Origin of the sequence: Variovorax sp. 160MFSha2.1 (genome assembly GCF_048305075.1) — a bacterium.
In the GTDB taxonomy this organism is placed as follows: Bacteria; Pseudomonadota; Gammaproteobacteria; order Burkholderiales; family Burkholderiaceae_C; genus Variovorax; species Variovorax guangxiensis.
On sequence record NZ_CP157624.1, the window covers coordinates 453,372 to 1,376,117 of the forward strand.

Below are 922,746 nucleotides of genomic sequence, written 5' to 3' on the forward strand. Positions count from 1 at the left end.
CAGCGGGCGCGAGGCTGCGGCCGCGTCGAGCGCCTGCTGCTGCTCGGCCGCGTCGGGCGGCGTCGCCTGCTGCTCCAGCACGCAGCCCACGGTGTAGCGGCCCAGGGCGATCAGCAGCGTCATCGCCTGCGGCGCGGGCAGGCCCAGGCGGACCACGGAAGCGAGTTGCGCCTCGACCATGTCGAGGTCGGCCGGATCGGGCTCCGAGCCCGCATGCAGCCGCGCACCGTCGCGACGCGCCAGCAGCGCGCGGCGGAAGCTGCGCGCGTTCTCGCGCAAAAAAGCGTCCCAGGTCTCGCCGGGCTGCGGCAGCTTGCGCTCGTGAACGCGGCGCAGGATCTCGCCGTTCATCGCGTCGAGCAGCGCGCGCTTGTTCCTGAAGTGCCAGTACAGCGCCGGCTGCTGCACGCCCAGTCGCTCGGCCAGGAGCCGCGTGCTGAGCTTGTCCATTCCAACCTCGTCGAGCAGCGTGAGCGCCGTCTCGAGGATCACTTCGCGGTCCAGTTTCATTCTTCCGATGTGCGTGCGTGCCGATGTCGACCGGGGAGCGTACTTCACAGCCCGGAATTTATCGCTGATAATTCCTTATCAATGATAAATTCAAGCACCCTCCCAACCTCTTTCGCGAGCGGCCGCCATGCGCATGCCGTGATCCTCGCGATCGTCACGCTCGACGCGATCGGCATCAGCCTGGTCATGCCGATCGTGCCCAGCCTGCTGCGCGAGGTCGGCCATACCGGTGACCTCGGCTGGCGCTTCGGCGCATTCCTCTCGCTCTACGCGTTGATGCAGTTCCTCTGCGCGCCGGTGCTCGGCGCGCTCAGCGACCGCTTCGGGCGCCGCCCGGTGCTGCTGGTCTCGGTGGCGGGCGCCGCCGTCGACGCGCTCTTCATGGCCTTCGCGCCGTCGCTGTGGATGCTGTTCGTGGGCCGCGCGATCGCCGGCATGACCGGGGCCAACATGGCGGTGGCCTCGGCCGCCATCGCCGACCTCACGCCCGAGAACCAGCGCGCGCGCTGGTTCGGCCGCATGGGCGCCTGCTTCGGCATCGGCTTCATCGCGGGGCCGGCGCTCGGCGGCGTGCTCGGCGACCACGGCGTGCGGCTGCCCTTCATTGCCGCCGCCGTGCTCAACGGCCTGACCTTCCTCGCGGCCCTGCTGCTGTTGCGCGAGTCGCGCCCGCCGACGCTCACCTCCCAGCCCTTCGACCGCAGCGTGCTGCACCCGCTCGCACCGCTGCGCTGGGCGAAGAGCTTTCCCGCGCTGCTGCCCATCCTCGGCGTGTTCACCGTGCTGATGCTGGTGGGCGAGGTCGCGGGCACGACCTGGGTGCTCTACGGCGAGGACAAGTTCGCGTGGAACGGCACCATGGTCGGCGTCTCGCTCGCGGTCTTCGGGCTGATCCAGGCGCTGATGCAGGGCTTCGTGGCGGGGCCGCTGGTCGAGCGCTGGGGCGAGCGCGCGGCCATCGCCATCGGCACCGCAGCCGACTGCACCGCGTATGCGCTGCTGGCCTTCGCCACGCAGGGCTGGATGGCACTCGCGCTGCTGCCGCTCTTGTGCACGGGCGGCATCGGCGCGCCCGCGCTGCAGTCGATGCTCTCGGCCCGCGTGGGCGAGGCCGAACAAGGGCGGCTGCAGGGCGTGCTCGCGAGCCTGTCGAGCCTGGCCTCGGTGTTCGGACCGCTGCTCATCAGCCAGCTCTACTTCGCCTTCCGCCTGCGCTTTCCGGGCATCGCGTGGCTGGCGGGCGCGGTGGTCTACCTGCTGTGCATGCCCGTGCTGCTGCGCAGAGCTCCCAGGCCATAGCTGTGGCCTGACTTCGGCCTGATGCCAGAAACACCGAGGAACCGGCTTCGCCGGGCCTCCGGTGTTGCCCCCGGTAGGGGGTTGGCGCAGCGACACGAAGTGCGCGCAGCCTGGGGGCGAGCCCTATTTCTCGATGGTCTTGTTCCAGCGCGCGTTCCACGCCGGGCGGTTCGCGTTGATGCTTTCCCAGTCGATGGTCACCGCGGTCTTCATCCACTTGTTGATGTCCGCCACCTGCGCCACGCCGTCACCCACCACCGGCGCCTTCGGGTTGGTGGGAATCTGTGCGCCGTACTGCAGCACGTTGGCCTGCGCCAGCGGGCTCAGCAGGAACTCGGCGAGCTTCTGCGACAGCTCGGGCTCGGTGTTGTTGGCGATCACGCACTGGCCCACCATGAGCACCACCGCGCCTTCCTTGGGCGGTGCGTACTCCACCGGAATGCCCTTGCTCTTCATCGCGGCCACGGCCGTGGGCGTGAGCGGGAAGATCGCGGCCTCGCCGGTCTGCACCATCTCCGAGAGCTTGGCCGAGCTCGGGATGTACTCCAGCACGTTCGGCCCGATGGTGGTGGGCCAGGCCTTGAAGCCCGGCTCCACGTTCTTGTCGTTGCCGCCCTGGATGCGGTTGAACATCAGGAAGCCGTGCAGCCCGAAGGAGGACGACGACACCGACTGGAACACCACCTTGCCCTTGTACTTCGGGTCGGCCAGGTCCATCCACGAAGTGGGCGGCGCCCAGCCCTTCTCCTTGAACATCTTCGCGTTGTAGGCCAGGCCCGTCATGCCCAGGCTCACGCCGCTGGCCATGTCGTCCTTGAAGCGCGCGGCCGGGTAGATCTCGCCGAGCGACTGGCTGGGCTTCTGCTTCTGGCACAGGCCCATGCCGATGGCGCGCACCATCACGCCGTCGTCGAGGAACATCACGTGCATCTGCGGCTTGTCCTTGTTGGCCTGCGCCTTGGCGAGGATGTCGGACGAGGTGCCCGGCACCACCACCACCTTCGCGCCGTAGGCCTTCTCGAAGGCCGGGAAGACGTACTGCGTGTACGCCTTCTCCATCGTGCCGCCGTTCATGCCGATGTAGAGGGTCTTGGTCTGCGCACCGGCGATGCCGGCGGCCGCGAGCAGCGCGGCCAGCAGCGGAAGGGTTCTGATCGAGGACTTCTGGGACATGGCGATGCTCTCCATTCAGGTTCAGGTGGGGGATGCGGTGAGTGATTCGTCGGCGCCGTCGAAGCGCTCGATGGCGAAGGCGTCGATGGGCGTCTCGGTGCGGCCGTCGCGCGCGAGTTCGGCCAGCACCTCGCCGGCGGCAGGGCCGATCTGGAAGCCCGCGCCCGCGAAGCCGAAGCCGTGGAACAGGCCGGGCGTGGTGCGGCTGGGCCCGAGCACCGGTTCGCGGTCGGGCAGGTAGCCCTCGGTGCCGCCCCAGGTGCGGATGATGTGCGCGTGGCGCAGCACCGGCAGCAACTCGATGGCCTGCACCGCCAGCGCGGCGATGCCCTCGCGCTCGGCGCGCGAGCGTTCGGCATCGAGCGTGATGCCCGTGCCGCCGCCGAGCACCACGTTGCCGCGCTCGACCTGCCGGCAGTAGATGCCGCCGCCTTCCACGCCCAGGCTCCATTTCATGAAATGCGGCACCGGCTCGGTCACCGCCATCAGCGGGCTGCGTGCATACATCGGCGGCGTCTCGCCGAACTGGCTGGCGATGGCGCCGGCCCAGGCGCCCGCGCAGTTCAGCAGCACCGGCGCCTGAACTTCGAGCGCATTGCCGCTGCGCACCATGAACATCGCGCCGTCGTGCGCGACCTCGTCGACCTTGTGGCGCTCGAAGACCTGCGCTCCGGCGCGCCGCGCCGCGAGCGCGAAGGCCGGCGACACCAGGCGCGGATTGGCCTGCCCGTCTTCCGCGCAGAGCGAGCCGCCCACCGCACGCGCGCCGAGCCACGGGCATTGCTCGCGCAGTCGCGCGCCGGAGATCAGCTCCAGGCCCAGGTCGAAATCGCTGCTCAGCGCGCGGTAGCGCTCGAGCGAGGCCATGTCGGATTCGCTGCGCGCGATCTTGAAGTGGCCCGAGCGGATGTATTCGCCGTCGGTGCCCAGCAGCCCGGCAAGACCGCCCCAGATGCGGTGTGCACGCTGCGCCAGCGGCAATTGGCTCACCGGCCGGCCCTGGCGGCGTACGCCGCCGTAGTTCACGCCGCTGGAACGTGAGCCGCAGAGGTCGCGCTCTAGCAGCACCACGCCGACGCCCATGCGGCGCAGCGCCAGCGCGGCGGAAGAGCCGACGATGCCGCCGCCGACGATGGCGACGTCGGTGCGAAGCTTCCTGATCGAACTCATGCGCCGCTCCCTTCGGCCGGCACGAGCCGGATCGGGATCGGCTTGATCGGCGCCTGCCCGCGCAGCCGGCCTACCTGCTGCAGCGGCTGCCGCGTCGCGTGCGCGAGGATCTCGGCCGCGGCCGTGCCGCACATGCGCCCCTGGCAGCGGCCCATGCCGACGCGCGACAGGGCCTTCAGGCGATTCATCTCGTCGGCGCCGGTGTTGGCGATGGTCTGGCGCAACGTGCCGGCGGTGACGTTCTCGCAGCGGCAGATGACGAGGTCGTCGGCCGCGTTCTCCGCCCAGTCCTGCGGCACGGGAAAGGCGCGCTCCAGGCCCTGGCGGAAGCCGGCGAGCTTTTCGAGCTTGCGTTCGAGCTCCGACGCACGCGCGGTGTCGATGGCGATGCCGGCATCCTGCAGCAGCGCCAGCGCCGCGCGCTCGCCAGCCCACTCGGCCGCATCCGCGCCCATGATGCCGGCGCCGTCGCCCGCGAGGTACACGCCCGGCACGCTGGAGCGTCCCGCCGCGTCGCGCACCGGCAGGTGCGCGCGGTGCAGCGGCGCGTAGTCGAAGCGGCAGCCGAGCAGGTCGGCGAGTTGCGTCTCCGAGCGCAGCGCGTAGCCGAAGCCGATCGCATCGCATTCGATCGTGCGCTCGTTCCCGCCGTCGAGCCAGGCCACGCCGGTGACGCGGCCCTGCGCCTCGTCGCCGAGCACGCGCAGCGGACGCACGCCGCCATGCAGCGCAACGCCGTGCGCGCGCAGCCAGCCCACGTAATACATGCCCTTCGCGAGCACGGCCGGCTGCGCCAGCATCGCTGGCGCAGCGGCGATCTGGTCGGCCAGGCGCGCCGTGTCGAGCACCGCTGCCACGTCGACGCCGGCCTTCGCATATTGGTAAGCCACCAGGTAGAGCAGCGGCCCGGTGCCCATGAACACCACGCGCCGCCCGATGGCGCAGCCCTGGAACTTGAGCGCCACCTGCGCGCCGCCCAGCGTGTAGACGCCCGGCAGCGTCCAGCCTGGTAGCGGCAGCACGCGGTCGGTGGCGCCGGTCGCGACGATCAGGTGACTGTAGGCCACGCGGCGGTTGCTGCGCGTGGGGTTGTGCATCACGTCGAGCGCCTGGTCCTGCGCGTTCCACGCGAGGCTGTCGGCATGGTGTTCGATGCGGCCCTGCAGCGCCTCGAAGGCGTTGTGCACAGCGTCGGCGCGCTTCGACTCGAAGCCGTAGAGCGTCTGCTTGTCGCGCGCCGTCAGGCCGGGAGGAGGACGGCGGTAGATCTGGCCGCCGGCGCGCGAGGCCTCATCGATCACCACCGGCTTCAGGCCGTGCGCCACGAGCGTTTGCGCGGCGCGCACGCCGGCCGGACCTGCGCCGACGATCACCGGGCGGACTTCGCCTGTCGCTGCCGGTGTTGCTGTCGCGCTCATGCGCCGTCCTTTCCCGTGACCAGCGCCATGCCCGGCGCGATGAAGGTCGAGCAGGCGCGAACGCGCTCGCCTTCGCCGGTGGAGATCCAGCAGTCCTGGCAGGCGCCCATCATGCAGAAGCCCGCGCGCGGCAGGCCGCTGAACTCGTTGCGGCGCAATTGGCCGCACTGGGTGAGCACGGCGGTCAGCACGGTGTCGCCGGCCAATGCGCTCGCGGATTCGCCGTCGAGCGTGAACGGCACCGTCGCGCGGCCGGTCTTCTCGGCCACGCGGTGGAGCAGGGCGTGTGTTTTCATGGTCATCTATCTGCGCCCCACCAGCACGCGGTCGAGCCCGTAGACGCGATCGAGCAGCACCATCGCGAAGGCCGTCACCGCCACCATCAGCGCCGACACGGCGGCCATCAGCGGGTCGATGGATTCGGTCGCGTACATGTACATGCGCACCGGCAGCGTCACCGTGCTCGGCGAGGTGACGAAGATGGACATCGTCACTTCGTCGAAGCTGTTGATGAACGACAGCATCCAGCCGCCGGTCACGCCCGGCAGGATCATCGGCAGCGTGATGCGGCGGAACACGGTGGCCTGGCTCGCACCCAGCGAGAGCGCGGCCTGCTCGGCGCTGCGGTCGAAGCCCACCAGCGCCGCCACCACCAGTCGCAGCGTGTAGGGCGTGACGATGAGCGCATGCGCCAGCACCAGCCAGCCGAAGCTGCCAGCGCCGCCCACCAGCGAGAACAGGCGCAGCAGCGCCACGCCAAGCACCAGGTGCGGCACGATCAGCGGCGAGAGGAACAGGCCGTTGAGGAAGTCGCGCCCCGCAAACTCGTAGCGCGTGATCGCCATGCCGGCCGGCACCGCGAGCAGCGTCGCGATGGTGGCCGAGCTCAGCGCGAGCCACAGGCTGTTCCAGAACGACTGCATGAAGTCGGGGTGCGCGAACACCGCCTCGAACCAGCGCAGCGAGAAATGCGTGGTGGGGATCGTCAGCGTGTTCTCGGGCGTGAACGCCACCACGCACACCACCACCAGCGGTGCCAGCATGAAGACGATGACGAGCGCGTTGAACGCGAGGGCGATGGGGCCGTTTCTGCTCATCGGTTCACCCCAGCGCTTTCTTGTAGCGGCCTTCGACGAGGCGGTTGTAGCTCAGCATCACCGCGAGATTGGCGACGAGAAGCACCAGCGCCACCGCCGCGCCCAGCGGCCAGTTGAGTTCGCTCAGGTACTCGTCGTAGACGATGGTCGCGACCATCTTCAGCCGGCGTCCGCCCAGGAGCCCCGGGATGGCGAAGGAACTCGCCGCCAGCCCGAACACGATCAGGCTGCCCGAGAGAATGCCCGGCATCACCTGCGGCAGCACGATGCGACGCAATGTGGTGAAGGGCGTGGCGTTGAGCGAGAGGGCGGCGTTCTCCACGCCGGGGTCGAGCTTCTGCAGCGAGGTCCACACCGGGATCACCATGAAGGGCAGCATCACGTGCACCAGCGCGATGACCACTGCCGCGCTGGTGTAGAGGATCTTCACCGGCCCGATGCCCAGCAGCTGCAGCAGCGCGTTCACCGCGCCCTCGGGGCCCAGCAGCATGCTCCAGCCGAAGGCCCGCACCACCACCGAGACCAGCAGCGGCGCAAGCACCACCAGCAGCAGCGCCGAGCGCCACGGGTTGCGCATGCGGCTGAGCACATAGGCTTCGGGCGCGCCGATCAGCACGCAGATCAGCGTGACCAGCGCCGAGACCCAGAAGGTGCGCCAGAAGATGCCGAGGTAGTAGGAGTCGGAGAACACCAGCGCGTAGTGCGCGAGCGTGAACTCGCCCGACTTCGGCCCCGTGGCCGGGTCGTAGACGTTGAACGACAGCACTGCGGTGAGCCCGAGCGGCACCACCAGCAGCACCGTGAACAGCAGCAGCGCGGGGCCGGAGAGCCACCATGCGGTGGCCTTGCTTTTCGATGCGCTGCTCATGCCGCGACAACCCTTTCATCGGCCGGCAGAAGCCGCATGCAATGCGCCGGCCAGTCGATGCCCGTACGGCTGCCTTCGGCGAGGGCCTCGCGCCCGTCGTTGGGGCTCAGCACCATGAGCTCGCCCACCGAAGTCGCCACGCGGTAGAGCCACTGGCTGCCGAGGAAGAAGCGCTCCAGCACCTCGCCGTCGATGCGGCCGCCGCCCGGCGGCACCAGCTGCAGCTTCTCGGGCCGCACGCTCAGCAGCGCTGCGGCGTCGACACTGAAGCCGGTGTCGTCCACGTCCAGCGAGAGCGCGCCCACCTCCACGCAGGTGCGCCCGGGGCCGCTGCCCGACACGCGGCAATCCAGCAGGTTGGCCTTGCCCACGAAGGTGGAGATGAAGCGCGTGCCCGGATGCTCGTACACGCGCTGCGGATGGTCGATCTGCGTGGCGCGCCCGCCCTCCATCACCACCACGCGGTCGCTGATCGACATGGCCTCGCTCTGGTCGTGCGTGACCATCACCGTGGTGGTGCCGACCTTGCGCTGGATCTGGCGCAGCTCGAACTGCATCTCCTCGCGCAGCTTGGCGTCGAGGTTCGACAGCGGCTCGTCCAGCAGCAGCACCGGCGGCTCGATCACCAGCGCGCGCGCCAGCGCCACCCGCTGCCGCTGGCCGCCCGAAAGCTCGCGCGGGTAGCGCGCGGCGTGCTGCTCGAGGTGCACCAGCGCCAGCGCCTGCTTCACCCGTTCGGTGCGCTCGGCCTTCGGCATCCTGCGCATCTCCAGGCCGAAGCTCACGTTGTCGGCCACCGTCATGTGCGGGAAGAGGGCGTAGGTCTGGAACACGATGCCCAGCCCGCGCGTGTTGGCCTTGGCGTGCGTGATGTCCTTGCCCGCGAGCTCGATGCGGCCGCTGCTCACCGCCTCGAAGCCCGCGATCATCTGGAGCGTGGTCGTCTTGCCGCAGCCCGAAGGACCGAGCAGCGAGACGAACTCGCCCTTTTCCACCGAGAGATTCATGTCCGTCACCGCACGGGTGGCGCCATAGAACTTGGTCACGTCGGTGAGCCGCAGGAATGACATGGAACGGGCCTTTCTTCGGGGGCGAAAAGATGGCTTCAGGCACCTTGCTTCGACTTGGTGCGGGCCATGGACAGCTTGCTGTCCTTAATTCACTCTATTGCAACGATTGAGCCAGATCGCATCGGGTATTCCATTAATCAGAATCTTTCTTCGATTTATTCCGTTCAATGGAATATCATGGCTTCGATTAATGAATCGAATTCCGCAGGAGGAAGGTATGGATAGCTCTTCGGCGAACACCCCGGCCGGCACAGGGGCGAACGCGGCGGCCAGCGGCGGCGTGCCGCGCGTCTTTTCGGTGATCCGCGCGCTCGGCGCGGTGCAGGCCGAGGGCGGGCGCGTAACGCAGATCGCGCGCTCGGTCGGCCTCACCCAGGCCACCACGCACCGCCTGCTGCAGTCGCTCATCGCCGAAGGCATGGTCGAGCAGGACGAGCGCAGCAAGCTCTACCGCCTGAGCATCGATTTCTTCGCGCTGGCCGCCAGCGCGGGCAACCCCGGCGACCTGCGCTCCATCTGCCGGCCCGTGCTGCTGCGGCTGTGCGCTAGCCTCGGCGACAGCATCTTCCTGCTGGCGCGCAGCGGCTTCGACGCCGTGTGCCTCGACAGGAGCGAAGGGCCCTTTCCCATCCGCTCCTTCACCGGCGACATCGGCGGGCGCATCGCGCTGGGCGTGGGGCAGGGCGCGCTCGCGATCCTGGCCTTCCTGCCCGAGGCCGAGCGCGAGGAAGTCATCCGCTTCAATCTCTCTCGCGTGCGCGAGTACGGCGTGTACGACGAGGTCTACCTGCGCACCGAGATCGAGCGCGTGCGGCAGCAGGGCTACGCGGGGCGCAACACCGGCCTGCTCGAAGGCATGGCCGGCGTGGCCGTGCCCATCCTCGACCGCGAAGGCCGCGCGGTGGCCGCGCTGAGCGTGGGCACCATCGCCGACCGGCTCAACGCCGACCGCATGCCGACGGTGGTGGAGCTGCTGAAACGCGAGGCGGCGGCGATCGGGCCGAGGATCAACCCCTTCGATGCGACGCTGAGGCGGCCGGCGCAGAGCCTGGCGAGTTCGCCGGCGGGGCAGAAGATTCCGTTGCCGGAGGCCTCCGGGCCGGGCTGAGCAGGGAGCCGACCATGAACAACCCCTCGATCCTCTACCCCGTCTTCGCCCTCGCGGCCCTCACCGGCATGGTGCTGCTGCTCATTCCCTTCACGCGCGTGCGCGCCGTTCTGCGCCGCGAAGTCCGGGCGGCCGATTTCAGGCTGGGCGAGTCGGCGGCGGTGCCGGATGCGGTGCGCATTCCCAACCGCAACTACATGAACCTGCTGGAGCTGCCGGTGCTGTTCTACGTGGTGTGCCTGGTCTTCTACGTGGCGGCGCAGCCGACGCCCGCGGCCGTGTGGCTGGCCTGGGCCTACGTGGGGCTGCGGGCGCTGCATAGCGCGGTGCACCTGACCTACAACCACGTGCTGCACCGGTTGTACGTGTTCGCGGCGAGCAATGCGGTGCTGGTGGCGCTGTGGGTCCTGGCGGCGGCCCGGTTGGTGCGCTAGACGCACATCAAAAGGCCGGGATCCTTCCTGAAACGCATCAGGTCCTTCCATATTTTCATTAGGCAATCGCGCGGGATTCGCTGATATTGGCCGGATCAGGCCTCTCGCCGCCTTCCCGTTTTCCCTTCACCTGTCCCCCGGAGCGTGCTCATGTCCGAAGCCCAGACCTCTCTTCCCGTCGCCACCGAAGTCGAACAGCTGCTGCAGCGCCTGGGCGTGCCCCGCGCGGCCCACACCGGCGGCGAGCTGACGGTGCGTTCGCCCGTCAGCGGCGAAGTGGTGGCGCAGGTGCCGCAGACCTCGCCGGCCGAAGCGACGGCGGTGATCGGCCGCGCGCACGAGGCCTTCAAGGCCTGGCGCAACGTGCCGGTGCCGCGCCGCGGCGAGCTGGTGCGGCTGTTGGGCGAGGAACTGCGTGCCGCCAAGGCCGACCTGGGCCGCCTCGTGACGCTGGAGGCCGGCAAGATCCCGTCCGAGGGCGCGGGCGAGGTGCAGGAGATGATCGACATCTGCGACTTCGCGGTCGGCCTCTCGCGCCAGATCTACGGCCTCACGCTGGCCACCGAGCGCGCGGAGCACCGGATGATGGAAACCTGGCATCCGCTGGGCGTGTGCGGCGTGATCTCGGCCTTCAACTTCCCGGTGGCGGTGTGGTCGTGGAACGCGGCGCTGGCGCTGGTGTGCGGCGACCCGGTGGTGTGGAAGCCTTCCGAAAAGACGCCGCTGACCGCGCTGGCCGTGCACGCCATCGCGCAGCGCGCCATCGCACGCTTCGGCGACGCGCCCGAGGGCCTGCTGGGCCTGCTGCTGGGCCAGCGCGACATCGGCGAGCTGCTGGTGGACGACCACCGCGTGCCCGTTCTCTCGGCCACCGGCTCGACCGCCATGGGCCGGCAGGTGGGGCCGAAGCTGGCCGCGCGCTTCGCCCGCGCCATTCTCGAACTCGGCGGCAACAACGCCGCCATCGTCACGCCCTCGGCCGACCTCGGCCTCGCGCTGCGCGGCATCGCCTTCGCGGCCATGGGCACGGCCGGCCAGCGCTGCACCACGCTGCGGCGCCTCTTCGTGCACGAGAGCGTGTACGAACAGCTGGTGCCCAAGCTCGCCAAGGTCTACGGCAGCGTGCAGGTGGGCGATCCGCGCGAGGCCGGCACGCTGGTCGGTCCGCTGATCGACCGCGCGGCCTTCGACGGCATGCAGAAGGCGCTCTCCGAAAGCCGCGAGATCGGCGCCACCGTGCACGGCGGCCAGCGCGTGGAGGGCATCGGCACGAGCGACGCCTACTACGTGCGCCCCGCGCTGGTGGAGTTGACGTCGCACGAGGGCCCGGTGCTGCGCGAGACCTTCGCGCCCATCCTTTATGTAGTGCGCTACAGCTCGCTCGACGAGGCCATCGAGCAGCACAACGCGGTGGGCGCGGGCCTGTCGTCGTCGATCTTCACGCTGAACATGCGCGAGGCCGAGCGCTTCATGTCGAGCTCGGGCTCGGACTGCGGCATCGCCAACGTCAACATCGGCCCGAGCGGCGCCGAGATCGGCGGTGCCTTCGGCGGCGAGAAGGAAACCGGCGGCGGACGCGAAGCCGGCTCCGACAGCTGGAAGGCGTACATGCGCCGCGCCACCAACACCATCAACTACTCCACGGCACTGCCCCTCGCTCAGGGCGTGACCTTCGACATCGGGGACTGAGTCCCTCCCCCCAGGCTTCGCGCACTTCGTGTCGCTACGCCAACCCCCTCACCGGGGGCGACATCGGCGGCCCGGCAAAGCCGGTTCCGCGATGTCCCGCGAAAGGGCCGTGCGAGGTCGGGACGGCCTTCGCCTCCCCGTCAAAAACAACCATCAGGAGACAGAGCACATGAACATCGCCTTCAAGACCATTGCCGCGGCCGCGCTGCTGGCGCTTTCGTTCGGCGCCGCCGCCCAGACCGCCGCCGGCGGCACGCTCGACAAGATCAGGTCCAGCGGCAAGGTGGTGCTCGGCGTGCGCGAGGCTTCGCCGCCCATGGCCTACATGCTGGGCGCGGGCGAGAAGTACGTGGGCTATCACGTCGAGCTGTGCGAGCGCGTGCTGAAGGACATCGCGCCGCAGGCCAGGCTCGAATACATGGCCGTGACCGCGCAGAACACCATCCCGCTGGTGCAGAACGGCACGCTGGACATCGGCTGCGGCCCCACCACCAACAACATGGCGCGCCAGCAGCTGGTGGCTTTCGCGCTCACCACCTACGTGAGCGAGGTGCGCATGGCCACCAGGGTCGACTCGGGCATCACCAGCCTCGACCAGCTCGCGGGCCGCAACGTGTCGGCCTCCAGCGGCACCACCGCGGTGCAGCTTCTTCGCAAGCGCGAGCGCGCGCAGAACGTCTCTTACAACACCTTGCTCGGCAAGGACCACCTGGAGAGCTTCCTGCTGATGGAGGCGGGCCGCGCCGATGCCTTCGTGCTCGACGACAACCTGCTGGCCGGGATCATCGCGAACTCGAAGAACCCCTCGGCCTACCGCATCGTGGGCGAGCCGCTGGGCTCGGAGCCGATCGCGCTGCTGTTCCGCAAGGACGACCCGGCCTTCAAGTCGGCGGTGGACGACTCGCTGCGCCGCATGATGAAGAGCGGCGAGCTCGAGAAGATCTACGGCAAGTGGTTCGTCGCAGCCATTCCGCCGAAGAACACCAGCCTGAACCTGCCGATGAGCGCGACGCTGAAGCAGCTCATCGCCGAGCCCAACGACAAGCCGCTGGAGGCCTACGCCAAGTGACCGCAGACACAGTCGCCCCCGTCGTCTTTTCTCCTGCGCAGCGCGTGCGCGCCATTGGCGTCTCGGAGATCCTGCGCATCACCGACCACGCCAACGCGCTCAAGCGCGCGGGGCGCCCGGTGATCGTTCTGGGTGCGGGCGAGCCCGACTTCGACACGCCGCAGAACGTGCGCGACGCTGCCGTGCGCGCCATCGGCCGGGGCGACACGCGCTATACGGTGCTCGACGGCAGCCCGGCGATGAAGGCGGCGGTGCAGCTGAAATTCAGGCGCGACAACGCGCTCGACTTCGCGCTCGACGAGATCAGCGTGAGCGCGGGCGCCAAGCAGGTGATCTTCAACGCGCTGATGGCCAGCCTGGACCCGGGCGACGAGGTGATCCTGCCCGCGCCGTACTGGACCTCGTACGCCGACATCGTGCAGGTCTGCGGCGGCGTGCCCGTGCCGGTGGCCTGTACCGAAGCGAACGGCTTCAGGCTCGACGCGGCGCAGCTGGAGGCGGCCATCACGCCGCGCACGCGCTGGCTCTTCCTGAATTCGCCCTCGAACCCGAGCGGCGCGGCCTACAGCGCTGCGCAGCTCAAGCCGCTGTGCGAGGTGCTGCTGCGCCATCCGCAGGTCTGGGTGCTGGCGGACGACATCTACGAGCACATCCTCTACGACGGTCTGGCCTTCGCCACGCCGGCGGCGGTGGAGCCGCGCCTGCGCGAGCGCACGCTGACGGTGAACGGCGTGTCCAAGGCCTATGCGATGACCGGCTGGCGCGTGGGCTACGGCGCGGGGCCGCGCGCGCTGATTGCAGCGATGGCGGTGGTGCAGAGCCAGACCACCTCCTGCCCCTCGTCCATCAGCCAGGCGGCCGCCATCGAGGCGCTGACCGGGCCGCAGGACATCGTGGCCGAGCGCTGCGCCGACTTCCAGGCGCGGCGCGACTTCGTGGTCGCCGCGCTGAACCGCGCGCCAGGCCTGCACTGCCGCGTGCCCGAAGGCGCGTTCTACACATTCGCGAGCTGCGCCGGCGTGCTCGGCAGGCGCACGCGCGGCGGCGCGCTGCTGCACAGCGACAGCGACTTCTGCCGCTACCTGCTGCAGGACTTCGAGGTGGCGGTGGTGCCGGGCAGCGTGTTCGGGCTGGCGCCGTATTTCCGCATCTCGTACGCGACCTCGATGGCGCAGCTGCAGGAGGCCTGCGAGCGCATCGCCGCCGCCTGCGCCGCGCTCGAGTGAGCGACCCATCGGCCTTTTTCATTTCATCGGAAACCCCATGACCACACCCCGCACCGGCGGCCAGATCCTGGTCGACCAACTCGTCACCCACGGCGTCGAGCAGCTCTTCTGCGTGCCCGGCGAGAGCTTTCTCGCCGTGCTCGACGCGCTGCACGACGCCTCCATCGACGTGACCGTGTGCCGCCAGGAAGGCGGCGCGACGATGATGGCCGAGGCCCAGGGCAAGCTCACCGGCAGGCCGGGCGTGTGCTTCGTCACGCGCGGGCCGGGCGCCACCAATGCGTCGGCCGGGGTGCACATCGCGCACCAGGATTCGACGCCGCTGCTGCTCTTCGTCGGCCAGGTCGCGCGCGAAGCGCTGGGGCGCGAGGCCTTCCAGGAGCTGGACTACGGCGCGGTGTTCGGCACCATGGCCAAGTGGGTGGTGCAGATCGACGACCCGGCGCGCGTGCCCGAGCTGGTCTCGCGCGCCTTCCATGTCGCCACCTCGGGCCGACCCGGCCCGGTGGTGATCGCGCTGCCGGAAGACATGCTGACCGAGGCCGCGACGGTGGCCGACGCGAAGCCGTACGCCGTTACCGAAACCCACCCCGGCGCGGCGCAGCTCGCCGAGCTGCAGCAGCGGCTGTCGCAGGCGCAGCGGCCGGTGGTCGTCTTGGGCGGCAGCCGCTGGTCGGAGAAGGCGTCGCGCCAGTTCGCGGATTTCGCCGCGGCCTTCTCGCTGCCCGTGTACTGCTCGTTCCGCCGCCAGATGCTGATGTCGGCCGAGCATCCCTGCTACGCGGGCGACCTCGGGCTGGGCGTCAATCCGAAGATGCTGGAGCGCATTCGCAACGCCGATCTCATCCTGCTGGCCGGCGGGCGCCTGTCGGAGGTGCCGTCGCAGGGCTATGAGCTGCTGTCCATCCCGCAGCCGAAGCAGGCGCTGGTGCACGTGCATGCCGACGCCGACGAGCTGGGCAAGCTGTATCGCCCGGCGCTGGGCATCCATGCCACGCCGCAGGCATTCGCCGAAGCCGTTTCCACGCTGCGCCCCGCGCAGGTTCCGGCCTGGGCGGCGGAAACGAAGACCGCTCGCCAAGACTTCCTGCGCTGGAGCGACCCGTCGCCGATCCGCATTCCGGGCGCGCTGCAGATGGGCGAGGTCATGCAGCACCTGCGCGAGGTGCTGCCGGCCGACACCATCTTCTGCAACGGCGCGGGCAACTTCGCCACCTGGGTGCACCGCTTCTGGCCGTTCCGCGCGTACGCGAGCCAGCTCGCTCCCACCAGCGGCTCCATGGGCTACGGCCTGCCGGCCGGCGTCGGCGCCAAGCGCCTGTGGCCGCAGCGCGAGGTGGTGGTGTTCGCGGGCGACGGCGACTTCATGATGCACGGCCAGGAATTCGCCACCGCCGTGCAGTACGGCCTGCCGATCATCGTGGTGCTGCTGGACAACGCCATGTACGGCACCATCCGCATGCACCAGGAAAAGCACTACCCCGGCCGCATCAGCGCCACGCAGCTGAAGAACCCGGACTTCCGTGGTTACGCGGAGGTGTTCGGCGGGCACGGCGAGCGCGTCGAGAGCACCGAAGAGTTCGGCCCCGCGCTGGCCCGTGCGCGCGCCAGCGGCAAGCCGGCGATCCTGCACTGCCTGCTGGACCCGGAGGCCATCACGCCGGGCAGCACGCTGCAGTCGATTCGCAAGGCTGCGCTGGAGGGCTGAGCAAGCCTCAGCGCAGGCCGCCTACGTACCGCGGTGGGGGCGTGGGCGGCTGGCCGTCGGGCTGGCGCGCCGCCAGGCGCGCGGCGCGTGCCAGCGGTTCCATCGCCTGCTCCAGGCGGGTGGCGAGCAGGTAGAGCTCCTCGTCCTTGGTGTCGGCGGCGTGCGCGCGCGTCATGCGCACGATCTCGGCGGCGTACTCGGCATTGGTCGCCATCCATTCGGTGTCGGTCACGCGGCCGTGCTTTCGCCGCAGCGCCACGTGGAGGCGGGCGGCGAGGGCGATGCGTTCGCTTTCTGACATGGATGGGGACATGGCTTGTTTCCTCCGGCGGTGGGTCAACTGCTCCCGAGATGTTCCCTGTGCTGTGCAAGATCGAGGCCCAGCTGCTCGCTGTCGGCATCGACGCGCAGGCCGACGATGACGTGCACCAGGAACAGCACCACGGCCGTGCCCGTCGCACTGAAGATGGCCACGCTGCCGACCGCGATCGCCTGCGTCAGCACGTCGCCGGTGGCGCCCGAGATGCGTGCGTCGGCGAACACGCCCGTCAGCAGCGCACCCACGATGCCGCCGATGCCGTGCACGCCGAACACGTCGAGCGAGTCGTCCGCCCCCAGCAGGTGCTTCAGGCCGGTGGCGCCCCAATAGCAGGCCAGCCCCGCGATGGCGCCGATGGCCAGCGCGGCCGGCGGCGTGACGAAGCCGGCCGCCGGCGTGATGGCCACCAGCCCGGCCACGAGGCCCGAGCACAGGCCCAGCAGCGAGGGGCTGCGCCGCACGATCCATTCGCCGAGCATCCAGCTCATGGCGCCGGCAGCCGCCGCGATGTGCGTGACCAGCATCGCCAGCCCCGCGCGCCCGTCGGCCGCCACCGCCGAGCCGGCATTGAAGCCGAACCAGCCCACCCACAGCAGGCCGGCGCCGGTCATGGTGAAAGCCAGGTTGTAGGGCTCGAAGGCCTCGCGGCCGTAGCCCTTGCGCGAGCCGAGGGCGTAGGCGCACACGAGCCCGGCGATGCCGGCGTTGACGTGCACCACCGAGCCGCCCGCGAAGTCGAGCGCGCCCATCTGCGCGAGCCAGCCGCCCGGCTCCCACACCCAGTGCGCGACGGGTGCGTAGACCAGCACGCTCCACAGCAGCGCGAACCAAAGGATCGCCGAGAAGCGCATGCGCTCGACGAAGGCGCCGAGCACCAGCGCCGTGGTGATGATCGCGAAGGTCAGCTGGAACATCGCGTAGACCGACTCGGGCACGTTGGGCGCCACGTGGCTCACCGCGAGCTGGCCGGCCTCCTTCAGGTAGTCGAAGCCCGAGAACCAGAAGCGCCCGGAGCCGCCGAGCCAGGGCCAGCCCTCGGTGAAAGCCAGCGAATAGCCCACCGCGAACCAGGTCAGCGAGACCGTCGAGGCGATCGCCACCACCGCGGCCATGGTGGCCAGCACGTTCTTGCGGCGCACCATGCCCGCGTAGAAGAGAGCGATGCCGGGCAGCGTCATCAGCAGCACCAGCGCGGTCGAGGTCATCATCCATGCGGTGTCTGCCGCGTTGATGGAGGCTTGCGGTGCCAGGGCCATGGTCGCTTTCTTCTTCATGTGGTGGACTCAGGCGCCCCGTGCACAAGTCGTGCCACGTCGTTAACTATCAGAAACACTTTGGTTTGCAAATCGGGCTTCCCGCGTAAGGCAAAGCGGGTAATTCCCTATGCACTGAGGCGGTGCGTGCCCCTAAAGTCTGCGCACTCGCGAACGGGCCCTGCTCGTGTGCCGAGGGTCCGAGGAGACAAACCCCCAAGCAACAATAAAAATTCTTCAAAGGCTCCGTACGAGATGCCTGTCCAAGCTTGAAAGGCGCCGCTGGTCGGCGCCTTTTTTATTTGTGCGGGGCTTGGGCATCGGCCATTCCAGCTACTTTTTCGATAGCACCGGGGTGAGACAATCCGGGCCCTATGGAAATGCTGGTGGTCACGGGCGCCTCTGCGCTCGCGGGTTTTGTCGATTCGATCGTGGGCGGAGGCGGCCTGATCCTGGTGCCTGCGCTGTTCGCCGTGTTCCCGGGCGCACCGCCCGCGACCCTGCTGGGCACCAACAAGAGCGCGTCCATCTGGGGCACGGCCGCCGCCGCGGCCCAGTTCAGCCAGCGGGTGCAGATGCGCTGGGGCGCGCTGTGGCCGGCCGCGCTGCTCGGCTTTGCCGGCTCGATGCTGGGCGCCTGGGGCGTCACCATGTTTCCGGGCGACTTCCTGCGCAAGGCGCTGCCGCTCATCCTGCTGGGCGTGCTGCTGTACACGCTGGCGCGCAAGGACATGGGCCGCATGCACGCGCCGCGCTTCTCGGGCAGGGCGGAGACGCTGGCGGCCTGCACCATCGGCCTGTCGATCGGGCTGTACGACGGCTTCTTCGGGCCGGGTGCGGGCAGCTTCCTGGTGTTCCTCTTCGTGCGCTGGATGGGCTACGACTTCCTCAACGCCTCGGCTTCGGCCAAGATCATCAACACGCTGACCAACGCCGCCGCGCTGATTTTGCTGGCGGCCAAGGGCCACGTCTGGTGGCACTACGGGCTGGTGATGGCTGTGGCCAACGTGGCCGGCAGCGTGCTGGGCACGCGGGTTGCACTGAAGCACGGCGCGGGCTTCGTGCGGGTGGTGTTCATCGTGGTGGTGAGCGCGCTGATACTGAAGACCGCCTACGACGCATTCCTGAAATAGCGCAACACGAAAGTCGCCCGATGTCCTCTCCCCAAGATCCCGTCGAGCGGCCCGTTCCCGTCAGCTTCTGGCAGGCCTTCGGCTACTGGCTCAAGCTGGGCTTCATCAGCTTCGGCGGGCCGGCCGGGCAGATCGCGCTGATGCACCAGGAGCTGGTGGAGCGCAGGCGCTGGATCTCGGAGAAGCGATTCCTCCACGCCCTCAACTACTGCATGCTGCTGCCCGGCCCCGAGGCCCAGCAGCTCGCCACCTACATCGGCTGGCTCATGCATCGCACCTGGGGCGGCATCGCGGCGGGGGCGCTGTTCGTGCTGCCCTCGCTCTTCATCCTGATCGCGCTGTCGTGGGTCTACATGGCCTACGGGCAGGTGCCGGCGGTGGCGGGGCTGCTGTACGGCGTGAAGCCTGCCGTGACGGCCATCGTGCTGTTCGCGGCCTGGCGCATCGGCTCGCGGGTGCTGAAGAACGCATGGCTGTGGGCGATCGCGGCGGCGGCCTTCGCGGCGATCTTCGCGCTGAGCGTGCCCTTTCCGCTGATCGTGCTGGCGGCCGCAGCCATCGGCTATTTCGGCAGCCGGGTGGCGCCGGAGCGCTTCGCGCCCGGCGGCGGGCATGGCGCGGCGGTGGCTTCCGCCGGCCCGGCGCTCATCGACGACGACACCCCCACGCCCGCGCACGCGCGCTTCGGCTGGGGCCGCTTCTGGCGCGTGCTGGGCGTGTTCCTCGCGCTGTGGCTGGGCGCCATGGGCGCGCTCACGGCGCTGTACGGCTGGCACGGCACGCTCACGCAGATGGGCTGGTTCTTCACCAAGGCCGCGCTGCTGACCTTCGGCGGCGCCTATGCGGTGCTGCCCTACGTGTTCCAGGGCGCCGTCGACCACTACGGCTGGCTCGGCGCCACGCAGATGATCGACGGCCTCGCGCTGGGCGAGACCACGCCGGGGCCGCTGATCATGGTGGTGTCCTTCGTGGGCTTCGTCGGCGGCTGGAACCAGGCGCTGTTCGGCACCGGTTCGCTTTTCACTGCGGGCGCGGTGGCGGCGACGGTGGTGAGCTTCTTCACCTTCCTGCCGTCGTTCCTCTTCATCCTGCTGGGCGGTCCCTTCATCGAGTCGACGCACGGCAACCTGAAGCTCACCGCGCCGCTCACGGCCATCACGGCAGCGGTGGTGGGCGTGATCGTCAACCTGGCGGTGTTCTTCGCCTGGCACGTGCTGTGGCCGAAGGGAGCCGGGGGAGGCTTCGACGCGGCATCGGCGGCGATCGGGCTGATCGCCGCCGTGGCGCTGTTCCGCTTCAAGGCCGGTGTGATCCCGGTGGTGCTCGCCTCGGCCCTGCTGGGGCTCGCGTGGCAGCTGTTGCTGCTGCCTTTGCTCGTGCGCTGAGGCTCAATCCTCTACAAACGCCTCTTCGCGCTTGGCCTTGATGGCCGGGAGAAGCACGATGCCCAGCAGCAGGACAGCAGCGATCAGGAGCCCCGCCGACAGCGGCCGCGTGACGAATACGCTCCACGCCCCGCGCGACAGCAGCAGCGCCCGGCGCAGGTTCTCTTCCATCATCGGCCCCAGGATGAAGCCCAGCAGCAGCGGCGCGGGCTCGGTGCGCAGCTTGATGAAGAGGTAGCCGATGAAGCCGAAGGCCGCCACCATCCACACGTCGAAGGTGTTGTTGTTGGTCGAGTACACGCCGATCGCGCAGAACAGCACGATGGCCGGGAACAGGAACTTGTAGGGCACCGTCAGCAGCTTGATCCACATGCCGATCAGCGGCAGGTTCAGGATGATCAGCATCGCGTTGCCGATCCACATGGAGGCGATCAGGCCCCAGAAGAGCTCCGGGTTGCTGGTCATCACCTGCGGTCCCGGCTGGATGTTGTGGATGGTCATCGCGCCCACCATCAGCGCCATCACCGCGTTGGGCGGAATGCCAAGCGTCAGCAGCGGGATGAAGGAGGTCTGCGCGCCGGCGTTGTTGGCCGACTCCGGCGATGCCACGCCGCGGATGTTGCCCTTGCCGAAGGCCACTTCGCCGGGGCGCATGCGGATCTTTTTCTCCAGCGCGTAGGAGGCGAAGGAGGCCAGCAGCGCGCCACCGCCCGGCAGGATGCCCAGGGCCGAGCCGAGGGCCGTGCCGCGCAGCACCGCGGGCAGCATGCGCTTGAAGTCGTCCTTGGTGGGCCACAGGCCCTTGACCTTGTGCGTGAACACCTCGCGCTCGTCGTCGGGCTGCGAGAGGTTGCCGATGATCTCGCCGTAGCCGAACACGCCCATGGCGATGACCACGAAGCCGATGCCGTCGGTGAGCTCCGGAATGTCGAAGCTGTAGCGCGCCACGCCCGAGTTGACGTCGGTGCCCACGATGCCCAGCAGCAGGCCCAGCACGATCATCGCCACCGCCTTCAGCAGCGAGCCCGAAGCCAGCACCACCGCGCCGATCAGGCCCAGCACCATCAGCGAGAAGTACTCGGCAGGGCCGAACTTGAAGGCCAGTTCGGTCAGAGGCGGCGCGAAGGCGGCCAGGATCAGCGTGCCCACGCAGCCCGCGAAGAACGAGCCCAGGCCGGCGGCGGCGAGTGCCGGGCCCGCGCGGCCCTGCCTTGCCATCTGGTAGCCGTCGATGCAGGTGACCACCGACGAGGACTCTCCCGGCAGGTTCACCAGGATGGCGGTGGTGGAGCCCCCGTACTGGGCGCCGTAGTAGATGCCGGCCAGCATGATCAGCGCCGACACGGGCGGCAGCGCATAGGTGGCCGGCAGCAGCATCGCGATGGTCGCGACGGGGCCGATGCCCGGGAGCACGCCGATCAGCGTGCCCAGGATGCAGCCGATCAGGCAGTACAGCAGGTTGGTGAAAGTGAACGCGACGCCGAAGCCGGTCGCGAGGTTGTTGAAGAGTTCCATGGCGGTGTGCTCCTCAACCTGCGATGAAGGTGGGCCAGACCTGGATCTGCAGCTTCAGCGCCCAGATGAACGCCACGTAGCTGCCGGCCGCCAGGATGGTCGCGAGGATCAGCACGTCGCGCAGCCTGAAGTGCTCGCCCGCCATGCTGGAGATGATGGTGAGCGCGTAGATCGCGATGATCATGCCCATGGCCGGCAGCCCGATGCTGGGCAGGCCGCCCAGCAGCACGCCGAAGGCGAGGTTGGCGCCGAGCACGAAGGCCAGCGGCTTCCAGGCCCACTTGCCGATCGGGTCGCCGTCGGTGGTCTCGACCACCATCGCCTGGAACATGATGATCGCGCCCAGCACCGCCAGCAGGATGCCCAGCATGAGCGGGAAGTAGCCCGGCCCCATGCGCGCGCCGTCGCCGATGGTGTAGGTGGTTGCGCCGATGGCGAAGGCGCCTCCCACGGTGGTGAACATGACTCCCGAAAAGAAGTCCGCCTGGCTCTTTATCCGCATGTCTCGCTCCTCTTGTATTGGGGAAACGAGGGTCGATCTGCGCGCCTGACCGTTGGCTGACCGGTGCGGTACGAACAAATGCGTACCGCATGGCAAGGGTTCTCCCCGGGGCCGGGGTGTCCCGGAAACGAAAAAAGCTCCCGGAGGAGCTTTTTCATTCAGAGGCCCGAGGGCCCTGGAGGGGGTTCGACTCAGTAGCCGCCGCGGCCGCCGCCGCCGTAGCCGCCACCGCCGCCACCGTAGCCGCCGCCACCGCTGCGGTCGCCACCGTAGCCACCGCGGTCGCCGCCGTAGCCACCGCCACCGCTGCGGCCGCCGCCGCCGTAGCCGCCACCACCACCGCCGTAGCCGCCGCCACCGCTACGGGGGGGACGGGCTTCCATCGGACGGGCTTCGTTCACCGTCAGGGCGCGGCCCTGCAGGGGTTGGCCGTTCATGGCTTCGATGGCTGCGAGCGCTTCGGCATCCGTGCCCATTTCGACGAAGCCGAAGCCCTTCGAACGGCCGGTGTCACGTTCCATCATGACCTTGGCACTGACGATCGAGCCGAATTCGCCGAAGGCTTGTTCGAGATCGTTGTCGCGGATCGAGTAGGCGAGGTTGCCCACGTAAAGTTTCTTGCCCATTGAGGGACTCCTGATTCAAACCAACAAAAAAACAAAAAAGCGATGGAGTCCCAGAATCACAACAAACAAGAACTGCGCTGTGGCGCGAAACTGACCGATCACCAAATTACGTGCACGGGAGCCGCAATGCGACTCACTGACACGTAGCGGGCATTATCCAGCCCGATTTCGAAAAAGATGTGGCGAAATCGCGCCTTATCGGGAAACTCCCCGTTCCGGAGGGCGGTTTCGCAACGGTTTCAGCAGCCCGGAAAGCCCGTTGTGGTCTATTTCATGCATCAGGGCGAGCAGCCGGCCGATTTCTCCCGAGGGAAAACCCTCGCGTGCGAACCAACCCAGGTAGTTGCCGGGCAGGTCCGCAATCAGCGTGCCCTTGTGCTTGCCGAAGGGCATTTCGAGCGTTACCAGCCGTTGCAGGTCTTCGGGGTTCATGGAGCGCTCAGCCTCCCGCGCGCTTGACCGTATGGCCCAGCTTCACCAGCGCTGCGATCACCGTTTCGCGGTGGTCGCCCTGTATCTCGATGGTGCCGTCCTTCACCGTGCCGCCCGTGCCGCAGGCCGTCTTGAGCTGCTTGCTCAGCGCCAGCAGGGCCGCCGCGTCGAGCGCCATGCCCTTCACTACCGTCACGCCCTTGCCTTTGTGGCCCTTTGTCTCGTGCGACACGCGCACAATGCCGTCGGTGGCCGGCGTGCCGCGCGCCTTTTCCAGTTCCTTGCAGCGGCAACGGGCCACGGGCTCGCCGCAGCCGGGACACATGCGTCCGCCCCCGTCGGTGGAATACACCAGGGTGCTGCCGCCGGACTGGCCGGTGCGCTGCTGTTTCATCGTCGACATCCGATACGCCTCTTTCTGCTTTCGATCTTTCTCTCTCTTCGCCCGCCGCGCTCATACACATGCCATTCGACTCACTGGGCCTGGCCCCCGCGCTCGTGCAGGCCGCCGCCCGAAGCGGCTTTTCCACGCCGACGCCCATCCAGGCCGCGGCCATTCCCGCCATTCTGCAAGGCCGCGACCTGCGGGGCTCGGCACAGACCGGCTCCGGCAAGACCGCCGCATTCTCCCTGCCCCTGCTGCAGCGCCTGACCGAGCAGCGTGAGGGCCCGCGCCGCGTTCGCGCGCTCGTGCTGGTGCCCACGCGCGAACTCGCGGGCCAGGTCGGCGACACCATGCACGACCTGGCGCAGCACCTGCCCGAGCGCCTGAAGATAGTCACCGCCTTCGGCGGCGTGTCGATCAACCCGCAGATGATGAGCCTGCGCGGCGGCGCCGACATCGTCGTCGCCACCCCCGGGCGGCTGCTGGACCTGGCGGAGCACAACGCGCTCAGGCTGGACGCGGTCGCCATGCTCGTGCTCGACGAGGCCGATCGCCTTTTCGACCTGGGTTTCGCCGAGGAACTCGGACGCATCCTCGAACTGCTGCCGAAGCGGCGCCAGAACCTGTTCTTCTCCGCCACCTTCCCGCCGGCCATCCAGGCGCTGGCCGACGGCATGCTGCGCGACCCCGCCATCGTCGACGTGCAGGGCGAGCCGGGCACCGCGCCCGACATCGTGCAGCGCGTGATCGAGGTCGACGCGAGCCGTCGCACCCAGCTGCTGCGCCACCTGCTCGAGCAGCACGAGAACGAGTGGGACCGCGTGCTGGTCTTCGTCGCCACCCAGCACGCGGCGCAGACCGTGGCCGAGAAGCTCTACCGCAACGGCATCTACGCCGTGCCCTTCCATGGCGACATCGCGCAGGGCACCCGCAGCAACATCCTCTCGCAGTTCAAGCAGAGCCGGTGGGACGTGGTGATCGCCACCGACCTCGCCGCGCGCGGCATCGACATCGCGCAGCTGCCCGTGGTCGTCAACTACGACCTGCCGCGCTCGCCGACCGACTACATCCACCGCATCGGCAGGACCGGGCGCGCGGGAGAGCGCGGCCTGGCGATCAGCTTCGTGAGCGCGGCCACCGAGGCCCATTTCCGACTGATCGAGAAACGCAACGGCCTGCGGCTGCCGCGCGAGCGCGTCGAGGGCTTCGAGCCGACGGAAACCGCGCCGCCGGTGGTGGACGCCTCGGGCACGGGGGGGATCAAGGGGAAGAGGCCGAGCAAAAAGGACAAGCTGCGGGCGGCTGCTGCGCTTGCTGCCGCGCGGGGAGACGCCCCCGAGGCGAACGACTGACCGCGGCCGATCAGCCCACCGCGTAATCCACCTGATGCCGCGCGATCCGCAGATCGCCCAGCTCTTCACGCACGCGCAGGTGCGCCGGATGCGTGGCATAGCCGTCGAGCGAAGCCTGGCTGTCGAACTCGCTGTAGAGCACCACGTCGCAGGCGTAGCCCACGCGGCTCGAATCGACGCCGACCTCGATGTGCAGCAGGCCGGGTATCTGCCCGCGCAGCGATTCGAACTTGCGCTTGAGCAGCTGCGTGGCCCGCGCCTTTTCTTCGGGCGTGTCTGCGCGCAGGTCCCACATCACGATGTGCTTCAGCATGGCGCTCGCGTGCCCGTGGCGGGCTCGCCGAAAGAAAGATGGGGAATGAGGGTCACACGGGCTCCTGCTGCCTGGCTTGGCGCGACCGATGGTAAGCACGGCATCGCGCCCGGCGAGCCGCGCCTGTGAAGAACAGTTTTCCGCTTTCCCCGCTTCTTCCTTCTGTTGCCTCTACAGCCAGCCCAGCTGCTTCGCCGCCAGCTCCTTCATGACTTCCTCGGCCCCGCCGCCGATCATCATCACCTTCACTTCGCGGTAGATGCGCTCGCTCACGGTGCCGCGCATGAAGCCCATGCCGCCGAGGATCTGCACCGCCTGGTCGGCGCAGAACTGCATGGCCTGCGTCGCGTGGTTCTTCAGCATGCATATCTGCGCCACCCATTCGGGGGCGTTGTGGCGGCCTGCGGCTTCCAGCGCATCGCCTTGCGCCGACACCGCTTCGATCCACGCCTCGGTGGAGGCGATGCGCATCTGCATGTCGACGAGCTTGTGGCGCACCGCCTGGTGCCCGATGAGCGGAGCGCCGAAGGCCTTTCGCTCGCGCGCCCAGGCCAGCGCCTCGTCGAGGCAGGCCTGCGAGAAGCCCAGCGCGCCCGCGGCGAGGCCGATGCGCTCGCCGTTGAAGTTGCCCATGATCATGCGGAAACCTTCGCCTTCATTGCCGAGCAGGTAGCGCGCGGGCACGCGCACGTTGTCGAAGTGCAGGGTGGCGGTGTCGGAGCACAGCCAGCCCATTTTCGACAGCCGCGTGCGCGTGAGGCCGACCGCGTCGCCCGGCACCAGCAGCATCGAGATGCCGCCCGCACCGCGGCCTTCGCCGGTGCGCACGGCCACGGTGATCCAGTCGGCGCGCATGCCCGAGGTGATGAAGGTCTTCTCGCCGTTGACCACGTAGTGATCTCCGTCGCGCCTTGCCGTGGTGCGCAGCGCCGCCACGTCGGAGCCGCCGCCGGGCTCGGTGATGGCGAGCGCCGCGATCTTCTCGCCGCGCAGCACCAGCGGCACGACCTCGCGGCGCACCGCGTCGCTGGCATGCAGCACCACGGGCGGCAGGCCGATGTTGTGCGAGAACAGGCTGGCGAGCACGCCGCCGCTCTTGCCATGGCGCGCGAGCGCGACCCATGCCGGCAGCTTGAGCGAATACGAGGCCGGCGTGCCGCCGAGTTCTTCGGGATAGCCCAGGCCCAGCAGGCCCAGTTCGGCGGCGCGTGCATAGAGTGCGCGCGGAAACTCGCCCGCGTCGTCCCAGGCCCGCACGTTCGGCGCGATCTCGCTTTCGGCGAAGCGCCGCACCGTGTCGGCGAGCGCGGCGCGGTCGGCTTGCAGCTCGGCGTCCATGCGACCGGCTTCCTGCTAGCCGCGCGGCGGGCGCTTGGCGATGCCCATGGTCTTGGCGAGGATGCCCAGCATCACCTCGTCGGCGCCGCCGCCGATGGAGCCCAGCCGGCCGTCGCGGTACAGGCGCGAGACGCGGTTCTCCAGCGTGAATCCCATGCCGCCCCAGAACTGCAGGCAGGTGTCGGCCACCTGGCGTGTGAGGCGGCCGGTCTTGAGCTTGGCCATCGAGGCGAGCTCGAGCACGTCCTCGCCCTTCACGTGCAGGTCGCAGGCGCGGTAGGTGAGCGCGCGCAGCGCCTCCACCTCGGTCTTGAGCTCGGCGAGCTTGAACTGCACCCACTGCTGGTCGGCCAGCGTGGAGCCGAACATCTGGCGCTGCTGCGCCCACTCGATGGTCTGGGCGATGCAGTCTTCCATGGGCTCCAGCGAGCTCGCGGCAGCCCACAGGCGCTCTTCCTGGAACTGCTGCATCTGGTAGACGAAGCCCTGGCCCTCCTCGCCGATGCGGTAGCGCTGCGGCACGCGCACGTTGTCGAAGTAGATGAGGCCGGTGTCGCTCGAATTCATGCCGATCTTGCGCAGCTTCTTCGCCTTCTCGATGCCGGGGCTGTCCATCGGCACCATCACGAGCGACTTGTTTCGGTGCACGGGCCCGTCGCCGGTGTTGACCAGCATGCACATCCAGTCGGCCTGAAGGCTGTTGGTGATCCACATCTTCTGGCCGCTGATGAGGTAGTCGCCGCCGTCCTTGCGCGCATGGCTCTTCAGGCCGGCCACGTCGCTGCCCGCGCCGGGCTCGCTCACGCCGATGCAGCCGACCATGTCGCCCGCGATGGCCGGCGCCAGGAACTCGCGGCGCAGCTCGTCGCTGCCGAAGCGCGCGAGCGCGGGCGTGCACATGTCGGTCTGCACGCCGATGGCCATCGGCACGCCGCCGCAGGAGATGTGGCCCAGCGCCTCGGCCATGGCCATCGCGTACGAATAGTCCAGGCCCGCGCCGCCAAAGGCCTCTGGCTTGTTCAGGCCCAGCATGCCGAGGTTGCCGAGCTTCTTGAAGACCTCGTGCGCGGGGAAGATCTCGGCCTCTTCCCACTCGTCCACGTGCGGGTTGATCTCGTCGTCGATGAAGCGGCGCAGGGTCTTCTGGATCTCGAGGTGTTCGTGGCTGTACTGCATGAAATGGTCTCCGGTCGGTCGTTCTCTACTCGTCCTGGAACACGCGCGGCGCCTGGGCCAGGTGGAAGCCGTCGAATGGCTTCACCGCCGCACGCTGCTGCGCCTGCGCATCAGGAATAGCCATCGGCCAGCCCATGCGCACCTGCGGGCGCGCGCCGTCCACGCGCAGCACGCTGCCGCTGACGAAGCTCGCGGCGGGACAAAGCAGGAAGACGATGGCGGCGGAGGTCTCGGCCTCGTTGCCAAAGCGGCCCGCAGGCACGGTCTTGCGCATGGCGCGCAGCATGTCGCCGGCCTCGGGCGGGTAGTGGTCCATGCCGCTGGAGGCGATGTAGCCCGGCGCCACCGCGTTCACGCGCACGCCGCTCGCGGCCCATTCGAGCGCGGCCGTCTCGGTGAAGCTCACCATGCCCGCGCGCGCCGCGCCACTGTGTCCCATGTTGGGCATGGAGCCCCAGATGTCGGCCACGATGTTGACGATGGCGCCGCCGTTGGCCTGCATGCTCTGCAGGTAGCACTCGCGCGCGACCAGGAAGCCGCCCGTGAGGTTGGTGTGGATCACCGCCTCCCAGCCCTTGGCCGAGATCGCATGCAGCGGCGTGATGTACTGGCCGCCCGCGTTGTTGACCAGCCCGTCGATGCGGCCGTGCGCGGCGACGACGGCGGCGATGGCCGAGCGCACCGCGTCCTCGTTGCGGATGTCGAAGGCCTGCGTAGAGGCCTTGCCGCCGGCGGCCTCGATCTCGGCGCGCACCGCGTCGAGCTTCTCGGGCTTGCGGCCGACCAGCACCACCTGCGCGCCCAGCGCGGCGAGCTCGTGCGCGGTGCAGCGGCCGATGCCGGAGCCGCCGCCTGTGACGACGATGACCTGCCCGTCGAACAGGCCGGGGGCGAAGACGGAGCGGTAGTGGGAGGAGGGAGCGTTCATGTGAATGGTTTTCGCAAAGACGTGGGCTGGTTCCCGTCACGCATCGGCGACCTGCGCGACCACATGCCGCGCCGCCACCTGCGCGCCCACCGCGACATGCAGGGCGACCTTGCCCGCGCGCGGCGCGCAGTGCACGTGCTCCATCTTCATCGCCTCCAGCGTGACCAGCGGCTGGCCCGCGGCGACGGCCTCGCCCTCGGCCACCAGCAGCGCGATCACGCGGCCGTTCATGGAGGCGCGCAGCAGGCCGTCGCCGCCATCGGCGCCGGCTCGGGTGGCCGGCACGTGAGTGAGGTCGTCGAGGCGGTGAGCCTTTCCATCGAAGTGGAAGAACACGCGGCCGTCATGCCGCGTGACGAAGGCTTTTGCCGAAAGCCCGCTGCACGAGAAGCGCAGGCTGCCGTCGCCGGGCATGTCGAGCAGCGAGAGCTGCACCGGCGCCTGGCCGTCCAGCGCGATGTCGAAGCGGCCGGCGCCGCGCGGCGTCACCCGGGCGGCGTGCACCGTGCCGTCGAGCTCGAAGCGCAGGGCGTTGGGCAGCGTGTGCGCCAGCGGCGAAGGCCAGCCGCGTTCGTCGAGCTGCAGCAGCAGTGCGGCGAGCAGCGCGGCGCGGGTCTGACTTGCTTCGTCGGCGGCGAGCAGCGCGTCGATGTGGTCGGCCACGAAGGCGGTCGTCGCCTCGCCGCTTGCGAACACCGCATGCGACAGCGTGCGCTCCAGCAGCTGCTGGTTGGTCGGTATGCCGAGTGCGATGGTGTCCTGCAGGCCGGCCAGGAGCCGCTGCCTCGCGTCCTCCCGCGTGCCGCCGTGGGCGACCAGCTTGGCGATCATCGAGTCGTAGAAGGGCGGTACCTCGGCGCCGTCGCGCAGGGCGTGCTCGGTGCGCAGCGCGGCGCTGGGGCGCCATGCGGCCAGCGTGCCGCTCTGCGGCATGAAGCCCTGCTGCGGATCTTCGGCGCACAGGCGCACCTCGATCGCGTGGCCGGAGAAGCGCACGTCCTGCTGCGCGATCGGCAGCGGCTCTCCGGCCGCGACGCGCAACTGCAGCTCGACCAGGTCGAGGCCCGTCACCGCTTCCGTCACCGGGTGCTCGACCTGCAGGCGCGTGTTCATTTCCATGAACCAGTAGCGGCCCTCGGCATCGAGCAGGAATTCGAGCGTGCCCGCGCCTTCGTAGGCGATGGCCTTCGCCGCGGCGACGGCGGTAGCGCCCATGCGTTCGCGCAGCGCTTGCGAGACGGCGGGCGAGGGCGCTTCCTCCACCACCTTCTGGTGCCTGCGCTGCACCGAGCAGTCGCGTTCGCCGAGGTGGATGGCGTTGCCGTGCCGGTCCGCGAACACCTGCACCTCGACATGGCGCGGCGCGACGATTGCGCGCTCCAGGATCACGGTGGCGTCGCCGAATGCATTGAGCGCTTCCGACTGCGCGCTGCGCAGCTGCTCGGCGAAATTCGCGGCCGAGGTGACGAGCCGCATGCCGCGCCCGCCGCCGCCGGCGGTGGCCTTGATCATCACCGGCCAGCCGATGCGCGCGGCTTCGGCGGCCAGCGTCTTCTCGCTCTGGTCCTCGCCCTGGTAGCCCGGAATGCAGGGCACGCCCGCCGCCTGCATCAGCCGCTTGGCGCCGGCCTTGTCGCCCATCGCGCGAATGGCTTCGGGCGAGGGGCCGATGAAGACCAGGCCGGCATCGCGGCAGGCCTGCGCGAAGGCCGCGTTCTCGGCGAGGAAGCCGTAGCCGGGGTGCACCGCGTCGGCGCCGCTGGTGCGCGCGGCCTCGACGATCGCGGCGATGTTCAGGTAGCTCTGCGTGGGCAGCGGCTCGCCGATGTGCACCGCCTCGTCGGCGAAGCGCACGTGCTCCGAACCGGCGTCGGCGCTGGAGTACACGGCCACGGTGCGAAAGCCCATGGCACGGGCGGTGCGCATCACGCGCACGGCGATCTCGCCGCGGTTGGCGACGAGGATCTTGCGGAATCCGGTGGTGGTGTTGCTTTTGCTCATGGCCGTGCCACCCCGAACTGCATGGGCTGGGGCGCGCGGGCATCGGCGTCGCGGCACACCGAGAGAACCTCGGCCAGCACGGCGCGCGTGTCACGCGGGTCGATCACGCCGTCGTCCAGCAGCAGCGCGCTGGTGGTGAACACGCTCATCTGCCGGTCGAAGCGCTCGATGACCTGCTGCTGCATCGCGTCGATCTTCGCCTGGTCGACCGCGCCCTTTCGTGCCATGCCGGCCTCCATCACGATGGCCATGGTCTTCGCCGCCTGCTCGCCGCCCATCACGGCGGTGCGTGCGTTGGGCCAGCTGAAGCAGAAGCGCGGCGCGAAGCCCCGGCCGCACATGCCGTAGTTGCCCGCGCCATACGAGGCGCCGCACAGCAGCGTGACCTGCGGCACGGTGGCGTTCGACACCGCCTGGATCATCTTCGCGCCGTGCTTGATGATGCCGGCCTCCTCGTGCGCGCGGCCCACCATGTAGCCGGTGATGTTCTGCAGGTAGACGATGGGCGTGCGCGACTGGCAGCAGGCCTGGATGAAGTGCGTGGCCTTGGTGGCGCCGTCGGAGTCGATGGGGCCGTTGTTGGTGATGATGCCCACCGCATGCCCTTCGAGCCGGATGTGGCCGCAGACGGTGGCGCTGCCGTAGTGCTCGCTGAACTCCAGGAACTCGGAGCCGTCGGCGATGCGCGCGATGACCTCGCGCATGTCCACCGGGCGTCGGCCGTCGCTGGGCATGATGCCCAGCAGCTCCTCGGCGTCGTAGCGCGGGAGCGCGAAGCTGCGCGGCGCCTCGTCGCGAGCCCAGTCGATGCCGCCGAGGATCGTGCGGGCGATGCGGATGGCGTCGCGGTCGTCCTCCGCGAGGTAGTCGCCCAGGCCCGAGATGTGGGTGTGCATCACGGCGCCGCCCAGTTCCTCTTCCGTGGCGATCTCGCCGGTGGCGGCCTTCAGCAGCGGCGGCCCCGCGAGGAAGGCGCGCGTGCGGTCGCGCACCATCACGATGTAGTCGGAAAGCCCGGTCTGGTAGGCGCCGCCCGCGGTCGAGGAGCCGTGCGTCACTGTCACCACCGGCAGCCCCGCGGCCGACAGCCGCGCGAGATTGCGGAAGATGTTGCCGCCGCGCACGAAGTCCTGCACGCGGTACTGCATGAGGTTGGCGCCCGCGCTTTCCACCAGCTGCACGTAGGGCAGCCTGTTCTCCAGCGCGATCTCCTGCACGCGCAGCTGCTTGTCCAGGCCCATGGGCTGCAGCGCGCCGGCGTCGATGCCGGAGTCGGAGGCGTTGACCATGCAGCGCACGCCCGCAACGTAGCCGATGCCGGAGATCAGGCCGCCGCCGGGCACGCTCTTCGAGAGGTCTGGGTTGTCCTGCCCGAGCCCGGCCAGCGAGGCCAGCGGCAGGAAGGGCGCGCCGGTGTCCAGCAGCAGCGCGATGCGCTCGCGCGGCAGCAGCTGTCCGCGCCTGGCGAAACGCTCGGCCGATGCGCCGGAGGCCGCGACGGCGCGGGCCTCGTGCTCGCGCACCTGGCCGAGCAGCGCCAGCATGCTGGCCCGGTTGGCCTGGAAGGTGTCGCCGGCCGTTTGCAGCCGGGATTCGATGACTGGCATGTGAGAGTCCGTGCAGATCGTTTTTTTCGCTCTGCGCGGACTCTAGGATGCGGGCGCCGCGCCCGCTTGCGCTTACTAGCTGGCGCGCACCCGGCGGCCGGCGACCGGCGCGTCGAGGCTGCTGCCGGTGACCACCCAGTAGATGAAGATCAGCACCGCGCCGGCCGTGCCGAACACCGTGAGGCCCATGTAGCTGCCGCCGATGGCCAGCGCGTCGACCGGCGCGGCGGCGGTGCAGACCATGCTGGCCGCGCTCATGCCCACGTAGTGCATGGTGCAGACCGCCACGCCCATCACTGCGGCGGCCGCGACCTTGTGCGTGAACTTGCGCAGGTTGAAGGCCAGCCACAGGGCCGCCGCGGCGGCGGTGACGGCGATGAGCACCGACAGGCCCACCGTCGTCAGGTCGAAATTCATCGAGGCGCGCATGTTCATCGCGAACATGCCCATGTAGTGCATCACGCACACGCCGATGCCCGCCAGCAGGCTGCCACCGAGCCAGCCCGAGCGGCTGAACTTGCGCCGCCCGCCGGCCATGTACAGCGCGATGCCCGAAATCAGGATGGCCGCCACCAGCGACACCACCGTGAGCGGCATGTTGTACGAAATGGCTATCGGCAGCCGGTACGCCAGCATGCCGATGAAGTGCATCGACCAGATGCCGATGCCGCCCAGCGCCACCGCCGCGCAGGTCACGACGGCGAGATTGGGTTTGCCGTCCGCGCCGACCATCCGCCCGGCGCAGATCAGGGCCACCAGCGAGCCCGCGAAGGAAATGAGGAAGGAGAGCGCCACCATGCCCAGGGAGTACTCGGGCGACAGGATCTGGCCTACGACGAGCGGAGTCATGCGATGTCCCTTTCAGGTCAAAAGAGCGCCTCGCGGACCCCCCGCCGCCGGATGCGGACGGGACGCCACAAGACGTCCCGCGCAGTCTGTAATGTTTGTTTGTAAAAGTAAACTGAAATTTACACTTATTGTTACCCTACCTTACGGGGCGAATCCGATAGATCGCATTGTTGCGGTCGGCCGCCATGTAGATCGAGCCGTCGCGGCCCACCGCGACGCCCGTCACCACGTAGGGCGGAGGCAGCCCGGGCCCGGGCGCGAGGCCGATCGGCAGGTTCTCGGCGACGGTACGGCGGCTGCCGTCGGGCGCGATTTCGACCAGCCGGCGCGCCGCGCTCTCGGCCACGATGAAGCTGCCCCAGGGCGTCTGCGCCAGGCCCTCGGGCAGGGCCAGCCCCTCGGCCACCGCGCGCAGCGGAGCGCTGGCGTCCAGCGGAATGCGCAGCAGCCGGCCGGCCGCCTCGGTCACGTAGAGCGCACCGTCCTGGCCGACGATCATCTGCACCGGGCCGTTCAGGCCGCTGGCGAGCACTGACTTCTGCGCGAACTTCGGCCCGCTCGCGCGTGTGATGCTGCCGGTGGCGATCTCGGCGTAGATCACGCTGCCGTCCGGCATGGGAATGGCGTCGAACGGCGCCTTCAGCCCGTGGATGGTCTCGACCGTCTTCAGCGTCTGCCGGTCGACCAGCTGCACCGTGCCGGTGAACCATGAGCTCAGCGCGAAGAGCTTCGGCGACAGGCCGACGGCGAAGGGGTAGTCCAGCTCCGGGTCGCGCTGCATGCGGAAGATGTCGCGCACCTCGCCGGTGCGCACGTCGACCTGGCGGAAGCCGAAGACGTCGGCCACCCAGAGGTCGTTGCCGTCGATCTTCATGCCGGCCGGCGCCGCCACCTTGCCGCTGGTGAGCGTGCGCAGCTCGCCGGTGGCGGGGTTGAAGGCCTGCACCTCGTTGTTCGCCATGTTCGAGACATAGATCGTCCCGTCGGGAGCGATCGCCAGGTTGTCGAGCGAGGGCCGCAGCTGCTTCGCGACCGTCTTGCGGCCGGTGGCCAGCTCCACCCGCACCAGCTCGCCGCTGCGCGCGTCGACCACCCAGAGGTTGCCCTTGCCGTCGAGGTTGGCGGCGGCCGGAATCTTGAAGCCGTCGGCGATCACGGTCATGCTGCCGTTGGCCGGATCGATCTTCACCACCTGGCCCTTGAACCACAGCGGCCCGTAGAGCATGCCGTCGGGCCCCACTTCGAAGCCGTTGAAGCCGCCCATGTCCTTCCTGATGAGCCGCGGCGGCTTCTGGCCCTCACGGTCGATCTCCCACAGCGCGTCGCCCAGGAACACCTGCGAGGCGTAGAGCCTGCCGTTGCGGCGGTCGAAGTCCAGCGAGTTGAGGCCGGGAAGGTCCTTGGCCAGCACGCGCATCGGCGCGCCGTCGCTCTCGCGGTAGCGCAGCATGCCCATGAGGTAGTTGGTCCAGGCCAGCTCGCCCTTCGGGCCCACGGCGATGTCGTCGGCCTGGCCTTCGGGCGCGTCGATGAACACCCTGGCCGCGCCGGTGCTGCGGTCGACCTCCCACATCGTGTTGCCGAGCACAGAGCCCGCCAGCAGCCGGCCCTTGGCGTCGACGGCCAGACCATGCACCCCGGCGAAGGCCGAGGGCGCGACCAGCGCCTCGGGCGCAGCCCACGAGGCGGGCCGCGTGGTCGGGGCGGACTGCGTGGGCGAGGGTGGGGCGGAGGCCGGTGGGGAGAGGCTGCTGCAGGCGCCCAGCAGGGCGAGGGTGGCGGTCAGCGCGATGGCGCCGAGGCTGCTTCGACGTGGCATGGTTGGCGTCTCCTCTTGTTGATGCGCGCAGCAGTCTAGGAGCGCGGCGGGGCCGCGGAGTCCCCACGGGGACAGGATGCGGACTTTCGTCCGCTGTGGATTACCCGCGGCCTTCAGCTGCGGTTCAGCCGCAACTCAGCCGCGCAGCAGCTGCGTCGCCGTGTGGATCAGCAGCCCGACCAGCCCGCCCACCAGCGTGCCGTTGATGCGGATGAACTGCAGGTCGCGCCCGATGTGGCGCTCGAGCTCCGCCGTCATCTCCTGCGCGTTCCACTCGCCCACGCGCTCCTCGATGTAGCGGCGGATGTCCTCGCGGTAGCGCTCGATGGCCAGCGGCGCGGCGGCCTCGATCTGCTCGTTGATCCAGCGGCGGATGGCCTCGTCGCCCTGCAGCCGCGTGCCCAGCGCGCCGGCCATCGACGCGATGCGCCGGCGGATGCTCGAGTCGTTGCGGCCCAGGTCGTCGTGCAGCCACGCGAGCATCTCGCCCCACAGCCCGTGCAGGTAGTCGCCCAGGGCGGGGTGCGCAACCAGCTCCGCGCGGATCTGTTCGCCGCGTTGCTGGAACTCGGGGTCGAGCTTCAGGCGCACCACGAAGTCGTCGACGAAGTGGTCGAAGCGCCTGCGCATCGGATGCTCGGGCTCGGCCGCGAGCTCGCCGATGGTGCGCGCCACGGCAGCGACGATCTTGCGCGTGGCCAGCTTGGCCGCCACCTGGTCGAGGCCCACGTAGCGCAGCGTCCTGATCTCGCGCGCGATCGCCTCGGTGATGTGCGCCTGCACCTCCTCGCCTTCGAGCAGGCCGGCCACCTGCTGCAGCACGTCGTCGAGCAGTGCCTGGTGGCGCCCGCCGGCCGTGAGCGCGTCGAGCGCCTGGCCCGTGAGGCGCGAGAGGTCGATCTTCTGCAGCCCGGCCGCGGCGGCGCGGCCCATGAAGTCGCGCACGCGCTCGTCGTCGAAGGCCGAGAGCCCGTAGCGCGTGGCGGCCACGCCCCATTCGCCGAGCTTCTCGCCGCTGGCGGGGCGCGCCAGCCAGTCGGCGATGCGCCCGGCCGCGTCGAACTGCCGCAGCTTGCCGAGCACCTGGGCGGTGCTCAGGAAGTTGTCGCAGACGAATCCCGCGAGCTTGGCGCCGATGCGGTCCTTGTTGCTCGGGATGATGGCGGTGTGCGGAATCGGCAGGCCCAGCGGATGGCGGAACAGCGCCACCACCGCGAACCAGTCGGCGATGGCGCCCACCATCGCCGCCTCGGCGAAGGCCGCCACGTAGCCCCAGGCCGGGTGCTGCGCATGCAGCACGCTCGCCACCGCATAGAGCAGTGCGGCGCCGCACAGCAGGCCGAGCGCGACGCGCTTCATGCGCCGCGACGCGTCGATGCTGGCGGCGCTCTCAGCCAATGCTCGGCGTGGATGCCAGGCGCTCCATGAACAGCTCGCAGCGCGCGAGCTGCTCGAGGCTCACGTACTCGTCGGGCTGGTGCGCCTGCTCGATGCTGCCGGGTCCGCACACCACGGTGGGGATGCCGGCGTTCTTGAAAAGACCCGCTTCGGTGCCGAAGGCCACCAGCGTGGTGCGCTCCTCGCTCGCCAGGCGTTGGGCCAGCAGCGTGATGGGGTCGTTGGCGGAGCCCAGGAAGCTCGGGATCTCGCAGATGGTCTCGAAGCTGAAGCCCGCGTCGGGCGCCACCTTCTTCATCGCGGGTTCGAGGCTGCCCGCGTAGGCGACCACCTCGGCCTGCATCTTCCCGGCGTCGGCGGTGGGAAGGTCGCGGAATTCATAGCGGAACTCGGCGTCGCGCGGCACCACGTTGTCGGCGATGCCGCCGTGGAACTGTCCCACGCTCGCGGTGCTGAAGGGCACGTCGAAGCCCTCGTAGCGCGGCTCGCTGCGCTCGAAGCCCTCGGCCATGTCGCGCACCTTGCCGATCACGCGCGCGGCCATCTCGATGGCGTTGACCGACTTCGGCGTGAGGGAGGAGTGCGCCTCCTTGCCGCGCACGCAGCACTTGTAGCGGTACACGCCCTTGTGCGCGATGGCGGGCACCATGCTGGTGGGTTCGCCCACGATGCAGGCCAGGGGCTTGATGCCGGCGTCGCGCATGTCGGCGATGAGCTCCTTCACGCCGAAGCAGCCGATCTCCTCCTCGTAGCTGAAGGCGAAGTGCACCGCGAAGGGAGAGTCGCTCTCCAGGAAGCGCTTCGCGTTCGACAGCGCAATGGCGATGAAGCTCTTCATGTCGGCCGAGCCGCGCCCGTAGAGGCGCTCGTTTTGCACCACGGCCGAGAGCGGATCGACGCTCCAGTCCTGCCCGTCCCAGGGCACCGTGTCGGTGTGGCCCGAGACGATCACCCCGGCCGGCTTGCCCTCGCCCAGCGTGGCGAAGAGGTTCGCCTTGGTGCGTTCGGCGTTGTAGGTGATGCGGCTCTTCACGCCCAGCGCCGCGAGGTGGCTCTGGGCGAAGTCGATCAGTTCGAGGTTGCTGTTGGCGCTGATGGTGTTCATGCGCACCAGCGTCTGGGCCATCAGCAGGCTTTGGGGGGAAAGCGTATGGGGCATGCAACACATTCTCCCGGAAGTCGGCGCCGCGCGTGCATGGATGTCGAAGCTGTCACGCGAAACGGGTACCCTGCGCCTCTTCATTCCGGACGGAGAAACCTCGACCATGCGCACCTCTCTTCAGATCGCCCTGACCGCCACCGCAGCCCTCGCACTGGCCGCCTGCAGCAGCACCGGACCTTCCGGCGGCAGCAGCAAGCTGCTCACGCTGGACGGCAACCCGCCGCTGGTCATCGCCCATCGTGGTGCATCGGGCTATCTGCCGGAGGAAACCCTCGAAGCCTACGCCCGCGCCATCGAGCTCGGCGCCGACGTGATCGAGATGGACCTGATCTCCACCAAGGACGGCGTGCTCATCGCCCGCCACGACCCCAATCTCGCCATCAGCACCGACGTGGCCAGGCACCCCCGCTTCGCCTCGCGCAAGAAGACCATCAAGGTCGACGGCGAAACCCAGACCGGCTGGTTCAGCAACGACTTCACGCTGGCCGAGATCAAGACCCTGGGCGCCATCTCCACCGACGCCGAGCGTCCGCAGGAATTCAACGGCAAGTACAAGGTGCCGACCTTCCAGGAGATCATCGACTTCGCCAAGGCCAAGTCGAAGGAAACCGGCCGCACCATCGCCATCTACCCCGAGACCAAGAACCCGACCTACTTCCGCGACCTGGGCCTGCCGATGGAGGACAAGGTCATCGCCGCCATCAACGCGGCCGGCTGGAACAGCAAGACCGCGCCCATCTACGTGCAGTCCTTCGAGCCGGGCAGCCTCAAGTACATGAAGAGCAAGGGCCTGAATACGAAGCTCATCCAGCTCATCGACGGCGACAGCGTCGACCTGAAGACCGGCGCCGTGACCTTCGCCGTGCCCAGCGACCGCCCCTACGACTGGACCAAGGCCGGCGACAAGCGCAACTTCGATGCCATGGTCACGCCCGCGGGCCTGGCAGAGATCAAGAAGTACGCCGACGGCATCGGCCCCTGGAAGCGCTACATCGTGAGCATCAAGGGCACCATCGGTGCCGATGGCAAGCCGGTGGACGTCAACAAGGACGGCAAGATCAACGACGCCGACGCCACCTCCATGGCGCCCACCTCGCTGATCGCCGACGCGCACAAGGCGGGCCTGTTCGTGCACCCCTTCACCTTCCGCAACGAGTCGCGCCGCCTGGCCTCCGACTACAACAAGGACGGCAAGAACGAATACGGCGTGTACTACAAGCTCGGCGTGGACGGCGTGTTCACCGACTTCACCGACACGGCGCTGGCCGCGCGCGCCGACTACCTCAAGAGCATCGGCCGCTGATCGACCCGGGTTATCGTCCGCGCATGACCACCGACGACACCTCCTCGCCCGACCTGTCCCCGCGCGACCTCGAACTGCTTCGCATGGCCATCCGGCTTTCGGACGAATCGAAGGCGCGCGGGCGCCATCCCTTCGCCGCGCTGGTGGCGAACGAGCGCGGCGAGGTCGTCGTCACTGCGGGCAACAACTCGATGCCGCCCGAGGGCGACCCCACGCAGCACGCCGAGCTGGTGGCCGCCGCGCAGGCCGCGCGGCTGCTCACCCCAGAAGAACTCGCGCGCTGCACGCTCTTCACCAGCGCCGAGCCCTGCTGCATGTGCGCGGGCGCGATCTACTGGACCAACATCGGGCGCGTGGTGTACGCGCTTTCCGAACACGCGCTGCTCGGCCTGACGGGCGACCATCCCGAGAACCCGACCTTTTCGCTTCCCTGCCGCGAAGTCTTCGCGCGCGGGCAGCGGCGCGTCGAGGTGGTGGGGCCGCTGCTCGAGCAGGAAGCCGCGGCGCCGCACGTGGGCTTCTGGACCGGCGCGCACTGAGGAACTGAGAAAAGGCCCCGGCAACCGGCCGGGGCTGCGTGTTTCCCGAGGTGCCCCGAAACGCCAGAGTGGATAGACTGGCGTTTTGAGACGACACCCCATGAAACTCATCGACTCGCTCGTCACGCAGGCGGCAGGCATTGCCGCCATCCGACGTGACCTTCACGCCCATCCTGAACTCTGCTTCGAAGAAGTCCGCACCGCCGACGTGGTGGCAGGCAAGCTCACCGAATGGGGCATTCCCATCCACCGCGGCCTGGGCACCACCGGCGTGGTGGGCATCGTCAAGAACGGCACCAGCAACCGCGCGGTCGGCCTGCGCGCCGACATGGACGCACTGCCCGTCACCGAGCTCAACACCTTCGCCCACGCCAGCAAGCACCACGGCAAGATGCACGCCTGCGGCCACGACGGCCACACGGCCATGCTGCTCGCGGCCGCGCAGCACCTGGCGAAGCACCGCAACTTCGACGGCACCGTCTACCTGATCTTCCAGCCCGCTGAAGAAGGCGGCGGCGGTGCCCGCGAGATGATCAAGGAAGGGCTCTTCGAGAAATTCCCGATGGATGCCGTCTTCGGCATGCACAACTGGCCCGGCATGAAGGCCGGCCAGTTCGCGGTGAGCCCCGGCCCGGTGATGGCCTCGGGCAACAAGTTCTTCATCAACGTAGTGGGCAAGGGCGGCCACGCGGCGCTGCCGCAGACCGGCATCGATCCGGTGCCGATCGCCTGCGAGATCGTGCAGGCCTTCCAGACCATCCTCACGCGCAAGATGAAGCCGACCGATTCGGCCGTGATCTCCGTCACCACCATCCACGCCGGCGAAGCCAACAACGTGATTCCCGACAACTGCGAGCTGTCGGGCACGGTGCGCACCTTCTCCATCGAGGTGCTCGACATGATCGAGAAGCGCATGAAGCAGATCAGCGACCACATCTGCGCGGCGCACGACGCGACTTGCGAATTCCGCTTCGAGCGCTACTACCCGCCCACCATCAACACCGAGGCCGAGGCCGACTTCGCGCGCCGCGTCATGGGCGACGTGGTCGGCCCCGAGAACGTGCTGAAGCAGGAAGCCGCCATGACGTCGGAAGACTTCGCCTTCATGCTGCAGGCCAAGCCCGGCGCCTACGCCTTCATCGGCAACGGCGACGGCTCGCACCGCGACGTGCACCACGGCGAAGGCCCCTGCACGCTGCACAACGCGAGCTACGACTTCAACGACGATCTGATCCCGCTGGGAGCCACCTGCTGGGTGCAGATCGCGGAGCAGTTCCTCAAGCCCGGCGGCAGCGCCGCCTGACCGCCTTGCCGGTCGCCTGATTCACCGAGAGAGGTCCAGCGCCACATGATCGGAATCGCCGAAGCCTTTTCGCCGCGCTACGCACAGGCGCGCCAGAAATTCCTGCAGGGCTGCGTGAGCGCCGGCCTCACGGTCGAGCCGCATGCGCACCCGCTCAAGGGGCGCGAGGGCGAGGAGCTCTCGATGGACGTGGCGCTCGACGGCGCGCCCGATGCGCCGAACCTGCTGATCGTCAGCAGCGCATGCCACGGCGTCGAGGGCCATTGCGGCAGCGGCGTGCAGGTGTTCGCGCTGCACGACGCCGAGTGGCGCGAGAAGGCGAAGGCGCAGGGAGTGGCGGTGCTGTACGTGCATGCGCTCAACCCGCACGGCTTTTCGCACGGCCGGCGAGTGACGCACGAGAACGTCGACCTGAACCGCAACTTCATCGACTTCTCGAAGCCGGTGCCGGTCAACGAGCCCTACGCCAAGCTGCACGAGCTGCTGCTGCCCGACACCTGGCCGCCCACGCCCGAGAACCAGGCCGCCGTCGGCAAGTGGATCGAGAAGCACGGCGCCACCGCCTACCAGGCGGCCGTGACCAGCGGGCAGTACCAGTTCGACGACGGCCTGTTCTACGGCGGCAAGGCGCCGACCTGGAGCAACAAGACCATCCGCGAGGTGCTGCGCCGCCATGCGGGCCAGGCGAAGCGCATCGCGTGGATCGACCTGCACACCGGGCTGGGCCCGAACGGCCTGGGCGAACGCATCTTCGCCTGCCGCGACGACAAGGCCGCCTACGAGCGGGCCAACGCATGGTGGGGCACGCCCGCGGCGCCCGTCACCTCCATCTACGACGGTTCATCCACCTCGGCACTGCTGCGCGGGCTGATGTGGGATTCGGTGTACCAGGAGTGCCCGCAGGCCGAGTACACCGGCATCGCGCTCGAATACGGCACGCTGCCCATCCTCGAAGTGACCGGCGCCCTGCGCGCCGACCACTGGCTGCACAAGCACCCGGAGGCGCCGGCCGAACTGGCGGACGGCATCCGTGCGCGCATGGTGGAGGCGTTCTACACGGACACCGACGCATGGCGCGGGCAGATCGTCAGCCAGGCGCGCCAGGCGATGTTCCAAGCCGTCGACGGCTTGACGAGCTGACGCCGCGGCCGGAGAACCTCAGGTCCTGACGCGGCCGTCGCCCGTCAGCATCGAGAGCTCGACGAACTTCGAGCCGACGTGGTTCTTTGCCGAGAACGACACCTCGAAGCCGCCGAACTGCTGGCGGTCGATGCTTTCCAGGCCCGTGATCAGGCTATCGCGCGTGGGCTTGCCCGGCGCCTTGCGCAGGCCTTCGACCAGCACCTTCGCGGCCAGGTAGCCCTCCAGGCTCGAGAAGTTGACGCTCGCGCCGTTGACCTTGCGCGCCGCCTCGGCGAACTCGCGGGCCAGCGCGTTGGCCTGGTTGTAGGGCGAGGGCACCACCTGCGTGATCATCACGCCGGCGCCGTCCTTGCCCAGCTCGTCCGCCAGCGCCTGCGTGCCCACGAAGGACATGTTGAAGAAGGTGCCGCCATAGCCTGCCTTGCGCGCTTCGCGGATGAAGGCCGCGCAGGCCTTGTACGCGCCCACCTGCACCACGGCGTCGGGCCGCGCCGCGACGATGGCCTTCACCGCCTGCGCCACGTCGGCCGAGTTGCGCTCCACGGTGGCCAGCGCGACCGGCTTGAGCTGCTGCTCGCCGAGCGCCAGCGTCACGCCGTCGAGCCCGGCCTTGCCGTAGGCGTCGTTCTGGTAGAAGACCGCGATCTTCTTCAGGCCCAGGTGGGTGAGCTGCTTCACCATCAGCGCCGTCTCGTCGTTGTACGAGGCGCGCAGGTGGAACACGTTCTTCTGGAAGGGCTCGCGCAGCGACATCGCGCCGGTGAAGGGGGCCACGAAGGGCACCTTGTCCTTCACCGCCAGCGGCAGCGCGGCCAGGCTGGTCGGGGTGCCGATGTAGCCGAAGAGCGCGAAGACGTCTTCCTCGATCAGCTTCTGGGTGTTGGCCGCGCAGCGGTCGGGCTCGTAGCCGTCGTCCAGGTTCTTGATGACCACGTTGCGGCGGCCCGGCTGGGCGTTGTACTGGTCGAGGAACAGCTTGGCGCCCTGGTGGAACTGGATGCCCAGCTGCGCCGCCGGGCCGGTGAATGCCGCCGACTGGCCCAGCACCAGCGGCGTGTCCTGCGCCCGGGCGAGGCCGAAGCCGCCCAGCGTGGCTGCCGCGCCCGCGGCCAGAGAAAAACGACGTCGATTCAACAACATGATGAAAACCCACTCCAGCGCTCTGAATCGCGCACAAATTAGACTTGCCCGATGGCCCACGCACCGGATACCTCGCTCGAAGAAGCGCCCTCCCAGCCCGCAACGACCACCGTGCTGGGCGCATGCCCGCACGACTGCCCGGACACCTGCGCGCTGGTCACCACCGTCAGGGACGGCGTTGCCGTGAAGCTGCAGGGCAACCCCGCCCATTCGCACACGGGTGGGGTGCTGTGCACCAAGGTGTCGCGCTACATCGAGCGCAACGACCATGCGGAACGGCTGGTTCAGCCCCTGAAGCGGGTGGGCCCCAAGGGAAGCGGCCAGTTCGAGCCGGTGAGCTGGGACGCCGCCCTGGACGACATCGCCGCGAATCTTCGAGTATTACAGGGAAAACCCGAAGCTATTGTCCCCTATAGCTATGCGGGCACCATGGGCCTGGTCCAGGGCGAGTCGATGGACCGGCGCTTTTTCCACAAGCTGGGAGCCAGCCTGCTGGATCGCACGATCTGTTCCATGGCCGGCGGCGAGGCCATGCTCTACACGCTGGGCGGCAAGGTCGGCATGCGCATCGAGTTCTTCGCCGAGGCGAAGCTGATCCTGATCTGGGGCAGCAATTCCATCGCCAGCAACCTGCATTTCTGGCGCCACGCCCAGGCCGCCAAGCGCGCCGGCGCGCGGCTGGTGTGCATCGACCCGCGCAAGACCGAGACCGCCGACAAGTGCGACGAGCACATCGCGCTGCTGCCCGGCACCGACGCCGCGCTGGCGCTGGCCCTGATGCACGAGCTGATCGTGCACGACTGGCTCGACCACGACTACATCGCGAAGCACACGCTGGGCTGGGAGCAACTGCGCGAGCGCGCGCTGCAATGGCCGCCGTCGCGCGCGGCGCAGGTCTGCGGCATCCCCGAAGAGCAGATCGCCTCTCTCGCCAAGGCCTACGGCACCACCAAGCCGGCCGCCATCCGCTTGAACTACGGCATGCAGCGCGTGCGCGGCGGCGGCAACGCGGCGCGCGCCGTCGCCTGCCTGCCGGCGCTGGTGGGCGCCTGGCGCGACCGCGCGGGCGGCCTGCTGCTGAGCAGTTCGGGCCACTACCCGGTGGATCGCGCAGCGCTGCAGCGCCCCGACCTGCTGGCCGGGCGCAAGCCGCGCACCATCAACATGAGCACCATCGGCGACGCGCTGCTCGACGCCGCCAACCCGGTGAAGGCCGTCGTGGTCTACAACAGCAACCCGGTGGCGGTGGCGCCCGAGTCGGCCAAGGTGGCAGCGGGCTTCGCGCGCGAAGACCTGTTCACCGTGGTGCTGGAGCAGTTCCGCACCGACACCGCCGACTACGCCGACTACCTGCTGCCCGCCACCACGCAGCTGGAGCACTGGGACATCCACTGCAGCTACGGCCACACCGACGTGCTGCTGAACCGCCCGGCCGTGGCGCCGCGCGGCGAGGCCCGCAGCAACGCCTGGGTGTTCCGCGAGCTGGCGCGGCGCATGGGCTTCGACGAGCCCTGCTTCTCCGACTCCGACGAGACGCTGTGCCGCACCGCCTTCGCCGAGCGCAACATCGATTTCTCCGAGCTGATGGCACAGGGCTTCAGCAGCCTGAGGCTGCCCGAGGCGCCCTTCGCAGAAGGCGGCTTCCCCACGCCCTCGGGCCGCTGCGAATTCTTCAGCGACCGCCTGCAGGCCATGGGCATGGACGGCCTGCCCGAGCACGTGCCCAACTGGGAGCCCGCCGGCAGCTCGACCGAATTCCCGTTGGCCATGATCTCGCCGCCGGCGCGCAACTTCCTCAACTCGACCTTCGTCAACGTGACGAGCCTGCGCGCCATCGAGGTCGAACCGCTGCTCGAGATCCACGAGGCCGACGCCGCGGCGCGCGGCATCGAGGACGGCGCCACGGTGCGCGTGTTCAACAAGCGCGGCGAGCACCGCTGCCGCGCCGAGGTCTCGCGCCGCGCGCGGCAGGGCGTGGTGCACGGCATGGGCATCTGGTGGCGCAAGCTCGGCATGGACGGCACCAACGTCAACGAGCTCACCAGCCAGCGCCTGACCGACATCGGCCGCGGGCCGACCTTCTACGACTGCCTGGTCGAAGTCGAGAAAGTGTGAGGCGCTTTCGCTTTCTTCCGGGCCTTCCGGCCCTCGCGCTGGCCGGCTCGCTGCTTCTGCTCACCGGCTGCGCCGACCTCGGCTACTACTGGCAGTCCGCCAGCGGCCACATCGGCATCATGCGCGCCGCCAAGCCGGTGCCCGAATGGCTGGCCGATCCGTCGGTGTCGTCGGCGCTGAAGGCCAAGCTCGAACTCACGCAGCGCATCCGCCGCTTCGCCTCGGCCGAACTCGGGCTGCCCGACAACGCCAGCTACAAGTCGTACGCCGACCTGCATCGCGCCGCGGCCGTCTGGAACGTGGTGGCGGCGCCGCACTACTCGCTCACGCTCAAGAGCTGGTGCTTTCCCGTGGCGGGCTGCGTGGGCTACCGCGGCTACTACAGCGAGGAAGCGGCCAAGGCCGAGGCCGAGGAGCAGAAGAAGCAGGACCTGGAAGTGGCCGTTTACCCGGTGCCCGCGTACTCCACGCTGGGCTGGATGAACTGGGCCGGCGGCGATCCGCTGCTGTCGACCTTCATCGGCTACCCAGAGGGCGAGCTCGCGCGCATCGTGTTCCACGAGCTCGCGCACCAGGTGCTCTACGTGGCGGGCGACACGGTCTTCAACGAGTCCTATGCCACCGCGGTCGAGCGCATCGGCGGCGCGATGTGGCTGCAGCGCGAGGCCGGCGATGCGGCGCGGCGCGAGTACGCGCAGTTCGACGCGCAGCGCCAGGAGTTCCGCGCGCTGGCGCTCGACACCCGCCGCGCGCTGACGAAGGTGTACGAGTCGCCCGAAGCCAAGGCCAAGGACTGGACGAAGGTGGAAGCCATGAAGCAGGCCGCCATGGCCGACTTCCGCGAGCGCTATGCGAAGCTCAAGGCCGGCTGGACCGGCCCGCGCCAGAACGCCTACGACGCCTGGGTGGCGCGCGCCAACAACGCGGCCTTCGGCGCGCAGGGAGCGTACGACGATCTCGTGCCCAGCTTCGAGAAACTCTTCGAGCACGAAGGCCGCGACTGGCCGCGCTTCTATGCCGAGGTGCGGCGCATCGCGAAGCTGCCGACCTCCGAGGAACGCCGCGTCGCCCTGCAGGCAGCGACGGGTATCCTCCAGACCCAGACCACACCTGAACACGACAAGACCGGAGATCGCGGTGCCTGACATCCACATCGAACGCAACCACACACTGGGCATCGCACGCGCGCGCGTCGTCGCGCGCAAGTGGATCCAGCAGGCCGAGCAGGAGTTCGGCCTCGAATGCGTCTACACGCAGGGCGAGGGCTGCGACACCGCCACCTTCACGCGCGCCGGCATCGACGGCACCGTCGAAGTCACCGACACCACCTTCAAGCTCGACGCGACGCTGGGCTTCCTTTTCAGCAGCTTCAGCGAAATGATCGAGGCCAAGATCACGCGCAACCTCGACGCGATGCTCGATGCGCCGCGAGGCGGCGGCACGCGTCTCGCCTGAGCGCGCCGAAGTTCAGACGATGGTGTAGCCGCCGTCCACCGGCAGCGCCGCGCCGCTCACCATCGAAGCGCCATCGCCCAGCAGGAAGAGGACGGGCGCCACCACTTCCTCCACCTGCGCGAAGCGGCCCAGCGGAATGTTCTTCAATGCGGCAGCGCTCTTGGCCGGATCGGACCAGGCCTGCTCGGCCATCGGCGTGAGCGTGACGGTCGGGTTCACGCTGTTCACCCGGATGCCGTGCGGCCCGAACTCCAGGCACAGCGAGCGGGTGATGGCGTCCATCGCGGCCTTCGAGGCGCAATAGCAAAGATGCGCGTCGAGTGCCACCAGCGCGGCCTGGCTCGACACGTTGACGATGCTGCCGCGCACGCCGGCCGCGATCATGGCCTTGCCGCAGCGCGAGGCCACCAATGCCGCCGCGCGCGCGTTGACGGCCATCACCGCGTCGAAGCTGTCGGCCTGCATCTCGGCGGCCGATTCGAGCAGCGCGATGCCAGCGCAATTCACCACCAGGTCGAAGGCGGGCAGAGGTGCGAGCGCGCGTTCCAGCGCGGGCGCGTCGGCCACGTCGAGCACCAGCGGCGTGCAGCCGGCTTCGGTGTGCAGCGCCGCCAGTGCCGCGGCATTGCGCCCGATGGCCGTGACCTGCGCGCCCGCCCGTGCGAGCCGCGCCGCCACCGCGCGGCCGATGCCGCTGCTCGCGCCGGTCACGAGGGCGCGGCGCCCGGAGAAATCGAAGGAAGTGGTCATTTCAGCCGCTGCATCGCATCGCGCAGCGCGGGGTAAAGCGATTTGTAGATTTCGAAGCGCTCGCGGTACACGGCCTGTGCGCGGGGCTCGGGCCGCGCCCGCTCCACCAGCGTGACCCAGCCGCGCTCGGCGGTGGCCGCATCGACCAGCCCGGCGCCGAGCGCCGCGAGCATGGCCGCGCCCAGCGCCGCTTCCACTTCCTGCTCGATGGTGAACACCGGATAGCCCGTGATGTCCGCCACGATCTGCATCCAGAGGTCGGAGTGCGCCGCGCCGCCGACCACGATCAGCCGGTCGTCCAGCGGCTGGCCGCTCTGGCGCCCGGCCTCGATGTTGTGCTGCAGCGCGAAGCTCACGCCCTCGAGCACCGCGCGGTAAAGATGCGCGCGGCTGTGCGCGAGCGAAAGCCCGATGAAGGCGCCCTTGGCCTGCGCGTCCCAGATCGGGCTGCGTTCGCCCATCAGGTAGGGCAGGAACACCAGGCCCTCGGCGCCGGGCGGCACCTCGACCGCCTTGCGTTCGATCAGCGCGTGCGCGTCCTCGCCGGTGCGCGCGGCTTCCGCGATCTCGGCCTGGCAGAAGGCCTCGCGGAACCAGGTGACGGCGGCGCCCGCCGTGATCGCGCCGCCGAACACGTAGCTGCGGTCCGCGCCGCGGTACACGTGCGGCATGGTGATGAGCCGGTGCCGCGCATCCACGGTGGGGCTCACGAAGCCCCAGCACATGCTGGTGCCGATCATCGCGACGTGGTCGCCGCTGCCGGTGACGCCCGCGCAGAAGGTGGCCACCGCCGCGTCGACGCCGCCCGCCATCAGCGGCATGCCCTCGGCAAGGCCCAGCTTCGCGGCCCATTCGGCGCCCAGCCTGCCGACCGCGTCGCTCGACTCGACCAGGCGCGGCGGCATCATGCGCGACGGAATGCCGAGCATCTCCATCGCCTCTTGCGACCACTGCCGGCGCGCCGCGTCGTACACGCCGCCGATGTTGCCGGCCGAGCTGTGGTCGACGGCGAGTTCGCCGGTGAGTCGCCAGTTGACGTAGCTGTTGGGTGGCAGGAAGTGACGCGCCTTCGCCCACACCTCGGGCAGGTGCTCGCGCACCCACAGGATCTTGGTGAAGCCGTAGTAGCTGTCCACGCCGTTGCCGGTGATGGCCTGCAGCCGCGCCACGTCGACATTCGCGTTCACCGCGTCGACCTCGGCGGTGGCGCGGCGGTCCATCCAGATCAGGCAGGGGTGCAGCGGGCGCATGGCCTCGTCGACCGGAATGCCCGCGCCGCCATAGAGGCTGCTCACGCACATCGCCGCGATGTCGGACGGCGCGACGTCGCTGCCCGCCACGCAGGCGCGCACGCTCTCGCACACCGCGTCGAACCAGACCTCGCAGTCCTGCTGCGCCCACAACGGTTTCGGCGTCTCGGGCTGGTAGGCCACGCTGTGCTGCGAATGCACCTTGCCGTCGATGCCGACCAGCAGGCACTTGGTGCTTTGCGTGCCGATGTCGACGCCGATCACGTATTTCATGTTGTCCTCTGGCTTGGTTGTCTCTCAGGATCGGGGCTGCGGCTTCAGCAGCACCTTGATGGAATCCAGCGAGTTTGCCAGCGCGAAGGCGCGCTCCCATTCGGTCAGCGGAAAGTCGTGCGTGACGATGCCTTGCGAGGTGACCAGCCCGCGCGCCAGCAGGTCGATGGCCACGGGATAGCAGTACGGCCCCAGGTGCGCGCCGCGCACGTCCAGCTCCTTGCGGTCGCCGATGATCGACCAGTCGGCGCTGGTCTCGGAGCCGAACACGCTGAACTCCACGAAGCGGCCGAGCTTGCGGATCATCTCCAGTCCCTGCGTCACGCCGATGGGCGCGCCGGTGGTCTCGATGTACACGTCGCAGCCGTAGCCTTCGGTCAGGCCCTTGACGATGGCGTCGGCGTTCTCCGTCTTCGGGTTGATGACCACGTCGGCGCCATATTGCTTCGCGAGTGCGAGGCGCTCTGGTACGAGGTCGATCACGATCAGCTTCTTCGGCGTCTTCAGCGCCGCCACCTGCACCATCATCAGGCCCAGCGGGCCGGCGCCCGCGATCACCACCACGTCGTCGAGCTGGATGTCGCCGCGGTTCACCGTGTGGATCGCGCACGAGAGCGGCTCGATGATGGCCGCGTCCTCCAGCGAGATGCCATCGGGAATCCTGTGCACGCGCGAGGTCGGTGGCAGCCGCATGTAGTCGGCCATGCCGCCGTCGGCCACGATGCGCTGGAAGCCGAAGATGTTGTGCACCTCGCACATCCAGTACTTGCCCGAGGTGCAGAAGCGGCACTTGCCGCAGGGCACGATCTGCTCGGCGATCACGCGGTCGCCTTTCTCCACGCCGAAGTGCGCCGCCGCGCCTTCGCCCAGCGCCTCGACGTAGCCGAAGAACTCATGGCCCGGAATGACGGGCGCCTTCACCCACGAGGGCTGGCCGTCGCCGCCCCAGAACATCTTCGCGCCCGAGTGGCACTTGCAGTCGGAAGCGCAGATGCCGCAGGCGGCGATGGAGATCAGCAGCTCGTTGGCGCCGATGACCGGCATGGCTACGGTCTCCAGCCGGTAGTCCTTGGGGCCGTGGCACACCACGGCCTGCATGGAGGCGAGCTGGGAGATGGCGCCCGAGGTGCCGGGCTGGAGTTTCTGATAGCTCATGGTTCTTTCTGTTCGAAGGGTTGCAGTTCTTTCGCGGAACACCGCGGAACCGGCTTTGCCGGGCCGCTGGTGTTGCCCCCGGTAGGGGGTTGGCGTAGCGACACGAAGTGCGCGAAGCCTGGGGGCGAGCTCATCGTTTGGCTTCTCGGCTGATGAAGATGGCGAGCAGCACGATGCCGCCCTTGATGATCAGCTGCAGGTACGGCGACACGCCGATCATGTTCAGCCCGTTGTTCAGCACGCCCAGCAGCAGCGCGCCGACCAGCGTGCCCACGATGGCGCCGCGTCCGCCGGCGATGGAGGTGCCGCCCATCACCACCGCCGCGATGGCGTCGAGCTCGAAGCCCACGCCCACGCCGGGCTGTCCGCTGGTCACGCGCGAGGCCTGCACGATGCCGGCCACCGCGGCGGTGAAGCCGCTGAGCGCATACACCAGCAGCTTGTAGCGCGACACCCGCACGCCGGAGAGCCGCGTGGCCTCCTCGTTGCCGCCGATGGCGTACACGTAGCGGCCGAAGGGCGCCATGTTCAGCAGCACGTAGGCCGCGAGATAGGTTGCCAGCATGATGAGGATCGGCACCTTGATGCCGGCCAGCACGCCGCCGCCGAGAAAGGCGAAGGATTCGGGCAGCCCGTCGATGGGATAGCCGCCGGTGTAGATCAGCGCGATGCCGCGCGCGATGCCCATGGTGGCCAGCGTCACGATGATGGGCGGCATGCGCAGGTAGGCCACGCAGTAGCCGTTGAACAGGCCGATCACCACGCCCACGCCAAGGCCGAGAGGCACCGCCAGCATCGGCGGCAGGCCGAACTGCACCATCAGCCCAGAGGCCAGCGTGCCCGACAGCGCCACCACCGCGCCCACCGAGAGATCGATGCCGCCGGTGAGGATCGCGGCCGTCATGCCCACCGCGATGATCGCGTTGATGGACGACTGCAGCGCGATGTTCTGCAGGTTGCTCCACGAGAGGAAGTTGTCGGTCGCGACGATCATGAAGACCGAGATCGCGACCAGCCCCACCAGCGGCAGGAAGGCCGTGGAGCGGCGCAGCTGGGTGAAGAGGCCGCCCGCGGGAACCGGAGGCACGGGGTGATGGCTGGCGGTGGCGTTCATTGCAGGCCCCCTTTGGTTGCGTGGCGCATGATGTCGCCGGAGTTGATGGAGTCGCCCTCGAGCGTGGCGACGATGGAGCCGCCGGAGAACACCGCGACGCGGTCGCACATGCCGACGATCTCGGGCAGCTCGCTGGAAATCATCACGATCGACTTGCCCTGCCTGGTGAGCTCGCGCATGAGCCCGTAGATCTCGGCCTTGGCGCCCACGTCGATGCCGCGCGTGGGCTCGTCGAAGATCAGCACTTCGCAGTCGTGGCCCAGCCAGCGCGCGATTACCACCTTCTGCTGGTTGCCGCCCGAGAGCGTGGCCACGCGCGTCTCGATGCCGGGCGCCTTCACGCCCACGCGGCGCGACAGCTCGTTCGCCGAGCGCTCCTCCGAGGCCCTGCCGACCAGCCCCGCGCGGCGGTGCCTGCCCAGGTTGTTCAGCGAGATGTTGAAGCGGATCGTGAAGTCGGTGATGAGCCCCTCGACCTTGCGGCTCTCGGGCAGCAGGCCGATGCCGTTCTCCAGCGCCTGCGTCGGGTCGTTGAGCCGCACCGGCACGCCGTTGCGCAGCACCGTCTTGCGATAGGCGCGGTCGGCGCCCATCATGCCCAGCGCCAGCTCGGTGCGGCCCGATCCGACGAGCCCGGCGAAGCCCAGGATCTCGCCCTCGTGCAGCTCGAAGGCGTTGACCGGCCCGCCCCTGGCGAGCTGGATGTGCGGCACCTCCAGCACCTTGCGCCCGCGCGGCGCGGGCTGCGGCTTCGGCGGGAAGCTGTGCTCGATGCGGCGGCCCACCATCATCTCGACCAGGGCGTCCACGTTCGTCTCGCCCACTTCGGCATGGCCCGCGTTGGCGCCGTCGCGCAGTACGCTGATGCGGTCGCACACCTCGAAGATCTCGTCGAGGTGGTGCGAGATGAAGATCATCGCCACGCCCCTGGCGCGCAGCTCCCGCATGATCTTGAACAGGTGCCCGGCCTCGTTCGGCGTGAGCGTGGCGGTCGGCTCGTCGAGCACCAGCAGGCGCGCCTTCAGCGACAGCGCCTTGCCGATCTCCACGAACTGCTGCTGCGCCACCGAGAGCCGGCAGATCGGCGCGTCGAGGTCGATCTGCACGCCCAGTTCGTCGAAGAGCTCGCGCGCCGAGCGCTTCATCGCCGCCTTGTCCATCAGCCCGAAGCGGTTCCTGAAGTAGCGGCCCAGGAAGATGTTCTCCACCGCGTTGAGATACGGGATGAGGCTGAACTCCTGGAAGATGATGCCGATGCCCGCCGCGATCGCGTCGTTGTAGCCTGCGAACCTGCACTCGCCGCCGTCGATGAGGATGCGCCCCTCGTCGGCCTGGTGGATGCCGCCGAGGATCTTCATCAGCGTCGACTTGCCCGCGCCGTTCTCGCCGAGCAGCGCGTGCACCTCGCCCTTGCGGATCGAGAGGTCGATGCCCGAGAGCGCCTTCACGCCGGGAAAGCTCTTCGAGACGCCTTCGAGCCGGAGGATTTCGGCGGTGTCGTTCATGGCAGCCGTGCGTGCGTCGTTGTTCGCGCCAGGGCTCACCAGCTGAAGGTCTTCGCGCCTTCGGCGTCGATCAGCTTCACGTCGACCGGCACGGCGGCCGGCACGTTGGCGCCCCACTTCTTCGCGAGCGCGATGCCGATGGCCAGGCGGATCTGGTCGCGCGGGTACTGCGCGGTGGTCGCGATGAACTTCGAGCCCGGCTTCTGCATCGCCTTGATGGCCTCGGGCGCGCCGTCCACGCTGGCGAGCTTCACGTCCTTGCCGCTGGCCTCGATGGCCGCGAGCGCGCCCATGGAGCCGCCGTCGTTCACGCTGAAGATGCCCTTCAGGTCCTTGTTGGCCTGCAGGATGTTCTCGGTCACGGTGAGCGCGGTGGCGCGCTCCTGCTTGCCGTTCTGCGTGCTCACCACCTTGATGCCGGGATACTTGGCAAGCGCCTCGCGGCAGCCTTTCACGCGCTCCAGGATCGGCACCACCGGAATGCCGTCGAGGATGGCCACGTCGCCCTTCTCGCCGATGTTCTTCGCGAGGTAGTCGCAGGCCAGGCGGCCGGCGTCGGTGTTCTTCGAGCCCACGAAGGAATCGACCGGGCCCTGCGCGTTGGCGTCCACCGCCACCACCACCACGTTCGCCTTCTTGGCCGAGCGCACGGCCGACTGCACGCCGGTGGAGTCGGTGGGGTTCAGCAGCAGGATGTCGACCTTCTTCTGGATCATGTCCTCCACGTCGCCGATCTGCTTGGCCACGTCGTGCCGCGCGTCGGTGGTGACCACCGTTGCGCCGATGCTGGCGGCGGCTTCCTCCAGAGCCTGCTTCATGGTCACGAAGTAGGGGTTGTTGAGCTCCTGGAAGGTCATGCCGATGCGCAGCGGCTGCTTCGCAGACTGGGCCTGCGCGGCCGAAGTGCCGCAGACCAGCGCGGCGATGCATGCGGTGAGGGCGGTGGCTTTGAGAAGTTTCGTCATGGTGGCTGTCTCCTTGAGGTTGTCTCGCTGTTTGGAAAAACGCTGGCAAAGGGCCGCCCCGCGCGGCGCCTTCTTGCGCCGCGCCGGAAACGACGCGGGGGAACTCGGTGGGGCAGTACGCCCTGTGGCGCTACGGCGGGCTGGTGGCACGCGAGGCGGCTGCCTGCATGCGGTGGAACTTGCGGAACTTGGTCGGCGGCATGCGCTTGTGCAGCAGGAACTGCCGGTTGAAGTTCGACACGTTGTTGAAGCCCACGTCCATGCAGACGTCGAGCACGGGCTTCTCGCTGTTGGTGAGCAGCTCGCAGGCGCGGCTGATGCGCAGCCGGTTCACGTAGCGCACGAAGGACTGGCCCGTGTGCTTGCGGAAGGAGCGCGAGAACGCGCTGGGGCTCTGGCCCACCAGCTCGGCCAGCATCGGCTCGCGCAGCTCGTCGCCCAGGTTGGCGGCGATGTGCGCCAGCACGTTGTTGATGGCGTGCGACATGAAGGCCTTCGGGTCGGGCTTGAAGGCCGGGCTCGCGAGGCGCTGGCGGTCCTGGCCGTCGGCCAGCAGCTCGAGCAGCGACAGCAGCAGGATCACCCGGCGCAGGCCGCGTGCCTCCAGCAGCGATTCCATGATCGGCTTGGCCGCGGCGGCGGTCTCGGCCGAGAACAGCAGGCCCGAGCCCGACTCGGCCAGCAGCGGCGCGACGCGCTCGAACTCGGGGAAGGCCGCGGCCATGCCCTGCGCCAGCGCGGCCGGGAACTGGATCACGATGCCGCGCCGCTCCACGCTCTGGCCGGCGGGCACGTCGCTGATCCAGTTGTGCGGCAGGTCGGGGCCCATCAGCACCAGGTTGCCCGGCTCGAAGTGGCCGACGTGGTCGCCCACGAAATACACGCCCTCGGTCTCGACGATCAACTGGATCTCGTACTCGGGATGGAAGTGCCAGCGCACGGTGCGGTACGGGTAGCCGTGGGCCCAGCAGGTGAACGATTCGTCACCTCGGACTTCGACGATTTCCAGGTCGGGTTGCATGGGGCGGACTGTACGAATCGCTCCTGATGCCAACAACCAGAGATAGCGCCCTGAATTGATACTTTCTTGACCTTGGGAAGGCCGACGAAGGCCGCCCTGCCGGCCCTCATTGCGCCGCAGCAAGGGCCTTTCTCCCCGGGGAGCGGGCCGGGCGGGGGCAGTCATTGCTGCACTGCGGAACCGGCGGGACTTGCGGTGTCAAGAATTCATAGGTGTTTTCCCGCCCCGGCGGGGTGGCTGCGGCGGCGCGGCACACTCGGGCGCATGACGACGACCGCTTCAACCAACACCGCATCCGCTTCGCAGGCCGGCCCGCTGGCCGGCCTCAAGGTCATCGAGCTCGGGCAGCTCATCGCCGGGCCTTTCGCCGCGCGCACGCTGGCCGACTTCGGCGCCGAGGTCATCAAGATCGAGCCGCCTGGCGCGGGCGATCCGCTGCGCACCTGGCGGCTGCTGAAGGACGGCACTTCCGTCTGGTGGCAGGTGCAGTCGCGCAACAAGCGTTCGCTGGCGCTGGACCTGCGCGAGGCCGAGGCGCAGGCCATCGTGCGGCAGCTCGCGGCCGAGGCCGACGTGCTGATCGAGAACTTCCGCCCCGGCGCGATGGAAGGCTGGGGCCTGGGCCCCGACGAACTGCTGGCCGCGAACCCCGCGCTGGTGATGCTGCGCATCAGCGGCTACGGCCAGACCGGGCCGTACCGCGACCGCCCCGGCTTCGGCGTGGTGGCCGAGGCCATGGGAGGGCTGCGCCACCTTACGGGCGAGCCAGGCCGGGTGCCGGTGCGCGTGGGCGTCTCGATCGGCGACACGCTGGCCTCGCTGCACGGCGTGATAGGCGTGCTGATGGCGATGCAGCACCGGCACGCGACGGTGAGCGCGGAATTCCCGAAAGGGCGCGGGCAGGTGGTCGACGTGGCGCTGTACGAGGCGGTCTTCAATTGCATGGAAAGCCTGCTGCCCGAGTACGGCGCCTTCGGCGCGGTTCGCGAGGCGGCCGGCAGCGCCTTGCCCGGCATCGCGCCGACCAACGCCTACCGCTGCGCGGACGGCGGCTACGCCATCGTCGCGGGCAACGGCGACAGCATCTTCCGCCGCCTCATGGAATGCATCGGCCGGCCCGACCTGGCCGCCGACCCGGCGCTGGCCGGCAACACCGGCCGCGTCGCGCAGGTGGAAATGCTGGACGCCGCCATCGGCGACTGGGCCGCGCAGCGCACCGTGGCCGAGGTGCTGGCCGCGCTCGACGCGGCGCACGTGCCGGGCGGACGCATCTACACCATCGCCGACATCGCTGCCGATCCGCACTACGCCGCGCGCGGCATGCTGCAGCAGGTGCGTATGTCCGACGGCAGCGATCTCCCGGTGCCGGGCTTCGTGCCCAAGCTGTCGCTCACGCCGGCCAGCCACCGGCACAACGCGCCCGCGCTGGGGGCGGACACCGATGCGGTGCTGAAGGAAATCGGGCTGAGCGCCGGGCAGATCGCGGCGCTGCACGAGCGGGGCATCGTGGGCTAGGGGCGATTCACGGGGCGGAACCGCCGTCGTGCGATAAAGCGGCAAAGGAGAGAGTCCATGGCTGCAGCAGCGAACGAGCGACGGGAAGTTCCGAAGCGCAACAACAGCAACGGCACCGGCAACCTTCCGCCCGCGAAGAGCGAGCTTTCGGAGTCGGACGAAAGGAAGCTGGAGCGCCTGCTGCAGGAGCTTCGCCTGCGCCGCATGGCGCTGGAACCCAAGTTCTCCGACGACGTCATCGTCTGGCCGCCCCGCAGTGCGGAGGCCGGCGGCGCGGAGCTGGCGACGCTGAGCGCGATCAACCTCGGCAACGCGGCGGATGTGATCGGCGAGGGCGTGCGCGGGCGCGGCGCGCCGAGGATGAAGCTGCTCAAGCAGGTCGAGGGCGTGTCGGTGATGCGCGCCAATTCGTCGGCCCTGCTGGCCATGCGCCGCAACACGCCGGGGCTGCGGATCGCGCCGGCTGCCTGGGCGTATCTCCAGTACATCCGCCCGTTGGGCGACGAGCTGGAAGCGAGCGCGATCCAGGTCGCCGCGGGCACCAAGGTCAAGCGCTTCGAGGTGCGCTTTGCCGATCCTCAGGGCAAGCCGGTGGCGGGCGTGCGGGTGAAGGCGCTCGTGGATTGGGACGGCGCACACGTGCCGGCGGTGACCGACAGCGACGGCATCGCGAGCCTGGGGATTCCGGTGCTCTATCCGCGCGTGGAAATGATCCTGGTCGAGCCGGAGCACACGCACTGGTCGGTGTTCGTGAAGGGCTTCGAGCGGGTCGATGCGCCGAAGCGGCTGAATGTGCTGGCCGCGCCGCTGGCGCCCGACAGTTTTCAGCTACTGGCGAACTACGCACCCTACGATGCGCAGGCGGGCGAGGGCGTGACGGTGGGCGTGATCGACAGCGGCGTCGGGCCTCATGCGGCCATTGCCGTGGCGGGCGGCGGCTGTTTCGTCACCGGCGAGAACCCGGCGGACTTCCTCGACAACGGCATCGGGCACGGCACCCACGTCGCCGGCATCATCGCGGGCCGGATGGCGGAAGGCACCGGCATCTACGGCCTCGCGCCGGCCTGCCGGCTGATGGCCTACCGCGTCTGCCCGAAGAGCGGCGAGCGCGGGCGCGCCAAGTCGACCGACATCGCCAGCGCGCTGGACCGGGCGATCGCCGACGGCTGCCACATCGTCAACATCAGCATGGGCAGCCTGGAGGCGATGCCGGAGATCCCCGACATCCTCGAGAAGGCGCGCAACGCCGGCGTGGTGGTGTTCGCCGCCACCGGCAACGACGGCCAGCCGCTTCTGCGCTACCCCGCCCGCTACAGCCATACGCTGGCCGTGGGTGCGCTGGGGCGCGACGGAACTTTCCCGGCGGACTGCCCCGAGAGCTTCCAGGAAAGCGAGATCCGCCGCCGCAAGGAATTCGTCGCCGAGTTCTCGAACTACGGGCTTTCCACCGATTTCATCGGCCCCGGCGTGGCGGTGCTGTCGGCTTTTCCGGGCGACCGCTACGCCATGATGTCCGGAACTTCGATGGCCACGCCGTACTCCTCGGGGATGGCAGCCCGTTTGTTGTCAGGGGATAAGAAGCTGCTTAACATGCCCGGAGGCCCTGAAAAGGCCGACGCCATCGTCAGGATGTTGTCCAAGGCAGCGAAAAAGGTGGGGTGGCCGGCCGAGTACGAAGGTTTTGGAGTTCTGAAGTGACCAGCATCGTGTTGACCTACACAGGCAGCCCGCGCAAGAAATTGTCGGCGGAAGCACGGCTGCGCCGCTGCGTGCCCGGCGTGGTGCTCACGGCCAAGACCAGCACGCTGATGGAAGCCCAGGTCGACGAGGAGCAGCTCGCCGCGCTCGAGCAGAACCCGGAATGGGCCGTCTCCCAGCCCACCTTCGCGGAAATCCGCAAGCCTGTCTTCAACCTGAAAAACGCCAGGGCCAAGCTCGCGAAGTAGTCGCGCAGCGCGCAGCAAGCAATTACCGGGGCCGCAGATGGCCCCGGCGCTTTTCTGGAGGGAGCTTTTCCATGTCCGATGCAGACATCCAGGTCGTGAGCAGTTCGTGGGCCGGCATCCAGCGCGTCGCCGCGACGCCGAAGCCGCCGGAGTTCTTCAAGGGCCGACAGGGCTATTCGGCCGGTTTCCTGGGGCAGGACGCGCACGTGGCGCTGCCGTCCATCGGCGAGCCCGTCTCCATGGACGACATCGCGAAGCTCGAGGACGGCTCCTTCGAGCTCAAGTACCAGCACTTCAGCACGGTGCAGTGCATCTCGCGGCGCGTGCCGCTCTATTCGGCCTGCAACATCGACGGCTCGAAGTCGAAGAACGTTCCGCGCCACGACACCTGGAACTACGACGGCCGCATCAGGAAGCAATACCAGATGCTGCGCGAGGCCTACGGCCCCGGACAGGAAGGCAAGTTCTCGCGCGGCCACATGACGCGCAGGCAGGACCCGAACTGGGGCCCGCTGGCGACGGCGCAGAGGGCCAACATCGACACCTTCTTCGCCACCAACGCCTGCCCCCAGTGGCAGCCCTTCAACGACGGGCTGTGGGGCGACCTGGAGGACTACGTCCTCGGCAACGCGCAGGGCGACGACAAGCGCATCAGCGTCTTCACCGGCCCGATCCTGCGGCCGGACGACGCGGAGAGATTCGGCATTCGAATCCCCCGTGACTTCTGGAAGGTGGTCGCCTTCATCAGCGAGGCGACCGGCGAACTCAGCGCCATCGCCTACCTGATGAGCCAGGGCACCTATCTCGATTCGGGCGTGGCGCGCGACCTGGAAGACTTCGGCACCTCGCAGCGCCCGCTGGCCTTCATCGAGGCCGAAACCGGGCTGCGCTTCGGGAGCCTGGAAGGCCGCGACGTGCTCGACGGCGCGGACCTCGCCTTCGTGCAGCCCATCCGGCGCTTCGCCGATACGAAGCTGCCGGGCTGAGCCGGCCGCGCGATCAGCTGCGCAGCGATTCGATCAGGTCGATGTATTTCTGCTTGGCCTCGTCGGCGCTCAGGCCCTTCTGGGCCGTCCACGCATCCCACTTGGCGCGGGCGACGATGTCGCTGAAGCTGGGCTTCTTGGCGGTGTTGTCGCCTTCGGTGGCCTGCTTGAACAGGGCATAGATCTTCAGCAGCGTCGGGTTGTCGGGGCGCTCGGCGAGCAGCTTGGAGTTGGCCTGGGCGGCTTCGAACAGGGCGTTGAGGTCGGACATGTCGGTCTGGGGGATGTGAAGCGGAAAACCCGCATCTTAATCCTGCGGTACACGGTCGTACCGGTCCTGGTCAGTCCCGCAGTCCGGCCCGCGCCAGCTCCACGTCCAGCCGCTCCCGCGCATCGGCCGGTTTCAGCGCGGCCGCCTTCTCGTAGAGCCGCGTCGCCTCGCCCATGCGCGATTCGCCGTGCAGCATCAGCTGCGCGCGGGCGTACTCCATCATTCCGGCGGCCGAATGGGGGTGCAGTTCCAGGCCGCGCTCGAACAGCTCGACGGAGGTTTCTGAGCGCACGCCGTAGGTCATGCGCCCGACCAGCGCGCCGACCTTGTCGATCACCTCGGCGTGGAAGGAGGCCAGTGCGAGGTGTGCGTCCGCGTGCCGGGGCTGCAGCTCGATCACGCGTTCCAGCGCGCCCTTGAGCTTGCTGCCCAGGCCCTGCGCCAGCGCACGCGCCACGCTGATGCCCTGGCTGTAGCGGCCCAGCGCGTACGACTGCCAGTAGAGCGCCTGGCAGTTCTCGGGCTCGGCGTCGACCTGCGCACCGGCGCGCTCAATCACCTGGCGGAACATCGCGAGCCGCACCGATTCGCGCGGCTCCAGGTAGTTGGCGTAGATCGCGGTCGCCTGGTTGGCCAGCGCCATGCCTTCGGCGCCCTGCAGCAGGCCGATGGCGGCGGCGCGCTCGAACTCGCCGCTGTGGTACAGCGCCCAGCCCTCGGCCAGCGCCGAACCCTCGGCCGGCACCGGCAGTTCGTGTCCGGCATGCAGGCGCGCCCAGTGGGGCAGCACGCTGCGCGCGTCGTAGCGGGGAGAGTCGGCCCAGGGCAGGGGAGTCCAGGGTTCGGTGCCGGCATTGGCGTTGGCCGCGCCGGCGGACATCAGCGAAAGCGGTTTGAAATCGTGGTGGGGCATGTTCTAGACCGCCATATCGACAGGGGAAGCCGCGGCGCCGGTCCCGTTGTTGCCAGGGTCTTCGCCGTTGTAGGCATTGCCGAGCGCCAGCAGATGCTGCCGCTGTTCGCGCCCGAGGTAGGGCGCTAGCAGGTGCAGGGAGTGCAGGCCGCCGCGCATCAGCGCGCCTTGCGCATGCGCGGGCTCCAGTGCCTCGCGCGGATTGCGCACGTACTCGTAGCTCAGCCAGTAGGTCAGCACCACCACCATGCTCTGCGCGAGCGTGTCGACCTCGTGCACGTCGATCTCCAGGTGGCCGGCGCGGCTCAGGCCGGCAATGAGCTGGCGGATGGCGCGGACCTTGTTCTTCAGCACCAGCTGGAACTGGGTTTCCAGCCGCCGGTTCTTGCTGAGCAGGTCGTTGAGGTCGCGGTAGAGAAAGCGGTAGCGCCAGATCAGCTCGAACAGGCTGTGCATGAAGAACCAGGCGTCCTCCACGTCGTGCACGCCTTCGCTGGCGTGCAGCAGCTCGTCGAGCTCGGTTTCGTAGGCCTCGTAGAGCTTGTTGATCAGCTCTTCCTTGGCCGGGTAGTGGTAGTAGAGATTGCCCGGGCTGATGTTGAGCTCGCTCGCCACCAGTGTGGTCGAGACGTTCGGCTCCCCGAAGCGGTTGAACAGGTCCAATGCGGCTTCGAGGATGCGTTGCGCGGTGCGGCGTGGCGCCTTCTTTGCCATGTCGTGCCCCCGATGTCTCGTTCGTCTCTCTTGGGGACACTCTAGCGTATGTGCACCGCACCATGAAGGCACGGGCCATGTTTTGCCGCACCGGCTTTCTTGTGCAGTGCCGCAATCGCGGCCGCCCGGCGCGGCGGCCTGCGCGGGGTCAGCCGGCCTTGCTGCGGCGCAAGGTTTTCTTGGCGGCGGGCGCGGCCGCCTTGCGGGCCGCGGTCTTGCGCGCGGCGGTGGCGGTAGCGGTGCCCTGCTGCGCCTTTTTCAGCTGGGCTTCGAGCGCCTCGACGCGCGCCTGCAGCGCGGCCATGTCGGCGGCGCTGGGCGCGCCCAGCTTCTCCATCGCGCGCGCCACGCGCTCCTCGAAGATGTTCTCCAGCTTGCCCCACTGGCCGGCGGCCTTGGTGCCGAACTCGCTGGCGAAGCCCGCCATGCGCTGCTGTGCCTGGGCCAGGGTCTCCTCGGCGGCCTGCTGGGTCTTCTTCTGCATGCCGGCGCCGTCGCGCACCAGCGCCTCGAAGGCCTTGCTGCCTTCCTGCTGCATCTTGGCGAAGGCACCGAGGCCGGCAAGCCAGATCTGCTGGGCGGAATCCTTGATGCGGTCGGCGGCCTTGCCGTTGCTGTCGTCGTCCTGGGTAGCCATGCGATTCGTTCCTTTTCCTTTGCCTGCAAACAATCGCCTGACTCTAGCCGCCCGGCGGCCTCTTCATTAGAGCTTCGCGTCTATGGGGTGAAGCTCCCCGGCAGAGGCTCAGGCCGAGGTGCCGGCCGCGCGGCTCGCGTCCAGGTGGGCCTTGGCGCGCTCGGCCAGCGCCATTTCGCCGGGGGTGCCGGGCACGTAGGGTACGACGGGCAGCGGACGGCCGTGCGAATCGACCGAGACGAACACGATCAGGCATTCGGTGGTCTTCTCCATCGAGCCGCCCTTCATGTCGCCGCTGCGCACCTCGACCGAGATGTTCATGCTGGTATTGCCGGTGTAGGCGAGGCGGGCCTCCACCTCGACGAGGTCGCCGATCATGATCGGCCGGTGGAAGCGGATGCTGCCGATGAAGGCGGTGACGCAGTAGCGCTTGGCCCAGCTCGTCGCGCAGGCGTAGCCTGCCTCGTCGATCCACTTCATGACGGTGCCGCCGTGGACCTTGCCGCCGAAGTTGACGGTGCTGGGTTCGGCGAGAAAACGCAGGGTGATCGAGGACATGGGAGGCCGCCTTTGGTGAATGTGGCTGTGACTATGGAGTGGGGAGCCGCGATTATGCGAGCGGGCGCCCGCTTGCGGACGCCGCCGGTCGTCCCGGCGCGCACGCTCAGCTGCCGCTGAACAGCTGCGCCAGCGTGCGCCTCAGCCAGGCATTGCCCGGGTCGGCATGGAAGCGCTCGTGCCAGTGCTGCTTCACCGCGTAGTCCGACAGCGCGAAGGGCGGCTCCAGCAGCTTCACCGGCTCCTGCGTGGCCAGCACCTTGCCGAGGATGCGCGGCACCACCACCAGCAGCTCGGTCTGCGCCACGATGCGCGCCACGCTCAGGAAGCTCGACAGCCGCACCACCACGTTGCGCTTCAGGCCCAGCCGCGCGAGCGTGGTGTCGACGATGGCGTGCCCCGTGCCCGAGGTCGATACCACCGCATGCGCCTCGGCCTCGAAGCGCCTGCGCGTGAGCTTCGTGCCGATGCGCGGGTGGTTCCTCGCCGCCAGGCAGACGAAGTTCTGCATGAAGAGCGTCTGCTGGTAGAAGCCCGCGTCCAGCTGCGGCATGAAGCCCACGGCGAGGTCGACCTCGCCGTCCTGCAGCCGGCGGCCGCTGATGGTGGAGATGATCTCCGTCTCGATGTGCACCCCCGGCGCCGCTTGCCTCAGGTGGTCAAGCAGGCCGGGCAGCAGCACCACCTCGCTGATGTCGGTCATGCAGATGCGGAAGCGCCGCTGCGCCTGCGCCGGGTCGAAGCTGCTGCGGTTGCCTTGCGCCTGCGCGATCTGCGCCAGCGCCTCGCGCAGGTTCGGGTAGATGCGCTCGGCGTGCGGCGTGGGCTGCATGCCCTGCGCGGTGCGGGTGAAAAGGCGGTCGTCGAAGTGCGCGCGCAGCTTGTTCAGCGCGGTGCTGGCGGCGGCCTGCGCCATGCCCAGGCGCTCGGCCGCCTTCGACACGTTGCCGGTCTTGTAGACCTCGTCGAACACGGCGAGCCATTCGAGATCGAGCTTCGACATGCGGGCCTCCTGCTTACGGCGAAAGGCACCATTATCGAAATTTCGAATTCCGTGTATTGGTTGCCGGTCTTGAGGAAATAGTGGTGCGGGCCAACAATGCCCGCCAACGGAGACAACCGCCCCATGAAACCCGCCCCCTCGAACGCGGCCGAACGCCGCGACTACTACGACCGCATCCGCCCGCTGCATCTCACGCCGCTGTGGGAGTCGCTGCACGCGCTGGTGCCGCGCGAGCCGCAGACGCCGTGCGTGCCCGCCCTGTGGCGCTACGACGAGATCCGCCCGCTGCTGATGGAGTCGGCCGACCTCATCACCGCCGAGGAGGCCGTGCGCCGCGTGCTGGTGCTGGAGAACCCGGCGCTGCCCGGCAACTCGTCGATCACGCAGTCGCTCTACGCCGGGCTGCAGCTCATCATGCCGGGCGAGGTCGCGCCCTCGCACCGCCACGTGCAGTCGGCGCTGCGCTTCATCGTCGACGGCAAGGGCGCCTACACCACGGTGGGCGGCGAGCGCACCACCATGTACCCGGGCGACTTCATCATCACGCCCTCGTGGGCCTGGCACGACCATGGCAACGAGGGCATCGGCGGCAGCGTGGAGCCGGTGGTGTGGCTCGACGGCCTCGACATCCCGATGCTGCGCTTCTTCGACGCCGGCTTCGCCGAGAACGACGACTCCAAGGTGCAGCATGTCTCGCGTCCCGAGGGCAACAGCCTCGCGCGCTTCGGCCACAACATGGTGCCGGTGCGGCACGACCACGCCTCGGCCACCTCGCCGATCTTCAACTACCCCTATGCGCGCAGCCGCGAGGCGCTGGCCCAGCTGCAGAAGCAGGAAGCGCCCGATGCCTGGCTGGGCCACAAGCTGCGCTACATCAACCCGCTGACCGGCGGCTCGCCGATGCCGACCATCGCCACCAACCTGCAGCTGCTGCCCAAGGGCTTCGCCGGCAAGGCGCATCGCGCGACCGACGGCGCCGTCTACAGCGTGGTCGAGGGCCACGGCACGGCCGAGATCGCCGGCCAGCGCTTCGTGTTCGGCCCGCGCGACACCTTCGTGGTGCCCTCGTGGGCGACGCTGAAGCTGTCGTCGCCGGCCGAAGACGCCGTGCTTTTCAGCTTCTCCGACCGCCCCGTGCAGCAGGCCATGGGCATCCTGCGCGAAGCCTTCCTCGAAGACGCCTGAAGCCACAGGCGATCGTCCCGTTTTCCGTCTGACCAAGTGCCGCCCCGAGCGGCAGGAGCTTCCCATGTCCTTCGCCTTCACGCCTCCTTCCATCGTCGGCCTGCCCATCTTGGGTTCCGACCAGCAGTTCCCCGTGCGCCGCGTCTACTGCGTGGGCCGCAACTACGCCGCCCATGCGCGCGAGATGGGCTTCGACCCCGACCGCGAGCCGCCTTTCTTCTTCTGCAAGCCCAACGACGACGCCTCGGTGGTGCCGGTGGCCGACGGCAAGGGCGTCTCCATTCCCTACCCGCCGCTCACCAGCAACTACCACTACGAGGCCGAGCTGGTGGTCGCCATCGGCAAGGGCGGCGCCAACATTCCGGTCGAGGAGGCCGCCAGCCACATCCACAGCTACGCCGTGGGCCTGGACATGACCCGCCGCGACCTGCAGATGAAGATGCGCGAGCAGGGCCGTCCGTGGGAGATCGGCAAGGCCTTCGACTTCTCCGCGCCCATCGCGCCGCTGCGCACGCTGGCCGACGTGGGCGAGATCAACGCCGGCGCCATCGTGCTGGAAGTCGACGGCGAAGTGCGCCAGAAGAGCGACATCACGCACCTGATCTGGTCGGTGAACGAAGTCATCGCCAACCTCTCGACGCTCTTCACGCTGCAGCCCGGCGACCTGATCTTCACCGGCACGCCCGAGGGCGTGGGCGCGGTGAAGCCGGGCCAGACCATCAAGGTGAGCATCGAGCGACTGCCGTCGTTGACGGTGCACATCGAGTAAGTTTTTCCCGACCGCACAGGCCGCGCCATGACCCTTTCGAAGAACCCCCCCACAGTGCTGCTGGTCGGCGGCGGCATCGGCGGCATGGCCGCCGCGCTGGCGCTCGCGCGGCTGGGTGTTTCCATCGACCTGCTCGAGCAGAGCGCCACCATCGGCGAGATCGGCGCCGGCCTGCAACTCGGCCCCAATGCCTTCGCGGCGCTCGACGCGCTGGGCGTGGGCGAGGCGGTGCGCCGGGGCTCGGTGTTCACCGACCGGCTCGTGATGATGGACGCGGTCGACTGCGGCGAAGTGGCCTCGGTGCCGGTAGGCGAGGCCTTCCGCGCGCGCTTCAGAAATCCTTATGCGGTGAGCCACCGCGCCGACCTGCATGGCGCGATCCACGAGGCGGTGAAGCAGCATCCGCTGATCCGCTTCCACACCTCGGCGCAGGTCGAGTCCATCGACCTGGGCGGCCAGGGAGTCACCGCCGTCACCCGCGACGGCCGCAGCTTCAAGGCCGACGCCATCGTCGGCTGCGACGGCGTGAAGTCGGTGGTGCGCGGCAGGCTCATCGGCGACGCGCCGCGCGTCTCGGGCCACGTGGTGTACCGCGCCGTGGTGCCGGCGGCCGACATGCCCGCCGACCTGCGCTGGAACGCGCCCGTGGTCTGGGCCGGCCCCGACTGCCACCTGGTGCACTACCCGCTGCGCCATGGCGAGCAATACAACCTGGTCGTCACCTTCCACAGCCGCGAGAAGGAAGAGTGGGGCGTGACCGACGGCAGCAAGGAAGAAGTGCTCTCGTACTTCGAGGGCGTGCACGCGCGCCCGCGCCAACTGCTCGACCGGCCGACCTCGTGGCGCCGCTGGAGCACCGCCGACCGCGACCCGGTCGAGCGCTGGAGCGAAGGCTCCGCCACGCTGCTGGGCGACGCCGCGCATCCCATGATGCAGTACCTCGCGCAGGGCGCGTGCATGGCGCTGGAAGACGCCGTGACGCTCGGCGAGGCAGTGAAGGCCTGCGGCTTCGACATGCCTGCCGCCTTCAAGCTCTACGAGGCGGCGCGCGTAGCCCGCACCGCGCGCGTGGTGCTGTCGGTGCGCGAGATGGGGCGGCTCTATCACGCCAAGGGCGTGGAGCGCCTGGTGCGCAACAGCCTGTGGCCGGGCCGCACGCCCGAGCGCTTCTACGATGCGGTCGAGTGGCTCTACGCCTGGCGGCCCGAGCGCTGCCTGGACGATGCGCCCGAGGCGCTGCGGCCTTCGCCCGTGATCCGGGCCGAGGGCGCCGCCGTGCTTTCGCCGCTCTGAGGTCCGTTTCTTTCATCATTCATAACCATCGAGGCCGAAGGCCCAGGAGACAAAGACATGAATTTTTCGCGCGCCCTGCTCGCAGGCGTCCTCGCCCTCACGGCCGCTTCAGGCGTGCTGGCCCAGTCCGGCGACTACCCGAGCAAGCCCGTGACCCTGGTCACGCCCTTCGCCGCCGGCAGCGGCCCCGACGCGGTGCTGCGCCTCGTCTCCGACAAGCTCTCGCGCCTGTGGAACCAGCGCGTGGTCATCGACAACCGGCCCGGCGGCGGCGGCTTCATCGCCATCGACCAGGCCCGCCGCGCCGCGCCCGACGGCTACACGCTGCTGCAGCTCGACAGCGAGCACGTCGCCGCGCTGCCGCACCTGTACAAGTCGCGCAACTTCGTGACGCTGCAGCATTTCGATCCGGTGGCATCGCTCTTCCGCACGCCCTTCTTCGTGGCGGTGGGTACCGACTCGAAATGGAAGAACATGAGCGACCTGATCGCCGCCGCCAAGGCCAACCCCGACGGCATCGTCTACGGCTCGTGGGGCGTGGGCAGCCCGGGCCACCTGGGCGCGCAGCAGCTGGAGGCGCTCACCGGCATCCGCATGCGCCACGCGCCGTACCGCGAGGTGTCGCAGCTCTACTCGAACGTGGGCACCGGCGAGGTGCCGTGGGCCTTCGCGAGCATCCCGTCGAGCCAGGGCATCTACAAGGCCGGCAAACTGCGCTACATCGCGGTGGCGGCCAGCAAGCGCATTCCGCAGATGCCCGACGTGCCGACGATGGCCGAGGCGGGCGGCCCGGCCTCGCTGGAGGTCAATTCATTCGTGTCGCTGCTCGCGCCCAAGGGCGTGCCGGCGGCCATCAAGGCGAAGATCAATGCCGACGTGGCCAAGGTCATCGCCGATCCCGAGATCCGCGCCCGCTTCGACACCTTCGCCTTCGAGCCGCTGGCCTGGTCGCCCGAGGAAATCGAGCGCAATGCCGAGGCCAAGTCGAAGGTGTACGGCGAGCTGGTGCGCAGGGGCAACATCAGCCTCGAATAGCGAGGGTGCGCCAGGCCCCGGCCTTGCCCGGTGTCTTGCTCGGCAGTTAAGCTGGCCCTCTTTGGTTTTTTGACGACTTTTTCACACTTTTTCTCCATGCACGCCACCAAGAGAGCCCTTCTGATCGCCTGCGGCCTGGCCGCCGCCGCCATGCTGCCCCTGAGCGCCAACGCAGACAACGCCGCCTGGCCGACCAAGCCGATCCGCCTGCTCGTGGGCTTCCCGGGCGGCTCCACGCCCGACATCGCCGCGCGCACCATCGCCGAGCCGCTGTCGAAGGCGCTGGGCCAGCCGATCGTGGTCGACAACAAGGCCGGCGCCTCGGGCAACATCGCGGCCGACCAGGTGGCCAAGGCCACCGACGACCACACGCTGGGCATCGTCATCAACGGCAACCTCACGTCGTCGAAGATGCTGTACCCCAAGCTGCCCTACGACCCGGTCAAGGACTTCACGTACCTGTCGCTGATCGCGACCGCGCCGCTGGTGCTGGTGGCGCAGAACAACCTGCCCTCGGGCGCGGCCTTCTTCGACGAAGGCCGCAAGGCCGGCGACAAGTGGAACTACGGCTCGGTGGGCATCGGCTCCGTCGGCCACCTGGGCATGGAACTGCTCAAGACCCGCGTGCCCGGCTTCAAGCCGGAGCACGTGCCCTACCAGGGCAACCCGCAGGTCATCACCGCGATGCTGGGCGACCAGGTGCAGATGGGCCTGATCCCGCCGGGCGTGGCCATGCCGCAGATCAAGGCCGGCAAGCTCAAGGCCATCGGCCTGACCGGCGGGCGCAGCGCGCTGGTGCCCGAGATCCCGCCGCTCGCCGACGCCGGCGTGAAGGATTTCAACCTCGAGGTTTGGGTGGCGCTGCTGGGCCCGTCCAACCTGTCGAAGGTGGCGCAGGCGCGCATCAGCCGCGAACTCGAGACCGTGATGAAGAACCCCGACGTGCGCCGCAAGCTCTTCGAGCAGGGCTGGCAGGCCGTGGGCACCTCGCCGGACGGCATGCGCACGCGCGTCAATGAAGAGGCCGCGATCATGACCAAGATCATCTCGGCCCGCGGCATCAAGTTGCAATAACCACCCCCCAAGGCTGCGCGCACTTCGTGTCGCGCGCGCCAACCCCCTTGCAGGGGCAACACCGACGGACCGGCAAAGCCGGATCCGCGGTGTTTCCCGAACAGACATCCATGGACCTATTTGAATGACTTCCACATTGCATGAACCGGCGCGCGCGCTGCCGGTGTTCGGCGAGTACGACGTGGTGGTGGTCGGCGGCGGCCCCGCCGGCATCGCGGCCGCCGTGAGCGCCGCGCGCCACGGTGCGAACACGCTGCTGGTGGAACGCTACGGCTTCCTCGGCGGCATGGGCACGGCCGGCGGCGTCACCAACTTCGCGGGCCTGTACGGCAAGCGCAAGGGCGAGATGACGCAGCTGGTGCGCGGCGTGGTCGACGAGCTCATCGAGCGCATTGCCGCGCTCAACGGCATGAACCAGCCGCAGAACGGCATGGGCGGGCGCATCTGCGTGCGCTCGTACGACACCTCGGCCTACAAGCTCGCCGCCGACCAACTGCTGGGCGACGCGGGCGTGAAGCTGCTGTTCCACGCGCTGGCGGCGGCCGTGGTGCTCGACGGCAAGCGCATCGCGGCGCTGGTGGTCGAGACCAAGTCGGGCCGCCAGGCGATCCGCGCCAACGCCTTCATCGACGCCAGCGGCGACGCGGACGTGGCCGCCTTCGCGGGCGTGCCCTTCGAAGTGGGCGACGGCCACGGCAGCGGGCTCTTTCCGACCACCATGTTCCGCATCGGCCAGGTGGATGCGCCGGCCGCACTGGAGGCGGTGGGCGAGTTCAAGGCCATCAACGACTTCATGGCGCGCGCCGAGCAGCAGAAGCCGGGCGTCTACAGGTTCCCGCGCGAGGGTGCGATCCTGCGGCCCAACAAGGACCCGCGCGAGTGGCGCGCCAACGTCACGCAGATCCGCAACTCGCAGGGCCGCGCGATGAACGGCGTCGACGCGCGCGAGTTGACCGAGGGCGAGCTCGAGGGCCGCCGCCAGATCACCGAGTACTTCAGGTTCCTGAAGGCCGAGGTGCCGGGCTTCGCCCAGTCGGCCATCGTGGAGATCGCGCCGCAGGTCGGCATCCGCGAGACGCGGCGCATCCAGGGGCTCTACGCGCTCGGGCGCGAGGACATCCTGGGCTCGGCGAAGTTCGACGACAACATCGGCCTGAACGCCTGGCCGATGGAGATGCATGCCGACGGCCGCATCGAATGGGCCTTCCCGCGCGACGAGGACAATGCCTACAACCACCTGCCCTGGCGCATGCTGGTGCCGCAGACGCTCGACAACCTGCTGGTGGCAGGCCGCTGCGCGTCGATGACGCACGAGGGCCAGTCGGCCGCGCGCGCCAGCGGCGGCTGCTTCGTCATGGGGCAGGCCGCGGGCACGGCGGCGGCGTCGGTGGGCGCAGGCAGCTTCGCGGCGGTCGACATCCCGGCGCTGCAGAAAAAGCTGGCGGCCGACGGCGTCGACCTCGACCGCTGAAGGCCCGCGGCGTGCGGGATGGCGCTAGAGTCCGGGGCTTGATGAACTCGAACCTCGGACCCAACGTGCATTTCCCTTCGCTGTCGACACCCGCGCGTCGCACCCTCCTGGCGCTGTCCTGCGCCGCCATCGGCCTCTCGCTGGCCGGCTGCGCCAGTACCCCCGAAGGCGAACCCGTCCACGGCAAGGACCGGCTGCTGAGCTTCCTGGCCGCCAAGGATGGCCGCAAGGTCGCCATCGTCGGCGAGAACTACCACTACGTGTTCGACGGCGATCCCTCCGTGGCTGCGCTGCTGCGCTGGGACGGGCGCACCAAGGTCACGCCCGCGCTGCTCGGCGAGTTCAGGGTGGCGCGCAACCAGAGCTTCGAGGGCCAGTACGTGCTGGTGGCCTTCGACGCCGACCTGACACCCGAGGATCGCACCTTCCTCATCCAGACCGGCTTCGCGAAGACCGAGGTGAAGTACGGCGACCGTACGGGCCCCGCGCTGCGCTACTTCGGCACCGTCTACGGCAAGCGCTACGAGGCGGTGCCGCTGAAGTCGGGCGACAAGGTCGATTTCTCCAGGCGCCAGTACCTGAACTACGTCGAGCAGGAAACGCTCAGCGCTCCTTTCAGCAAGGCCGCGCCCTCGCCGCTGGTGTATGCCGACGACGGCTCGATGCTGCTGGGCGGCGTGCCGGTGCGCGTCGTGCAGGGCGGTACGGACTACAGCTGCCGTGCGGGCTTCATGGGCATGTGCTTCTACAAGTAGAAGAAGAGGGAGAAGAGGGGGCCTGCTGACAGGCCCGCGACAGCCGGCGGGCGCGGGCTTTGCTATGGTCGAGGGTCGCTTTCCGACCGCTTTTCCCCTCCGATGACCACCGATCCCGCCACCGCCTCCCGCCTCGTCAACGAACTCGTCGCGCTCATGCAACTCGAGCCCCTGGGCGGCGACCGCTTCCGTGCCCAGAGCGAGGACATCGGCACGCCGGCCGTGTTCGGCGGCCAGGTGCTGGGCCAGTCGCTGATGGCCGCGAGCCTCACGGTGGGGGCCGAGCGCCCGGTGCATTCGATGCACGCCTACTTCCTGCTGCCGGGCGAGCATGCGCCCATCGAGTACAGCGTCGACCGCGTGCGCGACGGCCGCAGCTTCACCACCCGCCACGTGGTAGCGCGCCAGCAGGAGCGCATCATCTTCGAGATGTCGGCCTCCTTCCAGACCGTGGACGAAGGCGTCGAGCACCAGTTCGACATGCCCGAGGTGGATGGCCCCGACGGGCTCATCAGCGAGCTCGACCAGCGCATCGCGCTCGGCGACCGCCTGCCCGAGCCCTGGCGCACCAAGGCGATCCAGCCGCACGGCATCGAATACCGCCGCGTCGACCCCGAGGACCTGATCGCGCCGCAGGTGCGCCCGACCTCGGCGCAGAGCGCCATCTGGATGCGCGCCATCGCGCCGCTGCCCGACGACCCGATGGTGCACCGCGCGCTGCTGGCCTACGCCTCCGACCACGGACTGCTGCGTGCCGCCATGCTGCCGCACGGCCTGAGCTTCATGAGCGGGCAGGTGCGCCCCGCGAGCCTCGACCACGCGATGTGGTTCCACCGCGATTTCCGCATGGACGACTGGCTGCTGTACGTGCTCGACTCGCCCAGCGCGGGCGGCGCGCGCGGCCTGTGCCGTGGCAGCCTCTACGCGCGCGACGGGCGGCTCGTGGCCTCGGCTGCGCAGGAAGGCATGCTGCGCATCAGAAAGCCGGCGGCTCGCGCATAGTGCGTTCTGGCGATTCAGCTGAAACAAGGCCTCCACCATGAAAATCTTCTTCTCCCCCGCTTCCCCCTTCGTGCGCAAGTGCATGGTCGTGGCGCACGAGCTCGGCGTTGCCGACCGCATCGAGAAGCTGCCCAGCGCGGCCGGCCCGGTGAAGCGCGACGCCACCATCATCCCGAAGAACCCGCTGGGCCAGGTGCCCACCTTCATCACCGACGATGGCCAGGTGCTGTTCGACAGCCGCGTGATCTGCGAGTACCTCGATGCCATGCAGTCGGGCAAGCTCTTCCCGTCCGGCGGCAAGGAGCGCTGGGCCCGTCTCACCGAACTGGCGCTGGCCGACGGCATGACCGGAGCCGCGCTGCTCGCGCGCTACGAGAACGTGCTGCGCCCCGAGGAACTGCGCTGGTCCGACTGGACGGACGGCCAGCTCGCCAAGGTGCGCACCGGCCTCGAATGGCTGGAAACAGCCACGCCGTCCTTCGGCGACCGCGTGGACATCGGCACCATCGCCTTCGGTTGCGCGCTGGGCTACATGGACTTCCGCTTTCCCTCGGTGGACTGGCGCGCCGAAGCACCGAACAGCGCGAAGTGGTTCAAGGCTTTCAACCAGCGGGCTTCCATGCAGGCGACCCTGCCCACTGCCTGAGTCTTTTTTCGTTCGGCGTGCGATCACGCCGACGGCGGACATTCGCGCAGGGGGTAGCCGGCGGCCTGTGCACGCACCCCGGACATGGCCGCAAGTCTCCACTTGGCAGGAGATCCGAATCCTTGGCTAAATGCGAGCTCTCGCATGAACCAAGGAATCCCGAATGTCTTCTGAAGACCAGAAAAAAGTAGCCATCGTCACCGCCGGCGGCAGCGGCATGGGTGCCGCCGCGGCACGCAAGCTCGCGGAGGACGGCTTCCGCGTGGCCATCCTCTCGTCGTCGGGCAAGGGGGAGGCGCTCGCGGCGGAGCTCGGCGGCATCGGCGTGACGGGCTCGAACCAGTCGAACGACGACCTGAAACGCCTCGTCGACGAGGTGGTGGCCCAGTGGGGCCGTGTCGACGTGCTGGTCAACAGCGCCGGCCACGGTCCGCGCGCGCCCATCCTCGACATCACCGACGAAGACTGGCACCGCGGCATGGACGTGTACCTGCTGAGCGCGGTGCGTCCGGCGCGGCTGGTCGCGCCGCTGATGGTGCAGCAAGGCGGTGGCGCCATCATCAACATCTCCACCTTCGCGGCCTTCGAGCCCGATCCGGTGTTCCCCACATCGGGCGTGTTCCGTGCCGGGCTCGCGGCCTTCACCAAGCTCTTCGCCGACACCTACGCGGCGAAGAACGTGCGCATGAACAACGTGCTGCCCGGCTTCATCGACAGCCTGCCCGAGAAGGCCGAGTTCCGCTCGCGCATTCCGATGGGCCGCTACGGCAAGAGCAGCGAGATCGCAGCCGTCATCGGCTTCCTCGCGTCGGAAGGCGCGGGTTACATCACCGGACAGAACCTGCGCGTGGATGGTGGCATCACGCGGTCGGTGTGAGGCCTGCATGAAGACCCCGGCGCAGGCGCTGGAGAATTCGCGCCGCACAGTCCAGTCCTACGACGCGCATGCCCGCGAGTACAACGCGATCGTGGCCGGGCATCCGCTGCAGCCCGAAATCGCGGATTCGATGCGGCGGATGATGGAGTACGTGCCCGCGGGCGGCAGCGTGCTCGAGGTCGGTTCCGGTCCGGGGCGCGACGCCGACTTCGTCGAGTCCCTGGGCGGCGTGGTCCGGCGCACCGACGCGGCGCAGGCATTTCTCGATCTGCAGGCGCAGCGAGGCAAGAAGGGCGAGCTGCTCGACGTCGTGACCGATGCGCTGGGCGGGCCCTACGACGCCGTCCTCGCGATGTGCGTGCTGATCCATGTCGATCGCGCGCAGATCGCCGCGGTGCTGCGAAAGATCTTCGACGCGCTCCGGCCCGGCGGCGTCTTCCTGGTGTCAATGCGCGTCGGCGAAGGCGAGAAGAACGGCGACTACCACACGGTGTGCTGGGAGAAGGACCGGTTCGCCGCGGAGCTCGTGGCGGCCGGCCTGCACCCCTGCTGGGAGATGGAGCGCATCGGCCGCAACGACGAGGCGTGGGTCTACTTCCTCGCACGCCGCCCGCAGCAGCCCTGAACCGGCGAGCGCGTCGTCTCGTTCCCGCTCAGCCGAAGGGATTGGCCGTCGCGAACCACAGGCCGATGCCGGTGGCGATGATGAACGCCCCGTCGGTCACGCCCGCCACCAGGAAGAACTTGGTCTGAAGCGTGTCGACCAGCTCGGGCTGGCGCGCCGTGCTCTCCAGGAACTTCTGCCCGACCAGTCCGATGCCGAGGCAGGAGCCGAGGGCGGCGACGCCGATCAGCAGGGCCACTGCGAGGGGAAGGATGTTGAAGCCGGTCATGGTGTTTTCTCCTGGTTGGTTGGTGAATCGAGGCACTGATCGCTTCCTCGATGGACGTACTTTCCCAGAGCGGCTGCGCACGGTCCATGACGTGTGAGGTCATGGAGCAGCTGCCGAGGCACAAACAAAAAAGCCGCCCGTGAGAACGGGCGGCTCCTTCGCAAAACACCGCGGAACCGGCTTCGCCGGGCCGCAGGTGTTGCCCCCTGCAAGGGGGTTGGCGCAGCGACACGAAGTGCGCGAAGCCTGGGGGTCTGCCTAGTTACTGCAGCTGTGTCCAGTTCTGGTTGTTGCCGCCGTTGCAGGTCCAGGTGATCAGCGCCGTGTCCTGCGCGGTCGCATTGTTCGGCACGTCCAGGCACGAACCCGAGGCCCGGTTGCGCAGGGCCGCGCCGACCAGGCTCCACTGCGTCGTGTCGCCAGCCGTGCAGGCCAGTTGAACCACGGGCGCATTGGTCGTCGCGGTGCCGCTCTGCGCGAGGCACAGGCCGCTGTGCTCCGCCTTGAACTGCACGAAGCCGCCGCCGAGCTGCGTCACGGTGAAGCGCTCGTTGCCGGCGTTGCCGCACGGCCACTGCACCACCGTCGTGCCGCTCGTGGTCGCCGCGCCCTTGACGTTCACGCACAGGTTGCTGTGGTTGGAGCGGATGCGCGTGACCACGGGCGTCGGGTCGTTGTCGAGCGAGCGCACGTACTCGCGCAGCGCCACCACGTCGTTGGCCGGCAGGCTGGAGGCGTTGCCGTGGCCGCCGGTGAGAACGTCCTGCAGCGTGGCCGCCTGGCCGTTGTGGAAGAACGCGGTGGTGTTCCACGTGCCCAGCAGGGTCGGCGTGTCGAAGCCCACGCCCGCCAGCGGCTGGTTCATGCCCTTGCCCGAGGAGGCCTGGATCGTGCCCACGTCGTGCCGCACGCCGTCGCGGAAGGTGGCGCCGGTGTGGCAGGTCGCGCACTGGGCCGTGTTGAACACGGTCTGGCCGCGCGCCGCGTCCACGCTGAGGCTGCCGTCCGCCGCACGCGCCGGGCTGCGCATGTACTTGGTCAGCGAGGTCAGGTAGGCCGCCAGGTCGTCGAGCTGCGCGCTCTTGCCGGCCTTGGGCGCGCCCAGCGGGTCGGAAGTGGCCGCGAAGTCCGCGTTGGTCAGGAAGCCGGTGCCGCCGAACTCGTTGCGGATGTCGTTCTCGAAATCCTGCACCTCGTCGAAGTTGGCCGTCCAGTGCAGCTTGCCGTGGCCCAGGCCGCGCCGGCCCTGCAGGCTGATGGTGCGGCGCAGGCCTTCGCCGCGCTGGGTGAAGTCCCACACCATGCCGTCGTCGCCGCCGTCCGCATGGCAGCTCGCGCAGGAGATGTAGTTGTCCTTGCTCATGCGGCGATCCGACGCGTTGTAGAACACCTGCTTGCCGCGCAGCGCGGCCGGCGACATGGGCTCCGCCGCCACCGTCGACACGGTCTGAAGGAAGGTCGGCACGTTGGTCTCCGACGACAGCACCGTCGCCACGTCGTGCACCGTCACCGAGCGCGCCAGGAAGTTGTTGACGAACAGGCGCTTGCGCACCGTGTCGAGGTACAGGCCGTGCGGCGCGCTGCTGGCGTTGATCTCGCCGCGCACCGCGCGGCTGTACGGATCGACGATGGCGACGCGGTTGCCTTCCATCTGCGCGACGAACAGGTAGTCGCCCGAGGGAGAGAAGAGCGCCGCGCGTGCCGGCGCCCGGTCGTCGAAGTCGATCTGCTCGCCGAACTCTTCCGCCGCCGTCTGCAGGTTGACCTGCGACAGGATGGAGCGCACCGTCTGGTCGTGCACCAGGTTGTTGCCGTCGCGGAATTTGCCGCGCACGATGTTGTCCTTCTTCGAGGGCAGCACGGCGCGCGCGCCGTCGGGCGAGATCACCACCTGGCTCAGGTAGTTGGCCACGCCACGCGCGCGGTTCTCGGTGTCGATGGTTGTGGTGTCGACCGGCAGCGCGATGGTGCTCATGGCGCTCATGCTCTGCAGGTTCACCTTGTGCAGCTGGCCGCCCGTCATCTTCGACTTGAAGCGCGTGACGTAGGCCACCTGCGAGCCCGACTCGACCGCGATGCCGCGCAGCGCGCCGTCGAGCGCGACCGCGCCGGTGGTGGTGCCGTTGCTCGGGTTGAAGCTCATCAGCACCGACTTGCTCTCCATCGTCAGCAGGCCCTTCGTGCCGTCGGGCGTGAAGGCCACGCCGTAGGGGCCGCTGCCGTAGGCCAGCGGCACGGTGGCCGAGAGGCTGCCGTCGGCGGCGTTGAGCACCACCAGCTTGTCCTCGCCCTGCACCGCGACCCAGATGCGCCCGTCGGGGCCGACGGCCAGCGTCTTCGGTTCGTCGCCCACGCGCACTTCCCAGCGCTTGACCAGGCTCTGCGAGTCGACGGCGGCGACCGTGCCGCTGTCGGGGTTGACCGAGTACACCGAGTTCGCGTCGCCCGCGATGTTGGTGGTGTGCGTGGGCGCCTTCGCCGTCACCGGCATGATCACCGTGAGGTTGTAGGTGTAGAAGGTCTCGCGGCCGTTGGCGTCCTTCACCGTCAGCGTCACGGTGAAGTGGCCGGGGCGCGTGTAGGTGTAGGTGTAGTTCGGCTGGTTCGAGTAGGCGGTCTGCGTGCCGTCGCCGAAGTTCCAGCGGTACTGCGCGCCGCTGCTGCCCAGCGTGGCCGGGTTGAACACCAGCTGGCCGTTGACCAGCTTGGGCCCGCCGCCGATGCCGGGGTCGCCGATGATGGCCTGGCTGCGCAGCGTGCTCACGTCGGTGTCGCTGAGCACGCGGCCGTAGACGCGCACTTCCGCCAGCGTGCCCTTGAAGAGCGCCGCGTTGCCCTGGATCTGGCCCAGCAGCGCGAACTTGTTCGACAGGCCCTTGTTGCCTGTGGGGCCGGTGGATGTGGTCTTGGCTCCGTCGACGTACACGGCCTGCGCCCCGGAGGCTGCGTCGCGCGTCATCACGACGTGGTGCCAGGTGCCGTCGTTCACCGCCGCCGTGGAGGTGGTGCCGCCGTCGTTGCCCACCGAGAGCTTGATGCGCCCGCCGTTGTCGAGCCAACCCCAGAACACGTCGTCGGTGCCGGAGGCCTGGTCGCGGCCGAAGATGCCGGGCGCCGTCCAGGAGTTGCCGCCGCCGGTCTGCGTGGTCTTCATGTAGAAGCTCACCGAGGCGCTGCCGCCGAGCACGGTGGCCACGGTGTCGCTCTTGAGCGTCACGCCGGCGGTGCGGTTCGCGAAGTTCAGGCCGATGCTCTCGAAGGCGTCGCCGGTGGCGGGCGTGCCGTTGTTGGCGCCGATCTGGTCGGAGAGGTTGCCCGCCAGCGTCCAGTAGTGCATCAGGCCGATCTCGGCGGCGTTGCCGGTGTGGAACACCGACTTGTAGTCCGCGCCGATGGCGTTGCCCGCATAGTCCTTCACGCCGTTGGCCGGCAGGAACACTTCATAGCTGGTGCCCGGCTGCAGCGGCTGCGCGGGGTGGAAGTTGATGATGCCCAGCTGCACGCTGTAGGTGCCCGCCAGCGTGTTGCCGCCCACCGGGCGCACGATGAAGGTGTTGGAGTTCACGCTCTCGGGCAGGATGCTGTCGCTCATGCCCAGGCCGATGCGCGAGGTCAGCGCCTGCTGCTTGGCGTTGTTGGCGGGCGAGACCTGCCGCACCTCCGGCTTGGTGGTGTCGGGGTCGACCTGGTGCACGACGAAGCCGCTGCCCGAGCCGTGGTCGTTGCCCACGAAGATCAGGTTGCCGAAGGCCGCGACCTGCCCGTTGTCGGAGTGCGAGAAATTCGGGTCGTCCTCGCGCAGGATGCTGCCGCGGCCCACCTCGACGTGGTTCAACGGATTGCTCACGTCGACCTTGTGGATGTAGGTCTGCGCGCCCTGGATGACGTAGTTGTCCTGCGTGGCGCAGTAGAGCTGCTCGTCGATGACGAGGCGGTTGTCCTCGGCCACGAAGTTGGAGCGGTCGCTCAGGTCGTAGCTGTACATCTTCGCCCCGCCGCCGCGCGCCGAGGCATGCAGCGTCTTGCCATCGAAGCAGGTGGCGTAGTAGTTGGGGTTGGAGCCCACGGTGTCCAGCACCTTGGGGTTCAGCGGGTCGGATATGTCGAGGCTGGAGAAGCCCGCGGTGTTGTCCATCGAGGTCAGCACCATGTGGTTGCCCATCGTGAAGATCGGGCCGATGCGAAAGCCGCCGAGTTCCCCGGTGGGCACCGGGTTCGGCTTGCCCGCGCCGCGGTTCGCCACCACGGCGTTCGCGGGGTCGGTGGCATCGACGATGAAGATGCCGCGGCCGGCCGAGGCCACGTACAGGTAGGGTGCCTGCCACCAGAGCTGCCAGGCCACGTTCTCGTAGTCGCCGCCGTTGACGCCGGGCAGCGCGAGCTTCTTGACCTGCTTGATGTCGTTGACGTCGGTGAAGTCCCAGAACTCCACGCCGTTGATGCTGGGCAGCACCACGTACGTCTTGCCGCCGATCTTCGCGGTGCCGAAGGAGTGGGTCTCGCGGAACTCCTGCGTGCGGCCTTCGGGCTCGTAGATCTTCTTCACGAGCTTGATCTGCCGCGGGTTCGAGATGTCGTACAGCAGGAAGCCGCCCGGGCCGAGGCCGCTGTCCGGCGCGAAGGAGGTCAGGAAGTAGCCGTTGACCATGATGCCGGCGTTCATGCCGTAGTCCTTGCGGCCCGGGTAGGTGGCGGGCACCTCGCGCGACTCATAGGCGCTGCTGTGCGCGGGGTCGAGCGGGTGCGCGGCGCTGGTGATCATCGAGACCGGCTTGAACAGCTCGGCCGATGTGTAGGTGAGATTGCCCAGGCCCGGCCCCTGCAGCGGCAGCGGGTCGGCCACGGCTTCGGCCACTGCCGTCGCCATGTTGTTCAGGGTCGTCATCGGACTGACCCCGGTGATTGCCGCGTGCGTCAACAGCGTGACGAACGGCAGCAGGAACGCCATCAAGTAATACCGGATTTTCATCGTCGCCTCCAGGTTGTTTGAAGTCCGCAGGGGAACCGTTTTCTTCTCGGCCAACTAACTCCGTGTTGCTCTTGTCGCTTTGTCTCTTCCTTACCCGCCTGCGGGGGCGCGATGAAAAACGCGCGCGCAGGACGCACCCCGGCGGGCGACGCATCCGTCGCCCGCCGTGAGCTCTCTTCCTTCTTTTTTCTTCCTCCTAAAGAGGGCGCGTCTTCGTCATGTCATTTCGCGCCACCCGATTCGTAGATGTCCCATGCCTCCTTGGCGCTGGCGCCCCGGTGGATCATGGCCATCAGCGCATCCACCACCGCCGACGGATTGCCGTGCTGGTAGACGTTGCGCCCGTACACCATGCCGACGGCGCCTTCGTCCATCAGCACGCGCGAGCGCGCGAACACCTGCTGCAGGTCCTCGCGCCCGCCGCCGCGCACGAGCACGGGGCAGCGCGCGGCCTGCACCACGCGGTGGAAGTCCCTGGGGTCGGTGGTGGGGTCTGCCTTGACGATGTCGGCGCCCATGTCGCGCGCCAGGCGTACCAGCGTGACGATCTTCTCTGCGTCGCCGTCCACCGAGTAGCGGCTGCCGGCGGAGGGCGCCTGCATCACCAGCGGCTCGATCATCAGCGGCATGCCGTAGCGGTCGCAGTCGGCGCGCACGCGGGCGATGTTCTGCACGCACTGGCGGAACAGGTCGGGTTCGTCGGGCAGCATGAAGAGGTTGACCACCACGCAGGCGGCGTCCTGCTGCACCGCCGGCAGCACCGGGTCGTGCTCGTTCTGCAGCACCGCCCACATCACGCGGTGGCGCGTGGCGTTGTAGGGGTTGCCCATGTCGATGCGCATCACGAGGGCAGGCTTGTCGCGGCCCGGGCGGTCCTGCAGCAGGTCGGACTGGCCGTAGTTGAGCTGGATCGCGTCGGGGCCGGCGGCCAGCAGACGCTCCATCACCGAGGGCATGTCTTCCAGCCCGTCGAGGAAGCTGGGCTCGTTGCACACGCCATGGTCGAGCGCGATGTCCAGGCAGCGCCCGTTGTTGAGCAGCCGGTTCAGGCGTGCGGTCTTGTCCTTCGACATACGAAAAGAGTCCTTGCTTGTTGGTGTGTGACAGAAAAGAGGGAGGAGGGCTCAGCCGAGCGAGCCCAGGTGCCTGCTCGCTGCGCTGTCGATCAGCTGCAGCGCAGCGTCGTGCAGGCGCACCGAGCCGGCGCCTGCGTTCTCGATGGCCTGCTTGCTGGCGCGCGCGCCGCACAGCGCGACCGACACGCTGCCGCGCGCCAGCGTCCACGCGATCATGAGCTGGCCGAAGGAGCATTCGAGCTGCCTGCGCAGCGGCTCCAGTTCCTCGAAGAAGGCCGCGAGCTTCGCGCGGTTCTGCGCGCTGAAGCGCGGGTTGGTGGCGCGCTGGTCGTCGCCGGTGAACTTGCGCTCCGGGTCGATGGGGCCGGCGAGCAGGCCCAGCGCGAGCGAGGAGTAGCCCAGCACCGCCACGTCGTGCTCGTTGCACAGCGGCACCAGCGTCTGCTCGATCTCGCGGTCGATCAGGCTGTAGCGCTCCTGCGCCGCGTCGACGGGGCCGTAGCGAAGGTATTCGGCCAGCGTCTCGGGGCTCACGTTGCTCACGCCGATGGCGCGGATCTTTCCCTGCTTCTTGAGCTCGAGCAGCGCGTCCATGGTCTCGGCCACGGGCGTCGTGGCGTCCTGCCAGTGCGTGATGTAGAGGTCGATGTAGTCGGTCTGCAGGCGCTTCAGGCTCTCTTCGGCCTCATGGATGATCGACTCGCGCCCGAGGTAGCGGTACACCGGGTGGCCGTCTTCTTCGAAGAAGTGCGTTCCCTTCTGGGTGTGCCACACCAGTCCGCACTTGGTGGCGATCACCGCCTCGTGGCGGCGGCCCTTGAGCGCGGTGCCGACGATGGTCTCGGAGCGGCCCAGGCCGTAGGCCGGCGCGGTGTCGATCAGGTTCACGCCCGCGTCCAGCGAGGCCTGGATGGCGAGCACGGCGGCCGCGTTGTCGCCGCCGCCCCACATCCATCCACCCATGGCCCAGGTGCCCAGGCCGATGGCCGAGCATTCGATGCCCGAGGGGCCGAGAACGGTCTTCTTCATGTCCGATGCGTTGATGGTGCTGCTGTTGCTCATCGCTTGGTCTTTCTCGTGTTCATGAGGTGGTCGATGGTCACGGCCGCGAGCAGGATCAGGCCCTTGATCACGTCCTGCCAGTAGGGCGACACGTCAAGCAGGATCAGCGAGCTGGTCACCACCGACAGCAGCGCCAGGCCCAGCACCGCGCCGAGCACCGTGCCCGAGCCGCCCTTGAGGCTGGCGCCGCCGATCACCGCGGCGGCGATCACGTTGAGCTCCATGCCCACGCCGAAGGTGGGCGTGGCGGCGCCGAAGCGCGCGGTGTAGATCACGCCCGCGAGCCCGGCCGATGCTGCGCACAGCACCGTGACCCAGAACTTGACGCGGCCCACGCGGATGCCGGAGTAGAGCGCCGCCTTCTCGTTGCTGCCGGTGTAGAACACCCGGCGCAGCAGCGAGGAGCGGCGCAGCACGAAGTCGCTCACCACCACGATCGCCAGGAAGATCAGGATCACCGCCGGCACGCCGAACAGCGTGCCCTGGCCGATGAACTTGAACTCGGCCGGCAGCGAGAACAGCGACTGCGGCGTGCCCTGCGTGAGCGCCAGGCACAGGCCGCGCACGATCACCATGAAGGCCAGCGAGGCGATGAAGTGGTTCAGGCCGATGCGCGTGACGCAGCCGCCGATCATCGCGCCGATCATGGCGCTGGCCGCGATGGCGATGAGCCCCGCCGTCCACGGATCGAAGCCCATCAGGAAGAGCTTGCCGGTGACCACCATCGCGAAGCACACCACCGAGCCCACCGAGAGGTCGATGCCGCCCACGATCAGCAGGATGGTCATGCCCACCACCACGATGCCCTCGATGGAGAACGACAGCAGCATCGCGCGCACGTTGTCCCAGGTGAGGAAGTAGGGCGACGCGAAGCTCATGCCCACGCACAGCGCCGCGATGATGATCAACAGGCCCAGCTCGCGCATGCTGGCGAGCTTGCTGGCGGGTTTCACGGGGCCTCCCTTTCCTCCTCCCTCGGTCGTCTGTCGTGGCGCAAGGCCGGCGGCTCCCGCGTCCAGTTGTGCTGGGTAGTTCATGCTGTCGTTTCCTCTTCGCAAAGTCCCGAGGCCAGCCGCAGCAGGGCCTCTTCCGTCATGTCCTTGTCTTGCACCTCGCCGGCGAGCCGGCCGTCGCGGATCACCAGTGCGCGGTCGCACAGCCCGATGATCTCGGGCAGCTCCGAGGAGATCACGATCACGCCCACGCCCTGGCTGGCCAGGTCGCGCAGGATGTGGTGGATCTCCGACTTGGCGCCCACGTCCACGCCGCGCGTGGGCTCGTCCATCAGCAGCACCGAGGGATTGGTGGCCAGCAGCTTGGCGATGGCCACCTTCTGCTGGTTGCCGCCGGAGAGGCTGGCCACGTCGATGTCCACGCCGTCCGACTTGAGCTTGAGCCTCGCGCCAAGGCTCACCGCCAGCTTGTGCTCGGCCGCGCGCTGCAGCAGGCCGAAGCGCGAGCTGACGCGCGCGAGCGCCATCGAGGCGATGTTCTGCGCGATGGGCAGATCGAGGTACACGCCCGCCGCCTTGCGGTCCTCGCTGAGGTAGGCGATGCCTTCGCGCAGCGCGTCGCTGTACTTGCGGATGGCGAGCGGCCTGCCGCGCAGCCGCACGCTGCCGCCGCGCGCCGTGCGCAGGCCGCAGATGGTCTCGGCGAGCTCGCTGCGGCCGGCGCCCATGAGGCCCGCGATGCCGAGGATCTCGCCGCGCTTCAGCCTGAACGACACGCCGTGCACGCGTTCGCCGTCGGCGATGTCGGTCACCTCGAGCACGTGCTCGCCCGATGCGGGTTCTTCCTGCTTGGGCGGGTAGTAGTTGCCCAGGTCGCGCCCGACCATGCGGCGCACCAGGCCGTCGGCGTCGAGCTCGGCCAGCGGGCCCGTGTGTACGTTGCGGCCGTCGCGCAGCACCGTGACGCTGTCGCAGTTCGCGAAGATCTCCGCCATGCGGTGGCTGATGTAGATGATGCCGATGCCCTGCGCCTTGAGGTCGTGCAGCACCCTGAAGAGCGCGGCCGATTCGTTGTCGGTGAGCGCGGCCGTGGGCTCGTCGAGGATCAGCACCTTGCAGTCGAGCGTGAGCGCCTTCGCGATCTCGATGAGCTGCTGCGTGGAGATGCTCAGGTCCTTCACCAGCGCGGCGGGATCGACGTCCTGCCCCAGGCGCTCAAGCACCCTGGCGGCGCGTTCGTTGAGGTTCGCGTAGTTCATCCACGCGCTCCTGCCGGCGTTGATCTCCGGCATGAAGATGTTCTCGGCCACCGTGGCGTCGCCGCACAGGGCGATCTCCTGGTGGACCAGGCCGATGCCCAGGCGCATCGCATGCGCGGGGCCGTCGATGACCACCGCCTGGCCGTCCAGCGAGATGGTGCCTTCGTCCGGCTGGTGGATGCCGTCGATGATGTTCATCAGCGTGGACTTGCCCGCGCCGTTCTCGCCGCAAAGGGCGTGGATCTCGCCGCGGCGCAGCGAGAAGTCCACGCCCGCGAGCGCGCGCGAAGCGCCGAAGCGCTTGCTGATGCCGCGCAGTTCGAGCAATGCGCCCACTGCGTTCACTCGCCGATTCCCTTGGTGCCGCGGCGGGCGAGGTACTTGTCCCAGTAGAAGTCGTCTGCGTTGGCCTTGCTGACCACCGACAGCCCGTTGTCCAGGAAGGGCACGGCCATCGGGTTGGTGCCGTTGCGCTTGGCGTCGTTCATCGGGTCGATGAGGCCGGGGTTCTTGGCCAGGAACAGCATCATCATGCCCATGTAGCCCTGCATGCCCTGGTTGGGGTTGATGGCGCCGAACACGTCGCCCGACTTGATCATGTCGAGGATCTTGGCGTTCACGTCGCAGCACATCACCTTGATGTTCTTCTTGGTCTCCACCTTGGCCTGCGCCGCGCCCAGGGCCGAGTTGGCCTCGGGCATGAAGAGGGCGCCCAGGTTCGGGTTGGCCTGCGCGAGGCTCAGCACCGCCTGGTAGGCCTTGTTCGGGTCCTGGTTGCTGGCTGCGCGTCCCACCAGCTTCATGCCGGGGTGCTTGGCCTTCATGCGGTTGACGAAGGCGGCGATGCGGCGGTCGTGGTTGTCCTGGCCCGGGTTCTCCAGCACCGCGTATTCGCCCTTGCCGCCCAGCGATGCAGCGATGGCGTCGGCCGCCTGGTTGCCCTCGCGGTCGTTGTCGGAGGTGACGAACGAGGTGCGCTTGGAGTTGGGCGAGTCGGCCGCGAAGGTGACGACGGGGATGCCCATCGCCGCGGCGCGGTTGATCGGCTCGATGAACGGGTCGGGGTTCATCGGGTGCAGCAGGATGCCCGCGGGCTTGCGCGCCAGTTCCTGCTCGAAGGACGCCAGCTGCTTGTTCACGTCGTACTCGGGCGTGCCGGTGTAGCGCGTCTTCACGCCCAGCGTGCGGCCGAGCTGCTTCATCATTTCGTAGACCGGAAACCAGTACTCGACCCCCGACACCATCACGTTCATCACGTAGACGTCGCTGGGGTTGCCGCGCAGGCCGCCGCCGGCCGCGGGGGCAGCCGCCTGCTGCTGCGCGAACGCGCTCGCGCCGGCCAGGCCGATGCCGGCTGCGGCGGCGGACTTCAGGAAATTACGCCTCATTCTTTGTCTCCTCACGTTGGGTGCACAGCTTGTGGATGCCGCTTTTCAGGGCAGCTCTCGGAACCTTGTTGTCACATCAGTTGTTATGACAGGCTAGAATGTACGCGCTGGCCATTTGAAGGGATAACTAGGGGAAACGCTACTGGCAGGCCGCTTTTATTCAGCCGAAGCTGTTATGACATGAAGCCAAACATACTGATCGGCATCGACATGGGGTCGAGCAGCCTGAAAGCCCTGGCCCTGGAAGCCGGGAGTGGCCGCAGCGTCGCCCTGTCACGAATGCCATTGCCGCACGACCGGCTGCCCGGAGGGGGATGCGAAGTGGGAGCCTCGGCGATCCGCGCCGCGCTGACCCACGTCCTGCGCGACGTCGCCCATCAACTCGGAGACCGCGTGTCGGAGGTCCGCGCCATCGGCTGCACCGGCCACGGCGCGGGGCTCTACGCGCTCGATGCACGCAACGAGCTCGTGGGCGGACGCGCCATCGCCTCCACCGACCAGCGCGCCGACGCGCGCGCCCGCTCGCTCGCTCTGAGCCACGGCCCGGCGCTCTTCGCCGACGTGGGCTGCCAGCCCTGGCCCGGCCAGCCCACCGTGATCGCGGCCGAGCTGCTGGGCACCGACGCCGTGCAGCGCGGCGCGGTGCGCCGGCTGCTGTTCGCGAAGGACTACCTCGGCTTCCTGCTGACCGGCGAGATCTCCACCGATGCCAGCGATGCGAGCACGGCCGGGCTGGTGTCGATCGCGACGGGCACGTGGTCGCAGGCGGCCTTCGATGCTTCAGGCATCGCCGATCTCGGCCCGCGCGTCTTCGGGCCGCTGGTGCCCAGCGGCGAACTCCTCGGCAGGCTGCGGCCTTCCGAAGCCGCGCTGTGCGGCCTGCCAGCGGGCATTCCGGTGGCGATGGGCGCCATCGACCTGCTTGCATCGATGACCGCGATCTGCGCCGAAGGGCGTTCGCGCGCGGTGTCGGTCTTCGGCACTTGGTGCGTCAACGCCGTCATCGGGCCGGTGATCGAGCCCAAGCCCGCGGTGGCCGCCGTCGTGAATTTCGGCCGCGAGGACAAGCGGCTCTACATGGAGAACAGCCCCTCGTCGATGGCCAACATCGCGTGGCTGGCCGGCGTGCTCGGCCTGCCCGATGCGCGTGCGGTGGTCGACCTCGCGATGTCGGTGCCGCTCGGCGCGGGCGGCCTGCACTTCCTGCCTTTCGTGAATGGCGGCGGTGGGGTCACGGCGGGCTTTGTCGGCCTCAAGAGCCATCACACGCGCGGCGACATGGCGCGCGCGGTGGTCGATGCGGTCGCGGCGCTGCATGCGCGCCACATCGCGCGGCTCGCGGCCTGCGGGCTGCCGGTGTCCGCGTGCACCGTGCTCGGCGGCGGCGCGAGCGACTCGCGCCTCGTGCGTTTGCTCGCAGGCCTGCTCGGCCACCCGGTCGAGCGCTGCGCCGACGACGAAACCGGCGCGCGCGGCGCCGCCATCCATGCCGCCATGTCGCAAGGCATCGACCGTGCGGAGCAGGGCAGCGCCTTGCTCGCGCCCTGCGACACCGTCGAACCCGACGCCGCCCTGGCGCGCGCCCACGCCGACTTCAGCGCCGGCTTCAACGAACTGATCGACACCATGTCTCCTGTGTTTTCCCATCTGGCGGGCGGCGTGACGGCCGCCGCCGACAGCACCGCAGCGCGCAGCGCGGAGGTTTCCCGATGAGCGCGTGGCAACTGCCCTTCGTGCGCCCTGCATCGCTCGCGGACCGTCATTTCTCCACCGTCATCATCGGTGCCGGCATCAACGGCGTGGGCGTGTTCCGCGACCTGTGCCTGCAGCGCGTGGACTGCCTCATCGTCGACAAGGGCGACTTCAGCGCGGGCGCCAGCAGCGCGCCCTCGCGCATGATCCACGGCGGCCTGCGCTACCTGGAGAACGGCAGCTTCTCGCTGGTGGCCGAGGCCACGCGCGAGCGCAACCTGCTGCTGCGCAACGCGCCGCACCTGGTGCAGCCGCTGAAGACGGTGGTGCCGCTGTCGAGCTTCTTCGGCGGCCTCATGAGCAGCGCGCTCAAGTTCTTCGGCCGCACGCCGCCGCAGCGCACGCGCGGCCTGCTGGCGGTGGCCGCGGGCCTGCGCCTGTACGACCTGCTGGGCCGCCGACAGCGCGTGATGCCCAATCACCGCATCAGCCGCGTGCCGCCGGGCGACCGCAGCCTGTTCCGCTCCGCGGTGCGCTGGACGGCCACTTTCTTCGACGCATGGATCAGCCATCCCGAATGGCTCATCCTCGAACTCATCGGCGACGCCTGCCGCGACCAGCCGCGCTCGGCCGCGGCCAACTACTGCCGCGTGATGGGCTGCGCGGGCAACATCATCACGCTGCGCGACGAGATCACCGGCGCGCTGGTGCGCGTGACGGCCGACACCGTGGTGAACGCCAGCGGCGCGTGGCTGGACCGCAGCACGGCAGTGCTCGGCGGCGGCGGCCCGCGCGTGATGGGCACCAAGGGCTCGCACCTCGTGCTCGACCATCCCGCGCTGCGCGATGCGCTGCAAGGCCGCATGGCCTACTTCGAAGCGGTGGACGGGCGCGTGTGCATCGTCTATCCCTTTCTCGACCGCGTGCTCGTGGGCTCCACCGACATCCCGGTGGACGACCCCGACAGGATCGAGACCGAGCCCGAGGAGGTCGACTACCTGCTCGAAGTGCTGGCCGAGGTGTTCCCCAACCTGCGCTTCGGACGTGGCGACGTGGTCTACACCTACGTCGGCGTGCGGCCCCTTGCGCGCTCCGACGCCGACAAGCCGGGGCAGATCTCGCGCGACCATTCGGTGGTGCTCGATCCGCCCAGCGCCACGCGCGACATTCCAGTGGTCGGCCTGGTCGGCGGCAAGTGGACGACCTTCCGCGCGCTCGCGGAAGAGGCGGTCAATGAAGTGCTGAAGCAACTTGGCCGTCCCCGCACAGCCTCGACCGACATGCTGCCCATCGGCGGCGGCGCCGAGCTGCCGGTGGATGCGCAGGCCGTCGAGCGTTTTCTCGATCGCCTGGTCGCCGCCTCGGGCATGAGCCGCACGCGCGCGCAGGTGCTGCTGAAGCGCTACGGATCGAAGGCCCTGCCGCTGGCGCAGCGCCTCGCCGCATCGGGCGACATGCCGCTGCGCCACGCGCCGGGCTATTCGGTGGCCGAGCTTTCGTACCTCTGCCTCGAGACCGGCGTGGTGCATCTCGACGACCTCGTGATCCGCCGCACGCTGCTGGCCATCCGCGGGCTGGTCACCGATGCCGCACTCGCCGAGATCGCAGGCATCGCGGCCGATGCGCTGGGCTGGGACGCCGCGCAGCAGCACGCGGAGCTGCAGGCCTGTGCCACCGCCCTGCGCGAACGCCACGGCGTGCGGCTTTCGCCGGTGGCCGCGGATGCACCCGCATCTTTCGATGCATCATTGATGACTCCTCAGGCCCTGGGCCAAGCTTCGACGTGAACTCTCCGACCGAAATTTCGACCGTGCTCGACCGCGACTCCGAGTCCCCGCTGTGGGCCCAGTTCCGCGACGCGCTTCGCATGCAGATCCTGCAGGGCGTGCTGCCCATCGGCGCTAAGCTGCCGTCCGAGGCCGAGCTGGGCGAGCAGTTCGGCATCTCGCGCATCGTGGTGCGCGAGGCGCTGGCCGACCTGGTGCGCAACAACCTCATCTACAAGATCAAGGGCCGCGGCGCCTTCGTGTCGGCGCGCGAGCGCGACGAAGACTTCGTTTCCACCGTGCTCGGCTTCTCCGACGAGATGGAGCGCAAGGGCCGCTCGGTGCGCACGCAGATCCTCACGCAGGAGCTGCGCGCGCCCACCGAGCAGGAAGCCGCCTCGCTCGGCCTGACCGACGACACGCAGGTGGTGGCGCTCAAGCGCCTGCGCAGCGTCGACGGCGAACTGCGCCTGCTGGTCGAAACCGTGGTGCCCGCCGACCTCGCGCCCGGCCTGCACCGCACGCGCCTGGACGACCGCTCGCTCTACGACGTGCTACGCCGCCAGTACGGGCTGCGCCTGGTGCGCGCCGAACGCTGGATCGACGCCGTGCTGCCCGATGCCGATACCTGCGAGCTGCTCAACCTGCCGCAGCCGGAGCCGCTGCTGCGCATCGAGTCGATCGCCTACGGCGCCAACGGCAGGCCGCTGGAGCACTACCGGGCGTTGCACCGCTGCAAGACCAGCCGCCTGCACGTGCAGACGACGACCTGAAAAAAGAAGGCGCGCTCAGGCCTTCGCCGCGCTGCGCGAGGGCCAGAGCACCGAGGCGATGGCGACCACCATCAGCGCGACCGCCACCCAGTCCTGCCAGTGCACGACCTCGCCCAGCCACACCGCGCCGCTGAACACGCCGAGCACCGGAATGAACATCACGCTCAGCGTCGAAGCGATGGGTGGCAGGCCGCGCGCGAGGTAGAACCATGCGGCGTGCGCGAAGCCGAAGATGAGCACCGCGTTGTAGCCGATGGAAGCCCACGTCACGTCGTTGGGCCAGTAGAGCTGGTCGCGCTCGAAGAGCAGCGACAGCACCGTCATCACCACCGCCGTCATCGCCGTCATCCAGAAGGAAAGCGTGAGCGTAGGCAGGCCGATGCGCGTGTGGCGCAGAAGCTGCGTGCCCAGCGCCCATGTGGCTGCGGCCACCAGTGCCAGGGCCACGTAGCCGGGCCGGCCCGAGAGGTTCGTGAGCTCGTGCCACAGCAGCAGCCCCACGCCGATCGCGCAGGCACCCACGCCCAACCATGCGCGCCGCGTGAGCGCCGCAGAGAAGAGCAGCGCACCGATGACGGCGGAAAACACCGGCATCGTGTAGCCCAGGATCGCCGCGCGCCCGCCCGAGAGCGCTTTCACCGCGAGGATGATGCAGGCGTGCCAGACGAACATGTTGGTGGCGCCCAGCCACACCAGCTCGGGCCATGCGCTGCGAGGCACGCGGAACGGCACCTTGAGCCACACCAGCGCGACGGCCAGCACCGGCAGCCCGAGCCAGATCGAGATCGCGCGGAAGCCCAGCGGCGGATAGTCGGCCACGCCGAGCTTCATCACCGGCCAGTTGAAACCCCAGGCGAGGGTCAGGAGAACGAGGATGACGAACTGGCGCGGGGTGAAGGAGGGCATGGGCCGCGATTGTGGCGCGGCCCGGCCATTCGTGCAGGGAGCGGCCTGGCTACAGCAGCCGCTTCAGATACCGCCCCGTATGGCTCGCCTCGTTCGCCGCGATCTCCTCCGGCGTGCCCTGGCCCACCACCGTGCCGCCGCCGGCGCCGCCTTCGGGGCCCATGTCGATGAGCCAGTCGGCGGTCTTGATGACGTCGAGGTTGTGCTCGATGACGACGATGGTGTTGCCCGCGTCGCGCAGCTGGTGGAGCACCTTCAGCAGCAGCTCGATGTCGGCGAAGTGCAGGCCGGTGGTCGGCTCGTCGAGGATGTAGAGGGTGCGGCCGGTGTCGCGCTTGCTGAGTTCCAGCGCCAGCTTCACGCGCTGAGCCTCGCCGCCCGAGAGCGTGGTGGCCGACTGGCCCAGCTTGATGTAGCTCAGGCCCACGTCGAGCAGGGTGCGCAGCTTGCGCTCGATGGTGGGCACGGCCTTCAGGAAGTCGTGCGCGGCCTCGACCGTCATCTCCAGGATCTGCGCGATGTTCTTGCCCTTGTAGAGCACCTCCAGCGTCTCGCGGTTGTAGCGCTGGCCGTGGCAGACCTCGCAGGGCACGTACACGTCGGGCAGGAAGTGCATCTCGACCTTGACCACGCCGTCGCCCTGGCAGGCTTCGCAGCGCCCGCCCGCCACGTTGAAGCTGAAGCGGCCCGGGCCGTAGCCGCGCTCGCGCGCGGTGTTGGTCTCGGCCATGAGCTCGCGGATGGGCGTGAACAGGCCGGTGTAGGTGGCCGGGTTGCTGCGCGGCGTGCGGCCGATGGGGCTCTGGTCGACGTTGATGACCTTGTCGAAGTACTCGATGCCTTCCACCGACTCGTGCGCCGCCGGTTCTTCGTGCGCGCGGTAGAGCGTGCGCGCCACCGACGTGTAGAGCGTGTCGTTCACCAGCGTGGACTTGCCCGAGCCCGACACGCCCGTCACGCAGGTCAGCAGGCCGACGGGGAAGGCGACGCTCACGTTCTTCAGGTTGTTGCCCGTGGCGCCGACCACGCGGATTTCCTGCAGGTCGGTCTGCGTGGCGAGATGCGCGGCCTCGCGCGCGGCGCGGCGCTCGGCGGCGGGGCTCGGCGGAAAGCGAGGGGGCTTCTTGCCTTCATGAAAGGCGGGCTGCTTCGTCGACGGCAGCCATGCGGTCCGATGCTTCGGCACCTCGATCCTGCGTGCGCCCGAGAGGTACTGGCCGGTGAGCGAGTCGGGGTTGGACGAGACCTCGGCGTACGTGCCCTGCGCCATCACGCGCCCGCCGTGCACGCCGGCGCCGGGGCCCATGTCGATCACGTGGTCGGCGGCGTGGATCATGTCCTCGTCATGCTCGACCACGATCACGCTGTTGCCGATGTCGCGCAGGTGTTTCAGCGTGCCGATCAGGCGGTCGTTGTCGCGCTGGTGCAGGCCGATGCTGGGCTCGTCGAGCACGTACATCACGCCCGTGAGGCCCGAGCCGATCTGCGACGCGAGCCGGATGCGCTGCGCCTCGCCGCCCGACAGCGTCTCGGCGCTGCGGTCGAGGCTCAGGTAGTTCAGGCCCACGTCGTTGAGGAACTTCAGGCGCAGGCCGATCTCGCGCACCACCTTGTCGGCGATCTCTGCTCTGGCGCCGCGCAGCTTGAGCTTCTGGAACCAGTCGAGGGAGTCGCGCAGCGTGAGGCGGCTGAGCTCGAAGATCGCCATGCGCGGGCGCTCGGCGCCGTTTTCCGCGCCGCTCTCGTCGACCAGGAAAACGTTGCGCGCCTCGGGGCGAAGGCGCGAGCCGCCGCAGTCGGGGCAGGGCTGCATGTTGCGGAAGCGGGCGAGGTCCTCGCGCACCATCACCGAGTCGGTCTCGCGGTAGCGCCGCGTCATGTTCGGGATGATCCCTTCGAAGGGATGCTTCTTCGTGAGCTTCTTGCCCGCGAAGTTGCCCGACTCCATGGTGTAGTTGAACTTGATCTCTTCCGCCGCCGAGCCGTGCAGCAGCACCTGCTGCACCGAGGCCGGCAGCGATTCGAAGGGCGCGTCGACGTCGAACTTGTAGTGCCTGGCGACGCTCTCGATCATGCTGAAGTAGTAGCCGTTGCGGCGGTCCCAGCCCTTGATGGCGCCGCTGGCCAGCGACAGCGAGGGAAACGCCACCACGCGCGCCGGATCGAACACCTCGCGGCTGCCCAGGCCGTCGCAGGTCGGGCACGCGCCCACGGGCGAGTTGAACGAGAACAGGCGCGGCTCCAGCTCCGACAGCGAGTAGTGGCAGATCGGGCAGGCGAACTTGGCGTTGAACAGGTGCTCCCTGTCGGGCGCTCCCTCGGCGCCCAACTCCAGCGCGATGGCGCGGCTCTCGGCCAGCCGCAGCGCGGCCTCGAAGCTCTCGGCCAGGCGCTGCTGCATGTCGGGGCGCGCGCGAAGGCGGTCGATGACGACGTCGATGTCGTGCTTCTCGGTCTTCTTGAGCTTGGGCAGGTCGTTGTATTCGTAGATCTGCCCGTCGACGCGGAAGCGCACGTAACCGGAGGCCTGCATCTCGGCGAAGAGCTCGACGAACTCGCCCTTCTTCTCGCGCGCCACGGGCGCCAGGATCATCAGGCGCGGCTCGTCGGGAATCGCCAGCACTGCGTCGACCATCTGCGACACGGTCTGCGCCTGCAAGGGCAGGTGATGGTCGGGGCAGTAGGGCGTGCCGGCGCGCGCGTACAGCAGGCGCAGGTAGTCGTGGATCTCGGTCACCGTGCCCACGGTGGAGCGCGGGTTGTGGCTGGTGGCCTTCTGCTCGATGCTGATCGCGGGCGAGAGGCCCTCGATCACGTCGACGTCTGGCTTGTCCATGAGCTGCAGGAACTGCCGCGCATAGGCCGACAGGCTCTCGACGTAGCGCCGCTGCCCTTCGGCATAGAGCGTGTCGAAGGCCAGGCTCGACTTGCCCGAGCCCGACAGGCCGGTGATGACCACCAGCTTGTTGCGCGGGATGTCGAGATCGACGTTCTTCAGGTTGTGCGTGCGCGCACCCCGGATGCTGATGCGCTGCTGCGCCAGCACCGCGCCGAGGTAGGTGTTTCGTTCGAGTTCAGCGTCGCGAGCGCTTTCCGCGTCGGCTGCGGTGTGGGCTGTGGCTTTTGAATTCAAGGGAGGCGATCGTCCGAGGGCAACCGGACATGATAGACCGCCGACGATTTCATGGCGAGCCGGAGGGAACCGGCGGTTCGGACTTCGGGGTTTCTGCCGGCGGCGGGTGCACCGCTTCGGTGCCGGTGGAGGTGCTGATCGCACGGCTCACCATGTGCTCGGCCAGCGTGTCGTACAGCGGCCGGCTGATCATGCGCGAGACCAGGCTGGCCAGCATCGCGGCGGCCATCAGGCTCAGCACCATCGAGTGGCCGTCGACCATTTCCATCACGATGATGAAGGCGGTCAGCGGCGCCTGTGTCACCGCCGCCAGGAAGCCGGCCATGCCCATGGCGATGAGCGCCGGCCCCTGCTCGCTGGCGGCCAGCCGCGCCACCGCATCGCCGATGCCCGCGCCGATGGACAGCGAGGGCGCGAAGATCCCGCCCGGCACGCCGCACCACGCCGTGAGCCAGGTGGCGACGAACTTGAGCACGGTGTACAGCGGCGTCAGCTCGTCGTGGCCCTGCAGCATCTGCTTGACTGCCTCCGAGCCCGCGCCGAAGGTGACGCCGCCCGTGACCAGCCCGATGACGGCCACAGCCAGCCCGCCGACCGCCGCGAAGCGCACCGGAAAGCGCGCCCGCCAGCGATTGAAGCGCCCGGCCGTGCCGGTGAGCGAGGCGATCAGCAGCCGCGCGAAGAGGCCGCCCGCGGCGCCGCTGAGCAGCGTGACCAGCAGGCCTGGCCCGAGCACGTCCCAGCCCAGCCGCGGCACGCGGATCATGCCGAAATAGCTGACGTTGCCGAAGGCGGACACAGCTACCAGGCCTGCCAGCACGATGGCCGTGATGATCAGCCCGCTGGAGCGCGCCTCCAGCCGGCCCGACAACTCCTCGATGGCGAACACCACGCCCGCCAGCGGCGCATTGAAGGCCGCCGCGATGCCGGCCGCGCCGCCGGCCACCAGCAGCGCGCGCCCGTCGATGGACGTGTTGGGCGACAGCCAGCGCCGCGCATGCTGCATCACGCCCGCCGCCACCTGCACCGAAGGCCCCTCGCGGCCGATCGACAGGCCGGCTGCGAAGCCCGCCACGCCCAGCCCGATCTTGGCGACCGTCAACCGCAGCGAGGCGAACACGAAGCGCCGCTCCCCGGGCAGGGCCGGGTGGAGCGCGGCCTTGATCTGGGGAATGCCGGAGCCTCCAGCTCCGGGGAAGAAACGCAGGGTGAACCAGACGATGCCGGCCGTGAGCATCGGCGTGGTCAGCAGCACCGCCCAGGGCCAGGCGCGGTAGAAGCGGTGGAACTGGCCGAAGACCCAGTCGCTGGCCAGCGTGAAGCCCACCACGAAGAGGCCCGCCGCGATGGCGTAGCCCAGCACGATGGCGCGGTCGAGCCAGACGCGGCCGCTGGACAGCTCGGCGCGCAGATGCTCGAAAAAGTCAGGTTCCCGGTTCATCGCAAGCGCCCATTCTGGCACCGGGGGAGAAAGAGAGCGGTCGCCTTGGGGCACAATCGAGGGTTCTTCTCAACCTTCTCCTCCATCTACTTATCAGGGGCAGTGCATATGGCATCGGTCAATAAAGTCATCGTCGTCGGCAATCTGGGGCGCGACCCCGAGATGCGTACATTCCCGAGCGGCGACCAGGTCGCGAACGTCACAGTGGCCACCACCGATCGCTGGAAGGACAAGCAAAGCGGCGAAATGCGCGAAGCCACCGAGTGGCACCGCATCGTCTTCAACGGCCGCCTGGCCGAAATCGCCGGCCAGTACCTGCGCAAGGGCTCGCAGGTGTATGTCGAAGGCAGCCTGCGCACGCGCAAGTGGACCGACAAGGACGGCATCGAAAAGTACACCACCGAAATCCGCGCCGACCAGATGCAGATGCTCGGCAGCCGCCAGGGCCAGGGCGGCCCGTCGGGTCCCAGCGATGACGACGGCGGCTACGGCGGTGGCGGCGGCTACTCGCAAGGCGGCGGTGGTGGTGGCGGCTACGCCCCGCGCGCACCCGCGGCCGCACCGCGCGCTCCGGCGCCGGCTCCGCGCCAGGCACCGGCCAAGTCGTCGTCGGGCTTCGATGACATGGACGACGACATTCCGTTCTGAATCCGGACAGTTTTTGCAAATAGAGAGCCGCTTTCCCTTTGGGGAAAGCGGCTCTTTCTATTTCGGAGTCCGGCGGGTGCCGTCGTGCATTGGCTCGCGTGAAGTTCGCGCGAGGTGCGCGTGGAAGTGCGCCTACCCCGCCGTTCGTCCTTTTCCGTCTCGGCGCCAGCCAGGCGCTCGCTAAGGTTGCCGCTCCAATGAACAGGAGACCCCTATGAAAAGCATCATCCTCTGGCTGTGCGGCGTACCGATCGGCGTGATCATCCTGCTGAAGGTTTTCGGCGTCTTCTGATTGCAGCCCCGCCCGGCGGCAGGCCGGGTTGCCGGCCATCTTGCTGGTGTCGTCCTTCTCCTGGGGATCACGCTGCCGGTCTGCCCAGCGTCGCCAGCCTCTTCCTCGCCGCCTGCAGCAGCCCGCCACGTTCCACGGGCAGCGCCGCCTTGGTATCCCCCAGCGCGATGATCTCGTGCACCGTGGCCGCGGCGAGCTTCGACGCCAGCGGATCGCGCGGCGGCATGCCGTTGAGCCGCGTGAGCGGAACGACGTGCACCTTCAGATGCCTGCCCATGGATTTCGACAGTTTCTGGCAGGCCGCCGCCATGGCGGCTTCGTCGGGCACCAGCTGGCCGTGCGCGACCAGCAGTTCCAAGGTGCCCTGCTCGTCTTCGCCCAGCACGAAGGCGCGCACGACGGAGTCCTTGAACTTGGACCGCAGCATGGAGCGGATCGGCTCCGCCGCGGCGAAGGAGCGCAGCGCGATGCTGCGCAGCTGGTCGTGGAAGACGAAGGAGCGGTCGATCCGGATGGTCTCGGGCTGCTCGGCCTTCGCTGCCTGGCGCTTCACGATGCCGCTGCTGACCAGGTGCCCGACGGTGGCCGTGGCTTCGGGTTCCGCCAGCCTGGCGCGCCGCGCGAGTTCGGCGGTCGGGAACTGCTCGTCGGCTGGTGCCGCGTACAAGACCGTGAGCAGCTTCTGTACTTCGGGAGAAAAAAGAAAATCCGCGGCGCTCATCCTTGCCTTGTTGCTGCTGACACGAAGCCCGCATTATCCGAGCCGCACTCCACCGCAGCCTGCGCGCCTGCGCATGACGACGACCGCGCCCGCCCGTGTTCGCGCAGGCCGCGCAGGTTCACCTCCATGCCCGTGCTCTGCTGCTGCTCGTGCAGCCATTGCACGACGCGCTCGGCGCGCCTCACGCCGATGCCCCGCACCGGATACCACCAGGTCACGCCTGCATCGTTGATGCGTTGCGCCAGTTGCTCCAGCGTGCCGAAGCCGGCCTGCGCGAGCCTTTCGGACAGCAGCGGGTCGAACCACGCGGCGACGCTGTCGTGCGCCTGGGGCGCGTCTGCGCGAGATTGAAGAAGAAGGGTGTCCATGGTGTCTCCAGGCGCGAAACGGGAAGAGCGGCGGCCCGCGATGATTCCGCGCGTGTTGTGGATCGGATCGGCTGTGCTTTGCATGGGGCATGCCAGTGCGTCTGCGCGTTGATCCACAAGAGATTTCCCGATCCGTCGATCGGATGGTGTCGTCGATTCAGACAAATGGCGTGTCTGATTTTCAAACATGTGTCTGATGACCGATCAGGGTTTGCCAGGCCCGCAAGTCCATCGCCGGAGCCGCTGCGGCGCCGCGAGGCATAGTAGCCAGCATGGACCTGCGCACACTCCGCTATTTCATCGCCGTGCTCGAAGCCGGCAGCCTCTCTCGCGCGGCCGGGGCGCTGTACGTGGCGCAGCCGGCGCTCACGGCGCAGATCAAGAAGCTGGAAAGCGAGCTCGGCGTGCAGCTCTTCGAACGCTCGCATGCCGGCGTCACGCCCACCTCGGCCGGGCTGCGCCTGTATGACGACGCCCGCCGCCTGCTGAGCGATGCCGAGGCCATGCGCGAGCGCATCCAGCGCCTGCCGCAGGGGCCAGAAGGCTCGGTCACGCTGGCCATTCCGTTCCTGCTCGCCTCGCTGCTGATGGGGCCGGTGCTGGCCGCGCTCAAGGAGTCGCACCCGCGCGTGCGCGTCTTCGTGCTCGACGGCCTGAGCCTGACGGTGTGCAAGGCCGTGCTCGAGCGCCGCGCCGACGTGGGCATCCTGGTCGATACGCCGCCTCTCGAAGGCTTGCGCTGCAGGCCGATGGCGCAGGAGGGCATGTACTTCTGCGGACGCGATACCGATGGCCGCGTCGCCCGGCTGCTGCGCGCGGCGCCCGCGGGCCGCCGGCGCTCCGCGACGAAGCCGGATGCCGGTGCGCCCGCCTATCCGCTGATTGACCTCGCCGACGCCGCCGCTCAACCGCTGGTGCTGCAGTCGCGCCGATTCGCGATACGGCAGGCAGTGGAGGGTGCGGCGAGCGCCCGCGGCATGCCGCTGAACATCGTCCACGAGCACGATTCCGCGCGTGTGATCCGCTCGCTCTACCTCAGCGGCGCCGGCTTCACCTTCGTGCCGGCCTGTGCTCTCAACGACAGCCCGGCGCCGCGCGAAGGCTGGCTGGTCGCGCGCGTGGTGAACCCGGAGCTTTCGCGCGCATACACGCTGGTCACCGCCGAGCGGCCGCTCGATGCCGTCACGCAGGTGGTGGTGGATGCGCTGACCTCCGAGGCACGGAGCCTGATCAGGCAGCGCAAGTGGATGGCCGAGTGGATGATGCGCGGCTGAGCTCACGCCGAGGCACAACGGGCCATCAATTCCGTTGATGGCCGCGGATCAGCAAACAGTATTTCTCCTGCGGCGCCGCTTCTGGAACAGTGCCGTGAACCGCAAAGGGCGGCACCCAGGAGACAAGCATCAATCCCCCATCCATTCCCCCAAGGCGCGTGGTCGCCAACGTCGGCGCACTCGTGGCGCGCAGCGCGCGTGCCAACGGCCGGCGCATCGCGGTGACGAGCCCCGCGCGCACGCTCAGCTACGCCGAACTGGAACAGCGCAGCAACCGCCTCGCCAACGCGCTGCTGGGCCTCGGCCTCGCGCGCGGCGACCGCGTGGGCATCTACCTGGCCAACTGCGCCGAGATCGTCGAGATCGAGATCGCCTGCTACAAGGCCGGTCTGGTGAAGGCGCCGTTCAACTCGCGCCTGTCACCGAGCGAGGTGGGCGAGATCGCGGCCAACAGCGAGGCCGCGATCATCGTCACCACCAGCGAGCGCGCCGAGAGCTTCCGGGCGCACATCCGCGGCGAGATGCCCCGCCTGCTGCTGCTGGACGGCGATGCCGCGACGAACTACGAGGCCGCGCTCGCTCGCGCCAGCGATGTCTTCGCGCCGGTGGATGTGCATGCCGACGAGCTCGCGGTGCTGCACTACACCTCGGGCTCATCGGGCGTGCTGAAGGCCGCGATGCAGACCTTCGGCAACCGGCTCGCGCAACTGCGCAAGTTCCTGATCCGCTCCGAGGGCATGCACGAAGGGCACATCCTCGGCCTGGTGGGGCCGGTCACGCACGCCTCGGGCATGCAGATCGTGCCGGCGCTGTGCAGCGGCGTGACGATCCGCCTGTTCTCGGGCTTCGAGCCGGCGCGCTTCATCGCAGACATGCGCGCCGACCGCGTGACGCACACCTTCATGGTGCCGACCATGATCAACATGCTGCTGGGCGAGCTCGAGGGCCAATACCGCCCGCTGCCCGACCTGCAGCGCCTGGGCTACGGCGCCGCGCCGATGGCGCCGGCGCGCATCCTCAAGGCCATGGACGTGTTCGGCCCCGTGCTGTCGCAAGGCTACGGCGCGGGCGAGACCACCTCTGGCGTGTGCGCGCTGACCACGCATGACCACCTTCATGCCCGCGCCGCGCGGCCCGAGCGCCTGGCCTCGTGCGGGCGCCCATTGCTCGAATGCGACGTGCGCATCCTCGACGACGAGGGCCAGCCGGTGGCCACCGGCGAGATCGGCGAGATCGTGGTCGGCGGCGAGGACATCTTCGCCGGCTACTGGCGCGCGCCCGAGCTCACGGCCGAGGTGCTGAAGAACGGCCGCTACCACACGGGCGACCTCGCGCGCATGGACGAGGAGGGCTACGTCTACATCGTCGACCGCAAGAAGGACATGGTCATCAGCGGCGGCTTCAACGTCTATCCCTCCGAGGTAGAGGCGGTGCTGTTCCAGCACGAAGCGGTGCAGGAAGCCTGCGTGTTCGCCATTCCCGACGACAAGTGGGGCGAGTCGGTGGCGGCGCACGTGGTGCTCAAGCCCGGCCGCGCGGCGGAGGGCACGGCCATCGACGCTTTCTGCGGCGAGCGGCTGGCGGGCTTCAAGCGCCCGCGCCGCATCGAGTTCGTGGCCTCGCTGCCGAAGAACCCCAACGGCAAGGTGATGCGCAAGGCGGTGCAGGCGCCGTACTGGGCAGGCCAGGAGAGGATGGTGAACTGAGATGGATGCAATGACGACACCCGCCATCAACAACATGGCACCGATCTTCGCGGGGCCCTTCGAGGGCTCGGAGCGCGCCGCCGAAGTCATCGGCCGCGTGCAGGCCTTCCTGAACGGCGAGCTGGCCGACCTGGCGCGCGAGCACGACATCGACAGCGAGCGCGGCGCGCCCCGTGAGCTGCTGCAGCGCGTGTGGAAGCGCTCGCGCGAGCTGGGCTTCTACGGCATGACGCTGCCCGAAAAAATGGGTGGCATGGGCCTCTCGGTGCTCGACCACGCGCTCATCAAGGAGGCGATCTACGCCACCGGCTCGCCCTTCGCGCCGCATGTGTTCGGCGAGCTGAGCGGCCCGCCGCGTGTGGGCGCGCTGGCACGCTTCGCGACGCCGTGGCAGATGCGGAACTTCATCGTGCCGGTGGCCGAGGCCGACAAGGCCATCTGCTTCGCGCTGACGGAAGAACAGGCCGGCTCCGACGCCGGCGCGGTGCAGACGCACGCGGTGCTCGACGGCGACGAGTACATCGTCAACGGCCGCAAGCGCTTCATCTCGGGCGCGCCCTTCGTCGATTTCGCGGTGCTGGTCGCCTCCACCGCCACCGACCCCGCGCAGCGCGAGGTGTCGGCCTTCTTCGTCGACCTGAAGGCGCCCGGCGTGCGCGTGGAGTCGGGCTACAAGACCATGGCCGGCCAGTCGGGCACCGGCAACATCGTGTTCGAGAACGCGCGCGTGCCGGCCGCCAACCTGATCGGCGAGCAGGGCCGGGGCCTGGCGCTGGCGCTGGGCCGCATCACCGTCAACCGGCTGCTGCATTGCCCGGCGATGGTCGGGCTGGCCCAGGTGGCGCTGCGCGACGCGCGCGACTACGCGCTGCAGCGCAAGCAGTTCGGCCGCGCCATCGGCCAGTTCCAGGCCATCCAGCACATGCTGGCCGACATGGCGACCGAACTCGCGGCGGCGCGCGCGCTGATGATCAACACCGCCCGCCAGATCGACGCAGGCTCGGACGCACGCGCCGAGGCCTCCATGGCCAAGCTGTTCTGCTCCGAGACCGCCTTCCGCGTGGCCGACCGCGCGGTGCAGATCCACGGCGGCGAAGGCATCGTGCAGGGCCGGCGCGTGGAGTTCCTCTTCCGCGTGCTGCGCATGTACCGCGTGCTCACCGGCACCAGCGAGATCCAGCGCAACACCATCGCCAAGGAGCTGCTGGCGTCCGAGGCGGGTTGAGAACGCCTTGCGCGTTCCGAAGAGGAAGCAGACAAAGAGACAAGCGACAGGAGACAAGACAATGACCGATCCGCATCGCCGCAAGCTGCTTGGGCACGCCCTGGCCGCCATGCTGCTGCCCCTGGGCACGGGCCTCGCGCGGGCCGAAGAGGCCTACCCCAGCCGTCCCATCAAGTGGGTGCTGCCCTACCTGGCCGGCACCGGCCCCGACATCACCGCGCGCATCTTCGCCGAGGCGGTGGCGCCGGTCATCGGCCAGCCGGTGGTGATCGAGAACAAGGCCGGCGCGGCCGGCAACATCGGCGCGCGCATCGTCGCCAAGTCTCCGGCGGACGGCTACACCTGGATCTACTCGGCCGCGCCCATGGCCGCCAACATGCGCATGTACCGCAACCCGGGCTACGACGCGCTGAAGGACTTCCGCCACGTGATGCGGCTGGCCAGCTCCGACGTGGTGCTGGTCGTGAACGCCAGCTCCGACGTCCGCAGCCTGGCCGACCTCGTGGCCAGGGCCAAGGCGCAACCCGGGCAGCTGGCCTATGCCTCGGGCGGCGTGGGCACGCCTTCGCACCTGGGCGTGGAGATGCTGCTCTCGGCCGAGAACGTCACCGCGCTGCATGCGCCCTACAAGGGCGCCTCCGAGCTGGTCAACGCGGTGCTCGGCGACCAGGTCGCGTTCGGCATGCCGATCTTCAGCGTTGCCTATCCGCAGATCGTGGCCGGCAAGCTGCGTCCGCTGGCGGTGGCGGGAGCGAAGCGCAACCCCGTGCTGCCGCAGGTGCCCACGCTGGCCGAGCTGGGCGTGAAGGGGGCCGAGCTCACCTCGTGGGGCGGCATCTCGGTGCCGGCTGGCACGCCCGACGCCATCGTGCAGCGCATCCGCACCGCCTTCGAAAAGGCGCTGGCGCAGCCCAGGGTGGTCGCGGCGCTGCAGGAGCAGGGCGGCAGGGTCGACATGCAGGACGGTTCGGCCTACACCACGGGCTTCACCAAGGAGATGGTATTCACCGAGGCCATGATGAAGAAGGTGGGGCTGGAGCCGCTCTGAGCCTGCCGGGCGCGGCCATGACTTTGGGCACTTACGGTGCCCCACGGGTCGCAAATAGCATCCGGGGGATGACAGAGACCGACAGGCCCGCATCCCCGGCCGAGGAGACCCGGCGACAGCGAGACCCCGCGCGGCCGCGCGCCATCCTGGTCGTGGACGATCACGACCTCGTGCGCATGGGCGTGTGCGCGCTGCTGGAGGCCAACGTGTCGGCCACGCCCATCGAGGTGCTCGAGGCCGGCAACCTGGCCGAGGCCATGGCGGTCTTCGAGGACAACCAGGAAGCGATCGAACTGGTGCTGCTCGACCTGGCGCTGCCCGACACGCAGGGCCTGAGCGGGCTCATGGAATTCCGATCGCGCTATCCCGAGGCGCGCATCGTGGTGCTCTCGGGCACCGGCAACACGACGCTCGCGCAAGACACGCTCGCGCAGGGAGCGATGACGCTGGGCGCCTTCGCGTACCTGCCGAAGTCGGCCACGCTGCGCGAAGTCGTGAGCTTCATCCGCGCCTGCGGCCTGCTGGGCGGCGACGCGGTGAACTACCAGCCTCCCGCCATGCCCGCGCCGTCCGATGCCGTGGCGCCTTCGTCCAGCAACGCCCGGCACAAGCTCACGAAGCGGCAGCTCCAGGTGCTCAACTGGTTGCTGGAGGGAAAGAGCAACCACGAGATCGCCTTGCTGGCCGAGATCAGCGAAGGCACGGTCAAGAACTATGTCGCGGGCATCCTGCTGCAGTTCGGCATGCGCTCGCGCGCGCAGTTGATCAGCAGCCTGCGCTGAGCCGGGCCCTGCCGCGGCAGGCAACGGGGCGCGATGAAGGCCTCGAAGGGAGACAAGGGAAATGAAGAAGAACGATCCGGCCCCGGGGCGCTTGCCCGTCGACGCCACGCTCGAGTTGCGCGTGCTGCGCGAGCACGTCGCCTCGCTGTACGCGGGCCACACCACGGCCATCGTCGCGCACATGGGCTTCGCCATCGGCATCGGGTGCTTCGGCTACTTCTTCGTCGATCCGGCCTTCAGGCTGCTGATCGTGGCGCTGATCACCGCGATCGTGCTGGTGGACCTGTACGCCATCGTCACGCCGCGCTGGACGCCGCAGGTGCCGCTGTCGGAAACGCCCGCGTGGGCGAAGAAGTACACCCGCATCGTCACAGCGGTCAGCACCGTGACTGCGCCCAGCAGCCTCTTCCTCGTGAGCATCCAGGACTCGATGCTGACCACTTTCGTCACGGTGGTCATCATGGGCAGCTGGACCCGCGCGGTGCAGGCGCGCTGGCCGCTGCGCACCGCGATGTTCGGCTACGGCATTCCGATGATGAGCGGGCTCATCATCTCGCTGGCCTGGTATGGCGGCGCGCTCAACTGGTTCCTGGCCGGCTTCGCCTTCGTCAACCTCGTGCTGACGCTGAGCGAGGGCGTCAAGCAGAACAAGCGGCTGACGGCCACGCTGATCCTGCAGTTCGAGAACGAGGCGCTCGCCGCGCAGCTGCGCGAGCAGATCGCCGCCACCGAGCGCGCCAGCGCCGAGAAGACCCACTTCCTCGCCGCCGCCAGCCACGACCTGCGCCAGCCCATGCATGCCATCGCGCTGTTCGGCGCCGCTTTGGGCAACACGCTGCGCCACCGGCCCGAGGAGCGAAACGTCGAGCGGCTGATGCGCGCGGTGAACGCGCTCGGCGCATCGCTGGACACCATGCTCGACATCTCCCGGCTCGACGCCGGCGTGGTGCAGCCCGTGCCGATCGCGCTGGGGCTCGACGAGCTGCTGCTGCCGCTGCACAACACCTTTTCCGTGCAGGCCGAGCGCAAGCGGCTGCAGCTGCGCGTGCGCGCCAGCGGCCTGTGGGTGCGCAGCGACCCGCAGCTGCTGTACCGCATGCTCTCCAACCTCGTGGACAACGCGCTGAAGTACACGCGCCAGGGCGGCGTGACCGTGATGGCGCGCAGGCGCGGCGAGCAGGTGTGGATCGAGGTGCGCGACACCGGCATCGGCATCGCCCCCGAGCAGGCGGAGCGCATCTTCGAGGAGTTCTACCAGGTGAACAACCCGGGGCGCGACCGCTCGCGCGGCCTGGGCATCGGGCTGTCGATCGTGCGGCGCCTCGGCCGCCTGCTCGGCCACGGGGTCGAGCTGCGCTCGCGCCCCGGGCGCGGCACGCGCTTCCGTCTCGTGCTGCCGCTGGCCGAACCCTCGGAGGCATCGCAGGACAGCCTGCCGCTGCAGGAATTCGAATCGCCGGTTCGCCACTTCTTCCAGGTGCCGGAACTCGGCGGGCGCGTACTGCTGATCGACGACGAGGAGGACATCCGCGAGGCGATGACCGAGCTCATGCGCGCCTACGGCATCGACGTCGTGGCGGTGGCCGACGAGGCCGAGGCAGTGGAAGTCCTTGCGCAGCCCGACGCGGACCTGAATCCGGTCGCATTGCTGATGTGCGACTACCGCCTGGGCGACGGTGCCGAGGGCCTGCAGGTGGGACTGCGGCTGCGCGAGCGCTTCAGGCTCGATGCGCCGATGCTGCTCATCACCGGCGAGACCGCGCCCGAGCGCCTGCAGCGCGTGCGCGAGTGGGGCGTGCCGGTGCTGTTCAAGCCGGTCAGCGCGGCCACGCTGATGCAGGCCATCATCGAGCTCGTGCATATGGATGCGCGCATGGAGGACGCCTGAACCCGCCACGCGTCCGGCGAACCGGCTGGCACTGACATTCCTGGGCGCGCCGCTTGCGGGAGTGACAGCGAATGTCACGCCACTGCATGCATTTGCGACGCAATGCAAGGCCATTGCATTCACCGCTGCGCGCAATGGCACGCCGCGCGGCGGCGCAGGCGCGCGGGCATGCCGATTGCTGAATCGACTCCTTACAGGTTTCTGCAAGGATGCACGCGTTGGACGACGACAAGAACGGCTTCTCCCTGGATCGCCGCGTTTTCTTTCTGGGCACGGCAAGTGCCCTGACCCTCGGGACCACGGCTTGCGGAGGAGGGGGAGGCAGCTTCTTCTTTCCGGCAGCGGGCACCGGCACGCAGGGCTCCACCGCTGCCACCACCGGGCAGCCGCAGACGACGGTCACGGCCGCCGACGCGGTCGACACGACAACAGCACCAGCAACGACAGACCCGGTCACGCAGACACGAAAGTTCGTACATCCCGGCCTGCTGCACACCGAGGCCGACTTCGAGCGCATGCGCCAGAAGGTCGCGGCGCAGGCACAGCCCTGGCTCGACGGCTGGAAAGCGCTGACCTCCAGCGGCCGCTCGCAGCTCGGCGCCACGCCGCGGCCGCTGGCCACGGTGATTCGCGGCGGAGACGGCCAGAACTTCGCGCAGATGTACATCGACATCGCGCGCGCCTACCAGCTCGCATTGCGCTGGAAGGTCTCGCAGGACAAGCGCTATGCCGACCTCGCGGTCGTCTTCCTGAATGCATGGTCGTCCACGCTGACGCTGGTCACCGGCAACTCCGACCGCTTCCTCGCCGCCGGCATCTACGGCTACCAGTTCGCGAACGCGGGCGAGATCATGCGCAGCTACGAGGGCTGGGCCGCGAGCGATTTCGCGCGCTTCCAGAACATGATGCTCACGCTGTTCTACCCGCTCAACCACAGCTTCCTGATCAACCACAACGGCTCCGAAATCACCAACTACTGGGCCAACTGGGACCTGTGCAACATCGCGTCGATGCTGGCCATCGGCGTGCTGTGCGACCGTACCGACATCTACGACGAGGCGATGGGCTACTTCAAGGCCGGCCAGGGCAATGGCGCGGGCCTGCAGGCGGTCTACCAGGTGCATCCGGGCTACCTCGGCCAGTGGCAGGAAAGCGGCCGCGACCAGGGCCACTGCACGCTGGGCATCGGCCTGGCGGCCGCGTTCCACGAGATGGCGTGGAACCAGGGCGACGACACCTACGGCTACGAGAACAACCGCTTCCTCGCGGGCGCCGAGTACGTCGCCAGGTCGAACCTCGTCGACAGCAGCACCGGCACCTTCTACACCGTGCCCTTCTTCACCAACGTCAACAGGCAGGGCACGCAGTCGGTGCTGGCGACCGGGGGGCAGGGGCACCGGCGCCCCGTCTGGGAGAGCGTCTACAACCACTACGCGAACCGCCTGGGCGTCGCCGCGCCCTACACCTCGCTGCAGGCGATACAGATGCGCCCCGAGTCCGACGGCGGCAACGGCGACCAGCTGGGCTTCGGCACGCTGACCTTCACGCGCGATCCGTTCGCGGCGCCGGGCAAGCCGAGCGGGCTCACGGCGCACGTGCGCGGCACGCAGGTGGTGCTGTCGTGGTGGGGCTGCCCCGATGCGCAGAGCTACACCGTCAGGCGAGCGAGCACCTCGGGCGGGCCCTACAGCGACATCGCATCGGGCATCACCGACACGCTGACCTTCACCGACGCCGGTGTCGCGGCCGACGATGTCTGGTACTACGTGGTCGTCGCGGTCGGCGCATCAGGCGAGAGCGCCGCCTCCAACGAAGAGCGCGCGGCGATCAGGGCCGAGCTGCTGCTGCAGCTGAAGTTCGACGAATCCGCGGGCACGCAGGCTGCCGACGCCACCGGGCGGTTCGCGGCCGGCGAACTGCAGGGCGACGCGACCTGGACCGCCGGACGCAAGGGTAACGCCGTCGCCCTTGGCGGCACCAACGGCTGCGTGGCGCTGCCTGCCGGCGCGGCGAAGAACATCGCCGACTTCAGCATCGCGGCCTGGCTCTACATCGACACGCTCGCGACTTGGTCGCGCGTCTTCGACTTCGGCTCCGGCACTCGCCGCTACATGATGCTGACGGTGCGCAACGGCAGCGGCGTGCCGCGCTTCTCCATCACCACCGAGCACGGCTACAACGAACAGGTGATCGACGGCTCGGCGGCGATGCCCATCGGCCGGTGGGTGCATGTGGCGGTGACCGTGTCGGACACGCTGGGCACCCTGTACGTGGACGGCGTCGAGGCCGGCTCCAACGCGCAGATGAGCCTCGCGCCCGCCGACCTCGGCGCTACCACGCAGAACTGGCTGGGCCGCTCGCAGTATCCGAGCGATGCGTTCCTGAAGGGCCGCATCGACGACTTCCGCATCTACGGCGGTGCGCTGGGCAGCGCGGAGGTGGCGGCGCTGGCGCTGTAGGCCGCGCGCCTTCGGTTGCCTGGCCTCAGCTGCTTTGCCGGGCCATCAGCTCGAAGCCCAGGTCCACCGTTCGCTCGGCCACGGTCTCCCCGCGCATCAGCGCCAGCAGCATCGCGGCCGCGCGTTCGCCGATCTCGCGGCGCGGCGTGCGCACGGTGGTCAGCGGCGGCAGCATCTGGTCGCTGCCGCCCAGATCGTTGAAGCCGGCGATCGCCACGCGCCGCGGCACCTCGACGCCGTTGCGCAGCGCGGCCAGCAGCGCGCCCTGGGCGAGGTCGTCGTTGCAATAGAAGATGGCGTCCACGTCGGGGTGGCGCGCGAGCAGGTCCTCGAACTGGCGGCCGCCCAGCGCCATGGAAGTCGGCCCCGGCACCAGCAGTTCGAGCGCGGGGTCGTGGCAGCCCGCCGCGCGCAGCGCCTCGCGATAGCCTTCCAGGCGCATCATCACGCGCGGATCGAGCTGGCCGGCGGCATAGGCGATGCGCCGGCGGCCGCCTTGCAGCAGGTGCTGCACGATGGCGCGCCCCGCGTCGCGCTGCGAGAAGCCCACGCTGTGCACGCCCGCGTCGGCCGAGGTTTCCATCAGGTACACGCAGGGCGCGTTGCTGCGCTCCAGCATCTGCACGGCCGCGTCGCTCCGGTCGAAGCCCGTCAGCAGCACGCCGGCCGGGCGCTGCGAGAGGTAGCTGCGCAGCAGCGCCTCTTCCTGCCTCGGGTCGTAGTGCGTCACGCCGATGAGCGACTGGAAACCGTGCGGCGACAGCGCGTCCTGCACCGCCTCGAGCAGCTCCACGAAGAGCTGGTTTGTCAGCGAGGGGATCAGCACCGCCACGTGGGAGCTGCGCGCCGAGGCCAGCGCGCGCGCTGCCACATTGGGCACGTAGCCGAGCTGGTCGACCGCCGCCTGCACGCGGGCCTGCAGCTCGGGCGCCACGTTGCGCGCGCCGCGCAGCGCCCGCGACACGGTGATCGGGCTCACCCCGCAGGCGCGCGCCACGTCGTCGAGGGTGACGTGGCTGGAAGAGCGGGAGCGCGGGCGGTCGGGGGTGTCGGCCATGGTCGGGCGTGTCTCAGGGTTAATACCAATCCGGATTTGGATAGCGCTGTCCTAGGATAGCGCTATCCCAGCCCCTGGCCGATTCGGAAAAACCCGAGCGCCCACCAGAGCGGGCTTTTTTTGAATCGTGCAGGATAGCGCTGTCCCGAAGCTGTCCAGCCCACCGGGCCGCCGCCTTGCCTTGTTTTCGCAAAGGCCCGGATCCAGGAGACAACCCATGTTCGGAATGAGCCAAGAGATCTTCCTGCTCGTCGACGCCCTGGTGGCGATCCTCGGGCTGATCCTTCTGATCACGCGCTGGCGCGTGCACCCCTTCATCGCGCTGACGCTGGCCGCGGGCTTCCTGGGCCTGACCTCGGGCATGCCGGTGGACAAGGTGATGAAGTCCTTCCAGGACGGCTTCGGCGGCGTGCTGGGCTTCGTGGGCATCGTGCTCGGCCTGGGCACCATGCTCGGCAAGATGATGGCGGAGTCGGGCGGCGCCGACCGCATCGCGCGCACGCTGATCGACGCCTTCGGCCGCGAGCGCGTGCACTGGGCGATGATGTTCGCGGCGTTCCTGGTGGGCATCCCGCTGTTCTTCGAGATCGGCTTCGTGCTGCTGATCCCGCTGGTGTTCATCGTGGCGCGGCGCACCGGCGTGTCGCTCATCCGCATCGGCATCCCGCTGCTGGCGGGCCTGTCGGTGGTGCACGGCCTGGTGCCGCCGCATCCGGGGCCGCTGCTGGCCATCGGCGTGTTCAACGCCGACATCGGCAAGACCATCTTCTACGGCCTGATCGTCGGGCTGCCCACCGCGATGATCGCGGGCCCGATCTTCGGCAAGTTCATCTCGAAGTACGTGCCGGGCGAGGCCTCGCCCGAGCTCATGGAACAGCTGGCGCGCGAACCCGAGGCGCGCGAGCTGCCCGGCTTCGGCATCACGCTCGTCACCGTGCTGCTGCCGGTGGCGCTGATGCTGCTGAAGACCTTCGCCGACGTGGCGCTCGACGAGAAGAACATCGTGCGCCAGTGGATGGACTTCATCGGCCACCCGATCACCGCGCTGCTGGCAGCTCTGCTGCTGTCGCTCTACACCTTCGGCGTCGCGCGCGGCTTCACCTCGAAGCAGATCATGAAGTTCGTCGACGACAGCCTCGCGCCGACCGCGGCCATCGTGCTGATCATCGGCGCGGGCGGCGGCTTCAAGCAGATGCTGGTGGCCAGCGGCGTGGGCAACGCGATCGGACAGATGGCGCTGCATGCGCAGGTCTCGCCGATCCTGCTGGCCTGGCTGGTGGCGGGGCTGATCCGCATCGCCACAGGTTCGGCCACGGTGGCGACCATCACCGGCGCGGGCATCGTCGCGCCGCTGGCGACCATGGTGCCGGGCGTCAACCGCGAACTGCTGGTGCTGGCCACCGGCGCGGGCTCGCTGATTCTTTCGCACGTCAACGACGCGGGCTTCTGGCTGGTGAAGCAATACTTCAACATGAGCGTGGCCGAGACCTTCAAGACCTGGACCGTGATGGAAACGCTGATCTCGGTCGTGGCCATCGTCTTCATCATGCTGCTGAACATGGTCGTCTGAGGAGAAAAGCATGGGTCGCATCGTCATCGGCGTCGACATCGGAACCACCAGCACGAAGGCCGTGGCCTTCACGCCCGCCGGGCGCGTGCTGGCGCACGACGCGACCGAATACCCGCTGCTGCAGCCCGAGGCTGGCGCCGCCGAGCAGGACCCGCAGCAGATCTTCCAGGCCGTGCTCTCGGCCATCGCCAACTGCGTGAAGCAGGCCAAGGCTTCGCCTGCCGACGTGCTCGCCGTGTCCTTCAGCGCGGCGATGCACAGCCTGATTCTGGTCGACGACGCGGGCGTGCCGCTCACGAACAGCATCACCTGGGCCGACCACCGCGCCTCGGCCTGGGCCACGCGCATCCGCGACGAGTGGGATGGCCTCGCGATCTATCGCCGTACGGGCACGCCGATCCATCCGATGTCGCCGCTGGCCAAGCTGGTGTGGCTGCGCCACGAGCGCGCCGAACTCTTCTCGCGCGCCGCGCGCTTTGTCGGCATCAAGGAGTACGTGTTCTTCCGGCTCTTCGGCCAGTGGCAGGTCGACCATTCGATCGCCTCCGCCACCGGCCTCTTCGACATCGAACGGCTCGAGTGGGACGAGGCAGCGCTCGCGCTCGCCGGTGTGCACGCCGAACAGCTTTCGCGCCCGGTGCCGACCACCTGGCACGTCGAGGGCCTCGCGAGCGACGTGGCGAAGCAGCTGGGGCTGGCGCGCGACACGCCCTTCGTCATCGGCGCGAACGACGGCGTGCTCTCCAACCTGGGCGTGAACGCGGTGGCTCCCGGCGAGGTGGCAGTGACCATCGGCACCAGCGGCGCGATGCGCACCGTGGTCGACCACCCGATGACCGACCCCGAGGGCCGCACCTTCTGCTATGCGCTCGCCGAGCGGCGCTGGGTGGTGGGCGGGCCGGTGAACAACGGCGGCATCATCCTGCGCTGGGTGCGCGACGAGTTCGCCTCGGCCGAGGCCGAGACCGCCAAGCGCCTGGGCATCGACACCTACGAGGTGCTCACGCGCATCGCCGAGCGCGTTTCGGCCGGCTCCGAAGGACTGGTGTTCCACCCCTTCCTCACCGGCGAGCGAGCGCCCTACTGGAACGCCGACCTGCGCGGCTCCTTCTTCGGGCTGGGCATCCACCACCGCAAGGAGCACATGATCCGCGCGGTGCTCGAGGGCGTGATCTTCAACCTGCACAGCATCCTGCCGGCGGTGGAATCCATCGCCGGGCGCAGTGCACGCATCAAGGCCACCGGCGGCTTCGCGCGCTCGGGCATGTGGCGCCAGATGATGGCCGACGTGTTCGACCGCGAGGTGGTCGTGCCCGAGAGCTTCGAGAGCTCCTGCCTCGGCGCCGCGGTGCTCGGGCTCTACGCGCTGGGCCATGTCGATTCGCTCGACGCGGTCGCGGGCATGGTCGGCGCCACCCATCGCCACACGCCCAACGCCAAGAACGCCGCGCTCTACCGGCAGCTGCTGCCGGTGTACCACTCGCTGCCGCGCAAGCTCGGCGAGGAATACCGGCTGCTCGCCGCGTTCCAGCAGCAGACGGCGGTGCCACCGCCGCAGCGGCGAAGCTGACGGCCTGCCGGTCGTCGTTGTCCATCGGAGATTTGCTGAAGGAAAACCGGTCTTGCTGAACACGATGACACCCGCTTCCGTTCCACACGCGCATCCGCATCCGCACGCGAAAGCCGCGCGACCCCTGTCGCCGGCACGGCGGCATGGCGCGCGCGGCATCGAGGCGGCCGCATGGCGCAAGGCGGCGTCCCCCGCGCCGGTTCGCGCTGGCGAAACGGGCGACATCTGCGCCACGGTCCGGTGCGAGCCGGCCTCCGGGCCCGCGGCCCACGCGAGCGCAACGCGCTGCATGCACGACCACGAGCTGCACCTGATCGGCGCCGCGCCGGCACGCCTGCGCATCGGAAGCGGCGGGGACGAAGAGGTCCACAGCTTCGCACCCGGCACCGTCGTGCTGCTCGGGCCCCGGCTGCCGCGCAGCCTCGCGTTCGAGCATCGCGCGCTGCCGGGCAGCGGCTCCACGGATGGATTGGTGCTGCGCTTCGGCGACGAGCCGCTCAAGCGCGGCATGGCGCTCTTCCCGGAACTCGCCGACGCCGGGCCGCTGCTGGCCCGGGCGCGGCTGGGCGTGCGGTTCGTCGGCCTGGAAGCGGGCACCATCGCGCGTCTGCGCCGCGTGGAGGCGTCGAGCGGGCTCGCGCGCTTTGCCGAATTCGCCGCGCTGCTGAACGAACTCGCGCAGTGGCGCGACTACCGCGTGCTCTCCGGCGTCGCCCTGGCCGGCGAAGGCCTGGGCGAGGACGCCCGCACGCTGCGCATGTGCAAGGCGATCGACCACATCCGCGACAACTACGCCGAAGACCTCTCGCTTGCCGATGTTGGCGCGATCGTGGGCATGCGCGAGAACGCCTTCTCGCGCAGCTTCCGCCGCACCACCGGGCAGACCTTCACCGACTTCGTGATCGGCCTGCGCGTGGCCAGGGCCTGCCGGCTGCTGGCAACGACGCGCCAGCACGTGAGCAGCATCTGCTACGAGGTTGGTTTCAACAACGTCTCGAACTTCAACCGGCACTTCCGGCGGATCGAGGGAATGACGCCGGGCGAGTTTCGCGCCCGCCATCCGGGAACCGCCGGCTGAAGCGCGCGGGTGGCAGCACGAAGCGCGACGCCCGGCTTCAGCCGGCGTGGTCCTGGTACTGCGGCAGGTCGTCCGTGATCGTGAACCATGGTGCCTTCGAACCCACGAAGATGTGCGCGTCCGGCCGGATCGCGGGCGCGTCGACCAGCGTGCCCAGCGTGACGTGCACGTACTGCCCGTCGCGCACCACCGAGCACAGCAGCGAGCCGCATTTCGCGCAGTGCAGGTCGCCCGCGTCCGGCTTGCCGTAGACCGTGATGCCGTCTTCGCCCTGCGTGATCGCGAACTTGCTTCGCTCGATGCCCGCGAAGGGCTTGAAGGCCGAGCCGGTCGCGCGGCGGCAGTCGGCGCAGTGGCAGTTGAGCGAATAGGTGAACTCGTCCGCCACCGCGTAGTGGACGGCGCCGCACAGGCACCTGCCGGAAAGCACGCGCGGCATGGGGCTCAGCCCGCCAGCCCCACGTACACGTTCTGCACGTCGTCGTTCGCGTCGATGGCAGCGAGGAAGGTTTCGACTTCCTCCAGCGCCTCGGCGCTCAGGCTCGCCGGATCCACGGGGTTCTTCGGCTTGTAGCCCAGCTTGGCCGACAGCACGGTGAAGCCTTGCGCGGGCAGGGCGCGGCTCACGAGGTCGAGGTCGGTGGGGTCGGTGAGGAAGACGGCGGGGTGGTCCTCGCCGGCCGGTTCGAAGTCCTGCGCGCCGGCTTCGATGGCGGCCACTTCGGGGTCGGCGTCGGGGCGGGCGGGCTCGGCCTCGATCATGCCGACGTGGTCGAAGTCCCAGGACACCGAGCCCGAGGTGCCGAGCTGGCCCTTGCGGAAGAGCACGCGCATCTCGGGCGCTGTGCGGTTCACGTTGTCGGTGAGGCATTCGACCATCACCGCCACGCGGTGCGGCGCGAAGCCTTCGTAGATCACGTGCTCGTAGTTGACCGATTCACCCGTCAGGCCCGCGCCCTTCTTGATGGCGCGGTCGAGCGTTTCCTTGGGCATCGAGGCCTTGCGGGCCTGCTCCACCGCCAGCCGCAGGCGCGAGTTGGAGGCGGGATCGGCTCCGTTGCGCGCGGCCACCACGATTTCCTTGACGAGCTTGCCGAACAGCCGGCCCTTGGCGTTGGCGGCGATGTCCTTGTGCTTGGCTTTCCACTGGGCGCCCATGTCGTTTCCTTGAATGAATATGTATTGCTTGCGGCCTTGTCTGGCTCTTTTGAAGAAAGAAGGGCTCGATGACCGGGAGGGGCGACTACTGTAGCCTTCTTCCCATGACCGCTCCACAGGACACCTCGTACGTCACGCCGTTCGAAGCAGGCAACGGCAACCAGACCGCCACCTGGGCCGAATGCATCGCCTTCTACGAGCGGCTGGCCAGTGATTTCCCCGGCGTGCTGCGCTGGGGCGAGATAGGCACCTCGGACACCGGCGCCCCGATCCATGCGGGCGTGGTCACCGCCGACGGCGTGTTCGACCGCGAAACGCTCAAGCGCCAGGGCCGCCCGGTGTTCTTCAACAACAACGGCATCCACCCCGGCGAGCCCGAGGGCATCGACACCTGCATGGCGCTGGTGCGCGACTTCTGCACGCAGCCCGGCAGGCTGGCGGCACTGGGCGACACGGTGTTCCTCTTCATCCCGGTCTACAACGTGGACGGCTGCATCGACCGGCAGAACACTTCGCGCGTCAACCAGCTCGGGCCCGAGTCGTTCGGCTTCCGCGGCAACGGCCGGCACCTGGACCTGAACCGCGACTTCATCAAGTGCGACAGCCTCGCCGCGCAGGTGTTCAACCGCTTCTTCACCGCCTGGGACCCGGACGTGATGGTCGACACCCACACATCCAACGGCGCGGACTACAGCTACACCATGACGCTGATCCCGACCCAGCCCGACAAGCTCGGCGGCGGGCTCGGCGCCTTCCTGCGCGAGAACATGCTGCCCGCGGTCTACGCCGGCATGGAGCGGCGCGGCTGGCCCACCTGCCCGTACATGAACCTGCTGGCCGAGACGCCCGACGACGGCATCGAGGACTTCCTCGACACGCCGCGCTTTTCCACCGGCTATGCCGCGTTGCACCACACCATCGGCTTCATGCCGGAGACCCACATGCTCAAGCCCTTCGCCGACCGCGTGGCCTCGATGCGGGCGCTGGTGGAGACGGTGCTCGACTTCAGCATCGCGAATGCGGCGCGCATCCAGGAGCTGCGCCGCGAGGCAAAGGCTGAAGCCGCACGGCAGGCGCGCTGGCCCCTGACCTGGCGCAACGACCGCAGCCGGCCCGCGAGCCTGCGCTTCAAGGGCTACAGCGCGGTCCGCGCGCCCAGCCTGCTGGGCAGCTACGAGCGCCTGGCCTACGACCGCAGCCGGCCGTGGGAGAAGGACATCGTGCATTTCGACCGCTGCGTCGAGGAAGCGACGGCCGCCGCGCCGAAGGCCTATCTCGTGCCCCAGGCATGGCGCGAGGCGATCGAGCGGCTGGCGTGGAACGGCGTCGAGTTGCAGCGGCTCGAGGAAGACCGGCTCTTCGACGCGGCGCGCGTCTACCGCATCCGCGACGTGACCTCGCGCCCCGGTGCCTACGAAGGCCACATGTTCCACGACGAGGTGGTGCTGACCGAAGGCACCGAGCCCTTCCAGGCGCGCGCGGGCGACGTCCTCGTTTCGCTGGACCAGCCGCGTGCCCGCTACGCGGTCGAGACGCTGGAGCCGCTCGCGCACGACAGCTTCTTCCGCTGGGGCTTCTTCAACAGCGTTCTGGAGAAGAAGGAGAACTTCTCGGCCTACGTCTTCGAGGACACGGCGCTGCGCATGCTGGAGGAAGAAGCCGGGCTCAGGCAGCGCTTCGAGCAATGGAAAGCGGAGCACCCCGCTCTGCTGTCCGACCCGAAGGCGGTGCTGGGCTTCATCTTCACGCACGGGCGGCGCCATGCGGAGGCGGGGTGGCGGCGCTATCCGGTCGTCGCGCTGATGCGATAGCAGGCCCTAGTCCGCTGGCCGGAACCCCGGCAGCGCATGCATGCGCCGCCGCAGCGCCTCGACGAAGGCCGTGACCCGCGCCGGCCGGTACAGCCCCGGCGGCAGCGCGACGTGCACGCCGATGGGCTCCAGCCACCAGTTGGGCAGCACGCGCTTCAGGCGGCCGGCCTGCATGTCCTCGTGGCACATCCATGGCGCCGCCGCGCCGATGCCGGCGCTGTTGAGGATCGCGCGGTAGCTCGCGAGCAGGCTGTCGGTGCGGATGGGCGTATCGAGCGCCACGATGCGTGAGCGGCCCCTGCGGTCGATGAGCCGCACGTTGCCCGTCACGTACGGGATCAGGCCCACGCACGGCACCTGCGGCAGCCGTGCCAGCGTGACGGGGCCTGTGCGCTCGAGCAGCTCGGGCGTGGCGATCAGCACCCGCTCCATGCGGCCCACGGTGCGGCATACGAGGCCCGGGTCGCGCACCTCGCCCACGCACACCCAGCATTCGGCGCCCGAGGCCGCCAGGTCGACCACGCGGTCGGTCAGCGTGAGCTCCACGCGCAGCTGCGGATGCGCGGCGCGCAGGTCGGTCACCGCGTCGGTGAGGAAGCCCGTGCCGTAGCCGGAGGGGCCGATCACGCGCAGCGTGCCCTCGGGCCGGCTCTGGCCGCCGCGCAGCCGCTGCGACAGGCCCGACCAGCGGTCGGTCAGGTCGTGTGCCTCGGCCAGCAGCGAGCGGCCTTCGTCGGTGAGCGAGAAATTGGCCGTGTTGCGGATCGCCAGCTTGCAGCCCAGCAGCCGCTCCAGCTCCAGCAGGCGGCGGCTCACAGTGGGCTGCGTGGTGTCGAGCAATCGCGCCGCCTTGCTGAGCGATCCGCTCTCGCCGATGCGGATGAAGGTCTGGAGCAGGTCGAGCCGGTCGTGGGCGTTCTTCATGCGCCAGACGTATAGCACTTCATCGGGCCATACGTCTACCCGCAAAGGCCTGTCATGCCTATCGTCCGGGGCTGCGAACGAATGGATTACCCACCGATGAGTGCCTCGACCGAAGACAACACCCCCCGTACCGTGGGCGACACGCCCAAGGGCGGTTCCGTGCTCGGCTTCTATGCCGCCAAGGGTTCCCCCCGGCCGCCGCGCATCGCGCGCGGCGAGGGCGTTTACCTGTGGGACGAGGGCGGGCACCGCTTTCTGGATGCAACGGCCGGCGCGGTGGTCGCCAACATCGGCCACGGCAATCCGCGCGTGCTGGCCGCCATGCAGGAGCAGGCGGCGCGCGTCACCTTCGCCTATCCGCGCTTCTTCGAGAGCGAGCAGAGCATCGAGCTGGCCGACCGCGTCTGCGCGCTGGCGGGCGAGGGCTTCGACCGCGCCTTCTTCGTCTCGGGCGGTTCCGAGGCCAACGAGTCGGCGATCAAGCTGGCGCGGCAGTACGCGGTGGTCACGGGCCAGCCCAAGCGCGCCAAGGTCATCTCGCGCAATCCGAGCTACCACGGCTCCACGCTGGGCGCGCTGGCGGTGACGGGCGATGCGCACACGCAGTCGATCTACGGGCCGATGGTGCGCGAGATGCCGAAGGTGAGCGCGCCGCTGTCCTACCGCGTGCCCGCGGGCCACACCGCCGAGAGCCATGCGCTGGCCTGCGCCGACGAGCTGGAGACCACCATCGTGCGCGAGGGCGCCGACACGGTGCTGGCCTTCATCATGGAGCCCATCGGCGGGCTCTCGACCGGCGCGGCGGTGGCGCCAGCCGCGTACTTCGAGCGCGTGCGTTCCATCTGCGACCGGCACGGCGTGCTGCTGATCTACGACGAGATCATGAGCGGCGCGGGCCGCACCGGCGCCTTTCTCGCGGCGCACCACTGGGCCGGCGCGCGGCCCGACCTCGTCACGCTGGCCAAGGGGCTGGCCGCGGGCTACACGCCGCTGGGCGCGCTGCTGGCGCCCGAGCGCATCGTCGATGCGGTGGCGGGCAGCGGCGGCTTCGTGCACGGCCACACCTACTTCACCAACCCGCTGTCGTGCGCGGTGGCGAACGCGGTGCTCGGCGAGGTGATCGAGCAAGACCTCGTGAGCCGTGCACGCGACATGGGCGAGCTGCTGATGGCGCGACTGCGCGAGGTGGCGGAGCGCTCGCCCATCGTGGGCGACGTTCGCGGCAAGGGGCTCTTCACCGCCATCGAGATCGTGGCCGACAAGGCGACCAAGCGGCAGCTGCCGGCAAGCTTCAACGCGCCGGCGCGGCTCACCGAGCACGGCCTGAAGCACGGCATCGCGCTGTACAACCGGCGCGCCAACCTGGGCGCCTTCGGCGACTTCCAGATGATCACGCCGCCGCTGACCATCACGCCCGCCGAGATCGACGAACTCGCGGAGCTGCTCGAACGCTCGCTGCGCGGACTGGCCGACGAGATCGCGGCCAAGGGCCTGGCCACCGCGGCATGACGATGCAGCAGCAGAAAGCCCTTCCGCCCCACCGCAGCCTGCAGGTGCCCGGCGTGCACGGCTACACCGACCGCAAGAGCGTGGCCGCCGGCGAGGTGGTGCGCTTCCACATCAGCAGCGACGTGCCCTACACGCTCTCGGTATGCCGGCTGGGCCCCGACACCGAGGGCCGCACCGCCGACACGGTGCTGCACAGCTTCGAGCCTTCCGCGCCGCGCGTGCATCCGATCCACCCCGGCTCCTACGTGCGGGTCGAGCGCGGCCTCGACCAGCCGCTGCGCGCGTTCACGCTGGAGTGCTGGGTGCAGGTGTGGAGCGTGGGTTCGCGCCAGAGCGTGGTCGGGCAGTTCGACCTGCCGGGCGCCTGCGGCTACGGGCTCTTCGTCGACGAGGACGGACGCGCGGTGTTCTATCTGGGCGATGGCGCGGCGTTCCGGACCGAGGGTCAGCTCTCGGGCGGCACGCTGCAGCCGAGGCGCTGGCACCACATCGTCGCGACGTGGGACGGCAGCGAGACGGTGCTGTGGCTCGACGGCGAGGCGGTCGCGCGCGGCCGCTTCGACGGCCCGCTGCAGCCGGGTCGTGCGCCGCTGCGCCTGGGAAGCAGCGGCATCGACGGCCTGGCGGACGCGTTCCTCGAAGGCGACATCGCCATGCCCGCGATCTACTCGCAGGCGCTGCGGCCCGAAGAGGTGCGTGCGCGTTTCGCGGACCGGGGCCTGCACACGCCGCGTGGGCGCTCGGTGCTCGCCTGCTGGCCGCTCCGCGAGGAGCGCGGCGACGTGGTGGCCGATGCCAGCGGCCACCAGCGCACCGGCCGCATCGTCAACCTCGGCACCTGGATGATCGTCGGCCCGGCTTTCGAGCCGAGTCGCGTGAACGAGTTTTCCGACGAGGGCTACGACCCGCTCGCCGACCCCACGCGCGGCCACGGCCTGCGGCTGGCGAGCGACGATCTCTACGACTGCCGCTGGCCCGAGAGCCATGCCTTCCGCATGCCGGCGGATGCGAAGTCCGGCGTGTACGTGGGCCGCGTGCGCTTCCTGCTCGACGGCCGGAGCGCCGAGTACGACATCGCCTTCATCGTGCGCCGCGCCGCGAATCGTGCTCCCGCGCCGGTGCTGGTGCTGTGCGCCACCAACAGCTGGCTGGCCTACGCGGCCACACCCTTCGCGAAGAACGCTGCGAGCGACCCGGTGTGGCCGCGCCGCTCGGCGGGCCTGGAGAACAGCCACCCCGAGGCGCCGGCCTTCTGCAGCTACACCTACCACCGCGGCGGCCAGCCCACCTACCAGGTCGGCCTGCGCATGCCCTGGCCCAACGCCAGCCCCAATGCGCTGTACGACCCGGCCGATGCCGGCTTCAGCCAGTGGACCCGGCTGGAGCGCCGGCTGCACGTGTGGCTCGATCGCTGCGGCTACGACTACGACGTGGTGGGCGACCTAGACCTGCACCGCGACCCAGGCCTGCTGAAGGCCTACAAGACGGTCTTCATCAACGGCCACAGCGAATACTGGTCGCTGCCGGCGTGCGACGGGCTCGACGACTACCTGTCGAACGGCGGTACCGGCATCGTGCTGTCGGGCAACACCATGTACCTGCGCGTGAGCTACGACGAGGAATGCACGGTGATGGAGCAGCGCAAGGTGCGCGGCCCCGGCGACGAGGACGGCGCGGAGTCGGTCGAGCTGCGCCCGCCCGCCGGCCCCTACGGCGAGCAGTACCACTCGCAGGACTGGGCGCGCGGCGGCCAGTTCAGGCAGGCCGGGCGTTCGTGCGCCGAGCTCATCGGGCTGGAATCGGCGGGCTGGGCCTTTGCCGACGGCGACGACTTCGGCGTGTACCACGCGACGCGGCCGGAGCACTTCCTGTTCACGCAGCCGCATCCGCTGGGCCTTGCCGAAGGCGCCACCTTCGGCCACGCGCCGGGCGGTGGCTTGCCGCGCGCCATCGGCCATGAATGGGACCTGAGCGTCGCGACGCTGAACCGCATGACGCGCGTGCTGCCCACCGGGGAGAGCCTGCCCGAGCCGCAGCGAGGCATCCAGGTCATCGCCGAGGGGCGGAGGCAGCGCCCCGGGCGCCTCGATGCCTACCTCGACTACTACTCGCAGCCGACCGATTCGCTTGGCGGGCTCTCGGCCGAGATGATCTATTGGGAGCGCCCGCAAGGCGGCCGCGTGTTCAACGCAGGCGCCGTCGGCGCGAGCTGGGTGCTCGGCGCCGACCCCTCGTTCGAAGGGCTGCTGCGCAACGTGCTGCACCACTTCGGCGTCCGGCCCTCGACAGGCGCGGACCTTGCAGTTCAACCATCCCTGGAGCACGCAGCATCATGAGCACTATCGCCCCACGCACCGCCGACCTCTCGGAACCCGCCGCGCCGGCCTCCCGGCAGAGCACGCTGAGGGTCATCACCGCCATCTCCATCGGCAATGCGCTGGAGTGGTTCGAGATCGTGATCTACGGCTTTCTGGCCGTCACCATCTCCAAGCTCTTCTTCCCGGCCGAGAACGACACCGTGTCGCTGCTCATCACGCTGGGCACGTTCGGCGTGACCTTCGTGATGCGGCCTGTCGGCTCGCTGGTGCTGGGCGCGTACGCCGACGCCAGGGGGCGCAAGAACGCGCTGACGCTGTCGATGGCGCTGATGCTGTGCGGCACGCTGCTGATCGCGGTGGCGCCCACCTTCGCGCAGATCGGGCTGTGGGCGCCGGGCCTGGTGATCCTCGCGCGGCTGCTGCAGGGCTTCGCGGCGGGCGGCGAGTTCGGCAGCGCCACCGCGCTGCTGGCGGAGCAGGATCCGCGCCGCCGCGGCTTCTTCTCGAGCTGGCAGTTCGCGAGTCAGGGCGTCACCACCTTCCTGGCTGCCGGCTTCGGCATGGGGCTCAACGCGCTGCTCACGCCCGAGCAGCTGCTGTCGTGGGGCTGGCGCATTCCGTTCTTCTTCGGGCTGCTGATCGGGCCGGCGGGGCTGTACATCCGCCGCCATCTCGACGAGGGCATGGAGTTCAAGCGCGCCGCGCAGGAAGCCGCGCCGGTGCGCGCCACGCTGGTGGACCAGCGCGGCCGCACGCTGGCGGCGATGGGGCTCATCATCCTCGCGACCATCGTGGCCTACACGGGGCTCTTCATGCCCACCTTCGCGGTGCGGCAGCTGGGCCTGCCGCCTTCGATGGCCTTCGCGGGCACATTCTGGTTCGGCGTGCTGCAGTTCGCGCTGGTGCCGCTGTTCGGCAGCATGTCGGACCGCGTCGGGCGCATTCCCGTGATGCGCGCCGCGGCGCTGGTCATGCTGGTGATGATCGTGCCGCTCTTCTACCTGCTGGTGAACCATCCTTCGGTGCCGGCGCTGATGCTGGCGCTCACGGCGATGGGCGTGGTGGCCTCTGCCTACTGGGGGCCGATCTCGGCGGCGATGTCGGAGCTGTTCCCGGCGGCCACGCGCGGCACGGGGCTGTCGGTGAGCTACAGCTTCGGTGTGGCGATCTTCGGCGGCTTCGCGCCCTTCATCAGCGCCTGGCTCATCACCGCCACGGGCAGCAAGATCGCGCCGGCGTTCTACGTGGGCTTCGGCGTGGTGGTGAGCCTGATCGCGCTGCGGGCGGCGCGCGGCTACGGCGTGAAGTGAAATGAAATAGCAGTTTTTTCCAAGCCGGCGCGCCGCGCCGTTCCTAAGCTGCGGTCATTCCTCAACTTGCCGAACGGATGACCATGCGAGCCAGCGACGCGCAGCAAAAGACAGAAACATTCCACCGACTCCACGAGGGCCCCGCGCCGCTGGTGCTGGTCAACGCATGGGACGCCGCGAGCGCCCGCATCGTCGAGCGCGCCGGGGCCGGCGCCATCGGCACTACCAGCGCGGGCATGGCCTGGTCGCTGGGCTATGCCGACGGCGAGCGCATGCCGGTCGATGAACTGCTCGCGGCCTGCGCGCGCATCTGCCGCGTGGCGGGTGTGCCGGTGAGCGTGGACATCGAAAGCGGCTTCGGCGACAGCGCGCAGGCGGTGCGCGAAGTTGTGGCCGAACTGATCGGCATGGGCGCGGCCGGCATCAACATCGAGGACGGCACCCGGCCCGGCACGCGCGAGCTGGCATCGCCCGAGGTGCTGCGCGAGCGCATCGCGGCCATCCGCGGGCTGGATGCGCGCTTCTTCATCAACGCGCGCACCGACGTGTACTTCGTGCCATGGGACGACCCGGTGGCTCGCTTCGAGGAGGCGCTGCGCCGCGCGAAGCTCTACGCGGCGGCGGGCGCGGACGGCATCTTCGTGCCGGGCATGTCCGACCCCGACGAGATCGCGCGGCTGGCCGGCGCGCTGGAACTGCCGCTCAACGTGTACGCGGGCTATGCGGGGGCGCCATCGGCCGATGCCTTCGCGAAGGCCGGCGCGCGGCGCATCAGCCTGGGCTGCGGGCCGCTGCAGTCGGCGCTGGGGCTGGTGAACCGCATCGCTGCCGAGGCCTTCGGGCAGGGCCGCTTCGGCAAGATGGGCGAGGGGATGCTGTCAGTGGGCGAGCTCAACGCGCTCTTTCCGGCCACGGCCTGAGCCTCGCCCGAACCTCGTGCCGGCCAGGCGGGTTCGGGTACAGTGGGCGCCCCTTGCCGCAGCCCAGCCCGTCAGAAACCGTCTCTTCGCACAGCATCCGCCTCGATGCGGTGACGCTGGTGCGCGGCAGCCACCGCGTGTTCGAGGGGCTGACGCTCGACCTGCAGGAGATGCGCATCGGCCTCGTCGGCGACAACGGCGCGGGCAAGAGCAGCCTGTTCCGCCTCATCAGCGGGCTCGACCAGCCCGAGCAGGGGCGCGTGGTGGTGCATGGCTGCGACACGCAGGCCGACCGCGGCCAGCTCGCGAAGCACGTGGGGCTGATGTTCCAGAACCCCGACGACCAGATCATCTTCCCGACCGTGGCCGAGGAACTGGCCTTCAGCCTCACCGCGCGCGGCGAGACGCGGCAGGCGGCGCGCCAGCAGGCGCGCGACTTCCTCGCGCGGCGCGGGCTCGAAGCCTGGGCCGGGCGCGCGGTGAGCGAGCTGAGCCAGGGCCAGCGCCAGCAGGTATGCCTGCTGGCCCTGCAGATCAGCGAGCCGGCCACGCTGCTGCTCGACGAGCCCTTCGCCAGCCTCGACCTGCTGAGCCAGACGCGGCTCGCCGCTCAGCTGCAGGAGAGCGATCACCAGATCCTCGTGTCCACGCACCTGCTGGAGCATGTGTACGACTTCGAGCGCGTGCTGTGGCTCGAGCAGGGCAGGGTGCGCGCCGACGGGCGGGGCCGCGAGATCTGCGAAGCCTATGCCGAAGACGTGCGCGAGCGCGCGACGGCCGAGCGGGGGCGCCATGCGTAGCCTCTATTCGGAACAGCCGACGTGGCTGCATGCGATTGCGGCGTGGGTGAAGCTCGCGATGCTGTCGATGTGCGGCACTCTGCTGGTGCTGGTCGAGCGGCCTGTCTATCTGGCGGTGGCCTGCGCGGTGGTGCTGCTGGGGTTCGCGTCGCTCGGCCGGCCGGCGTGGCGGCGCATACGCATGCTGCTCGGCGTGGCCATCGCGGGCGGGCTGATCGTCGGCTTCCACTGGGCAATGGGCACCACGCTGCTCGGCGTGGCGAGTGCGCTGCGGCTGGCCAGCGCGGCCACGCTCGCGCTCATGCTCACGCTCACCACGCGCTTCGAGGACCTGCTGGCGGTGCTCGAAGCCGTGCTCCATCCGCTGCAGCGCCTGGGCGTGCCCACGGAGCGCATCGCGCTCGGCCTTGGCCTGATGCTGCGCTTCGCCGAAAATTTCTATGTGCAGTGGCAGCGCCTGGACGACGCCTACCGTGCGCGCTCGGGCCATGGCGGCGGGCTGCGGCTGCTGGCGCCGCTGACCATCCGCACGTTGCAGACGGCCGAGCGCGTGGCCGATGCGTTGGCCGCACGGCTCGGGCGCTGAGCCATTTTTTCTTTTTTTTCTTCTCGATTGCCATCGCCATGACCACCACTTCAGGCTCCCTCGCTTCCTCCCGTTCGCTGGCGTACATCGCGCTCTTCGCGGCGCTGATGGCGGTATTCGGCCTGATCCCCAAGATCGACCTGCCTTTCGGCGTGCCGATCACGCTGCAGTCGCTGGGTGTGATGCTCGCCGGTTGCCTGCTCGGGCCTCGCCGGGGCTTCCTGGCCATCGCGCTGTTCCTGCTGGCGGTGGCGCTGGGGCTGCCACTCTTGCCCGGCGGCCGTGGCGGCTTGAGCGTGTTCGTGGCGCCGGCCGGCGGCTTCCTGTTCGGCTGGATGTTCGGCGCCTTCGCCTGCGGCCTGCTGATGCGCCTGGCCGTGCGCCGCATCGGCGGCGCGACGGGCCTTCCGCTGCTGGCGGCTGCCTTCCTCTCGGCGCTGGTCGGCGGGATCGGCGTGGTCTACGCCTTCGGCATCGTCGGGCTCTCGTTGATCGCGCACATGTCGCTGTCGCAGGCTGCGCTGGCCATGCTGGTGTTCATTCCGGGCGACCTCATCAAGTGCGGCATCTGCGCGATGCTCGTGCAGACGGTGATGCGCGGCATGCCGGGCTGGCGGCTGGACCGCGACTGAATGGCCTCGTTCAGCCCAGGCGGCTGAAGACCGTGTCCGAGAGGTAGTCCTTGCGCGGGCCGTGTACCACGTGGCGGATGCCGAAGGAGCCGTCGGGCAGGAAGCGGTAGCTGCTGTCGTAGGTGTCGGGCGTGCACAGGTGCGTGGCCGATCCGGCGAGCAGATCGCCGTCGCGCACGATGGCGATGGCGTGGAACAGGCGCGGCGGCGTTTCGGCGAAGTGCACGACGAAGCCGTTCGGCGCACGCTCGAAGACGTATTCGCGGTGCCCGTCGAACTCCTTGCCGTCGGCCAGGCGGATGCGGCCTTCCTCGCGGTACTTCAGCATGTCGGCCGTTTGGAGCGGCGTGAAGGAGGCGACGCCGCTCATCGTGGCCTGGCCCTCGATGTTGCGCCGCAGGCTCCATTCGCCCGCGAGCCGGTCGAACACGGTCCCGGGGCTGCCCCAGGGGGACGAAATCGGTGAAAGGGCGGGGGCCGGGTCGCTCATGCGGGGACTCTACGACAGGCGGTGATCTGCGTTCCTGGCGATCGATTGTTTCCGTGGCGTGAACACCGCGGTTCCATTGTCTAAGGGTTTTTACTTAGATAACGGCGCACAATTCTTCCCATGGACCAGCCCTTCAGCTGATCCAGACCAAGAACCAGAACCGAACCAATTGAAGGACCCATCCAAATGACCGCCTCGAAGCTCCTCTCCGCCGTTTCTCTCGCCCTGCTGGCCGCCGCCGGCGTTGCCCACGCCGAAACCTATGAAGGCGTGCACCAGCTGACCTCGGCCGCCAGCCGCGCCGATGTCGCCGGCCAGGCCGTGGTTGCCGCGCACAGCGCCAACCCGTACGCCACCGGTGCCAACGCCGGCCCTGCCCAGGCGATCGTCTCGACGGCCAGCCGTTCCGCCGTTCGCGCCGAAGCCGTGGCTGCCGCTCGCAGCGGTGATCCGTACGCCGAAGGCGCTTCGTCCGGCGTGGCCCCGATCGTGGCCAGCTCGGTGGACCGCGCCGCAGTTCGCGCCGCAGCCCGCGCTGCCGCTCACGGCGACGCACTGCCGCTGTAATCCGCTGCAGAGCTGAAGACAGACAGAAGGCCGGGCCATGCGGAATGCATGGCCCGGCCTTTTTTCGTCTGTGTTCAGGATCAGCGCGCGGGCAGCCGCCGCAGTGCGGCGGTAAGGATGGGCGCGCCGGTGTCGTCAGCCGCGTCGCGCAGTTCGACCGACCACTGCGGGGCGTCGAGCCCGGGGTCTGCGCGCAGTTCGCACTCGTAGAGCAGCCGGCCGTCACGCGTTTCCTCGCGCGAGGCGATGGCCTCGCAGCAGCATTCGCCAACAGCATCGAGCGTGCGGTGCAGCATCAGTCGCATGGCGATGCGCTGCGGCGCCACCGTGCGCTCGCCTTCCTGCGCAGCGGGTACCGTTGCGCGCAGGCGCAGCTCCAGCGGCTCGCCGACGCGCAAGCCTTCCCCGCGCTCCAGCGACATGTTCTCCAGCGCCACCCGCACCCGGCGGCGCTCGCGCAGCCTCGCGGCGACGGCCGTCACGGCCAGCACCGAGAAGACGCCGAAGAACGGCAGCCCCACCAGCATCCAGAGCCAATGCCAGCCGCCTGCCAGCGACCAGCGCATCGCCTGCAGGCCGAACACCGCCATGAAGACCAGCACCGCCAGCGCGACCAGCCACGCGAGCCAGTCGGCGGCCGGCTTCGACGCGCGCTCCGTGGCCTGCGCCATGGCGGAGGTCCACGCGGTGGGCGACTGTGCGTCGAACGGCGGGGCTGGAAAGGAGGGCTGGGGCATGAAGAGCCGACGAGCATAGCCAGTCGCCCAGCGCAGGCCATCCGGCCGGGCAGCCTTCGCCTAAAGGCGCATTGCCTTGCCCCGAGGCATCCTTCATGATGGTGCGGTGCGAAAGGGTGGCCCAGGACATCATGCTTTCGCATTACTGCGCCATGGTGGTGCGCCCGGGTGAAAATACCAGCACGCTTCCGCCAGGAAAAAAGAAAGCATGACCCGTTGCCGCCGAGGCGGCAGCACAACACGCATGGCACTTACTCTCGACCCAGAAGACACGCGCGGACGCATCCACGACCTGGTGTGGAGCGGCTTTCATCCCGATGCCGATGTCGAGTGGATGATCACCGACGAGTACCTCGATCCCGACGAGATCACCTACGAGGACCGCGCCTGGGTCAAGGCCGAGGCCGCGAGCGCATGCGCCGCCAAGCGCGCCGCCGAGGCCGGCTGGCCCGAACAGACCGAATACGACCGGCTCGAAGCCGTGTTCGAGCAACTGCGCAGCGAGAAGATCATCGCGCTGCACCGCGCGGGCAACACGCTCGCCGACGGCCACGACGACGTGCGCGAGCAATGGCGTGCCGCGGGCCGCATGGAATCCGGCATCCGCGGCTGCTGCTTCTATCACGCACAGGATCTCGAACGGGCGGTGCGCACCGGCCGCCTCCACCTGGCCTTCAGCGGCGGGATGATTCCCGAGATCGAGCAGCGCGAAGCCAACACCATGGCCGTGGGCCGCCGCATCGTCGAGCTGCTGCGCGCGGCCGGCTTCGGCGTGCAGTGGAGCGGCAGCATCGAGGAGCGCATCGAAGCCGACCTCGGCCAATGGCGCAAGCGAGGCCCCTCCGCGTGAGCGTGCAGGCCTGGCAGCCGCCGCGCCGCATCGACGCGATCGATTTCTGGCTGCGCTCGCGGCTGCTGGCCACGGCCCACGCGCTGCGCGAGACGCTGCGGCCATCGGCCCGCCGGTGGACCGCCGGCACAAGCCACGCACTGGCCGACGCGCCCGTGCTCGCCCAATACCGCACGCCCCTGTGGACCGACGGCCGCGCGGACGAATTCCCCCTCGTGGCCGGCAAGGTGCAGAACCTGCGCGTGGCGCGTGGCGCCTTCGATGCCGTCGAGGTCCCGGCCGGTGAGGTGCTGAGCTTCTGGCGCCAGCTGGGCAGGCCGGGCGCATGGCGCGGCTTCGTGCAGGGCCGCGAGCTGCGCGGCGGCTGCGTGGTGCCGACGCTGGCTGGCGGGCTGTGCCAGCTGTCGAATGCGCTCGCCACCGTGGCGTCGCGCGCGGGCTTCGAGCTGGTGGAGCGGCACGGGCACACGGCGCGCATCGAGCAGGCCGGCGAGCCGGGCTCGGATGCCGTCGACGCGACCGTGTTCTGGAACTACATCGATCTCAAGGTGCGCGCCAGGCATGCATGGCGGCTCGAAGTGGAGCTGACCGGGGCGGAGCTGGTGCTGCGCATCCGCAGCCGTGGTGCATCTTCTGCGCCATTTGTGCCCGTCACCATGCGCCGCTCGAACGAAGAAACCGCAGCCGCATTGCCGGTGGCGCGCGGCTGCCTCAGCTGCGACCAGACCGCCTGCTTCCGCCATCGTCCGCAGGTCGATGTGGGGCCGCAGGGGCTCACCGTCGCGCTGCTCGACGCATGGACGCCGGAGTTCGCGCGCTACCTGCGCGAAGAGCATCCACGCGCGCAGCGCATGCAGCCGGTGCCGATGCGGCTCGCCTTCTGGCGCCGCAGCGCGACGGGCTGGCATCGCGAGCCGGCGGCCGCGGCTTCACAAGCACCGTGGGCCACGAGCCTGCGCCGTGCGCTGTGGCTGCGGCTGTGGGCGCGGCAGGCGGGGCGGCGGCAGGCCAGCCTGATCGACGGCCAGCGCTGGCTCGCGCAGGCCTTCGCGGCTCGGCTGAAGCCGCAGCACACGCAGCTGGTGGTCGAGCAGTCGCTGCTGCCGCACCTGCAGCGCCTTGGTGCGCTCGATGGCCGGAGCGTCGTCGTGTTGGCCAGTGCGCTGCCGATGGCGGAGATCGAGCGGCGGCTGGACGAGGCCTCCCGGCGCTGGCCCGACGACGCCACCTTGCGCGACTTCCGTGTCGATCCTTCGCTGGTGCGTGCGGAGTCGATGGCGCTGGCCCGCGCTTCGGTCATCGTCACGCCGCATGCCGAAGTTGCACGGCAATTGGCGGCGCTGGCTCCGCTGGCGGTGCTGCGGAAGCTGGAATGGGCGCTGCCTCGGGCCAAGGCCGTTGCCCGCACGAATTCAGACCTTCCGCTCGTCGTCTTCGCCGCGAGCGCGCTGGCACGCAAGGGCGCGCGCGAACTCGCCGCGGCGCTGCAAGGCTGGCCGTGCCGCCTGCGTGTGCTGGGCTCGGCCTCGGACGATGCGCGGCTCTGGCAGGGCATCGGCCACGTCGAGCACATGAACTGGCAGGGCGACTGGCTGGCCGGCGCCGATGTGGTGGTGCTGCCCGCGCATGTGGAGCACGCACCGCGCGCGCTGCTGCGGGCCGTGGCGGCGGGCGTGCCGGTCGTCGCATCGACGGCCTGCGGCCTTGGCGCTCCGAGCGGCGTGCGCGAGATCGCGCCCGGCGACGTGGAGGCGCTTCGCACCGCGCTGCGTGCGGCCTGCGCTTCCTGAACGAAGAGGAACACGGGTGGCATCGACAGAACAGGCTCGCGCGGCGCTGGCTCCGCACGGCGCGCTGGCGCCGCAGCTCGCCGCCGACCACTGGCACGGCGAGATCCCGCTGCCCGAAGCCATCGCGGCCTTCTACGAGCAGGTCGGCCCGCTGGGCAACTGGGTCAACGAGCGCGTGGGCCACGCGGGCCTCACCGTATCCACCGCGGGCAACCCGTTCAGCATTCCTCCGTTGGCGCGCCTGTGGTCGCAGCAAGCCGGCTACCGCTGGCATGGCATCACCGGCGAACGCCTCGCTTCATGGCCCGACCACTGGCTGGTGGTGGCCGACCAGGGCGCCGATCCTTTCATCTTCGACCTGCGCAGCGGCGCGATACAGTTCGCCCGGCATGGCGCGGGCGCGTGGGAAGACGACGGGCCGCTCTTCGCAGACATCTTCGAGATGGCCGCGTGCCTCGGCACCATCGGCCAGGTGTGGGACGAGGCGGGCGACGACATCTTCATGGACGACTTCTCGGTCAACCCGGTGCACCGCGCGCGCCTGATCGAGCGGCTCGCGCCGCTGGTCGGCGCAGGCCGGGCCGACGATCTCGCGGACCTCTTCGACTGGTAGAGAGCCGCGAGGACCGCGGCAAAAGAAAAAACGGGAGCAGCATTTCAGACATGACCATCGATCTCCAGACGCTCAAGTGCGGCGAGTGCGGCAGCAGCGTGCTCAAGCGCACGGGCCTCAACGAATACACCTGCGAGCACTGCGGCTCCGTCACGCTGGTGGAAGACAACGTCTCCGACCGGCTGGAGCGCGTGCTCAACCAGGTGAAGAACGAGGCCGGCCGCCGGCTCGCGGCCGAGGAGGCGCGCAGGCAGGCGCTCATGATGCGCAAGGTCGGCATCGGTGTGGGCATTGCGGTGGGCGCGGTGCTGCTCTTCAGCCTGGTGGGCGTGTTCCTCGGCAGCCGCAATGCCGACACGCGCGCTGCATCGGGCTCGCAGCGTGTGGTGGCTGCGGTCGACCGCACCATTCCCGTCGACGGACTCAAGCTCGACGAGCCGCGCCAGGTGCTCGTGGGCAGCGGCAGCTCTGCCAGCCCCAAGCTGCTGGTAGTGGCGCGCAACGAAACCGGCAAGCCGCTGTCGCGCGCCGGCATCCGCGCCGTGTACTTCGACGGCGAGAGCAAGCTCGACGAGCGCAGCGAGATGCTGCCCGTGGCTGTGCTGGAGCCCGGCGAGAGCGCCCCAGCGCTGATCGACATGCCCAGCGGCAAGAACGTGACGCGCCAGGAGCTGCGCGTGCAGAAGCTGGCCGAGCCCTACAGCGCGGTGAAGGGGCCGCGCATGGCGTTCTCGCGCGTGCGGCTGGTGCAGCAGGGCGATCGGGTGCGGCTGGTGGGCCGCATCGTCAACGACCGCAAGGACGCCACCGTGCTCGGCGGCTTCGAGGTGCTGGCCACGCTGTACGACGACGCGGGGCAGGTGATCGGCTTCGGCCACGGCTATGGGCAGGCCAACGAGATCCAGCCCGGCGCGCGCACCTCGGTGGACGTGAGCATCGCGCGCTTCGGCCGCGCGGCGGCCATCGCGGCGTGGGACTACCGCATCGGCTACAGCACCGTCGAGGCCTCGGGCGGGCGCACGCCGGTGCTCAATGCCGACCGCGTGATCCGCACCGCGGGCGGCCCGGAAAGCTTCAACCCCGAACTGCGCCTGGGCACCGACGACCTGCTGGCCGACGACAGCGAGCGCTTCGACGACAAGCTGCTCGAGCTGCTGCCGCTGGTGGACGGGCGCAACAACATCCAGCAGCGGCTCTTCCTGGGCGAACTGGTCAACCGCAGCACCGATGCCGTGGTGCTCGCGCCGGGCGGCGTGATCTCGCGCTTCAGCGGCAGCAAGGCGCACGGCACGACCACGATCTCGGGGCTGGCCTACCTGTATCCCGGGGAGCGCTTTCCCATCTACCTGGAGCCGCAGGACATGGAGCGCATCACCGACACACGCATCGAATGGAAGCCGATGCGCCGCGCGGCGCTGCCCGGCCCGCGCAAGCCGCTGGAGGTGAAGGTGACGGGCACCAAGGCCGAAATCGGCAGCGTGCTGCTCAACTTCAGCCAGCGCTTTTCATACAAGTACGTGGTGGTCAGCGGCAGCGTGAAGAACCCGGGCACGGGCATCGTCGGCAAGGTACGGCTGTGGGTGAGCCTGCGCGACCGCAACGGGCAGCTCACGGGCTTCAAGCTGGTGGACAACCTGCCGGCCATCGCGCCGGGCGAGAGCGTGCCCTTCCAGGCGAGCGTGGAGCAGAACGGCCGCGACTTCGCGAGCGTGACCACGCTATACCAAACCGAATAGCCCCTGGGGCGACGGAATTGGGCGGTTCGCGCCATGATCGCGCCCATGATTCCGTTCTCCATCCTCGACCTTTCCCCGATCACCGAGGGCAGCGACGCCGCGCAGTCGTTCCGCAACTCGCTCTCGCTGGCGCAGCATGGCGAGAAACTGGGCTACACGCGCTACTGGCTGGCCGAGCACCACGGCATGCCGGGCATCGCGAGCGCGGCCACCGCCGTGCTGCTGGCCTACGTGGGGGCGGGCACTTCCTCCATCCGCATCGGCGCCGGCGGCGTGATGCTGCCGAACCACTCGCCGCTGGTGATCGCCGAGCAGTTCGGCACGCTGGAATCGCTCTACCCGGGGCGTGTCGACCTCGGCCTGGGGCGCGCGCCGGGTTCCGACCAGCGCACCGCGAGGGCCCTGCGGCGCAACCTGGAGTCGGACGCCGACCAGTTCCCGCAGGACGTGATCGAGCTGATGGACTTCATGTCGAAGAATCCGCAGCAGCCGGTGCGCGCCGTGCCCGGCGCGGGGCTGGAGGTGCCGGTGTGGATCCTGGGCTCCAGCACCTTCGGCGCGCAGCTCGCGGCGCACCTGGGGCTGCCCTATGCCTTCGCCTCCCACTTCGCGCCGCAGCAGATCATGCAGGCCATCCAGATCTACCGCGAGACCTTCAGGCCATCTGCCCAGCTGCAGAAGCCGTACGTGATGCTGGGCTTCAACGTGTTCGCGGCCGACACCGACGAAGAGGCCGAGTTCCGCGCCACCTCATGGCAGCAGGCCTTCGTGAACCTGCGCAGCGGCCGTCCGGGGCGCCTGCCGCCGCCGGTGGAGGGCTACCGCCAGAAGGTCGGGCCGGCGGAGAACGCGCTGCTCGACTCGGTGCTGTCGTGCTCGGCAGTCGGCTCGGTCGAGACGGTGAAGAAGGGCGTGGAAGCCTTCGTCGCACGCACCGGCGCCGACGAGCTCATGATCACCTCGCAGGTGTTCGACCACGCGGCCCGGCTGCGCTCCTATGAACTGCTCGCCGAGGCTTTCGGCCAGCAGAAGAAGTAGCCCTAGCCTGGCTCACACCGCCCGCTTGCGGGCTTCCTCGTCGACGAGGTCCTTCTTCGAGAGCTTGCCCACGGGCGTCTTGGGCAACTCTGCGCGGATCTCCAGCGCGCCGATCATCTCGTGCTTGCCGAGGCGGTCCTTCAGGAAGGCTTTCAGCGCGTCGAGCGTCAGTTCGGGTGCGCCATCCTTCAGCTTCACGAAGGCCTTGGGCGACTGGCCGCGGTACTCGTCGGGGATGCCGATCACGCAGACCTCGGCCACCGAAGGGTGCTCGTACACCGCCTCTTCCAGCACGCGCGGATAGACGTTGTAGCCGCCGCACAGCAGCATGTCCTTGGTGCGGTCGACGATGTAGAGGTAGCCGTCGGAATCCATCTTCGCGACGTCGCCGCTGCGGAAGTAGCCGTCGGCCGTCATCGAATCGGCCGTCGCCTTGGGGTTGTTCCAGTATCCCTTCATCACGTTGGGGCCCTTGATGCAGAGCTCGCCCGCTTCGCCGAAGGCGGTGACGTCCTTCGCCGGATCGTCCAGGCTCACGAGCTTGATGCGCACCCGCGGCAGCGGCATGCCGCACGAGCCCGCCTTGCGCACGCCGCGCGCGGGCGTGAAGGTGCCTACGGGCGAGGTCTCGGTCATGCCCCAGCCTTCGTTGAGATGGCAGCCGGTGAGCTCGAAGAAGCGCTGCTCCACCTCCACCGGCAGCGGCGCGCCGCCCGAGCCGCAGAACTTGAGCGAGCGCAGGTCCATCTCCTTGGCCTTGGGGTGCGAGAGGATGGCGGTGTACATCGTCGGCACGCCGGGGAACACGCTGATCTTGCTGGCGGCGAGCTCGTTCATCACCGCGTCGACGTCGAAGCGCGTGTGCAGCACCAGCGCCGCGCCGAGGCGCACGCCGAGCAGCATCGCTGCGCTGAGCGCGAAGATGTGGAAGAGCGGCAGCACCACCAGGAAGCGCTCCTTGCCTTCCTCCAGGATCGGCGGTTCGCCCCGGGTCGATTCGTAATACTGGGCCGAGGCCGACGTGAGGTTGGCGTGCGTGAGCATCGCGCCCTTGGGCAGGCCGGTGGTGCCGCCGGTGTATTGCAGCACCACGATCTCTTCGGCGAGGTCGCCTAGCGGATAGGTCTTGTGCGTGCCTTCGCTCTTGAGCAGGTCGGTGAAGCGCACATGGCGGTCGTCGACGGGCACGGGGGCGATCTGCCCGGCGCCCTGCAGCTGGGCCTGCACCTTGTCGCCCATGGCGCCGTAGTCGCCGAGGCTGCCGACCACCAGCTTCTTCAGGCGCGAGTTGTCGAGCAGGCGCGCCATCTGCGGGTAGAGGTTGACGAGGTCGAGCGTGACGAGGATGTCGGTGCGGCTGTCCTCGATCTTGTGGGCCAGCACGCGCTCGGCGTCCAGCGGCGAGTAATTGACCACCGTGCCGCCGGCCTTGAGCACCGCGAAGAAGGCGATCGGGTAGTGCGGCGTATTCGGCAGGTAGAGGCCGACATGCACGCCGGGCTTCACGCCCAGGTCCTGCAGGCCCTTGGCTGCGCGTTCGACGGCGGCGCCAAGCTCGCGATAAGTGATGGCCTGGCCCATGAATTCGACAGCAGACCGCTCGGGCCAGCGCTCCACGGCTTCGTCGAGCATCTGCTGCACCGGCTTCACGGGCAGTTCGGCGTCCCAGCGCATGCCTTCGGGGTAGGCGCGTGTCCAGGGGAGGGTATCGCCGGCATTGGCGGCGGTGGAAGGTGTGGCCATGCGTCTTGTCTCCGCTTGCGGTTGTCTCGTGAATGGCGTGGCGGGTCTTGCTGCCGCCTTCGTCCGGAATCACTTTAGCGCCGGCCCTCCCGTCGATGGCCTTCGGGCTGACAAACCGGCGACACGGGTTTTCCCGATTTCCCACACGCCGGAAGCCCCTTGCGCGGGGCTGGGACAATAGGGGGCTTATGGCAAAGCATCGGATCGTTGTGGGACTGAGCGGCGGAGTGGACTCCGCGGTGACGGCGCACCTGCTCAAGCAGCAGGGGCACGAGGTGGTCGGCATCTTCATGAAGAACTGGGAAGACGACGACGACAGCGAGTACTGCTCGTCGAACATCGACTTCGTGGACGCCGCCAGCGTGGCCGACGTGCTGGGCATCGAGATCGAGCACGTCAACTTCGCGGCCGACTACAAGGACCGCGTGTTCGCCGAGTTCCTGCGCGAGTACAAGGCCGGCCGCACGCCCAACCCCGACGTGCTGTGCAACGCCGAGATCAAGTTCAAGGCCTTCCTCGACCACGCCATGCGCCTGGGCGCCGAGAAGATCGCCACCGGCCACTACGCCCGCGTGCGGCTGAACGAGGCCACCGGCAGGCACGAGCTGCTCAAGGGGCTCGATCCGGCGAAGGACCAGAGCTACTTCCTGCACCGCCTGAACCAGGCGCAGCTGTCGAAGACGCTGTTCCCGGTCGGCGAGCTGCACAAGACCGAGGTGCGCCGCATCGCCGAGGAAATCGGCCTGCCCAACGCGAAGAAGAAGGACTCGACCGGCATCTGCTTCATCGGCGAGCGGCCGTTCCGCGAATTCCTGAACCGCTACATCTCCAAGGAGCCGGGCCCCATCAAGGACGACCGCGGCCGCAAGCTGGGCGAGCACCAGGGGTTGAGCTTCTACACGCTGGGCCAGCGGCAGGGCCTGGGCATCGGCGGCGTGAAGGAAAAGGGCGCGCAGCGCGGCTCGGGCGACCATTCGCCATGGTTCGTGGCGCGCAAGGACGTCGAGAAGAACACGCTGTGGGTGGTGCAGGGGCACGACCATCCCTGGCTGTTGTCGTCGGAGCTGAAGGCGGACGACGCGAGCTGGATTTCCGGCGAGGCGCCGGTGCCGGGCGCTTACGGTTCCAAGGCGCGCTATCGGCAGGCCGATGCGGCTTGCGAGATGGAGGCGGTGGAGGGCGGCGTGAATCCGGCCGCCTTCGGACTGCGCTTCGGCGACGCGCAGTGGGCGGTGACGCCGGGGCAGTCGGCCGTGCTCTATGACGGTGAACGCTGCCTTGGCGGCGGCGTCATCGTCTGACGAAGCTTTTCAACTCAGGGCACTGATCGCACCGATTCGTCGACGTGGATCAGGTCGAGCGGGTATCGCTTGCCGGCCAGATGGTCTTCCACGCACTGCAGCAGCAACGGGCTGCGGTGCCGCGCGACGCTCGCGCGGATCTCGTCGGCCGTCATCCAGACGGTGCGAACGATGCCTTTGTCGAGCGGGCGGCCTTCCTCGAACCTGCCAAGCGTGCCCATGAAAGCAAAGCGCATGTAGGTGATGTCTTCGCCGCCCTCCGCGAGCGGACGGGAACGTGCCATGTAGATGCCGATGAGCGCAGTTGGCATGAAATGATGGGCAGTTTCTTCCAGGGTCTCGCGGGCGCAGCCTTCGGCGGGTGATTCGCCGGGGTCGAGATGGCCTGCCGGCGTGTTGAGGCGCAGGCCGTCGGGAGTCTGCTCCTCGACCAGCAGGAAGCGCCCGTCGCGCTCGATCACCGCGGCGACGGTGACATTGGGCTTCCAGCGTGGAGTTGGCATCGTTTGGCCTTTTATTTCAATACATAGCCGCTGAAACGCCAGACGCGGTCCTGGTCCAGGTGGAAACTGACGAGTTCCCGGACGGTCCTGTCAGGCTTGCCCGTGAAGCGGGTTTCATATTCGATGCTGATGTACTGGCCAGCAATGCCGGCATCAGCGTCGGCGACGACCTGTCGGTTGACCGCGACCCAGGTGCGCATCTGGGGCGCGCCGATGAGCGCCCGGCTTCGGCTGACCTGGCTGGTGAAGTCGGCGCGCGTCACGCGATTGCGGGTCGCTGGCGTGGCGCCGTCCCAGAGTTCGGCGGCGCGGCCCTGGTCGATCATCTGGATCGCCATCAGGCCGCCGCGCACCATGTCGCTTGCTTCGACCTCTTCCGCGGTGGCGGGCCCCAGCCAGCTCCAGAGCAATGCGGCGGCGAGCAGCAGCCGGATCATCGGATTCATTCGTCTCGTTCCTTGGTGCGGCGCGCGCAGGGCGCAGGCCGTTGGAGAGACTACTGTAGCTCGCCCGGAATTCCGGGCTCAGCGCGCGCCGACCACTCCAGGCAGCGCGTCGGCCTCGATGGTTTCGAGCCGGTAGCCCAGCCCGTAGATGGCCAGCAGCAGGAAGCCGTTGGCTGGGCGCAGGTCGAGCTTGGTCCGCAGGCGGGAGATGTGGGTGTCGAGCGAGCGCGACAACGCCTCGATGCCCAGACCCCAGACGGCCTCGTGCAGATGCTCGCGCGAAAGCAGGCGGCCGAGGTTCTGGAACAGGAAGAGTGCGAGCTCGTATTCCCGATTCTTCAGTTCGACCTGTACGCCACGCACCTTGAGCACGCGCGAAGGTGGATAGAAGTGGTAGGGGCCGAAGATCAGCTCGTTTTCGTGCTGGGCCGGGTAGGAGCGGCGCAGCAGCGCATTGACGCGGGCTTCGAGCTCGCCGGCGCGGGCGGGCTTGGCCATGAAGTCGTCGGCGCCGGCATTGAGGCCCTCGACCATGTCGGCCTCGCCGGGCTTGTCGGAGACGAAAAGAATGGGAAGGCGGCTGTTGAGATCCCGGCGGATGGTCGCCACCACCTCCGAGCCCTTCATGTCGGGAAGATTCCAGCCGAGTATCAGCAGGTCGAAGGTCTGGCGGCGCATGGCCTGCAGCAGCGCCCTTCCTTCCGTGTACGGGTGGCACTCGTGTTCGAGTGCAGTCATGGTTCGATTGATCTGCTTGATCTGATCAACACCGTCGTCGAGTACCGCGATTCGCATTCGAGCCCCTTTTTTCCTCCCTTCGTCAGCTTCCGTGAACTGGCGATTGATGAGGGGGAAGTGTATCTATCTGCGACTAAGGTAAAGTTTTTGGAATTGCAACTAATGCACGCAATTCGCCGATTTCTGAGGGCTTGTTAACGAAGTTGAATGCAGTTGGATACAAATGGGGATTTCGGTCGGCGAACCTTTTCCGGTTCCCGTCCATGCCGTCGCCGTAGCAAACCACATGGAATGTAAATCAAAGGTATTCATTCCTTTGCCGCTCATCTCTATCGAATACCCGAATTCGCTATCAATTGAATAGCTGAAGTTATAGTATCCATAAGCTCCTCAACGCTTTGGGATGAAAACGACAGAGCGCTCCGGCGACAGCGATCGGCTGTAATCTTGCTGTAAGCTGCCGGCACATTCCCCCTGTGCCCCTTGCTCTGAGGAGATCTCTATGCTGATAGGCGTGCCCGCCGAGACACTGGCAGGCGAAACCCGCGTGGCTGTTACACCTGAGACGGTGAAGAAACTGGTGGCCTCCGGGCATACCGTAAGGGTGCAGTCGGGAGCGGGCGTGGCCGCCAGCGCCACCGATGCGGCCTACCAGGCCGCAGGCGCGGAGATCGCCGACCAGGCAGGCGCCTTCTCCGCCGACATGGTCCTGAAGGTGCGCACGCCCACCGAGGCCGAGACCGCGCTGCTGAAGCCCGGCGCCGTCGTGATCGGCATGCTCAACCCCTTCGACGCGGCCGGCCTGCAGCGCCTGGCCGCCGCCGGCGTCACCGGCTTCGCGCTCGAGGCCGCCCCCCGCACCACCCGTGCCCAGAGCATGGACGTGCTCTCCTCGCAGGCCAACATCGCCGGCTACAAGGCCGTGATGATCGCGGCCGACAAGTACCAGCGCTTCTTCCCCATGCTCATGACGGCAGCCGGCACGGTGAAGGCCGCGCGCGTCGTCATCCTCGGCGTGGGCGTGGCGGGCCTGCAGGCCATCGCCACCGCCAAGCGCCTGGGCGCCGTCATCGAGGCGTCCGACGTGCGCCCCAGCGTCAAGGAGCAGATCGAGTCGCTGGGCGGCAAGTTCATCGACGTGCCCTACGAGACCCAGGAAGAAAAGGACGCGGCCGAAGGCGTCGGCGGCTACGCGCGGCCAATGCCCGCGAGCTGGCTCAGCCGACAGCAGGCCGAGGTCGCCAAGCGCGTGGCGCTGGCCGACGTGGTCATCAGCACCGCGCTCATTCCGGGGCGCGCCGCGCCGACCCTCATCACCGAGGACATGGTCAAGTCCATGAAGCCGGGCTCCGTCATCGTCGACATCGCCGCCGGTAAAGGCCCGGATGGGGTGGGCGGCAACTGCCCGCTGTCGGAGGCCGACAAGACCGTCGTGAAGCACGGCGTGACCATCGTCGGGGAAACGAACCTCGCCGCGCTGGTGGCGGCCGACGCCTCGGCGCTGTATGCGCGCAACGTGCTCGACTTCCTCAAGCTCATCGTCACCAAGGAGGGCGCGCTGAAGATCGACCTCGAGGACGACATCGTCGCCGCCTGCCGCGTCACGCACGACGGCCAGGTCACGAAGAAGTAACGCAACAAGCAACGCCCGTCGAGGAGAAGAACATGGACATCGTCTCTCACACAGTCATCAACCTGATCATCTTCGTGCTGGCCATCTACGTGGGCTACCACGTCGTGTGGACCGTCACGCCCGCGCTGCACACGCCGCTGATGGCCGTGACCAACGCCATCTCGGCCATCGTGATCGTGGGCGCCATGTTGGCGGCCGCGCTCACCGACACGCCCCTGGGCAAGACCATGGGCGTGCTGGCCGTGGCGCTGGCCGCGGTGAACGTCTTCGGCGGCTTCCTCGTCACGAGGCGCATGCTGGAAATGTTCAAGAAGAAGGACAAGAAGGCCGCACCGAAGGCTGAAGAGGGAGCTGCCAAGTGAGCATGAACCTCGTCACGCTGCTGTACCTCGTCGCCAGCATCTGCTTCATCCAGGCCCTGAAGGGCCTGAGCCATCCCACCACCTCCATCCGCGGCAACATCTTCGGCATGACCGGCATGGCCATCGCCGTGCTGACCACCGGGGCGCTGATCTACAAGCTCGCCAGCGGCAACCTCGCCGGCCTGGGCTACGTGCTGGTCGCGCTGGTCGTCGGCGGCGGCCTGGGCGCCTACATGGCCAACAAGGTCGAGATGACCAAGATGCCCGAGCTGGTCGCTTTCATGCACAGCATGATCGGCCTGGCGGCGGTGTTCATCGCGGTGGCCGCCGTGGCCGAGCCGCACGCCTTCGGCATCGCGCTCAAGGGCGATCCGATCCCGAGCGGCAACCGGCTGGAGCTCTTCCTGGGAGCGGCCATCGGCGCCATCACCTTCAGCGGCTCGGTCATCGCCTTCGGCAAGCTTTCGGGCAAGTACAAGTTCCGCCTGTTCCAGGGCGCGCCCGTGCAGTTCTCGGGCCAGCACATGCTCAATCTCGTGCTGGGCCTGGCGACCATCGGCCTGGGGCTGGTGTTCGTCTTCACCGAAAGCTGGCCGGCCTTCTTCGCGATGCTGGCGCTGGCCTTCGTGATGGGCGTGCTCATCATCATCCCCATCGGCGGCGCCGACATGCCGGTGGTGGTGTCGATGCTCAACAGCTACTCCGGCTGGGCGGCCGCGGGCATCGGCTTCAGCCTGAACAACGCGATGCTGATCGTGGCCGGTTCGCTGGTGGGCTCCTCGGGTGCGATCCTGAGCTACATCATGTGCAAGGCCATGAACCGCTCGTTCTTCAACGTGATCCTGGGCGGCTTCGGCGGCGACGCGGCCGCGGCCACGGGCGGCGCGAAGGAGCAGCGTCCGGTGAAGAGCGGCAGCGCCGACGACGCGGCCTTCGTGCTCGGCAACGCCGAGACGGTGGTGATCGTGCCCGGCTACGGCCTCGCCGTGGCCCGCGCCCAGCACGCGGTGAAGGAGCTCGCGCAGAAGCTGGTGGAGAAGGGCATCACCGTGAAGTACGCCATCCACCCGGTGGCAGGCCGCATGCCCGGCCACATGAACGTGCTGCTGGCCGAGGCCGAGGTGCCCTACGACCAGGTGTTCGAGATGGAGGACATCAACGGCGAGTTCGGCCAGGCCGACGTGGCGATCATCCTGGGCGCCAACGACGTGGTGAACCCGGCCGCGCACACCAAGGGCAGCCCGATCTACGGCATGCCGATCCTGGAGGCCTACAAGGCCAAGACCGTCATCGTGAACAAGCGCTCCATGGCCGCGGGTTATGCCGGCCTGGACAACGAGCTCTTCTACATGGACAAGACGATGATGGTCTTTGGCGATGCTAAAAAAGTAGTGGAAGATATGGGCAAGGCCATCGAATAGGCCGAAGGTCCCCGTCCGCGCAGCGGACGAGTTCTTCGCGGCGCCATCAAGTGCGCCGTTTTCGTTTTCAACAGTCCGACTCCCGGAGGAGACAAATCCAATGACCGATCGTCCCTGGCTCAGCAGCTATCCGCAGGGCGTGCCCGCCGATATCGATGCTTCGCAGTACCCCTCGCTGGTCGCGCTCATGGAGGAGAGCTTCAAGAAGTACGCCGACCGCACGGCCTACAGCTTCATGGGCAAGGACATCAGCTATGGCGAGACCGACAGGCAGAGCAAGTCGTTCGCGGGCTACCTGCAGAGCCTGGGCCTCGCCAAGGGCGACCGCGTGGCGGTGATGATGCCCAACTGCCCGCAGTACCCCATTGCGGTCGCGGGCATCCTGCGCGCCGGCCTCATCCTGGTCAACGTCAATCCGCTGTACACGCCGCGCGAGCTGGAGCACCAGCTCAAGGATTCGGGCGCGAAGGCCATCGTCATCATGGAGAACTTCGGCACCACGCTGCAGCAATGCATCGCGAGCACGCCGGTCAAGCACATCGTGCTGGCTTCCATGGGCGACCGCCTCGGCTTCCTCAAGGGCGCGCTCGTCAACTACGTGGTGCGCAACGTCAAGAAGATGGTGCCCACCTTCAGCCTGCCGGGCGCGGTGCGCTTCAACGACGCGCTCGACAAGGGCGCGAGCGCTTCGCTCAAGCCCGTGGCCATCGGACCCGACGACGTGGCGGTGCTGCAGTACACCGGCGGCACCACCGGCGTGTCGAAGGGCGCGGTGCTCCTGCACCGCAACGTGATCGCCAACGTGCTGCAGTCCGAGGCGTGGAACGAGCCGGTCATGAACAAGGTGCCGGCCAACGAGCAGCCCACGGGCGTGTGCGCGCTGCCGCTGTATCACATCTTCGCGTTCACGGTCGGCATGATGCTGAGCATGCGCACGGGCGGCAAGCTGATCCTGATCCCGAATCCGCGCGACATTCCCGGCGTGCTGAAGGAGCTGTCGAAGCACACGATCCACAGCTTCCCGGCCGTCAACACGCTGTTCAACGGGCTGGCGAACCACCCCGACTTCAACACCGTCAACTGGAAGAACCTGAAGGTGTCGGTGGGCGGCGGCATGGCGGTGCAGGCCGCGGTGGCGAAGCTCTGGCTCGAAAAAACCGGCTGCCCGATCTGCGAGGGCTACGGCCTTTCCGAGACCTCGCCCTCGGCCACCTGCAACCCGACCAACAGCACGGCCTACACCGGCACCATCGGCCTGCCGCTGCCGAGCACCTGGCTCAGGCTGCTCGACGACGACGGCAACGAGGTGCCCGTCGGCGAGCGCGGCGAGATCGCCATCAAGGGCCCGCAGGTGATGGCCGGCTATTGGCAGCGCCCCGACGAGACCGCGAAGGTCATGACGGCCGACGGCTACTTCAAGAGCGGCGACATCGGCGTGGTCGACGAGCGCGGCTACTTCAAGGTGGTCGACCGCAAGAAGGACATGATCCTGGTGTCGGGTTTCAACGTGTACCCGAACGAGGTCGAGGATGTGGTCGCACTCATTCCGGGCGTGCTCGAGTGCGCCGCGGTCGGCGTGCCCGACGACAAGACGGGCGAGGCCGTGAAGCTCGTGATCGTCAAGAAAGACCCTTCGCTCACGGAGGCGCAGGTGCGCGAGTACTGCAGAGCAAACCTTACGGGTTACAAGCAGCCGCGCATCGTAGAGTTTCGTACCGACATGCCGAAGACGCCGGTCGGCAAGATCCTTCGCCGCGAGCTGCGCGACACCAAAAAGTAAGTGCGCGAGCACGCGCTGGAGTAAGGGTTCGGCCCGGGTGGGGCAGAGGCATCGATCTTGCATATTCGCGGGTCGATGCTCAGGTTTGTCTTTACCCGTTTGAGTCTGTTGGTGCCGACCTTCTTCGGCATGACATTGCTCGCCTTCTTCCTCATCCGGCTGGTGCCGGGCGACCCCATTGAAACCATGGCCGGCGAGCGCGGAATCGACCCCGCGCGCCATGCCGAACTGCGCACCGCCTACGGCTTCGACAAGCCGGTGATCGTGCAGTACGGCATCTACATCGCCCGCGTGCTGCACGGCGATCTCGGCAAGTCGCTCATCACGCAGGACACGGTGATGAGCGAGTTCCTCTCGCTCTTCCCGGCCACGGTCGAGCTCGCGGTGTGCGCCATTCTTTTCGCGCTGCTGCTCGGGCTGCCGGCGGGCATCCTCGCGGCGGTGCGGCGCAACTCCATCTTCGACCACGGCGTGATGGCCACCTCGCTCACCGGCTACTCGATGCCGATCTTCTGGTGGGGGCTGCTGCTGATCCTGTTCTTCTCGGTGCAGCTCGGATGGACGCCCGTATCGGGCCGCATCGCGGTGCAGTACTACGTCGAGCCCGACACCGGCTTCCTGCTCGTCGACGCGCTGCGCGCCGGCGAGACCGACGCCTTCTGGTCGGCGCTGCACCACCTCGTGCTGCCGGCCGTGGTGCTCGGCACTGTGCCGCTCGCGGTCATCGCGCGCATGACGCGCTCGGCCATGCTCGAGGTGCTGGGCGAGGACTACATCCGCACCGCGCGCGCCAAGGGGCTTTCGCGCTTTCGCGTGGTGGGGCTGCATGCGCTGCGCAACGCGCTCATTCCGGTGGTGACGGTCATCGGGCTGCAGGTGGGCGTGCTGTTCACGGGCGCGATCCTCACCGAGACCATCTTCTCCTGGCCCGGCGTCGGCAAGTGGCTCATCGAGGCCATCGGCCGGCGCGACTATCCGGTGCTGCAGGGTGGCATGTTGCTGCTCGGCGGCATCGTGATGCTGGTCAACCTTCTCGTAGACGTGGCGTACGGCGTCATCAACCCACGCATCAGGCGCTGAGCTTCCCCATGGCGACAACCACGCAGATCACCGTTTCCGACGGTGCGGGCAAGAGCACCGCACCCCCCGGCCCCTGGCGCGAATTCTGGACGGCCTTCTCGGCCAACCGCGGCGCGGTCATCGGGCTCGCCACCATCGTCGTGCTGCTGCTGGTCGCGCTGTTCGCGCCGTGGATCGCGCCGCACGCACCGAACGAGACCAACAGCGCCGTCTTCCTGCAGCCGCCGGCGTGGCAGAAGGGCGGCTCCATGAGCTACCTGCTGGGCACCGACGCCATCGGCCGCGACATTCTTTCGCGGCTCATGTACGGCGCGCGGCTGTCGCTTTCGATCGGCGTCGCGGTGGTGGCGCTGTCGGTGGTCGCTGGCGTGGTGCTCGGGCTCATCGCGGGCTTCTTCCGCGGCGTGCTCGAGATCGCGATCATGCGGCTGATGGACATCGTGCTCACGCTGCCCAGCCTGCTGCTGGCCATCGTGATCGTCGCGATCCTCGGGCCGGGGCTCGTCAATGCGATGCTCGCGGTGGCCATCGTGGTGCTGCCGCACTACGTGCGCATCACGCGCGCCGCCGTCATCGCCGAGGTCTCGCGCGACTACGTCACCGCCGCGCGCGTGAGCGGCGCCGGCACGCTGCGGCTGATGTTCCGCGAGGTGCTGCCCAACTGCGCCGCGCCGCTGATCGTGCAGGCTTCGCTCGGCATTTCCACCGCCATCCTCGACGCGGCGGCGCTCGGCTTCCTGGGCCTCGGGGCGCAGCCGCCGTCGCCCGAGTGGGGAACCATGCTGGCCGACGCGCGCGAGTTCGTGCTGCGTGCGTGGTGGGTCGTCACCTTCCCGGGAATGGCGATCCTCGCGGCCGTGCTCGCATTCAATCTCCTGGGCGACGGGCTGCGCGATGCGCTCGACCCGAAGCTCAAGCGCTGAAGCAAAGGAAGGAAGAAAAGATGCCTTTGCTTGACATCAAGGACCTGCACGTCGAGTTTCCGACTCAAGGCGGCGTGCTTCATGCAGTAGACGGCGTGAGCCTCAGCCTCGAAGAGGGCGAGGTGCTCGGCATCGTCGGCGAATCGGGCTCGGGCAAGAGCGTCACGATGATGGCGCTGATGGGGCTCGTCGGCTTTCCAGGCCGGGTGCGTGCGGAGCACATGCGCTTCGCCGGCAAGGACCTGTTCGGCATTTCCGACAAGGCGCGCCGTGCGCTGGTCGGCAAGGAAGTCGCGATGATCTTCCAGGAGCCGACCACCAGCCTCAACCCTTGCTTCACCATCGGCTTCCAGCTGATGGAAACGCTGCGGCTGCACCTGAAGCTCGACAAGCGCGAAGCGAAGAGGCGCGCGACCGAACTGCTCGAGCAGGTGGGCATTCCGGCCGCGTCCTCGCGCCTGGGGAGCTTTCCGCACCAACTCTCGGGCGGCATGAACCAGCGCGTGATGATCGCGATGGCCATCGCCTGCAATCCGCGCCTGCTGATCGCCGACGAGCCGACCACCGCGCTCGACGTGACCATCCAGGCGCAGATCCTCGACCTGCTGCGCGACCTGCAGAAGGAGCGCGGCATGGCGCTGGTGCTCATCACGCACAACATGGGCGTGGTCAGCGAGATGGCGCAGCGCATCGCCGTGATGTACGCGGGCCAGGTGATGGAGCACCAGCGCGTCGACCGCCTCTTCGCACAGCCGCAGCACCCCTACACCGAGGCGCTGCTCGCGGCACTGCCCGAACGCGCCGCGCCCGAGGGGCGCCTCGCCACCATCAGCGGAGTGGTGCCCGGCGTGCACGACCGGCCCGCCGGCTGCCTGTTCGCGCCGCGCTGCGGCTACGTCACCGAGCGCGCCTGCCAGGTGCGGCCGGCGCTGCGCGAGTCGCACGGCGCCGAGGTGTGCTGCCACTTTCCGCTCGGCGATCCGGGGCGAGGAGAGGCCATCGCGGGCGATCCGCCGAAGCAGCGGGTCGTGGAGGTCGAGGCATGAGCGAGGCATCGACTGAAGTGGTGGTCGAGGCCAAGAACCTCCAGCGCACCTACGACATCCGCCGCGGGCTGTTCCGCGCGCCTTCGCACTTGCGCGCCGTGGGCGACATCTCCTTCCGGATCGAGCGCGGCCGCACGCTGGCCGTGGTCGGCGAATCGGGCTGCGGCAAGTCGACGCTGGCGCGCATGGTCGCGCTGATCGAGAAGCCGACGGCGGGCCAGCTCACGCTGGTCGGCGCCGACGCGGTGAGCCCGCCGCCCGAGCGCAGGCGCGAACTGCGCCAGGCCGTGCAGCTGGTGTTCCAGAACCCCTACGGCTCGCTCAATCCGCGCAAGAAGATCGCGACGGTGCTCGAAGACCCGCTGGCCATCAACACCACCCTGGGCAAACAGGAGCGCGCCGCGAAAGCGCGCGACATGCTGGCGCGCGTGGGACTGCGGCCCGAGTACGCCAACCGTTATCCGCACATGTTCTCCGGCGGCCAGCGCCAGCGCATTGCGATCGCGCGCGCGTTGATGCTGAGCCCGCGGCTGCTGGTGGCCGACGAGCCGGTGTCGGCGCTCGACGTGTCGATCCAGGCGCAGGTGCTGAACCTTCTGGCCGACCTTCAGGCCGAGCTGGGCCTGGCGTATCTCTTCATCTCGCATGACCTCGGCGTGGTGCGGCACATCGCGCACGAGGTGCTGGTGATGTACCTCGGCCATGCGGTGGAGCAGGGGCCGAAGTCGCGCATCTTCGCGCGGCCGCTGCATCCGTACACGCAGGCGCTGCTGGCATCCACGCCGGGGCTCAGCAGCCAGCGCATCGTGCTCAAGGGCGAGCTGCCGTCGCCGCTGAATCCGCCTTCTGGCTGCGTGTTCAGCACGCGCTGCCCGCATGTGGAGCAGCGCTGCCGCGAAGAGCGCCCGCTGCTGCGCATGCTCGACGAGCGGCAGGTGGCCTGTCACTTCTCCGAGAAGTTCCTGGAAGGCGCGCCGCTCGTGCGCGCCGATGTTCCCTCCGCCGCCTCCATCGCGATGGCGACGAATCCCTAGCGTTCCTTCGGTTCCTGTTTCCGTTCCCGTTCTCGCAGTTCTTTCAACCGTGTATCAAGGAGTCCAAATGAAGACCCAGCCCACCGTTTCGCGCCGCTCACGAAGCCTGGCGCTCCTGGCACCTGCAGCGCTCGCAGCCCTTACCCTGGCCTGCGGCGCGGTGTCCGCCAAGACGCTGGTGTATTGCTCGGAAGGCAGCCCGGAGAATTTCTATCCGGGCATGAACACCACCGGTACCTCTTTCGACGTGACCACGCAGGTCTACAACACGATCGTCGAGTTCGAGCGCGGCGGCACCAAGGTCGTGCCCGGCCTTGCCGAGAAATGGGAGATCTCCCCCGACGGTACCGTCTACACCTTCCACCTGCGCAAGGGCGTGAAGTGGCACACCACGAGCAAGAGCTTCAAGCCCACGCGCGACTTCAACGCCGACGACTTCATCTTCATGATCGAGCGCCAGTGGAAGGAGAGCGACCCCTTCTTCAAGGTCACGAGCCAGAACCACTCCTACTTCAACGACATGGGCATGCCCAAGCTGCTGAAGTCGGTGGACCGCATCGACGACTACACCGTGAAGATCACGCTCAACCAGGCCGAGGCACCGTTCCTCGCGAACCTGGCGATGCAGTACGCGGGCATCCAGTCAAAGGAATACGCCATCGCGATGCTCAAGGCCGGAACGCCCGAGAAGGTCGACCAGGACCCGATCGGCACCGGCCCCTTCTACCTCGTGCAGTACCAGAAGGACGCGATCATCCGCTTCAAGGCCTTCCCGCAGTACTGGGGCGGCAAGGCGAAGATCGACGACCTCGTGTTCGCGATCACGCCTGACGCCTCGGTGCGCTGGGCCAAGCTGCAGAAGGGTGAATGCCATGTGATGCCCTACCCGAACCCGGCCGACCTCGACGCGATCCGCAAGGACCCGAACGTGCAGCTGCTGGAGCAGCCGGGCCTGAACGTGGGATACCTCTCGTACAACACGACGAAGAAGCCTTTCGACGACGTGCGCGTGCGCAAGGCCATCAACATGGCGATCAACAAGAAGGCCATCATCGACGGCGTGTATCTGTCGACCGGCGTGGCCGCGAAGAACCCGATCCCGCCGACCATGTGGTCCTACAACGATGCGGTGAAGGACGATCCGTACGACCCCGAGGCCGCCAAGAAGCTGCTGGCGCAGGCCGGCTTCCCCGACGGCTTCTCCACCGACCTGTGGGCCATGCCGGTGCAGCGCCCGTACAACCCGAACGCCAAGCGCATCGCCGAGCTGATGCAGGCCGACCTCGCCAAGATCAACGTCAAGGCCGAGATCAAGAGCTTCGAGTGGGGCGAGTACCGCAAGCGCCTGCAGGCCGGCGAGCACCAGATGGGCATGCTGGGCTGGACCGGCGACAACGGCGACCCGGACAACTTCCTCTACACGCTGCTGGGCTGCGCCTCGGCGAAGTCGGCCAGCGGCAGCAACATCTCGAAGTTCTGCTACCAGCCGTACGAAGACCTGGTGGTGAAGGCCAAGAGCGCGACCAAGCAGGCCGACCGCGACGCGCTCTACAAGAAGGCGCAGCTGATCTTCAAGGAGCAGGCGCCGTGGTTCACCATCGCGCACGCGGTGCAGCTGAAGCCGGTGCGCAAGGAAGTCGTCGACTTCAAGCTGAGCCCGTTCGGCCGCCACACCTTCTACGGTGTGGACATCAAGTGAACGAGTAAACCCCCAGGCTCCGCGCACTTCGTGTCGCGCGCGCCTTCCCCCTTGCAGGGGGCAACACCTGCGGCCCGGCAAAGCCGGTTCCGCGGTGTTCCTGGAAAGAGAAATACTGTGAGTTCCCTGTCGCGTCCGCCTGTTGCCATCGTCGCTGCGATGCACGAGGAACTGGGCGCGCTGCTCGCGCTGATGCCCGACGAGCAGCGCGTGCGCGTCGCGGGCCGCGACTTCTGGGCGGGCCATCTGCATGGCCGGCCGGTGGTCGCGGTGCTGTCGCGCATCGGCAAGGTCGCGGCGGCGATCACGGCCACGGTGCTGCTGGAGCGCTTTGGCGTGCGGGCCATCGTGTTCACCGGCGTCGCGGGCGGGCTGGCGCCGGGCGTGAACGTCGGCGACGTGGTGGTCGCGACGCAGCTGCTGCAGCACGACCTCGATGCCTCGCCGATCTTTCCGAAGTACGAAGTGCCGCTGATGGGGCTGTCACGCTTCGCGGCCGATGCAGCCATCGGCGATGCGCTGGCTGCGGTTGCGCGGGAGACGCTGCGCGATCCGGTGGCGCTGGTGGGGCAGGAGGCCGTCGACGAGTTCGGCTTGCGTTCGCCGAAGGTGCATCGCGGCCTGCTGGTGAGCGGCGACAGGTTCGTCTCGACCACCGCTGAGAGCGAGGCGCTGCAGCGCGCCTTGCCCGACGCACTCGCGGTCGAGATGGAAGGCGCCCCGGTGGCGCAGGTGTGTCACGACTACGGCGTGCCTTTTGCGGCGATGCGCACGATTTCCGACCGGGCCGACGATACCGCGCACGGCGACTTCTCGCGCTTCGTCGCCGCGGTGGCGAGCCGCTACAGCCTCGCGCTGGTCGACGCGTGGCTGGCTTCGCTGCCGGCCGAGATCGGCTGAATTCAGCCGAGCGAGGGCGTGCGGCGGCGCGGGATGTCGCGCAGCAGCGGCGGGATCGACAGCGCCAGCAGCAGCGCCGCCAGCGGCACCACGCAGACGAAGCCCACGTACTTGAAGCCCAGCGCGCCCGCCGCGCCGCCGAGCACGAACATGCCGACCAGCCCGCCGGCGCGGCGCATGCGGCTGCGGTCGTGGCGTACGGGCAGGGCGTGCGCCGGCGCCGATTTCGAGCGGCGGTTCCAGTAGAGCATCTTGCCGATCTCGATGCCCATGTCGGTGATGTTGCCGGTCATGTGGGTGGTGCGGATGCTGCCGCCCGAGGTCTTGGAGGCCACCGCGTTCTGCAGGCCCATGATGAAGGACAGCAGCAGCACGGTGAGCGGCACCGCGAAGGGCGTGGCCCAGGTCAGCGTGATGGCGCCCATGAGCCCGAAGGGAAACATCAGCGCCGCCTCCAGCATCAGCGGCAGTGCGTACACGCCGTGCATGCGGTGCTGGCGGGCCCAGTTGACGAGCACCGCGCACACGGCTGCGCCGGTCAGGAAGGCCAGGATCGCGCCCAGTGCGTTCAAGAGCAGCTTGACGTTGCCCAGCACCATGCCGTCGGCCAGCTGCGAGGCGAAGCCGGTCATGTGCGAGGTGTACATGTGCAGCACGAGAAAGCCGCCCGCGTTGATGGCGCCGGCATTGAAGGCCAGCAGGAGGCCCAGCGCGGTGTTGGTCGACGGCGCGCGGTGGCGGTTGGTAAGAAAGCGAAGTCTGCGCAAGATGGCTCTCCGGTCGGCGCTTGGGGCCGGAGCCACTCTAGCACCGGGCCGCCCGGGGAGGCTCTGCTACTTGAGCCAGCCGCGCCGGCGGAAGTACCACATCGGCACCAGCGCGCTCGCCGCCATGAGCACGATGGCGTAGGGATAGCCCATGGCCCAGTCGAGCTCGGGCATGAACTTGAAGTTCATGCCGTAGATACTGGCGATCAGCGTCGGCGGCAGCAGCGCCACGCTGGCCACCGAGAAGATCTTGATGGTCTTGTTCTGGTTGATGTTGATGAAACCGACGGTCGCATCCATCAGGAAGTTGATCTTGTCGAAGAGGAAGGCCGTGTGGTTGTCCAGCGACTCGATGTCGCGCAGGATCTGGCGGGCCTCCTCGAACTGCTCGGCGTTGAGCATCTTGCTGCGCATCATGAAGCTGACGGCGCGGCGCGTGTCCATCACGTTGCGGCGGATGCGCCCGTTCAGGTCTTCCTGCCGCGCGATGGCGCCGAGCACCTCGCCGGCCAGCTCGTCGCTGACGTTGCCCGACAGAACCTTCTTGCTCGCGGCCTCGAGCTCGTCGTAGATGTTCTCCAGCGAGTCGGCCGAGTATTCGGCGTCGGCGTCGAAGAGCTTGAGCATCACTTCCTTGGCGTCCTCGATCAGCCCCGGTGCGCGCCTCGCGCGCATGCGCAGCAGGCGGAACACGGGCACGTCCTCGTCGTGGATCGAGAACAGCACGCCGCGGCTGCGCAGGTCGGTGTTGTGCTGGTTGAGGATGAAGGCCACGCGCACGGCGCGGGGGGCTTCGTCGTCGTCGATCAGGAAGTCGGAGCGGATGTGCAGCTCGCCGTTGTCTTCCTCGTAGAAGCGCGCCGATTCCTCGATGTCCTCGTCCATCGCGTCTTCGGGGATGGACAGGCCGTAGTACTGCTTGATCCAGCGCTTCTCTTCGAGCGTGGGCGACTCGAGGTCGACCCAGATCGGCTGGAATCTGGAGAGCTCTTCGAGGGCCTCGATTTCTTCCTGGACTAGGCGGCCGTTGGCGAGCGTGAAGATGTTGAGCATGGGGCTCACTCCCGGGAATGACTGACTGGACGGTGGGCGAGGGGGAGGGGCGCTTTCAATTCCCCGGCCCGACGTGCGCAGGAAGCGCGAAAAAAGCGTCAGCGAAAGGGAGTTGAAAGCTGCCGAGACGGGGCGGTTTCCATTGGAAAAATCTCCGGTTGCAGCGTGGCGCGATTATGTCACCGGCCACATGTCGGCGAGGTGGCTGGACTGGACGGGCATACAGTAAAGTCACGGTCCATGCAGAGCACTGCGCTTCCCGTTTTTTCCGCCGCGCCGAAGACCCAGGCCGAACGCCTGGCGCAGGCGCTGGCCTCGCTCAACGAGGCGCAGCGCGCGGCGGTGGAGCACGGTGTGGCCGCGGCCACCGCCGGCCCGGACGAACGGCCGCTGCTCGTCATCGCCGGGGCTGGTTCGGGCAAGACCAGCACGCTGGCGCACCGCGTCGCGACCCTCATCGCCGGCGGCGTCGATCCGCAGCGCCTGCTGCTGCTGACCTTCTCGCGCCGCGCCGCGCAGGAAATGGAGCGCCGCGCCGGCCGCGTGCTGGCGCAGGTGCTGGGGCTGAAGTCGGAGGCGCCGCCCGCGCTGCCGTGGGCCGGCACCTTCCACGGCATCGGCGCGCGGCTGCTGCGCGAGTACGCGCCGCAGATCGGGCTCGACGAGAATTTCACCATCCACGACCGCGGCGACGCCGAAGACCTGATGGGGCTGGTGCGCCACGAGCTCGGGCTTTCTTCCACCGTCAACCGCTTCCCGCGCAAGGGCACCTGCCTGTCGATCTACTCGCGCTGCGTGAACACCCGCGCGCCGCTGGCCGACGTGCTCAAGGAAGCCTTTCCCTGGTGCGGCGAATGGGAGGCCGAGCTGAAGAAGCTGTTCGGCGCTTATGTCGAGGCCAAGCAGCGGCAGAACGTGCTCGACTACGACGACCTGCTGCTCTACTGGGCCGAGATGGCGGCCGAGCCCGCGCTGGCCGCGCACATCGGCGCGCGCTTCGACCATGTGCTGGTCGACGAGTACCAGGACACCAACCTGCTGCAGGCGTCGATCCTGCTGGCGCTCAAGCCCGACGGGCGCGGCGTGACGGTGGTGGGGGACGACGCGCAGTCGATCTATTCCTTCCGCGGCGCAACGGTACGCAACATCCTCGACTTTCCCTCGCAGTTCACGCAGCCTGCGCGCGTGGTCACGCTGGAGCGCAACTACCGCTCGACGCAGCCGATCCTCGACGTGTCTAACCGCGTCATCGCGCAGGCCGCCGAGCGGCACGCCAAGACGCTGTGGACCGACAAGCCTTCGGCCGGCAAGCCGCTGCTCGTGCTCGTGCCCGACGAGGCGGGGCAGGCGCGCTGGGTGGCCGACAAGGTGCTGGCGCATCGCGAGGGCGGGCTGGCGCTGAAGTCGCAGGCGGTGCTGTTCCGCACCTCGTCGCACAGCGCCGCGCTCGAACTCGAGCTGGCGCGGCGCAACATCCCGTTCGTGAAGTTCGGCGGGCTCAAGTTTCTGGAGGCCTCGCATGTGAAGGACCTGCTCGCGGTGCTGCGCTTCGCGCAGAACCCACGCGGGCGCATGGCGGGCTTTCGCGTGACGCAGCTCATCCCCGGTATCGGGCCCGCCACGAGCGCGCGCCTGCTCGATGCGATGGAGCAGGCGGCCGACCCGGCCCAGGCGGTGCGCGAGTTCGTGCCGCCTTCCGCTGCGCGCGCGCAATGGGCCGACTTCGCGAAGGCCTACGAGGCGCTGCGGGAGCCTGCGCTGAAGTGGCCGGCCGACGTCGAGCTGGCGATGGACTGGTATCTGCCGCATCTGGAGCGCCTGTACGAAGACACCTCCGGCGTGCGGCGCGCCGACGTGGAGCAGCTCGCGCGGCTCGCGGCCGGGTACGCCTCGCGCGAACGCTTCCTCACCGAACTCACGCTCGATCCGCCCGAAGCCACCAGCGACCGACCGGGGCCGCCGCTGCTGGACGAGGACTACCTGATCCTCTCGACCATCCATTCGGCCAAGGGGCAGGAATGGAATTCGGTTCACGTGCTCAATGTGGTCGACGGCTGCCTGCCGGCCGATGTCGCGCAGAGCGCGCAAGAACTGGAGGAGGAGCGGCGCCTGCTCTATGTGGCGATGACACGGGCGCGCGACCACCTGCACCTGCTGGTGCCGCAGCGCTTCCATGTCACGCAGCAGGCGGCGCGCGGCGACCGGCACCTGTATGCCAACCGCACACGCTTCATCGCCGATGCCGACCTGGAAGGCTTCGAGCAGCAGACCTGGCCGCCCCCGCCGGAGCGTCCGCCGGCGGTGCCGCCGCCCAGCTCGGTGATCGATCTGCGCAACAGGATGCGGGCCGCCTGGCGCTGAGCCGGAGACGGCATGGACAGGCCCTTGTGCCGGCATGGTCACCGGCGGGCCGGCATTGAAACACTTGTTTCCAAATCGCGGTATCGCCAGCCCCGCGCGTGCCCGCAGCTATCGATTCGCTAGCGTGTGAAAAGCTGCTCACGAAGCTGCAAAACCCCGGGCAACTCAGGTATTGCAATACCGTGACAGCTTGGGCATAGTGAATCGACCTTCCCCTCTTTCTCACCTCTTCCCACCTCCCTCTTTTCTTTCTCAAGACCCCCAGAGAGAACTCCCGTTTCGTTTCGCCGGCCAAACCGCATCCTGCGGCGCGGTCATTTCCCCCAACCGTCAATTCCAGGAGGTCATTCATGAATTTGACGATCAGCGGTCATCACCTCGACGTCACACCTGCCTTGCGCACCTACGTCACGAGCAAGCTGGACCGGGTCATCCGACATTTCGACCAGGTGGTCGATGTGAAGGTGATCCTCACGGTGGAAAAGCAGAAGGAAAAGGAACGCCGCCAAAGGGCGGAATGCAACATCCACGTCAAGGGCAATGACATGTTCGCGGAGTCGAGCCACGCTGATCTCTACGCTGCGGTCGATGAGCTGGTCGACAAGCTCGACCGCCAGGTGGTGCGCCACAAGGACCGCCTGCAGGACCACCATCACGCGGCGCCCAAGCGCGTGATGTAAGTAGCCCCCGGGGCTCGCATATCAAGGCCGCCTTCGGGCGGCTTTTTGTTTTCCGACTGTCACGGTCGGGCTTTTGGCAGTCGCCCAGAGGAGAGCGAGAGGCCTCTGGGCAACATGTAGACAGAAAGTAAATAGGGGGACTGGGGGTTTTTACCAAGCGGGTGCATAATCGCCCCCGCTCTGCACCCACCATGAATCGACTCGCGTCCATCCTGCCGCCCGCTCAAGTGCTTGTGAGCGTTGACGCTACCAGCAAGAAGCGTGCTTTCGAAGAAGCCGGCCTGCTGTTCGAAAGCCTTCACGGTCTGGGCCGTGCCCTCATCACCGACAGCCTCTTCGCGCGCGAGCGCCTCGGCTCCACCGGGCTGGGCCATGGCGTCGCCATTCCGCATGGCCGCATCAAGGGCCTCAAGTCGCCGATGGCCGCTGTGTTCCAGCTGGCCAATCCGATCGGCTTCGACGCCCCCGACGAGCAACCCGTCGCACTGCTGATCTTCCTGCTGGTTCCCGAAGCGGCCACGCAGAAGCACCTCGAAATCCTCTCCGAAATCGCCGAACTGCTGAGCGACGCCAGCCTGCGCGAACAGATCAAGTCCAGCACGGACGCCACGGCCCTGCACGACCTGATCGCCGGCTGGCAATCGACGCAAGTCGCCTGAGCGCATGCGTTGGCGCGCGCGGCTGCTGATAAGCTGCGCGGCTTCTTCTTCCCTCATTCCAACGCAAAGCCGGCGCCCGCGCGCCGTCTCCTGAACGCATGAAGCCGACCGTCATCAGCGCCGATGCCATGTTCGAGGAGTTCCGTGGCTCGCTCCGCTGGGAATGGCTGGCGGGGCTGGGGGCATCGGAGCGTCAGTTCGATGCGGAGGTCATCAGCCGCGCGCAGTCGGCGGCGGACCTCGTCGGCTACCTCAACTACATCCACCCGTACCGCGTGCAGATCCTCGGCGCCCGCGAGGTCGCCTACCTGACGCGCGGCAGCGAGGAAGACTGCGCCCGGCGCATCGCCCGCATCGTCACGCTGGAGCCGCCGATGCTGGTGCTGGCCGACGGCCAGGCCGCGCCCGACGAGCTGCTGTCGATCTGCGAGCGCGCCCAGCTGCCGCTCTTTGCCACGCGCGAGTCGTCGGCCTTCGTGATCGACCTGCTGCGCGCCTACCTGTCCAAGCACTTCGCCGAGCGCACCTCGATGCATGGCGTGTTCATGGACATCCTGGGCATGGGAGTGATGATCACGGGCGAGTCGGGTCTGGGCAAGAGCGAACTGGGGCTGGAACTGATCTCGCGCGGAAACGGCCTGGTGGCCGACGACGCGGTCGACCTCTACCGCATCAACCAGAACACCATCGAGGGCCGCTGTCCCGACCTGCTGCTGAACCTGCTCGAAGTGCGCGGCATCGGCCTGCTGGACATCCGCGCCATCTTCGGCGAGACGGCGGTGCGCCGGAAGATGCGGCTCAAGCTGATCGTGCACCTGGTGCGGCGCGACAGCTTCGAGCGCGACTACGAGCGCATGCCCTCGGCGCCGCTCACGCAGGACGTGCTGGGCATTCCAGTGCGCAAGGTCATCATCCAGGTGGTGGCTGGGCGCAACATCGCCGTGCTGGTGGAGGCCGCGGTGCGCAATTCGATCCTGCAGCTGCGCGGCATCGACACGTACGCCGATTTCGTGGCGCGGCACCACAAGGCGATGGAGAACTCCCGCGACGGCGATTGATTGATCGCAGAGTGCGGCCGCCGCCGGGCCGCCTCAAGGCGGGCCGCGCCTCCCCCTCGGGGGGGAGTTACACGCAGCGAAGCGATGTGAGAAGCCGGGGGGTCAACGCTTCTTCGCGCAGTCTCCGCACAAGCCGTAGAGCGACATGGCGTGGTCCTGCAGGATCCAGCCCTTGTCCTTGGCAATCATCTGCTGGCGGCGCTCGATCTCGGCGTCGTAGAACTCCTCGACCTTGCCGCAGGAGGTGCAGATCAGGTGGTCGTGGTGGGTGCCTTCGTTCAACTCGTAGACGGCCTTGCCGCTTTCGAAGTGGCTGCGTTCCAGGATGCCGGCCTGCTCGAACTGGGTGAGCACCCGGTAGACCGTGGCCAGACCGATGTCGGAGTGCTCGTTGAGCAGCACGCGGAACACGTCTTCCGCCGTCATGTGCCGCTGGGCGCCGGTCTGGAAGATCTCCAGGATCTTCAGGCGCGGCAGGGTGGCCTTGAGGCCGGTATTCTTGAGTTCGTCGATGTTGGCCATGTTGGTTCCTGCGCCCCTGGCGGGGCCGCGGCGAAAGGCCCCGAAAAGGCCAGCCGCTACAATGGCCGATCATATCGCTACCCCCTTTTCCTCCCATGCCTGCCATCTTCCAACGCCGGCCCTGGCTGCTGGCTGCCGCCGTCGCGGCAACGCTCGCCCTCGGTGCCTGCAGCGGTTTCACCGAGCGCACGCGTGGTGCGCTGGCCGCCGTAACTCCCTACAAAGTCGAGGTGGTCCAGGGCAATTTCGTGTCGAAGGAACAGGTTGCGGCGCTCAAGCCGGGCATGTCCCGCCAGCAGGTGCGTGAAATCCTCGGAACCTCGCTGCTGAACGACGTCTTCCATTCCAACCGCTGGGACTACGTCTTCACCATCCGCCGCCAGGGCGTCGACCCGCAGGAACGCCACCTCACGGTGTTCTTCAACGGCGAGTTGCTCGACCGCTTCGAGGGCGACGAGATGCCCAGCGAGGAAGAATTCGTCGCCACGCTCGACACCCGCAAGAAATCCGGCAAGGTGCCCACGCTCGAGGCCTCGGAAGACGAGCTCAAGAAATACGCGCCCAAGGACGGCGACAAAAAGGCCGATGCCGACAAGGCCTCGCCGTCGGCCTCCCTGCCGCCGCTGCCGGCCGCCTACCCCCCGCTCGAAGCCGCGCGCTGAGCGCTCGCTGGAGCATCGGCGGCAACGGGGAGGCCGCCGAGCCGAGAGGCCAGGCGGCCGTCCTTTTCGTGTCGATCCATGTTCCCGGCCGTTCCTGACCGCCTCGGGCCGTTTCGAAAACCTCGAAGACTGACTGAATCCGCGTGACCGAATCCACCTCCACCTCCACTTCCTCCGCCAATTCCGCCTCCGCGCCGCGCCGCGTTGCCATCGCCGGGGCTTCGGGCCGCATGGGCCACATGCTGATCGAGGCCGTGCGCAATGCGCCCGACCTGCGCCTGGCCGGCGCCCTCGACATCGTCGGCAGCCCGGCCCTGGGCTCCGATGCCGGCGCCTTCCTGGGTTTCGACAGCGGCGTGTCCATCGTGTCCGACCTGCGCGCAGGCCTGAAGGACGCGCAGGTGCTCATCGACTTCACCCGGCCCGAGGGCACGCTGGCGCACCTCGCGGTCTGCCGCGAGCTGGGCGTGCAGGCCGTGATCGGCACCACCGGCTTCAGCGACGCGCAGAAGGCCGAGATCGCCGAGATCGCCAAGGACATCGCGATCATGATGGCGCCCAACATGAGCGTGGGCGTCAACGTCACCTTCAAGCTGCTCGAAATGGCGGCCAAGGCCATGGCGACCGGCTACGACATCGAGATCATCGAGGCGCACCACCGCCACAAGGTCGATGCACCCTCGGGCACCGCGCTCAAGATGGGCGAGGTCATCGCCGACGCGCTGGGCCGCGACCTCAAGGACTGCGCCGTCTACGCCCGCGAAGGCATCACCGGCGAGCGCGACCCGTCCACCATCGGCTTCTCGGCCATCCGCGGCGGCGACATCGTGGGCGACCACACCGTGCTGTTCGCCGGCACTGGCGAGCGCATCGAGATCACCCACAAGTCGTCCAGCCGCGTCACCTACGCCCAGGGCAGCCTGCGCGCGGTGCGCTTCCTGGCCGGGCAGCGCGCGGGCCTGTTCGACATGTACGACGTGCTCGGCCTTCGCTGACCGAGCGACGAAGAAGGACCGCCGATGAGCGTGCTCGAACTGCTGGCCCACGGTGACGGTGTCAGCCGTTCGGTGGCCGCGCTGCTGCTCGCGATGTCGATCGCGAGCTGGGTCATCATCCTCTGGAAGGCATGGCTGCTGCGCGGCGGCACGCGCGACGTGCTGCGCAGCATCGCGGCGTTCTGGCAGTCGTCCACGCTGGCCGATGCCGAGCAGAAGCTCAGGGCCTTCGACCGGGCGACGCTCGTGTCGCCCGCTGTCTCGGCCATCCGCAGCGTGGGCGCGGGCGAGCCGGCCGGCACGCTGGGCGCCACGGTCGACCGCAACCAGCGCCTCACGCGCGTGCTGCGCGACGCCCTGCATGGCGCCCTGCGGCGGCTGCAGGCGGGGCAGATCCTGCTGGCCACCGTTGGCGCCACCGCGCCCTTCGTCGGGCTGCTGGGCACGGTCTGGGGCATCTACGGCGCGCTGACGGGCATCGCCGGCCAGACCGGCGGCTTCACCATCGACAAGGTGGCCGGCCCGGTCGGCGAGGCGCTCATCATGACGGCCTTCGGCCTGGCGGTGGCCATTCCGGCCGTGCTGGCCTACAACGTCTTCGGCCGCGTCATCGGCCGCATCGAAGCCGAGCTCGAAGGCTTCGCGCACGACCTGCTGGGCAGCTTCGGCGCCTCGCCGGCATCCGCCGCGCCGCCGCCCGCGCGGCCGATGCCGGTCTAGCCACATACCGAGAGGCACAACACCGCCATGGCCTTCGGTCGCACATCACTGGGCAGCGCTGCCGGCGGCGGCGGGCGCGCCATGGGTGGCGGGGCGCAGCGGCCGCTGTCCGACATCAACGTCACGCCGCTGGTCGACGTGATGCTGGTGCTGCTGGTGATCTTCATCATCACAGCGCCGCTGATGGCCAGCTCGATCAAGCTCGACCTGCCGCAGACCGACGCCGGCCAGCCCAACGACGCGCCGAAGTTCGTGAGCCTTTCGGTCGACGCCTCGGGCAAGGTCTTCCTCAACGACAAGGCCGTGACCGACGAGGAACTGGCGCAGCAGCTCGAAAAGGCTGCCGCGGACAGCAAGGACACCGAGGTGCAGCTGCGTGCCGACCAGACCGTGCCCTACGGCAAGGTGGTCGCGCTCATGGGCATCGCGAACAAGGCGGGGCTGAGCCGCATCGGCTTCGTGACCGAGGCCGAGCCGGCGAAGAAGCCCGGCAGCTAGCCCCTGTAGCCGGGCCGGGTCAGCCCAGCACCACTGGCTTGGTGTGCCAGATCTCGTGCGCATACTGCGCGATCGTGCGATCCGACGAGAACACCCCCATCCCCGCCACGTTGAGGATCGCCATCCGCGTCCACGCGTCCGAGTCGCGATACAGCGCGTCGACTTCCGCCTGCTTCGCCACGTAGCTCGCGTAGTCGGCCAGCAGCAGGTAGTGGTCGCCCCAGTTCACCAATGCGTCGTAGATGCCCTGGTAGCGCGAGGGCTCGCCCGGCGAGAAGGCGCCGTCGCGGATCGCGTCTAGCACGCGCTTGAGTTCGGCATTGCCTTCGTAGATCTCGCGCGGCTGGTAGCCCCGGGCACGGATGTCGGCCACCTCGGGCGTGGTGTTGCCGAAGATGAAGATGTTCTCGGGCCCCACGCTCTCGCGCATCTCGACGTTCGCGCCGTCCAGCGTGCCGATGGTGAGCGCGCCGTTGAGCGCGAACTTCATGTTGCCGGTGCCCGAGGCTTCCGTGCCCGCCGTGGAGATCTGCTCCGACAGGTCGGCCGCCGGCATGATGATCTCCGCCAGGCTCACGCTGTAGTTCGGCAGGAACACCACCTTCAGCAGCTTGCCCACGCGCGCGTCGGCGTTGATGGTGGCCGCCACGTCGTTGATGAGCCGGATCACCAGCTTGGCCATCGCGTACGCCGACGCCGCCTTGCCCGCGAACACCACCACGCGCGGCATCATGTCCAGCGGCGTGCCAGCGGCCTGTGCGTCGAGGATGCGGTGGTAGCGCGTCACCACGTGCAGCACGTTGAGCAGTTGCCGCTTGTATTCGTGGATGCGCTTGACCTGCACGTCGAACATCGCGTCGGTGTCGATGTCGATCTTCAGGTGCTGCTCCACCCAGTTGGCCAGCCGCAGCTTGTTCTCGCGCTTGGCATGGCGGAAGGCGCGCACGAAGGCCGGCTGCGCGGCCATGGGCCTGAGCGCCTCCAGCTGCGAGAGGTCGCGCCGCCAGCCCTTGCCGATGCGCTGGTCGAGCAGCGCCGCCAGCGGCGGGTTGGCCTGCGCCAGCCAGCGCCGAGGAGTGACGCCGTTGGTCTTGTTGTTGAAGCGCTCGGGAAAGATCTTCGCGAAGTCCGAGAAGATCGACTGCTTCATCAGCTCCGAGTGCAGCCCCGACACGCCGTTGACCGAGTGGCTCGCGAGCACCGCCACGTAGGCCATGCGCACGCGGCGCTCGCCGGTCTCGTCGACCAGCGAGAGGCGGCGCATCAGCTCCACGTCGTTGCCCACCTTCTGCGTCACCGTGGCGAGGAACTTCGCGTTGATGTCGTAGATGATCTGCAGGTGCCGCGGCAGGATGCGCCCGAGCATTTCCACCGGCCAGGTCTCCAGCGCCTCGTGCATCAGCGTGTGGTTGGTGTAGCTGAACACCTTCTGCGTGTGCGCCCAGGCCACGTCCCATGAGAGCCCGTGCTCGTCGAGCAGCAGGCGCATGAGCTCGGGCACCGCCAGCACCGGGTGCGTGTCGTTCAGGTGGATGCTGACCTTCTCGGAGAGCTGGTCGAATGTCTTGTGGTTGCGCAGGTAGCGGCGCAGCAGATCCTGCACGCTCGCACTGCAGAAGAAGTACTCCTGGTGCAACCGCAGCTCGCGGCCGGAGGGCGTGGAGTCGTCGGGGTAGAGCACGCGCGAGACGTTCTCCGAGTGGTTCTTGCTCTCCACCGCCTGCATGTAGTTGCCGCGGTTGAAGGCCGAGAGGTCGATCTCCTCGGTGGCGCGCGCCGACCACAGCCGCAGCGTGTTGGTGGCCTGCGTGCCGTAGCCCGGGATGATGGTGTCGTAGGCCACGGCGAGCACGTCGTGTGTGTCGACCCAGTCGGCCGCGCCGCTGGGCACACCGGCTCCCTCGCGCTTCTGCACATGGCCGCCGAAGCGCACGCGGTAGTTCACCTCGGGCCGCTGGAACTCCCATGGGTTGCCGCGCGTGAGCCAGTAGTCGGGCGTCTCCACCTGCTGGCCGTCGACGATGCGCTGGCGGAACATGCCGTACTCGTAGCGGATGCCGTAGCCCATGCCCGGTACGCCCAGCGTGGCCATCGAGTCGAGAAAGCAGGCCGCCAGCCGGCCCAGGCCGCCGTTGCCCAGCGCCGCGTCGGGCTCGCGCTCGGACAGCGCCGCCATGTCCACGCCGAAGTCGGCCAGCGCCTCGCGCACCGTGTCGTAGAGGTCCACCGCCAGCAGCGCGTTGGTGAAGGTGCGCCCGATCAGGAACTCCATCGACAGGTAATAAACGCGCTTCAGGTCCTGCGCGTAGTTGGCACGCGTGGTCATCATCCAGCGCTCGACCAGCTGGTCGCGCACGGCCTGCGAGGTGGCGTTGAGCCAGTCGTCCTGGCTGGCGGCGACAGGGTCCTTGCCGACCGCGTAGATCAGCTTGTTGGCCACGGCGCGCTTGAAGGCCGCGACGTCGCGGTCGGGGTGGTCGTATGCGAAGTCCTTGATCGTCATGGGGCGCTCCCGGAAGAGGGTTGTCTATTTCAGGCTTTGCCGGTACACGTCGATGTACTGCGCGGCCGCGGTAGCCCAGTCGGCCGGCCGGCGCATGGCGTTGCCGCGCACGCGGCGCCAGTCGGGCGCGCGCTCGTAGAGCGCGAAGGCGCGGCGCAGCGCGCGTTCGTAGTCGGCGGCCTCGAAGCGGTCGAACACGAAGCCGGTGGCCTCGCCGCTGGCCAGGTCTTCCAGCGAGCTGTCGACCACCGTGTCGGCCAGCCCGCCGACGCGGCGCACCAGCGGCAGGCTGCCGTACTTGAGGCCGTACATCTGGGTGAGGCCGCAGGGCTCGAAGAGCGAGGGCACCAGCGTCACGTCGCCGGCGCCGAAGAGCTGGTGGGCCAGCGTCTCGTTGTAGCCGATGGTCACGGCCACCGACTGCGGCGCGGCCGCCGCGCGCTGGCGGAAGGCTTCCTCCAGCCAGGCTTCGCCGCTGCCCAGCAGCGCGAGCTGGCCGCCCTGGGCGAGCAGCGCGTCGAGCCCGCCGAGCACCAGGTGCAGGCCCTTCTGCTCGGTGAGGCGGCTCACGACGATGAAGAGCGGCGCATCCGGCCGTTCGGCCAGCCCCAGCTGGTGCTGCAGCACCGACTTGCAGCGCGCCTTGCCCGCCATGTGGCGGCCTTCGGGCGTGTGATAGCCCTGCACCAGCGCACTGTCGCCGGCCGGGTTCCAGACCTGGTCGTCGACCGCGTTGAGGATGCCGCTCAGCACCGCGCTGCGCTGGCGCAAGAGGCCGTCGAGCCCGCAGCCCTGCTCGGGCGTCTGGATCTCCAGCGCGTAAGTGGGGCTGACGGTGGTGAGCCGGTCGGCGAAGCACAGGCCGCCCTTCATGAACGAGACCTGTCCGTGGTACTCGAGGCCGTTCATCTGGAACGCGGCGCCCGGCAGGCTCAGATCCGTGAAGTGCCAGGGCGCGAAGATGCCCTGGTAGGCCAGGTTGTGCACGGTGAAGACGCTGCCCACGTGCGGGGCGCCGGACTGCCGCGCGAAATGCAGGTAGGCAGGCGCGAGCGCGGCATGCCAGTCGTGCGCGTGCACCACCTCGGGCTGCCATGCCGGGTCCAGCCCCTGCGCCAGCCGCGCCGCGGCCCAGCCAAGCAAGGCGAAGCGGCGGTGGTTGTCGCCGTAGGGCTGGCGCGAGCTGTCTTCGTAGGGGTTGCCGGGCCGGTCGTACAGCGCCGGCGCGTCGATCACGTAGGCCGGGATGCCCGGCGCACCCTCGATGTCGATGTGTCCCAGCCGCAACCCGAAGCGCTCGCCCCATGGTGCGTCGAAGCCGGCCACGGGCGCGAGGTCGCGCACGCCGGCCACGATGGCCGGAAAACCCGGCAGCAGCACGCGCGCGTCCTGCCCGGCCGCCATGAGCGCCAGGGGAAGTGCGCCGGCGATGTCCGCCAGTCCGCCGGTCTTGAGGAGGGGAAAGAGTTCTGCGCTGACCTGGAGGATTCGCATCGTGGGGTGGATCAGGCCGGGGTCAGCCGTTTCAGCATCTCGCGGGTGACGAGCACGACGCCGTTCTCGGTGCGCTCGAAGCGCGCGGCGTCCGCCTCGGCATCTTCGCCGATCACCATGTCCTCGGGGATGACGCAGGCGCGGTCGATCACCACGCGGTTCAGCCGCGCGCCGCGGCCGACTTCCACGTCGGGCAGCAGCACGGCCTCGTTGATCTCGCAGAAGGAATGCACGCGCACGCCCGAGAACAGCACCGAGCTGCTTACCTTGGAGCCCGAGACGATGCAGCCGCCCGAGACGATGGTGTTGACCGTCATGCCGTGGTGGCCGTTGCGGTCGAGCACGAACTTGGCCGGGGGCAGTTGCCGCTGGTAGGTCCAGATGGGCCAGTCCGTGTCATAGATGTCGAGTTCCGGGGTGATGGAGGCCAGGTCGAGGTTGGCTGCCCAGAATGCATCAATCGTGCCCACGTCGCGCCAGTAGGTCTTGGCCTCCGGCCCGCGCGAGGCCCGCGTGACGCACGACATGCCGAACGGGTGGGCCAGCGCCCGGCCCTGGGCCACGGCGCGGGGAATGATGTCCTTGCCGAAGTCGTGACTCGAATCCGGGTTGGCGTTGTCTTCCTCGAGCAGCTGGTAGAGGTACTCGGAGTCGAACACGTAGATGCCCATGCTCGCCAGCGCCGTGTCGGGCTTGCCGGGCATGGCGGGCGGGTCGGCGGGCTTCTCGAGGAAGTCGGTGATCTGGCGGCCGTCGTCCACTGCCATCACGCCGAAGGCCGTGGCCTCCATGCGCGGCACCTCGATGCAGCCGACCGTGCAGCCCAGGCCGTGCTCGGCATGGTCCTTCACCATCAGCGAGTAGTCCATCTTGTAGATGTGGTCGCCGGCCAGCACCACCACGTAGTCGTGCTTGGTCGAACGGGTCTGGATGATGTCCAGGTTCTGGAACACCGCGTCGGCCGTGCCGCGGTACCAGTGCTCGTCGCCCATGCGCTGCTGGGCGGGCAGCACGTCGACCATCTCGTTGAGTTCCGCGCGCAGGAAGCTCCAGCCGCGCTGCAGGTGGCGCATGAGCGAGTGCGACTTGTACTGCGTGACCACCGCCATGCGCCGGATGCCGGAGTTCAGGCAGTTCGACAGCGCGAAATCGATGATGCGGAACTTGCCGCCGAAGTACACGGCCGGCTTGGCGCGCCGGTCGGTCAGCTGCTTGAGGCGGGAGCCGCGTCCGCCGGCCAGCACCAGGGCGATGGTGCGGCGTACCAGTTGATGGGCCTGCAGCTCGTGCTGCGGCAGCTGCGCTTGCGGTGTGGGGTTGTCCATCCTGAGTCTCCGTCTTGTTGGTCGTTCGCCTGGCTGGAATACGCCGTCAGAGTTTCTGCATCGAGACTAGCACCGCGCCGGGCGGCTGGCTTCTACGTTCTTGCAATCCCGATGCTCGAAAACGGCACTTGTGCAGTGCCTTCCAGCGCCCGAGGGCCGTCGCCTGTGTCGGCCTCCGGATCGGTGCTCAGGCAGAGGAGCCACGCGCCCGGCGGCAGCGTGAACGACACGGCCTGCGCTCCCGCGTTCACCATCACCAGCCATGAACTGCTCCCGTCGCCTTCCTTTGCCGTTGTCCCATGCCCAAAGTGGATTGCAAGGGCCGTGCCCGTGTCGTTCCAGTCGGCGGGCGTCATCGGCTCGCCGTCGGGGCGCAGCCAGCGGATGCCGGGGGACGACGAGTCGCCGGGCACTGGTTCGGCCGGCCACCAGCGCGTGCTGCGCAGTGCAGGGGCCTCGCGGCGCAGCGCGGCGAGGCGCGCGATGAAGGCGCCCAGGCGCGCCGCGTCGCTTCCGGGGGCGGAGGTGCCGATCCATGCAAGCCAGGTGGTGTCGTTGTCCTGGCAGTAGGCGTTGTTGTTGCCCTGCTGGCTATGGCCGAGCTCGTCGCCGGCCAGCAGCATCGGCGTGCCCTGGGACAGCATCAGCGTGGCGAGCAGCGCGCGCTGCAGCCGGGTGCGCAGGGCCAGCACGGCAGGGTCGTCGCTCGGCCCTTCCGCGCCGCAGTTGTTGCTGAGGTTGTGGCCGTGGCCATCGCGGTTGTTCTCGCCGTTGGCGAGGTTGTGGCGCTCGTCGTAGCTCACCAGGTCGCGCAGCGTGAAGCCGTCGTGCGCGGTGATGAAGTTGACGCTCGCCGTCGGCGCCCGGCCCCGGTGTGCGAACTCGGTGCTGGAGGCCGCGAAGCGATGGGCGAAATCGCCAAGGCCGGCCTTGTCGTCGTGGCCCTGCCTCAGCCAGAAGCCGCGCTGCGTGTCGCGATAGCGGTCGTTCCATTCGAGCCAGCCGGGCGGGAACTCGCCGAGACGGTAGCCGCCGGGGCCGATGTCCCAGGGCTCGGCGATGAGCAGCGTGCGCGAGAGCACCGGGTCCTGCGCGATCGCGGCGAAGAAGGGCGCGCGTGGGTCGAAGCCGCGCTGCGCGTCGGCGCGCCCGAGCACCGGCGCCAGATCGAAGCGGAACCCGTCGACGCCCATCTCGCAGGCCCAGAAGCGCAGGCTGTCCATCACCAGCTGCAACACGCGCGGCTCGCCGAGGTTCAGGCAGTTGCCGGTGCCGGCCCAGTTCTCGTAGAGCGAGCGGTCGTCGGTGCGCAGGTGGTAGTAGAGCGCGTTGTCGATGCCGCGCATCGACAGCGTCGGGCCGAGCTCGTCGCTCTCGGCGCTGTGGTTGTAGACCACGTCGATCACCAGCTCCATGCCGCGCGCGTGGATCGCGTCGGCCATCGCGCGGAACTCGCTGGCGGGCGTGGTGGCGGGGCGGCCGCTCCAGTAGCGGGCCTCCGGAGCGAACCAGCCGATGGTGTTGTAGCCCCAGTAGTTGCTCAGGCCCATGCGCAGCAGGCGGGGCTCGTCGGCACGGTGCTGCACGGGCATGAGGCTCAGGGTGGTGACGCCCAGGCGCTGGAGGTGGTCGAGCACGGCGGGCTCGGCGAGGCCGGCGTAGGTGCCGCGCAGCGGTGCGGGGACCGCGGGGTTGAGCTTGGTCTGGCCCTTGACGTGGAGTTCGTAGAGGACGCGGTCGCCTGGTGCGATGCGGGCGTGGCCTGCTGTTGCTGCCGGGGCCAGAGGGGTTGCTACCCGGGCCTTGAGTGCGACTGCTGCGTTGTCTCGAGGGTCTCTTTTTTCCGGGTTCGCGGGGTCGTGGCCGAGGAAGAGGTCGCTGCCGTCGTAGGTGCCTGTGATTTCGCGGGCGTAGGGGTCGAGGAGTAGCTTCGATGGGTTGAAGCGGTGGCCTGTTTTCGGATTCCAGGGGCCGTGGACGCGGTAGGCGTAGACGAGGCCTGGCTTGCCGCTGGGGAGGTGGGCGTGCCAGATGCCGTCTGTTTGTTCTTTCAGGCTCAGGCGTTGTTGTTCGTTGTTGCCTGTGGTGTCGAAGATGCACAGGTCTACGGCTTCTGCCGTCGGAGCTGCGAGAGCGAAGTTGACGCCTTGTTGCGACGCGGTTGCGCCTAAGGGGTAGGGCTTGCCTGGGCTCAGCATGCTGTTGGCTCCTCTGGGAGTTTGCTTCCCGAGGCCGGGACTCGCCCCGGCGGGCGACCTACTTTCTTTTGCTTCGCCAAAAGAAAGTAGGCAAAGAAAAGGCGACCCCACTGTCTGCGACCCCTTCGCTTTGCGAAGGGGCAACCTGCGGTGCTCGCGTTTCGCGGGGTCTCGCAGAACTCGCTTCGCTCAGACAGCTGCGAGCCCTGATCCGCGAAACGCTGCGCTCCTCGGCGCAGCCAGAGGGGAGGGGAGATGCCCGGGCCATCGCGTTGCTCGGCCCCCAAGGCACAGCAGGCGCTTCGCGCCTGCTGTGCTTGGAACGGATCGTCAAGTTTGGTGAAGCCGCAGGGGTTCGATGCGTGGCCGAGCGAAGCGAAGGCCAGTCCGTGCTGTTCAAGGGCCGAGCGCAGCGATGGCCTGTTTGGTCCCCAACTCCCTTCTGGCTGCGCCGAGGAGCGCAGACGTAGGAGGGATAAGGGCCGCAGCTGTTTGAGCGTAACGAAGTGGAGCGAGTTCTGCGGACCCCCTCCTACGTCGAGCACCGCAGGTTGCCCGTAGCGAAGCGGAGGGACGCGGACAGTAGGGTCGCCTTTTCTTTGCTTACTTTCTTTTGGCGAAGCAAAAGAAAGTGAGTCGGCCGCCGGGCCGAGACCCGGCCCCGGAAAGCAACCCACCCAAGTCATCAAACCAGCACCCACATCAAGGTACCCAACGGAGGCACATCGATCGAAATCGAATCCGCCTTCCCATGCCAGGCAACAGGAGAGCTGTCAACCACCCCGTTCCCCACACCACTCCCCCCATAAACAACCCCATCGGTATTGATGACCTCCCGATAGGAACCGGCAGAAGGAACCCCCAAGCGATACCCCATCCGAGGCACAGGCGTGAAGTTGCAGACCACGACAACAAAGGCCCCATCGCGAGCCCGCCGCACGAACGCAAACACCGACTGATCCGAGTCGTCATGCACGACCCACTCGAACCCCCGAGCCTCATGATCGAGCTCATGCAGCGCCGGAAAGTGCCGATAAACATTGTTCAGATCCCGCACCAGCCTCCGCACCCCCTGGTGCGACGCATGCTCCAGCAGATGCCAGTCCAGGCTGCGATCCGCATTCCACTCCGCGTACTGCGCAAACTCCCCACCCATGAAGAGCAGCTTCTTCCCCGGATAAGCCCAGAGGTACCCATACAGGTTGCGCAAGCCCGCGAACTTCTGCCATTCGTCGCCGGGCATGCGCCCGATCATCGACCCCTTGCCGTGCACAACTTCGTCGTGCGACAGCGGCAGCACGAAGTTCTCGCTGTGCGCGTACATCAGGCCGAAAGTGATCTGCCGGTGATGGTGCTTGCGATAGACCGGGTCGGTGCCGGCATACGTCAGGGTGTCGTTCATCCAGCCCATGTTCCACTTGTAGTGGAAGCCCAGGCCGCCGTCCTCGGGCGGGCGGGTCACGCCGGGAAAGCTGGTCGACTCCTCGGCGATGGTCACCGTGCCGGGCCGCTCGACGCCGACCACGCGGTTCATGCGGCGCAGGAATTCGATGGCTTCCAGGTTCTCTCGGCCGCCCAGTGCGTTGGGAATCCACTCGCCCGACTTGCGGCTGTAGTCGCGGTAGAGCATGGAAGCCACGGCGTCGACGCGCAGGCCGTCGACGCCGTAGCGCTCCAGCCAGTACAGCGCGTTGCCGACGAGGTAGTTGCGGACTTCCGTGCGCGCGTAGTTGAAGATCAGCGTCTGCCAGTCGTTGTGGAAGCCTTCGCGCGGGTCGGCGTACTCATAAAGTGCGGTGCCGTCGAAGCGGCCCAGGCCGTGCGAATCGGTCGGGAAGTGTGCGGGCACCCAGTCCAGGATCACGCCCAGCCCGGCCGCATGCGCGGCTTCGACGAAATGGCGGAAGTCGCCCGGCGTGCCGAAGCGGGAGGTTGGCGCATAGAGGCCGATGGGCTGGTAGCCCCACGAGCCGTCGAAGGGGTGCTCGCTCACGGGCAGCAGCTCGATGTGCGTGAAGCCCATGTCGCGCGCGTACGGCACCAGCGTGTCGGCCAGCTCGCGGTAGTCCAGCCACTCGTGGCCGTTCTTGCGGCGCCACGAGCCCAGGTGCACTTCATAGATGCTGATGGGCGCGTCGCGGCCATTGGCGGCGGCGCGGCCTTCGGGCATCTTCACCGGCGCGGGCAGGGGCTGCACCACGCAGGCGGTGTCGGGGCGCAGCTGCGCGGAGAAGGCGAATGGGTCGGCCTTGCGCAGCACCTCGCCTTGCGCCGACAGGATCTCGAACTCGTAGCTGTCGCCCACGGACACGTGCGGCGCGAAGATCTCCCACACGCCGCACTCGCGGCGCAGCCGCATCATGTGGCGCCGGCCGTCCCAGTTGTTGAAGCTGCCGACTACCGACACGCGCTTCGCATTCGGCGCCCAGACCGCGAAGGCCACGCCCTTCACGCCGTCCATCTCGCGCAGGTGCGCGCCCAGCCGCTCCCACGGCCGCAGGTGCGTGCCCTCGGCCAGCAGCCACACGTCGGTCTCGCCGAGCACGAACGGAAAGCGGTAGGGGTCTTCGAGCCGCGAGGTGTGCGTATCCCAGTCGACCTGGAAGGAATAGCCCATGCGCGCCTCGGCGGCCGGAACGAGGCCGCTGAACAAATCGGACTCCGGGTGGCGCGTGAGTATCGACAGCGGCCAGCCGGTGCGCGAATGCACCACCGCCACATGCTGGGCGCCGGGCAGCAGCGCGCGCACGACCAGGCCCTCGGGCGTCTCGTGCGGGCCGAGCACGGCGAAGGCATCGCCATGCTCCGCGCGCATCAGCGCGTGGATTTCGGACTCTGGCAGCGGCTTCAAGGGCATGGTGATCGGGCTCGGCTTCATCCTTCCCCGGCGGACGCGCCGAAGAAGACGCCGTACGGCGCCATTTGCAGCATGCGCTTTCCGTCGGAGGTGTGGATGACGGAGGTCGCCGCCAGCGGCTGTCCGACAAGAGGTGTCAGTCCGTCCGGCAGCGGCATCGACACGGGCTCGCCGCCGAAGTTGAAGATCGCCTGCAGCGGCGAAGCGCCGTCGCCGTACCGCTCGAAGTGCAGCAGCCGCGGCTCCTGCGTGTCGAAGAAGCGGATGCCGCCGGTGCGCAGCAGCGGCTGGGTGCGCCGCCAGTGCAGCAGGGTGCGGCTGAAGGCGAGCATCGAATCGGGGTCGGCGGCCTGGCGTTCGATGGCCAGCAGCAGGTGCGGGCCGTATGCCGGCAGCCAGGGGGTGCCGGTGGTGAAGCCGCCGTTGGGCGCCTCGCCGGTCCAGGGCATCGGCGTGCGGCAGCCGTCGCGGCCCTTGAACTCGGGCCAGAAGGCTCGGCCGTACGGGTCCTGCAGCAGCTGGAAAGGCACCTCGGCCTCGGGCAGGCCCAGTTCCTCGCCCTGGTAGATGCTGGCGCTGCCGCGCAGCGAGAGCAGCAGTGCGAGCCAGAGCCGGTCGCGGCGCGTGTCGGGCGCGCCGCCGCCGCTCCAGCGGGTGGCGACGCGCGGCACGTCGTGGTTCGACACTGCCCAGCAGCCCCAGCCGCCGGTGGGCGCGAGCGCGCTGTCGAGCGCCTCGACCTGGTGGCGCAGGTGCGCGGGGCTGTGGTCGGCCGTCAGGAGGCTGAAGCTGTAGGCCAGGTGCAGGCGCTTGCCGAGTTCGGTGTACTGGGCCATGACCGGCGGCGCGTTCTCGTCGCCGACCTCGCCCAGCGCCACTGCGCCGTACTCGTCGAGCAGCCGGCGCAGCCCTTCGAGGAACGCCAGGTTCTCGTGCTGGCTCTTGTCGTACAGGTGCTGCTGCATCGCGTACGGGTTGTCGGCGCGCACCGTGCTGACCTCGCCGATGGAGGCCAGCGAGGCCGGCGGGTTGTCGCGCAGCAGCGCGTCGTGGAACTGGTGGTTGCAGGCGTCGAAGCGGAAGCCGTCCACCCCCCGCTCGCACCAGAAGCGCACCTCGCCCAGCAGCGCCTGCTGCACCTCGGCGCAGTGGAAGTTCAGGTCGGGCTGCTCGGCCAGGAAGCTATGCAGGTAGTACTGGCGCCGGCGCGAGTCCCACTGCCAGGCCGGGCCGCCGAAGACCGACAGCCAGTTGTTCGGCGGCGTGCCGTCGGGCTTCGGGTCGGCCCACACGTACCAGCCGGCCTTGGGGTTGTCGCGGGAGCTGCGGCTTTCGGCGAACCAGGCGTGCTGGTCGGAGGTGTGCGAGAGCACCTGGTCGATGATGAGCTTCAGGCCCAGCGCGTGCATCCGCGCCAGCATGGCGTCGAAGTCGGCCAGCGTGCCGAAGAGCGGATCGACCGCGCGGTAGTCGGACACGTCGTAGCCGAAGTCCTTCATCGGCGAGCGGAAGAAGGGCGAGACCCAGATGGCATCGACGCCGAGGCCGGCCACGTGCTCCAGCCGGGACGTGATGCCCGGCAGGTCGCCGATGCCGTCGCCGTTGCTGTCCATGAAGCTGCGCGGGTAGATCTGGTAGATCACCGCGCCGCGCCACCATTCGCTGTCGCTGCCGTCGGTTTTGCTGCTGGCCATGCCGGTCCCTGTGGTCTGAAAATCATTGTGGCATGCGAAATCCGGGCCAGTGATACGGCCATGCGGGCGTCGGAGCACGGCATGGGGGGCGTGAAGCTTTCTACACTGAGCGCCGTTCCCGGTTTTGAAAATGACGATTCCAGATCCCGCTTCCCCTTCTTCCTCCCTGGCCGCGCTCGAGGCCCGGCTCGCCCAGGACCTTTCCTACCTCGGCTGGCCCGCCCGCAACTGGATGCCGCCGCGGCAGGCCGCCAATGGCGAGGCCATGATCGACGTGGCCATCATCGGCGGCGGGCAGGCCGGGCTGGCCGCCTCGGTGGCGCTGGCGCAGCTGGGCATCCGCGCCGTGGTGTTCGATCGTTCGCCCGCCGGCAGCGAAGGCCCGTGGGCCACCACGGCCCGCATGGAGACGCTGCGCTCGCCCAAGGAACTTACCGGTCCCGCACTGGGCCTGCCCGCGCTCACCTTCCGCGCCTGGTTCGAGGCCCAGTTCGGGCTGGAGGCCTGGGCGGCGATGGACAAGATCCCGCGCCTGCAGTGGATGGACTACCTCGTCTGGTACCGCCGCGTGATGAACGTGGACGTGCGCAACGGCATGACGGTCACGGCGATCCATCCCCTGCCCGATGCAACCGGCGTGCGCCTCGACCTGCGCTCGAGCGAAGGCGAAGTCAGCAGCGTGCTGGCCCGTCGCCTGGTGCTGGCCACCGGGCGCGATGGCCTCGGCGGCCCGGCCGTGCCGGCCTTCGTGAACGCCCTGCCGCGCTCGAAGTGGGCGCATTCCTCCGACGAGATGGACTACGGCAAGCTCAAGGGCCTGCGCGTGGGCGTGATCGGCGCGGGTTCCTCGGCCATGGACAGCGCCGCCACCGCGCTGGAAGCCGGCGCGCACAGCGTCGAGCTGCTGATCCGCCGCCCCGACCTGCCGCGCGTCAACAAGGGCAAGGGCGCCGGCGTGCCGGGGCTCACGCAGGGCCACTACGACCTGCCGGACGAGCTCAAGTGGCGCATTCGCCACTACATCAACGTACTCAACGTCCCGCCGCCGCACGGCAGCACGCTGCGGGTGTCGCGCCATTCCAATGCCTTCTTCAACTTCGGCTGCCCGGTGTTGTCGGTCGAATCGAAGGGCGACGCGATGGTGGTGTCGACGCCCAAGGGCGATTTCGAGTTCGACTTCCTGATCGTCTCGACCGGCTTCAAGGTCGACTGGCCCGCCCGTCCCGAGTTCGCGGCCATCGCGTCCCACGTGCGAACCTGGAAGGACCGTTTCACGCCCGCCCCGGGCGACGAAGACCAGGAACTGGCCGACTCGCCCGACCTAGGCCCGGCCTTCGAGTTCAAGGAGCGCGCGCCCGGCGAATGCCCGGGGCTCGGGCGCATTCACTGCTTCTGCTACCCGGCGGCGCTGTCGCACGGAACGGTGTCGGGCGACATCCCGGCCATCAGCGACGGTGCCAGGCGGCTGGCCGGCGGCATTGCCAGCCTGTTCTACCGCGAGGATTTCGACCAGCACTGGGCCTACCTGCAGGAGTTCGCGGAGCCGGAACTCTTCGGCGACGAATGGACGCCCGCGCTGCCGCCCAAGGAAAGAAACTGAGAAAAGAACGAACCATGACAAGCACTACTGATGTGATCGATGCCGTCGTCCCCCTGGCGCCGGACCAGCCCACCTGGACGCTGCGCCGCCAGCGCGAAAAGGTGCTCGCCGCGACGCAGGGCAGCTACGACGCGATGTTTTCCCCCGCCGTCGAGGGCATCTCGGTGACCGAGCGGCTGCTGGTGGCGCTGCACGCCTGCCGCGTGTCGAAGGCCGACAGCCTGGCCGCGCACTACCGCGACCGGCTCCTGGCCGAAGGCGCCGACGCGGCCGCGGTCGCGGCGGTCGATGCCGGCAAGCCCGTGGCCGACGCGCGCCTGCAGGCCATGCTGGCCTTCACCGGCAAGCTGATCGAGCGTCCCATCGAGGGCGACAAGGCTGCCGTTCAGTCGCTGGCTGCGAGCGGCCTGTCGACGCCGGCCATCGTGGCGATGAGCCAGCTGATCGCCTTCCTGTCGTACCAGATCCGCGTCGCGGCGGGCCTGAAGGCGCTGGCCGCGCTGGAGGTGTCGGCATGAACGCCCCGATCCGCATCAAGGGCTTCACCAACGAAGTGCTCAAGTGGAAGCCGTGGCTGGACACGGTGAACGTGGATACCGCCACGCCCGAGCAGCTCGCGGCGCTGGACGAGATGAGCCCGCAGGCGCGCACCTCGCCCTATTTCCTGGTGCTGGCGCACCAGCCCGAGATCCTGCTGCAGCGCTCCATCGCCTTCAACGCGATCATGTTCGCGCCGGGCGGCATGCCGCGCGCCGAGCGCGAGCTGGGCGCCACGGTGGAATCGCGCGTCAACGGCTGCGTGTACTGCGCCTCGGTGCACGCGCAGCGCTTCGAGCAGCTGGCCAGGCGCAACGACGTGATCTCGCAGGTGTTCGAGGAGCCTGAGGGCGCCGGCACCACGGAACGCGAGAAGGCCATCGTCGAGTTCTCGATCCGCCTGGGCGCCGAGCCCGACAAGGTCACGGCCGACGACATGCGCAAGCTCAAGGACGTGGGGCTGGGCGAGCTGGAGATCCTCGACCTGATCCACTCGGTGGCCATCTTCGCCTGGGCCAACCGGCTGATGCTCAACCTCGGGGAACCGGTGTTTCCCGAGGCCGAGGCCTCCGACGTCTCATAGGCGGGAGAGCAGGCCGGCGACCGTTTCGTCGGCCAGGCCCAGCGGCCCGACGAGGTCGTTCTCGCGGCGGTAGTCGATGCCGTTGACCAGCGAGGCCGCATCCACGATGGTGCGGGTCGCGGGCGTCGGCACTCCGGCGATGGCACCCAGCGCCTCGACGAAGGCCAGGCCGTAGGGCATGTCCTCGCTCAGGTAGCGCGTGTCCGTCTGCGTGGGGCCGGGCGGGCCGCCGCGCTTGGCGTGCAGTTCGGCGGCAATGTCGGCGAGCTTCTCGGCGGTGGTGCCGAAGGAGCGCGCGAAATGCGCCTCGATGGGGCCGAGCTCGATGCCGAAGGCGGCCGCCACGGCGCGGCGCTCGGCATCGAGCGCCTCGATCGCGCGCGACACGCCGGGCGTCATGCAGTGGTACTGCGGCCAGTTCTCGGCGCGCTCGATGCGCGTCCAGTTGAACACCGCGAGCGGCCCGTGCGACTGCGGATTGACGTTGCCCAGGGCACTGGCGAGCGCGCTGCCCTGCGCGGAGAAGCCTTGGCCGAAGAGACTGGTGCACAGCGCGACAGCTTCGTCGACCCGGCCGGCGGGCAGGGCGGAGACGCCGACCGCCTTGCGCCGCGTCATCACGCGGACCTGCGTGCCGGACTCGCGGCGCGCTGTCAGCACCGTGGTGCCGAAGCTGGCGACGGTGAGCCGCTGCAAACCCGCGCGTACCGCGGCCTCGTGCAGGTAGAGCGAGGACAGCGAGGCCATCGAGCTGACGATGACCGTCTGGCCATCGCGCAGGAAGGGCAGCAGCGCGTCCATCACGCGCCTGTGGCCGTTGACCGGCAGGGCGATCAGCAGCACGTCGGAGGCGGCGCAGAGCCCGGCTGCGTCGTCTGCGACCTCGACGTTCACCGAGAAAGACTCGATGCCGCCGGCTTCCAGCGGCTGCGTGCGCAGGGCATCCGCGCCCCGGCCGCCCGGCGACCAGATCGTGACGCCATGGCCTGCCCGCCGCAGCCAAGCTGCGCTGGCCAGCGCGATCGCTCCGGCGCCGGCGATGCCGACGCGATACCGCTTCGCCGCGACCGTCACAGGCGCATCCCCATTCGTGAACACCGTGGAACCGGCTTTGCCGGGCCACCGGTGTTGCCCCCGGCGAGGGGGTTGGCGAAGCGACACGAAGTGCGCGAAGCCTGGGGGAGAGCCAAGCTAGTCAACCTTGATTCCGCCCTGTTTGATCACCTTGGCCCAACGCTGGCTGTCCTCGGTCACGACCTTGCCGAGCGCTGCAGGCCCGCCGCAGGTGTTCACCGCGCCCAGTTGGGCGAAGCGCTGCTTCGTCTCCGGCAGGTTGCACGCCTCGACCAGCGCCGCGGAAAGCTTCTCGACGCTCGCCGCCGGCATGCGCGCGGGCGCCATCACGCCGACCCAGACCGGCACTTCCATGCCCGGCAGGCCTGTCGCCTCGCCGATGGTCGGGGCGGAGCCCATGCTCGGCAGCGCCGCGCGCGAGAAGGTACCCAGCACGCGGGCCTTGCCGCTGGCGACCATGGGCTCGATCGAGGCCACGCTGGTCACGATGGTCGCCACCTGGCCGCCGAGCAGGTCGGTGAGGGCCGGCGCGGCGCCGCGGTAGGGCACGTGCAGCAGGTTCACGCCGCTGGCCTGGGCCAGCAGCGCACCGGTCAGGTGCGAGACGGTGCCGTTGCCGGTGGATGCGTAGGTCACCTGGCCCGGCCTGGCCTTGGCGTCGCGCAGCACGTCTGCCACCGTCTTGTAGGGGCTTTCGGCGCGCACCGAGAGCGTCATGGGCGTGTCGGCCACCAGGGCGACCGGCACCAGCTCGTGGACCGGGTCGTAGGGCAGCCTGGCCTGCAGGTGCGGCGCGATGGTTACCGCGCCGCCCGTGGCCAGCAGCACCGTGGCCCCGTCGGTCGCCTTGGCCACCGCATCGGCGGCCACGATGCCGCCGGCGCCGGCCTTGTTGTCGATGATGACCGGCTGGCCGAGCTTGTCGGTGAGCTTGGCGCCCAGGTAGCGGGCGATGACGTCCTGCGCGCCGCCGGTGGCGAAGGGCACGACGATGCGCAGGGGTTTGTCGTTCTGCTGAGCCCAAGCGGAGGTGGCGGCAAGGCCGGCGGCGGCCGCGAGGGCCAGGGCGAGGTGTTTGAGGCGCAGTTTCATGGTGTGTTTTTCGTCCGCATCAGGTAACGGGCAGGCATGCATTCTTCGCGAAACACCGCGGAACCGGCTTCGCCGGGCCGCAGGTGTTGCCCCCGGAAGGGGGTTGGCGAAGCGACACGAAGTGCGCGCAGCCTGGGGGCGAGTCTAGTCCGGCGCGATAATCCCGCGTTCCCGGCCGCTCCCGAGCCGGGCTCTTGCCGAACCGCCATGAATCCCAGCTACAAACCCAGCGACGTCGAGTCCGCTGCCCAGGCGCAATGGAGCGCCGCCGATGCCTACCGCGTCACCGAGGACGCGAGCCGCAAGAAGTACTACGCCTGCTCGATGCTGCCGTACCCCAGCGGCAAGCTGCACATGGGCCACGTGCGCAACTACACGATCAACGACATGCTCACGCGCTACCTGCGCATGAGCGGCTACAACGTGCTGATGCCGATGGGCTGGGACGCCTTCGGCCTGCCGGCCGAGAACGCGGCGCTGAAGAACGGCGTGCCGCCGGCCAAGTGGACCTACGAGAACATCGCCTACATGAAGGGCCAGCTCCAGGCCATGGGGCTGGCCATCGACTGGAGCCGCGAGATCGCCACCTGCGACCCCAGCTACTACAAGTGGAACCAGTGGCTGTTCCTGAAGATGCTCGAGAAGGGCATCGCCTACCGCAAGACCCAGGTGGTCAACTGGGACCCGGTCGACCAGACCGTGCTGGCCAACGAGCAGGTGATCGACGGCAAGGGCTGGCGCACCGGCGCCACGGTCGAGCGCCGCGAGATCCCGGGCTACTACCTGAAGATCAGCGACTACGCCGAGGAACTGCTCGAGCACACCCAGCACAAGCTGCCGGGCTGGCCCGAGCGCGTCAAGCTGATGCAGGAGAACTGGATCGGCAAGAGCGAGGGCGTGCGCTTCGCCTTCACGCATGACATCAAGGGCGCCGACGGCAAGCTGATCCAGGACGGCCGCATGTACGTGTTCACCACGCGTGCCGACACCATCATGGGCGTGACCTTCTGCGCTGTCGCGCCCGAGCACCCGCTGGCCGCGCACGCCGCCACGCTCGACCCCAAGGTCGCGGCCTTCATCGAGGAGTGCAAGAGCGGCGGCACCACCGAGGCCGAGCTGGCCACGCAGGAGAAGAAGGGCGTGCCCACCGGCCTCACGGTGATGCACCCGATCACCGAGGAGCAGGTGCCGGTGTGGGTCGGCAACTACGTGCTGATGAGCTACGGCGATGGCGCCGTGATGGGTGTGCCCGCGCACGACGAGCGCGACTTCGCGTTCGCCAACAAGTACGGCATCGAGATCATCCAGGTGGTGCTGGTCGACGACGAGCCGCACTTCGACTATCACAAGTGGCAGGACTGGTACGCCGACAAGCAGCGCGGCGTGACCATCAACTCCGACAACTTCAGCGGCATGACCTACAAGGAGGCCGTTGCAGCCGTGGCGCATGCGCTGGGCCAGAAGGGCCTGGGCGAGATGCAGACCACCTGGCGCCTGCGCGACTGGGGCGTGAGCCGCCAGCGCTACTGGGGCACGCCGATCCCGATCATCCATTGCGAAGAGCACGGCGCGGTGCCCGTCCCGGAGAAGGACCTGCCGGTGGTACTGCCCACCGACTGCGTGCCCGACGGCTCGGGCAACCCGCTGCACAAGCACGAGGGCTTCCATGCCGGCGTGGTGTGCCCCGTGTGCGGCAAGCCCGCGCGGCGCGAGACCGACACGATGGACACCTTCGTCGACTCGTCGTGGTACTTCATGCGCTACTGCGACCCGAAGAACGACGCGGCGATGGTGGCCGAGGGCGCCGACTACTGGATGCCGATGGACCAGTACATCGGCGGCATCGAGCACGCCATTCTTCACCTGCTGTATGCGCGCTTCTGGACCAAGGTGATGCGCGACCTCGGCCTGCTGAAGGCCGACGAGCCCTTCAGCAAGCTGCTGACGCAGGGGATGGTGCTCAATCACATCTTCTACTCGCGCAACGCGAAGGGCGGCAAGGACTACTTCCCGCCCTCCGAAGTCACGCCCGTGCTCGACGCCCAGGGCCGCATCGTCGGCGGCACCGCGGCCGACGGCACGAAGGTCGAATACGGTGGCGTCGGCAAGATGGGCAAGAGCGAGCGCAACGGTGTAGACCCGCAGGACCTCATCGAGAAGTACGGCGCCGACACCGCGCGCCTGTACACCATGTTCACCGCGCCGCCCGAGGCCACGCTCGAGTGGAACGACGCGGCCGTCGAGGGCAGCTTCCGCTTCCTGCGCCGCGTGTGGAACTTCGGCGTCTCGCAGGCCGACGTGGCTCCGGTGGCCGTGGCCGGCCAGGCCTTCGGCAAGAACGCCCAGGCGCTGCGCCGTGAGGTGCACACCGTGCTGCGCCAGGTCGACTACGACTACCAGCGCATGCAATACAACACGGTGGTGTCGGGTGCGATGAAGCTGCTCAACGCGCTGGAAGGCTTCAAGTCCGAAGGAACGCCGGGCGACCTGGCCGCGCTGCGCGAGGGCTTCGGCATCCTGCTGCGCTGCCTCTATCCGGCCACGCCGCACATCGCCCAGCAGCTGTGGAGCGAGCTCGGCTACGACAAGGACCTGGGCGGCCTGCTCGACGCGCCCTGGCCCGTGGTCGACGTGGGCGCGCTGGTGCAGGACGAGATCGAGCTCATGCTGCAGGTCAACGGCAAGCTGCGCGGCAAGCTCAGCGTGCCGGCAGGCGCCTCGAAGGACGAGATCGAGAAGCTCGCGCTGGCCTGCGACGACTTCGTGGCCTTCGCCGAGGGGGCGTCCGCCAAGCGCGTGATCGTGGTTCCGGGCCGCCTGGTCAACGTGGTCATCTGAAACGCCGCACGAACGGCTCAACCATCCAAGCAAGCATGAACACTCGCAACGTCTCGCTGCCGCGCCGCGGCCTCCTCCTCGGGCTGGCGGCCGGCGCCTCGCTGGGCCTGGCCGGCTGCGGCTTCGAGCTGCGCAAGGCGCCGGTCTTCGCGTTCAAGTCGCTGTCGGTGTCGGGCAACTCGGCCATGATCAACCAGATCCGGCGCGAGCTGCGGGCTACTGGCACCGTGACAGTGATGTCGGCCGAGGATGCATCCAAGGCCGACGTCGTGCTCGAGATCCTGGGCGAGGACCGCAACCGCATCGTGATCTCGACCAATTCTGCGGGCCTCGTGCGCGAGCTGCAGCTTCAGCTGAAGGTGCGCTTCAAGCTGCGCACCCCGGGCGGCAAGGACCTGCTGCCGCCCACCGACGTCTCGCAGACGCGCGACCTGAGCTTCAACGAGACCAACGCGCTGGCCAAGGAAGGCGAGGCCGACCTGCTGTTCCGCGACATGCAGTCGGACATCGCGCAGCAGCTGATGCGGCGGCTGGCGGCGCTCAAGGAAATCTGAGCCCGGCTTTTCCGATTCCATGCAACTTGCCAGCGCCCAGCTCGGGGCCCATCTGCAGAAGGGCCTGAAGCCGCTCTACACGATCCACGGCGACGAGCCGCTGCTCGCGCAGGAGGCGGCCGACGCCATTCGCTCGGCGGCGCGCGCGCAGGGCTACACCGAGCGCAGCTCCTACACCGTGGCCGGCGCGCACTTCGACTGGAGCGCGGTGCTCGCGGCCGGGGGCTCGCTGTCGCTCTTCGCGGACAAGCAGATCGTCGAGATCCGCATTCCCTCGGGCAAGCCCGGCAAGGACGGCAGCGCAGCCCTGCAGCAACTGGCGGAGGCGGCGCCCGGCAACGACAGCACGCTCACGCTGGTGATGCTGCCGCGGCTGGACAAGGCCACGCGCACCGGCGCCTGGTTCTCGGCGCTGGAGAACAACGGCGCGAGCATCCAGGTCGACCCCATCGAGCGCAATGCGCTGCCGCAGTGGATCGCACAGCGCCTGGGCCAGCAGGGCCAGCGCGTGATGCCCGGCGACGAGGGGCAGCGCACGCTGCAGTTCTTCGCCGATCGCGTGGAAGGCAACCTGCTGGCCGCGCACCAGGAGATCCAGAAGCTCGCGCTGCTGCATCCGGCCGGCGAGCTGAGCTGGGAGCAGGTGGAAGGCGCGGTCAACAACGTGGCGCGCTACGACGTGTTCAAACTCTCCGAGGCCGTGCTGGCGGGCAATCCGCAGCGCGTGGCGCGCATGCTCGACGGCCTGCAGGCCGAGGGCGAGGCCGAAGTGCTGGTGCACTACGCGATCGCCGAGGACATACGCGCCCTCAAGCGCGTGAAGGACGCCATGGCCTCGGGGCGCCCGCTGCCGATGGCGCTGCGCGAGAACCGCATCTGGGGCCCGCGCGAGCGCGCCTTCGAGCGCGTGCTGCCGCGCCTGGACGACCGCATGCTGGCGCGCCTGCTGCGTGCCGCGCACGTGGTGGACGGCATCGTGAAGGGGCTGAAGCAGCCAGACTGGCCCGCCAGCGGCTGGCAGGCGCTGCAGCGGCTGGCGCTGATGCTGTGCCGCGCCTGCGGCAGCGCGGGCGGCACGCCGCGGCGCGCCTGAAGGCTGCCCGGCGAAGCGGGCTGGCGGCTCCAGCCGCCAAAAGGCCTGCGCCAGCCGGGCCACGGGTCGGCGTGGGAAAATAGCCCGATGAACGCGTTCAACGTAAGCGAACACATGCAGGCCCTGGGCCTGCAAGCCAAGACCGCCGCATTCCTCATGGCCCGTGCCGATGCGGCCAGCAAGAACAAGGCCCTGAAGGCGCTGGCCCGCCGCCTGCGCGAAGCCGGCCCGGCGCTCGCGGTCGCCAACCAGAAGGACCTGGAGCGCGCCACCGCCGCCGGCCTGCCTGCCCCGATGGTCGATCGCCTGAAGCTCACGCCCAAGGTCATCGAGACCGTCGCCCAGGGCTGCGAGCAGCTCGCCGGCATGGCCGACGTCATCGGCGAGATCATCGGCATGAAGCAGCAGCCCAGCGGCATCCGCGTGGGACAGATGCGCGTGCCGATCGGCGTGTTCGGCATGATCTACGAGAGCCGGCCCAACGTGACCATCGAGGCCGCGAGCCTGGCGATCAAGAGCGGCAACGCCGCCATCCTGCGCGGCGGCTCGGAGGCCATCGAGTCGAACAAGGCGCTGGCGCTGCTGGTGTCCGAGGCGCTAGCCGAGGCCGGCCTGCCGGTCGAGGCGGTGCAGCTGGTGCAGACCACCGACCGCGAGGCCGTCGGCCAGCTGATCGCCATGCCGGAATTTGTCGACGTGATCATTCCGCGCGGCGGCAAGGGCCTGATCGAGCGCATCAGCCGCGACGCCAAGGTGCCGGTCATCAAGCACCTGGACGGCAACTGCCACGTCTACGTGGATGACACGGCCGAATTCGAGATGGCGCTGCGCATCGTCGACAACGCCAAGACCCAGAAGTACAGCCCCTGCAACGCCGCCGAAGGCCTGCTGGTGTCGGCCGCGGTGGCCGAGGACTTCCTGCCCGAGATCGCCGCCATCTTCGCGGCCAAGGGCGTGGAAATGCGCTGCGACCCGGCGGCCGCCGCCATCCTGCGCGAGAGCGAGGCGCTGGGCGCGGTGAACCCGCCGGCGAAGATCGTCGACGCAGTGGAGTCCGACTGGTACGAGGAGTACCTCGCCGCGGTCATCAGCATCAGGGTGGTGGCCGGCGTGGACGAGGCCATCGCGCACATCAACCGCTACTCGAGCCACCACACCGACGCCATCGTCACGCGCGACCACGTGCATGCACAGCGCTTCCTGCGCGAGGTCGATTCGGCCAGCGTGATGGTCAATGCGAGCACACGCTTCGCGGACGGCTTCGAATTCGGCCTGGGTGCCGAAATCGGCATCAGCACCGACAAGTTCCATGCGCGCGGCCCGGTGGGCATCGAAGGACTGACCTCGCTCAAGTACGTGGTGCTGGGGCAAGGCGAAGTCCGGACCTGATGAGCCGCACGGGAGCGGTCGATCCGATGCGTTCGCGCGCGGTCTTGTCATTGGGGCGACCAGCCCCAAATCCTACAATTCCACTCCACCTTTAAGCACAAAACCAACAAGGCCGCTGCATGGTTCCGCATCTAGTCACCGCCCTGACCGGCCCGATCAACGAACTGGAGCAGCGGGTGCTCGACTCGATGCCTGCCATCGAGCGCTGGTTCCGGCTCGAGTGGATGGAGCACACGCCGCCGTTCTACAGCGCCGTCGACATCCGCAACGCGGGCTTCAAGCTGGCGCCGGTCGACACCAACCTCTTTCCGGGCGGCTGGAACAACCTCACCAAGGAAATGCTGCCGCTGGCGGTGCAGGCCGCGCAGGCGGCCATCGAGAAGATCTGTCCGGAGGCGCGCAACCTGCTCGTCATTCCGGAAAACCACTCCAAGAACACCTTTTATCTCGCCAACGTCGCGCAACTCGTGCGCATCTTCCACATGGCGGGGCTCAACGTGCGCATAGGGTCGATCGATCCGGCGATCAAGTCGCCCAAGAAGATCGAACTGCCCAATGGCGAGACCGTGACGCTGGAGCCGGTGGTGCGCACCAAGCGACGTCTGGGGCTCAAGAACTTCGATCCGTGCACAATTCTCCTTAACAACGAGCTTTCTGCGGGAACTCCAGGCATCCTCGAAGATTTGCACGAGCAGTACCTGTTGCCACCGCTGCATGCGGGCTGGTCGGTGCGCCGCAAGAGCAATCACCTGCACAGCTACGAGGAGCTGTCCAAGCGCTTCGGCAAGCTGCTGGGCATCGACCCGTGGCTCATCAACCCGATCTATGCGCGCGCCGAGGGCGTCGACGTGGCCGAGGGCCGCGGCATCGACGTGCTCACCAGCCATGTGGATGCGGTGCTGACCAAGGTGCGCCGCAAGTACAAGGAATACGGCATCAACGAGAAGCCCTTCGTGGTCGTCAAGGGCGGCCACAGCGGGAGCGGCAGCCCCGGCGTGGTGACGGTTCGCGACGCCAAGGACGTGGAGTCGCTGATCGGCAAGCCGCGCGGCGGTGCCAGCGCCAGCGTTCCGGCGGCATCCGCGAGGAACGCCGCCGGCCGCGACCTGCGCGAGCCGACGGAGCTGATCGTCCAGGAAGGCGTGCTCACCAACGAGCGCGTGCACAACGGCGTGGCCGAACCGGTGGTCTACATGATGGACCGCTACGTGGTCGGCGGCTTCTACCGGGTGCACGCCGAGCGCGCCGCCGACGAGAACCTGAAGCTGCCGGGGGCGAGCTTCGTGCCGCTGGCCTTCTCTGAAAGTGCGCACTTGCCACAGCCGGGCGCCAAGCCTGGCGCCAGCGCGCCCAACCGCTTCTACATGTACGGCGTGGTCGGCCGGCTGGCCATGGTTGCCGCCAGCTACGAGATGGAAGCGACCGATCCGGACGCCGAAATCTACGAGTGATTGGCCGGGGGCTCCCTGCCTCGGCTTGCACCGAGCGCAGGCGGCGGCAAAATAGCGGCCCCACAGCAACGGAAACAAAAGGGCGGGAGGGCGATCCGGGTGAACTAAAGTTCGCCGTTCGCGCCCGGCGTGCCTGACGCGTCGATTCCAGCAGCCTGCCCTTTTCCCATCGACTTCGTGTCAGCCCCCAAAAATCTCTCAGCCGGCCTGATCGTCGGCGCCATCGGCGTCGTCTATGGCGACATCGGCACCAGCGTGCTGTACGCCGTCAAGGAAGTGTTCGGCCACGGCCACGTGCCTTTCACCGTCGAGAACGTCTACGGCATCCTGTCGATGTTCTTCTGGACGCTCACCGTCATCGTCTCCATCAAGTACGTCGTGCTCGTGCTGCGGGCCGACAACGAAGGCGAGGGCGGCCTGGTCGCCATGCTGGCGCTGGCCTCCCGAGCGGTGGCCGACAAGCCCAGGCTGCGCCACCTGCTGCTGGTGGTAGGCATCTTCGGCACCTCGCTCTTCTATGGCGACGGGGTCATCACCCCGGCCATCTCGGTGCTCTCGGCGGTCGAGGGCCTGGAGGTGGTGTCGCCGCACTTCACGCACTACGTCATTCCGCTCACGCTGGTCGTGCTGTTCTGCCTGTTCGTGGTGCAGAAGCGCGGCACCGCCGGCATCGGCAAGTTCTTCGGGCCGGTGACGCTGACCTGGTTCATCGCGATCGCGGTGCTCGGCGTGTCGCAGATCCTGCACCACCCCGAGATCCTGAAGGCGCTGAACCCGTTCTACGCGCTGAAGTTCATGTGGGACAACCCCGGCACCAGCTTCATCCTGCTGGGCGCGACCGTGCTGTGCGTGACCGGCGCCGAGGCGCTGTACGCCGACCTCGGCCACTTCGGCAAGAGCCCGATCCGCATCGCGTGGTTCTCGGTGGTGATGCCCGCCCTCACGCTCAACTACTTCGGCCAGGGCGCGCTGCTGCTGGAGAACCCCGAGGCGGTGAAGAACCCGTTCTTCATGATGGCGCCCGAGTGGGCGCTCATTCCGCTGGTGCTGCTTGCTACCGCAGCCACGGTGATCGCGTCGCAGGCCCTCATCACCGGCGCCTTCAGCGTGACGCGCCAGGTGATCCAGCTGGGCTACCTGCCGCGCCTGAACATCGAACACACCAGCGTGCGCACGGCGGGCCAGATCTACATTCCGCTTGTCAACTGGGGCCTGTTCGTGGCCATCGTGCTGGCGGTGGTCATGTTCCGCTCGTCGAGCAGCCTGGCCGCGGCCTACGGCATCGCCGTGACCACCGATATGCTGATCACCACGGTGCTCACTTTCTTCGTGATCCGCTATGCGTGGAAGCTTCCCCTGGCGCTGTGCATCGCCTCCACCGCGGTCTTCTTCGTGGTCGACTTCCTGTTCTTCGCGTCGAACCTGCTCAAGCTCTTCGAGGGCGGCTGGTTCCCGCTCTTGATCGGCGGCTTCGTCTTCACGCTGATGATCACCTGGAAGGAAGGCCGCCGCCTGATGGGCGAGGCGCAGCACGCCGACGCCATCGACCTGAAGTCCTTCCTCGATTCCGTGTTCGTGAGCCCGCCCGCGCGTGTCGACGGCACGGCGGTGTTCCTCACGGCCGAGCCGGGCGTGGTGCCCAACGCGCTGCTGCACAACCTGAAGCACAACAAGGTGCTGCACGAGCAGAACATGTTCGTCACCGTGCGCAACCACGAGGTGCCGTGGATCCCGATGGACAAGCGCATCGAGATCGAGGCGCTGGGCCACCACTGCTGGCAGATCATCGTCCACTACGGCTTCAAGAACGACATCGACCTGCCGCGCGCCCTCGAGAACGCGCGCATGCGCGGCTGCCAGCTCGAGCAGATGACGACCAGCTACTTCCTGTCGCGCGACGTCGTCATCCCGACGCTGGGCAGCGGCATGGCGCCGTGGCGCGAGAAGCTGTTCGCGCAGATGCACCACAACGCGAGCGGTGCGGCGGCCTTCCTGGGGCTGCCGAACAACGCGGTGGTGGAGCTGGGGTCGAAGATCGAGATCTGAGTCCGAGCGCGGCTCAGTCGAATTCTCCCGGTCGCTCCTTTTCGAGCCCGGCCACGTGCGAGGCGATCGCACCGGGCGTGGCGAACCAGATCTCGCCCCGGTCGCGCGCCTGCGCCAGCCGCTCCAGCGCGCTGCGCAGGTGCCTCAGCCGGTAGGGCTGCCCCACGATGTACGGATGCAGCGCCAGCCCCATCACCAGCGGCTGCGCGCGCGACTGATCGAGCATTTCCTCGAAGTTGTCGATCACCATCGCGCTGAAATCCTTCGCGTCCATCAGGCGGCCGACGATCATCGGGATGTCGTTGAGCTCCTGCGGGTACGGCACCGACCACAGCGATCCGCCGCCGCGCGTGCGCATGCGCAGCGGCTGGTCGTCGTGGCACCAGTTGAGCGTGTAGCCGTAGCCGGTCTCGGCCAGCAGGTCGGGCGTGAGGGCGCTTTCGGAGATCCACGGCGAGAGCCAGCCCGCGGGCGCCTGCCCGCTTTCGCGCAGCATGCGCTCGCGGCAGCGCAGCAGCAGGGTGCGCTCGTGTTCCTCGTCGAGCACGCCCTGGCGTTCGGCGTTGCTGTGGCCGTGGCCGATCAGCTCGTCGCCGCGCGCCACCAAGGCCTGCACCAGCTCCGGGCAGTGGTCATACAGCGCGGTGTTGACGAGTGCGCCGGTCGGCAGCGCGAGCGAATCGAACAGTTCGAGACAACGCCAAGCACCCACGCGGTTGCCATATTCGCGCCAGCCGTGGTTGAGCACGTCGGGCTGCGGCGAGGCCGGGCCGATGCATGCGCCCAGTCCGTCGCCGAAGGCGAAATGCTCGACGTTGAAGCCGATGTACACCGCCAGCCGCGCACCGTTCGGCCACGCGTAATCGGGCCGCCGCGTGATCGGCCGGTAGTCGAAGCGGTCGTGCGTGGGGAGCCGGTCGGGCCAGCGCGTCGTCATGCCGCCGGCCTCACAGCACGGCGAGGCCGGCGCGCACCAGCAGCCATTCGGCGCTGTCGTTCCAGACGTCCATCTGCACGATCAGGCCGTGGCGCACCACGTAGCGGTCGACGTACCGGTTGCCTTCGAAGGCCGTGCCGTCGGGCCACGCACCGTAAAGCGTGCCGAGGCTGTAGACCACCGTTTCCTCGGGCGTGCCGCCGGCCACCGTTTCGGTGCGCTCGATCTTCTTCTTGACCCAGGCGTAGCGGCTGGCGTTGAAGGCCGAGGTGTCGGCTGGCGCATGCATCGGGCGGTTGCCGGTGAAGCGGATGCGGATGTCGGGCGCGGTGAAGCGCGAGGCCGACTGCGGGTCCGGGATCATCACCAGGCGAAGGAATTCGTCGACCACGGCGGCGGGATCGAGCGCAGGGCCGCCCTGCGAAATGGATGTGTCCACGAGGTTCTCCGGGAGTTGTCGGAGGTGGAGACACGCAATTCCCGTGCCGGATGGTTGACTTTATCGGGCTCAGATTGTTGACCATCCTGCGCCCTTGGGCGCCCGGCACAATCGCCCGGATGCGCGTTGCGCGACAAGGCCGGACACGGCGGGCCGAAGAGAAAAAAGCCCCCGCCGGCAAGGACATCGCCGCTTCCGGCAACATCGCGCCCCGATACCCATGCCAATGGCCGCCGCGCCCCGGCAACGCAAGAAAGAACGCCTGATGAAAAACATTCTCTTCGTCGCCGATCCCCTCGATCACTTCAAGATCTACAAGGACACGACCTTCTCGATGATGCGCGAGGCGCAGCGCCGCGGCTACCGCATCGCGGCCTGCCTGCCGCAGGACATCCAGTGGAAGTCGGGCGGCGTGGTCACGGCCACGGTGCAGCAGATCACGCTGACCGGCGACGCGAGGGACTGGTACCGCGTCGACATCTCCGAGGCCAAGGCGCTGAAGGATTTCGACGCCGTGCTCATGCGCAAGGACCCGCCCTTCGACGCCGAGTACATCTACGCCACGCACCTGCTGGAGCAGGCCGAACGCGAGGGCGCCCAGGTAATCAACAAGCCGCGCGCGCTGCGCGACCACCCCGAGAAGCTCGCGATCATGGAGTTTCCGCAGTTCACCACGCCCACGCTGGTGACGCGCAGCGCGCAAGCCGTGCGCGACTTCCACGCCGAGCACGGCGACATCATCCTCAAGCCGCTCGACGGCATGGGCGGCATGGGCATCTTTCGCGTGAAGCAGGACGCGCTGAACCTCGGCTCCATCGTCGAGACGCTCAACAAGGACGGCGCCGAAACCATCATGGTGCAGCGCTTCGTGCCCGAGATCTCGCAGGGCGACAAGCGCATCCTCATCATCGCGGGCGAGCCGGCGCCCTTCGTGCTGGCGCGCATCCCCCAGGGCACCGAGGTGCGCGGCAACCTGGCAGCGGGCGGCAAGGGCGTGGCCCAGCCGCTCACGCCGCGCAACCGCGAGATCGCCGAGACCGTGGGCCGCGCGCTGGCGCCGCGCGGGCTGCTGCTGATCGGGCTCGACGTGATCGGCGACTCGGTCACCGAGATCAACGTGACCAGCCCGACCTGCTTCCAGGAGATCACCGAGCAGACCGGCTTCGACGTGCCGGCGATGTTCATCGATGCGCTCGAAGCAGCCCTGCGCGAGCAGGGCCGCTGACCGCCAGCCTGGTGGCTCGGGTCAGAAATCGATCGTGCCGCTCACAGCGAAGGTGCGTGGCGCACCCAGCACCAGGTAGTTGCTGCCCTGCGTGCCGCCCACCGAGGCCCAGTACGACTTGTTGAAGAGGTTGTCGATGCGCGCGCGCAGCGTGAGCAAGCGGCCGTTGCCGAGGTCGACCAGGTAGCGCGCGCCCACGTCGAAGCGCGTCCACGACGGCACCGACTGCGTGTTGGCGGCGTTGGCGTACTGCTTCGAGGTGTAGAGCACGCGGGCGTTCAGCGACAGGTTGCGCACGCCGGGCACATCCCATTCGGCGCCGAGATTGGCCTGCTGCTTCGCCACGCCGATGGCGGTGAGGCCGTCGGTGGCGCCGCCTTGCGTGTTCTTCTGCTTGGCGTCGAGCAGCGTCAGGCCACCGAGCAGGCGCAGGCCCTTGGCGGGCTGGCCGAACACCGACAGCTCCAGGCCTTGGTTGCGCTGCTTGCCGTAGAGGCCGTAGGTCTGGCCCGCGTAGTAATAGGTGGGCTGGTCGGTGGTGAAGAACGCCGCGCTCGCGCCCAGCGTGCCGCCGTCGTACTTGACGCCGATCTCCTTCTGCCTGGCCTGATAGGGCGCGAAGATCTCGCCCGCATTGGTGACGGGCAGGCCGTTGACCGTACCCGGTGCCACGTTGCCCTTGACGAGGCCTTCGATGTAGTTGGCGTAGGCCGAGACGGTCGGCGTGATCTTGAACACGACGCCGGCTACCGGCGTGGTCTTGCTCTTGTCGTAGGTGCTCGACTGCTTGAGCGTGGTGTAGGCGTAGCTGGTCTGCTCGATGGTCTGGCGGCGCGCGCCGAGCGTGACGAGCAGGCGGTCGTCCATGAACGACATGGTGTCGGCAATGGCCACGCTCGACGTGTCTATCTTGTCGGTCAGGCGCGGGTCTTCCAGTGTGTTGCCGGTGAAGGAATTGGCGACGGGGTAGGGCGACGCGTAGGGCGCGTAGATGTTGTTGCGGATGGTGCCGCGCGAGATCGTGTAGGCGTTGTCGCGGTCGTTGCTGTACTTGGCCGCCGAGACCACCACGGTGTGCTTCACCGGGCCGGTCGCGAAGTTGCCGCGCACGCCGATCTCGGCCGTTCCGATGCGGTCCTCGCGGGTGTTGCTGAAGCGGGTGTTGCTGGTGTTGCCGAAGGCGTCGGCGAGCGTCGGGTTCGACAGCACGTTGTCCTCGTCGCTGCGGCGCACGCCGCCGGCGGCCCAGGCCGTGATGTTGTCGGTGATGTCGACCTCGCCGCGGAAGGTGGCGAACTTGTCCTTTTCCTTCGAATAGGTCCAGGGCTGGGCGAAGTTGGTGCGGGCGTCGGGCGCGCGCGGGATCGGCAGCGTCGACGAAGGCGTCAGGCTCGGGCGGCCGTCCTTCAGGTCGTAATCTTGATAGCCGAAGTCGGCCGACAGGCGCACGTTGCGGTTGTGCCAGTCGAGGCCGACGTTGAAGGCGCTGAGCTGCTGGCTCTCGTTCTTCACGCCGGTGCCGCCTTCGCGGCGCACCGCGTTCACGCGCACGCCCAGGCCGTCGTCGGGGCCGAAGCGGCGCGCCAGGTCGAGGTTGACGTAGCCCTGTCCGCCTGTTTGCACGCCGAAGCCGACGCGGGTGAGCGGCTCGTTGGGCGCGCGCTTGGGCAGCAGGTTGATCGCACCGCCGATGCCGCTGCCGCCGGGGGCTGCGCCGTTCAGGAAGGTGTTGGCGCCGCGGAAGACTTCCACGCGCTCGAAGAACTCGGAGGCGATGTACTGGCGCGGCAGCATGCCGTACAGGCCGTTGTAGGCCACGTCGTCGGAGTACACGGGGAAGCCGCGCACCACGTACAGCTCCTGGAAGTTGCCGAAGCCGCGAGCCTGGCGCACCGACGGATCGTTGAGCAGCACGTCGGCCACGCTCTTGGCCTGCTGGTCCTGGATCAGCTCGTTGGTGTAGTTGGTGCTGGAAAACGGCGTGCTCATCATGTCCTGGTTGCCCAGGATGCCGACCCGGCCGCCGCGCGACACCTGTCCGCCGGCGTAGGGCTTGGTCAGGCCCTCGGCCGAGGCGTCAGCGCTGGCTTCGACGGTCACGGTGGACAGCGTGCCGACGCTCGAAACCACCGGAGCCGCCGGCTGCGTTGCGGTGGTCTGGGCCAGAGCTACCGCGGCATTCAGCGCAAGCAGCGTTGCGACCACGGTCGGCCGGAGATGGAAGAAGGAAGCGGGCATGAACGGTTCAATTTGCAAATGAGAACCGTTATTGTTTACTCGTATGCGCCCACCCGTCGATACTTTCTTGCAATGTTGCGAAAAAGTGTCAGTCGAAAGACTGACTCGCCTCAGTTTCCGACGCGCTGCCCGTCCACGAACACCTGCAGCTCGCCCGGCGCGAACTGTGTCCATGTCTCGTTGGTGGTCAGCGGCGAGGTCACGACCACGGCCACGCGGTCGTTGGGCGTGGTGTGCTGTGCGAAGTCGATCTCCAGGTCTTCGTCCGACAGCTGCGCCGTCACGAAGGGATGGCGGCGCTCCACGTACCAGAGGTTGGTGGACGCATGCGCCCACAGTGCCTGACCGTTGGACAGCATGAAGTTGAAGGTGCCGTGGCTCGCCAGCTGCGGGGCCAGCTCGCGCAGCGTGAGCGTGAGCTCCTCGATGCTCGGCACGCCCGCGTGCGACTTGGCCAGCTCCTGCATGATCCAGCAGAAGGCGTGCTCGCTGTCTGTGTTGCCCACCGGGTGGAAGTTGCCGTGCAGGCGCGGGCGGAACTCCTTCAGGTCGCCGTTGTGAGCGAACACCCAGTAGCGCCCCCACAGCTCGCGCACGAACGGGTGGCAGTTCTGCAGGTTGACCTCGCCCTGCGTCGCCTTGCGGATGTGCGCGATGACGTTGCGGCTCTGGATGGGATAGCGCCGGATCAAATCTGCCACCGGCGATTCGCAGGCCGGCTGGTGGTCGACGAAGTGCCGCAGCCCGCGATCCTCGAAGAATGCGATGCCCCAGCCGTCGGCATGGTGGTCGGTGCGGCCGCCGCGCTGCGCGAACCCCGTGAAGCTGAAGGTCACGTCGGTCGGCGTGTTGCAGTTCATTCCTAGCAATTGGCACATGGCGCTATTAGACGCGAGTGCCGGCCGGCCGTGCGGCGGATCCGCTCGCCGCTCAGCGCACGAAGCGGCCCTCGGGCGTGACGCGCACCATTTCGATGAAGCGCGAGCCGGTGGTGTTGCCGGTCGAGAAATCGATGTCCATGCCGGCCAGGCGGAACTTGAGCGCGCGCAGCGTCGCATGCAGGCGTGCGCGCGTCAGGTCGCGGCCGGTGCGCTTGAGCGCCTCGATCATCACCAGCCCGTTCAGGTAGCCCTCGAAGCTGCCGTAACCCACCGGCACCTGTGCCCGCTCCGCCAGCCGGCGATAGTCGCGCGTCACGGTCTCCACTTCGCCCCAGGGATAGGGCATGACTTGCGAGATCGCGAGGCCGCCTGCCTGCAGGGCCACCACCTTGGCCGTGACTTCGCCCGGCACGATCGACATGCCGTAGAACATCGGCTTGCTGCCGGCGGCGTAGGTGGCCTTGATCACCTCGCCGGCCACGGTGCCGGCCAGGTACATCAGGATGGCCTGCGATTGGCTGTCGGCCAGCGCCTTGCCGGCGGCGACGGCGTCGGAGCCGTCGCCCTTGGCGACCACCTTGGCAGTCGGCACCAGCTTGTGCGGGACCATGGCCGCCTCGATCAGCTTGACCGCCTCGGCGCCGCCGGGGTTGTCGAGGTGGACGATCGCGATCTTGTTCACGCCGATGGTCGCCAGGTGCTCGACCAGGGCCTGCGCTTCACGGGCGTTGCTGGCGCGCACGAAGTAGGCCGAGCCCGCGACGCGTTCGCGCGCGCTGTCGCCCACCCCGTAGCCGCCCACGCTGGGCGCGCCGCTCTGCTGCAGCAGCTTCGCCGCGGCGGCCGTGGTGCCCGAGCCCACGCAGCCGAAGAAGGCGAACACGCGATGGTCGTTCAGCAGCTTGGTGTAGTTCTCCAGCGCCTTCTCGGGCTTCAGCTCGTCGTCCAGCGCCACCATCTTGATCTTGCGCCCGTTCACGCCGCCCTGTTCGTTGACGGCATCGAACGCCAGCGCGGCACCGTTGTGCACGACCTTGATCTGCGATCCGAGCGGACCGCTCAGGACAGCCGAACTGCCGAGCACGACTTCGCTGTCGCTCACCCCCGTTTCGGCGGCTTGCGCGCAGGAGAGCCGAGCGAGCCCGGCGGCGGCCACGGCCGTCGATGCGATAAAACTTCTGCGTTGCATGTAAGACCCATCCCAACTGATTTAACAAATTCTCACAATTAGAGACGATGGGTCCTTTCGTATTACTCGGTGCTTACCCTGACTGTGGCGGACGGCGCAACTGCCACGCCGCGCAAATGGCCAGCGCGCAAAGGCCGGCGAGCATCGCGAACACCTCGTCGAAGGCGGCGAGCCGCGCCGGGCTGGTCATCGGGTTGGCGAGCGAATCGCCGTGCGCCGCGAGCCGCCACTCCAGCACGATGGCGCACAGGCTCACGCCGGCCGCGCCGCCGAGCATGCGCACGAAGTTGATGGCGCTCGCGCCCTGCGGGATCAGCGGCTTGGCCAGCGGACGCATCGAGCCCAGGTTGAGCGAGGGCAGGATGAAGCCCAGCCCGATGCGCCCGATGATCGCGAAGGCCACCAGCAGCCACAGCGCGCTGTCCAGCCGCAGCACCATCATCAGCGCGAACGAGGCTGCCAGCAGCGCGAGGCCGATGGTCACCAGCACCCAGGTCGGATGCTTGTCGGCCAGCCGGCCCACGCCGGCGATGGTGAGCGCCAGCACGATGCCCGCCGGCAGCAGGATGGTGCCCACGTGGGAAGCGGAGAGATGCAGCCCCACCTGCATGTACACCGGCAGCAGGTAGGTCGAGCCGAAGAGCGCCGTGCCGTAGATGAATGCGACCACGCTGCCCATCGCGAACTGCCGGTAGCGGAAGAGCGCCAGGTTCATCAGCGGCGTGCCGCCCGAGGCCCCGAGGCGCCGCTGCCACCACACGAAGACGCCGAACGAGGCCAGCGCGCCCGCCAGCAGCAGCGCCGCCTGCAGCGGTGAATCGCCGCGCAGCGCCACCAGGCCGTTGAGCAGGCACAGCGTGCCGACCGTGCCCAGCGCCAGTCCGCGTGCGTCCAGCCCGTCGCCGCGCGCGGCCGCCACGCCGCCGGGCGCGGTCTTGGGCACGAACTTGTAGGCCAGCCACAGCGACGCGAGGCAGAACGGCACCACCATGAAGAAGATCGAGCGCCAGCCGAACAGGTCGACCAGCACGCCGCCGATGCTCGGCCCGATGGCCGGCGCCAGCACCACGCCCATGCCGAAGATGCCGCTGGCGCGCCCCTGCTCGTGCGGCTCGAAGGCGCGCAGGATGATGATGGCCGGAATGGGCTGAACCACGCCCGCGGCCAGCCCCTCGGCCACGCGCGCGAACAGCACCAGCGAGAAGTCGTTGGCCACACCGCCCACGATGCCGCCGATCAGCAGCAGGAGCATCGTGCCCACGTAGGTGCGGCGGTAGCCGTAGCGCGACAGCAGCCATGGCGTGGTGAGCATCGACACCGTCATCGCCACCATGAAGCCCGAGCTCACCCATTGCGCGCGCTCCTGTCCGAGCGAGAAGTGGTGGCTCATGCCGGGGATGGCCACGTTGACGATGGTCGAGGACATGATCGACGCCATCGTCCCCACCATCACCGACAGCAGCAGGTACCAGCGGTAGCGTTCGCCGTAGCGCTGGCGCATCGTGCCGATGGAGGGCGGGGCCGGCGTGCTCGCGGCTTCTTGGGGCGGTGGGGAGGTCATGGGGCGGCGGAATGTCTCGGGTCCGTCGTCCTACAAGCATATCGGGCTTTGCGTGGCGGCAAATGAAAGGGGCGACCGCAAAATGCACCCGCTGTCCCTTCCGCGTCAGGAAGATCAATCAAGACAACTGCCGCATGAATGCTCCATCCGACGATCAAGCCAACGCCCAGCCGGTTGCCTCCGGCGAAGCGCAAGGGGAAGGCGCGCCCACCCTCGCGGCCGAACTGGCCGCGCCCACCGTCAGCCGCGCCTACCGATGCCAGTGCGAGCGCCCCGTGTTCCTGCGCAACAGCGAATGCCTGGCATGCCACACGCCGCTGGGCTACGTGATCGAGCGGCTCGGCGTGATGCCGCTCGCGCCCGCGGAAGGCGCGGGTGCGCAGCCCGACACCTTCACCGTGTTCGGCGATCCGCACGGCAAGACCTACAGCCGCTGCGTGAACTTCATGACGCCGGCCGGCTGCAACTGGATGGTGCCCGCCGCGCGCGAAGGCGAGCAGCAGCCGCCCGACACGCATGGCCTCGCGCCCGGCTACTGCCTGGCCTGCAGCGTCACGCGCACCATTCCCGATCTCTCGGTGGAAGGCAACGGCGAACTCTGGCGCAAGCTCGAGACCGCCAAGCGCCGGCTGCTCTCGCAACTGCTCGCGCTGGGCCTGCCGGTGGTGAGCCGCCACGCCGATCCCGAGCACGGGCTGGCCTTCGACTTCCTCAGCAACACGCCGGGCGGCCCGCACGTGATGACCGGCCACCAGCACGGCGTGATCACCCTCAACGCCGAGGAGGCCGAGGACGCCGTGCGCGAGCGCATCCGCGCCGAGATGCGCGAGCCCTACCGCACCCTGCTGGGTCACTTCCGCCACGAGATCGGCCACTACTACTGGGACCTGCTGGTACAGCCCACGCAGTGGATCGACGACTTCCGCGCCCTCTTCGGCGACGAGCGCGCCGACTACGCCGCCGCGCTGCAGACGCACTACGAGCAGGGCCCGCCGCCCGACTGGGCCGACCGCTTCGTGAGCAGCTACGCCAGCACCCACCCATGGGAGGACTGGGCCGAGACCTGGGCCCACTACCTGCACATGGCCGACACGGCCGACACCGCGATGAGCTTCGGCGTCGACGCGACCAACGTCGAGCTCGCGAGCGACCTCTTCACGCCTGCCGACCTGTGGCAGCCCGACGACCCCGACGCCGGCAGGTTCCTCGACTTCATCAACGGCTGGGTGCTGCTCACCAACGTGCTCAACGAGTTGTCGCGCAGCATGGGCCAGCCCGACTACTACCCCTTCGTGCTGCCGCGCGTGGCGGTGGGCAAGCTGCAGTTCATCCACCGCGTGGTCACGCAGCAGCGGCCGGGCGACGCGCCCTCGATGGTGGTGGCCGGCGACATCGAGCCGGCCCAGGAGAGCCCCGCTCAGTCCTGAGGAGAGCGCGGAGGTGGGGGCGGCTGGCCGGCCGCGCAGCGCATGCAGATGCACGCGAGCCCGCGCATTTCTTCCGGCAGGTTGGTGAGAGGCGCCTTGCTGAAGTCGACCTGCATGCACCAGCAGGGCGGCTGCGCCTGGCCCGTCTCGCGCTCGATTTCCATCGCGCAGCGGTTCGCCTCGCCGCACAGCGGGCAGCGCGTGGCGTCGATCAGGCCGGCCGGAGCCTCTGCAGTGGTGGACATCATGAAATCTCGAAGGCCGGCAGCTTCTTCGCGACGACGTCGTTGCGCAGCGTCGCGTACACCGGCAGCCCGCCGCTGTAGGCGGGGTAGTCCTCGCCCTCGATCAGCGGCAGCAGGTAGCGGCGGCACTTCTCGGTGATGCCGTAGCCGTCGTCGGAGATGAAGTCGCGCGGCATCGGCTTCTCGACGTTGGCGACCGATTCGAGTGGCGCGCTGCCCAGGCGGTAGGCGTAGGGCGCGTCGGAGATGCGCTCGATGGTCGGCATCACCGCATTGCGGCCCTCCAGCGCGAGCTCGACCGCGCGCTGCCCCAGTTCGTAGGCCTGCCGCACGTCGGTGGCCGATGCGATGTGCCGCGCGGCACGCTGCAGGTAGTCGGCCACGGCCCAGTGGAACTTGTGGCCCAGCGCGTCCTTGACCATCTGCGCCACCACCGGCGCCGCGCCGCCGAGCTGCGCATGGCCGAAGGCGTCGCGCGTGCCCTGTTCGGCAAGGAATGTTCCGTCAGGGTGGTGGCAGCCCTCGGACACCACCACCGAGCAGTAGCCGTGCTGCTTCACCAGCTCGTCCACGCGCGCGAGGAAGCGTGCCTTGTCGAACTCGATCTCGGGGAACAGCACCACCACCGGAATGCCCTGGTCCGCCGCGAGTCCGCCGGCCGCTGCGATCCAGCCCGCGTGCCGGCCCATCACCTCCAGCACGAACACCTTGGTGGAGGTTGCCGCCATCGAGCGCACGTCGAACGAGGCCTCGATGGTCGACACCGCCACGTACTTCGCGACCGAGCCGAAGCCGGGGCAGCAATCGGTCAGCGGCAGGTCGTTGTCGATGGTCTTGGGCACGTGGATGGCCTGCAGCGCATAGCCCATCGACTGCGAGAGCTGGCTCACCTTGAAGCAGGTGTCGGCCGAATCGCCGCCGCCGTTGTAGAAGAAATAGCCGATGTCGTGCGCCTTGAACACCTCGATCAGCCGCTCGTACTCGCGCCGGTTCTTCTCCAGCGACTTGAGCTTGTAGCGGCACGAACCGAAGGCGCCCGATGGCGTGGTTCGCAGCGCCGCGATGGCTTCGGCCGATTCGGCGCCGGTGTCGATCAGCTCCTCGGCCAGCGCGCCGATGATGCCGTTGCGCCCGGCGTACAGCTTGCCGATGCGGTCGGGGTGGCGGCGCGCCGTCTCGATCACGCCGCAGGCCGAGGCGTTGATGACCGAGGTGACGCCGCCCGACTGGGCGTAGAAGGCGTTGGAGATGGACATGCGCGGCATTGTCCTGCAGCCCCCCGGGCGGCGCCAGTGGACGCCGGTGTCCGGATGTCAGCGGCTCTCGAACACCGGCGCGCGCTTCTGCAGGAAGGCGCTCACGCCCTCGCGGAAGCTGGGCTTGTCGATCAGCTCGCGCTGGCGCTCGCTCTCGTAGTGCAACTGTTCCTTCAGCGTGTGGTGCTCGGAGGCTTCGAAGGCTTCTCGCGCTTCCAGCACCGCGTGCGCGGGCAGGCGGGCCAGGCGTTGGGCGATGCCCTTGGCCTCTTCGAGCAGTTGCTCGTCGTCCACGCAGGCCCAGATCAGGCCCCACTGCACCGCACGTCCGGCGCCCACGCGCTCGTCGAGCAGCGCCATGCCCATGGCGCGCGCACGGCCCGCGCGGCGCGGAATGGCCCAGGTGCAGCCCAGGTCCGGAACGATGCCGAGCTTCGGCAGGAAGGGCAGGTAGAAATAGGCGCTGCGCGCCGCGATGGTCACGTCGGCCGCGAGCGCCAGGCCCACGCCCGCGCCGGCGGCCGGGCCGTTCACCGCCGCGACCACCGGCACCGGCAGCGTGCGCAGCGTCTCGATCAGCGGGTTGCTCAGGCTCTGCATCCACTCGGCGGTCTGCGTGCCGAGCGACTTGCCCTCTTCGGGCGGCGCCATCGCGCTCAGGTCGGCGCCCACGCAGAAGGCCTTGCCGGCGCCGGTGAGGATCACGGCGCGCACCGAGCGGTCGTCGCGGATGCGCTCCAGTGCGTCGCGCAGCTCGATCTGCAGGTCGCGCGCGATGGGGTTCAACTTGGCGGGCAGGTTCAGCGTCAGCGTCGCAATGCCGTCGGCCTGCTCCTGGAGGATGAAGGGTTGTGCAGCGGTGTCGGAACTCATGGCATCGATGGTTCGATGCGCACGGGGCCCGGTCAAGCCGGGGACAACCCGTGGGACCGCAGTCGCCACGGCGACCACGCGCGCGGCGAAGGCGTGGGCAGCGGCATCGCGGCCGGCTGCGCGTCGGACACGGTAATGCACGACGACTCCAGCGCCGACACCAGCACGCGCCGGTGGTCGGTGCTCTCGAAGCGTTCGCCGGGCTCCAGCACGATGTCGCGCGTGTCGCTGTCGATCGTGACCCACACCGAGCCGCTGCGGCATTCGATGCCCACTCCCGCGCCGTCGGGCACGGCGAAGACCGAGCGCTTCGGCAGGCTCACGTGGAAGCGGGAAGTGCTGGACGAGAAGGTCACGGCGGGAGAAGAAGAGGAGGTGATCGAAGAGGAAGAAGAGGTGCTCATGGCAAGCTCCATTGCATTCACTATGCGAATGAATATAGTGAACCGGAGCCCTTTTTACACACGGTCATTCGGAACTCGTTGCATGCGTACAGAGAATGCGAAAGCCGCCAATGCCACCGGCGTCGAGCTTCCCCCGCTCGAACTGCTGCGCAGCTTCGAGGCGGCTGCGCGCCGGCTGAGCTTCACGCTGGCGGCCTCGGAGCTGCACCTCACGCAGTCGGCCGTGAGCCGGCAGATCCAGCAGCTGGAAGCCAGCCTGGGCGTGCTGCTGTTCGAGCGGCGCCATCGCGCGCTGTCGCTCACCGAGGCCGGCGGCGTGCTGCAGCGCGCCGTCACCGACAGCCTCGAGCGCCTGCGCGACGCTACGGCGCGGGTGCGCGCGAGTTCCGCGCCCCGGCAGGTGGCGATCACCACCACGCCGGGGTTCGCGTCGATCTGGCTCATTCCGAAGCTGGCGCGCTTCACGGGCAGCCATCCGCAGGTCGACGTGCGCGTGTCGGCCACGCTCGACGTGCTCGACCTGGAAAGCAGCCGCATCGACCTGGCGGTGCGCTTCGTGCCCATCGGCCGTGGCGTGGGGCCTGCGCTGTTCGAGGAGTCGGTGATCCCGCTGTGCTCGCCGCAGTTGGCTGCGTCGCTGCGCGAGCTTTCCGATTTCTCCAAGCTCACGCTGCTCACCGTCGAGTACCCCGACCACAGCGAGGCGCCCACTGCCGATTGGGAACCCTGGCTCAAGGTCATGGGGCTGGAAGACCTGCGCATGAAGAGCACGCTGCGCTTCACGCAGTACGCCGATGCGGTCTCGGCCGCGGTAGCGGGGCAGGGCGTAGTGATCGGCCGGCTGCCCTTGCTGAGCGAGCTGGTGCGCGACGGCCGGCTCGTGGCGCCGCTGGGCGAGGGCGTTGCTTCGCACCGCGGCTACTTCATCGAGATGTCCAGGCGTGCCGCAGGCAACCGCGACGCGCAGGAGTTCGCGCAGTGGCTGCGCGACGAGGCCGAGGCCGCGCAGCGCAGCTGACGCACAACGATGCCGATCAACCTGGCAGCAGCACCTTGTTCACGACATGGATCACGCCGTTGGACTGGTAGACGTTGGCGATCGTCACCGTCGCCGTGCCGCCCTTGGCGTCGGTCACCGTCACGTTGCCGCCGCTCATCGTCGCGGTGAGCGTGCCGCCGCTTGCGGTCTTCAGCGTGGCCTTGCCGCCGCCTGCGTTGATCGCGCTCATGAGCGCCGCGCTATCGAGCTTGCCGGGCACCACGTGATAGGTCAGCACCTTGGTCAGCGTGGGCTTGTTCTCGGGCTTGAGCAGCGTGTCGACGGTGCCGGCGGGCAGTGCCGCGAAGGCGGCGTTGGTCGGCGCGAACACGGTGAACGGGCCGGGGCTCTTCAGCGTGCCGACGAGGTCCGCGGCCTTCACGGCGGCGACAAGCGTGGTGTGGTCCTTCGAGTTCACCGCGTTGTCGACGATGTCCTTCGTCGGGTACATCGGCGCGCCGCCGACCATCGGGTTCGATGCCCCGCTGCCGTTGCCGCTCATGCCCATGCCGCCCGCGCAGGCTGCGAGGAGGACAGAGACGCTGGCTGCGATCACGAGTTTCTTCATTGAAGTCTCCTGGAAAGATGATGGATGGTTCTCGAGGCTCTCTGTGGAAACCGCCAGCAGATCGGAGGCGCAATGCGCTTGAACCTGATACGCCGCCTGCGCGCGATTGGATTCATCGGCCCTCCACGTAGGCTTTGCGCCACACAGGCGATGCGCGACGCTTGCGCATCGAACGCGCGAGCTACAGAATCCGCGCTTCGTTTTTCAGCAACAGTTTTTGCTCCCCGCGCGCCCGGCGACGATCGACCTCCCTGGCGACACACCCATCCAATGAACCGTTACCTGAACACCTGACCCGCACACCGACCGCCCCGGCCGGACGTGCATCCACGCATCCGCCGAGGCCCATCGACAAAGGCCCCGCGCAGCCATTCGCCGGGGCCTTTTTGTTTTTCGGAGTGTGTGCACATGAGTGCTCAACGAAGGGCCCGCGACGACGACAAGCGTCTGGGCCGGTTCTATTTCTCGGTGCCGAACGCGGCACCCCGCAACCCCGTGGTGGCAGCGCTGGCGCGCCGCGAAGCAAGCCAGAAGGCGGGCCGCCACCTGCGCACCCACAGCGCCGAGCGGCGCGCGCAGAAGGTGGCGCTGCAAAAGGCAGCGCGCAACATCGTGCAGGAGGACTGACCATGCGTGAAGACATGGACATGGACAAGGTCATCGTCGAACGGCCGCGCCGCGGTGGCGGCGTGCAGGGCGATGGACGCAAGTGGCGCAACAGCAAGGAGCGCGGCTCGCGACTGGGCATGAAGCAGGGCTACGAATACCCCAAGGGGCTCAACGAGAACCTCGCGCCGCTCAAGCGCTGGCTGCACAAGCAGGTGCACCGGCCTTGGGACAAGGTGTATTCGGAGCTTTGCAGCACCATCGATCGACGCAGCGTCGTGCAGGCGCATATCTTCGAGCACATCGACGACTTCGTCGAACGCGATGCGGTGATGCACGACGGGCAAGTGCTGGTGCGTGCAGGATGGTGGGGCCGCGGTGAGCGCGTGCCGCTGGAGGAGGCTTCGCGGGTAAAGCTTTTCGTGCACCCCGCCACCGGCATCCTTCTGCCCAACCGCCGGTTTTCACAGGCTCGACGGCGTGAGCGCGGCGGCACGAAAGCAGAGCTGTCGTTCGTCGTGATCGACGAACTCACGCAATGGCACCGCGTGAACGGCGACTGGTTCGAGATCACCCTGGCAGCCACGCCGCCCATGAAGGCCCCGGGTGTCTGGGACAAGCGTTTCGACGTGCTGCGGCGCTGCTTCGTCAGGACCACGTGTGCGTGGGGCCGGCCGGAGTTCGGCGTGTCGAGCAACCGGGCCATGTACGGGCGCGACGACGTCTATGCCGCAACCAAGCGCCAGCTCAGCCGCAAGGAGATTCGCGCGCGCCTGGGCGAAGACGTCTGAAGCCGTTCGTCAGGTAGAGGCAAAGTCGCATCGCGCATGATGCAGGCGCCGCGCCATCCGCGATGAAAGAAAGCACGATGAATCTCACCGCCTCCAACTGGTTCCTCTGGGCCGCCCTCTCGGCCGTCTTCGCCGCGCTGACGGCCATCCTCGCCAAGCTGGGCCTGGCAGGTATCGATTCCGACATGGCGACGCTGGTGCGCACCGTTGTCATCTTCGCGGTATTGCTCGTGTTCGTGAACGCCACCGGCAAGTGGACGAACCCGCTGCAGCTCTCGCCGCGCACCTGGCTCTTTCTCGTGCTCTCGGGGCTTGCGACCGGCGCGTCGTGGGTCTGCTACTTCCGCGCGCTCAAGGTGGGCGATGCTTCGCGCGTCGCGCCGGTCGACAAGCTCAGCGTGGTGCTGGTCGTGTTGTTCGCCGTGATGTTCCTCGGCGAGCGACCCTCCGGCCGCGAATGGGCGGGCGTGGCGATGATCGCGGGCGGCGTGCTGATGCTGGCGATCAAGCGCTGAGCTGCGCCGCCGGCCGTGCTGCCGCGCGCGGCAGAAGGAAGAACGCCAGGTTGCCCGCAGCCAGCATGCCGGCCACCGTGAAGAACACCGCGCGGAATGGCTCGACGCCGTTCGCCACGGCCCACGACGCGGCCACGCCGGTGGTCCACTGCATCAGCGAGACGCCGAGGAACATCGCCATGTTCATCAGCGCCATCGCGCGCCCCGTCATGGCTGCCGGGTAGGCGTTCTTGGTGTAGGCGTACTGCAGCACGCTGTAGCCCGAGAGAAGGCCGTAGACGATCGGCAGGCCGATGTCGATCGCGCGCGAATGCGTCAGTGCCATCGCGCCGAACATCAGCGAGCCCGCGAGCGCGCAGCCCATCATCCAGCGCGTGCGCCGCGCGCCGCCCGGGTCCATGCGGCCGAAGAGCGTGGGGCTGATCATGCCGGCGACCGTCATCACCAGCGCGACGTTGCCGCTGGCCACCAGCGAGAGGCCGTGCCGCTCGTGCAGCACCGGGCCGAGCCACAGGCCGCGCAGCGTGATGAAGGCGGCATACGACACGCATGCGAAGCACAGCAGGCCCAGCGTGTGCGGCATCGCGAACAGCGGCAGCAGTTCGCGCACGGCCTTGCGCAGCGACTGTCGCTCCGCCCGTTCCGGCAGCGCGATATCGGCGGCACCTGCAGGCTCGCGCACGCGCCAGAAGATGATCAGCCACGACAACACAGCGAACGCCCCCAGCACCGCATAGCCCACGCGCCACGACGAAGCCTCGATCAGCAGCGCCAGCGGCGTGCCCGTGAACAGGATGCCCATGCCGGCCAGGCTCATCACCAGCCCCGACATCGCGGTGAAGCGCGAGGCATCGAAGTGCCGCGCGATGAACACCGTGCAGGCCAGGAAGGCCGGCGCGCAGCCCACGCCGATCAGCGCCTGCCCCAGCAGCAGCGCATGGAAGTCCGGCGCCATCGCGCACAGCACCGCACCCGCGATCGCCAGCGGAAAGGCTGTCAGCACCGTGCGGCGCACGCCGAAGATGTCGATCGACACGCCCATCGCGAGCTGCATGATCCCGAACATGAAATGGAAGGTGCCCGCCCAGGTGCCCAACTGCTGCGGCGTGAGCCCGAAGTGGTTGCCGAGCGGCGTGGCCATCATGGCGCCGACGGTGCGGAAAGCCTGGCTCAGGGCGAAGGCGGTGGCCAGGGCCACGAGCATGGCGGCCGCGGAGGAAGTCCAGCGCGAAGAGCGTGGAAGGCGTGAGCCGGGGCCGGCGTTGCCGGATTGCTCCGCGGGCTTGGGTGCCGCGTTCGGATTCATTGGAGACGAGAGGCCAGGAAGGTTGGGGCGGTCATGATGCTAGTTGATCATCTTGCGCATGGTCACAGCGGCGACGCTTGCGAGGACTCGCCCCCGCGAAGAAGGCTGCCTCCATAATTTCTGGACAACCCCAGAGTCGCGCATTGCCCAAGACTGACACCCCCTCCCGCTCCAGCTCCCGTGCAGCCAAGCCGGAAGCCAAGAAAGCCATCCGGCCGCTTTTCAGCCGCGTGCGCGAGATCCTCGATGCTGCGCGCGCCCGCGTGGTTCGCACGGTCAACACCACACAGGTGGCGGCCAACTGGCTGATCGGGCGCGAGATCGTCGAGGAGGAGCAGCGAGGTCAGCGTCGGGCGGGCTATGGCGCCAAGCTGCTCGCCGATCTGTCGACGCGCCTGACGGCCGAGTTCGGCCGAGGCTATTCCGCCGACAACCTCGAAGCGTTCAGGCAGTTCTACCTGGACTATCCGCAGTTGATTTCCGAGACGCTGTCTCGGAAATCGACCGCAGCGGCGGCGCTGCCTCTTCAGGCCAATTCCGAGACGGCGTCTCGGGAATCCGGTGACCCTTCGGGCTGGCATCCTGGGACGTTGCATCCGTCTCTCTCGTGGAGCCATTACCGCCAGCTCCTGCGCGCAGCGCGCCCGGAGGCGCGAGCCTTCTACGAGATCGAAGCCATCCGCAGCGCGTGGTCGGTGCGCGAACTGCAACGCCAGATGGCCAGCCTGCTGTACGACCGCCTGGCCAAGAGCAAGGACAAGAAGGGCCTGTTGCGTCTGGCGACGCACGGCCAGGAGGTGATGCAGCCTCTCGATGTCCTGAAGGACCCGGTGGTGATCGAATTCCTGGACTTGCCGGAATCGCCGAAGCTGGTCGAGTCGAGGCTGGAGCAGGCGCTCATCGAGAACCTGCAGAACTTCCTGCTCGAACTGGGCAAGGGCTTTGCATTCGTGTCGCGCCAAGAGCGCATCACCATCGATGGCGACCACTTCTACATCGATCTGGTCTTCTATCACACGGTGCTCAAGTGCTACGTGCTCATCGATCTCAAGGTCGGCAAGCTCACGCATGGCGACCTCGGCCAGATCCAGTTCTATGTGAACTACTACGACCGCGAGCGTCGCACCGAAGGCGACAACCCGACGCTGGGCGTCATCCTTTGTCCGGACAAGAACGACGCCGTGGTGAAGTACACCCTGGGCGAGCAGCAGGAGCGCAACATCTTCACCAGCCGCTATCAGCTGCACCTGCCGACCGAGAAGGAGCTGGAACGCGAACTGCGCCGCGAACTCCGCCAGCTGTCGATGGACGACGTGCCGCTCAAGGCGGCTGCCAGGAAGACCAGGTCGCGCGCATAAAAAAACGGCACCCGGAGGCGCCGTTCTGGTGATGGAGCCTTGCCCCCGGCGGGCCGATCAGGCCTCGCCCTTCACCTTCAACCGCCACGCATGCAGCAGCGGCTCCGTATACCCGCTCGGCTGCTCGATGCCCTTGAACACCAGGTCCTGCGCCGCCTTGTAGGCCGCCGAGGTGGTGAAGTTGCCGGCCATCGGCTTATAGAGCGGGTCGCCTGCGTTCTGCTCGTCGACCACCTTGGCCATGCGCTGGAAGGTCTCGTCGACCTGGGCCTTGGTGACCACGCCGTGCAGCAGCCAGTTGGCGATGTGCTGGCTGGAGATGCGCAGGGTGGCTCGGTCTTCCATCAGGCCGACGTTGTGGATGTCGGGCACCTTCGAGCAGCCCACGCCCTGGTCGATCCAGCGCACCACGTAGCCGAGGATGCCCTGCACGTTGTTGTCGATCTCCTGCTGACGCTCTTCGGCGGTCCACTTGGCTTCGGCGGCGATCGGCACCTGCAGCAGGGCGTTGAGGATGTTGTCGCGCTCGGCGTCGGCGTCGATCTTTTCCAGCTCCTGCTGCACCGCGGTCACGTTGACCTGGTGGTAGTGCAGCGCGTGCAGCGTGGCGGCGGTGGGCGAGGGCACCCAGGCGGTGTTGGCGCCGGCCTTGGGGTGACCGATCTTCTGCTCGAGCATGGCGGCCATCAGGTCGGGCATGGCCCACATGCCCTTGCCGATCTGCGCCTTTCCGCGCAGGCCGCTGGACAGGCCGACGAGCACGTTGTTCTTTTCGTAGGCGCCGATCCACGCGCTGGACTTCATGTCGCCCTTGCGGATCATCGGGCCGCCCTGCATGGCGGTGTGCATCTCGTCGCCGGTGCGGTCGAGGAAGCCGGTGTTGATGAAGGCCACGCGCGCGGCGGCCTCTGCGATGCAGGCCTTGAGGTTCACGCTGGTGCGGCGCTCCTCGTCCATGATGCCCAGCTTCACGGTGTTGGCGGGCAGGCCCAGCAGCTGCTCGACGCGGCCGAACAGCTCGCTGGCGAAGGCCACTTCGGCCGGGCCGTGCATCTTCGGCTTGACGATGTAGATGCTGCCGGTGCGCGAGTTGCCCTTGCGCTTGAGGTCGATGGTGGCGATGGTGGTGGTCACCACGGCATCGAGGATGCCCTCGGGGATTTCCTTGCCATCTGCGTACAGCACGGCCGGGTTGGTCATCAGGTGGCCCACGTTGCGCAGGAACATGAGCGAGCGGCCGTGCAGCTTCACGGGCTTGCCGTCGGCGCCGGTGTATTCGCGGTCGGCGTTCAGGCCGCGCGTGAAGGTCTTGTCGCCCTTGGTGACCTCTTCCGTGAGCGTGCCTTCGACGATGCCCAGCCAGTTCGAGTACGCCACCACCTTGTCGGCGGCGTCGACCACGGCCACCGAGTCTTCCAGGTCGAGGATGGTGGAGAGCGCGGCTTCGAGCACCAGGTCGCTCACGCCGGCGGCGTCGCTCTTGCCGATGGGCGTGGAGCGGTCGATGCGGATGTCCAGGTGGATGCCGTTGTGCTTGAGCAGCACCGACGACGGCGAGGCGGCGTCGCCCTGGAAGCCGACGAATTGCGATGCATCGGCCAGGCCGGTGCTGCTGCTTTGCAGCGCGACGACGAGCTTGCCGTCCTTCACGCTGTAGCCGGTGGCGTTCTTGTGCGAGCCGTTGATCAGCGGCGCGGCCTGGTCGAGCACGTTGCGCGCGAACTCGATGACCTTGGCGCCGCGCACCGGGTTGTAGCCCTTGCCCTTCTCGGCGCCGCCGGTCTCGGGAATCGCGTCGGTGCCGTAGAGCGCATCGTACAGCGAGCCCCAGCGCGCGTTGGCCGCGTTCAGCGCATAGCGCGCATTGAGGATGGGCACCACCAGCTGCGGACCGGCCTGCAGCGCGAGTTCGGAGTCGACGTTCGCGGTGGTGGCCTTCACGCCCTTGGGCTGGGGCAGCAGGTAGCCGATCTTCTCGAGGAAGGCGCGGTACGCCGGCATGTCGGCGATGGGGCCGGGGTTCTTCCTGTGCCAGGCGTCGAGCTCGCTCTGCAGGCGGTCGCGCTCGGCGAGCAGGGCGATGTTCTTCGGCGCGAGGTCGCTGACGATGGCGTCGAAGCCCTTCCAGAAGACGTCGCTGGCCACGCCGCTGGCGGGGAGGACCTTGTCCTCGATGAAGCGATGGAGCTCGGTCGCGACCTGGAGTCCGTGGGCGGTGGTGCGGGCGGTCATGTGGGTTTCTCCTTGAGAAAAATGCAATCCTGGGACGAACTTTATTCGATACTTTGCTGGCGAGTAAGAGCCTGAATCGGGATTTATCCGTGACAAAAATAGAGGTAATGAATGCGCGGCTCCTCAGGAGCGCAAAGGGTACGCACTGATAAGAAGGCCGCAGGCGCCGGATATATTTAACTTCTTAAATAAATTCGTCATCTTCAGCACGTCAGCTTCCATGATCCTCCTGGCCTCCAACGAAAACCCCCTGGGCATGCCCGACTCGGCCCGCCGCGCGGCCGTCGAAGCGCTCGCGGGCGCCGGCAACTATCCCGACAGCAACGGCACGGCGCTGAAGAACGCGCTGGCCGCCCGGCTCGACGTGCCGGCCGACTGGCTCACGCTGGGCAGCGGATCGAGCGAGATCCTCGAACTCGCGGCGCAGGTGAGCCTGAAGCCGGGCGAGGGCGTGGTCTATTCGCAGTACGGCTTCATCGTCTACGCGCAGGCCGCGGCGCATGCTCATGCGCACGCAACTGTCGTGCCCTCGCGCGACTTCGGCCACGACCTCGACGCCATGCGCGCCGCCATCGGCGAAGACACGAAACTGGTGTTCGTCGCCAACCCGAACAACCCGACCGGCACCTTCATCGACGCCACGCCGCTGGCGGCCTTCCTGCAGTCGGTGCCCGCGCACGTGACGGTGCTGCTGGACGAGGCCTACACCGAATACCTTTCGCCCGCGCAGCGCTACGACAGCATCGAATGGGTGCGGCGCCTGCCCAACCTGATCGTGGCGCGTACCTTCTCCAAGGCCTTCGGGCTGGCGGGGCTGCGCATCGGCTACGGCGTGTCGCAGCCGGCGCTCACGTCGCGCATGAACGCGCAGCGCCCGCGCTTCAACGTGACGACCCCGGCGCAGGCGGCTGCGGTGGCCGCGCTGGGCGACGCCGATTTCCTCGCGCGCACCTACGAGCTCAACACGGCAGGGCGCGACCAGCTCGCGGCCGGTTTCAAGGAACTGGGCCTCGAATACGTTCCCTCGTCCGGCAACTTCTTGATGGTGCGGGTCGGCGACGCCCAGGCCGTGCACGCGCGTCTGCTGGCCGCCGGCATCGAGGTTTCGCTGCTCGGCCCCTACGGCCTGCCCGAATGGCTGCGCATCAGCATCGGCCTGCCGGAGCAGAACCGCGCGGTGCTGGCCGCGCTGCGCTGACCGGGGCTGGGCCCTGCTTCTTCGCTCGGTCAGACCTGTCCGCTCAGTTCCCTGGCCGCCGCGCGCACCGGCTCGACGTAGCGCTCGTCATAGCGGTGCGTGGGCATGGTCAGCGTGACCGCGGCCGCGAGGCTGCCGTCGGCGTGGAGCACCGGCGCCGAGATGCCGGCCAGCTCGGCAGTGCGGTCGCCCACCAGCGCGCACCAGCCCTGCGCACGGATGGTGTCGTAGAGCTTGCGTTCCTTCGCGCCGCGCGGCAGTTCGGCTTCGGGGCCGAAGGCGATCAGCACGCGCGCGCCCGCGCCGCGGTCGTTGGGCAGCAGGTCGCCGGCGCGCACGTGGTCGCGCACCACGTGCGGCGAATCGATGCGGAACTGGCACAGCCGCACCCAGCTGTCGCCCTGGGGCTGCCGCACGTGGTACGCCGCGCTCTCGCCGGTGGTTGCGACCAGCGCGCGCAGCACCGGCAGCACGATCCGGTCGAGCGACTGCGAGGCCGCGTAGAGGCCGTGCAGCCGCGCGATCTCCATGCCCAGCGCATAGCGGCCGTCGTCCTGCCGGCGGATCAGCCGCGCGTGTTCCAGCGAGGCCAGCAGCCGCAGCACTGTGCTCTTGTAGAGCTGCGTGCGCTCGGCGAACTGCGCGAGCGACAGCGCCTCGTCGCCCGGCTGGAAGGCCGAGAGCAGGCTCAGCGCGCGGTCGACCGCGGCGGCGCCGCCGGGGGCGGCGTTGAGATCGGAGACGGATTCGGTCTGGGCTTTTCGGGGCATGGCTGGGGAGGGCAGGGAATGGCGCGGCTTGACAGTCGGGGCGGATCGACGGTCTAATTCTGTTTAACGGAATGTAGTTCTGTAAGACAGAACAGTCAAGCGCAAGGAGACAGAATCCGATGACAACCCCCGACGTCCTCATCAGCGAGGTCGGCCCGCGCGACGGCCTGCAGTCGGTCAAGGCCACCATGCCCACCGCCGACAAGCTGCGCTGGATCGACGCGCTCTACGCCGCCGGCGTGCGCGAGATCGAGGTCGCCTCCTTCGTGCCCGCGAAGCTGCTGCCGCAGATGGCCGATGCCGCCGAGGTGGTGCGCCACGCCGTCACGCTGCCGGGCCTCGTGGTGATGGCGCTGGTGCCCAACCGCAAGGGCGCGCAGGCCGCGCTCGAAGCCGGCGCGCACAAGCTCACCATGCCGGTGTCGGCCAGCGTGGCGCATTCGCTGGCCAACGTGCGCAAGACGCCCACCGAGATGGTCGAGGAGGTGCGCGCCATCTCCGACCTGCGCCGCGAGATCGCGCCACAGGCGAAGCTGGAGGCCGGCATCTCCACCGCCTTCGGCTGCACGCTGCAGGGCCTGGTGCCCGAGGACGACGTGATCCGCCTCGCCGCGCAGTGCATCGAAGCCGGCGCCGACGAATCGGGCCTGTCCGACACCGTGGGCTATGCCAACCCCGCGCAGGTGCGCCGCCTCTTCAAGCGCCTGCGCGCGGAGATCGGCAGGCACGCCGGCGCGGCCCACATGCACAACACGCGCGGCCTCGGCCTGGCCAACTGCCTCGCCGCGTGGGACGAGGGCGTGCGCACCTTCGACGCGTCGCTGGGCGGCCTGGGCGGCTGCCCCTATGCGCCGGGCGCCTCGGGCAACGCAGTCACCGAAGACCTGGTCTTCATGTTCGAGGCCATGGGTGTGCGCACCGGCATCGACATCCAGAAACTCATCGCGGCGCGCGCGCCGCTCATGGCCGGCCTGCCCGGCGAACCGGTGTACGGCATGACGCCCGAGGCCGGTCTGCCGAAAGGCTTTGTCCAGGAACCCGTCGCTCATGCCTGAAGCCAATTCCCCGTCGAATCCGTTGCCCTACGCGGGCGTGCGCGTGGTCGAGTTCACCCACATGGTCATGGGCCCGACCTGCGGCCTGCTGCTGGCCGACCTCGGCGCCGAGGTCATCAAGGTCGAGCCCATCGAGGGCGACAGCACGCGGCGCCTGCTGGGCTCGGGCTCGGGCTTCTTCCCGACCTTCAACCGCAACAAGAAGAGCATCGCGCTCGACCTCAAGAAGCCCGAGGGCGTGGAGGCCGCGCTGCGGCTGATCGCCACCGCCGACATCGTGAGCGAGAACTTCAAGCCCGGCACCATGAAGAAGCTGGGGCTCGACTACGACACGTTGGTCAAGCTCAACCCGCGCCTCATCTACGTGAGCCACAAGGGCTTCCTGCCCGGCCCCTACGACCACCGCACCGCGCTCGACGAGGTGGTGCAGATGATGGGCGGCCTCGCCTACATGACCGGCCGCTCGGGCGACCCGCTGCGCGCGGGCACCAGCGTGAACGACATCATGGGCGGCATGTTCGGCGCCATCGGCGCGATGGCCGCGCTGCGCCAGCGCGACATCACCGGCAAGGGCTGCGAGGTGCAGTCGGCGCTGTTCGAGAACAACGTGTTCCTGGTCGCGCAGCACATGATGCAGTTCGCCGCCACCGGCAAGGCGGCCGACCCGATGCCCAGCCGCATCTCGGCCTGGGCGGTGTACGACGTGTTCACCGTGAAGGACGGCGAGCAGATCTTCCTGGCGGCCGTGAGCGACAAGCAGTGGGCCATCTTCTGCAAGGCCTTCGGCCTCGACGAGATGCTGGCCGATCCGCGCCTGAAGACCAACAACGACCGCGTGCTGGCGCGCGAATGGATGATGCCCATCCTTCGTTCGCACCTCGCCAACCACAGCGCGGCCGAGCTCGCCGCGGTGTTCGAGAAGAACGAGCTGCCCTTCGCGCCCATCACCCGGCCGCAGGAGCTGTTCGACGATCCGCACCTCAACGCCACCGGCGGCCTCGCGCCGGTGCGCATGAACGACGGCAGCATGGCGAAGGTGCCGCTCATGCCGTTCACGCTCGACGGCGAACGCCCGGGCATCCGCCTGCAGCCCCCGCGCACGGGCGAGCACGGCCGCGAGCTGCTGAAAGAAGTGGGCTACAGCGACGAGGAAATCGCCGCGCTCGAAACACAACACATCACCCTCGGAGACTGACCTCATGTTTTTCAATGCACGGCGCGCCTTGCTGGCGTGCGCCGCGGCCGCCGCATGGCTGAACGCCGCACCTGCCCTCGCCGATACGGCCTGGCCCGACAAGCCGGTGCGGCTCATCGTTCCCTACACGCCCGGCGGTGCCACCGACATCGTGGCGCGGCTGGTCGCGCAGAAGCTGGCCGACGACACCAAGTGGACCTTCATCGTCGACAACCGCGCGGGCGGCAACGGCAACATCGGCATGGACGTGGTGGCCAAGGCCAGGCCCGACGGCTACACCATCGGCCTGGGCCAGACGGCGAACCTCGCGATAAACCCGACGCTCTTCCCGAAGATGCCTTACGACGCATTGAAGGACCTGGCGCCGGTGTCGGTCGTGGCCTCGCAACCCGTGGTGCTCGTGGTACGCGCCGACGCACCGTTCAAGTCGCTGGCCGACCTGGTCGCCGCCGCCAAGGCCAAGCCGGGCGAGATCCGCCAGGCGCTCGCGGGCACCGGCACGCTGGGCCACATGGCCGGCGAGGTGCTCGCCAAGCGCGCGGGCTTCAAGGTGCTCAACGTGCCGTACAAGGGCGCCGCGCCAGCCATCACCGACCTGCTCGGCGGCCAGACCGACTACATGTTCGCCACGCCGCAGGGTGCGCTGTCGATGGTGAAGGGCGGCCGCCTGCGTGCGCTGGCCGTCACGTCGGCCAAGCGCCTGCCGGTGATGCCCGACGTGCCCACCGTGGCAGAGAGCTACAAGGGCTTCGAGGCGGTGGACTGGAAGGCGCTGGTCGCGCCGGCAGGCACCAGCCCCGAGATCGTGAAGAAGCTCAGTGCCGCCGTCGACAAGGCGCTGGCCAAGCCCGCGACCATCTCGCAGCTGCTGGCCGAAGGCAGCACGCCCGTGGGCGGTACGCCGGAGCAGGCGGCGCAGTACATCAAGGCCGAGCACGCGCGCTGGGGCGCGGCGGTGCGCGACGCGGGCGTGCGGCCCGAATAAGCGGGCCCTGCCCAGAAGAACAAACGAAGGAAGACAAATGATGAAGCTGCACTCCTGGCTCGCCGCCATCGCGCTCGCGGTTCCATTCATCGCCCAGGCGCAGTCACCCGCCGGCAGCTGGCCTTCGAGGCCGGTGCGCCTCGTGGTTCCGTACGCGCCCGGCGGCACCACCGACTACGCGGCGCGCCAGATCGCGCAGAAGCTCACAGAGCAGACGGGTGTGTCCTTCTACGTCGACAACCGCGCCGGCGCGAGCGGCACCATCGGCTCCAATTTCGTGGCCAAGGCGACGCCGGACGGCGGCAGCTTCCTCATCAACGACACCACCTACGCGATGCTGCCGCATCTGTTCAAGAAGCTGCCGTGGGAGCCTGCGGACCTGGTGCCGGTGACGGCCATCGTCGACGCGCCGCTGGTGCTGGTGGTGGGCGCGAACTCGCCGTACAAGACGGTGCAGGCGCTGATCGACGACGCCCGCGCGAACCCGGGCAAGCTGACCTTCGGCTCGGGCGGCGTGGGCAGTTCAACCCACCTGGGCGGCGAGCTGCTCAAGCAGAACGGCAAGCTCGCGCTGACGCACGTGCCCTACAAGGGCGCGGGCGAGGCAATGCTGGGCGTGGTGTCGGGGCAGGTCGACGTGTTGGTCACCGCTGCGCCCACGGCCATTCCGCAGGTCAAGGGCGGCAAGGTGCGCGCGCTGCTGGTGACCTCGCCGCAGCGCCTGGGCGCGCTGCCCGATGTGCCGACCAGCGCCGAAGCCGGCCTGAAGGAGTTCACCGCCACCAACTGGTTCGGCATTGCCGCGCCCAAGGGCACGCCGCAGCCCATCGTCGAGAAGCTGCAGGCCGAGGTGAAGAAGGCACTGGCCTCGCCCGATCTTGCGAAGCGCTTCGCCGAGCAGGGCGCCGGCCCCGGCGGCGCGTCGACGGCGGACTTCGGCAAGTTCGTGCAAGGCCAGACGCAGAGCTGGGGCGCGGTCATCAAGGCTGCCGGCGTGCAGCCCGACTGAGCGACACCATGTGGAACCTGGACTTCCAGCCGCCCGAGGTGATCGAGGCGCGCGTGCTCACCCGCCTGCCCGACGCCTTCCGCAAGCCGCGGCGCACCGACTGGGTCGACGCCAACAAGCCCGGCCACGTGATGGACAGCTTTCTCGAAGGCCCGGTGTTCGACCGGGCTGGCAACCTGTACCTCACCGACATTCCCTACGGCCGCATCTTCAGGATCGCACCTTCGTCGCTCGAATGGGAACTCGTCGAGGCCTACGACGGCTGGCCCAACGGCATGGCGATCCATGCCGACGGCAGCCTCTGGATCGCCGACTACCGGCGCGGCATCCTGCGCCGCGACGCGGGCGGCGGCCCGATCGAGACGGTGCTCGGGCATCGCAACAGCGAATCCTTCAAGGGCGTGAACGACCTGAGCTTCGACCTCGAAGGGCGCCTCTACTTCACCGACCAGGGCCAGACCGGCCTGCACGACCCCGCCGGGCGGGTGTACCGGCTGCATGCCGATGGCCGGCTCGACCTGCTCCTGTCCAACGCGCCGAGCCCCAACGGCGTGGCGGCGAGTGCCGACGGCAAGGTGCTGTTCGTGGCCGTCACGCGCGGCAACCAGGTCTGGCGCGCGCCGCTGCTGCCCGACGGCAGCCTCTCGAAGGTGGGCGCGCTGCAGACCTTCTTCGGCACCAGCGGCCCCGACGGGCTGGCGGTCACGGCCGACGGCGGGCTGGTGGTGGCGCACGCCAGCCTGGGTGGCGCCTTTCTGCTCAACGCGCGCGGCGAGGTCACGCACATGGTCCGCAGCCCGGCAGGGCAGACCGTGACCAACATCGCCTTCCGGCCCGGCACCCGGCAGCTGGTGCTCACCGATTCGGCCACCGGAAGCGTGCTGGAGGCGGAACTGCCCGTGGGCGGCGCGCCGCTCTTCTCGCACGCCACCGACTCCCGGCATCAAGCCTAGAACCGGAAGGGCCGGTGCGGCAGGGAGCGGGGCTATAGTTCCCGCCCCATGGACCGCCTGAAGCAACTCGAATCCTTCGTCTCGGTCGCGACTCGCGGCAGCCTGACTGCCGCGGCCAAGGCCGAGGGCGTGGCGCCCGCGATCATGGGGCGCCGGCTCGACGCGCTGGAGGAGCGCCTGGGCGTCAAGCTGCTGGTGCGCACCACGCGGCGCATCACCCTCACCCACGAAGGCAGCGCCTTCCTCGAAGACTGCCAGCGCCTGCTGGCCGAGTTCGCGAACGCCGAGGCCAGCGTGAGCGCCGGCGGCCTCAAGGCCAGCGGCCATCTGCGCGTGACGGCGCCGGCCGGCTTCGGCCGCCGCCACGTCGCGCCGCTGGTGCCGCGCTTCCATGCGCTGCACCCGGAAGTGACCATTTCGCTGAACCTCAGCGACCGCGTGGTCGACGTCACCGGCGAGAGCTTCGACTGCGCGGTGCGCGTGGGCGACCTGCCCGATTCGTCGCTGGTGAGCGTGCGGCTGGCCGACAACCGCCGCCGCTGCGTCGCCACGCCGGAATTCGTGCGCCGCCACGGCAAGCCCAGGCACCCAAGCGAGCTCTCGCGCTTTGCCTGCCTCACGCTGTCGAGCGACGCCTCGCAGACGCGCGGCTGGGCCTTCCGCGTCGTCAACGAAGAAGGCAACCAGGAGCTGATCCACCTGCGCCCGAGCGGCCCGCTCGACTGCTCCGACGGCCAGGTGTTGCACGACTGGTGCCTCGCCGGCCACGGCATCGCGTGGCGCAGCACCTGGGAGGTCGAGGCCGAGATCGACGCCGGCCTGCTGGTGCCGCTGCTCGAGGAGTTCGCCGCACCGCCCAACGGCATCTACGCGGTGTTCGCGGGCGCCAAGCACATGCCGCTGCGGGTGCGACTGTGGCTTGATTTCCTCAAGGAGCAATACGGCAACCCGGATTTCTGGGGCGGGAGGGCCTGAGGCGCACCGTCGGCGTCACAATCTGTTTGCATTTGCAACCCACGAGTAGAAAGCTCCACCGATGACGCTAGAAGCCATCCTTGCGTACCTTCACCTGCTCGCCATCCTCACGATGGTCGTCTTCATTTCCAGCGAGGCCGCGCTGTGCCGCGTGCAGTGGCTCAACGCGGCGGTGGTCGAGCGGCTGGCCAAGGTCGACATGGTCTACGGCATCGCCGCCATCGCGGTGCTCGCCACCGGCATCGCGCGCACCTGGTGGGGCGTGAAGGGCACGGCCTGGTACTGGACCAACCCGCTGCTGCACGTGAAGCTGGGGCTGTTCATCATCGTGGGGGTGGTGTCGATCTTCCCGACGCTGACCTACTTCCGCTGGCGCAAGACGCTGCGCGCCACCGGCAAGCTGCCGGCCGAGGCCGAGATCCTCAAGACCCGCAAGCTGGTGATGATCCAGGCGCACCTGATCGCGCTGATCCCGCTGGTGGCGGTGTTCCTCGCACGCGGCTTCGGCAAGTAGGCGCGGCATGGGGCGCGCCGGCATCCAGCTCCTGTTTGCCGGAACCATCTTCAGCAGCGCGTTCCTGCTGTTCCTGGTCCAGCCGCTGATCGCGAAGCAGATCCTTCCGTGGTTCGGCGGCTCGGCCGCGGTGTGGTCGATCTGCATGGTGTTCTTCCAGGTCGTGCTGCTCGCGGGCTACGCGTATTCCGACTGGGTCGCGCGCCACCTGCGCATGCGCGCGCAGGCCGTGCTGCATGTCGGGCTGCTGCTCGCGAGCCTGGCCTTCCTGCCGATCGTGGTGAGCGCCCACTGGAAGCCGGTGGGCACCGAGGACCCGGCCTGGCGCATCCTCGGGCTGCTGGCCTGCACCATCGGCCTGCCTTACTTCCTGCTCTCGACCACCGGGCCGCTGGTGCAGTCGTGGGTGGCGCGCACGCCGTGGGACGCGCAGGTGTACCGGTATTTCTCGCTGTCGAACCTGGCCTCGCTGCTGTCGCTGCTGAGCTACCCGGTGCTGATCGAGCCGCGCAGCACGCTGCTGCAGCAGGCGCACGGATGGTCGTGGGGGTACGGCGCGTTCGCGCTGCTGTGCGCGGGCACCACGCTGTACATGGCGCGGCGCTGGCCGCAAGACGTCCGGCAGCAGGCCGCGCCGGAGTCCGCCGCGGCGCCGGCGGAAGAAAGGCCGCCGCGCGCGCTCGACTGCTTCCTGTGGCTCGCGCTGCCGGCGCTGGCGTCGTGGCTGCTGCTGGCGGTGACCAACCACATCACGCAGAACGTCGCGGCCGTGCCCTTCCTGTGGGTGCTGCCGCTGTCGCTGTACCTGCTGACCTTCGTGCTGTGCTTCGAGAGCGACCGCTGGTACCGGCGCGGCGTGTTGCTGCCGCTGGGGGCCGCCATGCTGCTGCTGTGCGCCTTCGGGCTGCAGCACTCCATCGGCGCCAACGTGCGGATCGCGCTGCCGCTGTACGTGTCGGGGCTCTTCGTGCTGTGCATGTTCCTGCACGGCGAGACCGCCCGGCTGCGGCCGGGGCCGCGTTATCTCACGCGTTTCTACCTGATGCTCTCGCTCGGCGGCGCGCTGGGCGGGGTGATGGTGGGGCTGGTCGCGCCGCATGTTCTGGCGGCGTACTACGAGCTGGGGCTCGGCCTGATGCTGACCGCGCTGGCGGCGGCGGCCGTGCTGCGCCGGCGGGCATGGCTGCGGGTGGGCTGCGTGGCGCTGGCCGCCGGCTGCACTTTCTTCCTGCTGCGGCAGATCGCCAGCGACAACCTGGGCGCGCGCAGCCTGCAGCGCAATTTCTACGGGGCGCTGCAGGTGTACGACATGAAGCGCGATCCGCCCTCGGACAGCACGCGCCAGCTGGCGCACGGATCGGTCAAGCACGGCTCGCAGTTCACCGACCCCGCACGCCGGCGCGAGCTCACCACCTACTACGGCCAGACCTCGGGCATCGGCCGCGCCATCGCCGCGGCGCCGGCCGGGCCGCGCCGCGTGGGCCTGATCGGGCTGGGCGCCGGCACGCTCGCGGTCTACGGGCGCAGCGGCGACGTCTACCGCTTCTACGAGATCAATCCGCTGGTGTTCGCGTTGGCGGACAAGGAATTCAGCTTCCTGCGCGACAGCGCCGCGCGCATCGAGCGCGTTTCGGGCGACGCCCGGCTGGCGCTGGAGCGCGAACCGGCGCAGGGCTTCGACGTGCTCGCGGTCGATGCCTTCTCGGGGGATTCGGTGCCGGTGCACCTGCTCACCGTGGAGGCGATGGACGTCTACCTGCGCCATATGCGGCCCGATGGCGTGATCGCCTTCCACGTCACCAACCGCTTCCTGGCGCTGGCGCCCGTGATCGCCAGGGTGGCCGCCGCGCGTGGCCTGCACGCGGTGCTGGTGCACGACCTGGCGGAGCAGTCCGACTGGCTGCATCGCACCGACTGGGTGCTGGTCTCGCGCGACCCCCAGGCGCTGGCGCGCGAGCCCATACGCGCGGGCGCGGCCCCGCTCGCCACGGAGCCGGGGCAGAGGCCCTGGACCGACGATTTCAACAATCTGCTGGGTGCGCTGAAGTAAAAGGAAAAGGCCCGCGGACGCGGGCCTTTTTCACAGTTGTGAGCTCAGCGCGGTGCCGTTTCAGGCCTTGGCTGCGTCAGCGGTGCACTTCTTGATGAAGCTGTTCTTGGCGGCACCGGCGAGGGCCTTGCCGTTCTTGTCCACGGCCTTGGCCGCGCATGCGGGACCTGCGGCCGCCTTGGCTTCCTTCTCGCACTTCTTGATGGAACTGGCCTTGGCGGCACCGGCGAGGGCCTTGCCGTTCTTGTCCACGGCCTTGGCTTCGCAGCTTGCGCCGGCGGCGGGGGCTGCTGCGGGGGCGGCAGCCGCGGGTGCCGCGGCCGGAGCGGGAGCCTTGTCTTGAGCCTGTGCTGCGCCGAAGGAAAGGCAGGCGCCCAGTGCGACCAGGGAAAGGAGCTTCTTCATGGTGATATGTCCTCGCTAGGTTGATTTGTGACAGGTTCCCCGCCTCGGGGCCGACCATCGTAACGGGCCAGGTCAACGATCGGATGACGATCGTCAACTGCGCCCGGGTTTGCCCCCGGTAAAATTTCCGGATGCTATTGGTCAAACAGGAGCTGCTCGCGGCGCTCGCGAACACGCTCGAATCCCTCTCGCCCGGCGCCGGCTCCAAGGCCGCGTTCGAGTCGCCCAAGATGGCCGCGCACGGCGATTTCGCCTGCACGGCAGCGATGCAGCTCGCCAAGCCGCTGGGGCGCAAGCCTCGCGAACTGGGCGAGGAACTGAGCGCCGCGCTGCTCGCCACCCCCGCGTTCGCCCAGTGGGTCGACGCCATCGAGATCGCCGGGCCCGGCTTCCTCAACATCCGCCTGAAGACGGCTGCCAAGCAGCAGATCGTGCGCGAGGTGCTGTCGGCCGGGAATACTTTCGGCCAGCAGCCGGCCACCGGCGAGAAGGTGCTGGTCGAGTTCGTCTCGGCCAATCCCACTGGCCCGCTGCACGTCGGCCACGGCCGCCAGGCGGCGCTCGGCGACGCCATCTGCAACCTGCGCGCCTCGCAGGGCGAGAGCGTGTGGCGCGAGTACTACTACAACGACGCCGGCGTGCAGATCCAGACGCTGGCCAACAGCACCCAGCTGCGCGCGCGTGGCTTCAAGCCCGGCGACGCCGAATGGCCCAGCGGCGAGAAGGCGCCTGCATACAACGGCGACTACATCGCCGACATCGCGGCCGACTTCAAGGCGAAGAAGACCGTCAAGTCGGAAGACCGCGAAGTCACCGCCAGCGGCGACATCGAGGACATCGACGCCATCCGCGAGTTCGCCGTGGCCTACCTGCGCCGCGAGCAGGACCTGGACCTGCAGGCCTTCCGCGTTCGCTTCGACCAGTACTACCTGGAGTCCAGCCTCTACACCAGCGGCCGCGTCGAGGCGGCGGTGCGCAAGCTCGTGGCCGCGGGCAAGACCTACGAGCAGGACGGCGCGCTGTGGCTGAAGTCGACCGACTACGGCGACGACAAGGACCGCGTGATGAAGAAGCAGGACGGCACGTACACCTATTTCGTGCCCGACGTCGCTTACCACATCGCCAAGTGGGAGCGCGGCTTCCACAAGGTCATCAACATCCAGGGCACCGACCACCACGGCACCATCGCGCGCGTGCGCGCCGGCCTGCAGGCCGCGGGCGAAGGCATCCCCGAGGGCTATCCCGACTACGTGCTGCACACCATGGTGCGCGTGATGAAGGGCGGCGAGGAGGTCAAGATCAGCAAGCGCGCCGGCAGCTATGTCACGCTGCGCGACCTGATCGAATGGACCAGCACCGACGCTGTGCGCTTCTTCCTGCTGAGCCGCAAGCCCGACACCGAGTACACCTTCGACGTCGACCTCGCGGTGACGAAGAACAACGACAACCCGGTCTACTACGTGCAGTACGCCCATGCACGCATCTGTTCGGTGCTGGCTGGCTGGGGCGGCGACGCCGCTTCGCTGAAGGACGTCGACCTGTCGCCGCTGGAAAGCCCGGCCGCCCAGGCGCTGATGCTGCTGCTGGCCAAGTACCCGGCCATGCTGACGGCCGCCTCGAAGGATTTCGCCCCGCACGACGTCACCTTCTACCTGCGCGAACTGGCCGCCAGCTACCACAGTTACTACGACGCCGAGCGCATCCTGGTCGACGACGAGAAGGTGAAGCTGGCCCGCCTGGCGCTGGTCGCCGCCACCGCGCAGGTGCTGCACAATGGCCTCGCGATTCTCGGCGTCAGTGCGCCGAGCAAGATGTGAACTCCCTCACCATGAAGAAGACAAGAAGTCAACGCGGCAACATCGTCATCGGCCTGATCATCGGGCTGGTGCTCGGCCTGGGCGTCGCGCTGGGCATCGCGGTCTATGTGACCAAGGTGCCGATCCCGTTCGTGACCAAGACGCAGCGCGGCGGCGCCGAGCAGGACGAGGCCGAGGCCCGCAAGAACCGCGACTGGGACCCGAACGCGCCGCTGGCCGGCAAGGCGGGCGCTCCCAAGCCGGCGACGCCGGCGGCTGCGACCGGCCCGGTCAACCCCATCACCGGCGAGCCCGCCACCGGCAACACCGCCGCCGCTCCGGCCACCGCTTCGCCCAACACCGCGCCGCCGGTGCCCGTGGTGGTGGCGCCCAAGCCGCCGCGCACCGCGCCGGTGCCGGCCGAGGCCAACGCCCTGCCGCAACAATCGAACGACCCGCTGGGCGATCTGGCCCGCGCGCGTTCGGGCCAGGTCTCCGGCTCTGGCAGCACGACCACCGCGTCGGCCGCGCCGAGCAGCAGCAACAGCAATGCTGGCAGCAGTTCGGGCCCCGATCCCTTCATGTATTTCGTGCAGGCCGGCGCCTTCCGCACCACCGAGGACGCCGAGGCGCAGCGCGCCAAGCTGTCGCTGATGGGCGTCGAGGCCAAGGTCACGGAGCGCGAGCAGGCGGGCCGCACCGTCTACCGCGTGCGCGCCGGTCCGTTCAGCAAGAAGGACGACGCCGACCGCCTGAAGGAACGTCTGGACGGCGGCGGCATGGATTCCGCGCTGGTCCGCGTGCAGCGCTGAGCGCTGCACACAACAGCCGGAATAGCCCTCAAGCCCCGCCGGGCGGCGTTTACCGCCACCATTCGTCGCCTTTCATATCGCCTTTCGTAGCTTCGGGCGCGCCGTCGAGCAGGGGAGTGGAACTCCCCGCCGCGCGCCGGCTCAGTCTGCCGTACCAACTGGAGAACCCTTTCAAATGAAACGTCGTGACTTTTCGCTGGCCGCCACTTCGCTCGGGCTGATGTCCCTGGGTGTCAACACGGCCCACGCCCAGGCGCGCGCGCCCAAGGCCGGTTCCGAGTACCTGGTGCTCGACAAGCGCGTGCCTGTCGACGCTCCCGCGGGCAAGGTCGAGGTGGTCGAGTTCTTCTCGTACAACTGCCCGCACTGCAACGATTTCGAGCCGACGCTGGAAGCGTGGCTCAAGACCATCCCGAAGGAAGTTTCCTTCCGCCGCATTCCCGTTCCCTTCGTGGGCAACGACGTCGAAGCCAAGCAGCGCCTGTACTACGCGCTCGAAGCCATGGGCAAGGTCGACGAGTTCCAGCCCAAGGTGTTCAACGCGATCCACGCGCAGCGCCAGAACGTGAACGGCGACGCCAACATCATTGCCTGGGCCACCGCCAACGGCCTGGACGCCACCAAGTTCAAGGAAACCTTCACCTCGTTCGGCGTGGCCAGCAAGGCCAAGCGCGCCTCGCAGCTGACCGACGCCTACAAGGTGGCCGGCGTGCCCGCGATGGCCGTGGCCGGCCGCTGGTACGTGGACGGCGAAACCGCCGGCAACATGACCAAAGTACTTCAGGTCGTGAACTATCTGATCGGTGAAGCGAAGAAGGGCTGAAGCCCGAAAAGCTGAACCGTGCCGCGCCGTTGCGCGGTGTTTCTGGTAGAAAACCAGAAGGAAAGTCAAGCCCGCTTAGGCGGGCTTTTTCACCTGTGCGTGCGGGGCAGAAGCACTCAGCCGCATACAATGCCGAGCAAGTTTCGTGCCTCTATGACATTGCACTCTTACCCCACAACCCCCTTCCTGCGTCGCATCGGCCGCCTGGCCGCCGGCGCGCTGTTGCTGGCAGGCCTCGCCTCGGGAGCGGTGGCCGAAACCGCCGACCGCTCCAAGCCGATGAACATCGAGTCCGACTCGATGCGCTACGACGACCTGAAGCAGACCAGCGTGTTCACCGGCAACGTTTTGGTGACAAAGGGCACGATCATCATCCGTGGCGCACGGCTGGACGTGCGCCAGGACGCCGAGGGCTACCAGTACGGCGTGGTCACGGCGGCGCCGGGCAAGCGGGCCTACTACAAGCAGAAGCGCAACGCGCCCGACGAGTGGATCGAAGGCGAGTCGGAAGTCATCGAGTACGACAGCCGCGCCGACAACGTCAAGTTCATCCGCAACGCCACCATGCGCCGCCTGCTGGGCGCCACGCCGAACGACGAGAGCCAGGGCGCGCTGATCGTCTACGACCAGAGCAACGACACCTACACCGTCAACGGTTCCACCGTGCCGCCGAACACTGCCGTGAACGCCTCGGCCCCGGGCGGACGCGTCAGGACCATCCTCACCCCCAAGGCCGCCACCGCGCCGGCCGCAGGCGCCTCGGCCCCGGCCGGCGGTGCGAAGGCGCCGGCTCCGGCGCCCACCCCTGCACCCGGCAAGGGCCTGCGCCAGAGCACCACGCTCAGTGACCAGGGAGACACGCGCAAGTGATCGAATCCGCAGGAACTCAGGACGCCAACGGCGCACCGGGCAGCCGCCTGGTCGCGCGCGGCCTGAAGAAGAGCTATGGCAGCCGCACGGTCGTGAAGGACGTCTCGCTCGACGTGCAGAAGGGCGAAGTCGTCGGGCTGCTCGGCCCGAACGGCGCCGGCAAGACCACCTCGTTCTACATGATCGTGGGGCTGGTGCGCGCCGATGCCGGAGACATCACCATCGACGGCGAGCCCATCGCCCACATGCCGATTCACCGCCGCGCCCGCATGGGCCTGAGCTACCTGCCGCAGGAAGCCTCCATCTTCCGCAAGCTCACGGTCGAGGAAAACGTGCGTGCCGTGCTCGAGCTGCAGAGCGAGCCCGACGCGAACGGCAAGCTGGTGCCGCTGTCGAAGGAGCACATCGAGGAGCGCCTGACCGACCTGCTGGCCGACCTGCGCGTCGACCACCTGCGCGATTCGCCCGCGCTGGCGCTGTCGGGCGGCGAGCGCCGCCGCGTCGAGATCGCGCGCGCGCTGGCCACGCAGCCGCGCTTCATCCTGCTGGACGAGCCCTTCGCCGGCATCGACCCGATCGCGGTGATCGAAATCCAGCGGATCATCAGCTTCCTGAAGGAGCGCGGCATCGGCGTGCTCATCACCGACCACAACGTGCGCGAGACGCTGGGCATCTGCGACCACGCATTCATCATCAGCGACGGGCACGTGCTGGCACAAGGCACGCCTTCGGAGATCGTCGACAACGCCGAGGTACGCAGGGTGTACCTGGGCGAGCACTTCCGCATGTAAGGCGCGGGGGCGGTTTCCATCATGAAGCAAGGGCTGTCCCTTCGCGTTTCGCAGCATCTGGCGCTCACGCCGCAGCTGCAGCAGTCGATCAGGCTGCTGCAGCTCTCCACGCTCGAACTGAGCCAGGAGGTGGAGCAGATGCTCGACGAGAACCCGTTCCTCGAGCGCACCGCGGAAGAAGCCGTGCGCGAAGAGTTCGGGCTCGAGACTGCGGATGCCCCGGTACCGCGCGACGAGGATGGCAATGGCGGCAGCGGCAGTGAAGGCGGCGAAAGCGACTTCGCGCCCACGTCCGGTTCGACCTCCACCACTTCCTCTTCCGAAACGGCTTCCACGGCCGCCGACTCCGACGGCCCCGCCGCCGAGATCTCCGAGCGCGAGCCCGACTGGGAAGGCGACGGCACCGTCGACATGGCGCCCGACGACAGCGAATGGGGCGGCGATGCGCCCGCGCGCCAGAACAACGCAGGCGACGACGAGCGCGCCGATGCCACCGAGCTCGCGCGCAGCCAAGAGTCGCTGCAGTCCTTTTTGCACCGCCAGGCGCTGAGCCTGCGGCTCAACGAGAGCGACAGCGCCGCGCTGCGCTTTCTCATCGAATCGCTCAACGACGACGGCTACCTCGAAGACTCGCTGCCCGCGCTGGCCTCGGGCCTGGCCGGCGACGACAACGACGAGTTCGACGACCTCGTGCACCACTTCCAGGTGGCGCTCGGCCTGCTGCAGAGCCTGGAGCCCGCCGGCGTCGGCGCGCGCGACCTCGGCGAGTGCCTGAGCATCCAGCTGCGCGCCATGGCCAGCGACGACGAGACCGAGGAAGAAGAGCTGGTCCGCAAGACCGCCATCGCCATCTGCAAGCAGCCCATGGAGCTGCTCGCGCGCCGCGACTTCAAGCGCCTGGCCACGCTCACCCGCAGCAGCGAGGAGCTGGTGCGCTCGGCGCTGCAGGTCATCGCGCGGCTGGAGCCCAAGCCGGGCCGCAGCTTCGTCGACGTGGAACGCAACATCATCGTTCCCGACGTCATCGTCACCAAGACCGGGCGCGGCACCAACGTGAAGTTCCGCGTCATGCTCAATCCCGAGGTCATGCCGCGCCTGCGCGTGCACGACATCTACGCCGGCGCGCTCAAGTCGCACAAGGGCGAGGGCAGCCAGGCGCTGTCGCAGCGGCTGCAGGAGGCGCGCTGGTTCATCAAGAACATCCAGCAGCGCTTCGACACCATCCTGCGCGTGAGCAACGCCATCGTCGAGCGGCAGAAGAGCTACTTCGTGCACGGCGAGCTCGCCATGCGCCCGCTGGTGCTGCGCGAGATCGCCGACGAGCTGGGCCTGCACGAGTCCACCATCTCGCGCGTGACCACCGCCAAGTACATGGCCACGCCCTTCGGCACGGTCGAGCTCAAGTACTTCTTCGGCTCGGCGCTGGGCACCGAGACCGGCGGCAACGCGTCGAGCACCGCGGTGCGCGCGCTCATCAAGCAGTTCGTCGGCTCGGAGAGCGTGAAGAAGCCGCTGTCGGACAGCCAGATCTCCGAGATGCTGAAGGAGCAGGGCATCGAGTGCGCGCGCCGCACCGTCGCCAAGTACCGCGAAGCATTGCGCATCGCCCCCGCCAACCTGCGCAAGGCACTCTAGAAAGAAGCCGATGAGCCGTGGCCTGATGTCGCGCGCCGGGCATTGGGTCTTCGCCATGGTGGCAGTGCTGCTGTTCGCCGGCTGCGCCACCCTGCCCGACGAGGCCCCGCGCCCGCCCACCAGGACCATCGCCGTCTCGGCCGACACCGCCCTGGGCAAGATCGCGCTGGCCTCGCAGCCCGACCCCGACCTCAGCGGCTTCCGCCTGATGCCCGGCGGCGACTTCGCCTTCGACACCCGCATCCAGCTCGCGCGCCGCGCCCAGCGCACGCTCGACGTGCAGTACTACCAGATCGAGAACGACGAGACCGGCCGCTACCTGCTGCGCACCCTGCGCGACGCCGCCCAGCGCGGCGTGCGCGTGCGGCTGCTGATGGACGACCTCTACACCTCCGGCGAGGACGAGCTGCTGCTGGGCCTCGCCGCCACGCCCAACGTGGAGCTGCGCCTGTTCAACCCCTTCCCGGCCGGCCGCGGCAGCCTGCTGAAGCGCTTCACCGCCTCGCTCTTCGACTTCAGCCGCGTCAACCGCCGCATGCACAACAAGCTGTTCATCGCCGACGGCGCGATGGCGGTGGCGGGCGGGCGCAACATCGGCAACCAGTACTTCAGGCGCACCTCGGGCGAGAACTTCATCGACCTCGACACCTTCGTCACCGGCGCGCTGGTTCCCCGGCTGGGCAGCCTGTTCGACCAGTACTGGAACAGCATCTACGTGCGGCCGATCCAGTCCGTGGTGACCAGCGACCTGCCGCGCGAGGAGTTGCAGAAGCGCTTCGAGCTGGCCACCGGCCCCGACACCACGCCCCCGCCGCCGAAGCCCGCGCCCAACGACCTGCTGGGCTACAGCCCGATGGCCGAAGACCTGGATGCCGGCAAGCTCGGCCTGATCTGGACCACCGCCGAGGCTTATGCCGATTCGCCCGAGCGCGTGATCGGCAAGACCGCTTCCTACGGCGGCGTGCCGCTGCTGGACGTGGACAGCGTGCGCTACAACGTGGTCGAGCAGATGCGCCGCGCGCGTTCTGAAGTGACCATCGTCTCGCCCTACCTGATCCCGGGCGCTTCGGGGCTGGAGGTGATGCGCGAGATCCGCGGCCGCAACGTGAAGATCAGCGTGGTCACCAACTCGCTGGCAGCCACCGACGAGCCGCTGGTGCACACCGCCTACCGCCGCTACCGGCCCGACATGCTCAAGCTCGGCGCCGATCTCTACGAGCTGAGCACCAAGCGCACCCGCAGCAGCGTGCGGCTGGGCCTCTTCGGCACCTCGGTGGGCCGGCTGCACGCCAAGTCGGCGGTGATCGACCAGCGCATTCTTTTCGTCGGCTCGATGAATTTCGACCCGCGCTCGGAAACGCACAACACCGAGATCGGCCTTTTCATCCGCAGCCCCGAGATGGCGCAGCAGGCGTTGAAGCTCATCGATGTGCTCAAGCAGCAGGGCGCCTACAGGCTGCGCTTCGCCGAGGGCAGCGACCAGTCGCGCATCGAATGGGTCAGCGACGACGCCGGCAAGATCACCGTGCTGACCGAGGAGCCCGACTCCGGCTTCTGGGACCGGACCATGCTTGAGATCCTGGCGCCGCTGACGCCGGAGAGCCTGCTCTAGGTCAGGTGCCGCGCACGGCCGACCACACGAGCCGCAGCCCCAGCAGCCCCATCACGCCGCCCGCCGCGCGGTCGATCCAGACCTTGTAGCGCAGGTAGGCCGAGCGCGGCGCCGCCGAGGACAGTGCCAGCGCCACGATCGAATACCAGCCCGTCTCGATGCAGAAGATGACCGCCGGCACCGCCAGCGCCAGCACCAGTGGCACCTCGCGCGGCAGGAAGGCCGCGAAGATGCTCGCGTAGACCACGGCCGTCTTCGGGTTGCTCACCTGCGTGGCAAGGCCCAGCAGGAAAGTGCGCTTGCCCCGGCCCTGCGGGCGCTGCGAGGCATCGGCCTCCTGCGCCACGGCCAGCGGCTGCCGCGCGCCGCGCCAGATGCGGAAGCCCAGGTACAGAGGTACGCGCCGCCCAACCCCTTGATCGCCAGGTACAGCGCCGGCACCGCGAGGAACGCTGCCTGCAGCCCCGCCAGCGCCGCGATCGCGAAGACCAGCCCGCCCGCGCCCATGCCCAGCGCGGCCGCCAGGCCGTCGGCGCGCGAAGTCACGGCCGTGCGCGCCACCATCACGAAGCTGGGGCCGGGGCTCATCGCGCCCACGGTCATGGCGCCGGCGATGCCGAGCAGGGCTAGGGTGGTGTCGATCATGGCGTTGCCTTCGGTGTCGTCACTGCACGTTGACCGCTTCGACCTGCACCAGCAGCCGCACCTTGTTCTCGAAGCCGAAGTTCAGGCCCCAGGTGATGCCCCAGTCGCTGCGTTCCACGGTGGTCTCGAAGTCGCCGCCGCACACCTGGCGGTTGATCAGCGGGCTCAGGTAGCAGTTGAAGCGCACGGCCTTCAGCGTCACGGGGCGGGTCTGACCCATCAGCGTGAGCTTGCCGGGCACGTCGACCACCTTGTCGCCGGAGATGTCGATGCGGTCGGCCACGAAGCGGCCGGTCGGAAACTCGGCCACGTTGAAGAAGTCCTTGCTCTGCACGTGGCGGTTGAGCAGGTCGACGCCGGTGTTGATGGAGCTGATGTCCATCGTGATGTCGACCTTGCCGCTGGCGCCGGTGCCGTCGATCTGCACTGAGCCGTCCTTGGTGCTGAAGCGGCCGCGGTTGGTGGTGGTGCCGTAGTGGCCCATCTCGTACATCACGAAGGTGTGGGTCGGGTCGATCACGTAGTTGGCGTTCTTGGCCGGCCCGCCCGCGGGCTTGGCGGCCACGGCCGGCGCGAATTCCGATGGCAGTTGCTGTTGTTGCTGCGCCGAGGCGCTGCCGGTGAATGCGGCGGCCGACAGGGCCGCGGCGAGAAGAAGAAGCTTTTTCATGGCGTTGGCTGCATGGAGCATGAAAGAGAAAACCGGGTAGGAAAGCGGGGGAGGCGGCTCACGGCGCGGCGAGCCCTGCCAGCGTGAACTTGAAGCGCACCTGCACATCGTTGCCGACCACCGAGGTGTCGGTCCATTCTCCTTCGCCCACCTTGTAGTCGAGCCGCTGGATCGTAAAGCTTCCGGAGGCCACCGAGTAGTTGCCGCCGCCGGCTGCCGCCGCGATGCTGACGGGCACCGTCACCTGCTTCGTCGTGCCCTTGATGGTGAGCTTGCCTGCCATCTCGAATTTGCCCTCGCCCAGCGCCTTGATGGCGCCCGACTGGAAGCTGGCCTGCGGAAAGTGCGCGGCGTCGAACCATGGCTGCTTGGGCAGTTCGGCATCGCTCATCGGCACGCCGAAGCCGGCGCTGGCCGTGTCGATCTGCAGCGCGACGCTGCCGCCCTCGGGCTTCTTCGGATCGAAGGCCACCTGCGCGTCGAACTTCTTGAAGCTGCCTTCCACCGGCACGCCCATCTGCTTGGTGACGAACACGATCTGGCTCCTGTCGGCGACGAGCTTCGTGGCGGATGCCGCCGAGGGCCCGGCGACGGCCGGCAGCGCCGCGGCAAGAACCAGCAGCGTTGGGGGAAGACGGAAAAGTAGGGAACTCATGATCCGGCAGATTCCTAGCGTGGCCCGGGCCACATGCGTTTGAGCAGACCGTCGCGGTCGATCCAGTGGTGCTTGAGTGCCGCCGCCACGTGCAGCAGCGTGATGCCCGCCAGCGCGAAGGCGCAGTTGCGGTGCAGCGGCTGCAGCACCGCTTCGGCGAAATCATGGTCGGCGGACACGAAGTCGGGCAGCGCCAGCATGCCGAACCACGAGACCGGCATGCCCATGGCCGAACTGTAGGCCCAGCCGGACAGCGGCACCGCGAAGAACAGCAGGTACATCAGCGTGTGGCTGACGCGCGAGCCCGCCACCTGCAGGCCCGAGGTGCCCTGGGGCAGAGCCGGCGGGCGGTGCCCCAGCCGCCACAGCAGCCGCAGCGCCGACAGCGCGAGGATGGTCACGCCCGCCCATTTGTGCCAGTTGTAGACCTTCAGCCGCAGCGGGGAGAAGGGCAGCCCCGTCATGTAGAGCCCCACGCCGAAGGAGCCGACGATCAGCACCGCGAGCAGCCAGTGCAGCGCGATGGCGAACGGGTCGTAGCGCAGGCCGCGCGAGCCGGCGGCGAGAGGGGTGGAAGGCGTGTCGGTGGACATCGGAGGCAGGGGCGGCGGCCTGTGCGCGGAGCATATCCCGGAAGCGATGGCAGCACGGGCCGTGCCAGCTCGATCGATCCCCGGCGCCGGTGTCAGCCGCGCGCCTGTTGCTGCTGCGCGCCCAGCAGCAGCCGGCGCAGTTCTTCCGGCTGCACCGGCTTGCGCAGCGCATGCCAGCCGCGCTCGGTGGCCAGCCGCTGCGTGGCCTCGTTGATGTCGGCCGAGATCAGTGCGATCGCCAGCGAGGGCTTCTGGCGCTGCAGCCTCTCGGCCAGCGCGATGCCGTCGAGCGCGCCCGGCAGGCGGATGTCGCACAGCGCCGCGTCGAGCGCGTGCAGGTCGGCCAGCGCCAGCGCTTCGGCCGCGCTGGCGTAGACGCGCGGCTCCACCTCCCACTGCCGCAGCAGCGCCGAGAGGCTGTCGGCCACCACCGCGTTGTCTTCCACCACCAGCACGGCGAGGCCCGGGCGCAGCCTGCGCGTCGTGTCGGTTCCGTCGTCCTTCACGGCAACCGGGGTGGCGGCCGGCGAGGCCACTGTCGTCCCCTCGGGCGCGGCGGGCAGCTCGAAGGCGAACACCGATCCCCGCCCCGGCGCCGAGCGCAGCGTCACCTCGATGCCCAGTTGCGCCGCCAGCCGCCGCACGATCGCCAGCCCCAGCCCGTGGCCGCGCTGCAGGTTGCGCTCCACGTTGCCGATCTGCTCGAAGTCGTCGAACACGCGCTGCTGGGCATCGGCCGCGATGCCGATGCCGCTGTCGCGCACTTCCACGCGCCAGGCCCGACGGGCGCTGCGGTGGCGCGAGCGCACCGCCAGCAGCACGCGCCCGCGCGGCGTGAACTTGACGGCGTTGTCGACCAGGTTGGCGAGCACGCGGCGCAGCGAGACGGTGTCGCTCCAGGCAATGGCGTCCGGCGGGCAGCGCACAAGCACCCGGCCGTTGCCTGCCTGCCGCGCCAGTTCGTGCAGCAGGGGCGCCAGCGCCACGCTGGTGGGGCGCAGCGGATCGACCGCGGCCTCGATGCGGCCGATTTCCAGCAGCTGGTTGGTCAGCCCCTCCAGCGCCTGCTGGGCACGCGCCAGCGAGCCTACCGTGTGCTGCACTGCCTCCATGCTCGCGCCGTCGTTCAGCTGCTGGCGCAGCACCTCGGCCTGCAGGCCGATGGCCATCACCGGCTGGCGCAGGTCGTGGTTGGCGGCCGAGAAGAAGCGCAGCCGCTCTGCCTGCGCCTGTTCGGAGGCGCGAAGGCCGGCCAGGGCCTGTTCGCGCAGGCGGTGTTCGTTCAGGCGCAGGCCGATGTTTTCCTCGAGCTGGCGCGACCGCTCGGCCACCAGCTTCCACATCATCGCGGTCAGGCCGATGCCGATGACCGCCACTGCCGCCATCACCGGCGCGCCCAGCCAGAGGCCGGTGACGATGATCGGCGCCAGCAGCAGCGTGATCGCCAGCTGCGTGGCCGGCGTGTAGAACGACACCGAGAAGGCCGACGACAGCGTCATGCCCATGATGATCAGGCCCAGCAGCAGCTGCAGGTCGGCCCTGGCCGGGTCGAACAGCAGCACGCCGGCCAGGCCGTGCGCCAGCTCCCAGACGGCGGTGCGCAGCGTGTGCGTGCGCTGGGCCTCGCGCAGGCTGGCGGGCGTGAAGGGCTCGGGCAGGCGCTGCGGGAAGAAGCCGCGCATCACCGTCACCCCGGTGATGAGCGCGATCCACGCCAGCGCGCGCGCCAGCGACACCTGCCAGGCGAAGAGCGCCGCCACGCCGCAGTTCAGCAGGTACTGGGCCAGCAGCACCGGCCCGATGGGGCGGATCGACAGCCGCAGCACCTCGCACTGGATCGCGAAGCGGTCGCCGTTGCCGGCGGCGGCCGGTGCGGGCGGAGATGCGGGCGTGGGGGTCATCGGCAAAATTGACTATATAGAGGAAGGTCCGCGTCGCGGCGACAATGGAGTCCCCTAGTCGGGCTTCGGGCTTACCGGTAGCCAGTTTTCCGTGAACGATCTCTCCTTTTTCCTGCCTTGCGCCGCCGGCGTCGAGGAATTCCTTGCCCAGGAGGTGCACGCCCTGACCGGCCGCGCCGGGCAAGACCTGCTCTCCCTGCGCGGCGGCGTGCGCGTGCGCGCCGGCTGGCGCGACGGCCTGAAGCTCAACCTGCACAGCCGCTTGGCACAGCGCGTGCTGGTCGAGCTGGCCCACGCCCCCTACCGCAACGAGAACGACCTCTACGCCATCGCCAGCGGCGTGGCCTGGGAGATCTGGTTCACCCCGAAGCAGACCTTCAAGATCGAGACCACCGCCCAGCACAGCCCGCTGCAGAGCCTGAACTTCGCCACCCTGCGCATCAAGGACGCCATTGCCGACCGCTTCCGCGCCAAGGCCAACGGCGTGCGCCCGAGCATCGAGACCCAGTGGCCCGACTGCCGCGTGTTCGCCCACCTGACCACAGACACCTGCACGCTCTACATCGACACCAGCGGCGAGCCGCTGTTCAAGCGCGGCTGGCGCCAGGACAAGGGCGACGCCCCGCTGAAGGAAACCCTGGCCGCCGCCATGCTGGCCGCCAGCGGCTGGTGGAACCCCGAGACCGGCGAGGTGTCGGGCCAGCCGCTGTACGACCCCTGCTGCGGCAGCGGCACCATCGCCATCGAGGCGGCGCAGATCGCGAGCGGCATCGCAGCCGGATCGCTGCGGCGCTTCGGCTTCGAGAAGCTGCTGCCGTTCCAGGCGCACGTGTGGTCGGCGATCAGGCAGGAGGCCAAGGACGCCGAGGCGGCCGTGGCCGGTGACGGCGCCCCGGCGGTTTTCGGCTCCGACGTGTCGCACCGCATGGTCGATTTCGCCCAGCGCAATGCCGAGCGCGCCGGCGTGGCGCAGGCCGTCGAGTTCCGCGGCGGCGACGCGCTGCAGCGCATGCCTCCTGTCGAGGACGGCGGTGTGATCATGCTCAACCCGCCGTATGGCGAGCGCATCGCCGTGGGCGGCGTGGCGGGCGCGGGCGGAGGCGGCGGAGGGGGCCGCCCCGGCGCGCGCGAGGCGGCGCAGTCCACCGAGGGCGACGGCGGCGACTTCTTCCCGCAACTCGCCACCCACTGGAAGAAGAACTACGCCGGCTGGACCGCCTGGGTGCTCACGCCCGACCTGAAGCTGCCGAAGCTGATGCGCCTGAAGGAATCGCGCCGCGTGCCGATGTGGAACGGCCCCATCGAATGCCGCCTGTTCCGCTTCGACATGGTCGCGGGCTCAGCGCGGCGGTGATTCGCCGCCGGCGTCCTCGGACCGGGGCGCCTGCTTCGGCCGCACTGCGCACGCCGCGTTGACCATGCGCGCGGCCATCTCGGTCGGCGCGCCAGGCAGTGTCACCGGGCGAACGTCGCCTTCCTCGAAATGCTTCACCTGGACCGGTTCGCCCACGAAATTAGGCAGCGAGAAGTAGCTCGCGCTCACATAGCGGGCGCTGCGGGCGTCGCAATCGACCGTGGCGACGCCCTGGAACGAGCGGAACCTGACGCCGTCACGGTTGAGGCGGCCTTCCCTCAGGTTCATGCGCAGCGCCACGTTGCGGCGCGAGCCGTCCACCTCGATGCTGCTCGGATCGACCTGCACATAGCTGCTGGCGGCGTCCCCCGGTGTGCCCGTGAGGGTCAGCCACTCGGCCCTGACACCCGTCGAGGCGAGCAGGGCGAGGCAGAGCAGCGGTATTCGTTTCATGAAGGAAGGCGTGGTCGAAGGAAGGCGTATGCGGACGGGTATTTTCGCGTACCGGCGGCATGGAACTGGCGCCGGCCTCGTATGGTGCAACATCGGCCGGATTTCCTGAACATTCCATGACGTTGACAGAACCCGGCCCCGTCGTCATCGACACCAACATCGCCCTCGACCTGCTGGTCTTCGAAGACCCCGCCTGGGCCCCGCTGGCCGCCCGGCTGGCCGCCGGCGAGCTGCGCTGGCTCGCCACCGCCGCCATGCGCGTCGAACTGGAGCGGGTGCTGGGCTACCCGCTGATCGCCCGGCGCATGGCCCAGCGCGAACTGCAGCCGCCCGCGGTGCTCGCCGACTTCGACACACGCGTGCGCATGCTCGACGGCACGCCGCCGCGCGCGCCCTGCGTGTGCAGCGACCCCGACGACCAGATCTTCATCGACCTCGCCGTGGCGCACAGGGCGCTGCTGCTGAGCAAGGACCGGGCGGTGCTGTCGATGAAGAAGAGGCTGGCGCTGCGCGGGGTGGTGGTGCAGGCGGCGTACGCGGGCTAGCGGCGATGTTGGTTCCTGGCGTCAGGAATCAATTGACAACCTTTTCATCACCGAATTTGCTGGAAGCGGCTCTACATTTTCAGCAGGGCGAGGGGTTGCGGTGACGGCATCGCGGGGTTCCGCTTGCCTCGAGCAACTGGAAATCATGCAGCCATCCTTCGCGGCCCTCTGGGCAAACCACCCGATGATCAAGGGCGACGATGCCTTGCTGGACAAGAACATCTACAAGGATCAATGTGCCATCAACGTTGGAGCGGCATTCATCCGCTCCAGCCTGAGCCTCGGCAGCTTTCCGGGCGTCTACTCGTGGCAGAAGGACAGCCCGAAGTACCCGATCAGGGCCCAGGAGCTGGCGAACTGGCTGGACTCGGGCAAGGCCGGTCTGATGTCTCGCACCGAGAAGTACTCGGGCAAGGATGGGTTCGAGAAAATCGCGGGGCGCACGGGTATCGTGTTCGTCCAGAACTATTGGGGCGAGGGGCGGCAGGGTGACCACATTGATCTCTGGAATGGTTCGCGGATGACGAAGCGGTCTTCGTGGTTTCTGATTCAGTGGCACATCTCATGGGAAGGAGTGTTGACCGACATGCGCCAAGCACAAGCCATATGGTTCTGGCCTGTCTTATGAAACTACTTGCTCGAGTGCTCTGCATCGTGGCCGGCGCGCTGGCGCTCAGCTTTCTCGTTGCGGTATGCGTGCTCATCCCTGCGGGTCAATGGTACGAAGTGAATCGGGCTCGGAGTTTCGACGACCTGTCTGATCTCTATGCACTCTCGCTTGCTGTCCAGGCGATTGCCGCCGCCATCGGCGGCTGGCTCGGCGATCGGCTGTTTCGCAAGTGGCGCAAGAGACAGTCCGACCGCGTATAGAGCCTCTGCCAAGCGTCGCCACTGCAACGCATATGAATCCGGGATATCACTCGAAAGCTCTGCTTCGCCTCATTGGCATCGTGCTGGGCGGACTCGGACTCGGCTTTGTTGTGACCAAGGGACTCCTCGTATCCATTGACCACTGGTACGAAATGAACAAGGCTCAAAGCGAGAGCGATCTGACGCAAGCCTTCGCAATTGCCCTTGCAATACAAGTCCTTTGTTTCATCGCTGGGGGCTGGCTTGGCGATTGGTTGGTTCGCAAATGGCTGAAGAAATGAGCCGATCGGCAATAGCCGTCTTGACGCTTCGGTTGCTTTTGGGCCTTGCAAGGAGGCTGCCGCGCCGCTGCCAGTTTCCGCATGTCGAAGGGCGCCCGGCGACACCCCGCCCCGTGTGCAGCTCCCTCCGAATCGCGTCATGAGCCTTGCAATCCGAGTGCTTTCCATCCTTGCCGGAGCGGGCATGCTCGGCCTCTTTTTCTACAAGCTCATCGGCCAGGCGGGCCAGTGGTACGAACTCAACTTCGCGAAGAATGACGACGACTTGAGTCGCGCGTACATGGTTGCGCTTGCCATCCAGCTTGTCGCATTGCCTGCTGGAGGCTGGCTCGGCGACCGGCTGTTCCGCAAGTGGCGGCAGAAGCGCCTCGACCGCCGCTAGTGCTGCACCCCGCTGGCAGGCGTCAGATGCCACCGCCCCAACAGCCGCGCCACTGCCCGCACGCGCTGCGTATCGCGCCCCCAGCGCCGGCTGGCCGGCAGCTTCTGTGCCCACTTCATGCGCCTGGCCGCGTTGGCGATGCGCTCGCGCACCTCTTCGCCCACGCCGGCCAGGGCCGCGTGCCAGTGCTGGCCTGCGGCCTGCGGCGCGGCGGCCTCGAGCATCATGGCGGTGGAGTGCAGGTAGCTGAGCCAGTCGCGGGCCTGGCATTCGGCCAGGGTCATGACCTCGGCGGGGTCGTCCTCGAAGTCGATGTAGCCGATCACGCCGTCGGGGCACTGCACGAGGTTGCGGTCGAAGGCCTGGCTCAGGTGCTGGCCGCGCACGTGCACGGCGGCGATGGCGGCGAGGCCCTCGCGCCATACCGACAGCAGCGCAGCGGGGCCGGCGGCGGCAGCCTGGTCGAGCCGCTCCTGCAGCACGACGGTCGCGCGGCCGCTTTCGCCCAAGTCGGAAATCAGCAGGCCGTCGGGCTGCTGCGCCAGTACCACCGGCACGCGCAGGCCGGCGGCGGCGAGCTGCTTGAGCCGGCGCGCCTCGGTGGCGATGGCGGCCTCGCCGCCGGGGTTGGGCACGGGCTTGATGATGTCCAGCCGCGCCATGCGCGCGACTGCCGCCATCACGCGGTAGCCCCACTTGCCGTGGCGCGGGCCGGCCTTCTTGAGCCACACGCGCTCGCTGCCGAAGCGGTGGCTGGCCACGTTCTTCTGCTGCTGCGGCAGGGTCGCGCGCAGGAACTCGGCGTAGTCGCCGGGCGCGGGCGGGCTGGGAGAAATCGCGTCAAGGGGCGCGGGCGCCGAAGCTGCGCCCTTGCGCGTTTGCGGGCGCCGGCTGGCGCCTCTACTCAGTGGGTTCATGCGGCCATTGCGAAGCCCGCCACCAGCCCCTGCGGGCCCTGCGTGACGGGCTGGAAACTCTCTGCACTGGCCAGCGGCCAGTAGGTACGGAAGACATTGTGCTGCTCGTCGAGCGGGCCGAGCAGGGCGCCCGGCTGCACCTGCATCACCAGGTTGCTCAACAGGCGCACCTCGGTGTCGGAGATGCGGCGCACGATGTGGTGCGCGGTGATCTGCTGCGGATGGTCCAGGCCCGCGGCCTGCACCAGTTCCTGCAGCGCGTGCAGCGTGCTGCGGTGGAAGTTCTGCACCCGCTCGGCCTTGGTCGGCACCACCAGCGCCTTCTGGCGCAGCGGGTCCTGCGTGGTCACGCCGGTGGGGCAGTGGCCGGTGTGGCAGCTCTGGGCCTGGATGCAGCCCAGGGCCATCATGAAACCGCGCGCGGCGTTGCACCAGTCGGCGCCCAGCGCCATCATGCGCGCCACGTCGAAGGCGGTGATCACCTTGGCGGCGCAGCCGATCTTGATGCGGTGGCGCAGGTTCACGCCCACCAGCGTGTTGTGCACCAGCAGCAGCCCTTCCTGCAGCGGCGCGCCCACGTGGTCGCTGAACTCGACCGGCGCCGCGCCGGTGCCGCCCTCGGCGCCGTCGACCACGATGAAGTCGGGCGTGATGCCGGTGGCCTGCATCGCCTTGACGATGCCGAACCACTCCCACGGATGGCCCAGGCAGAACTTGAAGCCGGTGGGCTTGCCGCCCGAGAGTTCGCGCAGCCGGGCGACGAAATGCATCATTTCCGTAGGCGTGGAAAAGGCGCTGTGCGAGGCGGGCGAGATGCAGTCCACGCCCACCGGCACGCCGCGCGCTGCCGCGATCTCGGGCGTGACCTTGGGGGCCGGCAGTACGCCGCCGTGGCCGGGCTTGGCGCCCTGGCTCAGCTTGATCTCGATCATCTTCACCTGCGGGTCGCGCGCATTGGCGGTGAAGCGTTCCTCGCTGAAGCTGCCGTCGTCGTTGCGGCAGCCGAAGTAGCCCGAGCCGATCTCCCAGATCAGGTCGCCGCCGTGCACGCGATGGTGCTGCGAAATCGAGCCTTCCCCGGTGTCGTGCGCGAAGCCACCCATCTTCGCGCCCTTGTTGAGCGCGAGGATGGCGTTGGCCGACAGGGCCCCGAAGCTCATGGCCGAGATGTTGAACACGCTCGCGCTGTACGGCTGGGTACAGACCTGGGCGGGGTTCGCGCCCGCCGGCTGCGGCGTGCCGCCGATCACGATGCGGAAATCGTGGCCGGCCAGCCTGGTCGGCCGCATCGAGTGGTTGATCCACTCGTAGCCCGCGATGGTCACGTTGATCTGCGTGCCGAAGGGGCGGTTGTCGGGGTCGCCCTTGGCGCGCTGATACACCAGCGAGCGCTGGGCGCGCGAGAAGGGCGCGGCCTCGGAGTCGCTCTCGATGAAGTACTGCCGCATTTCGGGGCGGATGAACTCCAGCAGGAAGCGCAGGTGGCCGATCACCGGGTAGTTGCGCAGGATGGCGTGCCGGGCCTGCCGAAGGTCGTGTACGCCGGTACCTGTGAGTACCGCGAAAACCGCCACCCCGATCCAGGCCAGCCACAGGTGCGGCGAAACCAGCACGAAGGCCAGGCAGGCCACCAGACCGACCACGCACAGGGCGAAGGCGCTGTAGCGCGTCGGAAACGGAATAATCGTGGGCATAGAAGAAATAGTCTCGACCGTGGCCTGCTGCATCATAGAGGGCTGCCTCGAACTTGCCATGACGACCATTCCCGACCCCATTTCGCCTCCCGACAGCACCCCCGCCGCCCGCCCCCCCCTCGGTCCCGACGACTTCGACGCCCTCGACCAGGCCCTCGACGCCATGCGCGAGCATGACGAGGAAATCCCCCAGTGGGAGTTCTGCGAGGGCTTCATGGCCGCCCTGATCTGCACCCGCCGGCCCATCATGCCCTCCGAATACTGGCCCGTTTTGCTGGGCGACAGCTTCTCGTCCGCCCAGCACATGGAGTTCGTCTGGAACTGGAAGCGCCGCTGGATCGAGATCGAGGAGGGCCTCGACGCCCCCGTCGAAACCCTCGACGACGAACGCAGCTGGCAGCCCGAGGTGCTCGACACCCGCGGCGCCATCGCCTCCCTGCCCGAGGAAGAGCGCGCAGAAGTGGCCGGCGAGGCCATTCCCTCCTTCGCCCAGGTCTGGGCGCTGGGCTTCATGTACGCCGTGGAGAACTGGCCAGAGGACTGGGCCGAGCCGCGCGACAAGGAAGCCGCGCGCATGCTGAACGACGCGCTGGACAACATCGTCGCCCTCACCGAGGACGACACCGGCAAGCCCACGCTGTCGATGTACAGCGACGAGGCACCGCCCAGCGTGAGCCAGCAGCGGCTCGACGACTTCGGCGCCGCCATCTGGGCGGTGTACGACCTGCGCCAGCTCTGGAAGAGCCTCGGGCCGAAGGCCGAAACGATCCGCAGGGAAGCCGTGCCCGGCCGCAATGACCCATGCCCGTGCGGCAGCGGCAAAAAGTACAAGAAGTGCCACGGTGCCACCTGACAGCGGCACCGCCGGCGATGCTGCGCCCCTGACGCCGCGCGCGGCCTGGGCGATGGTCCTGGCGCTGTGCGCCGGGGTCGCGCTGAGCCAGGCGTTCCGCACGGTGGGCGCCATCATGGCGAGCCCGCTGCAGGCCGATTTCCATCTTTCCGCACAGGCCCTCGGGATCTTCTCGGGGGCTTTTCATTTTGCGTTCGGCGCGATGCAGCTCTTCATGGGCATCGGCATCGACCTGCACGGCGTGCGCCGCACGGTGCTGGTTGCCTTTCCTGTCGCGATCGCGGGGGCGCTGCTGTCGGCGGTGTCGTCCAGCTACCTGGTGCTGGTGGCGGGGCAGGCGCTGATCGGCGTGGGCTGCGCGCCGGCTTTCCTGGTGTGCACGGTGTTCATCGCGCGGCACTTTCCGCCGGCGCGCTTCGCGACCGTGTCGGGCATGGTGCTGGCCATCGGCGGCGTGGGCATGCTGGTCACCGGCACGCCTCTGGCCTGGCTGGTGCAGGCGTATTCATGGCGCGCGGGTTTCCTGGTGCTGGCCGTGGCGGCGGCGCTGGCGTGGCTGGCGATCTGGTTCTGGGTGCACGAGCCCGCCACGGCCTCGGCGGGCAAGCGCGAGTCGGTCCCCGAGGCCATCCGCCAGTTCGGCGCGCTCTTCGCCATGCCGCACACACTGGGCATCATGGTGCTGGGCGCCGTCACCTACGCCGCCTTCATCTCGCTGCGCGGCCTATGGCTGGGCCCGCTGATGATGGAGCGCCACGGCTACTCGCTGGTGCAGAGCGGCAACGTGGCGCTGGCGGTGTCGGTGATCTCGCTCGTCGGCGCGCCGCTGTTCGGCCGGCTCGACCGCAGCGACGCCGTCTCGCGCCGCCGCTGGATCCTGGTCTGCGGCCTGGGCTACGCGGGCCTCTTCGCGCTCATCGCGGTGCTGCACTCGGCCTGGCTCGACATCGCCGGCATGGTGCTGATCGGCGTGCTCTCAGGCTTCATCGTCTGGCAGTACGCCGACGTGCGCGGCGCCTATCCCGCCACGCTCACCGGCCGCGCGATGGCCGTCTTCACGATGGCGATGTTCCTCGGCGTGGCATTGATGCAGTGGGGCACGGGCGTGGCCGCATCGATTGCGGCGGCGCATGGCGCCGATCCGCTCACGGCCGTGCTGGCGACCATCGCCGCGCTGCTGGTCGCGGGCATCGCGGCGTTCGCGTGGCTGCCCGCGCCGAAGAATTCTTCGGCCTGATCAGGGAACACCGCGGAACCGGCTCTGCCGGGCCACAGGCGTTGCCCCCGGTAGGGGGTGGCGTAGCGACACGAAGTGCGCGCAGCCTGGGGGCGAGCCCTGTTCAAATCTTGAAGGCGCGCTGGATGTCGGGGCGCACCAGGTCGACATAGTCGCGGTGCTTGCGGATGTAGCCCGCGATGAACTGGCACACCGGAATCACATGCAGCCCCTTGGCGCGCGCCTCTCCGAGCACGTGCTTCGCGATGCCCGAGCCCACGCCCTTGCCCTCGAACTCGGGCAGTACTTCGGTGTGGGTGAACATGATCGCGTCGGTCAGCAGGTTGTATTCGGCATAGCCGGCCAGCTTGCCGTCGAGCGTGGCCTCGTAGCGGTGCTGGGCTTCGTTGTTGGAGAAGGCGAGGGCGGTGTCGTTGGTGTTGCTCATGGCTGTCGTGCGAGAAAGGTTGCGAGGTTGGCTGCGGCGGTGGCGCGCACCTTCTTGCGCAGCATGGGCGACCAGCCGAGCAGCAGGCCCGGCGTGCCGAGCGCCTGGCGCGACCAGGTCCAGAAGGGGAAGCTGTCGCGGTGCGTGGCGATCAGCCCGTCGGGCGTGAAGGTGAAGCGCGCGTCGATGCTGTTGTCCACGATGCGGCCGGTGGCGGTGAAGCGGTAGTGCGCGTCCCAGTGGGCGCTGCCGGTGCTGTCGTCGGCCTTCACGTCGCGCCAGGTCAGCTTCCACACGTCGGCGCCCTTGGCCCTGGTGCCGCCGGCCAGCATGCGCCACATGCCGCCCACCTCGCGGCGCCCGCGCAGCGAAAAGGCCTCGTCGTCGAACACCGCGTCGGGTGCGTAGCAGGCTTCCATGGCGGGGGCGTCCAGCTTGGCGAAGGCGCTGTAGAAGCGCTCTATGGTCTGGGCATTGGTGGCTGCGGTCATGAGGCCTCTTGGCGTTGGTTGTGGGCGTGGCGCGGCGTCTAGATGGACGCGGGGATGTTGCGCGCCAGGAAATCATAGACGGCGCGGATGCGGCGGTCGGTGCGGATCCCGCGGTGCACCGCTAGCCACACCGGCAGCGACCTGATCTTCAGCTGCGGCAGCACCCGCACCACGGCGCTGTCGGTGCGTGCCAGCGATTCGCTGACGAAGCCGATGCCCATGCCCTGGCGCAGCGCCTCCCAGTAGGCGCCCATGTCGTCGGTGCGGAAGCAGAAATGCTCGCGCTGCAGCGGCGTGCCCAGCTGGGCCGACATCCGGATGATGGTGTCGATGCTGTCGTAGCCCAGCACGTCGTGCCGGTACAGGTCGGAGGTCTGCCGTGGCGTGCCCCGGCGGCGCAGGTAGTCGGAATGGGCGAAGGCGCCCAGCGCGAAGCTGCCGATGCGGCGCGCCACCAGCGTGGCCGTCGTGGGCTGCGACATGCGGATGGCGATATCGGCCTCGCGCTGCAGCAGGTTGCTGTTTTCGCTGGTCGACACCAGGTCGACCTGGATCTCGGGCAGCTCCTGGCGCATGCGCACCAGCAGGCTCGGCAGCATCTGGCGCGCGGTGGCCTGGCTGGCCGAGATGCGCACCGAGCCCGCCGTCTGCGCGCTGGCGCCCGACACGCTGCGCGACAGGGCCTGCGCGCCGCTTTCCATGGCGCGGGCCGAGTCCGCCAGTCGCTCGGCCATGGCTGTCGGCTGCAGGCCGCGGCCGGTGCGCTCGAACAGCATCACGCCCAGCTGCGACTCCAGTTCCGCGATATGGCGCCCCAGCGTCGGCTGGCTGGTACCCGTCGCGCGCGCAGCCTTCAGCAGACTGCCGTGGTCGAGCGCGGCCAGGAATGCGCGCACCAGCCGCCAGTCGAAGCCCAGGTCGTTGTCCGCTCTCATCGGGTATTCAGTTCTGCATAGCAGTTATGGAAGCTTAAGCCATTGTTAACCGGTGGCCCGCTTTCGATAATCCGCGCAATGGATGAGCGTAGAAACTTTGTCCGGCTGCTGGGAGGCGGCGTTGTCGTGGCGGCGGGTGCGGCCGCGCTGGCGACCTGGTGGCTGAACTCGGAAGTGCCGGCCGCCGCGCTGGAGATATGGAACGGCCCCGGCGACGAGCCCGACCTGCGCAAGCGCGCGGTCGCCTACGCCGTCACCGCCCCCACCGCCTACAACCGCCAGCCCTGGCTGGTCGACCTGCGCGAGCCCGACGCCATCGTGGTGTATTGCGACCGGGAGCGTGTGCAGCCCGAGACCGACCCTTTCGGCCGCCAGGTGCTCATCGGCCATGGCGCCTTCATCGAGCTGCTGGTGATGGCGCTCGCCCAGCACGGCCTGCAGGCCAGCGTGCAGCTGTGGCCGCAGGGCGAGCTGAGCGGCGAGCCGCTGCGCTGGCCGCACATTCCGGTGGCGCGGCTGCGGCTGGCGGGCGGCGGCGTGCCCGATCCGCTCTTCGCGCAGGTGCTGCGGCGGCGCACGCCCAAGCAGCGCTTCGACCTCACGCGGCCGGTGTCGGCCGACATCCTGCAGGGCCTGGCCTCGATGGTGCCCACGGGCGGCATGGTGAGCTCGGCCGGCACGGTGGACATGGCGCGGGTGCTGCCGCTGCGCAAGCTCTGCGCCGAGGCCGCGCGGGTGGAGCTCACCACGCCCGGCACGGCGATGGAAAACCTGCGGCTGCTGCGCGTCGGCCCGCAGGAAATCCTCGCGCACCGCGACGGCTTCTCGCTGAACGACCCGGCACTGCGCATCGCCGTCGCGCTGGGCCAGTTCGACCGCCGCACGCCGGCTTCCGAGGAGAGCCTGTCGTTCCGCCAGACCCTGCAGCTCTTCGAGGACCAGGCCAACACCGCGATGGGCTTCATCTGGCTCAGCACGCGCGGCAACAGCCGCACCGAGCAGATCGCGGCAGGCCGCGCCTACGTGCGCCAGCAGCTGCGCGCCACCGACCTGGGCCTGGGCATGCACCCGATGAGCCAGCCGCTGGAGGAATTCGCCGAAATGGCGCCGCACCACGCCGCCGCGCACGACATGCTGCTGGGCACCGCGCCGCCGCGCGACAGGCGCAGCCCCACGGTGCAGATGATGTGCCGCCTCGGCTATCCGATGGCGCCGGTGCCGCCTGCGCCGCGCCGGCCGCTGGCCGACTTCATGACGGCCTGAATTCCAGGCTCAGCGCGCGAGCAGCAGCTCGACCAGCGTCTGCAGCGAGTGGTGCACCGTCGCCGCGCGCACCGTGGCCCGGTCACCATCGAAGCGGCGGCGCTCGGTGCGCACCGCGCCATCGACCGACCAGCCGAACCACACCGTGCCCACCGGCTTGTCGGGCGTGCCGCCCGTGGGGCCGGCCACGCCGGTTACGGCCAGCGCCACGCGCGAGGGCGGGGAATGCGCGATTGCGCCCGTGGCCATGGCCCGCGCCACCGGCTCGCTGACCGCGCCGTTCGCGGCGATCACGCCGGCGTCCACGCCCAGCAACTCGGTCTTGGCCTCGTTGGAATAGGTGATGAAGCCGCGCTCGAACCATGCGCTCGAGCCCGCCAGGTCGGTGCAGGCCGCGCCGATCAGCCCGCCGGTGCAGCTCTCGGCGGTGGCCAGCATCCAGCCCTTTTTCTGCAGCAGCTCGGCCAGCACCACGACCAGTTCGGGCGTGTCGTGGTCCGCGAGGGCTTTCTTCAGTTGCATGGGAGAGGAGAAAGGGAAGAAGAGGAATCGATGATGCTCACCACGCGCGCCACAGCGCGATGACCAGCAGCGTGCAGAAGGCCGCCACCAGGTCGTCCAGGATGATGCCGAAGCCCGCGCGCCACCAACTCACGCGCACGGCGTCGCGCTGCTTGAAGAGCGCATCGGCCCAGGCCACCGGGCCGGGCTTGGCGGCATCGAAATAGCGGAAGAGCAGGAAGGCGACGGTCTGCGCGAGCAGGCCTGCGGGGGTCACCAGCCACAGCACGATCCAGAAGGCGATCACCTCGTCCCACACCACGGGACTGGGGTCGGCCACGTTCATGTCGCGCGCGGTCACGGTGCAGGCCCACCAGCCGATGGGCAGCGAGGCCGCGATGATCCAGCCGATGGCGGCCGTCGTGAACCACAGCTGCATCACCGAGAACGCCACCCAGGCCCACAGCGTGCCCACCGTGCCGGGTGCCAGGCGCGAGAGGCCCGAACCGAAGCCCAGCGCGATGAAGTGCGCGGGGTGGGACAGCAGGAAGCGCAGCGTGGCGCGGCGCATCGGTGGTCGGGGCATGGCGCCGGAAGTCGTGGTGGACGAGGAGGAAGACGGGGACGAAGTATTGGGGGAAGCGGCTTGCATCGGGAAAGGAGTGTCGCGCATCCGGAGGTGGGTCGGTCCGGTGATGTTTTATTTATCAAAGCAATAGCTTGTTTAATTCGTTGGCGGCGCCTAGTATCCGGGCTCGTTCCGCTTCTTCTGGCCTTCCGGCCCGCGCCATGTCTTCCGCGTCTTCTTCTCCTTCTTCCTCCTCTTCTTCCGCCGCCCTGCATCCCCCGTCCTCCACCGCCGCCTGGAGCGAACTCTTCAGCGGCCGCAACGGCTGGCGCGCGCTGGCGCTCACGGGTGGCGTCGCGCTGCACGCAGTCAACGTCCATATCGTGACCACCGTGCTGCCCTCGGTGGTGCGCGAGATCGGCGGGCTCGACTGGTACGCCTGGAGCACCACGCTTTTCGTGGTCGGCTCGATCCTCGGCGCCACGCTGTCGGTGCGGCTGCTCGCGGTGCTCGGCCCGCGCGGCGCCTGCCTGGCGGCGCTGGCGGTGTTCAGCGCCGGCTCGGTGGGCTGCGCGCTGGCGCCGGCCATGCCCTGGATGCTGGCGGGCCGCACGGTGCAGGGGCTGGGCGGCGGGCTGCTCGCGGCGCTGAGCTACGGGCTGATCCAGCTGGTGTTCGAGCAGCGGCTGTGGCCGCGCGCGGTGGCGCTGGTGTCGGGCATGTGGGGCGTGGCGACGCTGTGCGGGCCGGCGGTGGGCGGGCTCTTCGCGCAGGCCGGGCACTGGCGCTGGGCCTTCTGGTTCCTGCTGCCGGTCGCGGCGGCGCAGGCGCTGCTGGTGCTCGTGCAGCTGCGGCCCTCGATGGGCGTGAAGCACGAGCGGCCCGCCGCCGCGCCGCGCGTGCCGGCATTGCAGATCGGCCTGCTCGCGGCCTCGGTGCTGGCGATCGCGGCCAGCGGCCTCGTGCCCGACCTGCGCTGGCAGGCGGCCGGCGTGGCGGCGGGGCTGGCCATCGGCTTCGCCGCCACGCGCATCGACAGCCGCGCCGCCGTGCGGGTGCTGCCGCGCGGCGCCTATGCCCTGAGCGCGCCGCTGGGCGCCATCTATGCCAGCGTGGCACTGCTGCTGATCGGCAGCACCACCGAAATCTTCGTGCCGTACTTCCTGCAGCTGCTGCACGGCCACTCGCCGCTGGCGGCGGGCTACCTCACGGCCGCGATGGCGGGCGGCTGGAGCGCGGGCTCGCTGCTGTCCTCGGGCCGGATCGGTGCGGGCGCCGACCGCATGCTGCGCGCGGGTCCGGTGGCCTGCACGCTGGGGTTGCTGGCGCTAGCGTGGCTGCTGCCTTCGCCGGGCGCGATGGCCGCGGGCTTCGAGACCCTGCTGATCGCCCTCGCGCTGGCGGCCGTGGGGCTTGGCGTGGGCATCGGCTGGCCGCACCTGATCACGCGCGTGATGTCGCTGGCGCCGAAGGGCGAGCAGGGGCTGGCCTCGGCCTCGATCACCACCGTGCAGCTCTACGGCATGGCCGTGGGCGCGGCGGTGGCGGGGCTGGTGGCGAATGCGGCGGGGCTCAGCGTGCCGGGCGGGGCGGAGGGCGCGCGCTCTGCAGCCGTGTGGCTGTTCGCGGGATTCGCGTTCGCGCCGGCCATTGCGGCATGGCTCGCCTACCGCGTCGTCGCGCGGCGCGGCTGGTGAGCCGATGAATCAGCGGGAGGCTCAGGCCACCACGCCTTCCCAGGCCAGCGCCTTGCGGCGCGCGCGGATGCGCTGGCCCTCGCCGCGCAGCATGCCCACCAGGTCATAGACCTCGGCCGGCAGGTGCGCGCCGCGCCAGGCCACGTGCTGGTCGGCGCGGCACAGCACGAGGCGATGGGTGTAGGCCTTGGGCACTTCTTCCGTCTCGATGTCGAGCACGGTGAGCGGCATGTTGTAGGCGGCGGCTGCGCGCTCGAGCGGGCGCACGTCCACGCTGCGGTCGAAGCGCAGCATCGTGTAGCCGGGGCCGAAGGCGTCGTAGAGCGAGCGGCCGTCGGACAGCCAGAAATGCGGCGCGCGGCAGCCGGGCACGGTGGAGGGCGTGAACTCGCCCATCGAGTAGGGCGGCGCCAGGTGCTCGCCGTCCGCGATGATGATCGGCGAGCCGCTGTAGAAGTAGCCGAAGTTCAGGCCGCCGCAGCAGAACTGCTGCACGTTCAGCTCGTAGGCCTCGCGGCCGATGTCGGCGCGCAACGCGTCGCCGGCGGGGCCGGGCTCCTCGATGTTCTGCGGCACGGCGCGGCGCGCGCGGATCATCTTCTGCGCATGGTTCATCGCGAAGTTCGACACCTGCTCGGTGATCGGCAGGCGCTCGGCCTCGTAGGCGTCGAGCATGGCCTCGTCGCCCCAGCCCTGCACCACCGCGCCCAGCAGCCACGAGAGATTCAGCGCGTCGGCGATGCCCGCGTTCATGCCGTAGCCCGCGTAGGGCACCCAAAGGTGCGCCGCGTCGCCCGCGAGGAACACGCGGCCCTCGCGGAAGCGGTTGGCCACGAGGCGGCGGCCGATCCAGTCTTCCTTGCTGATGATCTCGTACTCGAAGTCGGGGCCCACGCCGAGGATCTCGCGCAGCGAGCGGTCGCGATCCACCGAATCGAACTCGGGCTCCTCGGCGTTCAGGTGGTTGTGCACCAGCCAGGTCTCCCGCCCGTCGATGGCGAACATCGTGCCGCAGCGGCGCGGGTTCATCGCGTAGTACGACCACGCCGGCTTGCCCGGAATCAGCGCGCGCAACCCCGGCGCGCGGATGAATGTGGACTGCACGCGCTGGATCACCGCCGTGCCCTCGAGCTTCGCGCCGATCTGCTTGCGCACGGCCGAGGAGCCGCCGTCGCAGCCCACCATGTAGCGGCAGCGAATGCTGCGCGTGACGCCGCTGTCCATGTCGGTGGCGATCGCGGTCACGCCCGTGTCGTCCTGCGTGAAACCCGCGAACTGCGTGCGGTTGAGCAGCTGCACGCCCGGCAGCGCGGCCGTGTGCTTCAACAGGATGGGCTCCAGGTAGATCTGGTTGATGCGGTGCGGCGGCTCGGGCGTGGGCCACCATGCGTCGGGGCCCTCGGTCTCGGTGTAGCGGTCGCGCCGGCACGGAATGGGAATGCGCGTGAGCTCCGTGCCGGTGACGCTGGTGCGGAACACCACGTCGTTCGGGTAGTCGGCAGGCAGGCCCGCATCGCGCAGCTTCTGCGCCACGCCCAGGCGGCGGAACTGCTCCATGGTGCGCGAGGCCACGTGGTTGCACTTCACGTTCGGCGGCTCTGCGAAGCGGCGCGTCTCGCAGATCGCGACCGAGACGCCGCGCGAGGCGAGGTCCATGGCCAGCGTGAGGCCCACCGGGCCGGCGCCGATGATCAGTACGTCGGCTTGCAGTGCGCGGGTGTGGTCGAGGTCGGTCATGTTCTGGCGGCGGTGTCGTCAGTCGAGCCGGATGCGGGCGGTCTGGATCACCTTCGCCCACTTCTTCGTCTCGGATCGGATGTAGGCCTCGAAGGCCTCGGGCGAGGTCGGCGCTGGCTCGGCGCCGAGGTTGCGCATCGTGGCCTTGATCTGCTCGTCGCCCAGCACCGCGTTGATCTCGGCGTTGAGCCGCGCGACGATGGGCGCCGGCGTGCCTGCGGGCGCGACCACGCCGAACCAGCCGGTGGAGTCGTAGCCGGGCAGGCCGGCCTCGGCCACCGTGGGCACCTCGGGCAGCATCGGCACGCGCTGCGCGCTGGTCACCGAGAAGGCGATCAGCTTGCCGGCCCTGATCTGCTGCAGCGAGGCGGGCAGGTCGACCAGCGCGAGCGGAATCTGCCCCGCGATGGCGTCGAGCGCCGCCGGGCCCGAGCCGCGGTAGGGCACCTCGACGAACTTCACCTCGGCCATCTGCGCGAAGAGCGCCGCCGACAGGTGCATGGCCGTGCCGTTGCCGCCGTGGCCGATCGAGAGCGTGCCGGGGCTGGCCTTGGCCAGCGCGATCAGCTCGCGCTGCGTGCGCGCGGCGATCGAAGGATGTCCCACGATCACGAAGGGCGTGGCCGCGACCATGCCGACGGGCTTGAAGTCCTTCACCGGGTCGAAGGGCATCTGCGGATAGAGGCTCACGTTGGCCGTCAGCGCGCCCGCCGCGCCAAGCCCCAGCGTGTAGCCGTCGGCGGGCGTCTTTGCCACCAGAGAGAGGCCGACGTTGCCGCCCGCGCCGGGCTTGTTGTCGATGACCACGGGCTGGCCCAGCTTCTCGTTGAGCCGGGGCACCAAGAGGCGCATCACCGCGTCGGCACTGCCGCCGGGCGGGAAGGTCACGACGAGGCGGATGGGCTTGTTCGGGAAGTCGCCAGCGGGAGGCTGGGATGGCGGTGGCGAGGACGAAAGCGTTTGCGCGAAGCTCCTGCCGCCGGTCAGCGCCGCGCCCGCCGCGGTGAGCAGCAGCTGCCGGCGAAGCGCGCTCTTCCCGGGGGCAAGAGGTGCAGCGGCCATCAGGACTCCTTGAATGTGATGTGTCTTTTCGATGATTGAACGATGGGCGGATTCATTCGTAAATCAAGAAATTTCTAATGAAATATCATCTTTGCTGATGAATGCGAACTTCAGTCCTACGATCCGCCAGCTGCGCGCGTTCCTCGCCGTCTACCAGCTGAAACAGCTCAGCGCGGCGGCCCAGCGGCTGTTCGTCACGCAGTCGGCGGTGAGCATGCTGATCCGCCAGCTCGAGGAGGGGCTGGACACCCGCCTCTTCGACCGCACCACGCGTTCGCTCAAGGCCACGGCGGCGGCCGAGCAGATGGTGTCGACGGTCGAGCGCATCCTGCGCGACGTGGATTCGCTGTCGAACGACTTCCGCGAGCTGGCCGCGCTCGAACGCGGCCGCGTCACGCTCGCCATCACGCCCACGCTCGCGGCCCTGCTGCTGCCCGATGCCATGCGCGCCTTCAACGAGCAGCACCCCGGCGTGCGCGTGCTGGTGAACGACTGCGCGCCCGACCAGTTCATCTCGCGCATCATCGGCGAGCACGTGGACTTCGGCATCGGCACCCCCGAGCGCCCCGGCGCGGAGGTCGAGGTGCAGCGCCTCATGCGCGACCACCTCGCCGTGGTCTGCCGCGAAGACCACCCGCTGGCCAAGCCCCGCGTGGTGCGCTGGAGCGACCTGCGCGGCCACCCCGTCATCACCGTGCGCCCCGGCTACGGCGTGCGACCGCTCATCGACGGCACCGCCGCCGAGGCGGGCGTGGCGCTCGACGTGGTGAACGAGGTGTCGTTCCTCTCCACCGCCATCTGGATGACGGCAGCCGGCATGGGCGCGTCGATCATGCCCTCGGCCTTCGCGCGCGCGGAGGCCGACTCCTCGCTGGTCATCAAGGTACTGAGCTCGCCGCGCGTGGCGCGCGACATCTCCATCGTCACCAAGCGCGGCCACTCGCTCTCGGCTGCCGCGCGCGCATTCATCGACGCGCTGAAGCGCTCCCTATAATTTTTCCGGAACAACTACAGAGGGGGCCCGGCCCATGAGAACTTTCATTCAACGTCTCGGGGCCATGTCGCTCCTCGTCGCCTTCAGCCTCGTGCTGGTGGCCTGCGGCAACAAGGAGGCCGAGCAGCGCAAGGCCTTCATCTCCTTCCTGCAGACCCGAGTGCTCGACAAGCCCGGCCTGCGCGTGCCGGTGCCCACGGCCGAAGAGAAGGCCTCGTTCGGCGACTACGCGCAGCACTACGCGGTGATCACCGACTTCAACGAGGGCATGAACAAGTCGGTGAGCCAGCCCATGACGCAGATCATGGCCAAGGGCGCGCTTCGCTCCATCGCCGACCTGCCCGCGCGCCGCGACGACCTCAAGGCCGCGAAGGACGGCCTCGGCGGCCTGCGCACCGCGCTCGACCAGCAGTCCGCCAGGGCGGACGCCGCGCACGCGCAGCTCAAGCAGCCCGACGACCTGAAGCAGGTCTACGACAAGGCCTACGCCAAGACCGTGACCACGCCCTCGGCCACCTTCAAGGAAGTGTTCCCCGCGCTCGACACCGTGTTCGACAGCGCGCTGGCCATCGGCGACTTCATGGAGAAGAACAAGTCGAAGATCCAGATCAGCGGCAGCAGCGTCGCCGTGACCGACCCGACGGTGCAGGCCGAGCTCAACAAGATGCTGCAGCAGCTCAACGGGCAGTCGGCGGCCATCAACGCGGCTCAGCAGAAGATGCAGGCCGTGGTGCGCGGAGGATAGGCTCTCCCCCAGGCTGCGCGCACTTCGTGTCGCTTCGCCAACCCCCTTCCGGGGGCAACACCTGAGGCCCGGCAAAGCCAGTTCCTCGGTGTTTCCCGAAAGAGAGGGATTGCAGGAAAACTAGACGAAATGATCGAACGAGCCGAAGCGCTGCGACACCGGCGCGCCGGCCGCGTCGACGATGCGCAGGCCGGCGTCGGCCTCGATGCGGCCGATGCGCGTGACGCGCGTTGAACTGTCCATGCCTGCCTGCCCGACCGCGTTGCGCGCCGAGGCGGGCGCGGTGAAGACCAGCTCGTAGTCGTCGCCGCCCGAGAGCGCGCAGGTGCGGCGCAGTTCCTCGCCCAGGTTGCCGGTGTCGACCGAGATCAGCGCGGTGGCCGCGTCCACGTCGAGCGTGGCGCCCACGCCGCTCGACGCGAGGATGTGGCCCAGGTCGCCGATCAGCCCGTCGCTCACGTCCACCGCCGAAGTGGCGATGCCGCGCAGGGCCTGCCCGAGCGCTACGCGCGGCGTGGGCTGCTCCATGCGCCTGCGCGCCGTATCGAAGGCGTCCGCCGGCAGCGCGATCGTGCCCCGGAACACCTCGAGCGCCAGCCGAGCCTCGCCTGGCGTGCCGCTCACCCAGATGTCGTCGCCCGCGCGCGCGCCCGAGCGCAGCAGCGCCGCGCCGGCCGGCACTTCGCCGAACACCGTGATGCAGATGTTGAGCGGGCCGCGCGTGGTGTCGCCGCCTACCAGCTCGCAGCCGTGCGCGTCGGCCAGCGCGAGCAGGCCGCGCGAGAAACCTTCGAGCCACGGCTCGTCCACGCCGGGCAGCGCCAGCGCGAGCGTGAAGGCCAGTGGCTTCGCGCCGCAGGCGGCCAGGTCGCTGAGGTTCACCGCCAGCGCCTTGTGGCCCAGCCAGGCCGGCTCGACGGTAGAAAGAAAGTGCCGTCCCTCGACCAGCATGTCCGAGGAAACGGCGAGCTGCATGCCCGCGGCCGGCGCGAGCAATGCGCAGTCGTCGCCCACGCCCAGCGGGGAGCGCTTGGCGGGGCGCTTGAAGTAGCGTGCGATCAGGTCGAATTCACCCATGGGGGTGAGAGCATAAGCGCTGCGGCGCGGCTCAGCCCTGCCCGCGGAACCGCAGCGCCGCCTGCCGCACCACCTCCGCCAGCAGCCGTTCCTTGCCCTGCTTCTCGCGCAGCCAGCGCGCGTCGTTGCGGTTCGACTCCACGCTGGTGCGCAGTTCGCCCAGCGCCCTGGTGGCGTTGAGCGCCTCGCTGTGCCATTCGAGCTGGGTCATCGTCATCAGGATGTGGTCGCGCAGCGGCATGTGCTGGCCGGTAGCCGGGTCGACGTACACCGCGTCGAGGCCGAAGCGGCAGGCCTGGAAGCGGTTGTAGGTGTAGACGAGGTAGTCGTCTTCCGTCGGCTCGAAGGGCTGCTCCTGCAGGAACCACGCGGCCAGCGACTGCACGTAGCCGGCGAGCGCGGCGGCGCGCTCCACCGTGAGCGGCGTGTCGAACACGCGGATCTCGATGGTGCCGAACTCGGGCTTGGGGCGGATGTCCCAGTAGAAGTCCTTCATGCTGCGCACGACACCGGTGCGGGTCATGCGCTCGAAATACGCCTCGAACTCCTTCCAGCTCAGCGTGAAGGGCGCGCGGCCCGAGAGCGGGAATGCGAACACCGAGTTCAGCCGCGCCGAGTCGAACTGCGTGTCCTGCCCCTGCACGAAGGGCGACGACGCCGACAGCGCGATGAAGTGCGGGATGTAGCGCGACATGCGGTGCAGCATCAGCAGCGCCGCGTCGGCGTCGGGGCAGCCGATGTGCACGTGCTGGCCGAAGATGGTGAACTGCTTGCTCAGGTAGCCGTACAGCTCCGAGAGCTCGCGAAAGCGCGGCTTGTCGTAGATGCGCCGCTCGTGCCACTGCTGGAAGGCATGCGTGCCGCCGCCCACCACCGCGATGTTGAGCTTGTCGGCGTTGCGGATCAGCGCCTCGCGGATCGGCGAGAGCTGCGTGATCACGTCCTGCGCGGAGTGGCAGATGCCGGTCGAGATCTCGATCATGCTCGACGTCATCTCGGGCACCACGCTGCCGGGCAACGGGGTCTGGGCCATCAGGCGCAGCATGTCCTCGGCGTAGGGGGCGAGGTCGTAGTCGTGCGTGTTCACGAGCTGGAGCTCGAGTTCCACGCCGAGCGAGAGCGCCTCCGATTTGTTGAAGGGCTCCAGCTTGACCGCGCGGCTCGCGGGGTCGGCAGGCAGCGGCGCCGAGCGCACGTCGTCGCTGTCCGGGTCGATGGGGGTGGTTGCGGTGGTGCTCATCGCTGCGTGTCCTCGGTGATGCTGAAGGCTCGTGGCGCCCAGGGCACCGAACTTTCTCCCACCGCGTGGATGGCCAGCGTGGCGAGCACCGCGCCCACCACCTCCATCAGCAGGATCGAGGGCAGCGCCACCTGCGTGATCATCGTGCCCAGCAGCGGCGAGGCGGTGGCGAAGTTGGAGGCGATCAGCAGTGCGATGGAGGACAGCGGCGACATCGCGCAGCCGACCCAGAAAGCCTGCTTCCAGCTCGCGCCGCTGCCGGGGTTGGCCACGGCCACGCCGGCGATCTTGGTCAGCAGGCGGATGCCGATGACGGCCAGCACCACGCTGGCTACCGGCAGGGTCCAGTCGGCCTGCGCCGCGACGATGGACACCAGCACGAACATCAGCATGGTCAGCAGCGAGGAGGCCGTGCCCAGCTGCCGCTGCCAGGCCCAGGGCTTGGGGTTGAGCGTCTTGAGCAGCACGCCGCCGATCAGCGCCGCCAGCGGCGCGGAGCCGCCCACGTGCGCGGTGAGCGCCGCGCCGGCCGCGATGATCGCCAGCAGCAGGATGGAGGTGTTCTCGCTCGACGGGCTCATCACCCGCAGCGCCGAGCGCAGCGCCAGCGCCATGATCGCGCCCACCACGAACGACAGGCCCAGCACCACCGCCACCGGGTAGAGCTTCTGCAGCATGGTCTGCGGTGCGCGCTCGATCAGCCCGGCCTGCGCGTAGCCCAGCGCCAGCGCATAGAAGGTGTTGAGCGTGGCCAGCGTCATCGCGCGCTCGGTCACGGGGCCGGCGGCGCGGGTGTCGATGATCACGCGGCTGAGCACCGCCGGCGAGGCGACGATGGCCATCAGCGCGATCGGGTTGGCCACCGGTTCGGGCAGGCCCAGCAGGGTGAGCATCCAGTACACGCCGAAATAGGTGAGCGTGGCTTCGAGCAGGCTCTGCACCAGCACCATCGGGTTGTGGCGGAACCAGCGCAGCGGCAGCCGCCCGCCGGCTTCGAACAGCACCACGGCCGCGCCGAGCTCGAGCAGGAAGAGGCTGATGCCGCGCAGCGGCCAGATCGCGCCCTCGAAGCCGGCGAAGCCCACCACCGCCCCGACCAGCGAGTAGCCGATCACCTTGGGCAGCCCGAGGTAGCGTTGCACGAGATGGCCGGAGGCCGCCGCCGCCGCCAGCAGCAGCGACCACAGCACGGTGGGCAGGCCGGCCGAGGGGCGCACCCACTCGGACCAGAAACCCAGCAGATCGTTGAAGAAGCTCGTCAAATTCATCCAGGAAGGAAAAAGCTCACCGGACGGCTGCGCCAGCGGGCCCAGATCGCGCTGCGGATGCGCGCGCGGTCACCGAGGCTCACGCTGTGCGCGCGCAGCGCCAGGCGGAAAGCGAAGTAGAAACTCACACTCACATTGAGTGCGCCAATGACCGGGATCGCCGCCACCGCCCACCACAGCGCAGGCTGCTGCAACACAGCCAGGCCGGTGGATGCCGCCGCGGCGGCGATCTGTCCGGCCGACAGTGTCACGTGCCGCACGTCCAGCCCGAGCCCGAAGAAACCCGCGAACGCGGGCAGCAGCCCGAGCATGAGTCCCAGCGAGATGTTGGAGGCGAAGCCTGAAATGTTGGTGCGCATGAAATCGGCCCAGCGACGAGCCCGTGCGGCGCCGAGAAAAGCGCCGATGCGGGGGTTGTAACGCATTGCAGAGTCCAGTCGATGCAGGACAAAGGCGTTTTCTGTCCATCCGGCGATGATGCTGGCCGAAAACAGCAGGATGCCGGTGATTGCCGCATAAAGCGCGGTCGGCCCGGCCAGCGAAAGCGATTTCAGCGTGGCCGCCGCATGGGCCGCGTCCAGCAGCGGCCGTTCCAGCGCGAACTGGAACAGCAGCGTGACAGCCGCCATCGCCGGCACCACCACCAGCACGTTGCCCAGCACCGCCGCCACCTGCGAGCGCACCAGGTTGGCGACCTCGTCGACGAAATCGTCCACGCCCGCGTCCGACCTGATGTCGCGAAGCCGCGCCGCCATGGCCGGCGCGGTCATCGCGGGCTGCTTGGTGGCCAGCGTCAGGTGCAGCAGCTGGATGGCGACGAAGCTGGCCGCGTACATCAGCCCCGCGCTCAGCCCGCTCCAGAAGGCCGACAGGCCCAGCGCGTAGATGCCGAACTTCAGCAGCACCGTGAGGGCGGTGAAAGCGCCGCCGCCAGCCGCCTTCTTCACCATCTGCAGGTAGCTGGCACGGTCGCGGGTGATGTAGTGCTCGCCGGTCTCGGCGCTGCGCTCGGTCACCTTGGCGGCCAGCATCGAGGAGTTGGAGGCGATCAGCGCCCGGATGCTGTTGCGCTCGCCGCCGGCCAGCACCAGCCGGCCGACCAGCCGCGCCACGCTGGGCCCGGGGTTGGCCGTCATCAGGCAGTCGAGCAGCTCGCGGATGCGCAGCACCCGCTCGCGCAGCTGGCGCAGTCGGAACACCAGGCCGACGGAGATGCCGTTGTCTTCCAGGTGCGTGTAGACCGAGGCGGCGGCCGCGCGGCAGGCGTCCAGCCGGTCGCGGAAGGCCACGAAGGCGGCCTGCAGCGCTTCCTCGTCGCGCGGCTCGCCGGGGCGGTCGAACATCTGCTCGCGCAGCTCGTCGAGGTCGGCCATCAGCGCGTGGAAGGGGCGTGTTTCGCCGATCGCGTCGGTGCTCATGCGCAGGCGCAGCTCGGGCGAGAAGCCGGCGGCCACGACCTGGCTGCTGCAGTAGGTGACGGCGTCCATCACCGTGTGGCGCCAGCGCGGCGCGCCGTCGGTGTCGGGGGCGGCGCCGGCCAGCAGCGCGCCGATGCGGCCGAGCTGCGTCTCGTCGAGCAGGGCGATCCAGCCCGCGTCGAACACGCCGGGCAGCACCATGCGGAACAGGTCCGATGCGTCGGTGGTCTCGGGCGTGCCGGGCAGGATCTTGCGGCGCAGCCGCTCGCTCAGCTCGCTGGCGAAGGCGGTGCGCGGGGCGAAGCCGTAGTCGGCCAGGAGCGTGGTGAGGTCGACCGTCTGCGTGAAGACGCGCCACCAGGCGCGCAGCCGCTCGCGCAGCTCGGGCCGCGCCTCGACGGCGTCCAGCAGCAGTTGCACGCGGCCGATGGCCGCCTGCGGGGAGGCGCGGTCGCCGCGCACCCAGTCGAAGATGTCGATGAGCCAGATGTGGCGCTGCGCCACATCGGCCGTGGGATCGAGGCCGGCAAGCAGCCCCTGCAAGTCGCGCGATGCGGCAGCCATGGGTGTGAGGGGAATCTATGCGGTGAACACCGCGGAACCGGCTTTGCCGGGCCGCCGGTGTTGCCCCCGGCAAGGGGGAAGGAGAAGCGACACGAAGTGCGCGAAGCCTGGGGGAGTGCCTAGTGCAGGACGCGGGAAACTGGAGCGCCGCCCATGTCGGCTTCGAGAACGAACATCGGAATGGGCACGTCGAAGCGCTCGCCTTCCTCGGTCACCACGAAGTAGCTGCCGTGCATCGTGCCGCTCGAGGCCTGCAGGCGGCATCCGCTGGTGTAGCGGAAGGTCTCGCCGGGCGCCAGCAGCGGCTGCTGGCCGATCACGCCCAGCCCTTTCACCTCCTGCGAATGCCCCGAGGCGTCGTTGATCAGCCAGTGGCGGGCAATCAGCTGGGCGGACACCGGGCCGGTGTTCGTGATGGTGACGGTGTACGAGAAAGTGTAGATGTTGTCCTTGGCCGAGGACTGGTCGGCAAGGTAGCGGGGTTCGACCTGTACGCTGAAGGGGCTGTGTGACATGGGGCGGATGGTAACGGAGGCTAACGCAGGCCTTTTGTCGGGCTTGCGCCGGCTGCGAGAATGGGGGCCATGAGCACCCCGTTCCGCATCGCGCCTTCCATCCTGTCCGCCGACTTCGCGCACCTCGGCCAAGAACTGACCGACGTGATCGCGGCCGGCGCCGACTGGATCCATTTCGACGTGATGGACAACCATTACGTGCCGAACCTGACCTTCGGCCCGATGATCTGCCAGGCGCTCAAGCCCTACGCCAAGACCGCCGACGGCACCCCGGTGCCGATCGACGTGCACCTCATGATCCAGCCGGTCGACGCCCTGGCGGCCTCCTTCGCGCAAGCGGGCGCCGACTACATCAGCTTCCACCCCGACGCCTCGCCCCACACGCACCGCAGCATCCAGGCCATCAAGGCGGCCGGCTGCAAGGCCGGGCTGGTGTTCAACCCGGGGCTGGGCCTGGAGGCGCTGGACTGGGCCATCGACGACATCGACCTCATCCTGATCATGAGCGTGAACCCCGGTTTCGGCGGCCAGAGCTTCATCGACTCGGCCCTGCGCAAGATCGAACAGGCCCGCAAGCGCATCGAGCAGAGCGGGCGCGACATCCGCCTGGAGGTGGACGGTGGCATCAAGGCCGACAACATCGCGCGCGTGGCCTCGGCCGGCGCCGACACCTTCGTGGCCGGCAGCGCCATCTTCAACGCCAAGGACTACGGCGCCGTCATCTCCGAGATGCGCAAGCAGCTCGCGGGCGTCGTCAGCGCTTGAGCTTCTCGTTGTAGACGCGGTCGCTGGGCGGGCCGCGGTCGGTGTCGACCACGCCGCGCTCCACGTCGTCATGGGCCTTGCGGCCCATCTCGGGCTGGCTGCCCTCCCTGGCCTGCTGGCTGTCCGACGACTGGTCGCGCTCGTGCGGCAGGCGCGGCGACGATTCGCCGCCCTGTTCCACCTTGGTGTTGCCGCCGCCGGCATCCTTCAGCGGATCGGTGGGCTGCGCCTTGCCGGGGTTGCTCTTGCTGTTCATGCATGGACTCCTTTCGACAGCCACAGAGCCTGCTCCGGCGCTTCGGCCTGCCCGGTAGGACGGCCGAGGCACTCCCTGTAGGCCTTGCCTCGGCCTTTGCGGGTCGCAGCCTGCTGCTATCGAACGCATAGCGCTTTTGCCTGCGGGCGAGGGGCTCCGCAATAATCCCCGGATGTCTTCCGATCCTTTCGCCGACGCGGCAACAGACAGCCTGCGCATCCATTCGTTCGCCTCGCTGAACGCCGGTCCCCGGCTGCTCGTGATGGGCGGCGTGCATGGCGACGAAATCTCCGGCACCCTGGGCATCGAGCGCGTGCTGGGCGAGTTCGAGTCGGGCTCGTTGCGGCTCCTGCGCGGCGAACTCACCATGGTGCCGGTGGCCAACCCGCTCGCGCGGCGCCGCCTGCAGCGCGAGGGCGAGCGCAACCTCAACCGCATGTTCCGGCCGACCGGATCGCCGGCCGATTACGAAGCCCGCGTGACCAACGTGCTGGCCCCGATCATCGAGCGCCACGAGGTGTTGCTCGACCTGCATTCCTTCCAGAGCGAGGGCGAGGCCTTCGCGATGATCGGCCCGCGTGACAACGCCGGCACGCTGGAGCCTTTCGCCCGCTCCTACGAGGAAGGCCAGCTCGCGCTGCACATCGGCACGCCCATCGTGGTGGAGGGCTGGCTCGACATCTACGCCGCCGGCCTCGCGCAGCGCGCGGGCGGCACACCGGCCAGCGAGGCCGAGCTCGACTTCGGCCGCGGCACCAACGAATACATCCGCAGCCGCGGCGGCTATGGCGTGACGCTCGAATGCGGCCAGCACCTCGACCCGCAGGCGCCCGAGGTGGCGTGGCGCGCCATCCGCCGCACCCTGGCACTGCTGGGCATGGCCGCGCTGCCCGAGGGCCTGTCGGGCGGCCCCGCGCAGCCGCCGAAGCTGCTGCGCCTTGCCAGCGTGACCGACCGGCTGCACGAGGAAGACAGCTTCGTGCGCGACTGGGCCACCTTCGACGAAGTGCAGCGCGGCGAGCCCATCGGCATGCGCCACGACGGTACGCTGCTGAGCGCGCCGGACGACGGCTTCATCGTGTTCCCCAACGCGATGGCGCTGCCGGGGGCGGAGTGGTTCTACTTCGCGCGCCCCAGCGAGCGCCAGCTCGGACCTGTCGCCAGGGCCGCCGGAGCCACCGGCGCGGCCTGACGGCGCCTGGGGCCGCGCTCCTACATCGCGCGCGCCGGGGCGGCGCACATTCGAGGGGGAAGGAGTGTGCAGCACATGCCCGTCTCGAAAAAAGCACCCGCGCCGCGCGTCCTGTGGAAGGGCGCCATCAGCTTCGGCCTCGTCCACATACCGGTGGCGCTGTATTCGGCCACCGTCGACCACGGCATCGACTTCGACTGGCTCGACAAGAGGACCATGGACCCGGTCGGCTACAAGCGCATCAACAAGAAGACCGGCCGCGAGATCGCGCGCGAGCAGATCGTGAAGGGCATCGAGTACGAGAGCGGCGAGTACGTGGTGCTCAGCGACAAGGAGATCGCCGCCGCCTACCCGAAGACCACGCAGACCATCGAGATCGAGAGCTTCGTGCCGGCCAACGGCATTCCCTTCGTGTACCTGGAGCGCCCCTACTACGTGGCGCCCATCAACCGAGGCGCCAAGGTGTATGCGCTGTTGCGCGAGACCCTGCAGCGCAGCGGACGCGTGGGCGTGGCCCGCGTCGTGATCCAGACCAAGCAGCATCTGGCCGCCCTGGTGCCCGTGGGCCCCGGCCTCGTGCTGAACCTGCTGCGCTGGGGCGCCGACATCCGCCCGTGGACCGACCTGCCGCTGCCCTCCGAAGACGCGAAGAAGGCCGGCCTGCGCCCGCGCGAACTCGAGATGGCGAAGGAACTGGTCGAGGACATGAGTGCCGAGTGGGACCCGGAGGAATTCCGCGACGAATTCAAGGACGAGATCCTGCGGCTGGTCGAAAAGAAGGTGAAGGCCGGCCAGACCGAGACCGTGACGCAGCCTGAGCCGGAAGAAGGCGAACAGGCCGAAGGCCGCGGCGCCAAGGTCATCGACCTGACCGAGCTGCTCAAGCGCAGCCTGCGCAAGGGCGGAGGTGCCAGGTCCAGGAGCGAGGATGCCGAAGAAGAAGAGGAGGAGCAGGAGGAGGAGCCGCGACCCAGGCGCCCCGCCGCGAAGAAACCCAAGACCGGCAAGACCGCCGCGAGAAGCACCGGCGGCACCACGCGCAGCAGGGCGCCGGCGCGCCACCGCCGCGCCGCCTGAGCCCGCCGAGGACCGCACGCCATGGCACGCACCCCATCCTCCTCGTCTTCGTCCACCGCTCGCAAGGCGCTCGCGCGCTACCACGGCAAGCGCGATTTCTCCCGCACGCCGGAGCCCAGGTCCGGTGGCCGGCGCGGCAAGGGCGCGCTGGGCTTCGTCATCCAGAAGCACCACGCGAGCCACCTGCACTACGACTTCAGGCTGGAACTCGACGGCACGCTCAAGAGCTGGGCGGTGCCCAAGGGGCCGTGTCTCGATCCCGGCGTGAAGCGCATGGCGGTGCATGTCGAGGACCATCCCATCTCGTATGCCGACTTCGAGGGCACCATTCCGCCCAAGCAGTACGGCGCGGGCTCCGTCATCGTCTGGGACCGCGGCGACTGGCTGCCCGACGGCGACGCGCGCAAGGCGCTGGCGGCCGGCAAGCTCAAGTTCGAGCTGCGCGGCGAGAAGCTGCACGGCCACTGGACGCTGGTGCGCATGCACGGCAAGGGCGACGAATCGCACGAGCCCTGGCTGCTCATCAAGGAGCGCGACGGCGAGGCGCGCGCGCTCGACGACTACGACGTGGTGGAGGCAGAGCCCGCGAGCGTGATCACCGGCCTCGGCGTGGACGAAGTGGGGCAGGCGCCGAGGAAGAAAGCCAAGGCGAAGACAGGAAGCAGCGCGCCGGCGAAGAACGCGGAGCCCAAAAGGAAGAAGGCGGCGCTGCCCGCCACCCTCGAACCCCAGCTCGCCACCCTCGCGTCCTCCCCGCCTTCGTCGCCCGGCGAATGGCTCTACGAGCTCAAGTTCGATGGCTACCGCCTGCTGGCGCGCATCGAGGGCAAGGGAAAAGTGCGCTGCTTCACCCGCAACGGCCACGACTGGAGCGCGAAGCTGCCCGCGCTCGTCGAGGCGCTTTCCAGGCTGCCCACCGGTTCGGCCTGGCTCGACGGCGAGATCACCGTCGACGGTCCCAATGGCGCGCCCGACTTCCAGGCGCTGCAGAACGCCTTCGACCGCGGCGCCACCTCGTCCATCGTCTACTGGCTCTTCGACGCGCCCTTCATCGACGGCGAGGACCTGCGCGACCTGCCGGTCGAGGAGCGCCGCGCGAGGCTGGCCGCGCTGCTCGGCGCAAAGCCGCCCGCGCCGCTGCGCCTGAGCGATGCCTTCGACGCCTCGCCCCGCGACCTGCTCGCGTCGTCCGCGCGCATCGGCTTCGAGGGCATCGTCGCCAAGCGCAAGGGCTCGCCGTACGTGTCGCGGCGCTCGCCGGACTGGATCAAGCTCAAGAACCAGCAGCGCCAGGAATTCGTGATCGGCGGCTACACCGCGCCCAAGGGCACGCGCGCCGGCTTCGGCTCGCTGCTGCTGGGCGTGTACGACGAGGCGGGCGGCCGGCTGCGCTACTGCGGCAACGTGGGCACCGGCTTCGACGCGAACCGCCTCGCCGACATCAAGGCGAAGCTGGACAAACTGGCCACCGACGACTGCCCCTTCGAACCCGTGCCGCGCGGCGTGAAGGCGCAATGGGTCAGGCCTTCGCTGGTGGCCGAGATATCGTTCGGCGAATGGACGCGCGAACACCGCGTGCGCCAGGCCGTGTTCCAGGGCCTGCGCAGCGACAAGCCCGCGCGCGAGATCCGGCGCGAGCGGCCGCAGCGGGTGCGCGTGATCGAGGCCGAAGCTGCCAGGTCGCAGCCCGCGAAGAGCCGCAGTGAAGGAAAGAGCAAGTCCATGTCCCTGAAGATCACCCACGCCGACCGCGTGATCGACAAGCACAGCGGCATCACCAAGGGCGAGCTCGCCGCCTATTACGACAGCGTGGCCAAGCTCATGCTGCCGCACCTGCGCGGCCGGCCGGTGTCGCTGGTGCGCGCGCCCGACGGTGTGGGCGGCGAGCTGTTCTTCCAGAAGCATCTGCAGGCCCGCGAGATTCCCGGCGTGAACCAGCTCGACCCTGCGCTGGACCCGGGCCACGAGCCGCTGCTGCAGATCGACACCAAGGAAGGCCTGCTCGGTGCTTCGCAGATGAACGTCATCGAGCTGCACACCTGGAACGCCACCTCCGACGACATCGGCAGGCCCGATCGCATGACCTTCGACCTCGACCCCGGCGAGGGCGTGGAATGGCCGCAGGTGCAGGAGGCCGCGATGCTGGTGCGCACGCTGCTCGACGAACTGGGCCTGCCGTCCTTCCTGAAGACCAGCGGCGGCAAGGGGCTGCACGTGGTGGTGCCGGTGCGCCGGCAGTACGACTGGGATACCGTCAAGGGCTTCTCGCAGGCCGTGGTGGCGCATCTCGCGCAGACCATTCCGGCGCGCTTCGTCGCCAAGAGCGGGCCGCGCAACCGCGTGGGCAAGGTCTTCGTCGACTACCTGCGCAACGGCTTCGGCGCGACGACAGTGAGCGCATGGTCGGCGCGCTCGCGCCCGGGGCTCGGCATATCGGTGCCGCTCGCGTGGGACGAACTGCCCACGCTCACCGGCCCCGCGCAGTGGACCGTCGCCAACGCCGCCGAGCGCTTCGAAACCGGCAACAAGCCATGGGTCGGCATGGAGCGCAGCCGCAAGAGCCTCGCTGCCGCGATGAAGCTGCTCGGCTACGGCAGCAAGTAAGGTATTTCTCCCTCCCCCCTTCCGGGGAGGGCAACACCTACCGCAGCACTTCCTCCGTAGTCACCTCGAAGCGCTTCAGCGTGTTCGCGCCGAACACCATGGTGATCGGCACGTCCGCCGCGTCGCGTCCGCGCGCGATCACCACGCGACCAATGCGCGGCGTGTTGTGCCGCGCGTCGAAGGTGTACCAGCGGTCGCCCAGGTAGACCTCGAACCATGCGCTGAAGTCCATCGGGTAGGGCGCGGGCGGAACGCCGATGTCGCCGAGGTAGCCCGTCACGTAGCGCGCCGGAATGTTCATCGCGCGGCACAGCGTGATCGCCAGGTGTGCGAAGTCGCGGCACACGCCCGTGCCTTCGCGCAAGCCTTCGAGCGCGGTGCGCGTGGGCCGGGCGTTTCCGTAATCGAAGCGCAGGTGCCGGTGCACGAAGTCGCAGATCGCCTGCACGCGCGGCCAGCCCGGCGCCGTGTGCGCGAAACTGGCCCACGCGAACGCCAGCAGGTCGCTGTCGACCTCGCAGTAGCGGCTGGGAAGCACGAAGGGAAGCGTTTCCACAGGCAGGTCGGCCGCCATGTGCTGGAGCGCGTCGAAGTCCACCGGGTCGGGCTGGCCGGTGTCGTAGATGAGTGCATGGTTGCGCAGCTGCACGCTGGTCACGCCCTGCGGAACGTGCACGCGGGCGCAGCGGTTGCCGAAGCCGTCGAGGTAGTTGTCGGTGGACAACGAGGGGCTGAGCACGAGGTTCTCGCCGCCCTGCAGATCGCCTTCGCGCGAGGGATGCACCTGCAGCATGTGGATCAGCGCCGTGGGGGCCGTCACCTCCAGTTCGATGTCGAAGCCGATTCTGATCAACATGGTCAGGCCATGGTAGGCAGCCGCACGCGCGGCTCCCACGGGCGGGACCCGCGAAGCTTCGTAGGCGGGCGCGATGCGCTGTCGGCGGGCTCCTACCGCGCCCACGCGTTTTCTCCCACAGCGGGGAAAGGGGCGCCACTACGGTGCGCGCACCGCCTGAAACATAACCTTCGGATTCTTGCAAGTGAGTTCGCCAACAGAGGGGCGAAATACGGAGGGGAACCATGGAGTTTTCGACACTTTTCGACTCGTTCACCAGCACCTGGGGCGACGAGATCCTCGTATGGGGCGTGGCCGCGGTCGCAGGCTGCATCTGCCTGATCGCCCTGGTCAACGTGCTCGACATGTTCCTGGACAACGGCGAAGCGGGCTGATGAAACCCGCCTTCCTTTGCATGAACCATCAGCGATGAAAGATCCGAGCAAGTCCACGATGTCACCTCAGAACAAGGCCGCCGCGGGCCGCCGCGCCAGCGCCGTGAAGGCGGGCGCCGCCGATGCCGCGAATCCCAAGCAGCAGCAGCTCGAAGGCTTCACCGCCGAGCACCCCACGACCCTCACCACCAACCAGGGGCTGCAGCTCCCGGACAACCACAACTCGCTGAAGGCGGGCGTGCGCGGTCCCACGCTGCTCGAAGACTTCATCCTGCGCGAGAAGATCACCCACTTCGACCACGAGCGCATTCCCGAACGCGCCGTGCATGCGCGCGGCTCCGCGGCGCACGGCTTCTTCCAGGTCTACAAGTCGATGTCGCAGTTCACCTGCGCCGACTTCCTGCAGGACCCGGACGCGAAGACGCCGGTGTTCGTGCGCTTCTCCACCGTGGCCGGCTCGCGCGGCTCGGCCGACACCGTGCGCGACGTGCGCGGCTTCGCCGTCAAGTTCTACACCCGCGAGGGCAACTACGACCTCGTGGGCAACAACATCCCGGTGTTCTTCATCCAGGACGCGATCAAGTTCCCCGACCTGATCCACGCCGTCAAGCCCGAGCCGCACCACGAGATGCCGCAGGCCGCGAGCGCGCACGACACCTTCTGGGACTTCGTCTCGCTGATGCCCGAGAGCACCCACATGCTGATGTGGGCCATGAGCGACCGTGCCATCCCGCGCAGTCTTCGCATGATGGAAGGCTTCGGCGTGCACACCTTCCGCTTCATTAACAGCCGCGGCGAGAGCCACTTCGTGAAGTTCCACTGGAAGCCCAAGCTCGGCGTGCACGGGCTGGCGTGGGACGAGGCGCAGAAGATCGCCGGCAAGGACCCCGACTTCCATCGCCGCGACCTGTGGGAAGCCATCGAGAACGGCGACTTCCCCGAGTGGGAGCTCGGCGTCCAGCTCATACCGCAGGACAAGGAACACTCGCTGGGCTTCGACCTGCTCGACCCCACCAAGCTGATTCCCGAAGAGATGGTGCCGGTGCAGAAGATCGGCCGGCTGGTGCTCAACCGCAACCCCGACAACTTCTTCGCCGAGACCGAGCAGGTGGCCTTCCATCCCGGCCACCTCGTGCCGGGCATCGACTTCACCAACGACCCGCTGCTGCAGGGGCGCCTGTTCTCGTACACCGACACGCAGATATCGCGCCTGGGCGGCGCCAACTTCCACGAGCTGCCCATCAACAAGGGCGTGTGCCCCTTCCACAACTTCCAGCGCGACGGCATGCACCGCCAGACCATCGCGCGCGGCCAGGTGGCCTACGAGCCGAACACTCTGGGCAGCGGCACCGAGTTCCGGGTGGACGGCGGCAGCCACGGCTTCCAGTCCTTCCCCGAGGAGATCGACCCGCCCAAGGTGCGGCGGCGCAGCGCCTCCTTCGACGACCACTTCACGCAGGCGCGCCTGTTCTTCGAGAGCCAGAGCGCGGCCGAGAAGGAGCACATCATCGCGGCCTTCCGCTTCGAGCTGTCGAAGCTGGATGTGCCCGCCATCCGCCAGCGCATGGTCGACAACCTCGCGCACGTGGACGAGAAACTCGCGCGCCGCGTCGCCGAGCCTCTGGGCATCGGCGAGCCCGATGCCAGGGCGGCCGCGGGGCGGGCGGGCTTCCGCGACCACCGCATGTCGCTGCCCATCGACGAGTCGCCCGCGCTGAGCATGGCCGACACCGGCGACGGCTCCATCCGCACGCGCAAGATCGCGATCCTGGTTGCCGACGGCGTCGACTCGGCCTCGCTCAAGCCGATCCGCGACGCGCTCGAGCAGGCCGGCGCGCAGTGCAAGGTGGTGGGGCCGCGCCTGGGCACCGTCGCCAGCGCATCCAGGCGGCAGATCGAGGTGGACGCGACCTTCGTCAACACGCCCTCGGTGATGTTCGACGCGGTGCTGGTGCCCGCCGGTGCCGAGGGCGCCGCGGCGCTCGCGGGCATGGGCGACGCGGTGCACTTCGTGCTTGAGGCCTACAAGCACTGCAAGGCGATCTGCACGGTGGGCGAGGGCGCACGGCTGCTGGCCACGCTGGGCATCGACGAGCAGACCTCGCCCGATGACGCGCCCGCCGGCGTGGTGGTGGCCGAAACGCCGGTCACCAACCTGGGCGACAGCACGGCCGCCTCGGGCATCGCGCAGCGCTTCGCCGCCGCCATCGCGAAGCACCGGCACTGGGACCGCGCGAACATCGACGCCGTGCCCGCCTGACCGGCGATCTCGGCTAGCCGCCGCCCGCGGCCTGCTGCCGCGGCGGCCATTCGATGCGCTCGGCAGGCATCGCCGGCGGCCGGTTCTTCCAGATCTTCAGGCAGGACTTCGAGCAGCACGGCCACCAGCCGAGCGGTCCGCATTCGACAGCCTGGCCGCACCCCGCCATGCACAGGCTCGACCTGCGGCGAAGCTTGCGTGCATCGGTGGGCGGGGGCGCGGCCTCGTTGCGCCGCTTCATGCGTATGCGCGGGCGCGCGCAAGCGCCCGACCGGCCCGGCTGTGATGTGACATGGAACCTCCCTGATGCGGCCCGCTGCGTTCATGCGCGGGCTCTGAGGCGCGCATTATGTAAGCCGATGTGTCATCGCCGCGATGCCCTCCGCACCCTTTGCGGCGCGCCGTGACCGAATGCGCAGGGCAGGCCCTTCGGCTGCCTGTTAGTTCTTTAGCCCTAGACCGTATTGCGAATAGGCGCGCCTGGGGGCCGCTCCTAGACTTTCTCCCCGAGGCCTGAACGGCGCGCACTCCCGCGACGTCGATGGTCCGCCGCGGCGGGCCCACAGGGCCAGACGCGGGGGTCCAATGGCGTGGTTTTCGAGATGGGGAAGGGAGCGCCCTGCACGTCATCGTGCTGGCATCGCAGGTGCGCTCGGTCTGGCTGGCGTTCTTCTGATGGGCTGGAGCCTTCCGGCACCGGCGCAGCAGGCGACGAGCGCCGAAGCCGCCGCCAGCAAGGCGGAGCAGGCCCGCCTTGCGGACACCGACACCCTGCTGGCGCTGACCAGCGAAGGCGCGGTGCTGTATGGGCAGGACTCGGTCAAGCTCTCGGGCTATCAGTACTGCAGCCAGGCCGTCGCGCTGGCCGAGGCGGGCGAGTTCCGCCAGAGCGTGCGCGCCGCGAGCAAGGCGCTGCACCTGGCCAACGCCACCAACGATCCGAACCTGATGGCCATGGCCAACCGCGACCTGGCCATCGTCTACAGCTACTCGGGCCAGCTCGAGAAGGCCGAGGAGTTCGCACGCGAGGCTCTCAAGCATCAGGCGCGCGATCCCAAGCTGGTGGTCGGTCCGGTGCAGAAGGTGATCGGCGACGTGCGCTCGCGCCGCGGCGACTATTCGGGTGCTGTGCTCAGCTATGACGAGGCGCTGGCCAACAGTTCGCAGCGCTATGCGCCGCTGGTGCAGGCATCGCTGGTCAATGCGCTCATCGAATCGGGCGACCCCGCCCGGGCGCGCGAGGTGCTCGGCACCATGGCGCCGCCCAAGGATGCACCGCTCACCGCGCAGCTCGACCGCACCCGCGCCCGGCTGCTGCTGGCCGAGAACAAGCCGGCCGAGGCGCGCGATGCCTACCGCGCGCTCACCGCGCGGCAGGTGGGTGCCGACACCGAGTATTACCGCCTATGGGCCTGGGACGGCGTGGCGCGCAGCGAACTCGCGCTGGGCCAGAAGCAGGCGGCCGCAGAGGCCGTGGGCCGCGCGCTGGGCGACGTGGACAAGGTCCGCGCGCGCTTTCGCAGCGAGGAATTCAAGATGGGCCTGTTCTCGGACCTGCAGACGGTGTTCGAGCGCGGCGTGTCCATCTACAGCGACGCGGGCGATGCGCGCCAGGCCTTCGAGGTGAGCGAGCACAGCCGCTCGCGCGCGCTGCTCGACGCGGTGCGCGGGCGCGCGAAGATCAACGAGCAGGCCGCCAACACCGTCGACCTCGCCACGCTGCAGCGCACGCTGGCGGCCGACGAGCGCGTGGTGCAGTTCCACTCGCTGCCCGACCGCCTCGTGGTGTGGGTGGTGAGCCCCGACAGCATCGCGGAGAAGACGGTGGCGGTGAAGCGCGACGAGCTCAACGAACTGGTCGAGACCTTCCGCAATTCCATCGTGCGCGGCCGCCGCGCCGCCATCACCAACGCCGACAAGCTGGGCGCCGCGCTGCTCGGTCCGCTGGGCCTCGCGCCGGGGCAGCGGCTGGTGGTGGTGCCGCACGGGCCGCTGCACTACCTGCCGTTCCAGGCGCTGCGGCTGGACGGGCGCTACATCATCGAGACGCATCCGGTGGCCGTGGCGCCGTCGATGAGCATCGCGGTGCAGCTGGCGCAGCGCACGCCGCGCGTGAACGCATCGCTCACCGCCTTCGGCAATCCTCGCATCGAGGACAAGTACGACCTGCCCGGCGCCGAGACCGAGGTGAAGCAGCTCGCGCGGCTCTTCCCGCGCAACACGGTGTACATGGGCGCGGCCGCCACCAAGACCCAGTTCCGCGACGTGGCCGCGCGCTCGCCGCTGATGCACGTGGCGGCGCACGCCGAGGCCGACGCGGTCGATCCGCTGTATTCGCGCATCCTGCTGGCCAACGAAGGCGGCAAGCAGAACTTCCTGGAGGCGCACGAGATCCTCGGGCTGCCGATGGACGGCACCGCGCTGGTCACGCTCTCGGCCTGCGAGTCGGGCCTCGGGCGCATCGCGCAGGGCGACGAGGTGCTGGGCTTCACGCGCTCGTTCCTCTCGGCCGGCAGTTCCAGCCTGATCGCATCGCTGTGGCCGGTGTCGGACGACGCCACCGCCGTGCTCATGAGCACGCTCTACGGCGAACTCTCCAAGGGCCGCGACATCCAGAAGGCCATGCAGGCCGGGCAGCTTGCGGTGCTGAAGGATCCCAAGATGTCCCATCCCTTCTTCTGGGCGCCGTTCAACCTGATCGGCAACTGGCGTTTGACGGTGGGAGGCTGAAATGAAATCCTGCCAACGCCCCACGCCGATCACGCCGATCGCCTTCGCGGTCACGGCCCTGGTCAGCGCGACGCTGCTCGTCGCGGCCCAGCGCACCCATGCCGCCGAAGCCGACGGCAACGGCACACAGCTGCTGCCGACCAAGGACCCTTGCGGAAGCTGTGACCGCCCCATCGCGCAGGCACCCACGGGGGCCGTCGCCCCGCAGAGCCTGCCCGCGCCGCCGCGCAACACGGGCGCCGCCGCCGGCGCGACCTTCAAGCTCAACGACCTGCGCCTCAACGGCGTGAAGGCGCTGAGCAACGAAGAACTGCAGGCCATCACCGGCCCCTACATCGGCCGCGACGTCACGCTCTCCGACCTGGAGGAGCTCGCCAAGGCGATCACCGCGCGCTACAAGGAGCGCGGCTACTTCCTCGCGCAGGCCGTGGTGCCGGTGCAGACCGTGCGCGACGGGATCGTCGAGATCAGCGTGATCGAGGGCCGCCTGGGCAAGGTCGACGTGACCGTCGCTCCCGATGCGCCCATTGCCGAGTCGCGCGTGCGCGGCTTCCTTGCGCCCCTGCAGCCCGGCGCGGCGGTGAGCGCGCCGGACTATGAACGCGCGATGCTGCTGCTGTCGGACCAGCCGGGCATCAAGGTGTCCTCGGGCCTGCAGGAGGGCACGCAGCCCGGCACCACCGACCTCTCGGTCGAGGTGGCCGCCGCGCCGCGCTGGGCCTTCACGGCCGAGGGCGACAACCACGGCACCAGGGAGTCGGGCCGCTACCGCGTGGGCGGCACGGCGCGCTGGCTCAGCCCCTTCGGCATCGGCGACAACCTCGACATGCGGCTGATGGTTTCCAACAGCAACGCGCTGCAGTTCGGCCGCATCGCCTACGAGGCGCCCATCGGCACCAGCGGGCTGCGCGCGGGGGTGGGCCTTTCGCGCGTGAGCTACGAGCTGGGCGGGCAGTTCGCCGACCTCGACGCGCGCGGGCGTGCCAACGTGCTCGACTTCTCGCTGAGCTATCCGCTGATCCGCCAGCGCCAGCAGAACCTGTTCCTGCGCCTGGGCGTGGACGTGAAGGACCTCACCGACGAGTTGCGCGCGGCCGACTTCAACTCCAAGAAGCGCGTCAACGGCCTGAGCCTGGGCTGGACCTGGGAACGCCGCGACGAGCTCCTCGGCGGCGGCTACTGGGCCAGCTCCGGCACCCTGTACCACGGCAACCTCTCCATTCGCGACCCGGAGAGCCGCGACTTCGACCGCGGCATCACCGGCCACCGCACCGAAGGCGGCTTCACCAAGCTGAGCTTCCAGTTCTCGCGCCTGCAGTCGATCGTGCCGCGCCATTCGCTGTACCTGTCGGTCGGAGGCCAGTGGGCCAGCAAGAACCTCGACGCGTCCGAGAAGCTCGCGCTCGGCGGCGCGCGCGCTGTGCGTGCCTACCCTTCCGGCGAACTGCTGGTGGACCAGGGCGTGATCGGCACCGTCGAATGGCGCTGGTCGCTCAACGAGGAGCTCACGCCCTTCCTGTTCTACGACGCCGCGCACGGAAAGATCGTGCGCAACCCGACGCCCTACGACGGCGTCAACAGCCACAGCCTGCGCGGCTACGGGGTGGGCCTGAGCTGGTCGCGCCCGGGCAATTTCTCGATCAATGCCACCCTGGCCTGGCGCGCCGGCACGCCGCCGGCGCAGACCGACGGTGGCGGGCGCAACCCGCGCCTTTTCGTGCAGCTCGTCAAGGCGTTCTGAAATGGCACTCCCCCAGGCCTCGCGCACTTCGTGTCGCTTCGCCAACCCCCTCGCCGGGGGCGACACCGGCGGCCCGGCAGAGCCGGTTGCGCGGTGTCCCGCGAATCGTCCGGGCCGGTTTCAAGCATTGCGGGTCACGCGAAAGCGTGGTGGAACACTGAAATGAAGCAACGCAACCCATCCTCGCGCGCGCAATTCCGGCGCCTGCAACTGCGGCCCATCGCGCTGTCGCTGATCTGCGCTGGCGCCGCGCCGGCCATGGCGCAGGTGCTGCCTACCGGCTTCAACTCCATTGCCGGCGGCGTCACCATGACGCAGAACGGCAGCGTGATGAACATCAACCAGCCGTCGCTGCGCGGCATCGCCAGCTGGCAGACCTTCTCCATCGGCGCGGGCGGCACGGTCAACATCGCGCAGCCGAGCACGCGCGCGGTGCTGCTCAACCGCGTGGTGGGCGACGGCATGAGCATCCAGGCCTCGCGCATCGACGGAACGCTGCGGACCTCGCTGATCGGCAACCCGAACCTGCCGGGCGGCAGCGTATTCCTCATCAACCCGAGCGGCATCGTGTTCGGCAAGGGCGCGTCGGTCAACGTGGGTGGGCTGGTGGCTTCCACGCTGGACATCGCCAACGACAACTTCATGCCCGCCGGTTCGGAGAACAAGGCCTTCGACAAGAGCGAGCAGCTGGTCTTCGCCGGCCCGGCCAACAGCCTGGCGCAGGTGCGGCTGGAGCAGGGCGCGTCGATCACGGCGGGCCCGGGCGGCACCGTGGCGCTGGTGGGCGGTTCGGTGCGCAACGACGGCGAGATCAACGTCGCGCGCGGTTCGGTGGGCCTGGTTTCGGCCAGCAAGCTCACCATGAACCTGGACTTCGACGGCGACGGCCTCACCACCTTCAAGGTGCCGCTGGACGGGCAGACCACCTTCAAGCTGGCCGACCTGCAGGCCACCGACAAGACCACCACCGCGCAACTGATGAACACCGGCAACGTCGCGGCCGACGGCGGCCGCGTGGTGCTGATGGCCGCCGCGGCCGACGTGGATGCGCGCCAGCTGGTGGTGAGCCAGACCGGCGTGATCCGTGCCCGCTCGCTGAGTTCCCGCAACGGCGAGATCGTGCTCGACGGCGGCCAGTCGGGCGCGCGCAGCAACGAGATGCTGCTGGGCGGCACCATCGACGCGAGCGGCACCGAGGCCGGCGTGGCAGGCGGATCGATCACCGCGAGCGCGGACTACGTGCGGCTGTCGGGCCTGGCGGCGGACGCCAGCGGCAGCAACGGCGGCAGCATCCAGGTGACGGGAAACGCCGCGGTGAGCATGTCTGCCGACTCGGTGCTGCGCAGCAACGCCACCGGCGCGAACGGGCAGGGCGGCACGGTGGACCTGAGCGCCGGCTATGTCCACGTTTCCGGCCAGATCCAGGCGCGCGGCGCCGGCAGCGGCGCGGGCGGCACCATCACCACCACCGCGCGGCAGGTGGAGGTGACGGAGCTCGCGCAGATCGATGCGGCCGGCGGCGCGAGCGGCGCCAACGGCAAGTGGGTGGTCGAGTCGAAGGGCACGCTCAATGTCGACAACACCGTGCCGGCCTACGAACCCGCGGACTACGGACTGAACACCGCCGACACGCGCGTGAGTTCCGTCGCCATCGGCAACGCGCTGGGCCGCTCGACCGACGTGACGCTGCGCACCGGCTCCAACGACGGCGAGTCGAACGACGTGGTGTTCCAGGACGGCGCGGGCATCGTCAAGACCGAGGGGCGCGACGCGCGGCTCACGGTCGATTCGCTGCGCGACATCCAGATGTTCAGCGGCTCGTCGATCCGCTCGGAAAGCGGTGCGCTGCACGTCGACTTCAACGCCAACGCGACCGGCGGCTCCGACGGCGGCGTGATCGAACTCAACAACGCGAGCATCGCCACCAACGGCGGCAACATCCGCTTCTACGGCCAGGGCGACGCGGCCAACGGCTACGCGGTCGGCGGCATCGCGCCCACGGACGGCGGACCGAATGTCGGACGCGCGGGCGTCTCGCTGTTCGACAGCTCGCTGAACACCTGCGCGATGGCCTCCGGCAACTGCGGCGGCAGCGGCTCGATCGTGCTGCGCGGGCAGGGCACCAGCAGTTCGGCCGGCGACCCGAACTACTACGTGAGTTCGGACGGCGTGCAGGTCTCGGGCACCAGCCTGACCACCGGCGGCGGCAACATCGCCATCACCGGCGTGGGCGGTATCGGCGCGGGCGGCGTGCTGCTCGACAACACCGAAGGCAACGGCACGGTGCTGCGCACCGGCACCGGCGACGTGAGCATCACCGGCAGCTCGCGCAGCTGGACCGCCACCGATCCGGTCGCCGTGTACGGCGGCACGGTGGACTTCGTCGACAGCTCCTTCCCCGACGTGACGACGAGCAACATCGGCGGCATCTCGATGCGCAGCGCGACCATCGACTCCGGCGGGCGCGTGGCCATCGACGGCACCGGCGGCGACATGCAGGGCCTGACCGCGAACAGCGCCTTCCTGACCTCGGCATCGGCCGCCAACGGCGGTGGCGGCGTGTCCTACGCCGCGGGCAACGGCGTGACCATCTTCGGCGGCAGCATCACGGCCGGCGCGGGGCGCGACATAACGATCTCCGGCACGGCTGGGGGCAAGAGCTTCACGGTGGATGGCGCAGTCGCGACCCTCGGCGCAGACGCATCGGCGGTGGCGCTCGCGATGGAGGCCGGCGGCACCGTGCGCGCCGAGGGCGGGCGCATCGCCATCGACGGTCGCGGCGGCGACGTGCTGGTGGGGCGCGTGAACGTTCGCGACGTGCCGTCGGGCACCGTCTTCGTGCCGGTGCTCGACGTGTCGAGCAGCACCGGCGCGGGCGGCACCGTCAGTCTCGCTGGACGCAACGTGCTCGTGATCGATGCGTTCGACGACGTGACCACCATCGACGCCGGCGGCGCGGGCCAGTCCGGCACCATCGACGTGCGAGCCACCAACAGCATCGCCATCAGCGACCAGGCCAGCCTGCGCGCCGACGCGAAATCGGCCTCCGGCAATGGCGGCACGATCAACGTGATCGCCGGCGACACGCTGCGCGGCTACGGCAGCATCTCGGCGCGCGGCGGCGCGAGCGGAGGCAACGGCGGCAGCATCGAGACCTCGGCACCGCACTTCGACCTGACGGGGCTGCGCGTGGATGCGTCGGCGCCGGTGGGTACGGCGGGTACCGCGGGCAAGTGGACCATCGACCCCTACAACGTCACCATCACCCACGGAACCGCCAGCGGCAGCCTGACCGGCGATCCTTTCGTGCCGCTCGCGAATTCCACGGTGCAGGACGGCGACATCAACGCGGCCCTCGACAAGGGCACCAGCGTGACGATCACCACCGGTACGGGCGGACTGGCTAGCGACGGCAACATCAACTTCGACACGCTGGCGGCGATCCAGCGCACGACGGGTGGATCGCCGGTGACCTTCCAGCTCGATGCGGCGCACAACATCAGCGGGTCTGGCAACAGCAACTCCATCCAGTCGGCGGGCGGGGCGCTCGACGTCGTCTTCAACGCCGGCGCAGGCGGTCAGGGCGGAGCGATCAGCTTCAATGGCAGCATCGCCACCAACGGCGGCAATGTGACGATGAACGCAGATGCCGGCCCGAGCGCCGGATCGGCGATTTCACTCAACGGAACCACCATCGACACGCGCACCACCGCGGCGGGCGACGGCGGACCGAGCGGCTTCGTACAGCTCAGCGGCACGCGCAGCCTGCCGCCAACCATCTTCAACACGGTGCCCACGGTCGACCTCACGGGTGTCAGCATCAGGAGCAGCAGTGGCGATGTGTCCATCACGGGCACGGGCCAGCACGGCGACGGCGTGCGCATACAGAACGGCACGGCCGCCAGCCAGATTCTCACCACCAGCGGCGACATCTCCATCACTGGCATCGGCGCCAGCTACAACTACAGCATGTCACCGCTTGCCGTGCAGAGCGTGGACATCACCGGCGCGACGGTCATCCGGAGTGTCGACGGCAACATCGCGATTCGCGGCCTGGCGACACCGGGGCCGCTGGATGCGCCTTCGAGCGGCGTGTTGGTGGCGGGCACGGCACTCGTCACCACGCTCGGTGCGGGCAACATCGATATTGCAGGTGAATCCCAGACCGATGGTGCCGGCGTGACCATCGGCGCCGGAGCGAGCGTGAACGGCAACAACAACGTCGTGCTTCGCGCCAGCAACGACGGCACCTCCGACGCAGTGGTCCTGACCGGCACGGTCCGCGCCGGCAGCGTGCTGAACCTGCGCCCCGGCGGTGTCGACGCCGCAGGCAACGCGGTCGACCGTACAGCCAACCCCATCACGCTGGGTGGCACCGCGGCCAACGGCTTCGCGGTGTCGGCCGACGAGTTCACGCGGCTGGACGCGCCCGCCATCGTGGCCGGCAGCAACGCGCATGCGGGCAGCATCAACGTGGTGGGCCCGCTCACCGTGCCCGGCGCGCTGACGCTGCAGAACACCGGCGGTGGAGGCGGCATCCAGCTCGGCGGCGCGCTCACGGCCGCGACCGTGGGGTTGATCTCGGGCGGCAACATCACGCAGACCGCGTCGGCACCGATCACCGCCAGCACGCTGCTGGCACGTTCCACCGGCGGCAGCGTGCTGCTGGACCAGGCCGCGAACAACGTCAGCGCCGACACGCTCGGCGGCAGCGCGGCCGGCGCCTTCCGCTACGTGGACGTCGACACCGTCAAGCTCGGCTCGGTGAGCGTCACCGGCTACGACGCGGCGGGCAACCTGCCGCAGATCGTGTCGGCCAGCTCGATGGCGGCCGATACCGTGGCGGTGCGCACGCTCAGCGGCGACCTGCTGCTGGGCACCAACGTGAGCAGCACCGGCGGGGTCGACCTGGTGGCGGGATCGCGCTTCCAGAACACCGGCGGCTACACCATCGCCGGCGCGCCGTGGCGCGTGTGGGCCGACACCTGGGTGGGAGAAACGCGCGGAGGCCTCGCGGGCTCGGGGCTGTACCCCAACCTGTACCACTGCTCCTACTCGGGCCTGTGCGCGGTGAGCATCCCGGCGGGCGCCAACCACTTCATCTACGCGCAGCAGCCGGTGGCCACGGTGCTCATCGGCAATGCGAGCAGGCCCTTCGGCTATCCGAACCCGCTCTTCAGCTACCTCGTCACGGGGTTGATCCTGGGCGACACGGGCGCAGGCTTCTCGGGCTTCATGTTCTCGCCCGCGCTGCAGGCGAGCCCGCCGGGCGTGTATCCGATCAACGGCGCCTTCACCTCGGCCGAGGGCTACAGGGTCAACGTGGTGCCGGGCAACCTGCTCGTCAACCAGATGCCCGACCTGCCGCGCCCCGACGCGCTGCGCGACCTGCCCGCGACCTGGGTGTACGACCGCAACATCGGCCCGCCGCCGATCTGCTTCGCCACCGGCCCGCTCGACGGCGACCGCGCGACGCAGGGCGGCGACGTGCTGGCGCGCGAATGGTCGCGCGTACGCTCGCGGCCCAACCTGTCGAGCTGCGTCGATACCGAGAAGCGCAACGGCTGCGCCGATTTCTGAGGCAGCGCGCCGGCCTCAGGCGACGCCTCGTGCGCGGCGGTTGGACATCACGACGTTGTCCTTCGGGATGACCTGGCCTTCGCGCATCGCCGTGATCCATGCATCGGTGGAAGTCACGGCCGCGAAGTTGCTGTGGAACACCACGCTGAAGACGCGGTGGATCTCCTCGGCCGTCACCTTGCCCGCCGCGTTCTCGTAGGGCAGCGCGCCGCTGGCGTCGGACAGGAACTCCACGGCCAGGCCCCGGTGCATGGCTTCGTACACGGTGGAGGCGTCGCAGTTCTGCGTCATGTAGCCGGCCACGCTCAGCGTGTCGATCTCGTTGCGCGCGAGCCAGTCGGCGAAGTCGGTGCCGGTGAACACGCTCGGAAAGCTCTTGGTGACCAGGTGGTCGTGCGGCCGCTTCGCGATCTCGGGGTGCAGCTGGCCGTTGTGCGCGTCGGCCTGGAACACCGGCGCGCCCTTGGGCGCATGGTGGCGCACCACTACCACCGGCGTGCCGGCGGCGCGCGCGGCGTCCATGGCCTTCGTCACGTTCGGCAGCGTGTCCAGGATGGGCGGGTACTCGATCGGCAGGCCGCCGCCTTCGAAGTATTCGTTCTGCACGTCGATCACGACGAGGGCGCGGCGCGGCCTGGTTGTGTTGCTGCTCATGATGGGCTCCTTCTCTTGTGTGGTTCGGATGACTGGATTCTTCCCGTGGGCCCCATTCCCCGAAAGTGGCCCGAAAGCCATTCATCGATAAGATCGGGCCATGAGCACCGCTGCCACCGAAACCGTCGCGGTCGTCGCCTTCGACGGCATCAGCCCCTTCCACCTGTCCGTGCCCTGCATGGTCTTCGGCGAGGACCGCACCGAGGCCGGCGCGCCGCGCTTCCGCGTGCAGGTGTGCGCGCCCGAGCCCGGCGAGCTGCGCACCAACGCGGGCTTCTCGCTGGTGGTGCCGCACGGGCTGGAGGCGATACGCCGCGCGCGCATCGTGGTGGTGCCCTCATGGCGCGACGACTGCAGCGCGGCGCCGCCCGAGCTCGTTCGCGCGCTGCAGGCCGCGCACCGGCGCGGCGCCACCGTAGTGGGCCTGTGCCTGGGCGCCTTCGTGCTGGCCGAGGCCGGCCTGCTCGACGGCCGCCCGGCCACCACGCACTGGAAGCTGGCGCCCGCCTTCGCCAGGCAGTACCCGAAGGTGAAGCTGCAGCCCGAGGTGCTCTACGTGGAAGACGGCAACGTGCTCACCTCCGCCGGCACCGCGGCCGGCATCGACTGCTGCCTGCACCTGCTGCGCGTGCGCTACGGCGCCGAGACGGCCAACCGCGCCGCGCGGCGCATGGTGGTGGCGCCGCACCGGCAGGGCGGGCAGGCGCAGTACATCGAGCAGCCGGTGCCCGCCACCGCCGAGCGCGACCGGCTCGCGCCGCTGCTCGAATGGCTGGGCCGGCACCTCGACAGGCCGCACGAGCTCGACGACCTCGCGCGGCGCGCGCTCATGAGCCGGCGCAACTTCACGCGGCGCTTCCGCGAATCCACCGGCACCACCGTCGGCCAGTGGATGCAGAACCAGCGCCTGGCGCTCGCGCAGCGCCTGCTCGAAACCACCGACCATCCGGTGGAGCGCGTGGCCACCGGCGCCGGCTTCGGCTCGGCGGTGTCGCTGCGCAAGCATTTCCTCTCGGCCTTCAAGGTGTCGCCGACGGCGTACCGGCAGCAGTTCTCGCGGGCCAGTATCGACTGACCGGCGCCTGCGCTCAGTGCGCCGGCACCTGTCGCCGCGTGGTGAGCAGCGCGCGCAGCTTGGCCGGCGCGACCGGCTTGGTCAGCAGCATCACGCCGCCGTGGCGCAGCCGCTGCAGCACCTCGGGCCCGGTGGCGCCCGAGACCAGCACCGCCAGCGCCTCGGGCTGCAGCCGCCTGGCGGCGTCGATCACGTCCACGCCGTCGCCGTCGCCCGCGAGCTGCAGGTCGCACAGCACCGCGTCGTAGTGGATGTCGCCGGTGCCCAGCCGCGCGATGGCCTCGGCGCCGGTGCTCACGCACTCCACCTGGCAGCCCCATTGCTCCAGCAGCGCGCGGCTGCCGTCGAGGATGGCGGGGTCGTCGTCCACCACAAGGCAGCGCAGGCCCACCAGCGGCGCGGGCGCCATCGGCGCCGGCTGCGGTGGCGCCACGTCGGCCAGCCGCGCGGCCGGCAGCGTGAAGGCGAATGTGCTGCCCGCCTGCAGCGCCGAGCGCACCGTGATGCGCGTGCCCAGCAGCGCGGCGATGCGCGCGCAGATCGCCAGCCCCAGCCCGAAGCCGCGGCGCCGGTCGCGCTCGGTGTTGGCCACCTGGTAGAACTCCTCGAAGATGCGGCCCTGGTGGATGGGCGCGATGCCCACGCCGTTGTCGCGCACCTCGATGCGCACGCCGCCCGCGCTGCGCCGCGCCGCCACCAGCACCGTGCCGCCCTCGGGCGCGTGGCGCAGCGCGTTGGTGACGAGATTGCCGACGATGCGCCGCAGCATCGCCGCGTCGGTGCGCACCGCCAGGCCCCGGTCGCTCCAGCGCAGCCGCACGCGGGCCTCGACGGCGGCCGCGGCGTGTTGCGCGTCGAGCTGGTCGAAGAGTTCCGCGAGCGGCACCTTCGCGATCGCCGGCGTGAGCACCTGCGCGTCGAGCCGCGAGATTTCGAGCAGGTCGTCGAGCAGCACGCCCATGAACTCGGTGCTCTCCTGCAGCCGCAGCACCGCCGGGCGCTGCGCGGGCGAGGCGCCGGGCAGCAGGCCGTCGATGAACAGGCCCATGGCATGCAGCGGCTGGCGCAGGTCGTGGCTCGCGGCCGCGAGGAAGCGCGCGCGCGAAAGAGCTGCCTGCTCCGCCTCGGCCATGCGCTGCAGCGCGACGGCGGTGGCCTCGCGCACGCGCTCTTCGCTGATCTGGCGGTTGCGCTGCAGGCGCTCGGCCAGGCGGTCGATGTCGTGCGCGAGCACCGCGAGCTCGTGCGTGCCGCGCGTGCCGCCTTCCACCACGTCGCAGCGCACCTCGAAATGCCCGGCCTCCAGCGCCGCGACCGTGCGCGACACGCGCCGCAGCGGCCGCGCCACCGTGCGCGCCATGTGGCGTACCGAGGCCCATGCCGCCATCAGCGCCACCAGCGCGATGCCGATGCCGGCGATGAGCGAGCGGCTGCGCTCGCGCGTGTAGGCGGTGGTGTCGCGGAAGGTCTGCACCAGGCCGATGGGCGTGTCGCCCGCCGCGGTGGAGCCGGCCGGCGCGAAGGCGCTGGCGCGCGAGGCCTCGCGCAGCGTGACCGGCGAGGTGAACATGCGCAACTGCGCGAGCGACGCAGTCTTCGGCCCGGCCGTCACGTAGATGCCCGCGCTGTTGCTGATTTCCACACGAGTGACCTGACCGCCGCGCAGCGCGGCATTGGCCACGTTCTGCAGCGCCGGCACGTCGCCCGCGTAGAGGCTAAGGTCGGACATGGCCGCGACCTGCCGCGCCACGGCCTGGCCCTCGGCGTCGAAGGCGGCTTCGAGGGTCTGCAGCCGGTTGTGCGTGAACCAGCCGGTGAGCGCCAGCGCCACCGCCGCGCACGGCACCACGCCAAGGCGGAACAGGTCGCGCTGCAGGTTGCCGCGCACGACCAGCGTGTGGGGCGACTGGAAGGATGCGGGCGGCGGGGATGGCGATGACGGGGACTGCGATGGCGTGCCCGCGCCCTCCGTCCCCGAAGGCCCAGCCGGGTCGTGGGAGGGCGGAACGCTGCTCATCGCGGGGCCGCGAGCCGGTCGGTCAGTTCCCGTTCCTCCGGCAGGCGCAGGCCGAGTCCGCGTGCCACGGTCGCGTTGACGCGCACGGTGGCGGGCGTCGCAGCTTCCACCAGCGGTGCGTTGTTGTTGCCGCTGCCCGTGCCGGCGCTCGCGACCTTCTGGCCGAGCTGCCGCGCCTGCTGGGCGAGCTGCGAGGGCGTGGAGACCGCCGCCGCCAGGCCGCCCGAGCGCACCAGCCCCTCGCTGGCGCCGAACACCGGCAGGCCGGCGGTCGCGGCGGCGCGCAGCACCGAGAGCGTGGCCGCCTGGTTGTCGCCGATCAGGTCGGGCAGCACCATCAGCGCGTCGCTCTCGGGCACCACCAGGCGCAGTGCGGAGGCGATCGACCGCGCGTCGGGCGCGTATTCCACGCGCAGGTCCCAGGCCGGGTTCGCGCCTTGCGCTGCGCGCTGAAGCTCGCGCACCAGCGGCTCCGATTCGGGCGTGGCGACCACGCCAACGCGGTGCTTCTGCGGCAGCACCGCGTTGACCAGCGCGAGCTGGTCGGCCATGGCCGGGTCGCGCAGCAGCACGCCCACGCGGCGGTCGCCGCGCCGCAGCGCCGGGCTGGAGGCCTTCAGGGTTTCGTATTCGAGGCGGCTGAGCATCGCCAGCACCAGCGGCTCCTGGCCCGGGCGCTCGACCGCGGCGCGCGCGGCGGCGGGCCCCACGGCCATGGTGAGCGGCGTGTCGGCGGCGCTGGGGCGCAGGCCGCGCGTGCGCACACCCGCGTTGGCGGCGCGTTCGGTGTCGGGAGCCGCGGCCGCCTCGGGTTGCGCCGCGCCGGGCGCGCCGGGCGAGACGCGCACCAGCTCGAACCTGCCGCCCGGCTCCTGGTCCGCGCGCAGCTGCTGCACGAACTCCGAAGACGCAGCCATGTCGTCGCCCATCAGTACCGTGAGGCTGGCGGCCGCGACGCTGCCGCCAGCCGCGGCCCACGCGAGCGCCGCCACCAGCGCGCTGCGGGCGGCGCGCCACAGCCTTCTCGAGGAGGGCGGGAGAACGGAGATCACGGCAACAAACATGGACTGCTTCCGCAGCGAGGAGCGATGATCCAATGTAAGGACGACCCCCTCTTCGCGCGATAAGGCGGAGGGCTTATGTCAGCGTCGACGGTGGCCTGCCCGCGTGACGAATTCCACGCGGCGATGGCCGCACGGCCTATGCCCGATGGAGTACCCAGGCGCTTACCGCAGGCCCTATGCCCCCACCGCCTGCGCCGCCGCCGCACGCTGCGCCTGTATCGCCTGGCGCAGCACGCGCGGCGACACCGGCTTGTAGAGCACCGTGATGCCGGCGCTCGCCACCTCGCGCAGGCGGTCGGGCTTGGTCTCTCCGGTCACCAGCAGGCGCGCGGTGCCGGCGCCGATGCCGCGCGGGTGGCGCTCCAGCGCGGCGATCACGTCCAGGCCGTTGTCGCCGCCCTGCAGCAGCAGGTCGCTGATGACCACGTCGGGCGGCTGCGCCCAGCCGTCGGCCATGGTCAGCGCCTCGGCGCGGGTCTGCGCGGGCAGCACCTCGGCGCCCCAGTTGGAGAGCACCACCGTCAGGCCCTCGAGGATGGTGCGCTCGTCGTCGATCACCATGATGCGCACGCCGGCCAGGCTTTCCTCCTCCTCGATGGCGGCGACGGCGGGCGACGCCGCGGGCGCCGGCAGCGCGGCCGGCGCCGAGCGCACCAGCACCCGCACGCAGGTGCCCTTGTGCAGCTTCGAGCTCAGCTCCACGCGCGTGTTGAGCAGCTCGGCCAGCCGCTGCACCGTGGCCAGGCCCAGCCCCATGCCGCGCGTGCCGCGCGATGCCTGCCGGCTCGCGGGCTCGACCTGGTAGAACTCCTCGAACACCCGCGCCTGGTGGTGCGCGGCGATGCCCACGCCGGTGTCGACCACGTCGATGCGCACGCCCCGGCCGCGCCGCCTGGCGCCGATGAGCACGCCGCCCTCGATGGTGTGGCGCAGCGAGTTCGACACCAGGTTGTTCAGGATGCGCGAGAGCATCACGTAGTCGCAGCGCACCCACACGTCGGTCTTGCGCACCACCAGCCGCAGGCCCTGCTGCTCGGCCACCGGGCGGAAGTTGCGGCTGATCTCCTCGAACAGCCGGTCGAGCGGAAAGTCGATCCACTGCGGCTGCAGCACGCCCGCGTCGAGCTGCGACAGGTTCAGCAGCTCGGAGAAGAGGCGGTCCAGCGAATCCACGCACTCGCGGATGTGGCCGATGCGCTGCAGCTTCACCGGGTCGCTCTCGCCGTTGGCCAGCCCGTCGGAGAAGAGCGTGAGCGCATGCAGCGGCTGGCGCAGGTCGTGGCTGGCGGCTGCCAGCAGCCGGGTCTTGGCCTGGCTGGCCACCTCGAGCAGCTGGTTCTTGCGCGCCAGCTCGGCCGTGGCCTCGTTGATGCGGCTCTGCAGCAGCCGGTGGCTCTCGGCGAGGGCGCGCGCGGCCTCGTTGAAGCCCTGCTGCAGGTGTCGCACCTCCGCCGTGCCCTCGATGGCCACGCTCGCGTCCTCGCCCGCGCCCAGCCGGTCGACCGCCTTGCCCAGCGCGCGGATGGGCTCGCTGATGCGCCGCGCCGCCCACCAGCCCGCCAGGCCCACCCCGAAGAGGCTGATCGCCAGCACCAGCCCCACGTTGAACCACACCGAGCGCCGCGCGCTCTGCACGGCCGCCAGGCTCATCTCGACCATCACCTTGCCGTTGTGGCGGCCGTCGTCGCTCACGATGGGCACCACCACCTGCAGGCCCTCGGCGCGGGCGCGGTCGATGGTCTCGGAGTTGGCGACGATCTCGCCGTCCTCCGTCCAGATCTGCACCTGCTGCACGTTGGGCTGGTAGGTGCCCGACTGGGCGGTGCGCGCCAGCGCGCGGCGGTCCATGCGCGCCAGCGGCGCCTGCGCCACGGTGGCCACCTGCAGTGCCACGGTCTGCGCATTGGCCCGCATCAGCTCGGTGAGGTTGCCCAGGTGCTGGCGCGTCAGCACGGCGATCGCCGCCAGCGTGGCCAGGGCCGCCGGCACCATCGCCAGCAGGATCAGCTGCTGGGCGAAGGTCAGGCGGGCCAGGCCTCGGATGACGCGGAAATTCCAGTTCATGGGCGCATCGGACGCATGGGGGCCGAGCTTATTGGGGCCGTCCGGAGCGGGAAAGCTAGGTAAAACATCACAAAAAATGCTTGTAATTGATATTTAATGACGTCCGCGCTGCCATGTTAGACCCGCCGATGCGCGCCGGCCCTATGTCTTTCGCTCCAGAAATGCTGGCTTCCATGCGCCGATTCGCCGAGTTTCCAGCCGCCTGGCTCCGCGCGGCCGCCTTGGCGCTGCTGGCGGTGCTGCCCCTGGCGGCGCCGGCGCAGGGCCATCCGCTGGACGGCCCGGTGCGCTTCGGCATCCTGCCGCTGGGGGGCGCCTTCGAGTCGCGCAGCGACTGGGACCCCCTGCTGGCCGAGCTCAGCCGCGCCATCAACCGGCCGGTGAGCGTGCTGTCGGTCAACTCGTACGAGGCGCTGGAGCAGGCCATCCAGCGCGACGAGGTCGACATGGCCTTCCTCTCGGGAAAGATGGCGCTCGACGCCGTCACCCAGCGCCGCATGAAGGTGGTGGCGCAGGTGGTGCGCCACGACGGCCTGCCCGGCTACCGGGCGCTGCTGCTGTCGCGCAAGGCGCCGCCCTTCAATTCGCTCAAGAACCTGCTCGACCAGCCCGATCGCTGGCGGCTCGCGCGCGGCGAGAAGCAGTCGGTGTCGGGCTTCATCGTGCCGCAGCTGCAGCTCTTCCTGCCGAACCACATCGCGATGGAGACGCGCTTTCGCAGCGAGATCGTGGGCACCCACCAGGCCAACGCGCTGGCCGTGGCCAACAACGAGGCCGACGTGGCCACCAACAACACGGCCGACTTCGAGCGCTTCAAGACGCGCTTTCCGGCCGAGACCGAGCGGCTGCAGGTGCTGTGGGAGTCCGAGCTGATCCCGCACGCGCAGATCGTGGTGCGGCGCGAATACACGCCCGAGCTGCGCAAGCGCGTGCAGGCCTTCCTGGTCGCCTACGGCCGTGCCAAGGGCCCGCGCGGGGACGCCGAGCGCGTGGTGCTGAAGTCGCTGCACGACCTGGCCGGCTTCGTGGCCGCCGACAACAGCTCGCTGCAGCCGGCCGCCAGGCTGGCCTACCAGCTCGCGAAGCAGAACGCCATGACCGCGCAATGGGTCAACGACGCCGCGCGCGAAGCCCGCCTGCAGCGCATCGAGAGCAGCTACGCCGACCAGGTCAGCGTGCTGAAGGACGTGTCGCCATGAGCGTGGGAGCCGGGTTCAGGCGAGCTGCCGCCATGCTGCTGGCCTTCTTCATCGCCCTGCCTGCCGTGGCCCAGCAGGCGCCCGCGGCCGCCGTTTCGCCTGCCGAGAAGGGCGCCTCTTCGCCGGCCATCCGGATGATCCGCTTCGGCGTGCTGCCGCTGGGCGGCACCGTCGAGTCGCGTGCGCTGTGGACTCCGCTCATGAACGACATGGGCCGTTCGCTCGGCATGCCGGTCAGCATGTATTCGGTGCCGACCTATGAAGAACTCGACCGCGCCATCGGCCGCGACGAGATCGACATGGCTTTTCTCTCCGGCAAGATGGCGCTCGACGCCGTGATGCAGCGGCGCATGAAGGTGGTGGCGCAGATCGCGCGGCACCCGGGGCTGCCCGAACACCGCGCGGTACTGCTGGTGCGCAAGGCCGGTCCGCTCAATACGCTCGAGGGCCTGCTCGCGCAGCCCGAGAAGTGGCGGCTCGCGCGCGGCGACAGCCGCTCCGTCACCGGTTTCATCGTGCCGCAGAGCCAGCTCTTCCTGCCGAACAACATCGAGATGGAGACGCGCTTTCGCAGCGAGTTCGTCGGTACCCACCAGGCCACCGCGCTGGCCGTGGCGAATGGCGATGCCGACGTGGCCACCAACAACACTACCGACTTCGAGCGCTTCCGCCAGCAGTTCCCCATCGAGGCCGAGCGGCTGCAGGTGGTGTGGGAGTCGCAGCCGCCACCCGGCGCGCAGATGGTGGTGCGGCGCGACTTCCCGCCAGAGTTCCAGGCGCGGCTGCAGAACTTCCTGACCGGCTACGGCAAGGCCAAGGGCGCGCGCGGCGACGCCGAGCGCGAAGTGCTCAAGAGCCTGCGCGCGGCCTACGGCTATGTCGCGGCCGACGACAGCGCGCTGCTGCCGCAGGCGCTGCTGGAGCGCCAGCTCGGCAGGCAGCACGCCATGGCCGCGTCGTGGGTCAACGAGGCCGCGCGCGAGCAGCGGCTGCAGCGCATCGAGAAGACCTACGCCGAGCAGGTCGAGACGCTGCGTTCCGCCGCGCGCTGAGCGGACAGGCCCCGCGCGCCGGGCGAATCTCTACTCCCTTCGCCGTAGCTCCAGAACCCCCGCCTAGGCCATTAGCTAGGCCTTAAGGCGGATTTGCCACCAGCCCCCCGAGCCGGAAACTTCGTGTTTCTTTCAGGCAACCCTTGCCGTTGACGGAGTGCGGATGAGTTGGCGAACAAAAGTGGTCTGGAGCGAGGGGATGCTGTTGCAGCCTCAGCACCTGCAGCAGAGCGAGCGTCATGCCGATCACGCGCGGCACGTGCTGCTGCGTTCCACGACGCCCTACGCATGGGGCTTCGCCGAACTGGAGATCGACCCCGCCGCGCTCACGCTGGGCAAGCTGGCGCTGGTGCGCGCGGTCGGCGTGTTCGGCGACGGCACCGTCTTCGACATGCCGGCGGTCGACCCGCTGCCCGAGCCCATCGACATTCCCGCCGCCATGCGCGACGAGGCCGTGGTGCTCGCGCTGCCGCTGCGCCGCGCGGGGGCGCGCGAGGCCGACGCGGAAGAATATGAAGAGCTGGTGCGCCACCGCGTGCTCGAGTCGGAAGTGCCCGACTCCAACACCGCCGGCGAGCGCACCGCGATGCTGCAGCTGGGCCAGCTCCACACGCGCCTGATGCGTGCGAGCGAGGCCACCGACGCCTGGACCACCATCGGCGTGGCCCGCGTGGTGGAGCGCCGCGTCGACAACCAGGTGCAGCTCGACCGCGCCATGCTGCCGCCGCTGCTCGACGTGGCCGGCCATGCCGTCATCCGCGCCTGGCTCGACGAACTGCTGGGCCTGCTGCGTCAGCGCGGCGAGGCGCTGGCCGGCCGGCTCACGCAGGGCGGCACCGGCGGCGTGGCCGAGATCGCCGACTTCATGCTGCTGCAGGCCGTCAACCGCAACGAGGCCATCTTCGCGCACCTCGCGAAGAGCGCGATGCTGCACCCGCAGCACTTCTTCGAGCATGCGCTGGGGCTGGCGGGCGACCTCGCGAGCTTTCGCGACTCGCGCCGCGTGTCGCGCTTCGGCCCCTACATCCACGACGACCTCGCCATGAGCTTCCGCCCGCTCATGGACGATCTGCGCCGCAGCCTGTCGATGGTGTTCGAGCAGTCGGCCATCCGCATCGACCTGCACGACCGCAAGCACGGCGTGCGCGTGGCGGTGGTCACCGACGTGGAACTGCAGCGCAAGGCCACCTTCGTGCTCGCGGTGAGCGCCAGCATGCCCAGCGAGGCGCTGCGCGCGCGCTTTCCCACGCAGGTCAAGATCGGCCCGGTCGAGCGCATCCGCGATCTCGTGAATCTCGCGCTGCCGGGCGTCACGCTCACGCCGATGCCGGTGGCGCCGAGGCAGATTCCCTTCCACACGGGCGCCAGCTACTTCGAGCTGGAGACGCGCAACAGCGACCTGTGGCGGCAGCTCGAGCAGTCGGGCGGCATCGCGATGCACATCGCGGGGGACTTCCCCGGCCTCGATCTCCAGTTCTGGGCGATACGAGCATGACCCCCAGTGGCACCGTCAGCGTGGAGCCATCATGAGCACACCTCCCGATCCTTTTGCCGCCTTCGAGTCGGAGCGCACGGTCATCAAGCCCAAGCCGCGCACGCCGGCCGGCACACCTGCCGCGCCCGCTGCGGCGTCTTTCTTCGGCGGGGCCGATCCGACGCCGGTCGCCGATGTCGGCGAACTCGGCTTGCTCAACCCGCTGGTGTCGGCCGCCGGCAAGCTGCTGGTGCTGATCGGAAAGCTGCGCAACCTCGCGCAGCCGCCCAACGTGCCGGCGCTGCGCGCATCGACCGCCGATGCGGTGAACCAGTTCGATGCCAGCGCGAGGCGCGCGGGCGTGGGCAATGAATCCGTGCTCGCCGCGCGCTACGTGCTGTGCACCGCGCTCGACGAGGCCGTGGCCAACACGCCCTGGGGCGTGCAGGCCGGATGGAACAAGCAGAGCCTGCTGGTGCAGTTCCACAACGAGACATGGGGCGGCGAAAAGGTCTTCCAGCTTCTCGCCAAGCTCGCGCAGGACGTGCCCACGCACCGCCAGCTGCTGGAGCTGATCTACAGCGTGCTCGCGCTCGGCTTCGAGGGCCGCTACCGCGTGATCGACAACGGCCGCGCGCAGCTCGACTCTGTGCGCCAGCGCCTGGCCGACCTCATCGCGAAAGACCGTCCGCCGGTGGAAGCCGAGCTCTCGCCGCACTGGCGCGGGCAGGGCGCGGGCACGGTGCGGCTGCGCGAGTCGCTGCCGCTGTGGGTGTTCGCGGCCGGCTTCGCGCTGCTGCTGGCGCTCGCGTGGTTCGGGCTGCGGCTCACGCTCAATTACCGCTCCGACACCACGTACGCCGCGGTGTCCAGCCTGCGCGCGCCCAACATCCAGATCGCGCCGCCCGCGCTGCCTGCGAAGACGCCGCGCCTCGCGCGCTTCCTGGAGCCCGAGGTGAAGCAGGGTCTCGTCACCGTGACCGACGAGGCCGACCGCAGCGTGGTGCGCCTGCGCGGCGACTCCTTCTTCGGCTCCGGCAGCGCCGAGCCGATGCCGCAGTCGCTGCCGGTGCTGCGCCGCATCGGCCAGGCGCTGGCCGAGGTGAAGGGCGAGGTGCTGATCACCGGCCATTCCGACAACCAGCCGATCCGCTCGCTGCGCTATCCGTCGAACTGGCACCTGTCGGCCGCGCGCGCCGACGCGGTGAAGGGCGCGCTCTCCACGCTGGTCGACCCCGCGCGCATGCGCGCCGACGGCAAGGCCGACGCCGAGCCGGTGGCGCCCAACGACACGCCGGCCAACCGCGCGCGCAACCGCCGCGTGGAAGTGGTGCTGCTGACCGGGCCCGAAGGCGTCGTCGCCACCGCTCCCGCAGCCGCGCCGGCCGCTGCTCCAGCCACGGGAGCGACGAAATGATCAAGAAAATCTTCGGCTTCCTTTTCAGCCCGCTGCTGCTCACGCTGCTGGCGCTGATCGTCGTCGCGCTGCTGATCTGGTGGATCGGCCCGCTGGTGAAGATCGGCTCGCTCGCGCCGCTCGAAAGCGAGACCACGCGCGCCATCGTCATCGGCGTCATCGTGCTCGTCGTGGTGCTGCGCGCGCTGTACCGCCGCTGGCGCGCCCGCCGTGCGAGCCAGCACCTGACCGACGGCTTGATGAAGGCGCCCGCCGCCAAGGCCGATGCGCCGGTCAACGGCGAACAGAAGATCCTCGACACCCGCTTCAGCGAAGCCGTCGCCACGCTCAAGCAGATGCGCATGCACGCCGCCGGCAAGAAGCCGGGCTGGCGCGACTGGCTTTCCATCTCGGGCGGCAGCTATCTCTACGACCTGCCCTGGTACGTGTTCATCGGCGCGCCGGGCGCGGGCAAGACCACCGCGCTGGTCAACTCGGGCCTGAGCTTCCCGCTGGCCGAGAAGTTCGGCCCCGGCGCCATCCGCGGCGTGGGCGGCACGCGCAACTGCGACTGGTGGTTCACCGACGAGGCGGTGCTCATCGACACCGCCGGGCGCTACACCACGCAGGACAGCCACCAGTCGGAAGACAAGAGCGCGTGGGAAGGCTTCCTGGGGCTGCTGAAGAAGGTGCGCCCGCGCAGGCCGCTCAACGGCGTGTTCCTCACCGTCAGCGTGGCCGACCTGCTGAGCCAGGGGCCTGAGGCGCGCACCCAGCTCGCGGCATCGATCCGCGCGCGCCTGCTGGAGCTCGACGGCAAGCTCACCACGCGGCTGCCGGTGTATGTGCTCGTCACCAAGAGCGACCTGCTCTACGGCTTCACCGACTACTTCGACGACCTCGGCAAGGAACAGCGCGCGCAGGTCTTCGGCTTCACGCTGCCGGCCGACGAGAACCTGCAGGTGGAGGAGAAGGGGCTTTCCGCTGCCTTCAACCGCGAGTTCGCGCTGCTGCACAACCGCGTGAACGACGGTCTCATCGCGCGCATGCAGCGCGAGACCGACGGCAACCGCCGCGCGGCGATCTTCGGCTTTCCGGCGCAGTTCGGCTCCATCGGCCCGCTGCTGTCGGACCTGCTGGAGCAGGTGTTCACCGGCTCGCGCTTCGCTCAGCCGCCGTGGGTGCGCGGCGTGTACTTCACCAGCGGCACGCAGGAAGGCAGCCCCATCGACCGCGTGATGGGCAGCCTGGCGCGCAGCTTCGGCATCGAGCGCGCCATGCTCGCGCCGCAGAAGTCCAGCGGGCGCAGTTACTTCCTCACCTCGCTGCTGCGCGAAGTGGTGTTCCCCGAGCAGCGCCTGGCCGGCGCCGACGTGAAGCTGGAGCGCCGCCGCCACACGCTGCGCGTGATCGGCGTGACGGCCATGACGCTCGTCACCGTCGGCCTGCTTGCGGCCTGGGGCTACAGCACGCTGCAGAACATGAACTACCTGAAGTCGGTAGAGGCCCGCGTGGAGCCCGCCCGGCAGAACCTCGCGGCGCTGCCCGCGCGCGTGCAGAACCTGGTGGAAGTGGCGCCCGTGCTGCAGAGCCTGCGCGACATCTGGAAGACGCCCGACAACCGCCAGGGCGACGAGCCGCTGTCGATGACGCTGGGCCTCTACCAGGGCGACAAGCTCGACGCGGCGGCCATGCTCACGCACCAGCGCGCGCTGAACGACGCGTTCCTGCCGCAGATCGCCAAGCGCATCGAGGACCAGCTGCGCACCGCGCAGAAGGACAACCTCGAATTCACCTACGAGGCGCTCAAGAGCTACCTGATGCTCTACCAGCCCGAGCACTTCGACGCCGAGGCGCTGAAGGCCTGGATCACCCTCGACTGGTCGCGCAACCTCGACCGCGGCATTCCGGAAGACCAGCGCAAGCAGCTCGAAGACCAGCTCGACGTGCTCATCGCCCAGGGCCCGCCACGCTCGCCGCTGAAGATGGACGAGAACCTGGTGCGCAGCGTGCGCGCGGTGCTCGCGAGCTATCCGCTGGAGCAGCGCGTGTTCAGCCGCCTGAAGCGCCAGCGCGCCAGCAAGGACATCCCGGCCTTCAGCGTGGCCACGGCTACGGGCCCCTCGGGCCCGCTGGTGTTCGAGCGCATCAGCGGCAAGCCGCTGTCCGAGGGCGTGCCGGGCATGTTCACTTACGACGGCTACCACAAGCGCTTCCAGAACGAGGTGGTGGTGCTCACCGGCCTGCTCGCCAACGAAGACCCGTGGGTGCTCGGACAGGACCGCAACGCCGCCGACCGCCTGCGCGACGCCGCCGCGCTCGGCGCGCTGACCGACCGCGTGCGCCGCCTCTACCTGGAGGAATACGTCAAGCAGTGGGAAGCGCTGCTCGCCGACGTGCGCCTGATCCGAGTGAACGGCCTCGAGAAGAACATCGAGACCGCGCGCATCCTCTCGGGCGTCGATTCGCCGCTCGCCAACTTCCTGCGCGCCGTCGTCAAGCAGACCACGCTCATCCCCGCCGCCGACGCCAGCAAGGATGTCGTCAGCAAGGCCACCGAGACCGTGCGCAACACCCGCAAGGGCCTGGAAGACCTGTTCGGCGGCGATTCCGGCCGGCAGGTGGCTCCGGGCAAGCGCATCGAGAGCATCGTGGACGACCGCTTCGAGGCGCTGCGCCGCCTCGTCACCGCGGGCGGCCCCAACCAGCCCGCGCCCATCGACGACGCGCTGAAGCTCTTCAACGAGGTGTACGTGTACCTCAACGCCGTCGACACGGCCGTGAAGGGCCGCACCTCGCCGCCGCCCGGCGACGTGGCCGGCAAGCTCAAGTCCGACGCCGGCCGCCTGCCGGAGCCCGTGCGCTCCATGGTCGAGAACCTGAGCCAGGCCGGCGCCGCGCAGGCCCAGGTGGCCGAACGCGGCAACCTGAGCCAGGACCTGCGCCCCGTCACCGAGTTCTGCGCGCGCGCCATCGCCGGCCGCTACCCCTTCGTGCAGAGCAGCAAGCGCGACGTGCTGCCCGAGGACTTCGGCCAGATGTTCGGCCCCGGCGGCCTGATGGACGACTTCTTCCAGAAGCGCCTGGCCGCCATCGTCGACACCAGCACGCGGCCGTGGCGCTACAAGCCCGTGGCCGAGCGCGGCGCCATCACCACGCAGGCGATTGCCCAGTTCGAGCGCGCCGCGCGCATCAAGGAAATCTTCTTCCGCGGCGGCGGCCGGGGCCCCTCGATGCGGCTGGACTTCAAGCCGGTGGAAATGGACGCGGGCATCACCCAGTTCATCCTCGACGTCGACGGCCAGCTCGTGAAATACGCGCACGGCCCCGTCGTGCCCATGGCCGTGCAGTGGCCCGGCCCCAAGGGCAGCAACCAGGTGCGCATCCAGGTCAGCCCGCCATCGACCACCGGCAGTTCCGGCGCAGCCGTGGACGGGCCGTGGGCCCTGTTCCGCGCGCTCGACGACGGGCAGCTCGAAGCGGGGGACGCGCCCGAGAAGTTCTTCATCACCTTCCAGATCGGGGCGCGCAAGACGCGCTTCGAGGTGACGACCAACAGCGTGCAGCACCCCATTCGCTTGCGCGAGCTGCGCGAGTTCTCATGTCCGGAGGGGCTGTGAGCATCGAGCCTTCCCCGCTTCTTGCCGCCACCGCCGTGCTGCCCGGGTGGTTCGGGAAATTGCCGGGCATGGGGGACTTCGCGCATCGGCGGCTGCCTGAGCCGTTCCGTGCGGTGTGGGACCAGTGGCTCCAGCGGGGCATGTCGCGGCTGCGGGACCGGGCGGATTGGACCGAGCGGTATCTGGAGGCGCCTATCTGGTGCTTTGCGCTGGGACGGCAGGTGGCTGGCGACCGAGCCTGGATCGGGGTGCTGATGCCTTCCGTGGATGGGGTGGGGCGGTACTTTCCGTTTGCCATCGCGGTGGAGCTGGAGGCGGATTCGCCCGGGACCCTGCGAGGCGAAGCGCTGGCTGCTGCGTTGCGGTGGTGGGCTCATGCGACGCAGGCTGCGTTGGAGGGGCTGGATGGGGATCTGGATGCGGTGCGGTTCGATGCTGTGCTGCAGCGGTTGTTTGTCGGGGAGTCATCGTCGTCCGATGAGCGGGGGAGCGGTGTCGAATCGCTGGAGCTGCCGCTGGCGGGAGCTTCGTTGTGGCTGAGTGATCCGTCTGCTGAGACAGGGATTCGGATGTTGAGTACCGGGTTGCCTCGGGATGAGCAGTTTGATGCGCTGTTTCTTGGGTTTGCGGAGGAGGGGTGAGATGAATGCCTCTTGCCGTGTTGCTTCCCGAGGCCGGGTCTCGCCCCGGCGGGCGACCTACTTTCTTTTGCTTCGCCAAAAGAAAGTAGGCAAAGAAAAGGCGACCCTGCTGTCTGTGTCCCTTCGCTTCGCTACGGGCAACCTGCGGTGCTCGGCGCAGGAGGGGGTCCGCAGAACTCGCTTCGCTCAAACAGCTGCGGCCCTTATCCCTCCTGCGCCTGCGCTCCTCGGCACAGCCAGAAGGGAGCGATCCGCGCCATCGCTTCGCTCGGCTTCTGAACAGACTCCTCGGGCCTTCGCTTTGCTCGGCGGTGCCTTTCGTTCCCATGGCCTGAGCAACCCCAACGGCCCATTCCAAGCCCAGCAGGCGCAAAGCGCCTGCTGGGCACCCGCAGCCGAGCGCAGCGATGGTCCGCGTGTCCCCAATCCCCTCTGGCTGCGCCGAGGAGCGCAGCGTTTCGCGGATCAGGGCTCGCCCTTGTCTGAGCGAAGCGAGTTTGGGCGAGACCCCGCGAAACGCGAGCACCGCAGGTTGCCCCGTAGCGCAGCGAAGGGGTCGCAGACAGTGGGGTCGCCTTTTCTTTGCTTACTTTCTTTTGGCGAAGCAAAAGAAAGTGAGTCGGCCGCCGGGCCGAGACCCGGCCCCGGGAAACAAACCCCAAGCACAACCCAAAAAGGAGCCAGTCAATGACCGACTCCAACGAAGACGACCGCACCCGCGTAGTCCCCAAGTCAACTCCGCCATCGCAGCCCACGACGACAGGCGACACCTCCGCCACGGTAATCACGGCAGGTGCCCCCACGAGCATGTCCGGCACAAACCCCGTAACAAGCCCCGCCACCGGCGCAACGGAAGCCGGCCTCCTCCCCGTAGGCAGCCGCCTCGCAGAATTCGAGATCACAAGAGTCATAGGCCAGGGCGGCTTCGGAGTCGTCTACGAAGCCTGGGACCACACGCTGGAGCGCGTGGTGGCGATCAAGGAGTACCTGCCGACATCGCTCTCGGCGAGGCAGCAGGACGGCACGGTCATCCCGCTGTCGGAGAAGCACCGCGAAACCTTCGACCTCGGCATGCGCAGCTTCATCAACGAAGCCCGCCTGCTCGCCCAGTTCGACCACCCGTCGTTACTCAAGGTCTACCGCTTCTGGCAGGAAAAGGGCACCACCTACATGGTCATGCCCTTCTACCGTGGCGAGACGCTGCGTGAGGCCCTGGTGTCGATCCCCGCCGGCGTGGACGAGTCCTGGCTGATCCGCATCATGGACGGCGTGACCCAGGCGCTGGCTGTGATGCACAACGCCAACTGCTATCACCGCGACATCGCCCCCGACAACATCATCCTGCTCGAAGGCTCGGGCCGCCCGGTGGTGCTGGACTTCGGCGCCGCGCGCCGCGTGATCACCGACAAGACGCAGGCGATCACGGTCATCCTGAAGCCCGGCTACGCGCCGATCGAGCAGTACGCCGAGATGCCCGACATGTCGCAGGGCGCGTGGACCGACGTGTACGCGCTCGCGGCGGTGATGCACGTGGCGGTGTGCGGCCGCGCGCCGCCGCCTTCGGTGGCGCGGCTGCTGTCCGACAGCTATGTGCCGCTCGCGGGCAACGAGATCCTGCGCAAGCGCTACAGCCCGCGGCTGCTGGAGGCGATCGACGCGGGGCTGGGCGTGCGGCCCGAGCAGCGGCCGCAGTCGATGGCGGAACTGCGCTCGGCGCTCGACCTGGAAGTGGGGCACAGCATCGCGCCGGTGCCGCGCACGCAGCCGCCTTCGTCGTCCGGCGCGCGCACGTCGATGGGCACGAATGCGGACGCCGCCACGGTCATCGCAGGCAAGGCAGGCGGCGGTGCGAAGGCGCCTGCGCCCGCGCCCGCTCCGACGGGCAACAAGGGGGCAGGAAGTGGCGGCAGCAACAAGACCGCCGTCGCCCTCGCTTCCATCGCCGTGCTCGCGGCAGCGGCCGGTGGTGGCTGGTGGTGGTTCCAGGGGCGCGGCGGTGCAGACGAGAAGCAGGTCGTCAGCACCACGCCGGCTCCGCCGCCCGACACCAAGGTCGCCGAGGCCCCACCGCCCCCGCCGCCTCCACCACCACCTCCTCCCCCTCCCGCGCCGCGCACGCCGGCCGAGTCGCTGCAGTCGCTCGCCACCGGCGCGACGCCAGGCTTCGACGTGACGGCCACGCCTAAGAAAGCCGAGGTCGCCATCGGCAAGGACCGGCTCGCCTTCGAGGTCCGCAGCAAGCGGGAGGGGTTCGTCTACGTGTTCCTGCTGTCCAGCGGCGGCGAGATGTTCCTGCTCTTCCCGAACCTGCTGGACAAGTACAACAAGATCACCGCGGGCGGCACGCTCTCGCTGCCGCGCGCCTCGTGGCCGATGGACGCGGGCGGGCCGGCCGGCACCGACCAGTTCGCGGTGCTGGTGAGCGAGCACGAGCGCGACTTCAGCGCCGCCGGCGTGCAGAACGACGGCGTGTTCCCGGTGTTCCCGCTGCCCGTGCTGGCCGCGCTGGAGGCCACGCGCGGCACCGGTCCGTCGCCTCTCCTGGGCAAGCCGGTGTGCGCGCCCAACACCCCGTGCAACGACGTCTACGGCGTCGGCAATTTCAAAATCGTCGAGAAGTAATCGTCTGCAGAGCGTCGGCCTACGGGCCGTGACTCTCAGGACAAGGAGGCTTTCATGATGACCGCATCGCAACCGCAGCAGAAGCAGCAACTCCAGGCACGCAGAAGGCCGGAGACCGGCTGGAGCGCTCTCGCAACCGGCGCCGCCATCGCCGTGCTGGCAGGCTGCACCACGCCGCCGCCGGCTGCCACGGACACCGGAGCAGCCACGGCCGACACCAGCGCGAGCAGCACCGCCGCCTCGCGCCCGGCGCCCACCGGCGCCAGCGTGGCCGGCCAGGCCCGCACTTTCTCGACGCAGCTGGCCACCTACACATCGGTGAGCTTCGACTCGGTGCCGGGCTGGTCGCGCGACGATTTCTCGGAGAGCTGGCCTGCCTTTCTCGGCAGCTGCAAGGTGCTCAATGGCCGCGGCGCCGAATGGAAGTCGGTGTGCGACCGCGCGCTGAAGGTCGACAGCAAGAACAACAACGCGATCCGGGGCTTCTTCGAGGGCGAGTTCTCGGCCTACCAGATCCGCGACGACGACCGCCGCCCCGACGGCGTGGTCACCGGCTACTTCGAACCCGAGATCGCGGGCGCGCGCCAGTACGGCGCACCCTTCATCTATCCGGTGTACGGCCAGCCAGAAGACATGCTCTTTGCCGACGCGCGCAAGCTGCCGCCGGGCAACGGCACGGTGGCGGCCCGCGTGGAAGGCCGCAACGTGGTGGTGCAGACGGGCCTGAGCACGCGCGACATGGGCGCGCCGGGCCTCTATGCGCTGGACCTTTCGGGCATCTCGCGCGACACGCTCGACCGCAAGGTGCGCCTGCGCGTCGAGGGCAAGCAGCTGCTGCCGTACTACACGCGCGAAGAGATCGAGACCAAGGGCGCGCCCAACGCCAAGGTGCTTGCGTTCGTGAGCAGCGCCACCGCGCTGTACGAGATGCAGATCCAGGGCTCGGGCCGCATCCGCATGGCCAACGGCGACATCGTGCGCGTGGCCTACGCCGAGCAGAACGGCCAGCCCTTCCGTCCGACGCTGGCGCAGGCCGCCAACGGCAAGCCGCGCAGTCCGGTGAAGGTGCGCGGCTCGTCCATCGAACTGCAGCTGGACGACGGCGACGACGACGACAGCGACACCGGGGCCGTGACCAACGGCACCATCCGCACGCGTGGCTTCACGCTGGCACGACCGGTGGCCAGCGGCCCGGTGGTGGTGCCGGGTCGGCGGCCGACGGGTGGCGCGGTGACGGGCTCGGGCATCAAGGACCCGAGCTACGTGTTCTTCAAGGAGTCGCCATCGCCGGTGGGCGGACCGGTGGGCGCCTTCGGCGTGCCGCTGTCGGCGGGGCGCTCCATTGCGGTCGATCCGCGCAGCACGCCGCTGGGCTACCCGGTGTTCGTTTCCACGCGCACGCCCGGCAGCGGTGCGCCGATGCAGCGCCTGACCATCGCGCAGGACACCGGCGGCGCCATCCGTGGCGCGGTGCGGGCCGACTACTTCTTCGGCAACGGCCAGCAGGCCGCGACCAACGCGCGCCGCATGAAGGAGCGCGGCCAGCTCTGGATCTTGCTGCCGCGCGGCCTCGCCGTGGCGCAGGCGGCCACGTCCTCGGCCATCCGCACGCGCGGCGGTCCGGTGGGCGCGAACCTGCCGCAATGCCTGGTGCCTTCGGAGGGCACCTGCGTCGACGACTGAAGGATCGAGAGATGCGAGACCCCGGGCCCATGGCCATCCCGCCGGCCCGCGAAGCGGGGCCCGTTCGGGGAACACCGCGGAACCGGCTTTGCCGGGCCGCCGGTGTTGCCCCCTGCAAGGGGGGGGCGAAGCGACACGAAGTGCGCGCAGCCTGGGGGTGAGCCAATGATCGAGACGCTGTCGTCCGCGGAAAGCAGTGAACTCGTTCGCCTTTGGCGACGGCGCCAGACGCTGTCCCCGGGCGAGATGGGCGCCATGTACCGCATCGTCGGCGACGCGCTGGTGGCCTGCAATCCGCCCGAGCTGCAGGTGCTGGGCGAGGGCCGGCAGGAGCTGGTGGCGCAGTTCATCTACGTGAAGGTGCTGCGGCTCGACGCCGACCCCGACGAGGCCGACGAACGCGCGGGCCACAGCGCACCGTCCACTGCCTTCGCGCTGTGCGCGTATTTCCGCCGCTATCTCATCGACTGCACGCGCGCCAGTTCCTTCCGCCGCAAGCTCTCCATCGGCGACCAGATCACCGAGGCGCAGCTGGAAGACGAGATCGGCGCCGACGAGGACCTCGAAGGCTGCCTGGCCGAGCACGGCCTGAGCATGCAGGCGGTGCAGCAGGCCGCGCGCGAGTTCATCGCGGGGCTGCCCGAGCCCGAGCGCCTGCTGCTGTGCGAGGGCTTCGGCAAGGAGGCCGAAGGCGGGCTCTCGGGCATCGCCTCGCGCCACGCCATCGCTTCCTACCACTACCGCGCGGGCCGGCTGGGCTTGGTGCACAAGCGCGAAGGCCTCACGGCGGACTACGCCAGGACGCGGCTCGGCGGCTGGCTCCAGCAGACGCTGGGCATCGCCATCGAGCCCGACAACATGGCGGCGATCCTGCAGGTTTTCAAAATCCTCGGTGCTGAAGCGTCTTACGCCTGAAGACATAGCCATTCAGGAACAGACGCCATGACCCACGACCTCTGGCCCCCGCTCAGCGTGATACGCCACGCGCTGGAAACGACCGGCGCGGCCGCGATGCCGGACACCGGGCCCGAAGGCGAGCCCGGCACGGCCACCGTGGCCATGCCCGGATCACCGCCAGGAACGCCGGCCACGCTCGTCGTTGCCGCGTCCGACCTGTTGATGCCTCTCACCGAATTGGCCCGGCGCCGCGAGGCTGTCGCCCAGCGAGCCTTCCCGGCCCGCTGGGCGCCGGGCCGCCTCGTCAGCGTGGTCTACAGCGGGCGGCTGCTCGGCGTGCTGCTCGACCGCTGCATCCACGACGACCTCTGGCAGGGGTGGATGGCCGTCGGCGAGGCCGACTGGGCCGGTGCATTCGACGTGCTGCTCGAGCCCGAGGACGAGCCCTTCGAGCCGATGTTCGGTGTCGTCCAGACGTGGAACGTGCTCACGCTCGAACCCAGCCCGCAGCTCTGCGCGCGCGTGCTGGGCGAAGTCTCCGCCACGCGGCTCGCGGCCATCCGCGCGGTGCACGACGAGTGGGCCGCGCGCACCGCGTTGGCCATCGCGCCGCAGCCCGGGCGCATCGCGCTGCGCGGCGTGGGCGGCGGCGTCTTCTCGGTGCTGTCGGGCACGCCGCTCGGGCCGGAAGACCCGCGCACCGACTACCAGGATCTGTACCGCGACGTGGGCCTGGAACTCGGCGCCGCGCTGACGCGGCCGCAGAGCGACGAGGCTGCCCCTTCTTCTTCTTCTTCTTCTTCTCTTTCTTCATCTCCATCGCGCGCGCGGCCGCAGCCCGGCCCCGAGGGCGGCTGGTGGGGCAGCATCCGCCGCTGGTTCGGCGCCGAAGGCTGGGCGCGCCCGGCCTTTGCCGTGCTGGCGCTGGTCGTGGTGGTCCAGAACGTCGGGCTCATCGGCGGCCGCGGCGCGCCCGAGGACGACGAAGTGCGCTTCCGCGCCGTGCCCACCGCACCGGCGCCCACGCGCGCAGACTTCGTCGTGCGCTGGAAGCCCGGCGTGCGCATGGACGAGGCCGACAGGCTGCTGCAGTCGATCTCGGCCGACGTGGTGGGCGGGCCGGGCGGGGATGGCGCGTGGCGCTTGCGCGTGCCGGAGCCCGTCGAGGCGCTGGCGATGCTCGCGGCCTCGCCGCTGGTGGAATCGGCCGGGCCGGCCAGCGAGCAGCGGCCATGACCGCGCATGCCGCCCGCCTGTATCCGCACCTGCGGCCCAAGGGCAGGGGCCTCACGCAGCTGCGCTTTCTTCAGGTGCTGCTGGTGCTGTGGCTGCTGGCCTGCTGCAGCCTTGCCCTCGCCACGCAACGCGCGCTGCTTGTCGGCGTATCCGAACTCGTCAACCAGCCGCAGGCGCTGTGGCTGCAGGCGCCGCGCAACGACGTGATGCTGATGCGCGATGCGCTGCTCAGGCAGGGCTTTGCCGCGCCCGACATCGCCGTGCTCGCCGACGGCGTGAGCGGCGCGGCGCTGCCCGAGTCGCAGGCCATCCACGAGGCGCTGGCGAAGCTGCTCGCGCAGTCGAGGAGCGGCGACTTCGTGCTGCTGTATTTCTCGGGCCACGGCACTCGGCTGCGCGACATCGTCAAGCGCTACCAGGAGCCCGACGGGCTCTCGGAGAACTTCCTCGCGCGCGACGTGCGCGGCACGCTGGGCAGCGACAACGCGCTCGCGGGCGACCTGCGCGACGTGGATTTCGATGCGTGGATCCAGTCCTTCCTCGCGAAGAACGTGTTCGTGGCCTCGGTGTTCGACACCTGCTCCGCCAACTCCATGACGCGCGGCACGGCGGACGCACCCGCCACCGCCGAAGGCCCGCCCGACGACGAGGTGCGCTGGCGCGGACTGCGCGCCACGCAGCTCACGGGCGGCGCGCCGCCCGCCCGGCAGCCGGCGCCACCCGCGCCGGCCGAAGCCGTTCCGCGTGCCCGCTACGTCGCCTTCTTCGCATCGGAAAGCCACCAGATCACGCCCGAGCTGCGGCTGCCGCGCAAGGCGCGAAACGCGAGGCCGCAGGGCCTGCTGACATGGGCGATGGTCGAAGCCCTTTCGCGAAAACCCGCCACCTGGCGGGAATTGTTCGATGGCGTGCTCGCGCTGTACCCGCCCGTCATCGACGAACTTGCCCAGCGTTTCCCGACACGCGAGCTGCCGTCCCCGGTGGCCGAAGGCAACCTCGATGCGCCGCTGTTCGCCAACAGCGGCGCTCCCGCATCCACGCGCCCCGTGTGGCGCGCGCAGCGCAGTGGCGACAGCCTGGCCATCAAGGCGGGCCTGCTCGACGGACTCGCGCAGCAGCAGGAGCTGCGCGTGCTCGCCACGCTGGACGACGGCACCGTGCGCGGCGCGCCGGCCGCCGTGTCGCAGATCAAGCTCGGCAACGCATGGCTGGCCGTGCCGGCAGCGCTGAAGGACGTGCCGGGCAGCGCCTTCTGGAGCGTCACGCCGATGGCGGAGCCGGCCGCCACCGCCTTGCGCGTGCGCGCCGACAAGCCGCTGCCAATTGGCCTGAGCCTCGACTACCCGGCCGCGATCAGGGCGGCGGACGATGCGGCCACGGCCGATGTGCGTTGGACCGATCTCGGCGCCTCGGGCCAGCGCCTCGAACTGCTCGCTCCGCTCTTCGGCGCGAACGTCTCCACCGTGGTGCTGCCCGACACCGCCGCGCTGCGCCGCCGCCTGCAGGCATTGGCGCAGCTGAAGTGGCTCTCTCAACTGCAGGGCTACGGCAAGGACGGCCAGCTCGACGGCTTCGACGCTGCGCTGGAGGTGTGGAGCGGCGAGCGCATGCTGCGCAGCGTGCCCGTTTCCCAGGCCGCCAACGGGCTGCCCGCGACGCGCGCCGGCGAGCGGGTGCGCCTGAACGTGCGCAACACCAGCGGCCGTTCGCTCGACCTCGTCATCGCGGGCATCGATGCTCGAGGCAACCTGCAGCCGGTCTATCCCGACGAGTCCGGCGAAACCAACCGCTTCAAGCGGGGCACGCCCGAGCAGCCCTCGGTGAAGCGCTTCGACCTGCCCTGGCTCGATGCGGCGGGCGACGCGCGCCTGCTGGTCATGGCCGTGCCCGCCACGCCCTACAGCGCGCCGCGCCTCTTCGGCGTGGGCTATGCGCAGGCCGACGTGTCGGAAGTGCGCGTGCGCGGCGGACAGCCGCCGGCCGAGAGCGCCGAGCGCCAGGTGTTCACGGCCCTGCTGCGCAGGAGCGGCACGGCGGACGCGGGGGCCAGGCCATGACGGTTCCAGTTTCCCTTTTTCTTTTTTTTTGTTCCTGTTCCATCGATTTCCGGAGGTGAGAAATGGCATTCCTAGACGACGGCTCCTGGAGCCCTGAAGACGCCCGCCAGTTCTACGAACTGATCGGCACCGGCTCGTCCGAGACCGACCTGGTCATGCTGATCGAGAACAAGGGCGCGCCGGTCGAAGGCGAGCTGGAGCGCAGCTTCGACGACGGCAAGGCGCGGCTGAACATCGGCGGCTACTACTGGTCGGTGCAGGTGCCCGAGTCTTCCAGCCAGAACCAGGTGGTGCCCAACAACCTGATCGTCGCGCGCCGCAGCGACGCCGCCACCGCCACCATCGCCAGCCTGCTACGCGCGCAGGAGAAAGACCTGAAGGTGATGATCAGCGCCTTCAAGTCCGGCGGCGACGAGCGCTCGCCCGATGCGCAGTCGACCTTCGAGCTGGTGCTGGAGAACGCGCGCATCTGCCGGCTGGTGCTGAGCTCGGGCGGCCACTGGGGCGTGCCCTCGGAGCTGATCTCCATCAGCTACCGCACGGTGAAGGTGCGCTCGGCGCCGCAGAAGACCACCGGCCTGCGCGGCGCGGTGCGCGAATGCCAGTTCACGCGCGCATGAGCCGCGCACTCAGTCCAGCCACAAGGAGCCGCACACCATGACCACCGCCGCCGAATTCCTCAAGGCCGCCGACCCCGCTGCAGCCCTCAAGGCCCTGAGCGACGACGTGCGCGCCAGGCCTTCCGACAGCAAGCACCGCGTGTTCATGGCGCAGCTGCTGTGCGTGCTGGGGCAGTGGGAGCGCGCGCTCAACCAGCTCACCGTGGCCGCCGAGCTCGACGCGCTGGCCGTGCCCATGAAGCAGGTCTACGGCGAGGCCGTGCGCTGCGAGGGCCTGCGCGCCGAAGTGTTCGCCGGCACGCGCACGCCGATGATCTTCGGCCAGCCCGACGAATGGCTGGCGCTGCTCATCGAGTCGCTGCTGCGCCAGGGCCGCGGCGAGAGCGAGCTGGCGGAAGACCTGCGCCAGCGCGCCTTCGACGGCGCGCCCGCCATCGGCGGCACCGTCGACGGCAAGCCCTTCGAATGGCTCTCCGACGCCGACATGCGGCTGGGCCCTGTGCTCGAGGCCTTCGTCAACGGCAAGTACTACTGGATTCCGTACGCGCGCCTCGCGCACATCAAGATCGAACCGCCCGAGGACCTGCGCGACTGCGTATGGATGCCCGCGCACCTGCAGTTCGAGAACGGCGGCGAGACGCTCGCGCTCATTCCCACGCGCTACGAAGGCACCGAGAAGCAGGAAGACGGCGAGCTGCGCCTGGCGCGCAAGACCGAGTGGCGCGAGCTGCGCCCGGAGGTCTGGGCGGGCTTCGGCCAGCGCGTGCTCAGCAGCAGCGACGGCAATGAGTACGCGCTGATGGACGTGCGCGAGATCCTCTTCACGCAGGCCGAAGCCGAGGCGCAGGCGCCGGCCGAAGGTGCCGTCGATGGCTGAGCTCACCGCGCAGGAGCGGCTGCAGCCCTCGCTGCTCGACCGCCTCGTCGACAACGCGCCCGACGAGAAGCGCGAGAGCGACGACAAGCGCACGCTGACCAAGCAGGCGCTGCGCCAGGCCGTGCTGCGCGACCTGGGCTGGCTCTTCAACGCCACCGGCTACGGCCTCTCGATGGACGACAGGCAGTACCCCAACGCGGCGCGTTCGGTCATCAACTACGGATTGCCTATGCTGTCTGGCCAGTTCACCTCGTCGGTGCAGCGTGTCAGCATGGAACAGGCTTTGAAGAACGCAATCCTGCAGTTCGAGCCACGCATCCTGTCCCGAACACTCGAAGTCGAACTCATCATGGAGGGCCCGGCACTTGACTCGCACAACAGCATCGGCCTGCAGATCCGCGGCATGCTGTGGGCGCAGCCCGTGCCGCTGGAGTTCCTGATGCGAAGCCGCGTAGACCTGGAAGAAGGTCGCATCGAGATAGTGGACATGGCGCAAAACCCGAGATGAGTCCGCCATGGACCCCAGGCTGCTGAGTCTGTACGAACAGGAACTGCGCTACTTCCGCGAAAGCTCTTCAGAGTTCGCACGCGCATTTCCAAAGATTGCGCATCGACTTGGCATCGAAGGCCAGGAGGTCGCCGATCCGTACGTGGAGCGGCTCATCGAGGCCACCGCATTCCTCTCGGCGCGCGTGGGCCTGAAGCTCGACGCCGAATATCCGCGCTTCACCGGGCACCTGCTCGACATCGTCTATCCGCACTTCCTCGCGCCGACGCCGGCGATGGTGGTGGTGTCGTTCGCGCCGGATCCCGACGACGCCAACCTCGCCACCGGCCCGAGCCTGCCGCGCGGCAGCGGCCTGCGCGCGCGGCAGGCGGTGGGGCAGAACACGCACTGCGAGTTCCGCACAGCCAGCGCATTGCGCATCTGGCCCATCGAGGTGCAGCGCGCGCAGTACTTCACCTACGCGCCAGACCTGCCGCTGAACACGCATCCGCAGTCGCGCGCGATCCGCGGCGGCCTGCGCATCGTGCTGCGCGCCACGGCCGGGCTGGACTTCAGCCAGATCGCGCTCGACGATCTCGTGCTGCACTTCGGCGGCGCGGAAGACGTGGCCTGGCAGCTGCACGAATGCGCGCTGGGCCAGCCCATCGGCGTGCTGGTGCGGCCGCTGGGGCCGGGCGGCGGCCTGCAGGGCACGCCGCGCAGCCTGCCGCCGAGCGCCATCGGCGCGGTCGGCTTCGAGGACGACGAGGCGCTGCTGCCCGTCACCGCCACCGGCTTCTCGGGCTTCAGGCTGCTGCAGGAGTACTTCGCCTTTCCCCAGCGCTTCCAGTTCGTGCGCATCGGCGGGCTCAAGGCGCTGCTGGCCCAGATGCCGGTGGGCGAGGTCGAGATCGTGCTGCTGTTCTCGCGCGGCGACGCGGCCCTCGAAAAACTCGTGAGCGCGGACAACGTGCTGCTGCACTGCGTGCCCGCGGTGAACCTCTTCAGCAAGCGGCTCGACCGCGTGCCGCTGAACGAGGGCGTGAGCCAGTTCCACCTGGTGCCCGACCGCACGCGGCCGCAGGACTTCGAGGTGCACACCGTGACCGAGGTCATCGGCCACGGCACGCCGGGCGCCGATGCGGCGGCGGCCGAGCAGCCGTTCCGGCCCTTCTACTCGGCCTTCCACGGCAGCCGGATGAGCCATCCGGCCTACTTCACGACCACGCGCGAGCCGCGCATGCTGTCGGTGCGCCAGCGCACCGAGGGCAACCGCAGCAGCCACATCGGCTCCGAGGTCTACATGCAGATCGTCGATCCGCAGCAGGCGCCGTACGCGGCCACGCTGCGGCAGCTGGCGGTGACCGCGCTGTGCACCAACCGCGACCTGCCCCTCTTGATGCCGCTGGGCCGCGAGAACGACTTCGACTGCGTCGATTCATTCCCCGTGCAGCGCGTGCGCATGGTGCGCGGCCCCTCGCGGCCGGTGTCGCCGGTGGTGAGCCAGGGGCTGGGCTGGCGCGTGGTCGACCACCTTGCGCTCAACTACCTGTCGCTGTCCGACAGCACGCCGGAGCAGGGCGCGGCCGCGCTGCGCGAGACACTGATGCTCTACGCGGTGCATGCCGACGAGATGCGCCAGGGCCAGGTGCGCGGGCTGCTTTCGGTGAAGTGCAAGCCGGTGGCGCGCCGCCTACCGCTGAAGGGGCCCATCGCCTTCGGCCGCGGACTGGAGGTGACGCTCGAAGTCGACAAGGACGCCTTCCACGGGCACAGCAGTTTCCTCTTCGGTGCGGTGCTGGCGCGCTTTCTCTCGCGCCACGTGGAGGTGAACCATTTCGTCGAGACCGTGCTGCGCATCGCGGGCAAGGGCGAGACCATGCGCTGGAGGCCCGTGTGCGGGACGCGGCAGATCCTGTGACCGGCACGGGCACCGTGCAGACCCGCGTCGACGCCGCGCTGCGCGGCTGGTCGGCCGAGCCCTGGGCCTTCGACTACTTCGCGGTGATGCGCCGGCTGGAGTCGGTCGCGAAGACCACGCCGCGCTGGGGCCGCGCGCTGCTGCCCGGCGCCGAGCCGGTGCGCGTGGGGCAGGAGCCGTCGCTCTCGTTCGCGCCCGCGAGCTTCAGCCGCTTCGAGCCCGCCACCGCGCATTCGCCGCCGCGCCTGCGCCAGCAGTTCTTCGGCTACATCGGTCCCAACGGGCCGCTGCCGGTGCACCTGAGCGACTTCATCCGCGAGCGCAGCCTGAACCATGGCGACCCGACATGGCTGGCCTTTCTCGACAGTTTTTCGCACCGCTTCTCGCTGCACTTCTACCGCGCGTGGGCGCAGTCGCGTCCGGCCGTGGCGCTGGACCGGCCGGGCGAGGACCGCTTCCGCCTGCAGATCGGCGCGCTGGTGGGCATCGGCGCACCGGGCCGCGTGGAGCGCGACGAGATCCATGACGACGCACGGCTGCACTTCTCGGGCTGGCTCGCGCGCCGCGTGCACAACGTGGAGAGCGTGGAGTCGGTGCTGTGCTGCTACTTCGGCGTGCCGGTGAGGCTGGAGCGCTGGGTCGGCCACTGGATGAGCCTGCCCGCCGGCGAACTCACGCGGCTGGGGCAGGGAGAGAGTTCGCGATCGATGGGCATGGGCGCCATGCTCGGCACCCGGGCGTGGGACCGCCAGCACCGCGTGCGCCTGCATCTAGGCCCGCTCACGCTCGAGCAGTACCGCATGTTCCTGCCCATCGGCGATGCCCGCCCCGTGCTGCAGCGCTGGATGCAGCAGCTGCTCGGCGACGAGCTCGAGTGGGACGCAGAACTCGTGCTCGAGAAGGCGCAGGTGCCGCTCACGCGACTTGGCGACGCGAAGGGCAGCGCGCCCCGCCTCGGCTGGGTGTCGTGGCTCGGCCAGCGCCCGCGCTCGCGCGACGCGGCCGACGTGCGCATCGGCAGCCAGTCTTTCAACAAGCCCACCTTCATTCGTTCAGAAGAGATACGGAGTCCCTCATGAGTGAAATCAGCCGCACCGCCCTTTTCGGCAAGCTCAACTCGCTGGCCTACAAGGCCATCGAAGGCGCCACCGTGTTCTGCAAGATGCGGGGCAATCCGTACGTGGAGCTGGAGCACTGGTTCGCGCAGCTGCTGCAGGCGCAGGACTCCGACCTGCACCGCGTGATCCAGCACTACGGCCTCGACGTGTCGGTCATCGCCAAGGACATGACCACCGCGCTCGACCGCCTGCCGCGCGGCGCCACCGCCATCAGCGACTTCTCGCCGCACATCGAGAACGCCATCGAGCGTGCGTGGACCTACGCCACGCTGCAGTTCGGCGAGGCGCAGGTGCGCACCGGCTACCTGCTGGTGGGCATGCTGAAGACGCAGAGCCTGCGCAACCCTCTGTTCGGCCTGTCGAAGCAGTTCGAGAAAGTGAAGGTCGAGGACCTGGCCGACAACTTCGCGAAGATCTGCGATGCCTCGCCCGAGGCGCAGATGCGCGCGCAGGATGGCACCGGCATGGGCAGCGGCGCGCCGGGCGAGGACTCCGGCGCGATGGCGCCGGCCGCCATGGGCAAGGGCGACGCGCTGAAGAAGTTCGCGGTCGACCTCACCGAGAAGGCCAAGAAGGGCGAGATGGACCCGGTGACGGGCCGCGACGAGGAGATCCGCCAGATCGTCGACATCCTCATGCGCCGCCGCCAGAACAACCCGCTGCTCACCGGCGAGGCCGGTGTCGGCAAGACGGCCGTGGTCGAAGGCTTCGCGCAGCGCCTGGCGCGCGGCGACGTGCCGCCGCAGCTGAAGGACGTGAAGCTGCTCACGCTGGACATCGGCCTGCTGCAGGCCGGCGCGAGCATGAAGGGCGAGTTCGAGCAGCGCCTGCGCCAGGTGATCGACGAGGTGCAGAGCTCGCCCACGCCCATCATCCTCTTCATCGACGAGATCCACACGCTGGTGGGCGCGGGCGGCGCGGCCGGCACCGGCGATGCGGCCAACCTGCTGAAGCCTGCACTGGCGCGCGGCAACCTGCGCACCATCGGCGCCACCACCTGGGCCGAGTACAAGAAATACATCGAGAAAGACCCGGCGCTCACCCGCCGCTTCCAGGTGGTGCAGGTGCCGGAGCCGGACGAGACCAAGGCCATCCTGATGCTGCGCGGCGTGGCCAGCGTGCTCGAGAAGCACCACCGCGTGCAACTGCTCGACGAGGCCATCGAAGCTGCGGTGAAGCTGAGCCACCGCTACATTCCCGCGCGCCAGCTTCCCGACAAGGCCGTGAGCCTGCTCGACACCGCCTGCGCGCGCGTGGCCGTGTCGCAGCACGCGACGCCGCCCGAGGTGGAGGACTGCATGCGTCGCATCGAGGGGCTGACGGTGGAGCAGGAGATCATCGGGCGCGAAGAGGCCATCGGCATCGACGTGACCAGGCGCGCCGCGCAGGTGGCCGCGCTGCTGGCCGAGTCGAAGGTGCAGCTCGATGCGCTCAACGCGCGCTGGCAGGAAGAGAAGGGGCTGGTCGACCGGCTGCTGGAGCTGCGAAGCAAGCTGCGCGCGGGCAACAAGCCGGTGGATACGCCCGCTGCCGCCAATGCCGATGCGACCGCACCTGCCGCCGCCGCCGAAGCCGCACCCGACCGTGCCGCGCTGCTCGCCGAACTGCACGAGCTGCAGGCGAAGATCCATGCGGTGCAGGGCGAGTCGCCGCTGATCCTTCCTTCGGTCGACGAGCAGGCCGTGGCCTCGGTGGTCGCCGACTGGACTGGCATTCCCGTCGGCCGCATGGTCAAGAACGAGGTGGAGGCGGTGCTCAAGCTCGCCGACACGCTCAACCAGCGCGTGATCGGACAGAAGCACGGCCTGGAGATGATCGCGCGGCGCATCCAGACCTCGCGCGCGCGTCTGGACAACCCGCAGAAGCCCATCGGCGTGTTCATGCTGTGCGGCACCTCCGGCGTGGGCAAGACCGAGACCGCGCTCGCGCTGGCCGAGGCGCTGTACGGCGGCGAGCAGAACATCATCACCATCAACATGAGCGAGTTCCAGGAGGCGCACACCGTCTCCACGCTCAAGGGCGCGCCTCCGGGCTACGTGGGGTACGGCGAGGGCGGCATCCTGACCGAGGCGGTGCGTCGCCGCCCGTACAGCGTGGTGCTGCTCGACGAGGTGGAGAAGGCCCACCCCGACGTGCACGAGATCTTCTTCCAGGTCTTCGACAAGGGCTGGATGGAAGACGGCGAGGGCCGGATGATCGACTTCAAGAACACCATCATCCTGTTGACCACCAATGCAGGCAGCGAGCTGGTGATGAGCATGTGCCGCGACCCCGAGCTGCTGCCCGACCCCAACGCGCTGGCCGATGCGCTGAAGGCGCCGCTGATGAAGGTGTTCCCGCCCGCGCTGCTGGGCCGCATCGTCACCATTCCCTACTACCCGCTGTCGCCCGAGATGATGAAGAAGATCGTGCGGCTGCAGCTGGGCCGCATCAAGAAGCGCGTGGAAACCAACCACGGCGTGCCTTTCGAGTACAGCGACGCGGTGGTCGACCAGGTGGTCGCGCGCTGCCAGGACCCGGAGTCGGGCGGGCGCGTGATCGACGCGATCCTCACCAACACCGTGCTGCCGACGATCTCGGTCGAGTACCTGCAGCGGCTGGCCTCGGGCGGCGAGATCCGCCGGGTCGCGCTGGACGTGAAGGACGCGGACTTCACCTACGCCTTCGACTGACAAGCCTCCACCCCAAGAGAAAAAGATGGCCGACAACGAGTTCCGCATCGAGAGCGATTCACCCGCCAAGGACGACCTGATGTTCTGGCGCATCGTGGGGCACGAGGCGCTGGCGCGCCCGTCGGCCTACGAGCTCACGGTGATCTCGACGAACAAGGCCATCGACGCCAAGGACATCCTCGGGCATGCCTTCGACGTGGTGATCGGATTCAAGGACGCCGATGGCGCAACGCACGAGCGCCACTGCCAGGGCCATGCGGTGCGCTTCGTGCGCGCGGGCCACATGGGGCGGCACTACGAATACCGCATCACGCTGCGCTCGTGGTTCTGGCTGCTCACCAAGCGCGCCAACTCCCGCATCCTGCAGGAGAAGAAGGTGCTCGAAGTGCTCGACGCGGTGTTCGAGGACAGCCCCATCAAGCGCTTCAAGAAGACCAAGGCCGACAACGTGGTCGGCACGCACAACCCTCGCCGCTACTGCGTGCAGCACCAGGAAAGCGACTACAGCTTTCTATCGCGCCTGCTGGAGGACGAGGGCATCTACTACTGGTTCGACGCGCACGACGCGCCCGGCACCATGCATCTTTCGGACGCCAGCGACATGGCGCACGAGAAGCTGCCGGCGGCCGACACCCTGCGCCACATGGCCGTCAACGCCGCCGAACCGCGCTTCAACGAGATCTCGCGCTGGGTGAGCGGACGCCAGTTCGACACCGGCAAGCACGCCTCGCGCGACAGCGACTTCAAGGCCATCAAGAAGAAGCTGGGCGCCGACATCGATGCGTCGGACGACCACGAGCTCGCGAGCCTGGAGCTCTTCGAGTTTCCTGGCGGTTACTTCAGCGGCGACGACGCCGAGACCCGCGCCAAGCTGCGCGGCGACGAGCTCAACGCGCGCCGCGACCGCCACTGGGCCGTGACGCCGTGGCCCGACGTCACGGCCGGGCGCGGCTTCAAGTACGAAGGCGACCCCGACGGCACGCGCAACGGCGACTACGTGATCGCGGCCTGCACCTTCGTCGCCAGCCATCGCGGCTACGAGGGCGTCAGCGGCAACACCCTGGCGCAGCCCGTGCATGCCGCGCTGGCCGACGTGCTGCGCGACGACGCGGTGAACGCCGACACGCTGCCGGTGCTCGAAGAGATCATCGCGGCCACGCCCGCGCTCTCGGCCGCGCAGACCGGCAGCAGCATCTTCCTGCTCACCGTGATGCCGGTCGAGCGCCTGTTCCGCACGCCCCGCCTCACGCCACGCGTGACCATGCCGGGCCCGCAGACCGCCATCGTCGTCGGCCCCAAGGGCGACGAGCTGCACGTGGATGACCACGGCCGCGTGAAGGTGCACTTCCACTGGGATCGCTACGACGAGAGCAACGAGAAGTCGACCTGCTGGATCCGCGTGTCGCAGCCCTGGGGCGGCAAGGGCTGGGGCGGCTACTTCATTCCGCGCATCGGCCAGGAGGTGATCGTCGACTTCCTCAACGGCGACCCCGACCGGCCCATCATCATGGGCCGCGTCTACAACGACGACCAGCCCATTCCCTACAAGTCGCCGACGCAGAGCGGCTTCAAGACCCGCTCCACGCCCGGCGGCGGCTCTTCGAACTACAACGAGATCATGTTCGAGGACAAGAAGGGCGAGGAAAAGATCAACATCCACGCCGAACTCGACATGAGCCGCAGCGTGGAGCGCGACGACTCCACCACCATCGACCGCGACCAGAGCGTGACCGTCAAGCGCGACCAGACCAACCACGTGGACCGCGACCGCAAGAGCACGGTGACGCGCAACGACACCAACATGGTGGTGGTGGACCAGAAGAACACGGTCAAGGGGAAGCAGAACAACCAGGTGGTGGGCGACCGCACCACTTTTGTCGACAGCAACGACAAGACCATGGTGACCGGCACCAGCCTGAGCGACGTGACCGGTGCGCGCACCGACACCTCGCGCGCGGGCGAGACCCGCAACGTGATCGGCAACCAGACCATCACCGTCAGCGGCAACGTCACCTACAAGGCCGCGAAGATGAGCTTCGAGGCCGGGCACATCGATTGGATGGTGACGGGGTCGAGTTCGAAGTACATCACGGTGCCTACCGGGCCGCTGCACCTGATGGCCAACAAGATCAAGCTGATGAGCAACACCGGCATCGAGATGATGGCGGTGGGCAGCATCGACGCGACCTCGGTCGGCTCCAACACGACCATCCTGGGGCCGAACACCAGCGGCTACATCGGCACCAACAGCGAAGCCAACCTGGGCATAGCGCGCTCGACCTTCATGGGCATGAGCATCGACAACGCGCTGGCCATTGCCATCTCCAACTTCGGGGGCGTGGCGATCGATACCGCGCTGGGTGTCAAGCTGTCGTCCGGTGTTGCGCCGGAGATCCAGGCGTTTCCGATCGACGTGGAGCAGGCTGCGCTGCATACCTTCACGCCGGGCGCGGGTGCCGGTGGCGCGGGCGGCGCGGCTATCGCCGGTGCGCTGGGAGCAGTCGCGGGCCTGGCCAGCGCGGACGCGGATATTGCCGCGACGCTGAAGCAGTACGCGGACGCCGCCAATGCGCTGGACAACGCCGCCAATGAAGCCGATGCCGCGCACCTGCCCGGGCTTGCTGGCCGCTTGCGCTCTCTCGGTGCGATCACGCGCAACCGTCGCATGGAAGGTGTGATCGGCAGCATTCCGGTGATCGGTGCTGTCGCCATCGCTGGCGGCGAACTGATCGTCGGCGCCTTGGGCGCCGCCGGTGTCGGCACAGGCGGCGAACGCCTGGCGGCTGACGAATCGGTCAATGCGGACGGTTCCGCCGCACCGCCCCCGCCTCCGCCGGCTCCACCCGCGCCGCCTCCGGCGCCCGGGGTGGGCGCGCCCGCGGAGCCGACACAGGAGTGGAGCCCGACGCCCCCGGCGCCGCCCCTGCGCCGCGGCCGCCGCCACCACCGCCGCCACCACCACCACCGCCGCCGCCGCCGCCGCCGCCGCCGCCGCCGCCGCCGCCGCCGCCGCCGCCGCCGCCTCCTCCGCCGCCGCCACCGCCGCCGTCATCCGATCCGCTGGACGGAGGGGTGCCGCCTAACGACGACTGGGAATAGGGATCGGCGCCAAGCGACCATGCAAGTCCTCAAACCCCAGGCGCTCGGCCTGTCGACGCGCCCCATCGAATTCCGCAAGCGCTTCGGGCTCAGCATCAGCGCCTGCCTGCACCTGCCGTTCGCACAGGGCGAGCGCGGAACGCTTTGGGCGGAGCAGTCGATGTGGTCCTTCCTCGGGAAGGAAATGGCGCAACCCCTTATCGACGAGGGCGTGGCCAAGCTCACGCCGGAGTTCCTGGTGCATGGCAAGGCCTTCCCGCCGCCGGACCGCACTGACGGTTGCGCCGTGCGGGCCCGGTTCGGCACGCAGGAGAAAACCCTGCTGGTGCTCGGGGACCGCTACTGGGATGGCTCTAACCCGAGCAAGGCCCGGCCTTTCCCGGAGATGCCGCTGGACTGGTCCAGGGCCTACGGCGGCGCGGACTTTCCCCTCAACCCAGGCGGGCGGGGCAGGCAGAAGATCGATGGCGTGGCATGGCTGCCGAACATCGAACTGCCCCATGACCGCCTGCTGCGCCCCGACCAGGCCATCGCGCCGGCCGGCATGGGGGCGCTGGACGTGATGCACCCGCAGCGCGTGCAATACCGCGGCACCTACGACGCCGACTACCTGAAGCAGCATGCGCCGGGGTTCGCGCCCGACACCGACTGGCGCTACTTCAACCTGGCGCCGCCCGACCAGTGGATGGGCGCGGCGCTCACCGGCGACGAGCCGTTCTCATTCGAGAACATGCACCCGCACAAGCGCCTGATCGAAGGCCGCCTGCCGGGCATGCGGGCGCGCGTGTTCGTCGGCTACAGGATGGCCGTGGGCGAGCCCAAGGTGCGGGAGGTGCCGCTGCGGCTGACCACCGTGTGGTTCTTCCCGCATGCCGAACGCTGCATCGCGATCTTCCAGGGGCTAGCCGAGGTCGGCACCGACGACGGCTCCGACGTGGTCAGCCTCATGGGCGCTGTCGAGCGCATCGGAGAAATCCGCTCCGACGCGCACTACCTCGACGCCGCAGCGAAGCGGGCCGACCCGAAGCTGGGCCCGATCTATGCCATCGTCGACAGCGACCTGCTCCCGGAAGGCGTGAGCACCGCCGATCCGGACGTGGAGGCCGCGAAGGCGCCCTTCGGAACCGAGGGCCTGCAGGGCGAAGCCCAGCGGCGTCGCGCCGAGATGGATGTGGTGTTCGCGCGCGAGAAGGCCATCGCCATGGGCAAGGACCCGGATGCGCTGGGAATCCGCATGCCGCCGCGGGAGAAGGTTCCGGTCGGCGACGAGCTTCCGCCCTACCTGGAGAAGAAGATGAAGGAGGCCGAGGCCCAGCGGTGGGCGGCGGTCGAGGATGCGGTCACGGTCGTCGAGCGGGCGCTGGCGATGTCGCAGGAGCAGAAGATCGATCTCGCCAAACTGCAGCACCGCGGTCCGCCGAAGTACGACCCCGACAGGCACATGGCGGAAATGCAGGCACAGGCGGCCGTGGGAACGCGGCCTGTCAACCTGGCGCCGATCTACCCGAAGCTGTGCCAGATCGAGGACGCGCATCGCGCCGGCTATCTGCAGTCCGCGCACATGCAGCCGCCAGCCTTCCCGATGCCGGCGCGCGAGGCCGCGAAGCTGCGCGGCGAGATGGCGCGTGCCAGCGCGGCGGGCATCAAGTTCTTCGCGGGCATCGATCTCACCGGCGCCGATCTCTCGGGCCTCGACCTTCGGGAGGTGAACCTGGAAGGCGCGTGGCTGGAAAGCGCGAACCTGGCCAATACCAATCTCTCCGGCGCCAACCTGACGGGCGCGGTGCTGGCGCATGCGAACCTGGAAGGCGCGATCGCCATCGGCGCGAAATTCGCCAGGGCCAATCTCGGCAAGGCGCGGCTGGCTCGCGGTGTCTTCGACGACGCCGACTTCAGCGGGGCGACGCTCATGTACTGCGCGTTCGCCGGCACCCAGATGCGACGCGCGAAATTCGCCAAGGCGAATCTGCTGCAGACCACATGGGGCGATGCCGACTGGGCCGGTGCAGACCTGAGCGGGCAGGTCTTCCACAAGCTGGACCTCAAGGGCATGCGGTGGCCGGAGGCGAACCTGTCCGTCTGCAACTTCATCGAGTCCGACCTCTCGGGCGTCGACATGCATGCGGCGAAGATCGAGAACGCGACCTTCGTGACCAGCAAGCTCGACGGCGCGAAGCTGATGGCGGCGCGCTGCGCCGGCACCGTGGCGGTCAAGGGAAGCAGCCTGGCCGGTGCGGACATGAGCCAGGCCGACCTGCGCAACTTCAATTTCGGTGCCTCCGATGCGCGGGAGGCCAGGCTGATCCGTGCGGTGCTCGATGGCGCCAACCTCTGCGAAGCCCGGCTCGAAGGCGCGGACCTGCGACTCGCCAGTGCCAAGGGCGTCCTGATGCGCAAGGCCGTCTGCTCGAACGCGCTGCTGTCGGGCGTGAACTTCAGCGACGCGATCTTCCAGTCGGCGGATCTGCGGGGGGCCGACCTGCGGCGCAGCAATCTCTTCGGTGCCGACCTCGGACGGGTGCGGCTCGACGGTTCGACGAACTTCGACGGGGCGTTGCTCAGGCGGGCGCGCACCTGGCCCCGGCTCACCCCGGAACAGCAGGCGGCGGCATGAGCCCGAACCTCCTGTCCATTGCAATCAGCGTCGGCGAGGCGCTGGAAGGCCTCGACCTGCACAAGGGACGCTACGCAGGCCTTGCGCTCGGCGGCGGGATCTTCTCGCGAGTCAATTTCGCCGAAGCGGATTTCCGGGGGACCGATCTGCGCGAAGCCGTATTCGACTGCTGCGACCTGCGCGGCGCCATCGCATCCGGCGCCAATCTCCGCAAGGCCGTCTTCAACCGCTGCAAGCTCGATCACGTGGACCTGCGCGAGGCCAACCTGCACGGCGCCGTGTTCACGGAGTGCGACCTGACGCATGCGCAGATGGCGCAGTCGGCGATGACGATGGCCACCGTCACTCGCTGCAGGCTGGACCATGCCGTGCTGCGCGGCGTGCCGCTCGACTCCGCGGTGATCAGCCAGTCGGTACTGCTCGACGTCTGCGCCGACGACACCAGCTGGCAATACACCACTGTCAACGAATGCGATCTCTCGCACCTGACGTGGGCCGGCGCGCGCATGCTGCGCAACGTGTTCTTCAAGACCTCGCTCAAGGGCATGTCGTTCGCCGGGCTGGAGCTGAACGGCTGCCAGTTCTCGTCCGCCGACCTGAGCGGCGCCGACTTCAGCGGCGTCACGCTGCAGCAGTGCAACTTCCAGGGCGCGACGCTCGATGGCGCGAAGTTCGTGAAGGCCGTCGCGCCGTCGGCGATCTTCTGCGCGGCCAGCGGCAAGGCTGCAGACTTCTCTTGCGCAAGGCTGCGTCAGGCGCTTTTCACTGGCGCCATCCTGCCGCAAGCCAACTTTGCCGGCTGCGACCTGTACCAGACCCATTTCGCGGGCGCGAAAGTACAAGGCGCCAACTTCACCGGCGCCGAGCTGACCTACGCCGACTTCCGCCACGCCGACCTCACCACGGCCGACCTGCGCCGCGCCACCATGGTGCGCACCGTGCTGCATGCCGCCGTCACCGAAAACGCCCAGATGACCGACCGCGCGCGTGCGCTCGAGACCGACTCGGAGCTGTCCGAATCGGAGCGCTGGCAGCCGCTGGTCGCCTGACACGACGAACACAGAGGGACCGCCATCATGAACAACGAAACGACGACGCTGACGAAAGCGCGCACCGGCAGGAAGAGGCAGGCCGCGAAGGCCATTCCCGGCGAATGGTGCGTAGGCATTCTCGGCTCCGGGGCAAAGGGCCGGCTGGTGGTCGCCAGCGGCGAGCTGAAGCTGCGCGCACGCCGCGCGGCGAGCTGCCTGCTGGAGCCGGCGGCCGGCGACAGCGTGGCCTGCCTGCGCATCGCGCCCGATGAAGTCTGGATCATGGCCGTGCTGCAGCGCGAGGAAGGCACGGCCAACGTCGTGAGCTGCGAGGGCGGCACCGGCATGCGCATCGCTGCCGAGGGTGGACGCATCGAACTGGCTGCCGAAGAACTCGACGTCGCCACCCAGCGCACGCGCATTGCCACCGACACCGCCGACGTCGTCGGCCGCCAGCTCAGCGTGGTCGGCACCAGCCTCAAGCTCGTGGGCTCGGTGCTCTCCTCGGTGATGGACCGGGTGCAGCATTTCAGCAGGCACTACCTGCGCACCACCGACGGCATCGACCGCGTGGCGGCCACGCACGTCGAGTGCGAGGCAAAGCAGCTGATGCGGATCGAAGGCGAACACACGCTGGTCAACGGCCGCGAGCTGGTGAAGGCGCGCGGCGCGCAGATCCATTTCGGCTGAGGCGACGGGGGAGACGAAAAAATGTTCGCCAACTGCCAGCTGATGGGCACGGACATGGGCTTTCCCGATGTCTGCATCACGCCCGCCGCGCCGTCGCCCATTCCGGTGCCGTACCCGAACATCGCCATGGGCCCCATGGCGATTCCGAACTGCCCCACGATCCTCATCATGGGCGGCCCGGCCCACAACCTCGGCACCACCATTCCGATGACCAACGGCGACAACTCCGGCGTGCTGCTGGGCGTGGCCTCGGGAACGGTGATGGGGCCGAGCCGGCACCTCACGGGGGCCTTCACCGTCCTGATGATGGGCATGCCTGCGTCGCGGCTGACCAGCGTGTCGCTGCAGAACAGCACCAATTGCCCGGGCGTGCGCACCGTGCCGAGCCAGCCGCTGGTGTTGCTGCTGGCGCCGTAGAGCGCATCGCAGATGCCTAGGTGGCGCGGAAAGAGCGCCGCTCGTACAGAACAAGGGGAGTAGCCATTCATGGCAGACCAGGAGTTCCGCATCGAGAGCGACTCGCCCGTCAAGGACGAGCTCATGTTCTGGCGCATCGTGGGGCACGAGGCACTGGCGCGCCCGTCGACATACGAACTCACGGTGCTGTCGGAGAACAAGGCCATCGATGCGAAGGACATCCTGGGGCGCGCCTTCGACGTCGTCATCGGCTTCGAGGACGCAGATGGGGGCAGCCATGAACGCCACTGCCAGGGCCACGCGGTGCGCTTCGTGCGCGCGGGCCATGCGGGGCGCTACTTCGAATACCGCTTCACCCTGCGCTCGTGGTTCTGGCTGCTCACCAAGCGCAGCAATTCGCGCATCCATCAGGAAAAGCCCGTGCTCGACGTGCTCGATGCGGTGTTCGAGGACAGCCCGATCAAGCGCTTCAAGAAGACCCGCACCGACAACGTGGTCGGCACCCACAAGCCGCGCCGCTACTGCGTGCAGCACCAGGAAAGCGACTATCAGTTCCTATCGCGCCTGTTGGAAGACGAAGGTATCTATTACTGGTTCGACGCGCACGATGCGCCGGGCACCATGCACATGTCGGACGCGAGCGACATGGCGCACGACAAGCTGCCGGCCGCGGACACCCTGCGCTACGTGTCGAGCGACGCCGCCGAAGCGCGCTTCAACGAGATCTCGCGCTGGGTGAGCGAGCGGCAGTTCGACACCGGCAAGTACGCATCGACCGACAGCGACTTCAAGGCGATCAAGAAGAAGCTGGAGGCTGCCGGCGGCACGCCCGACAAGCACGAGCTGGCCGAGTTCGAGGCCTTCGAGTTCGCGGGTGGGTACTTCAACGGTGGCGATGCCGACGACAAGGGCAAGCTGCGCGGCGAGGAGATCGGCGCGCGCCGCCAGCGCCACTGGGCGCTCACGCCCTGGCCCGACGTGGCGGCAGGCCGCAGCTTCAAGTTCGAGAACGACCCTGACGGCACGCGCGACAGCGACTACGTGATCGCCGCCTGCACCTTCGTCGCCAGCCACCCGGGCTACGAAGGCGCGGACATCGAGGAGCCACCGGCCCCGCCGACACGGCTTCTGAGAGAAGCTCTCGCCGACGACGCCGTGCTGGCCGACACCTTGCCGGCCTTCGAGGCGGTCGCCGCCCGGATGCCGTCGCTCGATGCGAGCCGCCCGGGCGCAAGCGCTTTCCTGTTGACGGTGTTTCCGGTCGACATGCCTTTCCATCCGCCGCGGCTGACACCGCGCGTGGTCATGCCGGGCCCGCAATCGGCCATCGTAGTAGGCCCCTCGGGCGAGGAGATCCACGCCGACGACTTCGGCCGCGTGAAGGTGCACTTCCACTGGGATCGCTACGACAAGAGCAACGAGAAGTCGACCTGCTGGGTGCGCGTGTCGCAGCCCTGGGCGGGCAAGGGATGGGGCGGCTACTTCTGCCCGCGCATCGGCCAGGAGGTGATCGTCGACTTCCTCAACGGCGACCCCGACCGCCCGCTGATCGTGGGCCGCGTCTACAACGACGACCAGCCCATTCCCTTCGGAACCCACACCCAGAGCGGCTTTCGCACGCGCTCCACGCCCAAGGGCAGCGCGGCCAACTGCAACGAATTCCGCTTCGAGGACAAGAAGGGATCGGAGCAGGTGTACCTGCACGCCGAGAAGAACCAGGACATCGAGGTCGAGAACGACGAGACGCACTGGGTCGGCCACGACCGCGCCAAGACCATCGACCACGACGAGACCACGCACGTGAAGCACGACCGCACCGAGACGGTCGACAACAACGAGACCATCACCGTGCACGGCCAGCGCACCGAGACGGTGGACAAGAACGAGACCATCACCATCCACCAGAACCGCACCGAGACGGTGGACCTGAACGAGACGATCTCCATCGGCCAGAACCGCACCATCACGGTGGGCGCGAGCGAGAGCGCCACAGTGGCGCTGCAGCGCACGCACACGGTGGGCATCAACGAGACCATCACCGTGGGGGCAGCGCAGGAGATCACGGTAGGGGCGATGCAGGCGGTGACGGTGGGGGCGAGCCAGACGATCAGCGTGGGGGCGAATCAGTCGAGCAGCATCGGGGCCAATCGGTCGGTGGATGTTGGGGCGAACCTGTCGACCAACGTGGGCGCAGATGAATCGCGAAGCGTGAGTTCGGGACGGACCACCAGCGTGAGCAAGGACGACTCGCTTTCCGTGGGCAAGAACCTCGTCATCACGGCTGGCGACTCGGTCTCGATCACCACGGGCAGCGCCAGCATCACGATGAAGAAGGACGGGACCATCGTGATCAAGGGCAAGGACATCACGATCGATGCCTCCGGGAAGATCAACGCGAAGGCGAGCAGCGACATCGTGATGAAGGGTTCGAAGATTCTGCAGAACTGATTCACTACGGAGATGACCATGAGCGGCAGAGATCTGATCGAGGCACAACTTGCGGCGGACACGGGCATACAGCCGTGGCACGCCGTCGTCACGGGCGAACTCGCGGCCCTCGCCGACGACGGGGGAACGCCGCTCGTCGTCTTCGAGGGCCAGCCGGGCACAGCGGCCCTGCGCGCGCGCAGCGTCGTGGACCTGCACGGCGCGCACATCGGGCGCGGCGTGGTGCTGATGTTCGAGCGGGCCGATCCGTCGAGGCCGATCGTCATGGGCGTGTTGTGCGGCGGGCCGAAGGGGTGGCCAGAGGCGCTGGTCGCGGCGCCGGCGCAGGTGGAGGTCGACGCTGACGGTGAGCGCCTGCTGGTCAGCGCGCGCAGCCAGATGGTGCTGCGCTGCGGAAAGGCGAGCATCACGCTGACGCGCGCCGGCAAGGTGCTGATCCAGGGCAGCTACGTGTCGAGTCGCTCCGCCGGCGTGAACCGCGTCAAGGGCGGCTCGGTGCAGCTGAATTGAGGCGCGGACGGCACGAAGGCATGGAGATCATCAACGCCACCCGCATGGTCGCGGGCTTCAACATGGCCCAGGCGCCTGATGGCCGGGAGATGCTGGTCGTGGTCGTCAAGGGCACTTTCCGGCTGCCGGCGCCCGACGAACCAGTGGGGAGCTTCTCGTTGCATGACGAGCAGTTGCCGCTCGCGATGGCCGATACCTTCACCGGGGAACCGGGTTACTCGGCGCCTGTTTACGAGGCTGATTTCGCGCCGCGCAAGCCGCGCTGCGACATCCTGCTGCTCGGCAGTGCCCATGCGCCCCGAGGCAGTCCCGCCGCGCGTGTCGAGGTGGGCGTGCGGGTCGGCACCTGGCAGAAGACGATGGCCGTCGTGGGGCCACGGCGCTGGGAGCGCGGTCTTTCCGGTCTTTCCGTCACGCCGCCGGAGGCGTTCGTGTGCCAGCCGATCTCCTACGACGTCGCGTTCGGGGGCACCGACCGACGTCATGAAGATCCTTCGCAGCACTCCACCTTCATGCCGAACCCGGTGGGCCGGGGTTTTCATCGTCACGCCGGGGCCGCGTGGATCGAAGGTGCACAACTGCCGGCCACGGAGGAAATCGACAACCCTGTTCGCGATCCTGGCGATGCCTATCGCCCGATGGCATTCGGGCCCGTCGGCAGGGGATGGGAGCCGCGGCTGCAACTGGCGGGCACCTACGACGAAGCCTGGCTCGCGAACACCTTTCCTTTCTTGCCTTCCGATTTCGACCCGCGGTACTTCCAGGCTGCGCCGACGGACCAGCAACTACCGGTTGCCGCTTTCGAGGCCGGCCCCGTCGAGGTGATGCTCGCCAACCTGACGCCCGAAGGCCTGACTCGCTTCACCATCCCGCACCTGGTCGCGCCGGTCATCGTGTTTCCACGCCGTGGCGAGCGCGAGGACTTCACCGCGACGCTCGATACGGTCGTGATCGAACCCGATGCGGGGCGTTTCAGCCTGGCGTGGCGCATGGTCCGTCCGCTGAAGAAGAACATCTTCGAGATATCGCAGGTGCTGGTTGGCAGGCAGGGGCGAGCATGGTGGCAGCGGCGAGACGCCACCACGTTCCCCATTCCGGTGGTGGCGGCATAGCCATGTCTCCCATTGCGATCGTCGACGCGGGGCTTGTTACGAGCGTCGGTCTGTCCGCCGAGGCGACCTGCGCTGCGATTCGAGCCAGCGTGACAAATCCGACCGAGACGCGCTTCGTCGGCGGCGATGGCAAATGGCTGCTGGCGCAGCAGGTGCCGATGCCTGAGCCCTGGCGTGGCCGAGCGCGCCTCGTCGAGATGGCGTCGATGGCCGCGGCGCAGGTGCTCGCGCCGCGCATGCAGGTGGCCTCGCAAGCCCTTCAAGCACCGCTGCCCCTGCTGCTGTGCGTGGCCGAGCAGGACAGGCCCGGTCGTCTGGAGGGGCTGGACGACGCGCTGTTCGCGGAGCTGGAAGTGGTGCTGGGCGTGCCGCTCCATCCCTCGTTGTCGGGCGTGGTTCCGCAGGGGCGAGTCGGTGTCGCGCTGGCCCTGGCGCAGGCGCACCGGTTGATGGCCGCGCGTGAGGCATCGCAGGTGCTGATCGTGGCGGTGGACAGTCTGCTTGTCGCTGCCACGCTCGACGCCTATGGCGCGAAAGACCGATTGCTGGGTGACGCCAATTCGAACGGTTTCGTGCCGGGCGAGGCTGCGGGAGCGCTGCTGGTCGCCGCGCCAGCGGCCCGGCACGACTGGCCCATACCTCAGATCGCCTGCCTGGGGATCGGCTACGGCAACGAGCCCGCATCGATCGACACGGATCTGCCGCTGCGAGGCGAGGGCCTGATGCAGGCGATGAAGGGTGCTCTGGACATGGCGGGCCTCGCGATGGCGCAGGTCGGCTACCGTATCGCCACCCTGAACGGCGAGCAGTACGGGTTCAAGGAGTTCGATTTGGCGACCAGCCGCCTGTTGCGCGGCCGGCACGAGTTCATGGACCTGTGGCATCCGGCGGATTGCGTGGGCGAAGTCGGCGCGGCACAGCTGGCGGTCTGCATGGCGATGGCGCTCGCGGCCGCGCGCAAGGGCTTCGCGCCGGGTGATCCTGTGTTGATTGCCGCGAGTAACGACGACGGACGCCGCGTGGCGATGGTGGTCAGCGCGCAGGGAGACGCGTGACATGTCGAACCAGGTCTATGCCAACAACCAGGAGGTCGCGTGCAAGGCGGGTGCGGGCAAGTCCATCTGCGCGTTTCCCGACGTGTGCTTCACACCGCCCGAGAACCCCGCGACGCCACCCGGTGTACCGGTGCCTTACCCGAACACGGGCATGGACTCGGACACCACCGACGGCAGCCGCACGGTGCAGGTCAACGGGCAGGAGGTCATGCTCAAGAACAAGAGCTACTTCAAGCAGAGCATGGGCGATGAAGCGGGGTGCGCAGCCAAGAAGGGCGTGGTCACCTCGGTGAACCGTGGCAAGGTCTACTTCATCGCGTGGTCCATGGATGTGAAGTTCGAGGGCGAGAACGTCGTGCGCAATCTGGACATGACGACGCACAACCATGCCTCGCCCACCTCCAACACGCCGCCGCAGATCTTTGCGGCGCGCATGGCCATGGCGAAAGGTCTCAAGTCCTGCAACGACGAGAAGCAGGCGGTGGCCGACAACTGCCCCGATGGCTCGGATCCGAACGAGACCTGCCCGGACCACGAGAAGGCGAAGAACGCGGAGGCCGCGCGCAAGCGGGTCAAGGACGACCGCGGCAAGGACGACCCGCAATGGAAGCGCTTCAACACCATCGCGGACCAGGAATGGAACAACTATGCCGAGGCCGTGAAGAAGAATGACTGCCAGAAGGCACTGCGCTGCTTCCTGTCACCCTATGACCCGAGCAAGTGCTGCAAGGGACAGACGCCCCATCATGTCGTCGACGCGGCGTCGTTCCTGAAAGGGCCGGAGTTTCCGAAGCAGCCGCGCAACGAACAGCCGCGCGAGACGGGCTGGGCAAAGTACGACGTGGATGCTGCGCCTTGCATCTGCGTGGAGGGCCCCAACCAGACCACCGCCACGCACGGCGAGATGCACACGCGACAGGGGGTGGTCGCCGCGACCCATCCGAGCGGCAAGTGGACACTGACGGAGGCCACCTCCGCGGGCGTAGCCGCCGTGCAGAAGACCTTCCCCGAATCCAACTGCTCGCCCGGCTGCCTGGAAGCGCAGCTCAACCGCTATCACGAGAACGCGCAGACGACAGCGGACCGGCGCCAGATCAACGCGAACGTCGAGATGACCTCGGACGTGGCCGAGAGAAACCGCATCGCCGCGGAGATGGGCGTCCCGTCCGTCTCGACGCGCTGACGCACGCATGACCAGCTAGGAGCCTGAAGATGCTGACCGACATTGCGCAACTCGATACCGCCCGCCTGGCGATCAGCACAGGCTGTGTGCGGTATGCGGACCTTGCCTACCTTGTGGTGACCGATCGGAAGCTGGCCAAGGAAAAAGTGCCGCACTCGACCATCCTGTCCATCGACGGCGGCAAGGTCGGCGGCATCGACCTGCACTGGGCGGTAGCCTCCGTTGCGGTATGCCATCAGCCGCAGGAGCGCCTGATCGCGGTGGGACAGTGGGGGCAGGTGCGTGTGCTGGGCGGGGGCGAAAACGCCGAAGAGCCACCGATCCACGACGGCAAGCTCGATCCTTCGCATCGAGGCCCGTTGCGCGAGGTGCGCGCCGTGGCGCGGGGGCGGGCCTATGCGGTGGGTACCGGGCGGCAGTGCTATCTGCGCGAGGGCCCGGGCCACTGGCGCTGCATCGACGCGACGGCGCAGGCCGCCGACGGCAAGCCGCTCACCGACAAGTCGTTCGAATCGATCGACGGATTTTCGGACCAGGAGGTATATGCCGTCGGCTGGGACGGCGAGATCTGGGGCTGGAACGGAACCCGCTGGCAGCAGTTCCAAAGCCCCACCAACGTGGCATTGCACAAGGTGATCTGCGCACCCGACGGCCATGTCTATGCATGCGGAAAGATGGGCGTCGTGGTGAAGGGGCGGGGCACGAACTGGGAGATCGTCGAGCACGCGGTCACCGAGGAAACTTTCTGGGGCATGGCGGCATTCGAGGATCGCATCTATCTGTCGACCACCCACCTCCTGTATGTGATCGATGCACGGGGATTGCAGCCGTTCCAGCCTGCGGAAGACCCGCCCACGAGCTGTTACCACTTGAGCGCGGCCGACGGCGTGATGTGGTCGATCGGCTTCACCGAGGTCTTCGAGGTGGCCGCGCATCGCTGGACGCGACTGCTCTGAACGGCCGACGCGATGCACATGCCGTCCGCGACACCGATTCCCGTCGTTGTGCAGCAGCATGCGGATGAGAGTGCCGTGCTGGCCCAGATCCGGCTGTCGCTGTCGAGCGCGCCGCATGTCAGGCTGCATCATCTGCGCCGTCTCGACGAACGCCTTGCGGCGCATCTCGACGGCCTGGTGGTCGCGGGCGGCCATGGAGTGCGATGTGTGGAGGCTGCACTCGCCGAGCCTGGTGTCGGCGCGGTCTTTGCCACGACCTGGCTCGCCATCGCCCACAGTGCGACAGACGTCCTGGCAAGGTTGTTCGCATTAGCCGAGGCTGAGCCGTCCGTGCAGCCCGGCGTGGCGGGCGCCTTCGGCTGGACGTCGGGCGCGTCGCTTCGGGGTCTGGTTGCGCAGCTGCAGGCGTCGCCGCGCACATTCGCGCGTCGCATCGGCATTGCGGCTTGCGAAGCGCACGGCGTGGACCCCGGCGAGGCACTGGCCGTGGCCATCGCCTGCGGCGAGGATGCCGCGCTGCGTGCCCAGGGGCTGGGTGCCGCCGGCCGTTGTGCACGCACTGATCTGCTCGGCGAATGCCTGGCGGCGCTCGGGGATCCGGACGATCGATGCCGCTTCCAGGCGGCTCGCACGGCCCTGTGGCTGGGCGACCGGCATGCCGCGGTAGAAGCGCTGGGCGGCATCGCGTGCATGCCCGGCCCGGATCTCGATGCCGCAGTGGCGGCGCTCTTCAAATGGATCGAGCCCGGCCAGGCGGCACCGGTCCTGAAGGCGTTGCTCGATAGCCCCGATACCCTGCGCCAGGCCGTGCGCGCGGCGGGCGTTCTGGGTGACCCGCAGGCCGTACCCTGGCTGATTCGCCAGATGGACGACCCTGTGCTGTCGCGCCTAGCGGGCGAATCCTTCAGTCTGATCACGGGAGCCGATCTCGCGGCGCTGGATCTTGAGCGCGCGCCGGTCGCGGGCACATTCGCCGGAGCCGACGATGAAGCGGCGCACGAAGATGTCGAGATGGACGAGGACGAAGGCCTGCCCTGGCCCGACCCTGAGCGGGTGCAACGCTGGTGGTCGCGCAACGCGGAAGGCTTCGTGCCCGGTGCGCGCTACTTCATGGGCGCGCCACCATCGTGGACGCATTGCGTCCAGGTACTACGCAGCGGCTTCCAGCGGCAGCGCATCGCCGCGGCCGAGTACCTGTGCCTTCTGCATCCGGGAACCCGGCTTTTTCCCACGGGCGCGCCGGCCTGGCGCCAGCGCCGGTGGCTCGACCACCTGGCACCTGCCTGAACACGCCTCCGCCATGGCTGCAGCCTTCATCCTGGCCGTGCTGGCCATCGTGTTCTTCGCCGCGGCGGCGGTGCGGTATATGAGAAGGGGCGGCGCGAAGGACCCCGCCACCCGCACCTGGCTCCTCATCGCCGCCATCTTCACAACCGTAGCAGCCTGGCTGCAATGGCATACCTCTTAAGGCGAGATTGCCAACATGTCCCACGGAATGAATACTCCCTGCGAGTTTGTTCGGGTGCATTCAGGCACAGAGCCTTCGGGGGCCGATTCATGATCCATATCGCTGTCATCACCCGGCAAGGCGCTCCGGCGGGGCAGTCCATCTCTGCGGACTTCGGCCCCAATGGCGGCACCATCGGCCGGGCCGATACCAACACGCTGGTGCTCGACGATCCCGACCGCACGGTCTCGCGCGTGCATGCGCAGGTGCTGTGCCGCGACGGGCAGTACTTCGTCATCGACCGGGGCAGCAACCCGATGCAGTGCAACGGCGTGTCGCTGGGCTCGGGCAAGGAGGCGGCGCTGACCGATGGCGCGCGGCTGGTGGTCGGGAGCTTCGAGCTCACGGTGCGCGCGACGGCCGCCGCCGCGCCGCCGCCTTCGCTGGCCATTCCCAACACGGTGATCGGGGCGCCCGCGGGCGCGCCTGCCGCTGCCGCGTCGTCGAGCGACGATCCCTTCGCCGACCTGCTCGCGGGCCTCGCTCCTGCGCCGGCACCGGCTGCGCCTGCAGTGGCGGCTCCCGCGGCCGCGCTGCCCGATTCGCTGCTCTTTCCCGACCCGATGGAAAGCGGCTCGCGCAACGTGCAGGCCGCGCAGGTCGATCCTTTCGCGAATCTGCTCGGGCCCACGCCTTCGTCGACGCCGGCGGCCGGCCTCGGGGCGCTCGATGATTTCTCCGACCTCGGTGCGCCGCCCGCGCATGGCAAGGCGGCGAACATCGACGAGCTTTTCGGCGGCGTGGGCGGTGGCGGCGGCATCGGCGGCGATCCGCTCGCGCTGTCGCCGCTGGCCGATCCGCTGCTGCAGCCGAACACCGCATCGAACGCCGATCCGCTGGCGGCCCTGCAGCAGGCGGCGCCGGCCACGCCCGTGCCGCGGCCGGACCATCTGCCGATCGACCAGTTCGGCTTCACTCCGCCCAAGGCCGTCGAGCCGCCAAAGCCGCCCGCAACGGTGCCCGTGCCTGCACCGTCGCCGGCACAGTTCGACGACATGACCGGCCAGCCGATCCGCATCAGCGGGCCGGAAGGCTCGGGCAGGCCGCTGGAGCCGCTGCGGCCTCCGGCGCCGGCGCCGGTTCCACGCCCCGCCGCACCCGCACCGGAGCGCATGGCCAGCGACGACGAATTGCTCGCCGCCTTCCTGCGCGGCCTCGCGAGCACGCACCAGCCGCCCGAGATGCTCACGCCGGGCCTGATGGAGCGCATCGGCTCGATGCTGCGCAGCGCCACCGAGGGCACGCTGCAGCTGCTGCTCACGCGCCAGGAGTTCAAGCGCGAGGTGCGCGCCGAGGTCACGATGATCGCGGCGCAGGCCAACAACCCGCTGAAGTTCTCGCCCACGGTCGAGGTGGCGCTGGCGCACCTGCTGGGCCCCGGCGTGCGCGGCTTCATGCCGCCCGAGGCCGCGATGCGCGATGCCTTCAATGACCTGCGCGCCCACCAGTTCGGCGTGATGGTGGGCATGCGCGCCGCGCTGGCCCATGTCATCGCGCGCTTCGAGCCGGCGGAGCTGGAGAAGAAGATCAGTGCGAAGACGGCGCTCGACGCGCTCTTCAGCGCCAACCGCAAGGCCAAGCTGTGGGACCAGTTCGTGTCGCTCTACGGCGGCATCGCGAGCGAGGCGGAGGACGACTTCCACAGCCTCTTCGGCAAGGCCTTCCTCGAGGCCTACGAGGAGCAGATGGCGCGCCTGAAGTCCGACGGTCAGTAGGTACAAGAGCCGGAACAGGAAGAACGACGACCCCGGTCGAAGCCACCACAACAACACCAGCCATCGCGAGGCACCCGCTTGGAAATCGAAATCGTCACGCTCTCCCGGCAAGGAGGCCGCACCTACAACGAGGACGTGCACGGTCATTGGCACGATGAGCGCTACGTTGCCTGCCTGGTGGCCGACGGTGCGGGCGGCCATGGCGGCGGCGACGTGGCGGCGGCCACCGCGCGCGCCAGCATGCTCGGCGGCTTCTCGGCCGCGCCGGGGCTGGACGAAGCCACGCTGCGCGGCCTGGTGGAACAGGCCAACCGCGACGTGGTGGCGCGCCAGGCGGAAGGCGGCAAGCTCGCGGGCATGCGCTCGACCATCGTGTTCGCGGCCATCGACCTCGAAAGCCAGGCGCTCGCCTGGGTGCACAGCGGCGACAGCCGCGCCTACCTGTTCCGTGGCGGTGCCATCGTGGCGCGCACCACCGACCACAGCCTGGTGCAGCAGATGGTGGCCGGCGGCATGCTCGACGAGGAGGGCGCGCGGCTGCATCCGCAGCGCAACATGCTGCTGTCGGCGCTGGGCTCGATCGAGGAGGCGCCCGACATAGCGGTGTCGGAGCGCATGCGCCTGCTGCCCGGCGACGTGCTTCTGCTGTGCAGCGACGGCGTATGGGAGCCCTTGGGCGACGAATGCCTGATCGACACGCTGCACGCCTCGCGCACGCCCAGCCAGTGGACCGAGCTGATCGACGCGCAGGTCAAGGCCAATGCCAAGCCGGGCCACGACAACTACACGGCGCTCACGCTGTGGGTGATCGAGGACGACGGCGACGACGTGACGCGGCTGATGCCGGAGAACGTTGCGTCCACGGATTGCTGAGGATTTCCGTCTCGAGGCAAGGAAAGAAGCAAAAGAAGAAGGGCCCGAAGCAATCGCTCCGGGCCCTTGTCGTTCCAGCCGGGTCGGCTGTCCGTTCAGGCGCCGCCCGTGCTCGGCACGGTCTGGGGCGCGACGTAGGTGTACTTGCTCGCCGTCTTCTTCACCTTCTTCAGCGCGTTGCGCAGCTGCGCCGGCATGTCGCTGCGATTGGGCAGGTTGGTGTAGTTGTCGATGCCCTGTTCCTTGCAGCAGTTGGCGCAGCCGTTGTTGAGCAGGTCGAGCGCATAGCGCGTCTTGCTCAGCGTGCTGGAGGCGCCGGGCTCGCGGAACGGATCGAAGATGCCGTCGGGCAGTACCTTCTGTCCCAGCGCGATCGCCTGCGTCTGGAAGTGCGTGATGTGCTTCTGCGTGACCGGCCCGTAGTAGCCGTCCACGACGATCACCTCGGTCTGGCCCGGGGGCGGGTCCAGGTCGTGGTTGAAGCCCAGCAGCTCGTAGTAGAAGATCTTGAACAGCGCCTGCACCAGCATCACGTCTTCACGCGTGTTGGAGCCGATCCGGCCTACCGACCAGTCGATGTTGTAGGCGGTGAGCAGAGCGCCGCTTTTGCCGATGAGTGGGGTGCTGAATGCCATTGCATTGCTCCGGTGAGGACGCGTGGGAACCGCACCGGGCACTGGCGCGCCCGATGCCGTGCCCGGCGGGTCCGTCGTCCGTCAGCGGGTCTCGGTGGTCGCGACGTTCCAGCCGAACTTGACTTCGCCGCCGGCCGCGCCCTTGTCGTCCTGGGCCTTGTAGGCGAACTCGATGTCCTTGAACGAGCACGACACCTGCTCCTGCACGTCGCCGCCCTGGGCGCCGCCGGGGCCGACCATGGAGATGAACACTTCCTTGAGCGTGACCTTCAGGTACTCCTGCTGGCCTTCGCCCGATTTGCGGCAGGTCAGGACCATGTCCTTGAAGTGCTTGCCGCTCACGCAGTTCTTGGCCAGCACCGGGGAGGCCTTGTCGTAGACATGCGTGAAGTGGAACTCGCCGGGCGTGGCCTTGCCCTTGCCCGAGCCGCCGCCGGAGCCTGCGCCCGACGAGTTGCTCACGTTCCAGGTCCACGACGAGATCTCGATCTCGTCCTTGTGGTCCTTGTGGGAAGACTCGCCCTTGACGCCGTCGAGCTTGATGTGAAAGTCAGAAGACATGTTCCTACTCCTTGGAACCCGATTGCGTTCGGGCAGTTGCTGTTGATGATCGAGACGGATGCTTGTGCTGCCGGAGGCTTGTCGGCGGGGCCGGTCCCCGGCAGCTGTGGATAGAACGAAATGGGATCGGGAATTTCAAGAAAAAACCGGCCCGTTCCGAGCTTTCTTTTCTTCTTTCTCTTCTTCCTTCCGGTGCCTCAGGCGCCGCCCTTGGCCGAGGGAAGCTTCGACACCAGGCGCAGCGAGACGGTGAGGCCCTCCAGCTGGTAGTGCGGGCGCAGGAAGAACTTGGAGGTGTAGTAGCCCGGGTTGCCTTCCACTTCCTCCACGACCACCTCGGCGGCGGCCAGCGGCTTCTGGGCCTTGGTGATTTCCGAGGAGTTGGCAGGGTCGCCGTCCACGTAGTTCATGATCCACTTGTTGAGCCAGCGCTGCATGTCCTCGCGCTCCTTGAAGCTGCCGATCTTGTCCCGCACGATGCACTTCAGGTAGTGCGCGAAGCGGTTGCAGGCGAAGAGGTAGGGCAGGCGCGCCGCCAGGTTGGCGTTGGCGGTGGCGTCGGGGTCGTCGTACTCGGCCGGCTTGTTCAGCGACTGGGCGCCGATGAAGGCCGCGAAGTCGGAGTTCTTGCGGTGGATCATCGACAGCAGCCCCGCCTTCGAGAGCTCGGCCTCGCGGCGGTCGCTGATGGCGATCTCGGTGGGGCACTTCTGGTCCACGCCGCCGTCGTCGCTCGGGAAGGTGTGCAGCGGCAGGTTCTCCACCGCGCCGCCCGACTCGATGCCGCGGATGCGCGAGCCCCAGCCGTAGAGCTTGTACGAGCGGTTGATGTTGGTCGCCATCGCGTAGGCCGCATTGGCCCAGGCGTACTTGTTGTGGTCGGCGCCGGCGGTGTCTTCCTCGAAGTCGAACTCCTCCACCGGGTTGGTGTTGGCGCCGTACGGCGTGCGCGCCAGGAAGCGCGGCATGCACAGGCCGATGTACTTGGAGTCGTCCGACTCGCGCAGGCTGCGCCATCCGGCGTACTCGGGGGTGGAGAAGATCTTGGTCAGGTCGCGCGGGTTCGCGAGTTCCTGCCACGACTCCATCTGCATCAGGTTGGGGCTGGCGCCGGTGATGAAGGGCGCGTGCGCCGAGGCGGCGATCTTCGCCATCTCGCCGAGCAGCTCCACGTCGGGCGGGCTCTGGTCGAAGTGGTAGTCGCCCACCAGCGCGCCGAAGGGCTCGCCGCCGAACTGGCCGTATTCCTGCTCGTAGATCTTCTTGAACATCGGGCTCTGGTCCCAGGCCGCGCCCTTGAACTTCTTGAGGTTCTTGGCCAGCTCCTGCTTGGAGATGTCCATCACGCGGATCTTGAGGTTCTCGTCGGTCTCGGTGTTGTTCACCATGTAGTGCAGGCCGCGCCACGCACTCTCGAGCTTCTGGTAGTCGGGGTGGTGGATGATCTTGTTGACCTGGTCGGTCAGCTTGGCGTCGATCGCGGCGATCATGGCCTGGATCGACTTGGTCACGTCCTTGCCGATGATGGTGCTGTTGGCCAGCGCCTGCTGTGCTAGCGTGAGCACGGCGGCTTCGACGGCGCTCTTGGCTTCGTCGCTGCGCGGCTTGAATTCCTTCTGCAGCAGCGACGAAAAGTCGCTGCCAGCGTACGCGACATCTTTCAGCGCGCTCTGTTCGAGTGCTTCGGCCATGGTGATCTACTCCTCGTGTGCTCTGATGGTTGTCGACTCAGGCGGCGGGGGCGCTGCCGTCCTCGGGTTTCTTGCTCGCGGCCAGCGTCTGCAGCAGGGCCGGGTCTTCCAGCACCTTGGCCAGCAGCTCTTCCGCGCCGCCCTTGCCGTCCATGTAGGTGACGAGGTTCGAAAGCTGCGTGCGCGCCTCCAGCAGCTTGTTGAGCGCGCCGACCTTGCGCGCCACCGCGGCGGGCGAAAAGTCTTCCATGTTCTCGAAGGTGAGCTCCACCTTCAGGTCGCCCTCGCCGGTGAGCGAGTTCTCCACCGCGAAGGCCGCGCGCGGCTTCATGGCCTTCATGCGCGAGTCGAAGTTGTCGACGTCGATCTCCAGGAACTTGCGGTCTGCCACCGGCGCGAGCGGGTCGGCCGGCTTGCCGGAGAGGTCCGCCAGCACGCCCATGACGAAGGGCAACTGCACCTTCTTCTCCGCCCCGTAGAGCTCCACGTCGTACTCGATCTGGACCCGGGGCGCCCGGTTGCGGGCGATGAATTTCTGACTGCTCTTGGCCATGGAGATGCTCCTTGCGGGTGTGAATGGGGACGGATGCGGGGTGGTGGTCGGGGCTTACTCGGAAGGACGGCGGCCCGTGACCGTTTCAATGGTGTCCATCGCGTTCGGCGCGAGGTTGGCCATGATCTCGAGGAAGCTCACTCCGATGAGCTTCTTGGCGCGCTCGATCAGAAGCGGCGCGGGGTTGCCCGGCTCGGCCTGCTCCAGGTAGCGGATCACGCGGTCGAGCATCTGCACGGCGTCCTGCCGGTTCTGTATCTCGCCGCGCGCGGCGGCGGGGCGCGCGGCCGCGGCACCGTTGGCTTGTGCATCCGCCGCGGCGCCGCCGGAGTCCTGCGCGGCGGCGGCATCTGCCGGGGAGCCGCTGGCGGAGGCGCAGGCCTTCTGCAGCATACGTGCGATGGAGCGCAGCGGGTCGAGGTCGAATGCATCGGCGCGGCCTGTGCGCTCGGCGATGAGCTTCTTCAACTGCTCCACCAGCGCGGGCACGCCCAGCGCTGCCTGGATGGCATCGGGCCGCTCGGACTGGATGGCCTCCAGCCCGCCCTGCACCTGTGCCATCGAGTAGGTGGCTTCGCCGCCCACGGCGGTGAGCGCGTTGTGCGCGATGGCGATGTCGCGCACGCGGATCGGCCCCACGCCGCGCGCGACGCCGACCTGCGCCTCGTAGAGGTCGCGCAGGCCCATGGTCTCGTCGGTCAGCGGCGCGAGCGCGTTCAGGCGCATCGTCGGGTCGTTGTCGTCGTCGGCATCCAGCTTTGGATGTATGCCGTCCCAGAAGGTGTCGAGCAATCCGTTGAGCAGCCGCAGGCCGGAGGCGAAGCCTTCCACGCCCTGCAGGCGGGTGGAGGCGCGCAGCAGCAGCACGGCGGCGCGCACGTCCTTGCTGCGCCGCAGGATGTTCCCGGCCTTCTCGCCCACCTCGCGCCACTCGGGCTCGACCGCGGGGATCACCGTGTCGCCGAACTGCTGCTCGGGCTTGCCCTGCGCGTCCGCGACCAGCGCCATGAAGTCCGCGTCGTACTCGAGATCGTCGCCGCACGGCGATGCATCGCCGATGGGCGCGAGCAGTGTTGCAGCGAGTTCGTTGTTCAGCATGTTGCCTATCGGAGTTCGCTGGTGATAATCAAAGATGCGTCTTGACCGGTCAATGCAACGAAGGGAATAGCATGCGCACGCTGGGTACACACCATTCGTCCTATGAGGGCTTCCTTGCCGCGGCAACGCGGCGCCACATCGCCGTTCTTGGCCTTGCTGGAGCCGGTCTTCTGCTTGCGGGCTGTGCGGCGAAGCCCGTGGTCACCACGGTGGCCGTCACGCTCACCGCGGGCGCCGACGCCAACCCCGATGCGCGCGGCCGCGCATCTCCGCTCACGGTGCGCGTGTATGCATTGAAGTCGCCCGGCCCGTTCGACGGCGCCGACTTCTTCTCGCTCTTCGAGAAGGACCAGGCCACGCTCGGCGCGGAACTGGTGCAACGCGAGGAAGTGCTGCTGCGGCCCGGCGAGACGAAGAAGCTCGACTTCAACCTGCCGCCCGATGCGAAGTCCATGGGCGTGATGGCGGCCTACCGCGACCTCGACCGCGCACGCTGGCGCGAGGTGCGTCCGGTGGTCACCGGCAAGGCGCAGTCGCTCGATGTGACCTTCGGCGCGCGTGCGATGCGCGTGGACGCCAGGTAGCCCGTGCGCTACCGGTCATGACGGCCTTCCCGGCCGCACCAAAGGCTGGTCGACGGGAAGGAAGTGCTCGAACAGGTCATGCACGAAGGCGCCGCCGGCCGCGTCCGACGCGGATGCCGTGAGATAGAAGCCGCGCCAGCGCGGCGCGCGCGGCCCGCGGCCGTGGCTCTCGAACAGCACCTGCGCGAACTGGCGCAGCCCCGGCTGCAGGGCGCGCACCGCTTCCACGAACTCATGAATGGCGAGCCGGCCGGTGGGGCCGGGCTGCTCGCGCAGCAGCGACATGCGCAGCGCGTGCAGCTGCTGCGCGATGGGCTCGAACACGGTGTCCAGCCGCTCGCCAGCCGGAGTCTCGATGAAGGCTGAAGGATCGGTCAGCCTGTGTCCGAGCGCCTGCGCAAGCACTTCGGGCGGCAGCGCTCCGCGCAGGGTCGCATAGCCCGGCAGCCGTTCGAGGCCGGTCACGACGAGGTAGGTGGGCATCTGCAGCCGCAGGCCGTCGCTGGCTTCACCGAGCAGGCGGCGCGTTCGCGCGGCGAGCGACTTCAGCTCCGTGGCGTCGGCATCCAGAAGGTCGCCGGCGGCCACGGCCACCACGAGGCCGTTGAGCGGCAGGCGGTCGCGCCGCTCGGCCAGCGCAAGCAGTGAGTGAAGCCACAGGCTGCACGACTGCGGCGTGCCCGCCTTGTCGCCGACCGCGCCCGCATCGAGCTCGATAGCCACCAGCCGATGGGTCAGCCACCAGTGCCACCAGGCGGCACCGGATGCGGCGTCCGTGCGTTCGGCGTGCGCGGTCGCGAGCAGCCCCGCGAGGTTGGCCGATGCATCGCCGAAGAAGAGGAACCACGGCACCGGCGCCGAGGGCCTGGCCCATGGCGCGCGGCGCATGGCCTGCTGCGCCCGCGTCATGCTTTCCTTCAGCGTGTCGACGGCCAGTGCGGTTCCGCCGGCATCGGCCGCCGGTTCGGCCAGCGCGGCGAGGCGCTTGCGCAGCCCGCGCCGGCGCGCGCCCCGGCCGGCATCGCGCACCACCGCGTACAGCAGGCCGAAGCCCAGCAGGCACAGCGCCAGCAGCAGCCAGAAGCGGTGGGCGGGCGACAGCAGCAGGCCGGTCATCGCGAGACGGTCTCCAGGAAGACGAAGTCGGCGATCAGCCGGTCGCTGTTCTTGCTGGCCGCGAGCGACTCGCGCAACCTCAGCAGGTAGGCGGAGGCGAGTTCGAAGGGCGGCCGGTCGGCGGTTTCGGTGAGGGGCGTGGGCGACGAAAGGACGGTGATCAGCACGCTGCCGAAGGGCGGACTCACCAGCCAGCTGGAAGGGATGTCGCGGCCTATCTCCAGGACCTCGCCCGCGTGCAGCCGCGTAGGCTGCTGCCCGGCGTTGAGATGCATGACGGAGCCGTCGGCCGTGTAGTAGTCGACCCAGATGTAGCTGTCGTGGCGCGGCGCGGTCACCTGCACGCGCACGTTGTCGCCCTCGCGCAGGCGGCCGTCGCGGGCCGTGGGCGCGCTCACATCGAGGCCGTAGGCCTTCTCGGTGTTGCGCGCCTGGTAGGGCTTGAGGATGGCGAACACCTCGCAATGCGGCCACACGCGCAGTCCGATGTCGAAGCGCGGCGACTTCACGCCGGGCAGGGCGCTCACTTCGTGCTCGACGCGCGGCAGGTCTCCGGGCTGCGAGACGAAGCCGGTGACCCGCGTGCGGCCCTCGTGGTCGACGCTGGCCGTGAGGTCGGCGCAGGCGAAAGCCTGCAGGTGCTGCTCGACACGCTGGGCCAGGCCGGTGGCGGCCGCTGGCGGGCCGCCGGACCACAGCCACGGCATGTACAGCAGCGGCAGCGCCAAGGCCAGGGCGGCGGCGCCGAGCAGCAGGGTGCGGTCGCGCCGGCGCGTGTCGTTGGGGCCGCGCGGGTCGGGCGCCTCGTAGGGTTGCGGCGCGATGTGGTCCTGCAGCAGGCTGCCCATGGACAGCGGGCGCAGCAGCAGCTGGCGGCCGTGCAGGTCCTTCAGCTTGCCGAGTTCGCCATGGTCGCCGTCCTCGAAGTAGTACTGTCCCCTGAAGCCGAGCGCCAGCGCGTGCCAGTACACCTCGCGCACCGCGTCGTCGTCGGGGCCCAGGGCCGAGAGGTGGTGGAAGAACTCGCTGTGGGCGTTGTTGGAGTTGAATAGCTGCACCTGCAGGGGAGCGGCGGTGCCTGTCGCGCCGGCCGCGTCCGGGTGCCGCGCGAGGATCTCGTCGATCCAGGCCACCATGGCGAAGGAGGCCGACTCGACCTGCGCGGCGGGCGTGCCGGCGGCCTCGGCGGCGGCGCGCGCCGCGTCGAGCTGCTGGCGGGCCCGTTGCTGCGCCGCGTCGTGCGGCAGCAGTGGCGCGCCGGACGCGATGGACGCATCCAGCGCGAGGCCGGATGAGATGAAGCTGGAGAAACAGTCGAGAAGGCGGGCCATGGGCGGGCCCGCTCATTCATGCGTTGCGAAGGATGCCTTGCACCGGCGTCTGCAGCGATGGCACATGCCCATGTCCCCGGTTCCTTCGAGTAGGCGGCCATTCTTTCAAAGGGCTTGCAAGGGGCGCCATACCGCTTGGGGTCTATGCCGTTGGTGGGGCCGCCGGCCTTGCTGCGCGGGGCTTTCGCCGGTATCTTCAGCGTCTGCCGTGCTTCGCACGCTGGGATACGGGGAAAAGACATCATGAAAATACTGATCGCCGACGACCACCGGCTCGTCATCGAGGCGGTCAAAGCCAAGCTGTCGGAGCTGGAGCCCGGCATCGAATTCGTCCTGGCGATGAGCGTCGACGAATTGCTTGCCGGAGCCACCGACGACCTCGACCTGGCCCTGATCGACCTCAACATGCCCGGCGCCGACGGCCAGGCCCACATCGACGAGATCCGCCAGCGCCATCCGGCCGTGCCGGTGATCGTGCTGTCGGGCTACGAAGACCCGGCCATCATGCGCAGCGCGCTCGAGCGCGGCGTGCTCGGATTCATACCGAAGGCCTACTCTCCCGACGTGATGCTCTCGGCCGTGCGGCTGGTGCTGGCCGGCGGCGTGTACGTGCCGCCGATGATGCTGACGGCAGTGCCCCCCGGCATCGTGGCCGGCATGGCGCAGCAGGCGGGCACCGAGGCGATCGTGCGCGGCACCGGTGGTGGCGGTGGTGGCGGCACCCAGACGCTGGAGCACCTGCGCAGCGTGCTCACCGAGCGGCAGGTCGAGGTGCTGCAGCTGCTGTCGCAGGGCAAGCCCAACAAGCTGATCGGGCGCAGCCTTGGCATCAGCGAGGGCACGGTGAAGATCCACCTGGCGGCGATCTTCCGCGCGCTCAACGTGCGCAACCGCACCGAGGCGGTGGTGGCCGCCCAGGCACTGACCGAGGCGCAGCAGGCCTGAGCGGAGCCGCGCCTTGCGGCTCCTTTCCCTTTCATTGCACCAGCAGTTCGAACTCGGCCACGGTCATCGTGCCGGTGTTGTCGAACTCGATGCGGTACTTGCTGTAAGACTCGGCGCCCGCCTTCAGCGCGAAGGGGCGGGTCTGCTGGCGCCATGTGAAGCTCTCGTTGCTGCGCTCGTCGAGCGTGACCCAGGCGACGCCGTCCTTCGATGCCTTGAGCTTCCAGCTTCTCGGGTCCTGCCCTGCGTCCTGCGTGCCGGAGGTCAGGGTGTAGATCTTCGGCACGCTGGCGGGCTGGCCCGTGGCGGCGTCGGCCTCGATCCATGCGTTGGCCGACGTGCTCCGCCAGGCGGTGTCGGAGTTGCGGTCGTACACGTTCGCCAGCTGGCCGGTTGCGCTGGACGACACCGTGTAGGCCCCGGTGGGCAGCAGCGACTTCAGCGGCGAGGGCCTCGCGCTGCCCTGCGTGATCGAGCTCGGCACGTCGTTCTCGCCCGTGCCCCACGAGGAGGGCTGCGCACCCATGACGAACTCCAGCGTCGCGCCGTCGGCGATCTCGCTGTGCAGCAGGTAGCTGCGCGTGACCGGCTGGCCGTTCAGGCGCAGGCTCTGCACATAGCGGTTGGTGTCGCTCACGCCGGGGGCGGTGATGACGATGCGCTTGCCGTTCTCCAGGCTAACCACCATCTTCGGGAAGTAGGGCGCACCGATCGCGTACTCGGGCCGGCCCATGCTCACCGGGTAGAAGCCCATGGCGCCGAACACGTACCAGGCCGACTGCTCGCCGTTGTCCTCGTCGCCGATGTAGCCGCTGCCGTCGGACAGGCCGTTGGCGTCGAATCCGGATGTGTAGAGCTTGCTCATCACGTCGCGCAGGTACTTCTGGCCCTGCGAAGGCGCGCCCGCGTAGTTGTACATGTAGATCGAGTGGTGCACCGGCTGGTTGGAATGCTGGTACTGGCCGACGCCCGCCAGCTGGCTGACCACGCGGGCCTCCTTGATCTCGTGGATCACCGTCCAGTAGCTGCCGGGCTGCAGGTAGGTCGGCGCGGAGAAGAAGGTGTCGAGGCTGGCCTTGAGCTGCGCGCGCCCGCCGTGCAGGTTGGCCAGGCCCTGGCCGTCCTGCGGCGCGAGGAACTGGTACGACCAGGCGTTGCCCTCGGTGTAGCCGTAGCCCCAGTCGTCGGGCGTGGTGCCGTCGTCGGTCCATTGGCCGGTGCTGTCCCTCTCGCGGAACCACTTGCCGGCCCAGGCGCCCGCGCCCTTGTCCGAGAAGAGGCGGGTGTAGTTCAGCGCGCGGTCCATGTAGTAGGCATGGTCGTCGGGCTTGTTCAGCGCCTGGGCCATCTGGGCGATGCCGAAGTCGTTGAGGTCGGCCTCCAGCGACCAGGCCACGCTCTCGCGCGACATCGTGTCCGAGGGCACGTAGCCGTAGAAGACGGATTTGTTCATGCCCTTGCGGCCCTTGGCGCCGTCGGTGCTGTTGACCGAGGCGTTGCGCAGCATCGAGGCGTAGGCCGCGTCGGCGTCGAAGTTGCGCACGCCCTTGAGGTAGGCGTCGGAGAAGATCACGTCGGAGCTGGTGGCGACCATGCTGTCGCGGTAGTCGGGGCCCGACCAGCGCGGCACCCAGCCGCCGTCCTTGTAGGCGTTGACGAAGCCGTCCAGCATCTCGCCCGCCTGAGTCGGAACGAGCAGCGTATAGAGCGGCCAGGTGGTGCGGTAGGTGTCCCAGAAGCCGTTGTTGACCCAGATCTTTCCCTGCCTTTTCGGCGTGCCGGGGAGGTAGGGGCTCATGTAGGTCGGCGAGCCCTTGCCGGTCGCCGCATCGCGCACGTTCTCCCAGGCGGAGTTCGGGTACAGGAAGGCCCGGTACATGTTCGAGTAGAGCGTGATCTTCTTCTGCTCGAAGGCCTTGGCATCTTCCGTGCCGCCTTCCACCTGGACCGTGTTGAGCTTGTTGTCCCACGCCGCAGCCGCCAGCTGCCGGACGTCGTCGAAGCTCCTGTCGCCGATCTCCTGCGCGAGGTTGTCCTTCGCCTGGTCGACGCTGATGAAGGAGGTGGCGATCTTCATGCCCACGACCTTCGCGCCGTCCGGCGTCGCGAACTGCACCCAGGTCTTGATGCTGCCGGTGTCGATGTTCTTCGACGCGGTGATGGGCGCGTCGAACTTCGCGTAGAAGTACATGAGCGGCGCGTTCTTGTCGCCGTTGTTGTCCACCATGCCCGATACCGCATTGGCGGCCGTGTCGACCGAGAGGTTGCCGGAGCCCTCGCCGGCGAAGCGGTCGAACAGTACCGTGGAGGTCGGCATGGCGGCAGGCGCGGTGAAGCGGAAGTAGGCCGCATGGTCCGTGGGCGTGATCTCGGTGCGGATGCCGTTGTCGAAGATCACGCTGTAGTAGTGCGCGTGCGCGACTTCCTTGGCCCGCGAGTAGGTCTGTGCGCGGTTGTCCGGATTGAGCCTGTCCAGGTCGCCGATGGGCATGATCGCGAGCGACTGCCTGTTGCCGATCCAGGGGCTGGGCTCGTGCACCGTGGCGAAGGCATGGATCGTCTTGATTGGCGAGCCGTCGGAGGTTTCGCCGGTGCTGGTGTGGAATTGATAGAACCAGTTGTTGTCGTTGCGATTGATCGGTGTCCAGAAGTTGAAGCCGAAGGGCACCGCGATGGCGGGGAAGGTGTTGCCCCGCGTGAAGTCGCCGCTCGAATTGGCGCCGCGCATGATGTTGACGTAGTTCGCCAGCGGCTGCCTGGCGAAGGCGGCGGGCCCGGAAGGATTCGATCCGTCGGAGCCCGTGGTCGACGCCGTCGTCGTTGTTGCCGTGGCTCCTGCGCTACCACCGGACGCGTCGCCGGCGGTGCCCCCCGTCGTCGATGGAGGCGCCGTTCCCGCGCCCGTTCCGGGCAAGGGCAGGAACGAGCCGTTCGACCCGCCACTACCGCCGCCGCAAGCGGCAAGCGATGCAAGTCCCATGGCCAGCGCGAGCTGGCGCAGTCTTCGAGTGCTCATCTGTTTGCTCCCTTTCGAAATCGCAGCACGCTGCGCGATTCAGTCTAGGGACGGGGCGCGCAAGCGGCGCCTGTGCTTTCCCGCAAGCAATGCAGCGTTGCGAACGCAACAAGGAAGCGGCGAGACGCGGCCGTTGCTACCAGCGGTAGCTGAACTTCGCCTGCACCGCGCGCCGCTGGCCGAAGTACTGGCCATTGCCCGCGACGTAGCTCCTGTCGGTGAGGTTGGTGGCGTTCAGCGCGAAGCTGTAGGGGCCCTGCTCGTAGCGCAGCGCCGCGTCCACCAGCGTGTAGGGCGGGTTGTAGCTGCTGTTGTCGGTGCTGGCCGGCACCTTGCCGACGTGGCGTATGCCGCCGCCCACGCTCCAGCCTTTCAGCGCGGGACTGCCGAAGCGGTAGTCCAGCCACAGCGAGGCGGTCTGGCGCGCCGTGTTCAGCGGCTGCTTGCCGATCTCCGCCGGGTTCAGGCTCTGCGTGACCTTGGCGTCGAGCAGCGTGTAGCTGGCAACCAGCTTGAGCTGCTTCGTGAGCGCGGCGCGCGCCTCGAACTCGGGGCCGCGCGTGCGCACCTCGCCGATCTGCGAGACCGGGCCGATGACGAACGGGTCGAAGACGGGCGAGTTGCTCTTGCGCAGGTCGAAGACCGACACGGTGAAGAGCGCGTCGATGCCGGGCGGCCGGTACTTCAGGCCCGCCTCGAACTGGCGGCCCAGCTCGGGCTTGAGCAGGGTGCCGTTGGGGATGGCGCCCGGCAGCGGCGTGAACGAGGTCGCGTAGCTGAAGTAGGGCGCCAGCCCGTTCGGCGCCAGGTACAGCAGGCCCGCGTTGTAGGTGGTCTTGGTGTTGGTGTCGATGCCGAAGGACGAGCTCACCAGCCGGTTGACGCTGCTGCGCGCGCGGTCCTGCCGCACCGTGAGACCCAGCGACCACGGCCCCTTGCGCATCTGGTCCTGCACGTAGAAGCCGCGCTGCGTGATGCTGTTGTCGCCCAGTCCGTTCACCGGTGGGTCTGATACAGGCTGGCCGTACACCGGCGCGAAGGCATCGATGGAGGGCGCCGGGCCGATGCCGCCTTGCTGCGAGCTGGCCTGCCGCTGGTACTCCATGCCCATCAGCAGCGTGTGCGAGACGGCGCCGGTGCTGAAGCGGCCTTCGACCTGGGTGTCGAGCGTGCTGGTGCGGTTTCTCTCGTCGACCCGCATCACCATGCGGTCGAGCGTGCGCAGGTCGCTCTGGAAGCCGGTGCCGTAGACCTGCCGGTAGTCGATGTCGAGCCTGGCGTGGCGCGCGTTCTGCCGCAGCGTCCAGTTGTCGCTGAGCTGGTGTTCGAAGAGGTAGGTGAGCGAGAAGGCGTCGCGGTTGTAGCGGTCGTAGCCGGGCTCGCCGATGTAGCGCTCGCGCGGAATGCTGCCCCAGGGGTTGGGCGTGATGAGCGCGCCCTGCGGCCAGATGCTCTTGGGCGTGGTGCGGTCGCGCGTGGCCTCCGCCATCAGCGTGACCTTGGTGCGCGCGGAGGGCATCCACGTGAGCGAGGGCGCGATGAAGCTGCGGTCGTCGCGGGAGTAGTCGGTCTGGCCGTCGCTGTTGCGCAGCACGCCGTTGAGCCTGAAGAGCAGGCTGCCGTCGGCGTTCATCGCGCCGCCGATGTCGAAGCTGCCCTGCCGGCGGTTGCGGTTGCCCAACGAGACGCTCACCTCGCGCACCGCCTCCGCCGAGGGCCGCTTGGACACCATGTTGATGGCCCCCCCGGGCGCCGACGGGTCGTACACCGCGCCCGGCCCCTTCAGCAACTCGACGCGCTCCAGCGCCTGCGGCTCCACCAGCCAGCGCGTGGCGAAGCTGTTGGTGGGGAGCTTGAAGCCGTCGAGGTACTCGGCCGGCGCGAAGCCGCGCACCGTGAGCGAGGCGAAGCGCGTGTCGTAGCCCGCGACTTCGGTAAGCACGCCGGCCGAGTAGCGCAGCGACTGCTCGACGGTGTGCACGGCCTGGTCGTCCATCTGCGCGCGCGTGACCACGGTGACGGCGCGCGGGGTTTCCAGCAGCGGCGTGTCGGTGCGCGTGGCCGTGGCGCTGCGCTGCGCCACGTAGCCTTCGACCTGGCCGTCGGCGCGCTCGCCCGGCGCGTTGACGGTGAGCGTGGGCAGGATGGCGTTGGGCCCGGAGACCGCTGCGGGCGTGCCCGTGGCCTGGCGCACCGCATAGGCGCCGCTGGTGCCGGGCACGGCTTCGAGCCGGTGCGGCGAGAGCAGCTCGGCCAGGCCCTCTGCCACGGTGCGGCGGCCCTGTATGGCGGCGGCATTCTTTCCGCGCACCAGAGCCGGATCGAAGGAGAGCGTGATGCCGGCCTGCCGCGCGAAGCTGCTGAGCGCGTCTTCCATCGCGCCGGCCGGAATGTCGAAGCTGGCGCGCGCCGGAACATCCGCCGGCTGCGCCTGCGCGCGCGCGGAATTCATGGGCGCAGCCCATCCCGCCGCGATACCCAGCAGCAGCGCGGAAAGCAGGGTGGGCCTTGTCTGCCGGAACCGCCAGAACCCGGGATGGCGGTCCGGAGAAAGGCGTCTCAACGTCGCGCGACAGTCAATGTGCCTCCAGTGCCGCGGTCGAGCCGGACCGGCAGTGTGCGTACCAGCGCCTCCAGCGCGCGGCCGACGGGGTCGGGGCCGCTGAGCTGGAAGACGCCCGACACGCGCAGCGATGCCGCATCCGCGTCGCACAGCAGCGGTGTGGCGTGGTAGCGCGCCAGCTCGGCGATGAAGGCATCGAGCCTCATCTGCCGCGCCACCAGCGCGCCGTCGGTCCAGGCGTCGGGCTCGAAGCTGCGGTCCACGATGCGCTGGGGCGGTTGTGCCGCGCCGCCGCGCACGATGTAGCCGTCTCCCGCCTGGGCGACTACCGGCTGTGCGTCGACGGTGGTGTGGATGGCCACGCGGCCCTCGGTCATCGACAGCCGCGTCTGGTCGTCCTGCTCGCGCACGCCGAAGCGCGTGCCCAGCGCCTCGAAGCGCGCGTGCGGCGTCTCGACCCAGAATGCGCGGTGGCCGAGCAGCGAGCCGCCGTCCGCGCCGGTGCGCACGAAGAGCTCGCCGCGCCGCAGCAAGATGCGGCGGCGGCGCGGCGAGAAGATCACCTGCACCTCGGAGCCGGTGTTGAGGTTCAGCTCGGTGCCGTCGGCCAGCGTCACGCGCTTGCGTTCGCCCACGGCGGTGGCGTAGTCGGTGCGGCTCTCCCATGGCTGCTCGCGCCAGACGAAGAGGCCGGCCATGCCGCCCGTGACGGCCAGCCCCATCACGCCCAGAACCCCGAGCGCGCGGCGGCGGCCCTGCTGGGCCCGCAGGCGGGTGGCCGCCTGCAGCGCGCCGTGCGCCAGCGCACCGCCGGCCTCGCCCATGCGCGGCACCTGGCGGAAGGTGTCTTCCACGGCCTGCACCTGCTGCCAGGCCTGCTCGTGCGAGGGATGCGCGGCGCGCCATGCGCCGCATTCGTCATGGGTCTTCTCGTCGGCGCTGCCGGAGCCCAGCCGCACGGCCCAGGCGATGGCCTGGTCGAGCAGCTCGGCGGCCGTGGCCGTGCCGTCGCCGGTTAGCGGGGTGGAAGGAAATGCGGCTTTCATTCTGGATGGCTCTGCGCACTTCCCGTGATCCCGGTCGCACGATATAGCCTCGGCCAAAGCCAGGAACACCGCGGAACCGGCTTTGCCGGGCCGCCGGTGTTGCCCCCGGCGAGGGGGGAGGAGAAGCGATACGAAGTGCGCGAAGCCTGGGGGAGTTTCATCATTTCAGCGCCAGGCAGTGACGGATGGCGGTGGCCATGTATTTTTCTACGGAGCTCAGGCTCACATCGAGGCGCTGCGCGATCTCGGCATAGCCGAGGCCGTCGAGCCGCGAGAGCAAGAAGGCGCTGCGCGCCTTGGACGGCAGCCCATCGAGCATCGCGTCGATGCGCACCAGCGATTCGACCAGCAGCATCTGCGCCTCGGGCGAGGGCGCCTGCGGCTCGGGCAGCGCGGCGATCGCCTCCAGGCAGGCGCGCTCCAGCGTTCGGCGGCGCACGTGGTCGACCACCAGCCCATGCGCGATGGTGGTGAGCCAGGCGCGGGGCTCGCGGACCTCGTCGATGTCGCGCGGGCGGCCCAGCACGCGCACGAAGGTGTCCTGCGCCAGGTCGGCGGCGTCGCCCGGGTGGCCCAGCTTGCGGCGCAGCCAGCCGAGCAGCCAGCCGTGGTGGTCGCCGTAGAGGCTTTCCACGCTGCGCGAAGGAGGACGGTCGTCCGGCATGGAGGAGGGCGAGGAAAAGTCGTTCGGGAACGCGGCGAGTGCGGCAGGCATGAATCTATCTCACTGCGTTGGCGCTGGCGAACGGCGTTTCGCCCCGGCAGGGCAGCCTGTCGGGAGCCGGTGGCTGCGGGTCTGCATGATGGGCGCGAGCGTGGACAGGGCCGTGGCGCCCGCGCGGCCCTGCTCGCAGCGGCCGAAGCCGACCGAGAGCGCGAGGCCGGCCACCGCCGCGCCGAGGCAGCAGCCGTCGACGAGCCGTCGGGCGGGCATCAGAGCAGCCCTTTCGGCGCACGCGCGGCGCGGACGCCGTACAGCGGAAACCGCAGCGTGAGGCAACCGTCGCCCAGCGGCGAGGGCGCGGTATAGATGCGCGCACCGTGGCGCGCGGCGATGGCCTGGCAGGCATGGGCCAGGGACGACGTGGGTCGGCCGATGCCGGTCTCGAAGGCCTGCGAGAGGCGGGGCGCGGTGCCGGTGGAAATGTCGGCTTCGCGCAGGCTCACCACCGCCTGGTGTCCTTCGGCGCGCGCCAGCACATGCAGCGTGGCGCCCCGCGGCAAGGTCGCGGCCGCGGCGTCGGCGATGTGAGACACGAGCAGCGGCAGGTCGCCGGCGATGGCTACCACCGTGAGCGCGGCGTCCGGCACGGCGAGGTCGAGCCCGATGCCGCGCTGCGCCAGGGTTTCGCCATGCGTGGTGGGCGTTGTGGCGAGCGCGCGCAGCGGCTGGCGCAGGTCGATGCGTTCGCGCGCGGCGGCTGCTTCCTGCCGGGCGGCGAGCTGGGGCATCGGCGTGCCGTTGGCGCGGGTCGAGAGCGTCTTGCCGGCGAGCCAGGCGGCGCCGAGGGCGAAGCAGGCGGCGACCACGAGGCCGAGGCTGCCGGTGCTCATCGGACGCTCTCCCGGGGGCACGCCGAGGGCGGCGGTGCCTGAAAGCGATGACGGGGGTTCTGAAGCATGGGGAGGCGGCTCCTCTTTTCGGTCTCGGGTGAATGCACTCCCTTGCCGGACGAGGCCCGCAAAACCCGTAATGGCGGGCCGAAAAAATCCGGGCGTCAGGCCCGGCATTCGGGCGCGGCCTTGTCCAGCATGAGCACGATGCGACCGACCAGCCGCTCGCTGTAGGCAGGCGCGGGATGCAGCACGTCGGCCATCTCGGCGGGCTTGAAGGACACGGCGCCCCAGTCGGCGAAGAGCGCCCCCGTCTCGCCGGCCACCCTGCGGGCGATGGCGTCGGCCTCGTCCCTGCCCGTCGCGGTGAGCGGCTGCCGGCTGAGCCCGGTGATGACCGGGGTGCGCCCCTCGGCCTGCACGTGCGCGACCATGCGGCGCAGCGCGGGCTCGTAGGGCTGGCCAGACATCGCGTCGTTGATGCCGTGCTGCAGCACCACGAAGTGCGTGGTGAGCGGCGCCGTGGAGAACGCCGGCGCGCGCCGGGTGGCGGTGGCGCCCGGCTCGCTGTTGTCGATCACCGTGTAGGCGGGGCGCAGGCGCTTGAGCATCGCGGCGGGCGGCTCGTCGAAGCGCCTGTTGGCGGCGTAGCCGCCGTGCAGGATCGAGTCGCCCTCGAAGGTGACGGTGCAGTCGCGCTGGGCCTGCGGGTCCGGCTGGGCTGTCGAAGAGACCGCGTGCGCCGGCTGTCGCACGGAGGCCTTGTTGTTGCCGGTGTTGTGGTTGTGGCTGTTGCCCCCGCAGGCGGGGACCAGCGCGCCGATCGCCAGGATGGCGAGCAGCGTGAATGCGATGTCGGACAGGCGGACGCAGGCCGCGCGGCGGTGTGCGGGAAGGAAAACCAAGGCAATCTCCGGATGGCGCCACTGGCAATTCAGTGGCGTTCATCCGGTTGCCGAACGAGATGCGCAAACCCGCAATGCGCATCGCAAGGAAATCCCGGTTCAGTCCTTCGACGCCACGCAGGCCATCTGCAGCTGCTGCAGGTGCGAGCGGAACGCGACCGCGTCCTGCCAGCCGTCCACCACGAATCGGTGGTCGCGCGCGGCCGGCCGGTTGGCGGCCGGGGCCAGGTTCACCCGGTAGCGCTCGTCCACCGAGAAGGCGATGTGCAGCGTCTCCAGCCGCAGCGAGGCGGTGGATTCGTGCGCGCCGGGCGCGGTGGTCGCGAGCCGCAGGATGCACGGCGTCGCCAGCGTCAGCCTCGCGTCCACGCTGCGCGCCTCATGGCGCAGCATGTCGTTGAGCGCGTGGACGTGCTCCGCGGCGCTCATGTCGCCGGCGGCGGGCGCGTCCCTGGTGGGATAGCCGTCGGTGCAGGCGCCTGCCGCTGCCGCGACGGCGAGCCCGGCGGCGATCCAGCGTCGCCGCCGGGCAGCTTGCGGCGCCGTCACACCGCCAGCGACACGATGCCCGCCACGCCCGCGAAGGCGGCCACGCCGGCGAGCAGGCCGGCATCGCGGTGGTTCGAGACGAGGCGTTCGCGCCAAGCCAGGTAAAGCAGCAGGAGGCAGGCGCCGAAGATGATCAGTGAGAGTTCGCTCATGAATGACAGGAATCGATTGGGTGAATGGGGCTGGATGCCCGCGCCGGACACGCTCGCGCGGGACGACGACGAACGCGACGCGCGGGCACAGTGGCCCGCACGTCGCGCATCGCGAGGATTCGTGAAAGTGGAAAAGGAAAGGGATGCGGGCGGACCCGCACCCTCTCTCGCCTAGGCGGCGATGCGCATGCGCGGCGGTTTCAGTGGAACCGGTGGCACGCGGGATGCGGGCGTGTGAGAGTGCTGCGGCGGTGGCGCGTCACGCCACGCGGCGTGGTGCAACGTGGCGTTGCGCAGTCCGCAGATTTCGGAGAGGTCCGGCGCGAGTTCGGTGGCCGGCGAGCGCTCTTCCAGCGTGGTGAACGGCTCGGCCGGTGCCTCGCAATGGGGGCTGGGGCTCGACGGATGGAGCCCGGCGACGACCGGCGCCATCGCCGCCTCGTGCGACTGGGCCAGAGCGGCAAAGCTCTGGCAGCCCAGTGCGAGCACGAGCAGCAGCGACAGCAGCCAGCGGGGCATCGTCAGGAGAGCGTTGTTGCAGTGTTCTTCAGCGCTTGGCGAAGACGCCGTTCCACGCGAACACCGAATTGGGTGCGTTCACGCGCAGCGGCAATGCGGCGGGGCTCAGCGGGGCTTCCTTCCTCTTCGGCTGCGACGGCTCGTGCTCCACGCGCACACCCTTGGCGAGCTGGTCTTCGACCAGGCTCTGCAGCGTGACCGAGCCCAGGAACTCCATCACGTGATGCTTGGCGGAGGCCCACAGCGCCTCGGTGGAATAGCAGCCCTTGCCGCCGGCCTCGCCCTTTTTCGACGAGTCTTCGGCGTCGGACAGCGGCTGGCCGTCGACCGAGGCAAGGATGTCCGCCACCGTGATTTCGGATGCCCTGCGCGTCAAGGTGTAGCCGCCGCCCGGTCCGCGTGTCGCCTTGATCAGCGCATGCTGGCGCAGCTTGCTGAACAGGAGTTCGAGCGACGAGCGGGCAATGTGCTGGCGCTTGCTGATCGACGCCAGTGGCACCGGGCCATCCTGCTCGCGCATCGCGACATCGATCATGGCCGTCAAGGCGAAGCCGCCCTTCGTCGTGAGACGCATGGAGTGTTCCTCGTTGTTGGGTTTTTCAAACAATGCGTCATAGGTGTGCAAAAGGCCCCGAAAAGTTTCCGAGGCATGGCAACTACGGTTTTTGAAACAGTTTGAAAACCCCGGCGAGGCACGATCGCCGCAGGACAGCTGAACTCGGACTCCGCTGAAAACGGATGCCGAGGCTATTTACGGGCTTTTCCAACAAGCGCAACGACCTCCGTGAGATCGGCAATCTGCCCCTGGTGCAGAAGCGCGAGCTTTTCCAGCTTCCTGCGCCCGGCTGCCAGCAGATGAACCTCGACCTGGCGCCGGTCGGTGGTGCTGGGCTTTCGCTTGACAAGGCCGGCTTCCTCGCAGCGCGAGACGAGCGCGACCACGCCGTGAAGCTGAGCCTGCAGGCGCTCGGCGATCTCGCTGACCGTCGCCCATTCCCGGCCCGGGAAGGCCTGGGTGTGGAGCATCAGCTGGTACTGCAGCACGGTGATGCCCTCGGCGCGCGCGGCGTCCTCGCTGAAGCGCAGGAAGCTGCGCAGCCTGAATCTGAAGTCGGAGAGCGCCTCGAGCTGGTGCTTCTCGATGCTGCGCGGTTGGCTGGCCATTGACGTCTTGTTGGTGTCATGTGTCGAAGCGGCCAATGTAGCAGCGGCCCTGGAAGACGCATGGGGTAATTACTCACAACATGATCTATTAAACCTCATAGCATGAGGTACCTGTCTGCAACCTGACCAGGAGGCATCGCGCCTCCGCGCTGCCCGTTGCACGCATCCTCCTTGTCCGGCGCCGTTGTCCTGTGGCGGTGCGCGGGGCGAAATCCATTCATCGGAAAGAGAAATTGCCTATGCGGATCCAGAGCCAGAAGACTTTCTTCTCAGGCCTCATGTTCACCTGCGTCGGAGCGGCCTTCGCGATCGGGGCCAACAACTACAACGTCGGCAGCGCGGCCCGCATGGGCCCCGGCTATTTCCCGCTGATCATCGGCACGCTGCTGACGGTGCTGGGGCTGGTGGTGATCGCCAGCGCATTCACCATGAAGACCGCCGATGGAGATCCCGTAGGAAAGATCGCATGGAAGCCGCTGGGCTTCATCATCGGCGCGAACCTGTTGTTCGGAGTCCTGCTGGCGGGCCTGCACAACATCGGGCTGCCGGCCATGGGTCTGATCGTCGCGATCTACGCGCTCGTCGTCGTCGCCTGCATGGCGGGGGCGAACTTCTCGATGAAGCTTTCGCTGATCCTCGCGACCGTGCTGGCCGTGGGCAGCTACCTCACATTCATCGTCGGGCTGAAGCTGCAGTTTCAGGTCTGGCCGACCTTCATCAGCGGCTGAAGGGAGAAGGCGCCATGACCGACCTGATCAACAACCTCTCGCTCGGCTTCGCAACGGCCGTATCGCTGCAGAACATCCTGTACGCATTCATCGGCTGCCTGCTGGGCACGCTGATCGGCGTGCTGCCCGGCATCGGCCCGACGGCCACCATCGCCATGCTGCTGCCCGCCACCTATGCGCTGCCGCCGGTGGCGGCGCTGATCATGCTGGCCGGCATCTACTACGGCTCGCAGTACGGCGGCTCGACCACCGCGATCCTGGTGAACCTGCCGGGCGAATCGTCTTCCGTGGTCACTGTGATCGACGGCCATCAGATGGCCAAGCAGGGCAGGGGAGGGCCGGCGCTTGCCGCGGCCGGCCTGGGGTCGTTCTTCGCAGGCTGCGTGGGCACTCTGATCCTGGCCGCATTCGCGCCTCCGCTGACGGAGATCGCCTTCAAGTTCGGCCCGGCCGAATACTTCTCGCTGATGATCCTGGGCCTCATCGGCGCCGTGGTGCTGGCCTCGGGCTCGCTGCTCAAGGCGATCTGCATGATCATGGTGGGTCTGCTGCTCGGACTGGTGGGCACCGACGTCAACTCCGGCGTTGCGCGCTACAGCTTCGACATCCCCGAACTCACGGACGGCCTGGGGTTCATCGCCATCGCGATGGGCGTGTTCGGCTACGGCGAGATCATCGCCAACCTGGCCAGGCCGGAGGACGAGCGGGAGGTGTTCACGGCGAAGGTCTCGGGCCTGATGCCGACGAAGGAAGACTTCCGGCGCATGCTCCCCGCGGTGCTGCGCGGCACGGCGCTGGGCTCCTCCCTGGGCATCCTGCCAGGCGGCGGTGCGCTGCTGTCGGCCTTCGCGGCGTATACGCTGGAGAAGAAGATCAAGCTCAAGCCGGGCGAGGTCACCTTCGGCAAAGGCAACATCCGCGGCGTTGCGGGCCCTGAAGCCGCCAACAACGCGGGCGCGCAGACTTCCTTCATTCCGATGCTCACGCTGGGCATTCCGCCCAATCCGGTGATGGCGTTGATGGTCGGTGCGATGACCATCCACAACATCCAGCCCGGCCCGCAGGTCATGACCAGCAATCCGGAGCTCTTCTGGGGCCTGATCGCCTCGATGTGGATCGGCAACCTGATGCTGGTGATCCTGAACCTGCCGCTCATCGGGCTGTGGATCAAGCTGCTGACGATTCCCTACCGGTGGCTGTTCCCGGCCATCGTGCTGTTCTGCGCCATCGGCGTCTACTCGACCAACAACAACGTCTTCGACATCTGGCTGGTCGCGATCTTCGGCGTGGTGGGCTACACCTTCATCAAGCTGGGCTGCGAGCCGGCGCCATTGCTGCTGGGGCTGATCCTCGGGCCGATGATGGAGGAGAACCTGCGCCGCGCACTGCTGCTGTCGCGCGGCGACTGGAGCGTGTTCGTGTCGCGGCCGATCTCGGCGGGCCTGCTGGTCGCCGCGCTCATCCTGCTGCTGATCGTGCTGCTGCCGTCCATACGCTCCAAGCGCGAGGAGGCTTTCGTCGAGGAGGGCGGCTGAGGCGGAGGCCGCCTTCGACCACGCCAGGAGGTGGGCAGTTGTTGCGGGCTTGATTCCGGCGGCACTGAGGTTTGGGTGCTGCTCGGATAGAGTGCCGGGAATCCCTCGCAACTCTGCTCGCGCGTCCTTGAACTCCATCAGCCTCTCCCGCACCCGCTTCGACGCCGCCATCGTCGACCTCGACGGCACCATGGTCGACACGCTGGGCGACTTCGCCGCCTCGCTCAACCGCATGCTCGACGATCTCTCGCTGCCGCACGTGGCGCCTTCCGCCATCGAGAAGATGGTGGGCAAGGGCTCGGAGCACCTGATCCATTCCGCGCTCGTGCACGTGATGGGGCCGGCCGTCGCCGATGCCGCGGAGGCCGACGCGAAGGCGCGTGCGCTGTTCGACCGGGCCTGGGAGCGTTACCAGCATCACTACCTCGCCATCAACGGGCGGCATTCGGCGGTGTACCCCGGCGTGATCGAAGGGCTGAAAGCGCTGCGCGCACAAGGCCTGAGGCTGGCGTGCCTCACCAACAAGCCGACCTCGTTCGCCAAGCCGCTGCTGGCCGACAAGGGGCTCGACGGCTTCTTCGAGCTTGTGTTCGGCGGCGACGCCTTCGAGCGCAAGAAGCCCGATCCGCTGCCGCTGCTGAAGACCTGCGAGGCGATGGGCACGGCACCTGAGCGCACGCTGATGGTCGGCGACTCGAGCAACGACGCGCGCGCCGCGCGTGCGGCCGGTTGTCCCGTGGTGCTGGTGACCTACGGCTACAACCACGGCGAGCCGGTGCGCGGCGTGGATGCCGACGGTTTCGTCGATTCGCTGGCCGAGTTGGCGCCGGCCGCTGCGCGGTAGAAGCGCCAGTTACTGCTTGCCGAGCAGCGCGTCCTTCAGCTTCCAGTCGGCCGGGTTCGGGCCCAGCCAGATGCGCAACAGCGCGTTGAAGAAAGCCTGCTCCTTGATCGGATCGGGCTGGGGCACGCCGCGCACGGTGATCAGAGTGCCGGTGCCGGGCAGCCAGTCGATGGTGAAGGTGTCGCCGGTCTTCAACTGTTTCTGGTCGGCGAACATCTGGCCCATGCGCAGCAGGCCCGGAATGAGGTTGACCATCTCGCTCTTGGGCGAGTTGTCTTCCACGCCCTTGGTGAAGAGCTTGCCGAGCTCGTTCGCGTCGATGTCGCGCAGCATCGTGATGGCCACGCGCTTGGGGCCGGGCGCGGCCAGTGCTTCCTCGGGCGTCGACACCTTCTTGCCCACGTAGAGGCCGGCCGTGTAGACCTTGAAGATGGCCTTGTAGCGGATGCCCGCGCCATTAAGCACGAGGGGCGCGCCACGCAGATCCAGCTGGTCTTCGAGCTTGACGCCACCTACGTCGACCTGTGCGGCCGGCACACCGAGGCTGGCGGCGGCGAGGCAGGCGGCCAGGACGAGGCGAGGGAACACGGTCGTGAGCGGAAGGGCGGTCAACGCTGTCTCCTTGGAAATTTGCGAACGATCGTTCGAATGTATCTTTTTGTTCTACTCCTTCGGCTTCGGGGGAACCCTGAAAGCCACCGCCGATGCGCCCGGTTGCACGCTCGGGCGTTTTCGTGGGCTAAACTCCGCTGCTCATATGTTCGTTCATCACGTCATTCAAACAGGTGAAGGCAGCCGGGGAGCCTGGCCCTGGCGTCGCCATACTTCGCTGACTGTTTGATTGCGCGGCGCACGCCGTGCGCCCGCGGTTCCGGACCGGCACGCTCGCCGGCACCGGGCCAACCCGTGAATGACCTTGCCGCCGGCCGAAGGAGCGCCGCAGGCAACTGGAGAACGAATCCGTGATCACCGAACTTGAATTCAAGAGCCTCAGCGCCCAGGGCTACAACCGCATTCCGCTGATGGCCGAGGCCTTCGCCGACCTCGAGACTCCTCTTTCCCTCTACCTCAAGCTGGCCCATTCGCAAGGTGGCGGCAAGCACAGCTTCCTGCTCGAATCGGTGGTGGGCGGCGAGCGCTTCGGGCGCTACAGCTTCATCGGGCTGCCGGCGCGCACGCTGCTGCGCGCCAGCGGCTTCGGCGCCGAAGCCGTCACCGAGGTGGTGACCGACGGGCAGGTGGTCGAGACCATCCGCGGCAATCCGCTCGATTTCGTCGCCGAGTACCAGAAGCGCTTCAAGGTCGCGCTGCGCCCGGGCCTGCCGCGCTTCTGCGGCGGCCTTGCCGGCTACTTCGGCTACGACACCGTGCGCCACATCGAGCGCAAGCTCGAGAAGACATGCCCGCCCGACGCGCTGGGCTGCCCCGACATCCTGCTGCTGCAGTGCGAGGAACTGGCGGTCATCGACAACCTCTCGGGCAAGCTGTACCTCATCGTCTATGCCGATCCGAAGCAGCCCGAGGCCTATGCGGTGGGCAAGCGCCGCCTGCGCGAGCTGAAGGAAAAGCTCAAGTATTCGGTGAGCGCGCCCATCGTGAAGCCGACGCAGCCGCATCCACCCGAGCGTAGCTTCGCCAAGGCCGACTACCTCGCGGCCGTGGAGCGCGCCAAGGAAATGATCGCCGCCGGCGACTTCATGCAGGTGCAGGTGGGCCAGCGCATCAGCAAGCGCTACACGGAGTCGCCGCTGTCGCTGTACCGTGCGCTGCGTTCGCTGAACCCCTCGCCCTACATGTACTACTACAACCTCGGCGACTTCCACGTGGTGGGCGCTTCGCCCGAGATCCTGGTGCGCCAGGAGAACACCGGCGAGGGCGAGCAGAAGATCACCATCCGCCCGCTGGCCGGCACCCGCCCGCGCGGCGCGTCGCTGGAGCTCGACAAGGCGGCCGAGGTGGAACTCATCAACGACCCGAAGGAACGCGCCGAGCACGTGATGCTGATCGACCTCGCGCGCAACGACATCGGCCGCATCGCCAAGACCGGCAGCGTGAAAGTGACGGAAGCCTTCGCGGTGGAGCGCTACAGCCACGTGATGCACATCGTGAGCAACGTCGAAGGCACGCTGAAGGACGGCATGACCGCCATCGACGTGCTCAAGGCCACCTTCCCGGCCGGTACGCTGACCGGCGCGCCGAAGGTGCATGCGATGGAGCTTATCGACGAACTGGAGCCCACTAAGCGCGGCCTGTACGGCGGCGCCTGCGGCTACATCAGCTACGCGGGCGACATGGACGTGGCCATCGCGATCCGCACCGGCATCGTGAAGGACCAGATGCTGCACGTGCAGGCCGCGGCCGGCGTGGTGGCCGACTCGGTGCCCGAGCTGGAGTGGAAGGAAACCGAGGCCAAGGCTCGGGCGCTGCTGCGGGCGGCGGAACTGGTCGAGGAGGGGTTGGAATGAGTGGCGTGGGATACGGGCAGCCGAACGCAGAGGGCGCGAAGGTTTCGCAGAGGTCGCAGAAGGAACCGCCAGGTTTTGAAAATGACTGTTCGCACGATGTCATCGGCGCGGCGGTCGAGGTTCAACGTGTGCTTGGCACGGGACTTCTGGAAAGCGCCTATGCGGCTGCGATGGCGATCGAACTCCATGAGCGCGAGTTGGCGTTCGAACGCGAAGTCCCGATCGAGGCGGTCTACAAGGGGCGCCCGCTGGGCATCGCATACCGCGCAGACTTCGTGATCGAGGGCAGCGTGCTGCTCGAACTCAGGGCCATGGATGCCGTCAGCGAGGCGCATCGTGCGCAGTTGCTGTCGTATCTGCGCGTCTCCGGCATGAAGCTGGGCCTGCTGATCAACTTCCATACCTTCCCCGTCGTCAAGGGAATCCATCGGGTGGTGAACAAGCTATGAAGACCTTCTTTTTGAATTCCTTCTGCGATTTCTGCGAAACCTTCGCGACTTCTGCGTTCGGAAGTCCGGATTCGGAGGGCCTCGAAAAATGAAGCTCCTGATGATCGACAACTACGACAGCTTCACCTACAACATCGTCCAGTACTTCGGCGAACTGGGTGCGGACGTGCAGGTGCACCGCAACGACGAGATCACGGTCGAGCAGATCGGCGAGCTGATCGCTTCGGGCGTGACGCGGCTGGTGGTGTCGCCGGGGCCTTGCTCGCCGGCGGAGGCGGGTGTGTCGGTGGCGGCCATCGAGGCCTTCGCGGGCAAGCTGCCCATTCTTGGCGTGTGCCTGGGCCATCAGGCGATCGGCGCGGCCTTCGGCGGCAAGATCGTGCGCGCGCAGCAGCTCATGCACGGCAAGACCAGCGAGATCACGACCACGCAGGAAGGCGTGTTCGCGGGGCTGCCGCAGAGGTTCGTCGTCAACCGCTACCACTCGCTTTCCATCGAGCGCGAGAGCTGCCCGAAGGCGCTGGCTGTCACCGCCTGGACCGACGACGGCGAGATCATGGGCGTGCGTCACACCGGCTTCGCGCACGATGTGCGCATCGAGGGCGTGCAGTTCCATCCGGAATCGATCTTGACGGAGCACGGTCACGCCATGCTCAAGAACTTTCTGGATTGACCACCACCATGACCACCGATCGCACTTCCTTCGTCGACCTGCGCAGCGACACCGTCACCCAACCCACGCCCGCGATGCGCGAAGCCATGATGGCTGCGCCCTTGGGCGACGACGTCTTCGGTACCGATCCGAGCGTGAACGCGCTGCAGGAAAAGATCGCGGCCATGCTGGGTTTCGAGGCGGCGCTGTTCGTGCCCACCGGCACGCAGAGCAATCTGTGCGCGATCCTGTCGCACTGCGGCCGCGGCGACGAGTACATCGTCGGCCAGCAGGCGCATTGCTACCGCTGGGAAGGCGGTGGCGCGGCGGTGTTCGGCAGCGTGCAGCCGCAGCCGCTCGACCACGCGCCTGACGGCACGCTGCCGCTCGCGCAGATCGAGGCGGCCATCAAGCCCGACGACGCGCACTTCGCTCGCACGCGGCTGCTGGCGCTGGAGAACACGCTGGGCGGCAAGCTGCTGCCATTCGAATACGTGCAGGCGGCGACCGATCTCGCGAAGAGCAAGGGACTGCAGCGGCACCTGGACGGTGCGCGGCTCTTCAACGCCGCGACTGCGCAGGCCGCGCTGAACAAGGGCGGCGACATCCGCGCGGAAGCCCGCCGCATCGCGCAGTGCTTCGACAGCGTGTCGGTGTGCTTCAGCAAGGGGCTTGGTGCGCCGATCGGCTCGGCGCTGGTCGGTTCGCGCGAGTTCATCGCCCGCGCGCACCGCATCCGCAAGATGGCTGGCGGCGGCATGCGGCAGGCCGGCCTGCTGGCCGCGGCGGCGTCGCATGCGCTCGACCACCATGTCGACCGCCTTGCTGACGACCACGCGCTGGCACAGCGCCTGGCGCAGGGGCTCGAAGGCATCGAGGGGCTGAAGGTGGAGGCACCGCACACGAACATCGTGTTCGTCGATCTCACCGGTGCTGCGCAGGCGCGCTCTTCGGAGCTGCTGGCGAGCCTCAATTCGCAGGGCATTCTTGCGACGGGACTCTACCGGCTGCGCTTCGTGACGCACCTCGATGTCGACGCCGCCGGCGTGGACCGGGCCGTTGCCGCGATCCGCGCCTTCTTCGCCAAATCCTGAAAACGGCGAGAACGCGATGCCCGATCTTCCGCATCTGCTCGCATTCATCGCCGCCGGCTGGCTGCTGAACCTCACGCCGGGGCCCGACGTGCTGTACGTGGTCACGAATTCGCTGCGTTCGGGCGCGCGCGCCGGCATCGTGGCCGGGCTGGGCATCACGACAGGGTGCTTCGTGCACATCTTCGCTGCCGCCATCGGTGTGGGCACGCTGATGGCGACTTCCGCCGGGGCCTTCACCGTGCTCAAGTACATCGGCGCGGCCTACCTGCTGTACCTTGGCGTGCGCATGCTGATGTCGCGCGCCACGCCGCCCGCCGATCTCGACGCTGCCGCCGCGGCGGTGAGCGGGGAGCGCAGCCTCAAGGCGATCTTCGTGGGCGGCTTCTGGACCAACGTGCTCAACCCGAAGGTCGCGCTGTTCTTCCTGGCCTTCGTGCCGCAGTTCATCGCGCCGGGCACCGGCAACACGGCGCTGGCCTTCGTGCTGCTGGGCGTGCTGTTCAATCTCAACGCCGTTCCCGTCAACGTGGGATGGGCGCTGGCGGCGGGCTGGATGGCGCGCCGCAGCGCTGTGCGCAAGGGCATGCACTGGCTCGACCGCGCCGCCGGCGTGCTGTTCATCGGCTTCGGCCTCAAGCTCGCGTTCACCGACGCGCCCGCCGCCGTTCGCGTCGGCCGCTGATTCTTTTCGAGGAGACTTTCCATGATCACCCCCCAGGAAGCGCTGCAGCGCACCATCGAGCACCGCGAGGTCTTCCACGACGAGATGCTGCACATCGTGCGCCTCATCATGAGCGGAGAGTGCTCGCCCGTGATGATGGCGGCGCTGATCACCGGCCTGCGCGTGAAGAAGGAAACCATCGGCGAGATCACCGCCGCCGCGCAGGTGATGCGCGAGGTGTCGACCAAGGTGCCGGTGAAGGACACGACGAACCTCGTGGACATCGTGGGCACGGGCGGCGACGGCTCGCACACCTTCAACATCTCGACCTGCTCGATGTTCGTGGCCGCTGCCGCGGGCGCCAAGGTGAGCAAGCACGGCGGGCGCAGCGTGTCGAGCAAGTCGGGCAGCGCCGACGTGCTGGAGTCGCTGGGGGTGAACATCAACCTCAAGCCCGAGCAGATCGCGCGCTCCATCGAGGAGTGCGGCATCGGCTTCATGTTCGCGCCGAACCATCATCCGGCGATGAAGAACGTCGCGCCGGTTCGCAAGGAGCTGGGCATCAAGACCATCTTCAATATCCTCGGGCCGCTGACCAACCCGGCCGGCGCTCCGAACATCCTGATGGGCGTGTTCCACCCCGACCTCGTGGGCATCCAGGTGCGTGCGCTGCAGCGGCTCGGTGCCGAACATGCGGTGGTGGTCTACGGGCGCGACGGCATGGACGAGATCTCGCTCGGCGCGGCGACCATGGTGGGCGAGCTGAAGGATGGCGAGATCCGCGAATACGAGCTGCATCCCGAGGACTTCGGCTTCCAGATGTCGAGCAACCGCGCGCTGCGCGTGGAGACGCCTGAACAGTCGAAGGCGATGCTGCTGGCCGTGCTCGACAATCAGGCCGGCCCGGCGCTAGACATCGTGCTGCTGAACGCCGGGGCGGCGCTTTACGCGGCGAACGTGGTCGACTCGGTGCAGGCGGGCGTGGAGCGCTCGCGCGCCGCCATCGCCTCGGGCGCGGCGAAGGCCAAGCTGGCGGAGCTGGTCAAGGCCTCCTCGACCGTCTGAGCTTCAAGAGAACAGGAAACCCAGAAGTCATGTCCGACATCCTCGACAAGATCGTTGCCGTCAAGCGCCAGGAAGTGGCCGCGGCACTGAAGCGCACGCCGCTCGAAGCCGTGCGCTTCGACGCCGAGAGCCGCGTGCTGACGCGCGACTTCGAAGGCGCGCTGCGAGCCAAGATCGCGGCAGGCCAGGCCGCGGTGATCGCCGAAGTCAAGAAGGCCAGCCCGAGCAAGGGCGTGTTGCGCGCGGACTTCATTCCGGCCGACATCGCGCAAAGCTACGCCGAGGGCGATGGCGAGATCAGCGCGGCCTGCCTCTCGGTGCTGACCGACAAGCAGTTCTTTCAGGGCGGCGTGGACTATCTCAAGCAGGCGCGCGCCTCGTGCGAGCTGCCGGTGCTGCGCAAGGATTTCATCGTCGATGCGTACCAGGTGTATGAGTCGCGCGCGATAGGTGCCGACGCGATCCTGCTGATTGCCGCCTGCCTCGACGACGCGCAGATGAAGGACTACGAAGCCATCGCGCGCGGGCTGGGCATGGCGGTGTTGGTGGAGGTGCACGACGCGGCCGAGCTGGACCGCGCGCTCGGGCTGAAGACGGCGCTGATCGGGATCAACAACCGCAATCTGCGCAACTTCGAGGTGTCGATACAGGCGACCATCGATCTGCTGCCGAAGCTGCCCGCCGATCGCCTGCCGGTGACTGAGTCGGGCATCGGCACGCGCGAGGACGTGGCCACCTTGCGCGCGGCCGGCGTCAACGCCTTCCTGGTCGGCGAGGCTTTCATGCGCGCCAAGGAACCCGGCGAGGCCCTCGCTGCATTGTTCAAATGAGCCGGCCCGATCAGCTGTCGAGCAGCAATCCGGCCGACTGGCCGGTGGCCCCGGGCTGGCAGCCGCTGGTCGACGAGTTCTTCGGCAGTGCCGTGGGGCAGAAGCTGCAAGACTTCCTGCGCGAGCGGCTTGACGCTGGTGCCGTGATCTTTCCGCCGCAGCCGCTGAGGGCGCTGGAACTCACGCCGCCGGAAGACGTGCGCGTGGTGATCCTGGGGCAGGATCCGTATCACGGGCGCGGCCAGGCCGAGGGGCTTGCGTTTTCCGTGGCGCCCGGCGTGGCGCTGCCGCCGTCGCTGCGCAACATCTTCAAGGAATTGCAGCGCGACCTGGGGACCGCGCCGCCGCCATTTCCGAATCCGGGCGGCAGCCTGGTGAAGTGGGCCACGCATGGCGTGCTGCTGCTGAACACCTGCCTGACGGTCGAGGAGGCCCAGCCAGCCAGCCATTCCGGGCGTGGCTGGGAGGTGCTGACGGATGCCGTCATTCGGCATGTTTCAAACGGCGCCAAACCTGTTGTTTTTATGCTGTGGGGCTCTCATGCTCAGAGTAAGCGGGCGTTGATCGACGTTAGGCGCCATAAGGTGCTGATGTCGAATCATCCGTCGCCTCTTTCGGCTCAGCGGCCGCCCGTGCCGTTCATCGGCTGCGGTCATTTCGGCGAAGCGCGCGCTTGGCGGGAGGCGCAGCGGTCGGAGGGGTGAAAACTTAGGCGATAATCGTGGGCTAACGCCTCGAGCGGTTTTCCTGCATCTTTGTTGATGCATGGGTTTCCGGGTAGTCACAAAACCGTGCTATATTTCGAGGTTCGCCGGAGAGGTGGCCGAGTGGTTAATGGCAGCAGACTGTAAATCTGCCCTCTTACGAGTACGCTGGTTCGAATCCAGCCCTCTCCACCAGCGATGAATTTGGTTTCTAAGAGCGTTTGGATTTCGCGCTTTGGGTGCCTCGAGTGCTCCTGATGCGGGAGTAGTTCAATGGTAGAACCCCAGCCTTCCAAGCTGATGACGCGGGTTCGATTCCCGTCTCCCGCTCCAGAGACCCGGTTCGGCGCCGGAAGCGAATGGTTAGATAAAGCCCTTTTGGCTCAGTGGTAGAGCACTCCCTTGGTAAGGGAGAGGTCGCGGGTCCGATTCCCGCAAAGGGCACCAGTTTTTGGGGGTTGCAAAAGCTGCATTGCAACCCATCTGCATACGTTGGAAACGTTTTTTTCGGAGTCGAAAAATGGCAAAAGGTAAATTCACCCGCACCAAGCCGCACGTGAACGTGGGCACGATCGGTCACGTCGACCACGGCAAGACCACGCTGACGGCTGCGATCGCAACGGTGCTGTCGTCGAAGTTCGGCGGCGAAGCCAAGGCCTACGACCAGATCGACGCTGCGCCTGAAGAAAAGGCACGCGGCATCACGATCAACACCGCGCACGTCGAGTACGAAACGGCCAACCGCCACTACGCACACGTCGACTGCCCCGGTCACGCCGACTACGTGAAGAACATGATCACCGGCGCTGCCCAGATGGACGGCGCGATCCTGGTGTGCTCGGCCGCCGACGGCCCGATGCCCCAGACCCGTGAACACATCCTGCTGGCTCGCCAGGTGGGCGTGGGCTACATCATCGTGTTCCTGAACAAGTGCGACATGGTCGACGACAAGGAACTGCTCGAGCTGGTCGAGATGGAAGTCCGCGAACTCCTCGACAAGTACGAATTCCCCGGCGACGACACCCCCATCATCCACGGCTCGGCCAAGCTGGCCCTGGAAGGCGACAAGGGCGAACTGGGCGAAGGCTCGATCATGAAGCTGGCCGAAGCCCTGGACACGTACATCCCGACGCCCGAGCGCGCCGTGGACGGCACGTTCCTGATGCCCGTGGAAGACGTGTTCTCGATCTCGGGTCGCGGCACGGTGGTGACCGGCGCCGTCGAGCGCGGCGTGATCAAGGTCGGTGAAGAAATCGAAATCGTGGGCATCCGCCCGACGGTCAAGACCACCTGCACCGGCGTGGAAATGTTCCGCAAGCTGCTGGACCAGGGCCAGGCCGGCGACAACGTGGGCGTGTTGCTGCGCGGCACGAAGCGCGAAGAAGTCGAGCGCGGCCAGGTGCTGTGCAAGCCCGGCTCGATCAAGCCGCACACGCACTTCACCGCCGAGGTGTACGTTCTGTCGAAGGACGAAGGCGGCCGTCACACGCCGTTCTTCAACAACTACCGTCCGCAGTTCTACTTCCGCACGACGGACGTGACCGGCGCGATCGAGCTGCCCAAGGACAAGGAAATGGTCATGCCCGGCGACAACGTCAGCATCACCGTGAAGCTGATCGCCCCGATCGCCATGGAAGAAGGTCTGCGCTTCGCCATCCGCGAAGGCGGTCGCACCGTGGGTTCGGGCGTCGTGGCGAAGATCCTCGACCTGTAATACGGCGGGCGCGAAGAGTACCGGAGGGGTATAGCTCAATTGGCAGAGCGTCGGTCTCCAAAACCGAAGGTTGTAGGTTCGATTCCTACTGCCCCTGCCACTTAAGGTGGCACTCCGAAAAGCCCGTCGCGTCCCGACGGGCTTCGGCGTCTCAAGAGACGCATTGAATTGAAGGCCTCAGGGCCACAGGAAATCAGCCGAACATGGCCACTTCTCAAATCGAAACGGTGAGCACCGGCGCCGACAAGGCCAAACTGGCTGCGGCGGTGGTGCTGGCAGTGGGCGCCATCGTGGCGTTCTATCTGCTGGCGCGCCAGGGCTCGCTGGTGCAATGGGCTGCGCTGCTGGTCGGTCTGGCGGCGGCTGTGGTTGTTTTCGGTAGTTCGGAGAATGGCCGCCAGCTTTGGGCGTTCGGCCGCGATTCGTGGCGCGAAGTCAGGAAGGTCGTCTGGCCGACCCGCAAGGAGGCGATGCAGATGACGGCCTACGTGTTCGCCTTCGTGGCGATCATGTCCGTCTTTCTCTGGCTGACCGACAAGACGCTCGAGTGGGTATTTTTCGACCTCATTCTGGGCTGGAGAAAGTAAATGACTGACGACGCAGTTGAAACCACGCCGGGCGCGCCGGAGGAAGAAGGCTCCTCCGTGCTGGCTCCTGCCGCCAACCCTGATCTGCGTTGGTATGTGGTGCATGCCTATTCGGGCATGGAGAAGGCCGTCGAGCGCAACATCACCGAGCGCATCAACCGCGCCGGCATGCAGGATAAGTTCGGCCGCATCCTGGTCCCGACCGAAGAAGTGGTCGAGATCAAGAATGGCCAGAAGCGCACCACCGAGCGTCGATTCTTCCCGGGCTACGTTCTGGTCGAAATGATCATGGACGACGAGAGCTGGCACCTGGTGAAGCACACCAACAAGGTGACGGGTTTCGTGGGCGGCGCCAAGAACCGGCCGGCCCCGATCTCGCAGAAAGAGGTCGAAGACATCGTCAGCCAGATGCAGCAGGGCACGGAGAAGCCGCGTCACAAGATCGAATTCACCGTCGGCGAATTCGTGCGCGTCAAGGAAGGCCCGTTCACCGACTTCAACGGCACCGTCGAGGAAGTCAACTACGAGAAGAGCAAGGTCAGCGTGTCGGTCATGATCTTCGGCCGCGCGACGCCTGTGGAACTCGAATTCGGCCAGGTCGAGAAGACCTGAGCCCGGACCGCGAGGTCCGAACCATTCCCGGCTGCGCGTTGTCCGACTCGGCGCGCGGCCTTGATCGAAGAGTCGTTTAACCCCGGGGAGCCTCGGCCGCAAGCCGAAGCGATATCACCCGCAAGGAGCAAAAAGCATGGCGAAGAAAATCGTCGGCTTCATCAAGCTGCAAGTGCCAGCTGGTAAGGCCAACCCGTCCCCGCCGATCGGTCCCGCACTCGGTCAGCGCGGTCTGAACATCATGGAATTCTGCAAGGCGTTCAACGCCCAGACGCAGAGCTACGAGCCGGGTCTGGCGCTGCCGGTGGTCATCACCGCTTTCGCCGACAAGAGCTTCACCTTCATCATCAAGTCGCCGCCCGCTGGCGTGCTGATCAAGAAGGCGATCAAGCTCGAGAAGGGTTCCGCACGTCCGCACACCGACAAGGTCGGCAAGATCACGCGCGCGCAGCTCGAAGAGATCGCAAAGACCAAGATGAAGGACCTGACCGCCGCCGACATGGACGCCGCGGTTCGCACCATCGCCGGTACGGCCCGTTCGATGGGCGTGAATGTGGAGGGCGTGTAAATGGCCAAGATCACCAAGAAGCAGAAGTCGCTCGAAGGCAAGGTCGACAGCACCAAGCTGTACCCGCTGGCTGACGCGATCACCATCGTCAAGGAAGCCGCCACCGCCAAGTTCGACGAATCGATCGACGTGGCCGTGCAGCTCGGCATCGACGCCAAGAAGTCGGACCAGGTCGTGCGTGGCGCCGTCGTGCTGCCCAACGGCACCGGCAAGACCAAGCGCGTCGCCGTGTTCGCCCAAGGCGCCAAGGCAGAAGAAGCCAAGGCCGCCGGCGCCGACATCGTCGGCATGGACGACCTGGCTGCCATGGTCAAGGCTGGCGACATGCCCTTCGACGTCGTGATCGCCGCACCGGACGCCATGCGCGTCGTCGGTACGCTCGGTCAGGTGCTGGGTCCGCGCGGCCTGATGCCGAACCCGAAGGTCGGCACCGTGACCCCGGACGTCGCCACGGCCGTGAAGAACGCCAAGGCCGGCCAGGTCCAGTTCCGCGTCGACAAGGCCGGTATCGTGCACGGCACGATCGGTCGCCGCTCGTTCGACAACGACAAGCTGCAGGGCAACCTCGCTGCGCTGATCGAAGCTCTGGTCAAGGCCAAGCCCGCGACCAGCAAGGGCGTGTACCTGCGCAAGGTGGCTGTGTCGTCGACCATGGGTCTGGGTGTCCGCGTGGACACGCAAACCATCTCGGCGAGCTAAAGAGATTTGCTCCACCTCGCAAGGGTGGGGCGGATGTGGTGGGTCGTGGCGGCTTCGGTTGCCGCGGGCCATCCAAGACCGCTGGTGTGCAGGGTGCTGCACTTAAACGCCGGACCTTCCCGTCCGGTATCCAGCGCAGATGGCGACCCCACTGCAAGGAATCGAGAAAGTTGATTTTTTGTTCCTGACAGTTGGTCGCTGCATGAAGCGCGATCCAGGCCCCTGCCGAAGATCGCATTTAAAGGAGTAGACCTTGAGTCTGAATCGCAGTGAGAAAGAAGCGGTCATCAACGATGTGACCAGCCTCGCCGCAAAAGCTCAAACGCTCGTGATGGCGGAATACCGTGGCATCACGGTTGCCGATATGACCAAACTGCGCAACGAAGCGCGCAGCAAGGGTGTGAGCCTGAGTGTTCTGAAGAACACGCTGGCCCGCCGTGCTGTCGCCGGTAGCGCGTTCGAGGTCGTCGGCGACCAGATGACCGGTCCGCTGATCTATGGCTTCTCCGAAGACGCTGTGGCCGCCGCCAAGGTGGTGGCCGATTTCGCGAAGACCAACGACAAGCTGGTCATTCGCGGTGGCGCATTCGGTGGCAAGGCCCTGGACGTCGAAGGCGTGAAGCAACTGGCCAACATCCCTTCGAAGGAAGTGCTGCTGGCTCAACTGCTGGGCTTGATGCAATCCCCGATCTCTCGTACCGCCCGCGTTCTCGCGGCGCTGGCCGAGAAGCGTGGTGGTGGCGAAGCTGCACCCGCCGATGCCCCGGCAGAAGCACAGGCTGCCTGAGCAGCTTGCGTTTGAAACATTCAACCCAATTGTTAGGAAACAAAAATGGCATTCGATAAAGACGCATTTCTGACCGCGCTCGACAGCATGACGGTCCTGGAACTCAACGACCTGGTCAAGGCCATCGAAGAGAAGTTCGGCGTGAGCGCCGCTGCAATGGCCGCTCCGGCTGCTGGTGGTGGCGGTGCCGCTGCTGCTGCAGTCGAAGAGAAGACCGAGTTCAACGTCATGCTGATGGATGCTGGCGCGAACAAGGTTTCGGCGATCAAGGCAGTGCGCGAAATCACCGGCCTGGGCCTGAAGGAAGCCAAGGACCTGGTGGAAGCCGCTCCCAAGGCTGTCAAGGAAGGCCTGTCGAAGGCTGACGCTGAAGCCGCCAAGAAGAAGCTGGAAGAAGCCGGCGCCAAGGTGGAACTGAAGTAATTCAGACCCCCTGGAGGGCTGGAGGTGCCTGAAAAGGCCCTCCAGCCTTTGCCGCTTTCAGAGCGCACTCAAAAGCCGGCTCGTTGCCGGTTTTCCCGGAGGCCCAAAGGGCTCCGGAAAAGCCAAAACGAGGCGGGATTTTTGAGTGTCTTCTGACCCCGACTGCAGAAGACCCCTTGGTTCGGGCGATGTGCAACGCATCGCTGTCCGCCAACGGCTGGTAGTGGCCAGCCGCCAAGCAGTGGTGCCCAGGCACTGCTGACAAGTCGCTGAAGATCTCAAGCACCGGAGCTCTCATGGCCCAATCGTCCGCGTACAGTTACACCGAACGCAAGCGCATCCGAAAAAGTTTCGGCAATCGCGACAGCGTCGTCGAAATCCCCTACCTGCTGCAGATGCAGAAAGACGCATACACCGCGTTCCTGCAAGCCGGCATCCCCCCGAAACAACGTACCGTCGAAGGCCTGCAGGCCGCGTTCGACGCTGCCTTCCCGATCGTCTCGCACAACGGTTTCGTCGAGATGAAGTTCCTCGAGTACAACCTGGCGAAGCCGGCGTTCGACGTGCGCGAATGCCAGACCCGCGGCCTGACTTTCGCGTCGGCCGTGCGCGCCAAGGTGCAGCTCATCATCTATGACCGCGAGTCGTCGACCTCGCAGTCGAAGGTGGTCAAGGAAGTGAAGGAACAAGAGGTCTACATGGGCGAAGTGCCGCTCATGACGGACAAGGGTTCGTTCATCATCAACGGTACCGAGCGCGTGATCGTGTCGCAGCTGCACCGTTCGCCGGGCGTGTTCTTCGAGCACGACAAGGGCAAGACGCACAGCTCGGGCAAGCTGCTGTTCTCCGCCCGCGTGATCCCCTACCGCGGTTCGTGGCTCGACTTCGAGTTCGACCCGAAGGACATGCTGTACTTCCGCGTCGACCGTCGCCGCAAGATGCCGGTCACGATCCTGCTGAAGGCCATCGGCCTGAACCCGGAATCGATCCTCGCGAACTTCTTCGTGAACGACAACTTCCGCCTGATGGACAGCGGCGCGCAGATGGAGTTCGTCTCCGAGCGCCTGCGCGGCGAAGTCGCGCGCTTCGACATCACCGACAAGTCGGGCAAGGTCGTGGTCGCCAAGGACAAGCGCGTCACCGCGCGCCATACGCGTGAGCTCGAGCAGGGCGGCACCACGCACATCAGCGTGCCGGAAGACTTCCTGATCGGCCGCGTGATCGCCCGCAACATCGTCGATGCCGATTCCGGCGAGATCCTGGCCAAGGCCAACGACGAGCTGACCGAGTCGCTGCTGAAGAAGCTGCGCACGGCCGGCGTGCAGGACGTGCAGGTCATCTACACGAACGAACTCGACCAGGGCGCGTACATCTCGCAGACCCTGCGCATCGACGAAACCGTGGACGAGTTCGCCGCCCGCGTGGCCATCTACCGCATGATGCGCCCCGGCGAGCCGCCGACGGAAGACGCCGTGCAGGCCCTGTTCCAGCGCCTGTTCTACAACCCGGACACGTACGACCTGTCGCGCGTCGGCCGCATGAAGTTCAACGCCAAGGTCGGCCGCGACGAGTCGACCGGCCCGATGGTGCTGACCAACGAGGACATCCTGGCCGTGGTCAAGATCCTCGTGGACCTGCGCAACGGCAACGGCGAAGTCGACGACATCGACCACCTGGGCAACCGTCGCGTGCGCTGCGTGGGCGAACTGGCCGAGAACCAGTACCGCACCGGCCTGGCCCGCATCGAGAAGGCCGTGAAGGAGCGTCTGGGCCAGGCGGAGCAAGAGCCGCTGATGCCGCACGACCTGATCAACAGCAAGCCGATCTCGGCCGCCCTGAAGGAATTCTTCGGCGCCTCGCAGCTGTCGCAGTTCATGGACCAGACGAACCCGCTGTCCGAGATCACCCACAAGCGCCGCGTGTCGGCCCTTGGCCCGGGTGGTCTGACGCGCGAACGTGCCGGCTTCGAAGTGCGCGACGTGCACGTGACCCACTACGGCCGCGTGTGCCCGATCGAAACGCCTGAAGGCCCGAACATCGGCCTGATCAACTCGCTGGCCCTGTACGCCCGCCTGAACGAATACGGCTTCATCGAGACGCCGTACCGCCGCGTGGTTGACGGCAAGGTCACCAACGAGATCGACTACCTGTCGGCCATCGAGGAAGGCAAGTACGTCATCGCCCAGGCCAACGCGGCCCTGGACAAGGACGGCAAGCTGACCGGCGACCTGGTCTCCGCCCGCGAAGCCGGCGAATCGATCCTGGTCGGCGCGGAGCGCATCCAGTACATGGACGTGTCGCCCGCGCAGATCGTGTCGGTGGCTGCATCGCTAGTGCCGTTCCTCGAGCACGACGACGCGAACCGCGCGCTGATGGGCGCCAACATGCAGCGCCAGGCCGTGCCGGTGCTGCGTCCGGAGAAGCCGATGGTCGGTACCGGTATCGAGCGCGTCTCCGCGGTCGACTCGGGCACCGTGGTCACGGCCACCCGCGGCGGTATCGTCGACTATGTCGACGCGACCCGTGTCGTGGTGCGCGTGAACGACGCCGAAGCGGCTGCCGGTGAAGTCGGTGTGGACATCTACAACCTGATCAAGTATCAGCGTTCGAACCAGAACACCAACATCCACCAGCGCCCCATCGTCAAGCGCGGCGACAAGATCGCCAAGGGCGACGTGGTGGCCGACGGCGCATCGACCGACCTCGGCGAACTGGCCCTCGGCCAGAACATGCTGATCGCGTTCATGCCCTGGAACGGCTACAACTTCGAAGACTCGATCCTGATCTCGGAACGCGTCGTCGCCGAAGACCGCTACACCTCGATCCACATCGAGGAACTGGTGGTGATGGCCCGCGACACGAAGCTGGGCGCCGAAGAAATCACGCGCGACATCCCGAACCTGGCCGAGCAGCAGCTCAACCGCCTCGACGAGTCCGGCATCATCTATGTCGGCGCCGAAGTGCAGCCGGGCGACACGCTGGTGGGCAAGGTCACGCCGAAGGGCGAGACCACGCTGACGCCTGAAGAGAAGCTGCTTCGCGCCATCTTCGGCGAGAAGGCTTCCGACGTGAAGGACACCTCGCTGCGCGTGGACCAGGGCTCGCAGGGCACCGTGATCGACGTGCAGGTGTTCACCCGCGAAGGCATCCAGCGCGACAAGCGCGCCCAGCAGATCATCGACGACGAACTCAAGCGCTTCCGCCTCGACCTGAACGACCAGCTTCGCATCGTCGAAGCCGACGCGTTCGACCGTATCGAGAAGCTGCTGACCGGCAAGGTCGCCAACGGCGGCCCGAACAAGCTGGCCAAGGGCACCAAGCTCGACAAGGCCTACCTGTCGTCGGTCGAGAAGTTCCACTGGTTCGACATCCGTCCGGCGGAAGACGAAGTGGCGACGCAGCTCGAGTCGATCAAGAACTCGCTGGAGCAGACGCGCCACAGCTTCGACCTCGCGTTCGAAGAGAAGCGCAAGAAGCTCACGCAGGGCGACGAGCTGCCCGCCGGCGTGCTGAAGATGGTCAAGGTCTACCTGGCCGTCAAGCGCCGCCTGCAGCCCGGCGACAAGATGGCCGGCCGCCACGGCAACAAGGGTGTGGTGTCGAAGATCGTTCCGGTCGAGGACATGCCCCACATGGCCGACGGCACCCCGTGCGACATCTGCCTGAATCCGCTGGGCGTGCCCTCGCGGATGAACGTGGGCCAGGTTCTCGAGGTGCACCTGGGCTGGGCCGGCAAGGGCGTGGGCCAGCGCATCGGCGACCTGTTGCAGCAGGAGGCCAAGGTGGCCGAGCTGCGCAAGTTCATGGAGCAGCTGTACAACGGCTCGGGCCGCCAGGAGAACATCGCTTCGCTGAGCGACACCGAGCTGCTCGAGATGGCCGGCAACCTCCAGAACGGCGCGACCTTCGCGACGCCGGTGTTCGACGGTGCCTCGGAAGAGGAAATCCGCGGCATGCTGAAGCTGGCCTACCCGGACGACATCGCCAAGGCCAAGGGCCTGACCGAGAGCCGCACGCAGGCCTACCTGTTCGACGGCCGCACCGGCGACCAGTTCGAGCGTCCCGTCACCGTCGGCTACATGCACTTCCTGAAGCTGCATCACCTGGTGGACGACAAGATGCACGCCCGCTCGACCGGCCCGTACTCGCTGGTCACGCAGCAGCCTCTGGGCGGCAAGGCGCAGTTCGGCGGCCAGCGTTTCGGGGAAATGGAAGTGTGGGCGCTCGAAGCCTACGGCGCTTCCTACGTCCTGCAGGAAATGCTGACCGTGAAGTCCGACGACGTGCAAGGCCGTACCAAGGTGTACGAGAGCATCGTCAAGGGCGAGCACTCGATCGAAGCCGGCATGCCGGAGTCGTTCAACGTGCTGGTCAAGGAAATCCGTTCGCTGGGTCTCGACATCGAGCTCGAGCGTTCCTAATTTGAAAAGGGAAAGAGTCTTATGAAATCGCTACTCGACCTGTTCAAGCAATTCACCCCTGATGAGCATTTCGATGCCATCAAGATCGGCATGGCTTCGCCCGAGAAGATCCGTTCGTGGTCCTTCGGCGAGGTGAAGAAGCCCGAGACGATCAACTACCGCACGTTCAAGCCCGAGCGCGACGGCCTCTTCTGCGCGAAGATCTTCGGCCCCATCAAGGACTACGAGTGCCTGTGCGGCAAGTACAAGCGCCTGAAGCACCGCGGCGTGATCTGCGAGAAGTGCGGCGTCGAAGTCACGCAGACCAAGGTGCGCCGCGAGCGCATGGGTCACATCGACCTGGCCGCGCCCTGCGCCCACATCTGGTTCCTCAAGTCGCTGCCGTCGCGCCTGGGCCTCGTGCTCGACATGACGCTGCGCGACATCGAGCGCGTGCTGTACTTCGAAGCCTACGTGATCACCGACCCCGGCATGACCCCGCTGAAGAAGTTCGGCATCATGTCCGAGGACGACTATGACGCGAAGCGCAAGGAATACGGTGACGAGTTCGTCGCCAAGATGGGCGCCGAAGGCATCAAGGACCTGCTCGAAGGCATCGAACTCGACAGCGAGATCGAACGCCTGCGCGGCGACCTGACCGGCTCCGAAGTCAAGGTCAAGAAGAACTCCAAGCGCCTGAAGGTGCTGGAAGCCTTCCGCAAGTCGGGCATCAAGCCCGAGTGGATGGTGCTCGACGTGCTGCCCGTGCTGCCGCCGGACCTGCGTCCGCTGGTGCCGCTGGACGGCGGCCGCTTCGCGACCTCCGACCTGAACGACCTGTACCGCCGCGTCATCAACCGCAACTCGCGCCTGCGCCGCCTGCTGGAGCTGAAGGCTCCGGAAATCATCGCGCGCAACGAGAAGCGGATGCTGCAGGAAGCCGTCGACTCGCTGCTGGACAACGGCCGCCGCGGCAAGGCCATGACGGGCGCGAACAAGCGCGCGCTGAAGTCGCTGGCCGACATGATCAAGGGCAAGAGCGGCCGCTTCCGCCAGAACCTGCTGGGCAAGCGCGTCGACTACTCTGGCCGTTCGGTCATCGTGGTGGGTCCGACGCTCAAGCTGCACCAGTGCGGCCTGCCGAAGCTGATGGCGCTCGAACTCTTCAAGCCCTTCATCTTCTCGCGCCTCGAAGCCATGGGCATCGCGACCACGATCAAGGCTGCCAAGAAGGAAGTCGAATCGGGCACGCCGGTGGTCTGGGACATCCTGGAAGAGGTCATCAAGGAGCACCCGGTCATGCTGAACCGCGCTCCGACGCTGCACCGCCTGGGTATCCAGGCCTTCGAGCCGATCCTGATCGAAGGCAAGGCGATCCAGCTGCACCCGCTCGTCTGCGCGGCTTTCAACGCCGACTTCGACGGCGACCAGATGGCCGTCCACGTGCCGCTGTCGGTGGAAGCGCAGATGGAAGCCCGCACGCTGATGCTGGCCTCCAACAACGTGCTGTTCCCGGCTTCGGGCGAACCGTCGATCGTTCCTTCGCAGGACGTGGTGCTGGGTCTGTACTACACGACCCGCGACCGCATCAACGGCAAGGGCGAAGGCCTGGTCTTCTCCGACATCGGTGAAGTCCAGCGTGCGCTCGACGCCAACGAAGTCGAACTCACCGCCAAGGTGGCAGTGCGCATCATGGAATACACCAAGAACAAGGAAACCGGCGAATTCACGCCGTCGACCTCGCTCGTGGACACCACCGTGGGCCGTGCGCTGCTGTCCGAGATCCTGCCGAAGGGCCTGCCGTTCTCGAACATCAACAAGGCGCTGAAGAAGAAGGAAATCTCCAAGCTCATCAACGTCTCGTTCCGCAAGTGCGGCCTGAAGGAAACCGTCGTCTTCGCAGACAAGCTGCTGCAGAACGGCTTCCGCCTGGCGACCAAGGCCGGCATCTCGATCGCCATCGACGACATGCTGGTGCCTTCGGAGAAGCACGGCATCATCGAGCGCTCGGCCAAGGAAGTGAAGGAGATCGAGCAGCAGTACGTCTCCGGTCTCGTGACCTCCGGCGAGCGCTACAACAAGGTGGTGGACATCTGGGGCAAGGCCGGCGACGAAGTGTCGAAGGTGATGATGGCCAAGCTGTCGAAGCAGAAGGTCATCGACCGCAACGGCAAGGAAGTCGAGCAGGAGTCCTTCAACTCGATCTACATGATGGCCGACTCGGGCGCCCGCGGCTCCGCGGCCCAGATCCGCCAGGTGGCCGGCATGCGCGGCCTGATGGCCAAGCCTGACGGCTCGATCATCGAGACGCCCATTACCGCGAACTTCCGCGAAGGCCTGAACGTGCTGGAGTACTTCATCTCCACCCACGGTGCCCGTAAGGGTCTGGCCGACACGGCGCTGAAGACGGCGAACTCGGGCTACCTGACCCGTCGTCTGGTCGACGTGACGCAGGACCTGGTCGTGACCGAGCAGGACTGCGGCACGCACGGCGGCTACCTGATGCGCGCCATCGTCGAAGGCGGTGAAGTCATCGAATCGCTGCGCGACCGTATCCTCGGCCGTACCGCTGCCGACGACGTGCTGCACCCGGAAAACCGCGCCGTGCTGCTGAAGGCCGGCGAGATGTTCGACGAGGACACCATCGAGTCGCTGGAAGCGCAAGGCGTCGACGAGGTCAAGGTGCGCACCGCGCTGACCTGCGAGACCCGCTTCGGCATCTGCTCGACCTGCTACGGCCGCGACCTGGGCCGCGGCGGCCTGATCAACATCGGCGAAGCCGTCGGTGTGATCGCCGCCCAGTCCATCGGCGAACCCGGCACGCAGCTGACGATGCGTACCTTCCACATCGGTGGTGCCGCTTCGCGCGCCGCCATCGCTTCGAGCGTGGAAGCCAAGTCGAACGGCTCGATCGGCTTCAACGCCACGATGCGCTACGTGACCAACAGCAAGGGCGAGCTGGTCGTGATCTCGCGTTCGGGTGAAATCATCATCCACGACGAGCACGGCCGCGAGCGCGAGCGCCACAAGGTGCCGTACGGCGCGACCCTGACGGTCAAGGCCGACCAGCAGATCAAGGCTGGCCACGTCCTGGCCAACTGGGACCCGCTGACCCGCCCGATCATCACGGAATTCGCCGGCAAGACGCAGTTCGAGAACGTCGAGGAAGGCCTCACGGTCGCCAAGCAGGTGGACGAAGTGACCGGTCTGTCGACCCTGGTCGTGATCGACCCGAAGCGCCGCGGCGCCGCCAAGGTCGTGCGTCCGCAGGTGAAGCTCATCGACGCCTCCGGCGCCGAAGTGAAGATCCCGGGCACCGACCACTCGGTGACGATCGGCTTCCCGATCGGCGCGCTGGTGCAGGTGCGTGACGGCCAGGACGTGGGCCCCGGCGAAGTGCTGGCGCGTATTCCGGTCGAAGGCCAGAAGACCCGCGACATCACCGGCGGTCTGCCGCGCGTTGCCGAGCTGTTCGAAGCCCGTTCGCCGAAGGACAAGGGCATGCTGGCCGAAATGACCGGCACCGTGTCGTTCGGCAAGGAAACGAAGGGCAAGATCCGCCTGCAGATCACCGATCCGGAAGGCACGGTCTGGGAAGACCTCGTGCCGAAGGAAAAGAACATCCTGGTGCACGAAGGCCAGGTGGTGAACAAGGGCGAATCGGTGGTCGACGGTCCGGCTGACCCGCAGGACATCCTGCGCCTGCTGGGTTCGGAAGAACTGGCGCGCTACATCGTGGACGAAGTGCAGGACGTGTACCGCCTGCAGGGCGTGAAGATCAACGACAAGCACATCGAGGTGATCGTTCGCCAGATGCTGCGCCGCGTCGTGGTCGACAACCCGGGCGACACCAGCTACATCGCCGGCGAACAGATCGAACGCAGCGAGATGCTCAACACCAACGACGCCCTGCGCGCCGAAGGCAAGATCCCCGCGACGTTCACCAACCTGCTGCTGGGTATCACGAAGGCATCGCTGTCGACGGACTCGTTCATCTCGGCCGCTTCGTTCCAGGAAACGACGCGCGTGCTGACCGAAGCCGCGATCATGGGCAAGCGCGACGAGCTGCGCGGCCTGAAGGAAAACGTCATCGTCGGCCGCCTGATCCCCGCGGGCACCGGCATGGCGTACCACCAGGCACGCAAGGTCAAGGACGCCATGGACGAGGCCGAGCGCCGCGCCATCGCCGAATCGGAAGCGGCCGAACTGGCCGGTTCCGGTGAAGCCGATGCTGCCGCCAGCACGGCGGACGCCAGCGAAGGCGCTGCGACCGAATAACTGGTTAGCATCACCGGCCATGACCGGTACACCACGCCCCCCGACCGGCCCCGGTCGGGGGGCGTTTTCATTTGTTCCCTGTGATTGATTGCTTGATGAGGCCTTGTCGTCGATGAGCGTATTGCCCGAATCGCTGGCCGGCTGGATCGCGGTCGCGGTCCTGCTCTTCTGGTTTGTCGGCGCCTACAACCGGCTGGTACGCCTTCGCGCGGCCGTGCTGCAGGCCTATGGCCAGCTCGATGCGGCGCTGGGCAAGCAGCTCGACTTCGTGCAGGCCAGCATCGCGGCCGGCCCGCAGACCGAGGCGGCGCCGACCGGCGAATCGCTGTCGTCCATCGCGCCGCTGCAGGCCGCAACGGCGCAGCTCGCGACCCTGCTGGGCGCAACCCGGCTGCGCCCGCTCGACGTCGGCGGCATGGCGGCGCTGGCGACCGCGCTGCAGGTCTGGATCGGCGCCTGGCAGCGGCAGCATCCCGACCAGGTGACCGTGTTCGACGCCGACGGCACGTTGTCGCGGCCCGCGCAGCTGCTGCCCGGCGCGACAAGCATGGTGCCCGGCACGGCGGAGCCCATCGGCTGGCCCGAACCCTCCGCCGCGGCGGAGATCGCGCGCAGCCAGTTCAACCAGGCGGTGGCGCAATACAACGCCGCCATCGCCCAGTTTCCGGCCTTGCTGGTGGCATGGGCCGTGCGTCTGCGTCCGGCGGCACCGCTGCTTTGAGCGGCGCCGGCCTGTGATCCGGGCCGCCACGGCCGCAGTGGTATTTCCTGTCGCTCTCTTTCCATGTACGAAGTCCGGCTTTTGGCCGGCCCGTTACCATCGCCTCCAACTTGTCAGAACTACCCTCCGACCCCTCTCGCAGAGGCCCTGGCGACACGCCGCCCCTGCAACAACCCCCGCTCTGGCGCCAGCTGCAACTGACGGCGGCGGCGCTGGCGTCGATCCGCGCCGGCACGTCGGGCTCCGTGGCCTTCGAGGCCGTCGAGCCCGCGCTGCGGCCCGGCGTGCAATCGCTCGGCTTCCAGGTGCTGCGCTGGCTCGGCCGCGCCGAGGCGCTGCGCCGCCACCTGGCCAAGCGCACGCCGCCGCCCCTGCCCGATGCGCTGCTGTGCACCGCGTTGGCACTCGCCTGGAATGCGGAGCACGCTCCCTACGAACCGTTCACCCTGGTCGACCAGGCCGTCGAGGCCGCCAAGCGCAATCCCGCCACGCGGGCGCAGGCCAGCTTCATCAACGCCTGCCTGCGGCGCTTCCTGCGCGAACGCGACGAGCTCGTGGCCACCACCGACTCGGAACCCGTCGCGCAGTGGAACCACCCGCGCTGGTGGATCGAGCGCCTCAAGCGCGACCATCCGCGCGACTGGCAGCGGGTGCTGGCCGCCGACAACGCGCAGGCGCCGATGACGTTGCGGGTCAATGTCCTCAGGACGACAGCGGCCTCCTACCTGACCGAACTCGAAACCGCCGGCCTGGCCGCGACGCGCGTGGGCCCGAGCGGCCTGCAACTGGCACGCGCCCGTCCCGTGCAGCAGCTGCCCGGTTTTGCCGACGGTGCCTGCTCGGTGCAGGACGCGGCCGCGCAGATGGCCGCACCGCTGCTGCTCGAGGGCCTGCTGCCGGAGAAAGCGCAGCCCCTGCGCGTGCTCGACGCCTGCGCCGCCCCCGGAGGCAAGACCGCGCATCTGCTCGAAATGGCGGGCACCGGCGCCATCGAGGTCACCGCCCTGGAAGTCGATGCCGCCCGCAGCCGCCGCATCGACGACACCCTGGCCCGCCTCGGGCTTCAGGCCAAGGTGCTCGTCGCCGACGCCGCCCGGACCGACCAGTGGTGGGACGGCACGCCTTTCGACGCCATCCTGCTCGACGCGCCGTGCACGGCGTCCGGCATCGTGAGGCGCCATCCCGACGTGCGCTGGCTGCGCCGCGAGAGCGACACGGCCCAGCTCGCCGCCCAGCAGGCCACGCTCCTGGCCGCCCTGTGGCCGCTGGTGCGGCCCGGCGGGCGACTTCTTTACTGCACTTGCTCCGTGTTTCGCGAAGAGGGCTCGCAACAAATTGATGCGTTTCTTGTACACAACACCAACGCACGATTGCTGCCGTCGCCGGGCCATTTGCTGCCCCAAAGCGGGTCGAATGCCCGTGGCGTCCCGGACAATGCCTCTGGTGACCACGACGGCTTTTTCTACGCCCTGCTTGAAAAGCGTCCTCGTTGAGCGACGGCGCTGGCTGTTCCTGTCGCTGCCCGTCCTGCTCTGGATCTGGGCGATCTGCATGTCCCTCCTGCCGGCTGCGGCCTTCGCCCAGGGGCGCAGCGGCGCCACCATCACGCAGATGCGGCTGGAGCAGGCCGACGATGGCGTCTACTTCAGCGCCGCCGTGCAGTTCGAGCTGCCCTCGCTGGTCGAGGAGGTGCTCGACAAGGGCATCGCCATCTATTTCGTGGCCGAGGCCGAGCTCTTCCAGGAGCGCTGGTACTGGACCGACCGCAAGGTCGCGCAGGTCACGCGCCACATGCGGCTGGCCTACCAGCCGCTCACGCGCCGCTGGCGGCTCAACGTGTCGGCGGCGCCCATGACCGGTGCAGCAGGCCTGGGCATCTCGCTGAACCAGAACTTCGACACCCTCGGCGACGCGCTCGACGCCATCAAGCGCGTCGGCCGCCTGCGCATGGGCGACCTGGCCGAGATCGGCGACGACCCGCAGCACCAGGTCACCTTCCGCTTCAGGCTCGACACCTCGCAGCTGCCGCGTCCGTTCCAGATCGGCGTGGTCGGCCAGGCCGACTGGAACATCGCCGTCGAGCGCACGGCCAAGCTCCCGCTGGAGAAGCAGAAGTGAGCACTCCGGCGCGCAGCGGCACGGCGGCCTCGTCCGCCGCGAGCCGCGCGCGGGCCAGGCGCTGGGCCATCGGCGTCGGTGCCGCGCTGGTCACCGCCATCGGCCTCGTGCTGATGTTCCTGCTGGCGCAGGCCACCAACAACCGCGCGCTGTACGAGCGCTACTACGTGCGCCTCTTCGGCATCAACGTCGTGGTGGCGGTGCTGTTGGTGCTGGTGATCGGCTGGGTCGCCTTCCGTCTGCTGCGGCGGCTGCGGCAGGGCAAGTTCGGCAGCCGGCTGCTCATCAAGCTGGCGGCCATCTTCGCGCTGGTGGGGGTGGTGCCGGGGGCGCTGGTCTACGTGGTGTCTTACCAGTTCGTCGCGCGCTCGATCGAGAGCTGGTTCGACGTCAAGGTGGAAGGCGCGCTCGATGCCGGCCTGAACCTCGGACGGGCCACGCTCGATTCGCTGTCCGATGACCTTGCCGTCAAGACGCGCAGCGCCAGCGCGCAACTGGCGCAGGTGCCCGACGCGAGCGCCGGCCTGGTACTCGAGCGCATCCGCGACCAGCTCGAGGCCAGCGACGTGATCCTCTGGACCGGCTCCGGGCAGCTCGTGGCCAGCGCCGGCACCTCGCGGTTCCAGCTCAACCCCGACCGGCCGACACAGCAGCAGTTTCGGCAGGTGCGTCCCGAGCGTGCCGTCGCGCACGTCGAGGGGTTGGACGAAACCACCGCGCCGGGCGCGACCCCGCCGGCCGCGAGCGTGCGTGCGCTCGCGATGGTGCAGCGGCCCGGCTTCGACTTCGATACCGCGCCGCGTTACCTGCAGGTCACGCGGCCGCTGCCGCCGGCCGTGGTCGCCAACGCGCTGGCCGTGCAGGAGGCCAACCGTGAATACCAGGAACGGGCGCTGGCGCGCGAAGGGCTGCGGCGCATGTACATCGGCACGCTCACGCTGAGTCTGTTCCTCGCCGTGTTCGGCGCGGTGCTGCTGGCCGTGCTCTTCGGCAACCAGCTCGCGCGGCCGCTGCTCGTGCTGGCCGAAGGCGTGCGGCAGGTGGCGGCCGGCGACCTGCGGCCCACGGCTGTGCTGCAGGGCAAGGACGAGCTCGGCGGCCTCACGCGCTCCTTCGCCGTCATGACGCAGCAGCTGGCCGACGCCCGCGGCGCGGTCGAGAAGACCATGGGCCAGCTCGACGCGGCGCGCGCCAACCTGCAGACCATCCTCGACAACCTGACCTCGGGTGTGATCGTGCTCGATGCCAAGGGCACCGTGCTGTCCACCAACCCGGGCGCGACCCGCGTGCTGCGCGCGCCGCTCGCGGCCTACGAGGGCCGGCCGCTCATCGAGGTCCCGGGGCTGGGCGAATTCGGCGCCAAGGTGCAGCAGCAGTTCGAGGACTTTCTCGTCGAGCGCATGCAGCACGGCCTCGACCACTGGCAGCACGCTTTCGAGCTGCATGCCTCCGGCGCCGATCTGCCGCAGCAGGACGGCGCCATCAACATCGTCGCGCGCGGCGCGGAGCTGCCAGGCGCCGCGCGGCTGCTGGTGTTCGACGACATCTCCGAGATCGTCTCGGCCCAGCGCGCGCAGGCCTGGGGCGAGGTCGCGCGGCGGCTCGCGCACGAGATCAAGAACCCGCTCACGCCGATCCAGCTCTCGGCCGAACGGCTCGAGATGAAGCTCTCGGGCAAGGTCCAGCCGCCCGAACAGGCCGTGCTCGTGAAGTCGGTGAAGACCATCGTCGACCAGGTCGACGCGATGAAGCGGCTGGTGAACGAATTCCGCGACTACGCGCGCCTGCCCGCAGCCGACCTCAAGCCGGTCGACCTGAACGCCCTGCTGACCGACGTGCTGCAGCTCTACAGCGCTGAGAACCTGCCGATCACGCTGCGCTCCGAGCTCGACGAGCGCTGCCCGCCCATCAGGGGCGACGCGCAGCAGATCCGCCAGGTCATACACAACCTGTTGCAAAACGCGCAGGACGCTGCGGAAGCCGCTGCGAGCGGAACGGGCAAGGCGGGCGAGGTCACCATCCGGACGCGGCTGGGCGACTCGGGGCAGCGCGTGCGCCTGACCGTGCAGGACAGTGGCCCGGGCTTCGCCGAGAACATCCTCAAGCGCGCGTTCGAGCCCTACGTCACCACGAAAACAAAAGGTACAGGTTTGGGACTCGCCGTCGTCAAGAAGATCGCCGACGAGCACGGCGCGCGCATCGAGCTTTCGAACCGCGTCGTCGATGGGGCTGTAGCAGGGGCACAAGTCTCGCTATCATTCGCGCTGGCAAGCGAGCCGCGGGCAGCGGTCGCTCACACCACCGAAGATTCGTCGAAGTCTTCCGCCTGAGCCGCACGAATGTCCGTCGCACAGGCGATGGATGGGCCAGCGGACTCAACATACCATTGCGGACACCAGCGCACACAACAAGCAGCACTCATGGCAAACATTCTCGTGGTCGATGACGAGCTGGGCATCCGGGACCTGCTCTTCGAAATTCTCAATGACGAGGGCCACAACGTGGAACTCGCGGAGAACGCGGCCGAAGCGCGCGCTGCGCGCCAGCGCGCACGACCCGATCTCGTGCTGCTCGACATCTGGATGCCCGATACCGACGGCGTCACGCTGCTCAAGGAGTGGTCCACCGCCGGCCTCCTGAGCATGCCCGTCATCATGATGAGCGGGCACGCCACCATCGACACGGCGGTCGACGCCACGCGCATCGGCGCATTCGCCTTTCTCGAAAAGCCCATCACCATGCAGAAGCTGCTCAAGGCGGTGGAGCAGGGGCTGGCCCGCGAGAGCGCGCGCCGCGCGGCGGCAGGCGTGGTGCCCGCGCCGATCACCGGCAGCCAGGCCACCGCCATCACAACCACCGGCGACAGCCTGCTGATGGCCTCGCTGGCTTCCGTGCCCGTGGCCGACACCGGCCCGCAGTCGACCCAGAGCTTCGACCTCGACCGCCCGCTGCGCGATGCGCGCGACGGCTTCGAGAAGGCGTACTTCGAGTTCCACCTTGCGATGGAGAACGGCTCCATGACCCGCGTCGCCGAGAAAACCGGCCTCGAACGCACCCATCTTTACAGAAAGCTCAAACAACTTGGCGTTGATCTTTCAAGAGGGCGCAGAAGCGCTGTATAATCTGAGGCTGCACACAGCAACGGCCCGGTAGCTCAGTTGGTAGAGCAGCGGATTGAAAATCCGCGTGTCGGTGGTTCGATTCCGCCCCAGGCCACCAATCCAAGCCCCTGATTCTTCACGGAATCAGGGGCTTTTCAGTTTGTGATGCTTCGGCAGCGCGGCCAGATCGCCAGATGTTCGCCCGCGCGGGCTTTTCTTCAACTAACTGTTGGCGAAGATGTCCCCATACCCCTGGAAGACCCAGCGATCTCCGCTTTGCGTACAGATCCCGGTGAACTCGTTGTTGACCCCGCGCGACCAGAAGTGGAGCCCGAGTCGCCCGCGATACAAGATGATCTGTGCCAGATCGGCATCGATCTCACCGAGCCGGGCGACCATCTCGTCGATCTGCGGCAGCACAGCCTCCAGTATTGGCATGACCTCGCGTTCAAGCGTCTCCTGATCGACGGCATACACCTGGATCGTGAGCTCGTCCGATGTACCGCGGTACAGATCGCAATCGAACTGCACGCGGCCTTCATCGTCTCGATGGCCGTCCGCCTGGTGGAAGCCTTGAAGTCGCAGTTCGGCGAGATAGTCCATCGGCGGTTGCAGGGTTCGTTCATGAAACCGCTGACGGAGCGGTGGATGCGGGAGCATATCCAAGGGCTGGAGCTCTCGCCGGAGCCGATCCATATCTAGGTCGAACAACTCTCCCGCAGAACCTCACGCAGAGAGCTGATCGTGCCGTCCGCAACGTCGATGCGCCGATGCAGAGCTTCGTTGATCAGCCGGACCAGCGCGCCGAGTTCGGAGCGCGTCGGGCAGAGCTCTTCGCAGTCGGTCACCTGCAACGGCGCGATGAGCTTTTCGAGGCACGCGTATGCGCTGTGCACGTCACGGATGCTGGTGACGTCGTCGCTTACTTGGAGCGCGAATGATTCGGGACTGTGCTGAAGAGGGGGCGACTTTGACGCTGCGTCGGGCGCCGCAACGGGTTCTTCGGCGGAGTGAGGGGGCGTGCGCGTGAATGCGCGAGCGGATTTAGCCATGACGGCCTCCAAGAGCTTCGGTTTGCTAAAACCGCCGCTCCCGAGACCAATCGAGGGCGGCGACTCGACGGGTTGGTCTACCGGGAAGCTCTTGCGAGAACCGGCCGGGCTTGCGCCCGCCCATCGAGCCGCCAAAACTGGAGGCACGAACGACAAAGCCGCAGACCCTGCGGGGAAACTGCGGCTTTCGTCGCAGAGCTTCAACGGGAGACCAATCCCGGTCACACCTTCTTGCGGCATGACGGGCGCAGTATAGCCAGCAGGCCTTTCGTCCCCGCAGATCACAGCCCAGCGTGACATTTAGGAACGTTCTTCACCGTCCCGATGTGCGCCACACCGCGCAGCCAGGCGTTGGAAGCGCATCAGGGCAGCTTCTTGCCCTTCAGGAGATGAAAGAAATGGCTTTCCCCAAATCCACGCTCAAGCTGGTCACCGCAGGTTTCCTCGCCGCCGGCGCCTTGTTCGCCGCCGCATCCGCCAACGCGGGCACGAGCTGGTCCGTAGGCATCAACGTACCCGGCGTGGTCGTGACCGAGCCCGCACCGGTTTACTACGAGCCGGCACCCGTGTACTCGCGGCCGGCACCGACCTACTACCAGCCGGCCCCGGTGTATTCCGCTCCGGCGCCTGTCTATTACGAGTCCGGACCCAGCTGGGAAGAGCGTCGTGCGCAGCGCTGGGAAGAGCGCCGCGAGTGGCGCCGCCGCCAGTGGGAGCGCGAGCAGCATCGCCGCTACTACGAAGACCGCTATTGAGATCGAGCGAATGCGCAGCCGCTGATGCGGCTGCGCGCCTCAGTCAAGCACCAGCTGCGTTTGCGTGACGACCGCGCACAGCTTGCCGTCCGCATTGGTCACCGAGGTCTGCCACACCTGAGTCGTGCGCCCGCGATGCAGCGCCACGCTGGTGCCGGTGACCGTGGTACCCACGCGCGCTCCCGCGATGAACTTGGTGCTCGAATCGGTGGTCGTCGTGCGCTTGCCCTCGGGCAGGTTGACGATGGTGCCGACCGCGCCCAGGGTGTCCGCGAAGGCCATGTAGGCGCCGCCGTGGAGGATGCCACCAGCGGTGCACAGGTCGGGCCGCACTTCCATCTGCGCGACCACGCGCTCGGGCGCCAGCTCGATGAGCTGCACACCCATGAGGCCGGGGAAGATGGTGTCCAGCAGTTTCTGCATCGCGGCGATGTCGGGCATGAATGTCTCCTTGCTTGTATCGAGGAACGAAGGCTCAGCCGGCGGCAGTCGCGCGCCGCAGCGCCGCGCGCGCCAGCAGGCGTGTCGAGTCCAGCGTGGGCAGTGATGAGTTGCCGTCGTTCAGCACCAGTGGCAACTCGGTGCAGCCCAGCACGACGGCATCGCAGCCGCGTGCCTTCAGCCCGTCGATCATCCGCCGCAGCACGTCGGTGGACTCCGGCTTCATCACGCCGCGCACCAGCTCGTCCATGATGATGCGGCCCATCTCCGAACGCTCCTCGGCGCTTGGCCGCACGGCCTCGAGCCCGGCTGCCGACAGCGCCTGCGGATAGACCTCGCTGTTCACCAGCCAGTGCGTGCCCAGCACGCCCACGCTGCGGAAGCCGCGCGACACGGCCTCGGCCGCAACGACTTCGGCAATGTGCAGCCAAGGCCGTGGCGACTTCGGAAGCACCAGGTGCATCGCCTGGTGGATGGTGTTGTCGGGGCAGATAAGAAAGTCGGCGCCGGCCGCCGCGAGCTTGCCCGCCGACGACAGCATCAGCTGCGCGACGCCGCCCAGGTCGCCGCGGTCCAGGCAGTCCACGTACGCCGCGAGCGAATGCGTGTGCATTGAGACCTCCGGGTGGGCATGCGCGTGGCCCATGTGGCTCGCGCCTTCGACGCACAGCGTGCGATAGCAGAGCGCAGCGCCTTCGGCCGAGCAGCCGACGATGCCGATGTGAAGTGGCATGAAGCGAATCTCCGTCAAGGAAAGGCAGCGGACGATGTTCTCACGCCCTGCGCGACACCGCCACGCCCGCATGGCGGTCGAGCCGCAGCATCATCAGGGTCGCGATGGCCATCAGCAGGCCGACCACGTACCAGGCGTGGCGGAAGTCGACCAGCTCTACGGCCGCCGCGCCGCGCAGCGCCTGCGATGCGCCGAGCACCATCGCGCCCAGCGCCACGCCGAGCGCGAGCGACACCTGCTGCAGCATTGTGCCGAGCGTGCTGGCGCCCGCGCGGGTCTCGTCGGGCACGTCGGCAAAGGCCAGCGTGTTGATGGCGGTGAAGTTCATCGAACGCGCCATGCCGGCCACGAAGAGCAGCACGCACATCCACGGCAGCGGATCGCCGGGCGACAGCAGCGCGCAGCCGAACAGCGTGGCGGCGCAGATTGCGCCGTTCACCGTCAGCACGCGGCGAAAGCCGAAGCGCCGCAGCACCGCGGTGGTGGCGCTCTTCATCACGAGGTTGCCGGCCATGTAGACCAGCAGCATCGAGCCGGCCTGGAAGGCGCTCATGCCAAAGCCGATCTGGAACATCAGCGGCAGCAGGAAGGGCGATGCGTTGATCGCGACGCGCGAGATGAAGCCGGCCGTCGCGGTGGCCAGCGCGTAGGTCGGCACCGCCAGCGCGCGCAGGTCGAGCAGGGGCGTCGCCACGCGGCGTGCATGGTGCACGGCGGCCATGGTGGCCACCACGCCGGCGGCCAGCAGGCCGAGCGTGGCGGCCGAGCCCGGCTGCGGCCCGCCCAGCCGCGTGAGGCCCTCGACCAGCGCGGCCAGCGCGATGGCGGTGAGCACGAAGCCGGCGGCGTCGAAGCGCACCGGTGCCGTGTCGGCCCGGCGCGGAAAGAGCCGCATGACCAGCCACAGGCCGGCGAGGCCCAGCGGCACGTTCAGCAGGAAGATCCAGTGCCACGAGGCATGCGTGGCGATCAGCCCGCCCAGCGGCGGCCCGATCACCGGCGCGATGAGCCCCGGCCAGGTGATGGTGCCGATGGCCTCGATCAGCCGGTGCTTCGGCGTCTCGCGCAGCACCACCAGCCGGCCCACCGGCGACATGAAGGCGGCCGCCGCGCCCTGCAGCACGCGCGCCGCGACGAAGAACTCGAAGCTCGGCGCGAGCCCGCAGGCCAGCGAGGCGAGGGTGAAGGTGCCGACCGCCAGCGCGAACACACGCCGCGCGCCGAAGCGCCCCGCGCACCAGCCGGCGGCAGGCACCAGCGCCGCCATCGCGATCAGGTAGACCGTCACGCCCAGGCTCGCGTCCAGAGCGCCGATGCCGAAGGCCGCCCCGATGGCCGGCAGCGCCGTGACGATGACGGTGGCGTCCAGCGTCTCCATGAAGAAGGCGGCCGCCACGGTGAGCGCGATGCGCCTGGAGGCGCTTTCCGTGGCCGCGGCAGGCTGGGCGTTGTCGTTCATCCGCCGAGTCTGACACCGCCGGGTGTTTAGGGTTTACCCGGAGTTAACGATCCGGAAGGTCGGACGGGGCCGGTCGGCGGCATCCGGATCGTCGGCGGGGCGCCTCGCGCCGCGTGAAGAAAAGCCCCGTGAAATCAAGGACTTAGGGCGCGCCCCAGCCCTTGCCGGCCGTGGCATGTCGATTGCTGAACCACCGGCCGGCCGTGCGCCCCTGATGCGGGGCTCGGTCACGAACCTGGAGACAAACCAATGAGCACCCCCATGGAACACCAGACCGCCCCCAAACCCTTCTACAAATCCCTGTACTTCCAGGTCATCACGGCCATCGTGCTGGGGGTGCTCCTGGGCCACTTCTATCCCGACACTGGCGCCTCCATGAAGCCGCTGGGCGACGGCTTCATCAAGCTGATCAAGATGATCATCGCGCCGATCATCTTCTGCACGGTGGTGGTCGGCATCGCCGGCATGGAGGACATGAAGAAGGTCGGCAAGACCGGCGGCATGGCGCTGCTGTATTTCGAGATCGTCAGCAGCATCGCGCTCATCGTGGGCCTGGTGCTGGTGAACGTGCTCAAGCCCGGCGCGGGCATGAATGTCGACGTGAGCCTGCTCGACACCAAGAGCATCGCGGCCTACACCGGCCCGGGCAAGATGCAGAGCACCACCGACTTCCTGCTCAACATCATTCCCAACACCGTGGTCGACGCCTTCGCCAAGGGCGAGATCCTGCAGGTGCTGCTGATCGCCGTGATGTTCGGCTTCGCGCTGCACCGCTTCGGCGGCCGCGGCACGCTGGTGTTCGACGTGATCGAGAAGGGCTCGCACGTGCTCTTCGTGATCGTCGGCTACATCATGAAGGTCGCGCCCATCGGCGCCTTCGGTGCCATGGCCTTCACCATCGGCAAGTACGGCGTGAGCTCGCTGCTGCAGCTCGGCCAGCTGATGGCCACCTTCTACGCCACCTGCCTGCTCTTCATCTTCGTGGTGCTGGGGCTCATTGCGCGATTCCACGGCTTCAGCATCTGGAAGTTCATCAAGTACATCAAGGAAGAGCTGCTGATCGTGCTGGGCACCTCGTCCAGCGAATCGGTGCTGCCGCGCATGATGGCCAAGATGGAGAACCTGGGCGCGAAGAAGTCGGTGGTCGGTCTCGTGATTCCGACCGGCTACTCGTTCAACCTCGACGGCACCTCCATCTACCTGACGATGGCGGCGGTATTCATCGCGCAGGCCACCAACACCGACATGACGCTGACGCAGCAGCTCACGCTGCTGGCGGTGCTGCTGCTGACCTCGAAGGGCGCGGCGGGCGTCACGGGCAGCGGCTTCATCGTGCTGGCGGCGACGCTGTCGGCGGTGGGGCACGTGCCGGTGGCGGGGCTGGCGCTCATCCTGGGCATCGACCGCTTCATGTCGGAAGCCCGCGCGCTCACCAACCTGATCGGCAATGGCGTGGCCACCCTCGTGGTCGCCAAGTGGACGGGCGACCTCGACACCGTGCGCATGAACCAGCACCTGAACCAGGAAAGCACGGCCGAGGCCGACGAGCCCGAGCGCGTGCTCGACGCCACCGAGACGCACATGCCTGCCAGCGGCGCGCGCCAGGCTTCCTGATCTTTTTTCCGCTCCCTCCGGCCCCGCCCTGGGGCCATCGGGCTGCCACTAATGCGGGAGGCCCGGCCTTGTGCAATAACGGGCCCATGAATCCAAGGGAGCCGGCCCGGCGTCTAGACCCACACTCCGACCAGGCGACGAGAGGATGGCGCGGCCTGCCCCGATGGGGCGGCGCGCTGGCCCTGGTGGCCGTGGCCGCCTTCGCGGGCTATCAGGTCGCGATGCAGACCGGCCTGGCCCGGCTGCGCGAAGCCGCCGACCATCGGCTCGACATGCTCGCCACCGGCCTGGACGCCGACCTCGCCCGCTTCGACTACCTGCCCGCGCTGCTGGAGATGACGCCCCTGGTGCCGGCCCTGCTCGGCACGCCGTCGGACATGCGGCTGCGCGATTCGGTCAACCGCTACCTCGACGGCGTCAACGCCGCGGCCGGAGCGGAAATGCTCTACGTGCTCGACGCCTCCGGCACCTCGCTGGCGGCTTCCGACTGGGACAAGCCCGGCACCACCGTGGGCCAGGACCTGTCGTTCCGGCCCTACGTGATCGACGCGCTGGGGCAGGGCAGGGGCCGCTTCTACGGCGTGGGCATCACCAGCAAGAAGCCGGGCTACTACCTGTCGTATGCGCTGCGACGCGGGCAGGCCTCGCGCGGCGTGGTGGCGGTGAAGATCAACCTCGAGGAAGCCGAGCGCGCCTGGCGCAAGCTGCCGGGCGACGTGGCGCTGATCGACCAGCGCGGCGTGGTCATTCTCTCGACGCGCGAGGACATCAAGTTCAGGCCGCTGCTGCCGCTGGACGCACTGCAGCGCGCCGAGGTGCTGCGCTCGCGGCCCTACGGCGAGGCCGCGCTGCAGCCGCTGCAGTGGACGCAGAAGGAAGCGCTGGACCGCGACGTGCAGGTGATCTCGCTCGACGGCGTCGATCAGCTCGCCTCGGCCCGCACCCTGCGCGGCGCGCCATGGCAGCTGGTGGTGCTCGACAACCTCGCGCCGCTGCATGTGGCGGCGCGCAACGCGGCCATCACCGCCGGCCTCGCGATGACGGTGCTGCTGCTGGTGGCCGTGGCGCTGTGGCAGCGGCGCCGCGCCGTGCGCCAGAAGCTTGCGAACCAGGCCGCGCTGCAGGCGGCGCACGATACGCTCGAATCGACCGTGGCCGCGCGCACCGCGCAGCTTCGCGCGGCGCAGGGCGAGCTGGTGCATGCCGGCAAGATGGCGGCGCTGGGGCAGATGTCGGCCGGCGTGGTGCATGAGCTCAACCAGCCGCTCACCGCGATGCGCACGCTCTCGGAAAGCGCGTCCATCCTGCTCGACAAGAACCGGCTGGAAGACGTGCGAGGCAACCTCGAGCGCATCCGCGGCATGGTCGACCGGCTCGCGCGGCTGACCTCGCAGCTGCGCACCTTCGCCTACAAGAGCGAGTTGCCGCTGGCGCCGGTGCTGTTGTCGCATGCGATCGCCGACGCACAGGTGATCGTGGCCGAGGCTTCGCGCAAGCAGCGCGTCGCCATCGAGGTCGACGTGCAGCCGCCCGCGCTGAGCGTGATGGCGGAGGAGGCCGCGCTCGGCAGCGTGCTCGCCAACCTGATGCGCAACGCCATCGACGCGATGCAGGACGCGCCGGTACGCAAGCTGCGCCTGGAAGCACGGCCGAAGGAGGGCCGCGTGCTGCTGTCGGTGACCGACACCGGCCCGGGCATCCGCCCGGACATCCTGCAGCGGCTGTTCGAACCCTTCGTCACCGGCAAGGCGGCGGGGTCGGGCCTGGGACTGGGGCTCGTGATCTCGGCACAATTGGTGCGGTCCATGGACGGCACGCTGCGCGCGGCCAACCTGGACGGCGGCGGGGCATGCTTCGTCGTCGACCTGCCGGCGGCGATTGCCGTGATCCACGACAGCAGCAGCAACCCGCCGGTTGCCGACGCCCTTTCCATTGCACAACAGGAGTGATCCCCAAGTGAGCGAAGCCCCTGCGATCCGGGTGATGCTGATCGAGGACGACGAAGACGTCCGCGTCAGCACCACCCAGGTGCTGACCCTGGCCGGTTTCGAAGTCGAGTCCTTCCCGAGCGCTGAGCGCGCGCGGGCGCACATCACGTTCGGCGTGCCGGCGGTCGTCATCAGCGACGTGCGCCTGCCGGGCCTGAGCGGCACCGAGTGGCTGCCCGAGCTGCGCGCCGTCGACCCCGAGCTGCCGGTGATCCTGGTCACCGGCCACGGCCACATCGCGATGGCCGTGCAGGCCATGCGCGAGGGCGCCTACGACTTCATCGAGAAACCCTTCAGTTCCGAACGGCTGGTAGCCATCGTTCGCCACGCCATCGAGCGGCGGCAGCTCAGCCTGCAGGTGCGCGCATTGCGCGACGCGCTGGAGAACTGGCAGGGCATCCAGTCGGTGCTGATAGGCCGTTCGGCGCAGATGCAGCAGGTGCGCCAGACCGTGAAGACGCTGGCCGAGACGTCGGCCGACGTGCTGGTCTACGGCGAGACCGGCACCGGCAAGGAGCTGGTCGCGCGCTGCCTGCACGACCACAGCGCGCGCCGGCGCCAGCATTTCGTGCCGCTGAACTGCGGCGGGCTGCCCGAGTCGCTGGCCGAGAGCGAGCTCTTCGGCCACGAGGCCGGCGCCTTCACCGGCGCGAGCCGCATGCGCGTGGGCAAGTTCGAATACGCCAGCGGCGGCACGCTCTTCCTCGACGAGATCGAGAGCATGCCGATGGCGGTGCAGATCAAGCTGCTGCGCGCGCTGCAGGAGCGCAGCATCGAGCGCATCGGCTCCAACAAGACCATTCCCTTCGACTGCCGCGTGGTGGCCGCGAGCAAGGACGACCTGAAGGCCATGAGCGACCAGCAGAAGTTCAGGGCCGACCTGTACTACCGCCTGGGCGTGGCCTTCATCGAGCTGCCGCCCCTGCGCGAGCGTCGGGAAGACATTCCGCTGCTGTTCGAGCATTTCACGCTCCAGGCCGCGACCCGCTACGACCGGCCCGCGCCGCTGCTGAGCAACGCGCAGCTGGCCGACCTGATGGCCTACGCCTGGCCCGGCAATGTGCGCGAACTGCGCAACGTGGCCGACCGCTTCGTGCTGGGGCTCCTGGGGGAGCGCCTGACGCAGACGCATGGCAGCGCGCAAGGTGTGCCGGCTTTGCCGCGGGGTCTGCCGCAGCAGGTGGAATCGTTCGAGCGCGCGGTGATCGTCGAGGAACTGCGGCGCCAGCGCGGCGACCAACCCGCCACGGCCGCCGCCCTGGGCATCGCGCGGCAGACGTTGCACGATAAGGTGCGCAAGCTCGGGCTGACGGTCGACGAGTTCAAGTAGGGCTGCAGCCGCATCCTGCGGGCGGCCCGCTCTTGAGCTCAGGTCTGGAATTGGTAGCCGGTGCCTCTCACGGCATGCAGTGGCAGTGAAATGCCCGCCGCCGTCGCCTTGCGCCGCAGCCGGCTGACCACGGCATCGACGCGCTGCAGGTCGAAGTTCTCGAGATCGCCGCCGCCCAGCGCGGCTGCGAGCTGCGTCCGGTCGACGGGCTTGTTGCGCTGCTTGAACAGGCTGGTGACGATGGCGCGCTCCGACATCGTGAGGCGCAGCGCCCGGCCATCGGGGGCGTACAGGATCCAGTCGCCTTCCTTGAGCACCCAGCGCCCCGTGCCGCGCGGCGTCTCGGGTTGATGCGGCTGCAGCGCCCGGCCGGCGCTCGCCTCGGCTGCCTTGATGCGTCGGTAGATGGCTTCGATCGAGGCCGCGAGCTCCTCGGCATGCACCGGCTTCACGAAATAGGCATCGGCGCCGCCGCGCAGGCCGCGCACCCGGTCGCTGAGGTCGCCGCGCGCGGTTGCGAAGACGATCCCGACATTGCTGGCGGAACGCAGGTGCTGGGCGATCGAAAAACCGTTCTCGTCCGGCAGTTCGATGTCGATCACTACCACGTCGCATCGATTGACCGCGTAGGCCCTGTAGAACTCCGCCGCCGTCGAGAAGCCGGAGGCCTTGAAACCCAGTTGCTCGAGGCTGTAGACCAGTGCTTCCTGAAGGTCTTCTTCGTCCTCGATCAGGTAGACGGTTATCTTTTTATCGGTATTGGAGTTCGGAATATTCATGATGCACCTCTCCTCGGTCTCGGCTGCGACGCGCTGCTGGCGCCGAAGATTCGCCGGACAATATCAACAACATGAAAAGAAATAGATGTCTTGTTTTGATCGCGGGGATGGCGCTGTGGCTGATTTCGCTTTGTTCACATGCTCTTGTGCTTCGCAGCGATCAAGGGCTGAAAGAACCCGTCTCGTTGCTCGGCCAAGAGGAAATATTCATTGATACATCCGGAAATACTTCCATCGAGGACATTATTTCAGCCCGCGGCGGCGTGGAGTTTATAGCCGGAGATACCCGCCTCGGCCGACTTCGGGCAGGCGAGATTTACTGGATCAGGTTTTCCTTGCAGCAGGAGCCCGGCGCGCTTTCGCAATGGGCCATCCAGATATTCCCCAACTGGGTCGACGACGTGGAGGTCTACCGGCGCGATGCCTCCGGCAGGATTGCGGTCGAGCGACTGGGCGACCAGCAGCCCTTCGTCGACCGGGCCATCCGCAGCAGCATGATGGCCTTCCCCGTCGTGGTGGGCTCATCGCCCGAAACCTATTACGTGCGGGTGAAGACGCATGGCCTGGCTCCCCTGTGCCTGCACGTCTGGCAACGGGCCGGGCTGGAGCGGGCGGAGGCGAGCCGGATGGCTTTCCTCTCGGCGTTCGCCGGTGCCATCGGCGTGATGGTGCTGATGAACCTGATCTTCTGGGTCTGGCTGCGCAACGGCATCTACCCGGTCTACGCGCTCTTCCTGTTCTCCATGCTGGTGGCCGTCGCCTCCATGCTCGGCTACGCGAGCTCGCTGATGTTTCCCGATGCGCCGCTGGTGGCCGACCGCTTCGTCGATGCGAGCTCGGGTGCGCTGATGTCGATCGCCGCCGTGTTCGCGTGGCGGTTCTTCGACTACGACAGCTACTCGCCGCGGGCGGCCTGGTTCATGAAGGCCGCGGCGCTGGCCTTCGCGGCCATGGCGGTTCTTTCGGCGGGCGGGGTGGACGCCGCCATCCATGCGGCGGCCTACCTGCAGATCACGGTCGGCTTCTTCAACCTCGGGTTCGTCGTCTGGCTGATGGTCCGCCACCGGGCGTTCCACTACCTGCTGGCGGCCGTCGTCTTCACCTGCGTGAACCTGTCCTGGACCTTCTACCTGCTGGTGCTGTTGGGGTTCGTGACCATGAAGAACCCGTTCATCCTCGAGTTCTGGATTCCCATGCTTCAGCTCGCGAACCTGGCAATGCTCAACTTCGCGGTGGCCAGCCGTTCACGGCGGGCGGAACTTGCGCTGCGCGCGGAGCGCAAGCGCGCCTTCGATTCGATGAAAGTCGCCAAGACGGCGCTGGAGGAACGGGTGCGCCAGCGCGAATTCGTCGCTGTCGTCTCGCACGAGTTCCGCACGCCGCTCGCCGTTGTCGACGCTGTGGCGCATGCCCTGGAGCTGTCGCCGTCCGGCCGGGACGAGGCCGTCAAGCGCGCCGTCGGCAAGATCCGCAAGGCCACCCGCCGCCTCGCCGTGCTCATCGAGAACATCCTTCAGGACGACGCGCTGGAGACCGGTTCCCCCAGGCCTGCCGCACGCAGCTTCGATTTGCGCGAGGTGATCGAAAGCGTCCGGGGCGTCGGGCTGCCTGAAGAAAACGCCCGCCTCGGCGTCGAGGCGCCAGCGCAGCGGACGATGTGCGAGGGCGACCCGGCAAGAATCGAAATGGCGATCCGCAACCTGGTCCACAACGCCCTGAAGTACTCGCCTGCCGATTCGGCGGTCACGGTGCGATGCGAATCCGGGACAGGGCTTTTCAGTGTGACGGTCTGCAATCAGGGAGAACCGATCCCCGACGGCGAGCGAGGCAGCCTCTTCGAGCGCTACTTCAGGGGAGTCACGTCGACCCAGGTGCCCGGCTCGGGGCTGGGGCTCCACATCTCGCGGACCATCGCCCGCCAGCACGGCGGAGACGTGGTGCTGCTCTCCAGCGATGCCGAGGGCACGGTGTTCCGTCTGACGATTCCGCTGCAACCGACTCCCATCGGGCTGCCGCGCTGAAATCGGCGGGCTTCCCCGACGGCGTGGAGGCCTTCGGCACGCCGTGGCGAAGCGTGAATTTTTCGATGCCAGAAAGAAAACGTTTTCAGCGTCTTTGGCAGCATTTGATGACATTCATCGTCATTAATGCGCATTGACTTTAGGCCAGGACAAGAAGTTTTCTGGCTCCTCCCCCAACTTTGTGATTTTCTTCCATTCATTACACAAAAGTTTTCACTTTATGCATGCATGAATTGGTCAATGTAGGTCATTTGAAGTCAATGACCGACATTGTCTGATCCGATTGTAAATAGATACATTCCCCAGCCCGAAAGGGATCATGGGGATGCGGTGAACGCGCTCTCCATGAAATCCAACGTTGAACGGAGAGTTTGGAATGGTTTCGCCGGAGTCTCGCGCCCAGGCCCTGAGCCTGGACAAATCCCAGCTGATTTATCTGCCGCCGCGCCAGCGCGAGCAGTCCCACGCCGACGGCTTCGATCTGCTGGGCGATTTCATTGGCTCGCTTCAGGCAGGGCAGCGCTCGGGGCTGGTCCTGCTGCCGTTGCCCGTGGACGCCACCGTGCAGTGGCTGGACTCGGTCCGCGCCCTGATAGACGCGCCGCTGCTGTTCGCCGTCAACAGCGACAGCGTCGCTGCACAACAGGGCATCGAACGTGAGTTTTCGGGCGAGAGGAATTTCGATTTCGTGCTTCATCCCTTCGATCTGGACGAGGTCAGATCGAAAGCCCAGGGCCTGCTTCACCGCACCACTCTCGCTGCATATGGCGCGGGAAGAAACGAGCTCCTGATCTACCGGGGCTACCGTTTCCAGATCAGCGAACGCCGTGTGTTCCACGAAGAGCGGGAAATGTACCTGCAGCCCCGTGAATTCGACCTCGCCCTCGAATTGTTCAGGAACAGGGATTGCCTTTTGAGCCGGGAGCAGCTCTATGGCCTTTTCTGGCGGGACACCGTCAGCCTGCGCTCTCGCGCATTGGATGTCTGCGTTTTCAAGATTCGCAGGAAGCTCAATATAGAACCGGCCAATGGATTGATGCTGCGCGCCGTATTCGGCCAGGGATACAAGCTGCACACCGTCTCGCCGATGTTCCTCAGATGAATTGAGGGTTGCCTGCATCGCGGGCAATTGTTGGGCCAGCGCTTGTAATTCGGGCGCCGGCCATCCTTTTGTTTTTTACTTTTCGGGATGCATCCGAGCAACATAGCCGGAGCTCCCGGGAATTCACTTTTAGATCGAAAAATCAGGGAGCAGTAAATGATTTCGTTGAAGGTTGTCAGCAAACGCAGTGGAGACGGTACGCCCGTCTCGGTGAACGAGGTGTTCCTGAAGGAAGCGGCGGTCGTCCGGGTAGGGCTGTCCAGGGAACAGGTCAAGGGAATGCGCCGCGTCGGCAACGACCTGGTCATCACCTCCATCTCGGGCGAGGTCGTCACCATCCGCGAGTTCTTCTCGTCCTTCGATGGCCACAAGAGCGACCTCGTGCTCGACGACGAGAAGGGTGGCCTGTGGCTGACCGGCTTCGGCGAAGGGCAGGGCGAACTGGCGCTCAGTTATTCGGGCATCGACGCGATCGAGCCCCTGCTGCTGGAGCAGGACTTCAACTTCGGCGTGCTGCCCTGGCTGCTGGGCGGCGGACTGGCAGCCGCCGGTGCTGCCGGAGGCGGAGGCGGAGGAGGTGGTGGGGCGGGCGCCGGTTCGGCGATGGCGCTCATACCTTCGCCTTCCACGCCGCTCACGTCCCCCTCCGACGCGTCGCCGCCGGGCCGGCCCACCGTCAACCCGACCAATGCCAGGCTGATCACCGGCACGGCTCAGCCCGGCACCACCGTCCGCGTCACCGACAACACGGGCAAGGAAATCGGCAGCGCGACCGTCGAGGCCGATGGCCGCTACGTGGTCCAGCCGTCCTCGCCTCCGCCGCACGGCACGGAGATCCGCGTCGTCGCGGTGGACTCGGCCGGAAACACCAGCTCCGAGGCGCGCACGACCGTCGACAGCGTGGCGCCCCCGGTCCCTACCATCGTTCCCACCAACGGCACGACCATCGCCGGGAGCGCCGAGCCCGGCGCCGTGGTCACCGCCTCCGACGGACGCGGCAACGTGATCGGCCGCACCACGGCGGCCCAGGACGGCAGCTACAGCATCAAGCCGCCGACGCCGCTGGCCGACGGCACCGCCATCAAGGTCGTGGCCACCGACGCAGCCGGCAATGCGAGCGCACCCGCCAGCACCACGGCCGACAGCACCGCGCCGTCGCGACCCACGGTCAACCCGTCCAACGGCAGCCTGATCACGGGCAATGCCGAGGCCGGCTCGGTCGTCACCGTCAAGGACGGCGCGGGCAAGGTCATCGGCAGCGCGACCGCCGCTTCCAACGGTGCGTTCAGCATCACCCCCACGACGCCTCCCGCGGACGGCGCGACCATCAGCGTCGTTGCGACCGACCCGGCCGGCAACGCCAGCCAGCCGGCCACCGCCACCATCGATGCGACGCCGCCCGCCACGCCCAAGGTGAATCCGACCGACGGCAGCCCCATCACCGGCACAGCGGAGGCCGGCGCGGTGGTCACGATCACCGACGACAAGGGCGTCCTCATCGGCAGCACGACCGCCGCGTCCAATGGTGTGTACAGCTTCACGCCGACCAGGCCGCCGGCCAACGGCGTGGTGATCAAAGTCGTCGCCTCCGATGCCGCCGGCAACACCAGCAAGCCCGCCACGGCCGTCGTCGACGGCACGCCGCCGACGCCCACGGTCAACCTGACGAAGGGCAGCCCGATCACGGGCACCTCCGAGCCCGATTCCGTGGTCACCGTCACGGACAGCAAGGGCAACCTCATCGGCAGCACGACCACCGCGGCCGACGGCACCTACTCCCTCGTTCCCGCGAACCCGCCGTCGGACGGCACCGTGATCTACGTCGTCGCGAAGGACCTGGCCGGCAACGTGGGCCGGCCCGCGACCACCACGGTCGACAGCAGGCCGCCGGACGCGCCACTGGTCAACGCGACGAACGGCAGCGTGGTCGCAGGCACGGCCGAGGCCAACTCCGTCGTCACGGTCAAGGACGCAACGGGCAAGCTCATCGGCAGCACCACCGCGGACGCCGCCGGCAAGTTCAGCGTCGCGCCCGCGGCACAACTGGCGGACGGCACGGTTTTGCACGTCACGGCCGCGGACGCCGTCGGCAACGTGAGTGCCGAAGGCCTGGCCACGGTGGACCGCGTGCCGCCGGCCGCCCCTTCGGTCGATCCGACGCACGGCAGTGCGATCACGGGCCGTGCGGAGCCCGGCTCGGTCGTCACCGTCAGGGACGTCTCCGGCAATGTTGTCGGCAGCGCGACGGTCGGGTCCAACGGCTTCTACAGCATCGCGCCCAAGACGCCGCCCGTCGACGGCGCGGTGCTGCGCGTCACCGCCACCGACGCCGCCGGCAACACCAGCCCTGAAACCAGGACCACGGTCGACGGCGTTCCTCCGGCAAGGCCCACGGTCGATCCGACCGCCGGCAGCCTGGTCACCGGCAGTGCCGAGGCCGGCTCCGTCGTCACCGTCAGGGACGGTGCGGGCAACCTGCTCGGCAGCGCGACCGCCGATTCGAACGGCCGCTACAGCATCAAGCCAGTGACCGTTCCGTCGCACGGCACCGTGCTGCGCGTCGTCGCGACCGACCCTGCAGGCAACGACAGCCCCGAAGCCAGGGCCACCGTCGACAGCCTGCCCCCCTCCGCGCCCACCGTCGATCCGAGTTCCGGCCGCACGATCAGCGGCACGGCCGAGACCGGCTCCGTCGTCACCGTCAAGGATGGCGCCGGCAAGCTCGTCGGCAGCGCGACGGCCGATGCGAACGGCAAGTTCAGCCTCGTTCCCGTCACGCCGCTGGCCGATGGCGCCCAGGTCAGCGTCGTCGCCACCGACGCCGCCGGCAATGCGAGCTCGCCCGCCACGATGGTGGTCGACGGCACGGCCCCGCTCGCACCGGTCGTCAATCCCACAGACGGCAGCCGGATCACCGGCACGGCCGAATCCGGCTCGGTCGTCACCGTCAAGGACGGGGCCGGCAAGCTCATTGGCAGCGCTACGACCGATGCGAACGGCAAGTTCGGCATCGCTCCCGCAACGCCCGTGGCGGATGGCACCACCATCACCGCCGTCGCGACCGACCGGGCAGGCAACGCCAGCCAGCCCGCCACCGCCACGGTGGACAGCACGCCGCCTTCCAGGCCCTCCGTCGATGCGACCAACGGCAGCCTGATCACCGGCTCGGCCGAGCAGGGCTCGATCGTCACCGTCCGTGATGGCGCCGGCAATCTCGTCGGCAGCGCCGCCGCCGATTCGAACGGCCGCTACAGCATCAAGCCTGCGACCGTTCCGCCGCACAACACCGTGCTGCGCGCAACCGCCACCGACGCCGCCGGAAACACCAGCCCCGAGACGCGCGCCACGGTCGACAGCGAACTGCCCGGCGCTCCCAAGGTCGACCCGACGAACGGCAACTCGATCACGGGCACGGCCGAGGCCGGCACGGTGGTCGTCGCCAAGGACGGCGCCGGCAAGCTGATCGGCAGCGCGACGGCCGATGGCAACGGCAACTACAGCATCAAGCCGACGACACAGCTGCCGCACGACACGCAGCTGAACGTCACTGCGACCGATGCGGCCGGCAACACGAGCCAGCCTGCGCGCAGCACCGTCGACGGCAAGGCGCCCGACGCGCCCAAGCTCAATCCCAGCAACGGAGGTGCGATCACCGGTACGGCCGAAGCGGGCTCGGTGATCACCGTGAAGGATGGCGGCGGCAAGCTGATCGGCAGCGCGACGGCAGATTCGAACGGCAAGTTCAGCATCGTCCCCACGACGCCTGCTGCGGATGGCACCACCATCACCGCCGTGGCGACCGACCGGGCGGGCAACGCCAGCCAGCCCGCCACCACCACGGTGGACGGTACGCCACCTTCCAAGCCCTCTGTCGATGCGACCAACGGCAGCCTGATCACCGGCTCGGCCGAGCAGGGCTCGATCGTCGCCATCCGCGACGGCGCCGGTAACCTCGTCGGCAGCGCGGCTGTCGATTCGAACGGCCGCTACAGCATCAAGCCTGCGACCGTTCCGCCGCACAACACCGTGCTGCGCGCAACCGCCACCGACGCGGCCGGCAACACCAGCCCCGAGACGCGCGCCACGGTCGACAGCGAACTGCCAGCCGCGCCGAAGGTCGACCCGACGAACGGCGGCTCGATCATGGGCACGGCCGAGGCCGGCACGGTGGTCATCGTCAAGGACGGCGCCGGCAAGCTGATCGGCAGCGCGACGGCCGATGGCAACGGCAACTACAGCATCAAGCTGGCAACGCCGCTGACGCACGACACCGCACTGAACGTGACGGCCACCGACGCCGCAGGCAACACCAGCCAGCCCGCGCGGGCCACGGTCGATGGCCAGGCGCCCGGCGCGCCCACGGTCAAGCCGACGAACGGAAGCCTGATCTCGGGTACGGCCGAGGCCGGATCGGTGGTCACCGTCAAGGACGGTGCCGGCAAGCTCATCGGCAGCGCGACCGCAGACGGCGGCGGTGCCTACGCCATCCGGCCTGCCGTGCCGCCCTCCGACGGCACGGTGCTTCAGGTCAGCGCCACCGACGCAGCCGGCAACACCGGCCCGAGCGCGAACGCCACGGTCGATGCCGTGCCGCCCGGGCAGCCCTCGATCGATCCGACCAACGGCAAGCTGATCTCGGGCTTCGCCGAGGCCCTTTCCGTCGTCACGGTCCGCGACGGCGCCGGCAATGTCATCGGCAGCACGACGGCGGCCGCGAACGGTGCCTACAGCATCAAGCCCGCGTTCGTCCTGGCCGACGGCACCGTGCTGCGCGCCTTCGCCACCGACGCGGCCGGCAACGCGAGTTCCGAAGCACGCGGCACGGTGGACGGCGTCGTGCCCGTCACGCCGACCATCAGCCCGACCAACGGAAACCGCATCTCGGGCAAGGCCGAGGCCGGCTCGATCGTCACGGTGAAGGACGACGCGGGCAACCTCATCGGCAGCGCTGCCGCCGAATCCAACGGCACCTACACCGTGACGCCGGCGACGCCGCCGGCGCACGGCACCGTGCTGCACGTTGCCTCCACAGATGCCGCTGGCAACACCAGCCCGGAGGCACGGGCCACGGTCGACCGCACGGCGCTGCCGGCGGCCACCATCAACCCGACCGATGGCAGCCCCATCACCGGCACGGCGGAACCCGGTTCGGTGGTCACCGTCAGGGACGACGCAGGCAAGCTGATCGGCAGCACGACGGCCGATTCGCTCGGTGCCTACAGCATCACGCCGGCCGTCACTCCGCCGAATGGCACGGTGCTGCACGTCGTGACCACCAATGCAGCAGGCAACGCGAGCCCGGAAGCCACCGCGACGGTCGACAGCGTCCCACCCCCCGCACCGATCATCGAGCCGAGCAACGGCAACATGATCACCGGCACGGCCGAGGCCGGCTCCGTGGTCCGCATCACCGACGACACGGACAAGCTCATCGGCAGCGCGATCGCCGCGTCCAACGGCGCCTACAGCATCAAGCCCGCGACCGTTCCGGCGCACGGCACGGTGCTGCGCGCGGTCGCCACCGACGCTGCCGGGAACGTCAGCCCCGAAGCCAGGACGACTGTCGACCGCGTGCTGCCTGCAGCGCCGAAGGTCGATCCGTCGCAAGGCGGCCTCGTCACGGGTACGGCGGAAGTCGGCTCCGTCGTCAAGATCACCGACGACGCGGGCAACCTCATCGGCAGCGCGACCGCCGGCAACGACGGCACCTACAGCATCAAGCCGTCGGCCACTTTGCCGAATGGCGCGGTGATACGCGTGACCGCGACCGATGCCGCGGGCAACGTCAGTCCCGAAACACGAGCGGCGGTCGACAGCGTCGCTCCTGCCGCACCGACCGTGAAGCCCACCAACGGCAACACCGTCACCGGCACGGCCGAGGCGGGTTCGCTCGTCACCGTGAAGGACGGTGCCGGCAACACCATCGGCAGCGCGACGGCCGACGGCAGCGGCAACTACAGCGTCAAGCCCGCGACCGCCCCCGCGCACGACACCGTGCTGCAGGTCACCGCGACCGATGCGGCCGGCAACGCCAGCGCGCCTGCAACCGCCAAGGTCGACGCGAAGGCGCCCGACGCGCCGACGATCAATCCGACCCACGGCGACCCGATCACCGGCCGCGCCGAGGCCGGCTCTGTGGTCACGGTCAAGGACGGCGCGGGCAAGGTGGTCGGCAGCGCGACCGCCGGCAACGACGGCACCTACACCGTCACGCCCTCCAAGCCGCTGGAGGACGGCGCGAAGATCTCCGCGGTGGCCACCGATGCAGCAGGCAACGCCAGCGCTGCGGCCACCGCCACCGTGGATGCGGTCGCCCCAGGCAGGCCCACGGTCGAGCCGACCAACGGCAGCACCATCACCGGCAAGGCCGAAGCCGGCTCCGTCGTCACGGTGCAGGACCAGGCCGGCAAGCCGATCGGCAGCGCCACGGCCGATGCCAACGGCAACTACGCCATCAAGCCCGCGACCCCTCTGGCGCATGGCACGACCCTCGGCGTCTCGGCCACCGACGCGGCCGGCAACACCGGCCCTGCGGCCACGGCCACGGTCGACAGCGCCGCTCCGAACGCGCCCACCGTCAAGCCCACGAGCGGCGACACCATCGCCGGCACGGCCGAAGCAGGCTCCGTCGTGACCGTCAAGGACGCCGCGGGCAATCTCATCGGCAGCGCGACGGCGGACGGCAACGGCAACTACGCCGTCAAGCCTGCAACGCCGCCGGCGCACGACACAGCGCTGAGCGTGACTGCCACCGACGCGGCCGGCAACAGCAGCGCACCCGCCACGGCCAAGGTCGACAACAAGGCCCCCGATGCACCCACGGTCAAGCCGACCTCGGGCAGCACCATTGCCGGCACGGCCGAAGCAGGCTCGCTGGTCACCGCCAGGGACGGCACCGGCAACCTCGTCGGCAGCGCGACCGCGGGCAGCAACGGCGAATACGCCGTCACGCCGGCCCGCTCGCTGCAGGACGGCGTGAAGATCAGCGTGGTCGCGACCGACGCGGCCGGCAACGCCAGCCAGCCCGCCACGGCCACGGTCGACAACGATCCGCCGGCCAGGCCCACCGTCGATCCGACCAACGGGAGCCTCGTCACCGGCAAGGCCGAGGCCGGCTCAGTGGTCACCATCACGGACGACGCGGGCAAGCTCATCGGCAGCACGACCGCCACGACCGGTGGTGCGTACAGCTTCAAGCCGACGACGCCTCCCGCCCACGGCACGGTCCTGCACGTGGCCGCGACGGACGCCGCCGGCAACAGCAGCCCTGAAGCCAGGACGACCGTCAATGCCGTGTCTCCGTCGGCGCCGGCCGTCAACCCGACGAACGGCACCACGATCACCGGCACGGCCCAGGCCGGCTCGCTCGTCACCGTGAAGGACGGTGCCGGCAACACCATCGGCAGCGCGACGGCCGACGGCAGCGGCAACTACAGCGTCAAGCCCGCGACCGCTCCCGCGCACGACACCGTGCTGCAGGTCACTGCGACCGACGCGGCCGGCAACACCAGCGCGCCTGCAACGGCCAAGGTCGACGCCAAGGCGCCCGACGCGCCGACGATCGACCCCACCCACGGCGACCCGATCACCGGCCGCGCCGAGGCCGGCTCGGTGGTCACCGTCAAGGACGGCGCGGGCAAGGTGGTCGGAAGCGCGACCGCCGCCACCGACGGCACCTACGCCGTCACCCCGGCCAAGCCGCTGGAGGACGGCGCGAAGATCACCGCGGTGGCCACCGATGCAGCAGGCAACGCCAGCGCTGCGGCCACCGCCACCGTGGATGCCGTGCCCCCGGCGAGGCCGACCGTCGCCCCGACCAACGGCGCGTCGATCACCGGCACGGCCGAATCCGGCTCGGTGGTCACCGTCAAGGACAGTGCCGGCAAGCCGATCGGCAGCGCGACAGCGGACGCCAATGGCAACTACACCGTGAAGCCCGCGACCCCCGTGCCGCACGGAACGATGCTCGGCGTCTCGGCCACCGACGCAGCGGGCAACACCGGCCCTGCGGCCACGGCCACGGTCGACAGCGCCGCCCCGAACGCGCCCACCGTGAAGCCCACGAGCGGCAGCACCATCACCGGCACGGCGGAGGCGGGCTCGCTCGTCCTCGTCAAGGACGGCGCCGGTAACAGCGTCGGCAGCGCAACGGCCGACGGCAACGGCAACTACGTCGTCAAGCCCGCGATGCCACTGGTGCACGACACATCGCTGAGCGTGACCGCCACCGATGCGGCCGGCAACACCAGCACGCCCGCCACGGCCAAGGTCGACAGCAAGGCCCCAGACGCGCCGACCGTCAAGCCCACCTCGGGCGGCACGGTCGCCGGCACGGCGGAAGCAGGCTCGGTCGTCACCGTGAGGGACGACACCGGCAACCTCGTCGGCAGCGCAACCGCCGGCAGCAACGGCGAATACAGCATCTCGCCCACGAGCCTGCTGCCGCACGGCACGCAGCTGCGCGTGGTCGCCACCGACGCCACCGGCAACACCAGCCAGGCCGCCACGGCCACGGTGGACAGCGTCGCGCCCGTCATTTCCATCTCGATCGTCGAGGACGCCAATAACGACGGCTTCATCAACGCCAGCGAGAAAAAAGCCGACGTGACGGTGAAGGTCACCCTCGTGTCCGGCGCCGCGGTGGGCGATGAAATCAGCCTCACCGACGGCACCCACATGTTCAGCGTCAAGCTGAGCGCTGCGGATGTCTCCAACGGCTTCGTCAACGTCTCGTTCCCGAACCCGGCCGAAGGTGCGGCGATCCGCGTCAGCGCGATCAGCCAGGACCTTGCCGGCAACACCTCGAGGCCGGCGGCGACGGACAGCGCGATCCTCGACACCACGGCGCCGGCCACCCCGGCCAGCGTGTCGGCCACCGACGACGCAGGCCCGGTGCAGGGCGCGATCGGCAACGGCGGCTCCACCGACGACGCGACGCCCACTTTCGCAGGCAGCGGCGCGACGCCTGGCGACATCGTCAGGGTGTACGACGGCGCCGCGCTGATCGGCAGCGCCACGGTCAAGGCCGATGGCAGCTGGGCATTCACGCCGACGGGGCTGGGGCAGGGCGCGCACAGCATCACGCACACCATCAGCGACGCGGCCGGCAACACCAGCGCAGCCAGCGCGCCGCTGGGCTTCATCGTCGACACCGCGGCGGTGTCGGTGACCGTCACCAAGGCGGGCGAGACCCGGCAGGGGCAGCAGATCAAGACGCGTCCCGCCGGCTTCACCGACGATGTCACGCCCACGATCGTCGGCACCGCCACGGCCGGCGCCGTCGTGACCATCAAGGAAGGCTCCAAGGCCATCGCCTCCACCACGGCGGATGGGTCCGGCAACTGGAACCTCGTGCTGCCCACGCAAACGGAAGGCGCGCACAGCTACAAGGCCACGGCGGTGAACGCCGCAGGCACGAGCAGCGAGACCTCGTTCTCGCTGACCATCGACACCACGCCGCCGGCCGTTCCGGTGATCGCCTCGGTCGTCGACGACACCGGTTCGGTGCAGGGCTCGCTTGCCAGCGGTGCCGCTAGTGACGACACCCGACCCACGCTCAGCGGAAGCGGCGCGACGCCGGGCGACCTCATCACCGTCTTCGACAACGGCAGCGCCATCGGCAGCACCACGGTGCAATCCGACGGACGCTGGAGCTTCACCACGGCCAGCCCGACCTCGCCGCTGGGCGAGGGCGAGCACAAGCTCACCGTCACGGCCACAGATCCGGTGGGCAACCAGAGCCAGCACTCGGCCGCCTTCGTTGTCAACGTCGACACCACGGCGCCGGTGCGTCCGGACGCCGTGGCCGGCTACGTCGACAACGCAGGCGCGGTCCAGAACGCGGCCAGCACCGCGACCTTCACCGACGACACCACGCCGGGGTTCAAGATCGCCTCCATCGCAGCCGGCCTGACGCCGTCGCTGTACGTCGACGGCAACAAGGTCGCAGCCACCTACGACCCGGCCGCCGGCACGCTCACGCCCGTGTCCCCGCTCGCCGAGGGCGCGCACAGCATCGGCTACACGCTGACCGACGCGGCAGGCAACGAGAGCCCGCGCTCCAACGACTTCAGGCTCACCGTCGACCTGACGCCGCCGCCCGCGCTCGACTCGTCCCTCATCCAGGTGCTGGACGACGTGGGCCCGGTGCAGGGCCCCCTGGCCGCCGGGGCGAAGACCGACGACAGCAAGCCCGAGTACACCGGCAAGACCGACCCGGCGCAGGTGTCGGTCATCAACGTCTACGACAACGGCACGCTCATCGGCAGCACGGCGGTGAACGCCGACGGCAGCTGGCGCTTCACGCCCGACCTGCCGCTGGCCCTGGGCGCGCACAGCCTCACGGCGCGCGCCGTGGACGCGGCGGGCAACATCGGCGCCGCCACGCCGGCATCGACCTTCACGCTGGTGGGCGATCCGCCTGCGGCGCCGGCCATCATCGGCGTGATCGACGACAGGGGCAGCGTCACGGGCAACGTCGCCCGCGACGCCAGCACCGACGACACCACGCTCACGCTCAACGGCACCGGCACGGCCGGCACCGTGGTCACCGTGTATGCCGACGGCGTGGCCGTGGGCTCCACCAGCGTGGCTTCCAACGGCACCTGGAGCGTCACCACCAGTCCGCTGAGCGGCGACGGCGTCAAGAACCTGAGCGCACAGGCAGTCGACGGCGCGGGGCAGGCGAGCCCGCGCACGGGCCTCTATCCGGTCGTGCTCGACACCACGGCTCCGGCCACGCCCGACACGGCCGTCGCCTTCGACGACCAGGGCCCGGTGCAGGGCGCTATCGCGGCCGGCGCCACCACCGACGACACCACGCCCACCTTCAGCGGCAGCGGCCTGAAGGCCGGCGACACCGTGCGCCTGTACGACGGCGGCGCGCTCATCGGCAGCTTCACCGCCGCCACCGACGGCGCCTGGAGCATCACGCCCAGCACGCCGCTGGGGCGCGGCACGCACCGCATCACGCACACAGTCACCGACGCCGCGGGCAACACCAGCGCCGCCAGCGCGGTGCTCGACTTCACGGTCGACCCGAGCGACGTCGTCGTCAGCATCGAACAGGTCGCCGACGACCAGGGCGGCATCAAGGGCAACCTCGCGCCCGGCGCGCGTACCGACGACACCACGCCCTCGCTCGTGGGCAAGGCCACGGCCGGCGCGATCGTGACCGTCAAGGAAGGCTCGACCGTCCTCGGCTCCACCACTGCGGACGCGGGCGGCAACTGGCGCTTCACGCTTCCCCTGCAGAAGGAAGGCACGCACAGCTACACCGCCACCGCGGTGAACGCCGCGGGCAAGCAGGGCGACGCCACCATCGCGCTGACCATCGACACCACCGCGCCCGAGGTGCCGTCCATCGCCGGCGCCGCCGACGACGTCGGCCTGGTGCAGGGCCCGATCGCCAACGGCGGTCCCACCGACGACGCCACGCCCACGCTCACGGGCAGCGGCGCCACGCCGGGCGACGTGATCAAGGTCTACGACAACGGCAGCGTCCTCGGCAGCACGACCGTCAAGGCCGACGGCAGCTGGAGCTTCACGCCGACCACGCCGCTGACCGAGGGCACGCACCGCCTCGGCGCCACGACCGTCGACCCCGTGGGCAACGAGAGCCCGCAGTCGGGCTCCTTCACCGTCAACGTGGACACCACTGCGCCCACCACCAAGGCCACGCTCGCTGCCATCGGTGACGACACCGGCTCGAGCGGCGGCGACTTCGTCACCAGCGACCGCACCCTGGTGTTCACCATCAAGGTCGATTCGGCCGTGGAGGCCGGCGCCACGGTGCAGGTCTCGCTGGACAACGGCAAGACCTGGAGCGACGCGACCCCCTCGGGCGGCGGCAGCTACCAGTTCGACAATACGACCGTCCCGCTGGCCGACGGCAGCTACACCGTGCTGACGCGCGTGGTGGATGCGGCCGGCAACACGACCCAGCCGAGCTCGCAGCTCGTGGTGATCGACACAAGCGGCCCAACCACCGGCAACGCCGTCGACATCACGGCCTACACCGACGATGTCGCGCCCAACCTGGGCGACTACGGCAGCGGCACCAGCACGATCGACACCACGCCGGTGCTCAAGGGCACCGTCTCGGGCCTGAAGGCGGGCGACGTCGTGCAGATATTCGAAGGCTCGGCGCTGCTGGGCACGGCCGCCGTGAACGGCACCGCCTGGACCTTCGCATTGCCGACGCTGGCCAACGGCAGCAGGCACACCTACGTCGCCGTGATCGCCGATGCGGCGGGCAACAAGGGCACGGCCTCGGCCGACTTCTCGCTGGCCGTGAACACCGCCGCGCCCTCGCAGTCGGTCGCGATCGTCAGCTGCACCGACGACCAGGCACCCCAGACTGGCACCTTCGCGTCGGGCAGCACCATCAACGACACCTCGCCGCTGCTGAACGGCACGATCGGCGGAACGCTCAATGCCGGCGACACGGTGGTGGTCTACCGCGACGGAGTGCGCCTGGGCGCCGCCACCCTGTCCGGCGGCTCCGCCTGGAGCTTCCAGGACGCCGGCCTCGCCGACGGCAAGAGCTACAGCTACACGGCCCGCATCGAGGATGCCGCGGGCAACCAGAGCGGAGCGTCGGCGGCCTTCGCGCTCACGATCGACCAGCGCGCACCCACCACGGCGCCGGTCGTCGAGAGCTTCGTGGACGACGTGGCGCCGGTCACCGGGGCGATCGCCCAGGGCGGCACCACCAACGACGCGCGCCCCGAACTCAAGGGCTCCGGCGCAGAGCCCGACGGCACCGTCAGGATCTACGACAACGGCGCGCTGATCGGCACCGCGACGGCGGACGCCGCCGGCAAGTGGAGCTTTACGCCCGAGGCCGGCAAGGAGCTCGCCAACGGCGCCCACAGCCTCACCACGAGCAGCGTCGATGCGGCCGGCAACGAAGGCCCGCAGTCCGCGGCGCTGGCGTTCACGGTCGACACCCTCGCGCCTTCGCAATCGACGGCGATCGTCTCCATCAACGACGACCGCGGCGCGCTGCAGGGCGCCGTGGCCGACGGCGGCTTCACCGACGACGCCGCGCCGCAGGTGGCGGGCACCGTTTCGGCACCGCTGCAGGCCGGCGAGAAGGTCGTCGTGCTGCGCGACGGTGCCGTCATCGGCACCGCGAAGATGACCGACGCGACCCACTGGAGCTTCGACGACACCGGCCTGAGCGACGGCCGCACTTACACCTACACCGCGCGCGTGGAGGACGCGGCCGGCAACCGGGGCGCCGTCTCGGGCAGCTACGCCATCACCGTCGACACATCGGTGCCGACGCAGGCGGCCACGATCTCGACCGTGTTCGACAACGCGGACCCGGTGCAGGGCGACGTCGCCAGCGGCGGCACCACCAACGACTCCCAGCCGGAGCTCAGAGGCACCGTGTCGGGCAGCCTGGCCGGCAACGAGTTCGTCGCCGTGTATCGCGACGGCGTCAGGATCGGCACCGCCTCGATCTCGGGCACGAGCTGGTCCTACACCGACACCAGCGGCCTCGCCAACGCCTCGAGCTACAGCTACACCGTGCGCGTCGAGGACGCCGCGGGCGGCGGCGGCACCGCCTCCTCGCCCTACGTCATCACGCTGAAGCTTTCGGGTCCGTCCACCAAGGCCAGCATCACGGCCGTGAACGACGACGTCGATCCGCAGCAGGGCTCGGTGCCGAACGACGGCTACACCAACGACACCGCGCCGCAGGTCACCGGCACCATCTCGGCCGCGCTGCAGGCCGGCGAGAAGGTCGTCGTGCTGCGCGACGGCAAGGAGATCGGCTTCGCGACCATGACGGACGCCACGCACTGGAGCTACGCCGACAGCGGCCTTTCCGACGGGAGCACCTACGTCTACACGGCCCGCGTGCAGGACGCGGCTTCCAACCCCGGCGCCGACTCGAACGCGCATGCGATCCGCATCGACACTGCCGCGCCCGCGGCGACGGTGAAGCTGGTGCGTGCCATCGACAACGTCGACCCGGTCTCGGGCGACATTCCCGCCAACGGCACCACCAACGACGACACGCCGACGCTGGAGGGCACCCTCTCGGCGCCGCTAAGCGGCACCGAGCGGCTGCACGTGTTCCGCAACGGCCTGCTCGCCGGTATCGCGAAGGTCACTGGCACCGCCTGGACCTTCGAGGACTCGGGCCTCGCCAGCGGCACCGCCTACACCTACGAGGCGAGGGTCATGGACGCGGCCGGCAATGCCGGCGCCGCCTCCAACAGCCTGCGCTTCACGGTCAACACCTCGGGCGTCACGCAGACCGTCCAGATCCTCCGGGTGGACGACCAGGCCGCCCCGGTGAAGGCCAACGTGCCCAACGGGGGCACGACCAACGACACCGCGCCGACGCTCGGCGGCTCGATCTCCACCGCGCTGAACGCGGGCGACGTGGTCCAGGTGCTGCGCGACGGCAAGGTGGTCGGCAACGCCACCGTGACGGGCACGACCTGGACCTTCCGCGACAGTGGCCTTGCCGACGGCACGACGTACAGCTACGCCGCGCGCGTCGTCAATTCCGGCGGCAACGAAGGCGCGAAGAGCGCGGCCTATGCGATCACGCTGGACCTCGTCGCGCCGGGCCAGACGGCGGCGATCACCGGCTATACCGACGACCAGGCCCCGCAGCAGGGCAGCTTCGCATCCGGCAGCGTCACCAACGACACCACGCCGCAGCTCGACGGCACCTTGAGCGCTGCGCTCGCGACCGGCGAGGCCGTGGTGATCTACAGGGACGGCAAGCGCATCGGCACCGCCACCATGTCCGGCGCCACGGCCTGGAGCTTCCAGGATTCCGGGCTGGCCGACGGCGCCACCTACGGCTACACCGCCAAGGTAGAGGATGCGGCAGGCAACGAAGGCCAGGCCTCGGCCACCTTCACGCTGACCGTCGACCGGACCGCGCCCGCCGCGGCACCCTCGATCGACAGCGTCATGGACGCGACGGCGCCGGTCGTCGGCCCGATCACCTCCGGCAGCACGACCAACGAAACCCGTCCCCAGATGAATGGGGCCGGGGCCGAGCCCAACGGCAAGGTCAAGGTCTACGACAACGACACGCTCATCGGCACCGCCGTCGCCGACGGCTCGGGCAAGTGGAGCTTCACGCCGGAAGCCGGCAAGCCGCTGGCCAACGGCGCGCACAGCCTGACCGCGAGCAGCGTCGATGCAGCCGGCAACGAGGGGCCGAGGTCGGCGCCGCTGGCCTTCACGGTCGGCACCACCGCGCCGACGCAGGCGGCGACGATCACCGCGATCAGCGACGACACCGGCGCCAGCGCGAGCGACTTCATCACCAGCGACACCACCCTCGTCGTGACGGTGACGCTCGACGCCGCGGCCGGCACCGGCGAGAAGGTGCAGGTCTCGCTCGACAACGGCACGAGCTGGCGCGACGCGGCGCTGGTCTCGGGCAACACCTACCGGCTCGACAACACGGCCGTGCCGCTCGCGGCGGGCGACTACGTCTTCCAGGCGCGCGTCGTCGACGCCGCCGGCAATGCCGGCAAGTCGACCAGCCAGCGCGTGGTGATCGACACCCAGCACTCGGCAGGTATCGCCATCGACATCGCGTCGATCAGCACCGACACCGGCGTCGTGGGCGACTTCATCACCAGCGACACCAGCCTGACCATCAACGGCAGGCTGACCGGCACGCTGGCTTCCGACGAAACCGCGCAGATCAGCCTCGATGGCGGCGCCAGCTGGGTCAACCTGGTTGTCAGCGGCGGCAGCTGGAGCTACGTCGACGGACGGGTGCTCACAGACGGCAGCCACGAGTACAGGGTGCGGGTGGTGGACACCGCCGGCAACCTCGCGGCGTTCGACGCCCGCACCGTGGTCATCGACACCTCGACGCCGACCGCCGGCAATGCGGTGGCCGTCACCGCCTACACCGACGACGTGGACCCGAATGCCGGCGACTACGCCAGCGGCACCACCACCAACGACACCACGCCGGTGCTCAAGGGCACCGTCTCGGGCCTGAAGACGGGCGAGGTCGTGCAGATCCTCGAAGGCGGCGTGCTGCTGGGCACCGCCACCGTGCAAGGCACGGCGTGGGAATTCAAGCTGCCGACGCTGGCCGACGCAAGCACGCACACTTACACCGCGGCCATTGCGAGTGCTGCGGGCACGAGGGGCACGACCTCGGCGAACTTCACGTTGACGGTCGATGCCACCGCGCCGACGGACGCACCGGTCATCGACAGCGTCATCGACAACGTCGACCCGGTCCAGGGCCCGATCGGCCAGGGCGAAACGAGCAACGACGCGCGCCCGGAACTCAAGGGTTCGGGCGCCGAGCCCAACGGCACGGTGAACGTCTACGACAACGGCGTGCTGATCGGCAGCACCAGGGCCGACGCCTCCGGCAAATGGAGCTTCGAGCCCGCTTCCGGCAAGCAGCTGGTCGACGGCGTCCACAGCCTCAGGGTGAGCAGTGTGGACGCGGCGGGCAACGAAGGGCCGAAGTCGGCGCCGACGGTCTTCATCATCGACACGGTGACGCCGTCGCAGACCGTGACGCTCTCGCGCGCCATCGACAACGTCGAACCGATCTCGGGCAACATTCCGGCCAACGGAAGCACCAACGACGATTCGCCCAGGCTGGAGGGCACCCTCTCCGCCGTGCTGGCCAGGTCGGAGCAGCTGCACGTGTTCCGCAACGGCGTGTACGTGGGCAACGCGACCGTGAGCGGTACCGACTGGGTCTTCAACGACATCGGCCTTTCGAACGGCACCACCTACACATACGAGGCCAGGGTCATGGACATGGCCGGCAACGCCGGTGCCGCCTCGAACAGCCTGCGCTTCACCGTCATCACCTCCACCGTCACGCAGACGGTGCAGATCGTGCGTGTGCAGGACAACGTCGAACCGGGCCGCGGCGCCGTGGCCGACGGCGGAACGACGAACGACGCCGACCCGGTGCTCATCGGCTCGACCTCCGCCGTCCTGAACTCCGGTGAGGTGGTCGAGGTACTGCGCAACGGCGCCGTGATCGGTACCGCCACGGTGACCGGCACCAGCTGGCGTTTCGCCGACAAGGGCCTCGCCGACGGCGCGACCTACAAGTACACCGCGCGCGTCGTGAGCGCCGGTGGCAACCAGGGTGCGGAGAGCCTCGCCCATTCCGTCACGCTCGACCTGACGGCGCCCGTCCAGAAGGTGGCCATCACCGACTTCACCGACGACCGCGATCCGCAGAAGGGCAGCTTCGCATCCGGCAGCACGACCAACGATGCGTCGCCGCAGCTCAACGGAACCCTCTCGGCGCCGCTCGCGGCCAACGAGGTGGTGGCGGTCTACCGCAACGGCACGCGCATCGGCGTCGCCATCGTGAGCGGCAATGCCTGGAGCTTCGAGGACAAGGGCCTGGACGACGGCAGCACCTACCGCTACACCGCCCGCGTCGAGGACGCGGCGGGCAACCAGGGCAGCGCTTCTGCGGAGTTCACGCTCACCGTCGACCGGACCGCGCCCGTGACGACGCCTTCCATCGACAGCGCCATGGACGACGTCGCCCCGGTCACCGGGGCCATCGCATCGCGCGGCACGACCAACGATGCACGTCCCGAACTGAAGGGCTCGGGCGCGGAGCCGAACGGCACTGTCCACATCTACGACAACGGCACGCTCATCGGCACCGTGACGGCTGATGCGTCGGGCAACTGGAGCTTCACGCCCGCGGTGGGCAAGGAGCTCGCCGATGGCCTGCACAGGCTCACGGCGAGGAACGTCGATGCGGCGGGCAACGAGGGCTCGCAATCGACGGCGTTGGTCTTCACGGTCGACACGATCGCGCCGACGGGCGCGCCTTCCATCGACCGCGCCGTCGACGACGTCGCACCGGTCACCGGCGCCATCGCGTCCGGGGGCATGACCAACGACGCCCGCCCCGAACTGCGGGGGGCGGGAACCGAGCCCAACGGCATGGTGAACATCTACGACAACGGCAAGCTGATCGGCTCCACCACGGCGGACAGCTCCGGGAAGTGGAGCTTCACGCCCGAAGCCGGCAAGGAACTGGCCGACGGCGCCCACAGCTTCGTCGCGAGCAATGTGGACGCGGCCGGCAACGAAGGACCGAAGTCGGCAGCGCTCGTCTTCACGGTCGACACCTTGCCGCCCCCGGTCGCGACGCTGAGCCTCGCGAACTACTCGGACAGCTTCCCTTCGGCGGGCAATCTGGCTGCCAACCAGTCCTCCGATCGCAACAGCACCGACAACACCTTCGACCTCGTTCTGACCGGGGCCGATGCATCGATCGCTCGCTATGAGGTCTCGACCGACGGCGGGCAGAACTGGAAGTCGACGACCGCGGCGCAGAGCGGCTTGTCTGACGGCAAGTACCTTTTCCGAGCGAGCCTGACCGACGCTGCCGGCAACACCACCGCTGCGGCCAACAGCATCGAAGTGAACGTGGACCGGACCGGCCCCGCGCTCGATCTGCAACGACTGAACAGCGCAGTGATCGCAGGCACCGCGGAGGCGGGTGCGCTCGTCACGATCGACGTCGGCAACAACGGCTCCATCGAAGGCAGCGTCGTCGCGGATGCCGGCGGTAACTGGGCATGGACGCCGTCCGCCTCGCTGTCGGCCAACACGGTTGTTGCCGCAGTCGCCTACGACCTGGCCGGGAACGCGTCGAGCAAGGGAATGCAGGCCGTGGATGCGACGCCGCCCGTCATCACGATCCAGAAGTCGGACGGCAAGCGCTTCTCGGGAACGACCTCCGACGCCGATACGCCGGTGGCTTCCCCCACGGCGTCCAGGCCGATCACCGTGACGCTCAGCATCGACAAGAACGCCGACGGCACGATCGACTACGTGCTCCCGTTCACAGCCACGGTCACGGCGGACGGCGCATGGAGCATCGACGCCTCGGCGGCTCCCGTGAACGTCGGTGCGATCGTGACGGCCGTGGCCCAGGACTACGCGGGCAACCGTTCGACGCCTGCAGCGGTGACAGTGGGCGGCGGCACCAGCAAGATGTACGGCAGCACGAGCAACGACAACTTCGGCTACGACGTACAGGCCATCGGCGACTTCAACGCAGACGGCTACAACGACTTCGCGGTCGTATCGCCACATGGATCTTCCGCCGCTCGCGCTGCGAATGCGTGGAGCGTCAGCATCCTCTATGGCAGCAAGCAAGGGCTGCCGGACTTGAGCAGCGTTGCGAACCTGCCCGGCACGGATGGCCTGAAGATCTATACCTCGGGGAGCATTTCCGACTCGAACATCCTGACCGCGGTGCAAGGCTACGGCGACGTCAATGGCGACGGCTATTCCGACGTGATCGTCTACGACGACAACCTGAACAGCGACTGGGTCATCTTCGGCAGATCCTCCGCGAACGCCGGTTCCTCGCCGGTGAGCGTCGACGTCAAGACCATCATCTCCTCCGGCGGCAACAGCGACGGCGTCGCCATCGTCCAGCGCGCGGGTTCGACCTGGTTCGGAGCCGGCGGCGCACTGGTGGACGTCAATGGCGACGGCTACGCCGACATCGTCATGCAGGACTGGAACCAGGGCACCGGCAGGGCGGGTACGGCCATCATCTACGGGCACGCCGGGGCGGCGGGCTCCGCCGAGTGGGCCAACTACTACGTCGGCTTCGGTTCCACGTACCCGTCGAGCTACGTGTCGGACAGCAGTTCCTCGTCCACGGAAAGCTATCGGCCGCACAGCGTGATCTACAACGACAGCACGAACGGCTACCCCGTCAATGTGATGAACATCGGCGACATCAACGGCGACGGCTATGCGGACTTCGCGTACAGCCTGTACAACGCAAGGAACCCGGTGACCAGCTACAGCAATGCCGGAGCGATCCAGGTGATCTACGGCAAGGCGGGCGGCTTGCCGCAGGACTACAGCCTGCAGACCGACTACACGAACACCGCCAATGGCTTCCGCGTCTATGGGGAGCAGGCCGACCAGTACCTCGGCACCTACATCGATCCGGAACCCTACGGATACCTGTCGAACACCGGCATGCCCACTTCCTCGGGTGACGTCAACGGCGACGGCATCGCGGACCTGATCATCGGCTCGCCGCAATACGGGCCGAATGCGGGTGATCAGAAGGGACCGGGTCGCGTCTACGTGGTCTACGGCAAGGCCGCAGGCGCGAAGTCGGACATCAACCTTGCGAGCCTCTCGCCGTCCGACGGCTTCGTCATCACAGCGTCGGACAGCTCGGCGGACGCGATGTTCGGCAACGGCACCTCGGTGGGCGACTTCAACGGCGACGGCATCGACGACATTGCCATCGGTGCACCGCTGGCCGACGTGAAGGGAATGATCAACAACGGTGCCGTCTACATCGTGTATGGCCAGCAGGGTGGCTACTCCGGCACGGTGAGCGTTGCAGCAGCCTATTGGGGTGACAGATCCGCGAACAGCACGAATGTCACCTATGAGCAGAACGGCAACGCCAACTCCGGCTCGATGCTAGGCGTGAACGTGGCGCTGTCCGACCTGAACGGTGATGGGCAGGCCGATCTGGCGCTCGGATCCCCGTACAAGGGCCAGCCTTGGTCGACTGCCAACGGCTATCTCGACGTGGTCTATGCCAGCGCGTTCAACTTCACGAACTCGCTGACCGTGGGCGACGACGTCATCGCGGCGACGGCGGGCAAGGACAGGCTTTCCGGCGGTGCGGGCAACGACGTCATCACGGGCGTCGGCGCGGGAGACAGCGCCTATGGCGGCGCGGGGAACGACACCATCCATATCACCGAGATCGCGGGAGTGGTGCGCGTGGACGGCGGGCTGGGCGTCGACACCCTGGTGGCCGATGCTTCGAACCTCACGCTCGACCTGTCGCAGCTGGGCCTGAAGGTGCAGGGCTTCGAGAACTTCGACCTGGGCACCGGCGCCGCCAACACGGGCAACACGCTGAAGCTGCGGCTTACCGATGTCCTGAGCCAGCAGAGCAGCGTCGGCAACGGCAACGGCACGGGCCAAGGGCACCTGCGCGTGACCGGCGATTCCGGCGACACCGTGCAGCTGCTCCATGGCACCGACAGCTGGAGCGTGACCGGAAGCACGAGCGCCGGCGGGGTGAACTACAGCATCTACCACAACAGCAACCTGTCGGCGGCGAACACGCTGGGAGACATCTGGATCCAGCAGGGGATCACTGTCATCTGAAGCGACGCCGGCGCGAGCAGCGGGAGGAGCGCTCCAGGGCGCTCCCCTTCGCCGCGTGCGGCTCATGAAACAACCATATGCTGAATCTTCGCAACATCTCTCGCGCCGTCGTCGTCGGCGGCGGAACCTCGGGCTGGTTCGCCGCGCTGGCGCTGCGACGCATGTTCGCGCCCTCGACCGAGGTGCGGGTGATCGAATCGCCCGCCATCGGCATCGCGGGCCTGGGCGAGGGTGGACTGCTCAACCTGCTCGATGCGCTGCGCCGCAACGGCATCGACCTCACCGAATTCGTGCAGGAGACAGGCGCGGCCTTCAAGCTGGGCGTTTCCTACGAAGGCTGGCGCACCGGCGCCGAGGACGACCACTACTACCACCTCTTCGGCCGGCCCGGCCTGCAGGAGACCGACTGGATGGAAGCGGGCTTCCATCCGCTGATCTCGGGCATGGTGCACGAGGGCATCGAGCTTCATCGCTACGTGCCGGGCTTCGCCGCCATCGCCGGGAATGCCTCGCAGCGCGACGCGCTTGCGATGCTTCGCCTCGGCGCAAGTTCGGGCCTGTCGGCCTCCTTCCATTTCGACAGCCACAGGCTGGGCGACTACCTGCGTCGCGTGGCAGTCTCGCGCGGCGTGGTGCACCAGCAGGCTCGCGTGGACGAACTGTTGTGCGACGAGCAGGGCATGGCGCGCGCGGTGCGGCTCGAGGGCGTGGAGGAACCCCTCGCGCTCGGCCTGCTGATCGACGCCTCCGGGTTTGCGCGGCTGGGCATCGGAGGGAAGCTCGGCGTGCGCTGGCGCTCTTTCTCGGAACACCTGCTGCTCGACGGCGTCGTGCCTTTCCGCATGCCGCATCCGCAACCCAACCCGTCGCTGGTAACGCGAGCGATCGCAATGCCGTCTGGCTGGATGTGGCAGATGCCGCTGGTCGAGCGCGTCGGCGGGGGCTATGTCTTCAGCAGCGCCCATGCCGACGAGGCGCAGGCCATCTACGAGATCCATCGCCGCGTGGGCCCTGGCGTCGAGCCGATGCGCGCCCTGAAGTTCGAGCCCGGCCACTTCGAGCAGGTGTGGGTCGGCAACGTCATGGCGCTCGGCCTGGCCTCGGGCTTCGTGGACCCCCTGGAGTCGAGTCTCCTCGGGCAGATGCTGGAGCAGCTGCGCAACTTCGAGCGCATCGTCACAGCCGGGGGCGGCGTGGTGCCCGGGCGAGTGATCGAGGGTTTCAACGAAGCCAACGCACGGTGCTGGTCGGGTATCCGCGACTTCCTGCGCATGCACTACGACGGCCCCCGGCGCGATACCGCCTTCTGGCGCGACTTTGCGGACCTGCCCCCGCCGCCAGGCTATGCCGAGCTCAGGCAGTGCTTCCAGCGCCGCACGCCTCGCCCCATCGACCTGCAGAACTACGCCATCCACGGATGGCAGGGAATCTTCCACGCCCTCAACTGGCTCTTCGTGGCCGCGCCGCTGGGCGTGGTGCCGCGCGAAGCGGCCGCAGCCGAACTGCAGGGCCTGCCGTCCGCCAGCCGTGCGCGCGTGGCTGCCTACATCACCCGGATGCGCGAACTCGGCGCAGCCGGCGACTTTTCTTCGAAGGGGGACCGATCCGCGTGAAACCAGGCACACACCTCTGCGCAGCCGCATGGCTGGCCCTTGCGGGCCTGCCCGCGGCGGCGCAGGAATCCGTCGAACTGAAGGCGTCGCGGCGGCTCGCGCCGAGCGCGCTGGCACGGGAGCTGGGGGTGCGGTCCGGCGCTGCGCTGCCCTCCACGCTGCAGGCCCCGCAGGCTCTGCAGGCCGGGCAGGACTCGAAACCCCTGGAGCTGGCCGATGCCGTGCGCCGCGCGGTGGCGCGCCATCCCTCGATCGCCGATGCCATCGCCACGCTGGCGCAGCAGTCGGGCGGCGTCGAGGTGGCGCGCGCCGGCTACTACCCGCAGGTGAAGCTGGGCATGGGCGCCGGCCTCAACAACAGCGGCAGTTCGGGCGCGGGCCGGGGCCGCGGCAACGGTGTTTTGGCGAGTGCTTCGCTGTCGCAGATGCTCTACGACTTCGGCAAGGTCTCGGGGGCGGTGGACCAGTCCGAGGCGCAGGTGCGGCGCCAGCAGGCCATCGTGCTGCGGCAGATCGACGCCGTCGCGCAGCAGACCGCCGAGGCCGTGGTCAGGGCGCACCGCTATCAGTCGCTCGCCGCGATCGCGCAGGAGCAGGTCAAGGCCGTCGAGAAGGTGCTCGAAACCGCGCGGCTGCGCGCGAAGTCGGGCCTCAGCACCAAGGCCGATCCGCTGCAGGCGGAGTCGCGCGTCGAGAGTGCGCGCGCCAACCTGCTGCAGGTGAAGTCGCTGCTCGCGCAGTCGCGCGAGCGCCTGGCGACGCTGCTGGGTGGTGCGGCCCCGGCGCTGGTCGCGCCGCTTCCGCAACAGCTGGCCAGCGAGCTGCGCATCGACCAGGTGCCGGACGCCGGCCTGCTTCCCGACGTGCTGACCGCCGAGGCCGACCGGCGCGTTGCCGCCGCCCAGCTCGAGATCGCGAAGGCGCAGCGCTATCCGACGCTCAGCCTCGACGTCTCGGCCAACAAGGCCATGGGCGGCGTCAACCCCGCCACGATGGAGCGCAACGGCATGCACCACACGGTGATGTTCAACCTCTCCAGCGCGATCTTCCAGGGCGGCGCCATGGATGCGCAGGTGCGCTCGGCCACCGCCGCCGAGGAGGCCGCGCGCATGCGCATCGATACCGCCCGGCTGAATGCGGGCGACCAGATGCGCAGCTTCCGCGAGCAGGTCGCCGGCGCGCAGGCGCGGCTGGGCGTGCTGGCCGAACGCCGCCGCAGCATCGGCGAGGCGCGCGACCTCTACCGCGAGCAGTACACGCTGGGCACACGCTCCATCCTCGACCTGCTCAACGCCGAGCAGGAGATCCACCAGGCCGCGGCCGACCAGGAGGCCGTGCTGCACGACCTCTGGGAAAGCCGCATCGGCTACATCGGCGCGACCGGGCAGGGTCGCGCCTTCTACGGTCTCGACAACACCACCGTCCAGGGAATGGAACTGCTTCCATGAAACTGCCTCCGCAGTACACCAGCTGGCTCGACGCCATGCTCTATGTCGCACGCCACTACGGCATCGGCGCCTCGCAGGAACGCGTGCGCGTCTCGCTGGCCTGGGAGCGCGGCGCACCGATGGACACGCTGCTCGAGCACATGGCGCGGCACCTGGGCCTCTCGTTGCGGCTCGATGCCTTTTCCAGCGCGCAGCTCGACCCATGGCGGCTGCCGCTGGTGGTGGAGTTCGACAACGGCGAAGTCGGCGTGGTGCGGGCGGCCGATGGCAACGGCAAGCTGGGCGTGCTGCTCGGCGGCGACCACGGGCTCGAAACCGCGCTGTCCGCCGAGGAGCTGCAGCGGCGCGCAAGGCGCTCCGCCATCCTGCGACCCAACACCGCGGTTCCCGACGCGCGCGTGGACGGCTACGTCAAGCCCTACCGTTCCAACTGGTTCTGGGCCATCGCGCTGCGCGACTGGCGCCGCTACGGCGACATCGTGCTGGCCTCGGTTTTCGCCAACGTGCTGGCACTGGCCTCGACGATCTTCTCGATGCAGATCTACGACCGCGTGGTGCCCGCTCAGTCGGAATCATCGCTCTGGGTACTGTTCGGCGGCGTCATGCTCGCCGTGGCCTTCGAGTTCCTGCTGCGCATGTCGCGCACGCACATCTCCGACGTGATCGGCAAGCGGGCCGACCTCAAGGTGTCCGACATCGTCTTCGGCCACGCGCTGCGGGTGCGCACCGATGCGCGTTCCAAGTCGACGGGCTCCTTCATCGCCCAGGTGCGCGAGGTCGAGCAGGTGAGGGAATTGCTCACCTCCACCACCATCGGCGCGGTGGCCGACCTGCCCTTCTTCGTGCTCTTCCTGGTCGTGCTGTGGCTGGTGGCGGGGCCGCTCGCGCTGGTGGCGCTGGTCGCGGTGCCCCTGCTGGTGATCCCGGGGCTGCTGATCCAGAAGCCTCTCGCGCGGCTCGCCGGCGAAGGCATGCGCGAGTCGGCGCTGCGTAATGCGCTGCTGGTGGAGGCGGTCGAGGGCCTGGAAGACATCAAGCTCATGCGTGCCGAGCCGCGCTTCCAGAACCAATGGAACCACGCCAACGACGTCGCGGCCGGCATCAGCATGCGCCAGCGTTTCCTCACGGGGCTGCTCATGACCTGGACGCAGGAGGTGCAGACCATCGTCTACGCCGTGACGCTGCTGGCCGGCTGCTTCCTTGTGATGAAGGGCGACATGACGACCGGTGCGCTGGTGGGCTCGTCGATCCTCGCCTCGCGCATGATCGCGCCGCTCGCGCAGCTGTCGGGCGTGTTCTCTCGCTGGCAGCAGGCCAAGGTGGCGCGGGCGGGGCTCGACCAGCTCATGCAGCGGCCGGTGGACCAGCCCGAGCGTGCGCGCCTCGTGCACGTGCCCGCGCTGCAGGGGCGCTACGGCATCGCGGGCGTCGAATTCCGCTACGGCAAGGACGACAGGAGCCCGGCCTTCGCGGCTGCGCAGCTGCAGATACAGCCCGGCGAGAAGATCGCGCTGCTGGGCCGCATGGGCGCGGGCAAGTCCACGCTGCTGCAGCTGCTGGCCGGCCTGCAGTCGCCCCAGCGCGGCCATGTGACGCTCGATTCGCTCGACATCGCGCTGATCGACCCGTCCGACCTGCGCCGCGACGTGGGCCTGCTCACGCAGAACGCGCGGCTCTTCCACGGCTCGATCCGCGAGAACGTCACCATGGGCATGCCGCTGGCGACCGACGAGCAGTTGCTGGAGGCACTCACGATGGCCGGCGCCTTGCCCTTCGTGCAGTCGCGCGCGGAAGGGCTGGGCGAGCTGATCCACGAGGGCGGCCTCGGCCTCTCGGGCGGCCAGCGGCAGGCGCTGCTGCTCGCGCGCACGCTGATACGCCAGCCGTCCGTCGTGCTGCTGGACGAGCCTACCGCGCATTTCGATGAAGTCACCGAACGCCAGGTCATTGATTCGCTCGGCGACTGGCTGGCGCCGCGCACGCTGGTGGTGGCGACGCACCGCATGCCGGTGCTGCATTGGGTGGACCGGATCATCGTGGTCGATGGCGGGCGCGTGGTGATGGATGGTCCGAGGGACCGCGTGATTGGGGAGCTTTCCAATGGCAACAGCAACGCCTGAAACGGGCCGCCCTCACACGGGCGGCGGCGCGGTGGTGGTGGCCGACGCCGCTCAGGCGGCGGAGGCGGTGCAGGCCGCGCAATCCGCGCAAGCTGTGCAGAAGGCGGTCGCCGAGCTGCCCGCGCGGCCGGCACCGGCCGCACCGTCAGGCGCGGCTGCGCCGAAGAAGCCGCCGGCCCGCTATCCGGTGGCGTCCACGGCCGCGCGCCATTCGCCGCCGGAGCCGCCGCTGCCGCGCTCGTCGCTGATCGTCTGGATCGTCAGCGCGGCGCTGCTCGTGCTGCTGGCATGGGCCTGGTGCTTCGAGCTCGACGAGGTGTCCACCGGCACCGGCAAGGTGGTGCCTTCGTCGAAGGAGCAGATGGTGCAGTCGCTCGAAGGCGGCATCCTGGTCGAGCTGAAGGTGCGCGAGGGCGACATCGTCGAGGAGGGCCAGGTGCTCGCGCAGCTCGACAGGACCAAGACCGAGTCGACCGTGCAGGAGAGCGCGTCCCGCGTGCGCGCGGCGCTGGCCATGTCGGCGCGGCTGACGGCGGAGGTGGGCGGCACGCCGCTGGAGTTCCCGCCCGAGGTGCGGGCCGACCCCGACCTCGTGCGCACCGAGACCGCGCTCTACCGTTCGCGCCGCGAGCAGCTCTCCAGCAGCCTCGCCGGCGTGACGCAGGCGCTGGCCCTGATGCGCAGCGAGCTCGCGCTGACCGAGCCGCTGGTGTCGCGCGGCGCCGCGAGCGACGTAGAGGTGCTGCGGCTGAAGCGCCAGATCAACGAGGCCGAGAGCAAGGCGGTCGACATCCGCAGCCAGTACTACGTGAAGGCGCGCGAGGAGCTCGCCAGGGCCAACGCCGAGATCGAGGCGCAGCGCTCGGTGACGCGCGGGCGCTCCGATTCGCTCACGCGCCTGACCTTCGTCTCGCCGGTGCGCGGCATCGTCAAGGACACCGCGTTGACAACGGTGGGCGGCGTGCTGCCGCCGGGCGGCAAGCTCATGGAGATCGTGCCGCTCGACGAGAAGCTGCTGGTGGAGGCGCGCATCTCGCCGCGCGACGTGGCCTTCATCCATCCGGGGCAGGAGGCGACGGTGAAGGTCACGGCCTACGACTACGCCATCTTCGGCGGCCTGCCGGGCAAGGTGACGACGATCTCGCCCGACACCATCCAGGACGACGTGAAGCGCGACGTGTACTACTACCGCGTGTACATCCGCACCGATGCCGACCACCTGATGAACAGGAGCGGCAGGAGCTTCCCGATCGTGCCCGGGATGATCGCCTCGGTGGACATCCACACCGGCAGCAAGTCGGTGCTCGACTACCTGATCAAGCCGCTCAACAAGGCGCGCGAAGCGCTTCGCGAGCGCTGAAGCCAAGCGACAACAGGAGGGCGACAATGGCCAGGAAGGGCACGACCAGGACGAAGGCACCGGTTCCGGCGCGCAGGCCGGCGATCACGCAGCAGGCGCTCGATGCGCTGGGCACGCGGTTCCGCGCGGCCTTTGCGCAGGGAGACTACGAGAAGGCGCGGGGCTTCGCGGCGCAGGCGTGGGAGGCCACGCACAGCCCGCAGCCGCTGGCCGACGTGGCGCTGTGCCTGCTGCGGCTCGGCCAGCCGCAGCAGGCCTACCACCTCTACCTGCGCATCGTCGGCGAACTCGGGACCGCCAATACCTTCGACGGCCTGGCCGAGGCGGCCGGACAGCTCGGCAAGCGCGACGAGGTGCGCAGGTTCGGCTCCGAGTCGCTGCGCCTGAAGATGCTGGAGGCCGACAAGGAGCAGGCCGCCGCCACGGTGGGCCTGCCTGCGCCGCGCTGCTTCGACGAGCGCAACCGCCATCGCAACCTCATCGCCTTCAGTCTCTTCGGCGGCGACCCGCGCTACTGCGAGATGGCGGTGCTCAACGTGCGGGCCGCGCGCGAGTTCTTCCCGGCGTGGCTGTGCCGCTTCTACGTCGACGACTCGGTGCCGGCCGACGTCTGCGGCCGGCTGATGCGAGAGGGCGCCGCGGTGATCGACGTGCGCTCCATCGGCGGCCAGGACCTGCCGGGGACCATGTGGCGCTTCCTCGCGCTCGACGATCCCGCGGTCGACCGGGTGCAGTTCCGCGATGCCGATTCGCTGCTGTCCACGCGCGACCAGGCGGCGGTGCGCGAGTGGTGCGCGTCCGACCGCTGGTTCCACGTGATGCGCGACTATCACTCGCACACCGAGCTGATGCTCGCCGGCATGTGGGGCGCGTGCGCGGGCGTGCTCTGGGACATGGCGGGCGACATGCGCGCGTACCTGCGCAGCCGGCCTTTTTCGTCGCGTTATGCAGACCAGCATTTCCTGCGCCACCGGGTGTGGAAGGTCGCCCAGCGCAGCCTGCTCATGCACGACGAGTGGTTCGACCTGCCGGGCAGCCAGCCTTTTCCGCCCCACGTGCCGATGACGGTGGACGCGCGCTACGCCCACGTGGGCGCCAATATCGGCGCGCCCTCGATGCATGTGCTGCACGATGCACCCGACGGCACGCAGGTGCGCTGGACCCTGTACGACGCCGCGGGCCAGGCCGTCTGCAGCTACGACGCCGTCGTGCGCGGCAACGGCTACGAGGCCAGCATTCCGGCACCTTACGCCGCCGAGATCTCGGCCGGGCGCTGGAAAGTTGTCACGCGCTGATGCGGCGCGGCGAGGAGGGCGCCGCGGTCAGAAAGGCTCGACCGGCAGCGCGCGCTTGTGCGCGCTCTTGCGATGCGTGGCGAGGATGATGCGCCGCGCCTCGGCCGACACCGGCTTGCCTTCGAGGAAGTCGTCGATCTGCTCGTAGGTCACGCCGAAGGCGTCCTCGTCGGGCTTGCCCGGCACCAGCGATTCGAGGTCGGCCGTGGGCACCTTGTAGACCAGCGCGTCGGGCGCGCCCAGCAGCTGGGCCACGGCGCGCACGCGGCGCTTGTTGAGGCCGGTCAGCGGCGTGATGTCGGCCGCGCCGTCGCCGAACTTGGTGAAGAAGCCCATCAGCGCCTCGGCCGCATGGTCGGTGCCGATGACGATGCCGTCGTGCGCGCCCGCCACCGCGAACTGCGCGATCATGCGCTGGCGCGCCTTGATGTTGCCCAGCACGAAGTCTTCGTGCGCCGCGTCGCGGAACTTCAGGTCGCCTGCCTTCAGCGCCGCGAGCATGGCATCGGCGGCGGGGCGGATGTCTACCGTGACCGTGCGGTCGGGCTTCATCACCACGAGCGAGGCCTGCGCCTCGGCCTCGTCCTTCTGCACGCCGTAGGGCAGCCGCATCGCGATGAAGCTCGCGTCGTAGCCGGTGGCGCGCAGCTTCTCGACCGCGCGCTGCGCGAGGCAGCCGGCGGTCAGCGAATCGACGCCGCCGCTGATGCCCAGCACCAGCGTCTTCAGGCCGGTCTGCTTCAGGTAGTCCGCGAGAAAGTCGACGCGCCGCTCCAGTTCGCGAGCTGCGTCGAAGACGGGCGCGACATGCAGCGCCGCGATGATTTCGCGCTGTGTGTCGTCGACGGGAGACAGATCTGCACTCATGGGGTTTGCTCGTGTGAAAGGGATCAGAAGTCCACAAGGCTGAGGCCGATGCTCAGCACGGTGCGCTTGCGGTTGTAGTCCACCAGCGTGTCGCCGTAGCCCGAGAACAGCTGCGTGTGGAAGCGCAGGTTGCTCTTGGTCGGATCGCCGATGGCCTTGAGCCACTCGAGGCGGATCGAGCCTCGGCCGCTGTCGCGCAGGTTGTTGCGCACGGTCACGGCGAGCTGGTTGTCGCGGTTGAGGTTCCAGCGGCCGGTGATCTCGGCGCGGCCGTAGTAGTCGGCGATGTCGGGGTTGTCGTCCTTCGCGGCGCTCTCGGAGATGCGCTTCCAGATGCGGCCGGTGATGGTGAAGCGGTCGTCCAGCTCGGCGCCGCCCATCAGGTACACGCGGTTCCAGCTGCGCGACAGCGGCAGGCTCTGGCCGTTCGACTGGTGCACGATGCCCAGCCCCGAATAGCGCCAGCGCCAGCCGCCCGGCAGCTTGAAGTCGGTCGGGTAGACGTACATCAGCTCGGGCTCGTGGTCGGTGGTGCGGAAGGGGCGCGAGATGGAGCCGTTGAAGAGTTGCCAGGTCGACTGCTGGCTGTAGGCGAACCACAGCGAGTCTTTTTTCACCGGGTCGTTCTGCGTGAGCATGCCCTGCGCGAGCTTGGTGCGCACCGACAGGCCGATGCGCATCTCGTTGGCCTGATAGGCCACCGGGTCGGCGGTGTGGCCGGCCGAAGGCGAGGTGGGCGTGTCGGGCTTCCTGGTGGCGGCCGATGCCGACACGTTCAGCGGGCGATAGCCGCGGAAGCCGAAGGTGCCGCAGTCGGTGGCGTTCTCCAGTTCCCAGAAGCGCGAGAGCGCCGAGTACTGGCGGTCGCGGCAGCCCTCGGTGGTGGCCACCGAGACCACGCGCGTGGCGGGAACCGTTCCATCGACCGGCGGCTGCGTGCTCGCGAGCACCGGCGGGGCGGCCGGCACCGCCGCGGCGGGCAGCGTCTGCTGCTGCGCCCATCGGTCGAAGCAGGCCAGTCGCGCCTCGTTGTTGGCGCCCAGCGCGGCGCACTGTTGCCAGGTGAGCTGCGAATCCGCCAGCGGGCTCGCGGGCTTGTCCACCGCCTGCGCATGGGCCATGCCCGCCGCGCCGCCGAGGCATGCGGCCACGGCCGCGAGCGTGTTGAACCTGAAGCGAGATCGCGGCGAGATGGTGGTCGTCTTCGTCATTGCTTCTTTCCTTCCTGTGACGCCGGCGGCGCCGTCTTGCTGAGCACGAACGGGTGCGTGCTCTCGTCGGCCGCATTGCGCCACGTGCCCCTGAATTCGCGACCGCACGATCCGGTCTGCAGCTTGCCCGACCACACGCCGCTGATGGCGCGGCCGTCCTGCGACTCGTCGATGGAAAGCGCGCCTTCGTCGTCCACGTCGCCCGCGAGCTGCGCGACCGTGGCCTTCGCCGGGTTGGCGCCGTTGCGCGTGATGGTGCCGCGCACGCCGTCGTAGTCGGGGTGCTTGCCCAGCTGCACGACGGCCACGGCGGGCAGGTTGTCGAAGCGCGCTTCCCATTTGCCGTAGAGCGATTCCAGCGGCAGGTCGCGAGCGTCCGCGGGGCAGTCGGCGCTGCCGCCGCGCATCGAGGCGCAGCCGGCCAGCGCGATGAGCGCGCCGGCCAGCAGCGCGGCGGTTGCGGTGGTCTTCTTCGTCGTCATCGTCTTCATCGTCGTCATGACCCCGCCGCGGCGGCGGCGGCCTTGGCAGCGCTGTCCTGCGCCTTGCGCGCGAACTCGGCGCGCAGTGCCTTGAGCTTCTCGCGCGGGTCTTCCTTGGTGGTGGTCTTGTCCAGGCCCATCTCGGCAATGAAGCGGCTGGGCACGCAGGGCACCATCTCGCGGCCCTGCTTGCGTTTCTTGGTCCAGCTCACGGCCAGGCTGCGCTGCGCGCGGGTGATGCCCACGTACATCAGGCGGCGCTCTTCCTGCAGGCGCTGCAGCGTGTCTTCGCTCACCTGCTGCTGGCGGCCGTTGTCGTCGTCGAGCTTGAAGGGCAGCAGGCCCTCGCTCACGCCGATGAGCATCACGTGCGGCCATTCGAGGCCCTTGGAGGCGTGCAGCGTGGAGAGCGTGACCACGTCCTGGTCCTGCTCGCGCTCGCTGATGGTGGACAGCAGCGAGATGGTCTGCGCCACCTCGAGCAGGCTCTTGCGCTCGCTCTCGATGCCGCCGCTGTCGGCGCCCGAGGCGTCGTCGAGCGTGCCGCCGGCGCGCTGCGACATCCAGTCGACGAACTCCAGCACGTTGGTCCAGCGCGAGGCCGCGGCGGCTTCGCTGTCCTCGCCGTCGTACAGGTGCTTCTCGTAGTCGATCTCCTTGAGCCAGTCGAGCATGAAGGTGCGCGAGTCTTCCGCGCCCATGGTGCGGCGCGCGCGGTATTCGAGGTCGTTGATGTAGCGGCCGAACTCATGGATGCCCTCCAGCGTGCGCTTGGGCATCACGCTGGGCAGCGACGGGCTGAAGAGGGCCTCGAACAGGCTCAGCTTGTACTGGCTCGCGAAGGTGCCGAGGCTGGCGAGCGTGGTGTGGCCGATGCCGCGCTTGGGCGTGGTGATGGCGCGCAGGAACGCGGGGTCGTCGTCGTTGTTGACCCACAGGCGGAACCAGCCGCACAGGTCCTTGATCTCGGCACGGTCGAAGAAGCTCTGGCCGCCGGAGACCTTGTACGGGATCTGCGCCTTGCGCAGCGCCTGCTCGAACACGCGCGCCTGGTGGTTTGCGCGGTAGAGGATGGCGAAGTCGCGGTACTCCTTGTACTGCTTGCCCTGCGTGGTGGCCTCGCCCGCGCGGATGCTCACGATGCGCGCCACCGCGCGCTCGGCCTCGTGCACCTCGCTGTCGGCGTCGACGATGCGCACCGGCTCGCCTTCGCCGAGCTCGGAGAACAGCGTCTTCGGAAAGAGCTTGGGGTTGGGCCCGATCACGTTGTTGGCCGCGCGCAGGATGGCGCTGGTGGAGCGGTAGTTCTGCTCCAGCTTGATGACCTTGAGCGCCGGGTAGTCGACCGGCAGCTTGCGCAGGTTGTCCAGCGTGGCGCCGCGCCAGCCGTAGATGGACTGGTCGTCGTCGCCCACCGCGGTGAAGTGGCCGCGCTCGCCGGCCAGGGCCCTGAGCACGTCGTACTGCGTGGCGTTGGTGTCCTGGTATTCGTCGACCAGGATGTGGCCCATCATCGCCTGCCACTTGGCGCGCACTTCCGGGAATTCGTAGAGCAGCTTCAGCGGCATGCCGATGAGGTCGTCGAAGTCCACGCTCTGGTAGGCCAGCAGGCGCTCCTCGTAGCGGGCCATGATCTTCGCGGTGATGCGCTCGTTGTCGTCGGCGGCCTGCGCCTCGGCCTGCGCCGAGGTCAGGCCCATGTTCTTCCACTTGCTGATGGTCCACTGCCAGATGCGGGCGGTGGCCGCGTCGGTGGTGCCGCCGGCGTCCTTCAGGATCTTCGTCACGTCGTCGGCGTCGAGGATGCTGAACGCGTTCTTCAGGCCCAGCACGCCGCCGTCCTCGCGCATCATGCGCACGCCCAGTGCGTGGAAGGTGCACACCACGACCTTGCGCGCGTCCTTGCCGATGAGGTCTTTCGCGCGCTCGCGCATTTCGGCCGCGGCCTTGTTGGTGAAGGTGATGGCCGCGATGCGCTGCGGCTCGATGCCCGACTGGATCAGCCGGCCGATCTTGTGGGTGATGACCCGCGTCTTGCCCGAGCCCGCGCCCGCGAGCACCAGGCAGGGACCGCTCATGTAGTTGACCGCTTCGAGCTGCGCGGGATTGAGTCCGTGAGACATGGGAGAAAAAGAGAACCGAGGGAACCGGGAGAGCCGAGAAAAACGCCGTGGGGAACGGCTGGCGCAAAGCGGCCAATGATACGGGGCCGGCCCCGCCGGGGTTGTAGGCCGGCGGCGCCGATCCGGCCAACCGGCGGTGGCAACGACAATGGGGCGTGCTGCCTGTATTCCTTGTTACTTTCCCTTTCTTCGCGCTGATCGCGGCCGGCTACGGCGCTGCGCGCGCCCGCATCCTGCCGCTGGACGCCATTCCCGGCCTCAACACCTTCGTGCTGTATTTCGCGCTGCCGTGCATGCTGCTGCGCTTCGGCGCGGGCACGCCCATCGGGCAGCTGCTGGACGGCAGCGTCGCACTGGTTTGGGGCATCTGCGCGCTGGCGGTGGTTGCGGGCGTCGTGGCCTTCACACGCAACGCGCGCGTGGGCTGGAACGACGCCGCGTTCGGCGCGCTGGTGGCGGCGTTTCCGAACACCGGCTTCATGGGCGTGCCGCTGCTGGTGGCCATCCTCGGCGCGCAGGCGGCGGGGCCGATCATCATCACGATCGCGTTCGACCTGGTCGTCACTTCGTCGCTGTGCATCGCGCTGTCGCGGCTCGACGGGGCCGGTGGCGCCGGGCGGCACGGCGCCATGCTGGCCGCGCGCAAGGCGCTGCGCGGAATTCTCGTGAACCCGATGCCGTGGTCGATCCTGCTGGGCGTGCTGCTGTCGGCCGCGCGCTGGCCGCTGCCGGGGCCCGTCGAGCGCACCATCGCCATGCTGGCCGACGCGGCCTCGCCGGTGGCGCTCTTCACCATCGGCGCGGTGCTGGCCCGCTCGGCGCTGCTGGCGCGCGAGCACGACGCCAGCGCGGCGGTGGCCGAGGCCATGGGCGCCACGGGCCGCGTGTCTGCGTCCAAGGCGCCGTGGAGCGACGTGCTGCCGGTGGTGGCGGTGAAGCTGCTCGCGCATCCGCTGCTGGTGTGGGCCCTGGGGCTGGGCGCCATCGCGCTGGGGCTGCCGCTTTCGCATCCGGCGCTCGTCACCATCGTGCTGGTCGCGGCGCTGCCGAGCGCGAGCAACGTGTCGATGCTGGCCGAGCGCTTCGGCGCGGACAACGGGCGCATCGCCCGCATCATCCTGTGGACGACGGTGATTGCCTTCCCGAGCTTCCCGCTCGCCGTGAGCGCGCTACGGGGTTAGCACGCCGAGCTTGAAGGGGTCGGCATCGGCGAGCCGCTCGCACTTCGAGAAATCGCGGCCTTGCGTGCCGTCGCAGTAATAGGTGTTGTAGACGCGGCCGAAGAGCGTGGGGCTCGCGGTGAAGAGCACGCCGTGGTCGGGCTGCCAGTTGTCCCTGGCCGCCGCTGGCGCCGCGCTGGTCTCCATGGCCTTGGCGGAAGCCGACGTGGGCGTGAACTCGGCCAGCGTCTTGTGGGCCTCGTCGCCGCGCCAGCGTATTGCCAGCTCGGCGGGGGTGGGGCGCTGCGCCACGGGCAGCAGGATGCCGTTGACCTGCAGGCCGTAGCCGAAGCGGTGGGTCCTGCCGGCCAGGAAGGCGTAGGCGCAGGCCGCCATGCACTGGCCGCGCACCTCGGTCTGCACGCCGCTCGCGCGGATGGCGTCGGCGAATGCGCCGGCTGCTTCGGCGGTACCGCCGAAAGAGTCCTCGAAGACCACGGTATGGACTGTTCCGCTGCCGAGCTGCTCGGTGAACTCCTTGATCATGGTGCCGTCGAGCATGCCCGACACCACGAGGCGGCTGCCCTGCAGCTCCAGCTCGGCGGCCGGGGCCGATGGCACGGCGAAGGCAAGGACGAGGCCGGCGAGGCCCGATGCCAGCGAGAGGGACCAACCAGGGAGGAACGGCGGTTTCACGGTGACCTACCTTTGCAACCAGTGAGCGAGGCAGTTTGGAGTTCGCAATCCGCGGCGGGTTCGCGTCTTTACAGCTTGAGCAGCGCCGGGGTGCGTCGTCAACTCTTTTTTCACAAATTTGCGGTAGTTCCGGGCATGTCGTAAGACATAGCCATCCGCTACCACTTCAGATGAATGCTTGGGTTTGCAGGTGCGCTGCTACAGTGCTTCCAAGTCAAAGATGTGAATGGGGCGCGCGATGGCAATTCTGGTTCGCATCCTTCTGTGGCTGGCCTGGCTCTCGGCGGTCGGCTGGTTCTGGCATGCCGGCAAGTTCGGCACCGCCACGGCGATCGCGCTCGCCGCGCTGAGCCTTGTGGTGTTCGCATGGCCCGTGAGCGTCGCGCGGCGCAGGCACAACGAACTTCGCTACGTGGACATGGGCAAGGAGCCGACCGGCTACCACTGAAACCGCGGTCTGGGGGCCGACCGCGCCCGCACGCTCAGATGCTGTGCGGATCGACGTCGATCAGCCAGCGGATCACGCCCTTGCCCTGCGGCGTTCGCCTCAGTTCGTGCAGCAGCGGCTGCCACGCCGCAAGCAGCTTCTGCAGCGCGGCGCGCGAGGGGCTTTCGATCAGCATCTGCGCGCGCTCCACGTTCGCCACGCGCTGTATCGCCAGCGGCACCGCCGGATAGCGCGTGACCACGTCCGCGCCCGGCAGCGACTCGGCCTGGTCGGCCGCCGTGTTCAGGAAACCCTGCGCCACCGACTGTTCGCGCGCGTCGGCCCGCAGCAGCGCCTGGAACGCGAAGGGCGGCATTCCGGCGGCGCGGCGCTCGTCGAGCTGCTGCGCGGCGAAGGCGGTGTAGTCGTGCCTGCGCAGCGCCATGAAGAGCGGGTGCTGCGCGTGGTGCGTCTGGATCCACATCTCGGCCGTCGCGCCCTGCGCCGCGAGGTACGCGGCGTCGCGGCCCGCGCGGCCGGCCGACTGCATCAGCAGGCTGAAGAGCCGCTCCGGCGCGCGGAAGTCGCTGGAGAACAGCGCGCCGTCGGGGTTCACCGCGGCCACCAGCGTGATGCGGCGGAAGTCGTGGCCCTTGGCGATCATCTGCGTGCCCACCAGCACGTCGACCTCGCCCGCGTGCACGGCCGCGAGCTGAGATTCGAGCGCGCCCTGCTTCTTGGTGCTGTCGGCGTCGATGCGCGCGATGCGAACCGCGCCGCCGTCGGGCCGCTTCACCGACGAGAACAGCTCCGCCAGATGCTCCTCGAGCCGCTCGGTGCCGCGGCCCACGGGCGCGATGTCGGGGTTGCCGCAGGCCGGGCAGGCGCGCGGCACGCGCTCGGTGAAGCCGCAGTGGTGGCAGCGCAGCGTGCGGTCGATCTTGTGGAACACGCGGTACGCGCTGCAGTGCGGGCATTCGCTCTTCCAGCCGCAGTCGCCGCACGCCAGCACCGGCGCATAGCCGCGCCGGTTGAGGAAGATCATGCTCTGCTCGCCGCGCGCGATGCGCTGGCCGATCGCGTCGAGCAGCGCGCCCGAGATCACCGTCTTCGGCGGCTGCAGGTTCATGTCGACCAGCCGCACGGCCGGCAGCTCGCCCGCGCCGATGCGCGAGGGCATGGCCAGCCGCACGTAGCGCCCGCCGGGGTCTTCGCCCTCGGCGGGGCGGCTCTGGTGCCAGCTTTCGAGCGAGGGCGTGGCCGAGCCCAGGATCACCCGTGCCTTCTCGCGCTGGCCGCGCCACACGGCGAGGTCGCGCGCGGAATAGCGCGCGCCTTCCTGCTGCTTGTAGCTGGGGTCGTGTTCCTCGTCGACCACGATGAGCTTCAACGCCGGTATCGACGCGAACACCGCCATGCGCGTGCCCAACACGATGCGCGCCGCGCCGCTGTGCGCCGCGAGCCAGCTCGCCAGGCGCTGTGGGTTGGTCATGCCGCTGTGCAGCGACACCACCGCCTCCTCGCCGAAGCGCGCCTTGAAGCGGGCTTCGAGCTGCGGCGTGAGGTTGATCTCGGGCACCATCACCAGCGCCTGAGCCCCGGGCTCGCGCGCGAGCAGGTCGGCCACGCAGCGCAGGTACACCTCCGTCTTGCCGCTGCCGGTGCTGCCGGCCAGCAGGAAGGTGCCTGTTCCCTCCTCGATGCGCGCCAGCACGGCGGTCTGCTCGGCGCTCAGTGCCACCGGGTTCGACGACTCGGCCGTCTGCGCGACCGGCCCGGCCGCGCTCTTGCGCTTGAGCCGGCGTGCGAGCTGCGCCGTCGACAGGTCGCGCAGCTGCGGCGGCAGGGCGGCCAGCGCGATCTCGCCGATGGAGCGCTGGTAGTAGCGCGCGGCGAAAGCCACGAGGTCGCGCCAGCCCTCTCCCAGCGGCGCGAGCGCGTCGAGCGCCGCGCCCACCGGCTTGAGCGTCATGTCGGGCTCAGCGCCCACGAGCGATACCGGCTCGTTCCAGACCACGCCCAGCACCTCGCGCTTGCCCAGCGGAACGCGCACCAGCGTGCCGGGCGGCAGGGGCTCGGCGCCGGCGTAGCTCAGCAGGTCGCCGAGCGCGGCGTGCGCGGGCGTCTGCACGGCGATGTCGAGCCGCCACGGCAGCGCCGGCGGGGCGCCGTTCGTCGGCTGGAGGGGCTCGTCGAGAGGCAGTCCGGCGGTGGAGATGGGAAGTCCTTCTTGGGGCGGTTTGTTAAAAAGTCTTCGAGCAAGGGCGCTTAAGTCATTGATTTTTCAGCGCTTTGGGCCTCATCCAGAGTTCCTGTGGATAACTTTGTTGACAAGCGGGCTGGACTCGCTGCCAAGCCTTGAAAATCAAGGCTCCGGCTGGATTGCCCGGAAAAAAAGCAAAGTTCAAACTCTATATAAATCAACGACTTAGCTTTGCTATCTCTTTGGAAGCAAGGAAGATGGGTAACCCGGAAATCTTGCGCACTGCAACACGTGTTTTGTGCATAAGTGCGGATGCATATACCGTTTTTGCGCTTGACAAACGGCCGCGGGCCGACTTCTCAAGGCTGCTGCGCCTGCGCCGACCGGTTCAGGCCGATAACAATTTCAGCCACGCATCGCCCGCGACTTCGCGTGCACCGCGGCCACCAGCGCCGCCACGTGCTCCGGCGGCGTGAACTGGCTGATGCCGTGGCCCAGGTTGAAGATGTGCGTCGGACCCTGGGTCGTGCGGTCGGCATGCGGCTTGCCGAAGGCTTCCAGCACCTTGGCCACTTCGGCCTCGATCTGCGCGGGCGGCGCGAACAGCACGTTCGGGTCGATGTTGCCCTGCAGCGCCTTGGCCGTGCCGTCCGTGCCCTCTGCGACCCTGCGGCGCGCGGCGCCCAGGTTGACGGTCCAGTCCACGCCCAGCACCTCGCAGTCGAGCGCGCGCATGTCGTCCAGCCACAGGCCGCCCCCCTTGGTGAAGACGATGCGCGGCACCGGCTGGCCGTCGGCGCCGGTGCGTTTCAGGCCGGCCAGCACGCGGGCCGTGTAGGCGAGGCTGAATTCCTGGAACGCGCCGTCGGCCAGCACGCCGCCCCAGCTGTCGAACACCATCACGGCCTGCGCGCCGGCGTCGATCTGGGCGTTGAGATACGCGGCCACCGAGTCGGCGTTGACCGCGAGGATGCGGTGCATCAGGTCGGGGCGGCCGTAGAGCATGCTTTTGACCAGCCGGTAGTCGCTGGAGCCCGCGCCTTCCACCATGTAGCAGGCCAGCGTCCACGGGCTGCCCGTGAATCCGATCAGCGGCACCCGGCCGTTCAGAGCCTTGCGGATCGAGGCCACGGCGTCGAACACATAGCGCAGCTTTTCCATGTCGGGCACCTCTAGCGCCCCCACCGCCGCCTCGTCGCGCACCGGGCGCGCGAAGCGCGGGCCCTCGCCGGCCTCGAACGACAGGCCGAGGCCCATCGCGTCGGGCACCGTCAGGATGTCGGAGAAAAGAATGGCAGCGTCCAGCGGATAGCGCTCCAGCGGCTGCAGCGTGACCTCGGTCGCGTAGCCGGTGTTGGTGGCCAGCCCCATGAAGCTGCCCGCCTTGGCGCGGGTGGCCACGTACTCCGGCAGGTAGCGGCCGGCCTGGCGCATCAGCCAGACGGGCGTGTGGTCGGTGGCCTGGCGCCAGCAGGCTCGCAGGAAAGTGTCGTTTTGCAGGGGGGCGAAGGGCATCGGGCGATTGTCGCAGGGGTGTGTCCCTGCCCCTCAGGCGTCCGATTTGCCGCCGAACACATCCGCCATGAGCCCGCCCAGCCACCGCAACCCCGGATCGCCGTCGTGCGTGGCCGCCCACAGCAGCGACACCTCGTAGGCCGGCGACTCGAAGGGCAGCGGGCTCACGGCCAGCCCGAGCTCGTCGCGCCAGGTGGAGGCGGCGAATGTGGGCACGGTGGTGATGGCGGGCATCTGCCGCACGATGAAGGGACTGGTCGCGAAGTTGCGGCTGGAGAAGACGACTTTGCGCGTGTGGCCCTGCTCGCGCAGCAGCTCGTCGACGAGGCCGCTGAGGTCGGCGCTGAACGAGGTCAGCAGATGAGGGTGGCGCAGGTACTCCTGCAGCGTGATGCGCTTGCCGCGCACCTTCACCAGCGCGGGGTTGTAGACGCAGACGAAGTGCCAGCCGAACAGCGCGCGCTGCCGGTGCCATGCGGCGCAGTCGGTGAACACGCCCACCGCCAGTTCGATCTCGGCCGCGTCGAGCATGGCCGGCGCATTGGTGCGCTCGGCTGCGCGCGCCACCAGCCGCACGCCCGGTGCTTCCTCGGCCAGCCGCTGCATCAGCCGCGGCATCAGCGCCACTTCGAGCGCGTCGCTCAGGCCGACGCGGAACACGCGCTCGGCCCTGGCCGGGTCGAACGCCGGCCGCGCATGCAGCGCCTGCTGCAGCGACAGCAGCAGCGGCTCGATGACGCGCGCGAGCTCCAGCGCGCGCGGCGTGGGCGTCATCCCGTGCGAGGTGCGAACGAAGAGCTCGTCACCCAGCGCGGCGCGCAGGCGCTTGAGCGCGCCGCTCAGTGCGGGCTGGCCGATGAACAGGCGCTGCGCCGCGCGCGTGACGCTGCGTTCGTGCAGCAGCGCGTGGAACACCAGCAGCAGGTTCAGGTCGAGCCGCCTGAAATCACTTTCGTTGATGTATTCCATGGATCCAAACGATTTGAATGATAGTGCCGCGCTCCCTAACCTGAGCTTGTCTTTCTTTCATCGGACATTCAAAAAAGGAGTCGTCATGGCTTTGGAACAGCAGCAGACAGTGGTGGTGGTCGGTGGCTCGTCGGGCGTGGGCCTCGAGACCGTGCGGCGCATGGCGGCCTCCGGCGCGCGCGTGATCGCGACCGGCCGCGACAACGGCAAGCTGCAGGAAGCGATAGCCGGCCTGGGCGCGAATGTGAGCGGCCAGGCCTTCGACGCCTGCGACTGCGGCGCGCTCGATGCCTTCTTCGACAAGACCGGCCCCGTCGATCACCTGGTGCTGACGCTCAGCGGCGGCGAGGGCGCGGGCGAATTCGCGAAGCTCGACCTGCAGTCGCTGCGCCGCGGCTTCGAGGCCAAGTTCTGGCCGCAGCTCGAAGCGGCGCAGGCCGGCGCGCGCGTGCTGCGCAAGGGCGGCAGCCTGACCTTCGTGACGGCGATCTCCGCGCGCAACTCGCTGCCCGGCACCTCGGGGCTGGCGGCTATCAACGGCGCCATCGAGGCGATGGTGGGCAGCCTGGCGCGCGAGCTGGCGCCGAGCCGCGTGAATGCGGTGTCGCCGGGCCTGGTCGACACGCCCTGGTGGAACCGCGTGCCCGCCGCGATGAAGGACGACCTGTTCCGCCAGCAGGTCGAGATGCTGCCCGTCGGCCGAGTGGGGCGGCCGCAGGACGTGGCGCATGCGATCCAGTTCCTGATCGAGAACGGCTACACCACGGGGACGGTCGTCGAGTGCGATGGGGGGCTGCGGCTGGTGTGATGCCCGCCGGCCTTTGCCCGGGCCTCGGCATTGGCCTACGGCACGGGTGCGGCCGAGCCGACCCGCGATGCGTGAAGGCGCTCCTAGCCTGCGGCGGATGAATCAACCCGGCACAGGAGATCACGCATGAACACACGCCAGACGGATACCCGCGTGCGGCATCGCCGCATTCAGCTGGGCGAGGTCGACACCTTCTATCGCGAAGCCGGTCCGGCCGATGCGCCCGCCGTGCTGCTGCCGCACGGCTACCCATGCTCGTCCTACGAGTTCCGCGAGCTCATGCCGAGGCTGGCCGACCGCTGGCGGCTGGTCGCGCCCGACTATCCGGGCTTCGGCTACAGCGCCACGCCGGAAGACTTCGACTACAGCTTCGACGGCTACGCGGCCTTTCTCGACCGTTTCGTGAAGGCGCTGGATATCCAGCGCTTCGCGCTCTACCTGCACGACTTCGGCTCGCCGATCGGCGCGCGCCTGGCGATCATGGCGCCCGAGCGCGTGGCGGCCCTCGTCATCCAGAACGGCGACATCCCTTACGAGGACGCGCTGGGGCCCAAGTACGCCGAGATCGAGCAGACATGGACGCTGCCCGCGCGGCAGATGCGCGAGCAGCTGTCCAAGGCGATCACCGAAGAGATCTTCAAGGAGGAGTTTCTGAACGCGGTGCGCCCCGAGCTCGCGCAACGCATTCCGCCCGACCTGTGGAAGCTGCACTGGTCGCTGATGACGCCGGAGCGCAAGGAGGTAGCGGTCGACCTGATCGCGGGGCTGAAGGAGAACCGCGCCTGGTTCCCGCGGCACCGAAAGTACCTCGCCACGCACCGCCCACCCACGCTGATCGTGTGGGGCCCGCAGGATCACTACATGCCGGAGCAATCAGGGCGCGCGTACCTCCGCGACCTGCCCGAGGCCGAGTTCCATCTGCTCGACGGCGGCCATTGGCTGCTGGAAACGCATCTCGACGAGGTGGAGGCGTTGATGCGGGCCTTTCTGGGGCGGGTGCACGCCCCTGCATGACGCGCTCGTGAGCGCGTCGGCTCATCGGCACCCAGGCTCGAAGAACGAAATGTTTTGTTGAAAAGACAGCGGCAGATACACAGCGATACGCAGGGCCGGGAGAACGGCGGTCGGAGGGGCGACATTCGGGGCCGCCAACCCCTCCACCCTCAGTCACTCAGGAAATTCCAATGACATCGTCGTTCCAACTGCCCCGCAGAAGCTTTCTCGCCGCAACGGCCCTCGGTGCCGCGGCCGCGCAGCTCGCAGCGCTCACGCCGGCCTTCGCGCAGGCGGCCACGGGCTCGTCTTCCAGGCGCCTCGAGCCGCTCAAGAGCATCGATGCCGGCACGCTCAGCATCGGCTACTACGAGGCGGGTCCGGCCGACGGCGCGCCGGTGATCCTGCTGCACGGCTGGCCCTACGACATCCACATGTTCGTCGACGTGGCTCCGGCGCTCGCGGCGGCGGGCTTCCGGGTCATCGTGCCGTACCTGCGCGGCTACGGCACCACGCGCTTCCTGTCGGCGAACACGCCGCGCAACGGGCAGCAGTCGGTGGTCGCGGTGGACATCATCGCGCTGATGGACGCACTGAAGATCCAGGTCGCCACCGTCGCCGGCTGCGACTGGGGCGCGCGCACGGCCTGCATCATGGCCGCGCTGTGGCCGCAGCGCGTGAAGGCGCTGGTCTCGGTGAGCGGCTACCTCATCGGCAGCCAGGAGGCCGGCAAGGTGCCGCTGCCGCCGCAGGCCGAGCTGCAGTGGTGGTACCAGTACTACTTCGCGACCGAGCGCGGCCGCGCGGGCTACGAGAAGAACCGCCACGACTTCGCCAAGCTGATCTGGCAGACGGCGTCGCCCAAGTGGAACTTCGACGCGGCCACCTTCGACCGCAGCGCCGTGGCGCTGGACAACCCCGACCACGTGGCGATCACGGTCCACAACTACCGCTGGCGACTCGGCCTCGTCGAAGGCGAGGCGAAGTACCAGGCGCTGGAGGACCGGCTCGCCAAGGCGCCGGTGATCGGCGTGCCCACCATCACGCTCGAAGGCGACGCCAACGGCGCGCCGCATCCGGAGCCCAGCGCCTATGCGAAGAAGTTCTCGGGGCGCTACGAGCATCGGCTGGTCAGCGGCGGCATCGGCCACAACCTGCCGCAGGAAGCGCCCGAGGCCTTCACGAAGGCCGTGATCGACGCCGCGCGAGGCTGATGAAGCCTGGAACTCAGGAGCAATCGCCATGTGGAACATCCATCAGGCCTACATCGACGGCGCCTTCGTGCCCGTGCAGGGCAGCGAGCGGCTGGAGATCGTCAGCCCGGCCACCGGCCAGCCTATCGGCACCGTGACGCTGGCGAACCGCGACGACGCGAAGCGCGCGATCGAGGCCGCGAGCCGGGCGCAGCCAGTGTTGGCGGCCAGTACCAAGGCGCAGCGCATCGACATGCTCAGGCGCCTCGAAGCCGCCGTGCTCGCGCGCACCGAGCAGATCTGCGAAGCCACCATCGAGGAGTACGGCGGTCCGCTGGCCCGCTCGCGATGGGTCAGCAACTACGCCTCGCAATGCTTTGCCGACACGGCGCGCATGCTGGAAGGCTACGAGTTCGAGCGCCGCATGGGCGACGCCATCGTGCGCATGGAGCCGGTCGGCGTCGCCGGCCTCATCGCGCCCTGGAACAGCACCGCCGGGAGCATCTGCAGCAAGCTGGCCTCGGCCATCGCCGCGGGCTGCGCATCGGTGATCAAGCCCAGCGAGTTCAGTCCGCTGCAGGCACAGGTCGTGACCGAGGCGCTGCACGAGGCCGGCCTGCCGGCGGGCGCGGTCAACGTGCTGCTCGGGCGCGGCGGCGACGTGGGCGACGAGATCGCCACCCATCCGGCCATCGCCAAGATTTCGTTCACCGGCTCCACGGCCACCGGCAAGCTCATCGCACGCGCGGGCCTGGACACGCTCAAGCGCGTGAGCCTCGCGCTCTCGGGCAAGTCGGCCACCTTGGTGCTGGACGATGCCGACCTGCCGACGGTGCTGCCCATGGCGCTGGGCGCGGCCTTCATGAACAACGGCCAGGCCTGCGTGGCGGGCACGCGCCTGCTGATTCCCAACCCGCAGATGGCGCAGGCTATCGAGCTCTTGCGCGCGGCGGCTGCGGCCATGCGCGTGGGCGATCCGCGCGACCCCGCCACCGCGGTCGGGCCGCTGGCGAGCAAGGCGCAGTTCGAGCGGGTGCAGCGCTACATCCGCCGCGGGCTCGAGCAGGGCGCGACGCTCGTGGCCGGCGGCGAGGGCCGCCCGGATGGCTTCGACAAGGGCTGGTTCGTGCGGCCCACCGTGTTCGCGAACGTGCGCAACGACATGGACATCGCGCGCGAGGAGATCTTCGGGCCGGTGCTCTCGGTGATCGGCTACGACGGCGAGGACGAGGCGGTGGAGATCGCCAACGACTCGCCGTACGGCCTGCAGGCTTATGTCTTCTCCTCGCAGCAGCAGCGCGCGCTGGATGTGGCTTCGCGGCTGCGCGCCGGCACGGTGCTGGTCAACCGGGTCACGCCCGAGCTGAGCGCGCCCTTCGGAGGCGTGAAGCAGTCGGGCATCGGCAGGGAGTTCGGGCTCTTCGGCATGGAGGCCTTCCTGGAACCGAAGACGGTGGCTGTCGCGCAGCCGGGCTGAAGCCGCGCGGGGGCGGCAAGGAGGGGTGGGGCAGGCGCTATCCTGCCTCATGCTTTCTACAAAATCCGCTTCCGTCGCGTTGAACGCCGGCAGGAGGCAATCGAGGGCCTGGGCGTGGCTCTTCTGCGTCCCGATCTTGCTGTGCATCGCGCTCGGCTCATGCCCGGCGTTCGCGCAGACGAAGACGGCCCTCGTGCCCGTGCCGCCGATGAAGACGCGCGTGGTCGATCTCACGAACACGCTGAGCGCGGGCGATGCCGACGCGCTGCGCAACGACATCTCGGAGCTCGAGAGCAGCACGCAGGCGCAGCTCGCGGTGCTGATCGTGCCGACGACGGGCCAGGAGGCGATCGAGCAATACGCCACGCGCGTGTTCGCGCGCTGGAAGCTGGGCCGCAAGGACGAGGACGACGGCGTGCTGGTGCTCGTCGCGCTGAAGGACCGCCGGATGCGCATCGAGGTCGGCAAGGGCCTCGAAGGCACGATCACCGACATCCAGGCGTCCTCCGTCATCGACCGGCAGATGGTGCCGCGCTTTCGCGAGGGCGACTACGCGGCCGGCCTGAAGGACGCGGTGCGCGCGCTGTCGCGGTTGATCGGCGCGCCGGCGGCATTGCCGGACACGCTCGCATCGGACAGCTCGCCCACGCCGCTGCCGGTGGACGAAGACCCTGTGCCGGCGGCATCCGGCGGGGGGCTCACGCCCGAAGGCAAGGCCTTCCTCGGCGTCATGCTGTGGAGCATCGGCGTGGGGGCGTGGCATGGGCTGGGCGCGGGGCCGCTGGTCGGCACGCGCCGCCGCGCCGCGCGGCCGCCTTCGCGCGGCAAGCGTTCGGGCAAGCGCGGTCGCCGCGTGCAGCGGCCCGAGCCCTGGGCGCAGGCGCTGCGGGAGATCGAACCCGAAGCGCCCGCCAGGCCGCGCGACTGGCGGCTCGTGCTCGGCCTGGTCGGCGCGGGTCCGCTGGGCGGGGCGGCCATGCTGCTGAACCCGTTCATGGCAATGGCCCTGGCGATTCCCGCGCTCTTCCTCTACGGCCTCGGCTACCTCTGCGGCCGCGTGAAGGAGGTGGCCTATGTGCTCGGCGGCATCGCGGCGGTGATCGCGGCGCTGGCGTGCATCGCCTTCATGGTCGGCGGCGAGGCCTTCTGGCCCGGCTTCCTGTGGGCGCTGGGCATCGGCGGCGCGGGCCTGCTGGCCACGGTCATCGTCTTCGGCGTCCGCAACACCTGGCGCGACGGCAGCGCGTGGGGCTTCGTGATCCGCTGGATCGTGGTGGCGGGCGTGGCCGTTGCAGCGGTGGCGATCACCGAGCCCGGACCGTTCCCAGGCGAGACGTGGATCCCGGTGGCCGTCGCGACCTTGCTGGCGCTGCTTTTCATGTTCGTCTTCCCGACCTTCGGCTCGGGCGGCGGCGATGGCGACAGCTCGGACAGCGGCTGGAGCAGCGGCTCGTCGAGCAGTTCTTCGAGCAGCAGTGGCAGCAGTTCGTCGGGCAGTTCCTCGTCCGGCGGAGGCGGCTCCAGCAGCGGAGGCGGCGCCTCGGGCAGCTGGTAGTAGCCGTCGATCAGACCACCGGTACGCGCCCGGCGTCGGCCGGATTCACGTTGCGGCGGTACAGCACCAGCGTGGCGATCAGGCCGCACACTGCGGCGCCCGTCATCCACAGGCCCGGCGCACCCTTGTCGCCGGTCATCTCGATAAGCCCCGTGGCGATGGCCGGCGTGAAGCCGCCGAAGATCGCGGTGGCCAGGCTGTAGGCCAGCGAGAAGCCGGCGGTGCGCACGTTGACCGGCATCACCTCGGTGAGCGCGACCACCATCGCGCCGTTGTAGCTCGCGTACAGGAACGACAGCCACAGCTCCACTTCGAGCATGCGCGCGAAGCTCGGCGCGCCCACCAGCCACTTGAGGGCCGGGTAGGCCGTGAGGATGGTCAGCACCGTGAACACGATCAGCAGCGGCTTGCGGCCCACCCGGTCGGACAGCGCGCCCATGATCGGCAGCCAGATGAAGTTGGAGATGGCCACGCACAGCGTGACGATCAGCGCGTCGGTGGTGCTCAGGTGCAGCACGGCCTTGCCGAAGGTGGGCGTGTAGACGGTGATCAGGTAGAACGACACGGTGGTCATCGACACCAGCATCATCCCGGCGATGACGAGGCCCCAGTTGGCGACCATCGAGCGGAAGATCTCGCGCGCGTCGGGGCGGTGCTTGCGCGCCATGAACTCCTCGGTCTCCTGCAGCGAGCGGCGGATGATGAACAGCACCGGCACGATCAGGCAGCCCACGAAGAAGGGGATGCGCCAGTAGAAGTCGCCGATCTCCTGCGGCGTGAAGGTCACGTTGAGCCAGTAGCCCAGGGCGGCCGCCACGACGATGGCCACCTGCTGGCTGGCCGACTGCCAGCTCACGTAGAAGCCCTTGTGGCCCGGCGTCGCCATCTCCGACAGGTACACCGACACGCCGCCGAGCTCCACGCCGGCCGAGAAGCCCTGCAGCAGCCGGCCGATCAGCACCAGCACCGGCGCGGCGAGGCCGATGGTCGCGTACGAAGGCACGCAGGCGATCAGCAGCGTGCCCAGCGCCATCAGCGCGAGCGTGACGATCAGGCCCTGGCGGCGGCCGACGCGGTCGACATACGCGCCCAGGAAGATCGCGCCCAGCGGCCGCATCAGGAAGCCGGCGCCGAAGGTCATGAAGGTCAGCATCAGCGAGGCGAACTCGTTGCCGGCCGGGAAGAAGGCCTTCGAGATCTGCGTGGCGTAGAAGCCGAACAGGAAGAAGTCGAACATCTCCATGAAGTTGCCGCCCGTCACGCGCAGGACGGTGGCGAACTTGGAGGAGGAAGCGGTGGAGGCGCGGGCAGCGTTGCCCTTTTGCGCGGCGCTGGGCGCAGGATTCATCTTGTTGTCCCCTTGGGCAGTACTGGCGATGTGCTCGCCCAAGGGTAGTAGCGGCTCCCCGACCGCTACCTGACTGCGGCGGTCAGGTAGCTGTCACCCGCCGCGCGGCGGGTGTGGCCAATTGCCCGGCCGTCAGGTCTTGTACTTGATCGAGCAGCCGTAGGGCCGCGTGGCGGCAGCCGAGATCGGCCTGCCGCCGAAGGCCTCGCCCAGGGCCTGGTTCACGTAGTTGGTCGCGGTCTTGATGTCGTCCACCCGCGCCGAGGCGATGCTGTCGATGCCGCCCGCGTACACCAGCGTGCCCTTGGGGTCGATGATGAAGATGTGCGGCGTGGTGCGCGCGCCGTAGACCTGGCCGATGAGGCCGTCCTCGTCCATCAGCACGGCGGTGGGCGCGGCCTTCTGCGACTTCATCCAGGCGTCGAGCGCCTCGGGCTTGAGGTAGTCGGTGGCGGCGCGCTCGGTGGAATTGATGGCCAGCCACACCACGCCCTTGTCGGTGGCGGCCTTCTGCGTGGCGGGCATGTTGCCGCTGCCGTAGTGCTTGCGCACGAAGGGGCAGCCGGGGTTGGTCCATTCGAGCACCACGAACTTGCCCGCGAAATCGGACAGCTTGTGCTTGGCGCCGGTGGTGTCGACGGCCACGAAATCGGGCGCCTGCTGGCCCACGGCGGGCGCTGCGGCGGCATTGCCGCCCATCAGGAAGGTCGCGCCCAGCGCCACGGCGGCGGCGACGACGGCACGGCGGGAGGCCCGGCTCAGGGCGGCGCGGGCGTTGCGCGCGGCGCGGAAGGAACGCGAGTCGGCGGTTGGCGAGAGAGACATGGCCAGCTTGAACTCCAAGACAAAATTCCAAACAACAACTGCAGCTTAGAACGGTTTCTTCAAGTGCTTGTGACAACCCATGTCACGCTGGTGGTCAAAGGGCGGCTATAGCGGCGCGGACCTCGTCCTTGCCCAGTATCTCCGTCAGCACGACGGGCGGCTTGCCCGGCGCCTGCAGCACGTACACCGGCACGCCGCTGCGGCCCAGCGCGGTGAGCGCGGCGGTGATGGCGGGGTCGCGGCGGGTCCAGTCGGCGCGCAGCATCGCGACCTTCTTGGCGTCGAAGTCGGCCAGCACCTGCTCGTCGGACAGGGTGCTCTTCTTGTTGTACTGGCAGGTCACGCACCATGCGGCGGTGAAGTCGATGAAGACCGGCCGGCCCGCATCCGACAACTGCGCCACGCGCTCGGCGGACCAGGGCTGCCAGCGCTGGCCGGCCCCGTCCTTCGTGGCGGCCGATGCCAGCTTCGCGGGCTCCACCACCTGCAGCACGTTGCGGCCGATGGCGGCGGTGAGCACGGCGGTGAAGGCGATCAGCACGCCCGCGATCACCAGCCGCGTGCGCCCGCGCAGCGTGAGCGCCCAGACGATGGCGGCCATGCACACCAGCAGCGCCAGCAGCGTGCCCGCGCCGTCGATGCCGCTTTGCTGGCCGAGCACCCACACCAGCCAGGCCACGGTGGCGAACATCGGGAAGGCCAGCAGGCGGCGCAGCGTGCCCATCCACGGGCCGGGCTTGGGCAGCAGGTAGGCAACGGCAGGCACGAAACCGGCCACCAGGTACGGCAGCGCCAGCCCGAAGCCCAGCGCCACGAACAGCAGCAGCGCCTGCGCCGCCGGCAGGCCGATGGCGAAACCGAGCGAGGCCCCCATGAACGGCGCGGAGCAGGGCGATGCGATGACCACGGCGAGCACGCCGGAAAGGAAGTCGTTGGCCAGCGGATGCCTGGCCTGCGCGCTGCACACCGAGGAGGGCGCGGCGCGGCCGAATTCGAAAACGCCCGCGAGGTTCAGCCCGATCAGCGTGAAAAGTGCGGCAAGAGCAGCCACCACGCCCGGCGACTGCAGCTGGAAGCCCCAGCCCAGCCCGGCGCCGGCCGCGCGCAGCGCCAGCATGCCGCCGCCGAGCGCGAGGAATGACAGCATCACGCCGCCCGTGTAGGCCAGCCCGGCCTTGCGGTGCGCGCTGGCGTTGCCGGCCTGCCGCGCGAAGCCCAGCACCTTGATCGCGAGGATCGGGAACACGCAGGGCATCAGGTTCAGCAGCAGGCCGCCGAACAGGGCGCCCAGCAGCGCGGCCAGGAAGGTGGTGGAAGACGGGGCGGGCAGTTCGGCGACCTTTGCCGCACCGGCATTCGCGGCATTGGCCGCGAGCGCGGCCTGCAGCGCTGGTGAAACCTCGGCTGTCCGCGGCGCGGCGGCCGCGGGCCAGGCGCCCGAAACCGGCGCCTCGGCGCGCCATGCCACCGGCTGGCCGGCCTGCCGGTCGGCCTCGGGCAGCGTCACCACCACCGGCATGACGGTGGGGCTGGCGCTGCGCTGGTCGGCCAGCGGCATCGTGGCGGTCCAGGTGTCGCCTTGCCAGGATTGGGACCAGTCCTTGCCGGAGACGGCCGCGGTGCGGATCACCTCGGGTGTCTCGGGGAAGAACTCCAGCGTCTTGCCCTGCGCGGCGGCGGGCAGGCCCTCGAGCCGCACCTTCAGGCTGTGGCCTTCGACCTCGACGGCGCCCGGCCTGGCCAGCGGCTGCGGGCGGGCGGCGAGGGCGGTGTCGAACTCGGCCTTGTGCAGCGCGGTCGAGCCCTGCAGCGGCAGCGCCAGCGTGAAGGTGCCCTCCTCGGGAATGCATTCCTTGCGGCAGACCAGCCAGGAGGCCTTGAGCTGGATGTCCATCGCCGGGGTGCCGCCCAGCGCCACCGGCGGCTTGTAGAGCGAGGACACCTCCAGCGGCACCGGCAGCAGCACGGTGTTCTCGTAGCCGTAGTTGGCGAGGCTGCCGACCGGGATCTTCTTCGGCGCCGGCCATGCGATCTCGCCGGTGGACACGCCCGCCGGCAGCGTCCACGTCATTTCGGTGGGCAGGCCGGAATCGCCGGCGTTCTTCCAGTAGGTGTGCCACTCGGGCTGGTGCGCGATCTGCAGACCGACCCAGACCGGGGCGCCGGGTGTCACGCCGTCGGGAGCATGGGCGACGAGTTCGGCGCGCACATGGGGGGTGGTGACCACGGCGCCCGGCCTGGACCCCAGTTCGGGTGTCGATTGCGCCAGCGCCGGCATGCTGGCTGCGGCTGTTGCTATCAGAAGCGTAGCGAATTGGATGCGCGGGAAGATCATGCCGTCAGTCGGAGCAATCGGTGGGGGCGAAGTTCCGGGGCTTGGTTCAGGCCGCCGTGGCGGCTTGCGAGCCCCAGCCCAGCACCACGCGTCGGCTGTTGGCGCTCTTCTTCTCTATCTTGGTGACCACCACCGCCCCGATCTCGGCGGTGTTTGCAACATGCGTGCCGCCGCAGGGCTGGAAGTCGATTGCCGTCTGGCCCTCGCCGGTTCCGCCGATGCGGATGGTGCGCACCGTGCCCGTGCCGCGCGGCGGCTGCACGCTCATGCTCTTGACCAGCGCCGGGTTGGCGTCGAGCTCCTCGTCGGTGATGGCGCCGACCGTCAGCGGATGGGCCGCCTCGACCAGCCGGGCCAGGCCGGCCGTCAGCGAGTCCTTGTCGAGCGGATCGGTCATGTGGAAGTCGAGCCGCGCGTACTCGGGCGTGATGGAGCAGCCGTTCACCGGCTGCGGCACCAGGTGGCACAGCAGGTGGGTGGCGGTGTGGAAGCGCATCAGGCGGTGGCGGCGCTCCCAGTCGATGCGGGCGGTGAGCGCGTCGCCGGGCTTCAACGCGGCCAGCAGTTCGTCCTGCCCCGGTGCCGGCACGTGGATGAACTCGTCGGTGGGCTGGCCTTCCGCGTCCTTGGCCTTGCGGGTGTCGGCAACGACGACTTCGCGCCCGTCGGCCAGGGCCAGCACGCCGCTGTCTCCGGCCTGTCCGCCGCCCAGCGGGTAGAACACGGTGCGGTCCAGCACGATGCCGGTGTCGTCGATTCGCACGATGCGGGCGTCGCAGCTGCGCAGGTAGGCGTCGGCGCGGAACAGGTCGTCGGTCATCCGGCGATGGTAGCGGCGATGCGCGAATGAGGTGCGCCCACGCCAGAAAGCGCCCACGGCCGACACTCCCGGGCCCGCCGGGCTGGGGAAGATGGCGATGTGCGGCATGCCGTCGCGCGAAGGATCACGCATGGAAAAACAGCAGCAAGCACCCACCCGCATGCCGTCTTCATGGCCGCAGGCCGGCGCCCTGGCCCTGGCGGCCGCGTTGCTCGTGGCCGGCTGCGGCGAGGCCGCCAAGCTCTCGCCCGAGCTGACGACCGGTCCCCGCCCGCAGCTGGTCGAGCCGAACAAGACCCTGATTCCCACCGTCAATGTCGCCCCCGCAGTCGGCTGGACCGACACCGCGACGCCCGTTCCCGCCGAAGGCCTGAAGGTGACGGCGCTGGCGCGCGGCCTCGACCACCCGCGCTGGGTCTACACGCTGCCCAACGGCGACATCCTCGTGGCCGAGAGCAACAAGCCGCCCAAGCCCGCCGACAGCAACGACGGCGGCAGCGGCCCCATCGCCAAGATCCGCAACTGGGTCATGGGCAAGGTCATGGGCCGCGCCGGCGCGGGCGTGCCCAGCGCCAACCGCATCACCCTGCTGCGCGACGCCGATGGCGACGGCGTCGCCGAGGTGAAGCAGGTGTTCATGGCCAACCTCCGCTCCCCCTACGGCATGGCGCTGGTCGGCAACGAGCTCTTCGTCGCCAACGCCGATTCGCTGGTGAAGGTGCCCTACACCGAGGGCCAGACCTCCATCACCGCCAGCCCGACGCTGGTGACGCAGCTGCCCGCCGGCATCAACCACCACTGGACCAAGAACGTCATCGCCAGCGCCGACGGCAGCAAGCTCTACGTGACCGTCGGCTCCAACAGCAACATCGGCGAGAACGGCCTGCCGGCCGAGGAGGGCCGCGCCGCCATCTGGGAGGTCGACACGAAGTCGGGCGAGAAGCGCCTCTTCGCCAGCGGCCTGCGCAACCCCAACGGCATGGGCTGGGAGCCCGACACCCAGGTGCTGTGGACCGTGGTGAACGAGCGCGACGAGATCGGCAGCGACCTCGTGCCCGACTACCTCACCTCGGTGAAGGACGGCGCCTTCTATGGCTGGCCCTGGAGCTACTACGGCGGCGTGGTCGACGCGCGCGTGCAGCCGCAGAACCCGCAGATGGTCGCCAAAGCCATCGCACCCGACTACGCGCTGGGCTCGCACGTCGCGCCACTGGGCATGGCCTTCTCGCGTCCGGGCGGCATGCCCGAGCAGTTCGCCAGCGGCGCCTTCATCGGCGAGCACGGCTCGTGGAACCGCAAGCCCAAGTCGGGCTACAAGGTGGTGTTCGTGCCCTTCATCGGCGGCAAGCCCAGCGGGCCGCCGATCGATGTGCTGACCGGTTTCCTGAGCGCCGACGAGAAGGCGCACGGCCGGCCGGTGGGGGTGGCGCTCGACAAGGCCGGCGCGCTGATCGTGGCGGACGACGTGGGCAACACCGTGTGGCGGGTGTCGAAGGCCAGATAGCCTGCGAATGCCCCTTCGCGGCGGTCACCCCCGGCGGGCCGACGACAGCCGCGGCACGAGCTGCGCCGCCGGCCCGTCGACCTTGCGCATCGCCGTGTCTCCGCGCAGGTGATCGAAGAGCAGCGCGATGGCCTGCTGCGCCACCTCGTCCAGGTGCAGGTCCACGGCAGTGAGCGGCGGCACGCTGGTGCGGGCGCGCAGGCCGTCGTAGCGGGTGGCGACCATCACGTCCTCGGGAATGCGCCGGCCGGTCTCCAGAACCGCCGCGACCGCGCCCGTGGCGAACGCATCCACCGGCACGCAGAAGGCGTCGATGTCGGGGTGGGCCGCCAGCAGCGCCAGCGCGGCGTCGCGGCCGCCGCTTTCGCCCTTCGCCTCGTCGACCAGCGACAGCAGCGGCGCCTGCCGGTGCGCGGCGGCGAACGCGAGGTAGGCGGCCTGGCCCTCCACGTAGGAGTTGCGCTGCGCCGAGCCCAGGATCATCGCGATTCTGCGCGCGCCCTGCGTGTGCAGATGCTCCAGCAGCAGCCGGGTGGTGTCGCCCGAATGGATGTCGACGTAGGGCGGCAGGGCCGTCCCGCTTTCGGCGCCTCCGGCCGCCTCGGCGGGCTTGCCGATCGCGACCACCGGCAGGCCGCGCCGCAGCAGGTAGTCCATGTTCGGGTCTCCGGCGGAGGGCTCGATGACCAGCGCTCCGTCCACGTCGAGCAGTTCCATCGGCACGCGCCCCGTTTCCATGGGTGGCGCCAGCACCAGGGCCAGGTTCCGGTCGAGCGCGGCCGAGGCGGCCACGGCCGCCACTTCCATGAGGAAGCCGAGCCTCGAAGGGCCGCCCGCCACAGCAAACGGCATCGACGACAACAGCACGATCATGTGCGCCTCGCCCGTGCGCAGCCGCTGCGCGTTGCGGTTGGGCCGGTAGCCGAGCTTCAGGGCGGCCTTCTCGACGCGCGCGCGGGTTTCGGCGTCCACCTGGCCGCGGGCGTTGAGCGCATGCGAGACGGTGGTGGGCGATACGCCCGCTTCGCGCGCCACGTCCTTGATGTTCGCTCGCGGCGATGGCTCGGTACTCATCCCGTTGACCTTTTCAAAAACCGGTGCTTCAATTCCCAAATCGTTTTGGGCGCGTTGTCCCGGAATGTACTTCACCCGCCTCGGCGGATTTTTTTGCGAGCACGCCCAAATCGATTTGGGCGCCAATCCGGTCAAAGGATTCGATCATGTCCCGTGTATCCGACGCCCCTGCCGTCGACGCCGTGCTGCCCGTTTCGCAACTGCTCCTGTTCGGCCTGCAGCATGTGCTGGTGATGGCTGCCGTGCCCATCACCTCCGTTTTCCTGGTGGCCAAGGCGTTGGGCCTGCCCGCCGCCCTCACGGTCAACCTGATCAGCGCCACCTTTCTGCTGTGCGGCGTGGGCACGCTGCTGCAATCCTTCGGGCCGTGGAAGTTCGGGGCGCGGCTGCCCTTCGTCATGGTGCCGGGCGGGGCGCCCATCGTGATGTTCGTGACCATCGCGCAGCAGCGCGACCTGCAGACCGCCTCCGGCGCGGTGATCCTCACCGCGCTGTTCTATTTCCTGGTGCTGCCGGTGTTCGCGCGCTGCCTGCGCTACTTTCCGAAGATCGTCATCGGCACCTTGCTGCTGCTGGTGTCCATCAACCTGGTGAAGGTGTACGGCGGCATCATCGCGGGCAAGGCCGGCTCGCCCACTTTCGCCGATCCCGCGAACATCGGGCTCGCCTTGGCGACCATCGGCTTCACGGTGCTGTTCGCGCGGCTTTTCAAGGGCATGCTCGGCCAACTGGCGGTGCTGCTGGGGCTGCTGGCGGGCACCTTGCTGGCGGCGGCCTGCGGGTTGATGGATTTCGGCTCCGTCGCGGCCGGCCCGCTCTGGAGCGCGCCGACGCTGCTGCCCTTCGGCATGCCGCATTTCGACGTGGTGGCGGCCGTGCCGCTGCTGATCTTCAGCGTGATCTCGATGGTCGAGGCCACGGGCCAGACGGTGGCGGTGGCCGAGGTAGTCGGCCGCAGGATCGATCCGCGCGAAGCCGTGCCGCGCACCATCCGCGGCGATGCGCTGGTGTCGCTGGCGGGCGGGCTGTTCGGCACGTCGATGATCATCACCAGCGGCGAGAACATCGGCATCGTGCGCGCCACCAATGTGCGCTCGCGCTACGTCACCGCCACGGCGGGTGCGATCCTGATCCTCATCGCGCTGTCGGCGCCGCTGGGCCGGCTGGCCAGCGCCATTCCCTCGGCCGTGGTGGGCGGCACCGCGATGGTGGTGTTCGCGATCATCGGCACGATGGGCATCGACATGCTGCGCAAGGTCGACCTGCACGAGCGCGGCAACATGTTCGTGCTGGCCGGCGCGTTGACCATGGGCCTGCTGCCCATCGTCGTGCCGGGGCTCTACAGCCGCTTTCCCGACACGCTGCAGCTGGTGCTGGGCAACGGCCTGGCGATGGGCTCGCTCACGGCGGTGGTGCTCAACATGGTCTTCAACCGCGTCCACGCGGAGCGCACCGAGATGGCGCCTGCTTCGCAGGCATGAGCCGGGCCACGTTTCCTCTCTTTCTTTCTCCTCTCTTCACCATGTCTCCTGAACTCGATGCCGCGATGCTCGCGGCCGACGAGCTGCTGCTCGTTCCCGACCACCTGATGCTGCGCGACGGCCCGGCCACCGGCCATGCCGTGCTGGTGGCCGGCGGACTGTTCCGCGATGTCGGCCCCGCCGGCGTCCTTGCCGCGCGCCACCCTCATCTCACGCCGCTGGCCCTTCCCGGCAAGCTGCTCATGCCCGGCATGATCGACGCGCACCATCACCTGACGCAGTCCTTCGGCAAGTCGCTGGCCTATGGCGAGCCGTCCGAGATCTTCCGCCGCGTGTGGGTGCCGCTCGAATCCAGCCTGGACGACGAGTTCGTCTACCTGGCCTCCAAGCTCGCGGCGCTCGAATCGCTGCGCGGCGGCTTCACCACCGTCTGCGACGCGGGCACGCGTGCGCCGGGCGACATCGGCGCGATCGCGGCCGCCGTGCAGGAAGCGGGGCTGCGCTGCGTGCTCGGCCTGATCTGCAACGACGGCGGCAACGACAGCAGCGCCGGCGAGCGCCGGGAGATCCTGGCGCGGGCCGGACACTTCCTGGGCCGCTGGCCGCGCGAGGGGCTGGTCCATCCGTCGCTCGCCGTCTCGGTGCCCGAGGCCGCCTCTGACGAGATGCTCGCCGGCGTCTCGTCCCTGTGCGCCGAAGCGCGCGCCATCTTCCAGACGCACGTCAACGAGCACCTCGCGTCGGTCGAGCGCTCGGTGGTCCAGCGCGGCTGCCGGCCGCTCGAGCTGCTGGCGCGGCTGGGCGCGCTGGGCCCGCAGGTGCTCATCGCACACGGCACGCTCGTCACGCCGTCCGAACTCGTGCTGCTGCGCGACACCGACACCGCCGTGAGCTACAACCCCGTCGCCAGCCAGTGGAAGGGCAACGCCGTGGCGCCCGCGAACCTGATGGCGGCCATGGGCATCCGCTTCGGCCTCGGCACCGATGCCACGCGCAGCGACGCCTTCCGCCTGATGGACGCGGCCGAGGCCGCGCAGAAGCTGGCCTTCGGCCTGGCCGTCGGCGATGCGTCGAGCGGGGGCGGCTGGACCTGGTTCGACCACGCCACGCACGAAGGCGCGCGCGCCGTGGGCCTGGACCAACTGACCGGCGAGATCGCCGTGGGCAAGCAGGCCGACTTCCTGATCGTCGACGTCGACACGCCCGAAATGTGCACTTCCGTCGATCTCACCTGGGACCTGGTGCGCCTGGGCAACCGCGACCAGATCAGCGCCGTGTTCGTGGCCGGACGCCTGCGCCTGTGGGAGGGATGGCCGCCCGACTGGGACGCCCGGGCGCTGCAGCGCAGGCTCGCGGAGATCGCGCATGCGGCGATGGACCGCGCGCCCATCCTGCGCCTGCATCCGACGGCGGCCGAGCATCGGCGCCTGTGCCGCGCGCGCGCCGAAGGCGGGCTGGGGCTGGGTCCGCAGTGAGCGCGCAGCACCTTCTTCTCGTCTCCGCAGCCGTGCTGTTCGCCGCCTTCGTGCAGGGCGCGACCGGTGTCGGCTTCGCGCTGATCGCCGCGCCGGTGATCGGCATCGTGCGCCCCGACCTGCTGCCGGTGTGCGTGCTGGTGCTGATGCTTCCGCTGAATTTCTACGTGATGTGGCGTGAGCGCGGCGCGATCGACCGTGTCGGCGCCGGCTGGATCAGCGGGGGGCGCCTGCTTGGCACCGCCGGCGGACTCTGGGTGCTGGCGGCGTTGAGCGCGAGCCACCTGTCGCTGTTCGTCGGCGCATCGACCATCGCGGCGGCGCTGGTGACGCTGCTGATGCCGGCCTTCTCGCCGGGGCGCGGCGCCTTCGTGGCGGCCGGCCTCGTCACCGGCATCACCGAAACCGCGACCGGCATCGGCGGTCCGCCGCTAGCGCTGGTCTACCAGCACCAGCCGGCGCCCTCCATGCGCTCGACCATCGCGCTGTGCTTTCTCGTCGGCGAGCTGGTGTCGCTGGTCACACTGATGGCAGCGGGACGCATCGACGGCTCCCAACTGCAGGCGGCCGCGCAACTGCTGCCCGCACTGGTGGTGGGCGCCGTGCTCAGCCGCGTGGTGCACCGGCACATCAACGGGCGCGTGCTGCGCGTCTTCGTGCAGGTGTTCGCGATCGTGTCGGGCGCGGCACTGCTGCTGCATTCATTCTGAATCGCCGCGCGCGGCCCGCCAGGCTGCGCGGCCCAGCCTGTAGAGCCTGTGCCGCCGCAGCGCGTGCCCCTCGGGCACCAGCGGATGGTCGAAGGCGCCGTCCGCGTCCTCCGTCATGCCGACGCGCTGCATCACCGCCGCCGAGCGGGTGTTGTTCCAGGCGGTGAAGGCGACGATCTCCTCCAGGCCGAGCCGCTCGAAGCCTATCTGCAGCGCGGCGCGCGCCGCTTCGCTCGCATAGCCGTGGCCCCACCACTTGCGCGCGAAGCGCCAGCCGATCTCCACGCAGGGCGAGAAGGGCAGCTCGGCCGACGGCGAGTTGAGCCCGGTGAAGCCCATGAACTCGCCCGACTCCCTGTGCTCCACCGCCCAGAAGCCCCAGCCGTTCTCCGCGATGCGCGAGCGCGTGCGCGCGACCGCCGCGTCGCTGTCGGCGCGCGTGGGCAGCGGCAGCAGGAACTCCATCACCAGCGGGTCGCCCGCGAGTTCGAAGAAGGGGGCCAGGTCGCTGTCGCGCCATTGGCGCAGACGCAGGCGGGGCGTGTCGGTTTCGATGATGTCCGTGGTCATGCGGCCGATTGTGTCGCACGGCATTTATATCATGACGTGATATATTCGCGGCCGTTCCGCCAACCGCACCGCCATGGCTCCCACACCCCGCAAGCTCGCCAAGAAGGACTTCGAGGCGCTTTCCCAGTTCCGCTACCAGATGCGCCGTTTCGAGCGCTTCTCCGAACGGGCCGCGCAGGCCGAGGGCCTCACGCCGCAGCAGTACCTGGTGCTGCTGCACATCAAGGGCGTGCCGGGGCGCGACTGGGCCTCGGTGGGCGAAATCGCCGAGCGCCTGCAACTGCAGCCGCACGGCGCGGTCGCGCTGGTCACGCGCTGCGAGGCGCTCGAACTGGTGCAGCGCAGGCCCAGCGAAACCGACCGCCGGCAGGTGGAAGTGCATCTCCTCGCCAAGGGCGAGAAGCTGCTGTCGAGGCTGGCTGAACTCCACCGCGCGGAGTTGCGCTCGCTGAAAGGCGTGTTCGACGTGCCGCAGATCGATCTTCCGGAAAATCCATGAGCTCCAAGGCCACCTCCCATCCGCCGCGCGGCGACTTCGCGCTCAACACGCGCCTGATGCGCATCACCGTCATGGCCGCCGTCATCGGCGCCGTGAGCACGGTGGCCGCGCGCGTGCTGCTCGACCTGATCCGCTTCTTCACCAACCTGTTCTTCTTCCAGACCTTCTCGCTGGCCGACCGCTCGCCGGCCACGCACACGCTGGGCGCCTGGGTCATCGTGGTGCCGGTGATCGGCGGGCTCATCGTCGGGCTGGTGGCGCGCTACGGCTCCGACAAGATCCGCGGCCATGGCATTCCCGAGGCCATCGAGGCGATCCTGTTCGGCAAGAGCCGCATGTCGCCGAAGGTGGCGCTGCTAAAGCCGCTCTCTTCGGGCATCGTCATCGGCAGCGGCGGGCCCTTCGGCGCGGAGGGGCCGATCATCATGACCGGCGGCGCCATCGGCTCGCTGATCGCGCAGCACTTCCACCTCACCGCGGCCGAGCGCAAGGCGCTGCTGGTGGCGGGCGCCACCGCGGGCATGACGGCGGTGTTCGGCACGCCGGTGGCGGCCGTGCTGCTGGCCGTGGAGCTGCTGCTCTTCGAGCTGCGCCCGCGCAGCCTGCTGCCGGTGGCCGTGGCCTGCGCGGTGGCGGGCTTTGCGCGGCCGCTGCTGATGGACCCGGGCCCGCTCTTTCCGCTGCAGACGGCCGCGCCCGGCCCGCTCGCCATGCTGTCGTGCGTGATCGCGGGCGTGCTGTGCGGCGCGCTCGCGGCATCGCTGTCGATCTCGCTCTACAAGGTGGAAGACTGGTTCGGCAAGCTGCCGGTGCACTGGATGTGGTGGCCCGCCATCGGCGGCCTCGCGGTGGGCATCGGCGGCTACTTGCAGCCGCGCGCGCTGGGCGTGGGCTACGACGTGATCGGCGACCTGCTGCACAACCACCTGGCGCTCGGCGTGGTGGTCGCGCTGCTGGCGGTGAAGGCCGTGATCTGGGTCATCTCGCTGGGCTCGGGCACCTCGGGCGGCGTGCTCGCGCCGCTGCTGATGATGGGCGCGGGCCTCGGCGTGGTGCTGTCGCACGTGCTGCCCGGCAACGACCCGATGCTGTGGCCGCTGGTCTGCATGGCGGCCACGCTGGGTGGCGTGATGCGCGCGCCGCTCACCGCCACCATCTTCGCCTTCGGGCTCACGCACGACAGCAACGCGCTGCTGCCCCTGCTGGCCACTTCGGCCGTGGCCTACGGCTTCACCGTGCTGACGATGCGCCGCTCGATCCTCACCGAGAAGATCGCGCGCCGCGGCTATCACATCTACCGCGAGTACGGCATCGATCCGCTGGAGCGGCATTCGGTGGAAGAGGTGATGACGCGCGAGGTGCGCAGCATCGACGCCGCCATGCCGCTGGCGCAGGCGATGTTCGAATACTTCGGCGAGGGGCAGGCGCACCGCGCCTTCCCGGTGCTGCGCAATGGCGCGGTGATCGGCGTGGCCGATCGCGCCATGCTCGCCGCGCGCGGCACGCGCGACCCCATCGCCACGGTCGGCGACGCCTGCGCCGACGTGCCGCTCTATTTCGCGCTGCCCGGCGAGAACTGCCGGGCCGTCGCCACGCGGCTCGCGCGCCACCGGCTGGAGCGCCTGCCGGTGGTGAAGGACGCGCAGTCGTTCGCGCTGGTGGGCATCGTGGCGCGCAGCGACCTCATCAAGCCGTCGCTCGCGCACTTCGACGAAGAGGAAAAGCGCGAGCGCATGCGCGGGCTGCCCTGGCAGTCCTAGTTCATCAGAACCCCGCCAGCACCACCTTGCCCTGCGCCTTGCCGCTCTCGATGAGCGCGTGGGCGCGGCGCAGGTTCGCGGCGTTGATGGTGCCGAAGCTTGCGTTGGCCGTGGTGCGGATGCGGCCCGCGTCCACCAGCGCGGCCACCTCGGCCAGCAGCGCGCCCTGCTCGGCGATGTCGGGCGTCTCGAAGCGCGAGCGCGCGAACATCATCTCCCAGTGCAGCGAGATGCACTTGGTCTTCAGCGGCATCGCGTCGAGCACCTTCATGTCGTCGATCACCGCGAGCTGGCCCTGGGGCTTGAGGCTTTCGATGATCTGCGCGTAGTGCTGGTCGGTCTGCGTGAGGCTGGCGACCATGTCGACCTCGCCGATGCCGGCGGCCTTCAGCTCGGCGGCCAGCGGCTTCGAGTGGTCGATGACCGCGTGCGCGCCCAGCTCCAGGCACCAGGCCCGCGTCTCGGCGCGCGAGGCGGTGGCGATCACGCGCAGCTTCGTCAGCTGGCGCGCGAGCTGGATGAGGATGGAGCCCACGCCGCCCGCACCGCCGGTGACCAGCAGCGTCTGGCCTTCGCCGCCGCCCTTGGGTACACGCAGGCGGTCGAACAGCAGCTCGTACGCGGTGATGGTGGTCAGCGGCAGCGCGGCGGCTTGCGCGTCGTCGAGGCTCTTTGGGGCGAGGGCGGCGATGCGCTCGTCCACCGCGTGCAACTCGGCATTGGTGCCGGGGCGGATGATCGAGCCCGAGTAGTACACGCGGTCGCCGACCTTGAAGTTCTTCACGCCGGCACCGACGGCCTCGACCGTGCCGACCGCATCCCAGCCCAGCACCTTGGCCTGGCCGGCCTCGGGCGCGGCGTTCTTGCGGACCTTGGTGTCCACGGGGTTGACCGACACCGCCTTCACGCGCACCAGCAGGTCGCGCGCGCCGGGCACGGGTGCGGGCAGCTCGATGTCCTGCAGCGATTCGGGGTTCTCGATGGGGAGGGACTGGTAGTAGCCGATGGCTTTCATGGGAGGGCCTTTCTGTGACGATGATTGAACTGTAGGATCGCAAGGCTGGTTTGATAAGTAGGCTGAAATCAGCAACAGTTTCAAATGAAGATTGAAAATATCTCCGATCTGCAGGTGCTGGTGCATACGGCGCGGGCGGGCACGCTCACGGCTGCCGCGCATGCACTGGGGATCACGCCGGCAGCGGCCAGCGCGACGCTCAAGCGGCTGGAGGCGCAGCTCGGGGCGCGGCTGTTCGAGCGGTCGACGCGGGCGATGCGGCTCACGCCTCAAGGGCAGACGCTGCTCGACTACGCGGTTCGGGCCTTCGAGCTGCTCGACGAGGGGGAATCGCTGGTCACGGCCGATCGCGGGGAGCTGGTCGGCACCCTGCGCGTGGCTTCGCCTTCGGACCTGACGCGCAGCACGCTGCTGCCTTGGTTCGACGAATTCCTCGCGCTGCATCCGGGCGTGCAACTGTCGCTGTCGGTGGGCGACCGGCCGCTGGACGTGATGCGCGACGAGGTCGACGTGGCGCTGCGGTACGGGGCGCTGGCGGATTCGCGGCTGGTGGCGCGGCCGTTCGCGCTCACCAATCCGCTGCTCACGGCTTCACCCGACTACCTGCGGAGGCATCCGGCGCCTCGGGTGCCGCAGGATCTGGTGCATCACAACTGCCTGATCTTCAATCGCTCCGGACGTCGGCACAGGGTGTGGCGGTTTGCGCAGAACGGGCAGTGGACGGAGGTGCGGGTGAATGGGAACCGCAGCGTGGACGATGCTTCGCTGGCGCGGGAGTGGACTGTGGCGGGGTATGGGATTTCTCTGAAGTCTGCGCTGGATGTGCGCGATGACATTCGCGAGGGGCGGCTCGTTCGGTTGCTGGCGGATTGGGAGACTGAGCCTTATCCGTTGCATGCGTTGTTGCCTAGTGGGAGGTTTGTGCCGGCTCGGGTTCGGGCTTTTGTCGAATTTCTTGCTGGGAAGTTCGAGGCTTTGTTGGCGTTGCCTTGAGGTTTTTTCCCGGGGCCGGGACTCGCCCCGGCAGGCGACCTACTTTTCTTTGCTTCGCCAAAGAAAAGTAGGCAAAAGAAAGGCGACCCCACTGTCTGCGACCCCTTCGCTTTGCGAAGGGGCAACCTGCGGTGCTCGCGTTTCGCGGGGTCTCGCAGAACTCGCTTCGCTCAGACAGCTGCGAGCCCTGATCCGCGAAACGCTGCGCTCCTCGGCGCAGCCAGAGGGGAGGGGAGCCACACGGGCCTTTGCTTCGCTCGGCCTCGTTTTTCTCCCTCTCCCGCTTGCGGGAGAGGGTTGGGGTGAGGGCCGCGGCGCCTGATGTCGCCGTGCTTTCTCGTTCCCTCAGATCATCGGCGTCACCGCACCATCCATCGCCACGATCGCGCCAGTCACATAACTCGCCTTCGGCGACGCCAGGAACAGCACCGTGTTCGCCACTTCCTCCGGCGTCGCGATGCGGCCCAGCGGCAGCCTTGCCTTGGCTCGCTCCAGGGCCTCGTCGGTGTCGATGCCCTGCAGCTTGGCGTCGGCCTTCATGCCTTCCTGCAGGCGTTCGGTGAGGGTGAGGCCGGGGTTCACGGCGTTCACGCGCACGCCCTTGGCGGCGTAGGCGGCGGCCATGCCGGCGCTCACGAGCATGAGGGCGGCGTTGGCGGCGCCGCCTGCCATGTGCACGGGGCTGGCGACCTTGCCGCCCTGGCCGATGACGTTGACGATGGCGCCGCGGCCGCGCTGGCCCATGCGCTTCACGACGGGGTCGATCATGTGGATGTAGGTGAAGTACTTGGCGTCCATCGCGTCGTGCCATGACGCGGGCGTGAGATCGTCGGGCGGGGTGCGGCGCGCGGCGCCGGCGGAGTTGACGAGCACGTCGACGGGGCCGAAGGCCTGTTCAGCGGCATCGAGCGCGGCGAGCGCGCCGGCCGGGTCCTTGAGGTCGGCTGCGTGGACGGACACGCGGGCGCCGGCCTGCGGGAACGACTCGGCCAGCGTCCTGCGGCCCTGTTCGAGGTTGGCGAGGTCGCGCGAGACGAGGCTCACGCGCGCGCCTTCGCGCAGGAAGCCGAGCGCGCAGGCCAGGCCGATGCCCTTGCTGCCGCCGGTGACGAGTACGTGCTGGTCCTGGAGCTGGAGGTCCATGAAACGGGTCCTTGGTGGGAGATTGCAGGATGGGTGCGGCGATTCAATCACCACCGCGAAACCCCTGCACGCGCTCAGCGCTTCTTCCTTGCTGGACGTGGCTCGGGTTCGAGGGCGGCCGGCGTGGTATCGATGGCTTCGCGCAGGTGGCCGTTGTTGTCGTGGTGCACCAGCAACTGGCGCGTGCGCTGCCAGGTCGACAGGCGCGCGGGGGGCACCTCGATGTAGGTGGCCAGGGCGGAGAGGGAGGATTTCTCCTTCACCGGCGCCGGCTCGCGGCGATGCTGCCGGCGGCGCCATGGCGCGATCACCAGCATCGACAGCAGGATGCCGCAGATCACCAGGCCGTACAGGCTCAGCAGGTGCATCACCTCGGGCTGCGAGCGCGCGCCCAGCACGTAGGGCCACGCGTACCAGATGGCGCAGAACCAGATCGCGATGGTGATGGCGGGACGCAGCAGGCGCAGCCACAGGTACATGGCCAGCGCGCGCTGCGGCGAGCGGCTGCTGCCGAAGGCGCGCAGCGGGATGCGCGCGGCGTCGATGATGGGCTCCTCCACCGCAGGCTGCCCCCACGAGCGGCGGCGGCTCGGCGGCGCCGCGTCGTCGTGCATGTCGGGCGGGTAGCTGGAGGGGAACACGGACTCATGGGACATCGGAGACTCCTCTATCGGGACTGGTCCACACCGCGCGTTTGCCCCGGCGGCGTATCAGGGCTTTGGGAAAGGCGATCACGGTGGTGGCCATCGTGATGGTCCAGAAGGCGATCGGGTACCAGATCGTTCCGGCGAAGTAGCGCATCAGGTCGCGGTCGTAACGGCGGTCGATCCACAGGCTCAGCAGCATCTGCAGGATGCAGGTCATCGCCAGCAGCGTGCCCTGCCAGTGCGGCAGCAGCGCCGAGTGCCAGGAGGAGTCGGACGGCAGGAAGGGCCGCACCAGGCTCACGATCAGCACCAGGGCCATGGCGTAGGCCCAGAAGATGCTCGTCATGTACTCGATGTAGACGGGCCACATGCGCCAGTGGCGCGGCCGCAGGATGTGCGAGCTGCAGCGCAGCATGGTCTGGATGCCGCCCATGGCCCAGCGCAGGCGCTGCTTCCAGAGACCGCGCAAGGTCTCGGGCATCAGGATCCAGCACAGCGCGCGCGGCTCGAAGCGCAGCTGCCAGCCGGCGATCTGCAGCTTCCAGCTCATGTCGATGTCCTCGGTGAGAACGTCGGGGCTCCAGAAGCCCACGTCGATCACCGCGCGGCGCCGGAACATGGCGATCACGCCCGACACCGTGAAGAGCGTTCCCACCAGCTGCTGCGAGCGCTTGATGAGGCCGATGATCGAGGAGAACTCGCCCACCTGCATGCGCCCCAGCAGCGTGGTACGGGTGCGGATGCGCGGGTTGCCGGTGACGGCACCGATGCGCTCGGAGGCCAGCATCGGCAGCAGCATCCACGCAATGGCGTCCTCGTCGATCAGCGCGTCGCCGTCGATGCCCAGGATGTACTCTCCGCGCGCGAGCTGGCAGGCGGTGTTCAGGCCTACGGCCTTGCCCTGGTTGCTGGCGTTGTGGATCACGCGCAGGCGGCCGTATTCCTTGGTCATCTCGTCGAGCAGCTCGCCGGTGCCGTCGGTGCTGCCGTCGTTCACCGCGATGACTTCGCAGTACGGGTAGCGCGTGCGCATCAGCTGCTCGATCACCTCGCGCAGGTGCGGCGCCTCGTTGAAGCAGGGCACCACCACCGTGACCAGCGGGCGCGAGGGCAGCAGCTCGAGCGGATTGACGTCCACGTCGCGCTTGCGCTCGAACACCATCGCATGCGAGAGGCCGCCCGCCATCCAGACGTAGGCCATGAAGAACGGGTAGTAGAAGACGAAGCCGAACAGCAGCGAGGGCAGCGTCTGCGCGAGGAATTGCGTCGTCGGGCTCATGGCGCGCGCCCTCCCTGAACCGCAGGCGGCGGGCTTTCGGGCTGGGCCGGCGTGCGCAGCGCGCGCGGCAGCAGGGTGCGCACCGAGATCGCGCGGCGCACGGTGTCCAGCCCCGGCTGGTCGTTGAGGAAGTCGTCGGGGTAGTAGCCCAGGTGGCGCACGCCGGCGCGCTGCAGCAGCGTCCACTGGCGCGAGAGTTCGGCATCGGGCACGGGCTTGCCAGTGCGCCAGTCGCGCGCCTGCAGTTCGAAGACCGTGCCGTCGAGCCCGCGAGGCGTGTCGGCGGCGCGTTTGGCCAGGCGCGCGAGCCAACCCTGCGCATCGGCCTCTCGCTCCATGCGCGGCATGGCCATGAGCGCGACGTAGTCGTAGGCGGCGAGCGAGGCCTCGTAGTTCTGCGCGAACCACTGCTCGGCCTGGGGCTCGAGCACCGGCCGGGCGTAGAGGTTGCGCGCGGTCTCCAGCATGGGCCGCCAGGCGCCGGTGCGCGCGGCGAGCTCCTGCGTGAAATCGATCAGGTAGCGCGTCCTGGCCGTGGTCCAGCGCGCCATCAGCTCCGGGCTCGCGCGGATCGCGGCCACGTCGGCAGGCAGGCCCCATCCGGCATACGTGGCCAGCGCGGCGGGGCTCGCGTCCTCGTCGTCGGAGAGCATCGCGTCGTCGTGGAACAGCAGCCCCTCGAAGAAGGCGTGGCGGCCCAGGTCCTCGTAGATGTCGCCGACCAGCGCGCGCACCGCGGGGTCGAAGGGCGTGAGGCGGTGGTAGCGGTCGGCGTGCGTTGCGCCGTCCTGCGCCGTCACCGTGTGCGTGGCGAGCGGGTTCGACGCAGGCAGCCTGAAGGCCATGACCGGCATCCAGGCGTAGACCTTCACGCCGGCGCGGCTGCGCAGCTGCCAGGCCGCGCGCCCGAACAGGTCGGCGCGCACCGGCAGGTGGCGGTTGGGAAAGTACAGCGCGTCGGCCACGCCGTCGCCGTCGGGGTCGGCGTACGCCTGCAGGAACACCGCGCGCGGACGCACGGCGGCCACGCGGTCGATCAGCATCGAGAGGTTGCGCTCCTGCTGGGCGGGATCGGGGTCGTACACGTAGTCGAGGTCCACGTGCATCACGCGGTTGACCGGCCGCACCTCGCCGCCCACGGGGCTGCGCAGCATGCGGTCGAAGGCGGGCGCCTCGTTGTCGTAGGCGGCCAGCGCGCGGCGGATGCGCGAAAGCGGCACCTCCGGCGCGTTGGGGCCGTCGTCGAGCGTGAGGGTGATGGGCATGCCCGCGCGCTTCGAGGCCTCGACGGCCGCTGTGTTGTAGGCGCCGTAGGGCCACACCATCGAGCGCACCTTCGCGCCGGTGCGCCGCTCGATGATCTCGCGGCTGCGGCGCAGGTCGGCCTCGACGCGCTGCACGTAGGCATCGTCGTCCTCGTAGCGGCCGGTCTTCGGGTCGTAGCGGTGCGTGGCCGCGGCCGGCAGCAGGTTGCCCTGCGGGTTGGCGAGGATGCCGGTGTGCATCGCGTCGCTGTGGCTCGCGAATTCGACCAGGCCCGAGCGCGCCATCTCGGCGGCTTCGCTCCACAGCAGGAAGTTCTCGCGCGGTGCGGGCCTGTCGCCCCAGTGCACCTGCTGTCCTTCGGGCACTTCGAGCCAGCTCGTGACCAGCGCCATCACCGCCGGATAGTTGTAGCGCCTGAGCAGCGGAAACACCTTGGTGTAGGCGCTGCGGTAGCCGTCGTCGAAGGTCAGCAGCACCGGCTTGGGCGGCAGCGGCTTGCCGCCCGCGCGCGCGTCGACGATCTGCTGCAGGCTCACCGGGTGGTAGCCGTTGTACTGCAGCCAGGCGAGGGTGCCGGCGAAGGTGCGCTCGTCCACCGCGGTCTCGTCTGGCGATGCCTCGAAGCTCTCGCGCACGTTGGCGCGCACGTCGTGGAAGGAGATCACCCGGAAGCTCAGGCCGTCGTCGGGATCGGCGGGCGGCAGCGGCTGCGCGACGGCCGGCAGCGAGCAGGCCGCCAGCAGCGCCAGCAGCCAGGGCAGCGCCGCGCGCAGGAAGGCGAGGGGAGGGGGCTTCGTCGTCGTTCTTCTCATCACGGCAGGGGAGTCGAGAGGTTCAGGAAGACGCCGCGCTGTCGCTCGCGCACGCCGTCGTAGGGATGGCCGCCGACCAGCAGCCCGTAGCGCAGCGTGAGCTTCGGCCCGAGGTTCCAGCGGTGCTCGTAGCGCAGGCTCCAGGTCGGGCCGCTGCCGAAGCCGGCCTGCCGGTAGCTGCCTCCACCGAGCTCGACGACCTGGAAGAACTGCCGGTCGTCGCGCTTCCAGTTGAGCCACTGCGCGCGCACGCTGAACTGCACGCTGGAGTCGCTCGACGGGTTGAAGTAGGGCGCGTCGATGGCACGGCCGCGGCTCGCGTCGGCGCCGAGCCGGGTCTCGAGCTGGAAGGCCGGCGTGCTGATCCAGCGCTCGCGCCAGCCGATGTCGACCCCGTCGCGCCGGTTGCCGTCGCTGAAGTCCAGCCGCTGCCACTTCAGGTCGAAGCGGCGCGATTCGTCGACCACGTAGCCCACGCTCGCGCCGAACTCGTGCGCGCCGATACCGGCCGCGCGTGCCTTCCACGGCAGCTCCCGGCTGTCGCCGTCGTAGGTGGCCGACAGCCGCCACGCGTCGCCCGCTCGGTAGTCGAGCCGGCCGGCCACGCTGTTGCGGTAGGGGCCGGTGTTCGCGTGCTGCACGATGCCCTCGGCCAGCCAGCGGCCCTGCTCCCAGCCGATGCCGATGCCGCCGCGCGCCCAGTTCGCGTTGCCGATGTCGGTGCTGCCGCGTCCCAGCGTCTGCTCGTAGAACATGCGCCAGCGGTCGTCGATGAGGCCCGAGCTGAGGCGGCTGTCGATGCGCCATTCATGGTTGGCGATGGCCGCGCCGCCGGAGGAGGCTTCGGCGTCCACGTCGAGCCTGGGGCCGACCAGCGCGCGGCGCTTGCGTTCCATCTCGCGCACCTGCACCGAGTCGGGCACGTCCACGGCGAGCGATTCGGCGCGGCGGCGGGCCTCGGCGAACTCGGACGCGTCGAGCAACGCCTCGACATGGCCGATGCGCGCATCGGTGTCGTAGGGCGAATCGGCCGCGAGCGCCTCGTAGCGCGCCAGCGAAGCCTCGGGGTGCTCGCGCAGCCGCTCGGTGAGGGCCGCGCCGTGCACATAGCCGGCGTTGAGCGGCGCTTCCCGCGTCAGCACCGAGAAGCTCTGCTGCGCGAGCGCCGGGCGGTCGGAGTAAAGCTGCACCAGGCCGCGCAGCCCGCTGACATCGCTGTACTCGCCGTTCGGGCGGCCGGCCTCGGGCGCGAGCCGCAGATGCGCGGGCGTGGCGGCCTCGATGCGCTGCAGCAGCGCATCGGCGTCCGCGAAGCGACCCACGTCCAGATAGGCGTAGACCAGCCCGAACCAGGTCTCGTCGGGCATCGGCATGTCGGCGCCGCGCCATGCGAGGGCCGCTTCGTAGACCGGCACGGCCTCGATGGAGCGGCGCTCCTGCGCGAGCGCGCGGCCCACGGCTGCCAGCCCATAGGCGGGGATGTTCGTGTCGGTGGCGCGCAGCGTGTCGTAGAGCGCGATGGCCTCGGCCGGGCGGCCGCGTTCGACCAGCGCCAGCAGGCGGTCGGACTGCAGCCTCGCCCGCACGGTGCGCCATGCGTCGGCGTCCACGGGCTCGGCCTGCAGGGCGGCGGCGTCGACGCGGGCGAGCGCGGCTTCCTGGTCGGCCAGCACGCGGTCGAGCGCGGCGACGCGCTCCATGCCAAGGCGCTGGTCGCGTGCGCGTATCGCCCAGCGCAGCCGCTGCGCCAGCGCCTCCTGCTGCAGGGTGGAGAGCGCCAGCGGCGAGAAGCTGCCGGGATCGGCGCGCTGCGCGGCCTCCGCGCTCTCGAGGGCGCTCGACGCGGCGCCGCTGGCCGCGAGCAGGAAGTCGGCCTCGCGGCGCAGGTCCACGCGCCCGGGCCGCAGCGCGCCGGCCTCGGTGTAGGCGCCGAGCGCCTGCAGCGTGTCTTTACGGGCGCGCGCGAGGGCGCCGCGCAGTTCGAGCAGCGCGACGCGGTCCTCGATCCGCGTCGGGGCCGGCTGCGACAGTTCGCTGTACAGGGCCTGTGCGGCGGCAAGGTCGCCGCTTTCGAGGCGCCACCAGGCTTCGTGGACGCGCGGTTCGCGTGCAGCGGGCTGCCGCGCGCGCCAGACGCCGATGACTTCGCCCCGCAGGTCGGAGTCATGGGCGCGCCGCGCGGCCACCGCGAGCGGGCCCAGGGCATAGGTGCCCAGCGTCGAGGGCGCGAACTGTCGGCCCAGCGCCACGGCCTCGGCGTACTGGCCATCGGCGGATGCGATCGCGATGGCGTCGGAGGCCACGCGCCGGCTGGCCTCGCCGTCGTCGATCGGCGAGGCGAGCCATGCCTTCAGCCGGCGCAGCGCCTCGGCGCCGGTGACGCGGCCTTCGCGGCGCGCGACGATCAGCGCATCGTGCTGGCGCGCGTCGTAGGGCGACGCGCTCTGGCCGACTGCGACCGGCAAGGCAGGTGCCGGATGCGGCTGTGCAAGCGCCACCGGTGCAGCGAAGGCCAGCGTGCACGCCAGAGGCAAAGGGGGAAATCTCTGCGCGGTCTGCGCGAATCGACGAAGCAACGAACAGGTCGGCGCGGGGCTGCGCATGACCATGGCCGTGCCTCCAGTTTTTTTCTGGATGAACACCTTGCTCCCTTGGAAATCCGGAAAAGAAACCCCGGCATCCATGACGACGCCGCAAGGACCGGGGTTGCCGATGTGACAGGCCGGCAGCCCCGATCAGGAATTCAGATCTGGAATCACTTTAGACATCATTGTTAACAGGGGCAAACAAAAGACCGAGGAATTGGTTATATGTGTGAACAGATTCGCGTTTTGGGCGTTCGCGGCTATCGCTTTTGTCGGACGGACTCCCAAGCGACCGACGGGCGCCAGGCTCCGCCCCGGCCTAAGATCGCGTGATGAACGCACCTCAGGCCTCCCCGGCGACTCCGCTGCCGCCGCTCCCTCGCTTCTGGTCGCAGCTCACCACGCGCGACTTCGCCGCGCTCGGCGCGGCGGCCACCGTCGCGGTGCTGCCGCTGGGCGCGACCGAGCAGCACGGACCGCACCTGCCGCTGGGCGTGGACACCATGCTGGCCGACGGCATCGTCGCCGCCTCGCTGCCGCTGCTGCCGGCCGCGCTGCCGGTGCTCTTCCTGCCGACTCAGCAGATCGGCCTGAGCCCGGAGCACGCGCGCTTCGCGGGCACGCTCACGCTGTCGGCCGAAACGCTGATCCGCATGTGGAAGGAAATCGGCGCGTGCGTGGCGCGTGCCGGGGTGAAGAAGCTGGTGCTCTTCAACGCGCACGGCGGCCACGTGGGCGCGATGGACATCGTGGCGCGCGAGCTGCGCGCCGAGCATGGGCTCATCGTCTACAGCGTGAGCTGGTTCAACCTGCCGCTGGGCGACGCGGGCGCGCAGTTCAGCGCGCAGGAGCACCGCTTCGGCGTGCACGCGGGCGAGATCGAGACTTCGATGATGCTGGCGCTCTCACCGCAGCTGGTGCGCATGGGCGAGGCGCGGGATTTCGATTCCACCTCGCGCCAGCGCGCCGCCGACTACGCGATCCTTGGCAACGGCAGGAGCGCCAAGCTCGGCTGGGCCATCGAGGACTACAACCCGCACGGCGCCGCCGGCAACGCGGCAGCCGCCACGGCAGCGCACGGGCAGGCGGTGGTCGACGAGGCAGCTCGTCAGCTCGCGCTGCTGCTGGAAGAGGTATCGCGGCTGCCGCTGGAAACGGCCAACACCGGCCCTCTTCCCTGATTGACGATCAGGCGGCCAGTACCCCGGCGAACATGCCGGAGTCGACATTGCCGCCGCTCACGCACACGCCCACCGTCTTGCCGCGCCAGCGTTCCTGCTGCTGGAGCGCGGCGGCCAGCGCGGCCGCGCCGGCACCCTCGGCCACGTTGTGCGTGTCGCTGAAGAGGATGCGCATCGCCTGCGCGATCTCGTCGTCGGTGACCGTCACCACGTCGTCGGCCTCGCGCAGTATCACCTCCACCGATTCGGGCACCGGCGTGCGGCAGGCCATGCCGTCGGCCAGCCGCGTGGTCACGGGCGACTCGACCGGTTTGCCCGCGCGGAAGGAATCGCGGTAGGCCGTCGCATGCGCCGACACCACGCCGATGAGCTTCGTCGACACGCCGCAATGCGCACGCGCCGCCGCAGCGGCCGCGAAGCCCGAGCCCAGGCCGATGGGCACGAACAGCACGTCGGGCGGCTCGGCCGAGAGCGCCTCGAAGAATTCGACATACGCCGTCGAGACGCCGCGCACCAGCTCGCGGTGGAACGAGGGCACGCGGTGCAGGCCGTCGCGCTCGGCCAGCGCGGCCGCATGCTCCGAGGCCGCCTGGAAGTCGTCGCCGTGCTCCACCAGCGTGACGCCCAGCGCGCGCATCGCGGCGTTCTTCTCGGTCGAGTTGCCGTGCGGCACCACGATGGTCGCGCCCAGCCCGTGGCGCCGCGCCGCGAAGCCGACCGACTGGCCGTGGTTGCCGCGCGTGGCGCTGATGGCGTGGCGCACGCCCGGGTGCTCGCGCGCCAGGGTCTCGAAGTAGGTGAGGCCGCCGCGGATCTTGAAGGCGCCGGCCGGCGTGTGGTTCTCGTGCTTGGCCCACACGGTGGCGCCCAGGCGCTGCGACAGCAGCGGCCAGGCGTACTGCGGCGTGGGCGGCATGGCCGCGCGCACGGTGCGCCGCGCGGCTTCGATCTCTTCTCGGGTGAATCTCATCGGGTCTCCTGGCTCTTTCCTTGTTTCTTATTTGCGTTCGGTCAGCGCCACGCGCACGGCCAGCGCGGCGAGCACGCTGCCCATGATGTAGCGCTGCGCGCGCAGCCAGCCGGCGCTCTGCGACAGCACGGCGGTGATGCCCGCGGCGCCGACGATCATCACGGTGTTGACCGCCGCGCTGGCCGTCATCTGCGCGATGCCCAGCTGCATGCTCTGCAGCAGCACCGAGCCGCGCTCGGGGTGGATGAACTGCGGGAAGAACGAGAGATAGAACATCGCCACCTTCGGGTTCAGCAGGTTCGTGAGAAAGCCCATGCGAAACAGCTTGCCCGGCGGATCGGCCGGCAGCGCGCGTGCCTCGAAGGGCGCGGTGCCGCCCGGCTTCACCGCCTGCCATGCGAGCCACAGCAGGTAGGCCGCGCCGGCGATGCGGATCGCGTCGAACGCGAGCGGCACCGCCAGCAGCAGCGCGGTGAGCCCGAGCGCCGCCGCGAACAGGTGCACCAGGAAGGCCAGCAGCACGCCGCCCAGCGAGATGAGCCCCGCGCGCCGGCCCTGCACCAGCGTGCGCGAGACGCAATAGATCATGTTCGGCCCCGGCGTGAGCGCCAGCAGCAGCGAGGCGAAAGCGAAGAGGGCGATCTCGGCGAAGCTCAGCATGTCAGAGTCCTTGTGATTCGAGGGTGACGCTGCCGCGCGGCGTGTCGAGCACGGCAACCAGGTTGGGCGCGCCGGCATCGATGTCGATGCCCGTCATGCCGATGGCCGCGAGCGCCGCGGCCAGCGCGGGGGCGCGCGGATGCGTGGCGCGCAGCGAGCGCAGCACGAGGCCCGACGCCGGCATGGCGTCGGTGGGATGCACGGCGCCCCACTGGATCAGCGTGGGCAGCGCGCCGTAGAACAGCCGCTGGCCGTCGTCGCGCACGGTGATCTGCCATTCGAGCCGGCCGGCGGGCGTATCGCGCGAGGCTTCGAGAAGCTGGCCGCGGTCGATGTGCGCGTGCTCCTCGCGCGCCAGCGCGCGTGTCGCCGCATGCGCGTCGGGCACGCGCGCGACGAAGTGGATCAGCCGCGGGCCATGCCGCGCGATGCTCGCCTGCAGCGTGGCATCGTCCATGTCGAACCAGCGGCGCGTCCTGGGCCGCGAGGGATGCTTGCCGGGCTCGATCGCGATGATCTCCGCATATGCCGCCGGAAAGGCATCGCCCGAGACGTTCAGCAGCCGGTTGTGCGTGCCCATCAGCGGATGCGAGCCGCCGGGCGCCGGCGTGACGCCGAGCGTGGCCTCGCACCACGCCACGCCCTCGGCGAGCGAGGCTGCGGCGATCACCAGGTGGTCGAGTTGCGCGTGCATGGCGGGCGGCCCGTTCAGAGCGAGACGCTGCCGTCCACGCAGGTCACGGCGTCGCCGCCGACCCAGATCCGGCCTTCGGCGTCGCGCTCGATGTGGACGCGGCCCGCGCGCCCCAGGCACTGGCCTTGGGCGGCAAGGTAGCGCTCGGGCATGTGGCCGTCGGCGATCAGCCATTCGGCCAGGCTCGCGTTGAGGCTGCCGGTGACCGGGTCTTCCTGCACGCCGATGGGCTCGGCGAAGGCGCGCACCTCGAGGTCGATCTTCGCGCCGTCCGCGTTGGGAACCGCGGGCCGGTTGCCGAAGGCACGCGCCTCGCGGTTGGAGCGGCCGATGAGCAGCGAGGTGTCGTGCGCCGCGGGCACGCCCGCCACGCCGGCCTTCACGCCCAGTTCCTTCAGCGCGCGGTGGTCGGGCTGCAGCGCCAGCACCGCGTCGGCGTCGTTGACCAGCAGGCCGAACCAGACGGGGCCGTTGTCCAGCACCTGCGCCGCCACCACCTGCTGCGCCTTCAGGCCCAGCGCGCCCGCCACCTTGGCCAGCAGCGCGGGGCTGGGCGCGCTGCGCCTGAGCGGCGGCGCGGCGAAGGCCAGGCGGCTGCCATCGCGGCGCAGCGGCACCAGGCCGGCGCCGCACTGCTGCACCACCATGCCCGCCGCCTTGGGCTTGCCGCCGGCCTCCAGCCACGCATGGCAGCTGCCGATGGTCGGGTGGCCGGCGAAGGGCAGCTCACCGCCGGGAGTGAAGATGCGCACGCGGTAATCGGCCGCCGGGTCGGTGGGCGGCAGCAGGAAGGTGGTTTCGGACAGGTTCGTCCACTGCGCGAAGCGCTGCATGGCGGTGTCGTCGAGGTCCTGGCCGTCGATCACCACCGCGAGCGGGTTGCCGTAGTAGGCGGCGGCGGTGAAGACGTCGACTTGCTTGAAGGGGCGGGATTTCATCGGGTTCATTCGAGGGATAAATCGAGCACGCCGCGCGTGCCCGGGCGGGAAAGCAGTTCGGAGTACCAGCGCTCCACGTTCGGCCAGCTCGGCCGGCGGTATTCGGCGCCGGGCAGGCCGAACCAGCGGTGCGCCTCGCAGCCCACCGGGATGTCGGCCATGGTGAAGCGCTGGCCGGCCATGTAGCGCTGGCCAGCGAGATGCACGTCGAGCATCGCGAAGAGCGCTTCGCTCGCGCTCACCGAGGCCTCGATGAGCGCCGGCTGGCGCTCCGAGGGCGGCGTGCGCACCCACTGGACGAAGGCGTCGCGGCTCGCGCGGTTGAGCGTGGTCTGCTGCCAGTCCATCCAGCGCTCGGCGTCGAAGCGCGCGGGCAGCTCGGCCGGATAGAGGTTGCCGTGCGAGTGCTTCGCGCAGAGGTAGCGCACGATCACGTTCGATTCCCACAGCGTCACGCGCTCGGCGCCCTCGCCGTCGTCGATGGTGGGCACCATCGCGTTCGGATTGAGCGCGAGGTACTCGGGCGTCTGCACCACGCCGAACCTGCCGCCGGCCTCGGTGCGCTGGAAGTCGAGCCCGAGCTCCTGCGCGCACCACACCACCTTGCGGACATTGATCGAGCTGATGCGGCCCCAGATGTTGAGCATGTCTTTTCTTTCCTGGTTGTCGTTTCTTTGCCCGCCGGTCAGCGCGGCGAAGGACGATCGAGAAAAAGCAGCCGCACCGCCAGCCCCAGCATCACGGCCGCCAGCAGGCTGTTCTGGATGCGCGCCGCGCCGGGGCGCTTTTGCAGCCAGCGTCCGATCTGGCCGCTGCACGCGCCCAGCAGCGTGTTGAAGGCCAGCGCGGCCGCCGACAGCAGCACGCCGAGCTGCAGCAGCTGCAGCGTCACGCTGCCGCGCGCCGGGTCGACGAACTGCGGCAGGAACACCATGAAGAACAGCAGCGCCTTCGGATTGACGAGGTTGTTCAGCAGCGCCATGCGCACGATGCGGCCGAAGCCGGCGGGCCTGGCCCGGGCGCCCATGCGAAGCCCGATGCCGCCGTTGCGCAGCGCCTGCACCGCGAGCCACACCAGGTAGAGCGCGCCCGCGTAGCGCAGCAGGTCGAACGAAGGCGGCCATGCCGCCACCAGCGCGGTGACGCCGGTGGCCGCCGAGAGCGTGTGCACCAGGTCGGCCGCCGAGATGCCCAGCGCCGCGGCGAAGCCGCCGCGTGGGCCGTGGGCCACGCCGTGCGAAAGCACGAAGGCCATGTTCGGGCCCGGCGACAGGAACAGCGCCAGCACCGCGAGCATGAAGAGCGAAAGTGTCGCGAGGCCGATCAACGCGGGCTCCTTCGGGCTCGGGTGCTGGCGCGGCCGGCCTCAGGCCGGCGTGGCGGCCAGCTTCCTGTCGCCCAGCAGCACCAGTTCCTCGCGCAGCGTCTGCGCGAGCGCGGCGATGGCGGTGTCGATCTCCTCCACGCTGGCCGTCACGAACGACAGGCGCAGCGTGCGCGGATCGCCTTCGCCGGCGTAGAAGGGCGCGCCGGGCACGAAGGCCACGTTGCGCTCCACCGCCTTGGGCAGCAGCTTCACGGTGTCCACGCCCTCGGGCAGGCGCGCCCACAGGAACATGCCGCCCTTGGGCGCGTTGAACTTCACGTCCAGGCCGGCCATCTCGCGCTTGAGGGCGGCCATCATCGCGTCGCGCTGGCGCTTGTAGAGGGCGCGGATGGTGGGCACGTGGGTGTCGAGGAACCTGTCCTTCATCACCGCCGAGACCATGCGCTGCGTGAAGATGGGTGTGTGCAGGTCGACGGCCTGCTTGGCCTGCAGCAGCTTCGGGTAGATGGACTTGGGCGCCACCAGGAAGCCCAGTCGAAGGCCGGGTGCCAGCACCTTCGAGAACGAGCCCAGGTAGATCACGCCCTCGGGGTTGCGCGCGGCCAGCGGCAGCGGCGGGGCTTCGTCGAACCAGAGTTCGCCGTAGGGGTTGTCCTCCACGATGGGCAGGCCGGCGGCGGCAGCGGCTGCCGACACGGCGGCGCGGCGCTCCTCGGTCATGGTGCGGCCGGTGGGGTTCTGGAAGTTGGGCAGCAGGTAGATGAAGCGCGCGTCCTTGGCCTTGGCCACGAGGTCGTCGACGATCACGCCGTCGTCGTCGCTGGCCACGCCCACGGGGTGCGGCTCCATCGGGCCGAAGGCCTGCAGCGCGCCGAGGTAGGTGGGCGTTTCCACCAGCACCTTGCTGCCCGGATCGATCAGCACCTTGGCCACGAGGTCCAGGCCCTGCTGCGAGCCGGTGGTGATGAGCACCTGCGAGGCATCGACGTCCCACGGCAGCATGTCGGCCACCGCCTGGCGCAGCGGCGCGTAGCCTTCGCTCGCGGCGTACTGCAGCGCGGCCTGGCCGTCGTTGTGCAGCACCTCGGCGCAGGCGTCGGCAAAGGCCTGGATCGGGAAGGTCTTGGGCGAGGGCAGGCCGCCGGCCAGGCTGATGATGCCGGGGCGCTCGGTGACCTTGAGGATTTCACGCAGCACCGAGGGATTCATCTTGGCGGCGCGGGCGGCGAGTTTCCAGTTCATGGCTTTCTTCTTTCAGGCGGTGAGGTGAGATTCGGATGTTCGGGAGGGCGCAACGGCGCGGATCAGTCACGGTACACGACATGGGCCCGCTTGTCGTCCAGGCCGCGTGTGGGCGCCGGGGCAGGCGCCGCCGGCTGCGACAGCCGCTTGCCGATGACCACCGTGGCCACCACGGCGACCGCGAAGGCCAGCGTGACCACGTCCAGCGGCTCGCCCAGGATCGGGATCGACGCGAGGATCGACAGGAAGGGCTGCAGCAGCTGCGTCTGGCTCACGCGCAGCGCGCCGCCAAGGGCCAGGCCGCGGTACCAGGCGAAGAAGCCGATCCACATCGAGAAAGTGCCGACGTAGACGAAGCCCAGCCAGGAGGCGGTGGCGACCGGCTGCGTGGGCCACAGCATCAGCGTGGCCGGCAGGGTGAGGGGCAGCGCCATCACGCACACCCAGCAGATCACGCGCTCGGCGCCCAGCGAGGGCGTGACCTGCGCGCCGTAGATGTAGCCCAGCGAGGCCGCGATGACCGCGCCCACCAGCAGCAGGTCGGCCCATTCGAAGCCGAAGCCGTGTCCGCTCTGGCTGGCGCGAAGCACCGAGAACACCACCACCAGCAGGCTGCCCGCGATGGCGCAGAGCCAGAAGCCCAGCCGAGCGCGTTGATGCAGCACCCAGGCCGCGACGGCGGCCGTGACCAGCGGCAGCAGCGCCGTCACCACCGCCGCATGGCTGGCCGTGACCACGCGCAGCGCATAAGCTAGCAGCAGCGGGAACCCGATGGCGTTGCCCAGCACCGCCATGCCCAGCGGCTTCCACTGGTGCGGGGCCGGGCGCGGCGAGCGCGTCACCAGCAGGAAGACGGCCGACAGCACGCCCGCCAGCGCCGCGCGCCCGAGGGTGACGAACCACGGCGAGAGCTGCGGCGCCTCCTGCGGGCCGGTGGCCAGGCGCGTCATCGGCAGCGTGACGGCGAACATCGCAACGCCCAGCACGCCCAGCCACATGCCGAGCGTCTCGTCCTTGATGCTCCTCATACGCCCACCATCCACCAGGCGGTGAGCACCAGTACCAGGCCCATTGCACGGTTGAACCACAGCAGGCGCGAGCCCTTGGCCAGCCAGTCGCGTAGCATGGCGCCGACCAGCGCATACGCGAAGTTGCTGACGAAGGCATAGGCCAGCATCACCGGCGCCACGATCGCGAAGCGGTGCAGCGCGTCGGGCTGCCCGGCGATCCAGCCGGCCACCAGCGTGAGCGCCAGCAGCCAGGCCTTGATGTTCACGAACTGCAGCATCACGCCCTGGCCGAAGCCCACCGAGAGGCTCTTGCCATCGGCCTTGCCGAGCGTGGCGCTGCCGCTGAGCTTCCAAGCCAGCCACAGCAGGTAGCCGATGCCCAGCGCCTTGATGGCCAGCCGCAGCGAGGGCATTGCCACCACCAGCGCGCCGATGCCGGCGGCGCACAGCGCCAGCAGCAGGGTCCAGCCGACCGGCACTGCGACCACGAAGCGCATGGCGCGCGACAGGCCGCCATTGGCCGCCAGGGCGGTGGAAAGCGTGGTGTTGGGACCGGGCGAGAAGCTCATCGCCGTGGCCAGCACCAGCAGCGCGGTGAATTCTTGCCAGTTCATGACACACACTCTAAACTTGCGACCATTACAGTTCCAGTACAGATGATCGAACAATAAGGCAATCTGTATTGGTCACCCCTTCGACACAGAAGCCAGGGAAACCGGCACAGCCCGGACGACGCATGCTCACACGCACCTCCACACAGTCGCTGACGGGGCAGCTCGCCGACCGCCTGGCCGAGCGCATCCGCACGCGGCTGCTGCCGCCGGGCGCGCGGCTGCCCTCGGTGCGCGAATGCGCGCGGCAGCAGGGCGTGAGCCCCTACACCGTGGTCGCGGCCTACGACCAGCTGCTGGCGCAGGGGCTGGTCGAGGCCCGGCGCCAGCGCGGCTTCTACGTTCGCGACTCCGCCCCGGCGCAGGACGCGCGCTCGGCGAACGGCACCGACCCCAACGGCGCGATGGGCGTGCCCGCCGCAATCGCAGTGCAGATGATGGCCTCGCGCGTGCCGGCGGACGCCAGCTCGCTGATCCGCAGCATGTTCCACCGCCCGAGCGACAAGCTGCAGCCGGGCATGGGCGTGTTTCCGCCCGACTGGATGGCCTCCACCTTCATGCCCACGGCCGTGCGGCGCATGACCAATACAGCCGCGCTGCAGGAGCTGTCGCTCCAGTACGGCGAGCCCGCCGGCGACATGAGCCTGCGGCGCAGCCTCTCGCAGAAGCTGGTGGGCATCAACGTGCCGGCCTCGCCCGACCAGATCGTGACCACCGTCGGCGCCACCCACGCGCTGGACATCGTGAGCCGCACCCTGCTGCGCCCGGGCGATCCGGTGATGGTCGAGGAGCCCGGCTGGGCGCTGGAGTTCGCGCGGCTGGAGGCGCTGGGCATGCGCATCCTGCCGGTGCCGCGCCGCGCCGACGGGCCCGACCTGGAAGTGATGGCGCAGTACTGCAAGCTGCACAGCCCCAAGCTCTTCGTCAGCGTGAGCGTGCTGCACAACCCCACCGGCTACAGCCTCACGCCGGGCAGCGCGCACCGCGTGCTCAAGCTGGCCAACGAGCACGGCTTCCACATCGTCGAGGACGACACCTACAGCCATCTCGCGCCCGAGCACGCCACGCGGCTGAGCGCGCTCGACGGGCTGCAGCGCACCATCTACGTCAGCGGCTTCGCGAAGATCCTGGCGCCCAACTGGCGCATCGGCTTCCTGGCCGCGCCGCCCGAGCTGAAGGAGCGGCTGCTCGAGACCAAGCTGCTGGCCACGCTGACCTCGCCGACGCTCTTCGAGCGGGCCTTGTCGTGGTGCATCGACCAGGGGCAGCTGCGCCGGCACTCCGAGCGCGTGCGCATCCGGCTCGACGGGGCGCGGGGGAGGGCGGTGAAGCTGGCCATGGCGCACGGCTGCACCTTCGCCTCGGAGCCCGCGGGGCTCTTCGGCTGGGTCGACACCGGCGTGGACACCGACGCGCTCACGCAGCGCATGCTCGACCAGGGCTACCTGCTGGCGCCGGGCTCGCTCTTCCACGCGCGCCGGCCGCCCAGCACCATGATGCGGATCAACTTCGCGACCTCGCAGGACGCGGCCTTCTGGAAAGTCTTCAGCAAGGTGAGAAGCGAGCTCTGACGGACGCTAAAAGCCCGGGGGCTTGGAGTAAGCTGGCAACACAAGAAAACCCATACCCGGCACCCCAGGAGACCTCCCGCATGAGCAACGCCAGCAAGCCCTTCGACTTCAGCCAGTTCGTTCCCGGATTCGATTTCCTGAAAAACCTCGCCGGCGGCGCGGCCTCGGGCAGCGGTTCGGTGCCGGGCATCCCGAGCTTGGCGAGCTGGGTGGCGCCCACGCTGAGCGTGGAGGAGGTCGACAAGCGCATCCAGGAGCTCAAGACGGTGCAGTACTGGCTGGAGCAGAACGGCCACGCGCTGAAGGCCACCATCCAGGCGCTGGAAGTGCAGAAGATGACGCTGTCGACCTTGCGCGGCATGAATGTGCGCATGGAAGACATCGCCAGCGCCTTCACCCGGCAGGCGACCGCGGCGGCGGCTGTCGTAACACCCGCTCCCGCCAAGGCCGCGCCGGAGCCCGAACCCGAGGACATCGAGGACATCGAGGACGAGGAGGCGCCCGAGGAGGAAGTCGAAGAAGCGGCTCCCCCGCCCAAGAAGGCCAGCCGCAAGCCGGCCGCCTCCAGGGCGAAAGCCGCGGCCGCCGAGGGCGCTGGCGTGGTCGACCCGATGCAGTGGTGGGGCTCGCTCACCGAACAGTTCCAGCAGATCGCCAGCACGGCGCTGCAGGATGCGGCCCAGCTGAAGGTGCCGGCCATGGCCCAGCCGCTGGCCGATGCGGTCGGCTCGGTCATCGGCAGCAAGCCGGCGGCGGCCCGCAAGCCCGCCCCTGCAGCAAAGAAGGCTGTGGCACCGGCCGCGAAGAAGAAGGCGTCGACCGCCGCGCGCAAGCGAACCTCCGCGCGACGCTGACGTCCTGCACACATCCATCTATTTCAGAACGGGTTGGCACGCATCATGAAATTGTTTCCCTCTGGCCATGCCACCCATCCGCAATGGCGAATGGCGGCGGGCCTCGTGCTCGCCCAGCTGCGGGCGCAGATGGCGCTGCCCGACTACGCCTCCGCGCCCACGCTCGGGCTGCTCTACATCACCGACCACTACGCGAACGACGCGCAGGACATCCTCGACCACCTGAGCGCCGAACTGCCCGAGGTGACCGACTGGTCCGGCACGGTCGGCATCGGCGTGTCGGCCAACAACGCCGAGTACTTCGACGAACCCGGCATGACCCTGATGCTCTGCGCCCTGCCGAGCGACCAGTACCGCGTGTTCTCCGGCGTCGCGCCGCTGGGCAACTCGGAAATGAGCGGCTTCGAGGCGCACACGGCGCTGGTGCACGCCGACCCCGCCACGCCCGACCTCGCCGAGCTGATCGGCGAGATGGCCGGGCGCACCGACACCGGCTACCTGTTCGGCGGACTCTCCTCGGGACGCGGCGGCGCGCTGCAGTTCGCGGTCGGCGGCAACGGCAACATCCGCGGCCATGGCGCCGCGGGCGGCGTGTTCTCGGGCGGGCTCTCGGGCGTGGTCTTCGGCGAAGGCGTGCGGCTGGTGTCGCGCGTCACCCAGGGCTGCCAGCCGCTGCGCTCGGGCGCGGTGCGCGAACGCGAGATCACCGAGGCCGACGGCAACCTGCTTCTGAAGCTCGACGGCGAGCCCGCCCTCGACGTGCTGCTGGCCGACCTGCAGGTGTCGCTCGAACGCCCGCAGGAGGCCATCGACGCGGTGCGCAACACGCTGGTCGGCCTGGCCGACGCCGGAAGCGACGGCATCCGCCGCACTGGCGACCTGGGCGCCGACGTTCTGGTGCGCCACATCATCGGACTCGACCCCACGCGGCGCGGCATCGCCATCGCCGACACCGCGGAGGCCGGCATGCGCCTGACCTTCTGCCGACGCAACGCCCAGGCCGCGCGCGCCGACCTGATGCGCATCTGCGCGGAAATCCGCGAGGAACTGGAACCCGAGGAGCAGACGCTCGCCACCGCACGCGCCGTGGCGGCAGGCGAGGCCGAAGCCGCGCCGCATCCGGCGCGCCGCATCGCCGGGGCCGTCTACGTGAGCTGCTCCGGCCGCGGCGGCCCGCACTTCGGCGCGCCGGGGGCGGAGCTGCAGATCGTGCGCCACGCGCTGGGCGATGTGCCGCTGGTGGGCTTCTTCGCCGCGGGCGAGATCGCGCGGCACCATCTGTATGGGTATACGGGAGTGTTGACGGTGTTCACTGCGCCCGATTGAGGGGAGCGACACGCACAGTCGCCCTCCTTGTCCGCCTCGAATGAGCATTTCTCGATGCGGCCTCCCTGAAATCGGCTTGGGTCTGGTCCGCCACACGGCAACCGGTCCGATTTGGCGCAAATCTGGCGCCTAACGAAGGGATAAATGTTATCTGATGTAATCAAGCTGTCATGATGACCGCTCGCGAAATGCTGCGCGAGCGTTGAATACATAAAAAGAGTGCTTTGGTGTTATTTCAGAGGATCGTTTTGTTGGAGCCCGAAGCCGAATTGTCCCCACGATGAGCCACCTGTCTTTTGACGAAATCATCTTTCTGGATGATTTCTTCCGATCGGAAGAGATCGGGCTTCAATCCCATCCGTCCAACAGGCGTTTTCTTCGAGGACTGTTCGAGTTCGCTGGTCAAGCCTTGGGCGTTTCCATGCGCGAGGAATATCCCGTCTCGAGCGGGGGGCGGATTCCCGTCGGGCTCATGATCGATGCACTGGGCCTGCCCCGAACGGTGGAGGGGTGGGCGAGTGCCGCGATTGCCGACCTGCAGCCTGCGTTCAGGGGATGCGAAATCAGCGGATTCGGCGAGCGTAGCTTGGTCATCGGATGGGGCATGCCCCCATCCCTACTGAAGTACATCGCTTCCCGAGGTGCGTCATTCATCGATGTGGAAGTGCATCCGCTGCGATTTTCCCGGCATCTCCATCTGGGGATGCGAACCAACAACCGGCGAATTGCCCGCATTCTTTCGAAGATCCGAGTTCTGGACGAGGCGTTCCAAAGCGCAGCGATTGGAATGAAGGCGATGTTCTCGCGACGTGGCGACGGCGCATTGCTTTGCCGCGATGCCAGGGTGGGGGTTTTTTTGGGCCAGACGGAAATTGATCTGGCGCTGGTCAGCAATGGCCGGCTGGTCAATCCTGCAGATGTCGTGAACAGGGTGGCGGAACTGGCTGCCACAGTGGACCTCCTGGCAATCAAGCCGCATCCATATCAGGAAAATACGGCAGTGCTCGACGACCTGCTTGATCGCATACCCAATGCAATCAAGACCGAGTCCAATATTTACGCCATGCTGTGCGCAGGCAATATCGAATTCTTCAGTGCAATCTCTTCGGGAGCCTTGATTGAGGCCGAGTATTTCGGTCATCGGAAAGAAGCACTCATTACCCCGGACAGGAACAATGCCGCGCATCTTCCGGATGGATGCTCCGAATGGATTCCCGTCGGGAACGAAGTCGCCTCCCTTCCCGTGATGAAGGATGTCGTCGGTCGGACTCGCGTCCCGTTCTTTCTGATGCCCAGGAGGCGGTATTCCGCCGTCACGTCGTCAACGAATGCTGAGATGATGGACCGGGCATTTGGAGTCCGGTGGGGGCTGCAACTCGATGATGCGGGATTGCGTTCCAGCCCGAAGGTGGCGTTGGGTGACGACGTGGCCTTCGGAAGCGGAAGCCTCCATGTGCCGGGTCTCACAGCCGGCTGGCACGAGCCTGAACCCTGGGGTGCGTGGAGCGCCGAAGGCACCGCCTCCTTTCTGCTCGTACTCGATACCGCGGAGTTGCCCGCTGCCGGCAAGGTGCGAGTCACCGTAACAGGGGCCGCCTATCAACCCAGTGGAAGTGCGCCGGTCGAAGTCGATCTGCGGATCAACGGCAGTGCCTGCCAAATCGTCAAGACGGGCGATTCACTGAGATTTTTCTGTGACCTGGAGATCCGGAAACTGCACGGCAGACCATTGCTGGATGCCGAGATATTCGTGAGCGGCGCCCACAGGCCTTGCGATGTCGCCGAAAGCGCCGATGCTCGCCGCATCGGCTTCGGTCTTCAGTTGCTGAGAGTCGACATGCTGCCGACGGGCGACAGCAGTCGTGACGGAAGCGAAACAGCGAGTGTTCGGCCTCAGGACGCGCTCGTGGAGTGAAGGCGGCTCGTCTTCGAGCCACCTGGGCGGGCTATGCCCGTGAACGCGAAATCCACCTCCGGTTCCAGCCCGCTCACGATCCGCGCGATCGACTTGCCCGAGCCGCAGGCGTGCGTCCACCCGAGGGTGCCATGGCCAGTGTTGAGGAACAGGTTCGGCAGCTTCGTCTTGCCGATCAGCGGGACATTGCTCGGCGTGGCGGGGCGCAGGCCGGTCCAGAACTGGGCCTGGGTGGTGTCGCCGGCGCCGGGGAAGAGTTCTTCGACGCGGCGCACGATGGCCTCGCAGCGCACGCGGTTCAGGTCGCGGTCGTAGCCGTTGAGCTCGGCGGTGCCGGCGATGCGCAAGCGGTCGCCCGAAGCCGAGGTGTAGCGCGAGAAGACGAGCTTGAATTCGTCATCCGTCAGCGAGACCTGATGGGCCTTGGAGGCGTCCTTGACGGGCAGGGTCACCGAGTAGCCCTTCGCAGGATAGATCGGCAACCGGATGCCCAGCGGCGCTGCGTAAAGCGGACTCAGCGAGCCCATCGCCAGCACGAAGGCGTCCCCGCGGATGCGCTGGAAGCGGCCTTCGCTGTCGGTGGCCTCGACGTGGTCGATGATGCCGCCGGCCTCGCGCAGCGCGGTGACGGTGTGGCTCATCAGGAACTTCACGCCCGCGGCGGCGGCCAGCCCCACGAGTTCACGCGCGAAGCGGTTGGCGTCGCCGGATTCGTCTTCGGCCGTGTAGGTGGCGCCGGCCAGCTTGGGGCGGATGTGGGCGAGGGCAGGCTCGATCTTCACGGCCTCGTCGGCCGAGATGACGCGGCGCTCGCAGCCCAGGGTGCGCATCTGCTCGGCGGGCTCGAGAGCACCGTCGAACTCCTTCTGCGTCGTATAGAAGTGCAGGATGCCCTGGGTGCGCTGGTCGTAGTTGAGGCCGGTGTCGCGGCGCAACTGTTGCAACATCGAACGGCTGTATGTACCCAGACGAACGATCTGTTCGATGTTGTGGCGGGTGCGCGCCGGCGTGCATTCGCGCAGGAACTGCAGGCCCCAGAGCCACTGGCGCATGTCGGCGCGCATGCGGAAGAGCAGCGGGGCGTCTTCCTTGCCCAGCCATTGCAGCACCTTCAGCGGCGCGCTGGGGTTGGCCCAGGGTTCGGCATGGCTGACGGAGATCTGCCCGCCGTTGGCGAAGCTGGTTTCGGCGGCCGGGGTGGCCTGCCGGTCGATCACGGTCACTTCGTGGCCGAGTTGCTGGAGGTAGTAAGCCGAAGTCACGCCGAGCAGGCCGGCGCCGAGGACGATCACGCGCATTTCAAGTACCTTTGAGGTTGCAGCGCTTGAATGGCGGGCGTGGATTGCTATTGAATGAATAGCAAAAACAACCGGACGACCGCAGTCCAAGTTGCCGCTCCCCCTGTCCTCGGTACCTGAGAGATTCACCCGCTGCGCCCGCAGAGGGTTTGCTCCTTCGGTGCGCCACATGGCGTGGCGGCTCTCCAGACGGCGTTTCAGTTGTTGCAGTACAGGCCCTTGCGAGGCCGACCTGAGCGTTTATGGGAGTTTGCGCCTTCGGTAGGGCCACCGGGTGGCCCGCTCTCCTGCAGTGGAGGCGATTGTAGGCGGAGCCTGCTCGGGCGCCAACCTCTGGATTCTCTCCCTTGGGCCAATGGGATAATCACCTGTTGATCTGCCGGACGGCGATCGTTCCACATAACTGCAGGGGACTTCATGATCCTGGTTACCGGCGGCGCCGGCTTCATTGGCGCCAACTTCGTACTCGACTGGATCGCGAACAGCGACGAGCCCGTCGTCAATCTCGACAAGCTGACCTACGCCGGCAACCTCGAGACCCTCGCGTCGCTCAAGGGCAACCCCAAGCACATCTTCGTGCAGGGTGACATCGGCGACAGCGCCCTGATCGACCGCCTGCTCGCCGAGCACAAGCCCCGCGCCGTGGTCAACTTCGCCGCCGAGTCGCACGTGGACCGCTCGATCCACGGCCCCGAGGACTTCGTGCAGACCAACGTGCTCGGTACCTTCCGCCTGCTCGAATCGGTGCGCGGCTTCTGGGGCGCGCTGCCGGCCGAGCAGAAGTCGGCCTTCCGCTTCCTGCACGTCTCGACCGACGAGGTCTACGGTTCGCTCTCCAAGACCGACCCGGCCTTCACCGAAGAGAACAAGTACGAGCCCAACAGCCCCTATTCGGCCAGCAAGGCCGCCAGCGACCACCTCGTGCGCGCCTGGCACCACACCTACGGCCTGCCGGTGCTGACCACCAACTGCTCGAACAACTACGGCCCGTTCCACTTCCCCGAGAAGCTGATCCCGCTGATGATCGTCAACGCGCTGGCCGGCAAGAACCTGCCCGTGTACGGCGACGGCATGCAGGTGCGCGACTGGCTCTACGTGAAGGACCACTGCAGCGCCATCCGCCGCGTTCTCGAAGCCGGCAAGCTCGGCGAGACCTACAACGTCGGCGGCTGGAACGAGAAGCCCAACATCGAGATCGTCAACACAGTCTGCGCCCTGCTCGACGAACTGCGCCCCCGCGCCGACGGCAAACCGTACAAGGAACAGATCACCTACGTCACCGACCGCCCGGGCCACGACCGCCGCTACGCCATCGACGCACGCAAGCTCGAGCGCGAACTCGGCTGGAAGCCCGCCGAAACCTTCGACACCGGCATCCGCAAGACCGTCGAGTGGTATCTCGCGAATAGCGAATGGGTGCGCAACGTGCAAAGCGGCGCGTACCGCGAATGGGTCGAGAAGCAGTACGACAACAACGCGAAGGCCGCGGCATGAAGCTGCTGCTGCTGGGCAAGGGCGGACAGGTCGGCTGGGAATTGCAGCGCAGCCTGGCGCCGCTCGGTGAACTGGTCGCGCTCGACTTCGACAGCACCGATTTCCACGCCGACTTCAGCCGGCCCGAGGAACTCGCCGACACGGTGCTCAAGGTGCGCCCCGACGTGATCGTCAATGCAGCTGCGCACACCGCCGTCGACAAGGCCGAGAGCGAACCCGAGTTCGCGCGCAAGCTCAACGCCACGTCGCCCGGCGTGGTGGCCGAGGCGGCCCAGAAGATCGGCGCGCTGATGGTCCACTACTCGACCGACTACGTCTTCGACGGCAGCGGCACCACGCCGTGGAAGGAAGGCGATGCGACCGGCCCGCTCAGCGTCTACGGCAGCACCAAGCTCGAAGGCGAACAACTGGTGGCCCGGCACTGCGCCAGGCACCTGATCTTCCGCACCAGCTGGGTGTACGCCGCGCGCGGCGGCAACTTCGCCAAGACCATGCTGCGGCTGGCCAAGGAGCGCGACAAGCTCACCGTCATCGACGACCAGTTCGGTGCGCCCACCGGCGCGGAGCTGCTGGCCGACGTGACGGCGCACGCCATCCGCGCGACGCTGCAGGACCCTTCCAAGGCCGGCCTCTATCACGCGATCGCCGGCGGCGAGACGACGTGGTACGGCTACGCGCGCTTCGTGCTCGAAATGGCGCAGCAGGCAGGCGTCGAACTCAAGGCCGGGCCCGACGCCGTCGAGCCCGTTCCGACCAGCGCATTCCCGACCCCGGCAAAGCGCCCGCACAACTCGCGCCTCGACACCCGCAAGCTGCAGACCACGTTCGGCCTGCGCCTGCCCCCGTGGCAGGAAGGCGTCGCGCGCATGCTGCGCGAGATCCTTTGAAGAATCCCACGAGAAGAAAGAGCATGACCAAGACGACGCAACGCAAGGGCATCATCCTGGCCGGTGGTTCGGGCACGCGCCTGCATCCCGCGACCCTGGCGATCAGCAAGCAGCTGCTGCCGGTGTACGACAAACCGATGATCTACTACCCGCTCAGCACGCTCATGCTGGGTGGCATGCGCGACATCCTGATCATCAGCACGCCGCAGGACACGCCGCGCTTCCAGCAACTGCTGGGTGATGGCAGCCAGTGGGGTATCAACCTGCAGTATGCGGTGCAGCCGAGTCCGGACGGGCTGGCACAGGCGTTCATCATCGGGGACAAATTCGTAGGAAATTCGTCGAGCGCGCTGGTGCTGGGCGACAACATCTTCTATGGCCATGACTTCGTGCACCTGCTGGCCGATGCGGATGCGAAGGAGTCCGGTGCCACCGTATTCGCCTATCACGTGCAGGACCCGGAGCGCTACGGCGTCGTTGCATTCGATGACAAGGGCAAGGCGAGCAGCATCGAGGAGAAGCCGCTCAAGCCAAAGAGCAGCTATGCGGTGACCGGCCTCTACTTCTACGACAACCAGGTGGTGGACATCGCTAAGGCGGTGAAGCCGAGCGCGCGTGGCGAGTTGGAAATCACCGCGGTGAATCAGGCGTATCTGGATCTCGATCAGCTGAACGTGCAGATCATGCAACGTGGCTATGCGTGGCTGGACACGGGAACGCACGATAGCCTGCTGGAAGCAGGCCAGTTCATCGCGACGCTGGAGCATCGGCAGGGGTTGAAGATTGCGTGTCCGGAGGAGATTGCGTGGCGCAATGGGTTCATCACGGGCGAGCAGCTCGAGAAGCTGGCGGCGCCGTTGGCCAAGAGTGGATATGGCAAATACCTGAAGCATCTGCTGGGTGAGGAGGTGCGCTCGTGAAGGCGACGCCGACTGCGATTCCCGATGTGCTCGTGATCGAGCCCAAGGTCTTTGGCGATGCGCGCGGCTTCTTCTTGGAAAGCTTCAACCAGAAGGCGTTCGACGAGGCTGTTGGCCAGCACGTCGATTTTGTGCAGGACAACCATTCGCGCTCGGCTAAAGGCGTGCTGCGCGGGCTGCACTATCAGATCCAGCAGCCGCAGGGAAAACTCGTGCGAGTGGTCAGCGGCGCCGTGTTCGATGTTGCGGTGGATATCCGGCGCGCGTCACCCACCTTTGGCCGTTGGGTCGGCGTCGAGCTTTCGGCCAGCAATCACAGGCAGTTGTGGGTGCCGGCAGGATTTGCCCACGGATTCCTGGTGCTGAGCGAGACGGCCGACTTTCTCTACAAGACCACCGACTACTATGCGCCGGCGCACGAGCGGTGCATCCGTTGGGATGATGCATCGATCGGCGTCCAGTGGCCTGATGTCGGCGGTGCCCCTGTGTTGTCCGCAAAGGATGCAGCAGGAGCCACCTTCGACGCTGCTGAAGTGTTCCAGCAGTGACCGCAGGGGGCGCGGTCATCGTGGATCGTCATGGACAAGACGAGGCCACCCCAGACTGAACCGATAGGTCGAGGCTTTTATCTTCAATTCATCTGAAGGTGGATTGACACCTTTGTCGGGTGTGAGCAGGAACTCCTTGGCTCTTATCCGTCGATTGAAGAAAACGCGTACCCCCCATGGCGCGGGCAGCAGTCGGAATTCCCTGACGCGAATCAATGGTTTTCCATCTGCGAGCATATGGTGGTCGCCGAGGTAGATTTCGTTGAAGCCCCCGGCCAAGCCGTAGAAATCGATGAAGTCGATGCCGTCCCCGTTGGCCGAGAAGGAGATGCTGTTGCTGGGACCGATTTTTTCGATGGCAATTGGCGACGCCGGTTTTACCTTGTATTGAACGGCTAGCATCGCGCTGACAGCGACAACAACAGCTAGAGACCGGAAAGCGAGTCTCTTGGCGCGCGGAGTTTCGGAACCTTCAAATATCCATCGGACCACGAGCCAGCCAAAGAATGCAAGGTACGGAAACATCCACTTGAAGTAGTGGATGTTGTAGTACCTATAGACCCCGTTTGGCAGCAGGTCGCCATAGGGCGCATACAGGCAGAACTGCAGGCAGATGGCTGCCGCCATCATGCGAAGCAGCGCCGGGCCACGCAACAGAGCCGCAAGCGTTCCCACGATGCCCAATATCAACCATGGAAAATGCGTGACCAGCGATCCATTGGGCTCCAGGAAAAACGTGTACGAATCAAAGACCAGCGAGAAGATCTTCCTCGGCAGCTCCAGAGGGAAATAGCCGGAGCCCACCGCTGTCGACTTGAAATAGCCACCCAATATCTGGCCGTAGACCTTCAGGTTGAACAGGAAAAACAGGCTGATCCCGATGAGCAGCCCGGCACCGAGTGCAACCACCTGAGCGAAGAGGAACGCGTTGCGTGTTGGGGCTGCCGTCCCGCTCAGGCTCAGGCTTTTGTACGAGAAATACAGGTATGCCGGGTAGAAGACGGCAGCGGCTCCTGCATCGACTGGACGAAGGACTACCAGAAGGCTGAACAGACCCGAGAAGCAAAAAGCCTTGATGCTCTCCAGCGCTATTCCACTATTCAGCTTTTCCTGTTTCGACTTTCGGAGAAGCTGGTAGATGGTCGCTGCATATATCACCGCGGTGCCCGTGGTCGTCCACGGGATCGCGAAGTTGAGGATGATGATTTCGTTGAAGTACAGCGAAATCGCAAGCAACAAGAATGCTTCGAGCTGCGATACGTAACGTGTTGCGAACGCGACGAAGACGTATGAGAACGCCAGCAGGCCCAGCAGGTTGAAGAAGAAGAACGGGTGTACCGGCAGGAACGGCAGGAAGATCGAACCGATCGCGGGGTACAGTGGCGGATAGGCATGCTTGCCGGGAGAAAAGTCTCCTGCCCTGATGGCGGCTGCTGCCTTGATGTATTCCCCTTGATCGAACCAGCCCCACCACCCTCTGGGGTACGCGAGGTTGTTGCCTGGCAGAGCCGGGTGGTTCAGATAGAAGTAGCAATAGACCAGTGCGCCCAGACCCAGGACCAGCCAGATCGGAACCCTCGTCTCTTTCAGGAATTTCATCTTCTCAGTGCCCGGCCGTGGTGTCGGCGCGAGTGGCCGGAATACCGAGGAAGGCCAGGCACTTCATCTCGTGCCGGCCCTGGGTGATGTTCTGCAGGATCAACCCGCAGGTCAGGGCAAGCATGGACATGAGCATGAGCGAGGCGGACAGCACCGCCGTGGGAAGCCGGGGGACGTTTCCTGCTTCGAGGTACTGGATCAGAAGCGGGAAGGCGAGCACGAGCGCGGCGATGCAGAACGCAGCGGCCCACGCACCGAAAAATGCAATGGGACGCTCGCTTGCGTGAAGCCGGATGATCGTCTTGAGGATGCGCCAGCCGTCACGGTAGGTGGACAGCTTGCTTGCCGATCCCTCTGGTCTGGACCCATACGGCGTCATCAGTTCCCCGTAGGGCATGCGCAGCTCGAGTGCGTGCACCGTTAACTCGGTTTCGGTCTCGAAACCCCGCGACAGTGCCGGGAAGGACTTGGCGTAGCGCCGCGAGAAGACCCGGTATCCAGAGAGCATGTCGTTGAAATCGCCGCCGAATATGCCTTTGACGCTTCCAGTGAGCATCTTGTTGCCCCACTGATGACCGCGCCGATAGGCGGCGTGAGCCTCTTCGGCGCTCGTTTCCCGGCACCCCACAACCATGTCAAGCCCCTCGTCGAGCAGCTTGTCCACCATCCGGCAGACGGAGGAGGCATCGTAGGTGCCATCGCCATCCACCATCACGTAGACATCCGCCTCGGTGTCCGCGAACATGCGCCGCACGACATTGCCCTTGCCGCGCAAGGTGACCGTCCTCACTTGAGCACCTGCGGCTCTCGCGATATCGGCCGTCTTGTCACTCGACATGTTGTCAAAGACATAGATGTCGATGCATGGCATGGCCGCGCGAAAGCCGTTGATCACACTCGCGATGGTGGGATCTTCGTTGTAGCAGGGCACGATCAGCGCAACGCGCTGCCCTCGGTAAAGAGTCGTCGACATGGACTGGCTCATGATGTTGTTGTGGTTGAGTGAAGCGGAATGCCGGGGATTCTTGGTTCAGGCATGGCCTCTCCGCGCTGGCTGGCAAACGGGTCAGAGCATCCTCGAGAGGGTTTCCGAAAGCGTGGGCGGAGCAATGTTGACACCGCATTCACGCAGCAAGGTGTTCAGCTTGTCGGGATTGCCGCAGAGGCGATGCACTTCGTTCCTGCGGACGAAGGCCGGATTGATTTCGACATCCATTCGATGGTCGGTGACCTTCTCGAAGCATGCGATCACCTCGCGAAGGGTATGGGGCTGGCCCGAGCACACGTTGTAGGCTTCGCCAGGACGGCCATGCTTCATGAGGCAAAGATAGGCGTCGCACACCATCTGCACGTCGTTGAATTCGCGTTCCACGTCCAGATTGCCCAACGATATGGAGTCAGCTCGCTCGGCGAAATGCTTGGCGAGCTTCGGGATGACGAAGTTGACGTCTTGGCCGCGGCCCGTGTAGTTGAACGGGCGCGCGATGACGAGGTTCAAGCGGTCGGCGAAGGTCCTGGCCATGTATTCCATCGCCAGCTTGCTCATCGCGTAGTGGTTGACCGGCGCTGGCGGCTGGGTCTCCGCCAGCGGCGATTGCTCGCTGTTGCCATAGATGTTCGCACTGCTGGCGAGCAGCACACGATGCGGTGCCGAGGGCAAGCGAGTCAACGCTTCGAGCAAATTCGTCGTTCCGACCACATTCACTGCGTAGAAGGCACTGTTGTCCGCATGCCCGACGAAGCTGATCGCCGCCAGATGGACGACGACCTCGGGTTGCACCGAAAGTACCTCCCGCTCCAGCGTTTCCCGATTCGTCAGGTCCGCCTGCATAGGAATCACCTGATGCCCGGCAGCCGTGGCGCGATCGATGAAGTAGCGACCGGTGAAGCCTTCTGCGCCGGTCAGGAATATCTTCAAAACGAGAAGCCTTTCCTGTTTCGCTCGAGGTCGGCCTCGACCATCATCTGGCAGAGTTGCTCGAGGGTTGTAGTGGGCTCCCAGCCGAGCTTCTGCTTGGCCTTGGCTGGATTGCCGATGAGCAGCTCGACCTCGGCCGGACGGTAGAACTTGGGGTTCACGCGCATCACTGTCTTGCCGGTATCCGTATCCACGGCCGATTCGTTTTCTCCGCTCCCTTTGAACTCGACCACAATACCGGCGCCCTTGAATGCCATGCTCACGAAATCGCGAACGGTTTCGGTGCGGTTGGTCGCCAGCACATAGGTGTCCGGCTCGTCGACCTGCAGCATGCGCCACATCCCCTCGACGTATTCCTTGGCGAATCCCCAGTCGCGCTTGGCGTCGAGGTTTCCGAGCTCCAGCACATCGAGCTTGCCGAGCTTGATCTTGGCGACGCTGTCGGTGATCTTGCGAGTCACGAACTCGCGGCCGCGCAGCGGGCTCTCGTGGTTGAACAAGATGCCGCTGCACCCGAAGATGTCGTAGCTCTCACGATAGTTGATCGTGATCCAGTGCGCATACAGCTTGGCGACGCCGTACGGGCTGCGCGGGTAGAAGGGCGTGTCCTCGACCTGCGGAACCGCCTGGACCTTGCCGAACATTTCGGAGGTCGAGGCTTGGTAGAAGCGAATCTTGGTATTCGTCAGGCGGATGGCTTCGAGCAGGTTCAGCGCTCCCACGCCGGTGATCTGGGCCGTGGCAGTGGGCTGGTTGAAGCTCACGCCCACGAAACTCTGGGCTGCGAGGTTGTAGACCTCGTCTGGAGCGGTGTCGCGAATCAGCGTCAGGGAACTACCCAGGTCGGTCAGGTCGTATTCCACCAGATGCAGGTTGGGGTTGTTCTGAATCCCGAGCTCCTCGATCCGCCAGAAGTTCACCGAACTCGTGCGACGGTATGTGCCGTAGACGACGTAGCCCTTGGCCAGCAGAAGCTCTGCCAGATAGGCTCCATCCTGTCCGGTGATGCCGGTTACTACTGCGGTTCGTTTCATGTTTGAAGTCATTTTGAAGATGGATTGATTGATGGGGATGCCGATACCTTGGCCTGGCAATTCGGGTGAGTGTTTGGTGGTGTGTGATTTACAGGATCGAAGTTGATTGCAGTTTCCAGCTGTCGAGCGCTTTGCTCCCAAGTCAACCATGGCATGGACTGGGTCTTCGGATGCCCATCCTGGGCATGCAATGCCAGCCAGCTCTTGATTGCTGCCGCTAGGCCGCCTGGCTCGCGGCCGTGGAAGTAGGCGGCGTGCGCACCGGCAACCTCCTTGAACACCGGCAGGTCGCGCGCGAGGATCGGCAATCCATGCTGCGCGGCCTCGATCAATGGCAGACCGAATCCTTCTCCTTCGCTTGGTGCCAGGAGGCAGGTGCTCTCGGCATAGATCCGTGCCAAGTATTCGTCGCTCGCTGTTTGAAGAACATGCAGGCCCTTGCCGAGACGAGGATGACTGGAAAGTTGCCGAACGAGATCGTCGACCATCCAGCCAGCCTTGCCAACGATGACCAAGCTGATGTCGAGCCCCTCTCCCCACAGTTGCTCGAATGCGGCCAAAGCCTGCGAGTGGCCTTTGCGAGGCTCGATGGTACCAACCATGAGAAACGACGGGTGCTGCCGCAACTGCGCCAGCAGCTTTTCCGCGTCGTGGGGAAGCCCCTTGTTGGGCAGGCTGTTCTCGATATCCGCACCAATGTGGAAGCTGCGGACCTCCGGAAGGCTTTGACCTTGGGGGATGAGTCTCGACAATACCTCTCGAACATCGATGGCAGTGGCTTCGGAGATACAGACGAACCCATCCGCGACTCGGGTGGCACTTTCAAACCAAGCATTAAATGCTTCACTCATCCCGGGCACCCACCATTCGGGATGATGGATCGGCAGCAAGTCGTACACGAGAAACCAGATTCTCGTGCCGTGTGCCTTGATGCGGGCCTGCACAGACTCCATGGATGGCTGCGAACCCAGATTGAGATCCAGGGCGAGATAACAGTCGTGTGCTTCGAACTTGACGACAGGCTCTTCCGCGCTGGACGTGATGCCGCGAAAGATTCGTGCGACCAGCTTGACCGCGTGCCGGTAGTCGGTTCCGTCGAACCAGATAGGACAGACCGTGGTGTTCTTCGGAGGAGTCTTGAGCAGATTTTGCAGAAGACTGCGGACTACCCGTTGAACACCGGTTCTTGCGTCCGTATGAATGAGCGTGGAAACGTCGAGAAAGAGTCGGGGCTCGGATTTCCAGGCGTATTGCCAATTGCTGTTGACGAAGATGTTCGTGAGATCTTGGGTGCTTTTTGACCAATTGAGCCGAGGAATTCCATCGGAAGGGGGTTCTGCCCCCTGCTCCCTAAGGACAAGCCACTTTTCGATTGCAAGTGCGAGCGCTTCGCTCGTTTCGCCACGAAAATAGTAGGCGTGTCCTGCGGCGACTTCGTGGAAAACAGGAATGTCCCGGGCAATGATGGGAATTCCATGCGATGCCGCTTCGATCAAAGGCAACCCGAAGCCCTCGGCAAAGCTGGGAGCAATCAAGCAGCTGGCAGTTCTGTATAGCGAGTTGAGCGTTGCATCATCGGCATTCTCGAGCCAGAAAAGCCGCGATCCCCGCTCGCGATGTGTTTGCAATTTCAGTGACAAGTCCTCGACAGACCATCCGCATTTTCCGACGATGACCAGGCAGGCGTCGATATTCCTGCTCCACAAGAATTCGAAGGCAGAGAGCAATTGCGCGTGGCCCTTGCGTGGTTCCACCGTTCCGACCGCCAGGAATACGTTCTCGTGCTTCGTGATATTCGAGAGCAACTCCTGTGAAGGAGCCGATGGAGCTTCGACGGTTTTCTTTGATTCATCGAAGCCCAGATGCCACCAGCCTACATTCAGTTGGCGCAATCTCTTTGGTTGTTCGACCTTGAGCCAATTCAGCAAGTCCTCAGCCACATCATTGGAAATGCATATGACACCGTCGGATCGGCAGATCTGACGCACCCATTGCGAGTGAAGGCGCTCTAGGCCGCTGAAGAAATACTGAGGCAGATGGAGCGGCAGCAAGTCATAGAGAACGAAATATGTCCTGATCCCATTCCTTCGCAGGCCCTCGAAGAATTCATGGCGTTGAATGATGGCGTGATGAAGGTCCAGTCCCAGAAAAACGTCGCCGGGACCTGCTTCGATCACATCATCCGCAAGTCCGGCAGCGGAAGTCTTGAGGTCTGCGCCGGCATAGTTGTTCTTGACAAAACGCCTTGCGTAGCGGAAACCGATGTCCTCCGTGCCGGAGTAGATCGGTTCAATCCGAAAGCCGGGCGGCGGCGAGGCAATCAACGATCGAAGTACGCCGTGAACGACACGCTGTACTCCTGATTTCCCATCGCTCTTCAAGACTTCGGAAATATCTACAAGCAATTGCCTGGAAGCGGATCTTGCATCTAGCGCGGCATTGGTCGCGAGAGACTGCGAAACAAGCAGAAGATCGTCCGTGCTCAATCGATCGCCCGCCAGTCGGACGACATTCGTCACTTCCGTCAGGGGGTCGATCCTGTGCGACTTGGTCGTGGCCACTTGTGCCGAGTGGAGCTTCTCCATTGCCAGCAGCGCTCGCTTTGCCGTGTGATCCCAAGAGAACCTCCGTGCCTGCTCGAGGCCATCGGTCTTCAGTCTTGCGAGCAACTCGTCGCTGGACAGCACTGTGCTGATCTTGCGAGTCAGCGCGTCCACGTCCAGGGGATCGAACATGGCTTCTTCGCGTCCCATTACCTCCGGCAGGCTCGTCGTATTCGACGCGAGGGTTGGCGTACCGCACGACATGGCTTCCAAAGCCGGCAAACCAAACCCTTCGGAGATCGAGGGAAAGACGAATAACGAGCAGAGACGATACAGATTGACGAGATCGGAGTCGCTGACACGCCCGGTCAAAATGAAATCTTCGGACCCTAGGCCCCGGCTGCTGGCATGCGCACGGAAGTGGCTTTCGCGGTCAGCGGGCATGCCTCCCACAAAGACCAGCGAATATCCGGCCCTGAGGTCCGGCGCAATCCTCGAGAAGGCGTCGATCAGCCGGAGATGATTCTTGCGTTCATCGGCCCCGCTCGAGTACATGATGAAGCTCTTGGATATCCCGAGCCTGGTTCTGAGACGAGCCTCCTCCGCCTGCGATACCTCGCCTGGGCGGAAGATCTCGTCTGCAGCGGAGGAAATCGAAACGATGCGATCGTTGGAGATGCCAACGTGCTGTTCGGCTTCTCGCGCAGCCGACTCCGAAATTGCCAGGAGTAGATCGGCCCGCTTCAAATGCTCGATTTGGTGCCTGTAGAAGGCTTCAAATGCAGGGTTCGGTGCAAGGTACTGCTCCGGATAGATCAGTGGTATCGCGTCATAGAAACTGACGGCGGTCGGGGCGGAGTTGAGCCGAGAGCGTATCGTGCAGACCGTCTCGTCACCCAAGCCATCGAATAGGCTCGTGACGTGCACGATGTCCGGCTGCAGACACGCGAGAAAGTCTTCCCGGATCAGCGCGGAAATCGAGCGCCGTGCTTCGTTCTCGGGGTGCGCGACGTCGACGGGCCCGGGCGCACGCCAGATGCGGATGTTGTCCTGTGGCACGAGTCCGTCGAGTGCCGCACGCAAGGGCTCGATGGTGTCGGGGAAGCTTCCGTTGAGGGCTACAAGAATCTCGTGGCCGCCAGCGTTTCTCGCCATGGCCTGGGCTAATGCAAGGCTGTATCTGCCGATCCCGCGAAAGCGACTTTCGTTTTGGGCGCCTTGCAAGTCGATGACAATTCTCATGAGTTATTTTGTCTGACTGTGCGCTTCACTCAGAACTGCATAAATCTGTACGGCAGCCGGAGTCAGGTCGTTGATGTTCAATGGGCGTGTAGGGGGTAAATCGTTCCCCGGTCTTTCGATGTTCGCTGGAGGTGGTGCAAGTGCGGCACGAAGCCGCTGATGCACATAGGGGAAGAGCTTCAGACATGCCGAAACGCTACGCTGGAGTCGACTGTGTCTTGCGAGAGAGCGCGCACATACGCGCAGCACGGCTTTGATGCGGTGCTTGATACCGCTCTTGATACGGCCCTCACGGGCGGCTGAGGCCAGCTTGCGGCACAGCGTGCCGACCGAGCGCATGGGCGCAGTGACTTTCCAGGAAGTGCTGTCGAGAACTGCGTCCAAACGATGTTGAACCTCGCTGCACTGGGCCTGCGCAAACTCCAGGGCAGCCGATGCGGCTTGCAGGTCGCGCTGAGCTCGTACCTCGATTTCATGCAGTCTGTGTTGGGCCTGCGCCTCGACCTCGCGCTGCCTGCGCTGTACCTCGGTCTGCGTATTCAAGGCTTCTCTGCGCAGGAGGCGCAGTGTCTCGCCGAGCATCTCCGTTTCGGCGCGATGGGCTTCCAGAAGTCCTCGGCACAGTTCGGAACTGGCCAAGCCGCTCAGACGCACGCCATCGAACACATTGGGAGGCGAGGAAAAGGCCGCCTTCAACTCCGGGTGCTCGGCTGCCACATAGAAGCGATTAAGGCCATCGAAATAGACGAACTCGTAGCGAGCAGCCAGCAGAATGTCCTCGGCGCCCTGATAACGGATTTCGGTGGACATCGGCACGGTCGCCTCGATGACGATGATCCAAGGGCGAAGTGCTTCGCTGTCCCAGCCGCGCAATACGGACTCTTCTAGTCCCTCGACATCAATCTTGAGCCAGTGCACCGGCTGCCCAGTCAGCGATGCGAACGCGGTACGCATGGGCAGCATCGGCGTGGCGACGGTCTGGTGTGCGAGGCCCTGCGTGCGATGGCGGTCGGCGAATTCCTTGATGCCAGTGCTGAGGCCGGTGTCCTCGAACACGTTGAGTTCGAGGATTCCCGCCTGATCCGACAGCGCGAGTTGCAACACTGTTTCATCAGGGCGATCGCGGCGCAGCATATCCGCGTAACGGGGAACCGGCTCGACGTGGATGCCGCGCCAGCCATGCTCGTAGAAAGCCTTGCTGACCGAATCGACGACCGGGTCCTGGGCGCCCACATCGATGTATCTCCCGGCAGGCACGTGCCCGAGTGCGCGCCAGAGCATGACGTCTTCGAAGTTCTGCGCGTATGAGATAAACGTCATCTGGTTGTTAACGAAAGTGCAAAGGGAACTGGCCGCCACAATCGTGGCCGTTCTTCGGAAGCATGCACTCGGAAAGGTGGATGTTTCGCATTTTACGAGGTGAGAATGCGTATTTTTGGGCATCATCTCCCAGCGGATACACCACGATCCGGAAGAATTTACGGTTGCTAGTGAAAGTAAATAACGAATGACAGGGCTAGATTCGCTGCGCCGAAACGTGCGAAGAGTTCCCAAGGCCGCTTTTTGGCTGATGACACCGTGGCGCATGCCCGAGCGAATCCGTTTTCTGCGGGAACGGGCAGCCATGCAGGAGCGGGCGAGGTTGCTGGATGGCCTAGTCGAGAGGGAGCGCTCGCGCCTGGAGTCCCTGGCGCAGGGGAACGCGTCTGCCGCCATGCCGCTGCTGGATTTGTACAGCGACTCCGCATTGTCCGAAGCGGCGGGTCTGCCGCTGCCATCGATTCTTGGCGCCCCCGCCGATTCCAGGGCAGTCGACGACAGGTGGGCCGCGGCACGTTTTTGCATGTCTCTGTTGCGCGGCCGTAAGGACTTGTATGCGAGGTTTCCCTATGCTTTGTCTGAGGCAGCCGACAAAAATACCTTCCTGGCGTGGCTTCAGAGCGACGAAGGTGCGCGGAGCACAGGGCTGACACCTGCTTCGCAGATGCATGTCGTTGGGCTTTTTTCCGGCGATTTTGCCGCGCGGGCGCGGCAGGCGTTCCTGGCCGACGCACGTATCAGACAGGTCTTGCCTCACGGGCTGACCCCCGCCGGCCAGCACGGCCTGTTCGGATGGTTCATGCAGCACGTATGGAGCGAGACCGAGACTCACCTGCGGCGCGAGGAAGTTCTCTGGCTCTTCATGCAGGCGGCCGAGAACCCGAGGATGGAACTGGCGCGGGCATATGAATTTACGCCCGACTGGCAGCGGAGGTTTCCCGATGCGTTGACTGTCTTCGGGTGGCCCGAATTTGCGTCGTGGTTCGTCCGCCACTATGGCGCCGATCCGCGCTGGGTCGATGTTGCCGTCGCTCCCGAGTGGCATGAGCCAGCGCTGCAGTTACGTATCGGGTACGGCGCACGAGGCGCATGGTCGACCAAGTATCCGCTGGCGCTTTCGGATGTTGGTCAGGCGCGCGCACTGATCGGTTGGCTGGGTTCCCCCGAGGGGGATGCCGGCCTGAGTGCCACGGCGCGCCAATGGTGCCAGGCTTTGGATCTGCCGGCAGTGGCGTCGGAGTTGCTCAAGCCGGGCGTGAACATCATCGGCCATTTCTGCTACCCCTCGGGCCTTCGGGTGTCAGTCGAGTCGATCGCGGAGGCACTGGGGCAGGCCGGCGTGGACACGTCGCTGCGCGACCTGCGGACCGATGCGAAGGACGATCCGCATCATGTCGACTTCGGCGGTCCCGAAGTGCACGACATAACTGTCATTCATACGCAGCCCGACCCCTTCTTCCCGGAGTCCTACGCAAGATCCGACCTCGCCGAACGTACGCCCCGCACGTACAGGATCGCCTATTGGTATTGGGAGTTCGACTCCATCCCCGACGCGTGGGTCGATTGCGCGAAACAGGTCGACGAGGTATGGACCGCGACGGAGTTCATCGCGCGCGGCTTGCGCGAGCGGTTGCCCATCCCGGTTCGGACCTTGTTCCCCGGCGTGCGGCTGACTCCGTTCGAGGTGCGAAAGCGCAGCGACTTCGGCCTGGACGAGGATCGCTACACCTTCCTGTTCACGTTCCACATGATGAGTGTCATGGAGCGCAAGAACCCGCTGGGGCTGATCCGAGCTTTCAGGGACGCCTTCCGCAAGGACGACAAGGTCTCGCTGGTGCTCAAGACTTCGTTCGGAGACCGGCATCCGGCGGAATTGCAGAAACTGCGCGATGCTGCCGCCGACTCGAACATCACCGTCATCGACCAGGTGTTCAGCCCCGACGAGGTGCTCTCGCTCATGAACGCCTGCGATGCCTATGTATCGCTGCATCGCAGCGAGGGCCTGGGCCTCACGATGGCCGAGGCCATGCTCATGGGCAAGCCCGTGATCGCCACCAACTTTTCGGGCAATGTCGACTTCATGGATGACGGCAACAGCCTGCTGGTGCCGTACGAGCTCGTAAAGCTCGGCAAGCCCATTCCTCCGTACGACGCCGACCTCGAGTGGGCGGCGCCGTCGGTGGAGCATGCCGCGCAGCTCATGCGCCGTGTGTACGACGATCAGGCGTGGGCGCGCGAGATCGGCGCTCGTGCCAAGGCAAGTGCCGAGGCCAATCTGTCCCTGGAAGCCGCGGGACGGAGGATCAGGGCGCGCCTCGAAGAGATCGAGGCGTTGCGGCGACAGGGACGCTGAGCCGGGCCGGTGGGCTACCGGCCAAGTCAGATGATGATTACTGCTCGACGATCCGCCCGTGCTCGAGGTGGATCACCCTGTTGCACTCCTTGGCGATGAGCTCCGGCGAGTGCGATGCGAGCACCAAGATCCCGGACTTTGAAACCACATCCCGCATCCGCTTCTCGGCCTTCTCGGTGAACTCGGCATCGCCCACCGACAGCCATTCGTCCATCAGCAGGATGTCAGCCTCGACGCTCGTCGAGATCGAGAACGCGAGGCGCATCATCATGCCGGTCGAATAGGTGCGAACAGGCATGTTGACGTATTCGCCCAGACCGCTGAATTCGCAGATCTCGGGCGTGAGGCGATCGATGTCCTTCTTGCTCATGCCCATCACAAGGCCGCGGAGCATGATGTTTTCCACACCTGTAGCGTCCATCTCGATGCCCAGCGAAGGATCGATCAGGCTGGCAACCGTGCCCTGACGAGTGAATTCACCCGACGACGGCTCGTATACCCCGGCGAGCGTGCGCAGAAGCGTCGACTTGCCCGCCCCGTTGTGGCCGACCAGACCGAGCCGATCCCCGCTCTTGAGTTCGAGGTTGATGCCGCTGAGCGCCTGCACCACGGTCACGCCGGTTTCCTTGCCGAAACGCCCGCCGGTCACCGAGGCAGCGAGCGTCTTCTTGAGCGAGTTCGCGCCGGCTCCGTAGATCGGGAAATTGACGGAGACGTTCTTGAGGGAAATGAATGCCATGGATCAGAGCCAGTAGACGACGCGGCGACGGTACTTCGAGAAAATCAGGATGGCCAGGGTTAGGCAAACCGCCGTCCAGAACAGGATGCCGATCCAGCTGTGGATGTGCGCGGTGCCGCCCATCAGGGGCGTGCGAAGCAGGTCGAGCATCTGCGCGAATGGGTTCCACAGCACGTACTTGGCGCGGCCGGGGAGGTTCTCGGGCAGCCAGAAGACCGGCGTGAGAAACATCAGCATCTGCATCACGCTGGTGATGATCTGGGTGACGTCGCGGTAGCGTGTGCAGATCAGCCCCAGCAGCAGGCCGAGCGCATGCGCATTGATGATCAGGATGGCAAAGGCCGGCAGCACGAGCAGCACCGACCAGGACAGCGACACGCCAGCCCAGATCGCCACGGGTATGTAGAGCACGATCTGGTGAGCGAACTGGATCAGGTTGCGTGCGAGGCTGCGCCACACGAACAGGCTGATCGGAAAGTAGCCCTGCTTGAGATAGTTGGACGACCCGATGAACGCGTTGCAGGCGTCCGTCACGATGCTGGAGAAGAAGCCCCAGAAGATGATGCCCAGCGCCAAGTGCGGGAAGAAGCGGGAGAGCTCGGTGCCGAACAGAGAACTGTAGAGCGGCCCCATGCCGGCGATCATCACGCCCATGCTCAGCGTGAGCCACATCGGCCCGAGCATCGATCGGCGATAGCGCAGGACGATGTCGAACCAGGCGAGGGTCCACCAGATGTCTGTGCGGCGGGTGCCCTGCCACCAGTCGGAAAGGGCGCTTCGATGAAGATTGGAGTGGACTTGACTCATGTACGGCCGTAGGTGTCTGCGAGGCGGACGATGTCGTCCTCGCCCAGGTACCCGCCGCATTGGACTTCGATGAGCACCAGTTCCTCATCGCCGATGTTGGTCAGGCGATGTTTTTCCTTCAGGGGAATGTAGCGATATTGACCGGGGAGGGTTTCGTACTCGGTTTCTCCGATCTGCACGATGCCACGGCCCTGAACCACCACCCAGTGCTCGGCGCGCTGGTGGTGATACTGCAGCGACAGCGCCTCGCCGGGTCGCACCGTGATGCGTTTGACCTTATAGCCCTCTTCTTCCTTGAGCGATGCGTAGGTTCCCCAGGGACGATGGACCACGGGCGGAAGGTGCACCGTCTCGTGCTTGCGGGCCTTGAGCACGTCGACGACCTTCTTCACCTTCTGCGCGCTGTCCTTGTGAAGCACCAGCAGCGCATCGGGCGTGTCGACGATCACGAGGTCGCGGACCCCCACGGTGGCAACGACCTTCGGGCCATAGCTCTCGACCTGTACGTGCGTGCCCGTGGTATCCAGAGCAACGACGTCGTCGGGGAGGGTGTTGCCGCTGGCGTCAGGCGTCAGCGCGTTGGAGACTGCGGGCCAGGAGCCCACGTCGCTCCACCCGAACTTGGCGGGGACTACATGTACGTTGGAAGCGTGCTCCAGCACCGCGTAATCAATGCTGATATCCGGCTGCAGGCCGAACGCGTGCAGGTCGAAATTGACCGAGTTGCCTACGGATTTCGAGGTTTCCAACGCATGCCGCGCCGCCCTGATGACATCGGGGGCGTGCTTCTCGAGTGCAGCGACGATCGTGTCCGCCGTGAAGGCGAACATGCCGCTGTTCCAGTAGTAGCGGCCCGTGGCGAGGTACTTCTGAGCGGTCTCGAGGTCGGGCTTCTCTACGAAGCGCTTGACCGACTGGCTTTCGCGCGAGACGTGCTCGACCTCGATGTAGCCGAAGCCGGTGTCGGGACTGGTCGGGCTCACGCCGAACACGACGAGGTTACCTTCCTGCGCCAGGCGGAAGGCCTCGGTAGCGCTGGCGACGAAGGCTTCCACGTCCGGAACGAGGTGGTCTGCGGACAGGACGAGCATCACCGTGTCGCCGCTGAACTGGCGAGCACACTGAAGCGCGGCCAGCGCAATTGCCGGGCCGGTATTGCGCCCCTTGGGTTCGAGGAGGAAAGTCGTCGATGGCGGGTCGCTCATCTGCCCGAGCACGTCCTTCGTCAGGAACAGGTGATCCTTGTTGGTCACGATCATCAGGTCACCGGTGCCGCAGGCCTGCCCGCGTTCGACGGCCTGTTGAAGCAGCGTGGAATCCCCGAGCTTCATGAACGGCTTGGGAAAGGCCTGGCGCGAAGCGGGCCAGAGTCTGGAACCGGCGCCTCCCGAAAGCACCACAGAGAGTAACCTCATCGTTTTCCTTTAGCTTTTTAACCGGCCAATTTTAAGGGAGCCCCCCGGAGGGCTTGGCGGGACGGACGAAACGTCGGCCTTCGGCCCTCTTGTTGCAGCTGGTTGCGCAGATAATCCCCTGCCGCAAGGCCCGCGACGCCAGGTTCCGGCATCGCCCCGGCTGATTCAGCTTTTCCTCAAGGCTCCGCCCGCATGCCGCGAGGCGGTGCCCAATCTCTTTATGAAATCTGTCTATCGATTCATCCTCGGCCTGGCCGGACTCTGGCAAGGCCCCGGAATGATGGGGCGCGTGCAGCGGGCATGGCGAATGTTCAAGAAGTCGGGCTGGCCGGGCATCCGCTGGGAACTTGGCCGGCGTTTCGGGGGCTACAACGATTACACGAAGTGGGTGTACCGCTACGACACCCTGACGCCCGAACTGCGCGAGAAGATCGTCCAGCGGGTGGCCGCCATGACCGACCGGCCGCTGATCTCGGTCGTGATGCCCACCTACAACCCCAACCCGGCCTGGCTGCGCGAAGCGATCGAGTCGGTGCGCGGCCAGATCTACCCGAACTGGGAGCTCTGCATTGCAGACGACGCATCCCCGTCGGCAGAGGTGCGCGAGATCCTCAAGTCGTACAGCGAGAGCGATCCGCGCATCACGGTCGTGTTCCGGCCGAAGAACGGCCACATTTCGGCCGCTTCCAACAGCGCGCTCGAACTGGTTTCCGGTCCTTGGGTCGCGCTCATGGACCACGACGACCTGCTGCCGGCCCATGCGCTTTTCTGGGTGGCCGATTGCATCGCGGCCCACCCCGACGTGAAGCTGATTTACTCAGACGAGGACAAGGTCGATGAAGCCGGCCATCGTTTCGGGCCTTATTTCAAGTCCGACTGGAACGTCGATCTCTTCCGCTCGCAGAACATGTTCAGCCACCTTGGCGTGCTCTCGACCGAACTCATGCGTTCGGTCGGCGGCTTCCGCGTGGGCATGGAAGGCTCGCAGGACTGGGACCTGGTGCTGCGGTGCATGGAACGCGTCGAGCCGGGCCAGATCCGCCACATTCCGCGCGTTCTGTACCACTGGCGCGTGCATGTGGAGAGCACGGCCAAGTCGATGAACGCCAAGCCCTATGCCGCCATCGCGGGCGAGCGGGCGCTGAACGAGCACTTCGAGCGAACCGGTGTGCGGGCCACGGCCGAGCACCTCGACTTCGGCTATCGCGTGCATTACGCATTGCCGGATGTCTTACCGTTGGTTTCCGTGATCATCCCGACGCGCAACGCGTTGCAGCTCACGCGGCAGTGCGTGCAGTCGATCCTGGAGAAGACGAGCTATTCGAACTACGAGATCATCATCGTCGACAACGGCTCCGATGATCCGGACACCCTGGCCTGGTTCAAGCGTATCGCCTCCGAAAAGCCGAATGTCCGCGTGCTGCGCGACGACCGCGACTTCAACTACGCGGCGCTGAATAACGGCGCGGTATCGGTTGCCAATGGCGAGCTCGTGGCACTGGTCAACAACGACATCGAAGTCATCACGCCTGATTGGCTAGGCGAAATGGTCAGTCTCGCGCTGCAACCGGGCGTCGGGGCAGTGGGTGCGCGGTTGTGGTTCCCGAACAGGACGCTGCAGCACGCGGGCGTGATCCTCGGCGTAGGCGGCATTGCCGCCCACTCACATCGCCGCATGCCGATGGGCCGTGAAGGCTATGCCGGCCGCGCGGCGCTGATCCAGACGCTCTCCGCGGTCACTGCGGCCTGCCTCGTGATCCGCAAGAGCCACTACCTCGAGGTTGGCGGGCTCGATGAAGTGCATTTGAAGGAATCCTTCAACGACATCGACTTCTGCCTGCGCCTGCGCGAGGCGGGCCTGCGCAACGTGTGGACGCCCTATGCGGAGCTGTTCCACTACGAGTCGGCCACCCGCGCCAAGGACGTTTCGCCTCAGAAGCAGGCCCAGTTCCAGGAAGAAGCTGCATACATGCACGAGCGCTGGGGCGACCTGATCCAGAACGACCCCGCCTACAGCCCCAATCTCATGCTGGCCCGCGAAGACTTCAGCTACGCCTGGCCCCCTCGCGTGGCTCCGGTCTGATCGAGGTCCGATGCCTCTCGCAGTCTCCGTCGCCCTCTGCACCCGCAACGGCGCACGCTATCTCCCCGAGCAGCTGCGCAGCATCTGCGCTCAGGAGCCGCTGCCGCAAGAGATCGTCGTGTCCGACGACGGCTCCACCGACGACACGCTGGCGGTGGTGCGCGACATCCTCGCCCAGTGCGGCGTTGCCGACCGCATCGTGCTGCGCGTGTTCAGCAACTCCCCGCCGCTGGGCGTCACGCGCAATTTCGAGCAGGCGGTGCGCGCCTGCAGCCACGACCTCATCGCGCTGTGCGACCAGGACGACGTCTGGCACCCCGGGCGGCTGGCGGGCATGGTGGCGCAGTTCGAGGCGCGGCCCGATCTGCTGCTGCTCCACACGGACGCACGCCTGGTCGACGGCGATCTGAAGCCGCTGGGCTCCACGCTCTTCCATGCGCTCGAGGTGCAGCCGGCCGAGTTGCAGGCCATTGCGGGCGGCGAGGCCTTTGGCGTGCTGCTGCGCCGCAATCTGGTGACCGGTGCGACGACTATGTTCCGCAGGAGCCTGCTCGATGCGGCGCTGCCGTTCTCGCCCGAGTGGGTGCACGACGAGTGGCTCGCCGCTATTGCCGCTGCCACGGGCCGCATGGACGTGCTGCCCGAGCCGACCATCGACTACCGTCAGCACGGCAACAACCAAATCGGCGCGCGTCGGCTGACGCTGTCCGAGAAGGTGGCGAAGGCTTTCGTGGAGCGGGGCGACAAGCATGTGGCGCGGCTGCGGCGGGCCGAGGCGCTGTTGCAGCGGCTGCAGCAGCTCGGCGACCGGGTACGGCCGGGCTGCCTGGATGCGCAGCGCGCCAAGGTTGCGCACCAGCGGTTCAGGGCGGGATTGCCGGCGGCGCGTCCGCTGCGCGTGCTCCCGATCCTCCTGGAGGCCGCGCGCGGCCGCTATGAACGCTTCGGCCGTGGCAAGCAGGCCATCGTGCAGGACGTTTTCGAGCGCGGCTGACCGTCCCGGCTGAAGGGCCGGCTAGCGGCCCTGCAGTCGCAGGTATCGCCAGAACGAGGCCGACAGCCACACCTTCAGCAGGCTGGTCACGTGCCAGTACAGGTACTTCCTGCTGCGGTGGCTCTCGCGCTGCGCGTCGTGCCGGGCGAGCAGGTTCTCGCCCACCTGCAGCTTCCAGCCCGCCAGGCGGGTGCGGGCGCAGATGTCGAAGTCCTCGCCGTACATGAAGAACTTCTCGTCGAAGCCGCCGACCTGCCGGTAGGCCTTGCTGCGAAAGAGCATGAACAGGCCTGGAATCCATGCCGGCACCGTCGGTCGCACGTAGCCGGGCTTCTTTCTTCCGACGATTTCCAGCGGCGTCAGCAGTGCCCGGTGCGGTTCGGGCTCCGTCTTGCCGGGCTCCAGGATGCGCGGCGTCAGCAGGCCGGCGTCCGTCGCGGCCTGCGCGAGCAGTGGCGACAGCACGTCGTTGTCGAAGCGGATGTCGGGGTTCAGCACCAGGAACCACTCGGTGCCGCAGCGTTCGAAGGCCTGGTTGTGATTGGCGCCGAAGCCCTTGGGGCTCGCGTTCTCGATCCGCTCCACCGCGAAGCCCCAGGTTCGGCCCGCAAGCAGGTCGGCTTCGGGGATGTTCAATGTAAGCAAAACCTTGTCGATGACGGCGCGGCTGTGCCTGTCCAGCTGCTCCAGCAGCGGCAGCACCAGCGCGAGCTGGCCGTGGCTCACGATCGAAATGGTGATGGGAGGGCGGGAGGAGGGGGGCGTGGGCATGGTCTAATTTCGCCCGGGAATTCTAGGGTTCCCCAAACCCCACACATGATTGCTCTGATCGTCATCAGTTTCTTCGTCGCCGCCTTCTCGGTCCAGGTGTTCATGCGACGTGCGCGGCGGCATGCCCGCATCTACGGCGCCGACATGCCCCAGCGCTTCCACAAGGGCCACGTGCCGCGCCTGGGCGGCGCGGGCATCCTGATGGGCATGGGCGTGGCCTGGCTGGCTGCCGGCATCACCGGCACCGACCCGTTCAACGTCTCCTGGCCGGTCTCGACCTCGATGCTCACGCTGGTGTGCATCCTGCCCGCGGTGCTCGGCGGCATCGTCGAGGACGTTACCCAGCGCGTGAAGGTGCGCTACCGGCTGGGGCTGACCATCGGCTCGGCGCTGCTGGTGTGCTGGCTGCTGGGGCTGGGCGTGGCGCGCACCGGCTTCGAGACGGTCGACGGCTGGCTGGCGATGGTTCCCTATGCCACCGTGCTCTTCGCGGCCCTGGCCATCGGCGGCCTGCCGCATGCCTTCAACATCATCGACGGCTACAACGGGCTCGCGGGCACGGTCGCCGTGCTGGTCTGTCTGGCAATCTCGCACGTGGCGCTGCAGGTCGGCGACCGGCAGCTGGCGGCCATGGTGGTCTGCCTGGTCGGCGCCACCTTCGGCTTCCTGGTGTGGAACTACCCGCGCGGCAAGATCTTCGCCGGCGACGGCGGTGCCTACGTCTGGGGCATGGTGATCGCCGTGGCCTGCGTGACGCTGGTGCAGCGCCATCGCGTGGTGTCGCCCTGGTTCCCGATGCTGTTGCTGATCTACCCGGTGTGGGAGACGCTGTTCTCCATCTACCGCAAGCTGGCACGTGGGCAGTCGCCGGGCACGGCCGACGCGCTGCACTTCCATCAGCTGATCTTCCGCCGCATCGTGCGCGTGGCCTTCGCGGACGACGAGGCCCGCCAGCTGCTGGCGCGCAACAACCGCACCTCGCCCTACCTGTGGATGTTCGCGGCCCTGTCGGTGGTGCCGGCGGTGCTGTTCTGGAACAACACGATCGTGCTGATGTTCTTCTGCCTGCTGTTCGTGACCACCTACGTGGGCGCCTATCTGATGATCGTGCGCTTCAAGGTCCCCCGCTGGCTGAGGCCGTGACTGGCAAACCCCCAGGCTTCGCGCACTCAGTGTCGCGCGCCTTCCCTTTTGCAGGGGGCAACACCGGTTCCACGGTGTTCCCCGCGCAGTCAGCCGGCTGTCACCGGGATTGCGCGAGAATTTGAGCCTCACCTGATCGTCCACCGCTTCGGAGCCTGACCGCCCATGACCGACCCCGTCCTCAACATCCCCCCGCGCGACAAGGCCGAGATCCTGGCCCAGGCGCTGCCGTACATCCGCAAGTTCCACGGCAAGACCATCGTCATCAAGTACGGCGGCAACGCCATGACCGACCCGGCGCTGCAGGCCGACTTTGCCGAAGACGTGGTGCTGCTCAAGCTGGTGGGCATGAACCCGGTGGTGGTGCACGGCGGCGGCCCGCAGATCGAGGCGGCGCTGAACCGCCTGGGCAAGAAGGGCAGCTTCATCCAGGGCATGCGCGTGACCGACGCCGAGACCATGGAAGTCGTCGAATGGGTGCTGGCCGGCGAGGTGCAGCAGGACATCGTGGGCCTGATCAACCAGGCCGGCGGCAAGGCCGTGGGCCTGACCGGTCGCGACGGCGGCCTGATCCGCGCGCAGAAACTCAAGATGGCCGACCGCAACGATCCCAACGTGCACCACGACGTGGGCCAGGTCGGCGACATCGTCTCCATCGACCCCAGCGTGGTCAAGGCGCTGCAGGACGACGCGTTCATCCCGGTGGTCAGCCCCATCGGCTTCGGCGAGGAGAACGAGAGCTACAACATCAACGCCGACGTCGTCGCCGGCAAGCTCGCCACCGTGCTCAAGGCCGAGAAGCTCATGCTGCTGACCAACACGCCCGGCGTGCTCGACAAGGACGGCAAGCTGCTCACCAACCTGAGCGCCCGCGAGATCGACGACCTGTTCGCCGACGGCACCATCTCCGGCGGCATGCTGCCCAAGATCGAAGGCGCGCTCGACGCGGCCAAGAGCGGCGTGAACGCGGTCCACATCATCGACGGCCGCGTGCCGCACGCGATGCTGCTGGAGATTCTGACCGACCAGGCCTACGGGACGATGATCCGCGCCCGTTGAGCCCGGCGTGGGCGCGTGCTCACTGCGCTGTGCGAGAATCAATTGATTACATCTTTGCACGCGCTCCCATGCAGAACGAAGAGACGACCAGTGCTTCCGGCGTAGAGACCCCTGCGGAAACGACCACTCCCCCGGCGCGCAAGCGCCCCAAGCCGGGCGAGCGGCGCGTGCAGATCCTGCAGGCGCTCGCCTCCATGCTGGAGCAGCCGGGCGCAGAGCGGGTCACCACCGCCGCGCTGGCCGCACGGCTCGAAGTGAGCGAAGCTGCGCTCTATCGCCATTTCGCGAGCAAGGCCCAGATGTTCGAGGGCCTGATCGATTTCATCGAGCAGAGCGTCTTCACGCTCGTCAACCAGATCCTCGAGCGCGAGGGCGCCACCGGCGCCCAGCAGGCCGCGCGCATCCTCACGCTGCTCGTGCAGTTCGCCGAACGCAACCCCGGCATGACCCGCGTCATGGTGGGCGACGCGCTGGTCTACGAGAACGAGCGCCTGCAGCAGCGCATGAACCAGTTCTTCGACAAGATCGAATCCACGCTGCGCCAGGTGCTGCGCGGCGCCGCCGCGGCCGACGGCTCGGCCACGCCCAGCGTCGACGCCCAGGTGCGCGCCGCGGCGCTCACGGCCTTCGTGGTGGGGCAGCTGCAGCGCTTCGCGCGCTCGGGCTTCCGCCGCGCGCCGTCCGAGCACCTGGAAGCGACGATCGCGCTGATCGTCTGACGGGGTACCCTGCAGGGGCCCTGGCCGGCTCGCCTCGAGCTCTCGGGCGGAGTAGCATCGTCCAGCCCCTCGCCGCCAGCCCAGGTGGCGAGCCGATGTTTGCCCCGATTGCCTCGACGGAGGGCGCATGAGCCATGGCACGGTCGGTCCGATGGAGCCCCGCCTGTGGCGGGTGTGCGAGCATGCCTGACGCGGCGAGTGCTCCCCAAGGTCTGCGGACCATCCTCCTCACGACGGTGGCCATGCTCGCATTCGCGGCCAACTCCCTGCTGTGCCGGCTCGCGTTGCAACACAAGGGCATCGACCCCGCGAGCTTCGGCAGCGTCAGGCTCGTGGCGGGAGCGCTCATGCTGGGGCTCATCGTGCGCTTCAGGGCGCAGCCGCAGGCCTCGCCGGCTCGCGTGGACTGGCTGGCCGCCTTCATGCTGTTCGGCTACGTCGCCTTCTTCTCCTTCGCCTACCTCAGCCTGCCGGCGGGCACGGGTGCGCTGATCCTGTTCGGCGCGGTCCAGCTGACGATGTTCGGCGTGGGCCTGCGCTCCGGCACCGAGCGCTTCGGGGCGCTCGCGTGGCTCGGCTTCGCGATGGCGGCGGGCGGGCTCGTCTACCTGGTGCTGCCGGGCATTGCCGCGCCGCCGCTGCTGGGCGCCGCGCTGATGGCGGTCGCTGGCGTGGCCTGGGGTGTGTATTCGCTGCGCGGCCGTGGCGTGGCCGATCCGCTGGCTGCCACCGCGCGCAACTTCACGCGTGCGGTGCCGCTCGCACTGGCGCTGAGCCTCGTGTTCGCGGCCAGCGCCCGCGCGGACGCGACCGGCCTCGTGCTCGCTGTCGCCTCCGGTGCGCTGACCTCAGGGCTCGGCTACGTGGTCTGGTACGCGGCCCTGAGCCGCCTTGGCGCCATGCGCGCGGCCACCGTGCAGCTGTCGGTGCCGCTGCTGGCGGCGTTCGGCGGCGTGATGTTCCTGTCGGAGGCGATCACGCCGCGGCTGGCGGCGGCCTCCGTGGCAATCCTGGGCGGCATCGCGCTCGTGCTCGGCCAGAAGGCGCGAAGCGCCCGTCCTTAGGCTGGATGGCCGGCCAGGGGCTACGAGACCTGCACGCCCACCTTCGCGCCCGCCGCGACGATCTCCCCCCAGGTCGCATCGTCCACCCAGATCCCGTCTTTGCGCCGCGCCGATCGCGCCTTGCGCTCCGGCTCGCCCGCGATCTGCACTTCTTCGAAGCCCTGCCCGGGCGGGCTCTGCCTCAGCCAGGCGACGAACTCGCGGGCCTCCTCGTCGAAGGATTTCTGCGTGCCCAGCTTCGCCGGGTCAATCAGCACCGTGAGCATGCCGTTGAGCACGGTGCGCGCCGTGTCCGCCTGCCGATGCCAGGTGCCGCCGCCGGTGAGCGCGCCGCCGAGCAGCTCGCAGGCCACGGCCATGCCGTAGCCCTTGTGCTCGCCGAAGGTCATGAGCGCGCCGAAGAGGCCGTTGCCCTGCGGCACCACCACCACGCCGGGGTCGTTGGTGGGCGCGCCTTTTTCGTCGATCAGGTAGCCGTCGGGCACACGCTCGCCCTTGTTGTGCGCCACGCGCATCTTGCCCTGCGCCACGCGGCTGGTCGCGTAGTCGAGCACGAAGGGCTCCGCGCCTGCGAGCGGAATGCCGATGCAGCACGGGTTGGTGCCGAAGCGCCCGTCGCCGCCGCCCCAGGGCGCGACCACCGGCCGCGAGAGCACGTTGACGAAGTGCATCGACACCAGCCCCTGCGCCGTCGCCATTTCCGCGAAGTGACCGATGCGCCCCAGATGGTGCGCATGCGCCAGCGTGAAGATGCAGCTGCCGTGCTGCTTCGCGCGCGCGATGCCCAGCTCCATTGCCTGCACGCCGACAATCTGGCCGTAGCCGTGTTGGCCGTCCAGGCCCATCAGCGTGCCGATGTCGAGGTTCACGCGCACCGCGGCGTTCGGCTTCAGGCCGCCCTCGGCCACTGCGTCGACATATCGAGGCAGCATGCCCACGCCGTGCGAGTCGTGCCCGCTCAGGTTGGCCAGCACCAGGTTGGCCGCCACCTGCCGGGCCTCGGCGGGCGAGCTGCCCGCGGCTTCGAGGATGCGGGCGACGGTGGCCTGCAGGTGGTCGGCCTTGAGCGTATGGGACATGGATCAGGCTCCTTTCGCGTTCAGTGTGATGGCGTAGAGCGACGTGGTCGCGCAGATGAAGAGGCGGTTGCGCTTGGGGCCGCCGAAGCAGACGTTGGCCACGCGCTCGGGCAGCAGGATCTTGCCCAGCAGCGTGCCGTCGGGGTGGTAGGCGTGCACGCCGTCGAGCGCGCTGGTCCAGATGCGGCCTTCGGTGTCGAGGCGGAAGCCGTCGAAGAGGCCACTGGTGCACTCGGCGAAGACCTCGCCGCCGCTCAAGGTGCGGCCATCGGCTCCGAGCTTGAATTTTCGGATGTGCCGGGGACCGTCCGCCGCATGGCTGGCTCCCGTGTCGGCGATGTACAGCAGCGATTCGTCCGGCGAGAACGCCAGCCCGTTGGGCTTCACGAAGTCGTCGGCCATGAGTTCCACTTCGCCGCTTTGCGGATCGATGCGGTAGACATGGCAGGCGCCGATCTCGCTTTCGGCCTTCAGGCCTTCGTAGTCGGAGAGGATGCCGTAGCTCGGATCGGTGAACCACACGGCGCCGTCCGAGTGCACCACCACGTCGTTGGGCGAATTGAGCCGCTTGCCCTTCCAGTGCGAGGCCAGCACGGTGACTGTGCCGTCGTGCTCGGTGCGCGTCACGCGCCGCGTGAGGTGCTCGCAGCTCACCAGCCGGCCCTGGCGGTCGACCGTGTTGCCGTTGGTGTTGTCCGATGGCTCGCGAAAGGTGCCCACCGTGCCGTTGACTTCGTCGAAGCGCAGCATGCGGTTGTTCGGGATGTCCGACCACACCAGCGTGCGGTGCGCGGCGAACCACGCGGGGCCCTCGCACCAGCGCGCGCCGGTCCACAGGCGCTGCACGCGCTCGGGGCCGGGAGTGCAGCCCTTGAAGCGCGGGTCGAGTTGCTCGAAGCCGGTGCCTTCGAGAAAGCCGAAGGGAAGAGTTGCCATGCCGTTCCTCGCCGTCGATGGGTTCGCTCGGTTCACATCACCGCACCGACCTGCCACGGCACGAACTCGTTCTGGCCGTAGCCGTGCTGCTCGCTCTTCGAGTGCGCGCCCGATGCGGTTGCCAGCACCAGCTCGAAGATGCGCTGGCCCATCTCCTGGATCGACGCGGTGCCGTCGACGATCTCGCCGCAGTTGATGTCCATGTCTTCCTCCTGGCGCTGCCACAGCGCCGAGTTGGTCGCGAGCTTGAGCGAAGGCGAGGGTGCGCAGCCGTAGGCCGAGCCGCGCCCGGTGGTGAAGCAGATCAGGTTGGCGCCGCCGGCGACCTGGCCTGTGGCGCTCACCGGGTCGTAGCCCGGCGTGTCCATGTAGACGAAGCCATGCGCGGTGACGGGCTCGGCGTATTCGTACACCGCCTCGAGGTTGCTGGTGCCACCCTTGGCGACCGCGCCCAGCGACTTCTCGAGGATGGTGGTGAGCCCGCCGGCCTTGTTGCCCGGCGAGGGGTTGTTGTTCATCTCGCCCTTGTTGATGGCGGTGTAGTGCTCCCACCACTTGATCCGATCCACCAGCTTCTGGCCGACTTCGCGCTTCACCGCGCGGCGCGTGAGCAGGTGCTCGGCGCCGTACACCTCGGGCGTTTCGCTGAGGATGGCCGTGCCGCCGTGCGCCACCAGCAGGTCGACCGCCGCGCCCAGCGCCGGGTTGGCGCTGATGCCCGAGTAGCCGTCGGAGCCGCCGCATTGCAGCCCGATCGTGATGTGCGCCGCGCTGCAGGGCTCGCGCTTCACCGCGTTGGCGCGCGGCAGCATTTCGTTGATGAGCGCCACGCCCTTCTCGACCGTCTTGCGCGTGCCGCCCGTGTCCTGGATGTTGAAGGTGCGGAGGTTCTCGCCCTCGGCCAGGTGGCCGGTCGCGAGCCAGGCGTTGATCTGGTTGGCCTCGCAGCCCAGGCCGACCACCAGCACGCCCGCGAAGTTCGGGTGCGTGGCGTAGCCCGTGAGCGTGCGCTCCAGGATCTGCATGCCCATGCCCTGCGTGTCCATGCCGCAGCCGGTGCCGTGCGTGAGCGCGACCACGCCGTCCACGTTGGGAAAGGCCGCCAGCGCCTGCGGATTGGTCTTGCGAGAGAAGTGGTCGGCGATAGCGCGCGCGGCCGTGGCCGAGCAGTTCACGCTGGTCAGCACGCCGATGTAGTTGCGCGTGGCCACGCGGCCGTCGGCGCGCTTGATGCCCATGAAGGTGGCTTCGCGCTTGGTGGGGGCGGGCTTCACGTCGGCGCCGAAGGCGTAGTCGCGTTCGAAGTCGCCCTTGTCGGGGCCCATGTCGAGGTTCTGCGTGTGCACGTGCTCGCCGGCGGCGATGGGGCGGCTCGCGAAGCCGATGATCTGGTTGTAGCGGCGCACGGGCTCGCCCTGCGCGATGTCGCGCATCGCGATCTTGTGGCCCGGCGGAATCAGCCCGCGCACGGCCACGCCTTCGACGGCGGTGCCGCCGAGCAGCTGGGAGCGCGCGATGACGACGTCGTCGGCGGGATGGAGTCGGATGTAGGGAGTCATCGTGGTGTTCTTCCTCGGGTCCTCGGGGTTCAGGAAGCCTTGGTGCGGCGCCAGCTCGCGCTGAACCGCTGGTGGAACTTGTCCATGTGTTCGTGCATGGCGCTTCGAGCGGCGGCCGGGTCGCGCGCGGCGATGGCCTCGAGGATCAGCTCGTGCTCGCCGATGGCGACCTGCCACGACTCCATGGTCTCGAAGTAATCGATCATGCGGGCGAAGATCGGCCCGTGCCGCGACTCCCAGAAGCCTTGTACCGTCTCGGTCAGTACCACGTTGTCGCAGGCGTTGACGATGGCCAGGTGGAAGGCGCGGTCGCCCTCGTGCGGCACCTCGTTGCGCGCGGCCAGCTCGCGCATCATGCGGATGGCGCGGCGCATGGCGTCCACGTCCTTGCGCTTGCCGTACTGGGCCGCGGTGGCGGCGGTCTCGCCCTCCACCATGCGGCGCGCGCGGATGATTTCGAGCGGTCCCCATTCGATGCCCGCAGCGCCATTGGGCGGCGCAGGCGTGCGGCTCGAGCGGTCGAGCACGTACACGCCCGAGCCGGTGCGCACCTCGACCCAGCCCTCCACCTCCAGCGCGATCAGCGCCTCGCGCACCGACGGCCGGCTCACGCCCAGCTGCCGGGCAAGGTCGCGCTCGGCGGGAATGCGCGCGCCCACCGCGAATTCGCCCTTGCCGATGAGCTCGCGCAACTGTTCGGCGATCTGGCGATAGAGGCGCTGGGGTGCGAGGGTCTGGAGCGGCACGGAGGAGGGCGGGAGACGCGAAGGGGAGAGGAAAAAAGCGGTTAAGGGTTGTCCTGAATTGGCCAAGTGGTCAGGCCAATTCAGAATACGCCAGATCGCCCGCACCATCATCGGGCCAAACCCGAGGACATGGCCGAGGAGACGACCCAATTGAACCAGCTCGACTTCAACGGCCGCCACGCGGTCGTCACCGGCGGCGCCACGGGCCTGGGCTTCGGCATCGCGCAGCGGCTGGTCGCCTCGGGCGGCAGCGTCACGTTGTGGGACCGCGATGAAGCCGCCGCCGCAAAGGCCGCCGAATCGCTCGGCGACAGGGCCTTCGCGCTGAAGGTCGACGTTTCGCAGCAGTCCTCGGTCGCCAGGGCGGTAGCCGACACGATGGCGCACGCGCCGCGCATCGACGCGCTGGTCAACAGCGCCGGCATCACCGGCCCCAACACCAAGCTGTGGGAGTACCCGGTGGACGACTGGCGCCAGGTGATGGAAGTCAACATCAACGGCGTGTTCCTGTGCTGCCGCGAGGTGGTGGCGCAGATGCGCAGGCAGGGCGGGGGCCATGGCCGCATCGTCAACATCGCCTCGGTGGCCGGCAAGGAAGGCAACCCCAACGCCAGCGCCTACAGCGCGAGCAAGGCGGCCGTCATCGGCCTGACCAAGTCGCTCGGCAAGGAACTGGCCGACACCGGCATCCGCGTGAACTGCGTGACGCCCGCGGCGGTGAAGACGGCCATCTTCGACCAGATGACGCCGGAGCACATCGCCTTCATGCTCTCGAAGATTCCCATGGGCCGCTTCGGCACCGTGGAAGAGGTGGCCGCGATGGTCGGCTGGCTCTGCACGGAAGATTGCTCGTTCTCCACCGGCGCGGTCTTCGACCTCTCCGGTGGCCGCTCCACCTACTGATCAATCAATGCACTGAAAGGAAAGCATGAAACTCGTCCGCTACGGCAACCCCGGCAAGGAAAAGCCCGGCCTCATCGATGACAACGGCCAGCTGCGCGACCTCAGCGCCGTCGTCAAGGACATCGGCCCCGACCAGCTCGGCGACGCCGCCCTCGCCAAGCTGCGCAAGCAGAAGGTCGACAAGCTGCCGCTGGTCAAGGGCAAGCCGCGCTTCGGCTGCCCGGTGGCGAACGTGGGCAAGTTCATCGCCATCGGCCTGAACTACGCGGACCACGCGGCCGAATCCGGCCTGCCGGTGCCCAAGGAGCCGGTGGTGTTCACCAAGGCCAACAGCTGCGTGCAGGGCCCGAACGACCCGGTGATGCTGCCCAAGGGCTCGGTCAAGACCGACTGGGAAGTCGAGCTCGGCGTGGTCATCGGCACCCGCGCGCGCTACGTGCCGCAGAAGAGCGCGCTCGACTACGTGGCCGGCTACTGCACCATCAACGACATCAGCGAGCGCGAATACCAGATCGAGCGCGGCGGCACCTGGGACAAGGGCAAGGGCTGCGACACCTTCGGGCCCATCGGCCCCTGGCTGGTGACACGCGACGACGTGCCCAACCCGCAGAAGCTGGCGATGTGGCTCGACCTGAACGGCAAGCGCGTGCAGACCGGCAACACGAAGACCATGATCTTCACCGTGGCCAAGATCGTGAGCTATGTGAGCCAGTTCATGACGCTGATGCCGGGCGACATCATCACCACCGGCACGCCCCCCGGCGTGGGCATGGGCATGAAGCCGCCGCTCTTCCTGAAGAAGGGCGACGTGATGACGCTGGGCATCGAAGGCCTGGGCGACCAGCGCCAGGAAGTGATTCCCTTCAAGCTCTGAGCTCCTGCCGCCAGTTTCGATGAAGGCGCCTCCGGCGCCTTTTTTGCGGCTTCAAATGTCCCATTGACAGAACATTAAAACTGCAAAACCATCAACGGCATGTCGCAGATGCCCTTGCCGAAATACCACCAGATCTATCTGGTGCTGCGCGAGCAGTTGCACGAAGGCCGCTTTGCGGAGGGCCTTCCCGGCGAACTGGCGCTGATGGGGCAGTTCAACGTGGCGCGCGTCACCGTGCGCCGCGCACTCGAGCAGCTGGCTTCCGAAGGGCTCATCGAACGCAATCCCGGGCGCCGCACGCGCGCGGTGCCGCCGGCCGGCGGTGAAGGCCCGGGCACCAGAGGCATGGAGCGCGCCAACCTGCGCGGCCTGCTCGAGAACCTCGTCACCATGGGCCTGCACACCTCGGTCAAGGTGATCGAGGTGGCCACCATCACGGCATCCACCCAGGTGGCCGAGGCGCTGCAGCTCCAGCTCGGCGATGCGGTGCAGAAGGCGGTGCGCGTGCGCTCCACCAAGGAGGGGCCGCTCTCGCACATCACGACCTACGTGCCCGACACCATCGCGCGCCGCTTCGGTCGGCGCGAGCTGTCGAAGAAGCCCATCCTGGTGCTGCTGGAGGAGTCGGGCGTGAAGGTGGGGCGCGCCCACCAGACCATCTCCGCCCGGCTGGCCGACAACGTGCTCGCCCAGCACCTCGACGTCTCCGTCGGCTCGGCCCTGCTCGCGGTGCGCCGCCTGATCTACGACGAGGACGAGCGGCCCGTGCAGTGGCTGCACGGCTTCTACCGCCCCGACCGCTACACCTACGAGATGCAGCTTTCCCGCGTGGGCAGCATCGACGCGAAGGTGTGGGTCAGCAAGGACGTGTCAGCCCAGTTCAACTGAAGAGAAAAAGGAAAGCCCCATGCAGAACCGCCGCAGTTTCGTGTCCCGCTCGGCCGCGCTGGCCACCGCCGTCGCCTTCCCGCTCGTGGCTGGCGCACAGCCCAAGACCGTCAAGGTGGGCGTGCTGCACCCGGTCACCGGGGCGCTGGCCTATTCGGGCCAGCAGTGCCGCCTGGGCGCGCTCATGGCCATCGAGGACATCAACGCCGGAGGCGGCATCAAGTCGCTCGGCGGCGCGAAGCTCGAGGCCCTGCTGGGCGACGCGCAGTCGCAGCCGCAGGCCGGCGCCGCCGAGGTCGAGAAGATGAACGAGGCCGGCGTGTCGGCCATCGTGGGCGCCTTCGCTTCCGCCATCTGCCTGGCCACCACGCAGGCCGCGGCCAAGTACAACCTGCCGCACGTGGTCGACGTGGGCGTGGCCGACCAGATCGTCGAGCGCGGGCTGAAGAACACCTTCCGCTTCGGGCCCGGGTACAAGAAGTCGACCGAGGTGGCCATGGCCAACCTGCTGGTGCTCAACAAGGCCGCCGGCAGCCCCGCCAAGACGGTGATGATCATCCACGAGGAGTCGCTGTTCGGCGCCGGCACCGCGCAGCTGCTCTCGCGCGAGCTGCCGGGCTACGGCTTCGAGGTGAAGGAGGTGGTGAAGCACGCCAACCCCACGCGCGACTTCAACAACATCGTGCTGCGCATGAAGTCGGTCAACCCCGACATCGTGATTCCCGCCAACTACTACAACGAATATGCGCTGCTGGTGCGCACCATGCAGCAGCAGAAGGTGGTGCCCAAGGCGATCTTCTCGGTGCTGGGCGGCGCCGCGTCGAGCTACAAGTTCGTGAAGGAGTTTCCGGACGCTGCCAACGGCATCATCGACTGCAACCACTGGTTCAATCCGAAGGACAAGCGCTCGCAGGAGCTGCGCAAGCGCGTGGAGGCCAAGGGCCAGTTCTTCAGCTACGAGGTGTTCATGACCTACACCGCGATGTGGCTGCTGGCCGATGCCATCGAGCGCGCGAAGTCCGCCGAGCGCGCGGCCATCATCGACGCGCTGGAGAAGAGCACCTTCTCCAACCACATCATGCCGTACGGCCCCACGCGATTCGTCAACGGCCAGAACGAAGGCGCGCAGCCGCTCATGACGCAGGTGGTGAAGAACGACATCAAGGTCATCATCCCGCGCGACTACCGCGAGGTCGAGCCGGTCTTCCCGCTGAAGGCCTGAAGCCGGGCCGAGAAGAGGCACCACCCATGAAGCGCTTCGACGGATTCCGGGCATGCACGGAGTCCGGTGAAGCGGCACGCCCACGCAAGACGCACAGCCAGGAAAGCGGCCCAGCCCCCGACAGCCAATGCCAGACATCACCATCCTCTTCCCGTCGGTCCTGAACGGACTCACGACCGGCGCCGTGTACGCGCTGATCGCGGTGGGGCTCACGCTGATCTACGGCGTGCTGCACATCATCAACTTCGCCCACGGCGCGAGCCTGATGCTGGCGCTCTACGCGGTGTACTTCCTCAAGGAGCGCTGGGGCATCGATCCCTACCTGGCGCTGCCCATCGCCGTTGCTGGCATGTTCGCGCTCGGCTATGCGCTGCAGCGCGTGGTCATCAACCGTGCGGGCCATGGCAAGGACGAGAACATCCTGCTGGCCACGCTCGGCATCGCCATCGTGATGGAGAACCTGGCGCTGCTGTTCTTCAAGTCGGACACGCGCAGCATCGACACCGCCTACTCGCTGAGCACCGTGGCCATCGGGCCCGCGATGATCGCCGTGCCCAAGCTGGTCGCCTTCGCCGGTGCTCTGGCGGTGTCGGGCATCCTGTTCTGGATCATGGGCCGCACCGATCTGGGCCGCGCCATCCGCGCGGTGGCCAAGGAGGAGGAGGGCGCCAAGCTCATGGGGATCGACGTCGACCACGTCTACGCGATGAGCTTCGGCATCGGCCTCGCATGCCTGGGTGCCGCGGCCTGCTTCCTGCTGCCTGCGTACTACGTCAACCCGCAGGTGGGCAGCGGCTTCGTGCTCGTGGCCTTCACCATCGTGGTGCTGGGCGGCATGGGCAGCTTTGTGGGCGCGCTCGTCGGCGGCTTCCTGATCGGCGTGGTCGAGTCGCTCGGCGGGCTCTACCTGGGCGAATCGCTCGGGCAGATCGGGATCTTCGCGATCTTCATCGGCGTCGTGCTGTTCCGCCCGCAGGGCATGTTCGGAGCCAAGGCATGAGCGCGGGCGTGAAGCAACTTGCGGGCATCGTGCTCTTCGCGGCCGTCGTCGGCTGCGTGCCGTTCTTCACCCAGTCTGGCGTGATGCTCAACTTCGTGATGATGGCGCTGTACGCCACGCTGATCGCGCAGGCCTGGAACATTCTCGGCGGCTTCGGCGGGCAGTTCTCGTTCGGGCATGCGCTGTTCTTCGGTACGGGCGCGTACATCCAGGCCATCGCGCAGCTGCAGGGCGGCATCAACGCGTGGGTCGCGCTGCCGCTGGCCATCGCGGGCAGCGCGCTGGTGGGCCTGTTCGTCGGCGCGCTGACCTTCCGCTACGGCCTGAAGGGCTCGTACTTCGCGCTCGTCACGCTGGCCTTCGCGGAGGTGTTCCGCATCCTCGCGACCTCGGTCTCGTTCACCGGCGGCGGCGTGGGCCTGATGGTGCCGCTGCGCGAATCGGTGGCGAACATGCAGTTCGCCTCGCGTGCCGGCTACATGTGGGTGGTGCTGGCGATGGTGGTCGTGGCGCTGCTGGTGACCTGGTGGCTGCGCAACGGCCGCTTCGGCGCCTACCTGCAGGCCGTGCGCGACAACGAGGACGCCGCACGCGCCGTGGGCGTGAACCCGTTCCGCGTCAAGCTCGCGGCCATCGGCCTGTCGGCAGCCTTCATGGGCGCGGCCGGCGCCTTCTACGTGCAGGTGTTCCAGTACATCGACGCGGGCATCGCCTACGGCTCGGTCACCTCGGTGGAGGCGCTGGTCGCCGCCATCGTGGGCGGCATGGGCACGCTGTGGGGGCCGGTGCTGGGCGCGGTGGTGCTGCACCTGCTGTCGGACTTCACGCGCAACCTGTTCGGCGAGCTGCCGGGCATCAATATGGTCATCTACGGCACGGTGCTGGTGCTCATCGTGATCTTCCTGCCGCGCGGCGTGGCGGGCCTGGGGCTGTCGGTGCGGCAGCTGTGGAAGGCGAAGGGAGGCCGCGATGAATGAGCCCCTGTTGAAACTCGACAACATCTCGCGCTCCTTCGGCGGCCTGAAGGCCGTGCAGGGCGTGAGCCTGGCGGTGAAGGAAGGCAGCCTCACGGCGCTGATCGGCCCCAACGGCGCGGGCAAGACGACGCTGTTCGCGCTGATGTCGGGCTTCCTCAAGCCCGATACCGGCACCGTGCGCTTCGCGGGCCACGACATCACCGGCCGCGAGCCGCACCGCAACGCCGTGCTCGGCATGACGCGCACCTTCCAGATCGTGAAGCCCTTCGCCGCGCAGACCGTGCGCGAGAACATCGCCGTGGGCGCGCACCTGCACGAGCGCAGCCGCGCCCAGGCGCTGGCCAGCGCCGAGGCGGTGGCGCTGCGCGTGGGCCTGGCGCCGCAGCTCGACAAGCCGGCCTCCGACCTCACCGTGGCCGGCCGCAAGCGGCTCGAACTCGCCCGCGCGCTCGCCACGCGGCCCCGCCTGTTGCTGCTCGACGAAGTGCTCGCAGGCCTCAACCCCCAGGAGATCGCCGAGATGATGCCGGTGGTTCGCGGCATCGCCGACAGCGGCGTGACCGTGCTGATGATCGAACACGTCATGCAGGCCGTGATGAACCTGGCCGAGCACGTGTGGGTGCTGGCGCAGGGCCGGCTGATCGCCGAGGGCAACCCGGCGCAGGTGACCTCCGACGAGCGCGTGGTCGAGGCGTACCTGGGCCACGGCACGGCGGCGCGCCTGCGCAAGGCCGCCGCGGGAGCGGGCGCATGAACCCCTTGCTCGAAATCCGCGGATTGCGCGGCGGCTACGGCCGCGTGGAAGTGCTGCGCGGCGTCGACCTGCAGGTGAATGCCGGCGAGATGGTCGCGCTGCTCGGCAGCAACGGCGCGGGCAAGTCCACGCTCAACAAGATGGTCTGCGGCCTCGTGCCCACCTGGGCCGGCAGCGTGCGCTTCGACGGGCGGGACCTCACGGGCGCGCACTACCGCGAGGTAGTGAAGGCCGGCCTCATCCAGGTGCCCGAGGGACGCAAGGTGTTCCCCAACCTCAGCGTGCTCGAGAACCTCGAACTCGGCTCCTTCACCCGCGCCCGCGAGCGGCGTGCGGCCAACCTCGAGAAGATGTTCCACATCTTCCCGCGCCTGCGCGAGCGCATCGACCAGCACGCCGGCACCATGAGCGGCGGCGAGCAGCAGATGCTGGCCATCGCGCGCGGGCTCATGGCCGAGCCGGTGCTGCTGATCCTCGACGAGCCTTCGCTCGGCCTCTCGCCGCTGCTGGTGGAGGAGATGTTCACGCTGATCCGCGAGTTGCGCGACGGCGGCCTCGCAGTGCTGCTGGTCGAGCAGAACGTGGGCCAGTCGCTGGAGATCGCAGACCGCGCCTACGTGCTGGAGAACGGCAGCGTGCGCTTCTCGGGCAAGCCCGACGAGCTGCTGCAAAGCGACGAACTGCGGCGCGCCTACCTGGGCCTGTGAAGCGCCGAAGAACAACGAGACAACAAGGAAACCCCATGATCCATCGCCGCGACATCCTCATCGCACCCGCCGCGCTGGCCTTCGCCGCCGCTGCCCGGGCGCAGCTCGGCAATGCGCCGGTGCGCATCCTCGTCGGCGCGCCGGCGGGCGGCTCGACCGATACGCTGGCCCGCTCGCTCGCCGTCAGCATGGGCCCCGCGCTGGGCCGCACCGTGATCGTCGAGAACAAGCCCGGCGCCGGCGGCAACATCGCCGCCGACGCCGTCGCCAAGGCCGCACCCGATGGCAACACGCTGCTGATGAGCTTCACCAGCCATGCCATCAACGCCACGCTGTATCCGTCGCTGCCCTTCGATCCGGTGAAGGACTTCACCGCGCTCACCTGCGTCGCGACCTCGCCGTCGATCCTGGTGGCCAACCCTTCGCTGCCGGCGAAGGACGTGAAGGAACTCGTCGCGCTCGCCAAGGCCAGGCCGGGCCAGCTCAACTTCGCGATCGGCGCGGTGGGCTCGTCGCTGCACATGGCGGGCGAGGCCTTCAAGATGCAGTCGGGCGTGGACATCGTGAACATCCCGTACAAGGGAACCGCGCCCGCGGTGCAGGACCTGCTGGCCGGCCAGGTGCAGCTGATGTTCGCGGCCGTGGGCAATGTCAAGGCGCACATCCAGGCCGGCAAGCTCAAGGCGCTGGGCGTCACCACGGCCAAACGACTGCCCGCGTTCCCCGACGTGCCGGCCATCGCCGAGGCCCTGCCGGGCTACGAATCGAGCGCATGGTTCGGCCTGTTCGGACCGGCGCGCCTGCCGGCGGACGTGGCGCGCAAGCTCAGCGATGCGGCTCGCCATGCGCTGCAGCAGCCCGACATGCTCAAGCGCCTGGACACCGAGGGCGCCATACCGGTCGGCAACTCGCCCGAGCAGTTCACGGCCTTCGTGCAGAGCGAGATCCCGCGCTGGGCCAAGGTGGTGAAGTTCTCCGGAGCCAAGCCCGAATGAGCACGCCCGCAGCAACCCGCGCACAGGTGGCCGCAACCCGGGCCGGGCAAGCCCGGCCGCAGACGCTCGCGCAGAAGCTCATCGCGCGCGCCAGCGGCCGCGAGCACGTGGCGGTGGGCGAGATCGTGACCTGCGGCGTCGACCTGGCCATGTTCCACGACTCCTCGGGTCCGCGCCGGCTCAAGCCCATGCTCGAGGAACTGGGTGCGCAGATCTGGGACCCCTCGCGCATCGTGCTGGTAATGGACCACTACGTGCCCGAGCGCGACGACGACTCGCGCCGCATCGTGCGCATCGCACGCGAATGGGCGCGCGACCAGGCGCTGCCGCACGTGTACGACAGCCAGGGCATCTGCCACGTGGTGGTGCCGCAGCACGGGCACATCCGCCCCGGCATGCTGTGCGTGGGGGGCGACTCGCACTCGCCCACGGGCGGTGCCTTCGGCGCCTACATGTTCGGCGTGGGCAGCACCGAGATGCTGGGCGTGGTGGTCACCGGCGAGATCTGGCTGCGCGTGCCCGAGACCCTCCAGATGTGGTGGGACGGCGCGCTGCCCGCAGGCGTCACCGCCAAGGACATGATGCTGCACATGATCGGCCGCTTCGGCATGAACGGCGGGCGCTACCAGGCGGTGGAGTTCGCCGGGCCCGCGGTGGCTGCGCTGTCGATGCAGGAGCGTATGACGCTGTCGAACATGAGCGCGGAGCTCGGCGCGCAGGCCGGCCTGATCGCGCCGGACGACACCACCGCCGCCTTCCTCGCCGAGGCCGGCGCGCCGCCGGCCGACACGTCGGCGTGGTTCACCGACGACGGCGCCGAGCTCACGCGCTACCGCTTCGACGCGGCCGCGCTCGAGCCGCACGTGGCCGCGCCGCACAGCCCCGCCAACTCGCGCGGGGTGAGCCACTACGCCGGCACGCCGGTCGACGTGGCCTACATCGGCGCATGCACCGGCGCCAAGCTCGACGACCTGCGGGCGGCGGCGCAGGTGCTGCGCGGGCACAAGGTGGCGGCAGGCATCCGGCTGATCGTCGCGCCTGCGAGCATCCAGGACCAGGAGCGCGCGCGCGACGAGGGCGTGCTGCAGGCGCTGACGGATGCAGGCGCTGAACTCTTCCCGACCGCCTGCGGAGCCTGCTCGGGCTACGGCGACCCGATGGGCGACGACATCACCGTCATCTCGACCACGGCGCGCAACTTCAAGGGCCGCATGGGCTCGCCCACCGCGCAGGTGTACCTGGGCTCGCCCTACACCGTGGCGGCAGCTGCGCTGCGCGGCCGCGTGACCGATCCGCGCGAGGTGCTGGCATGAGCGCCCCAAACACCACGCACACCACGGAAGCCACGCACGCCACCCACCGCGTCTGGCGGCTCGGTGCCGACATCGACACTGACCTGCTCGCGCCGGGCCACGCCATGAAGCACGGCATCGACATCATCGCCAGGCACTGCCTCGAGGCCGTGCGCCCCGATTTCGCCGCCGGCGTGCAGCGCGGCGACGTGATCGTGGCCGGCCCCAACTTCGGCATCGGCTCCTCGCGGGAGCAGGCCGCCGCGGTGCTCGTCCACCTGGGCGTGAGCGCGGTGATCGCGCCTTCGTACAGCGGCCTGTACTTCCGCAACGCCTTCAACGTGGGCCTGCTGCTGCTGACCTGCGCGCAGGCCGAGACCCTGGCCGAGGGCGACCGTATAGCGCTCGACGCCACGCTGCCCGGAGTCATCGGACCTGACGGCAGGCCGCTGGCCTGCGAACCGGTGCCCGGGTTCCTCATGGACATGGTCCGCGCCGGCGGACTGCTGAACCAGCTGCGCCAGCGTACTGGCCGCCCCGCCTCGAAGAAAGCCATCGATGCCTGAGACTTCCTCCACCACAACCATCGACCCCGTCACGCTCGCCGTGCTGCGCGGCCGCCTCGAGCAGGTGGCCGACGAGATGGACGCCACGCTCTACCGCAGCGCGTTCAATCCCATCATTGCCGAGGCGCACGACGCCTGCCACGGCCTGTACGACGCCGCCACCGGCGACACGCTGGTGCAGGGCAAGTCGGGCCTGCCGGTCTTCGTGGGCGCCATGGCCTTTGCCGTGCGCGCCACGGTCAAGGCGGCCGAGCCGCGCGGCGGCATGAAGGACGGCGACATCTGGATCAGCAACGACGCCTACGACGGCGGCACGCACGCCAACGACTTCAAGCTGGTGAAGCCCTTCTTCCGCAACGGCAAGCTGTACTGCCACATGGCCTCCGCCGCGCACTGGCACGACGTGGGCGGCGCGGTGCCGGGCAACTACAACCCCGCGGCCACCGAGTGCTGGCAGGAGGCGGTGCAGATCCCGCCGGTGCGCATCGTGCGCAACGGCGTGCTCGACGGCGACGTGCTGGCCATCCTGCAGGCCAACACCCGCCTGCCCGACAGCCTCTGGGGCGACCTGAACGGCCAGCTCGCCGCGCTGGAACTGGGCGCGAAGCGGCTGGACGGCCTGCTCGACGAATACGGCGACGCGCTGGTGCTCCATGCGCTGGGCGAGCTGCGCGGCCGCGCGCTGCGCCTGATGCGCTCGCACATCGCCTCGCTGCCCGACGGACGCTACAGCGTCGAGGACGTGCTGGACAACGACGGCATCGTCAACGAGCCGCTGACCATCGCGCTCGACATGACGGTGGCCGGCGACCGGCTCACGCTGGACTTCTCCCGCACCTCGGCGCAATGCGCGGGCCCGGTGAACATCTCGCGCGCCACCGCGGTGGCCGCCTGCTACGTGGCGCTCAAGCACCTGTTCCCCGACGTGCCGGCCAATGCCGGCGTGCTCGACGCGGTGGACTTCGTCATTCCCGCGCGGCTGGTGATCAGCGCCGAGCGCCCGCGCCCGGTGGGTGGCTACACCGAGACCATCCTGCGCATGATCGACGTGATCTTCAGCGCCGCCGCGCAGGCCGACCCCGCGCGCGCCGTGGCCCAGGCCTACGGCACCATCAACGCGCTGTCGATCGCGGGCCACCGCAGCGACAAGGGCCGCGAAGGCCAGCGCTGGGTGATGTTCAGCTTCTTCGGCGGCGGGCACGGCGGCCACTCCGACGGCGACGGCCTCGCGCACGGCAACGCGCCCATCTCGACCGCGACGATCCCGCCGCTGGAGATCCTCGAGGCCGCGTACCCGGTGCGCTTCACCGAATGGTCGCTTCGCCCCGACTCCGGCGGCGACGGCCGGCATCGCGGCGGACTGGGAGCCGTGTACGAGATCGAGCTGCTCGAGAAGGACGCCGAGGTGTTCGTCTTCGGCGAGCGCGGCACCTCGCCGCCCAAGGGCATCGCGGGCGGAGGGGCGGGCGCGCTCAACGTGTTCCGCTACGAGAACGCCGGCCAATGGCACACGCCCCCCATGGTGTCGAAGATGCGCGGCATCGCGCTGGCGCGCGGCGAGCGCGTGCGCCTCGAAACCCCCGGCGGCGGCGGCTGGGGCCCCGCGGCCGAGCGGACCCCTGCGCAGCGCGAGGCCGACGCGGCCATGGGCTATGTGAGCAGCGACAAGACGAAGAAAGCATCCGAATGACCTCTCCTGGCAATTCCCTCGTCGTCGGCGTCGACGTCGGCGGCACCTTCACCGATCTCTTCGTGCTGGACGAAGCCAACGGCAGCGCGCGCATCGTCAAGGTGCCTTCCACGCGCGGCGAGGAGGCGCGCGGCTTCATGAATGGTGTCGCGCGCGTGGCGGACTCGGCCGGCGCCATCGCCACCATCGTGCACGGCACCACGGTGGGCACCAATGCGCTGCTCGAACGCAAGGTGGCGCGCACCGGCATCATCACCACGCGGGGCTTCCGCGACGTGCTCGAGATGCGCCGCCGCGACCGGCCCCGGACCTGGGGCCTGCGCGGAAGCTTCCTGCCGGTCGTGCCGCGCGACCTGCGCCGCGAGGTGGACGAGCGCACGCTGGCCGACGGCACGCTGCACACCCCCGTCGACCTGCAGCAGGTGCGCGCCGAGGCACGCGCGCTGCTGGAGGCTGGCTGCGAGGCCGTGTGTGTGTTCTTCATCAACACCTACGCCAATGCCGAGAACGAGCGCCTCGCCGTGGCGGCCGTGCGCGAGCTGTGGCCCAACCCGCACGTGACCTCGGCCAGCGAGGTGCTGCCCGAGATCCGCGAGTTCGAGCGCTGCTCCACCGCCACGCTCAATGCCGCGCTGCAGCCGGTGGTGGGCAGCTACCTCGGCCGGCTCGAAGGCGATTTGCGCGCCCAGGGCTTCGGCGGCGAACTGCTCGTGGTGCAGAGCAACGGCGGCGTGATGTCGCGCCAGACCGCGAGCGACCTGCCGGTGCGCACCGCGCTGTCGGGGCCGGCGGCCGGCGTCATCGCCTGCGCGGCCATCGCGCGCGCGGCGGGTTTCCCGAACGCGATCACCGGGGATATGGGGGGCACTTCCTTCGACGTCTCTCTGGTGGCCAACGGCGAGGCCGCGCTGGCCGCGCAGACCGCCATCGAGTTCGGCATGGTGATCCGCTCGCCGATGATTCAGATCGAGACCATAGGCGCTGGCGGCGGCTCCATCGCGTCGGTGGACGCGAGCGGCATGCTGCAGGTCGGTCCCGAGTCGGCGGGCAGCGTGCCGGGGCCCGCCTGCTACGGACGCGGCAACACGCGGCCCACGGTGACCGATGCGAACGTGCTGCTCGGGCGCATCGCGGCGGACCGTCCGCTGGGCGGCGGCCTGCTGGCGGCGCTGGACGCGCAGAAGTCGCACCAGGCCATCGAGGAACACGTCGCGCGTCCGCTGGGGCTCGACGTGCATGCGGCCGCCGAAGCCATCCTCACCGTGGCCAATGCGCGCATGGCCGGCGCGATCCGCCTGGTGTCGATCGAGCGCGGGCACGATCCGCGCCGCTTCGCGTACATGCCCTTCGGCGGCGGCGGCGCGCTGCACGTGTGCGCGATGATGCGCGAGGTGGGCGTGGCCACCGGCATCGTGCCGCGCTACCCCGGCGTGACCTCGGCGCTGGGCTGCGTGATCGCGGACATGCGCCACGACGCGGTGCAGACCATCAACAAGGCGCTGGCCGATCTGGACGTGGCCGACCTTCGCCAGCGCATCGACGAGCTGGCCGCCAGCTGCCAGCAGCGGCTCGATTCGTCGGGCGTGCGCTTCGACGAGGTGCGTGAGGTGGTCGCGCTCGACATGCTCTACGCCGGCCAGACGCACACGCTGCCGGTGGTTCTGGCCGATGCGGGCGAGGTGCCGATCACGGCCGCGTCGATCCGCTCGGCGTTCGAGGCCGCCTACACCGCAGCCTTCGGCCGCGTGCTCGACGGCATCGCGATCCGCGTGATGAACCTGCGCTATGCGCGCATCGGCGTGCGCCCCAAGTTCGACCTGAAGGTGCTGGCGCCCGAAGGCGAGGGCAGCACCGCGCCGCTGGGCACGCAGCGCGTGTTCCACCGGGGGCAGTGGCACGACGCGCTGCGCTACGCGCGGCTCGAACTGCCCGTGGCCGCACGCATCGACGGGCCGGCCATCCTCGAGCAGGCCGACACCACCGTGTGGCTGGAGCCCGGCTTCCATGCCGAGGTCGACGCATACGGCAACCTGCTGGTGAGGCCGTCATGAGCGCCGGCGCGAAGATCCAACCGTCGAAGACGGCGCTGGTCGTCGTCGACCTGCAGAACGACTTTCTCCATCCGAATGGCTCCTACGCGCGTGGCGGCGACGCCAACCCGCCCGCGCTGCTGCTGCCGGAACGCGTGGCCGTCGTCGCGCGCGCGCTGAAGGCGGGCGGCGGACTGGTCGTGGCGAGCCAGTTCACGCTGTGGCCCGACGCGAAGGGCGAGCCGATGATCTCGCCGCACCTGAAGGCGCTGCGTCCGTACCTGGCCAGGGGCGACTTCGCGCCCGGCAGCTGGGGCCAGGCCAACGTCGATGCACTGGCGGGCCTTGTCGACGTCACCGTGAGCAAGGTGGCGTACTCGGCCTTCTTCAACACCCAGCTCGACTGGGTGCTGCGCCGCGCGGGCATCGACACCGTGGCCGTGTGCGGCATCGTCACCAACGGCGGCGTGGCCAGCACGGTGCGCGATGCGCACATGCGCGACTACCGCACCCTGGTGCTCGGCGACGGATGCGCGGCCTTCGGCGAGGAGCGCCACAACACCTCGCTGGCCGACATGCGCAACGTGGCCGAAGTGACGGACTGCGCAGCTTTCATCGCGTCGCTGGCATGAGCGGTCCCGAAAGAAAGCTCCGGCGTGCCGCACAAGTGCAAGTAGATGTGCACGTGCCGGTGGCCATCGTCGGCGGCGGAGCCTGCGGGCTCACTGCAGCGCTGATGCTGGCCGACGCGGGCGTGGACTGCGTGGTGCTGGAGCGCGATGCGCTGCCGAGCGGATCGACCGCGCTCTCGTCGGGCTTCATTCCCGCACCTGGCACGCGCACGCAGCGCGAGCACGGAGTGGCCGGCGACAGCGCCGGGCGCTTCGCGGCCGACATCCAGGCCAAGGCGCACGGCCGCGCTGCGCCTGCGCTGGTCGAGGCGTATGCCGGCGCCATCGGCCCCGCGCTCGATGCGCTTCAGGCGCGCCACGGCCTCGAGTGGATGCTGCTCGACGGCTTTCTCTATCCCGGGCACAGCGTGCACCGCATGCATTCGCTGCCGCAGAAGACCGGCGCCGCGCTCATGGCGGCGCTGCTGGCGGCAGTGGAGGCGGCGGGCATCCCCGTGCTGACGCAGGCCGTGGTCGACACGCTGGTGCTCGACGATCAAGACCGCGTGATCGGCATCGACTACCTGCGCCCCGACGGCCGGCGCGAGACGCTGGGCTGCGACGCGCTGCTGCTGGCATGCAACGGCTTCGGCGGCAACCCGCAGATGGTTCGCACGCTGCTGCCCGAGATGGGCGGGGCCGCCTTCGGCGGGCACGTGGGCAACGACGGCAGCGCGATCCTCTGGGGAACCGCGCTGGGCGCTCGGCTGCGCGACCTGGGCGGCTACCAGGGCCACGGCTCGTGGGTCACGCCGCAGGGTGCGCTGATGTCTTGGGCCGTGATGATGGAAGGCGGCGTGCAGCTCAACTGCGAAGGCCGCCGCTTCCACGACGAGACCCAGGGCTACTCCGAGGCCGCGGTGCACGTGCTCGCGCAGCCGGGCGGCATCGCCTGGAACGTGTTCGACACGCCGCTGCTCGCGCTGGCGCGTGGCTTCCCCGATTTCTGCGAGGCCGAGGCCGCCGGCGCGCTGCGCCGCTGCGACTCGGTGGCCGCGCTGGCCGAATGCATCGGCTGCGAGGCCCCTGTGCTGCAGGCCACTCTCGACGCGATGCGCGACGCAGCCGCGCCCGATGGCCGCGTGTTCGCGCGCGGGCTCGAAGCGCCGTACTTCGCCGTCAAGGTGACCGGCGCGCTCTTCCACACCCAGGGCGGCCTCGACATCGCGCCCGACATGCGCGTGCTGCGCCAGGACGGCACGCCGCTGCCCAACCTGCTGGCCGCAGGTGGTGCGGCCGGCGGCGTGTCGGGGGATGCGGTGTGGGGCTATCTCTCCGGCAACGGCCTGCTGAGCGCCGTCGCCGGCGGCTACATCGCGGCGCGCACCGCCGCCGCACTCGTTGGACACAAGGAGGCGTCCGCATGACGACCCATGACTTCAAGACCCGGCTCGCGCGCAACGACATCGTGCTGGCGCCCGGCGTGTACGACGCGCTGAGCGCGCTGGTGGCCGAGCAGGCCGGCTTCGAGGCGCTCTACCTGTCGGGCGCCTCCATCGCCTACACCCGGCTGGGCCGCTCCGACATCGGCCTGACCACCTTCACCGAAGTGGCCGACACGCTGGCACGCATCACCGAGCGGGTGGGCCTGCCGGTGATCGTCGATGCCGACACCGGCTTCGGCAACGCGCTGAACACGCAGCGCACCGTGCGCGGCTTCGAGCGCGCAGGCGCGGCGATGGTGCAGATCGAGGACCAGACCTTTCCCAAGCGCTGCGGGCATCTCGACGGCAAGGCTGTGGTGCCCGAGCGCGAGATGGTCGGCAAGCTCAAGGCCGCGCTGGACGCGCGCGCTTCCAGCGACACGCTGATCCTCGCGCGCACCGACGCGGTGGCAGTCGAGGGGCTGGAGGCTGCGCTCGACCGCGCCGATGCGTACCTCGAATGCGGCGTGGACGCCCTGTTCATCGAGGCGCTGCGCTCACCCGAGCAGATGGACGCCGCCTGCAGCCGCTTCGCGCATCGCGTGCCGCTCTTGGCCAACATGGTCGAAGGCGGCAAGACGCCCATCCAGGACGCCGATGCGCTGCAGCGCCACGGCTTTCGCATCGCCATCTTCCCCGGCGGCACGGCGCGCGCGGTGGTGCACACGCTGCAGGGCTACTACGCGAGCCTGCACCGGCACCGCACCACGCAGCCATGGCGGGCGCAGATGCTGGACTTCGATGCGCTCAACGAAGTGATCGGCACGCCCGAGCTGATGCGCGAAGGCCGCAAGTACGAGTAGCCGGTAGCCGCCTCAGCGCAGCACGCGGATCAGCTCGTCGTACACCAGCCGCACGCGCGCCGGCACCGGTGCGCGCTGCGAGCGGTAGACGTGGATCGGCCAGGGCTCGGGTGCCTCGGCCTCCAGCACCTCCACCAGCTCGCCCGATTGCAGCAGGGGCTCGGCCAGCGGGGCCACGAGCTGGCCGAAGCCCAGGCCCGCGCGCACGGCCGCGCATTCGGCATCGACGTCGTCGGTGACGAAGGCCGGCGCCGCGACCGGCACCTGCCGCCCCTTGCTGAAGAACCACGACCACGGGCGGCCCGAGCTGCGGTCCATCAGCGCGGTGAGCGGAAAGCCGGGCAACGCATCGAGGCTCTGCGGAATGCCGGTGCGCTCGATGAGCGCGGGCGCCGCCACCACGTAGAGACGCATCCTGCCGACCGTGCGGGCGACGAAGCGCGCATCGCGGATGGGGCCCGCGCGCACGCCGACGTCGATCTGCTCGTCGACCACGTCGGCATGGCTCTCCGACAGCCGCAGATCGAGCACCAGGCCGGGATGTGCGGCCAGCATCGGCGCGAGCGCCTGCGGGATCAGCCGGCGGCCGAAAACGTTCGGCGCCGTCACGCGCACCGTGCCCGCGTGCTGCGAGAGCGCGCGCCGGTCGGTGCGGTGGAACAGCGCATCGACGCCGCCCACCGCGGCACGCGCACGCTGCGCGAGCTGCCGGCCGAAATCGGTGAGCTGCACGCCGCGCGTGCTGCGGTGGAAGAGCGGCTCGCCCAGTTCCTCCTCGAGCTCGCGCACCGCGCGCGTCACCACCTGCGGCGACACCGAAAGGCGCACGGCCGCCTCGCGGAAGTTGGAGGCGTCGGCAGCGGTGAAGAAGACGCGCAGCGCCTCGAGGCGATTGGACATGGAGTGTTCCTCGAATGGGAATTCTGAAGTCGCCAGAGTTTCATTTACTGGAATGCGTGGATTTTCCACACTGCATGCACTTCTTCAACGCTTCTTCAACACCTCCCGAAAGGAACTTCTCCATGACATCCGTTCAAGACAACATCAAGGGCAAGGTCGCCATCGTCACCGGCGCGAGCAGCGGGCTCGGCGAGTCGACCGCGCGCCACCTGGCCGCGCGCGGCGCCAAGGTGGTGCTGGCGGCGCGCCGCACCGACCGGCTCGAAAAGCTCGTCGCCGAGATTCGCGAAGCCGGCGGCGAAGCCATCGCCGTGGCCACCGACGTGGCGAAGCGCGCCGACCTCGAGAAGCTCGCCCAGGCCACCGTCGACGCCTTTGGCCGCATCGACGTGCTGGTCAACAACGCGGGCGTGATGCCGCTGTCGCCCATCCACAAGCTCAAGGTCGACGAGTGGGACCGCACCATCGACGTCAACATCAAGGGCGTGCTCTACGGCATCGCCGCTGTGCTGCCGCGCATGCAGGCGCAGGGCAGCGGGCACATCGTCAACGTGGCGTCCATTGCCGGGCTGAAGGTGTTCACGCCCATCGGCACCGTCTACAGCGCCACCAAGCACGCGGTGCGCGCCATTTCCGAGGGCCTGCGCGTCGAAGTGGGCAACAGCGGCGTGCGCGTGACCATCGTGTCGCCCGGCGCGGTGGAGTCGGAGCTCAAGCACGGCAGCACCGACGCCGAGAGCGCCGCCGGCGTGAAGGCCTTTTACGAGGCCAACCAGATCCCGGCCGATTCGGTGGCGCGTGCCGTGGTCTACGCGGTGGAGCAGCCGGCCGACGTGGACATCAACGAGGTCGTGCTGCGGCCGGTGTCGCAGGAGTTCTGAGCCGGCCTGAAAGCATGAGAGAGATGCGGGACGGACCCGATGGCGGTCCGATCCGCCTCGATTAACCTTCAACAACTGAAGGTCAATTCGCGGCCTCGGGTGGAAAGGCCTGCAAAATAGAACGACCGTTCGTTTTTGCATGGAAATTCCACGATGACCGCAACCGCCGTTCCCGCCAAGCCCGCGCGCGCCGCCCAGAAAGGGCAGCAGACCAAGGCCGTCATCGTCGACGCGGCGCTGGCACTGGCCGCGCAGATCGGCCTCGAAGGGCTGTCGATCGGCGCCGTGGCCGAGATCACCAAGATGAGCAAGTCGGGCGTCTTCGCCCACTTCGGCTCGCGCGAGGAGCTCCAGATCTCGGTGGTGCGCGAATACCACGCGCGCTTCGAGCAGGAAGTGTTCTTCCCCGCACTGAAGGCGCCGCGCGGCCTGCCGCGCCTGCGCGCCATGTTCGCCAACTGGATGAAGCGCACCTCGACCGAGATCGACTCGGGCTGCATCTACATCAGCGGCGCCTCCGAATTCGACGACCGCCCGGGCCCGGTGCGCGATGCGCTGGTCGAGTCGGTCAGCATCTGGCAGGCGGCCGTGCTGCGCGCCATCGTCCAGTCGCAGAGCGAAGGCCACCTGCGCGCCGACGCAGACGAGCGCCAGCTGGCGTTCGAGATCCACGGCCTGATCCTCGCGCTGCACTACGAGGCCCGCTTCCTGCAGGTGCCCGGCTCCATCGGCCGCGCCAACGTCGGCTTCGACAACATCCTCGCGCGCGCCGCCACGCCCGACGCGCCCAAGCCCGAAGCGGCCGCCGCACCCGCAGCCGCATCGCGCCGCCTCAAGACCGTGCGCTGACCCGCGCGCGGCCCGTTCCGTTTTCCCTTTTCTTTTTTCTATCTAGCTTCGACCAGGAGAGTTCCGGATGCCTACCTACAACCCCCCCGTACGCGACATGCAGTTCGTGCTGCACGAAGTGCTCAACGTCGCCGAGGAGCTCAAGGCGCTTCCGGCCCATGCCGAGACCGACGCCGACACCATCAACGCGGTGATCGAGGAGGCCGGCAAGTTCGCCGCCGAAGTGACCTTCCCGCTCAACATCAGCGGCGACGAGGAAGGCTGCACGCTCGACAAGACCACGCATGAAGTGAAGACCCCCAAGGGCTTCAAGGACGCCTACGCCAAGTACGTCGAAGGCGGCTGGCCCGCGCTGTCGTGCGACCCGGCCTTCGGCGGCCAGGGCCTGCCCTTCGTGGTGAACCAGTGCCTGTTCGAGATGCTCAACAGCGCCAACCAGGCCTGGACCATGTACCCCGGCCTCTCGCACGGCGCCTACGAGGCGCTCGCCGCCCACGGCACCGACGAGCAGAAGAAGACCTACCTGCCCAAGCTCACCAGCGGCGAATGGACCGGCACCATGTGCCTGACCGAGCCGCACTGCGGCACCGACCTGGGCCTGCTGCGCACCAAGGCCGAGCCGCAGCCCGACGGCACCTACCGCATCACCGGCAACAAGATCTTCATCTCGGCCGGCGAGCACGACATGACCAGCAACATCATCCACCTGGTGCTGGCACGCCTTCCCGACGCGCCCAAGGGCAGCAAGGGCATCAGCCTGTTCGTGGTGCCGAAGTTCAAGGTCAAGGCCGACGGCTCGCTGGGCGAGCGCAACCCGATCTTCTGCGCCGGCCTGGAGCACAAGATGGGCATCCACGGCAACGCCACCGCGCAGATCGTGATCGAGGGCGCCACCGGCACCCTGGTTGGCGAGCCCAACAAGGGCCTGGCCGCGATGTTCGTGATGATGAACGCCGCCCGCCTGGGCGTGGGCAACCAGTCGCTGGGCCTGACGGAAGTGGCCTACCAGAACGCGCTGGCCTACGCCAAGGACCGCATCCAGATGCGTTCGCTCTCGGGCGTGAAGGCCAAGGACAAGGAAGCCGACCCCATCATCGTGCACCCCGACGTGCGCAAGATGCTGCTCACGGCCAAGGCCTATGCCGAAGGCGGCCGCGCGCTGCAGATCTTCTGCACGCTGCTGCTCGACAAGGAACACAACCACCCCGACGAGAAGGTGCGCAAGGACTCCGGCGAACTGGTCGCGCTGCTGACCCCCATCGTCAAGGCCTTCATCACCGACAACGGCCACATCTCCACCAACGCCTGCATGCAGGTGTTCGGCGGCCACGGCTTCATCAAGGAATGGGGCATGGAGCAGTTCGTGCGCGACAACCGCATCAACATGATCTATGAAGGCACCAACACCATCCAGTCGCTGGACCTGCTGGGCCGCAAGGTGCTGGGCAACAACGGCGCGTCGCTCAAGAAGTTCGGCAAGCTCGTCGCGAAGCTGGTGGAGGAAGAGGGCGTGAACGAGAAGATGGCCGAGTTCATCAACCCGATCGCCGGCCTGGGCGACCAGCTCACCAAGTTCACGACCGAGATCGGCTTCAAGGGTTTCCAGAACCCCGACGAAGTGGGCGCCGCCGCCGTCGACTACCTGCGCGTGGCCGGCCACTTCGTGTTCGGCTACCTGTTCGCCCGCATGGCGCAGGTCGCGCTGCGCGAGATCGCCGCCGGCAACACCGACCCCTTCTACGTCGGCAAGCTGCAGACCGCGCGTTTCTACTTCGCCAAGCTGTTCCCCGAGACCGCGACGCTGATGCGCACCGCGCGCGCCGGCAGCAAGGTGCTGATGGACACCGAAGCCGCACTGGCCTGAAGCCGAGAGTCCTTCCTCAACCGACACCCAACCTGGAGCCGCTCATGAAAGCAACGCTTGCAGCCGTCCTGTTCACCGTCACCGCCGCCTCCGCCATGGCGCAAGGCGCGGGCGTCACGCCGGTGGGCCTGTGGCGCAACGTCGACGACAAGACCGGCGAGGTCAAGGCCGAGATCCGCATCGCAGAAGCCAACGGTGCCCTGCTCGGGCGCATCGAGAAGTCGCTGAAGAAGGACACCAAGCCCGACGCGGTCTGCGAGGAATGCAGCGACGACCGCAAGGGCAAGCCCATCGCGGGCCTGGAGATCATCCGCGGCGGCAAGAAGGCCGAGGGCAAGGACGTCTGGGAAGGCGGAAAGATCCTCGACCCCGAGAACGGCAAGGAATACCGCGCGAGCTTCACGCCTGTAGACGGCGGCAAGAAGCTGGAAGTGCGCGGCTATCTCGGCCCGTTCTGGCGCACCCAAACCTGGAACCGCGTGCAGTAAGCGGCGCACGGTTTCCCACAACACATAGCAATCAACATGTCCCGATTTCAAGTGAAGAAGGTCGCCGTGCTCGGCGCCGGCGTGATGGGCGCGCAGATCGCGGCCCACCTCGTCAACGTGCGCGTGCCTGTCGTGCTGTTCGACCTGGCGGCCAAGGAAGGCCCGAAGAACGGCATCGTCACGCGCGCCATTGACAACCTCAAGAAGCTCAAGCCCGCGCCGCTCGGCGATGTGGCCGACGCCGGCCTGATCGAGCAGGCCAACTACGACGACAACCTCGACAAGCTCGCCGAGTGCGACCTCGTCATCGAGGCCATCGCCGAGCGCATGGACTGGAAGCTCGATCTGTACAAGAAGATCGCGCCGCACGTCGCCAAGCACGCGATCCTGGCCTCCAACACCTCGGGCCTGTCGATCACCAGGCTCAGCGAGGCGCTGCCCGAGGCGCTGAAGCCGCGCTTCTGCGGCATCCACTTCTTCAATCCGCCGCGCTACATGTTCCTGGTGGAGCTGATCAACACGCCCACCACCGAGCCGCAGGTGCTCGACGACCTCGAAGCCTTCGTCACCAGCACGCTGGGCAAGGGCGTGGTGCGCGCGCACGACACGCCCAACTTCATAGCCAACCGCGTCGGCATTGCCGGCATGCTGGCCACGCTGAAGGAAGTCGAGAAGTTCGGTTTGACGCCCGACGTGGTGGACGACCTCACCGGCAAGAAGCTGGGCCGCGCGAGCTCGGGCACCTTCCGCACCGCCGACGTGGTGGGGCTCGACACGATGGCCCACGTCGTGAAGACGCTGCAGGACAACCTGAGCGCCGAGACCGATCCGTTCTACGCCAACTTCGCGACGCCGCCCGTGCTCGCCAAGCTGCTCGAGCTGGGCAACCTGGGCCAGAAGACCAAGGCCGGTTTCTTCAAGAAGGCCGGCCGCGACATCCTGCGCTTCGACCTGAAGAGCGGCGAATACGTGCCCGCCGGCGCCAAGGCCGACGAGGTGTACGGCCGCATGCTCAAGAAGCCCGCGGGCGAGCGCCTGAAGCTGCTGCGCGAGAGCGAAGGACCGCAGGGCCAGTTCCTCTGGGCCATCCTGCGCGATGGCTTCCATTACGCGGCCGTGCACCTGGGCGACATCGCCGAGAGCGCGCGCGACATCGACTTCGCGATGCGCTGGGGCTTCGGCATGAAGCAGGGCCCCTTCGAGCTCTGGCAGGAGGCCGGCTGGGCGCAGGTCGCCAAGTGGGTGCAGGAAGACATCGACGCCGGCAAGGCGCTGAGCAGCGCACCGCTGCCCAGGTGGGTGTTCGAAGGCCCGGTGGCCGAGGCCGGCGGCGTGCACACGCCCGAAGGCTCGTGGAGCGCCTCGCAGAACAAGTTCGTGCCGCAGCGCCGCCTGCCGGTGCATGAGCGCCAGCTCTTCCCCGAGAGCGTGCTCGGCGCCAACGCGGCCGATGCCAGCACGGCGGGCACCACCATCAGCGACGAAGGCGACGTGCGCGTGTGGACGCTCGATGGCGAGGTGCTCATCGCCAGCATCCATTCGAAGATGCACGCCATCAGCCCCGACGTGGCCGAGGCGCTGGGCGCCGCGGTCGACCTGGCCGAGGCCGAGTACAAGGGCCTGGTGATCTGGTCGCCCGACGAGGTGTTCTCGGTCGGCGCCGACCTGCAGGCGATGCTGCCGGCCTTCGTGGTCGCTGGCATCGGCGCGGTCGAGGGCGCGGAAGAAGAGCTGCAGAACGTGATGCTCAAGATCCGCTACGCCAACGTGCCGGTGATCTCGGCCGTGCGCGGCATGGCGCTGGGCGGCGGCTGCGAGCTGGCCATCCACTCGGCCAAACGCGTTGCCGCGATGGAAAGCTACATCGGCCTGGTCGAAGTCGGCGTGGGCCTGATCCCCGGCGCGGGCGGCCTGACCTACATCGCCCGCCGCGCGGCCGAGAACGCCTCGGCCTCCACCGGCACCGACCTGCTGCCCTTCCTCACCGAAGGCTTCACCGCCGCCGCGATGGCGAAGGTGGGCACCGGCGCGCTCGACTCGAAGAAGCTGGGCTACCTGCTCGAGGGCGACGTGATCGTGCCGAACAAGGACGAGCTGCTGTATGTGGCCCTGCAGCAGGCCAAGGCCATGGCCGACGCCGGCTACCGCCCGCCGATGCGCCGTACTTTCCGCGTGGCCGGCCGCAGCGGCGCCGCCACCATCAAGGGCCAGCTCGTGAACATGCGCGACGGCGGCTTCATCAGCGCGCACGACTTCCACATCGCCAGCCTGATCGCCAACGTGGTCACCGGCGGCGACGTGGACGCGGGCTCGCTCGTGACCGAGGAATATTTGATGACGCTGGAGCGCAAGGCGTTCTGCTCGCTCATCGTGCATCCCAAGACGCAGGAGCGGATCATGGGGATGCTCAGCACCGGCAAGCCAGTGCGCAACTAAGGACAGATTTCATGAGCAAGCAAGTACAAGACGCCTACATCGTCTCCGCCACCCGCACCCCCATCGGCAAGTCGCACCGGGGCTACTTCCGCAACTACCGTCCCGACGATCTGCTGGCCACCACGCTCAAGGCAGCCCTCGCGGCGGTGCCGAGCCTCGACCCGAAGGCCATTGAAGACATCATCTGCGGCTGCGCGATTCCCGAATCGCAGCAGGGCCTGAACGTCGCGCGCATCGGCGCGGTGCTGGCCGGCCTGCCGACCAGCGTGGGCGGCATCACTGTCAACCGCTTCTGCGCATCGGGCCTGTCGGCCGTGCAGATGGCCGCCGACCGCATCCGCGTGGGCGAGGCCGACGTGATGATCGCGGCGGGTGTCGAGAGCATGAGCATGGTGCCGATGATGGGCAACTCGCCCTCGCTGTCGCCTGCCATCTTCGAACGCGAAGGCGACGTGGGCATCGCCTACGGCATGGGCCTCACGGCCGAGAAGGTGGCGCAGCAGTGGAAGGTGAGCCGCGAGGCGCAGGACGAGTTCGCGCTCGCCTCGCACCAGAAGGCGCTGGCCGCGCAGCAGGCCGGCAAGTTCGCCGACGAGATCACGCCCATCGAGGTGACCGACCGCACGCTGAACCTGGAGACCGGCGAATCCATCGCCAGGACCCGCACGGTCAACCTCGACGAAGGTGCGCGCCCCGACACCAGCCTCGAAGGCCTGGCCAAGCTGCGCACCGTGTTCGCCGCGCGCGGCACCGTGACGGCCGGCAACAGCTCGCAGACCTCGGACGGCGCCGGTGCGCTCATCCTGGCCAGCGAGAAAGCGGTGAAGCAGTTCGGCCTGACGCCGCTCGCGCGCTTCGTGAGCTTCGCCAGCAAGGGCGTGCCGCCGCACATCATGGGCATCGGCCCCATCGAGGCCATTCCCGCCGCGCTGCGCTATGCCGGCCTGAAGCACGAAGACATCGACTGGTTCGAGCTCAACGAAGCCTTCGCCGCGCAGTCGCTGGCCGTCATCAACACGCTGGGGCTCGATGCGTCGAAGGTCAACCCGATGGGCGGCGCGATCGCGCTGGGCCACCCGCTGGGCGCTACCGGCGCCATCCGCTCGGCCACCGTGGTGCACGCGCTGCGCCGCGAGAACCTGAAGTACGGCATGGTCACGATGTGCGTGGGCATGGGCCAGGGCGCCGCAGGGATCTTTGAACGCGTCTGATAGACGACGCGCAAGGCACCGCGACGAGTGCCGGCACAACGAAGGAGACAGCTTCATGCTTACGCAGCAGCTTCCGGTCGACGGCGGCGCCCAGCAACTGGCGGTGCGCCGCTACGAACCCGCCGGCACGCCGCGCGCGAGCGTGGTGATCGGCGGCGCGATGGGCGTGCGCCAGTCCTTCTACGAGCCCTTCGCGCAATGGCTCTCGCAGCAGGGCCTGCGCGTCTGGACCTTCGACTACCGGGGCTCGGGCGACTCGCGCGGCAACCTGCCGCTGCGCGAGGTCGATGCCGACCTGTTCGACTGGGCGCGCGACTACGAAGCGGTGATCGATGCCGCCAAGGCCGCGGCGCCCGGTGCGCCGCTCTACCTGCTGGGACACAGCCTCGGCGCGCAGCTGCCGGGCTTCCTGCAGCGGCCCGAGCAGGTCGACGGCCTCGTGAGCATCGCGGCCGGCAGCGGCTACTGGCGCGAGAACGCGCCCAAGCTCAAGCGCACCATCCTCTACTTCTGGTTCGTGCTGGTGCCGCTGGTCACGCGGCTGTTCGGCTACTTCCCGGGGCGCAAGCTCAGGAAGGTGGGCGATCTGCCGCGCGGCGTGATCCTGCAGTGGCGGCGCTGGTGCCTCAACCCGCGCTACAGCGTCGGCGCCGAGGGCGAACTCGCCGCGCGCAGCTACAACCGCGTGCGTTTTCCGGTGCTCGCGCTGTCGATGATCGACGACGAGCTCATGACGCTCGCCGGCACCAACAGCCTGTTGAGCTTCTATGCCGGCGCGCCGAGCGCCATCGAACGCATCGCGCCGGCCGACGTGCAGGCGCGCCGCATCGGCCATTTCGGCTTCTTCCGCGAGCAGTTCAGCCAGAGCCTCTGGCCGAGCACGGTGGACAAGCTGCACAGGCTCGCTTCGCTTACTGCGGTGCAGCACGCCGACGTCCCGCACACGACTGCGTGACGCCGGCCACCGGAGGCACACTGCCGCCATGACGACGAGCACGCACCCCTTCGACAAGGCCCTGAAGATCCACCACAGCGACATCCGCGTGGGGCACTTCACCGGCATGACCAGCCCCGACTACTGGAACATGGTCGGGCCCTTCGGCGGCACCACCGCGGCGCTCGCGCTGCAGTCGGTGATGCAGCACCCCGACGTGCTGGGCACGCCCATCGCGATCACGGTCAACTACGCGGCGGCGCTCGAAGCCGGCGCGTTCGACATCCAGGCCACGGCCGTGCGCACCAACCGCTCCACGCAGCACTGGACGGTGCAGATCACGCAGGCCGGCGCCAGCGGGGCGCCCAACATTACGACCACCGCCACGGTGGTGACCGCCGCGCGCCGCGAGACCTGGGGCGAGAGCGACATGCCCATGCCCGAGTCGCCCAGGCCCGAGACGGTCGAGCGCATGAGCATCGGCCCCTCGGGCGTGGCGTGGATCAAGCAGTACGAGATGCGCCCCTTCAGCGGCGGCATTCCCGCGAACTGGGACGAGAGCCTGAGCCACAGCGAAACCCGCATCTGGCTGCGCGACGCCGAGCCCAGGCCGCTGGACTTCGCATCGCTGGCCGCGATGAGCGACATGTTCTATCCGCGCGTGTGGCTGCGCCGCGCGAAGCACGTGCCGGCGGGCACGGTGTCGATCACCACCTACTTCCATGCCGGGCCGCAGCAGCTCGCGGAAGTCGGCACCGGCTACCTGCTGGGCCGCGCCGCGGGCCAGCAGTTCTTCAACGGCTTCTTCGACCAGACGGCGCATCTGTGGAGCGAGAAGGGCGTTCTGCTCGCCACCTCGAACCAGATCGTCTACTACAAGGAATAGCGACATGGCCGCCCTGCAGAAAGCCGCACTCATCGTCGGCGCCGGCGACGCCACCGGCGGCGCCATCGCCCGCCGCTTCGCGCGCGAAGGTTTCGCCACCTGCGTCACGCGGCGCAGCCTCGACAAGCTGCAGCCGCTGGTCGCGCAGATCGAGGCCGACGGCGGCCGCGCGCACGCCTTCGCATGCGACGCGCGCAAGGAAGAGGAAGTGGTCGCGCTCGTCGAGCAGATCGAATCGACCATCGGGCCCATCGAGGTGATGGTGTTCAACATCGGCGCCAACGTGCCCGAGAGCATCCTCACCGAGACCGCGCGCAAGTACTTCAAGGTGTGGGAGATGGCCTGCTTCTCGGGCTTCCTCAACGGGCGCGAGGTGGCGAAGCGCATGGTGGCGCGCGAGATGCCCAGGAGCGGCCATCGCGGCACGATCATCTTCACCGGCGCCACGGCCTCGCTGCGCGGCGGCGCCAACTTCGGCGCCTTCTCCGGCGCCAAGATGGCGCTGCGCGCGTTGGCCCAATCGATGGCGCGCGAGCTTGGGCCGCAGGGCATCCACGTGGCGCACGTGGTGGTCGACGGGGCCATCGACACCGAATTCATCCGCAGCAACTTCCCCGAGCGCTACGCGCTGAAGGACAGCGACGGCATCCTGAACCCCGACCACATCGCCGACAGCTACTGGATGCTGCATTCGCAGCCGCGCGACGCCTGGACGCACGAGCTCGACCTGCGCCCGTGGTCCGAGAAGTTCTGAAGTATTCCAGGAAGGAGACAAGAGCAATGACGAAATCCGTCGACTTCTATTTCGACTTCGGCAGCCCTGCCGCCTACCTGGCCGCGACGCAGCTCCCACACGTGTGCGCCGACACCGGCGCGCAGCTGGTGTGGAAGCCCATGCTGCTCGGCGGCGTGTTCCAGGCCACCGGCAACCATTCGCCGGCCGAGATCAAGCCCAAGGGACCGTACATGACGACGGACCTCCAGCGCTTTGCAAGGCGCTATGGCGTGCCGTTCGCGCACAACCCGCACTTCCCGATCAACACGCTGCTGCTGATGCGCGGCGCCACCGGCATCCAGATGAAGGAGCCCGAGCGCTTCGGCGCGTATGTGGACGCGGTCTACCATGCGATGTGGGTGGAGCCCCGGAACATGAACGACCCGGCGACCGTCGGCGCCGTCTTGCAGAATGCGGGCTTCGACGCGCCCGCGCTGCTCGCGCTGGCCGGTGCGCAGGAAACCAAGGACCGGCTCAAGGCCGTCACCCAGGAAGCCGTGGAGCGAGGCGTGTTCGGCGCGCCCACCATGTTCGTCGGCGACGAAATGTTCTGGGGCCAGGACCGGCTGGATTTCGTACGCGAAGCACTCGACGCCGCCTGAGGGCGGCACCACCCGTTTCATTCAAGGATCTTTTTATGAGCGACATCCTCGTCCACACCGAAGCCGGTGTGATGACCATCACCTTCAACCGCGTCGACAAGAAGAACTCGATCACCAGCGACATGTACGCCGAACTGGCCGACGCGCTGGCCACAGCCGAAACCGATGCGGCCGTGCGCTGCGTGCTGATCCAGGGCGACCCGACCATCTTCAGCGCGGGCAACGACATCGGCGACTTCCTCAATGCACCGCCGGCCACGCAGGAATCGCCGGTGTTCCGCTTCCTTCGGGGCATCGCGACCTTTCCCAAGCCGCTCGTCGCGGCGGTGTGCGGTCCGGCCGTCGGCATCGGCACCACGATGCTGTTCCATTGCGACCTCGTCTACGCGGGCGACAACGCCGCCTTCTCGATGCCCTTCGTGAACCTCGGCCTGTGCCCCGAGGCGGCTTCGAGCCTGCTGGTGCCGCAGATGCTGGGCTACCACCGCGCCGCCGAGGCGCTGCTGCTGGGCGAACCCTTCATGGCCGAGGCTGCGCTCGAAGTGGGCCTGGTCAACCGCGTGGTGCCGCCGACCGAGGCGAACGCCATCGCCCAGGCGCAGGCGCGCAAGCTCGCGGCCAAGCCGCTGAGCGCGCTGGTGGAAACCAAGCGCCTGCTGAAGAAGGGCCAGATGCCCGCCGTGCTGGAGCGCATGGGCGAGGAGGGCGCGAGCTTCGGGCGCATGCTGCGCGAACCGGCTGCGCGGGAGGCTTTCAGCGCTTTCATGGAAAAGCGCAAGCCGGATTTCAGCAAGGTCTGAAGAGGGTCTGCGTCGTCTGCGGACGCTTGCGCGCTTACACTGGCCGGCGTGCAAGATCTGGAGACAAGAACGCCTACGACGCCCGTCCACCGGGCGAATGGTGCTACTGAAAAAGTAGCATCCGGCATCTCGCGCAGGCGTACTTTAGGTTTGCTGGCCGGCACCCTGGCCGCCCCCTCGCTGGCCTTGGCGCGCATCCGGCCGCTGCGCATCGGCGTCATCGGTTCATGGTCCGGCCCCTACGCGGGCGGCGGCCGGCAGTTCGATGCCGGCATGTCCGTGTGGCTCGCGGCGCACAACCAGCACATCGCCGGAAGGCCGGTCGAACTGCTGCGGCGCGACGTGCCGGGCAGTGCTCCCGACCAGGCCCGCCGCCAGGCGCTCGACCTTGTGGAAAGCGAGCGCGTCGAACTGCTCGCGGGCCTGGACTTCAGTTCCAACGCCTATGCCGTCGGCAACGTTGCCACGCAGGCCAGGCTGCCGCTGATCGTGATGAACGCGGCGTCCTCGGGCATCACGGTGCGCTGCCCGTATGCGGTGCGCGTGTCATTCACCATCGGGCAGGTCACGATGCCTTTGGCCCGATGGGCGCTGCAGCAGGGGCTGCGCGACGTCTGCACCGTGGTGGCCGACTACGCCTCGGGCGTCGATGCCGAGAGCGCCTTCGTCTCGGGCTTCACCGCGGGCGGCGGCCGCATCGGCGCGATGCTGCGGGTGCCGCTGGCCACGCTGGACTACTCGGCCTACATGCTGCGGCTGCGCGAACTGAAGCCGCAGGCGGTGTTCTTCTTCCTGCCTTCGGGGCAGATGCCGACCACCTTTCTCAAGTTCTGGCGCGACCGGGGCATGGCCGACACCGGCATCCGCCTGCTGGCCACGGGCGACGCCACCGACGACCACTACCTGGAAGGCATCGGCGAGCTGGCCGACGGCCTCGTCACCAGCCACCACTATTCCTTCGCCCACGACTCGCCGGCCAACCGGCGCTTCACCGGCGTCTTCGAGACCGAATACGGCAGCCATCTGCGGCCCGGCTATTTCGCGGTCGCGGCGCACGACGCGCTGGAGGCCATCGACGCCGCGATGGCCTCGCCCGCCGCACGCGGCAACGCGGGCGGGGAGCGGCTGGTGGATGCGTTCCGCGGGCTGAAGCTCGAAAGCCCGCGCGGGCCTGTCGAGATCGATGCCCACACCCGCGACATCGTGCAGACGGTGTACATCCGCCGTGTGGAGCGGCGCGACGGGCGGTGGGTCAACCGCGAGTTCGAACGTTTCGAGCGGGTGCGCGACCCTGGGGTTTGAGGTTTCGGGGGAGCGGACAGCCGAACGCAGAGGGCGCGAAGGTTCCGCAGAGATCGCAGAAGAAATCCAAAGAAATCTGGTTTTTCTTTCGCGTCCTTCGCGAAACCTTCGCGCCCTTTGCGTTCGGCTGTCCGGCTCCTTCAGCCGCGAATCAGGCGTCCGGTTTCTCGATCGGCCTCGGACGGCCGTTGTCGTCGATGGCCACGTAGGTGAAGGTGGCCTGCGTCACCTTGATGTACTCGCCCTGCGCGCGGAAGCGCTCGGCGAAGACTTCGACCGTGACGGTGACCGAGGTGCGCCCGATGCGCACCAGCTTCGAATAGAACGACAGGATGTCTCCCAGGCGCACCGGCTGCTTGAAGATGAACTCGTTGACCGCCACCGTGGCCTGCCGGCCCTTGGCGTAGCGCGCGGGGATGACGGAGCCGGCCAGGTCGCACTGGGCCATGACCCAGCCGCCGAAGATGTCGCCGTTGGCGTTGCAGTCCGCCGGCATCGGAATGACCTTGAGCACCAGCTCCATGTCGGTGGGCAGGCTCTTGAGGGTGGCGGCGGCCGTGGAGGCGGCACTGGAAGTATCTGACATGGGCACAATCTGGAACAAACAAGCAACCACGATTGTCCCCCATGCGCCGCAGCGGCGAAGCCCTTCCTTCCTCCCACGCCGCCGGCGGCCAAGCGCCGGCACCCGCAGGCGATCGCTCCGACTGGGCGACCCTGCGCCGGCTGTTCCCCTATCTCTGGCAGTACAAGTGGCGCGTGCTCGCCGCGCTGGCCTTCATGGTCGGCGCCAAGGTGGCCAACGTCGGCGTGCCGGTGCTGCTGAAGAACCTGGTCGACACGATGACGCCCAAGCCCGGTGCTCCGGACTTGGCCCAGGCGCTGCTCATCGTGCCCATCGGGCTGCTGCTGGCCTACGGGCTGCTGCGCTTCTCGACCTCGCTCTTCAGCGAACTGCGCGAGCTGATCTTCGCCAAGGCCACCGAGGGCACGGCCCGGCAGATCGCGCTGGAGGTGTTCCGCCACCTGCATTCGCTGAGCCTGCGCTTTCACCTGGAGCGCCAGACCGGCGGCATGACGCGCGACATCGAGCGCGGCACGCGCGGCGTGCATTCGCTGATCTCGATGTCGCTCTACAGCATCGTGCCCACCATCATCGAGCTGGTGCTGGTGCTCACCATCCTGGGCGTGAAGTTCGACGCCTTCTTCGTGTGGATCACGGTGGCGGCGCTGGTGCTGTACATCGTCTTCACCGTTACCGTGACCGAGTGGCGCACGAAGTTCCGCAAGACCATGAACGAGCTCGACTCGGTGGCGCAGAGCCGCGCGGTCGATTCGCTGCTGAACTACGAGACCGTCAAGTACTTCAACAACGAGGACTTCGAGGCCGGCCGCTACGACGCAAGCCTCGACCGCTACCGCAAGGCCGCCATCAAGAGCCAGCGCACGCTGAGCATGCTCAACACCGGCCAGCAGGCGCTCATCGCCATCAGCCTGGTGCTGATGCTGTGGCGCGCCACCTCGGGCGTGGTCGACGGGCGCATGACGCTAGGCGACCTGGTGATGGTCAACGCCTTCATGATCCAGCTCTACATTCCGCTCAATTTCCTGGGCGTGATCTACCGCGAGATCAAGCAGAGCCTGACCGACCTCGACAAGATGTTCGTGCTGATGGAGAAGGAGCGCGAGGTGCGCGACGCGCCCGGCGCGCAGCCGCTGGCCGGCGTGGATGCCACGGTGCGCTTCGAGGACGTGAGCTTCGCCTACGAGCCCGCCCGGCCCATCCTCAAGCACGTGAGCTTCGAGATCCCGGCCGGCAAGACGGTGGCTGTGGTCGGCCCCTCGGGCTCGGGCAAGTCGACGCTCGCGCGGCTGCTGTACCGCTTCTACGACGTGCAGCAAGGCCGCATCACCATCGGCGGCGAGGACATCCGCGAAGTGACGCAGTCGAGCGTGCGCAAGGCCATCGGCATCGTTCCGCAGGACACGGTGCTCTTCAACGACACCGTCGAATACAACATCGCGTACGGCCGCCCGGGCGCCACGCGTGAAGAGGTGGAAGCCGCCGCCCGCGCCGCGCGCATCCACGACTTCATCGTCGCCACGCCCAAGGGCTACGAAACGACCGTGGGCGAGCGCGGCCTGAAGCTCTCGGGCGGCGAGAAGCAGCGCGTGGCGATCGCGCGCACGCTGCTGAAGAACCCGCCGATCGTGATCTTCGACGAGGCCACCTCGGCGCTCGACTCGGCCAACGAGCGCGCGATCCAGTCCGAACTCAAGAATGCCGCGCAGGGCAAGACCACGCTGGTCATTGCGCACCGGCTGTCGACGGTGGTCGATGCGCACGAGATCCTGGTGCTCGAAAGCGGCGTGATCGTCGAGCGCGGCACGCATGCGCAGCTGCTCGCGAAGCAGGGGCGCTACGCGCAGATGTGGGCTTTGCAGAAGAGCGAAGCAGCACCGCTGATGTAGCGCGATCATCCGTTCCTTCTTTTTTATCGATTCCAGGAGTTCAGACGTGCCGAACAAGATCCCCCTGCTGGTGCTCAACAGCCTCTCGAGCGCCCACCAGGCCCAGATCGCCGAGGTCTACGACATGACCTACGCCTTCGACCCCGGGCAGCGCGCGGCTGCCATTGCCCAGCACGGCAGGAAGTTTCGTGCGGTGCTGACCATCGGCGTGATCGGCATCACGCCCGAGGAGATCGACGCGATGCCCGCGCTGGAGCTGGTCTGCTGCATGGGCGCGGGCTACGAAGGCGTGCCGCTCGAGGTGACGCGCGCCCGCGGCATCGCGACCGCCAACGGTGCCGGCACCAACGATGACTGCGTGGCCGACCATGCCTTCGGCCTCCTGATCGGCATCGTGCGAGAGTTCCGCAAGCTCGACCGGCTGTGCCGCGAAGGCGTGTGGCGCGAAGCGATTCCGCAGCCGCCGAACGTGTCGGGCAAGAAGCTGGGCATCCTGGGCATGGGCACCATCGGCCAGAAGATCGCCAAGCGCGCCGCGGCCTTCGACATGGAAGTGGGCTATCACAACCGCAAGCCGAAGGAAGGCGTGTCGCAGCGCTACTTCGACGACCTGAAGTCGCTCGCCGCATGGGCCGACTTCCTCGTGCTGGCCGCGCCGGGCGGCCCGGCGACGAAGCACCTGGTCAATGCCGAAGTGCTCGACGCGCTGGGGCCGCAGGGCTACCTGGTGAGCATCGGCCGCGGCAGCGTGGTCGATACCGAGGCGCTGGCCGCGGCGCTGCGCGAGAACCGCATCGCCGGTGCAGGCCTCGACGTGTACGAGAGCGAGCCGAAGCGGCCCGAGCCGCTGATCGGGCTGGACAACGTGCTGCTCACGCCGCACATGGCGGGCTGGTCGCCCGAGGCGACGCAGAAGTCGGTGGACCACTTCCTCGCGAATGCCGAAGGGCACTTCGCGGGGCGCGGCGTCGTCACGCCGATCTGATGCATCTGCTCCTTCCCCCGCCGGGGGAGGGAGTCAAGCCAATACCGAGGGGCGGCGCGCCGCCCAGCCGCATGCCTGGTCATACGCATGCCCGAGCCGCAGCACCTCGAGGTCCGAATGGATCGGCCCCGCCAGCTGCAGTCCCATCGGCAGCCCGCCTTCGCCGAAACCCGCGCGCACGTTCAGCGTCGGAAGCCCTGCCAGCGTGAAGGGCGTGACGATTTCCATCCAGCGGTGATAGGTGTCGCTCTTCACGCCGGCCACTTCGGAAGGCCAGTGCAGCTCGGCGTCGAAGGGAAAGACCTGCGCCGTCGGCGCCAGCACGAAGTCGAAGCGCTCGAAGAGCTTGAGAAAGGCACGGTACACGTTCGAGCGGTACACCGAAGCCTGGTAGAGCGAGGCCGCGTCGAGGTGCCGGCTCTGCTCGATCTCCCATTGCGCCTCGGGCTTGAGCTGCGCGAACAGCTTCGGATCGCTCAGGTAGGCGCCCAGCTTGCCGCCCACCAGCAGCTGCCGCAGTCGCAGCCAGGCGCTCCAGTTGTGCTCGCGAGGCACGTCGAGCGTGCAGGGCTCGACCTCGCAGCCGATGTCGCGGAAGGTGCCGAGTGCCTTCTCGCCGAGCTCGCGGATGCCGGCTTCCAGCGGCAGGTCGGGCCAGATGCTGCCGAGCCAGCCGATGCGCAGGCCCTTGGCGTCGCCCTCCAGCCGCAGTTCGTCGGGCGAGGGCAGGGCATGCGGCGACGACAGCGGCACGCGTCCGTCGAAGCCCGCCTGCACGGCCAGCAGCCGCGCCGCGTCTTCCACCGTGCGCGCCATCGGGCCTTCGCAGCCCAGCTGCTGGAAGAAGAGTTCCTCGTCGGGGTTGCCCGGCACGCGTCCGCGCGAGGGGCGCATGCCGATCAAGTTGTTGAAGGCGGCCGGGTTGCGCAGCGACCCCATCATGTCGCTGCCGTCCGCCACGGGCAGGATGCCCAGGGCCAGCGCCACCGCGGCGCCGCCGCTGCTGCCGCCCGCGCTGCGCTCGGGCGCATAGGCGTTGCGTGTGATGCCGAACACCGGGTTGTAGGTGTGCGAGCCGAGCCCGAACTCGGGCGTGTTGGTCTTGCCGATGACGATGGCGCCGGCGGCTCTGGCGCGCGCCACGTGCAGGCTGTCTGCGCGGGCAGCGGAGCGCGGCGACAGCGGGGAGCCCATCGAAGTCGGCAGGCCGGCCGCATGGCTCAGGTCCTTCACCGCCAGCGGAAAGCCGTGCATCCAGCCGCGCCGTTCGCCACGTGCCAGCTCGCCGTCGCGCTCGTCCGCCTCGGCCAGCGACTGCTGCGGATCGCGCAGCGACACGATGGCGTTGAAGCGCGGGTTCAGCGCCTCGATGCGGGCCAGCGAGGCCTGCATCAGTTCCCGGCAGGACACCTCGCGCGCGGCGATGCGGCGGGAGAGTTCGGTGGCGCTGAGGTCGAGCAGGTCGGCTTGAGGCATGGCGGATGAGGGAAAAGGAGGGGGCGCCCAGTATGGCGCGGCGCTCGCATAATCGCCGCGTATGGAAACAAAGTGGCTCGAAGACTTCATCAGCCTTGCGGAAACCCGCAGCTTCAGCCGCTCGGCCCAGTTGAGGCACGTGACGCAGCCGGCGTTCTCCCGCCGCATCCAGGCGCTCGAAGGCTGGGCCGGCACCGACCTGGTGGACCGAAGCTCGTACCCGACCCGGCTCACGCCCGCGGGCCAGACGCTCTACAGCCAGGCCATCGAGATGCTGCAGTCGCTGCAGAGCACCCGCGCCATGCTGCGCGGCCACTCGGCCGCCGGGCAGGACGTGATCGAGATCGCGGTGCCGCACACGCTGGCCTTCACCTTCTTTCCCTCTTGGGTGACCAGCCTGCGGGAGCATTTCGGGCCCATCAAGAGCCGGCTGATCGCGCTCAACGTGCATGACGCGGTGCTGCGGCTCGTCGAAGGCAGCTGCGACCTGCTGATCGCCTACCACCACCCCTCGCAGCCGCTGCAGCTCGATGCCAACAAGTACGAGATGGTCAGCCTCGGCCAGGAAACCGTGGCCCCCTGGGTCAAGGCCGACACCGAGGGCGCGCCGCGCTATCGCCTGCCGGGCCGGCCCGGCCAGCCGCTTCCGTACCTGGGCTACGCGCCGGGCGCCTACCTGGGCCGCGTGGTCGACCAGCTGCTGAAGGAATCGGGCACCGCCATCCACCTCGACCGCGTGTACGAGACCGACATGGCCGAGGGCCTGAAAGTGATGGCGCTCGAAGGGCACGGCATCGCCTTCCTGCCGCAGAGCGCGGTGCGCAAGGAGATCAAGGCCCGCAAGCTGGTGAGCGCGCTGCCGCCCGAGATCGACAGCCTGGAGGCCACCATGGAGATCCGCGCGTACCGGGAACGCCCCGGCACGCCGGCTCCGCTCAAGGCCGGCGCCGGCCGCGCCGCGCTGAAGGCGGCCGACACCCTGCAGCCCAAGCGCACGGCCGATGCGCTGTGGTCCTATCTCGTCGGCACCCAGCCGCAGCGCTGACGGCAGGGCGGCTTCACCGGAATTTGTGCATCGCACAATCTATAAATGCCGCGCATAGGCCCTCCCGCAAAAGGCATTGGCGCACCGAATCCGGCGCCACTACAGTCGCGGCTGCTTTTCGCTGTCACGATCCCAACCCACGGCACGCGCCCTGCGCGTGCTTTTTTTTAAGCCGAGGAACCTCCCATGAGCTCCAATTTCAGGACGGAACACGACTTCCTCGGCGAGAAGCAGATCCCCGCCATCGCCTACTGGGGCGTGCATACGGCGCGAGCGGTCGAGAACTTCCCCATCTCCGGCACCCGCATCTCGGCCATGCCCGACCTGGTGCGCGCGCTGGCCTACGTGAAGAAGGCCGCCACCCGTGCCAACGCCGACCTCGGCGCCATCGACCGCGACCGCGCCGCGGCCATCATCCTGGCCTGCGACGACATCGTCGAGGGCAAGCTGCTCGACGAGTTCGTGGTCGACGTGATCCAGGGCGGCGCCGGCACCTCGACCAACATGAACGCCAACGAGGTCATCTGCAACCTCGCGCTGGAGAAGCTGGGCCACGAGAAGGCGCGCTACGACGTGCTGCACCCCAACGACCACGTCAACGCCTCCCAGAGCACCAACGACGTCTACCCCACCGCGGTGCGCCTGGCGCTGTGGTTCGCCATCGGCCGGCTGCTCGAGTCGATGGCCTCGCTGCGCCGCGCCTTCGAGGCCAAGGCGCTGGAGTTCAAGGACATCCTCAAGATCGGCCGCACCCAGCTGCAGGACGCCGTGCCCATGACGCTGGGCCAGGAGTTCCTGACCTACGCCGTCATGATCGAGGAGGACGAGGCCCGCCTGCGCGAGGCGCGCGCCCTCATCGAGGAAATCAACCTCGGCGCCACCGCCATCGGCACCGGCATCAACGCGCCGCACGGCTACGCGAACCTGGCCTGCCAGTACCTCGCCGAGCAGACCGGCGTGCCGCTGAAGCAGGCCGCCAACCTGGTCGAGGCCACGCAGGACACGGGCGCCTTCGTGCAGCTGTCGGGCGTGCTCAAGCGCGTGGCGACCAAGCTCAGCAAGACCTGCAACGACCTGCGGCTGCTCTCCAGCGGCCCCCAGGCCGGCTTCGGCGAGATCCGGCTGCCGGCGCGGCAGGCGGGCTCCTCGATCATGCCGGGCAAGGTCAACCCGGTGATCCCGGAAGTCATGAACCAGGTGGCGTTCGAGGTCATCGGCAACGACATCACCGTGACGCTGGCATCCGAAGCCGGCCAGCTGCAGCTCAACGCCTTCGAGCCGATCATGGGCTGGAGCCTCTTCAAGAGCATCCAGCACCTGGGCCGCGCGTGCACCACGCTGCAGCACAACTGCGTGGAGGGCATCGAGGCCAACCGCGAGTTCCTTGCGAAGCGGGTGCGCGAGTCGGTCACGCTGGTCACGGCGCTGAACCCGCTCATCGGCTACGAGAAGGCCGCGCTCATCGCCAAGACCGCCCTGGCCACGGGCGGGCCGATCGACCTGGTGGCCGAGTCGCTGGGCATCATGACCCGTGCCGAGATGGACGCGCTGCTGGTGCCGGAGAACCTGACGCAACCTGTAAGATTGGCCGCACCCGTTCCCCCCGCGGCCGTGCCGACAGGCACGAAGGCTGCTAACCCCCTGCCATCGGCGTCATGAAGAGGCCCTCGCACCAGACGGGCGCCCACCCCTGCGCGAAACTGCACATTCAGTGTGCCGTGCACCGGGGTGGTTACCGATGTGCCCAAGCACGGTGTGTGTCTAGAATTTGTTTCTTTCTGTCTATTTCCCAAGGAGTCTTCTGATGAAAAAGCAATTGCTCGCGCTGGCAGTGACGGCGTTCGTGGCAACCGGCGCGTTCGCGCAGGCCACCGATACCCTCGCCAAGATCAAGGAGCGCGGCGCAGTGAACCTGGGCGTGCGTGACTCTTCCGGCCTGGCCTACACGCTGGGCGGCGGCAAGTACGTCGGCTTCCACACCGAAATGGCCGAGAACATCATCAAGGACCTGAGCAAGGACCTCGGCAAGCCCCTGACCATCAACTACCAGGTGATCACCTCGCAGAACCGCGTGCCCCTGGTCCAGAACGGCACCATCGACTTCGAGTGCGGCTCCACCACCAACAACGCGGCCCGCCAGAAGGACGTCGATTTCGCCTACACCACCTACGTGGAAGAAATCCGTATCCTCACCAAGGCCAATTCCGGCATCAACGGCATCGCCGACCTGAAGGGCAAGGTCGTGGCCACCACCACCGGCACCACCTCGGTCCAGACGCTGCGCAAGAACAAGCGCGCCGAAGGCGTCGACTTCAAGGAAGTCATGGGCAAGGACCACGCCGACAGCTTCCTGCTGCTCGAATCGGGCCGCGCCGATGCCTTCGTGATGGACGGCTCCATCCTGGCCGCCAACGCCGCCAAGTCGAAGAACCCCAAGGACTTCAAGATCGTCGGCGAAGTGCTGTCGGTCGAGCCCATCGCCTGCATGCTGCCCAAGGGCGACGCCAAGCTGAAGAAGGCCGTCGACGACAGCATCGTGCGCCAGATCAAGGACGGCTCGCTGGCCAAGCTGTACGACAAGTGGTTCATGCAGCCGATCCCCCCGAACAACGTCAACCTGAACATGCCGGCTTCGGAAGGCACCAAGGCCGCATGGGCCAACCCGAACGACAAGCCCATGGAAGCCTACGCCCCGAAGTAAGGCGTCGCGAGACCTGAAAAGCCAAGCCCGCGCGGCACCCTGCCGACGCGGGCTTTTCGATGCAATGGGCGCGGGCCCTGACCCGCGAAGGAGGATGGATGCTGAACCTGGACATGTCGGTCTTTTGCCAGGACACGCTCACCAATGAAGTGGTCGCAAGCTGCTTCGCACGCGGATCGGACCAGACCTATCTGCAATGGATGTTGACTGCATGGGGCTGGACCGTGAGCGTGGCGCTCACGGCCCTGTTCCTGGCGCTGGTCGTGGGCTCGATCATCGGCACGTTGCGCACGCTGCCCGACAGCCCCTGGCTGGTCCGGTTCGGCAACGCGTGGGTGGAACTGTTCCGCAACGTCCCCCTGCTGGTCCAGGTGTTCATCTGGTACTTCGTGCTGCCCAAGATGATCCCGCCGATGCGCGACCTGCCGCCTTTCGTGCTGGTGGTCTGCGCGCTGGGCTTCTTCACCTCGGCGCGTATCGCCGAGCAATTGCGCTCGGGCATCCAGGCGCTCCCGCGCGGCCAGCGCTACGCGGGCATGGCCGTGGGCTTCACGACGCCGCAGTACTACCGCTTCGTGCTGCTGCCCATGGCGTACCGGATCATCATGCCGCCGCTGACCAGCGAATCGATGAACATCTTCAAGAATTCGTCGGTGGCCTTCGCGGTGTCGATTCCCGAGCTTACGCAGTTCTACCTGCAGGCCGGTGAAGAGACCTCGGCCCAGATCCCGATCTACATCGGCGTGATCGCTCTCTACGTCATCAGCGCCATGCTGATCAACCGCATCATGACCTTCATCGAGCGCAAGGTGCGCGTGCCGGGCTTCGTCGCCGCCGGCGGCACGGGGGGCCACTGACATGATGAATCTCGACTTTTCCTTCTACAACTGGAACCTCATCAGCACCTATGTGCTGAAAGGCTTCTACTTCAGCGTCGTCCTGACGGCCGTGGCCACGCTGGGCGGCATCTTCTTCGGCACCCTGCTGGCGCTCATGCGCCTGTCGGGCAAGAAGTGGCTGGACTTTCCCGCCGCGGCCTACGTCAACGGCATGCGCTCAGTGCCGCTGGTGATGGTGATCCTGGGCTTCTTCCTGCTGGTGCCCTTCGTGATCGGCCGCCCCATCGGGGCCGAAACCTCGGCCGTCATCACCTTCATCTGCTTCGAGGCGGCCTACTTCTCCGAGATCATGCGCGCCGGCATCCAGTCGATCCCGCGCGGGCAGGTCTTCGCCGGCATGGCCGTGGGCATGACCTACAGCCAGAACATGAAGCTGGTCATCCTGCCCCAGGCCTTCCGGAACATGCTGCCGGTGCTGCTCACGCAGACCATCATCCTGTTCCAGGACACCTCGCTGGTCTACGCCATCGGCGCCTACGACCTGCTCAAGGGCTTCGAGACCGCCGGCAAGAACTTCGGCCGTCCTGAAGAGGCCTACCTGCTGGCCGCCGTCGTGTACTTCGTCATGTGCTACGCCCTTTCCTGGCTGGTGAAACGCCTGCACAAGAAAATCGCCATCATCCGCTGACAGTTTGAGTGGCTAACCGGAGAAAGAAATGTCCGAAAAAATGATCGAAATCAAGAACGTATCGAAGTGGTACGGCCCGGTGCAGGTGCTCAACGACTGCTCCGTCAGCATCGCCAAGGGCGACGTGGTGGTGGTGTGCGGCCCGTCGGGTTCCGGCAAGTCCACGCTCATCAAGACCGTGAACGCGCTCGAGCCCTTCCAGAAGGGCGAGATCACCGTCAACGGCATCCCGCTGCACGACCCCAAGACCAACCTGCCCAAGCTGCGCTCCAAGGTCGGCATGGTGTTCCAGCACTTCGAGCTGTTCCCGCACCTGTCGGTGACCGAGAACCTCACCATCGCCCAGATCAAGGTGCTCGGCCGCTCGGCCGACGAGGCCAAGACCCGCGGCCTGAAGATGCTCGACCGCGTGGGCCTGATGGCGCACAAGGACAAGTTCCCGGGCCAGCTCTCCGGCGGCCAGCAGCAGCGCGTGGCCATCGCCCGTGCGCTGTCGATGGACCCCATCGTCATGCTGTTCGACGAGCCCACCTCGGCGCTCGACCCCGAGATGGTCGGCGAAGTGCTCGACGTGATGGTGAACCTCGCCAAGGAAGGCATGACCATGATGGTGGTCACGCACGAAATGGGCTTCGCCCGCAAGGTCGCCAGCCGCGTGATCTTCATCGACGTGGGCGGCCGCATCCTGGAAGACTGCTCGAAGGACGAGTTCTTCGGCCACCCGGAAAACCGCCAGCCGCGCACCAAGGACTTCCTCAACAAGATCCTGCAGCACTGATCGGCTGCCGCAAGGCCAGGAAGCAAAAGCCGCGCTGTCCTCGGGCAGCGCGGCTTTTTTGCTCTCGGCCAGGCCATGTTTGGGGTCTAAGGGTTTTCTCTGATCTCGGCGCCTGTCGATTTTCATCAGGCTCATCCGACGTGCTATCGAGGGTCGTCCTCGATTTTCTTCAGGAGCAATCAATCATGGCTACCAACACCGTCCGTCTGCATCGCGTCCTTCGTACCTCGCCGGACAAGGTCTACCGCGCATTCGTCCAGCCCGGCGCCTTCGAGCGCTGGCTGCCGCCCTTCGGCTTCGTCGGCAAGGTCCACGCGATGGAGCCGGTGGTAGGCGGCGCCTGGCGCATGTCATTCACCAACTTCGGTACCGGCAACAGCCATTCGTTCGGCGGCAAGTACCTCGAACTCGCTCCGGGCAAGCGCATCGCCTACGACGCTGCCTTCGACGACGCGAACCTTCCGGGCACGATGAAGACCACCGTGGTCCTGACCGAGGTGTCCTGCGGCACCGACGTCTCGATCGTGCAGGAGGGCATTCCCGAAATGATCCCGACGGAGATGTGCTACCTGGGGTGGCAGGAGTCGCTGGTCTCGCTGGCTCAGCTGGTGGAACCGAACATTCCGGGCTGAAGGCTTCGCGCGAAGGCGAAGCGGCGATCTGAAGCAGGGACCGTCAAGACAACCGCGAAATCCTCTGCGTCAGCAGATCGAAGAACCCCTGCGCATCGCCTTCCGCGATCCAGTTCACGTTGGCCGGCTTCTTCAGCCCGCCGTACCAGTCGACCACCGTCTGCCCGAAGCCCAGCCCCTCGCGGCTGTCGACTTCCACGTTCACCTTGCGGCCCCTGAAGAGCGAGGGCTGCAGCAGGTAGGCGACCACTGTCGCATCGTGCACCGGGCCGCCGGGCAGGCCGTAGTACTGCATGTCGTGCTGCACGTAGGCGTCGAGGATGTCGGCCACGGTCTTGCCGGCCTGGTTGCCCAGGCCGCGCAGCCTGGCGATGCGCTCGGGGCTCGTGAGCACCTTGTGCGTGAGGTCCAGCGGCAGCATGGTGATGGGCACGCCGCTCTTGAGCACGATCTCGGCCGCGTGCGGATCGGCGAACACGTTGAACTCCGCCGTGGGCGTGATGTTGCCGCCGTTGAAGTGCGCGCCGCCCATGAGCACCAGCTCGCGCAGGCCGCGCGTGATGTCGGGTGCCTGCGTGAGCGCCAGCGCGAGGTTGGTCTCGGGGCCGAGCATCGCGAGGGTCACGCTCTTCTCGGGCGCGGCGCGCAGCGTGCGGATCAGGTAGTCGACCGCGTTGCCCTCGGCCAGCGGCTGGCTGGGCTCGTGCACCTTCACGCCGGTGATGCCTTCGCTGCCGTGGATGTCGGCCGCGTAGATCGGCGTGCGCAGCAGCGGGCGCGGCGCGCCGGCGTAGATGGCGATGTCGGGGCGCTTCGCCCACTCGCGCGCCAGGCGTGCGTTGCGCGAGGTCTTGGCCAGCGGCACGTTGCCGGCCACCGTGGTCAGCGCCTGGATCTTCAGTTGCTCGGGCGACGCCATGGCGAAGAGCAGCGCAATCACGTCGTCGGCGCCGGGGTCGGTGTCGATGATGAGCGTGTGCGTCGTGGCCGCTGCTGTGGCGGCAGTGCTGGCGTCGGCGGCGTGGGCCTTCGGGGCGATGAGGCTGGCGGTCAAGAGGGCGGCGAGTCCGAGAAGAAGAACCGGGAAGATCGTCGCCGCGAGGCGCGATGGCAATGACGACGGCGTTGCCGCTGCAGCAGCCCTGGAATGCATGAGGAACCTCCTTGCAGGCGCTGAAGAAGGGTGCGCCTTTCAAGTCAGTCTGCCAGAGCAACACACGCCGCGGACACCTGATCGCGCACGCATTTTCGGCTCCCGCGCGACCACCCGCAACGGCGCGTAGACCGAGGCTTTAGAGCCCGCGCGCAAGCGAAACGGAAAGTGCGCAAAGCACGCGACGAGGTCTCATCCGCGGCGCCCGGACGCCGCGCACCGCCTGTTGCGAAAACGCCGCTCGATCAGCTCCCGATAGCGCCCGATGGCCGCAGCCGCCGCGCGAAGAAGTCCAGTATCTCGTCGCGCGCAGCCACCGTGGGCTGTCCCGCCTCGTCGATCAGGTGCGCTGTCACCACGCTGTGCGGGCTCGCCACCACCTGCGCGAAGAAGGGCGGCGTCCGGGTGTTGGCCGCGCTGTCGGGCAGCACGCGCGCCACGAAGCGTTCGCCCAGCGTCTGCTGGAAGGCCGCGAAGCGCTGCGCCCTGCAATGCCTGTCGCCCTCGAAGCGGTAGGCCATCACGGTCAGGTCTTCGCGCTCCAGCCGTTCGCGCACTGCAACTAGCTCCTCGGGCGCCACATTCATCGCGCCGGGGTTGTCCATCGGCAGCGAGGGCTGGCACATCACCGGCGCGAGCATTGCGGGCTCCAGCATCATCGAAAGCGCGAAGTTGCCGGTGAAGCACATGCCGATCGCGCCGACACCGGGCCCGCCGCACTCGGCATGTGCGAGCCGCGCCAGCGCGCGCAGCCACTGCGTGACCGGGCTCGACTCGTTGGCCGCGAAGGCGCGGAACTCGGCACTCACGCAGGCGCGCTTGAACACCGCGATGCCTTCTTCCGCACCGGGCACGGCGCCGTCGCGGCCGAAGAGCGACGGCATGTAGACGCTGAAGCCCGCATCGCGCACCCAGCGCGCGAAGCGCGCCACGTGCGGGCTGATGCCGGGCATCTCGGTCATCACGATCACGGCCGGGCCCTGGCCCATGACGTAGAGCTTCTTCTCGATGCCATCGAGCGTGATCTGGCGTGCGGTGAAGTCGTCGAGCGGGTCGTCTTCGGTCAGGGGGCGTTGCTGTGACATGGAGTTCCTTTGCCGTTCAGGTCTTGCGAAAGCCGCGAAGCTTGTATTGGACGTTCGGCGTCGCCAGAATGGCAGTGTCCAATTCGACTCCTTTGAGGCTTTATCGGCCAACCCTCCAGATGCATGACTTCACCGTGCTGGTGCTGCCCGGCGCCTTCAACTCCAGCGTCGCGGTCACGATGGACGTCCTCGGCGCGGCCGAAGCGATGGCCGACCGCGCAGGCGTCGCGCCGCCCCGCTGGCGCCTGTGCTCGGTGCATGGCGGACCGGTGCCGCTACGCGCGGGCATGAGCCTCGACACCACGCGCCTGCCCGTGCGCCCGCGCGACGATCGCTCCACCTGGGTGGTGCCGGGGCTCGGCCTCAACACACCGGGCGAGATCCGTCGATGCCTCGAAAGCGACGACGCAGCCAAGGCCATCGCCGCGCTCGCGCGCCACGCCAAGTCAGGCGGCCAGGTCGCGGCCTCGTGCTCGGCCGTGTTCCTGCTCAACGCCGCCGGCCTGCTGCAGGGCCGGCGCGCGACGGTCTCATGGTGGTATGCCCCGCTGCTCGCACGCATGGCACCCGCTTGCACCGTCGATGCCGACCGCATGGTCTGCTCCGACGGCCCCGTGGTCACCGCAGGCGCCGCCTTCGCGCAGACCGACCTGATGTTGCACCTGCTGCGCGAGCGCTGCGGCAGTGCGCTCACCGATCTGGTCTCGCGCATGCTGCTGATCGACGGCCGCCAGGCGCAGGCGCCGTTCATCGCGGCGGAGGTGCTGGCCAGCGGCAACGACCTGGTGGCGCGGCTCGCGGCGCGCGTCGAATCGGCATTGCCCGAGGCGCCTGCGGTGAGCGAGCTGGCGCGCGAGTTCTGCATGTCGGAGCGCACACTCTCGCGCCACATCCACAGGGCCACCGGCAAGAGCACCCAGGCGCTGGTGCAGAGCGTGAGGCTGCGGCGCGCCCGCGCGCTGCTCGAATCCAGCCGCATGACGGTCGAGCAGGTGGCGGGGGCGGTGGGCTATCAGGACGCCACGGCACTGCGGCGCCTCATGAAGAAGGTGGCTGGCGCGAACCCCAGCCGCTACCGCGCCTGAGCAGGCGCGGTAGCAGTCGCCCTTACTTCTTGCGTGCAGCGATCGCCTGCTCGGCCTTCGCCACCAGATCGGCGCCGATGGTCGACTTCCACTTGTCGTACACCGGCCGCGTCGCCTTCACGAACGCGGCGCGCTCGTCGGGCGTGAGGCTGGTCACGGTCACGCCCATGCCGGCGATGTCTTTCAGCACCGGCTTGTCGGCTTCCACCAGGCCCTTGCGTGCGATGGCGATCTCTTCCTTGCCCGCGTCGATGGCGGCCTGCCGCACGATGGCCTGGTCGGCCGGCGTCCACGAGGCCCAGATTTCCTTGTTGACCACGAACACCAGCGGGTCGGCCACGTAGCCCCAGGTGGTCACGAACTTCTGGCCCACGGTCTGCATCTTCAGCACCGTGAACAGGAAGAGCGGGTTCTCCTGGCCGTCGACCGCGCCGCTGGCCAGTGCGGGCTGCGCATCGGCCCAGCTCATCTGCGTGGGGTTGGCGCCCAGCGCGGTGAACATGTCGGAGTAGATGGGCGAGCCGACCACGCGGATCTTCATGCCCTTGATGTCGGCCGGCGACTTGATCGGCTTCTTCGAGTTGGTGATCTCGCGGAAGCCGTTCTCGCCCCATGCGAGCGGCACCACGCCGGCCTTGTCGAGCGTCTTGAACATCTCCTTGCCGACCTCGCCCTGCGTGAGCGCGTCGATGGCCGCGTAGTCGGGCATCAGGAAGGGCATGGAGAACAGGTTGAGCTGCTTGACCTGCGGCGACCAGTTGATGGTCGAGCCCACGGCCATGTCGATCACGCCCTGGCGCAGCGCGCTGAACTCGCGCGTCTGGTCGCCCTGGATGAGCGACACGCCCGGGTACAGCTTGATGTTGATGCGGCCCTGGGTGCGCTCCTTCACCAGGTCGGCCCAGATCTTCCCGGCCTGGCCCCAGGGCGTGGGCGGGCCCAGCACCAGCGACATCTTGTACTCGGGCTTGTAGGCGGCCTGCGCCATGGCGCCGGACGAGAACATGCCGAGGGCGGTGGCTGCGGCTGCGAGGCCGAGCAGGGTGCGGCGGATTTTCATCTGATCTATCTCCTCGTTGTCAAAAAACGGACAGCGGAACAGCCGAACGCAGAAGTCGCAAAGGTCTCGCAGAAGTCGCAGAAGTTCTGAAAAATTTGGGTCTTCCTTCTGCGACCTTCGCGAAACTTTTGCGCCCTCTGCGTTCGGCTGCCCGCATTTCAATACCCCAGCTTGCGCGGCAGCCACAAAGCCAGTTCGGGGAAGACGATGACCAGCACCATCACCACGAACATCGAGAACAGCATCCAGCCCACCCAGCGCACGGTTTCTTCCATGCGCACCTTCGCGATGCGGCACGACACCATGAGGTTGACCGCCAGCGGCGGCGTGAACTGGCCCAGCGCCACCTTCAGCGTGAGGATCACGCCGAACCAAACCGGGTCCCACTTGTAGTACTGCACGATGGGCAGCAGCAGCGGCACGAAGATCAGGAAGATCGACACGCCGTCGAGGAACATGCCCACGGTGATGAGCAGCAAGATCAGCAGCGCCAGGATGCCGTACTCGCCCAGCCCCGAGTTCACGATGGCGCGCGTCACCGGATCGATCACACCCAGCGTCGAAAGCGAGTACGCGAAGATGCCCGCCAGCGACACCACCAGCAGGATCACCGCCGAGAGCTCGCCCGACTCGCGCAGGATGACGAACAGGTCGCGCACCTTGATGGTCCGGTGGATGCACATGCCCACGAAGAGGCCGTAGAACACCGCCACCACTGCCGCCTCGGTGGGCGTGAACCAGCCCGCGCGCATGCCGCCCAAGATGAGCACCGGCGCCGCCAGCCCCCAGGTCGCTTCGCGAAAGCTCTTCCAGAAGGGCGGGCGCGGCAGCGTGGCCTCGAGCGCGCCCATCTTGTGCTTGCGGGCGAGCCACACGGCCGGAATCATCAGCGCCAGGCCCGCCATCACGCCGGGCACCATGCCCGCCGCGAACAGCGCCGGCACCGAGGCGCCGGGCACCAGCACCGAGTAGACGATGAAGGCGACCGAAGGCGGAATGAGGATGTCGGTGGCCGCCGCAGCACCCACCACGCTGGCCGAGTAGGGCGCGGGGTAGCCCGCGCGCGACATGGCCGCGATCATCACCGCGCCCACCGCTGCCGCATTGGCCGGGCCCGAGCCCGAGATGCCGCCGAGGAACATCGCCACCGCAATGGCCACCAGCGGCAGCATGCCGGGGCCGCGCCCCACGATGGCAATGGCGAAGTTGACCAGGCGCAGCGCCACGCCCGAGCGGTCGAAGATGGAGCCGACCAGCACGAACATCGGAATGGCCAGCAGCGGATACTTGCCCAGGCCCGCATAGAAGTTCTGCGGCACGGCCAGCAGGCCGAACCATTGGGCGTCGCTGTTGGCCAGCGCGATGCAGGCGGCGCCCGCCAGGCCCAGCGCGGCGCCGATGGGCACGCCCACCAGCATCATCACGACGAAGGCGACGAAGAGCAGGGTGGCGATCACGATGCGTCGCCCTTGCCGTCCGAGTCGTAGTTCGTCTCGCGACCGCGCCGGATCATGAGGCCCACGGCCCGCAGCGCGATGGCGAAGGACACGATGGGCAGCCACATCGAATACCACCAGGCGGGCAAGCCGATGCCGGGCGTGGTCTCTTCGAAGCGGTAGTCGTCCCACACCATGCGGATGCTGAGCGCGCCGATGAGCGTGAAGAGCACCGCGATCATCAGCGCGCCGAACTGCGCGAGCCGCTTGCGCCGCGCCATCGAGCCGCTTTCGGAGAAGTACTCGATGCGGATGTGCCGGTCGCGCGCCACGGCGGCCGAGCCGGCCACCAGCGCCAGCATGATCATGAGGAACACCGAGAACTCTTCCGTCCAGGCGAAGGAAGAGTCGGTGAAGTAGCGAACGATGACGTTGGCAAAGGTGATGAGCGCCAGCGCGCCCATGATGATGACCGTGAGCCAGTCCTCGATGGCAAGGGGAACCTTGGTCGGTTCGTCTGCGGCTTCGATGTCGGGGGGAAGGGGGCTGGCGGCGTCCAGCGTGGGGCCGGACTCGGGTGGAGTTGTCATCGCAGGATGGTCAGTGAGGCACGCACGAACGCCATGTCACCGGGCGGACGCCGGGACGCGTTCCGTACACCTCGACAGGGAAGCTGTTACCGATGCTAGGGGGTCCATGACCATTCATGTATCGGGGGTTTCCTTAGCCGGGTGGCCCTGGGGCTGGCTCTTGGAGCGGCTTTCGGGGCGTGTGCACAGGGCGCCGGGTACTCCCCTCCGCGAATGTCCCCCGGCCTTCGGCCTCCTCCTTTATTTCGCTGCGGGGAGTACCCGGCGCCCTGAGCACGGTGAGTGCGGTTGTGGGGTTGGTGGGGTTGGTGGGGTTGGTGGGGCGAGCGCTGCGGCGGATTGCAGGGCTATGTGCGGGGGCGAATTTCTGGGATTTCGAGAGAGAAGGGCGGTGGTGGATGGATAGGTAGAAGTCCGCAGGACTGGTGTCGGACCTCACTGCGCTTTCAGCAATCGAACTGAATAACGCTGTATCCCCCACATGACTGCGAAGGTTTCGTCGACTTCATACCAGCGGCCGATGGGACGACCTGAACTGTGATTTGCGCCCATACAGGAACATTCGCAGTCTGCACCAACTGCATTCCAACACGCCGCAGCGCAAACCTCCTTTTCTCGGTAGAGCTGAATGACATAGCACGCGCGGTATCGCTCAAAAGCTAAGCGAATTGTTCGCTCAAACCAAGCTTGGGGAACTTCCCAAGCTCCGTTCTCTTTATCCCAAGCCGGTCTGTTTCTCTCGCCATTTCGAAGCCAAACTTTATTGTCTTGCGCGTAGGGAAGACGGACTAGCAACGGAGCGGGACGTTGCCGTTGGAATATCACGGGAAGCCGAGTCTGGCGCCAAAAACGGCTGAAGTCGTTAATAGGAGCTTTATCAGGCATTGTTTTCCTAACGAATGCGTCCACCAGAATCTATGTGGGGATACGTGATTCGGCCGACGGCTTCCGCGGCGCCGTCTCGCCATCTGCGCACTACGCCGCCTTTCGGCCGTCGGTTAGCACTGAGTTGAGTGCATCGAACCAGTGCCGTGTGTGCACGATGCGCGCAATATGAGCTCCGGCGTCGAGGATCTCTGCCTTGGTCATCTGCGCGACGTGCTCCCAAGATTCCATCGGTAGCACATAAGTGGCGTTGTTCACGTGCGGGCATTCCAAGACGCACAGCTTCCATCGTGCGAAGCCGAAGACGGCGTAACCCTCGAAACCTCCAAGGCCAATGGCCACGAAGTCCGGTTTCTTGGCCCCTACGGCAGACAAGCGGGCACGTAGGACTCCCTGATTTCCCGCAGGAGCATGCTCGACCACATCTTCGAGGGCGGGCAATGCGGACTCCCACGGGTTGCGCCCCGGGGGTAGGAGTTGCCAGTGCAGGCGCCTTATGGGGGCATTGACCCAGCTGGTCAGGTTCTTGTCCAGCACTTCGAAACCGCCGAGTGCCTCGCGCATCATGTTGGCGCTGTTGGTCGCCACCATCGTGCTGGACTCGTCGTTGATGAACGGGCCTGCGACGACGTAGGCTTGACCATCGGCGCGGACCTTTACCTCCAACTCGATGCTGTAGGGCAAGACGTGAGTGCGGGGGTAGCGTTGGTACGGGACGTCAACCACCTTGGACTTCTCCTCGGTGTGGTTGCGACCCGCAAACTGCGTCCAAGTCCAGACGACTTGGCGGTAGGCGGTTTCTTTCGGCCGGTCGCGGTGGATGATGTCGAAGCCCTCGGCGTTGCGTCGGCATGCCGGCCCCTTACGCGCCGGGGGCAGTACGCGCTGGCCGGGGACGAGTGGCACATCGAAGCCGAGATTTTTCAGCCGCGTCTCGACGCCGGGGTGGACGATCAAGCCGAGCATGTACAGCTCGGACGGCTGGAGGTGCTTGAGGTACTTCGTAATGTTTCGGGTTTTCCGGTTAATCTGCATGGATAGGGTTCCTTGGAAGTGAACGGGCTGCGGGAATGCCGCCCTTACCTACTAGGACTCCCTAGCCCGGCTCCGTGGACGCCGGCGCAAACAAAAATTTTTTCATTCGGCCCGTCCACGGCGGTGAGGTCGAGAGTCATAGGTAGGGAGACCTCGTCTATGTCTGCTATTCCCGAGCCCGAAGAGCGCCTGTCCAAGGCCGAGGTGGAGGCTGCCCTCAAGGGCCTGAGCCCGGCTGATTGGGCGCGTGCGACTTCCATCGCCACTGCCTTTTGCGGTGGTCTGACTGGTTGGACGCCGGACGATTTGCTGCAGGAAGCGCTGTGTAGCCTATTGGACGAAACGCGCATCTGGCGGCCCGGACTTCACCCTCTGGTCGTTCTCAAGACCGCGATGCGGAGCATCGCGAGCAACGCACGCAAGCACAATGGCGTTAGCCCCATCGATGAGAACGTGGTTGTAGACCCGTTCGAAGCCGGCGAGGATGAAAAGACGCCGGTGGCCCACGGCAAGGTCACCATCACCCCTGAGGACGAACTGTCTGGAAAGCAGCAGATGGCCGCTCTCTACGCCAAGCTTTGTGGCGATGAGGACCTGGAATTGCTCGCCATGACTTGGGCTGACGGTTTGCGAGGCGCTGACGCTCGCGACGCTCTCGGATGGGATGAGAAAACGTACGACGCGGCTCGAAACCGGCTCCTGCGCCGACTTAAAACGCTGGACCCCGACCGGAGACCGACATGAACACGAAGCCGACCAACGAATTTGACAACTTCATCGATGCCTTCGTCGATGAGCTAATTGCGACCCCTGACGACCGGATTCTGGAAGGCCTTGATCCGGCCTCAGTGCAAGCCAAGGGGCTTGGTCTTCTCCAGGCCGCCAAGACCAACGCCAGTCGTTCGCGGCTTGCTGCGGCCAAAGCCGGATACGCTGCCTTGAAGTCCAAGCCTGCCATGGCACCTCAGAACGTTTCGGCAGAGGAAGCGCGACGCTTCTTGGCACAGGCGGCCAATGACAACAGATTTACCCTGGCTGCGCGCAACCTTGGCGAGCTATCCGATGACGAGGCGATAGCGCTATACGCAAAGCTCAAGAGTATCGAGTCATCTAGGGACGGAGATGACAAGTGACTTCAAGCATCGGCGAGCGCGCTGAGGCGTTAATTGCAGACTTGGGCATCAGTAGTCCTGCTGAACTGGACATCGAGGCAATCGCCTTCGATTCCCAAGTCGAGGTCGTCTACGAGTCGATGACAGGATGCGAAGCGTCGCTCGTGGGTTACCGCGACCGTGCCATCGCCACTATCAATCCTTCGGGCGTTCGCGGACGCGAGCGGTTTTCCGTGGCACACGAACTTGGGCACTGGCACCTACATCGGGGACGTTCTTTCAAATGCCGCGTGGACGACCCCAGCGCTAACCTGTCATCGGAGCGGGCCTTGGAGAAGGAAGCAGACAGCTTTGCGGCACACCTGCTAATGCCCGGTCCTCTGTTCAACCCCGTGATCGCGTCATTTGGGAAACCAACATTTCAGCAACTGACGCGCGTTGCAGGCGATTTTGAGACAAGCGTTATGGCCACTACGCTGCGTCTGGCCAACATCAATACGCTACCCGTCATCGTGGCCTGCTACGACCGCCAAGGCAGACGCTGGGCTATGCCCGCTCGCGACATTCCAAAGCGCTGGTTCCTCAAAGAGAAGTTGGACGAAGACTCTTTTACGTACGACTTGCTCTACCAGGGCAAAGAGTGCCGAGGATTAGGGAAACAGCCGGCGGACGTCTGGTTTGAGAATGATGATGCCGGCAAATTTGAAGTCCAAGAGCAGTGCATTGGCAGTGCAGAAGGCACAGCGCTCGTGATGCTCTACCTAGAGTCTTCGATGCTAGAAGCAGGATTCGACTGGACCGTCGGCCGAAAGTACAACGAGTATGGTTCTTACGTTGCTCGCAGAGCGCCCACGCGCTAGCGCCAGACTCAGCATTCGCCGAAGCATTCTCAAGAGAACCTGTTCGACGGCGGGCCGCGCTCCTGCGACCCGCAGACCAGCTCCTATCCGCCAGCCTCAGGCGCCCCCCGCCGCGCCTTCTCGCTCACCTGAAACAACTCCCCCGCCTTGCGAGCCATCTCAGCCGCAAGCCAAAGCAGATTGTTCAATTGCCGAGGCCCATCCCCGCTGCACCAGTCGATCTCTTCCCCGTGGCAAACCCACAGTAGAGCTTCGAGCTGAGTAAGGGTGTTTTCAAGAAGATCTGCCGGGTCTTGGGCGTTGTCTTCGGAAGCTACCGGCGTAGTTGGCCGGGCTATAGTCTTGGTAGCCATTTTTGTGCGGGTCCTTTCGGGGTAGTGCACGAACTTGGTTAGACGGCCGGGGTGCTCGTAACACCCTGGCCGTCGCCTTTTGATACCTCGCATCTGCATCGGCGCTTTCGCACCGACAACCTGCCGCGAGGCAAGCAGCCTTCAAACATCTGGGTGGTGGATTGGTGTGCGGGCCTTTCTGCTCCCCTTGGCGGGGCATCGAGTGACAGGGGCATTCACTCTAGAGAAGAAGCCGGCGAAGAAGCCGCTGCTACAGCACGAAGTCGCGCAGACTGCCAACTAATGCAGCTTCTGCAACGCGCTGCACATGCGCCTCGTGAGCCGCGCTGTGCAAGTCAGCAGCGGCGCTCAACGCTCAGGCCGATGGGGTGCCTTGCGCAGCGAAATAAAGGAGGAGGCCGAAGGCCGGGGGACATTCGCGGAGCAAGGTACCCCGTCGGCCTGAGCGCCCCCGGATGCGAGTGAGCGGAGGGCTTCCTTCAGTCCATCCAGCCCCGAGCCCGGTCCAGATGCTCACGGCACTCGCGCACCATGCGTTCCAGCAGTTCCGCGCAAGTCGGAATGTCGTCGATCAGCCCGATGCACTGGCCGGCCGAGACCACGCCGCCGTGCACCTCGCCCGACTCCAGCGCCGCACGCCCGCGCGCGCCGGCCACCAGCGGGCGCACGTCCTCGAACTCGCAGCCGCCCGGCCGGTTCTCGGTGGCCACCACTTCTTCGGAGATGGCGTTGCGGAACACGCGCGCCGTGTTGTGCAGGGTGCGGAACATCAGCTTGGTGTCGCGCTCGGTCGCCTCCACCAGCGCCTGCTTGATGTTGTCGTGAATGGGCGCTTCCTTGGTCACGCAGAAGCGCGTGCCCATGTTGATGCCCTCGGCGCCCAGTGCCAGCGCCGCCGCCATGCCGCGCCCGTCGGCGATGCCGCCCGAGGCGATGATCGGAGTGCGCAGCTTGCGCGCCGCCACCGGCAGCAGCACGAGGCCGGGCACGTCGTCCTCGCCCGGATGGCCCGCGCACTCGAAGCCGTCGACCGACACCGCATCGACGCCGTTGCGCTCCGCCGAGAGCGCATGGCGCACCGAGGTGCACTTGTGGACGATCTTCACGCCGTGCTGCTTCAGCGCCGCGATGAAGTCCTTCGGGCTGTTGCCCGCGGTCTCGACGATCTTCACGCCGCTGTCGATGATGGCCTGCACGTACTCCGCATAGGGCGGCGGCTTCACCGCCGGCAGGATCGTGAGGTTCACGCCGAAGGGCTTGTCGGTCATCGTGCGCGTGCGCTCGATCTCGCGGCGCAGGTCGTCGGGCGTAGGCTGCGTGAGCGCGGTGACGATGCCGAGGCCCCCAGCGTTCGACACGGCCGACGCCAGCTCGGCGCGGCCCACCCATTGCATGCCGCCCTGGATGATCGGGTAGCGGATGCCCAGCAGTTCGGTGATGCGGGTCTTCATCGTCGCGGCCTTTCCCTTACACGGCCTTCACCAGTTCCGGCACGGCCGTGAACAGGTCGGCCACCAGGCCGTAGTCGGCCACCGAGAAGATCGGCGCCTCTTCGTCCTTGTTGATCGCCACGATCACCTTGGAGTCCTTCATGCCGGCCAGATGCTGGATCGCGCCCGAGATGCCCGCTGCGATGTACAGCTGAGGCGCGACGATCTTGCCCGTCTGGCCCACCTGCCAGTCGTTCGGGGCGTAGCCCGCGTCGACGGCTGCGCGGCTCGCGCCGAGGCCGGCGTTCAGCTTGTCGGCCAGGGGGGCCATCACCTCGGTGAACTTCTCTGCGCTGCCGAGGGCACGGCCGCCGGAGACGATGATCTTGGCGGCCGTCAGTTCGGGGCGCTCGCTCTTCGTGACTTCACGGCCCACGAAGCTGCTCTTGCCGCTGTCGGCCACGCCTGCAGCCGATTCGACGGCTGCGCTGCCGCCCGTTGCTGCAGCCGCATCGAAACCGGTCGTGCGAACCGTGATCACCTTGGTCGCATCGCTGCTCTGCACGGTGGCAATCGCGTTGCCCGCATAGATCGGACGCTCGAAGGTGTTGGCGCTCACCACGGCCGTGATGTCGCTGACCTGCGCCACATCGAGCTTGGCGGCCACGCGCGGAGCGACGTTCTTGCCGTTGGCGGTCGAGGGGAACAGGATGTGGCTGTAGTTGCCGGCGATCGCGAGCACCTGGGCTGCGACGTTCTCGGCGAGGTTTTCAGCGAGGCTCGGGCTGTCGGCTGCGATGACCTTCGAAACGCCTGCGATTTGTGCGGCAGCCTTGGCCGCTTCGGCTGCATTGGCACCGGCCACAAGCACGTGGACGTCGCCGCCGCAGGCCAGTGCTGCGGTCACGGTGTTGAGGGTGGCCGGCTTGATGCTGGCGTGGTCGTGTTCGGCAATAACAAGTGCGGTCATGCTCAGATCACCTTCGCTTCGTTCTTCAGTTTGTCCACCAGCGTCGCAACGTCGGGCACCTTGATGCCGGCACCACGCTTCGGCGGCTCCGCGACCTTCAGGGTCTTCAGGCGGGGCTTCACGTCCACGCCCAGGTCTTCAGGCTTGACCGTGTCCAGCTGCTTCTTCTTGGCCTTCATGATGTTGGGCAGCGTCACGTAGCGCGGCTCGTTCAGGCGCAGGTCGGTGGTGATGACTGCGGGTAGCGTCAGCGCCACGGTCTCCAGGCCGCCGTCGACTTCGCGGGTGACGGTGGCCTTGTCGCCTGCGACCTCGACCTTCGAAGCGAAGGTGGCTTGGGGCAGGTCAGCCAGCGCAGCCAGCATCTGGCCGGTCTGGTTGGCATCGTCGTCGATGGCCTGCTTGCCGAGGATGATGAGCTGGGGCTGTTCCTTGTCGACCAAGGCCTTCAGCAGCTTGGCCACGGCCAGGGGCTGCAGTTCTTCAGAGGTTTCCACCAGGATGCCGCGGTCGGCGCCGATGGCCATGGCGGTGCGCAGGGTCTCCTGGCTCTTGGCGTCGCCGCAGGAGACGGCGATGACTTCGGTGACCACGCCCTTTTCCTTCAGCCGAACCGCTTCTTCAACGGCGATCTCGTCGAAGGGGTTCATGCTCATCTTGACGTTGGCAATGTCCACTCCGGTGCCGTCGCTCTTCACGCGCACCTTGACGTTGTAATCGACGACCCGTTTGACGGGCACCAGAACCTTCATGGCTGTTCCTTTGAATGACGAAGCAGAGAAGAGAAGAAGAAATGAATGGATGAGCGCAGGGCTTACTCGAGCTTGGCGCCCGACTGCTTGATGAGGCGCTCCCACACCGGGCGCTCGGCCTTCCACGCGGTGGCGAAGAGCTCGGGCGAACTCTCCTTGATCTCGAAGCCCATGGCCGCGACGCGCTCGCGCACGTCGGGTTGCTGCGTGGCCTTGCGCACTTCGTCGGCGATGCGGTCGACGATGGGCTTGGGCGTCTTCGCGGGCGCCGCGATGGCGAGCCAGCCGGTCACGCGGTAGGCCTCGTCCTTCAGGCCCTGCTCGGCCAGCGTGGGCACATTGGGCAGCGTGCTCATGCGGCGCTCGCCGCTCACGCCGATGGCGCGGACTTTGCCGGAGTCGATGTGCGGCTTGGCCACCAGCGCGCTGGCGTAGGCCATCTGGATCTGGCCGCCGATCAGGTCCTGCATCATCGGCGCCTCGCCCTTGTAGGCGACGTGGCTCATGTCCGACTGCGTCGCCAGGCTCATGTGCGCGCCGGCCAGGTGCGGGTACGCGCCGATGCCGTAAGAGCCGTAGGCCACCTTGCCCTTGTTGGCGACGACGTACTTCAGCAGTTCGGGGCCGGTCTTGGCCGACACGCTCGGGTGTACCACCAGCACCAGCGGCGCCGCTGCGATCTGGTAGACCAGCGCGAGGTCGCGCGCGGTGTCGTAGGGCAGCTTCTCGTAGAGGAACTCGTTGGTCATGAGCGAGTTGCTCAGGCCCAGCACGATGGTGTAGCCATCGGGCGCGGCCTTGGCGACCGCGTCGGTGCCGATGATGCCGGCCGCACCGGGCTTGTTGTCGATGATGACGGGCTGGCCCATGCCGGCCGACATCTTCTGGCCGATCACGCGCGCGAGCACGTCGGTGGCGCCGCCCGCGGCGAAGGGCACGACCATGCGGATGGGCTTGTTGGGGTAGGGGGCCTGTGCCTGCGCCTGCGCCTGAGCGGGGAGCAGCGCGCACAGCGTGGCGGCGGAAGCGGCGGCGCACAGCAGGGCGCGGCGGTTCGGAAGGCGGAAGGTCGTCATGGCTTGTCTCTGTCTCTCGGTCTTGGTTTCAAAAAAATCGTCGGCTCGCCGTACTGCGTTACTGCGTGGAGATGCGCGTCTTGAAGGGCAGGGGCTCCAGGGCCTTGTGCAGCCGCTCCTGCAGCGGCGCGGCCAGCGCGCCCGCCGCAGTGCCATCGATCTGCACGCGCACGAGGCTCTCGCCCTCGGTCTTCGCCACGGGCCGTGCGGCCTCGGGCACGCCCAGCTCGGCACAGGCTTCGGCGACGGCGGCGTTCACCACCTGCAGCGCGGCCATCGCGCGCAGCTCGGGCTTGTAGATCTTTCCGACGTTGGTCATCGGCATGGTCGCGATCACCGACACCCACTTGGGCCGTGCGGGCGCTTCGTCGACGCGCGCGGCGGTGAAGGCCAGCAGCTCTTCTTCTGTCGCCGAGGCGCCGGGCACCAGCGTCGCGAAGATCACGGGCAGCTCGCCTGCGTAGGCATCGGGTGCGCCCACGGCTGCGCACAGCTGCACGGCGGGGTGCGCGCCCAGTGCGTCCTCGATCGTCTTGGGGTCGATGTTGTGGCCGCTGCGGATGATGAGGTCCTTCGAGCGGCCGGTGAGGTTGAGCCGCTCCTCGTCGTCGATCCAGCCCAGGTCGCCTGTGGCGAGCCAGCCGTCGGCGGTGAAGGCCTTGGCGTTGTCCGCAGGGTCTACGAAGCCCGAGAACACGTTGGGCGACTTGAAGAGCACCATGCCCTGCTGGCCGCGCGGCATCTCGCGGTCGGTCGCGTTGCCGTTCTCGTCGAGCGCCACCACGCGCATCTGCATGTAGGGCAGCCGAAAGCCCACGCAGCCCGCGGGCCCGTTCACGCCGGGCGGTGTGATGGTCGAGATGCCTGCCATCTCCGTCATGCCCAGGCTCTCGTGCACGTGCAGGCCGAACAGGCGCTCGAAGCGCGCGGCCAGTTCCGGCGCGAGCACGGCGGCGCCGGTGCGGCAGTAGGTGATGGAGGAGATGTCCGCGCCGTCCAGCGGCACATTCGCCAGCGCCGCGAGCACGGTGGGCACGGCCGACAGCGAGGTCGGGCGGTACCTGGCCACCAGCTTCCAGTAGTTGGCCAGCACCTCCTTGTTGCGCAGCAGCGAGGGCGTGGGAATGATCACCTCCACGCCCGCCGACAGCGACGAGAGCGAGGCCGGCAGCACGCCCGCCACGTGGAAGAGCGGATAGCCGTTGATGGAGATGCCGTTCTCGTTCATGCCCGCGACCTGCACGCTGGCCCATGCGGTGAACACCTGGGCGCCGTGGCTGTGGCGCGCGAGCTTGGGTGCGCCGGTGGTGCCGCCGGTATGGAAGTAGGCGGCGATGTCCGAAGGCGCGATGTCGCGGCCGCTCACCAGGCGGTCGTTCGGTTGCGCGGCGCGCAGCACGTCGAATTCAGCCACGCCTTCTGGCAATGCACCCGCCGCACCCGGCGCCTCGTCGTGCGGCGCCACGCGCAGCACCGTGGTGAGCGTGGGCACCTGGCCGCGCAGGCGCATCGCCTTCGACCACATGCCCGATTCTGCGTCGGAGCCGTAGGCGATCAGCACCTTGGCGCGGCCCGCGGTCATCAGCGCCACCAGCTTTTCGTCGGTGAGCAGCGGGTTCAGCGGCTGCACGATGCCGGCGGCCTCGCCGCCCCACAGCGCCAGGTGGTACTCCAGGCAGCCGGGCAGCAGCACGGCCACGGCGTCGTCCGGCCCCACGCCCAGCGTGTGCAGCATGTTGGCGGTCTGGTGGATGCGCGCGAGCAGCTCGGCATACGACCAGCGGATCGGCTCGTCGGCCGGGTTGCCGGTGCGCAGGAAGGTCAGTGCGGTCTTCTCGCCGAAGGCATGGCCGGCATTGCGGAAGATCTCGTAGGTGCTGCGCACCGTGAGCGCCTGCTCCAGCGGCGTCTCCTCGAGCTTGCGGATGTCGGCGAGGCTGCGCACGGGCAACGCGGGGCGGAATGGCGCGCCGACCGGGGTGCTGTAGTTGTTCTCGTACTTCTGCGTCATGTCTTTGTCTCCTTGATGTCGTCGCCCTGCCGGTCCGGTTGTTCTACTGGTTCGTGATGTGGTTGTCGCGAATGACCTTGCCCCAGCGCTCGAAATCCTCGCGCATGCGCACGCCCGTCTGCTCCGGCGTGCGGTAGGCCGCGAAGGTGCCGACGCTCTGCAGCTTCTCCTGCACTTCCTTGTCGGCCAGTGCCTTCTTCAGCTCGGCGCTCATGCGCTCGACGATGTCCTTGGGCGTGCCGGCCGGTGCCAGCAGACCGCCCCACGAGGTCGCGTCGAAGCCGGGGAAGCCCTGCTCGGCCACCGTCTTCACGTCGGGCAACAGGCTCACGCGCTGGCCCGAGCCGACCGCGATGGCGCGCAGCTTGCCGGCCTTGACGTGCGGCAGCACGCCCACGAGGTCGGAGAACATCGCGGGCACCTGGCCGCCGATCAGGTCGGTCACGGCCGGTGCGCTGCCGCGATAGGGTACGTGCTGCATGTCGAACTTGCCGATGGTCTTGAGCTGCTCGGTCGTCAGGTGGCCGAAGCTGCCGGCGCCCGCGCTGGTGTAGTTGAGCTTGCCACCCTCGGCCTTGGCCTTGGCGATCAGGCCCTGCACGCCGGTCACGTCGGGCAGCGACTTCGGATTGACCACCAGCACGATCGGCAGGTCGTAAATGCTGCCCACGGGCGTGAAGTTCTTGAAGATGTCGTAGCCGGTGGGGCCGTAGAGGTGCGAGGCCAGCAGCGTGGGCGTGGCCAGCGTCACGAAGGTGTAGCCGTCGGCCGGCGCCCGCGCGGCGGCAGCGGCGCCCACGGTGCCCGATGCACCACTGCGGTTGTCGATCACGATGCTCTGGCCGAGCGAGGCCGACATCTTCTGCGCCACGATGCGCGAGGCCACGTCAGTGGGGCCGCCGGGCGGGAAGGGCACGATCAGCGTGATCGGCTTGGCGGGCCAGGCCTGGGCGAAGGCTGCGCCGGTGACGAGGGGCAGGGCGAGCGCGAGGAGCGCGCGGCGCAGGGGGCGGAAAGCGGGAGAGGCCATGGACTTCATTTCTTCAAGGATTCGGTTCGTTCATTCATTCGTTCGCGCTCATTCAGACGACGCCGCCGGCCTTCAGCGCGGCCAGCTTCTCGTCCGACAGCCCCAGCAGCGACTGCAGCACGTCGTGCGTGCCTTCGCCCAGCGTGGGCGGCGCGCTGCGCACCGGCAGGCGCTCGCCGTCGAAGCGGTAGGGCGGCGCGAGCACGTTGACCGTGCCGGCCACCGGATGCGGCTGCGTGGTCACGAGGCCGGCTTCGGTGGCGCGCTTGGAGTTCAGCGCTTCGAGCAGGCCCAGCACCTCGCCGCAGGGAATGCCGGCGGCGGTGAGCTTCGCGAGCAAGTCGGCGCGCTGGCGCTTCGCCAGCTCGGCATGCAGCTCGGGCAGCAGCGCGGCGCGGTTGGCTGAGCGCAGGATGTTGGTCTTGAATCGCTCGTCGGCCGCGAGGTCGGGCCGCTCGATCACCTCGGTGCAGAAGCGCGCGAACTGCGCGTTGTTGCCCACGGTGATGACCAGCGGGCCGTCGGCCGCGTCGAACACGCCATACGGCACGATCGATGGATGCGAGTTGCCGTAGCGCGGCGGGTCTTCGCCCATGAGCAGCGCTTCGAGGCCGTAGTAGGCGGTGATCATCAGGCCGCAGTCGAAGAGCGCCATCTCCACATGGCGGCCCTTGCCGGTCTTCTCGCGCTGGTAGAGCGCCGCGAGGATGGCCTGCGCCGAGTACATGCCGGTGAACAGGTCGACGGCCGCCACTCCGAACTTCAGCGGCGGCTGGTTCGCCTCGCCGTTCAGCGCCATCAGGCCGGCCTCGCCCTGCACCACGAGGTCGTAGCCGGGGCGTGCGGCCTCGGGGCCGGTGCGGTCGTAGCCCGAGATCGAGCAGTAGACGAGGCGCGGGTTCTCCTTGCTGAGCTGCTGGTAGCCCAGGCCGAGCTTGTCGATGCCGCCGAACTTGAAGTTCTGTATCACCACGTCGCACTGCTTCGCGAGATCGCGCGCGAGCTGCTGGCCCTCGGGCGTCTGCAGGTCGAGCGTGACGGAGCGCTTGTTGCGGTTCACGCTGTTGAAGTAGGCGGTCTCGGTCTTGCCGACGCGCAGGCCCCAGTCGCGCGTGTCGTCGCCGCGGCCGGGGTGCTCCACCTTGATGACTTCGGCGCCCATGTCGGCCAGCACCATGCCGCACCAGGGGCCCGCGAGGATGCGGGACAGATCGAGAACGCGCACGCCGGCAAGCGGCAGCGACGAGGAATTCGGCAGAGGCATGAGTTCAACTCCCTGGAAACGAGAAAGCCCCGCACCGCGTGCGAGGCAGGAAGGCGGAGTTCGCAGCCCGCGTCAGGACGCGCTCGGCTTCTGGCGGCGCAGCGCCGCGAAGTCGGCCTTGCGCTTGCCGAGGAAGGCGCCGATGCCTTCGGCCGCCTCGGCATCCGCCTGCGACTCGACCATGAACACGGCCTCGGCGTCGAGCTGCTGTTCCAGCGTGACGCGGTGCGCCTGGCGGCACAGCGACTTGATGCGGGCGCTGGCGCGCTCCGGCCCGTTCGCCACCTTGGCGGCGAGCGCGATGGCCTCGGCCAGCGCGGCGCCCTTGTCGGTGAGCCGGTTGACGGCGCCCAGCGCGTGCAGGCGCTCAGCCGGCATGCGGTCGCCGGTGAGGCACATCTCGGTGAGCAGCTGGCGCGAGACGAACTCCGCGAGGAAGGCGGTGGCGCCGCCGTCGGGCGTGAGGCCGACCTTGACGTAGGCCACGGTGAAGAACGCGTCGCGCGCCGACACCAGCATGTCGCAGGCCAGCGCCATCGACAGGCCCGCGCCCGCGGCGCCGCCCTCGATGGCCGCGATCACCGGCTTGCTGCAGTCGCGCAGCGCGCGGATCAGGTTGTTGAGGCCCTCGAGGATCTGGCGGCGCTCCGACGCCGGCAGCTCGCGCCGCTTGGCCAGCAGGTTGAGGTCGCCGCCCGAGCAGAAGAAGTCGCCCGCGCCGGTGAAGACGATGGCGCCCACCTCGGGGTCGTTCTGCGCGTCGGCCAGCGCGGCCGAGAGTTCGGCGTACAGCGTGGGCGTGATCGCGTTGCGCGAGGCGGGGTTGCTGTTGGTGAGGATGCGCACCGCACCTTCCTGTGAGATCAGGATCGTCTTGTTGTCGCTCATTGCGCAAGCTCCTTGCCCAGGGCGATATAGCGCTGCAGGTGATGGTCTTCGTCGCCCAGCTGGTGGTCGATCATCACGAGCCGCTTGGCGTAGTGAGGCAGCGGCAGCTCCCAGGTCATGCCGATGCCGCCGTGCATCTGGATGCTTTCCTGCGCCACCAGCGCGCCGATGCGGCCGATGCTGAACTTGGCGGCCGACAGCGCGCGCTCGCGTGTGAGGCGGTCGCCGGTGTCGATGGCCGCTGCAGCGTTGATGACGGCCGAGCGGGCCTGTTCGATTTCGAGCAGCAGGTCGGCCATGCGGTGCTGCAGCGCCTGGAAGCTGCCGATCAGCGTGCCGAACTGCTTGCGCGTGCGCAGGTAGTCGAGCGTCGCGGTCTTGGCGGCTTCCATCGCGCCCAGCGCTTCTGCGCACAGCGCGAGCACGCCGCGGCCGATGGCGCGTTCCAGCGTGGCATGGCCCTGGCCTTCGGCGCCCAGCAGCGCGTCGGCGCCCAGCTTCACGCCGTCGAAGGAGAGTTCGGCGACCCGGCCGCCGTCGATGGCGGGGCAGCCGCGCACCGTGAGGCCGGCCGTCTTCGCGGGCACGAGGAAGAGCGAGATGCCCGCTTCGTCGTCCACGTTGCCCGAGGTGCGGGCCGAGACGAGGAACAGGTCGGCCTGCTCGCCCTGCGGCACCACAGCCTTGGTGCCGTGCAGCACCCAGCCGTCGCCATTGCGCTCGGCCTTGGTCTGCACGCGGGTGCGCTCGTAGTGCGTGTCGGCTTCGTCGTGCGCGAAGGCCGCGACGACCGCGCCGTTGATGATGTCGCCGAGCTTTTCCTTCTGCGTGTCGCTGCCGGCGGCGCTGATCGCCTCGCCGACCATCACCGCGCCCAGCAGCGGCTCGACCACCAGGCCGCGGCCCAGTGCCTCGAAGACCACGGCGATGTCGAAGCCGCCACCGCCGAAGCCGCCATCGGCCTCGCTGAAGAGGGCGCCGATCACGCCGAGCTCTGCGAACTGCTGGAAGATTTCCTTGCTGAAGCCGTGCTCCGACTTCGCGATGCGGTCGCGCGCGTCGAAGGCGTACTGCTCGCTGATGAAGCGGTTCAGGCTGTCGGCGAGCATGCGCCGGTCTTCGGTGTGTTCGAAGTTCATTGCATGTCTCCTTTACAGGCCGAGGATCATCTTGCTGATGATGTTCTTCTGGATTTCGTTGGAGCCGCCGAAGATGGACAGCTTGCGGTTGTTGAAGTAGCGCGAGGCGGCGGCCGATGCGTAATCGGGGCCGAAGGTCTCGCCGGTGTAGCCGTCCTTCAGTGCTTCCGCGATGAAGGGGCGGCCGTAGACGCCCATCGCGCGGCGGGCCAGCGACGAGATTTCCTGGCGGATCTCGGTGCCGCGGATCTTCAGCATCGAGCTTTCAGCGCCGGGCACGCCGCCGCCGGCCACCGCCGCGATCACGCGCAGGTTGGTGGTCTTCATGTTCTCCAGGTCGATCTCGACGCGTGCCATGCGCGCGGCGAAGGCAGGGTCTTCCGCCAGCGGCTTGCCGTTCTTGGTCTGCGTGGCCGCGATGCCCTTGAGCTGTTCGAGCGCGGCCACCGAGAAGCCCACGCCCGCGATGTTGGTGCGCTCGTAGGTCAGCAGGTACTTGGCGCAGGTCCAGCCCTTGTTCTCCTCGCCCACGAGGTTCTCGGCGGGCACGCGCACGTCGGAGAAGAACACCTCGTTGACCTCGTGCTCGCCGTCGAGCGTGATGATGGGGCGCACTTCCACGCCGGGCGAGGTCATGTCGATCAGCAGGAAGCTGATGCCTTCCTGCTTCTTCGCCTCGCGGTTGGTGCGCACCAGGCAGAAGATCATGTTGGCGTGCTGGCCCAGCGTGGTCCAGGTCTTCTGGCCGTTCACGATGAAGTGGTCGCCCTGCGCGTCGATGCCGCGCACGGCCGAGGTCTTCACTGCAGCGAGGTCGGAGCCCGCGCCGGGTTCCGAATAGCCCTGGCACCACCAGTCGGCGCCATTGAGGATGCGCGGCAGCCAGTGCTTCTTCTGCGCCTCGTTGCCGTACTTGATGAGCACCGGGCCGAGCATGTTCACGCCGAAGGGCACGATGCGCGGCGCGAAGGCCAGCGCGCATTCGTTCTCGAAGATGAACTTCTCCACCGCCGTCCAGCCCGGGCCGCCGTACTGCTCGGGCCAGTGGTTGGCGAGCCAGCCGCGCTCGTTGAGGATGGCGTGCCATTCCTGCATGTCGGCCTTCTCGAGGATCTTGCCGCTGCGCACTTTCTCGGACAGCCGCACGGGCAGCTTCGCGGCCAGGAACGCGCGCACCTCGCTGCGGAAGGCTTCTTCTTCGGGGGTGAAGTTCAGGTCCATTGCTGGCTCCTCTTCAGTAGATTTCGAAGAGACCGGCGGCGCCCATGCCGCCGGCGATGCACATCGTCACCACCGCGTACTTCGCGCCGCGGCGCTTGCCTTCGATGAGTACGTGGCCCGCGAGGCGCGCGCCGGTCATGCCGAAGGGGTGGCCGATGGAGATCGCGCCGCCGTTCACGTTGAGCAGCTCCGAGGGAATGCCCAGCTTGTCCTGGCAGTAGATCGACTGCGAGGCGAAGGCCTCGTTGAGTTCCCACAGGCCGATGTCCTGCACCTTGAGGCCGTGGCGCGCGAGCAGCTTGGGCACCGCGAACACCGGGCCGATGCCCATCTCGTCGGGCTCGCAGCCGCCCACCGCGAGGCCGCGGAAGGCGCCCAGCGGCTTGATGTTGGCGCGCTCGGCATCCTTGGCTTCCATCAGCACGCAGGCCGATGCGCCGTCCGACAGCTGCGAGGCGTTGCCGGCGGTGATGAACTTGTCCTCGCCCATCACGGGCTTGAGCTTGGCGAGCGCCTCGTAGGTGGTGCCGCGGCGGTTGCAGTTGTCTTCGGTGGCGGTCACTTCGCGGTAGCTGACTTCCTTCGTCTCCTTGTCGGTGACGGCCATCGTGGTGGTGCAGGCAACGATCTCGTCCTTGTAGCGGCCGGCGATCTGCGCTTCTTCGGTGCGGCGCTGGCTCTCGGCCGAGAAGCGGTCCTGCGCCTCGCGGCTGATGTTGTAGCGCTTGGCGACGATGTCGGCGGTCTCGATCATCGCCATGTACAGCTCGGGCTTGTGCTCGACGATCCACGGGTCCATGCCGCTGTCGCCGGAGTCGGTGGCGCTGCGGCTGCGGATCTGCGAGATGCTTTCGACGCCGCCCGCGATCATGGCCGGCGCGCCGTCCACCACGATGCGGCCCGCGGCCATGGCGATGGCCTGCAGGCCCGAGGCGCAGAAGCGGTTGACCGTGGTGCCGGCGATGGAGATCGGCAGGCCCGCGCGGATGATGGCCTGGCGCGCGATGTTGCGGCCGGTGGTGCCTTCGGGGTAGCCGCAGCCGAGGATCGCGTCCTCGATCAGCGCGGGGTCGAGGCCCGAGCGCTCCACCGCCGCCTTCACGGCGAAGGCCGCCAGCGTGGGGCCGGGGGTGATGTTGAATTCGCCGCGGTGCGCCTTGGTCAGCGGGGTGCGGGCGGTGGAAACGATGACGGCTTCACGCATGGGGGTGTCTCCTTGGACGGCTGGCTTTGTCTGTGCCTGTGATTACTCGGATTGGTTGAGGCTCGCGAAGTCGGCGCCGCGCTCGACCAGTTGCACCAGCAGCGGCGAGGGCTTCCAGAAGACCGGGTCTTCCTTCGCGAACTCCTGGATGTCGGCCAGCACCTTGGGCAGGCCCACGGTGTCGGCGTACTTCATCGGGCCGCCGCGGTGGCGCGGGAAGCCGTAGCCGTAGAGGAAGGTCACGTCCACGTCGAGCGGGCGCAGCGCGATGCGCTGCAGCACGACGTTGGCGCCCTCGTTGATCATCGCGGCCATGTAGCGGCGCATGATTTCTTCTTCGGTGAAGGCGCGCGGCTTGATGCCGGCGCGCTCGCGCTCGGCGTCGATGATGGCCAGCACCTCGGGGTCGGGCTGGCCGGTGCGGGCGCCCTCGGGGTAGAGGTAGTAGCCGCGCTGCGTCTTCTGGCCGAACCAGCCGCGCTCGCAGATGCGGTCGGCGATCTGCACGTAGCGCGCCTTCGGGTCGCGCGTGGCGGCCTTGCGCTTGCGCGTGGCCCAGCCGATGTCGCCGCCCGCGAGGTCCGACACCTGGAAGGGGCCCATCGGGTAGCCGAAGTTGCGCACCGCCTCGTCGATCTGGTAGGGCGATGCGCCGTCTTCCATCATGTGGTCGGCGGCCTGGCGGTACACGGCCAGGATGCGGTTGCCGATGAAGCCGTCGCACACGCCGGCGCGCACCGGCACCTTCTTGAGCTTCTTGGCGAGCTCGAAGCCGGTGGCGACCACGTCGGCGCTCACCTTGGCGGGCACCACGATCTCCAGCAGCTTCATGATGTTGGCGGGCGAGAAGAAGTGCAGGCCCACCACGTCCTGCGGGCGCGAGATGCTGGCGGCGATCTCGTCGATGTCGAGGTACGAGGTGTTGGTGGCCAGCACCGCGCCGCGCTTGCACACGCGGTCGAGCTCGGCGAACACGGCCTTCTTCACGGCCATGTCCTCGAACACGGCTTCCACCACGATGTCGACGTTGGCGAGCGCGTCGTAGCTGGTCGAGCCCGAGAAGCGCGCCATGACGGCGGCCTTGGCCTCGGGCGTCATGCGGCCCTTGGCGATGAGGCCGTCGTACACCTTCTCGACGTTGGCGCGGCCGCGCGCGAGCTGCGTGTCGTCGCGCTCGATCATGGTCACGGGCAAGCCCGCGTCGAGCATCGCCACCGCGATGCCCGCGCCCATGGTGCCGCCGCCGACGATGCCGGCCGACTCCAGCGCGCGCGGGCTGGCCGACTTGGTCTCGGGTGCCTTGAGCACTTCGCGTTCGGCGAAGAAGGCGTGGATCAGGCCGGCGCGCTGCGGGCTGTCGATGCACTGCAGGAACAGCTTGCGCTCCAGCGCCATGCCTTCGTCGAAGGGCAGCGTGAGCGCGGCCTCGACGGCTTCGACGATCTTCATCGGCGAGAACAGGCCGCGGCTCTTCTTGGCGGTGTCGGCGCGCGCGGCTTCGAGGGCGGCGCGGGCGGCTTCCTTGTCGGCCAGCGCGCCGGCGTCGCGGGTGCGGCGCACGGGGGCGTTGGCGGCGACCAGTTCATTCGCGTAGGCGAGGCCTTCGGCGCGCGCGTCTGCTTCGGTGGCGAGGCGGTCGACGAGGCCGAGCGACAGCGCTTCCTTCGCGCCCGCGTGGCGGCCGCTGAGCATGAGTTCGATGGCGGGCTTCACGCCGATGAGGCGCGGCGCGCGCTGCGTGCCGCCCGAGCCGGGCAGCAGGCCCAGCGCCACTTCGGGCAGGCCCAGCTTGGCGGTGGGCGAGGCGATGCGGTAGTGCGCCGACAGCGCCACTTCCAGCCCGCCGCCGAGCGCGGCGCCGTGGATGGCGGCGATCACCGGCTTGGTGCAGTTCTCGATCTTCAGGCAGGCCTCGGGCAGCGAGGGCGGCTGCGGCGTCTTGCCGAACTCGCGGATGTCGGCACCCGCGATGAAGTTGCGGCCCGCGCCGACGATCAGCACCGCCTTGGCCGCGCCGTCGGCCTCGGCCGCGTCGATGGCGGCCACGAGGCCGCGGCGCACGTCCACGCCCAGGGCGTTGACGGGCGGGTTGTCGATGGTCACCAAGAACACGTCGCCTAGACGTTCGAAGGTGACGGGACCGGTGGACGTGGAGGGGCTGGGGGTGCTGTCGGTGGCCATGTGCTTGCTTGTCTCTCGCGTTGCGGACCAGGTGGGTCCGAGGCTCTGGGGTGAACCCGGCATTCTTGGCCTGAGCTGGCGCTTTGACAATTGCATAGCCGGTTGACAGACTGTCAAAGCATTTTTGACACAATCGGCCCATGGACCTCCAGTCGCTCACCCTGTTGGTGGAAATCCTCGACGCCGGCAACCTGAGCGCGGCCGCGCGGCGGCTCAAGATGACCCGCGCCAACGTCAGCTACCACCTGAACCAGCTCGAACGCTCGGTCGGTGCGCAGCTCGTGCGGCGCACCACCCGGCGCGCCGAGCCGACCGAGATCGGCCTGCGCCTGTACCAGCACGGCATCGCCATCCAGGCCGAGCTGCTGGCGGCGCGCGAATCCGTCACCACGCTGGGCCAGGGCCTGCAGGGCCGCGTGCGCCTGAGCGTGCCCAGCGGATACGGGCAGCTGGTCATGGCCGACTGGCTGATCGACTTCAAGCGCCAGTACCCCGGCATCGTGCTTGACGTGGTGTTCGAGAACCGCATCGAGGACCTGCTGCGCGACGAAGTGGACATCGCCATCCGCGTGATTCCCGAGCCCCCGCAGAACCTGGTGGCGCGCGCGATGGGGCCGGTGCGCTACGTGGCCTGCGCCTCGAGCGAGTACGCCGCGAAGAACCCGCTGCCGGTGCAGCTCGACGCGCTGCAGGGCGCGCCGGTGGTCACGGCCGCCGTCATCGGCCGGCAGCTGCGCGTGTCGGCCTACCAGGGCGAAACTAGACGCGAGGTGATCCTGGAGCCCACGCTGATCTCCGAGAACTTCCTGTTCCTGCGCCAGGCCATCCTCGCCGGCCTGGGCATAGGCCTCGTGCCCGACTACGTGGTGCAGGAAGACGTGCGCCGCGGCGACGTGGTGACCACGCTGGACGACTGGCGCCTCTCGATCTTCGGCACGCAGATGTTCATGCTCTACATGCCCAACCGCCAGCACACGCGGGCGATCCGGACCTTCATCGATTTCGTGCTGGAGCGGGTGAGGGGGCCGGGCGATGGAGAACCGTCTTCCCGATAGCGGGCGCCAGCGCTGGCAGCCCTACCTGCGGCGGTCGGCTTCGGTGCTCTCGTAGTACCGCGACTTGTCCTCGTACATCGCCCGGTCGGCCCGCTGCAGCGCGGCCTCCAGCGGCTCGTCGCCGTGGCAGGTCGCGAGGCCGATGGCCAGGCTCAGCGCGTGGCCGCTCTGGCCGGCGTGGAACTGGTTGTTCATTTCCAGCAGCGTGAGGATGCGCTCGCGCATGGCCTCGGCGCCGCGTTCGTCGGTCATGGGCAGCAGCACCGCGAACTCGTCGCCGCCGATGCGCGCGGGCCAGGCGGGCAGGTCGACGGCCTTGTCGAGCACCTCGCCCATGCGGCGCAGCAGGGTGTCGCCGGCGGCGTGGCCTTCCTGGTCGTTGACCTGCTTCAGGCCGTTGAGGTCGATGGCCACGATCGACACCGGCCACGGGCCCTTGCGCGAGAGGCGGTTGAGCTCCTCGGTGTAGTAGGTGCGGTTGCACAGCTGCGTGAGCACGTCGTGCTTGCCGAGGTATTCGAGATACGCCTCGGCCTTCTTGCGCGCGGTGATGTCGACCAGCGAGACCAGCACCAGGTCCCAGGTGTCGAGCCGGTCGTCCTGCACCGCGAACTGCATGTGGATGTTGAGCACCTCGCCCGACAGCGAGTAGTTGAGCACCTCGCGGTGCTGCACGGTCTTGCCGTTCCAAAGGTCCTGCAGCTGCTCGGCGAAGGACTCGCGCATCTCGTCGCGGAAGATGCGCGGCAGGTTGCCCAGCAGCGTCTGCAGGTCGGGCGCGCCGAACATGCGCAGCGTTTCGTGGTTGACGTCGATGACGCGGATCTCCTGCATGCAGCGCGTCACGAAGTCGGGGTGCACCTTGATGAAGGTGGCGAAGTCGGTGATGCCGCGCGAGCGGATGGTTTCCATCAGCGAGCGCACCGCGCTGAAGTCTTCCACCCACAGCGACACCGGCGAGCGGTCGAACAGGCTGCGCGCGTACATCGCGCTCTCGTCGCGCAGGCGCTGCGCGGCCACGCGCTCGGTGACGTCGTCCAGCGCCACCAGCACGCGGCTCCAGCTGTCTTCGTAGCCCGGCAGCACGCGGGCGCGCACGCGCACGTCGAGCCGGCGGCCGTCGAGCGCGTAGTTGACGGTCTCGCTCTCGAAGCTGAGCTGGCCGCGCCAGAGCTGGTCGAGCTCGTGCACCACGGTGGCCGACATGTCGCCGCGGAACACGCGGTCGAGCGCGCCCAGCAGGGTCTGCTCGCTGTCGGCGCCGAAGAGCTTCAGCGTGTGCTGGTTGACCCGCAGCACCTTCAGCAGCGCCATGCAGTCGCTGATCCGCTGCGGTTCGGCCTGCAGGTGCGCCACCAGGTCGGTGATGCCCTCGGCGCGCCAGCCGTCGAGCTTGCGCTTGAGGTCGCCGTAGTCCTCGATCCAGAGGGAGACCGGCGCCAGGTCGAACATGGCGTCGAGGTCGCCGGCGGCGGAAGGCGAAACCGGCGTGGAGCCGGAGGTGGCGGCGGGCAGGGCCATCGATGAAGCTTTCGTGGAAGCGGCTGCAGCCAATGCTGGCGGGCTGGCGTGAGGAGGTCTTAATTATTAACTGCGGCCAACCCGGCTCAGCGGCTGTAGAGGCCCACCACGCTCTGGCCGCCCAGCGCACGGCCCTTGAGCGCGGCCAGCAGCGCGTCGCGGCCCAGGCCGGCGGGCAGGCTGCCCGGCGCGAGCTCGGTGGCGATCACTGTCATGACGTAGTGGTGCGGCCGGTCGCCCGCCGGCGGGCACATGCCGCGGTAGGAGGGCGTGCCGGCCACGTTCGGGCCCATGGTGAAGTCGAAGTTCGAGCCCGCGGCCCCTTCGCCCGCCTTGAGCTCGCCGCGCTCGGCCGCGATGTTGTAGGCCACCCAGTGCGACACGCCCAGGCCGGCCGCCCCGTCCGGGTCGAAGACCAGCACCGCGACCGACTTCGTCTTGGCCGGCAGGTTGCTCCAGGCCACCGGCGGCGAGATGTTCTTGCCGCCGCAGTCGCCAACGCCCGCGTGCTCGGCCGGAATCGTGCCGCCGTCCGCGAAGGCGCTGGAGCTGACCTTCATGCCCGTGGAGCCCTTGCCCACCGGCGAGGACATGCCCGCGCAGCCCGCCAGCAGGCCGGCCAGCGCGAGCGCCGCGGCCGGCAGGGCCGCATGCGGGAGAGTGCGAAATAGGGTGTTGCAGTTGCGCATGTCGTTGCTCCTGGATGGTTGTTGTCTTGTCCTGGCTTGCTTTCAGCCGCCCGCGCCGGGCCAAACGCTGCCGTCGGCCTTCTCGTGCACGGCCACCGGCGTGAGCCGCGCGCCCCGGCACGGGCCGCCGACGCACTTGCCGGTGTCGGGCTCGAAGATGGCGCCGTGCCGCGCGCACATCAGGAAGCGGCCTGAACTCTCCAGCACCTGGCCCTCGAAGTCGAGCGGCCCGCCGGCATGCGGGCACTGGTTGAGGTAGGCGTGCACCGCGCCCTGCCAGCGCACCGCGAAGGCCGGTACGCCCTCGGGGGTGTTGAACCTGGCGGCAAGGCCGCCTTCGGCGAGGCTCGTGGCCAGCGGCAGGGCCGATGCGGCGGATGGATCAGGCTGTGGGGCGGTCGTGGCGGCTTCGGTCATCTGACCGCGAGCCTAGCCAAGGTTCAGGCGCTGCGCAACGCGCGCCGTGGCATTGTCTCGTCGGACGGGGCCGCGTCCAGCGGGCCGAGCCGGCGCATCTTGTCGTACAGGGTCTTGCGCGGCACGCCCAGGCGTTCGGCCGCGGCGGCGGCGCTGCCGTTGCAGGCCTCCAGCGCCTCGCGGATCAGGTAGCGCTCGAACTGCGCCATCTGCTCGTCGAGCGAGTGCGGTTCCTGCGCGAGGCTGCGGAAGCCCTCTTCGCCGTCCCACAGCCCGAGCACGAAGCGGTCGGCGATGTTGCGCAGCTCGCGCACGTTGCCGGGCCAGGCATGCGCCATCAGCGCCTGCAGGTGGCGCGGCGCGACGGCGGGCTGCTCGCGTCCGTGGCGCAGCGCCGCCTGCATCGCGAAGTGGGTGAACAGCAGCGGAATGTCCTCGCGCCGCTCGCGCAGCGGCGGCAGGTGCAGCACCACCACGCTCAGGCGGTAGTAGAGGTCGTCGCGGAACTTCTGCGCCTGCGCGGCCTGCAGCAGGTCGGCCTTGGTGGCGGCGACCACGCGGCTGTCCATCGGGCGCAGCTCGTTGGAGCCCAGCCGCTCGAACTGCCGCTCCTGCAGGGCGCGCAGCATCTTGACCTGCAGGTTCATCGGCATGGTCTCGATCTCGTCGAGGAACAGCGTGCCGCCGCGCGCATGCTCGATCTTGCCGATGCGCCTGCGCGCCGCGCCGGTGAAGGCGCCGGCCTCGTGGCCGAACATCTCGCTCTCGAACAGCGCCTCGGGCATGCCGCCGCAGTTGATGGCCGCGAAGTTGCCCTCGCGCCGGCGCCCGCAGTCGTGCAGGCAGCGCGCCACCAGCTCCTTGCCGGTGCCGGTCTCGCCGAGGATCAGCACGTCGGCGTCGGAGCTGGCCACGTCCAGCACCAGCCGGCGCAGCCGCTGCATGGCCGAGGAACGCCCGATCAGCCGCGCCTCGATCGACTCGTAGCCCGCGAGCTTGCGGCGCAGCTGGTCGACCTCGAGACTCAGCGCGCGCTTCTCCAGCGCCCGCTGGACCACCTCGGTGAGCTGGTCGGGCGAGAAGGGTTTCTCCAGGAAGTCGTAGGCGCCCAGGCGCATGGCCTGCACCGCCATGGTGATGTCGCCGTGGCCGGTGACGAGGATGACGGGCAGCGTCGGGTCGATCTGCAGCGCGCGCGACAGCAGCGCCAGCCCGTCCATGCCGGGCAGCCTCACGTCGGTGACCAGCACGCCGGCAAAGCCCGGCACCACGCGCGGCAGCACCTGCTCGGCCGAGCCGAAGCCCGTCACGCGCAAGCCCGCCAGCTGCAGCGCCTGCGTGCTGCCCAGCCGCACGGCCGGGTCGTCCTCGACGAAGAGAACCTCGAGCTCGTGTTCAGTCATGAAATGTTCCCTGCATTGCGTGTGCCGCCATCGCGCAGCGTGACCACGAAGGCCGCGCCGCCGAGTTCGCCCTCGCCGGCGCGCAGCAGCCCGCCGAAGTCGCGCACGATGCCGGCCGAGATGGCCAGCCCCAGGCCCAGGCCCAGGCCCTGTTCCTTGGTGGTGAAGAAGGGCTCGAAGAGGCGCGGCATCACCTCGGGCGCGATGCCGGTGCCGTTGTCGTGCACCTCCACCGCAACGCCCTCGGCGGTGCGGCGCGCCGCGATGCGCACGCGGCGCGGGCTGGCACCGGCGGCCGCGACCGCGTCGAAGGCGTTGACCAGCAGGTTCACCAGCACCTGCTCGAGCCGGTTGCCCTCGCAGCGCGCGAAGAGCCCGGGCTCGATGAACTGCTCGAGCTCGATGCGCTCCTGGCGGATGCGCTGGCCCAGCAGGAAGAGCGCATCGGCGATCACGTCGGCCAGCGCCACCGACTGCAGTTCCACCGCCGAGCGGCGCGCGAATTTCTTGAGCTGCGCGGTGATCTGGCCCATGCGGTCGGTCAGCTCGCAGATGGTGCGCAGGTTCAGGTCGACCTGCTCGGACTGCCCGCGCTCCAGGAACACCACCGCATTGGCCGACAGCGTGCGCAACGCGGCCAGCGGCTGGTTGAGCTCGTGCGTGATGCCGGCCGACATCTGGCCCAGCACGGCCATCTTGCCGGTCTGCACCAGGTCGTCGAGCGTGTTCTTCAGCATCTCCTCGGCGCGCTTGCGCTCGGCGATCTCGGTCTGCAGGTGCTGGTTGGCCTCGCTCAGCGCCTCGGTGCGCAGCTCGACCTTGTGCTCCAGCTCGTCGTAGGCGCCCTGCAGCGCCTCGCGCGCGGCCAGCCGCTGGTGCACGATGCGCCGGCGCTGCTGCAGGTACATCACCAGCAGCGTGAGGAACACCAGCGCGAACATCGTGGCCAGCGCGCTGGTGCGGGCGAGCGCGTGCGCCGGCTTCATGTCCGACAGCATGATGAGCTTCCAGTCGGTGCCGTCGACCCGGCGGCTGTCGAGCAGGTAGTCGGGGCCGAAGGGCGTGGCGCCGGGGCGCTGCGGCGCCTCCTCGTTCGCGCGCAGCTGCACCACGGTGCCTTCGCCGCCCGACAGCGGCCGGTGCTCGCGCATGTCGATGGGCGTGAGCGCGCCGGCCTCTGTGTACTGGCGCGTCTGCGCGAGCTGCCGGAGCGTCTCGCTCGACAGCGGGCGCAGCGCGCGGAATTTCCAGCCGGGGTCGGAGGAGAGGAACACCACGCCGTTGCCGTCGATGGCGAACACACGGTCGGCCGAATGCGACCAGGCTGCGTCGAGCTTGTCGAGGTTGACCTTCACGGTGGCCACGCCCAGCCGGCGCGCGCCGTCGATGATGCCGAACGAGAAGTAGTAGCCCGGCTCGCGGCTGACCGTGCCGATGCCGTAGAAGCGCCCCGGCACGCCGCGCAGCGCGTCCTGGAAGTAGGGGCGGTAGGAGAAGTTCATGTCCACGAAGCTGCCCGGCTGGTTCCAGTTGCTGGCGGCCAGCGTGAGGCCGGTCTCGTCCATCACGTAGATGGCCGAGGCCTGCGCGTGCGCGTTGACGGTCTCGAGGTAGACGTTGGCGTCCAGCTGCTGGCCGGCGTCGCGCGGCTTGCGCAGCAGGTCGAGCACGTCGGGGCTCAGCGACACCACCTGCGGCAGGTATTCGTAGCGGCTGAGCTCGCTGCGCAGGCTGGTGGCGTAGATGTCGAGCCGGTGCAGCGTGCCCTGCTGCAGCGAGCGGATGCCCGCGCGCTCGCCCAGCAGGTAGGCCAGCGCGCCGCCGGCCGCGATGAGGCACAGCCACACGCAGACGGCGGCCCACAGGCGCCAGCGCGCGAGAGGCGGCGCCCCGGCCGCGAGGGTGGGGGCGTCGCCGTGGAAGCGCGCCAGCACGGCCTTGTCGCGCAGGTCGTCGGGCGATCCGGCAAAGCCGGCCCGGTAAGGCGCGGAAAGCTTCAGCACGGCGCGGCCGGCCGATAGGAGCAGTGACGACACGGGAGCGGGAAGCGGGAGTCCGCCGTCGGGCAGCAAAGGGCCCTGATGGTATGCAGCACTCCCTGCCGCGCCGAGGCGGAATTACCCTCGCTGTCGCCCATGCGTCGCACCATGCGCGTGCCTCAGTCGGCGTACACGCCGGCGGCCTTGATGACCGGGCCGAAGCGCGCCACCTCCTGCTGCACGAACTTCCTGTGCTCGGCCGGCTCGACGCGCCGGTCGGCCACCACCACCGCGCCCAGGCCTTCCTCCTTCCTGATGAAGTCGGGGTCCTTCAGCGCGACCTTGAGCGCGTCGTTGAGCTTCTTGAGCACCGGCGCGGGCGTGCCCTTGGGCGCGTAGAGGCCGTGCCAGATGGTCACCTGGAAGTTCTTCAGCCCCGACTCGTCCAGCGTGGGCAGGTCCTTCAGCGCGGGCGTGCCCAGCCGCTTGAGCGTGGTCACGCCGTAGGCCTTGACCTTCCTGGCCTCGATCTGCGAAGTGGTGTTGGTGGTCTGGTCGCACAGCAGGTCGATCTGCCCGCCGAGCAGGTCGGCGATGGCGGGGGCGGTGCCCTTGTAGGGCACGGTGGTCATCTCGGCCTTGAGCTCGCTTTGCAGCAGCAGCCCGCACAGGTGCGAGGCCGAGCCGATGCCCGCGTTGCCGAGGTTGGTCTTGCCGGGGTTCTTCGCGATCCACTCGCGCAGTTCCTTGAAGCTGCCGGCCTCCAGCTGGGGCTTGCCGATGACGGTCATGGGCACGTCGTTGATCATGCCCAGGTATTCGAAGTCGGTCTCGTAGTCGTAAGGCAGCTTGCGGTAGAGCACCGGCGTGGTGGCCATGCCCACGTGGGTGAGCAGCAGCGTGTAGCCGTCGGGCCGGGCGCGCGCCACCTTGGCGTTGCCGATGGTGCTGCCGGCACCGGCGGCGTTGTCGATCACGATGCTGGTGCCGTCCAGCGGCTTGCGCATGGCCTCGGCCAGGTCGCGCGCCACCCGGTCGGTGGGGCCGCCGGCCGCGAAGGGTACGACGATGGTGATGGGCTTGCCCGCGGGAAAGTCTTGCGCGTGCGCGCCGGTGGCGGCGGCCAGGCCGAGGGCCAGGCCCAGTGCGAGGTGGACGGCGGACACAGGGGTCTTCTTCATGGATGCTTTCAAGGTTCACTCCAGGGGAAAAGGCGGGCGGGCCTGCATGTGCGGTCGCGCGTGCAGGCCGCCCGCGGCTTGGCTTACAGGAAGCTCGACATCAGCTTCTTCGTGATGTCGAACAGCAGGTTCACGGGCGACGGCCCGAACGACAGCCAGGTGCCGGCGAGCGGCTGCTGGCCGACGCCGGGCTTGGTCCAGTCGCACACGCCGTCGGGGAAGGCTGCGTTCAGGCGTGCCCATTGCGTGGGGTTGAAGCTCACGCTGTAGTCCGACGGGTTCAGCGGCTTCAGCTGGCACTTGGCGATGTCGTCGGTGAGCGGGCCGCCCGCTGCCATGCGCGGCGTGGTGCCGGCCGGGTAGAAGGTGTTGCACGCGCCGGTGCCGAAGGCGGTCTGCTCCTCGGTGTACTTCAGGCCCGCGTTCCAGCAGGCGTCCTGCAGGTCGGCCGGGCGGTTGGCGGCGATCTTCTGTGCCTTGGTGCGATCGGAGGTGTCGGCCTTCACCGCGGTGAGCCACTTCACCATCTCGTCGAAGGCGGCCGCGCTGCCGCCGCCCATGGTCCACATCACGTGGTTGTCGATGTTGCCGTTGGCGCGGCGCAGGCGCTCGCGCATCGAGAACGAGTGGATCTTGGTGTGGATGTCGCCGCCGGTGGCGCCGTCGTTGTAGTCGCGCAGGTCGATGATGGCGGTGGAGGCCAGCCCGCCCGCGCCGTTGACGATGCGGCCCGACTGGTAGGCCCGGCGCAGCGCGTCGATGTCGCCCACGGTGCGCGCGGCGGTGCGCTTCATGTCGCGGTCGACGCCGCCCACGCGCTCGTTCAGGTCGAGGAACTTCTCGATGCCGAGCTTGCCCTCGTTGAGCGCGTTCAGGCCGTACTGGATGCCCACGTTGTCGATCGGGCGCAGCGCGAAGCCCTCGGCCTCGGTCTTGCCGTAGACGTTCACCGTGTGGTCGAACACCGTCGCGCGCGCGCCCGTGGGGTTGGTCAGCGCGTTGTAGCGCTGCTCGGCGGGCACGCCCGCGGGGAACGAAACAGTGGGATCCAGGCGACCCGCGCTGTTGCTCATGTTGGGGATGTTGCCGATCTGCAGGTAGCCCGAGATCGCCTGCTTCTCGGCCGTGGTGTAGGCCAGCGCCGCGGTGGCAGGGTCGTTGAAGTAGTTGTTGAGCACGCGCGAGTCGTGCAGCTTGAAGATGGTGGAGGAGGTGACGTCGGCGAACACCTGGCTCACCACCACGCCGTCGAACAGGCCGGGGTAGTTGTCGCTGGTCTGGTGGCTCTGGTAGGAGCCGCCCGAGCCGCCGGTGCCGATGGTGTGGGCCGGCACGCCGAAGTTCTCGATGAAGCGCTCCTTCACCATCGCGATGGTCTCCGAGGAAAGCTGGTCGTTGCAGTTGGTGCCGAAGACGTTGAGCGTGGAGGTGGTCACGGCGAAGCCGCGGCTCTGGTAGGTCGGGTTGATCAGCGTGGCGAAGTCGTTGCCCTGCTGGAACCATCCGCCCTGGCAGCCGCCACCCAGCGGGTAGAGCAGCGTGCCGTTCCAGCCGGCCGGGCGCGAGGTGGGCGAGGGCGCGGGCTCGTTGAGCACGTCGTGCAGGATCGCCGACTGGTACAGCCCGCGGTTGATGGTGCCGCTTTCGAGCCGCACCACGTAGGGCACCTGCTTGCCGTTGATGGTGAGCCAGGCCATGTTGGCCGGGTAGGCGGTGATCGATTCCGGCACGAAGCGCACGTTGCTGCCGGCGGTGGTGCGGTAGTAGTAGTCGACGCGCGTCTCCACCGAGCACTTGCCGTCGTCCAGCGGCTTGAGCACCTGGCCGCCCATGCGGGTGAAGGTGGCGTAGCCGCACACGAAGGGCTCCTCGTGCGGGCCGGAGATCACCGGGCCGGTGATCGGGTAGGCCGTCAGCTGCAGCTTCGCGCTGTAGCCGCCGTAGCTCGCGACCAGCTCGTTGGAGCCCGGCTTGAGCCCCGTGACCTTGCCCACCAGGCGGCCGCTGGCGGGGTCGCGCGAGAACGCCGCCGTCACGTCGCGCCCGTCGACCGACACCGCGAGGCTGCCGTCGGCCTTCTCGCGCAGCAGCTCCAGCTCGACCAGCGCGTCGTCGCCGGTCACCAGCTGCGGCGACGAGGACAACACGCCGATGCGCACCGTGGCATCGACCGGCGGCGGGTTGCCGGGGCCGGACGGGTCGGTGGGCGTGGCGCCGCCACCGCCTCCTCCGCCTCCGCCTCCGCCGGCAGCGGGCGGAATGAAGCTGAAGCCGCCTCCACCTCCGCCGGCAGCGGGCGGAATGAAGCTGAAGCCGCCTCCACCTCCGCCGCTGCCGCCGCCGCAGGCGGTGAGCGCCAGCACGGCCAGCAGCGTGCCGATGCGCACGGGGGTCGGGCGAAGGCGGGTGCTCTTCTTCTGGGTTCTGATCATCTTCTCTGTCTCCGTTGTGGTTCTGGTTGAACAAGCGATGGGGGAAAAGCGGCTCCCCCCGGCCGGCACGGCCATGCGGCGGCGCGACCCGGCGCGGGCCGGATCGAAGCGCGACGCGCGGCGCGTCAGTGCGAGGCGGTGAGTGGGAGGCCGGCCGGCGGTGGCGGCGCGGCGGCGAGTGCGGGCAGGTCGGTCATTGGCGTGTCTCCATCCTCTGTCGGGTGTGCCGCATGGATAGCAACGCATGTGCCACGCAGGCCGTCAAACCCAAGTGACTGATTCCATTGGAGTTTTTTCGGAAGACCTGCGGTTTTCCCGCAAATCGGCGGCTGAAAAACCAGCCATCGCCGGCGTCGCGCGGCCGGAAAACCGCACGCCAGGGGCAGGACACAATCAGCTTAAAACTGTATATTCATACAGTATTCGACCGATCCCATGGAAATCCAGCGCAAACTCGCCATCCTGGCCGACGCCGCCAAGTACGACGCTTCCTGCGCGTCGAGCGGCTCCCAGCCGCGCGACTCGCTCGGCGGGCGCGGCATCGGCTCCACCGAGGGCGCCGGCATCTGCCACAGCTATGCGCCCGACGGCCGCTGCATCTCGCTGCTGAAGGTGCTGCTGACCAACCACTGCCAGTACGACTGCCTCTACTGCGTGAACCGCGCATCGAGCAACGTGCCGCGGGCGCGCTTCCGGGTCGAGGAGGTGGTGCAGCTCACGCTCGACTTCTACCGGCGCAATTGCATCGAGGGCCTGTTCCTGTCCAGCGGCATCGTCAAGTCGCCCGACCACACGATGGAGCAGGTGGTCGAGGTCGCGCGCCAGCTGCGCGAGGAGCACGACTTCCGCGGCTACATCCACCTCAAGACCATTCCCGACGCCAGCGACGAACTGCTGGCGCGCGCCGGCCGCTATGCCGACCGGCTCAGCATCAACGTCGAACTGCCCACCGCCGAGGGCCTGCGCGCGCTGGCTCCGGAGAAGGACGAGAGCGCCATCCGCCGCTCGATGGCGCGGCTGCGGCTTCGCATCGACGACACCCGCGAGGAGGCGCGCCGCGTGTTGCCGATCCGCGCTCTGCCGGGCGCCGCGCCGGCCGCCGCGAAGCCGCCGCCCTTCGCGCCCGCCGGCCAGAGCACGCAGATGATCGTGGGCGCCGACGCCACCGACGACCGGCACATCCTGGCCTCCAGCGCCACGCTCTACGGCGCCTACAAGCTGCGGCGCGTGTACTACTCGGCCTTCAGCCCCATTCCCGACGCGGCCCGCGCGCTGCCGCTGGCCGCGCCGCCGCTGATGCGCGAGCACCGGCTCTACCAGGCCGACTGGCTCATGCGCTTCTACGGCTTCGAGCACCAGGAGATCGTGGCGTCGCCCGACGGCCTGCTGCGGCTGGACGTCGATCCCAAGCTGGCCTGGGCGCTGGCGCATGCGGAGCGCTTTCCGGTCGACCTGAACCACGCCCCGCGCGAGATGCTGCTGCGCGTGCCCGGCCTCGGGGTGAAGGCCGTGGAGCGGCTGCTGCAGGCGCGGCGCGTTCGACGGGTGCGTGCCGACGACCTGCGGCGCCTGCACGTGCCGGCGCGCAAGGTGCTGCCCTTCGTGGTGGCGGACGGGCACCGGCCGGCGGCCAACGCGATGGCGATGTCCGGCTCTGCTGCCGCGGCGGCAGAGCCGGCGCAGGCGGCGCTGTTCTGAGGGCGGCAAGCCTGGCATCGGCATGCGCGTGTGTCTCGAAGACCCGGTCGATCTCGATGCCTTCCGCGGCCATGCGCGGCGGCTGCTGGCTGCCGGCGTGCCGCCGGAGCAGGTCGAATGGAGCGAAGGTGGCAACGATCTGTTCGGCGAAGCGCCGGACCTGCCGCCCGCGCGGGTGCAACCAGCGGTAGCCCGGCAGGCCGTGCCCGCATCCTTCGTCGAACTGTGCGCCGACGTGATCCTGCACCGCGACGCGCAGCGCCTGGCCTTGCTCTACCGCCTGCTGTGGCGCCTGGTGCACGAGTCGGCGCTGCGCCACGACCCGCTGGACGCCGACATGATGCAGGCGCAGCTCATGGCCCGCTCGGTGCGCCGCGACATCCACAAGATGCGCGCCTTCGTGCGCTTCACCCGCGTCGTGGACGCGCAGGGCGCCGAGCGCCACGTCGCGTGGTTCGAGCCCGAGCACCGCATCGTCGAGGCCAACGCGCCTTTCTTCGCGCGCCGCTTCGCGCAGATGCGCTGGGCCATCCTCACGCCGCGGCGGTGCGTGGAATGGGACGGGCAGGCGCTGTCGTTCCGCGAGGGCGCGGACCGCCGCCAGAAGCCCGCGCCCGACGAGGGCGAGCAGCTCTGGCTCACCTACTACGAGAACATCTTCAACCCCGCGCGGCTCAAGCTCGCGACGATGCGGCGCGAGATGCCGCGCCGCTACTGGCACAACCTGCCCGAGGCCGCGCTGATCCAGCCGCTGGCCGATGCGGCCGAGGCGCGCAGCCAGTCGATGATCGAAGCGCCGGCCACGCCCGCGCGCCGCATCCGCCCGCCGCTGCTGATGCATCCGCGCCCGGCCGAAGGCGCGGCGCCCGCCGACCTGGACGCGCTGCGCGCCGCGGCGCACGGCTGCCGCGCCTGCCCGATCGGCGCGCTCGCCACCCAGGCCGTGTGCGGCGAGGGCCCGGCCGGCGCGCATCACATGCTCGTCGGCGAACAGCCCGGCGACCAGGAGGACCTGGCGGGCCGGCCCTTCGTCGGGCCGGCGGGCCAGTTGCTCGACCGCGCGATGGCGCAACTGGGCTGGGCGCGGGAGAGCGTCTACCTGGCCAATGCCGTCAAGCACTTCAAGTACGAGCTGCGCGGCAAGCGCCGCATCCACAAGACCGCCGGCCAGCGCGAGGCCGAGGCCTGCGCCCACTGGCTGGACAGCGAGATCGCACTCGTGCAGCCCAAGGCGCTGGTGGCCCTGGGCGCCACCGCCGCGCGCGCCCTGCTCGGGCGGCCGGTGGCGGTGCAGGCCGAGCGCGGCGCCTGGCTGCGCGAGCGCGGGGACGGCCGGCCCGTGCTCGTCACGCTGCATCCTTCGGCGCTGCTGCGGCTGCCGCCCGAGGAGCGTGCCGAGGCGCAGGCGCGCTGGCTGGACGACCTCGCGCTGGCGATGGCGGCGCCCGCGTAGAAGAAAAGAAAAAAAGAAAATCCGCGCATCCCGCGAACCGTTTCGCGGGCTCGGCGCCTCTTCGTGTCCGAGGGTCTTCCTCAGCACTCAAGAAGGATCGAAGGAATCGCCATGCTCTACGCCAAGAACCTACCCGGCTGGGAACGCGCGCTGCGCATCGCCATGGGCCTCGCCGGCCTCGCTTTCGCCGCCATCGGCTGGAGTACCGCCGGCTTCGGGCTTGCCGTGGCCGTCGCCCTCATGGGCGCCATGCTGGCGCTGACAGGCCTGTTCGGCTTCTGCCCGATGTGCGCGATGGTCGGGCGCAAGCTCGACGGAAAAGGGCGCTGAACCGTGGCCTCCGGCACCGACCGCACCGGCCTGATCCACGCCGCGCAGACCGGCGACCCGGCCGCCATCGCCAGCCTGCTCGCGGTCTGCCAGGCCGACGCGCGCCGCTACGCCTGGCGGCACTGCCAGGCCAGCGACGTGGACGACGCGGTGCAGGAGTCGCTGCTGGTCGTCGCGCGCAAGGTGCGGGCGCTAAAGGCCGCGGCGGCGTTCTCGGCGTGGCTTTTCACCGTCATCCGGCGCGAATGCCTGAGGCTGCAGCGCGCGATGTTCCGCCACGACCCCCTGGACGACGATGGCGATGAGGTGGCCGAGCGGCAGCTGGCCAGCCGGGGCGACGCCGCGCTGCGGCTGGACCTGACCCATGCGCTCGAATCGCTGCCCGCGCACTACCTCGAAGTGGTTCTGCTGCGCGATTTCGAGGAGCTGACCATCGCGGAAATCGCCGAACGGCTCGGCGAGCCGGCGGGCGCCGTCAAGAGCCGGCTGCACCGCGCGCGTTCGCTGGTGCGGGAGTACCTGCTGGCGTGATCCAGGCCTGCGCGGCCGGGAGGAGGCCGATGCGACAATCGGCCCGCCATGACAGACACCCTCACGATCACCCGCCCCGACGACTGGCACCTGCACGTGCGCGACGGCGCCGCACTCGAAGCCGTCGTTCCCCACAGCGCCCGCCAGTTCGGCCGCGCGCTGATCATGCCGAACCTCCGCCCCCCGGTGACCACCGCCGCGCAGGCCGTGGCGTACCGCGACCGCATCCGCGCCGCCGTGCCCGCGGGTACGCGTTTCGAGCCGGTGATGTCGCTCTATCTCACCGACAAGCTGCCGCCCGAAGAGATCGCGCTGGCTGCCGAAGCAGGCGTGCGCGCGCTCAAGCTGTATCCGGCCGGCGCCACCACCAACAGCGATGCCGGCGTGACCGACATCCGCAAGACCTACAAGACGCTCGAAGCCATGCAGAAGCACGGCCTGCTGCTGCTGGTGCACGGCGAGGTGACCGACCCGGCCATCGACCTGTTCGACCGCGAGGCCGTGTTCGTCGACCGCGTGATGATCCCGCTGCGCCGCGACTTCCCCGAACTGAAGGTGGTGTTCGAGCACCTCACCACGAAGGAAGGCGCCCACTACGTGCGCGACGCCGGCCGCTTCACGGCTGCCACCATCACCGCGCACCACCTGCTGTACAACCGCAACGCCATCTTCACCGGCGGCATCCGCCCGCACTACTACTGCCTGCCGGTGCTCAAGCGCGAGACGCACCGCGTGGCGCTGGTCGAGGCGGCCACCAGCGGCAGCGACCGCTTCTTCCTGGGCACCGACAGCGCGCCGCACCCGGCGCACCTGAAGGAGCACGCGCTGGGCTGCGCCGGCTGCTACACCGCGCTCACCGCCATCGAGCTCTACGCCGAGGCCTTCGACAACGCGGGCGCGCTCGACAAGCTCGAGGGCTTCGCGAGCTTCCACGGCCCCGACTTCTACGGCCTGCCGCGCCACACCGACACCATCACGCTCAAGCGCGAGAGCTGGACCGTGCCCGAGACCGTGCCCTACGGCGACGCCACGCTCAAGCCGCTGCGCGGTGGCGAGACCGTCGGCTGGAAGCTCGCATGACGGTTCCCTCGCTGCGCGTGATGCTGCTGATCGACGCCGACAACGTGTCGGCCGAAGTCATCGAGCAGGCGGTGCAGCGCACCATGGACGAATACGGCGCCATCCACGTGCGCCGCGCCTACTGCAACGCCGAGATGGCGGTGAACCGGCAGGCGCTCTTCAAGCGCCTCTCGGTGCGGCCGATGGTGAACCTGTCGACCGGCAAGAACAGCACCGACATCGCGCTCGCGGTCGATGCCATCGACCTCGCCATCGCCGAGCGGCCCGACGTGGTGGTGCTGGTGTCCTCCGACTCCGACTTCGCGCCGCTGGTGATCCGCCTGCGCGAGAAGGGCTGCCGCGTCTGCGGCATCGGCCAGCAGGGCAAGACCGGCGACGAAACCATCGGCATCTACGACGCCTTCACCGACATCGCGCACAACGCCGTCGCCAAGCCGGCCGCGCGCACGGTGGCCGCGAAGAAGACGGCCGCTGCGAAGGCTCCGCGCGCCAAGGCCGAGCCGGCCGCGAAGAAGGCCGCGGCACGCAAGACGACGAAGGCGAAGGCAGCCGCCAAGGTGCAGCCGCAGCAGCCGCCGCCTCCGTCGGAAGCAGCCGAATTCATCCTTCAGGCTGCCCCGGCCCTGCGCAGCGGCAAGGACGTGCCGCTCAACGACGTCGCCAAGGCCCTGCGCACCGCGGGCCTGCTCGGCAAGAACAGCAGCTCGCTCAAGCTCTTCGAGAAGCTCACCGCGGAGTTCGCGCTGATGCAGCACCCGGACCGCATCCGCTGGACCGGCGCCCCCGCGCCTTGACCCTGCCGGCGATCGACTGGGCGCAGCCATGGCTCGCGCCCTATCGCGCCGATGGCGAGGCGGCAGCGCAGGCTGTCGCGCGCAACGATGGCTGCGTGGCGGATGCCCTGCAGGGCATCAGGCCCGAATCAGCGCCCGGCTTCGTGCGGCAGCACGAACTGCCCGCCGGGCAGGCCTACGAGGCCCACATCTTCCGGACCCGAACGGTGCCGACCCGCGACAACCTGCACGACTTTTTCAACGGCCTGGTCTGGCTCGCCTTTCCACGGACCAAGCGCCGCCTCAATGAACTGCAGGCCGGCGAGATCGCGCGCGACGGCGTCGGTGCCACGCGCGGTGCGCTGCGCGACGCACTGACGCTGTTCGACGAGAACGGCGCGCTGCTGGATGCGCCGCCCGCGCTGTGGCGGGCGCTGGTCGCGCGTGATTGGCACACACTCTTCGTCAGCGGGCGCGGGCTGTGGAGCGAGGCACGGCTGGTGCTCTTCGGCCATGCGCTGCTCGAGAAGTTGGTGACGCCGCGAAAGCCCATCACCGCGCACGTCCTGCTGCCGGCGGATGGAGAAAACGGCCCGGCGGCGCTCGACGACGTCTCGGTGGCGGGCATGCTCGATGCGCAACGGCTCGGGCGCAAGCCCTTCGTGCCGCTGCCGGTGCTCGGCGTGCCCGGCTGGTGCGCCGGCAACGAGGCCGCACAGTTCTATGACGATCCGAAGGTCTTCAGGCCCTTGGCCGGTCGGGGAATACCGGGGGCCTAGAACTTTTGCTCCTATCATGGCTCCACCCGGCTGCCGCCGACCGGAGCTCCAAGAACACACACAACACCCAGGGCTTCCATGCCGCGAACCGCTTGAATGCGGCTTGAAGAGAGCCCCGGGGCCCTCATCTGGATGGCAGATTTCCCCACGGAGAATTCAACTTGAAACGTATCCTTCTGTTTGTCCTGACCAACGTGATGGTCGTCGCGGTGCTCGGCGTGGTCGCCAGCCTGCTCGGCGTCAATCGCTTCCTCACGGCCAACGGGCTCAACCTCACGGCGCTGCTCGGCTTCGCGCTGGTGATGGGTTTCGGCGGCGCGATCATCTCGCTGCTCATCAGCAAGCCGATGGCCAAGTGGACCACCGGACTGCACATGATCGACAACCCCCAGACGCCCGACGAGGCCTGGATCGTCGGCACGGTGCGCAAGTTCGCCGACAAGGCCGGCATCGGCATGCCCGAGGTCGGCATCTTCGAAGGCGAGCCCAATGCCTTCGCGACGGGCGCGTTCAAGAACTCGTCGCTGGTGGCGGTGTCCACCGGCCTGCTGCAGAACATGACGCGCGAAGAGGTCGAGGCCGTCATCGGCCACGAGGTGGCGCACATCGCCAACGGCGACATGGTCACCATGACGCTGATCCAGGGCGTGATGAACACCTTCGTCGTGTTCCTGTCGCGCGTGATCGGCTATGCCGTCGACAGCTTCCTGCGCCGCGGCGACGACCGCAGCTCGGGCCCCGGCATCGGCTACTACGTGAGCACCATCGTGCTGGACATCGTGCTCGGCTTCGCCGCCGCGATGGTGGTGGCCTGGTTCTCGCGCCAGCGCGAGTTCCGCGCCGACGCCGGCTCGGCCGCCCTCATGGGCAATCGCCAGCCGATGGTCAACGCGCTCGCCCGACTGGGCGGCCTGCCGGCTGGTGAACTGCCGAAGGCGGTTGAAGCGATGGGCATCACGGGCAGCATCGGCAAGCTGTTTGCGACGCACCCGCCGATCGAGGAGCGCATTGCGGCGCTGCAGAACGCGCAGCGCTGAGCGGGACAGACGGGCCATCCGGCCCGCGGTTCGACAAGGAAAAGCCGCTGGGCGGCTTTCTACGCCTTGCGCAGAGGTCCATCGGGCAAAGCAAGTCCCATTTCTCGCGCTTCAGGTTGCGGAGATCGGCCAGAAGCATGCCGGGCGGCTGAGGCTCATCTACTGCCGCATCGATGAGGGCATCGATGATCGCCTCGATACCCGGCTCAGCTTCGATGACTTCGATGCCCGGGCCGGCAGCATTGGCCGAAAAGCCTCGGCGGCGAAGCAGGCGGGCACAGCTAGGCGCTGCAGCGCCGCACATTGCTGGCGACCGCGTCTGCGATGACGGCCACGGTCTCGCGCCGCACCGGGGCATCGCACAAGGCGCTTTCCAGGTCTGCCGCCACCGAGCAGGTGTGATTAATGACGTGCTGCACGTCGCGGGCGCGCAGGCCCAGCTTGGCCGCCAGGGCCAGCAGGTGAGGTCTGCCGGGCGCGAGCGCCTCGCCCATCACCGAGGTCTGGTGGTTTCCGTCCGGGCCGGGGTTGAAGGTGAGGTCGTAGCCAGGCGCGAAGTCCCAGCGGTGTGCCTCGTTCATGCGCAGCGAGAAATTCTTCGCGTGGTCGTCCCGGTTGTTGAACACCACGTTGAACACGCACAGCCGGAAGGCGGCCATGACCTCGTGCGCGTTCTGGGTGAAGAAGCCGGTGGCGCGCAGCACGGTTTCGTAGTCCAGGCAGGGCACCCGGAAGTCGGCATGCAGGGCGCCGGCCAGGGAGTGGACGGGTACGCGCACGTGTTCCACGCGGTCGAACCGCTGGGTGCCGAAGGCGGCGAGGTTCGCGCCCAGGTCGAAATATTCGGTCGGCCCCATGACGATGCCGCATGCGCGCGCCATCTGCGCATAGACGTGCTCGATGGCGCAGACCTCGGGGTGTTCCGATTGGGCCGGGAACTTGACGAGCCAGGGCTCGCCTGCGGCATCGTCGACGGTGCTCACAGTGCGGGTCGCGGCGTCGAACCGGACCAATGCCTTGGGACGGGCCCCGTGCGGTGAACCGCCGGCCTGGGCCAGCATGCGCAGCGCCGTCACGTCGTCGTCGGACACGTTCCGTGCCGCCTGCGCCAGTTGCAGCAGGCTCCAGTCGGCCGTTGGCATGCCATCGTCCTGCGGCGGGATGAAGGAGAGCGCACCCATGGCGCGTGCGCCGATGAAGGCCAGCCGGTCGAGGGGCGAGACGCGCGCCGGGTCACGCCCCGCCTTGCGGAACAGCCGGTCCATCAGCAGCATCCCCCAGCCATCGGGCAGGCTGTCGTAGATGAGGCCCGGCAGGTAGCCCATCTCTTTTGGGAACGGACCGTAGGCCGCTGGCCGCAGCTTCAGGTGGCGCGGCGACAGCTCGATGCCGTTGGCAAGCGCGTCGGCCGAATACTCGAAGATGATCTGGCGCCCGTCGTCGGCCAGGGTGCCCAGGGGCCAGTGCTGGCCCCAGCCTTCGTAGAGGACGGTGAGCTTCTTCATTGGCGGTCTTGTCGGCGGCCCTGCGGCGGGGGCTTGCGCGGATGGCGAACGCGCTGACGCTGCGCGGCCTGCGCCTGTTCCATGGCGGCGATGCTGGTGGTCGGCCGCAGGGTCAGCAGGTCGGCGAGTTCATCGACCAGGCCCAGCGCCTGTATGACGCGCACGAAGGTTTCCAGCGTCGTCATGCCGGTGGACTCCAGCGTCTTGATGGCGCTGCCCGAGACGCCGGCGCGCTGGGCCAGCTCGGCCTGGGTCAGCGACTGCGCGATGCGTTGCGCGCGCAAGCGCTGTCCGAGGGCCTCCACGAGTTCCGGGACGGTGGCGAACGCGACATCGAGCATGAGGATGTCTTGCTATTTAAAGGATTGAATTGTAGCTCAAATGCTAAATTTATCCACTTAAAGGTCTGAAAAACATCCATTATGATTTGATGCGATGCCAGTGACTGCGCCTGTTCGACGCCAGCACCTGTTGTCGTTCACGGCCGTCCCAGATGATCCAGATGCCATGGCGCAAAAAACGCCGAATGACACGCTCAGGCTGGCTGCTGACTGCAGTGGGAAGACTCCCGGCCCACGGCCGATCCAGCGCTTGGACCGGCTCAGTCGGCCGCCGGGGTTTCGGGAGCCGCCGTGGGTTCCGCTGCTTCGGGCGCAGCCGCAGCCTGCGGCGCCTCCGCTGCTTGCGGCGCGGCGGCAGCCGCGGTCCGGTCGGCCCGCGCACGTTGCAGCGTGCGCGTGACCTCGCCCTGCGTCATGCCGTACATCTCCGCAAACTCCTTCTCGCTGCGCCCGCTGGCCTCGAAGGCGCGCAGCAGCGCCTCGCGCTTGGCGGCCTGTTCCGCGAGCAGGGCCAGGGCTTCGTCGAGCACGGCGTTGTTGTTCGCGTCGCGCGAGCGCACCAGCACGGCGTAGGCCTCTCGGTCGAGGCCAGAGGCTTCGACGGCGCGAGCCAGGCGCGCTACCAGTTGGGGGCGCAGGTCTTCGCCGGTGCGCTGCGAGCGGCGGCGGTGCAGCTCGAGGATCGCGTGGTGCACATGCTCGGGCGCGACCGGCTCGGCGACGTTGCCGTCGAGGTCATGGCGCGGATGGCCGGCTGCCACGCTTTCGAGATAGCGGGTGGAGCGCGCGTGCAGGCCCATCGCCACCTTCAGGTCTTCGGCCTTGAAGTCGTCGGGGTGGCGGGCGATCAGCTCTTCGTACACGCCGAGCTTCAGCGGCAGGAAGCGCGCGCCGAAGAGGTTCGGGTACAGCTCGAACAGGCGCTCGAGCGCCGGGTGCACCTTGCGCTGCGGGCGAGCGGGCTGCTGAGGCTGTTGTTGCTGCTTCTGTTGCGAAGGCTGCTGGCGGCCCTGCGCCTTCTTGCGCTGCTGCTGATGCTGCGGACGCTGCCTGCTGGCCTGCATGGGGGCTTGATCGGCTTCGGGCGCGGTCGCCGCGCCGTCCGTGCCGGCGCGCAGGGCCTGCAGCTGCTGCGCCATGTCCATGCGCTCGCCACGGGGGCGGCGCGACTTGTTGTTCGGGTTGGCGGTGGTTGCTTCGGTCATTCTGGAAATCCGGCGCGAAGGCGCGAAGAAAGCAGGAAGTGGTTCAGTGGAATGCGCTCGCGCGTTCGGCGCGGTGCAGTGGATGGGGCGCTCGGTGCATTGTCGTTTCCATGGCTGGCGTCAGCCCATGGCGGCCGAGGCGCGCGCGGCCTGGCGGCCGATCAGTAGCCTGAAAGGCAGCAGCATCAGCACGCCGACGGCCAGCTTCACCGCGAGGTCGCCGAGCGCCCAGGTGAGCCATGGGCCCTCGGTGCCCGCGAAGGCGATGCCCCAGAACACGATGCTGTCGAGCACCGCGGCGATCACCGTGGCCACCAGCGGCGCGCGCCACCAGAGGCCGCGGCGCAGGCGGTCGAAGACGCCGATGTCGAGCAGCTGCGAAGCGATGAAGGCCAGCCCCGAGGCCGCCGCGATGCGCACCGGCGCCAGCAGCAGCGACACGCCCACCGCCACGGCGAAGCCCACCCACGCCACGCGCCGTGCCATGCCGGGGCCGAAGCGCCGGTTGACGAGGTCGCTCACGAGATAGGCCACCGGGTAGGTGAAGGCGCCCCAGGTCAGCCAGTCGTTGATGGCGAACTGCACGAGGATGTTGGAGGCGAGCACCACCGCCGCCATCGCCAGCGTGGCGACGATCAGGTGGCCCAGGGTGGGGCGTTCGAAGCGGATGGAAGACTGCTGCCGCATCAGACGCTCGCGGTGCGTTCGCGCTCCGACTCGGTCAGCACGCTGCGCGCCACGGCCTCGGCCACCTTGATGCCGTCCACGCCGGCCGACAGGATGCCGCCCGCGTAGCTCGCGCCTTCGCCCGCGGGGTACAGGCCGCGCACGTTGAGGCTCTGGAAGTCGTCGCCGCGCGTGATCTTGATCGGCGACGAAGTGCGCGTCTCGACGCCGGTGAGTACCGCGTCGTGCGTGTCGAAGCCCTTGATCTTGCGGCCGAAGGCGGGGAAGGCCTCGCGCATCGCCTCGATGGCGTAGGCGGGCAGGGCCTTGTGCAGGTCGGTCGGCGTCACGCCCGGCTTGTACGAGGGGATCACGCTGCCGAGCGCGGTGGAAGGCTTGCCGGCGATGAAGTCGCCCACCAGCTGGCCGGGCGCGCGGTAGTCGCCGCCGCCGAGCACGAAGGCGTTGCTTTCCAGCTCGCGCTGCAGCGCGATGCCTGCGAGCGCATCGCCCGGGGAATTCGATTCCCATCCTGGGAAATCGCGCGGGTCGATGCCCACCACGATGCCCGCGTTGGCGTTGCGCTCGTTGCGCGAGTACTGGCTCATGCCGTTGGTGACCACGCGGCCCGGCTCGCTGGTGGCCGCAACCACGGTGCCGCCCGGGCACATGCAGAAGCTGTAGACCGAGCGGCCGTTGCTCGCGTGGTGCACCAGCTTGTAGTCGGCCGCGCCCAGCAGCGGATGGCCCGCGTGGCGGCCCCAGCGCGCGCGGTCGATGAGGCCCTGCGGGTGCTCCACGCGGAAGCCGATGGAAAAGGGCTTGGCCTCGATGTGCACGCCGCGCGCATGCAGCATCGCGAACGTGTCGCGCGAGCTGTGGCCCAGCGCCATCACGACGTGGTCGGCGCGAAGCTCGCTGCTCTGGCCGGTGGCCTGGTCGAGCACGGTGAGGCCGCGAAGGTGGCCGCTTTCGATGCGCACGTCGGTCACGCGCTGCTCGAAGCGGATCTCGCCGCCCAGCGCCACGATCTGCTCGCGGATGTTCTCGACCACCTTCACCAGCTTGAAGGTGCCGATGTGCGGATGCGCGACGTAGAGGATCTCGGGCGGCGCGCCGGCCTTCACGAACTCTTTCATCACCTTGCGGCCGAGGAAGCGCGGGTCCTTGATCTGGCTGTAGAGCTTGCCGTCGGAGAAAGTGCCGGCGCCGCCTTCGCCGAACTGCACGTTCGACTCGGGGTTGAGCTCGCTCCTGCGCCACAGGCCCCAGGTGTCGCGGGTGCGCTGGCGCACGGTCTTGCCGCGTTCGAGCACGATGGGGCGGAAGCCCATCTTCGCGAGCATCAGCGCCGCGAAGATGCCGCAGGGGCCGAAGCCGATCACCACGGGCCGCGTCGGCAGGCCCTCGGGCGCGCTGGCCGGGGGCGTGTAGCGCATGTCGGGCGCCGGCTGGATGTGCGGATGGCCCGCGTGCCTGGCGAGCAGGGCGGCTTCGAGCTTCGCGTCCGACAGCTGCACGTCGCAGATGTAGACGGTGAGCAGCTCGGCCTTGCGGGCATCGAAGCTGCGCTTGTAGACGGTGTGGGAAGCGATCGCTTCGAGTGGGACGCCGAGCGTCCTGGCGATCAGTTCGGCCAGCGCCTCTGGCGCGTGGTCGAGCGGGAGTTTGAGTTCGGAGATTCTCAGCATGGCGTGGGGCTTGTGACTATCAAGCAGCCAGCAATTTTACTCGCCCCCAGGCTGCGCGACACTGCGTGTCGCTACGCCAACCCCCTACCGGGGGCAACACCGACGGCCCGGCAAAGCCGGTTCCGTGGTGTTTCGCGACAAGAACCTTCAGGCCGGCAGAAAGCCCTCTACGGACAGATAGCGCTCGCCCGTGTCGTAGTTGAAGCCCAGCACCACCGCGTCGGGCGCGAGCGACGGCAGCTTCTGCGCGATGGCCGCGAGCGTGGCGCCCGAGGAGATGCCCACCAGGATGCCTTCCTCGCGCGCGCAGCGGCGGGCCATTTCGCGCGCGGGCTCCGCGTCGACCTGCAGCACGCCGTCGAGCAGCGAGGTGTCGAGGTTCTTCGGGATGAAGCCCGCGCCGATGCCCTGGATCGGGTGCGGCGAAGGCTGGCCGCCCGAGATGACCGGCGATGCCACCGGCTCCACCGCGAACACCTGCAGCTTGGGCCACTTCTTCTTGAGCACCTTCGCCACGCCGGTGATGTGGCCGCCCGTGCCCACGCCGGTGATCAGCACGTCGATGCCGTCGGGGAAGTCGGCCGCGATTTCCTCGGCCGTGGTGCGCACGTGCACGTCGATGTTGGCTGGGTTGTTGAACTGCTGCGGCATCCATGCGCCGGGCGTGCCGGCCACGATCTCTTCCGCGCGGGCGATGGAGCCCTTCATGCCGTTGGCGCGCGGCGTGAGGTCGAAGGTGGCGCCGTAGGCCAGCATCAGGCGGCGGCGCTCCACCGACATGCTGTCGGGCATCACCAGGATCAGCTTGTAGCCCTTGACGGCCGCCACCATCGCCAGGCCGATGCCGGTGTTGCCCGAGGTCGGCTCGACGATGGTGCCGCCGGGCTTGAGCGCGCCGCTCTTCTCGGCGTCTTCCACCATCGCGAGCGCGATGCGGTCCTTGATCGAGCCGCCGGGGTTGGCGCGCTCGGACTTGATCCACACCTGCTGCTTCGCATTGCCGAACAGGCGGTTGATGCGGATGTGCGGCGTGTTGCCGATGGTCTGGAGGATGTTCTGGGCCTTCATGGATGCAATCTCCTTGGATCGATGCGTTTGTCGGACGGACAACGCGCATTGTGAGACCAGCCCGTGTGCCTTCGGCCCCGATCTCCCTGATCGGCCGCGGAGTGCCTTGGCAGAATGGCCGGATGAAACTGGTGTTCATCCATGGGCCGGTCGCTTCCGGCAAGCTGACGATCGCGCGTGCGCTGGGGCAGCTCAGCGGCTTCGCGGTCTTCCACAACCACCTGGTCGTCGACGCCGTCGCGGCGGTGTTTCCCTTCGGCTGCGAGAGCTTCGTGAAGCTGCGCGAGCAGATGTGGCTCGCCACCATGCGCGAGGCCGCGCGAACCGGGCGCTCGCTGATCTTCACCTTTGCGCCGGAGCCTTCGGTGGCTGCCGATTTTCCGCAGCGCGTGGTCGAGACCGTGGCGGCCGAGGGCGGCAGCACGATGTTCGTCCAGCTGAAGCTCTCGCGCGACGAGCAGGAGAAGCGCATCGATGCCGCGAGCCGGGCCGAATTCGGGAAGCTGCGCTCCCTTGAATTGCTGCGGCAGCTGCGCGACCAGTTCGAGGCCTGCGAGCGTGCGATGCCGCCCGGCGAGGTGGTCATCGACACCGCCGTGACTCAGCCGCAGGATGCGGCGCGCGAGATCGCCCGCGTGCTGGCGCTGTAGGCCCGGCGCCGCGCCGGGCGATAATCCACCCCGTGAAGCACGCCAGACCGCCGCTGGTGCAAGTGCCGAAAGGCCGCACTGGAGGAACGTCCGGACTGCACAGGACAGCGCAGGAGTTAACGACTCTCCACCGTGAGGTGAGGATCAGAGCAACAGAGACGAGCCGATTCAGTTCGGGTGAAACGGGCAATCTCTGCGCGCAGCAACACCAAGTAGGCCAGTATCGAGGTGGTTCCGCTGAGCTGGCGGGTAGGTGGCATCGAGCCGTCTGGTGACAGGCGGCCCAGAGTAATGGCGGTCACGCCGCGGGTTCCGCAAGGGGCTCGCGGTGCACAGAATCCGGCTTATCGGCGGGCTTCACACTTTTCTTTCCCTTCCTTTCCGTTTTTTCACGTCCTTCGGCCCTGAAGGCGGGCGCGAGCCTTGTCGCCTGCACGGATTGGTAGTTACCCGTATAATCGATAGCATGCTAATTAATAGGCGGCTATCGTGAACGACCAAGCCAACATCCAACCGACGCGCGAACAGGCACTGATGCGCCTCGGCACGTCGCTGGCGGTGCTGCAGCGCGGCTACCGCGCCGCGGCGGACAAGGCGGTGGCACATGTGGGCGTGTCGCAGACGCTGGCCTATCCGATCGTGATGCTCGGGCGCATGAACGGCGATGTGCGCCAGGGCGTGCTGGCGGAGGCGCTGGGCATCGAGGGCCCGTCGCTGGTGCGCTCTGTCGACCAGCTGGTGGAAGCCGGCCTCGTCGAGCGCCGCGAAGACCCGGCCGACCGCCGCGCCAAGACCCTGCACCTCACCGAGGCCGGCAAGGCCGTCTGCGAACCCATCGAGGCGGCGCTGACGCTGATGCGGGTGTCGCTGTTCGACGGCGTGTCCGACGAGGACGTCGCCGCCTGCCTGCGCGTGTTCAGCGTGCTCGAGGAGCGCATGGGCGTGCGTGCCGTGCAGAGCCTGCCGCCGCTCGCGCCGACGCAGGAAGGGCGCAGGTAGCAGCAGATGGCCTCGTTCAGCCTGCCGCGCTTCAGCCGCGCGGAGATCCTCTTTTCCGGCAAGAGCTTCGCCGCGGCCATGCTGGCGATGTACCTCGCCAGCCGCGCCGGCCTGCCGCGTCCGTTCTGGGCGCTCATGACCACCTACGTCGTCGCCCATCCGCTGGCCGGCGCGGTGCGCTCCAAGGCGGTCTACCGTTTCCTCGGCACGCTCATCGGCAGCACCGCCACCGTGCTGCTGGTGCCAGCGCTGTCCAACGCGCCCGAGCTGCTCACGCTGGTGCTCGCGCTGTGGGTGGGGCTGTGCCTGTGCATTTCGCTCTTCGACCGCACGCCGCGCTCCTATGTGTTCATGCTCGCGGGCTACACGGCGGCGCTGATCGGCTTTCCGTCGGTGCAGACGCCGCTTGCGCTGTTCGACACCGCCGTGGCCCGCGTGGAGGAGATCGGCCTGGGCATCTTCTGCGCCACGCTCATCCACAGCCTCGTGCTGCCCGCGGGGCTCGCGCCGACCGTGCTGGGCCTGCTCGACCGCACGCTGCAGGACGCGCGCAAGTGGCTGGGCGACCTCTTCCAGCCCGCCGGCCGAAGCAGTGCCGAGCCACGGCGCCTCGACGACGACCGACGCCGCCTCGCCGGCGACATCACGCAGTTGCGCCTTCTCTCCACCCACGTTCCCTTCGACACCACTCACCTGCGCTGGACCGCCGGCGCCATCCGCGCGATGCAGGACCGCGTCGCCGCGCTCACGCCCGCGCTCTCCGCCGTCGAAGACCGCCTGCTGGCGCTGGAGCAGGCCGAAGGCGTCATCGCCCCCGACGTGGCCGCCGTGCTCGCGAAGGCCGCTCAGTGGTTGCGTGAAGAGGCCGACGCCCCTGGGGACGCCGCTGCCCGTGCCGCGCGCCTGCAGGAGTTGCGCCGCACCATCGACGCCCTGGGCGCCACGCCGCCCGACGCCGATCCGCAGGCCCGCTGGGGCAGCGCGCTGCGCATCGGCCTCGCGGGCCGCCTCGAAGAGCTCGTCGACGGCTGGAACGCCTGCGCCCAGCTGCGCCAGGACATCGACGAGGGGCTGAAGGGCGCCGCGCCGCTGCGCCGCACGGCCGCGCTCGGCAGCCGCGTGCTGCACCGCGACTACGGCATGGCGCTGCTGTCGGCCCTGGCGGCAGTCATCGCCATCTGCCTGTGCGGCGCGTTCTGGATCGTCACCGGCTGGCCCATGGGCTCGGCCGCGACCATGATGGCCGCCGTCTTCTGCTGCTTCTTCGCGACGATGGACGACCCGGTGCCGGCGATCCACGGCTTCCTGAAGTGGACGCTGTGGTCCATCCCGATCTCGGCCGTCTACGTGCTGGTGCTCATGCCCACGGTGCAGGACTTCGGCATGCTGGTGGTCATCTGTGCGCCGCTCTTCCTGCTGCTGGGTTTCTACCTGCCGCGTCCCACGCACTTCATGCCCGCGATGGCGCTGATCTTCGGCGTGTGCGGCACGCTGGCGATGCACGACACCGCCAGCTCCGACCTGGTGAGCTTCATCAACAGCATGATCGGCCAGATCGTCGGCGTGGTCGTCGCCGCGCGCGTGACGCGTCTCGTGCGCTCGGTGGGCGCCGACTGGAGCGCGCGGCGCATCCAGCGCGCCACCTGGCGCGAGCTGGGCGACATGGCCGCCTCGTCGCATCCGCAGTACGCGCAGAGCGACGCCTACGCCGTGCGCATGCTCGACCGCATCGGCCTGCTCGCGCCGCGCATCGCGCAGGCCGGCGGCACCGTCGAGGGCGTGGCCGCCAACGACGCGCTGCGCGACCTGCGCATGGGTGCCGACATCGCCGTGCTGCAGCGTGTGCGCGGCCAGCTGCCGCTGGCCACTTCGGCCGCGCTGCTGGGCGGCATCTCGCGCTTCTTCCGACAGCGCGCGGAGGGCCGCATGAATCCGCGACCACCGGGCCTGCTGCCGCAGATCGACGAGGCGCTCGGCGCCGTGCTCGATGCGCGCGACACCGCGTCGTCGTCTTCTTCAGCCTCGCGCTCGGCCGTCACCGCACTGGTGGGCCTGCGCCGCAATCTCTTTCCCGACGCGCCGCCCTCGCTCGCGGGCACGTCCCTCACTTCGCAAGGAGCTTCCGCATGATCGGCGAAGCCAGCTTCTACGGCCTGTACCTGCCCTGGATCATGGTGCTCGCGCTCGCGGCGCTGCTCGTGCTGTGGGGCGTGCGCCGCCTGCTCGCGGCCACCGGCGCCTATCGCTGGGTGTGGCACCCGGCCCTCTTCGACATGGCGCTCTACCTGCTGCTGCTCTACGCGCTCAGCCGCGCCAGCGCCTACCTCCAATGACAACAACGAGATTCCAATGAAAGCCGCCCGAACTTCCGACGACAGCAATCCGTGGGCCCAGCGCCTGGGCCGCGTTCTCTTCACCCTGGCCGTGGTCGCCGCCGCCGTGTGGGCCGGCCTGCGCCTGTGGGACCACTACGAACTCGCGCCGTGGACGCGCGACGGCCGCGTGCGCGCCAACGTCGTGCAGATCGCGCCCGACGTCTCGGGCCTGGTCACGGCAGTGCCCATCCACGACAACCAGCCTGTGGCCGCCGGCGCGCTGCTCTTCGAAGTGGACCGCGCGCGCTACGACCTCGCCGTGCGCCAGGCGCAGGCCGCGCTCGCGGCGCAGCGCGCCGTGAGCGCGCAGGCCCAGCGCGAGAACGCGCGCAATGCCGGCCTCGACGAGCTGGTGTCGAAGGAGTCGCGCGAACAGACCCGCTCGCGCGTCGAGCAGATGCAGGCTGCTGTCGCGCAGGCCGAAGTGGCGCTCGACTCGGCCCGCCTCAACCTGCAGCGCGCCCAGGTGCGCGCACCGGCCGACGGCCTGGTCACCAACCTCGACCTGCGCCAGGGCAGCTATGCCGCGGCGGGCCGGCCGGTGCTAGCGCTGGTCGATGCGCAGTCGTTCTACGTCGAAGGCTATTTCGAGGAAACCAAGCTGCCGCGCATCCACCTCGGCGACCGCGTGCGCGTCACGCCCATGGGCGGCGGCGCTGTGCTCGAAGGCTCGGTCGAGAGCGTGGCCGCCGGCATCGCCGACCACGACCGCTCCACCAGCGCCAACCTGCTGCCCAGCGTGAACCCCACCTTCAACTGGGTGCGGCTCGCGCAGCGCATTCCGGTGCGCGTGAAGCTCGACCCGCTGCCGCAGGGCGCGCGCCTCGTCGCGGGCCAGACGGTCACGGTGCAGGTGCTGGAGAACAAGCCGGCGCAGAAGACGGCGGCAACGGCCTCCACGCCACAGAAGGGATGAACGACATGACCAGCTTCGCATTCCGCATCGCATCGCTGGCCGCCGCCGCCGCGCTCGCGGCCTGCGCGGCGGTCGGCCCCGACTACAGGCAGCCGCCCGAGGCGCTGGCCAGCCAGCCTGCAGCGGGCAAGCCCTTCGCAGAGGCGCCCGCCAACGCGGCGCCGCTGCCCGCCCACTGGTGGCGCCTGTACCACGACCCGCTGCTCGACAAGCTGGTCGAACAGGCCCTCGCGCACAACACCGACCTGCGCCAGGCCGTGGCGAACCTCGAGCGCGAGCGCGCCATCGAGGACGAGACCACCGGCGCCAGGTACCCCACCATCGGCGTCAACGGCGGCCCCTCGTTCGGCCACGTCTCGGGCCTGTCGCTGCTGCAGAAGGGCTACGAGCCGCCGAGCACCTTCAACTACAGCGCGGGCGCGTCGCTCTCCTACCAGGTCGACCTGTTCGGCCAGATCCGGCGCGCCATCGAGGCCTCCCAAGCCAGCACGCAGGCCGCCGAAGCCGCGCTCGACCTCGTGCGCGTGAACGTGGCGGCCGGCACCGCACGCGCGTACGCCGAAGCCTGCTCGACCGGCCTGCGGCTGCAGATCGCGCAGAAGTCCGTTTCGCTGCAGCAGGACGCCGTCAACGTCACCGACCGCCTGCAGCGCGCGGGCCGTGCCGGCGCCATCGACGCGAACCGCGCACGTGCGCAGCTGCAGCAGCTCAATGCCGCGCTGCCGCCGCTGAAGGCCGAGCGCCAGGGCGCGCTCTACCGTCTCGCCACGCTCACCGGCGCGCTGCCGCAGGACTTTCCGCGCGAGGTGGCCGACTGCACCGTGCCGCCGCGCGTGGCCGGCGTGCTGCCGGTGGGCGACGGCGCCGCGCTGCTGCGCCGCCGCCCCGACATCCGCCAGGCCGAACGCAGCCTCGCCGCATCGACCGCGCGCATCGGCGTGGCGACTGCGGAGCTCTATCCGAAGGTCACGCTGGGGCTCTCGGGCTCTTCCGCGGGCCATGCCGACGGCTTCGGGCGCAAGGACACCTTCGCCTGGAGCCTCGGTCCGCTGATCTCGTGGACCATTCCGAACACCGGCGTCGCGCAGGCCCGTATCGCGCAGGCAGAGGCCGGCACGCGCGCCGCGCTCGCCAAGTTCGACGGCACCGTGCTCACCGCGCTGCGCGAGACCGAGACCGCGCTCGCCACCTACGCACGCGAGCTCGACCGCCGCGCTGCCCTGCAGGCCTCGCGCGACGAGAGCGCCAAGGTCGCGGCGCAGGCGCGCCAGCTCTACCAGAACGGCCGCACCGGCTACCTCGATTCGCTCGACGCCGAACGCTCGCTGGCCGCCAGCGAAGCCGCGCTCGCGGCCAGCGAGGCGCAGCTGGCCGACGACCAGGTGGTGCTGTTCATGGCGCTGGGCGGCGGCTGGGAGCCTGACGAAGCCCATCTTGCGCAGGGCTCGACGCCGGCCAGCATCAAGCAATGACGCCGACATCCGCTCAGCCGCCGCGCCGCCCGCACGCGCCGCTGTGGCTGCTCGCTCTGGTCACCTTCAGCGGCACGCTGGCCATGCACATCTTCGTGCCCGCGCTGCCCATCGCCGCGAAGGGCCTGGGCGCCGGCATCGGGCAGATGCAGATGACGGTGAGCCTCTACATCCTCGGTCTCGCGCTGGGCCAGCTGGTGTACGGCCCGCTGGCCGACCGCTTCGGGCGGCGTCCGGTGCTGCTGGGCGGGCTGGGCATCTACTGCGTGGCGGGCCTTGCCGCGGCGCTCGCGCCCGAGGTGCATTCGCTCATTGCGGCGCGGCTCTTCCAGGCGGTGGGCGGCTGCTCGGGGCTCGTGCTGGGCCGCAGCATCGTGCGCGACACGGCCGAGCCGCAGGAGGCCACGCGCCGCCTCGCGCTGATGAACCTGATGGTCACCGTCGGACCCAGCCTCGCGCCGCTGATCGGCGGCGCGCTCGCCACCACGCTGGGCTGGCGCTCGATCTTCTATGCGCTCTTCGGCCTGGGCGTGGTCGGTTTTCTCTTCACCTGGCGCATGCTGCCCGAGACCGGCGCGCCCGGCGCCGCCGTGAACGCCCGCGAGCTCGGGCGCAACTACCGCAAGCTGCTGGCCTCGCCGGCCTTCCTGGGCTTCTCCATCGGCGGCGGCTGCGCCACCACGTCCATGTACGCCTTCATCGCCTCGGCGCCCTTCATCTTCGTCGACCAGCTGCACCGGCCGGCGCACGAGGCGGGCATCTACCTTGCCATCCTGGTGTCTGGCGTGTGGCTCGGCAGCTTTCTCACCAGCCACCTGATCTCGCGGGTGCGCGTCGACCGCCTGATGACGCGATCGAACGCATTGAGCGTGGTGGCGGCCTTCGTGCTGCTCGGCGCGGCGCTCAGCGGCCATCTCTCGGTGCCACTGATCGTCGCGTGCATGTTCCTCTTCACCGTCGGCGTGGGCATGGCCTCGCCGCCGGCACTCACGCAGGCGATCAGCGTCAACCCGCAGGTCATCGGCTCGGCCTCGGGCCTCTACGGCTTCACGCAGATGGCCGTGGGCGCGCTGTGCACCGCGCTCGCGGGCATGGGGCACGCGAACCCGGCGCTGGCTTCGGCCATCGTGCTGGCGGGAGCGGGCATCGTGGCGCAGCTGTCGTTCGCGGTTGCGCTGCGCACGCAGAGAGCCCGGACCTCCAAGGCCTGATTCAGGCCCTGCAGCGTTTCTTCAGGTCCGCGCCGATCTGCGCCGTGAGATTGTCAAGCGCGGCGTCGAATGCCTGCTGGATCTCGCTCTCGGACGTGGACCAATTGATCGAGTCGTCGAAGCCGCGATAGGTCTTCGTGGTCGCGGCACTGGAGCCATCCGGCGGAAGCTGAACGCGCACGACGAGGTTGGCGGATTTCAGTGTGATGAGGCCGTGCACGTAGGCTTTGAGCACCGTGATGCGCAGGGTTGGCGCGGCAGCATCGCGCGTGTAGCCGGGAATCGATGCAATGCCGGCCCTGAACCACTCGTCGAAGCCAACGCCGTCGATATGCGTGCGGCCCATCTGTCCAAGGCTCTGCGCGTCCCGCCGGTCGTCGATGGCACCGAGAGAGAAGGGGCAGGCAGGCACCGAAGTACCCGGTTGCGCAGCCGCAGTCCGGCGCTGCAGACCTGTCACCCTTTCCGACGCACAGCCCGCCACGAGCAGCGGCACCGCCAGCACCCAGCAGGCGGCGCGGCGCCATTCCTCGCGCGTCACTTCGCCGCCGTGTCCGTAGCGGGCTGTGCGGTGGGCACCGCGGCGGCCGATGCGGTATCGGCGGCTGCGACCGTTGCGGGCGCAGCGGGAGCAGCGGCTACTGCCGGCGGCGCCGCGGCCACGACGTTGGCCAGCGCCGCGTCGAAGTACAGCGATCCATCGGGATAGCGAAGCAGCTTGCCCGTGTTGCCTTGCGACACCAGGTTGGCTTTCAGGCCAGGAGGCACATCGACCTTGGCCGTTGCCGGCGCATAGACGGGATGCTTGCTCTGGAGATCGGCGGCCAGGAGTGCCGTCGATTGCGCAATGCCGTCCTGCAGCGCCATCTTCAGGAAGCGGGCGTTGTCCGCCTTCCAGGCGGCGATGTTCTTCGTGGCGTCGTCGCCCGCCGCCGGGTGCTTCGCACGATAGATGATGTTGCTGCGGTAGGTCGCGTTCTGCAGTGCGAGCGCGGGCTCCGAGGGTGTCGTCGAAATCGACGTCGGCAACTTGGCGGCCTTGCGAGCCGTGGCACCGCGCGGATAGATCAGTCCTCGTGCCGAGACTTCCAGCGTAGAGAAATCGGTCGACAGGTGGTAGTCGAGGTTGATGAACATCACCGAATTCGACTTCGAGGCCTTGAACGTGTTTTCGTAGGCATCCGTGGTGACGGTCTTGGTGATGGCCACGCTCTCGAGCTGCATGCCCGGCACCGTCTGCAGCGATTGCGTGATCGACTCGCGCATGAGCTGGTCGAAGCTCACGTCGACCAGCTCGTCCTTCAGCGGGCGGACGCTTTCCTCGGCAGCCTTGGCCCGCGCTGCGTTGACGCTCGCGTCCACCGCGCCGAACGCGCCGCCGCAGGCCGCAGCCAGCAGGATTCCGAATCCTGGCACCGCCGCACAGGCCGCGGCGCCGGAGGCTCCCGCAGTCGAGCGGACGAACGCCGCGTACAGCTCGGGCTGATTGATCCCGACCTTCACCTCGACGGGCTGGAGAGCGCTCAGGACTTCAGGCTTGACCGGCTGGGTAGCCGGCAGATGCGTGCAACCGGCGAACAGGAACGACGCCAACACCGGTATGACGGCGCTGCGGATAGCGAACATGGGTTTCTCCCTCGGACATGTGATTCGAATGTGTCGCCGCACCTCTCTAGATATGTGCAGGAGGCTTTGGCAACGGGGCTTCGGCCAAGGTCTGGACCTTCAGGCCGGCGCGAATCGTACATGCCGTTACGTTTGGCGCAACAAATGTTGCACGCGCGAGCCTTCGCGAGTGTGCAAAAAGGCGCTGCTCCTGGGGTTTGTCCCGGCCTTCGCGCGAGCAGGAGAGAGACTTCAGCGCGTGAACAGCCACCCGCCCTTGGGCTGGCGCACCAGTTCGTGGCGCTTGACGGCGCGCTCTTCGCCGTCGTCGCCCACGTAGACCACCTCGAAGCGCAGCAGCTTGGGCGAGACCATCTTCCAGTTCTGGATGCGCTTCACCGTCACGCAGGCGGTCTTGTCGTGGTACTGCATCTCGGCCATCGGGCCGCCCTGGAAGCCGGTGCCGTCGAACAGGCGCCCGGGCGCGGCGAAGGGGTTGAGCACCGCGCCGTTGCGCGCCGTGATGCAGCCCTCGGTGCGAACGAAGGACTCGATGGTCGGCGAGGCGCTGCGCACCACCTTGCCCACGGCCGGGCTCGGCGGCTTGCTGGCGATGGCCTCGCGGATGCGCTCGACCTGCTGCTCGGTGATGGGCGCGAGGCCGTCCTTCGACACCACGGGCGGCGGCGGTGCCGGCGGCGGGGGCGGCGGCGCGGGCGTGAGGTAGGAGCACCCCGCCACCAGTGCCAGCGGCACGGTGCAGGCGAGGGCGGCGCCCGGTGTAGCGAACTTCATGACTCAGTCTCTCCCTGAGGGCGGCCCCTGGAGGCCGCGGGCTGAAAATTGCGGGCCGCGCGAATGCGGTGCATCGTCGTTGTCGTCCTCTGTCTTCTCTTCTCGACGGTTTTTCTTCTTTTTTTGTTCTTGCTGTTGTTGTCAGAAGCGTTCGTGGGGTGCAAGGTAGCGCCACTGGCCTGGCTGCAGCCCCGCCAGCGGCACGCGGCCGATGCGGATGCGCCGCATCGCCAGTATCCGCAGGTTCACCCCGTCGCAGATGTGGGCGATCTGCCCCGGCCGCGCGCCCTTGAGCGCGAAGCGCAGGCCTGTCTGCTCCTCGGCCTGCCGGCCGATGCTCACTCGCGCCGGCGAGCGTTCGAGCCGCGCGAGCACCTCGGGGCTCACCGGGCCGGCCACGTCCACCATCACTTCGTGTTCGAGGAAGGCGGCATCCTCGTGCAGCTTGCGCTCCACGCGCCATTCCTGCGTGAACGCCACCAGCCCGCTCGCGCCGGTCTCCAGCGGCGTCATGCAGCGCTGCGCCCTTGCATGCGCCGGCAGGAAGCGCAGGCCGGCGCGCTCGGGCTCGTGGTGGTTGGCGGCAACAAGCAGCTGGTGCGCGGCGTCGGTGGGCATGCCGGCAGGCTTGTACAGGAGCAATGTGACGGGCTCCACGGGCTGCGGCTTCACGCCGGCCTCGATCTCCACCCGCTGGTGCGGCAGCACGCGCGACTGCGGCAGCGTCTGCTGCACGCCGTCGACGCGCACCGCGCCGTTCTCTATCAGCAGCTCCGCATCGCGCCGCGACACGCCGGCCTGCGCGGCCACGCGCTTGGCAAGGCGGATGCCTTCGCCGTCGACGGGCGAGGTAGTCGCCATGCCGCTCATCGATGCGCGGCCAGTTGCCGGATGTGCGCCACATGCGCAGCCAGCGAGCGCGCGGCCACCGGCCACATGCGTTCGGGCACGTCGTCGTAAGCCAGCGGCAGCCAGTCGTCGGGCGTGCCCTCGGGCAGCTTCTGCATGGCCGCCGCGATCTTGGCCTCGCGCTTGAGCCGGTGCGCCTTCAGCATGCCGATGGCGGTGCGGGCGAAGCCGATCACGTAGCCGTGCGCGGGCAGGATGAAGTCGATGCCGCCCGCCCCGCAGGCCTTGTCGAGCGTGTCCAGCGAATCGAGGTACGCGCCCATGTCTCCGTCGGGCGGATCGATCACCGTGGTGCTGCCATTGAGGATGTGGTCGCCCGAGAACAGCAGGCCGTCTTCCTCCAGCACCAGGCACAGGTGGTTGGCCGCGTGGCCGGGCGTGTGGATCACGCGCAGCGTGTGCGAGACGGCCTCGCCCGCTTCGGTGGTGCCCGAGAGCACCAGGCGCTCGCCGTCGGCCAGTTCGCGCTCGGGCGTGAAGCGCGCGGTGGAGCGTGCCGTCGGCTTCGAGGCCAGCCCGAGGATCGGCGGCTTGCTTGCGTTCTTGCACAGCGCCTGCAGCGGCGCCGCGCCCGGCGAGTGGTCGGCATGCGAGTGAGTGCAGACGATCATGCGGATGTCGCCATGCGTGGCGCGCCACAGGCGGCCGATGTGGTCGAAGTCGTTCGGGCCCGGGTCGATCACGATGTAGCCGGTGGCCGCGTCGCCCACGATGTAGCTGTTGGTGCCAGGGCCGGTCATGATGCTGGCGTTGGGCGCGGTCAGGCGCGTCACGTTCTTCAGCAGCGGCACCGGGGTTTCGCTTTGCCAGTCGAGCGCATGCGCGATCTGGCCGTCTGGGCACACCATCGCGAGTTCGCCGTAGGGCGATTCGTGCTCCATGTAGCGCGCGTCCTCGCCCTTGAGCAGGCCGGCGCGCGGGCAGCTGGTCCACAGCGGCACCTCGCCTGCGCAGGCGGCGAGCAGTCCGTCGACCGTGGCGTAGGTGGCCATGCGCTGCAGCGTGCGCACGGTCGGGAAGATCATGAAGAAGCTGCCGGCCTCGTGGCGCGCGAGCGCATCGGCGGGGCGTACCCAGCAGGGCTCGAACTGCTCGCTCTCGTCGGCGGTGGGCACCTGGCCCTCGGGCATGCGCGCCACCAGGAAGGGCACGTCGAAGCGGCGCGGCAGGTCGCGGTCGGTCATCCAGTGCGCGAAGGTGAAGACGCGGTCGGAATCGAGCACCAGGCCGCGCGCGGCGCACTGGTCGGCGAAGGCAGTGCCGGCCGTGTTGCCGCGGTCCATCGAGGCGACCTCGTCTGCGCTCACCGGCTGGCCGTCGGCCTGGCGGTGAGCGAGCAGGATGCCCAGCTCCTCGAAGGCCTCGCGGATGGCCGCGATGGCCTGCGTGCGCTGTACACGGCTTTGCGTGGGGCGGCGCGTGGCGATGCGCTTGGCGGCCTCGTCGGCCTCGTCGATGTGGCCGCCGGGAAACACGTAGGCACCGGGCGCGAAGCTGGCGGTGGCGGAACGGCGGGTCATGAGCACTTCGATGCCGGCGGCGCTGTCGCGCAGCAGCAGCACCGTGGCGGCCGGGCGCAGGGGCGCGGGCTCGCGTGGGGCGTGTAGTTGTTGGGTGGAGCGGACCATGGGGCGATTATCGGGAGCAGGCGCGATACCTGCATGTCGCGCATAAGCTCATATGGAATCGGGCATCAGCCGCGCGCCACAATGCGCGTGCACCGTCTGTATTGAAGACAAAAGACTGAACGACCGAAAGACTGCCATGGCTCATTCTCCATTCACCCGTCTTGCCAGATTCGCCCTGCCCGCCCGTCGCACCATGCTGCTGGCCGCCGCCTCGCTGGCGACAACCGCCGCCTTCGCCCAGCAAGCGGCGCACGACTGGCCGCAGCAACCCGTCACGCTGATCATGGGATTCCCGGCCGGCTCGGGCGTGGACGTGGTGGCCCGCACCATCCAGGAGCCGCTAGCGAAGCAGCTGGGCAAGCCGGTCATCATCGACTACAAGTCGGGCGCCGCGGGCAACATCGCCAGCGACTACGTGGCGCATTCGAAGCCCGACGGCTACACGCTCTCCTTCGGCACCGCCGCCACGCACGGCAGCAACGCCGCGCTCTACAAGAAGCTGCCCTTCGACGTGGAGGCCGACTTCGTGCCGGTGGCGCCGGTGCTCGACGTGTCGAACGTGCTCACCATCAATCCCGACGTGATCAACGTCAAGACCTTGAAGGAATTCGTCGAGCTGGTCAAGGCCAACCCCGGCAAGTACAACTATGCGTCTACAGGCAACGGCGCCGGCACGCACATGGCCTTTGCCGAGTTCAATTCGCGCCTGGGCCTGAACATGGTGCACGTGCCCTACAAGGGCGGCCCCGAGGCCATCACGTCGGTGGTGCGCGGCGAGACCTGCTGCATCATGAACCAGGTGCAGACCGTGCTGCCGCACTACAAGGCCGGCAAGGTGCGCCTGCTGGGCGTGACCACCGCGGCGGCCGTGCCCGCGGTGAAGGAGGTGCCCACCATCGCATCGAGCGGCCTGCCCGGCACCAAGGGCTTCGACAGCTCGATTTGGTTCGGCATCTTCGCGCCCAAGGGCACCGACCCGCAGATCGTCGACAAGCTCAACGCGGCGGTGAAGGCGGTGCTCGATACGCCCGAGATCCGCGAGCGCTTCGAGAGCCAGGGCAACACCGTGCGCATCGAGTCGCCGGCACAGTTCAAGAAGACCGTGCACGACAACCGGGTGAAGTGGGCCGAGGTCGCGAAGGCGGCGAACATCAGCATCGACTGATGCTGGTGCTCAGAGCGTCTTCGTCAGCGTGAGGATGAAGCGCGCCTTGTTCGGCGAGTAGGTCTGCCTGCCCAACGGCCCGAAGCCCAGGTCGATGCCCGGATTGCTCACGGACAGATACGCGCTCTGCCTGTTGGCTCCCTGCACCGAGCCTGCCAGCGAGAGCCCGTTGCCGAAGTCGTAGCTCGCGCCCACGTTGTAGTCGACGTAGCTCTTGTAGCCCAGGCTGCGGATGTCGCTCGACATGTTCGTGTAGCCCACGGCCGCCTTCAGCGTGAGCTTGGGCGCGATCTCCTTGCTGTAGGCGAGGTTCAGGTAGCCGGTGTTGGTGCCCTTGAGGCCCGAGCCGGCCTTGTTGCCCGCATAGCCGAAGTAGTCCTTCGACACCGTGTGCGAGTACTTCAGCGTGAACGAGCCGATGGTCTCGTCGGTGTAGCCCGCGCTTCCGTAGAGCTCGGTGGTGTTGCCCGAGGAGTTGCCCGGGTAGATGTACGTGAGCGCGCCCACGTCCATGTCGAAGGGGCCGGCCTTGAACTTGTAGCCGCCGTAGATGTCGCTTTCGATGCTGTTGCCCTTGAGCCAGTTGACGCTCGAATTCCAGTTGCCCAGGTAGAAGCCGCTGTCGCCGAAGGCGTAGTCGAAGCCGCCCTGGATGGCGGGTTTGAAGGCGCTGGTCTTGGCGTAGTCGTTCTTGCCGAGCATGTCCTGGTCCTGGCCGCGGAACTTGTAGTCGGTGGTGAGCGACACATTGCCGCTGAGCTGTGCGCTCGCGAGCACCGGCAGGGCGCCCAGGGTGGGAAGAACGAGCATCGGCAGTGCGATGCGCAGAAGGTTTTTCATCGAAGAAATCGCTGACGAATGGAGGAGCCGGCAGCGTAGGGGCGGCCATCTAAACGCCGCGTAAAAACTGCGCTCAGCGGCGCAAAAGTTTCGTCTCGGGCATCGTCATCGCGACCACGCCGGTCACCACGCAGGCCAGTCCTATCCATGCTGTGGGCGCCAGCGTCTCGCCGAGCAACACCACACCGATCGTCACGCCGATGGGTACGCGCAGGTAGGCCTGGGCGGCGGTGGACATCGGCCCGAGCGTCTTGATGAGCCGGAAGTAGATCGTGAAGGCAAGCGCCGTGGAGAGCACCGCGAGCGCGAGCACCGCCGCCATCGACGCGGCCGACGGCGAGAGCGTCCAGGGCCGGTCGATGAGGATGCTCGCGGGCAGCAGCATCGCCGCGCCGCTCACGAGCGAGCCGGCGGCCGGCACCATCGGGTCCAGCCCCTTGAAGACACGGCCGAACATCGCCGCGCAGCCGTAGCAGACGGCCGCCGCCACCAGGGCGAGCTGCGCGAGCAGCGAATGCCCGAGCCCGTTCAGCGCCTCGAAGCCCACTATGAGGCAGATGCCCGCCAAGCCCGCGCCCACGCCGAACAGGCGGCGCAACGTGGGCCTGTCGGCGCCGCCGAGGCCCAGCCCCAGCAGGAAGATGAAGATCGGCGAGGTCGAGTTGAGGATGGTCGCCAGCCCCGCGTCGACGCTGCGCTCCGCCCATGCGATGAGCGTGAAGGGCAGCACGCTGTTGAGGCAGGCCTGCAGCACGAAGCGGCCCCACGTCGCGGGCTCCGTCGGCAGCCTCACGCCGCGCATGTGAAGCACCGCAAGCAGCAGCGCGCCGGCGATGAGCGTGCGTGCCGCGATCAGCGTGACGGGCGGGATCGTCGCGACGCCGATCTTGATGAAGGTGTACGAGGCGCCCCAGCAGGTGGCGAGCAGCGCGAGCAGGGCCCATTCGAGGGCGAGGCTGGTGCGGGGCTTGTCGATGGAAGAGGGTGTGGATGCGTGCATGGTGCGCCGATCATTCCCTCACCGGCGCGGCCACACTTCGGCCGCGAGCGAAGCGTGGATGCCTCAGTGGTCGTGCGCGTGCGGTTTGCTGCCGCCGGCGCCGCCGCCATTCAGCAGCGTCGCCAGGTCGACTTCCTGCTCCGCTGCCGCCCCCGCGATCACCCGCTGTTCCAGCTCGTCGAGGTGCTCCAGCGCCACCGCCAGCGCCTTGTCGAGCGACTTGCCCGTGGCCAGCGCCTCGATGATCTGTTCATGCTCGCGCGGTGCGCAGCTCGCGGCCTCGGCGGAGTCGTAGAGCGCCTTGTAGAGCTCGGTGTTCGAGATCAGCCGCTTGATGTACGACAGCAGCTCTTCACTCTGCGCCATCTCCGCAAGCAGCAGGTGGAAGTCGCCGGCCAGCCTGACCGCGTCTTCGCGCCGGCCTTCCTTGAAGGCCTTCTGCTCCGCCTGCACGTGCTTGCGCAGCGCGGCCACCTGGTCGCGCGAAAGGTTGCCGAACAGCGTGGTCACCAGCCCCGCCTCCACGATGCGGCGCGCACGATAGATGCCGCGCATGTCGTCGATCGAGGGGTTGGGCACGAAGGCGCCGCGGTTGTGCTCCAGCACCAGCCGCTTTTCCGAGCCCAGCCGCGCGAGCGCCTTGCGCACCGCGCCGCGCGTGCAGCCCAGCGCCTCGGCCAGCGCGCGTTCGCGCAGCGGCGTGCCGGGGCGCAGCTTGCCGCTCAGCAAGGCCTTGGAGACGGCGCCGTAGACGCGTTCGTCCACGTTCGCATCGTCGGCTTCCGTGAGTTCGGGGGAGGGGGCTGTCGCTGGGGATTTGCGGGCGGCGGAGGGCATAGGCAGCCGGATTATTGCCTGCGTCCGGCAGCCTCAGGGAAAGCCCCCGGATTGACTCGGCACCCCGCGCTCCGTACCATCCGCCTCCGTTTGGTTAACCAAATAAAACTGTATGGTTAACCAAAATTCGAGAAAATCCCAACCCGAGACAAGAATCGAGGCCTCCATGAAATCCGCCAAATGGCTTGCCGCACTGCCGGTCGCCGCCTTCTTCAGCGGGGGATGGCTGTCCTCCGTCGCCCCCACTTTCGTGCTCGGCATGCCCTTCCTGATGGTGTGGAACGTCAGCTGGCTGGTGCTGACCTCACTGATCATGGTGGTCATCGACCGTGCCGAAGGCGACATCGACGCGCCTTCTTCCTCGACCGGAGGCGCGCGATGAACGTGGCACTCGGCGTCATCGCCCTGTTCGTCGTCGGCGCGCTGGCCCTCGCCGTGCTCGCGCGGCGCGGCCGCACCATGAGCCTGGAGCAATGGGCGCTCGGCGGGCGCGGGCTCGGCGCCATCATGGTGTTCCTGCTGATGGCGGGCGAATCGTTCTCCACCTTCACCTTCCTGGGCGCGAGCGGCTGGTCCTACAGCAAGGGCACGCCGGCCTTCTACATCCTGGCCTACGGTGGGCTGGCCTACCTCATGGCCTTCTGGATGCTGCCGGCCATCTGGCGCTACGCCACCGCGAACAAGCTGGTGTCGTTCTCCGACTTCTTCGCCCACAAGTACGACAGCCGCGCGCTGGGCGTGCTGGTGTCCATCGTGGCGCTCATGGGCATGGTCGCGCTGCTCACCATCCAGCTGCGCGGGCTCGGCATCATCGTGTCGGAGGCCTCGTACGGCTCCATCGCGCCGCAGGTGGCGATCTGGATCGGCACGCTGGTCATGGTCAGCTACATCCTGTTCTCGGGCATCCACGGCTCGGCCAGCATCGCCATCGTGAAGGACATCCTCATCCTCGCACTCGCCGTGTTCCTCGGCATCTACCTGCCGTGGCACTACTACGGCGGCGTCACGCCGATGTTCACCGCCATCCATGCGGCGAACCCCAGCTTCTTCGAATTTCCGAAGGAAGGACTGAACCTCACCTGGTACAACTCGACCATCCTGCTGACGGCGCTGGGCTACTACCTCTACCCGTTCAACCTCACCTCGGTGTACGCCGCCAAGAGCGCGAGCGCGGTGCGCCGCAACACCATCCTGATGCCGCTGTACCAGGTGGTCATCGCCTTCCTGTTCCTGGTCGGCTTCGCGGCCATCCTGCAGGTGCCGGGGCTCAAGGGCTCCGACGTCGACCTGGCCCTCTTCGGCCTCGTGAAGCACACCTTCGACCCGTGGTTCGTCGGCGTGATCGGCGGCACCGGCGTGCTCACGGCCCTGGTGCCGGGCTCGATGATCCTGCTCACCGCCTCCACCGTGATCGGCAAGAACGTCTACAAGGAAGGCTTCGCGCCCCACGCCACCGACAAGCAGGTGTCGCGCGTCGCACGCTGGGTGCTGCCGGTGTTCGCGCTGGTGGCGGTGTACTTCGTGCTGCGCGGCGGCACCACCATCGTGTCGGTGGCCATCTTCGCCTCGAGCCTGCTCACGCAGCTGCTGCCCTCGCTGCTCTTCAGCCTCATGAAGAAGCCCTTCGGCAACAGGCACGCGGCCTTCGCCGGCATCCTGGCGGGCGGCGCGGTGCTGGGATTCATGATGACCACCGGCTCCAACCTGGGTACGCTGTTCCCGGCCGCGCCGGTCGTTTTCAAGTCGCTCAACACCGGGCTCGTGGCGCTGGCGACGAATGCGCTGGTGTTCGTCGTGGTGGCGCTGCTCACACCGAACACGACCCGCCGCGCCATCGCAGCCCAGCCTGCCTGACAGCCATAGACAGATAGAGAAACGGACCGCCCCACATGCCATCGCTCCTGATCCGCAACGTGCGCCCCATGGGTGCCTCCCCCGTCGACGTGCTGGTGCAGGACGACCGCATTGCCGCTATCGGCCCGGCGCTTGCCGCGCCGGCCGGCGCCACCGTCGAGGAAGGCCACGGCGCCTTGCTGCTGCCCGGCCTCGTCGAAGGCCACACGCACCTCGACAAGACGATGTGGGGCATGGACTGGTACCGCAACGAAGTCGGCGTGAACCTCATCGACAAGATCGAGAACGAGCGCGCCTTCCGCCACAGCAGCGGGCACGACGCGGCCGCGCAGTCGCTCGTGCTGGCCAAGGCTTTTCTCGCGCTCGGCACCACGCGGCTGCGCACGCACGTCGACGTCGACACCCAGGCTGGCCTGCGCCACCTCGAAGGAACCATCCGCACGCGCGAGGCGCTGAGCAAGCAGCAGCAGATCCAGATCGTCGCCTTCCCGCAGTCGGGCCTGCTGGGTCGTCCGGGCACGGCCGAGCTGCTCGGCCAGTCGCTGGCGATGGGCGCCGACGTGCTCGGCGGCCTCGACCCCTGCGCCATCGACGGCGATCCGGTGAAGTCGCTCGACGTGCTCTTCGGCATCGCCCACAAGCACCAGCGCCCGGTCGACATCCACCTGCACGAGCCCGGCGCCATGGGGGCCTTCTCGCTCGACCTGATCCTGCAGCGCACCGAGGCGCTGGGCATGCAGGGCAAGGTGGCCATCAGCCACGGCTTCTGCCTTGGCGACGTGAGCGAACGCGAGCGCGAGGCATTGCTCGCGCGCATGGCCAAGCTCGGCGTGGTGCTCGTCACCAGCGCACCGCCTTCGCGCACCGTGCCGCCGCTCATGGCCTGCAGGCAGGCCGGCGTGGCCGTGCTCGGCGGCAACGACGGCATCCGCGACACATGGTCGCCCTACGGCAACCCCGACATGCTCGAGCGCGCCATGATCATCGGCCTGCGCTACAACCTGCGCCGCGACGACGAGATCGAAGTGGCGCTCGACACCGTCACCCACTCGGGCGCGCGCGGCTGCGGCTTCGAAGCCTACGGGCTCGAAGCGGGCTGCCGCGCCGATCTGGTGCTGGTCGATGCCCAGACCGTCGCGCACGCCGTGGTCTCGCGCCCCGTGCGCAAGCTGGTGGTGGCGGGTGGCCGCATCGTGGCGCGCAACGGCGTGCTGCAGGCGGATGTGGCGTCTCTGTGAGGGCGGGGCGCAGTCGTGACGGAGGCATCGCCTTCGCGATCGTCATCGTGCTAGTGGCGCTGAACCTGCGCGCCTTTCTCACCTCGAGCAGCCCGCTGCTCGAACCCATCCGCCTCGCGACCGGCATCGGCTTCCATGCGGTGGCGCTGCTCACCGTGCTGCCGATGTTCGCGATGGGCGCCACCTCGCTCTTCGGTGCGGCGGTCGACCAGCGCATCGGCGCGCGCGGCGGCGTCGCGCTCGGCTTGGCGGCCATCGCCCTGGCTTGTGCGAGCCGGTACGTGGCTGGCGGCGCGGCGGCACTGCTGTGGAGCGCCGCACTCGCCGGCGCAGGCGTGGGCCTGGTGCAGGCGCTGATGCCCGGCGTGGTGAAGCAGGCCTACCCGGCGCGCATCGGCGTGATGACGGGGCTCTACTCCGCGGCCATCATGGGTGGCGGCGGCCTCGGCGCCATGGCCAGCCCATGGGTGGCGCATGCATTCGGCGGCGCGCAGCCCGACTGGCACGCGGGCCTGTCGATCTGGTCGCTGCTCGCCGTCTTCGCTCTGCTGTACTGGCTCAACATGCGGCGCCTGGAATTCACCACCGACGCGCCAAGACAAGGCCTCTCATGGCTGCGCTGCTTCGCCAGCCGCCGCGCATGGCTGCTGGCCGCGTGCTTCGGCCTCATCAACGGCGGCTACACCAGCCTCGTCGCGTGGCTGCCGCACTTCTATGCACAGCAGGGCTGGACCGCGCAGCAGGGCGGATCGGTGCTCGCGCTGATGACGGCCGCGCAGGTGGTCTCAGCACTCGCCATGCCAGCCATCGCCCGTAGCCGCGGGCGTGACCTGCGGCCCTGGCTGGTGCTCACGCTCGCCGCGCAGCTGGCCGGCTTCTGCGCGCTGACCTTCGACGCACCCGTGCCGGCAGTCGCCATCGCCATCGTGCTGGGCTTCGGCCTCGGCGGCGCGTTCTCGCTGTGCATGGTGCTCGCCCTCGATCACCTGCCCGACCCCGCACAGGCCGGCGCCCTCGCGGGCTTCATGCAGGGCGTCGGCTTCATGATCGCCGCGCTCGCGCCCTTCGTCACTGGCTGGGTGCGCGAACACACCGGCGGCTTCACGCTCGCGTGGGCCTACCTCGCGGCCGTCGTGGTGGCGCTGCTGCCGCTCGTGCTGCGCTTCGATCCGCGCCGCTACGCCGCAGCCACCGCAGGCCTCTTCGATGCGCGCGGCCCCCAGGCCGGCGCACCACCCATCGCCACGCTCGAAGGCGCGGCCACCAGAAAGGTCTGAACACGATGTACCAAGAACACTTCATGCAACGGGCCATCGCCCTTTCTGCACAAGCGCTGAGCGAGCCCGGTACCGAGCCCTTCGGCGCCGTCGTCGTGAAGGACGGCGTGATCGTCGGCGAAGGCTTCAACCATTCCGTCGCGCATCACGACCCGACATCGCACGGCGAGGTCGAAGCGATCCGCGATGCTTGCCGCAAGCTCGGCACCGTCGACCTGCGCGGCTGCGAGCTCTACACCTCGTGCGAGCCCTGCGCGATGTGTGTGGCGGCGATGCACATCGCGGGTATCGCGAAGCTCTACTACGCGGCCTCGCTGGCGCAGTCGGGCGAGGCCTTCGAGGGTGTGACGGTGGCGGCGCGGCATCCCATCGATGTGGATGCGCTGCGCGCCGAGGCTGGTGCGACGCTGGCGCAGCGAAGCCTGCCTGCGGAGCAGAAGATGGATCATGAGGCGGTGCGGATTCTTTCGGACTGGGCTGCGACGCGCAGGGCTTCCTGAGCTTCTTGGACCGATCGCTGCGCGGTCAGCGAGGAGTCTGCTGCGTATGGAGCGGATCGCCCAACTGGCAGGTGCATTCATGCGGGCAAGCCGGCAGGAAGTCGAGCTGCACCCCAAGAACTCGTGAGTCTTCGGTGGGGCCGTTCGAAAGAGACGCAGGGTCGGCAACGTAGCCGCTCTTGGGAAGGGCGATCCTGGCGCTGAAGCGCAGTTCTTCTCGAAGAACGCGAGCCACGTTGCGTGCCCGCTCCAAGCTCAGGCCCTTGGGGTCGTGGTCTCGCTCTTCCGGGTTTACAGACGCTCCGATATAGATCGCTTCGTGGTTGACGTACCGAGTTCGAAGCTCCTGCATCCAGGCGTCGAGCTTCAGGATCTGATCGGGGGATACCGTCGCCGAGTCGCGCTCGAAGTACACATAGAAAACCTTGATAGGGCTGCATGCGAGCGCGGCGACCGGGCTGAGCATTGCGAGGGCGAGAGTCAAAGCGCCCAGAAATCGAAGATGCTTGTTCAAGATGTGCCTCAAGCGTCAATACGCTCCCATTGAATGACGAGGAGTTGTATGAGCTCGGGCGCGCTAACACAGTTGTCTATCGTCAATCGCTCAGAAATTTCTCACGAAAGGCTGGAATTACGACTTGGCGCGATCCTTGGCGGCCTTGGAGTTCGCCTTCCGGATTCACGACGATGTTGTTACTCACCACTTCGCCAGCCGCTCAATAGAGTGACCTCACGGCGCCATTCGAAGCGCGCCAAGAGGAGCTCGCAATGTTCATCACCAGAAGCAGCAGCGGCAGCAGTACGACGAAGCCGCCTTCCAACCGCGTCGCGCGTGCACTCGAAATCCATCGAAGCGTGATGGCGTGCAACGCGCACGTCGCACTCGACCGCAACAGCACTCACGCACTCACAGCAGCCCTGATGCTGCCCTGCTACAAGGTCGAATTCCGCACCCTCGTGCTCGCAATGACCGCGAACGAAGAGCGCGAACTTAGGTACGCGCTCGACGCGCTTTGCGATCGGGCCGCATGAAGAAGAGAACCTTCGCGGCAATTTCAGTCGCTCCAGGTTTCATTCCGAAAGCTTGCGCGGCTTGCGGAATTACAGAGTTGGATTGAACGGGATTCCACTCGTAGCGGCAAACATCGCGAACGCCCAGACTCCGCTTCCCCGGCCGGGAAGTCATTTCATGGAAGTCATTTCTCTTGAAAGGAGTTGGCTATGGCGGAAACGCAGAAATTCACCATCCTCTCGTTCGTAGGCGGCGGCATACGAGGGCTGATGCCTGTATCGGTGCTCAATAAGCTGTACGCGAAGTACCCCCAGATCATCGACAACACCGACCTCATCGCGGGTTGTTCGACGGGTTCGATCATCACGAGCGAGCTGTTGGCGGGCAAGTCGCCTCAGGACATCATCGATCTCTTCACCTCCCAGAACGGGGAGATTGGGTTCTACCAAAAGATGAACACCGATCCGAAGCAGCCCGCGTATTCGATCGACGAGGTCTACGCCTCGCAGTTCGCGCTGCATGGCACCACGAAGGTCCAGGACATCGTCACGAAGAAGGTGCTCTTCGTCACCTTCAACGTCGGCGGGCTCGAGGTGCAGAACTCGGTGCAGACGGCCATACCGTGGCAGCCGGTCATGTACACGAACATGATCCCCGACCACGGCGACGTGGAGATCGCGAAGGCGGCCACTTCGAGCGGCGCGATGCCCGGGCAGCTGGGCTCGTTCGAAGGCAACGTCGACGGCTGCTTCTTCAACCACGACCCGACAGTCGCGGCGATTGCGCTGGCGGTGAAGGCGGGCCATGCGCTGGAAGACATCACGGCCATCACCTTCGGCACCGGCTACATGCCCGACTGGATCGCCAGCGACACCCACAACTGGGGCGCCGACCAGTGGATGAACGGCACTGCGAACCCATTCAACAATTCGCCGCCGTTCCTCATGAACCAGGTGAAGTCGTCGCCGGTGCTCGACATGAGCCTGAACGGCACTTCGACCGAGCTCATGCCGATGCTCGCCAAGATGCTGCTGGGCGACCGCTACACCAACATCAACCCGACGCTGCCCTTCTTCGTGCCGGAGAACACGGTCTACCCGCAGGCCCTGCAGCTGCTGCAGGACAAGGGCGCCAACGCGGACACCGCGTATGCCGAAGCCCTGGTGCAGAAGTACTGGGTCGAACACGCGCTCGGCTGAGCACCACCTGCAAGCAGGCAAGAAAGCAAACGCATTCCAGGAAAGGAGAAACGACGATGTCGATCACCTCAAAAGGTGCTGCAGCGCCAGCATCCTCACCCGCGATTCCCATCGAGAAGCTGGACCTCGGTCCGTACAACATCCAGTACCTGCCCGACGGCCACTATGTGCTGGACGTGAGCGGCAACAACCCCGCCAAGGGCGCTGGCGTCATCGGCTACACGCTCAAGGTGCCGCAGGCCGGCAACCAGCAATGGCTGTTCGTTCCCTCGCCCGATGCGCCGGGCTGGTGGTACCTGCAGACGCTGATGGACACCAGGTTCGTCCTGACGCTGCAGCCCGGCTCCACGGTAGTCCCCACGCCCGTCGTGATGACGTCCGTCGACCTGGCCAATGCCGACAGGCAACTCTGGAGCCTGCTGTCCACCGAGGAGCCCGGCTACTGGTACATCCAGAGCAAGCTCGGGGCGAGCAACTCGAACGCGCCGCTGGTCATCGGGCTCACCGACAACAAGGTGGAAGCCAGCGCCGTGGCCGGGCCCATCAGCTTCACCGGGTTCCGGGCGCAGGCCTGGGGGTTCAGGCCCGTAGGCAACGCAGGCTGAAGGGAAGCAAGCGTGAAGGGAGTTCAGTCCCAGGCCGGCGACAGACCGGCCGGGTCTGTCAGCCGCTCATTGCGGTCGAGCGCCGCAATCTGCGCCATCTCCGCGTCCGTCAGCGTCAGCTGCAGCGCCTTCAGGTTGCCCTCGAGGTTCGCGCGCCTGGTGGACGACGGAATCACCGCATAGCCCATCTGCATCGCCCACGCCAGCACCACCTGTGCGGCGGTGGCGTTGCGCGCCTTGGCAATTGCCTCGACGACCGGATCGCCCAGCACCTTGCCGTAGGCCAGCGTCATGTAAGACGTGATGTGGATGCCCGCGCTCTTCGCGAACTCGGCCACCTTCCGATTCTGCAGGTAGGGGTGCAGCTCGATCTGGTTGGTGGCGATGTTCTGCGCGCCCACGGCCGCGATGGCTTCCTTCATCAGTGCGATGTTGAAGTTCGACACGCCGATGTGCCTGGTGAGCCCCTGCGCCTTGGCCTCGGCCAGCGCGCCCATGAACTCGGCCACCGGTACCGCGTTGCCGGGCGAGGGCCAGTGGATCAGCGTCAGGTCGACTTGGGTTATGCGCAGCTTCGCAAGGCTTTCTTTCAGGCTGGGCACCAGCTTGTCCTTGGCGTAGTTGTCGGTCCAGATCTTGGTGGTGATGAAGAGGCTCTCGCGGGCCACGCCGCTTTCAGCGATCGCCTGGCCCACCTCGGCCTCGTTGCCGTAGATCTGCGCCGTGTCGATGACGCGGTAGCCCACGTCGAGGCCGTTCTTCACCGAGTCGATGACCACCTGGCCCTTCAGGCGGAAGGTGCCGAGGCCGAAGGCGGGAATGGGGTTGTTCGTGTTCATGGTTTGTCCTTGTGAGTTCAGAAAGGAAAGAGAGAAAGAAAGAAGTTCAGTGCCCGACCGGCACGGGCCCCGAGGCGCGCACCGGAATGCCTGCGCGGTGGTCGAGCGTTCCGCTCCACTGCGTGAGGGCCAGCGACACCAGCACCACGCGCGCCGATCCAGGGCGTGTGCATCAGCCCCAGGTGCGTCACGATCAGCCCGCCGGCCCAGGCCGCGCCGGCAATGCCGAGGTTGAAGGCCGCGATATTCAGGCCCGAGGCCACGTCCACCGCCTGCGGCGTGAAGCGCTCGGCCTGCTTTACCACGTACACCTGAAGCCCCGGCACGTTGCCGAAGGCGACCGCGCCCCACATCAGCACGGCCAGCAGCGCCAGCCACTTGTGCGGTGCCGCGAAGTTGAAGAGCAGCAGCACCGCGGCCAGCAACGCGAAGATGATCTTCAGCGCCGGAATCGGGCCCTTGCGGTCGGCCAGCTTGCCGCCCCAGATGTTGCCCACCGCCACCGACACGCCGTACACCAGCATCACCCAGCCCACGGCACCGGCGCTGAAGCCCGACACCTCCGTGAGGATCGGCGCGAGAAACGTGAACGGAATGAACGAGCCGCCATAGCCGATGGCCGTCTTCGCGTACACCAGCAGCAGCCGCGGCTCGGCCAGCACCTTGGCCTGCTGCGCCAGCGAGGCCGGCGGCGTGTGGCGGATGTTGCCGGGCACGAAGACCCAGCTGCCGATGAAGGCGATAACGCCCAGGGCAGACACCGCCAGGAAAGTCTCGCGCCAGCCGAAGTGCTGCCCGATGAACGTACCCAGCGGCACGCCCGTGACCAGCGCTACCGTGAGGCCCGTGAACATGATCGCGATGGCACTCGCCGCCTTTTCCTTCGGCACTAGGCCGGTGGCGATCGTCGAGCCGATGGAGAAGAACACCCCGTGCGCCAGCCCCGTGAGCACGCGGGCGGCAATCAGCGATTCATAGCTCGGCGCCTGCCACGCCAGCAGATTGCCGACCGTGAACAGCGCCATCAGCCCGAGCAGCAGCGCCTTGCGCGGCAGCTTGCCCGTGAGCGCGGTGAGCACCGGCGCGCCGATGGCGACGCCCAGTGCATAGAGGCTGACCAGCAGGCCGGCGGAGGGGAGGCCGATGTGGAGGTCGGCAGCGACTGTGGGGATGAGGCCAACGATGACGAACTCGGTCGTTCCGATGGCGAAGGCGCTGAGGGTTAGCGCCAGTAGGGCGATGGGCATGAGGGCACTCCTGAGGGGATGTGGAGGAGTGTCTTGCGGTTACCTTTGCGGATAAATGGGGGTTAAGGCAGAAGATACTTGCCTCTGAAGCAATAGCAGATGTGCCCCTTGAGTCAAAATCACCAACGGCTCTAGAAGTCGATCAATATCACAAAATGATGATGTTGGATGTCGGCATCGGTTCGTCGCCCGACTTAAGCAATCCGATGGGCACTGCTAGATATGTATCGCAGTGAAGCATTAGTTCATTGCCGCTGTTGTGGGCTAAGGCCAGATTTTTTGTTCCGTAGTCCGAGTGGTTAAGGCGACGTGTCAACTCCTCCGGGGATGGAGCGTCCTTAGCAAGATGTAAAAAGTCAGCGTACTTACTCGACCAGCAGTACGAATAAGCGCCAATCGGTATGACTCGCACGCAGTGGTCCGAGGATTTTCCATAGAACTGAGCAATCACTCGATTCGGTGTCAAGAAGAGAGCTTCACTTCGATATGCCACTCCAAAAGATGCTTTGAACCATGCATCCGCAGCTTCATGTAAATGGATTGGTGTATCCCTCGGTTTTCGGTCCTTACGCGTGTGAAGTAGCGATGGCCTATCAAGTGGGATGTCGCTGGACAAACCTCGATAGAAAGGTAGAGTTTCAAACGAATGCATTGGTTTTATCGTGGCCTTCTAGTTGTCCTCGCCGAAGAGCGATTGGATGGCTCTAGATAGCGCTCTTCATCAAGAATTTGATCTGCATGCCGCAGCAGTTCCCGGACTCGAGAAAGACGAAGATTTCGCTCGGCCAGCATGTGCGAAAGAGCATTCCTTTCTCCTCCTTCATCTTCTTCCATTACCGACCTTACATACACTTCAACACCCGGATAGAGCGAGACCAAAACGGCTTTAGCTTGCGTTGGTTTGAGTACTTCGGCACGTAGAGGCAATCGTGCTAGCACTTCGTATTCCTCAATCGATAAATCGCATGTTGGTCTCTGAGCTAGGTCAAAAGGCGAAACAAGGTCGCGAAGGATTTTTTGAGTGATGCCGCCAACAGCAGATGTTGGTGAAAATTCATCTGAAGAGCCCGCAAAAAGACCGTACCAAAGCATGCTGTCTGGCAAGGCAGGAAGCAGCCTTTCAATAAGGGCGGAGTGTGAGAACGAGCCGGGAAGTATCAGGTTACAGAAGAAGGCGAGACTGACCGAGTCTAAAATCTCCCCCCTGCTTTCATCGCGAATCGCTTTAACAATGGCACTGAATGCATCAATGCGTTTGTCGTATGCGTCGTACAACAAGGGTACAGCTTCGCGAAGTCCAGAATAGAGAGACGTGAGATGAGCTGCCACGAACTCGCGTTTAACTTGCCTCTTCAAATATGCAGTTAGCGTTTCGACTATATCTTGTAGTACAGGGTCATCTTGCGTTGAGAGATTTCCCTTAATCATCTCTGTAGACCAATTAATAGCAGAAGCTATCGTTGCAGATGAATCCATGCCTGTTAGTTGTCGAATTTGAAGCCAACGAGTAACAACCTCCGATGTCAAGAGATTCGGGTAGAGGATTGCGGCACGAGCTACGCAATAAGCTAATGTTCTTTTGCACGAGGAATAACTGGGGAGGGCAGTTTGGCTGCCAGCGCCCTTTTGCATTGACAACGCTTCGCCAAGGATTAATCCGATTAGTGCAGAAATCTCTCGCTTGTCGCGCGACTTTTTGCCACGATTTTTCGGTTGTATCGATAACGCTCGATATGACGCTTCACTCACCACATGTGCGTACGCTGAGATGGGCGCGCGCTCAGGGAAATAGGTCGCGATGTCTGCGAAGAAGCTCTCTAAATCGTTGTCGGCAGGAATCACAACAACTGGTAGGCCAAGGGCATCTTTATCTTCATAAATGCAAAGATGGGAGGTCTGCTCTTGCACCTTGGTCGAAGAAAAAAGATCTCCGACTCTTTTGCCTGGTTGTTGATCTTCTTCAAATATCTGACGTAAAGATCGAAGTTTCTGTTCAGTCATAAATTTACCCGAACAGTTGTGAAAGCTCGGGATCCGCAGGAGGGGGCGCAAGCTGCGCGATGGCACTGTCGAGGTAGCCGGGGACGTTGCCGGAGTAGTAAAGATTCGCGGCAGTACGACCGCGCAAGATTCCAGTGTAAACAAGTCGTTTTTGGGTAGGACCCATCTTATATAGCGCTTCGCATCCCCCTATGTGAACGGCTCGGAACTCCCACCCCTTCCCGCCGTGCAGCGTGTCGCTCCAGATGCGATCCTGTTGAAGGCCTGCATAAGCGAGCGCTTGTGCGAATTCAGACTCCTGCTCACGCTTGGGGAACAGGACTCCTATTTTCTCACCCGGATACAAATCTAGCTGGCCTGGGAGCTTCTGGAGTATTGCTTGCACCTGATCGGCAAATGTCGGAAATTCGTGGAGTTCGACCAATGATGGACGGGCTTCTTCGTCATACTTGCACTCCCCTTTCATTGGCGGAAAGTTGATGTTGTCTTTCAATATCGCATCGGCAACCGTACAGAGTTTGAATCCACTGCGGTAGTGATACTTCAATGTGAGTACATTCTCCTGAACCAGTTGCTCCGGCAATCCAGCTGTGTGCGTGATACGGTAAATAGATTGACGCGAGTCCGCTGCAAGGACCAAACGTTTCGTCAATCGCCGGAAGATGAGTAACTCCGTATCTGTGTAGTCCTGGGACTCATCGACAAGGATTGCTTGATAGATATCGGGTACGTTTTGCGATTCAATCAAAGCTTTTACTTTTCCGGCGAGAAGAACACGGTCTTCCTCGAAATCTCCTGTTTTCTCGAATTCCACATGATATTCAACTAGAAGGTCGCGAAAGAACTGCATGCCAGTCACTACGCACTCAGGCTCGATGCCGTACTGAACGCAGCCTTCCTGCATGAATGTTTTAAGGCTTGAGGTGAATACGACTATACGAATGTGGCTGAGCTTCTTAAATTTCAGCCATCTTGCACGAAGTAGCAAGACATTCGTTTTTCCGGAACCTGCAGGACCGCGCAGCAAGAAGCTCGCGTCTTCCTTTTGGCCCTGAATCGCCATGCCCTGCTCAGCATCGAGTTGTTTGTCATTTACCCAAAATGTGTGCGCCATCTTTTTTCCCCTTATTGGCCTTCAATCATTTTCTCGGCAATTTGCACCAAAGCTCTTTGACACAGGTCGGCGGCGGTTTCAACTGTAAAGGCCTCAGACCAAGACGAACGAGAGATTTCCAGCCCATCGATTGAGGCAATTAATGTCAAATCGGTAGTTAGCTGCGTGGCAGGGCTTGCGGCGAAGACAACTTCTATATGTAGAGACTGCTTGAATAGCAAGTCATCGTTCGCTTCGAACTGGTATCTGAGGGTATATGTCCCGTTGCCGCTGGGTTCATGAGTCCCACTAAAACGAGGGAAAACGTCAGTCGTCATAAGAAATTGCCGTACGCGCAAGAAGGTGTCGCTTTGCAGCCTCCATAATTCCTGCGCTCTGTCGGGCCGTGGCTGTCCCACTTTCTCCTCAGCCATCCGTATTTTTTCTTGGTCGGCGAGAACTTGCCTCAAGCGAATGTCCAGGAGTTTGAGCGTCGTTTCACCTCCCGTGGGAGGGGGGCCTGCAAACATCTCCCAGGTCACAATCTTGAGTCGCTCGCGCCAGCTTTTAACTAGACATGCTCTTGCAACTTGAGAGAGCCAGTGCTCGCAATCGGAGGCCTCTATCTCTGGGGCTCTCAGGCGCACAGCGTCGTATAGCTTTGCTCGTGGTGCGTCGAAACCTTGAAAGATTGGCTTCCTCATCAACATGTCATGCAATGTGGCGCCTATCTGATAGTAAGAGATCGCCGTCCAGGCGTTTTCTTCCGCGCGCGCTTCGTTTCGCCAGACAAATTCGGGCGGGCTGTAACGGACAGATGCCACAAATTCATCTCCCGAGAGCTGCTTCTCATCGGCGTTCTCAACATCGCGAGTAGCAACACCGAGATCGAGAAGAGTCAACGTTGAGAAATCCTCGCTGATGACGATGTTTGCTGGCTTGATATCTCGATGTGCGAGGCCTCGGTCGTGCAAGAACTTCGCTGCATCGGCTAATTGCTTCAAGAGCGGAGCAATTGCTTGGCGCGGGAGGACGTCAAGTATCTTGTCTAGCGACTTGCCGGGCACATATTCCATGGCCAAGTACAGGGTTTGAGTCTCTTCATCAATCCCACCTTCGTAAATCTCAACAAGGTGCGGATGATGTTTCTCACCAACGAGGCCAAGTTGCAATTCCAAGCGTTCACGTTCCTCGCCAAGGCCATTTTTCTGAACAGCTTCAGGGAAAAAGAGCTTGAGAGCCACCTCCCGTCCTTCTTGCGAGGCCACATAGACGATGCCGTCGGCACCTCGTCCGATTTCTGTTCGAACAGTCCAACCTCGAAATATTTGCCCAGCAAGTTTTCTTACGTCGATCACGTTCCAACCTCCGTTTTTTTCTGATCGTAGCTCGCAATCGCGAGAACTCGCCCCTTGGCTTACACCCATTCGGCAGCTGTTGGACTGTTCATCGACGTCATGATCTAGTCCCTAGATATACTGGCCCATCGCGCAAAAAAAGCGCGATCGGGTTTGGAAGCCCGTCGAAGTTCTGCGACGAAAGCCGCAGCTACCGCACTTGGTCTGCGGCTTTTCTGTTTGCGCCTCCAGTTTTGGCGGCTCGAACGGGAAGGCGCGAGCCTTGCCGGTTCTCGTCAGAGCTTCCCGGTCTTCCAACCCGTTCGAGCTGCCGCCATCGTTTGGAAGCGGTTGCGGCGGTTGTTGCAAAACCGAAGTTCTGGGAGGCCATACATGGCTGAATCTGCATCCGCGTCAGCGCAGTCAAGCGCTCTATCTACACCCCTCAACCTCGACGACCTCGCCCTACAAGCCTGCGACGACGCCGAGAACCTCAACGACGTGATGCGCGCCTATGCCGCGCTCAGGAAGCTCGTCGACACCAGCGCCCTGAACGACAGCGAGGAACTCACCCCCAGTCGCACCGAGCTGAGCGCCTTGCTCGGTGTGCTCAACGACGCGCTGACGGCGCGCATCGAAGCCATCAACCTCGCGGCCGGTGCGGTGCGCGAAGCGCTGCAAGGGCGCAAGCCGGGCCTCGCTTGAGGTAGCCGGCGGCGAAGAGTCCGCTGTTCATTCGGGCAGCCGGTCTGGCCGGCTGATCGTCCCCGCGCGGGCTGCGCGGTGAGGCTTGGATGTGCAAGGGCTCTTCGAAGTCGTTCCTCGGTGCTGCGCCGGCATCTGAGGCCGCTAAGCGCCGTGGATCATCAGCATGCCCCAGAAGGTTACCCACAGCGCGCCGGCTCCAAGCAGATACATGCCCAGCAGAAAAGCGGTCAGATAGCCGATACGTTGCCAGATTCGGGGGGTGCTCGGAACGAAGCGCCAATAGATCCAGGCCGCCCATACAAAAAGGATCGCGGCGGTGACCGGGACGATGTTCTCGAAGAGTGGCTGGAACTTGCGCTCGTCCAGCGCCCCCACAGCCACGAACATGGCCGGCATCGCAAGGAACCACGCCAGCACGTTGAAAAGAAGACGTGCCCAGACATTGATCATCGAATTGTTTCTCCCTTGAAGAAATGCTCCCGCACTGGTGGGTCCCGGCTCGGAGCTTGGTATCGGGGTGTCGAGTTTCGGGCACTCAGCCATGACGCTCTTCATGGACAGATGCGTCGGCGTTTTTAAGCGATTGCGCACGCAGACGACGAATTTGCGCAGGTTGTATCTGTGAGCTCATCTCGACGCGTCGCTATGATTTTGCGAGGGCCAGATCTGGCCCTTCGTCGAGTAGGTCAAGACAAAAAATAGTGGCGCCCTCGGCGACTCAAGCATGAGCCACTGAATGAGATTAAGGGAGTAGAAATGGCCAATGAGAATATGTCTATGAGCGCGAGTGGGCGCGCCGAGCTTCGCCGTCGCGAGGACGTTCGCCTTCAGTACTACAACGATCTGGCGAACAACTGCACCTTTGGAGTCGGTGCTCTCGCGCATCACGGCCCTTGCACCGCGGAAGAACTGGTGCGGCCGGTGACAGCCGCGCAGGTCGATGCCCAATTGGCGGCCAGGCTGCACACTGCCGAGGCCGGAGTGCGCCGGCATGTAAACAGGCAAACACTTACGCAAGCCCAGTTCGACGCGCTGGTGAGCTACACCTTCAACCTCGGCGTGAGGGGCGCAAGGTCTGTACTTGACGCAGCCAACCGAGGAGCCGATGCCGATGTCGTGACTCACATGAACAACAACGTTTTTGTGCGTCCGCGTGATGCTCAGGGCCGTAGGTTGCGGGCCATCCGATCGCAGGGCTTGGCAAACCGTCGGCTTGAAGAGACTGCGCCGTTTCGGCCCACACAACCTAACACGAGGCCTGCACGATGAAGCGCGTAGTTACGCTATTGCTGGGAGTGTTCGCGATGGCAGGCGCGGCTGCGTCTTCTTCCTCTCACGCGAAGTACCAACCCAGCCCCGAAGAAGTGCTGGCTGCATTGGCGCATCGCTCCGGGTTGACCGAAGATGCGCTGCGCGGCCCCCTCTCCAACTGCGATGCCAGTCAGTCCGCGATGAACATCTGTGCGTACCGCGATGCTGTAGCAGCGGACCTGGTTCTTCAGCACGCTGTCGCCAACAAGTCAGAGCAGTTGCCAGCCTGCAAGGACCGGCTCGAAGCCAGGATCGCCCGTTGGGCAGCCGAGCGTGATCGAGGCTGCAAACGCAGCGCTGCCAAGGCTTACGGTGGCGGATCGCTCGAGCCGATGGCCATGTCCATGTGCGTTCAGCACGAGAACGAGCGGATGGCGATGAAGATCGAGCGCCAGCGCAGCTGCGATCGCTAGTACTTCCGAGGTCCTCCACGTACATGGGCTTACTGCTGCTTGGACGACGCCGCTGGGCCTTCAATCGACTTGCAGCATGAGCGTGTCTTGGCGCAAGCTGGTTGAACCGTGGCTTGCAGCCTGTCCAGGCGCTCCAGGCGCCTTGTCGACGGGTTTTCGAGTTCATCGACATGGGTTTCCACTTCGAAAGAAGTCCCGTCGCTGAGCGTCTTCAGAAGGCCGGCGATTTCGGCAAGCCGGAGATGAGCCTTTCTCGACGAATCGGCATCGCCCTTGATCGCGAACGCAAAGATGTCGGCGCGGTATATGCCGTGCGTCGCCCTGCGTATGTCCTTCTGCTCGATGAACCAGTTTGTCAGAGAGATGACCTGTTCCGACCTGAGGCGCGTGCTGGTCGGCGGGAACTGCACTTCGCGTTCGAGCCCACCAAAAGAACATGCAATGGCCCCTTTGAAGGCAATAGTGCAGATGAGGGCGACGCCCGCACACATCCATCTTCCGCGAGGCAGCGTGGATTCGAATTGCTCTTTCATCTTTGCGGGGCCGGCGGTTTGTAGAGAGGGTCACCCTTTTGGCACGGGCATTCGTGTGGGCAGGCCGGAAGGAAATCGATATCGACGCGCTTCACCAGGTCGCTTCCTTCTGGAGCCGGCATGGCGGCGACATACCCTTTGGTGGGCAAGTGGACTTCGCGCACGTCGAATTGCAAGTCTTCCCTGAGGACTCTTGCGACGTTCCTGGCGCGTTTCACCCCCAGATCGCTCGCATCGTGCTCGCCGAATGCCGCTTGCGTTGAAAGAAAAAGCGACTCGCGATTTGGATACTGCAATCGGAGCATCGCCGTCCAGTTGGCGAGCTTGAGAACCTCCTTGGCCGGAACGGTCGCCGAGTTCCGCTCGAACACGACGCCGATGCTTCTGCTCGGGCTGCAAGCCCATGCGGCTGGCGCAAGCAGAAGAGCAAGAGATGCAAGAAGGTATCTCGGAAAAGTTGGCCAGCAGCCTTTCATTTCGAAGCCTCGGCTCGACGCCGTGCTCGATGTGTCGGCAGGTCGGCCTGCACTCGCATCAACGCTCCAAACCATCGGGTTGGCCGGGATTGCAGCCCGGTAGTTTCGAGGTCTTCAGGTTCGGATATAGCTGTATGGCCGCAAAGTCGTTGACTACAAGGTCTGCATCTTTTCTCTCTCGATAGCTATGTGCAAACTGCTCGACGCCGATGGGCACGGGAAAGAGACCTTTCAGCGCGTGCGTCGTGTTGTCGGCTCGCATTCTTGCGAGGCGCATCGCGTCCTCCGAGGTTCTGCCTGGCAACTTGACCGTCGCACCTGCTTCTACGCCGGCGCTCTCGTAAATTGCATACATCGCGTCGGCACGATCGACCCACTCCGCCAACCGCTTGAGTTGGGTGCGATCGAGCTCAGCAGAGCCATCGGCAAAGGCCAAAGTAATCTGAATGATTCGCTGGCATGCAGCGACGTGGCTGCTGGCCGCGAGCAGAGTCAGTGTCAGCAGCCACCTAGCTCGCATAGAAAACCTCACCCCACACAACATAGCCGGCAATGCTGTCCGCGTTTGTCTTCATTCCTGCTGGGTCCGTTCTTGCTGCCGCACGTGATTGACTCAGGTGATAAAGCTTGTCGAAGCTGCTGAAAGTGTCGTCGAAGTGGGTTACTTCATGGATGAGCGTCGAGAGCTGCGAATCATGGGTCGCGGAAAGGTCCCGCAGATCGCAAAACGGGACATTGATTGCGATCGTCCGCGTTGCGAGGTCCGGCTTGCAGACCATCGCGACCGTCTCATTGTCGTAGGGGGGAACGATACAGCGGAGCCCTTTCCCTTCAGGTGTAAGGCGAATGAAGTTCTTGCAGTTCATCCCCCTCAGGACGGATTCGCACGAGGCCAAGCCTTTCTGCAGGTATTCGCGCATCGATTGGTCCGCAATACCAAACCACTCTTCCACCCTCGACATATCGTTCGCATTCCAGCGCGCCAACTCGGGAAGACGCTTCTCCGCAATGAGAAGAATGGCCTTGTCTCGCAATTCCAGCATCTTTTCGCAGAACTGCTTGTTGGTCATGTTCGGGCAGATGTTCTCAGTCTGTTCGGCTTCGCGCGGATGCTTCACGGCAGAGTCGACCACCTTTTTGCTAGCAGCGACGGTCTCGCGGTCCCCGGAAAACCATCCGGAAGAAGTAGCCAGGTTGGCGCTGAAAACTCTGTGCGCCATGCTCGAGCCGTCGTCGTAATCCACTGAATGTTGCAGCGAAGCCAGGAGTGGCTGCGGCACCGGGCAGTGGCACACCACCACATCCCCCTCCAGCGCTATATCCGATATGAACTGCGGCCGTCGCGGCCCTCCCGCCTTCGCGATGATGCCGACGCTATTGCATCCTTCGCAGTACGCCCTGCCACCAATCAGCGCGGGCCGATGCCCGAAGAAATCGACCATCGGGCCGTCGTAGGGCAGCACCCTCCCGCCTGCGGCCGGCGGATCGCCGACCAATACAACTTTGCGCATCATCCTGAAACCTCCCTTGTCGAGTCGGGGAGTTGTAGAGCGATGCGCGTGTTGACACTGTGGACCAACGTCAACCGGCTACAAGTTCTTCACGCTGGCTGGAGTTTTCGGTTCTTTTGAAGAGAAACGCGGCACGCGTTGCGGGCGATCCGGGCCTTGTCTCAGCGCGCGGGTGTCTGGGTTTCCACTGGAGAGGTGTCGATCGCCTCCACGGGCAGCGGCCCGGTGAAGATCCGCTGGAGGCGCTGGCCCGTCCACAGGTAGTAGAACTTGCCCTGCAGGGGCTTCTCGTTGAAGCTGCCGGAGATGATCAGCAGCCGGCTGTCGAGCCGGAAATCCACTCGTTCGTCGTCGTTACCCATGGCGCCCGCGATCGCATCGACGCCGGGAAGGGTGTAGGCCTGGCCCGTGTTCTGGTCGAGCACCGCGAAGTTGCGGCAATCGGTGCCGCATCCCCAGCTCGCCACCCGCAGATGGCCGGCGAAGTTGGGCGGCTCCTTGTAGGCGTTGTGGATCACGGTGGTGTAGCGCCGGGCCGTTCGGGTTGTCAGCCGCAGCGGCGGGTGCGGGCCTGCGCGGGGCTGATCTCGCGCGGTGATCGGGTAGTCGGTGAATTTCGGCGGGGCCTTGGGCGTGGCAGCCGTGGCGGCCGGGCACAGCAAGGCCAATGAGAGCGCGGAGGCAACCGCCAGTGCTTGTGGAAGCGCGAGCCGGCTGGCGCGCCGGGTTTCTCGAATCGTCGGGGTCATGGGAGCCTTTGCGAAATGCCGGCACGCAAGGAATGCGGCCCGAAAGAACCGCGTGCGGAGGCATTCGATTCTCCGCTTTGGGCGGCTGTCCGGAGCAAGCCACGTTCATGCGGTGGCCGACTTGCCTGGCTGCCCGATATCGCGATCTTTCATCTCCCCCAGCATCCATTCCCGAAACGCCACGACCCGCGCGTCCTCGCTGCTCTCCTGCGGATATACCAGGTAGTACGCATAAGGCTGCTCCATGCGCACGCCGATGTCGAACAGCCGCACCAGCCGCCCCTGCGCCAGGTCGCCCGCGATCAGGTCCAGGTCTGCCAGCCCCACGGCGGCGCCTTCGAGCACGGCCTGCACCACGAAGCTCGAATCGGTGAAGCCCATCAGCCGGCTGTCGTCGATGTCACTGTCCACGCCGGCCGCGGCCATCCACATGCGCCAGTCGGGCCAGGTCATGGCGTCGGTCTTCCAGTCGACATAACAGAGCGTGTGGTTGTGGCGCAGAAGGTCGTGCGGCTCGTTCAGCGGTGGCCCGTTCTCCAGGAGCCTGGGGCTGCACACGGCCACGATGAGGGTGTCGAACAGCCGGTCGGCGCGCGCGCCTTCATAGCTGCCGGTGCCGAATCGGATGGCGACGTCGATGTCGTCGGCTTCGAAGTCGCGCAGCTCGTCGGTGATGTCGAAGCTCAACTCCAGCCCCGGGTTCGCGGCCCTGAACTTCGGCAGCCTCGGCAGCAGCCAGTTGGTGGCGAAGCGCGCGCTCAGCGACACGCGCAGTTGCGCCGCGCTGCGCGTGAGCTTGCGCGCGCGGCCCGCGGCGCGGTGCAGGTTGTCGAGCGCGTCGGCAGTCGCCTCGAACATCACGGCGCCAGCGGGCGTGAGCTGGATGCTGCGGCTGGTTCGCGTGAAGAGCACCACGCCGATCTGATCTTCGATCTCCTTGATCTGGTAGCTCACGGCCGCGGGCGTGAGGCCCAGTTCGTCGGCCGCGCGCGTGAAGTTGCGGTGCCGCGCGGCCGCCTCGAAGGTGCGCAGGGCGCGCGTGCCGGGGAGCATGCGGTTCGTGCTGGTGGCGCTGTTGCTGGTCATGGTGATGGTGGTTTCGTGCCGATCGGCCGGTCGATCGATCGATCTTCAAGCCCTGTTTGATGCTTCGTTGAGAACTACTCGTTTCCCAAGCCGCGAGCGGCACGGGAGGATCAGGCGAATCAACTGAACGAAGAAGCGAGTGAACGAACGATGTCTGCCAGCCTGAACAACCCAAGTGGCGCGAGCACTGCTGAAGGCGCTGCTGCCACTGCCGACAACCACGACCCCTTGCATTGGCCCGCGCGCATGTGGATCGCGCTGCTTATCTTCAGCGGCGTGATTCTGCTCGACGGGCTCGATATCTCGATGATCGCGGTGGCAATCCCCGAGATCCAGCAGGCCTTCGGCATCGGCGCTGCCACGGCGCAGTGGCTGGTCAGCGCGTACATCCTGGCCTTCGGCGGCTTTCTGCTGCTGGGCGGGCGCTGCGCCGACCTGTTCGGCCGCCGGCGCGTGCTGGTGGCTGGGCTGGCGGTGTTCGCGCTGGTGTCGGTGGGCGGCGCCTTCGCCACCGACGCGGGGCTGCTGATCGTCTCGCGCTTTGTCAAAGGCATGGCCGCGGGTTTCACCGGGCCGGCCGCGATGTCGCTCTTGACCACCACCTTTGCCGAAGGGCCGGCGCGCAACAAGGCCTTCGGCATCTTCAACCTGTTCGAGGCCTCGGGCTACTCGTCGGGCCTGCTCATCGGCGGGCTGCTGGCGGCGCTGAACTGGCGCTACATCTTCGTGCTGCCGATTCCGGTCGCGCTGCTGCTGTTGCTGGCCGCGCTGCGCTACCTGCCGCCCGATGCGCCTCGCGTGAAAGGGGAGCAGCGGCCGCGCCTGGACATCGGCGGTGCCGTCACGCTGGTGGCGGGCATGCTGCTGATGGTGTTCACCGTGGTGTCTGTGGAAGAGGCGGGCTGGTCGTCGCCGCGCACGATCATCGGCTTCACGGTGGCAGCGGCGCTGCTGGTGGCTTTCGTGGTCATCGAGCGCACGGTGGAAGAGCCGCTGGTGCGGCTGGGCATCTTCCGCAACCGCGGACTGGTGGCCGCCAACATCAGCGCCGCGCTGCTGTACGGCGGGGCGATGGGTTTCCAATTCTTGATCGCGCTGTACCTGCAGAACATCCAGGGCTGGAAGCCGTGGCAGATGGCGCTCGTGCTGCTGCCGGCGGGCCTGATGGTGGTGCTCGTCGGCCCGAAGATCGGCGCGCTGATCAGCCGCTTCGGCGTCAGGCGCGTGCTGCTGGTGGGGCTCTCGGCTTTCGTGCCGTGTTACTTGCTGATGCTGCGCATCGGCCCCGAGCCCGACCTGTGGGGCGTGCTGCTGCCCGCATCGGTGCTGTGGGGCGTGGGTTTCGCGCTGAGCATCTCGGCGCTGATGGTGGCGGGGACGAACGGCGTGGCCGATGAGGAGCAGGGACTGGCCGCGGGGCTGCTGAACAGTTCGCTGCAGGTGGGTGGGGCTTGCGGGTTGGCGGTGCTGACTGCGGCGATTGCGCCTGGGACGGAGTTGGGAATGCTCTATTCGGGTGTGTGGGTGATTCTTGGATTTGCTGTGTTGACGTTGGTGGCGCAGGGGGTGAGGGCAGGTCGGCGGTAGCGGGTTGCTCGGCGCCGCAGCGCAGGCTCTGCGGCGCCTCTTATCGGCGTCACAGCCCGTAGACGGCGACGATGGTCAGGAAAGTCAGCCAAAGGCCTGCGGCACCCAGCAGAGTCATCATGGCGAAGAAAGCCACGAGGTATCCGATGCGGTGGGATAGGCCGGACGCAGATGGAACGAACTTCACATAGATGAAGACGGCCCACAGCAGCAGCGCAGAAACTCCCATCGCCACGACCGACTCCGACATCGCCAGGATTCGCTGCTCGTCCAGGTAGCGCATGCCGAGGCTGAGCAGGGGCATCGCCACGGTCCACGCCAGCATGTTCAGTGGTAGCCACCAGCGTGCGCTCATCGGATCGCCTCGCCCTTGTAATAGTGGCCAGGCATGGGGTTCTCTTAACCTGGGGTCTGATATCCAGGCGCCGACACCATGGGCACGTGACCCATCACGCTCCGCAGCAGGCCTGCAACATAGGAGCTGCTGTTGTATTCGCCGGGACGCATGACGGAACCTCGAACGTTCTTCGGAATGGAGTATGGAGACACGTAGCTCCCTGTGATTGACCTGCGCTCCAACGACGCTGCTGCATGAACAGATGTTTCGACGCAACTTCGTTCTCGGCGGTCCGGCCACCGAATAGTCGCGATCGACCCAAGAGGTGTACCCGCCAGCGATCGAAACCACTGTTGTCCATCGTCAATCGACCGTTCGTATTTCACGGCCCGGCTCGTATTCGATCCGGGCGGCTTACCCCCATGAAGAAAAGGTGAAATCCGGTGCGCTGCATCCGATCCGCCGCGCGGTACGTACAGCCTCCAGCAGCGAGGAGCTGCTGCTGTCCGCCCATCTACCGACAACCAGGAGAACCTTCATGCACACCACCCGTCTCGTCGCCGCGCTCGGCGTCGCCCCGGCCATTGCCTTGCTCGCCGCATGCGGCTCGATGCCCTCGGGCTCGATGGCCCCCGCCTTCAACCAGTCCACGCTCCCGCCGACCATCCAGGTCCCCGCCGGCAACAAGGTCGCCATGGAAACCGTGGGCAAAGGCGACATCACCTACGAATGCCGCGACAAGGCGAATGCACCTGGGCAGACCGAGTGGGTGTTCGTCGGTCCCGACGCCAAGCTGTGGGATCGCGGCGGCAAGCAGGTCGGCAAGTACTACGGCCCGCCGGCCACGTGGGAGTCGAACGATGGCTCCAAGCTCACGGCCACGCAGCTGGCGGTGGCGCCCTCGGGGCCGACGAGCCTGCCGTTCCAGCTGGTCAAGGCCAATCCGGCGGTCGGCAGCGGTGCGATGACGGGCGTGACCTACATCCAGCGCGTGGCGCTGCAAGGAGGCGTGGCACCGGCGGCGGTGCCTTGCACGCCGGCCACTAAGGGACAGAAGCAGGTCGTGAAGTACCAGGCGGATTACATCTTCTGGAAGGCGTCCTGACGGACGAGGGGAGCGAGGCCTGTCGTCAGGGTTTCGCGGCCCTGGCCAGCCTGCCTGCCGCCACGGCGGCGGCGAGGCCGATGCCTCCCACCACCATGCACAGCGCAAGGATCACCCCACGCGCATGCACCGAATCCGCAAGAGCCCCTACCACCAGCCCCGCCAGCGGCTGCGTCAGGTTGTTCAGCAGCACGATCACCCCGGTGGTCTTGCCGTAGTCCTGCGCCGGAATGATCCGCTGCCTGTGGATGCGGATGTAGATGCTGAACATCTTGTCGAACCCGACCACGAGCAGGAAGCCGGCCGCATAGCCCCAATGGCTGGTGCTCGCGGCGGTGAGCAGGCCGCCGCCGAAGACCAGCGCGTACGCGGTGACGCCCATGCGCTTGAGCGGGATCGATCCGCGGATGATCGCCAGCAGGATCGCGATGCTGGCCACGGCCCCCAGGGTCTGCAGCGTCGCGTAGTAGGTGGCCGAGCGCTGGTGCAGCCCGGTGACCATCGCGGCGGACGAGGCGAGGGTGGTGCCGAGCATCAGGTTCACGCCCGAGGTGAGCATGGTCAGCCGCAACAAACCCGGCAGTCGCAGCACATGGCCGAGCGCGGTCGCGATGGGCTGCAGGATGTGGCCCGGCTCGCCCTGCGGTTCGTGCAGCTGCATGGGGTTGCCGCGGCGCCAGTACGAAGTCGCGACGTCGGCCAGCAGGAAGAAACCGGCCGCCGCGCCGACCACCGCCTGCCATGGCCACAGCGCGAACAGCGCCGCGGCCACCAGCGGGCCGAGCACGGTGCCGGTCTGCTCGGCGGTCTGGGCATACGCCAGCACCTTGTCGAAGCGGTTGCCGTTGGCGATCTGCGGCAGGATCACTTCGCGCGCCATCACGCCCTGGGTGGTGAGCACGCCGCACACCGCCGAGAGGCCCACCAGCCAGCCGATGCCGCCCATGGCCTCGTTGGCCAGCACGCCGAGCACGCAGACCAGCGCGCGAAGAATCTGGCTGCCGCGCAGCAGCTTGAGCGGCGACACCCTATCGCACAGCGCGCCGCAGATCGGAAACGACAGGAACCGCGGCAGCGTCTCCGCCGCGAAGGCATAGCCCGACCACGCCACGTCCTGCGTCACCTGGAACACGACCAGCGGCACGAGGAACAGCAGGATCTGGTCGGCGAGCCTGGAGAGGAACAGCGAGAAGAGAAAGGCCGGGAACTTCATCGCTTCGCCGGTGCCTGTGCCGACCCCAAGGGGAGAAGGGGGAGAGTTGCAGCATCGACGGGCATGCGCTGAAGATAATCGAAGCCATGATCGCGCTCGACTGCTACTACAGCCTCTCCTCCCCTTGGGCCTACCTCGGCGGCCCGCAACTCCAGGACATCGTGCGCCGCCACCACGTGCGGCTCGCGCTCAAGCCCTACGACTTCCAGGCCGTGGTGCCGCAGACCGGCGGCATCCCGCTGAAGACCCGGCCCGAGCCGCGCCGCACGTACCACGCGCTCGAACTCGCGCGCTGGAGCGACTACCTCGGCATGCCGATGAACCTGGAGCCCGCGCACTACCCGAAGGGCGCGCCCACCGACCCGAACTGGAACAAGTACCCCGGCTGGATGGTGATCGCCGCCCAGCTGCAGGGCCTCGACGCGCAGCCGCTGTCGCACGCGCTGCTGCGCGCCCTTTGGGCCGAGGAGCGCGACACCTCCAAGGCCGAGGTGCGCATCTGCGTGGCCGAGGAGAACGGCTACGACGGCGCCTCGCTGCAGGCGATGGAGCAGTCGGCCGAAGTGCTGGCGGTTTACCGCGCCAACAGCGCCGAGGCGGTGGAGGCCGGCGTGTTCGGCGCGCCGACCTTCATCCTGAACGGCGAGCGCTTCTGGGGACAGGACCGGCTCGCGTTCCTCGACCGGGCACTGGACAAGCTGCGCGCTGCGGGCTGAGCGCACCCGCCTTCAGGCGCTGCCCTGATCGGCAAGGCACTGCCGGGCGGCTTCGCGCACGCGCTCGTCGGTGTCGTGGAGGCCGGCGTGTCGCACCTGCGCCTGCCACGGAAGTGCCGCACGCTTCCACGCCATGAGGCCGCGAACGGCTTGCCAGCGCACGTCGGCATCCTCGTCGTGCGCGAGGCGATCGGCCAGCGCCGGCAGGATGCGCTCGCCGGCTTCGGCGCCCAGTCCCCGTTCGTCCAGCAGGCTGGCCGCATGCCGGCGGACGAAGGCGTGCGGGGAAGCCAGGCCGCGCAGAGCCTCGTCGAGTTCCCCGGCGCGCAGCGTGCAGTAGCTGCTGCCGGGCTTGAGCTTGTCGTGCACGACGGCGACTTCGGCCGCGGAGCCCGAGAGCAAGGTTTCCAGCGGCCGGTAGTCGAGCGCCACGGGCGTCGGATCGCGAAAGGACGAATACGGGGCGCAGAGCCCGCGGATGGCGACTGCCGCCCGCTCGGGCTCGCCGCGCCACTCGGCGAGCCGCCCGAAGAGCCATTCGCTGTCGCCCAGGTACGCCAGCGTCGCGGCGCACCAGGCGTGCGTGGGCTTGTCGCCGCGCGCGAGCAGCCTCTTGCGCAGCGCGTCCAGCACCTCGGGCGTCGCCAGCCCGATGCGCCCGAGCACCCTGGCGGCGTCGCTGCCGAACCTGCCGCGCGGTCGGGCCAGCTGCTCGACGAGTGCCGGCACGGCGGGTGCGCCGATGTCGATCAGCCATTGCTCCGCGTCCTCGGCATCGACCGGCTTGCCATCGAAGCGGCCGAGACGCCCGACAAGCCAGGCCACCCGCTCTTCGACGGGCAGGGACGCGACGCGCATGCGCTCCCGCTGCGCCACCGCTTCCTTCGGAAAAAGGGCCTGGAACGCGGCATCGCCGATGCAGCGGCGCGCCAGGTCAAGGCTGTCCTCGTCGTCGTGCAGGAAGAGTACGAAGTCCGGTGTGAGCTGGGGCGCATCGCCCAGCGCGGCCCGGAGTTTCCGCGCGGCCGAGACGAGCATGTCGATGCATTCCCGCTCGGCGAGCAGCCAGCCTTCGCGGGTTTCGTCGCGGGTGAGCTCGCAGGCAGCGTCGGCGGCCGCATCCAGGGCCGGGCTGGAGAACTGGATCTCGTCCCAGCGCCAGTCGGCCGGGTTCCACTCGGCCGACCAGAAGTCTCCGCTGTCCTCGTCCTCGCGGGCGCTCACGCTGTTGGCGGAGAGTGCAGGCAGATAGATCGGGCCGTCGAGTTCACGGTACATGCCGCTGAAGGCGACGGCATACAACCGCTCGCCGGGGTTCTGGTTCAGCAGTTCGCGCAGTGCACGCGTGGCGTCTTCGACGATCAGCGGCTCCAGCGCTTTCCAGTGGCTCATGCGGGCGTCTTTTCTTCCTTGAATCGCGCAATCCTAAGGTCGACCAAGTCTCAGCTCGACCGCGGCAGCAGCGCCGGTATCAGCTTGCGGTTCATCCGCTCGCGCCACCAGCGCAGCGCCTGCCCCTGCGCGCCGGTCTTCCAGGCCAGCCAGAAGGCCTCGGGCGGGCGCGGCTCCTCGGTGGGCAGTTCGACCAGCGTGCCGCGCCTGAGCTCGTCGACGATGCACGCGCGCGGCAGGAAGCCGTGGCCCAGGCCGGCCACCTGGCAGGCGATCTTCGCGGGCATGGAGGGCACGGTGATGCGCGGCTGGCCGGCCAGCAGGCCGACGGTGCGCTCCGAGAGCGTGCGCGCGCTGTCGCCCACCACGATGGCGTTGCACTCCAGCAGGTCGCCGCGCTGCAGCGGCCGGCCCAGGCGGGTGAGCGGGTGCGAGGGCGCGACGCAGAAGGCGAAGTCGAGGCTGCCCACGGTCACGGCCTGGTAGCCGCCGCCGGCCGGGCCGTCGCCGGCGGCGATGACGACGTCGGCGCGTCCTTCGCGCAGCGCCTCCCAGCTGCCGGTGAGCGCCTCGCAGCCGATGCGCAGCCGCGTGCCGCAGCGCAGGTCTTCGAAGGCGCGGATGTCGTCGATGAGGGCCTGCGTGGGAATCAATGAGTCGTGCACCAGGCGGATTTCCGACTCGTAGCCGGTGGCGATCTGGCGCATGCGCGATTCGAGGTCGCTCGCGGCGCCGAGCAGCCAGCGGCCTTCCTTGAGCATTTCCTCGCCGGCGGCGGTGAGGCTCACGCGCGGGCCGTTGCGCTCGAAGAGGAGCATGCCGAGCTGTTCCTCCAGCTTGCCCACGGCGTAGGAGATGGTGGAGGGCACCTTGTTGAGATGCGAGGCGGCCGCGGCGAAGGAGCCGTGGCGCGCGATGGCGTCGACGATCTCGATGGCTTCCAGGCTGAGTTTGAGCATGCGGTGGCCTGCGAGGGTGAAGAAGGGGTGGAAAAGCAATGTTCGAAAAATTCGATCATTGAAGATGAAAAGTTTCGTCGATGACGACCGCAATGGCCTCGATGATTCGTTCCATGCCAAGGAGATTCCTCTCCGAAAGCAATTGTGAATCAGATCGAACATTCAACCAACCCGCAGGAGTTTTTCACATGTCCATCAAAGCCACCCCCACCGCCGGTTCCAAGCTGCTGACCCCCTCCGACCACACGCTGGTGATGATCGACTTCCAGTCGCAGATGGCCTTCGCCACGCACTCGATCGACGCCGTGAACCTGCGCAACAACGCCGCGCTGGTGGCGCAGGCGGCGGCCGGCTTCGGCGTGTCGACCATCCTCACGACGGTGGCCGAGAAGAGCTTCTCGGGCCCGATGTTCAGCGAGATCACCGATGCCTTCCCGGGCCAGAAGATGCTGGACCGCACCTCGATGAACACCTGGGAAGACGCCGCCGTGATCGAGCGCGTGAACCAGATCGGCAAGCCGCGCATCGTGCTGTCGGGCCTTTGGACCAGCGTGTGTATCGTCGGCCCGGCGCTCTCGGCACTCGACCAGGGCTTCGAGGTGTATGTGATCGCCGACGCTTGCGGCGATGTGTCGGCCGAGGCGCACAACCGCGCGATGGAGCGCATGGTGCAGGCCGGCGCGCAGCCGATGACCTCGTTGCAATACCTGCTGGAGCTGCAGCGCGACTGGGCCCGCGGCGAGACCTACGAACTCACCACGGGCATCGCGAAGAAGGTGGGCGGTGCCTACGGTCTGGGCGTGACCTACGCGAAAACGATGTTTGGCGCCCACGAAGGCTGATAGACGACACCGAGGCCGACGAGATCATGAAGCCCTATGTCCTGTCGCTCGCGCTCGGCCTGCTGGTCGGCGTGATCTACGCACTCTTCCAGGTGCGCTCGCCGGCGCCGCCGGTCATCGCCCTGGTGGGGCTTCTGGGAATCCTGCTCGGCGAGCAGATCCCGCCGCTCATCAAGAGCGTGATCAAGCCCGAGGCGGTGGCCACCTCGTGGCTGCACCACCAGGTCAAGCCGCACGTGTTCGGCGAGCTGCCGAAGTGCGCCCAGCCCACGGCGGAAGCACCGTCCTCCGGCAGGCGCGACGCATGAAGCCGCGCGCAGACTCCAACCGCCGCCGTCTCCTTGGCTCCCTCGGAGCACTCGGCGCCACCCTCGCAGCTCCCGGCCTCGCGGTCGCTTCCTTCTCCGACACCATGTCCACCAACACCGAAACCCCCGACCTGATCCTGCACAACGGCCGCTTCACCACGCTGGACCGCGCCAACCCGGTGGCCGAGGCCGTGGCCATCAAGGACGGCCGCTTCACCCGCGTCGGCCGCGCCGAAGAGGTGCTGCCGCTGGCCGGCGGCGCCACCCGCGTGATCGACCTGCAGGGCAGGCGCGTGCTGCCGGGGCTGATCGACAACCACCTGCACATCATCCGCGGCGGCCTGAACTACAACATGGAGCTGCGCTGGGACGGCGTGAGGAGCCTCGCCGACGCCATGGGCATGCTCAAGCGCCAGGTGGCAGTCACGCCCGCGCCGCAGTGGGTGCGCGTGGTGGGCGGCTTCACCGAGCACCAGTTCGCCGAGAAGCGCCTGCCGACCATCGAAGAGCTGAACGCCGTGGCGCCCGATACGCCGGTGTTCATCCTGCACCTGTACGACCGCGCGCTGCTCAACGGCGCCGCGCTGCGCGCCGTGGGCTACACGAAAGACACGCCCGCGCCGCCCGGCGGCGAGATCGTGCGCGACAGCGCCGGCAACCCCACCGGCCTGCTGCTGGCCAAGCCCAACGCGGCCATCCTCTACGCCACGCTGGCCAAGGGCCCGAAGCTGCCCTTCGACTACCAGCTCAACTCCACGCGGCACTTCATGCGCGAGCTCAACCGCCTGGGCGTGACCGGCGCCATCGACGCGGGCGGCGGCAACCAGAACTACCCCGACGACTACGAAGTCATCCGCAAGCTGGCCGACGATGGCCAGCTCACCATCCGCCTGGCCTACAACCTGTTCACGCAGAAGCCCAAGCAGGAAAAAGAAGACTTCCTGAACTGGACCGCCAACTCCAGATACAAGCAGGGCGACGACTACTTCCGCCACAACGGCGCGGGCGAGATGCTGGTGTTCTCGGCCGCCGACTTCGAGGACTTCCGCCAGCCGCGTCCCGAGATGGCGCCCGAGATGGAAGGCGACCTCGAAGGCGTGGTGCGCATCCTGGCGCAGAACCGCTGGCCCTGGCGCATGCATGCCACCTACGACGAAACCATCAGCCGCTCGCTCGACGTGTTCGAGAAGGTCAACAAGGACACCCCGCTGGCCGGCCTGAACTGGTTCTTCGACCATGCCGAGACCATTTCCGAGAAGTCGATGGACCGCATTGCTGCGCTCGGCGGCGGGGTGGCCGTGCAGCACCGCATGGCCTACCAGGGCGAATACTTCGTCGAGCGCTACGGCGCCGCCGCAGCCGAGGCCACGCCGCCGGTCAAGCGCATGCTGGAGCGCGGCCTGAAGGTCTCGGCCGGCACCGACGCGACGCGGGTGGCTTCGTACAACCCGTGGGTGTCGCTGTCCTGGCTGGTCACGGGCAAGACGGTGGGCGGCCTGCAGATCACGCCGCAGCGCAACCTGCTCGACCGCGAACAGGCGCTGCGCATGTGGACCGAGAACGTAACCTGGTTCTCGAACGAGGAGGGCAGGAAGGGCCGCATCCAGGCCGGCCAGCTCGCCGACCTGGTGGTGCCTGACCGCGACTTCTTCGCCTGCCCCGAATCGGACATCGCCGACACCACCGCGCTGCTGACCATGGTGGGCGGCAAGGTGGTCTGGGGCGCCGGTCCCTTCGCCTCGCACGACGAGGGCTCGGTGCCACCCGCCATGCCCGACTGGTCGCCCGCGCGCACCTTCGGCGGCTATGCCGGCTGGGCCGACCAGAAGGAGGGCGCGCCGCTGCAGAAAGTAATGCAGAACTCGATGCGGAAGGCCGCGATGTCCTGCTCCTGCGCCAACAACTGCAACGTGCACGGCCACAGCCACGCCACGGCCTGGAGCAGCAAGCTGCCCGTTGGCGACCTCAAGAGCTTCTGGGGCGCGCTCGGCTGCGCCTGCTGGGCGGTATGAGGAAGATGACGATGCGCTGGACAACCGCACCCCTGCTGCGCTGGATCGCCTTGCTGCTGCTGTGCGCCGCCTACCTGCAGGGCGGCCTGAACAAGGCGATGGATTTCGACGCGGCCCTTGGCGAAATGAACCACTTCGGCCTGTCGCCCGCGGGGCCGCTGGCCCTGGCGGTGATCGTGCTGGAGCTGGGCGCCTCGGCGCTCATCCTCACCGGCCGGCTGCGCTGGCTCGGCGCGCTGGCGCTCGGCGGATTCACGCTGATGGCGACCTTCGTGGCGCTGCGCTTCTGGCAGATGCCGGTGGGGCAGGAGCGCTTCATGGCGGCAAACTCCTTCTTCGAACACCTGGGCCTGGTCGGCGGCTTCCTGCTCGTCGCCTGGCACGACCTGAAGGAGCGTGCACATGTCTGAAACCTCGCAAGGCACGACCGCGCCCGCGGCGCAACCCGGCGCCTTCGCGCCGCTGCGCCAGCCGGTCTTCGCGGTGCTGTGGGCAGCCACGGTGCTCGGCAACATCGGCAGCTTCATGCGCGACGTGGCCAGCTCGTGGCTGGTGACCGACCTGTCGGCCAGCCCGACGGCGGTGGCGCTGATCCAGACGGCGGCGACGCTGCCGATCTTCCTGCTGGCCATTCCGGCCGGCGTCCTGTCGGACATCCTCGACCGGCGGCGCTTCCTGATCTTCGTGCAACTGGTGCTCGCCGCGGTCAGCGGCACGCTGCTGGTGCTCTCGCACACCGGTGCGCTCACCGTGCAATACCTGATCGCGCTGACCTTCGTGGGCGGCATCGGCGCGGCGCTGATGGGGCCGACCTGGCAGTCGATCGTGCCCGAGCTGGTGCCGCGTTCCGACCTGAAGGGCGCCGTGGCGCTGAACTCGCTGGGCATCAACATCGCGCGTTCCATCGGGCCGGCGGCGGGCGGGCTCATCCTCGCGAGCTTCGGCGCGGCCGCCACCTACGGCGTGGACGTGCTGAGCTACGTCTTCGTGATCGCGGCGCTGCTGTGGTGGAAGCGCCCGCCGGCGGAAGACACGGCGCTGTCGGAGAACTTCCTCGGTGCCTTCCGCGCCGGCCTGCGCTACACCCGCGCCAGCAAGGAGCTGCACGTGGTGCTGCTGCGCGCGGCGGTGTTCTTCCTGTTCGCGAGCTCGGTGTGGGCGCTGCTGCCGCTGGTGGCCCGGCAGATGCTGGGCGGCTCGGCCGGCTTCTACGGCGTGCTGCTCGGCTCGGTGGGTGCCGGCGCCATCGGCGGCGCGCTGGTGATGCCCCGGCTGCGCGCCCGGCTCGACGCCGACGGAATGATGCTGCTGGCCTCGCTGCTCACCGCCGCGGTGATGGGCGCCCTGGTCTTCGCGCCGCCCAAGTGGCTGGCGGTGGCGCTGCTGCTGGTGCTGGGCCTGGGCTGGATCGTGGCGCTGACCACGCTCAACAGCGTGGCCCAGTCGATCCTGCCGAACTGGGTGCGCGGTCGCGGCCTGGCCGTGTACCTGACGGTGTTCAACGGCGCGATGGCGGCAGGCAGCCTTGGCTGGGGCCTGGTGGCGCAGCAGATCGGCGTGCCGATGACGCTGGTGGCCGGCGCCGTCGGGCTGGTGGTGGCGGGCCTCGTCTTCCATCGCGTGCGGCTGCCGGCCGGCGAGGCTGACCTGCAGGCCTCGCACCACTGGCCCGAGCCGCTCTTGGCCGAGCCGGTGGCGCACGACCGCGGGCCGGTGATGATCCAGGTCGAGTACCGCATCCGCAAGGAGGACCGCGAGCCTTTCCTGCAGGCGATGAAGCGCCTGTCGCTCGAACGCCGCCGCGACGGCGCCTATGCCTGGGGCGTGCACGAGCACACGGCCGACCCGGAGCGGGTGATGGAGTGGTTCCTGGTCGAGTCCTGGGCGGAGCACCTGCGCCAGCACCATCGCGTGTCGCATGCCGACGCGGACCTGCAGAGCGAGGCGCTGCGCTTCCACATCGGGCCCGGCAAGCCGGAGGTGCACCACTTCCTGGCGCTGTAGGGCTGGAAGCGGCCGGGGCGGGGGCTTGGGCCCTCGGTCGCCAGGGGCGATGCCCGTGGCGATAATCCCGGGATGCGAATCCGCTTTACCAAGATGCAGGGAGCCGGCAACGATTTCGTCGTGCTGGACGAAACGCGCGGCACGCTGGGCCTCAGCGCCGCGCAATACCGCTTTCTGGCCGACCGCCATTTCGGCGTCGGCGCCGACCAGATCCTCACCGTGCGGCCCTCGCCGGGCGAAGGCATCGACTTCCAGTACGTGATCCACAACTCCGACGGCGGCGAGGTGGAGCAGTGCGGCAACGGCGCGCGCTGCTTCATGCGCTTCGTCAGCGAACACCACCTGACAGAGAAGAAGCAGGTGCGCGTTCAGACCCTCTCCGGCGTGATCGAACCCCGCATGGGCGCCGACGGCCGCGTCACGGTCGACATGGGCGCCCCCATCTTCGAACCCGCCCGCGTGCCCTTCGACCCCGCCGGGCTCGACCCGCAGGCCGAGGGCGGGTGGCACAAGTGGCATCTGGCCCTGGGCACCCACGCCGGCAGCGCTATCGTTTCCGTAGCCGTGCTCTCGATGGGCAACCCGCACGCGGTGCAGGTGGTGGATGACGTCGACACCGCCCCGGTGGCGGAGCAGGGCCCGCAGATCGAGCACCACCCGCGCTTTCCGCAACGGGTGAATGCCGGGTTCATGCAGGTGGTCGACCGATCCAGCATCAGGCTGCGGGTGTTCGAGCGCGGCGCCGGCGAAACGCTGGCCTGCGGCACCGGCGCCTGCGCGGCGGTGGTGGCGGGCATCCGCCTCGGGCTGCTGGATCGCCGCGTGGACGTGCAGACGCACGGCGGCGTTCTCACGATCGAGTGGCAGGGGGAGGGCCAGCCGGTGCTGATGACCGGACCGGCCGTCACGGTCTTCGAGGGAGACATCGAGGTGCCGGAGCTGCCATGACCCACTTCACGAGCAACAACAACGACGCCAACGCCATGAACCCGATCACCGAAGACGACATCGCCAACTACCTGGCGAACACGCCCGACTTCTTCGAGCGCCATGCCCAGTTGCTGGCGCAGGTGCAGCTCACCAGCCCGCACGGCAACCGCGCCGTGAGCCTGCAGGAGCGCCAGGCCGAGATGCTGCGCGAGAAGATCAAGGCGCTGGAGCATCGCCTGATGGACATGATGCGCCACGGCACCGAGAACGTCGTGATCGCCGACCGCCTGCAGCGCTGGACCACGGGCCTGCTGACCACGCGCGACCCGCGCAGCCTGCCGTACCGCATCGCGGTCGACCTGCAGTCGCTCTTCCTGGTGCCGCAGACGGCCATCAAGGTGTGGGACTGCGGCAGCGAATACCTCAACGAGGCCTACGCCCAGTGGGTGAGCGACGACGTGAAGGCGCTGGCCACCTCGCTGACCTCGCCCTACTGCGGGCTCAATTCGGGCTTCGAGGCCTCCAGCTGGCTGCCCGAGCCGCAGGCCGCGATGTCGATCGCGCTGATTCCGCTGCGCCCCGGCCCCGAGTCGCCGGCCTTCGGCCTGCTGGTGCTGGCCTCGCCCGACGCGCAGCGCTTCAACGCCGAGATGGGCACCGATTTCCTGGAGCGCATCGCCGAGCTGGCCTCGGGCGCGCTCTCGCGGCTGCGTCCTTGAAACGTCCGCGCTGGTTGAGGCGGCCCTGGCAGGTCGTGCTGGCCTTTGGGCTGGTGGCTGTGGCGCTGGCGTATGCGGTTGCCTGGGCGGTGGCCTGGCAGCGTGCCGAGGAGCTGCTGGCGAACCCGCCGCAACGCCCGGCCGACGCCGCGCTGATCCTGGGTAGCCGGGCCTACCTGCATGGCAAGCCGAATCCCTGCCTCACGGGACGGGTCGATACGGGCATCGCGCTGGCGCAGGCCGGCCTTGTCAAGCAACTCGTGTTCACCGGCGGCGTTGACTCGGAAGACGGGCGCATCGAAGCCGAAGTCATGAACCAGCACGCGATGGCCGCTGGTTTCGCAGGCCCGATGCTGCTCGAACGGGCGTCGACATCCACGCGCCTGAATCTGGCGCTCTCAACGCCGGTTCTGCAATTGGCGGGCGTCCGGAGCGTGGTGATCGTATCGGAGCCCTATCACCTGTGGCGCACCGAGCGGCTTGTGAAGATGAGCGGGTTCGACAAGAACTTCGACGTCCAGTACGCCGCGGCGCCCACCTCCTGCTGGCGTACCTGGGGCATGGTGTTCAAGGGCGCATTGCGCGAGCCCGCGGCCATCATCAACAATGCCGCCCATGGCTACCTGTTCTAGTGCGCCCCCAGGCTTCGCGCACTTCGTGTCGCTTCGCCAACCCCCTCGCCGGGGGCAATACCTGCGGCCCGGCAAAGCCGGTTTCGCGATATTCCTGAGCCACACCTTGCGCTGAGCAAATGGACTGGATCGAGAAATACCTGGAGCACGTGCGCGTCGAACGCCAGCTCGCGGCGCGCACGGTCGAGCTCTACGCCTTTCACCTGCAGTCCCTGCGCGAGCACGCCGCCGAGGCCAAGCTGCCGCTGGACCGCGTGCAGACGGCCCACATCCGCCGCTGGATGGCGCAACTGCACAGCGCCGGGCGCGAGCCGCGCGGCATCGCGCTGGTGCTGTCGTGCTGGCGCAGCTTCTATCGCTGGCTGGGGCATGAGGGGCTGATCGGCTTCAACCCGGTGCAGGACGTGCACGCGCCCAAGGCCGGCCGGCCGCTGCCCAAGGCGCTGGGCGTGGACGACGCGGTGCGGCTCGCCGAGCTGTACGACCCCGAGGCCGACCCATGGACCGAGGCGCGCGACGGCGCCATCGTCGAAGTGCTCTATGGCTGCGGCCTGCGCGTGAGCGAGCTCACGGGGCTCGATGCGCAGGCCAGCGGCACGGCGCGCGGCTGGGTCGACCTGGACGCGATGGAGGCCAGCGTGCTCGGCAAGGGCAGCAAGCGCCGCATCGTGCCCATGGGCAGCAAGGCGGCCGAGGCGCTGCGCGACTGGCTCGCGGTGCGCGGCGATTGCCCCGGGCTGACGACGGCCCGGCTGCGCGATCCGCAGGCGGCGGCCGCGCTCTTCATCAGCGCCAAGGGCATGCGGATGTCGTCGCAGGCGGTGTGGAAGCTGCTGCGCGAGCGCAGCCTCAAGGCCGGCCTCGCGGCGCCGGTGCATCCGCACATGCTGCGCCACTCCTTCGCGAGCCACGTGCTGCAGTCCAGCAGCGACCTGCGCGCGGTGCAGGAGCTGCTGGGCCACGCCAACATCGCGACCACGCAGGTCTACACGCGGCTGGATTTCCAGCACCTGGCCAAGGTGTACGACGCGGCGCATCCCCGTGCGAAGGCCAAGCCCGAGAACAACAAGTAAGCAAACGGAAAAAATGAAAACCCTTCGCCTCAAACCCGGCAAGGAGCGCTCGCTGCAGCGCCGCCACCCGTGGGTGTTCGAATCCGCCATCGCGCGCGGAGGTGCCGATTCCGGCGAGACGGTGCGCGTCGAGTCGCACGACGGGGCCTTCCTCGCGTGGGCTGCGTTCAGCCCTGCTTCCAAGATCCGCGCGCGGGCCTGGAGTTTTGTCGAGACGCAGCGCATCGACGCCGCATTCCTCGCCTCGCTGTGCGCCCGCGCCGTGAATGCGCGCGGCCTGTTCGACCTGCAGAGCGACGGCGTGCGGCTGATCCACGGCGAGGCCGACGGACTGCCGGGGCTGATCGTCGACCGCTATGGCGACACGCTGGTGGCGCAGTTCCTTTCGGCCGGCGTGGAGCGCTGGAAGGGCGCGCTGGCCGATGCGCTGCTGAAGGCCACGGGCCTTTCGAAGCTCTACGAGCGCTCCGATGCCAGCGGCCGCGAGCGCGAGGGGCTGAAGCCGGTCACGGGCTGGCTGCGCGACGAAGGGCCGACCGAGATCGTCATTCGCGAGCACGGCTGGAAGCTGTCGCTGGACATCGCCACCGGCCACAAGACCGGCTTCTACCTCGACCAGCGCGACAGCCGCCAGCGTTTTGCCGAGCTGGCGCAGCACCGGCGCTTCAGGCGCGTGCTGAACTGCTTCTGCTACACGGGCGGGTTCACGGTGGCGGCGCTGGCGGGGCTCAAGGCCGCGGGCGCGCTCGAGGGCGCGCAGCTGGTGTCGGTCGATTCCTCGCTGCCGGCGCTGGAGCGCGCGCGGGGCCATCTGGCGCTCAACGGATTCGAGGGGCAGGGCATCGACACCGAGTTCCTCGACGCCAACGTCAACACCGTGCTGCGCGAGTTCATCGACCAGGGCCGAACCTTCGACGCCATCGTGCTCGATCCGCCCAAGTTCGCGCCCACGGTGGCGCATGCCGAGCGCGCCTCGCGTGCCTACAAGGACATCAACCGGCTGGCGCTGAAGATCCTGGAGCCGGGCGGGGTGCTGCTGACTTTCTCGTGCTCGGGCGGCATCAGCGCCGACCTGTTCCACAAGATCGTGGCCTCGGCGGGGCTCGACGCGGGCGTGGACGGCTACATCGCCGAACGGCTCGGCGCAGCGCCGGACCACCCGATGACCATCGAGTTCCCGGAGGGCGAATACCTGAAGGGGCTGGTGGTGGTCAGGAAGCCCGCCTGAAGCGGGCTTGACCCTGCCGCCAACGCAACTCAGTGGCATTGGCTAAACTGCCGGGCCGCGCCTTTCACGGCCCCCATTTCCTGTTTTCCGCTTCCGGAGCACTTTCCCCATGGCCCTCATTCCCGCGACCATCCTCACCGGCTTTCTCGGCTCGGGCAAGACCACGCTGCTCAAACGCATCCTGACCGAGGCCCACGGCCAGAAGATCGCGGTCATCGAGAACGAGTTCGGCGAGGAGAACATCGACAGCGACATCCTCGTGACCGAATCGAAGGAGCAGATCGTGCAGATGAGCAACGGCTGCGTCTGCTGCACCATCCGCGAAGACCTGCGCGAGGCGCTGCAGCTGCTGGCCGCCAAGAAGCGCCAGGGCCTGCTCGACTTCGACCGCGTGGTGATCGAGACCACCGGCCTGGCCGACCCCGGCCCCGTGGCCCAGACCTTCTTCATGGACGACGAGATCGCGGAGAGCTACCTGCTCGACTCGATCCTCACGCTGGTCGACGCCAAGCACGCGCCGCAGCAGCTCAACGACCGCCAGGAAGCGCGCCGGCAGGTGGGCTTCGCCGACCAGATCTTCATCAGCAAGAGCGACCTGGTCTCCGTCGAGGAGACCGACGCGCTGATCCACCGCCTGAAGCACATGAATCCGCGCGCGCCGCAGCAGAAGGCGCATTTCGGCGAGGTGCCGCTCAAGGACATCTTCGACCTGCGCGGCTTCAACCTGAACGCCAAGCTCGACATCGACCCCGACTTCCTGAAGGAAGACGACCATCACCACCATGACCACGAGCACGGCGAGCATTGCGACCATCCCTCGCACAAGCACGAAGGCCATGGCCACCATCACCACGTGGACGACGACGTCAAGAGCTTCGTCTACAAGGCCGACCGCCCGTTCGATCCGGCCAAGCTGGAAGACTTCCTGGGCGCGATCGTCAACATCTACGGCCCGCGCATGCTGCGCTACAAGGGCGTGCTGAACATGAAGGGCACCGAGCGCAAGGTGATCTTCCAGGGCGTGCACCAGCTGATGGGCAGCGACCTGGGTCCGGAATGGGGCAAGGACGAGGCGCGCCAGAGCCGCATGGTGTTCATCGGCATCGAGCTGCCGCGGGAGATCCTGGAGCAAGGGCTCGAGCAATGCCTGGTCTGACTTGAAGAGCCGAAGGCTTCCTGAAGCAAACAAAAACGGCGCTGGCCCGCGAGGCCAGCGCCGTTTTCCGTTGGGCAGGGCGGCTTACTTGCCTGAGCCGTTCATGCCGGGCGCTCCGCCCAGCGGCTGGCCGTTGACCTTCAGGTTGCCCTCGCTGAACTCGACCTGGGTGGTGACGTCGTCGCCGTCGCGCTTCACGAAGCCGCTCTGCTCGCCCTGTTCGACCAGGCCGGCCACCATTTCGGGCGGCGGCGTCTGGCCGCTCTCGGCACCGGTCTCGGCCAGCTTCTCCAGCCACTTCATGGGCAGCCGCGCGTGGGCCTTGAGCACGCCGCGCTTCATCATCAGCGCCGTGCCCGGCAGTTGCAGGTCTTCGTCGGTCACGCCGGCCATGCCGGCCGAGTAGCCGAGCTCGGCGCGCTTGCCGTCGATTTCGACCACGAGCTTGTCGATGCCGGCCTCGGGCGCGTACTTGGCCATGGCCTTGAGGTCGGGCGTGAGCTGCTCGGCCAGCGCCTGCATGGCCGCCTGGGACGCCTTGCTGCCGCCCTTGCCGCAGCCGCTGGCGGCGCTGGACTGCATCCAGGCGTCGGCCAGCTTCCTGTAGCCGGCGCCGTGGATGCGGCGCGCGCCGCTGGTCAGCTCGAACTTGTCGATCTTCGTCTCGCCGATCTTGCCGGTGCCCTTGAGCGTGCCGGTGGAGGCGTAGAGGCCGTCCTTCATGGTCGCGTCGCCCACGAGGTCGATGTTCTGCAGCACGACTGCCGGCAGCGCCTTCGGCGGCTCCGAGCCGTCCTCTGCCGCTTTCTTCCTGACGGCGAACTCCAGCGTGTCGAGCCGCCCCTCGGTCTTGCCGGTGGCCAGGAACCAGCCGGCGCTGCTGTCCATGTCGGCCTTGGCGGTGAGCTTGCCCATCTTCATGGTCACGCCGCTCTTCACGTCGCTGAAGTCGAGGCCGGGCATGTTCAGGTCGTACCGTGCCTGGGTGCGCGCGGCGTTCACGTTCACGCGGGCCTGCAGGCCCTGCCAGTCGAGACGGCCCTTGCCGTCCTCGGACAGCCTGGCGGGGGCGACCGTCAGGTCGGTGGTGAAGGCTCCGTCGAAGCCGACCTTGGTGCGCGCCGACAGGGGCTTGGCCTCGCCGAACAGCTTCTTCAGCTCGGCCTGGGTCTTGGGATCGAGCACCAGTTCGCTGTCGATGACGGCGGCCGCCAGCGTGCCGCCGGCCAGCGGGCCGTGGTGGATGGTGTCGCGGATGGTCAGGCGCAGCTGCTTCGGCGGCTTGATGGCGGGGGTATCGTCTTCCTCGCCGTCTTCCTTTTCCTCTTCGTCCTGGCCAGCGGTGGGCTGGCTGGCTGCCGGCGCGGCCGCGTCGGCCGAGCAGCCGATTTCCAGCGTGACGGTGCTGACGGCGCCCAGGAAGCCGCGTTCGTACTTGCGCTCGGTCACGCGCACCAGCGCGGTCTGCTTGGGCAGCTCGTCCAGCGCGGTGTCGTAGCGCGACTTGATCTGCGACCCGGCCCACCAGGTGCTGCCGCCGTAGGCGGCGGCGATGGCCGCGGCCAGGACTCCCAAAACTGCTTTCTTGTTCAAGGCTTGTTGCTTTCTTGTGTCTGTCTTGCGATTGATCGGAATGATCGGATAGGCCCCCTGCGCCATATGGACAAGGGCCGGGGCCCGCGCGCCGCCCCCTCCGGCGGCGCCGGGCGATGCTAACGGAGTCGGACGACGCGCCGGAACATGTCCCGCGGCTTCGAGTTCTCTATACAATCGCGCGCCTGTTTCGCAAGCCACGTCCTGCTCCCAAGGACAAGATGTGACTTCCGGCACGGGGCGCCGTACGTTTCTGGCGGGCTTTCGGGGGTATAACCCCGGGGTTCGCCACTTGGCGGGCACCCCGACAACGGGAGCCTGCGCGGCCTGGAGGCTGCAAGAGGCTCCCATGGGAGGAGACACCCAGTGAAAGCGCGTTCCAGTTCGTCAAAGGAGCCAGTCACCGTGAAGAAACCCGCCGCCAAGGCCACGCCAGCAACCAAGCCCGCCGCCAAGAAGGCGCCGGCTGCGAAGCAGGCTGTACCCGCGGCCAGGAAGGTTTCCGGTCCCGCGACCAAGGAGAAGAGAGCACCGTCCAAGAAGCCCGCAGCACCACCGGCCAAGGCCGCGAGCGCTGCGACCAAGAAGTCCGCCAAGCCTGCAACTGCCGCCACGAAGACCGCGGACGCCGGCTCATCGTCATCCAAACCCGTCGGCCGTCCTGCGGCTGTTTCCTCTGTCCCCCCGATCCCCATGAAAAAAACGGCTGCCGCCTCCACTTCCGCCCCGGCGACACCCTCGATGCCCGCTCAAACAGCCACGCCCGCTCCCGCCGCGCGTGGTGGCCGCGTGTCCCGGCTGTCGCAACTGACCGTCCCCTCGATGCCGCAATCGGTGGCGTCGACGGCCGCCAAGTCCACCTTCTCCCAAAGCCATTCCAACGCGCTGGTGCCTCCGCCGCCCCTCGCCATCAAGAAAGACCCGAAACTGGCCAACAACTGGAAAACCAAGTCGCCCGCGGAACTGAGCGATGCCGAAGTCATCGCCATGCCCGACGACGAGTACATGAACGAGAAGCAGATGGCGTTCTTCCGCCTGAAGCTCGAAGAACTCAAGCGCGGCATCCTCGAGAACGCCGGCGAGACCACCGAGCACCTGCGTGAAGACACGGTGGTCGTGCCCGACCCGGCTGACCGCGCCACCATCGAGGAAGAACATGCCCTCGAGCTGCGCACCCGCGACCGTGAGCGCAAGCTGCTCAAGAAGATCGAGCAGTCGATCCAGCGCATCGACGCCGGCGACTATGGCTACTGCGACGAGACCGGCGAGCCCATCGGCGTCGGCCGCCTGCTGGCCCGCCCGACCGCGACGCTTTCGCTCGAGGCGCAGCAGCGCCGCGAACTCAAGCAGAAGATGTTCGGGGACTGAAGCCAGCACAAGGTAGATAAAAGCCAGCGTCTTCGATAGCCTCCTCCGAATGCCAAAGGAAGATTCGGGCCGCCTTCTTTCAAAGGTGGCCAAGTTTGTCCGCAATCCCCTGAAGGATTGGTCGGAGCTGGACGCGCCTTCCTCCGCCAGTTCGGCCTCCGATTCCTCGCTGCCCGCGCAGACCTACAGCCGGGAGATGCTCAAGGAGATGATCGAGCGGCGCCAGCGCAACGATTTCGTTCGCCGGCGCGAGTTCGACATGCTGCGCAAGCTGCGCCAGCGCGAGGCCGCGGCGCACGCCTTCGAGGCGACGGTCACGCCGTCTTCGTTCAACGTCAACAGTTCCTCCGAGAGATCGGAAGGCCGCGCGCTCACGCTCAAGAAGATCGACGAGATCGAGCAGCAGATGTCGCAGCAGTGGTGGAAGGGGCGCGGGCCGAACGGCGAGGTGCTGGTCAATCCGCCGCCCGAAGCCGGCGCCGAGACCCTGCCGCCGGTGGACACCGACGAACTGCTGTCGGAGCCGGCTCCGCCGTCCCTGGCGGTGGAGGCGGCACAGGTCGCCGGCGAGGCCGGCGCAGCGCCGGCCGTCGCGGCCAGCGTGCCGCTGCTGTCGTCGCGCCTGGCGCACGACGGCGCGCTCGAGGAAGCGGTGATCCGTTTCGCCCACGGCGACGACACCGGCGCCGAAGCGATCCTGCTGCAGGCGCTGGCTTCGCCCCCCGACAGCGTGTCGCCGGTCGAAAGCGCGACCGACGCAGCCTCCGAGCGCGACGACAACCGCTGGCGGGCTCTCTTCGACCTGTACCGCGCCACCGGCGACGCCGCCAAGTTCGCCGCCGCCCGCATGCGCTATGCGCAGCGCATGCGGCGCATGGGACCCGACTGGGTCTCGCTGGAAGAGCTGGCGCGCAGCGTCAAGGCCGTCACGGCGAGCGAGGAGGCTGCCGGCATCGCCGAAAGCGGCGCTCCCGCCGACTGGACCTGCCCCACGCGCCTCGCGCGCGAAGGCCTCATGGACCTCACCCGCGCGCTGTCGAAGGCGGGCTCGGTGTGGACGCTCGACTGGCGTGGCCTGCATGCCATCGAACCCGAGGCCGCCGCGCCGCTGCGTGTGCTCTTCACCCACTGGGCCGATTCGCCGGTGCAACTGCGTTTCATGGGCTCGTCGCAGCTGCTGGCCGTGCTGTCCGAGGCCGCGCCCAACAACGAGCGCGGCACCGACGACGTCTGGTGGCAACTGCACCTCGCGGCGCTGCGCATGATGCACCTGCCCGACGACTTCGAGCTGGTGGCGCTCAACTACTGCATCACCTACGAGGTGTCGCCGCCCGCCTGGGCAGACCCGAAGGGCGAGTGCACCACGCTGGCCGCGCCGCCTGCCAGCCGGCCCAGCTCGGTGTGGTCGCTGCTGTCGGTCGGCGGCGATTCGGAGAGTTTTCCTTCCACCGACAGCGGTTTTGCCGCGCTGGCGGGCGACCTGCGGGGCGAGTCGCTGTCGAACTGGCAGCGGCTGGACCACGACCTGCGCCACACCACGGCGCCGGTCATCTCGTGCGCGGCGCTGCTGCGCATGGACCTCGCCGCCGCAGGCACGCTGCTGAGCTGGGTGCGCACGCGCGACGCCAACGGCGAGCGCGTGCAGTTCGTCGACGTGCACCGGCTGGTTGCCGCGCTGTTCAATCTGGTAGGCATCGCCGATCACGCCACGGTGGCCGTTAGGAAAAACTGAAACCCGCACCGCCTTGCGGCGGTTGCATTGCCGCCGCGCACCCCCAGATGGCTGCGATGGAACAGTTTCACGGCACCACCATCGTGAGCGTGCGCCGCAAGACCCCCCAGGGCGACCAGGTCGCCATCGGCGGGGACGGGCAGGTCACTCTCGGCAACATCGTCATCAAGGGCTCGGCGCGCAAGGTGCGCCGGCTGTATCACGGCAAGGTGCTTGCCGGCTTCGCGGGCGCCACGGCGGACGCCTTCACGCTCTTCGAGCGTTTCGAGGCCAAGCTCGAGAAGCACCAGGGGCACCTGACCCGGGCCGCGGTCGAGCTCACCAAGGACTGGCGCACCGACCGCGTGCTGCGCAAGCTCGAAGCCATGCTCGCGGTGGCCGACGCCACCACCTCCCTCATCATCACCGGCAACGGCGACGTGCTGGAGCCCGAGGACGGCGTGATCGCCATCGGCTCGGGCGGCGCGTACGCCCAGTCGGCGGCCAAGGCGCTGATCGAGAACACCGAGCTTTCGGCCGAGCAGATCGTGCGCAAATCGCTGGCGATCGCCGGAGAAATCTGCATTTACACGAACATGAACCATACGGTGGAAGCGCTCTGACCATGTCCATGACCCCCCAGGAGATCGTCTCCGAGCTCGACAACCACATCGTCGGCCAGCCGGCAGCCAAGCGCGCCGTGGCCATCGCGCTGCGCAACCGCTGGCGCCGCCAGCAGGTCGACGACAAGCTGCGCCACGAGATCACGCCGAAGAACATCCTCATGATCGGCCCCACGGGCGTGGGCAAGACCGAGATCGCCCGTCGCCTCGCGCGACTGGCCGATGCGCCCTTCATCAAGGTCGAGGCCACCAAGTTCACCGAGGTGGGCTACGTGGGCAAGGACGTCGATTCGATCATCCGCGACCTGGCAGAGATCGCCGTCAAGCAGACGCGCGAGGCGGAGAGCGTGAAGGTTCGCGCGCGCGCCGAGGACGCAGCCGAAGAGCGCATCCTCGACGTGCTGCTGCCGCAAGCGCGCAGCGCCGACGGCACCTCCACCGCGACCGACACCAGCAACGCCACCCGGCAGGCCTTCCGCAAGAGGCTGCGCGAGCACCAGCTCGACGACAAGGAGATCGAACTCGACCTCGCCGAAACCCGCGCGCCGCTGGAGATCATGGGCCCGGCCGGCATGGAGGAAATGACCGAGCAGCTGCGCGGCATGTTCGGCCAGATCGGCGGCGGCAAGCGCAAGATGCGCAAGCTCAAGATCGCCGAGGCGCTGCGCCTGCTCACCGACGAGGAGGCCGCCAAGCTGGTCAACGAGGACGAGATCCGCACGCAGGCGATCGCCAACGCAGAGCAGAACGGCATCGTCTTCATCGACGAGATCGACAAGGTCGCCACCCGCAGCGAAGCCCAGGGCTCCGACGTGTCGCGCCAGGGCGTGCAGCGCGACCTGCTGCCGCTGGTGGAGGGCACAGCCGTCAGCACCAAGTACGGCGTGGTGCGCACCGACCACATGCTGTTCATCGCGAGCGGCGCCTTCCACCTGAGCAAGCCCAGCGACCTCATTCCCGAGCTGCAGGGGCGCTTTCCGATCCGCGTGGAGCTGCAGTCGCTCTCGGTGGCGGACTTCGAGAGCATCCTCACGCAGACGCGCGCCTCGCTGGTGAAGCAGTACCAGGCGCTGCTCGCCACCGAGGGCGTGACGCTCGAATTCACGCCCGAGGGCGTGAACCGGCTGGCCACCATCGCCTTCGAGGTGAACGAGCGCACCGAGAACATCGGTGCGCGCCGTCTGTCGACCGTGATGGAGCGCCTGCTGGATGAGGTAAGCTTCGACGCGACCCGCCTCGAAGGGCAATCGATCCGCATCGATGCCGCCTATGTCGACCAGCGCCTTGCGGCACTAAGTCACGACGAAGACCTTTCGCGCTTCATCCTCTGAAGCCGCTTCTCTCTTCCCCTGTAACGGGGGAATCCTTCACGCATCACTTTCACTGCGTGAGCTAAGTACTTCATTTTCAACGAAATTCGCCGATTCCAAGGATTTGGAATCGGCGCTAAGTCGTTGATTCCATTACAAAAAATAGCCCAAACGGCCAGTTGCTTCCGAAGTGTTTCCTGCTACAGTGCAAAAAAGTGCAGTTAAGTGGGAAAAAGTGCGGGTAGTGCCCCTTTCGGGTGCCGCAGCACTCCCAACACAGGGGTTTCGTGGTCGTGTTTCAAGGCGCTTCATCGCTCAGTCTGGATGCCAAGGGGCGGCTCTCCGTGCCGACCCGGCATCGTGACGTCCTGAGCGCGACGGCAGGCGGCCAGCTCACGATCACCAAGCATCCGCACGGATGCCTGATGGTGTTCCCCCGTCCCGAATGGGAAAAATTCCGCGAGCGCATCGCCGCGCTGCCGATGTCGGCGCAGTGGTGGAAGCGCGTCTTCCTTGGCAACGCCATGGACGTCGAGATGGACGGCACCGGCCGCATCCTCGTGTCGCCCGAGCTGCGCGCGGCGACCGGCATCACGCGCGAGACGCTGCTGCTGGGCATGGGCAACCACTTCGAGCTCTGGGACAAGGCCACCTACGAGGCCAAGGAGGCCGAGGCCACCCAGGGCGAGATGCCGGACGTATTCCAGGACTTCGCGTTCTGAGGGGCCCCGTGAACACGCCCTGGACCCACACGACCGTCTTGCTCGGCGAGGCGGTGGAAGCTCTTCTATCCGGCAGCGCCGCAGCTGCCGGCACCTACGTGGACGCCACCTTCGGAAGAGGAGGGCACGCGCGCGCGATCCTCGCGCGGCTGGCGCCGGAGGGCAGGCTCATCGCATTCGACAAGGATGCGGAAGCAGTGGCCGAAGCAGCGCGCATCTCGGATGCGCGTTTTTCCATCCGCCACCAGGGATTCCGCTCGATCGGCGAGCTGCCCGATGCGAGCGTCGCCGGCCTGCTCATGGACCTGGGCGTGAGCTCGCCGCAGATCGACAACCCGGTGCGCGGTTTCAGTTTCCGTTTCGATGGCCCGCTCGACATGCGCATGGACACCACGCGCGGCGAGAGCGTGGCCGAGTGGCTGGCAACGGCCGAACTACAGCAGATTGCAGAGGTGATCCGTGACTATGGCGAAGAACGGTTTGCTGTTCAGATTGCAAAGGCGATTGTTGCTCGCCGACAAGAACGGGGCCCAGTTTCAACCACCACCGAACTGGCCGAGCTCGTGGCTGGCACGGTCAAAACCCGCGAGCCGGGCCAGAACCCTGCAACGCGCACATTTCAGGCTTTTCGGATTTTCATCAACGCCGAGCTTGAAGAGCTGCAACAGGCGCTAGAAGCCAGCCTGTCCATCCTGAAGCCCGGGGGGCGGCTGGCGGTCATCAGCTTCCACTCGCTGGAAGACCGCATCGTCAAGCAGTTCATAGCGAAGCACTCCAAGGAGGTCTACGACCGCCGCGCGCCGTTCGCCGCGCCCAAGGTCATGAAGCTGCGCGCGCTGGAGCGCATCAAGCCCTCGGAGGCCGAGGTGAGCGGGAACCCGCGGGCGCGCAGTGCCATTCTTCGCGTGGCAGAACGCACGGAGGCCGCATGAGCGCCGCCCGGCCGCCCGAAGGCGCTCGCCTCCCCGCTCGCGAGGGGGTTGGCGGAGCCACGCAGTGGTGCAGCCTGGGGGAGGTTCACTAGCCATGGCCCGGATCAACCTGCTCCTGCTGATGGCCGTCATTGCGACGGCTTTGTACCTTGTGCACACCCAGTATCTGTCGCGCCAGCTCTATACCGAGCTCGACCGCGTGCAGCAGGACGCGCGCCGCCTCGAGACCGAGCGGGACCGCCTGCAGGTCGAGAAGCGCGCGCAGGCCACGCCGCTGCGCGTGGAGAAGCTCGCCAAGGAGCAGCTGCAGATGCGCACCACCTCCCCGGCGATCACGCAGTACGTGCGCCCTGACGGCTCCGTGATTCCCGCCGTCGCACCGGTGGCGGCGACGCCCCCCACCACAGGCAAGCCGGCAGCCAAGCCTGCGGCCAAGCCGGCCGCAACCGCAGCGAGGGCCGCGCGATGACCCGAGGCAACCGCAGCGTCCGCTACACCACCAGCCCCCTGCTTGCGAGCAAGACGCCGGTGTGGCGCAGCAAGCTCATCGTCGCCGGCATCGCCTTCGGCTTCCTGGTGCTGGCCGGCCGGGCTGCCTACGTGCAGGTCATCGGCAACAGCTTCTTCCAGCGGCAGGGCGAGGTGCGCTTCGCGCGCACGCTGGAGCTGCCGGCCAACCGCGGCCGCATCCTCGACCGCAACGGGCTCATCCTCGCATCGAGCGTGGTCGCGCCCAGCATCTGGGCCATCCCGGAGGACATCGAGCGCGACGACCCCGAGGTGCGCGCCAAGCTCAAGCAGGTGGCCAAGCTGCTGGAGATGCCGCAGAAGGACTTCGACAAGAAGCTGGAAGACGAGGACAAGACCTTCGTCTGGATCAAGCGCCAGGTCGACGAGCCCATCGCCAAGCAGATCGCCGCGATGAACCTCAAGGGCATCTACCAGCGCAAGGAATACAAGCGCCAGTACCCCGAGGGCGAGGCCGCCGCGCACGTGGTGGGCTTCACCAACGTGGAAGACAACGGCCAGGAAGGCATCGAGCTGGCCTTCAACAAGGACCTGGCCGGCAAGGCCGGGTCGCGCCGCGTCATCAAGGACCGCCTGGGCCGCGTGGTCGAGGGCGTGGGCGAGACCGTGCCGCCGCTGGACGGCAAGGACATCCAGCTCAGCGTCGACAGCAAGGTGCAGTTCTTCGCCTACCAGAAGCTGCGCGACGCCGTGACCGCGCGCAAGGCCAAGGCCGGCAGCGTGGTGGTGCTCGATTCCGTCACCGGCGAGGTGCTGGCGCTGGCCAACTACCCGAGCTACGTGCCCGACAAGCGCCAGAACCTCACCGGCGAGCAGCTGCGCAACCGCGCGATCACCGACACCTTCGAGCCCGGCTCGACCATGAAGCCGATCACGGTGGGCATGGCGCTGGAAGCCGGCCGCGTGAAACCCTCGACCCTGATCGAAACCGGCCCCGGCCGCTACCAGATCGGCGGCTTCACCATCAGCGACACGCACAACTACGGCACGCTGACAGTCGAGGGCGTGATCCAGAAGTCGAGCAACGTCGGTGCGCTCAAGATCGCCCAGAAGATGACCCCGCACGAGATGTGGGACACCTACACCGCGCTCGGCTACGGCCAGAAGCCGCAGATCCAGTTCCCCGGCGCCGTCACCGGCCGGCTGCGGCCCTGGAAGACCTGGAAGCCGGTCGAGCAGGCCACCATGGCCTATGGTTACGGCCTGTCGGCGTCGCTGTTCCAGATGGCGCATTCGTACACCGCGTTCGCGCACGACGGCTCGCTGATTCCGGTGACCATTCTGAAGAACTCCGAACCGCCGGTGGGCGTGCGCGTGTTCTCGCCCTCCAACGCGCTGGCGGTGCGCAAGATGCTGCAGATGGCCGCCGGCCCCGGCGGTACCGGCACGCGCGCGCAGACGGTGGGCTACTCGGTCGGCGGCAAGTCGGGCACGGCCCACAAGCAGGTCGGCAAGGGCTACGCCAGCAACAAGTACCGCGCCTGGTTCACCGGCATGGCGCCTATCGAGAAGCCGCGCATCATCGTCGCGGTGATGATCGACGAGCCCAGCGACGGGCAGTATTTCGGCGGTCTGGCGGCCGCTCCCGTGTTCAGCGAGGTCGTGCAGCAGACGCTGCGCATGATGAACGTACCGCCCGATCTGGCGGTCAAACCGCTTGTGATGACGCAGGGCGTCGACGAGAGCTTCTGAACATGCTGACCTTCACTTCCCCCCAACTGGTCGCCGCCTGGCTGAAGGAGCGCGCGCCGAACGCCGCGCTGCATGCCGACAGCCGCGCCGTGGGCGCGGGCGACGTCTTCATCGCCTGGCCGGGCGCCGCCACCGACGGCCGCAAGCACGTGGCGGCCGCGCTGGCGCAGGGTGCCGCCGTCTGCCTGGTGGAGCACGAGGGCGTCGAGCCCTTCGGCTTCGACCAGGACGAATACCGGGAGCGCATCGTGAGCTACCCCGGCCTGAAGGCCGCCACCGGCCCGATCGCCTCGGCCTTCTACGACAACCCCTCGGCCCTGCTCGAAGTGCTGGCCGTGACGGGCACCAACGGCAAGACCTCCACCGCATGGTGGCTGGCCGAGTCGCTCTCCACGCTGCGCGCGGCGGGCGGCGTGCGAGTGATGAAGCCCGACGGCACCATGCAGCGCGACGCGCCGTCGCCCTGTGCCGTGATGGGCACGCTGGGCATCGGCGTGCCGCCCGATCTGACCTACACCGGCCTGACCACGCCCGACCCGGTGATGATGCAGCGCGAGCTGCGCGCGCTGGTCACGAACGGCTTCGGCGCCTGCGCCATCGAGGCCTCGTCCATCGGCATCGCCGAGCGCCGCCTCGACGGCGCGCAGATCGCCGTGGCCGTGTTCACCAACTTCACGCAGGACCATCTCGACTACCACGGCAGCATGGACGCCTACTGGCAGGCCAAGGCCGAGCTGTTCCGCTGGCCCGGCCTGCGCGCCGCGGTGATCAACATCGACGACACGCACGGCGCCAGCCTGTGCGCGAACCTGATCGACGCCGGCATCGGTGCGCTCGACGTCTGGACCGTCTCGGCCGCCGGCAAGCCGGCCCGCCTCATGGCGCGCGACATCGGCTACGACGCGCAGGGCCTGCAGTTCTCGGTGGCCGAGCACGGCACGGCTGCCGTGGAGCGCCTGTCGACGGGGCTCATCGGCCAGTACAACGTGTCCAACTTGCTGGGCGTGCTCGGCACGCTGCGCGCGCTGGGCCTCACGCTGGCCCAGGCCGTGGCCGCATGCGCCAACCTCACCAGCGTGCCCGGACGCATGGACCGCGCCGGCACCGGCGAAGGCGCCCCGCTGGCCGTGGTCGACTACGCCCACACGCCCGATGCGCTCGACAAGGCGCTGATCGGCCTGCGCCCGCTCGCAAAGCAGCGCGGCGGCGCATTGTGGTGCCTGTTCGGCTGCGGCGGTGACCGCGACCCGATCAAGCGCCCGATGATGGCCGCCGTCGCCGAGCGCCAGGCCGACCGCGTGATCGTCACCAGCGACAACCCCCGCAGCGAAAAGCCCGACGCGATCATCAGCCAGGTGCTGCGCGGCTTCTCGCGCCCCGACGCGGCGCAGGTGCAGCCCGACCGGGCGGGAGCCATCGCCGACGCCATCGCGCAGGCCGCGCCGCAAGATGTGGTGCTGATCGCCGGCAAGGGCCACGAGGCCTGGCAGGAAATCGCCGGCCAGCGCATCGAGTTCTCGGACAAGGCCCATGCGCTGCAGGCGCTGGCAAAGAGGGGTGCCTCGGCATGAGCGGCATCACGACACCCCTGGACATCACCCTGGCCCGGATCCAGCAATGGATTCCGGGTTCTCGCCTCGTGGGCGACGGCTCCATCGTCATCGCCCGCGTGCACACCGACACGCGCACGCTCGCGCCCGGCGACCTGTTCGTCGCGCTCAAGGGCGAGCGCTTCGACGCCAACGATTTCCTGGCCGATGCGAAGAAGCAGGGCGCCGTGGCCGCCATCGCGCACCACGGGCTGGAGGCCGCGGGTCTCGCCGGCCTCGAGGTGCCCGACTCGCTGGTCGCGCTGGGCGCGCTCGGCGCGGGCTGGCGCGCGCAGTTCGACCTGCCGCTGATCGCGGTGACGGGCAGCAACGGCAAGACCACGGTCACGCAGATGATCGCGGCCGTGCTCTTCGCCTTCCGGGCCGAGCGCTCGCTCGCCACGGCCGGCAACTTCAACAACGAGATCGGCGTGCCGCTCACGCTGCTGCGCCTGCGCGCGCAGCACCAGCGCGCGGTGCTCGAGCTGGGCATGAACCACCCGGGCGAGATCGCGCGGCTGGCGGCCATCTCGCGCCCGACCATCGCGCTGGTCAACAACGCGCAGCGCGAACACCAGGAATTCATGGCCACCGTCGAGGCAGTGGCTGTAGAGAACGCCGCCGTGTTCGCGGTGCTGCCGGAAGACGGCACTGCAGTCTTTCCCTACGGCGACGAGTTCACCTCGCTGTGGACCGACATGGCGCACGACGGCGGTTCGCGCCGCTGCCTGACCTTCGGCGAGCACGAGGATGCTGACATCTCGCTGCAGCACGCCGAATGGAAGCAGGGCGCCTGGGCCGTGAGCATCCGCACGCCGGTGGGCGCCTTCGACGCGCGGCTGCACATCGCGGGCCGGCACAACGTCGTCAACGCGCTCGCCGCCACGGCCTGCGCGCTCGCGGCGGGTGTGTCGCTGGAAACCATCGGCGCCGGCCTCTCGGCCTTCGAGCCGGTCAAGGGCCGCTCGCGCGCAAGCGAAGTCGCGCTGCCCGGCGGCCATGCGATCACGCTGGTCGACGACAGCTACAACGCCAACCCCGATTCGGTGATCGCCGCTATCGACGTGCTCGCCGCCCTTCCGGGCCCGCGCCTGCTCGTGCTGGGCGACATGGGCGAGGTGGGCGACCGCTCGCCCGAGTTCCACGCCGAGGTCGGCGAGCATGCCCGCGAGCGCGGCATCGAGTCCGTCTACACGCTGGGCGACGCTACGTCGCACACCGTCGCCGCCTTCGCCGGTGCCGACGGACACCATTTCAAGGAGTTCGACGCGCTGAGCGCGGCCGTGCTCGCACGCCTGCCGCAGGTCGGCAGCGTGCTCGTGAAAGGATCGCGCTTCATGAAGATGGAGCGAGTGGTGCAGGTCGTCGAGGCGCAGGCACAACTACAACAACCACAACAACAAAAGGAGGCCGGTCATGACGCATGAGCCGCGCGAAACCACATGCTGCTGACCCTCGCTCAATGGCTGCAGACGCTGTCGCCCGAGTTCGGGTTCCTGCGCATCTTCCAGTACCTCACCTTCCGTGCGCTGATGGCCGCGCTGACGGCGCTCGTGGTCGGCCTTGTGGCCGGGCCCTACGTGATCCGCCGCCTCACGGCGCTCAAGATCGGCCAGCCGGTGCGCGGCTACGGCATGGAAACGCACCTCACCAAGAGCGGCACGCCCACCATGGGCGGCGTGCTGGTGCTGTTCGCCATCGCCTTCGCCACGCTGCTGTGGTTCGACATCTCCAACAGGTTCGTGTGGATCGTGCTGTGGGTCACCATGGGCTTCGGCGCCATTGGCTGGGTGGACGACTGGCGCAAGGTGGTGCGCAAGGACCCGGAGGGCATGCGCTCGCGCGAGAAGTATTTCTGGCAGTCGGTGGTGGGCCTGATCGCGGCCTTCTACCTGCTCTTCAGCATCTCGGAAAGCTCCAACTGGCGCGTGGTGCAGCTGTTCTTCGCATGGGTGCAGTCGGGCTTCGACCTCGACTTCCCGCCCAAGATCAACCTGCTGGTGCCCTTCTTCAAGGAAGTGAGCTATCCGCTGGGCGGCATCGGCTTCGTGATCCTCACCTACCTGGTGATCGTGGGCGCGAGCAACGCCGTGAACCTGACCGACGGCCTGGACGGCCTGGCGATCATGCCGGTGGTGATGGTGGGCTCGGCGCTGGGCGTGTTCGCCTACGTCACGGGCAGCGCGGTGTATTCCAAGTACCTGCTGTTCCCCAACATTCCCGGCTCGGGCGAGCTGCTGGTGTTCTGCTCGGCCATGGCCGGCGCGGGGCTCGCGTTCCTGTGGTTCAACACGCATCCGGCGCAGGTGTTCATGGGCGACGTGGGCGCGCTGGCACTGGGCGGCGCGCTGGGCACCATCGCGGTCATCGTGCGCCAGGAGATCGTGTTCTTCATCATGGGCGGAATCTTCGTGGTCGAGGCGATCTCGGTGATGGCGCAGGTCACCTACTTCAAGTACACGAAGAAGCGCTTCGGCGAGGGGCGGCGCGTGCTCAAGATGGCGCCGCTGCACCATCACTTCGAGAAGAGCGGCTGGCGCGAGACGCAGGTCGTGGTGCGCTTCTGGATCATCACGATGCTGCTGTGCCTCGTGGGCCTTTCGACGCTGAAGCTGCGCTGAGAGAGAAAAGAAGAAGACAACCATGCGGCACCTGAAAGACCTCCCCGTCCTCATCCTCGGCCTCGGCGCGTCCGGGCTGGCGATGGCGCGCTGGTGCGCGCGCCACGGCGCGGTCGTGACCGTGGCCGACACGCGCGAGGCGCCAGCATTGCTTCCGACGCTGCGCGAGGAACTGCCAGGCGTGAACTTCGTCGGCGGGCCGTTTTCGGCCGCGCTGGTCGAAGGCACGCCGATCCGCGCCGTGTACCGTTCGCCGGGCCTTTCGCCGGCGACCATCGCGCCGGTGGCCGATGCGGCGCGTGCCGTGGGCCTGCCGGTCGGTGGCGAGTTGGATCTGTTCGCGCGTGCGCTGCAGGACCTGCGGATGGTGGAAGTGCCGGTGGTCGAGGCCGAACCGGAGGCGGAAGTCACCGCCGCAACGCAAGCCGAGCCGGTTGCCGAAGCTCCCGCCGAGCCTGAAGCACAGGCCGAGCTGGCGCTGGAAGAGCCTGCGCCCGCCGAGGCCGCAGCTCCGGTCGAGCCTGCAGAAGCACCCGCGCCAGTAGAAACATCGGAAACCGCTGAAGCCCAGCCCGAGCCGGCCGCCCCCGCGATGGCCGAAGCGATGCCGCGCGATCCGTCGATCAGCGTTGTCGTGCCGCCGCCGCAGGAAGGCGAAGTGGCCGTGCCGGCCGAAGCCGTTGCGGAGCCAGCATCCGAAGCCGCGCCTGAACCAGCGTCGGAATCCACCGAAGCAATCAGCGCTGAAGCAGCGCCGGAAACCCCGGCTGCCGAAGCAGCTCCCGAATCGCCCGAAGCCCCGGCAGCGGAGCCTGCTCCCGCACCCACGCCCGCGCCCGCCACCGTTTCGCGCCTGCCCACCACCGGCAAGCCCTACGTCCCGACCGCCGCCAAGGAAGCCGCGGAGTTCGTCGCGCGCATCGCCGAGCTCTCCGTCACCAACCCGGCCTCGGCGGCCGTCGAGGAAGAGCCGTCGCCGCAGCTCGAACTGGCACCGCCCGTCGAACCCGAAGCGCCCAAGGGCTACACGCCCGCGGTGCTCGCCATCACCGGCACCAACGGCAAGACGACCGTCACCTCGCTCACCGGCCAACTGGTCGAGCGCGCGGGCAAGACGGTGGCCGTGGCCGGCAACATCGGCCCGACGCTGCTCGACACGCTCTCGGCGCACATGGACGCCGAGACGCTGCCCGACGTGTGGGTGCTGGAGTTGTCCAGCTTCCAGCTCGACGGCGTGCAGGGCTTCGAGCCCACGGCCGCGACGGTGCTCAACCTCACGCAGGACCATCTGGACTGGCACGGCGACATGGCCGCGTACGGCGCGGCCAAGGCGCGCATCTTCGGCGCGCACGGGCTCATGATCCTCAACCGCGACGACGCCGGCGTGATGGCGATGCTGCCCGCGCCCGTCAAGGTCAAGCTGCAGCGCCCGCAGATCCGCACGCATGTCACCTTCGGTTCCGCGATGCCGCTGCGCCCGGGCGACTACGGCATCGAGCGCGTGAACGGCATGGCCTGGCTGGTGCGCGCGCTGGAAGCCGACGAAACGCAGAAGCGCAAGCGTGGTGCCGTGGTCGAGGAAGAGATCTTCCTGCAGCGGCTGATGCCCGCCGACGCGCTGCGCATCCGCGGCCGCCACAACGCCATGAACGCGCTCGCGGCCCTGGCGCTGGCCAGCGCCGCCGGCTGCCCGCTGAACGCCATGCTCTACGGCCTGCGCGAATACCAGGGCGAGCCGCATCGCGTCGAGCCCATCGCCGTCATCGACGAGGTCGAGTACTTCGACGACAGCAAGGGCACCAACGTGGGTGCCACCGCCGCCGCGCTGACCGGCCTGGGCGAGGAGCGCCGCGTGGTCGTCATTCTTGGTGGCGAAGGCAAGGGGCAGGACTTCGAGCCGCTGGCCGCGCCCGTTCGCCAGTACGCGCGCGCCGTGGTGCTCATCGGCCGCGACGCGCCGCTGATCGAAGCCGCGCTGGCATCGACGGGCGTCTCGCTGCTGCACGCCGCCTCGATGGACGAGGCGGTGAAGCTCGCGTCCGCGCGCGCCAACCCCGGCGACGCCGTGCTGCTGTCACCGGCCTGTGCGAGCTTCGACATGTTCAAGGACTATGCGCACCGCGCCGAGGTGTTCCGCGAGGCCGTGCAGGCCTACGAGGACAGCCCGCGCGGCCTGGGCGACTCGACGACGGAGGAACAGGTTTGAACTCTGCCGCATCAGGCGCCACGCCCAACGCACGCACCAGCCGCTTCGGCGGCTGGTTCAGGCGCGCGCGCAGCGGGATCGACTCGCTGCCTGTGCACCTGCCCGTGCGGCTGGGCGGCGCCGGCATCGCGCAGACCAAGGCCACGCCGATGCGCGTGCTGGGCTTCGACCAGGCGCTGGTCTGGGTCACGGTGGCGCTGCTGACCTGGGGCCTGATCATGGTGTATTCGGCCTCCATCGCGCTGCCCGACAACCCGCGCTTCGCGCGCGCGGGCTACAGCGCCTCGTATTTCCTCACGCGGCACGCGGCCTCGGTGGTGTTCGCCTTCATCGCCGCGCTGCTGACCTTCCAGATCCCGATGAAGACCTGGGAGCGCGCCGCGCCCTGGCTCTTCGTGGCCTCGCTGCTGCTGCTGGTGGCTGTGCTCATTCCGCACATCGGCATCAACGTGAACGGCGCGCGCCGCTGGCTGCCGATGGGCTTCATGCGCTTCCAGCCGTCGGAGCTGGCCAAGCTCGCGATGGTGCTCTACGCCGCCAGCTACATGGTGCGCAAGATGGAGATCAAGGAGCGCTTCTTCCGCGCCGTGCTGCCCATGGGCGTGGCGGTGGTGGTGGTCGGCATGCTGGTGATGGCCGAGCCCGACATGGGCGCCTTCATGGTGATCGCCGTGATCGCCATGGGCATCCTGTTCCTGGGCGGCGTGAACGCGCGCATGTTCTTCCTGATCGCCGCGCTGGTGGTGGTGGCCTTCGGCACCATCGTCGCGAGCAGCCCGTGGCGCCGCGAGCGCATCTTCGCGTACCTCGATCCGTGGAGCGAGGAGCACGCGCTGGGCAAGGGCTACCAGCTGTCGCACTCGCTGATCGCCATCGGGCGCGGCGAGATCTTCGGCGTCGGCCTCGGCGGCAGCGTCGAGAAGCTGCACTGGCTGCCCGAGGCGCACACCGACTTCCTGCTGGCCGTGATCGGCGAGGAGTTCGGCCTCGTCGGCGTGCTGCTGATCATCGGCCTGTTCCTCTGGCTCACCCGCCGCATCATGCACATCGGCCGCCAGGCCATCGCGCTCGACCGCGTGTTCTCGGGCCTCGTGGCCCAGGGCGTGGGCGTGTGGCTGGGCTTCCAGACCTTCATCAACATGGGCGTGAACCTCGGCGCGCTGCCGACCAAGGGCCTGACGCTGCCGCTGATGAGCTTCGGCGGCTCGGCCATTTTGATGAACCTGGTGGCGCTGGCGATCGTTCTGCGCATCGATTACGAAAACCGTGTCCTCATGCGCGGAGGCCGCGTATGAGGACATGGTTTCACCAGAATCGGGTCAGCGCGCAGCGCTGCGGCGCGCATGCGCCGCTGATGCGCGGAGGTCGCGTATGACCGGCCGCACCGCGCTCGTCATGGCCGGCGGCACCGGCGGCCACATCTTCCCCGGCCTCGCTGTGGCCGAGGCCCTGCGCGAGCGCGGCTGGAAGGTGCACTGGCTGGGCGCCCCCGGCAGCATGGAAGAAAAGCTGGTGCCGCCGCGCGGCTTCGCCTTCGAACCCGTGCAGTTCGGCGGCGTGCGCGGCAAGGGCCCGCTCACACTTTTCCTGCTGCCGCTGAAGCTGCTGCGCGCCTTCTGGCAAAGCCTGGGCGTGGTGCGCCGCGTGAGGCCCGACGTGCTGGTGGGACTGGGCGGCTACATCACCTTCCCGGGCGGGATGATGGGCGTGCTGGTCGGCAAGCCGCTGGTGCTGCACGAGCAGAACTCGGTGGCTGGCCTCGCCAACAAGGTGCTCGCGGGCGTGGCCGACCGCGTGTTCACCGCCTTTCCCAACGTGCTGAAGAAGGCGCAGTGGGTGGGCAACCCGCTGCGCTCGGCCTTCACCTCCAAGCCCGAACCGGCCGAGCGCTTCGCGGGCCGCACCGGGCCGCTCAAGCTACTGGTGGTGGGCGGAAGCCTCGGCGCGCGCGGCCTCAATACCGTGGTGCCGCAGGCACTCGCGCGCATCGCGCCGGCCGAGCGCCCGCAGGTGCTGCACCAGAGCGGCGCCAAGCAGATCGACGAGCTGCGCGCCAACTACGAGGCCGCGGGCGTCGAAGGAGAGCTGACGCCCTTCATCGAAGACACGGCGCAGGCCTATGCGGACGCCGACATGATCGTCGCGCGCGCCGGTGCCAGCACCGTCACAGAAATCGCGGCCGTCGGCGCAGCAGCGCTGTTCGTGCCTTTCCCCTCGGCGGTCGACGACCACCAGACCACCAATGCGCGCTTCCTCGTGGACGCGGGCGGCGGCTGGCTGGTGCAGCAGGCCGACCTCACTCCTGAATTGCTGGCTGACTTGCTACAGAAAACCGGGCGCGATGCGCTGATAGAGAAGGCCGAGAGGGCCAAGACCATGCAGAAGACAGAGGCGGTGGAAGCCGTCGTCCGCGCCTGCGAGGAGCTTGCAAGATGAAGCACGCTATTCGTCATATCCATTTCGTGGGCATCGGCGGTTCCGGCATGAGCGGCATCGCCGAAGTGCTGCTGAACCTGGGCTACAAAATCACCGGCTCCGACCTAGCCGACAGCGCCACGCTGCGCCGGCTCGCGGGCCTGGGCATCGGCACCTTCGTGGGCCACGCGGCCGCGCATATCGACGGCGCGGATGCGGTCGTCACGTCGACGGCGGTGCAGTCGGACAACCCCGAGGTGCTGGCTGCGCGCGAGAAGCGCATTCCGGTGGTGCCGCGCGCGCTGATGCTGGCCGAGCTGATGCGCCTGAAGCAGGGCATCGCCATTGCCGGCACGCACGGCAAGACCACCACCACCAGCCTGGTGGCGAGCGTGCTCGCGGCCGCCGGGCTCGACCCGACCTTCGTGATCGGCGGGCGCCTGAACAGCGCCGGCGCGAACGCGCAGTTGGGCTCCGGCGACTACATCGTGGTGGAGGCCGACGAGTCGGATGCCTCGTTCCTGAACCTGCTGCCGGTGATGGCGGTGGTCACGAACATCGACGCCGACCACATGGAGACCTACGGGCACGACTTCGCGAAGCTCAAGAAGGCTTTCGTCGACTTCCTGCACCGCATGCCGTTCTACGGCGTCGCCATTCTGTGCACCGACGATCCGGCGGTGCGCGAGATCGTGGCCGACGTGACCTGCCCGGTCACCAGCTACGGCTTCGGCGAGGACGCCCAGGTGCGCGCCATCGACGTGCGCGCCGTTGGCGGCCAGATGCATTTCACCGCGCAGCGCCGCAACGGAGTGACGCTGCCCGACCTGCCCATCGTGCTGAACCTGCCTGGCGAGCACAACGTGCGCAATGCGCTGTCGGTGATCGCGGTGGCGGTGGAACTCGGTATTCCCGACGAAGCCGTGCAGCGCGGGCTCGCAGGCTTCAAGGGCGTGGGCCGTCGCTTCCAGAGCTACGGCGACGTGGCTGTGCAGGGCGGGGATGCTTCCGGCACCTTCACGGTGATCGACGACTACGGCCATCACCCCGTGGAGATGGCCGCCACCATCGCGGCCGCGCGCGGCGCATTCCCGGGCCGCCGGCTGGTGCTGGCCTTCCAGCCGCACCGCTACACCCGCACGCGCGACTGCTTCGAAGACTTCGTGAAGGTCATCGGCACGGCCGACGCGGTGCTGCTCGGCGAGGTCTATGCCGCCGGCGAGGCGCCTATCGTGGCGGCCGACGGCCGCACGCTGGCGCGCGCGCTGCGCGTGGCGGGCAAGGTCGAGCCGGTCTTCGTCGACGACATCGCCGCGATGCCGCGCGCCATTCTCGACAACGCCCGCCCGGGCGACGTGGTGCTCTCGATGGGCGCGGGCTCCATCGGCGCGGTGCCGGCCAAGGTGGTCGAGCTCGGCGCGGCTGGTGCCGCGACCGGCGCCTCTGCCCCTTCAACATCCGAGCGCGGTTCGCGCAAAGGGAGGGCCTCATGAGCCTCCAGGACCCCAAACTCTTCGGCAAGGTCGCCGTGCTCTTCGGCGGCAGTTCCGCCGAGCGCGAGATATCCCTGATGTCGGGCACAGGCGTGCTCGAGGCGCTGCGCTCGCGCGGCGTGGACGCGCATGCCTTCGACCCGTCGCAGCGCGACCTGTCGGAGCTCAGGAGCGAAGGCTTCGCGCGCTGCTTCGTCGCGCTGCACGGCCGCCACGGCGAGGACGGCACCGTGCAGGGCGCGCTCGAGCTGCTCGGCATTCCCTACACCGGCTCTGGCGTGATGGCCTCGAGCGTGGCGATGGACAAGGTCATGACCAAGCGCATCTGGCAGGCCGACGGCCTGCCCACGCCCAAGTACGTGCGCCTGGCCTTCGACCAGCAAAGCCGCGAGCAGGTCAGGGCGGTGCCCGACGTGCTCGGCCTGCCGCTGATCGTGAAGCCGCCGCGCGAAGGCTCGTCCATTGGCGTGACCAAGGTGCAAGGTTATTCAGAGATGCAGGAGGCGGTGGCGCTGTCGGCCAAGTACGACGCCGACGTGCTGTGCGAGGAATTCATCGAGGGCGAGGAAGTGACCTGCGCCGTGCTCGGCCACGGTCTCGACGCGCGCGCGCTGCCGGTGGTGCGCATCGCCGCGCCCGAGGGTGCCTATGACTACCAGAACAAGTACTTCACCGACGACGTGAAGTACCAGTGCCCGAGCGGCCTGCCCGAGGCCGAGGAGCACGAGATCCAGCGCATCACGCTGGCCGCCTACCGCACGCTCGGCTGCCGCGGCTGGGGCCGCGCCGACGTGATGATCCGCGCGAGCGACCGCAAGCCCTTCCTGCTGGAGATGAACACCTCGCCCGGCATGACCAGCCATTCGCTGGTGCCGATGTCCGCGCGCGCCGCGGGCATCGCGTACGAGGAGCTGTGCCTGCGGGTGCTGGCTTCCGCGACGCTGGACGCGACGGGAGGCTCGCTATAGCCATGGCCGACAGCATTCCAGCGCCCTTCGACGTCAAGCTCATGAACATCGTCGCCAACCTTGCGTTCGCGGCGGTGGCGCTCATGCTGCTTGCCGCGGGCGCGTGGTGGGTGCTGCGCCAGCCTTTCTTCCCGATCGCCGGCATCAAGGTGGACGGCGAGGTCACGCACAACAACGCGGTCACGCTGCGCGCCAACGTGGCGCCGCAGCTGTCGGGCAACTTCTTCACCATCGACCTGGCCCGCGCGCGCGCGGCCTTCGAGTCGGTGCCGTGGGTGCGCAGCGCGGTGGTGCGCCGCGAGTTCCCGAACAAGCTGCGCGTGACGCTGACCGAGCAGGTGCCGGTGGCCAACTGGGGCGACGAGGCGGGCTCGAAGCTGATCAACGGCTTCGGCGACGTGTTCGAGGCCAACGTGGCGGAGGTGGACGACAACCTGCCGCGCCTGGACGGCCCGATCGAGCAGGCCGGCCAGGTGCTGGGCATGTACCGCGTGCTGCAGCCGCAGTTCCAGCCCTACGACCTGGGGATCGACGAGCTCACGCTGTCGAGCCGCGGCAGCTGGAAGGTGGTGCTCGACAGCGGCGCCGAGATCGAGCTCGGCCGCGGCCAGAGCGAAGAGGTGACGGCCCGCCTGCAGCGCTTCCTGAAGACCGTGACCCAGGTCGCGGGCCAGTACCGCCGCACCATGGCCGACGTCGAAGGCGCGGACCTGCGCCACAACGACGCGTATGCCCTGCGGCTGCGCGGCGTCACCACGGTCTCGCCCGAGGCCCCAAGAAAAATCAAGTAGCGAATACCGAGGAATCGAGGACATATCCCAATGCCCAAAGAATACAAAGACCTGGTCGTAGGACTCGACATCGGCACCGCCAAGGTGATGGTGGTCGTGGCCGAGGTGCTGCCCGGCGGCGAGCTCAAGCTGGCCGGCCTGGGCATCGCGCCGAGCAATGGCCTCAAGCGCGGCGTGGTGGTGAACATCGACGCCACCGTGCAGAGCATCCAGCAGGCGCTGAAAGAGGCCGAGCTGATGGCCGACTGCAAGATCAGCCGCGTCTACACCGGCATCACCGGCAGCCACATCCGCGGCATCAACTCCAGCGGCATGGTGGCGGTGAAGGACAAGGAAGTGACGCCCGCCGACGTGGCCCGCGTGGTGGAGACGGCACGCGCCATCAACATCTCCAGCGACCAGCGCCTGCTGCTGGTGGAGCCGCAGGAGTTCGTGATCGACGGCCAGGACGTGAAGGAGCCGATCGGCATGAGCGGCATGCGCCTGGAGGCCAAGGTGCACATCGTGACCGGCGCGCAGAGCGCGGCCGAGAACATCATCAAGTGCGTGCGCCGCTGCGGCCTGGAAGTCGACCAGCTGATGCTGAACCCGCTGGCCTCCAGCCAGGCGGTGCTGACGGAAGACGAGCGCGAGCTGGGCGTGGTGCTGGTGGACATCGGCGCGGGCACGACGGACGTGGCGATCTTCACCAACGGTGCGATCCGCCACACGGCGGTGATCCCGATCGCGGGCGACCTCATCACCAGCGACATCGCGATGGCGCTGCGCACTCCGACGAAGGACGCGGAAGACATCAAGGTCGAGAACGGCTTCGCCAAGCAATTGCTGGCCGACCCCGAGACGCAGGTGGAAGTGCCGGGCCTGGGCGACCGCGGCCCGCGCATGCTGAGCAAGCAGGCGCTGGCCGGCGTGATCGAGCCGCGCATCGAGGAGATCTTCTCGCTGGTGCAGCAGGTGGTGCGCGAGTCGGGCTACGAAGAGGTGCTCTCGTCGGGCGTGGTGCTCACGGGCGGCAGCGCCGTGATGCCGGGCATGGTGGAGCTCGGCGAGGACATCTTCCTCAAGCCCGTGCGTCGCGGCATCCCGAAGTACTCGAGCGCGCTGTCGGACATGGTCGCGCAGCCCCGCGCCGCGACGGTGATGGGCCTGCTGGAGGAAGCACGCTTCGCGCGCATGCGCGGCTTCAAGGTCGCGCAGAAGAATGGGTCGGTAAAGACTGCATTCGGACGTTTCAAGGACTTCATCGTGGGGAATTTCTAGCCATGATCAAGTCTCCACTCTGGCTCGCGCGTGGCAGCCCTCCCATGCATTTCAACGAGCGATGGCGACGAACAGGTCCACCATCGCGACGGTCTCATCGTTGATCCCGTCAGTACACAAGAAATATTCACAGACACATAACGGCAACTGCAAGATTCAAGGAGTTAAAAATGACCATCGAAATGATCGAAGTCGAAGAGTTCAACCAGGGCACGCAGATCAAGGTGATCGGTGTCGGCGGTGGCGGCGGCAATGCGGTCGCCCACATGATGGAGCGTGGCGTGCAGGGCGTTCAGTTCGTCTGCGCGAACACCGACGCGCAGGCCCTGCAGCGCAGCAACGCACACAAGATCATCCAGCTGGGCACCAGCGGCCTGGGCGCCGGCAGCAAGCCCGAGAAGGGCCGTGACGCGGCCGAGGCCGCGGTGGACGACATCCGCGCCGCCATCGACGGCGCGCACATGCTGTTCATCACGGCCGGCATGGGCGGCGGCACCGGCACCGGCGCCGCTCCCGTGATCGCGCGCGTGGCGAAGGAAATGGGCATCCTCACCGTGGGCGTGGTGACCAAGCCCTTCGACTGGGAAGGCGGGCGCCGCATGACCAATGCCGACGCCGGCCTGGCCGAACTCGAAGCCAACGTCGACTCGCTGATCGTCGTGCTCAACGAGAAGCTGCTCGACGTGCTGGGCGAGGACGTCACGCAGGACGAAGCCTTCGCTCAGGCCAACGACGTGCTGAAGAACGCCGTGGGCGGCATCTCGGAAATCATCAACGAGTACGGCGGCGTGAACGTCGACTTCGAAGACGTGCGCACCGTGATGGGCGAGCCCGGCAAGGCCATGATGGGCACCGCTGCCGCAGCCGGTCCCGACCGCGCGCGCATCGCAGCCGAGCAGGCCGTGGCCTGCCCGCTGCTCGAAGGCATCGACCTCTCGGGCGCAAAGGGCGTGCTGGTGCTGGTGACGGCATCGAAGAGCTCGCTGAAGCTGAACGAGTCGAAGCTGGCGATGAACACCATCCGCGCCTACGCCTCGCCGGACGCGCACGTGATCTACGGCGCTGCCTACGACGACAGCCTGGGCGACGAGATGCGCGTGACCGTGGTGGCCACCGGCCTGTCGCGTCCCGACGCTCGCCGCCAGCAGCCGACGCTGGAAGTCATCCGCACCGGCACCGACAACATCCCGTTCACCGTGCCGACGCTCGGTGGCGTGGGTCACGCCGGCGGCACGGGCGGCAGCCAGCCCAACTACGACGGCATGGCCGTTCCCAGCGTGTGGCGCACCAACCGCACGATGGCCGCCGCGAAGGTGGACGCGCTGTCCTCGGGCGGTATGGACGACTTTGAGATCCCGGCTTTCCTGCGCCGTCAGGCAGATTGAGAGAACACCCCGCCTGATGATGGCTTCGCCAGAGGCCATCGCGGGGTGAACTCGGCCGGACGCAGAGGGCACGAGAGGGCGTAAGGGGCACAGGGACGACCCGAAAGGGACGTCTGCTGGCTCTAGGCGCTGCGCTCGCCTCGTGCCCTTTGCGTCCATTTCGGGCCAATTCGAAGGAATTGCATAGAACCCATGTCTATCGGTGCCATAGCGAGGGGCATAGGCCGCCACGCCCGTCGCGCGCCTAAAATCCCGGCCGTGCTGCAACAACGAACCCTCAAGTCCATCAGCCGCGCCGTGGGCGTGGGGCTTCACAGCGGCCAGCGCGTGGAGCTGACGCTGCGGCCGGCACCGGCCGACACGGGCATCGTGTTCCGCCGCGTCGACCTGCCGGAGCCGGCCGAGATCCGCATGACGGCCGAGTCGGTCACCGACACGCGCCTGGCGTCCACGGTCTCCACCGGCGGCGCGAAAGTGCAGACCGTCGAGCACATCATGTCGGCCTGCGCGGGCCTGGGCATCGACAACCTCTACATCGACATCACGGCCGACGAAGTGCCGATCCTCGACGGATCGGCTTCCTCGTTCGTGTTCCTGCTGCAAAGCGCGGGCATCGCGCTGCAGAAGGCGCCGCGCCGCTTCATCCGCGTGACCCGCAAGGTCGAGGTGCGCGAAGGCGAGGGCGCCAACGAGAAGTGGGCGAGCCTGGAGCCCTATCACGGCTACAAGCTGAGCTTCGAGATCGACTTCGACCACCGCGTCGTCAACTCCACCGGCCAGCGCGTGGAGTTCGACCTGGGCACCGGCTCGTACAGCCGCGACATCGCGCGCGCCCGCACCTTCGGCTTCACGAAGGAAGTCGAGTACATGCGCAGCAAGGGCCTCGCGCTCGGCGGCGGCCTCGACAACGCCATCGTGATGGACGACACCAAGGTGCTGAACGAAGGCGGACTGCGCTACGACGACGAGTTCGTGAAGCACAAGATCCTCGACGCGATGGGCGACCTGTACATCATCGGCAAGCCGCTCCTGGCCGCGTATACCGCCTTCCGCTCGGGCCATGCGCTCAACAACAAGCTGCTGCGCGAGCTGCTCTCGCACAGCGACGCCTACGAGGTCGTGACCTTCGAGGACGAGAAGCGCGCCCCGCGCGGTTTCGGCGAAGTCGCGCGGGCCTGGTAGGCCGCTCGTTCCTCTCACATGCTTCTGTTCCGCTGGGCCATCCTGCTGCTGCTTCTGGTGGCCGGCGTGTGCTTCGCGTTCTACGCGGGTACGGGCCAGGTCAAGTACCGGCGCATCGGCTGGATCGTGCTGAAGTGGACGTTGCTGGCGGCATTCGGCTTCTTCGCCGTGCTGATCGCGGAGCGGGTGGCGTAGAGCCGGCTATCCCGATAGCAGGCTTTCAGCCCGCTGCCAGCGCCTGCAATGCCTGCACCTGCCGCGCTAGCAGCGGCCCCTTGCGGTGCGCAGGCACCAGCAGCATCACCGTATCCCCCAGCGCTTTCGGCCGCCCCCAGGGCGCATGCAGCCTGCCTTGAGTGAGCAACGGTGCGACGAGGTGCTCGCGGCCCATCAGCACGCCTTCGCCGTCCAGAGCTGCCTGAAGCGCGAGGCTGTAGAGCGAGAAATCCGGCCCTGCAGCCAGTGCCTCGGCTTCGGCCGCCTTGATGCCGGGCCGCACGGCCTGCAGCCAGCGCTGCCAGTCGTCGCGCCAGACGGTGTCGTGCAGTCCGCCGCTGCGCTGCAGCAGTTCTGTCAGATCTTCGAGTGCGCGTGGACGGCCGCTGGGCAGGGGCTCGCGCAGGCGCGGACTGCACACGGGCAGCAGTCGGTCGCGCACCAGCGGGATCGCCTGCGCGCCTGCCGCAGTCTCGATGCGTTCGCCGGCGCGCGCATAGAACAGCCCCAGATCGAAGGGCTCGCGGCGGAAGTTCGGTGGCTGCTCGAGTGCCGTCACCGACACCTGCACGCCGGGCAGCTCCGCCTTCAGGCGCGACAGGTGCGGTGACAGCCACAGCTGCGCAACTGCCGGCAGCGCAGCCACCTGCAGCGTGCTGCGGCGCGCGGCGGTCTGGGTCTCGTGGCGCAGTGCCTGCACGGCCAGGCCGAGCTGGTCGACGGCCGCGCTGAGGGCCGGCAGGGCGCGCCGCCCGTGTGCGCTGAGGCGGATGCCCTGGCTGTGCCGCTCGAAGAGCGCGCCGCCGGCCCATGTCTCCAGCGCCTTGATCTGCTGCGCGATAGCCGCCGGCGTGACGAAGAGTTCTTCTGCCGCGCGCGCGAAGCTGCCATGGCGCGCCGCCGCCTCGAAGGCGCGCACCGCGGTGTGCGGCGGCAGGCGTGGGCGGGGTGGTGCGAGCGGCATGGGCAGATCCTTCAGGCCAAGTTTTTCTACGGCTCGGGGCCAGATTATCCGGTTTGCCCCGTCGGCGAGGGCAGGCGACGATGCAGCCATCCCCCTTTCATAGCGAGATCCGCCACATGCCTGCCGCCGCCCTGCAACGCCGCCCCTGGGTTCCCGCCGCCAGCGAGGACCATGTGCTTTCCATCGCCGCGGACGCCGCCTCGCGCGATGCTGCAGGCGTGGCCGCCGAGATCGAACGGCTGGTGGCCGACAACCACCGCATCCACGACGTCGACGGCCTGAACCTCAACCCCGCCACCAACGTGATGAACCCGGCCGCCGAGGCGCTTCTGTCGCGCGGACTGGGCTCGCGCCCCTCGCTCGGCTATCCGGGCGACAAGTACGAGATGGGCCTGGAGGCCATCGAGCGCATCGAGGTGGTCGCCGCCGAGCTGGCGGCCGAGGTGTTCGGTGCGAAGTTCGCCGAGGTGCGCGTGAGCTCGGGCGCCCTGTCGAATCTCTACGTGTTCATGGCGACCTGCCAGCCCGGCGACACCATCGTCGTACCCCCGCCCAGCATCGGCGGGCACGTCACGCACCATGCGGCAGGCGCCGCAGGGCTCTATGGCCTGAAGCCGGTTTCCGCGCCGGTGGATGCCGACGGCTACACGGTCGACCTCGCCGCGCTCGCGAAGCTGGTGCGCGAGACAAAGCCCAAGCTCGTCACCATCGGCGGCAGCCTCAACCTGTTTCCGCATCCGGTGCCTGCGATCCGCGAGATTGCCGACAGCGTGGGCGCGAAGCTGCTCTTCGACGCGGCGCATCTCTCGGGCATGGTGGCCGGCAAGGCATGGCCGCAGCCGCTGGAGCAGGGTGCCCATGCGATCACCATGAGCACCTACAAGAGCCTGGGCGGACCGGCGGGCGGGCTGATCGTGTCGAACGACACGGCGCTGATGGAGCGAATCGACGCCATCGCCTATCCCGGCCTCACGGCCAATTCGGATGCGGGCCGCACGGCGGCATTAGCCCGTGGCCTGCTCGACTGGAAGGTGCACGGCATCGCTTACGCGGCCGCGATGCGGGAGACCGCGCAGGCACTGGCGCGCGAACTCGATGCACGAGGGCTGCCCGTGTTCGCGAAGGCGCGCGGCTTCACGCAGTCGCACCAGTTCGCGCTGGAGGCCGCGCGATGGGGCGGCGGCCAGCGAGCGGCGAAGAAGCTCGCGAAGGGCGGCCTGCTGGCCTGCGGCATCGGCCTGCCGATGGCACCCGTGGAAAGTGACATCAACGGCCTGCGCCTCGGCGTGCCCGAGATCGTGCGGCTGGGCTTCACGCCCGGCGACATGCCCCAGCTCGCTGACTGGATCGCACGAGCCCTCGACGGCGATGCAGCATCGGTTGCAGCCGAAGTGCGCGAGCGCCGCAAGCGCCTCGGCGAGCTGCGCTACATCGTGCGCTGACGCAGGCAGCCGCTTCGGCTCAGCGCGAACGCCCCTGCCGGTAGGTGCCGGCAGGCAGCGCCGCGGAACTCTTCGATGCCTCGGCCGCTTCGGCCAGCCGTGCCATCGAACGTCCCACCTGCGCATGCGTGATCGCGATGCCCAGCGCATCCGCCGCGTCGGCGCCCGGCAGGCCCGGCAGGTCGAGCAGGCGACGCACCATCTCCTGCACCTGCGCCTTGGCGGCCTGGCCGTGGCCGGCCACCGCCTTCTTCATCTGCAGCGCGGTGTACTCGGCTACCGAGAGATTGTTGGTGACCAGCGCGGTCACGCAGGCGCCGCGCGCCTGCCCCAGCAGCAGCGTGGACTGCGGGTTGACGTTGACGAAGATGATTTCCACCGCCGACGCGTCGGGCTGGTAGCGCGCGGTGATCTCCGCGATGCCGTCGAACAGCACCTTGAGGCGCGCCGGCAGGTTGTTGCCGGTGCCCAGGTGCCGGGTGCTGATGGTGCCGCTGGCCACGTAGCGCAGCGCATGGCCGTCCGCGTCGACCACGCCGAAGCCGGTGGTCTGCAATCCGGGGTCGATGCCGAGAATGCGCATGAAAGGAAACGTAAAGGCCTAAGCCTGGGAAAAGATTGTCAAAAGAGTTGCGAGGAGGGGGCCGAAAGCCGGCTGATCGTGGGCAGAATGCGCCCCGGTCCGTACCGTCCGCCCCGCCCCGCGCGGGGCGCGCCATTCAAGGAAGCGAATGTGAATGTAGTCGAGTCCTCCGCGCAGCAGCAACTGGACGAGGTGCAAGCCTTGATCGCGCGCCTGCAGATGCACCCCGCCGAACGCGCGGCCGCCAGCTTCCGGCGCATCGAGCTGCTGGACGACCTGGGCCGCCGCAAGGAAGCGGTGGCCGCCAGCGTCAGGCTGCTCGACGAGTTCGCGGCGAAGCCCGAGGTCGGGGTGGTCGTGCCCTGCTGCCAGGCCTTGCGCCTGCTGGCCCACATGCTGCGCCAGCTGCACCGCCCCGCCGATGCGCTCGCCACGCTCGACCGATTGATCGCGGCGCACGGCCAGCGCCCCGAACCCGAGATTCGCGAGCACATCGCCCACGCGCTCTACCAGCGCACCTGGTGGATCGACGAGCCTGCCGCGCGCTGCGAAGCCTGCGATGCCATGAGCGAGCTGCTCGACAGCCAGCCCGACGCCGCCTTCGACACCTGGCGCGTGGAGGCGCGGCTGCTGAAGGCAGAGGTCGAGCACCACCGCGGCCTGCCGCAGGACGCACTGGCCACGCTGGAGGCCGTCATCGAACGCTTCGACGGCAGCACCGACCCCGGCGTGGTGCTGCGCGTGGCGCGTGCGCGCCTGGCTTCGGTGCTGAACCTGCGCGAGTTGGCACAGCATGCGCAGGCGCAGGTGATGTGCCTCGCGGTGGCCGACCAGATCGAGGCCGGCCTGGCCCATGCGGCGCCCGAGCTGCGCATCGAGGGCGTGCGCGCGCTGACGCTCTTCTTCGACGGCTTCGGCATCGACGAGCATGCGAACCGCGCCGAGCTGGTCGGCTGGCTGCTCGAGCGCTACGGCCACGATGCCTCGCCGCAGGTGCGGCGCATGGCGGTGCGCCGCGCCTACGACTGGTCGGTGGGCCTGCGCGAGTCGGACGACGGCGAGGCCGCGCTGGCCGCCTGCGAGCGGCTGCTTGCCACCTTCGGCGCGGACACCGATCCGGTGGTGCATCGCACCGTGGCGAGCGCGCAGCTCAACAAGGGATTCGTGCTGCTCGAACGGCTGGGCCGGGCCGATGAAGCGCTCGCCGCATACCAGCAGCTCGCGAGGCAACTGCAAGGTACGCCCGCGTCCGAGTTGCAGGACACGCTGGCCAAAGCCCTCGCCGGCCGGGAAGCCTGCCTCAAGCGGCTGCGCAAGGCCGAGGCCGGAGCTCATTTGCCGGAACTGCCGGCGGAGCTGCGCGACGAAGTGCGCGACAAGGTCCGGCAGGGCCGCAAGCACGGTGATGCCGGCGAATTGCAGGAGGCCGTCGCGCTGTTCGACCAGGTGCTGTCCGCGCACACCGCGTCGCCGCATCCGGAGCTGCGGCGGCAGTGCGCGCGAGCGCTGGTGCACAAGGCCTTCTGCCTGATCGCCCTCGAACGCTTCCACGAAGTGGTCGCGGCCGCCGATGCGATCGACGTGTACTACGGCGCCGACCCTTCGACCGAGATGCAGGAGACCGTTGCGCAGGGCCTGCAATACAAGAGCACCGCGCTGGACCGGCTCGGCCTGCACGACGACGAGATGCGCGTGCACGACGAGATCGTCGCGCGCTGGGGCAACTCCGAGCTGCCCGACCTGCGCGGGCGCGTGGTGGGCGCGCTGTTCCGCAAGGGCGCGACGCTGCGCCAGGCCCGCCAGCTCGAGGCCGCGGTGGCCTGCTACGACGAGGCCATCGCGCGTACCAGCAGCGCGAGGGAGGGCACGCTGCAGCTCTGGGCCGCCAAGTCGATGATCAACAAGGCCAGGGCGCTCGACAAGCTGGGCGACCCTGCCGGGCAGATCAAGGCCTATCGCACTCTCATAGCCCGCTTCGGCGATTCGGGCGACGCCGCGCTGCGCGAGCGTGTCGTCAATGCCTGCGAATGGCTCGCCGAGGCCGAAGGTCGCCAGGGCCGCGTGGAGGCGCAGCGCGCGGCCCTAGAAGCCGCGCTGGGGCGCTTCGGCACCGCACTATCGGCCGAGCAGCGCACGCGTCTCACGCGCGAGCTGCAGGCGCTGAAGGCGAAGGCACTGGGCCGCAAGGCGAAGGAAGTTTTCGGCCGCGTGGTGCGGCGCAGGGCCTGAGGCCGCCACCCAACCCGATCCGTCTCAGGCTTTTTTCCAGGAATACCGCGGAACCGGCTTTGCCGGGCCGCAGGTATTGCCCCCTGCAAGGGGGTTGGCGAAGCGACACGAAGTGCGCGCAGCCTGGGGGTTTGCCTAGTTCACGCGTTGAAGTACCAGCGGATGGAGTGGAAGAAGATGGGGGCGGCGAAGCACAGCGCGTCGACGCGATCCAGCAGCCCGTTGGCGCCCGTCACGCCCGCATCCTTGCGGCCCCAGTTCGGAATGCCCCGGTCGCGCTTGAGCGCCTTCATCACCAGGTGCCCCATCGAGCCCGAGATGCAGGCGATGACCGACACCGCGAGCGCCTGCCCGAACCTGAAGGGCGTGATGAACGAGAACAGCGCGCCCACCAGGCTCGCCACCGCGATGCCGATGGCCCAACTGGTCCAGTTGAAGCTGCGGCTCACGTTGGGCGCGAAGGGCGCGCGCTGCATGCGCCGCGAGATCAGGTGCTGCACCAGCACCGAGGTCTGCACCACGAACACCAGGAAGAACACGAGGAACGCGCTCTTGCCCTCGTAGCCCGGAAAGCTCAGCAGCAGCAGCGCCGGCACGTGGCTCATGCCGTAGACGCAGACCATGATGCCCCACTGCAGCTTGGCGTTGCGCTCCAGGAACTGGCTCGGGTCGTTGGCCAGCGCGCTGGTCACCGGGATCGCGAGGAACACGTACACCGGGATGAACACGGTGAAGAGGTCGAAGCGCGCGGTGGCCACCAGCCAGAACTGGATCGGCAGCACCACGAAGAAGGCGAGGATCAGGCTGCGGTGGTCGCCGCGCCGCGTGGGCGACAGCGTGATGAACTCGCGCAGCGCGAAGAAGGAGATGAGCGCGAACAGCACCGTGGCCACCGTCTCGCCGAGCGCCCAGCCGATCCAGAAGACCACCGCCATGAACCAGCTCGTGCCCAGCAGCTTGCGGAAGTGCGCCAGCTCGGCCTGCCAGGCGGCGTCGTGCACGGGGTTGCGCTTTTCCCTGAAGCTCAGGAAGAAGGCGGTGGCACTGACGATCGCAAGCACGCCGAAGATGATGAGAAAGAGCGCCGCGACCTGCTGGGTCGGGCTGAGGCTGCGCAGGAACTGGTTCATGTCGTCGTCGTCAGACGTCGCGCAGGGCGATCACGGCGGCGCGCGCCCGGTCGAGGAAAGGGCGGCGCTCCTCGCCTTCCTCCACGCGCACCGGCGCGCCGAAGGTGACGGAGCACAGGATGGGCACCGGCACGATCTCGCCCTTGGGCATGACGCGCTGCACGTTGTCGATCCATGCGGGCACCAGTACCACGTCGGGGAACATGGTGGCCAGCGTGTAGAGCCCCGACTTGAACTTCTGCGGTTCGCCGGTGTGGCCGCGCGTGCCCTCGGGGAAGATGATGATCGAGTCGCCGCTGCGAAGGGCTTCGACCAGCGGGGCCAGCGGATCGGAGGCAGGGGCCGCCGGCGTGGGCGCGGGTTCGGGCGCCGCGGGCGGGGGTGGTTCGGGAGACGGCGCAGGCGGCGGGGCAGGGGGCACGGGCAGGTCCAGCTGGCCTTGTGCGCCGGATGCTGCTTCGACGGGCGGTGCCGGCGGGGTCAGGGGCAGCAGCGGCTCCATCGAGGGCTCGATGCGATCTTCCAGTGGCCGGGCGGCAGGCGCCGGCGGCGCAACCTCGGGAGCGGCAGGAGTCGCCGGCGCTGCAGGAACTGCCGCAGGCGCTGCCGCGGCCTGCCGCTCCACGTACACCGCGTTGAACACTTCAGTCGTGATCCAGCGCTTGACCGGTGTGTTGGCCCAATAGTCGCGCGCCGCGATGGGCCGCGTGATGCTGCGCAATTCTTCCGGCAGCGCCGCCCAGATCATCACCAGGTCGGCATGGCTCTGGTGGTTGGCGAAATAGATGCGCTGCTCGGCCTTGGGCGGACAGCCGTACCAGCGCGCCTGCGCGCCCGTGAGCAAGCGGACGATCCCAAGAAGCAGCCAACCCGTGAGCTTTGCCAGCATATGGGCGCGATGATACGGGCCATGCGATGGCGTTTCGATCCTCTTTCACTGGCGTGGGCGGTGGCCCTGTTTCTTGTATTGCTGATGCTGGCCACCGTGGGTGCGCGCTGGGGCTGGCTGCGCAGCTTCTTCGGCGACGTGCTGGCCGTGGCGTGGGTGTATTTCGTGTTCAAGACCGCGATCGGCGCGCGTGTGCTGCCGCTGGCGCTGGCCGCGCTGGGCGTGGGCCTCGCGGTCGAACTCGGACAGTACCTCGCGGCGACGTGGCACCTGCACATTCCGAACCGCGCGCTGCGCATCGTGCTCGGCAGCACGGCGGACTGGTGGGACGTGCTGGCCTACACCATCGGCTTCGCCGGCGTGCTGGCCATCGAGGGCCTGCGCGGCGGGTTCCTCAGGGCAGCTCGGCCGCGGGCATCCGCGCCATGACGGTGGAGGCGCGCCCGCTCAGGTAGGGCGAGCCCGGGCGCCGTTCGAAGAACTTGGGGCTGGGCAGCATCACCGCGAGGCGCGCGGCCTCGTTGGCACTCAGGCGCGAGGCCGGCTTGCGGAAGTAGTACTGCGACGCCGCCTCGGCGCCGAACACGCCTTCGCCCCACTCGACGTTGTTGAGGTAGATCTCCAGGATGCGCCGCTTGTCCAGCAGCACCTCGAGCAGCGTGGCCAGCACCAGCTCCTGGCCTTTGCGCAGCATGGTGCGCTCGCCCGACAGCAGCAGGTTCTTCGCGAGCTGCTGCGTGATGGTCGAGCCGCCGCGCAGCTGCACCGGCCGCACCGGCTTGCCGCGCGCTGCCGCACGGGCCGCGCGCTTGGCGGCCAGCTCTTCCGCCTTGGCGTTGCGCTGGCGCGCGCGCTCGATGGCTTCCCATTCCACGCCGTTGTGGTCGACGAAGCCGGCGTCCTCGCTGGCGATGACCGCGCGCTTGAGCGTGTCGTTGATCTGCCAGTAGGGCACCCACTCCTGCCGCCAGCCGCCGCCGCGGCCTTCATGAACGGCGATCTGGAAAGCCTCGGAGCGCTGGAAGGCAGTGCTCTGCGGATCGACCACAGCCATCGCCGCGATGCGCACCACGAAGAAGAGCTGCAGGGCCAGGCCCGCCACCGCGAGGCAGGCGATCAGGCGCAGCACGGCCTTCATTTATTTCAGCTCGGCCCGGATCTCGGCCAGCACCTGTGCCGAAGGCGGCCGGACGCCGCGCCAGATCTCGAAGGACTCGGCCGCCTGCTCGACCAGCATGCCGAGCCCGTCGCGCGCCACTGCGCCGTGCGCCTCGGCCCAGGCCATGAAGCCTGCTGCGGCCGGGCCGTACATCATGTCGACCGCGAGCCCGCCTTCGCGCAGCACGCTGGCCTTCACCGGCACCGCGTCGCCCGCGAGGCTCGAGGCGGTGGCGTTGACCACCACGTCGAAGGCGCCCGGCACTTCGTCGAGCGCCCAGGCTTCGAGCGATGCGCCGTGGCGCAGCGCGATGGCCGCATGGCGGCGCACCAACTCGACGGCCTTGTCCACGGTGCGGTTCGCGACCACGACGCGCGACGCGCCCGCATCGAGCAGCGGCCCCAGCACGCCGGCAGCGGCGCCGCCCGCGCCGATCAGCAGCAGCGCCTTGCCCTGCAGCGGCACGCCCGCGTTGCGCACGATGTCGTTGACCAGGCCGATGCCGTCGGTGTTGTCCGCACGAATGCCGCCATCGGCCTCGAAGCGCAGCGTGTTGACCGCCTGCGCGAGAAGGGCGCGCTCGCTGGTGTGCTGCGCGAGCGCCGCGGCCTCGAACTTGAATGGCACGGTGATGTTGCAGCCGAGCGCGGCGTCGCCGCGCTCGGCGGCTTCGCTGCGGAAGGCTGCGATGCCCTCGGCGAAGGCACCGAGCGGAATGAGCCGCCGGCCGTATTCCAGCTGCTGGCCGCACAGCTGCGCAAAGCGCGCGTGGATGCGGGGCGAGCGGCTGTGCTCGACGGGGTTGCCCATGACGCAGTACAGGTCCATGGTGTCTGCCTTTTCTGGTTGCGCCTGCCGTTGCGGTGCGGCTGTTTTCCGGATTCCGGTTACTGCGAGGAGAGTTCGACCGAGCCGTCGTGCGAGAAGCGGAAGTGCGGGCGGATCACGATCTGGTCCGCGTGCTCCTTGCGCATCGCGTCGGTGAAGGTGCCGAAGTTGCCCACGCTCGCGACGATGGCCTGGGCCCGCTTGTCGAGCACGGCCTGGCCCGAGCTTTCGTCGATCACGGTCGAGAGCAGCCGGCCATCGAAGTTGACGGTGATGGTCATGGTGAGCTCGCCGTAGAGCTTCTTGCCGGCCAGCGTCGGGAAGTTGGCCGTTCCCTGCGCTTCCACCCGGCGGCGCAGCGAATCGACGTAGGTGGCGAAGGCGGCCTCGCGCGTGAAGGGGCTGAGGTAGCGCTTCTTGGGACGCGCGTTCTCCTCGTTCACGCGGCGCTCGATCTCGGCCAGCAGGTTGATCATCTGGCGGCGCTTTTCCTCCTGCGCCTTGGCCTCGGCCGGATCGCCGGCGTTGCGCGGATCGGGCGCGGGCATCGCGGCCAGGTCGCGCTTGAGCTGGGTGAGCATCTGCATCTGCTCGGCCTGCATGGCGTCTACCTTGCGCTGCGCGTCCTCGAACGAGTCGCCCACGGTGGTGAAGCTCGACGGCGGCAGCGGGCTGGTGGCGCGGCCCTTGTCGAGGTCGCCGCCGCCCGCGAGCGAGGTCTGCGCGCGCAGCCGCGCGGCGGGGTCGGGACGGTCGTTGGTCTTGGTGTTGACCAGGATCACCTCCAGCGGCGTGTCGCTGAAGACCTTGTTGAAGGATTCGGGATCGACGAATCGCACCGTGAGCAGCGCGGCGTGCACAACGACCGACACGCCCAGTGCGATCTGCAGCGTGCTGAGGTCCTTGAAGTTCATTCTCTAGACTCCTCCAGGGGCCGCATTTCTCCGGACGATCCGCCGGGGTTCATGCAGGCGTGTTTTCTTCGGGTGCTGCCTCGCTGTCGTTCAGGTCGACGGCGATGGCGATCGGGCCCGCAACCACTTCTTCCTCGCCGTCGTCGCCTTCCTCCTCGGCGGATGCGCCGGCCTTCGGCGCGTCGAGGCGCTCGAGCACCGTGCCGCTCACGTCGAGGGCGATCTCGTCGATCTCGCCGAGCTTCACGCGCAGGCGCGCGCCGCGCTCCTGCTGCCCGGCCACGGGGAACACCAGCGGCAGGGTGTCGGCACGCACGAGCGCGCCATTGGGCATGTCCTTGATGACGGTGGCCTCCAGCTCGGTGATGCCCTGCTGCTGCAGGTACTTCAGCGTCCAGAAGCGCTCCATGCCGCCCTGGTAGGCGTTGTACGCGGTGTAGGCCGCGTCGAAGCCCGAGAGAATCGAGAACAGGTCTGCGTCCTTCGGCTTGAAGGGCGCGGCCAGCGCGGCGGTCTTGCCGTGGCGTGCGGCGGCGATGATCTGCCACTGGTTCACCAGGTCGGTGTAGCGGCGCAGCGGCGAGGTGCTCCAGGCGTAGCTCTTCACGCCCAGGCCTGCGTGCGGCAGCGCGCGCGTGCCCATGCGCACCTTGATGCCGGGCGCGAGGCTGGCCTGGCTGCGGTAGAGACCCGGCACACCGAGCTCGCCGAGCCAGCCGCCCCAGCTGCTGTTGGCCAGGATCATGGCTTCGGACACGATCAGGTCGAGCGGTGCGCCGCGCTGGCGCGTGCTGATCTGTACCTGCTCGCCGCCGGTGGGCTCGGCGCCGTCGTTGCCGACGAGGCGGAAGTTGTAGTCGGGCCGGTTGAAGCTCTCGGGTTTGCCGCGCACGACCTCGCGCTGCGCCTTCAGCTGCTTCGCCAGGCGGAACAGGAACGACAGGGGCGCGCGCATGCGGGCCGCGGCGTCGGGTGTGCTGTCGGCATTGAAGGCGGCGTCTTCCAGCCACTGCTGCGTGACGACGGTGTCGAGCTGGTCGTGGCGCAGGTTGGCCACGATGGGCACGCGCTCCAGTTTCGTCTCGGTGCCCTGCAGCTCCAGCGTGGCTTCGTCGAAGCGCGCGTAGAGCGACACGGCCGGGCGGTCGCCGCCTTCGAGCAGCGTGTAGGTGTCGACCACCTCGTCGGGCAGCATCGTGATCTTGTAGCCCGGCATGTAGACCGTGGACATGCGCGCACGCGCCACGTTGTCGATCGGGCTGCCGGGCGTCAGCGCGAGCGCCGGCGCGGCGATGTGGATGCCGACCGTGACGGTGCCGCTGCCCAGGCCCTGCACGGAAAGCGCGTCGTCGATTTCGGTGGTCTGCGAATCGTCGATGGAGAAGGCCTGCACGCCCTCTGCCAGCGGCAGGTCGTCCGCGATGGCGGGCGCCGCGAGCGCCGGGAAGCCGGTGCCCTTGGGGAAGTTCTCGAACAGGAAGCGGCGCCAGTGGAACTGGTAGGGCGAGTCGATGGCGCCGGCGCGTTCAAGCAGGTCGAGCGGCGGACGCTGCGTGGCGCGCGCGGCCTCGACCACGGCCTTGTATTCGGGGGCGTTCTTGTCGGGGCGGAAAAGGATCTTGTAGAGCTGTTCGCGCACCGGAGCCGGGCACACGCCCTCGGCGAGCTGCGCCGCCCACTCGGCGATCTGCGCCTGGATGGCCTTCTTCTTCTCGATGGCGGCCAGCGCCTGCTGCACGATCTCGGCCGGCGCCTTCTTGAAGCGGCCCTTGCCGGCGCGGCGGAAGTAATGCGGCGCCTCGAAGAGCGCGAACAGGGCTGCGGCTTGCTGGGCGAGCGAGGGCTTCTCGCTGAAATACTCGGCGGCCAGCTCGGCGAAGCCGAATTCGCCCTCGGGGGCGAACTCCCAGGCGAGGTCGAGGTCCATGCCGGCGGCGAGCGCGCGCCCTTCGGCGATCAGGTCGGCGGGCGACGGCTTCTCGAAACGAAGGACGATGTTGGCGCCCTTGACCTTGACGCGCTTGCCGGTGTCGAGCTCGACCTGCGCCGATGCTTCGGCCTCCGACAGCACGCGGCCGCCGAGGTACTTGCCGGCTTCTTCAAACAATACAAACATCCGTCGATTGTCCCACGCGGAGTCAGGCTCACCCCCAGGCTTGCCCACTTCGTGTGGCCTCCCACCCCCTTCCGGGGGCGACACCTGCAGCCCGGCGAAGCCGGTTCTGCGGTGTCCCTGGAAATTCAAACGGGGTTGATGAAGGCCATCACGTCGTCCAGGTGGGCCTTTTCGAAGTCGGACAGGGCATGGTCGCCGCCTTCGAGCAGCTTGATGTTGCTGTCGGGGTAGCGTGCCGACATCTCGTGCCAGTCGAGCGCCTCGTCGCCCTTGGCGATGATGGCGAACACGCGCTCGGGCCGGGTGAGCGGGCCGACCTCCATGGCGCGCAGCTCGTGGATGTATTCGGGGCGGAAATAGAAATGCTCGGCCGGGTCGTGCCAGGCGGTCTGGTCGCCGATGTAGAGCATGAGGTCGCGCGCGGGGTGCACGGCCGGGTTCAGCAGCACCGCGCGGCAGCGCGTCATGCCGGCCACGTAGGTGGCGTAGTAGCCGCCCAGCGACGAGCCCACCACGGCCATCGACTTGCGCGGCCAGTGCGCGATGCCCTTCATCACCATGTCGATGGCATCGTGCGGCGACGGCGGCAGCTGCGGACACCACCATTGCAGGTTCGGATGCCGACGCGCGACGCGATCCGCGACGATCCGGGCCTTGGTCGAACGAGGCGAAGAGCGGAAGCCGTGCAGGTAGAGCAGGTGGGTTGTTTGCGGATCCATGCGAGGAAAGGAAGGGCGGTGCGGCGGTGGTGCCTCGCTTGCCGGGAACGGGTAATTCTGCATGAGGTCTGTTCTCGCGAGGCCGCTTCCGACATACAAAAACCGGCTGGTCGGGTTCGTCGGCAAGGCCGCAGCCTGCCGGGGCCCGGGGCGCACCGGCGTTCCGCATGCTCCTGCGCCTGGGAGCATGCCGCGCATCTGGAATTCGAAAGTACTCAGGCTGAGTTCGCTGCGGTGCAAATCGCCTACATTCCGGTTACTTCGCTCGCCCGGGCTGCAGGAATGTGCCCGGAAAAAAGCGGCCAGAGTTTCAAGCAAAGCCTGTTGGCGCACATATCCCATGAACGAGGGATGTGCGCATGGATGCCCCATGCTCGCCGAGGCTTATGCTCGGAGGAATGAACATTGAGGCTCAGGACGACGCGTCGCTACGCCGCTGGGGCGTGCTCGTGGTCGAGGACGACAGTCGCGCGCGCGCCTTTTTCGAGGCGAGCGTGCAGCGCAGCCCGCGGCTTTTCTGGCTCGGCAGCGCGGGTACCGTGCAGGAGGCGCTGGGCTGGCTCTCGCGCACGACCACCATTCCCGACGTGTTGCTGGTCGACCTCGGCATGCCCGACGGCACCGGGCTCGACGTGATCCGCGAGGCGGTCTCGCGTTTTCCGGGCTGCGAACCGCTGGTGGTGTCCGTCTTCGGCGACGAGGAAAACGTTCTCGCGAGCATCGAGGCCGGCGCCGTGGGCTACATCCACAAGGACGCCGCGCCCGAGGACATCGCCCAGACCATCGTGGAGATGAAGGCCGGCGCCTCGCCGATCTCGCCCATGATTGCGCGGCGCGTGCTCGCCAAGTACCGCAGCCTGCAGACTGCGGCGCCTTCCGGCACCACGCCGGGCTCGGCGCCCGAGGCCGCCGCCGAGGAAGCCGACCGCGGCCTGCTCTCGGCGCGCGAGCACGAGGTGCTGACGCTGATCGCTCGCGGTTTCTCCTATGCCGAGATCGCCCGGCTCAAGGGCCTGAGCGTGCACACGGTGCAGACCCACATCAAGAACCTCTACGGAAAGCTCGCGGTGCATTCCAAGAGCGAGGCCGTCTTCGAAGCGACGCGTCTCGGCCTGTTGTCTCATCCGGGCTGAGCGCAGATGCGGCCGAACCGGGTGTCGCTGGTGATGTCGTGGCTGGCGATGCTCCTGATGGGCCTCGCCGGCCTTTTCGGCGCCTGCGGCGTTTCCGTCGCGTCCGCCGCCGAGGCGCCGATCGAACTGCGCCAGGGTACCGTGACGACCACGGTCGACGGCGTCACGCGCACCGAGCCGGTCGAGCTTTCCTACCACTGGGACCGGCAGCACAACGGACGCCCCGGCACGGCCAGCTTCGACCTGCCGTTCACGCTCGAGGCCGAGCCCGAGACGCCGTGGGGCATCTTCATTCCGCGCGTGGGCAACGTCTTCGAGGTGCAGCTCAACGACGCGCTGCTGCAGACCTACGGCGACATGAAGCGCAACAACGACGCCGACTACGCCAAGGCGCCCATCTACGTGCCCGTGCCCGGCAAGCTGCTGCGCAAGGGCGACAACCTGCTGCAGATCCGGCTGCATGCCGACACCGCCCGCCTCGCGGGGCTGTCGCAGGTGGTCGTCGGGCCGGCCGCGTCGGTTCGCAACGAGCTCTTCGAGAGCGCCAACGCTTGGCGCTTCACCGGCTCGGTGCTGCTGATGGCCTTCAGCCTGATCGTGGGCGGCATCGCGCTGGCGCTGTGGCTGACGCAGCTCGACGTCGATGCAAACGGCATGCCGCGGCGCGTGGCCATCTATTTCTGGGCCGCGCTGGCGGAATTCTTCTGGGCGGTGCGCATGGCCGACGGGCTGGTCGCCGAGCCGCCGCTGTCCTGGGGGCCGTGGGGCGTGCTGATGGCGGCCTGCTACGCCGGCTGGGCGGCCGCCTCCATGATGTTCGTCTACCACCTCGCGGGCTGGGCGAACGAGCGGCGCCACCGCTGGGTGCGCTGGCCGGTGGCCGGCGTCGTGGTCGGCACGGTGCTGTTCAGCGCGCTTTCGCTGCAGCGGGACGAGCCGGCCTGGTTCACCGCCTGGCTCGCCGTGGAGCTCGTGTTCGTCGCCGCCTTCGTCGGCGCCTTCGCCCTCGCCACGCTGCGCCACCCGAACGACGACCGCCTGCTGATGGCCGGCGCCGCGCTGGTCACGGTGGCATTCGCCGCGCGCGACTGGCTGGTGGTCCGCCTGAGCGACGCCTACGGCGAGACCACCTGGGTGCGCTATTCGTCGGTGTTCTTCGGCGCGGTGCTGCTCCTGATCGTGCTGCGGCGCTTCCGTGCGGCGGCCGTGCAGGCGCGCGGCTCTGTCGCGGCCCTGGCCGAGAGGGTGGCGCAGCGCGAGCGCGAACTGGCGGCCACCTATGCCGAGCTCGAGGCCGCGGCGCAGGTGCAGGCGCGCACCCACGAGCGCGAGCGCATCCTGCGCGAGATGCACGACGGCGTGGGCTCGCACATCAGCTCGGCGATCCGCCAGCTGCAGTCAGGCCAGAGCAGCTCGGGCGACCTGCTGCGCACCCTGCGCGACTCGCTGGACCAGCTCAAGCTGCAGATCGATTCCATCCACCTGCCGCCGGGCGACGTGGGCGCGCTGCTCGCCGCGGCGCGCTACCGGCTGGAGCCCCGGCTGGCGTCCTCGGGCATCGAGTTCGAATGGGCGGTGGACGAGGTGGAGCCGGTGGAGGGGCTGGACGCGCACGGCATGCGGCAGCTGCAGTTCCTGCTGTTCGAATCGATCTCCAACGTGCTGCGGCACGCCGAGGCCACCGTGCTGCGCTTCGAGGCCGGCATGAAGGGCAAGACGGTGCAACTGCGGGTGATCGACAACGGCAAGGGCTTCGACACCACCAGGGTCATGCCGCGCTCGCTGGCGGAGCGCTCCGGGGCCATCGGGGCCCGCCTGACGGTCGAAAGCCGACCGGGGCGCACGGTCGTTCAGCTCGAATTCGATTGAGGGGGCCGGTGGGGCTGGGATAATCCGCCCTCATGTCCGCCGTGTTCAATCAGCCCTCCCTGGCGCGTCGAATTGCGCCCATCTTCCAGGGCTTCGACGGCTTTCTGGCCTTCGCCGTGCTGCTGCTCGCCTTCGCCGGGCTGCTCACCATGTATTCATCGGGCTACGACCACGGAACCCGTTTCGTCGACCATGGCCGCAACATGCTGCTGGCCGGCTTCATCATGTTCGTGGTGGCGCAGGTGCCGCCGCAGCGGCTGATGCTCGCGGCCGTGCCGCTCTACACGATGGGCGTGGCGCTGCTGGTGGCGGTGGCGCTCTTCGGCATCACCAAGAAGGGCGCCCAGCGCTGGATCAACGTGGGCGTGGTGATCCAGCCCAGCGAAATCCTGAAGATCGCCATGCCGCTGATGCTGGCCTGGTGGTTCCAGCGGCGCGAGGGCCAGCTCAGGCCGCTCGACTTCGTGGTGGCGACGATGCTGCTGGCGGTGCCGGTGGGGCTCATCATGAAGCAGCCCGACCTGGGCACCTCGCTGCTGGTGCTGGCGGCGGGGCTGTCGGTGATCTTCTTCGCGGGGCTGCCCTGGAAGCTGATCGTGCCGCCGGTGGTGATCGGCGCGGTGGCCATCACGCTGATCGTGGGCTTCGAGTCGCGGCTGTGCGCCGACGGCGTCGACTGGCGCGTGCTGCACGACTACCAGAAGCAGCGCGTGTGCACGCTGCTCGACCCCAGCAAGGACCCGCTCGGCAAGGGCTTCCACATCATCCAGGGCATGATCGCCATCGGCTCGGGCGGCGTGGGCGGCAAGGGCTTCATGCAGGGCACGCAGACGCACCTCGAATTCATTCCCGAGCGCACCACCGACTTCATCTTCGCCGCCTATTCCGAGGAATTCGGGCTCATGGGCAACCTGGCGCTGATCTCGGCCTTCATCCTGCTGATCTTCCGGGGACTGGTCATCGCAGCCAACGCCGGGACGCTGTTCTCGCGCCTGCTGGCCGGGGCGGTGACGATGATCTTCTTCACCTACGCCTTCGTGAACATGGGCATGGTCAGCGGCATCCTGCCGGTTGTGGGCGTGCCGCTGCCCTTCATCAGCTATGGCGGCACCGCGATGGTGACGCTGGGGCTGGGGCTGGGCATCCTGATGTCCATCGCCCGGGCGAGGAGGCTCGCCCAGAACTGAGCGCGGACGGGGGGCGAGCCATAGAATCCTGAAAATGATCTCTCGCGAACCCACCATCGAGCGCCTCGCCACGGCGCAACAGCTCCTTCTCACGCCGTTCGGCCTCGACGAATCGCACCTGAGCAAGGCCCTCGCCGAGATCACTGCGCACCGGGTGGACGACGCCGACCTGTATTTCCAGTACACCCGCAGCGAAGGCTGGAGCCTCGAGGAAGGCATCGTCAAGACCGGCAGCTTCAGCATCGACCAGGGCGTCGGCGTGCGAGCGGTCAGCGGCGAGAAGACCGCCTTCGCCTACTCCGACGACATTTCCGAGGCCTCGCTGCTCGATGCTGCGCGCACGGTGCGCTCCATCTCTTCCGCGGGCCGCGCCGGCAAGGTGAAGACCGCGCCCCGCAAGATCGCCTCCAGCCGCTCGCTCTACCAGGGCATCGACCCCATCGCCACGCTCGACAGCACAGCCAAGGTGAAGCTGCTCGAGAAGGTCGAGAAGCTCGCCCGCTCGCGCGACCCGCGCGTGGCGCAGGTGATGGCGGGGCTGGCCAGCGAGTACGACGTGGTGCTCGTTGCCCGCGCCGACGGCACGCTGGCCGCCGACGTGCGGCCGCTGGTGCGCCTGTCGGTCACCGTGATCGCCGAGCAGAACGGCCGCCGCGAGATCGGCTCCGGTGGCGGCGGCGGGCGCTTCGGCCTGGCGTATTTCTCCGACGAGCAGATCGCCGAGTACGTCGACCATGCCGTGAAGGCGGCGTTGACCAACCTCGACGCGCGCCCGGCCCCGGCCGGGGAAATGACGGTGGTGCTGGGCTCCGGCTGGCCCGGCATCCTGCTGCACGAAGCCATCGGCCACGGGCTGGAGGGCGACTTCAACCGCAAGGGCTCGAGCGCGTTCTCGGGCCGCATCGGCCAGCGCGTGGCGGCCAAGGGCGTGACGGTGCTCGACGACGGCACCATCGCCGACCGCCGCGGCTCGCTCAACGTCGACGACGAGGGCAACGCCAGCCAGCGCAACGTGCTGATCGAGGACGGCATCCTCAAGGGCTACATCCAGGACGCGCTCAACGCGCGCCTCATGAAGGTCAAGCCCACCGGCAACGGCCGCCGCGAAAGCTATGCCCACGTGCCGATGCCGCGCATGACCAACACCTACATGCTCGGCGGCGACAAGGAACCCGACGAAATCGTCGCGAGCATCAAGAAGGGCCTGTACGCCACCAATTTCGGCGGCGGGCAGGTCGACATCACCAGCGGCAAGTTCGTGTTCTCGGCCAGCGAGGCCTACTGGGTCGAGAACGGCAAGATCCAGTACCCGGTGAAGGGCGCGACCATCGTGGGCAACGGCCCCGACGCGCTCACCCGCGTGACCATGATCGGCAACGACATGGCGCTCGACTCCGGCGTGGGAACCTGCGGCAAGGAAGGCCAGAGCGTGCCCGTGGGCGTGGGCCAGCCCACCCTGCGCATCGACGGCCTGACTGTAGGTGGAACGGCTTAGGACTTTCGGCACTTGTGGACTGTTTCCTCCCGTTGCTAAGCTGCGCTCCTTTTTTTGCGAAGAACGCATTCAAGGAGCATTTCGATGGGGAACAGGATCAATTCGCCCGCCGTTCTGTGGGCCGTGACCGCCGTGGTGGCGGTGGCCTCCGCCGGTTGCGCATCCCGCGGCAGTTCTGGTAGCCAGCCCGCGGCGGCGCCCGCACCCGCGGCGGCGGCTGCGGCACCTGCCGCGCGCGGCGGAGCCAAGGCCGGCATGGACGCCCAGGGCAACGTGATCGACTCCTCCAAGGTCGAGGCCGGCAGCGGCCGCACCGTCAAGGGCCTGAACGGCTACGAAGGCGAGATCACCGGCAACCCGGCGCGTAACAGCAAGTTCGCGCGCCTGCAGATCGGCATGAGCGCCCGGCAGGTCACCGACATCGCCGGCCAGCCCACCGATCAGGGCGCATATGTAACCGGCAAGGCCTTCATTCCCTTCTATTTCGGCAGCGACCGCCATCGTTTCGAGATGACCTACAAGGGCCAGGGCCGCCTGATCTTCGCGGGCGGCGGCATGGGTGACTATTCCTCCGGCAACCTGATCTGGATCATCCACAACCCCAACGAATCGGGCTACCGGTAAACAACAGCGAGCCCGGTCCCTTGACCGGGTTTCGCTTTTCCGTGCTACATTGCCACCCCATGTCCGCTGTCCGCGCTTACTTTTTTGCCTACTTTTGGTTCCCGGTTTCCGGCGGACGAGAGGCGAGCGCGTAAGCAGCACACACGAATACCCTCCCAGAACCGCCGGTGGCCTCAAGCCCCGGCGGTTTTTTCTTGTCCCCTCGATTCCAACTCCAGCAGCACACAAGGAAGAAGCACCATGAGCACGAACAACTCCCCCGCCAGCGACAGCTGGTATGCGCGCGTCGAAAAAACCAGCAAGACCGACGACGAACGCATCAAGGACATCAACGTGCTCCCCCCTCCAGAACACCTCATCCGCTTCTTCCCCATCCGCGGCACCGCGGTCGAGACGCTGATCGAGGACACCCGCGGACGCATCCACAACATCATGGCCGGCAAGGACGACCGGCTGCTGGTGATCATGGGCCCGTGCTCGATCCACGACCCGGCCGCAGCGCTCGAATACGCGCGCCGCCTCAAGGCCGAGCGCGAGAAATACGCCGGCACGCTGGAGATCGTGATGCGCGTGTACTTCGAGAAGCCGCGCACCACGGTCGGCTGGAAGGGACTGATCAACGACCCGTACCTGGACGAGAGCTTCCGCATCGACGAGGGCCTGCGCATCGCCCGCCAGCTGCTGATCGACATCAACCGCATGGGCCTGCCGGCGGGCAGCGAGTTCCTCGACGTGATCTCGCCGCAGTACATCGGCGACCTGATCTCTTGGGGCGCCATCGGCGCGCGCACCACCGAAAGCCAGGTGCACCGCGAACTCGCCTCGGGCCTGTCGGCGCCCATCGGCTTCAAGAACGGCACGGACGGCAACATCCGCATCGCCACCGACGCCATCCAGGCGGCGGCGCGCGGCCATCACTTCCTGTCGGTGCACAAGAACGGCCAGGTCGCGATCGTGCAGACCAACGGCAACCGCGACTGCCACGTGATCCTTCGCGGCGGCAAGGCGCCCAACTACGACGCCGCCAGCGTCGAGGCCGCCTGCAAGGACCTGGAAGCCGCCAAGCTGCCGCCCACGCTGATGGTCGACTGCAGCCACGCCAACAGCTCCAAGCAGCACCAGAAGCAGATCGACGTGGCCAAGGACATCGCCGCTCAGATCGCTGACGGCTCCAAGCGCGTCTTCGGCGTGATGGTCGAAAGCCACCTGCAGCCGGGCGCCCAGAAGTTCACGCCGGGCAAGGACCAGCTCTCGGGCCTCGAATACGGCAAGAGCATCACCGACGCCTGCCTGGGCTGGGAAGACTCGGTGCAGGTGCTGGACACGCTCTCGCAAGCGGTCAAGCGCCGCCGGGGGTGAGCGGGCCCTAGAGCAATCCGGCCAGGTCGGGCCAGTGGTGCCGCATCGACGCAGCCTCGTCGCTGTCGGAGGGCACCAGGGAGAAATCGGCGAAGTCGAAGCCCGGCCCGACCATGCAGGCGACCAGCGTGTAGTCGCCCGAGCTGTGGCTCTGGATCGGCTGCGCCGCCTGCCACTGGCCGGCGGGCACCACGTGCTGGGGGCGAGTGCCATGGATGTCGACCGGGCCCAGCCGCGTGTGCGCCGGCGCGGTCCGCATCGCGGCGTCGCAGGTCCACAGCGCGAGCGGCACGCCTTCGAGGTGCACCCAGACTTCGTCGGACAGCACCCGGTGCCAGCGCGAATGCTGGCCCGCCTCGAGCAGGTAATAGATGCTGGTCAGCGCGCTGCGCGGCGGGCGGCCATCGGCCGGCGTGACGTTCGATGTGGAGCGGAACACCTCGGCGTACCAGCCCCCTTCGGGGTGCGGTTGGAGCTTCAGGGTCTCGACCAGTTCGCGGGCTCGGGCGATCGGCATGGCGGTCATGATGCGGCCGCCGCGCGCAGGGCCGCAAGCAGTTTGTCGTGCACGCCGCCGAAGCCGCCGTTGCTCATGCAGACGATGTGATCGCCCGGCCGGGCCGCGGCGACGATCTGCTTCACCAGCGGCTCGATGGCCCCCGCGACCTGCGCGCGATCGCCCATCGGCGCGAGCGCGGCGGCCACGTCCCAGTCGAGGCCGGCCGTGTGGCAGAACGACAGGTCGGCCGATTCCAGGCTCCACGGCAACTGCGCCGCCATGACGCCCAGCTTCATCGTGTTGCTGCGTGGTTCGAAGGCAGCGAGGATGCGCTCACTTTTGCGGCCAGCGTCGTCCAGCTTCTTGCGCAGGCCGTCGAGCGTGGTGCGGATCGCGGTGGGGTGGTGGGCGAAGTCGTCGTAGACCGTGATCGCGCCGCCGTTGCCTTCGACCGTGCCGCGCAGTTCCATGCGCCGGCGCACGTTGCGGAAGCTGCCGAGCGCCCGGGCCGCGTCGGCCGGCGCCACGCCCACATGCTCGGCCGCGGCAATGGCGGCCAGCGCATTCATCTGGTTGTGCAGTCCGGAAAGCTCCCATTCGACCCGGCCGACCGCCTCGCCGCGCAGCAGCACCTCGAAGGCGTCGTGGGTGCCGCGTGCCTGCCACTCGCCGCCCGCGCCGAAGCGCGCGAGTTCGCTCCAGCAGCCCTGGGCCAGCACGCGCTGCAAGCTTTCCTCGGTGGCGTTCACCACCAGCCGGCCGGTGCCGGGCACGGTGCGCACGAGGTGGTGGAACTGGCGTTCGATGGCGGCAAGGTCGTCGAAGATGTCCGCGTGGTCGAACTCCAGGTTGTTCAGCACCGCGGTGCGCGGCCGGTAGTGCACGAACTTGCTGCGCTTGTCGAAGAAGGCCGTGTCGTACTCGTCGGCCTCGATCACGAAGGCGGGGCCGTCGCCCAGCCGGGCCGAGACGCCGAAGTCCAGCGGCACGCCGCCCACCAGGAAGCCGGGGGACTTGCCGCCCTTTTCGAGGATCCAGGCAAGCATCGAGGTGGTGGTTGTCTTGCCGTGGGTGCCAGCCACCGCCAGCACGTGGCGGCCCAGCAGAACATGCTCGGCCAGCCACTGCGGGCCGCTGGTGTAGGGCTTGCCGGCGTCGAGGATGGCTTCCATCAGCGGGAACTTGGGACTGCCGTCGGCCAGCCGCGCGCGGGAGACCACGTTGCCGACCACGAACATGTCAGGGGCCAGCGAGAGCTGGTCGGCACCGAAGCCCTCGATCAGGTCGATGCCGAGGGCGCGCAGCTGGTCGCTCATCGGGGGGTACACGCCGGCGTCGCAGCCCGTGACCCGGTGGCCGGCTTCGCGGGCGAGGGCGGCCACTCCGCCCATGAAAGTGCCGCAGATACCCAGGATATGAATGTGCATCGGTCGATTCTAGGTAAGCGGTGTGCAGGCCCTTCGGCGGGGCCGCCCGTTTGTCCCGTGCCGCGTACTGATGTTCATGTGAGGGGCGCCTACTGCGGGCAAAATGCCCCGATGGACACGTCCAAGCGTGAAATCGCCGCTGCCGCAGCCCGCCTCGTCGTGGAGGAGGGGCTCGAATACGGCCCGGCCAAGCGGCGGGCCTTGCGCGACCTGGGGCTTTCGACGCGCACCGCGCTGCCGAACAACGACGAGGTCGAAGCCGAGGTGCGCGAGTACATCGAGCTCTTCTGCGCCGACACGCAGCCACAGGAACTGCACGCGTTGCGCCTCCTCGCGCTCGAATGGATGGAGCGCATGGCTGTCTTCCGCCCTCATGTGGGCGGCGCCGTCTGGCACGGAACGGCCACGCGGCTGTCAGACATTTATATTCAGTTGTTCTGCGATGATCCCAAATCGGCGGAGATAGCCCTGATCGATCACCACGTGGACTACGAACCGCGCATGGTGACCGGCTTCCACGGCGAGCAGGTCGAGGCCCTGAGCGTGCATGCGCCGAGCCGCGCGCTCGGCGAGGAAATCGGCGTGCACCTGCTTGTGTACGACCTCGACGACCTGCGCGGCGCCCTGAAGCCCGATGCCCAGGGGCGCGTGCCGCGCGGCGACCTGCCCGCATTGCGCCGACTGATTGAACGAGAAAAGGACAAGTGAATGACTTCTTCGCCCACCCGACGCGGCATGCTCTATGCCGGCGTGGCGGCCGCGGCTGCGGCTGCCGGGCTCGGCGGCGCCTGGTGGAAGGAGCGCAGTGCAGGGGGCGGTGCGGGCGGCAAGGAGATGCTCGACGCAGCCTTCTGGGCCCAGAGCTTCGAGCGTCCGGAGGGCGGTGACCTCGTTCTGTCGAGCCTGCGCGGCAAGCCGCTGCTGCTGAACTTCTGGGCGACATGGTGCCCGCCCTGCGTCGAGGAAATGCCGATGATCGACGCCTTCTTCCGCCAAAATGGGGCGAATGGATGGCAAGTGATCGGATTGGCCATCGATCAGCCGAGCGCCGTTCGCAAGTTCCTGCAGCGCACGCCGGTCACCTATCCCACGGGCCTGGCCGGCCTGCAGGGCACGGAACTGGTCAAGAACCTGGGCAACACGGGCGGCGGACTGCCCTTCACACTGGTCCTGAACGCGAACGGCTCCGTGGCCGCCCGTAAAATGGGCAAGCTCGAAGCGACCGACCTGGAGACTTGGCGGCGTGAACTGGTTCATGGTTAGAATCAGTTCCTTACGCTGGCGTTAGACGCCGAACGCCGAAAATCACCGATTTTCGAACAAGTTATATCCTGAAGACCGGCACAGCCGGCACTGGAGTCCCATGGATCTGCGCAAACTCAAGACACTGATCGATCTGGTGTCCGAATCGAATATTTCCGAACTGGAAATCACGGAAACCGAAGGCAAGGTTCGCATCGTCAAGGGCGGCGGCGCTGCTCCGGTGCAGTATGTGCAAACCCTGGCCGCGCCTCAGGCCGCTGCCGCCGCGCCGGCCGCGGCCGTCAGCGCCCCGGCGGCTCCCGCCGCGGCCGCTGCGCCTGCCGCCGAGGCCGCGCCGTCCGGCCATGCGGTGAAATCGCCGATGGTCGGCACTTTCTACCGTTCGTCGAGCCCGGGCGCCCCGGCATTCGTCGAGGTCGGCAGCAAGGTCAACGAGGGCGACACCCTCTGCATCATCGAGGCGATGAAGATCCTCAACGAAATCGAGGCCGACAAGTCCGGCACCATCACCCAGATCCTCGGCGAAAACGGCCAGGCGGTCGAATACGGACAGCCGCTGTTCATCATCGAGTAAGCATGTTCAAGAAGATCCTGGTTGCAAACCGGGGGGAAATCGCCCTCCGGATCCAGCGCGCCTGCAGCGAGCTCGGCATCAAGGCCGTGATGGTCTATTCCGAGGCCGACCGCGACGCCAAGTACATCAAGCTCGCCGAAGAGGCTGTCTGCATCGGGCCGGCTCCCTCGGCGCAGAGCTACCTCAACATGCCGGCGATCATCTCGGCGGCCGAGGTGACCGACGCCGAGGCGATCCACCCCGGCTATGGCTTCCTGAGCGAGAACGCGAATTTCGCCGAGCGCGTGGAGCAGAGCGGCTTCCAGTTCATCGGCCCGACGCCCGACAACATCCGCACCATGGGCGACAAGGTCTCGGCCAAGCAGGCGATGATCAAGGCGGGCGTGCCCTGCGTGCCCGGCTCCGAAGGCGAGCTCTCGGACGACGCTGCCACCAACAAGCGCATCGCGCGAGCCATCGGCTACCCGGTCATCATCAAGGCCGCCGGCGGCGGCGGTGGCCGCGGCATGCGCGTGGTGCACACCGAGGCGGCGCTGGTCAACGCGATCCAGATGACGAAGGCGGAAGCCCAGGCGGCCTTCAACAATCCGGCCGTGTACATGGAGAAGTTTCTCCAGAACCCGCGCCACATCGAGATCCAGGTGCTGGCCGACAAGCACAAGAACGCCGTCTACCTCGGCGAGCGCGACTGCTCCATGCAGCGCCGCCACCAGAAGGTGATCGAGGAGTCGCCCGCGCCCGGCATCCCGCGCAAGCTGATCGAGAAGATCGGAGAGCGCTGCGCCGCGGCCTGCAAGAAGATCGGCTACCGCGGCGCCGGCACCTTCGAGTTCCTCTATGAGAACGGCGAGTTCTACTTCATCGAGATGAACACGCGCGTGCAGGTGGAGCACCCGGTGACCGAGTTCACCACCGGCATCGACATCGTCAAGACGCAGATCATGGTCGCGGCGGGTGAGCGCCTGCCGTTCACGCAGCGCCAGATCCAGATGAACGGCCACGCCATCGAGTGCCGCATCAACGCGGAAGATGCCTGGAAGTTCATTCCCTCGCCGGGCCGCATCACCATGTGGCACCCGCCGGGCGGCCCGGGCGTGCGCGTCGACTCGCATGCGTACACCAACTACTTCGTGCCGCCGAACTACGACTCGATGATCGGCAAGATCATCGTCTACGGCGACACGCGCGAGCAGGCGATGGCGCGCATGCGCACGGCGCTGAACGAGACGGTGATCGAAGGCATCCAGACCAACATCCCGCTGCACCGCGAGCTGATGGTCGATGCCAAGTTCATGAGCGGCGGTACCAACATCCACTATCTGGAAGAGTGGCTGGCCGCACACAAGCGCTGAGCCTGGAACATCGCGATGTTTGAACTTCGCCTCATGGCGCCCGAAGACCGGGTCGAGACGCTGTGCGAAGCGCTCGATGCGCTCGACGCATTGAGCGTGTCGGTGGAAGACGCCGACGCGCAGACCGATGCGGAGCAGGCGCTGTTCGGCGAGCCGGGCATGCCGCCGCCTAAGGAGGGCTGGCAGCGTTCGCGCGTGATCGCGCTCTTTCCCGACGAGGCGCAGGCCAAGGACGCTGCTTCGGTGCTCGCGCTGCAGGACTTCTTTGACGAAGGCTGCGAAGTGCTCGGCATCGCGACGGTGCCCGAGCAGGACTGGGTGCGCCTGACGCAATCGCAGTTCGCGCCCGTCGAAGTCACGCCCGAGTTCTGGATCGTGCCGACCTGGCACGAGCCGCCCGAGCAGGCCAGGCAGGTCATCAGGCTCGATCCGGGCCTGGCCTTCGGCACCGGTACGCATCCCACCACGCGCATGTGCCTGCGCTGGATCGCGACGCGAGGCGAGGGGGCCCTGGCCGGCAGGCGCGTGCTCGACTACGGCTGCGGCTCCGGCATCCTGGCGATCGGCGCCGCGAAGTTCGGCTCCACCGACATCGATGCCGTCGACATCGACGAAGCAGCGGTCTCCTCGACCGTGCTCAATGCCGAAGCCAACGGCGTGAAGCTCAAGGCCGGCCTGCCCGACGCCGCCAAGGGCGAATACGACATCGTGCTGGCCAACATCCTGGCCACGCCGCTCAAGCTGCTCGCGCCGCTGCTGCGCGGCCATGTGAAGTCGGGCGGCTCGCTCGTCATGGCCGGCATCCTCGAACGCCAGGCCGACGAACTGAAGGAAGCCTACGCACCGTACGCGGTGCTCGAAGTCAGCGACAGCGAGGACGGCTGGATCCTCATGACGGCCCGCTGCTGAGTTGCTGCGGCGCACGCGGCCGGTTTCTTGCGTGGCCTTGAGCCCCTCGCGCGGCGAGGGCCCAACCCTACAATCGCCCGGTCATGAGTCTCGTCACGCGCTGCCCTGCCTGCACCACCACCTTCAAGGTGGTGCGCGACCAGCTTCGCATCTCGGATGGCTGGGTGCGCTGCGGCCGCTGCAGCAATGTGTTCGACGCGACGCTCGACCTGCACGAGACATCCGAAGGGACCGGCGGGACAGCGGTCGCGCCTGGTGCGTCGCCGGCGGTGCAGGGCAGTGGCTTCATGCCGGGGCTGGTCGAGCAGCCTGCTGCGGAGCCGGCGCCTTCGCCCGAGCCTCCCACGCCTCCGCCTGCACCGGAACCCTTGCCCCCGGCCGAGCCCGGACTCGAGGAGCCGGAGCAACCCCTGTCGTCATCCGCCGAGGATGCGGACTTCTTCGACGACGAGCCCGAGCATCAGCGCCAGCGCAAGGATTGGCTCACGGACGAGGAGCACCTGCTTCCGCCGGATGCCCTGGTGCTCGACCCCACGCCGAAGACCGTGTCGCCGCTGGTGCAGTCGCCGCCTCCTGCCCCGGCGTCGCCGCTGCCCGCGTTCTCGCTGACCCTGCCCGAGCACGGCCTCGCCGCCGACGAGCCGTGGTCCGACCTCGACGCCACGCAGCCCGCCTGGAAGCCGCCGCCGAGCACGCTGCCGCCGTTTCCGAACATCGACCTGAATCTTGCGTCTCCGCCGCCCGCGCCGCCACCACCGGCGCCGCCGCTGCCGGTTACGCCGCGCATCGTCAAGACGCGCACGCTCATCCAGCGTGCGAGCGATGACGACGCCGCCGACGACGGTGGTGCCGCGGACGAACGCGAGCAACTGGAGAAGGAACACGACCAGGTCCAGATGCAGAAGGCGCTGCGGCGGGCTCGTGCCAAGTCGGCCAAGATCGCAAGCGCCAAGGCGCGCGAGGAGCGTGCGGCCGCGAAGGCATCGCCGGCCCTGGTGGTGCGGGAAGAGACCGAAAGCGGAGCCGACGAGCCCGATCCGGTGCTCTCGCCGATCTTCGAGCCGCCGCCGGGGCATCCCTTCGCGGAGGACGACGAGCCGCTGGAAAAGGCGCTGGGCTTCTGGCAGCGCAGGGGTGTGCGGGTGCTGCTGGTCCTGCTGGCGGTTCTTGCGGCGCTGTTGCTGGTTCTGCAGATCGTTCGCCATGAACGGGACGGCATCGTCGCGCGCCAGCCCAACCTGCGGCCCACGCTTGCGGCGCTGTGCCAGTACACCGGCTGCGAGCTCGGCGCGCTGCGCCAGATCGGCGACATCGTGATCGAAGGCGCGGCCTTCGCGCGCGAGAAGAGCGGCGGCAACGACTACCGCCTGAGCTTCACCCTGCGCAACGGCGCCACGGTGCCGCTCGCGATGCCGGCCGTCGAGCTCTCGCTGCTCGACACGCAGGAGCGCGCCGTGGTGCGCCGCGTGCTGATGCCGGCGGACTATGGCGCTCCGGCCGTGTTGCAGGCGCGCGCGGATCGCGCGGCCTCGCTGCCCCTGACCTTGTCCGCTTCGGAAGCGGCGGCGCTGCCGCCAGTCGCGGGTTATCGCGTCGAGGCTTTCTATCCCTGAGCGGGGCGCGTGCGCGCGTGTGTCCTTCTCGCTTTCATCCACCACTCAACACACCAACGGCTAACCATGGCAGCAGTGATTTGCGGTTCCCTCGCATTCGACACCATCATGACTTTCGAGGGGCGGTTCGCCGACCAGATCCTCCCTGATCAACTGCACATCCTCAATGTGTCGTTCCTGGTGCCGACGCTACGCCGCGACTTCGGCGGCTGCGCGGGCAACATCGCCTACAGCCTCAATGCGCTAGGCGGCGCGGCGCTGCCGATGGCCACGCTGGGCAGCGACGGCGCCACGTACCTCGAGCGCATGCGCTCGCTGGGCATCAGCACGGAGTTCGTGCGCCAGCTCGACGACACCTTCACCGCGCAGGCGATGATCATGAGCGACGTCGACAACAACCAGATCACCGCCTTCCACCCCGGCGCGATGCAGCAGGCGCACGTCACCAAGGTGGCTGCGCGCGAGGACATCAAACTCGGCATCATCGCCCCCGATGGCCGCGACGCGATGCTGCAGCACGCTGAGCAGTTCGCCGCAGCGGGCATCCCGTTCGTGTTCGATCCGGGCCAGGGCCTGCCGATGTTCGACGGCGAGGCGCTGCGCCATTTCGTCGATCTGGCGAGCTGGGTGGTGGTGAACGATTACGAAGGAAAGATGCTGTCGCAGCGCACCGGTTGGAGCCTTGCGGAGATCTCCAGGCGCGTGCGCGGCCTCGTGGTCACGCTGGCGGCCGAGGGCTGCGAGATCTGGACCGATGGCGAGCGCGAGCACGTGCCGGGCGTGGTGGCCACCGAGGTGGTCGAGCCCACGGGTTGCGGCGACGCATGGCGTGGCGCGCTGCTCTTCGGTCTGGAAAAGGGCTGGCCGCTCGCACAGTGCGCGGCGCTGGGCAACAAGGTCGGCGCGATCAAGATTGCGCAGCGTGGCCCGCAGAACTACGAGATCGATCGCAAGGCGCTGGGCGTCTGATCTTCTCTTTGAGAGAGCGCCTGGAAGGGCGATAGGGGCGATAAAAAAAGCCCGGCACCGTGAGGTGCCGGGCTTTTTGCCTTCAAGGCCGCTGAGAAACTCAGGGCTTGCTGGCCGTGGGGAACGGCCAGGCTGCCTGGGGGTTCAGCGTCGTTTGCGCAGCAGGGGCAGGCGCTACGGCGGCAGCCTTGGCAGGAGCAGCGGCCTTGGGAGCCTTCTTCGCAGCAGGCTTCTTGGCAGCAGGCTTTTTCGCGGCTTTCTTGGCCGCAGCCTTTTTGGCAGGGGCCTTCTTGGCAGCAGCCTTCTTCGCAGGCGCCTTCTTGGCAGCGGCCTTCTTCGCCGGGGCCTTCTTGGCAGCAGCCTTCTTCGCAGGCGCCTTCTTCGCTACGGCCTTCTTGGCAGGAGCCTTCTTGGCAGCGGCCTTCTTCGCCGGTGCTGCCTTCTTCGCTGCTACCTTCTTTGCCGGAGCCTTCTTGGCCGCGACCTTCTTGGCCGGTGCCTTCTTGGCGGCTACCTTCTTGGCAGGAGCCTTCTTGGCGGCGACGGCCTTCTTAGCCGGAGCCTTCTTTGCAGCGGCTTTCTTAGCCGGAGCTTTCTTTGCAGTTGCCATTTCTATTTCTCCTTGATCAAGTTGAAAAAATCAACCTATTGAAGCACTCCACGCACGTTGGGTAACGTGAAGCGATTCATGGTGTTGGAATCTTTGCTCCAGCACCATGAACACCTGAGCCCTCGTCCATGCCGCGCTCTTCGGCGCGATCGGTGGCAAGGGCAATTCTTGAATTCATTAATTCTTTTCGAAAGATTCAATCCCAGGAGAGCGCACCACCCGACTGGTATTCGATCACGCGGGTTTCGAAGAAATTGCGCTCTTTCTTCAGGTCAATCATTTCGCTCATCCACGGGAACGGATTTTCTTCGTTCGGGAAGAGCGTTTCGAGGCCGATCTGCTGTGCACGCCGGTTGGCGATGTAGCGCAGGTAGCCCTTGAACATGGAGGCGTTCATGCCGAGCACGCCACGGGGCATGGTGTCTTCGGCGTATCTGTATTCGAGCTCGACGGCGCGCAGGAAGAGCGCCTTGATCTCCGCCTTGAACTCCGCCGTCCAGAGGCCGGGGTTCTCGAGCTTGAGCTGGTTGATCAGGTCGATGCCGAAATTGCAGTGCATCGACTCGTCGCGCAGGATGTACTGGTACTGCTCGGCGGCGCCGGTCATCTTGTTCTGGCGGCCCAGCGCGAGAATCTGCGTGAAGCCGACGTAGAAGAAGAGGCCTTCCATCAGGCAGGCGAACACGATGAGCGACTTGAGCAGCTTCTGGTCGGCCTCGGGCGTGCCGGTGTGGAAGTTGGGGTCGCTGATGGCGTCGATGAACGGGATCAGGAACTGGTCCTTCTCGCGGATCGACGGCACTTCGTTGTAGGCGTTGAAGATCTCGCTCTCGTCCAGGCCGAGCGACTCGACGATGTACTGGTACGCGTGCGTGTGGATCGCTTCCTCGAAAGCCTGGCGCAGCAGGAACTGGCGGCATTCGGGCGCCGTGATGTGGCGGTAGGTGCCCAGCACGATGTTGTTGGCGGCCAGCGAGTCGGCGGTCACGAAGAAGCCGAGGTTGCGCTTGACGATGCGGCGCTCGTCTTCGCTCAGGCCGTTCGGATCTTTCCAGAGCGCGATGTCGCGCGTCATGTTCACTTCCTGCGGCATCCAGTGGTTGGCGCAGGTGGCGAGGTACTTCTCCCACGCCCACTTGTACTTGAACGGCACCAGCTGGTTGACGTCGGTCTGGCCGTTGATGATGCGCTTGTCCGAAGCCTTGACGCGCTGGGTGGATTGGGCGGCGACTGCGGGCGTTGATGCTGCAGGAGCGGCGGTGGCAACCGGGCGCACCTGCGCGCCGTCATCGAGCGTGCTGAAGGTGCGGAGGGCGGGTTGCGCGACGGAAGACGAAGCCGGAGCGTCCACCGAACGGCCTGCGGGCAATCCGCCGGTCGATGCGTTGTGGTGCTGCAAACCTTGTTGCATATCCTTTGGTAAGGAGGGCTTGACTTCTTCGTCCCAGGTCAACATAGAAAAATCCAATGCTCAAATTATCGGAGTAACGATGTGAGTTGCAAAGTGCTCGTTCACATCGCACGCCATTTATGTGGTTGTTATGTTGCTCGCATGCATCGCGCGATGTCAGTCAATGCCTTGATTGATTGAACGTCGCGCGATTTCGCGAGCACCTCACTGAGTTGTTGTCGCGAGCACCGAAGCGTTTATTGGCACGCTTCGCAGGTCGGATCGTCCACGCCGCAGAACGCGATGTCGGTGGCGGGAATCGCGCTCATCTGCGCCTTTGCCGCAGCAGCAGCGGCTTCGAGCGCGCTCATGCCGGAGGAAGAAGTCGCTTCGCCGTTGCCCGACGACACCGCGTTGAGGCGGCCCGACTGCACCGTCGACTTCTCTGCGTGCGTCGCGCTCTGCGTGCGCAGGTAGTACGTGGTCTTCAGGCCGCGCAGCCATGCGAGCTTGTAGGTGTCGTCGAGCTTCTTGCCCGATGCGCCGGCCATGTAGATGTTCAGCGACTGCGCCTGGTCGATCCACTTCTGGCGACGCGCTGCGGCTTCCACCAGCCACGTGGTCTCGATCTCGAACGCGGTGGCGTAGAGCGCCTTCACGTCCTGCGGCACGCGGTCGATGGGGCGCAGCGAACCGTCGAAGTGCTTCAGGTCCATCACCATCACGTCGTCCCACAGGCCCAGGCGCTTGAGGTCGCGCACCAGGTAGTGGTTGATCACGGTGAATTCGCCCGACAGGTTCGACTTGACCGAGAGGTTGCCGAAGCAGGGCTCGATCGAGGCGTCCACGCCGATGATGTTCGAGATGGTCGCGGTCGGAGCAATCGCCACGCAGTTCGAGTTGCGCATGCCGTCGGCCTTGATCTTCGAGCGCAGCGCGTCCCAGTCGAGGGTGGCCGAGCGGTCGACCTCGACGTAGCCGCCGCGCTGCTTCTCGAGCAGGTCGAGCGAGTCGATCGGCAGCACGCCCTTGTCCCACAGCGAACCCTTGTAGCTCGAGTACTTGCCGCGTTCCTTGGCCAGCTCGGTCGAGGCCCAGTAGGCGTGGTAGCAGATGGCTTCCATCGACTCGTCGGCGAACTGCACGGCTTCCTGCGAGGCGTAGGGAATGCGCAGTTCGTACAGCGCGTCCTGGAAGCCCATCAGGCCCAGGCCGACCGGACGGTGGCGCAGGTTCGAGTCGCGCGCCTTCTTCACGGCGTAGTAGTTGATGTCGATCACGTTGTCGAGCATGCGCATCGCGGTCGACACGGTCTTCTTCAGCTTCTCCTGGTCGACCTTGCCGTCCTTCAGGTGCTGCAGCAGGTTCACCGAACCCAGGTTGCACACGGCGGTTTCGGTGTCGCTGGTGTTCAGCGTGATCTCGGTGCACAGGTTCGACGAGTGCACGACGCCGGCGTGCTGCTGCGGCGAGCGCACGTTGCAGGCATCCTTGAACGTGATCCAGGGGTGGCCAGTCTCGAACAGCATCGTGAGCATCTTGCGCCACAGGTCGGTCGCCTGGATGGTGCGGCTCGGCTTGATCTCGCCGCGGGCAGCCTTCTCTTCGTAGGCGACGTAGGCCTTCTCGAACTCGGCGCCGAACAGGTCGTGCAGGTCGGGCACGTTGGAGGGCGAGAACAGCGTCCAGGTGCCCTTTTCCATCACGCGGCGCATGAACAGGTCGGGGATCCAGTTGGCGGTGTTCATGTCGTGCGTGCGGCGGCGGTCGTCGCCGGTGTTCTTGCGCAGCTCCAGGAACTCCTCGATGTCGAGGTGCCAGGTTTCGAGGTAGGTGCAGACGGCGCCCTTGCGCTTGCCGCCCTGGTTCACGGCCACGGCCGTGTCGTTCACCACCTTCAGGAAGGGCACCACGCCCTGCGATTCGCCGTTCGTGCCCTTGATGTGGCTGCCGAGCGCGCGAACGCGGGTCCAGTCGTTGCCCAGGCCGCCGGCGAACTTCGACAGCAGCGCGTTTTCCTTGATCGACTCATAGATGCCGTCCAGGTCGTCGGGCACGGTGGTCAGGTAGCAGCTCGACAGCTGCGAGCGCAGCGTGCCGGCGTTGAACAGCGTGGGCGTGCTCGACATGAAGTCGAACGACGACAGCACCTCGTAGAACTCGATGGCGCGCGCTTCGCGGTCGATCTCGTTGAGCGACAGGCCCATGGCCACGCGCATGAAGAAGGCCTGCGGCAGCTCGATGCGGGTCTTGCGCACGTGCAGGAAGTAGCGGTCGTACAGGGTCTGCAGGCCGAGGTAGTCGAACTGGTTGTCGCGCTCGGGCTTCAGGGCCGCGCCCAGGCGGGGCAGGTCGTACTGCAGCAGCTTCTCGTCGAGCAGGTCGTTGTCCACGCCCTTCTTGATGAACTGCGGGAAGTAGTCGGCGTAGGCGGATGCGCGTTCGGCGGGCAGCACTTCGCGGCCGATGATCTCCTTGAAGATCGTGTGCAGCAGCAGGCGTGCGGTGGCGAAGGTGTAGTCGGGGTCTTTTTCGATCAGCGTACGGGCCGCCAGGATCGAGGCCTTGTAGACCTCGTCGAGCGGCACGCCGTCGTACAGGTTGCGCATCGTCTCGGCGACGATGGGAGCGGCCGTGATGCTGTCGCCCAGGCCTTCGCAGGCCGACTCGATCAGGCTCTTGAGCTCGTTCAGGTCGAGCGCGACCAGCTCGCCCTTGTCCAGCACGTGCAGCGCGGGAGCGGCCGGCACTTCCTGCTCGCCCTGCTTCGAGCGCTCCTGCGTGCGGCGTTCGCGGTACAGCACGTAGGCGCGGGCGATCTCATGGTGGCCGCCGCGCATCAGGCCGAGCTCGACCTGGTCCTGCACGTCCTCGATGTGGAAGGTGCCGCCGCCCGGACGCGAACGCACCAGCGCGCGGATCACGCCCTGCGTGAGCGTGTCGACCGTCTCGCGCACGCTGGCCGATGCCGCGCCCTGCGTGCCGTGCACGGCCAGGAAGGCCTTCATCATCGCGATGGCGATCTTGTTCGGCTCGAAGGGAACGACGGCGCCGTTGCGGCGGATGATCTGGTAGTGGGCCAGGTTCTGGCCGGCGGGGGAGCCAGCAGTGTCTCGCTGCTGCTGCGACGGCGTGGAGGGGATGGCACGCGGGGTCGATTGGGGGTTCAGGGCTGTTTGCATTCGCTTCCTCTCAGTTGGCAATTCTTGTTGGATGGCGGCACCTGGCCCGGCGCCGCACCGGTGTACGGTACCGGACGGGGGACACTATATCTAGGGTGCACGGGGCGTACAACCCACTAGATGTAGCGTTTTCCAATGGATACAAGGATTGCCGGTATTACTTCCGCAATAGAACACCTGCAAAGATGCCCCATGAATACTGGCCTATGGTCCTGCAACCCGCATGGGCCGTGGCTTGCAGGCCGATTTGGGCCTGGAGGGCGCATGGTTGCTGCATCGCGCGTTTGAAAGATTCTCTTTGCTGCGGCGCATGAGCGTCGCATCGCAAGCCGCCGCGCGATTGAAAAAATTAGCGCCGGATCACCTGCTCGGGAAACATCTGTGGATTCCAGCCGAGCTGTTCGCGCAGCAGGCGCCAGTCGAAGCCGGCGCCCGGGTCCTGCTTGCGCCCCGGCGCGACGTGCTCGTGGCCGGCGATGTGCCCGACCGGAAAATGCTGCGCGATGGCGGCGCACAGGCTCGCGAGCGTCTCGTATTGAGGCTCCTCGAAGGGCTGGCCTTCCAGGCCCTCCAGCTCGATGCCGATGGAGTAGTCGTTGCAGTTTTCGCGGCCGCGCCAGGACGACACGCCCGCATGCCAGGCGCGGTCGTCGCAGCTCACGAACTGCCAGAGTTCGCCGTTGCGCCGCACGTAGAAATGCGACGAAACCTCCAGCCCGCGTAGGGCCTGGAAGTAGGGGTGCGCGTCCCAGTCGAGCCGGTTGGTGAAAAGCCGCTGCACCTCGTCGCCGCCGTACTCGCCGGGCGGCAGGCTGATCGAGTGCAGCACGATGAGGTCGATCTGCGCGCCCTGCGGCCGGGGCCCGAAGTTGGGAGAGGGCAGGGCTTTCGCGAAGCGGTACCAGCCGGCCCGCCAGAGTGCGTCGCCAGACGCCGGGGGGGCTTCTTCAGTCGTCGGCATGGCTGCTGTTCGCACCATCGTCGCCGTTGGGCGTGGTGATGCCCAGTCGCGCGATGCGGTAGCGGATCTGGCGCAGGCTCATGCCCAGCCGGGCGGCGGCGGCAGTGCGGTTGAAGCCGCTCTCGTGCAGCGCGCGCACGAGGATCTCGCGCTCCTGCTGGTCGAGGTAGGCCTGCAGGTCGGAGGGCAGCGGCGGCGGCGCGGCCCTGGGCGGTGCCACCACGGGCGCACTCGGCGCCGGTGCTGGCACGGCAAGCGCATCGGCACCGACGGGCGACAGCGGGGCTGGCGCGGAGGACGCGGCAGCTTCGGCCGCGGCCGTGAAGCCGCCCATCAGATCCAGATGCAGCTCGTCGCCGTCGTTCAGCGCCACCGCGCGGTGCAGCAGGTTCTCGAGCTCGCGCACGTTGCCGTTCAGCGGATGCTGCGCGAGGCGGCGCAGCAGTTCGTCAGACAGGTGCGGCACCGGCAGCCCGCCGTCTTGTGCGATGCGCGAAAGCAGCGCCTTGCACAGCGCGGGCAGGTCCTCGCGGCGGTCGCGCAATGCGGGCACCGCGATCTCGATCACGTTGAGGCGGTAGAAGAGGTCTTGCCGGAAGCGGCCTGCCTGCACTTCGGAGTGCAGGTCCTTGTGGGTGGCGCTGACGATGCGCACGTCGACGGCTTCTTCCTGCGTCGAGCCGATCGAGCGCACGCTGCGCTCCTGGATCGCGCGCAACAGCTTCGACTGCATCGCCAGCGGCAGGTCGCCGATTTCGTCGAGGAACAGCGTGCCGCCGCGCGCGGCCTGGAAGTAGCCGTCGCGATCCTGCGAGGATCCGGTGTACGAGCCCTTCTTCGCCCCGAAGAACTCGGCCTCGAGCAGGTTCTCGGGAATCGCGCCGCAGTTCACCGCGACGAAGGGCCCTTCGCTGCGCTGGCTGCAGGCATGCACCGCGCGCGCGACCAGTTCCTTGCCGGTGCCCGATTCGCCGCGCACCAGCACCGGCGCCATGCCCCGCGCCACCTTGGCGATGCGTGACTTGACCAGCCGCATCGGCTCCGATTCGCCCACCAGCCGGTCGAGCGCGGCGATGCCGGTGCCGGACGTAGGCGCCGCCTCTGCTTCGGCCCTGTTGCTTCCAGCGGGCGTCGCCTGCACAGGCTTGGCCAGCGGCTGCGGCGTCGTCCGCGCCTGCACGGCGGAAGCCACCACCGCGCGGAACTGCTTGAGGTCGACCGGCTTCGTGAGGTAGTCGAAGGCGCCGGCCTTCAGCGCCTCCACCGCGTTCTCGGCGGAGCCGTAGGCGGTCATCACCACGCAGCGCTCGCTGCGCTGATTCTTCTGGATGCGGTGGATGATTTCCATGCCCTGCCCGTCGGGCAGCCGCATGTCGGTGATCACCGCGTCGAAGCGCGCGGCCTCCAGGTGCTGCCAGGCTTCCGACACGCTGCCCGCCGCCTCGACGCGATAGCCCTCGCGCAGCAGCGTCAGCTCGTACAGCGTGCGCAGATCGGGCTCGTCGTCGATGACCAGGATCTGCGCCGGCCGCTGGGTGGAAGAAGAGGGGGAGTTGCTCACGGGCGCTATTGTGTCAGCCGGTTTTCGCTGGGGGCGAAGCTGACGAAGAATTCGTTGCCCTCGGGCCCGCCCGGCACCAGCGCGCGGCGCTCGTAGCCGATGGTGGCGCCGTGCCGCCGGCACAGCTCGCGGCACAGGAAAAGGCCCAGGCCGCTGGAGCGGCTCTCCGAGGAGAAGAACGGCTCGAACAGGTGCCGCTGCACCGCCGGTTCGAGCGGTGCGCCGTCGCTCCACACCATCAGGCTCGGGCGGCTGGTGCCGCTGCGCTGCAGCGCGGTCAGCACCTGGATCGAGCCCTCGCGCGTGCCGGCGTAGCGCGAGGCGTTGTCCAGCAGGTTCACGATCAGCCGGCGCAGGTGCTCGGCATCGAAGCGCACCTCGCTGGCGGGCGCGTCGAACGACATGAGCACGCCCTTGCGCTGCGTCTGGCGCACCCATTCCTCGGCCAGCACCTGCACCGCAGGGTCGAGCACCAGCTGCTCGCCGAGCGAGAGCACGCGCTGCTGGCGCGCGCGGGAAACGTCGAGCACGTCGTCCACGATGCGCGCCAGGCGCTGCGCGTTGTGCTGCACCATGCTCGTCAGCTTGCGGTGCGCGGGGTCGGTCAGGTCTTCGTTGAGCAGCGCGCTGGCCTGCGTGATGGCGGCCAGCGGGTTGCGGATCTCGTGCGCCACGGCGGCCGACATGCGGCCCATGGCCGCCAGCTTCTCGGTGCGGATGCGGGCCTCGAGCTCGCGCAGGTCCTGCAGGAACATCACGCACAGGCTGTCCGCGCGCTTCTCGCTGGCGGGCGTGAGGCGAGTGCGCACGCGCACCTCGCGCGCCGCGCCGCGCGCCTGCGCCACCGGAATTTCCTCCGTCTGCGGCGCCCGGCGCGCGAAGGTCTGGCGGGCCAGCGCGGCCAGTGCGTGCCAGGCCGGCTGCGCATGCAGCGGGAAGGGCAGCGTCAGCCTGGCCAGGCCCTGGCCGAGGATGGCGTCGGCCGCTGGGTTGGCCGCATGCACCAGGCCCTCGGCGTCGATCACCAGCACGCCTTCGCTCAGCGTCTCGATCACCAGGTCGTTGACCTGCGCCTGCATCTGCGCGCTGCTGCGGTTGCGCTGCGCCACCGCTTCCTCGCGCGCCAGCCGGCGGGCCATCTCGTGCGCGAGCAGCGCCACCACGAAGAATCCGGTGCCGGTGAGCGCCGCCTGCACGAAGCGCGGCGACGAATCGGCTGAATGCTGCAGCCAGTGCCAGCCCGCGTCGGCCAGCAGCAGCAGCGTGACGGTGGCAGTGGTGCCCAGGCTCACGATCATGGTGCCCAGCACCGCGCTCATGAGCACCGGCAGCGCGAACAGCGGCGTGTAGTTGACGTTGCCGCCCTGCAGCACCTGCAAGGCGGCGAAGGCCGCCAGGTCGATGCCGATGGTCATCAGCCACGACGCGGCGAAGCCCCGGATCGGCGGCTGGAAGCGCGAGTAGCGCATGCCCAGCCACGTCGCGGCCAGGTACAGCGCCGAGACGGCGATGGCCGCCGTCTGCATGGTCTGGCCGATCGCGAACGCCACGCCCTGCAGCAGCACCAGCACCAGCGCGACGAAGCAGCGCGCGCCCATGAAGCCGCGCCAGAGGCGGCCCAGCGCCGAGCTCTCGGCCGGGCCCTGGTCGAGCACGTCCCAGTCGGTGACCGGCTCGCCGCGCGACCACAGGGGCGTGCTCATTGCTGCGTGGCGGCTTCGCGGTGCGCGGTGCTGCAGTAGACCGCGCCGCCGGGGCCGGCGATGGCATCGGTCGCCGGCAGGTGCAGGCCGCAATGGGCGCAGCGCACCATGGCCTGCGGCTGGCTGGCGGCCGTGCGCTGCTGTTGCCGTGCCTTGGCCGCGCGCTCGCGCATGGCGTCGTGCATTTCTTCGCGCCGGTTCTTGCGCCAGAGCCAGATCGCGACCCAGAGCACCGCGAGGACGAGGAGGTATTTCATTTCAGACGGGGGGGCGCGCGAGAACCACTTCGAGCACGAAGCGCGAGCCGACGTAGGCCAGCAGCAGCAGCGCCGAGCCGGCATAGAGCACGCGGCGCGCGGTCCGTCCGCGCCAGCCGAAGCGGGCGCGGCCGATCAGCAGGATCGCGAAGCTGATCCAGGCGAGCACCGAGAAGATGGTCTTGTGGTCCCATTTCCAGGCACGGCCGGCGGCGCCGTACAGCTGCTCGCTGAACAGCAGGCCCGCCAGCAGCGTGGCCGACAGCAGCACGAAGCCGGCGGTGACGAAGCGGAAGGTGAGCCGCTCGAGCGTGAGCAGCGGCACGCCGCCTTGCGGTTCCACGGCCGCGGCCAGGCGGATCTGCTTCTCTGCGCGGGTGATGAGCCAGGCGTGCACCACCGCGGCGCCGAAAAGGCCGTACGAGGCGATGCCCAGCGCCAGATGCAGCGGCAGCCACGGCGAGGCCGTCACGTGCAGCGGCGTGCCGGGAAACAGGATGGCCAGCAGCACCGCGGCCGCGCCCAGCCAGGCGAGCGCGCGACGCACCTTCAGTTGCGGATACATGCGGCTTTCGACCGCGTAGACAGTGAGCACCAGCCAGGCCGTGACCGACAGCGCGGGCGCGAAACCGAAGCGCGGTTCGCTGCCGACGAGACCATGGGCGAGAGCGGCGGCGTGCAGCAGCCATGCGATCCCGAGCGTCCATTGGGTCGATTGGCGGCTGAATCTGGCGCCGGCGGCGGCGACAAAACCGTAGGCAACCGCGGTGGCGATGCCCAGAGCCACGCCGAGCGGGGAGGGGATCGCTAAAATCATCGGCCGGAGTTTAGCGTCTCGCTATTGCGTTCCCGGCGCCCGGCTTCAAGTTCTTTCCCGTCTCCCAGGCTTCTCATCCGGCCCGCGCCATAGCGGGCAGCAAGGCATCCCCCTCATGGCCACCGCCCTCACAGAAAAGTTCTCCCGCCTCGTCAAGACGATGAGCGGTCAGGCCCGCATCACCGAAAGCAACGTGCAGGACATGCTGCGCGAGGTGCGCATGGCGCTGCTGGAAGCCGACGTGGCCCTGCCCGTCGTGCGCGATTTCGTCGCCCGCGTGAAGGAGAAGGCGCTCGGCCAGGAAGTGCTGGGCTCGCTCAAGCCGGGCCAGGCGCTGGTGGGCATCGTCAACCGCGAGCTCGCCGCCACCATGGGCGAGGGCGTTTCCGACATCAACCTCGCGGCCCAGCCGCCGGCGGTGATCCTGATGGCCGGCCTGCAGGGCGCCGGCAAGACCACCACCACCGCCAAGCTGGCCAAGCACCTGATCGAGAAGCGCAAGAAGAAGGTGCTCACCGTGTCGGGCGACGTGTATCGCCCCGCCGCCATCGAGCAGCTCAAGACCGTCACCAGGCAGGCCGGCGCCGAGTGGTTCCCCAGCACGCCCGACCAGAAGCCGCTGGACATCGCGCGCGCCGCGCTCGACCACGCCAGGCGCCACTATTTCGACGTGCTGCTGGTCGACACGGCCGGCCGCCTGGCCATCGACGAAGTGCTGATGGCCGAGATCAAGCAGCTGCACGCCGCGCTCGACCCGGTCGAAACCCTGTTCGTGGTCGACGCCATGCAGGGCCAGGACGCAGTCAATACCGCCAAGGCCTTCAAGGAAGCGCTGCCGCTCACCGGCATCATCCTGACCAAGACCGACGGCGATTCACGCGGCGGCGCGGCGCTGTCGGTGCGGCAGGTGACGGGCGTGCCGATCAAGTTCGCGGGCGTGAGCGAGAAGATCGACGGCCTGGAGGTGTTCGACGCCGAACGCCACGCCGGCCGCATCCTGGGCATGGGCGACATCGTGGCGCTGGTCGAGCAGGTCACGGCCGGCGTCGACGTGGCGGCGGCGCAGAAGCTCGCCGCCAAGGTCAAGAGCGGCGCGGGCTTCGACCTCAACGACTTCCTCGGCCAGCTGCAGCAGATGAAGCAGATGGGCGGCCTCTCCAGCCTGATGGACAAGCTGCCCACGCAGATGGCCGCCAAGGCCAGCGAGGCCGACCTGAGCCGCGCCGAGCGCGACATTCGCCGCAAGGAAGGCATCATCAACAGCATGACTCCGCTGGAACGGCGCAAGCCCGAGCTGCTGAAGGCCACGCGCAAGCGCCGCATCGCGGCCGGTGCCGGCGTGCAGGTCCAGGAAGTGAACCGCCTGCTCAACGAGTTCGAGCAGATGCAGGGAATGATGAAGAAGATGAAGGGCGGCGGCCTCATGAAGATGATGAAGCGCATGGGCGGCATGAAGGGCCTGGGCGGAATGGGCGGCCCCGGCGGGCCGAAGCTGCCGTTCTGAGCGGACGCCGCACGCACACATACATATAGAAGAAGGCCCGCCGAGATGAACCGGCGGGCCTTCTGCTTTTCAGGTCTGGACCTCGTAGACCGTCTTGTGCGCCTCCACCGGCGCCGGCAGCTCCCAGCGATGCAGCATGCGCTCGATGCCCGCGTTCGACAGCGTGGTGTCGCGCTCGCGGTTGCGGCGCATCAGCTCCGCGTGCGGCGCTTCCAGGTACACCAGCTCGATGTGCGCGTGGTAGGCCCACAGCAGGTCGAGCGTCTTGGTGCGCATCTGCTGGCTCAGGTGCGTGGCGTTCCAGACGAAGCGCTCCTGCCTGCGCAGCAGCGCCTTCGCCTGGTCGACCGCGTGGTGCGCGGCGAGGCCGTCGTTCTCGCCGTGCTTCAGGCCGAGCTCGGCGCGGGCATCGTCGAAGGACACCACCGGCCAGCCCTTGCGGTGCTGCGCCACCCAGTGGTTCTTGCCGCTGGCGGGCAGGCCGCACATCACCGTCACCTGCGATCCGGCGTTCTGGAACAGCGGGTAGTCGGGGCTGGTGTCGGCGCCGCGGAAGTAGGCCAGGCGCGTGTGGGCGTCGGCCATCTTCCGAGGGCCTTCCCAGCAGCCTTCCTCCTGCGCCAGTTGCTCGAAGAGCGCGATGTCGGCCATGCTGTCCGCGCGCTTCTCGTAGTGGCGCCCGAGCATGTCGCAGCGCGCCACGCAGCACAGGTCGGGCAGGCTCAGCTCCCACGAGAGCTTGTGAACCAGCCACTCCGGCCGCACGCCCTTGCGCGAGGCGAAGGCGTGGAATGGCAGCTGGTGCACCGCGATGATCCGGCACACCGCCTCGCGCAGCGCGAAAGGCACGCGAGCCTTCCACATCAGCACGCGCACGTCGACCGCGCCCCGGCGCGAGTGGCCCGGCTGGCCGATGCGGCCGCTGGCCTCGTCGATCACCGTGGTGTCGGGCTTGGCGATGTCGTGCAGCATGCAGGCCATGAACAGCACGAAGCGGCCGTCGGCATCGGCGCGGCGGTAGTGCTCGTCCTGCATCAGGGCGTCGAGCACCATGCGCGTGTGGATGCCGACGTTGCCTTCGGCGTGGTAGTACGGGTCCTGCGGCGTCTCTTCGAGGCGCAGCAGGGCCGGCAGCAGATCGCAGCATTGCGCCCAGTCGGTGTCCTTGCCGGGCTCGGGCACCAGGGCGCGCAGGTCGTCGAAGTTCATCGCTTTCTCCCCGTGGTCGTCAGTTCGGCCGGATCGCGCAATGTGCGCAGGCCCAGGTCCTGCCATGTCAGCTGCGGCGTCGGCGCGTAGAGGTCCACGCCCGGCGCGAGCTGGTTGGGCAGTACCGGCCGTCGGCTGTGGTGCGAGCCCGAGTCGAGGATGGTCTGGACGAAGTCCGGGCGCACCCATTTGTAGCGGCCCGTCACCTGGTCGTTGGACTCGGTCTTGAGGTACAGGCCCTCGGCGAGATCGGACAGGTCGGTCTGCTGCCGAACCAGATCGAGCGGCTGGCCTTCCTGTGCCACCGCAGCTTCGAAGGCGGGCCTCCAGCTTGCGCTGCGTGCCAGCGAGGGCCGCACGAGCGCCTGCAATGCCTTCGCGCTGCGTGGCATTTCGCCTTCGTAGAGCACGGGCACCGGCAGCACCGGGCTGCCTTCGAGCAGCGCATGCCGCGCCGGCGTCGACAGGAAGCACTGCGACTGCCGGTCGTAGATGTCGAACTCCAGGAAGAAGGCCGGCAGCCGGTCGTACCAGCAGCTGTGCTTGGCGAAGCACCATTCGCCGTACATCACGTAGCGGTCTTCGAGCCGCTCCAGCAGCGCCGCTTCATGCGCGGCGGCCCAGTGCTTGAACAGGTTGAACTGCCGCTCGCCGGCGCCGCCCGCGAGGTAGTGGCCGCGCGACTGCAGCAGCAGCTCTCCGGCGGACGTGAACGACACGGCTGCATTGGCGCCGTCGAGCTTTTCCTCGATGACGACGTGCATGCCTTGCAGTTCCGACAGCGGCGCCTGGCCGTCGTCGCTGTCGCCGGCCTGCAGCCGGGAGCCTTCCAGATGCGCAGTACGCGGGTACTTGAGCAGCGGGATCGATGAAAGAGAAGAAGAGAGGGGAAACACGTTTGTTCTCCGGTTGGAACCAGGAAGAACCGACAACGTGCGGGAGCGAAGCTGGAAAGCTGGAAGAAGCGGATTGCGGTCAGCGGAAAGCGCAGCTTGGCGCCCGACATGACTGGCAATGAAGCGGCGTTGTCGGCGTCAGAGGGTGATGACGGCGAGACGGGGCACTTGGCGCTCCTGTGGATCGAGGGGGATTCGTGGGTGGATGAAAAAAGAGTCGGCGATTCTAGCGATATGCGCGCCATGAAAAAAGCCGGCGCAGTGGCCGGCTTCTTTCGGAGGTTGGAGCTTCAGCGCATCAGGCCGTCGCGAGAGCTGCCGGACGCGCCAGGCGCAGCGCGTGCATCCATGCACGGCGCAGCACGGCCGGCGAGCGCGATTCCTCGGGAATCAGCAGGTAGCCGCGGTCGCGCAGCGTGGTGCCCAGCGCGATCTGGCTGGTCAGCACGGTCAGCGGGATCGCCAGCAGCAGCGGCAGGCCGACGGGCATGAGCCAGACCAGCGCGCTCGGGTCGATCATGGCGACGCCTGCGGCCAGCATCGCGATCACCAGCGTCATGGGCGCAAGCTGCGAGGCAGCGACCTTCCACGGCACGGCGGCGGCTTCACGCGGGGGCGACTTCCAGTCGAGCTTGATGCCGGTGAGGGCGACCAGCACGAAGAGCGAATGAGCCAGCATGCGCACCGGTGCCTGCACGATCGCCAGGCCGGCTTCCATCACCGAGCTCTTCACCAGGCCCCAGAGGCCACCGTACTGGCGCTGCTCGCCGCGCATCAGCACGGCGGCGATGCCCAGCACGCGCGGCAGGAACAGCAGGCACAGGGTCCAGACCCACAGGCCGGCCAGTTCGGCGGGCAGCACGCTCCAGCTGGAGACCAGGCTCGAGCCGCTCAGCCACAGGGCCGTGCCCAGCGTCAGGAACGCGAGCCACAGCGGGGCCGAGACGTAAGCCATGGTGCCGGTCACGAACATCGCGCGGTGCACGGAGTGGATGCCGGGTTCGGCCATCAGGCGGGCGTTCTGCAGGTTGCCCTGGCACCAGCGGCGGTCGCGCTGGAGTTCGGCCAGCAGGTCCGGCGGTTGCTGTTCGTAGCTGCCGACCAGGTCCGACACCAGCCACACGTGGTAGCCGGCGCGGCGCATCAGGGCGGCTTCGACGAAGTCGTGCGACATGATGCCGCCCGACATGCCGCCGGTGCCCTTGATCGGGGCCAGCGCGCAGTGCTTCATGAAGGGCTCGACGCGGATGATCGCGTTGTGGCCCCAGTAGTGCGACTCGCCCAGCTGCCAGAACTGCATGCCCAGCGTGAACAGGCGGCCGGTGACGCGCGAAGCGAACTGCTGAGCGCGGGCGTGCAGCGTGACGTGGCCGATGGCCTGCGTCGCGGTCTGGATGATGCCGGCGGTGGGGTTGGCTTCCATCAGCTTGACCATCGAGGTCAGGCAGTCGCCGCTCATCACCGAGTCGGCGTCGAGCACGACCATGTAGCGGTAGTCCTTGCCCCAGCGGCGGCAGAAGTCGGCGACGTTGCCGGCCTTGCGGTGCGTGCGGCGGGTGCGCAGGCGGTAGTAGACCTCGACCTGCGGCTGGTTGGGGCTCTCGGCCAGCGCGGCGCGCAGGTCTTCCCAGGCGGCGCGCTCGGCGGCGGCGGTCTCGGGGTTGTAGCTGTCGGACAGCACGAACACGTCGAACTGCCTGGCGTGGCCGGTGGCCGCGACCGATTCGCAGGTGGCGCGCAGGCCGGCGAACACGGTGGCCACGTCCTCGTTGCAGATCGGCATGATGATCGCGGTGCGTGCCTCGGGGTTCATCGGGTGGTGGGCCACCTGCTTCGCCGAGAGGGAGTATTTGTCACCGCGCACGGAAACGTAGAAGCCCATGAGCGCGGTCACGAAGCCGGTCACGACCCAGCCCGAGAGCAGGCCGTACAGGCCGATCTGGCCGTATTCGAGCCAGAGGTTGTCGTAGTCGGGCTGCACGCTGGCGAAGAGCGAGGACGCGATCACGGTGCTCAGCAGCGTGAGCATCATGAAGGCGAAGCGGCGGCGGGCGGCGGCGCGCTGCCAGGGCTGCTTCGTTTCGTTGACGGGGTGAGCGCCGGCTTCGGCGTCACGGCCCGCGCCGAGCTTGACCAGCGCGGCGGTGCCGAGGCTGTTCCAGAAACCGCGCCAAGGACGCGGCGTCATGGAGCCGCGGTTGACCGGCGGAGCGGTGACGGAGTTGGGATGGCGTTCTTCGCGAACCTGGCTGCGGCGCGAGAAATCGGTGTCGGCCAGCACGTTCAGTTGGGAGAAGTCGTTCGGCTTCATGCGGTTTACCAACGTTGCTTGTCGAGGGAGGGGGTGTCGCCAATGGCCGGAAGGCGCTTGAAGACACAGTCGGAGGAGGCGCCGCCGGCGCTTGCGAGCGCGGCCAGCGAATGGCCCGCGGCACGGGGCCGCGAGGGGGAAAACTGCTTTTGACGCAGGCCGTCGCGCTGCTGGCGCAGTGCGAAAGATGGGCTGGTAAGTGCTGTCATGCCGGTACAGGGGCAAACCCTGTGCCAGGCTGGAAAAACGCTTTCAGATCAACGACTTGGGCGTGTTCGAGAGTATTTTTCGTGGAGAAAGGCCGCCGGAGGGCCTCCAAACCCCTATTTTTGTCGCCGAATCCCGACAAGCCTGGGTGACTGGCGGGCTTAGGTCAAGAAAATCAACAACTTAGCGGCGTCGCTACTCGGCGACAGCGTCTCCACCGCCAGCGACAGCGTCGGCCTTGAAGTGGCCCGGGGTGAGTTCGTGCTTCTGCAGAAGCCGGTAGAACTCGGTGCGATTCCGGTCGGCCAGGCGGGCTGCGTCGGCCACATTGCCGTCCGTCAGCTTGAGCAGGCCGACCAGGTAATCGCGCTCGAAACGCTGCTTGGCCTCGGCGTAGGTCTGCACCTCCACCGTCGGCACGCGCAGCGCCCGCTGCACCAGCGCCAGCGGGATCAGCGGCGAGCTCGACAGCGCGCACACCTGCTCCACCACGTTGTAGAGCTGTCGCACGTTGCCCGGCCAGGCGGCCATGGTCAGCGCTTTCAGCGCCTCGGGGGCGAAGCCCGAGAGCCGCTTGCCGTACTTGGTCGACAGGCGCTGCAGGAAGTGGTTGGCCAGCAGCGGAATGTCTTCGCGGCGCGCCGACAGCGGCGGCAGCGTCAGCGTAACCACGTTCAGGCGGTAATAGAGGTCCTCGCGGAACTGGCCGGCTTCCATCGCGGCGTCGAGGTCGCGGTGGGTGGCCGAGACGATGCGCACGTCGACCTGGATCGACTGGCTCGCCCCCAGCGGCCGCACCGCGCGCTCCTGCAGCACGCGCAGCAGCTTGACCTGCAGGGCAGGCGGCATGTCCCCGATTTCGTCCAGCAGCAGCGTGCCGCCGTCGGCCTGCTGGAACAGGCCCTTGTGATTGGCGTGGGCGTCGGTGAAGGCGCCCTTCATGTGGCCGAAGAGCTCCGATTCGAGCAGCGCCTCGGGAATGGCACCGCAGTTGACCGCCACGAAAGGCTTGTCGGCGCGCGCGCTGGCCTTGTGGATGGCGCGCGCCAGCATTTCCTTGCCGGCGCCGGAGTCGCCGCGCAGCAGCACCGAGGCGTCGGACTTGGCGACCATGCGCGCCTCGGCCAGCAGTTCGGCCATGCGGTTGCTGCGGCTCACGATCTCGGAGCGCCAGCTGTCGTCGCCGGCCTTGCTCGGCGTGGCGGCGGGGGCGCCGAGCGCCAGGGCCTGCGCGATCTTCTCGAGCAGTTCCCGCCCGTCGTAGGGCTTGGTCAGGTAGGTGAAGACACCGCGCGCGGTGGCTTCCACGGCGTCGGGAATGGTGCCGTGCGCGGTCAGCAGAATCACCGGCAGCGAGGGATGGCGCTTGCGGATCTCGTCGAAGAGCTGCAGGCCGTCGCGCCCGGGCAGGCGCACGTCGCTCAGCACCAGTTGCGGGTGCTCGATTTCCAACTGCGTGAGCGCCGTCTCGGCCGAAGTGACGGCCGTGACCTGGTAGCCCGCCGAGCTCAGCCGCATCGAGAGCAGCCGCAGCATGTCCGGGTCGTCATCGACCACGAGGAGGCGGGCGCCGGTGGTGCTCATTGATTGGGTTTGCCTGCGTTGGGCGGCGCGGCGGGCACGGCCGACGCCGGGTTGCTGTTGGGCCGCGCGAAGCTGCGCTCGATGGCGCGCAGGGCTTCGATGCGGTCGTTGAGCTGGTCGATGCGGCGCTGGCTGTCGCGCAGCTGCTGCACCTGCTTGTCGCGGTCGTCCTCCACGCGGCGCTGCTCGACATAGCGGGCAGCGAGTGCGCGCGCCAGCGGCTGCAGCGCCTGCGCTTCGGGCGCGGGGTTGGAGATCACCCGCTGCAGCAGGCCCAGCGCGCGCGCCAGGTCGGCCGGCACGCGGGTCTGCGAGAGCAGCAGCGCCACCTGCATCTGCGCGGTGGGCGAGTCGCCGGGGTCGCCCACGCGGGCGATCTCGGCGCTCAGGTCGGCGCCGTTGAGCGGGCGAACCTTGTCGGCGTACGACAGCATCGAGGACACCGGACCCTGCAGCATCGTCGTGAAGAGCGAGGCGGCGGGCTGCGTGGCCGGCGCCTTGGGTTCGGCCTCCACCGGCATCACGCGCGGCACGACCGGCGGCGGCGGCAGCGCATCGGCCTCCGCGGGCGGCTTGGGCTGCGAGGCGCAGGCGGCCAGCAGCAGGACGAAAGGCACGGTCATCGCCCCGGCGAAGGAGGAACGGCGGACGAACGGAAAAGACATGGGTCGAAGAAGGACGCGAGGCGTTCGGACGGTTTTTCTGGAAAGGGGATGCCGGGGTGGTCAGGCCGTGCGCGGCAGCTCGATGCGGAAGTGGGCACCGGGACCGCCGGGCTGCAGTGTGATGCGGCCCCCGTGGGCTGCAATGTACTCCTGCACGATGGAAAGTCCGATGCCCGTGCCCTTCACCGTGTGCTCGGGCTGGCGCTCGCCGCGGAAGAAGGGTTCGAAGATCCGGTCGCGGTCGCCCTCGGCGATGCCCGGCCCGGCGTCGTTCACGTCGATGTGCACCGCTTCCGGTGTCTGCGACACGGCCAGCGTGATGACACCTCCCGTTACCGAAAAGCGGATGGCGTTGCTCAGCAGGTTGGCGATGGCGGTGCCCAGTTTGGCGCGGTCGACCGTGACGGTGACCGCCTCGCCCTCGGCGCGCACGCGCAGGCCGTGCGACTGCCACTGCAGGCGCTGGCCTTCGATCTGCTCCTCGATCAGCGGCAGCAGCTCGGTGCGCTCGCGGCGCAGCTCGCGTGCCTCGAAGGCGGCGGCATTGAAGCGCAGCAGCGCCTCGATCTGGCCCTGCAGCGCCACCGTGTTCTGGTTGAGGATCTGCGCCACCTCCAGCTGCGCCGGGTTCAGCGGCCCGGTCACGCCGTCTTCGAGCAGCGACACGCCCTCGCGCAGCGCGGCCAGCGGCGTCTTCAGCTCGTGCGACACGTGGCGCAGGAAGCGCGCCTTGTCGGCGTCGAGTTCGGTCAGGCGCAGCCGCAGCCATTCGAGCTGCTGCGACACGCGGCGCACGTCGGCGGGGCCGCGGATGTCGATCGGCTCGTCGAGCCGGTTCTGTCCGAGGCCGACGATGGCCTGCTCCAGCCGCTTGAAGGGCCGCGCCAGCCAGATGCCGAAGGCCAGCGCCAGCACCGCGGCCAGCACGCTGGCGGCCACCACCTCGCGCATCAGCCGGCGGCGCGCGTTCTCGATGCGCCTGGCCAGCGCGTCGTTCTGCGTCTCGATGAGGAACTGCGCCTGCTGCGCCAGGTTGGTGTTGAGCGCGTCGAGCTCGCGGAACTGCATCGCCATCGTGCTCTCGCGGGCCAGGGCGCTGTCGGCGCTGCCGCTCATCAGGCCCTCGATCACGCCGAGCTGCGTGCGCCACATCTCGATGCCGGCGGGCGGCAGGCCGTTCTTCTCCAGGCGATCGAGCACCTGGTGCGCCTCGCGCGCCGCCTCGTCGAAGCGGCGGCGCAGCACGGCGTCGTTCAGCACCAGCGACTGGCGCCCGGCGCGCTCCATGGCCGCGCTGCGCTCGGCCAGCGACTGCGAGGCGCCCGACAGGCGCAGCGCGCGCGCGGCCGCGTCGCGGCTTTGCGTCATGAGCGCGTCGTACTGCAGCACCGAGCGCAGTGCCACGCCGACCAGCAGCGCGGTGATCAGAAGGAAGGCGAAGAGCAGGAGCTGCTGGAACGAGCCCCGGATGGACGGACGCTTCGCCATCAGTGGTGGGCGAGCGCCATCGGCGATTCGTTCGTGACGACTTCGCCGCGCAGCGTGTAGGCCAGCGAGCGCGTGATGCGCAGGTCGGCCATCTGGCCCACGAGTCGCGCGTCGCCCTCGAAGTTGACGACGCGGTTGCAGGCGGTGCGGCCCATGAGCTCGTTCGCGTCCCTGCGCGAGGCGCCTTCCACCAGCACGCGCTGCGTGGTCCCGACCAGCGCCTGGCCGAAGCGCTTCACGTTGGCGTCGATCACGGCCTGCAGCTTCTGCAGCCGTGCGAGCTTCACTTCGTGCGGCGTGTCGTCGTGCAGCGCGGCCGCCGGCGTGCCGGGGCGCGGGCTGAAGATGAAGCTGAAGCTGGCGTCGAACTGGCAGTCGTCGATCAGCTTCATCATCTTGCCGAAGTCGTCCTCGGTCTCGCCGGGGAAGCCGACGATGAAGTCGCTGCTGAGCGCGAGCTCCGGGCGGATGGCGCGCAGCTTGCGCACCGTGCTCTTGTATTCCATGGCGGTGTAGCCGCGTTTCATCGCCATCAGGATGCGGTCGCTGCCGTGCTGCACCGGCAGGTGCAGGTGGCTCACGAGCTGCGGCACCTTCGCGTAGGCCTCGATGAGGCGCGGCGTGAACTCGTTCGGATGGCTGGTGGTGTAGCGGATGCGCTCGATGCCGGGGATCTCGGCGACGTACTCGATGAGCAGTGCGAAGTCGGCGATCTCGGCCGTATCGCCCATCTTCCCGCGGTAGGCATTCACGTTCTGGCCCAGCAGCGTGATCTCGCGCACGCCCTGGTCGGCCAGGCCTGCGATCTCGACGAGCACGTCGTCGAGCGGGCGGTTCACTTCCTCGCCGCGGGTGTAGGGCACCACGCAGTAGCTGCAGTACTTGGAGCAGCCTTCCATGATCGACACGAAGGCGGTCGCGCCCTCGACGCGCGCGGGCGGCAGGTGGTCGAACTTCTCGATCTCGGGGAAGCTGATGTCCACCTGCGGGCGGTCCAGGCGCTCGCGGTCGCTCAGCATCTCGGGCAGGCGGTGCAGGGTCTGCGGGCCGAACACGATGTCGACATAAGGCGCGCGCGCGATGATGGCCTCGCCCTCCTGGCTGGCCACGCAGCCGCCCACGCCGATCTTCACTCCCTTGGCCTTCAGGTGCTTCACGCGGCCGAGGTCGGAGAACACCTTCTCCTGCGCCTTCTCGCGCACCGAGCAGGTGTTGAACAGGATGAGGTCGGCCTCGTCCACGTTCTGGGTGGGCTCGTAGCCCTGCGCGGCGTTGAGCACGTCGGCCATCTTGTCCGAGTCGTACTCGTTCATCTGGCAGCCGAAGGTCTTGATGAATACTTTTTTCATGGGGAGCTCTCTCTCGTGGCCTCCCTGCTTGAAGGGGAAGGCACGGCGGCTGGCGCGCGGGACCCGCCGCGCCGGCCGTCTTCTTGCTTGCTTACTGCGTGTTGAGGGTGTCGTTCGAGGTGAACGGCCAGATGTTCAGGAACGGCTTGTCCAGCGATTCGCGGCTGGCGGTGGCTTCGTCGGGCGTGAGGATCCACACCTCGCGCAGCAGCCCGGCGGCGTCGCGCGTGTAGTTGACGAGGTACTTCTGGCCGACGATGGCGCCGGGCATCACCAGCATGTTCTGGCCACTGCGGATGCGCGCGCCGGCGCCCAGGCGGTCGGGCCTGCCGTCGAGCTCGACGTCGGGCGCGTTGGTCACCATGAACTTGCCGCGCAGGGTGCCGATGGGGAAGGTGCGGCCGCCCACGAGCGACTCGTTCTGGGTCTGTGGGCGGGGGACTTCGTCCTGTGCGCTGGCGGCGATCGGGAAAAGGCCTGCAGCCGCAATGGCTGCTGTGCAAAGCGCTATGGAAGTGAGAGCATTCGTGGATTGTTTCTTGCAGCGGTTCATGGGGTTTATCCAGAGGCTGTGGACCGGCGATTTTAGCGATGGGCTCCTGCCGGCCCGGGCCGGCCGCAGCGAGTAGTGCGACTTTCGGTTGACCTGCTTTACATTTCTTTACGGGACCCATGATCACCAGGAGTCGGCCGCTGATCCAATAGCCGTGTCAGCCCAAAGTGCACAAGAACCCATGAAGAAAAATGTCGCCGTCGCCCTTGCGGGCGTGTTGATCGTAGCCGTCGCGGGCGGGTGGTGGAGCATGTCCGCAGACAAGTCCGCTGCGAAGAACGCCAAGGCCCCGGCCGCTGGCGGCGCACCGGCGGGCGGTGGCGCTGCGGCGCTCGTGACGCTGGCCACGGCGAAGAAGCAGGACGTGCCCGTGACCGTGCAGGTCAACGGCAGCGTGGTGTCCCTCAACAGCGTCGACCTGCGCCCGCAGGTGACCAACACGGTGAGCGCGGTGCATGTGAAGGAAGGCCAGTTCGTCAAGGCCGGCCAGCTGCTCTTCTCGCTCGACGACCGCAACGACCAGGCCAACCTCGCGCGCGCGAAGGCGCAGCAGAAGAAGGACGAGGCCACGCTGGCCGACCTGGAGCGGCAGTACAAACGCAGCCAGGAACTGGTGGCGCAGAACTTCATCGCCAAGAGCGCGGCCGACGCCACGCTCTCGCAGCTCGAGGCGCAGCGCGCCGCCGTGGCCGCCGACCGCGCGGCCGTGCAGTCGGCGCAGGTGGCGCTGGGCTATGCCACGCTGCGCGCGCCCATCGCGGGGCGCATCGGCGCGGTCAACATCTACCCGGGCACGCTGGTGCAGCCGACGCTGTCGCTGGTCACGGTCACCCAGCTCGACCCGATCGCCGTGAGCTTCCCCGTGCCCGAAGGCAACCTGCAGGACCTGCTGGAGGCCGCGCGCTCGCGCTCCAAGGTCGAGGCCGTCGTCACCGGCCGCAGGGAGCCGCTGACCGGCACGCTCGATTTCGTCGACAACACCGTCGATCCGCAGATCGGCACCGTGCGCGCCAAGGCCGTGTTCGCCAATGCCGACCAGAGCCTGTGGCCGGGGCAGTTCGTGGGCACGCGCATCACGGTGCGCACGCTCAACGGCGTCACCGTGGTGCCGGCCGCGGCGCTGATGATGCTGTCCGATGGCGCATCGCTGTACGTGGTCGACCAGGCCAAGACCGCCACGCGCCGCAAGGTGAAGGCGCTGCACACCTTCGGCACGCAGGTGGCGGTGAGCGGCATCGAGCCCGGCGAGCAGGTGGTGATCGAGGGCAGCCAGAACGTGCGCCCGGGCGGCAAGGTGCGCGTGGATGCGAAGGCGCCGGGCACGGCTCCAGGTGCTCCGGTGAACGGCACCACGGGCGTCACGCCCGGCAGCGCCGCATCTACCGACGGCACCGACATCAAGCCGCCGCGCCAGGAACGCGCATGAACATCTCGGAGCTCTGCATCCGCCGTCCGGCGATGACGGTGCTGCTGTCCGCCGCCGTGGTCGTCATCGGCATCTTCGCGTACTTCAGCATCCCCGTTGCCGCGCTGCCCAGCTACAACACGCCGGTCATCAACGTCAACGCGCAGCTGCCCGGGGCCAGTCCGGACACCATGGCCTCATCGGTCGCGCTGCCGCTCGAAAAGCAGTTCTCGACCATCCCCGGCCTGCAGACCATCAGCTCGGTGAACACGCAGGGCGTGACCTCGCTCACGCTCGAATTCGTGAGCAGCCGCGACATCGACGCTGCCGCCGTCGACGTGCAGGCCGCGCTGCTGCGCGCCCAGCGGCAGCTGCCGCAGGAGCTGACGCAGCTGCCCTCCTACCGCAAGGTGAACCCGGCCGACGCGCCGGTGCTCTTCATCGCGCTGATCTCGCCGTCGATGAACCCGTCGGAGCTCAACGACTACGCCGAAAACCTGATCTCGCCCACGCTCTCGACCATCGACGGCGTGGCGCAGGTGGGCGTGTACGGCCGCAAGGCCTTCGCGGTGCGCATCAAGGCGAATGCCGACCTGCTCAACGCGCGCAACATCACGCTCGACGAACTCGCCAAGGCGGTGAACTCGGCCAACGCCAACACGCCGGTGGGCGTGCTCGACGGCCCGCGCCAGACGCTCACCATCCAGGCCAACCGCCAGCTCATGAAGGCGGCCGACTTCGCGAAGCTCATCGTCGGCCAGCGCAACGGCTCTCCGGTGCGGCTGGACGAGGTGGCCACCATCGAGGACAGCTTCGAGTCGGTGAAGACCGCCAGCAGCTTCAACGGGCAGGATTCCATCTCGCTGGCCGTGCAGCGCCAGCCCAACGCCAACACCGTGCAGGTGGTGGATGCGGTGCGCGCGCTCATCCCGCGCTTCAAGGCGGAGCTGCCGCAGTCGGTCGAGATCCAGATGGTGAACGACCGCTCCATCTCCATCCGCGAGGCGGTGCACGACGTGCAGCTGACGCTGCTGGGCACCATCGCGCTGGTGGTCCTGGTGATCTTCCTGTTCCTGCACCGGCTGGTGGCCACGCTGATCCCGGCCGCGACCATTCCCATCTCGCTGATCGGCGCGGTGGCGCTGCTCTACGCCTTCGGCTACAGCCTGGACAACATCTCGCTGCTGGGCATCACGCTTGCGGTGGGCCTGGTGGTGGACGACGCCATCGTGGTGCTCGAGAACATCATGCGCTACGTCGAGAAGGGCATGGATCCGTTCGCGGCGGCGCTGCGCGGCGCGCGCGAGGTGGGCTTCACCATCGTGTCGATCTCCATCTCGCTGGTGGCCGTGTTCATCCCGATCTTCTTCATGCCGGGCGTGATCGGCCTGCTGTTCCACGAATTCGCGGTGGTGGTGGCGCTGGCGGTGCTGGTGTCGGCGGTGGTGTCGCTCACGCTGGTGCCGATGCTCGCGAGCCGGCTGCTCAGGCAGGTGCCGCGCAAGGAAGGCGCGATGGACCACGAGGAAGAACACCCCGAGCCCGGCACCGCCATTGGCCGTGCCTTCGAGCGCGGCTACCGCAAGGTGCACGCGACCTACATGAGCACGCTGGACTGGACGCTGGGTCACCGCAAGGTGATGCTGCTGATGGCGGCGCTGACCTTCGTCGTCACCGGCTGGCTGTTCGCGACCATCCCGAAGGGTTTCTTCCCCGAGGAAGACATCGGCCAGATCCAGATCACCACCGAGGCGGCCGAAGACATCTCCTTCACCGCCATGAAGGCGCTGCAGGACCGCGTGGCCGCCGCGCTCAAGGACGACCCCAGCGTCGACTACGTGAGCTCCTTCGTCGGCGTGGGCGGGCCCACGGCCACGCAGAACTCCGGCCGCCTGTTCGCCGTGCTCAAGCCGCGCGGCGAGCGTCCGCAGATGTCGAAGGTGCTCGAGTCGCTGCGCCAGCGCTTCCGCGAGATCCCGGGCATCGCCGTCTACATGCAGCCGGTGCAGAACCTGCGCCTGGGCGGGCGCCAGAGCAAGGCGCGCTTCCAGTACACGCTGCAGAGCGTCAACGCGGGCGAGATGGTGCCGTGGGCCACGCGGCTCATGGAACGCATGCGCGCCGACCCCGACTTTCGCGACGTCACCAGCGACTCGCAGAACCGCGGCCTGCAGGCCACCCTCGACATCGACCGCGACAAGGCCGGCGTGCTCGGCGTGGCCGTGGGCGACCTGCGCACCGCGCTCTACAACGCGTACGGCGACCGCCAGATCGGCAGCATCTACGGTGCGAGCAACACCTATCAGGTGATCCTCTCGGCCGCCGACGACGACCGCCAGTTCGAGGAAGACGTCTCGCGCCTGTCGGTGCGCAGCACCACCGGCAAGCTGGTGCCGCTGTCGGCCTTTTCGACCGTCAAGCGCACCGTGGGGCCGACCGCGGTTAACCACCAGGGCCAGCTGCAGGCGGTGACGGTGTCGTTCAACCTCGCGCCCGACGTGCCGCTGGGCAACGCGACCGCGAAGATCGACCAGTTCAAGAGCGAGCTGAAGATGCCGCAGTCGATCATCACCACCTACGGCGGCGACGCGGCGGTGTTCCAGAGTTCGCAGTCGAGCCAGGCCGTGCTGCTGGTGCTGGCGGTGCTGGTCATCTACGTGCTGCTGGGGGTGCTCTACGAGAGCTACATCCACCCGATCACCATCCTCGCGGGCCTGCCCTCGGCCGCGGTGGGCGCGCTGATCTCGCTGAAGATCTTCGGCTTCGACCTCACGCTGATCGCCACCATCGGCATCCTGCTCTTGATCGGCATCGTGAAGAAGAACGCGATCATGATGATCGACTTCGCCCTGGAGGCCCAGCGCACCGAGGGCATGAAGCCGGTGGACGCGATCCGCGAGGCCTGCCGCCTGCGCTTTCGCCCGATTCTGATGACCACGCTGGCCGCGCTCATGGGCGCGCTGCCGCTCGCACTGGGCCTGGGCGCCGGCGCCGAACTGCGTCAGCCGCTGGGCGTGGCGGTGGTGGGCGGCCTGATCTTCTCGCAGGTGATCACGCTGTACATCACGCCCGCGATCTACCTCGCGCTGGACCGCTACAGCGGCACCGGGCCGATGGTGGACCTGCCGGGTGAAGCGCAGGCGGAGGCAGCCCACGCACAGCACTCGCACGCCTGAAAGCGGGAACGCGGGAGCGGGCAGCCGAACGCAGAAGGAAGACAAAAGCTACGCAAAAGTCGCAAAGGAAACCAGGAAACCTTTCAGGTTTTCTTTCGCGCCCTTCGCGAAACCTTCGCGTCCTCTGCGTCCTCCGCGTTCGGCAGTCCGATCCCGCTCCCGCCCTCAGGCAGTCGTTTCGTCCAGAGCACCGTCCGTGAGGTGCGTCGTATCGCTCCACCCTACGAGGCTGAACCCCTCGCTCGTCCACAGCATGCGGTTGATGGCGGCGTTGCCGAGTTGCCATGTGCGCGGCGCCTGCAGTTCCTGGCGGGTGGCTGCGCGGTAGAGCACGTCCATCACGCCGCCGTGTGCGACCAGCACCACGAGTTCGCCCGGATGGCGCGCTGCCAGCTCGGCGGCCACGCCGGTCACGCGGTCACGGAAGGTGAGCAGGCTCTCGCCGCCCTCGGGTTCGAATTCGGGATCGCGCTCGCGCCAGAGCTTGGCTTCCACGGGCAGCGTGGCTTCGATCTCCGCGAAGCTCATGCCCTCGAACTTGCCGAAGGCGCGCTCGCGCAGGCGCGGCTCGGGCTGCACGGCCAGGCCGTGGGGCTCGGCGATGGCCTGCGCGGTCTGCCAGGCGCGCGAGAGGTCGCTGGCATAGACGACGCCGATGGGCTCGTCGGCCAGCGCCGCGCCCGCGCGCCGTGCCTGCCAGACGCCGGTGGCGTTGAGCCCGATGTCGAGCTGGCCCTGGATGCGGGTGTCGACGTTCCAGGCGGTCTCGCCATGGCGAACTGCGATCAGGCGGGTGGGTTCTTCCATCCGGGGAATTCTAGAAGGCGCTACTTTTTGGCCTGCTGCCCGGTCTGCAGCTCGATGTTGACCCGGCGCTCGCCCTGCGGCGGATTCGGGAAGCCCTGAAGCGCCGCCTGGAACATCACCGGCAGGATCGCCGCGCTCGACGTGTAGGGGCCATCGTTGCGGGCGCGGGTCTCGTAAACCACGCGGTTGGTGGCCGCCTCGCGCAGCACGATGCTCACCTCGCGCTCGTACCAGGGGTTGGCCGGCGGCGCGAACACCGGGCCGCCATACCAGCCGCCGCCGTACCAGCGACGGCCGTAGTAGCCATAGCCGCCGTAACCGTAGCCCCAGGGGCCGTTGTAGAGCCACGGGTCGGCCCAGGGCGAGAGTCCGGCCGTCACCCGCGCGCCGATCTGCGCGGTGTACCGGGCCTTGGCGTCGTCGCGGCGCAGGCCGACCTGGTCGAGCGCCGCGCCGGCCATGACTTCGAGCGATTCCTGCCGCGCGCCGTCGGCCTGCTGCGAAGGCAGGCGGTCGAAGCGGTAGGTGGCGCCGGGCGCCACGGCGCCGATGGAGGAGAAGCTCTTCACGTCGCTGTCGACCACCCAGGAGGTGGCGCAGCCCGTCAGGCTGGCGGCGAGAAGAAGAGCCGAGATGGCAGATTTCATGAGGGTCTCCGGGCACTGGTGCCCCAAATTCCCCTGGGTTGCCCGTTCAGCCCTGGGCGATGCGCAGGGCGGCAGGTGCCTGGGAGAGCAAGTCGAAGGAAGGCGGGTCGAAGGCCTTGTCGCCCTCGTCGTCCGCCACGCCGGTCGCCTTGAGACCCTTGAAGTCGTGCCGCGTTCCGTCGAGCAGGTGCGAAGGCACCACGTTCTGCAGCGCGGTGAACATGTTCTCCACGCGGCCGGGATACTTCCTGTCCCACTCGCGCAGCATTTCTCCCACCTGCTTGCGCTGCAGGTTCTCCTGGCTGCCGCACAGCGTGCACGGAATGATCGGGAACTCGCGGTGCTGGGCCCAGCGGATGGTGTCCTTCTCGGACACATAGGCCAGCGGGCGGATCACGACATGTTTGCCGTCGTCGCTCACCAGCTTCGGCGGCATGCTCTTCAACTTGCCGGCGAAGAACATGTTGAGGAAGAAGGTCTGCAGCATGTCGTCGCGGTGGTGGCCCAGCGCGACCTTGGTGGCGCCCAGCTCGTCGGCCACGCGGTAAAGAATGCCGCGGCGCAGCCGGCTGCACAGGCCGCAGGTGGTCTTGCCCTCGGGAATCACGCGCTTGACGATGCTGTAGGTGTCCTGGTTCTCGATATGGAAGTCCACGCCCAGATCGCTCAGGTACCTGGGCAGCACCTCCTCGGGAAAGCCGGGCTGCTTCTGGTCGAGGTTGACCGCGACGATGTCGAAGTGGATGGGCGCGCGCGCCTTCAGCTTGAGCAGGATGTCGAGCAGCGCGTAGCTGTCCTTGCCCCCCGAGACACACACCATGACCTTGTCGCCCTCCTCGATCATGTTGTAGTCGACGATCGCCTGCCCGACCTGGCGGCACAGGCGCTTCTCGAGCTTGTGCGTCTCGCGCTCGATCTTCATGGAGTTGGCGGGAGAGGGAGCGGTGGCGTCGGCGGTGGCGGGCGCCTCGTCGATCCAGACGGCGTTCATGGGCAGGCTGCTTCGGGGAGTCGGGGGAAGGGGGTGATTGTCCCCGATCCCCATTTCACCCGCCATCCGGCCCGTTTCCGGCCTTCCCGGCTTTTCCGGTTCCAGGCAGCGGCGACTCCGGAAAGGCCTGCCGCATCGCCTCCACGAAGAGCCGCAGCCTCGCCGGATAGAAGCGCGCGTACGGGTACACGATGTAGACCGGCGCCGGCGTCCCGAGCCATTGCGGAGCCAGGTGCACCAGCCGGCCCGCCTCCAGCTCCTCGGCCAGCATCCAGGCCGACGACACGCCGACGCCCACGCCCAGCACGGCCGCGCTGCGCAGGGCGTAGAGGCTGTCGGTGATCAAGCGCGGGCGTATGGGCACGCGGTACACCTCGCCCGAGCCTTCGTGCGTGAACACGACTTCGGTCCGGTAGAAATTGCGCGCCGCCAGCCAGGGCAGGGCCTCGAGCTCGGCGGGGTGCGCCGGCACCGGCGTGCCGCCCCCGAAGAGCGACGGCGCCCCGACCGCGATGCGCGGCACCTCGAAGAGGCGGATCGCCACGGCGTTGGGGTCCGTCACCTCGCCCACGCGGATCGCGCAGTCCACGCCCTCGGCGATGAAGTCGGGCGTTTCGTCATGCGGGCTGTCGTGCAGCAGCCATTCGACCGTCACCTGCGGATGGCGCTGCAGATATGTGGCCAGCGGCCCGACCAGCAGCTGCTGCCCGAAGGCATGCGGCACCACCACGCGCAGCCGGCCCTCGGGCTGGTCGCCGACGCCGCGCAGTTCGGCCTCGAAGGCGCTCCAGCTCAGGATCAGCTCCCTGGCACGGTCGAAGCAGCGCTCGCCGTCCTCGGTGAGCTTCATCGCGTGGGTGGAGCGCTGCAGCAGCCGCACGCCCAGCGAGCGTTCGAGCGCCTGCAGGCGGCGGCTCACGGTGGGCTGGGTGGTGCCCATCTGGGCCGCGGCGGCTGACAGGCTGCCGGCCTCGACGATGCGCACGAAGGTCTGCATCAGCTCGATGCGGTCTGCCGAAGGCTGCGGAAGGGGCGTTGCCATGCGTCAAGCGTATATCAATTGTTCAACGCCCGGAACTACCTTCAGAGGGAATTGGCTCGCAAACTCCGGCCGTTGCTTCTCGAATCAAAGGGTTTACACCATGTCTCCTATTCAGAAAACGCATGAAAAGCTGCCGGGATCGCTGATCCTGCTGCTGGCGGCCAGTGCCGGCTTCGGCGTCGCGGCGCTCTACTACAGCCAGCCCATGCTGGGCGTGCTCGGCCCCGACATCGGCGCCTCGGCCCGCTCCGTGGGCTTCGTGCCCACGCTCACGCAGCTGGGCTATGCGCTGGGCATCCTGCTGCTTGCGCCGCTGGGCGATCGCTTCGACCGGCGCCGCATCATCCTCGCCAAGGCTTCGGTGCTGGTGCTCGCGCTGCTGGGCGCGGCGTTCTCGCCCTCGGTCGCGCCGCTGCTGGTGGCGAGCCTGGTCATCGGCCTGGCGGCAACGCTGGCACAGGACGTTGTGCCGGCCGCCGCCACGCTGGCGCCCGAGGCACATCGCGGCCGGATCGTCGGCACGGTGATGACCGGGCTGCTGCTGGGCATCCTGCTGTCGCGCGTGCTCGCCGGCTTCGTGGCCGAGCACTTCGGCTGGCGCACGATGTTCGTCGTCGCGGCCGTGAGCATTGCATTCATCGGTGCCGCGGCGGCGCGCGGCCTCCCGCGCCTGCGCCCGACCACACACCTCGGCTACGGCGCGCTGCTGGGTTCGCTGGGCGGCCTGTGGAAGCGCCATGGCGCGCTGCGCCGCGCGACCTTCGCGCAGGCCCTGCTGTCGGTGGGCTTCAGCGCCTTCTGGTCGACGCTGGCCGTGATGCTGCATGGCGCGCCGTTCCACCTGGGCAGTGCGGCCGCCGGTGCCTTCGGCCTGGCCGGTGCTGCGGGTGCGCTGGCCGCGCCGATCGCGGGGCGCCTTGCCGACCGCCGCGGGCCCGAGCTGGTGATCCGCATGGGCGCCGCGCTGGTCGCCGTGTCGTTCGCCGCGATGCTGTTCGCACCGCTGCTGGCGACGCCCGCTACCCGGTTGGGGCTGATCGTGGTCGCCGCCATCGGCTTCGACTTCGGGCTGCAGGCCGCGCTGATCGCACACCAGACGGTGGTCTACGGCATCGACCCCGGCGCACGCAGCCGGCTCAATGCGGTGTTCTTCACGGGTGTGTTCGTCGGCATGGCCACGGGCTCCGCGCTGGGTGCCCTGGTGCTGGCGCAGTGGGGATGGCCGGGCGTGGCGGCGATGGCCTCGGTGTCGGCGCTCGGGGCGCTGGGGGTGCGCATGTGGCCTGTCGCCTCGAAGAAGACAGCCGTTGCCTGCGGCTCGGCCGCCTGAAAGAAATGCAGGACGTCCGGCTAGCTCACCACTCGCCGGCTTCCATGCGGATCGCCACCTCGCAGTCGTCGAAGATCTCCAGCTTGGCGATCTTCACGCGCACGCCCAGCACGCCGGGCAGCTGCAGCAGCCGTTGCGCCAGCTTGCCGATCAGGCTCTCCAGCAGGTTGACGTGCTCGGCGGTGCACTCGTCGATGATGATGCGGCGCACCTTGCGGTAGTCGAGCACGTGGAAGATGTCGTCGTCCTGCGGCAGCAGCGGCTGGGGGCCGAGATTGAGTTCGGCGTCGACCAGGATCGGCTGGGGCGCCGTTTTTTCCTGCTCGAGGATGCCCAGGTTGGCGTCGAAGCGCAGGCCCTGGAGGGTGAGTGTCTGGCGGCCGTGCGAGGGAGTGGACATGGTGGATGGGCTCACATGAGCGAGAAATCGCGCTCGAATTTCATCAGGTGCTGGCCGCCGTCCACCAGCAGCGTGGTGCCGGTGATCGAGCGGTTCTCCAGCGCGAACTTCACCGTGGCGGCAACGTCCTCGGGCGTGGACGAGCGGCCCAGCGGCGACAGCTTGTGCAGCTGGGCGAACTTGTCGTCGTCCAGCATGTGGCTCGCCAGCGTGAGGCCGGGCGCCACGCCCACCACGCGCACGCGCGGCGCCAGGGCCAGCGCCAGCATCGGCGTCGCGGCCTCGAGCGCAGCCTTGGACAGCGTGTAGCTCAGGAAGTCGGGGTTCGGGTTCCAGAGCTTCTGGTCGAGCAGGTGGACGACGGCGCCGTGGGCGTCGCGCGCGGCCAGGTGCTCGTGCAGCGCATTCGCCAGCAGGATGGCCGCGCCGGTGTTGCTGCGCGCATGGCGCTCCATGAGCGCGTAGCCGAAGGTGGCGGCCTCGTCGTGCTCGAAGAGGGCCGCGCTGTGCACGACGGCATCGACGCTGCGAAAGCGCGCCACCACGCGGGGCAGCAGCGCGCGCGTGGCTTGTTCGTCGTCCAGGTCGGCCGAGAACAGGGCCGAGTCGCCCGAGAGCGCGGCGCAGTCGGCGACGGTCTGCTCGGCTTCGGCGCGCGAGTTCCGGTAGTGCACCGCCACCTGCCAGCCGCCCGCGGCCAGTGCGAGCGCGATCTCGCGGCCGAGCCGGCGGCCCGCGCCCGTGACGAGGACCGTGCGGGGGGAGTTGGATGCGGGGGAGGCGGGGCTCATGCGGGGAGAGGGAGAATGGCGCTGTGACGACAAAGACGACCCCCAGCAGTTTACCTACCGCCCTCGACCACCTCATCGCGCGTTCCGTCGAGCGCGCGGGTGGGTGGATAGGCTTCGACCGCTTCATGGCCCTCGCGCTGTACGCGCCCGGCCTCGGCTACTACGCCAACACACTGGCCAAGTTCGGGCACATGCCTTCTTCGGGTAGCGACTTCGTGACTGCGCCCGAGCTCACGCCCATGTTCGGCCAGGCCCTGGCCGCGCAGGTGGCCGAGGCGCTGGAGAAGACCGGGACCGATACGGTCTGGGAATTCGGTGCGGGCTCCGGTGCGTTGGCCGTGCAACTGCTGCATGCGCTCGATGGGATGGGGCGTGGGGATGTGCGCTATCGGATCGTCGATCTGTCGGGGACCTTGAGGGAGCGGCAGCAGCAGGCGCTGGCGGGGCATGCGGGGCGTGTGGAGTGGCTCAACGAACTGCCTGAATCGATGCAGGGGGTTGTCGTTGGCAATGAGGTGCTCGATGCGATGCCGGTGCAGTTGCTGGCGCGTGCCGGCGGGCAATGGTTCGAGCGGGGCGTTGTGCGGAACGCTTCGGACGATGGATGGGCGTGGGCCGATCGTGCGACTGAACTGCGGCCGCCGGTGGAGGTGCCTGGAGAGCATGACTACCTCACGGAGATTCATCCGCAGGCCAAGGCGTTTGTTGCGACGCTGGCGGATCGGTTGAAGAAGGGGGCGGCTTTTCTTATCGACTATGGGTTTCCCGAGGCGGAGTACTACCACCCGCAGAGGCATATGGGAACTGTGATGTGTCATCGGGGGCACAAGGCCGATGGGGATCCGCTGTCTGATGTTGGCTACAAGGACATCACTGCACACGTCGACTTCACTGGGGTTGCTCTTGCTGGACAGGATGCTGGGCTTGCTGTGCTTGGCTATACGAGTCAGGCGCGGTTTCTTTTGAATTGCGGGTTGCTTGGGGTGATGGAGCAAGGGACTGTTGCTGAGCGGGGGATGGCGGCTCGGCTCATCCATGAGCATGAGATGGGGGAGTTGTTCAAGGTTGTGGCGTTTGCTGTTGGGGAAGCTTGGGACGCGATGGGGTTCAGGGAGGGGGATCGCAGTCATACGCTTTGAGTGACTGCGTTTGCTTTGCTTCCCGAGGCCGGGACTCGCCCCGGCGGGCGACCTACTTTCTTTTGCTTCGCCAAAAGAAAGTAGGCAAAGAAAAGGCGACCCCACTGTCTGCGACCCTCCGCTTCGCTGCGGGCAACCTGCGGTGCTCGCGTTTCGCGGGGTCTCGCAGAACTCGCTTCGCTCAAACAGCTGCGAGCCCTGATCCGCGAAACGCTGCGCTCCTCGGCGCAGCCAGAGGGGAGGGGAGACGCTCGGGCCTTTGCTTCGCTCGGCCCCCAAGGCACGGCAGGGGCTTCGCGCCTGCCGTGCCTGGAATGAATCCCTGTGGTTGTTGAATCCACTGAATCGAATCTGTGGCCAAGCGAAGCGAAGGCCAGTCCAAGGCTGTTCAAAAGCCGAGCGCAGCGATGGCGCGGATCGATCCCTTCTGGCTGCGCCGAGGAGCGCAGACGTAGGAGGGATAAGGGCCGTAGCTGTCTGAGCGCAACGTAGTGGAGCGAGTTCTGCGGACCCCCTCCTACGTCGAGCACCGCAGGTTGCCCGTAGCGAAGCGGAGGGACGCAGACAGTAGGGTCGCCTTTTCTTTGCTTACTTTCTTTTGGCGAAGCAAAAGAAAGTGAGTCGGCCGCCGGGCCGAGACCCGGCCCCGGGAAGCAATCCCTCACCACGCCAAAAAACAAAGTCATAAGCTAGCAACAAAGAGTTCGTTGCCGATCCAAACCCCGCCCCCTACATTCCCGGCATGACTGCCGCCCCTGCCAGCGAGGTAAGCCCCCCTTCGCAGCACTTCGAAGTGCGCCCTTTCAATGCCCCGGTCGGCGCCGAGGTAGTAGGCCTCGACATCTCGAAGCCCATCAACACCGAAGACTTCACCCGCCTCCACAAGGCCCATCTCGACCACCACGTCCTGGTCTTCCGCAACCAGCAGATCACCCCGCAAGAGCACATCGATTTCAGCCACCGCTTCGGCCCGCTCGAAATCCACGTCCTCCACCAGTTCCAGCTCAAGAACCACCCCGAGATCCTCATCGTCTCCAACATCAAGGAGAACGGCGAGCCCATCGGCCTCGGCGACGCGGGCGTCTATTGGCACTCCGACATCTCATACAAGCCAAAGCCCAGCCTCGGCTCGCTGCTGCACGCGCAGGAACTGCCGAGCGAAGGCGGCGACACGCTCTTCGCCGACCAGCATCTCGCATGGGAGTCGCTGAGCCCCGAACTGCAGCAGCGCATCCTGCCGTTGAAGGCCGAGCACAGCTACCTCGCCAAGTACGAGGAGCTGCGCGCGAAGAACCCATGGCGGCCGAAGCTCTCGCAGGCGCAGATCGACCAGGTCGCGCCCGCGGTGCAGCCGGTGGTTCGTACTCACCCGGAGACGGGCCGCAAGGCGCTCTTCGTCAGCGAGCACTTCACGACGCGCATCGTCGGGCTGCCTCAGGAAGAGAGCGACGCGCTGCTGGCCGAGCTGTTCGCGCACAGCGTGAAGCCCGAGTTCGTGTATCGCCACCAGTGGGCGCCGCATGACCTGGTGTTCTGGGACAACCGCTCGCTGATGCACCTGGCAGCGGGCACGCCCGACCACCTGCGCCGGCGCCTGAACCGCACCACGATCGTCGGCGACACGCCTTTCTGATTTTTCTTTCCTAGCCACCGCTTCCAATGAACCGTTTCACCCGCAAAGCCGCGGCGCTCGTCGCCGGCCTCGGCCTTCTCGCCGGCAGCCTTGCCGCGCATGCGGAAGGCCAGATCCGCATCGCCGAGCAGTTCGGCATCGTCTACCTGCTGCTCAACGTGGCGCAGGAGCAGAAGCTCATCGAGAAACATGCGAAGGCCGCGGGCATCGACGCCAAGGTCGAGTGGGTCAAGCTCTCGGGCGGCTCGGCGGTGAACGACGCGCTGCTGTCGGGCAACATCGAGATCGCGGGCGCCGGCGTGGGGCCGCTGCTCACGCTGTGGGACCGCACCAAGGGCAAGCAGAACGTGAAGGGCGTGGCCTCGCTGGGCAACTTCCCGTACTACCTGGTGAGCAACAACCCGAACGTGAAGTCGATTGCCGACTTCACCGACAAGGACCGCATCGCACTGCCCGCGGTGGGCGTTTCGGTGCAGTCGCGCGTGCTGCAGTTCGCCTCGGCCAAGCTCTGGGGCGACAAGGAGTTCAACAGGCTCGACAGGATCAGCGTGGCGGTGCCGCATCCCGATGCGGCGGCGGCGATCATCAAGGGCGGCACGGAGATCACGGCGCACTTCGGCAATCCGCCGTTCCAGGAGCAGGAGCTCGCGGGCAACCCGAATGCGCGCATCGTGCTCAACTCGTACCAGGTGCTGGGCGGGCCATCGTCGGCGACGGTGCTGTACGCGACGGAGAAATTCCGCAGCGAGAACCCGAAGACCTACAAGGCCTTCGTCGACGCGCTCGACGAGGCGGCGAAGTTCGTCACGGCCAACCCCGAGAAGGCCGCCGACATCTACCTGAAGGTGAGCAACGCGAAGCTCGAGCGCGACCTGCTTCTGAAGATCATCAGGAACCCCGAGGTGCAGTTCAAGACCACGCCGCAGAACACCTATCCGCTGGCGGAGTTCATGCACCGCGTGGGCGCGATCAGGAACAAGCCGGCTTCGGTGAAGGACTACTTCTTCGACGACGTGCAGAACGTGTCGGGGAACTGATGAGCGGCACGGCGGCAGTCCTCGATTCGCGGGGTGACTCCCTCTCCCATCGGGAGAGGGCGGGGATGAGGGGGGAGCCTCCGGCATCTCCACCGGCCCTCACCCCGACCCTCTCCCGCGAGCGGGAGAGGGAGCAAGACAGCGTGCCGCTGCTGCAGGTCGACAACGTCAGCCTCGAATACCGCACCCCCGAACGCGTCGTGCGTGCCACGCACCGCGTGAGCTTCGACGTCCATGCCGCCGACCGCTTCGTGCTGCTCGGCCCCTCGGGCTGCGGCAAGTCCACGCTGCTGAAGGCGGTGGCCGGGTTCATTCCGCCGGTCGAGGGCGAGATCCGCCTCGACGGAAGGCGCGTGGCGCAACCAGGCCCCGACCGCATCGTCGTGTTCCAGGAGTTCGACCAGCTGCCGCCGTGGAAGACGGTGAAGCAGAACGTGATGTTCCCGCTGCTGGCCTCGCGCACGCTCGGCAGAAAGGAGGCGGCCGAACGCGCGCTGCACTACCTCGACAAGGTCGGCCTCTCGAAGTTCGCCGACGTGCATCCGCACCAGCTCTCGGGCGGCATGAAGCAGCGCGTGGCGATCGCCCGCGCGCTGGCGATGCAGCCGCGCGTGCTGCTGATGGACGAGCCTTTCGCTGCGCTCGACGCGCTCACTCGCCGCAGGATGCAGCAGGAGCTGCTCGAGCTGTGGGAGGAGGTGCGTTTCACGCTGCTGTTCGTCACCCACTCGATCGAGGAGGCGCTGGTGGTGGGCAACCGCATCGCGCTGCTGTCGCCGCATCCGGGGCGCATGCGCGCCGAGATCAACAGCCATGCCTTCACGCTCGACAGCCTGGGCGGCGCCGAATTCCAGGGCACGGCGCAGCGCATCCATGACGTGCTGTTCGAAGAGGAGGCTGCCGTATGAGCGCTGTCGTCCCGCCGGTCCGCCCCGAGTACGAGCGCACGCTGGAGCCCTTCACCGATGTGCCGGTGGAGCGTTCGCTGCCGCTGGGTGAGCGCATCTGGTCGCAGGCCTGGCTGCGCAAGGGGCTGATCCTCGCCGTCATTGCCGTGCTGTGGGAGCTGGCGGCGCGGTGGCAGAACAACGACCTGCTGCTGCCCACCTTCACTGCCACTGCGGCGGCGCTGTTCGACGGTCTTGTGAGCGGCGAGCTGATCGAGAAGGTGCGCATCTCGCTGGCCGTGCTGCTGCAGGGCTACGTCGCCGGCGTGCTGCTGGCCTTCGCGCTCACCACGCTCGCGGTGTCGACGCGCCTCGGCCGCGACCTGCTGGACACGCTCACCTCCATGTTCAACCCGCTGCCCGCCATCGCGCTGCTGCCGCTGGCGCTGCTGTGGTTCGGGCTGGGGCGCGGCAGCCTGGTGTTCGTGCTGATCCATTCGGTGCTGTGGCCGCTGGCGCTCAACACCTACGCGGGCTTCCAGGGCGTGCCCGACACGCTGCGCATGGCCGGGCGCAACTATGGTCTCAGGGGGCTGCGCTACGTGCTGCAGATCCTGGTGCCGGCGGCGCTGCCGTCGATCCTGTCGGGGCTGAAGATCGGCTGGGCCTTCGCCTGGCGCACGCTGATCGCGGCGGAGCTGGTGTTCGGCGCCTCGTCGGGCAAGGGAGGGTTGGGCTGGTACATCTTCCAGAACCGCAACGAGCTCTATACCGACCGCGTGTTCGCGGGGCTCGCGCTGGTGGTGCTGATCGGCCTGCTGGTCGAGAGCCTGGGCTTCAGGACGCTGGAGCGGCTGACGGTGCGCCGCTGGGGGCAGCAGCGCTAGGGTGCCCGGCTAGCCGCCGGGCTTCTTCGCGCCTGTCGCCTGCCGCAGCGCGCGCAGTTCGCTGTTGAGGAACTCGTTGGCGTCGCGCACCGTGCCGTTGGTGAGCTTCACCCTGTAGGCCTGTCCGGTCATCTCCGAGCGCGAGGCGCAGCGCTCGATGAAGTCCTCGGCCGTGACCAGCTCCTTTTTGAAGTAGTCGTACTTCGCCTGCATGTGCTTGGCGGCGTCGGAGGCGTTGTACTCGCTGCCGTTGCGCAGGAAGATCATCGAGCTCATCTTCGAGACCCGCTGTATCAGCGTGTCGATCAGCTTGTCTTCGGTGTCGGAGGGTGTGGCGTGGGCCAGAAAGGCCGAGGCGCCGAGCACGAGGGCGAGCAGGGCCGGGCGCAGGTGGGTGAAAGAAGCCATTTGTCGTAGTTCGCGGCAATTTCCGGGCCATGCTAGGGCTGGCGGGCCCGCTGTGTCAAACAGGGGCCGGCTCGGGTCTAATTGCAGGTTTTGGCAAGCGTTTCCAACTCTTTCATGAGCTCCTCCTCTTCCGACCTCTCGCCGATCGCCGAAGCGCTGGCCGATGCCGCCGCCGCCAAGTCGATGCACTACTTCCGCACGCCGCTGGACATCATCACCAAGGCGGACGAAAGCCCCGTCACGCTGGCCGACCGCGCCGCCGAGACGGCCATGCGCGAGATCCTCGCCGCGCGCGCTCCGGCGGACGGCATCTACGGCGAAGAGCACGGCCCCGAGCGGCTCGATGCCGGGCGCATCTGGGTGCTCGACCCCATCGACGGCACGCGCAGCTTCATCACCGGCTCGCCGCTGTGGGGCACGCTGATCGGCGTGCTGCAGGGCGGGCGCGTGGCGCTGGGCATGATCGACATGCCGGTGCTCAAGGAGCGCTGGATCGGCGTGGCGGGCCAGGGCGCGACGCGCGACGGCCAGCCGGTGCGCGTGAGCGGCTGCACCGAAGTGGCCAAGGCCCGCATCGTCACTACCTCGCCCGACATCTTCGCGCCGGCCGACTGGAGCGCCTTCGATCGCCTGAGCCGCCAGTGCGCCATGCGCCGCTTCGGTGGCGACTGCTACGGCTACGCCCAGCTGGCGGGCGGCACCATCGACCTCGTGGTCGAGACCGGCCTCCAGCCCTACGACTACCTCGGCCCGGCCGGGCTGATCGAGGCGGCCGGCGGCGTCATCACCGACTGGCTGGGGCAGCCACTGGGCCTGAAGTCCGACGGCCGGGTGATCGCGGCCGCAACGCCCGAACTCCACCGGCAAGCGATGGCCATTCTCTCGGCCTAGACTGTTGCCCATGCTTCGCTGGCTGATCGTCGTCGTCCTCGCGCTGGTGCTCATGAGCGGCCTGACCGCCTGGCTGCGCCGCTTCGGCTTCGGACGGCTGCCGGGCGACTTCGAGTTCCGCGCCTTCGGCCGCGAGTGGCAGCTGCCCATCGCCAGCACCATCGTGCTCAGCATGATCGCGGCGCTGGTGGCGCGCTTTCTGTAGACAGAGCACAGAACCAGACAAGGAAAAGACGAACCGCAATGAGAGCCTGCGTAGACATCGGCGGCACCAAGGTAGCCGTGAGCCTTTCCGCCTCGAGCGACGCGCCGCTGATCGGCCGCCGCAGCGAGCCTACGGCCAAGACCGGCGACAACGACGCGGTGGCGGTGCAGATCATGCGGATGATCGACGAGGTCTGCGCGCAGCAGGGTGTCGATCCGGCTTCCATCGACCGGGTGGGCGTGTCGTCGGCCGGGCCCTTCGAGCTGCATGATGGCAAGGTCGAGCTGGCCACGCCCAACATCTGCGGCGGCATTGCCGGCCCGGCGCGTGGCCTGCCCAACAACTGGATGACCGCGCTGATCGAGGCACCGCTGGCCAAGCGCTTTCCCCGCGTGCGGGTCGAGAACGACGCGGTGGCCGCGCTGGAAGCCGAGCGCCACTGGGGCGCGCTCAAGGGGATGGACAACTGTGCCTACGTCACCTGGAGCACCGGGGTCGGCGTCGGCCTTTGCGTGGATGGCCGCGCGCTGCGCGGCAAGAACGGCAATGCCGGCCACGCGGGCCACAGCTTCGTGGTGGACGATGCCAGCGGCGCGCTGTGCGGCTGCGGCAACGTGGGCGATGTCGAGGGGCTGATCGCCGGCAACTCGATCGCGCGGCGCTTCGGCCAGTCGGCGGCCGATCTCTTCAACTCGGCGGCGGCCGGCGAGCGGCATTCGCTGGAAATCGTCGACGCGCTGTGCCGCGTGATGGGCCGCATGCTCTACAACCTGATCGCCACGCTCGACCTGCAGGGCATCAGCCTGGGTGGCAGCGTGTTCTGGCACCACCGCGACTTCCTCTTGCCGAGGCTGCAGGCGCACATCGACGGCAAGCTGCCGCCGCTCACGCATGGCGTGCGCCTCATGTCCGCCGGCCTGGGCGACAAGGTCGGCGACTACGCGGCGCTCGCGCTGCTCGACTGACCCGGGCACCCGGCGAACCATGACCCCCTTGCCTCGCCGCCGCTCGTTCGCCTACCTGCTGTGGCTGGTGGGCGGCTTCATCGGCGCGCACCGCTTCTATCTGGGCAGCTACCTGGGCGGGGCGGGGCAGTTGGCGTTTCTGGTGTACGGAATCGCCGGCCTGCCGGGCGGCCGCTTCTGCCTGATGGTGCTGCTGCCGTGGATGCTGTTCGACCTGTGGTGGATCCATCGGCGCATGAGTCAGCTGCAGGCGCAGCGCCCGGCCGAGGAGGAAGAAGAGGAAACCCCGCCCGCCGCCGCGCGCCACGCCTCCCGCCGCCCCGCGCCGAGGGACCCCGCCAAGGATTACGACCTTGCCGCCCTCGCCGAAGCCAACAAGCTGCAGGAGCGCTTCGTGGCCGCCGCCGAGGCCGGCGACTGGACGCAGGCCGTCGCCATCGGCGAGCAGATCGTCGCCGCCACGCGCCGCGTGTTCAAGGGCCCGCACCAGAACCTCGCCATGACCCTGTGCATGCTCGGCCAGGCCTGCTACCAGATCGACGCCTTCGACAAGGCACGCGCCAGCCTCGAGGAAAGCCTGTCCATCGGCCGCAAGCTCGGCATGCCCGCGGAGGACATGGACGTCGCCCGCAAGGCGCTGGACCTGACGCTGGTCGGCATCGAGCAGCGCAAGGCGCGCGGCGCGACCACCGACGAGCAGGGCGCACTGCTGAACCTGTTGGACGACCGCGAGGCCCGCTACCGCGACGCGCTCGCGCAGGGCGACCTGAAGAGCGCCGAAAGGCTCTGCGCGGAGGCCATCGCCACCAGCCGCCGCCTGCACGGCGGCGCGCACCGCAGCGTGGTGCTGCATCTGTCCAGCCATGCCGAGCTGTGCCGGCGGCTGCGCTGGAACGAGAAGGCCCAGGCCTCGGCCGACGAGGCCCTCGCCGTGGCCGCGCAGCTCGGGCTGGACGACAGCTGGCGGCGCGGTCCGACCAACACGCTGGCGCTGCTGCATGCCGCGGCCGGACGTGCCGACGAGGCCGAGGCGCTCTACAAGAAGACCATCGCCATGGCGGTGGCCGAGGCCGGAGGCGGCTCCAGCGACGGCGTGGTACGCGCCTTCAACAACCTCGCGTTCCTCTATGCCGAGTCGGGCCAGGACGCGAAGGCCGAGCTCTGCTACGCACGCGCCCTGGTGCACCTCGACAAGCTCCCGCCGGGCGAGGGCGACGCCGAGCTGCATTCGGACATGCTCAACAACTTCGCGAGCCTCTTCATGGCGCGCCGCGACTTCGTGCGGGCGCGGGAGCTGTTCGAGCGCTCGCTCGACATCCAGCAGCGCAGCTGCCGCGGCATCTCGTCGTCGGCCGCCAATGCGCACAACGACCTGGGCCTGATCGCGCAGGAAGAGGGCGAGCTGCGCCAGGCGCTTGCGCACTTCAAGCGCACGCTGCTGCTCAACCAGATCTGCGCGCCCGACCATTTCAGGAACATCGACAACGCGCAGCGCAACATCGACAGCGTGAGCATCGCGCTCGCGGCGGTGGCGCGCGCCGCCCGCATGGAGCCCAGCACTTGAGCATCGGCGCCGCCTTCTATGCCCTCGACCGCTACCGGCTGCGCGCGCTGGTGATCGATCCGTCCACCGTCTCCGCCTTCCTGAATTCGCCCGCGGCCAAGGGTGGCCCGCACGACAGCCAGACGGTGGAGCAGGCCTGGGACGTGGTGCGCACGCTGATGCCCGAGGCGGTCGACGGCGAGGAGCTCGACGGCACCGACGGCCTGGGCTGCATCTACCTCACGGCCGCCCACGTGGAGCGCGCGGCGGCACGGCTCGCGCAGTGCGACGTGGCGGCGCTGGTGGGCCGATTCACTGCCGAGCCGGCGAAGTTCGGCGAGCTGTACTGGGCCAAGGCCTGGCAGGAAGGCGCTCAGGACCTCGCGGGCTTCATGGACGGCGTGAAGCGCTTCTTCGCCGAAGCGGCCGCAAGGCGCGACGCCGTCGTGTTCTACATCGTCTGAATCGCGCCGAAGCGCCGGCGGCTAGCGTGGCGGAGGCACTGCCGAGACGATCTCGCCCAGCCGCCGCAGCCCCGCGTCCACCGCCTTCGAAAACGGCCAGCCGCAGTTGATGCGCAGGTAGTTGTCGAAGCGCCCGGAGTTCGAGAACTGCGCGCCCGGCGCCACCAGCATCTGTTCGCGCAGCGCGGCGTCGAACACGTTCACCGACGAGCGCTGCTGCGGCAGCTCCACCCACAGCTGCAGCCCGCCGCGCGGCAGGTTCAGCCGCGTGCCGGCCGGGAAGTAGCGGGCGATGGCGTCGGCCGTCTGGTCGCGCTGCATGTGCAGCCGCTCGCGCAGGCGGCGCAGGTGGCGGTCGTAGCGCCCGCCCGCGATGAACTCGCCGGCGGCGATCTGCGCCAGCGCCTCGTTGTTGCGGGTCTGCGCGTACTTGAGCATCTCCACCTGCGCATGCCAGCGCCCGGCGGTGATCCAGCCCAGCCGCAGCCCCGGCGCCAGCACCTTGTGCAGCGAGGCGCAATAGATCACGTTGCCGGTGCGGTCCCACGACTTCAGCGCCCGCAGCGGCGCGTCGGTCTCCACCAGGTCGCTGTAGGTGTCGTCCTCGACCAGAGCGATGCCGTGGCTCTCGCACAGGTGCGCGAGCCGCTGCTTGTGGCTGTCGGGCATCACGCTGCCGATGGGGTTCTGCAGGTGCGGCACCACCACCACGGCCTTGATGTCGTCGTAGGTGTGGATGGCCAGGTCCAGCGCTTCCAGCGAGATGCCGGTCTGCGGGCTGGTCGGGATCTCCAGCGCGCGCAGGCCCAGGCTCTCGAGCACCTGCAGCAGGCCGTAGAAGGTGGGCGACTCCACCGCCACCGTGTCGCCGGGCTTCGCGACGGCGCGCAGCGCGAGGTTCAGCGCCTCGATGCAGCCGTTGGTGACCAGCACCTCGTCGGGCGCCACCGTCATGCCTATGCGCAGGCTGCGCTGCGCCACGGCCTCGCGGAACTGCTCGTGGCCCTTCTGCGACGAGGCGGTGGTCAGCAGTTCGGGCCGCTGGCGCAGGGCGCGCGTCATCGAGTTGCGCAGGGCCTCCGCGGGATACAGCTCGGGCGCTGCGCGGGCGATCGCGAAGTTGAGCTTCACGCCCGTATGCCGCCCGCGCGCCATGAAGTTGGCCATGCGCGCGCGCATGCTCACGAACTGCGCCGGGTCGGGCGGCACGTCGGCCACCGGTTCTTCCATCGGCGCGATGGCCAGCCGCTGCGGCCGGCGCACGAAATACCCGGAGCGGTCGCGCGCCTCGACCCAGCCGTCGCTTTCCATGGCGCGGCAGACCTGCAGCGCGGTGGACAGGCTGATGTCGTGCAGCCGCATCAGGCTGCGCAGCGATGGCAGCTTGTCGCCCTGCTTGAGCGAGCCGGTGTGGATCGCATCCACGTAGTGCGCGGAAAGCTGGCGGTAGAGCGGTAGCGAGTCCATGGATCGATGTTCCCCGCATCGGGCATCCGAAAACAGATGCAGTTGCCTGGGAAAACGACCATAACAGATGCGTTTCCAGCCATGCTGTTCCGGTCGCAATAGCCATGGCGTGTGCCTGTTTTCCGGGCAGCAGGATTCCTACGATGAAGCCTCGTCCAACCCACCTATGCCGACGTAGCCGCCATGATCACCGCACTCTCCCAAGCGCCCGATTCCATCGTCCTCGAACCCGGACAGTCCCTGCGCACCTCGGTCGAGGCCGGCGCCTGGCTCCAGCTGGCCGAAGGCAGCGCGCGCGTGGTGTCGCCGCCGGGCTGGTTCGGCGAGACCGTGTTCATGACCGAGACGCTGCTCGAGGAAGGCGACATGCACCGCCTGCCGCACGGCGGGTGGATCGAGGTGTCGGCGCTGACGCCGGTGCACCTGCGGGTGCATGCGCCCATGGCCGCGAGGGCGGCCGCCCCTGTCCAGCCGCGGCCGGTGATGCGCCTGGTGCGGCTGCTGACCGGCTGGTGAGCGACCGGCCAGGGAGTCAGCGCTCGCTGGCCGCCTCGCGCAGCGCATCCAGGAAGCTGCGCCGCCACCAGTGGATGTCCTGCTCGCGGATGCGCGACAGCAGCTTCTGGTGCCGTTCGCGCCGCTCCTCCAGTGGCATCTGCAGCGCCTGCTGCACCGTCTCGGCGGTGCCGTGGGTGTCGTAGGGATTCACCAGCAGCGCTTCCTTCAGCTGCTCGGCGGCGCCGGCGAAGCGCGACAGCACCAGCACGCCCGGGTCGGCCGGGTCCTGCGCGGCGATGTATTCCTTGGCGACGAGGTTCATGCCGTCGCGCAGCGGCGTCACCAAGCCCACGGCCGCAGCGCGGCACAGCCCCGGCACGCGCTTGCGCGCCACCATGCGGTGGATGTAGCGCACGGGCATCCAGTCGAGCTCGCCGTAGTCGCCGTTGATGGCGCCGCACAGCGATTCGAGCTCGCGCCGGATGTCGGCGTACGCGTCGACCGTCTCGCGCGTGGGCGAGGCGATCTGGATCAGCGTGGCGCTGCGCCGGTTCTCGGGGTAGTTCGCCAGCAGCTCGCGGAACGCGCGCACCCGCTGCGGGATGCCCTTCGAGTAGTCGAGCCGGTCGATGCCCATGAGCAGCCGGCGCTGCGAGTATTCGCGCTTCATGGTCTCGTACATGTCGCGCGACTCCTTCGCATGCGTGAGCGCCGCGAACTCGTCCACGTCGATGCCGATGGGAAAGGCGGCACTGCGCACCGTCTGCCCGTAGGCGCGGTACATGTCGTTGCCCAGGTACTCGCCGGCGGCCTCGTTGCGCACGTAGTGCTCGAAGTGCTGCACGTCCTGCTGCGCCTGGAAGCCGATCAGGTCGTACGAGAACAGCGAGCGCATCAGCCACGCATGCTGCGGAATGGCCGCGATGATGATCTGCGGCGGCAGCGGAATGTGCAGGAAGAAGCCGATGCGCTGCTTGCAGCCCATGGCGCGCAGCTCTGCCGCCAGCGGTATCAGGTGGTAGTCGTGCACCCAGATGATGTCGTCGTCTTTCAGCAGCGGCAGCAGCTTGCGCGCGAAGAGCTGGTTCACCCGCCGGTAGCCGGCGACGAAGCCGGCGTCGAAGTGGGCCAGGTCGAGCCGGTTGTGGAACACCGGCCAGAGCACGTCGTTGCTGTAGCCCAGGTAGTAGCTGTCGTGGTCCTCGCGGCTGAGGTCGAGGGTGGCCAGCGTGACCTTGCCGGCCTGCTGGCGGTGCAGCTCGCCCTCGCCGGTCGGGCCGCCCTCGATGATCTGGCCGCTCCAGCCGAACCACAGGCCGCCGCTTTGCTGCAGGCTCTCGCCCAGCGCCACGGCGAGGCCGCCGGCGGCGGGCTTGCGCGGGTCGGCCACGCGGTTGGAGATGACGACGAGGCGGCTCATATTGCGGAGTCCCAGGGGGCGGACAGCCGAACCGCTGCGTTGATGATGCCGACCATCGAGTAGGTCTGCGGAAAGTTGCCCCACATCTCGCCCGTGACCGGGTGCGTGTCTTCCGACAGCAGCCCCAGCGGGTTTCGCGCCGCGAGCATGGTCTCGAAGATCTGGCGGGCCTCGGCCTTGCGGCCGATCTTGGCGAGCGCGTCGATGCGCCAGAAGGTGCAGATGTTGAAGGCGGTCTCGGGCTTGCCGAAGTCGTCGGCGGCCTCGTAGCGGCGCATGTAGGGACCGTCGCACAGCGTCTTCTCCATGGCGTCGACGGTGGAGATGAAGCGCGGATCGCGCGCGTCGATCAGGCCCACTTCCACCATCAGAAGGATGCTCGCGTCGAGTTCGTGCCCGCCGAAGCTCTCGGCGAAGGCCTGGCGCTCCTCGCACCACGACTTGGCAAGGATCTCCTCCTTCATGCGCGCGGCATGGCCGTGCCAGTAGGCGGCGCGCTCGGCCAGCCCCAGCGTGCGTGCGATCTTGGAGAGCCGGTCGCAGGCGGCCCAGCTCATCAGCGCCGAGCTGGTGTGCACGCGCGCGCGGGTGCGCAGCTCCCACATGCCGGCGTCGGGCGTGCCGTAGACGGCCACCGCGCGCTCGCCCACCGCCTCGAGGTGCGGAAACTCCGCCAGCCCCGCGCGGCTGAGCAGCCGGTGGTCGTGGAAGGCCTGCGCCGCGCCGAGCACGATGTTGCCGTACACGTCGTGCTGGAAGTGCTCCTGCGCCTGGTTGCCCACGCGCACCGGGCCCATGCCGCGGTAGCCCGGCAGCTGGTCGACAAAGGATTCGGGCAGCTCGCGCTCCAGCCCGATGCCGTACAGCGGCTGGATGTGCTCGCCGTGCGAGCCGATCACCACGTTGCCGAGCCAGCGAAGGTAGTCCTCCATGGTGCCGACTTCGCTCAGCGAATTGAGCGCGCGCACCACGAAGAAGGCATCGCGCAGCCAGCAGTAGCGGTAGTCCCAGTTGCGCTGGCTGCCCGGCGCCTCGGGAATGCTGGTGGTCATGGCCGCGACGATGGCGCCCGTGTCCTCGTACAGCGAGAGCTTCAGCGTGATGGCCGCGCGGATCACTGCGTCCTGGTATTCGAAAGGAATGGCCAGGCGCTTGCTCCAGACGCGCCAGTACGAAATGGTCTCCTGCTCGAAGCGGCGCGCGGTGTCGGCGATGCCGTCCATCAGCGTCTCGTCCACGCCGAACATGAAGTTGTATTCGCGCGAGATCACGAAGGGCTGGCGCGAGAGGATGTGCGAGATCGAGGCGTCGGTGTTCAGCCGCAGCGTCACGTCGGGCCCGACGTAGCGGATGTGGTTGCTGCCGCGCGTGACCTCCACCGGCGCCGAGGCGCCCCATTGGAACCTCGGGTCGAGCGAGACCCGGATGCGCGGCGCGCCGGCAATGGGCCGCACGCGGCGCACGAGCATGAGCGGGCGGAAGTAGCGCGAGCGGCTGTAGAAGCGCGGCGCGAAGTCGGTGATCTCGATACCCTGGCCGGCGCTGTCGAAGAGCTGCGTGCGCAGCACGGCCGTGTTCGGCTCGTACCACTGCTTCGATTCGGCGAAGTCCTCGATGTCGATGCTCCATGCGCCCGCATCCTCGCCGGGGTGCAGCAGGGCGTTGAACACCGGGTCGCCGTCGAAGCGCGGCAGGCAGCACCACACGGCGCGGCCGCGCGAGTCGATGAGCGCGCTGTAGGCGCAGTTGCCGATGACGCCCACGTTGAGCGAAGGTTCGGCCGGTGGAGCGAAGCCGCGCTTGCCCGGGGCGGCGGCCGCCCTCGCGTCGACCGGCGCGCGGTCGTCGGGGCCGGCCGCGCCCGCCAGCGCCTGGCCGGCGCGTTCCTCGGGCGCCGCCGGCAGTTGTTGTTCGCTCATCGGGGGCTCCTCGGTGATTCTTCGGGTTGGCTTGCGGTTTCTTTCGGTGGCCGTGCGGCGAGCAGGTCGCGTGCCTGCACCAGCCATTCATACACGGCCAGCGGCGATTCCAGGCGGTGCTGCGCCAGGCTCTGGCCGGAGCCGACCTTCACGGCCACGCCGCCGCGCGGCTGCACCACGGCGAAGCCGCTCTCGTCGGTGGTGTCGTCGCCGAGGAAGACGGGCACGCGGCCGGCGAAGGGCGCCTCGGCCATGAAGGCGTCGATGGCGATGCCCTTGTTGACGCCCGCAGGCTTCACCTCGAACACGAACTTGCCGTGCATCAGCTCCAGCATCGGATCGTGCGCGATGGCGCGCGACATCGCGTCGCGGCACACGGCCTCCAGCTGCGGCGCGAGCCTGTAGTGCAGGGCGATGGCGGCGTGCTTGCGCTCCACCAGCAGGCCTTCGTGCACGCGCGCGAGCTCGTTGGCGATGTCGAGGATTGGTACAAGGTCGGGCGCGCGCTGCTCCTGCATGCGGCCCTGGGCATCGCGGCGCTGCACGCCGTGCTCGCCGGCCGCGGGCAGCCGCAGCGGGGCGAGGAAGCGGTCGATGGAGTCGATCTGGCGGCCCGACACCACGGCGAGCGCGCCGCCGAGCTGGTCGCGCAGGTCGTCCAGCAGGGGCACGAGGGCCGGTGGAATCTCGATGGCTTCAGGCGTGGGCGCAAGCCCGACCAGCGTACCGTCGAAGTCGAGAAAGAGGGCTGCGTCCCGGCCCAACGGAGGAGGCAACTGCGTGTTGCTGGAGGACTTTGGCATCGGGAAAAACCTTAACACGCGTCGCGCGCCGCGCATGTCGGCCAAAGCCCAATGTGCCTGGATCCGCCCCGGCGCGGGCGGGCCGGTCAGTGTGCGAGAGGCCCCGGCGCCAGTTCGGCCAGCGCGCGCAGCAGCATCGCCGGGTTCACCGGCTTGAACAGCACCGGGATGCCGGAGGCGCGCACGCGCTGCAGCCGATCTGGCGACGTCTCGCCCGTCACCAGCAGCAGCGGCGCCTGCAGCCCGAAGCGGCGCTGCAGGCGCATGCCCGCGTCGAGGCCGTTCTCGCCGTCGCAGAGGCGGTAGTCGCACATGAGAAGAGAGAAGGGCCGCTCGTGCGCGTCGGGCCGGCCCAGCAATTCGGCGGCCTCGGCCTCGCTGGAGACGGCGTCGAGCGCGAGGCCGTGGGCCCGGAAGAGGCCGGTCATGGCTTCGCGGATCTCGGCCTCGTCGTCGATCAGCAGGATGCGGCCGTGCACCGCCGGCGCCGCGTGATCGCCTCGCACCCCCATGGTGCGCACGGGCGCGGCCAGCCCGGCGTCGGGCATCGCCACCGCCTCGGCGGCCGGGAGCTCCAGTCGGAAGCGGCTGCCGCGGCCCGTCTGCGACTTCAGCCGCACCGGGTGCTGCAGCAGCCGCGAGAGGCGCTGCACGATCGACAGGCCGATGCCCAGCCCCTGCGCGCGGTCGCGGCCCGGGTTGTGCACCTGGTAGTACTCCTCGAACACGCGCTCCTGCTGCTCGGGAGCGATGCCGATGCCGGTGTCGAACACCTCGATCCACACCACGCCGCCGCGCGCGCGGGCCCGCACGGCGACGCCGCCGCGCGTCGTGTACTTCAGCGCGTTGTCGACGAGGTTGGAGAGCATTCGGTAGAGCAACTGAGCATCGCTGTGTACCCAAAGGCCGCTGGCGCGCACGCGCAGCTGCAGCTGGCGCTGCTCGGCCCGCGCCGCGAACATGTGGTTGAGCGAGCGGAAGAGCGCATCGAGCGAGACGGGCGCGATGGCTGGCGTGACCACGCCCGCGTCGAGCCGCGACACGTCAAGCATGGTGTCCAGCGAACTGCCCAGCGCATTCACCGCGCGCATCAGCTGCTGCGCGTTGCGCCCGCCGTGGTGCTCGCGCAGCTCGTTCTCCAGCGCGGCGCCGAAGAGGGCGATGGCATGCAGCGGCTGGCGCAGGTCGTGGCTCGCGGTGGCCAGGAAGCGCGTCTTCTCGGCGCTCGCGCGCTCGGCCGCGGCGATCTGGGTGCCGAGCTGGCCGGCCAGCGCCTCGTTCTCGAAGCGCAGCACCAGCGAGTCGGTCAGCAGCTTGTGCTGCTGCCCGCCCACGCGCAGCGTGAAGAGCAGGTAGCCCAGGCTGAAGAGCGCGAGGAAGAAATGCATCGCGTCGCCCTGCCAGGCCAGCGCGACGATCAGGCTCAGCATCATCGGCAGCGTGTAGCCGTACAGCGCGGGCTTCAGCGGCCACAGCAGCTGCATGGCCCGCGCGCAGCTGCCGATGATGACCACCGTGATGACCGAGGTCACCGGCAGGTCGCCGGGCGAGATGAAAAGCAGCGGCGCGCTGGCCATGGCCGCGCCCACCACGGTGACGGTGCGCGAATGCCGGCGCGCCCAGCGCCTGGTGTCGGCCAGCGGCACATCGGGGTGCCAGCGCGGCATCAGGAAGAGGAAGAGGCCCAGCGAGAGATGCACCGCCATCCACACCAGGACCCAGGCGCGCGGCTGGTGCAGGTACATGGCCGCGCCCAGCGCCGCGCCCAGGCCGAAGTGCACGAACACCGACGCGTTGTAGGCCGCGTAAACCGAGGCCACGTGCTCGCGCAGCACGCGCAGGCCCAGTTCGTCCGGCTCGGGCGGGCGCGGGAAATCGGCGGATTCATGTGACGGCTTCGGCGCGGTGGCATTCACACGGCCGATGCTATCGGCCGGGTTCGCGCACGGAAGTGTCGTAAGTCATGCCCCGGAGGGCCGGCTTCGGTCGACCTCAGGCCTGGCCCGGCGACGCCGCGACGGCTTCGACGCGGGCCCGGTGGATGGCTTCGCCGATCTTCGGGCCCGTGGCGCCGGACTGCTGGGCGGCTCTGGCCACCACGTCGGTGGCCACGGCCGACGCCGTCGCCAGCACCGCGAGCAGCCGCTGGCGCTGCGGCCAGGGCGCATCGCTTTCGTCGATGCCACTGCCCGCACGGCTGCGCGCCGCGCACTCGCAGGCCAGCAGGGCCTCGGCGAAGCGCGCGGGCTTGCGGAAGGCGTCGCAGCGCTCCAGCAGGCGGACCAGCCCGGCGGCGTCGAGCGCGCCGCTCTCGTCGATGTGCGAATGCTCGCGCGCCACCACCTCCGCCAGCTCGCGGATTTCCACCGGCACGCGCCAGCGCTCGCACACCGCCTGCAGCGAGGCTACGCTGCCCTCGCTGCCGCCGAAGCCACCGGCCAGGCAGGCGAAGCGCACGGCCAGCGATGTCTTCAGCCGGGCGGCGGTGTCCACCATCCGCATCGGCAGCGGGTCGCTGGCGTCGACCTCGGGCAGCAGCACGGCCAGCGCGCCGCATTCGCGCAGCACCTCGAACATGCGCGAGGGGCGCGTTTCCATGAGGCCGCGCGAGAGCTCCTGCCACACGCGCTCGGCCACCAGCGCCTCGGCCTCGCCGGCCGCGACCATCTCTCTCATCAGCGCCATGGTTTCGGGGGCGACGCCGAAGTCGTCGAAGCGGGCGGCGAAGCGCGCCACGCGCAGGATGCGCACCGGGTCTTCGCGGAAGGCATCGGTCACGTGGCGCAGCACCTTGTCGCGCAGGTCGCGCTGGCCGTGGAAGGGGTCGGCCAGCGTCTCGGGCGCGGGATCGAAGCGGCCGTCGGCGCTCACCAGTTCGGCGGGCAGCGCGATCGCGTTGACGGTCAGGTCGCGGCGGGCGAGGTCCTGTTCGAGCGTGACGTCGGGCGCGGCATGCACGGTGAAGCCGCGGTAGCCCGGCGCGCTCTTGCGCTCGGTGCGCGCGAGCGCGTATTCCTCGCGCGTCTCGGGATGCAGGAACACCGGAAAGTCGCGCCCCACGGGCAGGTAGCCGCGCGCCACCATTTCCTCGGGCGTGGCACCGACCACCAGCCAGTCGTGGTCGGATACGGGGCGCCCCAGCAGGCGGTCGCGCAGGGCGCCGCCGACGAGAAATATCTTCATGGCGGCAGTTTAGGGATAGTCCCCCCTGTCAGAAATAGAACGGTCGTTCGATAATCCGCGGCGCAGACCGGGCAATCGTTCGTCATCCGGGCGATCTTCAGCGGCGAGCACAGCCGGCGTCCGCATCCGCAGAGGGATATTCAATCAAAAGGACACATTTCATGAAGAAAACAATGATTGCACTGGCAGCGCTCGGCGCCCTGGCGTCCGGCAGTGCCATGGCGCAGAAGGCCGGCGACTGGGTCGTCGGCACGGGGTGGTTCCATCTGTCACCGCAGGATTCGAGCAAGCCGCTCACCGTGACCTCGCCGATCCCGAGCGTGCTGCCCGGTTCCGGCGCCAGCGTGAGCGATTCCGACACCCTGGGCCTCAACGCCACCTATTTCATCGACAGCAACTGGGCGGTGGAAGGCGTGTTCGGCGTGCCGCCGAAGTTCAAGCTCGACGGCACCGGCACCCTCGGGCGCGTGGGCCAGCTCGGCGAGGCCCGCCAGTGGAGCCCGACGATCCTGGGCAAGTACTACTTCAACGACGGCGAATCCGCCTTCCGCCCCTTCGTCGGCCTCGGCGCCACCTATGTCTGGTACAGCGACGTCAAGCTGACCCCGAACCTGCAGAGCGCGCTGGCCACGCAGTTCCACCAGTCGCCCTTCGCGGTCAACACCACGGCCAAGCTGGACAGCAAGTTCGCCCCGGTGCTCAACATCGGCGCGGCCTACCAGTTCGACAAGCACTGGGGCATCTCGTTCTCGGTCTCCTACATCCCGCTGAAGACCAAGGCCAAGCTGACCACGAACTCGGTCTTCGGCCTGCCGGTGGCGACCAGCGAGGCGAGCCTGAAGCTCAACCCGATCGTCACCTACGTGGCGGCGACCTACCGGTTCTGAACCGGGCTCGCCCTTGCAGCGTTTGAAGCCCTATCGCCCCGTGCGGTAGGGCTCTTCGAACTGCAGGAAATCCTTTTCGGCCAGCCCCGCGTCGATCCAGGCCTTCACTCCCGGCAGCGCCTGCACGCGCTCGATGTAGGCGGTGATCCGCGCCGGCACCGGCAGGCCGTAGGTCTTGATGCGCGTGCCCACGGGCGCGAAGTAGGCGTCGGCGATGCCGAACTCGCGGCCGAAGAGCATCGGGCCGCCATGGGTCTCGAGCAGGCCGCTCCACATCTGCACGATGCGCGCGAGGTCGCTGGCGACTTCGGGCACCTCCTTCAGCAGCCGTGCGCCCACTTCGGGCAGCGACGCCTCGAGGTTCATGCCGCAGTGGTTGCGCAGGCCGCCGAAGCCGGCGTGCATCTCGGCGCAGACGCTGCGCGCGCGGGCGCGGTCGGCCCTGGCCTGGGGCCAGAGATGCTTGTCGGGGAAGCTCTCGGCCAGGTATTCGGCGATGGCGAGCGTGTCCCAGATGACGAGGCCGTCGTCTTCCACCAGCACCGGCACCTTGGCCGCGGGGTTCAGCGCGCCGATGATGTTCTTGAACTGCGAGTCGGCCTCGAAGGAATCGAAGCGCACCGCGACTTCCTCGAACTCGATGCCGGCCTGCTTCATCAGTATCCAGGGCCGCATCGACCATGACGAGTAGTTCTTGTTGCCGACATAGAGCTTGCGCATGAGAGGGTTCTCCGGTCCGTTGCGGTGATGCTGAATAGGGTCTTCGATGCTAGCCGTGCGCCACGCGGCGATTGATGCCGAACGCGGCGCGAATTGATGCCGCCGAGCTGCCGGAGGCGGCGCGGCGTTCAGTGCCGGGGCGTGTCGCCCGAGTCGCCTTCGCCGCCGGCCTTGGGCTGCCCGGGCACCCGCTCGATCAGGCTCACCAGGCGCGGCACCAGCGCGAGCACAGCGAGCGCGAGCAGCGCGCTCGTCACGGCCGTCACCTCGCGGCCGAGCCCGCAGGCCATGCCGATGGCGGCGGTCATCCACAGGCCCGCGGCGGTCGTCAGGCCCTGCACATGGCTCTCGTCCTTGCCCTGCTTGAGGATGGTGCCGGCGCACAGGAAGCCCACGCCCGCCACCAGCCCCTGGATCACGCGGCTCATGTCGGCCGGCACGATGCCGGTCTGCTGGGGAACCAGCACGAACATCGCCGAGCCGATGGCCACCAGCATGTGGGTGCGCACGCCGGCCGCCTTGCCCTGCTGCTCGCGCTCGAAGCCGAGCACGAAGCCCAGCACGCCCGCCAGCGTGAGCCGCAGCACGATGCGCGTGAGCTGCGCGACGTCGCCCACGTCCGAGAACTCGGACGCCAGCGTGTCGAGGACCTCGTCGCGCCAGCTCATCTCAGGCGGCGGCCCTCAGGGCAGGTCCTTGTTCGGCTCGGGCTCGGAGGCGTCGCGCGGGCCGACGCGGCCCAGGCGCTCCTTCAGCGACTGCGGCCGGCCGCTGATGATGGCGGCGTAGTTGGTGGTGTTGGCCAGCACCTTCTTCACGTAGTCGCGCGTCTCGTTGAAGGGCACGTTCTCGGCCCAGATGGCTGCGTCGAGCACCGGGCCGTTGCGCCAGCTGCGCGGGCGGCCCGGGCCGGCGTTGTAGGCGGCGGCCGCCAGCGCCATCGACCCGTCGAAGTCGTCGAGCGCGAGCTTCAGGTAGTTGGTGCCGATGGTGATGTTGGTCTCGCGGTCGTTGATCTGGCCGGGCGAGAAGTCGGTCATGCCGATCTTGCGGGCCGTCCAGCGTGCGGTGGCGGGCATGACCTGCATCAGGCCCGAGGCGCCGACGCCGGAGCGCGCGTCCATGATGAAGCGGCTTTCCTGGCGGATCAGGCCGTAGACGTAGGCCGGGTCGAGGCCGATGTCCTGGCTCTTGCGCAGCACCGTGTCGTGGAAGGGCATCGGGAAGCGCTGCTCCACGTCGACCACGCCCTTGGTGCGCTCGCTGGTGTTGATGCAGCGGTCCCACACTTCGCGCTGGCAGGCGAAGTCGGCCGCGGCCAGCAGCGCGCGGTCGTCCATGCCGCCCTTGTCGTGCAGGTTGGTGGCGTAGTTCCACTCGCGCGTGCCCTCGGGGCGCAGACCGATGGCGATGGCGTAGAGGCCGCGCGCCAGCGCGGGGTTGCTGCGCGCGGCGGCTTTCTCTTCGGGGGTGAGCGGGGTGGGGCGCGTGGGCACCACGGTGCGCTGGCCCAGTTCCTCCAGCGCCAGCATCTCGTAGAAGCCGCGCGAGCCGGCGATGCTCTGGTAGAGCTCGCGGGCCTGGGCGCGGCGTTCGTCGCCGCCGGCACTGGCCAGGCCGCGCGCCTTCCAGTAGACCCAGGTGGGATCGAGCTGGGCGGTCTCGCTCATCGCGTTGATGGCGGGCACCACCTCCTTCCACTGGCCGGCGCGCAGCGCGGCGCGCACGCGCCAGCCGAGCATGTCGTCGGAGAGGTCGCCGTTCTTGGTGACGTTGGCGAAATAGCTGCCGGCCTGCGGCCACAGCTTGATGGCGGCGGCGCGGCCGATGGTGCCCCACAGCCAGTTGCGCTCCTCGGCCGAGAGCATCGGCCCCCACTTGCTGTCGAGTTGCGAGGCGGCCAGCTCGGGGTCGGCCATGGCGACCTTGATGAGCGCGAGCACCACCAGCTCCTTGCGCGACTTGGCGGCCACGAAGGCGCGGCCGGTCAGGAACTTGGCCGAGCTCGCGTTGAGCTCCTCGAACAGCGGCAGCGCGTCGGGCGCGGCGATGGCGACGGCGGCGCGCGCGGCCTGCGGGCGGTTGGCCTCCATGGCCAGGCGGGCCTTCTTCCAGACGTCGTTGGTCGACAGCAGCCGGGCGGCGGTCATGCGGTCGGCGGCGGTGAGGCAGCCGTCGTCCAGGTCTTTCTGGGCGAACCAGTTGCGGCGCACTTCGTCGGCCTGCGCCTGCGTGGCGGTGCCGCTGCGCAGCGTATCGACGAGGATCGCGTAGCAGCGCACCTGCGGGTCGTCGCCCATGCGGAAGCCGTCGAGCGAGGCGGAGAAGTTGTCCCAGTCGCGGCGCTGGCCGGTCAGCAGCAGCCAGTCGTTGCGCAGGCGGTCTTCCTGGTAGGTGCCGGGGTAGCGGGCGTAGAAGTCCTGCACTTCGTTGGGTGCGGCTTCCTGCAGACGGGCCTTCAGTTCCCAGTAGGCGGCCCAGGGTTCGAGCGCATGGCCGCGGGCCTGCGGCAGCAGGGCCGTCAGCCTGGCCTTGTCGCCGCGCTGGAAGGCCTGCTTCATCTGGATCAGGACGTCGTCGTTGGTGTTGCTCTGGGCCGCGGCGGGCTGCTGCGAGAGCAGTGCGGCGAAGGCGATGACCGCGGAAAAAACCAGCGCGGGAGCCGCATTGCGCGGATGGCTGCGCTTGGATGCCAAAATGCTTGGGAACTGCATCGGGGGATTATGGACAAGTCAAAGGGTGCCGACACCTCGGCAACGGCGAGTTTTCTTAAGGAACAGTTGAGAAAGGCACTCATCGAGCAACGCCTTGCGATGCCCGACCGGTTGACGCGCGCCGACCTGCTGCAGCGCGTGATGCGGATCTGGCTCGTGGGCCGGCCCGACACAGTGATCGGTGCCTACTGGCCGATCAAGGGCGAGTTCGATCCGCTGCCCGCACTGCACCGCTGGAAGGAAGACGGCGAGCTGATGGAAGAGCCGCAGCGCCGCCGCATCGGACTGCCGGTGATCGACAAAGTTCACAAGACCCTGACCTTCCACGCCTGGTATCCGGGCTGCCAGATGGAAGAGGATGCCTACGGCATTCCCAAGCCCAAGGACACCGAGCTGATCGTGCCCACCCTGCTGTTCGTGCCCTGCGTGGGCTACAGCGCCGGGGGCTACCGGCTGGGCTACGGCGGCGGCTTCTACGACCGCACGCTGGCCGCGCTGGAACCCCGGCCCTTCACGGTGGGGCTGGGCTTCACCAACGGCTTCGTCCCGGACTTCGAGCCCGAGGCGCACGACCTGCCTTTGGACGCCATCCTCAACGACAACGGCGTGGTCTGGCCGGTGGCCTGACTCTCCCCCAGGCTTCGCGCACTTCGTGTCGCTGCGCCAACCCCCTTCCGGGGGCAACACCTGCGGCCCGGCGGAGCCGGTTCCGCGGTGTTCCTGGAAAAGGCCGCCGGGCCGCTCTTCCCCTTCCTCTTCTTCTTCTTCTTGAATCTCAGTCGAGGTCGTCTACGGTATCCGGGTCGGGCACCTCGCCGATGGTTTCGCGCGTGGTCACGGCCTGCAGCTGCAGCCAGTCGCAGAAGGCCCGGATCTCGGGGCGCTGCATGCTGCGCGGGCCGGCGATCATCCAGTAGGACATCGGCGAATCCATGCGGTGCTGCGGCAGCACCTCGACCAGGTCCCCGTTGGCCAGGCTCTCGGCGATCAGCGAGCTGCGCGCCAGCGTCACGCCCTGGCCGGTGAGGGCGGCCTGCACCATCTGGTAGGCGTAGTTGAAGTAGAGCCAGCGCTTGGGCTGGGCGCGCTCCAGCCCGTTCACCTCGAACCAGCGGCGCCAGGTCAGCCATTCCAGGTGCGTGCGGTGGGCGTCGCCGGCCTCGATGAGCGTGAACCGGGTCATGTCTTCCGGCGTCTTGATCGGCGGGCTGCTCTTGAGCAGCCAGGGGCTGGCCACGGGCGTGAGCGTTTCGCCGAACAGGCGCACGGCGCCCGAGGGCATGGAATCGCGCGGGCCATAGCGCAGGGCGATGTCCACGTCGGCCACGTCGAGGTCGACCGCCACGTCGCTGGCGTCGATGCGGATGTCGATCTCGGGGTTGTCGCGCTGGAAGGCCTCCAGCCGCGGGATCAGCCACATCGAGGCGAACGAGGCGAAGGTGGTCAGCGACACGCTCTGGCGCCCCGCGCTCTGGCGGATCTGGCGCACGGCCGTGTCGATGCGCGGCAGCGACTGCTGCACCGCCAGCAGCAGCAGGGCGCCGGCGCTGGTGAGCTCCACCGCGCGCGTGTGGCGCAGGAACAGCGCCACGCCCACTTCCTCTTCCAGCGACTGGATCTGGCGGCTCACGGCCGACTGGGTCAGCGCCATTTCCTCGGCGGCCGCCCGGAAGTTCAGGTGGCGGGCCACCGCCTCGAAGGCGCGCAGATGCCCGGCGGAGATCGGGCGGGAGCGCAGATGGGTCTGGGAATGTTGCATGGGTGTGAATCCGGGTCGTCTCGCGGCCAGTCAATTGATGCGAAACCAGCATCAGTAGGCTAACTCGTTTTCATTGGACCGCCAACGCCGCACAAACGATCATTCATTCCCGAACTGCGCAATTGCCTCTTTCTGTCAAGCGCCTCGGCAAAGCCCCAAGGAGTTACACCATGTCCACCGCCGTCTGCACCACCGAATCGCTCTCGTCCCTCTCCGTCCCGGCTCGCGCCGCCACCGTCCCGCCGGCAGTGCGCCGCGGCGCATGGCAGATCGCTCCCGGCGAGGCGATGAGCCTGAAGGCGCGGGCGGCGAGCGTCCTGCGCGTGAAGCAGGGCCGCGTGTGGATCACGCCCGACGCCACGCTCGCCAACCCCAGCGAAGACCTGGTGCTCGCCCCCGGCGAGTCGCTGATGGTGGCCGCGGGCCAGCGCATCGTGATGGAGGCGTGGGATGGCTATGGCGCCACCTACAGCTGGGACAACGCCTGATCGTTCCAGTCCTCCAGGTGCTTGAAAAGGCGGCTTCGGCCGCCTTTTCCTTTTTTGGCGGCCGCTCAGCCGTTGATGTCGAAGCTGGGCACCAGCGCCAGGAAGTGCCTCAGCGCCGCTTCCCCGGTCAGCGCATGCACGCCCGCCATCAGGTCGGGGCCCTCGCATTCCGCCAGCCCCATGCCGAAGCCGCTGTAGCGGCGAACCTCCAGCGGGGCCCGGTGGACCACCCTGACGTCCACATGGCGCGGATCCTTCTCGATCCGCTGCATCAGCGCGCTGACGGCATCGGCCGGGCCCTCCAGGTGCTGGCAGAAGCGCATTCCGTCGAACACCAGGAGGCCCGTGATGCCGTGCAGCGCGTTCTGGGTGCGGGCCCGGGAAACGATCTGGCCCACGGTCTGCGGGGGCAGGCTATGCGTGAGCATGCTGCAGTAGAAGATTTCGTGAAGTGGGAGCGTTGCTTCGTCGGTCATGCGTTCGGAGTCGGAGGGGCGCGCAGAGTGTAGGTGGCCGGGGGAAGCCCTGGGCATGTCAAAAGACACAGGCCGGGCGCCTATAGTGCGGTGTGAAATTCGAGGACTACCCAGCTGCCGCCGCCCCGCCCGTCGGCGCGAATTCGTGCGACCGATGCGCGTTGCGCCGCCTGGACGCCTTCCTGCCGTGCTCGCAGGAGGAATTGAAGACCATCCAGTCCTTCCGCGTGGGCGCCCGCCGCGTGGAGGCCGGCGGCGCGATCATCGAGGAGCACCGGCGCAGCGCGCAGCTGTTCACCCTCTATGCGGGGTGGGCTTTCCGCTACAAGACGCTGAGCGACGGCCGGCGGCAGATCCTGAGCTTTCTGCTTCCCGGTGATTTCCTGGGCCTGCAGGACGAGTTCGCCGACGGCCAGACCCATGGTGTCGAGGCGGTCTCCGACGTCACGCTGTGCGCCTTCTCGCGCGACCGGCTGTGGGAGCTGTTCCATGCCCAGCCCAAGCTCGGCTACGACATCACCTGGCTGGCCGCGCGCGAAGAGAAGATGGTCGACGACAACCTCGTCACCGCCGGCCGGCGCAATGCCGGCGAACGGGTGGCGATGCTGCTGATGCACCTGTACCGCCGGGCGCAGCGCGTAGGCATGGAGCGCGACGGCTGGGTCGAGTTTCCGTTCAACCAGCAGCACATCGCCGACGCGCTGGGGCTTTCGCTGGTGCACACCAACAAGACGCTGCGGCGGCTGCAGCGCCTGGGGCTGTACAAGATCGACGCCGGCTGGCTGCGCATCATGGAGCCGCATGCGCTCGAAGCGCTGGGCGACTACTTCGAGCGGCCGATACGGCCGACACCGCTGTTGTGAGCTCCGCCCTCCGGAGCCGGCGTCTTCAGCGCGCCGCCACCAGCTGGCGCAGATCGTCCTGGTAGGCCTGCAGCCGGCGCACCGCCTGCGCGCGCTGGCTGGCGCTGGTGCCGTTGTGCATGGCCGCGGTGTTGCGGCAGCCTTCCTGCAGCAGGGCCCGCTGCTGGTCGCGCCAGGGGCCGGGCGGCGGCTCGGCGATGCGCTGGATGTAGTCGTGCAGCGCGGCCCGCGCCTCGGTCGGCGGGGTCTTGTTGGCGAGGAAGCCGCGCAGCAGCCTCAGCGCCTCCTGCTGTCGCTTGCGGCGCTCGGCGTCCGCCGGCTTCGGATCGAACACCGACTGCGCGACCTGCTGCTTCAGCAGGTCGCGCTGCTCGTTCGTGAGCCGGCCGTAGAAATCCTCGGTGCGCTCCAGGAACTGGTCGTAGCGCTTCTCGTGCACCTGCGCGGGCGTGCGGTCGAGCCAGTCCTTGCGGTATTCGGCGTTGTTCTTGGCGTACTTGCGCTCCAGCTGCTGCAGCTGGGTCTCGCTCAGGCTCAGAGCCAGCTCGGTGCCGGCGGGTTCGGCGCGCTCGGTCACGGCCAGCAGGCGTTCGCGGATGCGGTCGGACATGGCGCAGACCTGTTCGGGCGTCACCTCGCCCGGGGCCATCGTCTCGGCCTCCTTGAGCAGCGATGCGATGCGCGGCAGCTCGTTCTGCCGGTGCCAGGCCAGCAGCCGGGCGAGCTCGTCGCGCACCTTCGGGGTCTGGGCACCGTCGAAATCGAGGTAGCCGTCGAGCCACCAGTAGCTCACCGTGGGCAGGTTGTTGTAGGCCAGCTGGATGGCGCTGCAGGCGCCCAGGGCGGTGGCCACGAGCAGCGCGCCGATAATTCGGCTCATTGCCGAGCAAGTCGCGCAACGAATCCTGGAAAAGAAACGCATGAATCAGCCTCCGCAACAGAACAACGACCACGGACCGATCGACGTCGTCATCATGGCCGCCGGCAAGGGTACCCGCATGAAGAGCAGGCTGCCGAAGGTGCTGCACCGGCTGGGCGGCCGCGCCCTGCTGGCGCACGTGGCGGGCACCGCCGCGCGCATCGGGGCGCGCGACGTGGTGGTGGTCACCGGCCACGGCGCCGACCAGGTCGAGGCCTCGATGGCTGGCGGCATCGGCGATGCCAGCCTGCGCTTCGCGCGCCAGGAGCCGCAGCTGGGCACCGGCCACGCGGTGCAGCAGGCCGCGCCGCTGCTGGCGGACGACGGCACGGTGGTGGTGCTCTCGGGCGACGTGCCGCTCATCGGCGAAGAAACCCTGCGTGCCCTCGTCGCGGCCAGCGCCAGCAGCAAGCTCGCACTGCTGACCATCGAGTTCGACGACCCCTCGGGCTATGGCCGGGTCATCCGCGCAGCGGGCAGCGGCGAGGTGCAGGCCGTGGTCGAGCACAAGGACGCCACCGAGGCCCAGCGCGCGGTGCGCGAAATCTACAGCGGCGTGATGGCCGTGCCCGCGCGCCTGCTCAAGGGCTGGCTCGGCCGGCTGGACAACCGCAATGCCCAGGGCGAGTACTACCTGACCGACGTGGTGAAGCTGGCGGCTGCCGACGGCGTGCCCGTGGTCGCGCACATCACCACCGACGCGCTGCAGGTCGCCGGCATCAACAGCCCCGCCCAGCTCGCCGCACTGGAGCGCGCATGGCAACTGCGCCAGGCGAACGCGCTGATGGAGCAGGGCGTGCGCCTGGCAGACCCCGCGCGCTTCGACCTGCGCGGCACGCTCGAATGCGCGGGCGACGTGGAGATCGACGTCAACTGCGTCTTCGAGGGCGCGGTGACGCTGGGCGAGGGCGTGCGCATCGGGGCGAACTGCGTGATCGCCAATGCGCGCATCGAGGCTGGCGCGGTGATCCATCCCTTCACCCACATCGAGGGCGAGAAGGCCGGCGTCACCGTCGGCGCGGGCGCGCTCGTCGGCCCCTTCGCCCGCCTGCGGCCCGGTGCGCAGCTGGGCGCCGAGGTGCATGTCGGCAATTTCGTGGAAGTGAAGAACTCCACGCTGGCCGCCGGCGCCAAGGCCAACCACCTGGCCTACCTGGGCGACGCCACCGTGGGCGAGCGCGTGAACTACGGCGCGGGCAGCATCACCGCCAACTACGACGGCGCCAACAAGCACCGCACCGTGATCGGCGACGACGTGCACGTGGGCAGCAACTGCGTGCTGGTGGCGCCCATCACCATCGGCGCGGGCGGCACCATCGGCGGCGGCTCGACCATCAACAAGTCGACCGAGCCGGGCGCGCTGACCGTGGCGCGCAGCAAGGCGGTGAGCTTCCCGAACTGGAAGCGTCCCCAGAAGAAGCCGAAGGCCTGACGACGGCCTTCAGGCCCCCGATGCCAGCGGCATCCGGGGCTCGAACTTCGCGCGCTTCAGGCTGAAGAAGGCCTTGACGTTGCGCACGTTCGCATCGGCCGTGAACAGGCGCTGCGTGAGCGCGCCGTAGTCCGACATGTCGCGCGACGCCACCACCAGGATGAAGTCCGGACCGGGCGATACGCGCCAGCACTGCTGCACCGAGTCGTCGGCGATCACGCGCGTCTCGAAGGCGTCGAGCGAGGCGGCGTCCTGCCGGTCGAGCGAGATCTCGATCACCGCCTGCAGGCCGTGGCCCAGCACCGCGGCGAGCCGGTCGGGCGACAGCAGCGCCACCTGGCGCTCGATGAGGCCGACGTCGCGCAGCCGCTGCACGCGGCGCAGGCAGGTGGGCGGGGAGATGCCCACGTCGGCGGCCAGGCGCTGGTTGGTCTGGGAGGCGTCGCGCTGCAGGGCGTCGAGCAGGCGGAGGTCGGTTGAATCGAGGGAAATTGATTCCATATTCAATGAAATTATGGAATAAAACTCCAATCTTCCGAAATGGAGAAATAAAAGTACGAAATCAATTGAATTTCGAATGCATATTTCTTCCATGCCTTCCTACCATCGAGCCTCTTCTCCATTCAAAGGCAGCTCACCATGTGCGGCATCGTCGGGGCAGCGTCCCATCGCAACATCGTTCCGGTCCTCGTGCAGGGCCTCCAGCGGCTCGAGTACCGCGGCTATGACTCCTGCGGCGTCGCGGTGCATGCCGGCGGCCTGACGCGGGCGCGCACCACCTCGCGCGTGGCCGACCTCGTGGCGCAGGTGCGCGACGACAAGGTCGAGGGCCTCACCGGCATCGCCCACACCCGCTGGGCCACGCACGGCGCGCCGGCGGTGCACAACGCGCATCCGCACTTCAGCCACGGCCCGGGCGCCGACGCGCAGGCCGCGCGGCCGGGCCGCATCGCGCTGGTGCACAACGGCATCATCGAAAACCACGAGAGCCTGCGCGCCGCGCTCGAGGCCAAGGGCTACGCCTTCGAGAGCCAGACCGACACCGAGGTCATCGCCCACCTCGTCGACAGCCTCTACGACGGCGACCTGTTCGAGGCGGTGAAGGCCGCCGTGCTGCAGCTGCACGGCGCCTACGCCATCGCCGTGATCTGCCGCGACGAGCCGCAGCGCGTGGTCGGCGCGCGCGCGGGTTCGCCGCTGATCCTGGGCGCAGGCAAGGACGGCGCCGAGAACTTCCTGGCCAGCGACGCGATGGCCCTTGCCGGCGTGACCGACCAGATCGTCTACCTGGAAGAGGGCGACGTGGTCGACCTGCAGCCCGGCAAGTACTGGATCGTCGACAGGAACCACAAGCCCGTCACTCGCCAGGTGCGCACCGTGCTCGCCCACAGCGGCGCGGCCGAACTGGGCCCGTACCGCCACTACATGCAGAAGGAAATCTTCGAGCAGCCGCGCGCCATCGGCGACACGCTCGAGGGCGTGGAAGGCATCGTGCCCGAGCTGTTCGACGGCATCGGCCAAGACGGTGCCACCGGAGCGAGCGCGCACCGCGTGTTCCAGGACATCGACAAGATCCTCATCCTCGCCTGCGGCACCAGCTACTACAGCGGCTGCACCGCCAAGTACTGGCTCGAAGGCATCGCGAAGATCTCCACGCAGGTCGAGATCGCGAGCGAGTACCGCTACCGCGAATCGGTGCCCGACCCGAAGACGCTGGTCGTCACCATCAGCCAGTCGGGCGAAACGGCCGACACGCTGGCCGCGCTCAAGCACGCTCGCTCGCTGGGCATGGAGCAGACGCTGACCATCTGCAACGTCGCCACCAGCGCGATGGTGCGCGAGTGCAAGCTGGCATACATCACGCGTGCCGGCGTGGAGATCGGCGTGGCCTCGACCAAGGCCTTCACCACGCAACTGGCGGGGCTCTTCCTGCTCACGCTGGCCATCGCGCAGGCCAAGGGCCGGCTGAGCGATGCCGAGGAGGCGCGCTACCTGAAGGAAATGCGCCACCTGCCCGTCGCGCTGCAGTCGGTGCTCGCGCTGGAGCCGCAGATCATCGGCTGGGCCGAAGACTTCGCGCGCAAGGACAACGCGCTCTTCCTCGGCCGCGGACTGCACTACCCGATCGCGCTGGAAGGCGCGCTCAAGCTCAAGGAAGTGACCTACATCCACGCCGAGGCCTACGCCGCCGGCGAACTCAAGCACGGCCCGCTCGCGCTGGTGACCAGCGAGATGCCCGTGGTGGCAGTGGCCCCCAACGACGCGCTGCTCGAGAAGCTCAAGAGCAACCTGCAGGAAGTGCGCGCCCGCGGCGGCGTGCTCTATGTGCTGGCCGACGGCGACACGAAGATCAGGAGCGGCGAAGGCCTGCACGTGATCCGCATGCCCGAGCACTACGGCGCGCTCTCGCCGATCCTGCACGTGGTGCCGCTGCAGCTGCTGGCGTATCACACGGCCTGCGCGCGGGGGACCGACGTGGACAAGCCGCGCAATCTTGCGAAGAGTGTGACGGTGGAGTGAGGCTGGGGGCGACTGGTGGAAGGGCGTTGAACGCAGCTGGCGCTGACCGCTCCTCGAGAAATGACGCGGTCTGCGTAGTCACTCGGTGAAAACGACCGGCGCCGCACCGATGGCGCCAAAGCGCGGGCCCGAAGCCGTTCGAACGCCCCTCAGCCCAGCCAGCCGCGGATGCGCCGCCCCAGCACTTCCCGGCTGATGCCGTAGCGATCGTGCAGGGTTGGCAACGCACCCGCATCGAGGAAGGCGTCGGGCAGGCCGGCGAGTTCGAAGCGGGCGGGCTGCACACGATGCCGCAGCAGCGCCGACGCCACCGCCTCGCCGAGGCCACCGACCACCGAATGGTTCTCGGCGACGACCACGAGACGCGGCGCCGCGCCGACGGCGGCGACGATGGCGGCTTCATCGAGGGGCTTGATGGTCGGGCAGTGCAGCACGGCCACACCGACGCGGTCGGCGGCCAGGTCCTGCGCCACTTCCAGCGCACGCATGGTGAGGATGCCGCTGGAGATGACCAGCACGTCTGCGCCCTCGCGCAGCATCCTGGCCTTGCCGAGCTCGAAGCGATAGCCCTCGATCTCGTCCAGAACCAGCGGCACCTGGCCGCGCAGCAGGCGCATGTAGACCGGCCCGGGGTGCTGTGCGATCTGCGGCACGGCCTGCTCGATGTCCAGGGCGTCGCACGGGTCCACGATGGTCAGGCCGGGCACGCCGCGCATCATGGCGATGTCTTCGGTGGCCTGGTGGCTGGGCCCGTAGCCGGTGGTGAGGCCCGGCAGCGCGCAGCAGATCTTGACGTTGAGGTTTTCCTCGGCGATCACCTGGTGGATGAAGTCGTAGGCGCGCCGGGTGCCGAAGACGGCATAGGTGGTCGCGAAGGGCACGAGCCCCTCCTTGGCCAGCCCGCCGGCGGCTCCCATGAGCAGCTGCTCGGCCATGCCCATCTGGAAGAAGCGCTCGGGATAGGCCTGGGCGAAAAGATGCAGGTCCGTGTATTTGGCGAGGTCGGCCGTCAGGCCCACGACCTCGGGCCGATCGGCGGCGTACTCCACCAGGGCCTTGCCGAAGGGGGCCGCCTTGACACGCTGGCCTTCGGAGGCGATGGAGGCGATCATGGCCGACGTCGTCAGCCGGGGCTTTGCTTTCTCTGCGATGGCTTGGCTCATGCCAGGGCTCCTTCGGTGGATGGTTCGGGGCGGCTCGCGTCGAGGATGGCCAGCGCCTGCTGCCATTCGGGCGGGTCGACGCGGATGAAGTGGTTCTTTTCGCGCTGCTCCAGAAAAGGCACGCCCTTGCCCATCAGCGTGTCGAACAGGATCACGCGCGGCTTGGCATCGCGCAGGCCGCGGGCTGTGTCGAAGGCGCTCAGCACGGCCGGCAGGTCGTTGCCGTCCACACGCTGGACGTGCCAGCCGAACGCCGCCCATTTGTCGGCCAGGGGTTCGAAGCCCAGTACCTTGCTCGAAGGGCCGTCGGCCTGCTGATTGTTGATGTCGACCAGGCAGACCAGGTTGTCCAGCCGGTGATGAGCGGCGGCCATGGCGGCCTCCCAGGTCGACCCTTCGTCGAGCTCGCCGTCGGACATCGAGTTGTAGACGAAGGCCGGATTCTTCTTCTGCTTGAGGCCCAGCGCCATGCCGACGGCAATGACCAGTCCCTGGCCCAGCGAGCCGCCGGAGATCTCCATGCCGGGCGTGTACGCGGCCATGCCGGACATGGGCAGGCGGCTGTCGTCGCCACCGTAGGTCTCGAGTTCGCTCTCGTCGATCACGCCGGCCTCGATGAGCGCCGCATAGTGGGCAATCGCGTAGTGACCATGCGAGAGCAGGAAGCGGTCGCGGCCTTCCCATTCGGGCTCGCGGGGACGCAGGGTGAGGGCGTGGCGGTAAGCCACGGCCAGCACGTCGGCCCAGCCCAGGGCCTGGCCGATGTAGCCCTGTCCCTGCACTTCGCCCATGCGCAGGGCGTAACGGCGGATGCGCCAGGCAGCCTGTGCCAGCGCTTGCGTGGCCGTTGAAGGCAACGCCGCGGAATCGGTCATGAATTTCTCCTAGAAGACACGGGGGATGGGGATCTGGGTCACTTCAGGATGAAGGCCGGGAAATACGACACGAGGGCCAGGACGCCAAAGGCGACGAGGTAGAACGGGCCCAGCTCGCGCACGGTCTGCCCGACCTTGACCTTGGCCAGCGCGCTGGTGATGAACAGCGTGGTGCCCACCGGCGGCGTGTACAGGCCGATGGCGAGGTTGACGACCATCATGATCCCGAGCTGGGTCATGTCCATGCCGATGGAATTCGCCAGCGGAACGAACACCGGCGTCAGCAGCAGGATGGCCGCAGGCAGGTCGATGAACATGCCGAGGAAGAGCATGAGCAGGTTCATCAGCAGGATCACGAGCACCTTCGCATGCACGTTCTGCTGCACCCACTGGGCAATGCCCTGGGGCATCTGGTCGAAGGTGAGCAGCCAGCCGATGGCGGCGGAGGCCATGATCACCAGCAGCACCACGCCGGTTGCCAAGCCTGCGTGCACCACCGCGTCGTTCAGGCGCTTCCAGCCCAGGTCGCGATAGATCACCGCCGACACGACGCCCGCATACAGGGTCGACAGAACGGCCACCTCGGTCGGCGTCGCGATGCCGAAGCGCAGGAAGATGATGATGAGCACGGGCAACAGCACCGCGGGCGAGGCGTAAGCCAGATGCCTGCGGAATGCGATGCCGTCGAAGGGCGCGGTCTCGCGCGGGAAGTTGCGGCGCCGGCCCACCCACCAGCACATGAACATGAAGCCGCCGCACATCAGCAGGCCGGGCAGCACGCCGGCGACGAACAGGTCGGCGATCGACGCGTTGGCGGTCAACGCGAAGAGGATCATCGGGATCGACGGCGGGATCAGGATGTCGATGGTGGCGGCCGCCGCCAGCGTGGCCGCCGAGAAGGCCGCGGGGTACCCCAGGCGCTTGTGCCAGGGGATCATGAGCGAGCCGATGGCCGAGGCATCCGCCACCGCCGAGCCCGACACGCCGCCGAACAGCGTGGAGGACAGAACGCCGACCTGGGCGGGGCCGCCGTGGAAGCGCCCCAGCAGCGTGGACAGCACGCCGACCAGCGCTTCGCCCAGCTTGCCGCCCATCATGAGGCTGCCGGTGAGCATGAAGAAGGGGATGGCGATCAGCGGGAAGCTCTGCACCTGCGCGACCATCTGCTGCACCAGCAGGTCGAGAGGCACCTTGTCCGAACTGGCCGCCGCGGCCATGGCTGCCACGAGCAGCGCATGAGCGATGGGCATGGCCGCCACGGCGGCCACCATGAACACGAGAAGAATCAGGGCACTCATGTCGGGTCCTTGTCGTGTTGCGCTTTACCAGTGGGCGGCCGGGACGACCGGCTCCGCGTCGGCTGAAGGCGGCAGCGGCGTGCTGCGCCACGTCTTGACGCCCGATTGCAGGGCCAGCGCCGCGAGCAGGGCCATGCCCCCCATCACGCAGCCATAGGTGACCGAGCCCGGCACTTGCAGGATCGGCGACTTCTCGTCGTGCACGATTTCCAGCATGCGGAAGGTGGCGACCGACAGCGTGCCGTACATCGCCGCCACGACGAGCCAGGCGAACGTGGCAACCACACGGCGTGCGCCAGCAGGCAGCGCGTCCATCAAGAACGTGGTGGCGATGTGCGCGCCCTGCTGCGCGGCGATGACGACGCCGGCCATGACGAGCCAGGGAAACAGCAGCTCGGGCACCTCGTTGGCCCACTCCAGGCTGGAGCCGGTGGCATAGCGCAGCACCGTGTTGACCACGAGGATCAGGAAGATGACGGAGGTCGACAGCCAGAGCACCGCGCGGCAGATGCCGGCGATGACGCCATCGATCCAGCCGTTAGGGGCGTGGACCATGGGGATCTCCTTGGCGTGGCTATCGGTCAGAGCGCCTGGGCGGCCGCAACGACCTTCTTGACGTAGGCACCGATGGGGCCGCTTGCCCACTTGGTGACGACTTCCGCCGTGGCCTTGGCAAAGGGTGCCGGCGCAGGGGTGGTCACCTGTACGCCCTTGGCCTTGAGGTCGGCCAGCAGCTTCTCGTCGGCGTCCTGCGACAGCTTGCGCTGCAGCGCGGTGGCTTCGGTCGAGGCCTCCTGCACGATCCTGCGGTCTGCTTCCGACAGCTTGTCCCAGCTGCGCTTGCTCATCAGGAATGGCGTCATCTGGAACTGGTGATTCGTCATGGCCAGGTGCTTCTGCACTTCGTAGAGCTTGCTGGCGTGGAAATTCACGAGCGGGTTCTCCTGCCCATCGACCACTCCCTGCTGCAGGGCCACGTACAGCTCGGCGAACTTGATCTGCTGAGCCTCGGCGCCGAGCGCCTTCATGATGTCGACCAGGGTCGCATCCGGCGGCACGCGCATCTTCAGGCCCTTGAGGTCCTCGGGGCCGTTGATCGGGCGCTTGCTGTTGGTCATCTGCCGGATGCCGTTGTCCCAGGTACCCAGCAGCACCATGCCTTTTTCGGCCGAACGGTCGGCCAGTTCCTTGCCGAGCGGGCCGTCGAGCACCTTGAAGGCAGCCGCCGGGCTGGCGAACAGGAAGGGCATGCCGTAAGCGGCGTACTCGGGCACCGCATTGGCCACCGCACCCTGCGAGTTCGCGCTGATGTCGAGAGCACCGGTGCGCAGTGCGGTGACCATGGCAGCGTCGTCGCCCAATTGGCCGGAAGGTGCGACCTGCACCTCGATGCGGCCGCCCGACCTGGCCTTGACGACCTCGGCGAACTTCACGGCCGCTTCATGCCGCGGATTGCCGATCGCGGCGCCGTGGCCGAGCGTGAGCTTGACTGTCTGTGCGGCGGCGCCCGCAGCGCAGAGCAGGCCGAGGGAGGTGGCAAGCACGCTGAGGATGAAATGTTGGCGGTTCATGCGATGTCTCCTGGATTTTGTTGATGGAGTGAGGTGTCGGTCAGTGAATCAGCATGCCGCCGTTCACATCGAGGGTGATGCCCGTGCAGTAGGCGGCCAGGTCGCTGGCCAGGAAGACGCAGGCGCCGGCTACGTCCTTGGCCTGGCCCAGACGGGCCAAGGGGATCGTGTCCTCGATTTCCTTCTTGCGGTCCGGGCTCAGCTTGCCCTGCGTGATGTCGGTCTCGATCAAGCCGGGGGTGATGCAGTTGACGCGGATGCCTTCGACGCCGAACTCACGCGCCATCGCACGCGCCAGGCCGAGCACGCCCGCCTTGGCGGCCGAGTAGTGCGGCCCCCCGAAGATGCCGCCGCCGCGCTGCGCCGACACGGACGAGATGCAGACGATCGAACCGCCCTGTGCGCCGCGCATGGCGGGCAGCACTGCCTGCGACATGTAGAGCGTGCCGCGCAGGCTGACGTCCAGGATCCGGTCATAGTCGGCCCCCGTGATGTCCAGGGTCTTCACCGGCTGGGTGATGCCGGCATTGTTGATGAGGACATCGATGCGCCCGAAGGCCGCGATCGTTGCGGCTGCCGCTGCGATGCAGGCGTTCTTGTCGGTCACGTCGCCGACCACACCGAGGTGGCCTTCGCCCAGGCGAGCCGCAGCCGCCTGCGGTTCGGCCCGTTCGAGGTCCATGATGACCACGCGCGCGCCCTGCGCGGCCATTTCTCGCGCAGTGGCGAAGCCCAGTCCGTTGATGCCGGCACCGCCGGTGATCAGCGCGACCTTGTCCTTGAGCAGCATGTCTTCGATCTCCTGAGTTCTGAGTAAGGGGTCCGCAGCGGCCGTAGGTGGCGCGCCTCTCGGGACGGAGCGAATGGTCGATCGGGCTGAAGATGAAGACAAGCGATATCTCGTCAGGCTAGGATGAAGGATGTTCATCTGAGCGCGGGGGAAACCCGATGTCGTCGATCCCAGCCATTGCCAACCTCCTCGCATTCGAGAGCGTCGCGCGACGACGCAGCTTTGCGCTCGCCGCCGCGGAACTGCACCTGACGCCTTCTGCGGTCAGCCACCAGATCGCACGCCTGGAGTCGGACCTTGGCGTGCGCCTGTTTGAGCGCAGCGCGCATGGGGTGCGCCTGAGCTATGCGGGGACTCGCTACCTCGATCGCGTAGGCGGCGCGTTGTCGGCCATTTCCACGGCCACCGAAGACCTGCGCGAAGGAGTCGGCAACAGCCTGTACGTCCATTGCGCGCCCAGCATCGCTAGCCTGTGGCTCATGCCGCGCCTGCGCCGCTTCGCACAGGCGCACCCCGACATCTCGCTGAATCTGTCGGCCGCCCACACGCAGAGCGATTTCGCGCTGGGCCAGGCCGACATCGACATCCGCTATGGCGTGCCGCAATGGGGCAACCTGGTGGTCGAGCCACTGTTCGAGGAACGCATCGTGCCGCTCGCGAGCCCGGAGTTCGTCCGCGAGCGTCGCCTGTCCAGGATCGATCAACTCCTGGACATGCCCTTGATCCAAAGCAACGTCAGCATCGTCCAATGGTCGGACTGGCTGCAGGCGTTTTCAGACAAGCGCGCCCCGGAGCGCTACGCCTTGCGTTTCGACCGCGCCCAAATGTCGCTGGACGCGGCAACGCAAGGGCTGGGTATCGCGCTGGAGAGCGACGTCAATGCCGCAGGTCACCTCGCCGAGCGCAAGCTCAAGCCGGTGTTCGGCCTGGACAAGGCGATCAGGGTCAAGGCACATTTTCTGGTCTATCCCCAGCGCCATGCCGGGCGTCCGGCGGTGGAGGCGTTTCTGGCGTGGGTGCATTCCGAAGCCGCGAGGCAGCGGGTGCGGCGCGCCTGAGTGGCGAGGCCGCGCCCGCAGCAACGCCCGCCTCCGCCTGCAAGGCCTCGAGGCCGCCGGCGACCGGTCCGAGCTGCGCAACCCGTGATGCGACTGACAGGAGGCGCCTCGGAAGCCAGCCGCAGGTTGGTCCAGTAGGCTTGAACGTGGGGCCGGGGCTGGTCGAGGCTGCGAATTCTGGTGCAAGCATCTGACAGAGTAGGCGAGAGTAGATCGCACGGTGAACGAAGGCTCGGCTCAGTTGCCGCCCGCAGGAAGTCGTCCCGCGCACCACAGAGTCCGCGAAGCCGGAGCCGATCCATTTTCATGATGCGTTGAGGTGTGCGAACAGCATCTCGACCTTCTTCCTGTCCCTGCGCGACTGGCTGTACTCCGGTGTCTTTGCGATGGACTGTGCCGTCTCGCGGGTATCGCGATCCCGAAGTCGCGCGCGGATCGCATGACAGCTCTGCTTGGATCGAGCGGCAGGCCTGTCGAGATAGTCAAATTGGCGCTCTGAGCCAGGATGACCTTGCGAACGATCACGAGATGCTGCAGCACGGTCTTGTGACGCACGACGCTCTGCATGCCGGGTGCCAGTCGCGTCAGATCCAGACGAGCCTGCGCCTCTTCGAGATCAGGCCGCCGCGGCCACGCGCGCCACGACATCGCGGACCATCCACTCCGGGCTGGCGAACACCGGCTTGCCGGTGGCTTCGGCGAGTGGCGCAGCCAAGTGGGCGAGCGAGGCCTGTGCCAGCACCAGCCGGTCGGCGCGTGCAGCGAGGGCAAGCGCCGATTCCGTCACCAGTGCATCGTGGATTTCGCGCCGGCCGGCGGAAAGCTCGTCGAATGCGCCGTCGACCAGCACGCACTCGGCCTTCACCCGCGCGCCGGACGCCGCGGCATGTTCGGCCAGCAGCGAACGGCTCGGCTCCAGCGTCGAGCGCGCCGTGTACAGCAGGCCGACACGGCCATCGCAGCGGGCCGCCTCGGCGTACATCGCGTCGTCGATCTTCACGATGGGCACCGGCACCAGTGGCCGCGCCGCATCTATGGCGGGAGAGGTTGAGGAGCAGGTGAAGACGATCAGGTCCGCGCCCGCGTCGGCGGCCAGCGTGGCCAGCGTGACTATGCGCCGCGTAATGGCGGGCGACGGTCCGTCTCGCAGCAGGTCCTGCAGCACGCTTTCGTCGAGCAGGTGGAAGCAGCGCTGCTGTGGCAACTCGGCCTGGAAGCGCGGCCGGAAACGCTCGACCAGCAGGGCCACGGTGTGGATGAAGGCGATGGAACGGATCATGGGGTTCTCAGTGATCTTTGAGGGGAAGCGCGAGACGCGCACCGGCGGCCGCCAGTACGCCCGCGGCCCAGAACACGCCGGCCGCGCCAACCAGCGAACCGGCCGCGCCCGACACCAAGGGAATGCCGACGCTGGATGCGTTGTTCACGATCACGCGCATCGCCACTGCTTCGCCATAGCGGTGCTGCGGCGCGAGCCGGTGCAGCAGGCTCATGACCATGGGTTGAGTGCTGCCGAGGCTGAAGCCCAGCAGCGCCGAGCACAGGCCCATGGCGAGCGGCGCCTGCACCAGCGGATAGACGGCGAACAGCAGCGCGGTGGCGACCATCGCGCCGAGCAGGACGGCCCATTCGCGCAACTGCGCGGCCACAAGCGGCGCCAGCAGCCGGACGGCGGCGGCGCCGATGCCGAAGGCGCCCAGGATGCTGCCGATCACCGATGCGGGCACGCCGCGCTCATGACCGAGCACGGGCACGAGGAAGGTGTGCACGTCCCAGCAGCACGACAGCAGGCCGGTCAACAGCAGCAGCCGGCGCAGGCCGGCATGGCGCCAGAGGTCCCGGACGCTGCGCTCGCTGGTGGGCGCTTCGTGCAGCGGGGACGCATGATCGACCGCCCCTCGCACGGCTAGCCAGGCCAGCAGCGGCAGTGGCGCCAGCCCCAGGAGCGCGACGCGGATTCCGGCGCTGTCGATGAGGAACCCGGCCATCAGCGGGCCCAGGACATTCGACAAGGCCAGGCCGATCGCCAGCCACGAGAACGCTTGGCGAAGCGAGGCCGCCTCGCCCGCGACTCGCGGAACATGGCGCTGGACCGCAATGATCACGACGCCGCCCGCGCCGCCGGTGAGAAGCGCGCTGGCGCACAACACCGGCAACACCGGCCACGCCGCGGCCATGGCGCAGGCCGCCGTGGCGACCACCACGGCCATCGCGACCGGCCGCTTCAGCCCGCTGCGTTCGCAGTAGCGGCCCGCGGGTAGTGCGAGAAACACCTGGGCGAGCGCGAAGAGCGCGATCAGGCCGCCCACTGCCGCCTCGCCATGCCCCAGTCGCAGCGACTGCAGCGGCATGGCCATCCGCAGGCCGGTCACGCAGGCGTTGACGAACAGCTGGGCGAGTACCAGCCTCGCCAGCTCACCGGCCGGAAGTTGAAAAGGGGACACGCGGTGGACTGCTAGAAGTCGGCGACTTGGCCCCAGGCCGACTTCGCGAAGCGCGCCGGGTTGTAGGGCGCCGGATCGAAGATAGGCGGCGCATCCGTCGCCAGGTCGGCGATCAGGTGGCCCGCGCCGGGGCCGATGCCGAAGCCGTGGCCCGAGAATCCCGCGGCCAGGATGAAGCCGGGGATCTGCGGCACCTCGCCGATGCCCGGAACGCCGTCCGGTGTGCTGTCGACGAAGCCAGCCCAGGCGTTGGCGATGCCCGCCTGGCCCAACGCCGGCAGCAGTTCGGCCGCACGGTGGAAAGTCTGCTTCACCGCCGCGGCATCCGGCCTGGGGTCGAGCACACGCACCCGCTCCATGGGCGTGGGCGCATCCAGCCGCCACCTTGCCAGCGTTTCGTGGCCGCCGCGGATGCCCTCCAGACCGCCTGGAAAAACGTTGCGCCAGCGCTTGGCGAACATTGGCAGGAATTGCGGCGCAAAGCGCAGCAGCTGCGCTGTCGGGTCCACGCGTCCGCGCCCGCTGATGGCGAGGTTGTAGCTGCCGTCGCTGCGCTGCGTAACGGACACGCGCGCGGTGTGCAGCGCAGCCGGCAGTCGCTCGGCCACGGATGACACGCGCACGATGGTCTGGCGAACCGTGGCCTGGGGAAACCTGATGCCCAGCTGGCGCAGGAAGGACGAAGCCCATGCGCCGCCGGCGTAGATGGCCATGCGGGTCCTGATGGTGCCGGCCTCGGTGACCACGCCGGCGAGGCGGCCTCCCTCGCGCTCGATGCCGCGCACGGCGCAGTTCTGGTGCACCGTGCCGCCGAGTTTCATGAGCGCCGCGGCCACTGCGGGCGCCGCCTTCGACGGGTCGGCCGTGCCGTCGCTGGGCGAGAACACGCCACCCTTCCACGCGCGGCCGGTAGCCCGGCCCCGCTCGCTGGCATCGCGGCCGCTGAGCATGTGCGTCTTCACGCCGGCCGTCTTCGCGAATTCGCCCCATTTGGCCCAGCGGGCGATCTCGTCCTCGTCGTCGCTGAGGTAGAGCAGTCCGCAGCGGTTGAAGCCCGTGTCCTCGCCCGTGTCCGCTGCGAACTGCTGCCAAAGGTCGAGGCTGCGGGTGGCCATGGGCAGCTCGCGTGCATCGCGGTTCTGCTGGCGGCACCATCCCCAGTTGCGGCTCGACTGCTCGGCACCGATGCGACCCTTCTCGACGAGCGCTACCGACAGGCCGCGACGGGCCATGTAGTAGGCCGTGAAGACACCGATGATCCCGCCGCCAATGACGACGGCGTCGGCATGGCGCGGCAGTGTGGAGGAGGTCTCGATGAGACGCAAGGGCTGGGCCATGGATGGATCGCTATCGTTTGTTCAGGCTGCCGTGCGTTGCACGACGTAGGGCTTGCGATGCGTGCGACGCGGCTGTCGCCGATTGCCACAGCTTAAGGGGGTCATGAAGAGGTTGGTGCCGTTGCGTGGCCATAAACCCGCACCATTGATCGCTATCGGCACCTCTGCCGGCACATGCTGCGGCAGTTGTGAAGCGGATCTCGGCAGATGAGGCTTTGCCGGCGCCGCTTTCCCACGGCGGACACGCCCGACCCCGGAGCGATCAATTGGCGCGCTGAAAGATTTCGGCAAGGTCGCACAGATCCCAGTTGCCGCCTGTCAACACCACACAGACCTTTTCCTCTGGCGTCACTTTGAGTCCTTTCGCCAGCAGCGCGCCAATGCCGATCGAGGCAGCCGGTTCTGCGATCAGCTTGGCGTCCTTGGCCAGCATGCGCATGCCCTCGATGATGTGTTCGTCCTCGACCAGCACGATCTCGTCGACGTACCTTTCGATGATGGGGTAGGGGTTCTGGCCTGGCACACTGATACGCAAACCGTCGGCGATCGTGTTCTTCAGCGGCAGTGAAGTGCGCTCCTTGTTGATGCGGCTATGGAAGTACTTGGGGGTCAGCGCTGGTTCCGCGCCCACCACACGCACGGAGGGTCTGGTTTCCTTGATGGCGGTGGCGATACCGGAGATGAGACCCCCGCCCCCCATAGGGATGATGACGGTGTCCACGTCGGCCAGGTCTTCCAGGATTTCGCAGCCTATGGTTCCCTGGCCCGCCATGACCGTGGGATCCTCGAATGCGTGCACCACGGCGTAGTGGTTTTCTGCCGCGATCTCGTAAACCCGTTTCCATCGCGCCGCGGTGTCGCCGTCGAACAGAATCACCTCCGCGCCGAGCGCCCGGGTGTTCTCCACCTTGATTTTCGGGGTGGTGACGGGCACCACCAGAAGCGCCTTGACGCCCAGCATCCGCGCCGCGTAGGCCAGCCCCTGGGCATGGTTGCCTGAAGACGTGGCGATGATGCCGTTGTCAATCGCCTCGCGGGGCAGCGACAAGGCCTTGTTCAGCGCGCCGCGGATCTTGAAGGCCCCGGTGATCTGCAGCGTCTCGGGTTTGAGGTACACCTCGCACCCGAGCGTGGTCTCCATCTTCTCGGCGCGCAGCAAGGGCGTGTGACGGATGTGTGGTTTCAGTCGCTCCCGCGCTTGGTGGATGTCGCGAAGGGTGGGGTGCTCGAGAAGGGGCGTCATGATTGAATGAACTCAAAAGCCGTGCCGGTGTTGCTGGCCATGGCGTTGCGATAGATCAGGTGCGACGTCGTGTTGTCCTGGATGGCCATGCCCGTCGAGTCGAAGATCGTGATCTCGTCGTCGGACTCGCGCCCCGGCTTCTTGCCCAGCAGGACCTCGCCGATCTCGGCGTGGATGTCGTGCTTGCTGATGATGTTCTTGTGCAGCGGATGCCAGGTTTCGCCTTTCTCGACGCATTGCGCAATCGAATCGTTGACGATCTTGGCGTTCCTGAAGATCTCGGGCTCCAGCTCCTGCTTGCCTTGCGTGTCCGTGCCAATGGCGACGATATGCGTGCCAGGTCGGACCCAGGCGGCTTCCACCAGCGAACCTTTGCCGCGGGTGGTAGTGACTAGGATGTCCGCCTGCTCCACAGCGTCTTGTTTGGAGCGGGCCATCACCACCGGAATGCCGAACTCGCGCTCGATATCGGCCTTGTATTGCGCGAGCGTCTGGGGGTGGGGGCTCCAGGCATGGATGGTATCGATCGTCATCACCTCCCGGATCGCGCGGATCTGCATCCGGGCCTGATTGCCGGTCCCGATGGAGGCGATGGTCTTCGCGTCCTTGCGGGCCAGCGCCTTCACCGAAACGGCCCCGGCGGCGCCTGTTCTCAAGCCGGTGACAAGGCTGCCATCCATCACGCAAATGAGCGCGCAGGTTCTGGCGTCGAACAGGAGGATGGTTCCCATGCCGCTGGGCACGCCGTGCTCGGTGGGGTTGTTCGGGAATCCCCCGGACGAGGTCTTCATCGAGATGATCTCGTTGGCCTCGCAGTACCCTATCTTGAAGTCGATTTCGCCCCGGGGTGGTGGGAAGTGGAGGCATGTGTAGGCCGGTTGAATCACCTGGCCGCTGCTGAAGGCTTTGTACGCCTGCTCCACCGTCCCAATGACTTCCTTCATGGAAATCAGGCTCCCTACATTCTCTTTGTTCAGCAACAGTGTCTTCATCGGTGTGATCTGTCCATGAATCAAGGGCTCGGGGCGACTGCCATCGGTGGCGCCGCGCGTGGTGTGGGGACCATAGGCGAAGGGGCGCCGGCCTGGTGCGGCAAACCCGGAACCGGTCTAGAAATCAGCCACCTTGCCCCACATCGACTTCTTGAACCGTGCGGGGTCGAAAGGCGCGGGATCGAGTATCGGCTTGGCCCCGGACACCAGGTCGGCGATCAGGTGCCCTGCGCCGGGACCGATGCCGAAACCGTGGCCCGAAAAGCCCGCAGCCAGGATGAGCCCGGGAACCTGCGGCAGCTCGCCGATCCCCGGCACGCCGTCGGGCGTGCTGTCGATGTAGCCAGCCCAGGTGTTGGCGATGCGGGCTCCGCGCAGCGCAGGCAACAAGTCGACGGCACGGCGGTGGGTTTCGCGGACACCCGCAGGGTCGGGCTTCGGGTCGAGGATGCGCGCCCGTTCCATCGGTGTGGGCGCGTCCAGCTTCCATCGAGCCCGGGTTTCGTGGCCCCAGCGGATGCCCTCCAGGCCGCCGGGAAACACGTTGCGCCAGCGCTTGGCGAACATCGGGATGAATTGCGGCGCGAAGCGCACCAGCTGCGCTGTGGGGTCGGCGCGCCCTCGCCCGCTGATGGCCAGGACGTAGTGTCCGTCGGGGCGGCGCGTGACGGCGACGCGCGGGCTCGTCAAGGCGGCCGGCAGGCTCTGATCCACCGGCGCCAGTCGTACGATCGATTGGCGAATCGTGGCGACCGGAAACTGCACACCGAGCTGGTTGCAGAACGAGGACGCCCACGCGCCGCCTGCGAGCACGGCGCTGCGGGTCTTGATGGTCCCCGCTTCGGTCACCACGCCGCAGAGCCGGCCGCCTTGCATCTCGATGCCGCGCGCGGCGCAGTTCTGGTGCACCGTGCCGCCAAGTTTCATGAGCGCGGCTGCCACGGCGGGCGCTGCCTTGGCCGGATCGGCCGTGCCGTCGCTGGGTGAGAAGACGCCGCCTTTCCATGCGCGGCCGGTCGCCCGGCCGCGCTCGGAGGCCTCGCGGCCGCTCAGCATGTGCGTGGTCACGCCAACCGTCGTCGCGAACTCGCGCCATTTGGCCCAACCGGCAATCTGGGCTTCGTCGTTGCTGAGATACAGCAGGCCGCAGCGCTTGAAGCCGGTGTCTTCGCCGCTGTCTGCGGCAAACTGATCCCACAGCTCAAGGCTCCGGGTGGACATGGGCAGTTCGCGCGCATCGCGATTCTGCTGACGGCACCACCCCCAGTTCCGGCTCGATTGCTCGGCGCCCACGCGCCCCTTTTCCACGAGAGCGACCTTCATGCCGCGCTTGGCCAGGAAGTAGGCAGTGAATGCTCCAATGATGCCGGCGCCGATGATGACGACGTCCGCATGGGTCGGCAGATCGGGGCTGGACTCAACGGGAAACAGTGGTGCAGGCATTCTCGGGATGTCCGTGAAGGGGCGGTGAAAACGTGAAATATGTTTATTTCGATTGTTGGCAGATCCTGCTGGATCAGTAGCCAAGGACTGCCTTGGTCTCGAGATATTCCTCAAGCCCGTGAATGCCGTATTCGCGGCCATTGCCGGACCGCTTGTATCCGCCGAACGGCGCATGGCTGTTCCAAGCCGGATAGTTGATATGCACCTGGCCGGCGCGAAGTTGCATGGCTACGCGCTGCGCTCGCTCCCGGTCGCCAGACTGCACGCTCGCACCGAGGCCATAGACCGTGTCGTTCGCAATCGCAATGGCCTCTTTCTCGTCCCGATAAGGAATGATGACCAGCACGGGACCGAATATTTCTTCCTGCGCCACTCTCATGTCGGGCGTCACATCGGAAAACACGGTCGGCTGTGCAAAATAGCCACGCGTCAAGCCGGCGGGCCTGCCCGGACCGCCGCAGACCAGTTTGGCGCCCTGTTCGATTCCGCTGGCGATCAGCTCCTGCACCCTCGCATACTGCGCAGCGTTTGCGATCGGGCCCATCGACGTCTTTGCGTCGCGCGGATCGCCAACCGTGATGCCCGCTGCCGCCGCTTGTGCCAATGCTTCCACCTCGGCCAACCGCGACGCGGGCACCAGCATCCGTGTCGGCGCACTGCACGACTGGCCCGCATTGCGCATCCCTGCCAGCACGCCCTTTGCCACGCCTCGTTCAAAGTCGGCGTCGTCCAGAAACAGGTTCGGCGACTTGCCGCCCAGTTCCTGCACGACGCGTTTCACCGTCACCGCAGCTGCTTGGGCCACGAGCACACCGGCTCGCGTCGATCCGGTGATGGAGATCATGTCGACATCGGGGTGCGCCGCCAACGACGCACCGACCACCTCCCCCCTGCCCCCGACCAGATTGAAGACACCTGCCGGCGTGCCGGCGTCGTGCATCACTTGCGCGAAAAGCTGCGCACTGTACGGCGACAACTCACTGGGCTTCAGGACGATCGTGCAGCCCGCGGCGATCGCCGGTGCGACCTTGGCGGTGATCTGATACAGCGGCCAGTTCCATGGCGTGATCAGGGCGCATACGCCGATCGGCTCTTTCGAAATGGCAACGCTGCCATCCGAGGAAAGAAACTTGTAGCGCTGAAGCACTTCCATCTGGGCACGGACATGCGCAATCCCGAATGGCACATGGGCGGTCCTGGCGAATCCGATGGGAGCCCCCATCTCCGCCACGATGGCTTGCACGAACAACTCCGCGCGCTCCTCCAGAAGCGCCAGGATTCGCCCCAGGAGCGCAAGCCGCTCCTCGACGGAACTTTGTGAAAACGCCTCGAAAGCGCGCCGGGCCGCAGCGACGGCCAGGTCCACGTCGGTCGATGAGCCGGCTGCGACGTGTCCGATGATCTCTTCGGTAAACGGATCGACGACCGCAATACCCGCGGCATGAGTGCGGTCCTGCCAGCACCCATCGATGTAGAAGCGGGCGTCGTCCATGCGTGGTTCAGCTGTCATCACGGGGCTTTCCGTCAAGCGGTGACCCACACCTTGCGAACGGTCTCGATGGTGCGCCACGTTCCGACATAGCCCGGCTTCATGATGAAGCAGTCGCCGGCCTTGTAGGTCAACGGGGGCTGGCCTTGCTCGGTGATCTCCACCACGCCCGAAAGGATCAGGCAGAACTCCCACGTCTCTCCCTTGATGGAGTGATTGACGCCCACCGTCGACTCGAACACGCCGGCGCGCACCTTGCCGTCTTTGGCACTGTCGACGTCCCAGTTGCGGCATACGACATCGCCCTCGATGACGCGCTCCGCCGGCGGCCGGTATTCACGCGGTTCACCGAGTTGGTCGAGGTTGAAAGGGACAAGAAGCTTGGACATGTGAAACCCTGTTCGCGTTGGTCGGATGGTGGATCGATGCTAGAAAAAATCCGGCCCCGTTGATGCTGAACCATGGGTCGACAACAGCGGGAAATATGTCTTTGCGAGCGCGCACCGATGGATCGTGCGGTGGCCGTTGATTCGCCGAGACGGAGGTGCCGTCTACCGTTCGATCCGGTAGCCTGCCGTCCGGGTTTTCTCGACGCAGCCAGGGCGAAACGATGCGCTATTGCAGCTGCCCTTGGCACACGTACTTGATGTGCATGTAGTCGTCCAGCCCGTACACCGAGCCTTCGCGGCCGTAGCCCGACTCCTTCACGCCGCCGAAGGGCGCGGCCTCGGCCGCCAGCGCGCCTTCGTTGACTCCGACGATGCCCGACTCCAGCGCCTCGGTCACCCGCCAGATGCGCCGTGCGTCCGTCGAATAGAAATACGCCGCGAGCCCGAAGGGCGTGTCGTTGGCGGCCGCGATGACCTGCGCCTCCGTCTCGAAGCGCGTGACCGGCACCACGGGGCCGAAGGTCTCCTCGCAGCTGCATTCCATCGTCGCGTCGGCGTTCACCAGCACCGTGGGCGCGAAATAGTTGGGGCCGTCGCAGCGCGCGTCGCGCAGCCGCTTGCCGCCGACCACGATGCACGCGCCGCGTGCGACCGCGTCGCGCACATGGCGCTCGATCTTCTCCACCGCGCGCGCGTTGATCATCGGCCCGATCTGCGAATCCGCCTGCGTGGCTGGCCCTACCTTGAGTGCGCCGACCCGCGCGGCCAGCTTGTCGACGAAGGCGTCGTGCACGCTCGCCTGCACGAACACCCGGTTCGGGCACACGCAGGTCTGGCCGCCGTTGCGGAACTTGGCGGCCATCAGGCCTTCGACCGCCGCGTCGAGATCGGCGTCGTCGAACACGATGAAGGGGGCATTGCCGCCGAGTTCGAGCGACAGCTTCTTCAGCGTGTCGGCCGAGCGACGCGCGAGGTGCTTGCCCACGGGCGTGGAGCCGGTGAAGGTGATCTTGCGCACGCGTGAGTCGTCGAGCCAGGCATCGACCACCTCGGGCGTGCGTTCGCGCGAGGCGGTCACGATGTTGAGTACGCCCGGCGGTACGCCGGCTTCAGCTGCGAGCGCGACGAGTGCCAGCGAAGTCAGCGGCGTGTCCTCGGCCGGCTTGCACACCACGGTGCAGCCTGCGGCGAGGGCCGGAGCGATCTTGCGCGCGATCATCGCGGCCGGAAAGTTCCAAGGCGTGATCGCTGCAACCACACCGACGGGCTCCTTCAGTGCGAGCATGCGGCGGCCCGTCACGGGTGCCGGGATGATGTCGCCATTGGCGCGCGTCGCCTCTTCAGCGAACCATTCGATGTAGCTGGCCGCATAGGCAACCTCGCCTCGGCCTTCCGCCAGCGGCTTGCCTTGTTCGCGGGAGATGAGTCGGCCCAGGTCTTCCTGGTGCGCGAGCACGAGATCATTCCAGCGCTTGAGGATCTGCGCGCGCTGCTTCGCGGGCACCGTACGCCATGCGGGAAAGGCTGCATGCGCGGCATCGACGGCGGCACGCGCATCGGCGGCCGTGCCGTCGGGCACGCTCGCGAACACGCCATCGGTCGCGGGGTCGCTCACATCGAGGCGACGGCCGTCGCCGGCTTCGCGCCATTCAGCGCCGATCAGATGCCGGCCCGGCATCAGGCTCTTGTTTTCGATTTCGAGAGTCATATGGAGCAGGGAGCTTTCTTCAGGATGCGGCCACACGTTCGGCGATAGCGATGCCCACCTCGGTGGTGGTCGCCGAGCCGCCGAGGTCGCGCGTGCGCGGGCCGTCGCGCAGTACCGATTCGATCGCGCCCAGGATGGCGTCGTGCGCCGCGCGGCCCGCGCCCTGGCCCTGGGTGAGGAAGTCCAGCATCAGTGCGCCGGACCAGATCATCGCGATCGGGTTGGCAATGTTCTGGCCGTAGATGTCGGGCGCCGAGCCGTGCACCGGCTCGAAGAGCGAGGGGAATCTGCGCTCCGGATTGAGGTTGGCCGAAGGCGCGAGGCCGATGGTGCCGGTGGTCGCGGGGCCGAGGTCGGAGAGGATGTCGCCGAACAGGTTGCTCGCCACCACCACGTCGAAGCGCGTGGGCTGCAGCACGAAGCGCGCCGACAGGATGTCGATGTGCTGCTTGTCGGCCGTCACCTCGGGGTAGTCGCGGCCGACCGCGTCGGCGCGCCTGTCCCACCAAGGCATGCTGATCGCGATGCCGTTGCTCTTGGTGGCTACCGTCAGGTGCTTGCGCCTGCGGGCGCGCGCGGTCTCGTAGGCGAAGCGCAGCACGCGGTCGGCGCCGTGGCGGGAGAACACCGATTCCTGGATCACGATCTCGCGCTCGGTGCCCTCGTACATCACGCCGCCGAGCGAGGTGTATTCGCCCTCGGTGTTCTCGCGCACCACGAGGTAGTCGATGTCGCCGGGCTTGCGGCCGGCCAGCGGGCAGGGGACGCCCTCGAACAGGCGCACCGGCCGCAGGTTGATGTACTGGTCGAACTCGCGGCGGAACTTCAGCAGCGAACCCCAGAGCGACACGTGGTCGGGCACGGTCGCCGGCCAGCCGACGGCGCCGAAGTACAGCGCGTCGACGCCCTTGAGCTGCTCCTTCCAGTCGTCCGGCATCATCTGGCCGTGCGCGGCGTAGTAGTCGGCGCTGGCCCAGTCGAAGGCGCGGCAGTCGAGCTCGAAGCCGAAGCGCGCCGCGGCGGCCTGCACCACGCGCAGGCCCTCGGGCATCACCTCCTTGCCGATGCCGTCGCCGGCGATCAGCGCAATGCGGAAGGTCGGTGTCATCTCTGTCTTTCTCATGATGCGACGGTGGCCGTTGCTGCCGCGCGGTCCACGTCGTCGAGCCAGCCCTGGCGCAGCTCGGGGACGGAGCGCGCCAGCAGCTCGTAGTAGGGGTGGTGCGGGCCACGGTCGTAGTCGGCGCGTGCCACCTGCGCGAGCTTGCGGCCGTGCTGCATCACGACGATCTCGTCGCACACCGCGCGCACCGTGTGCAGGTCGTGGCTGATGAAGAGGTACGACACGCCCAGCTCGCGCCGCAGCTCGGCCATCAGGTCGAGCACCGCCGCGCCCACCACGGTGTCGAGCGCGGAGGTCACCTCGTCGCACAGGATCAGGTCCGGCTCCGCCGCCAGCGCGCGCGCGAGGTTCACGCGCTGCTTCTGCCCGCCCGAGAGGCCGCCCGGCAGGCGTCCGGCCACGGTGCGCGGCAGCTTCACCAGGTCGAGCAGCTCGCCGATGCGCCTGCGCAGCGGCTCGCCACGCAGTCCCTTGTAGAACTCCAGCGGCCGCGCCAGGATGCGTTCGATGATCTGCGAGGGGTTCAGCGCCGTGTCGGCCATCTGGAACACGATCTGGATGCGGCGCAGCTCGTCGCGCTCGCGCTGCTGCAGCGTCGGCTTCAGCTCGCGGCCATGGAACAGCACGCTGCCGCTGCTGGGCTTGAGCAGCCCCGCCACCGCGCGCGCCAGCGTGGTCTTGCCCGAGCCCGATTCGCCGATCACCCCGATGGCCTGGCCGCGGTAGAGCTTCAGGTCGATGTCCTGCAGGATCGGCTTGGCCGGGCGCCCCTGCGCATCGACCGGGCCGTAGCCGGCCGAGAGCTGGCGCACTTCAAGCAGCAGCTCGCGTCCGTCGTCCGTGGCGTTGGCCGGCGTGCGTACCTGCGGGCGCGCGGCGGCCAGCAGGCTTCTCGTGTAGTCGTCGGCCGGCGCGGTGAGGATCTGTCCGGTGGCGTTGAGCTCGCGCATGGTGCCGTTGCGCAGCACCAGGATGTGGTCGGCCATCTGCGCCACAACCGCGAGGTCGTGGCTTACGTACACCGCGGTGGCGCGGCGCTCGCGCACCACGCGGCGGAAGGCGCGCAGCACCTCGATCTGCGTGGTCACGTCCAGCGCGGTGGTCGGCTCGTCGAGGATCACCAGGTCGGGGTCGCCGATGAGAGCCATCGCCGCCATCAGCCGCTGCAGCTGGCCACCCGAGACCTGGTGCGGGTAGCGCGAGCCGATGCCCTCCGGGTCGGGCAGCGCCAGCTCGCGGAAGAGCTGCACCGCCTTCGCCTCGGCCTCGGCGCGCCTGCACAGGCCGTGGATCACGGTCGGCTCCACCACCTGGTCCATGATCATGCGCGAGGGGTTGAAGGAGGCCGCCGCGCTCTGCGCGATATAGGCCACGGTGCGCCCCCGAAGCGCGCGCTGCGCACGTGCATCGAGCGCCAGCACGTCGGTGTCGCCGATGCGTACCCGCCCCCCCGAAATGCTGCAGCCGTGGCGCGCATGGCCCATCAGCGCCAGCGCGGTGGTGGTCTTGCCCGAGCCCGACTCGCCGATCAGCGCCAGCACCTCGCCGGGCTGCACCGAGAAGCTCAGGTTGTCGACCAGCGTGGCGGTGCCGGCGCTGATGCTCAGGTTTTCGACGGTGAGTGAGGCTCCCATCAGCGTGCTCCTCGTTCCCGGGCCTGACGGCCAGGAAGGTTGTCGATTACAAGATTGACCGCAATGGTCAGGCTCGCGATGGCCAGCGCCGGCACGATCACCGAGGCGCCGCCCATGGCCAGCGCGCCGATGTTCTCGCGCACCAGCGATCCCCAGTCGGCGGCAGGCGGCTGGATGCCCAGGCCCAGGAAGCTCAGGCTCGCCAGCAGCAGCACGATGTAGACGAATCGCAGCCCCAGGTCGGCCAGCATCGGGCCGACGATGTTCGGCAGGATCTCGCGCAGCATGATGTAGAGCGTGCCCTCGCCGCGCGTGCGCGCCACGGTCACGTAGTCGAGCGCGTTGATGTTCACCGCCAGCGAGCGCGCGATGCGGAAGGCGCCCGGCACGTAGATGATGGCCGCCGTGACCACCAGCATCGGCACCGAGGAGCCGAAGCCCGCCACCATGATGAGCGCGAACATCTTGCTCGGGATGGCCGTCAGCGTATCGAGGCAGCGGCTGAGCGTGGCGTCGGTCCAGCGGCTGCCGGCTGCCGCCAGCAGCGCCAGCGTGGTGCCGGTGCCGCTGGCCAGCAGCGTCGCCAGCAGCGCCACGCCGACGGTGTAGCGCGCGCCCTCGATCACCAGCGCCAGCATGTCGCGGCCCAGGTAGTCGGTGCCCAGCCAGTGCGCCGCGCTGACCGGCGCGAAGACGTTCGAGGTGCCGGCGGCAGCCGCGCTGAACGAAAGCAGCCAGGGACCGAATGCCGCCGCGAGCACCCAGAAGAGCAGCACCGCGAGACCGAGCAGTCCCGAAGGCCCGAAGCCGGCTAGCCCGCGAAGCGGGTTGCGCCGAGGCGCGGGTGATGGTGGCAGCGTTTGCGTGGCCGCGTTCAGGACAGGGGAGGAAGTGGACGATTCCATGATGGTTCCCCGTCAGCGGTGCCGCAGCCGCGGGTTGGCGACGATGCCGCAGACGTCGGCCGCGGTCACCAGGATCAGGTAGGCGCCGCAGAAGATCATGGCGCAGGTCTGCACCAGCGGCATGTCGCGCTGCGAGACGCCGTCGACCATCAGCTTGGCGATGCCCGGGTAGTTGAAGATGGTCTCGACGATGATCACGCCGCCCAGCAGGTACGACAGGCTCAGCGCCACCGCATTGGCGATCGGCCCCACCGCGTTGGGCAGCGCGTGCGCCAGCACCGTGCGCATTGGCGATGCCCCCTTGAGCCGCACCATCTCGATGTAGGGCGCCTCCAGCTGGTCGATGACGGCCGCGCGCGTCATGCGCATCATCTGCGCGACGATCACGCAGCACAGCACCAGCACCGGCATCGCGAAGGCCTGCAGCATCTGGCCCAGCGAGTCGATGTCGCTCACGAAGGAAAGCGCCGGCAGCCACCGCAGCTTCACCGCGAACACCAGTACCGCCAGCGTCGCCACCAGGAACTCCGGTACCGACACCACCGCCACGGCGCCCGTCGAGGCGGCGCGGTCCAGCCAGGATCCGCGCCACACCGCCGAGGCGATGCCAATCGTCAATGCGATCGGCACCGAGAAGAGCGCCGTGACGGCCGCCAGCAGCAGAGAGTTGGGCAGGCGGCTGGCCACGAGCTCGGCCACCGGGGTCTGCGTGCTGGAGGAGAGACCGGGGTCGCCCTTCAGCATGCCGAGCAGCCACTTCGCGTAGCGCTCGGGCGCCGGCACGTCCAGACCCATCTGGGCGCGCAGAGCCGCCACCGCTTCGGGCGTGGCGTCCTGGCCGAGTTGTTCCTGCGCGGCATCGCCGGGCAGCACCGCGGTGATCGAGAACACGACCACCGACACAGCCAGCAGCGACAGCAGCGCCAATGCGATGCGCTGGCCGAGTAGCTTGAGGATTACGCGGTTCATGGCGAGCATCCCGGAGAACGGCGGCTCGCGCGCGTCATGCCTCGAGCCACACGTTCTCGGCGAACTGATAGCCCATGAGGCCGCCCAGCGGGATGGGCGACAGGCCCTTGAGCTTGGAACTGTGGCCGTCGATGCTCGAGAGGAACAGCGGAATGCCGATACCCGCGTCCTGGTGGATCATGGTCTGCATGTCGGCGTACATCTGCTTGCGCTTGGCCAGGTCGGTCTCGGCGCGCGAGGCCAGCAGCAGCTGGTCGAACTTGTCGCTCTTCCAGCGCGACTCGTTCCACGCCGCGCCCGACTGGAAGAACTGCGTGAGCAGCACGTCCGCGCTCGGGCGCGGATTGACGTTGCCGAAGCCGACGTGGCTGTTGAGCCAGTGGTTCGACCAGTAGCCGTCGGCCGGCATGCGCTTGATGTCCAGCTCCAGGCCCACGCGCTGCGCCGTCTGCTGCAACATGAGGGACATCTCCACCGAGTACAGCGCCACCGGCGAAGCCACGATCGGCACCTTGCCCGTGATGCCGGCTTTCTGCAGGTGGAACTTCGCCTTCTCGGGGTCGAAGGGCCGCTGCGGCAGGCCCGCGAAGTGGAAGCGGTTGGTCGGGTCGATCGGCTGGTCGTTGGCGACCACCGCGTAGTCGAGTGCGATGGTCTTTTTCATCTGCTCGCGGTCGAACAGGTGCTTCATGCCCAGCACGAAGTCGGGGTTTGCACCGGGGCCCACGTCCTTGCGCATCACAAGGTCGGAGTACTGGCCCGACTGGGTGACGAAGATGCTGAAGCCGGGCGTTCCCTTCACGCGCTCCACCGAACGGGGGTTGACGACGCCGACGAGATCCATGCCGCCCGACAGCAGAGCGTTGACGCGCGCGCTCTCGTCGCCGATGCCGACGAACTCGATCTCGTCGAGGTACGGCTTGCCCGGCTTCCAGTAGGCCTCGTTGCGCACCACCACCGAGCGGATGCCGGGCTTGAATTCCTTGAGCTTGTAGGGGCCGGTGCCGATGCCGGCGTTGAAATCGGTGGTGCCGTCCTTGACGATGTGGAAGTGATAGGTGCCCAGGATCACCGGCAGGTCGGCGTTGGGCGCGCTCAGCACCATGGTCACCTCGTTCGGGCCCGTGGCCTTCACGCTCTCGATCTGGTCGGCGAGCACCTTGGCCTTGGAGGCGGTGGCCGGGTCCTTGTGGCGCATCACCGAGAACACCACGTCGGCGGGCGCGAGCGGCTTGCCGTCGTGGAACACCACGCCCTTGCGCAGCGTGAACACCCAGGTCTTGGCGTCTTTGGTGTTGAACGATTCGGCCAGCGCGGGCTGCGGCGTGAGGCTGCCGTCCAGCGAGGTCAGGCTGTTGTAGACCATGTTGCAGCGCGCGTAGTCGGTCTGGTTCGACTGCTTGGCGGGGTCCAGCGTGTCGGTGGCCGCGGCGGTGGCGCCGGCCACCCGGATGCGGCCGCCGCGCCGCGGCGTCTGCGCATGCGCCGACAAGGCCACGCCCGCGAGACTGCCGGCCAGCGTGGCCTGCATGCCGCCGGCCATCAGCATCGACAGGATGTCGCGCCGCGTGGCGCCGCGCCGAAGCGATGTCATCACGCGAAGGCTTTCGTCGGGGCCGACGAGGTTCTGGAAGCTCTTGTAGTCGCTGCTGCTGTCGCTCATGGTGGGTGCTCCTGGGGGGCCGTGGGGTGAAAGAAATCAGTCGGAAGAACGAACGCCGGACAGCCCGCTCTCAGGCCAGCCTGTCCTTGAGCCGGTAATAGAGGCCCACCGCCGGCAGGAACCACGGCGGGCCGAAGTGGCCGGGAATGGCGGGCCAGTCGCGGCCCTGCCAGGGGTTGGCTCCGGCATCGCCGCCCATCACGGCGGCCATGCGCTGGCCCATGTGCACCGACATCTGCGTGCCGTGGCCGCTGTAGCCCATGGCGTAGTAGAGGCCGTCGCGCTCGCCGGCGTGCGGCAGCCGGTCCTGCGTCATGTCGACGAGGCCGCCCCAGCAGTAGTCGAGCCGTACCGCGCCGAGCTGCGGAAAAGTTTCGGCCAGGCCGGCCCGCAGGATGTCGCCGCTGGCGGCGTCCGACTGCGGGCTGGAAACTGCGAAGCGCGCCCGGCCGCCGAACACCAGCCGGTGGTCGGGCGTGAGCCTGAAGTAGTGGTGGATGTTCGCGATGGTGGTGTAGGTGCGCCGCGCCGCGAGCAGCGCCTTCGCGCGCTGCTCGCCCAGCGGCTCGGTGACGACGATGAAGCTGCCGATGGGCACGATGCGCCGGCGCAGCCAGCCGAAGCTGCCGTAGCCGCCATGGCGCGTCGCGCCCGTGGCCAGCAGGACCTGCTGCGCGGTGACGACAGCGCCGCGCCCGGTGTGCAGCCGGTGGGCATGGCCGCTGCCGCCGATGCGCTCGATGCGGCTCACCTCCGTGCCGGTATGAATCGAGGCGCCGCCGCGCTGCGCGGCCGCTGCAAGCCCGCCGGCGAAGCGGCCCATGTGCATCTGGCCGCTGCGCTTGTAGAGCAGGCCGCCGTGGAAGCGCTCGCTGCTCACCTCGGCGCGCACGCGTGCCGCGTCGAGCACTTCGACGTCGCTGTCCACGCCGTCGTCGATGAGCCGCCGCGCGCTGCGCTCGAGCGCGGCCATCTGGTTCGCCCGCGTGGCGAGCTTGAGCTTGCCGTGGCGCAGGAAGTCGCAGTCGATGGCTTCCTCGCGCACCAGCCGCTCCACCGTGTCGACCGCGTCGTCGTAGGCGCGATACCAGCCGCGCGCGCGCTCCACGCCGACCTTGGCCGCCACATCGGCGTAGTCCACCGCCAGCCCGTTGTTGACGTGCCCGCCGTTGCGCCCCGAGGCTTCTGCCGCCACCCGCGTGCCGGCCTCCAGCACCGCGACGCTCGCGCCGCGCCGGGCCAGCGCGAGCGCCGCCGACAGGCCGGTGAAGCCGCCGCCGACGATGGCGACGTCGACCCGCGCCGGCAGCTCGCGCGCCTGGGGCACGAAGGCGGGTGCCGAATCGGTCCAGTAGGAGTCGAGCTTCATGGCGTGGTGCTGTGTGTGGCTGCGTGAAAGGGAGATCAGAGGCCGACGACGCCGGGCAGGCCGCCGATGTCCTGGATTTCCGTGTAGCGGTAGGCCGGGTTGCCCGGCCCGTGGCCGCGATTGACGAACACCTTGTTGACGATGCCCAGGTCGTCGGCCGACATCAGGTCGTAGCGCAGGCTGGACGACACGTGCAGCACGTCCTCGGGGTTGCAGCCCAGCGAGTCGAGCATGTATTCGAAGGCCGTCAGGCGCGGCTTGTAGGCCTGGGCCTGCTGCGCGGTGTAGACGCGGTGGAAGGGTGCGCCCAGCATCGCGACGTTCTTCTGGATCTGGTCGTCCGATGCGTTCGACAAAATCACCAGCGGGATTTCCTTCGCGACCTTGGCCAGGCCCGCGGGCACGTCGTCGTGCGGGCCCCAGGTGGGCACCGCGTCGTAGATCTTCTGCGCGTCGAGGTCGAAGTACTGGATCTTCCACTTGCGGCACAGGCGACGCACCGCGTTCTTCAGCACCACCTCGTAGGGCTGCCACGCGCCCAGCACCTCGTCGAAGCGGTAGGCGGTGAAGTCCGCATGGAACTCCTCCATGCGTTCTGCGGGAATGCGGTCGGCAAACAGGTCTGCGGCCATCTCCTTCATGCGGAACCGGGTGAGGGTGCCGTAGCAGTCGAAGGTCACGTACTTGGGACGGAAGGTCATGGTCTCGATCCTTTTTCAGAAGTGGCGAACAAGGTGGCGAATAGACAGGAATTGCGACAAGCTCATTACGAAGTGATTGCAGCACGCAGTCGCTTGGGGGATGTAGGGAAAAAAGGTGCTGCCCGAACCGAAGCTGCGGTTTACGGGGGCGGCGGCAGCATGCCGTGCTGTCCGCCCTTTCGGTGTGCGGCCACGCACCTCGCTGCGTCGCGGCGAAGTCGACGGGCACGCTTTTGAAGCACAGGCGCCGGGCGCGAGCGTGCGCCGGCCGCACGGCCCGCACGCAGCTGGATAGGTTTCCAATCGAAGGCTTCCATGGCACGGGGCAGGTGGAGAGGGGCGAAGAGAAGAAGGGGGCGATGGGCGTAGATCCAGGCCGACCGATGCTAGGCAGATCGACGCGGCATTTGTGTGCGTATGGGGGCGCGCCACCGCAGTAAATTGCAAGACCGGGGTGCGTGGCAGGCGAAGCTTGCGAGTTGCTGCGAAGAGCCGATTCGGTCTGGTGCAGCGCCGCAATGTCGTCCAAGATAGGCGTGCCATTCCAGCCGCAACAGAGAGACTTCCCGATGCCCGAACCCGCCACGAACGCACCCGCCATGGACGGCGTGGTGCTCAGACCGATGACTTCCGCCGACTTGCCGCACGCCCATGCGCTGTCCGCCGAACTGCGCTGGCCGCACCGGCCGGCCGACTGGGAACAGATGTTCGCGCACGCCGAAGGCACCGTGGTCGAGCGCGACGGCGAGATCATCGCCACCGCCCTGCGATGGCGCTGGGGCGAGCGCCACGCCACCATCGGCCTGGTGATCGTCACGCCCGCATGCCAGGGCCGCCGCATCGGGCATCGGCTCATGACCGCGCTGCTCGAAGGGATGGAAGACCGCACCGTGCTGCTGCACGCCACGTCGGAAGGTCGGGGCCTGTACGAGCGGCTCGGTTTCGTGCGGACCGGCGAAGTCCGGCAGCACCAGGGCATTGCGCAGCCGGCGCCGCTGATCGCGTTGCAGCGCGGCTGGCGCCTGCGGCCCGCGGGCCTGAACGAACTGCCTGCGCTGCAGGCGCTCGATGCCGCGGCGCGCGGCATGCCGCGCGACGCACTGATCGCTGACCTGCTCGCCACCGCCGACGCCTGCGTGGTGTTCGACCACGACAACACCCCCAAGGGCTTTGCCATGCTGCGCCGCTTCGGCCGGGGCCATGTCATCGGCCCGGTGGTCGCGCCCAGTGCCGAGGGCGCGAAGGCGCTGATCGCGCACCTCGCCGGCATGAATGCGGGCAGCTTCACGCGCATCGACGTCGACTTCGATAGCGGCCTGGCCGAATGGCTTGAGAGCATCGGCCTGCTGCGCGTGGATGCGCCCACGACGATGGTACGCGGTGCGCCGCTGGCCCGGTCAGCGGACGCACCGGCGCTGTTCGCCCTCGTGACCCAGGCCCTGGGTTGAAGGAGGCGTTCGTGGGGGCCTTCACTTTTCTCTACAAATCCGACCCCGCACGCGGGCGCCTGTGGGCCGAAGTGTTCCGCCGCCGCGCCCCGCACATCGACTTCCGCATCTGGCCCGATATCGGTGATGCGTCGCAGGTGCGCTTTCTCGCTGCATGGGAGCCGCCGGACGACCTGGCGAAGCGCTTCCCCGATCTGCAGGTGCTGTTCTCCTCCGGTGCTGGCGTAGACCAGTTCGACTTCGCGTCGCTGCCGCCAGCGCTGCCCGTGGTGCGCATGGTGGAGCCCGGCATCGTGCGCGGCATGGTCGAGTACGTGACGTATGCGGTGCTCGGCCTGCATCGCGACATGCCGCAGTACCGGCGCCAGCAGCAGGAGGCTTGCTGGAAGCCGCTGCCCGTGCGCACCGCCGCCGAGCGGCGCGTGGGCGTGCTCGGGCTGGGTTCGCTCGGGCAGGCCGTGCTGGCGCAGCTCGTCGCGCTGGGCTTCGACTGCGCGGGGTGGAGCCGCTCGCGGCACCAGGTGCAGGGCGTGCAATGCCACGCCGGCGCAGATGAGCTGCCCGCATTCCTCGCGCGCTCCGACATCCTCGTGTGCCTGCTGCCGCTGACCGATTCGACGCGCGGCTTTCTCGATGCGCGCCTGTTCTCGCAGCTGCCCGAAGGCGCGAGCCTCGTGCACGTGGGACGCGGGCCGCAGCTGGTCGATGCCGACCTGCTGGCCGCGCTGGAGAGCGGCCGCATGGGCGACGCGGTGCTCGACGTGACCGACCCCGAGCCGCTGCCGCCGGAACATGCCTTCTGGCGCCATCCGCGCATCCAGCTCACGCCGCACATCGCGAGCATGACGCAGCCGCTGAGCGCGGCCGAAGCGGTGCTCGACAACCTCGAGCGCTTCGAGGCCGGCGAGCCGATGCAGGGGCTGGTCGATCGCGCGCGCGGGTACTGAAAAGAGGCGCGAAGGACCCACCGCACGATCTGCTGAGCATGGCGTGCACAACCGCAGCCTGCTTCGCGCGGCACCCCCAAAGCAGCACCACCTCGCACCGCGGGCCGCCTAAGCTGAGGGCATCGAAAGCTTCCTTCGCTCTCGCTCCTTCACACCCCATGACACACCCCACCGCATTGCCCCAGCAAGCCGCGCTCGACGCCATCGACCGCGCGCACCTCATCCACCCCGTCTCGCCCTGGCGCGTGCACGAGCAGCGCGGGCCCACCGTGCTGTCTTCCGGCAAGGGCGCATGGCTGACCGACGGCAACGGCCGCCAGCTGCTCGACGCGTTCGCGGGCCTGTGGTGCGTGAACGTGGGCTACGGCCAGGAAAGCGTGGTGCAGGCCGCCGCCGAGCAGATGCGCCGGCTGCCCTACGCCACCGGCTACTTCCACTTCAGCAGCGAGCCGGCCATCCGCCTCGCGCAGAAGCTGGTGCAGATCACGCCCGCGTCGCTCACGCGCGTGTACCTCACGCTGGGCGGCTCCGAGGCGGTCGATGCCGCCGTGCGCTTCATCGTGCAGTACTACAACGCCATCGGCCGGCCGTCGAAGAAGCAGTTCATCTCGCTGGAGCGCGGCTACCACGGCTCATCTTCCACCGGTGCGGGCCTCACCGCGCTGCCGGCCTTCCATCGCGGCTTCGACCTGCCGCTGCCCACGCAGCACTACATCGCCTCGCCTTATGCCTACCGCCACGAGCATGGCGCCGATCCGCAGGCGCTGATCGCTTCCTCGGTCGCCGCGCTGCGCGCCAAGGTGGCCGAGCTCGGCGCCGACAACGTGGCCGCCTTCTTCTGCGAGCCGATCCAGGGCTCTGGCGGCGTCATCGTGCCGCCCAAGGGCTGGCTCAAGGCCATGCACGACGCGGCGCGCGAGCTCGACATCCTCTTCGTGGTCGACGAGGTCATCACCGGCTTCGGCCGCACCGGCCCCATGTTCGCCTGCGAGGCCGAAGGCGTGGAGCCCGACCTGATGACCATGGCCAAGGGCCTGACCGCCGGCTATGTGCCGATGGGCGCGACCATGATGTCCGAGAAGGTCTACGCAGGCATCGCCGACGGCGCGCCGTCGGGTGTCCCCATCGGCCACGGCGCGACCTATTCGGCACACCCGGTGGGCGCGGCCGTCGCGCTCGAGGTGCTGCGGCTCTACGAGGAAGGCGGCATCCTCGCCAATGGCCAGCGCGGCGCGGCACATTTCGCGGCCGGGCTGGAGGCGCTGCGCGCCCATCCGCTGGTGGGCGACGCGCGCCACCGCGGCCTGCTGGGCGCGTTGGAGCTGGTGAGCGACAAGGCCAGCAAGCGCCGCTTCGACGCGGCGCTGGGGCTGTCGGACCGCATCTTCGCGGCCGGCTACCGCAACGGCCTGGTGTTCCGTTCCTTCGGCGACCACATCCTCGGCTTCGCGCCCGCGCTCACCTTCACCGAGGACGAGTTCGCGCAGCTGTTCACGCGCCTGAAGCGAACGCTCGACGAGGTGCTCGACGCCCCTGACGTGCGCGCCGCGCTGGTGGCCTGACAGGCACGCGGGAAGAGCCCTCGGGAACCGGCGGCCGTCGCAAAATCAGGATTCCTCGTTTCGTTGTCAGGCACCGCCATGTCAGAAGCATTCAAGATCGACCGACTCGACCTGCGCATCCTGTCCCAGTTGCAGAAGAACGGGCGCATGACCAACGTCGACCTGGCCGACGCGGTCGGGCTGTCGCCCAGTCCCTGCCTGATCCGCGTGAAGCGGCTGGAGCAGGCCGGCTACATCGCCGGCTACGGTGCGCACCTGCGGCTCGAAAAACTCGGCGACACGCTGACCGTGTTCACCGAGGTCACGCTGCAGGACCACCACCGCGAGGACTTCGTGCGCTTCGAGGCCGCGATCCGCGAGGTCGACGAGGTGCTCGAATGCCATCTGGTCAGCGGCGGCTACGACTACCTGCTGCGCTTCCTCACGCGCGGCGTGAACCACTACCAGGAAGTGATCGAGAGCCTGCTCGAACGCAACATCGGCATCTCGAAGTACTTCAGCTACATCGTCATCAAGTCGCCGTTCATCAAGACGCACTGTCCGATCGATCGGCTTTTCCCCCACGAGCGGTGACCGGCGCTCTTCGACGTCTTCGACCTTCCATGCCTGGGGAACGTCTGATCAGGTCGTAAATTGGTCATCATTGGCAATGAACGGCACTACCGCAGCAGTCGCGCCGGCACCAGTCCCAGTGCGCGCAACTTCGGTTCCTCGTAGACCGAGTCCTCGGCCGGATAGCGCAGACCTGGAACCTGCGCCGCCTTGGCGCTGGCCCAGACGACGCTTTCGCCCGCAGGCAGGGTGTCGATCCGAACGGTGTAGACCGGGTCGTCGAAGGCCGTCCTGGCGGCGGTGAAAGTCCACCCTCGCGCCCGGAACGCCGCGATCAATTCGCCGAGAGCGGCGGCGTTGATCCTGCTCGTGTGCAGCAGCATCACATGGGCAGGGCTGCGGCCGAGGACCTGCCGGGCCAGGGCGTCGTAGTAGGCCGCGCGGTCCAGCAGGTGCTCGATGTACGCGGCCTTCACTCGATCGGCCTTGCCGGCATTTCCTTCGTCCAGCCAGGCCGCATAGACCTGGTTGTAGTACCAGTCGCTCGCGTCGATCGAAACCGGTGCCGCCCTGTAGCCTGCGGCCTGCATCCAGAGGCGCATGCCGTCCCGCTTGGCAAGCGTGTCGCCTTCCTTGAGAAAGGGAAAGCGCAGCATCTTCGTCCAGCCAGGAAGCCGGCTCAGCACGGCTTCGGCCTCCTTGACATCGCCGATGAAGTCCGCAAGCGGCACTTGAGGCGACCCAAGGCTGCGGTGCCGGGAGGTGTGGTTGCCTACCGCGTGGCCCGCGCGCGCCCAGTCCCGGATGAGGTCCAGTCCTTGGGCCGGGCCGGTGCGCACGAGTGCTGGAAACACCATGGACGTGATGCCCGCATCGCGGAGCGTTTCCAGGATCTGCCGGTTCCACGACGCGGCCGCGGGCTCTTTCGAAGGGTCGAGGCCGTCGTCGAACGTCAGCGCCAAGGTCTGGGCCAGGACGCAGGACGAACCGAGAAGGAGGAGAAGCGCGGCAAGCGCGCGGCGCAACGCGGTCATGTCGATGCCCGCCTCAATGGTCGACGGTTGGCAGAAGCCGAAGCAGTTCGTCGCGCGCACGCAGGCCCGCGTTGGGCCTGAGCGCCTGCTCATCCTGGATCAGGCGTGCGAACACCACCCTTCGCGCGCCCTTGGTGGCCCAGCCCACGTACCAGCCATAAGCGCGGCTCGCGTCGTAGCGGTTGTCGGCGCCTGGCGACCCGGTGCCCGTCTTGCCATGCACGGCCCAGCCGTCGACCGGGGCGCCGTAGCTTGCGATGAGTGCGGTCATGTCGAAGGCATGCGCACTCACCGGCAGCTGGCGGCGCACGATCTTGCGCATGAACGCAAGCTGTTCCTCGGGGGAGATGCGCAGGGAACTCATCACCCAGACGCCGTTCTGCCCAGGGTCATCGACCGGCACGGCAGAGACATCTGCATTGCCATACCGAAAAGCCTTCACATATTGCGCGAAGCGCTCCTGCCCGACCCGCTTCACAACCTGCTGCGAGTACCAGAAGACGGAGTCCCTGATCCATGTGGCCGGCGTGATGTCGCGCCGCCAGGCATCGCCGCCCCAATCCGGATAGCCCGCCTGATAAGGCAAGGCCGGCTGTGCAGCGTCCTTCAGCACACCCGCGTCGTAGCCCATGAGGCTGATGGCGAGCTTGAAAGTCGAGGCGGGCGTCACGCGCTCGGAACAGGCGGGGCCGCGCTGCAGAAGCACCTTGCCCGAATCGGCATCGGCATCGGCGATCAGCGTGCACAGCTCGTGCGCGGTCGCGAAGGGCGCTGAAAAAAGAACGGCCGCTGCTGTCGCGGCGACCTGTAGGACGCGGTTGCGCATGTTGTCTGTTTTTTTCTGCGGGGAAGAATGGGAGCCCGGTGCCGGGGCGTGCTTCTGGAGCATCCCGCGGTACCCGGGGATCGAAGATGCCGGCGTGGTATTCGCGCGTGGTGCAGGGCCCTCGGCCAGCGCGCCGAGTTTATCGTTCCATGCCATGAAGGCTTGTCGCCGGAGTGCGAAAAGGTGCATCACCAATTCGAGGGATGTCTCCTCTCAGGCGCCGTCGCAAGATGAGGCGTGCCTGGAGAATCCGCCGCCGCGATACTTCATGAAAAAAAAGAGCAGGGCGGCGCTGTCCTGGCGCTGCCAATGTCCGATGAAACAGTCGAAGACTTCCGGAGGGATCCATGGCTGCAAGCCTTCTCATGCGTCTGACGCGGTGCGCTCGCCTCGTCGTATTGCTTGGCGCCCAGGTTCTCGTGGCGCTTGCACTGGGGGCCTGTGCGACAGCGCCAGCCCCGCTGGGCATTCCGACGGCTCTCCCTCGGATCGAGGACGCAAAGAAAGGACATCCGGTAAAGGTAGCGGTGTTCTACGGGACGAATCGCGTCCCGGTTGCAAGGCCGGTCTACTTCGATGACAACGAGGCGGCGGAAGTCCAGTATGGGTATGCCCTGGTCAGCCTGCCATGGATCCATGAAAAAGGTGAGGTCGAGACGCCGACAGTCTTCGACTGGGACCGGAGCAACCCGGACAGGTTCATGCTTCTCCTCGACGCGGTGCCCCTGAGGCCCGATGAGTTCATCGCTCAGGTGAATCGATCATTTGCCGCCGATCCGCGAAGGAACATCGGCTTCGTGTTCGTGCACGGCTTCAACGTTCCCTTCCGCGATGCCGCGCTGAGGACGGCGCAACTCGCCGTGGACATGCAGCTGCCCGTGGTGCCGGCCTTTTTCAGCTGGCCGTCGAATGGCGAGTCGCCCGTCGAGGGAACCGCCAACTACCTGCGGGACTTCACCAAGGCCATCAGCTCCATTCCCGCGCTCGAGGAGTTCCTCGTCCAGTTCGGGGAGAAGACCCGCGCCGAGGAGATCTACGTTCTTGCGCACAGCATGGGTTCCTGGACGACGACCCATGCGCTGATGTCGCTCGCCCTGAATCGCCCGAAGCTGGCCGCCAAGGTGAAGCTGGTCACGCTGGCGGCTCCCGACATCGACGCCAGGGTCTTCACGGTGCAGATCGCGCCGGCGATGGTCAAGGCCGGCTACGCCGTGAACCTCTATGCATCGGACAACGACAAGGCGCTGAACGCTTCCAGGGTCGTCTGGGGAAGGCCTCGCGCGGGCATCGCGGGCGCAGCGCTGACGCTCTCGCCTGGCGTCGAGACCATCGATGCGAGCGACATCGACACCGACGTTCTCGGGCATTCGAAATATGGAGACTCGCCGGCCCTTCTGGAGGACATGGCTCTTTTCTACGGCGGTGCGCGTGCCGGTCAACGGCCCGGATTGATTCCGAGAAAACGAGGCGCCGAAACGTACTGGCAGATCCAGGCTCCGCCGCATTGAGGGCCCTTGCCTAGGTGGCGCGCTCCACGATGAACTCCACGAACGCCCGCACCCGAGAGGGCAGCAGCCGCGCATGCGGATAGATCAGGCTCACCGGCCGTGAGCGCCCGGCGTAGGGCTGCAGCACCTCGACCAGCTCGCCGCGCGCCAGGTCTTTCTCGACGACGAAGCCGTAGGTCTGGAACAGCCCCGCGCCGGCCCGGGCCAGCGTGACGCCCGCGAGCACGTCTTCGGCGCAGCTGTAGTTGCCGGTGGAGAGGATTTCCTTCTCGCGCCCGTTGTCCGTGAACAGCCACGGAATCTGCCGCCCGCTGCTGGGCAGGTCGAACTGGATGCACTCGTGCCGCGCAAGGTCGTCCAGCGTCAGCGGCTGTCCCGCGCGGCGCAGGTAGGCCGGGCTCGCAACCACCACGAGCTTCGCGTCTTCCAGGTGGCGCGCCACCATCGTCGAATCGGGCTGGGCGCGAAAGCGGATCGCGACGTCGAAGTTCTCCTCGTGCAGGTCGATGTTGCGGTTGCTGATGTGCGCCTCGACCTTGATCAGCGGATAGCGCGCGCGGAACTCGGGCAACAGCGGCAGCAGGCGGTGGTGCCCATAGGTGGTGGGCGCGCTGATGCGCAGCGTGCCCGAAGGCTGCACCTGCTCGCCGGTGAGCTTGTGCTCGGCCTCCGCCAGCTGGTGCAGGGCGGCGCGGCACTGCTCGAAGTACTCCCGCCCGCCTTCGGTGAGCCGGATGCTGCGCGTGGAGCGCACGAAGAGGCGCACGCCCAGGCGCTTTTCCAGCCGCGCGATGGAGCGGCTCACCGCCGCCGGCGTGACGCCCGCCGCGTTGGCGGCCGCGGTGAAGCTGCCGGCCTCGGCCGCCAGGCAGAACAGCTCGATGCTGCCCAGGAGCACGTCGTCGAATTGGCGCTGCATATTGATTACATGGAGTATCAAGACAAGTGTAGTCGCGTGTGTTTATTGCTCTCCTGGTTATCAATAAAGTTCAGTCCAACCGGTGGCGAAACGCGGATTCCGCACCGGCCCTTCCGGACTTTTTTTCGAAACCGAACCTGATCGAGGACCACCATGAGCAAGTCTGAAAACACCGTCGTCATCACCGGCGCCACCAGCGGCATCGGCCTGGGCCTGGCCGAGGCCTTCCTGCGCGAGGGCTACAACGTCGTGGGCACCGGCCGCACCGAGCAGCGCCTGCAGGCCGCGGCCGAAGGCCTGAACGCAGGCGGCCGTTTCCTGGGCGTCGCGGGCGACGTCGGCCGGCCGGAGTCGGCGCGCGAGCTGTTCGCACAGGCCATCGCGCGCTACGGCCACGTCGACGTGCTGGTGAACAACGCGGGCATCTTCACCGCCAAGCCGTTCGTCCAGTTCACGCCGCAGGAGATCGAGGAGAACATCGCGACCAACCTGAAGGGCGTGCTCTACGCCTCGCAGGAGGCGGCGAAGCACATGAGCGAACGGCGCAGCGGCAGGATCATCAACATCACCGCCGCGATCGCGATGCAGCCGCACAGCGGCGTGCCCGCGCTGCTGGCGGTTGCGCTCAAGGGCGGCGTCAACGAGGCCACGCGCGCGCTGGCGCTCGAACTCGCGCCCTACGGCGTGACGGTCAATGCGGTGGCGCCGGGCGTGGTCGACACGCCCATGCACAGCGCCGACAACCACGCGGCGCTCGCCGGACTGCACCCGCTGGGCCGCATCGGCACCACGCGCGACATCGACGAAGCCGTGCTCTACCTCGCCCGCGCCGGCTTCGTGACCGGCACCGTGCTGCCGGTGGACGGCGGCTTCAGCGCCGGGCGCTGAGCGCGGCCAGGAAAAAGGAGATACGGCCATGCCATTCGTCAGCATCCGCATCACCCGCGAGGGCAACACCGCCGAGCAGAAGGCGCAGGTCATCCGCGAGGTCACCGAGACGCTCGAGCGCGTGCTGCACAAGCCGCCGGAGTGGACGCACATCGTCATCGAGGAGGTCGACACCGACAACTGGGGCTTCGGCGGTCACACGACCACCGCCGTCCGCCAGGGGCTGGTTCCGATGCCAGGCTCGCAGCCGAAGAACAGCGGCTAGAGCCTCCACCGGACAAGGCGAAATTCATAGGTCTTGGCTATGAATTCAATGCACTCAATTTGGTTGATGGATCGGTCACCCGAACCTAGACTGGTCCGGCTCCACACCTCCGAGCCACCCCACAACCAAAGGAGAACCCCTTGTCCGATGAAGCCAAATGCCCGTTCCCGGGTCATGCAACCACCGGCACCGCACGCCGCGCCGCGACGAACACAGACTGGTGGCCCAACCAGCTCAACCTGAAGCTGCTGCACCAACACTCCGCCAAGGCCAACCCCATGGGCGAGGCCTTCGACTACGCGAAGGAGTTCAAGACCCTCGACCTCGACGCCGTCGTCAAGGACCTCCACGCACTGATGACCGACTCGCAGGACTGGTGGCCCGCCGACTACGGCCACTACGGGCCGCTGTTCATCCGCATGGCCTGGCACTCGGCCGGCACGTACCGCACCTTCGACGGCCGCGGCGGCGGCGGCGCGGGCGCGCAGCGCTTCGCGCCGCTGAACAGCTGGCCCGACAACGGCAACCTCGACAAGGCGCGCCGCCTGCTGTGGCCGATCAAGCAGAAGTACGGCCGCAAGCTCTCGTGGGCCGACCTGATGATCCTCACCGGCAACGTCGCGCTGGAGTCCATGGGCTTCAAGACCTTCGGCTTCGCCGGCGGCCGACCCGACATCTGGGAGCCGGAAGACGACGTCAACTGGGGCGCCGAGAACAAGTGGCTGGGCGACGAGCGCTACAGCGGCGAGCGCGATCTCGCCAACCCGCTGGCCGCCGTGCAGATGGGCCTGATCTACGTCAACCCCGAAGGCCCCAACGGCAACCCCGATCCGCTGAAGTCGGCCCGCGACATCCGCGAGACCTTCGCGCGCATGGCGATGAACGACGAGGAAACCGTGGCGCTCACCGCCGGCGGCCACACCTTCGGCAAGGCCCACGGCGCCGGCGACCCTGCCAAAGTGGGCGCCGAGCCGGAAGGCGCAGACATCGAGGAACTGGGCCTGGGCTGGAAGAACAGCTTCGAGAGCGGCATCGGCGTGCACGCCACCACCAGCGGCATCGAAGGCGCCTGGACCCCCACGCCCACCAAGTGGGACAACAGCTACTTCGAGACGCTGTTCGGCTACGAATGGGAGCTCACCAGGAGCCCGGCCGGCGCGCACCAGTGGAAGCCCAAGGGCGACACCGGCAACGGCACCGTGCCCGACGCGCACGACCCGTCGCGCCGCCACGCCCCGATGATGACCACGGCCGACATGGCCATGCGCATGGACCCGGCCTACGAGAAGATCTCGCGCCGCTACATGGCCAACCCGCAGGAGTTCGCCGACGCCTTCGCCCGCGCCTGGTTCAAGCTCACGCACCGCGACATGGGCCCGCGCGCCCGCTACCTCGGCAAGCTGGTGCCCAAGGAAGAGCTGATCTGGCAGGACCCGATCCCCGCCGTCGACCACCAGCTGGTCGACGACAAGGACGTCGCCGCGCTCAAGGCCAAGGTGCTGGCCTCGGGCCTGGGCATCGGCCAGCTGGTGCGCACCGCCTGGGCCTCGGCCTCGACCTTCCGCGGCAGCGACAAGCGCGGCGGCGCCAACGGCGCACGCATCCGCCTCGCGCCGCAGAAGGACTGGGAAGTGAACCAGCCGGCCGAGCTGTCGAAGGTGCTGTCGGTGCTCGAAGGCATCCAGAAGGAGTTCAACGGCGCGCAGGCCGGCGGCAAGAAGAAGATCTCGCTGGCCGACCTGATCGTGCTGGCCGGCAACGCCGCAGTCGAGGCCGCCGCGAAGAAGGCCGGCCAGGACGTGACCGTGCCCTTCTCGCCAGGCCGCATGGACGCATCGCAGGAACAGACCGACGTCGAATCCTTCGCTCCGCTGGAGCCGCTGGCCGACGGCTTCCGCAACTACCTGCGCAAGGGCGCCAACCCCGCGGCCACCGCCGACCTGCTGCTCGACAAGGCGCAGCTGCTGCGCCTGAGCGCGCCCGAGATGACGGTGCTCGTCGGCGGCCTGCGCGTGCTGAACGCCAACTACGGGCAGTCGCCCAACGGCGTCTTCACCAAGCGGCCGGAGACGCTGAGCAACGACTTCTTCGTGAACCTGCTCGACATGCGCACCGGCTGGAAGAAGTCGGCCGCCGATGCCAACGTGCTCGAAGGACGCGACCGCACCAGCGGCGAGGCGAAGTGGACCGCCACCACCGCCGACCTGGTGTTCGGCTCGAACTCGCAGCTTCGCGCCCTCTCGGAGGTCTACGGCTCCAGCGACGCGCAGCAGGTGTTCGTGCGCGACTTCGTGGCCGCATGGGCGAAGGTGATGGACCTCGATCGCTTCGACCTCCGGTGATCGTTCGCGGACGGCGGCCGGCTCCGGCCGCCGCCGAGTACGGCAGCGCCTGAACCCCCGGCCCGAAGCAGGCCGGGGCTCATCGGCAGAAAAAGAATGACAGCAGGAGACAACCATGCTCGTCGTGAAGAGGAAAGAAGAGAAGGCGCCCGCTGCATCGATGGAGTTCTTCCAGCCCGAGCAGTGGCTGCATCTGCTCGAGCAGATGGACATCATCCTGGCGACCGTGCAGGGCGACGACTCCAACCCCATCCTGCGCCGTTTCGGCCCGCGCAGGCGCAACGCCATCGTGCGTCGCCTGATGCTGGAGCGCAGCCGCCTCGTCAAGGAGATGGAAGCCTTCGGCCAGGAAGCGCTGCTGAACTTCGCGCGGAACAACTCGCTGGCCGGCGCGCCGCCATCGCGCCGCCACCTGGACGTCGAGTTCAGGCTGCTCGGCGAGGCCTTCGACCAATGCTCGAAAGACCTCTCGCCCGACAAGCAGGCCGCGCTGAGAAAGTGGCTGCTCGCGCGCTCGCACATGCACCAGGAGCATGCCCGGTTCCTGCAGACTTACTGACGGGCAGGGCGCGGTGAAGGCTGGTACCGTTGCCGGTAACGCATCCACCATCAGGAGCCTTGCATGAAACCCCAGCCCATCGAATACGCGGCCGCTTCGGAAGAAGTGCGCGCCGTCTTCGACGACATCAGGACCACGCGCAACGTGCCCGACGTCAACAACTTCTGGAAGTACCTCGCCAACGACCCCGCCACGCTCCGGCGCACCTGGAGCAGCCTGAAGGAGGTGATGGCGCCCGGCGCGCTCGACCCGGTGGTGAAGGAGATGGTCTACCTCGCCGTGAGCGTCACCAACGGCTGCGGCTACTGCACCGCGAGCCACCACGCCGGCGCGGAGAAGGCCGGCATGACGCCCGCGATGTTCGCCGAGCTCATGGCCGTGGTCGGCATGGCCAACGAGACCAACCGACTCGTCAACGGCTACCGCGTGCCGATCGACCCCGCGTTCGACAAATAGCTGGCCGGCCGGGAGCGCTCAGCCGATCGTCATCAGGCTCGCGTTGCCGCCCGCCGCCGCGGTGTTGGTGCTGATCGCGCGCTCCACCACCAGGCTTTCGAGCGGAATGCGCGCCTCTCCGGGCGCGAAGCCGCGCACGCCGACGATGGGGCCCGGCCGCGCGGCGATGCGCCGCATCACTTCCGAGAGCCCCTGCGCATCGCCGTGATGCAGCGCGGCGTCGAACGCCACCGTGTCCGACGACCAGTCGCTCGCGATGGCCACGTTCTGCTGCACCTCGGCCGGCAGCGATGCGCGCAGGCTTTGCGCCGCCGCATCAGCGGGCCATATCGCGCCACTGCCCACCGCGAGCACGGCGGCGAGCTGCGTCAGCCGGTCTTCTTCCGCATCGGCCAGGCACAGCACCGCCTCGCGCGGCTCCAGCCTGTAGACGTTGCGCTCGCCTGTAGGCCCGGCCAGCGTGCGCGAGCTGCCCGAGCGCGACTGCGCCGCGAAGAGCGCGCACTGCGCCGACAGCGCGGGCCGGCCGGTCGCATCGGCCCAGCGGGCCAGCGCCGACAGCGCCGGATGCGAAGCCGGCGCGGCGTCTGCCACCGCGCGCGCCATCGCGTCGTCAGGCCGCGCCGACAGCATGCGCAGCATGTACAGCGGCCCGCCCGCCTTCGGCCCCGTGCCCGACAGGCCCTCGCCGCCGAAGGGCTGCACGCCCACCACCGCGCCCACGATGTTGCGGTTCACGTAGACGTTGCCCGCCTTCGCGTTCTCCACGACCTGCGCGATGGTCTCGTCGATGCGCGTGTGCACGCCCAGCGTCAGTCCGTAGCCGGTGCCGTTGACCTGCCCGACCAGCGCGCCGAGGTCGCGGCGGCGAAAGCGCACGAGGTGCAGCACCGGGCCGAACACTTCGCGCTGCAGCTCGGCGATGCCGTCGAGCTCGATCAGCGTGGGTGTCACGAAGGTGCCGTGGCGGGTGTCGTCGCCATGCCCGCGGGCCTGGCGGAACACGGCATGGCCACGCGCGCGCATCGCCTCGACGTGGCGCTCGATGCCGTCGCGCGCCTCGGCGTCGATCACCGGGCCCACGTCCACCGAGAGGCGGGCCGGGTTGCCGATGGCGGCCTCGGCCATCGCGCCCTTGAGCATCGCGACCACGCGGTCAGCCGCTTCTTCCTGCACGCAGAGCACGCGCAGCGCGGAGCAGCGCTGGCCGGCGCTGTCGAAGGCCGAAGCCATCACGTCGGCCACCACCTGTTCAACCAGCGCGGAGGAGTCGACGATCATCGCGTTCTGCCCGCCGGTCTCGGCAATGAGCGGTACCGGCGCGCCGTGCGCGCCCAGGCGCTGCGACAGCGTCTTCTGCAGGATGCGCGCGACCTCGGTGGAGCCGGTGAACATCACGCCCTGCACGCGCGCATCGGCCACCAGCGCGGCACCCACCGTCTCGCCACGGCCGGGCAGCAGCTGCACCGCCGCGCGGGGAATGCCGGCCTCCCACAGCACGCGCACCGCCTCTGCCGCGACCAGCGGCGTCTGCTCGGCCGGCTTGGCCAGCACCGGGTTGCCGGCCGCGAGCGCGGCCGCCACCTGGCCGGTGAAGATCGCCAGCGGAAAGTTCCACGGGCTGATGCAGGCCATGGGGCCTAGCGCGCGGTGCGTGTCGTTGGAGAAATCGCTGCGCGCCTGCGCCGCGTAGTAGCGCAGGAAGTCCACCGCCTCGCGCACCTCCGCGATGGCGTTGGCGTACGTCTTTCCGGCCTCGCGCGTCAGCAGGCCGAGCAGGCGGGGCATGCCCTGTTCGAGCTTTTCGGCGGCGCGTTCGAGCAGCGCTGCGCGTTCGGCGGATGGCGTGGCGGCCCATGCCGGCGCGAAGGCATGGGCCTGCGCGATGGCCGATTCGACATCGGCGAGCGTGGCTTCCTGGACCTGCCCGACGATGTCGCGATGGTCGGCGGGGTTCAGCACGTTCGCCGTCTCGCCGTTGGGCGCGGCCTCGGCCAGCATCGGCGCCGCACGCCAGTGGTCGGACGCGCTTTCGCCCAGCACTTTGCCCAGCACGCGCAGGCTGTCGTCGCTCGCGAGATCGAGGCCGCGCGAGTTGGCGCGCTGCGTTCCGTACAAGGCCGCCGGCAGCGGGATGGCCGGATGCGGCAGGCCTGCCATGCCTTCCTGTACCGCCATGTGCTCCACCGTCGCGACCGGGTCTTCCACCAGCACGTCGAGCGGAATCGTCGGGTCCGCGATGCGGTTCACGAAGGAGGTGTTCGCGCCGTTCTCCAGCAGCCGGCGCACCAGGTACGCCAGCAGTGTCTCGTGCGTGCCCACCGGCGCGTAGATGCGGCAGGGCCGCGCGAGCGGTCCCACCACCTGCTCGTACAGCGGCTCGCCCATGCCGTGCAGGCACTGGAACTCGTACTGCCCCGGCTCGTAGCGCGACGGATCCGCCATCGTGTAGATGGCCGCCAGCGTGTGCGCGTTGTGCGTGGCGAACTGCGGGTACACCGCCTCGGGCGCATCGAGCAGCTTGCGCGCGCAGGCGAGGTACGACACGTCTGTGTAGGCCTTGCGCGTGTAGACCGGGTAGCCGTCGAGCCCGTCGAGCTGCGCGCGCTTGATTTCGCTGTCCCAGTAGGCGCCCTTCACCAGCCGCACCATCAGCCGGTGGCCGCTGCGCCGCGCGAGGTCGATCACGAAGTCGATCACGAAGGGGCAGCGCTTCTGGTAGGCCTGCACCACGAAGCCGATGCCGTTCCAGCCCGCGAGTTCGGGCTCGAAGCACAGGCGCTCCAGCAGGTCGAGCGAGAGCTCCAGCCGGTCGGCTTCCTCCGCGTCAATGTTCAGGCCGATGTCGTGCTGCCGCGCCAGCAGCGCGAGTTCGCGCAGCACCGGGTACAGCTCGGCCATCACGCGCGAATGCTGCGCGCGGCTGTAGCGCGGGTGCAGCGCCGAGAGCTTGATGGAAATGCCCGGCCCCTCGTACACGCCGCGCCGCGCCGACGCCTTGCCGATGGCGTGTATGGCCTCTTCGTACGCGGTGCGGTAGCGCTTCGCGTCCTCCATGGTCAGTGCCGCTTCGCCGAGCATGTCGTACGAATAGCGAAAGCCCTGCGCCTCCAGCTCGCGCGCGTTGGCGAGCGCCTGCGCGATGGTCTCCCCGGTGACGAACTGCTCGCCCATCATCCGCATCGCCATGTCCACGCCCTTGCGGATCAGCGGCTCGCCGCCCTTGCCGATTAGGCGCGTGAGCACCGTCGACAGGCTGGTCTCGCTGTGCGTGGCCACCAGCTTGCCGGTGAGCAGCAGGCCCCAGGTCGCGGCGTTGACGAACACCGAGGGGCTGCGGCCCGCGTGCGACTGCCACTGGCCGTGCGCGATCTTGTCGCGTATGAGCGCGTCGCGCGTGCCCGCATCGGGAATGCGCAGCAGCGCCTCGGCCAGGCACATCAGCGCCACGCCTTCCTGCGACGACAGCGCGTATTCCTGCAGCAGGCCCTGCACGAGGCCGGCGCGGCCGGTCGCGCTCCTGCGGTCGCGCAGCTGCCGGGCGATGCGCATGGCGAGCGCCTGTGCCTCCTCCGCCTGATCGTCTGGCAACCGGGCCTGCGCGAGCAACGGCGGCAGTGCCTGCGGCTCGGGGCGGCGGCAGGCCGTGGTGATGCGGGCGTGCAGCGGCGAAGGCGCGGATGGCAGTCCGTCGGCGAACGCCTGGAAAGAGGAGGGCAGGGGGTCTGGGTTCATGGCGGTTCGTGGTGGGATTTGTTGGATGATCCGCGCCCCGTTGCCGAATTTGTGTTCGAAGAGCGGCGCTTCGGTAGAGCAAATCGCTATGTAAAGCAGCAGGCAAGTCAGCTTCGCCGGATGTGGCAGGCAGAGAATCCGCTTCAATTCCGTTCCATCCCGGGAGTCGCACGAACATGCCCAGCTACAGATGGTTCCTTTCCTTGGCCCTCGCCGCCGCGTACATCGCGCCATGGCCGGCTCATGCGGCAACGGCCGATGCCTCTGCCTGCATGAACTCGGCGGCCGCGGACTGCTTGCGCAGCTTCACGCCGCCAGGGGCCGGCGGCGCGCTTCACTTCTACTCGTCGCTCGACCCCGACGCACCGGCGACCGCCGGGCCGACCAGAGCGCTGATCGCCATGCACGGGCACTCGCGCGATGCCAACAAGACATTCGAGGCCGCGCTGCGCACCCTGCGCAACGCCGATGCGCTCGGCGACACGCTGGTGATCGCGCCGCTCTTCCAGGTCGCGGCCGACAAGGCGGTGGCCGGCCGCTGCAACAACCTGGGCGTGCCGGTCGCGCAGCCCGGCGACCTGCTGTGGACCTGCGGCTCCTGGCTCGAAGGCGCGCGCTCGGCATCGGGCAATCGCGTCGGGTCCTTCGCGGTGATGGATGCGCTGGTGGCCGACATCGCGCGGCGCTGGCCCAGCCTGCGCACCATCACCGTCGCGGGCTTCTCGGCCGGCGGGCAGTTCGTGCAGCGCTACATCGCCTTCACGCAGCACGACGGCAAGCCGGCCATGCGCTATGTGGTCGCCGACCCGAGCACCTGGCTCTACTTCGACCCGGTGCGCCCGCAGTTCTCGGCCGACGGTGCCTCCGTGACCGGCTTCTCCACGCCCGACACAGCCGCATGCCCGCAGATGAACCGCTGGAAGTACGGCACCGACGACCTGCCCACATGGCTGGGCCGTACCGCCGCGCAGGCGCGCCAGCAGTACGCGCAGGCCGACATCAGCTATCTGGAAGGCGCGCTGGACAGCAACGACGCCAAGGGCACCGCCTACCGCGTGCTCGACAAGTCCTGCGCGGCGCTCGCCCAAGGCTCGTTCCGCATGCAGCGCGGCCTGGCCTATGCGGAGTACGACCGCAAGCTGCTCGCGCCCGGCAAGCGCCGCGAGGTCGTGGTGGTGCCGGGATGCGCCCACGACGTGGCCTGCGTGTTTCCCTCCGAGGCCGCGCGCGCCGCGCTGGTCGGGCCGTCGCGCTGACCGGAGGAGTCTGCTGGCGGGCTTGACGCGATTTCCCTTATGGTGGATATTTCATCCAATATGAAGGAAACAAATGAGTCGGCCGAGATGGAAATCCCCTCCGGCCTCAACGACCGCATCGCCCAGCGCGTGCGCGACCTGCGCGCGGCGCGCGGCTTCTCGCTCGACGCCCTCGCCACGCACTGCGGCGTGAGCCGCTCGATGATCTCGCTCATCGAACGCGGCGAGAGCAGCCCCACCGCGGTGGTCCTGGAAAAACTTGCGACCGGCCTCGGCGTATCGCTGGCCTCGCTGTTCGAGGCGCCGGCCCCGGCTGCCGATCCGGTCTCGCGGCTGGCCGACCAGCTGCAGTGGCGCGATCCGCACTCCGGCTACCTGCGCAGGAACGTGTCGCCCGGCGGCGTCGCGTCGCCGATCCAGATCGTCGAGGTGGAGTTTCCGCCCGGCGCCCGCGTGGCTTACGAAACCTCGGCGCGCGAGCCGCTCATCCACCAGCAGGTGTGGGTGCTCGACGGCGTCATCGAACTCACCGTGGGCGACGAGCTGCACCGGCTCGCCACCGGCGACTGCCTGGCGATGGTGCTCGACCGCCCCACCAGCTTTCACAACCCCTCGCGCAAGAACACGCGCTATGCCGTCGTGATCGCGACCGCCCCTTCTTCCTGGAGATGAACATGACGACCGTTTCCGCCGGGAGCACCCCGGCCGTCCGCCTGCTGGACACCGTTTCCGAAGCGCAGCTGCGTGGCCTTGCCGCCGTGCTGGCCGATTGCGTCGAGGGCGGCGCATCGGTGAGCTTCATGCAGCCGCTGACCGCGCAGCGCGCGCAGGCCTTCTGGCGTCGGGTGGCCGATGGCGTGGCGAGCGGCGAACGCGCGCTGCTGGTGGCGGAGGACGAGGAAGGCATCCTCGGCACGGTGCAGGTGGTGCTGGCGCAGCCCGAGAACCAGCCGCACCGCGGCGAGGTCGCCAAGATGCTCGTGCATCGACGCGCTCGCCGCCGGGGCATCGGCGCGCTGCTGATGAAGGCGGCCGAACGGGTAGCGCGCGAACGCGGCAAGACGCTCCTGGTGCTCGACACATCGAGTGCCGACGCCGAGCGGCTCTACGAGCGCTCGGGCTGGGTGCGTGTCGGATCGATTCCGGGCTTCGCGCTGCTGCCGCAGGGCGAGCCTTGCGACACCACCTTCTTCTATCGCGAGCTGAAGTGAAGGTCGGCGCGACGAGGGGCCGTTTCGCAACCGGCGCGGTCTAACGCGCGCCGAAGGCCGCGTTCTCGAACAGATCCTTGAACTCGCGCGGCTGCGAGCGCCAGTACTGGTGAGGCGCCTTCACCCGCGCGCCCAGTTCGGCAGCCGCATGCCAGGGCCAGCGCGGGTCGTAGAGGATCGCGCGCGCCAGCGACACCGCATCGGCCTGGCCGTTGGCGATGATGGCCTCCGCATGCGCGGGTTCGGTGATGAGCCCCACCGCGATGGTCGGCAGCCCGACCTCGGCCTTGATGCGTTCGGCGAACGGCACCTGGTAGCCCGCGCCCAGCGTGATCGCCTGCTGCGGCGACACGCCGCCGCTGGACACGTGGATGGCCGCGCAGCCGCGCTCCTGCAGCGCGCGCGAGAAGGCGACGGTGCTGTCGAGGTCCCATCCGCCGGGCACCCAGTCGCTGGCCGACACGCGCACCCACACCGGCCGGTCGGCGGGGAACACCTCGCGCACTGCATCGAACACCTCGAGCGGGAAGCGCAGGCGGTTCTCCAGGCTGCCGCCATATTCGTCCTCGCGATGGTTGGCGATGGGCGAGAGGAACTGGTGCAGCAGGTAGCCATGTGCCGCATGCAGCTCGATGCCGTCGATGCCAAGCCGCGCGGCGCGGCGCGCGGCGGCCACGAAGGCGTCGCGCACGCGGGCCAGCTCGGCGGCATCGAGCGCAATCGGCGTGTCTTCGCCGGGTGCATGCGGCACGGCCGAAGGAGCCCAGGCCTTCCAGCCGCCGGGTTCGCCGGGGCGAATCTGCTTGCCGCCCTCCCACGGTGCGCGGCTCGAAGCCTTGCGCCCCGCGTGGCCGAGCTGGATGGCGATCTTGATCGGCGAGTGCGCGCGCACCGCGTGGAGTACCTTCGCCAGGCCTTCCTCGTTGGCGTCGGAATAGAGCCCGAGGTCGCCGGGCGAAATGCGGCCGTCGGCCTCCACCGCCGTCGCCTCGATGATCAGCAGCCCGGCGCCGGAGAGCGCCAGGTGGCCCAGATGGATCAGGTGCCAGTCGCCCGGCGTGCCTTCGGTGGCGGAGTACTGGCACATCGGCGCGATGACGATGCGGTTGTCGATCCGCAGGGGGCCGAGCTGAAGGGGCTCGAAAAGATGGCTTCGGGGGCTGTCGCTGTCGCTGTCGCTGGTACTCATGAGGGTGTGGCTCCGCAGGTCCGGTAATTCTGCTGTGGAGGCACGATCGTTGCAGCCGCCGTGGCGGAAGCCTTGCGGCTCGATGCGGTATGGATCAGGAGCGCCGCGATCACCATCGCCATGCCGGCGGCCTCGCTCGTGGTGGGCAGCCGGCCCATGGCCGCGCTCATCAGCAGCGCGGAAACCGGAACGAAGTTGAGGAACGCCGTGCCCGTGACGGCGCCGAGCGCGCGCACGCCGTAGTTGAAAGCCAGCACCGAGATGGCCGAAGGCACCACGCCGACGAAGAGCAGCGCATGCCACGACAGGCGCAGCCCTTCCACGCTCGGCACCGCGGACCAGCCCAGCACCGAGGCGCCGACCGCCGCCGCCAGCAGCACGGGCCACGAGGCCAGCACCGTGAGCGCGGTGTACTCGATCACGTCGAGTTCCGGAAGGCGCGCAGCCCCGCGCGTGTACCAGACCCAGCCCAGCGTGCCGACGAAGGCGATCGCGTCGCCCATCAGCGTGCTCGCCCCGCCAGGGGAGCCCGCGCCGCCGGCCAGCAGCCCCGAGACGGTCGCCACGCCCAGCAGCGCCAGTGCGCTGGTCAGCAGGGTGGTGCGCGTGGGGCGCACGCCGTCGAGCAGCCAGCGCACGATCTGCGTGGTCATGGGCGTGGTGGCGATGATGACCGCGCCGTGCGAGGGCACCGAATGCGCCAGCCCCACCAGCAGCATGACGCTGAACACGCCGAAGCCCGCCGCGCCGCGAAGCGCAAGCGGCCCCGCATGCCGGCGCAGCTTGCGCCACGGGGCGGCGCCGCGCGGCAGTATCAGCAGCACGAAGAGCAGCGCCGACAGCGTGTAGCGGATCAGCGTGAACCACACCGGTTCGACATGGTGGAGCACGCCCTTGCTCACGAGGAACAGGGAGCCCCACCCGGAGGTGGCGAGCAGCAGCGCGGCGGTGCCGGCGATGCGTTGGCGACGGGACATGGGAAACCAGCCTTTTCTTTGCGATGGATCGATGCCCCAAGAATCGGGGCTGCGGTCCGCCATTGCCATTCGCATCTTTGGACAGGGGGCTCCAAAAAAGCGAACGGACGCATCGGGCGCCGGCGCTCACAATCGGCGGCCATGGAGCTCTACCAACTCAAGACCTTCGTCGCCATCGCCCGCGAGGGCAGCCTGACCCGTGCCGCCGAACGCGTGTTCACCAGCGCGCCGGCAGTCAGCGCCCAGCTCAGGGCGCTGGAAGACGAGCTCGGCGTGAAGCTGTTCGAGCGCACGCCGCGCGGCATGTCGCTTACCGAGGCCGGCGTGCGCCTGCTCGACGAAGCAGAGCGCACGCTGGCATCGGCCATGCGCATGCGCTCGGCGGCCGACCAGCTGCGCGGGGCGGCGCAGGGCGTGGTTCGCTTCGGCACGGTGGTCGATCCGGTCGCGCTGCGGCTGGGCGAGGTGCTGGTGACGCTGGCGCAGCGGCATCCGCAGGTGGCGCTGCAGCTGAGGCAGGGGTTGTCGTACCAGACGCTCTCGGCCGTGCAGCGCGGCGATCTCGACTGCGCCTACGTGCTCAGCGACGCGGAGCACATCGAGGGACTGGAGTTGCACCGCCTCGGCGCGGTCGACCTGGTCGTGGTGCTGCCGGCGTCGGTGGCCGAGGCGCATCCCGGCCTGTCGCTCGACGAGCTCACGAACCTGCCGTGGGTCGGCACGCCACCCTCGTGCGTCCTGCGCGTGCATCTCGAGAAGCTCTTCGCTGGCGCAGGCCGCGAATACCGCCAGGGCCGCACGGCCGATGACGAAAGCGCCATCCGCAGCATGGTCGCAAGCGGCATGGGCGCGGGGCTGATCCGGCTCGACCAGGCGCAGCAGGGCGAGCGCAACGGCGAGCTCGCGATCTGGAGCGGGTGGCGCTCGCACACCTGGCTGTGCTGGGTGGCGCCGGGCGGTGACCGGCGGGCAGTCGCGATCGAGGCGGTCGAGGCGGTGAAGAAGGCCGTGATGGAGGCCTGGGCCTGAGGCTGCGCCTCGTGCGGGGGCCGGCACGAGTGGGCATTGCCGGGCGGAGTTGCTGAGACTCCAGGCGGCAGCGCGTGGTCAGCCAGCGGTCAGGCCGCGCGCAAATTCCATGGATTGACGGGATGGCGGCCAGTGTCGCGGCCTGTCATGATTCGCGGCTGCATGAATCACGAGCCGAAGAATCCACTCGCAGATCTGTTGAACCGCGCCAGGCAGGCCCTGGCGGACCCGGCGGGCATGCTGCCTCCGGCGGCGCCGGTCACCGCCGAGGCGGGTTGCGTGGTCTTCTTCGCCATCGGCGAGGCCAGCAGCCGGGCCCGCGTGGCCTCGGGCCGGGGCTCGGACATCGAGGCCGCCTGGCGCGCCGCCGCCGATGCCGTCGCCGCGCAAGCCAGGCGCGGCGCGCAGCCTCCGCAGCGCCTTCGCGCGGAGATCGTCGACAAGGTCGTGCCGATGAGCTGGGGCGAGCTGAAGGCCAGGCTCGCGAAGACCAAGCGCAACTACTTCAACGAGGGAATCGCCTTCGACGCGCGCTTCGAGTTCGCCCTGCTCGCGCAGGAGATGCACGGCAGCGCCGTGCTCTACAACGGCGACGTGGACCATGCCGAGCCCAACACCGGCAACCTGCGGCTGCACACCAAGCGGCGCTTCGGCCGCGAGCTCGACTTTCCTTCCGACGACGCCGCGCCGGTGTGGTGCTTCACCACGCGGGCCGTGTACGTCGATGCCCAGGGCGCGTGGCCCGTCACCGCCGAGGGGCAGGCCGCGGGCTTTCGCGAACTGAGCGACTGGAACGCGCAGCAGGTTCATGCGCTGATCGACGACGCGGGCAACTACCTCGCCGCGCAGGTCAAGCCCACGGGCGAGTTCCACTACGGCTGGTTCCCCTGCTTCGACCGCACCATCCCCACCTACAACACGCTGCGCCATGCGAGCTCGACCTACGCGATGCTGGAGGCCTGGGAGCTCACGCGCAACGACACGCTGAAGGCGGCCATCGACCGCTCGCTGGCCTTCCTCGCCGGCACGCTGATCCGTCCGGCCAACCTGCCCGACGGCACGCGCGCGGCCTACCTGCTGGACATCGGCAGCGAGATCAAGCTCGGCGGCAATGCCGTGTGCCTGCTCGCGCTGGTCAAGTACACCGAGCTCACCGGCGACGAACAATACCTGCCGCTGCTGGAGCAGCTCGCGCTGGGCATCCGCCACATGCAGGACCCGGAGACCGGCAGCTTCGTGCACGTGCTCAATGCGCCCGCGCTCGACGTGAAGGACAAGTTCCGCGTCATCTACTACGACGGAGAGGCCGCCTTCGGGCTGATGCGCCTGTACGGCCTCACACGCGACGCGCGCTGGCTCGCGGTGGTGGAGAAGGCCTTCGAGCACTTCATCGCCGCCGAGCACTGGCGCGCGCACGACCACTGGCTGAGTTACTGCGTCAACGAACTCACGCGCTACAGGCCCGAGCTGCGCTACTACCGGTTCGGCCTGCAGAACGTGGCCGGGTACCTCGACTTCGTGCTGGAGCGCATCACCACCTTCCCCACGCTGCTCGAACTGATGATGGCCGCGCGCGACATGGTGCTGCGGCTGGAGGCCGACCCCGAGCTGCGCCCACTGCTGGCCGGGCTCGACCGCGACAGGTTCGACCGTGCGCTCGAATACCGCGCGCGCTACCTCGCCAACGGCCATTTCTGGCCCGAGCTGGCGATGTTCTTCCGCAACCCGGCGCGCATCGCGGGCTCGTTCTTCATCAAGCACCACAGCTTCCGCGTGCGCATCGACGACGTGGAGCACTATCTCTCGGGCTACGTGGCCTACCACCGCATGCTGAAGGCTGGCGAGGCCGCGGCAGCGGCCGACGCTGGAGACAACAGCGCCACCGGCACCGTCGCATGGGGCGGCGACGTGAACCTCTCGCGCCGCCAGCACTACCGGCTGAAGGATCTCGGCGGCGCGCACAGGATGCTCGGCGACATCACCGCGTTGCGCGAAGCCGACCTCGGCATCGTGAACCTCGAATGCGTGGTCGCCACCGTCGGCGAGCAGGGCGTGGACAAGGGCGAGGCCGGCCCGTACTACTACCGCGCCCGCCCCGAGATGCTCGCGGTGCTGACCGAGGCCGGCATCGGCATGGTCGCCACCGCCAACAACCACAGCGGCGACTACGGCCCCGAGGCGCTGATGGAACAGCAGGCCCTGCTGCAGGCCGCGGGCATCGCCCACGCCGGCACCGGCCGCACGCTGGAGGCCGCGTTGCGCCCGGCCTTCCGCCGCGCGGGCGGCGTGCGCGTGGCGCTGTTCTCGCTCGACGCCACGCAGCCGAGCTTCGCCGCCACAGCCGCCAGCGCGGGCGCCGCCTGGCTGCCGCTCGAAGACCCCGCCGCATGGATCGCCACGCTCGCGCCGCGCATCGAGGCCGCGCGCCGCGAGGCCGACGTGGTGCTGGTTGCGGTGCACTGGGGCGCCAACCTCGAGACCGAGCCCACGCAGGCCGAGATCGCCGTCGGCCATGCCATCGTCGATGCGGGCGCGGACGCGGTGCTGGGCACTTCGGCGCACGTGCTGCAGGGCATCGAGACGTACAAGGGCAGGCCCATCCTGCACGACGCCGGCGACCTGCTGTTCGACTCGGTGCGCAACGACCTCGGGGATTCCGGCGTCTTCACGCTGAAGCTGAGCCCGCGCGGCGTGGAGGAGGTGGTGTTCACGCCCGTGGGCGTGGGCTTCGGCTTCTCGCGCCAGCTCGAAGGCGATGAAGCGCGGGCATCGAGCGAACGCTTCACCGCGCAATGCAGCGCGCTCGGCACGCGGATGAGCCCGCTGCCGGGAGGCCGCTGCGCGGTGCGCCTGTCGCCGCCCGCGCGGCCCGCGTTCCATGCGGACCCGTCCGGCGCCGGCGTCCAGGACTTCCGGCCCGCTCGCGCCATTGCGCCCCTGCCGACGCCGCGGCCTGAGTGGCTGGTGGACGAGGTGCCCAGGGAGGCGCGCATCGCGCCGCTGCAATTCGGCCCGCTGCGCCTCGTGGGGCTGCGCTGCGTGCCCAGGCAGATCGTCGGCCGGCGCATGCTGTGGGTCGAGTCTTTCTGGAGCATCGACGCGCCCGTCGCCGCCGACCTGCGCCTGCACTTCCGCGCCTTGCCGATGCGCAGCAAGCGCATGCCGCCATGGGGCGAGGGCATGGACCACGACCCCTGCGACTGGATGTGGCCCACCAGCCGCTGGGAGCCCGGGCGCATATACCGCGACCGCTACGGACTGCGTCCGCCGCGCGCCGGCCTGCTCGAAAGCGACGTGCTGCAGATCGAGGTGGCCGTGCGCGGCGAGTGGCCCGAACTGCCGCCCGCGCGGCGCCTCACGCTGTGGTGCGGCCTGCGCGTGCCGGATCTGCCCGTGCCGCTGCCTCAGCGCCCCGCGCCCGTGCTCTGGGCCGACCGGCCCGGCGCCGGCCCGAGCCCAGCGCCCGTGTGGACCGCCGACGAACTGCAGCGCGCCACCGGCGGGCGCTGGCTGGTCGAGCCGCCACCGGGCTGGTACGCCAACTCGGTGGTGCGAGGACCGGTGCACATGGGCGTGCTGCCGCAGCCCTCGCTCTTCGTCGCTTCCGACTACCGCACGCTGGCTGTGCACGAGAGCTACAGCAAGCCCAGCTCCGACAACTGGGACCGCCACCTGGAGCTGCCCCGCCTGCAGATGGCGTTGGCCGGGGCCGTGGTCGCGCACACGGTGGAAGGGCTCGATGCGGCCTTCCCGCTGCTGCAGGCCGACGACCCCATCCGCGCGATGCTCGCCATGGGCGAGGCTGCGCGGGAGCGTTTCAAGGGCCTGGTGGTGGGCGTGACCGGCACCGTGGGCAAGTCGTCCACCATCGCGATGCTGCGCGACCTGCTGCCCGAGCGAGCGCGCGTGCACACCACCGTCTACAACTACAACTCGCGCGTCGGCGTGCCCGCCACGCTCGCGAACCTCGGGCCGGACACCGACGTGTGCATCCTCGAGATGGCGCAGAGCGGCCTGTGGATGGACCGCGGCCCCATCTCGCTGATGGCCCGGCCGCACGTGGCCATCCTCACCGAGGTGGGGCTGTCGCAGACCCGGCAGGCTCCGACGCTGGAGCTCACGGCCGCCTACAAGTCGCGCATCTTCCTCGGGCTGGAGCCGGGCGGCGTGGCGATCGTGCCCGACCACATTCCCTGCCTGCGCCAGGTGGTGGACATGGCCGCGCTCACGGCCGGCGCGATCTGGGTGGTGGGCAGCGGGCCCGACGCCAATGTGCGGCTGATCGAGACCCGCCCCGAACCCGGCGGCGGCTGCCGCGTGCGCGTCGCCGCGCCGGGAGGCACCTTCGAATACCTCTTTCCGGTCGAGAGCGCGGGGCTGGTGCGCAATTCGCTGCTCGCGTTCGCGGCGCTGCTGGCCATGGGCTTCGACGGTGAGGCCGCCTGCGCGCGCATGCCGCGGGTGCGGCTGCCGGCATCGGTGATGCAGGTGCGTGCACTGCGTACGCAGGCCGGCGTGCAGGCCACGCTGATCGACGACAGCTGGAACGCCGAGGTCATGTCGATGCGCAACGCCATGGAGTTCGTGCGCAACTGGCAGCGCGCCGACAGCGGCCCGGGCGTGCTGCGCAAGATCGGCGTGCTGGGGCGCATCGTCAACCTCGACAAGGACGCCGAGGCCATGCACCGCAGCCTGGCGGCGCCGCTGCTGGCCTCGGGCATCGAGCACCTGGTGACGCACGGCAACGAGATGCGCTGGCTGCGCGAGGAAGTGCCCCCCGAGCTGCTCGGGCCGCACTTCGACGACGCCGCGCAGCTCGCGGGCTACCTCGGCGGCTTCCTGCGAGACGGCGACCTCGTGCTGGTGAAGGGCGACCGCGACCGGTCGGATTTCGGCAGCATCCCGGGGCTGCTGCAACGGCTATGAAGCTGCTGCACACGCTTCGAAGACTGCGCTTCGTGCTGCTGCTCGTGGCGCTGGCGCAGACCGCCTGCGCGCAGCGCACCGGGCCCGACGTGCCCAGAGTCTTCGCCGCCGGCGCCGACGAGGTGCTGTACTGGAACCAGCCCGCCGACCGCGCCCGCTGCCCCGACCGCAACGGCTTCCTGTGGGTGCAGGCGGCCGAGGGGCCGTCGTGCATCCGCTACTTCGCGAGCGACGACATCGACGGCGCGCGCATCGCCATCGTGCAGTTCTCGGGCGACCGCGACGGCGTGATGGACCAGGCGCCCACGCGCATCCCCGGGAACACCGAGGAGCTGCGCACGCTCGACGCGCAGCGCAGCCGCGACCGCGCGGGCGTGCCGTGGATCTTCGTGGCACGGCCCGGCACGTACGGCTCCTCGGGCGATCACCGCAAGCGCCGCCAGCTTGTCGAGTTCCATGCGCTCGATGCCGCGCTCGACGCCCTCATGCAGCGCCACCGGCTGCAGCGCATCGTGATCGTCGGCCACAGCGGCGGCGCCACGGCCGGCGCCGCGCTGCTCACGCTGGGGCGCACGCGCGTCGCCTGCGCGGTGCTCACATCCGGTGCCTACGGCCTGCTGGAACGCGCGCGCATGCTGGGCCGCTCGAAGGACGGCCGCACCGACACCACCGGCAGCACGCAGTTCTACGACCCGCTCGACCACGTGAACGGCATCGTGCGCGACCCGGCGCGGCGCATCGTGCTCATCGGCAATCGCGAGGACAGGAACACGCCCTATGCGCTGCAGGAGCGCTTCGCCGATGCGGTAGCCAGGGCTGGCCACCGCATCGAGCTGCGCACCCACGCGGCCGAGCCGCCCGACTTTCACGACCTCAAGGACCGCATCGCGCTGCATACCGCGTCGCAGTGCGCACGCGAGGCACTCTTTCCCTGATCACCGCACACATGAGCAATCGAGAACAGAAAAGCAGCGTCGCATCGCGCGAGTACGGGCGCATGCCCGACGGCCGCGTGGTCACCGAGTACACCCTCGACAACGGACTCGGGCTGAGCCTGAGTGCCATCAACGTCGGCGGCATCGTCACCGCGCTGCGCGTGCCCGACCGGCACGGGCGCAGCGGCAACGTGGTGCTGGGCCTGCCCTCGCTGGCCGACTACCTGGGGCCGCATCCGCACCTCGGAACCATCGTCGGGCGCTACGCGAACCGCATCGCGGGCGGGCGTTTCACGCTCGATGGCAAGGCGTACCAGCTGGGCCTGAACAACGGCCCCAATTCATTGCACGGCGGCGCGACGGGCTTCGGCAAGCGCTACTGGGAGATCGTGCCGGTTCCGGCGGAGCAGGCGGGAAGCGACGCCATCGCCATCGAGCTGAGCTACACCAGCGCCGACGGCGAAGAGGGCTACCCCGGCGAAGTGCGGCTCACGCTGCGCTACACGCTGAGCACCAGCGCGAACACCTGGCGCATCGACTACAGCGCCATCGCCGACAAGCCCACCGTGCTCAACCTGAGCCACCACGACTACTTCAACCTCGCCGGCAGCGGCTCGGTGATGGACCACCGCCTGATGCTTGCCGCGAGCCGCTACTGCCCGGTCGACGCGACGCTGATTCCGCTGGGCACAGCCGACGTGACGGGAACTCCCTTCGACTTCCGCACCGCGACCCGCATCGGCGAGCGCATCCGCGAAGGCCACGAGCAGCTGATGCGGGCCCATGGCTACGACCACAACTGGGTGCTGGACCGTGCCGACACCGAGCAAGGCCTGGCGCTCGCGGCCCGGCTGGAGCACGAGGCTTCCGGCCGCGTGATGGAAGTGCACACCAGCGAGCCCGGCGTGCAGTTCTATTCGGGCAACTTCCTCGACGGCAGCCTCTTCGGCAGCGCGGGCGCCAGCCTGCGACAGGGAGACGGTCTGTGCCTGGAGACGCAGCATTTCCCCGATTCGCCGAACCGGCCGGAATTTCCGTCGACGGTACTGCGGCCCGGGGAGCGCTTCCACAGCGCGACGGAGCATCGGTTCTCACTGATGGGTTGATGCCGCTCCCGCGATCGCACATGCAATCGCAGGTCAATAGAGGCTGTAGTGGTAGTCGTAGCTGCGAAACCGCAGCTGCGGCTTTCGAGGCTCGTCGAAATGGAGCTGCAGCAGATTGCGCGGGTGGGCCGTGTCGACCAGCAGCTGTTCTTCGCTTTCGGGCGACGCGGCCTGCGAAAGAGCGAGGCGCTTGAACACGTGGGTCAAGGCCGCTTCGGCCGTCTGGGGCTGGTAGTCGTCGTCCAGCAGCAGCGCGGGCTCGGCGATGTGCTCCTGGTGCAGCCAGTACCAGACACCTTCGTTCGGCGTCGCGGGCTGCGCGCCGGGGTTGCCCTGGTCTCCGGCGCTGTTGGGCGGCTCGCCGGCGACCACGCCCTGCGGGTCCCAAGCGAGGGCACCCAGGCCGTCGCCGATCTCCGCGAATACGGCCACGCTGCGGTGGTAGCGCGCCAGGACCGAAGGCGGCAGCAGCGCGCCGAGGCCGCCGTTGCCGTCGCCGTATCCGCCAAGCCCGAGCAGCAGGCCTTCGGCCGTCTGCAGTCGATGGGGCTGCAGGAAGTACGAGTTGTCGATCCGGATGTCGGCTTCGGCAAGCAGCACGCGCAGCGGGGAAGGCAATGTGGTGCCGAGGCGGGCTTCGGCTTCGATCAGCGCGGCCTCGGCCTCGGCGTTAGTGCCGGCGGGCGGACGGGCGTTGCCGACCTCTACCAGCCCGGAGAGTTCGGCGAAGGCGCGGATGCGCTCGACCAGCGGCCTGGCGGTGTCGTAGAGAGGGTGGGAGATGCGGGCCATGTCGAGCACCGACCAGCGCCGCCTGAACGACGTGGCCTTGCCCTGGGCATCGACGTGCGATCCGCGCAGCTCGAGCCGACTCAAGTTCTCCGGCAGATCGAACACCACCGAAGGCCGTTTCTTCAGCCCTGGCAGCGTGGCCGTGTGCTCCAGCCTCGCGATGGCCTTGCCATCCGCCAGCACGTCGGCATTCACCTGCTCGCCGACCTGGAGCCATGGATGGATGCCTGCACGCCCCTTCGCCGCGTGCAGAAGCGGTGCGTCTCTCGCGAAGACTTTGGAAAGGAGATTGCCGATGTAAGAAGAAAGAAGCGCTGCCATGTTCGATGTGTGGATATCGCCGCCCGGGAGTCGATGCGCGGGTGCCGCGCAGCAGGACGCCGAGTATCGTTTCACGAAACTCCCGCACGCACTTCACCTCGACTTCACCGCGCGTGGGCACACTGCGTCCCGACAGCGGTTCGGCGCTGGTAGAGGCAAAAAAAGAGGGGGAGGGAAACCGCTCAGGGACCGCCTCGATGCCAGCCGCTGTCGCCATTCACCCGGCGTGTTCAAGGCCCTGCGGCCTTGAGCACCGCCACCACCCCAAGCTCCAAAGCTCCCGCCGTCAGGCCTTCGACGACAGGCGCCGCCGCGCCTTGACCGCGGACGCCAGCCCTTCGAGCACCGGCACCGTCTGCGCGAAGCCGATGCAGGCATCGGTGATCGACACGCCGTGCTTGAGCGGCACGCCGGGCTTCAGGTCCTGCCGTCCCTCTTCGAGGTGGCTTTCGATCATGATGCCCGTGATGCGCCGTTCGCCGCCCGCGATCTGCGCCGCCACGTCTTCGGCCACCACGATCTGGCGCTGGTGCTGCTTGCTGCTGTTGCCGTGCGAGACGTCGATCATCACCTGCGGGCGCAGGCCGTTGGCCAGCAGCGCCTCGCAGCTGGCGGCGACGTCGGCGGCCGAGTAGTTGGGCGCCTTGCCGCCGCGCAGGATCACGTGGCAGTCGTCGTTGCCGCGGGTCTCGAAGATCGCGGACATGCCCATCTTGGTCATGCCCATGAAAGCGTGCGGGGCGCGCGCGGCGAGGATGGCGTCGGCCGCGACCTTCACGCTGCCGTCGGTGCCGTTCTTGAAGCCCACGGGGCAACTCAGGCCCGAGGCCAGCTGACGGTGGCTCTGGCTCTCGGTGGTGCGCGCGCCGATGGCGCCCCAGGCGATCAGGTCGGCGATGAACTGCGGGCTCAGCAGGTCGAGGAACTCGGTGCCGGTCGGCAGGCCCAGCGTGGTCAGCTCCAGCAGCAGGCGGCGCGCGCGCTCCAGCCCTTCGTTGATCGCGAAGCTGCCGTCCAGGTGCGGGTCGTTGATGTAGCCCTTCCAGCCGACGGTGGTGCGCGGCTTCTCGAAGTAGGCGCGCATCACGATGAGCAGATCGTCCTGCAGCGAGTCTGCGACCTTCTTCAGGCGCTGCGCGTACTCGATGGCCTGGTCGTGGTCATGGATGGAGCAGGGGCCGACCACCACCACCAGCCGGTCGTCGCGATCGTGCAGCACGTCGGCGATCTCCGTACGGCTGCGCTCGACCAGCGCCAGCGTGTTGTCGCGCACCGGCACACGCTCCTGCAGCAGCGCGGGCGTGATGAGCGGACGGACCGCGCCGATGCGCACGTCGTCGATGCGGGTGGTGTCGAGCGTGCTGTCGCGGGAGCCGATTTCGGCGTCGTGGAGGGGGTCGTCGAGGCGGGGCATGGTCGTTGATGCAGTTTCCGGTGGATGCCTCGATTGTCCCCCCGTCGCGACGCCGGCCCTGCGGGGGGCTGCTCAGCCCGCGAACAGCGCGGCCGGCACGCCCGGGCTGTCGATGCGGACCCTGAAGAGCCCGCCTGCCAGCGGTTCGGCCGCCTCCTGCTCGGGCGTGAGGCCGTTGCGGGCGGTCGTGATGTAGAGCGTGCGCATGTCGGCGTCGCCGAAGGCGCAGTCGGTGACGTGGCTCGCGGGTATGGCGATGCGGCACAGCTCGGCCGCGCTCACCGGATCGTGGCAGGTGACGCAGGAGCCGCCCCAGTGCGCGATCCACAGGCGCCCGGCCGCGTCGGTGGTCATGCCGTCGGGCAGTCCGTCGGGTTTGGGAAAGCGATGCCACACGCGGCGGTTCGACACGGTGCCCGCTTCCATGTCGAAGTCGTAGGCGTACAGGTTGTTCAGCACCGTGTTGTTGAAGTACATGGTGCGGCCGTCGCCCGACCAGGTCGGGCCGTTGGTCACCTCGAAGCCGTCGTCGTGCTTCGTGCAGCGGCCGCCCGCGTCGTAGCGGTAGAGCGCGCCGGTGGGCGCCTTGCAGTCGAAGTCCATGCTGCCGGCCCAGAATCGGCCGCGCGCGTCGCACTTGCCGTCGTTGAAGCGGTTGCCGGTGCGTTCGGGCTCGGGCTGGTGCAGGTACTGCGGTTTGGTTTCGTCGCCGGGCGCGGTGGTGTCGAAGAGCGCGAAGCCGCGGCGCAGCGTGATGAAGAGGCCGGGTGCCGATGCGCGCTCGGCGATGGCGGTGATCTCCTCGTCGAAGTTCCAGGTGCGCTGCGCGCCGGTGGCCGGGTCGTAGCGGAAGAGGCGCGGCGTGAGGATGTCGATCCAGTACAGCGCCTGCTCGCGCTGCGACCACATGGTGCCTTCGCCGAGGTTGGCGCCTGCCGGCCAGATGCACTCGGCCTGGCCGATGACGGAAGGAGAGGGAACGGGGCTGCTTGTCTCTTTGCTCATTGGTCTTTCTTCTTTCCTGTTCGTGTCTGTCTTCTTGACGCGGCGGATCGTATCAAGGCATATTGATAACCGAAATCGAAAATCACGGCATCGATTGATATGCATATTGCAATGTCATGAGATGCCCACCCCGGAGACTTTTCTTGAATTCCCCCCAGCTTTCCATTCATCCCAGCCTCAAGGGCCGCACCGTGTTCGTCACCGGCGGAGGCAGCGGCATCGGCGCGGCCATCGTCGCCGCGTTCGCCGAACAGGGCGCGCGCGTGGCCTTCGTCGACATCGCCGAAAGTGCCAGCGCGGCGCTCGCACGGCAGATCGAAGAGGCCGGCCATGCCGCGCCGTGGTGGCGCGCCTGCGACGTGCGCGACATCGCCGCGCTGCAGAAAGCCATTGCCGATGCGGCGGCCGAGCTCGGCGACTTCGCGGTGCTGGTCAACAACGTGGCGAGCGATGACCGCCACACGCTCGAATCGGTCACGCCCGACTACTACGACAACCGCATGGCCATCAACGAGCGGCCCGCGCTCTTCGCGATCCAGTCGGTCGTTCCTGGCATGAAGCGCCTGGGCTTCGGCTCGGTGGTCAACCTCGGCTCCACCGGCTGGCAGACCAAGGGCTCGGGCTATCCCTGCTACGCGATCGCGAAGTCGTCGGTGAACGGTCTCACGCGCGGCCTGGCGGTGGATCTGGGCCGCGACCGCATCCGAATCAACACCGTCTCGCCCGGCTGGGTGATGACCGAGCGGCAAGTGAAGCTGTGGCTCGACGAGGAGGGCGAGCAGTCGCTCAAGCGCAACCAGTGCCTGCCCGACAAGCTGATGCCGGAAGACATCGCGCGCATGGTGCTGTTCCTGGCATCGGACGACGCGAAGATGTGCACGGCCCAGGAGTTCACCGTCGACGCCGGTTGGACCTGAATCCAACAGCCGAACGCAGAAGAAATACAAAAACTACGCAGAAGTCGCAGAAGAGACCGAAACCATTTTTTGGGTTTCCTTCTGCGACCTCTGCGAAACCTTCGCGCCCTCTGCGTCCGGCTGCCCGATCCCGTATTTCCTCAGTCGATCTCCATCTCCAGCTTGCGCCCGTAGACGCTGACGCTCGCCGTTTTCAGCGCCTTCATCATCACCTTCGCCGCCGGCGACGGCAGCCGGTCGGTGCGCGTGATGATGCCGAAGGCGTCCATGTGGCAGGGCATGTCCAGCGGCAGCAGCGACACGATGCCGTGCGAGGCGTAGTAGCGCGCCACGTCGGTCGCAAGCACCGCCACCATGTCGCTCTGCTGCAGCATGCGCGTGATGAAGAGCAGGGCCGAGCTCTCGATGGTGTTGGTCGGCGGCGCAAGGCCTTCCTCCTGGAACATCAGCTCGAAGCGGTGGCGCAGCACGCTGCCCGCGGGCGGCACGATCCAGCCGGCGCCCACCACGTCGCGCAGCGTGAGGCTGCTCACGCCCAGCAGCGGATGGCCGGGTCGTACCAGCGCGCACACGGGTTCCTCGCTGAGCGCCTCGTAGCGCAGCTGCGACTTGTCGTGCTCGGCGAAAAGGCGCGCCACCAGCATGTCGAGCTTGCCCTGCTCCAGCCGCTCGATCAGCACCGGGCTGGTCTCGATCTCCAGCGACACGCGCAGGTCGGGGTGTTCGCGCTTCACCATCGCCACCGCAGGCGGCATCAGCGTGAGGCCGGGAGCGGTGATGGCGCCCACGCTCACCTGGCCGAAGCGGCCGGCCTTCAGCGCGGTGAGCTCGTCGTGCGCCTGGTTCAGGCTCGCGAGCGCGACGCGGGCGTGGCGGATCATGGTCTCGCCGTACCAGGTTGGGCGCATGCCGCGCGGCAGGCGCTCGAACAGCGGCACCTCCAGCACGTCTTCCAGGTCCTTCAGCAGCTTGGAGGCGGCCGGCTGCGTCATGTTGAGCACCTGCGCCGCGCGGTGGATGTTGCCCTCCTCGGACAGCGCCACGAGCAGCAGCAGCTGCCGGGTCTTGAGGCGGGCGCGGATGAACCAGTGGTTGTAGTTGGTCATGGCTCCGGGCTTTAAACAAAGGACTGATCGGGTTTTCCAGAATCCGGCGATCGATATCCATTTTGCTTAAAAAACGATTGGATTGATATCAAATCTGTTTCTAGACTCCGGGCATTCCAAGAACAACAGAGACAAGGTCCAGGCCCCGGTGATCCACGGCGAGCTCCATCAGAACGTGCGGCAGTACATCAACGGCCGCTGGGAAACCAGCGCGACCACCGGTGTGAGCGCCAATCCTTCGGACACCAGCGAAGTGGTGGCCGAGTACGCACGTGCCGATCGCCGCCAGGCCGAGGCGGCCATCCGCGCCGCCACGGAAGCCTTTCCGCACTGGAGCCACAGCACGCCGCAGCGGCGCGCAGATGTGCTCGACCGCATCGGCACCGAGCTGCTCGCGCGCAAGGACGACCTGGGCATGCTGCTGGCGCGCGAGGAGGGCAAGACGCTGGTCGAGGCGGTGGCCGAAGTGGCGCGCGCCGGCCAGATATTCAAGTTCTTTGCCGGAGAAGCGCTGCGCGGCGGTGGCGGCGAAAACGTGGCCTCGGTGCGCGCGGGCGTGCAGGTCGACGTCACGCGCGAGCCGGTGGGCGTGGTGGGGCTCATCACGCCGTGGAACTCGCCTTTCGTGGTGCCCGCATGGAAGATCGCGCCCGCGCTGGCCCATGGCAACAGCGTGGTGTTCAAGCCGGCCGAACTGGTGTCGGGCTGCGGCTGGGCGCTGGCCGAGATCATCAGCCGCGCCGCATTGCCGGCGGGTGCCTTCAACCTCGTGATGGGCAGCGGCCGCGAAGCGGGGCAGGCGCTGGTCGACAGCCCGCTGGTCGATGCGCTGAGCTTCACGGGTTCGATGGCCAACGGCGAGCGCATCCTGCAGGTGGCGGCTGCGCGGCGCGCCAAGGTGCAGCTCGAGACGGGCGGCAAGAACGCGCTGGTGGTGCTGGCCGATGCCGACCTCGACCGCGCGGTCGATTGCGCGGTGCAGGGCGCGTATTTCTCCGCCGGCCAGCGCTGCACCGCGTCGAGCCGGCTCATCGTCGAGTCGGCGGTGCACGACGCCTTCGTGGCGAAGCTGCGCCAGCGCCTGAAGACGCTGAAGATCGGCCACGCGCTGGAACGCGGCGTGGACATCGGTCCGGTGGCCGACGAAGACCGCCTCGCGCAGGACCTCGCCTGGGTCGACACCGCACGCAAGGAGGGCGCCGAGCACGTCTGGGGCGGCGAGTTGCTGGAGCGCGCCACCGCCGGCCACTACATGAGCCCCGCGCTCTTCCTGGCGAAGCCTTCGCACCGCATCGCGCGCGAGGAGATCTTCGGCCCGCTGGCCTGCGTGCTGCGCGCCGACGACTACGACGAGGCGCTCGCGCTGTGCAACGACACGCCCTTCGGCCTGTGCGCGGGCATCTGCACCAATTCGCTGAAGCACGCGATGCATTTCAGGCGCCATGCCGTGGTCGGCATGACGATGGTCAATCTGCCGACCGCGGGGGTGGACTTTCACGTGCCCTTCGGCGGCCGCAAGGGGTCGGGCTACGGGCCGCGCGAACAAGGGCGCCACGCCGCGGAGTTCTACACGACGGTGAAGACCGGCTACATGCTGGCCTGAACCGGACGGGGTTCTTTTCAGTTTCGTTTTTCATCACCCACGCCAACCGGCATTCCTCGAATCATCAAGAAGGAGACATCCCATGACCATGAATCGCCGCACCCTCAATACCGCCCTGGCCGCCGCCGCGCTCGGCGGGCTTCTGCCCGCTTCCGTGCTCGCGCAGAAGAAGCTCGTGCTCGGCTTCGCGCAGGTGGGCGCCGAGAGCGAATGGCGTACCGCCAACACCGAGTCGATCAAGTCCTCGGCCAAGGAGGCGGGCATCGAGCTCAAGTTCTCCGACGCGCAGCAGAAGCAGGAAAACCAGATCAAGGCCATCCGCTCGTACATCGCGCAGAAGGTCGACGTGATCGCCTTCTCGCCGGTGGTCGAGTCCGGCTGGGAGACCGTTCTGCGCGAAGCCAAGGCCGCGAAGATCCCGGTGGTGCTGACCGACCGTTCCGTCAACACCAAGGACGACTCGCTCTACGTGACCTTCATGGGCTCCGACTTCACCGAGGAAGGCCGCAAGGCCGGCCGCTGGCTGGTGGAGAAGATGAAGGACCAGAAGGGCGACGTGAACATCGTCGAGCTGCAGGGCACCGTGGGCTCGGCACCGGCCATCGACCGCAAGAAGGGCTTCGAGGAAATCATCAAGGCCGACCCGAAGTTCAAGATCATCCGCTCGCAGACCGGCGACTTCACGCGCGCCAAGGGCAAGGAGGTGATGGAAGCCTTCCTGAAGGCCGACGGCAAGAAGATCAATGTGCTGTACGCGCACAACGACGACATGGCCATCGGCGCGATCCAGGCCATCGAGGAAGCCGGCCTGAAGCCCGCGAAGGACATCGTGATCATCTCCATCGACGGCGTGAAGGGCGCGTTCGAAGCCATGATCGCCGGCAAGCTCAACGTGTCGGTCGAGTGCAGCCCGCTGCTCGGGCCCCAGCTCATGCAGGCCGTGAAGGACATCAAGGACGGCAAGACGCTGCCCAAGCGCATCGTGACCGTCGAGAGCATCTTCCCGATGGAAGTCGCGGCCAAAGAATTCCCCAATCGGAAATATTGAGTACTCCCCCAGGCTTCGCGCACTTCGTGTCGCTTCGCCAACCCCCTCGCCGGGGGCAACACCTGCGGCCGGGCAAAGCCGGTTCCGCGGTGTTCCCCCAAAGGCCATTCCCATTGAAAGACGGATTTACTAGCACCATGAAACGCAACTTCCTCAAGGCATCGCTGGCCGGCATCGCACTGGCCATCGTCGGCTTCGCTCCGCTGGCCAACGCGCAGGACAAGGGCCTGATCGCCATTTCCATGCCCACCAAGTCGTCGGCGCGCTGGATCGCCGACGGCGCCAACATGGTCAAGTACTTCAAGGACAAGGGCTACAAAACCGACCTGCAGTACGCCGAAGACGACATTCCCAACCAGCTCGCGCAGATCGAGAACATGGTGACCAAGGGCTCGAAGGTGCTGGTCATCGCGGCCATCGACGGCACCACGCTGTCGGACGTGCTGCAGAAGGCGGCCGACAAGGGCGTGAAGGTCATCGCCTACGACCGGCTCATCAAGGGCTCGAAGAACGTCGACTACTACGCCACCTTCGACAACTTCCAGGTCGGCGTGCTGCAGGCGCAGTCGATCGAGGCGGCGCTGGGCCTGAAGAGCGGCAAGGGCCCGTTCAACATCGAGCTCTTCGGCGGCTCGCCCGACGACAACAACGCCTTCTTCTTCTACAACGGTGCGATGTCGGTGCTCGACCCCTACATCAAGAGCGGCAAGCTGGTGGTGCGCAGCAAGCAGATGGGCATGGACAAGGTCGGCACGCTGCGCTGGGACGGCGCGGTGGCGCAGGCGCGCATGGACAACCTGCTGTCGGCCTTCTACACCAAGGACCGCGTCGACGCAGTGCTCTCGCCGTACGACGGCCTTTCCATCGGCATCCTCTCGTCGCTCAAGGGCGTGGGCTATGGCTCGGCCTCGCAGCCGATGCCGGTGGTGTCGGGGCAGGACGCGGAGATCCCCTCGGTGAAGTCGATCCTGCGCAAGGAGCAGACCTCGACCGTGTTCAAGGACACGCGCGAACTGGCCAAGGTGACGGTCGCCATGGTGGACGCGATGCTTTCGGGCAAGACGCCCGAGGTGAACGACACCAAGACCTACAACAACGGCATCAAGGTCGTGCCTTCGTACCTGCTCAAGCCCGTGAGCGTGGATGCGTCGAACTGGAAGCAGGTGCTGGTGGACAGCGGCTACTACAAGGAAAGCCAGATCAAGTGAGCATGCAGGGCAGCAGCGACGGTGCCAGCGCCATCCTCGAGATGCGCGGCATCACCAAGACGTTCCCCGGCGTGAAGGCGCTGAGCAACGTCAACCTCAGCGTGCGCGCCGGGGAGATCCACGCGGTGGTCGGCGAGAACGGCGCGGGCAAGTCGACGCTCATGAAGGTGCTGAGCGGCGTCTACCCGTGCGACTCGTACACCGGCGAGATCTTCTTCGAGGGCGAGGAGCGCCGCTTCAGGGGCATCGCCGACAGCGAGAAGCTCGGCATCATCATCATCCACCAGGAGCTGGCGCTGGTGCCGCTGCTGTCCATCGCCGAGAACATCTTCCTCGGCAACGAGATCGCCAGCGGCGCCGGCGTGATCGACTGGTTCGCCGCCTATGCGAAGACGCGCGAGCTGCTTGCCAAGGTAGGCCTGAAGGAGCCGCCCACCACGCTGGTGACCGACCTGGGCGTGGGCAAGCAGCAGCTCGTCGAGATCGCAAAGGCGCTGGCCAAGGAGGTGAAGCTGCTGATCCTCGACGAGCCCACCGCCAGCCTCAACGAGAACGACAGCGACGCGCTGCTGATGCTGCTGCTGGAGCTCAAGCGCCAGGGCATCGCGTCGATCCTCATCTCGCACAAGCTCAACGAGATCGCCAAGGTGGCCGACTCCATCACCGTGCTGCGCGACGGCGCAACGGTGGAGACCATGGACTGCCGCGGCCAGCCCATCAGCGAGGATCGCATCATCCGCGGCATGGTCGGGCGCGACATGGCGCACCGCTATCCGCAGCGCGACCCGAAGATCGGCAGCACCGTGTTCGAGGTGCGCGACTGGCGCGTGCACCACGCGCTGCACGCCGACCGCGAGCAGATCAAGGGCGTGAGCCTGAACGTGCGCCAGGGCGAGATCGTCGGCATCGCAGGCCTCATGGGCGCGGGCCGAACCGAGCTGGCCATGAGCATCTTCGGCCGCTCCTACGGCCAGCGCATCAGCGGCTCGGTGTTCATGCACGGCAAGCCGGTGGACGTGAGCACGGTGCGCAAGGCCATCGACCACGGCATCGCCTACGTCACCGAAGACCGCAAGGGCCTCGGGCTGGTGCTGGAGGAAGACATCCGCAAGAACATCAGCCTCGCGAACCTGGATGCGATCGCCGACAAGTCGGTGATCGACCATGGGCGCGAGTTCAAGGTGGCCAACGAGTACCGCAAGGCGCTCAACATCCGCTGCTCGGGCATCGAGCAACTGGTGGTCAACCTTTCCGGCGGCAACCAGCAGAAGGTGGTGTTGAGCAAATGGCTCTTCACGAAGCCCGAGCTGCTGATCCTCGACGAGCCCACGCGCGGCATCGACGTGGGCGCCAAGTACGAGATCTACACCATCATCGACAGGCTTGCCAGCGAGGGCAAGGGCATTCTCATGATTTCTTCCGAACTGCCGGAGCTGCTCGGCATGTGCGACCGCATCTACGTGATGAACGAGGGGCGATTCGTCGCCGAGTTTCCGGCTTCAGAAGCCTCTCAGGAGCGCATCATGCATGCCATCGTGAGTTCGGGGAGTTCCGTCCATGTCGCATCCTGAAGTCAACGTGGCGAAGCCGGCGGTGCCGGTGCAGGAGGGCGCAGCCGCGAAGCTGCACGCCGGCTTCCTGAAGAACAACCTGCGCGAATACGGCATGCTGATCTCGCTGGTCGCGATCATGGTGCTGTTCCAGGTGCTGACCGACGGCACGCTGCTGCGGCCGCTGAACCTGACGAACCTGCTGCTGCAGAACAGCTACGTGGTCATCATGGCGCTGGGCATGCTGCTGGTGATCGTGGCGGGGCACATCGACCTGTCGGTGGGCTCGGTGTGCGGCTTCATCGGCGCGCTGGCGGCGGTGCTGATGGTGGAGTACGACTGGCACTTCGTGCCGACGGCGCTGGTGAGCATCCTCGCGGGCGCGGTCATCGGCGCGGCGCAGGGCTGGTTCGTGGCCTTCCGCAAGATCCCGTCCTTCATCGTCACGCTAGCGGGCATGCTGGTGTTCAAGGGGCTGACGCTTGCGCTGCTGGCGGGGCAGTCGGTGGGGCCGTTTCCTGTGGAGTTCCAGCGTCTGAGCTCGGGCTTCATTCCCGATCCGCTGGGCGGCGACGCCTTCCGCACCACCTCGCTGATCGTCGGCGCGCTGGCCGCCGTGGCGCTGGTGTTCTTCAAGATGCGCGGGCGCGCCAAGCTGGCGGCGCACGGCATGGAGCAGGAGCCCTACGCCTTCTTCCTGGTGAAGAACCTGTTCTTCGCGGCCATCATCCTGTTCTTCAGCTACCTGCTGTCGACCTACAAGGGCCTGCCCAACGTGCTGATCGTGATGGCGGTGCTGATCGTGGTGTACGACTTCGTCACCAACCGCACCACCGTCGGCCGGCGCATCTACGCGCTGGGCGGCAACGAGAAGGCGGCGCGTCTGTCGGGCGTGAAGACTCAGCGGCTGGCCTTCCTCACCTTCGTGAACATGGGCGCGCTGGCGGCGCTGGCTGGCCTCGTGTTCGCGGCGCGGCTCAACACGGCCACGCCCAAGGCCGGCCTGGGCTTCGAGCTCGACGTGATCGCGGCCTGCTTCATCGGCGGCGCCTCCGCTTCGGGCGGCGTGGGCAAGGTGATGGGCGCGGTGATCGGCGCCTTCATCATGGGCGTGATGAACAACGGCATGTCGATCCTCGGTATCGGCATCGACTATCAGCAGGTCATCAAGGGACTGGTGCTGCTGGCGGCGGTGTTCATCGACGTCTACAACAAGAACAAGTGACGGGCAGCACATGGCAGACGCAAGCGCCACCAGCCCCGTTCTCCAGCTCCGGGGCATCCACAAGCAGTTCGGTGGCATCCCGGTGCTGCGCGACGTGCGGCTCGACCTGTATCCGGGCGAGATCCACGCGCTCATGGGGCAGAACGGCGCTGGCAAGTCGACGCTGATCAAGGTGCTCACGGGCGTGCTGCCGTCCAGCGGCGGCGAGATGCTGCTCGAGGGCAAGCCGATCCGTGCGCATTCGCCGCTGGAGGCGCAGAAGCTCGGCATCAGCACCGTCTACCAGGAAGTGAACCTGTGCCCGAACCTCTCGGTGGCTGAGAACGTGTTCGCCGGGCGCTATCCGCGCAAGGGCGCGGCGCAGGGCTTCCGCATCGACTGGGCCGCGGTGAACCGGCGCGCCGAGGAGCTGCTGGCGCGCATCGGGCTCGACATCGACGTGACGCGGCTGCTGTCGAGCCACTCGGTGGCTGTGCAGCAGATGGTGGCCATCGCACGGGCACTGGGCGTGTCGTCGAAGGTGCTGATCCTCGACGAGCCCACCTCCAGCCTCGACGACGACGAGGTCGAGAAGCTCTTCGACGTGCTGCGGCGGCTGCGCGCCGAGGGGCTCGCCATCGTCTTCGTGACGCACTTCCTCAACCAGATGTACGCGGTGTCGGACCGCATCACGGTGCTGCGCAACGGCGCATGGATCGGCGAGTGGAAGGCGGCCGACCTCGGGCCGCAGGCGCTGATCGCGGCGATGCTCGGACGTGAGCTCGCGGCGCAGTCGGCACGGCCGGCCGCGCTGCCTTCGTTCGACGAGGCCGCGCCTGCGCTGCTGCAGATCGAGGGGCTCGGGCAGGCGGGCCAGCTGCAGGCGACCGACCTGCGCGTGCGCGCGGGCGAGGTCGTCGGCATCGCGGGCCTGCTGGGCGCGGGCCGCACGGAACTGGCGCGGCTGCTGTTCGGGCTGGAGACGCCGGACCGCGGCGTGCTCAAGGTCGATGGCCGCAGCGTGAGCTTCTCGAATCCGGCCGACGCGATCCGCGAAGGCCTGGCGTTGTGTCCGGAAGAACGCAAGACGGACGGCATCGTCGCCGAGCTGTCGGTGCGCGAGAACATCGCGCTGGCCTTGCAGGCGCGGCTGGGCACGAAGCGCTTTCTCTCGCACGCGGAGCAGACGGCGATGGCGGAGCGCTTCGTCGCCTCGCTGGGCATCAAGACCGCGAGCGTGGAGACGCCCATCGGGCTGCTGTCGGGCGGCAACCAGCAGAAGGCCGTGATCGCGCGCTGGCTCGCGACCGAACCGCGCCTGCTGATCCTCGACGAGCCCACGCGCGGCATCGACGTGGCGGCCAAGCAGGAGATCATGGAAGAGATCCTGCGGCTCGCGAAGGCGGGCATGGCGGTGATCTTCATCTCCTCGGAGATGAGCGAGGTGGTGCGCGTGGCGCATCGCATCGTGGTGCTGCGCGACCGGAAGAAGGTGGGAGAGCTGCCGGGCGGCTCGACCGAGGACGAGGTGTACGAAATGATTGCGGCGACGTGATGGCGACCCTGTTTTCGTGTTGTCCCCTCTCCCGCTTGCGGGAGAGGGCTTGGGTGAGGGCATCGGCTTTCGAAAAGCAAGGTGCTCCGGTTCAGGCCACACCCTCACCCCAACTCTCTCCCGCAAGCGGGAGAGGGGGCAAGACCGCCTCGGTGGAGCAACTGTCATGACCAACGCCGAAAACAATCGCTTGGCGGCTGCGATGCGCCATCGCCTCGCCTGGCCCATCGTCACGCTGCTGCTCCTGCTCGCAGTGAACACCGCCTTCAACGCCAGCTTCCTGCACCTCGAATGGCGCGACGGCCATCTCTACGGCAGCCTCGTCGACATCCTCAACCGCGCAGCGCCGCTGGTGCTGGTGTCTCTGGGCATGACGCTGGTGATCGCCACCCGCGGCATCGACATCTCGGTGGGCGCCGTGGTGGCCATCGCAGCTGCGCTCGCGGCCTGGATGATCGGCGGCTCGGTGTCCAGCGACACGAGCCGCTTTCCGATGCCGCTCGCGATCCTCGCGGCCATCGGCATCGCGCTGGCGTGCGGGCTGTGGAACGGCCTGCTGGTGGCCAAGGTGGGCATGCAGCCGATCATCGCGACGCTGATCCTGATGGTGGCGGGGCGCGGCATCGCGCAGCTGATCGCCGACGGGCAGATCATCACCATCTACTACAAGCCCTTCTTCTTCCTCGGCAGCGGCTACCTGCTGGGGCTGCCGTTCTCGCTGTTCATCGTGGCAGCGGTGTTCGCGCTGCTGTACCTGGCGATCACGCGCACGGCGCTGGGGCTCTTCATCCAGGCGGTGGGCATCAACCCGACGGCGGCACGCGTGGCGGGCGTGCAGGCGCGGCGGCTGATCGTTGGCGCGTACGCGTTCTGCGGCGCCTGCGCGGGCGTGGCGGGGCTTCTCATCAGTTCCAACGTGAAGAGCGCGGACGGCAACAACGCGGGCCAGCTCATCGAACTCGACGCGATCCTCGCGGTGACGCTGGGCGGCACCGCGCTCACGGGTGGGCGCTTCAGCCTCGTGGGCAGCGTGATCGGCGCGCTCATCATCCAGACGCTTACCTACGCGATCTACTCGCTGGGCGTGCCGCCCGAGATCAACCTCGTGGTGAAGGCGGGTGTGGTGTTCGTGGTGATGCTGCTGCAGTCGCCGGAGTTCAGGTCGCAGGTGCGCACGCTGGTGCAGCGGCCGGTGCACGAAGGAGGACGGGCATGAGCGCGGTGATCGAGGCTGCACCCTCACCCCAACCCTCTCCCGCGCGCGGGAGAGGGGGCAAGAGGGGGCTCAATCCCAAGTACCTGCCATTGGCGGCGACCGTCTCGCTGTTCGTGCTGGTGGCGACGCTGGGTTCGGTCTTCTACGACGGCTTCTTCTCGGCCCAGGTTTTCCTCAACCTGCTGATCGACAACGCCTTCCTCATCGTCGTGGCGGTGGGCATGACCTTCGTGATCCTCTCGGGCGGCATCGACCTGTCGGTGGGCTCGGTGATCGCGCTCACCACCATGGTGTCGGCCTCGCTGGTGGAGAAGCACGGCTGGAGCCCCGGCATCGTGATTCCGCTGGTGCTCGCGATGGGCACGGCGTTCGGCGCCTTCATGGGGGTGCTCATCGAGCGCTTCAGGCTGCAGCCCTTCATCGTCACGCTCGCGGGCATGTTCCTGGCGCGCGGGCTTTGCTACCTCATCAGCATCGATTCGATCAGCATCACCAACGAGTTCTACTCCGAGGTCTCGCAGATCCGCATTCCGGTGTGGGGCGAGGCCTCGGTGTCGATCAGCGCGGTGATCGCCATCGCGGTGCTGCTGGCGGCGATCTTTCTCGCGCACTGCACTCCGTTCGGGCGCGCGGTGTACGCCATCGGCGGCAGCGAGCAGTCGGCGGTGCTCATGGGCCTGCCGGTGCGCCGCACGCTCATCGGCGTGTACACGCTCTCGGGCTTCTGCTCGGCGCTGGCGGGCGTGATCTTCACCTTCTACATGCTCTCGGGCTACGGCCTGCATGCGGTCGGGCTGGAGCTCGACGCCATCGCGGCGGTGGTGATCGGCGGCACGCTGCTCACCGGCGGCGTGGGCTACGTGGCGGGCACGCTCTTCGGCGTGCTGATGCTGGGCATCATCCAGACGCTCATTTCCTTCGACGGCACGCTGAGCTCGTGGTGGACGCGCATTGTCGTCGGAGCGCTGCTGTTCGTGTTCTGCCTGCTGCAGCGCTTCTTCACGTCGCGCACGCCACGGCGCTGACCTTCTTTTTTCCTTTCTCTCCCCTCAGGACAACTCGCATGCCGGACACCCCTCCGAAGAAACTGCGCTCGACCGAATGGTTCGGCTCGGCCGACAAGAACGGCTTCATGTATCGAAGCTGGATGAAGAACCAGGGCATTCCGGACCACGAATTCGACGGCCGGCCGATCATCGGCATCTGCAACACCTGGTCGGAGCTCACGCCGTGCAACGCGCACTTCCGCAAGATCGCCGAGCACGTGAAGCGCGGCATCTCGGAGGCGGGCGGCTTTCCGGTGGAGTTCCCGGTGTTCTCCAACGGCGAATCGAACCTGCGGCCGACCGCGATGCTCACGCGCAACCTCGCCAGCATGGACGTGGAAGAAGCCATCCGCGGCAACCCGGTCGATGCGGTGGTGCTGCTCACGGGCTGCGACAAGACCACGCCCGCGCTGCTGATGGGCGCCGCGAGTTGCGACATTCCCGCCATCGTGGTCACGGGCGGGCCGATGCTCAACGGCAAGCTCGAGGGAAAGAACATCGGCTCCGGCACGGCCGTGTGGCAGCTGCACGAATCGCTGAAGGCGGGCGAGATCAACCTGCACCAGTTCCTCTCGGCCGAAGGCGGCATGTCGCGCTCGGCCGGCACCTGCAACACCATGGGCACGGCCTCGACCATGGCCTGCATGGCCGAGGCGCTGGGCACCTCGCTGCCGCACAACGCGGCGATTCCGGCGGTCGACGCGCGGCGCTACGTGCTCGCCCAGATGTCGGGCATGCGCGCGGTGGAGATGGCGAAGGAGGGGCTCACGCTGTCGAAGATCCTCACGCGCGAGGCCTTCGAGAACGCGATCCGCGTGAACGCGGCCATCGGCGGCTCGACCAACGCGGTGATCCACCTGAAGGCGATCGCCGGGCGCATCGGCGTCGATCTGGAGCTGGAGGACTGGACGCGCATCGGCAGCCACACGCCGACCATCGTCGACCTGATGCCTTCGGGGCGCTTCCTGATGGAGGAGTTCTATTACGCGGGCGGCCTGCCGGCGGTGCTGCGCCGGCTTGGCGAGAACGGGCTGCTGCCGCATCCCGATGCGCTGACGGTGAACGGCCAGTCGATCTGGGACAACGTGCGCGATGCGCCCAGCCTCGACGACGAGGTGATCCGCCCGATCGACAAGCCGCTGATCGCCGATGGCGGCATCCGCATCCTGCGCGGCAATCTCTCGCCGCGCGGCGCGGTGCTCAAGCCCTCGGCCGCGTCGCCGGAGCTGCTGAAGCATCGGGGCAGGGCGGTGGTGTTCGAGAACCTGGAGCACTACAAGGAGCGCATCGTCGACGAAGACCTGGACATCGACGCGAGCTGCGTGATGGTTCTGAAGAACTGCGGTCCCAAGGGCTATCCGGGCATGGCCGAGGTCGGGAACATGGGGCTGCCGCCGAAGCTGCTGCGCCAGGGAGTGAAGGACATGGTGCGCATCTCGGACGCGCGCATGAGCGGCACGGCCTACGGCACCGTGGTGCTGCACGTCGCGCCCGAGGCGGCCGACGGCGGGCCGCTGGCCGCGGTGCGCGACGGCGACTGGATCGAGCTCGACTGCGACGCCGGCCGCCTGCACCTCGACATCAGCGACGAGGAGCTGGCCGCGCGGCTGGCTTCGCTGTCGGCTTCGGACGCGCAGCCGATGAGCACGCGCGGCGGCGGCTACCAGAAGCTTTACGTCAACCATGTGCTGCAGGCCGACGAGGGCTGCGACTTCGATTTTCTCGTCGGCTGCAGAGGCGCCGCCGTTCCCCGCCACTCACACTGATTTATCACCATGACCCCCAGATACCGCGGCATCTTCCCGGTGGTGCCCACCACCTTCACCGAACAGGGCGCGCTCGATCTCGAAAGCCAGAAGCGCTGCGTCGACTTCATGATCGACGCGGGCTCGGACGGGCTCTGCATCCTCGCGAACTTCTCGGAGCAGTTCGTGCTGTCCGACGAGGAGCGCGAGGTGCTGACCCGAACCATCCTCGAACATGTGAAGGGCCGCGCGCCGGTGATCGTGACCACCACGCACTACAGCACCAAGGTCTGCGCCGAGCGCAGCCGCCATGCGCAGGACATGGGCGCCGCGATGCTGATGGTGATGCCGCCTTACCACGGCGCGACCTTCCGCGTGCCCGAGCCGCAGATCTACGAGTTCTACGCGCGGCTGTCGGACGCGGTGGGCATCCCGATCATGATCCAGGACGCGCCGGCCAGCGGCACGGTGCTGTCGGCGCCGTTCCTCGCGCGCATGGCGAAGGAGATCGAGCAGGTGGCGTACTTCAAGATCGAGACGCCCGGCGCCGCATCGAAGCTGCGGGAGCTGATCCGTCTGGGCGGCGACGCCATCGAGGGACCGTGGGATGGCGAGGAGGCCATCACGCTGATGCCTGACCTCGATGCCGGTGCGACCGGATCGATGACGGGGGGCGGTTATCCGGACGGCATCCGCCCGATCATCGAGGCGCACCGCTCGGGCGACCGCGACAAGGCCTTCGCGCTGTACCAGCAGTGGCTGCCGCTCATCAACTACGAGAACCGCCAGGCAGGGCTGCTGGCCTGCAAGTCATTGATGAAGGAGGGCGGTGTGATCGCCTGCGAGGCGCCCCGCCACCCCCTGCCGGCCATGCACCCCGATACGCGTGCCGGCCTGATCGAGACCGCAAGGCGACTCGATCCGATGGTGCTGCGTTGGGGGAAGTAAAGAGAAAAGAGAAGAGGGGTGGGAAGGAAGCCGGGGCCGCTCAGGCCTTGGCTTCGGGTGCGTTCTTCCTGGGTTCGCTGCTCTTTTCGAGTTCGCTGACCTGCAGCGACAGATCGAACAGCTTGGACTTGCTGGCGTAGTAGCGGTCGAGGCGCCACTCCTTCAGGATGTCCATGGCGAGCTGGAAGCTCTTGTAGTCGAGTTCGTAGAGGGTGATGAGTTCGAAGCTTCGTTCGGACTCCAGAGCCAGCACAAGCTGGGCCAGGATCTTGGCCGAATCGTTGGCCGGGTCCGTTTCGATGAATCGGCGAGCGACCTTGATGGCATTCATGAAAAAGAGTTCCTCGGTAGGCAGGGACCGGGAACTATAGCTAGCACGCCGCGGCGTTTTGTGACAGAAATATGACATTAGGGGCATCGCCTTCCCGGGGGAAATGGCGATGCCCCTGTGTGGAAAGACTGCTAGATCAACGGATGGGCGCCGGCATGGGCCGGGGCATCGGCATCGGTTGCGGCATGGGCTGCGGCATCGGCATCGGCTGGGGTGCCATGGCCGGCGGGGGCACCGGAACCATGGTGGTGGTGACCGACTCGCGGATCACGCCGCCGCCCATCACGCTGCCGTCGACGTTGGCCGTGGTGTTGCCGCTGCTGCCGAGCACGCGGGCTTCACAGGCCGGGCGGTCGGCAGGCTGCTGCAGGCCGCAGCGGGCGAGCGCATTGGCGCGGTAGTCGGGGGCGCTGGTCAGGCCGCCGCGTGCCGCGGCTTGGCGCGCGGCGCCGGCTTCGCGGATGCAGGCGGCACGATCTTGCTGGTTGTGGCCGCAGACGGCCAGTTCCTGCTGGTAGGTGCTGGACGATTCACCGCGCTGCGGCGGTGCGGCCGAAGCGGCTGCGGAAACCGTGAGTGCCCCGGCGGCGAACATGGCGAAGAGCATCGAACGCGGGTTGCTTTTCATGGATGACTCCTTGAGGTGAGCTGGATAACCAGGAGAGATTGGACCGCCCGTATCTGGGCGGGTTCATTCGATTCAGCGCGCCGGCACTGTCTGCGGCGGCAGGGGCGTCACGGTCTCGCGGATCACGCCGCCGCCCATCACGCTGCCTTCGGTGGTGGTGCGCGGACCGCCCTTGATGCGCGCCTCGCAGGCCGGTTGCTCGGCTGCGGGCAGTTCGCTGCAGCGGGCCAGCGAATTGACCTGCTCCCGCGCGGGGCTGGGGCTGGTCAGGCCGCCGCGGGCCGCTTCCTGGCGCGCGGCTCCGGCTTCGCGCAGGCAGGCGGCACGGTCCTGCTGGACGCCGTCACAGGTGGCGCGCTCCTTCTGCAGGCGGGCGTCGCTGCCCGGCGCCTGCGCGCTGGCCGTCTGCGCGCCGAAGACGATGAAGCCACCGGCGGCGAAGGCGGCCGTGGCGGAAAGAACGGAACGAAGGGTTTTTCTCATGCGGACTCCTCTGTGAAGGCACGCCCTCCAGGAGGTGCGTGACTGGAGCCCCAGTGTGCTGTGGGAGGCGGCCGGCGGTCTGTGGGACAGCCGCACGCCGCCAACCGGGCCGGACGCGCCCCAGCGTGTGGGACATGTCCGGCAAGCGCGGCTTCAGCCTGCTGCGATCCGTTGGGCCAGGTGAGCGAGCGCTTCCTCGACCTGGTCGACCAGGATCAGCGAGAGATCGCCCGGCTGCAGGCGCGCCAGCGCGGCGTCGATGGCCACGAACTCGCCGCGGATCTCGTCGATGTAGCGCGTGCGGGCCGCGCCCTGCAGGCCCTGGCGCAGCAGCGCCATGACTTCGCCGTCGGCACGGCCGCGCTGCGCCGCGTCCTGGTAGAGGATCACGTCGTCGAAGGCCTGGCCGAGGATGGCCGTCTGGTCGCGGATGTCGGAGTCGCGCCGGTCGCCCGCGCCGCTGATGACCACCGAGCGCTTCTTCGCCGGCATCGTGTCCACGGCCGACACCAGCGCGCGCATGGCGTCGGTGTTGTGGCCGTAGTCGGCGATCACGGTCGCGCCGCGGTAGTCCATGACGTTGAAGCGCCCGGGCACGCCGGCCGCGTCGTTCATGAAGCTCGCGAGGCCGCTGCGGATGGTGTCCCAGTCGAGGCCCACGCCCCAGGCCGCGGCCACGGCGGCCATCACGTTGTCGACCTGGAAGCCGATGCTGCCGCCGCGCGTGATGGGTACGTCGCGCAGCGGAATGCGTTCGCGCCACGAGCCTTCGGCGGCCACCAGCGTGTCCTGGTCGACGTACACCGTGCGCTTGCCCTGCGCGCGGTGCGTGGCCATCACAGGATGCATGCGGTCGGCGGTGAAGAAGATCACGTTGCCGGGGCAGCCTGCCGCCATGGCGGCGACGTTGACGTCGGCCGCGTTGAGCACCGCGTAGCCGTCGGGCGCCACGTTGCGCACGATCACGCGCTTGAGCACCGCCAGGTCTTCCACGGTGGTGATGTAGTTCAGGCCCAGATGGTCGCCGCTGCCGATGTTGGTGACCACCGCCACCTGGCAGCGGTCGAAGCCGAGGCCCTCGCGCAGGATGCCGCCGCGCGCCACTTCGAACACTGCCGCGTCGACGTCGGGGTGCATCAGCACGTTGCGCGCGCTCTTGGGGCCGCTGCAGTCGCCGCTGTCGGTCTGGCGGCCGTCGACGTACACGCCGTCGGTGTTGGTCATGCCGGTGCGCAGGCCGCTCGATGCGAGCAGGTGGTTGATCAGGCGCGCGGTGGTGGTCTTGCCGTTGGTGCCCGTGACGGCCACCACGGGAACGCGGCCGTCGTCGCCGTGGGCGAAGAGGGTGTCCATGACCGCCTCGCCGACCGCGCGGCCGCGGCCGAACGACGGCGAGATGTGCATGCGCAGTCCGGGCGCGGCATTTACCTCCACCACGCCGCCGTGCTGCTCCTCGAGCGGGCGCAGCACGTTCTCGCAGACCATGTCGACGCCGCAGATGTGCAGGCCGACCATCTGCGCCGCGTCGATGGCTCGCGCCGCGACTTCGGGGTGCACGGTGTCGGTCACGTCGGTGGCGGTGCCGCCGGTGGAAAGGTTCGCGTTGTTGCGCAGCACCACGCGCTGGCCGCGCGCGGGCACGCTGTCGGGCGTGAGGCCCTGCGATTCGAGCCGGCCGATGGCGATGTCGTCCAGGCGGATCTTGGTGAGCGAGGTGGCGTGGCCCTCGCCGCGGCGCGGGTCGAGGTTCACGGTGTCGACCAGCTGGCGCACGGTGGAGCTGCCGTCGCCGATGACCTGCGGCGGATCGCGGCGCGCGGCGGCCACGAGGCGGTCGCCCACCACGAGCAGGCGGAAGTCGAAGCCGGGCAGGAACTTCTCGACCATCACCTCGCCGTAGACGGCGGCCGATTCGTAGGCCGCGAACAGTTCCTCGCGCGAGTTGATGTTGACCGTGACGCCCTTGCCCTGGTTGCCGTCCTGCGGCTTCACCACGACCGGCAGTCCGATCTCGTTGGCGGCGGCCCAGCCGTCTTCCGCGCTGCTCACGGGGCGGCCCAGCGGCACCGGCACGCCGGCGGCGTTGAGCAGCTGCTTCGTCAGCTCCTTGTCCTGCGCGATCGACTCGGCCACGCCGCTGGTGCTGTCGACTTCGGCGGCCTGGATGCGGCGCTGCTTGGAACCCCAGCCGAACTGCACCAGGCTGCCGCGCGTGAGGCGGCGGTACGGAATGCCGCGCGCCACGGCCGCATCGACGATGGAGCCGGTGCTCGGGCCCAGGCGCTCCGACTCGTCGAGGTCGCGCAGTTCGGCGATGGCGGCTTCGGCGTCGAAGGGCGTGTCGTTCTGGGCGGCGACGATCAGCTCCTCGGCCAGCTCGGCGGCGCGGCGGCCCACGGCCTCCTCGCTGTACTGGAACACCACCTGGTAGACGCCTTCTTCCACGGTGGGGGAGGTGTGGCCGAAGTTGACCGCGCAGCCGGCCTGCGCCTGCAGCGCGACCGCGGCGTTCTCCAGCACGTGGGCCAGCGCCAGCGGCTGGCCCAGCACCATCGGGTGCAGCTCGCCGATGGTCGGGAAGCGGGCGCGCAGGCGGTCTTCGAAGCCGCTCAGCTTGCTGATGGCGTTCTCGTCGCCCTGGCATGCCACGACCGCCTCGATGGCGGTATGGCGGCTCCAGAGATTGGGCCCGCGAAGGGCTCGGGTGCGGGTGACTTTCATGGGGCTGCGAGAGCTACGGTACTGTCTGCCGGGACCGGGGGCCTCAGGCAAATTGGGGTTGGAGAGGCTGGGTCTGCGAGAGCTGCAGCGAGGCCAGCGCGGCCTGCAGGTCGGCCTCGAAGGCTTCGACCCCGGCGCCGATCAGGTTCAGCGGAATGCCCATGGCCCAGGCCGCGGCCACGGCGGCCAGCAGGCTCTCGAGGCTCACGCCGGCATGCGTGGCGCGCCACACGGTCAGGCGGCCGAGGCCCGGCAGGAACGATTCGCTGCTGCCGTTGGCCAGCACCACGCGGTCCTGCCGCACGAGCACGGCCTTGCCGCCGGCGGTCTGGTGCGCCGTGAGCGCGGGAGCCTGCGCGTCGGCCGAATAGAGGATGACGGCGCCGTCGCACAGCGGCGCGAGGCCGGCCACGCGCGGGTCGGCAGCGTTCAGCACGGCCGTGCCTTCGGGCAGCACCACGTCGACCTGCGTGCGCAGCACCTTGACCATCTGGTCGCTCTCGGTGATGTCGTAGTCTGCCAGCGTTTCGCAGCCGTCGAGGTCGGTGACGATGCCGACTTCGCAGCGGTCGTACGGGAGACCGTCGCGCAGGATGGTCTCGGCGCCGTTCTCGATCACCACGGCCTGCACGGCGCGGTTCACCAGCAGGCGGTGGCCCGCTTCCCAGTTGGCGCTGTCGCGTGCGTCGACGCGGCGGCGCTCGAGGAACAGCCCGTCGCGACAGGCCAGGCCGGTGTGGCGCCCGCCCAGGTTGATGAGCCAGGCCACCAGGCGCGCCAGCACGGCGGTGTCGCGCGAGCCGGCCACGCCGACCACGGGAATGCGCCCGGGCGCGTCGTTGGGGAACAGGTGGTCGCAGATCGCGCGGCCCACCGGGCGCGGCGAGCCGACGGCCGGCTTCAGGTGCATCAGCAGGCCGGGGCCGGCGTTGACTTCGACGATCGCGCCGCCCTGCGGGCCGAGCGGCCTGGAAATGTCCTGCGCCACGAGGTCGATGCCGGCGATGTCCAGGCCCACCACGCGGGCGGCCAGCACGGCGGCGTGGGCAACCTCGGGATGCACCAGGTCGGTGCAATCGTTGGCCATGTTGCCGTTGCGCTGGATCGTGACCACGCGGCCGGCGGCGGGCACGGCGTCTGCGCTCAGGTCCTGGCGCTTGAGCTCGAGCTGCAGCTTGGCATCGGTGTCGATCAGGATCACGTCGAGTGGAAACTCTTCCTCGGCGCCGCGGCGCGGGTCGCTGTTGAGCTGCTTTTCGATGAGCTCGCGCACGCTGGCCTGGCCGTCGCCGGTCACGGTGATGATCTCGCCGCGCGCGGCCGCCACCACCTCGCCGCCCACCACCAGCAGGCGGTGCTCGTGGCCGCGGATGAAGCGCTCGACCATCACGTCGCTGCCCTCGGGCTCGGCGACCGCGAAAGCGGCCATGACTTCCTCGCGGGTCGTCAGCTCGAGCGACACGCCGCGGCCATGGTTGGCATCCGATGGCTTCACGACCACGGGCAGGCCGATGTCCTCGGCGGCTTCCCAGGCTTCCTCGGCGTCGGCGACCACCTGGCCTTCGGGCACGGGCACGCCGCAGCTCGCGAGCAGCGACTTGGTCAGTTCCTTGTCGCTGGCGATGGATTCGCCGATGGCGCTGGTGTAGTCGGTTTCGGCGGTCCAGATGCGCTGCTGGTTGGCGCCGTAGCCCAGCTGCACCAGGTTGCCGCTGTTCAGCCGCATGTGCGGAATGCCGCGGTCGGTGGCGGCAGCCACGATGGCGGCGGTGCTGGGGCCGAGGTAGCAGTCTTCCACCTTGGCCTTGACCGCGTCGACGGCCTTCTGCACGTCGGCGGCGGTGAACGGGTCGTTGTTGATGGCCGCCATCAGCAGGCGGTGGCCCTCGGCCAGCGCCACGCGGGCGACCTGCTCGTCACGGGCGCGGAACACCATGCGGTAGACGCCATGCTCCGAGGTGCTGCGGGTCTGGCCGAAGCCGGTCGGCATGCCGGCCAGGTTCAGCAGCTCGATGACGACGTGCTCCAGCACATGGCCCGACCAGGTGCCTTCGGTCAGGCGCTGGATGAAGCCGCCGCGCTCGCCGACGCCGCAGTGGTGCTCGATGAGCGCCGGCAGCAGGGTGGTCAGGCGGTCGGTGAAACCGTCGATCTTGTTGGAGGGGAAATCTTCGAGCTGGCCCAGGTCGAGCCAGACTTCGAGTACGGGACGGTAGGTCCAGAGATTGGGGCCGCGCAAATAATTGATGCGCAGCAGTCGGATGTCGTCGAAACGGGTCATGCAAACGTTCGATGTGCTTTGGCCGAGCACCACGGCGCCTTCAAGCGCACCCATGGCTATCGGTCAGAATCGGCGCCCGACCTGGGGCGCCATGACGCGGTCCAAGAGGCCCGCGACGGGCAAGAGTCAAAGAAACACAATGCAACATCACGATCCAGTCGGCACCCGGGAGGGCGAAACAGAAGCGGCATCAGCGCAAGCACTGAAAAACCGCCTCGCAGTCGCGGAAAACGTTCTGGTAACACTGACGGTTGACCTCGACGACCAACTTCGCTTCGCTTCCGGCCTAGTCGCCCTGACTGACCGGAAGCTGATTTCGCTCGATCCCGATGGGACTTGGCGTGAGTGGCCGCTAACCGATGCGGCCTTGGAAATGCGCGTTTCCGACCACGCAGGCGTCGGCACCCTCGACCTGGCGGGTCCCGCCGGACGGCTCGCACGGTGGCGCTACACCCTGGCCGGACAGGTCGCGGCGCTGCGGCTGATGAAGCTGTTCGGCCAGCGCATGGCGGGCGGTGTCGCCAAGGAGACACCCGAGGCCGTGGAGACTGCCGAGGGCGAGGATTCCACCGACGCCGAACTCCAGACCCCGCCCTCCACCTGGGTGCTGCTGCGCCTCGGCCGCTTCGCCAAGCCCTACCGCAAGCAGCTGATCGCAGGGTTCTTCCTGACCCTGTTCTCCACCGCCGCGACGCTGGTGCCGCCCTACCTGACCATTCCGCTGATGGACGACATCCTGATTCCGTTCCAGAACGGGCAGAAGATCGATTCCATGCGCGTGGGCCTGTACCTGGGCGGCCTGCTGATCGCGGCGCTGGTCGGCTGGGGGCTGGGCTGGGCGCGCACCTACCTGCTGGCGCTGGTGTCCGAGCGCATCGGCGCCGACCTGCGCACCACCACCTACGAGCACCTGCTGACCCTGCCGCTGGACTACTTCGGCGGCAAGCGCACCGGCGACCTGATGGCGCGCATCGGCTCCGAAACCGACCGCATCAACGTCTTCCTGTCGCTGCACGCGCTCGATTTCGCCAACGACGTGCTGATGATCGTGATGACCGCGGTCATCCTGATCTCCATCAACCCGCTGCTGGCGGTGGTCACGCTGGTGCCGCTGCCCTTCATCGCCTGGATGATCCACGTCGTGCGCGACCGCCTGCGCACCGGCTTCGAGAAGATCGACCGCGTCTGGTCCGAAGTGACCAACGTGCTGGCCGACACCATTCCCGGCATCCGCGTGGTGAAGGCCTTCGCGCAGGAGCGCCGCGAGGCCGAGCGCTTCCGCGTCGCCAACGCCTACAACCTGCAGGTCAACGACAAGCTCAACCGCACCTGGTCGCTGTTCACGCCGACCGTGTCGCTGCTCACCGAGATCGGCCTGCTCGTGGTCTGGGCCTTCGGCATCTGGCAGGTGGCGCGCGGAAGCATCACGGTGGGTGTGCTCACCGCCTTCATCGCGTACATCGGGCGCTTCTATACCCGGCTCGACTCCATGAGCCGCATCGTCTCGGTCACGCAGAAGGCCGCGGCGGGCGCCAAGCGCATCTTCGACATCCTCGACCACGTGAGCAACGTGCCCGAGCCGGCCAACCCGGTGAAGGTGGAGCGGGTGCAGGGCCGCATCGACATGAGCGGACTGGGCTTCCGCTACGGCTCGCGCGCGGTCATCCACGACCTCGACCTGACCATCGAGCCCGGCGAGATGATCGGCCTCGTGGGGCACAGCGGCTCGGGCAAGAGCACGCTGGTCAACCTGATCTGCCGCTTCTACGACGTGACCGACGGCGCCATCAAGGTCGACGGCACCGACATCCGCCGCTTCGCCGTGGCCGACTACCGCCGGCACGTGGGGCTGGTGTTGCAGGAGCCGTTCCTGTTCTTCGGCACCATCGCGCAGAACATCGCCTACGGCAAGCCCGACGCCACGCGCGAGGAAATCGTGGCCGCCGCGCGCGCCGCGCATGCGCACGACTTCATCCTGCGCCTGCCGCACGGCTACGACTCGCTGGTGGGCGAGCGCGGGCAGGGCCTGTCGGGCGGCGAGCGCCAGCGCATCAGCATCGCGCGCGCGCTGCTGATCGACCCGCGCATCCTGATCCTCGACGAGGCCACCTCGGCCGTGGACACCGAGACCGAGAAGGAAATCCAGAAGGCGCTCGACAACCTCGTGCAGGGCCGCACCACCATCGCCATCGCGCACCGCCTGTCGACGCTGCGCAAGGCAGACCGCCTCGTGGTCATGGACCGCGGCGAGGTCGTCGAAGTCGGCCCGCACGACGCCCTGATGGCGAAGCAGGGCGCCTACTGGCGGCTCTACCAGGCGCAGCTGCGCCAGGGCGACGATGACGCGAGCGAAGGTGCCGCCGACGAGCGCGCCAGCGCGCAGGCGCCGCTGGCTATCAGCCACGCGGCTCATCCGGCGGGGGACGCATGACCGACCACAACACGCCATCTTTCGAACTCGAACGCGATGCCTTCGGCCGCCTCGTGCTGACCGATGCACAGGGCGAGCGCCACGTCGGCATCTTGCCCGTGCGGGCCTTTCCGCTGAGCGCGCCCGGCCACGGCATCTCGCTGGTCGGCAGCGAAGGGCGCGAGCTGGTCTGGATCGACAGCGTCGAGCAGCTGCCGGCGCAGGCCAAGGCGCTGCTCGAGGAAGACCTCGCGGTGCGCGACTTCGCGCCCACGCTGCTGAAGCTGCACGGCGTGTCGAGCTTCGGCGTTCCCAGCACCTGGACCATCAGCACCGACCGCGGCGAGACCAGCTTCGTGCTCAAGGCCGAGGAGGACATCCGCCGGCTCGAAGGCGGCGCATTGCTGATCGCAAGTGCGCACGGCGTGCAGTTCCGCATTCCGGATGTGAAGACGCTGGACCGGGCCTCGCGCAAGCTGCTGGAGCGCTTCCTCTAGCCCAAAAGAAAAGAGGCCCGTAGGCCTCTTTGCGTGGAGCAGCGGGGAAGCCGGTCAATCCAGCAGGTCGGAATATTCGCCGCGCTCGTAGGAGTCGGCGGTCTTCCACGGCAGCGTCTTCGGCGCCGGGATGGACGAGGCCGTCATCACGTTGAGCGAGGTGCCGTGCTCGTTGCGCTGCTCGATCCTGCGCGCGTAGCGGCCGACCGTGTCCCACTCGATGCGCAGCGTGCTCTCGCCCTGCTGCAGCTCGTAGCGCTGAACACCCTTGCCTGCCGCGCCCAGCGACTTCATGCGCGGCAGGCTGGCGGGGTCGACGAGCCAGTAGGCATTCGCCCACGAGCCGCCGTAGCCCACGTTGCCGTAGTTGGCCTTGTCGACCTCGATCAGCTTGCGCTGCTGGCGCAGCACCATGTTCACCAGCACCTTGCCGGCCGGATCGCGGCTCAGCCACAGCGGCGCGGCCGTGTTGTCGGCGTGCGAGTGGCCGATGTGCACCTTGGCTTCGCTGGCCTCGTGGTCGTGGTCGTGGTCGGCGCGAAGCGCGGGCGGCAGCTCGCGCTCGATCCACACCGTGCCGGCGCGGCGGAACATCAGGTCGGCGTAGCGGCTCTCGCGCTGCACGCCGTCCTTGCCGATCGACATCACATGGTGCTGGATGCGCAGGTTCTGATCGGGCGCCTCGGCATCGCCGGCGGCGCTGGCCGCCAGTGGAAGTGCCGCGAGGGCCGCTGCCGCCAGCAGCGTTTTCAGTGCCACGGATGCGCTCACAGGCCCGCCGCTTCCTTGACCTTGTTGAACACCTTGATGTTCTCCACGGTGCCCTTGAAGATCTTCGAGCCCGCACCGCCCGCGAACAGCATCACGTCGCCGCCGCCGTGGGTTTCGGCACCGGGCGTGCCGAGGTTGATGCCGACTTCCTGCAGGAAGTTGTCGTCGGTGGTGTCCATCGCGGTCTGGTCGTCGCGCGAGGCTGCGCGTGCCGGAGCGATCCACGGCTTGTTGCCATCTTCGGGGTTGACCTGGCTGGAGCCCGTCGCGTTGGGCCGGCCACCGTTGCCGAACACCAGCGTGGTGTACGGGTTGCCGTCGGCGGCCTTCGCGAGCTTGCCATCGGCGTAGCTGTTGACCTTGCCCAGGATCGGGTTGCCGATCTTCGGATAGCCGTTGAAGGCGATCGCGTGGTCATGGTCGGCCGTGACCACCACCAGCGTGTTCTTCAGGCCGGGGTCCTTCTTGTTCATGAAGTCGAGCGCGGTCTGGATGGCCGTGTCGAAGGCCAGCGTGTCTTCGAGCGCGCGCTTGGCGTTGGTGCCGTGCAGCGCGTGGTCGATGCGGCCGCCTTCGACCATCAGGAAGAAGCCCTTGTCGTTCTTGCTGAGCACGCCGAGCGCCTTCTCGGTCATCTCCGACAGGCTGGGCTGGTCGAGGCTCTGCTTCACGCGGTCGAGCTCGTAGGCCATCTCGCTCTGGGAGAACAGGCCCAGCAGCTTACCGGTGGCGGCCGTGTCGACGGCCTTGAGCTTGGTGCCGGTGTCGACGTAGATGTATCCCTTGGCCTTCATCGCGGCCACCAGGTCGACGCCGTCGGTGCGCTTGCTGCCGGGGTTGGTCGCCACCGGCAGGTAGTTGCGCTGGCCGCCACCCATCAGCACGTCGACGCCGTCGAGCAGCTTCGGGTTGTAGTTGGCGTGGCCCGGAACGCTCTGCTCGGCGATGGTGTTGTAGCCGTTGCGGTTGCAGATGTGCGAGTAGGTGGTGGCCGGCGTGGCGTGGCCCACGCGCGTGGTCGACACCGCGCCCACCGAGCGGCCCTTGGCCTTGGCGAGTTCGAGCAGCGTGTCCACGGCCTTGCCGTTGGTGGGCGGGCAGGTGGTGTCCTCGCCGCTGATGTACTGCTTGCCGGTGCCGTCGACGGCGGTGGTGTCGCTGGACATCGAGATGACTTCGTTGCGCATCTTCACGCCGGTCATGTAGGCGGCCATCGAGGGCGCGCTGTCGGTGGTCTGGCCGTCGAGCGAGAAGGTCTTCACGCGCGCGGCGTAGGGCAGCGACTGCATGACGAGGTTGGCGCGCTCGGGACTCACCAGCGAGCCGGGCTGTGCGGCCAGTTGCTTCTCGCCCTTGTAGATGCGCGCGGCGGTCACGGTGACGGGGCCCATGCCGTCGCCGAGGAAGAAGATGACGTTCCTGGCTTCGCCGGCGGCGTGCGCGGTGCCGGCCAGGGTGCCGGCGGCGGCGCAGACGAGGGCGGCGGCCAGGCGGGTGTTGCGGGTGATGCGGTTCATGGTCGTCGTGTTCATGGTTGTGTTCGTCGATGAGCGCTCGCTGCCCTTCACAGGCCGACCGCCTTCTTGATGAGGCCGAACACGTCGGTGTTGGTGATCACGCCGGCGAAGTTGTCGGCGCCCAGGCCCTGCGCGCCGAGGAACACGTCGGCGCCGCCATGGGTTTCGGAATCGCTGGCCGCATCCATCGGCACCACGGCTTCCTGCCTGTAGTCCTTGCTTTCCAGCTCGGCGTCGGAGATCGGGCCGCGCGTGGCGAGGCGGCGCGGGCCGTTGCCGAAGCCGATGATGGTGTAGGGGTTGCCGTCGACGTCCTTGCTGGTCTTGCTGGTGTCGACGTAGTCCTTCACGAGGCCCAGCACGCCAGGCTTGCCCGCCTCGGTCTTGCCGGTGCGCGCGGCGTAGCCGTTGAGCTGCAGCGTGTGGTCGTGGTCGGCCGTGACCACCACCAATGTGTTCTTCAGGCCCGGGTCGATGGCCTGCATCCTGTCGAGCGCGAGCTTGATGGCGTCGTCGAAGGCACCCGTGTCCTGCAGGGCGCGGCGTGCGTTGGTGGCGTGCAGCGCATGGTCGATGCGTCCGCCTTCCACCATCAGGAAGAAGCCCTTCTTGCGCGCGGCCAGCGCGTCGATGGCCTTGCCGGTCATCTCGGCCAGGCTCGGTTCCTTGGTGGCGTCGCGGTCGAGGTCGTACGCCATGTGGCTCTTGGTGAAGAGGCCGGCGATCTTGATGGCGCCGTCGGCCGGCAGCTTGTCGAACTCGCTCTTGTTCGCGGCGAAGCTGTACTTCGCGGCCTTCAGTTCGGCGATGAGGTTGCGCTTGTCGTTGCGCTTGCCGCCGTCTTCCTTGGCGGTGAAGTAGTCGGTGCCGCCGCCGAAGAACACGTCGACGCCGTCGCCCAGCTTGCCGTTGTAGCCGGCGCCGCCCGGCACCAGCGCGGCGGCAATGGTGTTCTCGGCGTCGCGGTGGCACACGTGCGAGTACGTGGCGGCGGGCGTGGCGTGCGTGATGCGGGTGGTCGTGACCACGCCGGTGGCGTAGCCCTTGGCCTTGCTCTGCTCGAGCAGCGTTTCGACGGCCTGGCCGTTGCCCGAGGGGCAGGTGCTGTCGAAGTTGACGTGGTAGGCCTTGCCCGAGGCGTCGGTGGCCTTGGTCTCGGCGCTCATCGAGATGACTTCGTTGTTCATCTTCACGCCGGTCATGTAGGCCGACATCGAAGGAGCGCTGTCGGTGACCTGGGCGTCGTTCGAATAGGTGTGGACGAAGGCCGTTTCGGGCAGCGTGTCCATCGTGAGGTCGCCGTCTTCGCCGACCTTGTAGATGCGCGCGGCGGTCATGGTGGTGATGCCCATGCCGTCGCCCAGGAAGAACAGGACGTTCTTCGGCGCCTGCGCCGCGGGCGGAGGCGGCGTGGTGCTCGACGGTGGGATGAACGGCAGCACGATGCCGTTGTTGTTGCTGCTGCCGCCGCAGGCGGACAGCAGGAGAGAGACGCCCAGCAGTGCTGGGGCGATGAGGCGTTGGGTCATGATTCCCTCGGTTGGTTGTTGGACCGGCGCACCGGGCGTGCGCCATTTCTGGCGATGAAATCTAAAGACGTCAGATGACCCGGCCGTGACGAGTTGAAAGCCGAATGAAAGTTCGCCGATCGCTCGGAAATAAATGCCGAGGCTGTCTTCGGCGTTTCATGCGCATCGTCTGGCCGATGCGGTGAATTCCGGCAGTTGCGCGAAGCTGACGGAAAATCGCGTCTTTGGATTGCGGCGGCACGCACCGCCGCCGACGGATATGCCCCTGCACACCACCGCCCTCGTCCTGTTCTCCGGCGGCCAGGATTCGACCACCTGCCTCGCCGATGCGCTCTCGAAGTACGAGCGCGTCGAAACCCTGGGCTTCGACTACGGGCAGCGCCACCGCGTCGAGCTCGACGTGCGCGGCACCATCCTCGCGAAGATGCGCGAGCGCTTTCCCGACTGGGCGCCGCGCCTGGGCGAAGACCATGTGCTCACGCTCGCGGCCCTGGCGCAGCTGGGCGGCTCCTCGCTCACGGAAGAAGTCGCCTTCGCCATGCAGGCCGATGGCCTGCCCAACACCTTCGTGCCCGGGCGCAACCTGCTTTTTCTCACGCTCGCCGGCGCGCTGGCCTACCGGCGCGGGCTGCAGGTGATCGTCACCGGTGTCTGCGAGACCGACTTCTCGGGCTACCCCGACTGCCGCGACGACACCATGAAGGCGATGCAGCTCGCGCTCTCGCTCGGGCTGGAGCGCCGCCTGGTCATCGAGACGCCGCTCATGTGGATCGACAAGGCCGAGACATGGCAACTGGCGCACCGCCTGGGCGGCAGGCCGCTGGTCGACCTGATCGTCGACGAGACGCACACCTGCTACCTGGGCGATCGCGTGCACCGCCAGGACTGGGGCTACGGCTGCGGCGAATGCCCCGCCTGCGAGCTGCGCAGGAAGGGCTGGGAGCGCTACGTGGCCGCCGCCGTGCCGGCCGACGAGGGCACGACCTCCACGCGATAGCGGGCGGCCGCTCCGTCTGCCTCGGGTACCAGCGTCCACCGCTGGCTGTGGAACTCGCCCACGGCAGCACGATGGGCCACGGACACCATCGCGCCACCGCTCGCGCGCACCATCTCGGACAGCCGTTGGTAGAGCGTGCGCTCCGCCGGCGCGTCGAGCGCGCTGCTGATCTCGTCGGCGAAGACCCAGCGTGGCTTCTTCAGCAGCACGCGTGCGATGGCCAGCCGCTGCTGTTCGCCGCCGGAGAGCTTCTGGCTCCAGGCGTCGCTGTCGTCCAGTCGATCTGCGAATTGGGGCAGCAGCGCATCGCGCAGCGCCTCGCGCAGTTGCGCGTCGCTGTACCTGGCTGCATCGTCCGGATAGGCCAGCGCAACGCGCAGGGGCCCGTCGGGCATGTAGGGGCGCTGGGGCACGAACATCGCATCGGACGGCACCTGCACGCGTCCCCGCGCGAACGGCCAGATGCCGGCGAAAGCGCGGAACAGGGTCGACTTGCCGCTGCCGGACGGCCCTTGCACGAGGACGCTGTCGCCGGCCTTCGCCGAGAGCGCCGCGTTCACGAGCAGCGGCGTGCCGTTCGGCAGGCTGAGCGAGAGTCCGTCGGTTTGAAGTTCGGGCGCTTCGCTGCGCTCCAGGGGGTGTTCCTGCGCGGCGCGTGCCCGGATCGCATCGTCGAAGCTCGTGAGACGGTCGGTGGTTGCGCGCCATACGGCCACGCTGTCGTAGTTGTCGACGAACCAGCTCAGCGAATCCTGCACCTTGCCGAAGGCGGACGAAATCTGCATCAGCTGGCCGAGCTGGATCGCGCCGCTGAAGAAGCGCGGCGCCGCGACCACGAAGGGAAAGATCACCGCAGCCTGGCCGAAGAAGGCGGTGAAGGTCACGAGATTCTTCTGCTGCTTGATGAGCTGCAGGTAGTTGCGAAGCACGGCGCCGAAGCGCAGGTCGAGCTGGCCGTGCTCCACCTTTTCGCCGCGGTCGAGAGCAATGGCTTCGCTGTACTCGCGCACGCGCACGAGGTGGTGGCGGAAGTCGGCCTCGAAGCGCTGCTGGCGGAAGTTCAGCCCAATCAGCGGCCGACCGATGTAGTGGGTGATGATGGTGCCGACCGCGCAGTAGGCCAGCGCAAGCCAGACCATCGCGCCCGCGACCTGGTAGGTGGTGCCGCTGAGCGAGAACTCGGTGGTTCCCGAGAGGCCCCAGAGAATGCCGACGAAGCTCACCAGCGTGACCACGGCGTTCAGCAGGCCCATCGACAGGGTCATCGTGGCGCTGGTGAACAGCTGCATGTCCTCCTGGATGCGCTGGTCGGGGTTGTCGGGCGTCGTGCCTTCCTTGCCGGCGTAGCGTGCCAGTTCCATCTCGTAGAAGGTGCGGTTCGCCATCCAGCGACCGAGATAGTTGCGCGTGATCCATGCGCGCCAGCGCAGCTGCAGCAGCTGCGTCACGTAGAACTTGAGCACCTGCAGCGCGATGTTGAAGAAGGCCAGCACGAGAAACACGCGGATCTCGCGCCAGAACACCGTCACATCCTTGTTCTGGAGGCCGTCGTAGAAGCGGCCATACCACTGATTGAAAAGCACCAGCGCATACACATAGGCCAGGTTGAGTGCCACGATGGCGGCGAACATGCTTCGCGCCCGCCATTTCTCCTCCGACTGGAAATAAGGCGCCGCAAGCCTGAAAACACGGCGCAGCACCTGGATGAACGAGCCAGCGCGAGCTGTGACTGATAGAGACATTCGGTTTCCTCGCAGGCGCTCGCGCGCCGGTCATGGTGAGGAGACCATCGTAGACAAATGTTTCTTAAACCGGCCTGAAACCGGCGTCGGCCCTCGAAAAGAGTTCGTCAGCGCAAAAGCACGCGCGCGGCCGTCGTCAGGAAATGGGCCAGCGGTGGTGTCTGCAGGCCCTTGACCTTCGCTTCCTCGTCCCATTGCCGCAGCCGAACCGCGTCACCGGCCCACTGATGGGTGGCGAAGCGCTGGGCGGCTTCGGCGTCCATCACGCCGCCCTGCAGGGCAAGGCTGCGCACGGAATCGGGAGAAAGCCTGGAGAAATAGTCGGGTTGGGTGGCGCAGAGGTAGCGCTTGGCGTCCACGTGCAGCCGGATCGGCTCGCGCACCTCGACGTCGAAGGCGCCGCGAAGCAGGGGCAGGGCGATGTACTGGTGCCGGTCGTCGATGCCTAGCTGGGTGGGAGAGTGCGAAAGCGTCTGGTGCTCGGCGATCAGCAGGTGGCCCAGGTCGTGAAGCAGCGCGGCCGTGACCAGCGAATCGCTCGCGCCGGCCTGCTCGGCGAGCCAGGCGCATTGCAGCGCATGCTCCAGCTGCGACACAGGCTCGCCCGCGTACGCGATTCCGCCGCGTTCGGCGAACAGGCGGGCGATCTCGGCGAGGTCGAGTGTCATGGGAGTGGAGTGCAGCGGGCGACGCGAAAACACAGGGCAATAAGTCCGCGAGTCTGCCGCGCCACGGTGACATGCGGATGACGAAGCCGTTGCAGGGCCGCCCGAAGTCGCCAATTTCAGCGTGATTTTGGGGATTTGGGTTTTTTTGAGGCATCTGACAAATCACTGTCACATGCTGCTGCCAGCATCGCCCCCATTCGTTGCCCGGTGGAATTTGCGTACTTTCGCTTGCCCGTTCGCGGTTCCGCCCGGCCTCCCTTCTTGTCTCCCGTTCTCCACTTCTCCACTTCTTTCTCCCGAGGAACCTCCCCCATGCTGCATCGTTCCATCCGCTGGGCCGCCGTGCCGGCCGCTCTGCTCTCGCTGGCCTTCGCCGCCTCGGCCCAGGGCCGTACCGAGCTGCTGGTCTACACCGCGCTCGAGGCTGACCAGGTCCAGGCCTACAAGGCCGCCTTCGAAAAGGAGAACCCGAGCATCGAGCTGAAGTTCGTGCGCGACTCCACCGGCATCGTCACCGCCAAGCTGCTCGCCGAAAAGGCCAACCCGCAGGCCGACGTGGTCTGGGGCCTGGCCGCCACCTCGCTGATGCTGCTCGACAAGGAAGGCATGCTCCAGCCCTACGCGCCCAAGGGCCTGGACGCCGTCAAGTCCAACATGCGCGATCCGGCCAACCCGCCCAAGTGGGTCGGCATGGACGTGTGGTCCTCGGCCATCTGCTTCAACACCGCCGAAGCGCAGAAGAAGAACCTGCCCAAGCCCACCAGCTGGGCCGACCTGACCAACCCGGTCTACAAGGGCCAGATCACCATGCCCAACCCGGCCGCCTCTGGCACGGGCTACCTGATGGTGTCGGGCTGGATCCAGATGATGGGTGAAGAAAAAGCGTGGAAGTACATGGACGCGCTGCACCAGAACATCGGCATCTACAGCCAGTCGGGCAGCAAGCCCTGCCGCCAGGCCGGCGCCGGCGAGTTCGCGCTGGGCATGTCCTTCGAATACCGCGCCAACAAGACCAAGCGCGACGGCGCACCCATCGACATCGTGCTGCCCAAGGAAGGCCTGGGCTGGGACATGGAAGCCACCGGCATCATCAAGACCAGCAAGAAGCAGGAAGCCGCCAAGGCGCTGGCCGACTGGGCCGTGACGAAGCAGGCCAACGAGCTCTACGCCAAGAACTTCGCCGTGCTCGCGCTGCCGGGCATCCAGGAGAAGCTCGAATTCGTGCCGGGCGACGTCGAGAAGCTGCTCGCCAAGAACGACTTCAACTGGGCCGCCGCCAACCGCGAGCGCATCCTGACGGAGTGGTCGAAGCGCTACGAATCGAAGTCGGAAAAGAAGCCGATGTGACTTGAATACGGACAGCCGAACGCAGAAGGAAGACAAAAGAGCGCAAAGGTCGCAGAAGGAAGCCCATTGGCTGGCTATTCCCTTTTGAAGACTTCTGCGACCTTCGCGAAACCTTCGCGTCCCCTGCGTTCTGTACCCGCATTCCACCCCGTTCGACATTGATATGAGCTTCCTTTCCCTGCGCGGCATCCAGAAATCCTTCGGCGCGACCCGCGTGCTCGACGGCATCGACCTCGACATCGAGCCCGGCGAGTTCGTGTGCCTGCTCGGCCCTTCGGGTTGCGGCAAGACCACGCTGCTGCGCATCGTCTGCGGCATCGAGCGTGCCGACAGCGGCCAGATCCTGCTCGGCGGCCAGGACATCGCGGGCCTGCCGCCCGCGGCGCGCGGCTTCGGCGTGGTGTTCCAGTCGTACGCGCTGTTTCCCAACCTGACGGCCGCGCAGAACATCGCCTACGGCCTGCATCCCACGGGCGCGCTGGCCCGCGAGATGGCCAAGCGCTCGCGCGAGATGCTCGACCTGGTCGGGCTGGCCGCGCATGCCGACAAGTACCCGGTGCAGCTCTCCGGCGGCCAGCAGCAGCGCATCGCGCTGGCACGCGCGCTCGCGCCCAACCCGCGCCTGCTGCTGCTCGACGAGCCGCTCTCCGCGCTCGACGCGCAGGTGCGCGCCACGCTGCGCAGCGAGATCCGCGCGCTGCAGAAGCGCCTGGGCATCGTCACCATCATGGTCACGCACGACCAGGAAGAAGCCCTCTCGATGGCCGACCGGGTGGTGCTCATGCACAACGGCCGCATCGAGCAGGCCGGCACGCCCGACGAGCTCTATCGCCAACCGCGCACCCGTTTCGTGGCCGGCTTCGTGGGCCGCATGAACATGCTGCCCGCCACCGTGCTGGCCGACGGCAAGGTGCGCGTGCGCGACAGCGAACTGCTGTGCGCGCCCGGCAACCTCAGCATCGGTTCGCAGGCGACCGTGGGCATCCGTCCCGAACACGTGGTGGTGAAGCGCTTCGGCACCGAGCTCGGCGCCAACAGCTTCGCGGCGCGCCTGCTCGACACCGAGTTCTTCGGCAACCGCACCTCCGCCCGCCTGGCCTGCGAGCCGCTGGGCATCGAGATCGAGGCCGAACTGCCCGCCGACGCCCGCAGCGGCGGCGACGAGCCGCTGGTGCCCAGCAGCATGGTGCACATCCAGCTGCCATTGAACGCGCTGTCCGTCCTGGCGCATTGAGCATGAGCAGTTCTCCCGACGCCATCGCCGTCGCACCGGTGGTGGCGACGCGCCGCAGTGCGTTCGACCGCGAGCGCTGGCTGACCGGCGCTGCCGTGCTGCTGGTCGTGCTGCTGCTGGTGGTGATCGTCGCGCTGCCGGTCGGTGCGCTGGTCGGCCAGAGCTTCTTCGACCGCGAGGGCGCCTTCGTCGGCCTCGCCAATTTTGCGCGCTACTTCGAGAACCCGGCGCTGGTGCAGTCGGCATTCAACAGCGTGGGGCTCGCGGCGATCAGCGCGGTGATCTGCACCGGCATCGCCTACGTCTATGCCTACGGGCTGACGCTGTCGTGCATGCCGGCCAAGGGCGTGCTGCGCGCGGTGGCGCTGATGCCGCTGCTCGCGCCTTCGCTGCTGCCCGCGATCAGCCTCGTCTACCTGTTCGGCAACCAGGGCCTGTTCAAGGGGCTGCTGGGCGACCTCTCCATCTACGGCCCGCTGGGCATCGTGCTCGGCTCGGTGTTCTGGACGCTCCCGCACGCGCTGCTGATCCTCACCACCGCCATGGCCACCTCCGACGGCCGGCTCTACGAGGCCGCACAGACGCTGGGCGCCTCGCGCTGGCGAATCTTCCGCACGGTGACCCTGCCTTCCTCGCGCTACGGCCTGATCGTGGCCGCGATGGTGGTGTTCGTATTGGTCGTCACCGACTTCGGCGTGCCGAAGGTGGTGGGCGGCCAGACGGGCGTGCTCGCCACCGACATCTACAAGCAGGTGGTCGGCCAGCAGAACTTCCAGATGGGCGCGGTGGTCGGCCTGGTGCTGCTGATTCCCGCGGTGCTGTCCTTCCTCGTCGAGCGGCATGTGCGCGGCAAGCAGGCGGCGGCGCTGTCGGCGCGCGCCACGCCCTACCAGCCGGAGCCCGTGAAGTCGCGCGACCGCGCGCTGCTGGCGTTCTGCGTGCTCACGGCCGGCGCCATCCTCGTGATGATCGGCATGGCGGTGTTCGCGTCGCTCGCCACCTACTGGCCCTACAACCTCGTGCCGTCTTTCAAAAACTACGACTTCAGCAACATGGACGGCGGCGGCTGGGGCAGCTACTTCAACTCGCTGCGCATGGCCGTCTGCGCGGCGGTGGCGGGCGCGCTCGTCACCTTCGTGTCGGCCTACTTCGTCGAGAAGCCGCGCCACTTCGGCCTGCTGCGCGAGCTGCTCAACCTGCTGGCCAACCTGCCGCTCGCGGTGCCGGGGCTGGTGCTGGGCGTGGGCTACATCTTCTTCTTCATCTCGCCGTCGAACCCGCTGCGTGCCATCTACGGCAGCATGACCATCCTCGTGGTCTGCACGGTGGCGCATTTCTTCTCGGTGGCGCACCTCACCTCGCTCACCGCGCTGCGCCAGCTCGACCGCGAATACGAGCTGGTGTCGGAGTCGATGGGCGTGCCGTTCTGGCGCACGCTGTGGCGCGTGCACCTGCCGGTGGCGCTGCCCACCGTGCTCAACGTGGGCGGCTATTTCTTCGTGAACGCGATGACCACCGTTTCGGCCGTCGTGTTCCTCTATTCGCCGCAGACCACGCTCGCCGCCATCGCCGTGCTCAACATGGACGACGCGGGCGACGTGGCGCCCGCCGCCGCCATGGCCTCGCTGATCATGCTCACCGCCGCCATCGGCCGGGGCCTGTTCGCGCTGGCGGGGCAATGGGCACTGAAGCGCACCCAGACCTGGAGACATCGTTGACAAGCGCAACCCCGCAAGCAAAGAACCCCGGCAGCTTCGACCTCATCGTGGTCGGCGCCGGCATCGTCGGACTGGCCCATGCCTACACCGCCGTGCAGCGCGGCCTCAAGGTCTGCGTGATCGAGCGCGACGCGGCCGCCATCGGCGCGTCGATCCGCAACTTCGGCTTCATCACCATCACCGGCCAGGCGCCGGTCGATATGTGGCGCCGCGCCATGCATGCGCGAGGCGTGTGGAACGAGGTCGCACCGCAGGCCGGCATCGATGTCGTGCACCGCAACCTCTGGCTCGCGGCCTATCGCCCCGAAGCGCACGACGTGCTCGAAGCCTTCATGCGCACCCCGATGGGCAAGGGCTGCGAACTGCTCGAAGCCGCCGACGCGCAGGCCAGGGCGCCTGCGCTGAGTCTTGCCGATGCGCGCTCGGTGCTCTTCAGCCCGCACGAGCTGCGCGTCGAATCGCGCACCGCCATCGGCCTGCTCACGAAGTGGCTGGCCGAGGCGCACGGCGTGACCTTCCGCTTCGGCGAAGCCGTGCACGAGGTGGAAACCCCGCGCGTGCGCACCTCGCGCGGCACGCTGCACGCCGAGCGCGTGGTGGTCTGCACCAACACCGACCTGCACGGCCTGTTCGCCGATCGCATCGCAGCGCACGAGCTCACGCTGTGCCGCCTGCAGATGCTGCGCGTGAAGCCGGAGGCGGGTTTCCGCCTGCCGGGTTCGGTGATGATGGACCTCAGCCTCGTGCGCTACGAGGGCTACAGCACGCTGCCCGAAGCCGCCGCGCTGCGCGAGCGCCTGCAGCAGGAAGAGGCCGCGTCGCTCGCGCACGGCATCCACCTGATCGTGGTGCAGAGCGCCGACGGCTCGCTGGTGGTCGGCGACTCGCACCACTACGCCGATGCGCCAGAGCCCTTTGCGATGGAAGAGGTCGACCAGCTCATCCTGCGCCACCTGCGCAGCACGCTGAACCTCGAGGCCGCGCAGATCACCGAGCGCTGGACCGGCGTGTACCCGTCGTCGAAGACCACGCCCTGCGTGATCGACGCGCCCGACGACGCCACGCGGCTGGTGCTGGTCACCAGCGGCAGCGGCGCGAGCACGGGCTTCGGCATCGCGCACGACGTCTTCAACGCCTGGTGAGACCGGCAAAAAGGCCATTACCGTTCGCTATCCTTCTTCCAGAGACACACACACCCGCCGCCATGAACGCCCACAACCACTCCCAACTCAAGGCCGTCGTCTTCGACTGGGCCGGCACCATCCTCGACTTCGGCTCCTGCGCGCCCATGGGCGCCTTCGTGAAGCTGTTCGAGCAGTTCGGCGTCGACATCACCATCGCCGAGGCGCGCGGCCCGATGGGCATGGCCAAGTGGGGCCACATCAAGGCGCTGGGCACGCTGCCGCGCATCGCCGCGCAATGGGAAGCGAAGCACGGCCACGCCTTCAGCGACGCAGATGTCGACAGGCTCTATGAAGTGTTCACGCCGATGAACGCGGCCAGCGCACGCGACCATGCCGATTTCATTCCCGGCGCGCTCGAAGCCGTGAAGGCGGCGCGCGACCGGGGCCTGAAGATCGGCTCCACCACGGGCTACAACCGCCCGATCATGGAGGTGGTCGTGCCCATCGCCGCGGCCGGTGGCTACTCGCCCGACAACCTCGTATGCGCCGGCGACCTCGCAGAGGGCCGCCCGTCGCCGCTCATGATGTACCGCTGCTTCGCCGACCTCGGCGTGTGGCCGCCGCACACCGTGGTGAAGGTCGACGACACCGGCGTCGGCCTGCAGGAAGGCCTCAACGCCGGCACCTGGGCCGTGGGCCTCGCGGTCAGCGGCAACGTCAACGGCCTCACGCTGGCCGAATGGCAGGCGCTCGACGAAGCGCAGCAACAGGAGCGCCGCGCCCGCGCCACTGCCGACCTCGAAGCTGCCGGTGCGCACTATGTGATCGACAGCGTGGCCGACCTGCCGCAGGTACTGGAAGACATCGAGCGCCGCCTGCAGCGCGGCGAGCGGCCAGCAGCCGCCGCGGCCACTGCCGCCTGAGCGCTGGAGCGAAAGCGGCAGCGTCCGACTTGACGCGCCGCGGCGCGGGCCTAGCATGGCCCGCATGCGAAGCACAGCCTTTGTCCTTCTCTTCTGCCTCGGCCTGCTGACGGCCGCGTGCGACGAAAAGCCGACGAAGCCGGGCGTGCCCACGCCGAAGGCTTTGGCGAGCCTTGTCGCTCCAGCGGCCTACGCGCACTGAGGCAAAGCCGCGTCCGAGGTGGCTCACTGCGCCACCTGGTTCCGCGCGTGTCTCGGGTTTTCGCACCGCGGGGTATCCTCGCCGCGGAGAGAAAAATGAAGACAAGCGAGACAACCATCCACCAGCCCGACTCCCGCTACGCCATGGTCCGCCTGGGCCTCACGCTGCTGATCATGACCGTCGGCAGCAGCGGCATGTACGTGGTGTCGGTGATGCTGCCCGCCGTGCAGGCCGAGTTCGGCATCGCGCGCGCCGACGCCTCGCTGCCCTACACGCTGCTGATGCTGGGCTTCGGCTTCGGCGGCGTGCTGATGGGCAAGCTGGCCGACCGCATCGGCGTGATGAAGCCGCTGCTGATCGGCGCGGTCTTCCTGGGGGCGGGCTACGTCGCCACGGGCTTCTCCGGTGGCATCGTCAGCTTCACGATGGCGCAGGCGCTGCTGGTCGGCCTGCTCGGCAGCTCGGTGGCCTTCGCGCCGCTGGTGGCCGACACCTCGCTGTGGTTCGTCAAGCGGCGCGGCATCGCGGTGGCGGTGTGCGCCAGCGGCAATTACCTGGCGGGCGCGGTGTGGCCGCCGATCGCGCAGCACTTCGTGGAAACCGTGGGCTGGCGCCAGACCTACATCGGCATGGGCATCTTCTGCGGCGTGACGATGGCGCTGCTGGCGCTGTTCTTCCGCGCGCGGCCGCCCGCGCTGGCCGAGGTGGCTCCGGCAGGCGCCGCTTCGGGTGCGGCAGCGCCCGTGCGCGACATGACCCGCCCCTTCGGCCTGAGCATGGGCGCGGCGCAGAGCCTGCTGTGCATTGCCGGCGTGGCCTGCTGCGTGGCGATGGCGATGCCGCAGGTGCACATCGTGGCCTACTGCGGCGACCTGGGCTACGGCCCCGCGCAGGGCGCGATCATGCTGTCGCTGATGCTGGGCTTCGGCATCGTGAGCCGGCTGGTGTCGGGCGCCATCTGCGACCGCATCGGCGGGCTGCGCACGCTGCTGCTGGGCGGCGTGCTGCAGTGCGTGGCGCTGCTGCTGTTCCTGCCGTTCGACGGGCTGGTGCCGCTCTACGTGATCTCGGCGCTCTTCGGCCTCTTCCAGGGAGGCATCGTGCCGTCGTACGCGATCATCGTGCGCGAGCACTTTCCGCCGAAGGAAGCGGGTGGGCGTGTGGGCACGGTGCTGATGTTCACGCTCTTCGGCATGGCGCTAGGCGGATGGATGTCGGGCAAGGTGTTCGACCTCACCGGCAGCTACCACGCGGCCTTCATCAACGGCATCGGCTGGAACCTGGTGAACGTGAGCATCGCGAGCTTCCTGCTGTTCAGGACGCTTCGGCGATCAGGCGGCCGAGTGTTCGCATTGCCTGCTCGCTGACCGTGTCCCACGGGTGGCCGTAGTTGAGCCGCAGGCAGTTGGCGAAGGCGCGCGTGGCCGAGAAGATCGGCCCCGGCGCGACGCTGATGCCGAGTTCCAGCGCCTTGCGGTGTATCTCCAGCGCGTTCGCACCCGCCGGTAGTTCTACCCAGAGGAAGTAACCGCCCAGCGGCCGCGTCGCGCGAGTGCCTTCCGGAAAGTAATGCCCCACGGCCTGCGCGAAGGTGGCCTGCTGCATCGCCAGCGTCTGGCGCAGCTTGCGCAGGTGCCTGTCGAGGCCACCCTTCTCCAGGTAGCCCGCGAGCGCCAGCTGTGCCGGCGCCGAGGTGCTCAGCGTGCTCGACAGCTTCTGCCGTGCGACCTTGCGTGCGAAGCGTCCGGCCGAGGTCCAGCCGATGCGGTAGCCAGGCGCCAGGCACTTGGAGAACGAGGAGCAGTGCAGCACCAGCCCCTGCGTGTCGAAGGACTTGGCCGGCGGTGGGCGGCGTTCGCCGAAGTACAGCTCGGCGTACACGTCGTCCTCGATCAGGGGCAGCCCGTGCCGCGCGAGCAGTTCCACCAGCGCCTTCTTCTTCGCATCGGGCATCAGGCTGCCCAGCGGGTTCTGGAAGGTGGTCATGAGCCAGCAGGCGGCTGGCTTGTGTGCCGCGATGGCCTGCTCCAGCGCCTCCAGGTCGATGCCGTCGCCCGGATGCGTCGGCACCTCGACGGCGCGCAGGCCCATGCGTTCCAGCGCCTGCAATGCCGCGTAGAAGGTGGGCGATTCGACGATCACCGCATCGCCCGGCCGCGTCACCGCCGAGAGGCAGAGGTTGAGCGCCTCCAGCGCGCCGTTGGTGATGACGATCTCGTCGGCCGGCACCTGCATGCCGTCGGCCAGGTAGCGCAGCGCGATCTGCCGGCGCAGCGCCGCGCTGCCGGGCGTGAGGTCATCCACCGTGCTCCACGGGTCGAGCGACCTGGCACTGGCGGCCATGAACTGCCCCAGCCGCGCCAGCGGAAACAGCAGCGGGCTCGGAAAGGCCGAGCCGAAGGGCACGACCTTGCGCGACATGCTGGCCTCGAGGATGTCGAACACCTGGTCGCTCACGTCCAGCGACTTCGGCCCGCCGGCGGGGCGCGAGGTGAGGGTGGATTCGGGCGGTGCGTCTCGCAGCCCGCCGCCGGCGACGTAGTAGCCCGAGCGGTCGCGCGCCCGCACCAGGCCGCGCGCCTCGAGCAGGTAGTAGGCCTGGAACACGGTGGAGGCGCTCACGCCCCGGCTGCTGCCGGTGTGGCGCACCGAGGGCAGGCGGTCGCCGGTCTTCAGGGTGCCGCTGCGGATCGAGGCCTCGATGTCGGCGGCCAGGGCTTCGTACCTTTTCATCGGCTTCATCGCTGGGTGTGATTCGTTCGGATGCACTTTATCTGCACCGGTCAATTGGTGCGGATCTGCATCTGTTTTTTCCGGCCGGTCTGGTCCACACTCGACCTCATGTCGAATCTCTTGCGCGCATTGCGCGCCGTTCTCTGGAGCTTCATCGGGCTGGGCGGCCGCCGTGCCGACGCCGAGCGGCGCACCTCGCAGGTCGGCATCCTGCCGTTGATCGGCGTCGCGGTGGTGATGGTGCTGCTGCTGATCGCGGGGCTCATCACGCTGGCGCATTTCGCCGCCGGCACATGAGGCGAGCGCTCAAGCTCCTCGGGCTCGGCCTGCTTCTTGCCGTGCAGGCCATGGCGAACGCCGCCACGCCGGCCACCGTGCCCGACACCATCGAGCAGCGCGTGGCCGCGTGCATCGCGTGCCACGGCCGCGAGGGCGCGACCACCAACGCCGGCTACTTTCCGCGCCTGGCGGGCAAGCCGGCCGGCTACCTGTTCAATCAGCTCGTGAGTTTTCGCGATGGGCGCCGCTTCAACACCGACATGGCGTACATGGTGCAGCACCTGTCCGATGCCTACCTGCGCGAGATGGCCGATTACTTCGCCGGGCTGCAGCTGCCTTACCCGCCCGTTTCCCCCGTGAGCGATGCGACGCCCGAGCAGTTGCAGCGCGGCCGCCAGCTCGTGCGCGAGGGCGATGCGGCGCGCGGCATTCCGGCCTGCGTGCAGTGCCACGGCGCGGCGCTCACGGGCGTGCAGCCGGCCATTCCGGGGCTGCTGGGGCTACCGCGGCTGTACGTGTCGTCGCAGCTCGGCGCCTGGCTCACCAACGAGCGGCATGCGATGGCGCCCGACTGCATGGCCGATATCGGCCGGCGCATGAGCACCGCCGACATCAACGCCGTCGCGAGCTGGCTCGCCGTGCAGCCGATGCCCGTCGACACGAAGCCCGCCGCCTCGCTGCCCGCACCGCTGCCGGTGAAGTGCGGCGGCATGCCCGACAAGTGAGGGAGCAGCGCCCATGAAACTGCGACACCTCGCCTGGCTGCTGCTTGCGCTCGTCGTGCTCGGCGCCGTGGCCGCCGGCACCATCGTGGCGATGAACCTGCGCGGCGAAGACCCGCTGCCCACGCAGGCCGAAGCCTTCCAGTCCACGCCGCAACTCGTCGAGCGCGGGCGCTACCTCGCGCTGGCCGGCAACTGCGCCGGCTGCCACACCACGCGCGGCGGCGAGCCCTATGCGGGCGGGATGCCCATCGAGACACCCTTCGGCACCGTCTATTCGAGCAACCTCACGCCCGACGACAAGGCCGGTATCGGCAGCTGGAGCAGCGCGCACTTCTGGCGTGCGATGCACAACGGCCGCAGCAAGGAGGGCCGGCTGCTGTACCCCGCGTTCCCGTACCCGAGCTTCACGCAGGTGACGCGCGAGGATTCGGACGCCATCTACGCCTACCTGCGCAGCGTGCCGCCCTCGGCGGTACCCAACCGCGAGCACCGGCTGCGCTTTCCCTACGACACGCAGGCGGCGCTCGCCGTGTGGCGCGCGCTCTCGTTCAAGCCCGAGCCCTTCGTCGCCAATGCAGGCAAGCCCGCCGAATGGAACCGGGGCGCCTACCTCGTCAACGGCCTGGGCCATTGCATCGCCTGCCATGGCAGCCGCAATTCGCTGGGCGCCACCGAGACGAAGCTGGGGCTTTCGGGCGGCCTGATTGCCGTCGAGAACTGGTACGCGCCTTCGCTCACTGACCCGCATGAAGCCGGCGTGGCCGACTGGCCTGCAGCCGAGGTGGTGTCGCTGCTGAAGAACGGCGTGGCACCGCGCGGCTCGGTGATGGGGCCGATGGCCGACGTGGTGTTCCGCAGCACGCAGTACCTGAGCGACGCCGACCTCACCGCCATGGCCAGCTACCTCAAGGACCTGCCCGATGCGCCCAAGGCCGAAGCCCCGGCCGCCGCCACGGCCAAGGCCCCGATCCGCCGCGATGCCGGCACCATGGCGCGCGGCGCGAAGATCTACGACCAGCGCTGCGCCTACTGCCACGGCGACCAGGGCCAGGGTGCGGCGGGCGCCTATCCGCCGCTTGCGGGCAACCGCGCAGTGAACATGGCGCGGCCCACCAACCTGATCCAGGTGATCGCGCACGGTGGCTTCCTGCCCTCGACGGCTGGCAACCCGCGCCCGTACGGCATGCCGCCCTTCGGCCAGACGCTGGATGCGGCCGAGGTCGCGGCCGTGCTCACCTACGTGCGCGGCTCGTGGGGCAACGACAGCCCGCCGGTCACGCAGCTCGACACCATGCGGCGCTGATCGATCGACCGATCGGTCAGATGTTCGTGCTGGAGGGAATCCGGCTCGGCAGCAGATATTCGTAAGGCCGCGCGCGCGTCGTGTTGCGCTGGCCGATGGTCGCTTCGATGCCCACAAGCGCATTGCGGAAGCGCTCCAGCGGCCCGCCTTGCCCGACGATGGCCGGGTCCAGCAGCACCGGCAGGTGCGGAAAGACGTTGTCCTTGTATTCGCCCAGCGGCCGGTAGTACACGCCGCCGAGGATGTGGAACAGCAGGATCTGCTCCTGCGCCGCCAGCCGCGAGGGCAGCATCTGCGACCAGCTCGCCTCGTTCTGGCCAGCGCCGCTCGTCGGCGCCGGCATCCCTTCGACACCCGCGCTGAAGGGCGCATAGGTCATCACCGAATACTGCGGGAAGTTCACCGCCGCGTGCTGCGCGCTGGCGTTGAAGATGATGGCGGTGAGCACGTCGGCCAGCTGCGCGCGCGTGGTGATCGCGCGGAAGCCGTGCACCTTGCCGCTGGTCGCCAGCTCGGAGGCCCAGGCCTTGAGCTCGTAGTCGCCGGTCACGTCGGCGTCGCTCAGGTAGTAGGTGGCCACGTAGTCGCCCACCCACTGCGCGATCGCGTTCCACACCAGCAGCGCGTCGTCGCGGTAGGGGTAGTCGGGCAGTGCCGCTGCGTCGTCCACGCCGCGCGTGCGCAGGTCGCTGGGCAGCATCATGCGGTCGTAGAAGTCGTAGGCCAGCCGGTCGCGTCCGCACTGCTGCTGCAGCGTCTCGATGGGCGCGGCGAGGATCACGTCGCCCGTGGTCAGCGGCGCCATGATGATCAGCGTCGCCGCCTCGTTGATGAACATCGCGCCTTCCAGGTGTGGCGACAGCAGCCGGCTCAGCGGATGCGCGGTCGCGAGCTGGCGCTGCGTGGCCATCGCGAAGGCTTCCGACATCAGGTGCGTGCGGCCCAGGTGCACGAACATCTCGTGATAGTTGAAGTCGGCCACCTGCACCACGGTCTTGGCCGACTGCCAGGCCCAGTAGGCCTCGGCGTTGGCGGTGTCGTCCACGCGCAGGAAGATGGCGCTCGCGGCCGGGTCCTGGCCGCACTGGATGGCGACCGGCACCAGCGAGCGGCCGGTCTTCGGCCGCGCGAACAGCGCAATGGGCGCCTGGATGTAGCCGGTGCCCGTGAGCGGCTTGACCTGCGCTCCGGCCGGCGCCATGTCTGCGAGGCCTTCGTAGTCGAGGATGTAGAGCCGGCCCGACGAGGCAGCCTCGGCAAGGCTGTCGCCCGCGCCCATCACCTGCTGGTACTGCGCATTGCCGAGCGGGAACTTGGCCGGCAGCGCGGTTGCGCGCTGGATCAGCATCGGGTTGGGCCCGGCTACGCGCATGGCGGCGAACAGGTCGTTGTCGTGCAGCAGCTGCGCGATGGCGGGCTTCTCGATGGTGACGAACAGCGCGTCGTACTGCGCCACCGTCTTCGGTCCGTTCAGCGCGCCCAGCGGGCCTTGCGAGAGCAGGTCCTGGTGGATCTGCTTGAGTTGCGTGGAGATATCGTTCGCCGTGCCGGTGAGCGTGCCGAGCAGCGTCAGCACCGCGGCCGGCAAGGTGGCCAGTCCGCTGTTGGCGGCCAGCAGCTGGTCGAAGCTGGCCTGCAGGCTCGCAAGCCGCGTGCGCAGGTTGTCCAGCGACTGCAGGCTGCCCGAGGCCAGCGCGCTGGTGGCGAACGAGGCCGCGAAGTTGGTGACAGCCTCCAGTGCCTTCGAGATCGTCTTGAGCTGGTGCTCCAGCGCCGGCAGTTCGGTGGCCGGCACCACCGCGCCCATCGGCACGCCAGCCAGGTTGATGTGCGATTCTGTCCAGAGATAGGTCGCCTGCCGTCCCACCAGTTCCAGCCGCCGCAGCGTGGCGCTGATCGGGTCGATCTTCTGCGGCAGCGTGGGCTTCGGCACCGGCAGGGCCGCCGATGCCGTGGATGTCTTGCCGGCCAGCAGGCTCAGGCCGCCCGCCGAGGCGGACCATTTGAGGATGTCTCTGCGCTTCATCGGGGAGTCCCTGTTGTTGTGAATCTCGGGAGGCCGACGGAAGGCTCGGCCACCAAATCGAACGCTCGTTCTATTTGGTGGGCGGATTCTGCGGAGGGGCTTGGGTGTTGGCAATCAGGGTTGCTGCCTACTTCGAGGCGCGTTCCCTGCAACGTCCGGTCAGGGCGTCGTCAGGCCGTATGCGGGTGCCGTGCCGCTTCGTACAGCGTGCGCGCCAGGTCGCGATGTCTGGCCAGCAGCGGCGCCAGTTCGAGCCCGGTGAAGCTGCCGCCGCGGATGCGCACCGCGCCGCCGATCACGCTCAGCGACACCGAGGCGGGCGTGCAGAACACGAGCGCCGCCACAGGGTCATGCCCCGCGCCCGCATGCGCGACGCCGCGCATGTCGAAGGCCACGATGTCGGCCGACATGCCGGGCGCGATGGCGCCGATGTCGTCGCGGCCCAGCACCTGGGCGCCGCCGAGCGTGGCGATCTCCAGCGCCTCGCGCGCCGTCATCGCCGCCGGGCCGTAGCCCACGCGCTGCAGCAGCATCGCCTGGCGCGCCTCGCCCAGCATGTGCGCGCCGTCGTTCGACGCACTGCCGTCCACGCCCAGCCCCACCGGCACGCCAGCGCGGCGCATCGCACCGATGGGCGCGATGCCCGAGGCCAGGCGCATGTTGGAGCACGGGCAGTGCGCCACGCCCGTGCCGGTGCGGCCGAAGAGTGCGATGCCGGCCTCGTCGAGCTTCACGCAGTGCGCATGCCATACGTCGCGGCCGACCCAACCCAGGTCTTCGGCGTACTCGGCCGGCGTCATGCCGAACTTCTCGCGCGAGTAGGCGACGTCGTTGTCGTTCTCGGCCAGGTGCGTGTGCAGCGACACACCCCGCTCGCGTGCGAGTTCGGCCGACAGTCGCATCAGGTCGCGCGACACCGAGAAAGGCGAGCAGGGCGCGAGCACGATGCGGCGCATCGAGTGGCGCGAGGCATCGTGCCAGCGGCCGATGAGCCGCTCGCTGTCGCGCAGGATCGCTTCCTCGGTCTCGACCACCTCGTCGGGCGGCAGTCCGCCGGCGCTGCGACCCACGCTCATGCTGCCGCGCGCCGCGTGGAAGCGCATGCCCATCGCGTCTGCCGCCTCGATCGAATCGTCGAGCCGCGAGCCGTTGGGGAACAGGTAGAGATGGTCGCTGGTGGTGGTGCAGCCCGAGAGCATCAGCTCGGCCATCGCCGTCTGCGTGGACACCCGGATCATCTCTGGCGTGATGCGCGCCCACAGCAGGTACAGGCTGGTGAGCCAGCCGAAGAGCTCGGCGTCCTGCGCCTCGGGCACCGCGCGCGTGAGGCTCTGGTACATGTGGTGGTGCGTGTTGACCAGGCCCGGCATCACCACGTGGCCACGCATGTCGATGGCTTCGGCCTTGCCGTCGCGCAGGGCTTCGAGGTAAGCGATGGGCAGCTCGGCCGTGGGGCCGGCCCAGGCGATCGCGGGGCCGTCGCAGACCACGGCGCCATCGGCGATCTCGCGCCGGGCGGCGTCCATGGTGACGAGGATGTCGGCGTGTCTGAGGATCAGCATGGGGGCATTCTGCGCGTGTGGGCTACAGGTCGGCGGCTGGGTCTTGCACTGAGCTCCTGCCAGCTTCCGCGCGGCCCATGTGCGGACCAGCTATCCAGGATATAGCTGCCAACCGTGCAAGCGATAGCGTTGGAGCGCCCTTTAGGGAACGTCTGAACAAGTCCACCGATCATGCCGCTGCGCGTTGACTGACGCAAAGGAACTTGCGCGATGAGCCAATTGAGTTTTTCGGACGCGGAGTACGCCGGCAAGAGGAAGAAGACGCGGCGCGAGGTGTTCCTCGAAGAGATGGAGCAGGTGGTTCCGTGGAAGGCGCTGCTGAAGCTCATCGAGCCGCACTACCCGGTGGCCGGGCGCGGACGCAGGCCGTACCCGCTGGAGGCGATGCTGCGGGTGCACCTGATGCAGAACTGGTTTGCGCTGTCGGACCCGGCGATGGAGGAAGCGCTGTATGAGATCGCCTCGCTGCGCAACTTCGCGGGGCTGAACCTGAGCGAGCCGATTCCGGACGAGACGACGATCCTGAACTTCCGGCACATGCTGGAGGAATCCGATCTGGCCGAGGACATCTTCAAGCAGGTCAACGCGCACCTGTCGCGCAAGGGGTTGCTGCTCAAGCGAGGCAGCATCGTCGATGCGACCATCATTGCGGCGCCCAGCTCGACGAAGAACGCCGAGGGCGAACGCGACCCCGAGATGCATCAGACGAAGAAGGGCAATCAGTGGCACTTCGGGATGAAGGCGCACATCGGCGTGGACGCCGACAGCGGCCTGGTGCACACGGTCACAACGACGCCGGCCAATGAAGCGGATGTGGAGCAAGTGGCCGATCTGCTGCATGGCAAGGAGACTCAGGTGTGGGCCGACTCGGGCTATCGCGGCGCGCAAGGCCGCGTCGAGCGTGACGTGAAGTGGCACATCGCCGCGCGGCCCAGCGACATCGCCAAACTGCCCGAGGGCAAAGCCAAGGCGCGAGTACAGCAGCGCGAACACGCAAAGGCCAGCATACGCGCGAAGGTCGAGCATCCCTTCCGAGTGATCAAGCGCCAGTTCGGGCTGGTGAAGGTGCGCTTCCGTGGGCTGCAGAAGAACACCGCGCATCTGCTCACCCTGTTCGCGCTGTCGAATCTGTGGATGGCGCGAAGGCAATTGATGGGAGTCGTGCGTCTGAAGCTGGCGTGAGGGCCATGAACGACGCCGAAATCTCATTCAAGGTCGATTCGAGCATGCATTTGTTCAACCCTTGTAGCCCGCACGCGCTCAAATCGCGCTCGTTCGCCTGTTGTTCAGACCTTCCTTAGGGGGCGAGGGCCTATCTGTTCAGTAGTCCCTCCCAGATCTAAGGCTACGCTGGAAAAGGTCCACCGCCATCGCGGCTGATTGGTTGATCAGAGCATGAAGCAACAGACCCTGGCGATGGCCGCAGACAAAGGCTTTGAGCAATTCCGCCGCCCGACGAAGCGGGAGGTGTTCCTCAACATGATGGACAAGATCCTGCCTTGGCAGGAGCTTTGCGCGGTGGTGCAGCCGCACTACCCCAAGGGCGAAGGCGGGCGCCCGCCAGTCGGAGTGGAGCGGATGCTGCGCATGCTGTTCGTGCAGCACTGGTTCAATCTGGCTGACGAGGCCTGCGAAGAGGCGCTGTATGACAGCGCCAGCCTGCGCAGTTTCGTGGGCATCGACCTGGGCCGCGAGCGCGTTCCAGATGCGACGACGCTGCTGAAGTTTCGCCGGCTGCTCGAGAAGCACCATCTTGGGCAAGCGCTGTTCGCCAAGGTGGGAGAAGTGCTGCAAGGCCATGGCCTGAAGGTGGGCACCGGCACGATTGTGGATGCCACGATCATCAGTGCGCCCAGTTCCACAAAGAACGCCGACAAGAAGCGAGATCCAGAGATGCACCAGGTGGCCAAGGGCAAGAACTGGTTCTTCGGCATGAAGCTGCACATCGGCGTAGACAGCCGCACGGGGCTGGCCCACAGCGCAGTGGTCACGGCGGCCAATGTGCACGACAAGCACCCGTTGCCCGAACTGCTGCACGGCGAAGAGTTGAAGGTCTACGGAGATTGCGCCTACGCGGGCCAGCAGGAGTTGATCGCCAGCAAAGCGCCTGCGGCGCTGGACTGTACCAACGAGCGCGTGCGCAAGGTCGATGGGGTGCCCGATGAGGGCCAGCGGCTGCGCAACCGCAACAGGTCCAAGGTGCGCGCGCAGGTCGAGGTGGTCAAGAGACTGTGGGGCTTCAGCAAAGTGCGATACCGTGGACTTCACAAGAACGCGACCAGGGCATTCACGGCCCTTGCGCTGGCCAACATTTACATGAGCCGAGGGTTGCTGCTGGTGCGCGTGCGCCCGTAAAACGCAGAAGGCCGCCGAAAGCGGCGCGCCGATGCACAAACACGGGAAAAAACTGTCATCCCTGGGGGCGGTCGGTGCAATCCAAAGCGTGCAACATGCTCGATTCCGAAAAGGGTGGCTACTTCAGCGTAGCCTTAGCAGCTAAGGATTGAGAGAGGCGCGCGAAGCAATCAAGGGTGACAAGCGATGGTCATGTGCACAGGACACAGATGACGGACTCATGTGGACGGTGCACTGGAAGGCATCCTGAAGACCCTCATCAACCAGACTGGAGCCGCGGTTGGCACTTCAAACTCGTACCGATTCGGGGGCAAATCGACGTACTCGCCTCCCTTGACGGTCACCGATACCGCATCGCTGCTGTATGTGCATTCGCCTTCGAATACGTACAGCCTGACGGGCTGCCCAATGCTTGAATGGAATTTCACCCCCGCGTCGTACCGGTTTGGGAAGAACCGATAGCCCTCCGAGAAGGGGAACATGCTTCGAATGAGCTGCTCCGAGAGCGGTTGGCTTGAGATTTCTGTCCACGGTCGTACAACCATCATCACTCCTTAGAACCCGAGAATTCCGTACTTCGCGAATGCATTCTTTGCTATCCCTTCTACCGCAGCGTTTTGAGCAGCCGTATTGCCATTCATGTAGTGACCGCTATGAGCATTGATGTTCATGCCTATATATCCGCTCTTCGCATTGCCCGCAATTTCAGCTTCCCCGGCAGCGATAACGGGCTGCCCCTTCGTGATGACCGCATGCGAGATTTCGGTGCCATTCGTTGCGTACTTCGGGATAACCAACAAGTCGCCGTTCGGCGTCACTGCGTACTTGATAGTTCCTTCATTTATGGCAGCATCGAATTTGGGACTAACTGGTGACATGGGCGCCACGCCTAATTTTGATGCAGTACTCAACTCGCTTGCCAAGCTCTTGGGAACCTGATTCGCAAATAGGGGGGTGCCACCACTGCCCCCCGAGCCAACACCCGTTTCCATTCCCAAAACGATGCCCGCCGACGCGGACCTCAGGAGCAATTGGGATGTGTCACCGGTCACGCGATAGTCTGCAATCGCCCTCTGCAACCCAATCGTGTTGAGCAACGTTGGGTCAGGCGTCAATCCACCCGACTGCATCGTGTTCTGGTATTTGGTGGACAGATCGGCTAGCGTATTGCTACGGGCCGCCCAACCCTCCGGAGAGTCCGGCTGACTGCGCATCAATGATTGGAAGTCCTTCTCGATGGCTATCGAACTCTTCGCAGCATCAAGTGACGAGGTCCGTGCTGACGGGTTGCCAATCAAGCCGCGTGCCTCGTTGCTGAAGTCTTCCTTGCGATAGCCTGGACTGGACACACTACTGTTGAATAGCTTGCGCGTCTCGGCCGCATTGGCACTGTCAGTTGCCGTCTGCGCCGCATCTGCAAGTCGCTGGGCCCTCATCGAACTTTCCTGAGAAATGGCACGACTGGCCAATCTGGCTTGGCTTGTGTCATCCAGATCGATGTGCAGTTCCTGCCCAGGTTGCACCATCGGCACGCCGTTGCGGCCGACCTGCACTTGCCTGGTCTTCAGCAGATAGCCATAGCCAGCCTGCCGCTGCGCCGAGTTCAAGCCCAGGTCCGCCAAGGCTGCCAGCGGTCCTTGGCCGCTACGCACGGTGGCCGTGCGGCGGCCGCCGTTGTAGTTGTCGCTGGCGATGTCGCTGCCATTGCGATAGTCATATGCAAAGGCTGGGGCGTCGCTGCCAACATAGGTTGGCAACCCTGCCGGATTGATGTCTGCGCGTCGAGCTGCCGCATCCTGCGAGAAGTCCAGTCCATTGACCTTCGGAATCCCGTCGCCCATCGCGTAGACCTCTCGCGCCGCCGTCCTTTCCTCAGCCTCCCCGCGCGTCATGCCGCCGCCTTGCTCATTGGCCGCTGCGATCGAATCCCCCAGCGCATTGCCAACTGTTGACCCCACCGCATCGCCAATGATTCCCGGCAACGACCGACTGACACTTCCCCCACGGACGGCCGTGCTCACGATACCGCTCGCCATGCGCGTCGCAATATCACCTCCCACAGGCCCAAAGGTTGAAGCCAGCATCGGCCGTGCCCAGGCCGACACGTAGCCCGACGCCGCACTGGCTGCCACCCCGCGCCAGTCAAAACCCTTCTGCAACCCTGTGGCGATGCTCAGTCCCTGAGTCGCAATGTTGCTCGCAACGTGCCGGGCGGCAGAGCCCCAGTTCCCCGAAGCCGCCAGCGTGCTGCCAAGACCGCCGGATTGGAGCCAGCCCCCCAAGCCTGCGCTCAGGCCACCTTGCAGCGCCCCCTGCACAACCCCCTTCCAGGAGAACTGATCCTGCACGCCTGTCGCGATGCCCACGGCTTGTCCCGCAACGGAACCCGCTACGCCGCCGACTGCGCCCGACACCGCCAGCGTGCCCCAAGCGCCGCTGCTTGCGGCGGCGGCAATGCCGGAGTACCCACCGACGTTGACGAGATACCACTGCTGTGTGAAGGCAGCCACCACAACTGCCACCACCACCGTGAGGATCTTGCCGATCCCACCGCACCCGCCGTCCTTCCCCCTGGGAGCTGGCAGCGGATCCGGCAGTGTCGGGCTCGTGTCCCCCATGGCCTTGCCCGGGTCGTAGGGCCGGAAGGTGCTGCTGGTGTTGTGCAGGTTGGTGACCTTGTTGGGTACCTGCAGCACCGTGTTCGGTGTCAGTGGCGCCGAGGGCTGGCCGTCCAGTCCGTTGGCTTCGGCCAGCAGGTACCACAGCTGCGCATCACCCCACAATGACCGCGCAATTTTCTCCAGCGTGTCACCCTCGCGCACCGTGTAGCTGCCAGGAGCCGGTCCGGGGAAGCCCGCATTGATCGGCTGGTAGTTCTCGTCGAAGTCCGCCGAGTTCGTGGGCGTGAACTTGCGGTACTTGTCGTCGGGGCTTTGCGCTGCTGCGCTGCGTGCGAGCTGCTGGGCATAGTCCTCGCGCTCCACGCCGTCGTTGCCCACGTTGCCCACGCGTTTGCCATCGAAATAGAAGTAGCGGTGGTCGCGACTCTTGCTGGCGCCGCTCACGTTGCCGTCGGCGCCGATCTTGCCGCCGATGAGCTCCTGGCGCTGCAGCACCTGGCCCTCCGCATTGGTCCAGTACGAGAAGCTGCGCAGCGTGGTCGCGTTCCGGTCCGTGGCCGTCTTCAGGTGCCCGTTGGCGTCATAGCCGAACGCCGAATAGCCCGGCGGCTGCGGCCTCCTGGGGTCGTAGCCCGTGCTCGCGGGATCGAGCGTGATCGAGGACTGCTTGGCGCCGTCCCACCACTCGTAGGCATAGTTGCTGATCATGCGGGTGATGACGACAGCAGGATCCTGGGCACTGGGGTTGAAGTTGTTGAAGGCGTTGGTCAGCGAATCCACCTTCGACAGCGTGCCGTCCTTCATCAAGGTGTAGGCTGTCGTCGTGTCGGACCACTTCCTGCCGTTCGTTCCTTCGGTCAGCCGGGCTGTTTGCCGACCCCGACACTAGCGGCCAAGGGATTGGGCGAGGCATTTATTTTTAGCGCTATCAACACAGCAACGACTGCGCGCACAAGGACCTGCAGTCGTTCACTTCCCTCAAGAGGCAATAAGACCATGAGCAAGCTGCTCACCGATACGAGCAAGTTCCTGAGCTACGTGCTGCGCCATGAGCCGGAGTCGATCGGGCTGTCATTGGACACAGAGGGCTGGGTCGGTGTCGATGCGTTGATCGCGGCCGCAGCGCAGCACGGGCGCACGCTGGATCGCCCGTTGATTGAGCAGGTGGTGACGACCAGCGAGAAGAAGCGGTTCGCGCTTTCTGGCGACGGATCCAGCATCCGCGCGGTGCAGGGGCACTCGACCGACAGCGTGGCGATCAGCTTCGAGGAGAAGGTGCCGCCAGCCGTGCTATATCACGGTACGGCCACGCGCTTTCTGGAGTCGATCCGCGCCCAAGGCCTGCTGCCTGGGGCTCGGCACCACGTTCACTTGTCCGAGGATATGCAGACCGCGATCAGCGTAGGCCAGCGCTATGGCAAGCCGGTAGTGCTCACCATCGCGGCTGGCGCAATGCATGAGCAAGGGTTCAAGTTCTTTCAAGCAAACAATGACGTGTGGCTCACCGCACTAGTGCTACCCGAATTCATGTCCCGCACACGTCAGGTCGCAACCTCGTCCACTGCAAGATCCTGATCAAGATAGCGACGGGACGAACGCTTCCCAGCGAACTCCAGCAAATAGATGGGCGCCTCATTCTTAAAGTGCCATCCAATGTGTACAACAATCCCTTGCTTTTCGGACGCCTTCACCCTTTGTCCAATATGGAATACAGGCGGCAGCACAGGCTTGCATGCCTCTTGATTTACTCGGTAAATTTCATCTCCAGCGTATTGGAGAAACAACCACTCTCCCTTTCTGTCAATGCAACGAAATACTTTTCCTGCGGGCGATAGGGCCGCGAATCTAGATCGATCAGTCTCAGCGATCAAGTGATCACCGTGCTCTGGGAACCAATTACAAACCACGTAATGGGGCGTCAGCGGTGCCATGTTAATTTTCAACGCTTGTATGGAAGGTAGCCTTGGAAGTCTCGACTGAACACATTTGGAGATATTTGACTGAAGCCATTGCGCGCAGCACTCAATGAACCTAATCCCGGTTTGAAGTGACCTGACGCATTGTCTATCGAATAGATCTTGCCGGCTCGAATGTCGACCATACCAGCACCCAGAATTTGAGGATCAGCGCCGCCTATCAGGGTGGGATGCGGCATACGAAGAGTGTCACCCAAATCGTTGCGACCCCGAGTTCCAATAATTACATTTTCTTCTCTATCGATCACGTACATGAACTGCCCGTTTGTTTGCTTTCCACCAATACGTCCTGAGTCGGTGACGAGATCCTCCAACCGTTGCGCGGTCGGATTGAGAACATAGCGTCCGTTTTTAAGCACGCCCGCAGCTTCATCAGACGCGCTCATCGATCGATCTACCGAGAAGAGGCGTTTGCCTGTAAGGCTGTTGACTGTGGCGCCCGTAACACCGACTCCCCCGGCAAAGTCGATGCCTGCATTCACATAAGCAGCGCCATCGCTCCCAATCAGCGGCGTCAGCCCTTGTGTGAGTAATGATTGCGCGCCACGCCCGTCGCCACTGCCAAAGAAGCGCCGGTAGTCGGCCACCGCCGCATCCGTCTGTTGCGCGGACAAGATACCTAAACCAACAGTGCCCAAGACAGTTGGACTGGTGAATGCTGCACCAACAGCTGCGGTCCCCGCGCCGAGACTGTGACCCACGCCCGCGACAAAGTCGTTGCCGCCACCATTCCAAGCAGCGCTCACCGCCTGACCCAGGCTGACATCGCTGCGATTCCAATAGGCGCTTGCAGCGCCCATGATGTTGTCCAAGCCGGATTGAACGGGTCCAATGGTATCCATCGATCTAGCAGGCAAAAGGTCGACAGTCGCATCGCTCAGTTCCCGCGCGATCATGGACCGATAGCCAAAGCTTCCCTGGAAGTCGCGTGGATCCCGGTAGTCGATGTAGCCACTGGTGTTCGCGGTGGTCGTTGCCTGCGCCTTCTGTGCATCGGCCACAGCCTGCAGCCGGGCGTTGTCGTTGTTAAGCGCACGCTGCCCCAGCGCCGAGTTGTCACCTAGGCCATTCATGGCCCCAGGGATGACGTAGTCCTGCCTCGCGTAGATGGTGCTGCTTGTCAGGCCATTGGCCCGCATGAAGTTGCCAACGGCCTGCGGATCACTGGTCCCCATGATCGAGGAGATCGTGTCGCGCGACTGTGCTGTGTACGGCGTGGGCTGCCTCAGCTCCGCCACGATCTGCGTGATGCCCTTGCTGGCGGGAGCGTCGTCACCCAGCGTGCTTGGCGCGCTCCAGTTCACCTGGCTTTGGAAGCCAAACGGGTTGGCGGGGTTGTAGCTGCTGCCGCTGGTGCTAGACGTATCAGCGAAATACCCCAAGATACGCGACTTTTCGTCGGCACTCACTGGCCCTGGACTGCCGCTGTTAGCTGCAGCCAAGCTGTCCCCCAATGCATTGCCAACAGTCGAGCCGACAACGTCCGCCATGACCCCTGGCAGTGCCCGGCCCACGCTCCCGCCACGCATTGCTGCGTTCATGATTGCGCCAGCCATGTTCGAGGCCAGACTGCGAGAGAAAGCATCGAAGGACTTCGGTAACACCTGCTGCCCCACCCAGGCCGACACAGCCCCGCCTGCTGCACTGGCGGCTACGCCCCGCCAGTCGAACTTTTGCTGCAGCCCTGTGACCACGGCAAGTCCCTGCGTGGCGATGTTGCCAGCGGCACCGCGAATGGCGCCATCGATGAATGGGTTGCCCACTTGTGGCAGGAGTCCGGCTGTATTCAGTGCGCCGCCTACGGCCCCCCCGATAGCTGCCAACCCCACCGCCTTCCAGCTGAAGCTGTCCTGCACCCCCATGGCAATGCCTGCGGTCTGGCCAGCAATGGAGCCTGCAGTTCCGGCTGCTGCAGACCCGGCGATACCCCACCCCATGTAATAACCCGTGAAGTAAGCCACCACGACCGTCACGACGACCTGGATGATCTGCCCAAGGCCCCCGCACCCGCCGTCCTTCCCCCTGGGAGCAGGCAGCGGATCCGGCAGCGTCGGACTCGTGTCCCCCATGGCCTTGCCCGGGTCATAAGGCCGGAACGTGCTGCTGGTGTTGTGCACGTTGGTCACGCGGTTGGGCGCGACCAGCACGGTGTTCTCCACCAGCGCAGCCGATGGCTGCCCATCCAGCCCGTTGGCCTCGGCCAGCAGGTACCACAGCTGCGCGTCTCCCCACAGCGCCCGCGCAATGCTCTCGAGGGTGTCGCCCGAGCGCACCGTATAGCTACCGGGTGCCGCCCCAGGAAAGCCCGCGTTGACCGGCTGGTAGTTCTCGTCGAAGTCCGCCGAGTTCGTGGGCGTGAACTTGCGGTACTTGTCATCGGGGCTCTGCGCTGCCGTATTGCGCGCGAGTTGCTGTGCATAGTCCTCGCGCTCCACGCCGTCGTTGCCCACGTTGCCCACGCGCTTGCCATCGAAGTAGAAGTAGCGGTGATCGCGGCTCTTGCTGGCGCCGCTCACGTTGCCGTCGGCGGCGATCTTGCCGCCGATGAGCTCCTGGCGCTGCAATACTTGCCCTTCCGCATTGGTCCAGTACGAGAAGCTGCGCGGCGTGGTCGCGTTCCGGTCCGTGGCCGTCTTCAGGTGCCCGTTGGCGTCATAGCCGAACACCGAATAGCCCGGCGGCTGCGGCCTCCTGGGGTCGTAGCCCGTGCTCGCTGGATCGAGCGTGATCGAGGACTGCTTGGCGCCGTCCCACCACTCGTAGGCATAGTTGCTGACCATGCGAGTGATGACGACAGCAGGATCCTGGGCACTGGGGTTGAAGTTGTTGAAGGCGTTGGTCAGCGAATCCACCTTCGACAGCGTGCCGTCCTTCATCAAGGTGTAGGCTGTCGTCGTGTCGGACCACTTCCTGCCGTTCGTTCCTTCGGTCAGCCGATGCTCCAGCTCCACGGTGAGCTGGTTGTCCTTGTTCCAGGTGCGGCCCTTCCGTGTGCTGAGTGTTCCGTCCTGGAACCACTCTTCGTAGCGCGTCACGCGTCCCGCCAGGTCGTTGGTACGCCGGCTCCTGAGCACACCGTTGATCGCCATCGTGGTCATGTTGCCCGCGCCGTCATAGTCGTAGACCTCGCGGTGCCCGTCGTTGGCGTAGGTGGCCGCTTTGCGCTGGCCGGCGTCGTCGTACTCGATGGTCGCGCCATCGCCCGACCCGCCGCGCCAGATCTGCCCGTTGGCCATCTGCCCCATGGTCGTGGTGAAGCGGTTCATGCCGTCGTAGGCGTACCAATAGTCCTGCACGTCCTTCTTCTGGTCGACGATGTTGAGGTATGTGCTCTTCACACGCCGGCGGTTGCCGTTGGCGTCGTACTCGTAGTCGATGACGTAGCGGGCATCGTCGATCTTCTTGACGCGGTTGTAGGCGTCATAACTCACCCGCGACCACTGAAACACCATCGCCACATTGCCTGCGGTGGACTTGAAGCCCTCGAAGATCCGGTTGCCGTTGTTGTCGTACTCGAAGGTGCTTTCCGTCGATACGCCCAGATCGATGACCTTGCGCAGGTAGCCGTTGTCGTAGTAGCTGTAGCTGATGTTCTGGCCAGAGGTTCCGGTCTGGCTGGAGATGAGGCCCGACCAGTTGTAGCCGTAGGTGAACTGGTGGCCGCCCAGGTCCTGCTTCCACATCGTGCGGCCGAACAGGTCTTTCTTCAGCGTCTGCGTCCTGCCGTTGGCGTCCGTCGTGGTGTTGATCCAGCCGCCGGTGTTGACGCCGCCGGCCGAGCCGATGCTGTTGTCGTAGGTGTAGCCGTAGTTGACACTCGCGCCCTCGGGCGAGACATAGCGCGTGACGCGCCCCATGGTGTCGTAGTAGGTGCGCTCGCGGAAGGTCAGTGCGTTCGCGTGCGCGATGCGCTGGCCCAGCACGTCATAGTCATAGGTATCGAAGGCGCGGGTGCCATCGACGGGATTGACGGGGCGCCACACCTTCTTCAATCGGTTGTTGAAGTCGTACTCGTTGTTGGTGACCCGAAGATTCTCGTCGGTCACTGTGCGCAGATTGCCGAAGACGTCGTAGCTCTTGCGCACCGCCACCAAGCTGCCTGCCGCTGCACCCGGGTGCCACTCCGCCACGGCTTGCCCGCCCGCGTTGAGCTCCACGGTGCTCTGGTTGCCGTTCGCATCGCGCTTGCCCACCAGCTGCCCGTTCAGGTTGTAGCTGTAGTGTTCGGTAGGCCTTGTCGTTTGCACTTGGCCGTTGGCCAGCGTGACGTCCACGCTCGGTCCGATCTTGTCGATCAGCAGGCCCAGCGTGTTGTAGCGCAACTCGTTGGCGTTGGTGTTGCCGTCGATCTCGCTGGTGACGTTGCCGAACGCGTCGTAGGTCTGGCGGCGCTGGATCACCCAACTGTTGTTGATGACGTCTTCGCCGGGCAGGTTCGGAATGGCCCAGCGCACATCCTTGTTGTCGGCGCTGTTGTTCAGGCGGAAGTAGCCTTCCCCGTTGCCTATTACCGCGCCCGCGGCGTTGTACACGTCGTAGACGAACTCGTATTCCTTGTTCGAGTCCAGGTTGTTGGCGGTCGCATCCCACTTGAAGGCGGTGTTGGCCTTCACGCGGGTGGCCGCCGCCTCGGTGAAGTCCCGTGCCGTCGCACCCTTCTCGCGATAGCGAAGCTTCATGCTCCGGCCTTCTGCAATGCCCGGATCGAAGGTCATCACCTGGTGCTTGATGTTGCCGGTCAGCCGGGCTTTGGTGCCGTCCTTGCTGATCGCGCCGATCGTGGCCTCGCCGGTGGCATCGGTCAGGATGAAGCCGTCCTCGTCGCGGGCCACGAAATGCAACCTGTAGCTATACAGGCTGCGCTTGTCCGGGATGAGGTTGGCGGCATCCCACACCCATTGGGCAATGTCGCCGGCTGCGGAGCGCGGGATGGTGATGGAGCCCCTCAGTCCTCCCGGGCTCAGCGGCTCGTACTCGATCTGCAGGGTGCGGGCATCGATAGGGATGTCGCGGAAAGTGATACTCGAGGGCAAGGCCGCCAGCGGGCGCATGTCATAGTACGAAGTGGCCGGGTTGACGATTCCCTTGAGCCGGTCGACCACCACGTTGCGGTTTGTATCCAGCACTTCGATGATGACGTCGCTCGCGCCACCGTCGAACTGAACGTCGAAGCGCCCTGTTGCGCCATTGGGCCAGTATGTTCTCTCGGAGTACGCCCCCTGGCTGCCTTGCGGTCTTTGCAGCACCCGGATGGCGTGGCCGTTGATCCGCATGCCCGTGAAATGCGCCACGTTGTCGCTGGTGAACACCGGCTGTGCCGGCGCCACCCATGAAGAGGACTGACCCGAGGCCGGGTCGTACTGAATCGACTGGCGACGCACCACCGTGCCGTCCGATTGCGTCACGATCAGCATCATGTCCAGCGGACCCTGACCGTCCAGACGGGTGAGGTATGAGCCATCGACTGCAACCCCGTTCAGGCTGGAGCCCCCCTGGCCGGCCTTGAAAATCGGCAGCGTCTGCGAGAACGGACCGTTCGAGCCGCGCGGTCGGCTGTACAACTGAATCGTGTCGGTATCGCGCGCCTCGCCCCCGGTCAGGCGCATGAAGGTGCCGCTGAGCGATCGGTTGATGTTGGGCCACGTCGGTTGGCGCACGTTGCCATTGACCACGACGATGTCCTGCCCACTGGCAGTGGTAGCGATGACCCTCAGCGGAATGGGCAGCGCCGCGTTGGTGGCCAGGCCGGTCAGGAAATACATGCTGACCGGAGGAAACTGCGAGTACATCGGGCGTACGGTCACTGGCCAGTTGGTGATCCGGCCCAGATAGCTGACCGCCATGCCCACTTCCACGCGCCACGTCACGGCGCCGTAGAGGTTCTCGATACCCGCATGCCAAGCACCGCCGCCTGCACCAAGTACGACATCCGTCACACCCTTTAGAGTGGAACTGATGTTGCCCGCGCCGCCCTTTGCGCCGGGCACCTCCCAATTGGCGATGCTGCGCACGATGCCTCCGCTGACAGGCATTCCCAGCGCACCGACCTGGCCTGTGGCCGATCCGTCGGAAGGCCCAGCGATCCAGGTGGAGTTGGCTTCGGCCAGCGCCGGCGCCACATCGATGTCCAGCCCGCCGAACTTGCCCGAATCCACATTGATGGGCGCTGCGACCATCCGCAGGTTCGGCCGCGACGCATCCATCTTGGGCTGCATCACGCTCGCGACGCGGTTGTTCTGGTCGTAGGACGTGATGGTGATGAGGATGTCCGGGTTGGGGTGGGTGCCGTCGCCCGCGATCTGCTCCCACGTCATAGCGCGCAAGTCCACGCGCTGGGACTCCAGTTGCAAGGTGGCATTGCCGGCGAGGTCGTACATCCAGGCCTTGTTCACGCCGCCCTGCGCGTTGGTGCGCCACAGGCGCCCGGCCTTGTCGTAGTCGTAGTACTCCTGGGCTTGACCCTGGGCGTTGCCGCTGCCGGTGCGCTTGCTGGTCAGCTCGCCGAAGGCGTTGTAGCCGAGCGTAATGGTGTTGGCCGCGTCGAAGACCGGCATGTTGGCCGCATCGCGCAGCCCCGTGAAGCGCCGCACCTCGCGGTTGGCCGCGTCGTAGCCGATGCTGGCGATATCGCGCGAGATCGCGCCGTCCGCGTCCATGCGGTCCGTCATCTGGGCCGTGGTGTTGCCGTTGGCGTCGCGCCCATAGCTGATCGTCTCGCCCTTGGCCGTGGTCATGAACGTGCGCACGCCGGTGGGGTCGTAGCCGTAGGCCACGATCTGGTCGTCGCTCTCCACGGTGTTGTCTGTGCCACGGCGGATCTCGCGGCGCACGTTGCCCAGGCCGTCGTACTCGTAGTCGGTGGCCTGGCGCACCAGCGTGCCGTTGAAGTCGGTTGCACCCGGGCGCTGCGCGCCCAGCAGCCGCCCGAGGGCGTCATAGCGCACGTCGCTGCGCTGACCCTTCGCGTCGATGGTTGCGCTCTTGTTGCCCATGGCGTCGTACACGGTGTGCTGGGTAGCGGAGGTGCTGGCTTCGCTCAGAGCACCGTTGGCCGCGACGCTGCCATAGACCACGTTCAGCCTGGACTCGCTGAGCACGCGCGCGTTGCGGTCGTACCTGTACTCGGTGATCTGGTCGCCCGCGGCCGGCCTGAACTTCGCCAGCACGTCGGCCATCGCCGTGCTCTCGCTCAGGCTGCCAAGCTCGATGCCCTGCAGATAGCGCGTCTGGCGCAGCACGGCGCCATTGGCGTCGCGCTCCCAGCGCACGCCGTAGCCCATGGCATCGACCTCGAGCACCTTCAGGCCGAGCTTGTCGTACCAGACGAGGGTGGCCGCGTCCTTGCCGTTCTGCTCGCGCACGACGTTGCCGTTGGCATCGTAGAAGCTGCGCTTGACCACATCGCTCGTGACCGCCATGTTGTATTGGTGGCCCTTGGCGTCGTAGTCGCCGGACTGCACACCGGCGATGGTGCTGCGGGTCACCCGGTTGTTGGCATCGACCTGGTAGGTGGTCAGGCGCACGTTGGCTGCGTTCACCGGTGTGGGTAGCGCATCGCCCACCGGCAAGACCAACGCGTCGCCGTAGACGCGCTGCGCCATGACGTTGCCGGCCGCGTCGTAGCTCCAGGTGCTGAGCGTGCCGGTGGCACTGGCCTCGGCCACCTTGCGGTTGCTTGCATCGAACCAACTGCGCGTGCGTCCGCCGTTGGGGTCCACTACGGCAATGAGGTTGCCGCTGGCATCGTAGGCCTTGGTGCGCATGGGCGCGATAGTGCTCCAGCCTTTGCCATCCACGTAGATGCTCACCTGCGCCTGGCGCTGCTCGACCTCGCGGTTCAGCGCGTCATACCTGAATTGGGTGATGCGCTGCTCGGGCAGGCCGGCCGCCTCGGTCGTGGTGGTCTTGTTGCCGAAGGCGTCGTAGGCGTACTGGTTGACTACCGCCACCGACTGTCCGGCGGCATTCCTGCTCGTGATGGGTAGCTTCTCGCTGGTCACCCGGCCGAGCTGGTCGTAGCTGTAGCTGGTGACGCCGCCGAGCTTGTTGGTAAGCGTCTCGCGCTGGCCCAGGGGGTTGTAGGTGTAGGACTCTGCGTTCGATTCGGCGTCGATGGTTTTCGTAAGGCGCCCGGCGGCGTCGTATTCGAAGCGGGTGATTGCGTCGCTGGGGTTGGTCCCCGGCAGCGCCGGTGGTTGCGCGATCCCGTAGGTGCCGCTGACTCTGTTGAAGTAGCGCTTGACGCTCAGCGTGTGTCCGAGCGCATCGTAGGTGGTGGCGGTGGCATAGCCCTCGGGGTCCACGCTCAACGTAACGCGGCCGGCGGCGTCGAAGTAATAGAGCGCTGCGTTGCCGCGCGGATCGGTGATCCTCACGACATGGCCGTTGGCGTCGTACTCGGAGCGCGTGACGCCGCCCAGGGCGTCGGTCACGCTGAGTTTGTGGCCAGCCGCGTCGTAATCGGTGGTCGTCGTGTACAGGGCGGCCAACGCCTGTCGCTGGGCCGTGCTCAGGTCGGAGGCCTTCAGCGCGCCGCCCACGGCATTGACGTACTTCAGTTGCAGGCGCTGGGTGAGCGCCCAGGCGCTATCGCTTTGCGAAAGCTCGACGCCGCGCGCATCGATGGTGCGGGTCAACCGACCGATGCCGTCGTAGACGAACTGGGTGGTGGCCGCCTCGGGCTGCCCCAGGGCCTGGGTCTGGCTGGTGCGGTTGCCGGCCGCGTCGTAACCGTAGGCGGTGATCTGCAGCGGCTGGCCGGAGGTGGATGCAAGCTGGACCGCTGCATCCAGTTGGGCCTTATGGGCGTTGGTCGTCGTCGCCGGTACGGCCACCGGGTAGCGCACGACGTACGTCAGGTGACCGCTTGCGTCGTACTGGCGCTGCACGGCGTAGCCCAGAGCATCGACGGTGAGAGCCTCACGGCCCATGCCGTCGTAGAAGATGCGCGTGCGCTGGTCGCGCGCCGTATCGGCCCGTGGTGCTGGCGTGGTGCCGGCCGTCCATGTAGCCAGGTCGATGGGGTTGGCCCAGGCCGTGCGTTCGGTGATGTTGCCCTTGCCGTCGCGTACAAAGGTGACGACGGCGCCCATCGCATCGACCGTGGCGCTCAGGCGCCCGCTCTTGTCGTAGACGCTGTATTGCTGCTGGTCTTTCCCGGGTGTCTCGGTGACCAGAGCTTGCAGTTGGTCTATGGTGGGCGTTGCGCCGAGTCCTGCCATGCTGATTGGCTTTGCATAGCGCGTGATCAGTGTGATTCGGCCCGCTTCGTCGTAGCTGTTCTTCTCCAACTGCCCCAGAGGACTTAAGGTATAGACCAGACGCCCGGCGGAGTCGTATGCATAGCGCGTGACCTGACTTTGTGTCTTGGCTGCAATGAGCACTGGTGTCGCGGTGGTCGGCGTCACGCTGCCTGCGACCTCCGATTGCTCGAGTTGATAGGCTGTGACACGAAAAGGACGAGCGTCGTTCGAGGTGAACTTGACGATTCCGAAGTACGCCGTCGAGCGCGACGCTACGCCGGTAGTTGCCACGCGATATTGCTTGCCACCGAGATGCTGCACGACATACGCGAGGGGATCGGCCATGCGCCCAAGTGATGCAAAGGCAAACGAGTTCGCGGCGTCCCGCGCGTTTTCGTTTCCAAAAGTTGGTGCCAAGCCATCTTCCATCTCCACAATCACGGACATTGTGTATGTCGCACCGCGCGTCAATGACTGATGCAACTTATAGGCACCTGCATACCCAAGGCGCGACGGATCGGTCCCGATCCTGAGCGCGCCTGCGAATCCTTCCATCTTCGATGCTTCAACGTCGCCGATCCAGTTCGACGTATCGCCCAACCCATCGGCGAACTCGCTGCCCGTAAAAAGGTTCGTCCCTGCCTCCTGGTCCTTGATATGGGCGCGGCTGATGAGGTTGCCGTTCTTGTCGTAGTTTTGCGAAGTGACATTGCCCACGCCGTTGGTGTGGGAGAGCTGTCGACCGGCACGGTCGTAGACATAGGTGTCGTGCTGGTCTCGGGTAGGTTCTGCCACCAACGCTACGGCGGCGGCCAGGGCAGTCGCCGTTGCTGCCGTTGTCACCGGGACTCTCATGCTGTACGCAAAGCGTTCAGTGACGTTGCCGCTGGCATCGAAGACTTGCCGCACCACCGCGCCGGTGCCATCGATGCTGAAGGTCTTGCGCCCCAGGGCGTCGTAAGTATTGCGCCAGCGCTGGTCGTGCATGTCGTCGGCCGCGACAGGCGGGTCAATGCTGCCGTTCCATTTGCTCAGATCGATCCGCTGGGCATAGGCTCGGGTCTCCACGACGTTGCCAGTGGCGTCGTACCGGTACTCGACCACCGCGCCGGTGGCATCCACCGCGAAGCGCAGCCGGCCATCGCGGTCGTAGCGTCGACTCTGCGTGGTAGCCAGACCCAGCGTGGGCAGCGCGGCCTGCATGGTCAACAGGCTCGGTGCAATGCCATTCCAGGCGGCCGCGGGCACGAACGCGGCGTACGTGGTCTGGCTGCTCAGGCGGCCTTCGCCGTCGTAGCTGTTCTGCTGGACGCCGCCCATCGCGTCGATGGTGAAGGCCAGCCGATTGGCCTTGTCGTAGATGAAGAGGGTGGCGTTGCCTTCGCCGTCGATGGACTTGGCGACGTTGCCCTCGGCATCGTAGGTGTAGCTGCGCGTGAGGTTCAGGCCGAGCGGGTCGACCTGCTCCTTGATGCGCCGTCCGGCGCCGTCGTAGGTGTAGCGCGTGAGCTTGCCGTCGGGCCCCTGGACGCTGAGCGTGGTGCCATCTGCGTCATGGGTGTAGACGGTCTGCAGGTTCAGTCCGATATACGCGCCGTTGGATGGGTCGACGGTCTGGCGGGTGACGCGGCCGTTGAGGTCATATTCGGTGATGGTGACGATGCCAGCGGGATCGGTCACGCGGATCGTCTGGCCCTTGGCGTCGTACTGGTAGCTCGTGGTGAGTTGGAGTCCGGAAGGGTCGAGCGTGCGCGTGAGGAGGCGGTTGGCGGCGTCGTAGCTGTAGATGGTGACGGTGCCCCTGGCATCCGTCGTGCTGAGCTTGAGGCCGGTCTTGTCGTAGGTGGTGCTGGTGCTGACGCCGTCGGGTGCTTGGGTCTGCAGCAGGTTGCCGCTCTTGTCGTAGCTGTAGGTGGTGGTGTTGCCGCGCCCGTCGATGACGCTGGACGTCTGGCCCTGGCGGTTGTGCACGGTGGTCACCGAGACGCCTTCGGGCGTGGTCACCGTGACGCTGCGATCGGCCAGGTTGTAGGCGTAGCTGGTGGTGTTGCCCAGCGCGTCGCGCTGGGTCAGCACGCGGTCGAAGGCGTCGTAGGTGGTGATGTGCTCGGCGCCGTTGGCGTCGGTGGTGGTGACGACGCGGCCGAGGCGGTCGTAGCGCAGGCGGCTGATGTTGCCGTTGGCATCGGTGCGCGTGTCCACGCGGCCGAAGGCGTCATAGCTGGTGCGGCGGGTGATGGCAGCCCCGGTCGAGTCCAGGGTGCTCGAGATCTGCTGGCCGCGTCGGTCGAAGGCGACCGCGTTGGTGACGATCTGGCCGCTCAGGCGCGTCTGCGTGCTGGCGGTGACTTCGCGGAAGGCGTTGTAGGAGTAGCTGGTGGTGTTGCCAAGTCCATCGACCGTGGTGGCTCTGGCACCAGTCGCGTTGTAGGTGCTCAGGACGTGGGTGTCCTTGGCAGGGTCCGCCACTGCGGCCAGTTGTGCCTTGAGCGTATCGGTGTTCAGTCCGCCGGGGGTGGCCGCTCCCAGGGTGAAGACGTTCATGCGAGTCCCGTAGACGATCTGCTCGAACACCAGGCCGTGGGCGTTGTAGCGGCTCTCGGTGACTTCTCCGAGGCCGTTGACGGTGTAGGTCAGGCGACCGAGGGCGTCGTAGAAGAACAGCGTTCGATGGCCGTTGGCGTCGGTGGTGCTGGTGCGACGGCCGGTGGCATCGTAGGTGTGGGTGGATCCGTTGGCTGCCCATGCTGCCAGCGGATCGTTCTGCGCCACGGCGGCGCTGCCGCGGCCGTCGAGCTCGGCGATCAGGTTGCCCTGGATGTCGTAGCGCAGGCGCTGGGTGCGTTCATCGGCCGTGCCCACCGCGGTGGTGGTCTGCACGAGGCGGCCGGCCGCGTCGTAGGTGAAGCTGGTGATCGTGCCTTCCGCGTTGGTGCGGCTGAGCAACTGGTTGGCCGCGCTCCAGGTCTGGGTGACGGTCTGGTCCAGGGCGCTCGGGTCCGGGCGAACGGTGGCGAGCGTTGCGCTTGCGCTGCCGGGATTCTTCGCGGGGCTGGCGTAGCGCTTGGTCTGCACCACGTTGCCACGCACGTCGTAAACGGTTTCGGTGAGGTAGCCCTCGCCGTCGACCTGGCCGACGAGCTGGCCACGGGCGTTGTAGAGGCTGTAGGTGCGGATGTCGTTGGGGCTGTCCTTGGGGCGCAGGCCCGTGAGGTCGCCGCTGGCTCGCGCAATGGCCGTGGCTGCCATGCGGGCCGAGACGCTGCCGAAGTTGGCTGCGCGGTCGGCGTAGCGGATGGTCTGGATCTGCTCGCCTGCGGCGTTGTATTTGTACTCGGTGAGGTAGCCCTCTCCATCCAGTACGCCTTGCAGTTGGCCGTTTCGGTTGTACAGCTTCGTGATGGTGCGGTCCTGCGCCCCGTCCACGCCGACCAGGACACGAGGCGTGTCAGGTGTGCCTTCGACGATCTGGGTGAAGGTGATCGCGCCATCGGCGTTGAGTTCATCCCCCGAATACACGGCGCTGAAGGTATGCGTGCCCACGGGGATCGGGACGCCGCGCAAGGTGGCCGTGCCGTCCTCCATGACCGTAACTGTTCCCAGCAGCGTGGCGCCGCTGTAGAAGCTCACCATGCCGTTGGGGGGCGTCTTGCCGCTGACCCGCGCGGACAACTCACCATCCTTGGCGATCAGCGGGTTTGTGAGGTTGATCAGGGAGACGGGCGAGCCCGTGACCTCAACCCAGGACTCCACGGAGTTGGTTGATTTTTGATAGTTGTCGTCTCCCGCATAGCTGGCGGTGAAGCTGGCCGTCCCGGCAGGCAAATCGCTCACAGACAGAGTGGCCACGCCGTTAACCATCTGCGCCGAGCCCAACACCACACCATTACGAAAGAACGTCACTAGACCGGTCGCCGCACCGCCCACGAAGGTGCTGGTCTTGAGTGCTGCGGACGGCGAAACCCTGGCGGTCAAGACCAGCGGTGAGCCATGGGCGAGCACAGGCGTGGATGGAGTGAGGTCAATCTGGCTGGGCGCTGGTCCCACATTCAAATCGATCGAACGCGTGACGGCGAAGGCGCCGCCCGCATATACCAGCTTGAGCTTATGCACCCCCAATGACATAGGCGGCAGGGTAAAACCGTCCGTGTCGGCATTCGAGAAGATGGCAATCAGGTTCTTCCCTTCGAAAACGCTCAAAGTCCCTGAGGCTGCCTGAGAGTCAAGAGGGGCGTGCAGGGAGATGCGCGCGGAAGTCGGGAATCCGACCACGGCCTCGTGCGCAGGGACGAAGTCCATCGCATTGGCCTTCTCCTCCGGCGATTGGGCGCTAGGCTTCACCGAGACAGTATTCGCGGCCGTGGACCATACAACCCTCCTGTCGGCGGTGTACAGCACCAGAGCGCCGTCGGTCTGCAACTCCAGGGACTCGCCGCCCTTGCCACCAGTGCCGCTGCGCCATACAGCCTGGCCCGCAGCCGTGTAGATCACAAGATCACCGTCGTTCTGGAACACAAAGGTTTCGCCTTGATCTCCGGACGCCTGGATGATCCAGAGATACTCGGCGGCACCTCGCTTGTAATCGGACAGTCGGAGGCGACCACCCGACAGCAATGCCAGCGAATAGCGCCCGTCGGGCGAATAGATGCTCTGCCACATCCGCAGGCTGTCGCCCTTGCGCAAAGATGTATTTTCGGAGGGCCGTTGCAGTCGTATGCCTTCGGCGATCAGACTGCTTGCGTTGTTCGTATCCCCCGAGTACACGGCGCTCAGCATGGCGTCGGCTCCCAACGGCATGTAAATCGACAGTACGGTCACCCCACCAGAAGTTTCGGTTGTTCCCAAGAGTTGGGTCCCGGCGAAAAAACTGACCGTTCCTCTGGGTGCAGCCCCCGCGACGCGAGCGATTAATGAGACCTGCGGGCCAGTTTTCTCGGCCTCAACGGTGATGCTAGTGGGCGAAGCCACCGCCTCTCCATACTGGCCCAAAGGGGTGCTGCTCCGGGCGCTGCTGCCGTCCCCCGAGTACACGGCCTTGAAGGGCGCTGCCGTAACAGTCCCTCTGTAATCGAGCGTCGCGATACCGCCAACCAAGGTCGCACTACCAATGATCGTGGATCCGTTGTAGAAAGTAACCGTCCCGCCGGGGATAGTCGACGCCCCCTGCGCAGCGTTGGCAACCACGGCGCTCAATTTCCAGGTGTTGACGCCAAGCCCGGCCCCCGTTAAACCGGAGAATCGGTGCGGGCCCTCTACGATCTTCAGCGTGGTTGTAGTCGGAGTTACCCCATCAGGGATCAATTCCAAGTAAGACGTGACACTGGCGTGGCTCGCATCGCCCGAGTACTCTGCGCGAATCCTGAATCCGCTCACTGCAGGACTGGCTGTCGTCAGAACAGCCAACCCGTCGATGACGCGAGCTGAGCCGATCGGTGTGCCGTTGTCATCGCGATAGAAGGTGATATCGCCGCCGGCGATTGGACCGTCAAAGGCGGTGTTGGAACCGGGGGGGCTCGGCGAAAAGACTCGGGCCGTCAAACTCAGCCGCGAACCGGCAACACTCGGCGTGTCGAATGTCGAAGTCACGACAAGCGCACTGGCTGCAGGACCTACGTTGACTTCGATCGTGCGTATATCGGCAACAGTTCTGCTCCCGTCCACATGGATCAGATTGAGCTTATGAGTGCCCAATGACATGGGCGGCAATTCGAAACCGACACCGATTATTGACTCCACCTCGTATTTGGGCCCGCAAGCGATCAGCGCCGTTCCTTCGAAAACATACACTGTCCCCCGAGAGAGAAGACCACTGGGCGGAGGCTCTAGGGACAAGAAAGCGCTCGTAGGGAATCCAACTGTGGCCGGCTGCACCGTCACGGAACCCGGAGCGCTTGAGGAGATTGCCGGCCACGCCAATGACGCTGCTACCGATGTCGTGTCCCCACCGGTATTCCAAACAGCGCTCCCGTCTGCTGTATACAAGACCAGATTGCCGTCCGTCTGTAATTGGAGCGATAGCCCCGCTTTGCCATAGGTGGCGGAATTCCATGTCGCTTGGCCCGCGGCCGTGTAGACGACCAGATTGCCGTCACTCTGGAATACAAAACGACTGGCCCCCGTTCCTCCGGTCTGGCTATGCCAGACGGCCCGGCCATTTCCCTTGCGGTCATACACGACAAGATTTCCGCCCCCCTGCATGACCAGTTGATAGCGTCCGTCAGGCGAATAGATGGACTGTCCTGCGCTGAGGCTTTCGCCGGAGCGCAATGACGAGATCAAGGGCGCCACCTGAAGGCTGGGTCCCTGAGCCATCACGGCACGGCCATTGTTTGCATCCCCCTGATACGCAGCACTCAGAACGATATTGGCCCCCACTGGTAAGTAGTGGGTCACGAAGCGCGCCACGCCATCGACAATCGGTGCGCTGCCCAGAAGTTGGGTATCCGCGAAGAAGGTCACCACGCCTGAGGGCATAGCGCCCACGATGCTCGCCACCAACGTGACCGGCACATCCTGCGTAACATTGGATGCCGAGGCGGTCAACAAGATGTTGGCGGCAACTGGAACGGTGTTCCCAAAACGATCAATGGCTGTGGCGCTCCTGGTATTGTTGGCGTCGCCCGAATACGTGGCGCTGAAAGCCGCTGCGGTGACAGCGCCGTCGTACTGGAGCGTTGCTACTCCATCGATCAACGAAGCAGAGCCAATGACTGCGGTCCCGTTGTAGAAGGTCACCTTGCCGCCCGGTGAGGCCGATGTCCGTCCAGCATTTGCGACGACCGCACTCAATATCACGGATGCGCCGCCACCCGAAATCTTCAACGTAGTTGTAGTCGGATTCGCACTGATACTGAGCCAATCGGAATAGACGGTCGCCGTTGCGTGGCTCGCATCGCCTGCGTATTCCGCGCGAATTCTGGTGTTGCCCACAGGAAGACTGCTGGCCCTTAGGGTCGCCACCCCATCCACGATAGAGGCTGTGCCAAGGAGCGCCCCGCCATCCTCGTTGTAGAACCTGACTTGGCCCGACACACCGGTAGCGACAGGCGATTGCGGGCTGGTCAACGTCACCGACAACTCGACCGGCCTGCCATAGTTCAGACCATCACGAGGAGACAAGCTCAATACAGCTTTGGTGAAGGCGCCAATGGTCTTCTTGATTGCCTTCGACACGCTAGCTGGTTTCCAGGCATCGCCCGAATACGCCGCTCGTAGATTGTGGACGCCGAGCGACAAGCGATCCGTTACAAGCGCTGCCTTGCCGTCGATCACGGTCGCGCTACCAATGACCGTCTCGCCGTCGAAGAAAGTCACCATGCCTCCGGGGGTCACACCTTCGATGGCGGCAACGATGGTGATTGGCTGCCCCAGTACCGTCGGCGCGCTGTTGTTCAAGCTCAGCGTGATACCCCCGACGGTTTCAGGGTCTACACCCAGTTCAACGTCGGCCCCCTTGATCAGCGGGGTCACGTCGATCGGGTTAGCCAATTGGGTCGCGCTCAGAACGCGCGATGCCCCGTCGTAAGTCGTCTGCGTCACATACCCCGACGCATCCACCTGCCAAGCTAGGCGGCCCGCGTTGTCATAGAACCGCCAGACTTTCTGGTCTTGAGTCACGCCTGCTGGCCGCAGTGCCTCCAGACTCGCTGTCGTACTCGTAGCACTCCATGCCGTGGTCGGTAGGTTTGCCCCATCTACCAATTGCGTCAGCTTTGCGGCACTGAGCTTCGTCGCATAAGCGATGGTCTGACGCAACTGCCCGCTGGCGTTATAGACATACTCGACCAGCGCCCCCGTCGCATCGATGTCGGCGATCTTTCGATCCGCCGCGTCATAGAGCATCCACTTGCGCACCCCCGTCGGATCCTGCGTCATCAGCAGGTTGCCATCCTTGTCGTAGACATACGAAGTCGTGCCGAGGACGCCGCTGCCGGCACTCTGCTGAGTCACGCTCACAAGGCGCCCCGCCTTGTCATAGGCCGATACGGTGACCAGCCCGCTGGCAATGGTCACGCAGGTCTTGCCGTTGGCGTCGTCATAGCTGGTGATCGTGGTGTTGGGCGTGGTGCCGCCATCCAGCGAGGGCGCGCTGATCGACAGCACCCGGCCCAGGCCGTCGTAGACGTAGGTGGTGGTGCCCGCGCCCGGATCGATGCTCTTGAGCAGCTGCCCGTGCTGGTCGTAGACATACTGGGTCTTGGCCGCCGTGGCGGCGACACCCGCGCCCGATGCGTCGACCTCGCCGTAGGTCGTGGAACTGCTCAACGCGCCGCGCGCATCGTAGACACGATCGGTACGCTCGGTGCGCTGCAGGTCCTGACCACCCGCCCACGCGCTCATTTGCGCTTCCGTAGGCACGGCGCTCGCGCCCAGCGACGCGACGTTGTAGCTGCCGCCCGTATAGCGGACGGTTGCCAGAGTTTGGCCATAGCTGTTGTAGCGGTGCTCGGTGACGCCTCCCTTGGGGCTCAGGACGAAGCGGAGCAGACGGGGGGTGTCCTGCGCGTAGACGTAGCGCGTGATCTCCGGCAGCGATGCCTGCTGGCTGAATGCACCACGACTGACGGCCGCATCTGCATAGACGGTCTCGGTCAGCAGCTGGTTGGCCGCGTTGTAGGTTCGAGTGTGGAGGTTGCCCGCGGAGTCAGTCTCCTTCAGCAGATTGCCATTGGCGTCGTACTCGTAGGCGACTTCACGGCCTTCCCCATCGGTCACGCCGGTGACGTTGCCGGTGGCGTCGTAGCGATAGCTGATCTGCGACAGCCCCGAAGGATTGCCAGCGGTAACGCCTTGGCGCATCTGCAGGAGCTGGCCTTTGGGGTCATACAAGTAGGTGCTTTGTGCACCCAAGGGATCCGTGATGGTTGTGGTGTTCTGGGTGGTGTCGTAGCTGAAGCGCGTGATTGCGCCCAGTGCATCGGTAACGGTGGCAATCTTGTAGACGCCGCCAGCCTCCACGTAGCTGAAGCTAAGCTTGGTGCCATCGGTTTGTGTGACCGATGCAACGCGTTTGCTGGCGCCGTCGTATGTGTATGAGGTGACATAGACCTTGCCGTCGGCAATGCTGTTGTCCTCTGGGTTGAGGTCAACGGTCACGCTCGACAAACGGTTGGCGGTGTCGTATGCATAGCGCACTCGCGTGAGCACGGTGCCCTCGGTGGTCGCGGTGCGCACCTGGGTAAGATTGGAGCCGCTGTAGTCGAGCCAGGTGGTTTCGCCGTTGGCATCGACCATGCGTTGCAGCGTGCCATTGGCGTTGTACGTATAGCTGACGGTATTGCCGGCAGGGTCAGTCACCGAAATCAGTCGACCTGAACCAGTGCTTTCGTAGCGCTCGACAAGGCCGGTTGCACCGTCAGTCCAGGTGTATCTAGCGTTGGCGGAGTCGTAGCCGATGGTGTCGAATGCCCCAGCGCCTGCACTGCTGACGTACAGGTTTCTCGCCGCATTCCAGGTGTAGGTGGCGCTGGCGCCATCGCGATCAGTGCGCGCCAAGGTACTGCCGGCAGTGGCGACGGTGCCGGTGAGCACCACACGCTGTCCGAATGCGCCGACTGTCCAGTTATCGCCGTTGTCGTCGTTCAGCAGGCCTTGGCTGTTGTAGGTACGAACGACGTTGATGTCGAGGCCGCGCCCGATAAGCTTGTCGTCGAAGTCTTGCAGGACGAGGTTGCCGTTGGAGACGTTGACGAAGGATTGCTCACCATTGCGCCCCTGTGCCGAAGAGCCAAGGACACCTCTTTGTCCCAAGGTCGCCAAGGAGCTCAAGCTCAGACCCAGACTGTTTCCACTGACGATTGCGACCATGACGGTTTCACCTGATGTATGGTGAACCGCCAACTGGCGACCACGGACCCGTGAGGGCCCCTTGATGGTCGAGCCGGCAAACCTTGCCGGTCACGGTTCTGATCAATACATCCGGCTGGCGGCGAATCTGTTCAGCAAATCCATCAGGCAATTGAGGTTGCTAATAGTTGTTAACAAGATTCTAAATGTCGTGATTTGCGCCAAATGGGCAGTAAATTTCATGGAGGCAATGACGGTGAACTTGCTTTGGTCCTCCCCGTTCGGGCGCGCGTACATCGCGACGGTAGGTGTGTACGCCCGACAATGTGTCCGAGCGACTTTGTCGGCGCGGTTGCCACTGCCCTCAAGACTCGTTGCTGATCCCGCTGCTCACATGCCCCGCCGGCACATGCCTCGAGGCCGCATCCACATGCCCCGTCTGGTCGTCGAAGAAGAAGTCGGGCTCGAACTCGCGCAGGAACTCGCCCTTGGGCAGGCCGCCGAGGAACATGGCCTCGTCGACGCGGATGTTCCACTTCATCAGCGTGCGGATGGCGCGTTCGTGTGCCGGTGCGCTGCGCGCGGTGACCAGCGCGGTGCGGATGCGCATCTTCGCGTTGCCGGCCATCTGCAGGCGGTGCAGTGCGCTCAGCAGCGGCTTGAAGGGCCCTTCGGGCAGGGGCAGGTCGGCCTTGCTGAGTTCGTGGGCCTGGAAGGCGTCGAGGCCTTCCTTCTGGTACACGCGCTCGGCCTCGTCGGAGAACAGCACGGCGTCGCCGTCGAAGGCGATGCGCACTTCGTTCGGCCAGGCGTCGCTCGCCTTTACCGATTCGACCAGCACGCGCGCGGCCGGAAAGCCGGCATTGAGCGCCTCGCGCACGTCCTGCGCATTGACCGACAGGAACAGGTGCGCGCGCAGCGGGCGCAGGTACCCGAAGGGCGGGCGGCCCTGGGTGAACACGCCGCGCTGCAGCTTGATGTCGGCCGCCGCGCTCGACCTGAAGATGCGCATGCCCGAGACCGGGTCGTTGCGCGAGAGGATCACCACCTCCACGCGCTGCACGCCGTCGTCGTTGAAGCGCAGCAGCTTGCGGATGAGCGAATAGGCAATGCCGGGCGCGGCCGGCACGTCGATGCGGTCGAGCTGCAGCTTCATGTAGCCCTCGTTGTCGCCGGCCTCGAAGACCTTGTTTTCTTCTTCGAGGTTGAACAGGGCGCGCGAGGAGATCGCGACCACGAGCTTGTCTTCGAGGGTTACGGGCATGTCGAGTACGTCCTGCGCTGCGGGCCGGCCGTCGTCACTTGACGAATTGATTCAGCTGGATGATCGGCAGCATCACCGCCAGCACGATCAGCATCACCACGCCACCCATCGCGACGATCAGCAGCGGCTCCAGGATGGTGGCGAGGTGCATCGCGCGGCGCTGCACTTCGGCGCCGAGCTGGTTGGCGGCGCGCTGCAGCATCAGCGGCAGGGTGCCGGTCTGCTCGCCCAGTCGCGCGAACATCGACACCAGGCCCGGAAAGCGTTTCTTCTGCGCCAGCGCGGAGGCCAGCGGCGCGCCTTCGCGCACCAGCACCAGCGCGTCGAGCGCGTCGGCGCGCATCGCCCGGTTGCTCAAAGTGTCGGAAGCTGCCTGCAGCGCGCGCAGGATCGGCACGCCGGCCGTGGCCAGCATGGCGAGCGTGCTCGCGAAGCGCGCCGCGTTGTAGCCGCGCGCGAGCTTGCCCACCAGCGGCAGCTTCAGCCAGGCCGAATCGAACTTCAGGCGCAGCGCTTCCTGCGCCAGCGCGAGCCGCGTGCCGATGGCGGCGAGCACCACGCCCGCCAGCATCCACCAGCCGTAGTTGCGCACGCCGGAGCTCAGCGAGAGCATCACCGTGGTGAGGAACGGCAGCGAGCGCTTGGTGCCCGCGAACACCTGCGCCACCTGCGGCACCACGTAGCTCACGAGGAAGATCACGATCACGATCGCCACCAGCGTGACGATGGCCGGATACAGCGCCGCGCCGATCAGCTTCTGCTGCAGCGCCTGGCGCTCCTCGAGGTCGTCGGCGAGGCGGTCGAGCACGAGGCCGAGGTTGCCGCTCTGCTCGCCGGCGCCGATCACGGCCGTGTAGATGGGCGAGAACTCGCGCGGATGCGCCGACAGCGCCCGCGCGAACGGCGAGCCCGCGTTGACCTCGGCGCGCAGCGACGCGACAAGATTGCGCTGCTGGTCGGACTCGGCCTCGTCGGTCAGCGCCGTGAGCGCGCGTTCCAGCGGCAGGCCCGACGAGACGAGGCCCGCGAGCTGCCGCGTCCACACGGCGAGCCCGGTGGAGTTGAACACGCGCTTGCCGCCGCCCAGCCAGCGGCCGAGTCCGCTGCGCTGGCCACCACCGCCGGCATGCTCGCTGCCGACCGGCTTGACCGACAGCGGAATGAGCGCCTGAGCCCGCAGCAGGCTGCGCGCGCTGCGGGCGGTGTCGGCCTCGAGAACGCCTTCGCGCGACTGGCCGCTGGCGTCGATGGCTTCGAATGCGTAGGCGGGCATCTCTTCTCTTCTTGCTCGCTACTCGCGCGTGACGCGCAGCAACTCGGCGCGCGAGGTGATGCCGGCCTGCACCAGCCGCTCGCCGTCCTCGCGCATCGAGCGCAGGCCGCCGCGTTCGCCGGCCTCGAAGAGCTGGCTCTCGGCCGCCTTGCCGTGGATGAGCGCCTGCACTTCGTCGTCCGCCACCAGCAGCTCGAAGATGCCGGTGCGGCCCTGGTAGCCGGTCTGGCCGCAGGCTTCGCAGCCCGCGCCGCCGCACGAGGTGCAGACCTTGCGCACGAGGCGCTGGGCGAGCACGCCCAGCAGCGACGAGCTCAGCAGGAAGGGCTCCACGCCCATGTCGGTAAGGCGCGTGACGGCGCTGACTGAGTCGTTGGTGTGCAGCGTGGCCAGCACGAGGTGGCCGGTCAGCGAGGCCTGGATGGCGATCTGCGCGGTCTCGAAGTCGCGGATTTCGCCGATCATGATCACGTCCGGGTCCTGCCGAAGGATGGCGCGCAGGGCCTTGGCGAAGGTGAGTTCGATCTTCGCGTTGATCTGCGTCTGGCCCACGCCCGGCAGCTCGTACTCGATCGGGTCTTCCACCGTCATGATGTTGCTGCGGGTAGCGTCGAGCCGGGCCAGCGCTGCGTACAGCGTGGTGGTCTTGCCCGAGCCCGTAGGGCCGGTCACGAGGATGATGCCGTGCGGCTGCGCGATGAGCTTCTCGAAGCGCTCCAGCGTGTCGCCCTGCATGCCCACCGATTCGAGCGTGAGCTTCGATTCGCTCTTGTCCAGCAGGCGCAGCACCGCGCGCTCGCCGTGCGCGCTGGGCAGCGTCGACACCCGCACGTCGACCGCGCGCGTGCCGATGCGCAGCGAGATGCGCCCGTCCTGCGGCAGCCGCTTCTCGGAGATGTCGAGGTCGGCCATGATCTTCAGGCGCGAGATCAGCGCCGCGTGCAGCGCGCGGTTGGGCTGCACCACCTCGCGCAGCGTGCCGTCGATGCGAAAGCGCACGGAAGACGTGCGCTCGTAGGGCTCGATGTGGATGTCGCTGGCGCCGTCGCGCGCGGCCTGCGTGAGCAGGGCGTTCAGCATGCGGATGATGGGCGCGTCGCCGGCGCTTTCCAGCAGGTCTTCCACCGCCGGCAGCTCCTGCATCATGCGCGAGAGGTCGGCGTCGCTCTGCACCTCGCTGACCACCGCGGCGGCGCTCGACTCGCCCTGCGCATAGGCCGCGCTGATGCGCTGCGCCAGCGGACCGTCGGCCAGCACCTCGAATGCCTGCACGCCGTATTTGCGCGAGACCTCGCCGACCGCGCTGCGCGCCGGGGTGCTCGACATCCACAGCGTGTAGCGGCCGTCGTCGGTCTCTTCCAGCAGCAATTGCTGGCTGCGTGCGAAGGCGTAGGGCAGGGGATAGCGGTTGGACATCGGAAACAGTATCAGGGCAGTTCCCGCGCGCTCACCGGGTCGCCGGTGGGGGGCAGTGCGCCACGCAGGGGGCTGGGCGCCAGTTTGCGGCTGTCCGCGGCAGGTTGCGATGGCGGGATCAGCTGGGTGCCTTCGAGGCGCGAGCCGCCGCGCGCGGCGGTGGAGGCCGAGGGCGCCGGAGCCGCCGAAGTCGGGGCCAGGGCACGCGACGGGGGCGCCAGTTCGGGCAGGATGTTCGAGCCGCTCACGCCGCGCAGCATCACGTTGGAGGTGTCGGGCTGCGTGCGCTGCTGCATGCCGCGGATCTCGTCGTAGCGGTCGTACGCGAAGGCTTCGGTGGCGCTGGCATCGCGCATCACCGCCGGGCGCAGGAACATCATGAGGTTGATCTTCTCGCGCGTGCGGGCCTGGCTCTTGAACAGGTTGCCGAGCACGGGGATGTCGCCTGCGAGCGGCACCTTCTCGACCGTGTTGCCGTAGCTGTCGGACAGCAGGCCGCCGAGCATCACGAGGCCGCCGTCTTCCACCAGCACGCTCGATTCGATGGAGCGCTTGTTGGTGGTGGGACCGTTCTGGTTGTTGACGGTGTTTCCGTCGACCGTGGAGGTCTCCTGGAAGATCGTCAGCTTCACCGTGCCGTTCTCGTTGATGGTCGGGCGCACGCGCAGCGTGAGGCCCACGTCCTTGCGCTCGACGGTGGTGAACGGGTTGACGCCGACCGAGCCCGAGGTGCTGGCGTACTGGCCGGTCACGAAGGGCACGTTCTGGCCGATGACGATCTTGGCTTCCTCGTTGTCCAGCGTCAGCAGGTTGGGCTTGGACAGCACGTTGGCGTCCTTGTCGCTGTCGAAGAAGCTGGCGATCGCGCCCAGGATGTACTGGCCGCCGACCTTGCCGGCGATGCCGAGGTTCGCGCCCGGCGTGATCGCGCCGGCCAGGCCGGCGGCGTTGCGCGTGGCCAGCGCCTGGGTCAGCGTCAGCAGGTTGGCTCCGGCCACCGAGGAGTTGGTGCCGATCACCGCGTTGTTGCCCAGCGCGCTCTGCCACTGCACGCCGAACTTCGCGGCGGCCGTGTCGCTCACCTCGACGATCAGCGCCTCGATCATGACCTGCGCGCGCCGACCGTCCAGCCTGTCGATCACCGCGCGCATCTGCCTGTACTGAGGCTCGGGCGCGGTGATGATCAGCGAGTTGGTCGACGGGTCGGCCTGGATCTGGCCGCCGGTGGACGGCTGGTTGGCGTTGTTGAGCGGCGCACTGGCGGCCGCAGATGCCCCCGACTGGCTGCTGTTGTTCAGGTTGACCTGCATGGCCTGCGGCGCGCTCTGCTGCGGCACGGCGCTGGCCGTGGCGCCCGGCGTGCCCGGCGTGGTGTTCAGCTGGTTGGCGGCCATCGCCGCGCGCAGCGTGGCCGCGAGGCGCACCGCGTCGGCGTTCTTCAGGTACACCACGTAGATGTTGCCGGCCGCGCCGTTGCTGCCCTCGACGGCGGGGCGGTCGAGCTTGTCCACCAGCGTGCGGATCAGCGCCACGCGCGCAGGGTTGGCCGCGCGGATGATCAGCGAGTTGCTGCGCGGATCGGCCATGAGCGTGGTGCGGAACGACGCGTCGGCCGCGCCGGGAGCCGCCGGCGCACCCGGTGCGCCCGAGCCGCCGCCGTCCACCAGCCGCTGCACCAGCGGCACCATGTCTGTGGCCACCGAGTGCTTGAGCTGGATGATCTCGATGTCGGAGGCGTTCGGCACATCCAGCGACGCGATGATGCGCGCCAGGCGGCGCATGTTGTCGGCGTAGTCGGTGATCACGAGCGAGTTGTTGCCCGGGTTCACGTTGATGGTGTTGTTCGGCGGAATCAGCGGGCGCAGCACCGGCAGCAGGTTGTTCGGCGACTCGTAGTTGAGCCTGAAGATCTGCGTGACGATCTGGTTGCTGCCGCTGGACGCCGTGGCGCTGATGGAGGTGTTGACGGTGCTGCTTTGCAGCTTGGCGTCGGCCTCGGGCACCACCTTGTAGAGGCCGTCGGCTTCCACCACCGCGAAGCCCTGCAGGCGCAGCGCCGAGGCGAACTGGTTGAAGGCCGCGGCCGGCTGGATCGCGCGGTCGGTGACCAGGTTCATCGTGCCCTTCACGCGCGGGTCGACCACCACGTCGCGGCCGGTGACCACGGCCATGGTGCGGGCCACGGCCTCGATGTCGGCGTTGGAGAAGTTCAGCGTGATCGGCTCGCCGCGGCGCGGCGCGTCGCCGGTCTGCGCGAACGCGGCGGGCGCGGCCTGCAGGAACGTGGCGGCGATCAGCACGCGCACGGCGAGCGCGACGGTGCCGGTCGAAAACAGTGGCTTCATCATGAGGATCAACCCAGGGTGATGATCGAACGCGCGTTGTCGCGTCGTCCGATGATGTTCAACAAATTGGAAAGAGCGTCTTCGCGGCCGGGCGCGGCACTGGCTTCGCCGTTGAAGCGGAAGGAAGTGCCGGTCCAGCTGCCGCTGCCGTTGAGCTCGAGGCTGCCCTCGCGCGTGCTCAGCAGCAGCGTGGGGCGGCTGCCGCCTTCGAGCGTGAGCCGGTAGCTGCCCATCGGCCGCAGCGTCGACAGGCTGGAGGAAACATCGGTGGCGTCGAGCGTCGCCTGGCCGGCGATGCGCAGCGCGGGGCCGTCCCACTGCATCGAGAAGGCCTTGGTGTTCAGGTCGAGCGCGCCTTCGAGCTTGAGCGTGTTCCACGGCGCGCCCAGCCCCATGAGCAGGGTGGCGGGCCAGCGCGAGCGGCTGTCCTGCCAGGCGAGCTGCATGCCGCCGGCGCGCGGACTGGCCTTGAGTTCGATCGGCTGCGCGGCGCAGCACGGCAGATCGAGGCTGGCGGCGATGCCGTTCCAGCTCGGGCGCATGCGCCAGTGCAGCAGGCCGGGCAGCGACACCGCCTGCATGCCGCCCGCGCCGCTGGCGAGGACCACGGCGGCCGTGCCGTTCCATACGGTGCCGCGCGGGTTGGTCAGCACGAGGCGGCCCTGGCTCCAGCTCGACAGCGCCGCCGACAGCCAGCGGGCCGGCGCGAACAGCACCACCGCCAGCAGCACGCCGGTGACGGCGCCGAGCAGGGCCCAGCGCCAGCCGCGGCGGGGTCGGGGTTCGGGGATCGGAGGGCGGCTCAGCATGCGGGTCGTCTGCCGTTCTTTCTCAGCGCGCCGCGGGCAGCGCCATGACGACGGTGCCGTCCCAGCGGACCTGCGGTGTCCTGGGCGCGTCCTTGGCGGCGGGCGAAGATGGCGGCGGCGTCGAGGCCGGCACGCGGGTCAGGTGGACTTCGCGCGGCACCGCATGCGCATTGCCGCGGGCCTGGCCGAGCCACTGGGCGACGGTGGCGGCGGGCGCCGCGCGCAGCGAGACGGTGGCGGCGCTGTCACCTCCCGATGCCATGAGCTGCGCGTTGCTCGTGCCCAGGCTCTCGCGCACGGAGGTTTCGAGCGCGCGCATCGCGTCGTCGCGGTTCAGGCGGGGCTGCGACTGCAGGGCCTTGGCGCGGGCCTGCAGGGTGGCCATCTGCTGCAGCTGCGCATCGAGCTGAGCGTGTTCGGCCGGCGCCGCGGACAGTGTGCGCAGCGCGGGAGCGAGCGCGATCCACCAGAGCAGGGCCAGCGCCACGAGGGCCGCGGCGGCATAGACCATGCGGCGCTCGCGCACTTCTAGGGTGGCCCAGCGGGCCTTGAGCTGTTCGCTGAAGTTCATCGGTTGGCCTCGGCCTGTACCAGCAGGAGGTCGCCTTCGGTGCGCACGTTGTAGCCGCGTGGCGCCATCGCATTGGTGATCTTCGAGACCTCCGACGGCTGCAGCCCGAGGCCGCGCAGGCGCAGCTGGCCGGCGCTGTAGTCGACGGCGCTCGGTACCTTGCCGGGCGGCAGGGCGGCGGCGAGCGCGCCGACCATGGGTTCGAAGTCGCTGTTCGCCACGTCGCCCACGGCCTGCTGCAGCGATGCGACCTCGCGTTGCATCTGCACCGGCGCGTCGACCACGATCTTCACGGAGGGGAAGGTCTGCGTCAGCATCGCCTTGGCGGCCTGGCGCTTCGATTCGAGCGCGTTGCGCTCCTTCCAGGCCCAGGCGTTCAGGCCGATCAGCTGGGTCAGCAGCAGCGCGACCACGCCCCAGCGCGCGGCGCGCCATTCGGGCGCATAGCGCAATGTTTGAATCACCGAGGCGAACTTCTTGCCGGCACGCGCGCGGCCGGTGACCGCGAGGTCGAACTGAGCGAGCTCCCAGGGCGTGCGCGCGGCCTGCAGCCAGCGCTGCGGCGACTGCACGATGGGCACGCGGCGCTGCAGCAGCGATTCGGCGGCCTCGGCCACGGCGGGCTCGGTGGAGATGACTGCGGTGTCCAGTGGCAGGCCGTCCGACAGCGCGAGCCCCGCGCCGGCCAGCGGCAGCGAGACCACGCCGTCGGCGTCGCACACCGTGAGCCGCGGCGCCTCGGGTTCGCCGGTGACCAGCAGCAGCGGCGGACCGTCGGCCGGCTGCGGCGTGAATTCGGGAACGATGCGCACCACGCGCCGGCCGGCCGCTTCGAGCCCGTGCACGATGGTGCGCAGCCAGATGCGATTGCAGGCCGCGACCCAAACGGGCGCGCCGGCCTTGGCGTCGGGCTCGAGCGCGAAGTGCAGGGCCTCGGGCTCGTCGAGCAGGTGTTCTTCGAGAAGGCCGTCGAGCACGGCGCGCAGCTTCGAGGCGCTGCCCATGCTGCCCTTGGGCAGCGTGATGCGGTGCCAGGAGAGCGCGGCGGAAGGAATGCCGAGCATGACCTCCGTGCTCGAGGGCAGCAGCGCCAGCAACGCCCGGCCCTGGTTGCGCAATGCAATGCCGTCGTCGCCTGCCTGGGCCCAGTCGTACTCGCCCGCGGCATCGGCCGGAGGGAGGGGGGCAATGAGCAGCAGGGGAGTCATGTGGATCTTGGAAAAGCCGGTGATTGTAGGTGCGCGTCCGACACGATGGCGCTCTGTTTTTCATAGCGTATCACGCTGATGTGACGCGCTCTGGAAGGCTTTTTGGCTACAAATAATGCATCGAAATCAGGGTTTGACCGGAGTGAGCGTTGCGCCGGCGCCGCGCGTGCGCCAGATCGTCGTCACCGTGACACCGCTTCGCTGTAGCAACGAGCGTTCCTCCACGTAGGTGCGATCGAGGCGCAGCTTGCCGTAGACCTCGAAGAACTGTGTGCCCACGCCGTGCTGGGCTGCGTTGAAGGGCGCGCTGCCGCTGGGCAGGGCGGCGTTGGCGGCGGCGATGTCCTTGAAGAAGGCGCGCGAGCGGCGGTCCACCAGCTGGCGCGCGCTGGCGATGTTGAGCGACTCCATGCTGGCGCTGATCGCCTCGGCGCTCGCGGTATTGAGGTTGAGCGTGGTCTTCACCGGCAGGATCGTCACGTAGGGCTCGAGCGCCGCGGCCGTCGAGGCCGACAGACCCAGCCACACCAGCTGCGAGACCTGCTGCGGCATGAGCGGCGCGGCGCTGGAATCGACACCGCTGCTGCTGCCGTCGGTCGCAGTGCCCGTGGCAAGCGCGGCAGCGAGACCGGTGGTCATCAGGCTGAGCTCCGACACGGGCAGGCCCAGCAGGTTGAACAGCCGCGTGAAGGTGGCGACGGCCGCCGGCACCGGCTTGCCGTTGTCGACCAGCGAAAGCACGTTGAGCTTGGACTGCGCATCGACGATGCGGCCCGAGAGAAAGGCGTCGGGCAGTCCTTCGAGGTTGTCGCTCGCCACGTTCTTCTCGGCCGAGAGGAAACTGGTGAGCCGCGCCTCTTCCAGCGGCACGGCCCAGGGCTCGCCCAGGTGGTCGGGGCCGCCGGCGCGGCCGTCTTCGCCGAGGATGAGGCGCGACCAGTCGAGCGCGCCGATCAGCACCCAGGCCGCCTGCACGCGCGCCCGCTCGGCGCCTTCGACCTCGGCCGAGCGCCATTGCTGCCACAGCGCCGCGGCGGCGAAGGTGGCCACCAGCATCACGGTCAGCATCGCGGCGAGCAGGGCGGCGCCGCGCTGGCGCGATTGCTTGCTGCCGTCGTTGGTCCTTGCGGGCGTCTGCGTCATGAGGTTTTCGGCGCTCCGACGGTCGGCTTGACCCAGTCGCGCGTGAGCGTGCCCGAGAGGCCTTCGCCGGGCGGCAGCGTGATGACGAGGCGTACGCCGTCCGGCATGGCGACGACGGGGCCCGAGGGGTTGTTGGGGTTGGGCTGGGTGACGGGCAACTGGCTGGCCGGCACCCAGCTGTTGTCGCGGAAGAAGAAGATCTGCCAGCTGTTGGCCGGCACCAGCGCCACGTCGCTGTAGCCGCCGTTCGAGCCGGCGCCGCCGTCCTGCGCCCAGGCGGCCGCCAGGTTCCAGGCCTGCTGCCATTCGCCGCGCGTGGTGAAGGGCAGCGATTGCCAGCGCCGCCAGCGCACGCCGTCGGGGCCGGACTTCAGCGTCCACGCCACCACCTGCACCGACGGCGCGGTGTCGTCGCTGCCGCGGCGCGTGAGCCGCAGCACCCGGCCGTCCCAGTCGATGGGGCGGGTCTGGGCGAGCGTGGTCACGGCGTCGAGGTCGGCTCCCCATTGCGCCAGCGTGGCCTGCAGCGTGAGCACGGCGTCGGCGCGCTGCTGGTTCTGGGTGGTGGCGCGCGACATGCTGTCGAGCCCGCGCCAGCTCACCAGCGAGAGCAGTGCCATCACCGCGATGGCGACAAGCAGCTCGATCAGCGTGAAGCCGCGCGCGATGCGAGCGCCAGGGTGTCGCTGCATCGCTCAGTACCTCCCCACCACGGTTGAGATGCGCAGGATGGGCGAGTCGGCCTGGTCGCGCACCTGCACGTCGACGCGCCGGAAGTTCGGGTTCAGCGTCGGGATGGTCGAGGTGGTCACGTTGAAAGAGATGCCGGCCTGCAGGCAGATCGACCCCGAGTCGCCCACCGCCGGCATCTGGCGCGAGAGGCGGGCCTTGGCCAGCTCGTTCTCGGCGCACAGGTCGGCCAGCACGAGATCGGACTGGCGCTGCGCATTGCGTGTGAGCGACATGGTGGCCTGCGAGCCCGCGGCCAGCGCGATCGCGACGATGCCGAGCGCGATCAGCACCTCGATCAGCGTGAAGCCGCCGATGCGGGAGCGCGAAGCAAGCGGGCGCCGCGTATTTCTCATTGAACCGCCGAGACGGTGAAGGGGCGCACCCCGTCGGTCGAGATGCGCAGGGCGCGCGCGGGCGGGCCGGCGGAATAGAGCATGACCTGCTGCGCCGCGATGATCGGGTCGGGCCCGAGCTGCAGTGCCGGAATCAGCGTGCCGTTGGCGAGCGACACCTGGGCGGTGATGCCCTCGGCGGCCCAGCCGTCGGGCAGCGAGCCGGGCAGCAGGCCGTCGAACCTGAAACTGCCTTCCACCGGCCGCCAACGCACCACGATGCCGCTGGCGCGCGACTGGGCTCGGGCCGATTCGAGCAGGGCGGCCAGGCGGTCGGCTTCTCGGTCGAGGTTGGCGGCGTTGGTGTCGCGGATGGCGAAGCTCACGGCGGCGGTGGCGATCGCGATGATGGCGATCACCACGATCAGCTCCAGCAGCGTGAAGCCGCCTGGCCGTTGGAGGCGGCGTGAATGGGGAGTGCGGAGCGGCGCGTCCGAGCCGCCGCTGCTACTGCCAGCTGCCGATGTCGGCATTCTTGCCCTCGCCGCCGCTCTGGCCGTCGGCGCCGAACGAGAGCACGTCGATCTCGCCCTTGATGCCAGGGTTCAGGTACTGGTAGGGGTGGCCCCACGGGTCGTTGGGCAGCTTCTCGACGTAGGGCTTCCAGTTGGGGGCGGCCGGACCGGTGGTCGGGCGGGTGAGCAGCGCCTGCAAGCCCTGCTCGGCGGTGGGGTAGCGCTGGTTGTCCAGGCGGTAGAGCTTGAGCGCTTGCATCAGGTTGTTGATGTCGGTCCGGGCGGCAGTCACGCGGGCGTCGTCGGCGCGCTCGATCACGTTCGGGACGATGAGTGCCGCCAGCACGCCGATGATGACCAGCACGACCATCAGCTCGATCAGCGTGAAGCCGCGTTGGGCGGTACGGGTGGCGGCACGAAGGAATTTGTTCATAGCTTGGGCAGACATGATTCGGAAGGCGCGCTGCATGATAATCCGCGGCCATGACAAGTCCTTACTCCGCCGCCCGCTGGCATGCCCCACTTGCAACGACGGGGCTTTGGGCGCTGGCGGCCGGTGCCGCGGTGTTCTGGGCGCTGCGGCTGGCGTCGCCGACCGATGCCGTCGCCGCTGCCGCGACCATGCCCCGGCCCTCGGTGGCGGCGGACTCCGACTCGGTGGCGCGTCTGCTGGGCGTGCTGCCCGAGTCCCGCACGGCGCCTGTGGCCCCGGAAGCCGCCAGCCGCTTCGCGTTGTCCGGTGTGGTGGCCGATCCTTCCAGGCAGGGAGCGGCGCTGATTTCCATCGATGGCAAGCCGCCGCGGCCGTTCCGCGTCGGCTCGACGGTCGGCGAGAGCTACGTGCTGCAGTCGGTCGGTCTGCGCTCGGCGACGATCGGATTGCGTGCCGATGGCCCGGCGGCATTCACGCTGCAGCTGCCGGTGCGTGCGCCGATCAGCGTTTCCACTCCCGCGCTGGCGGCGGCACCGATGGTGGCTGTGCCGCCCCCGGCCATGCCCTCCGTGGCGGCTCCGCCGCAGATGCATCAGCAGCAGATGCAGCCTCCTCCGCCGCCGCCGGGTGGCTCGCTGCTTCAGCAACAGCAGCAACCGGCCGCCATGGCAGCGCCACCGCAGCAGCAACAGGCGGCGGCCCAGTAATTTTCTTCAGGATTTCGGTGCGATGAAGCGAAGCCGGCCTTGCGCCGGCTTCTGCTTTTTCAGGCCTGGAGGAAGAGCCGGTAGGCCGGATTGGCGGTTTCCTCGACGTAGGGATAGCCCAGCGTCTTGAGGAAGGCGTCGAACTCGGCGGATTCGCCGGCCGGCACCTGCAGGCCGACGAGGATGCGGCCGTAGTCCGCGCCTTGGTTGCGGTAGTGGAACAGGCTGATGTTCCAGCTCGGCTGCATCAGGCTCAGGAACTTGAGCAGAGCGCCCGGCCGCTCGGGGAACACAAAGCGCAGCAGGCGCTCGTCGTGCGCAAGGCCGGTGCGTCCACCCACCAGATGCCGCAGATGCTCCTTGGCGAGTTCGTCGTGCGTGAGGTCGAGCGCGTCGAATCCGTGCGCGGCGAAGGTCCGTGCGATGACGGCCGATTCGCCCCGCGTCGAGGTCGTGAGGCCGACGAACACATGCGCTTTGGCTGCATCGCTTATGCGGTAGTTGAACTCCGTCACGTTGCGCAGCGCGCCGCCGCCGGTGCCCGGAGCTTCCGAATCGCTGGCGGGCATCTCCCCGATCAGTTCGCAGAAGCGGCGGAAGCTGCCGCGCTCTTCGGGCATGGTGACGGCAAACAGGGCTTCACGTTCTTCGCCGACCTCGGCGCGTTCGGCGACGAAACGCAGCCGGTCGAAGTTCATGTTCGCGCCGCACAGGATCGCCGCATAGGTTTCTCCATGGCGGCCATGCTGCGCGACGTATTCCTT

768 protein-coding genes, 5 tRNA genes, 1 other RNA gene, 4 pseudogenes and 2 riboswitches (2 of these 780 running past the window's edge) are annotated in these 922,746 nt (G+C 68.1%); of the genes and pseudogenes, 425 read left to right on the top strand and 353 right to left on the bottom strand.

Annotated elements, in window-relative coordinates; all coding sequences use genetic code 11:
- Positions 1-510, bottom strand: the 5' portion of a protein-coding gene (gene tetR / locus ABL838_RS01990; protein ID WP_418123884.1) for a tetracycline resistance transcriptional repressor TetR. It extends 144 nt beyond the left edge of the window; the window shows 510 of its 654 coding nt (coding positions 1-510); the start codon lies at positions 508-510; the stop codon falls past the left edge of the window.
- A gap of 81 nt (positions 511-591) precedes the next feature.
- Here tetR and tet point away from each other — a divergent pair, with 81 nt between their 5' ends.
- A complete protein-coding gene (gene tet, locus ABL838_RS01995) occupies positions 592-1,809 on the top strand; it encodes a Tet(A)/Tet(B)/Tet(C) family tetracycline efflux MFS transporter (protein ID WP_418123885.1) in 1,218 nt (405 codons plus the stop codon).
- A 123-nt stretch (positions 1,810-1,932) separates the two neighbouring features.
- Here the strand turns inward: tet and ABL838_RS02000 are convergent, their stop codons facing one another.
- The 7 genes from ABL838_RS02000 to ABL838_RS02030 are packed head-to-tail and all read right to left on the bottom strand — an operon-like array spanning position 1,933 to position 8,605.
- A complete protein-coding gene (locus ABL838_RS02000; RefSeq protein WP_126184101.1) occupies positions 1,933-2,982 on the bottom strand; it encodes an ABC transporter substrate-binding protein in 1,050 nt (349 codons plus the stop codon).
- A gap of 21 nt (positions 2,983-3,003) precedes the next feature.
- Complete coding sequence (locus ABL838_RS02005) at positions 3,004-4,152, bottom strand: NAD(P)/FAD-dependent oxidoreductase (protein ID WP_418123886.1); 1,149 nt, start codon at positions 4,150-4,152, stop codon at positions 3,004-3,006.
- Positions 4,149-5,570 (bottom strand): FAD-dependent oxidoreductase, encoded by a 1,422-nt coding sequence (locus tag ABL838_RS02010; RefSeq protein WP_418123888.1) that lies wholly within the window; start codon positions 5,568-5,570, stop codon positions 4,149-4,151. The genes ABL838_RS02005 and ABL838_RS02010 overlap by 4 nt, the downstream gene beginning before the upstream one ends.
- On the bottom strand, positions 5,567-5,866 hold the full coding sequence (locus tag ABL838_RS02015) for a (2Fe-2S)-binding protein (protein WP_418123889.1): 300 nt from the start codon (positions 5,864-5,866) through the stop codon (positions 5,567-5,569). Before ABL838_RS02015 ends, ABL838_RS02010 begins: the two co-directional genes overlap by 4 nt.
- A 6-nt stretch (positions 5,867-5,872) precedes the next feature.
- On the bottom strand, positions 5,873-6,667 hold the full coding sequence (locus ABL838_RS02020) for an ABC transporter permease (protein WP_418123890.1): 795 nt from the start codon (positions 6,665-6,667) through the stop codon (positions 5,873-5,875).
- Positions 6,668-6,671: 4 nt separating this feature from the next.
- Complete coding sequence (locus ABL838_RS02025) at positions 6,672-7,535, bottom strand: ABC transporter permease (protein ID WP_184640282.1); 864 nt, start codon at positions 7,533-7,535, stop codon at positions 6,672-6,674.
- Positions 7,532-8,605, bottom strand: a complete 1,074-nt coding sequence (locus ABL838_RS02030; protein ID WP_418123892.1) for an ABC transporter ATP-binding protein — start codon at positions 8,603-8,605, stop codon at positions 7,532-7,534. The genes ABL838_RS02025 and ABL838_RS02030 overlap by 4 nt, the downstream gene beginning before the upstream one ends.
- Positions 8,606-8,822: 217 nt before the next feature.
- Here ABL838_RS02030 and ABL838_RS02035 point away from each other — a divergent pair, with 217 nt between their 5' ends.
- The 6 genes from ABL838_RS02035 (at position 8,823) to ABL838_RS02060 (ending at position 15,839) form a co-directional block, all read left to right on the top strand.
- Positions 8,823-9,713 carry an IclR family transcriptional regulator gene (locus ABL838_RS02035; RefSeq protein WP_418123893.1) on the top strand — a complete coding sequence of 297 codons (891 nt, stop codon included), beginning with the start codon at positions 8,823-8,825 and terminating at the stop codon, positions 9,711-9,713.
- A gap of 14 nt (positions 9,714-9,727) precedes the next feature.
- Positions 9,728-10,147, top strand: a complete 420-nt coding sequence (locus ABL838_RS02040; RefSeq protein WP_184640276.1) for an MAPEG family protein — start codon at positions 9,728-9,730, stop codon at positions 10,145-10,147.
- A 150-nt stretch (positions 10,148-10,297) separates the two neighbouring features.
- Entirely contained in the window at positions 10,298-11,836 is a 1,539-nt protein-coding gene (locus ABL838_RS02045; protein ID WP_418123894.1) for an aldehyde dehydrogenase family protein, read from the top strand.
- 169 nt (positions 11,837-12,005) lie between these two features.
- On the top strand, positions 12,006-12,905 hold the full coding sequence (locus ABL838_RS02050) for an amino acid ABC transporter substrate-binding protein (protein WP_184640272.1): 900 nt from the start codon (positions 12,006-12,008) through the stop codon (positions 12,903-12,905).
- Positions 12,902-14,131 carry a pyridoxal phosphate-dependent aminotransferase gene (locus tag ABL838_RS02055; protein ID WP_418123896.1) on the top strand — a complete coding sequence of 410 codons (1,230 nt, stop codon included), beginning with the start codon at positions 12,902-12,904 and terminating at the stop codon, positions 14,129-14,131. Before ABL838_RS02050 ends, ABL838_RS02055 begins: the two co-directional genes overlap by 4 nt.
- A 37-nt stretch (positions 14,132-14,168) precedes the next feature.
- A complete protein-coding gene (locus ABL838_RS02060) occupies positions 14,169-15,839 on the top strand; it encodes a thiamine pyrophosphate-binding protein (protein WP_418123897.1) in 1,671 nt (556 codons plus the stop codon).
- Between the two features lie 7 nt (positions 15,840-15,846).
- Here ABL838_RS02060 and ABL838_RS02065 read toward each other — a convergent pair whose 3' ends face one another.
- Entirely contained in the window at positions 15,847-16,152 is a 306-nt protein-coding gene (locus tag ABL838_RS02065; protein WP_019655447.1) for a hypothetical protein, read from the bottom strand.
- Positions 16,153-16,175: 23 nt separating this feature from the next.
- Positions 16,176-17,432, bottom strand: coding sequence for an ammonium transporter (locus ABL838_RS02070; RefSeq protein ID WP_369659958.1), 1,257 nt, complete (start codon positions 17,430-17,432; stop codon positions 16,176-16,178).
- A gap of 353 nt (positions 17,433-17,785) precedes the next feature.
- On the opposite strand from ABL838_RS02070, the gene ABL838_RS02075 reads away from it, so the two are divergent.
- Entirely contained in the window at positions 17,786-18,544 is a 759-nt protein-coding gene (locus tag ABL838_RS02075; RefSeq protein ID WP_093206951.1) for a sulfite exporter TauE/SafE family protein, read from the top strand.
- A gap of 20 nt (positions 18,545-18,564) precedes the next feature.
- Positions 18,565-19,929 (top strand): chromate efflux transporter, encoded by a 1,365-nt coding sequence (chrA, locus tag ABL838_RS02080; RefSeq protein ID WP_418123899.1) that lies wholly within the window; start codon positions 18,565-18,567, stop codon positions 19,927-19,929.
- 3 nt (positions 19,930-19,932) lie between these two features.
- Here chrA and ABL838_RS02085 read toward each other — a convergent pair whose 3' ends face one another.
- From ABL838_RS02085 to ABL838_RS02105, 5 genes are all read right to left on the bottom strand, one after another.
- Positions 19,933-21,444, bottom strand: coding sequence for a tripartite tricarboxylate transporter permease (locus ABL838_RS02085; RefSeq protein WP_126022357.1), 1,512 nt, complete (start codon positions 21,442-21,444; stop codon positions 19,933-19,935).
- 13 nt (positions 21,445-21,457) lie between these two features.
- Positions 21,458-21,946: a tripartite tricarboxylate transporter TctB family protein gene (locus tag ABL838_RS02090; protein ID WP_126022356.1), complete on the bottom strand. Its 489-nt coding sequence runs from the start codon at positions 21,944-21,946 to the stop codon at positions 21,458-21,460.
- Between the two features lie 191 nt (positions 21,947-22,137).
- A complete protein-coding gene (locus ABL838_RS02095) occupies positions 22,138-22,572 on the bottom strand; it encodes an RNA recognition motif domain-containing protein (protein ID WP_369659956.1) in 435 nt (144 codons plus the stop codon).
- Positions 22,573-22,767: 195 nt separating this feature from the next.
- Positions 22,768-23,004: a DUF3820 family protein gene (locus tag ABL838_RS02100; protein WP_418123900.1), complete on the bottom strand. Its 237-nt coding sequence runs from the start codon at positions 23,002-23,004 to the stop codon at positions 22,768-22,770.
- A gap of 7 nt (positions 23,005-23,011) precedes the next feature.
- Positions 23,012-23,407, bottom strand: a complete 396-nt coding sequence (locus tag ABL838_RS02105; RefSeq protein WP_418123902.1) for a translation initiation factor Sui1 — start codon at positions 23,405-23,407, stop codon at positions 23,012-23,014.
- A 59-nt stretch (positions 23,408-23,466) separates the two neighbouring features.
- Here ABL838_RS02105 and ABL838_RS02110 point away from each other — a divergent pair, with 59 nt between their 5' ends.
- Positions 23,467-24,741 carry a DEAD/DEAH box helicase gene (locus ABL838_RS02110; protein ID WP_418123904.1) on the top strand — a complete coding sequence of 425 codons (1,275 nt, stop codon included), beginning with the start codon at positions 23,467-23,469 and terminating at the stop codon, positions 24,739-24,741.
- Positions 24,742-24,751: 10 nt separating this feature from the next.
- Here ABL838_RS02110 and ABL838_RS02115 read toward each other — a convergent pair whose 3' ends face one another.
- From ABL838_RS02115 to argE, 10 genes are all read right to left on the bottom strand, one after another.
- On the bottom strand, positions 24,752-25,054 hold the full coding sequence (locus ABL838_RS02115) for a Dabb family protein (RefSeq protein ID WP_184640258.1): 303 nt from the start codon (positions 25,052-25,054) through the stop codon (positions 24,752-24,754).
- Positions 25,055-25,225: 171 nt separating this feature from the next.
- Positions 25,226-26,392 carry an acyl-CoA dehydrogenase family protein gene (locus tag ABL838_RS02120; protein ID WP_418123905.1) on the bottom strand — a complete coding sequence of 389 codons (1,167 nt, stop codon included), beginning with the start codon at positions 26,390-26,392 and terminating at the stop codon, positions 25,226-25,228.
- A gap of 15 nt (positions 26,393-26,407) precedes the next feature.
- Positions 26,408-27,568: an acyl-CoA dehydrogenase family protein gene (locus ABL838_RS02125; RefSeq protein WP_418118809.1), complete on the bottom strand. Its 1,161-nt coding sequence runs from the start codon at positions 27,566-27,568 to the stop codon at positions 26,408-26,410.
- A 25-nt stretch (positions 27,569-27,593) separates the two neighbouring features.
- Positions 27,594-28,496: an SDR family oxidoreductase gene (locus ABL838_RS02130; protein ID WP_418123906.1), complete on the bottom strand. Its 903-nt coding sequence runs from the start codon at positions 28,494-28,496 to the stop codon at positions 27,594-27,596.
- Positions 28,497-28,532: 36 nt separating this feature from the next.
- A complete protein-coding gene (locus ABL838_RS02135; RefSeq protein ID WP_418123907.1) occupies positions 28,533-30,497 on the bottom strand; it encodes an acetyl/propionyl/methylcrotonyl-CoA carboxylase subunit alpha in 1,965 nt (654 codons plus the stop codon).
- Complete coding sequence (locus ABL838_RS02140; protein ID WP_418123908.1) at positions 30,494-32,104, bottom strand: acyl-CoA carboxylase subunit beta; 1,611 nt, start codon at positions 32,102-32,104, stop codon at positions 30,494-30,496. Before ABL838_RS02140 ends, ABL838_RS02135 begins: the two co-directional genes overlap by 4 nt.
- Before the next feature lie 75 nt (positions 32,105-32,179).
- The gene (locus ABL838_RS02145; RefSeq protein ID WP_126022345.1) at positions 32,180-32,953 is read right to left on the bottom strand and encodes an MHYT domain-containing protein; all 774 of its coding nucleotides are present in this window, start codon (positions 32,951-32,953) and stop codon (positions 32,180-32,182) included.
- A 136-nt stretch (positions 32,954-33,089) separates the two neighbouring features.
- Positions 33,090-34,772, bottom strand: a complete 1,683-nt coding sequence (locus ABL838_RS02150) for a hypothetical protein (RefSeq protein WP_418123909.1) — start codon at positions 34,770-34,772, stop codon at positions 33,090-33,092.
- A 135-nt stretch (positions 34,773-34,907) separates the two neighbouring features.
- Positions 34,908-36,170 carry a DUF445 domain-containing protein gene (locus ABL838_RS02155; RefSeq protein ID WP_418123910.1) on the bottom strand — a complete coding sequence of 421 codons (1,263 nt, stop codon included), beginning with the start codon at positions 36,168-36,170 and terminating at the stop codon, positions 34,908-34,910.
- On the bottom strand, positions 36,163-37,329 hold the full coding sequence (gene argE, locus ABL838_RS02160) for an acetylornithine deacetylase (RefSeq protein WP_369659945.1): 1,167 nt from the start codon (positions 37,327-37,329) through the stop codon (positions 36,163-36,165). Before argE ends, ABL838_RS02155 begins: the two co-directional genes overlap by 8 nt.
- Before the next feature lie 106 nt (positions 37,330-37,435).
- On the opposite strand from argE, the gene ABL838_RS02165 reads away from it, so the two are divergent.
- The 4 genes from ABL838_RS02165 (at position 37,436) to ABL838_RS02180 (ending at position 41,617) form a co-directional block, all read left to right on the top strand.
- Positions 37,436-38,635 (top strand): glycerophosphodiester phosphodiesterase, encoded by a 1,200-nt coding sequence (locus tag ABL838_RS02165; protein ID WP_418125825.1) that lies wholly within the window; start codon positions 37,436-37,438, stop codon positions 38,633-38,635.
- A 23-nt stretch (positions 38,636-38,658) separates the two neighbouring features.
- Positions 38,659-39,174 carry a nucleoside deaminase gene (locus tag ABL838_RS02170; protein ID WP_418123911.1) on the top strand — a complete coding sequence of 172 codons (516 nt, stop codon included), beginning with the start codon at positions 38,659-38,661 and terminating at the stop codon, positions 39,172-39,174.
- A 100-nt stretch (positions 39,175-39,274) separates the two neighbouring features.
- Positions 39,275-40,477 carry a M20 aminoacylase family protein gene (locus tag ABL838_RS02175; RefSeq protein ID WP_418123912.1) on the top strand — a complete coding sequence of 401 codons (1,203 nt, stop codon included), beginning with the start codon at positions 39,275-39,277 and terminating at the stop codon, positions 40,475-40,477.
- Positions 40,478-40,522: 45 nt separating this feature from the next.
- Positions 40,523-41,617 carry a M14 family metallopeptidase gene (locus ABL838_RS02180; protein WP_418123914.1) on the top strand — a complete coding sequence of 365 codons (1,095 nt, stop codon included), beginning with the start codon at positions 40,523-40,525 and terminating at the stop codon, positions 41,615-41,617.
- An 18-nt stretch (positions 41,618-41,635) separates the two neighbouring features.
- On the opposite strand, the gene ABL838_RS02185 is transcribed toward ABL838_RS02180, so the two are convergent.
- On the bottom strand, positions 41,636-42,760 hold the full coding sequence (locus ABL838_RS02185) for an ABC transporter substrate-binding protein (RefSeq protein WP_418123915.1): 1,125 nt from the start codon (positions 42,758-42,760) through the stop codon (positions 41,636-41,638).
- A 51-nt stretch (positions 42,761-42,811) separates the two neighbouring features.
- Between ABL838_RS02185 and ABL838_RS02190 the strand changes: the two genes are divergently transcribed.
- Genes ABL838_RS02190 through ABL838_RS02200 form a run of 3 tightly spaced genes read left to right on the top strand, consistent with a single transcriptional unit; the run spans position 42,812 to position 46,330 of the window.
- Positions 42,812-44,875 carry a molybdopterin-containing oxidoreductase family protein gene (locus tag ABL838_RS02190; protein ID WP_418123916.1) on the top strand — a complete coding sequence of 688 codons (2,064 nt, stop codon included), beginning with the start codon at positions 42,812-42,814 and terminating at the stop codon, positions 44,873-44,875.
- A complete protein-coding gene (locus ABL838_RS02195; protein WP_418123918.1) occupies positions 44,872-46,020 on the top strand; it encodes an aminopeptidase in 1,149 nt (382 codons plus the stop codon). Before ABL838_RS02190 ends, ABL838_RS02195 begins: the two co-directional genes overlap by 4 nt.
- On the top strand, positions 46,013-46,330 hold the full coding sequence (locus tag ABL838_RS02200; protein WP_184640232.1) for a polyhydroxyalkanoic acid system family protein: 318 nt from the start codon (positions 46,013-46,015) through the stop codon (positions 46,328-46,330). Before ABL838_RS02195 ends, ABL838_RS02200 begins: the two co-directional genes overlap by 8 nt.
- Positions 46,331-46,342: 12 nt before the next feature.
- Here ABL838_RS02200 and ABL838_RS02205 read toward each other — a convergent pair whose 3' ends face one another.
- From ABL838_RS02205 to ABL838_RS02235, 7 genes are all read right to left on the bottom strand, one after another.
- Positions 46,343-47,080 (bottom strand): SDR family oxidoreductase, encoded by a 738-nt coding sequence (locus tag ABL838_RS02205; protein WP_418123919.1) that lies wholly within the window; start codon positions 47,078-47,080, stop codon positions 46,343-46,345.
- Entirely contained in the window at positions 47,077-48,603 is a 1,527-nt protein-coding gene (locus ABL838_RS02210; protein WP_418123920.1) for an FGGY-family carbohydrate kinase, read from the bottom strand. Before ABL838_RS02210 ends, ABL838_RS02205 begins: the two co-directional genes overlap by 4 nt.
- Before the next feature lie 24 nt (positions 48,604-48,627).
- On the bottom strand, positions 48,628-49,758 hold the full coding sequence (locus tag ABL838_RS02215; protein WP_418123921.1) for an alcohol dehydrogenase catalytic domain-containing protein: 1,131 nt from the start codon (positions 49,756-49,758) through the stop codon (positions 48,628-48,630).
- Positions 49,759-49,888: 130 nt separating this feature from the next.
- Complete coding sequence (locus ABL838_RS02220; protein ID WP_418123922.1) at positions 49,889-50,872, bottom strand: ABC transporter permease; 984 nt, start codon at positions 50,870-50,872, stop codon at positions 49,889-49,891.
- Positions 50,869-52,377, bottom strand: a complete 1,509-nt coding sequence (locus ABL838_RS02225) for a sugar ABC transporter ATP-binding protein (protein ID WP_418123924.1) — start codon at positions 52,375-52,377, stop codon at positions 50,869-50,871. The genes ABL838_RS02220 and ABL838_RS02225 overlap by 4 nt, the downstream gene beginning before the upstream one ends.
- 35 nt (positions 52,378-52,412) lie before the next feature.
- Complete coding sequence (locus ABL838_RS02230) at positions 52,413-53,342, bottom strand: substrate-binding domain-containing protein (protein ID WP_418123926.1); 930 nt, start codon at positions 53,340-53,342, stop codon at positions 52,413-52,415.
- A gap of 130 nt (positions 53,343-53,472) precedes the next feature.
- Positions 53,473-54,363 (bottom strand): helix-turn-helix domain-containing protein, encoded by an 891-nt coding sequence (locus ABL838_RS02235; RefSeq protein ID WP_418123927.1) that lies wholly within the window; start codon positions 54,361-54,363, stop codon positions 53,473-53,475.
- Positions 54,364-54,627: 264 nt separating this feature from the next.
- On the opposite strand from ABL838_RS02235, the gene ABL838_RS02240 reads away from it, so the two are divergent.
- From ABL838_RS02240 to ABL838_RS02255, 4 genes are all read left to right on the top strand, one after another.
- Positions 54,628-55,878, top strand: coding sequence for a CaiB/BaiF CoA transferase family protein (locus tag ABL838_RS02240; protein WP_418123928.1), 1,251 nt, complete (start codon positions 54,628-54,630; stop codon positions 55,876-55,878).
- A 57-nt stretch (positions 55,879-55,935) separates the two neighbouring features.
- Complete coding sequence (locus tag ABL838_RS02245; protein WP_418123930.1) at positions 55,936-57,576, top strand: S8 family peptidase; 1,641 nt, start codon at positions 55,936-55,938, stop codon at positions 57,574-57,576.
- Positions 57,573-57,824 carry a hypothetical protein gene (locus ABL838_RS02250; protein ID WP_126022327.1) on the top strand — a complete coding sequence of 84 codons (252 nt, stop codon included), beginning with the start codon at positions 57,573-57,575 and terminating at the stop codon, positions 57,822-57,824. Before ABL838_RS02245 ends, ABL838_RS02250 begins: the two co-directional genes overlap by 4 nt.
- 71 nt (positions 57,825-57,895) lie before the next feature.
- On the top strand, positions 57,896-58,810 hold the full coding sequence (locus tag ABL838_RS02255) for a DNA/RNA non-specific endonuclease (protein ID WP_418123932.1): 915 nt from the start codon (positions 57,896-57,898) through the stop codon (positions 58,808-58,810).
- A 13-nt stretch (positions 58,811-58,823) separates the two neighbouring features.
- Here the strand turns inward: ABL838_RS02255 and ABL838_RS02260 are convergent, their stop codons facing one another.
- The 6 genes from ABL838_RS02260 to ABL838_RS02285 form a co-directional block, all read right to left on the bottom strand.
- Positions 58,824-59,081 (bottom strand): acyl-CoA-binding protein, encoded by a 258-nt coding sequence (locus ABL838_RS02260; RefSeq protein WP_418123933.1) that lies wholly within the window; start codon positions 59,079-59,081, stop codon positions 58,824-58,826.
- A gap of 70 nt (positions 59,082-59,151) precedes the next feature.
- The gene (locus ABL838_RS02265; RefSeq protein WP_418123934.1) at positions 59,152-59,994 is read right to left on the bottom strand and encodes a hypothetical protein; all 843 of its coding nucleotides are present in this window, start codon (positions 59,992-59,994) and stop codon (positions 59,152-59,154) included.
- Between the two features lie 3 nt (positions 59,995-59,997).
- Positions 59,998-60,708 carry a TetR/AcrR family transcriptional regulator gene (locus tag ABL838_RS02270; protein WP_418123935.1) on the bottom strand — a complete coding sequence of 237 codons (711 nt, stop codon included), beginning with the start codon at positions 60,706-60,708 and terminating at the stop codon, positions 59,998-60,000.
- Between the two features lie 148 nt (positions 60,709-60,856).
- Positions 60,857-61,345: a phasin family protein gene (locus ABL838_RS02275; protein ID WP_126022323.1), complete on the bottom strand. Its 489-nt coding sequence runs from the start codon at positions 61,343-61,345 to the stop codon at positions 60,857-60,859.
- A 108-nt stretch (positions 61,346-61,453) separates the two neighbouring features.
- A complete protein-coding gene (locus tag ABL838_RS02280) occupies positions 61,454-61,903 on the bottom strand; it encodes an acyl-CoA thioesterase (protein WP_126022322.1) in 450 nt (149 codons plus the stop codon).
- 106 nt (positions 61,904-62,009) lie between these two features.
- Positions 62,010-62,906, bottom strand: coding sequence for a LysR family transcriptional regulator (locus ABL838_RS02285; RefSeq protein ID WP_418123937.1), 897 nt, complete (start codon positions 62,904-62,906; stop codon positions 62,010-62,012).
- A 123-nt stretch (positions 62,907-63,029) separates the two neighbouring features.
- On the opposite strand from ABL838_RS02285, the gene gtdA reads away from it, so the two are divergent.
- From gtdA to ABL838_RS02340, 11 genes are all read left to right on the top strand, one after another.
- Complete coding sequence (gtdA, locus tag ABL838_RS02290; protein WP_418123939.1) at positions 63,030-64,091, top strand: gentisate 1,2-dioxygenase; 1,062 nt, start codon at positions 63,030-63,032, stop codon at positions 64,089-64,091.
- Between the two features lie 64 nt (positions 64,092-64,155).
- Positions 64,156-64,860 (top strand): fumarylacetoacetate hydrolase family protein, encoded by a 705-nt coding sequence (locus ABL838_RS02295; RefSeq protein WP_418123941.1) that lies wholly within the window; start codon positions 64,156-64,158, stop codon positions 64,858-64,860.
- A gap of 27 nt (positions 64,861-64,887) precedes the next feature.
- Entirely contained in the window at positions 64,888-66,153 is a 1,266-nt protein-coding gene (locus ABL838_RS02300; protein WP_418123942.1) for a 3-hydroxybenzoate 6-monooxygenase, read from the top strand.
- Between the two features lie 57 nt (positions 66,154-66,210).
- Positions 66,211-67,188 carry a Bug family tripartite tricarboxylate transporter substrate binding protein gene (locus ABL838_RS02305; protein ID WP_184640201.1) on the top strand — a complete coding sequence of 326 codons (978 nt, stop codon included), beginning with the start codon at positions 66,211-66,213 and terminating at the stop codon, positions 67,186-67,188.
- 96 nt (positions 67,189-67,284) lie between these two features.
- The gene (locus ABL838_RS02310; RefSeq protein ID WP_369659927.1) at positions 67,285-68,262 is read left to right on the top strand and encodes a Bug family tripartite tricarboxylate transporter substrate binding protein; all 978 of its coding nucleotides are present in this window, start codon (positions 67,285-67,287) and stop codon (positions 68,260-68,262) included.
- A gap of 124 nt (positions 68,263-68,386) precedes the next feature.
- Positions 68,387-69,733, top strand: a complete 1,347-nt coding sequence (locus tag ABL838_RS02315) for an FAD-dependent oxidoreductase (RefSeq protein ID WP_418123944.1) — start codon at positions 68,387-68,389, stop codon at positions 69,731-69,733.
- A 41-nt stretch (positions 69,734-69,774) separates the two neighbouring features.
- Positions 69,775-70,488 carry a hypothetical protein gene (locus tag ABL838_RS02320; protein WP_418118834.1) on the top strand — a complete coding sequence of 238 codons (714 nt, stop codon included), beginning with the start codon at positions 69,775-69,777 and terminating at the stop codon, positions 70,486-70,488.
- A gap of 102 nt (positions 70,489-70,590) precedes the next feature.
- Complete coding sequence (locus tag ABL838_RS02325) at positions 70,591-71,490, top strand: acyl-CoA thioesterase (protein WP_126022313.1); 900 nt, start codon at positions 70,591-70,593, stop codon at positions 71,488-71,490.
- A gap of 37 nt (positions 71,491-71,527) precedes the next feature.
- Positions 71,528-72,136 (top strand): glutathione S-transferase, encoded by a 609-nt coding sequence (locus tag ABL838_RS02330; RefSeq protein ID WP_418123946.1) that lies wholly within the window; start codon positions 71,528-71,530, stop codon positions 72,134-72,136.
- A gap of 163 nt (positions 72,137-72,299) precedes the next feature.
- Positions 72,300-73,013, top strand: coding sequence for an SDR family oxidoreductase (locus tag ABL838_RS02335; protein WP_418123948.1), 714 nt, complete (start codon positions 72,300-72,302; stop codon positions 73,011-73,013).
- Positions 73,014-73,020: 7 nt separating this feature from the next.
- Complete coding sequence (locus ABL838_RS02340) at positions 73,021-73,638, top strand: class I SAM-dependent DNA methyltransferase (RefSeq protein ID WP_369659922.1); 618 nt, start codon at positions 73,021-73,023, stop codon at positions 73,636-73,638.
- Positions 73,639-73,666: 28 nt separating this feature from the next.
- On the opposite strand, the gene atpE is transcribed toward ABL838_RS02340, so the two are convergent.
- From atpE to ABL838_RS02375, 7 genes are all read right to left on the bottom strand, one after another.
- On the bottom strand, positions 73,667-73,906 hold the full coding sequence (gene atpE, locus ABL838_RS02345) for a F0F1 ATP synthase subunit C (RefSeq protein WP_012745530.1): 240 nt from the start codon (positions 73,904-73,906) through the stop codon (positions 73,667-73,669).
- A gap of 262 nt (positions 73,907-74,168) precedes the next feature.
- The gene (locus tag ABL838_RS02350) at positions 74,169-78,875 is read right to left on the bottom strand and encodes a ricin-type beta-trefoil lectin domain protein (RefSeq protein ID WP_418123950.1); all 4,707 of its coding nucleotides are present in this window, start codon (positions 78,873-78,875) and stop codon (positions 74,169-74,171) included.
- Between the two features lie 221 nt (positions 78,876-79,096).
- A complete protein-coding gene (locus tag ABL838_RS02355) occupies positions 79,097-79,948 on the bottom strand; it encodes a class I fructose-bisphosphate aldolase (RefSeq protein ID WP_369659920.1) in 852 nt (283 codons plus the stop codon).
- 51 nt (positions 79,949-79,999) lie between these two features.
- Entirely contained in the window at positions 80,000-81,013 is a 1,014-nt protein-coding gene (locus ABL838_RS02360; RefSeq protein ID WP_418123951.1) for an aldo/keto reductase, read from the bottom strand.
- Positions 81,010-82,050, bottom strand: coding sequence for an ABC transporter permease (locus ABL838_RS02365; RefSeq protein ID WP_418123952.1), 1,041 nt, complete (start codon positions 82,048-82,050; stop codon positions 81,010-81,012). The genes ABL838_RS02360 and ABL838_RS02365 overlap by 4 nt, the downstream gene beginning before the upstream one ends.
- Positions 82,047-83,570, bottom strand: coding sequence for a sugar ABC transporter ATP-binding protein (locus tag ABL838_RS02370; RefSeq protein ID WP_418123954.1), 1,524 nt, complete (start codon positions 83,568-83,570; stop codon positions 82,047-82,049). The genes ABL838_RS02365 and ABL838_RS02370 overlap by 4 nt, the downstream gene beginning before the upstream one ends.
- Positions 83,567-84,613 (bottom strand): substrate-binding domain-containing protein, encoded by a 1,047-nt coding sequence (locus ABL838_RS02375; RefSeq protein ID WP_126022306.1) that lies wholly within the window; start codon positions 84,611-84,613, stop codon positions 83,567-83,569. The genes ABL838_RS02370 and ABL838_RS02375 overlap by 4 nt, the downstream gene beginning before the upstream one ends.
- Before the next feature lie 180 nt (positions 84,614-84,793).
- Here ABL838_RS02375 and ABL838_RS02380 point away from each other — a divergent pair, with 180 nt between their 5' ends.
- The 3 genes from ABL838_RS02380 to ABL838_RS02390 are packed head-to-tail and all read left to right on the top strand — an operon-like array spanning position 84,794 to position 88,844.
- Positions 84,794-86,326, top strand: coding sequence for an FGGY family carbohydrate kinase (locus tag ABL838_RS02380; RefSeq protein ID WP_418123955.1), 1,533 nt, complete (start codon positions 84,794-84,796; stop codon positions 86,324-86,326).
- Complete coding sequence (locus ABL838_RS02385) at positions 86,323-88,092, top strand: glycerol-3-phosphate dehydrogenase/oxidase (protein ID WP_184640182.1); 1,770 nt, start codon at positions 86,323-86,325, stop codon at positions 88,090-88,092. The genes ABL838_RS02380 and ABL838_RS02385 overlap by 4 nt, the downstream gene beginning before the upstream one ends.
- On the top strand, positions 88,089-88,844 hold the full coding sequence (locus ABL838_RS02390; protein WP_126022303.1) for a GntR family transcriptional regulator: 756 nt from the start codon (positions 88,089-88,091) through the stop codon (positions 88,842-88,844). The genes ABL838_RS02385 and ABL838_RS02390 overlap by 4 nt, the downstream gene beginning before the upstream one ends.
- A gap of 15 nt (positions 88,845-88,859) precedes the next feature.
- Here the strand turns inward: ABL838_RS02390 and ABL838_RS02395 are convergent, their stop codons facing one another.
- The 3 genes from ABL838_RS02395 to ABL838_RS02405 are packed head-to-tail and all read right to left on the bottom strand — an operon-like array spanning position 88,860 to position 94,324.
- On the bottom strand, positions 88,860-89,750 hold the full coding sequence (locus ABL838_RS02395) for a DMT family transporter (RefSeq protein ID WP_369659916.1): 891 nt from the start codon (positions 89,748-89,750) through the stop codon (positions 88,860-88,862).
- Between the two features lie 49 nt (positions 89,751-89,799).
- Positions 89,800-92,883, bottom strand: a complete 3,084-nt coding sequence (gene uvrA, locus ABL838_RS02400; protein WP_418123957.1) for an excinuclease ABC subunit UvrA — start codon at positions 92,881-92,883, stop codon at positions 89,800-89,802.
- Positions 92,884-92,932: 49 nt separating this feature from the next.
- Positions 92,933-94,324, bottom strand: a complete 1,392-nt coding sequence (locus tag ABL838_RS02405; RefSeq protein WP_418123958.1) for a chloride channel protein — start codon at positions 94,322-94,324, stop codon at positions 92,933-92,935.
- A 108-nt stretch (positions 94,325-94,432) separates the two neighbouring features.
- On the opposite strand from ABL838_RS02405, the gene ssb reads away from it, so the two are divergent.
- Entirely contained in the window at positions 94,433-94,972 is a 540-nt protein-coding gene (gene ssb / locus ABL838_RS02410; protein WP_184640175.1) for a single-stranded DNA-binding protein, read from the top strand.
- 359 nt (positions 94,973-95,331) lie between these two features.
- Here ssb and ABL838_RS02415 read toward each other — a convergent pair whose 3' ends face one another.
- Together ABL838_RS02415 and ABL838_RS02420 are read right to left on the bottom strand one after the other, a co-directional pair.
- The gene (locus ABL838_RS02415; RefSeq protein ID WP_418123960.1) at positions 95,332-95,985 is read right to left on the bottom strand and encodes a hypothetical protein; all 654 of its coding nucleotides are present in this window, start codon (positions 95,983-95,985) and stop codon (positions 95,332-95,334) included.
- A complete protein-coding gene (locus ABL838_RS02420; RefSeq protein ID WP_184640171.1) occupies positions 95,982-96,353 on the bottom strand; it encodes a phage integrase family protein in 372 nt (123 codons plus the stop codon). The genes ABL838_RS02415 and ABL838_RS02420 overlap by 4 nt, the downstream gene beginning before the upstream one ends.
- A gap of 272 nt (positions 96,354-96,625) precedes the next feature.
- Here ABL838_RS02420 and ABL838_RS02425 point away from each other — a divergent pair, with 272 nt between their 5' ends.
- The 7 genes from ABL838_RS02425 (at position 96,626) to ABL838_RS02455 (ending at position 106,735) form a co-directional block, all read left to right on the top strand.
- Positions 96,626-97,627: a LysR family transcriptional regulator gene (locus tag ABL838_RS02425; protein WP_418118846.1), complete on the top strand. Its 1,002-nt coding sequence runs from the start codon at positions 96,626-96,628 to the stop codon at positions 97,625-97,627.
- Positions 97,628-97,785: 158 nt separating this feature from the next.
- Positions 97,786-99,333 carry an AMP-binding protein gene (locus ABL838_RS02430; RefSeq protein ID WP_418123962.1) on the top strand — a complete coding sequence of 516 codons (1,548 nt, stop codon included), beginning with the start codon at positions 97,786-97,788 and terminating at the stop codon, positions 99,331-99,333.
- Position 99,334: 1 nt separating this feature from the next.
- Positions 99,335-100,558 (top strand): acyl-CoA dehydrogenase family protein, encoded by a 1,224-nt coding sequence (locus ABL838_RS02435; protein ID WP_418123963.1) that lies wholly within the window; start codon positions 99,335-99,337, stop codon positions 100,556-100,558.
- 61 nt (positions 100,559-100,619) lie between these two features.
- Entirely contained in the window at positions 100,620-101,606 is a 987-nt protein-coding gene (locus tag ABL838_RS02440; protein ID WP_418123964.1) for a Bug family tripartite tricarboxylate transporter substrate binding protein, read from the top strand.
- 68 nt (positions 101,607-101,674) lie between these two features.
- A complete protein-coding gene (locus ABL838_RS02445; protein WP_184640163.1) occupies positions 101,675-102,388 on the top strand; it encodes a response regulator transcription factor in 714 nt (237 codons plus the stop codon).
- A gap of 61 nt (positions 102,389-102,449) precedes the next feature.
- Positions 102,450-104,276: a hybrid sensor histidine kinase/response regulator gene (locus ABL838_RS02450; protein WP_184640161.1), complete on the top strand. Its 1,827-nt coding sequence runs from the start codon at positions 102,450-102,452 to the stop codon at positions 104,274-104,276.
- A gap of 209 nt (positions 104,277-104,485) precedes the next feature.
- A complete protein-coding gene (locus ABL838_RS02455; RefSeq protein ID WP_418123965.1) occupies positions 104,486-106,735 on the top strand; it encodes a LamG-like jellyroll fold domain-containing protein in 2,250 nt (749 codons plus the stop codon).
- A 25-nt stretch (positions 106,736-106,760) separates the two neighbouring features.
- On the opposite strand, the gene ABL838_RS02460 is transcribed toward ABL838_RS02455, so the two are convergent.
- Entirely contained in the window at positions 106,761-107,792 is a 1,032-nt protein-coding gene (locus ABL838_RS02460; RefSeq protein WP_369659905.1) for a LacI family DNA-binding transcriptional regulator, read from the bottom strand.
- A 217-nt stretch (positions 107,793-108,009) separates the two neighbouring features.
- On the opposite strand from ABL838_RS02460, the gene ABL838_RS02465 reads away from it, so the two are divergent.
- The 3 genes from ABL838_RS02465 to ABL838_RS02475 are packed head-to-tail and all read left to right on the top strand — an operon-like array spanning position 108,010 to position 112,010.
- Complete coding sequence (locus ABL838_RS02465) at positions 108,010-109,362, top strand: GntP family permease (RefSeq protein ID WP_418123966.1); 1,353 nt, start codon at positions 108,010-108,012, stop codon at positions 109,360-109,362.
- A 10-nt stretch (positions 109,363-109,372) separates the two neighbouring features.
- Positions 109,373-110,932, top strand: coding sequence for a gluconokinase (gene gntK, locus ABL838_RS02470; RefSeq protein WP_418123968.1), 1,560 nt, complete (start codon positions 109,373-109,375; stop codon positions 110,930-110,932).
- 52 nt (positions 110,933-110,984) lie between these two features.
- Positions 110,985-112,010: a helix-turn-helix domain-containing protein gene (locus ABL838_RS02475; RefSeq protein WP_418123969.1), complete on the top strand. Its 1,026-nt coding sequence runs from the start codon at positions 110,985-110,987 to the stop codon at positions 112,008-112,010.
- A gap of 37 nt (positions 112,011-112,047) precedes the next feature.
- Here ABL838_RS02475 and ABL838_RS02480 read toward each other — a convergent pair whose 3' ends face one another.
- Both ABL838_RS02480 and ABL838_RS02485 read right to left on the bottom strand, forming a co-directional pair.
- Positions 112,048-112,449, bottom strand: a complete 402-nt coding sequence (locus ABL838_RS02480) for a GFA family protein (RefSeq protein ID WP_418123970.1) — start codon at positions 112,447-112,449, stop codon at positions 112,048-112,050.
- A gap of 5 nt (positions 112,450-112,454) precedes the next feature.
- On the bottom strand, positions 112,455-113,168 hold the full coding sequence (locus ABL838_RS02485; protein ID WP_126022283.1) for a YebC/PmpR family DNA-binding transcriptional regulator: 714 nt from the start codon (positions 113,166-113,168) through the stop codon (positions 112,455-112,457).
- Between the two features lie 104 nt (positions 113,169-113,272).
- Between ABL838_RS02485 and ABL838_RS02490 the strand changes: the two genes are divergently transcribed.
- Complete coding sequence (locus tag ABL838_RS02490; RefSeq protein WP_418123971.1) at positions 113,273-114,979, top strand: M14 family zinc carboxypeptidase; 1,707 nt, start codon at positions 113,273-113,275, stop codon at positions 114,977-114,979.
- Positions 114,980-114,985: 6 nt separating this feature from the next.
- Here the strand turns inward: ABL838_RS02490 and ABL838_RS02495 are convergent, their stop codons facing one another.
- Positions 114,986-115,903, bottom strand: coding sequence for a LysR family transcriptional regulator (locus ABL838_RS02495; RefSeq protein WP_126022281.1), 918 nt, complete (start codon positions 115,901-115,903; stop codon positions 114,986-114,988).
- Between the two features lie 96 nt (positions 115,904-115,999).
- Here ABL838_RS02495 and ABL838_RS02500 point away from each other — a divergent pair, with 96 nt between their 5' ends.
- The 7 genes from ABL838_RS02500 (at position 116,000) to ABL838_RS02530 (ending at position 123,978) form a co-directional block, all read left to right on the top strand.
- A complete protein-coding gene (locus ABL838_RS02500) occupies positions 116,000-117,412 on the top strand; it encodes an aspartate aminotransferase family protein (RefSeq protein ID WP_418123972.1) in 1,413 nt (470 codons plus the stop codon).
- A gap of 2 nt (positions 117,413-117,414) precedes the next feature.
- Complete coding sequence (locus ABL838_RS02505; RefSeq protein WP_418123974.1) at positions 117,415-119,748, top strand: N,N-dimethylformamidase beta subunit family domain-containing protein; 2,334 nt, start codon at positions 117,415-117,417, stop codon at positions 119,746-119,748.
- Positions 119,745-121,040: an MFS transporter gene (locus ABL838_RS02510; protein ID WP_418118858.1), complete on the top strand. Its 1,296-nt coding sequence runs from the start codon at positions 119,745-119,747 to the stop codon at positions 121,038-121,040. The genes ABL838_RS02505 and ABL838_RS02510 overlap by 4 nt, the downstream gene beginning before the upstream one ends.
- An 83-nt stretch (positions 121,041-121,123) precedes the next feature.
- Positions 121,124-121,960: an isocitrate lyase/PEP mutase family protein gene (locus ABL838_RS02515; protein ID WP_418123976.1), complete on the top strand. Its 837-nt coding sequence runs from the start codon at positions 121,124-121,126 to the stop codon at positions 121,958-121,960.
- A gap of 53 nt (positions 121,961-122,013) precedes the next feature.
- On the top strand, positions 122,014-122,760 hold the full coding sequence (locus tag ABL838_RS02520) for an energy-coupling factor ABC transporter ATP-binding protein (RefSeq protein ID WP_418123978.1): 747 nt from the start codon (positions 122,014-122,016) through the stop codon (positions 122,758-122,760).
- Positions 122,753-123,346 carry an energy-coupling factor transporter transmembrane component T family protein gene (locus tag ABL838_RS02525; RefSeq protein WP_418123980.1) on the top strand — a complete coding sequence of 198 codons (594 nt, stop codon included), beginning with the start codon at positions 122,753-122,755 and terminating at the stop codon, positions 123,344-123,346. The genes ABL838_RS02520 and ABL838_RS02525 overlap by 8 nt, the downstream gene beginning before the upstream one ends.
- A gap of 38 nt (positions 123,347-123,384) precedes the next feature.
- Positions 123,385-123,978 (top strand): biotin transporter BioY, encoded by a 594-nt coding sequence (locus ABL838_RS02530; protein WP_126022274.1) that lies wholly within the window; start codon positions 123,385-123,387, stop codon positions 123,976-123,978.
- A 10-nt stretch (positions 123,979-123,988) separates the two neighbouring features.
- On the opposite strand, the gene ABL838_RS02535 is transcribed toward ABL838_RS02530, so the two are convergent.
- Complete coding sequence (locus tag ABL838_RS02535; protein WP_418123982.1) at positions 123,989-124,468, bottom strand: DUF6314 family protein; 480 nt, start codon at positions 124,466-124,468, stop codon at positions 123,989-123,991.
- Positions 124,469-124,654: 186 nt separating this feature from the next.
- Here ABL838_RS02535 and ABL838_RS02540 point away from each other — a divergent pair, with 186 nt between their 5' ends.
- Positions 124,655-125,035 carry a helicase SNF2 gene (locus ABL838_RS02540; RefSeq protein ID WP_184640134.1) on the top strand — a complete coding sequence of 127 codons (381 nt, stop codon included), beginning with the start codon at positions 124,655-124,657 and terminating at the stop codon, positions 125,033-125,035.
- Between the two features lie 80 nt (positions 125,036-125,115).
- On the opposite strand, the gene ABL838_RS02545 is transcribed toward ABL838_RS02540, so the two are convergent.
- Positions 125,116-125,772 carry a hypothetical protein gene (locus ABL838_RS02545; RefSeq protein WP_418123984.1) on the bottom strand — a complete coding sequence of 219 codons (657 nt, stop codon included), beginning with the start codon at positions 125,770-125,772 and terminating at the stop codon, positions 125,116-125,118.
- 244 nt (positions 125,773-126,016) lie between these two features.
- Here ABL838_RS02545 and ABL838_RS02550 point away from each other — a divergent pair, with 244 nt between their 5' ends.
- Genes ABL838_RS02550 through ABL838_RS02570 form a run of 5 tightly spaced genes read left to right on the top strand, consistent with a single transcriptional unit; the run spans position 126,017 to position 131,799 of the window.
- The gene (locus ABL838_RS02550; RefSeq protein WP_126022271.1) at positions 126,017-126,622 is read left to right on the top strand and encodes a DUF6891 domain-containing protein; all 606 of its coding nucleotides are present in this window, start codon (positions 126,017-126,019) and stop codon (positions 126,620-126,622) included.
- A complete protein-coding gene (locus tag ABL838_RS02555; protein ID WP_418123986.1) occupies positions 126,619-128,412 on the top strand; it encodes a VanW family protein in 1,794 nt (597 codons plus the stop codon). Before ABL838_RS02550 ends, ABL838_RS02555 begins: the two co-directional genes overlap by 4 nt.
- Positions 128,413-128,428: 16 nt before the next feature.
- The gene (locus tag ABL838_RS02560; protein WP_126022269.1) at positions 128,429-129,025 is read left to right on the top strand and encodes a hypothetical protein; all 597 of its coding nucleotides are present in this window, start codon (positions 128,429-128,431) and stop codon (positions 129,023-129,025) included.
- 50 nt (positions 129,026-129,075) lie between these two features.
- Positions 129,076-130,761, top strand: a complete 1,686-nt coding sequence (locus ABL838_RS02565; protein ID WP_418123988.1) for an FxLYD domain-containing protein — start codon at positions 129,076-129,078, stop codon at positions 130,759-130,761.
- Positions 130,762-130,806: 45 nt separating this feature from the next.
- Positions 130,807-131,799 carry an LLM class flavin-dependent oxidoreductase gene (locus ABL838_RS02570; RefSeq protein ID WP_418125826.1) on the top strand — a complete coding sequence of 331 codons (993 nt, stop codon included), beginning with the start codon at positions 130,807-130,809 and terminating at the stop codon, positions 131,797-131,799.
- Positions 131,800-131,811: 12 nt separating this feature from the next.
- Here the strand turns inward: ABL838_RS02570 and ABL838_RS02575 are convergent, their stop codons facing one another.
- Entirely contained in the window at positions 131,812-133,542 is a 1,731-nt protein-coding gene (locus ABL838_RS02575) for a long-chain-fatty-acid--CoA ligase (protein WP_418123989.1), read from the bottom strand.
- Between the two features lie 188 nt (positions 133,543-133,730).
- Here ABL838_RS02575 and mnmA point away from each other — a divergent pair, with 188 nt between their 5' ends.
- Positions 133,731-134,843 carry a tRNA 2-thiouridine(34) synthase MnmA gene (gene mnmA, locus ABL838_RS02580; RefSeq protein ID WP_369659885.1) on the top strand — a complete coding sequence of 371 codons (1,113 nt, stop codon included), beginning with the start codon at positions 133,731-133,733 and terminating at the stop codon, positions 134,841-134,843.
- Positions 134,844-134,857: 14 nt separating this feature from the next.
- Here the strand turns inward: mnmA and ABL838_RS02585 are convergent, their stop codons facing one another.
- The 3 genes from ABL838_RS02585 to ABL838_RS02595 all read right to left on the bottom strand — a co-directional run bounded on the left by ABL838_RS02585 (position 134,858) and on the right by ABL838_RS02595 (position 136,587).
- Complete coding sequence (locus ABL838_RS02585) at positions 134,858-135,346, bottom strand: NUDIX hydrolase (protein ID WP_418123992.1); 489 nt, start codon at positions 135,344-135,346, stop codon at positions 134,858-134,860.
- A gap of 11 nt (positions 135,347-135,357) precedes the next feature.
- The gene (locus ABL838_RS02590) at positions 135,358-135,792 is read right to left on the bottom strand and encodes a DUF4019 domain-containing protein (protein WP_418123994.1); all 435 of its coding nucleotides are present in this window, start codon (positions 135,790-135,792) and stop codon (positions 135,358-135,360) included.
- A gap of 78 nt (positions 135,793-135,870) precedes the next feature.
- Positions 135,871-136,587, bottom strand: a complete 717-nt coding sequence (locus tag ABL838_RS02595) for a response regulator transcription factor (protein ID WP_126022262.1) — start codon at positions 136,585-136,587, stop codon at positions 135,871-135,873.
- A gap of 445 nt (positions 136,588-137,032) precedes the next feature.
- On the opposite strand from ABL838_RS02595, the gene ABL838_RS02600 reads away from it, so the two are divergent.
- From ABL838_RS02600 to ABL838_RS02645, 10 genes are all read left to right on the top strand, one after another.
- Positions 137,033-138,163 (top strand): Re/Si-specific NAD(P)(+) transhydrogenase subunit alpha, encoded by a 1,131-nt coding sequence (locus ABL838_RS02600; protein ID WP_418123995.1) that lies wholly within the window; start codon positions 137,033-137,035, stop codon positions 138,161-138,163.
- A 32-nt stretch (positions 138,164-138,195) separates the two neighbouring features.
- Complete coding sequence (locus ABL838_RS02605) at positions 138,196-138,525, top strand: NAD(P) transhydrogenase subunit alpha (protein ID WP_126022260.1); 330 nt, start codon at positions 138,196-138,198, stop codon at positions 138,523-138,525.
- Entirely contained in the window at positions 138,522-139,946 is a 1,425-nt protein-coding gene (locus ABL838_RS02610) for an NAD(P)(+) transhydrogenase (Re/Si-specific) subunit beta (RefSeq protein ID WP_126022259.1), read from the top strand. The genes ABL838_RS02605 and ABL838_RS02610 overlap by 4 nt, the downstream gene beginning before the upstream one ends.
- Before the next feature lie 100 nt (positions 139,947-140,046).
- Positions 140,047-141,726 (top strand): long-chain-fatty-acid--CoA ligase, encoded by a 1,680-nt coding sequence (locus ABL838_RS02615; protein ID WP_418123997.1) that lies wholly within the window; start codon positions 140,047-140,049, stop codon positions 141,724-141,726.
- A gap of 75 nt (positions 141,727-141,801) precedes the next feature.
- Positions 141,802-142,806, top strand: a complete 1,005-nt coding sequence (locus tag ABL838_RS02620) for an ABC transporter permease subunit (RefSeq protein ID WP_184640114.1) — start codon at positions 141,802-141,804, stop codon at positions 142,804-142,806.
- 8 nt (positions 142,807-142,814) lie between these two features.
- Positions 142,815-143,729 (top strand): ABC transporter permease subunit, encoded by a 915-nt coding sequence (locus tag ABL838_RS02625; protein ID WP_126022256.1) that lies wholly within the window; start codon positions 142,815-142,817, stop codon positions 143,727-143,729.
- Positions 143,730-143,749: 20 nt separating this feature from the next.
- Positions 143,750-144,775, top strand: a complete 1,026-nt coding sequence (locus ABL838_RS02630) for an ABC transporter ATP-binding protein (protein ID WP_418123999.1) — start codon at positions 143,750-143,752, stop codon at positions 144,773-144,775.
- Positions 144,772-145,809, top strand: a complete 1,038-nt coding sequence (locus ABL838_RS02635) for a dipeptide ABC transporter ATP-binding protein (protein WP_418124001.1) — start codon at positions 144,772-144,774, stop codon at positions 145,807-145,809. Before ABL838_RS02630 ends, ABL838_RS02635 begins: the two co-directional genes overlap by 4 nt.
- Positions 145,810-145,876: 67 nt before the next feature.
- Positions 145,877-147,508: an ABC transporter substrate-binding protein gene (locus ABL838_RS02640; protein WP_126022253.1), complete on the top strand. Its 1,632-nt coding sequence runs from the start codon at positions 145,877-145,879 to the stop codon at positions 147,506-147,508.
- Between the two features lie 159 nt (positions 147,509-147,667).
- Positions 147,668-148,408, top strand: a complete 741-nt coding sequence (locus tag ABL838_RS02645; RefSeq protein WP_418125827.1) for a 5'-methylthioadenosine/adenosylhomocysteine nucleosidase — start codon at positions 147,668-147,670, stop codon at positions 148,406-148,408.
- A 2-nt stretch (positions 148,409-148,410) separates the two neighbouring features.
- Here ABL838_RS02645 and ABL838_RS02650 read toward each other — a convergent pair whose 3' ends face one another.
- Together ABL838_RS02650 and corA are read right to left on the bottom strand one after the other, a co-directional pair.
- Positions 148,411-149,175, bottom strand: a complete 765-nt coding sequence (locus ABL838_RS02650; RefSeq protein WP_126022251.1) for a YoaK family protein — start codon at positions 149,173-149,175, stop codon at positions 148,411-148,413.
- A gap of 66 nt (positions 149,176-149,241) precedes the next feature.
- The gene (gene corA / locus ABL838_RS02655; RefSeq protein WP_057593823.1) at positions 149,242-150,228 is read right to left on the bottom strand and encodes a magnesium/cobalt transporter CorA; all 987 of its coding nucleotides are present in this window, start codon (positions 150,226-150,228) and stop codon (positions 149,242-149,244) included.
- A gap of 240 nt (positions 150,229-150,468) precedes the next feature.
- On the opposite strand from corA, the gene ABL838_RS02660 reads away from it, so the two are divergent.
- The 4 genes from ABL838_RS02660 to hprK all read left to right on the top strand — a co-directional run bounded on the left by ABL838_RS02660 (position 150,469) and on the right by hprK (position 154,986).
- Complete coding sequence (locus tag ABL838_RS02660; RefSeq protein WP_418124003.1) at positions 150,469-152,589, top strand: ATP-dependent helicase; 2,121 nt, start codon at positions 150,469-150,471, stop codon at positions 152,587-152,589.
- Between the two features lie 350 nt (positions 152,590-152,939).
- Positions 152,940-153,269 carry a ribosome hibernation-promoting factor, HPF/YfiA family gene (hpf, locus tag ABL838_RS02665; protein ID WP_125948955.1) on the top strand — a complete coding sequence of 110 codons (330 nt, stop codon included), beginning with the start codon at positions 152,940-152,942 and terminating at the stop codon, positions 153,267-153,269.
- 191 nt (positions 153,270-153,460) lie between these two features.
- Complete coding sequence (locus ABL838_RS02670) at positions 153,461-153,928, top strand: PTS sugar transporter subunit IIA (protein ID WP_019655574.1); 468 nt, start codon at positions 153,461-153,463, stop codon at positions 153,926-153,928.
- A 98-nt stretch (positions 153,929-154,026) separates the two neighbouring features.
- Positions 154,027-154,986, top strand: coding sequence for an HPr(Ser) kinase/phosphatase (gene hprK, locus ABL838_RS02675; protein WP_019655575.1), 960 nt, complete (start codon positions 154,027-154,029; stop codon positions 154,984-154,986).
- Positions 154,987-155,088: 102 nt separating this feature from the next.
- Here the strand turns inward: hprK and fur are convergent, their stop codons facing one another.
- On the bottom strand, positions 155,089-155,508 hold the full coding sequence (gene fur / locus ABL838_RS02680; RefSeq protein WP_126022248.1) for a ferric iron uptake transcriptional regulator: 420 nt from the start codon (positions 155,506-155,508) through the stop codon (positions 155,089-155,091).
- Positions 155,509-155,603: 95 nt separating this feature from the next.
- On the opposite strand from fur, the gene ABL838_RS02685 reads away from it, so the two are divergent.
- The 4 genes from ABL838_RS02685 (at position 155,604) to ABL838_RS02700 (ending at position 158,383) form a co-directional block, all read left to right on the top strand.
- The gene (locus tag ABL838_RS02685) at positions 155,604-156,170 is read left to right on the top strand and encodes an outer membrane protein assembly factor BamE (RefSeq protein WP_184640104.1); all 567 of its coding nucleotides are present in this window, start codon (positions 155,604-155,606) and stop codon (positions 156,168-156,170) included.
- Positions 156,171-156,313: 143 nt separating this feature from the next.
- Entirely contained in the window at positions 156,314-157,165 is an 852-nt protein-coding gene (gene dapB, locus ABL838_RS02690; RefSeq protein WP_126022246.1) for a 4-hydroxy-tetrahydrodipicolinate reductase, read from the top strand.
- A 24-nt stretch (positions 157,166-157,189) separates the two neighbouring features.
- Positions 157,190-157,885, top strand: coding sequence for a MotA/TolQ/ExbB proton channel family protein (locus ABL838_RS02695; protein ID WP_418124008.1), 696 nt, complete (start codon positions 157,190-157,192; stop codon positions 157,883-157,885).
- Positions 157,886-157,912: 27 nt separating this feature from the next.
- Positions 157,913-158,383: an ExbD/TolR family protein gene (locus ABL838_RS02700; RefSeq protein WP_184640097.1), complete on the top strand. Its 471-nt coding sequence runs from the start codon at positions 157,913-157,915 to the stop codon at positions 158,381-158,383.
- 19 nt (positions 158,384-158,402) lie between these two features.
- Here ABL838_RS02700 and ABL838_RS02705 read toward each other — a convergent pair whose 3' ends face one another.
- The 6 genes from ABL838_RS02705 to ABL838_RS02730 form a co-directional block, all read right to left on the bottom strand.
- Positions 158,403-160,886 (bottom strand): glycogen/starch/alpha-glucan phosphorylase, encoded by a 2,484-nt coding sequence (locus tag ABL838_RS02705; protein WP_418124010.1) that lies wholly within the window; start codon positions 160,884-160,886, stop codon positions 158,403-158,405.
- Positions 160,887-160,910: 24 nt separating this feature from the next.
- Complete coding sequence (gene glgA, locus ABL838_RS02710) at positions 160,911-162,380, bottom strand: glycogen synthase GlgA (RefSeq protein WP_418124011.1); 1,470 nt, start codon at positions 162,378-162,380, stop codon at positions 160,911-160,913.
- Between the two features lie 11 nt (positions 162,381-162,391).
- On the bottom strand, positions 162,392-163,705 hold the full coding sequence (gene glgC / locus ABL838_RS02715) for a glucose-1-phosphate adenylyltransferase (RefSeq protein WP_126022241.1): 1,314 nt from the start codon (positions 163,703-163,705) through the stop codon (positions 162,392-162,394).
- A gap of 92 nt (positions 163,706-163,797) precedes the next feature.
- Positions 163,798-165,903 carry a glycogen debranching protein GlgX gene (glgX, locus tag ABL838_RS02720; protein WP_418124012.1) on the bottom strand — a complete coding sequence of 702 codons (2,106 nt, stop codon included), beginning with the start codon at positions 165,901-165,903 and terminating at the stop codon, positions 163,798-163,800.
- A 685-nt stretch (positions 165,904-166,588) separates the two neighbouring features.
- Positions 166,589-168,760, bottom strand: coding sequence for a 1,4-alpha-glucan branching protein GlgB (gene glgB, locus ABL838_RS02725; protein WP_418124014.1), 2,172 nt, complete (start codon positions 168,758-168,760; stop codon positions 166,589-166,591).
- A gap of 17 nt (positions 168,761-168,777) precedes the next feature.
- Positions 168,778-170,454, bottom strand: coding sequence for an alpha-amylase family glycosyl hydrolase (locus ABL838_RS02730; protein ID WP_418124016.1), 1,677 nt, complete (start codon positions 170,452-170,454; stop codon positions 168,778-168,780).
- Between the two features lie 130 nt (positions 170,455-170,584).
- Here ABL838_RS02730 and ABL838_RS02735 point away from each other — a divergent pair, with 130 nt between their 5' ends.
- From ABL838_RS02735 to ABL838_RS02745, 3 genes are read left to right on the top strand one after another with little or no spacing between them, the layout of a single operon-like run.
- Positions 170,585-172,054, top strand: a complete 1,470-nt coding sequence (locus ABL838_RS02735; RefSeq protein ID WP_418124018.1) for an NAD(P)-binding domain-containing protein — start codon at positions 170,585-170,587, stop codon at positions 172,052-172,054.
- Positions 172,055-172,068: 14 nt separating this feature from the next.
- On the top strand, positions 172,069-172,572 hold the full coding sequence (locus ABL838_RS02740) for a CMD domain-containing protein (RefSeq protein ID WP_418124020.1): 504 nt from the start codon (positions 172,069-172,071) through the stop codon (positions 172,570-172,572).
- Positions 172,569-173,174 carry a peroxidase-related enzyme gene (locus ABL838_RS02745; RefSeq protein ID WP_418124022.1) on the top strand — a complete coding sequence of 202 codons (606 nt, stop codon included), beginning with the start codon at positions 172,569-172,571 and terminating at the stop codon, positions 173,172-173,174. Before ABL838_RS02740 ends, ABL838_RS02745 begins: the two co-directional genes overlap by 4 nt.
- Here the strand turns inward: ABL838_RS02745 and ABL838_RS02750 are convergent.
- On the bottom strand, positions 173,169-174,272 hold the full coding sequence (locus tag ABL838_RS02750) for an NAD/NADP octopine/nopaline dehydrogenase family protein (RefSeq protein WP_418124024.1): 1,104 nt from the start codon (positions 174,270-174,272) through the stop codon (positions 173,169-173,171). The genes ABL838_RS02745 and ABL838_RS02750 overlap by 6 nt on opposite strands.
- Positions 174,273-174,365: 93 nt before the next feature.
- Positions 174,366-175,340 carry a Bug family tripartite tricarboxylate transporter substrate binding protein gene (locus ABL838_RS02755; protein WP_418124026.1) on the bottom strand — a complete coding sequence of 325 codons (975 nt, stop codon included), beginning with the start codon at positions 175,338-175,340 and terminating at the stop codon, positions 174,366-174,368.
- Between the two features lie 207 nt (positions 175,341-175,547).
- On the opposite strand from ABL838_RS02755, the gene leuS reads away from it, so the two are divergent.
- From leuS to ABL838_RS02785, 6 genes are all read left to right on the top strand, one after another.
- Positions 175,548-178,178: a leucine--tRNA ligase gene (leuS, locus tag ABL838_RS02760; protein ID WP_418124028.1), complete on the top strand. Its 2,631-nt coding sequence runs from the start codon at positions 175,548-175,550 to the stop codon at positions 178,176-178,178.
- 35 nt (positions 178,179-178,213) lie between these two features.
- Entirely contained in the window at positions 178,214-178,732 is a 519-nt protein-coding gene (gene lptE, locus ABL838_RS02765; protein ID WP_418124030.1) for an LPS assembly lipoprotein LptE, read from the top strand.
- A 19-nt stretch (positions 178,733-178,751) separates the two neighbouring features.
- Positions 178,752-179,825, top strand: a complete 1,074-nt coding sequence (gene holA, locus ABL838_RS02770; protein WP_418124032.1) for a DNA polymerase III subunit delta — start codon at positions 178,752-178,754, stop codon at positions 179,823-179,825.
- A gap of 87 nt (positions 179,826-179,912) precedes the next feature.
- Positions 179,913-181,214: a glutamate-5-semialdehyde dehydrogenase gene (locus tag ABL838_RS02775; RefSeq protein WP_418124034.1), complete on the top strand. Its 1,302-nt coding sequence runs from the start codon at positions 179,913-179,915 to the stop codon at positions 181,212-181,214.
- Between the two features lie 119 nt (positions 181,215-181,333).
- The gene (gshA, locus tag ABL838_RS02780; protein ID WP_126022228.1) at positions 181,334-182,665 is read left to right on the top strand and encodes a glutamate--cysteine ligase; all 1,332 of its coding nucleotides are present in this window, start codon (positions 181,334-181,336) and stop codon (positions 182,663-182,665) included.
- A gap of 177 nt (positions 182,666-182,842) precedes the next feature.
- Positions 182,843-184,711: a potassium transporter Kup gene (locus ABL838_RS02785; protein WP_126022227.1), complete on the top strand. Its 1,869-nt coding sequence runs from the start codon at positions 182,843-182,845 to the stop codon at positions 184,709-184,711.
- A gap of 13 nt (positions 184,712-184,724) precedes the next feature.
- On the opposite strand, the gene ABL838_RS02790 is transcribed toward ABL838_RS02785, so the two are convergent.
- Together ABL838_RS02790 and ABL838_RS02795 are read right to left on the bottom strand one after the other, a co-directional pair.
- On the bottom strand, positions 184,725-185,648 hold the full coding sequence (locus ABL838_RS02790) for a polysaccharide deacetylase family protein (RefSeq protein WP_418124035.1): 924 nt from the start codon (positions 185,646-185,648) through the stop codon (positions 184,725-184,727).
- A 10-nt stretch (positions 185,649-185,658) separates the two neighbouring features.
- Positions 185,659-186,087, bottom strand: a complete 429-nt coding sequence (locus ABL838_RS02795) for a nuclear transport factor 2 family protein (RefSeq protein ID WP_418124037.1) — start codon at positions 186,085-186,087, stop codon at positions 185,659-185,661.
- 265 nt (positions 186,088-186,352) lie between these two features.
- Here ABL838_RS02795 and gshB point away from each other — a divergent pair, with 265 nt between their 5' ends.
- A complete protein-coding gene (gene gshB, locus ABL838_RS02800; RefSeq protein ID WP_418124039.1) occupies positions 186,353-187,312 on the top strand; it encodes a glutathione synthase in 960 nt (319 codons plus the stop codon).
- A 21-nt stretch (positions 187,313-187,333) separates the two neighbouring features.
- On the opposite strand, the gene ABL838_RS02805 is transcribed toward gshB, so the two are convergent.
- The 4 genes from ABL838_RS02805 to ABL838_RS02820 form a co-directional block, all read right to left on the bottom strand.
- Positions 187,334-189,550, bottom strand: coding sequence for a TonB-dependent receptor (locus tag ABL838_RS02805; protein WP_418124040.1), 2,217 nt, complete (start codon positions 189,548-189,550; stop codon positions 187,334-187,336).
- A 110-nt stretch (positions 189,551-189,660) separates the two neighbouring features.
- Positions 189,661-190,428: a class II glutamine amidotransferase gene (locus tag ABL838_RS02810; protein ID WP_126022222.1), complete on the bottom strand. Its 768-nt coding sequence runs from the start codon at positions 190,426-190,428 to the stop codon at positions 189,661-189,663.
- A gap of 52 nt (positions 190,429-190,480) precedes the next feature.
- The gene (locus tag ABL838_RS02815) at positions 190,481-191,620 is read right to left on the bottom strand and encodes an ABC transporter substrate-binding protein (RefSeq protein WP_418124041.1); all 1,140 of its coding nucleotides are present in this window, start codon (positions 191,618-191,620) and stop codon (positions 190,481-190,483) included.
- A gap of 73 nt (positions 191,621-191,693) precedes the next feature.
- Positions 191,694-193,181 carry a DHA2 family efflux MFS transporter permease subunit gene (locus ABL838_RS02820; RefSeq protein WP_418124043.1) on the bottom strand — a complete coding sequence of 496 codons (1,488 nt, stop codon included), beginning with the start codon at positions 193,179-193,181 and terminating at the stop codon, positions 191,694-191,696.
- Between the two features lie 134 nt (positions 193,182-193,315).
- On the opposite strand from ABL838_RS02820, the gene ABL838_RS02825 reads away from it, so the two are divergent.
- Positions 193,316-194,608 (top strand): zinc-binding metallopeptidase family protein, encoded by a 1,293-nt coding sequence (locus ABL838_RS02825; RefSeq protein WP_418124044.1) that lies wholly within the window; start codon positions 193,316-193,318, stop codon positions 194,606-194,608.
- Here ABL838_RS02825 and ABL838_RS02830 read toward each other — a convergent pair.
- From ABL838_RS02830 to ABL838_RS02845, 4 genes are read right to left on the bottom strand one after another with little or no spacing between them, the layout of a single operon-like run.
- Positions 194,599-194,856: a cysteine-rich CWC family protein gene (locus tag ABL838_RS02830; RefSeq protein ID WP_184640059.1), complete on the bottom strand. Its 258-nt coding sequence runs from the start codon at positions 194,854-194,856 to the stop codon at positions 194,599-194,601. The two genes, ABL838_RS02825 and ABL838_RS02830, sit on opposite strands and share 10 nt — an antisense overlap.
- Entirely contained in the window at positions 194,853-196,109 is a 1,257-nt protein-coding gene (locus ABL838_RS02835) for a 6-phosphofructokinase (protein WP_418124045.1), read from the bottom strand. Before ABL838_RS02835 ends, ABL838_RS02830 begins: the two co-directional genes overlap by 4 nt.
- Positions 196,110-196,166: 57 nt before the next feature.
- Positions 196,167-196,982 carry an enoyl-CoA hydratase-related protein gene (locus tag ABL838_RS02840; RefSeq protein ID WP_418124046.1) on the bottom strand — a complete coding sequence of 272 codons (816 nt, stop codon included), beginning with the start codon at positions 196,980-196,982 and terminating at the stop codon, positions 196,167-196,169.
- A 32-nt stretch (positions 196,983-197,014) separates the two neighbouring features.
- Complete coding sequence (locus ABL838_RS02845; RefSeq protein ID WP_418124047.1) at positions 197,015-197,386, bottom strand: DUF2917 domain-containing protein; 372 nt, start codon at positions 197,384-197,386, stop codon at positions 197,015-197,017.
- A gap of 82 nt (positions 197,387-197,468) precedes the next feature.
- On the opposite strand from ABL838_RS02845, the gene ABL838_RS02850 reads away from it, so the two are divergent.
- Entirely contained in the window at positions 197,469-198,404 is a 936-nt protein-coding gene (locus tag ABL838_RS02850; protein WP_418124049.1) for a LysR substrate-binding domain-containing protein, read from the top strand.
- A 16-nt stretch (positions 198,405-198,420) separates the two neighbouring features.
- Here ABL838_RS02850 and ABL838_RS02855 read toward each other — a convergent pair whose 3' ends face one another.
- Positions 198,421-198,993: a fasciclin domain-containing protein gene (locus ABL838_RS02855; protein WP_418124051.1), complete on the bottom strand. Its 573-nt coding sequence runs from the start codon at positions 198,991-198,993 to the stop codon at positions 198,421-198,423.
- A 408-nt stretch (positions 198,994-199,401) separates the two neighbouring features.
- Between ABL838_RS02855 and ABL838_RS02860 the strand changes: the two genes are divergently transcribed.
- The 3 genes from ABL838_RS02860 to ABL838_RS02870 all read left to right on the top strand — a co-directional run bounded on the left by ABL838_RS02860 (position 199,402) and on the right by ABL838_RS02870 (position 200,905).
- Positions 199,402-199,620 carry a hypothetical protein gene (locus ABL838_RS02860; RefSeq protein WP_126183986.1) on the top strand — a complete coding sequence of 73 codons (219 nt, stop codon included), beginning with the start codon at positions 199,402-199,404 and terminating at the stop codon, positions 199,618-199,620.
- Positions 199,621-199,622: 2 nt separating this feature from the next.
- Positions 199,623-200,390, top strand: coding sequence for a hypothetical protein (locus ABL838_RS02865; protein WP_418124053.1), 768 nt, complete (start codon positions 199,623-199,625; stop codon positions 200,388-200,390).
- A gap of 77 nt (positions 200,391-200,467) precedes the next feature.
- Complete coding sequence (locus tag ABL838_RS02870; RefSeq protein WP_418124055.1) at positions 200,468-200,905, top strand: EamA family transporter; 438 nt, start codon at positions 200,468-200,470, stop codon at positions 200,903-200,905.
- On the opposite strand, the gene ABL838_RS02875 is transcribed toward ABL838_RS02870, so the two are convergent.
- Positions 200,895-202,211, bottom strand: coding sequence for an MFS transporter (locus ABL838_RS02875; protein ID WP_184640046.1), 1,317 nt, complete (start codon positions 202,209-202,211; stop codon positions 200,895-200,897). The genes ABL838_RS02870 and ABL838_RS02875 overlap by 11 nt on opposite strands.
- Before the next feature lie 143 nt (positions 202,212-202,354).
- Between ABL838_RS02875 and ABL838_RS02880 the strand changes: the two genes are divergently transcribed.
- Positions 202,355-203,569 carry a PDDEXK nuclease domain-containing protein gene (locus ABL838_RS02880; protein ID WP_221297595.1) on the top strand — a complete coding sequence of 405 codons (1,215 nt, stop codon included), beginning with the start codon at positions 202,355-202,357 and terminating at the stop codon, positions 203,567-203,569.
- Between the two features lie 57 nt (positions 203,570-203,626).
- Here the strand turns inward: ABL838_RS02880 and ABL838_RS02885 are convergent, their stop codons facing one another.
- Positions 203,627-205,801 (bottom strand): malate synthase G, encoded by a 2,175-nt coding sequence (locus ABL838_RS02885; RefSeq protein ID WP_418124057.1) that lies wholly within the window; start codon positions 205,799-205,801, stop codon positions 203,627-203,629.
- 214 nt (positions 205,802-206,015) lie between these two features.
- Between ABL838_RS02885 and hisC the strand changes: the two are divergent.
- Positions 206,016-206,999: pseudogene (gene hisC / locus ABL838_RS02890) on the top strand (histidinol-phosphate transaminase); the annotation flags it as partial.
- A gap of 29 nt (positions 207,000-207,028) precedes the next feature.
- On the opposite strand, the gene ABL838_RS02895 reads toward hisC, so the two are convergent.
- Positions 207,029-207,769, bottom strand: a complete 741-nt coding sequence (locus ABL838_RS02895; RefSeq protein ID WP_418124059.1) for an IclR family transcriptional regulator — start codon at positions 207,767-207,769, stop codon at positions 207,029-207,031.
- Between the two features lie 119 nt (positions 207,770-207,888).
- Here ABL838_RS02895 and ABL838_RS02900 point away from each other — a divergent pair, with 119 nt between their 5' ends.
- The 8 genes from ABL838_RS02900 to ABL838_RS02935 all read left to right on the top strand — a co-directional run bounded on the left by ABL838_RS02900 (position 207,889) and on the right by ABL838_RS02935 (position 216,505).
- A complete protein-coding gene (locus ABL838_RS02900) occupies positions 207,889-208,824 on the top strand; it encodes a hydroxymethylglutaryl-CoA lyase (protein ID WP_418124061.1) in 936 nt (311 codons plus the stop codon).
- Positions 208,817-210,019 carry a CaiB/BaiF CoA transferase family protein gene (locus tag ABL838_RS02905; RefSeq protein WP_418124062.1) on the top strand — a complete coding sequence of 401 codons (1,203 nt, stop codon included), beginning with the start codon at positions 208,817-208,819 and terminating at the stop codon, positions 210,017-210,019. The genes ABL838_RS02900 and ABL838_RS02905 overlap by 8 nt, the downstream gene beginning before the upstream one ends.
- 4 nt (positions 210,020-210,023) lie before the next feature.
- Positions 210,024-211,004, top strand: a complete 981-nt coding sequence (locus tag ABL838_RS02910) for a Bug family tripartite tricarboxylate transporter substrate binding protein (protein WP_418124063.1) — start codon at positions 210,024-210,026, stop codon at positions 211,002-211,004.
- A gap of 40 nt (positions 211,005-211,044) precedes the next feature.
- Positions 211,045-212,013: a Bug family tripartite tricarboxylate transporter substrate binding protein gene (locus ABL838_RS02915; RefSeq protein WP_418124065.1), complete on the top strand. Its 969-nt coding sequence runs from the start codon at positions 211,045-211,047 to the stop codon at positions 212,011-212,013.
- A gap of 8 nt (positions 212,014-212,021) precedes the next feature.
- Positions 212,022-212,966 (top strand): SMP-30/gluconolactonase/LRE family protein, encoded by a 945-nt coding sequence (locus ABL838_RS02920; RefSeq protein WP_418124066.1) that lies wholly within the window; start codon positions 212,022-212,024, stop codon positions 212,964-212,966.
- A gap of 48 nt (positions 212,967-213,014) precedes the next feature.
- Positions 213,015-213,941 carry a LysR family transcriptional regulator gene (locus ABL838_RS02925; RefSeq protein ID WP_126022206.1) on the top strand — a complete coding sequence of 309 codons (927 nt, stop codon included), beginning with the start codon at positions 213,015-213,017 and terminating at the stop codon, positions 213,939-213,941.
- 61 nt (positions 213,942-214,002) lie between these two features.
- Positions 214,003-214,455 carry a DUF2214 family protein gene (locus ABL838_RS02930; RefSeq protein ID WP_093203932.1) on the top strand — a complete coding sequence of 151 codons (453 nt, stop codon included), beginning with the start codon at positions 214,003-214,005 and terminating at the stop codon, positions 214,453-214,455.
- Positions 214,456-214,462: 7 nt separating this feature from the next.
- The gene (locus ABL838_RS02935) at positions 214,463-216,505 is read left to right on the top strand and encodes a spermidine synthase (RefSeq protein ID WP_418124067.1); all 2,043 of its coding nucleotides are present in this window, start codon (positions 214,463-214,465) and stop codon (positions 216,503-216,505) included.
- A 60-nt stretch (positions 216,506-216,565) separates the two neighbouring features.
- Here the strand turns inward: ABL838_RS02935 and ABL838_RS02940 are convergent, their stop codons facing one another.
- Positions 216,566-216,910, bottom strand: coding sequence for a hypothetical protein (locus ABL838_RS02940; protein WP_184640027.1), 345 nt, complete (start codon positions 216,908-216,910; stop codon positions 216,566-216,568).
- A 131-nt stretch (positions 216,911-217,041) separates the two neighbouring features.
- Between ABL838_RS02940 and argS the strand changes: the two genes are divergently transcribed.
- From argS to ABL838_RS02975, 7 genes are all read left to right on the top strand, one after another.
- Complete coding sequence (gene argS, locus ABL838_RS02945) at positions 217,042-218,727, top strand: arginine--tRNA ligase (protein ID WP_184640025.1); 1,686 nt, start codon at positions 217,042-217,044, stop codon at positions 218,725-218,727.
- An 11-nt stretch (positions 218,728-218,738) separates the two neighbouring features.
- Entirely contained in the window at positions 218,739-219,518 is a 780-nt protein-coding gene (locus tag ABL838_RS02950) for an SPOR domain-containing protein (protein ID WP_418124068.1), read from the top strand.
- A gap of 175 nt (positions 219,519-219,693) precedes the next feature.
- Positions 219,694-220,341, top strand: coding sequence for a thiol:disulfide interchange protein DsbA/DsbL (locus ABL838_RS02955; RefSeq protein ID WP_369659843.1), 648 nt, complete (start codon positions 219,694-219,696; stop codon positions 220,339-220,341).
- 153 nt (positions 220,342-220,494) lie between these two features.
- Positions 220,495-221,211 carry a lipopolysaccharide transport periplasmic protein LptA gene (gene lptA, locus ABL838_RS02960; protein ID WP_418124070.1) on the top strand — a complete coding sequence of 239 codons (717 nt, stop codon included), beginning with the start codon at positions 220,495-220,497 and terminating at the stop codon, positions 221,209-221,211.
- Entirely contained in the window at positions 221,208-222,002 is a 795-nt protein-coding gene (gene lptB / locus ABL838_RS02965) for an LPS export ABC transporter ATP-binding protein (protein WP_418124071.1), read from the top strand. Before lptA ends, lptB begins: the two co-directional genes overlap by 4 nt.
- A 21-nt stretch (positions 222,003-222,023) precedes the next feature.
- Positions 222,024-223,637, top strand: a complete 1,614-nt coding sequence (gene rpoN, locus ABL838_RS02970; RefSeq protein ID WP_418124073.1) for an RNA polymerase factor sigma-54 — start codon at positions 222,024-222,026, stop codon at positions 223,635-223,637.
- Between the two features lie 10 nt (positions 223,638-223,647).
- On the top strand, positions 223,648-225,249 hold the full coding sequence (locus ABL838_RS02975; RefSeq protein WP_418124074.1) for a phospholipase D family protein: 1,602 nt from the start codon (positions 223,648-223,650) through the stop codon (positions 225,247-225,249).
- Position 225,250: 1 nt separating this feature from the next.
- Here ABL838_RS02975 and ABL838_RS02980 read toward each other — a convergent pair.
- The 5 genes and pseudogenes from ABL838_RS02980 to ABL838_RS03000 form a co-directional block, all read right to left on the bottom strand.
- Positions 225,251-225,894: pseudogene (locus tag ABL838_RS02980) on the bottom strand (LysE family translocator).
- A 19-nt stretch (positions 225,895-225,913) separates the two neighbouring features.
- Entirely contained in the window at positions 225,914-226,564 is a 651-nt protein-coding gene (locus ABL838_RS02985; protein ID WP_418124075.1) for a YceI family protein, read from the bottom strand.
- Between the two features lie 58 nt (positions 226,565-226,622).
- On the bottom strand, positions 226,623-227,219 hold the full coding sequence (locus ABL838_RS02990; protein WP_418124077.1) for a YceI family protein: 597 nt from the start codon (positions 227,217-227,219) through the stop codon (positions 226,623-226,625).
- A gap of 14 nt (positions 227,220-227,233) precedes the next feature.
- Positions 227,234-227,812 (bottom strand): cytochrome b, encoded by a 579-nt coding sequence (locus ABL838_RS02995; protein ID WP_418124078.1) that lies wholly within the window; start codon positions 227,810-227,812, stop codon positions 227,234-227,236.
- Between the two features lie 92 nt (positions 227,813-227,904).
- Entirely contained in the window at positions 227,905-229,713 is a 1,809-nt protein-coding gene (locus ABL838_RS03000; RefSeq protein WP_418124080.1) for an ATP-binding protein, read from the bottom strand.
- A 91-nt stretch (positions 229,714-229,804) separates the two neighbouring features.
- Here ABL838_RS03000 and ABL838_RS03005 point away from each other — a divergent pair, with 91 nt between their 5' ends.
- Complete coding sequence (locus ABL838_RS03005; RefSeq protein ID WP_418124081.1) at positions 229,805-231,067, top strand: THUMP domain-containing class I SAM-dependent RNA methyltransferase; 1,263 nt, start codon at positions 229,805-229,807, stop codon at positions 231,065-231,067.
- On the opposite strand, the gene ABL838_RS03010 is transcribed toward ABL838_RS03005, so the two are convergent.
- Positions 231,053-231,520 (bottom strand): surface-adhesin E family protein, encoded by a 468-nt coding sequence (locus ABL838_RS03010; RefSeq protein WP_184640007.1) that lies wholly within the window; start codon positions 231,518-231,520, stop codon positions 231,053-231,055. The two genes, ABL838_RS03005 and ABL838_RS03010, sit on opposite strands and share 15 nt — an antisense overlap.
- Positions 231,521-231,636: 116 nt before the next feature.
- Here ABL838_RS03010 and ABL838_RS03015 point away from each other — a divergent pair, with 116 nt between their 5' ends.
- From ABL838_RS03015 to ABL838_RS03035, 5 genes are all read left to right on the top strand, one after another.
- Positions 231,637-232,065, top strand: coding sequence for a PIN domain-containing protein (locus tag ABL838_RS03015; RefSeq protein ID WP_184640005.1), 429 nt, complete (start codon positions 231,637-231,639; stop codon positions 232,063-232,065).
- A gap of 145 nt (positions 232,066-232,210) precedes the next feature.
- On the top strand, positions 232,211-232,693 hold the full coding sequence (locus ABL838_RS03020) for a T6SS effector amidase Tae4 family protein (protein WP_418124082.1): 483 nt from the start codon (positions 232,211-232,213) through the stop codon (positions 232,691-232,693).
- A 14-nt stretch (positions 232,694-232,707) separates the two neighbouring features.
- The gene (locus ABL838_RS03025; RefSeq protein WP_418124083.1) at positions 232,708-232,935 is read left to right on the top strand and encodes a hypothetical protein; all 228 of its coding nucleotides are present in this window, start codon (positions 232,708-232,710) and stop codon (positions 232,933-232,935) included.
- 32 nt (positions 232,936-232,967) lie between these two features.
- Positions 232,968-233,216: a hypothetical protein gene (locus tag ABL838_RS03030; protein WP_184640000.1), complete on the top strand. Its 249-nt coding sequence runs from the start codon at positions 232,968-232,970 to the stop codon at positions 233,214-233,216.
- Positions 233,217-233,355: 139 nt separating this feature from the next.
- On the top strand, positions 233,356-233,598 hold the full coding sequence (locus ABL838_RS03035) for a hypothetical protein (RefSeq protein WP_184639998.1): 243 nt from the start codon (positions 233,356-233,358) through the stop codon (positions 233,596-233,598).
- Here the strand turns inward: ABL838_RS03035 and ABL838_RS03040 are convergent.
- Positions 233,595-234,515, bottom strand: a complete 921-nt coding sequence (locus ABL838_RS03040; RefSeq protein WP_418124084.1) for a hypothetical protein — start codon at positions 234,513-234,515, stop codon at positions 233,595-233,597. The genes ABL838_RS03035 and ABL838_RS03040 overlap by 4 nt on opposite strands.
- The gene (locus tag ABL838_RS03045; RefSeq protein WP_184639995.1) at positions 234,512-236,209 is read right to left on the bottom strand and encodes an FMN-binding glutamate synthase family protein; all 1,698 of its coding nucleotides are present in this window, start codon (positions 236,207-236,209) and stop codon (positions 234,512-234,514) included. The genes ABL838_RS03040 and ABL838_RS03045 overlap by 4 nt, the downstream gene beginning before the upstream one ends.
- A 58-nt stretch (positions 236,210-236,267) precedes the next feature.
- Here ABL838_RS03045 and ABL838_RS03050 point away from each other — a divergent pair, with 58 nt between their 5' ends.
- Together ABL838_RS03050 and ABL838_RS03055 are read left to right on the top strand one after the other, a co-directional pair.
- Positions 236,268-237,062, top strand: coding sequence for a UPF0149 family protein (locus ABL838_RS03050; protein WP_418124085.1), 795 nt, complete (start codon positions 236,268-236,270; stop codon positions 237,060-237,062).
- Positions 237,063-237,114: 52 nt separating this feature from the next.
- Positions 237,115-238,299, top strand: a complete 1,185-nt coding sequence (locus ABL838_RS03055; protein WP_418125828.1) for an MFS transporter — start codon at positions 237,115-237,117, stop codon at positions 238,297-238,299.
- A 103-nt stretch (positions 238,300-238,402) separates the two neighbouring features.
- Here ABL838_RS03055 and ABL838_RS03060 read toward each other — a convergent pair whose 3' ends face one another.
- Genes ABL838_RS03060 through ABL838_RS03070 form a run of 3 tightly spaced genes read right to left on the bottom strand, consistent with a single transcriptional unit; the run spans position 238,403 to position 240,152 of the window.
- Complete coding sequence (locus tag ABL838_RS03060; protein ID WP_126022184.1) at positions 238,403-238,726, bottom strand: GNAT family N-acetyltransferase; 324 nt, start codon at positions 238,724-238,726, stop codon at positions 238,403-238,405.
- Positions 238,723-239,217 carry a nuclear transport factor 2 family protein gene (locus ABL838_RS03065; RefSeq protein WP_126022183.1) on the bottom strand — a complete coding sequence of 165 codons (495 nt, stop codon included), beginning with the start codon at positions 239,215-239,217 and terminating at the stop codon, positions 238,723-238,725. The genes ABL838_RS03060 and ABL838_RS03065 overlap by 4 nt, the downstream gene beginning before the upstream one ends.
- 38 nt (positions 239,218-239,255) lie before the next feature.
- The gene (locus ABL838_RS03070) at positions 239,256-240,152 is read right to left on the bottom strand and encodes a LysR family transcriptional regulator (protein ID WP_184639989.1); all 897 of its coding nucleotides are present in this window, start codon (positions 240,150-240,152) and stop codon (positions 239,256-239,258) included.
- A gap of 78 nt (positions 240,153-240,230) precedes the next feature.
- Here ABL838_RS03070 and ABL838_RS03075 point away from each other — a divergent pair, with 78 nt between their 5' ends.
- Entirely contained in the window at positions 240,231-241,415 is a 1,185-nt protein-coding gene (locus ABL838_RS03075; RefSeq protein WP_418118931.1) for an Acg family FMN-binding oxidoreductase, read from the top strand.
- Between the two features lie 9 nt (positions 241,416-241,424).
- On the opposite strand, the gene ABL838_RS03080 is transcribed toward ABL838_RS03075, so the two are convergent.
- Both ABL838_RS03080 and ABL838_RS03085 read right to left on the bottom strand, forming a co-directional pair.
- Positions 241,425-241,937: a CinA family protein gene (locus tag ABL838_RS03080; RefSeq protein WP_126022180.1), complete on the bottom strand. Its 513-nt coding sequence runs from the start codon at positions 241,935-241,937 to the stop codon at positions 241,425-241,427.
- A 37-nt stretch (positions 241,938-241,974) separates the two neighbouring features.
- A complete protein-coding gene (locus ABL838_RS03085) occupies positions 241,975-242,502 on the bottom strand; it encodes a phosphatidylglycerophosphatase A (protein ID WP_418124087.1) in 528 nt (175 codons plus the stop codon).
- A gap of 203 nt (positions 242,503-242,705) precedes the next feature.
- On the opposite strand from ABL838_RS03085, the gene ABL838_RS03090 reads away from it, so the two are divergent.
- Positions 242,706-244,181 carry an MFS transporter gene (locus ABL838_RS03090; RefSeq protein WP_418124088.1) on the top strand — a complete coding sequence of 492 codons (1,476 nt, stop codon included), beginning with the start codon at positions 242,706-242,708 and terminating at the stop codon, positions 244,179-244,181.
- 21 nt (positions 244,182-244,202) lie between these two features.
- Here ABL838_RS03090 and ABL838_RS03095 read toward each other — a convergent pair whose 3' ends face one another.
- Both ABL838_RS03095 and ABL838_RS03100 read right to left on the bottom strand, forming a co-directional pair.
- Positions 244,203-245,918: an FAD-dependent oxidoreductase gene (locus ABL838_RS03095; protein ID WP_418124089.1), complete on the bottom strand. Its 1,716-nt coding sequence runs from the start codon at positions 245,916-245,918 to the stop codon at positions 244,203-244,205.
- Positions 245,919-245,936: 18 nt separating this feature from the next.
- Positions 245,937-246,980, bottom strand: coding sequence for a tripartite tricarboxylate transporter substrate binding protein (locus tag ABL838_RS03100; RefSeq protein ID WP_418124091.1), 1,044 nt, complete (start codon positions 246,978-246,980; stop codon positions 245,937-245,939).
- 97 nt (positions 246,981-247,077) lie between these two features.
- On the opposite strand from ABL838_RS03100, the gene ABL838_RS03105 reads away from it, so the two are divergent.
- Together ABL838_RS03105 and ABL838_RS03110 are read left to right on the top strand one after the other, a co-directional pair.
- Entirely contained in the window at positions 247,078-247,974 is an 897-nt protein-coding gene (locus tag ABL838_RS03105; RefSeq protein WP_126022175.1) for a LysR family transcriptional regulator, read from the top strand.
- A gap of 34 nt (positions 247,975-248,008) precedes the next feature.
- Positions 248,009-248,719, top strand: coding sequence for a DUF3053 domain-containing protein (locus ABL838_RS03110; protein WP_184639979.1), 711 nt, complete (start codon positions 248,009-248,011; stop codon positions 248,717-248,719).
- A 120-nt stretch (positions 248,720-248,839) separates the two neighbouring features.
- On the opposite strand, the gene thiL is transcribed toward ABL838_RS03110, so the two are convergent.
- The 5 genes from thiL to apaG all read right to left on the bottom strand — a co-directional run bounded on the left by thiL (position 248,840) and on the right by apaG (position 254,801).
- Positions 248,840-249,796 carry a thiamine-phosphate kinase gene (gene thiL, locus ABL838_RS03115; RefSeq protein ID WP_418124092.1) on the bottom strand — a complete coding sequence of 319 codons (957 nt, stop codon included), beginning with the start codon at positions 249,794-249,796 and terminating at the stop codon, positions 248,840-248,842.
- Between the two features lie 31 nt (positions 249,797-249,827).
- Positions 249,828-251,036: a YbdK family carboxylate-amine ligase gene (locus ABL838_RS03120; RefSeq protein WP_418124094.1), complete on the bottom strand. Its 1,209-nt coding sequence runs from the start codon at positions 251,034-251,036 to the stop codon at positions 249,828-249,830.
- Positions 251,033-252,304: a cation:proton antiporter gene (locus ABL838_RS03125; protein WP_126022169.1), complete on the bottom strand. Its 1,272-nt coding sequence runs from the start codon at positions 252,302-252,304 to the stop codon at positions 251,033-251,035. Before ABL838_RS03125 ends, ABL838_RS03120 begins: the two co-directional genes overlap by 4 nt.
- Positions 252,301-254,286, bottom strand: a complete 1,986-nt coding sequence (locus tag ABL838_RS03130; protein WP_418124095.1) for a site-specific recombinase — start codon at positions 254,284-254,286, stop codon at positions 252,301-252,303. Before ABL838_RS03130 ends, ABL838_RS03125 begins: the two co-directional genes overlap by 4 nt.
- Positions 254,287-254,405: 119 nt before the next feature.
- Positions 254,406-254,801: a Co2+/Mg2+ efflux protein ApaG gene (gene apaG / locus ABL838_RS03135; RefSeq protein ID WP_369659823.1), complete on the bottom strand. Its 396-nt coding sequence runs from the start codon at positions 254,799-254,801 to the stop codon at positions 254,406-254,408.
- Positions 254,802-254,870: 69 nt separating this feature from the next.
- Between apaG and rpe the strand changes: the two genes are divergently transcribed.
- The gene (gene rpe, locus ABL838_RS03140) at positions 254,871-255,566 is read left to right on the top strand and encodes a ribulose-phosphate 3-epimerase (protein WP_126022166.1); all 696 of its coding nucleotides are present in this window, start codon (positions 254,871-254,873) and stop codon (positions 255,564-255,566) included.
- Here the strand turns inward: rpe and ABL838_RS03145 are convergent.
- On the bottom strand, positions 255,556-255,822 hold the full coding sequence (locus ABL838_RS03145; protein WP_126022165.1) for a hypothetical protein: 267 nt from the start codon (positions 255,820-255,822) through the stop codon (positions 255,556-255,558). The two genes, rpe and ABL838_RS03145, sit on opposite strands and share 11 nt — an antisense overlap.
- A gap of 172 nt (positions 255,823-255,994) precedes the next feature.
- Between ABL838_RS03145 and ABL838_RS03150 the strand changes: the two genes are divergently transcribed.
- The 3 genes from ABL838_RS03150 (at position 255,995) to ligD (ending at position 260,695) form a co-directional block, all read left to right on the top strand.
- On the top strand, positions 255,995-257,014 hold the full coding sequence (locus ABL838_RS03150) for a succinylglutamate desuccinylase/aspartoacylase family protein (RefSeq protein ID WP_418118944.1): 1,020 nt from the start codon (positions 255,995-255,997) through the stop codon (positions 257,012-257,014).
- 75 nt (positions 257,015-257,089) lie between these two features.
- A complete protein-coding gene (locus ABL838_RS03155; RefSeq protein WP_418124097.1) occupies positions 257,090-258,091 on the top strand; it encodes a Ku protein in 1,002 nt (333 codons plus the stop codon).
- A gap of 21 nt (positions 258,092-258,112) precedes the next feature.
- On the top strand, positions 258,113-260,695 hold the full coding sequence (ligD, locus tag ABL838_RS03160; RefSeq protein WP_418124099.1) for a DNA ligase D: 2,583 nt from the start codon (positions 258,113-258,115) through the stop codon (positions 260,693-260,695).
- Positions 260,696-260,732: 37 nt separating this feature from the next.
- Here the strand turns inward: ligD and ABL838_RS03165 are convergent, their stop codons facing one another.
- Entirely contained in the window at positions 260,733-261,551 is an 819-nt protein-coding gene (locus ABL838_RS03165) for a transglutaminase-like domain-containing protein (RefSeq protein WP_126022161.1), read from the bottom strand.
- Positions 261,552-261,775: 224 nt separating this feature from the next.
- On the opposite strand from ABL838_RS03165, the gene ABL838_RS03170 reads away from it, so the two are divergent.
- Both ABL838_RS03170 and katE read left to right on the top strand, forming a co-directional pair.
- Positions 261,776-261,925, top strand: coding sequence for a hypothetical protein (locus ABL838_RS03170; RefSeq protein WP_019655668.1), 150 nt, complete (start codon positions 261,776-261,778; stop codon positions 261,923-261,925).
- Positions 261,926-261,983: 58 nt separating this feature from the next.
- On the top strand, positions 261,984-264,185 hold the full coding sequence (gene katE, locus ABL838_RS03175) for a catalase HPII (RefSeq protein ID WP_375792098.1): 2,202 nt from the start codon (positions 261,984-261,986) through the stop codon (positions 264,183-264,185).
- Positions 264,186-264,198: 13 nt separating this feature from the next.
- Here the strand turns inward: katE and ABL838_RS03180 are convergent, their stop codons facing one another.
- Positions 264,199-264,426, bottom strand: a complete 228-nt coding sequence (locus ABL838_RS03180; protein WP_418124101.1) for a hypothetical protein — start codon at positions 264,424-264,426, stop codon at positions 264,199-264,201.
- Between the two features lie 434 nt (positions 264,427-264,860).
- Here ABL838_RS03180 and ABL838_RS03185 point away from each other — a divergent pair, with 434 nt between their 5' ends.
- From ABL838_RS03185 to ABL838_RS03195, 3 genes are all read left to right on the top strand, one after another.
- Positions 264,861-266,915, top strand: coding sequence for a CHAT domain-containing protein (locus ABL838_RS03185; protein ID WP_418124103.1), 2,055 nt, complete (start codon positions 264,861-264,863; stop codon positions 266,913-266,915).
- A gap of 1 nt (position 266,916) precedes the next feature.
- The gene (locus ABL838_RS03190) at positions 266,917-268,656 is read left to right on the top strand and encodes a ShlB/FhaC/HecB family hemolysin secretion/activation protein (protein WP_418124105.1); all 1,740 of its coding nucleotides are present in this window, start codon (positions 266,917-266,919) and stop codon (positions 268,654-268,656) included.
- 162 nt (positions 268,657-268,818) lie between these two features.
- Positions 268,819-274,236 (top strand): filamentous hemagglutinin N-terminal domain-containing protein, encoded by a 5,418-nt coding sequence (locus ABL838_RS03195; RefSeq protein WP_418124106.1) that lies wholly within the window; start codon positions 268,819-268,821, stop codon positions 274,234-274,236.
- Positions 274,237-274,251: 15 nt separating this feature from the next.
- On the opposite strand, the gene ABL838_RS03200 is transcribed toward ABL838_RS03195, so the two are convergent.
- Positions 274,252-274,890, bottom strand: coding sequence for a cysteine hydrolase family protein (locus ABL838_RS03200; protein ID WP_184639952.1), 639 nt, complete (start codon positions 274,888-274,890; stop codon positions 274,252-274,254).
- 100 nt (positions 274,891-274,990) lie between these two features.
- Here ABL838_RS03200 and ABL838_RS03205 point away from each other — a divergent pair, with 100 nt between their 5' ends.
- Positions 274,991-275,965, top strand: a complete 975-nt coding sequence (locus tag ABL838_RS03205) for a GlxA family transcriptional regulator (RefSeq protein ID WP_418124108.1) — start codon at positions 274,991-274,993, stop codon at positions 275,963-275,965.
- Between the two features lie 13 nt (positions 275,966-275,978).
- Here ABL838_RS03205 and ABL838_RS03210 read toward each other — a convergent pair whose 3' ends face one another.
- The 3 genes from ABL838_RS03210 to ABL838_RS03220 all read right to left on the bottom strand — a co-directional run bounded on the left by ABL838_RS03210 (position 275,979) and on the right by ABL838_RS03220 (position 281,110).
- Complete coding sequence (locus ABL838_RS03210; RefSeq protein ID WP_418124110.1) at positions 275,979-277,982, bottom strand: ATP-binding protein; 2,004 nt, start codon at positions 277,980-277,982, stop codon at positions 275,979-275,981.
- Positions 277,979-279,034 carry an ABC transporter substrate binding protein gene (locus ABL838_RS03215; protein ID WP_418124111.1) on the bottom strand — a complete coding sequence of 352 codons (1,056 nt, stop codon included), beginning with the start codon at positions 279,032-279,034 and terminating at the stop codon, positions 277,979-277,981. The genes ABL838_RS03210 and ABL838_RS03215 overlap by 4 nt, the downstream gene beginning before the upstream one ends.
- Before the next feature lie 186 nt (positions 279,035-279,220).
- Complete coding sequence (locus ABL838_RS03220) at positions 279,221-281,110, bottom strand: hybrid sensor histidine kinase/response regulator (RefSeq protein WP_126025713.1); 1,890 nt, start codon at positions 281,108-281,110, stop codon at positions 279,221-279,223.
- 161 nt (positions 281,111-281,271) lie between these two features.
- Here ABL838_RS03220 and phnD point away from each other — a divergent pair, with 161 nt between their 5' ends.
- The 31 genes from phnD (at position 281,272) to ABL838_RS03375 (ending at position 325,892) form a co-directional block, all read left to right on the top strand.
- Complete coding sequence (phnD, locus tag ABL838_RS03225; RefSeq protein WP_369662489.1) at positions 281,272-282,309, top strand: phosphate/phosphite/phosphonate ABC transporter substrate-binding protein; 1,038 nt, start codon at positions 281,272-281,274, stop codon at positions 282,307-282,309.
- The gene (locus ABL838_RS03230) at positions 282,306-283,361 is read left to right on the top strand and encodes a phosphate/phosphite/phosphonate ABC transporter substrate-binding protein (RefSeq protein ID WP_418124112.1); all 1,056 of its coding nucleotides are present in this window, start codon (positions 282,306-282,308) and stop codon (positions 283,359-283,361) included. The genes phnD and ABL838_RS03230 overlap by 4 nt, the downstream gene beginning before the upstream one ends.
- 163 nt (positions 283,362-283,524) lie before the next feature.
- Positions 283,525-284,856, top strand: a complete 1,332-nt coding sequence (gene tssK / locus ABL838_RS03235; RefSeq protein WP_184639943.1) for a type VI secretion system baseplate subunit TssK — start codon at positions 283,525-283,527, stop codon at positions 284,854-284,856.
- Positions 284,857-284,887: 31 nt separating this feature from the next.
- The gene (locus ABL838_RS03240) at positions 284,888-286,252 is read left to right on the top strand and encodes a DotU family type VI secretion system protein (protein WP_418118956.1); all 1,365 of its coding nucleotides are present in this window, start codon (positions 284,888-284,890) and stop codon (positions 286,250-286,252) included.
- The gene (gene tssM, locus ABL838_RS03245; RefSeq protein ID WP_418124114.1) at positions 286,249-289,851 is read left to right on the top strand and encodes a type VI secretion system membrane subunit TssM; all 3,603 of its coding nucleotides are present in this window, start codon (positions 286,249-286,251) and stop codon (positions 289,849-289,851) included. The genes ABL838_RS03240 and tssM overlap by 4 nt, the downstream gene beginning before the upstream one ends.
- Complete coding sequence (tagF, locus tag ABL838_RS03250) at positions 289,848-290,492, top strand: type VI secretion system-associated protein TagF (protein ID WP_418124116.1); 645 nt, start codon at positions 289,848-289,850, stop codon at positions 290,490-290,492. The genes tssM and tagF overlap by 4 nt, the downstream gene beginning before the upstream one ends.
- A 687-nt stretch (positions 290,493-291,179) precedes the next feature.
- A complete protein-coding gene (locus tag ABL838_RS03255; protein WP_418124118.1) occupies positions 291,180-293,114 on the top strand; it encodes a protein kinase domain-containing protein in 1,935 nt (644 codons plus the stop codon).
- A 54-nt stretch (positions 293,115-293,168) separates the two neighbouring features.
- The gene (locus ABL838_RS03260) at positions 293,169-294,797 is read left to right on the top strand and encodes a murein transglycosylase A (RefSeq protein ID WP_418124119.1); all 1,629 of its coding nucleotides are present in this window, start codon (positions 293,169-293,171) and stop codon (positions 294,795-294,797) included.
- A 165-nt stretch (positions 294,798-294,962) separates the two neighbouring features.
- Positions 294,963-295,712, top strand: a complete 750-nt coding sequence (locus ABL838_RS03265) for a hypothetical protein (protein WP_126025720.1) — start codon at positions 294,963-294,965, stop codon at positions 295,710-295,712.
- Positions 295,713-295,739: 27 nt separating this feature from the next.
- Positions 295,740-296,930, top strand: coding sequence for a hypothetical protein (locus ABL838_RS03270; RefSeq protein WP_418124121.1), 1,191 nt, complete (start codon positions 295,740-295,742; stop codon positions 296,928-296,930).
- On the top strand, positions 296,927-298,987 hold the full coding sequence (locus tag ABL838_RS03275; RefSeq protein ID WP_418124123.1) for a caspase family protein: 2,061 nt from the start codon (positions 296,927-296,929) through the stop codon (positions 298,985-298,987). The genes ABL838_RS03270 and ABL838_RS03275 overlap by 4 nt, the downstream gene beginning before the upstream one ends.
- 62 nt (positions 298,988-299,049) lie before the next feature.
- Positions 299,050-299,607 (top strand): type VI secretion system tube protein Hcp, encoded by a 558-nt coding sequence (locus ABL838_RS03280; protein WP_126025723.1) that lies wholly within the window; start codon positions 299,050-299,052, stop codon positions 299,605-299,607.
- A 37-nt stretch (positions 299,608-299,644) separates the two neighbouring features.
- Entirely contained in the window at positions 299,645-300,484 is an 840-nt protein-coding gene (locus tag ABL838_RS03285; protein WP_418124125.1) for a type VI secretion system accessory protein TagJ, read from the top strand.
- Positions 300,477-300,992 (top strand): type VI secretion system baseplate subunit TssE, encoded by a 516-nt coding sequence (gene tssE / locus ABL838_RS03290; protein ID WP_126025725.1) that lies wholly within the window; start codon positions 300,477-300,479, stop codon positions 300,990-300,992. Before ABL838_RS03285 ends, tssE begins: the two co-directional genes overlap by 8 nt.
- Positions 300,993-300,999: 7 nt before the next feature.
- The gene (tssF, locus tag ABL838_RS03295; RefSeq protein ID WP_418124127.1) at positions 301,000-302,892 is read left to right on the top strand and encodes a type VI secretion system baseplate subunit TssF; all 1,893 of its coding nucleotides are present in this window, start codon (positions 301,000-301,002) and stop codon (positions 302,890-302,892) included.
- The gene (gene tssG, locus ABL838_RS03300; protein WP_418124128.1) at positions 302,868-303,971 is read left to right on the top strand and encodes a type VI secretion system baseplate subunit TssG; all 1,104 of its coding nucleotides are present in this window, start codon (positions 302,868-302,870) and stop codon (positions 303,969-303,971) included. Before tssF ends, tssG begins: the two co-directional genes overlap by 25 nt.
- Complete coding sequence (tssH, locus tag ABL838_RS03305; protein WP_418118966.1) at positions 303,968-306,682, top strand: type VI secretion system ATPase TssH; 2,715 nt, start codon at positions 303,968-303,970, stop codon at positions 306,680-306,682. The genes tssG and tssH overlap by 4 nt, the downstream gene beginning before the upstream one ends.
- 25 nt (positions 306,683-306,707) lie before the next feature.
- Positions 306,708-312,395, top strand: a complete 5,688-nt coding sequence (gene tssI, locus ABL838_RS03310) for a type VI secretion system tip protein TssI/VgrG (protein WP_418124130.1) — start codon at positions 306,708-306,710, stop codon at positions 312,393-312,395.
- Positions 312,392-313,444 carry a pentapeptide repeat-containing protein gene (locus ABL838_RS03315; RefSeq protein WP_418124132.1) on the top strand — a complete coding sequence of 351 codons (1,053 nt, stop codon included), beginning with the start codon at positions 312,392-312,394 and terminating at the stop codon, positions 313,442-313,444. Before tssI ends, ABL838_RS03315 begins: the two co-directional genes overlap by 4 nt.
- Before the next feature lie 27 nt (positions 313,445-313,471).
- The gene (locus tag ABL838_RS03320) at positions 313,472-314,116 is read left to right on the top strand and encodes a DUF3540 domain-containing protein (protein ID WP_418124134.1); all 645 of its coding nucleotides are present in this window, start codon (positions 313,472-313,474) and stop codon (positions 314,114-314,116) included.
- A 21-nt stretch (positions 314,117-314,137) separates the two neighbouring features.
- On the top strand, positions 314,138-314,533 hold the full coding sequence (locus tag ABL838_RS03325) for a DUF4150 domain-containing protein (protein ID WP_126025731.1): 396 nt from the start codon (positions 314,138-314,140) through the stop codon (positions 314,531-314,533).
- 69 nt (positions 314,534-314,602) lie between these two features.
- Positions 314,603-316,981, top strand: coding sequence for a type VI secretion system Vgr family protein (locus tag ABL838_RS03330; protein ID WP_418118971.1), 2,379 nt, complete (start codon positions 314,603-314,605; stop codon positions 316,979-316,981).
- A gap of 18 nt (positions 316,982-316,999) precedes the next feature.
- Positions 317,000-317,491: a DUF6484 domain-containing protein gene (locus ABL838_RS03335; RefSeq protein ID WP_184639910.1), complete on the top strand. Its 492-nt coding sequence runs from the start codon at positions 317,000-317,002 to the stop codon at positions 317,489-317,491.
- A gap of 20 nt (positions 317,492-317,511) precedes the next feature.
- The gene (locus ABL838_RS03340; protein WP_184639908.1) at positions 317,512-318,603 is read left to right on the top strand and encodes a DUF2169 family type VI secretion system accessory protein; all 1,092 of its coding nucleotides are present in this window, start codon (positions 317,512-317,514) and stop codon (positions 318,601-318,603) included.
- Between the two features lie 2 nt (positions 318,604-318,605).
- Complete coding sequence (locus ABL838_RS03345; RefSeq protein WP_184639907.1) at positions 318,606-319,658, top strand: hypothetical protein; 1,053 nt, start codon at positions 318,606-318,608, stop codon at positions 319,656-319,658.
- A 1-nt stretch (position 319,659) separates the two neighbouring features.
- The gene (locus ABL838_RS03350; protein ID WP_184639905.1) at positions 319,660-320,841 is read left to right on the top strand and encodes a PAAR-like domain-containing protein; all 1,182 of its coding nucleotides are present in this window, start codon (positions 319,660-319,662) and stop codon (positions 320,839-320,841) included.
- Between the two features lie 29 nt (positions 320,842-320,870).
- Positions 320,871-321,797 carry a hypothetical protein gene (locus ABL838_RS03355; protein ID WP_418124136.1) on the top strand — a complete coding sequence of 309 codons (927 nt, stop codon included), beginning with the start codon at positions 320,871-320,873 and terminating at the stop codon, positions 321,795-321,797.
- A 12-nt stretch (positions 321,798-321,809) separates the two neighbouring features.
- A complete protein-coding gene (locus ABL838_RS03360) occupies positions 321,810-323,084 on the top strand; it encodes a TIGR02270 family protein (protein ID WP_418118972.1) in 1,275 nt (424 codons plus the stop codon).
- A gap of 13 nt (positions 323,085-323,097) precedes the next feature.
- Entirely contained in the window at positions 323,098-323,265 is a 168-nt protein-coding gene (locus tag ABL838_RS03365; protein WP_184639903.1) for a hypothetical protein, read from the top strand.
- A gap of 89 nt (positions 323,266-323,354) precedes the next feature.
- Positions 323,355-325,019, top strand: coding sequence for a type VI secretion system-associated FHA domain protein TagH (gene tagH, locus ABL838_RS03370; RefSeq protein ID WP_418124138.1), 1,665 nt, complete (start codon positions 323,355-323,357; stop codon positions 325,017-325,019).
- A gap of 78 nt (positions 325,020-325,097) precedes the next feature.
- A complete protein-coding gene (locus ABL838_RS03375) occupies positions 325,098-325,892 on the top strand; it encodes a PP2C family protein-serine/threonine phosphatase (RefSeq protein ID WP_126025739.1) in 795 nt (264 codons plus the stop codon).
- A gap of 95 nt (positions 325,893-325,987) precedes the next feature.
- Here ABL838_RS03375 and ABL838_RS03380 read toward each other — a convergent pair whose 3' ends face one another.
- The 5 genes from ABL838_RS03380 to tssA all read right to left on the bottom strand — a co-directional run bounded on the left by ABL838_RS03380 (position 325,988) and on the right by tssA (position 330,430).
- On the bottom strand, positions 325,988-326,527 hold the full coding sequence (locus ABL838_RS03380) for a peptidoglycan-binding domain-containing protein (RefSeq protein WP_126025740.1): 540 nt from the start codon (positions 326,525-326,527) through the stop codon (positions 325,988-325,990).
- A gap of 81 nt (positions 326,528-326,608) precedes the next feature.
- Positions 326,609-327,088 (bottom strand): Hcp family type VI secretion system effector, encoded by a 480-nt coding sequence (locus ABL838_RS03385; RefSeq protein WP_126025741.1) that lies wholly within the window; start codon positions 327,086-327,088, stop codon positions 326,609-326,611.
- 197 nt (positions 327,089-327,285) lie between these two features.
- On the bottom strand, positions 327,286-328,779 hold the full coding sequence (tssC, locus tag ABL838_RS03390; protein WP_126025742.1) for a type VI secretion system contractile sheath large subunit: 1,494 nt from the start codon (positions 328,777-328,779) through the stop codon (positions 327,286-327,288).
- Positions 328,780-328,816: 37 nt separating this feature from the next.
- Positions 328,817-329,332 (bottom strand): type VI secretion system contractile sheath small subunit, encoded by a 516-nt coding sequence (gene tssB / locus ABL838_RS03395; RefSeq protein ID WP_108142618.1) that lies wholly within the window; start codon positions 329,330-329,332, stop codon positions 328,817-328,819.
- A 54-nt stretch (positions 329,333-329,386) separates the two neighbouring features.
- Entirely contained in the window at positions 329,387-330,430 is a 1,044-nt protein-coding gene (gene tssA, locus ABL838_RS03400; RefSeq protein ID WP_418124140.1) for a type VI secretion system protein TssA, read from the bottom strand.
- Between the two features lie 197 nt (positions 330,431-330,627).
- Between tssA and tssJ the strand changes: the two genes are divergently transcribed.
- Positions 330,628-331,014 carry a type VI secretion system lipoprotein TssJ gene (gene tssJ / locus ABL838_RS03405; RefSeq protein ID WP_418124142.1) on the top strand — a complete coding sequence of 129 codons (387 nt, stop codon included), beginning with the start codon at positions 330,628-330,630 and terminating at the stop codon, positions 331,012-331,014.
- Between the two features lie 15 nt (positions 331,015-331,029).
- Here tssJ and ABL838_RS03410 read toward each other — a convergent pair whose 3' ends face one another.
- Positions 331,030-332,130 (bottom strand): type VI secretion system protein, encoded by a 1,101-nt coding sequence (locus ABL838_RS03410; RefSeq protein WP_418124144.1) that lies wholly within the window; start codon positions 332,128-332,130, stop codon positions 331,030-331,032.
- Positions 332,127-333,461, bottom strand: coding sequence for a DotU family type IV/VI secretion system protein (locus ABL838_RS03415; RefSeq protein ID WP_418124146.1), 1,335 nt, complete (start codon positions 333,459-333,461; stop codon positions 332,127-332,129). Before ABL838_RS03415 ends, ABL838_RS03410 begins: the two co-directional genes overlap by 4 nt.
- 243 nt (positions 333,462-333,704) lie before the next feature.
- Between ABL838_RS03415 and ABL838_RS03420 the strand changes: the two genes are divergently transcribed.
- Entirely contained in the window at positions 333,705-334,406 is a 702-nt protein-coding gene (locus tag ABL838_RS03420; protein ID WP_418124147.1) for a response regulator, read from the top strand.
- A gap of 31 nt (positions 334,407-334,437) precedes the next feature.
- On the opposite strand, the gene ABL838_RS03425 is transcribed toward ABL838_RS03420, so the two are convergent.
- From ABL838_RS03425 to ABL838_RS03480, 12 genes are all read right to left on the bottom strand, one after another.
- Positions 334,438-337,422 (bottom strand): GH92 family glycosyl hydrolase, encoded by a 2,985-nt coding sequence (locus ABL838_RS03425; RefSeq protein ID WP_418124149.1) that lies wholly within the window; start codon positions 337,420-337,422, stop codon positions 334,438-334,440.
- Between the two features lie 136 nt (positions 337,423-337,558).
- Positions 337,559-339,874: a TonB-dependent siderophore receptor gene (locus tag ABL838_RS03430; protein ID WP_418124151.1), complete on the bottom strand. Its 2,316-nt coding sequence runs from the start codon at positions 339,872-339,874 to the stop codon at positions 337,559-337,561.
- 107 nt (positions 339,875-339,981) lie between these two features.
- A complete protein-coding gene (locus ABL838_RS03435) occupies positions 339,982-341,031 on the bottom strand; it encodes a FecR family protein (protein WP_418124153.1) in 1,050 nt (349 codons plus the stop codon).
- Between the two features lie 160 nt (positions 341,032-341,191).
- Positions 341,192-341,695, bottom strand: coding sequence for a sigma-70 family RNA polymerase sigma factor (locus tag ABL838_RS03440; RefSeq protein ID WP_184640552.1), 504 nt, complete (start codon positions 341,693-341,695; stop codon positions 341,192-341,194).
- A 60-nt stretch (positions 341,696-341,755) separates the two neighbouring features.
- Entirely contained in the window at positions 341,756-341,965 is a 210-nt protein-coding gene (locus tag ABL838_RS03445) for a hypothetical protein (RefSeq protein WP_418124154.1), read from the bottom strand.
- The gene (locus ABL838_RS03450) at positions 341,965-342,585 is read right to left on the bottom strand and encodes a hypothetical protein (protein ID WP_418124156.1); all 621 of its coding nucleotides are present in this window, start codon (positions 342,583-342,585) and stop codon (positions 341,965-341,967) included. Before ABL838_RS03450 ends, ABL838_RS03445 begins: the two co-directional genes overlap by 1 nt.
- A gap of 164 nt (positions 342,586-342,749) precedes the next feature.
- On the bottom strand, positions 342,750-343,490 hold the full coding sequence (locus ABL838_RS03455) for an SGNH/GDSL hydrolase family protein (RefSeq protein WP_418124157.1): 741 nt from the start codon (positions 343,488-343,490) through the stop codon (positions 342,750-342,752).
- Between the two features lie 99 nt (positions 343,491-343,589).
- Entirely contained in the window at positions 343,590-344,039 is a 450-nt protein-coding gene (locus tag ABL838_RS03460) for a hypothetical protein (protein WP_418124159.1), read from the bottom strand.
- The gene (locus ABL838_RS03465; RefSeq protein WP_184639877.1) at positions 344,036-344,191 is read right to left on the bottom strand and encodes a hypothetical protein; all 156 of its coding nucleotides are present in this window, start codon (positions 344,189-344,191) and stop codon (positions 344,036-344,038) included. Before ABL838_RS03465 ends, ABL838_RS03460 begins: the two co-directional genes overlap by 4 nt.
- 171 nt (positions 344,192-344,362) lie before the next feature.
- Positions 344,363-344,710, bottom strand: coding sequence for a hypothetical protein (locus tag ABL838_RS03470; RefSeq protein ID WP_418124160.1), 348 nt, complete (start codon positions 344,708-344,710; stop codon positions 344,363-344,365).
- 28 nt (positions 344,711-344,738) lie between these two features.
- Positions 344,739-345,284 carry an Rrf2 family transcriptional regulator gene (locus tag ABL838_RS03475; RefSeq protein WP_184639874.1) on the bottom strand — a complete coding sequence of 182 codons (546 nt, stop codon included), beginning with the start codon at positions 345,282-345,284 and terminating at the stop codon, positions 344,739-344,741.
- Between the two features lie 173 nt (positions 345,285-345,457).
- Positions 345,458-345,874 (bottom strand): MarR family winged helix-turn-helix transcriptional regulator, encoded by a 417-nt coding sequence (locus ABL838_RS03480; protein WP_126025756.1) that lies wholly within the window; start codon positions 345,872-345,874, stop codon positions 345,458-345,460.
- 239 nt (positions 345,875-346,113) lie between these two features.
- Here ABL838_RS03480 and ABL838_RS03485 point away from each other — a divergent pair, with 239 nt between their 5' ends.
- From ABL838_RS03485 to gph, 3 genes are all read left to right on the top strand, one after another.
- A complete protein-coding gene (locus tag ABL838_RS03485) occupies positions 346,114-346,602 on the top strand; it encodes a tripartite tricarboxylate transporter TctB family protein (RefSeq protein ID WP_418124162.1) in 489 nt (162 codons plus the stop codon).
- A gap of 14 nt (positions 346,603-346,616) precedes the next feature.
- On the top strand, positions 346,617-348,137 hold the full coding sequence (locus ABL838_RS03490; RefSeq protein WP_126025758.1) for a tripartite tricarboxylate transporter permease: 1,521 nt from the start codon (positions 346,617-346,619) through the stop codon (positions 348,135-348,137).
- A 190-nt stretch (positions 348,138-348,327) separates the two neighbouring features.
- A complete protein-coding gene (gene gph, locus ABL838_RS03495) occupies positions 348,328-348,981 on the top strand; it encodes a phosphoglycolate phosphatase (RefSeq protein WP_418125829.1) in 654 nt (217 codons plus the stop codon).
- 9 nt (positions 348,982-348,990) lie between these two features.
- Here gph and ABL838_RS03500 read toward each other — a convergent pair whose 3' ends face one another.
- The gene (locus tag ABL838_RS03500; RefSeq protein ID WP_369659774.1) at positions 348,991-349,593 is read right to left on the bottom strand and encodes a chalcone isomerase family protein; all 603 of its coding nucleotides are present in this window, start codon (positions 349,591-349,593) and stop codon (positions 348,991-348,993) included.
- 350 nt (positions 349,594-349,943) lie between these two features.
- Between ABL838_RS03500 and trpE the strand changes: the two genes are divergently transcribed.
- The 27 genes from trpE to ABL838_RS03635 all read left to right on the top strand — a co-directional run bounded on the left by trpE (position 349,944) and on the right by ABL838_RS03635 (position 377,027).
- Positions 349,944-351,446 (top strand): anthranilate synthase component I, encoded by a 1,503-nt coding sequence (gene trpE, locus ABL838_RS03505; protein ID WP_418124164.1) that lies wholly within the window; start codon positions 349,944-349,946, stop codon positions 351,444-351,446.
- The gene (locus tag ABL838_RS03510) at positions 351,443-351,895 is read left to right on the top strand and encodes a GxxExxY protein (RefSeq protein ID WP_369659772.1); all 453 of its coding nucleotides are present in this window, start codon (positions 351,443-351,445) and stop codon (positions 351,893-351,895) included. Before trpE ends, ABL838_RS03510 begins: the two co-directional genes overlap by 4 nt.
- Positions 351,896-351,983: 88 nt before the next feature.
- On the top strand, positions 351,984-352,568 hold the full coding sequence (locus ABL838_RS03515; RefSeq protein ID WP_093208994.1) for an aminodeoxychorismate/anthranilate synthase component II: 585 nt from the start codon (positions 351,984-351,986) through the stop codon (positions 352,566-352,568).
- A gap of 8 nt (positions 352,569-352,576) precedes the next feature.
- Positions 352,577-353,641 carry a low-specificity L-threonine aldolase gene (ltaE, locus tag ABL838_RS03520; RefSeq protein ID WP_418124167.1) on the top strand — a complete coding sequence of 355 codons (1,065 nt, stop codon included), beginning with the start codon at positions 352,577-352,579 and terminating at the stop codon, positions 353,639-353,641.
- A gap of 16 nt (positions 353,642-353,657) precedes the next feature.
- On the top strand, positions 353,658-354,323 hold the full coding sequence (locus ABL838_RS03525) for a LysE family translocator (RefSeq protein WP_418124169.1): 666 nt from the start codon (positions 353,658-353,660) through the stop codon (positions 354,321-354,323).
- A 21-nt stretch (positions 354,324-354,344) separates the two neighbouring features.
- Positions 354,345-355,367 carry an anthranilate phosphoribosyltransferase gene (gene trpD / locus ABL838_RS03530; protein WP_126025765.1) on the top strand — a complete coding sequence of 341 codons (1,023 nt, stop codon included), beginning with the start codon at positions 354,345-354,347 and terminating at the stop codon, positions 355,365-355,367.
- 29 nt (positions 355,368-355,396) lie between these two features.
- A complete protein-coding gene (trpC, locus tag ABL838_RS03535; protein ID WP_369659768.1) occupies positions 355,397-356,197 on the top strand; it encodes an indole-3-glycerol phosphate synthase TrpC in 801 nt (266 codons plus the stop codon).
- A complete protein-coding gene (locus tag ABL838_RS03540; protein ID WP_418118992.1) occupies positions 356,194-356,901 on the top strand; it encodes a uracil-DNA glycosylase in 708 nt (235 codons plus the stop codon). Before trpC ends, ABL838_RS03540 begins: the two co-directional genes overlap by 4 nt.
- A gap of 109 nt (positions 356,902-357,010) precedes the next feature.
- A tRNA-Tyr gene (locus ABL838_RS03545) sits at positions 357,011-357,096 on the top strand.
- Positions 357,097-357,160: 64 nt separating this feature from the next.
- A tRNA-Gly gene (locus ABL838_RS03550) sits at positions 357,161-357,234 on the top strand.
- Between the two features lie 39 nt (positions 357,235-357,273).
- A tRNA-Thr gene (locus ABL838_RS03555) sits at positions 357,274-357,348 on the top strand.
- 73 nt (positions 357,349-357,421) lie between these two features.
- Positions 357,422-358,615 carry an elongation factor Tu gene (gene tuf / locus ABL838_RS03560; protein WP_093210122.1) on the top strand — a complete coding sequence of 398 codons (1,194 nt, stop codon included), beginning with the start codon at positions 357,422-357,424 and terminating at the stop codon, positions 358,613-358,615.
- 24 nt (positions 358,616-358,639) lie between these two features.
- Positions 358,640-358,715: transfer RNA gene (locus tag ABL838_RS03565), tRNA-Trp, on the top strand.
- Between the two features lie 103 nt (positions 358,716-358,818).
- Positions 358,819-359,202 carry a preprotein translocase subunit SecE gene (gene secE, locus ABL838_RS03570; protein WP_126021694.1) on the top strand — a complete coding sequence of 128 codons (384 nt, stop codon included), beginning with the start codon at positions 358,819-358,821 and terminating at the stop codon, positions 359,200-359,202.
- Entirely contained in the window at positions 359,203-359,814 is a 612-nt protein-coding gene (gene nusG / locus ABL838_RS03575) for a transcription termination/antitermination protein NusG (protein ID WP_418118993.1), read from the top strand.
- Positions 359,815-359,950: 136 nt separating this feature from the next.
- Positions 359,951-360,382 carry a 50S ribosomal protein L11 gene (rplK, locus tag ABL838_RS03580; protein ID WP_093206996.1) on the top strand — a complete coding sequence of 144 codons (432 nt, stop codon included), beginning with the start codon at positions 359,951-359,953 and terminating at the stop codon, positions 360,380-360,382.
- On the top strand, positions 360,383-361,081 hold the full coding sequence (gene rplA, locus ABL838_RS03585; protein ID WP_126021692.1) for a 50S ribosomal protein L1: 699 nt from the start codon (positions 360,383-360,385) through the stop codon (positions 361,079-361,081).
- A 253-nt stretch (positions 361,082-361,334) separates the two neighbouring features.
- Complete coding sequence (rplJ, locus tag ABL838_RS03590; protein ID WP_126021691.1) at positions 361,335-361,868, top strand: 50S ribosomal protein L10; 534 nt, start codon at positions 361,335-361,337, stop codon at positions 361,866-361,868.
- Between the two features lie 45 nt (positions 361,869-361,913).
- On the top strand, positions 361,914-362,291 hold the full coding sequence (gene rplL / locus ABL838_RS03595) for a 50S ribosomal protein L7/L12 (RefSeq protein ID WP_369659766.1): 378 nt from the start codon (positions 361,914-361,916) through the stop codon (positions 362,289-362,291).
- Positions 362,292-362,587: 296 nt separating this feature from the next.
- Positions 362,588-366,712 (top strand): DNA-directed RNA polymerase subunit beta, encoded by a 4,125-nt coding sequence (gene rpoB / locus ABL838_RS03600; protein WP_126021689.1) that lies wholly within the window; start codon positions 362,588-362,590, stop codon positions 366,710-366,712.
- 21 nt (positions 366,713-366,733) lie between these two features.
- A complete protein-coding gene (gene rpoC / locus ABL838_RS03605; RefSeq protein WP_418124172.1) occupies positions 366,734-370,969 on the top strand; it encodes a DNA-directed RNA polymerase subunit beta' in 4,236 nt (1,411 codons plus the stop codon).
- Between the two features lie 112 nt (positions 370,970-371,081).
- Entirely contained in the window at positions 371,082-371,690 is a 609-nt protein-coding gene (locus ABL838_RS03610) for a lema family protein (RefSeq protein WP_184642749.1), read from the top strand.
- A 110-nt stretch (positions 371,691-371,800) separates the two neighbouring features.
- A complete protein-coding gene (gene rsmB, locus ABL838_RS03615; protein ID WP_418124173.1) occupies positions 371,801-373,183 on the top strand; it encodes a 16S rRNA (cytosine(967)-C(5))-methyltransferase RsmB in 1,383 nt (460 codons plus the stop codon).
- 58 nt (positions 373,184-373,241) lie between these two features.
- Positions 373,242-373,808: a DUF4390 domain-containing protein gene (locus ABL838_RS03620; protein WP_184642751.1), complete on the top strand. Its 567-nt coding sequence runs from the start codon at positions 373,242-373,244 to the stop codon at positions 373,806-373,808.
- Positions 373,805-376,138, top strand: coding sequence for an ATP-binding protein (locus ABL838_RS03625; RefSeq protein ID WP_418124175.1), 2,334 nt, complete (start codon positions 373,805-373,807; stop codon positions 376,136-376,138). Before ABL838_RS03620 ends, ABL838_RS03625 begins: the two co-directional genes overlap by 4 nt.
- Before the next feature lie 90 nt (positions 376,139-376,228).
- Positions 376,229-376,930, top strand: coding sequence for a response regulator (locus tag ABL838_RS03630; RefSeq protein WP_126021684.1), 702 nt, complete (start codon positions 376,229-376,231; stop codon positions 376,928-376,930).
- Between the two features lie 21 nt (positions 376,931-376,951).
- Positions 376,952-377,027 (top strand) — tRNA-Phe (locus ABL838_RS03635).
- Between the two features lie 104 nt (positions 377,028-377,131).
- Here the strand turns inward: ABL838_RS03635 and ABL838_RS03640 are convergent.
- Positions 377,132-377,512, bottom strand: coding sequence for a hypothetical protein (locus tag ABL838_RS03640; RefSeq protein ID WP_418124176.1), 381 nt, complete (start codon positions 377,510-377,512; stop codon positions 377,132-377,134).
- Between the two features lie 95 nt (positions 377,513-377,607).
- Positions 377,608-377,961, bottom strand: coding sequence for a hypothetical protein (locus tag ABL838_RS03645; protein WP_418124177.1), 354 nt, complete (start codon positions 377,959-377,961; stop codon positions 377,608-377,610).
- Positions 377,962-378,359: 398 nt separating this feature from the next.
- Between ABL838_RS03645 and ABL838_RS03650 the strand changes: the two genes are divergently transcribed.
- Positions 378,360-378,716 carry a hypothetical protein gene (locus ABL838_RS03650; protein ID WP_418124179.1) on the top strand — a complete coding sequence of 119 codons (357 nt, stop codon included), beginning with the start codon at positions 378,360-378,362 and terminating at the stop codon, positions 378,714-378,716.
- A gap of 39 nt (positions 378,717-378,755) precedes the next feature.
- Here ABL838_RS03650 and ABL838_RS03655 read toward each other — a convergent pair whose 3' ends face one another.
- Genes ABL838_RS03655 through ABL838_RS03665 form a run of 3 tightly spaced genes read right to left on the bottom strand, consistent with a single transcriptional unit; the run spans position 378,756 to position 381,349 of the window.
- Positions 378,756-379,157 (bottom strand): PaaI family thioesterase, encoded by a 402-nt coding sequence (locus ABL838_RS03655; protein ID WP_418124180.1) that lies wholly within the window; start codon positions 379,155-379,157, stop codon positions 378,756-378,758.
- Positions 379,158-379,191: 34 nt separating this feature from the next.
- A complete protein-coding gene (locus tag ABL838_RS03660) occupies positions 379,192-379,890 on the bottom strand; it encodes an aspartate/glutamate racemase family protein (RefSeq protein WP_418124182.1) in 699 nt (232 codons plus the stop codon).
- 40 nt (positions 379,891-379,930) lie between these two features.
- Positions 379,931-381,349, bottom strand: a complete 1,419-nt coding sequence (locus ABL838_RS03665; RefSeq protein ID WP_418124184.1) for an MFS transporter — start codon at positions 381,347-381,349, stop codon at positions 379,931-379,933.
- A gap of 261 nt (positions 381,350-381,610) precedes the next feature.
- Here ABL838_RS03665 and ABL838_RS03670 point away from each other — a divergent pair, with 261 nt between their 5' ends.
- From ABL838_RS03670 to ABL838_RS03680, 3 genes are all read left to right on the top strand, one after another.
- Positions 381,611-382,963 (top strand): dicarboxylate/amino acid:cation symporter, encoded by a 1,353-nt coding sequence (locus ABL838_RS03670; protein WP_126021728.1) that lies wholly within the window; start codon positions 381,611-381,613, stop codon positions 382,961-382,963.
- Positions 382,964-383,049: 86 nt separating this feature from the next.
- A complete protein-coding gene (locus tag ABL838_RS03675) occupies positions 383,050-384,912 on the top strand; it encodes a sensor histidine kinase (protein ID WP_418119000.1) in 1,863 nt (620 codons plus the stop codon).
- Between the two features lie 7 nt (positions 384,913-384,919).
- Positions 384,920-386,281 carry a sigma-54-dependent transcriptional regulator gene (locus tag ABL838_RS03680; RefSeq protein ID WP_418124186.1) on the top strand — a complete coding sequence of 454 codons (1,362 nt, stop codon included), beginning with the start codon at positions 384,920-384,922 and terminating at the stop codon, positions 386,279-386,281.
- Positions 386,282-386,319: 38 nt separating this feature from the next.
- Here the strand turns inward: ABL838_RS03680 and ABL838_RS03685 are convergent, their stop codons facing one another.
- Positions 386,320-387,060 (bottom strand): response regulator transcription factor, encoded by a 741-nt coding sequence (locus tag ABL838_RS03685; RefSeq protein ID WP_418119001.1) that lies wholly within the window; start codon positions 387,058-387,060, stop codon positions 386,320-386,322.
- A gap of 71 nt (positions 387,061-387,131) precedes the next feature.
- Between ABL838_RS03685 and ABL838_RS03690 the strand changes: the two genes are divergently transcribed.
- The 8 genes from ABL838_RS03690 to ABL838_RS03725 all read left to right on the top strand — a co-directional run bounded on the left by ABL838_RS03690 (position 387,132) and on the right by ABL838_RS03725 (position 419,190).
- Complete coding sequence (locus tag ABL838_RS03690) at positions 387,132-389,081, top strand: ATP-binding protein (protein WP_418124188.1); 1,950 nt, start codon at positions 387,132-387,134, stop codon at positions 389,079-389,081.
- 376 nt (positions 389,082-389,457) lie between these two features.
- Entirely contained in the window at positions 389,458-390,183 is a 726-nt protein-coding gene (locus ABL838_RS03695) for a winged helix-turn-helix domain-containing protein (RefSeq protein ID WP_184634374.1), read from the top strand.
- A 156-nt stretch (positions 390,184-390,339) separates the two neighbouring features.
- On the top strand, positions 390,340-411,354 hold the full coding sequence (locus ABL838_RS03700; RefSeq protein WP_418124191.1) for an Ig-like domain-containing protein: 21,015 nt from the start codon (positions 390,340-390,342) through the stop codon (positions 411,352-411,354).
- Positions 411,355-411,431: 77 nt separating this feature from the next.
- Positions 411,432-412,967 (top strand): tryptophan 7-halogenase, encoded by a 1,536-nt coding sequence (locus ABL838_RS03705; protein WP_418124192.1) that lies wholly within the window; start codon positions 411,432-411,434, stop codon positions 412,965-412,967.
- Positions 412,964-414,415: a TolC family outer membrane protein gene (locus tag ABL838_RS03710; protein ID WP_418124194.1), complete on the top strand. Its 1,452-nt coding sequence runs from the start codon at positions 412,964-412,966 to the stop codon at positions 414,413-414,415. The genes ABL838_RS03705 and ABL838_RS03710 overlap by 4 nt, the downstream gene beginning before the upstream one ends.
- Positions 414,412-416,535 carry a type I secretion system permease/ATPase gene (locus ABL838_RS03715; RefSeq protein ID WP_418124196.1) on the top strand — a complete coding sequence of 708 codons (2,124 nt, stop codon included), beginning with the start codon at positions 414,412-414,414 and terminating at the stop codon, positions 416,533-416,535. Before ABL838_RS03710 ends, ABL838_RS03715 begins: the two co-directional genes overlap by 4 nt.
- Entirely contained in the window at positions 416,516-417,895 is a 1,380-nt protein-coding gene (locus ABL838_RS03720) for an HlyD family efflux transporter periplasmic adaptor subunit (RefSeq protein ID WP_418124198.1), read from the top strand. Before ABL838_RS03715 ends, ABL838_RS03720 begins: the two co-directional genes overlap by 20 nt.
- A gap of 26 nt (positions 417,896-417,921) precedes the next feature.
- Positions 417,922-419,190, top strand: coding sequence for a tetratricopeptide repeat protein (locus tag ABL838_RS03725; RefSeq protein ID WP_418124200.1), 1,269 nt, complete (start codon positions 417,922-417,924; stop codon positions 419,188-419,190).
- Between the two features lie 27 nt (positions 419,191-419,217).
- Here ABL838_RS03725 and nadE read toward each other — a convergent pair whose 3' ends face one another.
- From nadE to ABL838_RS03745, 4 genes are read right to left on the bottom strand one after another with little or no spacing between them, the layout of a single operon-like run.
- On the bottom strand, positions 419,218-420,057 hold the full coding sequence (gene nadE / locus ABL838_RS03730) for an ammonia-dependent NAD(+) synthetase (protein WP_126021614.1): 840 nt from the start codon (positions 420,055-420,057) through the stop codon (positions 419,218-419,220).
- A gap of 23 nt (positions 420,058-420,080) precedes the next feature.
- Positions 420,081-421,268, bottom strand: a complete 1,188-nt coding sequence (locus ABL838_RS03735) for a phospholipase A (protein ID WP_126021613.1) — start codon at positions 421,266-421,268, stop codon at positions 420,081-420,083.
- Positions 421,265-421,750 (bottom strand): hypothetical protein, encoded by a 486-nt coding sequence (locus tag ABL838_RS03740; protein ID WP_418124202.1) that lies wholly within the window; start codon positions 421,748-421,750, stop codon positions 421,265-421,267. The genes ABL838_RS03735 and ABL838_RS03740 overlap by 4 nt, the downstream gene beginning before the upstream one ends.
- Positions 421,751-421,764: 14 nt before the next feature.
- Entirely contained in the window at positions 421,765-423,873 is a 2,109-nt protein-coding gene (locus ABL838_RS03745) for an ATP-dependent helicase (protein WP_126021612.1), read from the bottom strand.
- Between the two features lie 155 nt (positions 423,874-424,028).
- Between ABL838_RS03745 and ABL838_RS03750 the strand changes: the two genes are divergently transcribed.
- Positions 424,029-425,054, top strand: a complete 1,026-nt coding sequence (locus ABL838_RS03750; RefSeq protein WP_418124203.1) for an AEC family transporter — start codon at positions 424,029-424,031, stop codon at positions 425,052-425,054.
- Here the strand turns inward: ABL838_RS03750 and ABL838_RS03755 are convergent.
- Positions 425,043-425,729, bottom strand: coding sequence for a hypothetical protein (locus tag ABL838_RS03755; protein WP_240650585.1), 687 nt, complete (start codon positions 425,727-425,729; stop codon positions 425,043-425,045). The two genes, ABL838_RS03750 and ABL838_RS03755, sit on opposite strands and share 12 nt — an antisense overlap.
- Before the next feature lie 238 nt (positions 425,730-425,967).
- Here ABL838_RS03755 and ABL838_RS03760 point away from each other — a divergent pair, with 238 nt between their 5' ends.
- Positions 425,968-426,177 carry a hypothetical protein gene (locus ABL838_RS03760; RefSeq protein WP_126021610.1) on the top strand — a complete coding sequence of 70 codons (210 nt, stop codon included), beginning with the start codon at positions 425,968-425,970 and terminating at the stop codon, positions 426,175-426,177.
- Between the two features lie 34 nt (positions 426,178-426,211).
- Here the strand turns inward: ABL838_RS03760 and ABL838_RS03765 are convergent, their stop codons facing one another.
- The 3 genes from ABL838_RS03765 to ABL838_RS03775 all read right to left on the bottom strand — a co-directional run bounded on the left by ABL838_RS03765 (position 426,212) and on the right by ABL838_RS03775 (position 430,843).
- On the bottom strand, positions 426,212-428,287 hold the full coding sequence (locus ABL838_RS03765) for a primosomal protein N' (RefSeq protein WP_418124205.1): 2,076 nt from the start codon (positions 428,285-428,287) through the stop codon (positions 426,212-426,214).
- A gap of 477 nt (positions 428,288-428,764) precedes the next feature.
- Entirely contained in the window at positions 428,765-429,874 is a 1,110-nt protein-coding gene (gene hemE, locus ABL838_RS03770) for a uroporphyrinogen decarboxylase (RefSeq protein WP_126021608.1), read from the bottom strand.
- Between the two features lie 33 nt (positions 429,875-429,907).
- Positions 429,908-430,843, bottom strand: coding sequence for a LysR family transcriptional regulator (locus ABL838_RS03775; RefSeq protein ID WP_184634388.1), 936 nt, complete (start codon positions 430,841-430,843; stop codon positions 429,908-429,910).
- An 85-nt stretch (positions 430,844-430,928) separates the two neighbouring features.
- Between ABL838_RS03775 and ABL838_RS03780 the strand changes: the two genes are divergently transcribed.
- The 5 genes from ABL838_RS03780 (at position 430,929) to ABL838_RS03800 (ending at position 436,869) form a co-directional block, all read left to right on the top strand.
- Positions 430,929-431,651 carry an SDR family oxidoreductase gene (locus tag ABL838_RS03780; protein ID WP_418119022.1) on the top strand — a complete coding sequence of 241 codons (723 nt, stop codon included), beginning with the start codon at positions 430,929-430,931 and terminating at the stop codon, positions 431,649-431,651.
- Between the two features lie 126 nt (positions 431,652-431,777).
- A complete protein-coding gene (locus tag ABL838_RS03785; protein ID WP_418124208.1) occupies positions 431,778-432,665 on the top strand; it encodes an alpha/beta fold hydrolase in 888 nt (295 codons plus the stop codon).
- Positions 432,666-432,835: 170 nt separating this feature from the next.
- Positions 432,836-433,858, top strand: coding sequence for an alpha/beta fold hydrolase (locus ABL838_RS03790; RefSeq protein WP_418124210.1), 1,023 nt, complete (start codon positions 432,836-432,838; stop codon positions 433,856-433,858).
- A gap of 28 nt (positions 433,859-433,886) precedes the next feature.
- The gene (locus ABL838_RS03795; protein WP_418124212.1) at positions 433,887-435,314 is read left to right on the top strand and encodes an aldehyde dehydrogenase family protein; all 1,428 of its coding nucleotides are present in this window, start codon (positions 433,887-433,889) and stop codon (positions 435,312-435,314) included.
- 136 nt (positions 435,315-435,450) lie between these two features.
- A complete protein-coding gene (locus ABL838_RS03800; RefSeq protein ID WP_418124214.1) occupies positions 435,451-436,869 on the top strand; it encodes a TPM domain-containing protein in 1,419 nt (472 codons plus the stop codon).
- Between the two features lie 10 nt (positions 436,870-436,879).
- Here the strand turns inward: ABL838_RS03800 and ABL838_RS03805 are convergent, their stop codons facing one another.
- From ABL838_RS03805 to ABL838_RS03820, 4 genes are all read right to left on the bottom strand, one after another.
- Entirely contained in the window at positions 436,880-438,217 is a 1,338-nt protein-coding gene (locus tag ABL838_RS03805) for an MFS transporter (protein ID WP_418124216.1), read from the bottom strand.
- Positions 438,218-438,349: 132 nt separating this feature from the next.
- On the bottom strand, positions 438,350-439,042 hold the full coding sequence (locus tag ABL838_RS03810) for a thioredoxin family protein (RefSeq protein WP_184634398.1): 693 nt from the start codon (positions 439,040-439,042) through the stop codon (positions 438,350-438,352).
- Positions 439,043-439,136: 94 nt separating this feature from the next.
- Positions 439,137-441,377, bottom strand: a complete 2,241-nt coding sequence (locus tag ABL838_RS03815; protein WP_418124218.1) for a protein-disulfide reductase DsbD family protein — start codon at positions 441,375-441,377, stop codon at positions 439,137-439,139.
- 46 nt (positions 441,378-441,423) lie between these two features.
- Positions 441,424-442,197 (bottom strand): alanyl-tRNA editing protein, encoded by a 774-nt coding sequence (locus ABL838_RS03820; protein WP_184636642.1) that lies wholly within the window; start codon positions 442,195-442,197, stop codon positions 441,424-441,426.
- Between the two features lie 130 nt (positions 442,198-442,327).
- On the opposite strand from ABL838_RS03820, the gene ABL838_RS03825 reads away from it, so the two are divergent.
- On the top strand, positions 442,328-443,701 hold the full coding sequence (locus ABL838_RS03825) for a PQQ-dependent sugar dehydrogenase (protein ID WP_418124220.1): 1,374 nt from the start codon (positions 442,328-442,330) through the stop codon (positions 443,699-443,701).
- Positions 443,702-443,725: 24 nt separating this feature from the next.
- Here the strand turns inward: ABL838_RS03825 and ABL838_RS03830 are convergent, their stop codons facing one another.
- Positions 443,726-444,775, bottom strand: coding sequence for a LacI family DNA-binding transcriptional regulator (locus ABL838_RS03830; RefSeq protein WP_418124222.1), 1,050 nt, complete (start codon positions 444,773-444,775; stop codon positions 443,726-443,728).
- A gap of 146 nt (positions 444,776-444,921) precedes the next feature.
- Between ABL838_RS03830 and ABL838_RS03835 the strand changes: the two genes are divergently transcribed.
- The 3 genes from ABL838_RS03835 to ABL838_RS03845 are packed head-to-tail and all read left to right on the top strand — an operon-like array spanning position 444,922 to position 448,441.
- Complete coding sequence (locus tag ABL838_RS03835; RefSeq protein WP_184634404.1) at positions 444,922-446,256, top strand: uracil-xanthine permease family protein; 1,335 nt, start codon at positions 444,922-444,924, stop codon at positions 446,254-446,256.
- Between the two features lie 41 nt (positions 446,257-446,297).
- Positions 446,298-447,731: an amidohydrolase family protein gene (locus tag ABL838_RS03840; protein ID WP_418124225.1), complete on the top strand. Its 1,434-nt coding sequence runs from the start codon at positions 446,298-446,300 to the stop codon at positions 447,729-447,731.
- On the top strand, positions 447,728-448,441 hold the full coding sequence (locus ABL838_RS03845; protein ID WP_184634408.1) for a sulfite exporter TauE/SafE family protein: 714 nt from the start codon (positions 447,728-447,730) through the stop codon (positions 448,439-448,441). The genes ABL838_RS03840 and ABL838_RS03845 overlap by 4 nt, the downstream gene beginning before the upstream one ends.
- On the opposite strand, the gene ABL838_RS03850 is transcribed toward ABL838_RS03845, so the two are convergent.
- Positions 448,433-449,011: a GNAT family N-acetyltransferase gene (locus ABL838_RS03850; protein WP_418124226.1), complete on the bottom strand. Its 579-nt coding sequence runs from the start codon at positions 449,009-449,011 to the stop codon at positions 448,433-448,435. The two genes, ABL838_RS03845 and ABL838_RS03850, sit on opposite strands and share 9 nt — an antisense overlap.
- Positions 449,012-449,084: 73 nt before the next feature.
- On the opposite strand from ABL838_RS03850, the gene ABL838_RS03855 reads away from it, so the two are divergent.
- Both ABL838_RS03855 and ABL838_RS03860 read left to right on the top strand, forming a co-directional pair.
- Positions 449,085-449,510, top strand: a complete 426-nt coding sequence (locus ABL838_RS03855) for a MarR family winged helix-turn-helix transcriptional regulator (RefSeq protein ID WP_126021597.1) — start codon at positions 449,085-449,087, stop codon at positions 449,508-449,510.
- Entirely contained in the window at positions 449,507-451,270 is a 1,764-nt protein-coding gene (locus tag ABL838_RS03860; protein ID WP_184634411.1) for a chloride channel protein, read from the top strand. The genes ABL838_RS03855 and ABL838_RS03860 overlap by 4 nt, the downstream gene beginning before the upstream one ends.
- A 4-nt stretch (positions 451,271-451,274) precedes the next feature.
- Here ABL838_RS03860 and ABL838_RS03865 read toward each other — a convergent pair whose 3' ends face one another.
- Complete coding sequence (locus ABL838_RS03865; RefSeq protein ID WP_418124228.1) at positions 451,275-452,285, bottom strand: zinc-binding alcohol dehydrogenase family protein; 1,011 nt, start codon at positions 452,283-452,285, stop codon at positions 451,275-451,277.
- A gap of 84 nt (positions 452,286-452,369) precedes the next feature.
- Between ABL838_RS03865 and ABL838_RS03870 the strand changes: the two genes are divergently transcribed.
- Positions 452,370-453,278: a LysR family transcriptional regulator gene (locus tag ABL838_RS03870; protein WP_418124230.1), complete on the top strand. Its 909-nt coding sequence runs from the start codon at positions 452,370-452,372 to the stop codon at positions 453,276-453,278.
- Positions 453,279-453,623: 345 nt separating this feature from the next.
- Here the strand turns inward: ABL838_RS03870 and ABL838_RS03875 are convergent, their stop codons facing one another.
- From ABL838_RS03875 to pgaA, 5 genes are all read right to left on the bottom strand, one after another.
- Positions 453,624-454,421, bottom strand: a complete 798-nt coding sequence (locus ABL838_RS03875) for an SDR family oxidoreductase (protein ID WP_418124232.1) — start codon at positions 454,419-454,421, stop codon at positions 453,624-453,626.
- Between the two features lie 74 nt (positions 454,422-454,495).
- A complete protein-coding gene (gene pgaD, locus ABL838_RS03880) occupies positions 454,496-455,077 on the bottom strand; it encodes a poly-beta-1,6-N-acetyl-D-glucosamine biosynthesis protein PgaD (RefSeq protein WP_418124234.1) in 582 nt (193 codons plus the stop codon).
- Positions 455,067-456,347 (bottom strand): poly-beta-1,6-N-acetyl-D-glucosamine synthase, encoded by a 1,281-nt coding sequence (gene pgaC, locus ABL838_RS03885; protein ID WP_418124236.1) that lies wholly within the window; start codon positions 456,345-456,347, stop codon positions 455,067-455,069. The genes pgaD and pgaC overlap by 11 nt, the downstream gene beginning before the upstream one ends.
- The gene (pgaB, locus tag ABL838_RS03890) at positions 456,344-458,425 is read right to left on the bottom strand and encodes a poly-beta-1,6-N-acetyl-D-glucosamine N-deacetylase PgaB (protein WP_418124238.1); all 2,082 of its coding nucleotides are present in this window, start codon (positions 458,423-458,425) and stop codon (positions 456,344-456,346) included. Before pgaB ends, pgaC begins: the two co-directional genes overlap by 4 nt.
- Positions 458,425-460,890 (bottom strand): poly-beta-1,6 N-acetyl-D-glucosamine export porin PgaA, encoded by a 2,466-nt coding sequence (pgaA, locus tag ABL838_RS03895; RefSeq protein WP_418124240.1) that lies wholly within the window; start codon positions 460,888-460,890, stop codon positions 458,425-458,427. Before pgaA ends, pgaB begins: the two co-directional genes overlap by 1 nt.
- Positions 460,891-461,342: 452 nt before the next feature.
- Here pgaA and ABL838_RS03900 point away from each other — a divergent pair, with 452 nt between their 5' ends.
- Positions 461,343-462,191, top strand: coding sequence for a creatininase family protein (locus ABL838_RS03900; RefSeq protein WP_369659733.1), 849 nt, complete (start codon positions 461,343-461,345; stop codon positions 462,189-462,191).
- Between the two features lie 7 nt (positions 462,192-462,198).
- Here the strand turns inward: ABL838_RS03900 and ABL838_RS03905 are convergent, their stop codons facing one another.
- The 9 genes from ABL838_RS03905 to ABL838_RS03945 all read right to left on the bottom strand — a co-directional run bounded on the left by ABL838_RS03905 (position 462,199) and on the right by ABL838_RS03945 (position 469,646).
- On the bottom strand, positions 462,199-463,161 hold the full coding sequence (locus ABL838_RS03905; RefSeq protein ID WP_418124243.1) for a threonine dehydratase: 963 nt from the start codon (positions 463,159-463,161) through the stop codon (positions 462,199-462,201).
- Between the two features lie 27 nt (positions 463,162-463,188).
- A complete protein-coding gene (locus ABL838_RS03910; protein ID WP_418124245.1) occupies positions 463,189-463,821 on the bottom strand; it encodes a LysE family translocator in 633 nt (210 codons plus the stop codon).
- 1 nt (position 463,822) lies between these two features.
- Positions 463,823-464,515, bottom strand: coding sequence for a VOC family protein (locus ABL838_RS03915; RefSeq protein ID WP_418119051.1), 693 nt, complete (start codon positions 464,513-464,515; stop codon positions 463,823-463,825).
- 14 nt (positions 464,516-464,529) lie between these two features.
- Positions 464,530-465,453, bottom strand: coding sequence for a PhzF family phenazine biosynthesis protein (locus ABL838_RS03920; protein ID WP_418124247.1), 924 nt, complete (start codon positions 465,451-465,453; stop codon positions 464,530-464,532).
- 5 nt (positions 465,454-465,458) lie between these two features.
- Positions 465,459-466,100: a glutathione S-transferase family protein gene (locus ABL838_RS03925; RefSeq protein ID WP_418124249.1), complete on the bottom strand. Its 642-nt coding sequence runs from the start codon at positions 466,098-466,100 to the stop codon at positions 465,459-465,461.
- A gap of 38 nt (positions 466,101-466,138) precedes the next feature.
- Positions 466,139-466,780, bottom strand: a complete 642-nt coding sequence (locus ABL838_RS03930) for a LysE family translocator (protein ID WP_126021583.1) — start codon at positions 466,778-466,780, stop codon at positions 466,139-466,141.
- A 39-nt stretch (positions 466,781-466,819) separates the two neighbouring features.
- Positions 466,820-468,022, bottom strand: coding sequence for a PLP-dependent aminotransferase family protein (locus tag ABL838_RS03935; protein WP_184634437.1), 1,203 nt, complete (start codon positions 468,020-468,022; stop codon positions 466,820-466,822).
- A 62-nt stretch (positions 468,023-468,084) separates the two neighbouring features.
- Positions 468,085-469,050 (bottom strand): DMT family transporter, encoded by a 966-nt coding sequence (locus ABL838_RS03940; RefSeq protein WP_418124252.1) that lies wholly within the window; start codon positions 469,048-469,050, stop codon positions 468,085-468,087.
- Positions 469,047-469,646: a LysE family translocator gene (locus ABL838_RS03945; protein WP_418124254.1), complete on the bottom strand. Its 600-nt coding sequence runs from the start codon at positions 469,644-469,646 to the stop codon at positions 469,047-469,049. Before ABL838_RS03945 ends, ABL838_RS03940 begins: the two co-directional genes overlap by 4 nt.
- A gap of 122 nt (positions 469,647-469,768) precedes the next feature.
- Between ABL838_RS03945 and ABL838_RS03950 the strand changes: the two genes are divergently transcribed.
- From ABL838_RS03950 to ABL838_RS03965, 4 genes are all read left to right on the top strand, one after another.
- Positions 469,769-471,214, top strand: a complete 1,446-nt coding sequence (locus ABL838_RS03950; protein WP_418124256.1) for a PLP-dependent aminotransferase family protein — start codon at positions 469,769-469,771, stop codon at positions 471,212-471,214.
- A gap of 80 nt (positions 471,215-471,294) precedes the next feature.
- On the top strand, positions 471,295-472,068 hold the full coding sequence (locus tag ABL838_RS03955; protein WP_418124258.1) for a PhaM family polyhydroxyalkanoate granule multifunctional regulatory protein: 774 nt from the start codon (positions 471,295-471,297) through the stop codon (positions 472,066-472,068).
- A gap of 45 nt (positions 472,069-472,113) precedes the next feature.
- Entirely contained in the window at positions 472,114-473,394 is a 1,281-nt protein-coding gene (locus ABL838_RS03960) for an FIST signal transduction protein (protein WP_418119059.1), read from the top strand.
- Positions 473,395-473,674: 280 nt separating this feature from the next.
- Positions 473,675-475,309 (top strand): hypothetical protein, encoded by a 1,635-nt coding sequence (locus ABL838_RS03965; protein WP_418124260.1) that lies wholly within the window; start codon positions 473,675-473,677, stop codon positions 475,307-475,309.
- Here the strand turns inward: ABL838_RS03965 and ABL838_RS03970 are convergent.
- Positions 475,288-476,607, bottom strand: coding sequence for a D-amino acid dehydrogenase (locus ABL838_RS03970; protein WP_418124262.1), 1,320 nt, complete (start codon positions 476,605-476,607; stop codon positions 475,288-475,290). The genes ABL838_RS03965 and ABL838_RS03970 overlap by 22 nt on opposite strands.
- Before the next feature lie 93 nt (positions 476,608-476,700).
- A riboswitch (glycine riboswitch) is annotated at positions 476,701-476,806 on the bottom strand.
- Between the two features lie 3 nt (positions 476,807-476,809).
- A riboswitch (glycine riboswitch) is annotated at positions 476,810-476,907 on the bottom strand.
- 117 nt (positions 476,908-477,024) lie between these two features.
- Here ABL838_RS03970 and rfbB point away from each other — a divergent pair.
- From rfbB to rfbC, 4 genes are read left to right on the top strand one after another with little or no spacing between them, the layout of a single operon-like run.
- Positions 477,025-478,101, top strand: coding sequence for a dTDP-glucose 4,6-dehydratase (rfbB, locus tag ABL838_RS03975; protein ID WP_184634446.1), 1,077 nt, complete (start codon positions 477,025-477,027; stop codon positions 478,099-478,101).
- Positions 478,098-478,988, top strand: coding sequence for a dTDP-4-dehydrorhamnose reductase (gene rfbD / locus ABL838_RS03980; protein WP_418124265.1), 891 nt, complete (start codon positions 478,098-478,100; stop codon positions 478,986-478,988). Before rfbB ends, rfbD begins: the two co-directional genes overlap by 4 nt.
- 23 nt (positions 478,989-479,011) lie before the next feature.
- Positions 479,012-479,908, top strand: coding sequence for a glucose-1-phosphate thymidylyltransferase RfbA (rfbA, locus tag ABL838_RS03985; RefSeq protein ID WP_418124267.1), 897 nt, complete (start codon positions 479,012-479,014; stop codon positions 479,906-479,908).
- A complete protein-coding gene (gene rfbC, locus ABL838_RS03990) occupies positions 479,905-480,456 on the top strand; it encodes a dTDP-4-dehydrorhamnose 3,5-epimerase (RefSeq protein WP_418124269.1) in 552 nt (183 codons plus the stop codon). The genes rfbA and rfbC overlap by 4 nt, the downstream gene beginning before the upstream one ends.
- A gap of 15 nt (positions 480,457-480,471) precedes the next feature.
- Here the strand turns inward: rfbC and ABL838_RS03995 are convergent, their stop codons facing one another.
- The 6 genes from ABL838_RS03995 to ABL838_RS04020 form a co-directional block, all read right to left on the bottom strand.
- Entirely contained in the window at positions 480,472-482,055 is a 1,584-nt protein-coding gene (locus ABL838_RS03995; protein WP_418124271.1) for a hypothetical protein, read from the bottom strand.
- 4 nt (positions 482,056-482,059) lie between these two features.
- Positions 482,060-483,040, bottom strand: a complete 981-nt coding sequence (locus tag ABL838_RS04000) for a glycosyltransferase (protein WP_418124273.1) — start codon at positions 483,038-483,040, stop codon at positions 482,060-482,062.
- 81 nt (positions 483,041-483,121) lie between these two features.
- Positions 483,122-483,973 (bottom strand): GDP-mannose 4,6-dehydratase, encoded by an 852-nt coding sequence (locus ABL838_RS04005; RefSeq protein ID WP_418124275.1) that lies wholly within the window; start codon positions 483,971-483,973, stop codon positions 483,122-483,124.
- Complete coding sequence (gene gmd / locus ABL838_RS04010; RefSeq protein ID WP_418124277.1) at positions 483,970-485,007, bottom strand: GDP-mannose 4,6-dehydratase; 1,038 nt, start codon at positions 485,005-485,007, stop codon at positions 483,970-483,972. The genes ABL838_RS04005 and gmd overlap by 4 nt, the downstream gene beginning before the upstream one ends.
- 8 nt (positions 485,008-485,015) lie before the next feature.
- Positions 485,016-488,792 carry a glycosyltransferase family 4 protein gene (locus tag ABL838_RS04015; RefSeq protein WP_418124279.1) on the bottom strand — a complete coding sequence of 1,259 codons (3,777 nt, stop codon included), beginning with the start codon at positions 488,790-488,792 and terminating at the stop codon, positions 485,016-485,018.
- A 3-nt stretch (positions 488,793-488,795) separates the two neighbouring features.
- Entirely contained in the window at positions 488,796-490,112 is a 1,317-nt protein-coding gene (locus ABL838_RS04020) for an FkbM family methyltransferase (protein ID WP_418124281.1), read from the bottom strand.
- A gap of 265 nt (positions 490,113-490,377) precedes the next feature.
- Here ABL838_RS04020 and ABL838_RS04025 point away from each other — a divergent pair, with 265 nt between their 5' ends.
- Complete coding sequence (locus ABL838_RS04025) at positions 490,378-492,465, top strand: glycosyltransferase family 4 protein (RefSeq protein ID WP_418124283.1); 2,088 nt, start codon at positions 490,378-490,380, stop codon at positions 492,463-492,465.
- Between the two features lie 37 nt (positions 492,466-492,502).
- Here ABL838_RS04025 and ABL838_RS04030 read toward each other — a convergent pair whose 3' ends face one another.
- The 3 genes from ABL838_RS04030 to ABL838_RS04040 are packed head-to-tail and all read right to left on the bottom strand — an operon-like array spanning position 492,503 to position 495,426.
- Complete coding sequence (locus tag ABL838_RS04030; protein ID WP_418124285.1) at positions 492,503-493,204, bottom strand: ABC transporter ATP-binding protein; 702 nt, start codon at positions 493,202-493,204, stop codon at positions 492,503-492,505.
- A 3-nt stretch (positions 493,205-493,207) separates the two neighbouring features.
- Positions 493,208-494,011, bottom strand: coding sequence for an ABC transporter permease (locus ABL838_RS04035; RefSeq protein WP_019656858.1), 804 nt, complete (start codon positions 494,009-494,011; stop codon positions 493,208-493,210).
- Positions 494,008-495,426 (bottom strand): mannose-1-phosphate guanylyltransferase/mannose-6-phosphate isomerase, encoded by a 1,419-nt coding sequence (locus ABL838_RS04040; RefSeq protein ID WP_418124288.1) that lies wholly within the window; start codon positions 495,424-495,426, stop codon positions 494,008-494,010. Before ABL838_RS04040 ends, ABL838_RS04035 begins: the two co-directional genes overlap by 4 nt.
- A gap of 220 nt (positions 495,427-495,646) precedes the next feature.
- On the opposite strand from ABL838_RS04040, the gene ABL838_RS04045 reads away from it, so the two are divergent.
- Both ABL838_RS04045 and ABL838_RS04050 read left to right on the top strand, forming a co-directional pair.
- Positions 495,647-497,509 (top strand): glycosyltransferase family 2 protein, encoded by a 1,863-nt coding sequence (locus ABL838_RS04045; RefSeq protein WP_418124290.1) that lies wholly within the window; start codon positions 495,647-495,649, stop codon positions 497,507-497,509.
- Between the two features lie 10 nt (positions 497,510-497,519).
- Positions 497,520-498,503 carry a glycosyltransferase family 2 protein gene (locus ABL838_RS04050; RefSeq protein WP_418124292.1) on the top strand — a complete coding sequence of 328 codons (984 nt, stop codon included), beginning with the start codon at positions 497,520-497,522 and terminating at the stop codon, positions 498,501-498,503.
- Between the two features lie 21 nt (positions 498,504-498,524).
- On the opposite strand, the gene ABL838_RS04055 is transcribed toward ABL838_RS04050, so the two are convergent.
- Entirely contained in the window at positions 498,525-499,274 is a 750-nt protein-coding gene (locus ABL838_RS04055; protein WP_418124294.1) for a glycosyltransferase family 2 protein, read from the bottom strand.
- Positions 499,275-499,319: 45 nt separating this feature from the next.
- Here ABL838_RS04055 and ABL838_RS04060 point away from each other — a divergent pair, with 45 nt between their 5' ends.
- From ABL838_RS04060 to ABL838_RS04075, 4 genes are all read left to right on the top strand, one after another.
- Positions 499,320-500,417 (top strand): glycosyltransferase family 4 protein, encoded by a 1,098-nt coding sequence (locus ABL838_RS04060; protein WP_418124296.1) that lies wholly within the window; start codon positions 499,320-499,322, stop codon positions 500,415-500,417.
- A gap of 165 nt (positions 500,418-500,582) precedes the next feature.
- Complete coding sequence (gene argB / locus ABL838_RS04065) at positions 500,583-501,476, top strand: acetylglutamate kinase (protein ID WP_019656864.1); 894 nt, start codon at positions 500,583-500,585, stop codon at positions 501,474-501,476.
- 68 nt (positions 501,477-501,544) lie between these two features.
- On the top strand, positions 501,545-502,195 hold the full coding sequence (gene slmA, locus ABL838_RS04070; RefSeq protein ID WP_126021561.1) for a nucleoid occlusion factor SlmA: 651 nt from the start codon (positions 501,545-501,547) through the stop codon (positions 502,193-502,195).
- 182 nt (positions 502,196-502,377) lie between these two features.
- Entirely contained in the window at positions 502,378-503,259 is an 882-nt protein-coding gene (locus tag ABL838_RS04075) for a DMT family transporter (protein ID WP_418124299.1), read from the top strand.
- Positions 503,260-503,279: 20 nt separating this feature from the next.
- On the opposite strand, the gene ABL838_RS04080 is transcribed toward ABL838_RS04075, so the two are convergent.
- The 4 genes from ABL838_RS04080 to ABL838_RS04095 are packed head-to-tail and all read right to left on the bottom strand — an operon-like array spanning position 503,280 to position 507,579.
- The gene (locus tag ABL838_RS04080; RefSeq protein WP_418124301.1) at positions 503,280-504,338 is read right to left on the bottom strand and encodes a malate/lactate/ureidoglycolate dehydrogenase; all 1,059 of its coding nucleotides are present in this window, start codon (positions 504,336-504,338) and stop codon (positions 503,280-503,282) included.
- 3 nt (positions 504,339-504,341) lie between these two features.
- On the bottom strand, positions 504,342-505,274 hold the full coding sequence (locus ABL838_RS04085) for an SMP-30/gluconolactonase/LRE family protein (protein WP_418124303.1): 933 nt from the start codon (positions 505,272-505,274) through the stop codon (positions 504,342-504,344).
- A gap of 32 nt (positions 505,275-505,306) precedes the next feature.
- Positions 505,307-506,833, bottom strand: coding sequence for a UxaA family hydrolase (locus ABL838_RS04090; protein ID WP_418124305.1), 1,527 nt, complete (start codon positions 506,831-506,833; stop codon positions 505,307-505,309).
- A gap of 29 nt (positions 506,834-506,862) precedes the next feature.
- Positions 506,863-507,579, bottom strand: a complete 717-nt coding sequence (locus ABL838_RS04095; protein ID WP_418124307.1) for a FadR/GntR family transcriptional regulator — start codon at positions 507,577-507,579, stop codon at positions 506,863-506,865.
- 150 nt (positions 507,580-507,729) lie between these two features.
- Between ABL838_RS04095 and ABL838_RS04100 the strand changes: the two genes are divergently transcribed.
- The 16 genes from ABL838_RS04100 to ABL838_RS04175 all read left to right on the top strand — a co-directional run bounded on the left by ABL838_RS04100 (position 507,730) and on the right by ABL838_RS04175 (position 524,375).
- Positions 507,730-508,482 carry an SDR family NAD(P)-dependent oxidoreductase gene (locus ABL838_RS04100; RefSeq protein ID WP_418124309.1) on the top strand — a complete coding sequence of 251 codons (753 nt, stop codon included), beginning with the start codon at positions 507,730-507,732 and terminating at the stop codon, positions 508,480-508,482.
- A 25-nt stretch (positions 508,483-508,507) separates the two neighbouring features.
- A complete protein-coding gene (locus ABL838_RS04105) occupies positions 508,508-509,356 on the top strand; it encodes a fumarylacetoacetate hydrolase family protein (RefSeq protein ID WP_418124311.1) in 849 nt (282 codons plus the stop codon).
- 108 nt (positions 509,357-509,464) lie between these two features.
- Entirely contained in the window at positions 509,465-510,244 is a 780-nt protein-coding gene (locus ABL838_RS04110; RefSeq protein WP_418125830.1) for a GntR family transcriptional regulator, read from the top strand.
- Positions 510,245-510,263: 19 nt separating this feature from the next.
- Positions 510,264-511,466 carry an ABC transporter substrate-binding protein gene (locus ABL838_RS04115; protein ID WP_369659703.1) on the top strand — a complete coding sequence of 401 codons (1,203 nt, stop codon included), beginning with the start codon at positions 510,264-510,266 and terminating at the stop codon, positions 511,464-511,466.
- A 127-nt stretch (positions 511,467-511,593) separates the two neighbouring features.
- Positions 511,594-512,466 carry a branched-chain amino acid ABC transporter permease gene (locus ABL838_RS04120; RefSeq protein WP_369659702.1) on the top strand — a complete coding sequence of 291 codons (873 nt, stop codon included), beginning with the start codon at positions 511,594-511,596 and terminating at the stop codon, positions 512,464-512,466.
- Positions 512,463-513,443, top strand: coding sequence for a branched-chain amino acid ABC transporter permease (locus ABL838_RS04125; RefSeq protein ID WP_418124312.1), 981 nt, complete (start codon positions 512,463-512,465; stop codon positions 513,441-513,443). Before ABL838_RS04120 ends, ABL838_RS04125 begins: the two co-directional genes overlap by 4 nt.
- Entirely contained in the window at positions 513,436-514,197 is a 762-nt protein-coding gene (locus tag ABL838_RS04130) for an ABC transporter ATP-binding protein (RefSeq protein WP_418124314.1), read from the top strand. The genes ABL838_RS04125 and ABL838_RS04130 overlap by 8 nt, the downstream gene beginning before the upstream one ends.
- A complete protein-coding gene (locus tag ABL838_RS04135) occupies positions 514,194-514,904 on the top strand; it encodes an ABC transporter ATP-binding protein (RefSeq protein WP_418124316.1) in 711 nt (236 codons plus the stop codon). The genes ABL838_RS04130 and ABL838_RS04135 overlap by 4 nt, the downstream gene beginning before the upstream one ends.
- Positions 514,905-514,942: 38 nt before the next feature.
- Entirely contained in the window at positions 514,943-515,899 is a 957-nt protein-coding gene (locus ABL838_RS04140) for a tripartite tricarboxylate transporter substrate binding protein (RefSeq protein ID WP_369662486.1), read from the top strand.
- Positions 515,896-517,212, top strand: coding sequence for a 3-isopropylmalate dehydratase large subunit (locus ABL838_RS04145; RefSeq protein ID WP_418124318.1), 1,317 nt, complete (start codon positions 515,896-515,898; stop codon positions 517,210-517,212). The genes ABL838_RS04140 and ABL838_RS04145 overlap by 4 nt, the downstream gene beginning before the upstream one ends.
- Complete coding sequence (locus ABL838_RS04150) at positions 517,209-517,757, top strand: 3-isopropylmalate dehydratase (RefSeq protein ID WP_418124319.1); 549 nt, start codon at positions 517,209-517,211, stop codon at positions 517,755-517,757. Before ABL838_RS04145 ends, ABL838_RS04150 begins: the two co-directional genes overlap by 4 nt.
- A complete protein-coding gene (locus ABL838_RS04155) occupies positions 517,750-519,447 on the top strand; it encodes a hydantoinase B/oxoprolinase family protein (protein ID WP_418124321.1) in 1,698 nt (565 codons plus the stop codon). Before ABL838_RS04150 ends, ABL838_RS04155 begins: the two co-directional genes overlap by 8 nt.
- Entirely contained in the window at positions 519,444-521,498 is a 2,055-nt protein-coding gene (locus tag ABL838_RS04160) for a hydantoinase/oxoprolinase family protein (RefSeq protein WP_418124322.1), read from the top strand. The genes ABL838_RS04155 and ABL838_RS04160 overlap by 4 nt, the downstream gene beginning before the upstream one ends.
- Positions 521,495-522,109 (top strand): cysteine hydrolase family protein, encoded by a 615-nt coding sequence (locus ABL838_RS04165; protein WP_418124324.1) that lies wholly within the window; start codon positions 521,495-521,497, stop codon positions 522,107-522,109. The genes ABL838_RS04160 and ABL838_RS04165 overlap by 4 nt, the downstream gene beginning before the upstream one ends.
- A complete protein-coding gene (locus tag ABL838_RS04170) occupies positions 522,106-523,515 on the top strand; it encodes an FAD-dependent oxidoreductase (protein ID WP_418124326.1) in 1,410 nt (469 codons plus the stop codon). The genes ABL838_RS04165 and ABL838_RS04170 overlap by 4 nt, the downstream gene beginning before the upstream one ends.
- Complete coding sequence (locus tag ABL838_RS04175; RefSeq protein ID WP_418124327.1) at positions 523,512-524,375, top strand: isocitrate lyase/PEP mutase family protein; 864 nt, start codon at positions 523,512-523,514, stop codon at positions 524,373-524,375. Before ABL838_RS04170 ends, ABL838_RS04175 begins: the two co-directional genes overlap by 4 nt.
- Positions 524,376-524,387: 12 nt before the next feature.
- Here ABL838_RS04175 and ABL838_RS04180 read toward each other — a convergent pair whose 3' ends face one another.
- On the bottom strand, positions 524,388-525,275 hold the full coding sequence (locus tag ABL838_RS04180; protein ID WP_418124329.1) for a LysR family transcriptional regulator: 888 nt from the start codon (positions 525,273-525,275) through the stop codon (positions 524,388-524,390).
- Positions 525,276-525,397: 122 nt separating this feature from the next.
- Between ABL838_RS04180 and ABL838_RS04185 the strand changes: the two genes are divergently transcribed.
- From ABL838_RS04185 to ABL838_RS04240, 12 genes are all read left to right on the top strand, one after another.
- A complete protein-coding gene (locus ABL838_RS04185; protein WP_418119089.1) occupies positions 525,398-526,156 on the top strand; it encodes an SDR family oxidoreductase in 759 nt (252 codons plus the stop codon).
- A gap of 153 nt (positions 526,157-526,309) precedes the next feature.
- Entirely contained in the window at positions 526,310-527,005 is a 696-nt protein-coding gene (locus tag ABL838_RS04190; RefSeq protein ID WP_184634516.1) for a TetR/AcrR family transcriptional regulator, read from the top strand.
- 67 nt (positions 527,006-527,072) lie between these two features.
- Positions 527,073-528,869, top strand: coding sequence for an acyl-CoA dehydrogenase C-terminal domain-containing protein (locus ABL838_RS04195; protein ID WP_184634518.1), 1,797 nt, complete (start codon positions 527,073-527,075; stop codon positions 528,867-528,869).
- Between the two features lie 44 nt (positions 528,870-528,913).
- A complete protein-coding gene (locus ABL838_RS04200) occupies positions 528,914-529,357 on the top strand; it encodes a DUF2147 domain-containing protein (protein WP_126021538.1) in 444 nt (147 codons plus the stop codon).
- Between the two features lie 36 nt (positions 529,358-529,393).
- Complete coding sequence (locus ABL838_RS04205) at positions 529,394-531,793, top strand: 3-hydroxyacyl-CoA dehydrogenase/enoyl-CoA hydratase family protein (protein ID WP_418124331.1); 2,400 nt, start codon at positions 529,394-529,396, stop codon at positions 531,791-531,793.
- An 11-nt stretch (positions 531,794-531,804) separates the two neighbouring features.
- Positions 531,805-533,004, top strand: coding sequence for an acetyl-CoA C-acyltransferase (locus tag ABL838_RS04210; RefSeq protein WP_418124333.1), 1,200 nt, complete (start codon positions 531,805-531,807; stop codon positions 533,002-533,004).
- 55 nt (positions 533,005-533,059) lie between these two features.
- Positions 533,060-533,959, top strand: a complete 900-nt coding sequence (locus ABL838_RS04215) for an alpha/beta fold hydrolase (protein WP_418124335.1) — start codon at positions 533,060-533,062, stop codon at positions 533,957-533,959.
- Positions 533,960-533,987: 28 nt separating this feature from the next.
- The gene (locus ABL838_RS04220) at positions 533,988-534,824 is read left to right on the top strand and encodes an acyl-CoA thioesterase (protein ID WP_418124337.1); all 837 of its coding nucleotides are present in this window, start codon (positions 533,988-533,990) and stop codon (positions 534,822-534,824) included.
- A gap of 4 nt (positions 534,825-534,828) precedes the next feature.
- Positions 534,829-535,578: an SDR family oxidoreductase gene (locus ABL838_RS04225; protein WP_418124339.1), complete on the top strand. Its 750-nt coding sequence runs from the start codon at positions 534,829-534,831 to the stop codon at positions 535,576-535,578.
- A 26-nt stretch (positions 535,579-535,604) separates the two neighbouring features.
- On the top strand, positions 535,605-536,201 hold the full coding sequence (locus ABL838_RS04230; RefSeq protein WP_184634532.1) for a 2-hydroxychromene-2-carboxylate isomerase: 597 nt from the start codon (positions 535,605-535,607) through the stop codon (positions 536,199-536,201).
- Positions 536,202-536,236: 35 nt separating this feature from the next.
- A complete protein-coding gene (locus tag ABL838_RS04235) occupies positions 536,237-537,001 on the top strand; it encodes an enoyl-CoA hydratase (protein WP_418124341.1) in 765 nt (254 codons plus the stop codon).
- 195 nt (positions 537,002-537,196) lie between these two features.
- Complete coding sequence (locus tag ABL838_RS04240) at positions 537,197-538,303, top strand: ABC transporter substrate-binding protein (RefSeq protein ID WP_418125831.1); 1,107 nt, start codon at positions 537,197-537,199, stop codon at positions 538,301-538,303.
- 151 nt (positions 538,304-538,454) lie between these two features.
- Here the strand turns inward: ABL838_RS04240 and ABL838_RS04245 are convergent, their stop codons facing one another.
- Complete coding sequence (locus tag ABL838_RS04245; RefSeq protein WP_184634536.1) at positions 538,455-538,889, bottom strand: acyl-CoA thioesterase; 435 nt, start codon at positions 538,887-538,889, stop codon at positions 538,455-538,457.
- A 41-nt stretch (positions 538,890-538,930) separates the two neighbouring features.
- On the opposite strand from ABL838_RS04245, the gene ABL838_RS04250 reads away from it, so the two are divergent.
- Both ABL838_RS04250 and ABL838_RS04255 read left to right on the top strand, forming a co-directional pair.
- Entirely contained in the window at positions 538,931-540,775 is a 1,845-nt protein-coding gene (locus tag ABL838_RS04250; protein ID WP_418125832.1) for an ABCB family ABC transporter ATP-binding protein/permease, read from the top strand.
- Between the two features lie 46 nt (positions 540,776-540,821).
- Entirely contained in the window at positions 540,822-541,760 is a 939-nt protein-coding gene (locus ABL838_RS04255) for a 2-hydroxyacid dehydrogenase (RefSeq protein ID WP_418124343.1), read from the top strand.
- Between the two features lie 33 nt (positions 541,761-541,793).
- Here ABL838_RS04255 and ABL838_RS04260 read toward each other — a convergent pair whose 3' ends face one another.
- On the bottom strand, positions 541,794-543,236 hold the full coding sequence (locus ABL838_RS04260; protein WP_418124345.1) for an amidase: 1,443 nt from the start codon (positions 543,234-543,236) through the stop codon (positions 541,794-541,796).
- 61 nt (positions 543,237-543,297) lie between these two features.
- Here ABL838_RS04260 and ABL838_RS04265 point away from each other — a divergent pair, with 61 nt between their 5' ends.
- The 7 genes from ABL838_RS04265 to ABL838_RS04295 all read left to right on the top strand — a co-directional run bounded on the left by ABL838_RS04265 (position 543,298) and on the right by ABL838_RS04295 (position 549,919).
- Positions 543,298-544,281, top strand: a complete 984-nt coding sequence (locus tag ABL838_RS04265; protein WP_418124346.1) for a LysR substrate-binding domain-containing protein — start codon at positions 543,298-543,300, stop codon at positions 544,279-544,281.
- A 186-nt stretch (positions 544,282-544,467) separates the two neighbouring features.
- Entirely contained in the window at positions 544,468-545,940 is a 1,473-nt protein-coding gene (locus tag ABL838_RS04270; protein ID WP_126021524.1) for an aspartate ammonia-lyase, read from the top strand.
- 145 nt (positions 545,941-546,085) lie between these two features.
- Positions 546,086-546,982, top strand: coding sequence for a transporter substrate-binding domain-containing protein (locus tag ABL838_RS04275; protein ID WP_126021523.1), 897 nt, complete (start codon positions 546,086-546,088; stop codon positions 546,980-546,982).
- Positions 546,983-547,080: 98 nt separating this feature from the next.
- Positions 547,081-547,839 carry an amino acid ABC transporter permease gene (locus ABL838_RS04280; protein ID WP_375792069.1) on the top strand — a complete coding sequence of 253 codons (759 nt, stop codon included), beginning with the start codon at positions 547,081-547,083 and terminating at the stop codon, positions 547,837-547,839.
- Between the two features lies 1 nt (position 547,840).
- A complete protein-coding gene (locus ABL838_RS04285; protein WP_184634543.1) occupies positions 547,841-548,509 on the top strand; it encodes an amino acid ABC transporter permease in 669 nt (222 codons plus the stop codon).
- Positions 548,510-548,549: 40 nt separating this feature from the next.
- Positions 548,550-549,287 carry an amino acid ABC transporter ATP-binding protein gene (locus ABL838_RS04290; protein WP_126021710.1) on the top strand — a complete coding sequence of 246 codons (738 nt, stop codon included), beginning with the start codon at positions 548,550-548,552 and terminating at the stop codon, positions 549,285-549,287.
- A 185-nt stretch (positions 549,288-549,472) separates the two neighbouring features.
- Positions 549,473-549,919 carry an SRPBCC family protein gene (locus ABL838_RS04295; protein ID WP_418124348.1) on the top strand — a complete coding sequence of 149 codons (447 nt, stop codon included), beginning with the start codon at positions 549,473-549,475 and terminating at the stop codon, positions 549,917-549,919.
- A gap of 43 nt (positions 549,920-549,962) precedes the next feature.
- On the opposite strand, the gene ABL838_RS04300 is transcribed toward ABL838_RS04295, so the two are convergent.
- A complete protein-coding gene (locus ABL838_RS04300) occupies positions 549,963-551,072 on the bottom strand; it encodes a nucleoside hydrolase (RefSeq protein ID WP_418124350.1) in 1,110 nt (369 codons plus the stop codon).
- A gap of 245 nt (positions 551,073-551,317) precedes the next feature.
- Positions 551,318-552,157, bottom strand: coding sequence for a dienelactone hydrolase family protein (locus ABL838_RS04305; RefSeq protein WP_418124351.1), 840 nt, complete (start codon positions 552,155-552,157; stop codon positions 551,318-551,320).
- 119 nt (positions 552,158-552,276) lie between these two features.
- On the opposite strand from ABL838_RS04305, the gene ABL838_RS04310 reads away from it, so the two are divergent.
- Positions 552,277-553,242, top strand: a complete 966-nt coding sequence (locus ABL838_RS04310; RefSeq protein WP_418124352.1) for a GlxA family transcriptional regulator — start codon at positions 552,277-552,279, stop codon at positions 553,240-553,242.
- 22 nt (positions 553,243-553,264) lie between these two features.
- On the opposite strand, the gene ABL838_RS04315 is transcribed toward ABL838_RS04310, so the two are convergent.
- The 4 genes from ABL838_RS04315 to ABL838_RS04330 all read right to left on the bottom strand — a co-directional run bounded on the left by ABL838_RS04315 (position 553,265) and on the right by ABL838_RS04330 (position 558,248).
- Positions 553,265-554,302: a DctP family TRAP transporter solute-binding subunit gene (locus tag ABL838_RS04315; RefSeq protein WP_418124354.1), complete on the bottom strand. Its 1,038-nt coding sequence runs from the start codon at positions 554,300-554,302 to the stop codon at positions 553,265-553,267.
- A gap of 158 nt (positions 554,303-554,460) precedes the next feature.
- The gene (locus ABL838_RS04320; RefSeq protein ID WP_126021517.1) at positions 554,461-555,759 is read right to left on the bottom strand and encodes a TRAP transporter large permease; all 1,299 of its coding nucleotides are present in this window, start codon (positions 555,757-555,759) and stop codon (positions 554,461-554,463) included.
- Positions 555,756-556,328, bottom strand: coding sequence for a TRAP transporter small permease (locus tag ABL838_RS04325; protein ID WP_418124356.1), 573 nt, complete (start codon positions 556,326-556,328; stop codon positions 555,756-555,758). The genes ABL838_RS04320 and ABL838_RS04325 overlap by 4 nt, the downstream gene beginning before the upstream one ends.
- A 975-nt stretch (positions 556,329-557,303) precedes the next feature.
- A complete protein-coding gene (locus ABL838_RS04330) occupies positions 557,304-558,248 on the bottom strand; it encodes a hypothetical protein (RefSeq protein WP_418124358.1) in 945 nt (314 codons plus the stop codon).
- A gap of 159 nt (positions 558,249-558,407) precedes the next feature.
- Between ABL838_RS04330 and ABL838_RS04335 the strand changes: the two genes are divergently transcribed.
- Genes ABL838_RS04335 through ABL838_RS04345 form a run of 3 tightly spaced genes read left to right on the top strand, consistent with a single transcriptional unit; the run spans position 558,408 to position 560,220 of the window.
- Positions 558,408-558,992, top strand: coding sequence for a hypothetical protein (locus ABL838_RS04335; RefSeq protein ID WP_418124360.1), 585 nt, complete (start codon positions 558,408-558,410; stop codon positions 558,990-558,992).
- Complete coding sequence (locus tag ABL838_RS04340) at positions 558,989-559,381, top strand: hypothetical protein (RefSeq protein ID WP_418119109.1); 393 nt, start codon at positions 558,989-558,991, stop codon at positions 559,379-559,381. The genes ABL838_RS04335 and ABL838_RS04340 overlap by 4 nt, the downstream gene beginning before the upstream one ends.
- Positions 559,378-560,220: an ImmA/IrrE family metallo-endopeptidase gene (locus tag ABL838_RS04345; RefSeq protein ID WP_418124362.1), complete on the top strand. Its 843-nt coding sequence runs from the start codon at positions 559,378-559,380 to the stop codon at positions 560,218-560,220. Before ABL838_RS04340 ends, ABL838_RS04345 begins: the two co-directional genes overlap by 4 nt.
- Positions 560,221-561,052: 832 nt before the next feature.
- Here the strand turns inward: ABL838_RS04345 and ABL838_RS04350 are convergent.
- From ABL838_RS04350 to ABL838_RS04405, 12 genes are all read right to left on the bottom strand, one after another.
- Positions 561,053-562,024 (bottom strand): NAD(P)H-dependent flavin oxidoreductase, encoded by a 972-nt coding sequence (locus ABL838_RS04350; protein WP_418124364.1) that lies wholly within the window; start codon positions 562,022-562,024, stop codon positions 561,053-561,055.
- Between the two features lie 16 nt (positions 562,025-562,040).
- Positions 562,041-562,973, bottom strand: a complete 933-nt coding sequence (locus ABL838_RS04355; protein WP_418124366.1) for an electron transfer flavoprotein subunit alpha/FixB family protein — start codon at positions 562,971-562,973, stop codon at positions 562,041-562,043.
- Positions 562,974-562,975: 2 nt separating this feature from the next.
- Entirely contained in the window at positions 562,976-563,725 is a 750-nt protein-coding gene (locus tag ABL838_RS04360; protein ID WP_354409781.1) for an electron transfer flavoprotein subunit beta/FixA family protein, read from the bottom strand.
- 62 nt (positions 563,726-563,787) lie between these two features.
- A complete protein-coding gene (locus ABL838_RS04365; protein WP_418124368.1) occupies positions 563,788-564,801 on the bottom strand; it encodes a Bug family tripartite tricarboxylate transporter substrate binding protein in 1,014 nt (337 codons plus the stop codon).
- A gap of 58 nt (positions 564,802-564,859) precedes the next feature.
- Positions 564,860-566,746 carry an acyl-CoA synthetase gene (locus tag ABL838_RS04370; protein WP_418124370.1) on the bottom strand — a complete coding sequence of 629 codons (1,887 nt, stop codon included), beginning with the start codon at positions 566,744-566,746 and terminating at the stop codon, positions 564,860-564,862.
- Positions 566,747-566,855: 109 nt separating this feature from the next.
- The gene (locus ABL838_RS04375; RefSeq protein WP_418124372.1) at positions 566,856-567,842 is read right to left on the bottom strand and encodes a Bug family tripartite tricarboxylate transporter substrate binding protein; all 987 of its coding nucleotides are present in this window, start codon (positions 567,840-567,842) and stop codon (positions 566,856-566,858) included.
- A gap of 52 nt (positions 567,843-567,894) precedes the next feature.
- Complete coding sequence (locus ABL838_RS04380; RefSeq protein WP_418124374.1) at positions 567,895-569,106, bottom strand: CaiB/BaiF CoA transferase family protein; 1,212 nt, start codon at positions 569,104-569,106, stop codon at positions 567,895-567,897.
- Between the two features lie 72 nt (positions 569,107-569,178).
- Complete coding sequence (locus tag ABL838_RS04385; RefSeq protein ID WP_418124376.1) at positions 569,179-569,994, bottom strand: oxepin-CoA hydrolase, alternative type; 816 nt, start codon at positions 569,992-569,994, stop codon at positions 569,179-569,181.
- Positions 569,991-571,133: an acyl-CoA dehydrogenase family protein gene (locus tag ABL838_RS04390; protein ID WP_418124378.1), complete on the bottom strand. Its 1,143-nt coding sequence runs from the start codon at positions 571,131-571,133 to the stop codon at positions 569,991-569,993. Before ABL838_RS04390 ends, ABL838_RS04385 begins: the two co-directional genes overlap by 4 nt.
- A gap of 12 nt (positions 571,134-571,145) precedes the next feature.
- On the bottom strand, positions 571,146-572,354 hold the full coding sequence (locus ABL838_RS04395; RefSeq protein ID WP_418119119.1) for an acyl-CoA dehydrogenase family protein: 1,209 nt from the start codon (positions 572,352-572,354) through the stop codon (positions 571,146-571,148).
- A gap of 13 nt (positions 572,355-572,367) precedes the next feature.
- Positions 572,368-573,558, bottom strand: a complete 1,191-nt coding sequence (locus ABL838_RS04400) for an acetyl-CoA C-acyltransferase (protein ID WP_418124380.1) — start codon at positions 573,556-573,558, stop codon at positions 572,368-572,370.
- 42 nt (positions 573,559-573,600) lie between these two features.
- On the bottom strand, positions 573,601-575,739 hold the full coding sequence (locus tag ABL838_RS04405; protein ID WP_418124382.1) for a 3-hydroxyacyl-CoA dehydrogenase NAD-binding domain-containing protein: 2,139 nt from the start codon (positions 575,737-575,739) through the stop codon (positions 573,601-573,603).
- A 140-nt stretch (positions 575,740-575,879) separates the two neighbouring features.
- Between ABL838_RS04405 and ABL838_RS04410 the strand changes: the two genes are divergently transcribed.
- Positions 575,880-576,794 (top strand): LysR family transcriptional regulator, encoded by a 915-nt coding sequence (locus ABL838_RS04410; RefSeq protein ID WP_184634590.1) that lies wholly within the window; start codon positions 575,880-575,882, stop codon positions 576,792-576,794.
- Positions 576,795-576,815: 21 nt separating this feature from the next.
- Here ABL838_RS04410 and ABL838_RS04415 read toward each other — a convergent pair whose 3' ends face one another.
- The 7 genes from ABL838_RS04415 to ABL838_RS04445 all read right to left on the bottom strand — a co-directional run bounded on the left by ABL838_RS04415 (position 576,816) and on the right by ABL838_RS04445 (position 586,416).
- On the bottom strand, positions 576,816-578,315 hold the full coding sequence (locus tag ABL838_RS04415) for a sensor domain-containing diguanylate cyclase (RefSeq protein WP_184634592.1): 1,500 nt from the start codon (positions 578,313-578,315) through the stop codon (positions 576,816-576,818).
- Between the two features lie 86 nt (positions 578,316-578,401).
- The gene (locus ABL838_RS04420; RefSeq protein ID WP_418124384.1) at positions 578,402-579,004 is read right to left on the bottom strand and encodes a YbhB/YbcL family Raf kinase inhibitor-like protein; all 603 of its coding nucleotides are present in this window, start codon (positions 579,002-579,004) and stop codon (positions 578,402-578,404) included.
- Positions 579,005-579,046: 42 nt separating this feature from the next.
- Positions 579,047-579,421 carry a Rieske (2Fe-2S) protein gene (locus ABL838_RS04425; RefSeq protein ID WP_126021494.1) on the bottom strand — a complete coding sequence of 125 codons (375 nt, stop codon included), beginning with the start codon at positions 579,419-579,421 and terminating at the stop codon, positions 579,047-579,049.
- Between the two features lie 23 nt (positions 579,422-579,444).
- Complete coding sequence (locus ABL838_RS04430; RefSeq protein WP_418124387.1) at positions 579,445-580,824, bottom strand: sigma-54-dependent transcriptional regulator; 1,380 nt, start codon at positions 580,822-580,824, stop codon at positions 579,445-579,447.
- Complete coding sequence (locus ABL838_RS04435; protein ID WP_418124389.1) at positions 580,821-582,860, bottom strand: sensor histidine kinase; 2,040 nt, start codon at positions 582,858-582,860, stop codon at positions 580,821-580,823. The genes ABL838_RS04430 and ABL838_RS04435 overlap by 4 nt, the downstream gene beginning before the upstream one ends.
- A gap of 122 nt (positions 582,861-582,982) precedes the next feature.
- Positions 582,983-583,984: a tripartite tricarboxylate transporter substrate-binding protein gene (locus ABL838_RS04440; protein ID WP_418124391.1), complete on the bottom strand. Its 1,002-nt coding sequence runs from the start codon at positions 583,982-583,984 to the stop codon at positions 582,983-582,985.
- Positions 583,985-584,067: 83 nt separating this feature from the next.
- Entirely contained in the window at positions 584,068-586,416 is a 2,349-nt protein-coding gene (locus ABL838_RS04445; RefSeq protein ID WP_418124393.1) for a DUF6351 family protein, read from the bottom strand.
- 435 nt (positions 586,417-586,851) lie between these two features.
- Here ABL838_RS04445 and ABL838_RS04450 point away from each other — a divergent pair, with 435 nt between their 5' ends.
- The 8 genes from ABL838_RS04450 to htpX all read left to right on the top strand — a co-directional run bounded on the left by ABL838_RS04450 (position 586,852) and on the right by htpX (position 594,097).
- Positions 586,852-588,114, top strand: a complete 1,263-nt coding sequence (locus tag ABL838_RS04450) for a putative DNA modification/repair radical SAM protein (protein ID WP_418119127.1) — start codon at positions 586,852-586,854, stop codon at positions 588,112-588,114.
- A gap of 22 nt (positions 588,115-588,136) precedes the next feature.
- Positions 588,137-589,567: a UdgX family uracil-DNA binding protein gene (locus ABL838_RS04455; RefSeq protein ID WP_418124395.1), complete on the top strand. Its 1,431-nt coding sequence runs from the start codon at positions 588,137-588,139 to the stop codon at positions 589,565-589,567.
- Between the two features lie 111 nt (positions 589,568-589,678).
- Positions 589,679-589,897, top strand: a complete 219-nt coding sequence (locus tag ABL838_RS04460) for a DUF2892 domain-containing protein (protein WP_418124397.1) — start codon at positions 589,679-589,681, stop codon at positions 589,895-589,897.
- A gap of 3 nt (positions 589,898-589,900) precedes the next feature.
- Positions 589,901-590,428 (top strand): RNA polymerase sigma factor, encoded by a 528-nt coding sequence (locus ABL838_RS04465; protein WP_418124399.1) that lies wholly within the window; start codon positions 589,901-589,903, stop codon positions 590,426-590,428.
- Between the two features lie 48 nt (positions 590,429-590,476).
- On the top strand, positions 590,477-591,508 hold the full coding sequence (pyrC, locus tag ABL838_RS04470; RefSeq protein WP_418124401.1) for a dihydroorotase: 1,032 nt from the start codon (positions 590,477-590,479) through the stop codon (positions 591,506-591,508).
- Positions 591,505-592,302 carry an NYN domain-containing protein gene (locus tag ABL838_RS04475; RefSeq protein WP_418124403.1) on the top strand — a complete coding sequence of 266 codons (798 nt, stop codon included), beginning with the start codon at positions 591,505-591,507 and terminating at the stop codon, positions 592,300-592,302. The genes pyrC and ABL838_RS04475 overlap by 4 nt, the downstream gene beginning before the upstream one ends.
- Positions 592,299-593,060 (top strand): DUF3025 domain-containing protein, encoded by a 762-nt coding sequence (locus tag ABL838_RS04480; protein WP_418124404.1) that lies wholly within the window; start codon positions 592,299-592,301, stop codon positions 593,058-593,060. The genes ABL838_RS04475 and ABL838_RS04480 overlap by 4 nt, the downstream gene beginning before the upstream one ends.
- 161 nt (positions 593,061-593,221) lie before the next feature.
- Positions 593,222-594,097, top strand: a complete 876-nt coding sequence (gene htpX, locus ABL838_RS04485) for a protease HtpX (RefSeq protein WP_176667782.1) — start codon at positions 593,222-593,224, stop codon at positions 594,095-594,097.
- A 281-nt stretch (positions 594,098-594,378) separates the two neighbouring features.
- On the opposite strand, the gene ABL838_RS04490 is transcribed toward htpX, so the two are convergent.
- The 6 genes from ABL838_RS04490 to cysK form a co-directional block, all read right to left on the bottom strand.
- Complete coding sequence (locus ABL838_RS04490; RefSeq protein WP_418124407.1) at positions 594,379-595,602, bottom strand: type II toxin-antitoxin system HipA family toxin; 1,224 nt, start codon at positions 595,600-595,602, stop codon at positions 594,379-594,381.
- Entirely contained in the window at positions 595,599-595,943 is a 345-nt protein-coding gene (locus ABL838_RS04495) for a helix-turn-helix domain-containing protein (RefSeq protein WP_418124409.1), read from the bottom strand. Before ABL838_RS04495 ends, ABL838_RS04490 begins: the two co-directional genes overlap by 4 nt.
- Before the next feature lie 260 nt (positions 595,944-596,203).
- Positions 596,204-597,148 (bottom strand): ProQ/FINO family protein, encoded by a 945-nt coding sequence (locus ABL838_RS04500; RefSeq protein ID WP_418124411.1) that lies wholly within the window; start codon positions 597,146-597,148, stop codon positions 596,204-596,206.
- Between the two features lie 120 nt (positions 597,149-597,268).
- Positions 597,269-597,835, bottom strand: coding sequence for a VUT family protein (locus ABL838_RS04505; RefSeq protein ID WP_126021479.1), 567 nt, complete (start codon positions 597,833-597,835; stop codon positions 597,269-597,271).
- A complete protein-coding gene (locus ABL838_RS04510; protein WP_418124413.1) occupies positions 597,835-599,505 on the bottom strand; it encodes an NAD(P)/FAD-dependent oxidoreductase in 1,671 nt (556 codons plus the stop codon). The genes ABL838_RS04505 and ABL838_RS04510 overlap by 1 nt, the downstream gene beginning before the upstream one ends.
- A gap of 147 nt (positions 599,506-599,652) precedes the next feature.
- Entirely contained in the window at positions 599,653-600,573 is a 921-nt protein-coding gene (cysK, locus tag ABL838_RS04515) for a cysteine synthase A (RefSeq protein ID WP_019658370.1), read from the bottom strand.
- A 122-nt stretch (positions 600,574-600,695) separates the two neighbouring features.
- Here cysK and ABL838_RS04520 point away from each other — a divergent pair, with 122 nt between their 5' ends.
- The 8 genes from ABL838_RS04520 (at position 600,696) to ABL838_RS04555 (ending at position 608,196) form a co-directional block, all read left to right on the top strand.
- Positions 600,696-601,223: a shikimate kinase gene (locus tag ABL838_RS04520; protein WP_184634630.1), complete on the top strand. Its 528-nt coding sequence runs from the start codon at positions 600,696-600,698 to the stop codon at positions 601,221-601,223.
- Between the two features lie 34 nt (positions 601,224-601,257).
- Positions 601,258-601,586: RNase P RNA component class A (gene rnpB, locus ABL838_RS04525), an RNA gene on the top strand.
- A gap of 171 nt (positions 601,587-601,757) precedes the next feature.
- On the top strand, positions 601,758-602,222 hold the full coding sequence (locus tag ABL838_RS04530; RefSeq protein WP_126021706.1) for a MarR family winged helix-turn-helix transcriptional regulator: 465 nt from the start codon (positions 601,758-601,760) through the stop codon (positions 602,220-602,222).
- Between the two features lie 6 nt (positions 602,223-602,228).
- A complete protein-coding gene (locus tag ABL838_RS04535; RefSeq protein WP_418124415.1) occupies positions 602,229-604,352 on the top strand; it encodes an FUSC family protein in 2,124 nt (707 codons plus the stop codon).
- Positions 604,349-604,555 carry a DUF1656 domain-containing protein gene (locus tag ABL838_RS04540; protein WP_019658367.1) on the top strand — a complete coding sequence of 69 codons (207 nt, stop codon included), beginning with the start codon at positions 604,349-604,351 and terminating at the stop codon, positions 604,553-604,555. The genes ABL838_RS04535 and ABL838_RS04540 overlap by 4 nt, the downstream gene beginning before the upstream one ends.
- Before the next feature lie 16 nt (positions 604,556-604,571).
- Positions 604,572-605,513 (top strand): HlyD family secretion protein, encoded by a 942-nt coding sequence (locus ABL838_RS04545; RefSeq protein WP_184634634.1) that lies wholly within the window; start codon positions 604,572-604,574, stop codon positions 605,511-605,513.
- Positions 605,510-606,985: an efflux transporter outer membrane subunit gene (locus ABL838_RS04550; RefSeq protein WP_418124416.1), complete on the top strand. Its 1,476-nt coding sequence runs from the start codon at positions 605,510-605,512 to the stop codon at positions 606,983-606,985. The genes ABL838_RS04545 and ABL838_RS04550 overlap by 4 nt, the downstream gene beginning before the upstream one ends.
- Positions 606,982-608,196 carry a multidrug effflux MFS transporter gene (locus ABL838_RS04555; protein WP_418124418.1) on the top strand — a complete coding sequence of 405 codons (1,215 nt, stop codon included), beginning with the start codon at positions 606,982-606,984 and terminating at the stop codon, positions 608,194-608,196. Before ABL838_RS04550 ends, ABL838_RS04555 begins: the two co-directional genes overlap by 4 nt.
- A gap of 1 nt (position 608,197) precedes the next feature.
- Here the strand turns inward: ABL838_RS04555 and ABL838_RS04560 are convergent, their stop codons facing one another.
- The 5 genes from ABL838_RS04560 to ABL838_RS04580 all read right to left on the bottom strand — a co-directional run bounded on the left by ABL838_RS04560 (position 608,198) and on the right by ABL838_RS04580 (position 613,133).
- Entirely contained in the window at positions 608,198-608,737 is a 540-nt protein-coding gene (locus tag ABL838_RS04560; protein ID WP_418124420.1) for a hypothetical protein, read from the bottom strand.
- Positions 608,734-609,822, bottom strand: coding sequence for a hypothetical protein (locus ABL838_RS04565; protein ID WP_418124422.1), 1,089 nt, complete (start codon positions 609,820-609,822; stop codon positions 608,734-608,736). The genes ABL838_RS04560 and ABL838_RS04565 overlap by 4 nt, the downstream gene beginning before the upstream one ends.
- Before the next feature lie 231 nt (positions 609,823-610,053).
- On the bottom strand, positions 610,054-610,596 hold the full coding sequence (locus ABL838_RS04570; RefSeq protein WP_126021470.1) for a hypothetical protein: 543 nt from the start codon (positions 610,594-610,596) through the stop codon (positions 610,054-610,056).
- Positions 610,597-610,737: 141 nt separating this feature from the next.
- Positions 610,738-611,457 (bottom strand): RNA pseudouridine synthase, encoded by a 720-nt coding sequence (locus ABL838_RS04575; RefSeq protein WP_184634642.1) that lies wholly within the window; start codon positions 611,455-611,457, stop codon positions 610,738-610,740.
- A gap of 5 nt (positions 611,458-611,462) precedes the next feature.
- Entirely contained in the window at positions 611,463-613,133 is a 1,671-nt protein-coding gene (locus tag ABL838_RS04580; RefSeq protein WP_418124424.1) for an MBL fold metallo-hydrolase, read from the bottom strand.
- Between the two features lie 193 nt (positions 613,134-613,326).
- On the opposite strand from ABL838_RS04580, the gene ABL838_RS04585 reads away from it, so the two are divergent.
- Positions 613,327-614,298, top strand: coding sequence for a Bug family tripartite tricarboxylate transporter substrate binding protein (locus tag ABL838_RS04585; RefSeq protein WP_418125833.1), 972 nt, complete (start codon positions 613,327-613,329; stop codon positions 614,296-614,298).
- 9 nt (positions 614,299-614,307) lie between these two features.
- Here the strand turns inward: ABL838_RS04585 and ABL838_RS04590 are convergent, their stop codons facing one another.
- The 3 genes from ABL838_RS04590 to ABL838_RS04600 all read right to left on the bottom strand — a co-directional run bounded on the left by ABL838_RS04590 (position 614,308) and on the right by ABL838_RS04600 (position 616,975).
- Positions 614,308-615,138, bottom strand: a complete 831-nt coding sequence (locus ABL838_RS04590; RefSeq protein ID WP_418119144.1) for a TorF family putative porin — start codon at positions 615,136-615,138, stop codon at positions 614,308-614,310.
- 73 nt (positions 615,139-615,211) lie between these two features.
- The gene (locus ABL838_RS04595) at positions 615,212-616,138 is read right to left on the bottom strand and encodes a DMT family transporter (RefSeq protein WP_418124426.1); all 927 of its coding nucleotides are present in this window, start codon (positions 616,136-616,138) and stop codon (positions 615,212-615,214) included.
- A 63-nt stretch (positions 616,139-616,201) separates the two neighbouring features.
- Entirely contained in the window at positions 616,202-616,975 is a 774-nt protein-coding gene (locus tag ABL838_RS04600; RefSeq protein ID WP_418124428.1) for a GntR family transcriptional regulator, read from the bottom strand.
- 166 nt (positions 616,976-617,141) lie between these two features.
- Between ABL838_RS04600 and ABL838_RS04605 the strand changes: the two genes are divergently transcribed.
- From ABL838_RS04605 to ABL838_RS04625, 5 genes are read left to right on the top strand one after another with little or no spacing between them, the layout of a single operon-like run.
- Positions 617,142-617,357, top strand: coding sequence for a DUF3311 domain-containing protein (locus ABL838_RS04605; RefSeq protein WP_007832390.1), 216 nt, complete (start codon positions 617,142-617,144; stop codon positions 617,355-617,357).
- Positions 617,354-618,829, top strand: coding sequence for a sodium:solute symporter family protein (locus ABL838_RS04610; protein ID WP_418124430.1), 1,476 nt, complete (start codon positions 617,354-617,356; stop codon positions 618,827-618,829). Before ABL838_RS04605 ends, ABL838_RS04610 begins: the two co-directional genes overlap by 4 nt.
- Before the next feature lie 35 nt (positions 618,830-618,864).
- Positions 618,865-620,067, top strand: coding sequence for an amidohydrolase family protein (locus ABL838_RS04615; RefSeq protein ID WP_418124432.1), 1,203 nt, complete (start codon positions 618,865-618,867; stop codon positions 620,065-620,067).
- Positions 620,068-620,114: 47 nt separating this feature from the next.
- A complete protein-coding gene (locus tag ABL838_RS04620; RefSeq protein WP_418124433.1) occupies positions 620,115-621,344 on the top strand; it encodes a cyanate transporter in 1,230 nt (409 codons plus the stop codon).
- Between the two features lie 5 nt (positions 621,345-621,349).
- Complete coding sequence (locus ABL838_RS04625) at positions 621,350-621,844, top strand: nucleoside deaminase (protein WP_418124435.1); 495 nt, start codon at positions 621,350-621,352, stop codon at positions 621,842-621,844.
- A gap of 25 nt (positions 621,845-621,869) precedes the next feature.
- Here ABL838_RS04625 and ABL838_RS04630 read toward each other — a convergent pair whose 3' ends face one another.
- Positions 621,870-622,358 (bottom strand): hypothetical protein, encoded by a 489-nt coding sequence (locus tag ABL838_RS04630; RefSeq protein ID WP_418124436.1) that lies wholly within the window; start codon positions 622,356-622,358, stop codon positions 621,870-621,872.
- Positions 622,359-622,612: 254 nt separating this feature from the next.
- Between ABL838_RS04630 and ABL838_RS04635 the strand changes: the two genes are divergently transcribed.
- The 3 genes from ABL838_RS04635 to ABL838_RS04645 all read left to right on the top strand — a co-directional run bounded on the left by ABL838_RS04635 (position 622,613) and on the right by ABL838_RS04645 (position 624,660).
- Positions 622,613-622,876, top strand: coding sequence for a hypothetical protein (locus ABL838_RS04635; RefSeq protein WP_418124437.1), 264 nt, complete (start codon positions 622,613-622,615; stop codon positions 622,874-622,876).
- Positions 622,877-623,065: 189 nt separating this feature from the next.
- Positions 623,066-624,055 carry a patatin-like phospholipase family protein gene (locus ABL838_RS04640; RefSeq protein WP_126021456.1) on the top strand — a complete coding sequence of 330 codons (990 nt, stop codon included), beginning with the start codon at positions 623,066-623,068 and terminating at the stop codon, positions 624,053-624,055.
- A gap of 56 nt (positions 624,056-624,111) precedes the next feature.
- The gene (locus ABL838_RS04645; protein WP_126021455.1) at positions 624,112-624,660 is read left to right on the top strand and encodes an RICIN domain-containing protein; all 549 of its coding nucleotides are present in this window, start codon (positions 624,112-624,114) and stop codon (positions 624,658-624,660) included.
- Between the two features lie 23 nt (positions 624,661-624,683).
- Here ABL838_RS04645 and dkgB read toward each other — a convergent pair whose 3' ends face one another.
- From dkgB to ABL838_RS04670, 5 genes and pseudogenes are all read right to left on the bottom strand, one after another.
- Positions 624,684-625,499, bottom strand: a complete 816-nt coding sequence (dkgB, locus tag ABL838_RS04650; RefSeq protein ID WP_418124439.1) for a 2,5-didehydrogluconate reductase DkgB — start codon at positions 625,497-625,499, stop codon at positions 624,684-624,686.
- Between the two features lie 46 nt (positions 625,500-625,545).
- Positions 625,546-626,746, bottom strand: a pseudogene (locus tag ABL838_RS04655) (MFS transporter).
- 657 nt (positions 626,747-627,403) lie between these two features.
- Complete coding sequence (locus ABL838_RS04660) at positions 627,404-628,747, bottom strand: hypothetical protein (RefSeq protein WP_418124441.1); 1,344 nt, start codon at positions 628,745-628,747, stop codon at positions 627,404-627,406.
- Positions 628,748-628,751: 4 nt separating this feature from the next.
- Positions 628,752-629,861, bottom strand: coding sequence for a UvrD-helicase domain-containing protein (locus ABL838_RS04665; RefSeq protein WP_418124443.1), 1,110 nt, complete (start codon positions 629,859-629,861; stop codon positions 628,752-628,754).
- Positions 629,862-629,872: 11 nt separating this feature from the next.
- The gene (locus ABL838_RS04670) at positions 629,873-631,198 is read right to left on the bottom strand and encodes a serine/threonine protein kinase (protein WP_418124444.1); all 1,326 of its coding nucleotides are present in this window, start codon (positions 631,196-631,198) and stop codon (positions 629,873-629,875) included.
- A gap of 372 nt (positions 631,199-631,570) precedes the next feature.
- On the opposite strand from ABL838_RS04670, the gene ABL838_RS04675 reads away from it, so the two are divergent.
- Positions 631,571-631,882, top strand: coding sequence for a hypothetical protein (locus ABL838_RS04675; protein ID WP_418124446.1), 312 nt, complete (start codon positions 631,571-631,573; stop codon positions 631,880-631,882).
- 144 nt (positions 631,883-632,026) lie between these two features.
- On the opposite strand, the gene ABL838_RS04680 is transcribed toward ABL838_RS04675, so the two are convergent.
- Positions 632,027-632,335: a hypothetical protein gene (locus ABL838_RS04680; RefSeq protein WP_418124447.1), complete on the bottom strand. Its 309-nt coding sequence runs from the start codon at positions 632,333-632,335 to the stop codon at positions 632,027-632,029.
- 306 nt (positions 632,336-632,641) lie between these two features.
- Here ABL838_RS04680 and ABL838_RS04685 point away from each other — a divergent pair, with 306 nt between their 5' ends.
- Together ABL838_RS04685 and ABL838_RS04690 are read left to right on the top strand one after the other, a co-directional pair.
- On the top strand, positions 632,642-633,154 hold the full coding sequence (locus ABL838_RS04685) for a glycoside hydrolase family protein (RefSeq protein WP_418124448.1): 513 nt from the start codon (positions 632,642-632,644) through the stop codon (positions 633,152-633,154).
- Positions 633,151-633,609: a lysozyme inhibitor LprI family protein gene (locus tag ABL838_RS04690; protein ID WP_418124449.1), complete on the top strand. Its 459-nt coding sequence runs from the start codon at positions 633,151-633,153 to the stop codon at positions 633,607-633,609. Before ABL838_RS04685 ends, ABL838_RS04690 begins: the two co-directional genes overlap by 4 nt.
- Before the next feature lie 29 nt (positions 633,610-633,638).
- Here ABL838_RS04690 and ABL838_RS04695 read toward each other — a convergent pair whose 3' ends face one another.
- The 6 genes from ABL838_RS04695 to ABL838_RS04720 form a co-directional block, all read right to left on the bottom strand.
- Complete coding sequence (locus ABL838_RS04695) at positions 633,639-634,142, bottom strand: hypothetical protein (RefSeq protein WP_418124451.1); 504 nt, start codon at positions 634,140-634,142, stop codon at positions 633,639-633,641.
- Positions 634,139-634,513 (bottom strand): hypothetical protein, encoded by a 375-nt coding sequence (locus ABL838_RS04700; RefSeq protein ID WP_184634692.1) that lies wholly within the window; start codon positions 634,511-634,513, stop codon positions 634,139-634,141. Before ABL838_RS04700 ends, ABL838_RS04695 begins: the two co-directional genes overlap by 4 nt.
- Before the next feature lie 163 nt (positions 634,514-634,676).
- Positions 634,677-635,054, bottom strand: a complete 378-nt coding sequence (locus ABL838_RS04705) for a hypothetical protein (protein ID WP_418124453.1) — start codon at positions 635,052-635,054, stop codon at positions 634,677-634,679.
- A gap of 73 nt (positions 635,055-635,127) precedes the next feature.
- Positions 635,128-636,132, bottom strand: a complete 1,005-nt coding sequence (locus tag ABL838_RS04710; RefSeq protein ID WP_418124455.1) for a M35 family metallo-endopeptidase — start codon at positions 636,130-636,132, stop codon at positions 635,128-635,130.
- Positions 636,133-636,290: 158 nt separating this feature from the next.
- Complete coding sequence (locus ABL838_RS04715) at positions 636,291-636,878, bottom strand: hypothetical protein (RefSeq protein ID WP_418124456.1); 588 nt, start codon at positions 636,876-636,878, stop codon at positions 636,291-636,293.
- Between the two features lie 105 nt (positions 636,879-636,983).
- On the bottom strand, positions 636,984-637,964 hold the full coding sequence (locus ABL838_RS04720; RefSeq protein ID WP_418124457.1) for a LysR substrate-binding domain-containing protein: 981 nt from the start codon (positions 637,962-637,964) through the stop codon (positions 636,984-636,986).
- Between the two features lie 150 nt (positions 637,965-638,114).
- Here ABL838_RS04720 and ABL838_RS04725 point away from each other — a divergent pair, with 150 nt between their 5' ends.
- Positions 638,115-639,551: an MFS transporter gene (locus ABL838_RS04725; RefSeq protein WP_418124458.1), complete on the top strand. Its 1,437-nt coding sequence runs from the start codon at positions 638,115-638,117 to the stop codon at positions 639,549-639,551.
- Positions 639,552-639,600: 49 nt separating this feature from the next.
- Here the strand turns inward: ABL838_RS04725 and ABL838_RS04730 are convergent, their stop codons facing one another.
- The gene (locus tag ABL838_RS04730) at positions 639,601-639,906 is read right to left on the bottom strand and encodes a hypothetical protein (RefSeq protein WP_418124459.1); all 306 of its coding nucleotides are present in this window, start codon (positions 639,904-639,906) and stop codon (positions 639,601-639,603) included.
- A 520-nt stretch (positions 639,907-640,426) separates the two neighbouring features.
- Between ABL838_RS04730 and ABL838_RS04735 the strand changes: the two genes are divergently transcribed.
- Positions 640,427-640,993 (top strand): DUF3455 domain-containing protein, encoded by a 567-nt coding sequence (locus tag ABL838_RS04735; RefSeq protein WP_369659611.1) that lies wholly within the window; start codon positions 640,427-640,429, stop codon positions 640,991-640,993.
- A gap of 25 nt (positions 640,994-641,018) precedes the next feature.
- Here the strand turns inward: ABL838_RS04735 and ABL838_RS04740 are convergent, their stop codons facing one another.
- Positions 641,019-642,206 carry an MFS transporter gene (locus ABL838_RS04740; RefSeq protein WP_418124461.1) on the bottom strand — a complete coding sequence of 396 codons (1,188 nt, stop codon included), beginning with the start codon at positions 642,204-642,206 and terminating at the stop codon, positions 641,019-641,021.
- An 86-nt stretch (positions 642,207-642,292) separates the two neighbouring features.
- On the opposite strand from ABL838_RS04740, the gene ABL838_RS04745 reads away from it, so the two are divergent.
- Positions 642,293-642,922, top strand: a complete 630-nt coding sequence (locus tag ABL838_RS04745) for a 2-hydroxychromene-2-carboxylate isomerase (protein WP_418119158.1) — start codon at positions 642,293-642,295, stop codon at positions 642,920-642,922.
- A gap of 12 nt (positions 642,923-642,934) precedes the next feature.
- Here the strand turns inward: ABL838_RS04745 and ABL838_RS04750 are convergent, their stop codons facing one another.
- Both ABL838_RS04750 and ABL838_RS04755 read right to left on the bottom strand, forming a co-directional pair.
- A complete protein-coding gene (locus ABL838_RS04750; RefSeq protein ID WP_418124463.1) occupies positions 642,935-644,314 on the bottom strand; it encodes a DUF4303 domain-containing protein in 1,380 nt (459 codons plus the stop codon).
- 50 nt (positions 644,315-644,364) lie between these two features.
- Positions 644,365-645,273 carry a LysR family transcriptional regulator gene (locus ABL838_RS04755; protein ID WP_418124464.1) on the bottom strand — a complete coding sequence of 303 codons (909 nt, stop codon included), beginning with the start codon at positions 645,271-645,273 and terminating at the stop codon, positions 644,365-644,367.
- A gap of 188 nt (positions 645,274-645,461) precedes the next feature.
- Here ABL838_RS04755 and ABL838_RS04760 point away from each other — a divergent pair, with 188 nt between their 5' ends.
- The 11 genes from ABL838_RS04760 to ABL838_RS04810 all read left to right on the top strand — a co-directional run bounded on the left by ABL838_RS04760 (position 645,462) and on the right by ABL838_RS04810 (position 656,177).
- Positions 645,462-646,115: a hydrolase gene (locus ABL838_RS04760; protein ID WP_418124466.1), complete on the top strand. Its 654-nt coding sequence runs from the start codon at positions 645,462-645,464 to the stop codon at positions 646,113-646,115.
- 26 nt (positions 646,116-646,141) lie between these two features.
- Complete coding sequence (locus ABL838_RS04765; RefSeq protein ID WP_418124468.1) at positions 646,142-646,423, top strand: DUF1427 family protein; 282 nt, start codon at positions 646,142-646,144, stop codon at positions 646,421-646,423.
- 104 nt (positions 646,424-646,527) lie between these two features.
- The gene (locus tag ABL838_RS04770; protein WP_418124469.1) at positions 646,528-648,435 is read left to right on the top strand and encodes an amidohydrolase; all 1,908 of its coding nucleotides are present in this window, start codon (positions 646,528-646,530) and stop codon (positions 648,433-648,435) included.
- Positions 648,436-648,446: 11 nt separating this feature from the next.
- Positions 648,447-648,845 carry a DoxX family protein gene (locus tag ABL838_RS04775; RefSeq protein ID WP_418124471.1) on the top strand — a complete coding sequence of 133 codons (399 nt, stop codon included), beginning with the start codon at positions 648,447-648,449 and terminating at the stop codon, positions 648,843-648,845.
- Entirely contained in the window at positions 648,838-650,439 is a 1,602-nt protein-coding gene (locus ABL838_RS04780; protein WP_184634707.1) for an MFS transporter, read from the top strand. The genes ABL838_RS04775 and ABL838_RS04780 overlap by 8 nt, the downstream gene beginning before the upstream one ends.
- 72 nt (positions 650,440-650,511) lie before the next feature.
- Entirely contained in the window at positions 650,512-651,387 is an 876-nt protein-coding gene (dapF, locus tag ABL838_RS04785) for a diaminopimelate epimerase (protein ID WP_418124472.1), read from the top strand.
- Entirely contained in the window at positions 651,384-652,088 is a 705-nt protein-coding gene (locus ABL838_RS04790; protein WP_184634711.1) for a DUF484 family protein, read from the top strand. The genes dapF and ABL838_RS04790 overlap by 4 nt, the downstream gene beginning before the upstream one ends.
- Complete coding sequence (locus tag ABL838_RS04795) at positions 652,085-652,720, top strand: YdcF family protein (RefSeq protein ID WP_418124474.1); 636 nt, start codon at positions 652,085-652,087, stop codon at positions 652,718-652,720. Before ABL838_RS04790 ends, ABL838_RS04795 begins: the two co-directional genes overlap by 4 nt.
- Positions 652,721-652,839: 119 nt before the next feature.
- Positions 652,840-653,793, top strand: a complete 954-nt coding sequence (locus tag ABL838_RS04800; RefSeq protein WP_418124476.1) for a tyrosine recombinase XerC — start codon at positions 652,840-652,842, stop codon at positions 653,791-653,793.
- Positions 653,794-653,806: 13 nt separating this feature from the next.
- Positions 653,807-655,021, top strand: coding sequence for a class I SAM-dependent rRNA methyltransferase (locus tag ABL838_RS04805; protein WP_418124478.1), 1,215 nt, complete (start codon positions 653,807-653,809; stop codon positions 655,019-655,021).
- A gap of 109 nt (positions 655,022-655,130) precedes the next feature.
- Entirely contained in the window at positions 655,131-656,177 is a 1,047-nt protein-coding gene (locus ABL838_RS04810) for a CobW family GTP-binding protein (protein WP_418124480.1), read from the top strand.
- Between the two features lie 84 nt (positions 656,178-656,261).
- Here the strand turns inward: ABL838_RS04810 and ABL838_RS04815 are convergent, their stop codons facing one another.
- The gene (locus ABL838_RS04815; RefSeq protein ID WP_418124482.1) at positions 656,262-657,770 is read right to left on the bottom strand and encodes a YdgA family protein; all 1,509 of its coding nucleotides are present in this window, start codon (positions 657,768-657,770) and stop codon (positions 656,262-656,264) included.
- Between the two features lie 405 nt (positions 657,771-658,175).
- Here ABL838_RS04815 and dksA point away from each other — a divergent pair, with 405 nt between their 5' ends.
- The 21 genes from dksA (at position 658,176) to ABL838_RS04920 (ending at position 682,761) form a co-directional block, all read left to right on the top strand.
- Entirely contained in the window at positions 658,176-659,138 is a 963-nt protein-coding gene (dksA, locus tag ABL838_RS04820; RefSeq protein ID WP_418124483.1) for an RNA polymerase-binding protein DksA, read from the top strand.
- Positions 659,139-659,223: 85 nt separating this feature from the next.
- Positions 659,224-660,870, top strand: a complete 1,647-nt coding sequence (locus ABL838_RS04825) for an STAS domain-containing protein (RefSeq protein ID WP_418124485.1) — start codon at positions 659,224-659,226, stop codon at positions 660,868-660,870.
- Positions 660,871-660,926: 56 nt separating this feature from the next.
- Complete coding sequence (gene hslV, locus ABL838_RS04830; RefSeq protein WP_019656748.1) at positions 660,927-661,472, top strand: ATP-dependent protease subunit HslV; 546 nt, start codon at positions 660,927-660,929, stop codon at positions 661,470-661,472.
- A 2-nt stretch (positions 661,473-661,474) separates the two neighbouring features.
- Positions 661,475-662,803: an ATP-dependent protease ATPase subunit HslU gene (hslU, locus tag ABL838_RS04835; RefSeq protein WP_418124487.1), complete on the top strand. Its 1,329-nt coding sequence runs from the start codon at positions 661,475-661,477 to the stop codon at positions 662,801-662,803.
- Positions 662,804-663,075: 272 nt separating this feature from the next.
- Positions 663,076-663,504: a division/cell wall cluster transcriptional repressor MraZ gene (mraZ, locus tag ABL838_RS04840; RefSeq protein WP_081270207.1), complete on the top strand. Its 429-nt coding sequence runs from the start codon at positions 663,076-663,078 to the stop codon at positions 663,502-663,504.
- A gap of 8 nt (positions 663,505-663,512) precedes the next feature.
- Positions 663,513-664,436, top strand: coding sequence for a 16S rRNA (cytosine(1402)-N(4))-methyltransferase RsmH (gene rsmH, locus ABL838_RS04845; RefSeq protein ID WP_369659599.1), 924 nt, complete (start codon positions 663,513-663,515; stop codon positions 664,434-664,436).
- Between the two features lie 94 nt (positions 664,437-664,530).
- Positions 664,531-664,905 carry a cell division protein FtsL gene (gene ftsL / locus ABL838_RS04850; RefSeq protein ID WP_184634727.1) on the top strand — a complete coding sequence of 125 codons (375 nt, stop codon included), beginning with the start codon at positions 664,531-664,533 and terminating at the stop codon, positions 664,903-664,905.
- Positions 664,902-666,656, top strand: coding sequence for a peptidoglycan D,D-transpeptidase FtsI family protein (locus tag ABL838_RS04855; protein WP_418124489.1), 1,755 nt, complete (start codon positions 664,902-664,904; stop codon positions 666,654-666,656). The genes ftsL and ABL838_RS04855 overlap by 4 nt, the downstream gene beginning before the upstream one ends.
- A 2-nt stretch (positions 666,657-666,658) precedes the next feature.
- Positions 666,659-668,227 (top strand): UDP-N-acetylmuramoyl-L-alanyl-D-glutamate--2,6-diaminopimelate ligase, encoded by a 1,569-nt coding sequence (locus ABL838_RS04860; RefSeq protein WP_418124491.1) that lies wholly within the window; start codon positions 666,659-666,661, stop codon positions 668,225-668,227.
- On the top strand, positions 668,224-669,672 hold the full coding sequence (locus ABL838_RS04865) for a UDP-N-acetylmuramoyl-tripeptide--D-alanyl-D-alanine ligase (RefSeq protein WP_418124493.1): 1,449 nt from the start codon (positions 668,224-668,226) through the stop codon (positions 669,670-669,672). The genes ABL838_RS04860 and ABL838_RS04865 overlap by 4 nt, the downstream gene beginning before the upstream one ends.
- A 15-nt stretch (positions 669,673-669,687) precedes the next feature.
- Entirely contained in the window at positions 669,688-670,866 is a 1,179-nt protein-coding gene (gene mraY / locus ABL838_RS04870) for a phospho-N-acetylmuramoyl-pentapeptide-transferase (protein ID WP_093299737.1), read from the top strand.
- A 22-nt stretch (positions 670,867-670,888) separates the two neighbouring features.
- On the top strand, positions 670,889-673,072 hold the full coding sequence (gene murD / locus ABL838_RS04875; RefSeq protein ID WP_418124495.1) for a UDP-N-acetylmuramoyl-L-alanine--D-glutamate ligase: 2,184 nt from the start codon (positions 670,889-670,891) through the stop codon (positions 673,070-673,072).
- Complete coding sequence (gene ftsW, locus ABL838_RS04880) at positions 673,069-674,367, top strand: putative lipid II flippase FtsW (RefSeq protein ID WP_126021413.1); 1,299 nt, start codon at positions 673,069-673,071, stop codon at positions 674,365-674,367. The genes murD and ftsW overlap by 4 nt, the downstream gene beginning before the upstream one ends.
- Before the next feature lie 76 nt (positions 674,368-674,443).
- On the top strand, positions 674,444-675,508 hold the full coding sequence (murG, locus tag ABL838_RS04885; protein ID WP_418124496.1) for an undecaprenyldiphospho-muramoylpentapeptide beta-N-acetylglucosaminyltransferase: 1,065 nt from the start codon (positions 674,444-674,446) through the stop codon (positions 675,506-675,508).
- Positions 675,505-676,980 carry a UDP-N-acetylmuramate--L-alanine ligase gene (gene murC / locus ABL838_RS04890; RefSeq protein WP_418124498.1) on the top strand — a complete coding sequence of 492 codons (1,476 nt, stop codon included), beginning with the start codon at positions 675,505-675,507 and terminating at the stop codon, positions 676,978-676,980. The genes murG and murC overlap by 4 nt, the downstream gene beginning before the upstream one ends.
- Complete coding sequence (locus tag ABL838_RS04895) at positions 676,977-677,948, top strand: D-alanine--D-alanine ligase (protein ID WP_418124499.1); 972 nt, start codon at positions 676,977-676,979, stop codon at positions 677,946-677,948. Before murC ends, ABL838_RS04895 begins: the two co-directional genes overlap by 4 nt.
- A gap of 2 nt (positions 677,949-677,950) precedes the next feature.
- Positions 677,951-678,739, top strand: a complete 789-nt coding sequence (locus ABL838_RS04900; RefSeq protein ID WP_126021409.1) for a cell division protein FtsQ/DivIB — start codon at positions 677,951-677,953, stop codon at positions 678,737-678,739.
- Positions 678,740-678,769: 30 nt separating this feature from the next.
- The gene (ftsA, locus tag ABL838_RS04905) at positions 678,770-679,999 is read left to right on the top strand and encodes a cell division protein FtsA (protein ID WP_093196937.1); all 1,230 of its coding nucleotides are present in this window, start codon (positions 678,770-678,772) and stop codon (positions 679,997-679,999) included.
- 170 nt (positions 680,000-680,169) lie between these two features.
- The gene (gene ftsZ / locus ABL838_RS04910; RefSeq protein ID WP_126021408.1) at positions 680,170-681,384 is read left to right on the top strand and encodes a cell division protein FtsZ; all 1,215 of its coding nucleotides are present in this window, start codon (positions 680,170-680,172) and stop codon (positions 681,382-681,384) included.
- Between the two features lie 258 nt (positions 681,385-681,642).
- Complete coding sequence (lpxC, locus tag ABL838_RS04915; RefSeq protein WP_165909589.1) at positions 681,643-682,566, top strand: UDP-3-O-acyl-N-acetylglucosamine deacetylase; 924 nt, start codon at positions 681,643-681,645, stop codon at positions 682,564-682,566.
- Between the two features lie 18 nt (positions 682,567-682,584).
- The gene (locus tag ABL838_RS04920) at positions 682,585-682,761 is read left to right on the top strand and encodes a hypothetical protein (RefSeq protein WP_019656766.1); all 177 of its coding nucleotides are present in this window, start codon (positions 682,585-682,587) and stop codon (positions 682,759-682,761) included.
- Positions 682,762-682,786: 25 nt separating this feature from the next.
- On the opposite strand, the gene ABL838_RS04925 is transcribed toward ABL838_RS04920, so the two are convergent.
- Positions 682,787-683,746 carry a LysR family transcriptional regulator gene (locus tag ABL838_RS04925; RefSeq protein ID WP_418124500.1) on the bottom strand — a complete coding sequence of 320 codons (960 nt, stop codon included), beginning with the start codon at positions 683,744-683,746 and terminating at the stop codon, positions 682,787-682,789.
- Positions 683,747-683,862: 116 nt separating this feature from the next.
- Between ABL838_RS04925 and glyA the strand changes: the two genes are divergently transcribed.
- Positions 683,863-685,188 carry a serine hydroxymethyltransferase gene (gene glyA / locus ABL838_RS04930; RefSeq protein ID WP_418124502.1) on the top strand — a complete coding sequence of 442 codons (1,326 nt, stop codon included), beginning with the start codon at positions 683,863-683,865 and terminating at the stop codon, positions 685,186-685,188.
- Positions 685,189-685,207: 19 nt separating this feature from the next.
- Here the strand turns inward: glyA and ruvC are convergent, their stop codons facing one another.
- Positions 685,208-685,771, bottom strand: coding sequence for a crossover junction endodeoxyribonuclease RuvC (gene ruvC / locus ABL838_RS04935; protein ID WP_126021404.1), 564 nt, complete (start codon positions 685,769-685,771; stop codon positions 685,208-685,210).
- Positions 685,772-685,921: 150 nt separating this feature from the next.
- On the opposite strand from ruvC, the gene ABL838_RS04940 reads away from it, so the two are divergent.
- Positions 685,922-688,000: a tetratricopeptide repeat protein gene (locus tag ABL838_RS04940; protein WP_418124503.1), complete on the top strand. Its 2,079-nt coding sequence runs from the start codon at positions 685,922-685,924 to the stop codon at positions 687,998-688,000.
- 140 nt (positions 688,001-688,140) lie between these two features.
- Here ABL838_RS04940 and ABL838_RS04945 read toward each other — a convergent pair whose 3' ends face one another.
- Both ABL838_RS04945 and ABL838_RS04950 read right to left on the bottom strand, forming a co-directional pair.
- A complete protein-coding gene (locus ABL838_RS04945; protein WP_418124505.1) occupies positions 688,141-689,130 on the bottom strand; it encodes a phosphatidate cytidylyltransferase in 990 nt (329 codons plus the stop codon).
- Positions 689,131-689,140: 10 nt separating this feature from the next.
- Positions 689,141-690,019, bottom strand: coding sequence for a lysophospholipid acyltransferase family protein (locus ABL838_RS04950; RefSeq protein WP_418119179.1), 879 nt, complete (start codon positions 690,017-690,019; stop codon positions 689,141-689,143).
- Positions 690,020-690,028: 9 nt separating this feature from the next.
- Here ABL838_RS04950 and ABL838_RS04955 point away from each other — a divergent pair, with 9 nt between their 5' ends.
- On the top strand, positions 690,029-690,448 hold the full coding sequence (locus tag ABL838_RS04955; protein ID WP_418119180.1) for a DUF2809 domain-containing protein: 420 nt from the start codon (positions 690,029-690,031) through the stop codon (positions 690,446-690,448).
- Here ABL838_RS04955 and mtgA read toward each other — a convergent pair.
- The 5 genes from mtgA to ABL838_RS04980 form a co-directional block, all read right to left on the bottom strand.
- Positions 690,414-691,157, bottom strand: a complete 744-nt coding sequence (mtgA, locus tag ABL838_RS04960) for a monofunctional biosynthetic peptidoglycan transglycosylase (RefSeq protein WP_184634748.1) — start codon at positions 691,155-691,157, stop codon at positions 690,414-690,416. The genes ABL838_RS04955 and mtgA overlap by 35 nt on opposite strands.
- Positions 691,158-692,006 (bottom strand): shikimate dehydrogenase, encoded by an 849-nt coding sequence (gene aroE, locus ABL838_RS04965; RefSeq protein WP_418124507.1) that lies wholly within the window; start codon positions 692,004-692,006, stop codon positions 691,158-691,160.
- Between the two features lie 59 nt (positions 692,007-692,065).
- Positions 692,066-692,920: an energy transducer TonB gene (locus ABL838_RS04970; protein ID WP_184634750.1), complete on the bottom strand. Its 855-nt coding sequence runs from the start codon at positions 692,918-692,920 to the stop codon at positions 692,066-692,068.
- 49 nt (positions 692,921-692,969) lie between these two features.
- Positions 692,970-695,036 carry a ribonuclease catalytic domain-containing protein gene (locus ABL838_RS04975; protein WP_418119183.1) on the bottom strand — a complete coding sequence of 689 codons (2,067 nt, stop codon included), beginning with the start codon at positions 695,034-695,036 and terminating at the stop codon, positions 692,970-692,972.
- 125 nt (positions 695,037-695,161) lie between these two features.
- Positions 695,162-695,755: a YqiA/YcfP family alpha/beta fold hydrolase gene (locus tag ABL838_RS04980; protein ID WP_184634753.1), complete on the bottom strand. Its 594-nt coding sequence runs from the start codon at positions 695,753-695,755 to the stop codon at positions 695,162-695,164.
- A gap of 386 nt (positions 695,756-696,141) precedes the next feature.
- Here ABL838_RS04980 and ABL838_RS04985 point away from each other — a divergent pair, with 386 nt between their 5' ends.
- The 6 genes from ABL838_RS04985 (at position 696,142) to ABL838_RS05010 (ending at position 703,422) form a co-directional block, all read left to right on the top strand.
- Entirely contained in the window at positions 696,142-696,888 is a 747-nt protein-coding gene (locus ABL838_RS04985; protein WP_126021702.1) for a response regulator transcription factor, read from the top strand.
- A gap of 6 nt (positions 696,889-696,894) precedes the next feature.
- Positions 696,895-698,757 carry a sensor histidine kinase gene (locus ABL838_RS04990; protein ID WP_126021394.1) on the top strand — a complete coding sequence of 621 codons (1,863 nt, stop codon included), beginning with the start codon at positions 696,895-696,897 and terminating at the stop codon, positions 698,755-698,757.
- A gap of 32 nt (positions 698,758-698,789) precedes the next feature.
- Positions 698,790-699,944 carry a rod shape-determining protein RodA gene (gene rodA, locus ABL838_RS04995; protein ID WP_126021393.1) on the top strand — a complete coding sequence of 385 codons (1,155 nt, stop codon included), beginning with the start codon at positions 698,790-698,792 and terminating at the stop codon, positions 699,942-699,944.
- 34 nt (positions 699,945-699,978) lie between these two features.
- The gene (gene tldD / locus ABL838_RS05000; protein WP_184634756.1) at positions 699,979-701,439 is read left to right on the top strand and encodes a metalloprotease TldD; all 1,461 of its coding nucleotides are present in this window, start codon (positions 699,979-699,981) and stop codon (positions 701,437-701,439) included.
- Between the two features lie 84 nt (positions 701,440-701,523).
- Positions 701,524-702,063, top strand: coding sequence for a hypothetical protein (locus ABL838_RS05005; RefSeq protein WP_184634758.1), 540 nt, complete (start codon positions 701,524-701,526; stop codon positions 702,061-702,063).
- Between the two features lie 240 nt (positions 702,064-702,303).
- Entirely contained in the window at positions 702,304-703,422 is a 1,119-nt protein-coding gene (locus ABL838_RS05010) for a 3-deoxy-7-phosphoheptulonate synthase (RefSeq protein ID WP_126021390.1), read from the top strand.
- A 7-nt stretch (positions 703,423-703,429) separates the two neighbouring features.
- Here the strand turns inward: ABL838_RS05010 and ABL838_RS05015 are convergent, their stop codons facing one another.
- Entirely contained in the window at positions 703,430-703,948 is a 519-nt protein-coding gene (locus ABL838_RS05015) for a cupin domain-containing protein (RefSeq protein ID WP_184634760.1), read from the bottom strand.
- Positions 703,945-705,348, bottom strand: coding sequence for a UDP-N-acetylmuramate:L-alanyl-gamma-D-glutamyl-meso-diaminopimelate ligase (gene mpl, locus ABL838_RS05020; protein WP_184634761.1), 1,404 nt, complete (start codon positions 705,346-705,348; stop codon positions 703,945-703,947). Before mpl ends, ABL838_RS05015 begins: the two co-directional genes overlap by 4 nt.
- A 111-nt stretch (positions 705,349-705,459) precedes the next feature.
- On the opposite strand from mpl, the gene ABL838_RS05025 reads away from it, so the two are divergent.
- The 7 genes from ABL838_RS05025 (at position 705,460) to ABL838_RS05055 (ending at position 712,028) form a co-directional block, all read left to right on the top strand.
- Complete coding sequence (locus ABL838_RS05025; protein WP_184634762.1) at positions 705,460-706,056, top strand: hypothetical protein; 597 nt, start codon at positions 705,460-705,462, stop codon at positions 706,054-706,056.
- Positions 706,057-706,611 carry a TlpA family protein disulfide reductase gene (locus tag ABL838_RS05030; RefSeq protein ID WP_126021386.1) on the top strand — a complete coding sequence of 185 codons (555 nt, stop codon included), beginning with the start codon at positions 706,057-706,059 and terminating at the stop codon, positions 706,609-706,611. It abuts the gene before it with no gap.
- A gap of 100 nt (positions 706,612-706,711) precedes the next feature.
- Positions 706,712-707,185, top strand: coding sequence for an acetyl-CoA carboxylase biotin carboxyl carrier protein (gene accB / locus ABL838_RS05035; RefSeq protein ID WP_418124509.1), 474 nt, complete (start codon positions 706,712-706,714; stop codon positions 707,183-707,185).
- Positions 707,186-707,187: 2 nt separating this feature from the next.
- The gene (gene accC / locus ABL838_RS05040) at positions 707,188-708,537 is read left to right on the top strand and encodes an acetyl-CoA carboxylase biotin carboxylase subunit (protein ID WP_184634765.1); all 1,350 of its coding nucleotides are present in this window, start codon (positions 707,188-707,190) and stop codon (positions 708,535-708,537) included.
- Positions 708,538-708,552: 15 nt separating this feature from the next.
- A complete protein-coding gene (gene prmA / locus ABL838_RS05045; protein ID WP_418124510.1) occupies positions 708,553-709,446 on the top strand; it encodes a 50S ribosomal protein L11 methyltransferase in 894 nt (297 codons plus the stop codon).
- Between the two features lie 83 nt (positions 709,447-709,529).
- The gene (locus ABL838_RS05050; RefSeq protein ID WP_418124511.1) at positions 709,530-711,059 is read left to right on the top strand and encodes a zinc-ribbon and DUF3426 domain-containing protein; all 1,530 of its coding nucleotides are present in this window, start codon (positions 709,530-709,532) and stop codon (positions 711,057-711,059) included.
- A 66-nt stretch (positions 711,060-711,125) separates the two neighbouring features.
- The gene (locus ABL838_RS05055; RefSeq protein ID WP_418124512.1) at positions 711,126-712,028 is read left to right on the top strand and encodes a carbohydrate kinase family protein; all 903 of its coding nucleotides are present in this window, start codon (positions 711,126-711,128) and stop codon (positions 712,026-712,028) included.
- A 100-nt stretch (positions 712,029-712,128) separates the two neighbouring features.
- Here ABL838_RS05055 and ABL838_RS05060 read toward each other — a convergent pair whose 3' ends face one another.
- The 8 genes from ABL838_RS05060 to ABL838_RS05095 all read right to left on the bottom strand — a co-directional run bounded on the left by ABL838_RS05060 (position 712,129) and on the right by ABL838_RS05095 (position 722,509).
- Entirely contained in the window at positions 712,129-712,638 is a 510-nt protein-coding gene (locus ABL838_RS05060) for a histone H1-like DNA-binding protein (protein ID WP_019656794.1), read from the bottom strand.
- 196 nt (positions 712,639-712,834) lie between these two features.
- A complete protein-coding gene (locus ABL838_RS05065) occupies positions 712,835-714,094 on the bottom strand; it encodes a ribonucleotide-diphosphate reductase subunit beta (protein ID WP_418124513.1) in 1,260 nt (419 codons plus the stop codon).
- Positions 714,095-714,285: 191 nt separating this feature from the next.
- Entirely contained in the window at positions 714,286-717,210 is a 2,925-nt protein-coding gene (locus ABL838_RS05070) for a ribonucleoside-diphosphate reductase subunit alpha (protein WP_184634770.1), read from the bottom strand.
- 349 nt (positions 717,211-717,559) lie between these two features.
- Positions 717,560-718,171 (bottom strand): 1,6-anhydro-N-acetylmuramyl-L-alanine amidase AmpD, encoded by a 612-nt coding sequence (ampD, locus tag ABL838_RS05075; RefSeq protein ID WP_418124514.1) that lies wholly within the window; start codon positions 718,169-718,171, stop codon positions 717,560-717,562.
- Positions 718,158-719,732, bottom strand: coding sequence for a sigma-54-dependent transcriptional regulator (locus tag ABL838_RS05080; protein WP_418124516.1), 1,575 nt, complete (start codon positions 719,730-719,732; stop codon positions 718,158-718,160). The genes ampD and ABL838_RS05080 overlap by 14 nt, the downstream gene beginning before the upstream one ends.
- Before the next feature lie 5 nt (positions 719,733-719,737).
- Positions 719,738-721,435 (bottom strand): two-component system sensor histidine kinase NtrB, encoded by a 1,698-nt coding sequence (locus ABL838_RS05085; RefSeq protein ID WP_418124517.1) that lies wholly within the window; start codon positions 721,433-721,435, stop codon positions 719,738-719,740.
- Positions 721,432-721,692 (bottom strand): PP0621 family protein, encoded by a 261-nt coding sequence (locus tag ABL838_RS05090; protein ID WP_184634778.1) that lies wholly within the window; start codon positions 721,690-721,692, stop codon positions 721,432-721,434. Before ABL838_RS05090 ends, ABL838_RS05085 begins: the two co-directional genes overlap by 4 nt.
- A gap of 1 nt (position 721,693) precedes the next feature.
- Entirely contained in the window at positions 721,694-722,509 is an 816-nt protein-coding gene (locus tag ABL838_RS05095; RefSeq protein ID WP_126021374.1) for a cytochrome C assembly family protein, read from the bottom strand.
- Positions 722,510-722,624: 115 nt separating this feature from the next.
- Between ABL838_RS05095 and ffh the strand changes: the two genes are divergently transcribed.
- Positions 722,625-724,013 carry a signal recognition particle protein gene (gene ffh / locus ABL838_RS05100; RefSeq protein ID WP_184634780.1) on the top strand — a complete coding sequence of 463 codons (1,389 nt, stop codon included), beginning with the start codon at positions 722,625-722,627 and terminating at the stop codon, positions 724,011-724,013.
- A gap of 69 nt (positions 724,014-724,082) precedes the next feature.
- Here the strand turns inward: ffh and ABL838_RS05105 are convergent, their stop codons facing one another.
- The 8 genes from ABL838_RS05105 to ABL838_RS05140 form a co-directional block, all read right to left on the bottom strand.
- Complete coding sequence (locus tag ABL838_RS05105) at positions 724,083-725,222, bottom strand: AAA family ATPase (RefSeq protein WP_418124518.1); 1,140 nt, start codon at positions 725,220-725,222, stop codon at positions 724,083-724,085.
- Positions 725,219-726,118: an RNA ligase family protein gene (locus ABL838_RS05110; protein WP_418124519.1), complete on the bottom strand. Its 900-nt coding sequence runs from the start codon at positions 726,116-726,118 to the stop codon at positions 725,219-725,221. The genes ABL838_RS05105 and ABL838_RS05110 overlap by 4 nt, the downstream gene beginning before the upstream one ends.
- Before the next feature lie 298 nt (positions 726,119-726,416).
- Positions 726,417-728,429 (bottom strand): glucans biosynthesis glucosyltransferase MdoH, encoded by a 2,013-nt coding sequence (gene mdoH / locus ABL838_RS05115; protein ID WP_418124520.1) that lies wholly within the window; start codon positions 728,427-728,429, stop codon positions 726,417-726,419.
- Between the two features lie 402 nt (positions 728,430-728,831).
- A complete protein-coding gene (locus tag ABL838_RS05120; RefSeq protein WP_126021369.1) occupies positions 728,832-730,220 on the bottom strand; it encodes a sigma 54-interacting transcriptional regulator in 1,389 nt (462 codons plus the stop codon).
- Complete coding sequence (locus ABL838_RS05125) at positions 730,217-730,885, bottom strand: hypothetical protein (protein ID WP_126021368.1); 669 nt, start codon at positions 730,883-730,885, stop codon at positions 730,217-730,219. Before ABL838_RS05125 ends, ABL838_RS05120 begins: the two co-directional genes overlap by 4 nt.
- Before the next feature lie 60 nt (positions 730,886-730,945).
- The gene (locus ABL838_RS05130) at positions 730,946-732,373 is read right to left on the bottom strand and encodes a sensor histidine kinase (protein WP_126021367.1); all 1,428 of its coding nucleotides are present in this window, start codon (positions 732,371-732,373) and stop codon (positions 730,946-730,948) included.
- Entirely contained in the window at positions 732,373-733,722 is a 1,350-nt protein-coding gene (gene miaB / locus ABL838_RS05135) for a tRNA (N6-isopentenyl adenosine(37)-C2)-methylthiotransferase MiaB (RefSeq protein WP_418119198.1), read from the bottom strand. The genes ABL838_RS05130 and miaB overlap by 1 nt, the downstream gene beginning before the upstream one ends.
- Before the next feature lie 91 nt (positions 733,723-733,813).
- On the bottom strand, positions 733,814-734,131 hold the full coding sequence (locus ABL838_RS05140; protein ID WP_260319175.1) for a hypothetical protein: 318 nt from the start codon (positions 734,129-734,131) through the stop codon (positions 733,814-733,816).
- 394 nt (positions 734,132-734,525) lie between these two features.
- Between ABL838_RS05140 and ABL838_RS05145 the strand changes: the two genes are divergently transcribed.
- Positions 734,526-735,701, top strand: coding sequence for an efflux RND transporter periplasmic adaptor subunit (locus tag ABL838_RS05145; RefSeq protein ID WP_126021701.1), 1,176 nt, complete (start codon positions 734,526-734,528; stop codon positions 735,699-735,701).
- Positions 735,698-738,856, top strand: coding sequence for an efflux RND transporter permease subunit (locus ABL838_RS05150; RefSeq protein ID WP_418124521.1), 3,159 nt, complete (start codon positions 735,698-735,700; stop codon positions 738,854-738,856). The genes ABL838_RS05145 and ABL838_RS05150 overlap by 4 nt, the downstream gene beginning before the upstream one ends.
- A 165-nt stretch (positions 738,857-739,021) precedes the next feature.
- Here the strand turns inward: ABL838_RS05150 and ABL838_RS05155 are convergent, their stop codons facing one another.
- From ABL838_RS05155 to ABL838_RS05170, 4 genes are read right to left on the bottom strand one after another with little or no spacing between them, the layout of a single operon-like run.
- Positions 739,022-739,663, bottom strand: a complete 642-nt coding sequence (locus tag ABL838_RS05155) for a histidine phosphatase family protein (protein WP_418124523.1) — start codon at positions 739,661-739,663, stop codon at positions 739,022-739,024.
- Between the two features lie 20 nt (positions 739,664-739,683).
- Complete coding sequence (locus tag ABL838_RS05160; RefSeq protein WP_418124524.1) at positions 739,684-740,310, bottom strand: DUF4136 domain-containing protein; 627 nt, start codon at positions 740,308-740,310, stop codon at positions 739,684-739,686.
- A 46-nt stretch (positions 740,311-740,356) separates the two neighbouring features.
- Positions 740,357-741,301, bottom strand: a complete 945-nt coding sequence (gene ttcA, locus ABL838_RS05165; protein WP_369659564.1) for a tRNA 2-thiocytidine(32) synthetase TtcA — start codon at positions 741,299-741,301, stop codon at positions 740,357-740,359.
- A 55-nt stretch (positions 741,302-741,356) separates the two neighbouring features.
- On the bottom strand, positions 741,357-742,343 hold the full coding sequence (locus ABL838_RS05170; RefSeq protein ID WP_418124526.1) for a LysR family transcriptional regulator: 987 nt from the start codon (positions 742,341-742,343) through the stop codon (positions 741,357-741,359).
- Positions 742,344-742,443: 100 nt separating this feature from the next.
- Here ABL838_RS05170 and ABL838_RS05175 point away from each other — a divergent pair, with 100 nt between their 5' ends.
- A complete protein-coding gene (locus tag ABL838_RS05175) occupies positions 742,444-743,673 on the top strand; it encodes an MFS transporter (RefSeq protein ID WP_418124528.1) in 1,230 nt (409 codons plus the stop codon).
- Positions 743,674-743,698: 25 nt separating this feature from the next.
- Here the strand turns inward: ABL838_RS05175 and ABL838_RS05180 are convergent, their stop codons facing one another.
- Both ABL838_RS05180 and ABL838_RS05185 read right to left on the bottom strand, forming a co-directional pair.
- Positions 743,699-744,073 carry a dihydroneopterin aldolase gene (locus ABL838_RS05180; protein WP_418119203.1) on the bottom strand — a complete coding sequence of 125 codons (375 nt, stop codon included), beginning with the start codon at positions 744,071-744,073 and terminating at the stop codon, positions 743,699-743,701.
- A gap of 11 nt (positions 744,074-744,084) precedes the next feature.
- Positions 744,085-744,864, bottom strand: a complete 780-nt coding sequence (locus ABL838_RS05185) for an SDR family oxidoreductase (RefSeq protein ID WP_126021357.1) — start codon at positions 744,862-744,864, stop codon at positions 744,085-744,087.
- Positions 744,865-744,887: 23 nt separating this feature from the next.
- On the opposite strand from ABL838_RS05185, the gene ABL838_RS05190 reads away from it, so the two are divergent.
- The 5 genes from ABL838_RS05190 (at position 744,888) to ABL838_RS05210 (ending at position 750,447) form a co-directional block, all read left to right on the top strand.
- Entirely contained in the window at positions 744,888-746,003 is a 1,116-nt protein-coding gene (locus ABL838_RS05190) for a class I SAM-dependent methyltransferase (RefSeq protein WP_369659560.1), read from the top strand.
- Positions 746,004-746,745: 742 nt separating this feature from the next.
- Entirely contained in the window at positions 746,746-747,636 is an 891-nt protein-coding gene (locus tag ABL838_RS05195; RefSeq protein WP_418124531.1) for a TauD/TfdA dioxygenase family protein, read from the top strand.
- 26 nt (positions 747,637-747,662) lie between these two features.
- Positions 747,663-748,673: an ABC transporter substrate-binding protein gene (locus tag ABL838_RS05200; protein ID WP_418124533.1), complete on the top strand. Its 1,011-nt coding sequence runs from the start codon at positions 747,663-747,665 to the stop codon at positions 748,671-748,673.
- A gap of 65 nt (positions 748,674-748,738) precedes the next feature.
- Positions 748,739-749,581: an ABC transporter ATP-binding protein gene (locus tag ABL838_RS05205; RefSeq protein ID WP_418124535.1), complete on the top strand. Its 843-nt coding sequence runs from the start codon at positions 748,739-748,741 to the stop codon at positions 749,579-749,581.
- Entirely contained in the window at positions 749,578-750,447 is an 870-nt protein-coding gene (locus ABL838_RS05210; protein ID WP_418124537.1) for an ABC transporter permease, read from the top strand. Before ABL838_RS05205 ends, ABL838_RS05210 begins: the two co-directional genes overlap by 4 nt.
- 9 nt (positions 750,448-750,456) lie before the next feature.
- Here the strand turns inward: ABL838_RS05210 and ABL838_RS05215 are convergent, their stop codons facing one another.
- Positions 750,457-750,855 (bottom strand): DUF5329 family protein, encoded by a 399-nt coding sequence (locus ABL838_RS05215; protein WP_184634812.1) that lies wholly within the window; start codon positions 750,853-750,855, stop codon positions 750,457-750,459.
- Between the two features lie 114 nt (positions 750,856-750,969).
- Here ABL838_RS05215 and hisN point away from each other — a divergent pair, with 114 nt between their 5' ends.
- The 5 genes from hisN to ABL838_RS05240 are packed head-to-tail and all read left to right on the top strand — an operon-like array spanning position 750,970 to position 754,923.
- Positions 750,970-751,746 (top strand): histidinol-phosphatase, encoded by a 777-nt coding sequence (gene hisN / locus ABL838_RS05220; protein WP_418124539.1) that lies wholly within the window; start codon positions 750,970-750,972, stop codon positions 751,744-751,746.
- 10 nt (positions 751,747-751,756) lie between these two features.
- Positions 751,757-751,951: a DUF2905 domain-containing protein gene (locus ABL838_RS05225; protein WP_184634816.1), complete on the top strand. Its 195-nt coding sequence runs from the start codon at positions 751,757-751,759 to the stop codon at positions 751,949-751,951.
- A gap of 38 nt (positions 751,952-751,989) precedes the next feature.
- The gene (locus ABL838_RS05230; protein ID WP_418119208.1) at positions 751,990-752,916 is read left to right on the top strand and encodes an ROK family protein; all 927 of its coding nucleotides are present in this window, start codon (positions 751,990-751,992) and stop codon (positions 752,914-752,916) included.
- 19 nt (positions 752,917-752,935) lie between these two features.
- Complete coding sequence (locus ABL838_RS05235) at positions 752,936-754,480, top strand: tetratricopeptide repeat protein (RefSeq protein ID WP_184634820.1); 1,545 nt, start codon at positions 752,936-752,938, stop codon at positions 754,478-754,480.
- On the top strand, positions 754,477-754,923 hold the full coding sequence (locus tag ABL838_RS05240; RefSeq protein ID WP_184634822.1) for a DUF1877 family protein: 447 nt from the start codon (positions 754,477-754,479) through the stop codon (positions 754,921-754,923). Before ABL838_RS05235 ends, ABL838_RS05240 begins: the two co-directional genes overlap by 4 nt.
- 21 nt (positions 754,924-754,944) lie before the next feature.
- On the opposite strand, the gene ABL838_RS05245 is transcribed toward ABL838_RS05240, so the two are convergent.
- Positions 754,945-756,390: a PLP-dependent aminotransferase family protein gene (locus ABL838_RS05245; protein WP_418124541.1), complete on the bottom strand. Its 1,446-nt coding sequence runs from the start codon at positions 756,388-756,390 to the stop codon at positions 754,945-754,947.
- A 183-nt stretch (positions 756,391-756,573) separates the two neighbouring features.
- Here ABL838_RS05245 and ABL838_RS05250 point away from each other — a divergent pair, with 183 nt between their 5' ends.
- The gene (locus tag ABL838_RS05250; protein ID WP_418124542.1) at positions 756,574-756,906 is read left to right on the top strand and encodes a hypothetical protein; all 333 of its coding nucleotides are present in this window, start codon (positions 756,574-756,576) and stop codon (positions 756,904-756,906) included.
- A 16-nt stretch (positions 756,907-756,922) separates the two neighbouring features.
- Here ABL838_RS05250 and otsA read toward each other — a convergent pair whose 3' ends face one another.
- From otsA to ABL838_RS05275, 5 genes are all read right to left on the bottom strand, one after another.
- Positions 756,923-758,308, bottom strand: a complete 1,386-nt coding sequence (gene otsA, locus ABL838_RS05255; RefSeq protein WP_369659553.1) for an alpha,alpha-trehalose-phosphate synthase (UDP-forming) — start codon at positions 758,306-758,308, stop codon at positions 756,923-756,925.
- Positions 758,305-760,227 carry a glycoside hydrolase family 15 protein gene (locus ABL838_RS05260; protein ID WP_369659552.1) on the bottom strand — a complete coding sequence of 641 codons (1,923 nt, stop codon included), beginning with the start codon at positions 760,225-760,227 and terminating at the stop codon, positions 758,305-758,307. The genes otsA and ABL838_RS05260 overlap by 4 nt, the downstream gene beginning before the upstream one ends.
- A complete protein-coding gene (gene otsB, locus ABL838_RS05265) occupies positions 760,224-761,030 on the bottom strand; it encodes a trehalose-phosphatase (RefSeq protein ID WP_126021341.1) in 807 nt (268 codons plus the stop codon). The genes ABL838_RS05260 and otsB overlap by 4 nt, the downstream gene beginning before the upstream one ends.
- Before the next feature lie 86 nt (positions 761,031-761,116).
- Positions 761,117-762,946 (bottom strand): hybrid sensor histidine kinase/response regulator, encoded by a 1,830-nt coding sequence (locus ABL838_RS05270; protein WP_418124545.1) that lies wholly within the window; start codon positions 762,944-762,946, stop codon positions 761,117-761,119.
- Positions 762,947-763,022: 76 nt separating this feature from the next.
- On the bottom strand, positions 763,023-764,213 hold the full coding sequence (locus tag ABL838_RS05275) for a multifunctional CCA addition/repair protein (protein ID WP_418124547.1): 1,191 nt from the start codon (positions 764,211-764,213) through the stop codon (positions 763,023-763,025).
- A gap of 161 nt (positions 764,214-764,374) precedes the next feature.
- Between ABL838_RS05275 and ABL838_RS05280 the strand changes: the two genes are divergently transcribed.
- Positions 764,375-765,100 carry an OmpW/AlkL family protein gene (locus ABL838_RS05280; protein WP_019654581.1) on the top strand — a complete coding sequence of 242 codons (726 nt, stop codon included), beginning with the start codon at positions 764,375-764,377 and terminating at the stop codon, positions 765,098-765,100.
- A 30-nt stretch (positions 765,101-765,130) separates the two neighbouring features.
- On the opposite strand, the gene ABL838_RS05285 is transcribed toward ABL838_RS05280, so the two are convergent.
- From ABL838_RS05285 to ABL838_RS05295, 3 genes are all read right to left on the bottom strand, one after another.
- Positions 765,131-765,820: a glutathione S-transferase family protein gene (locus ABL838_RS05285; RefSeq protein WP_418124549.1), complete on the bottom strand. Its 690-nt coding sequence runs from the start codon at positions 765,818-765,820 to the stop codon at positions 765,131-765,133.
- A 128-nt stretch (positions 765,821-765,948) separates the two neighbouring features.
- Positions 765,949-766,488 (bottom strand): MgtC/SapB family protein, encoded by a 540-nt coding sequence (locus tag ABL838_RS05290; protein WP_418124551.1) that lies wholly within the window; start codon positions 766,486-766,488, stop codon positions 765,949-765,951.
- A 15-nt stretch (positions 766,489-766,503) separates the two neighbouring features.
- The gene (locus ABL838_RS05295; protein WP_418124553.1) at positions 766,504-768,534 is read right to left on the bottom strand and encodes a transglycosylase SLT domain-containing protein; all 2,031 of its coding nucleotides are present in this window, start codon (positions 768,532-768,534) and stop codon (positions 766,504-766,506) included.
- Positions 768,535-768,543: 9 nt separating this feature from the next.
- On the opposite strand from ABL838_RS05295, the gene ABL838_RS05300 reads away from it, so the two are divergent.
- On the top strand, positions 768,544-769,161 hold the full coding sequence (locus ABL838_RS05300) for a 5-formyltetrahydrofolate cyclo-ligase (protein ID WP_184634839.1): 618 nt from the start codon (positions 768,544-768,546) through the stop codon (positions 769,159-769,161).
- A 148-nt stretch (positions 769,162-769,309) separates the two neighbouring features.
- On the opposite strand, the gene ABL838_RS05305 is transcribed toward ABL838_RS05300, so the two are convergent.
- A complete protein-coding gene (locus ABL838_RS05305; RefSeq protein ID WP_184634841.1) occupies positions 769,310-770,293 on the bottom strand; it encodes a LysR substrate-binding domain-containing protein in 984 nt (327 codons plus the stop codon).
- A 170-nt stretch (positions 770,294-770,463) separates the two neighbouring features.
- Here ABL838_RS05305 and ABL838_RS05310 point away from each other — a divergent pair, with 170 nt between their 5' ends.
- Positions 770,464-770,781: a DUF2917 domain-containing protein gene (locus ABL838_RS05310; protein WP_184634843.1), complete on the top strand. Its 318-nt coding sequence runs from the start codon at positions 770,464-770,466 to the stop codon at positions 770,779-770,781.
- A 65-nt stretch (positions 770,782-770,846) separates the two neighbouring features.
- On the opposite strand, the gene ABL838_RS05315 is transcribed toward ABL838_RS05310, so the two are convergent.
- Complete coding sequence (locus ABL838_RS05315; RefSeq protein WP_126021331.1) at positions 770,847-771,257, bottom strand: BLUF domain-containing protein; 411 nt, start codon at positions 771,255-771,257, stop codon at positions 770,847-770,849.
- A 92-nt stretch (positions 771,258-771,349) separates the two neighbouring features.
- Here ABL838_RS05315 and ABL838_RS05320 point away from each other — a divergent pair, with 92 nt between their 5' ends.
- Positions 771,350-772,120 (top strand): Crp/Fnr family transcriptional regulator, encoded by a 771-nt coding sequence (locus ABL838_RS05320; RefSeq protein ID WP_375792071.1) that lies wholly within the window; start codon positions 771,350-771,352, stop codon positions 772,118-772,120.
- A 25-nt stretch (positions 772,121-772,145) separates the two neighbouring features.
- Here ABL838_RS05320 and ABL838_RS05325 read toward each other — a convergent pair whose 3' ends face one another.
- Positions 772,146-773,000, bottom strand: coding sequence for a DUF6279 family lipoprotein (locus ABL838_RS05325; protein ID WP_418124556.1), 855 nt, complete (start codon positions 772,998-773,000; stop codon positions 772,146-772,148).
- 40 nt (positions 773,001-773,040) lie between these two features.
- Here ABL838_RS05325 and glmU point away from each other — a divergent pair, with 40 nt between their 5' ends.
- The gene (gene glmU / locus ABL838_RS05330) at positions 773,041-774,471 is read left to right on the top strand and encodes a bifunctional UDP-N-acetylglucosamine diphosphorylase/glucosamine-1-phosphate N-acetyltransferase GlmU (RefSeq protein WP_418124558.1); all 1,431 of its coding nucleotides are present in this window, start codon (positions 773,041-773,043) and stop codon (positions 774,469-774,471) included.
- Between the two features lie 9 nt (positions 774,472-774,480).
- Here glmU and ABL838_RS05335 read toward each other — a convergent pair whose 3' ends face one another.
- On the bottom strand, positions 774,481-774,972 hold the full coding sequence (locus ABL838_RS05335) for an Lrp/AsnC family transcriptional regulator (RefSeq protein WP_418124560.1): 492 nt from the start codon (positions 774,970-774,972) through the stop codon (positions 774,481-774,483).
- Positions 774,973-775,110: 138 nt separating this feature from the next.
- On the opposite strand from ABL838_RS05335, the gene glmS reads away from it, so the two are divergent.
- Positions 775,111-776,991 carry a glutamine--fructose-6-phosphate transaminase (isomerizing) gene (gene glmS / locus ABL838_RS05340; protein ID WP_126021327.1) on the top strand — a complete coding sequence of 627 codons (1,881 nt, stop codon included), beginning with the start codon at positions 775,111-775,113 and terminating at the stop codon, positions 776,989-776,991.
- 149 nt (positions 776,992-777,140) lie between these two features.
- Here glmS and ABL838_RS05345 read toward each other — a convergent pair whose 3' ends face one another.
- The 6 genes from ABL838_RS05345 to ABL838_RS05370 are packed head-to-tail and all read right to left on the bottom strand — an operon-like array spanning position 777,141 to position 782,688.
- On the bottom strand, positions 777,141-778,154 hold the full coding sequence (locus ABL838_RS05345; RefSeq protein ID WP_126021326.1) for a transketolase family protein: 1,014 nt from the start codon (positions 778,152-778,154) through the stop codon (positions 777,141-777,143).
- A complete protein-coding gene (locus ABL838_RS05350; protein ID WP_418124562.1) occupies positions 778,151-779,029 on the bottom strand; it encodes a transketolase in 879 nt (292 codons plus the stop codon). The genes ABL838_RS05345 and ABL838_RS05350 overlap by 4 nt, the downstream gene beginning before the upstream one ends.
- Positions 779,030-779,067: 38 nt before the next feature.
- Positions 779,068-780,327: a TRAP transporter large permease gene (locus ABL838_RS05355; protein ID WP_369659540.1), complete on the bottom strand. Its 1,260-nt coding sequence runs from the start codon at positions 780,325-780,327 to the stop codon at positions 779,068-779,070.
- A 24-nt stretch (positions 780,328-780,351) separates the two neighbouring features.
- Entirely contained in the window at positions 780,352-780,882 is a 531-nt protein-coding gene (locus tag ABL838_RS05360; protein ID WP_126021323.1) for a TRAP transporter small permease, read from the bottom strand.
- A gap of 26 nt (positions 780,883-780,908) precedes the next feature.
- The gene (locus ABL838_RS05365) at positions 780,909-781,898 is read right to left on the bottom strand and encodes a TRAP transporter substrate-binding protein (protein WP_418124565.1); all 990 of its coding nucleotides are present in this window, start codon (positions 781,896-781,898) and stop codon (positions 780,909-780,911) included.
- Positions 781,899-781,938: 40 nt separating this feature from the next.
- Positions 781,939-782,688, bottom strand: coding sequence for an SDR family NAD(P)-dependent oxidoreductase (locus tag ABL838_RS05370; protein ID WP_418124567.1), 750 nt, complete (start codon positions 782,686-782,688; stop codon positions 781,939-781,941).
- Between the two features lie 158 nt (positions 782,689-782,846).
- On the opposite strand from ABL838_RS05370, the gene ABL838_RS05375 reads away from it, so the two are divergent.
- A complete protein-coding gene (locus tag ABL838_RS05375; protein ID WP_126021320.1) occupies positions 782,847-783,746 on the top strand; it encodes a LysR substrate-binding domain-containing protein in 900 nt (299 codons plus the stop codon).
- A gap of 206 nt (positions 783,747-783,952) precedes the next feature.
- Here ABL838_RS05375 and ABL838_RS05380 read toward each other — a convergent pair.
- From ABL838_RS05380 to ABL838_RS05460, 17 genes and pseudogenes are all read right to left on the bottom strand, one after another.
- Positions 783,953-784,152 (bottom strand): annotated as a pseudogene (locus ABL838_RS05380) (IS5/IS1182 family transposase); the annotation flags it as partial.
- A gap of 210 nt (positions 784,153-784,362) precedes the next feature.
- Positions 784,363-785,025 carry an aspartate/glutamate racemase family protein gene (locus ABL838_RS05385; protein WP_418124569.1) on the bottom strand — a complete coding sequence of 221 codons (663 nt, stop codon included), beginning with the start codon at positions 785,023-785,025 and terminating at the stop codon, positions 784,363-784,365.
- Positions 785,026-785,032: 7 nt separating this feature from the next.
- A complete protein-coding gene (locus ABL838_RS05390) occupies positions 785,033-786,190 on the bottom strand; it encodes an MFS transporter (protein ID WP_418124570.1) in 1,158 nt (385 codons plus the stop codon).
- A gap of 11 nt (positions 786,191-786,201) precedes the next feature.
- Entirely contained in the window at positions 786,202-787,527 is a 1,326-nt protein-coding gene (locus ABL838_RS05395; RefSeq protein ID WP_418124571.1) for an NAD(P)/FAD-dependent oxidoreductase, read from the bottom strand.
- 262 nt (positions 787,528-787,789) lie between these two features.
- Positions 787,790-788,770 (bottom strand): threonine ammonia-lyase, encoded by a 981-nt coding sequence (locus tag ABL838_RS05400; protein ID WP_260319178.1) that lies wholly within the window; start codon positions 788,768-788,770, stop codon positions 787,790-787,792.
- Positions 788,767-789,762 (bottom strand): ornithine cyclodeaminase family protein, encoded by a 996-nt coding sequence (locus ABL838_RS05405; RefSeq protein ID WP_184634864.1) that lies wholly within the window; start codon positions 789,760-789,762, stop codon positions 788,767-788,769. The genes ABL838_RS05400 and ABL838_RS05405 overlap by 4 nt, the downstream gene beginning before the upstream one ends.
- Before the next feature lie 117 nt (positions 789,763-789,879).
- Positions 789,880-791,205: an NAD(P)/FAD-dependent oxidoreductase gene (locus ABL838_RS05410; RefSeq protein WP_418124573.1), complete on the bottom strand. Its 1,326-nt coding sequence runs from the start codon at positions 791,203-791,205 to the stop codon at positions 789,880-789,882.
- A gap of 73 nt (positions 791,206-791,278) precedes the next feature.
- Positions 791,279-792,697: an aldehyde dehydrogenase family protein gene (locus tag ABL838_RS05415; protein ID WP_418124575.1), complete on the bottom strand. Its 1,419-nt coding sequence runs from the start codon at positions 792,695-792,697 to the stop codon at positions 791,279-791,281.
- A gap of 32 nt (positions 792,698-792,729) precedes the next feature.
- Positions 792,730-793,083 (bottom strand): cupin domain-containing protein, encoded by a 354-nt coding sequence (locus tag ABL838_RS05420; RefSeq protein WP_126021314.1) that lies wholly within the window; start codon positions 793,081-793,083, stop codon positions 792,730-792,732.
- 226 nt (positions 793,084-793,309) lie between these two features.
- Complete coding sequence (locus tag ABL838_RS05425; protein ID WP_418124576.1) at positions 793,310-794,791, bottom strand: NAD-dependent succinate-semialdehyde dehydrogenase; 1,482 nt, start codon at positions 794,789-794,791, stop codon at positions 793,310-793,312.
- Positions 794,792-794,810: 19 nt separating this feature from the next.
- Positions 794,811-795,899, bottom strand: coding sequence for a tartrate dehydrogenase (locus tag ABL838_RS05430; protein ID WP_184634872.1), 1,089 nt, complete (start codon positions 795,897-795,899; stop codon positions 794,811-794,813).
- Between the two features lie 11 nt (positions 795,900-795,910).
- Positions 795,911-797,548, bottom strand: a complete 1,638-nt coding sequence (locus ABL838_RS05435; protein WP_418124579.1) for an ABC transporter ATP-binding protein — start codon at positions 797,546-797,548, stop codon at positions 795,911-795,913.
- Positions 797,548-798,453 carry an ABC transporter permease gene (locus ABL838_RS05440; RefSeq protein WP_184634876.1) on the bottom strand — a complete coding sequence of 302 codons (906 nt, stop codon included), beginning with the start codon at positions 798,451-798,453 and terminating at the stop codon, positions 797,548-797,550. Before ABL838_RS05440 ends, ABL838_RS05435 begins: the two co-directional genes overlap by 1 nt.
- Positions 798,454-798,465: 12 nt before the next feature.
- Positions 798,466-799,422, bottom strand: a complete 957-nt coding sequence (locus ABL838_RS05445; RefSeq protein WP_126021309.1) for an ABC transporter permease — start codon at positions 799,420-799,422, stop codon at positions 798,466-798,468.
- 34 nt (positions 799,423-799,456) lie between these two features.
- The gene (locus ABL838_RS05450) at positions 799,457-801,085 is read right to left on the bottom strand and encodes an ABC transporter substrate-binding protein (protein WP_184634878.1); all 1,629 of its coding nucleotides are present in this window, start codon (positions 801,083-801,085) and stop codon (positions 799,457-799,459) included.
- Between the two features lie 70 nt (positions 801,086-801,155).
- Positions 801,156-802,454 (bottom strand): NAD(P)/FAD-dependent oxidoreductase, encoded by a 1,299-nt coding sequence (locus ABL838_RS05455; protein ID WP_418124582.1) that lies wholly within the window; start codon positions 802,452-802,454, stop codon positions 801,156-801,158.
- A 35-nt stretch (positions 802,455-802,489) separates the two neighbouring features.
- The gene (locus ABL838_RS05460) at positions 802,490-803,155 is read right to left on the bottom strand and encodes a haloacid dehalogenase type II (RefSeq protein WP_184634882.1); all 666 of its coding nucleotides are present in this window, start codon (positions 803,153-803,155) and stop codon (positions 802,490-802,492) included.
- Between the two features lie 569 nt (positions 803,156-803,724).
- Here ABL838_RS05460 and ABL838_RS05465 point away from each other — a divergent pair.
- The 4 genes from ABL838_RS05465 (at position 803,725) to ABL838_RS05480 (ending at position 807,685) form a co-directional block, all read left to right on the top strand.
- Positions 803,725-804,603 carry a GNAT family N-acetyltransferase gene (locus ABL838_RS05465; RefSeq protein ID WP_126021305.1) on the top strand — a complete coding sequence of 293 codons (879 nt, stop codon included), beginning with the start codon at positions 803,725-803,727 and terminating at the stop codon, positions 804,601-804,603.
- Positions 804,604-804,614: 11 nt separating this feature from the next.
- Positions 804,615-805,550, top strand: a complete 936-nt coding sequence (locus ABL838_RS05470; protein WP_418124583.1) for a 2-hydroxyacid dehydrogenase — start codon at positions 804,615-804,617, stop codon at positions 805,548-805,550.
- A 158-nt stretch (positions 805,551-805,708) separates the two neighbouring features.
- Positions 805,709-807,112, top strand: a complete 1,404-nt coding sequence (locus ABL838_RS05475) for an aspartate aminotransferase family protein (protein ID WP_418124585.1) — start codon at positions 805,709-805,711, stop codon at positions 807,110-807,112.
- 78 nt (positions 807,113-807,190) lie between these two features.
- On the top strand, positions 807,191-807,685 hold the full coding sequence (locus tag ABL838_RS05480) for an Lrp/AsnC family transcriptional regulator (protein ID WP_126021302.1): 495 nt from the start codon (positions 807,191-807,193) through the stop codon (positions 807,683-807,685).
- 86 nt (positions 807,686-807,771) lie between these two features.
- On the opposite strand, the gene ABL838_RS05485 is transcribed toward ABL838_RS05480, so the two are convergent.
- Both ABL838_RS05485 and blaOXA read right to left on the bottom strand, forming a co-directional pair.
- Positions 807,772-808,758, bottom strand: coding sequence for a polysaccharide deacetylase family protein (locus ABL838_RS05485; protein ID WP_418124588.1), 987 nt, complete (start codon positions 808,756-808,758; stop codon positions 807,772-807,774).
- Positions 808,712-809,524 (bottom strand): class D beta-lactamase, encoded by an 813-nt coding sequence (gene blaOXA / locus ABL838_RS05490; RefSeq protein WP_418125834.1) that lies wholly within the window; start codon positions 809,522-809,524, stop codon positions 808,712-808,714. Before blaOXA ends, ABL838_RS05485 begins: the two co-directional genes overlap by 47 nt.
- A 347-nt stretch (positions 809,525-809,871) precedes the next feature.
- Here blaOXA and ABL838_RS05495 point away from each other — a divergent pair, with 347 nt between their 5' ends.
- Positions 809,872-811,032 (top strand): alpha/beta hydrolase, encoded by a 1,161-nt coding sequence (locus tag ABL838_RS05495; protein WP_418124590.1) that lies wholly within the window; start codon positions 809,872-809,874, stop codon positions 811,030-811,032.
- 10 nt (positions 811,033-811,042) lie between these two features.
- Here ABL838_RS05495 and ABL838_RS05500 read toward each other — a convergent pair whose 3' ends face one another.
- Entirely contained in the window at positions 811,043-811,951 is a 909-nt protein-coding gene (locus ABL838_RS05500; RefSeq protein WP_369659534.1) for a LysR family transcriptional regulator, read from the bottom strand.
- Between the two features lie 153 nt (positions 811,952-812,104).
- Here ABL838_RS05500 and ABL838_RS05505 point away from each other — a divergent pair, with 153 nt between their 5' ends.
- The 5 genes from ABL838_RS05505 to ABL838_RS05525 all read left to right on the top strand — a co-directional run bounded on the left by ABL838_RS05505 (position 812,105) and on the right by ABL838_RS05525 (position 816,461).
- The gene (locus ABL838_RS05505) at positions 812,105-812,839 is read left to right on the top strand and encodes an SDR family NAD(P)-dependent oxidoreductase (RefSeq protein ID WP_126021298.1); all 735 of its coding nucleotides are present in this window, start codon (positions 812,105-812,107) and stop codon (positions 812,837-812,839) included.
- Positions 812,840-812,867: 28 nt separating this feature from the next.
- Positions 812,868-813,104 carry a tautomerase family protein gene (locus ABL838_RS05510; protein WP_126021297.1) on the top strand — a complete coding sequence of 79 codons (237 nt, stop codon included), beginning with the start codon at positions 812,868-812,870 and terminating at the stop codon, positions 813,102-813,104.
- Positions 813,105-813,244: 140 nt separating this feature from the next.
- Positions 813,245-815,446: a catalase/peroxidase HPI gene (katG, locus tag ABL838_RS05515; protein ID WP_369659532.1), complete on the top strand. Its 2,202-nt coding sequence runs from the start codon at positions 813,245-813,247 to the stop codon at positions 815,444-815,446.
- Positions 815,447-815,561: 115 nt separating this feature from the next.
- On the top strand, positions 815,562-816,005 hold the full coding sequence (locus ABL838_RS05520; protein WP_184634899.1) for a hypothetical protein: 444 nt from the start codon (positions 815,562-815,564) through the stop codon (positions 816,003-816,005).
- A 63-nt stretch (positions 816,006-816,068) separates the two neighbouring features.
- The gene (locus ABL838_RS05525; RefSeq protein ID WP_418124593.1) at positions 816,069-816,461 is read left to right on the top strand and encodes a carboxymuconolactone decarboxylase family protein; all 393 of its coding nucleotides are present in this window, start codon (positions 816,069-816,071) and stop codon (positions 816,459-816,461) included.
- An 18-nt stretch (positions 816,462-816,479) separates the two neighbouring features.
- Here the strand turns inward: ABL838_RS05525 and putA are convergent, their stop codons facing one another.
- A complete protein-coding gene (gene putA, locus ABL838_RS05530) occupies positions 816,480-820,196 on the bottom strand; it encodes a trifunctional transcriptional regulator/proline dehydrogenase/L-glutamate gamma-semialdehyde dehydrogenase (protein ID WP_418124595.1) in 3,717 nt (1,238 codons plus the stop codon).
- A 176-nt stretch (positions 820,197-820,372) separates the two neighbouring features.
- Between putA and ABL838_RS05535 the strand changes: the two genes are divergently transcribed.
- From ABL838_RS05535 to ABL838_RS05545, 3 genes are all read left to right on the top strand, one after another.
- Positions 820,373-821,452 carry a hypothetical protein gene (locus tag ABL838_RS05535; protein WP_418124597.1) on the top strand — a complete coding sequence of 360 codons (1,080 nt, stop codon included), beginning with the start codon at positions 820,373-820,375 and terminating at the stop codon, positions 821,450-821,452.
- 87 nt (positions 821,453-821,539) lie between these two features.
- Positions 821,540-822,124, top strand: a complete 585-nt coding sequence (locus ABL838_RS05540) for a helix-turn-helix domain-containing protein (RefSeq protein WP_418124598.1) — start codon at positions 821,540-821,542, stop codon at positions 822,122-822,124.
- Positions 822,121-822,663 (top strand): N-acetyltransferase family protein, encoded by a 543-nt coding sequence (locus ABL838_RS05545; protein ID WP_418124600.1) that lies wholly within the window; start codon positions 822,121-822,123, stop codon positions 822,661-822,663. The genes ABL838_RS05540 and ABL838_RS05545 overlap by 4 nt, the downstream gene beginning before the upstream one ends.
- Before the next feature lie 40 nt (positions 822,664-822,703).
- Here the strand turns inward: ABL838_RS05545 and ABL838_RS05550 are convergent, their stop codons facing one another.
- Complete coding sequence (locus ABL838_RS05550) at positions 822,704-823,852, bottom strand: NADH:flavin oxidoreductase/NADH oxidase (RefSeq protein ID WP_418124602.1); 1,149 nt, start codon at positions 823,850-823,852, stop codon at positions 822,704-822,706.
- Positions 823,849-824,829 (bottom strand): DMT family transporter, encoded by a 981-nt coding sequence (locus ABL838_RS05555; RefSeq protein WP_418124604.1) that lies wholly within the window; start codon positions 824,827-824,829, stop codon positions 823,849-823,851. Before ABL838_RS05555 ends, ABL838_RS05550 begins: the two co-directional genes overlap by 4 nt.
- Positions 824,830-824,970: 141 nt before the next feature.
- Between ABL838_RS05555 and ABL838_RS05560 the strand changes: the two genes are divergently transcribed.
- From ABL838_RS05560 to ABL838_RS05575, 4 genes are all read left to right on the top strand, one after another.
- Positions 824,971-825,858, top strand: coding sequence for a LysR family transcriptional regulator (locus tag ABL838_RS05560; protein WP_418124605.1), 888 nt, complete (start codon positions 824,971-824,973; stop codon positions 825,856-825,858).
- A gap of 162 nt (positions 825,859-826,020) precedes the next feature.
- Positions 826,021-830,784: a CapA family protein gene (locus ABL838_RS05565; protein WP_418124606.1), complete on the top strand. Its 4,764-nt coding sequence runs from the start codon at positions 826,021-826,023 to the stop codon at positions 830,782-830,784.
- Entirely contained in the window at positions 830,781-831,719 is a 939-nt protein-coding gene (locus ABL838_RS05570; protein WP_418124608.1) for an alpha/beta hydrolase family protein, read from the top strand. Before ABL838_RS05565 ends, ABL838_RS05570 begins: the two co-directional genes overlap by 4 nt.
- Positions 831,720-831,730: 11 nt before the next feature.
- Complete coding sequence (locus ABL838_RS05575) at positions 831,731-832,825, top strand: aldose epimerase family protein (protein ID WP_418124609.1); 1,095 nt, start codon at positions 831,731-831,733, stop codon at positions 832,823-832,825.
- Between the two features lie 33 nt (positions 832,826-832,858).
- Here ABL838_RS05575 and ABL838_RS05580 read toward each other — a convergent pair whose 3' ends face one another.
- The 3 genes from ABL838_RS05580 to ABL838_RS05590 all read right to left on the bottom strand — a co-directional run bounded on the left by ABL838_RS05580 (position 832,859) and on the right by ABL838_RS05590 (position 836,357).
- Positions 832,859-833,938: a hypothetical protein gene (locus ABL838_RS05580; RefSeq protein WP_418124610.1), complete on the bottom strand. Its 1,080-nt coding sequence runs from the start codon at positions 833,936-833,938 to the stop codon at positions 832,859-832,861.
- 286 nt (positions 833,939-834,224) lie between these two features.
- Positions 834,225-835,352: a 3-deoxy-7-phosphoheptulonate synthase gene (locus tag ABL838_RS05585; RefSeq protein WP_221297369.1), complete on the bottom strand. Its 1,128-nt coding sequence runs from the start codon at positions 835,350-835,352 to the stop codon at positions 834,225-834,227.
- Positions 835,353-835,424: 72 nt separating this feature from the next.
- A complete protein-coding gene (locus tag ABL838_RS05590; protein ID WP_418124611.1) occupies positions 835,425-836,357 on the bottom strand; it encodes an SMP-30/gluconolactonase/LRE family protein in 933 nt (310 codons plus the stop codon).
- 116 nt (positions 836,358-836,473) lie between these two features.
- Here ABL838_RS05590 and ABL838_RS05595 point away from each other — a divergent pair, with 116 nt between their 5' ends.
- Entirely contained in the window at positions 836,474-837,274 is an 801-nt protein-coding gene (locus ABL838_RS05595) for an SDR family NAD(P)-dependent oxidoreductase (protein ID WP_126025640.1), read from the top strand.
- A gap of 140 nt (positions 837,275-837,414) precedes the next feature.
- On the opposite strand, the gene ABL838_RS05600 is transcribed toward ABL838_RS05595, so the two are convergent.
- Positions 837,415-838,380, bottom strand: coding sequence for a LysR family transcriptional regulator (locus ABL838_RS05600; RefSeq protein ID WP_126025641.1), 966 nt, complete (start codon positions 838,378-838,380; stop codon positions 837,415-837,417).
- A gap of 148 nt (positions 838,381-838,528) precedes the next feature.
- Here ABL838_RS05600 and ABL838_RS05605 point away from each other — a divergent pair, with 148 nt between their 5' ends.
- From ABL838_RS05605 to ABL838_RS05650, 10 genes are all read left to right on the top strand, one after another.
- Complete coding sequence (locus ABL838_RS05605; protein ID WP_418124612.1) at positions 838,529-839,983, top strand: aldehyde dehydrogenase family protein; 1,455 nt, start codon at positions 838,529-838,531, stop codon at positions 839,981-839,983.
- 82 nt (positions 839,984-840,065) lie between these two features.
- Positions 840,066-841,031: an ABC transporter substrate-binding protein gene (locus ABL838_RS05610; RefSeq protein WP_184634929.1), complete on the top strand. Its 966-nt coding sequence runs from the start codon at positions 840,066-840,068 to the stop codon at positions 841,029-841,031.
- A gap of 137 nt (positions 841,032-841,168) precedes the next feature.
- Complete coding sequence (gene chvE, locus ABL838_RS05615; RefSeq protein WP_184634931.1) at positions 841,169-842,239, top strand: multiple monosaccharide ABC transporter substrate-binding protein; 1,071 nt, start codon at positions 841,169-841,171, stop codon at positions 842,237-842,239.
- 2 nt (positions 842,240-842,241) lie between these two features.
- A complete protein-coding gene (gene mmsA / locus ABL838_RS05620; protein ID WP_418125835.1) occupies positions 842,242-843,810 on the top strand; it encodes a multiple monosaccharide ABC transporter ATP-binding protein in 1,569 nt (522 codons plus the stop codon).
- The gene (gene mmsB / locus ABL838_RS05625; protein ID WP_369659515.1) at positions 843,797-845,014 is read left to right on the top strand and encodes a multiple monosaccharide ABC transporter permease; all 1,218 of its coding nucleotides are present in this window, start codon (positions 843,797-843,799) and stop codon (positions 845,012-845,014) included. The genes mmsA and mmsB overlap by 14 nt, the downstream gene beginning before the upstream one ends.
- A 10-nt stretch (positions 845,015-845,024) precedes the next feature.
- On the top strand, positions 845,025-846,548 hold the full coding sequence (locus tag ABL838_RS05630; protein ID WP_418124614.1) for a sugar ABC transporter ATP-binding protein: 1,524 nt from the start codon (positions 845,025-845,027) through the stop codon (positions 846,546-846,548).
- A gap of 166 nt (positions 846,549-846,714) precedes the next feature.
- On the top strand, positions 846,715-847,764 hold the full coding sequence (locus ABL838_RS05635; protein WP_418124615.1) for an ABC transporter permease: 1,050 nt from the start codon (positions 846,715-846,717) through the stop codon (positions 847,762-847,764).
- Positions 847,761-848,789, top strand: a complete 1,029-nt coding sequence (gene yjfF / locus ABL838_RS05640; RefSeq protein ID WP_369659512.1) for a galactofuranose ABC transporter, permease protein YjfF — start codon at positions 847,761-847,763, stop codon at positions 848,787-848,789. Before ABL838_RS05635 ends, yjfF begins: the two co-directional genes overlap by 4 nt.
- Positions 848,790-848,827: 38 nt before the next feature.
- Positions 848,828-850,576: an IlvD/Edd family dehydratase gene (locus tag ABL838_RS05645; RefSeq protein ID WP_418124616.1), complete on the top strand. Its 1,749-nt coding sequence runs from the start codon at positions 848,828-848,830 to the stop codon at positions 850,574-850,576.
- A gap of 9 nt (positions 850,577-850,585) precedes the next feature.
- A complete protein-coding gene (locus ABL838_RS05650; RefSeq protein WP_418124617.1) occupies positions 850,586-851,503 on the top strand; it encodes a dihydrodipicolinate synthase family protein in 918 nt (305 codons plus the stop codon).
- Between the two features lie 40 nt (positions 851,504-851,543).
- Here the strand turns inward: ABL838_RS05650 and ABL838_RS05655 are convergent, their stop codons facing one another.
- The 5 genes from ABL838_RS05655 to cphA (ABL838_RS05675) form a co-directional block, all read right to left on the bottom strand.
- The gene (locus tag ABL838_RS05655) at positions 851,544-851,834 is read right to left on the bottom strand and encodes a hypothetical protein (protein ID WP_126025651.1); all 291 of its coding nucleotides are present in this window, start codon (positions 851,832-851,834) and stop codon (positions 851,544-851,546) included.
- A 136-nt stretch (positions 851,835-851,970) separates the two neighbouring features.
- On the bottom strand, positions 851,971-852,462 hold the full coding sequence (locus tag ABL838_RS05660; protein WP_418119263.1) for a hypothetical protein: 492 nt from the start codon (positions 852,460-852,462) through the stop codon (positions 851,971-851,973).
- Between the two features lie 72 nt (positions 852,463-852,534).
- On the bottom strand, positions 852,535-852,945 hold the full coding sequence (locus ABL838_RS05665) for a hypothetical protein (RefSeq protein WP_369659508.1): 411 nt from the start codon (positions 852,943-852,945) through the stop codon (positions 852,535-852,537).
- Between the two features lie 153 nt (positions 852,946-853,098).
- Complete coding sequence (gene cphA / locus ABL838_RS05670) at positions 853,099-855,666, bottom strand: cyanophycin synthetase (protein ID WP_126025654.1); 2,568 nt, start codon at positions 855,664-855,666, stop codon at positions 853,099-853,101.
- Positions 855,667-855,709: 43 nt separating this feature from the next.
- Positions 855,710-857,947, bottom strand: coding sequence for a cyanophycin synthetase (cphA, locus tag ABL838_RS05675; RefSeq protein WP_418124618.1), 2,238 nt, complete (start codon positions 857,945-857,947; stop codon positions 855,710-855,712).
- 139 nt (positions 857,948-858,086) lie between these two features.
- Between cphA (ABL838_RS05675) and ABL838_RS05680 the strand changes: the two genes are divergently transcribed.
- Together ABL838_RS05680 and ABL838_RS05685 are read left to right on the top strand one after the other, a co-directional pair.
- A complete protein-coding gene (locus ABL838_RS05680) occupies positions 858,087-860,378 on the top strand; it encodes an ABC transporter ATP-binding protein (RefSeq protein ID WP_126025656.1) in 2,292 nt (763 codons plus the stop codon).
- Positions 860,375-860,854 (top strand): DUF1854 domain-containing protein, encoded by a 480-nt coding sequence (locus ABL838_RS05685; protein ID WP_418124619.1) that lies wholly within the window; start codon positions 860,375-860,377, stop codon positions 860,852-860,854. The genes ABL838_RS05680 and ABL838_RS05685 overlap by 4 nt, the downstream gene beginning before the upstream one ends.
- 54 nt (positions 860,855-860,908) lie before the next feature.
- Here ABL838_RS05685 and ABL838_RS05690 read toward each other — a convergent pair whose 3' ends face one another.
- From ABL838_RS05690 to ABL838_RS05700, 3 genes are read right to left on the bottom strand one after another with little or no spacing between them, the layout of a single operon-like run.
- Entirely contained in the window at positions 860,909-861,625 is a 717-nt protein-coding gene (locus tag ABL838_RS05690) for a hypothetical protein (RefSeq protein ID WP_418124621.1), read from the bottom strand.
- Positions 861,622-863,157: an alkaline phosphatase gene (locus tag ABL838_RS05695; protein WP_418124622.1), complete on the bottom strand. Its 1,536-nt coding sequence runs from the start codon at positions 863,155-863,157 to the stop codon at positions 861,622-861,624. Before ABL838_RS05695 ends, ABL838_RS05690 begins: the two co-directional genes overlap by 4 nt.
- A gap of 32 nt (positions 863,158-863,189) precedes the next feature.
- A complete protein-coding gene (locus tag ABL838_RS05700; RefSeq protein WP_418124623.1) occupies positions 863,190-864,671 on the bottom strand; it encodes an alkaline phosphatase in 1,482 nt (493 codons plus the stop codon).
- A gap of 259 nt (positions 864,672-864,930) precedes the next feature.
- On the opposite strand from ABL838_RS05700, the gene queC reads away from it, so the two are divergent.
- The gene (gene queC, locus ABL838_RS05705) at positions 864,931-865,668 is read left to right on the top strand and encodes a 7-cyano-7-deazaguanine synthase QueC (RefSeq protein WP_126025658.1); all 738 of its coding nucleotides are present in this window, start codon (positions 864,931-864,933) and stop codon (positions 865,666-865,668) included.
- On the opposite strand, the gene ABL838_RS05710 is transcribed toward queC, so the two are convergent.
- A complete protein-coding gene (locus ABL838_RS05710; protein WP_418124625.1) occupies positions 865,617-867,410 on the bottom strand; it encodes an ABC transporter ATP-binding protein/permease in 1,794 nt (597 codons plus the stop codon). The two genes, queC and ABL838_RS05710, sit on opposite strands and share 52 nt — an antisense overlap.
- A 107-nt stretch (positions 867,411-867,517) precedes the next feature.
- Positions 867,518-868,078 (bottom strand): phosphonate degradation HD-domain oxygenase, encoded by a 561-nt coding sequence (locus tag ABL838_RS05715; protein ID WP_126025660.1) that lies wholly within the window; start codon positions 868,076-868,078, stop codon positions 867,518-867,520.
- Between the two features lie 312 nt (positions 868,079-868,390).
- On the opposite strand from ABL838_RS05715, the gene ABL838_RS05720 reads away from it, so the two are divergent.
- The 6 genes from ABL838_RS05720 to ABL838_RS05745 all read left to right on the top strand — a co-directional run bounded on the left by ABL838_RS05720 (position 868,391) and on the right by ABL838_RS05745 (position 875,993).
- Positions 868,391-869,425 carry a putative 2-aminoethylphosphonate ABC transporter substrate-binding protein gene (locus tag ABL838_RS05720; protein ID WP_418124626.1) on the top strand — a complete coding sequence of 345 codons (1,035 nt, stop codon included), beginning with the start codon at positions 868,391-868,393 and terminating at the stop codon, positions 869,423-869,425.
- A gap of 163 nt (positions 869,426-869,588) precedes the next feature.
- Positions 869,589-870,659: an ABC transporter ATP-binding protein gene (locus ABL838_RS05725; protein WP_418119270.1), complete on the top strand. Its 1,071-nt coding sequence runs from the start codon at positions 869,589-869,591 to the stop codon at positions 870,657-870,659.
- A gap of 2 nt (positions 870,660-870,661) precedes the next feature.
- On the top strand, positions 870,662-872,377 hold the full coding sequence (locus ABL838_RS05730) for a putative 2-aminoethylphosphonate ABC transporter permease subunit (protein WP_418124627.1): 1,716 nt from the start codon (positions 870,662-870,664) through the stop codon (positions 872,375-872,377).
- The gene (locus ABL838_RS05735; protein WP_418124628.1) at positions 872,374-873,519 is read left to right on the top strand and encodes a TIGR03364 family FAD-dependent oxidoreductase; all 1,146 of its coding nucleotides are present in this window, start codon (positions 872,374-872,376) and stop codon (positions 873,517-873,519) included. Before ABL838_RS05730 ends, ABL838_RS05735 begins: the two co-directional genes overlap by 4 nt.
- A gap of 62 nt (positions 873,520-873,581) precedes the next feature.
- Positions 873,582-874,424, top strand: coding sequence for a phosphonoacetaldehyde hydrolase (gene phnX / locus ABL838_RS05740; RefSeq protein WP_418124629.1), 843 nt, complete (start codon positions 873,582-873,584; stop codon positions 874,422-874,424).
- 297 nt (positions 874,425-874,721) lie between these two features.
- Positions 874,722-875,993 (top strand): MFS transporter, encoded by a 1,272-nt coding sequence (locus ABL838_RS05745; RefSeq protein ID WP_418124631.1) that lies wholly within the window; start codon positions 874,722-874,724, stop codon positions 875,991-875,993.
- Here ABL838_RS05745 and ABL838_RS05750 read toward each other — a convergent pair.
- Entirely contained in the window at positions 875,941-877,359 is a 1,419-nt protein-coding gene (locus ABL838_RS05750; RefSeq protein WP_418124632.1) for a PLP-dependent aminotransferase family protein, read from the bottom strand. The genes ABL838_RS05745 and ABL838_RS05750 overlap by 53 nt on opposite strands.
- A 108-nt stretch (positions 877,360-877,467) precedes the next feature.
- Here ABL838_RS05750 and ABL838_RS05755 point away from each other — a divergent pair, with 108 nt between their 5' ends.
- Genes ABL838_RS05755 through ABL838_RS05765 form a run of 3 tightly spaced genes read left to right on the top strand, consistent with a single transcriptional unit; the run spans position 877,468 to position 879,666 of the window.
- Positions 877,468-877,656: a DUF2970 domain-containing protein gene (locus ABL838_RS05755; RefSeq protein WP_184634972.1), complete on the top strand. Its 189-nt coding sequence runs from the start codon at positions 877,468-877,470 to the stop codon at positions 877,654-877,656.
- Positions 877,653-878,363 (top strand): c-type cytochrome, encoded by a 711-nt coding sequence (locus ABL838_RS05760; RefSeq protein WP_418124633.1) that lies wholly within the window; start codon positions 877,653-877,655, stop codon positions 878,361-878,363. Before ABL838_RS05755 ends, ABL838_RS05760 begins: the two co-directional genes overlap by 4 nt.
- Positions 878,364-878,376: 13 nt before the next feature.
- Positions 878,377-879,666, top strand: a complete 1,290-nt coding sequence (locus ABL838_RS05765) for a c-type cytochrome (RefSeq protein ID WP_418124634.1) — start codon at positions 878,377-878,379, stop codon at positions 879,664-879,666.
- 16 nt (positions 879,667-879,682) lie between these two features.
- Here the strand turns inward: ABL838_RS05765 and ABL838_RS05770 are convergent, their stop codons facing one another.
- The gene (locus ABL838_RS05770) at positions 879,683-881,692 is read right to left on the bottom strand and encodes a lipoxygenase family protein (protein WP_418124635.1); all 2,010 of its coding nucleotides are present in this window, start codon (positions 881,690-881,692) and stop codon (positions 879,683-879,685) included.
- A gap of 170 nt (positions 881,693-881,862) precedes the next feature.
- The gene (locus ABL838_RS05775; protein ID WP_418124636.1) at positions 881,863-883,254 is read right to left on the bottom strand and encodes an 8-oxoguanine deaminase; all 1,392 of its coding nucleotides are present in this window, start codon (positions 883,252-883,254) and stop codon (positions 881,863-881,865) included.
- A gap of 210 nt (positions 883,255-883,464) precedes the next feature.
- On the opposite strand from ABL838_RS05775, the gene ABL838_RS05780 reads away from it, so the two are divergent.
- Both ABL838_RS05780 and ABL838_RS05785 read left to right on the top strand, forming a co-directional pair.
- The gene (locus ABL838_RS05780; protein WP_418122023.1) at positions 883,465-884,436 is read left to right on the top strand and encodes an IS5 family transposase; all 972 of its coding nucleotides are present in this window, start codon (positions 883,465-883,467) and stop codon (positions 884,434-884,436) included.
- A 213-nt stretch (positions 884,437-884,649) separates the two neighbouring features.
- On the top strand, positions 884,650-885,609 hold the full coding sequence (locus ABL838_RS05785; protein WP_418124637.1) for an IS5 family transposase: 960 nt from the start codon (positions 884,650-884,652) through the stop codon (positions 885,607-885,609).
- A 554-nt stretch (positions 885,610-886,163) separates the two neighbouring features.
- Here ABL838_RS05785 and ABL838_RS05790 read toward each other — a convergent pair.
- Positions 886,164-889,037 (bottom strand): LysM peptidoglycan-binding domain-containing protein, encoded by a 2,874-nt coding sequence (locus ABL838_RS05790; RefSeq protein WP_418124639.1) that lies wholly within the window; start codon positions 889,035-889,037, stop codon positions 886,164-886,166.
- Between the two features lie 189 nt (positions 889,038-889,226).
- Between ABL838_RS05790 and ABL838_RS05795 the strand changes: the two genes are divergently transcribed.
- A complete protein-coding gene (locus tag ABL838_RS05795; RefSeq protein WP_418124640.1) occupies positions 889,227-889,805 on the top strand; it encodes an RNA 2'-phosphotransferase in 579 nt (192 codons plus the stop codon).
- Here ABL838_RS05795 and ABL838_RS05800 read toward each other — a convergent pair.
- From ABL838_RS05800 to gspG, 14 genes are all read right to left on the bottom strand, one after another.
- Entirely contained in the window at positions 889,772-890,161 is a 390-nt protein-coding gene (locus ABL838_RS05800) for a DUF6960 family protein (protein ID WP_418124641.1), read from the bottom strand. The two genes, ABL838_RS05795 and ABL838_RS05800, sit on opposite strands and share 34 nt — an antisense overlap.
- An 8-nt stretch (positions 890,162-890,169) precedes the next feature.
- Positions 890,170-909,255, bottom strand: coding sequence for an Ig-like domain repeat protein (locus tag ABL838_RS05805; RefSeq protein WP_418124642.1), 19,086 nt, complete (start codon positions 909,253-909,255; stop codon positions 890,170-890,172).
- Between the two features lie 343 nt (positions 909,256-909,598).
- Positions 909,599-910,498: a 5'-nucleotidase gene (locus ABL838_RS05810; RefSeq protein WP_418124643.1), complete on the bottom strand. Its 900-nt coding sequence runs from the start codon at positions 910,496-910,498 to the stop codon at positions 909,599-909,601.
- A gap of 34 nt (positions 910,499-910,532) precedes the next feature.
- Positions 910,533-911,771 carry a type II secretion system inner membrane protein GspF gene (gene gspF, locus ABL838_RS05815; RefSeq protein WP_418124644.1) on the bottom strand — a complete coding sequence of 413 codons (1,239 nt, stop codon included), beginning with the start codon at positions 911,769-911,771 and terminating at the stop codon, positions 910,533-910,535.
- Between the two features lie 18 nt (positions 911,772-911,789).
- Positions 911,790-913,187: a GspE/PulE family protein gene (locus tag ABL838_RS05820; RefSeq protein ID WP_126025674.1), complete on the bottom strand. Its 1,398-nt coding sequence runs from the start codon at positions 913,185-913,187 to the stop codon at positions 911,790-911,792.
- 11 nt (positions 913,188-913,198) lie between these two features.
- Positions 913,199-915,535, bottom strand: coding sequence for a type II secretion system secretin GspD (gene gspD, locus ABL838_RS05825; protein ID WP_126025675.1), 2,337 nt, complete (start codon positions 915,533-915,535; stop codon positions 913,199-913,201).
- 5 nt (positions 915,536-915,540) lie between these two features.
- Positions 915,541-916,341 carry a type II secretion system protein N gene (gene gspN / locus ABL838_RS05830; RefSeq protein WP_126025676.1) on the bottom strand — a complete coding sequence of 267 codons (801 nt, stop codon included), beginning with the start codon at positions 916,339-916,341 and terminating at the stop codon, positions 915,541-915,543.
- Positions 916,342-916,363: 22 nt separating this feature from the next.
- On the bottom strand, positions 916,364-916,912 hold the full coding sequence (gspM, locus tag ABL838_RS05835) for a type II secretion system protein GspM (protein ID WP_418124645.1): 549 nt from the start codon (positions 916,910-916,912) through the stop codon (positions 916,364-916,366).
- Positions 916,909-918,120: a type II secretion system protein GspL gene (gene gspL / locus ABL838_RS05840; RefSeq protein ID WP_418124646.1), complete on the bottom strand. Its 1,212-nt coding sequence runs from the start codon at positions 918,118-918,120 to the stop codon at positions 916,909-916,911. Before gspL ends, gspM begins: the two co-directional genes overlap by 4 nt.
- 126 nt (positions 918,121-918,246) lie before the next feature.
- Positions 918,247-919,263, bottom strand: coding sequence for a type II secretion system minor pseudopilin GspK (gene gspK, locus ABL838_RS05845; protein WP_418124647.1), 1,017 nt, complete (start codon positions 919,261-919,263; stop codon positions 918,247-918,249).
- Entirely contained in the window at positions 919,260-919,955 is a 696-nt protein-coding gene (locus ABL838_RS05850; protein ID WP_418124648.1) for a PulJ/GspJ family protein, read from the bottom strand. The genes gspK and ABL838_RS05850 overlap by 4 nt, the downstream gene beginning before the upstream one ends.
- 3 nt (positions 919,956-919,958) lie before the next feature.
- Positions 919,959-920,348, bottom strand: a complete 390-nt coding sequence (gspI, locus tag ABL838_RS05855; protein ID WP_126025681.1) for a type II secretion system minor pseudopilin GspI — start codon at positions 920,346-920,348, stop codon at positions 919,959-919,961.
- The gene (locus tag ABL838_RS05860; RefSeq protein ID WP_418124649.1) at positions 920,345-920,860 is read right to left on the bottom strand and encodes a prepilin-type N-terminal cleavage/methylation domain-containing protein; all 516 of its coding nucleotides are present in this window, start codon (positions 920,858-920,860) and stop codon (positions 920,345-920,347) included. Before ABL838_RS05860 ends, gspI begins: the two co-directional genes overlap by 4 nt.
- Positions 920,835-921,275, bottom strand: a complete 441-nt coding sequence (gene gspG / locus ABL838_RS05865) for a type II secretion system major pseudopilin GspG (protein WP_184634988.1) — start codon at positions 921,273-921,275, stop codon at positions 920,835-920,837. The genes ABL838_RS05860 and gspG overlap by 26 nt, the downstream gene beginning before the upstream one ends.
- A 50-nt stretch (positions 921,276-921,325) precedes the next feature.
- Here gspG and ABL838_RS05870 point away from each other — a divergent pair, with 50 nt between their 5' ends.
- Positions 921,326-921,982, top strand: coding sequence for a hypothetical protein (locus tag ABL838_RS05870; protein WP_418124651.1), 657 nt, complete (start codon positions 921,326-921,328; stop codon positions 921,980-921,982).
- A gap of 59 nt (positions 921,983-922,041) precedes the next feature.
- Here the strand turns inward: ABL838_RS05870 and ilvA are convergent, their stop codons facing one another.
- Positions 922,042-922,746, bottom strand: the final stretch of a protein-coding gene (gene ilvA, locus ABL838_RS05875) for a threonine ammonia-lyase, biosynthetic (RefSeq protein ID WP_418124653.1). Its footprint extends 912 nt past the window's final position; 705 of the gene's 1,617 nt are visible here — the last part of the coding sequence; its start codon lies off the right edge, out of view; the stop codon is at positions 922,042-922,044.

Coding starts and splice junctions, on each gene's coding strand:
- tet (WP_418123885.1), top strand. CDS start 592: ATGATAAATTCAAGCACCCTCCCAACCTCTTTCGCGAGCGGCCGCCAT.
- ABL838_RS02000 (WP_126184101.1), bottom strand. CDS start 2,982: ATGTCCCAGAAGTCCTCGATCAGAACCCTTCCGCTGCTGGCCGCGCTG.
- ABL838_RS02005 (WP_418123886.1), bottom strand. CDS start 4,152: ATGAGTTCGATCAGGAAGCTTCGCACCGACGTCGCCATCGTCGGCGGC.
- ABL838_RS02010 (WP_418123888.1), bottom strand. CDS start 5,570: ATGAGCGCGACAGCAACACCGGCAGCGACAGGCGAAGTCCGCCCGGTG.
- ABL838_RS02015 (WP_418123889.1), bottom strand. CDS start 5,866: ATGAAAACACACGCCCTGCTCCACCGCGTGGCCGAGAAGACCGGCCGC.
- ABL838_RS02020 (WP_418123890.1), bottom strand. CDS start 6,667: ATGAGCAGAAACGGCCCCATCGCCCTCGCGTTCAACGCGCTCGTCATC.
- ABL838_RS02025 (WP_184640282.1), bottom strand. CDS start 7,535: ATGAGCAGCGCATCGAAAAGCAAGGCCACCGCATGGTGGCTCTCCGGC.
- ABL838_RS02030 (WP_418123892.1), bottom strand. CDS start 8,605: ATGTCATTCCTGCGGCTCACCGACGTGACCAAGTTCTATGGCGCCACC.
- ABL838_RS02035 (WP_418123893.1), top strand. CDS start 8,823: ATGGATAGCTCTTCGGCGAACACCCCGGCCGGCACAGGGGCGAACGCG.
- ABL838_RS02040 (WP_184640276.1), top strand. CDS start 9,728: ATGAACAACCCCTCGATCCTCTACCCCGTCTTCGCCCTCGCGGCCCTC.
- ABL838_RS02045 (WP_418123894.1), top strand. CDS start 10,298: ATGTCCGAAGCCCAGACCTCTCTTCCCGTCGCCACCGAAGTCGAACAG.
- ABL838_RS02050 (WP_184640272.1), top strand. CDS start 12,006: ATGAACATCGCCTTCAAGACCATTGCCGCGGCCGCGCTGCTGGCGCTT.
- ABL838_RS02060 (WP_418123897.1), top strand. CDS start 14,169: ATGACCACACCCCGCACCGGCGGCCAGATCCTGGTCGACCAACTCGTC.
- ABL838_RS02065 (WP_019655447.1), bottom strand. CDS start 16,152: ATGTCCCCATCCATGTCAGAAAGCGAACGCATCGCCCTCGCCGCCCGC.
- ABL838_RS02070 (WP_369659958.1), bottom strand. CDS start 17,432: ATGAAGAAGAAAGCGACCATGGCCCTGGCACCGCAAGCCTCCATCAAC.
- ABL838_RS02075 (WP_093206951.1), top strand. CDS start 17,786: ATGGAAATGCTGGTGGTCACGGGCGCCTCTGCGCTCGCGGGTTTTGTC.
- chrA (WP_418123899.1), top strand. CDS start 18,565: ATGTCCTCTCCCCAAGATCCCGTCGAGCGGCCCGTTCCCGTCAGCTTC.
- ABL838_RS02085 (WP_126022357.1), bottom strand. CDS start 21,444: ATGGAACTCTTCAACAACCTCGCGACCGGCTTCGGCGTCGCGTTCACT.
- ABL838_RS02090 (WP_126022356.1), bottom strand. CDS start 21,946: ATGCGGATAAAGAGCCAGGCGGACTTCTTTTCGGGAGTCATGTTCACC.
- ABL838_RS02095 (WP_369659956.1), bottom strand. CDS start 22,572: ATGGGCAAGAAACTTTACGTGGGCAACCTCGCCTACTCGATCCGCGAC.
- ABL838_RS02100 (WP_418123900.1), bottom strand. CDS start 23,004: ATGAACCCCGAAGACCTGCAACGGCTGGTAACGCTCGAAATGCCCTTC.
- ABL838_RS02105 (WP_418123902.1), bottom strand. CDS start 23,407: ATGTCGACGATGAAACAGCAGCGCACCGGCCAGTCCGGCGGCAGCACC.
- ABL838_RS02110 (WP_418123904.1), top strand. CDS start 23,467: ATGCCATTCGACTCACTGGGCCTGGCCCCCGCGCTCGTGCAGGCCGCC.
- ABL838_RS02115 (WP_184640258.1), bottom strand. CDS start 25,054: ATGCTGAAGCACATCGTGATGTGGGACCTGCGCGCAGACACGCCCGAA.
- ABL838_RS02120 (WP_418123905.1), bottom strand. CDS start 26,392: ATGGACGCCGAGCTGCAAGCCGACCGCGCCGCGCTCGCCGACACGGTG.
- ABL838_RS02125 (WP_418118809.1), bottom strand. CDS start 27,568: ATGCAGTACAGCCACGAACACCTCGAGATCCAGAAGACCCTGCGCCGC.
- ABL838_RS02130 (WP_418123906.1), bottom strand. CDS start 28,496: ATGAACGCTCCCTCCTCCCACTACCGCTCCGTCTTCGCCCCCGGCCTG.
- ABL838_RS02135 (WP_418123907.1), bottom strand. CDS start 30,497: ATGAGCAAAAGCAACACCACCACCGGATTCCGCAAGATCCTCGTCGCC.
- ABL838_RS02140 (WP_418123908.1), bottom strand. CDS start 32,104: ATGCCAGTCATCGAATCCCGGCTGCAAACGGCCGGCGACACCTTCCAG.
- ABL838_RS02145 (WP_126022345.1), bottom strand. CDS start 32,953: ATGACTCCGCTCGTCGTAGGCCAGATCCTGTCGCCCGAGTACTCCCTG.
- ABL838_RS02150 (WP_418123909.1), bottom strand. CDS start 34,772: ATGCCACGTCGAAGCAGCCTCGGCGCCATCGCGCTGACCGCCACCCTC.
- argE (WP_369659945.1), bottom strand. CDS start 37,329: ATGCCCCATACGCTTTCCCCCCAAAGCCTGCTGATGGCCCAGACGCTG.
- ABL838_RS02165 (WP_418125825.1), top strand. CDS start 37,436: ATGCGCACCTCTCTTCAGATCGCCCTGACCGCCACCGCAGCCCTCGCA.
- ABL838_RS02170 (WP_418123911.1), top strand. CDS start 38,659: ATGACCACCGACGACACCTCCTCGCCCGACCTGTCCCCGCGCGACCTC.
- ABL838_RS02175 (WP_418123912.1), top strand. CDS start 39,275: ATGAAACTCATCGACTCGCTCGTCACGCAGGCGGCAGGCATTGCCGCC.
- ABL838_RS02180 (WP_418123914.1), top strand. CDS start 40,523: ATGATCGGAATCGCCGAAGCCTTTTCGCCGCGCTACGCACAGGCGCGC.
- ABL838_RS02185 (WP_418123915.1), bottom strand. CDS start 42,760: ATGTTGTTGAATCGACGTCGTTTTTCTCTGGCCGCGGGCGCGGCAGCC.
- ABL838_RS02190 (WP_418123916.1), top strand. CDS start 42,812: ATGGCCCACGCACCGGATACCTCGCTCGAAGAAGCGCCCTCCCAGCCC.
- ABL838_RS02205 (WP_418123919.1), bottom strand. CDS start 47,080: ATGACCACTTCCTTCGATTTCTCCGGGCGCCGCGCCCTCGTGACCGGC.
- ABL838_RS02210 (WP_418123920.1), bottom strand. CDS start 48,603: ATGAAATACGTGATCGGCGTCGACATCGGCACGCAAAGCACCAAGTGC.
- ABL838_RS02215 (WP_418123921.1), bottom strand. CDS start 49,758: ATGAGCTATCAGAAACTCCAGCCCGGCACCTCGGGCGCCATCTCCCAG.
- ABL838_RS02220 (WP_418123922.1), bottom strand. CDS start 50,872: ATGAACGCCACCGCCAGCCATCACCCCGTGCCTCCGGTTCCCGCGGGC.
- ABL838_RS02225 (WP_418123924.1), bottom strand. CDS start 52,377: ATGAACGACACCGCCGAAATCCTCCGGCTCGAAGGCGTCTCGAAGAGC.
- ABL838_RS02230 (WP_418123926.1), bottom strand. CDS start 53,342: ATGACGAAACTTCTCAAAGCCACCGCCCTCACCGCATGCATCGCCGCG.
- ABL838_RS02235 (WP_418123927.1), bottom strand. CDS start 54,363: ATGCAACCCGACCTGGAAATCGTCGAAGTCCGAGGTGACGAATCGTTC.
- ABL838_RS02240 (WP_418123928.1), top strand. CDS start 54,628: ATGACGACGACCGCTTCAACCAACACCGCATCCGCTTCGCAGGCCGGC.
- ABL838_RS02245 (WP_418123930.1), top strand. CDS start 55,936: ATGGCTGCAGCAGCGAACGAGCGACGGGAAGTTCCGAAGCGCAACAAC.
- ABL838_RS02255 (WP_418123932.1), top strand. CDS start 57,896: ATGTCCGATGCAGACATCCAGGTCGTGAGCAGTTCGTGGGCCGGCATC.
- ABL838_RS02260 (WP_418123933.1), bottom strand. CDS start 59,081: ATGTCCGACCTCAACGCCCTGTTCGAAGCCGCCCAGGCCAACTCCAAG.
- ABL838_RS02265 (WP_418123934.1), bottom strand. CDS start 59,994: ATGCCCCACCACGATTTCAAACCGCTTTCGCTGATGTCCGCCGGCGCG.
- ABL838_RS02270 (WP_418123935.1), bottom strand. CDS start 60,708: ATGGCAAAGAAGGCGCCACGCCGCACCGCGCAACGCATCCTCGAAGCC.
- ABL838_RS02275 (WP_126022323.1), bottom strand. CDS start 61,345: ATGGCTACCCAGGACGACGACAGCAACGGCAAGGCCGCCGACCGCATC.
- ABL838_RS02280 (WP_126022322.1), bottom strand. CDS start 61,903: ATGTCCTCGATCACCCTGCGTTTTCTCGCCGAACCCAGCACCGTCAAC.
- ABL838_RS02285 (WP_418123937.1), bottom strand. CDS start 62,906: ATGTCGAAGCTCGATCTCGAATGGCTCGCCGTGTTCGACGAGGTCTAC.
- gtdA (WP_418123939.1), top strand. CDS start 63,030: ATGAAACCCGCCCCCTCGAACGCGGCCGAACGCCGCGACTACTACGAC.
- ABL838_RS02295 (WP_418123941.1), top strand. CDS start 64,156: ATGTCCTTCGCCTTCACGCCTCCTTCCATCGTCGGCCTGCCCATCTTG.
- ABL838_RS02300 (WP_418123942.1), top strand. CDS start 64,888: ATGACCCTTTCGAAGAACCCCCCCACAGTGCTGCTGGTCGGCGGCGGC.
- ABL838_RS02305 (WP_184640201.1), top strand. CDS start 66,211: ATGAATTTTTCGCGCGCCCTGCTCGCAGGCGTCCTCGCCCTCACGGCC.
- ABL838_RS02310 (WP_369659927.1), top strand. CDS start 67,285: ATGCACGCCACCAAGAGAGCCCTTCTGATCGCCTGCGGCCTGGCCGCC.
- ABL838_RS02315 (WP_418123944.1), top strand. CDS start 68,387: ATGACTTCCACATTGCATGAACCGGCGCGCGCGCTGCCGGTGTTCGGC.
- ABL838_RS02320 (WP_418118834.1), top strand. CDS start 69,775: ATGAACTCGAACCTCGGACCCAACGTGCATTTCCCTTCGCTGTCGACA.
- ABL838_RS02325 (WP_126022313.1), top strand. CDS start 70,591: ATGACCACCGATCCCGCCACCGCCTCCCGCCTCGTCAACGAACTCGTC.
- ABL838_RS02330 (WP_418123946.1), top strand. CDS start 71,528: ATGAAAATCTTCTTCTCCCCCGCTTCCCCCTTCGTGCGCAAGTGCATG.
- ABL838_RS02335 (WP_418123948.1), top strand. CDS start 72,300: ATGTCTTCTGAAGACCAGAAAAAAGTAGCCATCGTCACCGCCGGCGGC.
- ABL838_RS02340 (WP_369659922.1), top strand. CDS start 73,021: ATGAAGACCCCGGCGCAGGCGCTGGAGAATTCGCGCCGCACAGTCCAG.
- atpE (WP_012745530.1), bottom strand. CDS start 73,906: ATGACCGGCTTCAACATCCTTCCCCTCGCAGTGGCCCTGCTGATCGGC.
- ABL838_RS02350 (WP_418123950.1), bottom strand. CDS start 78,875: ATGAAAATCCGGTATTACTTGATGGCGTTCCTGCTGCCGTTCGTCACG.
- ABL838_RS02355 (WP_369659920.1), bottom strand. CDS start 79,948: ATGTCGAAGGACAAGACCGCACGCCTGAACCGGCTGCTCAACAACGGG.
- ABL838_RS02360 (WP_418123951.1), bottom strand. CDS start 81,013: ATGAGCAACAGCAGCACCATCAACGCATCGGACATGAAGAAGACCGTT.
- ABL838_RS02365 (WP_418123952.1), bottom strand. CDS start 82,050: ATGAACTACCCAGCACAACTGGACGCGGGAGCCGCCGGCCTTGCGCCA.
- ABL838_RS02375 (WP_126022306.1), bottom strand. CDS start 84,613: ATGAGGCGTAATTTCCTGAAGTCCGCCGCCGCAGCCGGCATCGGCCTG.
- ABL838_RS02380 (WP_418123955.1), top strand. CDS start 84,794: ATGAAGCCAAACATACTGATCGGCATCGACATGGGGTCGAGCAGCCTG.
- ABL838_RS02385 (WP_184640182.1), top strand. CDS start 86,323: ATGAGCGCGTGGCAACTGCCCTTCGTGCGCCCTGCATCGCTCGCGGAC.
- ABL838_RS02395 (WP_369659916.1), bottom strand. CDS start 89,750: ATGCCCTCCTTCACCCCGCGCCAGTTCGTCATCCTCGTTCTCCTGACC.
- ABL838_RS02405 (WP_418123958.1), bottom strand. CDS start 94,324: ATGAACCGGGAACCTGACTTTTTCGAGCATCTGCGCGCCGAGCTGTCC.
- ssb (WP_184640175.1), top strand. CDS start 94,433: ATGGCATCGGTCAATAAAGTCATCGTCGTCGGCAATCTGGGGCGCGAC.
- ABL838_RS02415 (WP_418123960.1), bottom strand. CDS start 95,985: ATGAGCGCCGCGGATTTTCTTTTTTCTCCCGAAGTACAGAAGCTGCTC.
- ABL838_RS02420 (WP_184640171.1), bottom strand. CDS start 96,353: ATGGACACCCTTCTTCTTCAATCTCGCGCAGACGCGCCCCAGGCGCAC.
- ABL838_RS02425 (WP_418118846.1), top strand. CDS start 96,626: ATGGACCTGCGCACACTCCGCTATTTCATCGCCGTGCTCGAAGCCGGC.
- ABL838_RS02435 (WP_418123963.1), top strand. CDS start 99,335: ATGGATGCAATGACGACACCCGCCATCAACAACATGGCACCGATCTTC.
- ABL838_RS02440 (WP_418123964.1), top strand. CDS start 100,620: ATGACCGATCCGCATCGCCGCAAGCTGCTTGGGCACGCCCTGGCCGCC.
- ABL838_RS02445 (WP_184640163.1), top strand. CDS start 101,675: ATGACAGAGACCGACAGGCCCGCATCCCCGGCCGAGGAGACCCGGCGA.
- ABL838_RS02450 (WP_184640161.1), top strand. CDS start 102,450: ATGAAGAAGAACGATCCGGCCCCGGGGCGCTTGCCCGTCGACGCCACG.
- ABL838_RS02455 (WP_418123965.1), top strand. CDS start 104,486: ATGCACGCGTTGGACGACGACAAGAACGGCTTCTCCCTGGATCGCCGC.
- ABL838_RS02460 (WP_369659905.1), bottom strand. CDS start 107,792: ATGGCCGACACCCCCGACCGCCCGCGCTCCCGCTCTTCCAGCCACGTC.
- ABL838_RS02465 (WP_418123966.1), top strand. CDS start 108,010: ATGTTCGGAATGAGCCAAGAGATCTTCCTGCTCGTCGACGCCCTGGTG.
- gntK (WP_418123968.1), top strand. CDS start 109,373: ATGGGTCGCATCGTCATCGGCGTCGACATCGGAACCACCAGCACGAAG.
- ABL838_RS02480 (WP_418123970.1), bottom strand. CDS start 112,449: ATGCCGCGCGTGCTTTCCGGCAGGTGCCTGTGCGGCGCCGTCCACTAC.
- ABL838_RS02485 (WP_126022283.1), bottom strand. CDS start 113,168: ATGGGCGCCCAGTGGAAAGCCAAGCACAAGGACATCGCCGCCAACGCC.
- ABL838_RS02490 (WP_418123971.1), top strand. CDS start 113,273: ATGACCGCTCCACAGGACACCTCGTACGTCACGCCGTTCGAAGCAGGC.
- ABL838_RS02495 (WP_126022281.1), bottom strand. CDS start 115,903: ATGAAGAACGCCCACGACCGGCTCGACCTGCTCCAGACCTTCATCCGC.
- ABL838_RS02500 (WP_418123972.1), top strand. CDS start 116,000: ATGAGTGCCTCGACCGAAGACAACACCCCCCGTACCGTGGGCGACACG.
- ABL838_RS02505 (WP_418123974.1), top strand. CDS start 117,415: ATGCAGCAGCAGAAAGCCCTTCCGCCCCACCGCAGCCTGCAGGTGCCC.
- ABL838_RS02510 (WP_418118858.1), top strand. CDS start 119,745: ATGAGCACTATCGCCCCACGCACCGCCGACCTCTCGGAACCCGCCGCG.
- ABL838_RS02515 (WP_418123976.1), top strand. CDS start 121,124: ATGCGAGCCAGCGACGCGCAGCAAAAGACAGAAACATTCCACCGACTC.
- ABL838_RS02525 (WP_418123980.1), top strand. CDS start 122,753: ATGCGTAGCCTCTATTCGGAACAGCCGACGTGGCTGCATGCGATTGCG.
- ABL838_RS02530 (WP_126022274.1), top strand. CDS start 123,385: ATGACCACCACTTCAGGCTCCCTCGCTTCCTCCCGTTCGCTGGCGTAC.
- ABL838_RS02535 (WP_418123982.1), bottom strand. CDS start 124,468: ATGAGCGACCCGGCCCCCGCCCTTTCACCGATTTCGTCCCCCTGGGGC.
- ABL838_RS02540 (WP_184640134.1), top strand. CDS start 124,655: ATGACCGCCTCGAAGCTCCTCTCCGCCGTTTCTCTCGCCCTGCTGGCC.
- ABL838_RS02545 (WP_418123984.1), bottom strand. CDS start 125,772: ATGCCCCAGCCCTCCTTTCCAGCCCCGCCGTTCGACGCACAGTCGCCC.
- ABL838_RS02550 (WP_126022271.1), top strand. CDS start 126,017: ATGGCACTTACTCTCGACCCAGAAGACACGCGCGGACGCATCCACGAC.
- ABL838_RS02565 (WP_418123988.1), top strand. CDS start 129,076: ATGACCATCGATCTCCAGACGCTCAAGTGCGGCGAGTGCGGCAGCAGC.
- ABL838_RS02570 (WP_418125826.1), top strand. CDS start 130,807: ATGATTCCGTTCTCCATCCTCGACCTTTCCCCGATCACCGAGGGCAGC.
- ABL838_RS02575 (WP_418123989.1), bottom strand. CDS start 133,542: ATGGCCACACCTTCCACCGCCGCCAATGCCGGCGATACCCTCCCCTGG.
- mnmA (WP_369659885.1), top strand. CDS start 133,731: ATGGCAAAGCATCGGATCGTTGTGGGACTGAGCGGCGGAGTGGACTCC.
- ABL838_RS02585 (WP_418123992.1), bottom strand. CDS start 135,346: ATGCCAACTCCACGCTGGAAGCCCAATGTCACCGTCGCCGCGGTGATC.
- ABL838_RS02590 (WP_418123994.1), bottom strand. CDS start 135,792: ATGAATCCGATGATCCGGCTGCTGCTCGCCGCCGCATTGCTCTGGAGC.
- ABL838_RS02595 (WP_126022262.1), bottom strand. CDS start 136,587: ATGCGAATCGCGGTACTCGACGACGGTGTTGATCAGATCAAGCAGATC.
- ABL838_RS02600 (WP_418123995.1), top strand. CDS start 137,033: ATGCTGATAGGCGTGCCCGCCGAGACACTGGCAGGCGAAACCCGCGTG.
- ABL838_RS02605 (WP_126022260.1), top strand. CDS start 138,196: ATGGACATCGTCTCTCACACAGTCATCAACCTGATCATCTTCGTGCTG.
- ABL838_RS02615 (WP_418123997.1), top strand. CDS start 140,047: ATGACCGATCGTCCCTGGCTCAGCAGCTATCCGCAGGGCGTGCCCGCC.
- ABL838_RS02620 (WP_184640114.1), top strand. CDS start 141,802: ATGCTCAGGTTTGTCTTTACCCGTTTGAGTCTGTTGGTGCCGACCTTC.
- ABL838_RS02625 (WP_126022256.1), top strand. CDS start 142,815: ATGGCGACAACCACGCAGATCACCGTTTCCGACGGTGCGGGCAAGAGC.
- ABL838_RS02630 (WP_418123999.1), top strand. CDS start 143,750: ATGCCTTTGCTTGACATCAAGGACCTGCACGTCGAGTTTCCGACTCAA.
- ABL838_RS02635 (WP_418124001.1), top strand. CDS start 144,772: ATGAGCGAGGCATCGACTGAAGTGGTGGTCGAGGCCAAGAACCTCCAG.
- ABL838_RS02640 (WP_126022253.1), top strand. CDS start 145,877: ATGAAGACCCAGCCCACCGTTTCGCGCCGCTCACGAAGCCTGGCGCTC.
- ABL838_RS02645 (WP_418125827.1), top strand. CDS start 147,668: ATGCACGAGGAACTGGGCGCGCTGCTCGCGCTGATGCCCGACGAGCAG.
- corA (WP_057593823.1), bottom strand. CDS start 150,228: ATGCTCAACATCTTCACGCTCGCCAACGGCCGCCTAGTCCAGGAAGAA.
- ABL838_RS02660 (WP_418124003.1), top strand. CDS start 150,469: ATGCAGAGCACTGCGCTTCCCGTTTTTTCCGCCGCGCCGAAGACCCAG.
- hpf (WP_125948955.1), top strand. CDS start 152,940: ATGAATTTGACGATCAGCGGTCATCACCTCGACGTCACACCTGCCTTG.
- ABL838_RS02670 (WP_019655574.1), top strand. CDS start 153,461: ATGAATCGACTCGCGTCCATCCTGCCGCCCGCTCAAGTGCTTGTGAGC.
- hprK (WP_019655575.1), top strand. CDS start 154,027: ATGAAGCCGACCGTCATCAGCGCCGATGCCATGTTCGAGGAGTTCCGT.
- fur (WP_126022248.1), bottom strand. CDS start 155,508: ATGGCCAACATCGACGAACTCAAGAATACCGGCCTCAAGGCCACCCTG.
- ABL838_RS02685 (WP_184640104.1), top strand. CDS start 155,604: ATGCCTGCCATCTTCCAACGCCGGCCCTGGCTGCTGGCTGCCGCCGTC.
- ABL838_RS02695 (WP_418124008.1), top strand. CDS start 157,190: ATGAGCGTGCTCGAACTGCTGGCCCACGGTGACGGTGTCAGCCGTTCG.
- ABL838_RS02700 (WP_184640097.1), top strand. CDS start 157,913: ATGGCCTTCGGTCGCACATCACTGGGCAGCGCTGCCGGCGGCGGCGGG.
- ABL838_RS02705 (WP_418124010.1), bottom strand. CDS start 160,886: ATGACGATCAAGGACTTCGCATACGACCACCCCGACCGCGACGTCGCG.
- glgA (WP_418124011.1), bottom strand. CDS start 162,380: ATGCGAATCCTCCAGGTCAGCGCAGAACTCTTTCCCCTCCTCAAGACC.
- glgC (WP_126022241.1), bottom strand. CDS start 163,705: ATGGACAACCCCACACCGCAAGCGCAGCTGCCGCAGCACGAGCTGCAG.
- glgX (WP_418124012.1), bottom strand. CDS start 165,903: ATGCTGAGCCCAGGCAAGCCCTACCCCTTAGGCGCAACCGCGTCGCAA.
- glgB (WP_418124014.1), bottom strand. CDS start 168,760: ATGCCCTTGAAGCCGCTGCCAGAGTCCGAAATCCACGCGCTGATGCGC.
- ABL838_RS02730 (WP_418124016.1), bottom strand. CDS start 170,454: ATGGCCAGCAGCAAAACCGACGGCAGCGACAGCGAATGGTGGCGCGGC.
- ABL838_RS02735 (WP_418124018.1), top strand. CDS start 170,585: ATGACGATTCCAGATCCCGCTTCCCCTTCTTCCTCCCTGGCCGCGCTC.
- ABL838_RS02740 (WP_418124020.1), top strand. CDS start 172,069: ATGACAAGCACTACTGATGTGATCGATGCCGTCGTCCCCCTGGCGCCG.
- ABL838_RS02745 (WP_418124022.1), top strand. CDS start 172,569: ATGAACGCCCCGATCCGCATCAAGGGCTTCACCAACGAAGTGCTCAAG.
- ABL838_RS02755 (WP_418124026.1), bottom strand. CDS start 175,340: ATGAAACTGCGCCTCAAACACCTCGCCCTGGCCCTCGCGGCCGCCGCC.
- leuS (WP_418124028.1), top strand. CDS start 175,548: ATGAATCCCAGCTACAAACCCAGCGACGTCGAGTCCGCTGCCCAGGCG.
- lptE (WP_418124030.1), top strand. CDS start 178,214: ATGAACACTCGCAACGTCTCGCTGCCGCGCCGCGGCCTCCTCCTCGGG.
- holA (WP_418124032.1), top strand. CDS start 178,752: ATGCAACTTGCCAGCGCCCAGCTCGGGGCCCATCTGCAGAAGGGCCTG.
- ABL838_RS02775 (WP_418124034.1), top strand. CDS start 179,913: ATGAACGCGTTCAACGTAAGCGAACACATGCAGGCCCTGGGCCTGCAA.
- gshA (WP_126022228.1), top strand. CDS start 181,334: ATGGTTCCGCATCTAGTCACCGCCCTGACCGGCCCGATCAACGAACTG.
- ABL838_RS02790 (WP_418124035.1), bottom strand. CDS start 185,648: ATGACGACGCGCTGGCCCGACCGGCTCCCCACGCACGACCGCTTCGAC.
- gshB (WP_418124039.1), top strand. CDS start 186,353: ATGAAAAACATTCTCTTCGTCGCCGATCCCCTCGATCACTTCAAGATC.
- ABL838_RS02805 (WP_418124040.1), bottom strand. CDS start 189,550: ATGCCCGCTTCCTTCTTCCATCTCCGGCCGACCGTGGTCGCAACGCTG.
- ABL838_RS02810 (WP_126022222.1), bottom strand. CDS start 190,428: ATGTGCCAATTGCTAGGAATGAACTGCAACACGCCGACCGACGTGACC.
- ABL838_RS02815 (WP_418124041.1), bottom strand. CDS start 191,620: ATGCAACGCAGAAGTTTTATCGCATCGACGGCCGTGGCCGCCGCCGGG.
- ABL838_RS02820 (WP_418124043.1), bottom strand. CDS start 193,181: ATGACCTCCCCACCGCCCCAAGAAGCCGCGAGCACGCCGGCCCCGCCC.
- ABL838_RS02825 (WP_418124044.1), top strand. CDS start 193,316: ATGAATGCTCCATCCGACGATCAAGCCAACGCCCAGCCGGTTGCCTCC.
- ABL838_RS02830 (WP_184640059.1), bottom strand. CDS start 194,856: ATGATGTCCACCACTGCAGAGGCTCCGGCCGGCCTGATCGACGCCACG.
- ABL838_RS02835 (WP_418124045.1), bottom strand. CDS start 196,109: ATGTCCATCTCCAACGCCTTCTACGCCCAGTCGGGCGGCGTCACCTCG.
- ABL838_RS02840 (WP_418124046.1), bottom strand. CDS start 196,982: ATGAGTTCCGACACCGCTGCACAACCCTTCATCCTCCAGGAGCAGGCC.
- ABL838_RS02845 (WP_418124047.1), bottom strand. CDS start 197,386: ATGAGCACCTCTTCTTCCTCTTCGATCACCTCCTCTTCTTCTCCCGCC.
- ABL838_RS02850 (WP_418124049.1), top strand. CDS start 197,469: ATGCGTACAGAGAATGCGAAAGCCGCCAATGCCACCGGCGTCGAGCTT.
- ABL838_RS02855 (WP_418124051.1), bottom strand. CDS start 198,993: ATGAAGAAACTCGTGATCGCAGCCAGCGTCTCTGTCCTCCTCGCAGCC.
- ABL838_RS02860 (WP_126183986.1), top strand. CDS start 199,402: ATGAGTGCTCAACGAAGGGCCCGCGACGACGACAAGCGTCTGGGCCGG.
- ABL838_RS02865 (WP_418124053.1), top strand. CDS start 199,623: ATGCGTGAAGACATGGACATGGACAAGGTCATCGTCGAACGGCCGCGC.
- ABL838_RS02870 (WP_418124055.1), top strand. CDS start 200,468: ATGAATCTCACCGCCTCCAACTGGTTCCTCTGGGCCGCCCTCTCGGCC.
- ABL838_RS02875 (WP_184640046.1), bottom strand. CDS start 202,211: ATGAATCCGAACGCGGCACCCAAGCCCGCGGAGCAATCCGGCAACGCC.
- ABL838_RS02885 (WP_418124057.1), bottom strand. CDS start 205,801: ATGACCGCCCGCACCACCGCCCACGGACTCCAGGTCGCGACCGAGCTC.
- ABL838_RS02895 (WP_418124059.1), bottom strand. CDS start 207,769: ATGCCCCGAAAAGCCCAGACCGAATCCGTCTCCGATCTCAACGCCGCC.
- ABL838_RS02900 (WP_418124061.1), top strand. CDS start 207,889: ATGACAACCCCCGACGTCCTCATCAGCGAGGTCGGCCCGCGCGACGGC.
- ABL838_RS02905 (WP_418124062.1), top strand. CDS start 208,817: ATGCCTGAAGCCAATTCCCCGTCGAATCCGTTGCCCTACGCGGGCGTG.
- ABL838_RS02910 (WP_418124063.1), top strand. CDS start 210,024: ATGTTTTTCAATGCACGGCGCGCCTTGCTGGCGTGCGCCGCGGCCGCC.
- ABL838_RS02915 (WP_418124065.1), top strand. CDS start 211,045: ATGAAGCTGCACTCCTGGCTCGCCGCCATCGCGCTCGCGGTTCCATTC.
- ABL838_RS02920 (WP_418124066.1), top strand. CDS start 212,022: ATGTGGAACCTGGACTTCCAGCCGCCCGAGGTGATCGAGGCGCGCGTG.
- ABL838_RS02925 (WP_126022206.1), top strand. CDS start 213,015: ATGGACCGCCTGAAGCAACTCGAATCCTTCGTCTCGGTCGCGACTCGC.
- ABL838_RS02930 (WP_093203932.1), top strand. CDS start 214,003: ATGACGCTAGAAGCCATCCTTGCGTACCTTCACCTGCTCGCCATCCTC.
- ABL838_RS02935 (WP_418124067.1), top strand. CDS start 214,463: ATGGGGCGCGCCGGCATCCAGCTCCTGTTTGCCGGAACCATCTTCAGC.
- ABL838_RS02940 (WP_184640027.1), bottom strand. CDS start 216,910: ATGAAGAAGCTCCTTTCCCTGGTCGCACTGGGCGCCTGCCTTTCCTTC.
- argS (WP_184640025.1), top strand. CDS start 217,042: ATGCTATTGGTCAAACAGGAGCTGCTCGCGGCGCTCGCGAACACGCTC.
- ABL838_RS02950 (WP_418124068.1), top strand. CDS start 218,739: ATGAAGAAGACAAGAAGTCAACGCGGCAACATCGTCATCGGCCTGATC.
- ABL838_RS02955 (WP_369659843.1), top strand. CDS start 219,694: ATGAAACGTCGTGACTTTTCGCTGGCCGCCACTTCGCTCGGGCTGATG.
- lptA (WP_418124070.1), top strand. CDS start 220,495: ATGACATTGCACTCTTACCCCACAACCCCCTTCCTGCGTCGCATCGGC.
- rpoN (WP_418124073.1), top strand. CDS start 222,024: ATGAAGCAAGGGCTGTCCCTTCGCGTTTCGCAGCATCTGGCGCTCACG.
- ABL838_RS02975 (WP_418124074.1), top strand. CDS start 223,648: ATGAGCCGTGGCCTGATGTCGCGCGCCGGGCATTGGGTCTTCGCCATG.
- ABL838_RS02985 (WP_418124075.1), bottom strand. CDS start 226,564: ATGAAAAAGCTTCTTCTTCTCGCCGCGGCCCTGTCGGCCGCCGCATTC.
- ABL838_RS02990 (WP_418124077.1), bottom strand. CDS start 227,219: ATGAGTTCCCTACTTTTCCGTCTTCCCCCAACGCTGCTGGTTCTTGCC.
- ABL838_RS02995 (WP_418124078.1), bottom strand. CDS start 227,812: ATGTCCACCGACACGCCTTCCACCCCTCTCGCCGCCGGCTCGCGCGGC.
- ABL838_RS03000 (WP_418124080.1), bottom strand. CDS start 229,713: ATGACCCCCACGCCCGCATCTCCGCCCGCACCGGCCGCCGCCGGCAAC.
- ABL838_RS03010 (WP_184640007.1), bottom strand. CDS start 231,520: ATGAAACGAATACCGCTGCTCTGCCTCGCCCTGCTCGCCTCGACGGGT.
- ABL838_RS03015 (WP_184640005.1), top strand. CDS start 231,637: ATGACGTTGACAGAACCCGGCCCCGTCGTCATCGACACCAACATCGCC.
- ABL838_RS03020 (WP_418124082.1), top strand. CDS start 232,211: ATGCAGCCATCCTTCGCGGCCCTCTGGGCAAACCACCCGATGATCAAG.
- ABL838_RS03030 (WP_184640000.1), top strand. CDS start 232,968: ATGAATCCGGGATATCACTCGAAAGCTCTGCTTCGCCTCATTGGCATC.
- ABL838_RS03035 (WP_184639998.1), top strand. CDS start 233,356: ATGAGCCTTGCAATCCGAGTGCTTTCCATCCTTGCCGGAGCGGGCATG.
- ABL838_RS03040 (WP_418124084.1), bottom strand. CDS start 234,515: ATGAACCCACTGAGTAGAGGCGCCAGCCGGCGCCCGCAAACGCGCAAG.
- ABL838_RS03045 (WP_184639995.1), bottom strand. CDS start 236,209: ATGCCCACGATTATTCCGTTTCCGACGCGCTACAGCGCCTTCGCCCTG.
- ABL838_RS03050 (WP_418124085.1), top strand. CDS start 236,268: ATGACGACCATTCCCGACCCCATTTCGCCTCCCGACAGCACCCCCGCC.
- ABL838_RS03055 (WP_418125828.1), top strand. CDS start 237,115: ATGGTCCTGGCGCTGTGCGCCGGGGTCGCGCTGAGCCAGGCGTTCCGC.
- ABL838_RS03060 (WP_126022184.1), bottom strand. CDS start 238,726: ATGAGCAACACCAACGACACCGCCCTCGCCTTCTCCAACAACGAAGCC.
- ABL838_RS03065 (WP_126022183.1), bottom strand. CDS start 239,217: ATGACCGCAGCCACCAATGCCCAGACCATAGAGCGCTTCTACAGCGCC.
- ABL838_RS03070 (WP_184639989.1), bottom strand. CDS start 240,152: ATGAGAGCGGACAACGACCTGGGCTTCGACTGGCGGCTGGTGCGCGCA.
- ABL838_RS03075 (WP_418118931.1), top strand. CDS start 240,231: ATGGATGAGCGTAGAAACTTTGTCCGGCTGCTGGGAGGCGGCGTTGTC.
- ABL838_RS03080 (WP_126022180.1), bottom strand. CDS start 241,937: ATGCAACTGAAGAAAGCCCTCGCGGACCACGACACGCCCGAACTGGTC.
- ABL838_RS03085 (WP_418124087.1), bottom strand. CDS start 242,502: ATGCCCCGACCACCGATGCGCCGCGCCACGCTGCGCTTCCTGCTGTCC.
- ABL838_RS03090 (WP_418124088.1), top strand. CDS start 242,706: ATGTCTTCCGCGTCTTCTTCTCCTTCTTCCTCCTCTTCTTCCGCCGCC.
- ABL838_RS03095 (WP_418124089.1), bottom strand. CDS start 245,918: ATGACCGACCTCGACCACACCCGCGCACTGCAAGCCGACGTACTGATC.
- ABL838_RS03100 (WP_418124091.1), bottom strand. CDS start 246,980: ATGGCCGCTGCACCTCTTGCCCCCGGGAAGAGCGCGCTTCGCCGGCAG.
- ABL838_RS03105 (WP_126022175.1), top strand. CDS start 247,078: ATGAATGCGAACTTCAGTCCTACGATCCGCCAGCTGCGCGCGTTCCTC.
- ABL838_RS03110 (WP_184639979.1), top strand. CDS start 248,009: ATGAGAACTTTCATTCAACGTCTCGGGGCCATGTCGCTCCTCGTCGCC.
- thiL (WP_418124092.1), bottom strand. CDS start 249,796: ATGGGTGAATTCGACCTGATCGCACGCTACTTCAAGCGCCCCGCCAAG.
- ABL838_RS03120 (WP_418124094.1), bottom strand. CDS start 251,036: ATGAGCACCACCGCAACCACCCCCATCGACCCGGACAGCGACGACGTG.
- ABL838_RS03125 (WP_126022169.1), bottom strand. CDS start 252,304: ATGAATTTGACGAGCTTCTTCAACGATCTGCTGGGTTTCTGGTCCGAG.
- ABL838_RS03130 (WP_418124095.1), bottom strand. CDS start 254,286: ATGGCTGCCGCATCGCGCGACTTGCAGGGGCTGCTTGCCGGCCTCGAT.
- apaG (WP_369659823.1), bottom strand. CDS start 254,801: ATGTCACACAGCCCCTTCAGCGTACAGGTCGAACCCCGCTACCTTGCC.
- rpe (WP_126022166.1), top strand. CDS start 254,871: ATGAGCACCCCGTTCCGCATCGCGCCTTCCATCCTGTCCGCCGACTTC.
- ABL838_RS03145 (WP_126022165.1), bottom strand. CDS start 255,822: ATGAACAGCAAGAGCAACCCCGGCAAGGCGCAGCCCACCGATCCGCTG.
- ABL838_RS03150 (WP_418118944.1), top strand. CDS start 255,995: ATGTCTTCCGATCCTTTCGCCGACGCGGCAACAGACAGCCTGCGCATC.
- ABL838_RS03155 (WP_418124097.1), top strand. CDS start 257,090: ATGCCCGTCTCGAAAAAAGCACCCGCGCCGCGCGTCCTGTGGAAGGGC.
- ligD (WP_418124099.1), top strand. CDS start 258,113: ATGGCACGCACCCCATCCTCCTCGTCTTCGTCCACCGCTCGCAAGGCG.
- ABL838_RS03165 (WP_126022161.1), bottom strand. CDS start 261,551: ATGTTGATCAGAATCGGCTTCGACATCGAACTGGAGGTGACGGCCCCC.
- ABL838_RS03170 (WP_019655668.1), top strand. CDS start 261,776: ATGGAGTTTTCGACACTTTTCGACTCGTTCACCAGCACCTGGGGCGAC.
- katE (WP_375792098.1), top strand. CDS start 261,984: ATGTCACCTCAGAACAAGGCCGCCGCGGGCCGCCGCGCCAGCGCCGTG.
- ABL838_RS03180 (WP_418124101.1), bottom strand. CDS start 264,426: ATGAAGCGGCGCAACGAGGCCGCGCCCCCGCCCACCGATGCACGCAAG.
- ABL838_RS03185 (WP_418124103.1), top strand. CDS start 264,861: ATGGGCTGGAGCCTTCCGGCACCGGCGCAGCAGGCGACGAGCGCCGAA.
- ABL838_RS03190 (WP_418124105.1), top strand. CDS start 266,917: ATGAAATCCTGCCAACGCCCCACGCCGATCACGCCGATCGCCTTCGCG.
- ABL838_RS03195 (WP_418124106.1), top strand. CDS start 268,819: ATGAAGCAACGCAACCCATCCTCGCGCGCGCAATTCCGGCGCCTGCAA.
- ABL838_RS03200 (WP_184639952.1), bottom strand. CDS start 274,890: ATGAGCAGCAACACAACCAGGCCGCGCCGCGCCCTCGTCGTGATCGAC.
- ABL838_RS03205 (WP_418124108.1), top strand. CDS start 274,991: ATGAGCACCGCTGCCACCGAAACCGTCGCGGTCGTCGCCTTCGACGGC.
- ABL838_RS03210 (WP_418124110.1), bottom strand. CDS start 277,982: ATGAGCAGCGTTCCGCCCTCCCACGACCCGGCTGGGCCTTCGGGGACG.
- ABL838_RS03220 (WP_126025713.1), bottom strand. CDS start 281,110: ATGAACTGGAATTTCCGCGTCATCCGAGGCCTGGCCCGCCTGACCTTC.
- phnD (WP_369662489.1), top strand. CDS start 281,272: ATGCTGGCTTCCATGCGCCGATTCGCCGAGTTTCCAGCCGCCTGGCTC.
- ABL838_RS03230 (WP_418124112.1), top strand. CDS start 282,306: ATGAGCGTGGGAGCCGGGTTCAGGCGAGCTGCCGCCATGCTGCTGGCC.
- tssK (WP_184639943.1), top strand. CDS start 283,525: ATGAGTTGGCGAACAAAAGTGGTCTGGAGCGAGGGGATGCTGTTGCAG.
- ABL838_RS03240 (WP_418118956.1), top strand. CDS start 284,888: ATGAGCACACCTCCCGATCCTTTTGCCGCCTTCGAGTCGGAGCGCACG.
- tssM (WP_418124114.1), top strand. CDS start 286,249: ATGATCAAGAAAATCTTCGGCTTCCTTTTCAGCCCGCTGCTGCTCACG.
- ABL838_RS03255 (WP_418124118.1), top strand. CDS start 291,180: ATGACCGACTCCAACGAAGACGACCGCACCCGCGTAGTCCCCAAGTCA.
- ABL838_RS03260 (WP_418124119.1), top strand. CDS start 293,169: ATGATGACCGCATCGCAACCGCAGCAGAAGCAGCAACTCCAGGCACGC.
- ABL838_RS03265 (WP_126025720.1), top strand. CDS start 294,963: ATGATCGAGACGCTGTCGTCCGCGGAAAGCAGTGAACTCGTTCGCCTT.
- ABL838_RS03270 (WP_418124121.1), top strand. CDS start 295,740: ATGACCCACGACCTCTGGCCCCCGCTCAGCGTGATACGCCACGCGCTG.
- ABL838_RS03275 (WP_418124123.1), top strand. CDS start 296,927: ATGACCGCGCATGCCGCCCGCCTGTATCCGCACCTGCGGCCCAAGGGC.
- ABL838_RS03280 (WP_126025723.1), top strand. CDS start 299,050: ATGGCATTCCTAGACGACGGCTCCTGGAGCCCTGAAGACGCCCGCCAG.
- ABL838_RS03285 (WP_418124125.1), top strand. CDS start 299,645: ATGACCACCGCCGCCGAATTCCTCAAGGCCGCCGACCCCGCTGCAGCC.
- tssE (WP_126025725.1), top strand. CDS start 300,477: ATGGCTGAGCTCACCGCGCAGGAGCGGCTGCAGCCCTCGCTGCTCGAC.
- tssF (WP_418124127.1), top strand. CDS start 301,000: ATGGACCCCAGGCTGCTGAGTCTGTACGAACAGGAACTGCGCTACTTC.
- tssH (WP_418118966.1), top strand. CDS start 303,968: ATGAGTGAAATCAGCCGCACCGCCCTTTTCGGCAAGCTCAACTCGCTG.
- tssI (WP_418124130.1), top strand. CDS start 306,708: ATGGCCGACAACGAGTTCCGCATCGAGAGCGATTCACCCGCCAAGGAC.
- ABL838_RS03315 (WP_418124132.1), top strand. CDS start 312,392: ATGAGCCCGAACCTCCTGTCCATTGCAATCAGCGTCGGCGAGGCGCTG.
- ABL838_RS03320 (WP_418124134.1), top strand. CDS start 313,472: ATGAACAACGAAACGACGACGCTGACGAAAGCGCGCACCGGCAGGAAG.
- ABL838_RS03325 (WP_126025731.1), top strand. CDS start 314,138: ATGTTCGCCAACTGCCAGCTGATGGGCACGGACATGGGCTTTCCCGAT.
- ABL838_RS03330 (WP_418118971.1), top strand. CDS start 314,603: ATGGCAGACCAGGAGTTCCGCATCGAGAGCGACTCGCCCGTCAAGGAC.
- ABL838_RS03335 (WP_184639910.1), top strand. CDS start 317,000: ATGAGCGGCAGAGATCTGATCGAGGCACAACTTGCGGCGGACACGGGC.
- ABL838_RS03340 (WP_184639908.1), top strand. CDS start 317,512: ATGGAGATCATCAACGCCACCCGCATGGTCGCGGGCTTCAACATGGCC.
- ABL838_RS03345 (WP_184639907.1), top strand. CDS start 318,606: ATGTCTCCCATTGCGATCGTCGACGCGGGGCTTGTTACGAGCGTCGGT.
- ABL838_RS03350 (WP_184639905.1), top strand. CDS start 319,660: ATGTCGAACCAGGTCTATGCCAACAACCAGGAGGTCGCGTGCAAGGCG.
- ABL838_RS03355 (WP_418124136.1), top strand. CDS start 320,871: ATGCTGACCGACATTGCGCAACTCGATACCGCCCGCCTGGCGATCAGC.
- ABL838_RS03360 (WP_418118972.1), top strand. CDS start 321,810: ATGCACATGCCGTCCGCGACACCGATTCCCGTCGTTGTGCAGCAGCAT.
- ABL838_RS03365 (WP_184639903.1), top strand. CDS start 323,098: ATGGCTGCAGCCTTCATCCTGGCCGTGCTGGCCATCGTGTTCTTCGCC.
- tagH (WP_418124138.1), top strand. CDS start 323,355: ATGATCCATATCGCTGTCATCACCCGGCAAGGCGCTCCGGCGGGGCAG.
- ABL838_RS03380 (WP_126025740.1), bottom strand. CDS start 326,527: ATGGCATTCAGCACCCCACTCATCGGCAAAAGCGGCGCTCTGCTCACC.
- ABL838_RS03385 (WP_126025741.1), bottom strand. CDS start 327,088: ATGTCTTCTGACTTTCACATCAAGCTCGACGGCGTCAAGGGCGAGTCT.
- tssC (WP_126025742.1), bottom strand. CDS start 328,779: ATGGCCGAAGCACTCGAACAGAGCGCGCTGAAAGATGTCGCGTACGCT.
- tssB (WP_108142618.1), bottom strand. CDS start 329,332: ATGGCCAAGAGCAGTCAGAAATTCATCGCCCGCAACCGGGCGCCCCGG.
- tssA (WP_418124140.1), bottom strand. CDS start 330,430: ATGCTGAACAACGAACTCGCTGCAACACTGCTCGCGCCCATCGGCGAT.
- ABL838_RS03410 (WP_418124144.1), bottom strand. CDS start 332,130: ATGACCGGCCTGCTGCTGTCGCCCGCCCACCGCTTCTGGCTGCTGCTG.
- ABL838_RS03415 (WP_418124146.1), bottom strand. CDS start 333,461: ATGGCCCGCCTTCTCGACTGTTTCTCCAGCTTCATCTCATCCGGCCTC.
- ABL838_RS03420 (WP_418124147.1), top strand. CDS start 333,705: ATGAAAATACTGATCGCCGACGACCACCGGCTCGTCATCGAGGCGGTC.
- ABL838_RS03425 (WP_418124149.1), bottom strand. CDS start 337,422: ATGAGCACTCGAAGACTGCGCCAGCTCGCGCTGGCCATGGGACTTGCA.
- ABL838_RS03430 (WP_418124151.1), bottom strand. CDS start 339,874: ATGAATTCCGCGCGCGCGCAGGCGCAGCCGGCGGATGTTCCGGCGCGC.
- ABL838_RS03435 (WP_418124153.1), bottom strand. CDS start 341,031: ATGAAAGCCGCATTTCCTTCCACCCCGCTAACCGGCGACGGCACGGCC.
- ABL838_RS03440 (WP_184640552.1), bottom strand. CDS start 341,695: ATGCCGGACGACCGTCCTCCTTCGCGCAGCGTGGAAAGCCTCTACGGC.
- ABL838_RS03445 (WP_418124154.1), bottom strand. CDS start 341,965: ATGCCCGCCCGACGGCTCGTCGACGGCTGCTGCCTCGGCGCGGCGGTG.
- ABL838_RS03450 (WP_418124156.1), bottom strand. CDS start 342,585: ATGAGCACCGGCAGCCTCGGCCTCGTGGTCGCCGCCTGCTTCGCCCTC.
- ABL838_RS03465 (WP_184639877.1), bottom strand. CDS start 344,191: ATGAGCGAACTCTCACTGATCATCTTCGGCGCCTGCCTCCTGCTGCTT.
- ABL838_RS03470 (WP_418124160.1), bottom strand. CDS start 344,710: ATGCCCCGCTGGCTGCTGTCGCTGCTGCTCGTGCTCGCACTGGGCTGC.
- ABL838_RS03475 (WP_184639874.1), bottom strand. CDS start 345,284: ATGCGTCTCACGACGAAGGGCGGCTTCGCCTTGACGGCCATGATCGAT.
- ABL838_RS03480 (WP_126025756.1), bottom strand. CDS start 345,874: ATGGCCAGCCAACCGCGCAGCATCGAGAAGCACCAGCTCGAGGCGCTC.
- ABL838_RS03485 (WP_418124162.1), top strand. CDS start 346,114: ATGCGGATCCAGAGCCAGAAGACTTTCTTCTCAGGCCTCATGTTCACC.
- ABL838_RS03490 (WP_126025758.1), top strand. CDS start 346,617: ATGACCGACCTGATCAACAACCTCTCGCTCGGCTTCGCAACGGCCGTA.
- gph (WP_418125829.1), top strand. CDS start 348,328: ATGGTCGACACGCTGGGCGACTTCGCCGCCTCGCTCAACCGCATGCTC.
- ABL838_RS03510 (WP_369659772.1), top strand. CDS start 351,443: ATGAGTGGCGTGGGATACGGGCAGCCGAACGCAGAGGGCGCGAAGGTT.
- ABL838_RS03515 (WP_093208994.1), top strand. CDS start 351,984: ATGAAGCTCCTGATGATCGACAACTACGACAGCTTCACCTACAACATC.
- ltaE (WP_418124167.1), top strand. CDS start 352,577: ATGACCACCGATCGCACTTCCTTCGTCGACCTGCGCAGCGACACCGTC.
- ABL838_RS03525 (WP_418124169.1), top strand. CDS start 353,658: ATGCCCGATCTTCCGCATCTGCTCGCATTCATCGCCGCCGGCTGGCTG.
- trpD (WP_126025765.1), top strand. CDS start 354,345: ATGATCACCCCCCAGGAAGCGCTGCAGCGCACCATCGAGCACCGCGAG.
- trpC (WP_369659768.1), top strand. CDS start 355,397: ATGTCCGACATCCTCGACAAGATCGTTGCCGTCAAGCGCCAGGAAGTG.
- ABL838_RS03540 (WP_418118992.1), top strand. CDS start 356,194: ATGAGCCGGCCCGATCAGCTGTCGAGCAGCAATCCGGCCGACTGGCCG.
- tuf (WP_093210122.1), top strand. CDS start 357,422: ATGGCAAAAGGTAAATTCACCCGCACCAAGCCGCACGTGAACGTGGGC.
- secE (WP_126021694.1), top strand. CDS start 358,819: ATGGCCACTTCTCAAATCGAAACGGTGAGCACCGGCGCCGACAAGGCC.
- nusG (WP_418118993.1), top strand. CDS start 359,203: ATGACTGACGACGCAGTTGAAACCACGCCGGGCGCGCCGGAGGAAGAA.
- rplK (WP_093206996.1), top strand. CDS start 359,951: ATGGCGAAGAAAATCGTCGGCTTCATCAAGCTGCAAGTGCCAGCTGGT.
- rplA (WP_126021692.1), top strand. CDS start 360,383: ATGGCCAAGATCACCAAGAAGCAGAAGTCGCTCGAAGGCAAGGTCGAC.
- rplL (WP_369659766.1), top strand. CDS start 361,914: ATGGCATTCGATAAAGACGCATTTCTGACCGCGCTCGACAGCATGACG.
- rpoB (WP_126021689.1), top strand. CDS start 362,588: ATGGCCCAATCGTCCGCGTACAGTTACACCGAACGCAAGCGCATCCGA.
- rpoC (WP_418124172.1), top strand. CDS start 366,734: ATGAAATCGCTACTCGACCTGTTCAAGCAATTCACCCCTGATGAGCAT.
- ABL838_RS03610 (WP_184642749.1), top strand. CDS start 371,082: ATGAGCGTATTGCCCGAATCGCTGGCCGGCTGGATCGCGGTCGCGGTC.
- ABL838_RS03620 (WP_184642751.1), top strand. CDS start 373,242: ATGTCCCTCCTGCCGGCTGCGGCCTTCGCCCAGGGGCGCAGCGGCGCC.
- ABL838_RS03630 (WP_126021684.1), top strand. CDS start 376,229: ATGGCAAACATTCTCGTGGTCGATGACGAGCTGGGCATCCGGGACCTG.
- ABL838_RS03640 (WP_418124176.1), bottom strand. CDS start 377,512: ATGGACTATCTCGCCGAACTGCGACTTCAAGGCTTCCACCAGGCGGAC.
- ABL838_RS03645 (WP_418124177.1), bottom strand. CDS start 377,961: ATGGCTAAATCCGCTCGCGCATTCACGCGCACGCCCCCTCACTCCGCC.
- ABL838_RS03650 (WP_418124179.1), top strand. CDS start 378,360: ATGGCTTTCCCCAAATCCACGCTCAAGCTGGTCACCGCAGGTTTCCTC.
- ABL838_RS03655 (WP_418124180.1), bottom strand. CDS start 379,157: ATGCCCGACATCGCCGCGATGCAGAAACTGCTGGACACCATCTTCCCC.
- ABL838_RS03660 (WP_418124182.1), bottom strand. CDS start 379,890: ATGCCACTTCACATCGGCATCGTCGGCTGCTCGGCCGAAGGCGCTGCG.
- ABL838_RS03665 (WP_418124184.1), bottom strand. CDS start 381,349: ATGAACGACAACGCCCAGCCTGCCGCGGCCACGGAAAGCGCCTCCAGG.
- ABL838_RS03670 (WP_126021728.1), top strand. CDS start 381,611: ATGGAACACCAGACCGCCCCCAAACCCTTCTACAAATCCCTGTACTTC.
- ABL838_RS03675 (WP_418119000.1), top strand. CDS start 383,050: ATGAATCCAAGGGAGCCGGCCCGGCGTCTAGACCCACACTCCGACCAG.
- ABL838_RS03685 (WP_418119001.1), bottom strand. CDS start 387,060: ATGAATATTCCGAACTCCAATACCGATAAAAAGATAACCGTCTACCTG.
- ABL838_RS03690 (WP_418124188.1), top strand. CDS start 387,132: ATGAAAAGAAATAGATGTCTTGTTTTGATCGCGGGGATGGCGCTGTGG.
- ABL838_RS03695 (WP_184634374.1), top strand. CDS start 389,458: ATGGTTTCGCCGGAGTCTCGCGCCCAGGCCCTGAGCCTGGACAAATCC.
- ABL838_RS03700 (WP_418124191.1), top strand. CDS start 390,340: ATGATTTCGTTGAAGGTTGTCAGCAAACGCAGTGGAGACGGTACGCCC.
- ABL838_RS03705 (WP_418124192.1), top strand. CDS start 411,432: ATGCTGAATCTTCGCAACATCTCTCGCGCCGTCGTCGTCGGCGGCGGA.
- ABL838_RS03715 (WP_418124196.1), top strand. CDS start 414,412: ATGAAACTGCCTCCGCAGTACACCAGCTGGCTCGACGCCATGCTCTAT.
- ABL838_RS03720 (WP_418124198.1), top strand. CDS start 416,516: ATGGCAACAGCAACGCCTGAAACGGGCCGCCCTCACACGGGCGGCGGC.
- ABL838_RS03725 (WP_418124200.1), top strand. CDS start 417,922: ATGGCCAGGAAGGGCACGACCAGGACGAAGGCACCGGTTCCGGCGCGC.
- nadE (WP_126021614.1), bottom strand. CDS start 420,057: ATGAGTGCAGATCTGTCTCCCGTCGACGACACACAGCGCGAAATCATC.
- ABL838_RS03735 (WP_126021613.1), bottom strand. CDS start 421,268: ATGACGAAGACGACCACCATCTCGCCGCGATCTCGCTTCAGGTTCAAC.
- ABL838_RS03740 (WP_418124202.1), bottom strand. CDS start 421,750: ATGACGACGAAGAAGACCACCGCAACCGCCGCGCTGCTGGCCGGCGCG.
- ABL838_RS03745 (WP_126021612.1), bottom strand. CDS start 423,873: ATGTCTCACGGACTCAATCCCGCGCAGCTCGAAGCGGTCAACTACATG.
- ABL838_RS03760 (WP_126021610.1), top strand. CDS start 425,968: ATGGCAATTCTGGTTCGCATCCTTCTGTGGCTGGCCTGGCTCTCGGCG.
- hemE (WP_126021608.1), bottom strand. CDS start 429,874: ATGCCCTTCGCCCCCCTGCAAAACGACACTTTCCTGCGAGCCTGCTGG.
- ABL838_RS03775 (WP_184634388.1), bottom strand. CDS start 430,843: ATGGAATACATCAACGAAAGTGATTTCAGGCGGCTCGACCTGAACCTG.
- ABL838_RS03780 (WP_418119022.1), top strand. CDS start 430,929: ATGGCTTTGGAACAGCAGCAGACAGTGGTGGTGGTCGGTGGCTCGTCG.
- ABL838_RS03785 (WP_418124208.1), top strand. CDS start 431,778: ATGAACACACGCCAGACGGATACCCGCGTGCGGCATCGCCGCATTCAG.
- ABL838_RS03790 (WP_418124210.1), top strand. CDS start 432,836: ATGACATCGTCGTTCCAACTGCCCCGCAGAAGCTTTCTCGCCGCAACG.
- ABL838_RS03795 (WP_418124212.1), top strand. CDS start 433,887: ATGTGGAACATCCATCAGGCCTACATCGACGGCGCCTTCGTGCCCGTG.
- ABL838_RS03805 (WP_418124216.1), bottom strand. CDS start 438,217: ATGAATCCTGCGCCCAGCGCCGCGCAAAAGGGCAACGCTGCCCGCGCC.
- ABL838_RS03810 (WP_184634398.1), bottom strand. CDS start 439,042: ATGTCTCTCTCGCCAACCGCCGACTCGCGTTCCTTCCGCGCCGCGCGC.
- ABL838_RS03815 (WP_418124218.1), bottom strand. CDS start 441,377: ATGATCTTCCCGCGCATCCAATTCGCTACGCTTCTGATAGCAACAGCC.
- ABL838_RS03820 (WP_184636642.1), bottom strand. CDS start 442,197: ATGACCGACGACCTGTTCCGCGCCGACGCCTACCTGCGCAGCTGCGAC.
- ABL838_RS03825 (WP_418124220.1), top strand. CDS start 442,328: ATGGAAAAACAGCAGCAAGCACCCACCCGCATGCCGTCTTCATGGCCG.
- ABL838_RS03830 (WP_418124222.1), bottom strand. CDS start 444,775: ATGAGTACCGAGCCATCGCCGCGAGCGAACATCAAGGACGTGGCGCGC.
- ABL838_RS03835 (WP_184634404.1), top strand. CDS start 444,922: ATGTCCCGTGTATCCGACGCCCCTGCCGTCGACGCCGTGCTGCCCGTT.
- ABL838_RS03840 (WP_418124225.1), top strand. CDS start 446,298: ATGTCTCCTGAACTCGATGCCGCGATGCTCGCGGCCGACGAGCTGCTG.
- ABL838_RS03850 (WP_418124226.1), bottom strand. CDS start 449,011: ATGACCACGGACATCATCGAAACCGACACGCCCCGCCTGCGTCTGCGC.
- ABL838_RS03855 (WP_126021597.1), top strand. CDS start 449,085: ATGGCTCCCACACCCCGCAAGCTCGCCAAGAAGGACTTCGAGGCGCTT.
- ABL838_RS03860 (WP_184634411.1), top strand. CDS start 449,507: ATGAGCTCCAAGGCCACCTCCCATCCGCCGCGCGGCGACTTCGCGCTC.
- ABL838_RS03865 (WP_418124228.1), bottom strand. CDS start 452,285: ATGAAAGCCATCGGCTACTACCAGTCCCTCCCCATCGAGAACCCCGAA.
- ABL838_RS03870 (WP_418124230.1), top strand. CDS start 452,370: ATGAAGATTGAAAATATCTCCGATCTGCAGGTGCTGGTGCATACGGCG.
- ABL838_RS03875 (WP_418124232.1), bottom strand. CDS start 454,421: ATGGACCTCCAGCTCCAGGACCAGCACGTACTCGTCACCGGCGGCAGC.
- pgaD (WP_418124234.1), bottom strand. CDS start 455,077: ATGTCCCATGAGTCCGTGTTCCCCTCCAGCTACCCGCCCGACATGCAC.
- pgaC (WP_418124236.1), bottom strand. CDS start 456,347: ATGAGCCCGACGACGCAATTCCTCGCGCAGACGCTGCCCTCGCTGCTG.
- pgaB (WP_418124238.1), bottom strand. CDS start 458,425: ATGAGAAGAACGACGACGAAGCCCCCTCCCCTCGCCTTCCTGCGCGCG.
- ABL838_RS03900 (WP_369659733.1), top strand. CDS start 461,343: ATGAACGCACCTCAGGCCTCCCCGGCGACTCCGCTGCCGCCGCTCCCT.
- ABL838_RS03905 (WP_418124243.1), bottom strand. CDS start 463,161: ATGAGATTCACCCGAGAAGAGATCGAAGCCGCGCGGCGCACCGTGCGC.
- ABL838_RS03910 (WP_418124245.1), bottom strand. CDS start 463,821: ATGCTGAGCTTCGCCGAGATCGCCCTCTTCGCTTTCGCCTCGCTGCTG.
- ABL838_RS03915 (WP_418119051.1), bottom strand. CDS start 464,515: ATGCACGCGCAACTCGACCACCTGGTGATCGCCGCAGCCTCGCTCGCC.
- ABL838_RS03920 (WP_418124247.1), bottom strand. CDS start 465,453: ATGAAATCCCGCCCCTTCAAGCAAGTCGACGTCTTCACCGCCGCCGCC.
- ABL838_RS03925 (WP_418124249.1), bottom strand. CDS start 466,100: ATGCTCAACATCTGGGGCCGCATCAGCTCGATCAATGTCCGCAAGGTG.
- ABL838_RS03935 (WP_184634437.1), bottom strand. CDS start 468,022: ATGAACTGGAAACTCGCCGCCCGCGCCGCCAAGATGAATCCCTCGGTG.
- ABL838_RS03940 (WP_418124252.1), bottom strand. CDS start 469,050: ATGAGGAGCATCAAGGACGAGACGCTCGGCATGTGGCTGGGCGTGCTG.
- ABL838_RS03945 (WP_418124254.1), bottom strand. CDS start 469,646: ATGAACTGGCAAGAATTCACCGCGCTGCTGGTGCTGGCCACGGCGATG.
- ABL838_RS03950 (WP_418124256.1), top strand. CDS start 469,769: ATGCTCACACGCACCTCCACACAGTCGCTGACGGGGCAGCTCGCCGAC.
- ABL838_RS03955 (WP_418124258.1), top strand. CDS start 471,295: ATGAGCAACGCCAGCAAGCCCTTCGACTTCAGCCAGTTCGTTCCCGGA.
- ABL838_RS03960 (WP_418119059.1), top strand. CDS start 472,114: ATGAAATTGTTTCCCTCTGGCCATGCCACCCATCCGCAATGGCGAATG.
- ABL838_RS03965 (WP_418124260.1), top strand. CDS start 473,675: ATGAGCCACCTGTCTTTTGACGAAATCATCTTTCTGGATGATTTCTTC.
- ABL838_RS03970 (WP_418124262.1), bottom strand. CDS start 476,607: ATGCGCGTGATCGTCCTCGGCGCCGGCCTGCTCGGCGTGACTTCGGCT.
- rfbB (WP_184634446.1), top strand. CDS start 477,025: ATGATCCTGGTTACCGGCGGCGCCGGCTTCATTGGCGCCAACTTCGTA.
- rfbD (WP_418124265.1), top strand. CDS start 478,098: ATGAAGCTGCTGCTGCTGGGCAAGGGCGGACAGGTCGGCTGGGAATTG.
- rfbA (WP_418124267.1), top strand. CDS start 479,012: ATGACCAAGACGACGCAACGCAAGGGCATCATCCTGGCCGGTGGTTCG.
- ABL838_RS03995 (WP_418124271.1), bottom strand. CDS start 482,055: ATGAAATTCCTGAAAGAGACGAGGGTTCCGATCTGGCTGGTCCTGGGT.
- ABL838_RS04000 (WP_418124273.1), bottom strand. CDS start 483,040: ATGAGCCAGTCCATGTCGACGACTCTTTACCGAGGGCAGCGCGTTGCG.
- gmd (WP_418124277.1), bottom strand. CDS start 485,007: ATGAAACGAACCGCAGTAGTAACCGGCATCACCGGACAGGATGGAGCC.
- ABL838_RS04015 (WP_418124279.1), bottom strand. CDS start 488,792: ATGAGAATTGTCATCGACTTGCAAGGCGCCCAAAACGAAAGTCGCTTT.
- ABL838_RS04020 (WP_418124281.1), bottom strand. CDS start 490,112: ATGACGTTTATCTCATACGCGCAGAACTTCGAAGACGTCATGCTCTGG.
- ABL838_RS04025 (WP_418124283.1), top strand. CDS start 490,378: ATGCCCGAGCGAATCCGTTTTCTGCGGGAACGGGCAGCCATGCAGGAG.
- ABL838_RS04030 (WP_418124285.1), bottom strand. CDS start 493,204: ATGGCATTCATTTCCCTCAAGAACGTCTCCGTCAATTTCCCGATCTAC.
- ABL838_RS04035 (WP_019656858.1), bottom strand. CDS start 494,011: ATGAGTCAAGTCCACTCCAATCTTCATCGAAGCGCCCTTTCCGACTGG.
- ABL838_RS04040 (WP_418124288.1), bottom strand. CDS start 495,426: ATGAGGTTACTCTCTGTGGTGCTTTCGGGAGGCGCCGGTTCCAGACTC.
- ABL838_RS04045 (WP_418124290.1), top strand. CDS start 495,647: ATGAAATCTGTCTATCGATTCATCCTCGGCCTGGCCGGACTCTGGCAA.
- ABL838_RS04050 (WP_418124292.1), top strand. CDS start 497,520: ATGCCTCTCGCAGTCTCCGTCGCCCTCTGCACCCGCAACGGCGCACGC.
- ABL838_RS04055 (WP_418124294.1), bottom strand. CDS start 499,274: ATGCCCACGCCCCCCTCCTCCCGCCCTCCCATCACCATTTCGATCGTG.
- ABL838_RS04060 (WP_418124296.1), top strand. CDS start 499,320: ATGATTGCTCTGATCGTCATCAGTTTCTTCGTCGCCGCCTTCTCGGTC.
- argB (WP_019656864.1), top strand. CDS start 500,583: ATGACCGACCCCGTCCTCAACATCCCCCCGCGCGACAAGGCCGAGATC.
- slmA (WP_126021561.1), top strand. CDS start 501,545: ATGCAGAACGAAGAGACGACCAGTGCTTCCGGCGTAGAGACCCCTGCG.
- ABL838_RS04075 (WP_418124299.1), top strand. CDS start 502,378: ATGCCTGACGCGGCGAGTGCTCCCCAAGGTCTGCGGACCATCCTCCTC.
- ABL838_RS04080 (WP_418124301.1), bottom strand. CDS start 504,338: ATGTCCCATACGCTCAAGGCCGACCACCTGCAGGCCACCGTCGCCCGC.
- ABL838_RS04085 (WP_418124303.1), bottom strand. CDS start 505,274: ATGGCAACTCTTCCCTTCGGCTTTCTCGAAGGCACCGGCTTCGAGCAA.
- ABL838_RS04090 (WP_418124305.1), bottom strand. CDS start 506,833: ATGACTCCCTACATCCGACTCCATCCCGCCGACGACGTCGTCATCGCG.
- ABL838_RS04105 (WP_418124311.1), top strand. CDS start 508,508: ATGAAACTCGTCCGCTACGGCAACCCCGGCAAGGAAAAGCCCGGCCTC.
- ABL838_RS04110 (WP_418125830.1), top strand. CDS start 509,465: ATGCCCTTGCCGAAATACCACCAGATCTATCTGGTGCTGCGCGAGCAG.
- ABL838_RS04115 (WP_369659703.1), top strand. CDS start 510,264: ATGCAGAACCGCCGCAGTTTCGTGTCCCGCTCGGCCGCGCTGGCCACC.
- ABL838_RS04120 (WP_369659702.1), top strand. CDS start 511,594: ATGCCAGACATCACCATCCTCTTCCCGTCGGTCCTGAACGGACTCACG.
- ABL838_RS04125 (WP_418124312.1), top strand. CDS start 512,463: ATGAGCGCGGGCGTGAAGCAACTTGCGGGCATCGTGCTCTTCGCGGCC.
- ABL838_RS04130 (WP_418124314.1), top strand. CDS start 513,436: ATGAATGAGCCCCTGTTGAAACTCGACAACATCTCGCGCTCCTTCGGC.
- ABL838_RS04135 (WP_418124316.1), top strand. CDS start 514,194: ATGAACCCCTTGCTCGAAATCCGCGGATTGCGCGGCGGCTACGGCCGC.
- ABL838_RS04145 (WP_418124318.1), top strand. CDS start 515,896: ATGAGCACGCCCGCAGCAACCCGCGCACAGGTGGCCGCAACCCGGGCC.
- ABL838_RS04150 (WP_418124319.1), top strand. CDS start 517,209: ATGAGCGCCCCAAACACCACGCACACCACGGAAGCCACGCACGCCACC.
- ABL838_RS04155 (WP_418124321.1), top strand. CDS start 517,750: ATGCCTGAGACTTCCTCCACCACAACCATCGACCCCGTCACGCTCGCC.
- ABL838_RS04160 (WP_418124322.1), top strand. CDS start 519,444: ATGACCTCTCCTGGCAATTCCCTCGTCGTCGGCGTCGACGTCGGCGGC.
- ABL838_RS04165 (WP_418124324.1), top strand. CDS start 521,495: ATGAGCGCCGGCGCGAAGATCCAACCGTCGAAGACGGCGCTGGTCGTC.
- ABL838_RS04170 (WP_418124326.1), top strand. CDS start 522,106: ATGAGCGGTCCCGAAAGAAAGCTCCGGCGTGCCGCACAAGTGCAAGTA.
- ABL838_RS04175 (WP_418124327.1), top strand. CDS start 523,512: ATGACGACCCATGACTTCAAGACCCGGCTCGCGCGCAACGACATCGTG.
- ABL838_RS04180 (WP_418124329.1), bottom strand. CDS start 525,275: ATGTCCAATCGCCTCGAGGCGCTGCGCGTCTTCTTCACCGCTGCCGAC.
- ABL838_RS04185 (WP_418119089.1), top strand. CDS start 525,398: ATGACATCCGTTCAAGACAACATCAAGGGCAAGGTCGCCATCGTCACC.
- ABL838_RS04190 (WP_184634516.1), top strand. CDS start 526,310: ATGACCGCAACCGCCGTTCCCGCCAAGCCCGCGCGCGCCGCCCAGAAA.
- ABL838_RS04195 (WP_184634518.1), top strand. CDS start 527,073: ATGCCTACCTACAACCCCCCCGTACGCGACATGCAGTTCGTGCTGCAC.
- ABL838_RS04200 (WP_126021538.1), top strand. CDS start 528,914: ATGAAAGCAACGCTTGCAGCCGTCCTGTTCACCGTCACCGCCGCCTCC.
- ABL838_RS04205 (WP_418124331.1), top strand. CDS start 529,394: ATGTCCCGATTTCAAGTGAAGAAGGTCGCCGTGCTCGGCGCCGGCGTG.
- ABL838_RS04210 (WP_418124333.1), top strand. CDS start 531,805: ATGAGCAAGCAAGTACAAGACGCCTACATCGTCTCCGCCACCCGCACC.
- ABL838_RS04215 (WP_418124335.1), top strand. CDS start 533,060: ATGCTTACGCAGCAGCTTCCGGTCGACGGCGGCGCCCAGCAACTGGCG.
- ABL838_RS04220 (WP_418124337.1), top strand. CDS start 533,988: ATGACGACGAGCACGCACCCCTTCGACAAGGCCCTGAAGATCCACCAC.
- ABL838_RS04225 (WP_418124339.1), top strand. CDS start 534,829: ATGGCCGCCCTGCAGAAAGCCGCACTCATCGTCGGCGCCGGCGACGCC.
- ABL838_RS04230 (WP_184634532.1), top strand. CDS start 535,605: ATGACGAAATCCGTCGACTTCTATTTCGACTTCGGCAGCCCTGCCGCC.
- ABL838_RS04235 (WP_418124341.1), top strand. CDS start 536,237: ATGAGCGACATCCTCGTCCACACCGAAGCCGGTGTGATGACCATCACC.
- ABL838_RS04245 (WP_184634536.1), bottom strand. CDS start 538,889: ATGTCAGATACTTCCAGTGCCGCCTCCACGGCCGCCGCCACCCTCAAG.
- ABL838_RS04250 (WP_418125832.1), top strand. CDS start 538,931: ATGCGCCGCAGCGGCGAAGCCCTTCCTTCCTCCCACGCCGCCGGCGGC.
- ABL838_RS04260 (WP_418124345.1), bottom strand. CDS start 543,236: ATGCCTCAAGCCGACCTGCTCGACCTCAGCGCCACCGAACTCTCCCGC.
- ABL838_RS04265 (WP_418124346.1), top strand. CDS start 543,298: ATGGAAACAAAGTGGCTCGAAGACTTCATCAGCCTTGCGGAAACCCGC.
- ABL838_RS04270 (WP_126021524.1), top strand. CDS start 544,468: ATGAGCTCCAATTTCAGGACGGAACACGACTTCCTCGGCGAGAAGCAG.
- ABL838_RS04275 (WP_126021523.1), top strand. CDS start 546,086: ATGAAAAAGCAATTGCTCGCGCTGGCAGTGACGGCGTTCGTGGCAACC.
- ABL838_RS04280 (WP_375792069.1), top strand. CDS start 547,081: ATGCTGAACCTGGACATGTCGGTCTTTTGCCAGGACACGCTCACCAAT.
- ABL838_RS04285 (WP_184634543.1), top strand. CDS start 547,841: ATGATGAATCTCGACTTTTCCTTCTACAACTGGAACCTCATCAGCACC.
- ABL838_RS04290 (WP_126021710.1), top strand. CDS start 548,550: ATGATCGAAATCAAGAACGTATCGAAGTGGTACGGCCCGGTGCAGGTG.
- ABL838_RS04295 (WP_418124348.1), top strand. CDS start 549,473: ATGGCTACCAACACCGTCCGTCTGCATCGCGTCCTTCGTACCTCGCCG.
- ABL838_RS04300 (WP_418124350.1), bottom strand. CDS start 551,072: ATGCATTCCAGGGCTGCTGCAGCGGCAACGCCGTCGTCATTGCCATCG.
- ABL838_RS04305 (WP_418124351.1), bottom strand. CDS start 552,157: ATGTCACAGCAACGCCCCCTGACCGAAGACGACCCGCTCGACGACTTC.
- ABL838_RS04310 (WP_418124352.1), top strand. CDS start 552,277: ATGCATGACTTCACCGTGCTGGTGCTGCCCGGCGCCTTCAACTCCAGC.
- ABL838_RS04315 (WP_418124354.1), bottom strand. CDS start 554,302: ATGAAAATCCGCCGCACCCTGCTCGGCCTCGCAGCCGCAGCCACCGCC.
- ABL838_RS04325 (WP_418124356.1), bottom strand. CDS start 556,328: ATGACAACTCCACCCGAGTCCGGCCCCACGCTGGACGCCGCCAGCCCC.
- ABL838_RS04330 (WP_418124358.1), bottom strand. CDS start 558,248: ATGCAGATTAACCGGAAAACCCGAAACATTACGAAGTACCTCAAGCAC.
- ABL838_RS04335 (WP_418124360.1), top strand. CDS start 558,408: ATGTCTGCTATTCCCGAGCCCGAAGAGCGCCTGTCCAAGGCCGAGGTG.
- ABL838_RS04340 (WP_418119109.1), top strand. CDS start 558,989: ATGAACACGAAGCCGACCAACGAATTTGACAACTTCATCGATGCCTTC.
- ABL838_RS04350 (WP_418124364.1), bottom strand. CDS start 562,024: ATGAAGACCCGCATCACCGAACTGCTGGGCATCCGCTACCCGATCATC.
- ABL838_RS04355 (WP_418124366.1), bottom strand. CDS start 562,973: ATGACCGCACTTGTTATTGCCGAACACGACCACGCCAGCATCAAGCCG.
- ABL838_RS04360 (WP_354409781.1), bottom strand. CDS start 563,725: ATGAAGGTTCTGGTGCCCGTCAAACGGGTCGTCGATTACAACGTCAAG.
- ABL838_RS04365 (WP_418124368.1), bottom strand. CDS start 564,801: ATGACGACCTTCCGCCTTCCGAACCGCCGCGCCCTGCTGTGCGCCGCC.
- ABL838_RS04375 (WP_418124372.1), bottom strand. CDS start 567,842: ATGGCCTCTCCCGCTTTCCGCCCCCTGCGCCGCGCGCTCCTCGCGCTC.
- ABL838_RS04380 (WP_418124374.1), bottom strand. CDS start 569,106: ATGCCTCTGCCGAATTCCTCGTCGCTGCCGCTTGCCGGCGTGCGCGTT.
- ABL838_RS04385 (WP_418124376.1), bottom strand. CDS start 569,994: ATGAGCGACAACAAGACGATCCTGATCTCACAGGAAGGTGCGGTGCGC.
- ABL838_RS04390 (WP_418124378.1), bottom strand. CDS start 571,133: ATGAACTTCGAACACACCGAAGACCGGCGCATGCTCGCCGACAGCCTG.
- ABL838_RS04395 (WP_418119119.1), bottom strand. CDS start 572,354: ATGGACCTGAACTTCACCCCCGAAGAAGAAGCCTTCCGCAGCGAGGTG.
- ABL838_RS04400 (WP_418124380.1), bottom strand. CDS start 573,558: ATGCGTGAAGCCGTCATCGTTTCCACCGCCCGCACCCCGCTGACCAAG.
- ABL838_RS04405 (WP_418124382.1), bottom strand. CDS start 575,739: ATGGCCACCGACAGCACCCCCAGCCCCTCCACGTCCACCGGTCCCGTC.
- ABL838_RS04410 (WP_184634590.1), top strand. CDS start 575,880: ATGGACCTCCAGTCGCTCACCCTGTTGGTGGAAATCCTCGACGCCGGC.
- ABL838_RS04415 (WP_184634592.1), bottom strand. CDS start 578,315: ATGGCCCTGCCCGCCGCCACCTCCGGCTCCACGCCGGTTTCGCCTTCC.
- ABL838_RS04420 (WP_418124384.1), bottom strand. CDS start 579,004: ATGCGCAACTGCAACACCCTATTTCGCACTCTCCCGCATGCGGCCCTG.
- ABL838_RS04425 (WP_126021494.1), bottom strand. CDS start 579,421: ATGACCGAAGCCGCCACGACCGCCCCACAGCCTGATCCATCCGCCGCA.
- ABL838_RS04430 (WP_418124387.1), bottom strand. CDS start 580,824: ATGACTGAACACGAGCTCGAGGTTCTCTTCGTCGAGGACGACCCGGCC.
- ABL838_RS04440 (WP_418124391.1), bottom strand. CDS start 583,984: ATGAAGAAGACCCCTGTGTCCGCCGTCCACCTCGCACTGGGCCTGGCC.
- ABL838_RS04445 (WP_418124393.1), bottom strand. CDS start 586,416: ATGATCAGAACCCAGAAGAAGAGCACCCGCCTTCGCCCGACCCCCGTG.
- ABL838_RS04450 (WP_418119127.1), top strand. CDS start 586,852: ATGGAAATCCAGCGCAAACTCGCCATCCTGGCCGACGCCGCCAAGTAC.
- ABL838_RS04455 (WP_418124395.1), top strand. CDS start 588,137: ATGCGCGTGTGTCTCGAAGACCCGGTCGATCTCGATGCCTTCCGCGGC.
- ABL838_RS04460 (WP_418124397.1), top strand. CDS start 589,679: ATGCTCTACGCCAAGAACCTACCCGGCTGGGAACGCGCGCTGCGCATC.
- pyrC (WP_418124401.1), top strand. CDS start 590,477: ATGACAGACACCCTCACGATCACCCGCCCCGACGACTGGCACCTGCAC.
- ABL838_RS04475 (WP_418124403.1), top strand. CDS start 591,505: ATGACGGTTCCCTCGCTGCGCGTGATGCTGCTGATCGACGCCGACAAC.
- ABL838_RS04490 (WP_418124407.1), bottom strand. CDS start 595,602: ATGAAGAAGCTCACCGTCCTCTACGAAGGCTGGGGCCAGCACTGGCCC.
- ABL838_RS04495 (WP_418124409.1), bottom strand. CDS start 595,943: ATGCTCGATGTCGCGTTCGCCACCGTCCCGGAACTCGTGGAGGCCCTC.
- ABL838_RS04500 (WP_418124411.1), bottom strand. CDS start 597,148: ATGACCGAAGCAACCACCGCCAACCCGAACAACAAGTCGCGCCGCCCC.
- ABL838_RS04505 (WP_126021479.1), bottom strand. CDS start 597,835: ATGCGGCAGCAGTCTTCCATCCGCTTCGAACGCCCCACCCTGGGCCAC.
- ABL838_RS04510 (WP_418124413.1), bottom strand. CDS start 599,505: ATGCTGAGAATCTCCGAACTCAAACTCCCGCTCGACCACGCGCCAGAG.
- cysK (WP_019658370.1), bottom strand. CDS start 600,573: ATGAAGGCCCAGAACATCCTCCAGACCATCGGCAACACGCCGCACATC.
- ABL838_RS04520 (WP_184634630.1), top strand. CDS start 600,696: ATGAAACTGGTGTTCATCCATGGGCCGGTCGCTTCCGGCAAGCTGACG.
- ABL838_RS04530 (WP_126021706.1), top strand. CDS start 601,758: ATGCGCCTCGGCACGTCGCTGGCGGTGCTGCAGCGCGGCTACCGCGCC.
- ABL838_RS04535 (WP_418124415.1), top strand. CDS start 602,229: ATGGCCTCGTTCAGCCTGCCGCGCTTCAGCCGCGCGGAGATCCTCTTT.
- ABL838_RS04540 (WP_019658367.1), top strand. CDS start 604,349: ATGATCGGCGAAGCCAGCTTCTACGGCCTGTACCTGCCCTGGATCATG.
- ABL838_RS04545 (WP_184634634.1), top strand. CDS start 604,572: ATGAAAGCCGCCCGAACTTCCGACGACAGCAATCCGTGGGCCCAGCGC.
- ABL838_RS04550 (WP_418124416.1), top strand. CDS start 605,510: ATGAACGACATGACCAGCTTCGCATTCCGCATCGCATCGCTGGCCGCC.
- ABL838_RS04555 (WP_418124418.1), top strand. CDS start 606,982: ATGACGCCGACATCCGCTCAGCCGCCGCGCCGCCCGCACGCGCCGCTG.
- ABL838_RS04565 (WP_418124422.1), bottom strand. CDS start 609,822: ATGTTCGCTATCCGCAGCGCCGTCATACCGGTGTTGGCGTCGTTCCTG.
- ABL838_RS04570 (WP_126021470.1), bottom strand. CDS start 610,596: ATGAAGTTCGCTACACCGGGCGCCGCCCTCGCCTGCACCGTGCCGCTG.
- ABL838_RS04575 (WP_184634642.1), bottom strand. CDS start 611,457: ATGGCGACTACCTCGCCCGTCGACGGCGAAGGCATCCGCCTTGCCAAG.
- ABL838_RS04580 (WP_418124424.1), bottom strand. CDS start 613,133: ATGGTCCGCTCCACCCAACAACTACACGCCCCACGCGAGCCCGCGCCC.
- ABL838_RS04585 (WP_418125833.1), top strand. CDS start 613,327: ATGCTGCTGGCCGCCGCCTCGCTGGCGACAACCGCCGCCTTCGCCCAG.
- ABL838_RS04590 (WP_418119144.1), bottom strand. CDS start 615,138: ATGAAAAACCTTCTGCGCATCGCACTGCCGATGCTCGTTCTTCCCACC.
- ABL838_RS04595 (WP_418124426.1), bottom strand. CDS start 616,138: ATGCACGCATCCACACCCTCTTCCATCGACAAGCCCCGCACCAGCCTC.
- ABL838_RS04600 (WP_418124428.1), bottom strand. CDS start 616,975: ATGCCCTCCGCCGCCCGCAAATCCCCAGCGACAGCCCCCTCCCCCGAA.
- ABL838_RS04605 (WP_007832390.1), top strand. CDS start 617,142: ATGAAATCCGCCAAATGGCTTGCCGCACTGCCGGTCGCCGCCTTCTTC.
- ABL838_RS04610 (WP_418124430.1), top strand. CDS start 617,354: ATGAACGTGGCACTCGGCGTCATCGCCCTGTTCGTCGTCGGCGCGCTG.
- ABL838_RS04615 (WP_418124432.1), top strand. CDS start 618,865: ATGCCATCGCTCCTGATCCGCAACGTGCGCCCCATGGGTGCCTCCCCC.
- ABL838_RS04625 (WP_418124435.1), top strand. CDS start 621,350: ATGTACCAAGAACACTTCATGCAACGGGCCATCGCCCTTTCTGCACAA.
- ABL838_RS04635 (WP_418124437.1), top strand. CDS start 622,613: ATGTTCATCACCAGAAGCAGCAGCGGCAGCAGTACGACGAAGCCGCCT.
- ABL838_RS04640 (WP_126021456.1), top strand. CDS start 623,066: ATGGCGGAAACGCAGAAATTCACCATCCTCTCGTTCGTAGGCGGCGGC.
- ABL838_RS04645 (WP_126021455.1), top strand. CDS start 624,112: ATGTCGATCACCTCAAAAGGTGCTGCAGCGCCAGCATCCTCACCCGCG.
- dkgB (WP_418124439.1), bottom strand. CDS start 625,499: ATGAACACGAACAACCCCATTCCCGCCTTCGGCCTCGGCACCTTCCGC.
- ABL838_RS04660 (WP_418124441.1), bottom strand. CDS start 628,747: ATGACTGAACAGAAACTTCGATCTTTACGTCAGATATTTGAAGAAGAT.
- ABL838_RS04665 (WP_418124443.1), bottom strand. CDS start 629,861: ATGGCGCACACATTTTGGGTAAATGACAAACAACTCGATGCTGAGCAG.
- ABL838_RS04675 (WP_418124446.1), top strand. CDS start 631,571: ATGGCTGAATCTGCATCCGCGTCAGCGCAGTCAAGCGCTCTATCTACA.
- ABL838_RS04680 (WP_418124447.1), bottom strand. CDS start 632,335: ATGATCAATGTCTGGGCACGTCTTCTTTTCAACGTGCTGGCGTGGTTC.
- ABL838_RS04685 (WP_418124448.1), top strand. CDS start 632,642: ATGGCCAATGAGAATATGTCTATGAGCGCGAGTGGGCGCGCCGAGCTT.
- ABL838_RS04690 (WP_418124449.1), top strand. CDS start 633,151: ATGAAGCGCGTAGTTACGCTATTGCTGGGAGTGTTCGCGATGGCAGGC.
- ABL838_RS04695 (WP_418124451.1), bottom strand. CDS start 634,142: ATGAAAGAGCAATTCGAATCCACGCTGCCTCGCGGAAGATGGATGTGT.
- ABL838_RS04710 (WP_418124455.1), bottom strand. CDS start 636,132: ATGATGCGCAAAGTTGTATTGGTCGGCGATCCGCCGGCCGCAGGCGGG.
- ABL838_RS04715 (WP_418124456.1), bottom strand. CDS start 636,878: ATGACCCCGACGATTCGAGAAACCCGGCGCGCCAGCCGGCTCGCGCTT.
- ABL838_RS04720 (WP_418124457.1), bottom strand. CDS start 637,964: ATGACCAGCAACAGCGCCACCAGCACGAACCGCATGCTCCCCGGCACG.
- ABL838_RS04725 (WP_418124458.1), top strand. CDS start 638,115: ATGTCTGCCAGCCTGAACAACCCAAGTGGCGCGAGCACTGCTGAAGGC.
- ABL838_RS04730 (WP_418124459.1), bottom strand. CDS start 639,906: ATGAGCGCACGCTGGTGGCTACCACTGAACATGCTGGCGTGGACCGTG.
- ABL838_RS04735 (WP_369659611.1), top strand. CDS start 640,427: ATGCACACCACCCGTCTCGTCGCCGCGCTCGGCGTCGCCCCGGCCATT.
- ABL838_RS04740 (WP_418124461.1), bottom strand. CDS start 642,206: ATGAAGTTCCCGGCCTTTCTCTTCTCGCTGTTCCTCTCCAGGCTCGCC.
- ABL838_RS04745 (WP_418119158.1), top strand. CDS start 642,293: ATGATCGCGCTCGACTGCTACTACAGCCTCTCCTCCCCTTGGGCCTAC.
- ABL838_RS04750 (WP_418124463.1), bottom strand. CDS start 644,314: ATGAGCCACTGGAAAGCGCTGGAGCCGCTGATCGTCGAAGACGCCACG.
- ABL838_RS04755 (WP_418124464.1), bottom strand. CDS start 645,273: ATGCTCAAACTCAGCCTGGAAGCCATCGAGATCGTCGACGCCATCGCG.
- ABL838_RS04760 (WP_418124466.1), top strand. CDS start 645,462: ATGTCCATCAAAGCCACCCCCACCGCCGGTTCCAAGCTGCTGACCCCC.
- ABL838_RS04765 (WP_418124468.1), top strand. CDS start 646,142: ATGAAGCCCTATGTCCTGTCGCTCGCGCTCGGCCTGCTGGTCGGCGTG.
- ABL838_RS04770 (WP_418124469.1), top strand. CDS start 646,528: ATGTCCACCAACACCGAAACCCCCGACCTGATCCTGCACAACGGCCGC.
- ABL838_RS04775 (WP_418124471.1), top strand. CDS start 648,447: ATGCGCTGGACAACCGCACCCCTGCTGCGCTGGATCGCCTTGCTGCTG.
- ABL838_RS04780 (WP_184634707.1), top strand. CDS start 648,838: ATGTCTGAAACCTCGCAAGGCACGACCGCGCCCGCGGCGCAACCCGGC.
- dapF (WP_418124472.1), top strand. CDS start 650,512: ATGCGAATCCGCTTTACCAAGATGCAGGGAGCCGGCAACGATTTCGTC.
- ABL838_RS04790 (WP_184634711.1), top strand. CDS start 651,384: ATGACCCACTTCACGAGCAACAACAACGACGCCAACGCCATGAACCCG.
- ABL838_RS04800 (WP_418124476.1), top strand. CDS start 652,840: ATGGACTGGATCGAGAAATACCTGGAGCACGTGCGCGTCGAACGCCAG.
- ABL838_RS04805 (WP_418124478.1), top strand. CDS start 653,807: ATGAAAACCCTTCGCCTCAAACCCGGCAAGGAGCGCTCGCTGCAGCGC.
- ABL838_RS04810 (WP_418124480.1), top strand. CDS start 655,131: ATGGCCCTCATTCCCGCGACCATCCTCACCGGCTTTCTCGGCTCGGGC.
- hslV (WP_019656748.1), top strand. CDS start 660,927: ATGGAACAGTTTCACGGCACCACCATCGTGAGCGTGCGCCGCAAGACC.
- hslU (WP_418124487.1), top strand. CDS start 661,475: ATGTCCATGACCCCCCAGGAGATCGTCTCCGAGCTCGACAACCACATC.
- ftsL (WP_184634727.1), top strand. CDS start 664,531: ATGGCCCGGATCAACCTGCTCCTGCTGATGGCCGTCATTGCGACGGCT.
- ABL838_RS04855 (WP_418124489.1), top strand. CDS start 664,902: ATGACCCGAGGCAACCGCAGCGTCCGCTACACCACCAGCCCCCTGCTT.
- ABL838_RS04860 (WP_418124491.1), top strand. CDS start 666,659: ATGCTGACCTTCACTTCCCCCCAACTGGTCGCCGCCTGGCTGAAGGAG.
- ABL838_RS04865 (WP_418124493.1), top strand. CDS start 668,224: ATGAGCGGCATCACGACACCCCTGGACATCACCCTGGCCCGGATCCAG.
- mraY (WP_093299737.1), top strand. CDS start 669,688: ATGCTGCTGACCCTCGCTCAATGGCTGCAGACGCTGTCGCCCGAGTTC.
- murD (WP_418124495.1), top strand. CDS start 670,889: ATGCGGCACCTGAAAGACCTCCCCGTCCTCATCCTCGGCCTCGGCGCG.
- murG (WP_418124496.1), top strand. CDS start 674,444: ATGACCGGCCGCACCGCGCTCGTCATGGCCGGCGGCACCGGCGGCCAC.
- murC (WP_418124498.1), top strand. CDS start 675,505: ATGAAGCACGCTATTCGTCATATCCATTTCGTGGGCATCGGCGGTTCC.
- ABL838_RS04895 (WP_418124499.1), top strand. CDS start 676,977: ATGAGCCTCCAGGACCCCAAACTCTTCGGCAAGGTCGCCGTGCTCTTC.
- ABL838_RS04900 (WP_126021409.1), top strand. CDS start 677,951: ATGGCCGACAGCATTCCAGCGCCCTTCGACGTCAAGCTCATGAACATC.
- ftsA (WP_093196937.1), top strand. CDS start 678,770: ATGCCCAAAGAATACAAAGACCTGGTCGTAGGACTCGACATCGGCACC.
- ftsZ (WP_126021408.1), top strand. CDS start 680,170: ATGACCATCGAAATGATCGAAGTCGAAGAGTTCAACCAGGGCACGCAG.
- ABL838_RS04920 (WP_019656766.1), top strand. CDS start 682,585: ATGCTTCTGTTCCGCTGGGCCATCCTGCTGCTGCTTCTGGTGGCCGGC.
- ABL838_RS04925 (WP_418124500.1), bottom strand. CDS start 683,746: ATGCCGCTCGCACCACCCCGCCCACGCCTGCCGCCGCACACCGCGGTG.
- glyA (WP_418124502.1), top strand. CDS start 683,863: ATGCCTGCCGCCGCCCTGCAACGCCGCCCCTGGGTTCCCGCCGCCAGC.
- ruvC (WP_126021404.1), bottom strand. CDS start 685,771: ATGCGCATTCTCGGCATCGACCCCGGATTGCAGACCACCGGCTTCGGC.
- ABL838_RS04945 (WP_418124505.1), bottom strand. CDS start 689,130: ATGAACCAGTTCCTGCGCAGCCTCAGCCCGACCCAGCAGGTCGCGGCG.
- ABL838_RS04950 (WP_418119179.1), bottom strand. CDS start 690,019: ATGCTGGCAAAGCTCACGGGTTGGCTGCTTCTTGGGATCGTCCGCTTG.
- ABL838_RS04955 (WP_418119180.1), top strand. CDS start 690,029: ATGATACGGGCCATGCGATGGCGTTTCGATCCTCTTTCACTGGCGTGG.
- mtgA (WP_184634748.1), bottom strand. CDS start 691,157: ATGAAGGCCGTGCTGCGCCTGATCGCCTGCCTCGCGGTGGCGGGCCTG.
- aroE (WP_418124507.1), bottom strand. CDS start 692,006: ATGGACCTGTACTGCGTCATGGGCAACCCCGTCGAGCACAGCCGCTCG.
- ABL838_RS04970 (WP_184634750.1), bottom strand. CDS start 692,920: ATGAACTTCAAGGACCTCAGCACGCTGCAGATCGCACTGGGCGTGTCG.
- ABL838_RS04975 (WP_418119183.1), bottom strand. CDS start 695,036: ATGTTTGTATTGTTTGAAGAAGCCGGCAAGTACCTCGGCGGCCGCGTG.
- ABL838_RS04980 (WP_184634753.1), bottom strand. CDS start 695,755: ATGGATCCGCAAACAACCCACCTGCTCTACCTGCACGGCTTCCGCTCT.
- ABL838_RS04985 (WP_126021702.1), top strand. CDS start 696,142: ATGCTCGGAGGAATGAACATTGAGGCTCAGGACGACGCGTCGCTACGC.
- ABL838_RS04990 (WP_126021394.1), top strand. CDS start 696,895: ATGCGGCCGAACCGGGTGTCGCTGGTGATGTCGTGGCTGGCGATGCTC.
- rodA (WP_126021393.1), top strand. CDS start 698,790: ATGTCCGCCGTGTTCAATCAGCCCTCCCTGGCGCGTCGAATTGCGCCC.
- tldD (WP_184634756.1), top strand. CDS start 699,979: ATGATCTCTCGCGAACCCACCATCGAGCGCCTCGCCACGGCGCAACAG.
- ABL838_RS05005 (WP_184634758.1), top strand. CDS start 701,524: ATGGGGAACAGGATCAATTCGCCCGCCGTTCTGTGGGCCGTGACCGCC.
- ABL838_RS05010 (WP_126021390.1), top strand. CDS start 702,304: ATGAGCACGAACAACTCCCCCGCCAGCGACAGCTGGTATGCGCGCGTC.
- ABL838_RS05015 (WP_184634760.1), bottom strand. CDS start 703,948: ATGACCGCCATGCCGATCGCCCGAGCCCGCGAACTGGTCGAGACCCTG.
- mpl (WP_184634761.1), bottom strand. CDS start 705,348: ATGCACATTCATATCCTGGGTATCTGCGGCACTTTCATGGGCGGAGTG.
- ABL838_RS05025 (WP_184634762.1), top strand. CDS start 705,460: ATGGACACGTCCAAGCGTGAAATCGCCGCTGCCGCAGCCCGCCTCGTC.
- ABL838_RS05030 (WP_126021386.1), top strand. CDS start 706,057: ATGACTTCTTCGCCCACCCGACGCGGCATGCTCTATGCCGGCGTGGCG.
- accB (WP_418124509.1), top strand. CDS start 706,712: ATGGATCTGCGCAAACTCAAGACACTGATCGATCTGGTGTCCGAATCG.
- accC (WP_184634765.1), top strand. CDS start 707,188: ATGTTCAAGAAGATCCTGGTTGCAAACCGGGGGGAAATCGCCCTCCGG.
- prmA (WP_418124510.1), top strand. CDS start 708,553: ATGTTTGAACTTCGCCTCATGGCGCCCGAAGACCGGGTCGAGACGCTG.
- ABL838_RS05050 (WP_418124511.1), top strand. CDS start 709,530: ATGAGTCTCGTCACGCGCTGCCCTGCCTGCACCACCACCTTCAAGGTG.
- ABL838_RS05055 (WP_418124512.1), top strand. CDS start 711,126: ATGGCAGCAGTGATTTGCGGTTCCCTCGCATTCGACACCATCATGACT.
- ABL838_RS05060 (WP_019656794.1), bottom strand. CDS start 712,638: ATGGCAACTGCAAAGAAAGCTCCGGCTAAGAAAGCCGCTGCAAAGAAG.
- ABL838_RS05065 (WP_418124513.1), bottom strand. CDS start 714,094: ATGTTGACCTGGGACGAAGAAGTCAAGCCCTCCTTACCAAAGGATATG.
- ABL838_RS05070 (WP_184634770.1), bottom strand. CDS start 717,210: ATGCAAACAGCCCTGAACCCCCAATCGACCCCGCGTGCCATCCCCTCC.
- ampD (WP_418124514.1), bottom strand. CDS start 718,171: ATGCCGACGACTGAAGAAGCCCCCCCGGCGTCTGGCGACGCACTCTGG.
- ABL838_RS05085 (WP_418124517.1), bottom strand. CDS start 721,435: ATGAGCACGCCCCTGTGGTCGCGCGGCGAGCCGGTCACCGACTGGGAC.
- ABL838_RS05090 (WP_184634778.1), bottom strand. CDS start 721,692: ATGAAATACCTCCTCGTCCTCGCGGTGCTCTGGGTCGCGATCTGGCTC.
- ABL838_RS05095 (WP_126021374.1), bottom strand. CDS start 722,509: ATGATTTTAGCGATCCCCTCCCCGCTCGGCGTGGCTCTGGGCATCGCC.
- ffh (WP_184634780.1), top strand. CDS start 722,625: ATGGCCACCGCCCTCACAGAAAAGTTCTCCCGCCTCGTCAAGACGATG.
- ABL838_RS05105 (WP_418124518.1), bottom strand. CDS start 725,222: ATGAACTTCGACGACCTGCGCGCCCTGGTGCCCGAGCCCGGCAAGGAC.
- mdoH (WP_418124520.1), bottom strand. CDS start 728,429: ATGAAGCCGAACGACTTCTCCCAACTGAACGTGCTGGCCGACACCGAT.
- ABL838_RS05120 (WP_126021369.1), bottom strand. CDS start 730,220: ATGAGCACCACCGGCGCCCGCCTCCTCGTGGTCGATGACGACCCGGAC.
- ABL838_RS05125 (WP_126021368.1), bottom strand. CDS start 730,885: ATGTCTTTTCCGTTCGTCCGCCGTTCCTCCTTCGCCGGGGCGATGACC.
- ABL838_RS05130 (WP_126021367.1), bottom strand. CDS start 732,373: ATGGCGAAGCGTCCGTCCATCCGGGGCTCGTTCCAGCAGCTCCTGCTC.
- miaB (WP_418119198.1), bottom strand. CDS start 733,722: ATGAAAAAAGTATTCATCAAGACCTTCGGCTGCCAGATGAACGAGTAC.
- ABL838_RS05145 (WP_126021701.1), top strand. CDS start 734,526: ATGTCCGCAGACAAGTCCGCTGCGAAGAACGCCAAGGCCCCGGCCGCT.
- ABL838_RS05150 (WP_418124521.1), top strand. CDS start 735,698: ATGAACATCTCGGAGCTCTGCATCCGCCGTCCGGCGATGACGGTGCTG.
- ABL838_RS05155 (WP_418124523.1), bottom strand. CDS start 739,663: ATGGAAGAACCCACCCGCCTGATCGCAGTTCGCCATGGCGAGACCGCC.
- ABL838_RS05160 (WP_418124524.1), bottom strand. CDS start 740,310: ATGAAATCTGCCATCTCGGCTCTTCTTCTCGCCGCCAGCCTGACGGGC.
- ttcA (WP_369659564.1), bottom strand. CDS start 741,301: ATGAACGCCGTCTGGATCGACGAGGCGCCCGCCACCGCCGACGCCACC.
- ABL838_RS05170 (WP_418124526.1), bottom strand. CDS start 742,343: ATGGCAACGCCCCTTCCGCAGCCTTCGGCAGACCGCATCGAGCTGATG.
- ABL838_RS05175 (WP_418124528.1), top strand. CDS start 742,444: ATGTCTCCTATTCAGAAAACGCATGAAAAGCTGCCGGGATCGCTGATC.
- ABL838_RS05180 (WP_418119203.1), bottom strand. CDS start 744,073: ATGTCCACTCCCTCGCACGGCCGCCAGACACTCACCCTCCAGGGCCTG.
- ABL838_RS05185 (WP_126021357.1), bottom strand. CDS start 744,864: ATGAGCCCCGCCTCCCCCGCATCCAACTCCCCCCGCACGGTCCTCGTC.
- ABL838_RS05195 (WP_418124531.1), top strand. CDS start 746,746: ATGACTGCCGCCCCTGCCAGCGAGGTAAGCCCCCCTTCGCAGCACTTC.
- ABL838_RS05200 (WP_418124533.1), top strand. CDS start 747,663: ATGAACCGTTTCACCCGCAAAGCCGCGGCGCTCGTCGCCGGCCTCGGC.
- ABL838_RS05205 (WP_418124535.1), top strand. CDS start 748,739: ATGAGGGGGGAGCCTCCGGCATCTCCACCGGCCCTCACCCCGACCCTC.
- ABL838_RS05210 (WP_418124537.1), top strand. CDS start 749,578: ATGAGCGCTGTCGTCCCGCCGGTCCGCCCCGAGTACGAGCGCACGCTG.
- ABL838_RS05215 (WP_184634812.1), bottom strand. CDS start 750,855: ATGGCTTCTTTCACCCACCTGCGCCCGGCCCTGCTCGCCCTCGTGCTC.
- hisN (WP_418124539.1), top strand. CDS start 750,970: ATGAGCTCCTCCTCTTCCGACCTCTCGCCGATCGCCGAAGCGCTGGCC.
- ABL838_RS05225 (WP_184634816.1), top strand. CDS start 751,757: ATGCTTCGCTGGCTGATCGTCGTCGTCCTCGCGCTGGTGCTCATGAGC.
- ABL838_RS05230 (WP_418119208.1), top strand. CDS start 751,990: ATGAGAGCCTGCGTAGACATCGGCGGCACCAAGGTAGCCGTGAGCCTT.
- ABL838_RS05235 (WP_184634820.1), top strand. CDS start 752,936: ATGACCCCCTTGCCTCGCCGCCGCTCGTTCGCCTACCTGCTGTGGCTG.
- ABL838_RS05245 (WP_418124541.1), bottom strand. CDS start 756,390: ATGGACTCGCTACCGCTCTACCGCCAGCTTTCCGCGCACTACGTGGAT.
- ABL838_RS05250 (WP_418124542.1), top strand. CDS start 756,574: ATGATCACCGCACTCTCCCAAGCGCCCGATTCCATCGTCCTCGAACCC.
- otsA (WP_369659553.1), bottom strand. CDS start 758,308: ATGAGCCGCCTCGTCGTCATCTCCAACCGCGTGGCCGACCCGCGCAAG.
- ABL838_RS05260 (WP_369659552.1), bottom strand. CDS start 760,227: ATGAGCGAACAACAACTGCCGGCGGCGCCCGAGGAACGCGCCGGCCAG.
- otsB (WP_126021341.1), bottom strand. CDS start 761,030: ATGCCAAAGTCCTCCAGCAACACGCAGTTGCCTCCTCCGTTGGGCCGG.
- ABL838_RS05275 (WP_418124547.1), bottom strand. CDS start 764,213: ATGAAGATATTTCTCGTCGGCGGCGCCCTGCGCGACCGCCTGCTGGGG.
- ABL838_RS05280 (WP_019654581.1), top strand. CDS start 764,375: ATGAAGAAAACAATGATTGCACTGGCAGCGCTCGGCGCCCTGGCGTCC.
- ABL838_RS05285 (WP_418124549.1), bottom strand. CDS start 765,820: ATGCGCAAGCTCTATGTCGGCAACAAGAACTACTCGTCATGGTCGATG.
- ABL838_RS05290 (WP_418124551.1), bottom strand. CDS start 766,488: ATGAGCTGGCGCGACGAGGTCCTCGACACGCTGGCGTCCGAGTTCTCG.
- ABL838_RS05295 (WP_418124553.1), bottom strand. CDS start 768,534: ATGCAGTTCCCAAGCATTTTGGCATCCAAGCGCAGCCATCCGCGCAAT.
- ABL838_RS05300 (WP_184634839.1), top strand. CDS start 768,544: ATGGACAAGTCAAAGGGTGCCGACACCTCGGCAACGGCGAGTTTTCTT.
- ABL838_RS05305 (WP_184634841.1), bottom strand. CDS start 770,293: ATGCAACATTCCCAGACCCATCTGCGCTCCCGCCCGATCTCCGCCGGG.
- ABL838_RS05310 (WP_184634843.1), top strand. CDS start 770,464: ATGTCCACCGCCGTCTGCACCACCGAATCGCTCTCGTCCCTCTCCGTC.
- ABL838_RS05315 (WP_126021331.1), bottom strand. CDS start 771,257: ATGACCGACGAAGCAACGCTCCCACTTCACGAAATCTTCTACTGCAGC.
- ABL838_RS05325 (WP_418124556.1), bottom strand. CDS start 773,000: ATGAGCCGAATTATCGGCGCGCTGCTCGTGGCCACCGCCCTGGGCGCC.
- glmU (WP_418124558.1), top strand. CDS start 773,041: ATGAATCAGCCTCCGCAACAGAACAACGACCACGGACCGATCGACGTC.
- ABL838_RS05335 (WP_418124560.1), bottom strand. CDS start 774,972: ATGGAATCAATTTCCCTCGATTCAACCGACCTCCGCCTGCTCGACGCC.
- glmS (WP_126021327.1), top strand. CDS start 775,111: ATGTGCGGCATCGTCGGGGCAGCGTCCCATCGCAACATCGTTCCGGTC.
- ABL838_RS05345 (WP_126021326.1), bottom strand. CDS start 778,154: ATGAGCCAAGCCATCGCAGAGAAAGCAAAGCCCCGGCTGACGACGTCG.
- ABL838_RS05350 (WP_418124562.1), bottom strand. CDS start 779,029: ATGACCGATTCCGCGGCGTTGCCTTCAACGGCCACGCAAGCGCTGGCA.
- ABL838_RS05355 (WP_369659540.1), bottom strand. CDS start 780,327: ATGAGTGCCCTGATTCTTCTCGTGTTCATGGTGGCCGCCGTGGCGGCC.
- ABL838_RS05360 (WP_126021323.1), bottom strand. CDS start 780,882: ATGGTCCACGCCCCTAACGGCTGGATCGATGGCGTCATCGCCGGCATC.
- ABL838_RS05365 (WP_418124565.1), bottom strand. CDS start 781,898: ATGAACCGCCAACATTTCATCCTCAGCGTGCTTGCCACCTCCCTCGGC.
- ABL838_RS05370 (WP_418124567.1), bottom strand. CDS start 782,688: ATGCTGCTCAAGGACAAGGTCGCGCTGATCACCGGCGGTGCCGGCATC.
- ABL838_RS05375 (WP_126021320.1), top strand. CDS start 782,847: ATGTCGTCGATCCCAGCCATTGCCAACCTCCTCGCATTCGAGAGCGTC.
- ABL838_RS05385 (WP_418124569.1), bottom strand. CDS start 785,025: ATGATCCGTTCCATCGCCTTCATCCACACCGTGGCCCTGCTGGTCGAG.
- ABL838_RS05395 (WP_418124571.1), bottom strand. CDS start 787,527: ATGGCCCAGCCCTTGCGTCTCATCGAGACCTCCTCCACACTGCCGCGC.
- ABL838_RS05400 (WP_260319178.1), bottom strand. CDS start 788,770: ATGACGCCCCTTCTCGAGCACCCCACCCTTCGCGACATCCACCAAGCG.
- ABL838_RS05405 (WP_184634864.1), bottom strand. CDS start 789,762: ATGAAGACACTGTTGCTGAACAAAGAGAATGTAGGGAGCCTGATTTCC.
- ABL838_RS05410 (WP_418124573.1), bottom strand. CDS start 791,205: ATGCCTGCACCACTGTTTCCCGTTGAGTCCAGCCCCGATCTGCCGACC.
- ABL838_RS05415 (WP_418124575.1), bottom strand. CDS start 792,697: ATGGACGACGCCCGCTTCTACATCGATGGGTGCTGGCAGGACCGCACT.
- ABL838_RS05420 (WP_126021314.1), bottom strand. CDS start 793,083: ATGTCCAAGCTTCTTGTCCCTTTCAACCTCGACCAACTCGGTGAACCG.
- ABL838_RS05425 (WP_418124576.1), bottom strand. CDS start 794,791: ATGACTCTCGAAATCGAAAACAAGAGCCTGATGCCGGGCCGGCATCTG.
- ABL838_RS05430 (WP_184634872.1), bottom strand. CDS start 795,899: ATGACACCGACCTTCCGCATTGCGCTGATCGCCGGCGACGGCATCGGC.
- ABL838_RS05435 (WP_418124579.1), bottom strand. CDS start 797,548: ATGGGAGCCTCACTCACCGTCGAAAACCTGAGCATCAGCGCCGGCACC.
- ABL838_RS05440 (WP_184634876.1), bottom strand. CDS start 798,453: ATGGAATCGTCCACTTCCTCCCCTGTCCTGAACGCGGCCACGCAAACG.
- ABL838_RS05445 (WP_126021309.1), bottom strand. CDS start 799,422: ATGAACCGCGTAATCCTCAAGCTACTCGGCCAGCGCATCGCATTGGCG.
- ABL838_RS05450 (WP_184634878.1), bottom strand. CDS start 801,085: ATGAGCGACAGCAGCAGCGACTACAAGAGCTTCCAGAACCTCGTCGGC.
- ABL838_RS05455 (WP_418124582.1), bottom strand. CDS start 802,454: ATGAAGCTCGACTCCTACTGGACCGATTCGGCACCCGCCTTCGTGCCC.
- ABL838_RS05460 (WP_184634882.1), bottom strand. CDS start 803,155: ATGACCTTCCGTCCCAAGTACGTGACCTTCGACTGCTACGGCACCCTC.
- ABL838_RS05465 (WP_126021305.1), top strand. CDS start 803,725: ATGCCCGAACCCGCCACGAACGCACCCGCCATGGACGGCGTGGTGCTC.
- ABL838_RS05475 (WP_418124585.1), top strand. CDS start 805,709: ATGACACACCCCACCGCATTGCCCCAGCAAGCCGCGCTCGACGCCATC.
- ABL838_RS05480 (WP_126021302.1), top strand. CDS start 807,191: ATGTCAGAAGCATTCAAGATCGACCGACTCGACCTGCGCATCCTGTCC.
- blaOXA (WP_418125834.1), bottom strand. CDS start 809,524: ATGCGCAACCGCGTCCTACAGGTCGCCGCGACAGCAGCGGCCGTTCTT.
- ABL838_RS05495 (WP_418124590.1), top strand. CDS start 809,872: ATGGCTGCAAGCCTTCTCATGCGTCTGACGCGGTGCGCTCGCCTCGTC.
- ABL838_RS05500 (WP_369659534.1), bottom strand. CDS start 811,951: ATGCAGCGCCAATTCGACGACGTGCTCCTGGGCAGCATCGAGCTGTTC.
- ABL838_RS05505 (WP_126021298.1), top strand. CDS start 812,105: ATGAGCAAGTCTGAAAACACCGTCGTCATCACCGGCGCCACCAGCGGC.
- ABL838_RS05510 (WP_126021297.1), top strand. CDS start 812,868: ATGCCATTCGTCAGCATCCGCATCACCCGCGAGGGCAACACCGCCGAG.
- ABL838_RS05520 (WP_184634899.1), top strand. CDS start 815,562: ATGCTCGTCGTGAAGAGGAAAGAAGAGAAGGCGCCCGCTGCATCGATG.
- ABL838_RS05525 (WP_418124593.1), top strand. CDS start 816,069: ATGAAACCCCAGCCCATCGAATACGCGGCCGCTTCGGAAGAAGTGCGC.
- putA (WP_418124595.1), bottom strand. CDS start 820,196: ATGAACCCAGACCCCCTGCCCTCCTCTTTCCAGGCGTTCGCCGACGGA.
- ABL838_RS05535 (WP_418124597.1), top strand. CDS start 820,373: ATGCCCAGCTACAGATGGTTCCTTTCCTTGGCCCTCGCCGCCGCGTAC.
- ABL838_RS05540 (WP_418124598.1), top strand. CDS start 821,540: ATGGAAATCCCCTCCGGCCTCAACGACCGCATCGCCCAGCGCGTGCGC.
- ABL838_RS05545 (WP_418124600.1), top strand. CDS start 822,121: ATGAACATGACGACCGTTTCCGCCGGGAGCACCCCGGCCGTCCGCCTG.
- ABL838_RS05550 (WP_418124602.1), bottom strand. CDS start 823,852: ATGAGTACCAGCGACAGCGACAGCGACAGCCCCCGAAGCCATCTTTTC.
- ABL838_RS05555 (WP_418124604.1), bottom strand. CDS start 824,829: ATGTCCCGTCGCCAACGCATCGCCGGCACCGCCGCGCTGCTGCTCGCC.
- ABL838_RS05560 (WP_418124605.1), top strand. CDS start 824,971: ATGGAGCTCTACCAACTCAAGACCTTCGTCGCCATCGCCCGCGAGGGC.
- ABL838_RS05565 (WP_418124606.1), top strand. CDS start 826,021: ATGAATCACGAGCCGAAGAATCCACTCGCAGATCTGTTGAACCGCGCC.
- ABL838_RS05570 (WP_418124608.1), top strand. CDS start 830,781: ATGAAGCTGCTGCACACGCTTCGAAGACTGCGCTTCGTGCTGCTGCTC.
- ABL838_RS05575 (WP_418124609.1), top strand. CDS start 831,731: ATGAGCAATCGAGAACAGAAAAGCAGCGTCGCATCGCGCGAGTACGGG.
- ABL838_RS05580 (WP_418124610.1), bottom strand. CDS start 833,938: ATGGCAGCGCTTCTTTCTTCTTACATCGGCAATCTCCTTTCCAAAGTC.
- ABL838_RS05585 (WP_221297369.1), bottom strand. CDS start 835,352: ATGCCCCGCCTCGACGACCCCCTCCACGACGCCGAAATCGGCTCCCGC.
- ABL838_RS05590 (WP_418124611.1), bottom strand. CDS start 836,357: ATGAGCAAAGAGACAAGCAGCCCCGTTCCCTCTCCTTCCGTCATCGGC.
- ABL838_RS05595 (WP_126025640.1), top strand. CDS start 836,474: ATGAGATGCCCACCCCGGAGACTTTTCTTGAATTCCCCCCAGCTTTCC.
- ABL838_RS05600 (WP_126025641.1), bottom strand. CDS start 838,380: ATGACCAACTACAACCACTGGTTCATCCGCGCCCGCCTCAAGACCCGG.
- ABL838_RS05610 (WP_184634929.1), top strand. CDS start 840,066: ATGACCATGAATCGCCGCACCCTCAATACCGCCCTGGCCGCCGCCGCG.
- chvE (WP_184634931.1), top strand. CDS start 841,169: ATGAAACGCAACTTCCTCAAGGCATCGCTGGCCGGCATCGCACTGGCC.
- mmsA (WP_418125835.1), top strand. CDS start 842,242: ATGCAGGGCAGCAGCGACGGTGCCAGCGCCATCCTCGAGATGCGCGGC.
- mmsB (WP_369659515.1), top strand. CDS start 843,797: ATGTCGCATCCTGAAGTCAACGTGGCGAAGCCGGCGGTGCCGGTGCAG.
- ABL838_RS05630 (WP_418124614.1), top strand. CDS start 845,025: ATGGCAGACGCAAGCGCCACCAGCCCCGTTCTCCAGCTCCGGGGCATC.
- ABL838_RS05635 (WP_418124615.1), top strand. CDS start 846,715: ATGACCAACGCCGAAAACAATCGCTTGGCGGCTGCGATGCGCCATCGC.
- yjfF (WP_369659512.1), top strand. CDS start 847,761: ATGAGCGCGGTGATCGAGGCTGCACCCTCACCCCAACCCTCTCCCGCG.
- ABL838_RS05645 (WP_418124616.1), top strand. CDS start 848,828: ATGCCGGACACCCCTCCGAAGAAACTGCGCTCGACCGAATGGTTCGGC.
- ABL838_RS05650 (WP_418124617.1), top strand. CDS start 850,586: ATGACCCCCAGATACCGCGGCATCTTCCCGGTGGTGCCCACCACCTTC.
- ABL838_RS05655 (WP_126025651.1), bottom strand. CDS start 851,834: ATGAATGCCATCAAGGTCGCTCGCCGATTCATCGAAACGGACCCGGCC.
- ABL838_RS05660 (WP_418119263.1), bottom strand. CDS start 852,462: ATGAAAAGCAACCCGCGTTCGATGCTCTTCGCCATGTTCGCCGCCGGG.
- ABL838_RS05665 (WP_369659508.1), bottom strand. CDS start 852,945: ATGAGAAAAACCCTTCGTTCCGTTCTTTCCGCCACGGCCGCCTTCGCC.
- cphA (WP_126025654.1), bottom strand. CDS start 855,666: ATGAAAGTCACCCGCACCCGAGCCCTTCGCGGGCCCAATCTCTGGAGC.
- cphA (WP_418124618.1), bottom strand. CDS start 857,947: ATGACCCGTTTCGACGACATCCGACTGCTGCGCATCAATTATTTGCGC.
- ABL838_RS05680 (WP_126025656.1), top strand. CDS start 858,087: ATGCAACATCACGATCCAGTCGGCACCCGGGAGGGCGAAACAGAAGCG.
- ABL838_RS05685 (WP_418124619.1), top strand. CDS start 860,375: ATGACCGACCACAACACGCCATCTTTCGAACTCGAACGCGATGCCTTC.
- ABL838_RS05695 (WP_418124622.1), bottom strand. CDS start 863,157: ATGAACACGACGACCATGAACCGCATCACCCGCAACACCCGCCTGGCC.
- ABL838_RS05700 (WP_418124623.1), bottom strand. CDS start 864,671: ATGACCCAACGCCTCATCGCCCCAGCACTGCTGGGCGTCTCTCTCCTG.
- queC (WP_126025658.1), top strand. CDS start 864,931: ATGCCCCTGCACACCACCGCCCTCGTCCTGTTCTCCGGCGGCCAGGAT.
- ABL838_RS05710 (WP_418124625.1), bottom strand. CDS start 867,410: ATGTCTCTATCAGTCACAGCTCGCGCTGGCTCGTTCATCCAGGTGCTG.
- ABL838_RS05715 (WP_126025660.1), bottom strand. CDS start 868,078: ATGACACTCGACCTCGCCGAGATCGCCCGCCTGTTCGCCGAACGCGGC.
- ABL838_RS05720 (WP_418124626.1), top strand. CDS start 868,391: ATGCTGCATCGTTCCATCCGCTGGGCCGCCGTGCCGGCCGCTCTGCTC.
- ABL838_RS05725 (WP_418119270.1), top strand. CDS start 869,589: ATGAGCTTCCTTTCCCTGCGCGGCATCCAGAAATCCTTCGGCGCGACC.
- ABL838_RS05730 (WP_418124627.1), top strand. CDS start 870,662: ATGAGCAGTTCTCCCGACGCCATCGCCGTCGCACCGGTGGTGGCGACG.
- phnX (WP_418124629.1), top strand. CDS start 873,582: ATGAACGCCCACAACCACTCCCAACTCAAGGCCGTCGTCTTCGACTGG.
- ABL838_RS05745 (WP_418124631.1), top strand. CDS start 874,722: ATGAAGACAAGCGAGACAACCATCCACCAGCCCGACTCCCGCTACGCC.
- ABL838_RS05750 (WP_418124632.1), bottom strand. CDS start 877,359: ATGAAAAGGTACGAAGCCCTGGCCGCCGACATCGAGGCCTCGATCCGC.
- ABL838_RS05755 (WP_184634972.1), top strand. CDS start 877,468: ATGTCGAATCTCTTGCGCGCATTGCGCGCCGTTCTCTGGAGCTTCATC.
- ABL838_RS05760 (WP_418124633.1), top strand. CDS start 877,653: ATGAGGCGAGCGCTCAAGCTCCTCGGGCTCGGCCTGCTTCTTGCCGTG.
- ABL838_RS05765 (WP_418124634.1), top strand. CDS start 878,377: ATGAAACTGCGACACCTCGCCTGGCTGCTGCTTGCGCTCGTCGTGCTC.
- ABL838_RS05770 (WP_418124635.1), bottom strand. CDS start 881,692: ATGAAGCGCAGAGACATCCTCAAATGGTCCGCCTCGGCGGGCGGCCTG.
- ABL838_RS05775 (WP_418124636.1), bottom strand. CDS start 883,254: ATGCTGATCCTCAGACACGCCGACATCCTCGTCACCATGGACGCCGCC.
- ABL838_RS05780 (WP_418122023.1), top strand. CDS start 883,465: ATGAGCCAATTGAGTTTTTCGGACGCGGAGTACGCCGGCAAGAGGAAG.
- ABL838_RS05785 (WP_418124637.1), top strand. CDS start 884,650: ATGAAGCAACAGACCCTGGCGATGGCCGCAGACAAAGGCTTTGAGCAA.
- ABL838_RS05795 (WP_418124640.1), top strand. CDS start 889,227: ATGAGCAAGCTGCTCACCGATACGAGCAAGTTCCTGAGCTACGTGCTG.
- ABL838_RS05800 (WP_418124641.1), bottom strand. CDS start 890,161: ATGGCACCGCTGACGCCCCATTACGTGGTTTGTAATTGGTTCCCAGAG.
- ABL838_RS05805 (WP_418124642.1), bottom strand. CDS start 909,255: ATGGTCGCAATCGTCAGTGGAAACAGTCTGGGTCTGAGCTTGAGCTCC.
- ABL838_RS05810 (WP_418124643.1), bottom strand. CDS start 910,498: ATGCCCGTAACCCTCGAAGACAAGCTCGTGGTCGCGATCTCCTCGCGC.
- gspF (WP_418124644.1), bottom strand. CDS start 911,771: ATGCCCGCCTACGCATTCGAAGCCATCGACGCCAGCGGCCAGTCGCGC.
- ABL838_RS05820 (WP_126025674.1), bottom strand. CDS start 913,187: ATGTCCAACCGCTATCCCCTGCCCTACGCCTTCGCACGCAGCCAGCAA.
- gspD (WP_126025675.1), bottom strand. CDS start 915,535: ATGATGAAGCCACTGTTTTCGACCGGCACCGTCGCGCTCGCCGTGCGC.
- gspN (WP_126025676.1), bottom strand. CDS start 916,341: ATGCTGAGCCGCCCTCCGATCCCCGAACCCCGACCCCGCCGCGGCTGG.
- gspM (WP_418124645.1), bottom strand. CDS start 916,912: ATGAACTTCAGCGAACAGCTCAAGGCCCGCTGGGCCACCCTAGAAGTG.
- gspL (WP_418124646.1), bottom strand. CDS start 918,120: ATGACTCCCCTGCTGCTCATTGCCCCCCTCCCTCCGGCCGATGCCGCG.
- gspK (WP_418124647.1), bottom strand. CDS start 919,263: ATGACGCAGACGCCCGCAAGGACCAACGACGGCAGCAAGCAATCGCGC.
- ABL838_RS05850 (WP_418124648.1), bottom strand. CDS start 919,955: ATGCAGCGACACCCTGGCGCTCGCATCGCGCGCGGCTTCACGCTGATC.
- gspI (WP_126025681.1), bottom strand. CDS start 920,348: ATGAGAAATACGCGGCGCCCGCTTGCTTCGCGCTCCCGCATCGGCGGC.
- ABL838_RS05860 (WP_418124649.1), bottom strand. CDS start 920,860: ATGCCGACATCGGCAGCTGGCAGTAGCAGCGGCGGCTCGGACGCGCCG.
- gspG (WP_184634988.1), bottom strand. CDS start 921,275: ATGAACAAATTCCTTCGTGCCGCCACCCGTACCGCCCAACGCGGCTTC.
- ABL838_RS05870 (WP_418124651.1), top strand. CDS start 921,326: ATGACAAGTCCTTACTCCGCCGCCCGCTGGCATGCCCCACTTGCAACG.